743 protein-coding genes, 16 tRNA genes, 3 pseudogenes and 2 riboswitches (2 of these 764 running past the window's edge) are annotated in these 922,746 nt (G+C 58.6%); of the genes and pseudogenes, 377 read left to right on the top strand and 385 right to left on the bottom strand.

What is annotated here, in order from left to right; translation table 11 throughout:
- A protein-coding gene (locus IEX36_RS03995; protein WP_229668693.1) for a hypothetical protein crosses the window boundary here: on the bottom strand, positions 1–1,444 show its 5' portion. The gene continues 74 nt to the left of window position 1, outside the view; only the first 1,444 of its 1,518 coding nucleotides appear in the window; it begins with the start codon at positions 1,442–1,444; the stop codon falls past the left edge of the window.
- Positions 1,445–1,642: 198 nt separating this feature from the next.
- Between IEX36_RS03995 and IEX36_RS03990 the strand changes: the two genes are divergently transcribed.
- The 3 genes from IEX36_RS03990 (at position 1,643) to IEX36_RS03980 (ending at position 4,558) form a co-directional block, all read left to right on the top strand.
- Positions 1,643–3,562 carry a bifunctional homocysteine S-methyltransferase/methylenetetrahydrofolate reductase gene (locus IEX36_RS03990; protein WP_188758009.1) on the top strand — a complete coding sequence of 640 codons (1,920 nt, stop codon included), beginning with the start codon at positions 1,643–1,645 and terminating at the stop codon, positions 3,560–3,562.
- A complete protein-coding gene (gene xseB / locus IEX36_RS03985) occupies positions 3,562–3,810 on the top strand; it encodes an exodeoxyribonuclease VII small subunit (protein WP_188758008.1) in 249 nt (82 codons plus the stop codon). Before IEX36_RS03990 ends, xseB begins: the two co-directional genes overlap by 1 nt.
- A 118-nt stretch (positions 3,811–3,928) precedes the next feature.
- Complete coding sequence (locus tag IEX36_RS03980; RefSeq protein WP_188758007.1) at positions 3,929–4,558, top strand: ATPase; 630 nt, start codon at positions 3,929–3,931, stop codon at positions 4,556–4,558.
- Between the two features lie 23 nt (positions 4,559–4,581).
- Here IEX36_RS03980 and IEX36_RS03975 read toward each other — a convergent pair whose 3' ends face one another.
- From IEX36_RS03975 to IEX36_RS03960, 4 genes are all read right to left on the bottom strand, one after another.
- Entirely contained in the window at positions 4,582–5,100 is a 519-nt protein-coding gene (locus IEX36_RS03975; protein WP_188758006.1) for a L,D-transpeptidase family protein, read from the bottom strand.
- A gap of 15 nt (positions 5,101–5,115) precedes the next feature.
- Entirely contained in the window at positions 5,116–6,105 is a 990-nt protein-coding gene (locus tag IEX36_RS03970) for a polyprenyl synthetase family protein (protein ID WP_188758005.1), read from the bottom strand.
- 51 nt (positions 6,106–6,156) lie between these two features.
- Entirely contained in the window at positions 6,157–6,657 is a 501-nt protein-coding gene (locus IEX36_RS03965) for a YajQ family cyclic di-GMP-binding protein (RefSeq protein WP_188758004.1), read from the bottom strand.
- A gap of 69 nt (positions 6,658–6,726) precedes the next feature.
- A complete protein-coding gene (locus tag IEX36_RS03960; RefSeq protein WP_188758003.1) occupies positions 6,727–7,572 on the bottom strand; it encodes a TatD family hydrolase in 846 nt (281 codons plus the stop codon).
- Positions 7,573–7,620: 48 nt separating this feature from the next.
- Between IEX36_RS03960 and IEX36_RS03955 the strand changes: the two genes are divergently transcribed.
- Genes IEX36_RS03955 through IEX36_RS17615 form a run of 3 tightly spaced genes read left to right on the top strand, consistent with a single transcriptional unit; the run spans position 7,621 to position 10,740 of the window.
- Positions 7,621–8,007: a cupin domain-containing protein gene (locus IEX36_RS03955; protein ID WP_188758002.1), complete on the top strand. Its 387-nt coding sequence runs from the start codon at positions 7,621–7,623 to the stop codon at positions 8,005–8,007.
- A gap of 33 nt (positions 8,008–8,040) precedes the next feature.
- Complete coding sequence (locus IEX36_RS03950; protein WP_188758001.1) at positions 8,041–8,532, top strand: cupin domain-containing protein; 492 nt, start codon at positions 8,041–8,043, stop codon at positions 8,530–8,532.
- 51 nt (positions 8,533–8,583) lie between these two features.
- Positions 8,584–10,740: an NHL domain-containing protein gene (locus IEX36_RS17615; RefSeq protein WP_268235526.1), complete on the top strand. Its 2,157-nt coding sequence runs from the start codon at positions 8,584–8,586 to the stop codon at positions 10,738–10,740.
- Positions 10,741–10,810: 70 nt separating this feature from the next.
- Here IEX36_RS17615 and IEX36_RS03940 read toward each other — a convergent pair whose 3' ends face one another.
- A complete protein-coding gene (locus IEX36_RS03940) occupies positions 10,811–11,152 on the bottom strand; it encodes a hypothetical protein (protein WP_188758000.1) in 342 nt (113 codons plus the stop codon).
- A gap of 249 nt (positions 11,153–11,401) precedes the next feature.
- Positions 11,402–11,824 (bottom strand): hypothetical protein, encoded by a 423-nt coding sequence (locus tag IEX36_RS03935; RefSeq protein WP_188757999.1) that lies wholly within the window; start codon positions 11,822–11,824, stop codon positions 11,402–11,404.
- Between the two features lie 291 nt (positions 11,825–12,115).
- Between IEX36_RS03935 and IEX36_RS03930 the strand changes: the two genes are divergently transcribed.
- On the top strand, positions 12,116–12,799 hold the full coding sequence (locus IEX36_RS03930; protein ID WP_188757998.1) for an RNA polymerase sigma factor: 684 nt from the start codon (positions 12,116–12,118) through the stop codon (positions 12,797–12,799).
- Positions 12,800–13,192: 393 nt separating this feature from the next.
- Here the strand turns inward: IEX36_RS03930 and IEX36_RS03925 are convergent, their stop codons facing one another.
- From IEX36_RS03925 to IEX36_RS03885, 9 genes are read right to left on the bottom strand one after another with little or no spacing between them, the layout of a single operon-like run.
- Positions 13,193–13,909: a ZIP family metal transporter gene (locus IEX36_RS03925; protein WP_188757997.1), complete on the bottom strand. Its 717-nt coding sequence runs from the start codon at positions 13,907–13,909 to the stop codon at positions 13,193–13,195.
- 4 nt (positions 13,910–13,913) lie between these two features.
- A complete protein-coding gene (ychF, locus tag IEX36_RS03920) occupies positions 13,914–14,999 on the bottom strand; it encodes a redox-regulated ATPase YchF (RefSeq protein ID WP_188757996.1) in 1,086 nt (361 codons plus the stop codon).
- A complete protein-coding gene (locus tag IEX36_RS03915; RefSeq protein ID WP_188757995.1) occupies positions 14,996–15,511 on the bottom strand; it encodes a DUF4149 domain-containing protein in 516 nt (171 codons plus the stop codon). Before IEX36_RS03915 ends, ychF begins: the two co-directional genes overlap by 4 nt.
- Before the next feature lies 1 nt (position 15,512).
- Complete coding sequence (locus IEX36_RS03910) at positions 15,513–16,367, bottom strand: zinc metalloprotease HtpX (protein ID WP_188757994.1); 855 nt, start codon at positions 16,365–16,367, stop codon at positions 15,513–15,515.
- Between the two features lie 17 nt (positions 16,368–16,384).
- Complete coding sequence (locus IEX36_RS03905; protein WP_229668692.1) at positions 16,385–17,680, bottom strand: peptidase associated/transthyretin-like domain-containing protein; 1,296 nt, start codon at positions 17,678–17,680, stop codon at positions 16,385–16,387.
- 55 nt (positions 17,681–17,735) lie between these two features.
- Positions 17,736–18,029 carry a hypothetical protein gene (locus IEX36_RS03900; RefSeq protein WP_188757993.1) on the bottom strand — a complete coding sequence of 98 codons (294 nt, stop codon included), beginning with the start codon at positions 18,027–18,029 and terminating at the stop codon, positions 17,736–17,738.
- A 2-nt stretch (positions 18,030–18,031) separates the two neighbouring features.
- A complete protein-coding gene (locus tag IEX36_RS03895; RefSeq protein ID WP_229668691.1) occupies positions 18,032–18,496 on the bottom strand; it encodes a cytochrome c-type biogenesis protein in 465 nt (154 codons plus the stop codon).
- Complete coding sequence (locus tag IEX36_RS03890; protein ID WP_229668690.1) at positions 18,489–20,561, bottom strand: heme lyase CcmF/NrfE family subunit; 2,073 nt, start codon at positions 20,559–20,561, stop codon at positions 18,489–18,491. The genes IEX36_RS03895 and IEX36_RS03890 overlap by 8 nt, the downstream gene beginning before the upstream one ends.
- Positions 20,562–20,620: 59 nt before the next feature.
- Positions 20,621–20,995 carry a response regulator gene (locus IEX36_RS03885; RefSeq protein WP_188757992.1) on the bottom strand — a complete coding sequence of 125 codons (375 nt, stop codon included), beginning with the start codon at positions 20,993–20,995 and terminating at the stop codon, positions 20,621–20,623.
- Positions 20,996–21,311: 316 nt separating this feature from the next.
- Between IEX36_RS03885 and IEX36_RS03880 the strand changes: the two genes are divergently transcribed.
- Both IEX36_RS03880 and IEX36_RS03875 read left to right on the top strand, forming a co-directional pair.
- A complete protein-coding gene (locus IEX36_RS03880) occupies positions 21,312–23,114 on the top strand; it encodes a sodium:solute symporter family protein (RefSeq protein WP_188757991.1) in 1,803 nt (600 codons plus the stop codon).
- A 74-nt stretch (positions 23,115–23,188) separates the two neighbouring features.
- Complete coding sequence (locus tag IEX36_RS03875) at positions 23,189–23,443, top strand: hypothetical protein (RefSeq protein WP_188757990.1); 255 nt, start codon at positions 23,189–23,191, stop codon at positions 23,441–23,443.
- 42 nt (positions 23,444–23,485) lie between these two features.
- On the opposite strand, the gene IEX36_RS03870 is transcribed toward IEX36_RS03875, so the two are convergent.
- From IEX36_RS03870 to IEX36_RS03845, 7 genes are all read right to left on the bottom strand, one after another.
- Complete coding sequence (locus IEX36_RS03870) at positions 23,486–24,703, bottom strand: YncE family protein (protein WP_188757989.1); 1,218 nt, start codon at positions 24,701–24,703, stop codon at positions 23,486–23,488.
- Positions 24,704–24,879: 176 nt separating this feature from the next.
- Positions 24,880–25,023 (bottom strand): hypothetical protein, encoded by a 144-nt coding sequence (locus tag IEX36_RS17435; protein WP_229668689.1) that lies wholly within the window; start codon positions 25,021–25,023, stop codon positions 24,880–24,882.
- Positions 25,020–25,754 carry a cytochrome c biogenesis protein CcsA gene (gene ccsA, locus IEX36_RS03865; RefSeq protein WP_188757988.1) on the bottom strand — a complete coding sequence of 245 codons (735 nt, stop codon included), beginning with the start codon at positions 25,752–25,754 and terminating at the stop codon, positions 25,020–25,022. The genes IEX36_RS17435 and ccsA (IEX36_RS03865) overlap by 4 nt, the downstream gene beginning before the upstream one ends.
- A gap of 38 nt (positions 25,755–25,792) precedes the next feature.
- On the bottom strand, positions 25,793–26,482 hold the full coding sequence (locus tag IEX36_RS03860) for a heme exporter protein CcmB (RefSeq protein ID WP_188757987.1): 690 nt from the start codon (positions 26,480–26,482) through the stop codon (positions 25,793–25,795).
- Positions 26,479–26,967, bottom strand: coding sequence for a Cys-tRNA(Pro) deacylase (gene ybaK, locus IEX36_RS03855; RefSeq protein ID WP_188757986.1), 489 nt, complete (start codon positions 26,965–26,967; stop codon positions 26,479–26,481). The genes IEX36_RS03860 and ybaK overlap by 4 nt, the downstream gene beginning before the upstream one ends.
- Positions 26,964–27,563: an ABC transporter ATP-binding protein gene (locus tag IEX36_RS03850; protein ID WP_308422310.1), complete on the bottom strand. Its 600-nt coding sequence runs from the start codon at positions 27,561–27,563 to the stop codon at positions 26,964–26,966. Before IEX36_RS03850 ends, ybaK begins: the two co-directional genes overlap by 4 nt.
- Before the next feature lie 136 nt (positions 27,564–27,699).
- Complete coding sequence (locus IEX36_RS03845) at positions 27,700–28,164, bottom strand: cytochrome c maturation protein CcmE (RefSeq protein WP_188757985.1); 465 nt, start codon at positions 28,162–28,164, stop codon at positions 27,700–27,702.
- A 134-nt stretch (positions 28,165–28,298) separates the two neighbouring features.
- On the opposite strand from IEX36_RS03845, the gene thiC reads away from it, so the two are divergent.
- Positions 28,299–29,777: a phosphomethylpyrimidine synthase ThiC gene (thiC, locus tag IEX36_RS03840; RefSeq protein ID WP_188757984.1), complete on the top strand. Its 1,479-nt coding sequence runs from the start codon at positions 28,299–28,301 to the stop codon at positions 29,775–29,777.
- A gap of 46 nt (positions 29,778–29,823) precedes the next feature.
- Entirely contained in the window at positions 29,824–30,624 is an 801-nt protein-coding gene (locus IEX36_RS03835) for a hypothetical protein (protein WP_188757983.1), read from the top strand.
- 532 nt (positions 30,625–31,156) lie between these two features.
- On the opposite strand, the gene IEX36_RS03830 is transcribed toward IEX36_RS03835, so the two are convergent.
- The 8 genes from IEX36_RS03830 to pyrE form a co-directional block, all read right to left on the bottom strand.
- Positions 31,157–33,175, bottom strand: coding sequence for a M28 family metallopeptidase (locus IEX36_RS03830; protein WP_229668688.1), 2,019 nt, complete (start codon positions 33,173–33,175; stop codon positions 31,157–31,159).
- Positions 33,176–33,474: 299 nt separating this feature from the next.
- Positions 33,475–33,867: a large conductance mechanosensitive channel protein MscL gene (mscL, locus tag IEX36_RS03825; protein WP_188757981.1), complete on the bottom strand. Its 393-nt coding sequence runs from the start codon at positions 33,865–33,867 to the stop codon at positions 33,475–33,477.
- Positions 33,868–33,996: 129 nt separating this feature from the next.
- Entirely contained in the window at positions 33,997–34,302 is a 306-nt protein-coding gene (locus IEX36_RS03820) for a permease (RefSeq protein WP_229668687.1), read from the bottom strand.
- Positions 34,303–34,361: 59 nt separating this feature from the next.
- Complete coding sequence (locus IEX36_RS03815) at positions 34,362–36,212, bottom strand: VWA domain-containing protein (RefSeq protein ID WP_188757980.1); 1,851 nt, start codon at positions 36,210–36,212, stop codon at positions 34,362–34,364.
- 133 nt (positions 36,213–36,345) lie between these two features.
- Complete coding sequence (gene mtnA / locus IEX36_RS03810) at positions 36,346–37,419, bottom strand: S-methyl-5-thioribose-1-phosphate isomerase (protein WP_188757979.1); 1,074 nt, start codon at positions 37,417–37,419, stop codon at positions 36,346–36,348.
- 12 nt (positions 37,420–37,431) lie between these two features.
- A complete protein-coding gene (locus IEX36_RS03805) occupies positions 37,432–38,202 on the bottom strand; it encodes an MBL fold metallo-hydrolase (RefSeq protein ID WP_188757978.1) in 771 nt (256 codons plus the stop codon).
- Positions 38,203–38,223: 21 nt separating this feature from the next.
- Positions 38,224–38,445: a hypothetical protein gene (locus IEX36_RS03800; RefSeq protein ID WP_188757977.1), complete on the bottom strand. Its 222-nt coding sequence runs from the start codon at positions 38,443–38,445 to the stop codon at positions 38,224–38,226.
- A 64-nt stretch (positions 38,446–38,509) separates the two neighbouring features.
- On the bottom strand, positions 38,510–39,130 hold the full coding sequence (gene pyrE, locus IEX36_RS03795; RefSeq protein WP_188757976.1) for an orotate phosphoribosyltransferase: 621 nt from the start codon (positions 39,128–39,130) through the stop codon (positions 38,510–38,512).
- 691 nt (positions 39,131–39,821) lie between these two features.
- Here pyrE and IEX36_RS03790 point away from each other — a divergent pair.
- Both IEX36_RS03790 and IEX36_RS03785 read left to right on the top strand, forming a co-directional pair.
- Positions 39,822–40,241: an ester cyclase gene (locus tag IEX36_RS03790; RefSeq protein WP_188757975.1), complete on the top strand. Its 420-nt coding sequence runs from the start codon at positions 39,822–39,824 to the stop codon at positions 40,239–40,241.
- Positions 40,242–40,501: 260 nt separating this feature from the next.
- Positions 40,502–41,128, top strand: a complete 627-nt coding sequence (locus tag IEX36_RS03785) for a hypothetical protein (RefSeq protein WP_188757974.1) — start codon at positions 40,502–40,504, stop codon at positions 41,126–41,128.
- A gap of 113 nt (positions 41,129–41,241) precedes the next feature.
- On the opposite strand, the gene IEX36_RS03780 is transcribed toward IEX36_RS03785, so the two are convergent.
- The 4 genes from IEX36_RS03780 to IEX36_RS03765 all read right to left on the bottom strand — a co-directional run bounded on the left by IEX36_RS03780 (position 41,242) and on the right by IEX36_RS03765 (position 47,687).
- Positions 41,242–41,454 carry a hypothetical protein gene (locus IEX36_RS03780; protein ID WP_188757973.1) on the bottom strand — a complete coding sequence of 71 codons (213 nt, stop codon included), beginning with the start codon at positions 41,452–41,454 and terminating at the stop codon, positions 41,242–41,244.
- 660 nt (positions 41,455–42,114) lie between these two features.
- Positions 42,115–43,098 (bottom strand): CPBP family intramembrane glutamic endopeptidase, encoded by a 984-nt coding sequence (locus IEX36_RS03775; RefSeq protein WP_188757972.1) that lies wholly within the window; start codon positions 43,096–43,098, stop codon positions 42,115–42,117.
- Positions 43,095–46,205, bottom strand: a complete 3,111-nt coding sequence (uvrA, locus tag IEX36_RS03770) for an excinuclease ABC subunit UvrA (RefSeq protein ID WP_188757971.1) — start codon at positions 46,203–46,205, stop codon at positions 43,095–43,097. Before uvrA ends, IEX36_RS03775 begins: the two co-directional genes overlap by 4 nt.
- Positions 46,206–46,901: 696 nt before the next feature.
- Positions 46,902–47,687 carry a superantigen-like protein SSL4 gene (locus IEX36_RS03765; RefSeq protein WP_188757970.1) on the bottom strand — a complete coding sequence of 262 codons (786 nt, stop codon included), beginning with the start codon at positions 47,685–47,687 and terminating at the stop codon, positions 46,902–46,904.
- Positions 47,688–47,938: 251 nt separating this feature from the next.
- On the opposite strand from IEX36_RS03765, the gene IEX36_RS03760 reads away from it, so the two are divergent.
- The 3 genes from IEX36_RS03760 to IEX36_RS03750 all read left to right on the top strand — a co-directional run bounded on the left by IEX36_RS03760 (position 47,939) and on the right by IEX36_RS03750 (position 50,720).
- Positions 47,939–48,952 carry a hypothetical protein gene (locus IEX36_RS03760; RefSeq protein WP_229668686.1) on the top strand — a complete coding sequence of 338 codons (1,014 nt, stop codon included), beginning with the start codon at positions 47,939–47,941 and terminating at the stop codon, positions 48,950–48,952.
- A gap of 139 nt (positions 48,953–49,091) precedes the next feature.
- Positions 49,092–49,739 (top strand): nitroreductase family protein, encoded by a 648-nt coding sequence (locus tag IEX36_RS03755; RefSeq protein WP_188757968.1) that lies wholly within the window; start codon positions 49,092–49,094, stop codon positions 49,737–49,739.
- A gap of 12 nt (positions 49,740–49,751) precedes the next feature.
- Complete coding sequence (locus tag IEX36_RS03750) at positions 49,752–50,720, top strand: alpha/beta fold hydrolase (protein WP_188757967.1); 969 nt, start codon at positions 49,752–49,754, stop codon at positions 50,718–50,720.
- Here IEX36_RS03750 and IEX36_RS03745 read toward each other — a convergent pair.
- The 10 genes from IEX36_RS03745 to cdd all read right to left on the bottom strand — a co-directional run bounded on the left by IEX36_RS03745 (position 50,717) and on the right by cdd (position 58,661).
- Positions 50,717–51,328 (bottom strand): UbiX family flavin prenyltransferase, encoded by a 612-nt coding sequence (locus tag IEX36_RS03745; RefSeq protein WP_263364963.1) that lies wholly within the window; start codon positions 51,326–51,328, stop codon positions 50,717–50,719. The two genes, IEX36_RS03750 and IEX36_RS03745, sit on opposite strands and share 4 nt — an antisense overlap.
- A gap of 71 nt (positions 51,329–51,399) precedes the next feature.
- A complete protein-coding gene (locus tag IEX36_RS03740; RefSeq protein ID WP_229668685.1) occupies positions 51,400–52,026 on the bottom strand; it encodes a YkgJ family cysteine cluster protein in 627 nt (208 codons plus the stop codon).
- A 3-nt stretch (positions 52,027–52,029) separates the two neighbouring features.
- Positions 52,030–53,109 (bottom strand): carboxypeptidase-like regulatory domain-containing protein, encoded by a 1,080-nt coding sequence (locus IEX36_RS03735; protein WP_188757966.1) that lies wholly within the window; start codon positions 53,107–53,109, stop codon positions 52,030–52,032.
- Positions 53,110–53,216: 107 nt separating this feature from the next.
- Positions 53,217–54,524: an adenylosuccinate lyase gene (gene purB / locus IEX36_RS03730; protein ID WP_188757965.1), complete on the bottom strand. Its 1,308-nt coding sequence runs from the start codon at positions 54,522–54,524 to the stop codon at positions 53,217–53,219.
- A 29-nt stretch (positions 54,525–54,553) separates the two neighbouring features.
- Complete coding sequence (locus IEX36_RS03725) at positions 54,554–54,811, bottom strand: glutaredoxin family protein (RefSeq protein WP_188757964.1); 258 nt, start codon at positions 54,809–54,811, stop codon at positions 54,554–54,556.
- Positions 54,812–54,820: 9 nt separating this feature from the next.
- A complete protein-coding gene (locus tag IEX36_RS03720) occupies positions 54,821–55,477 on the bottom strand; it encodes a cysteine hydrolase family protein (protein ID WP_188757963.1) in 657 nt (218 codons plus the stop codon).
- A gap of 32 nt (positions 55,478–55,509) precedes the next feature.
- Entirely contained in the window at positions 55,510–56,283 is a 774-nt protein-coding gene (locus IEX36_RS03715; RefSeq protein ID WP_188757962.1) for an SDR family NAD(P)-dependent oxidoreductase, read from the bottom strand.
- Between the two features lie 86 nt (positions 56,284–56,369).
- Positions 56,370–56,819: a tRNA adenosine(34) deaminase TadA gene (tadA, locus tag IEX36_RS03710; RefSeq protein ID WP_188757961.1), complete on the bottom strand. Its 450-nt coding sequence runs from the start codon at positions 56,817–56,819 to the stop codon at positions 56,370–56,372.
- A 25-nt stretch (positions 56,820–56,844) separates the two neighbouring features.
- Positions 56,845–58,245 (bottom strand): thymidine phosphorylase, encoded by a 1,401-nt coding sequence (locus IEX36_RS03705; protein ID WP_188757960.1) that lies wholly within the window; start codon positions 58,243–58,245, stop codon positions 56,845–56,847.
- Positions 58,242–58,661 carry a cytidine deaminase gene (gene cdd, locus IEX36_RS03700; protein WP_188757959.1) on the bottom strand — a complete coding sequence of 140 codons (420 nt, stop codon included), beginning with the start codon at positions 58,659–58,661 and terminating at the stop codon, positions 58,242–58,244. Before cdd ends, IEX36_RS03705 begins: the two co-directional genes overlap by 4 nt.
- Before the next feature lie 84 nt (positions 58,662–58,745).
- Between cdd and IEX36_RS03695 the strand changes: the two genes are divergently transcribed.
- From IEX36_RS03695 to IEX36_RS03670, 6 genes are read left to right on the top strand one after another with little or no spacing between them, the layout of a single operon-like run.
- Positions 58,746–60,893, top strand: coding sequence for a chemotaxis protein CheA (locus IEX36_RS03695; RefSeq protein WP_188757958.1), 2,148 nt, complete (start codon positions 58,746–58,748; stop codon positions 60,891–60,893).
- Complete coding sequence (locus IEX36_RS03690) at positions 60,890–61,405, top strand: chemotaxis protein CheW (RefSeq protein ID WP_188757957.1); 516 nt, start codon at positions 60,890–60,892, stop codon at positions 61,403–61,405. Before IEX36_RS03695 ends, IEX36_RS03690 begins: the two co-directional genes overlap by 4 nt.
- Entirely contained in the window at positions 61,402–61,773 is a 372-nt protein-coding gene (locus IEX36_RS03685; RefSeq protein WP_188757956.1) for a response regulator, read from the top strand. Before IEX36_RS03690 ends, IEX36_RS03685 begins: the two co-directional genes overlap by 4 nt.
- A gap of 27 nt (positions 61,774–61,800) precedes the next feature.
- On the top strand, positions 61,801–62,991 hold the full coding sequence (gene cheB, locus IEX36_RS03680; protein ID WP_188757955.1) for a chemotaxis-specific protein-glutamate methyltransferase CheB: 1,191 nt from the start codon (positions 61,801–61,803) through the stop codon (positions 62,989–62,991).
- Entirely contained in the window at positions 62,978–63,805 is an 828-nt protein-coding gene (locus IEX36_RS03675; RefSeq protein WP_188757954.1) for a CheR family methyltransferase, read from the top strand. The genes cheB and IEX36_RS03675 overlap by 14 nt, the downstream gene beginning before the upstream one ends.
- A 46-nt stretch (positions 63,806–63,851) precedes the next feature.
- Positions 63,852–68,576 (top strand): Lhr family helicase, encoded by a 4,725-nt coding sequence (locus IEX36_RS03670; RefSeq protein WP_188757953.1) that lies wholly within the window; start codon positions 63,852–63,854, stop codon positions 68,574–68,576.
- On the opposite strand, the gene IEX36_RS03665 is transcribed toward IEX36_RS03670, so the two are convergent.
- The 3 genes from IEX36_RS03665 to IEX36_RS03655 form a co-directional block, all read right to left on the bottom strand.
- Positions 68,570–71,182, bottom strand: coding sequence for a transglycosylase domain-containing protein (locus IEX36_RS03665; RefSeq protein WP_188757952.1), 2,613 nt, complete (start codon positions 71,180–71,182; stop codon positions 68,570–68,572). The two genes, IEX36_RS03670 and IEX36_RS03665, sit on opposite strands and share 7 nt — an antisense overlap.
- Positions 71,183–71,210: 28 nt before the next feature.
- Positions 71,211–73,007: a proline--tRNA ligase gene (locus IEX36_RS03660; RefSeq protein ID WP_188757951.1), complete on the bottom strand. Its 1,797-nt coding sequence runs from the start codon at positions 73,005–73,007 to the stop codon at positions 71,211–71,213.
- Positions 73,008–73,089: 82 nt separating this feature from the next.
- Positions 73,090–73,177: transfer RNA gene (locus IEX36_RS03655), tRNA-Ser, on the bottom strand.
- A gap of 133 nt (positions 73,178–73,310) precedes the next feature.
- On the opposite strand from IEX36_RS03655, the gene IEX36_RS03650 reads away from it, so the two are divergent.
- Entirely contained in the window at positions 73,311–73,685 is a 375-nt protein-coding gene (locus IEX36_RS03650; RefSeq protein WP_188757950.1) for a hypothetical protein, read from the top strand.
- Positions 73,686–73,732: 47 nt separating this feature from the next.
- Here the strand turns inward: IEX36_RS03650 and IEX36_RS03645 are convergent, their stop codons facing one another.
- Complete coding sequence (locus tag IEX36_RS03645) at positions 73,733–75,460, bottom strand: carboxypeptidase regulatory-like domain-containing protein (RefSeq protein ID WP_188757949.1); 1,728 nt, start codon at positions 75,458–75,460, stop codon at positions 73,733–73,735.
- Positions 75,457–77,097 (bottom strand): carboxypeptidase-like regulatory domain-containing protein, encoded by a 1,641-nt coding sequence (locus IEX36_RS03640; RefSeq protein ID WP_188757948.1) that lies wholly within the window; start codon positions 77,095–77,097, stop codon positions 75,457–75,459. The genes IEX36_RS03645 and IEX36_RS03640 overlap by 4 nt, the downstream gene beginning before the upstream one ends.
- 232 nt (positions 77,098–77,329) lie before the next feature.
- On the opposite strand from IEX36_RS03640, the gene IEX36_RS03635 reads away from it, so the two are divergent.
- Positions 77,330–78,265, top strand: coding sequence for an alpha/beta hydrolase (locus IEX36_RS03635; protein WP_229668684.1), 936 nt, complete (start codon positions 77,330–77,332; stop codon positions 78,263–78,265).
- A gap of 81 nt (positions 78,266–78,346) precedes the next feature.
- On the opposite strand, the gene IEX36_RS03630 is transcribed toward IEX36_RS03635, so the two are convergent.
- Complete coding sequence (locus IEX36_RS03630; protein ID WP_188757947.1) at positions 78,347–78,814, bottom strand: RES family NAD+ phosphorylase; 468 nt, start codon at positions 78,812–78,814, stop codon at positions 78,347–78,349.
- A complete protein-coding gene (locus IEX36_RS03625) occupies positions 78,814–79,284 on the bottom strand; it encodes an Xre family toxin-antitoxin system antitoxin (protein WP_188757946.1) in 471 nt (156 codons plus the stop codon). The genes IEX36_RS03630 and IEX36_RS03625 overlap by 1 nt, the downstream gene beginning before the upstream one ends.
- 88 nt (positions 79,285–79,372) lie before the next feature.
- Here IEX36_RS03625 and IEX36_RS03620 point away from each other — a divergent pair, with 88 nt between their 5' ends.
- Positions 79,373–80,569, top strand: a complete 1,197-nt coding sequence (locus IEX36_RS03620) for a glycosyltransferase (protein ID WP_188757945.1) — start codon at positions 79,373–79,375, stop codon at positions 80,567–80,569.
- Here the strand turns inward: IEX36_RS03620 and thiS are convergent.
- From thiS to IEX36_RS03600, 4 genes are all read right to left on the bottom strand, one after another.
- A complete protein-coding gene (gene thiS, locus IEX36_RS03615; RefSeq protein ID WP_188757944.1) occupies positions 80,488–80,763 on the bottom strand; it encodes a sulfur carrier protein ThiS in 276 nt (91 codons plus the stop codon). The two genes, IEX36_RS03620 and thiS, sit on opposite strands and share 82 nt — an antisense overlap.
- Before the next feature lie 36 nt (positions 80,764–80,799).
- Entirely contained in the window at positions 80,800–81,147 is a 348-nt protein-coding gene (locus IEX36_RS03610; protein WP_188757943.1) for a hypothetical protein, read from the bottom strand.
- Positions 81,148–81,188: 41 nt separating this feature from the next.
- Positions 81,189–82,337: a 3,4-dihydroxy-2-butanone-4-phosphate synthase gene (gene ribB / locus IEX36_RS03605; protein WP_188757942.1), complete on the bottom strand. Its 1,149-nt coding sequence runs from the start codon at positions 82,335–82,337 to the stop codon at positions 81,189–81,191.
- 131 nt (positions 82,338–82,468) lie between these two features.
- Positions 82,469–82,696, bottom strand: a complete 228-nt coding sequence (locus IEX36_RS03600) for a hypothetical protein (protein ID WP_188757941.1) — start codon at positions 82,694–82,696, stop codon at positions 82,469–82,471.
- A gap of 539 nt (positions 82,697–83,235) precedes the next feature.
- Here IEX36_RS03600 and IEX36_RS03595 point away from each other — a divergent pair.
- The 7 genes from IEX36_RS03595 to pdxS all read left to right on the top strand — a co-directional run bounded on the left by IEX36_RS03595 (position 83,236) and on the right by pdxS (position 93,468).
- Positions 83,236–83,955, top strand: a complete 720-nt coding sequence (locus IEX36_RS03595; protein WP_188757940.1) for a 2Fe-2S iron-sulfur cluster-binding protein — start codon at positions 83,236–83,238, stop codon at positions 83,953–83,955.
- Entirely contained in the window at positions 83,952–84,947 is a 996-nt protein-coding gene (locus IEX36_RS03590; protein ID WP_188757939.1) for an FAD binding domain-containing protein, read from the top strand. Before IEX36_RS03595 ends, IEX36_RS03590 begins: the two co-directional genes overlap by 4 nt.
- On the top strand, positions 84,944–87,154 hold the full coding sequence (locus IEX36_RS03585; RefSeq protein WP_188757938.1) for a xanthine dehydrogenase family protein molybdopterin-binding subunit: 2,211 nt from the start codon (positions 84,944–84,946) through the stop codon (positions 87,152–87,154). The genes IEX36_RS03590 and IEX36_RS03585 overlap by 4 nt, the downstream gene beginning before the upstream one ends.
- A 133-nt stretch (positions 87,155–87,287) precedes the next feature.
- Positions 87,288–89,294 carry a glycosyltransferase family 39 protein gene (locus tag IEX36_RS03580; protein ID WP_188757937.1) on the top strand — a complete coding sequence of 669 codons (2,007 nt, stop codon included), beginning with the start codon at positions 87,288–87,290 and terminating at the stop codon, positions 89,292–89,294.
- Positions 89,295–89,346: 52 nt separating this feature from the next.
- Positions 89,347–91,764: a RecQ family ATP-dependent DNA helicase gene (locus IEX36_RS03575; RefSeq protein WP_188757936.1), complete on the top strand. Its 2,418-nt coding sequence runs from the start codon at positions 89,347–89,349 to the stop codon at positions 91,762–91,764.
- Between the two features lie 56 nt (positions 91,765–91,820).
- Positions 91,821–92,324: a PaaI family thioesterase gene (locus tag IEX36_RS03570; RefSeq protein ID WP_188759798.1), complete on the top strand. Its 504-nt coding sequence runs from the start codon at positions 91,821–91,823 to the stop codon at positions 92,322–92,324.
- A 190-nt stretch (positions 92,325–92,514) separates the two neighbouring features.
- Positions 92,515–93,468 (top strand): pyridoxal 5'-phosphate synthase lyase subunit PdxS, encoded by a 954-nt coding sequence (gene pdxS, locus IEX36_RS03565; RefSeq protein WP_188757935.1) that lies wholly within the window; start codon positions 92,515–92,517, stop codon positions 93,466–93,468.
- Between the two features lie 11 nt (positions 93,469–93,479).
- Here pdxS and IEX36_RS03560 read toward each other — a convergent pair whose 3' ends face one another.
- The 3 genes from IEX36_RS03560 to IEX36_RS03550 form a co-directional block, all read right to left on the bottom strand.
- A complete protein-coding gene (locus tag IEX36_RS03560; protein WP_188757934.1) occupies positions 93,480–93,764 on the bottom strand; it encodes a hypothetical protein in 285 nt (94 codons plus the stop codon).
- Positions 93,765–93,922: 158 nt separating this feature from the next.
- Entirely contained in the window at positions 93,923–95,644 is a 1,722-nt protein-coding gene (locus tag IEX36_RS03555; RefSeq protein WP_188757933.1) for a carboxypeptidase-like regulatory domain-containing protein, read from the bottom strand.
- A gap of 141 nt (positions 95,645–95,785) precedes the next feature.
- Positions 95,786–97,519 (bottom strand): GWxTD domain-containing protein, encoded by a 1,734-nt coding sequence (locus IEX36_RS03550; RefSeq protein ID WP_188757932.1) that lies wholly within the window; start codon positions 97,517–97,519, stop codon positions 95,786–95,788.
- 372 nt (positions 97,520–97,891) lie between these two features.
- Here IEX36_RS03550 and IEX36_RS03545 point away from each other — a divergent pair, with 372 nt between their 5' ends.
- From IEX36_RS03545 to IEX36_RS03535, 3 genes are all read left to right on the top strand, one after another.
- Positions 97,892–99,292: an efflux RND transporter periplasmic adaptor subunit gene (locus tag IEX36_RS03545; protein WP_188757931.1), complete on the top strand. Its 1,401-nt coding sequence runs from the start codon at positions 97,892–97,894 to the stop codon at positions 99,290–99,292.
- Positions 99,293–99,408: 116 nt separating this feature from the next.
- Positions 99,409–100,173: an ABC transporter ATP-binding protein gene (locus tag IEX36_RS03540; protein ID WP_188757930.1), complete on the top strand. Its 765-nt coding sequence runs from the start codon at positions 99,409–99,411 to the stop codon at positions 100,171–100,173.
- Between the two features lie 67 nt (positions 100,174–100,240).
- Positions 100,241–103,006, top strand: a complete 2,766-nt coding sequence (locus IEX36_RS03535) for a hypothetical protein (RefSeq protein WP_188757929.1) — start codon at positions 100,241–100,243, stop codon at positions 103,004–103,006.
- Between the two features lie 164 nt (positions 103,007–103,170).
- On the opposite strand, the gene IEX36_RS03530 is transcribed toward IEX36_RS03535, so the two are convergent.
- The 5 genes from IEX36_RS03530 to IEX36_RS03510 form a co-directional block, all read right to left on the bottom strand.
- Positions 103,171–104,724, bottom strand: a complete 1,554-nt coding sequence (locus IEX36_RS03530) for an amino acid permease (RefSeq protein WP_188757928.1) — start codon at positions 104,722–104,724, stop codon at positions 103,171–103,173.
- A 183-nt stretch (positions 104,725–104,907) separates the two neighbouring features.
- The gene (thiE, locus tag IEX36_RS03525) at positions 104,908–105,531 is read right to left on the bottom strand and encodes a thiamine phosphate synthase (protein WP_188757927.1); all 624 of its coding nucleotides are present in this window, start codon (positions 105,529–105,531) and stop codon (positions 104,908–104,910) included.
- 23 nt (positions 105,532–105,554) lie between these two features.
- On the bottom strand, positions 105,555–106,910 hold the full coding sequence (gene accC / locus IEX36_RS03520) for an acetyl-CoA carboxylase biotin carboxylase subunit (RefSeq protein WP_188759797.1): 1,356 nt from the start codon (positions 106,908–106,910) through the stop codon (positions 105,555–105,557).
- Positions 106,911–107,296: 386 nt separating this feature from the next.
- A complete protein-coding gene (gene accB, locus IEX36_RS03515) occupies positions 107,297–107,797 on the bottom strand; it encodes an acetyl-CoA carboxylase biotin carboxyl carrier protein (RefSeq protein ID WP_308422275.1) in 501 nt (166 codons plus the stop codon).
- A gap of 43 nt (positions 107,798–107,840) precedes the next feature.
- Positions 107,841–108,941 (bottom strand): aminopeptidase P family protein, encoded by a 1,101-nt coding sequence (locus IEX36_RS03510; protein ID WP_188757926.1) that lies wholly within the window; start codon positions 108,939–108,941, stop codon positions 107,841–107,843.
- Between the two features lie 112 nt (positions 108,942–109,053).
- Here IEX36_RS03510 and IEX36_RS03505 point away from each other — a divergent pair, with 112 nt between their 5' ends.
- Positions 109,054–109,935: a metallophosphoesterase gene (locus IEX36_RS03505; protein ID WP_188757925.1), complete on the top strand. Its 882-nt coding sequence runs from the start codon at positions 109,054–109,056 to the stop codon at positions 109,933–109,935.
- 64 nt (positions 109,936–109,999) lie between these two features.
- On the opposite strand, the gene IEX36_RS03500 is transcribed toward IEX36_RS03505, so the two are convergent.
- From IEX36_RS03500 to IEX36_RS03490, 3 genes are all read right to left on the bottom strand, one after another.
- Positions 110,000–110,176 (bottom strand): hypothetical protein, encoded by a 177-nt coding sequence (locus IEX36_RS03500; protein ID WP_188757924.1) that lies wholly within the window; start codon positions 110,174–110,176, stop codon positions 110,000–110,002.
- A 24-nt stretch (positions 110,177–110,200) separates the two neighbouring features.
- Complete coding sequence (locus tag IEX36_RS03495; protein WP_188757923.1) at positions 110,201–110,455, bottom strand: helix-turn-helix domain-containing protein; 255 nt, start codon at positions 110,453–110,455, stop codon at positions 110,201–110,203.
- 135 nt (positions 110,456–110,590) lie between these two features.
- On the bottom strand, positions 110,591–111,625 hold the full coding sequence (locus IEX36_RS03490) for a 6-phosphofructokinase (protein ID WP_188757922.1): 1,035 nt from the start codon (positions 111,623–111,625) through the stop codon (positions 110,591–110,593).
- Positions 111,626–111,855: 230 nt separating this feature from the next.
- On the opposite strand from IEX36_RS03490, the gene IEX36_RS03485 reads away from it, so the two are divergent.
- Both IEX36_RS03485 and IEX36_RS03480 read left to right on the top strand, forming a co-directional pair.
- Positions 111,856–112,041 carry a hypothetical protein gene (locus IEX36_RS03485; RefSeq protein WP_188757921.1) on the top strand — a complete coding sequence of 62 codons (186 nt, stop codon included), beginning with the start codon at positions 111,856–111,858 and terminating at the stop codon, positions 112,039–112,041.
- 167 nt (positions 112,042–112,208) lie between these two features.
- A complete protein-coding gene (locus IEX36_RS03480; protein WP_188757920.1) occupies positions 112,209–113,462 on the top strand; it encodes an MgtC/SapB family protein in 1,254 nt (417 codons plus the stop codon).
- 28 nt (positions 113,463–113,490) lie between these two features.
- Here IEX36_RS03480 and IEX36_RS03475 read toward each other — a convergent pair whose 3' ends face one another.
- The 5 genes from IEX36_RS03475 to IEX36_RS03455 all read right to left on the bottom strand — a co-directional run bounded on the left by IEX36_RS03475 (position 113,491) and on the right by IEX36_RS03455 (position 124,570).
- Complete coding sequence (locus tag IEX36_RS03475; protein ID WP_188757919.1) at positions 113,491–116,331, bottom strand: TonB-dependent receptor; 2,841 nt, start codon at positions 116,329–116,331, stop codon at positions 113,491–113,493.
- Between the two features lie 287 nt (positions 116,332–116,618).
- Positions 116,619–117,152 carry a GNAT family N-acetyltransferase gene (locus IEX36_RS17690; protein WP_188757918.1) on the bottom strand — a complete coding sequence of 178 codons (534 nt, stop codon included), beginning with the start codon at positions 117,150–117,152 and terminating at the stop codon, positions 116,619–116,621.
- A 201-nt stretch (positions 117,153–117,353) separates the two neighbouring features.
- Complete coding sequence (locus tag IEX36_RS03465; RefSeq protein WP_188757917.1) at positions 117,354–120,770, bottom strand: TonB-dependent receptor; 3,417 nt, start codon at positions 120,768–120,770, stop codon at positions 117,354–117,356.
- A 340-nt stretch (positions 120,771–121,110) separates the two neighbouring features.
- Positions 121,111–122,409, bottom strand: a complete 1,299-nt coding sequence (locus IEX36_RS03460; protein ID WP_188757916.1) for a glycoside hydrolase family 28 protein — start codon at positions 122,407–122,409, stop codon at positions 121,111–121,113.
- Positions 122,410–122,779: 370 nt separating this feature from the next.
- The gene (locus IEX36_RS03455) at positions 122,780–124,570 is read right to left on the bottom strand and encodes an AMP-dependent synthetase/ligase (RefSeq protein WP_188757915.1); all 1,791 of its coding nucleotides are present in this window, start codon (positions 124,568–124,570) and stop codon (positions 122,780–122,782) included.
- 142 nt (positions 124,571–124,712) lie between these two features.
- Here IEX36_RS03455 and IEX36_RS03450 point away from each other — a divergent pair, with 142 nt between their 5' ends.
- Entirely contained in the window at positions 124,713–126,326 is a 1,614-nt protein-coding gene (locus IEX36_RS03450) for an arylsulfatase (RefSeq protein WP_188757914.1), read from the top strand.
- Between the two features lie 45 nt (positions 126,327–126,371).
- On the opposite strand, the gene IEX36_RS03445 is transcribed toward IEX36_RS03450, so the two are convergent.
- Together IEX36_RS03445 and IEX36_RS03440 are read right to left on the bottom strand one after the other, a co-directional pair.
- Positions 126,372–127,028 carry a TetR/AcrR family transcriptional regulator gene (locus tag IEX36_RS03445; RefSeq protein WP_188757913.1) on the bottom strand — a complete coding sequence of 219 codons (657 nt, stop codon included), beginning with the start codon at positions 127,026–127,028 and terminating at the stop codon, positions 126,372–126,374.
- Between the two features lie 141 nt (positions 127,029–127,169).
- Complete coding sequence (locus IEX36_RS03440) at positions 127,170–131,654, bottom strand: glutamate synthase-related protein (protein ID WP_229668683.1); 4,485 nt, start codon at positions 131,652–131,654, stop codon at positions 127,170–127,172.
- 244 nt (positions 131,655–131,898) lie between these two features.
- Between IEX36_RS03440 and IEX36_RS03435 the strand changes: the two genes are divergently transcribed.
- The 10 genes from IEX36_RS03435 (at position 131,899) to IEX36_RS03390 (ending at position 141,838) form a co-directional block, all read left to right on the top strand.
- Positions 131,899–132,339, top strand: coding sequence for an arginine repressor (locus IEX36_RS03435; RefSeq protein ID WP_188757911.1), 441 nt, complete (start codon positions 131,899–131,901; stop codon positions 132,337–132,339).
- 16 nt (positions 132,340–132,355) lie between these two features.
- Positions 132,356–133,456: an N-acetyl-gamma-glutamyl-phosphate reductase gene (gene argC, locus IEX36_RS03430; RefSeq protein WP_188759795.1), complete on the top strand. Its 1,101-nt coding sequence runs from the start codon at positions 132,356–132,358 to the stop codon at positions 133,454–133,456.
- A complete protein-coding gene (gene argB / locus IEX36_RS03425; RefSeq protein ID WP_188757910.1) occupies positions 133,453–134,235 on the top strand; it encodes an acetylglutamate kinase in 783 nt (260 codons plus the stop codon). Before argC ends, argB begins: the two co-directional genes overlap by 4 nt.
- Entirely contained in the window at positions 134,232–135,482 is a 1,251-nt protein-coding gene (locus IEX36_RS03420) for an aspartate aminotransferase family protein (protein ID WP_188757909.1), read from the top strand. Before argB ends, IEX36_RS03420 begins: the two co-directional genes overlap by 4 nt.
- Entirely contained in the window at positions 135,475–136,578 is a 1,104-nt protein-coding gene (gene argF, locus IEX36_RS03415) for an ornithine carbamoyltransferase (RefSeq protein WP_188757908.1), read from the top strand. Before IEX36_RS03420 ends, argF begins: the two co-directional genes overlap by 8 nt.
- Before the next feature lie 51 nt (positions 136,579–136,629).
- The gene (gene argG / locus IEX36_RS03410) at positions 136,630–137,970 is read left to right on the top strand and encodes an argininosuccinate synthase (protein WP_188757907.1); all 1,341 of its coding nucleotides are present in this window, start codon (positions 136,630–136,632) and stop codon (positions 137,968–137,970) included.
- A gap of 165 nt (positions 137,971–138,135) precedes the next feature.
- On the top strand, positions 138,136–138,636 hold the full coding sequence (locus tag IEX36_RS03405) for a hypothetical protein (protein WP_188757906.1): 501 nt from the start codon (positions 138,136–138,138) through the stop codon (positions 138,634–138,636).
- Positions 138,637–138,644: 8 nt separating this feature from the next.
- Positions 138,645–140,120, top strand: a complete 1,476-nt coding sequence (gene argH / locus IEX36_RS03400) for an argininosuccinate lyase (protein WP_188757905.1) — start codon at positions 138,645–138,647, stop codon at positions 140,118–140,120.
- Between the two features lie 23 nt (positions 140,121–140,143).
- Positions 140,144–140,755, top strand: a complete 612-nt coding sequence (locus IEX36_RS03395) for a GNAT family N-acetyltransferase (protein ID WP_188757904.1) — start codon at positions 140,144–140,146, stop codon at positions 140,753–140,755.
- Between the two features lie 33 nt (positions 140,756–140,788).
- The gene (locus tag IEX36_RS03390; RefSeq protein ID WP_229668682.1) at positions 140,789–141,838 is read left to right on the top strand and encodes a glycoside hydrolase family 43 protein; all 1,050 of its coding nucleotides are present in this window, start codon (positions 140,789–140,791) and stop codon (positions 141,836–141,838) included.
- Positions 141,839–141,841: 3 nt separating this feature from the next.
- Here IEX36_RS03390 and IEX36_RS03385 read toward each other — a convergent pair whose 3' ends face one another.
- Positions 141,842–142,630, bottom strand: coding sequence for an ABC transporter ATP-binding protein (locus tag IEX36_RS03385; protein ID WP_188757903.1), 789 nt, complete (start codon positions 142,628–142,630; stop codon positions 141,842–141,844).
- 117 nt (positions 142,631–142,747) lie between these two features.
- Here IEX36_RS03385 and IEX36_RS03380 point away from each other — a divergent pair, with 117 nt between their 5' ends.
- Complete coding sequence (locus IEX36_RS03380) at positions 142,748–143,509, top strand: bestrophin-like domain (protein WP_188757902.1); 762 nt, start codon at positions 142,748–142,750, stop codon at positions 143,507–143,509.
- Here IEX36_RS03380 and IEX36_RS03375 read toward each other — a convergent pair whose 3' ends face one another.
- From IEX36_RS03375 to IEX36_RS03355, 5 genes are all read right to left on the bottom strand, one after another.
- Positions 143,510–144,265 (bottom strand): TIGR00266 family protein, encoded by a 756-nt coding sequence (locus IEX36_RS03375; protein ID WP_188757901.1) that lies wholly within the window; start codon positions 144,263–144,265, stop codon positions 143,510–143,512.
- A 102-nt stretch (positions 144,266–144,367) separates the two neighbouring features.
- Complete coding sequence (locus IEX36_RS03370; RefSeq protein WP_188757900.1) at positions 144,368–145,390, bottom strand: ribonucleotide-diphosphate reductase subunit beta; 1,023 nt, start codon at positions 145,388–145,390, stop codon at positions 144,368–144,370.
- A 10-nt stretch (positions 145,391–145,400) separates the two neighbouring features.
- A complete protein-coding gene (locus tag IEX36_RS03365) occupies positions 145,401–147,788 on the bottom strand; it encodes a ribonucleoside-diphosphate reductase subunit alpha (protein ID WP_188757899.1) in 2,388 nt (795 codons plus the stop codon).
- Positions 147,789–147,881: 93 nt separating this feature from the next.
- Positions 147,882–148,072: riboswitch (cobalamin riboswitch) on the bottom strand.
- 176 nt (positions 148,073–148,248) lie between these two features.
- On the bottom strand, positions 148,249–149,283 hold the full coding sequence (tdh, locus tag IEX36_RS03360; RefSeq protein ID WP_188757898.1) for an L-threonine 3-dehydrogenase: 1,035 nt from the start codon (positions 149,281–149,283) through the stop codon (positions 148,249–148,251).
- Positions 149,284–149,525: 242 nt separating this feature from the next.
- Complete coding sequence (locus tag IEX36_RS03355; protein WP_263364966.1) at positions 149,526–151,865, bottom strand: glycoside hydrolase family 31 protein; 2,340 nt, start codon at positions 151,863–151,865, stop codon at positions 149,526–149,528.
- A 676-nt stretch (positions 151,866–152,541) separates the two neighbouring features.
- On the opposite strand from IEX36_RS03355, the gene glmU reads away from it, so the two are divergent.
- Entirely contained in the window at positions 152,542–153,969 is a 1,428-nt protein-coding gene (gene glmU / locus IEX36_RS03350; RefSeq protein WP_188757897.1) for a bifunctional UDP-N-acetylglucosamine diphosphorylase/glucosamine-1-phosphate N-acetyltransferase GlmU, read from the top strand.
- A 106-nt stretch (positions 153,970–154,075) separates the two neighbouring features.
- On the opposite strand, the gene IEX36_RS03345 is transcribed toward glmU, so the two are convergent.
- The 6 genes from IEX36_RS03345 to IEX36_RS03320 all read right to left on the bottom strand — a co-directional run bounded on the left by IEX36_RS03345 (position 154,076) and on the right by IEX36_RS03320 (position 160,171).
- Positions 154,076–155,314, bottom strand: a complete 1,239-nt coding sequence (locus tag IEX36_RS03345; protein ID WP_188757896.1) for an ABC transporter permease — start codon at positions 155,312–155,314, stop codon at positions 154,076–154,078.
- A gap of 3 nt (positions 155,315–155,317) precedes the next feature.
- Positions 155,318–156,598 (bottom strand): ABC transporter permease, encoded by a 1,281-nt coding sequence (locus IEX36_RS03340; protein WP_308422274.1) that lies wholly within the window; start codon positions 156,596–156,598, stop codon positions 155,318–155,320.
- A gap of 101 nt (positions 156,599–156,699) precedes the next feature.
- Positions 156,700–157,269 (bottom strand): 3-hydroxyacyl-CoA dehydrogenase NAD-binding domain-containing protein, encoded by a 570-nt coding sequence (locus IEX36_RS03335; protein ID WP_188757895.1) that lies wholly within the window; start codon positions 157,267–157,269, stop codon positions 156,700–156,702.
- Positions 157,266–157,451, bottom strand: a complete 186-nt coding sequence (locus tag IEX36_RS03330; protein WP_188757894.1) for a hypothetical protein — start codon at positions 157,449–157,451, stop codon at positions 157,266–157,268. The genes IEX36_RS03335 and IEX36_RS03330 overlap by 4 nt, the downstream gene beginning before the upstream one ends.
- Before the next feature lie 32 nt (positions 157,452–157,483).
- Positions 157,484–159,070, bottom strand: a complete 1,587-nt coding sequence (gene malQ / locus IEX36_RS03325; protein WP_188757893.1) for a 4-alpha-glucanotransferase — start codon at positions 159,068–159,070, stop codon at positions 157,484–157,486.
- A gap of 78 nt (positions 159,071–159,148) precedes the next feature.
- Entirely contained in the window at positions 159,149–160,171 is a 1,023-nt protein-coding gene (locus IEX36_RS03320; protein WP_188757892.1) for a dihydrodipicolinate synthase family protein, read from the bottom strand.
- A 107-nt stretch (positions 160,172–160,278) separates the two neighbouring features.
- On the opposite strand from IEX36_RS03320, the gene IEX36_RS03315 reads away from it, so the two are divergent.
- The gene (locus IEX36_RS03315; protein ID WP_188757891.1) at positions 160,279–160,761 is read left to right on the top strand and encodes a hypothetical protein; all 483 of its coding nucleotides are present in this window, start codon (positions 160,279–160,281) and stop codon (positions 160,759–160,761) included.
- Positions 160,762–160,765: 4 nt separating this feature from the next.
- Here IEX36_RS03315 and carB read toward each other — a convergent pair whose 3' ends face one another.
- Together carB and carA are read right to left on the bottom strand one after the other, a co-directional pair.
- Entirely contained in the window at positions 160,766–164,059 is a 3,294-nt protein-coding gene (carB, locus tag IEX36_RS03310; RefSeq protein WP_188757890.1) for a carbamoyl-phosphate synthase large subunit, read from the bottom strand.
- A 74-nt stretch (positions 164,060–164,133) separates the two neighbouring features.
- On the bottom strand, positions 164,134–165,276 hold the full coding sequence (gene carA, locus IEX36_RS03305; RefSeq protein ID WP_188757889.1) for a glutamine-hydrolyzing carbamoyl-phosphate synthase small subunit: 1,143 nt from the start codon (positions 165,274–165,276) through the stop codon (positions 164,134–164,136).
- A gap of 53 nt (positions 165,277–165,329) precedes the next feature.
- Here carA and IEX36_RS03300 point away from each other — a divergent pair, with 53 nt between their 5' ends.
- Positions 165,330–165,527, top strand: coding sequence for a hypothetical protein (locus tag IEX36_RS03300; RefSeq protein ID WP_188757888.1), 198 nt, complete (start codon positions 165,330–165,332; stop codon positions 165,525–165,527).
- Between the two features lie 92 nt (positions 165,528–165,619).
- Here IEX36_RS03300 and IEX36_RS03295 read toward each other — a convergent pair whose 3' ends face one another.
- Positions 165,620–166,000, bottom strand: a complete 381-nt coding sequence (locus IEX36_RS03295; RefSeq protein ID WP_188757887.1) for a Rieske (2Fe-2S) protein — start codon at positions 165,998–166,000, stop codon at positions 165,620–165,622.
- 106 nt (positions 166,001–166,106) lie between these two features.
- Between IEX36_RS03295 and IEX36_RS03290 the strand changes: the two genes are divergently transcribed.
- Positions 166,107–166,997 carry an alpha/beta hydrolase gene (locus tag IEX36_RS03290; protein WP_188757886.1) on the top strand — a complete coding sequence of 297 codons (891 nt, stop codon included), beginning with the start codon at positions 166,107–166,109 and terminating at the stop codon, positions 166,995–166,997.
- A 102-nt stretch (positions 166,998–167,099) separates the two neighbouring features.
- Positions 167,100–167,519: a DoxX family protein gene (locus IEX36_RS03285; RefSeq protein ID WP_188757885.1), complete on the top strand. Its 420-nt coding sequence runs from the start codon at positions 167,100–167,102 to the stop codon at positions 167,517–167,519.
- A gap of 331 nt (positions 167,520–167,850) precedes the next feature.
- On the opposite strand, the gene IEX36_RS03280 is transcribed toward IEX36_RS03285, so the two are convergent.
- The 4 genes from IEX36_RS03280 to IEX36_RS03265 all read right to left on the bottom strand — a co-directional run bounded on the left by IEX36_RS03280 (position 167,851) and on the right by IEX36_RS03265 (position 176,236).
- Complete coding sequence (locus tag IEX36_RS03280; RefSeq protein ID WP_229668680.1) at positions 167,851–169,107, bottom strand: DUF1501 domain-containing protein; 1,257 nt, start codon at positions 169,105–169,107, stop codon at positions 167,851–167,853.
- A gap of 123 nt (positions 169,108–169,230) precedes the next feature.
- Complete coding sequence (locus IEX36_RS03275; protein WP_229668679.1) at positions 169,231–171,471, bottom strand: DUF1800 domain-containing protein; 2,241 nt, start codon at positions 171,469–171,471, stop codon at positions 169,231–169,233.
- 85 nt (positions 171,472–171,556) lie between these two features.
- The gene (locus IEX36_RS03270) at positions 171,557–173,734 is read right to left on the bottom strand and encodes an alpha-ketoacid dehydrogenase subunit alpha/beta (RefSeq protein ID WP_188757884.1); all 2,178 of its coding nucleotides are present in this window, start codon (positions 173,732–173,734) and stop codon (positions 171,557–171,559) included.
- A 195-nt stretch (positions 173,735–173,929) separates the two neighbouring features.
- On the bottom strand, positions 173,930–176,236 hold the full coding sequence (locus IEX36_RS03265) for a sodium-translocating pyrophosphatase (RefSeq protein ID WP_229668678.1): 2,307 nt from the start codon (positions 176,234–176,236) through the stop codon (positions 173,930–173,932).
- A 302-nt stretch (positions 176,237–176,538) separates the two neighbouring features.
- Here IEX36_RS03265 and IEX36_RS03260 point away from each other — a divergent pair, with 302 nt between their 5' ends.
- On the top strand, positions 176,539–178,044 hold the full coding sequence (locus IEX36_RS03260) for a S8 family peptidase (RefSeq protein WP_229668677.1): 1,506 nt from the start codon (positions 176,539–176,541) through the stop codon (positions 178,042–178,044).
- Positions 178,045–178,322: 278 nt separating this feature from the next.
- Here IEX36_RS03260 and IEX36_RS03255 read toward each other — a convergent pair whose 3' ends face one another.
- Positions 178,323–178,697: a hypothetical protein gene (locus tag IEX36_RS03255; RefSeq protein WP_188757883.1), complete on the bottom strand. Its 375-nt coding sequence runs from the start codon at positions 178,695–178,697 to the stop codon at positions 178,323–178,325.
- A gap of 120 nt (positions 178,698–178,817) precedes the next feature.
- Here IEX36_RS03255 and IEX36_RS03250 point away from each other — a divergent pair, with 120 nt between their 5' ends.
- Positions 178,818–179,750 carry a mechanosensitive ion channel family protein gene (locus IEX36_RS03250; protein WP_308422273.1) on the top strand — a complete coding sequence of 311 codons (933 nt, stop codon included), beginning with the start codon at positions 178,818–178,820 and terminating at the stop codon, positions 179,748–179,750.
- Between the two features lie 146 nt (positions 179,751–179,896).
- Here the strand turns inward: IEX36_RS03250 and IEX36_RS03245 are convergent, their stop codons facing one another.
- The 4 genes from IEX36_RS03245 to IEX36_RS03230 form a co-directional block, all read right to left on the bottom strand.
- Positions 179,897–182,038, bottom strand: a complete 2,142-nt coding sequence (locus IEX36_RS03245; protein WP_188759786.1) for a thioredoxin domain-containing protein — start codon at positions 182,036–182,038, stop codon at positions 179,897–179,899.
- A gap of 60 nt (positions 182,039–182,098) precedes the next feature.
- Complete coding sequence (alaC, locus tag IEX36_RS03240) at positions 182,099–183,283, bottom strand: alanine transaminase (RefSeq protein ID WP_188757882.1); 1,185 nt, start codon at positions 183,281–183,283, stop codon at positions 182,099–182,101.
- A gap of 116 nt (positions 183,284–183,399) precedes the next feature.
- Positions 183,400–183,912, bottom strand: coding sequence for a protein-disulfide reductase DsbD N-terminal domain-containing protein (locus tag IEX36_RS03235; RefSeq protein WP_188757881.1), 513 nt, complete (start codon positions 183,910–183,912; stop codon positions 183,400–183,402).
- Positions 183,912–184,574, bottom strand: coding sequence for a TlpA family protein disulfide reductase (locus IEX36_RS03230; protein ID WP_308422272.1), 663 nt, complete (start codon positions 184,572–184,574; stop codon positions 183,912–183,914). Before IEX36_RS03230 ends, IEX36_RS03235 begins: the two co-directional genes overlap by 1 nt.
- 124 nt (positions 184,575–184,698) lie before the next feature.
- Here IEX36_RS03230 and IEX36_RS03225 point away from each other — a divergent pair, with 124 nt between their 5' ends.
- Positions 184,699–185,691 (top strand): KpsF/GutQ family sugar-phosphate isomerase, encoded by a 993-nt coding sequence (locus IEX36_RS03225; protein WP_188757880.1) that lies wholly within the window; start codon positions 184,699–184,701, stop codon positions 185,689–185,691.
- 129 nt (positions 185,692–185,820) lie between these two features.
- On the opposite strand, the gene IEX36_RS03220 is transcribed toward IEX36_RS03225, so the two are convergent.
- On the bottom strand, positions 185,821–187,095 hold the full coding sequence (locus tag IEX36_RS03220) for a GGDEF domain-containing protein (RefSeq protein WP_188757879.1): 1,275 nt from the start codon (positions 187,093–187,095) through the stop codon (positions 185,821–185,823).
- A 299-nt stretch (positions 187,096–187,394) separates the two neighbouring features.
- Between IEX36_RS03220 and IEX36_RS03215 the strand changes: the two genes are divergently transcribed.
- Complete coding sequence (locus tag IEX36_RS03215) at positions 187,395–189,020, top strand: L-lactate permease (protein WP_188757878.1); 1,626 nt, start codon at positions 187,395–187,397, stop codon at positions 189,018–189,020.
- Positions 189,021–189,138: 118 nt separating this feature from the next.
- Positions 189,139–190,221, top strand: a complete 1,083-nt coding sequence (moaA, locus tag IEX36_RS03210; RefSeq protein ID WP_188757877.1) for a GTP 3',8-cyclase MoaA — start codon at positions 189,139–189,141, stop codon at positions 190,219–190,221.
- 154 nt (positions 190,222–190,375) lie between these two features.
- Here the strand turns inward: moaA and IEX36_RS03205 are convergent, their stop codons facing one another.
- Positions 190,376–193,639 (bottom strand): serine/threonine-protein kinase, encoded by a 3,264-nt coding sequence (locus IEX36_RS03205; RefSeq protein ID WP_188757876.1) that lies wholly within the window; start codon positions 193,637–193,639, stop codon positions 190,376–190,378.
- Positions 193,640–193,972: 333 nt separating this feature from the next.
- Here IEX36_RS03205 and IEX36_RS03200 point away from each other — a divergent pair, with 333 nt between their 5' ends.
- The 4 genes from IEX36_RS03200 (at position 193,973) to IEX36_RS03185 (ending at position 196,169) form a co-directional block, all read left to right on the top strand.
- On the top strand, positions 193,973–194,695 hold the full coding sequence (locus tag IEX36_RS03200) for an HAD family hydrolase (protein WP_188757875.1): 723 nt from the start codon (positions 193,973–193,975) through the stop codon (positions 194,693–194,695).
- Positions 194,696–194,749: 54 nt separating this feature from the next.
- On the top strand, positions 194,750–194,995 hold the full coding sequence (locus IEX36_RS03195) for a type II toxin-antitoxin system Phd/YefM family antitoxin (protein ID WP_188757874.1): 246 nt from the start codon (positions 194,750–194,752) through the stop codon (positions 194,993–194,995).
- Positions 194,992–195,381 (top strand): type II toxin-antitoxin system VapC family toxin, encoded by a 390-nt coding sequence (locus IEX36_RS03190; RefSeq protein ID WP_188757873.1) that lies wholly within the window; start codon positions 194,992–194,994, stop codon positions 195,379–195,381. The genes IEX36_RS03195 and IEX36_RS03190 overlap by 4 nt, the downstream gene beginning before the upstream one ends.
- Positions 195,382–195,629: 248 nt before the next feature.
- Positions 195,630–196,169 carry an RNA polymerase sigma factor gene (locus IEX36_RS03185; protein WP_188757872.1) on the top strand — a complete coding sequence of 180 codons (540 nt, stop codon included), beginning with the start codon at positions 195,630–195,632 and terminating at the stop codon, positions 196,167–196,169.
- A gap of 4 nt (positions 196,170–196,173) precedes the next feature.
- On the opposite strand, the gene IEX36_RS03180 is transcribed toward IEX36_RS03185, so the two are convergent.
- Positions 196,174–197,010 carry a TIGR03435 family protein gene (locus tag IEX36_RS03180; protein WP_229668676.1) on the bottom strand — a complete coding sequence of 279 codons (837 nt, stop codon included), beginning with the start codon at positions 197,008–197,010 and terminating at the stop codon, positions 196,174–196,176.
- Between the two features lie 147 nt (positions 197,011–197,157).
- On the opposite strand from IEX36_RS03180, the gene IEX36_RS03175 reads away from it, so the two are divergent.
- A complete protein-coding gene (locus IEX36_RS03175) occupies positions 197,158–199,578 on the top strand; it encodes an Orn/Lys/Arg family decarboxylase (protein WP_188757871.1) in 2,421 nt (806 codons plus the stop codon).
- A gap of 280 nt (positions 199,579–199,858) precedes the next feature.
- Positions 199,859–200,347 (top strand): retropepsin-like aspartic protease, encoded by a 489-nt coding sequence (locus tag IEX36_RS03170; protein WP_188757870.1) that lies wholly within the window; start codon positions 199,859–199,861, stop codon positions 200,345–200,347.
- A 125-nt stretch (positions 200,348–200,472) separates the two neighbouring features.
- On the opposite strand, the gene IEX36_RS03165 is transcribed toward IEX36_RS03170, so the two are convergent.
- Positions 200,473–200,949, bottom strand: a complete 477-nt coding sequence (locus IEX36_RS03165) for a hypothetical protein (protein WP_188757869.1) — start codon at positions 200,947–200,949, stop codon at positions 200,473–200,475.
- 143 nt (positions 200,950–201,092) lie between these two features.
- On the opposite strand from IEX36_RS03165, the gene IEX36_RS03160 reads away from it, so the two are divergent.
- Complete coding sequence (locus IEX36_RS03160; protein ID WP_188757868.1) at positions 201,093–201,857, top strand: SDR family NAD(P)-dependent oxidoreductase; 765 nt, start codon at positions 201,093–201,095, stop codon at positions 201,855–201,857.
- A 440-nt stretch (positions 201,858–202,297) separates the two neighbouring features.
- Here IEX36_RS03160 and IEX36_RS03155 read toward each other — a convergent pair whose 3' ends face one another.
- Both IEX36_RS03155 and IEX36_RS03150 read right to left on the bottom strand, forming a co-directional pair.
- The gene (locus IEX36_RS03155) at positions 202,298–203,206 is read right to left on the bottom strand and encodes an N-acetylglucosamine kinase (RefSeq protein ID WP_188757867.1); all 909 of its coding nucleotides are present in this window, start codon (positions 203,204–203,206) and stop codon (positions 202,298–202,300) included.
- Between the two features lie 135 nt (positions 203,207–203,341).
- Positions 203,342–206,743, bottom strand: coding sequence for a TonB-dependent receptor (locus IEX36_RS03150; protein ID WP_188757866.1), 3,402 nt, complete (start codon positions 206,741–206,743; stop codon positions 203,342–203,344).
- Positions 206,744–207,020: 277 nt separating this feature from the next.
- Here IEX36_RS03150 and IEX36_RS03145 point away from each other — a divergent pair, with 277 nt between their 5' ends.
- Positions 207,021–207,806: a DeoR/GlpR family DNA-binding transcription regulator gene (locus tag IEX36_RS03145; RefSeq protein ID WP_188757865.1), complete on the top strand. Its 786-nt coding sequence runs from the start codon at positions 207,021–207,023 to the stop codon at positions 207,804–207,806.
- Between the two features lie 2 nt (positions 207,807–207,808).
- On the opposite strand, the gene IEX36_RS03140 is transcribed toward IEX36_RS03145, so the two are convergent.
- Genes IEX36_RS03140 through IEX36_RS03130 form a run of 3 tightly spaced genes read right to left on the bottom strand, consistent with a single transcriptional unit; the run spans position 207,809 to position 210,770 of the window.
- The gene (locus tag IEX36_RS03140) at positions 207,809–208,660 is read right to left on the bottom strand and encodes a fumarylacetoacetate hydrolase family protein (RefSeq protein WP_188757864.1); all 852 of its coding nucleotides are present in this window, start codon (positions 208,658–208,660) and stop codon (positions 207,809–207,811) included.
- On the bottom strand, positions 208,657–210,003 hold the full coding sequence (locus IEX36_RS03135; protein WP_188757863.1) for an enolase C-terminal domain-like protein: 1,347 nt from the start codon (positions 210,001–210,003) through the stop codon (positions 208,657–208,659). The genes IEX36_RS03140 and IEX36_RS03135 overlap by 4 nt, the downstream gene beginning before the upstream one ends.
- Before the next feature lie 17 nt (positions 210,004–210,020).
- Entirely contained in the window at positions 210,021–210,770 is a 750-nt protein-coding gene (locus IEX36_RS03130; RefSeq protein ID WP_188757862.1) for an SDR family NAD(P)-dependent oxidoreductase, read from the bottom strand.
- A 192-nt stretch (positions 210,771–210,962) separates the two neighbouring features.
- Here IEX36_RS03130 and IEX36_RS03125 point away from each other — a divergent pair, with 192 nt between their 5' ends.
- A complete protein-coding gene (locus IEX36_RS03125; protein ID WP_188757861.1) occupies positions 210,963–211,301 on the top strand; it encodes an L-rhamnose mutarotase in 339 nt (112 codons plus the stop codon).
- Between the two features lie 76 nt (positions 211,302–211,377).
- Here IEX36_RS03125 and IEX36_RS03120 read toward each other — a convergent pair whose 3' ends face one another.
- Both IEX36_RS03120 and IEX36_RS03115 read right to left on the bottom strand, forming a co-directional pair.
- Positions 211,378–213,444: a hypothetical protein gene (locus IEX36_RS03120; RefSeq protein ID WP_188757860.1), complete on the bottom strand. Its 2,067-nt coding sequence runs from the start codon at positions 213,442–213,444 to the stop codon at positions 211,378–211,380.
- 622 nt (positions 213,445–214,066) lie between these two features.
- Complete coding sequence (locus IEX36_RS03115; RefSeq protein ID WP_188757859.1) at positions 214,067–214,219, bottom strand: hypothetical protein; 153 nt, start codon at positions 214,217–214,219, stop codon at positions 214,067–214,069.
- Positions 214,220–214,329: 110 nt separating this feature from the next.
- Here IEX36_RS03115 and IEX36_RS03110 point away from each other — a divergent pair, with 110 nt between their 5' ends.
- Together IEX36_RS03110 and yihA are read left to right on the top strand one after the other, a co-directional pair.
- Positions 214,330–214,797: a hypothetical protein gene (locus IEX36_RS03110; protein ID WP_188757858.1), complete on the top strand. Its 468-nt coding sequence runs from the start codon at positions 214,330–214,332 to the stop codon at positions 214,795–214,797.
- Between the two features lie 99 nt (positions 214,798–214,896).
- Positions 214,897–215,508: a ribosome biogenesis GTP-binding protein YihA/YsxC gene (yihA, locus tag IEX36_RS03105; protein ID WP_188757857.1), complete on the top strand. Its 612-nt coding sequence runs from the start codon at positions 214,897–214,899 to the stop codon at positions 215,506–215,508.
- Between the two features lie 244 nt (positions 215,509–215,752).
- Here the strand turns inward: yihA and IEX36_RS03100 are convergent, their stop codons facing one another.
- Positions 215,753–217,099: an inositol-3-phosphate synthase gene (locus tag IEX36_RS03100; protein WP_188757856.1), complete on the bottom strand. Its 1,347-nt coding sequence runs from the start codon at positions 217,097–217,099 to the stop codon at positions 215,753–215,755.
- Between the two features lie 131 nt (positions 217,100–217,230).
- Entirely contained in the window at positions 217,231–217,857 is a 627-nt protein-coding gene (locus IEX36_RS03095) for a DedA family protein (protein ID WP_188757855.1), read from the bottom strand.
- 71 nt (positions 217,858–217,928) lie between these two features.
- On the opposite strand from IEX36_RS03095, the gene IEX36_RS03090 reads away from it, so the two are divergent.
- A complete protein-coding gene (locus IEX36_RS03090; protein ID WP_188757854.1) occupies positions 217,929–218,762 on the top strand; it encodes a chlorite dismutase family protein in 834 nt (277 codons plus the stop codon).
- Between the two features lie 2 nt (positions 218,763–218,764).
- Positions 218,765–219,463 (top strand): endonuclease III, encoded by a 699-nt coding sequence (nth, locus tag IEX36_RS03085; RefSeq protein ID WP_188757853.1) that lies wholly within the window; start codon positions 218,765–218,767, stop codon positions 219,461–219,463.
- Positions 219,464–219,472: 9 nt separating this feature from the next.
- On the opposite strand, the gene IEX36_RS03080 is transcribed toward nth, so the two are convergent.
- The 4 genes from IEX36_RS03080 to ccsA (IEX36_RS03065) form a co-directional block, all read right to left on the bottom strand.
- Positions 219,473–220,237, bottom strand: a complete 765-nt coding sequence (locus IEX36_RS03080; RefSeq protein ID WP_188757852.1) for a uroporphyrinogen-III synthase — start codon at positions 220,235–220,237, stop codon at positions 219,473–219,475.
- Positions 220,238–220,268: 31 nt separating this feature from the next.
- A complete protein-coding gene (hemC, locus tag IEX36_RS03075) occupies positions 220,269–221,237 on the bottom strand; it encodes a hydroxymethylbilane synthase (RefSeq protein ID WP_188757851.1) in 969 nt (322 codons plus the stop codon).
- 63 nt (positions 221,238–221,300) lie between these two features.
- Complete coding sequence (gene hemA / locus IEX36_RS03070; protein WP_188757850.1) at positions 221,301–222,563, bottom strand: glutamyl-tRNA reductase; 1,263 nt, start codon at positions 222,561–222,563, stop codon at positions 221,301–221,303.
- Positions 222,560–223,369 carry a cytochrome c biogenesis protein CcsA gene (gene ccsA, locus IEX36_RS03065; protein WP_188757849.1) on the bottom strand — a complete coding sequence of 270 codons (810 nt, stop codon included), beginning with the start codon at positions 223,367–223,369 and terminating at the stop codon, positions 222,560–222,562. The genes hemA and ccsA (IEX36_RS03065) overlap by 4 nt, the downstream gene beginning before the upstream one ends.
- Before the next feature lie 146 nt (positions 223,370–223,515).
- Between ccsA (IEX36_RS03065) and mutS the strand changes: the two genes are divergently transcribed.
- Genes mutS through IEX36_RS03050 form a run of 3 tightly spaced genes read left to right on the top strand, consistent with a single transcriptional unit; the run spans position 223,516 to position 228,901 of the window.
- The gene (mutS, locus tag IEX36_RS03060) at positions 223,516–226,167 is read left to right on the top strand and encodes a DNA mismatch repair protein MutS (RefSeq protein ID WP_188757848.1); all 2,652 of its coding nucleotides are present in this window, start codon (positions 223,516–223,518) and stop codon (positions 226,165–226,167) included.
- Entirely contained in the window at positions 226,164–227,348 is a 1,185-nt protein-coding gene (locus tag IEX36_RS03055) for an anhydro-N-acetylmuramic acid kinase (protein ID WP_188757847.1), read from the top strand. Before mutS ends, IEX36_RS03055 begins: the two co-directional genes overlap by 4 nt.
- Positions 227,345–228,901 (top strand): ABC transporter substrate-binding protein, encoded by a 1,557-nt coding sequence (locus IEX36_RS03050; RefSeq protein ID WP_229668675.1) that lies wholly within the window; start codon positions 227,345–227,347, stop codon positions 228,899–228,901. Before IEX36_RS03055 ends, IEX36_RS03050 begins: the two co-directional genes overlap by 4 nt.
- 53 nt (positions 228,902–228,954) lie before the next feature.
- Here the strand turns inward: IEX36_RS03050 and IEX36_RS03045 are convergent.
- A tRNA-Gln gene (locus tag IEX36_RS03045) sits at positions 228,955–229,028 on the bottom strand.
- Between the two features lie 110 nt (positions 229,029–229,138).
- Here IEX36_RS03045 and IEX36_RS03040 point away from each other — a divergent pair.
- Entirely contained in the window at positions 229,139–229,633 is a 495-nt protein-coding gene (locus IEX36_RS03040; RefSeq protein ID WP_188757846.1) for a DinB family protein, read from the top strand.
- Here IEX36_RS03040 and IEX36_RS03035 read toward each other — a convergent pair.
- Positions 229,569–230,423 carry an ABC transporter substrate-binding protein gene (locus IEX36_RS03035; protein ID WP_188757845.1) on the bottom strand — a complete coding sequence of 285 codons (855 nt, stop codon included), beginning with the start codon at positions 230,421–230,423 and terminating at the stop codon, positions 229,569–229,571. The genes IEX36_RS03040 and IEX36_RS03035 overlap by 65 nt on opposite strands.
- Positions 230,424–230,681: 258 nt before the next feature.
- On the opposite strand from IEX36_RS03035, the gene IEX36_RS03030 reads away from it, so the two are divergent.
- Together IEX36_RS03030 and arr are read left to right on the top strand one after the other, a co-directional pair.
- Positions 230,682–231,911, top strand: coding sequence for a redoxin domain-containing protein (locus IEX36_RS03030; protein ID WP_308422271.1), 1,230 nt, complete (start codon positions 230,682–230,684; stop codon positions 231,909–231,911).
- 599 nt (positions 231,912–232,510) lie between these two features.
- Positions 232,511–232,924 carry an NAD(+)--rifampin ADP-ribosyltransferase gene (gene arr / locus IEX36_RS03025; RefSeq protein ID WP_188757843.1) on the top strand — a complete coding sequence of 138 codons (414 nt, stop codon included), beginning with the start codon at positions 232,511–232,513 and terminating at the stop codon, positions 232,922–232,924.
- Between the two features lie 249 nt (positions 232,925–233,173).
- Here the strand turns inward: arr and IEX36_RS03020 are convergent, their stop codons facing one another.
- The 4 genes from IEX36_RS03020 to IEX36_RS03005 all read right to left on the bottom strand — a co-directional run bounded on the left by IEX36_RS03020 (position 233,174) and on the right by IEX36_RS03005 (position 236,946).
- Complete coding sequence (locus tag IEX36_RS03020; protein WP_229668674.1) at positions 233,174–234,754, bottom strand: serine hydrolase domain-containing protein; 1,581 nt, start codon at positions 234,752–234,754, stop codon at positions 233,174–233,176.
- A gap of 110 nt (positions 234,755–234,864) precedes the next feature.
- Positions 234,865–235,134: a DUF2277 domain-containing protein gene (locus IEX36_RS03015; protein ID WP_188757842.1), complete on the bottom strand. Its 270-nt coding sequence runs from the start codon at positions 235,132–235,134 to the stop codon at positions 234,865–234,867.
- A gap of 63 nt (positions 235,135–235,197) precedes the next feature.
- Positions 235,198–235,635 (bottom strand): hypothetical protein, encoded by a 438-nt coding sequence (locus tag IEX36_RS03010; protein ID WP_188757841.1) that lies wholly within the window; start codon positions 235,633–235,635, stop codon positions 235,198–235,200.
- Between the two features lie 99 nt (positions 235,636–235,734).
- On the bottom strand, positions 235,735–236,946 hold the full coding sequence (locus IEX36_RS03005; RefSeq protein WP_188757840.1) for a VWA domain-containing protein: 1,212 nt from the start codon (positions 236,944–236,946) through the stop codon (positions 235,735–235,737).
- A 105-nt stretch (positions 236,947–237,051) separates the two neighbouring features.
- Between IEX36_RS03005 and IEX36_RS03000 the strand changes: the two genes are divergently transcribed.
- From IEX36_RS03000 to IEX36_RS02965, 8 genes are all read left to right on the top strand, one after another.
- The gene (locus IEX36_RS03000; RefSeq protein WP_229668673.1) at positions 237,052–239,130 is read left to right on the top strand and encodes a SpoIVB peptidase S55 domain-containing protein; all 2,079 of its coding nucleotides are present in this window, start codon (positions 237,052–237,054) and stop codon (positions 239,128–239,130) included.
- 108 nt (positions 239,131–239,238) lie between these two features.
- The gene (locus IEX36_RS02995) at positions 239,239–240,246 is read left to right on the top strand and encodes an NAD(P)-dependent alcohol dehydrogenase (RefSeq protein ID WP_188757839.1); all 1,008 of its coding nucleotides are present in this window, start codon (positions 239,239–239,241) and stop codon (positions 240,244–240,246) included.
- Positions 240,247–240,397: 151 nt separating this feature from the next.
- Entirely contained in the window at positions 240,398–242,596 is a 2,199-nt protein-coding gene (locus IEX36_RS02990) for a fibronectin type III domain-containing protein (protein ID WP_229668672.1), read from the top strand.
- Positions 242,596–243,258: a trimeric intracellular cation channel family protein gene (locus IEX36_RS02985; RefSeq protein ID WP_188757838.1), complete on the top strand. Its 663-nt coding sequence runs from the start codon at positions 242,596–242,598 to the stop codon at positions 243,256–243,258. The genes IEX36_RS02990 and IEX36_RS02985 overlap by 1 nt, the downstream gene beginning before the upstream one ends.
- Positions 243,259–243,392: 134 nt before the next feature.
- Positions 243,393–244,676: an FtsX-like permease family protein gene (locus tag IEX36_RS02980; RefSeq protein ID WP_188757837.1), complete on the top strand. Its 1,284-nt coding sequence runs from the start codon at positions 243,393–243,395 to the stop codon at positions 244,674–244,676.
- Positions 244,669–245,016, top strand: coding sequence for a hypothetical protein (locus IEX36_RS02975; RefSeq protein ID WP_188757836.1), 348 nt, complete (start codon positions 244,669–244,671; stop codon positions 245,014–245,016). The genes IEX36_RS02980 and IEX36_RS02975 overlap by 8 nt, the downstream gene beginning before the upstream one ends.
- A gap of 45 nt (positions 245,017–245,061) precedes the next feature.
- A complete protein-coding gene (locus tag IEX36_RS02970; protein ID WP_188757835.1) occupies positions 245,062–245,814 on the top strand; it encodes an ABC transporter ATP-binding protein in 753 nt (250 codons plus the stop codon).
- 254 nt (positions 245,815–246,068) lie between these two features.
- Complete coding sequence (locus tag IEX36_RS02965; protein WP_188757834.1) at positions 246,069–248,537, top strand: ATP-dependent Clp protease ATP-binding subunit; 2,469 nt, start codon at positions 246,069–246,071, stop codon at positions 248,535–248,537.
- Positions 248,538–248,612: 75 nt separating this feature from the next.
- On the opposite strand, the gene IEX36_RS02960 is transcribed toward IEX36_RS02965, so the two are convergent.
- Positions 248,613–248,909 carry a YtxH domain-containing protein gene (locus IEX36_RS02960; protein ID WP_188757833.1) on the bottom strand — a complete coding sequence of 99 codons (297 nt, stop codon included), beginning with the start codon at positions 248,907–248,909 and terminating at the stop codon, positions 248,613–248,615.
- A gap of 249 nt (positions 248,910–249,158) precedes the next feature.
- Positions 249,159–249,884, bottom strand: a complete 726-nt coding sequence (locus IEX36_RS02955) for a uracil-DNA glycosylase (RefSeq protein ID WP_188757832.1) — start codon at positions 249,882–249,884, stop codon at positions 249,159–249,161.
- 116 nt (positions 249,885–250,000) lie between these two features.
- Here IEX36_RS02955 and IEX36_RS02950 point away from each other — a divergent pair, with 116 nt between their 5' ends.
- From IEX36_RS02950 to clpP, 3 genes and pseudogenes are all read left to right on the top strand, one after another.
- Positions 250,001–251,296: an aldose epimerase family protein gene (locus IEX36_RS02950; RefSeq protein WP_188757831.1), complete on the top strand. Its 1,296-nt coding sequence runs from the start codon at positions 250,001–250,003 to the stop codon at positions 251,294–251,296.
- Positions 251,297–251,434: 138 nt separating this feature from the next.
- Positions 251,435–252,838 (top strand): trigger factor, encoded by a 1,404-nt coding sequence (gene tig / locus IEX36_RS02945; protein ID WP_188757830.1) that lies wholly within the window; start codon positions 251,435–251,437, stop codon positions 252,836–252,838.
- Between the two features lie 45 nt (positions 252,839–252,883).
- A pseudogene (gene clpP / locus IEX36_RS02940) lies at positions 252,884–253,486 on the top strand (ATP-dependent Clp endopeptidase proteolytic subunit ClpP); the annotation flags it as partial.
- Between the two features lie 41 nt (positions 253,487–253,527).
- Here clpP and IEX36_RS02935 read toward each other — a convergent pair.
- Entirely contained in the window at positions 253,528–254,013 is a 486-nt protein-coding gene (locus tag IEX36_RS02935) for a YcxB family protein (RefSeq protein ID WP_188757828.1), read from the bottom strand.
- A 246-nt stretch (positions 254,014–254,259) separates the two neighbouring features.
- Here IEX36_RS02935 and clpX point away from each other — a divergent pair, with 246 nt between their 5' ends.
- On the top strand, positions 254,260–255,546 hold the full coding sequence (gene clpX, locus IEX36_RS02930; RefSeq protein ID WP_188757827.1) for an ATP-dependent Clp protease ATP-binding subunit ClpX: 1,287 nt from the start codon (positions 254,260–254,262) through the stop codon (positions 255,544–255,546).
- Between the two features lie 176 nt (positions 255,547–255,722).
- Positions 255,723–258,143, top strand: a complete 2,421-nt coding sequence (gene lon / locus IEX36_RS02925) for an endopeptidase La (protein ID WP_188757826.1) — start codon at positions 255,723–255,725, stop codon at positions 258,141–258,143.
- Between the two features lie 68 nt (positions 258,144–258,211).
- Here the strand turns inward: lon and IEX36_RS02920 are convergent, their stop codons facing one another.
- The 4 genes from IEX36_RS02920 to IEX36_RS02905 all read right to left on the bottom strand — a co-directional run bounded on the left by IEX36_RS02920 (position 258,212) and on the right by IEX36_RS02905 (position 260,924).
- On the bottom strand, positions 258,212–258,895 hold the full coding sequence (locus IEX36_RS02920) for a peroxiredoxin-like family protein (protein ID WP_188757825.1): 684 nt from the start codon (positions 258,893–258,895) through the stop codon (positions 258,212–258,214).
- Between the two features lie 57 nt (positions 258,896–258,952).
- Complete coding sequence (locus IEX36_RS02915) at positions 258,953–259,489, bottom strand: heme NO-binding domain-containing protein (protein WP_188757824.1); 537 nt, start codon at positions 259,487–259,489, stop codon at positions 258,953–258,955.
- 113 nt (positions 259,490–259,602) lie between these two features.
- Positions 259,603–260,061, bottom strand: a complete 459-nt coding sequence (locus tag IEX36_RS02910) for a metallophosphoesterase family protein (RefSeq protein ID WP_188757823.1) — start codon at positions 260,059–260,061, stop codon at positions 259,603–259,605.
- A gap of 2 nt (positions 260,062–260,063) precedes the next feature.
- Positions 260,064–260,924 carry an ABC transporter permease gene (locus IEX36_RS02905; RefSeq protein ID WP_188757822.1) on the bottom strand — a complete coding sequence of 287 codons (861 nt, stop codon included), beginning with the start codon at positions 260,922–260,924 and terminating at the stop codon, positions 260,064–260,066.
- A 63-nt stretch (positions 260,925–260,987) separates the two neighbouring features.
- Here IEX36_RS02905 and IEX36_RS02900 point away from each other — a divergent pair, with 63 nt between their 5' ends.
- Positions 260,988–262,232: a glycosyltransferase WbuB gene (locus IEX36_RS02900; RefSeq protein ID WP_188757821.1), complete on the top strand. Its 1,245-nt coding sequence runs from the start codon at positions 260,988–260,990 to the stop codon at positions 262,230–262,232.
- On the opposite strand, the gene IEX36_RS02895 is transcribed toward IEX36_RS02900, so the two are convergent.
- From IEX36_RS02895 to thrC, 6 genes are all read right to left on the bottom strand, one after another.
- Complete coding sequence (locus IEX36_RS02895; protein WP_229668671.1) at positions 262,224–262,982, bottom strand: hypothetical protein; 759 nt, start codon at positions 262,980–262,982, stop codon at positions 262,224–262,226. The two genes, IEX36_RS02900 and IEX36_RS02895, sit on opposite strands and share 9 nt — an antisense overlap.
- Positions 262,983–262,998: 16 nt before the next feature.
- Entirely contained in the window at positions 262,999–263,973 is a 975-nt protein-coding gene (locus IEX36_RS02890) for an ABC transporter permease (protein ID WP_188759779.1), read from the bottom strand.
- Positions 263,974–263,987: 14 nt separating this feature from the next.
- Entirely contained in the window at positions 263,988–265,388 is a 1,401-nt protein-coding gene (locus tag IEX36_RS02885) for a hemolysin family protein (RefSeq protein ID WP_188759778.1), read from the bottom strand.
- A 152-nt stretch (positions 265,389–265,540) separates the two neighbouring features.
- Positions 265,541–265,873 (bottom strand): thioredoxin, encoded by a 333-nt coding sequence (gene trxA, locus IEX36_RS02880; protein WP_188757819.1) that lies wholly within the window; start codon positions 265,871–265,873, stop codon positions 265,541–265,543.
- Between the two features lie 302 nt (positions 265,874–266,175).
- Positions 266,176–267,084: a homoserine kinase gene (thrB, locus tag IEX36_RS02875; RefSeq protein ID WP_188757818.1), complete on the bottom strand. Its 909-nt coding sequence runs from the start codon at positions 267,082–267,084 to the stop codon at positions 266,176–266,178.
- Positions 267,081–268,478 (bottom strand): threonine synthase, encoded by a 1,398-nt coding sequence (thrC, locus tag IEX36_RS02870; RefSeq protein WP_188757817.1) that lies wholly within the window; start codon positions 268,476–268,478, stop codon positions 267,081–267,083. Before thrC ends, thrB begins: the two co-directional genes overlap by 4 nt.
- Positions 268,479–268,546: 68 nt before the next feature.
- Between thrC and modA the strand changes: the two genes are divergently transcribed.
- The 3 genes from modA to IEX36_RS02855 all read left to right on the top strand — a co-directional run bounded on the left by modA (position 268,547) and on the right by IEX36_RS02855 (position 270,958).
- Complete coding sequence (gene modA, locus IEX36_RS02865) at positions 268,547–269,311, top strand: molybdate ABC transporter substrate-binding protein (RefSeq protein WP_188757816.1); 765 nt, start codon at positions 268,547–268,549, stop codon at positions 269,309–269,311.
- A 212-nt stretch (positions 269,312–269,523) separates the two neighbouring features.
- Positions 269,524–270,210, top strand: a complete 687-nt coding sequence (modB, locus tag IEX36_RS02860) for a molybdate ABC transporter permease subunit (RefSeq protein ID WP_188757815.1) — start codon at positions 269,524–269,526, stop codon at positions 270,208–270,210.
- Positions 270,200–270,958: an ATP-binding cassette domain-containing protein gene (locus tag IEX36_RS02855; RefSeq protein WP_229668670.1), complete on the top strand. Its 759-nt coding sequence runs from the start codon at positions 270,200–270,202 to the stop codon at positions 270,956–270,958. The genes modB and IEX36_RS02855 overlap by 11 nt, the downstream gene beginning before the upstream one ends.
- Before the next feature lie 7 nt (positions 270,959–270,965).
- Here IEX36_RS02855 and IEX36_RS02850 read toward each other — a convergent pair whose 3' ends face one another.
- The gene (locus IEX36_RS02850; RefSeq protein ID WP_229668669.1) at positions 270,966–272,069 is read right to left on the bottom strand and encodes a UDP-N-acetylmuramate dehydrogenase; all 1,104 of its coding nucleotides are present in this window, start codon (positions 272,067–272,069) and stop codon (positions 270,966–270,968) included.
- 89 nt (positions 272,070–272,158) lie between these two features.
- Here IEX36_RS02850 and IEX36_RS02845 point away from each other — a divergent pair, with 89 nt between their 5' ends.
- The 6 genes from IEX36_RS02845 (at position 272,159) to IEX36_RS02820 (ending at position 277,468) form a co-directional block, all read left to right on the top strand.
- Positions 272,159–272,584 (top strand): BrxA/BrxB family bacilliredoxin, encoded by a 426-nt coding sequence (locus IEX36_RS02845; protein ID WP_188757814.1) that lies wholly within the window; start codon positions 272,159–272,161, stop codon positions 272,582–272,584.
- Between the two features lie 52 nt (positions 272,585–272,636).
- A complete protein-coding gene (locus tag IEX36_RS02840) occupies positions 272,637–273,647 on the top strand; it encodes a sigma 54-interacting transcriptional regulator (protein WP_188757813.1) in 1,011 nt (336 codons plus the stop codon).
- A gap of 48 nt (positions 273,648–273,695) precedes the next feature.
- Positions 273,696–274,550, top strand: a complete 855-nt coding sequence (gene proC, locus IEX36_RS02835; protein ID WP_188757812.1) for a pyrroline-5-carboxylate reductase — start codon at positions 273,696–273,698, stop codon at positions 274,548–274,550.
- Positions 274,551–274,646: 96 nt separating this feature from the next.
- On the top strand, positions 274,647–275,549 hold the full coding sequence (locus IEX36_RS02830) for a COX15/CtaA family protein (protein WP_229668668.1): 903 nt from the start codon (positions 274,647–274,649) through the stop codon (positions 275,547–275,549).
- A 33-nt stretch (positions 275,550–275,582) separates the two neighbouring features.
- The gene (lpxD, locus tag IEX36_RS02825; protein ID WP_188757810.1) at positions 275,583–276,578 is read left to right on the top strand and encodes a UDP-3-O-(3-hydroxymyristoyl)glucosamine N-acyltransferase; all 996 of its coding nucleotides are present in this window, start codon (positions 275,583–275,585) and stop codon (positions 276,576–276,578) included.
- Between the two features lie 50 nt (positions 276,579–276,628).
- On the top strand, positions 276,629–277,468 hold the full coding sequence (locus IEX36_RS02820) for an ATP-binding response regulator (protein WP_229668667.1): 840 nt from the start codon (positions 276,629–276,631) through the stop codon (positions 277,466–277,468).
- Here the strand turns inward: IEX36_RS02820 and IEX36_RS02815 are convergent.
- Both IEX36_RS02815 and IEX36_RS02810 read right to left on the bottom strand, forming a co-directional pair.
- On the bottom strand, positions 277,465–279,018 hold the full coding sequence (locus IEX36_RS02815) for a sulfatase family protein (protein ID WP_229668666.1): 1,554 nt from the start codon (positions 279,016–279,018) through the stop codon (positions 277,465–277,467). The two genes, IEX36_RS02820 and IEX36_RS02815, sit on opposite strands and share 4 nt — an antisense overlap.
- Positions 279,019–279,046: 28 nt before the next feature.
- Positions 279,047–280,891 carry a beta-N-acetylhexosaminidase gene (locus tag IEX36_RS02810; RefSeq protein ID WP_188757809.1) on the bottom strand — a complete coding sequence of 615 codons (1,845 nt, stop codon included), beginning with the start codon at positions 280,889–280,891 and terminating at the stop codon, positions 279,047–279,049.
- A gap of 298 nt (positions 280,892–281,189) precedes the next feature.
- On the opposite strand from IEX36_RS02810, the gene IEX36_RS02805 reads away from it, so the two are divergent.
- From IEX36_RS02805 to IEX36_RS02795, 3 genes are all read left to right on the top strand, one after another.
- Positions 281,190–281,543, top strand: a complete 354-nt coding sequence (locus IEX36_RS02805; RefSeq protein WP_188757808.1) for a hypothetical protein — start codon at positions 281,190–281,192, stop codon at positions 281,541–281,543.
- Positions 281,544–281,826: 283 nt separating this feature from the next.
- Positions 281,827–282,498 carry a dTMP kinase gene (tmk, locus tag IEX36_RS02800; RefSeq protein WP_188757807.1) on the top strand — a complete coding sequence of 224 codons (672 nt, stop codon included), beginning with the start codon at positions 281,827–281,829 and terminating at the stop codon, positions 282,496–282,498.
- Positions 282,499–282,573: 75 nt separating this feature from the next.
- A complete protein-coding gene (locus IEX36_RS02795; RefSeq protein ID WP_188757806.1) occupies positions 282,574–283,446 on the top strand; it encodes an aldo/keto reductase in 873 nt (290 codons plus the stop codon).
- Positions 283,447–283,457: 11 nt separating this feature from the next.
- Here the strand turns inward: IEX36_RS02795 and IEX36_RS02790 are convergent, their stop codons facing one another.
- Positions 283,458–283,826 (bottom strand): RNA-binding S4 domain-containing protein, encoded by a 369-nt coding sequence (locus IEX36_RS02790; RefSeq protein ID WP_229668665.1) that lies wholly within the window; start codon positions 283,824–283,826, stop codon positions 283,458–283,460.
- 154 nt (positions 283,827–283,980) lie between these two features.
- Here IEX36_RS02790 and IEX36_RS02785 point away from each other — a divergent pair, with 154 nt between their 5' ends.
- On the top strand, positions 283,981–285,123 hold the full coding sequence (locus tag IEX36_RS02785; protein ID WP_188757804.1) for a DNA polymerase III subunit: 1,143 nt from the start codon (positions 283,981–283,983) through the stop codon (positions 285,121–285,123).
- 88 nt (positions 285,124–285,211) lie between these two features.
- Here IEX36_RS02785 and IEX36_RS02780 read toward each other — a convergent pair whose 3' ends face one another.
- A complete protein-coding gene (locus IEX36_RS02780) occupies positions 285,212–286,642 on the bottom strand; it encodes a glutamine synthetase family protein (RefSeq protein ID WP_188759773.1) in 1,431 nt (476 codons plus the stop codon).
- 239 nt (positions 286,643–286,881) lie between these two features.
- Between IEX36_RS02780 and IEX36_RS02775 the strand changes: the two genes are divergently transcribed.
- A complete protein-coding gene (locus tag IEX36_RS02775) occupies positions 286,882–287,841 on the top strand; it encodes a carbon-nitrogen hydrolase (protein WP_188757803.1) in 960 nt (319 codons plus the stop codon).
- Positions 287,842–287,846: 5 nt separating this feature from the next.
- Positions 287,847–288,206 (top strand): hypothetical protein, encoded by a 360-nt coding sequence (locus IEX36_RS02770; RefSeq protein ID WP_188757802.1) that lies wholly within the window; start codon positions 287,847–287,849, stop codon positions 288,204–288,206.
- Between the two features lie 312 nt (positions 288,207–288,518).
- Here the strand turns inward: IEX36_RS02770 and IEX36_RS02765 are convergent, their stop codons facing one another.
- Positions 288,519–290,663 carry a TolC family protein gene (locus IEX36_RS02765; RefSeq protein ID WP_308422270.1) on the bottom strand — a complete coding sequence of 715 codons (2,145 nt, stop codon included), beginning with the start codon at positions 290,661–290,663 and terminating at the stop codon, positions 288,519–288,521.
- A 336-nt stretch (positions 290,664–290,999) separates the two neighbouring features.
- On the bottom strand, positions 291,000–293,696 hold the full coding sequence (locus IEX36_RS02760; protein ID WP_188757801.1) for a glycoside hydrolase family 2 protein: 2,697 nt from the start codon (positions 293,694–293,696) through the stop codon (positions 291,000–291,002).
- A 222-nt stretch (positions 293,697–293,918) separates the two neighbouring features.
- Here IEX36_RS02760 and truA point away from each other — a divergent pair, with 222 nt between their 5' ends.
- The 4 genes from truA (at position 293,919) to IEX36_RS02740 (ending at position 298,532) form a co-directional block, all read left to right on the top strand.
- On the top strand, positions 293,919–294,731 hold the full coding sequence (gene truA / locus IEX36_RS02755; RefSeq protein WP_188757800.1) for a tRNA pseudouridine(38-40) synthase TruA: 813 nt from the start codon (positions 293,919–293,921) through the stop codon (positions 294,729–294,731).
- Positions 294,728–295,984 (top strand): M20/M25/M40 family metallo-hydrolase, encoded by a 1,257-nt coding sequence (locus IEX36_RS02750; RefSeq protein ID WP_188757799.1) that lies wholly within the window; start codon positions 294,728–294,730, stop codon positions 295,982–295,984. The genes truA and IEX36_RS02750 overlap by 4 nt, the downstream gene beginning before the upstream one ends.
- 165 nt (positions 295,985–296,149) lie before the next feature.
- Positions 296,150–297,799 (top strand): trypsin-like peptidase domain-containing protein, encoded by a 1,650-nt coding sequence (locus IEX36_RS02745; RefSeq protein WP_188757798.1) that lies wholly within the window; start codon positions 296,150–296,152, stop codon positions 297,797–297,799.
- A 319-nt stretch (positions 297,800–298,118) separates the two neighbouring features.
- The gene (locus tag IEX36_RS02740; protein WP_188757797.1) at positions 298,119–298,532 is read left to right on the top strand and encodes a peptidoglycan-binding protein; all 414 of its coding nucleotides are present in this window, start codon (positions 298,119–298,121) and stop codon (positions 298,530–298,532) included.
- 119 nt (positions 298,533–298,651) lie between these two features.
- Here the strand turns inward: IEX36_RS02740 and IEX36_RS02735 are convergent, their stop codons facing one another.
- Entirely contained in the window at positions 298,652–299,512 is an 861-nt protein-coding gene (locus IEX36_RS02735) for a prolipoprotein diacylglyceryl transferase (protein ID WP_188757796.1), read from the bottom strand.
- Positions 299,513–299,578: 66 nt separating this feature from the next.
- Here IEX36_RS02735 and hpt point away from each other — a divergent pair, with 66 nt between their 5' ends.
- The 4 genes from hpt (at position 299,579) to IEX36_RS02715 (ending at position 304,893) form a co-directional block, all read left to right on the top strand.
- Positions 299,579–300,145: a hypoxanthine phosphoribosyltransferase gene (gene hpt / locus IEX36_RS02730; RefSeq protein WP_188757795.1), complete on the top strand. Its 567-nt coding sequence runs from the start codon at positions 299,579–299,581 to the stop codon at positions 300,143–300,145.
- Between the two features lie 131 nt (positions 300,146–300,276).
- Positions 300,277–301,035, top strand: a complete 759-nt coding sequence (gene deoC, locus IEX36_RS02725) for a deoxyribose-phosphate aldolase (RefSeq protein WP_188757794.1) — start codon at positions 300,277–300,279, stop codon at positions 301,033–301,035.
- 123 nt (positions 301,036–301,158) lie between these two features.
- On the top strand, positions 301,159–303,066 hold the full coding sequence (locus IEX36_RS02720; RefSeq protein WP_188757793.1) for a SpoIIE family protein phosphatase: 1,908 nt from the start codon (positions 301,159–301,161) through the stop codon (positions 303,064–303,066).
- A 138-nt stretch (positions 303,067–303,204) separates the two neighbouring features.
- Positions 303,205–304,893 (top strand): hypothetical protein, encoded by a 1,689-nt coding sequence (locus tag IEX36_RS02715; protein WP_229668664.1) that lies wholly within the window; start codon positions 303,205–303,207, stop codon positions 304,891–304,893.
- Positions 304,894–305,004: 111 nt separating this feature from the next.
- Here IEX36_RS02715 and IEX36_RS02710 read toward each other — a convergent pair whose 3' ends face one another.
- A complete protein-coding gene (locus IEX36_RS02710; protein WP_188757792.1) occupies positions 305,005–306,111 on the bottom strand; it encodes a hypothetical protein in 1,107 nt (368 codons plus the stop codon).
- Positions 306,112–306,312: 201 nt separating this feature from the next.
- Between IEX36_RS02710 and aroA the strand changes: the two genes are divergently transcribed.
- The gene (aroA, locus tag IEX36_RS02705) at positions 306,313–307,602 is read left to right on the top strand and encodes a 3-phosphoshikimate 1-carboxyvinyltransferase (RefSeq protein ID WP_188757791.1); all 1,290 of its coding nucleotides are present in this window, start codon (positions 306,313–306,315) and stop codon (positions 307,600–307,602) included.
- A gap of 9 nt (positions 307,603–307,611) precedes the next feature.
- Here the strand turns inward: aroA and IEX36_RS02700 are convergent, their stop codons facing one another.
- The 4 genes from IEX36_RS02700 to IEX36_RS17430 form a co-directional block, all read right to left on the bottom strand.
- Positions 307,612–308,676 (bottom strand): glycosyltransferase family 9 protein, encoded by a 1,065-nt coding sequence (locus IEX36_RS02700; protein WP_229668663.1) that lies wholly within the window; start codon positions 308,674–308,676, stop codon positions 307,612–307,614.
- Between the two features lie 93 nt (positions 308,677–308,769).
- On the bottom strand, positions 308,770–309,303 hold the full coding sequence (locus IEX36_RS02695; RefSeq protein WP_188757789.1) for a bifunctional nuclease family protein: 534 nt from the start codon (positions 309,301–309,303) through the stop codon (positions 308,770–308,772).
- 24 nt (positions 309,304–309,327) lie between these two features.
- The gene (miaB, locus tag IEX36_RS02690; RefSeq protein WP_188757788.1) at positions 309,328–310,695 is read right to left on the bottom strand and encodes a tRNA (N6-isopentenyl adenosine(37)-C2)-methylthiotransferase MiaB; all 1,368 of its coding nucleotides are present in this window, start codon (positions 310,693–310,695) and stop codon (positions 309,328–309,330) included.
- 40 nt (positions 310,696–310,735) lie between these two features.
- Positions 310,736–311,155, bottom strand: a complete 420-nt coding sequence (locus IEX36_RS17430; protein ID WP_229668662.1) for a zinc ribbon domain-containing protein — start codon at positions 311,153–311,155, stop codon at positions 310,736–310,738.
- Positions 311,156–311,406: 251 nt separating this feature from the next.
- Here IEX36_RS17430 and IEX36_RS02680 point away from each other — a divergent pair, with 251 nt between their 5' ends.
- Positions 311,407–311,853, top strand: coding sequence for a nuclear transport factor 2 family protein (locus IEX36_RS02680; RefSeq protein WP_229668661.1), 447 nt, complete (start codon positions 311,407–311,409; stop codon positions 311,851–311,853).
- Between the two features lie 47 nt (positions 311,854–311,900).
- On the opposite strand, the gene IEX36_RS02675 is transcribed toward IEX36_RS02680, so the two are convergent.
- From IEX36_RS02675 to IEX36_RS17605, 5 genes are all read right to left on the bottom strand, one after another.
- Positions 311,901–313,985, bottom strand: a complete 2,085-nt coding sequence (locus IEX36_RS02675) for a hypothetical protein (RefSeq protein ID WP_229668660.1) — start codon at positions 313,983–313,985, stop codon at positions 311,901–311,903.
- Positions 313,986–314,257: 272 nt separating this feature from the next.
- Positions 314,258–314,334: transfer RNA gene (locus IEX36_RS02670), tRNA-Glu, on the bottom strand.
- A 33-nt stretch (positions 314,335–314,367) separates the two neighbouring features.
- Positions 314,368–314,444 (bottom strand) — tRNA-Glu (locus tag IEX36_RS02665).
- Positions 314,445–314,531: 87 nt separating this feature from the next.
- Entirely contained in the window at positions 314,532–314,807 is a 276-nt protein-coding gene (locus tag IEX36_RS17610) for a DUF507 family protein (RefSeq protein ID WP_188757785.1), read from the bottom strand.
- Positions 314,804–315,223, bottom strand: coding sequence for a DUF507 family protein (locus tag IEX36_RS17605; protein ID WP_268235524.1), 420 nt, complete (start codon positions 315,221–315,223; stop codon positions 314,804–314,806). The genes IEX36_RS17610 and IEX36_RS17605 overlap by 4 nt, the downstream gene beginning before the upstream one ends.
- Between IEX36_RS17605 and IEX36_RS02650 the strand changes: the two genes are divergently transcribed.
- The 11 genes from IEX36_RS02650 (at position 315,200) to IEX36_RS02600 (ending at position 325,154) form a co-directional block, all read left to right on the top strand.
- The gene (locus IEX36_RS02650; RefSeq protein WP_308422269.1) at positions 315,200–315,631 is read left to right on the top strand and encodes a hypothetical protein; all 432 of its coding nucleotides are present in this window, start codon (positions 315,200–315,202) and stop codon (positions 315,629–315,631) included. The two genes, IEX36_RS17605 and IEX36_RS02650, sit on opposite strands and share 24 nt — an antisense overlap.
- 9 nt (positions 315,632–315,640) lie before the next feature.
- Positions 315,641–317,437 carry a single-stranded-DNA-specific exonuclease RecJ gene (gene recJ / locus IEX36_RS02645; RefSeq protein WP_188757783.1) on the top strand — a complete coding sequence of 599 codons (1,797 nt, stop codon included), beginning with the start codon at positions 315,641–315,643 and terminating at the stop codon, positions 317,435–317,437.
- A gap of 131 nt (positions 317,438–317,568) precedes the next feature.
- Positions 317,569–318,807 carry an efflux RND transporter periplasmic adaptor subunit gene (locus IEX36_RS02640; protein ID WP_188757782.1) on the top strand — a complete coding sequence of 413 codons (1,239 nt, stop codon included), beginning with the start codon at positions 317,569–317,571 and terminating at the stop codon, positions 318,805–318,807.
- Positions 318,808–318,809: 2 nt separating this feature from the next.
- Complete coding sequence (locus IEX36_RS02635) at positions 318,810–319,787, top strand: tetratricopeptide repeat protein (RefSeq protein WP_188757781.1); 978 nt, start codon at positions 318,810–318,812, stop codon at positions 319,785–319,787.
- Positions 319,788–319,843: 56 nt separating this feature from the next.
- On the top strand, positions 319,844–321,190 hold the full coding sequence (locus IEX36_RS02630) for a TolC family protein (protein ID WP_188757780.1): 1,347 nt from the start codon (positions 319,844–319,846) through the stop codon (positions 321,188–321,190).
- Positions 321,191–321,342: 152 nt separating this feature from the next.
- Positions 321,343–322,821 carry a hopanoid biosynthesis associated radical SAM protein HpnJ gene (gene hpnJ / locus IEX36_RS02625; RefSeq protein WP_188757779.1) on the top strand — a complete coding sequence of 493 codons (1,479 nt, stop codon included), beginning with the start codon at positions 321,343–321,345 and terminating at the stop codon, positions 322,819–322,821.
- 92 nt (positions 322,822–322,913) lie between these two features.
- On the top strand, positions 322,914–323,633 hold the full coding sequence (locus tag IEX36_RS02620) for a lysozyme inhibitor LprI family protein (RefSeq protein WP_188757778.1): 720 nt from the start codon (positions 322,914–322,916) through the stop codon (positions 323,631–323,633).
- Positions 323,634–323,675: 42 nt separating this feature from the next.
- Positions 323,676–323,933, top strand: coding sequence for an AbrB/MazE/SpoVT family DNA-binding domain-containing protein (locus tag IEX36_RS17685; RefSeq protein ID WP_188757777.1), 258 nt, complete (start codon positions 323,676–323,678; stop codon positions 323,931–323,933).
- A complete protein-coding gene (locus IEX36_RS02610) occupies positions 323,930–324,328 on the top strand; it encodes a type II toxin-antitoxin system VapC family toxin (RefSeq protein ID WP_188757776.1) in 399 nt (132 codons plus the stop codon). Before IEX36_RS17685 ends, IEX36_RS02610 begins: the two co-directional genes overlap by 4 nt.
- Entirely contained in the window at positions 324,325–324,765 is a 441-nt protein-coding gene (locus tag IEX36_RS02605; RefSeq protein ID WP_188757775.1) for an EamA family transporter, read from the top strand. The genes IEX36_RS02610 and IEX36_RS02605 overlap by 4 nt, the downstream gene beginning before the upstream one ends.
- Positions 324,765–325,154 carry a DMT family transporter gene (locus tag IEX36_RS02600; RefSeq protein ID WP_188757774.1) on the top strand — a complete coding sequence of 130 codons (390 nt, stop codon included), beginning with the start codon at positions 324,765–324,767 and terminating at the stop codon, positions 325,152–325,154. Before IEX36_RS02605 ends, IEX36_RS02600 begins: the two co-directional genes overlap by 1 nt.
- Before the next feature lie 9 nt (positions 325,155–325,163).
- Here IEX36_RS02600 and hpnE read toward each other — a convergent pair whose 3' ends face one another.
- Genes hpnE through IEX36_RS02580 form a run of 4 tightly spaced genes read right to left on the bottom strand, consistent with a single transcriptional unit; the run spans position 325,164 to position 329,486 of the window.
- Positions 325,164–326,669 (bottom strand): hydroxysqualene dehydroxylase HpnE, encoded by a 1,506-nt coding sequence (gene hpnE, locus IEX36_RS02595; RefSeq protein ID WP_229668659.1) that lies wholly within the window; start codon positions 326,667–326,669, stop codon positions 325,164–325,166.
- On the bottom strand, positions 326,567–327,472 hold the full coding sequence (locus tag IEX36_RS02590; RefSeq protein ID WP_188757773.1) for a phytoene/squalene synthase family protein: 906 nt from the start codon (positions 327,470–327,472) through the stop codon (positions 326,567–326,569). Before IEX36_RS02590 ends, hpnE begins: the two co-directional genes overlap by 103 nt.
- Positions 327,469–328,410: a squalene synthase HpnC gene (gene hpnC, locus IEX36_RS02585; protein ID WP_188757772.1), complete on the bottom strand. Its 942-nt coding sequence runs from the start codon at positions 328,408–328,410 to the stop codon at positions 327,469–327,471. The genes IEX36_RS02590 and hpnC overlap by 4 nt, the downstream gene beginning before the upstream one ends.
- The gene (locus IEX36_RS02580) at positions 328,407–329,486 is read right to left on the bottom strand and encodes a zinc-dependent alcohol dehydrogenase (RefSeq protein ID WP_188757771.1); all 1,080 of its coding nucleotides are present in this window, start codon (positions 329,484–329,486) and stop codon (positions 328,407–328,409) included. Before IEX36_RS02580 ends, hpnC begins: the two co-directional genes overlap by 4 nt.
- A gap of 118 nt (positions 329,487–329,604) precedes the next feature.
- Between IEX36_RS02580 and IEX36_RS02575 the strand changes: the two genes are divergently transcribed.
- Genes IEX36_RS02575 through IEX36_RS02560 form a run of 4 tightly spaced genes read left to right on the top strand, consistent with a single transcriptional unit; the run spans position 329,605 to position 332,312 of the window.
- On the top strand, positions 329,605–330,384 hold the full coding sequence (locus tag IEX36_RS02575) for an MlaE family ABC transporter permease (protein WP_188757770.1): 780 nt from the start codon (positions 329,605–329,607) through the stop codon (positions 330,382–330,384).
- Positions 330,385–330,391: 7 nt separating this feature from the next.
- Positions 330,392–331,231 carry an ABC transporter ATP-binding protein gene (locus IEX36_RS02570; protein ID WP_188757769.1) on the top strand — a complete coding sequence of 280 codons (840 nt, stop codon included), beginning with the start codon at positions 330,392–330,394 and terminating at the stop codon, positions 331,229–331,231.
- Positions 331,232–331,251: 20 nt separating this feature from the next.
- On the top strand, positions 331,252–331,653 hold the full coding sequence (locus IEX36_RS02565; RefSeq protein WP_188757768.1) for a DUF302 domain-containing protein: 402 nt from the start codon (positions 331,252–331,254) through the stop codon (positions 331,651–331,653).
- A 14-nt stretch (positions 331,654–331,667) separates the two neighbouring features.
- Positions 331,668–332,312, top strand: a complete 645-nt coding sequence (locus tag IEX36_RS02560) for a YdcF family protein (protein WP_188757767.1) — start codon at positions 331,668–331,670, stop codon at positions 332,310–332,312.
- Between the two features lie 119 nt (positions 332,313–332,431).
- Here IEX36_RS02560 and IEX36_RS02555 read toward each other — a convergent pair whose 3' ends face one another.
- The gene (locus IEX36_RS02555; RefSeq protein ID WP_188757766.1) at positions 332,432–333,289 is read right to left on the bottom strand and encodes an SCO family protein; all 858 of its coding nucleotides are present in this window, start codon (positions 333,287–333,289) and stop codon (positions 332,432–332,434) included.
- 513 nt (positions 333,290–333,802) lie between these two features.
- On the opposite strand from IEX36_RS02555, the gene IEX36_RS02550 reads away from it, so the two are divergent.
- The gene (locus IEX36_RS02550; RefSeq protein ID WP_188757765.1) at positions 333,803–335,695 is read left to right on the top strand and encodes an alpha-L-arabinofuranosidase family protein; all 1,893 of its coding nucleotides are present in this window, start codon (positions 333,803–333,805) and stop codon (positions 335,693–335,695) included.
- A gap of 84 nt (positions 335,696–335,779) precedes the next feature.
- On the opposite strand, the gene IEX36_RS02545 is transcribed toward IEX36_RS02550, so the two are convergent.
- Together IEX36_RS02545 and IEX36_RS02540 are read right to left on the bottom strand one after the other, a co-directional pair.
- On the bottom strand, positions 335,780–339,019 hold the full coding sequence (locus tag IEX36_RS02545) for a TonB-dependent receptor (RefSeq protein WP_188757764.1): 3,240 nt from the start codon (positions 339,017–339,019) through the stop codon (positions 335,780–335,782).
- Positions 339,020–339,722: 703 nt separating this feature from the next.
- The gene (locus IEX36_RS02540; protein WP_188757763.1) at positions 339,723–340,076 is read right to left on the bottom strand and encodes an FtsB family cell division protein; all 354 of its coding nucleotides are present in this window, start codon (positions 340,074–340,076) and stop codon (positions 339,723–339,725) included.
- A gap of 268 nt (positions 340,077–340,344) precedes the next feature.
- Here IEX36_RS02540 and IEX36_RS02535 point away from each other — a divergent pair, with 268 nt between their 5' ends.
- From IEX36_RS02535 to IEX36_RS02495, 9 genes are all read left to right on the top strand, one after another.
- On the top strand, positions 340,345–340,938 hold the full coding sequence (locus IEX36_RS02535; protein WP_188757762.1) for a biotin transporter BioY: 594 nt from the start codon (positions 340,345–340,347) through the stop codon (positions 340,936–340,938).
- Between the two features lie 43 nt (positions 340,939–340,981).
- Positions 340,982–341,836: a menaquinone biosynthesis family protein gene (locus IEX36_RS02530; protein ID WP_188757761.1), complete on the top strand. Its 855-nt coding sequence runs from the start codon at positions 340,982–340,984 to the stop codon at positions 341,834–341,836.
- A gap of 120 nt (positions 341,837–341,956) precedes the next feature.
- Positions 341,957–342,032: transfer RNA gene (locus tag IEX36_RS02525), tRNA-Lys, on the top strand.
- A gap of 117 nt (positions 342,033–342,149) precedes the next feature.
- Complete coding sequence (locus IEX36_RS02520) at positions 342,150–343,019, top strand: nitrilase-related carbon-nitrogen hydrolase (protein WP_188757760.1); 870 nt, start codon at positions 342,150–342,152, stop codon at positions 343,017–343,019.
- A 14-nt stretch (positions 343,020–343,033) separates the two neighbouring features.
- Positions 343,034–344,362 carry an FAD-dependent oxidoreductase gene (locus IEX36_RS02515; protein ID WP_188757759.1) on the top strand — a complete coding sequence of 443 codons (1,329 nt, stop codon included), beginning with the start codon at positions 343,034–343,036 and terminating at the stop codon, positions 344,360–344,362.
- Positions 344,355–345,776 carry an NAD-dependent dihydropyrimidine dehydrogenase subunit PreA gene (gene preA, locus IEX36_RS02510; protein ID WP_229668658.1) on the top strand — a complete coding sequence of 474 codons (1,422 nt, stop codon included), beginning with the start codon at positions 344,355–344,357 and terminating at the stop codon, positions 345,774–345,776. The genes IEX36_RS02515 and preA overlap by 8 nt, the downstream gene beginning before the upstream one ends.
- Complete coding sequence (gene hydA / locus IEX36_RS02505; protein WP_229668657.1) at positions 345,734–347,191, top strand: dihydropyrimidinase; 1,458 nt, start codon at positions 345,734–345,736, stop codon at positions 347,189–347,191. The genes preA and hydA overlap by 43 nt, the downstream gene beginning before the upstream one ends.
- Positions 347,182–348,675 carry an NCS1 family nucleobase:cation symporter-1 gene (locus IEX36_RS02500; protein ID WP_188757758.1) on the top strand — a complete coding sequence of 498 codons (1,494 nt, stop codon included), beginning with the start codon at positions 347,182–347,184 and terminating at the stop codon, positions 348,673–348,675. Before hydA ends, IEX36_RS02500 begins: the two co-directional genes overlap by 10 nt.
- Positions 348,672–350,144: a CoA-acylating methylmalonate-semialdehyde dehydrogenase gene (locus tag IEX36_RS02495; protein ID WP_188757757.1), complete on the top strand. Its 1,473-nt coding sequence runs from the start codon at positions 348,672–348,674 to the stop codon at positions 350,142–350,144. Before IEX36_RS02500 ends, IEX36_RS02495 begins: the two co-directional genes overlap by 4 nt.
- 89 nt (positions 350,145–350,233) lie before the next feature.
- Here IEX36_RS02495 and IEX36_RS02490 read toward each other — a convergent pair whose 3' ends face one another.
- Positions 350,234–352,210 (bottom strand): peptidylprolyl isomerase, encoded by a 1,977-nt coding sequence (locus IEX36_RS02490; protein WP_188757756.1) that lies wholly within the window; start codon positions 352,208–352,210, stop codon positions 350,234–350,236.
- Between the two features lie 279 nt (positions 352,211–352,489).
- Positions 352,490–353,665 (bottom strand): BON domain-containing protein, encoded by a 1,176-nt coding sequence (locus IEX36_RS02485; RefSeq protein WP_188757755.1) that lies wholly within the window; start codon positions 353,663–353,665, stop codon positions 352,490–352,492.
- A 179-nt stretch (positions 353,666–353,844) separates the two neighbouring features.
- Between IEX36_RS02485 and IEX36_RS02480 the strand changes: the two genes are divergently transcribed.
- Positions 353,845–353,921: transfer RNA gene (locus tag IEX36_RS02480), tRNA-Met, on the top strand.
- Positions 353,922–354,031: 110 nt separating this feature from the next.
- Here IEX36_RS02480 and IEX36_RS02475 read toward each other — a convergent pair.
- Positions 354,032–354,430: a tyrosine-type recombinase/integrase gene (locus tag IEX36_RS02475; RefSeq protein ID WP_188757754.1), complete on the bottom strand. Its 399-nt coding sequence runs from the start codon at positions 354,428–354,430 to the stop codon at positions 354,032–354,034.
- 10 nt (positions 354,431–354,440) lie between these two features.
- Positions 354,441–356,555 carry an outer membrane beta-barrel protein gene (locus IEX36_RS02470; protein WP_444542341.1) on the bottom strand — a complete coding sequence of 705 codons (2,115 nt, stop codon included), beginning with the start codon at positions 356,553–356,555 and terminating at the stop codon, positions 354,441–354,443.
- 38 nt (positions 356,556–356,593) lie between these two features.
- On the opposite strand from IEX36_RS02470, the gene IEX36_RS02465 reads away from it, so the two are divergent.
- The 4 genes from IEX36_RS02465 (at position 356,594) to IEX36_RS02450 (ending at position 360,971) form a co-directional block, all read left to right on the top strand.
- On the top strand, positions 356,594–358,033 hold the full coding sequence (locus tag IEX36_RS02465) for an FAD-dependent oxidoreductase (RefSeq protein ID WP_188757752.1): 1,440 nt from the start codon (positions 356,594–356,596) through the stop codon (positions 358,031–358,033).
- 370 nt (positions 358,034–358,403) lie between these two features.
- Positions 358,404–359,447, top strand: coding sequence for a GlxA family transcriptional regulator (locus IEX36_RS02460; protein WP_188757751.1), 1,044 nt, complete (start codon positions 358,404–358,406; stop codon positions 359,445–359,447).
- A 135-nt stretch (positions 359,448–359,582) separates the two neighbouring features.
- The gene (locus IEX36_RS02455) at positions 359,583–360,152 is read left to right on the top strand and encodes a carbonic anhydrase (protein WP_229668656.1); all 570 of its coding nucleotides are present in this window, start codon (positions 359,583–359,585) and stop codon (positions 360,150–360,152) included.
- A gap of 75 nt (positions 360,153–360,227) precedes the next feature.
- The gene (locus IEX36_RS02450) at positions 360,228–360,971 is read left to right on the top strand and encodes a DJ-1/PfpI family protein (RefSeq protein WP_188757750.1); all 744 of its coding nucleotides are present in this window, start codon (positions 360,228–360,230) and stop codon (positions 360,969–360,971) included.
- A gap of 80 nt (positions 360,972–361,051) precedes the next feature.
- Here IEX36_RS02450 and IEX36_RS02445 read toward each other — a convergent pair whose 3' ends face one another.
- Positions 361,052–361,657, bottom strand: a complete 606-nt coding sequence (locus IEX36_RS02445) for a TetR/AcrR family transcriptional regulator (protein WP_188757749.1) — start codon at positions 361,655–361,657, stop codon at positions 361,052–361,054.
- 150 nt (positions 361,658–361,807) lie between these two features.
- On the opposite strand from IEX36_RS02445, the gene IEX36_RS02440 reads away from it, so the two are divergent.
- The 19 genes from IEX36_RS02440 to IEX36_RS02350 all read left to right on the top strand — a co-directional run bounded on the left by IEX36_RS02440 (position 361,808) and on the right by IEX36_RS02350 (position 385,920).
- Entirely contained in the window at positions 361,808–362,554 is a 747-nt protein-coding gene (locus tag IEX36_RS02440; RefSeq protein WP_188757748.1) for an SDR family NAD(P)-dependent oxidoreductase, read from the top strand.
- A gap of 278 nt (positions 362,555–362,832) precedes the next feature.
- The gene (locus tag IEX36_RS02435) at positions 362,833–363,831 is read left to right on the top strand and encodes a hypothetical protein (RefSeq protein ID WP_188757747.1); all 999 of its coding nucleotides are present in this window, start codon (positions 362,833–362,835) and stop codon (positions 363,829–363,831) included.
- Positions 363,828–364,160 carry a cytochrome c gene (locus tag IEX36_RS02430; protein WP_188757746.1) on the top strand — a complete coding sequence of 111 codons (333 nt, stop codon included), beginning with the start codon at positions 363,828–363,830 and terminating at the stop codon, positions 364,158–364,160. Before IEX36_RS02435 ends, IEX36_RS02430 begins: the two co-directional genes overlap by 4 nt.
- Before the next feature lie 44 nt (positions 364,161–364,204).
- Entirely contained in the window at positions 364,205–364,570 is a 366-nt protein-coding gene (locus IEX36_RS02425) for a cupredoxin domain-containing protein (RefSeq protein ID WP_188757745.1), read from the top strand.
- Between the two features lie 4 nt (positions 364,571–364,574).
- A complete protein-coding gene (locus tag IEX36_RS02420) occupies positions 364,575–365,045 on the top strand; it encodes a c-type cytochrome (RefSeq protein ID WP_188757744.1) in 471 nt (156 codons plus the stop codon).
- A gap of 18 nt (positions 365,046–365,063) precedes the next feature.
- Positions 365,064–366,350: a nucleotidyltransferase family protein gene (locus IEX36_RS02415; protein ID WP_188757743.1), complete on the top strand. Its 1,287-nt coding sequence runs from the start codon at positions 365,064–365,066 to the stop codon at positions 366,348–366,350.
- Positions 366,351–366,520: 170 nt separating this feature from the next.
- Positions 366,521–369,949, top strand: a complete 3,429-nt coding sequence (locus IEX36_RS02410) for a TonB-dependent receptor (protein WP_229668654.1) — start codon at positions 366,521–366,523, stop codon at positions 369,947–369,949.
- 50 nt (positions 369,950–369,999) lie between these two features.
- Positions 370,000–371,043, top strand: coding sequence for an aldolase (locus IEX36_RS02405; RefSeq protein WP_188757742.1), 1,044 nt, complete (start codon positions 370,000–370,002; stop codon positions 371,041–371,043).
- Positions 371,040–372,305, top strand: a complete 1,266-nt coding sequence (locus IEX36_RS02400; protein ID WP_188757741.1) for an MFS transporter — start codon at positions 371,040–371,042, stop codon at positions 372,303–372,305. The genes IEX36_RS02405 and IEX36_RS02400 overlap by 4 nt, the downstream gene beginning before the upstream one ends.
- 152 nt (positions 372,306–372,457) lie before the next feature.
- Positions 372,458–373,141, top strand: a complete 684-nt coding sequence (locus tag IEX36_RS02395) for a response regulator transcription factor (protein ID WP_188757740.1) — start codon at positions 372,458–372,460, stop codon at positions 373,139–373,141.
- Positions 373,142–373,180: 39 nt separating this feature from the next.
- Positions 373,181–375,007, top strand: a complete 1,827-nt coding sequence (locus tag IEX36_RS02390; protein ID WP_188757739.1) for a sensor histidine kinase — start codon at positions 373,181–373,183, stop codon at positions 375,005–375,007.
- The gene (locus tag IEX36_RS02385) at positions 375,004–376,578 is read left to right on the top strand and encodes a hypothetical protein (RefSeq protein WP_188757738.1); all 1,575 of its coding nucleotides are present in this window, start codon (positions 375,004–375,006) and stop codon (positions 376,576–376,578) included. Before IEX36_RS02390 ends, IEX36_RS02385 begins: the two co-directional genes overlap by 4 nt.
- A 19-nt stretch (positions 376,579–376,597) precedes the next feature.
- Positions 376,598–377,338, top strand: coding sequence for a hypothetical protein (locus IEX36_RS02380; protein ID WP_188757737.1), 741 nt, complete (start codon positions 376,598–376,600; stop codon positions 377,336–377,338).
- 190 nt (positions 377,339–377,528) lie between these two features.
- Complete coding sequence (locus IEX36_RS02375; RefSeq protein WP_229668653.1) at positions 377,529–378,965, top strand: alpha-L-fucosidase; 1,437 nt, start codon at positions 377,529–377,531, stop codon at positions 378,963–378,965.
- Positions 378,966–379,317: 352 nt separating this feature from the next.
- On the top strand, positions 379,318–381,420 hold the full coding sequence (locus tag IEX36_RS02370) for a glycoside hydrolase family 3 C-terminal domain-containing protein (RefSeq protein WP_229668652.1): 2,103 nt from the start codon (positions 379,318–379,320) through the stop codon (positions 381,418–381,420).
- Positions 381,421–381,640: 220 nt separating this feature from the next.
- On the top strand, positions 381,641–382,306 hold the full coding sequence (locus IEX36_RS02365) for a gluconate 2-dehydrogenase subunit 3 family protein (RefSeq protein ID WP_188757735.1): 666 nt from the start codon (positions 381,641–381,643) through the stop codon (positions 382,304–382,306).
- A 65-nt stretch (positions 382,307–382,371) separates the two neighbouring features.
- Positions 382,372–383,943, top strand: a complete 1,572-nt coding sequence (locus IEX36_RS02360; RefSeq protein WP_188757734.1) for a GMC oxidoreductase — start codon at positions 382,372–382,374, stop codon at positions 383,941–383,943.
- A 9-nt stretch (positions 383,944–383,952) separates the two neighbouring features.
- Positions 383,953–384,810, top strand: a complete 858-nt coding sequence (locus tag IEX36_RS02355; RefSeq protein WP_229668651.1) for a sugar phosphate isomerase/epimerase family protein — start codon at positions 383,953–383,955, stop codon at positions 384,808–384,810.
- A 144-nt stretch (positions 384,811–384,954) separates the two neighbouring features.
- Positions 384,955–385,920: an arabinofuranosidase catalytic domain-containing protein gene (locus IEX36_RS02350; protein WP_188757733.1), complete on the top strand. Its 966-nt coding sequence runs from the start codon at positions 384,955–384,957 to the stop codon at positions 385,918–385,920.
- A 171-nt stretch (positions 385,921–386,091) separates the two neighbouring features.
- Here the strand turns inward: IEX36_RS02350 and IEX36_RS17650 are convergent, their stop codons facing one another.
- Positions 386,092–386,346: a hypothetical protein gene (locus IEX36_RS17650; RefSeq protein ID WP_188757732.1), complete on the bottom strand. Its 255-nt coding sequence runs from the start codon at positions 386,344–386,346 to the stop codon at positions 386,092–386,094.
- 111 nt (positions 386,347–386,457) lie between these two features.
- On the bottom strand, positions 386,458–386,775 hold the full coding sequence (locus IEX36_RS17645; protein ID WP_188757731.1) for a hypothetical protein: 318 nt from the start codon (positions 386,773–386,775) through the stop codon (positions 386,458–386,460).
- Between the two features lie 110 nt (positions 386,776–386,885).
- On the opposite strand from IEX36_RS17645, the gene aqpZ reads away from it, so the two are divergent.
- Positions 386,886–387,614, top strand: a complete 729-nt coding sequence (aqpZ, locus tag IEX36_RS02335; RefSeq protein ID WP_188757730.1) for an aquaporin Z — start codon at positions 386,886–386,888, stop codon at positions 387,612–387,614.
- Between the two features lie 116 nt (positions 387,615–387,730).
- Here aqpZ and IEX36_RS02330 read toward each other — a convergent pair whose 3' ends face one another.
- From IEX36_RS02330 to IEX36_RS02205, 26 genes are all read right to left on the bottom strand, one after another.
- Positions 387,731–388,657 (bottom strand): hypothetical protein, encoded by a 927-nt coding sequence (locus IEX36_RS02330; RefSeq protein ID WP_188757729.1) that lies wholly within the window; start codon positions 388,655–388,657, stop codon positions 387,731–387,733.
- Positions 388,645–388,941, bottom strand: a complete 297-nt coding sequence (gene fliN / locus IEX36_RS02325) for a flagellar motor switch protein FliN (protein WP_188757728.1) — start codon at positions 388,939–388,941, stop codon at positions 388,645–388,647. The genes IEX36_RS02330 and fliN overlap by 13 nt, the downstream gene beginning before the upstream one ends.
- 13 nt (positions 388,942–388,954) lie before the next feature.
- Entirely contained in the window at positions 388,955–389,959 is a 1,005-nt protein-coding gene (locus IEX36_RS02320) for a flagellar motor switch protein FliM (protein ID WP_188757727.1), read from the bottom strand.
- 34 nt (positions 389,960–389,993) lie between these two features.
- Complete coding sequence (locus IEX36_RS02315; RefSeq protein WP_188757726.1) at positions 389,994–390,911, bottom strand: FliA/WhiG family RNA polymerase sigma factor; 918 nt, start codon at positions 390,909–390,911, stop codon at positions 389,994–389,996.
- A gap of 57 nt (positions 390,912–390,968) precedes the next feature.
- A complete protein-coding gene (gene flhA, locus IEX36_RS02310) occupies positions 390,969–393,011 on the bottom strand; it encodes a flagellar biosynthesis protein FlhA (RefSeq protein ID WP_373283042.1) in 2,043 nt (680 codons plus the stop codon).
- 80 nt (positions 393,012–393,091) lie between these two features.
- Positions 393,092–394,231 (bottom strand): EscU/YscU/HrcU family type III secretion system export apparatus switch protein, encoded by a 1,140-nt coding sequence (locus IEX36_RS02305; RefSeq protein ID WP_188757725.1) that lies wholly within the window; start codon positions 394,229–394,231, stop codon positions 393,092–393,094.
- Complete coding sequence (locus tag IEX36_RS02300) at positions 394,228–395,007, bottom strand: flagellar biosynthetic protein FliR (RefSeq protein ID WP_188757724.1); 780 nt, start codon at positions 395,005–395,007, stop codon at positions 394,228–394,230. The genes IEX36_RS02305 and IEX36_RS02300 overlap by 4 nt, the downstream gene beginning before the upstream one ends.
- A 3-nt stretch (positions 395,008–395,010) precedes the next feature.
- Positions 395,011–395,295: a flagellar biosynthetic protein FliQ gene (locus IEX36_RS02295; RefSeq protein ID WP_229668649.1), complete on the bottom strand. Its 285-nt coding sequence runs from the start codon at positions 395,293–395,295 to the stop codon at positions 395,011–395,013.
- A 6-nt stretch (positions 395,296–395,301) separates the two neighbouring features.
- Positions 395,302–396,135 (bottom strand): flagellar type III secretion system pore protein FliP, encoded by an 834-nt coding sequence (fliP, locus tag IEX36_RS02290; RefSeq protein ID WP_229668648.1) that lies wholly within the window; start codon positions 396,133–396,135, stop codon positions 395,302–395,304.
- Positions 396,126–396,425: a flagellar biosynthetic protein FliO gene (locus IEX36_RS02285; RefSeq protein ID WP_188757722.1), complete on the bottom strand. Its 300-nt coding sequence runs from the start codon at positions 396,423–396,425 to the stop codon at positions 396,126–396,128. The genes fliP and IEX36_RS02285 overlap by 10 nt, the downstream gene beginning before the upstream one ends.
- A gap of 48 nt (positions 396,426–396,473) precedes the next feature.
- Positions 396,474–396,821, bottom strand: a complete 348-nt coding sequence (locus tag IEX36_RS02280) for a FliM/FliN family flagellar motor C-terminal domain-containing protein (protein WP_188757721.1) — start codon at positions 396,819–396,821, stop codon at positions 396,474–396,476.
- Between the two features lie 27 nt (positions 396,822–396,848).
- Entirely contained in the window at positions 396,849–397,334 is a 486-nt protein-coding gene (locus IEX36_RS02275) for a flagellar basal body-associated FliL family protein (RefSeq protein WP_188757720.1), read from the bottom strand.
- Positions 397,335–397,564: 230 nt separating this feature from the next.
- A complete protein-coding gene (locus IEX36_RS02270) occupies positions 397,565–398,794 on the bottom strand; it encodes a flagellar hook protein FlgE (protein ID WP_188757719.1) in 1,230 nt (409 codons plus the stop codon).
- An 83-nt stretch (positions 398,795–398,877) separates the two neighbouring features.
- Positions 398,878–399,237 (bottom strand): flagellar hook assembly protein FlgD, encoded by a 360-nt coding sequence (locus tag IEX36_RS02265; RefSeq protein WP_188757718.1) that lies wholly within the window; start codon positions 399,235–399,237, stop codon positions 398,878–398,880.
- Positions 399,238–399,293: 56 nt separating this feature from the next.
- Positions 399,294–401,072 carry a hypothetical protein gene (locus IEX36_RS02260; protein ID WP_188757717.1) on the bottom strand — a complete coding sequence of 593 codons (1,779 nt, stop codon included), beginning with the start codon at positions 401,070–401,072 and terminating at the stop codon, positions 399,294–399,296.
- A gap of 60 nt (positions 401,073–401,132) precedes the next feature.
- Entirely contained in the window at positions 401,133–401,615 is a 483-nt protein-coding gene (locus IEX36_RS02255) for a hypothetical protein (RefSeq protein ID WP_188757716.1), read from the bottom strand.
- A 3-nt stretch (positions 401,616–401,618) separates the two neighbouring features.
- A complete protein-coding gene (locus IEX36_RS02250) occupies positions 401,619–402,953 on the bottom strand; it encodes a FliI/YscN family ATPase (RefSeq protein WP_188759759.1) in 1,335 nt (444 codons plus the stop codon).
- Positions 402,953–403,684: a FliH/SctL family protein gene (locus IEX36_RS02245; RefSeq protein WP_188757715.1), complete on the bottom strand. Its 732-nt coding sequence runs from the start codon at positions 403,682–403,684 to the stop codon at positions 402,953–402,955. The genes IEX36_RS02250 and IEX36_RS02245 overlap by 1 nt, the downstream gene beginning before the upstream one ends.
- Positions 403,668–404,756, bottom strand: coding sequence for a flagellar motor switch protein FliG (gene fliG, locus IEX36_RS02240; protein ID WP_188757714.1), 1,089 nt, complete (start codon positions 404,754–404,756; stop codon positions 403,668–403,670). Before fliG ends, IEX36_RS02245 begins: the two co-directional genes overlap by 17 nt.
- The gene (gene fliF / locus IEX36_RS02235) at positions 404,756–406,531 is read right to left on the bottom strand and encodes a flagellar basal-body MS-ring/collar protein FliF (protein WP_188757713.1); all 1,776 of its coding nucleotides are present in this window, start codon (positions 406,529–406,531) and stop codon (positions 404,756–404,758) included. Before fliF ends, fliG begins: the two co-directional genes overlap by 1 nt.
- Before the next feature lie 29 nt (positions 406,532–406,560).
- Positions 406,561–406,890, bottom strand: a complete 330-nt coding sequence (gene fliE / locus IEX36_RS02230) for a flagellar hook-basal body complex protein FliE (protein WP_229668647.1) — start codon at positions 406,888–406,890, stop codon at positions 406,561–406,563.
- A 43-nt stretch (positions 406,891–406,933) separates the two neighbouring features.
- Positions 406,934–407,473, bottom strand: a complete 540-nt coding sequence (flgC, locus tag IEX36_RS02225) for a flagellar basal body rod protein FlgC (protein WP_188757712.1) — start codon at positions 407,471–407,473, stop codon at positions 406,934–406,936.
- Positions 407,474–407,839 carry a flagellar basal body rod protein FlgB gene (locus tag IEX36_RS02220; protein ID WP_229668646.1) on the bottom strand — a complete coding sequence of 122 codons (366 nt, stop codon included), beginning with the start codon at positions 407,837–407,839 and terminating at the stop codon, positions 407,474–407,476.
- Between the two features lie 183 nt (positions 407,840–408,022).
- On the bottom strand, positions 408,023–409,480 hold the full coding sequence (locus IEX36_RS02215; protein ID WP_229668645.1) for a sigma-54 dependent transcriptional regulator: 1,458 nt from the start codon (positions 409,478–409,480) through the stop codon (positions 408,023–408,025).
- Entirely contained in the window at positions 409,477–409,725 is a 249-nt protein-coding gene (locus IEX36_RS02210) for a hypothetical protein (RefSeq protein ID WP_188757711.1), read from the bottom strand. The genes IEX36_RS02215 and IEX36_RS02210 overlap by 4 nt, the downstream gene beginning before the upstream one ends.
- The gene (locus IEX36_RS02205; protein WP_188757710.1) at positions 409,718–410,449 is read right to left on the bottom strand and encodes a response regulator transcription factor; all 732 of its coding nucleotides are present in this window, start codon (positions 410,447–410,449) and stop codon (positions 409,718–409,720) included. Before IEX36_RS02205 ends, IEX36_RS02210 begins: the two co-directional genes overlap by 8 nt.
- A 142-nt stretch (positions 410,450–410,591) precedes the next feature.
- On the opposite strand from IEX36_RS02205, the gene IEX36_RS02200 reads away from it, so the two are divergent.
- From IEX36_RS02200 to IEX36_RS02180, 5 genes are all read left to right on the top strand, one after another.
- Positions 410,592–411,446: a hypothetical protein gene (locus IEX36_RS02200; RefSeq protein WP_188757709.1), complete on the top strand. Its 855-nt coding sequence runs from the start codon at positions 410,592–410,594 to the stop codon at positions 411,444–411,446.
- A 75-nt stretch (positions 411,447–411,521) separates the two neighbouring features.
- Entirely contained in the window at positions 411,522–411,866 is a 345-nt protein-coding gene (locus IEX36_RS02195; protein WP_188757708.1) for an STAS domain-containing protein, read from the top strand.
- 84 nt (positions 411,867–411,950) lie between these two features.
- Entirely contained in the window at positions 411,951–412,553 is a 603-nt protein-coding gene (gene lexA / locus IEX36_RS02190; RefSeq protein WP_188757707.1) for a transcriptional repressor LexA, read from the top strand.
- Between the two features lie 501 nt (positions 412,554–413,054).
- Positions 413,055–414,263, top strand: a complete 1,209-nt coding sequence (locus tag IEX36_RS02185; protein WP_188757706.1) for an efflux RND transporter periplasmic adaptor subunit — start codon at positions 413,055–413,057, stop codon at positions 414,261–414,263.
- 27 nt (positions 414,264–414,290) lie between these two features.
- Complete coding sequence (locus IEX36_RS02180) at positions 414,291–415,160, top strand: DUF4097 family beta strand repeat-containing protein (RefSeq protein WP_188757705.1); 870 nt, start codon at positions 414,291–414,293, stop codon at positions 415,158–415,160.
- Between the two features lie 80 nt (positions 415,161–415,240).
- On the opposite strand, the gene IEX36_RS02175 is transcribed toward IEX36_RS02180, so the two are convergent.
- Positions 415,241–415,915, bottom strand: coding sequence for a carbonic anhydrase (locus tag IEX36_RS02175; RefSeq protein ID WP_188757704.1), 675 nt, complete (start codon positions 415,913–415,915; stop codon positions 415,241–415,243).
- 57 nt (positions 415,916–415,972) lie between these two features.
- Here IEX36_RS02175 and IEX36_RS02170 point away from each other — a divergent pair, with 57 nt between their 5' ends.
- Both IEX36_RS02170 and IEX36_RS02165 read left to right on the top strand, forming a co-directional pair.
- On the top strand, positions 415,973–416,680 hold the full coding sequence (locus IEX36_RS02170) for an HAD family hydrolase (RefSeq protein WP_188757703.1): 708 nt from the start codon (positions 415,973–415,975) through the stop codon (positions 416,678–416,680).
- A 251-nt stretch (positions 416,681–416,931) separates the two neighbouring features.
- Complete coding sequence (locus IEX36_RS02165; RefSeq protein WP_188757702.1) at positions 416,932–418,158, top strand: FAD-dependent oxidoreductase; 1,227 nt, start codon at positions 416,932–416,934, stop codon at positions 418,156–418,158.
- Positions 418,159–418,331: 173 nt separating this feature from the next.
- On the opposite strand, the gene IEX36_RS02160 is transcribed toward IEX36_RS02165, so the two are convergent.
- Positions 418,332–418,916, bottom strand: coding sequence for a histidine phosphatase family protein (locus IEX36_RS02160; RefSeq protein WP_188757701.1), 585 nt, complete (start codon positions 418,914–418,916; stop codon positions 418,332–418,334).
- Between the two features lie 38 nt (positions 418,917–418,954).
- On the opposite strand from IEX36_RS02160, the gene uvrB reads away from it, so the two are divergent.
- The 4 genes from uvrB to IEX36_RS02140 all read left to right on the top strand — a co-directional run bounded on the left by uvrB (position 418,955) and on the right by IEX36_RS02140 (position 423,069).
- Complete coding sequence (uvrB, locus tag IEX36_RS02155) at positions 418,955–420,943, top strand: excinuclease ABC subunit UvrB (RefSeq protein WP_188757700.1); 1,989 nt, start codon at positions 418,955–418,957, stop codon at positions 420,941–420,943.
- 22 nt (positions 420,944–420,965) lie between these two features.
- Complete coding sequence (locus tag IEX36_RS02150; protein ID WP_188757699.1) at positions 420,966–422,201, top strand: FRG domain-containing protein; 1,236 nt, start codon at positions 420,966–420,968, stop codon at positions 422,199–422,201.
- Positions 422,202–422,479: 278 nt separating this feature from the next.
- The gene (locus IEX36_RS02145; RefSeq protein WP_188757698.1) at positions 422,480–422,761 is read left to right on the top strand and encodes a type II toxin-antitoxin system ParD family antitoxin; all 282 of its coding nucleotides are present in this window, start codon (positions 422,480–422,482) and stop codon (positions 422,759–422,761) included.
- A complete protein-coding gene (locus IEX36_RS02140; RefSeq protein WP_188757697.1) occupies positions 422,761–423,069 on the top strand; it encodes a type II toxin-antitoxin system RelE/ParE family toxin in 309 nt (102 codons plus the stop codon). Before IEX36_RS02145 ends, IEX36_RS02140 begins: the two co-directional genes overlap by 1 nt.
- An 8-nt stretch (positions 423,070–423,077) precedes the next feature.
- Here the strand turns inward: IEX36_RS02140 and IEX36_RS02135 are convergent, their stop codons facing one another.
- The 11 genes from IEX36_RS02135 to IEX36_RS02085 all read right to left on the bottom strand — a co-directional run bounded on the left by IEX36_RS02135 (position 423,078) and on the right by IEX36_RS02085 (position 431,489).
- Entirely contained in the window at positions 423,078–423,797 is a 720-nt protein-coding gene (locus tag IEX36_RS02135; protein ID WP_188757696.1) for an SDR family NAD(P)-dependent oxidoreductase, read from the bottom strand.
- Positions 423,798–424,120: 323 nt separating this feature from the next.
- Entirely contained in the window at positions 424,121–425,020 is a 900-nt protein-coding gene (locus IEX36_RS02130; RefSeq protein ID WP_229668644.1) for a flagellin N-terminal helical domain-containing protein, read from the bottom strand.
- Between the two features lie 45 nt (positions 425,021–425,065).
- Positions 425,066–426,469 carry a flagellar hook-associated protein FlgK gene (gene flgK / locus IEX36_RS02125; protein WP_188757695.1) on the bottom strand — a complete coding sequence of 468 codons (1,404 nt, stop codon included), beginning with the start codon at positions 426,467–426,469 and terminating at the stop codon, positions 425,066–425,068.
- On the bottom strand, positions 426,457–426,717 hold the full coding sequence (locus tag IEX36_RS02120; RefSeq protein ID WP_188757694.1) for a hypothetical protein: 261 nt from the start codon (positions 426,715–426,717) through the stop codon (positions 426,457–426,459). Before IEX36_RS02120 ends, flgK begins: the two co-directional genes overlap by 13 nt.
- Positions 426,718–426,719: 2 nt before the next feature.
- The gene (gene flgM / locus IEX36_RS02115) at positions 426,720–427,016 is read right to left on the bottom strand and encodes a flagellar biosynthesis anti-sigma factor FlgM (protein WP_188757693.1); all 297 of its coding nucleotides are present in this window, start codon (positions 427,014–427,016) and stop codon (positions 426,720–426,722) included.
- Between the two features lie 55 nt (positions 427,017–427,071).
- Positions 427,072–427,383 carry a hypothetical protein gene (locus IEX36_RS02110; protein ID WP_188757692.1) on the bottom strand — a complete coding sequence of 104 codons (312 nt, stop codon included), beginning with the start codon at positions 427,381–427,383 and terminating at the stop codon, positions 427,072–427,074.
- The gene (locus IEX36_RS02105; RefSeq protein ID WP_229668643.1) at positions 427,380–428,465 is read right to left on the bottom strand and encodes a flagellar basal body P-ring protein FlgI; all 1,086 of its coding nucleotides are present in this window, start codon (positions 428,463–428,465) and stop codon (positions 427,380–427,382) included. Before IEX36_RS02105 ends, IEX36_RS02110 begins: the two co-directional genes overlap by 4 nt.
- 75 nt (positions 428,466–428,540) lie before the next feature.
- The gene (locus tag IEX36_RS02100) at positions 428,541–429,371 is read right to left on the bottom strand and encodes a flagellar basal body L-ring protein FlgH (RefSeq protein WP_229668642.1); all 831 of its coding nucleotides are present in this window, start codon (positions 429,369–429,371) and stop codon (positions 428,541–428,543) included.
- The gene (locus IEX36_RS02095) at positions 429,368–429,907 is read right to left on the bottom strand and encodes a flagella basal body P-ring formation protein FlgA (protein WP_188757691.1); all 540 of its coding nucleotides are present in this window, start codon (positions 429,905–429,907) and stop codon (positions 429,368–429,370) included. The genes IEX36_RS02100 and IEX36_RS02095 overlap by 4 nt, the downstream gene beginning before the upstream one ends.
- 9 nt (positions 429,908–429,916) lie before the next feature.
- Complete coding sequence (gene flgG, locus IEX36_RS02090; RefSeq protein WP_188757690.1) at positions 429,917–430,705, bottom strand: flagellar basal-body rod protein FlgG; 789 nt, start codon at positions 430,703–430,705, stop codon at positions 429,917–429,919.
- Positions 430,706–430,733: 28 nt separating this feature from the next.
- The gene (locus IEX36_RS02085) at positions 430,734–431,489 is read right to left on the bottom strand and encodes a flagellar hook-basal body protein (RefSeq protein WP_188757689.1); all 756 of its coding nucleotides are present in this window, start codon (positions 431,487–431,489) and stop codon (positions 430,734–430,736) included.
- A gap of 159 nt (positions 431,490–431,648) precedes the next feature.
- Between IEX36_RS02085 and IEX36_RS02080 the strand changes: the two genes are divergently transcribed.
- Complete coding sequence (locus IEX36_RS02080; protein WP_188757688.1) at positions 431,649–432,038, top strand: response regulator; 390 nt, start codon at positions 431,649–431,651, stop codon at positions 432,036–432,038.
- 70 nt (positions 432,039–432,108) lie between these two features.
- On the opposite strand, the gene IEX36_RS02075 is transcribed toward IEX36_RS02080, so the two are convergent.
- The 7 genes from IEX36_RS02075 to IEX36_RS02045 all read right to left on the bottom strand — a co-directional run bounded on the left by IEX36_RS02075 (position 432,109) and on the right by IEX36_RS02045 (position 438,732).
- Positions 432,109–433,071, bottom strand: coding sequence for a hypothetical protein (locus tag IEX36_RS02075; RefSeq protein WP_188757687.1), 963 nt, complete (start codon positions 433,069–433,071; stop codon positions 432,109–432,111).
- Between the two features lie 78 nt (positions 433,072–433,149).
- On the bottom strand, positions 433,150–434,106 hold the full coding sequence (gene ftcD / locus IEX36_RS02070; protein WP_188757686.1) for a glutamate formimidoyltransferase: 957 nt from the start codon (positions 434,104–434,106) through the stop codon (positions 433,150–433,152).
- Positions 434,103–434,810 (bottom strand): acyloxyacyl hydrolase, encoded by a 708-nt coding sequence (locus IEX36_RS02065; RefSeq protein WP_229668641.1) that lies wholly within the window; start codon positions 434,808–434,810, stop codon positions 434,103–434,105. Before IEX36_RS02065 ends, ftcD begins: the two co-directional genes overlap by 4 nt.
- Before the next feature lie 119 nt (positions 434,811–434,929).
- Positions 434,930–435,676 (bottom strand): YebC/PmpR family DNA-binding transcriptional regulator, encoded by a 747-nt coding sequence (locus tag IEX36_RS02060; protein WP_188757685.1) that lies wholly within the window; start codon positions 435,674–435,676, stop codon positions 434,930–434,932.
- Between the two features lie 93 nt (positions 435,677–435,769).
- On the bottom strand, positions 435,770–437,056 hold the full coding sequence (gene lysA, locus IEX36_RS02055) for a diaminopimelate decarboxylase (protein ID WP_263364973.1): 1,287 nt from the start codon (positions 437,054–437,056) through the stop codon (positions 435,770–435,772).
- Positions 437,057–437,094: 38 nt separating this feature from the next.
- Positions 437,095–437,406, bottom strand: a complete 312-nt coding sequence (locus IEX36_RS17600) for a PspC domain-containing protein (protein ID WP_188757683.1) — start codon at positions 437,404–437,406, stop codon at positions 437,095–437,097.
- A 117-nt stretch (positions 437,407–437,523) separates the two neighbouring features.
- Positions 437,524–438,732, bottom strand: coding sequence for a tetratricopeptide repeat protein (locus IEX36_RS02045; RefSeq protein WP_188757682.1), 1,209 nt, complete (start codon positions 438,730–438,732; stop codon positions 437,524–437,526).
- A gap of 158 nt (positions 438,733–438,890) precedes the next feature.
- On the opposite strand from IEX36_RS02045, the gene IEX36_RS02040 reads away from it, so the two are divergent.
- A complete protein-coding gene (locus IEX36_RS02040; protein ID WP_188757681.1) occupies positions 438,891–439,349 on the top strand; it encodes a hypothetical protein in 459 nt (152 codons plus the stop codon).
- A 21-nt stretch (positions 439,350–439,370) separates the two neighbouring features.
- Here IEX36_RS02040 and IEX36_RS02035 read toward each other — a convergent pair whose 3' ends face one another.
- Both IEX36_RS02035 and IEX36_RS02030 read right to left on the bottom strand, forming a co-directional pair.
- Positions 439,371–439,898, bottom strand: a complete 528-nt coding sequence (locus tag IEX36_RS02035) for a DinB family protein (RefSeq protein WP_188757680.1) — start codon at positions 439,896–439,898, stop codon at positions 439,371–439,373.
- Between the two features lie 51 nt (positions 439,899–439,949).
- Positions 439,950–440,693, bottom strand: a complete 744-nt coding sequence (locus IEX36_RS02030) for a tetratricopeptide repeat protein (RefSeq protein WP_188757679.1) — start codon at positions 440,691–440,693, stop codon at positions 439,950–439,952.
- Positions 440,694–440,822: 129 nt separating this feature from the next.
- Here IEX36_RS02030 and IEX36_RS02025 point away from each other — a divergent pair, with 129 nt between their 5' ends.
- The 4 genes from IEX36_RS02025 (at position 440,823) to recR (ending at position 444,218) form a co-directional block, all read left to right on the top strand.
- Positions 440,823–441,287 carry an SET domain-containing protein gene (locus tag IEX36_RS02025; protein ID WP_188757678.1) on the top strand — a complete coding sequence of 155 codons (465 nt, stop codon included), beginning with the start codon at positions 440,823–440,825 and terminating at the stop codon, positions 441,285–441,287.
- Positions 441,288–441,356: 69 nt separating this feature from the next.
- The gene (gene dnaX, locus IEX36_RS02020) at positions 441,357–443,261 is read left to right on the top strand and encodes a DNA polymerase III subunit gamma/tau (RefSeq protein ID WP_188757677.1); all 1,905 of its coding nucleotides are present in this window, start codon (positions 441,357–441,359) and stop codon (positions 443,259–443,261) included.
- A 20-nt stretch (positions 443,262–443,281) separates the two neighbouring features.
- On the top strand, positions 443,282–443,614 hold the full coding sequence (locus IEX36_RS02015) for a YbaB/EbfC family nucleoid-associated protein (RefSeq protein ID WP_188757676.1): 333 nt from the start codon (positions 443,282–443,284) through the stop codon (positions 443,612–443,614).
- A 25-nt stretch (positions 443,615–443,639) separates the two neighbouring features.
- Positions 443,640–444,218: a recombination mediator RecR gene (gene recR / locus IEX36_RS02010; RefSeq protein WP_188759751.1), complete on the top strand. Its 579-nt coding sequence runs from the start codon at positions 443,640–443,642 to the stop codon at positions 444,216–444,218.
- A 14-nt stretch (positions 444,219–444,232) separates the two neighbouring features.
- On the opposite strand, the gene gpmI is transcribed toward recR, so the two are convergent.
- Positions 444,233–445,843, bottom strand: a complete 1,611-nt coding sequence (gene gpmI, locus IEX36_RS02005; protein ID WP_188757675.1) for a 2,3-bisphosphoglycerate-independent phosphoglycerate mutase — start codon at positions 445,841–445,843, stop codon at positions 444,233–444,235.
- 235 nt (positions 445,844–446,078) lie between these two features.
- Between gpmI and IEX36_RS02000 the strand changes: the two genes are divergently transcribed.
- Positions 446,079–446,240: a hypothetical protein gene (locus tag IEX36_RS02000; protein ID WP_188757674.1), complete on the top strand. Its 162-nt coding sequence runs from the start codon at positions 446,079–446,081 to the stop codon at positions 446,238–446,240.
- 108 nt (positions 446,241–446,348) lie between these two features.
- Positions 446,349–446,705: a hypothetical protein gene (locus IEX36_RS01995; protein ID WP_188757673.1), complete on the top strand. Its 357-nt coding sequence runs from the start codon at positions 446,349–446,351 to the stop codon at positions 446,703–446,705.
- A gap of 511 nt (positions 446,706–447,216) precedes the next feature.
- On the opposite strand, the gene IEX36_RS01990 is transcribed toward IEX36_RS01995, so the two are convergent.
- A complete protein-coding gene (locus IEX36_RS01990) occupies positions 447,217–447,771 on the bottom strand; it encodes a DUF2059 domain-containing protein (RefSeq protein ID WP_229668640.1) in 555 nt (184 codons plus the stop codon).
- Between the two features lie 129 nt (positions 447,772–447,900).
- Between IEX36_RS01990 and IEX36_RS01985 the strand changes: the two genes are divergently transcribed.
- Positions 447,901–448,680 carry a PP2C family protein-serine/threonine phosphatase gene (locus IEX36_RS01985; protein ID WP_188757671.1) on the top strand — a complete coding sequence of 260 codons (780 nt, stop codon included), beginning with the start codon at positions 447,901–447,903 and terminating at the stop codon, positions 448,678–448,680.
- A 50-nt stretch (positions 448,681–448,730) separates the two neighbouring features.
- Here the strand turns inward: IEX36_RS01985 and eno are convergent, their stop codons facing one another.
- On the bottom strand, positions 448,731–450,173 hold the full coding sequence (gene eno / locus IEX36_RS01980; RefSeq protein WP_505661227.1) for a phosphopyruvate hydratase: 1,443 nt from the start codon (positions 450,171–450,173) through the stop codon (positions 448,731–448,733).
- Positions 450,174–450,664: 491 nt separating this feature from the next.
- Between eno and IEX36_RS01975 the strand changes: the two genes are divergently transcribed.
- Positions 450,665–451,609 carry a hypothetical protein gene (locus tag IEX36_RS01975; protein ID WP_188757670.1) on the top strand — a complete coding sequence of 315 codons (945 nt, stop codon included), beginning with the start codon at positions 450,665–450,667 and terminating at the stop codon, positions 451,607–451,609.
- A 238-nt stretch (positions 451,610–451,847) separates the two neighbouring features.
- Here IEX36_RS01975 and IEX36_RS01970 read toward each other — a convergent pair whose 3' ends face one another.
- The 7 genes from IEX36_RS01970 to IEX36_RS01940 all read right to left on the bottom strand — a co-directional run bounded on the left by IEX36_RS01970 (position 451,848) and on the right by IEX36_RS01940 (position 466,153).
- Positions 451,848–454,364: a serine/threonine-protein kinase gene (locus tag IEX36_RS01970; protein WP_188757669.1), complete on the bottom strand. Its 2,517-nt coding sequence runs from the start codon at positions 454,362–454,364 to the stop codon at positions 451,848–451,850.
- A 480-nt stretch (positions 454,365–454,844) separates the two neighbouring features.
- Complete coding sequence (locus IEX36_RS01965) at positions 454,845–455,879, bottom strand: UDP-glucose--hexose-1-phosphate uridylyltransferase (protein WP_188757668.1); 1,035 nt, start codon at positions 455,877–455,879, stop codon at positions 454,845–454,847.
- Positions 455,876–457,048 (bottom strand): galactokinase, encoded by a 1,173-nt coding sequence (galK, locus tag IEX36_RS01960; RefSeq protein ID WP_188757667.1) that lies wholly within the window; start codon positions 457,046–457,048, stop codon positions 455,876–455,878. The genes IEX36_RS01965 and galK overlap by 4 nt, the downstream gene beginning before the upstream one ends.
- Before the next feature lie 277 nt (positions 457,049–457,325).
- Complete coding sequence (locus IEX36_RS01955; protein ID WP_229668639.1) at positions 457,326–458,522, bottom strand: glycoside hydrolase family 88/105 protein; 1,197 nt, start codon at positions 458,520–458,522, stop codon at positions 457,326–457,328.
- A gap of 88 nt (positions 458,523–458,610) precedes the next feature.
- Entirely contained in the window at positions 458,611–462,513 is a 3,903-nt protein-coding gene (locus IEX36_RS01950; protein WP_188757666.1) for a carboxypeptidase-like regulatory domain-containing protein, read from the bottom strand.
- Between the two features lie 328 nt (positions 462,514–462,841).
- Positions 462,842–465,424, bottom strand: a complete 2,583-nt coding sequence (locus tag IEX36_RS01945) for an ABC transporter permease (RefSeq protein ID WP_188757665.1) — start codon at positions 465,422–465,424, stop codon at positions 462,842–462,844.
- Between the two features lie 9 nt (positions 465,425–465,433).
- Positions 465,434–466,153 carry an ABC transporter ATP-binding protein gene (locus IEX36_RS01940; RefSeq protein WP_188759748.1) on the bottom strand — a complete coding sequence of 240 codons (720 nt, stop codon included), beginning with the start codon at positions 466,151–466,153 and terminating at the stop codon, positions 465,434–465,436.
- Positions 466,154–466,399: 246 nt separating this feature from the next.
- On the opposite strand from IEX36_RS01940, the gene IEX36_RS01935 reads away from it, so the two are divergent.
- Entirely contained in the window at positions 466,400–466,969 is a 570-nt protein-coding gene (locus IEX36_RS01935; protein ID WP_229668638.1) for an arylesterase, read from the top strand.
- Here IEX36_RS01935 and truB read toward each other — a convergent pair.
- From truB to IEX36_RS01910, 5 genes are read right to left on the bottom strand one after another with little or no spacing between them, the layout of a single operon-like run.
- On the bottom strand, positions 466,966–467,841 hold the full coding sequence (gene truB, locus IEX36_RS01930) for a tRNA pseudouridine(55) synthase TruB (protein ID WP_188757663.1): 876 nt from the start codon (positions 467,839–467,841) through the stop codon (positions 466,966–466,968). The two genes, IEX36_RS01935 and truB, sit on opposite strands and share 4 nt — an antisense overlap.
- Positions 467,842–467,886: 45 nt before the next feature.
- Positions 467,887–468,492: a GTP cyclohydrolase I FolE gene (gene folE, locus IEX36_RS01925; protein ID WP_188757662.1), complete on the bottom strand. Its 606-nt coding sequence runs from the start codon at positions 468,490–468,492 to the stop codon at positions 467,887–467,889.
- An 8-nt stretch (positions 468,493–468,500) separates the two neighbouring features.
- A complete protein-coding gene (locus IEX36_RS01920; RefSeq protein ID WP_188757661.1) occupies positions 468,501–468,929 on the bottom strand; it encodes a 6-carboxytetrahydropterin synthase in 429 nt (142 codons plus the stop codon).
- Positions 468,926–469,336, bottom strand: a complete 411-nt coding sequence (locus IEX36_RS01915) for a 6-pyruvoyl trahydropterin synthase family protein (RefSeq protein WP_188757660.1) — start codon at positions 469,334–469,336, stop codon at positions 468,926–468,928. Before IEX36_RS01915 ends, IEX36_RS01920 begins: the two co-directional genes overlap by 4 nt.
- Before the next feature lie 45 nt (positions 469,337–469,381).
- Positions 469,382–470,449: a glycosyltransferase family 2 protein gene (locus tag IEX36_RS01910; protein ID WP_229668637.1), complete on the bottom strand. Its 1,068-nt coding sequence runs from the start codon at positions 470,447–470,449 to the stop codon at positions 469,382–469,384.
- A 42-nt stretch (positions 470,450–470,491) separates the two neighbouring features.
- On the opposite strand from IEX36_RS01910, the gene IEX36_RS01905 reads away from it, so the two are divergent.
- Entirely contained in the window at positions 470,492–470,974 is a 483-nt protein-coding gene (locus IEX36_RS01905; protein WP_188757659.1) for a TlpA family protein disulfide reductase, read from the top strand.
- Positions 470,975–470,980: 6 nt separating this feature from the next.
- Here IEX36_RS01905 and IEX36_RS01900 read toward each other — a convergent pair whose 3' ends face one another.
- Positions 470,981–471,580, bottom strand: coding sequence for an HAD family hydrolase (locus tag IEX36_RS01900; RefSeq protein WP_188757658.1), 600 nt, complete (start codon positions 471,578–471,580; stop codon positions 470,981–470,983).
- A 55-nt stretch (positions 471,581–471,635) separates the two neighbouring features.
- Between IEX36_RS01900 and IEX36_RS01895 the strand changes: the two genes are divergently transcribed.
- The 4 genes from IEX36_RS01895 to IEX36_RS01880 all read left to right on the top strand — a co-directional run bounded on the left by IEX36_RS01895 (position 471,636) and on the right by IEX36_RS01880 (position 473,821).
- Positions 471,636–471,914 carry a hypothetical protein gene (locus IEX36_RS01895; RefSeq protein WP_188757657.1) on the top strand — a complete coding sequence of 93 codons (279 nt, stop codon included), beginning with the start codon at positions 471,636–471,638 and terminating at the stop codon, positions 471,912–471,914.
- A gap of 27 nt (positions 471,915–471,941) precedes the next feature.
- Positions 471,942–472,018, top strand: a tRNA-Arg gene (locus IEX36_RS01890).
- Positions 472,019–472,093: 75 nt separating this feature from the next.
- A complete protein-coding gene (locus tag IEX36_RS01885; RefSeq protein ID WP_188757656.1) occupies positions 472,094–473,683 on the top strand; it encodes a phytoene desaturase family protein in 1,590 nt (529 codons plus the stop codon).
- Between the two features lie 61 nt (positions 473,684–473,744).
- Positions 473,745–473,821 (top strand) — tRNA-Arg (locus IEX36_RS01880).
- A 39-nt stretch (positions 473,822–473,860) separates the two neighbouring features.
- Here the strand turns inward: IEX36_RS01880 and IEX36_RS01875 are convergent.
- From IEX36_RS01875 to IEX36_RS01850, 6 genes are all read right to left on the bottom strand, one after another.
- The gene (locus IEX36_RS01875; protein ID WP_188757655.1) at positions 473,861–474,529 is read right to left on the bottom strand and encodes an HD domain-containing protein; all 669 of its coding nucleotides are present in this window, start codon (positions 474,527–474,529) and stop codon (positions 473,861–473,863) included.
- Positions 474,530–474,928: 399 nt separating this feature from the next.
- Positions 474,929–476,242 (bottom strand): TolC family protein, encoded by a 1,314-nt coding sequence (locus IEX36_RS01870; protein ID WP_188757654.1) that lies wholly within the window; start codon positions 476,240–476,242, stop codon positions 474,929–474,931.
- The gene (locus tag IEX36_RS01865; protein WP_188757653.1) at positions 476,239–479,388 is read right to left on the bottom strand and encodes an efflux RND transporter permease subunit; all 3,150 of its coding nucleotides are present in this window, start codon (positions 479,386–479,388) and stop codon (positions 476,239–476,241) included. Before IEX36_RS01865 ends, IEX36_RS01870 begins: the two co-directional genes overlap by 4 nt.
- Positions 479,389–480,618: an efflux RND transporter periplasmic adaptor subunit gene (locus IEX36_RS01860; protein ID WP_229668636.1), complete on the bottom strand. Its 1,230-nt coding sequence runs from the start codon at positions 480,616–480,618 to the stop codon at positions 479,389–479,391.
- 125 nt (positions 480,619–480,743) lie between these two features.
- Positions 480,744–481,121, bottom strand: coding sequence for a hypothetical protein (locus IEX36_RS01855; protein WP_229668635.1), 378 nt, complete (start codon positions 481,119–481,121; stop codon positions 480,744–480,746).
- A complete protein-coding gene (locus IEX36_RS01850; protein ID WP_188757650.1) occupies positions 481,108–483,408 on the bottom strand; it encodes a glycosyl hydrolase family 95 catalytic domain-containing protein in 2,301 nt (766 codons plus the stop codon). The genes IEX36_RS01855 and IEX36_RS01850 overlap by 14 nt, the downstream gene beginning before the upstream one ends.
- 144 nt (positions 483,409–483,552) lie before the next feature.
- Here IEX36_RS01850 and IEX36_RS01845 point away from each other — a divergent pair, with 144 nt between their 5' ends.
- The 5 genes from IEX36_RS01845 (at position 483,553) to IEX36_RS01825 (ending at position 489,495) form a co-directional block, all read left to right on the top strand.
- Positions 483,553–484,827 carry a DUF3472 domain-containing protein gene (locus IEX36_RS01845; protein ID WP_229668634.1) on the top strand — a complete coding sequence of 425 codons (1,275 nt, stop codon included), beginning with the start codon at positions 483,553–483,555 and terminating at the stop codon, positions 484,825–484,827.
- 211 nt (positions 484,828–485,038) lie between these two features.
- Complete coding sequence (locus IEX36_RS01840; RefSeq protein WP_188757649.1) at positions 485,039–486,310, top strand: Fe-S-containing protein; 1,272 nt, start codon at positions 485,039–485,041, stop codon at positions 486,308–486,310.
- Positions 486,311–487,603 carry an ABC transporter permease gene (locus IEX36_RS01835; protein ID WP_188757648.1) on the top strand — a complete coding sequence of 431 codons (1,293 nt, stop codon included), beginning with the start codon at positions 486,311–486,313 and terminating at the stop codon, positions 487,601–487,603.
- Entirely contained in the window at positions 487,603–488,706 is a 1,104-nt protein-coding gene (locus IEX36_RS01830) for an ABC transporter permease (RefSeq protein WP_188757647.1), read from the top strand. Before IEX36_RS01835 ends, IEX36_RS01830 begins: the two co-directional genes overlap by 1 nt.
- A gap of 39 nt (positions 488,707–488,745) precedes the next feature.
- Positions 488,746–489,495, top strand: a complete 750-nt coding sequence (locus IEX36_RS01825; RefSeq protein ID WP_444542340.1) for an ABC transporter ATP-binding protein — start codon at positions 488,746–488,748, stop codon at positions 489,493–489,495.
- A gap of 262 nt (positions 489,496–489,757) precedes the next feature.
- On the opposite strand, the gene IEX36_RS01820 is transcribed toward IEX36_RS01825, so the two are convergent.
- The 3 genes from IEX36_RS01820 to IEX36_RS01810 are packed head-to-tail and all read right to left on the bottom strand — an operon-like array spanning position 489,758 to position 492,952.
- The gene (locus IEX36_RS01820) at positions 489,758–490,615 is read right to left on the bottom strand and encodes an NAD(+)/NADH kinase (protein WP_188759744.1); all 858 of its coding nucleotides are present in this window, start codon (positions 490,613–490,615) and stop codon (positions 489,758–489,760) included.
- Positions 490,616–490,661: 46 nt separating this feature from the next.
- Positions 490,662–491,804, bottom strand: a complete 1,143-nt coding sequence (locus IEX36_RS01815) for a CaiB/BaiF CoA transferase family protein (protein ID WP_188757646.1) — start codon at positions 491,802–491,804, stop codon at positions 490,662–490,664.
- The gene (locus IEX36_RS01810; RefSeq protein ID WP_188757645.1) at positions 491,801–492,952 is read right to left on the bottom strand and encodes an extracellular solute-binding protein; all 1,152 of its coding nucleotides are present in this window, start codon (positions 492,950–492,952) and stop codon (positions 491,801–491,803) included. The genes IEX36_RS01815 and IEX36_RS01810 overlap by 4 nt, the downstream gene beginning before the upstream one ends.
- Positions 492,953–493,068: 116 nt before the next feature.
- On the opposite strand from IEX36_RS01810, the gene IEX36_RS01805 reads away from it, so the two are divergent.
- Positions 493,069–493,524 (top strand): MaoC family dehydratase, encoded by a 456-nt coding sequence (locus tag IEX36_RS01805; RefSeq protein WP_188757644.1) that lies wholly within the window; start codon positions 493,069–493,071, stop codon positions 493,522–493,524.
- 153 nt (positions 493,525–493,677) lie between these two features.
- Here IEX36_RS01805 and IEX36_RS01800 read toward each other — a convergent pair whose 3' ends face one another.
- Positions 493,678–496,173 carry an alpha-L-rhamnosidase-related protein gene (locus tag IEX36_RS01800; RefSeq protein ID WP_188757643.1) on the bottom strand — a complete coding sequence of 832 codons (2,496 nt, stop codon included), beginning with the start codon at positions 496,171–496,173 and terminating at the stop codon, positions 493,678–493,680.
- A 126-nt stretch (positions 496,174–496,299) separates the two neighbouring features.
- On the opposite strand from IEX36_RS01800, the gene IEX36_RS01795 reads away from it, so the two are divergent.
- Positions 496,300–498,819 carry an alpha-L-rhamnosidase-related protein gene (locus IEX36_RS01795; protein WP_229668632.1) on the top strand — a complete coding sequence of 840 codons (2,520 nt, stop codon included), beginning with the start codon at positions 496,300–496,302 and terminating at the stop codon, positions 498,817–498,819.
- Between the two features lie 24 nt (positions 498,820–498,843).
- Positions 498,844–500,352 carry a glycosyl hydrolase family 39 gene (locus IEX36_RS01790; protein ID WP_188757642.1) on the top strand — a complete coding sequence of 503 codons (1,509 nt, stop codon included), beginning with the start codon at positions 498,844–498,846 and terminating at the stop codon, positions 500,350–500,352.
- A 64-nt stretch (positions 500,353–500,416) separates the two neighbouring features.
- Here IEX36_RS01790 and IEX36_RS01785 read toward each other — a convergent pair whose 3' ends face one another.
- From IEX36_RS01785 to IEX36_RS01775, 3 genes are all read right to left on the bottom strand, one after another.
- A complete protein-coding gene (locus IEX36_RS01785; RefSeq protein ID WP_188757641.1) occupies positions 500,417–502,396 on the bottom strand; it encodes a right-handed parallel beta-helix repeat-containing protein in 1,980 nt (659 codons plus the stop codon).
- Positions 502,397–502,525: 129 nt separating this feature from the next.
- Positions 502,526–506,287: a TonB-dependent receptor gene (locus IEX36_RS01780; RefSeq protein ID WP_188757640.1), complete on the bottom strand. Its 3,762-nt coding sequence runs from the start codon at positions 506,285–506,287 to the stop codon at positions 502,526–502,528.
- Between the two features lie 332 nt (positions 506,288–506,619).
- On the bottom strand, positions 506,620–507,660 hold the full coding sequence (locus IEX36_RS01775; RefSeq protein WP_188757639.1) for a threonine aldolase family protein: 1,041 nt from the start codon (positions 507,658–507,660) through the stop codon (positions 506,620–506,622).
- 178 nt (positions 507,661–507,838) lie between these two features.
- Here IEX36_RS01775 and IEX36_RS01770 point away from each other — a divergent pair, with 178 nt between their 5' ends.
- Positions 507,839–509,863, top strand: a complete 2,025-nt coding sequence (locus IEX36_RS01770) for an alpha-amylase family protein (RefSeq protein ID WP_188757638.1) — start codon at positions 507,839–507,841, stop codon at positions 509,861–509,863.
- Between the two features lie 47 nt (positions 509,864–509,910).
- Positions 509,911–510,993: an MBL fold metallo-hydrolase gene (locus IEX36_RS01765; protein WP_229668631.1), complete on the top strand. Its 1,083-nt coding sequence runs from the start codon at positions 509,911–509,913 to the stop codon at positions 510,991–510,993.
- A gap of 4 nt (positions 510,994–510,997) precedes the next feature.
- Here the strand turns inward: IEX36_RS01765 and IEX36_RS01760 are convergent, their stop codons facing one another.
- The 3 genes from IEX36_RS01760 to IEX36_RS01750 all read right to left on the bottom strand — a co-directional run bounded on the left by IEX36_RS01760 (position 510,998) and on the right by IEX36_RS01750 (position 516,132).
- Entirely contained in the window at positions 510,998–512,518 is a 1,521-nt protein-coding gene (locus IEX36_RS01760; protein WP_188757637.1) for a glycoside hydrolase family 32 protein, read from the bottom strand.
- 262 nt (positions 512,519–512,780) lie between these two features.
- Positions 512,781–513,824 (bottom strand): SIS domain-containing protein, encoded by a 1,044-nt coding sequence (locus tag IEX36_RS01755; protein ID WP_188757636.1) that lies wholly within the window; start codon positions 513,822–513,824, stop codon positions 512,781–512,783.
- A gap of 190 nt (positions 513,825–514,014) precedes the next feature.
- Positions 514,015–516,132 (bottom strand): beta-N-acetylhexosaminidase, encoded by a 2,118-nt coding sequence (locus IEX36_RS01750; RefSeq protein ID WP_229668630.1) that lies wholly within the window; start codon positions 516,130–516,132, stop codon positions 514,015–514,017.
- Positions 516,133–516,416: 284 nt separating this feature from the next.
- Here IEX36_RS01750 and IEX36_RS01745 point away from each other — a divergent pair, with 284 nt between their 5' ends.
- Together IEX36_RS01745 and agaR are read left to right on the top strand one after the other, a co-directional pair.
- Complete coding sequence (locus IEX36_RS01745; protein WP_188757635.1) at positions 516,417–518,225, top strand: MFS transporter; 1,809 nt, start codon at positions 516,417–516,419, stop codon at positions 518,223–518,225.
- A 15-nt stretch (positions 518,226–518,240) separates the two neighbouring features.
- A complete protein-coding gene (agaR, locus tag IEX36_RS01740) occupies positions 518,241–519,065 on the top strand; it encodes a transcriptional repressor AgaR (RefSeq protein ID WP_229668629.1) in 825 nt (274 codons plus the stop codon).
- Between the two features lie 12 nt (positions 519,066–519,077).
- Here agaR and IEX36_RS01735 read toward each other — a convergent pair whose 3' ends face one another.
- Positions 519,078–520,088: a formylglycine-generating enzyme family protein gene (locus tag IEX36_RS01735; RefSeq protein ID WP_188757634.1), complete on the bottom strand. Its 1,011-nt coding sequence runs from the start codon at positions 520,086–520,088 to the stop codon at positions 519,078–519,080.
- A gap of 106 nt (positions 520,089–520,194) precedes the next feature.
- Here IEX36_RS01735 and IEX36_RS01730 point away from each other — a divergent pair, with 106 nt between their 5' ends.
- Complete coding sequence (locus IEX36_RS01730) at positions 520,195–520,926, top strand: hypothetical protein (protein WP_188757633.1); 732 nt, start codon at positions 520,195–520,197, stop codon at positions 520,924–520,926.
- 18 nt (positions 520,927–520,944) lie between these two features.
- On the opposite strand, the gene IEX36_RS01725 is transcribed toward IEX36_RS01730, so the two are convergent.
- Entirely contained in the window at positions 520,945–521,439 is a 495-nt protein-coding gene (locus tag IEX36_RS01725; protein WP_188757632.1) for an Lrp/AsnC family transcriptional regulator, read from the bottom strand.
- Positions 521,440–521,627: 188 nt separating this feature from the next.
- On the opposite strand from IEX36_RS01725, the gene IEX36_RS01720 reads away from it, so the two are divergent.
- From IEX36_RS01720 to IEX36_RS01700, 5 genes are all read left to right on the top strand, one after another.
- The gene (locus IEX36_RS01720; RefSeq protein WP_188757631.1) at positions 521,628–522,545 is read left to right on the top strand and encodes a family 2A encapsulin nanocompartment shell protein; all 918 of its coding nucleotides are present in this window, start codon (positions 521,628–521,630) and stop codon (positions 522,543–522,545) included.
- Positions 522,532–524,454 (top strand): family 2A encapsulin nanocompartment cargo protein cysteine desulfurase, encoded by a 1,923-nt coding sequence (locus IEX36_RS01715; RefSeq protein WP_188757630.1) that lies wholly within the window; start codon positions 522,532–522,534, stop codon positions 524,452–524,454. The genes IEX36_RS01720 and IEX36_RS01715 overlap by 14 nt, the downstream gene beginning before the upstream one ends.
- Before the next feature lie 256 nt (positions 524,455–524,710).
- On the top strand, positions 524,711–526,357 hold the full coding sequence (locus tag IEX36_RS01710) for a phospholipase C (protein WP_188757629.1): 1,647 nt from the start codon (positions 524,711–524,713) through the stop codon (positions 526,355–526,357).
- A complete protein-coding gene (locus tag IEX36_RS01705; RefSeq protein ID WP_229668628.1) occupies positions 526,354–527,949 on the top strand; it encodes a multicopper oxidase family protein in 1,596 nt (531 codons plus the stop codon). Before IEX36_RS01710 ends, IEX36_RS01705 begins: the two co-directional genes overlap by 4 nt.
- Before the next feature lie 212 nt (positions 527,950–528,161).
- Entirely contained in the window at positions 528,162–529,187 is a 1,026-nt protein-coding gene (locus IEX36_RS01700) for a LacI family DNA-binding transcriptional regulator (RefSeq protein ID WP_188757628.1), read from the top strand.
- Positions 529,188–529,264: 77 nt separating this feature from the next.
- On the opposite strand, the gene IEX36_RS01695 is transcribed toward IEX36_RS01700, so the two are convergent.
- Positions 529,265–529,353: transfer RNA gene (locus IEX36_RS01695), tRNA-Leu, on the bottom strand.
- Between the two features lie 130 nt (positions 529,354–529,483).
- Between IEX36_RS01695 and IEX36_RS01690 the strand changes: the two genes are divergently transcribed.
- Both IEX36_RS01690 and IEX36_RS01685 read left to right on the top strand, forming a co-directional pair.
- Positions 529,484–530,740 carry an ABC transporter permease gene (locus IEX36_RS01690; protein WP_188757627.1) on the top strand — a complete coding sequence of 419 codons (1,257 nt, stop codon included), beginning with the start codon at positions 529,484–529,486 and terminating at the stop codon, positions 530,738–530,740.
- Between the two features lie 2 nt (positions 530,741–530,742).
- Positions 530,743–531,999, top strand: coding sequence for an ABC transporter permease (locus tag IEX36_RS01685; RefSeq protein WP_188757626.1), 1,257 nt, complete (start codon positions 530,743–530,745; stop codon positions 531,997–531,999).
- Positions 532,000–532,271: 272 nt separating this feature from the next.
- On the opposite strand, the gene IEX36_RS01680 is transcribed toward IEX36_RS01685, so the two are convergent.
- Together IEX36_RS01680 and IEX36_RS01675 are read right to left on the bottom strand one after the other, a co-directional pair.
- The gene (locus tag IEX36_RS01680; RefSeq protein WP_188757625.1) at positions 532,272–533,495 is read right to left on the bottom strand and encodes an extracellular solute-binding protein; all 1,224 of its coding nucleotides are present in this window, start codon (positions 533,493–533,495) and stop codon (positions 532,272–532,274) included.
- A 132-nt stretch (positions 533,496–533,627) separates the two neighbouring features.
- Positions 533,628–534,383 carry a TlyA family RNA methyltransferase gene (locus tag IEX36_RS01675; protein ID WP_188757624.1) on the bottom strand — a complete coding sequence of 252 codons (756 nt, stop codon included), beginning with the start codon at positions 534,381–534,383 and terminating at the stop codon, positions 533,628–533,630.
- Between the two features lie 188 nt (positions 534,384–534,571).
- On the opposite strand from IEX36_RS01675, the gene IEX36_RS01670 reads away from it, so the two are divergent.
- The gene (locus IEX36_RS01670) at positions 534,572–535,126 is read left to right on the top strand and encodes a sigma-70 family RNA polymerase sigma factor (protein ID WP_229668627.1); all 555 of its coding nucleotides are present in this window, start codon (positions 534,572–534,574) and stop codon (positions 535,124–535,126) included.
- Entirely contained in the window at positions 535,123–536,007 is an 885-nt protein-coding gene (locus IEX36_RS01665; RefSeq protein ID WP_188757622.1) for an anti-sigma factor, read from the top strand. The genes IEX36_RS01670 and IEX36_RS01665 overlap by 4 nt, the downstream gene beginning before the upstream one ends.
- Positions 536,008–536,086: 79 nt before the next feature.
- Here IEX36_RS01665 and IEX36_RS01660 read toward each other — a convergent pair whose 3' ends face one another.
- Complete coding sequence (locus IEX36_RS01660) at positions 536,087–539,635, bottom strand: TonB-dependent receptor (protein ID WP_188757621.1); 3,549 nt, start codon at positions 539,633–539,635, stop codon at positions 536,087–536,089.
- 293 nt (positions 539,636–539,928) lie between these two features.
- Positions 539,929–541,551, bottom strand: a complete 1,623-nt coding sequence (locus IEX36_RS01655) for an alpha-L-fucosidase (RefSeq protein WP_188757620.1) — start codon at positions 541,549–541,551, stop codon at positions 539,929–539,931.
- 62 nt (positions 541,552–541,613) lie between these two features.
- Here IEX36_RS01655 and IEX36_RS01650 point away from each other — a divergent pair, with 62 nt between their 5' ends.
- Entirely contained in the window at positions 541,614–544,322 is a 2,709-nt protein-coding gene (locus tag IEX36_RS01650) for a family 78 glycoside hydrolase catalytic domain (RefSeq protein ID WP_188757619.1), read from the top strand.
- 3 nt (positions 544,323–544,325) lie between these two features.
- Here IEX36_RS01650 and IEX36_RS01645 read toward each other — a convergent pair whose 3' ends face one another.
- Both IEX36_RS01645 and IEX36_RS01640 read right to left on the bottom strand, forming a co-directional pair.
- Entirely contained in the window at positions 544,326–545,462 is a 1,137-nt protein-coding gene (locus IEX36_RS01645; RefSeq protein ID WP_188757618.1) for a glycoside hydrolase family protein, read from the bottom strand.
- The gene (locus tag IEX36_RS01640; protein WP_229668626.1) at positions 545,459–547,507 is read right to left on the bottom strand and encodes a beta-galactosidase; all 2,049 of its coding nucleotides are present in this window, start codon (positions 547,505–547,507) and stop codon (positions 545,459–545,461) included. The genes IEX36_RS01645 and IEX36_RS01640 overlap by 4 nt, the downstream gene beginning before the upstream one ends.
- Before the next feature lie 303 nt (positions 547,508–547,810).
- Between IEX36_RS01640 and IEX36_RS01635 the strand changes: the two genes are divergently transcribed.
- Both IEX36_RS01635 and IEX36_RS01630 read left to right on the top strand, forming a co-directional pair.
- Positions 547,811–548,491: an aspartate/glutamate racemase family protein gene (locus IEX36_RS01635; protein ID WP_229668625.1), complete on the top strand. Its 681-nt coding sequence runs from the start codon at positions 547,811–547,813 to the stop codon at positions 548,489–548,491.
- Positions 548,488–549,741, top strand: a complete 1,254-nt coding sequence (locus tag IEX36_RS01630; RefSeq protein ID WP_188757615.1) for an MFS transporter — start codon at positions 548,488–548,490, stop codon at positions 549,739–549,741. The genes IEX36_RS01635 and IEX36_RS01630 overlap by 4 nt, the downstream gene beginning before the upstream one ends.
- Before the next feature lie 15 nt (positions 549,742–549,756).
- Here the strand turns inward: IEX36_RS01630 and IEX36_RS01625 are convergent, their stop codons facing one another.
- The 6 genes from IEX36_RS01625 to IEX36_RS01600 all read right to left on the bottom strand — a co-directional run bounded on the left by IEX36_RS01625 (position 549,757) and on the right by IEX36_RS01600 (position 558,299).
- The gene (locus IEX36_RS01625) at positions 549,757–551,049 is read right to left on the bottom strand and encodes a four-carbon acid sugar kinase family protein (protein ID WP_229668624.1); all 1,293 of its coding nucleotides are present in this window, start codon (positions 551,047–551,049) and stop codon (positions 549,757–549,759) included.
- Between the two features lie 5 nt (positions 551,050–551,054).
- Positions 551,055–552,332 carry a ribulose-bisphosphate carboxylase large subunit family protein gene (locus IEX36_RS01620; protein WP_188757613.1) on the bottom strand — a complete coding sequence of 426 codons (1,278 nt, stop codon included), beginning with the start codon at positions 552,330–552,332 and terminating at the stop codon, positions 551,055–551,057.
- Positions 552,333–552,523: 191 nt separating this feature from the next.
- Positions 552,524–554,317: a beta-L-arabinofuranosidase domain-containing protein gene (locus IEX36_RS01615; protein WP_229668623.1), complete on the bottom strand. Its 1,794-nt coding sequence runs from the start codon at positions 554,315–554,317 to the stop codon at positions 552,524–552,526.
- A gap of 78 nt (positions 554,318–554,395) precedes the next feature.
- Positions 554,396–555,625: a substrate-binding domain-containing protein gene (locus IEX36_RS01610; protein ID WP_188757611.1), complete on the bottom strand. Its 1,230-nt coding sequence runs from the start codon at positions 555,623–555,625 to the stop codon at positions 554,396–554,398.
- A gap of 102 nt (positions 555,626–555,727) precedes the next feature.
- Complete coding sequence (locus IEX36_RS01605) at positions 555,728–555,991, bottom strand: hypothetical protein (RefSeq protein ID WP_188757610.1); 264 nt, start codon at positions 555,989–555,991, stop codon at positions 555,728–555,730.
- Positions 555,992–556,253: 262 nt separating this feature from the next.
- Positions 556,254–558,299, bottom strand: a complete 2,046-nt coding sequence (locus IEX36_RS01600; RefSeq protein WP_229668622.1) for a transglycosylase SLT domain-containing protein — start codon at positions 558,297–558,299, stop codon at positions 556,254–556,256.
- A 142-nt stretch (positions 558,300–558,441) separates the two neighbouring features.
- Between IEX36_RS01600 and IEX36_RS01595 the strand changes: the two genes are divergently transcribed.
- The 8 genes from IEX36_RS01595 (at position 558,442) to IEX36_RS01560 (ending at position 566,694) form a co-directional block, all read left to right on the top strand.
- Positions 558,442–558,681 (top strand): hypothetical protein, encoded by a 240-nt coding sequence (locus IEX36_RS01595; RefSeq protein WP_188760015.1) that lies wholly within the window; start codon positions 558,442–558,444, stop codon positions 558,679–558,681.
- Between the two features lie 96 nt (positions 558,682–558,777).
- The gene (locus IEX36_RS01590; protein WP_188757609.1) at positions 558,778–559,149 is read left to right on the top strand and encodes a hypothetical protein; all 372 of its coding nucleotides are present in this window, start codon (positions 558,778–558,780) and stop codon (positions 559,147–559,149) included.
- A gap of 97 nt (positions 559,150–559,246) precedes the next feature.
- Complete coding sequence (locus IEX36_RS01585) at positions 559,247–562,138, top strand: TonB-dependent receptor (protein ID WP_308422268.1); 2,892 nt, start codon at positions 559,247–559,249, stop codon at positions 562,136–562,138.
- Between the two features lie 231 nt (positions 562,139–562,369).
- The gene (locus tag IEX36_RS01580) at positions 562,370–562,996 is read left to right on the top strand and encodes an RNA polymerase sigma factor (RefSeq protein ID WP_188757607.1); all 627 of its coding nucleotides are present in this window, start codon (positions 562,370–562,372) and stop codon (positions 562,994–562,996) included.
- Positions 562,993–563,232, top strand: coding sequence for an anti-sigma factor family protein (locus IEX36_RS01575; protein ID WP_188757606.1), 240 nt, complete (start codon positions 562,993–562,995; stop codon positions 563,230–563,232). Before IEX36_RS01580 ends, IEX36_RS01575 begins: the two co-directional genes overlap by 4 nt.
- 197 nt (positions 563,233–563,429) lie before the next feature.
- Positions 563,430–564,119, top strand: coding sequence for a response regulator transcription factor (locus tag IEX36_RS01570; protein WP_188757605.1), 690 nt, complete (start codon positions 563,430–563,432; stop codon positions 564,117–564,119).
- Positions 564,116–565,552, top strand: coding sequence for a sensor histidine kinase (locus IEX36_RS01565; RefSeq protein ID WP_188757604.1), 1,437 nt, complete (start codon positions 564,116–564,118; stop codon positions 565,550–565,552). The genes IEX36_RS01570 and IEX36_RS01565 overlap by 4 nt, the downstream gene beginning before the upstream one ends.
- Positions 565,553–565,647: 95 nt before the next feature.
- Entirely contained in the window at positions 565,648–566,694 is a 1,047-nt protein-coding gene (locus IEX36_RS01560) for a YncE family protein (protein ID WP_229668620.1), read from the top strand.
- Positions 566,695–566,753: 59 nt separating this feature from the next.
- Here IEX36_RS01560 and IEX36_RS01555 read toward each other — a convergent pair whose 3' ends face one another.
- The 4 genes from IEX36_RS01555 to IEX36_RS01540 all read right to left on the bottom strand — a co-directional run bounded on the left by IEX36_RS01555 (position 566,754) and on the right by IEX36_RS01540 (position 574,060).
- Entirely contained in the window at positions 566,754–569,876 is a 3,123-nt protein-coding gene (locus tag IEX36_RS01555) for an efflux RND transporter permease subunit (RefSeq protein ID WP_188757603.1), read from the bottom strand.
- Positions 569,873–571,216: an efflux RND transporter periplasmic adaptor subunit gene (locus tag IEX36_RS01550; protein WP_229668619.1), complete on the bottom strand. Its 1,344-nt coding sequence runs from the start codon at positions 571,214–571,216 to the stop codon at positions 569,873–569,875. Before IEX36_RS01550 ends, IEX36_RS01555 begins: the two co-directional genes overlap by 4 nt.
- The gene (locus IEX36_RS01545; RefSeq protein WP_188757602.1) at positions 571,217–572,593 is read right to left on the bottom strand and encodes a TolC family protein; all 1,377 of its coding nucleotides are present in this window, start codon (positions 572,591–572,593) and stop codon (positions 571,217–571,219) included.
- Between the two features lie 150 nt (positions 572,594–572,743).
- Positions 572,744–574,060, bottom strand: a complete 1,317-nt coding sequence (locus IEX36_RS01540; RefSeq protein WP_229668618.1) for an arsenic transporter — start codon at positions 574,058–574,060, stop codon at positions 572,744–572,746.
- Positions 574,061–574,184: 124 nt separating this feature from the next.
- On the opposite strand from IEX36_RS01540, the gene IEX36_RS01535 reads away from it, so the two are divergent.
- Both IEX36_RS01535 and IEX36_RS01530 read left to right on the top strand, forming a co-directional pair.
- Entirely contained in the window at positions 574,185–575,282 is a 1,098-nt protein-coding gene (locus tag IEX36_RS01535) for a 3-deoxy-7-phosphoheptulonate synthase (protein WP_308422267.1), read from the top strand.
- A 49-nt stretch (positions 575,283–575,331) separates the two neighbouring features.
- A complete protein-coding gene (locus IEX36_RS01530; protein ID WP_188757600.1) occupies positions 575,332–577,014 on the top strand; it encodes a patatin-like phospholipase family protein in 1,683 nt (560 codons plus the stop codon).
- A 2-nt stretch (positions 577,015–577,016) separates the two neighbouring features.
- Here the strand turns inward: IEX36_RS01530 and crcB are convergent, their stop codons facing one another.
- The gene (crcB, locus tag IEX36_RS01525) at positions 577,017–577,466 is read right to left on the bottom strand and encodes a fluoride efflux transporter CrcB (protein WP_229668617.1); all 450 of its coding nucleotides are present in this window, start codon (positions 577,464–577,466) and stop codon (positions 577,017–577,019) included.
- A 50-nt stretch (positions 577,467–577,516) separates the two neighbouring features.
- A riboswitch (Fluoride riboswitch) is annotated at positions 577,517–577,594 on the bottom strand.
- 96 nt (positions 577,595–577,690) lie between these two features.
- Between crcB and IEX36_RS01520 the strand changes: the two genes are divergently transcribed.
- The 3 genes from IEX36_RS01520 (at position 577,691) to bshA (ending at position 579,906) form a co-directional block, all read left to right on the top strand.
- Positions 577,691–577,767, top strand: a tRNA-Val gene (locus IEX36_RS01520).
- 30 nt (positions 577,768–577,797) lie between these two features.
- Complete coding sequence (locus tag IEX36_RS01515) at positions 577,798–578,718, top strand: ChbG/HpnK family deacetylase (RefSeq protein WP_188757599.1); 921 nt, start codon at positions 577,798–577,800, stop codon at positions 578,716–578,718.
- Positions 578,719–578,754: 36 nt separating this feature from the next.
- Positions 578,755–579,906, top strand: coding sequence for an N-acetyl-alpha-D-glucosaminyl L-malate synthase BshA (bshA, locus tag IEX36_RS01510; RefSeq protein ID WP_188757598.1), 1,152 nt, complete (start codon positions 578,755–578,757; stop codon positions 579,904–579,906).
- Here bshA and IEX36_RS01505 read toward each other — a convergent pair.
- From IEX36_RS01505 to IEX36_RS01455, 11 genes are all read right to left on the bottom strand, one after another.
- Positions 579,864–581,264, bottom strand: a complete 1,401-nt coding sequence (locus tag IEX36_RS01505) for a sensor histidine kinase (RefSeq protein ID WP_188757597.1) — start codon at positions 581,262–581,264, stop codon at positions 579,864–579,866. The two genes, bshA and IEX36_RS01505, sit on opposite strands and share 43 nt — an antisense overlap.
- 23 nt (positions 581,265–581,287) lie before the next feature.
- Positions 581,288–582,151, bottom strand: coding sequence for a uracil-DNA glycosylase (locus IEX36_RS01500; RefSeq protein WP_188757596.1), 864 nt, complete (start codon positions 582,149–582,151; stop codon positions 581,288–581,290).
- Between the two features lie 17 nt (positions 582,152–582,168).
- Positions 582,169–582,381 (bottom strand): DNA-directed RNA polymerase subunit omega, encoded by a 213-nt coding sequence (gene rpoZ / locus IEX36_RS01495; protein ID WP_188757595.1) that lies wholly within the window; start codon positions 582,379–582,381, stop codon positions 582,169–582,171.
- A gap of 80 nt (positions 582,382–582,461) precedes the next feature.
- Entirely contained in the window at positions 582,462–583,121 is a 660-nt protein-coding gene (gmk, locus tag IEX36_RS01490; RefSeq protein ID WP_188757594.1) for a guanylate kinase, read from the bottom strand.
- A gap of 25 nt (positions 583,122–583,146) precedes the next feature.
- Positions 583,147–584,052, bottom strand: a complete 906-nt coding sequence (locus IEX36_RS01485) for a YicC/YloC family endoribonuclease (RefSeq protein ID WP_188757593.1) — start codon at positions 584,050–584,052, stop codon at positions 583,147–583,149.
- The gene (locus tag IEX36_RS01480) at positions 584,049–585,920 is read right to left on the bottom strand and encodes an ABC transporter ATP-binding protein (protein WP_188757592.1); all 1,872 of its coding nucleotides are present in this window, start codon (positions 585,918–585,920) and stop codon (positions 584,049–584,051) included. The genes IEX36_RS01485 and IEX36_RS01480 overlap by 4 nt, the downstream gene beginning before the upstream one ends.
- Positions 585,921–585,990: 70 nt before the next feature.
- The gene (gene rapZ, locus IEX36_RS01475) at positions 585,991–586,908 is read right to left on the bottom strand and encodes an RNase adapter RapZ (protein ID WP_188757591.1); all 918 of its coding nucleotides are present in this window, start codon (positions 586,906–586,908) and stop codon (positions 585,991–585,993) included.
- A gap of 53 nt (positions 586,909–586,961) precedes the next feature.
- Positions 586,962–587,594 carry a ribosome hibernation-promoting factor, HPF/YfiA family gene (gene hpf, locus IEX36_RS01470; protein WP_188757590.1) on the bottom strand — a complete coding sequence of 211 codons (633 nt, stop codon included), beginning with the start codon at positions 587,592–587,594 and terminating at the stop codon, positions 586,962–586,964.
- 27 nt (positions 587,595–587,621) lie between these two features.
- The gene (gene rpoN / locus IEX36_RS01465; protein WP_188757589.1) at positions 587,622–589,337 is read right to left on the bottom strand and encodes an RNA polymerase factor sigma-54; all 1,716 of its coding nucleotides are present in this window, start codon (positions 589,335–589,337) and stop codon (positions 587,622–587,624) included.
- 278 nt (positions 589,338–589,615) lie between these two features.
- The gene (gene lptB, locus IEX36_RS01460; protein ID WP_188757588.1) at positions 589,616–590,344 is read right to left on the bottom strand and encodes an LPS export ABC transporter ATP-binding protein; all 729 of its coding nucleotides are present in this window, start codon (positions 590,342–590,344) and stop codon (positions 589,616–589,618) included.
- The gene (locus tag IEX36_RS01455) at positions 590,341–592,851 is read right to left on the bottom strand and encodes an LptA/OstA family protein (RefSeq protein WP_188757587.1); all 2,511 of its coding nucleotides are present in this window, start codon (positions 592,849–592,851) and stop codon (positions 590,341–590,343) included. Before IEX36_RS01455 ends, lptB begins: the two co-directional genes overlap by 4 nt.
- A gap of 83 nt (positions 592,852–592,934) precedes the next feature.
- Between IEX36_RS01455 and IEX36_RS01450 the strand changes: the two genes are divergently transcribed.
- The 4 genes from IEX36_RS01450 to IEX36_RS01435 all read left to right on the top strand — a co-directional run bounded on the left by IEX36_RS01450 (position 592,935) and on the right by IEX36_RS01435 (position 597,399).
- Positions 592,935–593,624 carry a hypothetical protein gene (locus IEX36_RS01450; RefSeq protein ID WP_188757586.1) on the top strand — a complete coding sequence of 230 codons (690 nt, stop codon included), beginning with the start codon at positions 592,935–592,937 and terminating at the stop codon, positions 593,622–593,624.
- Between the two features lie 134 nt (positions 593,625–593,758).
- The gene (locus tag IEX36_RS01445; protein ID WP_188757585.1) at positions 593,759–595,081 is read left to right on the top strand and encodes a Gfo/Idh/MocA family protein; all 1,323 of its coding nucleotides are present in this window, start codon (positions 593,759–593,761) and stop codon (positions 595,079–595,081) included.
- 486 nt (positions 595,082–595,567) lie between these two features.
- Positions 595,568–596,047, top strand: a complete 480-nt coding sequence (locus IEX36_RS01440; RefSeq protein WP_229668616.1) for an oxidoreductase dimerization domain-containing protein — start codon at positions 595,568–595,570, stop codon at positions 596,045–596,047.
- Positions 596,047–597,399 (top strand): cytochrome P460 family protein, encoded by a 1,353-nt coding sequence (locus tag IEX36_RS01435; protein WP_188757584.1) that lies wholly within the window; start codon positions 596,047–596,049, stop codon positions 597,397–597,399. The genes IEX36_RS01440 and IEX36_RS01435 overlap by 1 nt, the downstream gene beginning before the upstream one ends.
- Positions 597,400–597,684: 285 nt before the next feature.
- Here IEX36_RS01435 and IEX36_RS01430 read toward each other — a convergent pair.
- Positions 597,685–597,761: transfer RNA gene (locus IEX36_RS01430), tRNA-Asp, on the bottom strand.
- 308 nt (positions 597,762–598,069) lie between these two features.
- Positions 598,070–601,336, bottom strand: a complete 3,267-nt coding sequence (locus IEX36_RS01425) for a TonB-dependent receptor (RefSeq protein WP_188757583.1) — start codon at positions 601,334–601,336, stop codon at positions 598,070–598,072.
- Between the two features lie 445 nt (positions 601,337–601,781).
- Between IEX36_RS01425 and IEX36_RS01420 the strand changes: the two genes are divergently transcribed.
- From IEX36_RS01420 to IEX36_RS01405, 4 genes are all read left to right on the top strand, one after another.
- A complete protein-coding gene (locus IEX36_RS01420) occupies positions 601,782–602,849 on the top strand; it encodes a LacI family DNA-binding transcriptional regulator (protein WP_229668615.1) in 1,068 nt (355 codons plus the stop codon).
- Between the two features lie 219 nt (positions 602,850–603,068).
- Complete coding sequence (locus IEX36_RS01415) at positions 603,069–604,409, top strand: APC family permease (protein WP_229668614.1); 1,341 nt, start codon at positions 603,069–603,071, stop codon at positions 604,407–604,409.
- Between the two features lie 25 nt (positions 604,410–604,434).
- Positions 604,435–605,445: a carbohydrate kinase family protein gene (locus tag IEX36_RS01410; protein WP_229668613.1), complete on the top strand. Its 1,011-nt coding sequence runs from the start codon at positions 604,435–604,437 to the stop codon at positions 605,443–605,445.
- Between the two features lie 12 nt (positions 605,446–605,457).
- Entirely contained in the window at positions 605,458–607,659 is a 2,202-nt protein-coding gene (locus IEX36_RS01405) for a discoidin domain-containing protein (protein WP_229668612.1), read from the top strand.
- Positions 607,660–607,737: 78 nt separating this feature from the next.
- Here IEX36_RS01405 and IEX36_RS01400 read toward each other — a convergent pair whose 3' ends face one another.
- Both IEX36_RS01400 and IEX36_RS01395 read right to left on the bottom strand, forming a co-directional pair.
- Positions 607,738–610,014, bottom strand: a complete 2,277-nt coding sequence (locus tag IEX36_RS01400; RefSeq protein WP_229668611.1) for a TonB-dependent receptor — start codon at positions 610,012–610,014, stop codon at positions 607,738–607,740.
- 11 nt (positions 610,015–610,025) lie between these two features.
- Positions 610,026–610,943, bottom strand: coding sequence for a Gfo/Idh/MocA family oxidoreductase (locus IEX36_RS01395; RefSeq protein ID WP_188759728.1), 918 nt, complete (start codon positions 610,941–610,943; stop codon positions 610,026–610,028).
- A gap of 160 nt (positions 610,944–611,103) precedes the next feature.
- Here IEX36_RS01395 and IEX36_RS01390 point away from each other — a divergent pair, with 160 nt between their 5' ends.
- From IEX36_RS01390 to IEX36_RS01360, 8 genes and pseudogenes are all read left to right on the top strand, one after another.
- Positions 611,104–612,132, top strand: a complete 1,029-nt coding sequence (locus IEX36_RS01390; RefSeq protein ID WP_188757581.1) for an NAD-dependent epimerase/dehydratase family protein — start codon at positions 611,104–611,106, stop codon at positions 612,130–612,132.
- Positions 612,119–613,156, top strand: a complete 1,038-nt coding sequence (locus IEX36_RS01385) for a dihydrodipicolinate synthase family protein (protein WP_188757580.1) — start codon at positions 612,119–612,121, stop codon at positions 613,154–613,156. The genes IEX36_RS01390 and IEX36_RS01385 overlap by 14 nt, the downstream gene beginning before the upstream one ends.
- Before the next feature lie 32 nt (positions 613,157–613,188).
- Complete coding sequence (locus IEX36_RS01380) at positions 613,189–614,811, top strand: SLC5 family protein (RefSeq protein WP_188757579.1); 1,623 nt, start codon at positions 613,189–613,191, stop codon at positions 614,809–614,811.
- A 13-nt stretch (positions 614,812–614,824) separates the two neighbouring features.
- Positions 614,825–615,607 (top strand): IclR family transcriptional regulator, encoded by a 783-nt coding sequence (locus tag IEX36_RS01375; protein ID WP_188757578.1) that lies wholly within the window; start codon positions 614,825–614,827, stop codon positions 615,605–615,607.
- Entirely contained in the window at positions 615,597–617,021 is a 1,425-nt protein-coding gene (locus tag IEX36_RS01370) for a hypothetical protein (RefSeq protein WP_188757577.1), read from the top strand. The genes IEX36_RS01375 and IEX36_RS01370 overlap by 11 nt, the downstream gene beginning before the upstream one ends.
- Positions 617,018–618,181 carry a galactonate dehydratase gene (gene dgoD / locus IEX36_RS01365; protein ID WP_188757576.1) on the top strand — a complete coding sequence of 388 codons (1,164 nt, stop codon included), beginning with the start codon at positions 617,018–617,020 and terminating at the stop codon, positions 618,179–618,181. The genes IEX36_RS01370 and dgoD overlap by 4 nt, the downstream gene beginning before the upstream one ends.
- Before the next feature lie 58 nt (positions 618,182–618,239).
- Positions 618,240–618,446: pseudogene (locus IEX36_RS17680) on the top strand (SDR family oxidoreductase); the annotation flags it as partial.
- Between the two features lie 32 nt (positions 618,447–618,478).
- Positions 618,479–618,937 carry an SDR family NAD(P)-dependent oxidoreductase gene (locus IEX36_RS01360; RefSeq protein ID WP_188757575.1) on the top strand — a complete coding sequence of 153 codons (459 nt, stop codon included), beginning with the start codon at positions 618,479–618,481 and terminating at the stop codon, positions 618,935–618,937.
- Here IEX36_RS01360 and IEX36_RS01355 read toward each other — a convergent pair whose 3' ends face one another.
- Positions 618,938–620,722 carry a hypothetical protein gene (locus IEX36_RS01355; RefSeq protein WP_188757574.1) on the bottom strand — a complete coding sequence of 595 codons (1,785 nt, stop codon included), beginning with the start codon at positions 620,720–620,722 and terminating at the stop codon, positions 618,938–618,940.
- A 158-nt stretch (positions 620,723–620,880) separates the two neighbouring features.
- Positions 620,881–621,657, bottom strand: a complete 777-nt coding sequence (locus tag IEX36_RS01350; protein ID WP_188757573.1) for an IclR family transcriptional regulator — start codon at positions 621,655–621,657, stop codon at positions 620,881–620,883.
- 287 nt (positions 621,658–621,944) lie between these two features.
- On the opposite strand from IEX36_RS01350, the gene IEX36_RS01345 reads away from it, so the two are divergent.
- The 5 genes from IEX36_RS01345 to IEX36_RS01325 all read left to right on the top strand — a co-directional run bounded on the left by IEX36_RS01345 (position 621,945) and on the right by IEX36_RS01325 (position 630,321).
- Positions 621,945–625,196, top strand: coding sequence for a TonB-dependent receptor (locus IEX36_RS01345; protein WP_188757572.1), 3,252 nt, complete (start codon positions 621,945–621,947; stop codon positions 625,194–625,196).
- Positions 625,197–625,278: 82 nt separating this feature from the next.
- The gene (locus IEX36_RS01340) at positions 625,279–626,604 is read left to right on the top strand and encodes an aspartate aminotransferase family protein (protein ID WP_188757571.1); all 1,326 of its coding nucleotides are present in this window, start codon (positions 625,279–625,281) and stop codon (positions 626,602–626,604) included.
- Between the two features lie 150 nt (positions 626,605–626,754).
- Entirely contained in the window at positions 626,755–627,447 is a 693-nt protein-coding gene (locus IEX36_RS01335) for a c-type cytochrome (protein WP_188757570.1), read from the top strand.
- Positions 627,448–627,466: 19 nt separating this feature from the next.
- Entirely contained in the window at positions 627,467–629,005 is a 1,539-nt protein-coding gene (locus IEX36_RS01330) for an acido-empty-quinoprotein group A (protein WP_229668609.1), read from the top strand.
- A gap of 26 nt (positions 629,006–629,031) precedes the next feature.
- On the top strand, positions 629,032–630,321 hold the full coding sequence (locus IEX36_RS01325) for an MFS transporter (RefSeq protein ID WP_188757568.1): 1,290 nt from the start codon (positions 629,032–629,034) through the stop codon (positions 630,319–630,321).
- Positions 630,322–630,327: 6 nt separating this feature from the next.
- On the opposite strand, the gene IEX36_RS01320 is transcribed toward IEX36_RS01325, so the two are convergent.
- The 3 genes from IEX36_RS01320 to IEX36_RS01310 all read right to left on the bottom strand — a co-directional run bounded on the left by IEX36_RS01320 (position 630,328) and on the right by IEX36_RS01310 (position 636,258).
- Positions 630,328–632,571: a TonB-dependent receptor plug domain-containing protein gene (locus tag IEX36_RS01320; protein ID WP_229668608.1), complete on the bottom strand. Its 2,244-nt coding sequence runs from the start codon at positions 632,569–632,571 to the stop codon at positions 630,328–630,330.
- Between the two features lie 117 nt (positions 632,572–632,688).
- Positions 632,689–633,822 carry an acyltransferase family protein gene (locus tag IEX36_RS01315; RefSeq protein WP_229668607.1) on the bottom strand — a complete coding sequence of 378 codons (1,134 nt, stop codon included), beginning with the start codon at positions 633,820–633,822 and terminating at the stop codon, positions 632,689–632,691.
- A 30-nt stretch (positions 633,823–633,852) separates the two neighbouring features.
- The gene (locus tag IEX36_RS01310; protein WP_188757567.1) at positions 633,853–636,258 is read right to left on the bottom strand and encodes a hypothetical protein; all 2,406 of its coding nucleotides are present in this window, start codon (positions 636,256–636,258) and stop codon (positions 633,853–633,855) included.
- Positions 636,259–636,367: 109 nt separating this feature from the next.
- On the opposite strand from IEX36_RS01310, the gene IEX36_RS01305 reads away from it, so the two are divergent.
- The gene (locus IEX36_RS01305) at positions 636,368–637,267 is read left to right on the top strand and encodes an SMP-30/gluconolactonase/LRE family protein (RefSeq protein ID WP_188757566.1); all 900 of its coding nucleotides are present in this window, start codon (positions 636,368–636,370) and stop codon (positions 637,265–637,267) included.
- Between the two features lie 648 nt (positions 637,268–637,915).
- Here IEX36_RS01305 and IEX36_RS01300 read toward each other — a convergent pair.
- Positions 637,916–640,348: a c-type cytochrome gene (locus IEX36_RS01300; RefSeq protein ID WP_188757565.1), complete on the bottom strand. Its 2,433-nt coding sequence runs from the start codon at positions 640,346–640,348 to the stop codon at positions 637,916–637,918.
- A 191-nt stretch (positions 640,349–640,539) separates the two neighbouring features.
- Between IEX36_RS01300 and IEX36_RS01295 the strand changes: the two genes are divergently transcribed.
- From IEX36_RS01295 to IEX36_RS01270, 6 genes are all read left to right on the top strand, one after another.
- Positions 640,540–641,421 carry a ThuA domain-containing protein gene (locus tag IEX36_RS01295; protein ID WP_229668606.1) on the top strand — a complete coding sequence of 294 codons (882 nt, stop codon included), beginning with the start codon at positions 640,540–640,542 and terminating at the stop codon, positions 641,419–641,421.
- Between the two features lie 14 nt (positions 641,422–641,435).
- Positions 641,436–642,614, top strand: coding sequence for a Gfo/Idh/MocA family protein (locus tag IEX36_RS01290; protein WP_188757564.1), 1,179 nt, complete (start codon positions 641,436–641,438; stop codon positions 642,612–642,614).
- A 12-nt stretch (positions 642,615–642,626) separates the two neighbouring features.
- Entirely contained in the window at positions 642,627–643,586 is a 960-nt protein-coding gene (locus IEX36_RS01285; RefSeq protein WP_188757563.1) for a sugar phosphate isomerase/epimerase family protein, read from the top strand.
- Positions 643,587–643,655: 69 nt separating this feature from the next.
- The gene (locus tag IEX36_RS01280) at positions 643,656–645,053 is read left to right on the top strand and encodes a multicopper oxidase family protein (RefSeq protein ID WP_188757562.1); all 1,398 of its coding nucleotides are present in this window, start codon (positions 643,656–643,658) and stop codon (positions 645,051–645,053) included.
- 19 nt (positions 645,054–645,072) lie between these two features.
- Positions 645,073–646,092, top strand: a complete 1,020-nt coding sequence (locus tag IEX36_RS01275) for a c-type cytochrome (protein ID WP_188757561.1) — start codon at positions 645,073–645,075, stop codon at positions 646,090–646,092.
- A gap of 16 nt (positions 646,093–646,108) precedes the next feature.
- Positions 646,109–647,686 carry an acido-empty-quinoprotein group A gene (locus IEX36_RS01270; protein WP_188757560.1) on the top strand — a complete coding sequence of 526 codons (1,578 nt, stop codon included), beginning with the start codon at positions 646,109–646,111 and terminating at the stop codon, positions 647,684–647,686.
- A 266-nt stretch (positions 647,687–647,952) separates the two neighbouring features.
- On the opposite strand, the gene IEX36_RS01265 is transcribed toward IEX36_RS01270, so the two are convergent.
- Together IEX36_RS01265 and mak are read right to left on the bottom strand one after the other, a co-directional pair.
- Positions 647,953–648,039: transfer RNA gene (locus tag IEX36_RS01265), tRNA-Leu, on the bottom strand.
- A 64-nt stretch (positions 648,040–648,103) separates the two neighbouring features.
- Positions 648,104–649,018 carry a fructokinase gene (gene mak / locus IEX36_RS01260; RefSeq protein WP_229668605.1) on the bottom strand — a complete coding sequence of 305 codons (915 nt, stop codon included), beginning with the start codon at positions 649,016–649,018 and terminating at the stop codon, positions 648,104–648,106.
- Between the two features lie 188 nt (positions 649,019–649,206).
- Between mak and IEX36_RS01255 the strand changes: the two genes are divergently transcribed.
- Positions 649,207–649,743, top strand: coding sequence for a hypothetical protein (locus IEX36_RS01255; protein WP_188757559.1), 537 nt, complete (start codon positions 649,207–649,209; stop codon positions 649,741–649,743).
- A gap of 9 nt (positions 649,744–649,752) precedes the next feature.
- Here IEX36_RS01255 and IEX36_RS01250 read toward each other — a convergent pair whose 3' ends face one another.
- The 8 genes from IEX36_RS01250 to IEX36_RS01215 form a co-directional block, all read right to left on the bottom strand.
- Complete coding sequence (locus IEX36_RS01250; protein ID WP_188757558.1) at positions 649,753–650,817, bottom strand: Asd/ArgC dimerization domain-containing protein; 1,065 nt, start codon at positions 650,815–650,817, stop codon at positions 649,753–649,755.
- 54 nt (positions 650,818–650,871) lie between these two features.
- The gene (pssA, locus tag IEX36_RS01245) at positions 650,872–651,726 is read right to left on the bottom strand and encodes a CDP-diacylglycerol--serine O-phosphatidyltransferase (RefSeq protein WP_229668604.1); all 855 of its coding nucleotides are present in this window, start codon (positions 651,724–651,726) and stop codon (positions 650,872–650,874) included.
- Positions 651,726–652,367, bottom strand: coding sequence for a phosphatidylserine decarboxylase (locus tag IEX36_RS01240; RefSeq protein WP_188757557.1), 642 nt, complete (start codon positions 652,365–652,367; stop codon positions 651,726–651,728). The genes pssA and IEX36_RS01240 overlap by 1 nt, the downstream gene beginning before the upstream one ends.
- A 111-nt stretch (positions 652,368–652,478) precedes the next feature.
- Positions 652,479–652,709 carry an HP1242/YdcH family protein gene (locus IEX36_RS01235; protein ID WP_188757556.1) on the bottom strand — a complete coding sequence of 77 codons (231 nt, stop codon included), beginning with the start codon at positions 652,707–652,709 and terminating at the stop codon, positions 652,479–652,481.
- An 89-nt stretch (positions 652,710–652,798) separates the two neighbouring features.
- Entirely contained in the window at positions 652,799–653,272 is a 474-nt protein-coding gene (locus IEX36_RS01230) for a GNAT family N-acetyltransferase (RefSeq protein WP_188757555.1), read from the bottom strand.
- Complete coding sequence (gene tsaB, locus IEX36_RS01225) at positions 653,269–653,913, bottom strand: tRNA (adenosine(37)-N6)-threonylcarbamoyltransferase complex dimerization subunit type 1 TsaB (RefSeq protein ID WP_188757554.1); 645 nt, start codon at positions 653,911–653,913, stop codon at positions 653,269–653,271. The genes IEX36_RS01230 and tsaB overlap by 4 nt, the downstream gene beginning before the upstream one ends.
- A complete protein-coding gene (meaB, locus tag IEX36_RS01220) occupies positions 653,913–655,106 on the bottom strand; it encodes a methylmalonyl Co-A mutase-associated GTPase MeaB (protein WP_229668603.1) in 1,194 nt (397 codons plus the stop codon). Before meaB ends, tsaB begins: the two co-directional genes overlap by 1 nt.
- Before the next feature lie 20 nt (positions 655,107–655,126).
- Positions 655,127–656,122: a pectinesterase family protein gene (locus tag IEX36_RS01215; RefSeq protein ID WP_229668602.1), complete on the bottom strand. Its 996-nt coding sequence runs from the start codon at positions 656,120–656,122 to the stop codon at positions 655,127–655,129.
- A 214-nt stretch (positions 656,123–656,336) separates the two neighbouring features.
- Between IEX36_RS01215 and IEX36_RS01210 the strand changes: the two genes are divergently transcribed.
- The 4 genes from IEX36_RS01210 to metG all read left to right on the top strand — a co-directional run bounded on the left by IEX36_RS01210 (position 656,337) and on the right by metG (position 661,293).
- Positions 656,337–657,677 (top strand): MFS transporter, encoded by a 1,341-nt coding sequence (locus IEX36_RS01210; protein ID WP_188757553.1) that lies wholly within the window; start codon positions 656,337–656,339, stop codon positions 657,675–657,677.
- Between the two features lie 149 nt (positions 657,678–657,826).
- Positions 657,827–658,597: a FadR/GntR family transcriptional regulator gene (locus IEX36_RS01205; RefSeq protein WP_229668601.1), complete on the top strand. Its 771-nt coding sequence runs from the start codon at positions 657,827–657,829 to the stop codon at positions 658,595–658,597.
- A gap of 102 nt (positions 658,598–658,699) precedes the next feature.
- A complete protein-coding gene (locus IEX36_RS01200; protein ID WP_188757552.1) occupies positions 658,700–659,023 on the top strand; it encodes a hypothetical protein in 324 nt (107 codons plus the stop codon).
- Positions 659,024–659,061: 38 nt separating this feature from the next.
- Positions 659,062–661,293, top strand: a complete 2,232-nt coding sequence (gene metG / locus IEX36_RS01195; protein ID WP_188757551.1) for a methionine--tRNA ligase — start codon at positions 659,062–659,064, stop codon at positions 661,291–661,293.
- A gap of 354 nt (positions 661,294–661,647) precedes the next feature.
- Here metG and IEX36_RS01190 read toward each other — a convergent pair.
- Positions 661,648–661,735: transfer RNA gene (locus IEX36_RS01190), tRNA-Ala, on the bottom strand.
- 34 nt (positions 661,736–661,769) lie between these two features.
- Positions 661,770–662,120, bottom strand: coding sequence for a hypothetical protein (locus tag IEX36_RS01185; RefSeq protein WP_188757550.1), 351 nt, complete (start codon positions 662,118–662,120; stop codon positions 661,770–661,772).
- A 125-nt stretch (positions 662,121–662,245) separates the two neighbouring features.
- Between IEX36_RS01185 and IEX36_RS01180 the strand changes: the two genes are divergently transcribed.
- Entirely contained in the window at positions 662,246–662,464 is a 219-nt protein-coding gene (locus IEX36_RS01180) for a hypothetical protein (RefSeq protein WP_188757549.1), read from the top strand.
- 31 nt (positions 662,465–662,495) lie between these two features.
- Positions 662,496–663,455 (top strand): IS1595 family transposase, encoded by a 960-nt coding sequence (locus IEX36_RS01175; protein WP_188757548.1) that lies wholly within the window; start codon positions 662,496–662,498, stop codon positions 663,453–663,455.
- Positions 663,456–663,548: 93 nt separating this feature from the next.
- Here IEX36_RS01175 and IEX36_RS01170 read toward each other — a convergent pair whose 3' ends face one another.
- Both IEX36_RS01170 and IEX36_RS01165 read right to left on the bottom strand, forming a co-directional pair.
- Positions 663,549–664,307, bottom strand: coding sequence for a copper homeostasis protein CutC (locus IEX36_RS01170; protein WP_188757547.1), 759 nt, complete (start codon positions 664,305–664,307; stop codon positions 663,549–663,551).
- 400 nt (positions 664,308–664,707) lie between these two features.
- Entirely contained in the window at positions 664,708–667,011 is a 2,304-nt protein-coding gene (locus IEX36_RS01165; RefSeq protein WP_308422266.1) for a GH92 family glycosyl hydrolase, read from the bottom strand.
- A gap of 108 nt (positions 667,012–667,119) precedes the next feature.
- On the opposite strand from IEX36_RS01165, the gene IEX36_RS01160 reads away from it, so the two are divergent.
- Entirely contained in the window at positions 667,120–668,628 is a 1,509-nt protein-coding gene (locus tag IEX36_RS01160; protein WP_188757545.1) for a glycoside hydrolase family 125 protein, read from the top strand.
- Positions 668,629–668,759: 131 nt separating this feature from the next.
- Here the strand turns inward: IEX36_RS01160 and IEX36_RS01155 are convergent, their stop codons facing one another.
- Positions 668,760–671,138 carry an alpha-L-rhamnosidase-related protein gene (locus IEX36_RS01155; RefSeq protein ID WP_188757544.1) on the bottom strand — a complete coding sequence of 793 codons (2,379 nt, stop codon included), beginning with the start codon at positions 671,136–671,138 and terminating at the stop codon, positions 668,760–668,762.
- A 315-nt stretch (positions 671,139–671,453) separates the two neighbouring features.
- On the opposite strand from IEX36_RS01155, the gene IEX36_RS01150 reads away from it, so the two are divergent.
- The 3 genes from IEX36_RS01150 to IEX36_RS01140 all read left to right on the top strand — a co-directional run bounded on the left by IEX36_RS01150 (position 671,454) and on the right by IEX36_RS01140 (position 672,593).
- Positions 671,454–671,538, top strand: a tRNA-Leu gene (locus IEX36_RS01150).
- Between the two features lie 56 nt (positions 671,539–671,594).
- Positions 671,595–671,894, top strand: a complete 300-nt coding sequence (secG, locus tag IEX36_RS01145; RefSeq protein WP_188757543.1) for a preprotein translocase subunit SecG — start codon at positions 671,595–671,597, stop codon at positions 671,892–671,894.
- 69 nt (positions 671,895–671,963) lie between these two features.
- Positions 671,964–672,593, top strand: a complete 630-nt coding sequence (locus IEX36_RS01140; protein ID WP_188757542.1) for an MBL fold metallo-hydrolase — start codon at positions 671,964–671,966, stop codon at positions 672,591–672,593.
- 80 nt (positions 672,594–672,673) lie between these two features.
- Here IEX36_RS01140 and IEX36_RS01135 read toward each other — a convergent pair whose 3' ends face one another.
- On the bottom strand, positions 672,674–673,825 hold the full coding sequence (locus IEX36_RS01135; protein WP_188757541.1) for a pyridoxal phosphate-dependent aminotransferase: 1,152 nt from the start codon (positions 673,823–673,825) through the stop codon (positions 672,674–672,676).
- A 212-nt stretch (positions 673,826–674,037) separates the two neighbouring features.
- Here IEX36_RS01135 and IEX36_RS01130 point away from each other — a divergent pair, with 212 nt between their 5' ends.
- The 4 genes from IEX36_RS01130 (at position 674,038) to IEX36_RS01115 (ending at position 682,331) form a co-directional block, all read left to right on the top strand.
- Positions 674,038–674,418 (top strand): hypothetical protein, encoded by a 381-nt coding sequence (locus tag IEX36_RS01130; protein WP_188757540.1) that lies wholly within the window; start codon positions 674,038–674,040, stop codon positions 674,416–674,418.
- Positions 674,419–674,516: 98 nt separating this feature from the next.
- Complete coding sequence (locus IEX36_RS01125; protein WP_188757539.1) at positions 674,517–675,185, top strand: HAD-IA family hydrolase; 669 nt, start codon at positions 674,517–674,519, stop codon at positions 675,183–675,185.
- Positions 675,186–675,321: 136 nt separating this feature from the next.
- Entirely contained in the window at positions 675,322–681,159 is a 5,838-nt protein-coding gene (locus IEX36_RS01120) for a beta strand repeat-containing protein (RefSeq protein ID WP_229668600.1), read from the top strand.
- Positions 681,160–681,194: 35 nt separating this feature from the next.
- Positions 681,195–682,331 carry an alginate lyase family protein gene (locus IEX36_RS01115; RefSeq protein WP_188757537.1) on the top strand — a complete coding sequence of 379 codons (1,137 nt, stop codon included), beginning with the start codon at positions 681,195–681,197 and terminating at the stop codon, positions 682,329–682,331.
- Here IEX36_RS01115 and IEX36_RS01110 read toward each other — a convergent pair.
- The 4 genes from IEX36_RS01110 to IEX36_RS01095 all read right to left on the bottom strand — a co-directional run bounded on the left by IEX36_RS01110 (position 682,328) and on the right by IEX36_RS01095 (position 686,227).
- A complete protein-coding gene (locus IEX36_RS01110; protein ID WP_188757536.1) occupies positions 682,328–682,981 on the bottom strand; it encodes a bifunctional 4-hydroxy-2-oxoglutarate aldolase/2-dehydro-3-deoxy-phosphogluconate aldolase in 654 nt (217 codons plus the stop codon). The genes IEX36_RS01115 and IEX36_RS01110 overlap by 4 nt on opposite strands.
- A gap of 27 nt (positions 682,982–683,008) precedes the next feature.
- A complete protein-coding gene (locus IEX36_RS01105) occupies positions 683,009–684,115 on the bottom strand; it encodes a sugar kinase (RefSeq protein ID WP_229668599.1) in 1,107 nt (368 codons plus the stop codon).
- Complete coding sequence (kduI, locus tag IEX36_RS01100) at positions 684,115–684,945, bottom strand: 5-dehydro-4-deoxy-D-glucuronate isomerase (RefSeq protein WP_188757535.1); 831 nt, start codon at positions 684,943–684,945, stop codon at positions 684,115–684,117. The genes IEX36_RS01105 and kduI overlap by 1 nt, the downstream gene beginning before the upstream one ends.
- 199 nt (positions 684,946–685,144) lie before the next feature.
- On the bottom strand, positions 685,145–686,227 hold the full coding sequence (locus IEX36_RS01095) for a class I SAM-dependent methyltransferase (protein ID WP_188757534.1): 1,083 nt from the start codon (positions 686,225–686,227) through the stop codon (positions 685,145–685,147).
- A gap of 153 nt (positions 686,228–686,380) precedes the next feature.
- Between IEX36_RS01095 and IEX36_RS01090 the strand changes: the two genes are divergently transcribed.
- Positions 686,381–687,151 carry a glucose 1-dehydrogenase gene (locus IEX36_RS01090; protein ID WP_188757533.1) on the top strand — a complete coding sequence of 257 codons (771 nt, stop codon included), beginning with the start codon at positions 686,381–686,383 and terminating at the stop codon, positions 687,149–687,151.
- Positions 687,152–687,166: 15 nt separating this feature from the next.
- Here the strand turns inward: IEX36_RS01090 and IEX36_RS01085 are convergent, their stop codons facing one another.
- Positions 687,167–688,246 carry a Gfo/Idh/MocA family protein gene (locus tag IEX36_RS01085; RefSeq protein WP_229668598.1) on the bottom strand — a complete coding sequence of 360 codons (1,080 nt, stop codon included), beginning with the start codon at positions 688,244–688,246 and terminating at the stop codon, positions 687,167–687,169.
- Between the two features lie 145 nt (positions 688,247–688,391).
- Here IEX36_RS01085 and yiaK point away from each other — a divergent pair, with 145 nt between their 5' ends.
- Positions 688,392–689,402: a 3-dehydro-L-gulonate 2-dehydrogenase gene (gene yiaK, locus IEX36_RS01080; RefSeq protein ID WP_188757532.1), complete on the top strand. Its 1,011-nt coding sequence runs from the start codon at positions 688,392–688,394 to the stop codon at positions 689,400–689,402.
- 6 nt (positions 689,403–689,408) lie between these two features.
- Here yiaK and IEX36_RS01075 read toward each other — a convergent pair whose 3' ends face one another.
- Complete coding sequence (locus IEX36_RS01075) at positions 689,409–691,205, bottom strand: tetratricopeptide repeat protein (RefSeq protein ID WP_188757531.1); 1,797 nt, start codon at positions 691,203–691,205, stop codon at positions 689,409–689,411.
- 84 nt (positions 691,206–691,289) lie between these two features.
- Between IEX36_RS01075 and IEX36_RS01070 the strand changes: the two genes are divergently transcribed.
- Positions 691,290–691,715: a helix-turn-helix transcriptional regulator gene (locus tag IEX36_RS01070; RefSeq protein ID WP_229668597.1), complete on the top strand. Its 426-nt coding sequence runs from the start codon at positions 691,290–691,292 to the stop codon at positions 691,713–691,715.
- A 33-nt stretch (positions 691,716–691,748) separates the two neighbouring features.
- On the top strand, positions 691,749–692,618 hold the full coding sequence (larE, locus tag IEX36_RS01065; RefSeq protein WP_308422265.1) for an ATP-dependent sacrificial sulfur transferase LarE: 870 nt from the start codon (positions 691,749–691,751) through the stop codon (positions 692,616–692,618).
- Between the two features lie 3 nt (positions 692,619–692,621).
- Here the strand turns inward: larE and lptG are convergent, their stop codons facing one another.
- The 3 genes from lptG to IEX36_RS01050 form a co-directional block, all read right to left on the bottom strand.
- Entirely contained in the window at positions 692,622–695,015 is a 2,394-nt protein-coding gene (gene lptG / locus IEX36_RS01060; protein WP_188757530.1) for an LPS export ABC transporter permease LptG, read from the bottom strand.
- A 99-nt stretch (positions 695,016–695,114) separates the two neighbouring features.
- Positions 695,115–695,840: a response regulator transcription factor gene (locus IEX36_RS01055; RefSeq protein WP_188757529.1), complete on the bottom strand. Its 726-nt coding sequence runs from the start codon at positions 695,838–695,840 to the stop codon at positions 695,115–695,117.
- Positions 695,841–695,854: 14 nt separating this feature from the next.
- Positions 695,855–696,535, bottom strand: coding sequence for a MarC family protein (locus IEX36_RS01050; protein WP_188757528.1), 681 nt, complete (start codon positions 696,533–696,535; stop codon positions 695,855–695,857).
- 184 nt (positions 696,536–696,719) lie between these two features.
- On the opposite strand from IEX36_RS01050, the gene aceE reads away from it, so the two are divergent.
- The 3 genes from aceE (at position 696,720) to IEX36_RS01035 (ending at position 702,271) form a co-directional block, all read left to right on the top strand.
- Positions 696,720–699,383 (top strand): pyruvate dehydrogenase (acetyl-transferring), homodimeric type, encoded by a 2,664-nt coding sequence (gene aceE / locus IEX36_RS01045; RefSeq protein WP_188757527.1) that lies wholly within the window; start codon positions 696,720–696,722, stop codon positions 699,381–699,383.
- Positions 699,384–699,466: 83 nt separating this feature from the next.
- Positions 699,467–700,321: a thiamine pyrophosphate-dependent enzyme gene (locus IEX36_RS01040; RefSeq protein ID WP_188757526.1), complete on the top strand. Its 855-nt coding sequence runs from the start codon at positions 699,467–699,469 to the stop codon at positions 700,319–700,321.
- 60 nt (positions 700,322–700,381) lie between these two features.
- A complete protein-coding gene (locus IEX36_RS01035; RefSeq protein WP_373283040.1) occupies positions 700,382–702,271 on the top strand; it encodes a capsule assembly Wzi family protein in 1,890 nt (629 codons plus the stop codon).
- Positions 702,272–702,360: 89 nt separating this feature from the next.
- Here the strand turns inward: IEX36_RS01035 and IEX36_RS01030 are convergent, their stop codons facing one another.
- Both IEX36_RS01030 and IEX36_RS01025 read right to left on the bottom strand, forming a co-directional pair.
- On the bottom strand, positions 702,361–703,314 hold the full coding sequence (locus IEX36_RS01030; RefSeq protein ID WP_188757525.1) for a UDP-glucuronic acid decarboxylase family protein: 954 nt from the start codon (positions 703,312–703,314) through the stop codon (positions 702,361–702,363).
- A gap of 112 nt (positions 703,315–703,426) precedes the next feature.
- The gene (locus tag IEX36_RS01025) at positions 703,427–704,836 is read right to left on the bottom strand and encodes a UDP-glucose dehydrogenase family protein (RefSeq protein ID WP_188757524.1); all 1,410 of its coding nucleotides are present in this window, start codon (positions 704,834–704,836) and stop codon (positions 703,427–703,429) included.
- 350 nt (positions 704,837–705,186) lie between these two features.
- Here IEX36_RS01025 and IEX36_RS01020 point away from each other — a divergent pair, with 350 nt between their 5' ends.
- The 5 genes from IEX36_RS01020 (at position 705,187) to IEX36_RS01000 (ending at position 711,494) form a co-directional block, all read left to right on the top strand.
- Complete coding sequence (locus tag IEX36_RS01020; RefSeq protein WP_229668596.1) at positions 705,187–707,244, top strand: GumC family protein; 2,058 nt, start codon at positions 705,187–705,189, stop codon at positions 707,242–707,244.
- Positions 707,244–708,266 carry a polysaccharide biosynthesis/export family protein gene (locus IEX36_RS01015; RefSeq protein ID WP_229668595.1) on the top strand — a complete coding sequence of 341 codons (1,023 nt, stop codon included), beginning with the start codon at positions 707,244–707,246 and terminating at the stop codon, positions 708,264–708,266. Before IEX36_RS01020 ends, IEX36_RS01015 begins: the two co-directional genes overlap by 1 nt.
- A 113-nt stretch (positions 708,267–708,379) precedes the next feature.
- Entirely contained in the window at positions 708,380–709,639 is a 1,260-nt protein-coding gene (locus IEX36_RS01010) for a glycosyltransferase family 4 protein (RefSeq protein ID WP_188757521.1), read from the top strand.
- Positions 709,636–710,880, top strand: coding sequence for a glycosyltransferase (locus tag IEX36_RS01005; RefSeq protein WP_229668594.1), 1,245 nt, complete (start codon positions 709,636–709,638; stop codon positions 710,878–710,880). The genes IEX36_RS01010 and IEX36_RS01005 overlap by 4 nt, the downstream gene beginning before the upstream one ends.
- Before the next feature lie 11 nt (positions 710,881–710,891).
- Positions 710,892–711,494 (top strand): LbetaH domain-containing protein, encoded by a 603-nt coding sequence (locus IEX36_RS01000; RefSeq protein ID WP_188757520.1) that lies wholly within the window; start codon positions 710,892–710,894, stop codon positions 711,492–711,494.
- On the opposite strand, the gene IEX36_RS00995 is transcribed toward IEX36_RS01000, so the two are convergent.
- The gene (locus IEX36_RS00995; RefSeq protein ID WP_188757519.1) at positions 711,491–711,874 is read right to left on the bottom strand and encodes a response regulator; all 384 of its coding nucleotides are present in this window, start codon (positions 711,872–711,874) and stop codon (positions 711,491–711,493) included. The two genes, IEX36_RS01000 and IEX36_RS00995, sit on opposite strands and share 4 nt — an antisense overlap.
- A gap of 174 nt (positions 711,875–712,048) precedes the next feature.
- Between IEX36_RS00995 and IEX36_RS00990 the strand changes: the two genes are divergently transcribed.
- On the top strand, positions 712,049–713,392 hold the full coding sequence (locus IEX36_RS00990; protein ID WP_188757518.1) for an ABC transporter ATP-binding protein: 1,344 nt from the start codon (positions 712,049–712,051) through the stop codon (positions 713,390–713,392).
- Positions 713,389–715,176: an ABC transporter permease gene (locus IEX36_RS00985; protein WP_188757517.1), complete on the top strand. Its 1,788-nt coding sequence runs from the start codon at positions 713,389–713,391 to the stop codon at positions 715,174–715,176. The genes IEX36_RS00990 and IEX36_RS00985 overlap by 4 nt, the downstream gene beginning before the upstream one ends.
- Here the strand turns inward: IEX36_RS00985 and IEX36_RS00980 are convergent, their stop codons facing one another.
- Positions 715,177–715,659 carry an AI-2E family transporter gene (locus IEX36_RS00980; protein ID WP_188757516.1) on the bottom strand — a complete coding sequence of 161 codons (483 nt, stop codon included), beginning with the start codon at positions 715,657–715,659 and terminating at the stop codon, positions 715,177–715,179.
- A 105-nt stretch (positions 715,660–715,764) separates the two neighbouring features.
- Between IEX36_RS00980 and IEX36_RS00975 the strand changes: the two genes are divergently transcribed.
- The 4 genes from IEX36_RS00975 to IEX36_RS00960 all read left to right on the top strand — a co-directional run bounded on the left by IEX36_RS00975 (position 715,765) and on the right by IEX36_RS00960 (position 720,017).
- Entirely contained in the window at positions 715,765–717,090 is a 1,326-nt protein-coding gene (locus IEX36_RS00975) for an alpha-amylase domain-containing protein (protein WP_188757515.1), read from the top strand.
- 29 nt (positions 717,091–717,119) lie between these two features.
- Positions 717,120–717,818, top strand: coding sequence for a phosphoribosylformylglycinamidine synthase subunit PurQ (gene purQ, locus IEX36_RS00970; protein ID WP_188757514.1), 699 nt, complete (start codon positions 717,120–717,122; stop codon positions 717,816–717,818).
- 21 nt (positions 717,819–717,839) lie between these two features.
- Complete coding sequence (locus tag IEX36_RS00965) at positions 717,840–718,631, top strand: tyrosine-protein phosphatase (protein ID WP_188757513.1); 792 nt, start codon at positions 717,840–717,842, stop codon at positions 718,629–718,631.
- 78 nt (positions 718,632–718,709) lie between these two features.
- Positions 718,710–720,017, top strand: coding sequence for a rhamnogalacturonan acetylesterase (locus tag IEX36_RS00960; protein ID WP_229668593.1), 1,308 nt, complete (start codon positions 718,710–718,712; stop codon positions 720,015–720,017).
- A gap of 3 nt (positions 720,018–720,020) precedes the next feature.
- Here IEX36_RS00960 and IEX36_RS00955 read toward each other — a convergent pair whose 3' ends face one another.
- Positions 720,021–720,572: a TlpA family protein disulfide reductase gene (locus IEX36_RS00955; protein ID WP_229668592.1), complete on the bottom strand. Its 552-nt coding sequence runs from the start codon at positions 720,570–720,572 to the stop codon at positions 720,021–720,023.
- A gap of 52 nt (positions 720,573–720,624) precedes the next feature.
- Here IEX36_RS00955 and IEX36_RS00950 point away from each other — a divergent pair, with 52 nt between their 5' ends.
- Entirely contained in the window at positions 720,625–721,998 is a 1,374-nt protein-coding gene (locus IEX36_RS00950) for a zinc dependent phospholipase C family protein (protein ID WP_229668591.1), read from the top strand.
- Here the strand turns inward: IEX36_RS00950 and IEX36_RS00945 are convergent, their stop codons facing one another.
- Positions 721,999–723,954: an energy transducer TonB gene (locus IEX36_RS00945; RefSeq protein ID WP_188757510.1), complete on the bottom strand. Its 1,956-nt coding sequence runs from the start codon at positions 723,952–723,954 to the stop codon at positions 721,999–722,001.
- A 178-nt stretch (positions 723,955–724,132) separates the two neighbouring features.
- On the opposite strand from IEX36_RS00945, the gene IEX36_RS00940 reads away from it, so the two are divergent.
- Positions 724,133–724,687 carry an SEN1982 family lipoprotein gene (locus tag IEX36_RS00940; RefSeq protein ID WP_188757509.1) on the top strand — a complete coding sequence of 185 codons (555 nt, stop codon included), beginning with the start codon at positions 724,133–724,135 and terminating at the stop codon, positions 724,685–724,687.
- Here the strand turns inward: IEX36_RS00940 and recO are convergent.
- The 4 genes from recO to IEX36_RS00920 form a co-directional block, all read right to left on the bottom strand.
- Entirely contained in the window at positions 724,684–725,418 is a 735-nt protein-coding gene (gene recO / locus IEX36_RS00935) for a DNA repair protein RecO (protein ID WP_188757508.1), read from the bottom strand. The two genes, IEX36_RS00940 and recO, sit on opposite strands and share 4 nt — an antisense overlap.
- Before the next feature lie 4 nt (positions 725,419–725,422).
- Positions 725,423–725,872, bottom strand: coding sequence for a DUF1569 domain-containing protein (locus tag IEX36_RS00930; protein ID WP_188757507.1), 450 nt, complete (start codon positions 725,870–725,872; stop codon positions 725,423–725,425).
- Between the two features lie 67 nt (positions 725,873–725,939).
- Positions 725,940–726,200, bottom strand: coding sequence for a 4Fe-4S dicluster domain-containing protein (locus IEX36_RS00925; protein WP_188757506.1), 261 nt, complete (start codon positions 726,198–726,200; stop codon positions 725,940–725,942).
- 146 nt (positions 726,201–726,346) lie between these two features.
- Positions 726,347–727,222, bottom strand: coding sequence for an inositol monophosphatase family protein (locus IEX36_RS00920; RefSeq protein WP_188757505.1), 876 nt, complete (start codon positions 727,220–727,222; stop codon positions 726,347–726,349).
- Between the two features lie 196 nt (positions 727,223–727,418).
- Between IEX36_RS00920 and IEX36_RS00915 the strand changes: the two genes are divergently transcribed.
- Positions 727,419–727,694 carry a DUF4242 domain-containing protein gene (locus IEX36_RS00915; protein WP_188757504.1) on the top strand — a complete coding sequence of 92 codons (276 nt, stop codon included), beginning with the start codon at positions 727,419–727,421 and terminating at the stop codon, positions 727,692–727,694.
- A 23-nt stretch (positions 727,695–727,717) separates the two neighbouring features.
- Here the strand turns inward: IEX36_RS00915 and IEX36_RS00910 are convergent, their stop codons facing one another.
- From IEX36_RS00910 to queG, 3 genes are all read right to left on the bottom strand, one after another.
- Positions 727,718–728,725: a VWA domain-containing protein gene (locus IEX36_RS00910; RefSeq protein ID WP_229668590.1), complete on the bottom strand. Its 1,008-nt coding sequence runs from the start codon at positions 728,723–728,725 to the stop codon at positions 727,718–727,720.
- Complete coding sequence (locus tag IEX36_RS00905; RefSeq protein ID WP_188757503.1) at positions 728,722–729,174, bottom strand: molybdenum cofactor biosynthesis protein MoaE; 453 nt, start codon at positions 729,172–729,174, stop codon at positions 728,722–728,724. Before IEX36_RS00905 ends, IEX36_RS00910 begins: the two co-directional genes overlap by 4 nt.
- Before the next feature lie 109 nt (positions 729,175–729,283).
- Positions 729,284–730,423: a tRNA epoxyqueuosine(34) reductase QueG gene (gene queG, locus IEX36_RS00900; RefSeq protein WP_188757502.1), complete on the bottom strand. Its 1,140-nt coding sequence runs from the start codon at positions 730,421–730,423 to the stop codon at positions 729,284–729,286.
- A 205-nt stretch (positions 730,424–730,628) separates the two neighbouring features.
- On the opposite strand from queG, the gene IEX36_RS00895 reads away from it, so the two are divergent.
- From IEX36_RS00895 to IEX36_RS00875, 5 genes are all read left to right on the top strand, one after another.
- The gene (locus tag IEX36_RS00895; RefSeq protein WP_188757501.1) at positions 730,629–732,977 is read left to right on the top strand and encodes a glycoside hydrolase family protein; all 2,349 of its coding nucleotides are present in this window, start codon (positions 730,629–730,631) and stop codon (positions 732,975–732,977) included.
- A complete protein-coding gene (locus IEX36_RS00890; protein WP_188757500.1) occupies positions 732,974–734,353 on the top strand; it encodes a hypothetical protein in 1,380 nt (459 codons plus the stop codon). Before IEX36_RS00895 ends, IEX36_RS00890 begins: the two co-directional genes overlap by 4 nt.
- A gap of 202 nt (positions 734,354–734,555) precedes the next feature.
- On the top strand, positions 734,556–737,117 hold the full coding sequence (locus IEX36_RS00885) for a glycoside hydrolase family 95 protein (RefSeq protein ID WP_188757499.1): 2,562 nt from the start codon (positions 734,556–734,558) through the stop codon (positions 737,115–737,117).
- A gap of 112 nt (positions 737,118–737,229) precedes the next feature.
- A complete protein-coding gene (locus IEX36_RS00880; protein WP_188757498.1) occupies positions 737,230–738,789 on the top strand; it encodes a DUF5060 domain-containing protein in 1,560 nt (519 codons plus the stop codon).
- A 13-nt stretch (positions 738,790–738,802) separates the two neighbouring features.
- Entirely contained in the window at positions 738,803–741,703 is a 2,901-nt protein-coding gene (locus IEX36_RS00875; RefSeq protein WP_188757497.1) for a hypothetical protein, read from the top strand.
- 18 nt (positions 741,704–741,721) lie between these two features.
- Here IEX36_RS00875 and IEX36_RS00870 read toward each other — a convergent pair whose 3' ends face one another.
- A complete protein-coding gene (locus tag IEX36_RS00870) occupies positions 741,722–742,240 on the bottom strand; it encodes a hypothetical protein (RefSeq protein WP_188757496.1) in 519 nt (172 codons plus the stop codon).
- Positions 742,241–742,509: 269 nt separating this feature from the next.
- Here IEX36_RS00870 and IEX36_RS00865 point away from each other — a divergent pair, with 269 nt between their 5' ends.
- On the top strand, positions 742,510–743,049 hold the full coding sequence (locus IEX36_RS00865; RefSeq protein ID WP_188757495.1) for a MarR family winged helix-turn-helix transcriptional regulator: 540 nt from the start codon (positions 742,510–742,512) through the stop codon (positions 743,047–743,049).
- 335 nt (positions 743,050–743,384) lie between these two features.
- The gene (locus tag IEX36_RS00860) at positions 743,385–745,088 is read left to right on the top strand and encodes a hypothetical protein (RefSeq protein WP_188757494.1); all 1,704 of its coding nucleotides are present in this window, start codon (positions 743,385–743,387) and stop codon (positions 745,086–745,088) included.
- Positions 745,089–745,133: 45 nt separating this feature from the next.
- Here IEX36_RS00860 and pdxR read toward each other — a convergent pair whose 3' ends face one another.
- On the bottom strand, positions 745,134–746,588 hold the full coding sequence (pdxR, locus tag IEX36_RS00855; RefSeq protein ID WP_229668589.1) for a MocR-like pyridoxine biosynthesis transcription factor PdxR: 1,455 nt from the start codon (positions 746,586–746,588) through the stop codon (positions 745,134–745,136).
- Between the two features lie 136 nt (positions 746,589–746,724).
- Here pdxR and IEX36_RS00850 point away from each other — a divergent pair, with 136 nt between their 5' ends.
- From IEX36_RS00850 to IEX36_RS00840, 3 genes are all read left to right on the top strand, one after another.
- On the top strand, positions 746,725–747,549 hold the full coding sequence (locus IEX36_RS00850; protein WP_229668588.1) for a hypothetical protein: 825 nt from the start codon (positions 746,725–746,727) through the stop codon (positions 747,547–747,549).
- A 135-nt stretch (positions 747,550–747,684) separates the two neighbouring features.
- Entirely contained in the window at positions 747,685–748,866 is a 1,182-nt protein-coding gene (locus IEX36_RS00845; RefSeq protein WP_188757491.1) for a serine hydrolase domain-containing protein, read from the top strand.
- 244 nt (positions 748,867–749,110) lie between these two features.
- Positions 749,111–751,567: a glycoside hydrolase family 31 protein gene (locus IEX36_RS00840; protein WP_229668587.1), complete on the top strand. Its 2,457-nt coding sequence runs from the start codon at positions 749,111–749,113 to the stop codon at positions 751,565–751,567.
- 384 nt (positions 751,568–751,951) lie between these two features.
- Here the strand turns inward: IEX36_RS00840 and IEX36_RS00835 are convergent, their stop codons facing one another.
- The 3 genes from IEX36_RS00835 to IEX36_RS00825 are packed head-to-tail and all read right to left on the bottom strand — an operon-like array spanning position 751,952 to position 756,833.
- Entirely contained in the window at positions 751,952–752,878 is a 927-nt protein-coding gene (locus IEX36_RS00835) for a glycoside hydrolase family 43 protein (protein WP_188757490.1), read from the bottom strand.
- Complete coding sequence (locus tag IEX36_RS00830; RefSeq protein WP_188757489.1) at positions 752,875–755,223, bottom strand: SUMF1/EgtB/PvdO family nonheme iron enzyme; 2,349 nt, start codon at positions 755,221–755,223, stop codon at positions 752,875–752,877. Before IEX36_RS00830 ends, IEX36_RS00835 begins: the two co-directional genes overlap by 4 nt.
- On the bottom strand, positions 755,223–756,833 hold the full coding sequence (locus tag IEX36_RS00825) for an MGH1-like glycoside hydrolase domain-containing protein (protein ID WP_188757488.1): 1,611 nt from the start codon (positions 756,831–756,833) through the stop codon (positions 755,223–755,225). The genes IEX36_RS00830 and IEX36_RS00825 overlap by 1 nt, the downstream gene beginning before the upstream one ends.
- A 144-nt stretch (positions 756,834–756,977) precedes the next feature.
- Here IEX36_RS00825 and IEX36_RS00820 point away from each other — a divergent pair, with 144 nt between their 5' ends.
- Positions 756,978–758,432 (top strand): sugar porter family MFS transporter, encoded by a 1,455-nt coding sequence (locus IEX36_RS00820; RefSeq protein ID WP_308422309.1) that lies wholly within the window; start codon positions 756,978–756,980, stop codon positions 758,430–758,432.
- Here the strand turns inward: IEX36_RS00820 and IEX36_RS00815 are convergent.
- On the bottom strand, positions 758,421–759,278 hold the full coding sequence (locus IEX36_RS00815; protein WP_188757486.1) for a sugar phosphate isomerase/epimerase family protein: 858 nt from the start codon (positions 759,276–759,278) through the stop codon (positions 758,421–758,423). The two genes, IEX36_RS00820 and IEX36_RS00815, sit on opposite strands and share 12 nt — an antisense overlap.
- Positions 759,275–760,114 carry a phytanoyl-CoA dioxygenase family protein gene (locus IEX36_RS00810; protein WP_188757485.1) on the bottom strand — a complete coding sequence of 280 codons (840 nt, stop codon included), beginning with the start codon at positions 760,112–760,114 and terminating at the stop codon, positions 759,275–759,277. The genes IEX36_RS00815 and IEX36_RS00810 overlap by 4 nt, the downstream gene beginning before the upstream one ends.
- 103 nt (positions 760,115–760,217) lie before the next feature.
- Between IEX36_RS00810 and IEX36_RS00805 the strand changes: the two genes are divergently transcribed.
- Together IEX36_RS00805 and purU are read left to right on the top strand one after the other, a co-directional pair.
- Positions 760,218–761,495 carry a glycoside hydrolase family 28 protein gene (locus IEX36_RS00805; RefSeq protein ID WP_188757484.1) on the top strand — a complete coding sequence of 426 codons (1,278 nt, stop codon included), beginning with the start codon at positions 760,218–760,220 and terminating at the stop codon, positions 761,493–761,495.
- Positions 761,496–761,559: 64 nt separating this feature from the next.
- Entirely contained in the window at positions 761,560–762,429 is an 870-nt protein-coding gene (gene purU / locus IEX36_RS00800) for a formyltetrahydrofolate deformylase (RefSeq protein WP_229668586.1), read from the top strand.
- A gap of 17 nt (positions 762,430–762,446) precedes the next feature.
- Here the strand turns inward: purU and IEX36_RS00795 are convergent, their stop codons facing one another.
- Complete coding sequence (locus IEX36_RS00795) at positions 762,447–762,827, bottom strand: hypothetical protein (protein WP_188757482.1); 381 nt, start codon at positions 762,825–762,827, stop codon at positions 762,447–762,449.
- 46 nt (positions 762,828–762,873) lie between these two features.
- On the bottom strand, positions 762,874–764,511 hold the full coding sequence (locus tag IEX36_RS00790; RefSeq protein ID WP_188759710.1) for a cellulose synthase family protein: 1,638 nt from the start codon (positions 764,509–764,511) through the stop codon (positions 762,874–762,876).
- A gap of 145 nt (positions 764,512–764,656) precedes the next feature.
- Between IEX36_RS00790 and IEX36_RS00785 the strand changes: the two genes are divergently transcribed.
- Entirely contained in the window at positions 764,657–765,034 is a 378-nt protein-coding gene (locus IEX36_RS00785) for a tautomerase family protein (protein WP_188757481.1), read from the top strand.
- Between the two features lie 2 nt (positions 765,035–765,036).
- Here the strand turns inward: IEX36_RS00785 and IEX36_RS00780 are convergent, their stop codons facing one another.
- From IEX36_RS00780 to IEX36_RS00770, 3 genes are read right to left on the bottom strand one after another with little or no spacing between them, the layout of a single operon-like run.
- Positions 765,037–765,960 (bottom strand): radical SAM protein, encoded by a 924-nt coding sequence (locus IEX36_RS00780; RefSeq protein ID WP_188757480.1) that lies wholly within the window; start codon positions 765,958–765,960, stop codon positions 765,037–765,039.
- Between the two features lie 9 nt (positions 765,961–765,969).
- Positions 765,970–766,362: a 6TM ABC transporter family protein gene (locus tag IEX36_RS00775; RefSeq protein ID WP_188757479.1), complete on the bottom strand. Its 393-nt coding sequence runs from the start codon at positions 766,360–766,362 to the stop codon at positions 765,970–765,972.
- Positions 766,363–766,386: 24 nt separating this feature from the next.
- Complete coding sequence (locus IEX36_RS00770; protein ID WP_188757478.1) at positions 766,387–766,839, bottom strand: vitamin K epoxide reductase family protein; 453 nt, start codon at positions 766,837–766,839, stop codon at positions 766,387–766,389.
- Positions 766,840–767,074: 235 nt separating this feature from the next.
- Between IEX36_RS00770 and IEX36_RS00765 the strand changes: the two genes are divergently transcribed.
- The gene (locus tag IEX36_RS00765) at positions 767,075–767,587 is read left to right on the top strand and encodes a PEP-CTERM sorting domain-containing protein (protein ID WP_188757477.1); all 513 of its coding nucleotides are present in this window, start codon (positions 767,075–767,077) and stop codon (positions 767,585–767,587) included.
- Between the two features lie 460 nt (positions 767,588–768,047).
- Here IEX36_RS00765 and IEX36_RS00760 read toward each other — a convergent pair whose 3' ends face one another.
- The 3 genes from IEX36_RS00760 to IEX36_RS00750 form a co-directional block, all read right to left on the bottom strand.
- Positions 768,048–769,028 (bottom strand): outer membrane beta-barrel protein, encoded by a 981-nt coding sequence (locus IEX36_RS00760; protein WP_188757476.1) that lies wholly within the window; start codon positions 769,026–769,028, stop codon positions 768,048–768,050.
- Between the two features lie 514 nt (positions 769,029–769,542).
- On the bottom strand, positions 769,543–770,535 hold the full coding sequence (locus tag IEX36_RS00755; RefSeq protein WP_188757475.1) for an ATP-grasp domain-containing protein: 993 nt from the start codon (positions 770,533–770,535) through the stop codon (positions 769,543–769,545).
- A 174-nt stretch (positions 770,536–770,709) separates the two neighbouring features.
- Entirely contained in the window at positions 770,710–771,420 is a 711-nt protein-coding gene (locus tag IEX36_RS00750; RefSeq protein ID WP_188757474.1) for an esterase family protein, read from the bottom strand.
- A gap of 182 nt (positions 771,421–771,602) precedes the next feature.
- On the opposite strand from IEX36_RS00750, the gene rpsP reads away from it, so the two are divergent.
- From rpsP to pdxH, 8 genes are all read left to right on the top strand, one after another.
- Entirely contained in the window at positions 771,603–771,851 is a 249-nt protein-coding gene (gene rpsP / locus IEX36_RS00745; protein ID WP_188759709.1) for a 30S ribosomal protein S16, read from the top strand.
- A 334-nt stretch (positions 771,852–772,185) separates the two neighbouring features.
- On the top strand, positions 772,186–772,434 hold the full coding sequence (locus IEX36_RS00740; protein WP_188757473.1) for a KH domain-containing protein: 249 nt from the start codon (positions 772,186–772,188) through the stop codon (positions 772,432–772,434).
- A 59-nt stretch (positions 772,435–772,493) separates the two neighbouring features.
- The gene (rimM, locus tag IEX36_RS00735) at positions 772,494–773,111 is read left to right on the top strand and encodes a ribosome maturation factor RimM (RefSeq protein ID WP_188757472.1); all 618 of its coding nucleotides are present in this window, start codon (positions 772,494–772,496) and stop codon (positions 773,109–773,111) included.
- A 10-nt stretch (positions 773,112–773,121) separates the two neighbouring features.
- Entirely contained in the window at positions 773,122–773,943 is an 822-nt protein-coding gene (gene trmD, locus IEX36_RS00730; protein ID WP_188757471.1) for a tRNA (guanosine(37)-N1)-methyltransferase TrmD, read from the top strand.
- Between the two features lie 97 nt (positions 773,944–774,040).
- A complete protein-coding gene (gene rplS / locus IEX36_RS00725) occupies positions 774,041–774,397 on the top strand; it encodes a 50S ribosomal protein L19 (RefSeq protein WP_373283028.1) in 357 nt (118 codons plus the stop codon).
- Between the two features lie 96 nt (positions 774,398–774,493).
- Positions 774,494–775,270: a ribonuclease HII gene (gene rnhB, locus IEX36_RS00720; protein ID WP_188757470.1), complete on the top strand. Its 777-nt coding sequence runs from the start codon at positions 774,494–774,496 to the stop codon at positions 775,268–775,270.
- 5 nt (positions 775,271–775,275) lie between these two features.
- Complete coding sequence (locus tag IEX36_RS00715) at positions 775,276–775,989, top strand: PIG-L deacetylase family protein (protein ID WP_188759707.1); 714 nt, start codon at positions 775,276–775,278, stop codon at positions 775,987–775,989.
- Positions 775,990–776,023: 34 nt separating this feature from the next.
- Complete coding sequence (gene pdxH / locus IEX36_RS00710; protein WP_188757469.1) at positions 776,024–776,620, top strand: pyridoxamine 5'-phosphate oxidase; 597 nt, start codon at positions 776,024–776,026, stop codon at positions 776,618–776,620.
- Positions 776,621–776,628: 8 nt separating this feature from the next.
- On the opposite strand, the gene IEX36_RS00705 is transcribed toward pdxH, so the two are convergent.
- Positions 776,629–777,336 (bottom strand): protein-methionine-sulfoxide reductase heme-binding subunit MsrQ, encoded by a 708-nt coding sequence (locus tag IEX36_RS00705; protein WP_188757468.1) that lies wholly within the window; start codon positions 777,334–777,336, stop codon positions 776,629–776,631.
- Positions 777,337–777,413: 77 nt separating this feature from the next.
- Between IEX36_RS00705 and IEX36_RS00700 the strand changes: the two are divergent.
- Positions 777,414–778,145: pseudogene (locus tag IEX36_RS00700) on the top strand (YoaK family protein); the annotation flags it as partial.
- A gap of 44 nt (positions 778,146–778,189) precedes the next feature.
- Here IEX36_RS00700 and msrP read toward each other — a convergent pair.
- A complete protein-coding gene (gene msrP, locus IEX36_RS00695; RefSeq protein WP_188757466.1) occupies positions 778,190–779,164 on the bottom strand; it encodes a protein-methionine-sulfoxide reductase catalytic subunit MsrP in 975 nt (324 codons plus the stop codon).
- Between the two features lie 153 nt (positions 779,165–779,317).
- Here msrP and IEX36_RS00690 point away from each other — a divergent pair, with 153 nt between their 5' ends.
- From IEX36_RS00690 to aceB, 3 genes are read left to right on the top strand one after another with little or no spacing between them, the layout of a single operon-like run.
- A complete protein-coding gene (locus IEX36_RS00690) occupies positions 779,318–782,164 on the top strand; it encodes a PIG-L family deacetylase (RefSeq protein ID WP_229668585.1) in 2,847 nt (948 codons plus the stop codon).
- Between the two features lie 34 nt (positions 782,165–782,198).
- Entirely contained in the window at positions 782,199–782,984 is a 786-nt protein-coding gene (locus IEX36_RS00685; protein WP_308422263.1) for a 2-keto-4-pentenoate hydratase, read from the top strand.
- A gap of 26 nt (positions 782,985–783,010) precedes the next feature.
- Complete coding sequence (aceB, locus tag IEX36_RS00680; protein ID WP_188757464.1) at positions 783,011–784,609, top strand: malate synthase A; 1,599 nt, start codon at positions 783,011–783,013, stop codon at positions 784,607–784,609.
- A 104-nt stretch (positions 784,610–784,713) separates the two neighbouring features.
- On the opposite strand, the gene IEX36_RS00675 is transcribed toward aceB, so the two are convergent.
- The 3 genes from IEX36_RS00675 to IEX36_RS00665 form a co-directional block, all read right to left on the bottom strand.
- Positions 784,714–787,974, bottom strand: coding sequence for an efflux RND transporter permease subunit (locus IEX36_RS00675; protein WP_188757463.1), 3,261 nt, complete (start codon positions 787,972–787,974; stop codon positions 784,714–784,716).
- A gap of 103 nt (positions 787,975–788,077) precedes the next feature.
- A complete protein-coding gene (locus IEX36_RS00670) occupies positions 788,078–789,175 on the bottom strand; it encodes an efflux RND transporter periplasmic adaptor subunit (protein ID WP_229668584.1) in 1,098 nt (365 codons plus the stop codon).
- Between the two features lie 221 nt (positions 789,176–789,396).
- Positions 789,397–790,107, bottom strand: coding sequence for a queuosine precursor transporter (locus tag IEX36_RS00665; protein WP_188757462.1), 711 nt, complete (start codon positions 790,105–790,107; stop codon positions 789,397–789,399).
- Positions 790,108–790,217: 110 nt separating this feature from the next.
- Between IEX36_RS00665 and IEX36_RS00660 the strand changes: the two genes are divergently transcribed.
- A tRNA-Glu gene (locus tag IEX36_RS00660) sits at positions 790,218–790,295 on the top strand.
- A gap of 125 nt (positions 790,296–790,420) precedes the next feature.
- Here IEX36_RS00660 and IEX36_RS00655 read toward each other — a convergent pair.
- On the bottom strand, positions 790,421–794,107 hold the full coding sequence (locus IEX36_RS00655) for an alpha-amylase family protein (RefSeq protein ID WP_188757461.1): 3,687 nt from the start codon (positions 794,105–794,107) through the stop codon (positions 790,421–790,423).
- Positions 794,108–794,819: 712 nt separating this feature from the next.
- Between IEX36_RS00655 and IEX36_RS00650 the strand changes: the two genes are divergently transcribed.
- Positions 794,820–796,559: a glycoside hydrolase family 15 protein gene (locus IEX36_RS00650; RefSeq protein WP_188757460.1), complete on the top strand. Its 1,740-nt coding sequence runs from the start codon at positions 794,820–794,822 to the stop codon at positions 796,557–796,559.
- A 24-nt stretch (positions 796,560–796,583) separates the two neighbouring features.
- Here IEX36_RS00650 and dinB read toward each other — a convergent pair whose 3' ends face one another.
- From dinB to IEX36_RS00630, 4 genes are all read right to left on the bottom strand, one after another.
- Complete coding sequence (dinB, locus tag IEX36_RS00645) at positions 796,584–797,696, bottom strand: DNA polymerase IV (protein ID WP_188759704.1); 1,113 nt, start codon at positions 797,694–797,696, stop codon at positions 796,584–796,586.
- Positions 797,697–797,886: 190 nt separating this feature from the next.
- Positions 797,887–798,906: an ROK family protein gene (locus IEX36_RS00640; protein WP_188757459.1), complete on the bottom strand. Its 1,020-nt coding sequence runs from the start codon at positions 798,904–798,906 to the stop codon at positions 797,887–797,889.
- A 23-nt stretch (positions 798,907–798,929) separates the two neighbouring features.
- Entirely contained in the window at positions 798,930–800,306 is a 1,377-nt protein-coding gene (locus tag IEX36_RS00635) for a sugar porter family MFS transporter (RefSeq protein ID WP_188757458.1), read from the bottom strand.
- A 34-nt stretch (positions 800,307–800,340) separates the two neighbouring features.
- Positions 800,341–801,558 carry an SIS domain-containing protein gene (locus tag IEX36_RS00630; protein ID WP_229668583.1) on the bottom strand — a complete coding sequence of 406 codons (1,218 nt, stop codon included), beginning with the start codon at positions 801,556–801,558 and terminating at the stop codon, positions 800,341–800,343.
- A 300-nt stretch (positions 801,559–801,858) separates the two neighbouring features.
- Between IEX36_RS00630 and IEX36_RS00625 the strand changes: the two genes are divergently transcribed.
- Positions 801,859–802,842 (top strand): ROK family protein, encoded by a 984-nt coding sequence (locus IEX36_RS00625; protein WP_229668582.1) that lies wholly within the window; start codon positions 801,859–801,861, stop codon positions 802,840–802,842.
- 62 nt (positions 802,843–802,904) lie between these two features.
- Positions 802,905–804,047: a redoxin domain-containing protein gene (locus IEX36_RS00620; protein WP_188757456.1), complete on the top strand. Its 1,143-nt coding sequence runs from the start codon at positions 802,905–802,907 to the stop codon at positions 804,045–804,047.
- Here IEX36_RS00620 and IEX36_RS00615 read toward each other — a convergent pair.
- On the bottom strand, positions 804,044–804,883 hold the full coding sequence (locus tag IEX36_RS00615) for a ThuA domain-containing protein (RefSeq protein WP_229668581.1): 840 nt from the start codon (positions 804,881–804,883) through the stop codon (positions 804,044–804,046). The two genes, IEX36_RS00620 and IEX36_RS00615, sit on opposite strands and share 4 nt — an antisense overlap.
- Before the next feature lie 64 nt (positions 804,884–804,947).
- The gene (locus IEX36_RS00610; RefSeq protein WP_229668580.1) at positions 804,948–807,368 is read right to left on the bottom strand and encodes a GH116 family glycosyl hydrolase; all 2,421 of its coding nucleotides are present in this window, start codon (positions 807,366–807,368) and stop codon (positions 804,948–804,950) included.
- A 310-nt stretch (positions 807,369–807,678) separates the two neighbouring features.
- Here IEX36_RS00610 and IEX36_RS00605 point away from each other — a divergent pair, with 310 nt between their 5' ends.
- Entirely contained in the window at positions 807,679–811,059 is a 3,381-nt protein-coding gene (locus IEX36_RS00605; protein WP_188757455.1) for a carboxypeptidase-like regulatory domain-containing protein, read from the top strand.
- Between the two features lie 106 nt (positions 811,060–811,165).
- On the opposite strand, the gene IEX36_RS00600 is transcribed toward IEX36_RS00605, so the two are convergent.
- Positions 811,166–811,867 (bottom strand): ThuA domain-containing protein, encoded by a 702-nt coding sequence (locus IEX36_RS00600; RefSeq protein ID WP_229668579.1) that lies wholly within the window; start codon positions 811,865–811,867, stop codon positions 811,166–811,168.
- Between the two features lie 145 nt (positions 811,868–812,012).
- On the opposite strand from IEX36_RS00600, the gene IEX36_RS00595 reads away from it, so the two are divergent.
- Complete coding sequence (locus tag IEX36_RS00595) at positions 812,013–813,107, top strand: YncE family protein (protein WP_188757453.1); 1,095 nt, start codon at positions 812,013–812,015, stop codon at positions 813,105–813,107.
- Positions 813,108–813,152: 45 nt separating this feature from the next.
- On the opposite strand, the gene IEX36_RS00590 is transcribed toward IEX36_RS00595, so the two are convergent.
- The 3 genes from IEX36_RS00590 to IEX36_RS00580 form a co-directional block, all read right to left on the bottom strand.
- Positions 813,153–813,422, bottom strand: coding sequence for a hypothetical protein (locus IEX36_RS00590; RefSeq protein ID WP_188757452.1), 270 nt, complete (start codon positions 813,420–813,422; stop codon positions 813,153–813,155).
- Between the two features lie 129 nt (positions 813,423–813,551).
- Entirely contained in the window at positions 813,552–817,463 is a 3,912-nt protein-coding gene (locus IEX36_RS00585) for a TonB-dependent receptor (protein ID WP_188757451.1), read from the bottom strand.
- Between the two features lie 292 nt (positions 817,464–817,755).
- Complete coding sequence (locus IEX36_RS00580) at positions 817,756–818,943, bottom strand: substrate-binding domain-containing protein (protein WP_188757450.1); 1,188 nt, start codon at positions 818,941–818,943, stop codon at positions 817,756–817,758.
- Positions 818,944–819,238: 295 nt separating this feature from the next.
- Here IEX36_RS00580 and uxuA point away from each other — a divergent pair, with 295 nt between their 5' ends.
- Complete coding sequence (gene uxuA, locus IEX36_RS00575; protein WP_188757449.1) at positions 819,239–820,462, top strand: mannonate dehydratase; 1,224 nt, start codon at positions 819,239–819,241, stop codon at positions 820,460–820,462.
- Positions 820,447–821,199 (top strand): SDR family NAD(P)-dependent oxidoreductase, encoded by a 753-nt coding sequence (locus tag IEX36_RS00570; RefSeq protein WP_188757448.1) that lies wholly within the window; start codon positions 820,447–820,449, stop codon positions 821,197–821,199. The genes uxuA and IEX36_RS00570 overlap by 16 nt, the downstream gene beginning before the upstream one ends.
- On the opposite strand, the gene IEX36_RS00565 is transcribed toward IEX36_RS00570, so the two are convergent.
- The 7 genes from IEX36_RS00565 to IEX36_RS00535 all read right to left on the bottom strand — a co-directional run bounded on the left by IEX36_RS00565 (position 821,194) and on the right by IEX36_RS00535 (position 836,631).
- Positions 821,194–822,084 (bottom strand): SMP-30/gluconolactonase/LRE family protein, encoded by an 891-nt coding sequence (locus tag IEX36_RS00565; RefSeq protein WP_188757447.1) that lies wholly within the window; start codon positions 822,082–822,084, stop codon positions 821,194–821,196. The two genes, IEX36_RS00570 and IEX36_RS00565, sit on opposite strands and share 6 nt — an antisense overlap.
- 9 nt (positions 822,085–822,093) lie before the next feature.
- Complete coding sequence (locus IEX36_RS00560) at positions 822,094–825,297, bottom strand: NHL repeat-containing protein (protein WP_188757446.1); 3,204 nt, start codon at positions 825,295–825,297, stop codon at positions 822,094–822,096.
- A gap of 132 nt (positions 825,298–825,429) precedes the next feature.
- Entirely contained in the window at positions 825,430–825,960 is a 531-nt protein-coding gene (locus IEX36_RS00555) for a PEP-CTERM sorting domain-containing protein (RefSeq protein ID WP_188757445.1), read from the bottom strand.
- A gap of 38 nt (positions 825,961–825,998) precedes the next feature.
- A complete protein-coding gene (locus IEX36_RS00550; protein WP_188757444.1) occupies positions 825,999–830,054 on the bottom strand; it encodes an Ig-like domain repeat protein in 4,056 nt (1,351 codons plus the stop codon).
- Between the two features lie 444 nt (positions 830,055–830,498).
- Entirely contained in the window at positions 830,499–831,395 is an 897-nt protein-coding gene (locus tag IEX36_RS00545) for a hypothetical protein (RefSeq protein WP_188757443.1), read from the bottom strand.
- 21 nt (positions 831,396–831,416) lie between these two features.
- Positions 831,417–833,237 carry an ABC-F family ATP-binding cassette domain-containing protein gene (locus IEX36_RS00540; RefSeq protein ID WP_188757442.1) on the bottom strand — a complete coding sequence of 607 codons (1,821 nt, stop codon included), beginning with the start codon at positions 833,235–833,237 and terminating at the stop codon, positions 831,417–831,419.
- Between the two features lie 124 nt (positions 833,238–833,361).
- The gene (locus tag IEX36_RS00535) at positions 833,362–836,631 is read right to left on the bottom strand and encodes a DUF5107 domain-containing protein (protein ID WP_188757441.1); all 3,270 of its coding nucleotides are present in this window, start codon (positions 836,629–836,631) and stop codon (positions 833,362–833,364) included.
- A gap of 206 nt (positions 836,632–836,837) precedes the next feature.
- Here IEX36_RS00535 and IEX36_RS00530 point away from each other — a divergent pair, with 206 nt between their 5' ends.
- Positions 836,838–837,545: a carbohydrate-binding family 9-like protein gene (locus tag IEX36_RS00530; protein ID WP_188757440.1), complete on the top strand. Its 708-nt coding sequence runs from the start codon at positions 836,838–836,840 to the stop codon at positions 837,543–837,545.
- A gap of 40 nt (positions 837,546–837,585) precedes the next feature.
- On the opposite strand, the gene IEX36_RS00525 is transcribed toward IEX36_RS00530, so the two are convergent.
- Positions 837,586–840,681: a glycoside hydrolase domain-containing protein gene (locus IEX36_RS00525; RefSeq protein WP_188757439.1), complete on the bottom strand. Its 3,096-nt coding sequence runs from the start codon at positions 840,679–840,681 to the stop codon at positions 837,586–837,588.
- 306 nt (positions 840,682–840,987) lie between these two features.
- Here IEX36_RS00525 and IEX36_RS00520 point away from each other — a divergent pair, with 306 nt between their 5' ends.
- From IEX36_RS00520 to IEX36_RS00505, 4 genes are all read left to right on the top strand, one after another.
- On the top strand, positions 840,988–844,488 hold the full coding sequence (locus tag IEX36_RS00520; protein WP_188757438.1) for a TonB-dependent receptor: 3,501 nt from the start codon (positions 840,988–840,990) through the stop codon (positions 844,486–844,488).
- Between the two features lie 63 nt (positions 844,489–844,551).
- Positions 844,552–845,592, top strand: coding sequence for a tetratricopeptide repeat protein (locus tag IEX36_RS00515; RefSeq protein WP_308422262.1), 1,041 nt, complete (start codon positions 844,552–844,554; stop codon positions 845,590–845,592).
- Positions 845,593–845,884: 292 nt separating this feature from the next.
- Complete coding sequence (locus IEX36_RS00510; RefSeq protein WP_188757436.1) at positions 845,885–847,486, top strand: phospholipase C; 1,602 nt, start codon at positions 845,885–845,887, stop codon at positions 847,484–847,486.
- 102 nt (positions 847,487–847,588) lie between these two features.
- Positions 847,589–849,292 (top strand): multicopper oxidase family protein, encoded by a 1,704-nt coding sequence (locus IEX36_RS00505; protein WP_229668578.1) that lies wholly within the window; start codon positions 847,589–847,591, stop codon positions 849,290–849,292.
- Here the strand turns inward: IEX36_RS00505 and ligD are convergent.
- Complete coding sequence (gene ligD, locus IEX36_RS00500; protein WP_188757435.1) at positions 849,245–851,899, bottom strand: DNA ligase D; 2,655 nt, start codon at positions 851,897–851,899, stop codon at positions 849,245–849,247. The two genes, IEX36_RS00505 and ligD, sit on opposite strands and share 48 nt — an antisense overlap.
- An 18-nt stretch (positions 851,900–851,917) precedes the next feature.
- Positions 851,918–852,841, bottom strand: coding sequence for a non-homologous end joining protein Ku (ku, locus tag IEX36_RS00495; RefSeq protein ID WP_188757434.1), 924 nt, complete (start codon positions 852,839–852,841; stop codon positions 851,918–851,920).
- Positions 852,842–853,416: 575 nt separating this feature from the next.
- On the opposite strand from ku, the gene IEX36_RS00490 reads away from it, so the two are divergent.
- On the top strand, positions 853,417–854,319 hold the full coding sequence (locus IEX36_RS00490) for a dimethylarginine dimethylaminohydrolase family protein (protein WP_188757433.1): 903 nt from the start codon (positions 853,417–853,419) through the stop codon (positions 854,317–854,319).
- 25 nt (positions 854,320–854,344) lie between these two features.
- On the opposite strand, the gene IEX36_RS00485 is transcribed toward IEX36_RS00490, so the two are convergent.
- Positions 854,345–855,571, bottom strand: coding sequence for an MFS transporter (locus IEX36_RS00485; protein ID WP_188757432.1), 1,227 nt, complete (start codon positions 855,569–855,571; stop codon positions 854,345–854,347).
- Between the two features lie 171 nt (positions 855,572–855,742).
- Here IEX36_RS00485 and IEX36_RS00480 point away from each other — a divergent pair, with 171 nt between their 5' ends.
- Entirely contained in the window at positions 855,743–856,654 is a 912-nt protein-coding gene (locus IEX36_RS00480; protein WP_188757431.1) for a dihydrodipicolinate synthase family protein, read from the top strand.
- On the opposite strand, the gene IEX36_RS00475 is transcribed toward IEX36_RS00480, so the two are convergent.
- Positions 856,620–857,882, bottom strand: coding sequence for an MFS transporter (locus tag IEX36_RS00475; RefSeq protein ID WP_188757430.1), 1,263 nt, complete (start codon positions 857,880–857,882; stop codon positions 856,620–856,622). The genes IEX36_RS00480 and IEX36_RS00475 overlap by 35 nt on opposite strands.
- A gap of 214 nt (positions 857,883–858,096) precedes the next feature.
- Here IEX36_RS00475 and IEX36_RS00470 point away from each other — a divergent pair, with 214 nt between their 5' ends.
- Positions 858,097–859,101: a tagatose 1,6-diphosphate aldolase gene (locus tag IEX36_RS00470; protein WP_188757429.1), complete on the top strand. Its 1,005-nt coding sequence runs from the start codon at positions 858,097–858,099 to the stop codon at positions 859,099–859,101.
- Positions 859,102–859,125: 24 nt separating this feature from the next.
- Here IEX36_RS00470 and IEX36_RS00465 read toward each other — a convergent pair whose 3' ends face one another.
- Entirely contained in the window at positions 859,126–861,210 is a 2,085-nt protein-coding gene (locus IEX36_RS00465; RefSeq protein ID WP_188757428.1) for a DUF5054 domain-containing protein, read from the bottom strand.
- Between the two features lie 144 nt (positions 861,211–861,354).
- On the opposite strand from IEX36_RS00465, the gene IEX36_RS00460 reads away from it, so the two are divergent.
- The 10 genes from IEX36_RS00460 (at position 861,355) to IEX36_RS00415 (ending at position 872,793) form a co-directional block, all read left to right on the top strand.
- A complete protein-coding gene (locus IEX36_RS00460; protein ID WP_188757427.1) occupies positions 861,355–862,488 on the top strand; it encodes a M24 family metallopeptidase in 1,134 nt (377 codons plus the stop codon).
- A 98-nt stretch (positions 862,489–862,586) separates the two neighbouring features.
- Positions 862,587–863,786, top strand: a complete 1,200-nt coding sequence (locus IEX36_RS00455) for a diphosphate--fructose-6-phosphate 1-phosphotransferase (protein WP_188757426.1) — start codon at positions 862,587–862,589, stop codon at positions 863,784–863,786.
- A 4-nt stretch (positions 863,787–863,790) separates the two neighbouring features.
- Entirely contained in the window at positions 863,791–865,167 is a 1,377-nt protein-coding gene (locus tag IEX36_RS00450) for an L-arabinose isomerase family protein (RefSeq protein ID WP_188757425.1), read from the top strand.
- Between the two features lie 126 nt (positions 865,168–865,293).
- Positions 865,294–865,950, top strand: a complete 657-nt coding sequence (locus IEX36_RS00445) for a GntR family transcriptional regulator (protein ID WP_188757424.1) — start codon at positions 865,294–865,296, stop codon at positions 865,948–865,950.
- 45 nt (positions 865,951–865,995) lie between these two features.
- A complete protein-coding gene (locus tag IEX36_RS00440; RefSeq protein ID WP_188757423.1) occupies positions 865,996–867,423 on the top strand; it encodes an NAD-dependent succinate-semialdehyde dehydrogenase in 1,428 nt (475 codons plus the stop codon).
- A gap of 41 nt (positions 867,424–867,464) precedes the next feature.
- Positions 867,465–867,746, top strand: a complete 282-nt coding sequence (locus IEX36_RS00435) for a UxaA family hydrolase (protein WP_188757422.1) — start codon at positions 867,465–867,467, stop codon at positions 867,744–867,746.
- Positions 867,747–867,748: 2 nt separating this feature from the next.
- A complete protein-coding gene (locus IEX36_RS00430) occupies positions 867,749–868,912 on the top strand; it encodes a UxaA family hydrolase (RefSeq protein ID WP_308422261.1) in 1,164 nt (387 codons plus the stop codon).
- Positions 868,913–868,949: 37 nt separating this feature from the next.
- A complete protein-coding gene (locus tag IEX36_RS00425) occupies positions 868,950–870,008 on the top strand; it encodes an Ldh family oxidoreductase (protein WP_188757421.1) in 1,059 nt (352 codons plus the stop codon).
- A gap of 2 nt (positions 870,009–870,010) precedes the next feature.
- Entirely contained in the window at positions 870,011–870,964 is a 954-nt protein-coding gene (locus tag IEX36_RS00420; RefSeq protein WP_188757420.1) for a hydroxyacid dehydrogenase, read from the top strand.
- Positions 870,965–871,038: 74 nt separating this feature from the next.
- On the top strand, positions 871,039–872,793 hold the full coding sequence (locus IEX36_RS00415) for a hypothetical protein (RefSeq protein WP_188757419.1): 1,755 nt from the start codon (positions 871,039–871,041) through the stop codon (positions 872,791–872,793).
- A 1,010-nt stretch (positions 872,794–873,803) separates the two neighbouring features.
- Here the strand turns inward: IEX36_RS00415 and IEX36_RS00410 are convergent.
- The 7 genes from IEX36_RS00410 to IEX36_RS00380 all read right to left on the bottom strand — a co-directional run bounded on the left by IEX36_RS00410 (position 873,804) and on the right by IEX36_RS00380 (position 883,036).
- On the bottom strand, positions 873,804–876,287 hold the full coding sequence (locus IEX36_RS00410; protein WP_188757418.1) for a 2-oxoglutarate dehydrogenase E1 component: 2,484 nt from the start codon (positions 876,285–876,287) through the stop codon (positions 873,804–873,806).
- Between the two features lie 233 nt (positions 876,288–876,520).
- Positions 876,521–878,035, bottom strand: a complete 1,515-nt coding sequence (locus IEX36_RS00405; RefSeq protein WP_229668577.1) for a UxaA family hydrolase — start codon at positions 878,033–878,035, stop codon at positions 876,521–876,523.
- Positions 878,036–878,206: 171 nt separating this feature from the next.
- A complete protein-coding gene (locus tag IEX36_RS00400; protein WP_188757416.1) occupies positions 878,207–878,989 on the bottom strand; it encodes an HpcH/HpaI aldolase family protein in 783 nt (260 codons plus the stop codon).
- Positions 878,990–879,030: 41 nt separating this feature from the next.
- Entirely contained in the window at positions 879,031–880,602 is a 1,572-nt protein-coding gene (locus IEX36_RS00395) for a sodium:solute symporter family transporter (RefSeq protein ID WP_188757415.1), read from the bottom strand.
- Entirely contained in the window at positions 880,599–881,591 is a 993-nt protein-coding gene (gene pdxA, locus IEX36_RS00390; RefSeq protein WP_188757414.1) for a 4-hydroxythreonine-4-phosphate dehydrogenase PdxA, read from the bottom strand. The genes IEX36_RS00395 and pdxA overlap by 4 nt, the downstream gene beginning before the upstream one ends.
- Positions 881,588–882,769, bottom strand: coding sequence for a four-carbon acid sugar kinase family protein (locus IEX36_RS00385; protein WP_188757413.1), 1,182 nt, complete (start codon positions 882,767–882,769; stop codon positions 881,588–881,590). The genes pdxA and IEX36_RS00385 overlap by 4 nt, the downstream gene beginning before the upstream one ends.
- 36 nt (positions 882,770–882,805) lie before the next feature.
- Positions 882,806–883,036, bottom strand: a complete 231-nt coding sequence (locus tag IEX36_RS00380; RefSeq protein WP_188757412.1) for a hypothetical protein — start codon at positions 883,034–883,036, stop codon at positions 882,806–882,808.
- Between the two features lie 43 nt (positions 883,037–883,079).
- Here IEX36_RS00380 and IEX36_RS00375 point away from each other — a divergent pair, with 43 nt between their 5' ends.
- From IEX36_RS00375 to IEX36_RS00365, 3 genes are all read left to right on the top strand, one after another.
- The gene (locus tag IEX36_RS00375) at positions 883,080–883,904 is read left to right on the top strand and encodes an IclR family transcriptional regulator (RefSeq protein WP_188757411.1); all 825 of its coding nucleotides are present in this window, start codon (positions 883,080–883,082) and stop codon (positions 883,902–883,904) included.
- Positions 883,905–883,971: 67 nt separating this feature from the next.
- Positions 883,972–884,940 (top strand): aldo/keto reductase, encoded by a 969-nt coding sequence (locus tag IEX36_RS00370; RefSeq protein ID WP_188757410.1) that lies wholly within the window; start codon positions 883,972–883,974, stop codon positions 884,938–884,940.
- A gap of 80 nt (positions 884,941–885,020) precedes the next feature.
- Positions 885,021–885,112, top strand: a tRNA-Ser gene (locus IEX36_RS00365).
- A 65-nt stretch (positions 885,113–885,177) separates the two neighbouring features.
- Here the strand turns inward: IEX36_RS00365 and IEX36_RS00360 are convergent.
- Entirely contained in the window at positions 885,178–886,305 is a 1,128-nt protein-coding gene (locus tag IEX36_RS00360; protein WP_188757409.1) for a TIGR03435 family protein, read from the bottom strand.
- A 252-nt stretch (positions 886,306–886,557) separates the two neighbouring features.
- Between IEX36_RS00360 and IEX36_RS00355 the strand changes: the two genes are divergently transcribed.
- The 10 genes from IEX36_RS00355 (at position 886,558) to IEX36_RS00310 (ending at position 899,599) form a co-directional block, all read left to right on the top strand.
- The gene (locus tag IEX36_RS00355) at positions 886,558–887,424 is read left to right on the top strand and encodes a transketolase (RefSeq protein WP_188757408.1); all 867 of its coding nucleotides are present in this window, start codon (positions 886,558–886,560) and stop codon (positions 887,422–887,424) included.
- Positions 887,421–888,398, top strand: a complete 978-nt coding sequence (locus IEX36_RS00350) for a transketolase family protein (RefSeq protein WP_188757407.1) — start codon at positions 887,421–887,423, stop codon at positions 888,396–888,398. Before IEX36_RS00355 ends, IEX36_RS00350 begins: the two co-directional genes overlap by 4 nt.
- Before the next feature lies 1 nt (position 888,399).
- Positions 888,400–889,893: an FGGY family carbohydrate kinase gene (locus tag IEX36_RS00345; protein ID WP_188757406.1), complete on the top strand. Its 1,494-nt coding sequence runs from the start codon at positions 888,400–888,402 to the stop codon at positions 889,891–889,893.
- A complete protein-coding gene (locus IEX36_RS00340; RefSeq protein WP_188757405.1) occupies positions 889,890–891,467 on the top strand; it encodes a sugar ABC transporter ATP-binding protein in 1,578 nt (525 codons plus the stop codon). The genes IEX36_RS00345 and IEX36_RS00340 overlap by 4 nt, the downstream gene beginning before the upstream one ends.
- Complete coding sequence (locus IEX36_RS00335) at positions 891,464–892,543, top strand: ABC transporter permease (protein WP_188757404.1); 1,080 nt, start codon at positions 891,464–891,466, stop codon at positions 892,541–892,543. Before IEX36_RS00340 ends, IEX36_RS00335 begins: the two co-directional genes overlap by 4 nt.
- A gap of 89 nt (positions 892,544–892,632) precedes the next feature.
- Positions 892,633–893,490 carry a D-ribose ABC transporter substrate-binding protein gene (locus tag IEX36_RS00330; protein ID WP_229668576.1) on the top strand — a complete coding sequence of 286 codons (858 nt, stop codon included), beginning with the start codon at positions 892,633–892,635 and terminating at the stop codon, positions 893,488–893,490.
- Between the two features lie 5 nt (positions 893,491–893,495).
- Positions 893,496–894,917: an L-fucose/L-arabinose isomerase family protein gene (locus IEX36_RS00325; RefSeq protein WP_188757402.1), complete on the top strand. Its 1,422-nt coding sequence runs from the start codon at positions 893,496–893,498 to the stop codon at positions 894,915–894,917.
- A gap of 77 nt (positions 894,918–894,994) precedes the next feature.
- A complete protein-coding gene (locus IEX36_RS00320) occupies positions 894,995–896,362 on the top strand; it encodes an MGH1-like glycoside hydrolase domain-containing protein (protein WP_188757401.1) in 1,368 nt (455 codons plus the stop codon).
- A 121-nt stretch (positions 896,363–896,483) separates the two neighbouring features.
- A complete protein-coding gene (locus IEX36_RS00315) occupies positions 896,484–898,100 on the top strand; it encodes a lipase maturation factor family protein (protein WP_188757400.1) in 1,617 nt (538 codons plus the stop codon).
- 50 nt (positions 898,101–898,150) lie between these two features.
- Entirely contained in the window at positions 898,151–899,599 is a 1,449-nt protein-coding gene (locus IEX36_RS00310; RefSeq protein ID WP_188757399.1) for a phytoene desaturase family protein, read from the top strand.
- Here IEX36_RS00310 and IEX36_RS00305 read toward each other — a convergent pair whose 3' ends face one another.
- Positions 899,600–900,697 carry a radical SAM protein gene (locus IEX36_RS00305; protein WP_188757398.1) on the bottom strand — a complete coding sequence of 366 codons (1,098 nt, stop codon included), beginning with the start codon at positions 900,695–900,697 and terminating at the stop codon, positions 899,600–899,602.
- 162 nt (positions 900,698–900,859) lie between these two features.
- On the opposite strand from IEX36_RS00305, the gene IEX36_RS00300 reads away from it, so the two are divergent.
- From IEX36_RS00300 to IEX36_RS00290, 3 genes are all read left to right on the top strand, one after another.
- Positions 900,860–902,302, top strand: coding sequence for an oligogalacturonate lyase family protein (locus IEX36_RS00300; RefSeq protein ID WP_188757397.1), 1,443 nt, complete (start codon positions 900,860–900,862; stop codon positions 902,300–902,302).
- 84 nt (positions 902,303–902,386) lie between these two features.
- Positions 902,387–904,864, top strand: coding sequence for a glycoside hydrolase family 2 TIM barrel-domain containing protein (locus IEX36_RS00295; RefSeq protein WP_188757396.1), 2,478 nt, complete (start codon positions 902,387–902,389; stop codon positions 904,862–904,864).
- A gap of 39 nt (positions 904,865–904,903) precedes the next feature.
- A complete protein-coding gene (locus IEX36_RS00290) occupies positions 904,904–905,797 on the top strand; it encodes an amidohydrolase family protein (RefSeq protein ID WP_229668575.1) in 894 nt (297 codons plus the stop codon).
- A 22-nt stretch (positions 905,798–905,819) separates the two neighbouring features.
- Here the strand turns inward: IEX36_RS00290 and IEX36_RS00285 are convergent, their stop codons facing one another.
- Complete coding sequence (locus IEX36_RS00285) at positions 905,820–906,977, bottom strand: acyl-CoA dehydrogenase (RefSeq protein ID WP_188757395.1); 1,158 nt, start codon at positions 906,975–906,977, stop codon at positions 905,820–905,822.
- 131 nt (positions 906,978–907,108) lie between these two features.
- Between IEX36_RS00285 and IEX36_RS00280 the strand changes: the two genes are divergently transcribed.
- Positions 907,109–907,579 (top strand): hypothetical protein, encoded by a 471-nt coding sequence (locus tag IEX36_RS00280; RefSeq protein WP_188757394.1) that lies wholly within the window; start codon positions 907,109–907,111, stop codon positions 907,577–907,579.
- A gap of 8 nt (positions 907,580–907,587) precedes the next feature.
- Here the strand turns inward: IEX36_RS00280 and IEX36_RS00275 are convergent, their stop codons facing one another.
- Genes IEX36_RS00275 through IEX36_RS00260 form a run of 4 tightly spaced genes read right to left on the bottom strand, consistent with a single transcriptional unit; the run spans position 907,588 to position 911,814 of the window.
- Entirely contained in the window at positions 907,588–908,745 is a 1,158-nt protein-coding gene (locus tag IEX36_RS00275) for a trans-sulfuration enzyme family protein (protein ID WP_188757393.1), read from the bottom strand.
- A gap of 21 nt (positions 908,746–908,766) precedes the next feature.
- Positions 908,767–909,684 (bottom strand): PLP-dependent cysteine synthase family protein, encoded by a 918-nt coding sequence (locus tag IEX36_RS00270; RefSeq protein ID WP_188757392.1) that lies wholly within the window; start codon positions 909,682–909,684, stop codon positions 908,767–908,769.
- The gene (locus tag IEX36_RS00265) at positions 909,684–910,736 is read right to left on the bottom strand and encodes a VWA domain-containing protein (RefSeq protein ID WP_229668574.1); all 1,053 of its coding nucleotides are present in this window, start codon (positions 910,734–910,736) and stop codon (positions 909,684–909,686) included. The genes IEX36_RS00270 and IEX36_RS00265 overlap by 1 nt, the downstream gene beginning before the upstream one ends.
- Before the next feature lie 16 nt (positions 910,737–910,752).
- On the bottom strand, positions 910,753–911,814 hold the full coding sequence (locus IEX36_RS00260; RefSeq protein ID WP_229668573.1) for a VWA domain-containing protein: 1,062 nt from the start codon (positions 911,812–911,814) through the stop codon (positions 910,753–910,755).
- Positions 911,815–912,139: 325 nt separating this feature from the next.
- On the opposite strand from IEX36_RS00260, the gene IEX36_RS00255 reads away from it, so the two are divergent.
- Positions 912,140–913,522: a DUF1015 domain-containing protein gene (locus IEX36_RS00255; protein WP_188757389.1), complete on the top strand. Its 1,383-nt coding sequence runs from the start codon at positions 912,140–912,142 to the stop codon at positions 913,520–913,522.
- A 103-nt stretch (positions 913,523–913,625) separates the two neighbouring features.
- Positions 913,626–914,456, top strand: a complete 831-nt coding sequence (locus IEX36_RS00250) for a hypothetical protein (protein ID WP_188757388.1) — start codon at positions 913,626–913,628, stop codon at positions 914,454–914,456.
- Positions 914,457–914,458: 2 nt separating this feature from the next.
- Here IEX36_RS00250 and IEX36_RS00245 read toward each other — a convergent pair whose 3' ends face one another.
- Entirely contained in the window at positions 914,459–915,277 is an 819-nt protein-coding gene (locus IEX36_RS00245; protein ID WP_188757387.1) for a tetratricopeptide repeat protein, read from the bottom strand.
- Positions 915,278–915,350: 73 nt separating this feature from the next.
- On the opposite strand from IEX36_RS00245, the gene IEX36_RS00240 reads away from it, so the two are divergent.
- The 7 genes from IEX36_RS00240 (at position 915,351) to IEX36_RS00210 (ending at position 920,551) form a co-directional block, all read left to right on the top strand.
- Positions 915,351–916,052, top strand: coding sequence for an N-acetylmuramoyl-L-alanine amidase family protein (locus IEX36_RS00240; protein ID WP_188757386.1), 702 nt, complete (start codon positions 915,351–915,353; stop codon positions 916,050–916,052).
- Positions 916,049–916,681 carry a GerMN domain-containing protein gene (locus tag IEX36_RS00235; RefSeq protein ID WP_188757385.1) on the top strand — a complete coding sequence of 211 codons (633 nt, stop codon included), beginning with the start codon at positions 916,049–916,051 and terminating at the stop codon, positions 916,679–916,681. The genes IEX36_RS00240 and IEX36_RS00235 overlap by 4 nt, the downstream gene beginning before the upstream one ends.
- Before the next feature lie 4 nt (positions 916,682–916,685).
- Positions 916,686–917,528, top strand: a complete 843-nt coding sequence (gene murI, locus IEX36_RS00230; protein WP_188757384.1) for a glutamate racemase — start codon at positions 916,686–916,688, stop codon at positions 917,526–917,528.
- Positions 917,529–917,549: 21 nt separating this feature from the next.
- A complete protein-coding gene (locus IEX36_RS00225; RefSeq protein ID WP_188757383.1) occupies positions 917,550–918,479 on the top strand; it encodes a hypothetical protein in 930 nt (309 codons plus the stop codon).
- Between the two features lie 232 nt (positions 918,480–918,711).
- Positions 918,712–919,089, top strand: coding sequence for an EVE domain-containing protein (locus tag IEX36_RS00220; RefSeq protein ID WP_188757382.1), 378 nt, complete (start codon positions 918,712–918,714; stop codon positions 919,087–919,089).
- A gap of 64 nt (positions 919,090–919,153) precedes the next feature.
- Positions 919,154–919,915 (top strand): enoyl-ACP reductase FabI, encoded by a 762-nt coding sequence (locus IEX36_RS00215; RefSeq protein ID WP_188757381.1) that lies wholly within the window; start codon positions 919,154–919,156, stop codon positions 919,913–919,915.
- Between the two features lie 123 nt (positions 919,916–920,038).
- Positions 920,039–920,551, top strand: a complete 513-nt coding sequence (locus IEX36_RS00210) for a DinB family protein (RefSeq protein ID WP_188757380.1) — start codon at positions 920,039–920,041, stop codon at positions 920,549–920,551.
- A 165-nt stretch (positions 920,552–920,716) separates the two neighbouring features.
- Here the strand turns inward: IEX36_RS00210 and IEX36_RS00205 are convergent, their stop codons facing one another.
- Positions 920,717–922,207, bottom strand: a complete 1,491-nt coding sequence (locus IEX36_RS00205; protein WP_188757379.1) for a rhamnogalacturonan acetylesterase — start codon at positions 922,205–922,207, stop codon at positions 920,717–920,719.
- A 128-nt stretch (positions 922,208–922,335) separates the two neighbouring features.
- Here IEX36_RS00205 and IEX36_RS00200 point away from each other — a divergent pair, with 128 nt between their 5' ends.
- Positions 922,336–922,746: the 5' portion of a phosphoenolpyruvate carboxykinase (GTP) gene (locus IEX36_RS00200; protein ID WP_188757378.1), read on the top strand. Its footprint extends 1,413 nt past the window's final position; 411 of the gene's 1,824 nt are visible here — the first part of the coding sequence; its start codon is at positions 922,336–922,338; its stop codon lies off the right edge, out of view.

Raw genomic sequence — 922,746 nt, 5'->3', positions numbered from 1 at the left:
TGTTGATCTCCGAGCCATCGACAGTATTGAATGCATGGACCTGTCCACCGTAGGCCGTGTACACCTTGTGGAAGCCCTGCACCCAGCACAAGCCGGTCAGGTCGCCGTAGTAGTAGAGGTTCTGGTTCGTATTGGGATAGGGAACCGTCGTGGGGCCATTCGGAGTGATTGTGGGAACGATCTGCACAGTTTTGGCTCCGAGATCGAAGCGAGTAAGGCAGTTGTAGTTGGCAGCCTGAGTCGTGTTCCCCGCGACAGCCAGCTTCTGGCGCTCGCCCGTAGCGCAGAACTGCGAACCAATCCACAGCGTATTGTCATCGGCGAAGAGCAGCTTCGAGTGGTGCCCGTCCGAGATCGAATACTGTCCCGTCACCGCAGTCGAAGGACTCGTGACCGCATTGGCCAGGTTGATCGTCGTAAGCTGTCCCGCGAACAGGCCATCCGGCATCAGTTGTTGCCCGGCGACATACAGCGTCGTTCCATCAGATAACCCAACAGTCGCGCCGCCCGGCACAGGCACGTTCGAAATCACCGGCGAAGTCGGTGGCACCGGTGAAGTCGGAATGTTGTAGTAGTACAGCGGAGCCACCTGCAGGAAGCTCACGCTCGCCGTCGAGCCGCCGCACTCCGGCCCACAGTTCAGAATGTATGCCGTACTTCCATCCAGCGAGAAGTAAGCAGCAGTAGGCCGGTCGAAGTTTCCCGGCACCTGCACCGCGCAGTAAACGGGACTATTCAGCGGCTCGCAATCTACTGCGCCAGTTGCCTGAATAGCAGCAGCCGCGGTCGTGTACTGGTTATCGTTCAGTTGGAAAACGCGATAAACATTATTCGAGTTTGCCACCATCGCCAGAATCACGGTGTCGCCCGTATTCACGGCAACGCGGTAGACATTAGGAATGTCCAGGGCGTATGCCTTGCCATCGGTCGCGTCATAGATGCCCAGGATGCCAGTCGACTGCTCGGCCGAGTAAAAGTGCGCTCCCGAAGGCGGTATAGCGAGCGATGTGGATGGCGCAGCAAACGTAGCTGGCGCAGCCGAGGCCGTCTCCTTGCTGTAATCGACCACCGAGATATCGCCCTTGACGCTCGAATATACGTAGCCATGAACCTCGGCCGGGTAGTTGAGAATCAAATCTGGATAGCCGCCCACGCCGCCCGAGATCTGGAACGACGTGATGGTGTTTTCGACGTTGCTACGAATGTCACGCTTTCCGTCCAGAATCGGCAGCGAACCGATGCCCGCATTGGTCACGGCGACCATGACGCGCTGCGCCAGCTTGCTCGGCGGAATCGGACGGTCGGCAAACGTGTACTGCGGAAACTTGTAGTAATAGTAAGCCGCGCTGTGGCAGGAACTCAGCCCTACAGCCGCGATGGCGATCAGGAGCCCGGAGAAGATCTGGGCGCGGAGAGACTTGGCAAAGAGACTACGGTTCTTCAAAGGTAACGGACTCCAACCTGAGCGCATGGCGCGTGCTGTTTTTGAGAGCCTTGGCTTGCTCTGAGTATAACAAAGCAGAGGGCCTTCGCGGGCGCGCAAACCGCTAGTTTGGAGCAGCTTGGCGCAGTAGCTTAGGATGGAGAGAACCCGCTTCCCAGGCCGCATCCTTGGCATAGCGAAACGCGGGTGGAGACGATGATGACCGATGTACTGAAAGACGCGGGCGCACAGGGAGTGGCCAGATTATTCACGGGCCGCACCGTGCTCGCAGACGGCGCCATGGGCACCATGCTCTACGCGCGCGGCGTGTTCATTAACCGCAGTTACGACGAACTGAACCTCTCGCAACCCGATACCGTTCGCGCCATCCATGCCGAATACCTCCAGGCTGGCGCCGAGATCATCGAGACCAACACCTTCGGCGCAAACGTCTTCCGCCTCGAGCACCACGGCCTCCAGGACAAAGTCCGCGCCATCAACGTCGCCGGCGTCAAGCTCGCGCGCGAGGCCGTCAACCAGCTCCGCGACAAGCAGGCCGCCGAAGCCTTCGTCGCCGGGTCCATCGGCCCGCTCGGCGTCCGCGTCGAGCCCCTCGGCAAGCTCTCGCTCGACGAAGCCCGCGAAGCCTTCTCCGAACAAATCCGCGCGCTCGTCGAAGGCGGTCCCGGCGTCGGCGCCGACCTGCTCATCATCGAGACCATGACTTCGCTCGCCGAAGTCGAGCAGGCCATCCTCGCCGCGCGCAGCGAAGCCCCCGACGTGCCCGTCATCGTCATGGTCACAGTCGACGAAGACGGCAACTGCCTCGACGGCTCCTCCGCCGAAACCGCCGCCACCAAGCTCACCGACTGGGGCGTCGACGCCCTCGGCTGCAACTGCAGCGCCGGTCCCGCCACCGTCCTCAGCGTCATCGAGCGCATGCGCCCCGTCACCGACCTCCCGCTCGCCGCTATGCCGAACGCAGGCATCCCGCGAGCCGTCGAAGGCCGCACCATCTACATGAGCTCGCCCGAGTACATGGCAAGCTTCGCCCGCAAGCTAGTGAAAGCAGGCGCAAGCATCGTCGGCGGCTGCTGCGGCACCACGCCCAGCTACACCCGCGCCATGAAGAGCTCTCTCCGCGCCATGGACGCGATGGAGACCGGCGCGCGGGCCGTCGAACACGCTGTCGCCACCGGCACGCCGCAGAAGATCGAAAGCAAGATCGAGCCAGCGCCACTCGCGCAGCGCTCAAAGATCGGCGCAATGGTCGCCGCAGGCGAGTTCGTCTCCATGGTCGAGATCGTCCCGCCAAAAGGCATCGATTGCACCAAAGAGATCGACGGCGCAGCCTACCTGCACAAGCTCGGCGTCGACGCCATTAACGTCCCCGACTCGCCCCGCGCCAGCGCCCGCATGAGCGCGCAAAGCCTCTGCGTGCAGATCCAGCAGCACGTCGGCATCGAGACCATCCTCCACTACACCTGCCGCGACCGCAACGTGCTCAGCATCCAGAGCGACCTGCTCGGCGCGTCCTCCATCGGCCTCAAAAACATCCTCTGCCTCACCGGCGACCCGCCCAAGCTCGGCAACTATCCCGACGCCACGGCGGTCTTCGACGTCGACGCCATCGGCCTCGTCAACATCGTGCGCAATCTCAACCACGGCCTCGACATCGGCAAAAACTCCATCGGCGCATCCACCGGCTTCACGGTAGCCGTCGCAGCCAACCCCGGCGTGCCCGACATCGAGCAGGAGATCCGCCGCTTCGCCTACAAAGTTGAAGCGGGCGCAGAGTACGCCATCACGCAACCCGTCTTCGACCTCAAGCTGCTCGAAGAGTTCCTCAAGCGCATCGAAGGCTTCCGCATCCCGGTCATCGCCGGCATCTGGCCGCTCACCAGCCTGCGCAACGCCGAGTTCATGAAGAACGACCTGCGCGTCAGCATGCCCGAAGAGATCATGGCCCGCATGGCCGCCGTGACCTCGCCCGAAGCAGCCAAAGCCGAAGGCATCAAAATCGCGCAGGAGATGCTCGCCGAAGTCCGCCCGGTCGTGCAGGGCGTCCAGGTCAGTGCCCCCTTCGGCAAATACTCCGCAGCCGCCGACGTCCTCGGCCTGACCGTAGAGGTGGCCTAATGGCAGGATTTGAAGACAAGCTAACCGCTCTCGAACAGGTGGTCGAAAGACTGGAACGCGGCGACCTCTCACTCGACGAATCCGTGAAGCTCTTCGAAGAAGGCGTCAAACTCTCCGACGACTGCAAAAAAGAGCTCGAAGCTGCCGAAGGCAAAATCCAAATCCTTATCAACCGCGGAAACGGAGCAGTCAAAACCGCAGACTTCGATATCGACGAGTCGAATGAGACCGCTGAAGACGAGGACTAGCATCACACCTTGAAGGAGCCTGAGGACGGGAGTAAGATTTGGCCATGGCAAAGGATTTCGCAAAACTCGCTGAAAAGATTGCAGAAGCAGCCCGCCGAGGAGTCGAAATTGAGCGGCTGTGGCAGCGGAAGCTCGAAGACGAGAAGAAGGAAAAGCAAGTAGCCAAAGCCTCTTGAGTCCCCCGGTCTTCGCTGTCATTGCTGGTCCAAATGGATGCGGGAAGAGCACTCTTACCCGCTGGGCCAAAGCGTTTTTCCAGCAGTCTGCGGTCCTCGATCCCGATGCAATAGCAGTCGATCTCCAGGCCGAGTCCAATATTGAACTCAGCGATATGGAAGCTGGCAGGAAAGTTATTCGCTCAGCTGAAGCCTTCTTGGCGGGCAGGGTGAGCTTTTCAGTAGAAACGACGCTTTCAGGTGCTACCTATTTGCGTATGCTCGAGCGAGCCCACGAGTTGGGATACAGAACAAGGCTTTTCTATATCGGAACCGAAAGCGTTGAAATTAACATCGAACGAATCCGGATGAGAGTTCTGATGGGTGGCCATGATGTTCCGCTTGAAGATCAGCTTCGCAGATATCCTCGAAGTTTCAAAAACCTTAAACCTGCAACTGAGCTTGCGGATGAGTGTGTTTTTTTTGACAACTCAACCGACGCTGGACATCGGATTGTGGGAATCAAGCTAATGGGGATGAAGATGCTTCCTGTAGAGCCACTTCCGAAATGGGCCATGTTTCTGCGCGGCTAAGAGCAGTCTGGTTGGCTTCAGAGTTAGTGGCGAATCTCAATCGACGTTCCATCCGGAACCAGCCTCCATATCTCCTCAATCTCCGGATCGGTGACTGCGATGCACCCGTCTGTCCAGTCAACCTCACGTTGCAATGGACCAAGCCAGCCCAAACCATTCTTGATTCCGTGAATCATGATGTCGCCGCCAGGTCGAACGTCTGCAATTCTTGCGCGCGTTTTATCTGCGGCATTGGGATAAGAGATATGAAGAGCAAGGTGGAAGTTACTGTGAGGATTCCTGCTGTCTATGGTGTAAAAACCCTCAGGGGTTTCGTGATCACCTTCTCGCTCCTTTGCCGCGCCGCTTCCTCTGCCAAGCGCAACCCGATATGTCTTCACAGCTATCCCATTCGACATTAGGGCGAGTGTGTGCTGCGACTTGATAACGAGAATTTCGTCTATATGCGTATTTGGCGGCAACGTGGCAGGGGTGGATTTGCAACCAGTAATAGCTAAAAAGATGAATAGCAGAATTCCGCTGGTGGCGAAGCGTCTTCGCATAAGTAATTGTTAAGCTTACCGGTCCCGCGAGGTTACAAACCCCGGCACCCACAAGAGCGCCCGCTTGGCCTCGGTCTCCGGCAAATCCGCGACACTCTGGCGCGCAGCCTCCGCATACGCACAAGCGGTATCCATCGCGTACTCAATCGATCCATGCCGCTTCAGAATCTCGAGAATCTGCGGATGCGTCACCTGCTGAAAACTCCGGTCAGCCAGCACAGTGCGAATCGCCTCACGATCAGCCCCAGTCCCACGCTCCAGCGCATGAATCACAGCCAGCGTAGCCTTGCCTTCGCGCAGATCGCTGGCCACCGGCTTACCCAGCACCTCTTCCGTTGCCGTCAGGTCGAGCACGTCATCGACAATCTGAAACGCGAGCCCCAGGTTGCGCCCATACTCCCCAAGCTGCGCCTCAACCTCATCCGTCGCATGAGTGACCGCTGCGCCAAGCTGCATCGAAACCTTGAACAAACAAGCCGTCTTGCGGAAGATCAGGTCGAAGTACTCTTCCTCATTGATCAGGTGCCCAAGCTTCTCAATCTGTAGCAGCTCGCCCTCGACCATCTGCTGCGTCAGCGAGATCAGCAGGTCGAGCACATGAAAATTCCGCTCTTCCAGCGCCGCCGAGAACGCCTGCATATACAGCCAGTCGCCCGCCAGCACGCACTTCGAGTTGCCCCACGTCGTATTCGAAGAAGGCCGCCCGCGCCGCGTGTCTGCCTCGTCGATAATGTCGTCGTGAACCAGCGTCGCCGTGTGCAGCATCTCCACCACCGCGCCCAGCCGAATGCGGCTGTGGCTCGTCGAACCCAGCGCCTTCGCTGAAAGCAGCAGCAGCAGCGGACGAATCCTCTTGCCCCCGCCCGCAATCAGGTACTGCGCAATATCCGTAATGACGGCAACGTTCGATGCCGACTGCCGCGCGAACTCCTGCTCGATAGCGGCAAGATCGTCGCGGAGAAGGTCGAATACCTCACCCGCAGTCGCAATGGAGATAGCATCCATCTACTTTGAATGTATCAGGTTGACAGAAAATTTTTCGTCCGCATTCAGCCGTCAGTTCGACCGATAGTTCGTAAACTGCAAATCCACGCCGAAGTCCTTACCGCGCAGCATCGCCATAATCTCCTGCAACACATCGCGGTCCTTGCTCACAATCCGCACAGTATCGCCCTGAATGCTCGCCTGCGCCTTCTTCTTCGACTCCTTCACCAGCGCCACAATCTGCTTGGCCTTCTCGCTCGGAATCCCCTGGACCAGCTTGATCTTCTGTCGCACGCTCGAGTTCGCTGCAGGCTCAATCTTCTCGTACTCCAGGTTCTTCAAGGAAACCCCGCGCTTGACCAGCTTCTGCGAAAGAATCTCCGTCACCGCCTTCAGCGTGTACTCGCTGGCCGACGCCAACTGAATCGCATCTGTCCCCTCAAGCTCGATCTTCGACTTTGAGTCCTTCAGGTCGAACCGCGTATGCAGCTCCTTCGACGCCTGGTCAATCGCGTTCTTTACTTCCTGAAGCTCCACCTTGCTCACTACATCAAAGCTATTATCCGAAGCCATCCCATGCCCCCTTGGTAAAAAATCGTTAATCCAAATCCGCGAATCCTATTATGCCAGCCTCAGCGGCAGTTACACGCGTGCAGCAGGGAAGAGTCGCTCAAAGTTCCCTGTCGTCAACTCCTCCAGCTTCTCAACTGAGATGCCTCTAAGCTCCGCCAGGGCTGCCGCCGTATGCGCCACAAATGCCGGTTCATTCCTCTGCCCACGCAGCGGAATCGGCGCCAGAAACGGCGCGTCCGTCTCCACCAGCACACGCTCCGCCGGAGCCACCACCGCTGCCTCACGAATCCCCACGGCCTTCGGATACGTCACATTGCCAGCGAACGAAATATAAAACCCAGCCTCCACCGACCGCCGCATCTCCTCCACGCCACCCGAAAAGCAGTGCATGATCCCGCCCAGTCCGAGCGGCGTCCAGTGCTCAGCAACCAGCTCCAGCAGATCCGCCCAGGCATCCGCCGCGCCAAACCTCTCCTTCGCCTGCGGAGTCGCCAACTCGCTCGTCCGCAAATGAATCAGAATCGGCTTCCGTACTTCGGCAGCAATCCGCATCTGCGCCACAAACGCCTCTTTCTGTACCGCAGGCAGAGGATTTTCGACGTGGTAATAATCCAGCCCAATCTCCCCCACCGCGACGCACCGCTCATCTGCTGCCAGCTCCGCCAGCTTCGCCAAAGCCTCGCCCGAAGCCTTCGCCGCCTCCTGCGGATGAATCCCAACGCTGGCAAAAACCTTCGGCCGTTCCGCACCGTGGTCCGCACGCGCCATCTCCAGCGCTTGATGCATCGTCTCCGGCCCCTCACCAATCCCAATCGCCAGAATCGTGCGAACCCCGGCATCGAAGGCCCGCTGCATCACCTCATCGCGGTCGTTGTCATAAAAATCCAGATGCGCGTGCGAATCTACCAGCGGCATAATCCTCCAACCGATGCGTTTGAAACGAATCAGCTATAGGATAGCCGCATGGCCGACCCCACGCCCCGCACCGAATCGCAGCTCGATCAATCCCGCATCTTCCGTCCCGAAGACGCACCCGTCCGCAAACTCCCCAACGGCGGCCAGAGCTGGGACATCATCCACGGCAAACTCCCCACCGGCGAGTCCGTCCGAGTGCACGAATCCGTGCAGCCCGCTGGCGCACCACCGAATCCCGCACACATCATCCACCACTCCGAACTCATCGCCGTCATCGAAGGCACACTCGAATTCCACCACGACAACAAAGTCGAGCGCGTTGGCCCCGGCGGCCTCCTCTACGTCGCCTACGGAACCAATCATCAAGTCCGCAACGTAGGCGGCACCCCCGCCCGCTACGTCGTCGTAGCCATCGGCGGAGACATACAGAAGTAGCCATTCTCCCGCGCATCCGATAACATTGCCGCCATGAAAAACATCGACCGCCGCGACTTCCTCGCCGCCATCACCGCCTTCGCCGCACTCGGCGCCGTGGCCGACGCACAGGTTTACACCCCGCACGCGCCCGGAGAAAAAATTCTCTCCGAATCCGAAGCCTTCGACTACAACAGCCTCCCCGTCCACCAGTCCTCCAACGGAGGAGCCAGCCGCGCCGTCATTCAAGGTGTCCTCGCCACCGGCGAGCACGTCGAAGTGCACGAGACCACTCTGCCTCCAGGCAAGATGCCGCACCCACCCCACCGCCATCGCCACTCCGAGTTCATGATGATCCGCGAAGGCCTCGTCGAGTTCAACATGGACGGCAAAAAGCAGCGCGTCGGCCCCGGCGGAGTCCTCTTCGCAGCATCGAACCAACTGCACGGCCTCCTCAACGTAGGCGACGAAAACGCCAACTACTTCGTCATCGCCATCGGCCGCGAAACCGGAGCCATGCCCGTGAAAGCCGCTCCCGCAAAGTAATTGCTTCTTGCATTTCCACCGTGGCGCCAGGACATTTGATTCAAGGCACAGGTGGGCGACCCTGCTAAACTGCAACCACGCATGGGTCCGCAGAGCACTACGCCCACCATACCCACCCCACGCCTCCCGCTCGTTCTCCGATGGGCGCTCGCCCTCATGCTCACCACCCCACTCGCAGCCCAGGCGGCAGCCCCACTCCTGCTGCCCTCCGCCATCGCCTACGACTCCAGCGGCAACCTCTACATCGCCGAAGCCTCCCGCCACGACATCCGCAAACTCGACCCCTCCGGCAACATCACCACCATCGCCGGCACAGGCGTACAAGGATTCGCCGGAGACAGCGGCCCCGCAACCGCCGCCGAGCTCGACTCACCGCAAGGCCTCGCCATCGACGCATCCGGCAACATCTACATCGCCGACACGCACAACCACCGCATCCGCGAAGTCAAAGCCGCAAACGGCAACATCACCACCATCGCCGGCACAGGCACAGCAGGGAACTCAGGCGACAGCGGCCCCGCCACCGCAGCCGAACTCGATCTCCCCACCGCACTCGCCATCGACGCATCCGGCAACCTCTACATCGCCGACACGCACAACCACCGCATCCGCGAAATCAACGCGGCAACCGGCATCATCACCACCATCGCAGGCACAGGCACCGAAGGCTACAGCGGAGACAACGGCCCTGCCACCGCAGCCGAGCTCGACTCACCCCAAGGCCTCGCCATCGACACTACCGGCAACCTCTACATCGCCGACACGCACAACCACCGCATCCGCGAGGTCATCGCCACCACCGGCATCATCACCACCATCGCCGGCACAGGCACAGCAGGGAACTCAGGCGACAGCGGCCCCGCAACCGCAGCCACACTCCGGCTCCCGCGCGGCATCGCGACCGACGCCACCGGCAACCTCTACCTCACTGACGTCACCGCTCAGAGCGTCCGCAAAGTCAACGCCACCACCGGCCAGATCACCACCATCGCAGGCAGCGGCACGCAGGGCTTCTCCGGCGACGGCAGCGCCGCCACCAGCGCCACACTCGACAGTCCCCGCGCCGCCGCCATCTCACCCTCCGGCCTCGCCACCTTCGCCGACGCAGCCAACCAGCGCATCCGCCAGCTCAACTCCGCCAACCCACCCATCATCCAAACCATCGCAGGCCCGGGAGCCACCACCCCAACAGGCCCAACCAACACTCCCGCACCGGCAATCGTCGCACTCACGGCGTCGTCCACATCCATCACCGCAGGCCAACCCATCACCATCACGGCCAGCGTCGCCACCACCACCGGCACTCCCACCGGCACAGTCACCCTCTACGACAACGCGGTCGCCCTCGCGACAATTCCACTGCCGCCCAGCGGCCAGATCAGCTACTCGACCACAGCCCTCGCCTCCGGCGCCAACACCATCACCGCCTCCTACAGCGGAGACACAAACTTCGCCAGGTCCACCTCGTCACCCGCCACCATAGCGGTCAACACCGTATCGGGCACCACCACCGGAGGCGCCGACTTCACCCTCGCCGCCAAAGCCGCAACCACCCAAACCCTGCTCCCCGGCACCTCAGCCAGCTTCACCTTCACGCTCCAGACCGAAGGCACAGCGCTCTCCAGCCCCATCACGCTCTCAGCCAGCGGCGTGCCCAGCCTCTACGCCGCATCGTTCAACCCGTCCTACCTTCCCCCCGGAACCGCCAGCGGCACCGTCACCCTCACCATCGCCGCCAAAACCACCAACGCACTTCAAACGGACAGGCGAAGCTCATCTGCGGTGCTTGCCTTTCTGGCCTTTCCTCTCACACTGTTTGGTTTCAAACTTCGCAACCGTCAAGAGGGATATTCAAAAGGCAGCAACGCCACAGCCAACAAGCGCCAAAGGCGCGCCTCATACCAGCCTGGGGTTTCCTCCGGCGAGCTTGCTCGCTGGGGCAGGAAACCCCAGGTAGACGACACATTAGATAAACAGAGGGCTGAAGGCCCGCTTCATAGGATTGTCCGTGACGCCGGAATCTTTCTGCTCCTGCTGTTCCCGGCTCTTTTCCTGACCGGCTGCGGTGCACGCACTAACACCACCGGCGAGAACACCCCCACCGCCACGCCCTACACCATCACCGTCACCGGCACCGCCACCACCCCCACCGGAACCACCCTTGCGCACTCCACCACCGTCACCCTGCTCATCCAGCAAGCGAATTAAAACCATACGGCCGGTCCCTTCCTCACATCAAGGAGAAGGACCGGCGCACGGCAACCTGGGAGAGGAAAATCTACTGCAGTTCGACCGAAGAGACCGCCAGCGTGTCTCCATGCAGCTCGCCGCTTACATTCACGCGAAGGTGGTCTGTCTTATTGGAAGCCTTCAGTTCTGCCAGGACCTCCTTATTGCCCTTGGCATCGAACTTCAGGAAGTGGCCATCGGTGGTCAGAATGCCGTAGCCGCTCTTGGCGCATCCCAGCGCGCACGACCGCGTATGCGCATCCGCATTCGCTGCCGCCTTCCTGGAACAGCTCACGTCCAGCAGTGACGCATCCTGATAGTTGGCACTGGCGGCGAGAGCAGGCAGCGCCCCCACTCCCAGCAGAACGAGCATCGAAACAACTTTCTTCATGGTGTTTCCTCCTTAAACTTCGCTTTAGTAAAAGCTGAAAAACTCCGCCTTGCTTAAAGACACAGCTGAAAATATTTGCCTGAAAACTTCGTCGTGCTTAAAGGCACGGCAGAAGATGTTTGGCTGAAAAACTCTGTCTTGCTTAAGGGCACGGCTTCAGCCGTGCCGCAAATGCCACAAATTCAAATGGGCTTTAGCCCCTGAGGTACGGTCTTTTGTCGATGCAGCCACTTTTTAGCTCCTTCTGAATCAGGCCGCCGCAATATTCGAATCCAACGCCGCCACAACCTGACGGTCCCGCACGGCAGACAACTGCGATAACGCAAACGCCCCAATGGCAATTTCAACATCGCGCATCGCCAGATCGGTAAACATCCCGGTCGTCAGCAGGTTGGCCGCAATGCCCAGCAGCCACAGCATCACGATGAAGCCGCCAATTTTAGTCCAGCGGCTCAACACGACGATCCCAGCCACGATTTCGACGATGCCAACAACGTGCATGAACGTCGTTGCGCCGACCGGCACAACCTTCGTAGCCAGCGGACTCAAGTACATTCCCCAGTCGGCAAGTTTGTCAAAGTACTTATCGATACCTGTGATGATCGGGCCCACACCCAGCCCAATCTTCAGCGCCCACCACGCGCTGTTCAGATGCTTGTCAAAACCCTTCATCGCATGCTCCTCTTGTTCGTCTACCTGAAAGAGCAGCGAGCGCAGAATTGGTTACAAGAGGCAAACCAACAAGCGCCAAAGGCGCGTCACATACCAGCCTGGGGCGCAAGCCCCAGGTATTCGGCTGTCTAATCAACAGAGGGCTGAAGGCCCGACTCATAGATCTCGCTGTATGCGAAAATTGTCCTTCTTTTCCTCATCGGCTGAGGCTATTTCGTTTTCGCCGTGCCTATTCTTTTCTTTCTTCGTACGTAACCTTTCCCGCCGCCCTCACTCTATACAAATATCCCAATGATCGGAATTCTCGAAAAGGCAAAATGCGAAGGCTGGACCGACCTTGAGGTCATCGAGCGCGTAAAGGCGGGCGAGGTCGCGCTCTACGAGGTCATCATGCGCCGCTACAACCAGCGGCTCTACCGCGTCGCGCGCTCCATTCTCCGCAACGACGGCGAGGCGGAAGACGTCATGCAGGACGCCTACGTCCGCGCCTACCAGCACCTCAGCCAGTACTCAGGCGCCGCGCCGTTTGCCACCTGGCTCACCCGCATCGCCGTCAATGAAGCCCTGGCCCGGCTGCGCTTGCGCAACCGCAACCAGCAACTCGAAGACGATGACCGGAATGGAGATGGTCCCATGCATGTAGCCGATACCGCGCCTGACCCGGAGCGAAGCGCATCCGTCGCCGAGATGAACCATTTCCTCGAAGAGGCCGTCCTCGATCTTCCCGAGCAATATCGAACCGTGGTCATGCTCCGCGACATCGAGGAGCTGAGCACCGCCGACACCGCCGCCGCGCTCGACCTCACCGAGGAGAACGTCAAGGTCCGCCTGCACCGCGCCCGCGGCATGATGCGCGAATGGCTCTTCGACCGCGTCGGAGCCAGAGCAAAGCAAGCCTTCCCCTTCATGGGCGCTCGCTGCGACCGCGTCGTCGAACAGGTCTTCGCAAAGATCGGAGAACGAGACAGTATCTGAGCGGAGCGCTACAAATTTCCGCAACGGAAGGACACGCGTTTACGCGTGTCAATCAAACCCCACGCCGCAGGCGTTACCGCTCTGCCGAAGGCACGCCTTTAGGACGCTTTTCACATCGCCCAACCAGCAACCAAAGCTTTTCGGCCCAATTTCTCATGTCAAGCCCCCTGACTTTCACTATCGCCCGCAAATCTATACAAACAAACCCAAATAAACTACTTGAACTTTGTCATTTGAGTTTTATTCAATTCATTAAAATCAAGATATGAATTCAATAAAGAGCGGTGATCGAGACGCAAAACTGTGGAGAAACCCGGTGCTCAACAGCAGAAGTCCAGACTTAACCAACCTGAATCGAAGACTTTAGGACTTAAAGTAGGGGGAGGGGGGTACCTACAGCAGCCGCAGCAGAAAGAAAACCACCACCCCAGCAAAGAAGACCAGGGCCATCCGAATCCCCGGCTCCCGGTTCACCTCCGGCACCAGGTCCGTCGCCGCGACGTAGATCGTCACCCCCGCCGACAGCGGCAACCCCAACCGCACCCACGCCGGGTGCAGGCTGATCGCCAACACCCCCAGCACCGTCATCGCCCCCAGAAACAACGCCGAGTTCAACGCCGCCGCCTTCCCCCGCCCCCCCGCCAGCATCACCGACGCCATCGTGAACCCCTCCGGAAACTTGTGGAGGAAGACCGCGAAGAAGAGCACCCACCCCAGCCACGTCGAGAGCGCAAACCCCGACCCGATCGCCACCCCATCAAAGAAGGTGTGGGTCGCCAGCCCCAGCAGCACCGAGTAACTCGTCTTCGCCGACACGGCGTGGTGGTGCGTCTCCTCCCCGAAGTGGAAGTGAGGCACCAGCGTGTGCTCCAGCAGATGCACCCCACAGTACCCGAGCAAAATCAGCAACGCCGCCCACCGCCCGCCGACCTGCATGCCCTCCGGCACCATCTCCAGCACCGCCGCCGCCAGCATGAACCCAGCGCCCAGCGCGACGAAGTACCGCAACGCCCGCGCCGAAGGCGACCGCCGGACCAGCAGAAACCCACCCAGGTAATCCGCCGACCCAGCCACCAACCCCAGAACGAGACTCAGCCAGAGCGAAGACACGCCGCTACCCGCTATGGCGGATGTTCAGAACATCGCCATCCTTCACCAGGTAATCCTTGCCCTCCAGCCGCAGCGTCCCCTGCGCCCGTGCCGCCGCCTCGGAGCCCGCCGCCAGCAGCGTGTCCCAGTGGATCGTCTCCGCCCGAATGAAGTGTTTCTCCAGATCCGAGTGGATCGCCCCAGCCGCCTCCTGCGCCCGGCAGTTCGCCGGAATCGTCCACGCGCGGCATTCCACCTCGCCGACCGTGAAGAACGTCGCAAGCCCGAGCAACTCGAAGCTCTTCCTGATCAGCCGCCGCAGACCGCTCTCCGTCAGCCCGTACCCTTCAAGAAACTCAGCTGCGTCCGCATCCTCCATCTCGGCAAGCTCTGCCTCAACCTTGCCGCAGATCGCCGTCGCACCCGAGCTGGGCCGCGAGGCAATCTCGGTCAGTCCGTACTTCGCCACCGCATCCTCAACGTCCGCACCGAGCGTCGTACTCTCAGAGATGTTCAGCACGTAGAGAATGGGCTTCTGTGAAAGAAACATGAAGCCACGAATCATCTTCTTCTCGTCCGCAGTCAACTCCATCTCACGCAGCGGCTTCTCTGCCTCAGTCTGTGCCTTGCAGCGCAGCAGCAGAGCAAGCTCCTTCTCAGTCTCAGGAGTCTTCGCCTTCTTCATGTCCTTCTGAACACGCTCGATCCGCTTCTCAATCTGTCCGAGGTCCGAGACGATCATGTCGATCTCGACGTTGCCAATGTCGCGCAGCGGGTCGATTGGCCCGACGTGCGGGATCGTGTCGTTCTCGAAGGCGCGCAGCACGTGGATGATTGCGTCCACATTGCGCAGGTTGGTAAGAAACGAGGTTTCCTTCAGGGCTTCTTCGCCAATCGCCGCGAGGTCCGCGTACTCAACGCTGGCATAAACCGTCTTGCGCGTCTTCGCCTGGACGGCCAGCTTGTCCAGCCGGTCATCGGGAACCTTGGCAATGCCGATGTGAGCTTCACGCGGGTTCGAATACCCGCGGTCTTCGATGTTCGCCTTGGTCAGAATCTTAAAGAGGGAGGTCTTGCCCACCTGCGGCAGGCCGATGATTCCTGTTTTCATATAGTTTTGATTTTACCCGTCTCGGGCCACTGCGACTCACGCGACAGTACCAGCACGACGCCGATGCCGCATAACAGGACGAATCCCTCTAAACGCTCTGACCAGGGATGGAGCCGCTCGAAGTCAATGCGTCCGGCATTATCGAGCGGAGCCGCCTCGATAATGCCACCAGCAATCTGTTGATCGCGATCCATCTGCGGAAGGATGCTGAACTGCGAATAGGCTGTAACGATCAGCATCATGCCTACAAGAACAAACTGAATAGCAAAGCCGAGCCGCGCAGGAACTTCGGCACGGAACCACAGCCACACATTGGCAAGGCAGAATACAAGTCCGCCAATCAGGCCGATCCAATGGAGTATCCGCAGCGTTCCGCCGACGACAAGACCGGCCTCATGCGCACTGGGAAGGCGGCTAAAGGCAACAGGAGCGACCACAAACGCGAAGAAGCAGAGTCCACCAACCCACAGGACCATGATCAGCAGCCGCACGGCCCGAAGAAAGGTCTGCATCTCAGGCGAAGTCCCTTCCAATCAGACGGTGGATGCGCTCTTTGATGGGAGGATGGGTGGAAAAAAGATTGGCGAAGCCGCCGCTGCCCAGTAGAGGCGCAACAATGAACAGGTGCGCGGTCGTGGGCGATGCCTGCATGGGAATACGCTTCGAGTAGTTGTCGAGTTTCTGCAGCGCGCTCGCCAACGCGTAAGGATTGCCGGTTACGTGCGCGCCAGTCGCATCGGCTTCGTACTCCCGCGCACGCGAAACGGCGAGCTGAATCAGCGTAGCGGCAATCGGCGCAAGGATAAGCATTAACAAAGCCCCAAGTCCGCCACCACGGCGATCGCGGCTGTCGCCTCCGCCATAACCGCCAAACAGCGCAGCCCAGTAGCCCATGCGCGCAATCAGCGTGATTGCGCCGGCGAGCGTGGCGGCGATGGAACTGGTTAGGATGTCGCGGTTGCGCACATGGCCAAGCTCGTGCGCCAGCACGCCTTCGAGCTCCTCATCGTTGAGCAATTCAAGAATGCCATGCGTGACGGCGACCGAAGCGTGTTGCGGGTTGCGACCCGTGGCAAACGCGTTGGGCGATTCGGTGGGCAGCACGTAGATCTTCGGCATCGGCAGGCCCTGCTTCGCAGTCAGGCGCTCGACTGCCGCATAGGCGCGTGGCAACTGTTCGCGCGTGACCGGCTGCGCGTTGTACATCCTGAGCGCGAGCTTATCGGAGTAGAAGTACGTGCCGAAGTTGAAGACGACGGAGAGCAGAAACGCCAGCACCATCCCGTTTCGCCCGCCGATGAAGCCTCCTACGAAGATCAGGAAGAGTGTCAGCAGCACAAGCAGCAACGTCGATTTGAAGGTGTTCATGTCGTTCCCCTTGCCGCCTACACGTACGGCTCAGCAGTATTAGACGCTTCGGCGGGACGTTCGCTTCGGGAAAGAGCGCGCTTGAGGACCGTCTCCAAAGCATTCTTCTGCTCGATATACTCGGCGTCGCTTAAGCGTCCCTGCAGCCTGTCGGTTTCGAGTGAGAAGAGTTCCTCCTTCATTGCGGCCAGTAGCGTATCCTGCCCCGCGCCTGCGACTGCTCCCCCTGCAGCAATAGGTTGAGGTCCGTTTTTCAGCATGACACCCGCGCCAACTGCCATTGTCAGTCCAAGCAGGCCGAGGATCCACCACTTGTACTTCGCCCAGGGATCATCCTTACCCTGCGGGTCAATTGGATTGCCAAGGCCGCCGCCGGGCCGCGTATCGGCTGCGGCGGAGTTGTCTCCGGAAGACTGAGCGTTGCCGGCTGAAGCGGCTTGTTCGTCATCACGGGGCAACTGACCGCTACCGCCTACGGTGAAATCAAGAGTCTGAGATGGAACGACGCTCCTTGCAACGTAGGTTTGAGCCGTTGTCTCCTCGGTGACTGCGGCATAAGGTGCGGAAGCTCCAGCGGAGAACGACATGCTCTTTGGCATCATGATGGCGAGCGTATCGGTTGGCATCATGACGCGAGGAGAGAACTTGAAGCTGCCGGAGTAAGGAATTCTGTATGTGACCTGGAAACGCGTCTCCCCGGGGCGAAGAGGGAAGATGAACGCGTAATGATTTGGTTCGCCGGGAACCGGAATAGGAGAAGCTTTGACTGGCATGCTTCCTGGCGCGAGCGCGGCGGAACCTTCGACGACTGCGCCATCCGGCAGATAGAACTCGAACGACCTATCGCTGAACTGTGTGCGCGGTGGGTTTGAGTCATTCTTGACGAAGAAATTTTCGACGATGTTTAAAGACTTGCCGCTCTCGTCGGTCTGGATGCGCATCACATCTGCTTCGCTGGCGACACCCTCAACCTTAGCGGCAGCATCGTAGACATCAATCTCGACCGACTGAGTTCCTGGAGGCGCGGGACGGAAGTACGTAGCCTTATCGTGCGTGACGCGCACTAGATGAATGCCCTGCGCGTCGGGAACGTCGAGCGAGAAGCGTCCGTGTGAGTCAGTCTTGGTGCGCGTTGTCTCCTGCATACCTTGGGAGAGACGAATCAGCACCACATCGTCGCCTGCAGCTGGCTTATTCGTGGTCTTGTTCGTGACAGTTCCAGTAATGGAGTCAGCGAAGGCAAAGGTCGAAAGAGCCGCGATGAGCGCAGCAATACCAGCAGTGCGACGGAGGTTTGAAAAGGAAAGGATCACGGATTAAGTTTACGTCAAATGAGGCTAGGACTATTACGCCGCGTCTTTCAGTGGCCTATACTCTGGAGCGGCGTCCATACAAACCACGTGCTTCGAGCGAATCGAGTTCGGCAAGCACCCGTGCGGCCTCGCCTTCGAGTCCTGCACGCTGCTCTTCGTAGTCCTGCTGCGTGAACTTGCCGGCGAGATACTCGAAGTTCAGGTCGCGGAGGTTTTCGTAGATGGCGTCCTTGCGCTCGCGCAGATAGTCAGCGCGCGTCTTGTCGGCCTGGACGAACGGATTGCGCTCCGGCCAGAACATGTAGATAAACACCACAAGGGTCAGTACTGCTCCAGCAAACATGCCCATCGTCAATACTCCGTCTCACGGCGAATTCGCTCGCGCATAGCGTCGCCGCCGGCGATTTCAGCAGGGCCGCTGGCAGGTAAACGAGCGGCAGTGCGCGATCTCCATGCCCAAACGAGAACTCCGGTGCCGAGTGTTGCTAGCAGGAATACTGCGAAAGGTGTAATCCATGCCACGTTGTCAAAGCCGCCCCGCATCGGTGCTGCGAGGATTGGCGGGCCATATTTGGCCACGAACCAGTTCATTACGGCCTCATCCGATCCACCCGAGGACAACTGCTGCCTCAACTCGCCGATCATGCGGTCTGAGTCGGGACAGCCGACGTGGTTGCATTCGAGCAATATCTGCCCGCAACCACAGGCGCACATCATTTCGTGGCCGAGCTTCTGAAAGCGTGAGCCAGGGCTTGCGCCTAGCATGACGACCGCCAACAGGCAGACCATCGTGGCGCAGATGGCGCGCTTAAACATGATGTACCTCGGCCACGAGTGACTCTGCCTCGGCGCGTGCGCGGGCAGTGCCTGGGGTTAGGCTGGGAACCAGTGCCAGCAGTGTGCCGAAGACGACGATGGCCACGCCGATCCATATCCAGTTCATCAGCGGATTGATGAACACTTTGATAATCGGGCGGTCCGTGTCCGGATTGCGGCCTTCGTAGATAACGTACAGGTCACTTTCGAGCGTGGAATGAAGCGCGACTATGGTTGAGGATGTCTCGCTGGCCTTGTAGAAGCGGCGTTCAGGTGCTAGCTGAGTGATCTTCTTGTTGTTTTTGTAGACATCGAGTAAAGCGTACTCTGTGTCGTAGTTTGGGTTGCTGTCCTGGGTGAAGCTCTGGCAGACGAGTCGAAATGGCCCAATCGACATCTGGTCGCGGTAGCCCATTTCTTGTTCGTGCGATTGATTGAATGCTCCGCCAGCGATTCCGATGAAGAGGACAACGATGCCGAAGTGAACAACATAACCACCGTAGCGGCGAGTGTTGCGCCGAACGAGCAGGATGGCAGACGTCAGCAGGTTCTTGCCCGTCTGTTTATGAACGACGGCGGCGCCGCGCAGAAATTCGGAGGCGATTGCCGTGATGACGCCTGCGGCGAGCGTGAAGGTAATCAGCGAGAACCATGCCGCGCGCATGTCGTCGCCTGCGTTCCACGGATGCAGCCCCACGGCAAGCATTGTCACAAGCGCGACACCCATCGCGATGAGCGGCAAGACAAAATTACGTCGCATGGAGCGCAGCGAGGTTGAACGCCACGCGAGCAGCGGACCGATTCCGGTGAGAAAGAGTAGAAACAGCCCGATCGGAAGGTTGACGCGATTGTAGAACGGCGCGCCCATCGTGACCTTCGACCCTTGCACATACTCGGACAGGATGGGGAACAGCGTGCCCCACAACACCGTGAAGCAGGCGACGAGCAGAATCAGGTTGTTAAACAGGAAGCTCGACTCGCGCGAAACCAGCGACTCTAGCCGGTTCTCAGACTTCAGATGATCGCGCTGCTTGAAGAAGGTGAACAGGCAAACAGCGAAGACAATGATGATGAAGCCGTAGAACCAGTCGCCGATGGAGGACTGCGCGAAGGCGTGGACCGAACTGACGATGCCGGAGCGAGTCAGTAGCGTTCCCAAGATCGTCAGCATGAACGTCGAGAAGATAAGCCAGACGTTCCAGTTCTTCATCATGCCGCGCTTTTCCTGCATCATCACCGAGTGCAGAAATGCTGTGCCGGTGAGCCATGGCATCAGTGAGGCATTCTCAACAGGGTCCCATCCCCAGTAGCCGCCCCAACCCAATACGCTGTAGGCCCAATGCGCACCCATAAAGATGCCGCAGGTCAGGAAGAGCCATGTCACCATGGTCCAACGGCGAGTGATGTGTATCCATTTTTCGCCCGGATAGCGCATCATCAGCGCGCCCAACGCAAACGCGAAGGGGACCGAGAAGCCTACATAGCCGAGATAGAGTAACGGCGGATGCATTACCATCTCGGGATATTGGAGCAGCGGATTCAAGCCAAAACCATCAGCTGCGACCGGTCCGGGCTGTATAGAAAATGGAGGCGCTGCAAAGTTCAGAAGAAGCAAGAAGAAGATCTGGATTCCGGCGAGGATCGTTGACGCAAAAGCTGAAAGCCGGACATCTACCTTATGCCGCATACGCAGCACAAAACCATACATTGAAAGCAGCCACGCCCAGAGCAGCAGCGAACCTTCCTGTCCAGACCACAACGCAGCAAATTTGTACGCCGGATTCAGTGCGCGATTGGTATGGTGCAGGATGTAGGCGACGGAGTAGTCGTTGGTGAACGCAGCCCACACCAGCGCAAATGCAGCACAACTGAGCGCTATAAAGCTCGCGACGCCGGCGCGTCGCGCTGTTTCACCCAATCGGCTTGAGCCGTCATCGATGACGATGCCTGGTCGGCGTCGTGTCCGCCATAGTGAGAGCGCCCCGAAGACGAAGGTATAGACACTCAGTCCCAAGGCAAGGAGCAGCGAAAACCAGCCAAACTCCGGCATCGGATGGGATTGCATGCACCAATTCTCTCAAGCGAGAGATAAAACTAGCAATCGGCTATCCGTTTACCGAACGGCTATTTTGCTATCCCGGCCTGCATCAGGCTATGTACGCTGGCTAGTAGATGGTCAGGCAGCAGTGGTTTGAGTCGAAATGTAACCTCAAGTCCTGCATACTCCGACTCGGCCTCGTCCAGGCCACTGATGACTAGCACAGGAAGCATAGGATGCGTCTTGCGCAAGGCTTTCACGAAGTCTGCACCATTCATTCCGGGCATAAAGTGGTCGGTAATGACGAGGCTGACAGCGGACGTGGTGTCGCCGTTTCGGATATGCTCAAGGGCTCGTTCGGGATTGAGCGCGGCAATAACGAAGTACCCGGCCCGCTTCAGGATTGTCTGTCTGGTCGCTGCCTGAATAGCATTATCGTCAATCAACAAAATAGCTTTCATCTTAGTGCCGCCCCAAGGGAGAGAAAGTAAAACAGGTGGTCCAAAGTCTGATTTGCACTCTTATAACCATCTCGTATGCTCGCTAAAGCATGTGTTTATCGAGCGTATTTCTGACTGTGATGCAAAGTTGGGCAAAGTAGTGACTTACGCTGCGCAACTTTTTCATGTTATCCAAATTAAATTCAATGAGAATTATCCTGGTAGGCTGTGCCTTGAAAATGAAGAAACATGCTCCCTTCTGGACTTGCATGGGCGCAACCGTTTACAGTCTCTCAAGAAGCATTCCACTCCAGCCCACTGGAAATAAAAGGCTACCGTGAATCTGACCATCATTGACTGGCTAATCATGCTGGTCTACTTCGTCTTCGTTCTGGGCATCGGCTTTGCCCTGAAGCGCTACATGCGCACCTCCAATGACTTCTTCCTTGCAGGGCGGTCCATTCCGGCATGGGTCTGCGGGCTGGCCTTCATCTCGGCCAATCTCGGAGCACAAGAGGTCATCGGGATGGGTGCTTCGGGCGCCAAATACGGTATCGTCACCAGCCAGTTTTATTGGATTGGAGCGATCCCCGCGATGGTTTTCGTCGGCATCTTCATGATGCCGTTCTACTACGGTTCGAAGGCCCGCTCTGTGCCTGAGTTTCTGCGCCTCCGCTTCGACGAAAAGACGCGTGCTGTCAATGCCTTCTCGTTCGCTATCATGACTGTGATCAGCTCGGGCATCTCGATGTACGCGATGGCGCTTTTGATTCAGACACTTGGGCTCTTTCACGGCATTATTCCTGACCAATACATCTTCCATGTCTCGATTATTCTGTCTGCCGTCATCGTGCTTGGATATATCTTTCTGGGCGGCCTCACAAGCGCCATCTATAACGAAGTGCTGCAGTTCTTCCTGATCGTTGCTGGTTTTGCGCCGCTGGTTTGGATTGGTCTCAAGAACGTCGGAGGATGGCAGGGAATAAAACGCACTCTTCCGGCGACAATGACGCACTCTTGGCGTGGTATGGCGCACGCTTCGACCAATACACTCGGCGTCGAATGGGTCGGTTTGGCGATGGGGCTTGGCTTCGTCCTGAGTTTTGGCTACTGGTGTACGGACTTCCTCGTTATTCAACGAGCCATGGCCGCGGACTCCGAAGTTTCGGCGCGTCGAGTGCCGCTGATTGCTTCCATTCCGAAGATGTTCTTTCCGTTTCTCGTGATTCTGCCTGGTCTGATCGCCGTGAGCGTAACCTCGCACATGGGCGTGACGCATTCTGCGGTGTATGCGACGACTGCGCCAAATGGCCGCGTCCTTCCTCTCGATGAGCAGCATCCTCACGGCATCATCCCGCAAAAAATTGACCCTATCAGCGGCAAGCCAGTGGTGGACTCGAATGGCATTCCGGTCTACAACTACGATCTCGCCATTCCGATGATGCTGTTGAACTTCTTCCCGACGGGTATTCTGGGCCTTGGACTGACCGCGCTGTTGGCTAGCTTTATGTCGGGTATGGCAGGCAACGTCACAGCATTCAATACTGTCTGGACGTATGACATCTATCAGGCATACATCAACAAGAAAGCCACGGATGAGCACTACCTTTGGATGGGCCGAATGTCGACCATTGGAGGTATTCTGCTGTCCGTCGGGGCAGCCTACGCGGTTACAAACTTCAACAACATCATGGACGCGTTGCAGTTGATCTTCTCGATCGTCAATGCGCCGCTGTTTGCTACTTTTCTGCTCGGAATGTTCTGGAAGCGCACCACTGGCCACGGCGCTTTCACTGGACTAATCGCAGGCACACTCGCGGCATTGGTACATCACGGTCTCACATTGCCAGCAGCCGCGACAGCAGGCATCCACGGCGGCTGGATTCATATCATTCATCGCTATCCCAGCGATATGGCGCAAAACTTCTGGACCGCAATCTTCGCGTTCGGGGTGAACTTTGTCGTCACCATTCTGGTGAGCCTGGCGACGCGACCAAGGCCTGAACCGGAGCTCGTCGGTCTTGTCTATTCGCTAACTCCTAAACCCGTTGAAACACACTTAAGCTGGTATCAGAAGCCTTCGACGTTGGCCATTGCCGTACTGGCAATGCTCGTCCTCCTTAACCTAGTTTTTGCCTAAAAGCAGTAGAAAGTCATTGACTGCTAGTCGAACGACCGTTTCTCCTGCAGCCAACAATAACAACCGGAGCACCTATGGGACTCGACATCCGCATTCCTCTTGGCCTCATCTTCATGATTACTGGCGGGCTGATGACCGTCTGGGGCGTGTTCACACGGCATAGCGCCATCTATGTCCGCTCAATGGGCGTAAACATGAACCTGTGGTGGGGGCTCGTTATGCTTATCTTTGGGATTGTCATGTTTGTCGTTGGGCGGCGGCAGAAATGGCAGGATGATCCTGTTGGCCCTCGCCCGTGGGAGCGTGAAGGCGACCGTCCTTCACATTAGGACGGTCGCACAGCATTCATTGATGCCTGAAGATGGGGCAGCTTATTGTACGTGTTGAATGGCTTTGACGGCGATTGCGTTGGGGGATCGGCCAGAAGGAAGAATGGTAAATAGTCCCGGTCCGTTTTTGCCTTGTGTGCGGATCACAGCCACGTCACCCGAGTGAGCATCGGCAGCAAGTAGGAGATACTGGTTCTCCGAAAAGGCAAGCGAGTCGGGAGCTGAGCCTGTGTGTACCGTGTTGACGACATGGCCGTCGTCGATGCTGTAGAGACTGAGGGAATCGGAACTGAAGTTTGAGACCCAGAGATCGCTGTTGTTACCGGCGACGATCCCTCCTGTCGGCTTGTTGACAACCGAGTAGGTGCCGATCACCTGGTTGTTCCAGGTGTCTACTTCGGAGATAGAGTCGGAGCCAAAGTTTGAAACGAAGATCTCGCCACCGTCTGGTTTGAGCGCAAGATGAACTGGCGTCTTTCCGACATCGAGCAACGTTAGCAGATGGTCTGTCAACTGCGTTGGGTCCTGGCGCGCAGGCCATGATCCGGGCGCGGCCGCCAGTTGAACGGCCATGATCTTATGTCCGCCGGAACACGCCACGAAGACCTTGGACGAGTCAGGAAGGATAACAGCATCAGTAGCACCAGAGCATCCGGAGAAGGTTGCGCGGAGCTTCAATTCAGGAGTGTCCGAGGGGGAATAGGGTTGGGCAATGTCGTAAAGGCTGACTGAGTTCGAGCCACGGTTAGTGACAACTAGGGTGCGCCCGTCGGGCGAGACACGGGCTACACCGGGCTGGTCGCCGGTGCTAACGGTGGCGACTTCTCGGCGGCGGTCAAGGTCAAGTACACTGACCGAGTTCGAGCCAGCATTGGGGACGTAGGCTCGGCGACCATTGGGTGACACCGCGATGAAGTATGGTAATCGGTGCACCGAGATAGCCGCTACAACTTGGTTCGTTGCAGCGTTAATTACCGAAACTGACCCAGAAGAGCTGTCCGGCTGTGTGTTGACTGCATAAACCTCATTGCGGCGCGGGTTTGCAGCAATTCCTGAAGGATCCTGGCCAACCTGCAGGGTACGGTCCTGGCGCAGATATACCAAGTCGAGCACCGTAACGGTATTCGAACCTCCATTGGTAACGTAGGCGTACTCTTGGTATCCCTTGGGAAGGGTAGGGAATCCGTAGCGGGAGCAGCCGGTGACGGTAGCCAGTAGGGCCAGCGTGGTGGCTGCAACCAGTTGGCGAAGATGGGGCATAGCAATGAAAGTCACTGGTTTGGAGTCTAAATTGTCTTACAGTTTGGCCGAAACCTTTTTGCCTGAGATGTGTTCACCGAAGTGACGCGAAGAGTGAATACGGAAGCTCTCGTGTCATCTGCACTCTTTCTCGGACAACGAAGCTGGCATGTGTTTGCAGCTTCGTTGCTTTTTGTTCACTGGCGGATGGGCTTTGTTTTGCGCCATTGCCAGAGTACCCATGCAAAATAGCCGCCCTGCACCACCCAAATGGTGATATAGGCGAAGAGGAGATGGCTATGCTCCATTGTGCTGAGGTTAAAGAAGGAGTGCCAAGTCATTGGGAGATCTCCAGAGAGGCTTCGATAGCGACGAGTGCTGCTTCCTGCTCGGCTGCTTGACGGCGACGCTCAAGAACGTAGCGGAAGATGAGGATGAAGGTTCCCCAGAGCGCCCACCCGGCGAAGTTCCACAGGAAGGCCGGAAGCATGGTCTTATCCATACCAGAATCGGGGCCGCCGAAGAAAACCGGCGCTGGGTGTTGGGTGCGCCACCAGCGGATCGACATGAAGTTGATAGGGACGTCAATGGCCGCGAAGATCGAAAGAACCGCAGCGATGGTCTGGGTCTGGCCGGTGGCGGAGTAGCGGCGCACGGCAAGATAGGCGACATAAAGCAGCCAGAGCAGAAGCTCGGCTGTCAGGCGATAATCCCATGTCCACCAGATGCCCCAGGTAGCGCGTCCCCACAGCATGCCGGTGAGCAGGCAGACAGTGGTGTAGACGATGGCGACTTCGGCTGCGGCGAGGGCGAGTGCATCGGCGGCGAGGGCTTTGAGGGGGTCGCGACGACGCCAGTACAGGAAGGCCAGCGAGGCAAGGAAGTTGACGTAAGGGAAGACCAGGCTCAGCATGGCGCTGGGCACGTGGTAGTAGAAGATGCGTCCGATGTCGCCTTGCGCGGCGTCGGCTGGCGTAAGGAAGATAGCCTCGCGGAAGCCTATGACGAGTACGGCAAGGCTTGCTATAAGCCAGGGCCAAGCGGCGATGCGGAGAATGGATCGACGTGACACGATAGGTTCTATTCTACCGCTTCGAGCTCTGAGATCGACTACTCCGCGTTCAGTACAGTTTCGAACAGAAGAATACAGGCTGTTGTGAAGATGATGTCATAGCCGGCGATGCCTTTGATCCACGAGTTGATCTGAATTGGGTCGAGGTCCCCTGAAAGCACGCCCGTGGTTGCCTGCACCATCGCCAGCAGAGCAGGTAAGGAGATCGGCAACAGCAATAGTGGTAGTAAAAGTTCACGGCTACGCGCCCGCAGACCGAGCGCGGCAAAAAACGTGCCATTGACAATCAACGCCCAGGTACCCAGCGGGAGAATCAGTGCAAGCAGCCAGACATCTCCTAGCGGATGCAGATTGAAGAAGACAATGAAAATCGGGGCCATGACTGCCTCGACGACTAGGACGAAAACCATGTTAGCGAGAGCTTTGCCAAGAAAAAGCGCAGATGCTGGCGCTGGCGTCATACGTTGCGCCTCAAGGACCTGATTGCGAAGCTCACGTGTCCACGATTGGTTGAGCGCCGTGATGGAAGCGAAGAGTAGCGCAACCCACAAAATGGCACCGGTAACCTGTCGCGTTGTCGAAGGAAATCCGGTCGGGTCGAACGCGAGACCGAAGACAACGACCACGAGCAACGCGAAGAAGAGCATTCCATTGATGGAATCGCGCGAGCGCCACTCCAGGCGGAGGTCCTTGCGGAGATGGGTTAACAGGTGGATGAAGTAGCTCATGCTTTCGTCAGATCGGCGAGCGTGGCCGAGGTTGCGCGAAGGTAGTCTGCCGGAGCGAGCAGTAGTTGCAACCCGCGCTGGCCAGCCGAGATGGAGATGATGTCGTGCAACTCGATGGTCTCATCGGCAAAGGCGGGGAAGGGTTTGCGCGCGGCCATCACAGTGACGCCTCCTCGGATGTAGCCTGTCAGCGGCTCAACGTCTTTAAGCGAGACCAGCTCAGCCTTCTTCGCACCTGATGAATGGGCTAATTTCTTAAGGTCGAGTTCAGCATCACCGGGGATGACGGCGAAGACGTGTTCGCCTGTGTTGGTCTGAGCAAGCAGTGTCTTGAAGACCTGCTCTGGCGGCAAGCCAACTTTACGCGCAACGGTGATGGCTGTCAGATCGTTCGGGTCAACCTCATAAGCCCGCATCTCGTATGCAATACCCAGGCCATCGAGAAATCGTGCGGCATTGGTCTTGGCGGAAGATTGGTTCTTCATCTTGTTCGCGTCTCGACAATCTGCCCGGCGCGCATAACCAGCGTGGTATCGGCGAGCGGCTCAGCGAAGTGCGCCTGGTGTGTGGTCAGCAAAATGGTGCGGCTGTCTCCACCCTGCACAGGCCAGGTACGAAAGTCGGCAAGCAGCTCAACCATGTGGTTCGCCGAAGTCACATCCAGGTTTGAGAACGGCTCGTCGAGCAGCAGCAGCTCGGGATCAGTTTGCAGCACGCGGGCCAGCGACGCGCGCTGCCTCATGCCTTGCGAATACTGGCCAATTGGGCGATTGAGAGATGGATCGAGTCCAACCGCACGTAGCGCCATCTCCGGGCTACCAACACAGGCACAGCTTCCTTCGCGATGCAGCGAGGCAAAGTAGGAGAGGTTCTCCATCGCAGTCAACTCTTCATAGAGCATGGTGGCGTGGCTCATATAAGCAACGCGGCGGCGTTGTTTATGGGGCTGCTCTCCGAATACGGTAGCCTTGCCTCGCGTTGGTGTAATGAGTCCAGCCATGATGCGCAGTAGCGTTGATTTACCTGCGCCGTTTTCTCCCAGAATGACCGTGCATGTCCCCGCCGCGAAACTGGTCGAGATGTTCCGGAGTGCAGCGAAGTTGCCATAGATTTTGGAGACCGAGTCGAGCGTTGCGGCGTCAACGATCGCGGCGCGAGTTGTGGCTCTATCTGACAGGATGTCTCCTCTCCGCTCGACTCAAAAACTATAAAGCAGTTTAGCGGGAAGGCAGAGCAGCAGCGGTGTTCGTTGCTGTGGTCGTTGTCGCAGGAGTTTTAGGCGCAGCTGGAGCATACTTCGAAGCGCACTTGGCCTGAAGCAGTGTTGCGTGGAAGACTCCATCGCGTCCATAGGTTCCGACGGCCAGCGCCTGTGCATCGTCTTTGAAGGTGTCGGGCGGCGGCTCTGTACCCTTGTAGCTGACGGCGAGCTTGCGGCCCTGCTCGACGAGGTCGAAGTCAACAAAGGTACCTTGGCGGTGAATGCTTCCTCGAGCGACATTGCCGGCAACACGCAGATGTCGCACATAGGCTTTGCTGCCCATGCCCTGGAGTTCGCTGATCGTGACGTAGTAGCTCTTATTGTCCTGCGCGCCGGTGAACGCGAGCCAGCCGACAGTGGCGACGATAATGACGGCGGCGATAACGATCCTGATCTGGCTCTTCCGGGCTTCGGTGGACATGGCTTGTTCTTTTAGTGTACGAGCTTACGCCGGATTTTTCGAGAGGAGCGGTATTCGCCGGGTCATCGGATTTGCTCGCGCAAGCGGCGTATACTAACTCGATAATAGCGCCGTTTTGAGCGAGGAATAATTCAATGAGCAGCAATGGACACAGCGTGCAGGGTGGGGCCGGCAACGGCAATGGTTACAAGGTGCCAACGGGCCGCGAAGAGTGGATCGTCAAGCGCAAGGCTGAGGCTGAGCGCAGTGACGACTGGAACATGTCACAGATGCATTTCGCTCGCAAGGGGCTGATTACTGAAGAGATGGCGTTCGTCGCGCAGCGCGAGAAAATTTCGCCGGAGCTTGTGCGCAGCGAGGTGGCAAAGGGGACGATGATTATCCCCGCGAACATCAACCATGTTGAACTGGAGCCAATGGCTATCGGTGTCGAATCGCTGTGCAAGATCAATGCGAACATCGGCAACTCTGCGTTGGTATCGAACGTAGATGAAGAGTTGCGTAAGCTGCATACGGCGGTCCATTTTGGCGCTGACACGGTGATGGATCTCTCAACCGGCGGCGATATTCCGATGATCCGCGAGGCCATCCTTCGGCATTCTCCTGTACCGATTGGCACTGTTCCGCTGTACGAAGCGCTCTCACGTGTGAAGCGTGTGGAGGACCTGAACATCGACCTCTACCTCGAAGTGATTGAGGAACAGGCGCAGCAGGGCGTTGATTACTTCACCATCCACGCGGGCGTGCTGATCCAATACATTCCGATGGTGGCCAAGCGCATCACGGGCATCGTAAGCCGCGGGGGCGCAATCATGGCGCAGTGGATGACGGCACACCACAAGCAAAACTTCCTCTATGAAAACTTCGACCGCATCACGAAGATCATGGCGAAGTATGACGTGAGCTATTCACTGGGAGATGGTTTGCGTCCTGGCTGCGTGGCCGATGCCAGCGATGAGGCACAGTTTGCTGAGTTGAAGACGCTGGGCGAGTTGACGCGCGAGGCATGGAAGTCTGATGTGCAGGTGATGATCGAAGGCCCTGGTCACATCCCGATGGACAAGATCAAGGAGCAGGTGGACAAGGAAGTCGAGTTCTGTGATGGTGCTCCGTTCTACGTGCTCGGACCACTTGTCACGGACATTGCTCCTGGCTATGACCACATCACGAGCGCAATCGGCGCGGCGATGATTGGCTGGCACGGTGCGGCGATGCTCTGCTATGTAACGCCGAAGGAACACCTCGGCCTGCCCAACGAAAAAGATGTGAAGGACGGCATCATAGCCTACAAAATTGCCGCGCACGCGGCGGACATTGCGCGGCATCGCCCGGGTGCACGCGATCGCGACGACGCAATCAGCTATGCCCGCTACACCTTTGATTGGGACAAACAATTTGCGCTTTCGCTTGACCCCGATACCGCGCGTGGCATGCACGACGAGACACTGCCGGACGACTACTACAAAGAGGCGGCGTTCTGCTCGATGTGCGGGCCGAAGTTCTGCAGCATGAACTGGTCGAGCAAAGTTGACGAGTTCAACGCTCGTGAGCATGGGCTGAAGAAGACAGACCTGACGCAGATTGTTACCGAGCAGATGGCGCTGCGGGGATAGGGAGCCAAGACCACATCTGAGCGGTTTCATCGCGACTGGAGGATGAGTGGAGAGGCGTTGCCGGATTGGACAGCATGGATTTGGGATCATTCTGCTGCTCAGCCTTGCCGCCTCGCCCCATTTCATCCTCGGTCAGAAGACACCACCTACCCTTGACACAATCCTGCAGCAGCTTGAAGGCAACTTAGAACACTACGATAAGCAAGTTCCCGATTTCTTCTGTAGTGAACACGCCGTGTCGTCTTTGGCTTATGGGAAACAGCGCCAATACTCGGTCACGGATTCGATCTTTCGTGTGACGCGTACCGCATCGGGGTTGCTCACTGAGTTGCATGAGACAAAAACACCGGATGGAGCTGCGACGACTCAAGTGAACATGGGTGGCCCGGTGACTCTAAGCGGTGTCTTTTCCGGTGGCCTTGACGCGGTATCTCTTAAGCAGAAGAGTTGCATGAGCTACACACTCCAGCCCATCTCATCGGAACATCCGGGCGGACCATACATCGTGCAATTCGCAACGAAGCCCAATCTTGAAGCCCGCTCGGGGTGTGTTATTCGAGAGCAGGGGAGTGGTCGAGTATGGGTTGACCCAATCACCATGCAAGTGACTCGGATGGAGCTTACGGCACCGCATCACAAGATCACTCCAACGGAAGTAGGCGCCTGGGAACTGTCTATTGACTATGCGCCGGTTTTACTTGATGGGCAGAAATTCTGGATGCCTTCGATCATTACTTCGACCATGACGCCAGACAATGCTTACACGCCGACGGTCTATTCATTCCTCGCTCGATACTCCAACTACCATAAGTTGGAGGTTACATCTCATATCGTTCCCATTCACTGAAAACTGCTGCTGACAGGCAAGGATAAAGGCCGCATCCAGGTTCGGACTGCGGCCTTCCGGTTTAACGGCGAACTTGATATTCAGTTTGTACCGGAGCTATTGCTACAAACGACTTGCGCCGGGAACGCAGTGGGCTGCGATGGGCTTCTTTTGGTGCTTGCTCAGTGCCAGATTTCTCGAAGCGATCAAGCTGAACGGCGCTGAAGTTAAATGCCATCCCAGCAACCCGATGAAGCAGCAGTGTGGGCGTCGGTTGGCTGCAACGCACCCTGTATGGCCCTAGGGTGGCGGTAGGTCTTTTAGAAAGTATTCTTTTCCTCCCGATCTGCGCGCATGGCGAGCAGTGCTGGGGCAATTATCATAGCGAGGAAGACTAAAGCAAGAACCACGTCATGAATCATCGGGAGGGCTCCTTGCGGGCGGCTTAAGCCGTCACATGCAACATGATGGAGTCGTTTTTATGAGACGAACATCCCCCTTCAAGCTGTTGACGTAACCCGAAAGTTGCAGCCTCACGCCATGCAAGTGGCAGTCATTTTGCCGCTTGCTCAAGAATGGCTGCAGAACGGTTAAGAGCCTGCGCCAGGGCTGTTATTTGTGCTTGCGCCAAGGGGGCATCCTGGGCCTCGATGGCCTCATTCACCCCGGGAATGACAACGGCAGCATATCCGGTGTACTCACCGGGGGCGTAGATTGTGTGCTTGTACCATGGCCTCTTCGGCAGGCCCGCCGGATTGAGCAGGGCTTCCTCTGCTGCCCTCAATGCATGATTCAGTGTCGCAGTATTTGGTGGAGGCGTTTCCTGAATGTGGTGAATGTCTTCACCAGCATTGGCGAACCGCTGAGCGGCCGCATTGGCGGCGGTAAAGTCGAGAGAGAGATTCAGCGCAGTGGCGTGCCGCTGTGCCGCGTGAACGTAGCCGACGATGTCCGCGCCATAGACTTGGTAGTCATACGGCAAAATGTCCGCATCTGCCATGTGTAGTGCTTCGAGTCCAAAGACCCGTGCCTGCTGCTGCTCGTAGACGAACGTTGGATCTGCAAACTTTGTAAACCAGTTGTAGTTGTCGAAGACAGAGTGATAGACCCCGTAAGGACCGCTGGAGCCTATGTCTGTAGAGGGCACACCAAGATGTTGGAGAAAGGGTGTGTAATCAGAGCCAGAGCCGAGATTGCCAATCCTTACATCGTTCTCTCCCGGTGTCTCTGGTCGAAATTGCCTGTGGGTGCTGGCGCGCATTGCATCGGCTGCTTTTTGCGTTTGCTGCCATTGCGAATAGACAGTGCCGCCCTTGGGGCTCTGAACACGTTGAGTAATGTCACGCAGGAATGGCTTCAACGAGGGTACTGCTCCCGCCGTAAAGTTTGGGCCAGAGACACCAACGTCGGTGTTGAAATATGCAACAGCGTGAGCCAAATGATTTGCATACTGTTCGCACCACTCGGTTGATCCAATCAGTCCTTCTTCTTCGGCGTCCCAGGAAGCAAAGACAATGCGGCGTTTGGGTCGCCATCCCTGTTTGAGTAGCGCTCCAAAGCCATGCACGGCCTCCAGCATTGCCGCAGTACCGGAGTTCGGGTCAACAGCGCCATACACCCAGGCATCGCGATGGTTCCCCACAATGACCCAGTCTTCCTTCTCCGCGGGATCTGTACCATCAATCGTGCCAATTACGTCCCAGATCGTCCGCAACCGGGTGTCTTGTTCGAGATGCATATGCACGGTGACGACATTCGGGCCACCGTCTGCGCCAAGATGATAGGTGAAGGGCAAAGCGCCTTGCCATGAACGAGGCGATTCTTGACCACCAAGTGCCTTCAGAATGGGTGCAGCATCTTTGTACGAGAGCGGATTAGATGGGATCGAAGGCCAGTCTGCTTGAATTTTGTCAGCGGGAATGCGTTTCGATACAGGCAGGTCTGGAGTAGAAGCGATTCCAGGTGTCTCCGGGTCCCCCGGATAGATGGGCAGAAATTGCACAGATCCGCGTTGTACAGCAGTCGCAGGCCGCCATGGCCCCTTGGGATATACGTCACCACGGAAGTAGCCATCATCAGTTGGATCAGAGTAGATCAACACGCCAACCGCGCCGTATTTCTGAGCGATGTATACCTTCACCCCACGAAAGTTTGCGCCATAACGGACGAGGACGATCTTGCCCTTCACGCTGACACCCATCTTCTGCAGCTCTTTGAAGTCAGCTAGCTCGCCGTAATTGGCGTAGACAACGGGAGCGGTGACGTCTCCCGACGGAGATGAACCATTGAATGCGGGTAGTACGCGAGGGTCATCCTGATATGGATCGCCGCCGTACCGCTTGGGATCGACATGTTCCTGGGTTGGGCCAGACATGAGCTTGTCGCCATTGGCGTTGAATGCCTCAATCGAAATCCTAATAGGCTTGTTCAACAAAACGTTGTAGGGTACGATGCTCGTCTCAAGGCCGGCGGCCTTGAACTTATCCGCGACATACAACGCAGTCTTATAATCCTCCGGCGAACTGGCCCAGTGTGGTGCGGATGTAAGCGCCTTTAACTCTTCGCCTGCCATCTGGGCATCCGGAACTGCGAGAAAATCTGCATCCCACTGGGCTTGCTGAGCGAAATTCCGATAGCCAAAAACCTGTGCAACAGGTGTCTGAGCGAACGCCGGTGATAGAGGAAGCAGGCATACCAGCCCTTGCAATGTCAGGAATAGAAAATTTCGCAACGATGGCCTCGGAGAAATATGCAGCATGGGCGGAAAAGGTAGACTAACGCAGTTTATAGGTAGATGCGAAGTTGTTGGACTTAAAGAGCAATGCCCCGGCGTACGAACACGCCGGGGCCTGCTGACAGAATAAGGCAAGCCTACACAGTCTCTCCGCATGCCTTGCAACGGGTCGCCGCCAAGGGAATATCCGTGAGGCACTGTGGGCAGGGTTTGGTTGTAGCGGCTTCAGGGCCTTTGATTCTTTCGAGGAGCTTCTGAGTCGGCAACACGAGGAAGAAATAGATGACTGCAGCCAGGATGAGGAAGTTGATGCAGGCATTGATGAAGCTGCCATATTTGACCACTCCGCCATTAACATGAAGGACGAAGTTAGAGAAGTCCGGTTTGCCGACGATAGCGGCAATCAGTGGGCTGATCACGTCTCCCACAAGCGATTTGGTGATGTCTGAAAACGCAGCACCGATGATGACTGCAACGGCCAAATCCATAACATTGCCGCGCAGGACGAAGTCGCGGAATCCTTTAAGCATGTGTCGTATCTCCTGTGATGATGTGGTCTCGAAGAACGCGATACCCAGACTGTTCCGTTCTGCGCGAGTATATCGTACAAGTTGCAGACTTTAGCGAAACGGAGTGCTGCATGTAAAGAGAATTCTCATTCATCGTGTTGGCGCAAACCACGGCAGATATGGATACAGAAAGAAGAAGAGGATGATAAAGACCGACATCAGATCCATATAAAGCAGCAACAGAATACCTCCGGTATACAGGCTCCAACCTTTCCGCATACATAGCGCCGTATCGGCCATGCCAGTCAAAGCAATCAGCAAGGGAAACACCAGAAATCCAGTGGGGTGATTGCTAGGAAAGTGAGAGAGCCGGAATGATCCCAGCAGACTGACCAGCACCATGGTGCTGCCACGCACCAAGGAGTGCGTGTGCGGATTAAAGATCCCGGGTCTCACAATTGCTCTCTTCTTGAGGGCCTCTACAAAAAGCCCTTCGCTAAGAATAGAGGCAAATGCTAATGTCCTGCTCCCGGTGCAGGCGACGCTGCTGCGGATGGGTTGAGCGGGGGCAGATTTTTGATCGTCGCAATCGGCACCTCAATGGCACCGACGCGATTGCCTGTAAGGTCGTGGATGCCTATACGCAGGAAGTAGTTGCCCTTTGTTGGAACACTGACCTCCTGATGCCAGTGCAACCCAACTCGCAGTGAGCGCGCATAGGCCTCGGGTGGAAGATTTGCGTGAGTTCTGTTGTCAACCAAATTGATGACGTGGCCGTCCTGGTCATAGACGTAGGTGAGGAACTGTGCCGCGTCTTGGTGATACCCTCCTGTCGTTGCAGTCAACATAACGCGCGGATCAGCCGCAATGTCGATTGCATAACGGACGAAAGGGCCTTTGGTCTTGATGTTTGGGTTCAGCAGATTGCCAGGAGCTGGCTGTTCCTCAGCCGCAGCTGTCATTGGTCTTACGCGAGCTTTAAATATGATCTCTGTTGGATCCGGGCCGCCGCGCATCATCGCCGCTCGCATAGGGTCGCGGCCAAAGGGAGCATTCGCCGCGATCGTAGCTGGATCGATCTCTTTGCCTGCTTGATCGCCCGGAGGTACCGCGTAGTAGCCGCGCCGGTAGGCTAGCGTCAACCCGGGCCTGTTCACCCGAATCTCGATCTTGCGAAAGCTTCCGTCCCACTTCATATTGCTGGGCGAATAGGCAATGGTGTAGTAGTTCGAGCCGGATTCAATGGCTTTTGAGACCGCCTGGCTCAATCCGTTGGTGTTGTAGAAGGCGTGGCCGCCGGTTGATTCCGCCATCTGCGCCATTGTCATGTGTTCCTCGGCAGTCTTCTGTAGGAACTTAGCATTGGCTGCGCCGAATGCTCCTGGATTTTTTGCGAACCTGCTACCGGAGACTGAAGCATCATAGACTGGCGAAGTCATCAGGCCACGTGCATCTACCGGGTAAACGGCGACCTGGCTGAGTGTCAGCAGATTGGTGGTTTCTCGAAACTCGTCCTCCGAGCTGGCAACAGCGGCGAACGGATCCGCAAGATCACCATCCGGCATAATGTTGAGTGGAAATGCTCCTGAAAACCAGATCAAATTTTTGCGTCCTGGGATTCCAGACAGGTAACGTGCAAGCTGGTTCATGGCATCGAGGGTGTATTGCGTACGAAGCTGCTGCTTGAATGCCTGCATCGTAGCATCGAACTGCTGCATGTTAGCCATGACATCGGCTGTGCTTGGATCATTGCCAAAGCTGCTGAAGGAGTCCGCAACATTGTCTGAATCGACACCACTCACGGCATCGCCCAACAGCGGCGAGGCCTGTGGGTTTTTCTTGTCGACGAATGCTTTGAGCACCTCAGGGTCTGAGGTGAAACCTTGCAGCAGGGTTAGCCGTGTCGTTAAACCAAAGATTGCAATACGGGTGCCAGGGGTTGCGTGCTTGAGATATTGCTGAAGCTGGTAGCGAACATACGCTTGATCCTGCATGGGCGTATTAAGCGCATCCAGCAGAAGAATGTTGACCGCGCCTCCCGGTGGTGTTGGCGTGTAGTTGGTAAAGATGCCCTTCGGTAATGATGGCAGCGGTCCCAGCTTGGCTGCTTCGGCAGGCGACAGAGCAGTGTGCTCTTCAAAGTGCCGGATTTGTTGCGAGACGTTCTTCTCGAGCAGCGTGAAGTCAGACGCTGTCAGGTTATGGACAGGATTCTGGTGACTGTCCGTTACAACCACATCTACGATGACGAGGCGCGCGCCTGTGTACAGTGTTACGCCGGATTGTGTCGGCTGACTCTGACCAAATGAAAACGTCGCGCACGTAAAAAGAACAAGGGAACACCAAAGTTGAAACGAACGCAGCATAGTCTCTCCGGTAGGACCAATCTACTCGAACCCACAGACCATTGCGATGTTGCGGAAATTTCTTGGAAGCTGAACAAAATGCGCATAATTCCGCTAAGCGGAAGTTTTCACGTCAAGCCAATGCTATGAACCGCTAGATAGCGGCGAGTTCAGGCTCCGAGGCGGCTTGCTTCATCATCTCGGCGATGGATTGCTCATAAGGCGCACGTAATATGCCTCGTTCGGTGATGATTGCCGTGATGTACTTTGCCGGGGTCACATCGAATGCCGGATTCTCAATGGCTGCGCCATTGGGTGTCATCTGCCGTCCATTCGAGTGAGTGACCTCGGTGGCTGATCGCTGCTCGATCGGGATCAGATCGCCATGAGCCGTTGCTGGATCGATGGTCGAGAGTGGCGCAGCGACATAGAACGGAATGCCATGCTCCTTTGCCAGTACCGCTACCGAATAGGTACCGATCTTATTAGCCGTATCACCGTTGGCTGCGATGCGATCTGCTCCGACGATGACGGATTGGATCTTCCCTTGCCGCATCAGCGAACCGGCCATGTTGTCACACAGCACTGTCGTGGGAATATTGTCGTGTAGCAACTCCCACGCAGTAAGTCGTGCGCCCTGCAGATAAGGGCGAGTTTCGTCAGCGAAGACGTCGATCTTGTGACCGCGCTCAACTGCGGCGCGGATAACTCCAAGCGCAGTGCCATACCCGCAGGTCGCCAATGCTCCGGCGTTGCAGTGCGTCAGGACAGTACCTTGCTTGGGCAGTAGCTCGGCACCATGCGCTCCCATTGCCTTGCAGGCTGTGATGTCTTCGTCATACATCAGGCGTGATTCGGTGATGAGAGCCGCCTTGATCTCGGGAATTGTAGCGTTTGCGTCAGCGAGCGCGCTGTAGCGCTGTCGCATCCGCTCAATGGCCCAGAAGAGATTAACTGCGGTTGGTCGCGTGGCCGCAAGCGTGTCGCAGATCACAGCGACCTCGGTATTCAGCGTGGGAATATCCTTTGCGTGGCTCTGGTTGACGCCGAGTGCGACTCCCATCGCGGCTGAGACTCCAATAGCAGGCGCACCGCGGACAATCATGTCGCGGATGACAGTTGCGACCTGCTTGTAATCGGTAGCGAGAACGTAGGTCTCTTCCAATGGAAGTTTGGTCTGGTCGAGGAAATTAACGCCGTTGGGGAGCCATTCGAGAGTAGGGATCATGTCTCTCTTAGTTTATCGTGACGAGGGCGGATCGACCCAGCGAAGACGGTGTTCCAGACCGGCGGCTTGGAAAGCTTTCTGAATGACCTGCTTCGATTCGCTGAAGTGTGCCCAACCGTCGAAGTGCAGTGGCACAATGGTAGCTTCTGGCATGGCCTTGGCGACTTCGATACCGTCGGTGGCGGTCATCGTTAGGGGTGCGGGACCTGCGGCTTCGACACGGGCTGCTCCCATGTTCAGGACTGCGGTGGTAACACTGAGCCAGCGCGCGACTTCGGCTACGCCTTCGTACCAGACCGTGTCGCCGGAGACATAGATCACACCCTCGTTACCGGAGGGGCAGAGCGCGAAGCCAATAACCGGGCCGCTGCGGCCTCCGCAGCCGACCGGACCGTGGCGCGCTGGCGTTGCGGTGATAAGGAGCGGAGATCCGTCCGGCGTCGTTACTTTGATGGTTGTCCATGCCGCGAGTCCGATGGCATTGCCGCCGAGACGTTCGGCTCCAGCTTGTGTGGTAAGTACCGTCTTGGCTCTGGCGAGCGCTTCGCGACCAGAGCGGTCGAGGTTATCCGAGTGCTGATCGTGGCTGAGGAGGACGTAGTCGACAGGGGCAATGTCGTCGAAGGTCAGCGTGGGGCTGTGGAGCTTGCGGAGACCGCTCGGGTACTCCTCGCCGGCGAGGTCGAAGGTCGGGTCGGTGAGGAAGCGCAGCCCGTGAAATTCGATGAGGGCGGTTGGGCCGCCGATGTAGGTGATCTTGACCTCTTCCGTATCTCTGCTCACGTGGGCTCCCTGGATCGGCGTTTAGGGAATAGATGCGGTGCGGGACTTGGGGGCTCGGTGAATTTCTATGACGTTGAAGGAGTCGGTCTGGTGGCGGATTGCGCGCGAGACGGAGTAGAAGCGGTGACCACACTCGTTGCAGCGGCAGGCTGCGGCGAAGGGGAGCAGGACGCGCTCGAGCGCGTGGCGGCGGGTGCGGCGGATTTGCGCGGAGTCGCAGGCGGGGCAGGTTGATCGGAACACGGTGGCCTCTTGCTCAACGGTATCGGCGACACGGCGTCGGGTGGTAGTGGCGATGGTGGTTTTCTTAGGTGGAATTCCCAAAGCGGGAAATGTGGGCGGCGCGGACGTCTGTGGCGGTGAAGACCGAGAGGAATGGCGCGCCCGCCGCGGCGGCTTCGATGGCGGCGCGGCCGCCCTGCTCGCGGTCGACGAGGCAGAGGACTCCGGCGACGGTCATGCCGGACTCGCGGGTGGCTTCGATGGCGGTGATGGTGGAGCCGCCGGTGGTGCAGACGTCGTCGACGATGACGACCGGGGCGCCGGGGCGGAGGAAGCCTTCGATGCGGCGGCCGGTGCCGTGGGTCTTCTCGGCTTTGCGGACGAGGAATCCCTGGAGGAGTCTGGTGGCCGGGTCGGCGGGGTCGAGGCCTTGCTCGAGGGCGCGCCAGGCGGAGGCGCTGGCGGTGTTGGAGACGAGGGGGTCGGCTCCCATGGTGAGGCCGCCGACGGCTTCGGCGTGGGGGAAGTTCTGGAGGATGAGGTCGTGGAAGACGAGGCCGGCGAGGCGGCCGCCCTCGGCGTGGAGGGTGGTGGTGCGGCAGTCGATGTAGTAGTCGGACTTCTGGCCGCTGGCGAGGGTGAAGTCACCGAGGCGGAAGGAGAGGGTGGCGATGAGGTTGAGGAGGGTTTCTCGCTGGGATGTCATGGGTCGCTCTTGATTGTAGATGGTTCGGACCCCCCTCCCCCTACTTTTTGCGCAAAGTCTTCGATCGATGTGGGTTAAGTCTGGACTTCGGGTTTGCCTCCAGAATGGAAAAGCCCCGGCTTTTGGGCCGGGGCTTGATCTCTATTTCTATGATAGCAAGTGGGGAAAACTAAACCGCCAACTTTGGTGAAAATATATCTTGATTAGAATGAGTTGGTTGGCGTGATTTCCTCAAGTTGACTCTCTTGACAGCGATGATGGGCCTCTTGGGAGGGCTCAGGAATTTGTGGCGCGGGGGATTTGGGTCGTTTCGCCCTTCGGGCTTCACTCCGGCCTTCGGCAGAGCGGTGACGCCTTCGGCGTGGCGTCTTATTGGCACGCGTAAACGCGTGCCCTTCCACTAAAAATGGCGCTGTCCAACCCGAGATGAAAGGGCTGTGGAATAAAAATGGTTCGAGCTTTGCTCGAATAACCCACTCATGCCGCGATGAAGCTGCGTCATGAATGGGGCACCCGGCGTCTTGTTTATGGCATCCTTCGACTTCGCTCAGGACAGGCTCTGAAGCCGTGCCCTTCCACCGAAAAACCGCTGCGCGGCGGATGCGGATAGTGAAAGTAAAGGGGCTTGACACGAATTTTGCGGGAGATCGCAACATACAATTCGATGATGAGGTGCTAAAGGAGCGAGAGGATGCAGGATAACGCCACGATTGTTCGTCGCTTTACAGAGGAAGTGATTACTCAGGGAGATATGGATTTGGCTTCGCAGTTCGTGTGGGAGGATGTTGTCGAGCAGGTCCCGTTTCCCGGTCAGGGGCCGGGGCTGGAAGGCTTGAAGGATGTTCTGCGGGGAATGCGAGGTGCGTTTCCGGATCTGGTTTTTGCTATTCAGGAACAGGTCTCGGAGGGTGACAAGGTGGTGAGCCGCTTCGAGTGGACCGGGACGCATCGTGGGACGTTTCTTGGTGTGCCGGCGACGGGGCGGTCTGTTCGGGTGTGGGGGATGGTTATTGACCGGCTGGAGAAGGGCCGGATCAAGGACACACGGATCATCATGGATATTTTTGGCTTGATGATGCAGATGGGAGTGATTGCTCCGCCGGGGGAGTGATCTGGCTGTACCCGGCGGACGGACGATAAGCGCGTTTCCCGTTATTAACCCCGTCATCACTGCTCGAGCGAATGCTCAATAAGTGAATTGCCCTGATATCGACAACGGACATCCAGACGCATCTGTCAGGCTAGGCCGTTTCCCGTCCAAGTGCATTTCGCTCTTCCCAAAGAGGGTGAATTTCACTCTTTCCGTATTCCGCCGCGATACGATTGAAGCACGGAAACTATGCACCCCTAGTCGATGACGCGAGAAATACCATGAATGTCGACTTCAAAGCGGCATTGCGGGACCAGCTCACGTTTCTTTGCTCGTCGTGCGCCAGCTTCGACGCAGGCAACAAGAGAGAAGCCGTGCGAATCGCGACGATTGTGCGCATCCTTTTGCACGATTCTCGAAAAAGCTCAGTCTCGCTGCTTACCCACCTGGGCGCGAAAGAAAGCATCAGCCTTTCCAGCTCAGTCGAGGGTGAACCGCATCCTAGCGCGCCTTTCATGACGACGATGGTTCGCACTACTTTTCGAGTCGACGCCGAAGGCAAAGGCAGCACTGTTTACGGCGCTCCGCTCGATGCACGATACCTCTTACCTATGCCGGTAGATGCGTGGTGGAGCCAGGTGGTCTACATCCTCGGCCAGGTGCGATGCACTCGGAAGAGCTTAGTGCTGGACGCGGCAGACAAAGACGGCGGCGCTCACGTCGATGCGGCCCTTGCACCCGACTACGCAACAATCGCGACGACCGGCGAGCGTGGATGGTGGCATTACAAACAGCCCAACGATCCAGATGGCCCTTCGTATCCTGTTATGGATGTTCACCTGTTTTATCTTCGCCAGATAGGTTTCGAGGTTATGAACAGCCCTGAATTGCTGGCGCTCACCGTCTAAAATGACTAACGGCAGACCGAAGCCTGCCGCCGCCAGCACGAACCGCCTAGTTCAACCTCGGTGAAGGGCTGTCGTTCCGAAAAGTGTCCTTTACGGCACGGCCCGAAGACTGCTTATTGCTTCCCGTCTTCAAACAAAGCGATCAGCTCGGGCCATTTCTTCTGAACGCCGTTGCCCTTCTTTGTTTTCCCTTTGCACCATTCAATGGTTCCTCTGCCGATGCGAAGATCACCGAGATATACGTCTTTGTTGTCGTATACGCCTAGTTCGATTCCATTGTTTCCAAGGTCCATTGAAACACGGAGGTCTTTCACGCTAACTTTCATTCGTCTTCCCTCTCGGAGGAGTATACCCAAACCTGATGAGTGTCCCACAAAGGGTAAGTTTTGGGGCGAAATCGCTAAACGCTGAAATCACGGACTTCACAGTCCCGAATCTCAGTCCCAAAATGCATGCAGGGAGCGTATCAAAGGCCCTTCAGATCCGGCTTTGGTCCATGTCCCGAAATCTTGCCCCAAAAGCAAACCCAATTCTTTCCCGCATAGATTGGCCCGCGGCACCATCGAACTCACCTGGCTGGTTTGTCGCCTATGGTGATTTGTGCCTACCCAAGTCGGAATGATTCGTCGCGCATTAGGACGAGTGGTAAATCGCCAATGCACTCGCCGACACCGGATTACTACTGATATGTCGGCTTGTGTGAAGCGGTCTGGATGAAGTTTTGGCTACTTGTTCTGGCGAGATTGGCGGAGATGCGAGAGCGCAGCAGATTCCTCCCCGTTCGGCTGCGCTCAGGGCAGGCTGCTGCGCTGCGGAATGGAAATTCAAGAAGGGGCCGAATGGGAATGCAGGAGGCCAAGCGGAAATACGTCAGGGGAGATCTAGCGGCTCTTCGGGCAAAATGCGGGGGTTCTTCCCCTTCACTTCGTTCAGGGTCAGAATGACGGCGTTGAAGGGGGCTACAGCTACGAGGAAGCCGCTCTCCTCTAGCGGGTCATGCGGTCGAGGTGGCGGTAGCCGCCGGTGGCGACGAAGAGGGAGATGAAGACGGAGAGGTTGTAGCAGGCGTGGACCAGCGTCGAGCAGGCTACGGATGCGGTCTTTACGCGGATCCAGGTGAGGATGAGCGAGACGCAGAAGAGGACGAAGAGCGCGACCCAGGCGTGGGCGAGCTGCTCGGCGTGGACCAGGGCGAAGAAGATGCTGGTGAGGATTCCGGAGAAGATGAAGCCGGGCAGGGTGATGTTGACGGTCATGCGCCAGCGCTCGTGGGCGATGGGGGTCTTGGGCAGGGAGAGCCAGTCGTAGGCGATGGCGAAGGCGGGTAGCAGGAAGCCGCGGAAGCAGATCTCTTCAAACAAGGGAGCGAGCAACGTGCCGAAGATGGTGATGAGCCAGACGTCGGATGTGGTGTGGAAGAAGCGGTCCATCGGGATGGACTTGGGCACGGGGATGAGTGAGGAGATGGCCTGGACTGTCCAGCCGAGGACGAGGCCGAGCGGAATGAGGCGGTAGGCGTTGCGGCGGGCGGTAGCGTAGTCCCAGCGGATGCCTTCGAAGAAGGTGCGGTGCCAGAGGAGGGGGAAGAATGTCCAGGCCTCGGCCAGGGTGACGATGTAGGCGATGGCCATGGACGCCACGAGCAGCTTGGGGTCGAGCGTGGTGGGGATCATGTGCGCGCCGGTGTGCGGGTTGCGGGCTGCCGGTGCGAGCGCGAGAAAGACAGCTTGTGCGAGGACGAGGATGATGCCGGTGTTGATGACGAAGGCGAGGGCGTGGCCGAGGTGGGGGATGCGGCGCGGGGAGTAGTCGTCGGGCGTGGGGATGGGGCCTTGCGGGAGCAGGAGGGCGGTCTGGTCTTCGGCGCCGGTGGGGCGCGGGAAGGGATGGGTGGCTGCGCCGGGTTCGTCGGCGGCGTAGACAGGGTCGAAGGGCCGCTTTGGCTGCATGTTGGGAGTCTGGTCGTTCATGCTTTCCTGCTGCGTGGCTCGGCTTTTGATTTTTGCTTAATTTCGGACGTAGGTGTGGCTTTTTTCGCTGGGGCGGATTTGGCTGGTTTTGCGGTGGTTGTTTTGACGCTCCGCTCGGCCGGTTTGGCTGCGCTGGGTTTGGCGATGCCGGTCTTCTTTTCGGGCGGGATGAATTTGCCGCGCTCTTTCTTTTTGTCTTCAGGGACGATGACGGCGGGTTGCGGGCCGGCGTGGCTGGAGGTGCTGGAGCCGTTGGTTGAGTGGAGATGAGCTGAATAATAGCGGGCGAGGAACTGGCCGGTGTGCGAGTCGCGGACGGTGGCGACTTGCTCGGGTGTGCCGTGGGCGATGACCTGGCCGCCGCCTTCGCCGCCTTCGGGACCCATGTCGAGGATGTAGTCGGCGTTGCGGATGATGTCGAGGTTGTGCTCGATGATGATGACGGTGTTGCCGAGGTCGGTGAGGCGGTGGAGGACTTCGAGGAGGCGGCGCACGTCGTCGAAGTGGAGGCCGGTGGTGGGTTCGTCGAGCAGGTAGAGGGTGCGGCCGGTCTGGCGCTTGGAGAGCTCGCGGGCGAGCTTCATGCGCTGGGCTTCGCCGCCGGAGAGCGTGGTGGCGGACTGGCCGAGATGGATGTAGCCGAGGCCGACGTCGACGAGCGTCTGGAGGCGTTGGTTGACGGCGGGGATGTCTTTGAGGACGGGCAGGGCGTCGGCGATGGAGAGGTCGAGGATGTCGGCGATGGAGTAGCCGTTGAAGCGGACGGAGAGCGTCTCCTGGTTGTAGCGGCGGCCGTTGCAGACTTCGCACTGGACGTAGACGTCGGGGAGGAAGTTCATCTCGATGCGTCGCTGGCCTTCGCCCTGGCAGGCTTCGCAGCGTCCGCCCTGGACGTTGAAGCTGAAGCGGCCGGGTTTGTAGCCGCGCTCGCGCGACTCGGGCAGCATGGCGAAGAGATCGCGGATGGCCGAGAAGACTCCGGTGTAGGTGGCTGGATTGCTGCGCGGGGTGCGGCCGATGGGGGACTGGTCGATCTCGATGACTTTGTCGATCTGGGAGATGCCGACGACGCGGCCGTGCTGGCCGGGCTCTTCGCGTGAGCCGTAGAGTTCCTTCGCTAATGCGCGGTAGAGGATGTCGTTGACGAGAGTGCTTTTGCCGCTGCCGCTGACGCCGGTGATGACCGTCATAACGCCGAGCGGGAAGTGGACGGTGATGTCTTTGAGGTTGTGGGCGCGGGCGTTTTCGACGGTGATCCAGTTGCCGTTGAGCGGGCGCGGCTGAGTGCGGGCGAGGATTTCGATTTTGCCTGCTAGATATTGGCCGGTGATGGACGCGGGCGTGTCCATGATTTGTTGTGGCGTGCCGTCGGCGATGAGGTGGCCGCCGTTTTTGCCGGCGCCGGGGCCGAGGTCGAGGACGTAGTCGGCTTTGCGGATGGTATCTTCGTCGTGCTCGACGACGAGGACAGTGTTGCCGAGGTCGCGGAGGTTTTCGAGTGCGTTGAGGAGGCGCTGGTTGTCGCGCTGGTGCAGGCCGATGGATGGCTCGTCGAGGACGTAGAGGACGCCGCGGAGCTTGGAGCCGATCTGCGTGGCGAGGCGGATGCGCTGGCCTTCGCCGCCGGAGAGTGTTGCGGCGCTGCGGTCGAGCGAGAGGTAGCTGAGGCCGACGGCGTTCAAAAATTCGAGGCGTTCGATGATCTCGCGCTGGAGGCGGTCGGCGATGATGCGGTCGCGGCCGGTGAAGTGCATGGCGCGTGCGGCGGTGAGGGAGCGTTCGAGGGATTGGGCGGTGAAGTCGGCGATGGAGAAGGTTGTTGGTTGCTGGTTGCCGGTTGTTAGTTGGATTGCGATGGTGACGGCGAGGGATTCGGGGCGGAGGCGGCGGCCTTTGCAGACGGGGCAGGTGGAGGCCGACATGTACTGCATCATGTACTCGCGGTAGCCCTCGGATTTGGTGTCTTCGAGGTTGGAGCGGAGGTAGTTGAAGATGCCGTGGAAGCCGGTGCGGCCGGCTTCCGAGCGGGGTGGGCCGTAGAGGAAGAGGTTCTGCTGCTCGGGCGTGAGCTGTTCGAAGGGCTTGCGGATGTCGATCTTGTATTTTTCGGCGGCGAGCTTGATGAGGCGTAGCAGGTAGGCGGAGCCGGAGCCGGGGCCCATGGCGCCGTCGAGCAGGGGCTTGGACCAGTCGGTGATGGTCTTAGCGGGGTCGAAGTCGTAGATGCTGCCGAGGCCGTGGCAGTTGGGACAGGCGCCGTAGGTGGAGTTGAAGCTGAAGCTGCGCGGTTCGAGGCGTGGAACGTTGATGCCGCAGTCGGGGCAGGCCATGGAGGAGCTGTAGAGGGTCTCGTCCTGCTGGCGTGTGTCGGGGTTTTGAATGCCGATGAGGACCAGGCCGTTGGCCATCTGGAGGGCCTTCTGGACGCTGGTTTCGAGGCGGCGGGTGTCGAATTTTGTGTCGCCGGGAAGGGGTTTGAGGATGATGCGATCGACGATGGCTTCGATGGTGTGGTTCTTGCGCTTTTCGAGGCGCATGCCTTCGGCGATCTCGGTGATCTCGCCGTCGATGCGGACACGGAAGCCTTGCTGGTCGAGGGATTCGAGCTCTTCGCGGAACTCGCCCTTACGGCCGCGCACGATGGGCGCGTAGACGGTGATGCGTTCGCCGGGTGAGAGTGCGGCGATGCGTTCGACGATCTGTTCGGCGGATTGACGAGTGATGGGGCGGCCACAGTTAGGGCAGTGGGGCTGGCCGACGGAGGCGTAGAGCAGGCGAAGATAGTCGTAGATTTCGGTGATGGTGCCGACGGTGGAGCGCGGGCTGCGGCTGGTGGTTTTTTGCTCGATGGAGATGGCGGGCGAGAGGCCGTCGATGGCGTCGACGTCGGGGCGTTCCATCTGGTCGAGGAACTGGCGGGCGTAGGCGGAGAGGGTTTCGACGTAGCGGCGCTGGCCTTCGGCGTAGATGGTGTCGAAGGCGAGGGAGGACTTGCCGGAGCCGGAGAGTCCGGTGACGACCGTGAGGGTATTGCGCGGAATGCTGACGTTGACGTTGCGCAGATTGTGCTGGCGCGCGCCGCGAACGGTGATGTGTGTGATGCCCATGCAGGTGGTGCGGCTGGCCCTCTCAAACCAAGTCTTTAGGATAAGGCATCGGGGGAGAGGAAGCGAGGTTGCCTGTTTGGGGTGGCGGTGGTCTGTGGAAAGTTCACTTTATTTTCGTAACACGAAAGATGTATCTGAAGACGCAACAGCGTTTTACGTTTGGGGCATTGTCATGATGGGTGTGCATGAGGCAATAATGGCACAATAGAAACGCGGGCTGGAGTGCTGGCCTAATCTCAAGGGAGTAGCAAGTGAACTCGATTGTTTTGATCTCTGCGGTATGTGCGTCGTTGGCGTTCGGAGTGCTTGTAGCGTATGGGATCTGCATTTCGATGTTCCGGCTGTTCCGGATTCATGCCCGCCAGGTGGCGGCTGGTCGCGCGGCCCAGGGAGTCGTGGCCCCGACTGGGTTGGCAAAAGGATAACGATTCCAGAGATTGGTTGAAGCGGAATGAGATCAGGAGCTGAGGCTCCTGATTTTTTTTGCGTGTGCGGGGCATCTTTGCTGTTGGCGTAATGCAAACGAGAGGCAACTGCAAAGGCAAATGCAGATCCCCTACGGGGATGACAAACAAAAGCAGGTCTTCCCGCTGCGCGGAAGGATGACAATTGGGTGGGGAAATGAAGGATGACAACTGGGTGGGGAAATGAAGGATGACAACTGGGTGGGGGGGAATGATGCTGTGGGCTTGCACGCTACTGCTGTTGTTGATTGTTCTGCTGTTGGTTGTTCTGCGGCTGGCTGTTCTGCTGGCGGAGCTTCATGAGCTGATTGAAGATGTCTTGCGGGGTTTTGACTCCGTTGGGCGACTGCTGGTCTGATCCCTGATTTGATTCTTTGTCTGCAGGTGGAGCGGGTTGTGGCGTTGTCTCCGGCGGGTTGACTGGCGCGCTCTCGTCGAGACCGGAGTTGGGATTCGACTTCGATGGCTGCGGCTGCTCGGGCTGCTGGTTGCGGCTGGCTGTGAATGCCATGGTGCTGGGTGGGGTTGGGCCGCCGTTGCGTGGGGTAAGGACCAGCTCGGCTGGAGCGGGGCCGTTGCTGCCGACGAGGAGTATGTTGCTGGAGGTTCCGTCGAGCAGCGAGTTCAGTACCTGGGCCGCGGGCTCGGGACCATAGTTGCCGAAGACGCGCTCGTCGGCAACGCCGCCGGTGATCTTCATGCTGGTCTCGTGGGAGATGTCGCGGAGAATCTGATTCAGACTGGAGTTGTGGGCCGTGACGGTGAGGAGGCCGTTCGAGTAGGTTACGGTGGCGGGCTGCGCTGGCTGTTCTGCCGGTAAGAGTGGCGGGGCCGTGATTGGCTGCGTGGCAGGTTGCGGCGTTGCTGCGATAGTCGCTGACGGCTTGCTGGGCTGGGTGCGAGGTGTCTGAGCGCACAGCAGCGTTGAGCAGAGTGCGCAGCCTGCTACAGCGAACCGTATTGTTGTTTGACTGCGCATCTTATATTCGTAGGACGCGAATGAGCGGTGGAAGGTCATCGCTCGCTCGTGTTTATCAGAAGTTTATCGCGTCGGGTTGAAGATATGGGAATGTTCTTCTTTTGGGGATGATTCGCGATCAATACCGTGGCGAGATTCGTGGTGGCATGAAGTGCGACGGCATGAAAAGGTGAATGGGATTTTGTGTGCGATGAATTTTCTGCTGCTATAGACTGTCCCTTGACTCTTATGAGGCTTTCGCATTCATGCGTCAGTCTTTAGAGCCAGGTGAAGATTGCATGATGAGCAGGATGATGAGAGTACGGGTGGTGTTGCTGGCTTCGCTGTTGGTTGTGCCTGGGCTGGTGCAGGCAGAGGTATGCACGACGCAGTCGCAGATGGCGGCTACGGATCGTGACGCATTGGCCGCGCGTGCAAAGGAGCTGGCCGCAATGGTGCAGGATGGCAACGTCAGCGATCTGCAGGCTGCGCTTGTGCCTGAGTATGCGAAGGACTTTGGCAGCCTGCCCGATGTTGTGAACGGTGTGACTCCGAAGCTGAAGGGCGGGGCGATTGTGGTGGAGCAGGTTTATCTGCTCGATGACTCGGATGCGAAACACAACGCGAATGGCAGCCAGCCGGAGGCGCAGTTTTATTGCTCGCTGAATAAGTCGCCGGCAGAGGCGGACTTTTCGATACCGGGTCTCGATACGGGGAAGTATGCCTTCGTTATTACGGAGGTGCAGAATGCGACCTCGCCGTGGCGGCTCTCGTTTCTGCTGAAGCAGGTGCAGAGCAAGTGGGCTTTGGCTGGTTTCTATCCGACGGCGATGTGGGCCGCGGGGCACGATGGGCTGTGGTACTGGCGGCAGGCGCGCACGATGGCGGCGAACAATCAGCATTGGAATGCGTGGCTCTACTACCAGGAGGCCGGGGAGTTGCTGCGGCCTGCGCGGTTTATTCAGAGCACGCATCTGCAGAAGCTGAGGTCGGAGCAGACGGCTGCTGCTCCGCCGCAGTTGTCGGAGGGCGTGAGTGTGCAGGCGCCGCTGGTGGTGAAGAGCGCGGATGGCCAGGAGTTTCACTTTACAAGCCTGGGCGTGGATGATTCGTTGGGCAAGGAGAAGGTGGATGTGGCTGCGCGGTTGAAGGTCGATCAGATTGGCGATGTGGCTACGGCGAACAAACGCAATGCAGCGGCGATGAGCGCGCTGGTGGCGGCGTATCCGGAGTTGCGGACGGCGTTTCATGGCGTGTGGATCTTTGCTGTGGCTCCGGGGCAGAATCCGTTTGCGACGGAGCAGGCGATGAGTGAGATTCATTAGCCGAAGAATTTTCTTTGCGACGCGAGAGAATTGCGCGACAGGATGCTATCTTGGAAAACGTTTGAGTAAGGTGGATTTCGCAGATTTGTTTGAATAGGTTTATCTCCCAGTTTGGCAGCAGACAGTTAGAGAGAAGACGATGGCAAAGATCGAAAAGACGTTGAGCCAGGCGATTGCAGAACGACGGGCGACCCCTAGCTTTGATGGAGCGCCTATTCCAGAAGGAGACCTGCAACGCATTCTGGATGCAGGATTGCATGCTCCCAGTGGCTACAACATGCAGCCGTGGCGCTTTGTTGTGGTGCAGGCACCGGAGCAAAAGCGGAGGCTGCGCGCGGCGAGCTTCAATCAGGCAAAGGTGGAAGAGGCTTCGGCGGTGATTGTGGCCTGTGGCGATGCGGATGGATGGCGCAAGGATGTAGACCTGATGCTGCAGCAGGGGCGCGCAGGTGGAATGCCGGAGAGTTATGCAGCGCAGGCTCACAACAGCGTGACAAACTACATGCTGAGCTTCAATGCTGACCAGATGCATGGCTGGCTGAACAAGATGGTGATGATCGCCTTCACCCACATGATGCTGATGGCTGAGGTGATGGGCTACGATACGGCCCCGATGGAGGGCTTCGAGCAGGACAAGGTGCATGAGGTGCTGAAGCTGCCGCTGAGTTATTGGGTGGTGGCGCTGCTTGGCGTGGGACACCTGAAGGGTGAGGACAAGTACAACGGCGGGCGATTCGATATGGCCCACACGGTGTTTGGCGACGAGTATGGCAAACCGCTGAAGTAGGGAGACGGCACGATGAAGGTACTGTGGCGAGTGGTGGTGGTGTTGATGGTGCTCGTCGCGGTGGTCTGCCTTACCTTCTATTTCCAGCCGCTGTGGGTGAATGATCAGATCACGCGGCTGCATCTGCGGCGCGATGGTGTGAAGAGCGAGTACATCGAGGCGGGTGGGTACAGGATTCACTATCTTGAGGCGCCTGCTGTGGCAGGTTCGGCGAATACTCCGCTGGTGCTGGTGCATGGGTTGGGTGCGCGGTCGGAAGATTGGGCGGCGATGATTCCTTCGCTGGCTGCGCATGGATTTCATGTGTATGCGCCGGATTTGCCGGGGTATGGGCGCTCGTCGAAGCCAAAGGATGCGAGCTACTCGATTCCGATGGAAGAGGCGGCGGTGGTGAGCTTCATGCAGGCGATGCATGTGCCGCGCGCGGATGTGGGTGGGTGGTCGATGGGTGGGTGGATTGCGCTGAAGCTGGCGTATGACCATCCTGCGCTGGTGGACCGGTTGGTTGTTTATGACAGCGCGGGGACTTATTTTCCGGCGACGTTTGGGCCGGAGCTGTTTTCACCTGACGATATTGCGGGCGTGCACAGGCTGCTGGCTGCGCTTTCGCCGAAGCCGATCGATGTGCCGGACTTTGCGGCGCGTGCGATGGTGCGGAAGCTGCAAGGGAATAAGTGGGTGATTCAGCGGAGCCTGGCGGCGATGATCGATGGACGCGACCTGATGGATTTTCGACTGCACCTGATTACGGAGCCGACGCTGATTGTGTGGGGTTCGCATGACGACCTGATTCCGTTGTCAGCGGGCGAGGCGATGCACAAGGGGATTCCGAACTCGGTGCTGGATGTGATTCAGGGCTGCGGGCATCTTGCGCCGGCGGAGTGTTCGAGGCCGGTGGTCGAGGGGACGGTGGAGTTTTTGCGGGCAGAGCCTCCGATGCAGGGTGGGGAGCGGACGTTTGCGGGGGCTGCCGCGAATTAGCTGCGAGGCGAATCTGGCTGCCAGATGTAGGCTCCGGGCTGCGGCAGGCCGATGTGCGCGAGGACGCGGTGGACGAAGTTGCGCGCCATCTCGGCGGTGCTCTGCGGGTGATTGTAGAGCGTGGGGATGGTGGGGAAGATGACTGCGCCGGCGTCGGATGCGAGCTGCATGTTGCGCAGGTGGATGCGGTTGAATGGGGTCTCGCGGACGCAGAGGATGAGCGGGCGGCGCTCTTTGAGGGTGACGTCGGCGGCGCGCTGGATGAGGTTTTGCGCGAGGCCGGTGGCGATGGCGGCGAGGGTGCCCATGGAGCAGGGAAGCACGATCATGGCGTCGGTGGAGTAGCTGCCGCTGGCGATGTTAGCGCCGATGTCGGACTCGGGGTGCTGCTGGATCTTTTCGTTCGGTGCACCGAGGAGCTTTTCGACGAGGCCGTTGCGGCCGCTGAGGTGGAGCTCTTCGGCGAGGACGCGGAGGGCGTTGTCGGAGACGACGAGGTTGACTTTGACGACGCGCGGATCGGCTGCGAGAGCGCGGAGCATCTCGGCGGCGTAGATGCTGCCGCTGGCTCCGGTGACGGCTAGCGTGATGGTGCGGGCTTCGGGCACAGAGATGATTATCGCTGATGGGAGAAAAGCAGGTCCTCCCGCTGTCGTGGAAGGATGACAACCAGTAAATTTTAGCGGAGGGCGAAGGCTACGATGGTTTCGCCGTGCGTGTTGTGTGCGGCGTTGAAGGCTTGGACGCTGGCGGCTTCCTGCGCGGGCAACGTGGGGTCGAGTTCGCAGGCGGCTATCTCTTCGGTGGTGGCGTTCGTGTAGCAGAGCTCGCAGGTGGCGAGGTTGTCTTCTGCGGTGCGCATTGGTGGGCCGAAGGTGCGGCAGATGATGGGGCGGTGGGCGTAGAGGTCGCAGGTGCCGGTGGTGGGGTCGAGCGCGGGACAGGGTTCGGTGTCGCCGATGGAGTCTTCGTCGGTGAAGAGTGGGCTGCTCTCGTAGTCTTCGGCGAGGATGCCGGTCAGGGTGTCTCCGGGGAAGAGTGGGGTGATGCGGGCGAGGGAATCGGCTGTGCGCTGCTGGATGCGGTGAAATTTTGGGGAGTCGGATTGTTCGAGAGCGGCAAGCCCTTCGCGGAGGCGGTGTGCGTCTTCCTGGGAGATGGGGAAGACTCCGTGGCAACATTGAGTGCATCCGGGGCGGCAGACGAGATGTGGGCCGCTGCGCTGATAGGCGTCGGCCACGGCGGAATCGACGATCTGAATCAGATGAAGGCCGGTTTGAGGATGGAGCGGATAGGTCTCTGGCACAGGTCACGGCTTTCCGTGAGCGAATCTGGGGACTGATGGCTCCAAGTCGCGCAGCAAGAACTCACGAAAGAGATTTCCAACCATGTTACCTGCGGTCGTGACGCCGAGGGTCTCAAAGGTGAGTCCGACGCCGCGGCTGGAGGCGGGGTGATACGCATTGGCGATGCCCCCGGCAGCCAGATTTCCGAGAAGATGGGAGTAGTTGGGTTCCAACCGGCCGTTGTCGCCCCGGCAGATGAAGGCGGATGCGACGGCGTGCCACGCGCGGGAACGGATGCCGCCCGCGCCTTGATAAAAGTAGCGCGGGTCCTGATGCAGCAGACTGGGCAGAATAGCGCTGCCGATGAAGCGGCCCGTTGTGGCGTCTGCCAGCGCAGCTCCGTAGCGCTTGCCGTAGCCCTCAATGCCGGAGCCATAGCCAGGATACGTGCCGTTGTACTGTTCCGCGCCAGCAACGCCGGCGACGACAAGGAATGTCGTGGGATCGGACTGAGTACGGAGTGCCAGTTTGTACTTCTGCCCGGTAGACATCGGCGCGGCCTTCCAGATGTAACTTGTGTAGAAGTTCTGGAATACGCCGAAGACGCGCTGCTGCTGCTGCTCCTGAATCTGCGCCTGGGCGATCTGCTCAGAGCTGGCGTAGACGTTGACCGACGAACTGGTGGCGAGCTTCAGGGCTATCTTTGGGGCTTGGACGGTGGCCCCCGCTCTTACGGCGAACTCAGGCGACGTGTAGGGGGCAAGGCCGGCTGCTGTGACGATGAGGAAAAAATCTCCCTGGGGAAGACCGGTAAAGACAAAGCTGCCATCGCTGCCTGCGATTGCGGTGTGGTCCCCGAGCTTGCCCGGTGCAGTGAGGACTACCGTTGCGCCGGGGATGGGATTGCCCTGAGTGTCTTGTACGGTCCCTTGTACTTGTGCTGTGCCTTGCGCTTCGCCAGTTTCGAAGCCCTGCGCCTGACGCAGGAATCCGGGCGAGTCGGGCAGGGCAGCATTACCATGCTGCGGAAGCGCTTGACCCAGGGCTAAGCAGGGACAAACCAAAATCAGAAAAGCTGTCGCGTAGTGTTTTGAACAGACCATTGGCACCACCGCATAAGCGTGCGCCAAAGAGCAGGCGCTCTTAGTGAGATGCCGTTTGTGGCTGGTCGAACAGCAACATCGCAGGTATTGACTGACAAGCAGATGCGTCAGTGTGATTCTGTCAAAACGCGCTCGAAGATGGCATCCACATTTGCTAGCTGGCGGTTGTAGTCGAAGGCGTGGGCTAGTTTTTCCGGCGTGAGGCGTGCCGTGATGGCGGGGTCTTTGGCTACCTCTTCGCGGAAGTTGAGGCCCTCCTTCCAGCTTCGCATTGCGTGCGACTGGACGAGGCGGTAGGCGTCTTCGCGGCTCATGCCGGATTCGGCAAGGTCGAGCAGGAGTTGGCCTGAGAAGATGAGGCCGCCGGTGGATTCGAGGTTCCTGAGCATCCGTTCCGGATAGACGAGCAGCTTGGCGATGAGGTTTTCCGTTTTGGCGAGCAGGTAGTCGGCGAGGATGGTCGAGTCGGGCAGGATGACGCGCTCGGCGGAGGAGTGCGAGATGTCGCGCTCGTGCCAGAGGGCGACGTTTTCGAGCGCTACCTGCGCGTTGGCGCGCATGACGCGGGCGAGGCCGCTGATCTGCTCGCTGGTGATGGGGTTGCGTTTGTGCGGCATCGCGCTGGAGCCTTTTTGCTTTTCGCTGAAGAACTCTTCGGCTTCGCGGACCTCGGTGCGCTGGAGATGGCGGACCTCGGTGGCGATCTTGTCGAGTGTGCTGGCGAGTACGGCGAGCGCGCAGATGTAGGCGGCGTGCAGGTCGCGCTGGATGACCTGCGTGGCGATGGGGACGGGCTTCAGGTCGAGCCCGGCGCAGATGGCGGCTTCGTGCTCGGGCTTGAGGTGGCCGAAGGTGCCGACCGCGCCGGAGAGCTTGCCGATGCGGAGGTCTTCGGCTGCGGCGTCGAAGCGGGTGAGATTGCGCTGGACTTCGGCGTACCAGAGCAAGAGTTTCAGGCCGAAGGTGGAGGGTTCGGCGTGGACGCCGTGCGTGCGGCCGATGATGGGCGTGTGCTTGAACTCGAGGGCGCGCTTTTTGAGCGTGTCGGCCAGCGCGGCGATGCCTTTGTGGATGAGCGCGGAGGCTTCTTTGAGCTGGAGCGCCTGTGCGGTGTCGACCACGTCGGTGCTGGTGAGGCCGTAGTGGAGCCAGCGGGAGTGCTCGGGGTTGGCGATGTGCTCGGCGACGGTGGTGGTGAAGGCGATGACGTCGTGGCGGACCTCGGCCTCGATCTCGTCGATGCGCTGGACGGTGAAGTTGCCGCGGTCGCGGATGGCGTCGGCGGCCTCCTGCGGGACGAGGCCGAATTTAGCGAGGGCCTGTGAGGCGGCGGCTTCGACTTTGAGCCAGCAGCGGTACTTGTTTTCGTCGGACCAGATTTTGCCCATCGCGGGGCGAGTGTAGCGGGCGATCATAGAGGCTCGTTCCTGTGATTTGTTTGGTGCTAGTTGTTGCTGACGCCGAAGAGCGCGGCCATCTCTTCGTAGAGGAAGCCGCGGCCGGGGCGGTAGGGCTGAATCCATTTGCCGTCGAGGACGAACTGCGGAATGGCGCGTTTGCCTACGTTGGCGAGGACCTCGTCGGCGGCGCCGGGAGTGGTCTCGATGTCGACTTCGCTGAAGGGGATGTCGTGTTGGGTGAGAAAGCGTTTGGCCTCGCGGCAGTCGCGGCACCACGCCGCGGTGTACACGGTCAGTTCCATGGTTCTATTTTACTTGCTGGGCGGGGTGATTGCGTCGAGAAGGCCTGCGATGGTGTCGAGATTGGTGACGATGGTGTCGCCCATGTGCTCGAGCGATGCGGTGCATTGGTTGGCTGCTTCGAGGTGACCTGTGCCGCAGGCGTCGCGGACGAGGATGGGGATGATGCCGAGGTCGGCGGCGTGGCGGCAGGTGGGCTCGATGCCAACTTCGAGCGCGATGCCTGCGAGGATGAGGCTGCGAATGCCGCAGTCGCGCAGGGTGAATGCGAGCGGCGTGCCTTCAAAGGCAGACATGCTCAGCTTGTCGAAGATGACTTCGCTGGCGAGAGGCTTGAGCTCGGGGACGAGCTGGAATGCGGGAGAGTCGCGCAGGAATGGGGAGTGAACTTCGGACGGACTTTGCTTGCGTTGCCACGCCATCGCCATGCGGTACTGGAATGCACCCATCAGTTCGAGCGGAAGCGACATGTGGCGCGTGAAGATGGTGCGGATGCCTGCGCAGCGGGCTGCGTCGAGGAGTGTTTGAACCTTGCTTAGGATGGTCGGGCCGTCGGCTATCTGCGGCACAATGCCTGCCTGCATGTCGTAGATGAGAAGCGCGGTGCGCTGTGGATGCACCAGTTCCTCGAGGGAAGAGAATATCTCGATTCCTTTGTCCGTCGTCATGAGTCTTTGATGTTCCTTCGCGCAGGCCGGATTTATTGCTCGTGATAGTTTCGCATGAGGCCGCCGTCGACGACATACGTGGAGCCGGTGACGTAGGAGCCGTCGTCGGAGGCGAGGAAGAGCGCGACGCCGGCAACGTCTTGGACTGTACCCATGCGGCCGAGGGGGATGTTGACGAGCAGAGCGTTCAACTCTTCTTTGTTGGCCATCATCTGGGTGTTGATGGGGGTCTGGATGGCGCCGGGCGCGATGTTGTTGACGGTGATGCTGAGCGGGCCGAGCTCGACGGCGAGGTCGCGCATCAACATGCGCAGGCCGCCTTTTGCGGCGCAGTAGGTGGGGAAGTGCGGGAAGACCATGTCTTCGTGGACGGAGCTGATGTTGATGACGCGGCCGGGCTGTTTGGCATTGCGCAGACGGCGGACGAAGGCCTGGGTGAGGAAAAATACGCCCTTGAGATTGACGTTGAGGACGGCGTCGTAGTCGGCTTCGGTGATGTCCCAGAAGTCTGCGCCTTTTTCGATGCCGGCGTTGTTGACGAGGATGTCGCAGTGGCCGAGCTGCTGCCATGTCTGGTCGATGAGGCGCTGGGTGTCGGCGAGGATTGAGACGTCGCCTTGGAGCGTGATGGCTTTCCCGCCCGCGGCTTCGGCTTTGGCCTTGGTGTCGGCGGCCTGGTCGGGGTGGTCACGGTAATCGACGACAACGGTGGCGCCTTCGCTGGCGTAGCGGATGGCGATGGCTTGTCCGATGCCTGTGCCTGAGCCGGTGATGAGCGCGACTTTTCCTGCGAGACGGCCTGCCATGGTTTGCTCCTCGTTTCAGAAGATTTTCGATTGCTTTTTGGATAGATGCAAGAAGGGCGAGGCATAGCTGAGGGGGCGGGCTATTTTTAACGGCGGGCACGGAAGAAGTCCGTGAGCATCGCGCTGCACTCTTCGGCGAGCAGGCCGGGGATGACTTCGACCTTGTGGTTGAGCTGCGGGTGGTTCATGACGGAGAGGACTGAGCCGCAAGCCCCGGCTTTGGGGTCGGATGCGGCGTAGACGAGGCGGTCGATGCGCGCGTGGAGGATGGCTCCGGCGCACATGGCGCAGGGCTCGAGCGTGACGTAGAGGGTGCAGTTGCTGAGGCGGTAGTTGTTCTGCGCGAGACCGGCCTGGCGGAGGGCGACGATCTCGGCGTGGGCGGTTGGGTCGGCATCGCGCAGGACGCGGTTCTGGCCGCGACCGATGATCTGGCCGTCGTGGACGATGACTGCACCGACGGGGACTTCGGCGGAGGCTTCGGCTGCGCGGGCTTCGTCGATGGCGGCGCGGAGGTAGTCGAGGTCGTCGGGCATGCTGATTCGAGTGTAAGCGACGACGCTAGATGCCGGGTTTTGCGGAGATGACTTCGCGGATGAGCGGTGCGACTGCTGGTGGGGCCGCGCTGATTTTGATGGTTTCGCGGAGCATGTGCTCGGGCTCGTCGAGCAGGGCTGCGTCTTCGGAGAACAGGGTGAAGATGGACTGGCCGGGTTCGAGCCTGTCGCCGAGCTTTGCGTGCGACTCGATGCCCGCATGTGCGCTGACGGGATCGCCGGGTTTGGCGCGGCCTGCGCCTAGACGCTGCACGGCCCAGCCGACCTGTTTGCAATCCATGGAGGCGAGGTAGCCGGAGATTTCGGCTCGGATGGTGCGGGTGGCTTTTGGTTTGTGGAAGGCTGCGGGGTCTTTGAAGATTGTTGTGTCGCCGCCTTGCGCTGCGATGATCTTGAGCCACGCTTTGTAGGCTTCGCCCGATGCGAGAATTTCGTCGGCGAGCTTTGCGCCTGCTTCGGGTGTGGCGGCGCGGCCTGCGAGATGGAGCATCCAGCCGGAGAGGATGTTCGAAAGTTCGATGAGATCGCGCGACATGGCGTGGCGTTTTCCCTGCAGGATGTCTACACACTCCCAGACTTCGATCCAATTGCCGGAGAAGCGTCCGAGCGGCTCGTTCATGGAGGTGAGCACGGCGACGGTGCGGGTGCCTGCGGCTTCACCTGTCTGCACCATAAGCTCGGCGAGGAATTTGGATTTTTCGTAGGTGGGCATGAATGCGCCGCTGCCGGTCTTCACGTCGAGCACGAGCGCGTTGAGGCTTTCGGCGAGTTTTTTACTCATGATGCTGGCGGTGATGAGGAAGGGCGACTCGACTGTGCCGGTGTGGTCGCGCAGGGCGTAGAGTGTGCGGTCGGCGGGGACGATGCGCGGTGTCTGGCCGATGAGCGCGGCGCCGCATTGCCGGAGCGTTTCGCCGAGCTGTATGAGATTGAGCTGCGAGTTGAAGCCGGGGATGGTTTCGAGCTTGTCGAGCGTGCCGCCGGTGTGGCCGAGGGAGCGACCACTGATCATCGGTACGCAGATGCCTGGGATGCCTGCAGGCGTTGGCTGAGCGAGACCTGCAGCAGCGAGCACTGGTGCGATGAGGAGGGATGTTTTGTCGCCAACGCCGCCGGTGGAGTGCTTGTCTACACAGAAGACGGGGGTGAAGGCGTCTAGCGTTGCGGCGTCGAAGGTGTCGCCGGAGTAGCGCATGGCTTGCGTGAGCGCTGCGAGCTCGTGCGCGTTGAGGCCGCGCTGGAAGACGGCCATCAGGAAGCTGGCGATTTGGGCGTCGGTGACGAGTTGGCGCTCGGGTGTGCGCTCGACGATGGCGCGGATGAATGCTTGAATCTCGGCGTCGGAGAGGGTGAGGCCGTCGCGCTTGTGGAGGATGACGTCGATGGGATGGATTGGCTGTGTCATTTGTTTAGTGAAAATGCGGCAGGCAGAAGTTCGGCTATGGTTGCTTGCGCGAATGAGCCGTCTACGTTTGGGAAATAGATGATGGTCTCGGGGGCGCTGAATTCGAGGATGGTTTGGCGGCAGGCTCCGCAGGGTTGGCTTGCAGCGCTGTTCAGATTGGCGACTGCGATTGCAACGATGCTGATGCTTGGTCCATGCTGTGCGACGGCGGAGGTGATCGCGTTCTGTTCGGCGCAGGTGGTGAGGCGGTAGGAGGCGTTTTCGACGTTGCAGCCGGTGACGATCGTACTGTCCGAAAGCAGGACAGCGGCGCCGACATGGAAGCGACTGTAAGGAGCGTAGGCATTGCGCGCGGCTTCGATGGCGCGCTGCTGGAGCGACTCTGCCTGCTGCTGAGTGAGCGTGGAAGACGGCATGATGTGTGAGGCTATCCAAGCCAGGGTGATGATGGCAAGTGCGTTATCGCTAATGGTTGGTTGGCCGCGCCCGATAAGAGAGGTGTGGACGACTTGACCAAAGAGTTTCTTGCAGAGAGCCAGGAAGGGCTGGACCGGATGGAACGGTGCCTGACTGAGCTTGAGACGCGGCCTGAAGACACTGCTGCGCTGGTAGGAGAGATCTTTCGTGCGGTGCATACGATTAAAGGCACGACGGGATTTCTCGGCTTTGAGCGGCTGGAGAAGCTGGCACATGCGGGCGAGCATCTGCTGGGCTCGCTGCGCGAAGGCAAGCTGGCTGTGACGAGCGATCTTATCAGCGGCCTGCTGCGGTTGCTGGATGGTCTGCGCGCCATTCTGTCTCTGATTGAAGCGACGGGCAGCGAAGGTACTCGTGCAGGTGACGAGGACAGCGAGTTGATTGCCGAGCTTGCCGAGTTGAATGGGACAGCTTCGGCGCCCGATGAAGCTGCGATGCACGGTATGTCGCTGGTTGCTCCTGCGGCTGCGCCGGTTTCTTCGCAGGCTGCGCCAGTAGCCTCGCAGGCAGCGGCGAATAATGACAAGACTCTGCGCATTGATGTGGATGTGCTGAATCGCATGATGAATCTGGTGGGTGAGCTTGTGCTGACGCGCAACCAGATGTTGCAGAGCGGCATGGAGTCGGCAAACTTTCCTGAACTGACGAGGCGACTCGACAGCGTGACTGCGGACCTGCGCGAGACGGTGATGCAGGCGCGGATGCAGCCGGTTGGCAACCTGTTCGGCAAGTTTCCGCGCATGGTACGTGACCTGGCCCGGACGTGCGGACGTGATGTGAGGATTGAGTTCTCGGGGCAGGAGACCGGACTTGATAAGAGCCTGCTGGAGGCGATCAAAGATCCGCTGACGCATGCGGTGAGGAACGCTGTCGATCATGGTATTGAAGCGCCAGCAGACCGGGTGCTTGCGGGCAAATCTGCTGAGGGATGCCTGAAGTTGCGGGCGTTTCATCAGAGCGGCTCGGTGGTGATTGAGGTCGCAGATGACGGCGCTGGAATCAGCATTGAGAAGGTGTTGAAGAAGGCCGTCGAGCGCGGGCTGGTGGCGCAGGACCAGGCGTCGTCGATGTCGGAGCGCGAGGCGCTGCAGTTGATCTTTCTGCCGGGATTTTCGACGGCGGCTGCAGTGACGACGGTTTCGGGCCGTGGCGTTGGCATGGATGTAGTTCGCGCGAACGTCGAAAAAGTTGGCGGAAGCGTTGAACTGGAGTCGAAGGTTGGCGTTGGGACAACGCTGCGTCTGCGTGTTCCGCTAACGCTCGCGATTGTTCCTGCGCTGGTTGTGCAGAGCGGAGGGCATAGCTTTGCGCTGCCGCAGAGTGCGTTGGTTGAGCTGGTGTATGTGCCGCGCCGCGAGGCTGAAAAAGCCGTCGAGACGGTTGGCGCTGCCGAAGTTTACAGGCTGCGCGAGCGGCTGCTGCCGATTATTCGTTTGAACAGACTGCTTGGAATTGAGATGGAAGAGGCGTCGGAGTCGCACGGGATATATCTTGCAGTGCTTGAGGCAGAGGGTTGCCGCTACGGGCTTGTTGTCGATGACCTACTTGCACCGGAGGAGATTGTGGTGAAGCCGCTCTCTGCCGTGCTGCGTGAGATAGGGCTGTTCTCAGGGGCAACTGTGCTTGGTAACGGCACGCTGGCGCTGATTCTCGACATTGCTGCGACCGCGGCACGCGCCGGCGTGAAGCCTGTTGAACGAGGCTCCGATGAGACGGAGACAGATGAAGTTCAAGTGAAGAGTGAAGAGGGTATGCAGTTCCTCATCTTTGAAGACCGTGCGCGGGAGCGCACTGCTGTGCCGCTCAACGCTGTGGAGCGAATTGAAAGTGTTCCGCTGACGCAGGTGGAGTATGCGGGCGGACGGGCGCTGTTGCAGTATCGCGGCGAGTTGCTGCCGCTGACTGACGATGGCAATGTGCTGGCCGAGCTGGAGACAGAGCAGTCTGCCGAGGAGGTTCTGGCCACGATTCTGATCTGCAATCACGCGGGCCCGAGCGGCCGGTCGCGCACAGGCATGGTAGTGCGCCGAGTACTCGATGTTTCGACAGGAAATGTGCTCGACAAAGACGAGTCCATGGGGGGGATGGAACTCGCGATTGTGAAGGAGAAGCTGACGATGGTCCATCGTGATTTTGAAGGTGCAACGGCGGACTGGAAGGAGGTCGCTTGAAGATTGTTGGCAGGGAAGAGGTGGACCAGGTGTTGGAAGAGACGGACGCGGTGTCGCTGTGCTCGATGTTTGCAGGCAGCGAGAGCTTTGGAATTGACACACGCAAGATCAGGGAGGTCCTGGGAAAACGCGAGCTGCAACGTGTTCCGCTTGCTCCGGCGATGATTGCGGGAGTTGTCCCGTATCGCGGTGAAGTGCTTACGACGGTCAATTTTCGTGCACTGCTCGGGCTGGAAGAGTATTCGGAGACAGGCTGCGTACTGGTGCTCGATGACGATGATGGTGGCGAACGGTTCGGGCTTGTTGTGGATGAAGTTGGCGGAGTCGTGACGGTGAATCGCAAGATGCTGGAAGAGAATCCGACGACGCTCGATGCCAAGTGCAAGTGGCTGTTTGATGGTGCGTACAAGATGCAGACGGGGCTTCTGGTGCAGCTCGACCCGCAGAAGCTGCGGCCGTCGCGGCTGACCGAGACGGGATATTTCAAGCAAGCGAATGGGAGGGATGCATGAGAGCGCTGATTGTGGATGACTCGAGCTTCGTGCGTGAGTATCTGAGACACCTGTTGGCCAAGATGGGAATCTCGTGCGAGGAGGCCGTCGATGGCAGCCAGGCCCTGCATGTGCTTGCGGCGCAGCAGGCATTCGACCTGATGCTGCTGGATGTGAATATGCCGGTGATGAATGGCCTGGAATGTGTGAAGGCGCTGCGTGAAGCGCAGCTTGGACCGCAGATGAAGGTGATGATGGTGACGACTGAGGCGGACAACAGCTTCATCTCAACTGCGTTGAACAATGGCGCAGATGAGTTTCTGATGAAGCCCTTCACACCCGAAAGTCTGCGCGAGAAGATGCTTTTGCTTGGCTTTGAGGCCGCTTAGAACACAGATCGATAAAGGATGCCGGGCATGAGAACTATGACTGGAAGACCGCTGCGCGTGTTTGCGGCGGATGACTCCGCTGTCATGCGGGGCATCATGCACAAGCTATTTCAAGCGCACGATGCTGACGGATCGGCCGAATTGCCGCGCATGGAGTTGTGTGGCGTGGCACGGGATGGCATTGAATGTCTGGAAGAGGTGAAGCGCCTGGCGCCAGATGTTCTTGTGCTCGATCTCGAGATGCCTCGGCTGAATGGGCTGGAGGTGCTGGATCGGTTGCGGCTGCAACAGCCCAGTTTGCCGGTGATTATGTGCAGCGCACACACCGAGCATGGCGCACGATCTACTCTGGAGGCCCTTGCGCGAGGAGCAGCGGACTATGTGATGAAGCCTGGGGGGCAACGCGACGTCAACGCCGCCTTAGCTTCGCTTGCACAGCAATTGCTTCCGAAGATCGCTGCATTGGCGAAGCCGGCGGGCTGTGTCACGTCTGCACGTGCCGTCACAACCGCGCATGGGCGAGCAACACCAACGCAGAGCAATGGTCCGGTTGAACTTGTCGTGATCGGGCTTTCGACTGGCGGCCCAACAGCGCTTGAGCAGATGTTGCCGAAGCTGCCTGCTAATTTTCCTGCTCCGATTCTCATCGTTCAGCACATGCCGAAGTTGTTCACAGGTGCGCTGGCGGAACGGCTGAATCGGTCTTGCGCGTTGCGTGTGCAGGAAGGCTACGAAGGAGCAGTGGTGCGTCCTGGCGTTATTTGGATCGCCCCCGGAGACGCTCACATGGAGATTGCTCCGCAGAAGGCGATGCTGAGTGGGGAGCCGGTCGGCGCGCGGGTGCGGTTGCATCGTCAAGCTCCGCTGAACCATTGCATGCCTGCGGTGGACTATTTGTTTTTCTCTGCAGCCAGGATGTATGGCGCAGGTGCGCTTGCATTGGTCATGACTGGGATGGGATCGGATGGACTGGACGGCGCGCGGGCGGTGTATGAACGCGGCGGCACCGTGCTGACGCAGGATGAGGCGACATCGGCTGTATGGGGAATGCCAGGAAGAGTGGCAGAGGCGGGAATTGCCGCGGCCACTTTGCCGGTCGCGGCGATAGCGGATGCGTTGCAACAGAGGGTCAATGCGGGGCGGGCGGCAAGACCCGCTGCCGCGCAGCATGCGGCTGCGATGACGGCGCGGCGGGAGGTAGTGCATGGCTTGTACTGAGATGGACTATGCCTATCTGCGCGAGCTTGTGCGCGCGCAGTCGGCCAACACGATTGACCCTTCACGGAACGCATTGTTCGACACACGGTTGACTCCGATTGTTCGCATGGCGGGGGCGCGCAATCTTAAAGATTTTGTCGACAGGCTCAAGATGGATCGCCAGGCGCATCTTCATCGCGCAGTTGCAGAGGCAATGACGATCAACGAAACGAGCTTCTTTCGCGATTTGAAGCCGTTCGAGATGTTGCGCGATGTCATTCTTCCTCGCCTGATCGAACGACGGGAAGGGCAGCGGAGGCTTCGCATCTGGAGCGCTGCCAGCTCTACCGGGCAGGAGGCGTACAGCCTCGGCATGATGCTTGCGGAGCATTTTCCTATCGTGTGTGGCTGGGACGTGAAGATTATTGGAACAGACATCTCGCGTCACGTGGTTGAATATGCGCAGCGCGGAAGATACAGAAGATTGGAAGTCAATCGCGGCTTGCCTGCGCGCCTTTTGATGAAGTACATGGCTCGCGATGGCGAGGAATGGATCGTGAATGAGCGAATCCGGCAGATGTGCGAGTTTCAGCGAGCCAATCTCTGTGCTCCGCTGCCGAAGATGCCGCAGTTCGATCTGGTACTGCTGCGCAATGTGCTGCTTTATTTCACCCAGCAGGACAGAAGCATCCTCTTTCGTGAGGTGCATCGCAAGATGGCATCCGATGGCTGCCTGGTGCTGGGCAATGCGGAGCAGGCTGAGGATTCTACGAGCCTGTTCGAGGTGGAGTTCCTCAAAAACAGCTATTGTTACCGGCCTGTGATGGCTGTTTGAGAATCAAGCGACCGCTGGCGGTTATGCTTCTAAAAGCGTAGAAGCTATGCCGCGAGTTACTTCCAAATCGAACGCTTCGAGGGAAACAGCGAAGGCTGGTTCGAGTGGCGTTGCAGAGACGGATACGCTCGCCTTGTTTCATCCCATTACCGCGCGATGGTTTCGCAAGGCGCTCGGCAAACCGACGGCCCCGCAGGTCGAAGGGTGGCCTGCGATTGCGCGCGGTGAGTCCACCCTGATTCTTGCGCCTACGGGCACGGGCAAGACGCTGACGGCCTTTCTCTGGTGCATCGACAGGCTGATGATGCGGCCGGAAAACACAACTGCTTCTGGTTGCCGTGTCATTTATGTCTCGCCACTTAAGGCGCTTGCGGTAGATGTTGAACGAAATCTGCAGATGCCTCTGCATGGCATCGCGGAGATGGCGAAGCAAGAGGGCATCGAGGTGCAGATGCCTGAGATCAGCGTGCGCACTGGCGATACGTCGCAGCGAGAGCGTGCGCGATTCAAACGGCATCCGGCTGACATTCTGATTACAACTCCGGAGAGTTTGTATCTGCTGCTCACCTCGGATGCGGCGGAGTCGCTGCGATCAGTTGAGACCGTGATCATTGATGAGATCCATGCGCTGGTGCCAAGCAAACGTGGCGCGCATCTGATGCTGTCTGTGGAACGGCTGGAGTCTTTGACAGGGCGGCGTTTGCAGAGGATTGGACTGTCTGCCACACAGAGACCACTTGAAGAGGTAGCTCGTTTTTTAGGTGGGGCTGAGTCGTCGGAACCGATGGGCGAGATTGTCGCTGAGGTAGCTCCAACAAGCAATGAAGATCGTGCAGAGCAGCTGATCGAGAAGGCCGTGTTCGATGGTTCAACAGCGGATCGGGCGCTGCAGTATCGGTCCGTCACGGTGGTGAATGCAGGGGCGCGCAAAGCCCTTGAGCTGCGAGTCGAGGTCTCTGTTGAAGACATGGCGCGGCTTGGCGCAAGGACAGACGGCCCCTCTCGCGACGATCAGGAGAAAAAGCAGACTTCGATCTGGCAGTCGATCTATCCGCGCGTGCTGGAGCTTCTGCGTGAGCGGCGCTCGACGCTGATCTTCGTCAATGCACGTCGCACTGCGGAGCGGCTTGCTGGCGCGCTGAATGAGCTTGCAGGAGAGCCGCTGGCACGCGCGCACCACGGCTCGCTTGCGGCGTCGCAGCGGGCGGAGATTGAAACGCTGCTGAAGGCCGGCGAGATTCGGGCTCTGGTTGCTACATCTTCGCTTGAGCTTGGAATCGATATGGGCGCGATCGATCTTGTGGTGCAGATTGAAGCGCCGCCTTCGGTTGCTGCTGGAATGCAGCGGATTGGAAGAGCGGGGCATCGTGTGGGTGTGCCTTCGAGTGGCGTTATTTTCCCGAAGTATCGCGGCGATCTGGTTGCGTGTGCCGCTGTAACGCGCGCCATGCATGAAGGACACGTTGAGTCTACCCGCTTTCTTCGCAATCCATTGGACGTTCTGGCACAGCAGATTGTGGCAATTGTGGCCCATCCTCCGATCGTCAGTGCAAGTGCGAGGCGATATGGCGAGGATGACGGTCCTGGCATTGGCTATGAAGAGTTGTTTGCGCTGGTGCGACGCTGTGCTCCATTTTCTTCTTTGAGCAGCACTGCGTTTGACGGCGTGCTCGATATGCTTTCGGGGCGCTATCCGTCGGATGAATTTGCGGAGTTGCGGCCGCGTATTACGTGGGACCGGATTAACAACTGGCTGACGCCGCGCAGTGGAGTGAAGCGCGTTGCGATTTTGAATGCAGGCACGATTCCAGATCGCGGATTGTACGGCGTATTTCTGGCTGGAGAGCACGCGAAGCCGGTGCGCGTGGGTGAGCTGGATGAAGAGATGGTCTTCGAGAGCAAGCCGGGCGAGGTGTTCACGCTTGGTGCTTCGTCGTGGCGCATTGAAGAGATTACGCAGGACCGCGTGCTGGTTTCACCTGCTCCTGGCGAAGCGGGGAAGATGCCCTTCTGGCATGGAGACCGCGCGGGACGGCCGCTGGAGTTTGGGAGGAGGATTGGCGCGCTCGTGCGTGAGTTGCGCGAGGCTCCGCACAGCGTTGGCATGGCGCGGTTGACTACGGAACACGATCTTGCACCGGATGCGGCGGAGAATGTGCTGCGCTATCTGACCGACCAGCAGCTTGCTACGACGATCGTTCCGGATGACCGTAGCATTGTGGTCGAGCGTGTGCGTGACGAACTGGGCTTCTGGCGGGTCTGTGTGCTCACGCCGTTTGGCAGCAGAGTTCACGCACCCTGGGCTGTTGCAGCAGCGGCAAAGGTCAGCGCTAGTGGTGGTCCCGATGTAGAGACGATGTGGAGCGAAGATGGCTTCGTGCTTCGTTTTCCTGAGACGGATGAGCCGCCTTCCGTCGCCCCATTGCTTTTAGAGCCTGCTGAAGCGGCCAGTCTCGTGATTCATCAGCTGGGCGCGACGGCTTTGTTTGCGGCAAAGTTTCGAGAGAGCGCGGCACGGGCTTTGTTGTTGCCCAGGCGGCGCGCGGATGGAAGAACGCCGCTATGGCAGCAGCGTAAACGGGCGTATGACCTGTTGAGCGTGGCGAGCAGGTACTCATCATTTCCGATTTTGCTGGAGGCTTATCGTGAGTGCCTGCGCGACGTATTCGATATGCCTGCGCTTGCGGAGATTTTGCGCGGTATTGAAAGCAGCGAGTTGCTTGTTCACACGGTGGATACGACGAGGCCAAGCCCGTTCGCCTCTGCTGTGCTGTTCAGCTATGTTGCCAACTACATCTATGACGGTGATGCTCCGCTGGCTGAGCGGCGCGCGCAGGCGTTGACGATCGATCAGAACCAGTTGCGTGAGTTGATGGGCGAAGCCGATCTGCGCGAACTGCTCGACCCGAACGCGATGGATGAAACGGAGAAGCAGTTGCAGTGTCTCGCTGAGGGATATCGTGCGCGCGACATGGATGCTGTGCACGATATGCTGCTTCGGCTGGGAGACCTTTCGCGGGAAGAGCTTCGCACACGATGCGCGACCGAGGAGATTGCAAACAGTGCTGCCTGGCTGTTGCGTATCCGGCGCGCAATAGAGATCGAGGTTGCTGATGAGAAGCGGCTGATTGCAGTCGAAGACGCGGCGCGATATCGAGATGCGCTTGGACTGGAGCTTCCGAAAGGGCTTCCTGCTGTATTGCTGGCCCCTGTGACGGACGCGATGCTGGACCTGATGCGGCGATTTGCGCGGACGCATGGACCTTTCACAGCACACGAAGCGGCTCGGCGTTTTGGTGTCTCTGTCGAGCGCGTTGAACCGGTGCTGGAGCGTCTTGTCCAGTCGGGGCGCGTCGCAGAAGGTGGATTCAGACCGGAAGGTTCGCATCGTGAGTGGTGTGACGTCGAGGTTTTGCGAACGATACGGCGCAAGTCACTGGCGCGGTTGCGCAAGGAGATTGAGCCGGTTGAAGAGCGAACGCTGGCGCGGTTGATTACACGCTGGCAGGGCGTTGTGCAGCCTCGTCGTGGACTGGACGCGTTGCTCGATACGATCGAGACTCTTCAAGGCGCGGCGTTGCCCGCTTCGATACTTGAGACGGAGATTCTTCCTGCGCGCATCTCGAATTACAAACCTGCCGATCTCGACATACTGATCGCCGCAGGTGAGGTGGTGTGGTGCGGGATCGAATCGCTAGGCGAACATGATGGGCGGATTGCTCTTTATCTTGCCGAGAAGTTGCCGGCGCTGTGGGCGCCAGTAAAGAGAGAAGGCGCAGCCAGCGAACGCGAGCAGCAGATCGTTGATTATCTGCGTGAGCATGGCGCGTCGTTCTTCGCGGAACTGCATGAAGGCATCGGCGGAGGTTATCCCGGAGAGACGGTAGCTGCGCTTTGGAGCCTGGTGTGGAAGGGCCTGGTCACAAACGATGGCATGGCTGCGCTGCGCGCCTATTGTGAGCGGCCTGCGTCGAGCAAGCCTGCTCGGCGCGTGCATCAGCAGACGGGATTTCATTCGCGCCGGACGACTCCGCCTGCCGCTCAAGGGCGGTGGGCGCTGCAGCGGGCTGCGTTTGCTGATGAGCGTCCTACACCCGAACGCATGACCGAGTGGAGCCATGCGATGGCGCAGCAGTTGCTTGCGCGCTATGGCGTTGTGTTCCGCGAGACGGCGCATGCGGAGAACCTGCCCGGCGGTTTCTCTGCTGTCTACGATGTGATGAAGGCGATGGAGGAGAGCGGGAAGTTGCGCCGCGGATATTTTGTGGCGGAGCTGGGGGCCACGCAGTTCGCTGTGCCCGCTGCGGTCGATCTGCTGCGCTCTCTGCGCGCGCAGAGTGATCCGGCGCGGGTGGAGATAGTGCAACTTGCGGCGGCTGATCCGGCGAACCCATACGGCGCTTTGCTGCGCTGGCCCGAAGAGGGGATGGCGCTCACAAGAAGCGTGGGTGCGCGCGTCATCCTGTGCGATGGCGATCTTGTGGTATACATGCGTCGCGATAATCCGAATGTGCAGATGTTTCTGCCGGAGGACGAGCCGCAGCGGTCACATGTTGCCGAACGTCTTGCGAAGTTTCTGGTTGAGCAGGTGCAGGCGCAAGGTGAAGAAGACCTGCGGGCCGGGATGCTGATCGCCACCATCAATGGGGGGCCAGTAGCGGAGCACTGGATTGCCCGGTATTTACTGGAGGCGGGATTTTCCGCGGGAGCGCGAGGGTTCAACGTGCGAAAGCAGCGTGCGGCTGGAGCGACGCAGCAGCGTTCCTACTGAGGCGGTTCGGATTGATCTTGCTGATCTTTGTTTTTATCTTTGTTGCCGCCACCGAATATCTTCTGGAAGAAGTTTTTCTTCTTCTTGGGCTGTGCCTGCTGGGTTTCAGGAGCAGTCTCTGTGGGTGGGGCTGGTGGTGCGTGCGTGTTCTGAGTTGATGGCGGTTGTTGCGGCTGGGCAGGCTGTTGTTGCTGCGTTGGGGTGTTCGTGTGGCCGCCGAACCCGAATATCTTTTCGATGAAGTTCGCCGGACTCTCGTGCATCTGGCTGCAGGTGTTGGCTGGAGCGGTGCCATCGAGGAAGGCAACGGTGATGTCGTTGTCCGGGCAGGACGAGTCGGCCAGCATGTTGGTGGTCTTGTCGATCCTGTCGATGGTGATGCCGCTGGGAGGCGTGAACGGCTTCACGTCGGAGTACTGCGGAAGCTGAACGGCGCGCTTCATGAACTCGGCCCAGATCGGCGCGGCCGCATCTGCTCCCTGGAGCTTGATGTCGGTGTAGTCGTCGTTACCGACCCAGATGACGCAGAGCAGGTTCGAGGTGTAGCCGGCGAACCATGCATCGTGCTCCGTGCCGGTCTTGCCCGCTGCGGGCGCGGTGAAGCCGAGCGCGCGCACGCTGGATCCCGTGCCGTAGTTGATCACGTCTTCCATGAGCGACTGCGTGAGATAGGCTACGCGAGGATCGAGCACCTGCTTGGCAACCGGCGAGAAGTCCGAGACGATATCGCCGTTCGGGTTGCGCACGGAGGCGAGCATCCACGGATCGATGTGAACGCCGTTGTTGGCGAAGACGGTGTACGCGCCAGCCATGTCGATGGGCGTGGCCGCGTAGGTGCCGATGGCGACGGACGGAGTCGCGCGTGCGTTGGCGATCCCTGAAGAGCGGGCAAGCGCCGCGACGTTTCCGTAACCGACCTGCTGGGCCAGCGCGATGGTGGCGATGTTCAGTGAGTGCTCAAGCGCTGTGATAGCCGTGACCATGCCCGGGTACTCGCCTTTGACAAAATTCCCTGGCATATATGATTTGTCGGCGGTGCCGAAGTCCTGCTGGTCGTCGTTGATTTGTGTCAGCGCAGTGAAGGGGCCGTTACCGTCGAGGTTCGTGTTATTGAGCGAAGTGTTGTACGCCGCAGCATAGACGAACGGCTTGAAGATGGAGCCGGTGGGGCGCTGGGAGAGGGCATGGTCGAGTTGCGACGCGCCGTAGTTTCGGCCGCCAACGAGCGCCAAAACCTGGCCGGTGTGCGGGTTGATGGCGATGAGCGCAACCTGTGGGTAGGTGATGTCGCCGGCAATCTCGCCCTTGCGGTTGCGATGCTTGCTGCGGACCAGCTCATCGACGTGCTTCATGCCTTCTTCAACGGCTTCGGCAGCGATGCGTTGCAGGTCCGGGTCGAGCGAGGTGTAGATGCGCAGGTTCTGGTGCGCGAGGTCCTGGTCGCCGATGCGCTGCACAAGCTGATCGTGTACCAGGTCGACGAAGTAGGGAGCTTCGCCGGCGTCGACATTGGGCGGAGCGAGATGGAGCGGCTCGGCCTTGGCGATTGTGGATTCGCTTTCGGTAATGGCTCCGGTCTCGACCATCGAGTCGAGCACGATGTTGCGGCGCGCGGTTGTGCGTTCCGGATGGCGATACGGATTCAGGCGACTTGGACTCTGGATCATGCCGGCGAGCATCGCGCACTGCGCTGTGTCGAGCTGGCGCAGGCTTTTGCCGAAGTAGGTCTGGGATGCCTCGCCGAAGCCGTTGATGGCGTAACTGCCGCGATGGCCCAGGTTGATCTCGTTGGCGTACATCTCGAATATCTGCTGCTTGCTGAACCGTGCCTCGAGCTGAAAGGCGACGAGGATCTGGTTCATCTTGTATTTGATGTACTCGAACTTGCTGGAGCGGTTGGGTTGGACGAAGAGGTCCTTGGCAAGCTGCATCGTGAGCGTAGATCCGCCGCCGCGGAATCTGCGGTCGCCGATGGCGTCGTGCCATGCCCAGCCAATCATGCTGTGGTAATCGACGCCGCTATGCTCGAAAAAGCGGCGGTCTTCGATCGAGGTCACGGCCTGCACCAGGCGCGGCGGAATCTGGTCGTACGTGACCATCCGGCGCTTGGTGCGGTTGGCGTCTTCGGAGAGCGAAGTGATGAGCTGCGGCTCCAGCTCGTAGGCAGACAACTGCGCGCCGTTTTCTGCCGCGATACTCGTGACCACGCCGCCTGTGGTGGTGATGGTCGCGCCGTCGGTGGAGTGGTAACTCTCGGGGCCGGGCTTGATGAAGATGCTGTCGCCGTTGAGCTGGAAGGTGCCCATCTGCGGGTTGGCGTTGTAGTTGGCGCGGCGCAGGTCGGCGGCGATCTCGGAGGCGGTCAGCTTCTGGCCGTCGCGGACCTCCTTCGGCGCAGCGTAAATCTGTGAGACGCTGGCGAAGAGATGGCCGGAGGCCAGCCGGTCGTCCACGACGTGCTTGTAATGAACGTAGTAGTAGCTGAAGACGCCGACGCATAGAACGGCGCATCCCAGAAGGAAGACCAGAAATGCCTGCAGGACCCTGTAGCCGAAGGTGTCCTGCGCTCCACCGCGTGCGCTGCCGTATTTGAGTTTGACTGGCAAAATGCTCTTTCGATTTGGACGATTAGAGTTACATTCCGGCAACCGGGTTGTGCAGGGCTGATGTTACCTTGGCGGCAACCTCCCGGGCTACATTGTCGAGTGCAAGGTCACTCGTTTGGTTCTGGAGGCGATCTACAAATTCAACTTTGCCTTCCGCTACTCCACGTCCGATATTGATTCGATAGGGGATGCCAACCAGGTCGGCGTCCTTGAACTTTACGCCGGCGCGCTCGTCGCGGTCATCGAGCAGAACGTCGACTCCTGCGGATTCAAGCGCAGCGGCAACTTTTTCGCCCGCCTCGCGCAAGGCGGCGTCGCCGACGTTCGTGATGGTGACGACTACCTGGAACGGCGCTATGGCCGGATGCAGCGCGTAGGACGCGCCTGCGCTGGCCGCGGCAGAGCTTTCGATCGCGGCCGTGAGGATGCGCTCGATGCCGATGCCGTAGCTGCCCATAATCGGCGTGACTTCTTTGCCGTCACGGTTGAGCACGCTCGCGCCCATCGACTGCGTGTACTTGCGGCCGAGCTTGAAGATGTGGCCGATCTCGACGGCTTTTGCGACTTTGAGCGGCTGTCCGCTGATGGGGCACGGTTCGCCCTCGTTCACGTTGCGGATGTCGGCGATTGCGGTCCAGGTGAAGTCGCGGCCCGGTGCGACGTTGCGGAAGTGATAGTCGAGTTTGTTTGCGCCCGCGACCATGTTCTTGCGGCCTTCGAGGCCTTTGTCGAGGATGACGGTCGTGGCGCGTGGATCGCCCTTCGCTGCGGGCAGGACTTTGAGGCCGATGGGGCCGAGGTAGCCTGCGGGGCCTTCAAAGTAGAGCGCGAGCTCTTCGGCGACCATCGGGCGCAGCTCGGAGACACCAGCTACTGCGCACAGCTTCGTCTCGTTGACGAAGTGGTCGCCGCGCAGGAAGGCGATGACCGGCTGCTCGACGGTCTTGCCATCGGCGGTCTTCGTCTGGCCCATGTAGGCGACGGTCTTGATGTCGGACGCAGGGGAGATTTTGAAGAACTCGGCAACGTCGGCAATGGCAGCTTTGCCCGGTGTGTGAACAAGCTCAGGCGTGCCGTCGCCCGTCGGCTCCATCTCGGTGACTGGCGTGAGTTGCGAGGTCGCCTTTTCGAGATTGGCCGCGTAGCCAGAGACGCTTGATGCGATGAGGTCTTCGCCCGCGTCGGTGTAGACCATGAACTCCTGCGAGGCCGAGCCGCCCATTGCGCCGGAGTCCGCTTCGACCGCGACAAACTGCAGGCCGCAGCGCGAGAAGATGCGGCGGTACGCCGCGTCGTGCTTGCGGTAGCTCTCGTCGAGACCGGTCTCATCGATGTCGAACGAGTAGCTGTCCTTCATGATGAACTGCCGCACGCGCAGCAGGCCCGACTTTGGCCGCGGCTCGTCGCGGAACTTCGTCTGAATCTGATACCAGATCTGCGGAAGCTGCTTGTAGCTGCGCAGCTCCTTGCGGGCGATGTCGGTCATGATCTCTTCGTGGGTCATGGCCAGGCAAAGCTCTGCGCCTTTGCGGTCCTTCAGGCGAAACATGTTGTCGCCCATGCCGGTCCAGCGTCCGCTGGCCTCCCACACCTCTTTAGGGTTCAGAGCAGGGAGGAGGAACTCCTGGCCGATCGCGTCCATCTCTTCGCGGACGATGGCGATGATCTTGTTCACCGAGCGATTGCCGAGGAAGAGGTAGCTGTAGATGCCCGCGCCAAGCTGGCGGACGTACCCTGCGCGGAGCAGGAGCTTGTGACTGGCAACTTCGGCGTCGGCGGGTGCTTCACGAAGGGTCGGAATAAAAAGCTGGGACCAGCGATGCATTGGCAAACAAACACTTTCCTGCCGGCTGCGATGATACGCGCGGGCTTTTGGGGGATGATTGTCAATTCTATAGGAAGGGAAGTGGCGGAGAGACAGGGATTCGAACCCTGGATACCTTGCGGTATACACGCTTTCCAAGCGTGCGCCTTCAGCCACTCGGCCATCTCTCCGCAAGTATTGCGGCCTCTATGAATTTAACACAGACTTGCCGCCAAAGCCGAATCGCCGCATCCTTCAGTCGTGAGTTGATTGGAACGAATAATAGCTTGAGCCGTTCTGGATCCCTCTGAGAGAATGGCCAGCATGAAAGCGCGGCTGTTCGATACGCTTCGTAGTTCACGCTCTGCCCCCTTCATTGGGGGAACCTTCTTAGGCATCCTATTGGATAAACTTTTCGAGAATCGTGGCATCGACTGGCCACTCCAGATTGATGGAATGATCGTCGGCATCCTAACCGTCTGGGACATTCAGCGCCTATGGGTATGGCGCAAGCGCCGTGACAATGCCGGTGAGATGAAAATTGTTGCTGCAATCGTCGTTGTTGGTGTTTGTCAGATCGTTTTTTCGGTTCATCGGGGAAACCAGCCGCGGAGCATCGAGGATGGGATTGCAGCAATCAGTATGGTTGGTTTGGCTGGACTCCTTCTCTGGAAGAGGCTCAACCCTACGGCGACTTAGCCGCTTCTCATCGATTCCAACTGACTCACACTCATCAACTGTAGAGATTAAGGCCGCTGCGCCGTGATGTTCTGCGCGATGTTGCTCTTTGCTGCGAGACTTACCGCGACACCGCCGCCGAGATAGCGCGCCAGCGTTGCTTTGTCCTTCCAGTTGATGTCCCACCCGTCCTCTACGGCGATCAGGATGTACTCGCCAGGAATGATGTCCCTCATGATGAAGCTGCCGTCGGTGTTGCTTTCGTCGCGCCGAACGAACTGGATTGCGCCCGGTTCATCGAGTGTTGCTGGAACAAGCATCACCAATGTGCCTACTGAAGGTTTGTCGCCACGAGCGACGACGCCCGCCAGCTGTGCACGACCTTCGACGACATGCAGTGTGAGGGTAGATGCGCCCTCAGGAAGCGTCACCTGGCGTCCGGCGACCTGTGCGCCTTTCGCCGTGATTCCGGCCAGATAGATATCGGAGTTGTTGCGTGTTGTACGCAGCACTACGTTGTACTTTCCTGGAGGGACATTCAGCATCCTCGGTGGCCGCTTCTTGTCTGCGCCATCTGCGGGTTTTGCGACGCGGGCAGGCATTTGCCTCGACCGGTTGAATCTCGACACACGCAGACCGTCCGTTATAGCGAATGTGCGCCCGTTCGCACCGATAAGACTTGCGATGAGCGAACCCGTCTCATCTTCAGGTATGCCGTCAATCTCAATCGTCACATTGGCTTCATTCAGCGCGCCATTGAAGCTAAGCGTCTGTCCACCGGTGGCAACCTGAACGCTTGCGCGCAGGTTTGGCGCGCCCGGACCAAGGAGTTGCACCTGGTACAAACCCGGCGTCAGCCCTCCGACATCAATCTGGCCATCGGCGTTCGTCCGGACTACTGGCTGGACAAAATAGTTTCCGCCGTCAACGCGCTGCACGACAGGGAAGTAGCGCGCGCCTCGGCGATCTCCTGTCTCTGCTGGCGGGTCGATCAGCAGATGCAGCGCAGGGACCGGTTGCAGATGAAAGTCTGCCTCGCGCACATCGCCGCCCTTCAGCATGAGCGCTTCGGCCGCATCCGGGTCGGAGCTGCCGGGAAACCAAGTAACCGGGTACGCGACATCGAGCGATGGATCGAGCGGTGGACTATCACTTGAATTTTGCTGCCCACGTCCGGCGGCAACGGCATACCACGGCTGCGCGGTTACGCAGAGGCGATACTCTCCCGGTTGCAAGCCATCGAACTCATACACTCCACGGTCGTCAGTCTGCGCTATGCGACGCTGCGACTGCCCTATGCCCTCTGGCGTAGCCTGCTCTACGCGGACCAGCGATACCTGCGCGTTGCGCACGGCCTCGCCAGCCTCGTCTGTGACGATGCCCTTCACCATCGCTTGCGGAGCAAGCGCGAATGTAATCTCTGTCGCGGGGTGCTCCGCAGTCAGCACGACGCCGCTCGAAAACTGCTCATGCCCGAGATATCCGTTACGCACAAAGCCACGCCCCAGGGCCGTTAAATTCCACATACCCGCTGAAGGCAGTTGGATGTTAAATCGGCCTTGATCATCTGCATCCACTTCAATGGATGAGTGCTGCCCATTCTGTGAACTCGCGCTTACAAATGTTGCGACCAGGTGTCCATGCATCACTGGCAAGCCATCGGCACTGCTAACGAGCCTTCCGGTAATTCTGTACTGCGGGGGAGTTGCGGATGCGGCAGTTGAAGTCTGAGCAAACACGGCGATGCCGGCCATCAGAACGGCAGAGAGCAGGGAAGAGCACGTTCGCCGCATCATGGCTTGATCTCCTCATCCGTCACGGCGTCAAGATCGAGCGTTGCCTTGTCTCCTGCATGGATGGTCACGGTCCGCACGTGGCTGGCATAGGGCGCCAGTGTGTCAGGATTGCTGAAGTCAGCCTCATGCATCTGCGAAAAGGCCACAACCTGATAGCTTCCCGGCGCAAGCCTTGCTGTGTAGGATCCACTCAGGTCTGAGGACATCCCGCCTATGCTGACACGGTTGTCCGCATAGCTCATCAGGCGAACTACAGGAATCAGACTCGGGGTTGTAGGAATCAGATAGATCCAGCTTCTTCCCGCCGCGCCATTCACGCTCACTCTGCCGGAGAGCGTTCCGGTTTGATTGCTGACCATCAGTTCAATGGGCTGGCCTCCCCCTCCAGGGGCAATCTCGATATCTTGCCGCAACAGGTCGCGGTCACCATAGGTGGCCGACTCGACGTACCACGGGCTGCCAGTGTTCCGCGCCACCAGCCGGTAGGTGCCTGGAGAGGCCCTGAAGCCAAACGAACCGTCTTTTTGCGTAGGTCCAATCATCCCCGCGGTCATGTCCTCGGACTCGGACTGCAATATCAAGCCCAGAAGGTAAGGATTCGGAGGCACCGTCGCGCTTGCATTATCGGACGTAGCCGAATTGACCTGAATCTCCAGCGGCACGGTCGGTACAGGCTGAAACCGCAACACTGCACCCGACACATCATGGCCAGCCACCGTGACGTTCGTCTCGGCAAACTGCACGCCATCAGGACTGTACTTGGTTGCCGATAAGGTATAGCTTCCATCCGGCAGTTCGAGCTTGAAGAGATCGCCTCCGACGCTTTCGCTTTGCGCCCCGACCTGAAAAGCGCCTCCATTTGCCGTGTGGACCTGAATCGAAGGGATGCCCTGGGTCGAAGATTCAGCAGAGAGCCATACGGCGTGAGCGGTGCCAACAAATGGGTGCAGATCGACATGCTGTTCTTCGCCACTACCCAGCTTGATTAGATTTGAAGTGGTACTTGAGGCAGTTTGCGGAAATATAAGGGGTATAACGATATCTCCTTGTTCCGGCTGATTCATCGCGTAGAAAGTCCGCAGTTTGTATTCGCCGGCCGGCACAGGAATCCTGAACTCCCCTCGGCCATTGGTGCGTGACATCTGAGAGATGGGTTCCCAGCGATGCCCACCTGCGTCGAAGACGATTCGCATGGCGTTGATCGATACGCCGCTCAGAGGAGTGCCATCCGGGGCGGTGACCGTTCCGGTCAGCAGCGCCTCCGGGTAGAGCCGCAGGGTCAGCGGCGCACTCAAGTCGGCGCTGGACAGCATGTGGGAGCCGTCGTTCCTCGGCTCAAGCGAGAAGTAGTAGCCGGGCTTCGTCACCCGCAGCATCGCGTTCGTCTCGCTGAACTGATCGAACTCGAACTTGCCTTCGTGATCGGTCAGGATCGCCCTGCCGCCCAATTGCACCAGGACACGCGCAATCGGTGAGCCTGTGTTCGCATTCACGACAGTGCCCGTGACGTTGACCGGCGCAGCGTTCGTGCCTGTGCTCGACTGCGCATAACCGATACCGTCCATCTGGCCGCGCAATGGAGGGCCGAATGGACTCAACGCCAGCATCAGTCCGCAGCATCGCAGCCAGAACTTCATCGTGATCGGCAGCACCAGGCGTCCTCACAGCGGAACATTCATAATGACGATTACCGTTGCTGATAGTTTGACACCACGTCGCAAGAAAATGGGCCGCAGCAGGTAGCTTGCCAATGGTTTTGCTCTGAATCCACCGCGCTTAACGTTTCTCACAGGGCACAAGTTCCCACTTCGTTACTCCCACCCCCGAGTGGTGGCGTATACGCTTTGAAAGCTGCCACGGAGCCCCCCTGTGAAATCCCTGATTTTAGTCCTTAGCGTCTTCGCCTCTGCTTTCCCGCTTGCCGTCCAGGCACAGGTCTGGCAACCGTCTGCGGGACACACACAGATTCCGATCTGGCCCGGAACTCCGCCCGACGCGCGGCCCGCCGTGAAACCCGAAAGCGCCATGTTGGACACGAAAGAGCTGGTCGCCGGCAAACCGTGGACGTACATCAGCAACGTCTCCGTGCCGACCATGACGGTCTATCCGGCACAGGGCAAAAACACCGGCGCCGCCGTCATCGTCTTTCCCGGCGGAGGCTACGAGATCCTCGCCATCGACCTCGAAGGCTCGGAGGTCTGCGACTGGCTCGCTGCGAAGGGAATTACCTGCGTGCTGCTCAAGTACCGCGTGCCCGCGCCGCGCTCCGACCCGTATTGGGGAGCGTATCCTCAATCGCCCATCGCTCTGGAGGACGCCCAGCGAACGATGGGGCTCGTGCGATTGCATGCCGCGGAGTGGCACATCGATCCGCATAAGGTCGGAGTGCTCGGATTCTCTGCAGGCGGGTCTCTGGCGGCAGAGATCAGTACGCACTTTAATAAGCGCCTGTATCCTGCTGTTGATGCGGCAGATAAAGAGAGCTGTCGTCCGGACTTTGCCGCGCCCATCTATCCGGGACATCTGGCCCTGAGTAACAAAACCTTCAATCTGAACCCATACGTTCCCGTCACCAGCCAGACCCCGCCTACATTTCTGGTTCAGGCAGAAGATGACAACGTGGACGGAGTGCAGCAGGCACTGGTCTATTACATTGCATTGAAGAAGACCGGCGTCCCGGTGGAGATGCATCTGTACGCACATGGCGGTCACGCCTTCGGCCTGCGCCGCACGAAGTATCCCATTACGGCATGGCCTGATCTGCTTGAGGCGTGGTTGGGAACTATCGGGATGATTCCCAGATAGCCTGGCCGGGCTCAATCTAATGTCCGATAACACATATTATGTATAGTGACGCCGTGCGGCTGGATCCAGCCCATAATCCGTCTAGCGCACTGCCGTCAGCCGCCGGTCGAAGTCAAATGTGATTGGCTTCCCTGTACGGACCTTTCGAAAATCGGGATGACGTGGGTTGAGCAGAAAGTTTGCTTCTCCGGGCACAATGACGCTTGGAACGCGCAGGACTGACGATGACTTGCCTGCCACCCATGCGTCTCCCAAGGCCTGAACCTCGGCTGGCGGCGGATCTGCTCTCCAGTTTTTGGGTAGCATACTGCGGTCCAACTCGGCGACCAGAGACTCGTCGAACGAGACCTCGATGAGCACGTATCGCTGAAGTATCTGAGGCGAATCCAGATGGACCAGCATCTCAAGCGCAGCCAGCGCCTGGGACTGTGCCGTGTAGACAACAGCCGTACCACGCGTGTTCCATCGGCCTCCATACAGCCGGGCTCCTTCGCCCGTGAAAGCCTGGGCGACGAGTTTCTGCTTGGTGATTCGCCATGCTGAAAGCATCAGGAGAAGACGCCGTGTTCGAGCCGTCCGATCAGGTCTTCGACTTCCCTTGCGCCTATCTCCGTCTTCGCATAGGCCAGTGGGGACTGATGGTTCAGGGCCTTCTTTGGAGACGTGAGCCATGTTGCCGCCGCCTTCCGGTCGCCCTCAAGCAGCTCGACGCTCTTTTCGTACAGGTTCGCAATGCGGAGCAGGCGCTCCGACTCTTCAGGGGCGAGCCGGCCTGAGGATTTGCGCCGGGCCAGTGTGCGCTCCGGGATTCCGATGACAGACGCCAGCATATTCAAAGGAAGCCCACTGGCCGATTCAAGGGTCTCCAAAGCGGCAAAGGAAAAGCCGCCTTCGATCTTTCGAATCAGGTCGACCGTGTCGCCCGAGGACAGCCCGAGACTCGCGCCGCGCCTTCGGGACTGGGGCGAAACGTGCTCGGAGGGCCAGAGAACGTGGGCCGCTTTTGCTGCAGGTGCCATGATGCAATGCTATCGGGCTTCTGCCACATTGTCAATTATTATATGCCAAGTGGCGAAGCGCCTTTGATACCATCCCTTCAGGTTGTCGATGAGAATTGTCCAAACCGTCTTCGGCACGTTCCATCACTTTGAGCTGGCGCGAGAGCTTGAGCGGCGCGGCCTGCTTGAGATGGTCTATTCGACGTATCCGTGGCGAAGGCTCCAGCGTGAAGGTGTGGCGCGGGAAAAAGTTCGCACCTACCCCTGGTTTCATACGCCGGAGATGGTGATGCTCCGGATGGGCATCAATATTCACTGGCTGCGCGATCCGCTCAGCTACGCGAACGCTCTCGCCTTCGATGCATGGACCAGCCGCCGCCTTCGCTCGCAGCCTGCGCCAGACGTGTTGATTGCCATCTCCGGCTCCAGCCTGAAGACCGGGCGTGAGCTTCAGGTGCGAGGTACACGGATGGTGTGCGATCGCGGCTCATCGCATTTTCGCTATCAGCACGATCTTGTTGTCGATGAGTTCAAGCGCTGGGACGTAAGCTATCCCATCGCCGACTTGCGCGATATTGAACGCGAAGAAGAGATCTACCAGATGGCAGACGCGATCACTGTTCCTTCACGTTTCGCTGCGCGGTCGTTTGTCGAGATGGGACTGCCTCCTGAGAAGGTCCACGTCATCCCGTACGGTGTGCGGCTTGAAAACTTCCGCCGCACAGCCGAGCCAGCGCCTGGGCGCTTTGACGTGCTCTTTGCCGGTGCTGCCGGATTGCGCAAAGGAGTTCCCTACCTGCTTGAGGCTTTCAGCAGGCTCAGGCATACAGCCAAACGCCTCCGTTTTGCCGGCGACATTCGCCCAGACATCAAGCATGTGCTCGAACGGCTGCCGCGCGAGCACGTCGAGTTTCTCGGCCCCGTCTCGCAACCCAGGCTCGCCGAGCTGATGAGCACAAGTCATGTGATGGTGCTGCCGAGCATTGAAGAGGGTCTCGCGCTCGTGCAAGGACAGGCATTCGCCTGCGGCTGCCCCGTTATCTGTACGACGAACACAGGCGGCGAAGATCTCTTCACCGACGGCGTCGAAGGCTTCATCGTTCCTATCCGCGACTCGGATGCGCTGGCAGAGAGAATGCAGCTACTCGCTGACGACCCCATGCTGCAGCAGCGCATGAGCCACGCTGCGCTCGATCGCGTTCGCACACTTGGAGGATGGAACGATTATGGCAACCGCTGGGAGGCGCTGCTGCTGCAGCTCGTCTCTGAAGTGCCTGCTGCAAACGTGCCGCCGCCGACAAAATGAACCACCTCAACACGGTCGCCTGCGTGCAACTCCGCATCGGCCCATCCGGCACGCGGCACGATCTCGCCGTTCAACTCCACGGCAACGCGGTCGCCCTTCAAGCCGAGCTCCTGGACCAGTTCTTCAACCCGCGCGGACCCGGAGAGAGCTTCAAAGCTGCGCGGCTGACCATTCAAAACCACTGTAAGCGCCATACTCTTTCAGCTTAACAGGTGCTTCTGGCGAAGCGGCTACTCCAGCAGCCAGCTCGCGCATCCCATCACAAAATCTTCGAGTGGCCGGCGCACGCGGGCGCCCTCGGCGTACTCCAGAAAGACCGCGCTGCTCAATCGCCGAAGGATGCTGATCGCCTCGTCGTCTGCGGCGCTGGCGCGCCTCTCGGAAAATCCGCGGTTGTATGCCAGATACTCCGCCGCGTGGCCCAGCATCTGAAGCGTGCGGCCATGATGGTTTTTGGTGATGCGCCGGACGGTGAGATTGACTCGGCCGCCATCGAGCGGAAATCCCGCAGGAGGCCGCCGAACAAGCGGTACCAGCGCAGGGCCGGGATGATTCTGATGAGGTGCAGTTGTAGGCATGGAGCAAAATCCTCCGTCCTACTTCCTATCGGCGGACTTGCTTATCCCTTGACTGCTGGCTGCATCGTGACCGGCACCTGCTCGACGATTTCGATGCCAAAGCCATGCAGCGCAGGCACATGCGTTGGCGTATTGGAAAGCAGACGAATCTTGTGGATGCCCAGGTCGGAGAGAATCTGCCCGCCCAGCCCGACCTGACGCAGCGTACGATGCGCGCGCTCGTCGTGGCCCTCCCGCGCCCGCTGCTCGCGGTGAAACACCACACGCGCCGGAGTGACCGTCTTGTCCAGGCCAAAGCCCTTCGTGCCGTTGTGCAGATACACCAGCGCGCCTCGGCCCGCCTCGGCAATCATCCTCAGCGAGTTCTCCACGATGGAGCGGCAGTCGCAGAGTGTGGTCGAAAACACGTCACCGGCCAGGCAGTGCGTATGCACCCGCACGGTCACCGGTTCGTTGCCGCTCACATCGCCCAGCACCAGCGCAATATGCGACTCGTCGCCCTCGACCTCGCTCTCATACGCGATCATGCGGAACTCGCCATGTGCCGTCGGCATCACCGACTCAGCCACGCGATGGATGTACCGCTCATTCTGCAGCCGGTAGCGGATCAGCTCAGCCACCGTCACCATCTTCAGCCCATGCTGCTCGCAGAACGTCACCAGATCGGGAACGCGCGCCATCGTCCCGTCTTCATTCATGATCTCGCAGATAACGCCGGCAGGAACAAGCCCAGCCATGCGCGCCAGATCGACCGAAGCCTCCGTCTGCCCAGCGCGAACCAGTACACCGCCCTTGCGCGCACGCAGCGGAAAGACATGTCCCGGCCGCGCCAGATCGCGCGACGTGGACATGGAAGCGATCGCCACCTTGATCGTGTGCGCGCGGTCTGCGGCGGAGATGCCCGTCGACACGCCCTCGCGCGCTTCAATACTCTCGGTAAACGCGGTGCCGAAGCGCGAGGTGTTCTCGCGCGTCATCGGCCCCAGCCGCAGATAGTCGGCGCGCTCCTCGGTCAACGTCAGGCAGATCAGTCCCCTGCCAAACTTCGCCATGAAGTTGATGGCTTCGGGTGTCACAAACTCCGCGGCGAGCGTCAGGTCGCCTTCATTCTCGCGGTCTTCGTCATCGACGACGACCACCATCCGGCCGGCGCGAATCTCATCGACGGCTTCTTTCACCGAGGCAAACATGCAGGCTCTCCTCACCAATGCATCTGTTTCGATGCATCTCCATCATACGGGCGATGCAATAAAAGAACGCCGCCTCTATTGGCCCGAGGCGGCGTTTCTCTATTTCTGGTTTGCTTCTACTACAACTGCAACTACAACGTCGATTCGATCTCGAAACCCCAGGCCTCAAGCAAGGCTTCCGGAATGTACTTGGAGTTCTTATTCCGCCGTGCCCACTCGCGCAGTCGCGTTGAGCGGACATACTGGTCAGGCGTTAATTTATACTCCTTCACGACCTGTTCAAACGAAGTGACCGTCGGGACAACCGGGCCAATCGGCTCGGGCTTGCCCCAGTTTGGATTTCCACGGCGCTTTGCCATATTGAATTCAGTACCTTTTCTTCAGGATTTACTTCCATACAGCGTCCCCAACAACTCATCGGGGAGAGGATGGCTGGGAGAGATACATCTTGTTACATTCTAAGGCATTTAACCGTGAAAATCAAGGTTTTCATGCCTTTTGGGACCCTCCAGATGCGCAACTTGCGCCATATCTGCGCAGAAATGCGTACCTCCGGAAGTACCCTCTCTCCACATGCATGCTGCATACAGCTTCACGTGCCTGCTCAACTAGACTCCGCTTGATGGCTGAAAGTAATCAGGCAGTCCGCGATGTGCTCGGAGAACCTGAACCATGAATCGTCGCATGGCAGCTCACCGGTAGACACAATCCGAACTTTCTCCTACACTTCTGGTCAAACCAAAAACGCTTCATTGCCCGAATTTGCAGATCAGATCGCCACGCATCTCCAGTTCGGCAATGGCATCTTTTGGAGCGGCTCACCCGTCTATTTCGATAGGCAGCTTCGTTCACAGACATTTGTTTGAACCCCAACCAAAGCAACGCACGAGGACCTGCAATGAGTTCCCCTCTCTGCACCGAGCTTGAAGAGCCTCTTTCTCCCTCCTCCGATCAAACGACACCTCATCCAGAAGGCGAATTTTCCCGCCGGACCTTCGTCAAAGCAGCAGGCATTTTAGGAGCTGTCACGGCCACCGGCCTTCCACATTTTGCTGAGGCGGAAGACGCCCAGGCAGCCGTCTCAACTGCGCCCCACACGGTCGATCTCACCTTGAAGATCAACGGCAAATCGCATGCTTTGACTGCGCTCGACACCCGCACCTCTTTGCTCGACGCGCTCCGCGAGTACCTCGACCTGACCGGTAGCAAGAAAGGCTGCGACCACGGCCAATGCGGAGCCTGCACGGTACTCGTCGATGGCCACCGCGTCAACGCCTGCCTTACGCTCGCGGTTGTTGCCGAAGGCGCGGAGATCACCACGGTCGAAGGCCTCGCAAACGGCGACACACTCAGCCCCGTGCAGCAGGGCTTTCTCGATCACGACGCCTTCCAGTGCGGCTACTGCACGCCAGGGCAAATCTGCTCTGCCACAGCGCTGCTCGAAGAGCACAAGCGGCACGACCTCAGCACGGTCTCCTTCGCGACTGGCCAAACCAGTACACCCGAACTCACCGACAACGAGATCCGCGAGCGCATGAGCGGCAACATCTGCCGCTGCGCCGCCTATCCCAACATCGTCGCCGCTGTCCGCGCGGCGTACAACGGAGGCCGCGCATGAATCCCTTCAGCTACGAACGCGCCACCTCGTCCGACGCCGCCATCCATGGCGTATCTCTGGGAGCAAAATTCATTGGCGGAGGCACCAACCTCGTCGACCTGATGCGTTACGACGTCGAGCACCCGTCGAAGCTCATCGACGTCAACCACCTCCACCTCGACCAGGTCACGCGCCTGCCCAACGGCGGCGTCCGCATCGGCGCCAGCGTGCGCAACAGCGACCTCGCCAACCACGAGCTCATCCGCACGCATTACCCGCTGCTCTCCGAGGCGCTGCTCAACGGCGCCTCGCCCCAGTTGCGGAATATGGCCACCACGGCCGGAAATCTGATGCAGCGCACCCGCTGCTACTACTTCATGGACACGGCCTTCCCTGCCTGCAACAAGCGCAATCCCGGCTCGGGCTGCGCGGCCATCGAAGGCATGAACCGCATCCACGCCATCCTCGGCGCAAGCAGCTCGTGCATTGCGACAAACCCCTCCGACATGAGCGTGGCTCTCGCCGCCCTCGAAGCCACCATCCACGTCGAAGGCGAGAACGGCAAGCGCGAGATCGCCATCGCCGACTTCCACCTGCTGCCCGGCGACACGCCGCAGATCGAGACCACGCTCAAGCCCGGCGAACTCATCACCGCAGTCGATCTGCCCGCGCCGCGCTACTCACGCAACTACCACTACCTGAAGGTCCGCGACCGCCAGAGCTACGCCTTCGCGCTGGTCTCGGTCGCCTCCGCGCTCGAACTCGACGGCAACACGATCAAGTCCGCCCGCCTCGCGCTCGGCGGCGTCGCTGCCAAGCCCTGGCGCTCGCCCGAAGCCGAAGACTCGCTCAAGGGCGCGACCGCCGGCCGCGAAGCCTTCCGCAAAGCAGCCGAGCTCGCACTCACCGGAGCGAAGCCCCAGAAGGACAACGCCTTCAAGATTGAGCTGGCGAAGCAAAGCATCGTCTACTCCCTCACCCTCGCACAGCAGAGACAAGGAGCACAGGCATGATCGCCCAAGAGGTACAGACCAACGTTCCACCCGACACGCGCGAGCTGGGCCACCGCTACGACGGCGTCGCCAAAGTCACGGGCCGCGCGAAGTACGCAGCCGAGTTCCCCGTCAAGGGAGTCGCCTACGGCCACATCGTCACCGCAACCATCCCCGCAGGCGAAGTCGCGTCCATCGACACCTCAGCCGCCGAACGCGCATCCGGCGTCCACAACGTCCTCACGCCCTTCAACGCGCCGCGCGTCACCGTCTCGGGCAACGTCAACATCCTGCAGGACACGACTGTCTATTTCAGCGGCCAGCCCATCGCCGTCATCGTCGCGCGTTCCCTGCCCGAAGCCCGCCAGGCCGCGAAGCTGCTGCGCATCACCTACAAAGAGCAGCCCGCCAAGCTCGGCTTCCACGCCCACCTCGCCGACGCCCGCCCGCCGGGCCGCGGAAGAGAAACCCGCCGTGGCGACCCTGATGCTTCGCTCGCCAAGGCCGCCGTCGTCATCGACAACATCTACTCGACGCCCATCGAGAACCACAACCCCATGGAGCCGCACGCCACCATCGCTTCATGGGATGGCGACAAGCTCGAAGTCTACGACGCCACGCAAGGCATCTCGGGGACGCAGGGCACGCTGGCCCGCACCTTCGGCATCCCGCAAGCCAACGTCCACGTCATCAATCCCTACGTCGGCGGAGGCTTCGGCTGCAAAGGCTACACCTGGTCGCACACCGTACTGGCCTGCATGGCGGCAAAGGTCGCAGGCCGCCCCGTGAAGATCGCGCTCGACCGCGGACAGATGTTCGGCCCCGTCGGCTCGCGCCCCAACACGTACCAACACATCAAGCTCGCCGCCGCGTCCGACGGAAAGCTGCTGCTCCAGCACCACGAGTCCACCTGCTACACCTCGCTCATTCAGGACTGGGTCGAGGGCGCAGCCGGCCAGACCTCGCTCATGTACGACAGCGAATCGCTCTTCACCGAACACAAGGTCGTCCCGCTGAACCTCGGCATGGGCACCTGGATGCGCGCACCGGGCGAGTCCACTGGCAGCTTTGGTCTCGAAGTCGCGCTCGACGAACTCGCCGAAAAACTCAACATGGACCCCGTGCAACTGCGCCTCATCAACTACGCCGAAAAGAACCCCGAGAACGGCAAGCCGTGGTCGAGCAAGCATCTCCGCGAAGCCTATTCGCAAGCAGCCGACCGCTTCGGCTGGTCCAAGCGCAACGCCAAGCCCGGCCAGATGCGCGAAGGCGACCTGCTCATCGGCTACGGCATGGCCACGGCCAACTACGGCGCGGGCCGTTCGCCATCGTCCGCCATCGTCCGCATCCAACCCAACGGACGCGTCTACGTCGGCATCGGCACGCAGGACCTCGGCACCGGAACCTACACCATCCTCGCGCAGTCCGTCGCGCAGGCGCTCAACATGGACCCATCGCTCGTCGACGTGAAGCTCGGCGACACCACCCTGCCCCGCTCCGGCGGCTCCGGCGGATCAACCACCGCCGCCTCCGTCTGCCCCGCGGTCTACGAAGCGGCGGTCGCAGCCAAGGTCAAACTCGCACAAGTTGCCGTCGCTGACCCGCACTCGCCCTTCCACGGCGCAAACGCAGACGATCTCGACACACGCGATGGTCAGCTCTATCTCAAATCAACGATGGCCAAAGCAGGCGCGGACCCGGAGAGCATCACCGCTCTGATCGCCCGCAACGGCGGCGAGGCTATCGAAGCAACAGCTACCTCGCAGCTCGCGCCCGACCGCGACACCTTCACCTCGCACTCATGGGGAGCGGTCTTCGTCGAGGTCGCTGTCAACGCGCACACGCACATGCCGCTGGTGCGCCGCGCTGTCGCCACCTACGACATCGGCACGCTGCTCAACAAGAAGACCGGCACCAACCAACTCTCCGGCGGTATCGTCTGGGGCATCGGCATGGCGCTGCACGAAGAGGCGCACATCGACCATCGCTATGGCCGCACCATCAACGAGAACTTCGCCGAGTACCACGTTCCCGTCAACGCCGACGTGCATGAGATCGACGTCACCTGCCTCAACATTCCCGACTACAAGTTCAACCAGCTCGGCTGCAGAGGCATCGGCGAGATCGGCATCACCGGCGTCGCCGCCGCAATCTCAAACGCCATCTACAACGCCACCGGCAAACGAGTCCGTGATCTGCCCATCACGCTCGACAAGCTGATGGCGTGAAATTAAAACACTTTCACGCACGAAGAGCCGCCGCGAGGCGGCTTCTTTGTTGATATACCCTTGAATCCCTCTACTCAAACGTTTACCTTTGACCACGACCTTCAATCTCATTTTGAGCGGTGATGAGCAACAAATGACAGTCCCGTCGAAGACAGCCAGCAGAATCACCATTCCTCTCGCACTGCTCGTAGTACTGATTCTTCAACTCGCCCATACCAGCCGAGCAAACTCCGTCACATGGGACGAAGCGCACCACCTCTTCGACGGCTACAACATCTGGACGCATCACGACTACGGCCTCAACCCCGAAGTCCCACCCTTCGCCAAGCTCGTCGCCGCAGCGCCGCTGCTGCCCATGCACCTGTTCGTACCCACCGTGCAGGATCGCTCCGAGCAGACTGAAGCCTTCTTGGACGGCAAGGACTTCCTCTTCCGCAACGACGCCAACAAGCTACTGTTCATCGCGCGTATGACCATGGCGATCTTCACCGTCGTGCTCGCCGTGACCATTTTCGCCGCCGGCACAGAGATGTTAGGCCCCATCGCCGGCCTTGTCGCGCTTGCGTTCTTCGTCTTCGACCCCAACATCCTCGCACACGGCGCGCTCGTCACTACCGACGTCCCTATCGCCTGCTGCATCTTCCTCGCACTGTACCTCTACTATCGCTATACCAGGCGCCCCACGCTCACGCGCTTGCTGCTCGTAGGACTCGTCACCGGCCTCGCCATGGCCACGAAGTTCACCGGACTGCTCGTCCTGCCAATGCTATTTCTGGTCGCGATTGCCGAATCCGTCTACGGGCGCGACTGGCGCATTCTCATCCGCCGCGCACTCGCCATCATTGCCGTCGCGTTCATCTCGTACATCGTCCTCTGGGCGTTCTACGGCTTCCGGTACAACGCGCGTCCAGCAGGCCGTGAACTCAATCCCCCACTTGCCGACTATCTCAAACAAGTTCCCGACCCGCACGACAGCGCGCACATGGCCTTGCTTGCCCGCCACCACATCCTGCCGGAGGCCTACATCTTCGGTCTCGCCAACACCAAAATCACCGAGTTCGCCGACACCAGCTACTTCTTCGGGCGCATCTACCGCCACGGAACGCGCCTCTACTTCCCTGCCGCGTTGCTGATTAAATCCACGCTGCCATTCCTCATCCTCTTTGCCGTCGGGCTTGCGCTGCTTATTGCAGGCCGCCTCAAACGCGGTCTCAAACCATTCATCCTTCTCGCCCCGCCCGCGTTCTATTTCGTCGTAGCGATGCACTCCACCATGGACATCGGTTACCGGCACCTGCTCATCATCTTTCCATTCCTCTACATCTTCATCGCCGCCGCGGCCGTCGTGCTGATGCAGATGAACCGCCGCTGGACCTTCGCCATCGCCGCACTGCTCCTGTGGCAGGGCGTCACCTCCGCGCGCGTCTCGCCTGCCTACATGGCCTATGCGAACGAAGCCTGGGGCGGCCCATCGCATCTGCACAACTATCTCGGCGACGCCAACACCGACTGGGGTCAGCAGCTCAAAGCCGCACACCAATACCTCGCAAGCCACAACATCAAAGACTGCTGGCTCGCCTACTTTGCTGACGGCGTCGTCGACACTGCCTACTATGGCATCCCTTGCAAGCGTCTGCCCACAGTCGAGACCACCGCATGGCTCAACCTGCCGATGAACGTTCCACCTGAGATCGACGGCCCCATTCTCATCAGCGACGGCGTGCTCGCCGGCATCGACTACGGCGACGGCGCGCTCAACCCGTACGAGCAATTCCGCGAGCTCAAGCCCACCGCAGCCATCGACTACGGCCTCTTCGTCTACGACGGACACTTCAAAATCCCACTCGCCTCCGCGCTTGTCCACGCAACGAAGGCACAACATCTTCTTTGGGGCGGAAATCCTGGCGATGCCCTTGTTGAAGCGCAGCAAGCTGTAGCGCTTGCGCCAGACTCAGCCTCCGTCCAGACAGTGCTCGGCGATGTGCTCAGCAAACTCAATCGCCCTGATGAAGCGCGCCAACACTACGAACAGGCGCTCAACCTCACACAGACAATCAAGCCCGAGTTACAGACCTCGCTTGCCGCAGAGGTCAAAGGCAAGCTGGCCACACTGCCAACCGCCGAGGCACGGACACCGTAACCAATCCAATCACTACGCGCAAGGCAAACAATATGCGAAGATAGCCAAGCGCATGGACCTCGCTTCCCTACTCCACCAGACCTTCGGCTTCGACTCCTTCCGGGCCAACCAGGAAGCCGTCTGCCGCGCTGCCACCGAAGGCCGCGACGTGCTGCTGGTCATGCCCACCGGAGCGGGAAAGTCTCTCTGCTACCAGCTCCCCGCCATCGCGCGCGGAGGCACCGCGCTCGTCATCAGCCCGCTCATCGCGCTCATGGACGACCAGGCCACCAAGCTCTCCGCGCTCGGCCTGCGCGTCGGCCGCATCCACTCCGGCCTCTCACGCGACGACGCCCGCCAGACCTGTCGCGACTATCTCGACGGCACGCTGCAATTCCTCTTCATCGCGCCCGAGCGTCTCCGCGTCCCCGGCTTTCCTGAGATGCTCGCCAAACGCAAGCCCGCGCTCATTGCCATCGACGAGGCGCACTGCATCTCAGCCTGGGGCCACGACTTTCGCCCCGACTACCGCACCCTCGGCGACCATCTCCCCAATCTGCGCCCCGCGCCCGTTATCGCGCTCACCGCAACGGCAACGCCCACCGTTCAGCTGGACATCGTCGCGCAACTCCGGCTCGACAACCCCTCGCTCTTCATCCACGGCTTCCGTCGCCACAACCTCGCTGTCGAAGTCGTCGAGATGTCGAAGCCACGCCGCAATGAGTTCACCATCAAGCTGCTCGCGGATAGCGCGAACCGCCCAGCCATCGTCTACGCGCCCAGTCGCAAAGCCGCGGAAGAGCTTGCGTCACAACTCGGCGGCAGCGCAGCCGCGTATCACGCAGGACTCGACCCCGCCACGCGCGAGCGCGTTCAGCGCCACTTCCTCTCAGGCCAACTCGAAGTCGTCGTCGCTACTATCGCCTTCGGCATGGGCATCGACAAGCCCAACGTCCGCACCGTCGTCCACGCCGCGCTGCCCGGTTCAGTCGAACAGTACTACCAGGAGATCGGCCGCGCCGGACGCGACGGCCAGCCCAGCCGCACCATCCTGCTGCACTCCTTCGCCGACCGCAAGATGCACGAGTTCTTCCTCGAACGCGACTACCCGCAGCCGTCCGAGCTGACGCGCGTCGCCACCGTGCTCACGCCCGATTTCCAGATGCCTGAGATTCTTCGGCAAAAATTGACGATGGACGTCGAGACCTTCGACATCGTCGTCGGCAAGCTGGTCGCGCAGAACGCCGCCGCGCTCGACATCGCCGGCAACGTGCGCAGTGCCACCACCACCAACTGGCGCAGCGGCTACGAGTCGCAGCTCGCCTTCCGCCGCAGCCAGATCGAGCTGATGGCCGCCTTCGCCGAGACGCCGCGATGCCGCATGTCCGCGCTCGTCCAACACTTCGGCGACACCGCCGACGGCCTACGTCCCTGCGGCAAATGCGACTTCTGTTCGCCCGAACGCGCCGCCGCGCAAACCTTCCGCACGCCCACCGCGCACGAAGCCAGCCAGCTTCGCGCAATCCTTGAAGCCCTTGCAACAAGGTCGCAATCCACAGGCAAGCTGCACACGACGCTCGCGCTCGGTGTAGACCGCAAACAATTCGACGCGTACCTCGACGCCCTCACCCGCGCCGGCCTCGTCATCATCACACCCGACACCTTCACCAACGCCGAAGGCGCGACCATCACCTACAAACGCGCCGCCCTGACGCACGAAGGACAGATGCTCGGCCCATCCGATCCGCTCGCCGTCATGCTGAAAGATGTTCAAGACGGAGCGAATGAGAAGAAAGCCAGATCGCGCAGCGGCAAAAACTCCGCGAAGAAAGCAGCCAGCTCCGTCGACTCCGCGCAACTGACACCAGAGCAGCGCGAGCTGGAAACCACCCTCCGCGCATGGCGCAAATCCGAAGCGGCAAAGACCGGCAAGCCCGCCTTCATCGTGCTGTCCGATGCGGTCCTGCTGAATATCGCCGCGGCCCAACCCCGTACCATCCCCGAGCTGCTCCGCATCTCCGGCATCGGCCCGGAGAAAGCCGACCGCTATGGCGCTGAAATCTGCGCACTTTCGAACGGCCAGCAAGTTTCCACAAATTTCGTTGATACCTCCGCGAACGAAGCGCGTCCAATGGGCATGAAGACGAAGACCACCCCGAAGCCCCTTGTTCGCGCCCGGGAAGATCACGCTCACGAGGAGCACCCTGGCGTTGCCGCTGAGACCTTCCATCGGCCGCGCCACGACGCGCCCGACCCGTCGGAGTCTCTCACCCCCGAACAGCAAACGCTCTACCAGCGCCTCCGCGACTGGCGCAAATCTGAGTCGGAAAAGCTCGGCCTGCCGCTGTTTTTCGTGCTGGCCTCGACCACACTGCGCAGCATCGTGCTCGCACGCCCGCAGACGATGGCCCAGCTCAGAACCATCCAAGGGCTCGCCCACGACAAGCTGGAAAAGTTCGGCCCCGGCATCCTCAAGGTCTGCACCACCTAGCCATCTGAATCACTATTCATTCGCGACGCTCATGTGCTACCGTGCATCTGGTAGCCATGAGCCAGCCTGACAACACGCGCCACGTCCCCGATTCCCTCCGCACCAACCCCACCATCGACGAGCGCGCCAACCACTGCTTCGGCTGCGGCCCGGCAAACCCGCAGGGCCTGCACCTGGTCTTCACCACCGACACCTCAGACCCCGCAAACATCACCGCAACCTGCCACTTCAGCCTCACCCGCATGCACGAAGGCCCTCCCGGCTACATTCACGGGGGCATCGTCGCTGCCCTGCTCGACGAAGCCATGAGCAAGCTCAATCGTCCACTCAACGTGCTTGCCATGACGCGCCACATGGAGGTCGATTACCTGCGCCCCGCGCCGCTCCACCAGCCGCTCGTGCTCGTCAGCCGCCACCTCTCACGCGACGGCCGCAAGCTCTACCACCAGGCCGAGATCCAGCGGCCGACCGGCGAAGTGCTTGCCCGCGGCAAAGGCCTCTTCATCGTGCTGGACGAAAAGCTCCTCGCCGCCGCCGGTCTCACGCAGCCCGAAAACTAAAAAATCAACCGGACAAGACTGAGACCGGTTTTCCACCTGTCCTGACCGGTGATATCGGTGCAAATCGGTGTTAAGCCTCCGGACCGCCAAGCCGACGTCGCCGACTGATTCGCAAAAACTGCTAAACTTAAATCTCTCGCGGACAACTGGAAACCGACACGTCCAACCGCGGCGCAAGGAGAAACTCGCCATGACAAATACCAACGGCACCGGCAACTTCGACACCCCGTCTCTGCGGCTCAAAACCGGCCTGGCCGAGATGCTCAAGGGCGGCGTCATCATGGACGTCATGAACGTCGAGCAGGCCCGCATCGCCGAAGAGGCAGGCGCGGTCTCCGTCATGGCGCTCGAGCGCGTGCCCGCCATGATTCGCGCCGAGGGCGGCGTCGCCCGCATGGCGAACCCCAGGCTCATCAAGCAAATCATGGCCACCGTCACCATCCCCGTCATGGCCAAGGCCCGCATCGGCCACTTCGCCGAGGCGCAGGTCCTGCAGGAGATCGGCGTCGACTTCATCGACGAATCCGAGGTCCTCACCCCCGCCGACGAGACCTACCACATCGACAAGCACGCCTTCACGACGCCCTTCGTCTGCGGCGCGCGCAACCTCGGTGAAGCCCTCCGCCGCATCGCTGAAGGCGCAGCCATGATCCGCACCAAGGGCGAACCCGGCACCGGCGACGTCGTCCACGCCGTGCAGCACATGCGTCAGATTGTCCGCGAGATCAAAGCCCTCACCACGCTCGGCGACGAAGAGCTCTACAACGCTGCGAAGGTCCACGGCGCGCCGTACGAGCTCGTCCGCATGGTGGCCAAAAACGGCAAGCTGCCCGTGCCGAACTTCTCTGCCGGCGGCATCGCCACACCCGCCGACGCAGCTCTGATGATGCAGCTCGGCGCCGAAACAGTCTTCGTCGGCTCAGGCATCTTCATGAAGGAGCGCGCCACTCCGCTCGACGTCGAGAACAACCCGATCGAGCGCGAAGAGGCTGTCTCCCGCGCCCGCGCCATCGTCATCGCAACCACGCACTTCAACGATCCGAAGATCGTCGCCGAAGCCAGCGAGCAGGTCACAGGAACAATGAAGGGCCTTGCAGCCGCAGCCATCGAAGAAGCGCAGCTCATGCAGACGCGAGGCTGGTAAAAGATTTCTTTTTAGAAGCGAGCAGTTGTCAGCCAGGGCACGACAACCACCGTCTTGCCTTGGCTATACCCAAGCACACCACGCTCAATCATTCTCGGATCGGTCTCGACCTCAACCGAAGCACGGTGCTGCGCAAAAAACTCTAACGCACCGGCCTCAGTTGCAAACACGATGAAGTCGTTGGGATGCCGCGCCACATCGCGGCGCAGGCTCGCACGCATCAACTGCGTATCGCTGATTGGACTCGATTCGATGACCCTTCGCGGTGTCGGTGCGAGCGGATTCGCAAGAGGCATCACCGATGCACAGGCAGGTAAACCCAGGAGCAACGGAACAGCACACAGCGAAACTCGGACCCACGTAACTCGCACAACTATGGTTTAGCCCAGAAGCACCAAAAGAGACATTCCCCGAAGGATGTACACCAATCCTCTATTCTTTGCTGCAGATGGCTTTAGAAGTTGAACGCCAGCCCACCCTGAACGGTGCGTGGGGCCTGTGCCAAGAACAACATATGGCCATCTGAAGTCATGACCGGACGATATCCCTGCGCCAACAGGTTGGTAATATCTACCGTTGCCTCCATGCCCGCCGGAAGCAGATTTCCCAGTCGAATGGCCTGCCGCAGATAGCAGCTAAAGTAAGCCTGGTCGCCGAATGCCCCATAAGGATTGACCGCAGTGACAATCTGCGCCGGCTGCCACCGATACGATGCCCTTACCTGCGTACCGGAGTGGATGATTCTTCCCTTCACCGCCAGTGTCAGTGCCTGAGACATCCGCGGAGTCATGTCGGTTGCAACGGCGGGCAGCGTCAGCGAGCTCTCGTCCCGAGCCTCCATACCCGCACCCGTGCTATAAGCCAATGCCAGCCACATCGCCGGAGTAATCGGCTCCGAGAAAGTCATGTCAATGCCGCGCGTCTTGTAGCCCGCGCTCAGCACCCGGAACTCACCTGTAGTCGCATCGGCCACAATGCCACCCTGGTTCGTCTGGCTGAAGCCCTGGATGTCGGCAGCCGTCAGCGCACCGCCTCCGGCGATCATGACGTTCTTCTGTGAGTCCAGATAATACGCAACCTGAACCAGGCCCTTGCCCACCTTGTGGCCAGCCGAAAACTCCTGGTGCGTACCCTGGGCAGTCTGGAGACGGCCACGCGACATAACCGCCACTGGCACCGGCTGTTCTACCGCATCCAGGCTGCTGTACGACTGCACGTCCTGTGAAGTGGCCACTCGATACCCAGCCGTCCACGATCCAGGATGCGCCGTTATCTTCAGGAACGGCCGTACAGCGGTGGCGTAGCCATTGGTCTGGACGACATACAGCGTGCTTCCGGCCTCAACATCGGCCATATCGCCCATCTTCATCCGCTCAGCGGAGACCATCTGAAGTGCCCGCATCCCGTCCACATTGCCCGAGCCCACCATCTCCGGATGCGACTGATAACTGGCCATCATGCGCGACGCGCCTGCAAAACCCATCGCACGCTCATATCCCCCTGCGAACGACGTTGAAGGTCCACCCGTATAAGGGCGCCCCATGGTGCCGTAGTCGGCACGCATCACCACATTGGCGCCGTCGTCCAGCGTCCGTTCCATCAGCAGAACATTGTGCAGCCCATTCGCGCCAAAGCCGCCATCGCCCGCTACCAGCGAAGCGCGAGCCACAGGGGTCCGCTTTTGCGGCTCCGTCAGGCTCGACGAAACGACCACCATCTTGCCATCGTCATTCAGTCGAAGAATCGGGCGGTTCGCCGCCGAACGCAGGGTCCACTTCCAGTCGTCGTCGGGCTCGTCCGCCTTGCGACGCTCCGCAGGCAGCCAGGCCGACGGTTCGAAGAGTGTGTTCAGGGTAAGGTTGACGACAGCCTCGGCTCCAGACCGCAGGTGCAGATTGTTCCTGCTCGCCGGCATGAAGAGCGCAGCGCTGGCCTTAACGTCGTAATGTCCGGGAACAAGATTGGCGATGATATAGCGGCCATGCAGGTCGGTGAACGCCGCACCCATAATCGACGAATCAGCCCGCAGCACCTGGACCAGCGCCCCCATCTGCGCGACGCCCTGTGCGTCTCGTACAACGCCCGAAACCATCGCTCCCTGAGCGACGGCTTCGCTGACAGATGCCATAGCCAGCATCAGCGTCAGAAGTGCGATCTTCACCTGGGTCCGTTGCACAGTCATCTTCCTGCGCGCCGAGGCTGCTCCGAGTAATACTGCCACCCCAAAAGCCGGGGTGAGAGATTCAGATCTGCGCTCGCTGCCGGTTGTCGCTTCCCTGGGAATCCGCGCAACCGTGCCGCATCTTTCACGCAGCCTCTAGTCAACAATGAACGGCGCAGATTCTGCGATCTGCTGCTTCGTTATCCCGTCATCGACCTTGATTGAGACCTGGTACTTGCCTGGCTGCAAGCTCGCCAGCGGAAGGCTCTTCTCAATCGTAATCTGGTCTGCATTCGGATTCATCTTTGCTGTCAAATCTTCCGACTGCAGGACGGGTTTATTTGTGTTCAGGTCCTCGATCTCGTAATGGATCGTGGCTCCGTTATGCTTGCTTTTTTCGTCGATGCCAAGGTTATACACCTGCATCCAGAAATTCAAGTTCTGGGCACGATGAAAAGTAACCGGCTGAGATACCTCAGTCGGCACCCTTGGGCGAATCCTCGTGTTTCCAATAACAAAGTTGCCCGCGCCGATGTCCTTCGACGGTACCCGCTCCATCTGGTCGGCCAGAATCAGCGAGGACGAAGCCAGATGGTCGTCATCGTAACGCGGCACGTTGATACTGCGTATCCAGCGGCCCACATGATCGGGATTATTCACGTCTTTGATAACAATGACGACCTTATATAGCCCCGGTCGCAGTGGCAGGGCCTTCCAATAGACCGAGTGATTATTCTCGGTTTGGCCCAATAGTTCGCTCGGAACCGCTACATCCACTGTGTTTTCAAAGGTTTGAATCGGGCGGTGCGTCATATTGAAGACGCGGCCAAGAATATTCACCTTCGCTGTGGCTACCCCATCCTTATTTTGAAACGTCATGTCGCCATTACGGATCTGAACCGTCAGCGGCACCAGAATCGTGTCGTTCGTGACCTTCACATAATCCGTGCGCACGTCGAAAAGGAACGGCGGCCCGGTCAGGATCTTGGACGAGGTCATGTACTCGTCCATGTCCTTGAACTTGATCTCCGGCGGAGCCATCAGCTTGGCATAGCGGTCCAGTCGGTCAAACTCCTTGCTCTGCTGCTCGGAGCTCATCGGCCCCTTGCCGAGCTGTTCGATGCCGCCCCCGTTGAAGCGGTCCGCCTTCGACGCCTGCCCCATCTGCTCATACATCGTCAGACCGGCGCCGGGAACGTGCTTCAGCGCGTCCTTCTCCGAGCGGTCGATCGTCATGTGGTAGTCGCCGCACATGCACGTATCGACAAATTCAATGTCGATGTTGTCGCCAATGCCCTCAATATACCGGTAGTGCCAGACCTCGAACGGGAAGGTCGAAGTCTCGCCGCCGCCTTCATCCATCGGGCGCTCGTAGCTGCCGCCGCTCGGGTGCGAATCAATCGAGTCCGGTTTGCCGTAGGCAATATAGATGTGTCCGCGGTCGGTCATCCAGCCCGGCTTGCCCGCGGCGAAGTGCTCGTTCGCATACGCAATGCGGGCGTAGTGCTCTTCCTTATATTCGTTCTCGGGAGAATCGGGATCAGGGTTCCGGCGACGCCAGAAGTTCTCGATGAACTGGTCGCGTTCCTCGTCGTTACTTAGGCTCTTGAAGGCCGACAGCTCCTGGTCGGTGATGATCCAGCGGACGTCTTCGTCCACCCACTTCTTGTAGACGCCATGTAACTCGCCCTTGAGCGCCTTCTGCTGCGCCCGGCGCTCCTTGTCGGTCAAGGGACGCTTGAGTGGGTCGGGCTGTTCTACCGTCGGTGCAGTCTGGGTGACGCCATCAGCAGACGGGCTACCCGCATCCTGCGCCGGCAAGGCATGCACCCCCAGAAGAGCAAGGGAGAACAAAGCTGTGCCTGCTGCCAAACGCCGTACGTTGTTCATAATGGGGGTGGCACTCCTGTCGCCAGTGTTCATTGTAGAGCGGTCATGCCCCCGGGACAAGAGCCGGATTCGTGCTTTCCCTGCTATCATCTTCGGTGCGCAGTGAAACGCGTTAGATGCATCTCCCAGCGAGGTATTCCTCCAGGTTCTATTCCGGAAAATGGCGCTCCATAAGCAGTTGGACGACGCCAGGAAAGAAACCGATAGGCGGAGGTAAAAGAAAAAGATGTCCGTGACCGGCATAGGACATCCAAAGAAATTTAGAGACCCGTCACGGAACACATACAACCGCACCTCCGTACCGTCTCTTGAGTACATGAACTTTATTGAGCCTGCGTGTCCTTCCGAGAGGAGCGCGCGAAGAAAGCAGCAATGAGCGCAAAGAAAATCATCCTGATCGCAGCAGTGGTGCTCGTTCTTGTGGGGATTATCACCGGCACCGTCATTCACAACAACGCCAACGTCACCAAGGTCGCCACGGGCAAAGCCGTTAATCAAGACCTGGTTTCCATCGTCAACGGCACCGGCCAGATCAAGCCCAGGACCTACGTCAACGTCGGTGCGACCGCCTTTGGCCGCATCACGCACCTCTACGTCAAAGAGGGTGATCACGTGAAGAAGGGCGAGGTCCTCGCCACGGTCGAGAACGTCCAGCCTGAAGCCGTCGTCGCGGCCCAGCAGGCCAACATCACGTCGTCGAAGACCAACGTCACCAGCGACGTGGCCGCAGAAAAGACGGCCGAGGCCAACATCGCCGAGGCCAAGGCCGACCTCGAACAGAAAAACTTCGACTACATCCGTGCTCAGGCGCTCTATAAAAACCAGTTGATTGCCAAGCAGGACTACGACTCCAAAAAGGCCGCCTACGACATGTCCGTAGCGACGCTTGCTCAGCGCCAGGCTGCGCTCGCGCAATCCGTCGCGCAGACCCAGTCGCAGCGCGCCCTCGTCAATCAGGCCGAAGCCAGCCAGCGCTCCAACTACGACGCGCTCGACAAGACCATCAGCCGCGCACCCTTTGACGGCCTCGTCACCAACGTGCCCGTCCGTGAAGGCGAAACCGTCGTCGTCGGCATCCAGAACGCCGAAGGCTCCACGCTGATGACGCTCGCTGACATGTCCGTCATCACCGCCGAGGTTAAGGTCGACGAAACCGACATCGTCAACGTCTCCATGAACCAGCCCGTCAACGTCACCGTCGATGCCCTGCCCGGCAAGGTCTTCAAGGGCCACGTCACCGAGGTCGGCGACCAGGCGCTGCTCCGCACCACCGGCATCGCCACCAGCCAGAGCACCACAGGAACAGAAGAAGCGAAGGACTTCAAAGTCGTCGTTACGCTCGACAACCCCTCCGATGACCTGCGCCCAGGCCTCTCCGCGACGGCCAAAATCACCACGGCCAACATCCCCAATGCTCTGACGATCCCCATCCAGGCGCTCGTCCAGCGCGACCCCGCGCAGGAAAAGCTCCTCGCTGACAACAATGGCAAGATGCCCACGCATCTCGTCAACGCATCGACCAGCGACCAGAACAAACCAATCTTTGTGCAGGGCGTTTATGTACTGCGCGCCGAGCACAAGAAGCTCCGCGTCGTCTTCGTGCCCGTCACCACCGGCGTCTCCGGCGCAACCGACATCCAGGTGCTCGGCGGACTTAAAGCCGGCGACGAGATCGTCACCGGGAGATACACCGTACTCCGTACCCTTAAGAGCGGCACAGCCGTCAAACGAGACAACACGCCTGAGGTTGCGACCGCGACAGATAATAGCTGAGGCCCGGCCACGAAGCTCCCTCAGGACCGTATCAAGAGGGATTCAACACGAGCAGGTTGGAACAACCAATCGGCATCAACGTACTATCCTGAAACGAGCAAAAACCGGAGGCCCGGATGGCCATTGAAACCGCAGTCCTCTCTGCCGAACCCAACACCTCAAACGCGGGCGGCCCGCACGATGGAGAAGTCATCGTCACCGACAATCTCTGGAAGACCTACGAGATGGGCGACCAGCAGGTCCACGCCCTCCGCGGCGTCAACCTCCGCATCCGTCACAACGAATACGTCGCCATCATGGGTCCGTCCGGCTCAGGAAAGTCCACGCTGATGAACCTCATCGGCTGTCTCGACTCGCCCTCGCAGGGCAAATACTGGCTCAACGGCCACGACGTCTCCGAGCTGGACGACGACGAGCTGGCCCGCATCCGCAATAAAGAGATCGGCTTCGTCTTCCAGACCTTCAATCTGCTCGCCCGCGCCACTGCGCTGCACAACGTCGAGCTGCCGCTCATCTACAACGGCACCCCCGCCAGTGAGCGCATCGACCGAGCCAAAGCTGCGCTCGAATCGGTCGGCCTCGAATCCCGCATGATGCACAAACCGAACGAACTCTCCGGCGGCCAGCGCCAGCGTGTCGCCATCGCCCGCGCCCTCGTCAACAGGCCATCCATCATCCTCGCCGACGAGCCCACCGGCAACCTCGACTCCAAGACCGGCGACGAGATCATGGCCCTCTTCGACGAGCTGCACTCTAAAGGCAACACCATCATCCTCGTCACCCATGAGCCTGATATCGCAGAGTTTGCCCACCGCGTCGTCACCATCCGCGACGGTGTCATCGCGGGCGACAACGCCTCCACCCGCGCCCGCGGCCAGTAGTGACAAACGCCGCACCCCAACCCGGAGACCATCCCCAAGTCCCTCTTCAGCCGTCTAAAATGGAATGATGGCACTGTCTCTGCGCCTTCGCGCCGCTACAATTTTTCTTTGCCTTACTTTCGCCACCACCTGGGGCCTTGCCGACTCCAACCGTTTTGACCTGGCCGGCCCAAAGCTCGACGTCCACGTCACCCGTGCAGGACGAACCCTCCCCATAGCGGAGGTCCCGAACCTGCAAGCCGGAGACAAGCTCTGGCTCCATCCCGATCTGCCGCCCTCCCAGTCCGTCCGCTACCTGCTCGTAGCTGTATTCCTGCGCGGTACCACCAATCCTCCGCCCGATAAATGGTTCTATCCCATCGAGACGTGGGATAGAAAAGTTCAGGAAGAAGGCGTCACCATCACGGTGCCCAACGACGCCCAGCAGGCGATCCTCTTTCTCGCGCCCGAAACCGGAGGCGGCTTCAGCACCCTCCGCTCCGCCGTCCGCGCCCGCCCGGGAACCTTCGTGCGCGCCTCGCAGGACCTCATCCAGGCAGGCTACGAACAGGGCCGCATTGAGAAGTATCTTGCCTCCATGCGCTACGTTCCGCCCGGCGACCCCAAGGCCCTGCTGACGCACTCCAACCTCCTCGCCAACACGCTCAATCTCAAGCCGAACGAGGAGTGCTTCAAGCAGCCCGTCGAGCTCCAGTACACCTGCCTCACCCAAACCGGCAGCCAGACGCTGCTCGCCGACGGCAGTGGCCAGAACATGATGTCCACCCTGACGAACGGAGATAACGCCGCGCTCATCAGCTCAGCCAGCTACACAGCTCTTGCGGGCGGCGGAATGTACAGCGCCTATGTCGGCACCGTCGTAGACCTCGTCCACATCATGGGCGGGCTCCACACCGCACACTACCTCTACATTCCCGCCATCGCCTTCCCCGACGGCGACAGCCTCAACCTGCGCCTCAACACGCCGCCTTCTTTCAGCAATCCGAAGTCAGTCATCGTCATCGGCCTGCCGCCCATCCAGAAGGCCGTTCCACCGCCTCTGCGCGCCGCCGACGACAATCACGTCAACTGCCTCCTGAAGCCCTCGGTCGTCCTTCCGCTTGAAGGCGCCCCACTCGTCTTCTCCACCGGCTTCGCCCACGATCTCGTGCTCCACATCAACCAGCCCGGCACACCCACCGACATCGACGTGACCCCCAACGCCTACCAGGGCGGCCTCATCCTCGCACCAGTGCCGCTTCGCCGAGCCCTGCCTGTCCCGACAGACGACTCGGCCACAGTTGCAAAGCCCACCGCAATGCCCGCGACGGAACAAAAGCCCGACGCCTCCGGCGACGAAGTCACCGGCACCATCGAAGGCTACTGGGGTTTCGACAAGTTCACCGGCCCCACACTCAAGCTGCAGGACGTGCCCGGCAAAGGCTGGAAGCTCGCCTCGGGCGACGTGCTCATAGCAGGCAAAGAGAACCACCTCACCCTGACGTCTACCGGAACAGCCTGCATCAGCTCCATCGCTCTACAGACCGCAGCTGGCACTTATGCCGACGCGCAGTGGAAGCCCACCCCCGCCAAACCCGACTCCGTCGATGTCACCGTCTCGCTCAAGTCGCTTGACCCCGGCTCAATGCACCTGGCCATCCACCAGTACGGCCTCGCAAGCTCCAGCACCGTCACCGCGCAGACATTCTCCGAGCCCGCCAAACTCGACTCGCTCGAACTGCACGCCGGAGACACCTCCGCCACGCTCACTGGCACAAGCCTCGACCAGGTCAAGCAGCTCGCCTTCGGCAGCCTCGTCTTCATGCCCGCTTCGCAGACCACGCCAGTCGCAAAATCTTCCACTGAGACGCTCCGTTTCGCTTTACCGCAGGACAGCCCCACGCCGCGTTTCCGCGCCGGTGAAAACCTCGCCGCGCGCTTCACGCTGAACGACGGCCGCACCCTCACGCTGCCCGTCACCGTCGCCCCGGCCCGGCCATCGGTCGTGCTCATCAGCAAAAAAATCGTCTCCCCCAGCGACTCGCCCATTCACCTCGCCGATCCCGACGACCTGCCGCTCAAGTCCGATCTCACCTTCTCCCTCAAGTCTGCGGAGCCGTTTCCGCGCACCGGCCAGATCGAGATCGCCAACACCGACAACACGCTCCACACCATGCTCTCGGTCTCCACCGGCACGCTTGTCCTGCAAAATCCGCACACGCTGCTGGCAACGCTCGACCCCTTGCGCAGCTTCGGCAACTCAGCCTTCGGTCCGCTCCGCCTGCGCGCCGTCGCACCTGACGGAACCACCGGCGACTGGATTCCCCTCGCAACTCTCGTCCGCCTGCCCGATCTCGAAGACGTTCACTGCCCCGCAGACGCAACCGCAGCCTGCACGCTCGACGGAGACAATCTCTACCTCATCGACTCCATCGCCACCGACCCCAGCTTCACTGCTGCAACCACCGTGCCCGACGGCTACATCGGCGCCACACTCTCACTCGCGCGCCCGGCGAAGACCGGCTTCTATCTCCGTCTGCGCGACGACCCAGCCGCCGCCAACCTGGTCACCGTTCCTGTAACCATCCCGCGCCCAGTCGTCGCGAAATCCGAATCAAGATCCAGACACGCCGCCCAGCAAGCTCCCTCAGAGAATGAGCTCACCGAAGACCAGAACGCCATAAAATCCAGTACAGAATCTAATACAGGGAATACAGGTACAAGCGGAACGGCAACGACAGGCGCAGCAAAAGCCACCCCAACCCCAGCCAAAACGCCCGCAGCTCCCGCACCCGCCGCCGCAGCAGCAACAACCCAGCCCGCTACCGCTACCGCCCCACCAACCAAGCAGTAGCGCTCACACTAGGGTGTTTGCTAAAAGGTTTTTTGCATCTCCATTCTGTAGCGCAGCAGCCTGCCCTGAGCGCAGCCGAACGGGAAGGAATCTGCTTTCCTCCGCTGCGACCGAGGATGGCGCACTTGGCAGCAGCAGTGAATAAATACGCGATCACGCCGGTATTAGTCCCCAGCCACTTCCTCGCCCAGCTCGATCTGCACCTTGCTGTGCCGCCTGCTGTAGAACACATAAATAAACATTCCAGCGATCAGCCAGATAATCAGCCGGGCCCACGTCTCCCAGGGCAGGAACAGCATCATCGCCAGCGACACCACGATCCCCAGGATCGGAGTCACCGGCATCCACGGTGCGCGGAACGGCCGCGGCAGCTCCGGACGCCGCTTCCTCAGCACCCAAACGCCAGCCGAGACGATGATGAACGCCAGCAGCGTCCCAATGCTCGTCATCTCGCCCAGCTTCGCCAGCGGAATCAGCGAAGCGAACGTCGCCACCACCACGCCCACCGTCAGCGACGAGATCCACGGCGTCTGAAACTTCGGATGCACCGTTGAGAAGAACTTCGGCAAGAGGCCGTCCTTCGACATCGAGAAGAACACTCTGCTCTGCCCCAGCAACATCACCACCATCGTGCTCGAAAGCCCGCCCAGCGCGCCAATCTTCACCAGAAAGCTGCCCCAGCGCACGCCCGTCACATCAATGCCGACCGCCAGCGAGTCCGGCACATTCAGGTCGTGATAATTCACAAGGCCAGTCAGCACCAGAGCCACAAGAATGTACAGCACCGTGCAGATAATCAGCGAACCCAGAATCCCCAGCGGCATATCGCGCTTCGGATTCTTCGCCTCCTGCGCCGCCGTCGACACCGCATCGAACCCGATGTACGCGAAGAAGATCACGCCCGCAGCGCGCATCACGCCCGACATGCCGAACTGCCCAAACGTCCCCGTATTCGGAGGAACGAACGGGTGCCAGTTCATCTTCAGCAGCTCCTGGTGATGCATCAGCGTCTCGCCACCGAGCCACAGGAAGATCAGCAGCACAATCACCTTAATCGCAACGATGACCGAGTTGAAGTTCGCCGACTCCTTGATGCCGATGACCAGAATCATCGTCACTGCCATGATCCCGATAAACGCAATCAGGTTGAACACGCCATACCTGTGCGGCAGCGTGTTCGGATCAACCCCCGTCTGCGCCAGCTTCATTGTGATGCGGCTCAGCAGCTCCCAGTGCCCCTGCCAGTACACAAACGGCGTCCCCGGCGTTCCGGCAATCTCTGGCGGCAGCCGTATATGAAAGTCCTGCAACAGGCTCAGCACATAGCCGCTCCACCCCGAGCACACGGTCGCCGCGCCAAACGCATACTCCAGCACCAGGTCCCAGCCAATGATCCACGCGAAGATCTCACCCAGCGTCGCGTATCCATAGGTGTACGCGGACCCGGCCACCGGGATCATCGCAGCGAACTCCGCATAGCAAAGCCCGGCAAAGACGCACGCAACCGCCGCAACGATAAACGCATACACCACGCCCGGCCCGGCATAGAGCGCAGCCGTCGGCCCGGTCAGTACAAAGATTCCCGTCCCAATAATTGCGCCGATGCCCAGCGCAACCAGGTTGGTCGGCCCGAGCGTACGCTTCAGCGTCGTGTTGCCCGTCTCGGCGGCCTCGCCCAGAATTGTTTCGATTGGCTTAGTCGCCAGCAGCTTCGACATCCCGCAAACCCTCACACATCTCAAATCACGGCCATACAGGAAACGCGGCAAAAGTGGCTTGCATTTCCATCTAAAAGCCACTCTCTTGCATTTCCATTCCGTAGCGCAGCGGAGGAATCTGCTTTTTCATCCGGCAACCCGAACGCCAAAGCCAACCAGCCGCAAAATTGCGCCTCGTCAGTTCTACCCGAAAATTCGGAGAAAGTCTTCAGCCACCTTCTGAACCGTCTCACCCTCGACAAACAACCCGCTGATCACCGCCACAGAATCCGCGCCCGCAGCAATCACGCCCGCAGCATTCGCCCGAGTAATCCCACCAATCGCCACAATCGGTTTCGCAGTCAGCGCCCGCGCCCGCCGAACCCCATCGAGCCCAATCACCGGCTCCGCATCCAGCTTCGTCCCCGTAGCAAACACCGGCCCCACAGCCACGTAATCCGCGCAGCCGGCATCAGCCACACGCACCTGCTCATCCGAATGCGTCGAAGTCCCCACCCAGCGCGAAGCCCCAACCACGCGCCGCGCATCCGCAGGCGAAAGATCATCCTGCCCCACATGCACGCCGTCCCACCCGGCAAGCACAGTCAAATCCGCTCGATCATTCAAAATCAACCGGCAATCCGCCCCGGCAAACGCCTCACGAATCACCGCCGCCGCGCGCAACACATCCTGCGGAGAACCATCCTTATCGCGATACTGAACCAGCGTCACGCCAGCCGCCCGCAGCTCTCGCGCAAAATCAGCGACACCAACCCTACGCCGAGCCAGCACACCCGCATCCACAATCGGATAAAACCTGGAAATCATCTGCTAACTCGCTGGCTTGCTGACTAGCTGCTCTTCTGCCGCTCCAGAAACCGCTCCATGAACTTCGTATCGAACTGCCCCGCGCGAAACTCCTCATCGGCAAAGATCCGCTGATGCAGCGGAATCGTCGTATGAATCCCCTGCACCACAAACTGCCCGAGCGCCCGCTGCATCTTGTCCATGGCTTCCGTGCGGTCCGTGCCGTGGCAGATCAGCTTCGCAATCATCGAGTCGTAGTACGGAGGCACCACACCCTCTGAATACTGCGCCGTATCGACGCGCACGCCGTTGCCTCCCGGCACATTGAACGCCGTAATCTTGCCCGCGCTCGGCGTGAACTTTTCGGGATGCTCGGCATTGATCCTGCACTCAATCGCATGCCCGCGAATCTCCACCGGCTTCGTGATGATCGACGACAGCTTCTCGCCCGCGGCAATCCGCAACTGCGCCTTCACCAGATCAATCCCCGTCACCATCTCGGTCACGCAGTGCTCCACCTGAATGCGCGTATTCATCTCGATGAAGTAGATCTTCCCATCCTCATCCATCAGGAACTCAATCGTCCCCGCGTTCCAGTATCCAATCGCCTCCAGCGCCTTCTTGATCGTCTTGCCCAGCTCCTCGCGCAGCTTCGGGCTCACCATCAGGCTTGGAGCCTCTTCAATCAGCTTCTGGTGCCGCCGCTGAATCGAGCACTCGCGCTCGCCCAGGCTCATCACATTGCCGTGCTCATCTGCCAGCACCTGGAACTCGATATGCCGCGGCCGCTCGATGAACTTCTCCATGTACATGTCGCCGTTGCCGAACGCATTCGCCGCCTCGGTCGAAGCCTGCTGAAACATCGCAGGCAGTTCCTCAGCCGAGCGCACAATCCTCATGCCACGCCCGCCGCCGCCCGCGACAGCCTTCAAAATCACCGGGTAGCCAACGCTCTTCGCCCACTCCAGCGCCTCTTTTTCGTCGGCAATCACGCCGTCCGACCCAGGTAGAATCGGCACCTTCGCCTTCTTCATCGTCTGCCGCGCCGTGGACTTCTCGCCCATCATGCGCGTCACCTCCGGCGGCGGCCCGATGAACTTGATATTCGACGCCCGGCACACCTCGGCAAAGTTCGCATTCTCGCTCAGCAGCCCATAGCCCGGATGAATCGCATCCACATCCGCAATCTCCGCCGCCGAGATCACTGCCGGCACATTCAGATAGCTGTCCGCCGAGCGCGGCGGCCCAATGCAGATCGCCTCATCGGCAAACCGCACATGCAGCGAGTTCCTGTCCGCCTCGCTATACACCGCAACCGTGCGGATGCCCATCTCCTTGCACGCCGAAATCACGCGCAAAGCAATCTCTCCACGATTTGCAATCAAAACCTTACGAAACATTTCCACCGAAGCCTTCCCATAGAGACTTAACGTCTCCATGTCACCTTCTCTTTTTCAAATTCTTGTACATCACTCGAAGACCGCTGCCAGCAATACAAGTCACGATGACAAGACCGAGCCACGCGCGCCTTTTGACAGCCATAGAGATCACAGCTAACGCGCACAAAGATATGGCAAGTCCAATTACAAATGCTCCTGCTCGTTGAATCCTAGCGTTGCTCGAAGAGCCGTTCCAAAGGACATCATTCACGTCCCGATCATGAGCAATGATGTCTGGCGGAAGGACATTTCGTTGTCGTTGTTTAATTTCTTCAATGAATGGAGGTTCCCGGTTTTCTTTGCTCATAGAGGTTCCTATAACGAACTCCGAGAACATATTGCTCGCACTACCTCGGCCTAATCGCAAACAGAGGCTGCCCATACTCCACCGGCTGTCCGCTTGCAGCAATCCGCTTCACCACCTCACCGGCGACATCGGCCTCAATCTCATTCATCAGCTTCATGGCCTCAACGATGCAGAGCACCTGCCCGGCCTCCACCTGGTCGCCAATCTTCACAAACGGCGGCGCGCCCGGCGACGGCGACTCATAGAACGTCCCCACGATCGGCGACTTCACCTCATGCAGCCCCTCATCCGCAGCCGCAACAGGCGCGGCTCCCACATGAGCAGCCCCCGCAGCCCCAGGTGCCGGAGCAGCCGAAGCCATCAGCCTGCTCAACTGTGCCGCGTCAATTCCCTGGGCAACCGAACCCGCAGCCACGATCCCACCCGCAAACTTGATCCTCACCTTCAGATCAGCCTGCTCCATGTCGAACTCGGCAATCTCATTTGCCTTCAGGAATTCGACCAGCCCGCGAAGTTCGTCCAACGTCTTTCCGTCCATCATCTCTCCCGTGCCTGTCGCGGCACTTTTCAGTTACAGTCCCGGCCTACAGTTCAAGACAGGCCTTCACGCTCGGCGTCAAAACCTCGCCGCCTTGAGAACTTCCGCCTTTAGACGTTACCAAAACCATGTCTTCAATGCGCAAGCCAAACTTTCCCGGCATGTATACCCCGGGCTCAATCGTAATCACCATTCCCGCTTCCAGCTTTTGCTCCTGCTTGGCTGCAAGCCGGGGTCCTTCATGAATCTCCAGTCCAACACCATGCCCGGTCGAGTGGCTGAAGTACTTGTCCAGCTTCGCGCGCCGCAGCACGCTGCGTGCAGCCTCGTCCACATCGCCTGCCGCCACGCCGGGAGCCACCTTCCGCACAGCAGCCTCCTGCGCTTCCAGCACCGCATCATACACTTCCCGCTCCGCCCCTCGCGCCTTGCCAATGTGAACGGTACGCGTCATGTCGCTCATATACCCATCCAGCACCACGCCGAAGTCCAGCGTGCAAAACCCCTGCTTTGGCAACTTCGCCGCCGAAGCCCGGCCATGCGGCAGCGCACTCCGCTCCCCGCTGGCCACAATCGTCTCAAACGACATCCCCTCCGCACCCGCCAGCCGTGCCCGATGCTCCAGCTCCGCAGCCACAGCCATCTCCGTCAGCCCCGGCTCCAGAAATTCCAGCATCCCGTCAAACAGCTTGCATCCCAGTGCCGCCGCCTTGCGAATCTTCGCAATCTCGTCCGCATCCTTCACCCAGCGCAGCTTCGCCACCAGCGGCCCCACCGGCTCAAACAGCCCCCGCCGAACCTTCGCCGGAACCGCCGCCCGCATCTGCTTCAGCGCGGCAACCGTCGTATTGCCATCATCAAAACCGCATCGCCAGACCTTCGCCTCCGCCAGCCACTCCGAAGCCGCCACGGCAGCAGCCTTAGGAGCGATTACCACTCGCATCCCCTTGGCCTCAGCCTTCGCCTGGGCCGTGTACCGGCCATCGGTAAACAGCACCGCCCGCCCACCAGCCAGCGCCAGAGCCGCATTCGACCCGGTAAACCCGCTCAGATACCGCACATCCGGCAGGTGCGTCACCAGCAACCCATCCACCCCGGCCGCCTTCGCCGCTGTCGCCGCTTTCTTCCTACGCGCAAGAAAATTCATCACTTCCGATTTTACCCAACCCAAGCTCCATCGCCCATAACTGAACCGTTACCGGGCCAGCATCACACCTTCTCACTAAAGCATCGCGCCCGCCAAACCGTTATCATGAAATATGCCTGTTACCCTCCCCGTCCAGCAGCAGCGACTGACCCGGAGGCACTTCCTCGTCGGTAGCGGAGCCGTCGCCGCTGGCCTCGCCATTTATTCAGGCGAAATTGCCCGCCACGAGATCGACATCGTCCGCCGCACCATCTACATCGACAACCTCCCCACCGCCTTCCACGGCTTCACCATCGCCCAGCTCAGCGACATCCACCTCGTCGAGTACACCGAGCCCATCTTCCTCGAGCGCGTCATCGAGCACACCAACGCCCTCAAACCCGACCTCGTCCTGCTCACCGGCGACTTCGTCACCCACGGTGCCTTTTCTTTTTTCGACTCACCCTCCTCTGCCCATCGCTGCGCCGAGATGCTCACCGCTCTCACCGCCCCTCTGCGCTACTCCATCCTTGGCAACCACGACAACATGTTCGGGGCCCAGTATGTGATCGAAGCGCTCACCACCCACGACACGCCGGTGCTCATTAACCAGAACCTTCCCATCGACATTAAAGGCGACCGTATCTGGCTCGCCGGTACAGCCGACGCGACCACCAGCACCCCCAATCTCGACCTCACCCTCCCCACCGACCCAAAGGCTCCAGTCATCCTCATGGTGCACGAGCCTGACTACGCCGATACCGTCATCCAGCATCCACGCGGCCCACTCGTCGACCTCATGCTCTCCGGCCACTCGCACGGCGGTCAGGTACGCCTGCCACTCCTTGGCGCGCTCGTCACCCCTCCTATGGGCGAAAAATACATCGAAGGCCACTTCCGCCTAAAGCGCATGCAGCTCTACGTCAACCGCGGCATCGGTACTGTAGGCGTCCCATTCCGCCTCAACTGCCCGCCAGAGATCACCCTCTTCACCCTCCAGCCTTCACGGACATAGCAATCAAGCCGGGTGCTCCATCTTCGCGACAGCGAAAATCCAATCTCCGTCACTAACGCGCCGCTCACCCAAACGCCGCATAAAACACCATCAGCACCCCAAACGCCAGCAGCACCAGTGTCCCCAGCACCCGAGCGACAACCGCGTACCAGGGCAATCCTCTCCAGCGCGAACAAAGACGAACCACGCCCCAGAAGGCCGCCAACGCCAACGCACCATAGACAAACGTATAGAGATGCACGGATTTCACCAGCGAAGCGGCCAATTACCTGGCCCGCGCCACAGGCTTTTTCTGCCTCGGCATCACGGCCACCGGCGTCGCTGGCTTCACGCCCGACTTCTCATCCATCCAGGCATCCAGCAGCGATTTCTTGAACCGCCACCGGTTCCCCAGCTTGAACGCGGGAATGAACCCCTCTGACGCATACCGGTAAAGCGTGTCCCCGCTGATGCCCAGATACTCCGACGCCTGCCGGATATCCATCACCTCGCGAACCGCCATCTGCACTGCGACACCCATCTGTGCGCCTCTTCCGGAAAACTCGCCTGCCCAAACCTTAAACCAAAAACGGTGCCGAAGGAAACTCCCCCGGCACCATCTTTGTACCCCCATTTTGAGGGCAGCACAAGCAAAATCTCCTTTGTTAACTAGAACCTAACGAGGAGGCTGCAAGCTCTTCATCACATTCAGCAGGTCATCGCCCACCGTGCGCGTCTTGGCAATCGCGTCAGCCAGCGGAATGTCCGAGATCTGCGTGCCTTTCAGCACCACCAGCCGATTGAACTTCCCGGCATGGACCAGATCAATCGCCGCCACGCCATACCGCGTCGCCAGCATCCGGTCATACGCCGTAGGAGTCCCGCCACGCTGCGTATGGCCAAGATTCACGCTACGAGTCTCATAACCCGTGCGCTTCTCAATCTCCTTGGCCACCGCATCGCCAATCCCGGCCAGCCGGGCATGGCCAAACGAGTCCACGCTCGTGTCATGGGTCGCCTGCTCGCTCTCCGGAAACTGCGCGCCCTCAGCCACCACCACAATCGAGAACTTCTTCCCATGCTCCCAGCGATACTTCACCAGCCGGCACACTTCCTCGATATCGATCGGCTTCTCCGGCACCAGAATCGCATCCGCGCCGCCTGCAATGCCCGAAGTAATGGCAATCCAGCCCGCATCGCGCCCCATCACCTCGCACACCAGAATGCGGTTGTGCGACTCCGCGGTCGAGTGCAGCCGGTCAACAGCCTCAGTCGCAATCATCACCGCCGTATCGAACCCAAAGCACGCATCCGTGCCGCTCAGGTCGTTGTCAATCGTCTTCGGCACGCCCACGCACTTCACGCCATGCTCGCCCAGAGCCAGCGTAATCGACTGCGTATCGTCGCCGCCCAGCGCAATCAGCGCATCCAGCTTGTTGGCCTTGATCGACTCCAGGCACTTCTCGAACCCACCCGGAACCTTCTTCACGTTGGTGCGCGAAGACCGCAGAATGGTCCCGCCCTTTTGCAGAATCCCCGAGGTCGTCTCCATATTCAGGGGCATGGTCATGTTCTCAATGACGCCGCGCCACCCTTCCATAAATCCAACGAACTCGTCGCCGTAGTGCAGGATTCCCTTCCTCACCGCCGCCCGAATCACAGCGTTCAGTCCGGGACAATCCCCGCCTCCAGTCAACATACCAACGCGCATTGCTTTCTCCTTCTATCGAACTTCAGACAATCGATTTCTTCCAGATTAAGACACCGAAAAAATTCTACCGCAACCATCCCGCTGTCAGGTGGAAGCATGGGGCTTTAGCCCCATGAACATCGCACCATAAAAAGGGGCTTTAGCCCCGGCTACCCCAATTCACACGCAAGATGTATGATGTCCAAGCTCAAACAGAGCGCAAGCACACCCGTTCCACACGGAGGGACATCATGGGAATTCTCGAAGAAGCAGCAGGCGCATTCGCCGCCGTTGAAGCCACCAAGAAGCTCGACCCCAACGCAGGCATGCTCACCGAAGCCGTCGCCGCCGTAGGCGGAGCCGAGGGCCTCAAAGCCATCGCCGAGCATTTTGAAGAGAAGAAGGAAGACGACGGCTCCGACCAGAACCAGGGCTAAACCAGCACCAACACTTTCGTTCGCCACCAGGCGCATCTCCGTGTGCAGCGAAGCAACACGATCCAGCAGAGAACCCCACGTCAGCCAACGCGGGGTTCTTTGTTTATGAACCGAAAGCCCCACCGTGTATGCTGTCATGGCACATCACGCATCACCCTTGAGGCGCCATGCAGCTTTTGAAGGAGCTTCCCCCAGAAGCCATCAAAGTCGTCCTTGTACTCTTTCTCTCGTTCCTCATCGGCCTCGAGCGCGAGGAGCACAAAGCCGGCGGCGGCTACACCTTCGGCGGAATCCGCACCTTTCCCCTCATCGGCCTCATCGGCTACTCGCTCGCCCTGCTCTCCGGCACGCAACTCCTTCCACTCACCGTAGGCTTCCTCGTCGTCGCTGCGTTCCTGCTCCTCTCCTACTGGCACAAGCTCGCCCAGTCCGAGCTGGCCGGAGCCACCACCGAGATCTCCGGCCTCACCACCTTCCTCGTCGGCGCGCTCGTCAGCTACAACCACCTCTGGATCGCCACCACACTTGCCGTAGCCAGCCTGCTCCTGCTCGACCTCAAGTCCGCGCTTGAAAAGCTCGCAGCCCGCACCCCGCCCGCCGAGATCCTCACCTTCGCCAAGTTCCTCCTGCTCTCCGCCGTCATCCTGCCCATCCTTCCCAACCACGAGTACGGCCCATTCCACATCAATCCCTTCAAGACCTGGATGGTCGTCGTCGCCATCAGCGCCATCTCCTACGGCAGCTACGTCCTGCAAAAAATCGCAAAAGGCCAGGGAGGCATCGTGCTCGCCTCTCTGCTAGGCGGCGCATACTCCTCCACCGTCACTACCGTCGTTCTGGCCAAACAGAGCAAGAAAGAAAACCAGCCCAACCTCTTCGCCGGAGGCATCCTCATGGCCTCCGGCGTCATGTATCTTCGCCTCACCGCCCTGCTCGCGCTCTTCAATCGCCAGCTACGCGACGCGCTATGGATGCCTCTCATCACACTCGCCGTAGTCGCCTGCATCTTCGGCTGGCTCTGGACGCGCCGCACCAAAAGCGTCACAGTCCAGCAAAATCAGGAGCCCAAAAACCCGCTTGAGCTGACCACCGCCTTCCTCTTCGCGCTGCTCTTTCTCGCGATGCTCATCATCACCCAGCTCGCCGTCCGCTATCTCGGCAAAGCAGGCGTCGATGTGCTCGCCGCCGTCATGGGCGTCTCCGACGTGGACCCCTTCATCATGGGCCTCACCCAGGCCGCAGGCACCATCACCGCCGTCAAGGTCGCCGCCGGGGCCATCCTCATAGCCGCCTCCAGCAACAACATCATCAAAGGCATCTACGCCTACAGCCTCGCCGACCGCCCCACCGGTCGCCGCGCCCTCATCTTCCTAGCCGCCCTCGCCCTCGCCGGACTACTCCCACTCATCTGGCTAGCCTGATAAAAACCTGATCCGGCGCGGGAGCCTTCTACTTCTCGCCGCGCCTCGGTGTCCATCGAAAGCCCGCCGAAAACGTCGGACGGTAGTACTCCCGCTGAATCATGTACTGCGAGCTGCCCTGATAGAACCCGAACACCTCATTGTTCAGGTTCAGGCCGGAGACCACCAGGCTCAGGTCGCGTTTCAATCTCACAAAACCCTGCGCATCCACCTGGATATGCGAGTAAAAGTAAATATCGCTCAGCGGTCCGTTCACACCACCCGGCGTGCCGTTCTGGTACTGGTATCCGTAGATGCTCGCCTGATTGTAGGAAATGCCCATACGAATCGAGTAGCGCCCGCGATCATAAGTAGGGCTGATATTGAACATGTTGGGTGAATTGCGAAGCAGACGCGGATGATCGGAGCGCCCCGGAATGCCATCCGTACGTGAGCCGATGTAGCTGTAGTTCGCCGAGAGCCCGAGCCCGCCGAAGAGGCCAGGCAGCGCACTGTAATGCTGCAGGTACGAGGCCTCAAAGCCACTCAACCACGCGCTGCCGCCATTGACCGGCTGCGTCGCAAGATAGTTTCCGCGGTCCACCTCCGGCGCGCCCGGTGGCAGATAGTCCGTCAGCTGATAAGTCTCCGACACAATCGGGTTCTTGAGCGACTTGTAGAAGTAGCCCGCCGAAATAATCCCGAACGGCTTCAGGTAATGCTCGTACAGGACGTCTACATCGTCGCCCGTCTCAGCCTTCAGATTGGCATTGCCGAAGTTGACCGAGTAACGATTCGCGCCGTTTCCCGAAACCGTCCAGCTAAGCGGCTGGGCAATGTCTTGCGGGTCAGGACGCGACAGCCCGCGCGCGTAGATAAGGCGCACGTAGCTGTCCGGCCCGGCATTGAAACGGAGTGAAGCGCTCGGCAACAACGTGTAGTAAGAACCCGAATACGAGTTTGGCGTGACGCCCGTGTCACCGAACGAGAGGTTGTGAACATTGTCGCTGGTGTTCTCCGCACGCAGCCCGGCGATGAATCGGATGCCGTGCGCGAAGTCGATCGTGTTCATCAGGTACCCTGCGCCGACCTTCTCCACGATCGAGAAGTCAGACGCGTCCTGTCCCTGCGTACTGCTCTGGCTAAACGCGCCCGCATTGGAGTTGGCGTAAGAGAGCACATCTTCCAAAGAGACGTTGTAGCCCAGCGGATAGGCGCCGCCGTTGTAATAGTTGTGGTTGATCATGCTGTTGGGAAACTGCGACATCCCCACCGTTCCGTTCGGCGTCAGCGTCAGCACGTAGGTGTTGGCATATTTGTGCTCGTTGCGGAACTTGCCGCCTACTTCGAGGACCGCCGAGTGCCCGCCGATGTGATACTGCTTGGCTCCCGATCCACCGAGCCCCAGGTTCAACTGAGCCGCCGTTCCGAGATCGCGAGTAATGTTCGAAAGCGTGTAGTTCGAGGGATTCTGAATCTCCGAGAAACAGGCCTGGTTCCACTGCGGAAGGTATTTGTTCGTGGTTCCCGACGAATTGAATTCGCAATTACTCGCTGGAAGCGTCGAGCTGAAGTACGCGTCCGAATACGGCGACTTGCCATAAGAAGAACGTCCGACATTGGCTTCCCACGTAAACCAGCTGGAGTTGAGGACGTGAGTGCCGCCAAGAATCAGGCTGCCCACCTGAATATCCGGGTTCCGCAGCTCGCCATCAAACGAAGGAACGCCGCCCTGGTTCCCTGGAGCAAGCAACGAAACATTCGGCGTGTTGTCCTGCAACTGATAGGCCCAGCGGTCGCCATAGTTCTTGAAATCGCTATAGAGAAAGCGCGCGTAGACGTTCGAGCCATCGCGAATGCGGTAGTCAGTGCTTCCGGCAAAGCCATACCGCGAGCGGAAGTACTGATACTCACGAAGGCTCATGCCATCGAACCAAGTCTCGCCACTATTCTGGTCGGGCACCGGCTCAATGTCGTCGATGCCGCGGCCCTCCCAGTCAAAAGAACCACCGGCGATGAAGCCGAACTTCTTGCTTGCGCCGAACCGGCGGCCGTATGTGGCAGTCTCAGTCGTGTTGCCGCGGCCATTGATGATGGGCGTATAACCGCCAAGGCCCGTGACCTCGAAGGTCGGCGTATCGGAAGCAGTTCTGGTCACCAGATTGACCGAGCCGCCGATGCCGTCACCATCCATATTGGCCTGCAATGTCTTGCTGATCTGTACCGAATCAACAAGGCCGGACGGAATAGCGTCGAACTTGATCTGACGCACACCGGGCTCTTCGGAGGGCAGATTAACACCGTCCACCGTTGTATTCGTCAGGCGCGGCTCCGTGCTGCGGACCTGCACATACTTGCCCTCACCCTCGTCGCGCTCCAGCGTGACGCTGGGCAGGCGCCCCAACGCATCCGCCAGATTTGCATTCGGCAGACTCGTGATGACTTCGTGTGGCATCACCTGCAGCAGATTGTCGGCAGCACGCTCTTCGTTGATCGCCTCAGCTTCAGCCGAAGCGCGGCGAGCCGATACGACAACCGTCTCTTCGCGGCCAGCGATCTGCAACTGAGCAGCAACGCTTGCGGTCTGCCCCGCGTTAACCGTCACTGAAGTGGTGAACGAGGCCAGACCAACGTAGGAAACCGTAAGGTTGTACGTTCCAGGCGCGAGGTTATTAATGTAGAACCGCCCCTGCTCATTCGTCGAAACCATAAGCGCCGGCGACTGCACAGAGACCTGCGCACCTTTCAGGGCCGCTCCAGTCTGATCGGTGACGGTCCCACCGATGGCCCCGCGTGTCTGTGCGCCTGCGCTCGCAACAAGACCGCAGAACAACAACGTGAATACAAGAAGCGACGCTCGGCGAAAGGAACGGAAGGCTTGAGATGACAATGTTTTCCCCTTGCACTCATCAAGTGCATGTGTTTCGACTTATAAAATCGCGCACTGCGCGCGATACGATTGGGAGATCAACTGAGCGGTATCGTAAGGCAGCTAAGTTAACGCCTCGTCAATAGCTGGTTACAAAATTTCCTGAATGGGGAGAGATGAAGGAAGCCTTGCGCACGCGAGCGAACAGCGAGGCAACCAGTAAACAATCGCCTATGCGCTCCCTCGATATAGATCAGGACTGCGACGTCAACTTCTCGTCCGTGATCGATTGCTGACGAGAAGGGCGTTTATCGCGGCCGATTTTCCACGCGCCATTCTCCCGCATGGATGGCCCACATGCATACCTCTATCTCCTTGGGCCCCCAGAGAATATCGTGTGTGTACTTGAATCCCACTCGCTCAAGCAGCTTCCGAGAGTTTTCATGTTCCCTCCCGTGCCCCGCGACAATCCTTGGGAGATTCAGCGTATCGAACCCATACGCGAGCACTGCACGCAAAGCCTCTTCGCCTAGCCGCAGTCCCCATACAGATCGCATAAGATTGACGCCTACCTCAACTGTGTTGGAATCCATCGACCACGGCCTTAGACCCGCGCACCCTGCAAATTCGCCAGTCTCGCGTACGAAAATTGGCCAGTACTGGATGCCGAGACGGGTCTCGCGATCACATTCGATATGCAGCCGATCATGCGTCTGTTCACGGGTCATCGCGCCGCCGAAGTAGTAAGTCACTTCCGGATCGCACCATAAGGCCTCGGCAAGCGCGGTGTCCTGGTCAGTCCAACTTCGAAATGTCAAACGTGCAGAGGGTTGTGGAGGCACGCAGAAGACTCCGGCATTTTAATATCTACTTTATCGAAGTGGTAATGAAGCGTCAGCTTTTCGTCCGTGATCAATTGCTGATGAGAAGCACGCTCACCCTACCTTCTCGATAAAGCTCGCGCAGCGTGCAAGTAGCACCGTCAGTGATATAGAAAGCATAAGAAAGCCCGGACACTGTCCGGGCTTTTTCCATCGGGCAGATCAGAAGTTGAGCCGTCCCGAGAGGCGCAATTCGCGGTTGTTATTCTGCGTGCTCGATATGATGCCAAAGCCGCTAGCCGACGATACATTCGACGCCGGATTAGCAAACGACGGAGTGTTGGTCAGGTTGAACGCCTCCGCACGGAAGACAAGACCGAATCTCTCCGTCAGCCTGAACGTCCGCGCCAGGCTCGTGCTCAGGTTGAAGAACCCGGGCCCGCGAACGGAGTTCCTTCCCGCAGTTCCGAAGCGGTACACGATGTTCGATTTGACGCCACCTGCCGCCGCCAGTTCAGCCACAGACGGATCGGCGAAGTCAGCCGTATTGAAGTAGGGATGCGTGCTGTCGTGCCCGCCCAGTATTTGCACCTTGGGAACAATCTGGTCGGCGAACTGCGTGCTGCCCTGCGCACTCAGAGAGCCTGCGCTGCCCGTCACCGTGAAGGGCGTTCCGCTCTCACGGCTCAGCACGCCACTGATTCCCCACCCTCCGAGAAGAAATCCAGCCGCGCCATTTTGCAATAAGCTTTTGCCCCGACCGAAGGGCAGCATGTAATTGCCAAATATCTGAAGGTTATGTGTCCGGTCAAAACCCGCAACCGCACGGTTCAACCGCCAGTCGGGCAGATACGCGACCAGCAGCGACGACGAACCATCCGACGCGTCCCCATAGTCATTGATCGAACGTGAGTAGGTATAGTTCACTCCCACCGTGCTATCGGCAGAGAACCTCCGCTTCGCCTGCATCTGGAGACCGTTGTAGTGCCCAGTCCCCATCGGAATCTCCGAGGTCACGCCTGCCGAAATACCAAACGCTTGATTGAGCGGCTCTCCAGCCACATTGGTACCTGGAGCAGACGCATTGATATTGATTCCCGGGACTTCGCGGATGATCAGATCACCAACATAGGTAGCCTGCACCGCTACCGAGCCCGGAAGCTCCCGCTCGATGGCCGCATTGTAGGACTCGTAGTATCCGCGGCGATAGTTCAGCGGCAGCGTCGTCGCCCCCAGCGTTCCTGCAGGTGTGCCGAGCGTGCCCAGCGCAACAGAGTTCGTCGTCGAGCCAAGCGTAGGCGGAGTAATCGCAGGTATCCCGGTCACAAGAGTTGCAGCCGCGCCATTGACGATCGGCGACACGTACGAGCTTGCCCCTTGAATCGTCTGCGACACCACCGACGGATACGATGTGAGCACATTGCGATAGCTGTCGGGGTTGGTCGATATTCCAAATCCCGCGCGGACAACGGTCTTCTGGTCAAGCCGATATGCCAGACCGATGCGCGGCACAATCATGCCCTTCCCTACATGCACCTCAGCGCTTGAAGGAACACCCTCTGCTCCCAGGATGTAGATTTTGCCATCGTTTGGATTGAAGATGTCGAGTCCCGAATGATCGCGCGTAGCAATCGGATAGTACTCGTAGCGGACCCCATAGGTGAAGGTCAACTTGTCGGTAATCTGCCACTGGTCCTGCGCATAAAACGCCCAGACACTCTCGCGAATAGTCGCTGGATTCAGGTATTGCGTGTCTTTCTGAACAAGGTTCGGAAGTCCGAGCAGGAAATCCGCCCAGGCGTTGTAGCCATTCGCTGCTGCACCACCCGGAAGCGAAGTCAGGCCGCCGGAAAAGTTAAATCCTCCGCGTGGGCCGTAGGTGTTTTGCGGTTGGAAGTGGTTGATCGCGTAGTGCTGAAATTCCATACCGTAGCGCGTGGAGTGCTTGCCTCGCGTCCAGCTCAGGTTTGCCGCAGAGACGTAAGTGTTGTCTCGAAACTGAAACGGGTTCGAGTTATTTGAATTGCCGAGCGCCGAAATGTCCGTAAAAGAAAAACGAGGAATGCCTCCATCGAGCGGACTGGGCCCATTGGTACCCGGAATATTGAAGTACGTCAGCCCCCAATTGGTGCCGATGTCGGTGTTCTTCGCAGCCAGTCCCTGCCTCAGATATCCGAAGTTGGCATCAGCAACAAGGTTGGGCCGGAAAGTATAAGTCCCACCCATACCCACCGACTGAATGATGCTCGGCGCATTTCCCGGCTGTCCGCCATCGAGCGTCGCGCCACCGGCTTTGCCGAGCGCCTGCGGATCAAACAGGCTCGTCTTCTGAATCCCATAGCGCCCGAAGATCGTGCTGGAGCTGTTCGGCGTGTAGTCGACGCGCGAGTCGATATTGTCCCTCGTATACTCCGCATCGGCGGCAGCAAAGAAGTTGTTGCTCAGCCCAGCCCCTGCAACGTTCGGTGCATCCGCAGTCATCAGCTTCGCCATCTGCTGCGCGGCATAGGAAATCTCTCCGGACGGAATCATGTTATTGGAGAACTGTGTGCGTCCAGCGCCGGTCGTCTGGTTGCCCGTGGATGGATCGTAGATCGCAGTAGATACCCCCGAGAAGTCGCCATTGATCATGGCTGTCGTCGGAACCGTTTGAAAGCCGCTCACAGCCTGCGAGCGCCGCGTGCGCTCCCAGTTGGCAAAGAAGAACGCCTTGTTCTTTCGAATGGGGCCACCATAGTTCGCACCGAACTGGTTCATGATGTACTTCGGAATCGGCTTGTTGGCCGGAACGTAATACCCTTTCGCCTCCAGAGCGCTGATCATGTTGTATTCCCACGCAGTGCCATGAAAGTCGTTGGTGCCAGACTTCGTCGCGACGTTAATCACTGCGCCCGATGCAAATCCCTGCTCGGCATTGGGGCTGTTCGTCACCACGTTGACCGAGGCAATCGCCTCCGTCGAGGGCGAATACGCTGCAATCTCCGGCAGCCACGCATAGATATCACTCACGCCGTCGATGCGTGTGTTGTTATTGCTTCCCGAAACTCCATTCACGCTGGCAAACAACGTGTCGCCCGGATTCCCTGCCTCAGAGTGATCCGCAGTCGGGGGAGTGAATCCGGGAATCAGCATATAGAGGCTTTGAAAGTTCCTCATATTTGCTCCCGGAGTCGCCACCAGCGTCTGCACCTGTGTGGTCTCCAATGCGAATCCCACCGTCGCGGTATCGGTCTGCAGTTCAGGCGGAGCGCCGGTAACAGTCACCGTTTGCCCTACCGATGCCGGCAGCAGCTTCGCATCAAATCGCTTCTCCGTATTGGTCTGAACCAGGATCGATGTTCCAACGGTGCTGGCAAACGACTTCGCCGCAATGGAGATCTTGTAGGTGCCCGCGTCCACATTCGTCAGCCGATAAGCGCCAGAGCTGTCCGTCACCGTCGTCTTTGAGATGCCGGTCGCCATATTTGTAGCCACAACCGTTGCCGACGGAACAGGCAAACCGGCAGAGTCGGTCACATTGCCAACCAGCGTGCCATAAAGCACCTGAGCATGCCCGCTCATCGACGACAGAGAGATCAACACGATGAGCGGCAATGCATATAGTTTGCGTAGAGAAGTAAATAGTCGGAACCTTTTCACTGAAAAACCTCCTAAATAAGCTGCAAGGGCAAAAGTGAATCAGCGCACGAAGTGCGCTCTTTGCAATAAACAGGTCTGGCATGCTGCGTAACCATGCAAGCGATTTCTGCCGATTGCTGTCAAAACAGCACAATCAGATGGAATCCCGAGATAGAAAGGCTCAAGAATGCAGGTAACCATCTGGGCAGCAATAATGCAGTCCCGATGTATAGTATGTCAATCAAAATAATTATTTCCGCCAGCGGATTCCCTGCCGGCAAGCCTCTGGCGCCAAATGAAAGCCGGACCGCACAACGCAGCCCGGCTCCGCTCATCTCTACTTTTATGTGTCTGGATAAACCTAAACGGTGTAGGGCTTTCCGTTGACGATGACATCTTCCAGCTTGAGATCGGTGACACCGGAGGTATTCAGCGTGTCGTTCTTCGTGATGGTGACGTCAAAATCCTTCAACAGGACATCGCTGATCTCGGTCTGGCCAGGATTCGGCTTGATGATTCCGAACGAGGTGAACGTGCCCTTGATGCCGACGATCTTCAGGTTCTTCACGACTGATTTGGGCGGCGCCATACCCTGTAGATCAAAATACTGCGACCACGGCGCCATGTTAATGATGCCGCTCGATTGACCTTCCGAGGTGATGTTGCGGAAGGTAATGTCCTCGTAGTGCTGCGGAGTGTCGGGACGCAGCTTCAGGGTTGCGATGCGGACGCGGCCCGTGATCGTGCAGTCCTCGGCAATCACGTCTCGAACAATCGTGGCCTCGCTCCCGCAGGTCAGAACGCCGCCGCCGCGCTTGAAGGTGCAGTTGCGCACGCGGATATGCTCGACCGCCGGGCTGTCCTTGTCCTCCATCGCGCGCGGCCCCTTCGAACCCTTGCACGCAATGCAGTCGTCCGTGACCGAGAACACGCAACCATCGACAGTAACATTGCGTGAGCTGTCGATATCGATGCCGTCCGTGCTCGGGGCCTGTCTGTAATCATCGGGCACATGGAAGTGGACATTGCGCACGAGCACGCCGTCGTTGTTGTAGAGGTGGCAGTTCCAGAACTGCGAATCCTTAAACGTAATCCCTTCGACCCGCACGTTCTTCGAGCCTTCGATCAGCGCCAGCCGCGCGCGCGGCAGGGCGGTGTTCGCAAAGTTTTTGTTCTCCGCTCTTCCCTTCCAGAACGCCTCCCAGATAGGCATGCCCGCGCCGTCCAGAGTGCCCTCGCCGGTCAGCTCGAATCCGTCGCAGTTCGTCGCATTGATGAACGCCGGCGTGAAGTGTTCCAGGAAGTGGCCTTCGATGCGCGTGCGTTGCGCCGGGAAGTTCGACATGTCGGTCGAGCATTTGAGAACAGCGCCCTCCGTCAGGCGAAGATTGACCTTCGGCTTGAAGAAGAGAGCACCAGAGACGAAGACGCCCTTAGGCACAACAACCGTACCTCCGCCCTTCGCGGCAAGTTCATCGATCGCATTCTGGATGGCCTTGGTGTTGACGGTCGAATCGTCGGCAACCGCGCCGGACTTCGTAATCAGCAGCTCGCGTGTGGACGCGGCGAAAGCCTTCGCAGCAAGCGGCCAGAGCGGAGCCGAGGCGATGAGTGCGTTGAAGCGGCGGCGGGAGTAGCGCTCGATAGGCTCGATAGACATCAGCAGGATTCCTCAGTACAGAGAGTCAGGAACCAGTTGATCTCAGGTTCCGCTTCTGATCATCCCCTGCCGGAAGGGTTCCTGTCCAATACGTAAACAAATTCATAAATTTCCGGGCAAGGATATCCGTAACGCCAACGTCATGCTGTCAACCCCTCCAACCTGTGCAAAACCCCGCAACCAACACATGCGAAACCAGATATTTCTCCACGAAAGTTGGCGGTTTAGTTTCACTCCACCCGTTAAACTAGAGAAAGCATAAAGAAAAGCCCGGACCCCCTCCGGGCTTTTTCCATTTCGGCTCCAAAGGAAGTCCAGACCTATGCGACCTGTTTTGAAGACTTTGACAACAAAAGTAGGGGGAGGGGGGTCACTCCCGCGCAGCCGTCGCCTCATCGGCGTAGAACTCCCCGATCTCCTTCGCATACCGCTGCTCCACCACCCGCCGCTTCAGCTTCATGCTCGGCGTCAGCGCCCCATCCTCAACCGACCACTCCTCCGGAACCACCCGCAGCCGCTTGATCGTCTCGAAGTGTGCCAACCCCGCATTCACCCCATCCACGATCTCCTGGTAAGCCTTCACCACCCGCGCATCCTGCACCAGCGCCGCCCGGTCCCCATCCACCACCCCATGCCCCTTCGCCCACCCCTCCAGCGCCGCGAAGTTCGGTGAGATCAGCACGCACAGGAACTTGTGCTTGTCCCCTACCAGCGCCGCCTGCCCCACCAGCACATTCGCCTTCAGTCGGTTCTCGATCGGCTGCGGCGCGATCATCTTCCCCCCACTCGTCTTCAGCAACTCCTTCTTCCGGTCCGTGATCGAGATGAACCCATCCGCATCCACGTGCCCGATGTCCCCGGTCCTGAACCACCCATCCGCCGTGAAGACCTCCGCCGTCGCCTCCGGCTTCTTCCAGTATCCCGAGAAGACCGACGGCCCCCGCACCTCCAGCTCACCATCCGCCGCGAACCGGCACTCCACATTCGGCATCGCCCGCCCAACCGTCCCGATCCGGTGAGCCTCCGGGTAATTCAGCGCGATCACCGGCGAGGTCTCCGTCAATCCGTACCCCTCGAAGATCCGAATCCCCGCATCCGCAAACCACCCCGCCGTATCCATCCCCAGCGGCGCGCCGCCCGAGATGAAGACCTTCACCCGTCCGCCGAACGCCTCCCGAATCTTCGAGTAAACCAGCTTGTCCGCCAGCTTCGACCCCAACCCCGAGGGAGTCTTCCCCACCAGCGTCTCCGCTCGGTGCGCATGCCCAGTCCGGATCGCCCAGGCCAGGATCCGCGACTTCACCGGCGAAGCCGCCGACTTCCCCTCCACCGCCTGGCGAATCTTCTCATACACCCGCGGCACGGCAACAAAAATCGTCGGTCGAACCTCTTTCATCGCAGCAGGTAGCAGGTCAAACTTTGAGCAGTACGCGAGCTTCGCGCCATAGTGCATCAGCGCATAATCCAGATGCCTCGCCGTGACATGCGAGAGCGGCAGAAACGAGATGCAACTGTCGGTCCCATCAAAACCCAGCGGACACGTCGTCACGTTCAGGTTACTGGCCAGGTTGCCATGCGTCAGCATCACGCCCTTCGGCTCGCCCGTCGTGCCCGAGGTGTAGATGATCGTCGCCAGGTCGTCTGGCCGCGCCATCCGCACCATCACATCGAACTCCTCGCTCCGCTGCTGCTTATCTTTGGCCATTGTCATCAGAGAGGCAAAGCTCTCCGTTCCAGGAAACTCACCCTCGTCCATCACGACAACATGCTCGAGCTCAGGCAGTTCGCCAGCGGCTGTGATCTTCTCGTAAAGCTCCTTCGACGAGACCACCACGACCTTCGCGCCCGAATCGCGCAGCATGTAACCAATCTGCTCCGGCGTCATCGTCGGATAAAGCGGGACATCCACGCCGCCAATCGCCAATACGGCGAAATCAACCACTGGCCACTCCCAGCGGTTCTCAGCGATGAGCGCCACGCGATCGCCTTTCTTGACGCCCCACGACTGCAGCATGTCCGCCAACGCGCGGATGCGTCCGTATAGCTCCGCCGAACTAATCGGCTTCCACTGGGCCGCAGCGTCCTGATAGAGCATCGCAGTGCGGTCCCCGCGTCCAGTCACCTCAGCCAGAACATCATTCACTGTCGCCAGATCAACCATGCTTTGTCACCTCAGATGCTCACGTCTCACCACACCATAAATCACTGCGTCTCCACACAGAAATCACAATGGCGCCAATATTTCGATTTCTTGCGATTTATGTTGTATTCTTTTGGACATCATACCGACAGGATACCGCCAGATGAACCGAAGACACTTCGTTGGATTGAGCGGCGCAGCATTGTTCGGCACTGGTCTTGACGCAGTCAGCCAACCTCAGGCCACTCCCCGATACACGCCCAGCACCGTCAAGCGCGACCGCCCCAACATTCTCCTCCTCATGGCCGACCAGTGGCGCGGCGACTGCATGGGAGCGTATGGCAACAAGGCCATCAGCACGCCAAACCTCGACCACCTGGCGAAAGAAGGCATCCGCTTCACCTCGGCCTACTCCTGTACGCCAACCTGCACTCCAGCCCGCAGCGCGCTGCTAACAGGCATGGGCCCGTGGCGCAATGGATTGCTCGGGTACGGCCACATGGCCAGCAATCTGTATCCAGTCGAGAAAGCCAGGGCGATGTCCGCGGCAGGCTACTACACAACGTCCATCGGCAAGAACCACTACTACCCCATCCGCAACGCGCACGGATACCACCATCTGGTCTGCGATGAACATTGCAGCTACTGGTTCCACACCGAGCAGTCACAAGCAGAGGGATCATGGGAAGAGCGCTGCGACTACGAAGCATGGTTCTGGTCGCAGGTGCCGGACAAAGACCCGCACGCTACCGGGCTCGGATGGAACGACCATCGCGGCATCCCATTTGTCTATCCAGAAGAATTACACGCAACGCACTGGACCGGCGAGACCGCGGTGCGGTTTCTCTCCGGCTACGAGCGCCCCGAGCCATTCTTCCTGAAGGTCTCCTTCATCCGTCCGCACAGCCCTTACGATGCGCCGGAGCGCTTCTTCAAAATGTACGAAGACCGCGAACTGCCCGCGCCGGAGGCTGGCGATTGGGCAAAGAAGTACGAGCCGCGCAGCAGCGACCGCGACGACCTCTGGCACGGCAAACTCTCTGCCGATGAGATGCGCCGTTCGCGCCAGGGCTACTATGGCTCCATCAGCTTTGTGGACGAGCAGATTGGTCGCATCCTCGAAGTCCTCGACAAGCGCAAACTGCTCGACGAGACGCTGGTCCTCTTCATCTCCGACCACGGCGACATGCTCGGCGACCAGAACCTCTGGCGCAAGGGCTACGGTTACGAGCAGTCCGCACACGTTCCCATGCTGATGCGTCCAGCCGCAGGCATGGGTCTCGGGCCTGCGGGACAGGTCATCACAAATCCCGTCGAGCTGCGAGACATTCTTCCCACTTGTCTCGATGCCGCCGGAGCAAGCATCCCCGAGAGCATCGAAGGCAAGAGCCTGCTGCAGCTGGTGCGAACGAAGGGCGAGGGCTGGCGCGAATATATCGACCTCGAACACAACATCTGCTACAGCCCGGAGATTCATTGGAACGGCCTGACCGATGGGCGATGGAAATATCTCTACCACGCCATGCACGGCGAAGAGCAGCTCTTCCATCTTGAGAACGACCCGCACGAATTGAAGGATCTGTCAGGCAACGTCGAATTCGCGCCCCAGTTGCAGCTCTGGCGGCAACGACTTGTCGCGCACCTGGAAGAGCGCGGCGAGGATTGGGTCAAAGATGGCAAACTCGTCCCGAGGCCGAAGGGAATGCTGCTTTCTCCCAACTTCCCAGGCTACGCACCAGCAGACGACATGTTGAAGAAGGTCGCATGGGGAGCGTGAAGATCGCTCCAGCGTAAAGGCAATCGATCTTCTAATTTTCTGCGTCTATCCTCTGCTCTGAATCCCATGCATCAGGATGTCCATCACCTGCGCCGCCGTCGCCTTGGGGTCGTAGACGCGGCCAGTAAAGACAGCGGAGCTGAGCAACTCATCAATCGCGCCGAACATGCAGTGCGCAACAACTCCGTCGGAGACATCCTGCCTGAAGATGCCCTCCTGCTGCCCACGCCGGATAACCTCGCGCACAACCTGAATGTACTTCACCAGATGATGGTGCGAGAACTCCGCGATAAACTTCGCGCTCTGCCGCATCTCCGTCTGCATCAGCACAGCCATACTGCGGTTGGCCGAGTGGCTTGAAAGGTGAACTTCAGCAATAAACTCTAACTGCTCGCGCGGGCTCGTGAGCGTCTTGAATCGCTCTTCCACGATGGAATAGAAGCGCTGGAAGGTCGAGTCGATGGCCGTGCGCAGCACATCGTCCTTGCTTTTGAAGTACAGGTAGATCGTGCCGTCCGCGACGCCTGCTCGCTTGGCAATTGCGCTGACCGGAGAGTTGAAGTAGCCGTGCTCGGCAATCACTTCAACAGCCGCGTCCAGAATGCGCTGGTATTTCTCGCTTCCCTGCCCGGTCGCCGGTGTGGCGGTTCCGTTCTCCTGCTTTCCGTCTTCTACTCTGCGTTTCGATTCAGGCCTTGCCATTGGAGTTTCCACTTTCACCACTCAAATGAAGCATAGTTATCTGCCAGAAATGAATTATCGTTCATTCGGGCAGAATATTGCAGAAAATATGGGGAGAAGCGTCCGTCCCATAACCAGAAGCAGCCAAGGGACGGACTGTTACTAGACCTGCGGAACCGGGGTCATCCGGACGAAGCCCTGGGCGCTCGCCGGCCAGTTCGCCAGCATAGCCTTGGCCAGACCGCTGTCCGAAGCCGCAACGTGCATCTCGATGAGTGCCTTCAGACTTGCCTGCGACTCCGCATCGAGTGCGCTAAACGGCTCAGCCGTGAGGAACTCAGGGTGATATCTGCCCTCTGCGATCAACGTGCCGTCGGCGTCGTTGACCCAGGCCAGACCGCCCGTCATGCCGGCGCCGAAGTTGATGCCCGTCTTACCGAGAATCACCACCGTGCCACCAGTCATGTACTCGCAGCCATGGTCGCCGACACCTTCCACGACGGCCACCGCGCCCGAGTTGCGAACCGCAAACCGCTCACCCGCACGACCCGCGGCAAACAGCTTGCCTGAAGTCGCGCCGTAGAGCGCAACGTTGCCCAGAATTACGTGCTGACCACTGTCCTTCGCCGCCAGACCGCGTGCCTTGACGACCAGTTCGCCGCCCGAGAGCCCCTTGCCGACGAAGTCGTTCGCCTGGCCCGAGAGCACAAGTTTCATTCCATCGGCAGCAAACGCGCCGAACGACTGCCCAGCCGTTCCTTCGAGGTTGAACGTGATGTCAGAAGGCGTCTCGTTCTGTGCACGCAACACAGCCAATTCACCTGCCAACCGTGCGCCGACCGAACGGTCCGCGTTCGTGATCTTCGAGTTGACGACGTACGGCTCGCCAGCTTCCACCGCTCGCAGCGCGGGCTCAACCCACGCCTCGTCCAGCGGAGGACGCGCGACCGGCTGATCATTCCGGATGCCCATCCAGCGGCTTGGACCGTCGGCGACCTGCGCAAGCATCGGCTGCAAGTCGAGATTGCCGTCGAAGCGTACCTGCTCCAGCAGATCGGTGCGGCCAATCGCCGCTTCAAGCGAAGGCAGGCCATAGCGCGCAAGCAGCTTCTGAACATCGGCAGCCAACTCCTGGAAGAAGCGGACGACGTGCTCAGGCTTGCCGCGGAACTTTGCCCGCAACTCTGGCTTCTGTGTAGCGATGCCAGTGGGACAGGTGTTCAGGTGGCACTGCCGCGCCATATCGCAACCGAGTACAACAAGCACAGCCGTGCCGAAGGCGTACTCATCCGCGCCGAGCATAGCCGCAATCAAAATGTCGCGAGCCGTGGCGAGACCGCCGTCAGTCCGCAGACGCACACGGCTTCGCATACCGTTCTGCATCAGCACCTGTTGCGCCTCGGCAAGACCAAGCTCCCACGGATTACCCGCGTACTTGATGCTCGACAGCGCCGCAGCACCCGTTCCGCCTACATTGCCAGCTATAACAATGAAGTCCGCATACGCCTTCGCAACACCAGCAGCCACCGTACCAACACCGCAGCCGGAGACCAGCTTCACGCCAATCGTGGCCTTGTTGTTGACGCGCTTCAGGTCGTAGATAAGCTGCGCGAGGTCCTCAATCGAGTAAATATCGTGGTGCGGTGGAGGCGAGATCAACTGCACGCCGGGTTGCGCGTGACGCAGTCTCGCAATCAACCCGCTCACCTTGTGGGCCGGAAGCTGTCCACCCTCGCCAGGCTTCGCACCCTGCGCGACCTTGATCTCGATCTCCTCAGCATGCGCCAGATACTCCGCCGTAACGCCAAAGCGCCCGGAGGCAATCTGCTTAATCTTGTTATTCAGCGAAACGTGAATCGCAGGTGCCTCAACAACAGGCTCCGCAACTGCTGCCGCGCTTCCGCCAGCGCGAGCCGCCAGAGCAGCCTCTTCGGCTGCTTCAGCCTTGGCCACGCCCTCGGCATCCAGCCGATAGACGGCCGCATCCTCGCCGCCCTCACCCGTGTTCGATCGCGCGCCGAGCATGTTCATGGCCGCCGTAATCGTGTGATGGGCCTCCGGGCTCAGCGAACCGAGCGACATCGCGCTCGAGATGAACCGCTTCCAGATATTCTCCGGCGCTTCAACCTCGCTCAGCTGCAACTCCTGTCCAGCAGGACGAATCTCGAGCAGATCGCGCAAAACCGAAGGATCGCGCCGAATCACATCATTGGTAAAGATTTGAAACGCGCTGGTCGGATCTTCGGGCAAAGGAACATTACGTGCCGTTCCAACGACCGACTGCAACGCCTTCACGTTCGGTGGCTGCCACGCGTGGTACTCCGAAGTATCGCTCTTGCGGAAGCGCACCCAGCCAAAGTCCGAAAGCCCATCCGTCTCAGAGCCACTCGCCTGCCACGTCTGACGAAGCTGCCTCTCGACCTCGTCAAACCCAACACCCGACAGCGGTGCAGGAGTATTCGGGAAGCAGCGATCCACAACACTCGAATGCAGTCCAAGAATGTCGAACAGATGTGCGCCGCGATAGCTGTCGACGACAGAGATTCCCATCTTCGACATCACCTTCGCCAGGCCCGCATCGAGCGACTTGAGCATCTTGTACTCGGCCACCAGCGGGTCGGTGCCCGCAGGCGCCTGGCTGATGCCGGTCTCCAGCGCCAGCCACGGACAAACAACGCCAGCGCCATAACCAATCAGCACCGCAGCATGGTGAATATCACGGCAGTCTCCAGCTTCAACAGCCATACCAGCAAGCGTGCGCAGCCCCGCTGCGACCAGCGCCTGATGAATCGCGCCAGTCGCCATCGCCATCGGCACCGGCAGACGCTCAGCCGTCGCCGAGCGGTCCGAGAGCAGAAGAATGCGTGCGCCATTGCGGACAAGCTTGATCGCCTGCATGCACAGCTCGTCTAGCGCCTCTTCCAGCGTGCCCGAAGCATCGAAGACACATTGCAGCTCGGCAAGATTCAGCTCCGCCTTGTGCGGGTAATCACCGCGGCGCAGCGCCTCCACCTGTCCCAGCGACAAGAACGGCGACTTCAGCGAAAGCCCCGGCAACGGAGCATTCTTATCGAGCAGGTGCGGCCAGGGGCCCAGTCGCGTATGCAGCGAGACAACGCACGCCTCACGCAGCGGATCGATCGCCGGATTCGTCACCTGCGCAAAGCGCTGGCGGAAGTAGCCATAGACCGGACGCGTAGCGCGCGCAAGGAACGCGAGCGGCGTATCGTCGCCCATCGACCACACCGGATCCTTACCGTCCACAGCCATCGGCTGCAAAATCATCTTCACGTCTTCACGCGTGTAGCCAAAACCCTTCTGCGTCGAAGCCAGCTTCGCCGGCTCAGAAGGCTCCACGGCAACTGCGGTCAGAGGCGAATCCTCCACCAGCGTCGCGTAGGTTGCGCCCGCATCGAAGAGTTCCGTGAGCGACTCGTCCTCGTAAATCTTGTGCTTCTCAAGATCGACAACAAACATCTGCCCCGGCCCGAGGCGTCCGCTATGCGTAACTTCTTCAGGGTCCAGATCGACCAAACCAGCCTCAGAGCCAGTCACCACAAGGCCGGACTTCGTGATGGCGAACCGGCACGGACGCAGACCGTTGCGGTCGAGTGCCGCACCGACATATCTGCCGTCACTAAAGGCAATCGCCGCAGGGCCGTCCCACGGCTCCGAGCAGTCCATGTGATATTGCAGGAAGAGCGATGAGTGCTTGTCAGAGGTCGCAGGCGGAAGCAGCATCCGGACAGCCTCCGGCAGCGTGCGCCCATTCTGCGCGAGCAGCTCAATCGCCTCATCCAGGCTGGTCGAGTCCGTCCCATCCTCGGTCAGGACCGGCTTGCACTCGACAGGAAGCGTTGAACCGCGAGCGGCCATCCGTGCGCGATTGCCCCACACCGTATTGATCTCGCCGTTATGCCCCAGCGTGCGCAGCGGCTGCGCGCGGTGCCACGTAGGCAGCGTGTTGGTCGCATAACGCTGATGGAAGATAGCAAAGGGAGTCACATACAACTCGGATGCAAGGTCCGGATAGAAGCTGGCGAGAAAGCCTCCCGAGCACATCGCCTTGTAGATAATGGTCTGGGTCGAGAGCGAGCAAATATTGCCCGTAACATCGCCACGCTCATGTGCGCGCTCAAACTGCTTGCGCGCAAGATACAGCCGCCGCTCCATCGTTCCCGGCTCGCTGCCCGTCATATCGGCAACCAGCACCTGGCGAATCTTCGGCATCGTGCTCAGCGCCATCTCGCCGAGATACTCCGTACAAACCGGCACGTCGCGCCAACAAAGAACAGTAAGATCGTGCGAGCGCAAACACCGCTCCAGCAGCGCCTCGGCGCGCGTCTCATCCGTCGGCAGCAGCAACATGCCCACGCCAAGCAACTGGTCGTCGGCAATCGAAACGTTCGCTGCGCGTACCAGCAACTCACGTGGAACAGCCGTCATCACACCAACGCCGTCGCTGCTCTTGCCGTCAGCCGCAGTCGCTCCGCGGTGCTCCAGACGGCTCAGCGCAGTCAGTGCTTTTTGCAGAATGTCGTGGGTAGAGGTTGCATTGACCGAGGCTACAAATCCAACACCGCAGGAGTCGCTATCGAAGCGGGAATCCACCAGTGAAACGGGGCGTCTTGAAGGCTTCAGGGACACTTCAAGCTCAGACTTCGTGGTATTTGCCGGAGACCAGTCCATGCTTCACTATACTCGAATCGAGGCGCCAGGGCCTCAACCGATTTACCTTCCTTCAGGGATTGGAGAGTGCAGCCGTAGCACCATCTTGTATAAATATACACGAACAATGTATATTTATACATATTGAAATTTGACCTCGTTCTCAGCAATGCTCATAACCGCTGACATAAGAATAGAAAAACAGGTCAAATTAACCGAATCCATGAAACAACAACGCCAAACCGTAATCCGTGAGCTGCTCGTCAAAGCCACGGTGGCCAGCCAGGACGAACTGCGCCGCAAGCTTGCAGGCCGCGGGTTTCACGTCACCCAGGCAACGCTCTCACGCGATATTCACGAACTGCGTTTATCAAAAGGCCCAGGAGGGTATTCCCTTCCCAGCGAAGCTGATGAGGCCGAAGACGCACTTCCTGACATCGGCGAGGTATTGGGAAGCTTTGGGCTTAAAGTTAATCAAGCGCAGAATCTTCTGGTTCTGGTGACGACCACAGGCGGCGCGCAACCCATCGCCGCCGGCATCGATTATGAAGACTGGCCCGAGGTGGTTGGCACCCTCGCGGGCGATGACACAGTGCTGATTATCTGCCCCGATCAGGAGCAGGCGAACCAGCTGAAGACACGGATCGAGGGCTATCTTGGCTAATTCAGGAGCAGCAGGCATCGAGGAAGAAGACACCGTCGCAACCACAGGCAGCAACGCGGCCCCGCGCGTAGCCGTAGCTGGAGTCAGCGGCTATGCGGGCGGCGAACTCGCCCGGCTCCTGTTGCGTCATCCCCGGTTAGCTGGCGTGCGTCCTGCATTCCTTGGCCGTGCCGCCGAATCCGAAACAAAGTCAACGGCGTGGCTCGAAGACCTGCATCCACAACTCGGCGTGCCCGGAACCGCGCAGTCCAACCCCGTCCATCCCTTCAGCTGGGAGTGGCTCGTCGACTCCGGAATTGAATTTTTATTCCTCGCCACGCCGCATGAGCAATCACGCGAATGGGCGCCCGAAGCGCTGAAGCGAGGCATCAAAGTCATCGACCTGAGCGGTGCGTGGCGACTCAAAGACGCGAAGAACCGCGAGGTCTACCATCTCCACGATGCCGACCCCACGCAAGCGGCAAAGCTGCAAGACGAAGCCGTCTACGGTTGCCCCGAACTGCACCGCAAAGAGATTCGCACGGCGCGTCTGGTGGCGAATCCCGGCTGCTATCCCACATCCGTCATCCTTGCGCTTGCGCCTCTCGTGCAGGCCGGGCTCGTCGATCTCTCGCACGAGATCATCTGCGACTCGAAGTCCGGTGTGAGCGGCGCGGGCAAGGCCCCATCCGCCAAGACCCACTTCATGTACGCGGCGGACAACCTCTCGGCCTACGCGGTCTTCGGCCATCGCCACACGGGCGAGCTCTTCGAGCAGCTTCATCTCAACCCGGACCAGATTCAATTCACCCCGCATCTGCTGCCAATCCCGCGCGGCATTCTTTCGACAATCTATCTCCGCCTGAAGACCGCAACGACGCCGGAAGCAGTGCATCAGATACTCACCAACTTCTACAGCGGCAGCCCGATGGTGCGCGTTCATCCCGCGCAGCAGTTGCCGCAGATTCAACACATCGTCCGCACAAACTTCTGTGACGTTGGCTTTGCGCTGGCGAAGGACGGCAAGCGCCTCATCATGGTGTCGTGTCTCGACAACCTGTTGAAGGGCGCAGCCGGCCAGGCCGTGCAGAACCTCAACGTCATGTGCGGCTGGGCCGAAGAGGAGGGCTTGCTTTGAGATTCGTAGTCAAACTGGGCGGTGCGGCCCTTGAGAACAAAGACCTGCTCCACGCCTGCGGCAAGGCCATCGCAGACCTCGTCGCCGACGGCAATCAGGTCGCCGTCGTCCACGGCGGAGGCGTGCAGCTCACGCGAACCCTGGCCCAGATGGGCAAGAAGAGCGAGTTCATCTCCGGCCTGCGCATCACCGATGCCGAGACGCGCGATGCCGCGCTGATGGTTTTAGCCGGCCGCGTCAACAAGGCGCTCGTCGCAGCCGTGGGCTCGCATGGACAAGCCGCCGTCGGTCTCTCCGGCGGCGACGGCCACGTCTTCCGCGCGCGCAAGAAGAAGACCAACCCCGACCTCGGCTTCGTCGGCGAGATCGCCGCGTCCGACCCACGGTGGCTCGAAGCCATCTGGACCATGAATGCCGTGCCGGTCATCTCCTCCATCGCCCTCGGCTTCGACGGCGAGTACTACAACATCAATGCCGACGAGATGGCCGCTGCCTGCGCCGTCTCCACACACGCCGACACGCTCGTCTTCCTCACCGATGTTCCCGGCGTCAAAGGCGCGGACGGCGCCGTCATGCGCTGGCTCACCCTGTCGCAGATTCCCGCGCTCGAAAAGCAGCAGGTCATCTCCGGCGGCATGTTGCCCAAATTGAACGCCTGCCGCGAGGCTCTGACCCACGGCGTCAAACGTGTACGCATTCTTCCTGCGGAGGCCGCCTGGCTCTTGCCCGACCTCTGCTCCACGCGGGTCAACGACGGAACGGAGGTGATGGTCGCATGAAGCTCGAATCCATTCAGGCCGCAGAGAACAAGCTGCTCGTTCAAACCTACGAGCGCAACCCTGTCCTGTTCGTCAGCGGGCAAGGCGTCTATCTGCGCGACGAAAACGGCAACGATTACCTCGACCTGCTCAGCGGCATCGGCGTCTCGGCACTCGGCTACGCGCACCCCGCCGTCGAAGAGACCATCGCGCGCCAGAGCAAACGTCTCCTGCACGTCTCGAACCTCTTCTACCATGAGCACACCGCTGACCTGGCATTGCGTCTGACGGAGATCAGCGGCCTCGACCGCGTCTTCTTCTCGAACAGCGGTACCGAAGCATGGGAAGCCGCGCTGAAGCTCGCCCGCGCCAACTCCACCCGCCTGCGCGCCCAGGGCCGCACGATCGGCACAAAGTTCCTCGCGCTCGACCACAGCTTCCACGGCCGCACGATGGGCTCGGTCGCCACCACGGCCAAGGCAAAGTATCGCGAACCATTCGGCCCCGTCATGCCCGACGTCGAGTTCGTGCAATTTAACGACGTTGCAGATCTGCGCGCCAAGTTCTCCAGCGAAGTCTGCGGCATCTGCATCGAGCCCGTACAAGGCGAAGGCGGCATCCACCTCATCTCGTCCGAGTTCTTCGCCGCCGCGCGAGAGCTATGCAACTCCACCGGCGCACTATTGCTGGCAGACGAGATCCAGTGCGGTCTCGGGCGCACCGGCAAATGGTTTGCATACCAGCACTATGGAATCCAGCCCGATGTCACCGTCGTGGCCAAGCCCATCGCCAACGGCATCCCAATGGGAGCAATGCTTTGCACCAACGAAGCCGCGCTCGCCATCACGCCCGGAATGCACGGCACGACCTTCGGCGGTGGCCCACTCGCCTGCGCCGTAGCCATCGCCGTCATCGACACGATGAAGCGCGAAAACACCCTCGCGCATGTCGAAGAGGTAGGCGCATTTTTCAAGTCGAAACTTCAAGACCTTGCGAAGCACCACGACTGCATCACCGACGTGCGCGGCCTCGGCCTGATGCTTGGCCTCGAACTCAACTCGGCTGACCTCGCAAAGAAAGTCGCGCAGCAAATGATGGAGCGCCGCATCATCATCAACCGCACCAGCGAGACCGTACTGCGCTTCCTGCCGCCTTACATCCTCGAGCGCGAGCACGTCGAGACTGCAATCAGCGCGCTCGACGCCATCCTCAAAGCAAATACTGCACTGGCCGGTGTTGCTCCGGCAGGAGAGAAGTCCCATGGGTAGCAAGACCTTAATCATGAAACCGGCAGAAACCGCACCCGACGAAACACCCGCGCCAAAGCCCAAAGCGACGCTCGGCATTCAGTCCGACACCGCCTTCACCGAAGCCGCAAAGCGCCTCTGCGGGCGCGACCTCTGCTCCATCGCCGACCTCACCGTGCAGGAGATGGCCGCCATCATGGATCTGGCCCACTCCGTCAAATCGCACCCCGAAGACTTCCGCCACGCGCTCGACGCGAAGCAAATGGTGATGTTCTTCGAGAAGGCCTCGCTGCGCACGCGCCTCACCTTCGAGGCCGCCATTAACACGCTCGGCGGCAACGCCATCTTCGTCGACCAGACGCAGTCGCCGCTCGGCGAGCGCGAATCGCTCTCCGACATGGCCCGCAATCTCGAACGCTGGATGAACGTCATCGTCCTCCGCACCTACGCGCACGAGACCATCACCGAGATGGCTGCCGGCTCGAAGGTCCCGGTCATCAACGCACTCTCCAACCTCGAGCACCCTTGCCAGGCCATCGCCGACTTCTTCACCCTCGAAGAGCGCTTCGGTTCCGCCGCCGGTCTGCGCTTCACCTACGTGGGCGACGGCAACAATGTCTGCCACTCGCTGATGCTCACCGCTGCGCAGCTCGGCGCACACTGCACCGTAGCGTCGCCCAAAGGCTTCGCACCCAAGCTCGAAATCATCCACAAGGCCATCGAGATCGCCGAAACAACCGGCGGCAGCATCACCCTGCTGCACGACCCCGTCAAAGCCGTCACTGGCGCGGACGCGATCTACACCGACGTCTGCACCAGCATGGGCTTCGAGCACGAAGCCACCAAACGCGCCCCCATCTTCAAGCCCTACCAGGTTAACGAAGCCCTGATGGCCCACGCGCAACCCGACGCCGTCTTTATGCACTGCCTCCCCGCGCACCGCAACGCCGAAGTCACCGACGCCGTCCTCGACGGCCCACAGTCCGTCGTCTTCGACCAGGCTGAAAACCGGATGCACGCGCAGAAGGCCCTGCTCCTCATGCTCCTCGGCGGCGCAAAGCGCATCTCCAACAACCGCGGCCGCGGCATCCAGGCACGCAAGCGCAACAACGGTTAGTCATTCCGCGCATCTGCTCAACCATTGAGAACCATTGAGGTCTGCATCACTATGTCCGTAATTCTCGAATCTCTACCCGTAGGCCAAAAGGTCGGCATCGCCTTCTCAGGCGGCCTCGACACCAGCGCCGCGCTTCACTGGATGAAGCAGAAGGGCGCGATCCCCTACGCCTACACCGCCAACCTCGGCCAGCCCGACGAAGCCGACTACGACGCCATCCCGCGCAAGGCCCTCGAGTACGGCGCCGAGAAGGCGCGCCTCATCGACTGCCGCGGCCCGCTCGTCCGCGAAGGCATCGCCGCGCTCCAGTCGGGCGCATTCCACATCACCACCGCAGGCGTGACGTACTTCAACACCACACCTATCGGCCGCGCAGTCACCGGCACCATGCTCGTCACGGCCATGAAGGAGGACGACGTCAACATCTGGGGCGACGGCTCCACCTTCAAGGGCAACGACATCGAGCGCTTCTACCGCTACGGCCTGCTCGTCAACCCGGACCTCAAGGTCTACAAGCCTTGGCTCGACGCCGCCTTCATCGACGAGCTCGGCGGCCGCGCCGAGATGTCCGCCTTCATGCAGCGCTCCGGCTTTGCCTACAAGATGTCCGCCGAGAAAGCGTACTCCACCGACTCCAACCTCCTCGGCGCAACGCACGAAGCCAAAGACCTCGAGCACCTTTCCACGTCGATGAAGATCGTCGCCCCCATCATGGGCACGGCCTTCTGGCGCGAAGACGCAGCCATCAAGCCCGAAGAGATCACCATCCGCTTCGAAGAAGGCTTCCCCGTCGCGCTCAACGGCAAGGACTTCCCTGACCCGGTTGAGCTTCTTCTCGAAGCCAACCGCATCGGCGGTCGCCACGGCCTCGGCATGAGCGACCAGATCGAAAACCGCATCATCGAAGCCAAGTCGCGCGGCATCTACGAAGCCCCCGGCCTCGCGCTGCTCTTCATCGCCTACGAGCGCCTCATCACCGGCATCCACAACGAGGACACCATCGAGCAGTACCGCGAAAACGGTCGCAAGCTAGGCCGCCTGCTCTATCAAGGCCGCTGGTTCGACCCGCAGGCCATCATGCTCCGCGAAGCCGCACAGCGCTGGGTCGCCAAGCCCGTCACCGGCACGGTCACGCTGGAGCTGCGCCGCGGCAACGACTACTCGATCCTCTCGACCGATAGCCCGAACCTCACCTTCGCTCCCGAGCGCCTCTCGATGGAGAAGACCGAATCCACCTTCTCCCCCCGCGACCGCATCGGCCAGCTCACCATGCGCAACCTCGACATCACCGACACCCGCGCCAAGCTGCTCACCTACGCCCAAACCGGCCTCATCACCCTAAGCAAAGGCTCCGAGATGCCACACCTCAATAGCAGCAACGACAAGGAGTAGCCACATTCGCTAAGGGCACGTCTTCAGCCGTGTCGTAACAATCGCAAATAGAGTCCCGATCTCTTTACTTCACAAACAAACTTCCTCATGTCAACCGAAGCACAGCGAACAGGAGAAACTCCGCATTTCCAGCATCACCACAATATTAGAAAGGAGAAGCAAGGAATGATCGCAAAGCTGGCGAAAACGTACATATTGCTTCTCCTGATAATCGGTATTCTTGGCCTTACGCTGACCATCTTTCTTCATATTCGGGCACTCTTAGGGGTTGGCTTCCCAATAAACCACTTATTCGTTGTCGACTTTGCGATTGCCGTCCCGTTACTCGGACTTGCAAAGGAGCGAAACGTCTGGGCAAACGAGATCAAAGCTCTACCGACATGGGTGAAGCCTCTGACGATCGGACTGCTCTACTACTCGATTGCGATTACTCTCGCGATCATTTGGACACCGAGTACGATTTCTCCTGCTGAAAGCCCGGTGGTAATTTCGGCATTTTTCTGTGCATTCCTCTCCACAGGCATTTGTATCCCAATCGCCGCCCTCACACCCGGATATATTGATTCCGTTAACCTGAAGAAACGAGTTGCAAGATCTATTATCGGCCTGACAGTTGTCGCGCTCTTCGTCACTGTTCAACTCGCAAAAACTCTTCACATTCATTGAAAGAACAAATGTCAAACCCACCCAATCCGAGCAAAATGTGGTCCGGCCGTTTCCGCGAGCCACTCGACCGCACCTTCGAGCAGTGGCAACGCAGCTTCCCCTTCGACTGGCGCCTGCTCCCGCAGGAAGTCGCCGCAAGCAAAGCCCACGCGCGCGCCATCGCCGCCGCAGGCATCCTCACGCCCGAAGAACTCGAGCAAACCCTCACCGCCCTCGACGCCGTAGCGCAGCGCCCCACCAACTGGGCGCATCGCATCTCCGTCACCTCCGGCCAGGTGGACTACGAAACCTCGAACGCCCAAATCGCCGCAGCCATCGTGGCGAGCGCCCCGCAAGCCGAGGACATCCACCACTACGTCGAACTCGAACTGACCAAAGAGATCGGCGCGCTCGCCCTCAAGCTCCACACTGGCCGCAGCCGCAACGAGCAGATCGCCACCGACATGCGCCTCTTCGTGCGCGATGCTATAGACCACTGCCTCCGCGGCCTTGAGAGCTGGGCCGAAGCTCTCCTCACCCAAGCCGAAGCCAACGCCGAAGCCGTCATGCCCGGTTACACGCACCTCCAGCGCGCCGAGCCTGTCCTCATCGCGCACTGGCTCCTGGCATACGTCAGCATGATCGAGCGCGACCTCTCGCGCCTCGCCGACGCCCGCGCCCGCATGAACTTCTGCCCGCTAGGCTCAGGGGCCATCGCCGGAGCAACGCTCGCGCTCGACCGCACCATCGCCACAAAGGCCCTCGACTTCACCGCGCCCACGCCGAACTCCATCGACGCAACCAGCGACCGCGACTTCATGCTCGACTTCGCGCAGGCCGCCAGCACGCTCGGCCTGCACATCTCACGCTTCGCCGAAGAGATCACCCTCTACGCCACCGCCGAATTCAACTTCGTCGAGCTTCCCGAAGCCTTCTCCACCGGCAGCTCCGCGATGCCGCAGAAGAAAAACCCCGACCTCACCGAGCTCGCCCGCGGCAAATCCGCCCGACTACTTGGATCAGCAACGGCACTCTCGACCCTGATAAAAGGCCTCCCGCTCGCCTACAACAAAGACCTCCAGGAGGGCCAGGAGCAAATCTTCGACATCGCCGACACGCTCGCCGGCCTACTCAGCGTGCTGCCCAACTTCACCCGCGCGCTCAAGTTCCGCGACGCCAGCATGAAGGCCGCAGCAACTACCGGCTACCTGAACGCAATGGCCGCCGCCACCTACCTCACGCATAAGGGCGTTCCCTTCCGCAAAGCCCACGAAAAGGTAGGCAACGCCGTCCGCTTCGGCCTCGAAAGCAACCGCGAACTCAACGAGCTAACGCTCGCCGAACTTAACCAGTTCGGTCCCGAGTTTGGCGAAGACTTCTACGAATCAATTACCCTAGAAGCAACGCTGGATTGCCACGACGTCACAGGTGGCACGGCGCGGCACCAGGTAAAGCAGGCACTCGCCGAAGCACGCAAGCGCCTCACCGCCCTGGCGGAGAAGTAGCGGAAAGGAAAGCAGAGCAAACAATGTCGGTCTTTAGTCCATTGCAGCCGGTGAGTGACTCCACTTCTTCATCGCGGCCTCGCGTAGGCGGAGCCACGGTACGGAAGGCAAAACTGCCCGACGCGGTGAACATCTTCGATCTGGTCAACTCGCTCTCCAGCGACGGCACCCTGCTACGCCGCAACTATGCCGAGATCTGCGAGAACGTCCGTGACTTCGTCGTAGCCGAATCCGAGAGCGGCGTCTTCCTCGGCTGCGGCGCGCTGCACCTCTACGGTCCGCACCTCGCCGAAGTCCGCTCCATCGTCGTCAAGCCCGAGGCCAAAGGCCAGGGCGCGGGCGGCAAGCTGCTCCGCGCACTGCTCGCCGAAGCCGAAGAGCAAAACGTCACCGCCGTCAGCCTCTTCACCCGCATCCCCGACTTCTTCTTCCACTTCGGCTTCCGCGTCGTCGACCGCACAGCGCTGCCTGACAAGATCTACAAAGACTGCCAGAATTGCCCGCGCCTCTACGCCTGCGACGAAGTCGCCATGGTGCGCGGCCCGCTGCCCAAGATCGCCGTCCTCGGCCCCAGCAAGTTCGAGGAGCCTGAGCTGGTCAAGCTACAGACCGGAACCATCAAGCTGGAGCGATAGCTTATCCACAGAACAGCGAATCAGGAGGTGCTGGTGCAGAGTTCCATCACCCGATTTTTAGCGCTTGTCCTCGCAGCAGCGGGTCTCTGCATTCCGGCATCGCCGCAGGCACAAGCAACCATGGAGTTGCCTCAGATGCCGCTCCACGACCCATTCATCCTTGCCTACCAGCCCACCAAGACCTACTACCTCTACACCTCAAATGTCCCGGCCCTGACTCACGTCAAAAAAACAGGAACGATGGCGTATAGGAGCAAGGACCTGAAGCATTGGAGCGCACCCGAGGTCGTCTTCACCGTACCGGAAAACTTCTGGGCCGAGAGCGGAGGATGGGCGCCGGAGGTCCACGCATATCACGGACGCTTCTACCTCTTCACCACGCTACATAACGAGAGCAAGACGATTCCACAGCCGCTACCCGTAGGCCACGCCACTTACATGCGGGGGACAATCATCGCGGTCAGCGACTCGCCGGACGGCCCATTTGTTCCAGTCAAAAGCGACGGGCCAATTCCTCCATCCAATTTCATGACGCTCGACGGAACCCTCTACATTGACCCCGCAGGCAAGCCCTGGATGGTCTATGCGCACGAGTGGCTGCAAAAAAACGATGGAACCATGGAAGCGGTTCCGCTGAAGAACGACTTGACCAGCGCTGATGGTCCGCCGATCTTCCTATTCAAGGCCTCCGACGCTCCATGGATCGACGAACAGGCCGTTCCCAGCGATAGCGCTTCACGCTACGTGACGGACGGGCCGGAGCTTTACCGCTCAAAAGACGGCCACCTGCTGATGCTCTGGTCGAGTTACGAGCACACAGACGAGCCCGGCAAAAGCAGCTACGTTCAAACGATTGCACGATCGGCAACAGGCAGCCTAAAAGGGCCGTGGATTCAACTTCCTCCACTCGTACATCAAGACAGCGGCCACGGAATGCTGTTCCACACCTTTGACGGCCAGTTGATGCTCGTGCTGCACAGACCGTTCAAGCATGCTAGGGGCAAGCTATACGAAGTACGCGACGATAGCGACCACCTGACAATCGTGCGCGAACGAACCGACCTGGACGGAGACACTCCATAACCACTACCACGCGTGGTAAAAACCACTCCGCTGCGTGATCTCCACTTCCGTCTTAAACAACTCACTCAACCGTGCCGCCGTCAGCAGCTCCGACTTCGGCCCATCGGCAATAATCCGCCCATCCTTCATCATCAGAATGCGGTCGATCTCAGGTGGAATATCAGCAATATGATGCGTGATCAGCAGAATGCCCGTCCCCTGCTGAGCAAGCTTGCGCAGCAGCCCGCGCAGATCGGCCTGAGCCGCGAGATCCAACGCATTCGATGGCTCATCGAGCAGCAGCATCTGTGAAGAAGCAACCAGCGCACGCCCAATCATGATGCGCCGCTGCTGCCCAGCCGACATCTCGCCCACCACCTTATCGGCAAGCGGCACCGCATCAATCTGCTGCAGCACCTCTTCAGCCCGCGCACGCATCTCGTCCGTCACCGTCAGGTTCGGCCAGAGCGTCGAGCTCGAAAAGAATCCAGTCAGCACCGCATCTCGTCCCGTAGTCGTTAGCGTATGCCGTCCCGGCAGCTCAGCCGAAACGACACCAAGCCGCTTCTTCAACTCGGTCAAATCCCACCGCTCACGTCCGAAGATGCTCACCTTCGTCTGCGGTTCGCCCTCCTCAGAGACCAGCGGATAGCACTCACACGTAATCGTCTTGATCAGCGTCGATTTGCCGCACCCATTCGGCCCGAGAATAGCAATATGCTCGCCGGTATTCACCGACAGATTGATGTCATGCAGAACGACATTTTCGCCGCGCGCCACGTGGACGTGAGATAGCTCAAGAAATGTAGGCATGTGTCTTTACAGAATAGATGGTGGCCTCGGCAAAATCGATGCAATTCAACCATCGGTCACGCCTCGTGTTACATTGCTGTCGATACTTCGACACCTCCAATTGAGGACGCGAAAAAGATGCTAAGCACCTTTGAAGACGTCGTACTGGTCATTGTCATTGTCGCCTGTTCTCTGCTTCTCATGTTTGCCTTGAACCTCTTCTGGCCGAGCAAACGCCGCAAGTTGCACAACGATCTCATCGGCTGGCATCTCGGCGTGCTTGGAACAACCTATGCAGTCATCATCGGCTTCATGCTCTACACGGTATGGACCAACTACGGCGTAGCGACCGTAAACGTCGAGCAGGAAGCCAACGCGCTCGTCAACCTTCATCGCCTCGCGCGCGGCATTCCGGAGCCGCAGCGAAGCCAGCTTCGCGCCGAAGCGCAAAGCTATGCCACCGCCGTCGTACAACAGGAGTGGCCTGCCATGGACCGCGCCGAGATCAGCCCAGCCAGCGCGCACATCAGCCGCGAGATGTGGCGCACCCTCATGTCCATCGAATCGCCGGACTGGACCGAGATCACCAACGAAGACCACGCGCTCTACGAGATGAGCACGCTCACCGAGCACAGGCAGATCCGTCAGCTACAGATCACCGAAAAGCTTCCCGGCATCCTCTGGTGGGTCCTCGACCTCGGCGCTGCGCTCACCATCTTCTCCGCCTGCCTGTTCGGCCAGGAGAACACGCTGCTGCACAGCATCCAGGTCTTCGCGCTGTCGCTGCTCATCGCCACAGCCCTCGTTGCCATCGCCGACATCGACCGCCCATTTCAAGGCGGCGTGCACGTTGACGACACCGCTTTCCAGCGCGCTCTGATCAACATGCAGAGCGAATAGCTACATGCCCTTCAGCACCGAGCCCACAATGCCGCCAAGCACGCCGGCCTCCGCCGTCTGCGCCCCGCGCTCCTTCGGCAGATACTCCTGAATCTGGTGCGCAAGCTTCGAGATGGGAAGCGTCTGCAACCACACCCGTCCCGGCCCAGTCAGCGCCGCAAGAAAAATCCCATCGCCGCCGAAGATCATATTGCGAATCCCCGGCATGCGCTGAATCTGAAACCCAACGCTGCCCTGAAACGCGCCTACATGGCCAGGGTGCACGAAGAGCGTCTGATTCGGCGCAAGGTCCTTGATAATCAGCTCGCCCGAAAGCTCCAGCCACGCAATCCCCTGCCCTGAAATCTTCTGCAGCACAAACCCGTCGCCACCAAAGACGCCCGCTCCCAGCGATTGCTGGAAACCCACCCCCAGCTCAATCGCAGAAGTAGCACACAAAAACCCATGCCGATGCACCATATACTGCATCCCCTGCGATACCTCAACCGGAACAATATGCCCCGGCACGCGCGTAGCAAAAGCAACCTCACCCGTGCCACCAACAGCGCGATACTCCGTCATGAACAGCGACCCGCCACCAGCCACACGCTTGATTGCGCCGAAGATACCACCGCCGCCACCATGCTGCGTATGCGTCGTCATCTGCACATTCGCAGACATCCAGGAGAGCTCGCCCGCCTCAGAGATAATCGCGTCGTTTGGATCCAGAGCGAATTCCAGCACAGGCATCGTCGTGCCAACAATACGGTTCTGCATAACATTTCTCCTGAATGAGCAAGTAGGGAGCCCGCAGCAGTATACCGCGGCCACATCACACCTGAAGTGCAGAACCAACCGCGGCATCGTCCATCCAGCAGATTAGAAGTCCTCGTGAAACGCCACCTCGCCCGAGACCGCAGTCTGATAAGCCGAAACCCTCCGCTCGAAGAAGTTTGTCAACTCCTGAACATCCTGCAAATCCATAAACGAGAAAGGGTTCTTCACGTTGAACACCGGCGCGATCCCGAGCCGCTGCAACCGGCAATCCGCAACATAGCCCAGATACTGCCGCATATCCCGCACCGAAAGCCCCGCAACGCCGCCGCTCAAAAGGTCTTCCGCAAACTGCGTCTCCGCATCGACAGCCTCATGCAGCATCTGCACGATGTCGCGTTCAAGCTGTTCATCCCACAGGTCAGGCTCCTGACTGCGCACAACATTCACCACCTCAAACGCAAACTCCAGATGGCAGCTCTCATCGCGAAACACCCAATTCGTCCCCGCGGCAAGCCCATGCAGCAGCCCCTTCGAGCGCAGGAAGTAGACATACGCAAATGCGGCAAAGAAAAATAAGCCCTCAATGCAAGCGGCAAAACAAATCAAATTGAGCAGAAACTGCCTGCGATGCTCGAGCGTGCTGAGCTGATCAAGCGCCTGAATCGAATCCATCCACTTCATGCAGAAGTCAGCCTTCTTCGCAATCGAAGGGATGTTCTCCACCGCCGCAAACGCAGCCGCGCGCTCCGCCGGATCGGGCACGTAGTTGTCCAGCAGCGTCAGGTAGAACTGCACATGCACAGCCTCCTCGTAGAGCTGCCGCGAAAGATAAAGCCGCGCCTCCGGCGAGTTGATGTGCTTGTACAAATTAAGAACAAGATTGTTCGAGACAATCGAATCCCCCGTCGCAAAAAACGCAACCAGCCGCTGAATCAGATGCACCTCAGCAGGATTCAGCCGCTGCTTCAGATCGACAAGATCGGTCTGAAAATCGACCTCCTCCACAGTCCACGTATTCTTAATGCCATCGCGGAACATATCGTAGAAGACCGGATAGCGCATAGGCCGCAGCGTCAGACAGAGACCGGGATCGAGAATAGCTTCAGGCGCTTGAACAGATGACATGAAATCTCCTTTACTGGCACGCTTCGCACGAGCCTGGGTTCTCCAGCGAGCAGGCCACGGCAGCAATTGCATTCACGGTTGTAGAGTTAGCCGCAACAGTCGTCTTGGCAATCTTCGTCGCCGGGCGCGACCGCAGATAGTACGTCGTCTTCAGCCCGCTCTTCCACGCATACATGTACATCGAGCTAAGCCTGCCAATCTGCGGCGACTCCGAAAACAAATTCAGCGACTGGCTCTGATCGATATAAGCATTGCGGTCACGAGCCATATCGATCAGCGCGCGCATCGGAATCTCCCACACCGTCCGGTACATGCGCTTCAGATCATCCGGCAGCTCCGTAATCTGCTGAATCGAGCCTTCGGCCAGCTTCAGCTTCATCCGCATCTCCTCACTCCAAAGACCGCGCTCCTTCAGCTCCGAAACCAAATAACGATTGACCTGAATGAACTCTCCCGAAAGAGTCTCACGCTTGAAGAGGTTCGAAATCTGCGGCTCAATGCACTCATAGCATCCGGCAATCGAAGCAATCGTCGCCGTCGGCGCAATCGCAATCAGCAGCGAGTTGCGCACGCCGTGCGTGCGAATGCGCTCGCGCAGCACATCCCACAGCTTCTCGTCCGAAGGCTTCACTCCCCAGAGATCAAACTGAAGCTTACCCTCCGCAAGACGCGTCTCAGCAAACGCAGGATGAGGACCAGACTTCTCAGCTAACTCACACGAAGCGGCCAGCGCATGAAAGTAAATCTCCTCCTGAATGCGCGTCGAGAGCGCCAGCGCTTCAGGCGAATCAAACGCCAGCCGCAGCTGGAAAAAAACATCCTGCAATCCCATCACACCAAGCCCAACCGGACGCCACCGCGCATTGGCACTGGCCGCCTGCGGAATCGGATAGTAATTAATGTCGATCACACGATCGAGCATCGGCACAGCAGCCCGCACCGTCTGGGCCAGCTTATCGAAATCAAATGCACCATCCGTCACATGCCGCGCCAGATTGATCGACCCAAGATTGCACACAGCAGTCTCATCGCGCGAAGTCACCTCGGTGATCTCCGTGCACAGGTTCGACAGATGCACCACATTGCCGGGCTTGCCCGTCTGGTTGCACTTCAGGTTCGTCGCATCCTTGAAGGTCATCCAGCCATTGCCCGTCTCGGCAAGGCAACGCATCATCCGCGCATAAAGATCGCGTGCCTTCATCTGTCGCGCATAAAGCTTCTCCGCCTCGGCCTTTTCATACGCAACAGTAAATTCGTCACCAAACAAATCCGGCAGATGCGGCACGTCCTTCGGATCGAACAACGACCACATCTCATCGGCCTCAACACGCCGCATGAAGAGGTCAGGAATCCAGTTGGCAAGATTCAGGTTGTAAGTACGCCGCGCCAGATCGCCCGTATTCTCGCGCAGTTCCAGAAACGACTCAACATCCGCATGCCACGGCTCCAGATACACACAGCACGCGCCCTTGCGCTTGCCTCCCTGGTTCACCGCCGCAACCGAGCTGTCCAGCGTCCGCAGCCACGGCACAATCCCATTCGAAAGCCCATTCGTCGCGCGAATCAAAGACCCTTCCGAGCGCACCCGATGAAACGCCAACCCAATCCCTCCCGAGAACTTCGAGAGCAGCGCCACATCCTTGTACGAGTCGTAGATCGACTCCAGTGAATCCAGCGGCGAGTCATGCAGGTAGCACGAAGACATCTGCGCGTGCTTCGTACCGGAGTTGAACAACGTCGGAGAGCTCGGCAGATAATCGAGCGACCCAATCAGCCGATAGAAATCAATCGCTTCACTTGGCGTCCCCGCAAGTCCACAAGCCACACGCAGGAAAAAATACTGCGGCGTCTCAATCACCTTGCGCGACAGCGGATCGCGCAGCAGATACCGGTCATACACCGTGCGCAGGCCAAAGTACTCAAACCTGTCCGAGAGCTGCTCATCAATCGCATGGTTGAGCTTCCTCGCATGAACGCGCACAAACTCCGCCGTAGCCGGATTGATCACACCCTCGCGCTGCCCATGCTCAATCGACTGCGAGAACGAGTGCAGGTTCTGCCCCGCAACTTCTTTGATCACCGTCCCCAGCAGCAACCGCGCGGCGAGCTTCGAGTACTGCGGCTCCTCCGCAATCAGCGACGCCGCCGTATCGATCGAGATCGCATCCAGCTCGCGCGTCGTCGCGCCATCGTACAAGCCGCCAATCGTCTTGCTGGCCACGCGCATCGCATCCACATGCGACAACCCCGACGAGCATCGCTGCACCGCGCGAACAATTTTATTGACATCGACCGGCTCAAGCGCGCCATTGCGCTTGCGCACATGCATCGTCGGCATCTCTTCGTGAACTGGAAAGCCAGGCAGCACGCCCGACAGGCTGGACTGAGTAGTGGCCATCGAACCCTCCCTGCCGGCGAAGGGGGAAGAAGCAAACAGCAGCGCTCCTCAGCGGAGCGATAGCCACTGCCACTTCACCTCCCCTCGGAGGCGTAAGCGAATGTCTTCGTGGCAGGTCTTCGGACTCGCAGGCACCCTACTTGCTCCAGCTTCCCGGCCGTCAAGCCAGTGCTTCGAACAGAGCTTTCGTTCCTGCTCACCGCTGCGGGGCAGTTCCGGCTTCTCACCGGATTCCCTTTTCAGCCCAATCTCTCAATCAGGCCACCGCGAAGTAAAACCACTCTATCATGAGATTCAGAAACCGCAAGCCCCCATATCTTGCGGTATCTGTGCAAATCTCAACCCCAGCCAGATGAATCCAGTGGAAAGCTATTTGCGTCGACGAAATGCCAGCAATTTCATAGCACGACGCTCCGATCGCTGCGTCGTGCCGGGGATTTTGCTCGTCCGATGAGCACCGTCACGCCACATCGCGCCAATCAAGAATCACCTTGCCCGAGTTCCCCGACCGCATCGCATCAAACCCAGCCTCGTAGTCGCGCCAGTTCAGCCTGTGCGTAATCACAGCCGAAATATCAAGCCCGCTCTGCAGCATGACAGTCATCTTGTACCAGGTCTCATACATCTCGCGCCCATAAATCCCGCGCAGCGTCAGTTGATTGAAGATCACCTGGTTCCAGTTGATCGAAATATCCTGCGACGGAATCCCCAGCATGGCAATCTTCGCGCCATGGCTCATATTCGCCAGCATGTCGCGAAACGCCGCCGGATTGCCCGACATCTCCAACCCCACATCGAAGCCCTCATGCATCCCCAACTGTTCCTGCACCTGCTTCAGCGTAGTCGAGCGCGGATCGACTGCCCGCGTCACTCCCACCTTCTCCGCAAGCGCACGCCGATACTCATTCGGGTCCGAGATCACCGTATACCGCGCACCCGCGTGCTGCGCCACAGCCGCAGCCATAATCCCAATCGGCCCCGCTCCCGTCACCAGCACATCTTCGCCCAGCACCGGAAACGCCAACGCCGTATGCACAGCATTCCCCAGCGGATCAAAGATCGCCGCAATCTCATGCGAGATCCCCGGCGCATGCTGCCAGATATTCGACATCGGCACCACAACATACTCTGCAAAAGCCCCATTGCGATTCACGCCCACCCCAAGCGTGTGCGCGCAAAGGTGGCGCCGCCCGGCGAGACAATTCCGGCACCGCCCGCAGACAACGTGCCCCTCACCACTCACAAGCTGACCAATCGCAATATCGGTCACATTCGAGCCAACAGCCACAACCTCGCCGACAAACTCATGACCAATCGTCAGCCCCTGTTTGATCGTCGAGCGTGCCCAGGCATCCCAGTCGTAGATGTGCAGATCGGTGCCGCAGATGCCAGTAGCCAGCACACGAATCTTCACATCATTGATGCCCATCTCCGGCTCGGGCACATCCTCCAGCCACAAACCGCGCTCATCGCGGCTCTTCACCAACGCTTTCATTTGAGCCTTTCCCGCTGCACGTTTTCACAGACAGCATTCAAGGCTATTCCGTAACAAAACGAAAGTCAACGATACCAATGCCCTGATGAGCGCACTCTATAACCGTTCATGCAACGAAAGAGAGTCACCTTTCCCAGTTGTCATCCTTCCGCGCTCCGGGGTCCCCGGCGAGCTTGCTCGCTGGGGTGGGCAGCGGGAGGCCTGCTTTTCACCCCTCTGCGCAAGATTCACACCTGATGGAGTCACTTCCCAATGACCTCAACCATCTCCGAATCCGGCTTACTCCACGCCTTGTATCCAGTCGCAGTCAACTCCCCTTCCGTATCATTCCAATGCATCCGCGTCAGCTCGAACTTCCCCTGCTCATAGTCGTAAGTCGAACCATCATCCTGATACAACACCGCATCGCCATCCGCGCCGCTGTAGACCCGCACCTTCGCAATCGCCTGCTTCTCATTCGTGCTCTCCACCGGAGCACCCAGCGCCAGAATCGAGCCCGCCCGCACAAACACCGGAATCGTATCAATCGGTGCCGCCACCGTAACGCGCTGCCCTCCATGCACACGCTCGTTGGTCCAGAAGTTATACCAGTCCGTCCCCGCAGGCAGATAAACCGAGCGCGTCGTCGCGCCCTGCTCCGTCACCGGAGCCACCAACAACGCCGGCCCAAACATATACTCATCGCCGATGTTGGCCACCTTCGGGTCCTTCGGAAAATCCATAAACAACCCACGCATAAACGGCGCGCCCGTCTCATGCGCGTCATATCCAAGCGTGTAGATATACGGCATCAGCTCATACCTTAGCCGCAGATACTTCTCCAGAATCGGCTCCGCCTGCTTCCCATACGACCACACCTCGTTATGGTTGCGGCTGCCATGCGAGCGAAAGTTCGGCTGAAACGCGCCATACTCAAACCACCGCACATACAGCTCCGGATAGTCGTCGTAGTGCCCCACATTCTCCCGCGCATCGCTCGGATCAATCAACGGCGGATGCTCCGGCTTGTGATACGCAGGCAGATACTGCCACCCACCAATATCCGTGCTCCAGTAAGGCATCCCCGAGGCAACAAAATTAATCCCCGTAGGCACCTGCCGCCGCAGCGTGTCCCAGTTGGGAGAGATATCCGACGACCAGAAGATCGCCCCATTATGCTGCGCGCCCGTATAAGCATCCCTCGCCAGAATCAACGCCCGCGTCTTCAGGTCGCGGCGAAACCCGTCATAGATCGCCGCCGTATGAAACAGCGGATACACATTGAAGTACTCCGTTCCCGGCCCGATATGAAAGTAGCTCCCATTCGGAGGCAGGTCCGGCTCCGTCTCATCCGCCCAGATCGAATCGAACCCTTTACTCAGAATGTTGTCGCGAATCGTATCCCAATACCACTTCGCCGCATCCGGATTCGTCGTATCAATATCCGACCCCGCGCGATCATACGGCAGCCCATTCGTTGGCGTGCCATCGGCCAGGTGCATGAACCAGCCATTGTGCAGCAGCGTGTCGTAATAGCGCGACCCCGGCACAAACCGCGGCCACACGCTGATCATCGTGTGAAATCCCATCGCGTGCAGTTGCTTATTCATCGCCACCGGGTCAGGCCACTTCACCGGGTCCATATCCATCTGGCCCATCTTCGTGTAGTAGAACCAGTCCACAACAAGAACGTCCGCAGGCAGATGCCGCTCACGATAGCCCTTAGCCACATCCAGCACCTCTTCCTGCGAGCTATACCGCTGCTTGCACTGAATGTACCCGTAAGCCGACTTCGGCAGCATCGGCACACTGCCCGTCAGCAGCCGATAGCCCTCATAGATCTCGTCATACGTCTTGCCCGCAATCACAAAGAACGAAACCCGCTGCCCCACCTGCGAGGTCCACCGCGTCTGGTCATTGAATCCAAACGCCACGGTCGTCTTCGAAGGGTTATCCCAAAGCAATCCATACCCATAATTTGTAACCACAAACGGCACACATACACTCTGCCCCGACGGAGCATCATAATCATGCGCACACCGAATCACATGATTGCGGCGATCAAGAAACCCCTCCTGGTTCTGCCCCAGCCCGTAGTAGTGCTCATCCTTCGACGAAAAAAAGGACGCCCCCACCTCAAAGAAATCATCATCCGTCGGTCGCCGGTCATACAGCACATCGGCATTCCCATCCTTATGGTTCGGCACCGACATCTGCCACCCCTGCATCGAAAGCAGGTCCTTCCCATCAGGAGTCTTGAAAGAAATCCCCACACCAGGAGTAGACCCACTGAAGAACTTCGCAATATCAGCAGCCGTCCCGGTCGGAGTCCACTTATGGCTCGCCCCAACCGTCACCACCATCTGCGACGAGCGATACACATCCCCCTGCTCATTCGCCTCGTGCGTCCATCCAGCCGCCGAAGGATGCGCCGTAATTCCATACCCCGGCCCCGAAACCGCATCCTTCTTCCGCAGGCTCAACGTCACGCGCAGAATATTCGGAGCATAAGGCTCCAGCATCACCGTCGCATCCTGCCGCGTCAGCACAACCGACTCCTGCGCCACCGCGCCCGGAGCAGTCAACACTAGCGCCACCAGCATGCAAACCAACCAGCCGCCCATCCTCATCAACCCACACTGATAACGATTGCAAAACACCCCATCTGACCCGAGACGCATTCCGGCCCTGCCTTTCATCGCAGCTGAATTGTGAAGAAATGAATCGTTTTAGTTTAACCACACCCACTGTTGCCTGTCATTCTGAGCGCAGCGAAGAACCTCGGTATTTTGCTTGTGGTCAGCACGAATCTTCGCCTTCGAAAGGGCTGCACCAACTCGAAAACTGGCATGGCCTTTCTTGCATTCCCATTCCCCATCTTTCTCGCATTTCCATTCCGTAGCGCAGCTGAGGAATCTGCTGTTGCCTTTCTTGTTTGTCATTTCCGAAGGGAATCTGTGGCTCGCTCTTCCCGGCAAAAAGCCTGTCAATACCCCCAACTTCAAGAAATTCCCCCAACCCCAACAAACCAAACCGAATATAAATCTCCCAAACCTGGCGGTTTAGTTTCACCCAACCCGCTACACTGGAAATGAACACCCAACGCCCGGCGCAGACCGGGCGTTTTTCATTGCCGAACCCATGTCGCATTCCATATATCTAAGCCATTTCGTTTGAAGACTTTGGTACTTCAGTACGGGAGGGGGTAAGTACCAATCCGGGCCATTTCTCCACCCCGGACGTCATGAGAAGATAGCGATAGAAAACTGAAGGAAATCCATGCCCCATCCAGAATTCGCCATCGCCATCATGGCCGCCGGCAAAGGCACGCGGCTCAAGAGCAAGCGCCCCAAAGTCCTCCACGAGATCGGCGGCCGCGCCCTGTTGCTCCATGTCATCGCCGCCGCCAAAACCATCGTCCCGGCTGAAAACATCTACTGCATCGTCGGCCACGAGGCCGAGATGGTGAAGTCCGCCGTAGCCCACACCGGCGTAGCCTTCGTCCTCCAGGCCGAGCAGCGCGGCACTGGCCACGCCCTCCAGATGCTCAAGGCCGACTTCGAGCTCTCTGGCCAAACGCCTCCCGAAAACCTACTCGTCCTCTCCGGCGACGTGCCGCTCATCCGCCCCGAGACCATCGCAGCCGTCCGCGACGCCCACCTCCGCGAGCAGGCCGCGATGACCATCCTGACCGCCGTACCCGACAACCCGCACGGCTACGGCCGCATCCTCCGCGTCAAAGAAGACGCACCAGAAGTCCTCGCCATCGTCGAGCAAAAATCGCTCAAACCCGAACAACTCGGCGCCCGCGAGATCAACTCCGGCATCTACTGCTTCAACACCCGCGCACTCTTCAGCAAGCTAGACGCCCTCACCACCAACAACGCCCACGGCGAGTTCTACCTCACCGACATCGCCGCCATGCTCGTCGCCGAAGGCAAGCGCGTCATCGCCGTCAAAGCCGAGAGCGTCAACGAAGTCCTAGGAGCCAACACCATCGCCGAGATGATGCACCTCGACGCCGCCATGCGCCTCCAGAGCGCCCAGCGCCTCATGGCCAGCGGAGTCACCATCTTCCGCCCCGAAACCTGCGTCATCGACGCCGAAGTCACCGTCGGCCCCGACACCACCATCGAGCCCTACGTCCAACTGCTCGGCGCAACCCAGATCGGCTCCAACTGCCGCATCCGCTCCTACTCGGTCATTCAAAGCTCGCGCGTGGGCGACGAAGTCACCATCCGCAACGGGAGCATCCTCGACTCCGCCACAGTCGCCGACAAAGCCATCCTCGGCCCCTACTGCCACCTCCGCCCCGAGAGCAACATCGGCGAAGGCGCACACGTCGGCAACTTCGTCGAAACCAAAAAAGTAACAATCGGCAAAGGCTCGAAAGCCAACCACCTGAACTACCTCGGCGACGCAGTCATCGGCGCAGGCGTCAACGTCGGCGCAGGAGCCATCACCTGCAACTACGACGGCGTGAACAAGCACCGCACCACCATCGGCGACGGAGCCTTCATCGGCTCCGACTCCACCCTCGTCGCCCCCGTCACCATTGAAGACGGAGCCTACATCGCCGCCGGAAGCTGCATCACCGAAGACGTTCCGGCAGGCGCACTGGCCCTCGGCCGCGCCCGCCAAACCACTAAGCCCGGATGGGCCAAGGCAAAAAAAGAAATGCGGGAAAAAGCAAAGGCCAGCTGCTAGTCACTACACAATCCATATGCAGCTCTTTAGCTTGTCATTCTGAGCGAAGCGAAGAACCTCAGTATTTTTCGAAGTCATCGAAGATGCCGGGTGGGACCGTCAAGCGCTACTCGTAACGCAGTGCCTCAATCGGATCCAGATTCGCAGCCTGAATCGCGGGAATCATCCCGCTCACCAACCCGACGACGACAAGAATCCCCGTCGCAATCAGCACGCTATGCGGAGAGATCAGCAGATGAATATCTGCCTTCTCCGCATTGGCCGCAAGCGCACTGTAAAACTTGATCGTCCCAATCGACTTCGCCACCGCATAAGCGAGCCCAATTCCGCCCGCTCCGCCAAGTCCCGTAATCACCATCGACTCTGCGAGAAACTGCATCAGAATATGCCGTTTCCGCGCACCAAGGGCCTTCTCAACACCAATCTCACGCGTCCGCTGCTGCACACTTACCAGCATGATATTCATCAGCCCAATACCGGCAATTCCCAGTGTCAGCGCTCCGATAAATGCCAGCAGCACCTGAAGCGCCAGCGAAATAATACGGAACTGCGCCAACTGCCGCATGATGTCAGCTACAAAGATCGCATTGTGGTCCGAAGGTCTGAAGCCATGCGAGGCGGCAATCGAGTTGCGCAGCGCCTGCTCCACAACTGTGTGATCGCCGCGATAGCTCATCCAGATGCCATCCAGATACTTCGTATCCTTCATCTCGCTCATCGTGCTGTATGGAATGTAGGTAATGCGGTTGACGTTATCTCCGCTCTCCTGCATCTTGGGCTTCAGCACGCCTACAACCTCAAATGCAATGCCATTCAGCCGGACCATCTCGCCCAGCGGATACGCACCCGAGAACAGCTTCGTCTTCGCCTCCGAGCCAATCACCACAACGTGATTGCGCTGTTGTACATCGTCTGCGGTGAGAAACCTTCCCTCATCGATGTCCATTCGCTGAATATCCGCAAGCTCAGGCGAGACCCCATCCACTTCCCACGTGTACGTATGCAACTCGTTCTGGATAGGCTCATTCTTCCAGTACATCGGCGAGACGTGGATGATTCCCGGAACTGTCTCTTCAATATGCTCCATGTCATCCATCTGCAGCCGAACCTTCACACCAGCCTTGGTTCCACCCGCCTGCTCGCTGGTCGTCCCTGGAAACACGCCCATCATGTTCGTGCCCCACTGCGCGAAGATGGCCTCAAACGCGCGTCCAAAGCCAGCGCCGTAAGCCAGCAGCAGCACCACCGTAGCAATTCCCCAGGCCATGCCGAGAACGGTAATAACCGTGCGTCGGCCATTGTGCCGCATCGCCTCGATAGCCTGTCCGAAGATATCGCGCAACATGGCCTATTCCTTCCTCAACGCTTCCACCGGCTCCATCAGCGCCGCCTGCCGCGCAGGATACAGCCCCGCAACCATGCCACAAAGCGTCAGCGTCCCCAACGCCAACGCCGCCGACCACGGAACCAGCCGCGGAGGATCGAAACCCATCTGGTTGTTCCCCATCGCATGCTGCAACACGATCATCAGTGCAGCAGAACCCAGAATTCCAATGACTCCGCTCAATCCCGTCAGCAGCATTCCTTCCAGAAAGAACTGCATCATGATGCTGCCGTTCGTCGCGCCAAGCGCCTTCCGCAACCCGATCTCCTTGGTCCGCTCCGTCACCGTCACCAGCATGATGTTGATAATGCCCACCGCTCCCAGCGCGAGCGTAACGATGCCCACTCCACCCAGAAACACATCCATCGCAGTAAAGATCACGCCCACCATGCGCATGGTCTTGATCGTGTCCCACTCTTCAAACGCATCCTTGTTGCCTGCATCAAATCCATGCCGCGCGGCAATGATACGGTGAACGTCCGCCTTCGCCGTCTCGTTCAGGTCCTCCGTCAACGGCTGATATTGAATGGACGAGACCGCGTCCAGCGGCACATTGTCGCCCAGAATCGGGAACAGCTCCATCATCGTCGAGAGCGGAATATAGATCTGCTGGTTCTCGCCATCGTTGTTCCCTCTGCCAATCTTGTCGGCCACGCCGATGACCTGAAACCTGTACCCATTCAGCAGGATGGATTCGCCGACCGATGGCCTCCCGGGAAACAGAAGCACGTTGTTCTTCTGCCCGAGCACCACGACGCGCCGATGCTGCGTCTCATCGTCCGCATTCAGAAACCTTCCCTTGGCAATCGGCAGGCGCCGCACCTGAGGATAGTTCACCTCAACGCCATACACGCCCCCACCCGCGCTCGAAAACTCGCTGACCTGCTTGATGTCTCCGCGATTGATGAACGCCGTCGCGTTCCGCACATGGCTCGCCTGCGCCCGGATCGCATCCGCGTCACTCAGTGTCAGATAATAAGGACGCATCCCGGTGTGCTGATTCGGTGACGCGGGAATGTTCCCACCCCAGGCCATGATGACGTCTTCGCCCAGCTGCGACAGTCCGCGGCGCTGCCCCGAGCGAAACCCTTCGCCCAATCCAATCAGCAGCAGCAGCGAAGCTACACCCCACGCGATGCCGAACATCGTCAAAAACGAGCGCAGCTTATTGGCCGCGATCGAGCGGAAAACCTGAGCGAAGATGTCCACCAGGGCGCGCATGACGGCGATCAGACTTCGTCTCACCCTTTCTGGTACGCAAAATCCCGGACCCAGTTCCCTATTCTGAACCAGTCGAGCCGCTACCGCCATCACCCTGACAGGTCAGATATCAGGTTAGACACCGCTCAGGTCTGATTCCGCACAAGGTTCTTCATCAGGGCCGGAGCATCCGGGTCAGGCTCCGTCTGCGCTCCAACCCCAAGCGCACCCAGAAACCCCTCCACCGCCCGAAGCGTCCCCGCAGTCGCCGCCGGCGGATAGAGCACCTTCACCGCGCCCCCAGGCGCAAGGCTACCGCGTACAGCAACACATCTCTCCGGCCTGTAAACGCAAGAGGCAAGGTCCGTAATGCTCAGCGCCTCGCTCGGCGTGCAGAGGATCGTCTTCGGCGGAGCCATCCTGTCGAGCAGACTGAAGATCTCCAGCTTCGACTCCAGTTCATCCGGCACAAAATCCACCGCCAGGTCGGCCTCCCGCACGGCGTCTTCAACCGTAAGGGCCATCTCCAGCCGCCCTGCAGGCGCACCAAGCCCGGCAAACTCCGCCTCCGCCTTGCGCAGGTTCGCTGGCATGACATCTTCAAGCACTACATGAAATCCCGCCGCGGCGCAGGCCAGGGCAAATCCTCGTCCCGCAGTCCCCGCCCCAATCACTGCAACCGCGCGGACACAGGGCTGGGCCTCCGCACCACTCACTTCTTGCCCGAGACCGCAGCCAGCACTGTGTCGATACTCGGTTCCGCATGACGAATGTGGTCGGCCACGCGCTGGCGCTCATCCTCGGTCAGCGACGGCAACACCGCCAGAATCCTCCGCAGTGTCACAGAGATATCGTCTACATAGTTCATCGTGCGTATAGCTTCACCGGAAAGAGGCATCGTCGCTCCTGAATTCTGATTCTCGAACCAGTCTAAATGTTCACGCCCGACTCTGCTTGCGCCGCTCCCTCGGCCGACCTGGCCTCGCCCTCTTTCGTGGGTTCGTAGCCATCACGATCGGTCATCTCCATCAGCGAGGCCAGCTTGGTTGCGAAATCCGGGTGCAGCGCATCCATTCCATACCGCCACGTCCAGTTCCCCTCGCCTGCCGCAGGCCTGTTCATCCGTGCCTCGCTGCCCAGGTGCAGGACGTCCTGCATGGGAAAGATGCACAGGTTAGCCACCGACCGCGCCGCCGCGCGCATCATCGCCCAAACGATCTCGCCATCATGCTCGATTGTTTCCAGATACGTCTGCGCATTGATGCGTTCCTGTTCGCTCGCATCCCGTTGCCACCAGCCCAGCGTCGTGTTGTTGTCGTGCGTGCCCGTGTACACCACCGTGTTCGGCACGAATTTGTGCGGCAGATACAGATGGCTTCCGCGGTCCGAAAATCCAAATTGCAAAATGCGCATCCCCGGCATTCCAAAGTGCTCACGCAGCTCATCGACCTCAGGCGTAATCAGCCCCAGGTCCTCAGCGACGAACGGCAGGTTGCCAAACACATCCTTCAACCGCTGAAACAACTCGTGCCCCGGAGCCTTCACCCACTGCCCATGCACCGCCGTCTCTTCTTCGGCTGGAATCGACCAGTACGCCTCAAACCCGCGAAAGTGATCGAGGCGAATCATGTCATAGAGCGCAAGCGCCCGCCGAATCCGCGCCACCCACCAGTCAAATCCCCGCTCCCGCAACAATCCCCAGCGGTACAGCGGGTTTCCCCATCGCTGCCCCGTCACCGAAAAATAATCCGGAGGCACACCCGACACGCGCAGCGGCCGCCGCTCCTCGTCCAGCTCAAACACCTCCGGATGCGTCCACACATCCGCGCTGTCGTAGCTCACGAAGATCGCAACGTCACCCATCACGCTGATCTTCCGCTCCGCGCAGTAGCTCCGCAGCTCGCTCCACTGCTCATTGAAGAAGAACTGCACCACCTGTTCCACGGCAAGCTCGCGTCCATGCGAATTCAGCACCGCAGTCAACGCATCGTGATTCCGCAATGCATACTCCTGCGGCCACTCGTTCCAGCATGCATATCCATGCATGCGCCGCAGCACGTTGAACATCGCATAATCCGGCAGCCACGAGATATTCTCTTGGCAGAACTGTTGAAACCGCGCGCGCCTGTCATCCGGAGCGTTATACAGAAAGCTCGCCGCCGCTTCTTCAATCAGCGGCAGCTTGCGCTGCATCGCCACATCAAAGTCAGCCGGCCCTTCATGCCCGGGCAGCCCGGCAATTCTGTCCCATGCAATCCACCCATCGTGCGCCAGCCTCTCCAGGCTAATCAGCAGCGGATTTCCCGCAAACGCCGACAGCGCCGAATACGGCGAGTTCCCATACCCCGTCGGGCTCAGCGGCAAAACCTGCCACAGCCGCTGCTTCGCCGCCGCCAGAAAATCAACAAAGCCATACGCTGCTGGCCCGAAGTCGCCCACGCCACCATACGAAGGCAGCGAGGTCACATGCAACAACACACCCGATATTCGCTCCTGAATAGCCCCGTCCCCACTCATCGCTCCCCCTTGCACCCGTAGGATGCCTGAATCATACGCGAGGAATATAAACCCATCGCTGGCGCGGCGTCTCTCGGGCTAGTTGCGAATCCCATGCATCAACGCTTCGACCTCAGCCCGCTCCGAGCCGCTCAAGGGCATGATCGGAGACCGCGCCGGGCCACCATAAAACCCATTCAGGTCGCACCCATACTTGATGCCCGCAACGCCAAGATCGCCTTCAATCCTCCGCGCAATATCCAGCAGCCGATGCTGCTTCTCTGCCGCAAGCGCCTCGTCGCCATCCTTCCACGCAGCCAGCACCTCATAGCAGGCCTGGGGAGCGCACGCCGCAAACGGAACCGCAGCGCCCACCACGCCGCCACGCAGGCCATCGAGCATCGAGCCCGTACCACCAGCCAGTCGTTGAAAGCCCACTACCTTCGTCCGCGTGCGAATGGCCGGAGCAACAGCCGTAACAGGTCCGCCGGTCAGCGCCGCGGCAGAGACCATCCCCTCGCCCTGTAACTGCATCCTGCCCGTCACCGCAGCAAATACATGCGTAACAGCCACCTCGCGCTTCACCGCCCCAGTCTTTGCAGCAATCACCTCCGCACGCTCATCACCCGCATCAGCATCCACGATGCCGAGAATGCGTGAATGCCCCGCCAACTCCGCAACCATCTCCACCGGCAGCGGCGCGTCCGCATCGCTCCCAAGCACAACCGGCAACGCCGAGCGGTCCGCGACCATCAGAAAATATCCAAGCGCCTCACGATCCAAGCGCGCATCACGCAACACACCCGGCCGCTTCACCAGAACAGCATCAAACCCAGCCTTACCCGCATGCTCCGCCATATCCAGCGTTCCTCGAACGCTGTCGCGCGAGACCCCTGCCACCAGTACCTTCTCTCGCGCAGCCGCACCAGCAGCGCTCGTCAGAACAAGCCGCGCCTCCTCATCCGAAAGCATCGATGGCTCACCCGTCCTGGCCAGCGCAATCAGGCCCGCAGCGGGCGTCTTCGAGTAGCGCTCAATATTCTGTTCCAGCTTGTTCAGATTCAGGCGGCCGTCGGCAAAAAACGGCGTAGTCAGCGGCAAAAGAAGCCCTTCAAGCAACATGCTTTTATTCTAACCAGTCGAGGACGACTCAAGTCAGTGACCCCTGCTCGCCGCGAAACTACGTCAGCCACAACGCGCCGTCCGGTTAAAGTAACTAGTAGAGTGCCATGATTGCCGCGCCCGACAGACCGCGTGACCGCACCATCGGCAGCCTCGTCCGCGAGGCGCTTTGGTTTCTCTTCCACACCGCAGTGGCCATCGGGCTAGTCATTGCCATCATCACCGTCATGACGCTGAACCACCCTGATCCCGACTCAGCAGGCCCCAAAGTCACCCTGACAGTGCTCGCCTTTCTCATGCCGATGTTTGCTGGCCTGATCGCATCACGCATGCAGCACAACTCAAACGCGCGCCATATCTGGATCTCTGGCCTCGTGCTCTTCACCATCGCCTGCGTTTGGGTGCTGGACCTGCCCACAGGCAAAGGACTCTGCGAAAATTGCGGCTCGGTCGAGAAGGTCTGGCGCACCATCTTCTCCTTCTCTCACGGCAGCGGCCTGATGAGCGGAGACGGCCCGCTCATCGGCGCATGGATGCCGCTTTCGATGATCAGCTACGCCTTCGGCGCAAGGTTCGGCCTCGAACCATAGCCCGTTAGACCGTCACCGCCGCCCGCTCCGCATGAAGCGTCTGCAACGCGGCCACGCTCAGCGTCCCGCGCTGCAAGGCATTGATGCCCTCCGCCGCTGCGCGCGCCGCTGCCAGCGTCGTAATCGTCGGAACTCGCGCCAGCACAGCCGCCCGCCGAATCGCCATCTCGTCGAAGAACGTATCCTGCCCATGCGGCGTGTTGATGATGAGCTGAATCCTCTCGCCCTTGATCAGATCGACGACGTTCGGACGGCCTTCCTTCACCTTGTAAACGCGCTCCGGCTGCAACCCAGCCATCTCCAGCACAACTGCCGTGCCGTGCGTCGCCACCAGGTGGAAGCCCATCTCGACAAACTGCCGCGCCAGCGAAACCAGTCCCTCCTTGTCGCGGTCATTCACGCTCAGGAAGATCGTTCCCTTCAGCGGCAGCTTCAATCCAGCAGCAAGCTGCGCCTTGGCAAACGCCTCGCCGAAGTTGTCCGCTACACCCATCACCTCGCCGGTCGACTTCATCTCCGGCCCGAGCACCGTGTCCACGCCCTGGAACTTGTTCCACGGAAACACCGGCGACTTCACAAAGTAATGTGCGCCCGTGTCGAGATCGCGGCCATTGGCCACCTGCTCCGGCAGCAATTCCTTCAGCTTCTTGCCCACCATGATGCGCGAAGCAATCTTCGCCAGCGGGATCCCCGTCGCCTTCGACACATACGGAACCGTGCGCGAAGCCCGCGGATTCACCTCGATCACAAAAACCCTGCCGCGCTGAATCGCAAACTGAATGTTCACCAATCCACGAACGTCCAGCGCCTTCGCCAGCTTCCTTGTGTATTCACGAATCGTCTGAAGCACGTCCTCCGACAGGTCCACCGCAGGCAGCACGCACGACGAGTCGCCCGAGTGAATACCAGCCTCTTCGATATGCTGCATGATGCCGGCAATCACCACATCATCGCCATCGCACAGCGCATCGACATCGCACTCCACCGCATCTTCGAGGAAGTGGTCGATCAGCACCGGCCGTTCCTGTGAAAACTCAATCGCCGTGCCCATGTAGCGGATGACCGCCTCATCGTCATACGCAATCACCATTGCGCGCCCGCCCAGCACATACGAAGGCCGCACCAGCACGGGATATCCCACGCGCCTTGCACCAGCCACAGCCTCTTCTACGCTGGTAGCCATCGCCCCTTCAGGCTGCGGAATCTTCAGCTCTTCAATCAGCTTGCCAAATCGCTTGCGGTCTTCAGCAAGATCAATCGACTCCGGCGAAGTTCCAATAATCGGCACACCTTCCTTCTTGAGCGGCAGCGAAAGATTCAACGGTGTCTGCCCGCCAAACTGTACGATCATCCCGATATCAGCGCCCGCCGAAGCCTCATGCTCATACACAGCGAGCACGTCTTCCAGCGTCAACGGCTCAAAGTACAACCGGTCGCTCGTGTCGTAGTCAGTTGAGACCGTCTCCGGATTGCAGTTCACCATGATGGTCTCGTAGCCATCCTCGCGCAGCGCAAACGCCGCGTGGCAGCAGCAGTAGTCGAACTCAATTCCCTGCCCAATCCGGTTCGGCCCGCTGCCCAGAATGATGACCTTCTTCCGCGTCGTCGGCGCGGCCTCATCTTCCTCGTCGTAGCAGCTATACAGATACGGCGTGTAGCTCTCAAACTCTGCCGCGCACGTATCCACCAGCTTGTACACAGGCCGCACATTCAGCTTCTTGCGCAGCGCGCGAACAGCAGCCGTGCCCTCAGCGCCAGTCAAGCCCCACGTCGCCGCCAGCCGCTCATCAGAGATGCCCATCCGTTTGGCATCACGCAACTGCTCCGCCGTCACCTTATCGATCGGTGTCGAACCGATGGCCTTAATCTCTTCGGTAATCTGCTGCATCTGGTGCAGAAACCACGGGTCCATCCCGGTCAGCCGCGAGACCTCGCGCACCTTCATGCCCTGCTCAAACGCGTAGCGAACATAAGCAAGCCGGTCCGGATGCGGCGTCACCAACCGCTGCGTCAACCTGCGCGGCTCAATGTTGTCCGCCGTCGCCTTCTTGCCGGTTTCAAGCGAGCGCACAGCCTTCATCAGAGCTTCCTTGAAGGTGCGACCAATCGCCATCACCTCGCCGACAGACTTCATCTGCGGCCCCAACCCCTCATCGGCGCCTGGAAACTTCTCAAACTGCCACTTCGGAATCTTCACGACCACATAGTCAATGGTCGGCTCAAAGCAGGCAGGCGTCGCCTTCGTAATATCGTTCTGAATCTCATCCAGGGTGTAGCCCACAGCCAGCCGCGCGGCAATCTTCGCAATCGGAAATCCCGTCGCCTTCGACGCCAGTGCCGAAGACCGCGACACACGCGGATTCATCTCAATCACCGTCATGCGTCCATTCACCGGATTGACCGCGAACTGCACATTGCTTCCGCCGGTCTCAACGCCGATCTCGCGCATCACGCCAATGGCAGCATCGCGCATCACCTGATACTCGCGATCGGTCAATGTCTGCGCCGGAGCGACCGTGATCGAGTCGCCCGTATGCACACCCATCGGATCGAAGTTCTCAATCGAGCAGATGATGATGACGTTGTCCTTCAGGTCACGCACCACCTCAAGCTCGTACTCCTTCCACCCAAGCACGCTCTCTTCCAGCAGGCACTCATGCACCGGCGAAAGGTCCAGGCCACGCGCAAGAATCTCCATCAGCTCTTCGCGGTTGTACGCAATACCACCGCCCGAACCGCCCAGCGTAAACGAAGGGCGAATCACGACCGGGAAACCAAGCTTGCCCGCAAACTCCAACCCGTCGCGAATGTTATTGACCAGCGCCGAACGCGGCATGTCGAGGCCGATCTTGTTCATCGCGTCCTTGAACAGCAACCGGTCTTCAGCCTTTTTAATCGCCTCCAGCTTCGCGCCAATCAGCTCGATGCCCAGCTTGTCCAGCACACCTGAATCAGCCAGTTCAACCGCAAGGTTCAGCGCCGTCTGTCCACCAACAGTCGGCAGCAGAGCAAACTTGCCGTGGCTGTCCAGCCCCTCCGGGTCCATCAAGTCGCGCTCAGCACGAAGAATCTCCTCCAGATACGCCGCACTCAACGGCTCAATATACGTGCGGTCCGCAACCTCAGGGTCCGTCATAATCGACGCCGGGTTCGAATTCACCAGCACGACCTCGTAGCCCTCAGCCTTCAGCGCCTTGCACGCCTGCGTGCCGGAGTAATCAAACTCCGCCGACTGACCAATCACAATCGGCCCCGAGCCGATCACCAGAATTTTCGCGATGTCATTCCTGCGTGGCATGTCTCTTGTCTTCTTCTCTCAAACAAATTTCTGTTGTTCCGAAAAAATGCGCGACCCTCGCCGCGCCATTTTTCCTATTTTTTGAAATCTTCCATCATCTTCCGAAAGTCCCGGAAGAGATAATGCGAGTCGTGCGGCCCTGGGCTGGCCTCCGGGTGGTACTGCACGCTGAACATCGGGTCTTTCTTATGCCGCAAACCAGCCAGCGTGTGGTCATTCAGGTTCGTGTGCGTCTTTTCGACCGTCGCCTCATCAAGCGACGCGGGATCGACCGCGAAATTATGGTTTTGCGCAGTAATCTCCACCTGGCCCGTGCGGTGGTTCATGATCGGATGATTGCCGCCATGATGGCCAAACTTCAGCTTGTACGTCTTGCCGCCCAGAGCAATTCCAAAGAGCTGATGCCCCAGGCAGATACCGAACATCGGCGCCTTGCCCTGCAACTGGCGAATATTCTCCTGCGCATACTCCAGCGGCTCCGGATCACCCGGGCCATTCGAGAAAAACACGCCATCTGGATTCAGCGCCAGCACATCCTTCGCTGGAGTCATCGCCGGAACCACCGTTACGCGGCAGTTCTCGCGCGTCAGCATCCGCAGAATGTTCTCCTTGATGCCGAAGTCATACGCGACGACATGCATCTTCTTCGCATCTGCATTTGCCGTGGCCTTCAGCAGCGCATCGCCAGACTGATTCTTCGGCTCCGCATCGTCCCACTCGTAGATCTCTTTCGTCGTTACAACGCTGGCAAGATCAGTGCCTTCCATCTTGCGAATCGCCCGCGCCTTCGCGACAAGCGCCTCTGCGTCAAGATTCTCGCCCGAAGCAATCACACCACGCATCACGCCATTCGACCGCAGATGCCGCACAACCGCGCGCGTATCCACGTCCGAAATCACCGGCACACCATAGCGCTCCAGATACTCATCCGCAACCTGCGTCGAGCGCCAGTTCGAGCTGAGCGTCGAAAACTCGCGCGTCACCAGGCCTTCAATGAATGGCCGGCGCGACTCGGCATCACTGGGAGTCGTCCCGTAGTTGCCGATGTGTGGATTTGTCAGAACGACGATCTGTCCCGCATAAGAGGGATCGGTAAAGATCTCCTGATAGCCGGTCAGCGATGTATTGAAGACCACCTCGCCAGAGCACTGCGCCCGTGCGCCAAAACTCTTGCCGCGAAAAGTGCGCCCATCCTCAAGCGCCAGAATTGCCTGCATTGCCTCTCCTGCCTGGAGTGGATTTAATAGATTCTATCAGCATTGGCGGCACTATGCTGACGAGGCAGGCAAATCGTTTTGCACAACAGCAAAAGCCCGGCGCGCTCCGGGCTTTCTTCTGCATTCTTTCAGATAGCTTAGTGCTTCTGGTGATGACCGTGGTGGTGCCTGTGATGATGGCGGTGCAGCCCCATAGCATTGCCCGGAACAGCCAGACTGCTGAGCAGCAGCATGGCGAAAGCGGTAAGTAACACAGTCCTGATCTTCATCGTAATTCCCTTCTTTGCTGCTCTCTGGCAGCACAACCTGGGTGAAGCTTATCGTGTAAAACACACAGCCTGCGTTAAAAGTTTTCCTCATCCACTGAAGGTTCCGTCTGTGGTTCACGCTCCGGCAGAGCGATCAAAACGCTCTCCCCTTCAACCCGTAGCGGAAACACCGCAACCTGCCCCTTGTCGGGATAAGCCGCCACGCCCGTCTTCACATCAAACACCCAGCAGTGCCACGGACACACCACCGCACCGCCCTCAATCCATCCCTGCCCCAACGGCCCCAGCCTGTGCGGGCAGATATTGTCCAGCGCCGCCAGCTCTCCGCCCACATTCGCCAGACAAACCGCCTGCCCACCCGTCTCAACCTCCATCACCGCACCAGGCGCAGGCGCCTCAGCCACGCTGCAGAGCCTCTGCCACACCGCGTCTTCTTTCACCGAATCGAACGGCATCAACCCTCCATCCGTTAAGTCTACGCAAAACCACTCCGAGCGAACCAGACGCCCAAGCCACAGGCAAAGCAACGCATTTTCTCCAGATGCTAAAGTGGCTAAAGCAATGGCAAGCCGCCCCCAGAAGCAGAAGAAGCCCCGTCCGCAACAACCCCAGCCTCAACAACAGCACGAAGTCGTCGACCCGATCTGGCTGCTCAAGGCAATCGGCCTCACCATCATCGCCGCAGCCATCTGTGCATGGATCACCTTCTGCCTGCTCTTCTATCAAGGGCAGTGGCAACTCGTTCTGCATCCAAAGCGCACCACCTCCGCACCGCAGTCGATCGGCGGAGCGCCCTACGACCTCGTGCACTTCGGAACCGACTCGTCCGCCGAGCCACAGCTCACAGGCTGGTGGATTCCCGCACCGGCAAACGCCCGCTATTCACGCAGCACAATCCTCTTCCTGCCCACAGGCGACGGCTCGCTGGCCGACTCCATCCCCACACTCGCCACGCTGCACAGCCTGGGCATCAACATCTTCGCCTTCGACTATCGCGGCTATGGCCAAAGCGCACCCACCCATCCCAACCAGCAGAACATGTCCCACGACGCCGAGACAGCATGGCTCTACCTAACGACCTCGCGCCACATTCTCGCGTCCGACATCATCCCCTACGGCACCGGCATCGGTGCATCGCTGGCCGTGCAACTGGCGGCAGCTCACGGCGCAATCCCAGGCATTGTCCTCGATACACCCAGCGGCGACCTGCTCGATGTGGCGCTCCGTGACCCGCGCACCCATCTGGTCCCAGCCCACATGCTCTTTCACGAGCGGTTCCCTCTGGCCGCGCCTTTGAGCACCCTGAAAACCCCAAAGCTCCTCCTCTGGCAGACAGGCAATGAGCCGGCAGCCATCCGCTCAGCCTCCGACCCCAAAATCACAGTCGAGCTTGGCCAGCAACACGAAGAACAGTACACGCAAGCCCTCACCCGCTTCCTCGACAATATGTAGTGCAGGCAAATACGTGTCACCCTTGGAACCTCTCGCAGGAAATCCACACGAAAGCCCCTCGTCCTTCAAGTACCATCACGCGAGAGGAACCCGAGAGCATCCATGTCCAAGACACTCGACAACCTGCAACCCTGGGGCGCTCTCGCGCTCCGCATCGTGCTCGGCGTTGCCATGATCTACCACGGATACGGCAAAGTCGTTCCCGGCAACCTGCACGGCAACGTATCCGCGCCCATCGAGCACTTCAGCGGCTTTGTCGCCTCTCTTGGAATGCCCCGCTGGCTCGGCTACGTCTCGGCCCTGACGGAGTTCGTGGGCGGCATCCTGATTCTGCTAGGCCTTCTGACCCGCTTTGCCGCGTTCCTCATCACCATCAACATGGCCTTCGCCATTGCCCTGGTTGCACGGCATCACGGCTACGCTGGCTCCGAATACCCACTGGCTCTGCTGGCGATTGCCCTCATGCTGCTCTTCTACGGCGCGGGCACACTCGCACTCGACCGGAAGATCGGCTTCTCCTGAGCTGAAATCACGGGAAGATCATTCAAAAATTGTCTGCTTTTGTCATATCTGGCTACCTGTCAAAAGTTACGACACCAGAAAGGCGTGAAGGCCTCCGATACTCCGGAGGCCTTACTTCAATGGAAGGAATGTTGTTGCGGATAGTTGAAGCCGGGACCGTGGGAACTTCTGCCCTGGCACTTACTTGCTACACTCGATAAGACGCGAACCCCGGAGAAAAGTTGTCCTGAATTTTACGTTTTTTTGTAAATCGATAAGCCCTAATATTCCAAAAATAGAATTTCCGTAAAACCATTTAGATTCTGCGGCATCCTTCATCATCATGTAATCATTAGATGAAGTTAACAAACTCCTGGGGCCTGATTTCGTACCCCGGAAAGACCACTTCAAGGTTTCGTGACCCAAGCGTTCTGAACGCTGCTTCAGCAAGCACCTTGCGGAAATCGGTCGTAACCGTCAGATCGCGCCCTTCGTTCAACTGGTGGTCCGCAAGCCCCGGCCACTTGCCATAGACCTTGCCGCCCTTCACCGGCCCTCCCAGGACGAACATGGCATTCGCATGGCCGTGGTCCGTGCCACCAGTCCCGTTCTGCCGCGCCGTGCGGCCAAACTCAGACATCGTCACCAGCGTGACGTTCTGCGCCTCATCGCCCATGTCCTGCCAGAAAGCGGCGATGGAGTCAGAAAAATCCTTGAGCCGGTTAGCGAGCTGACCATTAGCATTGCCCTGATTCTGATGCGTGTCCCATCCACCGATATCAGAAAACGCCGCCTCGACGCCCAGGTTGGCCTTCATCAGCTGCGCCACCTGCTTCAGGCTGTTGCCAAACTCCGAGCCGGGATAAACCACGCCGGCTGCAGGCTTGTACTGCGCAGGGTTGGCAGCCTTCAACATCTTGATCGCATCGAAGGTCTCCTCACCCGTCCCATGTAGGATCGAGTCTGTGCTCTCGTCATACATCGCCTGAAACGCATTGCTGATAGGCGCAGCCTGGGCTCCGCGTCCACCCACTGAAAAGTCCGCCAGATTATTCAGCGCAATCGCCTTGACGCGCCCCTCCAGCGTGCGCGGAATCTCTGCACCCATCGCCACAGCGCGAAACGCCGTAGGCTTCGTGCGCAGAATCTCGGCCTGCAAAGCCCGGTTCAGCCATCCATCGGTGGTCGACTTCACGCCCGGCGTACCGCTCTCCATATAGTCCTGCGCGTCGAAGTGTGAGCGCGTCGTGTCGGGCGAACCGGCAGCGTGAATGATCGCAAGATGTCCCTGGTCGTACAGCGGCTTAATCGCGCTCATCGCAGGGTGCAACCCAAAGAAGCCATCGAGGTCCAGCACCTCCTGCTTCTGAATAGCGATGGTAGGGCGCATCTTGTAGTAATTGCTCTCCTGATAAGGAACAACCATGTTCAACCCATCCACCGCGCCGCGCTGAAAGATCACAACCAGTTTCTTATGCGTGGCAGCAGCGGTAGTCATCTCCGCCATCACGCTGCGGGTCAGAAAAGCCGGAATCGTCGAGGTGCCCACCAGCGCCAGGGCGCCGCCCTTCATAAATCCGCGCCGCGTAATCCCCTGCCGGTCCGCCATAGCCGTTCCCCCTTCAGAGCCCGATAAATCCGTCGCTGCACAGGCAGCATGATTTAACAAACTCGCCCCGGAAACGGAAGTTGCGTCTCCGGGGCGAATTGAAGGAATTATTTCCGGCTGAAATTACCGGCGTTGGAACTCCGGCGAGCCGATCAGCAACCCCGCCATTCCCGCCGCCTGGCGGTCCAGCGGAGGCCGTACCTGCGGGCGCGGCGCACCCGCATTCAGCACTCCAGCCATCACATCCGGCCGCCCCGGACGAATCGCGAACGCCTGCACGGCCTGCCGCTGTGCGTCCTCATTCTCGTACTGTGCCAGCACCGTAGCGCGCGTCTTATCGCTGGCTGGCTGGCCCAGCAGCATCGCCTCCAGCTTCTTCTCTTTGGCCGCAATCAGAGCGTCAGGATTATCCTCAGCAAGCGCTGCGGGCTCGACACCGGCATTCGCTTCACCCAGCAAATGCGTCCAGTTTGTCGTTACACCCGGCAAACGATCACTGGTCAGCACCAGCGCGAAGTTCATCCTGTCCACCAGATCGCCGGTGTTCACCCACGGATCGGCCTTCCAGTCATAACCGTTCGGCGTCTGCATCCCATAGAACGGCATCCCCAGCCGGTTGAGCGTCTGGGCCAGTGGCAACGGGTTCGTCACATCCGCTCCACTCGCCCGCACAGCCGAGATGACAAATTCTTCAGGAGTCTTCACCTTCGCCCGGTAAACCTCCGGAGACCAGAACTCAGGCGCATTGAACATCGCGCGCAACACATCGCTGATGTCGCCGCCGCTCTTCATATAAGCCTCAGTCATGCGGTTAATCAGCGCAGGCGGAGGTGTATCGCTCACGAACCGAATAGCAAGCTTGGTCGAGATGAACTTCGCGGTCGCGGGGCTATTGGCAAGCATGTGCAGCAGCTCGAACCCTTCGCCCTGCCCGTTCTCCTTGATCTTCACGCCCATCACCGTCTTCGTGCCCGGCTCATGCTGGCGATCGTTGAAGCGGAACTCCGCTCCCATAAACGGCCGGTCAACGCCCCAGCCGGTCAGCACCTTTGCCACTTCAATCACGTCCTGCTGCGTGTACCCCTTGCCGCACGCCTTGTCTAGATCTTTCACCGGGCGGTCTTTGCTCACCTCGCACTGCACACCAAGCGTGTGCAGCTCCATCAGCTCGCGCCCATAGTTCTCATTCAACCCACGATCTTTAAGCGCCTGCTTCACCTGCGGATTCTTCGCGCGGGCGGCGGCCTTTCCAGCATTCTCAGCCGCAAGCGAGTGCGGCCCAATGCTCTGCCAGTTATCCAGATAGATCATCATCGCCGGACTCTGCGCAACGGCAACCAGCAAGTCCTCAAACTTGCCCAGCGCATGCGGCCGAATCGTATCCCGCTCATACGCCGGCAGCAGATACGGCTCATTCTGGTTCTTGTGAAGGTAGACATTGAAGTGATTCAGCCAGAAGTCCGTCATCACAGCCTGCAACTGACGCTCGCTATAGATATCGCGGAGCATTCGCGTCGAAAGGACCTCTTCGTTCACCATGCGCTCGGAGCCTTCAAGCGACTCCAGAATCTCCTTCTGCTGCGGACCCAGCCCTTGATCTGCCGCATTCAGTTCATTCCGATTCAGATTCTGACGAAACGAGATCAGATCCTCCGGTGTCATGGCCATAATGCGCTGGAATCGCTGGTCCGGTGGCAGGTTCACAATGCGCACAGCATCCAGGCCAGCGTAGAGCTCATCCTCATGAGCCTGCATCGAAGGCGTCGACGGATCAGCCTTGTCTCCCGGCAAAGCGCTCTTCATGTTGACCATGTTTCCCGCCGCAGGGTCCGCAGCCATGTTCGCAGCAGCGGGATCAGCGGCCGTGTTAGCAGCGGCCTGCTTCTTCTCCGCCTGCTTCTCCTGGCGAAGCTTCATAAAAGCAATCTGGTCCGCATAGATCGTGTGCTCGGTTGGATTCTCAGGAAGCGGCAGATCGCGCCGGATAATCTGGCGCAGCATCTCCGGCGTCGGGTAGCGCTGCATCAGCTCCTGCTGCGGCATATTCATCGCGGGATACAACGCAAGACGGGCATTGAGCGACGAGTCGTCGATACTGTCAGGATTCAGTTGCTGCTCAAACCACTGCCTGACACCCATCCGCTCGACGGCAGCAACATCTCCAGGACGCGGCCCAAACGTAAAGCGGTTCAACACATGCAGCACGCGCTCCTGGCCCTGAATCTGGCCATGTTTCACCTGCACCTTACGCATGGCAGGGGGAGCGGCAAACACCGGCGGCACCGCCATCAGGACGCAGAGCAACCCAACCACTGCGGCCCGCACTGGTTCCAAAACTCTGGCAGAGATGCAGGCAAATTTCATAATCACTCCCGAGTCAGGCACACGCCCTGTATCGACAGACCCCGAACCGCGCCAGCAGTTGCGCAGAAAATTCCAGCGCCCGTGCCTAAAACACCGCCATCTCGGCCATCGCTTTATAGAGATCGTCCGCCTGGGGCAGAATCGCATCTTCCAGCACTGGCTGGTACGCCACGAAGGTATCCATCGCAGCCACACGCCGAACCGGAGCGTCCAGATCGTGGAACAGCTCATCGCCAATCCGCGCGGCAATCTCCGCACCATAGCCCCAGCTCAACATGTCTTCATGCGCAATGATGACGCGGTTCGTCTTCTTCACGCTTGCGGCAATCGTCTCCCAGTCATAAGGCGACAAGCTCCTCAAATCGATCAACTCAACCTCGATACCAGACTCGCGGAATATCTTCTGCGCCGCCTGCATCGCGCGTGGCACCACCGCGCCATACGTCAGCACAGTCATGTCCTTGCCCTTCTGCACAATCCTCGCCTTGCCAAACGGAATCGTGTAATCAGGCCCCGGATACGCCGCACGGCCAAACGTCTCGCGGTACAGCCGCTTGTGCTCAAGAAACAGCACCGGGTCATCGCAGCGAATCGCCGTCCGCAGCAGCCCCAGCGCATCCAGCGCATTCGACGGCATCACCACCCGCACGCCCGGCGTATGGGTAAAGATGCTCTCGCCCGACTGCGAGTGATAGATCGACCCTCCCGTCAGGTAGCCGCCAATCGGCACACGAATCACCACCGGGCAGCTATAGGTTCCGTTCGACCGCCAGCGCATCAGCGCCAGTTCATTGCGCATCTGGTGCATCGCCGGCCAGATGTAGTCGAAGAACTGAATCTCCACTACTGGCTTCAATCCGCGCACAGCCATGCCGATGGCGCGTCCCATAATGTTCGCCTCGGCGAGCGGCGAGTTGAAGCAGCGGTCGTTTCCAAACTCCGTCTGCAATCCCGACGTCAGCTTGAAGACGCCGCCCTTGCCCTTCAGCTTGCCCGCGCGCAACGCCTCATCGCGCGTCGCATCGGCCACGTCTTCGCCAAAGACGACGATCCGCTCGTCACGCCGCATCTCGTCCTTCAGGCACGCGTTGATCAGGTCGGCCATCGTGCGTTCAGAGGTATCCGCCGTCGTCTCCGGTTCAACATTGAAGCGCGCATCCGTGGGCTTCAGGTCCTCCGAGTAGACATGCCGCGTGATCGACTCGACCGCTGGCAGCGCCGCATGAACCGCGTGGTCCGCAGCACGCTGCACCTCGTCGTCTACACTCCGCTCCAGCCGGTTGATCGCATCGGCATCGAGAATCCCTTCGCGCAACAACCACATCTGCATCCGCGCAATCGGGTCGCGCAGCGCATCGGCTTCAAGCTCCGCCGCAGAGCGATAGTTCCGCTCATCATCGCTCAACGAATGCGAATAAGGCCGAATCACATGCCCATGCACCAGCGCAGGTCCACGCCCCGAGCGGCAATACGCCACCGCCTCCACCATCGCCTCATAGCTCGCAATCGGATCCGTGCCATCAATCTCCGCAAAGTGGAAGTTCGGGAAGTTCGCCACCAGATGAGAGATATTTCCCCCCGGTGTATTCGCCTCCACCGGCGTCGAGATAGCGTAGCCGTTGTCTTCCACCACAAACAGCACCGGCAGCTTCTCATTCGAAGCCGTGTTCAGCGACTCCCAGAACTCGCCCTGGCTGGTCGATCCTTCACCGATGGAAACATACACAACTTCATCGCCGTGAAACTTCACATCCTTGAACTGGCGATAGTCGCCGTCATGCTTCGCCGCAGCCTCAGGATGACGCGAGAAATATCGCCCCGCCTCCGCGCACCCGATAGCATGCAGGCACTGCGTCGCCGTCGACGAAGACGTCGAAACAATATTCAGCTTTGTGCTCGACCAGTGCGAAGGCATCTGGCGTCCGCCGCTGGCCGTGTCCTCCGCTGCGCCAACAGCCTGCAGCAGCTGCTCTTCAACCGTGTTGCCCACCGTCAGGCAGATCGCGCGATCGCGATAGTACGGAAAGAACCAGTCGTACCCCGGACGCAACGCCATCCCGGCAGCCACCAGCAGCGCCTCGTGCCCAGCGCAGGAGACCTGGAAGAATATCTTCTGCTGCCGCTTGAGGACGATCTCGCGGTCGTCCGTGCGGCGCGACAGATACATCAGCCGGTAAAACTCAATCAACTGTTCACGGCTCAACGTGGCCGTGGCAACGGCCGCCTTCTTGCTGTTCTCCATCAAACCGGATTGTCTTGCCATGCCCTTTACCCTCGGCAGATTCAACCGATACTCCACTGATTGTAACGGTTGCGCCCTACAAATTACTCCCGTCAGGCCACCGTTTTCCACTACCTTCGAACCTATAGACGCTCCTCAGTCAACTCCGTTGCAATGCGCATCCATTCGCGTAAAAATGAGCGGCCCGCAGGCCGCCCATTCAGTGAAACGCAACCGTCACACAAACAGCGGAGCCAGCACAAGCGTAATCGTCGCCAGCAGTTTGATCAGTACGTGCAGACTTGGCCCGGCCGTGTCCTTGAACGGATCGCCAACCGTATCGCCTACAACCGAAGCCTTATGCGCCTCAGACTTCTTGCCGCCGTGCTGGCCCGACTCGACGTATTTCTTCGCATTGTCCCACGCGCCGCCGCCATTGTTCATCAGCATCGCCATCAGCACCCCGGCAATCGTGCCGACCATCAGCAGACCAGCCACCGACTCAGCGCCGGCAAGGTTCACCGGAACACCGGCAATCGCAGGCACCGGCAGAATCGTGCCCGCAGCATACGTCGTCGAAGCCGTCTGATAGGTAGAGCTGAAGTTGCGGAAGATGAGTCCAACCGCGACCGGCAAACAAACCACCAACGCACCCGGCAGCACCATCTCCTTGAGCGCCGCGCCCGTCACAATATGCACGCAGCGGCCATAGTCGGGCTTCGATGTACCCGCCATAATGCCCGGGTTCTCGCGGAACTGGTCACGCACATCCTGCACCACCTTCTGTGCCGAGCGCCCAACCGCCTTGATCGCCATCGAGCTGAAGAGAAACACCAGCATCGCGCCCAGCATCGCACCAACAAACACCGGCACCTGCGCCAGGTTGACGTTCGTGAAGTTCCAGCCCGGAGGCATATACCCGCCCGCCAGATTCACCTTGTGCGCAACGATCGCCCGAACCTCTTCGAGATAAGCCGAGAACAGCAGGAACGCCGCCAGCGACGCCGAACCCACTGCATAGCCCTTCGTCAGAGCCTTGGTCGTATTGCCTGCCGAATCCAGTTTGTCCGTCCGCGCACGGATCGCGTCCGCCTGGTTCGACATCTCGATGATGCCGCCCGCATTGTCCGTAATCGGCCCGAACGTATCCATCGCCAGAATGTACGCCGCACAACTGAGCATTCCGATGGTGGCGAGTGCCGTCCCGTAGATGCCCTTCGCGTAGTCGGAGATGCCCACAACATCATGCAGTCCCTGCACGCCAAAGTAGTAGCTCAGCAGCAGCGCCGCAGAGATAGCAATCACCGGCATCGCCGGCGTCTCCATGCCCACAGCAAGGCCGCTGATGATGTTCGTCGCTGGCCCCGTCAGCGAAGCATGCGCAATCGAGCGCACCGGCTCATAACGCGACTCCGTGTAGTACTCGGTGATCCACACAAACAGAAACGAAGTCACCAGACCAACAATGCCGCAGCCAAACAGCCAGCCCGGATGCACCAGCGGCCCATTCAACATGCCATACACCGCAGCGGCAAAGCCAATCAGCGCAAGCCCCGACGTGACATAAAACCCGCGATTCATCGCATGCATCGGGTCTTCGGTCTCCGTAGTCCTCACCACAAAGACCCCCACCAGGCTGGCAATCAGGTTCACCGCCAGCATCACCAGCGGAAACAGAATCCCCTTCACCCCGAAGACCGGATAAAGCGCCGCCCCAAGAATCATCGCGCCGACATTCTCCGCCGCAGTCGACTCAAAGATGTCCGCGCCACGACCCGCGCAGTCGCCCACATTGTCGCCCACCAGATCGGCAATCACAGCCGGGTTGCGAGGATCGTCCTCAGGGATGCCGGCCTCAACCTTGCCCACCAGGTCCGCGCCCACATCAGCCGCCTTCGTGTAGATGCCGCCGCCAAGCTGAGCAAACAGCGCCACCAGCGACGCACCAAATCCGAAACCCACAAGCTGATACGGCACCGTCTGCGGATGCTGAAGCCCGCCAAAGAAAAGGAACAGTGTGCCGACACCAATCAGCGAAAGCGCCACCACCACCAGACCCGTCACCGCACCGCCGCGCAACGCCATCTGCAGCGCGCCGTTCAAACTGCTCCGCGCCGCCGAAGCCGTCCGAATATTCGCCCGAATCGAGCAGTACATCCCGGTGTATCCAGCAATGCCGGAGCAGATCGCCCCAACCAGAAAGCTGATGACCACCTTCAACGCAATCGGAGCCGTGCGCGCCGAGACCGAATACCCCACAAACAACGCCACTGCAAGCAGCAACGCAATAATCCCAATCGTCTTGTACTGCCGCCGCAGAAACGCCTCGGCGCCCTCGCGGATAGCGTCCGAGATCACCCGCATCTCCGGTGTCCCGGTATCTGCCTTATTCACCGCACGGATCAGCATAAAAGCCGCGACCAGGGCCAGCACTCCTACAATCAGCGCCATCCAAAGCCAAATCCCGCCATCATCCCCACCTGCATATCCTGTCACTGGAACCTGCGCCCCAATCAGTACAGCCAGACGTCCTGCAAAACCCATGCAATGCTCTCCTTACTGCCAAAACCACAATTTGTTTCACTAAAGGGGGCATTAGAGCATGGCCAAACACAGGGGGTCAAACCCCTCATCCACGTGTCCGGATATCGGTTTCATACTGGCACTCCGCCTCAACAAAACGTCAGTCCACCCACCACGTCGCTAATCCTTTCCCGCCCGCCGCCGATTCACTCACTAACCGCTCTCGAAGCTGGCAAGAATGAGGGAAAGCCGTGCCCACTGAACTCCGTCTCGCACTCCGCAAGATCATCCCCAACCCATCGCGTCTTAGGATGTGGCTTTGCGTGAGTACAATTTTGGTCCTACCTCTCACCTCTTCTTTCGTCTACTCCCAAATCCGCGACGAAATCACTCCAGCACCAATCATGCCGCACCGCTATCTCGTCATTTATCGCAACCAAACCATTCCCAGCGACGCCGAATCCCATATCCGTTCGGCAGGCGCAAAGCTCATCAGCCGCAGCGGCCACCTCGGCATCGTAGCCGTCCAAACCAGCCCCGCCGAAGACGACGCCACCGCGCTCAGCAAGCTCCGCTCACAACCCAACGTCGCCTACGTCATCCACGACCAGGTCATCTCCGCCGAACGGCTTCATCTCAAAGTTGCCCCAGCCACCTTTAGCGTCGTTATCGGCAAACCCAACCCAGCCCCCTACGACACCTACTACAACTCGCCACAGGGCTGGGCCGTCCAGCAGGTCGGCGGCTACGGAGACAACGTCCCCGGCGGCCCCGCGCACGGCCCATGGGACATCACCCAGGGCAAAGGCATACGTATCGCTGTGATCGATAGTGGTGTCGACGAAAACCACCCCGACATCGCCCCCAATCTCGCGCTCAATCTCTCCGAAGTCGACCAGACCGTCTACCCCAGCCCCTGCGACGACGGCTCCCCGCAAGATCAGTCAGGCCACGGCACCTGGACGGCCTCACTCGCCGCAGGAGCCCTCGGACCTGGCACCGGCCTGGTCGTCGGCGTTGCCCCGCAGGCAACCATCCTCAACATCAAAGTCCTCGAACGGATGCCCGCGCTCATGAACGGCGCCAGCATCGCCGATGAGTGCGAAGCTGGTCAGGCCAGTGGCCTGCTCAGTTGGGTGCTCCAGGGCATCAACGACGCCATCGCCAACCGCGCCGACATCATCTCGCTCTCCGTCGGCGCCGTCGCCGACCTCACCACCGGAGACGGCGCCGGTCTCAAAGCCGCCTTCGACAGCGTGACCTACGCCGCGGCCCAGGCGAACGCCGTGCTCGTCGCCGCAGCCGGAAACGACGGCTTCGATCTTTCCAATCCGCGGTACGTCGTTCTGCCCGCGCAATCGCGCGGAGTCCTCGCCATCGAAGCCTCAACGAACCCAAACTGCGCCCAGTCAGCCGGTCAGAACGACGCCTGCACCCCCGGCCCCGTCACCCTCGCCTACTACAGCAACTACAACATCCCCGGCGCACTCGCCGCTCCTGGCGGCAGCTATCCCGAAGGCGCAGACACCGCCGCAACAGGCTGGGTGCGCGGAGCATGCAGCTCCGGCCTCGCTGGAACCATCGACGGCCCACCCTCCGACTCAGCCCACAGCATGGGCTGCTTCAGCTTTGGCCATACAGCCTATGTGCAAGCCATGGGAACGAGCGCCTCCGCTCCATTAGCCGCAGGCGTAGCCGCACTCATCCGCGCCGCGCACCCGGACTGGGACGCCGCAACCGTCGTCTCCGCCATGCAGTCCTCCGCAGTAGCAGTGCCCGGACTTCCCATCCCCGAAGTCAACGCAGCCACCGCACTCGGCCTGCAATAACAGGTCCTTTGTAACTATTTCTCTGAGCCGTAGTTTCCTTTGTTCTCTGAGGACGGCTTCCTTTGTTTGTCATTCCCGAAGGGAATCTGCGTCTGCATTTGGCATTTCCATGCAACAGCCTTTGCATTTCCATTCCGCAGCGCAGCGGAGGAATCTGCTGTTCTCTCAACCAGCCACCAAAGCCCGGGTGCCCCATCCATGCACAGCTTCACCGTGCATGGGTGGGATTGAACACTTTCCACCGAAGAGAACCTGCGTTTGCTCGAATCGTCAGGCCATCAACCCTTCATCCGGTCCTTCACGCTCTTCGCCAGCCGCTCAATCTCTTCAGCCTTTCGGGCCACGTCATCGGGAGAAACATTCTTCCCAGACTTATCCATCTCCTGCTTCAACTGCGTCGCCAGATCCAGCAGCTTATCGGCATCATTCACCATCTGCTTCTGTCGGTCGTTATTCCTCATCTTTGCCTGAAGTTCCAGTAACGATGGAGGCATACCTTCACCGCCATTAGGGTTGCGGCCATCAATCGACGGCGCCGCAGGATTCCGCGGCATTGTCGACTGCTGCGACGCATCCATCTGCGCTATAGCGGAAACCCCCGCCGCGCCCACAAGCAACACTCCGCCGATTGCAGCCGTTAGCATCGCCTTCATATCCACCTCGCATCTCCGCCCACCTGCGGGGTCTCGCGTCGCCTGTCCATTGCATCCTACAAACAAACTGTCGCATTCTGTTCGTAACACCCACCGAAAGCGAGACCCGATTTGAGATTCATGATGCTCCTTCAGGCAGTGCCCCTGCAAGACCAGCACATCCTCCAGGCAGTCGAGCACGACTGGCACGGCGACCTCATCGACTTCCTCCGCGGCCAGGTGCCAAAACTCATCGCTGTCTTCCTCATACTGTTCATTCTTCAACGCATCGTCATGTTTCTGGTTCACCGTCTTCAAAAACGGGCTGACATCTACGTCGCAAACTTCCATCGAGCCGCGCAGCTTCGCACCATCGCTTCTATCGTTCGTGCCACATCCTATGCTGTGCTCGCGTTCATTGCGCTGATGCAAATTCTTAACATCTTCAACATTGATTACAAGCCCATCCTGGCCTCTGCCGGAATCATCGGCGTCGGCATCGGCCTAGGCGCGCAATCCATGTTCAAAGACATGATCAACGGCATCCTCATCCTCATCGAGGACCAGTACAACGTCGGAGAAGTCGTCACCATCGCCGGACTCAAAGGCACCGTCGAAGAGCTCTCGCTACGCAGCACCCGCGTGCGCGACGGCGACGGCACCCTCTACATCGTCCCAAACAGCCAAATCGCAACGGTCTCCAACTTCTCCCGCGATTACTCCATCGCATCGTTGCCCGTCAGTGTGGACGCCAGCGCCAACCCCGACCGCGTCATGGACATTCTTCGCAAGCTTGCCGACCAGGTGCGCAACGACCCCGCCTTCAAAGACATCGCCATCTCCGATCCCGACATCCTCGGCGTCAACGAAATCCGCGGCCGCGAAGTCATCTACCCGGTCAACATCCGCGTCCGTGCAAACCAGCGCGACCCCGTCCTTCGCGCGCTCCGCCGCCGCATCATCCTCGTCTTCGAAAAAGAAGGCATCCCACTCGGCATCTCGTCAAACATGCTGCTCATGCAGCAGAAGCCCGACCCAACAGCCCCTCCCGCTCAGCAGCCACTGATCGGCTAAACAAGCCGGAATTGAACCCTTGCATTTCCATTCCGCAGCGTAGCAGCCTGCTCTAAGCGAAGCCGAACGGGGAGGAATCTGCTTCTCCCTGCTGCGGATGCGCGTGCCCCAGCATCTCGCTTTTGAGACGTGGGGTCACTCATCCCCTACAAAGCCTGATTCATCGCCTCAATCAGCTCATCCGCGGTCGAAACCGGAGGCAGACATCCTTTGCCATTGCAGATCGCGGCAAAGCTCCCCTCACCCTTCAGCCCCGGCAGATGCGGCAGCGTCTCCGCCAGCGCCGGAGGCAGCGCACCAAGCTGGTCCCGCCGCAGCCGAATCACACTCTTATTCACCGCATACCGAGCCAGCGCCACAGCCTCCAGCTTGCGCGCATTCGCATCATCGCCAATCACGCACACCTGCACCGCACGCTGCACCATACGCTGCAAAGCCAACCCGTACGTCGCGGCAAAAAGCCCGAAGTGCTCAACAACGCCAGCGAAGTGCTCCATCGTATCCAGAGCTTTCACTTCGTAGTCCTCGCGCCCGTTCAACGCCTCCAGCCGCATCAGCAGCGCAGCCGCCACAGGATTAGGAGCAGGAGTAGGCGAGTCCTGCAGAGGCTTGCGCCGCGCGCTCAACGCACCCAGCCGCACCTCACCATCAGCCGCATTCTCCATATCGAAGAAGCCGCCACCAACCTTGTCATAGAACCGCGCGATCACGCTCTCAGCAATCGCCTCAGCGGCCCGGTAGTAGCGCATCTCGCCCGTCACCTCCCACGCATCCAGCGCCGCGTGGGCAACGAACACATAGTCATCCAGCACACCAGCCACACGCGCCGCCTTGCCACCCTCTTCGCCATAAGCGACCACATGCGCCATGCCACTCTCCGGGCTCCACGCCTCAGCCAGCACACGGTCCAGCGACTTCAGCGCGAACGCCCGCACCTCCGGCAGGTCCAGCACACGCCCCGCCTCCAGATACGCCGAGATCATCATCCCGTTCCACCCAACGTAGATCGTCTTGTCCACATACGGCGTAGGCCGCTTCAACCGCGCCGCATACAGCTTCGTCTTAGCCGAAGCCAGCCGCTCACGCGCAGCCTCCAACGGAACGTTGTTCGCCTTCGCCACATTCTCCAGCGTCCGCCGTACATGCAACACATTCTTCGCCGGATTGTGGTGCATGTCGCCAATCTCGCCAATGTCATAGAACGCGCTCGCGATAGCGAACTCCTCCGGAGTCAGCACAGCCGCGGCCTCATCACTCGTCCACGTGAAGTAGTCTCCATCGTCATCGAGAGAATAGTCCGCATCCTGCGAAGCATAAAACCCGCCGCGCTCGCGGTCGCTCAGCCACACATCGATCCACCCGATCATCTCCCTGGCCACCCGCGCGCACTCCGGCTCCACAAACGTCTGGTAGCCGTGAACGTAGTTCTTCAACAGCTCGCTGTTGTCGTACGCCATCTTCTCGAAGTGCGGCACCACCCACTGCTCATCGACCGAGTAGCGATGAAACCCGCCCGCCAGATGGTCATAGATCCCGCCCTTCGACATCTTCTCCAGCGTCACCAGCGCGGCCTGCTTCGCCTGCTCCCCCAGCTTCGCGCCATCGCCCACCGACACCCTTGAAGCCGCATCCAGCAGCAGATCAATCGCGCCCGAGTGCGGAAACTTCGGCTGCGCGCCAAACCCGCCCGAGCGCGCATCGAACTGCTTCAGCACCGCGGCCACCATCCTGCCCACCAGCTCCGGCCCCGGATTCCCCGCCTTCCCATTGAACGACTCGTTATGCTCAATCGCCGCCATCACGCTGCCGGCCGACTCATCCACATCGCTGCGCTGCTTCTGAAACGCCTCGGCCATCGTCGCCAGCACTCGCCGAAACCCAGGCCGACCATGCTGGTCCAGCGGCGGAAAATACGTCCCGCCAAAGAACGGCTTGCCATCAGGCGTCAAAAACGCCGTCAGCGGCCACCCTCCCTGCCCGCTCACCGCGGCTACCGCCGCCTGATAACGCGAATCCACATCCGGCCGCTCATCGCGGTCCACCTTCACCGGAATAAAAAGTTCATTGATAACGCGCGCCGTGTCCTCGTTCTCATACGACTCGCGGTCCATCACATGACACCAGTGACACCACACCGCGCCAATGTCCAGCAGGATGGGCTTGTCCTCAGCCTGCGCCTTCTGAAACGCCTCTTCGCCCCACTCGTTCCATTCCACAGGTTGATGCATCGCCGAACGCAGATACGCCGAAGCCGCGTTGGCCAGAGAGTTCTTATGCTCTTTACTCATAGACATTTAAGTCTATTCCACCCGAGCCCATCCGCGCAGAAAAGGTGTCTGAAGTGCGCTTCAGACACCATTCTTAAACATCTGCTTGATCCCACGCAGGGCCTGCCGTGTCCGCTCCTCGTTCTCAATCAGCGAAAACCGCACATGCCCATCGCCATGGTCGCCGAACCCAATCCCCGGACTCACCGCCGTCTTCGCCTCCAGCAGAAGCTTCTTCGAGAACTCCACTGACCCAAGCCCCCGGTACTGCTCCGGAATCCGCGCCCACACAAACATCGTCGCCTTCGGCAGCTCAACCGGCCATCCCAGCTTATTCAGCCCCGACACCAGCACATCCCGCCGCGAGCGGTACGTGTCACGAATCTTCGCCACGCAATCCTGCGGCCCCTCCAGCGCAGCAATCGAAGCCACCTGAATCGGCGTAAACGTCCCATAGTCGAAGTAGCTCTTGATGCGCCCCAGCGCCGCCACCAGCTTCTTGTTCCCGACCATAAAGCCCACACGCCATCCCGGCATGTTGTAGCTCTTCGACAACGTGAAGAACTCAACCGCAATATCCTTCGCGCCCGGAACCTCCAGCACGCTCGGTGCACGATAGCCATCAAACACGATATCCGCATAAGCCAGATCGTGAACGATATAGATCCCCAGCTCCTTGCACAGCGCCACCACGCGCTCGAAGAACGCAAGGTCAACACACTGCGTCGTCGGGTTCGCCGGAAAGTTCAGAATCAGCAGCTTCGGCCGCGGCTGCATCCGCGGAAGCTCATACTCCAGCTTGGCCAGCAGAGCGTCCGCGCCACCGTCTTCCATCGCGATGCTCTGCACCTTCGATCCAGCAATCACCGGTCCGAAGATGTGAATCGGATAACTCGGGTTCGGCACCGCAACCGTATCGGTATCGTCCAGCACAGCCAGACACAGATGGGCAATCCCTTCCTTCGAGCCAATCGTCACAATCGCCTCCGTCTCCGGGTCGAGATCGACGTCGTAGCGCGACTTGTACCAGTTCGTGATCGCCTTCCGCAGCCGCGGAATCCCACGCGAGAGCGAGTAGCGGTGCGTCACCGTCTTCTGCGCCGCCTCAATCAGCTTGTCCACAATAAACTTCGGAGTCGCGCCATCGGGATTGCCCATCCCGAAGTCGATAATGTCCTCGCCGCGCTTCCGCGCCGAAGCCTTCAACTCCCCTGTGATGTTGAACACGTATGCCGGCAGCCGCGTCAGCCTTCTAAACTCATCCATCTGTCTCGGGTCGCTCCAGAAAATTGTCCTGTATCCATGATGCCATCCCGCGCAGCCGCACACCTGTGCTCCTGGCGCGAAAGCTGTTCAAAAGCTGTGCGAACGAACCAGCCCGATTACCTCGCGGTAAAGATCACCTCAACCGGCAGGTTCCTCGGCGGATAGCACGCCGCATGGTCGCACGCCTGATAATGCAGCGTCGCGCTGATCGTCCGCGCTCCCGCCTGCGCCACCACCGGCAGCTTCACAATAAAGTCGCCGGTATAAACGCTCAGCTTGTTCGAAGGATCAAAGCTGAAGCTGTAGCTCTTGCCCGACGGATACACTGCCGTCTCCGTCTCGACTCCGCTCGCAGGCTTCAGCATCAGATCGGTGGGAATCAGCAGCGCCGAGTTCGGCGTATGCGAGTTCACGTGATACCCGCTCATCACGCGAAAATGAATCTCCAGCACAGTGCGCTTGCCCGCGCGCACATCGTGGTCCTCAGCCAGATACAGCACATACGACTTCGCCGCCGGAGCGGGTAAAGGAAGCGTTCCCGCCTGTCCCCAGGCCAACGCAGAAGAAGCACTCAAAGACACACAAAGCCCCGCCAGCAAACATCCAGCAACCGCCACACGCAATCGCATCACAGTCCTCCTGGATTAGCTCCTGGATTGGCCTGGGCTGCACCCGAAGCAAGAGCTGCTTTGATGTGCGCCTCGATCTCCTCCTTCGGCCCCAGGCCAGCAGTCTCCTCCACAACAACACCGTTACGCCCAACATAGAACGACATCGGCAACACATCCACTCCGCCGTATGCCTTCTCCACCTGATCGTCTGCTACAAGAATCGGGTAAGTCACGCCAGTCTTCTCCGTCACCTTCGTGACCGCGTCCTTCCCTGCATCCGCATCCGCAACGAGCCCCAGAATCACCAGTCCCTGTCCCGCATACTTCTTTTGAAACTCCTCAAACCACGGCATCTCCACCTGGCACGGCCCGCACCATGTAGCCCAGAAATTTACCAGAACCGCCTTACCCTTGTAATCGCTCAGCGAAACCTTCTTCCCATCCATCGTCGCCAGCGTAAACACAGGAGCAGACTTACCCTGCAAGCTAGGCTCTTCGCCCTCATCATCATCCGACGCTGCAACCTGTCCCGGCTGCCCAGCCTTACCGGGAATCAGCTCCACGTGGTTCTCCTGCGCCTTTTGCATCGCCATCCGGCGCGCGCGCAGGTTATGCCATCCAGCCCACAGCATCAACGCGATGCCCACGATCATCACACCAAGAACCAGCGTCTTACGCATCACGTCGAAACACCCTTCCACCAGACATCAAAATTGTCCTGGCTGTAGTTCTATTCCAGTTTAGACGCAAAGCCCCCGGGAATGCCGCACATCCGCTCTGCTAGCATCATCTTGAATCGAAACCATGTCCGAGCAAGCCGCCGAACCCGTCCGCCCCTCCGACTACGTCCGCATCGAGTCAGCCGCGCTCAATCGCCTCGCCGAGCGGCTCGACACCACCATGCTCGCGCCCTTCAACCAGGCCTGCGACCTGCTCGTCCACTCGGCAAGCTCCAAAAACCGCATCATCGTCACCGGCATCGGCAAAAGCGGCCTGATCGCCACTAAGATCGCCTCCACCCTGCGCTCCACCGGCACGCAGGCCCACTTCCTCCACGCCGCCGAAGCCCTGCACGGCGACATGGGCATGATCGCCTCCGGAGACACCGTCCTCGCCCTCTCAGCCAGCGGCGAAACCGCCGAGCTCCTCGCCCTCATCCCCGCCATCAAGCGCCTCTCGGCCAAACTCATCGCCCTCACCGGCAACGCCGCATCCACCCTCGCCCAGGCCAGCGATATCTTCCTCGACACCAGCGTCCCCGCCGAAGCCTGCCCGCTCAACCTCGCTCCCACCGCCTCCACCACCGTCATGCTCGCCCTCGGCGACGCTCTCGCTCTCGAAGTCAGCCGCCGCCGCGGATGGCGCGCCGAAGACTTCGCCGACCTGCATCCCGCCGGCCGCCTCGGCAAGCGCCTCGCCCGCGTCCGCGACCTCATGCACTCCGGCGACGCCATGCCGCAGGTCGCGCCCGCCACGCCCATGCCCGAAGTCATCTACGAGATGTCGCGCAAGAAGCTAGGCATGACCACGGTCCTCAACAACGGCAAACTCGCCGGCATGGTCTCCGACGGCGACCTCCGCCGCCTCCTCGAACGCGACGGCTCCCACGCCCTCGAACGCACCGCAGCCGAGATCATGAACCCTCACCCACTCACCATCGACGCCAGCGCCTTCGCCTCAGCCGCGCTCGCCCTGATGGAAGCGCGCAAGATCACCTCGCTCATCGTGGTCAGCGCAGACGGCATCGCCGAAGGCGTAGTCCACCTCCACGATCTCTGGACCCTGCAACTCATCTGACCCGTTCTAAGGAAGCTCTGATTAAGTCGCAGCCTTGAAGGGGCGTGGCTTCAGCCACGCCATAACGTCCTTCGATTTAATGAGGCTTTAGCCTCTGAGGGAATTGTTCAGAACTTAATCAGAGTCTCCCTACGCTTCGCGCTGCGGAGTAAGCGCCGCAGCCACCTGCAACCGCCCCACCGGAACCTTCCGTTTGCTGCCGTACATCCGTTCGTCAGCAATCTTCAGCAGCTTCGAAGCGTCCTGCGCGTCCTCTGGAAAGACCGCACTGCCCAGGCAAGCCGTAACCATCATGGGTTGCCCATCAATCAGAATCGCCGTCTCAACCGCCCTCCTGATGATCTCCTCAAAGAAGGCAACTGAGTGTCCCTTCGTCAAATCCGATGCGAGCAGCACAAACTCATCGCCGCCAAGTCTGGCAAGGCTGTCAAAAAGGTTGCAGCTCTCCCGCAGATGAAGAGCGACCTCGCGCAACACCTGATCGCCCGCTGGATGTCCCAGCGTATCGTTGATATTTTTAAATCCGTTCAAATCCAGCAGAAACAGCGCCAATCTGCTATCGCGCTGCCGCGCACTCTCAATCGCAACTGGAAGCCGGTCGCTAAACAGCCTCCGGTTCGGCAACCCCGTCAGCTCATCGTGCAGGGCAAGCCACTTGTTGCTCGCCACCTGCTCCTCCAGCATCACCAGAATCATCCCAATCGAGATCAGCGATTTCTGCAGGTTCCAAAGGTGCGAAGCAAGTTCTGCATAACCGTGAGACATCACCACCCACGGATGGATCAGCAGACAGATCGACCACGTGCCGAATCCGGTCAGAATAGCCAGTCTGCCGGTACTGTTACGCGGCAGCCGCTGATAAAAATTCACCGTCGCAATCAGGTAGACGACGCAGATGCTCCAGTACACGACAAAGCGATAAAGCCCATCGCGCACCAGCACATCCGCAAACAGCCAGCCCGCAGCGAACAGCCCCGCATACACCACATTGCGCCGCAGAAAGATCGACGTCGCAACTCCCGTCACCAGCCCCAGCACAATTGTCGGAAAGTAGATCTGCGCGACCCGGATATTCAACCCATACGTCGTGCACAACGCCAGCAGTGGCACTGCGTTCATCACCATGAACAGCAGTCGGTCGCCACGCGTCCGCCCCGGCACATCCACTGCCCAGTTGAATATCAGCCCGGCCAGCAGGTAGCAGTCCAGCACAACCACGTGCAGCAAAGGCGCAGGAATCACATGCGGCGCATAAAAGGTATGCGCCGTGGCCTCGACCAGTGTAAAAAACAGGCCGAGCAGCCAGATGTCCGTTTGCTTATGCGGGTGTCTTCTGTGCAGCAGAAAGAGAACGACAACCAGAATCGTCAAGGCGGACAGATCGGGTAGAAAAGAGTAGTTCATCGAAATCCATGCTTCGCGCTCTGGGAAAGCTCTGCGATAGATCCGGCTCGATAGCACGCCTCAAAAGGGCCAGCGATACTGCATTATCCTGCATCTTCGCAGAATGTTGAATAAAAAATCGACGTCTCTCATAAAAATTTGAAAAAAACATCCGCCGCACTGCTCTAAAGCTCACAAAATGGCTTAAGTTCACGCCCATTCCTCTCGCTATCCCAGAACCTCGCTATACTGAGAGGCCTCATGGCGTTCCGTCATGAATCTCCCGCAAAACGCCGGTCGCACCGCACGAGGTTTGACGGATGACATCACCCTGGCCCCAACCCTACTACCTCTTCGGACGCGGCCTCGCCTTCTCTGCCTTTCTTGCCATTCTTCCCACCCTTCTTCTGCTCTTCCTGCTCGCCGTCAAACGCAAAGCCTCATGGATCGCCGCTTTAGCCGGACTCGCCGCAACCATCGTGCTCGCCATCGGCGCCTACGGCATGTCCTGGCAACACACATTCAGCGCCGCTGCCTATGGCGCCGCCTTCGGACTCTTCCCCATCACCTGGGTCATCTATTGGGCCCTCGTGCTTTACCAGATCACCGTGCGCACCGCGAAGTTCGAGGTCATCAAAGACTCCATCGGCGCCATCACCTCCGACGCGCGCCTGCAAGCCCTCCTCATCGCCTTTGCCTTCGGAGCATTCCTCGAAGGCTGCGCCGGCTTCGGCACCCCCGTAGCCGTCGCCGCCGCCATGATGGTCGGCCTCGGCTTCGCTCCGCTCTACGCCTCATCGCTCTGCCTTCTCGCCAACACCGCGCCCGTAGCCTTCGGCTCCATCGGCATCCCTATCCTGACGCTCGCCGCCGTCACCGGCCTCTCTATGAACCACCTCAGCGCAGACATCGGCATGATCTGCGCGCCCATCTCGTTCTTCCTCCCCGCCTATCTCATCCTCGTCACCAGCGGACGCGCCGCCGTTCGCGCCGTATGGCCCGCCGTCCTCGTCTGCGGAGCGTCCTTCGCCCTCGTGCAGTTCTCCGTCTCGCGCAGCATCGGCCCGCAGCTCACCGACGTCCTCAGCTCGCTCGCAGCCATGGCCGCACTCATCCTTCTGCTCCGCCGCTGGCAGCCCACGCAGATCGAATCCATCCACCCCGCAACCTCGACCACGCCGCGCACCCACACCGCCCGCGAGATCTGGTCCGCATGGATGCCCTACGCCCTGCTCGTCGTCTTTGTCCTCGCCTGGGGCATCGGCCCCGTGCAATCGCTCCTGAGCAAAGCCACCACCGCATTCGCCTGGCCCGGCCTGCATAACGAGATCCTCCGCCAGCCCCCGGTCGCGCGCACACCAGCCTTGTACGCGGCTATCTTCAACGGCAACTGGCTCTCCGCCGCAGGCACCGCGTGCATGTTCGCCTCGCTCTTCTCCGCGCTCGCGGCACGCATGAAGCTCCGCGCCTTCCTCGAAGAGTGCGGCACCGTCGTGCGCATCCTCATCTACCCCACCATCACCGTCACCGCGATGCTCGCCATGGCATTCGTCATGAACTACTCCGGAGCAACCGGCACGCTCGGCCTCGCATTCGCCGCAACCGGCTCCGCAGTTCCCTTCTTCAGCTCCATCACCGGCTGGCTCGGCGTCTTCCTCACCGGCTCCGACACCGCATCCAACGCCCTCTTCGGCAACCTGCAAGTCGTCAGCGCAACCCGGCTCCAGCTCGACCCCACGCTGATGGCCGCCGCCAACTCCGCCGGCGGCGTCATGGGCAAGATGATCAGCCTGCAATCCATCGCCGTAGCCGCCGCCGCCACAGGCATGTCGGTCCCCGAGCAGGCAAAGCTCTTCCGCTTCACCCTCCGCCACAGCATCCTGCTCGCCTCCATCGTCGGCCTCGAAGTACTCCTCTACGCCCACATCCTCCACCACGTTCGATAAATCCCTCTCGCCCCGAAACGCCCCGAGGGTGGAAGCACCGGCCTTCAGGCCAGTGAACCCACGCCGCAATCAAAAGGGCTTCAGCCCCGGTAAACTATAAAGAGCCCGTAGGCACGCCATGAGCTTCAAGATCATCTCCACGTCAGATGAAACAAACAGCAGCCCAACGCTGCCCATCCCGCCGCTCGCGCCCGGCCCCGTCCAGGACACGCGCCACCGCGGCCTACACGACCTGCGCATCTCCGTCACCGACCGCTGCAACTTCCGCTGCCCCTACTGCATGCCCCGCAGCGTCTTCGACGAGAGCTACCGCTTCCTCCCGCACGAAGAACTGCTCACCTTCGAAGAGATCGTGCGCGTAGCAAAGCTATTCCACACCCACGGCACGGAAAAGATCCGCCTCACCGGCGGCGAACCGCTCCTGCGCCACGGCATCGAGACGCTGGTCGAGATGCTCGCCACCGCGCTCCCCAAAGCCGATCTCACCCTGACCACCAACGGCTCGCTGCTCAAAGCAAAAGCCCGCGCCCTCAAAGCCGCCGGCCTCAACCGCGTCACCGTCAGCCTCGATTCGCTCGACGACGCCACCTTCCGCGCCATGAACGACGCCAACTTCCCCGCCGCCCGCGTGCTCGAAGCCATCGACGAAGCCGCCGCCGCTGGCCTCGCTCCGGTCAAGATCAACATGGTCGTCAAACGCGGCATCAACGACGCTCACGTCATCGACATGGCCCGCCACTTCAAAGGCTCCGGCCACATCGTCCGCTTCATCGAATACATGGACGTCGGCGCGACCAACGGCTGGCGCATGGACGACGTCGTCCCCAGCGCCGAGATCGTCCGCCGCATCCGCGAAGTCTTCCCCGCCGAGCCCGCCAACCCCAACTACACCGGAGAAGTCGCCAAACGCTGGCGCTACCTCGACGGCACAGGTGAGTTCGGCGTCATCTCCAGCGTCACCGAAGCCTTCTGTTCCAGCTGCACCCGCGCGCGCCTCTCCACCGACGGCACACTCTACACCTGCCTCTTCGCGCAGAAGGGCTACGCACTCAAGCCGCTGCTCCGCGAAGGAAAAAGCGATGAAGAGATCAGCAACGCCATCGCCTCCATCTGGCAGCACCGCGCCGACAACTACTCCGAGCAGCGCACAGCCGATACCGCCCGGCAGCGCAAAGTTGAGATGAGCTACATCGGCGGCTAGAGCGTTTTCCTCGCGGCTGTAGCTTCCCTCTCGACGTCGTCATTCTGACCCTGAGCAACGCGAAGGGGAAGAACCCCCGCATTTTGCTTGTATCAGCAAGAATCTTTGCCTTGGGTGAGAACTACACTCCTACGAAAATCGACATCATCCTCAGCTATTTCCCGGCTGTCTTCGTGCGCACAAGCGCCTCTTTCACCAGCGGGTCCTTCGGATCGGCATGAGGCCACAGCGAAAGAAACTTGATATACGCAGCCGCACTGCCAGCCTTATCGTGATTCGTCCAGGCCGACCGCGCCACGCCAATCTCAGCCATCGGGTACAAATCGCTTGAAAGCAGATAGTCAGATCCGCGATGGTTCAGCACCGCCTGATAATCCACCACGGCAACCGGTGCCTGCCCCACAGCCTCGTGCGCCATGCCGCGCAGATACGGCGCAAGCGAAACCTGGTCATAGCCTCCAAGCCCCATCAGCAGCTGCAACGCCGAAACAGGATCATTGATGCCAATGTCCGCCGCCGCCGCAAGCTCCGGCGCATAGTATTGCCCCACCGCAACGTTCTGCGGAAAGCTCTGCTGCAAGCTGGCGATGGCCTTGTCTGCATACGTCTTGTTCCCGCAAAGCCCCGCAGCCATAGCCGCCGTAAAGCTCGCAGCCGGGCCACGCTCCATGCCACTCACCTCATTCGCCAGCGCCAGCGCGCGGCCACAATTCTCCGTCAGCGCACGATCCAACGCAGCCTGCGCCAGCAGCGAAGCCGGAGCAGACCGCAGCGAAGCAACGCTCGCCGCCGCCGCTCGCCACGCAGTCTCGCCGGCAGTGAACTGCCCCGTGTTGTCCAGATAAAGCGCATAAGCCATCATCGGCGAAGCCAGCAACTGCGCAGAAGCGCCACCCGCCTGCATGATCTTCGCCTGTTGCTCCACCCAATCCTGCTTGCCACCGAGATATGCCACGGTCAGAGCGTTCGCGTAAGAAGAAGCAACTCCAGCATGGCTCGACTTCTCCTCCAACTGGAACGCCTCATCGTAGCGATCCAGCCCTACCAGCGCATGCTCGGCTTCGTCATAAGCCTCTGCCTTGAAGGGATTCTCGCCATAGCTCTGTTGCGCCGCCAGCAGCGCCTCTGGCAAAAAGCCCTCCAGACGCGACACCAGCGCCAGCGAAGCCAGCCCACCCGCATCATGCGGATTGTGCAACACGTACTGACGAATCACCTGCCGCGCCTGGCGATAGTCCGAGTTGACATTGATCAGATAGCAGAACTGCGCCAGCAGCTTCACCCGGCTGCTCGCATGTCCCGCCGCACCCTGCGCGAGCCTCGCCGCATTCGCCGCTTCCACCTCCGCGCCCTGCGAACGATAAATCCACGCCAGCTTCATCTGCGCTTCAATGAAGTGCGGGTCGAGCGCAACAGCTTTTTGATACGAAGCCAACGCATCGCCAACCTGGCCCGCCTGCATAGCTGCGCCTGCAAGCGCATACTCATGCAGTGCATCCACATTGCCGGTCGCCTCTTGCGTCAACTCGACCGTCTGTCGTGCCCGCGCAAGCCCTCCCTCTGCGACCTCGGCGCGCACCTCGCGCGCCAGCCTGCCAATCGCGGCTGGAATCTGATCTCTGCCATCCGCCGTCTCATCCAGGCTGACGATCTTGTCATTCGTCGCCGTATCCAGCACCTCAACGCTGATCGTGTACGACTTGCCGAAGCGCGTAATCTCCCCGTAGAGATAGTCCTTTGCCCCAACAGCCTGCGCAACCCGATCAACCGGAACATGCGATGTGCCATCCGTCGCTGCCCCAATCTGCCGAAGTCCTGCGTGATACGCTTCGCCCCCGTAGACCTTCAACGTGTCGGCCTGTCGCAACTCCATCTCAAGTCCCTGCATGATCGTGCCATCGTCGAGCGCCTTATCGCTGGTCCCGTTCTGGATGGTGGTCAAAAGCAGAGCATCGCGCGGCCCCAGCACGATGGGACGGAAATGTCCTCCACGCGCCAACAGATAGATACCTGCAAGAAGCACAACAAAGGCCACACCAAATTCAATCGCCCGCTTCACTCGCCGCTCACGCAGACGCAACTGCAGCTCGGTCGGCAATGTGCTTACACTGGCCACCAGCGGCAGCGTCCACGATGCATACTTGGAGCGGGTATCCTCGCGTGGCGCAACTTCAGAGTCGCTGCCCGGCTCAATTCCCGCACGCTCCTGCTCGGCGCGATCCGCCATGGCACGCGCCGCCCAGAACTTCCCTGTCGATGAATCGCTGATCGCCACCGCGCTCGATTGTGCAGACCACTCAGGCTCTCTCGCTGCTCCGTTGCGATCCTGCGCCGGAGCCCTGCCTTCAGGCCGCGGAGGCCGCGCATCAGCCACTGGCGAGCGAGGCATCTGCGGCGAACCATTCGGCAACGATTCCGAACTCTGCGAAAGATCGCCACTTACATGCGCGCGCTCGAAGCTCGTCACTCCCGGCAAAGATGCAGCGGACATCCCCTGCGCCGCCCGATTCCGATCAGGCCACGGAGATTGCGGCAGCTTGTCGCGCCACGCACCCAGGCTCCTGCGCACCGTGATTGTTCCCAGCGCCTCGTGCAGTTCTTTCGCCGACTGGTACCGGTCGCGCCGCTCCTTCGCCAGCAGCTTCTGAATCACCTTCTCCAGATGCCGAGGCACCGCACTGTTCCACACCCGCACCGGGTCCGGCGTGCGGTTGAAGAGCTGCTGAAACATCTGCGCGCTCGTCGTCCCTTTGAACGGCAACTGCCCCGACGCCATCTCGTACATCACAATCCCGAGCGAGAACAGGTCCGAGCGAATATCAAGCGGCTCACCTCGCCCCTGCTCCGGCGACATATACGACAGCGTCCCAACTGTGCCGCCGCGCAACGACAAATCAAGCGTGCGCGATCCCCACCCGCCGCCCTCCGAAAGCCCAATCTTTGCCAGCCCGAAATCCAAGACCTTCGCCTGGAACCGCCCACTCGGCATCTTCACCAGAAAGATATTCGCCGGCTTGATATCGCGATGGACCACACCGCGCGCATCCGCCGCCTCAAGCGCATCTGCAATCTCCATCGAGTAGCGAATCATCTCCGCCACCGGCAACGGCCCACGCGCAATCCTGCTCTTCAGCGTCTCGCCGTTCAACAACTCCATCACCAGGTACGGATTCCCGTCCTGATCTCCAATATCAAAGATGGTGCAGATGTTCGGATGGTTCAGTGCCGAAGCCGCGCGTGCCTCCAGCAGAAAGCGCTCACGCATCGCAGGCATCTTGTAGTCATCATGCAGAAGTTTGACCGCGACCTCACGGTGCAGACGTGCGTCCCACGCGCGGAAGACATGACCCATGCCTCCGCCGCCCAGTCTGCCCAGGATTTCGTACGGCCCGAACCTCTGGCCAACCTCCGGAACCATCTCTTAATTGCCTTCCCTCAACGCCTGGGAGAAAGACTCAGCGGACTCGAAGCGCCTCTGTCACAAAATCATAGGTACCCTGCGCCGTCTGCTGCGGCCGGTCGAGGAGTGCGTTCCTAAGTTGACAACCTGTTCTCTACGACGCGCTCTTCCATATCTGAAGATGTCCGCGTCATGGCACAAGTCTGCCACGCACGTCTCGAGCCAAACGCACGGCTCCAATCTTCAATTTTTCACAGACATACACGTCGACATATCCCCCAACCGTGTCATGCGAACAGTCCTTGTTACTGCGGCTGGACAACCGGGCGGCCCTCCATATAACTTTCCCCCGTGAGCCCGCATCGCCATTCCGCCCGATACCCCGCCCATCAGACCCTGCTGATCGACGCCGACGACACCCTCTGGGAGAACAATATTTACTTCGAGCGCGCCATTGCCTCGTTCATCTCCTACCTGAACCACCGCGTCTACACCGCCGACCAGGTCCGCGAGCACCTCAACCACTGCGAACGCGCCACCATCTCCAAACGCGGCTACGGCCTCACCAGCTTCCGCCAGTCGCTCGTCGACTGCTTCGAACAGCTCACCGGCCAGCCCGTCCCGCCCGATAAACACAAGCGCATCATCAGTTTTGCCCAATCCATCGCCGACCAGGAGATCGAGCTGCTCCCCAACGTCGAGCCCACCCTCGCCGAGCTCGCCAGCCGTCACAAGCTCATCCTCGTCACCAAGGGCGACCACGCCGAGCAGACCGACAAGCTCCGCCGCTCCGGCCTCGGCCCACACTTCTCTGCCGTCGAAATCCTTCCCGAAAAGCACCACGCCGCCTACCGCAGCCTCGCCAAACACCACGCCTGCGAAGCCGAAACCACCTGGATGATCGGCAACAGCCCCAAGTCCGACATCAACCCAGCCTTCGCCGCCGGCCTCAACGCCATCTTCATCCCCCACGACTTCACCTGGGCGCTCGAACGCGAAAACATCGACCACCCGCCCGCCGACCGCAAGCTCCTCGAACTAGCCCACTTCGCCGACCTCACACGCTACTTTTAATCTGCCGCATGTTAGACTAGACTAACTGAACTTAGTCCACTGAGACCCTTCGGCATGAACATCGTCAACATCCACGAAGCCAAGACCCATCTATCCAGCCTGGTCGAGCAGGCGGCAAACGGCGAAACCTTCATCATCGCCAAGGCCGGCAAGCCGCTGGTAAAGGTCACGGCGCTTGACGCTCCCACCGGCAAACAAAAACGCCGCACTGGTTTTCTGTCTGGACAGATCACCGTACCCGACGACTTTGACCGTATGCACAGCAAGAAGATCGAAAAACTCTTCGGCAGCGGGCAATGAAGCTCCTGCTCGACACCCATCTGCTGCTCTGGGCGGCGGAGCGGTCCCGCCGGTTGTCGCGGACCGCCCTCAAGCTGATCGAAGACCCTGCCAACGAGCTGTTTTTCAGCGCGGCAAGCCTCTGGGAGATAGCCATCAAGCAAGGGCTGGGCAACCGGAAAGACTTTCATGTCGATGCGCGTCTGCTCCGGCGCGGGCTGCTCGACAACGGCTACAGCGAACTCCCCATCCTCAGCGAACACGCCGTCGCAATCGACGCCCTGCCACCCCTCCATAAAGACCCTTTCGACCGCATCCTTGTGGCTCAGGCTACAGTTGCGGGCATCACCCTGCTTACGACCGATTCATCGGTTGCGAAGTATCCGGGTCCCGTACGGAAGGTGTAAGTCACTCTCCCGTATGAACTCCGCGCTAAAACTGTAAGGTTTTTCCTCACCATCCGTCAGCTAAAGTGTCCGACAACAACCCGGACAAAGGAGAAACCCAATGACCACGAAACATTCCTGCTGCCCCGACTGTCCCTGCTGCCCCGGCAGCCCAGACTGCCCATGCGGTGACGTTCACCCCGGCATCTCATCCAACTAACAAATAGCCGGTGCGGGAAAAACCCGCATCGGCAACGACGAGCCGCCAAATGTCATCCGTAGCAATCTCCAACCTTGTCCTCCAGCGCAGCGAATTCCTGCGCTTCGTCCAGCGCCGCGTCGGCTCACGCGACACCGCCGAAGACATCCTTCAGGCCGCCTACGTCCGTGCCGTCGAACAGGCCACACACATCCGCAACGACGAGTCCGCCTCCGCCTGGTTCTACCGCATCCTGCGCAATGCCGTCATCGATCACTACCGCCATCGCACCGCCGAAGACCACGCACTCGCGCGCTGGGCGCAGGACCTCGAATCCAGCACCGCGCCAGATCCCAAAACGAGCGAGATCGTCTGCGGCTGCATCGCCAAAATCATCCCCACGCTCAAGCCCTCCTACCGCGAAATCCTCCACGAGGTAGAGCTCGCCGGAGCGACCCTCGACACCTTCGCCAAATCCGCCGGAATAACCCCAGCCAACGCCGCCGTCCGCGTCCACCGCGCCCGCCAGGCCCTCAAAAAACAACTGATGCTTGTCTGCGGCTGCTGCTCCACTCACGGCTGCATCAATTGCACCTGCGCGAGCGCCTGATCGCTCAGTTGGCCGTCGGCCGCTCCACCTTATCGACGACAATCGCCTCCACCGGCCCCTTCGTCGCAATCAGCTTCAATCCAAGCTGGTCCTGCACCGCGCGAAATAGCGGCGGAGCCTGCGCATCCGACGGCGCAACCGGCACCTCCCCGCCGAACTGCGTCTCATCAGGAGCCCACGTCAGATCGAAATCAAATCTCCCTGCCAGTCCTGTCTTATCCACCACCGGCCGATCGAGCACCGCCCGCTGCAGCAACGAAACGAAGTCACCCATCGTCGCATTCCGCGCCGGCAGCGTAATGTGCTGCGGATACACCACGCTGATCAACCCTGGTGGCGAGTCCGGAGCCTCCGCGCTCTTCTTCAGCTTCGGTCCATCTTTCGCCACCGTCAGCTCATAAATAGAGAAGACCCTCGGCTCGCGATGAAACGCCAGTCCAAATCTGTCCGTCAGCAGCGAGCGCAGCATCTCCATCTGCTCATCATGACTAGGCCGTACCTCGCCCGGTGTTTTGGCCAGAATGTCATAGTGGTCCGAATCCATCCACTCCGGCCCACCCGAGATCGCCTTGGGATTCAGATCATAAGCAGCAGCAATCAGCAGCTTCACCGTATAGTCCTTTTCGACAAAACGGTTGACGCCCTGCATCACAATAAACCGCGGCGCTTTCAGCCCAGGATCCACCGGCTTAATCGTCGCCACCTCAAACTGCTTGAACGCAGGCCGCGGCTGCGCCAATTGCGATTGCTGCGCCAGTTGTGATTGCGGAGCAGGCTGCTGGGCAAGTGCGCACGAAGCATAAACACTAGCCAAAGCCAGAAACACCATCTTCTGAAACATCGCTCACCTCCCGCACCAACACACGCGCGATTATAGGACGCGCACCCTCCGCCAGGCATCGCCCAGCCCGCTCAAAACTCACCGTCTCGTAACAAAATATCCACCGCCAAATCCCTGTAACATAATTCCAGAAGTGAGTGAGGTGGGATGAGCGAAGGGCGTTGGGTTTTACTGATTGCAAGTGAAGTAGGTGGTACAGACTCGGTCTCCGACCGCGCCATGCAGCGCTTAGTCGATGCCATCAAGGACGAAGGCTACGAAGTCGTCCGCACCTCCACACCCGAAGACGGCCTCTCGCTCGTCACGTCCGACCCCTCCTACTCAGCAATCCTCCTCGACTGGGACCTAGAAGGCGAGGGCCAGTTCGAAGAGCACGCCGCGCTCAAAGTCCTCCGCGCCGTCCGCCATCGCAACAAGAAAATCCCCATCTTCCTCATCGCCGACCGCACTCTCGTCAGCGAGCTTCCCCTCGAAGTCGTCAAGCAGGTCCACGAGTACATCCACCTCTTCGGCGACACCCCCGCCTTCATCGCCAACCGCGTCGACTTCGCCGTCGAGCGCTACCACGAGCAGCTCCTCCCGCCCTACTTCCGCGAGCTCAAAAAATACACCGACCAGGGCGCATACTCCTGGGACGCCCCCGGCCACATGGGCGGCGTCGCCTACCTCAAGCATCCCGTCGGCATGGAGTTCCAGCAATTCTTCGGCGAAAACCTCCTCCGCTCCGACCTCGGCATCTCAACCTCGCAGCTCGGCTCCTGGCTCGACCACCTCGGGCCTCCAGGAGAATCCGAGCGCAACGCCGCCCGCATCTTCGGCGCCGACTGGACCTTCTTCGTCCTCGGCGGCTCCTCCACCTCGAACCAGATCATTGGCCACGGCGTCATCGCCCAGGATGACATCGTCCTCGCCGACGCCAACTGCCACAAGTCCATCTGCCACTCCCTCACCGTCACCGGCGCGCGGCCCGTCTACATGAAGCCAACGCGCAACGGCTACGGCATGATCGGCCTCGTGCCCATCAAGCGCTTCGCCCCCGACTTCATCCGCGGCCTCATCGACCGCAGCCCGCTCACCAAGGGCATCGCCAATCAAAACCCAACCTACGCCGTCGTCACCAACTCCACCTACGACGGCCTCTGCTACGACGTGAACCGCGTCGTCGAAGAGCTCTCCAAGTCCGTCCCGCGCGTGCACTTCGACGAAGCCTGGTACGCTTACGCGAAGTTCCACAAAATCTATCGCGGCCGCTTCGCCATGGACGTCCCCGACGACATGCCCGAGCGCCCCACCATCTTCTCCGTGCAGTCCACGCACAAGATGCTCGCGGCCTTCTCGATGGGTTCGATGGTCCACATCAAGCTCAGCCCGCGCGCGCCGCTCGAGTTCGACCAGTTCAACGAGTCGTTCATGATGCACGGCACCACCTCGCCGTTCTATCCGCTCATCGCCTCGCTCGACGTCGCAGCCGCCATGATGGACGAGCCCGCCGGCCCCGCTCTCATGGACGAGACCATCCAGGATGCGATCAGCTTCCGCAAGGCAATGTCCTCCGTCGCGCACCGCCTCCGTGAATCCGGCGACGGCGAAGGCTGGTTCTTCCGCCTCTTCCAGCCCGAGCAAGTCAACGATCCCAACGACGGCTCAACCCATCTCTTCGAAGAGGCCGACGACGAGCTGCTCGCCAACACCTCAAGCTGCTGGGCGCTCAAGCCCGGCGAGGACTGGCACGGCTTCCAGGACGAAGACATCGCCGACGACTACTGCATGTTGGACCCCACCAAGGTCACCATCCTCATGCCTGGCGTCAACGCGCAGGGCAAGGTCGCCGACTGGGGCATCCCCGCCGCCATCCTCACCGAGTTTCTCGACTCACGCCGTGTAGAAATCGCCCGCACCGGCGACTACACCGTGCTCGTCCTCTTCTCCGTCGGCACCTCCAAAGGCAAGTGGGGCAGCCTGCTCGAAAACCTCTTCGAGTTCAAGCGCCTCTACGACAGCGAAGCTCCGCTCGAAGAAGCGCTCCCCGAGCTCGTCGCAAAATATCCCGCGCGCTACCGCAACGTCTCGCTCAAAGAGCTCTCCGACCAGATGCACGCCGCCATGGTCGAACTCAATCTCCCCACGCTCGTCGGTGAAGCCTGCGACGAGGACTTCGACCCCGTCCTCACACCCGCGCAGACGTACCAAAAGCTCCTCCGCAACGAGACCGAAAAGATCCGCTTCACCGAGATGCCCGGCCGCATCGGCGCCGTCATGCTCGTTCCCTACCCTCCCGGCATTCCCATGTGCATGCCCGGCGAGCGGCTCGGCGCAGCCGACAGCCCCGTCATCCGCCTCATCCTCGCCACCGAAGAATTCGGCAAGCGCTTCCCCGGCTTCGAGCGCGAGGTCCACGGCATCGAGGTCGACGCCGAAGGCAACTACTGGATGCGCGCCGTAGTCGAAACCCACGACCGCAAGAAGAACGGCAATGGCAAACAGCGCCCACCCAGCGCCGCCCCACCCGTAAAACGCAAAAAGCGCACCGCAGACCACCCAGGCGAATCCAACCCCGGCCTCGATTAAAGCCACCACGCCTTTGTCGTTGCTTCTGAGATAGGCCCAGACTTCTTTGCTGTTGCCTTTGCTGTTGCTGTTGCCCTTGTCGTTGCTTCTGAGATAGGCCCGGACTTCAGTCCGGGCAATACGGACCAGAACACCATTGCTTAGCTTATGCTTAGGGCACTGGGAAATGATGCATCGACGTGTCTTTGAGAATATCCGCGCGATTGCATCGATAAGTATCTGCTAGCCCGCCGTGTTGACGATTTTCTAATCTGCTTCGAACCTCAGGAAGGATTCGACTGTGCGCTATTTATTGTTGGCATTAATATTCATCGCAACCATTCGGACTGTATCCGGCGAAGAAGCCCATCCAGCACCTTCACAATCCACCAACGGCGAGATAGGACTTGCCCTGATCTCAGACTTCAAAACCGGTTCCATTTTGGTTGAAGGAAAACTGGAAGGACATCCCGCCGTCATGGTTCTTGATACCGGGGCTGCACAAACAATGTTCGATGCTAAAGAATTTGGCCTTAGCCCCGTTGATCTTGAAGCCGCGCGCCTGAACCAGCGGGGTGTTGGGCTTGACGCCAATGTCGTTTGGAGAAGAGTCAATTTCAGCATCGGCGACGCAAGCTGGACTCAAAAAGAAGTTGCGATAGCGAATCTGGAAGACCTTTCCAAAATTTATGCAAGGAAAGTTGACGGGATTGTAGGAGAAGATGTTTTGCGAGAATTTAGATCCGTAACGATCAACTACAAATGGCACTGTGTCATGCTGACGCGGTAGAACGCTCTACTGAGTTGGGAGCTTGGCGGACCCAACATTAAGTCCCGAATCCTTCTTGGACTGGGCAGATGCTTAAAGTCGCTGAGTGGCGAATTGGTGGACTGAACAGGATGCAGCCTTCGTTGTCATTGACGGACTTTGATCTCAATCCGAAGCTCCGGTGGATCAGAAGCATGTTCCATTTCATCCTTAGGCGGCGAGACGACTTCAATTGAATGCATGGGTTCTGGCTTCATCCAATGAATTTCCCACACGCCTTTGTGTGTGGCTGACTCAACGGCAGGAATGTCTTTTGCGGGTTGGCCGGGGCGTAGATAGCGGATATGAGCAGAGTCTCCACCTGTATCCCAATCGATAGCCAACGAGGGCCATCGATGGTGGTGCATCGGAATTACGCCGCTCCTGGGCAAGTCAACCTGGAGGACGCGGACAAATTCGTTCTCAAATAGCAGCTTGTGGGAGTTGGGAGCAGCCTGTAATGCATCGAAGCCGGGAGGAAAATCGCTCGGATTCTCCGAATGGAGAGAGATGGCAGCGCCCGCAAAGCCCGCGATCAATAATGTGAGGGCGATATAGAAGACAAAACGTCTGGGGCGATTCATTTCAGGGATGCTACCACAGGGGCTATCAATAAACGCAGCAGCGAAACACCAGCTATGAAACCGGTCTATTCCTCGTAGACTCATCGCGCAATTTCCCACTTGCCCAACGCCCCCACCTCTGAAATCGTTGAACGAGACCAACAATGACCCAATTCGCTACCTACCCCAGCCTCAAAGACCGCGTCGTCGTCATCTCCGGAGGCGCAAACGGAATCGGCGAATCCATCGTCGAAGCATTTCACCAGCAACAGGCAAAGGTCTGGTTCCTCGACATCGACCGCTCCGCCGCCGAATCCCTCATCGCCCGCCTCAGCGACAAACCCAACACGCCAAAGTTTGTAGAGTGTGACCTCACCAACATCGCCGCACTCCAGCAGGCAGCCGCCGAGATCACGTCGCATCACAAATCAATCGATATCCTCATCAATAACGCCGGCAACGACACCCGCCACTCCGTCGAAGAAGTCACCCCAGACCTCTGGAACAAATACCTCGCCCTCAACCTGCACCACCAATTCTTCCTCACGCAAGCCTTGCTGCCAGCCATCCGCCAATCCGGCCACGGCTCCATCATCAACATGAGCTCCATCAGTTGGATCATCCCCGGAACCAATCTGGCCGCATACAACACCGCAAAGGCCGGAATCGTCGGCCTCACCCGCACCCTCGCTCACGAACTAGGCCCCGACGGAATCCGCGTCAACTGCGTCCTCCCCGGAGCAATCATGACGGAGCGGCAACGCCGCCTCTGGTTCACCGAAACCTACCAAACCGAAATCCTAAGCCGCCAGGCCCTCAAACGCATGATTCAACCCGAAGAAGTCTCTCGCCTTCTCCTCTTTCTGGCTGCAGACGACAGCTCCGCCATCACCAACCAGAGCTACATCATCGACGCCGGCTGGATCTGAAGCACCCACAACCACTGTCATTTCGACTGGAGCAATGGACGGCTTTATCGTCCATTGCGCGGCAGCCTGCCCTGAGCGAAGTCGAAGGCCCGGAGTGAAGCCTACAGGGCGAAACGACCCAAATCCCCCGCGCCACAAATTCCTGTCAAGAGGATCAACTTGAAAAAACCGAGCCAACCCACTCATTCAACTAAAGATATTTTCCCAGCAAAACTGGCGGTTTAGTTTTCTCAGCTTGCTACACTTAAATCAGATAGAAAAAACAAAGCCCCGAAAGGAGACCAACTCCATCCGGGGTTTTCATTTTGGAATGAAGACTCTACCAATGCTAAACCTGCAAAAACCCAATAAAACCGGGACTTTCGCGCAAATAAGAACCCCAAAGTCCAACCCTAACCCAAATCAAAGGAAGACTTTGCACAAAAACAAGGGGGAGGGGGTCAACCGACCCTCGCCCTCCACAGCGCTCCCAGCGCCGGATCCACCACCCCCGGCAGCGTCTTCACCGAAGGCAACTCCCTCTCCAGCCGCTCCACAATCCCCCGCCGCACCGGACCGACCCGCTCCAGGATGCTCCCCGTGAACGCCACCTCCGGAACCCACTCCGGCGGAGCCTCCCGCCGCAGCCGCCCGATCACCAGAAGCGCCAGGTGGGCCAACTCACCCGCCTCTCGACTCAGCACTCCCCGCGCCACCCCGTCACCCCGCTCCGCACACGACGCCACCAGCGGCGCGAGCGCACTAAAGTCCGGAGCCGGAATCTTGTTCGCGTACGCAACCAACTCCGTCGCATCCGCCAGTCCCCACAACCCGAGGATCTCCGGCAGCAGCTCGGTCGACCGCTCCTCATCCAGCGCAAGGAACGTATCCCGCAGCGCCTGAACCCCAATCCGGTGACCCGACCCCTGGTCCGCAAGCACCGGCCCCCATCCACCCGCCGTCGTCACCCGACCCGAGACCGAGCGGCCCGCAACGTTCGACCCCGTCCCCGCAAGCACCAGCACCCCCGACCCACCGAAGAACGCCGCATCGAGCGCAATCTCCACATCACCGACGAGGACCAGCGAACCACCAACCCTCTCACCGAATGCCTCCCGCATCCAATCCGTCACCAGCGGCACCGTGATCCCCGCCGCTCCGATGCACGTCCGCGTCACCGACCGCAAGGAAACTCCGGTCAGCGCAGCAAGCTCGGAGAGCGCCTTATCCAGATTACGGGTAGTGGTCGCCGCGTCAGCGCGCATCCGCTTGATGGTCCCCCCCTGGACCCGCCCAAGCACCTGCTGCTCGTCGCCCAGTACGTATTGAGTCTTCGTACCTCCCGCATCCACACCTAAATAAAACGCCAACGCTCGCTCTCCTCACTCTTCACTACTGTTCAAAAGAGTATCAGCGTGGCCCTCCGAAAGGGCCACGGAAAAAGAAGCGCCACGGAAGATCCGTGGCGCAGGAGGCCATCAATCCCAATGGCCATGCAAGGTTAGTTAGAACCGGTAATGTGCGGAGAATTGTAGATGCCGCTCCGTTGACCGTATCGAATTCTGCTGAGCTATTTGACCAAAACTGGTATCGTTGATGCCCGTGTCTGGGTTTCCATAGCTGACAATATTGAACGCATTGAACGCATCGAACCGGAAGCCGATCACTTGTTCTCTATAGGTATGGAAGTCCTTCATCGCCGAAATTCCAGCGTCGAGGAAGCCTGGGCCACGAACAGCGCCATTCCTGGAACTACCGAACGTGTTCGTCGCTGGAGCGCCAAAGGCACAGACACCATTGTCCACTCCCGGGGTCGTACAGGGCGTTGCCGATGGATCAGTACCAAACCAGTTGTCGATGGAACGATTGACGATCTTCAGTTTCCTGTACTGATTCGGCCGCACGCTGCCATAGCTGTTGGAGTTGTTGTTGGCGCTGGTGGTCAGCGTCTCAGGGAAGCCAGAGTATGCTACCCAGCCCGCGCCCAACCTCCATCCGCCTATAACTTCGTCAACAATGCGGTTGACACCGTTCAGGTACAACTGACCGCGGCCAACCGGCACCGCATAGGTTAGATTGCCGGACACGTTGTGTCTCACGTCATAGCCTGCTGGACCATAGTCTGCCGCGCTGTCATAGTAGTTCTGAAACGCGCCACTAAAGCCGTTAACCTCCAACCCATAGTTACCGAGGCTGTTCGTCATAGCTTTGCTATACGTGTAGTTCAGTGTGTATTCGAGCCCGTGGCTCAGTCGCTGCCGCAGAACGGCCTGGAGGGCGTTGTAGTTCATCATCGCCCGCGACTCCGTAACGAGTAGTGAGTTCGATCCAATGCCCAGGGCCGAATTCACGCCAATGTATTTGTTGTTGTAATACGGCGCCGAAGTCGGATCTCCGTTGACCCGATACTGGTTCAGGTTGCCGTAGTCTTCGATATGCTGGCCTTGCTCTCCGAGATACCCAACTTGTAGCGACAGAGAACTGCTCAACGCATACTCCGTCGTCAGGTTCCACTCCTGCACATAGGCTGGCTGGATGTTCTTCGGATAGACGTTGAACGTACCTCCATTGCTGCTGGGATTTTGGAAGGCTGTCTCTGCAGTCAGAGGCGTTGGTACATCGGTCAATGTCGGCTGGGTTAAGTTGACGTTGATGGCCTGAATGAAGGGAGTGATCGACGTCAAACGCTGATTGGAGGAGTTCCCTTCAAAGAAGCTGCTCGCGCCGTAGCCTCCGCGAACCACTAACCGAGGAGTCGCCTGATATGCGAACCCAAGACGCGGCATGAACTGGTGGAAGCTATAGTCGTAGCAGCCGCGATTGCTGCACAGCCCCGACCCTGCCGGCGCTCCCGCGGGAACAACATGCGCATATAGCACTTGGCCAGTGGCCTCGTCGATATTTCCAGTCTTGTTGTTCGACTCAACCCACGGCTCGTCGATCTCATAGCGGCCCCCAATGTTCACAGTAAGGTTGGGAAGCAACTTATAGTCATCGTTGATGTATCCAGCAATGCGCCACTGGCGTTGTCCGACATTCACGCTGGCCAGCGTCGCGGCGACTGAGCTGACACGATCCAGCAAAAAGTCCGCTCCGCCATAACCGGAGTTGCTATCGTTGGGGCTTGAGGTAAAGTTGCCGTTGTACGAGAGCGATCCAAGATAGCCATTGTTATTGGCCGTCGGATAGTTGTTCTGATAGCGCAGTGCCTGGACGCCAACGCTCAGCAAATGGCGGCCGTGCTGCCATGTCAGGTCGTCCATATAGCTGTATGTGTTGTCGATCAGGCCACCACCGTAGACTGGATTACCACCCGCAAAAATGCCGCCGCCAATACTCTGGCCCGAATATCCGGCGTACGCCTGGTTCGGAAAGCCAATGCCTACTTTGGAATTGCCTGAATCTCCAAACTGGCCGGTCGAGTCGATCGAGAAATTCTGTGCCCAGACCGTGCGCGTGAATCCAATGCGTGCAGAGTTAATCAGCGCCGATGAGAACGTGTGCACCCAGTTCACGCCAAACAGCTTGGTTGGGTACAAATTCACTCCATTAAAGCTGATGGCCAACACAGGGGTATTTCCATCGTATGCCGTAGACATGGAATAGAAGCCAGTAAACCGGTCCTCTGTGGTGGCATCATATTCGAGCTTGATGTCGCCCTGATTGTTAGCGTTGAAGCTACGTTGCGGAGCTTGATAATTGCTGCGTACAATTCCGTCGGTCGGTGTCGCATTCGGTAGGGGATACAACTTGGGATTCGCAAACAAGAACTTCGCTACAGGATTAGCGATTGCAATTCCCTGATCGTTCGCATATGGCATAAAGCCATTCAGCGGATCGTACAGCTGCTTTGAATTTCCATTCTGCAACAGAACAGAAAAATCGCCGTTGCGCATTGCCTGCGTAAATACGCTCTCAGAGCCGATGCCACCAACGTGGTGACGAGAGCCAAGGTAGTCGACAAAGAAGAACAACTTGCCGCGCTTGATTGGGCCACCGAGCGTTGCGCCGAACTGGTCCTGGGAGAACGGATTGATCGCGATGACGGGGGTTTGATTCTTGTTCTGCCATGAGTTGGCGTTCAGTCTATAGTCCTGGACATAGCCGTAGAGTGAGCCATGAAAGCTATTGGTACCAGTCTTGAGAACGCTCGCGACTCCGGCTCCATTCACATTGCCATAATCCACCGGAGTGTCTGCAGCCAGCACCTTGATCTCTTGGAGCGCATCCGGCGCGGGACTATAGGAAATCAAGTTGTTGAACGTCTCGTTCATGTCGATGCCGTCCAGTGTGTAATTATTCGCCTGGGCGCGGTTACCGTTGAGATTGATCGTGTCCGTGAAGTAGGTGCTGCGCTCGATGCTGGTCGTTCCGCTTGTACCGGCCGTGCTCACAGAGCCGGGAACGTAAAGCGTAATCGCGGAAAAGTCGAGGCCGTTCAATGGAAAGTTTTGGATTGAATTAGCGGTAAAGGTGCTGCTCAGTGTGTCGTCATTGGTATTGAGGATCGGCACCGTCTCTGCCGATACCTGCACCGTCGTCGCCACGCTTCCGGCATTCAACTGCACATTGAACTTCGCTGTCTGAGCGATCTCCAAAGAAAACTGCGGAAGAGTCTGGGGCGCAAATCCACTTGCCTTCACAGTGACCTGGTATTGACCGATTGGAAGAAAGCGGATCGTATACGCACCGGCGGCATTCGTTGAGGTCTCGGTTTTTACACCCGTGCCTGCATTTTCTGCGACGACCTGGGCATTAGGGATAACGGCGCCGGTAGAGTCGGTGACCTCACCTGTAATGTTTCCGGTCACAGTCTGCGACCAGGCAGCAGGCATCGCCACAATTGCCGCCACCGTGACTATGGCTAATAGCCAACTGAAATATCTGCGATACCGTGCTGTCTTCATGCTGCCTCCAAAATGACGTAAACCATGGAAAATCTCCGAAATAGACCTGCGCGGCAACCGGGACATCAGCATTCGCACTGATCCCACCAATTGCTCTGGTCTGGGTTCTGTAGCGGAGAATAAAAACTCAAATGCTCATTTGTCAATCAAAATATCACAAATAGTGAAGAAATTGATTGATTTTGTTCAATAGAAAGCTAGGATGGCAGATGAATCTTCACTTTCGTCGCCTCTTTGACATACTGTTGACATAGCTTTCCCAACAAAAGGACCCGTGATGGCAGCTAAGACGCAAGCGCGTGAAACCCAGATACTGCACCTTTTACTTCAGGCCGGAAAGAGCAATGTGGACGACCTTGCATCAGCCGTGTCCGCATCGCCGGCTAGTGTACGAAGAGACCTGATCAAGCTGGAGCAGCGCGGTCTCGTACACCGCACCCATGGCAGCGTCGAACTGGCCGGCAAGATGACTTACGAGCCGTTTCGCTTTGATGCTGCGTTTCCCCTACGCGAAGAGAGGTTTGCTGATGAGAAGCGTCGTATCGCCATTGCTGCGGCTGAAATGGTCGACCAGGGCGACACAATCGCCATTTCGCCTGGCACAACGACAACACAGGTAGCGCGGAGTCTGCGCCATCGCGAAGGCATTCACATCGTCACCAATGCAGTGAACATCGGTATGGAGTATTCAAGCCTGCCCCATGCGCGCGTGACCCTGACAGGTGGTTCAATCCGTTGGCCAGGATCGTTCTCCATGGTCGGAGCAACTGCATATGACTCGCTGCAGCGTCTGTTCTTCGACAAGTTCTTCGTAGGTGCGACGGGGATTCATCCGCAGCATGGCCTGACTGTGATTGAATCTGATGAAGCTCTGATTCTCGGTCAGATGGTCAAGCACGCCAAACAGATCATCGCTGTTGCTGACGCGAGTAAGCTCGGGATGGTTTCGTCAAATAGCGTCTGCTCAACCCGACAGATCCACACGATCATCACCGATGATGGCGTAGACCCTGAACTGGTCGAAGCATTCCGGCAACAGCAGGTACGAGTCGTCGTCGTTTAGCTCTACTCGGCTTGCGTGCGGTTACGGAGCGAACCGAGCTTCTCAATCGTGACCACGACTTCCTCCCCAGGCTTAAGCCAGCGCTGCGGTTTGCGGCCGAGACCAACTCCTTCAGGAGTTCCGGTGCTGATGATGTCTCCTGCCTCGAGCGGTGTAAGGCTCGAAAGGTGCTCGATCAAAGCGGGAATCTTGAAGATGAGGTCATTGGTGTTGGAGCTTTGCAGCGTCTCGCCATTGATGGTAAGTGAGATGGCTAGATTGTGCGGATCCGCAACTTCGTCCGCAGTTGTAATCGCGGGCCCAAGCGGCGTAAACGTCGGGAACGACTTCCCCATCGTCCACTGCGAGGTCGCTAGCTGAATGTCGCGCGCGCTGACATCGTTGACGATGGTATAGCCGAAGACATGCTCCATCGCGCGATTCGCTGGGATTTGATAGCCAGGTTTGCCAATGACAACAGCGAACTCGGCCTCGTAGTCGGGTTGAGTGGAGATTCTGGGGAGGATAATTGGGTGCTCCGGACCAACAACGGAGCTTGAGAGCTTCAAGAAAACGGTGGGAACCTTCTGCACCTGCATGTTCGACTCGGCAGCGTGCTTCTGATAATTCAGGCCAATGGCGAAGATGCGCGGCGGACGTGGGATAGGAGCTACAAGCTTAACCCCGGCGAGCGGAAGACGCGAGAGCTTCGCCATGTTGGCGCGTGCATCGACAAATGCCTGCTCACCTGCCTCGATAAATGCAAGGACGGATGCATGGCCGAACGCAGTCAGATCTACCACTTCATTTTCGTTGACGAGTGCGCCTGGCGTTGGATGTGGATTGGTACTTGTCGTGAATGTGACCAGCTTCATGCTCTGCCGTTGCTCCTTGCTTCCTCAAAAGCTTCCTGCCAGATTTCGCCGTCTGGATAAGCAAACTGCGTCAGCGAATCTTGCTTGATTTGAATACTGTAACCCGGTTCCATAGGCAGAAGATAGTGACCTTGCCGGATATGGACAGGTGTGAGGAAGTGCTCATGGAGGTGATCGACAAACTCGATGACCCGATCTTCGAGCGATGTGGAGACAGAGAGGTAATCGAACGCGGAAAGATGCTGGACATACTCACACAGCCCGACACCGCCAGCGTGAGGGCAGACAGGAACGTTAAACTTTGCAGCCATTAATAGGATGGCCAGGTTCTCGTTGACGCCAGCCACACGGCAGGAGTCGAGTTGGAGTACGTCGATGGCTCCGGCCTGAAGCATCTGCTTGAACATGATGCGGTTGTGGACATGCTCGCCGGTAGCAATCCGCACCTGCGGAACTTCGTGGCGAATGCGCGCGTGACCAAGAATATCGTCGGGGCTGGTAGGCTCTTCCATCCACCACGGCTTAAGCTCAGCCAACTGGCGCGTGCGCTCAATCGCTTCAAGCACTCCCCACTTCTGGTTGGCGTCCACCATCATCTTGTTCGTCCAACCGATCTCTTCGCGAATGATATGGCCACGGCGTAAATCGTCCGCCGGTTCGCCTCCCACTTTTAATTTGAAGTGCGTCCACCCTTCGGCCAATGCCTCGCGCGCAAGACGGCGAATCTTTTCTTCGCTATATCCGAACCAGCCAACTGAAGTGGTGTAAGCCGGATATCCCTGACGCTCAAGTAGCGCAAGCCGCGTCTTCTGGCAATCTCGCCGCTCCGTGAGCAGGTCAAGCGCCTCCTGCTCGTTAAGCGCGTCATCTATATAGCGAAAGTCAATCGCTTTAACCAGCTCCCGAGGCTCCATCTCCGCCAGCAACTTCCAGAGAGGTTTGCCTTCGACACGCGCATAGAGGTCCCAAACCGCGTTAAGGATCGCTCCAGTAGCAAGATGAATGACGCCCTTCTCCGGGCCAAGCCAGCGAAATTGTGTGTCATCGGTAAGCTGGCGTGCGAAGCCGCGAAGATCACTCGTGATCGAATCGAGAGAACGGTTGACTACATAGCGAGAGAGGTATCGCACAGCCTGAACAACGAGATCGTTGCCACGGCCTAACGTAAAGGTGAGTCCATGCCCTTCGAGCCCCGTATTCGTCTCAAGAATGCAGTACGCCGCCGAATAGTCTGGGTCTTTATTAACCGCATCGGAACCGATGTGGCTACGCGACGTGGGGAACCGTAGGTCGATGACACGGACAGCGGTAATGTGGGTCTCGTTCAACTGCTTCCCTTTCATACAAAACTTTTGCAGACTTAGGCTGCGCTCCAGCCACCATCGATCGCAATCACAGCGCCATTGATAAATTCGGCTTCACGGGAACAGAGATATCGAACCAGTGAAGCAATATCTTCAGGAGTACCAAGGCGCCCGATGGGCTGACGTGCGACAAGTTCCGCACGAACCTTCTCCTTCTCATGTTTGTGATACTTCTCCAGATAGCCTTCAACAAATGGGGTCTGAACAGTGCCCGGAGCGATGCAGTTAATGCGCAGCTCTTTGGGGTAATCAACTGCGATCTGGCGAGTCATGGCTTGCACCGCACCCTTGCTCGTGCAATAGGCAAGGCGCTGTTTGACTCCAACTGAACCGGCAACCGATCCAATGTTCACAATGCAGCCGTGTGCAGCAAGCAGTTTAGGAAACGCCGCCTGCGTAACGAGAAAGACGCTGCTGACGTTTACCTTCATGACCCGCTCGAAGTCTTCTTCACTGGTGCGGGTAATGTCGCCAACCAGGCCGATACCGGCATTGTTGACCAGAATGTCTAACTGCCCAATAGCATTGAGGGCTGATGCAATCGATGCTGAGCTGGTCACATCCATAGCGACAGGCTGTGCGTTGATCAGTTCGTCAGCTAATGCTTGTGCGGCGGCCAGATTAATGTCGGCAATATACACATGCGCGCCAGCCTGAACCAGTTCGCGGCAGGTTGCTGCTCCGATGCCGCTGGCTCCTCCAGTGACAAGTGCTAATTTATTTTCCAGGCGAAAACTATCTGTCATAGGCTGAAACAATCCTGTACTCGAATAAGCATACCGGTTTTTGGCTAAAGTGCGAAAAGATTATTTATCCAAGCCGGAAATTGCGGTTTGTGAAACGGTAAGAGAGCGCCTTAGCACCTTTAGCCTACAGTGATACTCTTCATTTGGCTTTCTGTTTGAAAAGCACTTTCGAAATAAGATGCGGAGGAACTCATGCCACGCCACTGTTTGGCTCTCGATCTGAAGGATGATGCAACGGCAATCGCTGAATACAAGCGCTATCACGTCAAGATATGGCCCGAAGTCAAACAGAGCCTGTTTGATGCGGGGATCGAAGATATGGAGATATATCTGCTTGGCACACGAATGTTCATGATTATGGACGTAAGCGACTCGTTTTCGCTCGAAGCCAAAGCGGCCGCGGACGCAGTCAACCAAAAAGTGCAGGAGTGGGAGACGATCATGCACCGCTTCCAGAAGCAACTCCCCCAATCCAAAGCAGACCAGTGGTGGGTCCCAATGGAGCGCGTCTTCACTCTCGCCGAGCAATAAATCAGCAGACCTGATATCTAAAAAAGTAAGGCCCCGGAAGTTAATCCGGGGCCTTTCATTATTGGTTGAGAACAGGTTACGGAATGGTCTGGAAACGACCATTGCTAAGGCCCTGGGAGAACGGTTGATAAACCGGAACACCGGCTCCAACGACCTCCGTAATAGAATTTGCACCATCACCAACAATCCACACGTTACCAACCTGGTCAACTGCCGACGCGCGGCCGGATAAGAAGTACGAGCTGCTCTTTTGGAAGCCACCTGCGGGCGAAAGAGCAGTACCGTTGGCACTCACCTCACTAACGCTGCCTATAGCTCCGGAGACGTTGGTGTTATTCGGAACCCAGATATTGCCTCTTCCATCAAGGCTGATACCGGTGGGAGTGTTGATTCCCCCAAAGCCTGAAGCGCTGGTCCATAATTCGTTGTAGCTGTTCGCCTTGCTGAGATAGATGAGGTAGTTGTCGCTTCCCTGCGATGAAACCACCACATCGCCTCCTGATGTAACGGCGAGGCCATAAGCATCATGTCCAATGGGGTATGTTGTTGTTGAGAAACCATTCAGCGGATTGGGCCCTGACGTACCTGGCGAAACTTCAGCTACGTAACCAGCACCCGAAGAGACCCAGATATTGCTTTGCGTGGCATTGCCCTGATAGTCGGGCATGATGCGGATCGGGTTGGGGCCGACCACACTCGATATCTGCACTGGGGTGACGGCCGTCGCCGCTGTTGCGGCCCCGGGTATCTCATAGAGCGACGAGGTAGAAGAGGATGTAAAGTACACATTGCCCAGACCATCCGCTGTGACTGCCAACGGAGCCACAGACGTGGGGAAGTCTGTGACAGTGCCATTTGGATTGTAACGATAGATATGGTTCGACGCGGTCGCAAGCCACACATTCCCCGCAGTGTCAATGGTTGAACCATTAGAGCCGCCATTGCCCAGCGAGACGCACGCGCCCGCTGCTCCGGCCTTAGTCAACTCGGACAAATTTCCTGAAGCCTGAGAGTTTGCTATCCAGACGTTATCTGACCCATCGATGTTGATGTCATATGGGCTGCTGATAAAACCGCCCGAATTCGTGCCGCAGTTGCTGAGGCTGGAATAATTGATAGCAATTGTCCAGTCGCTCGGAGCTGTTACCAGAGTAGGTTGATACGGTGCACCAACCCCCGTGGCCAGTGTATAGATATTCTGCAGATTGGTGGTGTTGCCGTTCGTTGGGTTGCTCAGGATATAGTATGTCGCCTGCACGACATCCGTTGCTGGCGGAAAGTTGGCGCCACTGACCGGATTGGTGACAGATGTGGAAGGTGGCAAGGCGCTTGCAAACAGCGTATTGCAGGCATTTGCAGAAGACGAAGCGTTGTTTACGCAGGCTGAAATCGCGTCAGCAATCGTATTGATCTTGCTTGCCTCAGGAGTGGCAGTGACGGAGACCGTGGACACACCGTTGCCTGAAGCCGCCGGAATTACCGTCGAGTTTACTCCGGTCCCGGTGCTGAAATTTACCATCAGAGCAATGGTGTTCGGAATGTTGGCTACGGCGTGGTACTCCTGGCCGATGCCGTCAAAAGAAATAGAGTCATTGCTTGGATCGAAGAATTGCTGAACTGCGGCTACTGTAGCCACAGTCGACAACTCGGTCATGTCCACAAAAGAGCCGTTCGTCAGGGTGTCGCAAAGACCGTAGACCGCAATAAACGCCGCAGCGCTGTTATTGACGCTGCTATCTCCGTTGTTCAGCGTGTTACCACCCTTGGCTACAACATAGACAAGCGGCGACCCCACGTTTGTGGGGCAGGAAAACGTATTGGTCGACCCATCGTCAGGCGAACTTGCATTTGCAGTAAAACTAAATGAGCCCGTACCATCATTGGATGTCGTTGTTGAAGCGGCCAGAGTCGCGACTGAGTTATCCGCTTGACCCGAAAAATACAGATTCACTGTAGCTCCGGAGACTGGCTGATTACCGCCGTGCACCTTCCCGCTAAGCGTAGCATTCGAATGCAGCGAGTCAACATTCGACGGCACGGTCGCCATGTTGGCGCAACCGGCTGTCAGCATGGCGGCTGACGCCAGCAGCGCGACCAAACTTCGTTGAGTGCCCGATAGTCGGGCAAAGATGTTGCGATTCATCGGTGTTCCCTCCGGAAAAATGATTGCTACGGTTTGCTTGACTGGACAGGTGGCTCGGCTTATCGGAGAGCGACCAGGGGAGAGCGTTTGGAGCGGACTCGGGAACGATTGGTGTTCAACTACGTTCATTTCATGGTCTCAAAAACTCTACCGCAGAGATCAAAATAACTATGGCATTCAGACTGCCTATAAACGGGCCATCCCCGCATCGGCAGTCAGGTACGGCTGTTTCACTCTGGAGCATACTCGACCTTTGCGCGAATGGAGCATAAATCCTTATGGCACTTTAGAAAATGGACGTGACACTTTTGGGTCATTAAATTCCCGAAGAGGAACAACATCACCCTTCAGACAGCCTTCCCATCTCATGCCATTTCTTCATGTTGCTCTTCATATTCATTCCCGCTTACCGCCTACGATTAGAAAGATTGTTTTCATCCCATACATTAACTGACTTGGTTCTCTTCTTTCACTCCAGCTTTCTGTCCTAAATATCTGATTGGCGGTAACCAAGCAACTCTCTCGCTCAAAAGATAATCTATTCGGACATCCTGTTATATTTGCGTTTACATTCAGCGATGTAGTTATGGAGACGACATGATGCGCATGAAATCTATGACCCTTACGGCAGCACTGACACTTTCTGTTGTTGCCTCACTAGGCGGATGCAAGAGCAGCTCGCCAACTGCTGCTGCTCCCTCAACTGCTGCGACACCTGCTCAGGCAGGGCAACCAGCAGCAGCTTCGACTCCAGCTTCTGGGTCTGCAGCGACACCAGCCTCTGCTCCAGCTACCGCCGCGTCCGCCCCCGTGCCAGCGGCCCAGCCTGTGCCTGCCGCTCCGGCCCCTGTAAGATTGACCGCCCCTTCAGGAACGCGAGTACAAGTGAGCATTACTCAGACACTCAGTGCCAGCCGGAACAATGTAGGAGATGGCTTCACAGGCTCCCTGTCCGAGCCCATCAAGAGTGCCGATGGATCCGTCATCTTCAAGCGCGGCGCTCGTGTAAATGGAACCGTTGTCGCAGCCAAAGGCCGTGGCCGCTTCAAAGGAGCGGGTGATCTTGGCATTCAGGTCGCTTCCATTGATGGCGTCGCCGTGAGCACCTCGGAATACGAAAAGGCAGCAGCCGGCAAGGGTAAGCGCTCTGCCGCAATGATCGGTGGCGGCGGCGGCGCAGGCGCACTGATTGGCGGACTTGCCGGAGGTGGCAAAGGTGCATTGATTGGCGGACTCATTGGAGCGGGCGCAGGAACCGCTGGCGCAGCCTATACGGGGAACAAGGATGTCGTGATCCCCTCCGAGTCTGTCATCACCTTCCGTCTGACTGCCCCAGTCACCGTCACTCGCTAACCACTCAAACTTTACCCACAGAGCGTCTACCTCCCGCGAGGCAGGCGCTCTTTTGTTTTAGGGCAAGGTATCCATTGCTTCGAGCGATAGACTGACTCTATGCGACTAAACCCTGTCTTCATGCTCTCAGCGACCGATGTCGCTCACTTCCCTTCCGAATCGAAGACCGCCAACGCGCCCGAGGTAGCCTTTCTTGGCCGCTCGAACGTGGGTAAGTCGTCGCTCATCAATTCCCTGCTCGGCGCAAAGCTGGCACATACCTCGTCGACACCTGGCCGCACACGCTCAATCAACTTCTTTGCGTTGTACGAGGGCACAGGCAGCAAGCAGAAGGCGCAGCCCTCGCTCATCTTCGCCGATCTGCCCGGCTACGGCTATGCAAAGATCTCGAAGTCCATCTCCTCTGAGTGGCCACAATTCATCGAACCGTACCTCACCGAGCGCGAGACACTCGCGCTCGCCATCTGCCTGGTCGATACAAACATTCCGCCGCAGGCCAGCGACACCCAGCTCATCACCTTCTTCAAGCAGATGCAGCGTCCATTCCTCGTCGTGGGTACGAAGGCTGACCGTCTCTCGAACAACGTGCTCTCCAAGTCGCTCGCCGCGCTCAGGCAGGCACACGAGGTTGACGAAATCCTTCCCATCTCCGCCAAAACCGATGCCGGGACCAAAGTCCTTTGGCAGCACCTGATGGAGGTAATGGATTAAGGCGAGGAAGGAATCATCAGCTGATTTCCACAACCACTCTTGACACTGCTGATAGCCTTAACTTAAGAGCAAAAGAGAAGCCCGGCGACCCGCCGGGCTTTCTGCTTTCATAGAGAATGGCATCAAACGTGCACAAATCGCTTATACCTATCCCATTTACTTCGAATACTTTAGTACCTAAGTACGGGGAGGGGGTACCCGCCCCGTACGGCGCAAAAACTCTGCGCCGGACAGAGTCCCGAAGCTACTCGGCATGGGTGTAGTAGTCCAGCCCAAGATGCGTAATAAGATCTTCGCCCATGATGTGGCGAAGCGTGTTCTTGAACTTCATCGACTGGATGAAGAGATCATGTTCCGGATAGACACCCGGAGCCGAATCCGGCGCCTTGAAGTAGAAGCTGAGCCACTCCTGGATGCCCAGTCCGCGCAGCGAAGGCGTCCGCGCAGCCAGGTCCATGAAGAGACATAGATCGAGTGCGAGCGGTGCTGCAAGAATGGAATCGCGGCAGAGGAAATCCACCTTGAGCTGCATCGGATAGCCGAGCCAGCCGAAGATATCGATGTTGTCCCAGCCCTCCTTATTGTCACCGCGCGGAGGATAGTAGTTAATCCGGACCTTGTGGTACAGGTCCTTGTAGAGATCGGGATACAACTCTGGCTGGAGGATGACATCGAGCACGCCGAGTTTCGACTCTTCCTTCGTCTTGAACGAATCAGGATCATCGAGCACTTCGCCGTCTCGATTGCCGAGGATGTTGGTCGAATACCATCCGCTGACCCCCAGCATTCGAGTCTTGAATGCTGGCGCGAGCACGGTCTTGATGAACGTTTGACCGGTCTTGAAGTCTTTGCCACAAATAGGCGCGTTCATCTTGCGCGAAAGCTCATTGAGCGCAGGAATGTCCACTGTCAGGTTTGGCGCCCCGTTCGCAAACGGAATGCCTTCCTTAAGCGCGGCCCACGCATACAGCATCGAAGGCGAGATGCCTGGATCGTCTTCGACGAGTCCCTTTTCGAACGCCGCCAGCGACTGGTGCACTGCCGACTGCTCGAGGAAGACTTCCGTCGAACCAGCCCAAATCATCACCTGTCGGTCCGTCTTGGTTTTGAACTCGGCAATATCGTTGCGAATCTGGTTGGCTAGGTCGCACTTATTCTTACCAGTCTTAATCTTCTTGGGAGTGAGCCGCTTCACATAGTTCTGGTTGAACGCCGCAGGCATCGGCTCGATGGATTCGAGAAATGGGCGAATTTGGTCGAGCTGGTCACGTTCAAGCACCTCAGCGGTGCGCGCGGCATCGTAGAGGTTGCCGCCGAAGATATCCCAGCCGGTGAAGACAACATCGTCGAGCGAGGCGAGCGGGACAAAATCTTTAATCAGCGGGCTGCGACCCTCGTTGCGCTTGCCCAGCCGGATCGTTCCCATCTGCGAGAGCGAACCGATGGGCTTGGCAAGTCCACGGCGAACCGCTTCGACGCCGGCGATGAGCGTGGTCGCGACCGCGCCCATGCCGGGAATCATAATACCGAGTTTTCCTTTTGCTGGCTTGATGCTGGCCGCTGCTTCATTGGCGGCTCCGGGTGTAGACATGAGGATGCGTGCCCTTCCGTGATGCGATTTTCCGTGGAACGGAAGGTTTAGTATCACTCACGGAAAAGCACGCATGCAAACAAAACCCACTGTTTTCGCGCCTTTAGCGATAACTTGCATTCGCGCCACGACTACGCTTTTTCGACGCAAATGCGGTTCTTCCAGTGCGAGACGGCGAACCACACTGCCCCCAGAATGATGGCAAGTTCCACTACAAGATGGAAGCGATGGAAGATGGCCTGGAACTGTGGGTTTGTGTTCCACTGCGCGCCGAGCTTCATCCCCACGTACGCGAGCACGTAACACCAAGGCCACGAACCGATGAAGGTGTAGATGTGGAAGCGAAGCTGGTTCATCTTCGCCACGCCCGCGGGGAACGCGATGAACGTGCGGACGATGGGCAACATTCTTCCGATGAGCACAGCAAGTGAGCCGTAGCGGGCAAAAAAGCGATCGACGAGATCAAGGTCGCGACGGCTCAGAAGCAAGTAGCTGCCGTAGCGCTCGACCATCGGGCGTCCGCCCCATGCGCCCACCCAGTACGCAGGGATAGATCCGAGGTTGGATGCCAGTGATGCGACAGTGGCGAGTAGGATGAGATCCCACTGCGTGTGCGCCAGAGCGTATCCAGCCAGAGGCATGATGACCTCCGACGGAATAGGGATACAAGCCGACTGAATAGCCATCAGCAGTACCACACTGGCGTAGCCTCCGCTGGCGATCAGGCCGACGAGGATTGCGATGAGTTTTCCGGACATGCAGTTTGAGTATACGGGCGCGCAGACGATCATCGGCGATGCGCTAGCATGGAAGTGCAAGGAGATTTGCCATGACGAACACATATGTCGCGCCAGAAGCTGCTGTTGAAGGAACCGAAACCGCGCACGGAAAACCGGATGCTGCTCCAGCGACGAAGACGGGAAGGCCTGCTACGAGCCACGCGCCCGCTTCGCACGACCCCTCGAAGCCCGCGGTTAAGCGCCAGATTGTCTGCTTCAGCTTCTACAAAGTGCTGCCCGAGTGGAAACGTCTGCCCGCTACCGAAAAAACCGCACATAAAGCCGAGTTTGCCGAGGTGCTGGAAAAGTGGAACAAGCCTGGCGAGTTTCTTTCAGTGACTTACTCGACCGTAGGTACACGCGGCGACGTGGACATGTGCGTGTGGACGATCGGCTATGCAGTTGATGAGTTGAACCTGATGCGCAGCGAACTGCTTGGCACCTCGCTGGGTGGATACCTCACGGTACCCCACAATTTCCTCGCAATGACGAAACGTTCGCAGTACCAGATTGGCCGTCCCGATGAAAGCGAAGGTGAAGGACGCGGCGCGATTCGCCCCGGCGGGCAGAAGTACATCTTCATTTATCCCTTCTGGAAGACGCGACCGTGGTATCTGCTGCCGATGGATGAACGGAAGCGGCTGATGGATGAGCATATCCGCGTGGGGCTTTCGTATCCGCGCGTGAAGCTGAATACAACCTACTCGTTTGGACTGGACGATCAGGAGTTCGTCGTCGCGTTTGAGACAAACTTTCCGGACGACTTCCTTGACCTTGTACAGCAGTTACGCGAGACCGAGGCCAGCATGTATACCCTGAAAGACACACCTGTGTTTAGCTGCGTCCGGATGTCTGCCACAGAGATGCTGGACCGACTGGGATAACGATGGCCCCGGCGAAGACAGTAAAGACGGCGAAGTCATCGAAGCGGGAGAACCCTCTTGCGCCTGAACGCGTGAAGGCGATTCTAGATGTGCTGGCGAAGACCTATCCCGGCGTGGTCTGCGCGCTGCATCATCGCAACGCATGGGAATTGACCGTCGCCACGATCCTCTCGGCACAATGCACAGACGTGCGTGTGAACATGGTGACACCCGCGCTGTTCAAGGCATTCCCAACACCGAAAGCAATGGCCGCTGCTTCCCTGCCCGAGATCGAATCGCTCATCCGTACGACGGGATTCTTCCGCAACAAAGCCAAATCAATCCAGGGTGCGGCGCGTGTCGTGACTGAAGAGTTCGGCGGAAAAGTTCCGCAGACGATGGAAGAGATTCTGCGGCTGCCAGGCGTGGCTCGTAAGACTGGCAACGTCGTGCTCGGCTCCTGGTATGGAATCGCGGCAGGAATTGTTGTCGATACGCACGTTATGCGGTTGTCGAAGCGCCTGGAGTTGACGAAGCAAACTACGCCTGAAAAAGTCGAGCAAGACCTGATGAAGATTATCCCGCAAGACCGCTGGATCGCTTTTTCACATGAGCTAATCCATCATGGCCGCCAGGTGTGCGTCGCCCGTAAACCAAAGTGTGCGGACTGCACACTGGAAAAGCTATGCAATGCTCCGGACAAGACGTGGAGTTCGCACTGAGCTTGTTGCTTAGGCGGCAAAGTGCACTACAAGAGACTGCACGAGCGCAGGAATCGTATGGCTTGCAGCCTCGACGTGCGGTGGATGTCCCAATTCGTGCAGCGTCTGACTCGTAATTGGACCGATAGACGCACGAATGATCTTTTCTGGCAGTTTTATCCCTCCTGCTTCAAGCAAGGTGAATAAATTACGCGCGGTAGAAGAACTGGTGAACGTTATCGCATCGGGGAATGAACTGGCGTCAGCAAAGAGCGACTGGAGCGCCACAACCGATCCGGCAGGAATCTGGTTGCGATAGGCTTCCGCGATGGTGACCTCGGCACCAGCGGCGCGGAGGGTCTCAGGGAGAACGTCGCGGGCCTCTGCGGCACGCACGAGCAGCATTCGCGACTTCGCGGCGTAGGGTGCAAGCTCGGAGGCCAGCGATTCGGCGACGTAGCGCTCGGGGATCAGGTCGGCTCTAAGTCCAAGTGACTCGACCGCGTGCGCCGTGGCCGGTCCAATGACGGCGATGCGAGGTGGAATGGATACCCTGTCCCACCTACGATGAAATACCTCCACTGCGTTTGCACTGGTGAAGAGCAGCCAGTTGTAGCGATCAAGTTTGCTCAAGGCTGTGTCGAGCGCGGAATAGGATTCTGGCGGAACGATCTCTATCGTCGGAATGAGAATGGCAGACGCGCCCAGTGATTCGAGACGTGCGGCAAGCTCCGAGGCTTGCTGCCGCGTGCGTGTGACCAGGATGCGTCTTTGGCTGAGGGGAGGCACGTCCATACCGGAGGCTCGGTACTCAATTGTGCTCGACTCAGGCTGTGGAGGCAAGCAAGTCGAGCGCACCTCGGGATTTCAACTCGTCGGCTACCTGGTCTCCCAGCGCACAAGGATCCGTGGCATGCGCGGCTTCGGCCTCGACCGTCACTACGGCTTCACCGTCCGGAGCGACCACTTGGGCGATCATGCGCCATTTGCCGTTGTCTTCGCATGGAGGAATACAATGCACACCGATTGGGAGCGAGCAGCCCCCGCCCAGAGCGTCGAGGACCACGCGTTCCGCTTCCACGGCAAAGCGTGTCGGAGCGTGGTCGAGAAACGCGACTGAATCGCGGATGAAGAGGTTACGCGCGCTAGAGGCACTGAGCGTCTCGATCGCAAGAGCACCCTGACCTGGCGCGGGACAAAGCTCATCCGGACGGAAGCGATAATGGACGTTCTCCGTGCGTCCGAGACGATCAAGGCCGGCGGCAGCCAACACGAGCGCGTCGCACTGGCCCTCTTCGAGTTTACGGAGGCGGGTGTCGATGTTTCCACGCACTTCGACAAACTGCACGTCTGGACGCAGCGCGAGCAGTTGTGCGCGGCGACGTGGACTGGTGGTGCCTATACGCCCCCCCTCAGGCAGTGTGTGGAGTCCCCAATACTGCTCGCACACCCACACGTCGCGCGCGTCAGCACGCCTGGGAATCGCAGCGAGCGTGAACTGTGGAGCAAGCTCAGTAGGCAGGTCCTTCAAGCTGTGGACGGCCAAGTCGATCCTTCCCTGTTCGAGCGCCTCTTCGATTTCTTTGATGAAGATACCCTTGCCATCGAGGTTTGCGGGCGGGACGAACCCTGGCTGCTGCATGCGGTCACCGGTCGTGCGGATGATCTCAATCTCGGCACGATACCCGGCGGCGCGAAGCGCCTCCATGACGTGATTGGCCTGCCATAGTGCGAGTTGAGAGCCCCTGCTGCCGATACGGATTATGTCTTCGGAACTGTGCTGCACGTTGCTCATGGAACCTCAAAATTGAGAAATACGAATGAATCCAGAATACGAAACCCCTTGCTGAATGGTTCCCTACTCCGCGTCCTTCGAGCGTGCCGCTTCGCGCAGCGCGACCAACTGCGGATGCAGCAGCTTCGCCGTCAGCGACCGTGTCAGCGCCTCGACCGCCTCGCGCTGCTGCGGCGTCAAACCAGCCATCTTCGATTGCAGTCGCTCTAACTCGGCCACACGGATCGCCTCCGCGTTCTGTTGCAGCGCAACAATAGCAGGCACCGCGTCACGCGATTGCAGCCGCTGCTGATACTTGTCGACCTCTTTACTGACGATATTCTCAGCTACCTCCGCCTCACGCGCGCGGTCAGCAAGATTAGCCTGCGCAACCTGCTGCAGATCGTCAATATCGTAGACGAAGCATCCTTCGACTTCGTTCAGGCCGGGATCTACGTCGCGCGGGACGGCAATGTCGATAAAGAACATCGGGCGGTTCCGACGCTGCTGCAGGAAGTGCTGCCCGTGTGACGCATGGAATATCTTTTCAGAGGAGCCGGTGCTCGATATCACGATATCGGCGCGCGCCGCCTGGGCGTGGAGATCACTAAATGCAATAGCTTCTGTATGAATTTTCGGGCCAGCAAGCTCTTCGGCAATCTTCTCGGCACGCACCTGTGTACGGTTAGCGACTAGGATAGTCGATGCTCCCTGTTGAATCAGGTGCCGTGCCGCAAGCTCCGACATTTTGCCCGCGCCCACTAACAGAATGGTCTTGCCCTCCAAGGAACCAAATATCTTCAATGCAAGATCTACAGCGACAGAAGCGATTGAAACAGAACTAGAGCCAATCTGCGTCTCATTACGAATTCTCTTTGCCACGGTAAACGCCCGCTGCAAAAGTCCCTCAAGGTTGCCCGCAACTGCCCCGACCTCTCGTGCGACAGTGTAGGATTCCTTGACCTGTCCCAAAATCTGCGGCTCTCCCACGACCATGCTGTCCAGCGAACTGGCGACACGGAAGAGGTGCCTGACCGCTTCTCGCTCTCGGAATTCATAAAGATGTGGTTGAATCTCTCCTGGCGGTACGCTGAAATACTCGTGCAGGAAGCGCAAAAGATCCGCCTTGCCATCGGATTCGGACGAATCCTCCTGGAGCGTGACCAACTCGACACGATTGCAGGTAGATAGAATCAGCCCTTCGCGGATACCGGGCTGATGCACCAACGTGCGCGTCGCATCGGCGAGGCTGCCCGATGGAATCGCCAACCGCTCCCGCACCTCGATGGGGGCGGTGTTGTGATTGACTCCGAGCAGCACAAGGCTGATTTGTCTGGCCTGACTCATGGCGCGGTAAACCTGTGGACGGCACTGAACTGATTTGCAGCCCAGACGGTGAGGATGATGAGGAAGACGAAGCTCGAGAGATAGACCGCCCGGCGTCCGCGCAGTCCGGAGTGGCGGCGGATGAAGATCATCACTACATAGGCTAGCCACATCCCGAAGGCGAGCAAAATCTTCGGGTCACGGAAATAGCTTGCCCCAATCGTCGCCTGCGCGACCAAGGAACCGATCAGCAGGCCTGCAGTCATGCAGGGAAAGCCGAACAGCAACGTTTTGAGGGCTATCTGATCGGTAGTTTCGAGCGGCGGCAGCCACTGAATTCCTGGTTTCTTCTGCTTCAATAGCCTCTCTTGAACGAGATAGAGCAGCGATGCAAGCAAACTCAGAAAGAGTGCGGCATACGCCGCCAGAATTAACGCGATGTGGAGAAAGATCCAGATGCTGCTATTCAAAACAAGACCTGCCTGCTGCTGATCGGGAGCAAACGCCGGGATCAATCCCAAGAGAAAGACGATGGGCAGGACAAAAACGCCGAGCGAGACTGTGCCGTATCGCCAGTAGACCGTCAGGAAAGCTGCTGCAAGGAGCAATGCCACGAGCACCTGCAACTCATGCGCGTCGACAGGAAGGCGATGATGCGCGGCATTCAGCATCTCCGCCAACGAGACGAAGTGAAAGAAGAATGCAGCCGTTGCCGTCGGGATGGCCACATGACGCCACCTGGGCCGTTCATAGAGCGCTGCGGGAAGAACGGCGAGCGCGGCCAGACCGTACAGAAAAACCGCGACTCTGAGCCAGAAAAGGGACATACAGTGTGCTGAACCAGTGCGCTTTCACCGTTGAATTCGTGAGCTTTAAGTATATCGCCTCGAGCCGCCTGCCTACCGATGGGCTGGTCGATTAGCGAGACGGATAAACCCAGCCCGTAGTGCGATATCCTGACGGTTCCGTAACTATGAGCAAGGAAACGGCCAACGAAACTACACTAACCCCCGCGATGCGTCAGTACCGCGCCGCAAAGGATGCCCATCCCGATGCGCTCGTCTTCTTTCGCATGGGCGACTTCTACGAGCTGTTCTACGAAGATGCCGTACTGGCTTCGAAAGAGCTGCAACTGGCTCTGACAGCACGCGATAAGGCAAAGTCCGTGCCGATGTGCGGTGTCCCCTATCATGCAGCGGAAACGTATCTGCAACGCCTGCTGCGCAAAGGCTATCGCGTCGCTATCTGCGAACAGATGGAGGATCCCAAGCTCGCCAAAACGCTCGTGCACCGCGGGGTGACCCGCGTCCTCACCCCCGGCACCGCACTCGATCCTTCACTTAGCGCCGAGCAGAGCAACTATCTCGCTAGCATCTGCGTAACGGGCAGCGCCACACATCAACATTGCGGGCTAGCGCTGCTTGATCTCTCCACCGGCGAGTTTCGCGCCACCGAATTCAGTGGCGAACATGCGTGGACAATGCTTCTGGACGAAATTGGACGTGTGCGACCCGTGGAACTGCTCTATGGCAAAGGCTTGCTGGGCGGAGTAGACCTTGTCGGCGAAGAATCCGATGAATCCACCATGTTGAACAGCATCCGCACGAAGACTTCAGTCGATGAGTGGGTCTTCACCACCAACTACGCCGTGCCGCTCGTACAACATCACTTCCGCGTCCACTCGCTCGATGGAATGGGTCTGGGTGGACATGAGCTCGCAGCTACAGCAGCAGGCGCTCTTCTGCACTACATGCGCGAGACCAAGCAGGGCGGCCTCGAACACGTCGACGGCCTGCGCTTCTACGAGCGCTCCAGTTGCCTCGAACTCGACGCCGTCAGCGTGCGCAACCTTGAACTAGTCGAACCACTCTTCTCGGGCGAGTCGGTACAGACAACGCTCTTCTATACACTCGACGCCTGTTCGACTCCAATGGGCAAGCGACTCCTGCGCGCCTCTCTGCTTCGTCCAGCCAGTGAGTTGGCTGAGATTGAAGCCAGGCTCGAAGCCGTGGCTGAAGCAGCAACTAACCTGCGGCACCGCGAAGAGCTTCGCCGTGCAATGGACGGCATTCTCGACATGGAACGCCTGCTTAGCCGCGTGGCGCTCGATTCAGCGGGCCCGCGCGAGGTCATGGCGCTGGCCGGAACACTAAAGTGCTTGCCTGACCTGGCCCAAGCGACAAAACAATTGCAGGTCACCCGTTGGCGCGATTTGGCAGCAAGCCTCGATCCCCTCCAAGACATCCACGAGATGATCGTGGGCGCCATCGCCGAAGAGCCTCCGGCCTCACTTTCTGATGGAGGAGCAATCCGTCCTGGTGTTGATGCGGAGTTGGACGAACTCCGCGAACTCAGCCGCAGCGGCAGGCAGGCTCTTGCGGCCATCGAAGAACGCGAACGCCAACGGACAGGCATCACCTCGCTCAAAGTCCGCTTCAACAATGTCTTCGGCTACTACATCGAAGTCACGAAGTCCAATGCAAAGGCCGTCCCCGCCGACTACGAACGCAAGCAAACACTGGTGAACGCCGAACGATTCACCACGCCTGAACTCAAGGAGTACGAGACCAAAATCCTGACCGCGCAGGAGCGGAGCGGCGAGATCGAGCGCAGGATCTTTGCCGAATTACGCCGTCAACTCCTCGCCTCCGCAGCCCGCGTGCGCGAAACAGCGCGCCGTGTAGCCGAGATCGACCTGCTCAGCTGCTTCGCTCACCTGGCCGCGCTGCGCGGATGGACACGCCCCGCAGTCGAAGTAAGCGGCGTGCTCGAGTTCGTCAACGCTCGGCACCCTGTCGTCGAGCGGCGCATGGAAGAGTCCGGGAGCGGAAGGTTCATACCGAACTCAGTGCATCTCGACGCGGACAGCGGCCCATCCGTTCTGCTGATCACCGGCCCCAACATGGGCGGCAAATCTACTTACCTGCGACAGACCGCGCTGCTTGTCATCATGGCGCAGATGGGCTGCTTCGTTCCCGCCGAGCAGATGCGGCTTGGCCTCGTAGACCGCATCTATACGCGCATCGGCGCAAGTGATAACGTGGCGCGGGGTCGCTCCACATTTATGGTGGAGATGACCGAAACCGCCGCCATCCTGAACACAGCCACAGCGCGCTCGCTCGTGCTACTCGACGAGATGGGCCGCGGCACTGCAACCTACGATGGCCTGTCGCTCGCGTGGGCCACCGTCGAATATCTGCATAATCACGTTGGCGCACGAACCCTCTTCGCCACCCACTACCATGAATTGACGCTTCTATCCGAAAAGCTCGACCACCTCAAAAACCTGCGAGTCACGGTGAAGGAAACTGCAGGCGGAATAGTCTTCCTCCACACTGTCGAATCTGGCCCGGCAAGCAAGAGCTACGGCATCGAAGTAGCCCGGCTCGCTGGATTGCCTTCGGGGGTAATTTCGCGAGCGCGCGAAGTGCTAAAACTTCACGAACGGGCGGAATCGCAGCAGGTGCGCGAAGCTGCTTCCGCACCGCAGTTGCAAATGACGATGTTCACTCCGCTCTCACAGACGATTGTCGACAGGCTGAGCGAGCTCGATGTGGACGGACTCACTCCCCGCGACGCGCTCAACCTATTGGCAGATCTTCAGAAGGAGATCAAAGGCGCATGAAGAGCATGGTTGTGGCAGGCATCATGAGCGGCACATCCGCCGACGGAGTGGATGTGGCTCTATGCAAAATCTCCCCAGCTTCATCTAGGAGCGGCACACCTCGCATAAAACTCCTCCATCACGCAGGCTTTTCTTATCCGAAAAATGTGCGCGAAGCCGTGCTTGCCGCGATGAACGCAAAGTCTATTTCGGTTGCCGATCTCTCGCGCCTGAACTGGCGACTCGGTGAGATATACGCCGAAGCCGTGTCCAAGACGCAAGCAAAGTCAGGCACCAAGGTCGAGTTAGTTGGTTGCCACGGCCAAACGCTCTATCACCAGGGCGTCGCTACGAGATATCTTGGCGTACCTGTGCGCTGCACCTGGCAATCAGGCGAATCCAGCGTCATAGCAGAGCGCCTCCGTATCCCGGTTGTGAGCGACTTTCGTCCCGCCGACATGGCAGCGGGAGGACAAGGCGCACCACTTGTGCCAATGCTTGACTACGTCATGTTCAGCTCACCAAAGACAAACCGTGTGCTGCAAAATCTCGGCGGAATCGGTAACTTGACAGCCATTCCTGCTGGTGCCTCCGCGGAGTCACTTCTTGCCTTCGACACAGGCCCCGCAAACATGGTGATAGACGGTTGCATGATGCGTTTATTCAACAAACCATTCGATCGAGCAGGAGCTACAGCTCTGCGAGGTCGTGTAGTCGACGCTGTTGTGCAGCACACCTTACGCGAACCCTACTTCTCTTTTCCGCCTCCAAAGTCCTGCGGACGTGAAGAGTTTGGAGAGGCGTTCGTCTCGCGGTTCATCAAGCAATGTCACAAAGCCAGGGCAACCGATGCAGACATCGTCGCCACGGCAACGGCGTTGACCGCAAAGTCTATTGCCGATGCGTATCGAGGCTTCGCCGCGCCACACCTCTTGCGCCATGCCCTGAAAGCAACGACAGAGTTCGTCGTCGCCGGAGGTGGCGCGAAAAACGTCGCATTGATGGCAATACTACGAAAAGAATTAGCGCCGCAAGGCGTGAAGGTGCGATTGATGGAAGAATTGGGAATCCCTTCTCAGGCCAAAGAAGCTGTTGCCTTTGCACTGCTTGCGTGGCTGACATGGTTTGCTTTCCCAGGCAATATTCCTTCTGCCACTGGAGCTTCGCGCAACGTCGTATTAGGTAGGATTACGCACGGATGAGAACCTTCTGGCGCATCTGTGGACTGTTTCTTGCTGCACTTTGTCTCTTCGCAATCGGCTGCAAAAAAGCGGCAAAATCCCCTTCCACCGTTGTGATGATCATCGAAAGCAGTCCGGATAATCTCGACCTTCGCCAGGGAACGGATGCACAGTCCGAGCGGATAGGTGGGTTAATCTTCGACGCTCTCGTAAGAAAAGACGATCATTACAACCTGCGTCCGTGGCTTGCAACCAGTTGGGAACAGACTGATCCACTGACATGGATATTCCATCTGCGCGATGGCGTACATTTCCATGACGGACGCTCGCTCGAGGCAGCGGATGTTGCATGGACGATCCGCAGTATGATCGATGGAACACTCATCACAGCAAAGGGCGGAGCGTTCGCATCGGTCAGCAGCATCGACACTCCTGATCGCCTGACCGTTGTTGTGCACCTGAAGCGCCCTGACCCGGGTCTGCTCTTCAACCTGAGCGATGGACTATTCGGTGTAGTACCACGTGGCTCTGGCCGCGACTTCGGGCTACATCCAATCGGATCGGGACCGTACAAGTTTGTCAGCGCAGTGCAGGACAAAGACGTAATCCTTGAGCGGAACGACAGCTACTGGGCAGGCGTTCCCACTCCCCCGACAGGCGGACACAGAATCGAACGCGTCGTCTTTCAGGTAACTCCCGACACCATCACTAGCGCGCTCGAGCTCCAAAAGGGTTCCGCCGATCTCGCCAGCAATGTCATCACACCGGACATGCTGCACGAGCTATCTCATGTGCCAAACCTCGTAATCGAGTCAGGCCCGAACTCAGCAGTGATGTATATGACCTTCAACGTCACCGATCCACTGCTACAGGACAAGCGAGTACGACAGGCAATCGCCTATGCGCTCGACCGTAAAGCTATCGTCGATGCAATCTGGCGCGGACAGGCCGTGCTCGCCGATACTCTTCTTCCCATCGGACATTGGGCCGCTGCACATCCCCGAAATCTGGAGCAGTATCCACACAGCATCGCACGAGCAGAGCAACTACTTGACGAGGCAGGTTTTCATCCAAGCAGGAGCGGAGTGCGCCTGACGCTCACCATCAAGACTTCAACCGATGAAACAACTCGGCTGCTCGCCGATGTACTGCAGCAGCAGTTGCGCGCTGCTGGCATTCGTCTAGAGATACGATCTGCCGAGTTTGGAACTTTCTACTCGGATGTGACACATGGAGCATTTCAGCTTTATGTGTTGCGCTGGATTGGCAGCAACGAAGATCCGGATATCTTCCGCTATGCATATTCGTCGAGGAGCTTCCCACCGAGCGGCGCAAACCGCGGGCATTATGTGAATCCGCGTGTTGATTCTCTGCTCATCGCTGCGGCTGCTGAACCGAACCAGGTGGCGCGCCGAACCAATTATGTCGAGGTACAGAAGATTCTGTCAGACGAGTTGCCTTCAATTCCGCTCTGGTACCCAAACAATGAGGTGGTTCACACACGCAGAATTGAGGGTGTGAGGACGAATACCTCGGGGACTTTTGATTTTCTGCGGGAAGCTTGGGTGAGGTAGTGATTGCCCTGACAGTATCGCGTCTTCAGCCTATTCGCTAAGCTAGGCAGATGTGGTTGCCCCCCAGGGATTCGAACCCCGATTGATCGGTTCAGAGCCGACTGTCCTACCATTGAACGAGGGGGCAATGCAGGGATGGTGCCGCTGCGAGCTGCAATCTCAGTCGATCGCCAGCTGCCTTTTAGAGTGTACGAGGTACGCGCGCTTCTGGTCAAACTCCGCGCGTAGAATGCGTTAATGGATAACGCAATTGCTCAAACTTATCTCGAAGTCTCGGGCCGCAGGCTCGATGTAATGGCCGACTATGTGAAGACCTGCGTTGGGAAGTTAACCGATGCTCAGGTGTGGGAGCGGCATGGAGCGCACGAGAATTCCGTTGGCAACCTACTGCTGCACCTGAGTGGGAATGCTCGGCAGTGGGTTATCAGCGGGGTGGGCGGTGTGGTGGACACGCGGACTCGGGAGAAGGAGTTCAGTGCGGATGGCGGGTTGAGCCGGGATGAGCTTCTGAGAATCTTCACCGAAACGATGGGCGAGGTGCGTGGAGTGATTACGGCGGTACCGGCGGAGCGGTTGACGGAGGTCATCCACCCGCAGGGGCGGACTGTCACGGTGCTGGAGGCGATCTTTGTGGTAGTGACGCATGTGCATCAGCACACCGGGCAGATCATCCTACTGACGAAACAGATGACTGGACAAGATCTTGATCTGACGATTCCGCGGCCCCGGTGAGCTGGATCAGGCGGGGATGGGATGGAAATATCTCCGGGTGAATGGCGGCGGCAATGGAGTGCAGGCCTTCGAGCAGGGTGTGGGCTGGCGTGTTGAGGTACTCGTCGGGGATGCAGTAGACGCGGGCGTGGCGGACGGCGGGGAGATCGAACCAGTTGCGCTGTGCCACGACCCGGTCGAGCGGGACGCGGTCTCCAGCGCCGCACCAGGCGAAGAGGAGGACGTCGGGATTGGCTTCGGCGACGGCCTCCGGGGTGGTATGGGCGCCGGGTTCTCCGAGGAAGCGACCTCCGGCGGCTTCGACAAGCTCGGCCACCCAGTGCTGGGAGTGGATGAGCGGCTTGCCCCACTCCTCGCAATAGACCAGTGGGGTCCTTCTGCGGGGGGCGCTTCGCTGACGGGTGAGGTCGATGGCCTCGCGCATGCGGGCGACGAGGACTCTTCCCTCATCTTCTGCTTCGACGATCCCCGCGAGGAGGTTGATGTCTTTGTAGATGTCGGCGAGGGTGTGCGGGGTGAGTGCGAGGACAGGGATACCGGTTTTGAGGATGGCGGCCAGGGACTCCAGGCGATAGGGGACGCTGGCGACGACCAGATCGGGGTGGGCGGCGAGGATCTCGGCGGTGTCGGCCGACCAGGAGTCGTGGAGGATGGGTAGGTTGCGGGCGGCGAGTTCGGGGAGGGCTTCGAGGCAGTAGCGGGTGCAGGCGACGAGGCGGTCGAGGCGGCCGAGGGCCTGGAGGGTGAGGGTGATGGAGGGCTGGAGTGAGGCGATGCGGGTTGCGGCCATGGCGGGTACCCCCTCCCCCTACTTAAAGTACTAAAGTCTTCGAAACAGATGGTTTAGGCTTGGACTTTTACGGCGGTCAAAGAACCGGCCCAGGCTGTCCGGGGTCGTTTTGTCTCCCTATTTCTATGATAGCGAACCGGGGCGGGAAAACCGCCAACCTGCGAGGGGAAAGATGTCATTTAGTTTGAGTTGGATGGCTGGTTTTCCACAGCGGATGGGGGTTGACAGAAATCTGTGGCGAAGGGAAATTTGTGTAGCATGCTACATAGCATGAACATTCGTCTGACTTTGCGCGGTTGTCTGGTCGTTGTTGTTGCCTTACTGCTCGGGTCTCTGCTCGGACCGGCGACGTTATGGGCACTTCCTGCGAAGGGTGCTCGTGCTCCTTCTTTGGATTCGGTGAAGCTGTTGCAGGCCCCTTCCGGGGCAAGAGCAGAATGGGCGAGTCTGAGGGGGAAGGTCGTGGTGCTGGAGTTCTGGGCTACGTGGTGTTCGCCTTGCGTGGCGAGTCTTCCGCATCTGAACCAGATGGTGGCGTCGCTCGATCCGGCGAAGTTCCAGTTCATCTCGATTGATGACGAGGACCCGAAGGCCGTCGAGAGATTTCTGACCAGAAAGAAGACCTCCGGCTGGGTCGGTACCGATACGTCGGGCCGCGTGTTCGCGCGGTATGGAATCACGTCGCGGCCTACGACCGTGATTGTCGATGGGAGCGGGAAGGTTGTTGCGGTAACGGAGATCGATGCGGTGAGCACTGCCGATCTCGAAGCAGTCGCACGAGGAAAGCATGTGGCATTCAAAGCGGTGTCTGCGATCACGGAGGTGAGGGTTCCAGCCAGCGCGATTGCCAGGGGCCCTTTGTTTGCCGTGTCGGTCAGCAAGGCTTCGCCCCATGCAACGATGTCTGTGGTGAATCATCCGCCGACCGGGACGGATGTTCTTGGAGAGACTGCCGATGGACTGATGACGGATGTGTTCAATGCTTTTGGGAAGCGGTATGTCTTGAAGGACACGCTGCCGGAAGGACGCTACGATCTCCGCGTGAGTGCTGCCGGCGTGCCCCAGGGTGTGGTCGATGCGGTCGTCCAGCAGGCTGTTCTGGCCGCTTTGCATTTGCAGATAGAGCCAAAGACAGTCACCAAGCGCGTGTATATTCTTCGGGCTACGGATGCGAGTAAGAGGTTGTTGAGTCCTTCGGCCTCGACCCACGCGGTGAAGCGAGGTTACTGGCATGGCATATATATCCTGATGAACGGGACGATGGACGATCTGGCGTATGTGTTGGCGACCGGGTTGGAGAACCCGGTGGTGAATCAGACAGGGATCGATGGCACGTATGATGCGCGATTCAAAGTCTCCGGTGACGACGTTGACAGCTTGAATGCCGTACTCGGAAAGACTCTCGGGTTGGAGCTTGTTCCCGGCGGCGAGGAGATGCCCATCACTGTGCTTGAAGTGGAGCGCGCGCCGACGAAGACAACACCTTGAAGGAGGACGGTTCGCGCGTTGCGCGAATGCCCAGGCGAAGGATAGGGCACCCGAGTTTTGTGGTGCGATGAGAGTGTAAGGTGGCCGAGAAGAAGGCATGTCCCAGGGGCTGAAGCCCCTTGTTTTTATGGCTGGTGTTGCCCGGACTGAAGTCCGGGCCTATCTCAGAGGCAACGACAAGGGCAGATGCAACGGCAAAACGCAAGAGGCAACTGCACCGGCGTCTGAGGTATTTTGAATCCGAGGCTTTCTTCAAAATTTATGAGTCGGGCCTTCAGCCCTCTGTGGTTCCGCTTGTTCGCAAACCTGGGGTTTCACCCCAGGCTGGTATGAGTCGGGCCTTTGGCCCTCTGCGACGGTGGCGTTGAAAGCGGTTCGCGCTTTGCGCGAATTACCCAGGTCTCAGATGTGAGATGCGCCCGGCGAATACGTCTGGAAGTCGGATAAGGAAGAACCTATCCGGCATGAAATTTTTTGTTCCGCCTGTCTTCAGTGTACCCGGTGCGTAGGGGCTTGCGGCAACACACGGGTCTTGCCTCATGATTGTCATTCGGAGTGAGCGAATCTCCATCTTCCATTTCATGAGGAGCAATCCATTTATGTCGGCAACGGATAGCAGGTTTCGTCAGCAGTTCTTTCATGGAACTCGTGCGGACCTTCAGCACGGCGATCTGATAAGAGCTGGATACGCATCGAACTACGGTGAAGGAAAGATTTTGTCGTGGGTATATTGCACCGGGACTCTGGACGCTGCCATTTGGGGCGCTGAACTTGCCGTTGGAGATGGGCCGGAGAGAATATACGTCGTCGAACCCACGGGATCGATCGTCGATGACCCGAACCTGACGGACAAGAAATTCCCAGGTAACCCTACCCTGTCGTATCGGTCCCGCGATCCGCTTCGCGTGGTTGGAGAGGTCACGAAGTGGCAAGGGCATACGGACGAGCAGCTTCGACAAATGAGGGGAGGTCTTGAACGTCTCAAGACGGAACGTGCCGAGATCATTGACTAACTGCAGATGATTCGCTTCTCGCCGCCCATGGATGTGACGGATTCTCTGGAGTGCATGCCCGGCACCCGAGTTTTTTGTGGCGCGATGTAGGGAAGAAGGCATATCCCAGGGGCTGAAGCCCCTTGTTTTTGTGGCTGGTGTTGCCCGGACTGAAGTCCGGGCCTATTTCAGGAGCAACGACAAAGTCTCAGGAGCAACGGCAAGCGCACCTGAGCCGTGCCCGGGAGCTACCTGGCTCATTGGTCTTCATCACGGACTCATCTTCGAGACGAGCTTATCCAGGGATGCTGTGTTTGCTCCTGAAAACCGCTCGTATTGAACCGCCATCCAAAGATATTTCCGGCCTTCTTGCTGTCCTTTTTTCAAGAGGGCCGTTCCCAGCTGAATGCACGCTTCTTGGGTCGATGACTGTTCGCCATAGCCAGGCCGGTCGGCAATCCGGTGAAGCCGCGCGAGATATTTCTCTTCGGCGCCGGTTCTTTTGTAAAAGCTGGCGATCGCGAGTTCGACTTCCGGATGAAAGTCTCCCGATGCGTCGTAGGCACGCACGAGTTTCTCCGTCTCTGGATCGAAGGATGGATCGGAGATCTCAGACAAGAGATAGATCAGGCTTCGATCACTCTTCTCAAACCGTTCCGGGGCTTCGGTCCTGAGCTGGTTGAGCAGATGGCGTGATTGGTCTGGATTGGCGCCTGCAACGGTCGCGCTGTAGTGCTGGAGAAAAGCCTGTGCGTAGATCTCATCTGTTTCATGCAGGACGCCCGGGAGCGCCTCGCGCAGAAAGTTGACGGCGAAGGGAGAGGTCAGGAGGTTGCCATAGCCAAGAAAGAACGGGGCCGACGCAGCGTCGCAGTTGGTGAGCAGGATGAAGGATGTCTTCCTGTTGGGGACGCGGACGAGAAGCGCGGAATAAGAATCTCCGTATCCGTAGGCGGAGTGTATGGGTTGTCCGCCGATGCTCTGCGTGCTCCAACCGAGTCCATAGGGGCTCTTCCGTCCGTCATTCAGCGCAAACGGCTGTGTCATGACCGAGTAGCTCTCACGCGTGATGAGCGTGTTTTCATCGAGCGCGATCATGTATTTCGCAAGGTCATCGACGGATGTAAGCAGGCCTGTCGCAGGGTAGTGCGTGGTGCCGGAGGGGGCGGATGTATCGAGCGTGGGCTTCGGGTGTTCCTTATTGAGAAAGTACGTTTTGACGATCCGCGGAATGCGTGGGTCGGTGTGATCGACGGGATAACCCGACAGGGTTGACGTGAGGGTGAGAGGACCAGCGATCCGTTTGCTGAACTCCTGAGCGACGGCGTCGTAGTGATGCGTGTTGCCGCTCATCTTCTCGAAGACGCCGTAGACGAAGTTGTATCTGTTTCCGTTGTAGATAAAGTTTTCGCCGGGGATTCCCTCTGAGGTGTGGCTGAGGGGATGCTTCAATCGAACGTTGGGATCGAACAGGCGATCGGGTGAGAGGCCAACGGTGAGGAATGGGTAGTTGAGGAGATAGTCATCCAGGGAGATCTTCTTCTCCTGGACGTACTGCATCATCATGACGGCGGTGAAGGTTTTTGTGAGGGATGCCACATAGAAGATGTGGTCGCGTTGCATCGGCGTTCGCTGTTCGAGGTCAGCGTAGCCCTCGGCCTGCACCGTGTCGAGTTTGCCATCCCTGACAACGCCGGCGACAAATCCGGGCAAGCCAAGGGCCTGGGCCGTCTTGCTCGTCTGAGACTGCAAGGGGGTGGTCTCGTTCGTGCTGAAGGCAATCGACGGGGAGGCAGCCAGCATGGATAGCGCGGCAGAATCTTTGAGGAACTCTCTGCGAGTCGAAGGCACGGAACGCTCCGAGGTGGAGATTCATTTTCCTGATAGTAGCTACGGAGGCGGCTCGCTTAGAGTTCCGTATGCCTGTGCGTTTTTCCTGTCTGGTTATTGGAGATGAGGGGTCACACGGGGAATCTTTCGGCGTTTCGTGCTTTGGCTTTGGCTGCCTCTTCTTCCCGGTTCCTTGGGGGCGCGTTGGTTTCGAGCGAGAGGAGAAGCTCGGTCGAGATGCCGGCGATGGCGCTGATCGCAGCCGTGAACGCCGCTTCGTTCGCCCTGGATGGCTTGTTAAAGCCGGTGATCTTTCGGACGAACTGGAGCGAGGCCGCTTGCACTTCGTCTGGGGTGACGGGCGGATCGAAGTTGAAGAGCATTTTGATGTTTCTGCACATGCTGAAAACCTCCGTTCAAAAACTTACGGCTGAAGCTTGAGTTTGCAGGAAGTGGCAGGACGACTAATACCAAAGATGGCCAAGGCGCTTCAGCTTCAAGAGCGCAACCCACACACCCAACAGCGGAAGTACCGTCAAGCCGAAAAACTCAAGGCAATCCCTTACCCGCTCCGCCTGCTGCACGGAAGTATCACGGCAGGCATCGACGAGGCACCATCCAAAGAACACAGTGAGCAGGCTGCTTAGGATGAGCAGCACCTGCCATCCTGAGGCCTTTCTTTTGCGCTCCAAGCGATCTTCTTCTTCTTCCTCGCTCATGGGTGTTCGCACTGGAACAAGCAGTGAGAGGCACGCCAGCGCTACCGGCACGATGAGGAGAAACAGCGGCTGATGGAAGAGTTGTTGCCATCGATCGCCCAATAGAGGGTGTGGCATCAGGCAGGCAAATAGTGAAACAGCCCACACCATGACCATCCTCATCCTGGCATCCATAGGCTTCATAGCTGCCATCCTCTCAAGATGGCAGCGGGCAACGCAATAGAAAATGCCCAGCTTACTAACCCGGACGCAAGGATGACTGGATTCAAACTGAGACGCTACCTACTCGACGGGGAGTTTGGCGTAGTAGCCATCGCGGGTGATGATGGAGTACTTCTGCGGCTTGCCTTTTTCGTCCTGCATACGGAGGGGGTGGCCTTCGTTGTCGACTAAGAGGACTTTGACGTGGCGGTAGGCCCCGTTGTCGGCTGTGTTGGTGGGCCGGTAGGTGAGGACGTACTGGTTGCGGATGGAGGCGTTGATCTGGTTGAAGATGTCGGGTAGCTCGCCCTGGAAGACGGGGCTGAAGCTGAGGCCGCCGGTCATGGCGGCGAAGGTTTTGAGCTGGTTCTGGGCCTGGAGGTAGTTGAGGTCGCGCATGCTGCTCATCATGCCGCCCTGGCCGCCGTACATCTCGTTGAGCCAGGCGCCGGTGCCGATGGTGAAGATGGTGACGTTGGGTGTGGCTTTGATCTTGGCGAGCATCTTGTCGAGCGTGAGCTTGGAGAAGGTGTCGCGGCCGGTGCCGATGAGGATGACGTATTTGCGGCCGGGGACGCGGCTGAGACGGTCGAGGGTCTCGTAGAGGGCGTCGAACATGTCGGTGTCGGAGAAGGTGGGGATGACGAGGGACTGGAGCGCCTGGGCGATGATGTCCTTGTTGTTGGTGAAGTCGGTGAGGATGTGGGTCTTGAGGTCGTAGGTCATGACGGCGACGTAGTCGTCGGGCTTGAGGGTCTGGAAGAAGGTGTAGGCCGCGTTCTGCATGTCGTAGATGTAGTAGTAGCTGTTGGCGGCGAACTCGAGCAGCATGACGGCGGTGATGGGGGCCTGGGTGGTGCGGACGCTGGTGATGGTCTGGGGGACGCCGTCTTCGAGGATGAGGAAGTTGCCGGGCTTGAGGCCGGGGACGAACTGGTGGGTCTTGTCGAGGATGACGTTGACGTCGAGACGGACGACGGGGACGTCGACGCGGAGTGAATAGGTGGCGTTGTCGGGGTTTTTGACCTTGGGCTCGGCGGGCGCGGGCGGGGGTGGCGGCGTGTTGTCGGTGGACTTTTTGCGGACGATGATACCGCCATTGTCGGTCGTCGGGCCTGGTTCGGCCTGGTCCTGTGGCTGCTGCTGGGTTCCGTTTTGCGTGCCGTTTTGTTGGGTGGACGCGCCGCTCGATTGCTGCGCGTCGGTCTGGGCCGGAACAGCGGGAAGCGCGAATAAAAGGGCGCTGAGAAGGAGGAGCAGCTTCGAGGGCGTGCGGTTGGAGTGGGTCATCATCAGGAAAACTTTACTCCATTTGTGTTGGACGAGATGCGGGCATGTTGGTGAGTGGGGCTAACCTGCGCGAGTCTTGCTAGTCTTGAAGACTGAGACGGGATGCGTATGGGAAAGATTCAGGGTTGGGTGCGGGATGAGTCGGGCTTTCAGCCCTCTTTTATTTCTTCGAAAACCGTACCTGGGGCTACGCCCCAGGCTGGTATGACGGCGCGCCTTTGGCGATTGGAGTTGTGGCTCGCCCCCGCTCATGTGATGGACACCTGGCGTACTTCTGCTTCGGGCGAGCGCATGGGCGCTCCAGAGAAAATGCGGGGGTTCTTCGCTGCGCTCAGAATGACGCGCGTGAAGGCGTGCGGTGTTTTTGCGGCCTTGGCTTTGGGCGCGACAGGTGCGGTTTGCGTGGCGCAGGTTTCTGCGGCTGGTGCGGGTTCGCCTGCTGCTTTGCCGCCGGCTCCGCCTAAGGTGACGGAGGTCTTTCCGCTGAAGGATGTGAAGGCTGGAGAGATGGGTGTGGCTTATACGGTGTTTCAGGGTGTGACGCCGGAGCCGATGGCGGTGGAGATTCTGGGCGTGCTTCACAACTCGCTGGGGCCGGGGCGGGATTTGATTCTGGCGAAGCTGCGCGGGAGCAAGCCGGAGTATACGGGCGTGGTTGCGGGCATGAGTGGGAGTCCGGTGTATATCGATGGCAAGCTCGTGGGAGCGTTGAGCTACAGGATTGGCGAGTTCAGCAAAGAGCCGATTGCCGGGATTACGCCGATTGAGTCGATGCTGCAGGTGCGGGATGGGGAGATTGCCGCGGAGGCGCGAGACCGGGGTTTTTCTAATGCTGCGGCAAATGCAACGACGGGTTCCTCTCTTTTCGACAAGCCCAGTGTGCGGAGTACACAGGCGGCAGTAAACAGTTCGCCGGAGATGCGGCCGATTGAGACTCCGCTGGTGATGAGCGGGTTCAGTCAGGATGCGGTAGCGCGGTTTGCGGACCGTTTTAAGGCGATGGGGTTGACTCCGGTAGCTGGGCTGGGTGGCGCTGATCCGAATGCGGTGCAGCCGGAGCCGCTGGTGCCGGGTAGCTCGGTGAGCATGGTGCTGATTGAGGGCGACCTGTCGATGTCGGGGACGTGCACGGTGACGTATGTGGACCCGAAGCGCCTGCTGGCTTGCGGGCACCCGATTACGCAGTATGGGCCGGTGAATATGCCGATGACGAAGGCGACGGTGGTGACGACACTGGCTTCGCCACTGAATGCATTCAAGATTATTAATACGACGCAGACGGTAGGAGCTTTTACGGAAGACCGCGCGGCGGCGATTATGGGCCAATTTGGCGTGAAGGCGCGGATGATTCCGGTGGAGGTCGAGGTGGTGGCGCCGGAGGAGTCGAGAACGTATCACTTCTCAGTGCTGGATAATCGCGCTCTGACGCCTTCGGCGGTGCTGGTGTCGGTGTACCAGACGCTGTCGGCGACGAACGAGTCGGCGTCGGAGATGAGTTATCGCGTGACGGGCGAGTTGGGGATTAAAGGGCTGCCGGATGTGAAGCTTGATGGAGTGATGACGTCGAACGGGATGAATCCTGCGGCGATTAATACAGCGTTGTTTGTGAATCAGGCGTTCAGCAAGGTGTATGACAATGAGCGGCAGCAGCCGGTGGTGACGGGGTTGAAGCTGAAGGTCGAGGCCGTTCCGGAGCGAGAGACTGCGGCGATTGATTCGGCGCGGTTGAGTACGACGGAGGCGCGTGCGGGCGACACGATTGAGGTCGAGACGATGCTGCATCCGTACCAGGCTGCGGCGAGGATGGTGAAGCTGAAGGTGAAGCTGCCGGATGTGCTGACGCCTGGGCCGATGCGTGTGGTGGTGAGCGATGGCGCGACCGTGGACAAGATGACAGCGATGACTGGCGCGAAGCACGCGATTGGATTGGCCGATACTGTTGCTGAATTAAACCGCGCGCACGCGAACGATCGTGTTTATGTGACGCTGCTGGACCATGCGCCGCAGGCGGTAATGGATGGCGAAGCGCTGCCTTCGGTGCCGATCTCGATGGCGAATGTTCTGGAGCCGCTGAAGGCTGCTGATAAGGTGCAACTATCGGGCGAGAGTGCGCTGGTGGCGGGTTCTGCCGCGACCGATTACGCGGTGAGCGGGTCGGAGGTGTTGCATCTGGATATACGCCAGTAGAGGCGTTGGCCAGACCTCTGGCCGATTGATGTTTTTACTCAGGGTGGTGTTGTAGCATCTAGACTGCGCTTCAGCGATTCACGCTCGGGGCGAAAGGAAAAGTTTCTGATGAGCGAGATTCATGGATTGGCAGTGCACGCTGCGGGTGCGCATTTGTTGCCCTACAAGTACGATCCGGGTGAGCTTGGGCGGCACGAGGTGGAGATCAAGATTTCGCACTGCGGGGTCTGCCATAGTGATGTTCATCTGATCGACAACGATTGGGGCTTCACGAAGTATCCGTTTATTCCGGGACACGAGATTGTGGGCACGGTGGTGGGCGTTGGCGCTGACGTGACTGGCCTGAAGATGGGCGAGCGCGTGGGCGTGGGCTGGCAGGCGGATAGCTGCGGCGTCTGCGAGTGGTGCAGGCAGGGCGATGAGCATCTGTGCGCAAAGGCGCAGCCGACCTGCGTGGGACGCAATGGAGGCTACGCGGACAAGATTCGGGTGAATGCGCGGTTTGCTATTCCTGTGCCTGCGGCGCTGGAGAGTGAGAACGCGGCTCCGCTGATGTGCGCGGGGATTACGGTGTACTCGCCGCTGCGGAACCACGGTGTGCGGCCTTCGTCGCGTGTGGGTGTGATTGGGATTGGTGGGTTGGGACACCTGGGGTTGCAGTTTGCGCGGGCGTTCGGCGCGGAGGTGACGGCGTTTTCGACCGCGAAGGACAAAGAGGCCGAGGCGAAGTCGCTGGGCGCGCACAACTTTGTGAATACGCGCGATACGGGTGCGCTCAAGAAGGTGGCCGGGGCGTTTGACCTGATTCTTTCGACGGTGAGCGCGGACCTGGATTGGCAGGCTTATGTGGCTGCTCTGCGGCCAAAGGGCGTGCTGTGCATTCTGGGCGTGGGTGAGGCGCCGATGCAGTTGCAGGGGTTCTCGCTGATTGGTGGACAGAAGGCAGTTGCGGGCAGTCCGACGGGAAGTCCGCATGACCTGCACGAGATGCTTGACGTTGCGGCGCGGCACAACGTCAAGGCCCTCACGGAAAAATTTGCGATGGCCAAGGCGAACGATGCTGTGGCCAAGGTGAAGAAGAACCAGGTGCGGTATCGCGCGGTGCTGGCGAACTGACCGGCTTCGAAAACGGCTTAAGAGCGACCATGGATTTCACGGATGAGCACGGATAAAGACAAAAAATCCGTGTCTATCCGCGCAATCCGTGGTCGTTGTTTTGTGACGAGCTTTCTTCTATACGGGCCGCTTGTTTTAGACTCGATTCACGATGATGCGACGGGTTTTTGCTGCTGGGTTTGTGTTGGGTGTCACGTTGCTGCCGGTTCTGGCTCATGCTCAGGGAACGAAGCTGTGGAGTGTGAACAGCTACGACGAGATGGAGAAGGGCTCGACTGACGGCGTTGCAATCAGAAGCGATGGAAGGCTGGAGGCTGGACCGGCGACTTCCCTGCTCTATGCGACGGGCAAGAATTACGTCTGGGCGATGGGGACGGATTCGGCGGGCAACGCCTATGTGGGGATGGGTGGAACGGCTGCGGGCTCGGCGGCGGTGATGCGCGTCTCGCCGGATGGGAAGGCGACGCAGATATTCGAGAGTAAAGAACTGGCTGTGCAGGCGCTGACTGTGCTGCCGGATGGAAGCGTGCTGGCGGCGACTTCTCCGGATGGGAAGGTGTACAAGGTTCCCGCTGGTGGTGGCGCGGCTACGGTGTTGTTTGATCCTTCTACGACGGAGGAGAAGCCGAAGTATCTTTGGGGCCTGGCTGCGGGCAAGGACGGCGCGGCGTATGTGGCTGCGGGCGCGCCTGCCGTGGTGTATCGGGTGCCTGCCGGTGGCGGCAAGGCGGAGGTGCTGTTCAAGACGGCGGACCAGCATATTCGCTGCCTGCTGATGGCGCCGGATGGGACGCTGTGGGCGGGCAGCGATGGGTCGGGTGTGATCTACAAGATCTCGACGACGGCGCGCGATGCGAAGCCGTTTGCGGTGTATGCGGCGACGCGGCGCGAGATTACTTCGCTGGCGATGGATGCGGCGGGCAATGTGTATGCGGCGGGCGTGGGGACGGGGCGTGCTCCGCTGCCGCCTCTGCCGGTGACGGGGACGGTGGGGATAACGATTACGTTCTCGCAGCCGGGATCGGCTTCGGCTGCCGGGACGAACACGCTGGTGCCGGATGGGAGCGAGATTTATAAGATTGCGCCGGACGGCACTCCGATGAAGTTGCTGACGCTCAAGGATGACGTGGTGTATGCGCTGGCTGTTCACAACGGCGAGTTGCTGGCGGCTACGGGCAATCGCGGGCGCGTGTATCGCGTGAATACGGACGGCGACGGTCAGTTCACCGATGTGGCGCACCTGGAGGCTTCGCAGGGCATGGCGTTCGCAGCGGAGAAGGATGGGCTGCTGGTGGCGACGAGCAATAGCGGGAAGGTATTCGTGCTGGGCGATGTGGCGGCGCCGAATGCAACGTATACGAGCCAGGTGTTTGATGCGAAGGAGTTCTCCGAGTGGGGACGCGCGGAGGTGCGTGGGAGTACGGCGGGCTTTGATCTGTTTGTGCGCAGCGGCAATGTTGAGAATCCCGTGATGGGATGGAGCGACTGGACGCGGGTTGCGGCAGATGGCGCGGTCGCGGCTCCTTCGGGACGGTATGTGCAGTGGAAGGCGGAGCTGCATCAGGGTGGGTCGCTGGATGCGATCGGGTTGAATTACCTGACAAAGAATGTCGCTCCGGTGGTGGATGAGGTGATGGTGCAGGCTGGAGCGCGGATGGCTCCGCCGGCTGCGCAGATGAATGGGACGGTGCAGGTGGCGTTCCCTTCTGCGGCGGCGCAGGTGGTGAACCTTACGCCTGAGGCGAGCGCGACTCCGCTGCTGGCGCAGAAGGACAAGACGGCCATCACGGTGCGATGGGCGGCGCATGATGAGAATGGCGACGATCTGGAATATGCGGTGTGGTATCGCGGAGTGGGTGAGTCGAACTGGCGGCTGCTGAAGGACAGGATCGCGGAGAGCTACTACAGCTTCGATGCAGCGCTGCTGCCGGATGGGAGTTATGAGCTGAAGGTCGTTGCGAGCGATGCGCCTTCGCACACGGCGAGCGAGGCTCTGACCGGTGAGCGGGTGAGCGAGGTGTTTGTGGTCGATACGACTCCGCCGGTGCCTGGGGTTTTGACCGCGACGATGGAAGGCGGCGGGGCCGGTGGATTGAAGATTCATGCGAAGCTTGAGGCGCGGGATGCGACCTCGCCCATTGCTCATGCGGAGTACTCGGTGGATGCGGGACCGTGGCAGTTTTTGGAGCCGGTTGGGAAGATCTCGGACTCACAGATTGAGCGGTATGACTTTGTTGCCGACGTGCCGGCCGCGACGACGCCGGTGGCGAATCCGAAGGAGCACATCATTGCCGTGCGTGTGTATGACCGCTATGACAATATGGCGGCGGTGAAGGCGGTCGTGCGCTGATGTGGATCCGGCTGCGGGCGTGGCTGACCGGGCTGTTTCCGCAATACAGGCAGGATGTGCTGCTGCTGGTGATCGACCTGATCGGCACGTTTGTGTTTGCGGTTGAGGGTGCGCTGGCTGGAATCAACGCGGGGCTGGATGTCTTTGGCCTGATGGTGCTGGCGTTTGTGACGGCGCTGGGCGGCGGCACGATCCGCGATCTGCTGATCGGGGCGGTTCCGCCGAACAGTATCCGTGACTGGCGGTATGGCGCGACGGCGTTTGCAGGCGGCGGCGCGGTGTTTTGCTTTCATGGGCTGATTCAGGACGTGCCTGCGCATCTGTTGATTACGCTGGATGCGGCCGGGTTGGCGTTGTTTGCCGTGGCTGGGGCGGACAAAGCGCTGGAGTTCGGGATTACTCCTCTGCTTGCGGTGATGATGGGTGTGGTGACGGGAGCGGGCGGGGGCACGGTGCGGGACGTTCTGCTGGCGAAGGTCCCTGCGGTGCTGAACTCGGATGTGTATGCGGCGGCGGCGCTGGTGGGGGCTGTGGTGATGCTGGGTGCCTTGCGAGTGAAGATGCCGCGCGGGCTGGCGATGAGCCTGGGTGCGGCGGCTTGCTTTGTGGTGAGGATGCTGGCGGTGTGGCAGCATTGGAATCTGCCGAAGGTGATGCGGTAGGAGTTTTTTTGATCGGGTGTGTGCATGCAACCAGAAAACCAAAAGCAGATTCCTCCGCTACGCTGCGGAATGGAAATGCAAGCGACAGTGCCGCTGCGTTACGTCGATGCCAAGGGTAGTAAGCTGGGAATTCGATGCGATTTGAGCTTTTCATTGCGGCGCGGTATCTGCGGGCGAAGCGGCGGCAGGCTGTGGTCGGCGTCATTACGCTGATCAGCGTGATTGGTGTGGCTGCGGGCGTGGCTTCGCTGATTATTGCGCTGGCGATTACGAATGGGATGGAGCGCGATTTGCAATCGCGGCTGATTGGGTCGACCGCGCATGTGAGCCTGATGCGCGTGGCGGGAGATGGCATTCGGGACTGGCGGCCTTTGCTCGAGAAGCTGCGGCATGTGCCGCATGTGACGGCTGCGGCTCCGGGGCTGTATGGGCAGGTGCTGGTGTCGCGTGGGGTGCGCAGTGGCGGGGCTCTGATTAAGGGTGTTATCCCGAAGGATGAGGAGACGGTGAGTGATTTGTTGCAGTCGGTGAAGGTGGGGTCGGCTGCGGAGTTGGAGCCGGAGAACAGCGAGTCAGCAGGTCAGCAAGTCAGCGAGTCAGCGAGTCAGGTCAGCGGGTCTCGGGCGATTCCTCCGATTGTGATTGGTAGTGACCTGGCGGAGACGCTTGGGGCGCAGGTGGGGGATTCGGTGCTGGTGACGAGTCCGCAAGGCGAGTTGACGCCGCTGGGGCTGGTGCCGAAGTACAGGACGTTTCAGGTCGTGGGGATATTCAAGTCGGGGTTCTATCAGTACGACTCGAGCTATGCGTTTGCGCGGCTGACGGATGCGCAGAGTCTGTTCTCGGAGCCGGATTTGATCTCGGTCATCAGCTTCAAGGTGGATGATCTGTACAACGCGGACAGGATTAGCCGCGTGATTGAGGCGATGGCCGGGCCGGGGTTTCAGACGACGAACTGGATGCAGGACAATCGCGAGCTGTTTCGCGCGCTGAAGCTGGAGCAGGTGGTGACGTTCATCGTGCTGGCGCTGATTGTGGCGGTCGCCGCGCTGAATATTCTGATTGCCCTGACCATGATGGTGATGGAGAAGACCAAGGACATTGCCGTGATGATGAGCTTCGGCGTGCGCGCGGAGCAGGTGCGGCGGATTTTCCTGATGCAGGGCTTGCTCATCAGCGTGATCGGTACTGTGATTGGGCTGATCGCGGGCTACGCACTGAGCTGGATGGGCGGGCACTATCGGTTTATTCATCTGGACGCGCAGGTGTACTCGATCGACTATCTGCCGTTTGCGCCGAAGCTGTGGCATGCGGTGCTGGTGGGGGCGGTGTCGCTTGGGGTGAGTCTGCTGGCTACGATTTATCCGAGCAGGAGCGCGGCGAAGGTGCTGCCCGCGGAGGCTTTGCGGTATGAGTGATGCTTTTCCAGCACAGAGCGTGGTCAAACATAGATTGGTCAAGTGGGGAGCTTTTCTATGTGAGATTTGCATGTTGCCGATGCTCTACAGTGCGACGCTGCTTGCACCAATCCCTTTCGGATTCGTAAGAAGCAGCGGCATAGTATTCGCTGCTGCTGCTTCCTTTGCGTTCGCATACTTAGCAAGTTCCCGTTTCGGACGCTCTGCAGAAGCTAATCGCCTTTCATTCAAACAAATCATTCTTAAGCCGCCATTTGTTATCTGGATCCTTGCTGTCGCCGTTATCACGTTGCAGTTGATGAGCGCCTTGCTCATGGTTTACTTGTCGAGCAGAAAATAAGGATTTACAGGCTGCGAACATGCGTAAAGAAAAAGACGAGATTCTATGAGTGATCAGGTGAAGTACGAAGGTTCGCTCGAGCCGCTGTCGGCTGCCGGCGAGACGGTGGTGTTGCGCGCTGTCGGGTTGACGAAGGCTTATGCGGCTGTCTCCGACAAGGCTGGTGGCGCGGCGCTGGAGCTGTTTCGTGGGCTTGATCTGGAGATTCATGCCGGGGAGATGGTTGCGATCGTCGGTGAGAGTGGCGCGGGCAAGAGTTCCCTGCTGCATCTGCTGGCTGCACTCGACAAACCTACGGCGGGCGAGGTTTGGTGCCGGGACCTATGTGTCAGCAGGCTGACGCTGAAGCAGGCGGCTGATTTTCGTAATCGTGATGTGGGGTATGTGTGGCAGTTTCACTATCTGCTGCCGGAGTTTACGGCGGCGGAGAATGTGGCTATGCCTTTGCTGGCTCGGGGGATGGGTCGGACTTCGGCGCTGGAACGGGCTCGGACGTGGCTGGATGAGGTGGGGCTGGCTGGGCGGGCGGAGCATCGGTCGGGTGAGCTGAGCGGAGGCGAGCAGCAGCGGGTGTCGCTGGCGCGGGCGCTGGTGACGGAGCCGGGGATTCTGCTGGCGGACGAGCCGACGGGCGACCTGGATGCAAAGACGGCGGAGGCGGTGTTTTCGCTGATTCAGCGGCTGCATGAGGCGCACGGGCTGACCAGCGTGATTGTGACCCATAGCCTTGAATTTGCAGGGCGATGCGGCCGGATGCTGCGGCTCCGCGGTGGGCGGCTGACCGAGGCGCGGGAGTAGTTACCGAAGAGCTGCATCAGGTTTGGTGCTTTTTTTGCACAGGCTTCATCTAAAAAGATGCTAGGGTATGCATAACTTTCGAGGGATTTTCTCGGGGATTGTGTTGAAGACTAGACTAGAGGGAGAAGTACAGGTTGCTTCGGCATTTGGAGCAGCCTGATGGGTCTTCGAGAGCACGCGGCACGGAGACGGTAAGGTACGACGGCGCCAGGCGGCCTTCGGGCTGCGAGGTGGCTGGGGCTTGAAGGGGGAACATGTTCGAACGCTATACGGAGAAGGCGCGGCGGGTGATCTTCTTCGCCCGATATGAAGCGAGCCAGTTTGGTTCGCCGTATATCGAGACGGAGCACCTGTTGCTGGGGCTACTGCGGGAGGACAAGGCGCTGACGAACCGCTTTTTGCGTTCGCATGCGTCGGTGGAATCGATTCGAAAGCAGATTGAAGGACATACCACGATTCGGGAGAAGGTTTCGACTTCGGTCGATCTGCCGCTCTCGAATGAGTGCAAGCGCGTGCTGGCGTATGCCGCGGAAGAAGCTGAGCGGCTTTCGCATAAACATATTGGAACGGAGCATCTGCTGCTGGGGCTGCTGCGCGAGGAGAAGTGCTTCGCGGCGGAGATTCTGCAGGAGCGCGGGTTGAGGCTGCCTGCAATCCGCGAGGAGCTGCAGCGGACAACGCAGGAGAAGGCCCCGACGTCACAGAGTAGCAAGGCTCAGCGCGGTGAGCAGAGTATGCTGTCGGAGTTCTCACGGGACCTTACGCAGTCTGCCATGGACCAGCAGCTTGATCCGCTGGTGGGACGGGATGCAGAAGTGGACCGCGTGATTCAGATTCTGTGCCGCAGGACGAAGAACAATCCTGTGCTGATTGGCGAGCCGGGCGTTGGCAAAACGGCCATCGTCGAAGGGCTGGCGCAGAAGATCGCCGACGGCGAGGTGCCGAGCTTTCTCGCGGACAAGCGGGTGCTGGCGCTGGACCTGTCGCTGATCGTTGCGGGAACGAAGTATCGCGGACAGTTTGAAGAGCGGCTGAAGACCATCATGAAAGAGCTGATGGAGAACCAGAACGCTATCGTGTTCATCGATGAGCTGCACACGCTGGTGGGTGCTGGTTCGGCGGAAGGCTCGCTTGATGCCGCGAATATTCTGAAGCCTGCGTTGAGCCGCGGCGAGATTCAGTGCATCGGCGCGACGACTCCGGCGGAGTATCGCAAGTCGATCGAGAAGGACCGATCGCTGGAGCGGCGTTTCCAGGCTGTGAAGGTGCCGCCGCCTTCGGAAGAAGACGCGGTCAAGATCATTATGGGGATCAAGGAGAAGTATGAGAAGTTCCACGCCGTCAGCTATACGGACGACGCGATTGGCTTCTCGGTGGCGCACTCGAGCCGCTACATTCCTGATCGTTTTCTTCCGGACAAGGCCATCGACCTGATCGACGAGGCGGGGGCGCGCGTGAAGCTGCGCCAGACCTCGATGCCGGAAGAGATCACCGAGGTGCAGAAGCGCATCAAGTTCATCGTGCACCGCATGGAGAACGCGATTGCGAACCACGAGTTCGAGAAGGCGCGGTTCTACTCGGACGAGGAGCGCAAGGAGCGCGAGAACCTGCGCGCGCTGCGGGACAAGTATCATCTCGATGATTCTTCGGCGGGCATTGTGACGCGCGAGGACATCGAGGACGTGGTAAGCCGCTGGACCGGCGTGCCGATTACGTCTCTGAAGGAAGAAGAGACGCAGCGGCTGCTGCGCGTCGAGGAAGAGCTGCACAAGCGCGTGATCTCGCAGGACAAGGCGATCTCGGCGCTGGCGCGCGCGATTCGGCGTTCGCGTGCAGGGTTGAAGAGCCCGGCGCGGCCGATTGGCAGCTTCCTGTTCCTGGGGCCGACGGGCGTGGGCAAGACGGAGATGGCGCGCACGCTGGCGCAGTTCCTGTTCGGCTCGGAGAAGTCGCTGATCCGGTTCGATATGTCGGAGTTCATGGAGAAGCATTCGGTGTCGAAGCTGATTGGCTCGCCTCCGGGATATGTGGGCTACGAAGAGGGCGGTCAGCTTACGGAGCGCGTGAAGCGCAATCCGTACTGCGTGGTGCTGCTGGACGAGATCGAGAAGGCGCATCCGGATGTCTTCAACCTGCTGCTGCAGGTGTTTGAAGACGGACAGTTGACCGATGGGCTCGGCAACACGGTCGATTACAAGAACACGATCATCATCATGACCTCGAACATCGGGGCCAAGCACCTGCAGAAGCGGCAGGGACTGGGCTTCCAGAGCGAGAAGGAAGACATGGTGCTCGACAAGATGGAGGAGCTGGTGCGGGGCGAGGTGAAGCGCACCTTCAACCCGGAGTTCCTGAACCGTCTGGACGAGATCATCATCTTCACGTCGCTTTCGGACCAGGACCTGATGCAGATTCTCGAGCTGCTGGTGCAGCAGTTGAACACGAACCTGGTGCACAAGTCGATCACGATCTCGGTGACCGACGATGCGAAGCGGTGGATCATCGAGAAGACGGCATCGGACAGGACGTATGGCGCGCGGCCTCTGCGGAGGGCGTTGCAGAAGTACGTCGAAGATCCGCTGTCGGAGGCGCTGATCGCCGGCGGCATCACGCAGCGGCCTGCGTTCCTGGAGGTGTATCTCGACAACAACGCCTTGTTCTATCGGCCGATCTCGTCCGATGGCGAGGAGAAGGTGTCGGGGTTTGCGTTGACCGCGGTGTAAAACAGAAAAGCAATTGGAAAGACGAACATCCCGGCGCTATGGCCGGGATGTTCGCTTTCTGAGAGAACTTTTGGCTCAGATGATCATTCGTGCAGACTTCACCGTATCGGCGACGAGATCGCCGGTCTTGTCGACCACAGAGTCCACCTGTTTCTTTGTATGTTTGATGGCTTTCTGGGCTTCTTCGGCGAAATGTTCTGCCTGGGATTTCAGGTAATCTCCAGCGTCCAGGAGATAGTCGCCGGCGTTGTTGACGCTCTTGCGCAAACGTCTGCGCGTCCTGACACCGGACTGCGGAGCATAGAGAAGCGCGAGCGCTGCTCCGGTGCTCACTCCGATGCCAAATGCAAGCCAGTAGTTTTTTGCGCTCATGCTTGTGTTATCTCCTTCTGTTGTGTTGGATTCGCCTGCGGGATAGGTGGTTGGCTCCGAATGTGAACCACCGTGAGTAATGTCGAAGGCTGTTCTGGTGCAAGGAATGCCATCCAAAGGGTTGGCGTCACGCTAGAGTGGGCGTTGAGGTTCCCGCGTGACAGACATTCTGGTGATGGTTGGATTTGGTGCGATGATCTTTGGCCCGGCTGTGGTTGCCTCGTGGGCTGTGTCGGAAAAGAGCGATGCTCAGGCGTCGAGACCAGCCAGTTCCCTTGCCCGCATGAAGATGCTCAGAAACATGGTGCGGTCCAAACGGCCGGTGTTGGTGTTGCGCAGGGACGGATGATACGAGGCGAGGAGCTGGACGCCGTTGGGCAGCGCGTATTCGGCGGCGTGGGCAAATTTGTACTCCGACTTGCGGGAGATGACGCCGGCACGATGCAGGTACGAGAGATAGCTGTCGAAGGCAATCTTTCCAAGACAAAGAACGACGCGGACGGTGGGCAGCGCGTCGATTTCGCGTGCCAGATACGGGGCACAGTTGCGTATCTCTGCAGGCGTGGGCTTGTCCGCCGGTGGCGCGCAACGGACGATGGAGAGAATACGCGTGTGATGCAGTTTAAGGCCGTCGTCACGGCTGACGGCTGTAGGCTGATTGGCCAATCCTGCGTCATAGAGAACGGGATACATGAAGTATCCGGAGCCGTCGCCGGTGAACATGCGGCCGGTGCGGTTGGCGCCGTGCGCTCCGGGTGCGAGGCCGAGGACGAGGATTCGGGGATGAAGGTCGCCAAAACCAGGAACGGGGCGCCCCCAGTAGGTTTGATCCTGGTAGGCGCGGCGTTTGGTTTGGGCGATGCGCTGGCAGTATTCGCGCAGACGCGGGCAGAGTTCGCAGTTGACGATGGCTTCGTCAAGCTGCTTCAGAACGCTGGCTGTCTTTTGTACTTTGGAGGGTGCCACTGATCCCATGATAGTGGCATCTTAGAAGATTCGGTTGCAGGGACAAGGCTTTTGCTGACTGCGTAGAATGAATCGATTGCAAAGATTGATCGGGTGAGGCGTTGGAAGATCCAAGATTAAGCAGAATGTATACGAACCTGTTGCGGAAGGGCCTGGCGAGCTGGCGCGACCGCGTGTGGCAGGGCGCGGTGCGTTCGGGAATTCTGACGATTGTTGTGGTGATTCTGGTGGTGGTTGGCCTGGCTGTGGGCTGGCACGAACACAGGAAGGGACACTTCGCACGGCTGAAGGCAGAGATACGGGGCGTTCCGTCCGCACCAGAACCGCAGGCCATACGGCCTGGCGGACAGGATGTCGTGGTGTTGCAGCGCTCGCCACTGCCGGGAGATGCGGGGCCGGAGTTCACGTCGGCCACGCTGCTGCCGGGCCGCGGGATGAGTGTTCTTCAGATCAAAGCCTATCTTCCAGACCGTGGAGAAGTTGACCTGCTGGCTTCGCCTCCGCTGGACGAGGCGGCAAAGCTGCTGGACGATCCGGACAAGCCCGGAGCCGGAATGACGCTGGGCGCGGCAATCGAAGCCCCGTGGGACGGACAGATTTCAGGCGCAGCTTCAGAGAACGGGGCGAGTGTGACGACGTCGTGGCACGGTCACAGGCTTGTGCTGCCGAATGATGACAATCAACCGGGACACTCTGCCGCTTCTTTCGGAGGGTTGTTGCTACCGGTGGCATCAAGCGAAGTGCACGCAACAGTTATGCCGGACGGCGGCGCTTCGACGGCGCGGTTCCACGCCGATTCGTTCGATGGGCAATGGCTGTCGAAGACCGACGTGACCACGATGGTGCAGCTGGGCGGACGGTCGATTGAGATCAACATCACGGCGCGCAATGTTGGCAACGAAGCGGAGCCGATCGGGCTTGGTTGGCATCCGAAGTTTCAAATCGTGAGCGGCAACCGCGAGAAGGCTATGCTGAAGCTGCCGAACAGTATGCGTGTGGAAGAAAATGCGCGGACCAGATTGCCAAGCGGAAAGCTTCTGTCGGCGGACGGCACTGCGTATGATTTCACCAAGCCGGAAGGCGCGCCGCTGGGAACACTCTCTCTGGATGACACGTTCGTGCATCTCAAGCCGGGCCTGCTCGACAACGGGCCGACCATTGAGCTGCGCGACACGGTGAGCGGGTTTGGGCTGCGGATTACGGCAGTGACCTCGTCCATCAAAGCAGTGCATGTCTACTCGCCGGCGAAAGCTACCTACGTTGTAATTGACCCCGCTATGAACTATGACGACCCCTTCGGCGGGGAGTGGGGCAAGGATGAGGACACGGGGATGGCTGTGCTGGAACCAGGCCAGTCGGTGCAATGGAAGATACGGCTTGAGATCTTTCCGCTGGTAGCGGCGGGAAGCGGACAGTTTTAGCTCTGCGTCTGGTTTGACCCTCCACAACGAAGACCCGTAGAGTAATAGAGAGGCGTAGACCGTCCGCTGCACTCGATTGGAGCAGCGGTTTGGCATAGACAAACGCTATTGGAAGGCAAGGTTTTGACCCCAACTGAGATGACAGACACAAACGAGACTGCCGAGCAGCAGCCTGAAGCGGCACACACGCACGAGCACACCCACGACCATGACCACGAGCATGAGCATCACCATGCTCCTGCCCTGAACCCCGAACTGGCCCGCGAGATTGAAGTGGAAGCCGGCGCCGATGAGGTTTCCAAGGCGTTCCAACGCGTCGTGAAGCGCTATCAGAAGCTGGCCCGCATTCCCGGCTTCCGCGCGGGCAAGGTGCCGGAGTCGCTGGTCCGCTCGAAGTTCGCCAAGGACATTCGGCAGGAGGTGCTGGAGGGCCTGGTGTCGGAGCGCTTCCGCAATGCGATCGATGAGCGGAAGCTGCGCCCGATCTCGGAGCCGCAGTTGCTCGATCTGCAGCTTGCCGATGGGCAGCCGCTCAAGTTCAAAGCTGCGTTTGAGGTTGCGCCGGAGTTCGATATCGCAGGCTATGAGAGCGTCACGGTGACGAAGCCTGAGGTTGCGTTGACCGACGATGAGTTTGCCTCCGAGCTGGATCGCGTGCTCGATGGCCATGCGACGGTTGAGCCGGTCGAGGAAGACCGCGCGCTGGTCGATGGCGACTGGGCGGAGATCCAGTTCACCGGCGAGGTGCGCGACCTGGCCCAGACCGTGACGGAAGATGGCGTCGAGAATGCTTCGAAGACCGAGCCCATCACCGGCGAAGATGTGCTGGTTGAGATTGGCGGCAAGAATACGCTGCCTGCCTTCAACGAGAGCCTGCGCGGAGCAAAGCCGGGGCAGGAGCTGAAGTTTGAAGTGGACTATCCGGCGGAGTTCGGCGATCGGCGCCTGGCGGGTCAGACTGTCAGCTACGACGTGACCATCAAGGGCATCAAGCGCAAGACCTACCCGGAGCGCGACGATGAGTTTGCCAAGCAGCTTGGCAACTATGAGAACTGGGGCGACTTCGAGACGAAGCTGCGCGAGTATGCGCAGGACCGCAAGAAGCGCTCGCTTGAGACCGGCGCGAAGGACAAGATGCTCGATGGGCTGATTGCGCGCTACCAGTTCCCTGTTCCTGAGGCGTTTGTGCAGCAGCAGATCGAGGCGCGGCTGGACCGCGGACTGCGCGCGCTGGCGCAGCAGGGCATGACCGCAGAGGAGATGCGCAAGCTCGACTTCGGACGTCTGCGCGCTGCTCAGCGAGATCAGGCGATCAACGAAGTGAAGGCTTCGATGATTTTGGATCGCATCGCGGAGGCCGAGAACGTGACTGTCTCGGACGATGAGATGGAGCGCGAGCTGCTGATGTACTCGATCCAGTCGCGTGAGCCGCTCGATGCGCTGCGTGAACGGATGCAGAAGGAAGGCACACTGGAGCGGATGCGTGAGCAGATTCGCCGCGAGAAGACGGGCAACGTGCTTTACGAGAAGCTGGCCTCATAGCAGCGGGGCTTTCAATCATCAGACTGCACCAACACAAAGAGAGAGAGTGCTATGGGACTGGTACCGATGGTTATCGAGCAGACGAGCCGGGGCGAACGCGCCTACGACATCTACAGCCGTCTGCTGCGCGACAACATCATCTTCCTGGGAACGCCGATTGACGACAACATTGCCAATGTCATCATTGCGCAGATGCTGTTTCTGAGCGGCGAGGACCCGGAGAAGGACATTCAGCTCTATATCAACTCGCCCGGCGGCTCGATCACGGCGGGCATGGCAATCTACGACACGATGCAGTACATCAAGAACGATGTGGTAACGTTCTGCATCGGCCAGGCTGCCAGCATGGGAGCGTTTCTGCTGATGGCGGGCAAACAGGGCAAACGGTTTGCCCTGCCCAACTCGCGCATCCTGATCCACCAGCCGCTCGTGATGGGCGGCGGCATCAGCGGCCAGGCGACGGAGATCGACATCCAGGCGCGCGAGATTCTTCGCCTGCGCGAGGTGATGAACCGCATCCAGGCCAAACACACCGGCCAGACGCTGGAACGCATCGAGCGCGACACGGACCGCGACTTCATCATGACTGCGGCGCAGGCCAAGGAGTACGGCATCATCGACGACATCATCGACCGGCCACGCACGTAAGCTAAGACGGGGCTTGTAACGCATCCACTAGCCCCGTCACTTCAGCTAATATTGCTCGTCAATAGGGATCGAATGGCATCGCGGTTCCCGTCATCAATTGGGACAACCGTTGCGCCATCATTTCCGGTCAACAAAAACACACTCGTTCCCTCGGTCCATTTGCTATAGGTTGACCACGGAAGGAATGTTGATGTTCCACTGGCAAGTTGAGTTCTGACTCCGTCCGCATCCAGGGAGAGCGTTCCCGAACGGGCACTTGCGTTTTGAGCAGCTTTCGCCAAAGCAGCGTTCCATCGATACCATGAGAAACCAATGAAGCCGCCACCTATGGCAAGAAGCATTCCCATAACATCCCACTTCACCTGCTCGTGATGAATAAGTGCGTTGATACCTGCTCCAAGTGCAATAACACATAGCGCAGTTGCGTACCAATTTGCCGCAAAGAACCGCAGCCAAAAACGTCGCGGGCGTGAAAGTCGCGCAGCTTCCTGCATCTCACTCGCTGATACTGTTGCTCGAACTTGCATGAGCCTCCCTGTCAAATGTAATAATTGCCAACAACTTTCTACCAAAAACCTGCGCTATCGGCCATACAGATATTTAGTCATCACTTATCGCTTCCCTTGCGCCAACAAGCTGCGCCACTGTCTCGTGGCAATTTTATGACCATTTCGATGTATAGCGTTGGTCACCCATGGCGCCACGCCGCTGAGTAAAACAGGTGTAAACTTTGTTGAGGAAGGCCCGCTGTTCGGACAGGAGTTGCTGCACGTATGAAAACACCACGGGGCACAGACGAATCACTTCGCTGTTCTTTCTGCCACAAATCCCAGGATGCCGTTGCGAAGCTGATCTCTTCGCCTTCGGACTATCCGCGTGCCTACATCTGCGATGAGTGCGTCGCGGTGTGCAACTCGATCCTCGAAGATGACCGCACGGAGACGCAGCCTGGCGCGGCGCCCGCTCACCTGCCTAAGCCGCAGGAAGTGAAGGCGTTTCTCGACGAGTACGTGATCGGGCAGGAACAGACGAAGAAGAAACTGGCCGTCGCGGTCTACAACCACTACAAGCGCATCCAGATGAATAAGACACGCGCGAACGATGTGGAGCTTTCGAAATCGAACATCCTGCTGGTGGGGCCGACGGGGTCGGGCAAGACGCTGCTGGCGCAGACCATGGCGAAGATGCTCGATGTACCGTTCGCCATCGTGGATGCAACTACGCTGACCGAAGCTGGCTATGTTGGCGAGGATGTCGAGAACATTATTTTGAAGCTGCTGCAGGCCGCTGATGGCGATGTGCAGCGCGCGCAGAGCGGCATCATCTATATCGACGAGATCGACAAGATCGGCCGCAAGGACGAGAACCCGTCCATCACGCGCGACGTTTCGGGCGAAGGCGTGCAGCAGGCGCTTTTGAAGCTGCTTGAGGGTACGGTGGCAAACGTTCCTCCGCAGGGCGGACGCAAACATCCTCACCAAGAGTTCACCGCTGTTGATACGACGAACATCCTCTTTATCTGTGGCGGCGCATTTGTCGGCCTCGAAAAGGTGATCGCGCGGCGTGTGGGTAAGAAGGCGCTGGGTTTCAAGGCGATTGCCGAGCAGGAAGCCAAGGATGGCGAAGTCACTCCGATTCGCGCTCAACGCGACGCCGAGTTGCTGCGCCAGGCTGAGCCGCAAGACCTGCTGAAGTACGGACTGATTCCTGAGTTTGTCGGACGTCTACCGGTTCTGGGCATTCTCGATGAGCTGGACGAGGCGGCGCTGATCGAAATTCTGACCAAGCCGCGGAATGCGATTCTGAAGCAGTACACACGCCTGTTCGACTACGAAGGCGTGAAGGTGATCTTCACCGAAGAGGCCGCGCGAGAGATCGCACGCGAGGCGCTTGAGCGCAAGGTTGGCGCGCGCGGGCTACGCATGATTCTCGAAGAGCTGATGCTGGACCTGATGTACTACGTTCCCGGCAACAAGAAGGTCAAGGAGCTGACGATCACTGCGGAGATGGTGAAGAAGCACAGCCTGACGCTGCCGCTGCTTCTGGAAAAAGCGGGCTAAACCGCTCTCTTCCCCTTGGTGATGGCACGCAAGTTGCTGACAGCGTAGGGCGATCCCAGCACATGCACGAAGGTGCACTTTCGTGGGACATCCGCAGGCGCGCGAAGCATTACAATCACCTGAAGCCGGCAGCTGTGCATCGTTCACCGCGTAGTTACGTCTAATTCTGGAGAGTGATGGCAAACCAAAGCAAAAACCCGTTGGACGGTGAAGTCCGCAAGCTCCCCATGATGCCCATCCGCGACATGGTCATCTTTCCCCACATGATGACGCCGTTCGTCGTGGGCCGCGAGTCCAGTGTGCGCGCGCTGGAAGAGGCGCTCTCGGGCGACCGCAAGATCTTTCTCGCCACGCAGCACGACGCCTCGGTCGATGAACCAACGGCGGAAGATATCTATGAGACCGGCACGATCGGCAACATCGTCCAGAGCGTGAAGATGCCGGACGGCAATATCAAAGTGCTGGTTGAAGGTATTGAACGGGCGCGTTCGACTGAGGTGAACGACACCGACGGCTTCTTCGTCGCAACCGTACGTACCGGTAAGACGCAGCTCGATCCGACGCCGCAGGTGGAGCAGTTGACGCAGCGCGTCCATTCGCTCTTCGAGCAGTATGTGAAGCTGCAGCAGTCGCTCAACTACGAGACCATGGCCGCAGGCGTGCGCGCGGACGAGCCCTCGAAGCTGGCTGACACCATCGCCGCCAATCTTCAGCTTTCCATCGAAGAGAAGCAGCAGTTGCTCGAGGTCTTCGACCCTGAGGCGCGGCTGGCGAAGGTGGCCGACGTACTCGACGTGGCTATCGAAAAGTTGAACATGGACCGTACCATCCAGTCGCGCGTGAAGCGGCAGATGGAGAAGGCGCAGAAAGAGTATTACCTCAACGAAAAGATCAAGGCCATCCAGAAGGAGCTGGGCCGCGGCGAGAAGTCCGAGTTCGATGAGCTGAAGAAGAAGATTGAAGCGGCGGGCATGCCGAAGGACGTGCAGGACAAGGCCACGCAGGAGCTGAAGAAGCTTGAAGCGATGCCGCCGATGTCGGCTGAATCGACCGTCTCGCGCAACTATCTGGACTGGCTGCTGGCGGTGCCGTGGAAGAAGCGTTCGAAGGAGATCCGCTCGATCGATCATGCCGAGCAGATTTTGAACGAAGACCACTATGGACTGGAAAAGATTAAGGAGCGCATCCTTGAGTTTCTTGCCGTACGGCAGTTGGTGAAGAACCCCAAGGGTTCGATTCTCTGCTTCGTTGGACCTCCGGGCGTGGGCAAGACCTCGCTGGGCATGTCGATCGCGAAGGCCACAGGGCGCAAGTTCGTTCGCATGTCGCTGGGCGGTGTGCGCGATGAGGCTGAGATTCGCGGGCATCGGCGCACGTACATCGGCGCGCTGCCGGGGCAGATTATCCAGTCGATGAAGAAGGCGGGCACGAAGAACCCGGTCTTCATGCTGGATGAAGTCGACAAGATGGCTTCGGACTTCCGCGGCGACCCGGCGAGCGCGCTGCTCGAAGTGCTGGACCCGGAGCAGAACTCTTCGTTCCAGGACCACTATCTTGACGTTGAGTATGACCTCTCGCAGGTGCTGTTTGTCGCGACGGCGAACGTGCTCCATACGATTCCGGGCCCGTTGCAGGACCGCATGGAGATTCTGCGGCTGCATGGCTACACGGAGCTCGAAAAGCTTGAGATCGCCAAGCAGTATCTGATCAAGAAGCAGCGCGATGCAACGGGCCTGACCGAAGACCAGCTTGTCTTCGAGGACGAGGCGCTGAAGCAGATTATTCGCGCGTACACGCGCGAGGCTGGCGTCAGAAATCTTGAACGCGAGATCGGCAATGTGTGCCGCAAGGTTGCGCGGCGCGTGGTGAAGAATGGTCTCGATCACAAAGAGGTTGTCACCGCGGAGAATCTCTCCGACCTGCTGGGTGTGGCCAAGTTCCGCGACTCGCAGGTGCATGAGAAGAGCGAAGTTGGCCTCGTGACCGGCCTTGCGTGGACCGAGATGGGCGGCACCATCCTCCAGACCGAGGTGCAGGTGCTCGACGGCAAGGGCAAGCTGACCACAACCGGCCAGCTCGGTGAGGTCATGCAGGAGTCAGCGCAGGCGGCGCTCAGCTATGTGCGCTCGCGCGCGGCGCAACTTGGCCTGGCGAAGGACTTCTACCGCAACGTGGATATCCACGTCCATGTGCCCGAGGGCGCGATCCCGAAGGACGGCCCATCGGCTGGCATCACGCTGGCGACGGCGCTGGCCAGTGCGTTGACGAAGATCAAGGTGCGGCGCGATATTGCCATGACGGGCGAGATTACGCTGCGCGGCAAGGTGCTCCCCATCGGCGGCCTGAAGGAGAAGCTGCTGGCGGCGCATCGTGCAGGCATCTTCGAGGCGATCCTGCCTGAAGACAACCGCAAGGACCTCGCCGAGCTGCCGGAGCTGCTGAAGACCGCGATGAAGCTGCACTTTGTCGAGGAGATGGACCAGGTGCTTGAGATCGCCTTCGAGGGCAAGCTGCCCGCGCTTGAAGACACGTCTGCCATCGATCCGGTCATCCCGGCGGCTGGAATGGACATTCCTCAGCCGAGCGCTCCACAGTAGACGCTAGAGCCACAAACATCATCGGGGCCGGGCCATACGCCCGGCTTCTTTGCGTCCGATTCCCCGCCCTATCGCTTGTCCAGAACCGCCAGCACGTCGGCTGGCTCGGGGCGGACGCGGAAGTCGGCGTGGGCTTCGCTGAAGAGAATCTTTCCGTCCTGCGCGATGACGAATACGCCGGGCAGTGGCAGGCGCCAGCTCTCCTCAGTGGCGTTGCGGTAGTTCAGGCCGGCATTGTTAAACGGGATGTTGACGAGGATCGACTGGAAGTAGCGGCGCTGCTCCTCGGGGACGGTATACGCGAGCCCAAATGCTTCGGCAACCTTCGCGCCGGGGTCAGCCACCAGAGGAAATGGCAGCCCGTGCTGTTCGATGGCGAAGTTATTCTGCCGTGTGGTCTGGGGCGAGATAGCCACCAGCAGCGCGCCCCGCTTGCGAACCTCTGGGTAAAGATCGCGCCAGGTCTCCAGCTCCGTCACGCAGTACGGGCACCAGCGGCCGCGAAAGAAGTTGACGATGAGCGGGCCTACGGAGAGCAGATCGGCGGAGCTAATGGGCCTGCCGGTGCGCGCGTCTTCGAGCGTAAACGCAGGGACCTGGGCACCGGTCCTGAGGATGCGGTCTTCGATGCCGGTGTGGAACAGGTCAGCGGCGGCCTGCTCGGTGATGGCGAGGCGCTCAGGCTGGACGAGTCTGCGCGTGTTCTGCGTAATCTGGTCGAGACGCTCCTGAAGTGTGGGAAGGGATTGCACCTCTTCATTATCGCAGCGCGATGTGCTCGTCTCCAATTGCGATGACTTCGCTTCTGTTCAGGTGCGGAAGTGGATGGTGCAGTGCGGCGCGCCGCGGTGCATGCACTGCGTCTCTGTGATGAAGAGATTCTCCTTGAAGTGTTTGCCCACGCCTTTGGCGATTCCCTTCGCGACGGCGCATAGTTTGCGCGGAGAGTCGTACTTCAGCACCGCCTCGCTCGGGCTGGTGCGTGCGATCTTCAGCTGAGGCGGCGCGGCACCCTGATTTTTGACACGCACCACCGTGTGTACGGTGTTCTCAACATGCTCGAGCACGTCGAGCGTCTTCCACTTTGGATCGAGCAGGTGTCCATACATCGACAGGAGCGACGGCGCGATAAATTCGCCGAAGTCCTCGAGGATTGTGTTGGCGGGAAGGCCAGTGACCTCGGACGCTGCTGTAACCAGCGCCACGACCTCTGCGTCAGGGTAGGCTCCAAACGGCGTGTAGAGCTTCATGCCGAGACCGGCCCTGGCCGTGAGCGCGTCCCAGCCTTTGTTTCCTGTCTTTGCTTCGACGTACTTGCGTAGTTCCGAAAAGATGATTCCGTGCACGTGTCCCTTTCGCTTACCCGTAATTTGCTTCCCCATGTTAGGAAGCGGCAGATAGCGGGTCAACGAAAGATGCGTTGTGCGTATGGAATGCTTTCCCGTTTCGGAACATGCGCTCAGACAATGGCCAGAGGCACGATGCGCGCTTCTATCTCTTCCGCGATCTCGACGAGCGCAACCGTCACCGGCAGGTTGAACCGCCGAGGGCCTGCGCTGCCGGGGTTCACGTAGAGGACGCCGTTGCGCTCTTCGATCGACGGACGGTGTGAGTGGCCGCTGACTACGGCCGCTACTTCAGCGACGGCGGGATTGATGTCGAGATCGTGGACCGAGTGGACGAGATAGAAGATCTTTCCGGCCAGTTCGACGAAATCCGTTGCGGGCAGCTCCGCGCATGGGCCGTGGATATCGACGTTGCCACGAATCGCAGTCACCGGCGCGATGCGGCGAAGCTGATCGAGAATCTCGATGTCGCCCACGTCTCCGGCGTGGAGAATATGCTCGACGCCTGCGAGCGCCGCGAGTGCCTGCGGGCGCAACAGGCCGTGTGTGTCGGAGATAACGCCGATCTTCATGGTCAGAGCCCCGCAGTCAGGCGCGTGCGCGGGTCCATCAGGTCGCGCAGCGCGTCGCCGATGAAGTTGAAGCTGAGCACCGTCAGCATGACCGCCACGGCAGGAAAGAAGACCAGGTGCGGTGCGTCGAAGAGATGCGCGCGCGCGTCGTTGAGCATCGAGCCCCAGCTTGCGGCGGGCGGTGGCACGCCCAGGCCGAGGAAGCTGAGCGTTGCCTCGGCCAGCACGGCACCAGCCATGCCGATGGCTCCCTGCACGATGAGCGGCTGAAGGATGTTCGGCAGCACGTGCCGACACATGATGCGCAGGTCGCTCGCACCGAGCGCGCGTGCGGCCTCGACGAACTCGCGCTCCTTCACCGCCATCACCTGCGCGCGCACCAGACGCGCGTAGCCTACCCAGCCCGAGATCGCGAGCGCGAGGATGACGTTGCCCAACCCCGGCCCCATGAAGGCGACGAAGGCAATCGCGAGCAGGATTCCCGGCAGCGACATAAATGCATTCGTGACATAGATGTTCATCACCGTGTCGATCCAGCCACCGTAGAAGCCTGCGATGCCTCCTGCGACGAGCCCGATGGCGAGCGACAGGCCGACGACGCTGACCGAGACGATCAGTGAGATGCGTGCGCCGTAGATGGTGCGTGAGAGGATGTCGCGGCCAAGCGCGTCGGTGCCGAACCAGTGCGCGGGTGAGGGCGACATCAGGCGGCTGGTCAGGTTGAGCTGTGCCGGGTCGTACGGCGCCAGCCACGGCGCAAAGAGTGCGCAGGTGATGAAGATCACCAGCAGCACGAGCCCAAACGCGGCCAGCGGCTGCTGCCGCACGCGCTGGGCGATTCCAACCTGAAGGGTGTCGCTCATCCGTACCCAGAATGCAGTGCGGAGCGGCGGGAGCGCAAGCCCGGCTCCATTACACTCAGGTAAGTGCGAATCCTCATCTACGGCTTGAACTATGCGCCCGAGCTGACGGGCATCGGAAAATATACAGGCGAGATGGCCGCGTGGCTGGCTGCGCGCGGACACGAGGTGCGCGTGGTCGCCGCGCCGCCGTACTATCCAGCGTGGAGCGTGCGTGAGGACTACCGCGCGCGGCCTTATCGTGTGGAGCGCGAGCCGGGCGCGCCAACGGTATTTCGCGCGCCGCTGTATGTTCCCGCGAAGCCAACCGGGGTGAAGCGCGTGGCGCACCTGGCGTCGTTTCTTTTGGCCAGCCTGCCTGCGATGCTGCGACAGCTCTTCTGGAAGCCGGAGGTGGTCTTCACGGTCGAGCCCACGTTCTTCTGCGCACCGCTGGCGCTTGCGGCGGCGACGGCGACGGGTGCGGCCTCATGGCTCCATGTGCAGGACTTTGAGGTCGATGCAGCCTTCGACCTGGGACTGCTTCCGGCCAAAGGCTTCACGCATGACCTGGCTCTCGGGCTGGAGCGGGCGTTTACGCTGGGCTTCTCGCGTGTGTCGAGCATCTCGGCGAAGATGATCGAGCGCGCCGCCAGCAAAGGCGTCCCCGGCGACCGTATACGGCTGTTTCCAAACTGGGTGGATGTGGATGCTGTCTTCCCACAGGACCCGAGTATAGGCAATGTTTTTCTCCGTGAACTGGGGTTGGAGGGAAAAATAGTTCTCCTCTACTCGGGCAATATGGGGGCCAAACAGGGGCTGGAGCTGCTGGCGCCGCTGGCGCGGTCGCTTGAGCCGGACCCGCGCGTCCACTTCGTCTTCTGCGGCGATGGGGCGTTTCGCCCGCAGCTGGAGGGGCTCGTCGCCGGCCGCCCGAACGTGACCCTGCTGCCGCTTCAGCCCTTCGAGCGGCTGAACGATCTCTTGAATGCGGCGGACATCCACTTGCTGCCACAGCGCGCCGGGGCGGCGGACCTGGTGATGCCGTCGAAGCTGACCGGAATGCTTTCGAGCGGCCGGCCTGTTATCGCCACGGCTGATGCGGGAACGCAGGTCGCGCATGTTGTCGAAGGCAGCGGCCCGGATGAGGCCTGCGGGCTCGTGGTTCCTGCTGAAGACAGCGCTGCGCTTCACGCCGCGGTGGCCCTGCTCGTCGAAAACGCTGCGCTCAGGCAGAGACTCGGCGCCAATGCGCGCGCGTATGCTGTCGAGCACCTTGGCCGCGACCAGGTGCTCGAAGCATTCGAGCGTGAGCTTCAGGAGTTAGCGTGAGGCGCGGTCTGCGTCGAAGCGCACCGAATCCAGAATCGCCTTCATGCGGTTGCGGACCGAGTTCAGCTCGTCGGGCGTGATGTCGCGCACGCCGCTCACATCGCCGCCGCAGTAGGTGTTGATCACCATATCGAAGCGGTAGCAGGCGTTGCCGCGCATGGCCGTGAAGATCTCATCGCGCGCTTCGGTGCAGATGACACCGTGCTGATCGTAGCCATGCTCGAAGGTCACACCGTCAATCGTGGCCGTGCCGTTCCTGCGTGGAGACAGCTTTGTCGCCTGCGTGCTGCACTGCGCCGCGGAGATGTCCGGCGTCACGCTGAAGTAAAACAGAGCGCCGCTGAAGGTGGATGTGGGATGCGGGTTGAAATCGATCGTCGCCACGGCGCGCATCCTGGTGCTGCGCAGCGCGCTGCGTGCGTCGAGGTTGAAGGTGCTGACGCTGGAGTCTTTGCGGGTCAGCTCCCACGCTACCGGAACTGTGAACGAGACGCCGTAGTGCTCGTCGTGAAACTCGCGCGAGGGCGGCGTTGTGGGGTCGGGCACGGTTGCCTGCGCGCGCATCTCGAGGGTCGACAGAGCGCCGGTAAAGGGGTTGTTCTGCACGGGACTGCTGGTCGTAGTCGTGGCAGGTGTCTCAGACCGGTGCGGTCCGGTCTGGGTTTCGACCGTTGCGGCAAGCGCAACACAGGGCAGAGAGCACATCAAGACAGCAGGTACAAAAGCTCGGACAAGTCGTAGGGATCTCATAGTGTCCTTCGATTGCCTATTGGCTGGAAATCCGCGGATTAGCTATCGTGTAAGCCACGTCGGTCAGCAGGTTGATCAGAACGTACGTCAGACCAACCGCGAGGATGCAGCCTTGTACTAAAGCATAATCGCGGTTTGAGATGGCGGACAAGGTCAATCTCCCGATTCCCGGCCAACTAAAGATAGTTTCCGTCACAATAGCTCCTGCAAGCAGGCTGCCAAACTGAAGACCGATGATGGTCAAAATAGGAATCAGCGCATTTCGCAGTGCGTGGCGGTAAACAACCTGTCTTTCGGGCAGCCCTTTGGCACGTGCCGTGCGAATGTAATCCTGGCTCAGCTCCTCCAGCATGGCAGTGCGAACCATGCGTGTCAGGATTGCCGAGAGCCCCAGCCCAAGTGTGATGGCCGGTAAGATTAGATGCGCGAGAAAGCTTGTGGCGGTGCCATCGCCCGCTCCCGAAACCGGCGTCCAGCCAAACTGAATTGAGAAGATCAAAATCAGAATCGGCCCCAGTGCAAAATTAGGAAACGACAGCCCTACCAGCGAGAGCACGCCCGCGGTGCGGTCCTGCCAGCGGTTCAGGTGCACGGCGGACCAGACGCCCGCAGGCACGGAGAAGCCAATGCCAAGCAGGAGCGCAGTTAGCGTCAGGGCCAACGTGTAGGGATAGCGTTGCAGGACAAGGTGCGTTACCGAATCATGCAGGCGCAGCGACTGGCCCATGTCGCCATGGATCAGCCCACTCCAGTAGCGTATGTACTGCGTGTGCAGCGGCGCATCGAAGCCATACGCATGGCGCAGTGCGGCAACGTTCGATGCCGTTGCGCCCTCGCCGAGCATCTGTACGATGGGGTCGCCGGGCACGATGTGAATCAGCAGAAAGACAATCGTCACCACAATCCACACCACGGGCAGCGTTAGCAAAACGCGGCGCAGAGGCGACCAGAGATGGAACCACTTGCGCCGTCTCAGTGGATACACTGGCATGGTTTGCAGTGTGCTCATGCGCTCGCTTCCCTGCTTCCGGCTGGCGTAGGCACGGATGGTGAAGCAGAAGGCAGTGTCTCCACGTTGACGCGTGCAATGCGGCGGCCCGCCATCTCGGCCACGGTGAAGCGGCGGCTTCCATATTCGACAACCTCGCCCACTTCCGGGATATGTCCAAGCTGCGCCAGCAGAAATCCTGCCAGCGTCTCGGCTCCACTCTCCCGTGGAAATCCCCAGTGGAGCTGCGTGTCGAGATCGCGCAGGGTCGTCGTGCCGTCGAGCGACATGACGCCCGCTGTCTGCGGCTGCAACGACTTGGACGCGATGTCGAACTCGTCCTCTAACTCGCCAACCAGTTGCTCGATGGCGTCCTCCGCCGTCACGAGGCCTACGGTGGTACCGAACTCATCGACGACGATGGCGATGTGGCGGCGCGTCTCCTGAAACTCCTGCAGAAGCTCCATCGCGGGCTTCGTCTCCGGCACGACAACCAGCGCACGCATCACCTGGCGCAGTGTCAAGCCGGACTCGCCTTTGCCTCCCAGCGCCAACGCTACGCTGCGAAAGTGCATCAGCCGCGAGATGTCCTTCGAATAGACGATGCCGATGATGCGCTCCGGCCCGCCCGCCGGATCGTAGACGGGCACGCGCGAGTGCTGCTCCTCGACAATCCGCGCGCTGGCCTGCTCGATGGAGAGATTGGCAGGCAGCGAGAATATCTTGCCACGCGGCGTCATGATCTCGCGCACTGTGACGTGGTTCAGCTCGATAGCGCGGTGGATGATTTCTTCCTGAAAGACCGGCAGCAACCCCATGCGGCGCGTGGCTGTCGCGATCAGCTTCAGCTCCTGCGGCGAGTGCACGGCGCCTTCTCCACGCAGCGGCGCGCGAAACAGCCTGAGCACCTGCGTGGCCGAGGCGTTCATCAACGCGATCACAGGCCGCGTGATGCGGATGAAGACGTCCATCGGCCCGGCAACGGCAAGCGCGATGCGCTCCGTGCGCTCGAGCGCCAACGCCTTTGGCACAAGCTCGCCCAGCAGCACCTCGAAGTACGTGATGAGCGCAAAGGCGAGGATGACCGCAATCGTATGCGCGTAGACAACTGCGTGCGCAGGCAGCGCCTGGAGAAGGCCCTGCCCGGCGTGAAGGATGACTTCGGCCAGCGCAGGCTCGCCAATCCAGCCCAGTGCAAGCGCAGCCAGCGTGACGCCAAGCTGGACCGCGGGCAGAAAGTCGTCGATGTTGTGCTTGAGCTGCAGAACGGTGCGCGCGCCGGGCCGCCCCAGCGAGATCCACTGCTGCACGCGCGTCTCGCGCACGCTGACAATGGCGAACTCCGCGGCGACAAAGAAGCTGTTGGCCAGAATGAAGAAGGCCACCATCATCACGCGGAAGAACACCCACTCGAGCATTACTGACAAGTGTAACGGCTATTCACCCGCGCCAGCCGAAGACGCAGCAGACACAAAGAAGACCGCGGATTTGCGCGGATGACACGGATTTTTTATTGGATTGATCCGTGTTCTCCGCGTGAATCCGCGGTCGCATCTTTTGCTTCAGAATCCTAAGCCAGGACCTTGATCACCGATTTGTCGATGGTGTCCTTGGGGACGTACCCGACGATCTGCTCGGCGACCTTGCCACCCTTGAACAGCAACAATGCAGGAATACCGCGAATGCCATAGCGCATGGGCGTGGCCGTATTGGCGTCAACGTCCATCTTCATGACCTTCAGCTTGCCGTGGTACTGGGAAGCGACCTCATCCACCACGGGCGCCAGTGCACGGCACGGACCGCACCAGGCAGCCCAGAAGTCCACCAGTACGGGCTCTGCCGACTGGAGAACATCTTTTTCAAAGTTTGCATCGTTTACATCGGTGACATACTGTCCTGCCATTTTTCCTCCAAAGTTGCGTGTGACCCCGAGGCACCCGTTCGGGGCTGGGCAATCTTCACAATAATAGATGCAGAAAGGCTTTGGTAGTTTCAGGCGGGAAAAAGTTCGCAGGCTTAAAGAGCAAACGCCCGGACCTCTAATGAAAGAGGTCAACGGGCGGCGTAGCAGCCCTCCCCAGAACTGCCCACACGCATAAGGTACGGATGTTTTTTCATCTCGTAAAGCAATCTTAGGTAACAGATAAAACGTGTTACTTTGTTTGTATCTTCACAATCGATGGCTTATTGCTGATAAACCAAGATTTAGCCTTGAATTGATGCCTGAGCGATGAAAGTGTGGAGTATTTCAAGACTGGGATCATTTGCAGCTTCACGAATCACTTCAGGCAACTTTCCAGCCGCGTTTGCATCCTCGGCGATGACAAGCACCGAAGGTCCCGCCCCGCTGAGGGCAATGCCCAGCACTCCGGGATGCCCATTAAGTGGCAGAAGCAGCTTCAGCAGCGGACACGCCTCCATGCGATAGGGCTGGTGAATACGGTCCTGCATCGCTGTGCGTAGAAGCTCAGGACGGTTCTGCGCGAAGGCCGCGACCAGCAAGGCCGTGTTCTGGATGTTGGCGACCGCGTCGGCGCGGGTGTAAGCAGGCGGCAGGAGCGCCCTGGCCTTTTCCGTGGCCAGGCTGGCAGATGGCAACGCTAACAGCAAGTGCCAGTTAAGATTTTCTCCACATGTAGCTGTAACTACATGGTTTTTATGCATAGCAGAAGCCGTCATGCCGCCCAGCAGGCAAGCAGCTACGTTGTCAGGATGTCCTTCACGGTGGCAGGCCTCTTCGAGGATCTGCTGCTTCGTCCAGCCCAGATGTCCAAAGTGGTTGGCGAGCATCACTCCGGCCAGCAGCGCTGCCGCGCTGGAGCCGCAACCCATCCCCAGGGGAATCTCGTTGTGGATGTCGAGGCTCAGGTACGGAATCGACTCGCGCCCCGCCGCCGTCAGCACCTCGTCGTAGGTGCGCAGGATGAGGTTGTTCTTGAGATGAGCGCACTGGTCAGCATTCCGGCCCGTCGCCTTGATGTGAAAGTCTTCGGCAACCTTCGCGTCGATGGTCAGGTAAAGCCCCATCGCGAGGCCAAGCGCGTCGAACCCCGGCCCCAGATTGGCCGAGGTCGCGGGCAGACGAAGATGGAGCGGACTGGCTGCTGCCGTCATGCGGGCTGCGTCACCTTCATGTGAGACTCAAGCGTTTGCATCACCACGTCGGGGTTCGGCTCCAGCACAATCGGCGGCTTGCGCAGGCCCGCGTGCAGGGCCTTGTCCGCTGCGCTGATCTGCGCCTCCTCGGCTTCGGTGAGCAGCTCGCCGCGGTGGTAGTCGATGGTGTAGTTCGAGTCCTTGAGCGTGTGGCCGGTCAGGATGAGCACGACGCGCTCCTCGGGCGAGACCTTGCCCAGCGCGACCAGCTTCTTGAGGCCGGCATACGTTACGGCAGAGGCCGGTTCGCATCCGACGCCCTCGGCGCCGATCTGTGCCTTGGCCAGCGCGATCTCCTGCTCGGAGACCTGCTCGCACCAGCCGCCGAGCTTGTCGATCACGTTGGCCGCCTTGCGCCACGAGGCCGGATTGCCGATGCGGATCGCCGTCGCGCGCGTGTCCGCCGTCACCGGGCGCATGATGCGGTTGGTGTCGTTGAACCAGCGGTAGAGCGGGTTCGCGCCTTCGGCCTGAATGACGCTGATCTTCGGCGCGCGCGAGATGAGGCCCAGATGGCGCATCTCCATGAAGCCTTTGCCGAGAGCCGACGAGTTCGCCAGATTGCCGCCGGGCACGATGATGTGGTCCGGCACCTGCCAGTCAAGCTGCTCCAGCATCTCGAACGCCGGCGTCTTCTGCCCTTCGAGACGATACGGATTCACCGAGTTCAATAGATAGATCGGAAAGCGCGAGACCAGCTCCGTCAAGATGCGCACGCAGCCATCGAAGTCCGTCTTCAACTGCACAGTCAGGGCGCCGTAGTCCATCGACTGCGACAGCTTGCCCCAGGCGATTTTGCCCTCGGGGATGAACACAATCGAGCGCAGCCCGGCGCGCGCGGCGTAGGCGGCCATCGCGGCAGAGGTATTGCCGGTCGAAGCGCATGCAACCCACTCGTAGCCACGGTCGGCCGCAACCGAAAGCGCAGCCGTCATGCCCGTGTCTTTGAACGAGCCGGTAGGATTCATGCCCTGATGCTTGGCGCGGAGCCATTCGATGCCGACAGCTTTCGCACAGCGCGGCATCTCGTAGAGCGGCGTGTTGCCCTCGCGCAACGTGACGACATTCTCCGGCTTCGAGACAATCGGCAGCAGGTCGCGGAAGCGCCACACACCCGACTGATCGATGGGCAGGGTCGAGTTGCGCCGCTCCTGCCACAGCCAGCGGAGCGCGCTCGCGTTGGGAAGATTGTGCTCCGGGCCGGACGCGGGCCGCGTCACGTTCTCCGACCACGGGTAGACGACGTCGTAGAGGCCGTTGCACTTCGGGCAGCGGAATATGCTGTTGACTTCGTCGCCGGTAATCACCGTGCCGCACTCGGTGCATCTCAGGTTATGGGTCGCAGATTTCATCGTGTCCCTCTAGGGTAACGTAAAGAAGGAGCAAGACAAAGACGTCTCGCGGGGAGGTTGTTCAAACCATGACGGTGCTGATCGTTGGCCTGCTGATGCTGAGTACGTTGTTCGGCGCGCGCCCCGCCGCAGCGCAGAATGTGCTGCGGGTTGCGGCGGCGGCGGACCTTCAGACTGTGCTCCCGGCGCTCAGCGCAGACTATGAGAAGGCGTCCGGAACAAAACTCGAAATCAGCTACGCCTCCTCGGCCACGTTGGCCACGCAGATTATGAACGGGGCGCCGTTCGATATCTTCCTCGCCGCCGATTATTCTTTTCCCGAGAAGGTCGTCGCCGCCAACCTGGCCGACACGCGCGACCCCACTGCTTATGCTCGTGGAACGCTCGTCCTGTGGGCGCGCAAGGACTCGCCTTTGCAGCCGCTCAGCATGGAGCGGCTGACCGATCCGCGTGCCCAGCGCATCGCCATCGCCAATGAGTTCCATGCGCCCTACGGCCGCGCCGCCGTGGCCGCTCTGCACTGGCTGAAGCTCTACGACAAAGTTGAGCCGCATCTGGTCGTCGCAGAAAACATCGCGCAGACCGCGCAGTTCGTCGAAACCGGCAATGCGCAGCTTGGCCTGATCTCGCTGACCGTAGCCGCCACGCCGCACTTCCGCGAAGTCGGCACGTACGTCCTCGTGCCGACTTATGCTTATCCCGAGATTCGCCAATGCGCGGTCGTCATGACCAAGTCGCCACACAAAGATGAAGCGCACGCCTTTCTCCACTGGCTGCTCACACCAGCCGTTCAAGACCGCCTGAAGGACCTCGGCCTCGCCCCAGTGCAGTAAGGCGTAACACCGATTTGCACCGACGACACCGATTTAAAAGCGACCACGGATTTCAGGGATGATCGCGGACAAAACAATCCGCGCTTATCTGCGTTTATCCGTGGTTTGCTTTAAAGGTTTGTTTTTAAATCGGTGTCGTCGGTGCAGATCGGCGTTAAGCCTTCCGCCATCACCACGCTCATCATGCTGCACTTTGCAATAGACTGGCCAGTATGGATTTCGACGCGCTCTGGCTGACCATGCGGCTGGCGGTGGCGACAACGGCCATCCTGCTGGTGGCATCGCTTCCGCTGGCCTGGTGGATTACGCGCAGCCACAGCGCCGGCCGCGCACTCGTCCAGGCCATCGTCGCGCTGCCGCTGGTGCTGCCGCCAACCGTGCTCGGCTACTACCTGCTCATCGCCATGGGCCCGCTCACCGCACCGGGACGCCTGCTGATCCGCATCTTCGGACATCCACTCAGCTTCACCTTCACCGGCCTGCTCATCGGCTCCGTGCTCTACAGCCTGCCGTTCGCGGTGCAGCCGCTGGTAGCGGGATTTTCTTCCGTGGATGCGGGCTACATCGAAGCCTCCGCCGGCCTTGGCGCATCGCCGTGGAAGACCTTCTGGAACGTCGTCATGCCGCTCACACGCGCATCGCTGTGGACGAGCGCGGTACTCGCCTTCACCCACACCGTCGGCGAGTTCGGCGTCGTGCTGATGATCGGCGGCAACATCCCCGGAGCCACTCGCACGCTCTCCATCGCGCTCTACGACCAGGTGCAGGACTTCAATTACGCAGCAGCCAACCGCACCGCGCTGCTGCTGCTCGTCATCGCGCTCGTCGCGCTGCTGGTGATCTATCTGCTGCCCAGCCTGCGCAGGATGGACGGAAGGCAGGCCGACATTGTCCGCTAATATTCCGCCCGCTAGCGCACCCGCCATTCTCGAAGCGAAGCTGCAACACAGCATCGGCGGACTTCTGCTCGATGTAAATTTCACGCTGACGAAGCCGTGGAGCGTCCTCTTCGGTCCATCCGGCAGCGGAAAGACAACTCTGCTGCGCGCCATCGCGGGATTCGTCGAGCCCGACAGCGGCCACATCGCGCGCGGCGACACGGTGCTCTTCGATTCATCATCGAACCACGCACTCCCGCCGTATCTCCGCTCCATCCGCAGCGCGGCTCAGACAGCGCGTCTCTTCCCCCACAAAGACGTGCGCTGGAACATCCTCTACGGCAATGGCTGGCTGACAAGACCTCTGGACGCCTCACAAATCGCCGAGCAGACGATGGCGCTGTTCCGCATCGACAAGCTCGCAGGCAGAATGCCCGCCGATCTCAGCGGAGGTGAAAAGCAACGCGCATCCGTAGCCCGCGCCGTCGTCTCGGCAATTACGTTCTCCGGCACCGGCACTCCCCTGCTGCTGCTCGACGAGCCATTCTCCGGCCTCGACGCCGCACTGCGCGACGATCTACTGGCTGAGTTGCGCGAGTGGCTTGATCGCTGGAAGGTGCCCGTGCTCTCCGTCACGCACGATATCGGCGAAGCATTTCAACTCGACGCCGAAGTCCTCAAGCTCGCTGAAGGCCGCATCGTCGAACAAGGCCCAGCCGAGGCCGTCCTCGCCACCGAACGCATTCGTCTGCTCTCGCGCCTCGGCTGATTGCAGCTCAGCTTACATTCACCGGCTCCTGCTCCAGCTCCACGCCAAACCGCCGCCGCACCTCCGCGCGAATCGCATCGCGCAGCGCCTCCACATCCGCCGCCGTCGCATGGCCGCGATTGATCAGCGCCAGCGTGTGACGCGAAGAGATTCCCGCCTCGCCCATCGAGAAGCCTTTGACGAATCCCGCATGTTCCAGCAGCCACGCCGCAGCCAGCTTCACCTTGCCCACGCCCGCGGGCCAGTGCGGAACCTTCTCGATCGGCACGCCAACGCTGGAAGCAATCCCGGCCAGTACACTCTCCGGCACCACCGGGTTCTTGAAGAACGACCCCGCACTCCGGCAGTCGGCCTCGCCGTCCACGATCAACATCCCTTTGCCGTGCCGAATCTCGCGCACTGCGTGGTAGACCTCGAGCGGCGTGGGCGTCGCACTTGCACCGAAGTGGCGCTGAAGATCGGCGTAGCTCAGGTTGGGCCGCGCACTGCGATCGAAGAGAAAACTCACTGCCGTCACGATGTAGCGGCCGCGATGCGTGCTGTTGAAGATGCTGTGTCGATAGCTGAACCCGCACTGCTCGCGCGAGAGCCACACGAACTCGCGCGTCTCCAGATCCAGCACGCGAACGCGAGTGATCGTGCTCGCGACCTCCTGCCCGTAAGCCCCGACGTTCTGCACGGGCGTGCCGCCCACGCTGCCGGGAATCCCAGCCAGGCACTCGATGCCGCTGATTCCCTGCTCGCAAATCTGATGAACAAAGCTATTCCAGTCCAACCCGGCCGCAACGGTGTATTCCACAAAACTGGCGTCATCCTTCACCTCAGTGGGCGCGTTCAGCGCAATGTGAATCACCAGCCCGTCAAACCCGCTGTCGCTGACCAGCAGGTTGCTGCCCCCGCCCAGCACGAAGGTCCCAATCCCCTCCCGGGAGGCAAACTCCACCGCGCCAAGCAGCTCGTCCTCCGACCTGACCTCGGCAAAGCAGCGGGCAGACCCTCCAACCCGAAAGGTGGTATACCCTGCGAGGGGAACGGACTCCTGTATCTGCAGCTCGGTGTGCGCCACACCCTGACTGTACACGACTGCCTCTGCACTTTCGCGTACTTTCATGATTCGAAAAGCGATTGTGCCAGAACTGGCCTCTAGAACTCGAAACCCGTAGAATCGAAGCAGGCAAACATTGCCGCAAAGAGGACCGAATGTATCCAGAGATTATGGTGATTCCGATGCGCGAGGAGCTGACCCGCGCAGGCATTTCCGAGGCCCGCACGGCAGCCGAAGTCGACACAGCCATCTCCCAGCCCGGAACCACAATGGTCGTGGTGAACTCCATCTGCGGCTGCGCTGCCGGCAAGATGCGTCCCGGCGTCCGCCTGGCTCTCCAGCACGCCACCAAACCCGACCACTCGGTCACGGTCTTCGCCGGACAGGACCGCGACGCCACCGAGCGCGCCCGCAGCTACTTCGGCGGACACCCGCCCACCTCGCCCGCCATCGCCATCCTGCGCGACGGCCAGCTCGTCTACCTGATGCAGCGCTCGGCCATTGAGACCTCGACCGCGCCCGCCATTGCACAGGAGCTCTCCCGCGCCTTCGATACTTATTGCGCGAAGACCTCCGCATAAAAATTAACAAAAACTCAACTGGCCGCCGGTTCTGCCGATGTAACAAGTACTTATGTCCACATCGGCTCATCCAGCGGCCTTTCCTGTCCCCGCTCTACGCGAAGTTCCCTGCGGTCTCGGAGAATTTGCTGCCATCGGCAGCGCCAACCCGCTTCCGATGGTCGGCAGCGGCGCCGCAATGCAGCGGCTGCGCCTGCAGGTCCGGCGCATCGGCCCATACTTCCGCACCGTGCTGATTGGCGGCGAGCCGGGATGCGGCAAGGAACTCGCGGCACGCGCCCTGCACTGCGCCAGTCCAGGCGCGGCCGGTCCGTTCGTCGTCTGCCACTCCGCCACGCTCGGCGACCAGGCGATTGAAGGCGCCGAAGCAGGCTACCGCATCGCTGAGTTGATGAAGATGGCTGCACGCGGCACGCTCTTCTTCGATGGCATCGACGAGATGCCGCTCGAAGCGCAGGGCCGTCTGCTGCGCGTGCTGCGCCGGCATGAGTGGGCGCAGGATGGTCTCGCCGCTCCGGCGAAGCTTGATCTGCGCATGGCCGCCTCCGCCAGCCAGGACCTGCGCGTGCTCGTCTCCGCCGGCCGCTTTCGGCAGGAGCTCTACCATCGCATGGCGACCTTGACCATCGCGCTGCCGCCGCTGCGCGAGCGCGCTGAAGACATTCCCGAGCTCGCCTCGCACTTCCTCGCGCGGTTTGCGCGGATGTACTCGAAGGGCGTCGAGCGCATCTCGACTGAAGCGATGAAGATGCTCGAGAGTCATTTCTGGCCCGGCAACGTGCGAGAGATGGAGAGCGTCATGCGCAACGCCGTCCTGTTGAGCGAAGGCCCTGTGCTCGAAGCGCAGGCGCTGCCGGAGTTCGCTGAAGCCAGCATTGAATCGCTGACCGCAGCGCGCCTCGGAGGAAGCGAGCGGCTCGACGATGTGGTCGAACAGCATGTCCTGCACGTGCTCAAAAGCTGTGCCGGAAACAAGTTGCGCGCCGCCGAGGTCCTTGGCATCAGCCGCTCGACGCTCTACCGCATGCTCGAAGGCCATGCCGAACCGGCGGAGATTTCCTAGCCAGCGCCATCGCTCGTTCCGGCGCGGCGGTCTGATAGCCTTGTCTACATGAGCGACGAAACGTATGCAGTGGAAACGCCTGCTCCGGCGATGCCGGGCGTGCGGGTAGCAATTCTGGGCACGGGCAAGATGGGCGGCATCCTGCTCCAGGCCTTCTTGAAGAACAACCTGGTCGCCGCAGACCATGTCTTCGCCACGGTCCACCACCCCGACCGCGCGCAGGCCCTGTCCGCGCAGTTCGGTGTCGAGGTCACGACCGACAACCTCGCCGCGGCGCAGCAGGCCGACATCATCCTGCTCGGCGTCAAGCCCATTCAGGTTCCCGGCGTCATCGAGCAGATCAAGCCTGCGCTCAACGCCGGTAAGCTCGTCGTCTCCTTCGCCGCGTCGGTAAAGACGCGCTCGATCGAAGACGCGGCAGGATGCGATCTCGGCGTCATCCGCGCCATGCCGAACACACCCGCGATGCTCGCCGCCGGCGTCACCGCTGTGTGCGCCGGACGCTTCGTCACCCCTGAGCAGATGGCCGCTGCGCAGCGCATCTTCAACACCGTCGGCCGCACCGTCGTCGTCGATGAGAAGCACATGGATGCCGTAACCGGCCTCTCCGGTTCCGGGCCCGCATTTCTCTACATCGTCATCGAAGCGCTTGCTGAAGCTGGCGTCAACGTCGGCCTGCCGCGCGATGTTGCCACGCTGCTCGCGGCGCAGACGACGCTTGGCTCCGCGAGGATGGTGCTTGAGACCGGCTATCATCCGGCGCTACTCAAAGATGCCGTCACCACGCCCGCGGGCTGCACCGTGGACGGCATTCTCGAGCTCGAAGAAGGCGGACTGCGCGTCACGCTGATCAAAGCCGTCAAGCGCGCAACGCAGCGCGCGAAAGAGCTGGCCAACGGCTGAACGATAACCGGGCGGCGGCCTATTCATGCGGCTGCCGCCGCATCGCCCGCGTAAAATAAAAGCATGGCAACAGCTTCAGCGGTCCGTGTAAGACGCGTGCCCAAAGCGCTCGTGCGCTATGCGTGGGTCGTCGTGGCCTACAACATCCTCGTCATCCTCTGGGGAGCGGTTGTGCGCGCGTCCGGCTCCGGCGCGGGCTGCGGCGACGACTGGCCGCTGTGCAACGGAGACTTCGTCCCGCATCATCCGCGACTGGCGACGATGATCGAGTTCGCCCATCGCCAAAGCACCACCGTTGCAACAATACTCATCATCGGCCTGGTCGTCTGGACGTTTTATTCCGCCAGGCGCGGAGATCGTGTACGCCGCGCTGCGATTGCTTCTACCGTCTTTCTCGTGACCGAGGCGCTGCTCGGTGCAGTGCTCGTGCTGCGCGGCTACGTGCTGAACAACATCTCGACTGCGCGCGTCGTCATGCAGTCGATCCACTTCACCAACACGCTGCTGCTGCTGGCTTCGCTTACGCTAACGGCGTGGTGGCTCAACGACAGCTTCCGTGCGAGCACGTCTCCGCGCGAGCAGAAGCTCTCCGGCCCCGCATGGCTGGCCGTGATTGCGACCATCGTCATGGGCGCAACCGGCTCGATTGCCGCGCTCGCCGACACGCTCTTCCCTTCTCCGACGCTGCGCGCTGCCTTCGCCTCTGACTTTGCCGCCAGTTCGCCCCTGCTCATCCGAATGCGCTGGATGCATCCGGCGGCAGCTGTCATCGGCGCGTGCTGCGTCCTGTGGCTCGTGGTCAAATCCCGGTCGCGCCTCGGCTCAATCGTCGCGGCACTACTGGCATTGCAATTCGTGCTGGGCGTCGGCGATGTTTTGCTACTCGCACCCACGTGGATGCAGGTGCTGCACCTGCTTGGAGCGGACCTCTACTGGGTTGCGCTGGTCTGTCTCGCAGCAGAAGCGCTCTGGAGGCACAGCGCTGTCTCTGCCGAATAGCAACCACCGCACGCAGCTTCTATAATCCCCACCATGAAGCTAGCTAACCTGGCCGAGCATCTTGGGGCCGCGCTGCACGGAGACCCCGAAGCCCAGATCAACCGCGTCGCCGGTCTCGAAACCGCAGGCGCAGGCGATCTGACCTTTGTCGCCAACCCCAAATACGCGGCGCTGGCCCGCACCACCAAGGCCACAGCGGTCCTCGTCGAGCCAGCGTTTCCGGAGATCTCCGCCGCCACGCTGCGCATCGAAAATCCCTATCTCGCCTTCGCGCGGGCGATTGAGTTGTTCTATCAGTCGCCAGCATATCCGCCGGGAATCCACTCCACCGCCGTCATCGCACCGACAGCAAAGATCGGCGCCAACGCGCACATCGGCGCCTACACCGTCATCGGCGAGCACGTCGTCATCGGCGATAACGCGACAATCTTGCCGCATGTGGTCATCTATCCGCACGTGCGCGCGGGCAACAACCTCTTCGTTCACGCCCATGCCGTCATTCGCGAACACTGCCAGCTAGGCGACGGCGTCGTTCTGCAGAATGGCGCAATCGTCGGGGCTGATGGCTTCGGTTTCGCCAAGCAGGGTGACCAGAGCTGGTACAAGATTCAACAGTCCGGCCCGGCTGTGCTCGAAGACTCCGTCGAAATTCAGGCCAATGCGACCATCGACCGTGCCTCCATCGGAGAGACGCGCGTTCGCGCCGGGGCAAAGATCGACAACCTCGTCCAGGTCGGGCACGGCTCCACGGTGGGCGAAAATACGCTGCTTTGCGCGCAGGTCGGCCTGGCCGGATCGACCCATGTGGGCAAAAACGTCATCCTGGCCGGACAGGTGGGCGTGGCGGGGCACTGCACGGTCGGCGACGGCGCGATTGCCACTGCCCAGAGCGGTATTCCCAACGATGTCGAGCCCGGAAAGGTCGTCAGCGGCTACCCGGCGGTCGATAACAGGCAGTGGCTCCGGTCGGTCGCGCTGGTCAACCGGCTGCCGGAACTCCTTCGCGATCTAAAATCTACGAGAAAATAATCATCTTTTGGCTTACTATTTCTATCGACGCAGCATCGAAGCAGAAGAGGATGATGATAGAGCCGCCGGACCTCCCCCCCAGCGCGTCGCTCGACGCTGTGCCCGCGGGCACGTCCCGTGTTCGTGTGCTTTTGCTCGACGACGAGCCAGCCAACCTGCACCTGCGCGCCGCCATCCTGCGCCAACATGGTTATGAGTGCGTGCCTGCCTCCACGATCGAAGAGGCCACCGAGCGCTTCAACGACATCGACATCGCCGTGCTCGATTACCACCTCGGCGCTGGACAGTTCGGCACGGAGGTTGCGAATTTGCTGCGCCGCCGACGTCCGTACGTGCCCATCATCATTCTCTCGGCAACGCTCGACCGATACTTCGGCGGCGTCGAGGACATGCACCTGCTCAAAGGCCACAGCTCGGTCGAAGACCTGCTCGCCGCGCTCAGCTCGCTCGAAGCCAAACGCCGCGGCGCGCCCGTGGTGGTCGACGCGCGTGACTTCTACTACTCGCGTATCTCGCTGGCCATCGGCTCCGACGTGCTGGTACAGATCTTCGACGACCGCGGCATCTGGCAGTACTGCAACGACGCCGTCGCCGAGTACCTCGACAAGCCACGCGACTGGTTCCCCGGCCGCTCGGTCTTCGACGAGATGCCGACGCTCATGCGAGACTGGCGCGACGTGCTTCAGTCGGTAACGCTGACGCGCGAGACGTACATCGACCGCACGCGCCGAGGGCTGCTCAACCAGCCTCGCGATGGCGAACTGAACGTGACCTGGAGCGTGCTCGCCTTCCCCATCACCTTGCACGACGGTCGCAGCGGAGTCGTGCTGACGGCACGCATCATCGCAAATCTGCCTGCGCGCATCTCACCGCTGCTTCCGTTCAACTAATCATACGAACCCAGCGGCCACATCTTCACGGGCAAACCCGACGTGTCCTTGTAGCTCTCGCGCAGTTGCTTCAGTTGAGCGACAAGGTCCTGCGTGACCTGCTCGTATGCAGGATGCACCTTGTAGCCGCTCCACTTGAACAGGCTCTCCATCTCGTCGGGGTCCTTCTCCAGATCGAACAGCTCCCACTCGTTGATCGTGTAGTAGCTGATGAGCTTGTACCTGTCGGTGCGGATGCCGTAGTGCGGCATCACCCAGTGCGGCGAAGCGAGCTCGTAGTAGTGGTAGTAGAAAGACTTTCGCCAGTCCGCGGGCGTCTCGCCTTTGAACAGCGGGACGAGACTCCTGCCCTGCATCGACGCGGGCACTTCGTGGCCCACCAGGTCGAGCACCGTTGGCGCATTGTCGATGTTGACCACCCAGTCGCTGCGCACGCTGCCCGGCTTCACCATGCCGGGATAGCGAACCATCCACGGCACGCGAATCGCCTGCTCGTACATGAAGCGCTTGTCGAACCAGCCGTGGTCGCCGAGGAAGAATCCATGGTCACAGGTGTAGACGACGATGGTGTTCTCAGCAAGCCCGGACTTCTCCAGAAACTCCAGCAGCTTGCCGACGCTGTCGTCCTGCGCGCGCAGTGTGCCGAGGAAGTGCTCCATGAACTTCTGATAGTTCCATTGCTTCCGCTGCCGTCCCGTCAGGTCGCTCGGCGGATGAAAGTCAGGCATGTTCTCGATGCGCATCCTCGCCTCGCGCGCAGGAGCGGCGCGGTGCGAGTAGTCGTCCCAGAAGGTCGCAGGCTCGGGAATGCGCACGTCGTCGTAGATGTGCTCGTACTTATGCGGCGGATCAAACGGACGATGGTCGTTGAAGAACTGCACCATCATCATGAACGGCGAGCCGGTATCACGAATCTCCTCGATGCCCTTGATGACCAGGTCGGTGACGTTGTCGGTGATGTATCCCGGATACGTCGCCTTCACGATCTCCTTGCTGCCCAGGCTGGGGTTTTTGAAGTAACCGCTCTCCTCGTAGTAGGGTCCGCCCGCTCCGTTCTTGTAGACGAAGTAGTCGAAGCCACACTCGCCGGGATTGGCCGGCAGATGCCACTTGCCGACTGTGCCGGTCTTGTAGCCCATCTGCTGCAGCAGCTTCGGGAACGTCAACTGCGATGCGTCGAAGTGCGCGGGCGTCTCCTGGTCGATGGTGTCCTGCGGGTTCGTCGTCATGCCGTTCACGTGCGTATACGTGCCGGTCAGCAGCGTGGCGCGGCTGGGAGCGCAGAGCGCGTTCGTCGTGAAGCTGTTCTCAAAGCGCATCCCTTCGTTGGCGATGCGGTCGATGTTTGGCGTCTTGATGAGCGTGCTGCCGTAGCAGCTCAGTGCCGCAGTCGGCACGCCCTCGCCTGTAATCCACAGAATGTTCGGCTTCGACGACCGCGCTGCAGGAGCCTTCGCAGACGCAGCGGCTGCCGCTGGTGCGCCCGGTTCAGCCGATGCCACGGAAGAAAATAAGGCGGAGCCAAGTGCGGCCCCGCCTAACTGTTTCATCGCTTCTCTTCTGGAGATTGCGTTCTTCTCAATGCCCATTCCCGTCCCCATGCCCGCTCCAATTGAATTCCGCCGTCAGTTGCCGCATGTAGCGAGCCTCCGCCGGTGCGCTCACGCGTCCATCCTTCAAGATAGTGACGACACGCAAGCGTACTTCCTGGCCCGGGTTCAAGGCAATCGAAAACGGCCCGGCGTATTGCTTCGACGACGTTGTTGGATAGCTGCCATCGAGCGTGTAGTACATCGTTGAGTCAGCAAGCGGACTCGTCAACGTAACCGGCACTTCGGCATCGTTCGTAATCGTGTCCTTCAGCTCAAGCGGGCCGGGAATGAAGAAGGAGATGTTTCGCGCCTCAAGCCTGGGATACTGATTGCGCGTGCGCTGCTCGAAGCCTTTCCAATCCTTCTGCTCGGGCGCAGTCCACGCGATCTCCGACAGGGCGAGCGTGCGCGGGAACAGCCGCCACCAGGCAAGCTCGGGCGTCGGAACCTTCTCCGCCCACAGGCAAGCCTCCGTGCCCAACACGCTTCCCTTCTGATCGGGAACCAGTTGCTCGATGCCGGGATCGTAGTCATAGGCCTTCTGGAGCGGAATGAGCCCGCCATACGAATTTGGCTCATACGGGTCCTGCGCCTGATTCATATTGAAGTAGGTATAGCCTTCGGGAGCCATAATCACGTTATTGCCATGCACGACGGCAGCAACGCCGCCGAAGGTCCCGCGCCACGACATGATGATAGCGTTCTGCGAAACACCACCGGCAAGCGCCTCGTCCCATGCAATCATCGTGCGGCCATGCTGCTTCAGGTAGTCCTCGATGCGCCGGTCAATCCATCCCTGCAGCGCATGCGCATCGGCGAGATTGTTCTTGTGCATCACATCCTGTGCGACCTGCGACGCATTCCACGCACGCGGTGAAACCTCATCGCCGCCAGTGTGAATGTACTGACTCGGGAAGAGCTTGATCACCTCATCGAGCACGTTTTCGAGGAACGTGAAGGTCTGCTCGGTCGGGCAGTAGACGCCGCCGGAGATAGGCTTGCAGGCCAGCTCCGGATACGCCACCAGCGCCGCAGAAGAGTGGCCGGGAATTTCGATCTCCGGAACGATCTGCACGTAGCGCTTCTTCGCATACTCGACGACATCACGGATCTCTTTCTGCGTGTAGAACTGGCACGACCCTGTACCGAGCGGATGCTCCTCATCTCCGCACGAGCCCACCTCGGTCAGCTTCGGATACTTCTTGATCTGAATGCGCCATCCCTGGCCGTCCACCAGGTGCCAGTGAAACGTATTCAGCTTGTACGCAGCCTCCACGTCGATGAGCTGCTTGATGAACGACACCGGAAAGTAGTGCCGCGAAGTATCGAGCATCAGCGCGCGATAGCCATACTGCGGCTTATCGGTAATCTGCGCCTGCTGGATGGCGTTCGCACTGCCGGTCGCAGCCGGAAACATCTGCTCCAGCGTCTGAACTCCATAGAAGAGTCCCGCGCCTGCATTGGCCGTAATCGTAATGCCCGAGCCAGTCACGGTGAGGTGATACCCCTCAGGCCCGATCGACGTGTCGTTCGCTCCGGTCGAGAGCTGAATCGCCGCATCGTCCGCCTTCCTGACGATGTGCGTCGCAACTCCGCGCTGCTTGAGAAAATCTTCAAGAAAATCAGCGGCGTTCCGCGAGTCTTCTCCTGAAACAGCAATCTTCACATTCGTTGGCAGCGTGTAGGTCGCGCCCGATGCGTTGACCGAAAGCGGTTCGGGAACGATGCCGAGTTGCTGCGGAGAAATCCCTGAGGTGGGTGCGGCCTGTCCAAAGACAGATGGAACCAATGCAGCGGAAAGAACCGCCGTCCAGACAAAATAACGCTTCACGCTTGTCTCCTCTTCCAGGTGTGGGCCTCTGGTTTTTCCGAGTGAATCCGGTGAACCGGATGCCAGGAAAAACTTAGGCACAGCTTGCGATGAACCAGAGCAGTTATAGAATTTCACCGAGAATATTAGCAACGAAAAGTAACATTACGCAATGGTTCGTAAGCCGCACCCACAACGCACCGAACATACTTATTGCAGACGTTGCGCAGCAGCAAAGTTCTCCCAAAGCTTCGCCCTCATTCTTCCCTGATGGGCGCAACGGCTTGAGCAGAGCGGTAACTGATAGTCTTAACTTCGTATGGGCCCTCTACGCGTCGCAGTTCTTATCGCTCTGCTTCTGCCGCTCGCCGGCTGCAAATCGCCTTATGTTGCCGCCACCATCAGCAACCACACCAGCCAGCCCATTGACCTGCTCGAGATGGACTACCCCAGCGCCAGCTTCGGCACACAGAGCCTTGCACCTGGAGCAGACTTCCACTATCGCTTCAAGATCATCGGCTCCGGCAACGTCAGCATCACCTACACGACGGCGAATTTTCACGACAAAAAATCTACAGGCCCATTTCTAAAAGAAGGCGACGAGGGGCCGCTCGAGGCGATCATTCAGCCTGACGGCGTCCGTTGGGTTCCAATCCCGGCGAAACAGCCCTGATCGTCTGCTCCGCTCAATCGATGTCCGAGGCCCTGTCTTTCCTTGGCCCCTCCCCCACAAACGGGTGCGGGTTCTGGCGCTTGCGTCTCCGATTGTCTCCCGACACAAGCATGAAGGTAGGAATAGCAATGGCACATGCAAGCATGCAGATGAAGATCATGATCTACCTTCCTTTCGTTCCATCGCAAAAGACCCCGTTCGACACCGCTGCGACAAAACCAGCGGCACTCGAACGATACTCCTGCTTAAGATGCCGTTCATCACGCTGAGGTAAGCTGTCTTTATGGCGCGCGGATTTTTCATTACCTTTGAAGGCCTTGACGGCTCCGGCAAGACAACTCAGCTACGCCGTCTGGCCGCATCTCTTGAAGCCGAAGGCAATACCGTCGTCACGCTCCGCCAGCCGGGCAGCACACCGCTCGGCGACCGTATCCGGTCGATCCTGCTCGACTCCCGCTCCGAGTCGACGCTCGGCCCGATCGCTCCGCTCACCGAGATGGCGCTCATGTTCGCCGACCGCGCGCAGGCCATCCACGAGGTCATCCTGCCCGCGCTCGCCGCCGGCAGCATTGTGCTCTGCGACCGCTTCACCGACTCGTCAGAGGCATACCAGGGCGCAGGGCGCGGACTCGGCAGCCAGCGCATTCTGGAGATGCATGCCGCAGCCTGTGACAATCTTCAGCCTGACCTGACCATCCTGCTGCTACCCTCGCTCGAAGCCTCGCTCAAACGCGCACGACGACGCAATCAGCGACACAGCACCAAAGGCTCCGACGAAAACCGCTTCGAGAGCGAGTCCGACGACTTCTACCGCCGCATCCATGCCAAGTACGAAGAGATCGCCGCGCGCGAACCTCACCGCGTCTTCCCTATCCGCGACGATGCATCGATTGAGCAGATTCAGACGCTTATCCGTGAAGTCGTCGCCACCCGCCTCGCACTGCCCGTCGGTTGAAATATTCAATCGGCTGCTCAGGTTGGCCTTTGCAATGAATCAGGCGTATCCTCTCTTCAATAATCGAGGTGCGCCATGCTCAGGAGAGACTTCCTTCGCAAGACCGCTACCGGCATCAGCGCGGCGTGGCTAGGACGCAAAACATCGCTTGCCGCCGTACTCGCCTTCGACGCGCCTACGCGCAAATACACCGCACACGATACCGTTACGCTGGGCAAAACCGGCATTCGCACCAGCCGGCTTGCGATGGGTACCGGCACCATCGGCGGCGGTGGCCACTCCAACCAGACACGCCTTGGCATGGACCCGTTCACACGCCTGCTGCTCGATGGCTACCACGATAACGGACTGCGCTTCTTCGACACCGCCGACTCCTACGGCAGCCATCCCTATGTCGCTGCCGCGGTCAAACGGCTACCGCGCGACAAAGTCACCATCCTCACCAAATCCGACCACCGCGACCCGGCCGCCATGCGCGCCGACCTCGATCGCTTCCGCCGTGAGCTCGGTGTCGACTACATCGACATCCTGCTCATCCACTGCGTCACCGAAGACGACTGGACCACGCGCTACCGCGGCATCATGGACGTGCTCTCCGAGGCGAAAGAGAAAGGCATCATCCGCGCACATGGCTGCTCCTGCCACTCCATCGAAGCGCTGCGCGCAGCCGCCGCGTCGCCGTGGGTCGAAGTCGATCTCGTCCGCCTGAACCCCATCGGCTCGCACATGGACGCAGACCCCGCGACCGTCATCGGCGTCATCAAGCAGATGCGCGCTTCCGGCAAAGGCATCATCGGGATGAAGATTCTCGGCCAGGGCGACCTGCGCCGTCGCCAGTCCGAAGCAATTCAATACGCGCTCAACAGCGGCGTCCTCGACGCTTTCACTATTGGAGCCGAATCACGCGAAGAGCAGGACGACCTCACCCACCGCATCGCCGCTGCATAGATCAACAACGCCTACCCACGTCCGCGGACACGATTCAACGTTCTCCGGTCGCGCTTCGTCGGGCGTCCGCCCTCCCACGTCGATTCGTATATCGGCATCGACTTTCGAGCCTCGGCAAGCGTTCTTCGTTGCTCCCTGCTCGCATCCGTCTCCCGATACATCGTCTGCGCCACCGCCGCAGGCCCACGCACTTCGCTCACCCCAAGCACCTCGACGACAAACTCGCCGCTCTCGTTTTTCACGCGCAGCATGTCGCCCACCTTCACATCGCGCGAAGCCTTGGCCACCACCGTGCCCGCCTGCACGCGCCCCAGCTCGCAAGCCTTCGCAGCCAATGCCCGCGTCTTGAAGAACCGAGCCGCCCACAGCCACTTGTCCATCCGCACCGTTTCCATCGCCCTATTTTATCGACCCGCGCGCAGCGTCTCCGCACTCCTTTTTAGATCGGTTCCAGCTCGGTGAAATCTGCGCAAATTGGTGTTAAGCCTTTCGCCCAAGGAATCCACTGCGGCAAATCATTTATCCTTCAACCAGATGGCAGAAGCCGCAACATTCCCCGCCACCTTCAACGACTTCCTCGGCAACACCGTCGCGGTCGAGCACCTCCGCACGGCCATCGCCGCCGGACGTCTGCCGCACTCCATCATTCTCGCGGGCGCGCCGGGCGCGGGCAAATACACGCTCGCCCTGATGCTCACCCTGGCCATCGAGTGCGAGCGTCAGCCGCGCGATCTCTGGTCGAACGGCGTCTCGCTGGCCAGCTTCTGTGGCGTCTGCCACAACTGCACCCGCATCCTCACGGCAGCGAACCTCGACGAAGAGGTAGACAAAGCCGTCGCCGCGCGCGAAGAGCTGCGTGAGACCGACAAAAAAGACACACGCGTCCTCATCCAGCCGCACCCGGACGTGCTCATCATCCCGCCCGACCCGCCGCAGCTTCTCATCAAGCTCGGCCAGGTGCGCTCGCTCATCCACAGCGCCAACTACCTGCCCAGCGAAGCACCGAAAAAAGTCTTCATCATCACGGCAGCCAGTTTCATGAAAGAAGCGGCGAACTCGCTGCTCAAGGTGCTCGAAGAGCCGCCCGCAACGGTCCACATCTTCATCCTCGCGGAAAACCCCGGCGAGCTTCTGCCCACCATCCGGTCACGCTGCGCGATGGTCCGGCTCGGCGCGCTGCCGGTCGAAGAGATCGAGATGCTGCTCGCCGACCGCCGACCGGAGATCACACCGAAGCAGCGCACACTCATCGCGCGCCTCGCGCAAGGCGCAGCAGGCAAAGCGCTCAGCTTCAACCTCGACGAGTACATGGCCTCGCGCAACGATGCCCTGCTGCTCCTCCGCAACGCTGCCGCCGAACCCGACCACACCGCGCTCTTCAAGATGACCGAGACCTACCGCGCCGGAGCCGAAGGCCAGCAGAAGACCTCGGCCCTGCTGCGCGCGCTCTCGCTCCTGCTCGAAGACCTGTTGCTGTTGCAGGCAGGCACGCCGGAGCTGGTGCGCAACATCGACCTGCGCACCGAACTCGAGCAGCTCAGCCAGACACTCAGCTTCCAATGGATCGAGCAGGCCTCACGCGGCCTCGACCAGGTCCAGAGCGGAATGCGCCGCAACCTGCTGCGCTCGCTCTCACTCGACGCCTACGCCAGCCAACTCACCAACACCGCGCGCTAACCCGCTATTCGACTGCTCAGACTTTCTCACCACAAAGCAAAAGGCCCTCCCGCCAAAGCGAGAGGGCCAAGCCTTTTGTGCAGTCGCGTTAGAACAGGTTCCAGAGCAACTGGTTGTAAACATCGTGATGGAACTGGATCTCCGGGGTCTTGACGACCGTACCGAGCAACCGCGGGCAGCGATCTGCCGAAGCCTGCTTCAGGTCCGCATAGCGTCCCTTCACGTCAGCGCCCAGCAGCTTTGTCGTCCAGGCAGACTCACGGAAGTTCTCAAGAGCCGTGTAGACGTTGTCCGGCAGATAGCGCTCCGCCTGGCGCAGGTTCTTGATCTTCGCCGTCTCGCCGTCGAGGCCGCTCTTGAAGATCGAGTACAGCACCATGTACGGGTTCGCATCCGGACCAACCGAACGGACCTCAACACGCGACGACTTCTCGTTGCCGATAGGAATGCGGATCATCGAGCCGCGATCGACAGCCGAAGCCTTGATCTGGTTCGGCGCCTCGAAGTGCGGGTCCAGACGGCGGTACGCATTCACGCTGGCATTCAGCAGCAGGCAGATATCGTTGCCATGCGTCAGAATGCGGTCCACGAACGACCACGCCATCTTCGAGATCTTCTCCTCGCCCTTCGGGTCCCAGAAGAGGTTCTTGCCGCCCTTGGTGATTGAGACATTCGTGTGCATGCCGCTGCCGTTGACGCCAACCACGGGCTTCGGCAGGAAGCTCGCCGTCATGCCCATCTGGTTCGCCACCTGACGGCAGATCAGCTTGTAGAGCTGGATCTGGTCAGCCGCGGCAACAACCTCACCGTAGCTGTAGTTGATCTCGAACTGCGAAGGCGCAACCTCGGGGTGGTCCTTTTCGTTCTCGAAGCCCATCGCACGCTGCACTTCAGCGGTCATGTCGATGAACTCACGCAGCGGGTCGCCCGGCAGCGAGTGATAGTAGCCGCCCTTGTTCACGTACTCGAACTTGCCCGTCTCGTGGAACAGGCGCTCCGCATCGGTTCCCTCGAACAGGAAGCCTTCGATCTCGTTGGCCGCGTTCAGCGTGTAGCCCTGCTTCTCGTGAAGCTCCTGCGAGAACTTCTTCAGCACGCCGCGGATGTCCGCCGAATACGTGCCGCCCTGCTTGTCGATGACTTCACCGAACACCAGCACCTTGCCGGGGCCGAACACATCGGCGGGCGCCCAGTAGAACGCGCTCCAGTCGATGCCGAGCCGCAGGTCGCTCTCGCGCTGCGCCGTAAAGCCGCGGATGGACGAGCCGTCGAAGGTCAGGTTGTCATAGCTCTTGACCAGAAACTTCTTGTCATAGTCGAGCATGTGCAGGCGGCCTTCGAGGTCGCTGAACAGAACCGTCACGGCCTTGATCCGCTTCTCGTCGGTCAGGTACTTCAGCCGCTGCTCCTGAATGACATGTGCAGGAACGCGCTTCCTGCGCTGTTCCTTGGCCTCAAGGTTCAGGTCCTCAAGCTCGCTGTAGGAAAGTTCCAGAAACTCACGAAGTTCGCTCAAAATTACACTCCTTCCGCATCAAACGGCGGCCGCGCTCAGGCGGTGACTGAGATAAATGTTGGGGGGATCGCAGACCCGAGAAGCATCATGGATTCTCTGGCTGATTCCAACGTATCAGATATTTCCACTGGAAAAAAGCAGGAACCCCCTGCAACCTTGCAAAAAACGCCATACCTACAGCGCTTACCCAGGCCGCTAACAAAACCGCCATCACGCAGCCTATAGAATGAATAGCGATTCCTATGCCCAAAAACAGCCCCACCCGCGTCGCCCTTATCCAGATGTCCTGTGCGCCGGACATCCACTTGAACCTCGACAAAGCCGCCGAGCGCGTCTACGAGGCCGCAGCCCAGGGCGCCACCCTCGTCTGCCTGCCCGAACTCTTCCGCGCCCAGTACTTCTGCCAGCGCGAGGACCACGCCCTCTTCGACATCGCCGAGCCCATCCCCGGCCCCTCGACCGACACCCTCACCCGCGTCGCGCGCGAAGCCGGCATCACCCTCGTCGCCAGCCTCTTCGAGCGCCGCGCCCCCGGCCTCTACCACAACACCGCCGTCACCATCGACCGCGACGGCTCCATCGCCGATGTCTATCGCAAGATGCACATCCCCGACGACCCGCTCTACTACGAGAAGTTCTACTTCACGCCCGGAGACCTCGGCTTCAAAGCCACGCAGACCTCGGCCGGAAAAATCGGCACGCTCGTCTGCTGGGACCAGTGGTACCCCGAAGGCGCCCGCCTCACCGCCCTCCGCGGGGCCGAAATCCTCTTCTTCCCCACCGCCATCGGCTGGCACCCGTCCGAGAAAGACGAGTTTGGCACGGCCCAGTACGAAGCCTGGCAGACCGCGCAGCGCGCCCACGCCATCGCCAACGGAGTCTTCGTCTGCTCGGTCAACCGCGTCGGCCACGAGCACGGCGACGTCACCTTCCGCACCACAGCCGCCGACGGCAACCCCGCGACGGTCGAACTCCACGGCCCCGGCGACCACACACCCGAGTCCGGCATCGAGTTCTGGGGCGGCAGCTTCATCGCCGACCCCTTCGGCCGCATCCTCGCCCAGGGCAGCCACGATAAAGAAGAGATCCTCATCGCCGACCTCGATCCCAAACTCATCGAGATCACCCGCCAGCACTGGCCCTTCCTGCGCGACCGCCGCATCGACGCCTACGAAGGCATCGCCAAGAGATTCCTGGACTAACCCCAATGACAAAATTGGAATTGCTTCAGATCTATGCAAATCTTGATTCCTGGGCAAAGGCCCGATTCCTTGCGGTTCTATCGCATCAACTCACGATTCGCATGCGCGAAAGCTATGATGAATCCATTGCTAGCGATCAACGTATCAAGCTGTTGATGGGAGCAAACGAATTGCAGCATCACTTGAGTTCCGAACTTCGTCACCATCTTGAGGAAGACACAAATAGATATCCGGATGAGGTTCTTATGAACATCCTTCTTGAGAAAGCTCAGTACTATCAGCTTTCAAATGAACTTCAAGGGTCTCTCATCCATACTGCAAATAAGTTTGGAGATAGCGCACGTACATCGACAGTCCTAAGCTAATCGCAATATTCCCCTTCCAGATAATCTGGCCTTTAGTCTTGGCTATCTCAACACCGAATTCTTATAGTGCCCCGCCGCACTTTTCCACAGAAAAGCTTGACGCGACCGATAAAATAAAAGTAGGAGCAAGACCAGAAAGCCCGGTGCAAACCGGGCTTTTCTCATGCTCAAAAGCATCATCTAACTCATCTCTTTTGAAGACTTTGGTACTTGAGTACGGGGAGGGGATACCCCATTGAAAGTCACGGAATCGCAGGGCAAACAAAAATGCCCGGACCGAAGTCCGGGCATTTCATCTGATCCATCTCCCAACTACTCAGCGGGAGGAGGATTTGGTGTCGCGCTGATCGGCTGTGGCGTCTCAGGCGCCTTCGGAGCCGTCAGGCCGGGAACTACCGGCGGAGTATTGATCACACCCGTCGCCGCCGACTGGAGGCTGATGCCGTACTTGTCCAGCGTCGTCGAGAGCAGCTCCGACAGCGCCACGCGAGCATTCGCATAAGCCGCCGTGGCCGAGATCATGTTGTCATCCGCAGCCGCTAGATTACGCTCCTGCTGTAACACGTTCGCCGTCGTCGAAGCGCCCAGCTTGTACTTCTTCTGCTCGGCGTCCAGGCTCTGCGCCGCATACTCCTGGGCCGCCTCCGCCGCAGTCACCTGCGCGCGGTCGTTGGTCAGGGCGTACTGCGCGTTCACCACCTGAATGCGGATCTGCGTGTAGAGCTGCTGCAACCGCATCTCCGACTGCCTGTACTCCATCTGCGAGCGGGCCTGGTCAGCCTGCGCCACGCGGTTACGCAGAGGAATCGTGATGTTCACACCCACGCCTTTGTCCGGAGCGTTGTTGTTGAACGTGTTCTGCAATGCCGTACTGTAACCAATCGAAGGATAAGTTCCTGGAGGATATGGCTTGCCTGTGCTGAAGTCTGTGGCATCCGGGTTCTGCGCACCGCCCAGTCCGCTGCCGCCATAGAACGCATATGCATCGACGGTGGGAAGCAGACCGTTCTTGAATGCCTTGATGGTCAGCTCATTGTTCTTCATGCTCAGGACGGCCTGTTCGATCTGGGGATTGTTGGCATACGCCTCTTTCACCAGGTCCTCAATCGGCATGTCCTCTTCCGGCAAACGGTCGAGACTTACGCGGTCCGTCGGAATCACAGGAGCGCTCGAGAGCTGCGGATCGTTCAAGTTGCGGGCAATCGCCTGTTTCATCAGCATCTGCTGATATTCAAGGTTGGTCTTCGACGCAACCAGCGCCTGCTTGTCGCTTGCAACCGCGCTATCGGAGTTCACCACATCGAGCGGAGCCAGCGTACCGATCTGCAACTGCTTCCGGTTGTCCGCGTCGAGCTGCGTCGACTGCGCGAGTGCACGCTCCTTGGACTGCTCATCTTCATAAGCGCTCACAAGGCCCCAGTAGATGTTCTCCACCTGGGTCACGGTGTAGAGCACCTGCTGACGGAACGACGAGTCGGTAATCCTGCGGTCGTTCTTCGCCTGCACAATAAACCGGCGGTTCAGCCCCCAGCCGAAGCCCTGCAGCAGGTGCTGCGTGGCCGTAGCGCGGAAGCTGGTCGTGAGCGATGGGCTGTAGTTGCTGAAGCCGTTGTTCGTCGTCACGCGCGAGTTGTCGAACCCGACCGTCAACTGCGTGCCAGTAGCAAATCCCTGGTTGTAGTTGAAGTTGTAGGTTCCTGTGTTCGTGGTCAGCACAGACTTGCCACCGCTGAACAGCGTATTCAACTGTGGAGCCGTAGTCGATTCATACTCGATCTGGCTGGACAGTGTCGGGTCGAGCGTCTCTGGCGTCGGTCCGCCGCCGTTGGTGCTCAGCACCAGTCCCTGAGCGCCTGTGCCGCTGCCGCCAGTAGCGCTGGTCGTGCCGCCTGGTCCGTAACCGCCCGTCACGGTTGTGCCCGAGCCTCCAAGCGTGTTCGTCACCAGGCCTGTCGAGACGCCGCGCAGGAACGAGCCAGCCTTCGCACGCAAAATGTCCGTATCGGCGATGTCCAGATTGATGCGCGCAATGGCGATGTCGTAGTTGTTTTGAAGGGCCAGAAGGATCGCATCCGACAGGCTCAGATAAATCTTCCCGTCGCGCAGCAGCGAATCCAGCTTCGGCGTGTTGTTGAAGTCCGGCTGCGGCACGTTGATCGCCGTATAGGGCGCAATCGGGTCCGGGAAGTGGCTCTTCGGGTTCAGATAATTCACCTGCGTGTCACGCAGATATAGAGGCTGCGTCAGCTTCGATGTCGGAGCCTGAGGCAGTCCGGTCTGTCCGGTCGTGTCGTTCTGAATAGCCTGCGGAGAGGCTGGCTGTGTTGGATGTGTCTGCGTCTGAGGCTGGGCCTGCGACGGTGGGGGTGGGGTCTGTTGCGCCAGCCCGAACGGTACATTCACACTCATCAGCATCAGGCCGACACTGGCTGCCGCCTGCAAATTTCGTAGTTTCACGATGCGCTCTCCAACGTTCCCTTTACCGAATATTGCCCGGACATGGCGCCAAACCTGCGCCCCGGATTCCAAGCATTTCCCTCAAGTCCTGCACACGTTCGGCAGGACACAGTCCGACTCAAACTGAACCAATTCTTCTAAGACGCGCAGACCCCGCCCTGGGACTCTTAAAATGAGCCTCCAGCCCCGCGCCTGTCCAGCGCACAGCAGCGCGGTTGAGCACAGATACGTGCCTCTGCGTCCTTTCGTTCCGGCAACCCAGGCAATATTTCATCGTTTCAGCAGCCCAAGTATACCAACCCGGGCTGCCTCAACCGCTTCAGTCAACCCCCACGTCTATCGCAAGCCAACAGTCTGGAACGGAAGCCCGGTCACCGGCCAGTGCGCCACCTGAGCATCCACGTTCAGGCCAATCGATACACCCGCAGCAGTCGCCGGAGTCACGTCCACGTTCCAGCCATCGACCACCACCTGAGCGTCTTCGCCGTTCAGGTCCTTCGTCGCGGCCTCAATCGTCACCGTCCGCGATTCGCCCGGCACGAGCGAGAGGTAGTTGTCGCTGTAATATACCGGCAACACGCGCTCGCCCGACTTCCGCCGCAGTTGCAGATGCGCCATCACCGCTACATGCGAGGTGGAGTTCTTCACCGTCACGGTCACGACCGTCTTGCCGTCGGCGTCCGCACGTGAAACCTGCGCATCCAGCTTTACCACGGGCATTTGATCCATCGCGGCCAAGTCATCCTGATGCGCCGCCTGCGCCTTCCAGTAGAAGTTGTCCGAGAGCAGCTTGCCTGCAGCATCGTGCAGTTCGAGCTTCACGAAATAAACCGGCGTAGTCGCAGCCGAAGCATCCAGCTCGCCTAGTCCCGTCGCCAGATCCGGTGCAGCCGACACTGGATACGTCTTCGTCGCTGCGATCGAGCCATCGAGGTTGTAGACCGTCACCTTCGCCGTTGCGCCATTTACTGCTGTCGGCTGGTTGTTGATTACCTGCAGCTCGCTCGTCTCTTCATCCATTTGGATGTGGACCATCTCACCGGCCTTCTTCACTGCGAACAGAGACGAGTTCGGCTCAAGGTCATAGTGATAAAGCTGCCACACGAAGCTGGGCTGCGCAGGATTGCTCATCCATGTAATCACGCCGGTCGCCGGACGGAACATAGCCGCCTCGCGCCCTTCGTACATCGCGCGAAACGCCTCATAGTTCATCAACTGCGCCTTGCGCACGAAATCGGCAAGATTGGCGACCTTTCCGTACCGCGCCGCCAACTCCGCAGGATACTTGTCCGACCCCGATGCCCCGCGCGCAAAGTCGTGCTCGGCCCAGTCGTCCGTAATCATCTCCCAGTCTTTCTGGGGCATCATGCCGTGAATCGACTCGAGCGTCGGCACCGAGACGCTTCCCGTCTCCGTCTTGAACGCGGCGTCAATCTCGTAAAACTTCCGGGGCTCGCGCCAGTAATACGGTCCACCGGAGTGAACCCCGCGCCCCGCGGTCGAGCTCGGTTGATACAACCGCGTTGGCTCCAGTTCAGCCATCAGCTTCCGCAACTGCTGGTCGATGTTCTCCGGCGGATACCCTTCGTTCCGCGCACACCACACCGCAATCGAAGGATGGTTTCGATAGCGCAGAATCTTGTCCCGCACATTTGCAATGTAGGTCGGAATGTCCGTTGGATTCGGCCCGTCGCTCGGATTCGGCTGGAAGAACTCGTCCCACAACAGGATTCCGTATTTATCGCAAAGCTCGTAGAAGTCTTCGTCGGTGCTCTGGCCCACCCAGTTGCGAATCAGGTTCATGTTCGCCAGCGCGTGCATGCGAATCTCCGCTTCGAGCCGCGCACGCGGAATGCGCTTCATGGCCTCATCCAGGCCCCAGTCGCCGCCACGGATGAAGATCGGCACGCCGTTCACTGCGATCGCCAGATTGTCCGAACCCGGCACCGAGTAGGTGATCTTCCGCACACCGAACGTCACATCCTTCGCATCCGAGATATGGTCCTTCTTCTCGACAAAGCTCAAGTGCAGTTTGTAGAGGTTCTGCGGCCCATATCCGTTCGGCCACCACAGTCGCGGATTCACCATATGCAGCCCCGTCGCATCCCGGTAGTCAAACTTGACGACCTGCGATGCTCCCGGAGCCAGTTCCACCTCGCGCTCGAAGGTCACGTTCTCAATCGTTCCCTTCAGCACGCCTTTCGTGGCAATGCCGGAGAGATTCTGCACCGTCGCCTGCACGGTCACGTCCGCCGAGCTCGTCTCCGGCAGAGGAAGGTCCGTCGTCACCAGCGGGTCCTTCACCGCCACATCGCCCGTCGCCGACAGATATACCTTCTGCCAGATTCCCGTGTCCCGGTCGCGGATCGCAGGAATCCAGTCCCAGCCAATCGTCGAAAGGAACGTGGGTCCATCAATTGCCGTGATGCCACCATTCAGCCCCATGCCGGCGCGCAGAGTATGTTCGTGCGGAACGCCGGGATCGGGCTGCGGCGATACCAGCACGGCGACGACCGCCTTCTTGCCTGGCTTCACGTAGTCGGTAATGTCGAAGCGGCCACGAATGAACGCGCCCTTGATCGAGCCAATCCTCGTCCCGTTCACCCACACGTCCGCCGAGTAGTTGATACCGTCGAAGTTCAGCCAGGTCACGCGGTCCTTGTAGCTCTTCGGCACCGTCACCACAGTCCTGTACCAGTACGCGGTCTTGTTCAGGCTCTCGGGAATGTTCTCGGGGCGGTTGTTCTCGCCATAAAGCGGCTCTGGATAGACATGGTTATTCACGAGCGTCGTCAGCACTGTGCCCGGCACAGTCGCTCCATACCATCCTGCTGGCTTATAGGCATCGGTTGAAACCTGCGCACCAGGCTCGGGCACCTTCGCTACGTCCTGCATCTGCCAGCCCGAGCCGACAACCACCTGCAGAGGAAGCGTCTTACTCGCTGCACTCGCCATCGGGGTCATCATCATTGCAACCGCTGCTACTCCCAGACTCCACCGCAAACCAGAGAACCACGCTGGAACAAGACGCATTCGCACTCTACTCCTTCGCCCGCATGTTATCGTCAACACATCTATACAAAGATTGCAACTGAAACGGTATTGCACCACTATACCCACACAATTGCTGCACAGGGAAGATTTCCAAGCGGCACCAGCGAGCACCTCTCACAACGAAGTTGAATCGCTCGATTGCCCCTTCTCTCACCGGCACCGAAGTCTAAACCTCCACCTTGTGCTACCGTCCGAACAGCCATGCATCACTGGAAGCTAACACTCGCCTACGATGGAACCAGCTTCAACGGCTGGCAGGTTCAACCAAACCTGCCGACCATCCAAGGCACACTAGCGGCGGCGCTTCACCGCATCACCGGAGAAACCCTCCTCCCACAAGGTTCCGGGCGCACGGACGCAGGTGTCCATGCACTCGCTCAAGTCGCCAGCATCTCGCTTGCAACACCCATCCCTGCTACAAACTTGCACTATGCTCTCAACCGCGTCCTGCCGCAGAGCATCCGCGTCCTCACCATCGAATCTGTCTCCGAAGACTTCCACGCCCGCCACAGCGCCCGCCGCAAGACATATGAATACCGCATCTTTCCCCGCGCGCTCTACCCGCGCGCCATCCCACCAACGCTCGACCGCATCTGCTCTCCCATGCTTGCCCCCTATGTCTGGGACTGCCCCTACCCGCTCGACTTCGCCGCTCTTGAGAACGCCGCCGACTACGTTCGCGGCACGCACGACTTCACCTCATTCACTGCGGTCAATCCAGACCAGACCTCGCGCGACGAGTCCACGTCATCCGAGACGCCTGAGGCCAGCTTCGTCCGCACCATCTATCACTCCTCATGGCATCGCAGCGACGGCCTCTATCTCTACCGTGTGACTGGCTCCGGCTTTCTGCATCACATGGTGCGCAACCTGGTCGGCACCTTCGTCGAAGCGGCAGCGCGACGCATCTCTGCCGACGATATCCCTGGCATCCTCGCCGCCCGCAATCGCTCCGCCGCCGGCCCCACCGCGCCCGCGCGCGGACTCTTCCTCGTCGAGGTCGAATACGCATGACCATCGCCGCTGCACAAAACCGCATCACGCACCTGGCCTCGCAGACTGCGGTGCATCGCACCTTTCACTGGCTGCATCTTCATCAGCCGCAACTACGCCAATGGCTGCTCGATGTCGTCCGCATTCCCGCACCGCCGTTCGCCGAGCAAGCCCGCGCCGCGTGGATGCTCGATCGCTTCCACCAACTCGATCTCTCGAACGCACACATCGACGAAGCGGGCAACGCGCTGGCCGAAATCAGCTCCGAATCCCCGGCTGATTCTCCAGTCATCCTCATCTCCGCGCACCTCGACACCGTCTTCCCTGCCGGAACCAGTTGTGAGCCTATTGCTCCGCCCGACACGTCACGCATCTACGCGCCCGGCATCTGCGACAACGCCGCCGGTCTCACCGGTCTCCTCGCCATCGTTGCCGCGCTCAAGCATGCAAACATCTCGCCACCGGTCTCAATCCTCTTCGCAGCCAACGTAGGGGAGGAAGGAGAAGGCGATCTCCGCGGAATGCGCCATCTCTTCGAACGCAGCCCCTACGCCAACCGTATCGCCGCCGCACTCATCCTCGACGGCAGCGGCTCGTCTGCCGCCGTCACACGCGCACTCGGCAGCCTGCGCTTCCGCATCACCGTCACCGGCCCCGGCGGACACTCCTGGTCCGATGCCGGCGCACCCAACCCGATTCTCATCCTCAGCCAGACTCTCCTCCAGCTCGCGGCCATCCCGCTTCCCAGCGATCCGCTCACGACACTCAACGTCGGCAGCATCTCCGGCGGCACGTCGATCAACTCCATTCCCGAGAGCGCTACCGCGCTGCTGGATCTTCGCTCCGAAGACCCCGTGCAGCTCACCAGGACCGCCGCACAAATCCGAGAGATTGCTGACAGCGTTCTGCCATCCGCTTCGCCACGCTTCACGCATCATTCACCGAAGATCAGCATCGAAACCATCGGCAACCGTCCCGCTGGTGCGCTTGATCCACATTCGCCCATTCTTCACGCACTCCGCGCCGTAGACCGTCACTTGAACATTCGCACCGAACTGCGCCTCGGCTCGACCGACGCTAACATCCCCATAGCCAAAGGCATTCCGGCACTTGCGCTGGGTACCGGAGGTATAGGCGGCGGCATCCATACCCTCCAGGAGTGGTACGATCCGACGGGCCGCGAAACCGCTCTCCGCCGCATCCTTCTCACGTTGCTGGACATCGTTCAAACCACTTCTGAAGCCGCGACACTTTTGCCTACGCATCGCGTCTAAGCATCCAAGTGGCAACGCATCCAGGTGCAGCGTCTCTCAAATCGGCCACAACGCTCCACGATCTGCCCGAAGCCAGAGCATTCAAAACAAAGCTATACTTGACTATTCGCCTTGCTTGAAATGAGACCGGCGCGCAACGCATTTGAAATGAGGTCAGATACACCCATGGAAAGCCCTGCAAACACTCCTCCCTCGCTGCTCGACCGCATTCGCAGCCGCCGCCTCACCACGACCTTCACCATCCTTGCGACGCTCTCTGCCGGCATCCTCATCGGCTCCATCATGACGAGCAACGTCAGCGGCCACCAGGTCGATTCGTCCGACGCCAAGCCTCTCGTCATCCCCTCCCCTGTCGAGCTCTCGAATGGCTTCTCCAAAATTGTTAAAGAGGTCAGCCCCGCCGTCGTCAACATCAACACCGAGGAGCTGCCCAAGCAGGGTGTGAACCGCCGCGGCCGTCACGCCCAGCAGAATCCTGACGACGACGACAACAGCGACGACAGCCAGCAGCAGCCCGACAACAACATGCAGGACTTCTTCAACCACTTCTTCGGTGGCCAGGGCGGTGACGACGGCGCCGACAACAGCGAACGGCGCGCCCTTGGCTCCGGCTTCATCGTCGACCCGCGCGGCTACATCATCACCAACAACCACGTCATCGACAAGGCCGACAAGATCTACGTCAAGCTCTCGACCGATCCTGACAACGATCCCGGCGACAACGGCCGTCCGGCCACCGTCGTCGGCGTTGACCGCGACACCGACATCGCCGTCATCAAGATCGACACCAAGCAGCCTCTGCCCACCATCAAGCTCGGCAACTCCGAAGGCGCGCAGGTCGGCGACTGGGTCCTCGCCATCGGCAGTCCCTTTGCGCTCTCGAAGACCGTCACCGCCGGCATCATCTCCGCCAAGAACCGTACCATCGATGAGCCTGGCCCTGACGGCGTCTCGCAGAGCCAGTTTCAGCACTTCATCCAGACCGACGCCGCCATCAACCCCGGCAACTCCGGTGGCCCGCTCGTCGACATGGCTGGCCAGGTCGTCGGCATGAACACCGCCATCTACACGCAGTCGATGGGCTCGCAGGGCGTAGGTTTCGCGATGCCGTCCAATACCATCGCACAGGTCTACAACATGCTCATCAGTCCTGAGCATAAGGTCGTCCGCGGCTCCATCGGCATTACCTTCCAACAGGGCCTGAACTCCGCGGTCAACCGCGTGTACGACTTCGCAAGCGGAGTCATCGTCTCAACTGTCACACCGAACGGCGGCGCGGCAAAGGCGGGCATCCAGCCCGGCGACGTAATCGTCTCGATCGACGGCCGCAATATCAAAGACGGCGACGATCTCGTCAATGACATCTCCAACCGCAAGGTCGGATCGACCGTCAAACTCGGCTATCTGCGCAACGGCAAGCAAGGAACAGCCGCTGTCGTCATCCAGGACCGCAACAAGACCTACGCGGAGCTGACCGGCGACCAGGACGACAACACGCCAGAGACGCCTCAACCACCTGACGCGGGCAAGAGCCTGCTCGGCATCACCGTCGCATCCATCCCGTCCGGGGTTACTGCCAAAACCGGCCAGAAGAACGGCGTCATCATCACCAGCGTTCGTCCCGGTTCCTTCGCCGACGAGATCGGTCTGCCCAAGGGCTTTATCATCACCGAGATCAACAAAAAGGCCGTCACCGATCAGGCCAGCTACCGCGCCATCGTCTCTTCTCTCAAATCCAAGGACGACGTCGTCTTCGTCGTGCAGTCCCCGCTTGAGAAGAACACCAACTCGTACATCGGCGGCACTCTTCCATAGAACCGTCGAACACTCAGAAGCGCGAAAAATCCCGCACCGGCAAAGGCGTGGGATTTTTCGCTTTCATGGCACGACAAAATGCTGGATAAAGAGCCTGAGGTCGCCTCTTTAGGTAACTCGATATCCATTAGGAGTTAGTCGTCGGCAAACTTTTCTTTCAGACAGACGTCTCTATAAGAGTGGTAGGACTTCCCCCAAAAGTCGTATCTCGCACACCAACTTCCGGTTGTAATAAACGTTACTTTCGAGATACCCTGACTGGGTGCTTCCTCGGAAGTTTATTCACTGAAGCGTCACTTTACTCTGAGGTGCTGTTCACATGCGGTCTGGTCGGCTTTTCCTGGGCTCTGCTCTCATCCTTTCCCTGTCTCTCCCTGCTGTAGCGGCCACCCACCACCGCCACCACTCCCTGCGCAACATTCATCTCAGAAGGCACTCCGGTCCGACCGGTCAGCGCTCAATTGACGATCAGCGCGCCACTCAGATTCAGGCCGCGCTCGTGAAGACCGGCTACCTCACCGGTACGCAGGCATCCGGACACTGGGATACCACCACGCAGGCGGCCATGCAGAAATTCCAGTCCGACAATGGCTGGCAGACCAAGCTCGTCCCCGACTCCCGCGCCATCATCAAGCTCGGCCTTGGCCCCTCGCAGGACTCCACTGCCACCAATGCTCCATCCTCTTCCGTGGCGTCCACAGCGAGCGTTGGCGCGAGCTTCCTTCCGCAGTAGCTTTTACTGATCCCACTTCCAACCGCAGCACTCACTTTAGTTGTCTTCCTTCCGCGCGCGGGAGAATCTGCTTTTAATCAAGATTCGAGAATTTCGAAGAGAGCTTAGCAGTTGAGCCGTCAGTGCACTGCCTTCTGCGTCGAGCCAGCCTCAATCTTGGCAGCCGAATCATCCTTCCGCATCCCGGCCACCAGCATCACCACAACACCGACGACCGCCGAAGCCAGCGCGGCCACCTGCGCATTGCTCATGCCGAAGTAAAGCTTCGGATTAATCCTGACAAACTCCACCAGAAACCGCCCGATCCCACTCAGCACCAGATACAACCCAGTCAACCAGCCAACCGGCCGGTACTTGCGACCAAGCTGCCACAGAATCCACGCCAGCACCAGCGCAAACAGAAACTCATACACCGGCGTCGGCTGCACCAGGTCCTTCGTCGGCACCAGCGCATCTGGCCGCATGTGGACACCCCACGGCAGCGTTGTCTTGATGCCATAGTCCCCGTCGCCCGAGGTCAGGCAGCCGATGCGCCCAACGCCGTAGCCAATCGCCGCTGCCGGCGCGGCCAGATCCAGCATCCGCACACCAGCCAGCCAGCCACGCAGCCCCTCCGGCTTTGCCTGCACGCCCGACCACATCAGCACAATGATCCCGGCCAGCAACCCGCCAAACCACGCAAACCCGGCTTGAAACCAATGCAGAAAGCCCGCCACCACATCCAGAGGATGCGACCACCCCGGAGCGGCAATCTCGCGCATCGCCACCTTCAGGTCGGGGATACTCTGCAACTCATGCCATGTCTTCGCGCCAATCACACCTGCAATCACGACAAACGCCACAACCGTCAGCGCATCCGCGTCCACGCCCTTGCGGACGAAGTTTTTGTGCAGCACGACAGTCGCAATCACAGCGGCCAGCCACAACAGCAGCCCAAACGTGCCCAGGTGCAGTGGGCCTAAATTGATATAGGGAAACATAGTCCTCGCTTCTATCAAGTATAGCGGCCTTTCCCTCACAGCCCCGTTCGCGCTACGCTGTCCACTATGGCCACCACGACCGCCCCCACGTTTCCCCCCGCCGCAGGCATGGATATCCTCTTCACCAAAGCTCAGATCGCCGACCGCGTCCACGCGCTAGGCCAGCAGATCTCCGCGGATTATGCAGGCAAGGACATCGTGCTGATCGGCGTGCTCAAGGGCGCGGCCATCTTTCTCTCCGACCTCGCCCGCGCCATCACGGTCGATGCGACCTTCGACTTCGTTGCCGTCTCCAGCTACGGCCGCGCGCGCGTCAGCTCCGGCGCCGTCAAGCTCATCAAAGACATCGACAATCCCATCGAGAACAAGAACGTCATCCTCGTCGAAGACATCCTCGACACCGGCCTCACGCTCAGCTACCTGCGCGGCCTGATGCTCCAGCACAAACCGGCCTCGCTCAAGATCGCCACCTGTCTCGACAAGCCCTCGCGCCGCCTCGTTCCCATCGAAGCCGACTACGTTGGCTTCAGCATCCCCAACCAGTTCGTCATCGGCTACGGCATGGATTTCGCTGAGCGCTACCGCAACGTCGACGACATCCGTCTCTTCCCCGAAGACACTCCCGGGCACTAGGGCGCACGCACTGCACAACCCACATTAATCGAATAAGATACCGCCGCCTCCAAGAGCGTACCGATTTGCCTGCGCGGCAGTATCATAGATGAGGTATCGGCGATCTCTCCCCACCGCCGAAGGAGCATTTGTTGAGCACTCTTACCATCTCAGAACCGCAGGCCAACGGCCCCGAGCACTTCGACTCCCAGGCCTTCGCTACCCACAGTCTTTCTTCGGCGCAGAATCTCGCGGCCATTCTTGACCACTCGCTGCTCAAACCTGACGCGACCCGCTCACAGGTATTGCAGCTCTGCCACGAAGCCGCGCACCACCGCTTCGCTTCGGCCACGGTCAACCCTGCCTGGGTGCCGCTCGCAGCGGCTGCCCTGCAAGGCACTGGCATCCCCGTTGGTGTCGTCATCGGCTTCCCGCTCGGTGCATCGCTGCCCGGCACCAAGCTCGCCGAAGCTGCCGAGGTGGTCAAGCTCGGTGCGCGCGACATCGACTTCGTTCCGCTGATCGGGATGCTCAAGTCCGGCCAGTCCGCCGACTATGAAGCCGTGCGTCAGGACATTCGCGCCGTCGTCGAGCGCGCGCACGCAAACGGAGCCACCGTCAAAGTCATCCTCGAAACCTGCCTGCTGACCTTTGAAGAGAAGCTGCGCGCGGCCGAGATCGCCCTGAGCGCTGGAGCAGACTTCCTGCAAACAAGCACCGGCTTCTCCACCGGCGGAGCTACAGCCGATGACATTGCGCTGCTTCGCGGCACGGCAGGAAACCGCGCCGGAGTGAAAGCTGCCGGCGGGATTCGTTCACTCGACGACGCCACCGCGATGCTCCGCGCCGGGGCCTCTCGCATCGGTGCCAGCGCCAGCGTGAAGATCATCTCTGAACTGACGACTGCCTGAAGAGCGGGAGCGGAGCAACCGGGAAGAAAAATCACGTTGTGTGCCGCGCGGAATACTCCACGAGGCTATCCGGACACTCCCCAAACCAGCAGCGCAACCGGTAATATCATTCGCGAGCGCAGAATGCCATCTCCCATCAAATCTCCGAGTTCCAAACCAGACGGCAAAGACACGCCCACGTCGGCGTCCACGCCCTCGGATGCTCGGCAGTCAGGAGAACACTTTGAGGGCGACTATCGCCCCACCGCATCCAAATCGCTCTTTCACCCGCACGCCTCCGACCCGAAGATCCGCGTCGAGCCGCTCCAGGTCGACTTTCTCCGCACCCTCGCCGACGCGCTCAACGCCACACTCGATCTCAACACCCTGATGCACCGCGTCGCAGACCTCGTCCGCGCCGTCATCGACTACCGCATCTTCGCTATCCTGCTCATCAACGAGCGCGCGCAGGACCTGCGTATGAGGTTCCAGGTCGGCCACACGCCCGAGGTCGAGCGCATGCGCGTCAAGATGGGCCGCGGCATCGTCGGCCAGGCCGCGCTCCTGCGCCAGTCCATTCTGGTCGAAGATGTGACCGAGGTCGAGCATTACATCAATGCGAACCCTAACGTCCGCTCCGAGCTTGCCGTCCCTCTCGTCGTCAAAAACAAGGTCATCGGCGTGCTCGACATCGAGTCCGAAACCGCCGGCTATTTCACACTCGAACATCAACATCTGATCGAGCTGGTCGCCTCGCGCATGGCCATCGCCATTGAAAACGCACGCCTCTACACACGCGTCTCGCGCCAGGCACAAACCCTCGCTGTGCTCAACGAGATCTCGCGCGAGATCACCAGCATCCTCGATCTCGACGACCTGCTCGAACGCATCGGCCTCCTGCTCAAGCGCGTCATCGACTTCCAGATGTTCTCCATCCTGCTCCTGAACGAGCGCACCGGAGAACTCGAACACCGCTTCAGCTCTCGTTACGGCGAGCGCATCACTCTCGACCGCATCGTCCCCCTCGGCCAGGGCATCATCGGACTCGCGGCACAGCAGCGCGAGCCGCTGGTCTCTTCAGACACGCGCAAAGACCCGCGCTACATCGCGGCAAACCCGGAGACACGCTCCGAGCTCGCCGCGCCGCTTCTCTACAAGGGCAAGGTTATCGGCGTGCTCGACCTCGAGCACACGCGTGTCAACTACTACAACGAAGACCACCAGCGCACGCTCTCCACGCTGGCCGCACAGATCGCCATCTCCATCGCCAACGCGCGACTCTACCAGCGCATCTCCGACGAAGAACAGCGCATGGAAAGCGACCTGGAGATGGCGCGCAAGGTCCAGCTTCGCCTGATGCCCACCCGTTCGCCGAAGCTTGCCAACGCAGAGATCGCCGCAAAGTTCCTGGCCGCGCGCTCCATCGGCGGCGACCTCTACGACTTCCTCGACTACGGCCAGGGCCGCATCGCGCTCGCCATCGGCGACGTCAGCGGCAAAGCTGCGCCGGCCGCGCTCTACGCGGCGCTGGTCAGCGGCATCCTGCGTTCGCTCGCACCGCAGCACCTCTCGCCCGCGGCAATGCTCACCGCGCTGAACGATCAGCTCCAGGAACGCAAGCTCGACGCGCAATACGTCACCATGCTCTTCGCCGTGTGGGACGATAACAATCGCACGCTCCAGATCGCCAACGCAGGCTCCGTGCAGCCGCTCTTTGTCCCCGGAACCATCTCCGTTGCCAACGGGCCGCGCGTCCGCACCATCAATGCCGAAGGCTTCCCCCTCGGCCTCTTCCCGCAGGCCGTGTACGAGGAGTTCACCTTCTCGACGCAGCCCGGCGACCAGATCGTCTTCTTCTCCGACGGCATCGTCGATGCTGAAAACGCCAACCACGATATGTTCGGCAATGACCGCCTGGAAAAGACGCTTGCGTCCCTTCCTAACCCGACCGCATCCTCTACGGTCAAGTCGGTACTCGATGCCGTTGAAGCCTTCCAGGCCGGCATGGACCACTTCGACGACGAGACCCTCGTCGTTCTCCACGTGAACTAGCAGTTCGATTTCTATCCATCGGGCATGTTGATCCCTGCCCAGCAGGTTTTCCGCTGTAAATTCACATGGTTATAACGAACATCTCCTAACCTCCTTGCAGAAACCGGCCACAAAAGATCACCTCTGCCAGGAGAATTCATGACACTTTTCCGTTCGACCCACTCTCGTCTGCAATCTCTCACAACTTGTCTTGCCGTCTTCACCCTTGGAGCCGCCGTTGCGGCAACGCCCTGTATCGCGCAGCAGGATCGCGACCATGGTCACGGAAATGACCACGACCACAGCATGCACTTCCATCCCGGAAATCTCGTCGTTAGCCGCAGCGTCTACGACAACAATGCAGCCAACGTAACCGTCGGCGAGCCTCTTCCCTCCAACTGCGCTCAAACCGTCGGCCCCTGCGCTCCGGCCGTCAACAACGGCCTCTACCCTCAGGTCTTCAATAACGACACCGTCGATGGGTCCTTCGGCATCACCTCCAAAATCTTTCTCGACCAAATCACCCCGAACGGTTTCCTCATCGACAGCCTCGAAGTTCCCAACAGCTCTCAGAAGCATGTACAGGAAAACAGTGACCAGCTCGTCACCAGCTTTAGCTCCAAATCAGAGCTCGCGCTGAATCTCTCGACCGACCACCGCTTCCTCACCTTCATGGGATATGTAGCTCCGATCAACACCCTCGACGTCTCCAACTCCAACACGCCCGGCGTCATCGATCCCACTAATCCAGTCGGGATCAACATCTACCGCGCCGTAGCCACGGTTGACCGCAATGGCAGATTCACCTTCACCGAGACCAATGCCTATAACGGAAACAACGGACGGGCCGCCATCTACAACGACACCAATGGCGCCAACGTCTTCTACACCGCCGGCAACGCAGGCAATGGCTCGAACCCACAACCCGCCGGAGTCGTTCTCGGCGCAGGCACGCAGTTCATCGAACCGGCCAACGCTCCAGAGAGCTTCCAGACACCCGCGACCCCAACACCGCTCGCCAGCTTCTCCATTACGCTGCTCGGCGACAAGGCTGACAAGATCGGCAAGGACGACAACTTCCGCGGCCTCACCGTCTTCAACAACGTCGTTTATCTCACCAAAGGCAGCGGCTCCAACGGCGTCAACACGGTCTACTTCGTCGACACCACCGGCACTGCCTGCCCGAAGGGCGTCGGCGTCCCGGCCCCCGGAGCCACACTTCCCATCGCTCCTCTTACCTACGATCCCTCAACTCTCGCCAAATCCGGCCTGCCCAGCAACATGTGCATCCTCGCAGGATTTCCAACGACGCCAGCCAAAACAGCCAATCCTGCCGCCTACCCCTTTGGTCTCTGGTTTGCGAACGCCAACACCCTCTACGTTGCGGATGAAGGCGACGGCTATGCAGGCGGCACCGATCTCTACACGCACGCTGCCGCCGAAACCACTGCAGGCATCCAGAAGTGGGTATTCAACTCTTCCACGCAGACCTGGAACTACGTCTACACGCTGCAGGCTAACCTGAAGCTCGGCGTTCCCTACACCATCGACAACTACCCAACCGGAATCAACTCGGCCACGAACCTTCCCTGGGCTCCTGCGGCAGATGGCATCCGCAACATCACCGGCACAGTCGACTGCGACGGCAGAGTAACGCTCTACGGCATCACCTCCACCGTCAGCGGCAGCGGAGACCAGGGAGCCGATCCCAACCGCCTCGTCGCCGTCACCGACAACCTCTCCAACACCGATGCAACCGTGGCTGCGAAAGAAGAGTTCCACAGCATCCGCAAAGCCGGGTTTGGAGAAGTTCTCCGCGGCGTCTCCTTTGCTCCAGATGCCAAGTAACGCAGCAACGTTCAGCGGAGAAGAACCCATCTCCGCTGCTCTCCAAAACCAAAGCGCAAAGCAAAAGTCCCGGCCACAAACCGGGACTTTTTTTCTGCACAGTCGATCGCTCTAATTCACCCCACGCACCGGGACCTGCTTGAAACCATCCGGAACCGCAAATGCCGAATCGCTCACCGTGCGCGAAAAGTTCCCCAACTGAGTATTGGACTCGAGCAGTACCGTGTACGGAGGAGGCTGCGTTGCATCTGCTCCTGCATTCGCATCCGGCTGCTGGCTGGCCTGTTGTTTCTTGTGTCCGAACCCGCCCAGGCCACCGAAGCCCCCCAGCTTGCTGGCAATAGCCGAAGTGGCCGACTCCTTCGCCACATCGCCCGCACCTGGCATCGCAGGCCCGTTGCTCGCGGGCAGCGGGGCCTCCGAAGCAGCAGGAATCGTCTGGCCATTCGTCGTCATTCCCATCCGCATCACCTGCTCAATCGGGGTACCCTTCAGCTTCGACATCTCCTCGGCCATCTGCTTCAGTCCGTCGCCCGCGCCGCGATACTGCGCCAGCATCGCGGGATTCAAGACACTGTTGCCAAACACCGAACCCATCTTCTCCGCAAACCTGCGGTAGAAGTCCACCACCTCGCTGTACCCGGGGACCTCAGGCGCCATCCACATATCGTTGGTAAACGCCATCGACGCCGTCTGGCCCGACTGCGTATCGGTCGCATCGGCATTCATCGTCATGATGGACTCCGTCGTCTGTAAACCCGAGACATCCTTCGACTGGTCCGTGTTGCGCACATGCACCGTAAACTTCACCTGCGTCGTCGAAGTCTGTTGTTGCTGTGCCGCCGGAGCCTTCTGCTGCTCCTGCTGCGCCCTCGCCTCTGCGGCCTCGATCTGCTGCTTCATCTGCTCGAACGTCTCCACCGTGTACTCGCGCTTGACCGGGTCGATCATCGTGATGGTCTCTGCGTCCAGATCGATAATCTCCATCTGAGTAGGGTTCACCCGCGACATGCGATTGCCCTTCACCGAAACCGTAGACACCACCGGCTGGCCTGCATTGCTCGCCTGTCTGCTGAAATGTCCGGCCATCTTCATCAGCCCCAGCATCGAGCCGCCAGTAATCTGGGTCGTCTCTGTGTAAGAGAAATCTGCAAACAGCGGCGACGCCGACAGTGCCGCCACAACTGCACCCAATACAGCGCTTCGGAATAGTCTCATGACATCCTCCCGTCCCATCGAGATCGGAACTTCCATTGAATTGTTTTGAGGGGCCCAGCGAACGGCAGACGATTCACCCACGAGCCTTCGTCTTCAGCCGCGAACGAAGTCTATCAGAACCATGATTTGCCGGTCAGTATCCGCTCTCTGTCGCAAAACTGCGCCCATAATCTTCCCTCAATTGGCTACACTAGAAAGCGAATGTCTACACAAACGATACGTCCCGCACGATCCTTTCAGGGCTCCGTCACCTTGCCCGGCGACAAGTCCATCTCGCACCGCTATGCTCTGCTCGCCGGTCTGGCCGAAGGCACCACGCGCCTCTCCAACTTCTCTACCGGCGCGGACCCGCACTCCTCGCTCGGCTGCATGGAAGCGCTCGGCGCAAAGATCGTCATCAACGACACGAAGACAATCGACGTCACCGGCACGGCTGGCTCATTCACACAGCCCTCCAAACCGCTCGACTGCGGCAACTCCGGCTCGACCATGCGGATGCTCTCCGGCCTCATCGCTTCGCACCCGCACATCTTCACGCTCATCGGCGACCACTCCCTCACCCTGCGCCCCATGGAGCGCATCCGCAAGCCGCTGATGCAGATGGGAGCAAAACTCGACCTCGTCGATGGCCACGCGCCCATCACCATCTACGGCGGCCCGCTCAACGCCATCGACTTCGAAACCCCCATCCCCAGCGCGCAAGTCAAAACCGCCGTTCTCTTCGCCGGACTCCAGGCCCAGGGCACAACCAGCCTCAGCGAATCCATCCGCACCCGCGACCACTCCGAGCACGCCCTCCGCGCCTTCGGAGCCACACTTACGCGCGAAGGCGACCGGCTCTCGATCGCAGGCGGCCAAAAACTTAGAGCTATCGACGCCACCGTTCCCGGCGATCTCTCATCAGCCGCATTCTTCCTCTGCGCCGCGCTGCTTTTCCCTGATTCAAACCTCGTCCTCGACGCGGTCGGCATGAACCCCACGCGCGCATCACTGCTCGACGTCGTCACTGCGCTCGGTGGCGCGATCAAGGTCCTCCACGTCGAAGAGAAGCACGGCGAGATGGTCGGCACCATCCAGGTCAATGTCGCTCCCAGCGGCCTCAAGGGCATGGAGATCTCCGGTGCACTCTCGGCGCAGATCATCGACGAGTTGCCCGTGCTCGCCGCCATCGGCCCATACACCCGCGACGGCATCACCATCCGCGACGCCAAAGAACTGCGCGTCAAGGAATCCGACCGCATCTCGCTCGTCGTCAGGAATCTCCGTGCAATGGGCGCCGAAGTGACCGAGTTCGAAGACGGTCTTGCTGTCCCCGGCAACCAGAAGCTGCACGGCGCATCCATCGACTCAGGCACCGATCACCGCATCGCCATGGCGTTCTCCGTAGCGGCACTGCGGGCCGAAGGCGATACCGAGATCCACGGCGCAGAAGCCGCCGCCATCTCGTTCCCCGAATTCTTCACGATGCTCGACACTCTCGCGCAGCGCTAAACATATCGCTCAGGTCCTCGCCGTACTCTCAGTCTGTCGAGGATGAACCTGCAACAGATCAGTCAATGCCCCGGTTACATCGTCCACAGAGACCTCATCGATGATGTAGTCCGGAGTCGCCGCAGGCATGTCCGCATTCTTGAGGATACGAAAGCGCGAATCGCCCACCGGCAGCCACTCCACCGGAGGAGACCATGCTGGAGCAATCACCACAGTTGGCAACCCGACTGCGCGCGCGATGTGCAGCGGCCCTGTATCCAGAGACACGCCCACCTTAGCAAGACTCATCAAAGCAGCTAACCCTGGCAGATTCGTCTTTCCCGCCACGTTGACGGAATGAATCCGCAACCCGCCGCGAAGCTTTTCAATTGCATCAGACTCTGCCGCCGTGCCTACAAACACCGGCATCATGCCGTATTGCTCAAAAAGAAAACTCGCAATCTGCTGAAACCTCTCCGCGCGCCAACTCTTCCTCTGCGTCACGCTGGTCTGCGTAATGAAGACAGCAAAAGGCCGATCCAGGCACGCTCCCGAATCGACGAGAAGCCTTCGCGCACCCGCCGCATCCTCAGCGGTGAAGAACACCTGCGGCTCAAAGTGCTCCACGGCATGTCCAAGCGCCTCGACAATACGCAGGTTATTGGCAATCTGGCTGCGCGAGAAATCAAAGCTCATCGGTACACGATAGAGCTCAGGAACAACCGTGAAACCTATCCGCGTCGCCGCGCCTGACAAAACCGCCTGTAGCGCGACCTTCGTGCGTTCATTGCCCGTAGGAGTAAGCGTAACGTAGGGCGCCTCGCGAAACGGGTTCTGTGCGCGAAGCGCACGCACGGCCCCCGCCAAATCACGCAAAGGGCTAGGTGTCTCAAAAAGAGAATCGATCCCAGGATTGTTCCTCAACACTTCCAGACCAAACCCACTCGCGGCCACGGCGATGCGGCATCCCGGCACAGTCTCGTGAAGCGCAGGGATCAGCGGTGTCGCATGAATGACCGTTCCCAGCGCAGTCGCATGTTGCAGCACAAGAAAGTTCGTAGCGCTTTCGATCCGCGCAACGCGCGACGGCGACACAACGCGTTCGATAGAAGCGGTGCTCCGAAAAAGAGCTGATTTTGCGGTCTCGGAGAAGCTCAAGCGCGGTCCTTGATCGTGTAATCTCGAAAGCTACATCTTGTAGCGGCCCATCTCGTCGTCGTTCAGATTTTCGAGCCAGCGCTTCATATCATCTTCGTTGATTGTCTGCGACGCAGCCGACTGCTTCGAGCTCTCCAGCACCGTGCGGCTCACATAGATCGGGCAGTCCCACCTGAGCGCCAGCGCAATCGCATCCGATGGTCGCGAATCCAACGCCACCATCTCGCCAGCCTGATCCATCCAGATCACCGCGTAAAACGTATCCTCGCGCAGCTCCGAAACCACCACCTTGCGTACCGTCGCATTCAATCCGCGGGCCATGTTCAATAGCAGATCATGCGTCATCGGACGTGGTGGCGCGGACTTCTCCAACTCCACCGCAATCGCATTCGCTTCAAAGATTCCCACCCAGATCGGCAGCACCACATCGCTGGCCACATCCTTCAGCACAACGATCGGCATGTTCGTGACCGGGTCCATCATGAGGCCGCGAATCTGCATCTCGACCTCATCAGGGGCCTGAGTCGCGGCTTCGGGTTGAGTAGTTGCGGCGCTCTTTTCCATCGCTCGTTGCCGGTTGCCTGATTGTTAGTTTAGTACGACAAAGTCCGCAGCGCGCCTCACCGGAACAAACGGCACCGCGTTCATCAAGGCCTCGCCCACCAGCGAGTTGGGCAACGTCTGCGTAATCCTCACATCCACATAGCTTCCCTGCGGCGGCCTCTCGCCGGATGCCGTGAAGTTGATCGTCTTATTCTGTGTGCTGCGGCCTACAACCTGGCCGCGGGCCTCGTTGTACCCCTCCACCATCGCCTCGACAACCTGCCCCAGGTGCCGACCATAGTGCTCGCGCTGAATCTCCCTCTGCCGGTCCATCAGAATCCGCAGCCGCTCCGACTTCACCGCATCCGGAATGCTATCGGCCATGTGAACAGCCGGCGTATTCGGCCTCGGCGAAAACTTGAACGCAAACACTGCGTCGTACTTCACCGCATCGATCAGCGTGATCGTCTGCTCGAAGTCCGCATCCGTCTCGCCCGGAAAACCCACAATCATGTCGCTCGTAATCGAGATGTCGCGCTTCGCCCCATGAATCCAGCTCATGCGCTCCAGGTACCACTCGCGCGTATACTCCCTCGCCATCGCATGCAGCACAGCCGTCGAGCCAGACTGCACCGGCAGATGAATGTGGTCGCACAGCGTCGGCGTCGCGTCGATCGCCTCCACAATATCGCGCGTAAAGTCACGCGGATGCGAAGTCGTAAACCGCACCCTCCGAATCCCCGCAATCGACCCGACCGCTGTCAGCAATTCGGCAAACGACATCCTGCCCGAAGGATCGCGCCACGAATTCACATTCTGGCCCAGCAGTTGAATATCCGTGTAGCCCATGTCGGCCATGCGCCGCGCTTCCACCATCACGCTCGCCGAAGTCCTGCTGCGCTCCTTGCCGCGCGTATACGGCACCACGCAGTAAGCGCAGAATTTATCGCAGCCCTCAATGATCGTGATGTACCCGCGGTTAGGATTCGTCCGCGCTATAAACTCCGTCTCAAACGCCTGATCCGTCTGGCGGTCGTCGAGCCCCGTGATGCGCGTCTCACCTGCCTCCAGCCGCCGCAGCATCTCCGGCAAATTACGGTACGAGGCCGACCCGGCGACCAGCGAGACATACGGCGCCTTCTCAAAGATGCGCTCGCCCTCCTGCTGGGCCACACATCCGAGCACTCCAAACTTCTTCCCTTCTCCCTGCAGACGCTTGTACTCATTCAGCCGGTGAAAGACCTTCTGCTCCGCCTTATCGCGAATCGAGCAGGTATTGTAGAGAACCAGCCCTGCATCGGCCTCGTCCTCCACCTGCACATAGCCTTCATGCTCCAGCGTGCCCACGACCTTTTCCGAGTCGTGCGCATTCATCTGACAGCCAAAGGTCTCAATGTAAAACGTCTTGCTCACGTACCCAGTATATCGCCGCAGATACGCTAAGGCAGATACGCTAAGCCGGATATCCAGCCCTCGCGCCCGACCAGTACCACATGCGCGCGTTGTAGTTCTCCGCTGCCATCGCTCCCCAGATCACACACGCAGGCCACGCAATCAGCAGCCCGATCCCGGTAAACATCGAGAAGAACGTCACGACACACATAATCAGCGCGCCTTCGGTCGTGCTGTAGAACATACCCAGTGGGCCAAAGAAGATCGTCAGCACAATCGCAGCCGCCACGCTCTTTCGCGGGTAATACACATACGGAGGCATCACCGTTCCATACACAGGCGCGCTGTAGGCATAAGGTGGCGGAGGAACCCGAGTCGAAGCCGCAGCAATGAAAGCTCCAGGCTCAACACTCCGGCCGCAGTGATTGCAGAAGCGTGCCCCTTCGGGAAACGGATTGCCGCAAGCCGAACACGTCGTCATACTCCCTCCAAAACTTCCACCGCACGAATAATACGCCGCCGTCTCCGCGGAAGTTCCGCCCTGAATCCAGCCAGGTTCTACCCGCATCCAGACAGGCTTAAAAGTCACCTCACGCTGATTCTGCGTTAACCATTCCAGCCAGCATCCGTTAAGCAGCTTGAAGGCAGCCGCTTTACACCCGGAGGCACCCACCTATGACCCCGAAAGAATGGCTTAAGATTTTCACATTCATCCTGCTGATAACCATAGGCTTGCCAACTCATGCCCAATCCGGCGCAGTGCCATCCGACGCGCAGCCCGACTCACTCTTCAAGACGGTGCAAGCCCTGGACACCAAGCTCTTCGACGCCTACAACCAATGCGACCTAAAGACGTTTGGCTCGATGATCGCCGACGACCTGGAATTCTATCACGACAAGACCGGGCTATCCGTCGGCAAGGCTCCCTTTATCGCTGCGATCAAGCAAAACATCTGCGGCAAAGTCCACCGCACGCTGGTGCCCGGGTCCATGGAGGTCTATCCCCTCAAAGGCTACGGTGCCGTCGAGATAGGGGTACACCGGTTCACCCATCCCGGACGTCCGCAGGACGGTGAAGGCGAGGCCAAATTCATCACGCTGTGGCAGTACAAAGACGGAACCTGGAAGGTATCGCGCGCCATCAGCTACGACCACGAGTCTGCAGCCAAGGATAAGTAAAGCCAGGTCCTCCGCCTGCGGCGAAGTAAATGGTGAGTGCGGACGGGCTAGTGGATGAGTTCTGCGTTCGTAGCGGTGAGGGTGACGGTGTTGTCTCCGGGCTGAAAGTTCGCAGGCACGTCCCACATCAGCAGGCCGCCGGGTCCGCGCACCTGAGCAAAGAGGTAGTACGTGCCTGTGGCGGCTGTCTGTGTGGAGATCGTCGCTTTGCCCCCGGCGTCGAGTCTGGTTGCGGCGACGACGCGCGTCTTCAACTGCGCCAGCGCCGAGCTACAGTCTCTGCCCTTACACGCCATTGCGAAGGCTATCCAGGCCTGTGACGGCGTAGCGTTGGCGGGGATCGGCGCGCCGAGCGAGCGCAGCACCGCGTCCATGCGTTCACGCATCACCCAGACCACCTGGCCTGCCATCGGGTTCGCGCCGCCGTCAAACGCCGAGGTGATGAACACGCGCATCGCCGCACCTGTTCCCGCAGCTCCAGTCGCCGAGGCGGTCGCTGGATATGCGCGGTTCGCAGCAGCAGATGTCGCTGCTGAAGGCGCGGGTACCGCAGAAATGGGCGCCTCGGGCCCCGTATACGACGCCGGGGCGACGCTCGTCGAATCGGCCGGAGGAGCAGCCGCGCTCCCTTCCGCGACCTTCATCGTCTCCCCCGAGCCTGTGTCCGGCCGGAGCGTGCCCACCTCGCACGTCTCCGAGTGCGGCCGGTATGTGACATTCTCGCCCTCCATTCCGGAGATCAACCGGCCATTCACCGTCGTCTGCCCTGACCCGCGCAGTGAGTTGTCCGGCTCAACCGCCAGCGTGAACGGCCCGCCGCTCGAGTTCGCAACGTGCACGAGGAAGCGGTCGGGCGTGTTTTCGACCGTGTACTCCAGCCGCACATGCGCCTCGCCGCAGTCGAGGATCGCTGCTGCCGGACTGAACTGCAGCCGCATGCGGCCGTCCGAGTACAGGCCGTTCATCCGCAGTCCCCGGGGAGCATCTGCGTTATCCATCGCCTCGGCCCCGCCGTTCGTGTACGCGACTAACCCGCCGATCATTCCCACCGGGCTGTTGTTCAGTGCGTCTGCCTTCGGGTTCGGCGGCGGAAGCGGAGGCGGCGCGTTATATGTCCCGATGGTGCAGCGCTCCGTCTTCACTTTATAGATCGGCGACTGAGTCGTATTCCGGCACGACCCGCCGCACTCGGCCGCGTATCCCGCTCCAACGGAAACACCGTTGTGGTAGACCTGTGTGGTTTGTGTGGTCCATCCGACAATGACCTTGCCTGTCACGTCCACCATGCCGGGACCGGTGAGGCCGCCATTGGGACCGAGCGCCAGCGTGAACGGCGCGGGTGAATTGTTGACAACGATGCGCGCCGAGCCGGGCCGCTTCTCAATCGCGTAGGTGGGGGCCGTTTGCGAAGCATCCAGGTCTCCGCAGCCGGCGATCGAAACCTTGCCGATACTGAACTCGAGCGACGTCTTCTCTCCCGGCCTCGCATACGTTCCGTGCAGCACAACGCGGGCCGGCCCCGGCCCCGTAATCTGCGAGGTGATGCTTTCCATACCGCCGAGACCGACCAGGCTGAACATGCCCGTATTTATGCCCTTGCCCAGGCAGGAGATCGAGCTGCCACCCAGCTCCAGACATCGCCGTATGGCTACCCCCGTCGGATCATTCGGGTCATTCGATCCGCCGGAGGCCTGCCGGTTCTTCGCCGCCTGCTGCTGCGCTACGGCCTGCTTGTACTGATCCATCTCCTGCTGGTAATGCTTCTGCTGCCCCGCGCTCAGATCGGTCATCGCAGCGTTGTACGTCGCCGACGCCTGACTGCCCAGCAGTCGCGCCCTCCAATCGTGCTCGAACGCACCATCCATCTCGTAGCGGTTATGCAGTCCGTTGAATGCCTGCGTCTCGGCTGCGGTGTGTGTCTTCGCGAACTGCTGCGAGATCTGGTACGCCGCCAGCCGGTAGGCGTCGAATAACTTCTGCTCGTCCGGCGTAAACGGCCCGCGCACGGAGCGGCTTGTCTTGATGCGATTGACGTATTGGACCAGTACGTTGAAGACCGCGACCTGCCGGGCAAGCGTGTCGACAGGATCAGAGCCTTTGATCTCGGCCTGGACGCGCTCGACTGAAGGCATGTCCGCGAGACCCTGCGCCAACGCGCACACCGGCACCAGCAGCAGGCACAGCAGAAAGCCAACACACAGTTCCAGGCACGCTCGGCGAGAGCGGCGAGAGCGGCGAAAAGAGAGGGAAAGACAGGACAGGGGGGCCGGGGAATCCGAGGCGTTCATGGATCACACTCCCAATGAGAAGGCATCAATTTTGATGGGGAGGATTCGGGCCCAGGGGCAAGGTAGTTCTTTGCCTGACTGCGCGTCAAGCGCGAAACGAGATGCGATCGGGGGTTTGGTAGCGCCAACGGGGATCGAACCCGTACTCTCAGCCTTGAAAGGGCCGCGTGTTAACCAGTTACACCATGGCGCCGTAAAGAAAAGGAATAGCGGAAGCAGGAGGATTTGGTAGCGTTACCGGGGCTCGAACCCGGACTCTTCGCCTTGAGAGGGCGACGTGTTAACCAGTTACACCATAACGCCACAACTAGAGTGAGGTGTCCCGCTGATAGCTTGAGTATACCAGAGATTGACTGTGGATAGCTCCATCCGGCAGCATCCATCGAAGCCCTACAACCCCAGCTTCTTGACCTCATCGTTGTAGTACTTGCGATAGAGGATGTCCCACTCCTGCGACCCTTCGATGATGATCTTCCGCTGCGAAGCGATCTTCTGCCGCGCCGCCGCGTCGATCCTGGTCTCTTCCGTCAGCAGCTTTTCGAGCGCCTTGCGCGCCTCCTGACGGATCGTGTTGCGATCTTCCAGAAAATCGCACGCGTCGATCTCGGCCAGCGTATCGGCCACCGTATGGGCCAGCTTGTTCAGTTTGTCGCGCGAGATTCTCATAGCACCGCCTTATACTTGCGGGCCAGCTCGTTCTTGACCTTTTTGAACATCTCCGGATAGCTCGCGCCAGTCTTGCGCATATCGTCCTGGAACGCTTCGAGGATCACACGAACCTCGTCATTGATGCGGTCCTCCAACGACAGTTCATCGACCATGGCGGCGGCCACGCGCTCATTCAGGGCTTCCGGTTTGTCCGTGCGAATCACCTTGGCGGCTACCAGCTCCTTGACTGTCTGGCGCGCCAGATATCCAACGTAATCTTTCGAGAAAATCATTGACTTACCACTGAATATATCATGCTGAATTTCAATCGCCTTTGTGCGGCCCACCGGTCTTTCTGAGACAATAAAGAGCCAATGCATCCCGACAATCTGATCTCGCTCAAAGACGACATGATCGCGTTTATCGCGGGCCATGGAATGCGCCGGCTCCCCGGCTTCATCAGCGAGGACCTGCCCGCCGTCACCTTTGAGGACGACGGCCCCGACGCATGGAAGGACTTCGTCGAGCACGCCAAAGCTGCCAATGCGCCCTTCGTCATCATGAACGAAGTGGTTCTCCAGAAGCAGGACCTCGCCTTGCTCCTCGAGCATCTCAACGACGAATCTTTCCCGCCCGCTATCGTCGAAGAGATTGAAGACGCCCAGTACCTCGTCAACCACGTCGGCAAGATCGGCTATCTCCAACTCGGCTTCGCGCACCAGGGAGTCATGTTCGTCTTCGAAACCGCCACCGAGTGGTACGACACATTCCAGGACCTCATGGACATCGTCACCGGCATGAGCGGCATGATGGTCGACGACAACTACACCGAGGACGAGTAGGCAGCAGCGATGCCCTCCGCCACAACCGCAACCGAACTATGGTCACTTAAAACGGAAGACCCTGCACAGGTAGAACAGCTAGCCACCGTACTAGCCTGCCCACTCACCATCGCACATCTGCTCATCCAGCGCGGCCTTGCCGACCCCGCAGCCGCGCACACCTACCTCAACCCATCCATCGATGACCTGCACGACCCGATGCTGATGCTTGGCATGTCAGCCGCCGTCGAGCGCATCCAGCGTGCCGTCGCCGCCAGCGAGCCCATCCTCATCTACGGCGACTACGACGTCGACGGCACCACCGCCACAGTCCTGCTCAAGACCGCCATCGAACGCATCGCGCCAAAGGACAAGCCCACCCAGGTGCGCTACCACGTGCCACACCGCCTCCGCGAAGGCTACGGCATGCAAACCACCGTGCTCGGCGACGCAGCCGAGTCAGGCATCCGCCTCGTCATCAGCGTGGACACTGGCATCCGCGCCTTCGCCGCTGCCCGCGAGGCTCGCTCCCTCGGCCTCGACCTCATCGTCACCGACCACCATCTGCCCGACGAAGCCGTAGGCATCCCCGACGCCCTCGCCGTCATCAACCCCATGCAGGCCAACTGCCCCTACCCCTTCAAGCATCTCTGCGGAGCCGCCGTCGCCTTCAAGCTGAGCCACGCAATCCTCGCCGCCGCAGCCCAGACCGACGAACAGCGAAGCAAGCTGAAGCAAGCTCTCATCCCATCCTTTCTGAAGCTCGTCGCCATCGCCACCATCGCCGACTCCGTCCCACTCGAAGGCGAAAACCGAGTCATCGCCGCGCTCGGACTCCGCGAATTGCGCAACCCAGTCCAACCCGGCCTCCGCGCGCTCATGCAAGTAGCGCAAGTCCCCACTGACCGCTCTCCATCCGCCACCGAAGTCGCCTTCCGCATCGCTCCACGCATCAACGCCGCCGGACGTATGGACGTCGCCAGCGACGTCGTCGAACTCTTCCTCACCCGAGACCCCGCACACGCCGCCGCGCTCGCAGAAAAACTCCACCGCCTCAACGACGATCGCCGCGCCATTGAACAGCAGGCCCTCGACGCCATCGACGTCCGGCTCGAAGCCCTGCGCAGCCTGGGCGAACTCACCCCCGCCTGCCTCGTACTCGACAGCACCGACTGGCACCGCGGCGTCCTCGGCATCCTCGCTTCGCGCGTCGTCGAACGCACCAGCCGTCCCGCGCTCGTCCTCACGCACGAAGACGGCCAGGCCCACGGCTCAGGCCGATCCATCCCCGGCTTCCATCTGCTCGACGCCATCACCGCAGCCGACAACACAGGCCCACTCTTCACCCGCTTCGGCGGACACGCCCACGCCGTCGGCTTCTCCCTGCCCTCCGACCGAGTCGAGCTCCTCCGCACACGCCTCGAAAGCTACGGCCTGCCGCTCAGCAGCGAAGTGACTTCAGCCACAGCCATCGAGTGCGACGCCGAACTCACCCTCACCGAACTCACCTACGAACTCACCAACTGGCTTGAACGCTGCGGCCCCTACGGCATTGGCAACCGCGAACCCATCTTCATCACCCGCAACGCCACCCTCGCCGCCCCCGCCCGCATCATCAAAGACAAGCACATCTGCCTCGATCTCGCGCAGCCAAACGGAGGCCCGCGCCTCAGCGCACTCGGCTGGAGCCGCTCCACCGACTGGCTCGCACGCTGCGCCGAACTCACCAAAGACTCACGCATCGACCTCGCCTACCGCCTCCGCGCAAAAAACAATCCACAATACCCCGGCCTCGAACTGGAGCTCATCGATCTGCGGCTCGCCTGAAAGCCCGCGGTGTTGCCCTCAAAGTGGACAGCCCGCTCCCCTCGTAACTATCTGGCTCCCGAAACTTTCTGCTTCGTTTTCGGTGCACGAGCGTCCTATATATACTGAACAAATAACGCCTATCATTCTGAATGCCGACCACAGAGACAAGACGCCTGAATCCTTACCTGCTGTGGGGCATCTTTCTCGCAGTTATCCTGCTTGTTTTCATCCTCGTTCACGCGTTCACCCGCGAGGACGTTGAAGTACGTGTCGCCCCGGTCACCCGCCAGAACGTGATTGCCACCACCCCAACCAATGGCAAAGTTGAGCCTGTCAACGAGTTCCAGGCCCATGCGCCAGCACCTGGTGTCGTAGGCAAGCTTTATGTGAAGGTCGGTCAGCAGGTCAAAGCAGGAGATCTGCTCGTCACCATGAACAACTCCGACGCTGCAGCCAGGCTCGCCGCAGCCAATACTCAGTTGAGCACCGCCCAGGCCGCCATGCACAACATGGAGCAGGGTGGCTCACAGGCTGAACGCCTCGACCTTTCAAGCCAGCTCGACCGCGCTCGGATGCAGCAGGCACAAGCGTCCAAAAGTCTCACCGCACTCGAGCAGCTTCAAGCCAAAGGCGCCGCCTCAGCGAGCGAAGTTGCCGCTGCGCACGAGCGTCTTCAATCCGCCAGCAGCACGGTAGAAAATCTTCAGCTTCGCGGCACCGAAAGCTACAGCCCGGCCGACCAGGCCCGCGTCCGCGCGCAGCTCGCCGACGCCAGGGCTGCCGTCGCAGCCGCTCAAACCGGCTACGCCGACGCAAACATCCGCGCACCATTCCCCGGCACGGTCTACTCCGTCCCCGTCTCGCAATACGACTTCGTCTCGGCGGGCGAAGACCTGCTCGACCTCGCCGACCTGAACAAGATCCAGATCCGCGCCTACTTCGACGAGCCCGAAATCGGCAAGCTCGCCGTCGGCCAGCCCGTCAGCATCGAGTGGGATGCAAAGCCTCTGCAGCGGTGGCATGGTCACATCAGCATTGCGCCAACGACAGTGATCACCTACGGCACTCGCAACGTCGGCGAATGCCTCATCACGGTCGATGATGCGCACGGCGACCTCCTGCCCAACACCAACGTCACCGTCACCGTCACGACCTCGCAGCGCTTCAACGTGCTCAGCGTGCCTCGCGAAGCCCTCCACGCCAACAACGGCGACTTCGTCTTCCGCATCGTCAACGGCAAGCTCGTTCGCACGCCTGTAGTCGTCGGCGTCGTCAATCTCACGCGCGTTGAAATCGTCAGCGGTCTTAGCGAAAACGACACGGTTGCTCTCAGTTCAATCAGCAACCGCGAGCTGACCAACGGCCTCGCCGTCAAGGCGGTCGAATAGTCATGCGCTTCTCGCTTCAGCAGACCGTTCTGCGACCGCTCGTTTTCTTCGTCATCGCATCCTCTCTCCCTGCATTCGCAGCGGGCGACACCGCACAGGCCAATCTTCTGCTGCAACAGGGCAAGGTAGATCAGGCAAGCACACTACTCCATCAGGCCATCTCCGAGCAGCCCGGCGATGCAGGGGCTCATGCTCTGCTTTGCCGTGTCTACTACGCGCAGGACATGGCAGACTCCGCCGTCTCCGAGTGCGAAAAGGCCGCAAACAACGCACCGAACGACAGCGACACACAGATGTGGCTCGGCCGCGCATACGGCCTCAAAGCCTCGCACGCCAATCCCGTCGTAGCCTTCTCCTATGCGCGCAAAGTCGCCTCTTCATTTCAGCGCGCCATCCAGATCGACCCCGACAATGTCCACGCCATGAACGACCTCGGCGAATACTACGTCGACGCGCCCGGCATCGTCGGCGGAGGCATCGACAAAGCGCAAAACCTCGCCTCCCAGATGCGCACACGCTTCCCTGCCCAGTCTCATCGTCTGCTCGCGCTCATCGCCGAAAAGAAGGGCGACCTCACCACGGCAGAATCTGAGTTCAAAGCAGCAGCCGACGCAGCTAAGACCCCCGAAGCCTACGTCGATCTCGGCCACTTCTACCAGCGCCATCACGAGCCAGACAAAGCCGTCGCTCCACTCCAGGCCGCCATCGACGCCGACCGCCACCGCGACGCCGCGCTGGTCGACGCCGCCAGCATCCTAACCGCCGCCCATCGCTCACCGGACCTCGCCGAGAGCGTTCTCCGCGAGTATCTCGCATCCTCCGCCAAATCCGACGCCGCACCAGCCTTCAAGGTCCACATGCAACTCGGCAACCTGCTCGCCAGCCGCGGCGACACAGAAGGCGCCCACCGCGAATACGCTGCCGCGCTCGCACTCGCATCCCACTACGCACCCGCGCGCAAAGCCCTCCAGGGGTCGTAATGAGAAAAGGCGTTAGCATTAAGAGCAGTCAGCTCCCGGGAGACACTCCACACCGTATGACCGCTCTGCTTCGCCCGCTGCTTCGACAGATGCTCGCCTGTGCTGTGCTTGTTCTGGCAGCCTCGCCCGCCGTGGCGCAGATCTCCTTCATCTCAGCCATCGACCTCGCACAAAAAAACAGTCCGAAGGTGCAGGCCGCCGAAGCTGCGGTAGCCAAGGCGCAAGCGGCGCTTCAAGGTGCTCGCGATGTCTACATCCCAACCGTCTCAGGCGGCTCAGGGCTGGGCCCGCCCTCCTACGGATTTCCCCTCGGGCAGCCCTCCATCTTCAACTTCACCACGCAATCGCTGGTCTACAGCTTCTCTCAGCCCGATTACATTCGCGCTGCCCGCGCAGCGCTCGAGGCTGCGAACCTTTCCCTTAAAGACGCGCGTGATGCCGTCGCCGAAGACGTCGCGCTGACCTATGTCGCGCTCGACCGGGACACGCAGCGCCAAACCGCGCTCGCGCAGCAATCCGGATACGCCAACCGCCTCGTCGATATCGTCCAGGAGCGTCTCGACGCCGGACAGGACAGCCAGATCGGCCTCACCACCGCCCGGCTCACCGCAGCACAGATTCACCTCGCCGCCCTCCGCGCCGACGACGACACCATCGCCGACGAGGCCCACCTGGCACACCTCATCGGGCTGCCCGCCAAAGACCTCACCATCGACTCCGCAAGCATCCCGGTCATTGCCGCGCCCACCGACCAGCCCGCGACAACGCTCCCCGCCACCAGCCCAGCCGTCGCCGCAGCCTACGCCAATGCCCGCGCCAAAAGCGAGATCGCCTGGGGAGACGCGCGCTATCTCTGGCGTCCCCAGATCACATTCGCTGCCCAATACAGCCGTTTTGCCTCCTTCAATAACATTCAGGACTACTACCTGAAGTTTCAGCACAACAACGCTTCGGCCGGCATCGAGATCACCCTTCCCATCTTCGACGCCGTACACAGGGCCAAGGCCCGCGAGTCCGCCGCTGACGCAGTTCTTGCCAAGCACGACGCCGACGCCGCCCGCGACCAGTTTCTCGAAGGCCGCCAGAAGCTCCAGCACGCAACCTCTGAGATCGCCGCCCAGGCCGAGGTCGCCATGCTCGACCAGCAGCTTGCCCAGCAGCAGCTCGACGCCATGCTCATCCAACTCAACTCCGGCACAGGAGACCCCGACAAGCCGCAGGTGAGCCCTAAAGACGCAGAACTCGCCCGCATCGCCGAGCGCACCAAGTACCTAGCCGTGCTCGACGCGAAGTTTGAGATGCGCCAGGCCGAGATCAACCTCATGCGCCAGACCGGGCAACTCGAAACATGGCTCAAGTCCGCCGCCGCAGCGCCGCCGTCAGTCTCGACCACAACTCCCTAATCCTTCCCTACCCGCACCTGCTTCCTCAATCCCGGAGAAAGCACTAAAAACAGGGCACTTTTCGCCGCATCCTGCGCACTCGAACCACAAACGGAAACACTAAGAAAATCCGCCGGATAGGGCACCTTGAATGGTAAAATCAGACCTATACCATGCCCCTGAAAACACTGTTTCTGAACCCGCCTTCGTTTGAGAACTTTGACGGTGGCGCCAGCTCCCGCTGGCCTGCTACGCGCGAGATCGAATCCTACTGGTACCCGGTCTGGCTGGCCTATCCCGCCGGCATGCTCGAAGGCTCACGCCTCCTCGACGCTCCGCCGCACCACATCTCCGCCGACGAGACCATCGAAATCGCCAAAGGCTACGAATTCCTCGTCCTCTTCACCTCGACCGTAGGCTGGAGCGGCGACCACGGCCTCGCCCGCGCCATCAAGAAGGCGAACCCGTCCATCAAGATCGCCTTCGTCGGCCCCCCAGTCACAACCGACCCCGACCGCGCCCTGAACGAGTGCGAAGTCATCGACTTCGTCTGCCGCCGCGAGTTCGACTTCTCCATCGTCGAGTACGCCAACGGCAAGCCGCTCAACGAAATCCTCGGCATCTCCTACAAAGACGCCAACGGCGTCATCCAGCACAACCCTGACCGCCCGCAGGTCGAAGACCTTGACGCGATGCCCTGGGCCACCAAGATCTACAAGCGCGACATGGACGTCACCAAGTACAACGTGCCGTTCCTGCTGCATCCATACATCGCGCTCTACTCGACGCGCGGCTGCCCGGCGCAGTGCACCTTCTGCCTCTGGCCCCAGACGCTCTCCGGCCACGCCTGGCGCAAGCGCTCCACCGACGACGTCGCCGCCGAGCTCAAGTGGGCGAAGGAAAACTTCCCGCACGTCAAAGAGTTCTTCTTCGACGACGACACCTTCAACATCCAGAAGGACCGCACCATCGAGCTCTGCGCCAAACTCAAGCCGCTCGGCATCACCTGGTCCTGCACCTCGCGCACGACGACCCACCGCGACACCCTCAAGGCCATGAAGGACGCCGGCTGCCGCCTGCTCATCGTCGGCTTCGAGTCCGGCGACCCGCAGATCCTCAAGAACATCAAGAAGGGTGCCACTGTCGAGCGCGCGCGCGAGTTCGTCAAGGACTGCCACGACCTCGGCCTCGTCATTCACGCCGACTTCATCCTCGGCCTGCCCGGCGAGACGAAGGAGTCGATCCGCAACACCATCAACTTCGCCAAGACGCTCGATTGCGAGACCATCCAGGTCTCCGTCGCGCACGCCTACCCTGGCACGGAGTTCTACGACTTCGCGAAGAAGGGCGGCTTCATCACCAACGAGAAGATGGAAGACGGCGGCGGCCACCAGATGGCGCACATCGAATACCCCGGCCTGCCCACCGAGTACGTCATGGAGCAGGTCCATCGCTTCTACGACGAGTACTACTTCCGCCCGAAGGCCGCCTTCCGCGTCGTCTGGAAGGCCATCGTCAACCGCGACGTTCCGCGTCTCTATGTAGAAGCCAAGTCCTTCATGAAACTCCGCTCGCAGCGCAACAAGGCCGCCAAGGCCAAGGCCGAAGAGAAGGCACTCAAGCAGCAGGAATCCGTCAGCATGAACGCATAGGATTCACAAACCCTCTAGGTCAACGCGGCTGGCGAATTGCCAGCCGCGTTCCTTTGCGTATAACTTTTCTGCCAGACGTTATGCGACCTCTCATGGCAGCCATCTTCCTGTTCCTTGGACTGAGCGCCACATCGTTTTCACAGAAATGTGACTACGGTAGCGAAAAGGCATTTCAGGCCACGAGACAGTTACTCTTGAACGCCACCTCCTGCCGCGCCGCATCCAGAATCCTGGACGAGTGCGCATGGGGATCAAGTGCTGATCAGGAATTCTCTATCATTGCAGTCAAAAAATGCGAGGCTGATTTCCTCCCAAAGCTCACACCAGTGATGAAAAAGCGTTATGTGGAAAAGATGATGCTCTGCGATCAGAGATACGCCGACGGGAGCGGAACAATATCCATCTCAGAGGCAGCAATTTGCAGAATGGGCGTTGCCTATAACTTTTCGCGCAACCCCCAAAAGGCCGCAACCCCTCCACCGCGTGCAAGCTTTCCATGCGCAAAAGCTGCCACTCCCCTGGAGTATGCAATCTGCTCAGACTCTGAACTTGGACATTTCGATGTGTTTCTATCCGAAAACTACAAGGCAGTCCTCAAATCCTCCTCTGCGAAACAGCAAAGCATACTTATTGCCGACGAGAAGAAGTGGCTCAAGGAACTTCCCGAGAAGTGCGGTGCGCTTACAGGCCACGGCCAATCATCGGAAACTCTTAACTGTTTAAGGGAAGAGTTCAAACGCCGCGTCGATCTTCTCGACTCATGCTCGATGGGTGGTCCGGATGAGTGTGAAGCAGAAATATCCCGCCCCTAAAAACCTTGCCATAGGTAATACTTTGCGGATAAAGTAATACTTATGGAATCCGCGCTCACTATCAAAGGCCAGATCACCATTCCCAAAGCAATGCGGGAAAAGCTCCACCTTGCGCCAGGTGATAAGGTGAAGTTCTTTCTTCACCCTGACGGCAGCCTCGCCATCCTTCCGAAGCTCCCTGCCTCTTCTTTGAGAGGAATGCTCCGTTACTCAGGCCCCCCGGTCTCTCTCGCAGAGATGGAGGCTGGCATTGCTCATGGCGCTACGGCCAGATACCGGCGTTATCAGCGGCAGAAATGATCGGCCTCGACACCAATCTCCTCGTCCGCTTCATCATGCAGGACGATCCGATTCAATCCAGACAGGTTCGGAACATCATCGAGCGCAGATTGACGGAACGTAACCCCGGCTTCGTCAGCCTTGCGACGATCCTTGAGACCGCTTGGGTGCTCGAAAGCTCCTATCGACAATCAGGAAAACAGATTGCCGAAGCGGTCCATCGTATCCTCCAGGTCGAGACCTTCGTCATCCAGAACGAACAGGAGGTCTATACCGCAATGATTGCCCTCGAAACTGGTCTAGGTTCGTTTGACGATGCCCTGATCGCCGCTCTCGGCTCCTGGGCTGGCTGCACGTCCACACTCACCTTCGACCGCAAGGCCTCGCGTATGCACGGCTTCGAACTCCTCGCATGAAGCACGCACTCAAGCCCTCCCAATACGCCATCCTCGTCGCCGTCATGCTCACCGCATCGGTCGGCGACACGCTGCTCTCGCACGGCATGAGCCAGATCGGCCCCGTCGATCTCCACCACCTCGGCCTGCTCTTTCGCGCGCTCGCCAATCCCTACATCATCTCCGGCATCGTGCTGCTCATCGGCTTCTTCGCCAGCTACATGACCGCGCTCAGTTGGGCCGACCTCACCTTCGTGATGCCCGCCACAGCCTTCGGCTACGTCGTCGTCGCGCTGCTCAGCCGCTTCTGGCTGCACGAGCATCTCTCGCTCTATCGCTGGGCCGGCATTCTGCTCATCGTCTGCGCCGTAGGCTTCGTCGCAGGCGGTCCATCCCGCACCGACCACGAGCCCACGCACCACGAACTCGACGTCATGGACTCAGGAGCAGGCCGCTGATGCACTCCGACCATCTCCTCCGCACATGGAGCTGCATCCTGGGCGTCGCCACGCTCGCCATCCTCGGCGAAGTCCTCATCGCCGCAGCCATGCGCAAGCTCGGCGACCTCGATATCATCCGCGCCCGCAGCGGCCTCGCGGGAGCCATCCGCGCCGTACTCTCCAGCCCACTCTTCCTCGCCGGCGCGCTCTGCATGGCGCTCAACTTCTTCGCGCTGCTCTTCACCCTGAGCGTGGTCGATCTCTCACTCGCCGCCCCCGCAACAGCCTCGCTCACCTACGTCGGCAACGCCATCGCAGCCAAACTCTTCCTCAAAGAAAACGTAGACCGCCGCCGCTGGCTCGCAGTCCTGTTCGTCTGCGTCGGCGTAGTGCTGCTGGCGAAGTAACGCAGGCCGTTATCCGCGACTGAACCACCGCATCAATCCGCTCGCCGGAATCTCCGGCGCCATAAACCGCATCCGCTCGCCGACAACCTCACCCGCCGCCAGCCTGCCGCTGCGCACCCCACCCTCCATCGTCGAAGGCCACTCCGTCTCGGTCCAATCCCCCGCAAGAAACAGCCCCGGCCACGCCGTCCTCTGCGCCGGCCGAAACGCATCGAGCCCCGGCATCACCGAAAACGTCGCGCGCGCCTCCTTCAGCACGCCGCTCTTCACCACCTTCGCCGTCTTCACTTCAGGAAAGAACATCGCCAGCTCCCGCAGCGCCGACGAAAGTATCTCCTCCCGCGTCATCTGCAACTGCGCCTTCGAGCCCGCAATCACCAACTCAACGTAGCTTCCCTTCTCCGGCGCATACCCACGAATCCGCGACTTGTGAAAGAACCACTCAATCGTCGTATCGAGCAGCCACGCGTGATCGAGGTCCGTAATCTCGCGATCAAACCAGAGCAGCACCGAAGTCAGCGGCGAATGCACCTGCCGCGCCATCTTCTCCTCAAGCACCGCACGCTCCGCCTCACCGCTCACTAACTGGACCGCAGGCAACAACCGCTGCGCCTGCTCAAACGGAATCGCCAGGATCACCGCCCCAGCCACATAATCCGCATCCGCAACACCCACGCGCCAGCCGCCACCCGGCAACTGCTCCATCCCCTCAACACTCGCCCGCAGCCGAACAGTCCCACCCCGCGCCTCAATCAGCCGCGCCACGTCCCCATAAAACTCACTCAGCGGAACCGTCGGAATCCCCAGCAGCCCACCCGCCGAAGACTTGATAAACAGCTCATGAAAGATCTTCCCCGCATAGCGCGTCGAGCAGTTCTGAATCCCATCATTCAGAGTCGCCATCAGAATCGGCTTCCAGAAATGCCGAATCGAGCGCGCCGTCTGCCCCGTCCTCTTAAGCCACGCCTCCACACTCTCCGAGTCATCCAGCGGATAGCCACGAAAGAACTCCATCAGCCCCCGAGCCATCCCCAGCTTGTCCTTCCACCCGAGCATCGACATCGCCGCAAAGCTCGGCGCAAAGTGCAGCGGCGCCGGCAATCCGCTCACCGCAATCCTGCTCGCGACTCCGCCCGGCTCCAGAAACGTCTGCTCGTCGTACCAGCGAACCTTCCCCGCGCTTCCCGCCTCATTCGTCAACTCAATCAGGTTCGTGCAGCAACCCACCAGCACATGCTGCGAATCCACCACCTCGCCCAGCGCCGGATGCTCATACGAATACGCACGCCCACCCACATAAGGCTTGCGCTCCAGCAAAGTCACGCTCCTGCCCGCACCAGCCAACGCCGCCGCAGCCGCAAGCCCCGCAGGCCCCGCGCCCACGACGATTACGTCGCACTGCTGCGTATTCTTCAACGGCTCCGCCTGTTCCGCATCGCCATCAACGCCCCACGCGCCAGCAGCACCAGCTTGCCTGTCGTCGGCACCCGCACCCGCGCCGAGAATACATCGCACTTCTTCACGCGAATCTTCATCAGCAGGTCGTAGTAAATCATCGCCAACACCCACAACGCCGCGCGGCTGTCCGCATCAATCAGCGGCATCAGCTCATTCGCCGAGCCATAATATATCTCCGCCCGCGCCGCCATCTCCTCCAACACCGCGCGATCGTTGTCTTTCATCGCAGCGCCAGCAGCCAACTCCTTCACCCGCTCCACCGTCACGCCGTGCGCAGCCATCCTGTCCAGAGGAAGATACACGCGCCCGCGCTCCACATCTTCCTTCACATCGCGCAGAATATTCGTCAACTGAAACGCGATGCCCGTCTCCTCCGCCAGCTTCTCCGCGCGCTTGTCTGTGTAGCCAAAGATCCGAATGCACACCAGCCCCACCACCGAAGCCACCAGGTAGCAGTACCGATACAGCTCAGCAAAGTCCGCACACGTCTGCACCTCGCCTGCGCCCTCAGCACGAGGCTCCAAATCCATCGTCGTGCCCTCGACCAACTCCTCCAGCAGCGCATCCGGAATCGCAAACCGCCGCTGCGTATCATTCAGCGCAAAGAACACCGGATCATCCGTAACGCCACTCTGCCGCGCCGCGCGCCACTGCTCCACCCACTCACGCATCACCACTCTGCGCTCGTCAATCGGCATCGACTCATCATCAGAGATGTCGTCGGCCCTACGCATAAACGCATACACCGCGCACATCGCGTCGCTCTTATGCTGCGGCAACACACGAAAGGCGTAGTAAAAATTCTTCGCCTCCCGCTTTGCGATCGCACGGCAAACAGAATAGGCCTGGCTTGTGGTCAACGGGCTTTCCTCACGCGCATCTTGCCCGCCAACGCGCCCGCCAGCAGCCAGAGCTTCTTCGTCTTCGACACCACCGGCCTGCCGCGCAGTACATCAAAATGCTCCGCCGCAATGCCATCCAGAATCGCCTCGCCGCCTTTGCCGAACAGGTCCAGCGTCACCGCCAGTTCGTGATCAACTTCAGCACTTACCGGACGGCCTTCACGCAGCATCGCGCGCGTGCGCACAACCAGGTCCTCCATCATCGCGCAAAACCCCGGTGTAAACACGCGCCCTGCAAGCTGCCCATCCTCCACGCCAAATCGCTCCATCGACTCCGCCGGAATATACCGTCGCCCGCGCTCCGCATCTTCCACCACATCCTGCCAGAAGTTCGCCAACTGCAGCGCCGTGCACACCTTGTCCGAGAGCAATGCTCGTGGCTCATCCTTGTATCCGCAGATCCAGAGCACCAGCCGCCCCACCGGGTTCGCCGAGTAGCGCGAGTACTCGAGCAACTCATCCCACGTGTTGTACACCGTCTTCACCTGGTCCATGCGAAACGCATGCAGCAGGTCATGAAACAACTGGCGCGGAAGCCCGCACGCCTTCACCGTCTCATGCAGTGCAACAAACACCGGATGCATCGACCGCTGCGGCGTGTCGTAGCACTCATCCAGCATCGACCCCCACTCATCCAGCAGCCGCAGCGCAATCGTCGGACTCTCCACCTCATCGCCCAGGTCGTCCGCCACCCGGCAGTACGCATACAGGCTCTCGAAGTGCTGCCTCACCGCGCGCGGCAGAAACCACGTCACCACATGGAAGTTCTCATAGTGCGACGTAGTCAGCCTCTTGCACCACGCCTGCGCCTCCTGAAGCGTCGGCCGCTCCAGCGGAGTCAGATACTCGGTCGGCGCGCCCAGCAGCGCATGCTGCGCCACACTTGTGTCGCTCATCGCGTCACCTCAGCCGGCACGCCATGCGGAAACACCGCCGTCTTAATCTCGCGCGAGCTTCCATTCCTCGTCATCATGCGCGCGAACACCGCCGGGACCGCATCCAGCCCAACCCGCCCCGTAATGTACTCCGCACACTTCAGCTTCCCGCTCGTCACCAGCTCGAACGCAGTCCGGCAGGTCGCGGGCGTATGGTGAAAACTCGCCTTCAGCGTAATGTCTCCATAGTGCAGCCGATTCGTATCCAGACCCACCTTGGTCCCACTCGGCGGCCCGCCAAAGAAATTCACCACACCACCCTTGCGCACCATCTCGACCGCCCACTCCCACGTCATCGGAGTAGCCACAGCCTCAATCACCACATCCGCCCCACGCCCCGCAGGAGTCAGCGCGCGCGTCGCAGCAATCACATCCTCCACCTCATCCAGGCGAACAACCTCCGCCGCGCCAAACAGCCGCGCCGTCTCCACCTGGTCCGCGCGCTTCACCACGGCAATCACGCGCACGCCCGCACTCCGCGCCACATCCATAAACATCAGCCCAATCGGCCCCGCGCCAATCACCACCATCGTGTCGCCAGCCTTCGCGCCGCTCTCTTCCAACCCGCGAACCACGCATGCCAGCGGCTCCGTCAACGCGGCATGTTCAAACAAAACGCCATCTGGAATCCGCAGCGTGTTCTTCTCCACAATCCGCGCCGGAATCCGTATGAACTCGGCATACGTCCCATTGTTGAAGAGCAGGTCCTCGCACAGATTCTGCTGCCCATGCGTGCAGAAAAAGCACGCATCGCAAGGCGCCGAATTCAGCGCAACAACCCGATCGCCCACGCGAAACGCCGCCACACCCGCTCCAACCTCTTCCACCACGCCGGCCAGCTCATGCCCAAACGGAATCGGCGGCTTCAGCATCATCGCGTGATACCCACGCCGATACACCTTCAAATCCGTCCCGCAAGTCAGCGCCGCCTCCACCCTCACCAGCAGCTCGCCCGCCGCCGGACGCGGCACGTCCACCTGCTCCAGCCGCAGGTCTTCCTTGCCATACAGCACTGCTGCCGTCATCTCTCTGCTCATCCCATCTATTTTCTCATTCCAACTGCACGTCTGCACCTCCTCTAAGCCGCACACTCTGCAAAACTTCCTGAAATCCTCACCCTGCCCGCCGCATCTGATAAAGTGAGCCTGATAGCCCATGCCCTTCGTCTCGCCAGAGGTCTACGCCAAGGAAAAGATCGCGACCGTTCAGGACTACGCCATCATGTCCTGGCACGCCATCATTAATATCTTTTCCGGGCCACGCTACTGGGCCGACATCTTCACCCAAATGGACTCGATCGGCGTCGGCTCCATGCCCATCGTCGTCCTCACCGGCTTCTTCACCGGCTGCGTCCTCTCGCTGCAATCGGCAACCACACTCCTGCGGTTCGGCTCCATCAACCTCACCGGCAATCTGGTCGCGCTCTCCATGGTCAAAGAGCTCGGCCCCGTGCTCACCGGCCTCATGGTCTCCGGGCGCAACTCCTCCGGCATGGCCTCCGAGCTCGGCTCCATGAAAGTCACCGAGCAGATCGACGCCATGCGCGCCCTCGGCACCGACCCACTGCGCAAGCTCGTCACACCGCGCCTCTACGCGACCGTCTTCATGCTCTTCTTCCTCACCATCATCGCCGACGCTGTCGGCATCGGCGGCGGCGCACTGGTCAGCATCGGCCTGCTTGGCCTCAACGCCTCCGCCTACTTCCACAACTCCTACCAGGCGCTGTACTACGCGGACGTCGTCCAGGGCCTCACCAAACCGCTCTTCTCCGGATTCATCATCGCCACCGTCGGCTGCTTCTTCGGCCTCAGGACCAAAGGCGGCACGCAGGGCGTCGGTAAAGCCACCACGCAGGCCGTCGTCGTCGCCTCCGTCTTCATCATCATCGTCGACTTCATCGTCAGCCGCGCGATGATCGGCATCTTCGGCAGGTGACCAGGCCATGCCCGCCGAAACCCTCACCACCGCGCAACCATCCACGGCAACCGCCGAGCCTCAATCCGTCGTCGTCTTCGACCACGTCTCCATCCGCTTCGACCTCAAGTGCGTCCTCGAAGACATCTCCTTCACCGTTCAGCACGGCGAGACCCGCATCATCCTCGGCCCCGCCGGCGGTGGCAAATCCGTTCTGATGAAGCTCGCCAACGGCCTCATCCAGCCCGACTCCGGCACCATCCACGTCTTCGGCGAAGAGGTCAGCTCCATGCCTGAAAGCGAACTCTTCAAGCTCCGCGGACGCATCGGCATGGTCTTTCAGGAGTCCGCCCTCTTCGACTCACTCTCCGTCGAAGACAACGTCGCCTACCGCCTCCACGAAGAGCACGTCCCCGAAGCCGAAATCCACGCTCGCGTCGTCGAGGCCCTCCGCTTCGTCGAGCTCGAGCACGCCATCGACAAGTTTCCGCCCGAGCTCTCCGGAGGCATGCGCCGCCGCGTCTCCATCGCGCGCGCCATCGTCACCAATCCCGACCTCATCCTCTACGACTCGCCCACCGGCGGCCTCGATCCCATCACCTCGACCACCATCATCGACCTCGTCATCAAGCAGCGCGACGTCACCCAGACCACGTCCCTGCTCATCACCCACCGCCTCCAGGACGCATTCCTCCTCGCCCGCAACCGCTTCAACCCGAAGACCGGCGCCATCGAACCCATCCCCAACAACGGCATCGACCCCCGCACCAAATTCCTCGTTCTCAACGAAGGCCGCATCGTCTTCGACGGCACCACCGAAGAGCTCGTCCACACCACCGACCCCTGGCTCAAAGACTATCTCTCCTGAAACCGCAGCATTGGAGCCTCATGACCGCCCAGAACACCATCCAGAACGGCATCATCTCGCACCTCAGCCCCTACACCGTCCCCGAAACCATCGACCGCCTCGCATCCATCCTCCAGGCCAAAGGCATGGCCATCTTTGCCCGCGTTGATCACAGCGGCGAAGCCGCAAAGGTCGGCCTCACCATGCCTCCCACCCAGCTCCTCATCTTCGGCAACCCACGCGGAGGCACGCCCATCATGCTCGCCGCCCCACTCTCCGCCATCGACCTCCCACTCAAAGCCCTCGCCTGGCAGGACGCCGCCGGAAAAGTCTGGCTCAGCATCAACGACCCACGCTACCTCCAAACCCGCTTCGCCCTCACCGACGAGGTCCTCAAACCCATCGCCGGTCTCGAATCTCTTATCCTGCAGGCGCTCGCCTGATACCATTGCTTCCCGTGAAGCTCTTCAAGCGAATCCTGCTCTTCGCCTCGGTCATCCTCTTCACCTGCGTGCTCGTCCTCTACGGCACCTACATCACGCTGCCCACGCACAACACCACAGCGACGCACTTCGACACGCTCATCGTCCTCGGCTGCCCCGCCAAGCTCGACGGCACCCCATCACCCGAGCAGCGCGAGCGCGTCCTCGAAGCCGTCCGCCAGTACAAAGCCGGCGTCGCACCCAACATCATCATGACCGGAGCCGCCGCCCACAATCAGTTCGTCGAAGCCCACGTCATGGACGAGTTCGCCCAATCGCAAGGCGTCCCCGCCTCCGCCATCACCGAAGAGCCCCAGGCCCAGGACACCGTCCAAAACATCTACTACTCCGCGCAGATCATGCACGCCCAGGGCTGGGGCTCAGCCGAAATCATCAGCAGCCCAAGCCATCTTCCCCGCGCCGCACTCATCGCCAACACGCTCAACATCGACCAGCCCACACTCTCCATCAACTGGAGCACCCACCCCGCGCACTGGCCGCCCGAATACACTCTCTGGCATCGCCTCAAGCTCTACACCGGAGAAGCCCGCAGCTGCTTCTCCCTCCGCTTCCACGGCTTCCCCAACTCCAAGTTCCTGCCCAACCCCTACATGAACTAAGCCGCCGACACAAATCAGCACAGCACCCGAAGCAACCCGCAGGCCTTTTGCATTTCCATTCCGCAGCGCAGCGGAGGAATCTGCTTCTCGTCTCCGTCGGCAAGGCATTCGAAGACCAGCTAAGCCGCCGCCCCCGTCGTTCGGCGCTTCCGCGTCAGGAAGTAGAACATCAGCCCAATCCCCACCAGCGTCAGCATCGCCGCAAACCCCAGCAGCCGCAGCACCGCCACGGTGTACTTCCCCGCCGACGGCACATAGTTGCAGCAATACAGGATCACCAGGTCCTTGAACGTAGCAATCTTGTTGTGCGAAGCATTCACCAGCGCCAGCCGCACATCGCGCACTGGATAATCAATCCCCGCCAGGTACTCCGACATCTTCCCCTCGGGCGTAGCAAACATCACCACACTCGAATGAGCAAACTGGTCCATCTTCCCATCCGGCCCCGGCACGCGCACAAAGTGAAACCCCGTCGCCTCGCTTAGCGCTGTAATCGCCGGCTGCTCCCCCGTCAGAAAATGCACGCCCGCCTCAGCCGTCGGCCCCGTCTGCCCCAGCGTGTCCAGAAACTCCTTCTTCGCCGCAATCGCATCCTCCGGCTTATCCATCGGATCGATGCTCGCCACCACCACGTCGTAGTCTTTGCCCACAGTGAAGTCGGCGCCCTTCAGCCCCACCGCCATCCCATGCAGCACCTGCGGGCAAAGCATCCCGCAGTGAAAATAAACCAGCGCCAGCGCCACCGGCTTCTGATGAAAATAATCCCCCAGCGCAACCGTCTTGCCCGACTCATCCACAAACTGCGCCGAAAGCGGCAACGGCTGATTCAACCGCTCCACAATCCCCGCACCCTTCAGATACGAAGGCTTCTCCTGCGCTGTAGCCCCCAGCGGCTTCGAAAACACCTGTCCATAGACCGCGCCACCCAAAACCATCCCACCCAAAGCCAGCCCCAACATCACTCGTCCAAACCGCAACAAAACACCCTCCCGCCACTACCCCACCATGTTACGCCTCGCACGACCTGTCGTTCTCTCGATGACCCTTTGCAATTTCCACTCCCTCTTGCATTTCCATTGCCTTCTTGCAGCTCTATCCTCTTTTTGCATTTCCATTCCGTAGCGCAGCGGAGGAATCTGCTTTTGCATTTGCTGTCGCGAGAGTGCCTGTCATCCTGAGCGAAGCCCCTGAGCGAGCCGTTGGCGAGTCGAACGGGGCGCAGTCGAAGGACCCCGAGACCGTATCGACAGCCCATACCGCCGCTCCCTTTCAGCCACAATCCACTCTTGCCGGGTGCCCCATTCATGACGCAGCCTTATCGCGTCATGGGTGGGGTCTACCGCAGCCCAGCCACACAAAGCAGCCAAATCGTTTAACCAAAAGAAAAAATCTCACACTCCCCAAACCACACCCGCATCAGCTACTATGGATGGCGCACAACCAAAACACAAAGAAGTAAACGTTATCCCAAGCTACCCCAAGGACGATCAATGCGCCTTCACCGCTACGCAGCCTTGCTCCTCGCAGCCATTCCCGCCTCCCTCATCGGCCAGACCGCAACCCTCACCATCGACACCGCCACCCCCAAAGCCAAAGTCAGCCCCACCCTCTACGGCCTCATGACCGAAGAGATCAACTACTCCTACGACGGCGGACTCTACGGCGAGCTCCTCAGCAACCGCACCTTCCATCCCTCATGGAGCGGCGTCGACAACTGGACCCTCATCCAGAACGGCGACGCCCACGCCACCATCGCAGGCGACAAGACCACCGGCCCCAGCTCCGCCCTGCCTCACAGCCTCAAGCTCACCGTCACCTCAGCCGACGCCCACGCCTCCGCAGGCTTCCTCAATGGCGGCTACTGGGGCATCCCGCTCCACCCCGACACCACCTACCACGGCTCCTTCTACGCCAAAGCCGACACCGACCTCGGCCCCATCACCATCCGCCTCGTCAGCAACAACACTGGCACCGTCGAAGCCAGCACAACCGTCGCCGCGCTCACCTCCGACTGGAAGCAATACACCTACACGTTGAAGACCGCCGCACTCACCCCATCCTCCACCAACCACATCGAGTTCACCGTCCAAAAGCCCGGCACCGCGTGGTTCTCGCTCGTCTCGCTCTTCCCGCCGACCTACAAAAACACGCCCAACGGCAACCGCATCGACCTCATGCAGAAGCTCGCCGCCATGCACCCCGCCTTCCTGCGCCTGCCCGGCGGCAACTACCTCGAAGGCGACACCATCGACCAGCGCTTCCAGTGGAAGAACACCATCGGCCCGCTCGTCGACCGCCCCACCCACATGAGCCCCTGGAACTACCGCTCCACCGACGGCATGGGCCTGCTCGAATTTCTCGAATGGTGCCAGGACCTGCACATGCAGCCCGTCCTCGCCGTCTACGCCGGATACTCACTCAAACAGCAGCACGTCAACCCAGGCCCCGACCTCGAACCCTACGTGCAGGACGCGCTCGACGAGATCCAGTACGTCACCGGCAGCACCTCCACCAAGTGGGGAGCAGAGCGCGCCAAAGACGGCCATCCCGCGCCCTTCCCCCTCACCTACGTCGAGATCGGCAACGAGGACGAGTTCGACCACTCCCACACCTACGACGGCCGCTACACCCAGTTCTACAAGGCCATCAAGCAGCAGTACCCGCAGCTCCAGCTCATCGCCACCGCGCCCGTCACCAGCGTCCGTCCCGACGTCATCGACGACCACTTCTACCGCTCCGCGCAACAATTCTTTGAAGACGTCCACCACTACGACACCACCGACCGCAGCGGCCCCAAGACCTTCGTCGGCGAGTGGGCCACACGCGAAGGCGGCCCCACCACCAACCTCGGCGCAGCGCTCGGCGACGCCGCATGGATGACCGGCATGGAACGCAACAGCGACCAGGTCATCATGGCCAGCTACGCGCCGCTCTTCGTCAACGTCAACCCCGGCGGCATGCAGTGGTCAGGCGACCTCATCGGCTACGACGCGCTCTCGAGCTACGGCTCGCCCAGCTACTACGCGCAGGAGATGTTCTCCACCAACCTCGGCGACGAGATCCTCAACGCCAAACTCGACACCACCAACCCGCGCATCTTCGAGTCCGCAACGCTCGACTCACACAACCACCACCTCTACCTCAAGCTGGTCAACGCCTCCACTACACCGCAAACAGTCAAGATCACCCTCGACGGCGCAGCGCACGTCCACGCCACAGCAAAGGTCACAACACTCACCGGCAAGACCACCGAAGAAACAAACTCCATCACCGACCCAACCCGCATCGTCCCCCAAACCTCCAACATCACCAACGCAGCCAAAACCTTCACCCACACCGTCCCCCGCTACGCCATCCAAATCCTCGACCTGACCGTGGAATAACAGTCTTTTCTGCAACGCCACAAACGCTCGGGTGCCCAATCACGCTGCAAAACTGCTTGATCGGGCACCCAGAGCATGGGTTTATTAGAACGTCAGTCGTCCAGACAATTGAACTACGCGAGGCGCACCTGCCGTCTGAATCTTGCCGAAACTTCCGCTGGTGAACGTTGTTCCAGGACCGCCGAAGTTCGTGTGATTAGGTGCATTGAACGCTTCGGCCCGGAATGTGAAGTTGAACCGCTCGGTGATTGGGAAATTCTTGAGCAGGCCAACGTCCGAAGACCAACTGCCTGGGCCCGTTATGCTGTTCCTGCCGGAGTCGCCGAAGGTGCCTAGGGCATTCTCAGTGAATGCAGCGGTGTTGAAATACTCGGCCAGTTTGCTTACGCCCGCCGGGCGCGCCGTCGAGACACCCGGAACGCGGTCCGCAAGATCATTCGTTCCGGAGTTGGTTGTAGGTCCGCTCAGTGAATTATCTACTCCGCTGGAGACGCTGAATGGGAGCCCTGATTGCAGGGATGTGATTGTCGTCAGTTGCCAGTGGTTGAGGGCCTTATCGGCAAAACCATGGAACCGGGTGATGACAGGGATGTCGTACACCAGTGAAATATTCGCAATGTGTTCGGGGTTGAAATCGCACCGCGCGTAGTCGGCATTTACATTGAATTTGTTAATCACGCTCACGCTACCCGTGGTATTCGAGTCATTGTCCAGGCACTTCGACCATGTGTAATTGCTAATGAGCGTCAGGCCTTTCTCGGTATGCCTGTTCAGGCTTACCTGAAAACCGTTGTAATTGCTTAGCTGAAAGTCCCGCACGGACTGAACCGAAGCGAGACCTGCATAGGGTCTACGCGAATTGACGTTTGCCTCCGTGGACTTTCCGGGAATGTAGATGGCTGGATTTGCTTCGGTGGAGTCCATGCCTTTGATCATCCGATTCCCAATGTAGCTCAATGAAAATCCCATGTTGTACTGAAGTTGCCGCTCAAAGGTCAGGTTCCACTCCTGCACATAGCTCGTTCCTTCGTGCGGAATAAGCGCCGAGGTCGTCACTGGAAGATTGAAGACATAGGTCTTCAAGCCAGCGGGAGTTACAGGTGTCCAGGGAAAAGGCGATCCGCCCGGGACCGTGGCGTAGGGATCCTCAAAGCTCTCTGGCGCGGACACGCTGGTTGCCAGGCTGCGGAATGCCGCGGTGTTGCCTGAAAATCGCTGCATGTTCAGGGGCATGGGGCGGAAGAAGATGCCATAGGCGCCACGCACTACAGTTTTTCCCTGGCCAGCGATGTCCCAGGCAAACCCAACACGCGGCGCGACGTTCGCCATGTGCCGGCTGAAGATTGCATGGGGCAGGCCATTGTCTCCGGAGAACACAAGTCCCAGAGGAGCATTCGGTGCTGCAGTCGACTGAACTCCGGGCTCAAAACCAACCTGCGGCGCCACCCGATCGACGGACGGGAGCCATGGAGCGTACCTTACACCAAGGTTGAGTGTCAGATGCGGCAGGGCCTTCCAGTCGTCCTGAATCCACGGCTGGATCTGGGTCTGATACATGTTCTGCGCCTCGGTTCCATGCTGTGCGAACTGAAATGGCAGGCCCAGAAGCACGTCTGCGATGGCGTTGCCTGAATTCTTATATGCCGCCGAACTGGTGCGGCTGCCATTGAAGGTCCACTGTCCCTCCTGAAAAGAGCGGTCCCAGGCGTACTCATCGTAGCGGACCGCATCGAGGCCAAAACGCATCAAGTGGGCGCCGTGCTCCCACACAACGTGCGTTCTGTACTCAAAGGTCTTGGGCGTCAACGTAATCGGTGTGCCGCTTACGAAGCTGGAATACCCGCTAATGCTGACCGACAACTGATGAGCCGCCAACGCATCGAGCGTCGCGACTGGCACATTCACCCCGGGAAGACCCTGCGGCAGAAAGGGCAGCCCGGCTGCGGACCGCTGGCGTCCAACGTCCGTATAACCGAAACTTCCCGTTAGAATGAGGTTCGGGCTGAAGGTGTGGGTATCGCTGATCATCGCATTACGGTTTTTGAAAGCGTCATTGCCGTATGGATTCTGCAGCGCGGTCGTCTGCTCTTGAAAGGTGTAGGAATCGTAAAAGAAGCGCGCCACCAGGTGGTCCTTCGATGTCAGTTGATGGTCGATCCTGCCGAGTATCTGGTTGTCATTCAGGTTGCTTCTGGGCAGCGAGTTGTAGGTGCCATTGCTCTGGTTGGCCGCGGGGAAGAATCCGAGTACCGTCACCATGTTCTGGTCAAAGCGCGAGGATGGGATCTTGTTGCCAGGGAATGGAGCTCCAGTGTTCGGGTCGATAATCAGCGTACTCAGAGATGAAAAATCACCGGTCAGATAACTCGCCGGCGGAACGATGGCTACCGAAGGGTTCGCGCCACCAACTGTGCGCGTCGCCTGATACGACAGAAAATAGAAAGTCTTGTCCTTGAAGATCGGCCCGCCCAGCGAGCCTCCGAACTGGTTTCGCTTGAAAGGCGTCGCCGAGGTCGAAAAGTAGTTCTTCGAATCGAAGACATTGTTGCGCACGTACTCAAAGAGCGAACCGTGAATCTGGTTCGTACCGGATCGAGTCGTGAATTGAACATTCGCGCCAGAACCGACCTCCGACGCATCGAAGTTGGAGGTTTTCTCTGTAAATTCCTGCAGCGCGTCGGGACTAGGCAGGACTGGGGCTGTCCCGTAGTGCGGGTCAATGTAATTGACTCCATCCAGCAGATAGCCGTTGTCTGTCCCCCTGTTCCCATTCACGGCCACTCCCTGGTTGGCAGATTGCCAGTTCACTCCTCCGGTCGCAACCGCGCCCGGAGCAAGCAGCACCAGCTGTAAGGCATTGCGGCCATTCAGCGGCAGGTTTTGCATACTCTGCTTTTCAACCGAGGTCTGAATCTCGGACGAGGTCGGCTGAATCTCCTGGCTCGTCTCTGTCACTTCGACCGACTGTGTCATTTGACCGATCTGCAGGGCCACCGGTATATCCACGCTGTGCCCGGTCGCCAACACGATGCCTTGTCGGTTAGCCGCGGAAAATCCAGCGTGAGAGATTGTCAGGTCATAGACGCCGATTGGCAGGTCGGGAAATCGGAAGATTCCTTCGTTGTTCGTAAGTGCAGTATGTTTGAGGCCTGTTCCCTGGTTGGTGCACACAACGGCGGCCGCAGGCACAATCGCTCCTGACGCGTCAGTAACGGTTCCAGTGAGGTTCGCCGTCGATTGGCTGGACGCGCTTCCTGGCACGAGAAGCAGTGCGGCAATGAGGGCCACGATTCCATGCCTCGATAAAACTTCCGTGATTTTCATATCCATCCTCCTTGAAGTATCATCCGTTACAGATTGTTTTATTTTCTTTTGTTATCTATTCTCTGAACAAAAATCTGAAACGCCCCTCGTAGTTTCACGGAAAGTCCGCTACTTCTAATTCAAAGCTCTGCGCTGACGTGAAATTATACGAAGGATATTGATACAGCCTATTGATTTTTGTCAAGTATTGAAGATATAAAAAGACATAATTAGAAATCAGTAGACACTCAGGGTCATTTTTCGCGAAAGCGAAAATCCCTCTCCAATAGCCGGTTATCGGTGGAAGGGCACGGCTTCAGCCGTGCCCTAAACAAGACGCGCGAAGCGCCTTCCACTCTCCCCTGAGCGAAGTCGAAGGGCCGGAGTGAAGCCCAAAGGGCGAAACGACCCAATCCCCCGCGTCACAAATTCCTGTCAAGAGGAACAACTTGAGAAAATCGAGTCAACCCACTCATTCCAATCAGGATATTTTCTCCGCAAAGTTGGCGGTTTAGTTTCACTCCATCCGTTAAAATAAAAACAGAACAAACAAGAGAAAGCCCCGGCCAAAACCGGGGCTTTACTCATTTGAAATGAAGACTTTGCGAGGAGAGAAAATTGGAGACCAATCAAACCAGCAACTTACACACTCCATCCCAACCAAAGTCCAACCCTAACCCAAATCAATCGAAGACTTTGCCCCAAAAGTATGGGGGAGGGGGTCCTACTTGGCCGCAGGAGCAGGAGCCGCCGGCATGGTGTAGATCACCTCGCCCGGCCGCGTGTAGTGGAGCTCCTCCCGCGCCTGGTGCTCGATCGCGTTCGGGTCACTCTGGAGCCGCCCCACGTGCGCCTTCATCTGGTCGTTCTCCTGCTGGAGCTGCCGCATCTCCCCTTGCAGCCGGTGGTACTCCACCCGCTTCTGCTGGTAAGCCGTCAGCCCGTTCTGCCCGAAGATCACGTGGTATCCCATCATCAGCGCAAGCAACGCCGCTGCGCCGGTCGCAACCTTGCGCCAGCCGCCATCCAACGCCTGCCCGTACCACCGCTCAAGCCGAACTCGCGAAACCAGACTCATCCACTCTCAGTGGAAATTCCAAGAGCACCGCGGTCAAGTGGAAATCCAACGAACGCCGAGCGCGAACCAACTTCATACCGTCCACATCCGGAAAATCCCTCCACTGCACAAACCGCCGCACCTTGATATCCTGAGTAAGCCTCATGCACATCCTCTTCATCATCTCCATCGTCGCCTTCTGCGCCCTGGTCTTCGCCGCCGCAGCCATTGCCCGGCACATTCACGCAGACGCGAGCGCTCCCACTGAACGGGAAAGGAACCTCCCAGCATGAACTCCACGCTCTCCCACTCCGGCATCGCCCAGCGCACCGAGTCGTTCACCCAGACCCTTCCCGGAAAGGCCACGCTCGCCGTCGCCGCCACGGCACTGGTCGCCGTCTGCGCCCACATCTCCTTCCCACTCCCCTTCACCCCCGTCCCTCTGACGCTCCAGACCTTCGCCGTCATCCTCGTCGGCCTCGCACTCGGCCCCGTCGTCGGCTTCTCCGCCCTCGCGCTCTATCTCCTCGAAGGCGCCGCCGGACTCCCGGTCTTCAGCCCGCAGGGAGCAGGCGGCATCGCCCAGCTCGTCGGTCCCACTGGCGGTTACCTCTTCGCCTACCCGCTGGCTGCCGCCGCCGCAGGCTGGCTCGTCCGCACCCTGCCCGGAATCAACTCCCGCTTCACTCGCGCGACCATCGCCAGCGTCGGAGCCACCGCCGTCATCTTCGCCTTCGGCGCGGGCTGGCTGGCCTACTTCGACCACCTCTCCACCATCGCCGTCTGGACACTCGCCATCGTACCGTTCCTGCCCGGCGAAGTCCTCAAGATCGCAGCCGCCTCCGGCATCTACAGCACGCTCCAGCGCACAAAGCGCTCCTAAGCTCACTCAACCAGAAATCCATACTCTGCCAAGGAATCCCGTTATGACCGTCGCCAGCGCCGCAGTTCGAGAGATCACCATCGCCCACAGCCCAGACTCCGATGACGCCTTCATGTTCTATGGGCTGGCGACGAACAAGGTCCGCGTCGCGGGCTACAAGTTCACCCACACCCTCACCGACATCGAGACCCTCAACCGCCGCGCCATCGACGAAGCCTTCTACGACGTCACCGCCATCTCCTTCCACGCCTACCCGTACCTTCAGGACAAGTACACCCTGATGGCCTGCGGCGGCAGTGTCGGCGAGGGCTACGGCCCCATGATTGTCGCCCCTCGCAAGCTCACGCTCGATGCGATGAAGAAGACGCGCATCGCCGTCCCCGGCACGCTGACCACTGCCTACCTCACTCTGAAGCTCTTTGCGCCCGAAGTCGAAACCGCCGTCGTACCTTTCGACAAGATCATCCCTGCCGTCGTCGCGGGCGAGTTTGACGCCGGCCTCATCATCCACGAAGGCCAGCTCACCTATGCCAATAACGGCCTGGTGAAGCTGCTCGACCTCGGCCAGTGGTGGCGCGACGAAACCAACCTGCCGCTCCCGCTGGGCGGCAACGCCATCCGTCGGTCTCTCGGCAAAGAGACGATGTTGACCACAACCAATGCGCTGCGGGACAGCATCCAGCACGCACTCGATAATCGCGAGGCGGCACTCGACTACGCGATGCAGTTTGCTCGCGACCTCGACCCCACGCTGGCCAACCGTTTCGTCGGTATGTACGTCAACGAGCGCACGCTAAACTATGGCGAAGACGGCCGTGAAGCCATCCGCAAGCTGCTTGAGATGGGACACGAACGAGGCATCATCCCCATCCGCGCAGATGTGGATTTCGTCGGCTAAAAATCAGCTTCGAGAGCCACACTCCCCTCTCGAAGCTGTGCTATTCTTAACAAGTCAGCAAGTTGCGAACAGGCCAGCAGCAAGGCGTGTCACCGCTCCAGGCGACCCACAAACCAAACCGGACGCGTAGCTCAGCTGGTAGAGCATTCGACTCTTAATCGACTGGTCGTAGGTTCGATCCCTACCGCGTCCACCACTTCCCTCCCTCCGCACAAGATTCGTTCTTCAGCTTAAAATCAGATAGTTGTAAACCTACGACTCAAAGCGTAACCTACTGGCTTTCCTCGTCTCCTACGGAAGGAGTTCTGCAAGCATGTCCCGCATCGTCCGATGTTCTCTGGTTCAGGCCACAAGCATTCCGCACGAGGGCAAATCACTGGCCGCGGTCAAGCAAACCATGATCGACAAACACGTCGAGTACATCCGGCAAGCCGCAGCAGCAGGTTCGCAGATCGTCTGCCTGCAGGAGATCTTCTACGGCCCCTACTTCTGCGCCGAGCAGACCATCCGCTGGTACGACTCAACCGAGCCCATCCCTAATGGCCCGACGACAAAGCTCATGCAGTCGCTCGCCAAGGAGCTGCGCATCGCCATCATCATGCCCATCTATGAGATCGAGGCCGAAGGTGTCTACTACAACACCGCAGCCGTCATCGACGGTAACGGCAACTACCTCGGCAAATATCGCAAGACACACATCCCGCACGTCGCGCCCGGTTTCTGGGAGAAGTTCTACTTCCGCCCCGGCAATCTCGGTTTCCCGGTCTTCGACCTGGGCTTCTGCAAGATCGGCATCTACATCTGTTATGACCGCCACTTCCCCGAAGGCGCGCGTGCCCTCGGCTTGAACGGTGCCGAGATCGTCTTCAACCCATCTGCCACTGTCGCCGGCCTGAGCGAATACCTCTGGAAGCTCGAACAACCCGCGCACGCCGCCGCGAACGGATACTTCGTCGGAGCCATCAACCGCGTCGGCACCGAAGCACCGTGGAACATCGGCGAGTTCTATGGCCAAAGCTACTTCTGCGACCCGCGCGGCCAGATCGTTGCCCAAGCCTCACGCGACAAGGACGAGGTGCTCACTGCCGACCTCGATCTCGACAAGATCGCAGAGGTACGCAAGACCTGGCAGTTCTACCGCGACCGCAGACCTGATATGTACGGAGAACTCGTCAAACCCTAAGCGAGCGTGACTAAATGCACGACCTGCCACAACAAAACGCCGAGATAGCACGACGGTTCCCGGACCTGCATCCACCGTTCGCGTCACAGGCAGCCGTTATCGAAGCCAACCGCTGCCTCAACTGCTTCGACGCGCCCTGCACCGCGGCCTGCCCGACGCACATCGACGTGCCGCGCTTTATCAAGAAGATTGCCAGCGGCAACCTCCGCGGCTCGGCGCTCAGCATCCTCGACGCAAACGTACTAGCTGCAAGTTGTTCGCGCGTCTGCCCCGTACAGGTGCTCTGCGAAGGCGCCTGCGTCATGCATCGCTACAACAAACAACCCATCGCCATCGGCAGACTGCAGCGCTATAGCATGGATGCCTTTCACTCCAGTCATGGCACACTACCAAGAAAATCGCTCGAAGAGCATCCGCAGAGAATCGCTTGTCTCGGAGCAGGTCCAGCCTCGCTCGCTGCTGCAGCCGAGCTGAGACAACGCGGCTATCAGGTCACAGTCTTCGACAAAAGACCACAGCCAGGCGGCCTCAATACCTACGGTGTAGCCGAGTACAAACTTCCGCTTCCCGACAGCTTGCGCGAGATCAAACTCATCGAAGACTTAGGAGTCAAATTTCGCTTCGGGGTCGAGATCGGAAGAGATATCGCACTCGAAGATATCGGGCAGCAATTCGATTACATCTTCCTCGGCGTAGGCCTCGGTGAAATGCACAAGCTCGACATCCCTGGCGGTGACCACCCCGCTGTCATCGACGCTCTCGAATTTATCGCGAACTACAAGACCGGCCGCACAACCGGCGTTCAAGGAGATGTCGTCGTCATCGGCGCAGGCAACACGGCCATCGATGCTGCGAATGCCTCTACACGGCTCGGCGCAAAGAGGGTCACGATCCTCTACCGCCGCACACAAGCGCACATCTCAGCATTCGATTTCGAATACGAGCACGCGAAGGATGAGGGTGTCGCGTTCCACTGGCTCACACAACCCGTCGCAGTCAACTCATCGAATGGAAAGCTTACCTCCATTGAATGCACTCGCATGGATATAGCCAACGACGGCACTCTGCATCCAGTGGCAAACTCCAACTTCCGCGTCGACTGCGATATCGTTATCCCGGCAATCGGCCAGTCGCCACTGGTGGAGTTTCTCTCAAAGCTCAGCAACGTGCGCATCGAAAAGGGTCGTGTATTAGTTGATCGAGCAACCGGGCAAACGAGCAATCCTAAATATTTCGCGGGCGGCGATTGCATCAACGGGGGCCGCGAAGTCGTCGATGCCGTGGCCGACGGCAAGCGCGCAGGCATTGCCATCGCCAAAGCACTGGAGGCCGCACATGCCTGACATGTCCAGGACCACGCAACCCGATCTCTCCATCAACTTCGCAGGAATCAAGTCCCCGAACCCCTTTTGGCTCGCCTCTGCACCACCAACCAACTCAGGCGAGCAAATCATGCGCGCCTTCGATGCAGGCTGGGGTGGCGCAGTCTGGAAGACCATCGGCGAACCGATCACCAACGTCTCCTCCCGCTACTCCTCCATCGACTGGAACGGCCAGCGCATGATGGGCTTCAACAACATCGAGCTCATCAGCGACCGCCCGCTCGAAGACAACCTCCGCGAGATCACCGAAGTCAAGAAGCGCTACCCGAGCAACGCTGTTGTCGTATCGCTCATGGTCGAATCGCGCCGCGAGGCATGGCACACCATCGTTCAGCAGGCTGAAGACGCAGGCGCTGACGGACTCGAACTTAACTTCGGTTGCCCTCATGGCATGAGCGAACGTGGCATGGGCTCGGCTGTAGGCCAAGTGCCCGAGTACGCCGAAATGATTACCGCTTGGGTAAAGGAGAAGGCGAAGACTCCAGTCATCATCAAGCTCACACCCAACATCACCGACATCCGCAGCGTTGCTCGCGCAGCGAAAGGCGGCGGCGCAGATGCACTCTCCGCAATCAACACCATCAACTCCATCACCGGCATCGATCTCAATACATTCATTCCCGCACCAAACGTCGGTGGCAAATCCTCGCATGGCGGCTATTGCGGCCCTGCAGTCAAACCGATCGCACTCAACATGGTCCATCAGGTCATGAGCGATCCCGAAGCCGCGCTGCCAATCTCTGGCATCGGCGGTATCGGCACATGGCGCGACGCAGTTGAATTCATTCTGCTCGGTGCGGGGACGGTTCAGGTATGCACTGCTGCGATGCACTACGGCTATCGCATCGTCGAGGACATGATCGACGGCCTCCAAACCTGGATGACAGAAAAGCACTTTGCAGGCATCGAAGCCTTCCGCGGCTTGAGCATACCCAAAGTCACCAGTTGGAAGCATCTCGACCTGAACTACAAGATTGTGGCGCACATCAACGAACAGAAGTGCATCGGCTGCGACCTTTGCTACACAGCATGTTGGGATGGCGCGCACCAGTGCATCCACCTCGATCGCGTCAGCGGCCCGGTAAACGGTCACGTTGAACTGCATAAGAAGCCTGCTGACATCCAGAACGAGACTCGAAGCAGCATCGCTGTTACACCAATCCCAAAGCTCGATCCACCGAAGTCCGCCCAAGAGCCTTATCCCACGCCGCTCGCACGTATCCCGCGTGTAGACGAAACCGAATGTGTCGGCTGCAACCTCTGCTCGCTCGTATGTCCCGTTGAAGACTGCATCACCATGGTCGAAGTAAAGACTGGCCTTCACCCCGAGTCATGGGACGAGCGCACTACAACTACTCTTACCGGAAAGAACTGACCAAAACTGATATGGGCACACTCATCCAGAAGGGTACCGTAGTCACAGCCCAGGCGACCATCGCTGCTGATGTGCTGATTGAAGACGGCATCATCAAGGAAGTTCGTTCAGGAATTCCATCTGACGGACACACCATCGTCGACGCAACCCATATGCTGGTGCTGCCCGGTGGCATCGACGCTCACACTCACCTCGATATGCCTTTTGGAGGCACCACTTCCGCCGACGACTTCGAGACCGGAACCCGCGCGGCTGCCATTGGGGGAACCACCACCATTGTTGACTTCGCCATTCAGTCGCGCGGCACCAGAATGCGACACGCGCTCGACGCATGGTGGAAGAAGGCCGAGGGCAAGTCGTGTATCGACTATGGCCTGCACATGATTGTCACTGACCTCGGCAGTGACCAGGGCAAGACAGGCCTCGATGACATGGATGACATGGTCCGCGAGGGCGTCGCCAGCTTCAAGCTCTTCATGGCTTACCCAAACGTCCTGATGGCCGATGATGCCACCATCTTCAAAGCGCTGAAGCAAACCGCATCAAACGGCGCATTGATCTGCATGCACGCCGAGAATGGCAGCGTCATCGACGTCATCGTGCAGCAAGCTCTTGCTGAAGGAAAGACAGCACCGATCTATCACGCGCTCACGCGGCCTACCATCGCCGAAGCGGAAGCCGTGCAGCGTGCAATCGCGATGGCTGAAATAGCAGGAGCGCCGGTCTATATCGTGCATCTCTCCAGCGAAGATGCACTCAATCAGGTGCGCGAGGCGCGCGACCGCGGCGTTCCAGCATTCGCTGAGACCTGCCCGCAATATCTTCTGCTCTCAATTGAAGACAACATGAAGAACCAGTCTTTCGAAGACGCAAAGTTCGTTTTCACTCCGCCACTACGCGAGAAGAAGAATCAAGCCAAGCTATGGGATGGCCTCAAGAGTGACAACCTGCAGGTAGTTTCCACAGACCACTGCCCATTTTGCTTCGCCGACCAGAAGACACTCGGGGTGAATGACTTCACCAAAATACCCAATGGCGGCCCTGGAATCGAAAATCGTCTTCAACTCATTCATCACTACGGCGTAAACTCCGGAAAACTCACGCTGAACCGCTTTGTCGAGATAACATCAACCGCACCTGCGCGCATCTTCGGCATGTATCCACGCAAAGGCACCATCGCACCAGGCTCCGACGCCGACATCGTTATCTGGGACCCGCACGCCGACCATACCATCAGCGCGGCCACACATAACATGCGTGTGGACTACTCCATGTTCGAAGGTTTCAAGGTAAAGGGCAATGCGCGACAGGTCTTCTCGCGCGGCGAACTCATCGTCGAACACGGCAATTTCCTAGGCAAAATTGGGCGCGGTCAATATCTAAGACGCGCAGCGCGTGGCGGAGCATGGCAGTAAGCTCTAAGGAGATCGAGACATTGCCCCTGCACTACACACAGCGCGACTCAACACTTATCAATCAGGACCTCGCGCCTACTACCCCTGCGCAGCGTACTTGGAGTACCTACAACTACATCGCGCTGTGGTTCGCAATGTCGATGGAAGTCTCCACCTACATGCTTGCCTCATCACTCATCGCTGGCGGCATGAACTGGAAGCAAGCACTTGGAACCATCCTGCTCGGCAACCTCATCGTACTCATCCCAATGTTGCTGAACGCGCATGCAGGCGCAAAGTATGGAATTCCCTTTCCTGTCTTTGTTCGCGCATCGTTTGGCCTTCGCGGAGCCAACCTCCCTGCGCTGCTCCGCGCCTTCGTCGCCTGCGGATGGTTCGGCATACAGTCATGGATCGGCGGCCAAGCCATTGCCGCCATGGTCCACATTCTCTGGCCCGCAACAAGCCACATGCCGTCGGTGCTCTGGGCCTGCTTCCTTGGCTTCTGGCTACTCAACATGGTCGTCGTATGGCTCGGAGTTGAGTCTATCCGCTTTCTGCAGAGTTACTCCGCACCCTTCATGCTCGTTATGTCGTTCGCACTTCTTATCTGGATGCTCCGCAAAGCTGGCGGCTTTGGACCGATGCTCTCGGCACCTAGCCACTTCCACTCAACGGCCAGCTTCCTGCACTTCTTCTTCCCATCGCTTACCGCGATGGTTGGTTACTGGGCCACACTCTCGCTGAACATTCCCGACTTCACCCGTTACGCGAAATCGCAGGACTCACAAATCGTCGGGCAGGCATTCGGTCTGCCAGTCGCCATGACGCTCTACTGCTTCATTGGAATCGCCGTCACGTCGGCCTCTACCGTGATCTTTGGCGCGCCCATCTGGAACCCGATTGATCTACTCGGTCGCTTCCATCAACCATTCGTCGCATTCCTCGCGATGATTGCGCTGCTTGTCGCCACGCTCAACGTCAACATTGGAGCCAATGTCGTCTCGCCGTCAAACGACTTCTCAAACGTAGCGCCGCATCTCATCAGTTACCGCACTGGAGGCCTCATCACAGGCTTCCTCGGCCTTGCGATGATGCCTTGGAAGCTGATGGCCACTTTCGGCAACTATATCTTCGGGTGGCTCGTCGGCTATTCGGGGTTGCTCGGCCCTGTCGCTGGCATCATGGTGGCCGACTACTTCTTCATTCGCCGCACACGTCTCGATCTACACTCGCTCTACCATCACGGCGGCCCATATGACTACATGCACGGCATCAATCCACGCGCAATTGCTGCATTAGTCGGCGGAGTTCTCATCGCACTCATCGGCCTTATTGTCCCATCGTTGCGCTGGCTCTATGACTACGCATGGTTCGTCGGCTTCGCCACTGCTGCCGTGGTCTACATTGCGCTGATGTATAAAGTCATTCCCGAAGCTGAGCCCGCGCAACCTGCCCTCAAAGGCGCAGAATCAATCAAAGGCATGGAAGGAGAAGAAATATGACCCCCACGGCCGCAGCTACTGAAACCACCGAAATTAAGTCTTTCATCGAAGGCGCATGGTCCACTCCCAAAGGCGAATCTCACTCCGTCATCAATCCTGCCAACGGCGAGACCATTGCCACACTCAACTACTCGACCGCCGCTGACGTTGACCTTGCGGCTCGCGCCGCGCACAAGGCATTTCTGTCATGGCGCGAAGTCCCAGTCGTCGATCGCGTCCAACCTCTCTACAAATTTAAAACACTCCTTGAAAAACATACGGACGAGATTGCACGGCTTCTTACCATGGAGAACGGGAAAGTACTTCCCGACGCGATGGCCGAGGTTAAGCGCGCCATCCAGATGGTCGAAGTGGCGTGCGGTATGCCGTCGTTGATGATGGGCGATTCGCTCAACGATATTGCCAAGGGCATCGACTGTCACACTATTCGCCAGCCCATCGGAGCCTGTGCCGGCATCACGCCCTTCAACTTCCCTGCCATGGTGCCCCTGTGGATGTACCCCTTCGCTATCGCCACTGGTAACACATTCTTGTTAAAACCCTCGGAGAAAGTTCCGCTCTCGCCCACACGCATGGCAGAACTCTTCATCGAAGCAGGCATCCCAGAAGGTGTCTTCCAGCTTATTCATGGAGGCAAAGATGTAGTCGAGGCGTTGATCGCTCATCCTCTGATCAAGGCAATCTCTTTCGTCGGCTCTACTCCTATCGCCCGACACATCTACAAAGAAGGGGCTGCCCACGGCAAACGCGTGCAGGCACTTGGAGGAGCAAAGAATCACCTCGTTGTCATGCCTGACGCTGACCTTCCCAAAGCCATTGACGCCATTCTCAGTTCATCATTCGGAGCAGCAGGTGAACGTTGCCTTGCAGGCAGCGTGCTCGTCCCCGTAGGTGAAGTGGCTGAGCCGCTGCTCAAACTTCTCGTCGAGAAAACAAAAGCCCTGCGTTTCGGCGACGGCCTTGAAGCCGGAATGAACGTTGGTCCGGTCATCAGCCACGATCACCGTAAGAAGATTATTGGCTACATCGAAAAAGGCATCGCAGAAGGTGCAACACCACTGTGCGATGGACGCGACACAATCCCCGGAGTCAACTCTTCTGGCTCGTTTCTCGGCCCTACAATCTTCGATCATGTGAAACCGGCGATGACTATCGCGCGTGAAGAGATATTCGGCCCAGTACTCTCTGTCATCCGCGCCAAAGATCTCGATGAAGCTATCCATCTCGTCAACTCGTCCGACTTCGGCAATACCACCACCATCTATACCGCTAGCGGTAAGTCTGCGCGCGAGTATCAGACACGTATCGAGGTGGGCATGGTTGGCGTCAACATGGCTGTCGCAGCACCCATGGCCTTCTTCCCTTTCGCCGGCTGGAAGAATTCCTTCTTCGGCGATCTCCATGCACACGGCAAGGACGCTGTTTACTTCTACACCGAGCAGAAGGTCCTGATGACACGCTGGTTTTAGTGCTTCTCTCTCGACGACCAAATGCACTCAAACAAAGAACACCCCGGGAAATCCCGGGGTGCTCTTTATCAATCGATGAAAGCCAGATTCTAACTTCCCGACGACGGCAAGCTCGGCTGTGTCTGCGATCCCTTCGCATAACGGATCGCACCGCTCTTCTGGTACTTCTCCATCAAGCCACCGAGATATACACGGAAGACTTCATCATCCTGCGCCTGCAGCAGATCTTGCTTAGTCTTTTCGAAGTTCTTCGCTACGTCATCCGGAGTCGGTTCCTGCTTATCCAATACAGTCAGCACAACACCTACACGGCCCGCGTTGATCGGCCCCGAGATTGCACCTTTTGCCAACGTAAACGCCACCTCACCCGGACCGTTCATCGCACCCAGATCTGGTACCTGAGCAGTGCGATCCACCAGATCACTGGTCTTCACCGCAATATTCATCTCGGCCGCCGCCTTGTGGAGATCACCCAATGCCTTAGCGCGATCAGCCAGCTTATTCAACTGGGTACTTAACAGCGCTGGAACCTGCTGCTGGCGATAATCATCGAGGATATGCTGCTTGTAATCGGCAAAGTCCGGCGCGTGAGCCGCCTTCACATCCACAACCTGAAACACGGCGAAACCATCACCAGTTGCAACGGCCGCCGGTGCTGCCCCCTCGGCCGCTGTAAATGCTTGCGTCAGCAATGCTGTTCCGTCGGCAAGCCCAGGAATCACACCATCTCTCGCAACATAATCTGTTGTCACGACATGCAGCCCCTTGGCAGCAGCTGCTTTGTCCATACCCTCTGACTTCGCCGCCGCCGCCAGCGCCGTGGCAAATCCCTGCTCCGCCGCGCCCGCTTTCTGCTGTTCCAGAACCGGCACAATCTCTGCCTTCACATCTTCCAAGGGCTTAGTGTGGGCCGCCTGTTTCTGTTCAGTCTGAATGATGTGATAACCAAACTGCGACCGCACCAAATCTGATGTCTGCCCTGGATTCAACGCCATCGCGGCCTTCGCATACGCGGGGTCGAGGCCAGCAGTTGGCATCATCGGCAATTCTCCGCCCTGCTCCTTGCTACCCGGGTCATCGGAGTACTTCTTCGCCAACTCGGCGAAGTTGCCACCAGCCTTCACCTGCTTCAGCACATCTGCCGCCTTGGCCTTCGCTGCTGCATCGGTCTTCGCGTCCGCACCAGCCGGGACCGCAATCAGAATGTGCCGCGTCTTGACCTGGTCCTTCACCTGGTACTGATCGATATGCTGGTTGTAATAAGCCTGAATCTCCGCGTCCGTCACCTGAGGTTTTCCACCGGGCAGGCTAGAGGCATCGAATGCCACGTACTCGATCTTGCGCGTCTCAGGAATCGCAGTCGCGTAACGTGCTTTGCTCTGCTCAAAGAATTGCTGTAGTTGTGCATCAGAAGGATTGATCGTCTTGCCCAAGTCCTCCGAGGAGATTACCGCATAATCAAATTTGACCTTAGTGCCATTGGCCATGTAAGCCTCACGCACGGCCTCGTCCGAAACGGTGGTCCCGCCAGTGATCAGTGCCTGCAGACGGCTGATCTCCATGTCACTCTTCACCTGTGCTTCGAAGTCGCTGCGGCTCAGCTCAAACGCGCTTTGCACAAAGTTCATGTAGCCTTCGTCGCCGATGAACTTTCCGTTTGGGAACAGGTACTGCGCAAACGGTCCGGTCTCCAATTCGTGGCGCAGATCATCATCGCTCACCTGCAAGTGCAACCGGTCAGCCTCATTCTTCAGGATGGAGCGCTGCACCAGCATCATCCCGGCGCGCTGCGTCATATAGGGCAGCAAAAAATCCGGCAAATGCTGCTGCTGAAGCAGACGTGACGCCATCTGGTTCACCTCAGTCATTTTCACCGGCGTGCCACTGCCGAAGCGGCCAAGGAATCCCGGCTGATGCACGGTCGCATAGACGCTCGCGTCATTGGCCTCGGCATTGTCGAAGATACCGGGAACGAGCGTGATCACCATGGTCACCGTCGCCAGGCTGATGATGACGATGAAGACAATCTTCATGAAGCGGCTGTCTTGCTGCAGAGTACGAATCATCCTGTGTCGAAACCTTCACTTCGTGGTCGCTGCTTCCTCTGGAGGAGGCAAGCGAATGCCCGGGATTTTGCTCGCGCCTGAACGCCAGGAATCCAGAACGGACTAGCGTCACGCATTTTGCAGGGCAAGTTATAAGTATAAATCAGTCAATGCGGAGATGGCTCGTTTTCAGCATAGCGTCACCCGAGACGCAACTCATGGCAGAAGATCCCTTCAAGCGCTGAAAAGGCCCGCCAAGATATCACCTGGCGGGCCTTCTAAGTTTCCATAAATACTAGGCTAGTACCGGTACGGATACGGCCCATAGTAAGGAGGGGGAGGAGGACGCCGCTGCAAAGTCTGCGGTGCTCCAGCCGGAACCCCTGCGCCGAGCCGGTTAAGTTCTGCCTGCGATACTGTCGTCAGATCCGCTGGCTGCGTCAGACTGAACGCCAGTATTCCCTCCGAAGGAATCATCGCCTCGCCGCGCTTCGATGCAGAAGCCGCGCCCAAGCCGGCTACTCCACCAATACCCGCGCCAACAGCTGCCCCCGCACCGCCACCAGCAACCGCGCCAATCAGTGCTCCCACTGCGCCCAGGCCAACCGCACTGTTCACCGTCTGCCCCGTCTTGTCCAAACCATGCTGCATCCACTGATTTGAGACGAGAGAATACGTTCGCCCTCCAAGAGTCAACTGAGTCAACTGCAATACCAGCGCACCTTGTCCTTTGAAATCACCCGCTTTGTGGACGTCTACGACCTTACCCTGCACCGCAGCTCCTCGTGGAATCGCAATCGCGCCCCCGGCAACCACATCGTTCAAGACCACCCCATCGAAAACTGTGCCGACAGCAGTATGTTGGCTGTCCATCTCTTCATTAACTCGTACGCGAAGCCGTGTTCCGTTGGGAACGGTGACCGCATCGCCACCGTGCTGCTCCACATAGGGCCTCTGAGCGTACTCGGGGCGCGCAGGAGGTGGCGGTTCCTGGACCACTGGCGCCGGAGGTGCCGACGGAACTGCGTCAGCCTGTGCCGGAGCATCGGGCTGCTCAGGAGCAGCGGGTTCAGGCGTGGATGAACTTGCAATCGTCCCATCCGACTGAAGATTAGGGTTAGTTCCTTGCGCCGCATCCGCATCGGCCGCAGGAGCGGGCTCTGCCGACGCTGCAGCGACCGCATCCACTGTCATTTCGTCGACAACTTTCTTCACATCAGCCGTGTGCGATATGACGTTCTCTGCCAGATCACGCGAAGCTTCATCCTTCACCGAACCGGTCATCGTCACGGTTCCGTAAACAGTAGTCGTTTTAATCGGTTGATTAGCAAGCTCAGGCGAAGCAGCCAAAGACTTCAAAACGTTCGCTTCAATCTGCGCGTCGGAGACAGTCTGCTGCGCCGTCTGGCAAAACCCTACTCCAGGAGCCGCAATCGCCCCCGACAGTAAAGTCACCAGTACGAGATTTCCCTTCATATAAATTCCTCCATGAGGAGTGATCAACGCCACCAGACGGATTCACAACTCACCTGTTACTTGCAGACGTAATTTCCCATAAAAAGTTACGGTTATGTCACCAAACAATGTCCGACCAAGAAACCATCTTGTGCAAGTGATAAATTGACCGAACTATATCAGCAGCGTTATATTGGTTTTGCGGGGTGGAGCAGCCCGGTAGCTCGTTGGGCTCATAACCCAAAGGTCGTAGGTTCAAATCCTACCCCCGCAACCACTTACAAGATTCTTATCCACATAACACCACGTTACTGTGGGGTTCGCTCTTTGGGTCGCCTAAACAGCTACCGACATCCCCTCCTCTGCAGGCAGTACCATCTGAGCTACCTACGAGTTAGCGTCACGCTTGGAGCGCATCTGTGCATTGCCGTATATGTCCATCGTAGTGCTGACTTGGGCGTGACGCATTAGCTTCTGTTGCACTCCTACTGGTGTCCCACCATCACCCAGAAATGAACGGTAGGTATGACGGAACGTGTGCCAACCGATATCGCGTCCAAGCTGTGCATTCCTTCCAGCCAGACGAAGATAGTCCTGTTGAATTGGTTCCGCGTGATACACCTTCAGGGTGTTGGGGTTTGGAAAGGCCCAATCCCCTTCACTCTTCGAGCACCGCTTCTTCCAATCGTGCATCACGTTTGCAAAATCAGAGTCCAGCGGTAAATCATCTTTGCTGTACTCGGTTTTCACATCGCTGGTACGACCGCGTACGGCTGCCCTGGTCAATTGGAAGTTCTCAAAACGTCAGCCTCGCAGAGAGCTGGATCTGCCGCGGGGTGTTGTGGGATACGTTGAGATATTGAATACCGTTGCTGTTAGGCGCATTGTTGCCCTGAACGTTGAAGACGTTGAACGCGTCCACGTTGATGCGGAAGTTAATTTGGTCGTGGATAGGAAAGACTTTGAAGAGCGAGGCGTCTGCGCTCCAGAACCAGGGGGTTGGCAGGAAGGTGCGGCTGAATGGATTCGTGGATGGCCCCGGAGAATAGCCGACCTCGGATACTTGGCCGTTGGCTAATGTCACCGGAACATTGTTGTTAAGATACTGCGCATTGCCCGCCTTGAAGGTTCCGTTCGTGCATGTGTAAGCACCAGGGTCCATATTGATGGGGGTTTGATAGGCCTGATAACTTGCGGGCACGCCCGAAATAGTATGAGCTCCGGTGCAAGGATTGTTGAGCAGTACAGGTGAGATGAATCCGTTGTACCAGAGGTAGCCTTTCAGGCAGTTACCGCTGCTGCAATCCGTCACTGGGTACTTGTGTTTGTAGACCTGAATCTTGCCCATCGAGCCTCCACCGTATGGATTGTCACCACCCCAGTTGCTGGAGGAGACGCTCATCCAGTTCTGCCAGACGCTGCCGTTCCACGCGACCTGATAGCCACCGATGAGTTCATCCAAGAGACGGCTTGAATGCGTCAGGAACTTTTTGCCGCGGCCTATCGGGATGTCGACGATACCGTTGAACGTGATCGACTGAGGCCCGAACTCGCTGTTGATTGCGTAGTTCTGCGCTCGGTTCAGCGCGTGCAGACTTCCGTCACCTGGAACAAAACCCGGTGCATAGTCCCCGGCAGGATAGAGGTTGGTGTCTCTGGTCCAATTGCCACCAACACGGAATCCCTTCCGCTTCACATAGGAGAGCTGATACGAGAGGCCGCGCTTGTACAGCCGCTGGTAGTTGGCCGTAAAGGCATTATAGGTAGACCAGCCCGAGGGATTGATCTCATTCACTGTGCCATACGCATGGCTGTCGAATGGACGCAGCGCCACACCGGAGTACGTTCCTCCTGGGGCGGTCGTCCCGGTCTTTGCCTCCCAAGCGTAAGAGGACATCGCGTTGTTGAGCTCGTATTCCTGGTCGAGATTATCCGAGTAGTCGTAGACGTAACTAAGCCGCAGGACCGAATCGGGCTTCAGAGGTTGCTCAATCGTCGCATTGGTCTCCCACATCATGTTGGGCGGCATGTTGGGATTTACAAACGCCTCGCTGAAGGCCCCGGGAATGATCGCGGTCGTCCCCGCAGTGTTGACCACATTCGAGCTGTTCGAGCCTGCAACAACCGTGACGGGCGACCGCAACTGATAGTTATTTAGGCCGTCAGGAGACTGCGATCCGGCCGTGTAGCTCTGCGTATAGCCGAGAGCATAGGGGGCATCTCCCGCAGTGCTCGCGTAAATGGAGCGGATCGGTATGGGAAAGGTGTAACGCCCGACGCCTCCACGCAGAACTGTGCCTCGGCCGCTGCCGAAGACGGAGTACGCGGCGCCGACACGCGGCTCGAAGATGTGGTAGTCGCCGTTCATTATGTGGGACGGATAGTTCGCCTGCGAAGTCGATTCGAACGTCACACCAAGATTCTGGAGGTTGGTGATGATGCCCTGCGTCGTTCTCCCCTCGGAAAGAAGTTGCGAGACGGGTTTGCCCGTCACCACAGCCTTGTTCGCGAGGTCGAAACCATTGACCAGGTTGTTCATTTCAATCGGAGCGGGTAAGGCCTCCCAACGCAGGCCAGCGTTGATCGTCAACTTGTTATTGAGGTGGATATCGTCCTGCAAGTACAGTGCGTACTGCTCCGCACGCCAGCGCTCCGTACCCGGTTGCAGGTGTACGCTGTACCCGCTCGCAGCTCCCAAAAAGAGATCAGCGTCCGCCAGGCCTGTGTCCGTTTTGACACCATAGTTCGTCGTCGTAGTCGGATCGTACAGACCGGTGGCATAGTTGTTGAACGATTCGGTATCCGCGCTGCGATCCGGAAGAACAGCTACCTGCTCATAACCGACCCGTCCGCCCAACATGATCTGATGCCTTCCCATCGTCTTAGTCAGATCTTCGTTGACGCTAAGGATAACTTCGCCGCTGCCCCACTGCCTTTGCGTAGCAGAGAGTGAGTTACCGGCGCGTCCGCGAATACTACGCAGTCCGAGGCATCAACGTTGATAAATTCGGCAATGATGGCGCCGTAGCCGAACCTCACGTTGCGGAGGCTATCATTGAACAACTGGTTACTGAACAGTCGAAGTCTCTGACGGTCTTCCGCGAAAGCCGGTTGGCTTATGTGCATAAAGATAAGCGCCGTATTCGCACAATAGTGCTCGACAAGGCACCGGTAGATCATCGCGGTGCACCGTCGCCGAACCCGATTGAAAAATCCTACGTCAGCGTTTCAGCCGCTATCTTCATCGATGCTTCGTACGAAGGAGATTTGCTGGCTGCAGGCGATATCCCATATCGCGGTGATCGCGAAAGTCGCGACGAGTATGGCGAATCCTATGCGGGGATCATCCCGTATCAGGGAAGTGGCCACGACAACGCTATTGTCGCGGTCGATCCCTACAGAAAGCCCGGCCATGCTTCCAGTGGCCTAATACCCCTAGTATCGAAAGCCACACTCGGTATCGCTGGATCGAGTTCACCAATGATCCAGGCCTATAACTTTCGCATCTGCCTAGTGAAGCAGAACCCTATTCCGACCCAGCCGGGCAGTGACTATCACCCGGCCACCTACGAGATCGTGGCGCGCATGATCGCCGCGCAAGCAGCGGCCGGAAAACCTTTCCGTGCAGAACAGATGCATAGTGGTCGTTCACGTCGCTTGCTCAAGTTCTGCGTGCTTCCCAATGGAAAGACAGATATCAATAACGCAGCCGATGTCTCTATGGATTTTGTAACCGGGGGCTCGGAACGGTATGCGAAGGCGAGTTGGGCAGAGCGAGCCCATCTCTGGCACGCACACGAAGACTATCAACGGGGCTTGCTCTATTTTCTCCAGACTGACCCACGCGTCCCTGAAGATATCCGAACTGATCTCGCGCAATGGGGGCTACCTCGCGATGAGTTCCAGGACACTCGGGGGTGGCCAACGCAACTTTACATCCGCGAGGCACGCCGCATGGTTGGAGCCTATGTCATGCGACAGAGTAATTGCCAGAACCCACCCACAAGTTTGCCCGACTCTGTCGGGCTAGGGACCTACTCTCTCGACTCACATGCCTGCCAACGCCTCGTCAATGCGGGAAAGGTCGCTCAAGAGGGCGAGTTCTATGACAGCATTGGACACGCGTATCCCGTCAGCTATCGAACGCTGACGCCACGCGCAGAAGACTGCGAAAACCTTCTGGCAACATTCTGCGTGTCATCGACGCACGTATGCTTCGCTTCCGTTCGCATGGAACCGCCTTATATGGTCCTTAGTGAAAGCGCCGCGATCGCCGCTCACAGCGCATTGGTCGAAGGCACCAGTGTACAGAACATAAATCTTCAACACTTTTCCATGCAACTCCGAGATGCAGGCCTGATCACGATATCAAGCGAAATCCCAGGCTGAGTTGTCGCCATTTGTTCCTATTTAAGAATGCTGGCCAGCTAACCTTCGCCAATGCGTGACCCCCATTTTGCGGTCTCAACGTCTGGTCAGGTTGTCTGTCTAGATAATCTATGTGTCGTAGTTGCCACTTCCATGGATATCCAGATTCGTCCAGACCGAAGGGACGCATCCAAACGAGATCGTTGAGGAGGCGCTGGTGGAGTGCGTTGGCACGAGATAAGAAATAGCAGCGTCATCATCGACAATTATCAGTTGTTGAGAATGCCGGCCCCAACATGCTCTTTATCTCCTGGATACAATAAATGCAGCGTCATACTTCATCTCCCCATGCACCACAGCTAGCGAAACCGAAGTCCAGACAATTCGGATAATGAATAGACCGAATCCCAAGCGTCGTACCACACAGAGAATCGATGGCCCCGCCCGCTCGCCGGGGCAAAGCACCCGTCGTGTCCTGATCGTGGCTGTACCACCTGTGCGGACGCTTGATGTGTTTGGGCCACTGGAGGTTTTTAGCGATGCCAACCGCTCTCGAAGCGAAGAGCCAATTTATGAAGTTGCTGTCGTCTCGGCTGGAACCGATCGTGACGTTCTGAGCCATCTGGGTCTTCCGATTCACACAGATCAAACATACGGCGAGTATTGTGGTCCGATCGATACTCTTCTTGTCGCCGGGTACGACGGGGTTTCGAAAGTGCGATACGAACCGAGCTTTCTAAAATGGCTCAGTGAGAGCTGTGCGAGCAGCCGTCGCTTTGGTTCAGTCTGTACTGGAGCGTTAGTCCTGGCTGAGGCTGGCCTTCTTGATGGACGGCGTGCAACCACCCACTGGAACTGGTGCGAGGAGCTTGCGCGCGACTATCCGCGAGTGACTGTAGATCCCACGCCTATCTTTGTTAGAGACGGAAACTGCTATACCTCAGCAGGTGTAACTGCTGGAATTGATCTCGCGCTCGCACTTGTGGAAGAAGATCTAGGCAGACAGACAGCTCTCAAGGTTGCTCAGATGATGGTGGTGTTTTTGCACCGGCCAGGCGGTCAATCGCAGTTCAGCGCCACTCTGATGGCGCAGTCTTCTGAGAAGCGGCCTCTTGGTGATGTGCTCGCTTGGCTTCCCGACAACATCCAACGCAACCTCTCCATCGAAGGTCTTGCCAGGCGCGCCGCCATGAGTCCGCGGAACTTCGTTCGCGTGTTTCACCTGGAAGTGGGCAAAACTCCAGCGAGATACATCGAAGATCTTCGCATCGAGGCAGCTCGGCGCCAGATCGAATCGACAGCGATGACTCTCCAGGAAATTGCGCTTTCCTGCGGGTTTACCTCTGCGGAGACTCTTCGTCGTGCATTCGCACGCTGCCTCGGCGTTACACCTCGCCAATATCGGGCCTCGTTTGGACGCGCTCGAGTGCAGTGACCCTCTTCCTGCGATTTGGCAGAAATGGTTGGGTTTTTGTCTCTAATCGCTCGAATTTATCGAGTCGATGCTTGCATCGAATGGATGCGTACATCATTATGCTGGCCTACCCGTCAATCATATTTCAGGAGAATCATGATGAATACCCTCGACCTTATGTTGGAACACAACAAAGAGCTCGCTACCCCAATGCCATCGCTTCCACAATCTTTGCAAACGTTAAAAGCGGTAATCATCGGTTGTGCAGATATGCGCGTTGATCCTGTTCAGGTGCTTGGCATCAAGCCCGGTGAGGCCGTCGTCATGAGAAACATCGGCGGTCGAGTCACGCCGGGGCTGTTGGAGGAGTTTGGGCTGCTCGGACGAATTGGAGAAGTTGCCGGAACGATTCCGGGAAACGGTGGGGAATTTCACCTGATTGTGCTTCATCACACGGATTGTGGCAGTACACGTCTTGTGGGAGACCCTGCCATGCTGGCGCACTACTTTCAGATACCGGAAAAGGAAGTTACGGCCAAGTCAGTCTCCGATCCGCGCAAGTCGGTCGTCGTCGATGTTGCTGCTCTCAGAGCGATTCCGGCATTGCCGGGCGAATGGCTCATTTCAGGCCTCGTTTATGACATATCTACTGGGCTTGTCGAAGTTGTAGTACCTGCGGCCCCAATTCGTACCGGTCAAAATAACCTGGCGGTTGAGGTCGCATGAAGGTGCCGATGTTCCGGCACCGGAGCTCCGTGTGGGTACATGTTTTCAACTGGTTCCGTGGAGAGGTGAGTCACGATGAGTGTTCCACTATTTGTTAGCGAGAGGTCTAAGCCAAAGCTTTCTGGGCAACCGCTTTCTGTGGGCTGCTTGATCTTCGATCAAATGGATCAGATCGACTTCACGGGACCATTTGAAGTTCTTTCACGCATGCCGGATACAACCATCCAGATCATCGGAAAAGAAGTTAAACAGGTACGCGACGTGCAAGGGCTTCGCCTTTCGCCGGATGTGAGCATCGCAGAAACAGGAATATTCGATGTACTGCTTGTTCCCGGCGGCTATGGGCAACAGGCACTGATGCACGACGAGGAAGTACTAGGACTCATCCGCAAACACGTACAGAGGGAAAAGCTCTTGTTTTCAGTCTGCACAGGAGCCCTGCTCTGTGGTGCAGCGAGTGTGCTGCTGGGAAGACAGGTAACCACTCATTGGAGCACACGGCATTTGATGCAGTATTACGGAGCGATTCTTGTCGATGCAAGGGTCGTGGTTGACGGCAACCTCATCAGCGCCGCAGGCGTAACGGCCGGACTAGATGGAGCGCTGGCGTTGGTCTCTCTCTTGCGCGGAGATGCGGCTGCGCAAGAGATTCAGCTTGCCATTGAGTATTCGCCGAACCCCATTTTTCACAGTGGAACTCCGGAGAGCGCACCCGCTGAAGTACTCGAAACATTTCAGAAGAGATACGAGCTCATCGGGACTGCAAGAGAGACGGAGGCAATGCGTTACGCGGTAACCAATAGGCACGAGCAGCACTGATAAGTCGCCGCTCCGTCACTGATTCGAGTGCAGACCTCTTATGACAGTCAGTGTTTCTGGGACGCCACAGCTCTAATAGCTTATCTTTCAAGACCCAAGTGTCTGATCGCGACCTCCGCCGTGCGCTTCAATTCAGCTCTAGTTGAACCGTTCGCGGCCTGAATAGCCAGACCGCTTAGCAGTGAAGAGAGATACCTCGTATAGTCGTCGACATTCTCTTCTGGTGGAAACTCTCCAGCTTTTCGAGCCTTGAGGAGGCGGGCTTTGATGGCCGCCTCGTTTTGCAGGCGCATCTTTTGCATCAAGGCTTTTGCAGGTTCCGTATCCGTACCGCAGGAGATAGCACCAGTGAGCGTGAAGCAACTGGAAGGATGCTCTTTTGAACCAAGGAACTCAACCGTGTTGTCGAATGCAGCGAGAATGAAGTCTCGCAGCGTAGGCTGCTCGAGTGCTTTCACCATATATTGCGCTGGCACGTCAGCGTACCGTTTGGCGGCAAGCGCAAAGAGCTCCTGTTTGTTACCGAAGGCGGCGTAGATGCTCGATGGGTGGATGCCCATAGCCAGAGAGAGGTCCGCCATCGATGTCCCCTCATAACCCCGTTCCCAAAAGAGCCGCATAGCGATATCCAAAGCGATCTTTTTGTTGAACGCAGCCGGTCTTCCGAGTTTCGCTGAGGTCTTCATAGAGTTTTTTCATTTTAGATTGGGAATTTGTGAATCCGATGCATTCCGCCCACATCTGTAATGATTGTTCGATAATGCGTAGTGATCATTGCATAATATCGCGCGGCGGGAAGGCAGCCGTGATGCACGGTTTACAAAAAGGAGAACTTGATGGGTGTACTCGAAGGTAAGGTAGCAGTCGTCACGGGCGGCAACAGTGGAATTGGTTTGGCCACAGCGAAGCGGTTTGTCGACGAAGGAGCATACGTTTTCATCACGGCACGCCGGCAAGCAGAACTGGATAGGGCTGTGTCTGCGATCGGCAGGAACGTCGCGGCCATAGCAGGAGATCTTTCACAACTTGCAGATATCGATCGCATCGCTGCGGCGGTGAAGACAGGAAAGGGCGTCGTGGACATCATCGTGTCCAATGCGGGCTTTACGGAGCAGGCGCCGCTAGCAAGTATCACGCCCGAACATTTCGATAGGACATTCAATCTTATGGCACGTGCTCCGGTCTTCCTGGTGCAGAAGCTATTGCCGTTGATGAGTCGCGGCGGCTCGATCATCTTGGTCGGCTCTGCAATGCATGTCATGGGCATTCCGAACCATACAGCCTACGCTGCGACTAAGGCGGCGATGCGCTCCTATGCTCGCACATGGGCTGCTGAGTTCAAGGACAGCGGTATACGTGTCAATGTTCTGAGTCCCGGCGTTACCGATACCCCTATCCTGGATTCACAGTCGGAAGAGCACGGACGAGACGAAGTTGTAAAGATGTACCTGAACATGATCCCGATCAACCGCCTTGCGCAGGCCGTGGAAATCGCCAATGCAGCTGTCTTTCTGGGTTCCGAGCAGAGCTCATATGTGACCGGAGCGGATCTGATGGTAGACGGTGGCGTCGGTCAGGTTTAAGGTTAGACGGATTGTGGACTAGTTCCTCTTGTTAGCGCCAGGCGAAGCGATGATTCATCTCCCCTTGACGTAATCAGTTTTTGAGTCGGCCCCTTGTGAGTTGTCCAGCCGTAGTACCTATTCAGCCCAGTTACAAACCCATGACATGATCCAGACAGACCACTGACATTTCATCACTCACTCGTTGCTAGCGTAAGGGTGTGGATGAACTGACTATACAATCACTCGCTGCAAGCAGAACGCGGTACCGCTGGCGATGGATAAAACAGCTCTGGCTCATGGGAGCATTGTTTCTGCTCCACGCGCTCGCCATTGCTCAGTACACACCAATCATCTCGGGCGGCATCGGCTTTCTCGACAGCACAAACACAGGCGCTCACTTCGTCCAACCGGTTGTAGCTCCGCTGGTCGCCGCACCAATCGGCACACACCTGCTGGCGGAGTCTCGATTCGACTTCCGCGAGTTTGTCGGGCGCAAGAACGGAACCAGTGGTCCCTATGAAGGCACCTTCTTCAAATCAACGCAGTATCTGCAGCTAGACTATCTAGCCACTCCGAACTTGACGCTGGTAGTTGGCAGATTCCTCACACCCTTCGGCACCTACAACGAGCGGCTCACGCCAATTTGGATGCAGAACTTTCAGGACGCGCCGCTCATCACCCCCATCGGCACGCGAACGACCGGTTCAAGCGATGGGGCAATGTTGCGCGGCGTGCTCTATGCGGGCAATGCCGTACACGTCGACTATGTCGGCTACTCTTCCGCGCTCAGCGGTGTACCGCAGTTTCAATCTGCACGCTCTGCTGGGGACCGGATTGACTTCTACTTCCCCTCAACGCGGATCGAACTTGGGACCTCCTACGCCCGCTTCCTCCAGAACACGCACTACAATTCCATCGGCGCACATTTTTGGTGGCAGCCCTGGAGAGTGCCCTTACAGGTGCGCTCCGAATACGCACACGATCCACATGCGCAAGGCTACTGGCTGGAGAGTGGATACCGGCTCTCGCAGTGGAGAGGCCGTGAAAGCCTGATAGGCCGTCTGGAGCCACTCTTTCGCATCCAGCAAGTCTTCCGCAACAGTCCCGGCCCGGGCGATGGCCTCCCGTCAGCCGACACGAAACAGGCAGACTTTGGATTCATATATCACCTGCCCAACGAAGTCCGTTTCACAACAAGTTATTCGCGAAAGTTCTCATCGACAGGCAATGCAAATATCTGGGACGTAGCCCTGACATACCGTTTTCTATTTCCCATGTGGCGAGGCAAACGATGAAGATGATTCAGCGCATAATGCACGCATGGCTAGCAAGGCTCGCGCTCTCTGTTGGCATCGCAGCAGTGTCTGTATCTGGAAGTGTGTTTGCTCAGACGCATTCGAACAACTCCTCGTCATCGAAACCCAAAAGCTTGCACCAAGCGAGCGCAGCTAAAGCCGTGCCCGATCCGGGGGAGGAAAAATTCCGTGCAAATTGCGGCCGTTGCCACACGACGCCGGAGCAGCTATCTCCGCGAATCACGGGAACAATCGTGATGCACATGCGCGTGCGCGCCTCGCTGAGTGAACAAGACGCACAAGACATCCTGCGCTATTTGTCCCCATAAAGGCCAAATACAGAGCACATTTAGACATATTCGGGAGAACCTGCATGAGACCCAAATTCGCCTTACTCGCCGTAATTGCAGTGGCGCTAATATTTTCGTCGATCCTTCCATTGTCCGCGTGCGCACAAGATCAGCCTCAGCGGGTTGAGGTTGTAGCAAAGCGCTTTCAGTTCATTCCCGCGGACATCACCCTGAAAAAGGGAGTGCCCGTCGTATTGGTTTTGACCAGCCAGGATGTAGGTCATGGGCTGAAGTTTAAAGAGCTGAGCATCGACATTAAGGCAAAGAAGGGAAAGTCAGCCGAAGTCACGTTCACGCCACAGCAAACAGGAACGTTCATCGGCCAGTGCTCTGTATTTTGTGGATCGGGACATGGGTCGATGAAGCTGACGCTGCATGTAACGGAGTGAGTCGATGCGTGCTCGCTGCCATCTGATCATTCTCGTCGCAGCCATGCTGCTCACAGGTTGCAAAGTAAGCCCGCCGAATCGAGTCGAACGCTATGTGGTGCATGAAGTGAAACACCATATCACCGTGGGCAACAAGTCGGCACAGAATCCGATCCCGCTTACAACTGAGAATCTTGCCGATGGCAAAGAGGCGTTCGGGCACTACTGTACCGTATGCCACGGACTCGACGGTCAAGGTACGGGCGTGCCGTTTGCCGACCAGATGTCTCCACCGCTGCCATCGCTGGCTTCTCCCGAGGTGCAAAGTTACACCGACGGTCAGTTGAAATGGATCGTCGAAAACGGCATCGCCCCTTCAGGCATGCCCGCATCAAAAGGCACTCTTAATGATGATGAGATGTGGTCGATCGTGCTCTTTCTCAGGCACCTTCCTCCTGCCGGCAGCTTAGGGGAGCCAGAGGTATACAGCCACTAAATGCACTAGGAGAACGTCATGGGTTGGAGCATCTCGGTTGATGAAAGAATTGCGGACGCCGTCATTGCAAGCTTCACCGATTCAGTGGAACGCTCCAGAGCCCGGCTCTCCGCGTTCAGCCGCAAGGATTGGGAACGAGCATATCTTTGGCTCATCGCTAGCGGCATGACACTGTACTTTCTCGATCGACTGCAGACGCTGGGCATCGAAGATTCCTTGCCGCCAATAACCATCGCGAAGTTCCAGCAAAACCTAGCCGACAACCGAAGACGTAACAGCGCTCTCATGGAAGAGTTCATTGCCATCAACTGCGCATTCGTTCAAGCTGGCATACGATACGCCAACGCAAAGGGGTTCACCCTTGCACCGGACTACTGCCCCGATTCTGCTCTGCGCAATCAGCTCGATTTCGACTTTTTAGTCGATGAGAAATATCTGGGGTGCTGCCGGAGCATTCTAACCGCCGCTGGATACGTGCAGTCCGTGGAATCAGCATCCGCGTGGGAGTTCAAAGCAGGCGCTTCGAAACCAGCGCGCACAGAAGACCACTACAAACCGCGACCAGAGCGCCGGGTGGAACTGCACTTTGCACGTGTAGGATCACCGCGCTGGCTGCTGTGCGATGCGCAGCTTGCCAGGATCGTCCAGCGCACATGGCATGGACGTAGCTTTCCTGTCTTTGCTCCAGAAGATCAGTTCATCATCCAAGCGCTGCACATCCTTTCGCATCTGCGCAGTCCCTGCACTCGTCTTTCGTGGCTGCTCGAATATATGCGTTTCGTGTCTACACACGAACATAACTCAACACTTTGGGAGAGCGTGCGCGAGCGCTCTCAGGCAACGCGGGACGCTGCGATAGCAATAGGTTTGGCGACCCTGCTGTCGCGCCGCTTCTTTGGTGGCCGTGCTCCCGATCAGCTCAATAAATGGACACTTGACTGCCTGCCTGCGGGCGTAAAGTTATGGGCCGACTGCTACGGGCATGGTGCCTGCCTCTCAAAATTCCCAGGGACCAAACTGTATCTGCTGCTCGAAGGGGAATTGGGGCGCGGAGACATACAATGGCTTGTGAAGAGACGCCATAGACTCATCCCGCCGCGCAAAGTGCCGCAGATTACTCTGGCTGAGCAGAACGAAAGTTTGTGGAAGCGGATGCGCCGTGCGCTCTACCAGGCTCGATTCACGCTCTTCCGTCTCCGCTTTCACCTGGTCGAAGACTTGCGTTACATGATCGAGTTGTCGCGTTGGAAACGACTGCTGGCCGCTCAGTCAATTCACAATCTTCTTCCTTCTGCTGAAAAGTAGGCCCAACTGAAGCGCTCGCTTCGACGGTGTACCCATCTGTGCGCTTTCCGCTTCGCGAACAATCAGCGCATCAAAACATGACTAAATTTGGACAATTTGCTGACAACCACGAGCGCCATATCTTCCTACACTTGCTTCGTTAGCAGGCATATCTGCTCAAGGTGAGTCCAGTGAAGATACTCAGACAGGAGATTCGGATACTTCTTGTCGCTGCTGCTCTATGCGCAACAGCGACAGCCCACGCGCAGGATGCAGCAACAGGTGCAATTGCAGGCACACTCTACGACTCATCCGGCGCAGTCATCACAAAGGCAAGCATTGACGTTCTGAACGAACAGACGCATCTTTCCCGATCGGTTTCAGTCGACGCGCGTGGAGACTTTCGCCTCCCGTATCTCTCCCCTGGAACATATTCCGTGCTGGTTCAAGCCGACGGATTCGATCATGGCGCGAAGCGCGGCATTCCGGTCATCGTCGGTGAAGTGACCAGCGTCTCCTTCCACCTGCCCCCCGGCAAAGTCGACATCGTCGTAGACGTGGATGTCACCCAACCGCAAACGACATCGCTGGGTCGAGTCGTCGACGAGTCCACAATCAAAGCTCTGCCGCTCGCCAACCGAAACTACACTCAGATTCTCGCGCTCTCTCCCGGAGTCGTAGTGGAGATTCCCAATGCCGCCAGCCTTGGCCGCAATAACCAGAACGTCAGTGCAAACGGCGGAGGCACAACAGTCAATAACTTCCAGTTCAATGGCATCGACGCCAACAATCTTTCGCAGAACTCCGCTTCGGGCTATCAATCTGAGGTAGGTTTGGCCATCCCAGCACCCGATGTCATTCAGGAATTCAACGTACAGACAGGCGGCTACGATGCGGCGTACGGTCGCGGCTCCGGAGCCAACGTAGACGTCATTAGCAAATCGGGAACAAACCAGATTCACGGCTCCCTGTGGGAGTTCTTCCGCAACGACATGCTGAACGCCAATGACTTCTTTGCAAAGATGAATGCCCAACCCCGCCCCGTGCTCAAACAAAACCAGTTTGGCGGCACACTTGGCGGACCCATTCGCCACAACAAAACATTTTTCTTCTTCGGCTATCAGGGCACGACCCAGCGCGACGGGGACGCGTCTGGTTCGTTGCAGACCGCTATTCTGCCGCAGCTAACGTCGGATCGCTCCGCCGCAACACTCGGCGCACAGTTCTGCCCTGCCAATTATCCCGGCAACCCCGGCTACCTCACCTCTGCGGGTGGCACGCAAATCGCATGCGATGGGTCCAATATCAACCCAGTCGCGCTTGCACTGCTCAACTACAAAACGAGCGGTGGCAAGTATGCAATCCCGAGCCCGCAAACATTGTTGCCTTCCACAGACTCGCAGATTCCTATTGGAGAATCCACTTTCTCTATTCCCGCGCAATATCGCGAGGACCAATTCACCGTCAACCTTGATCAGGCAATGTCTCCAGTCAATCAGTTGTCGGGTCGTTTCTTCTATTCCCGCGCGCCAACAACCGTAGCATTCGCTGGCTCCGGACCAAACATTCCAGGCTGGGGAACATCCGAGTTAGACCAGAACACGATGTTTGTTCTGTCGGACACTCATGCGTTCCACGCCAGCCTGATCAACATCGCGCGTCTCGGCTACATGCGTTTCGACGGGTTCAACAAAGTCCAACAGCCAATCGCCGCCGCGTCCATTGGGATTGCAACACCCGGACCGCTTCCCGAAATCCCAGGCATTGCCGTCAATGGCCTGTTCACCATCGGCACGCCCGGCCAGCCGATCTATTGGCAGAACACCAACACCTATGTCTGGCAAGACACCATCTCCTTCACGCATGGCCGCCACTCCCTGCGTGCCGGTATCGAATTCAAGCGTCATCAGGTCGATGTCAACGTTCCATTTGTTGAAGACGGCTTTCTTTCCATCAACACCTTTGCAGACCTGCTCCTTGGAGAGAGTGCCGCTCAGAATGGCGGCGCATTCAGCAATGTCTTTTCCGCGACAGCATCCTCCGGCATCTTCCCCAAATACGAACGCTACACCGACTACGCAGGGTTTGCGGAGGATGACATCAAGATAAGCCAGCGTCTTACAGTGAACGCTGGCATACGCTACGAAATCTTCGGCGCCCCCTCAGAGATTCAAGGACGCCTACCAACCTTCGACCCCACTATTGCAACCGCGGCCGTTCCAGATGACGGGTCTCTCAGCGGCTTCGTTATGCCGGCGAACTACAAGGGCCCGCTTCCCGGCGGAGCCATCCGTTCCGGAACACGAGGGCTCTGGTCCACGCCGTACACCGACATATCTCCTCGTCTTGGATTTTCGCTGCGACTCTCTGAGCAGCACCATCTTCTTCTGCGTTCCGGCTACGGTATCTACTACAACCGGACATCAGGAGATGTCGCCGAGACCACGGTCGCACAGCCGCCCTATGCGTTTGATCAATTTCAAGCAGGTGCCGCAAACGCCGCGGCAACATTGCAGCAACCCTACGTTCCCGCGCTGCCGCCAGCCGCCAGTTTCCCACTCTTCCTGCCGCGAGTTCCCGGCGGCGGACTCTTTCTCGCCGAGGTATGGCCTCGCCTGCGCGACTCTTACGTGCAGCAATACAACCTGAATCTTCAATATGGCCTCGGCCATTCCACGCTCTTCGAGGTGGGCTACGTCGGCTCCGCGTCGACGCACCTGACCGGGCAGACCGAGTTCAACCAAGCGCTGCTTGCAAGCCCTTCGAATCCGGTCAACGGTGCCACCACCAACACCGTGGAAAACGTCGTTCAGCGTCTGCCGTTTGAAGGCATCGCGCCCGGCTCATACATCGTTAAAACCGCATTCAGCGCAGCCTACAATTCATTGCAGACCAGCGTCACACAAAGACTGAGTCATGGTCTTGAATTCCTCGGCAGCTACACATGGTCGAAGGAGTTGAACGTAACCAGCGACTCCGGAGCGCTCTCGAACTTCGAACTAGGCTTCGTCACCAACGACCAGACCAATCCTCGACAGGCACGCGGTCTTGGTAACTTCGACCGCGCTAACCGTGGAGTATTGAGTCTCACCTACGCACTGCCCAGGCCCGCTCTACAGATGGCGCTGGCACGACAACTCTTATCCGGATGGGGGTTCTCCATTGTTGCCGTCGCCGAATCTGGAACTCCGCTCGTAATTACAGACATGCGCGCGGGCTCCATCTACGGAAACATCGCAGGCTTCTCGCGCGCTGAATGCACCGGAGCGCCACTCAAGGCATCGGGATCAACCTTCTCGCTACTTCAGGGCTACTTCGACTCTGCCGCATTTACCACCGCGCCCATCGTAGGCGGCGATCCCAACTCAACACTCTTCGGCAACTGTGGGGTCGGCAACATACGCGGGCCTGCACAGCGCAATATCGACTTCGCTGCGACCCGCACGTTCCCGGTCAAAGAATTAGGCAATCTCCAGTTTCGCGCGGAGTTCTTCAACATGACCAACACTGCAAACTTCGGCAATCCATCCACCGAGCTCTCTTCCAGTTCTTTTGGCTTCATCACGAACACAACAACTAACCCACGCATCGTCCAGTTCGCCCTGAAATATTCCTACTGAGTCGTTAACTGGCATCACGGACCACAAATCGATTTGAATCGGAGGTTTTGATGATTGAACTGGAGCAAGAGCGCAGTATCGTTGCAGCCGAGCTAGCAGAGCAGGACGTCGATATGCCCAATGATGATCCGCTGCAATGCAAAGTTCCTTTGAACCTCAAAGCCACGTTCTACCCCCTCGGCTTCTCCGTAGAGATTGCGACCAACTCACAAGAAGTGCTCGATGCCGCAGCTGAAAGCTGGGGAGGTATGCGCCATCGCTACATGCGTCCTACGCTGCGGCTCTACGTTGGCGTGCGGGACAGCGGCCTCGTGGCCTGCCCACCCGCGCCTGTCGTTCGCGCCCAACGCCATCTACTTTCCATCATTGCAGACTCCCACAATCACGCGCTATGCGATCTCAGGGAAGGCTTTGCCTATATGTGGGTAAATCGTGGATCAATCCGTCATCGCAATTACCTGCGTTATCACTTTCTCGAGGCACCGACCCTCGTCCTGATCTCGACGTTATATGTCGTTCCTATTCATGCTGCCTGTGTCAGCCGCTACGGCTGCGGCATGTTGCTCTGTGGTCCTTCGGGCATGGGCAAATCGACGCTAGCTTACGCGTGCGCACGCGCCGGCTGGACCTATACCACCGATGACGGAAGCCAGCTTCTGCTCGACGCCGGACGCGCGTATTTTGTCGGCAATTCGCGCCAATTTCGATTTCGCCCATCGGCGAAGACTCTCTTCCCAGAGCTGCATGGGCGCAGTCTGACTCCTCGTGCTCAAGGCAAACCCTCCATCGAAGTCCCAGTCTCTGAACTGCCGAGCATCGTAGCGGCAGACGAGGCCGCCGCGCACTGCGCCATCTTTCTCAACCGGCAGCCCACTTCCACCGCCGAACTGAGGCCATTCAGCAAAGACATCGCTATGGACTACTTCCGCGAGAGCGTCGATGTCTTTCCCCCCGAAGCCATCAGCCAGCTCCAGCGCGACGCGCTTGAATATCTCTCGACCATTCAGTGCTACGAGCTTCGCTACTCAGATCTTCCGCAAGCGCTGGATCAGCTTGATCTTCTAGCGCGAAACTGCGCTCAGTCACTCACATGACGCAGCTTGCCTGCACGCCTAACGAACAAGGCTTCTCGCTGAAGAAGCGAATCCGGCTGTGGCTTGCAAACGCTCCTCGCGGCCAGTTCTGGCTCTTCTTCGTTGGCGCAGGTTTATTCAACTTCGGCTTCTCCGTCTTTTTTTTCCTCTTCAATCTCTATCTTCTCGACCTTGGCATGACAGAGCGCACGCTTGGCGTAATCGGCAGCCTCATTGCCGTCGGCAGCATCGCAGGCACCATCCCATTCGGAGTCATTGCGCAGCGCTTCGGACTTCGCCACACGCTCACAGTCGGGGTACTGCTGACTGTCACCCTCTCCATTCTGCGCACCTGTATCGTCGCGGAGATCGCGCAGTTTGCCCTAGCAATATGCATCGGCCTCACGCTGTGCTTCTGGGCTGTCTGCCTCTCACCTTCCATCGCCGCGCTGACAACAGAACAGGAGCGCCCCATCGCCTTTAGCCTGATCTTCGCATCCGGCATCGGAGTGACCGGGCTTGGTTCGTTTACTGCGGGTCGCCTGCCCGGATTGATCCAGAAGCTTCACTTCACCTCGCTCACTCCCATACAAGCCAAGCAAGCCACTTTGCTGTTCGCATGTGTTGGCGCGTTAGTTGCATTGATTCCGATATCCGGTCTCACTTTGCGCCCGGCAGCCTCTGAAGTGAGCCTGCCGCGCTTCTCCAATCCTTTCCTGAGAAAATTCCTTCCTGCAATCGCACTCTGGAGCCTGGTCACAGGTTCCTTTGCTCCATTCGCAAATGTCTATTTCGTGCATCACATGGGCTTCTCGCTTGAAAGAGCAGGAGCAGTTATGTCATCCGGAAGCCTCGCGCAGTTCATCGCAGTCCTTGCCGTCCCGCTGCTCTTCCGCAAAGCCGGACTGATCACCGGAGTGATGCTGACACAGTTTTCAACAGCATTTGCGCTGGGCATGCTTGCTTTCGCTCATGGGACCGCATCGGCAGCGGCGATCTACTGGATATACGTCGCCGCCCAGAACATGAATGAGCCTGGCATCTATAGTCTTTTGATGGACCGTATTCCTGTCACTGAACACAATGGCGCATCCGCGGCGACGTTCTTTGTCAGCGGAATTGCCCAGGCTGTCGCCTCGCTTACGATGGGAACTGCTATCGTGCGCTTTGGCTACTCTCCCGCAATGCTTATAATTGCAGTTCTCGCCGTCGCAGCGGGAATCGTCTTCAGAAAACTGCCGGAGAACACGCCCTCCACCGAAAATCCCATGTTTGAGCTATAGTTTGTCTCAACACGGGCCCCGGGAGCGCGGGAATTTTGTCTCTTTTTTGTCAATTCTCCCGGCTGCAAGTGAACCATCACCCGCCTGGATGGGAAACTGAATACGGAAGGTACAGCGCGTCTTCCATATCTCGATCAGACCGAGGTGGCACCATGAGCCTGATACTCGTTATCGAAGACGATCCCCGCATCCAGCGCGCATTGCAGCGCCTGTTTGTTGCCGAGAGCTATGAGGTTCATATCGAAGGAGACGGCCCGTCGGGTCTTGCTGCCTGCAAGCGTCTACGTCCCGAAGCGGTTGTTCTGGACCTCATGCTACCCGGCCTCTCCGGCCGCAACGTCTGCAAAGAAATTAAGTCGTGGTCGGTCGACACTCCCGTCATCGTATTGAGCGCAGTGACTGAGGTAGCCGACAAGGTGCTTTTGCTGGAAACCGGCGCGGACGACTACATGACCAAGCCCTTCAGTCCACGCGAGCTTCTCGCACGAGTGCAGGCAGCCGTCAGGCGTACACGAAGAAAAGTCGAGGGCATGCCCATTGGGTTCGGCGATGTCTCCGTCGATTTCTCGAAGATGGAGATATACAAAAGCGGCACACTAGTCCCACTCACCGCGCATGAGTTCAAGTTGCTGCGCTTCTTTTTCGAAAACGCCGGCCGCGCCATCGCCCGCGAGGAATTGCTCAGCGATGTCTGGGGCCTCAGCTTCCACCTCACCACCCGCACCGTGGATAACCAAATCCTCAAGCTGCGCCAGAAGCTTGAAACCGACCCCGCAAATCCGGTCTACTTTCGCACAGTTCACGGAGTCGGATATAAATTCGTACCGCAGACCTGAATCACTCAGAGGGAACGTTGACCCATGAAGCATTGGCGCATGCGCACAACCTTGATGGTCTCGCTTCTGGCTGCATCACTTGGGCTAACGGCCACGTGTCTGCTCATCATCCGAATCAGCGTGCAGCAGCAGATTCACAATGGCCTGAACGCAGACCTCGACCACTCGCTCGGCACCTTCCGCAACATCTCTCATCAACGCGACACCATGCTCTCCCGCGAAGCCGCTCTGCTCGCCGACCTCCCCAGCCTCAAGGCGCTTATGGTCACGCAGGATGCACAAACTATTCAGGACGGCAGCCAGGAGTTCTGGAACATCAGCGGCAGCGATCTCTTCGTCCTAACAAGTCAAACCGGAAAGCTCTTCACCTACTCCAACCGTGGCCCTCGCCTCGACAACGCGCTTGTAACGCGAGGGCTCCAGGCCTGTATGGCAGCAGTGGACGACCCTTGTATGGTCTCATTCGGCCCACATCTATATGTTGTATCCATCCAACCCTTATACTTTGGCCCACCAGCAAACGATTCGCAGCTAGGCTATGTCATCATCGGCTACGCCATCGACAGCCAGCTAGCCAGCCAGGTAAGCGAAGCCGCAGCAGCCGAAGTCACTTTCATCGTTGACGGAACCATCTCCGCAACAACATTGCCTGCTACGACATCTGCCGATCTTAGTTCGCAGCGTCAGGCTATAGATGCACTGGGAACATCTCCCAGAACAATTCAACTAAATCACGAAATCTACATAGCCGCTGTCTCCACCCTTCCGGCAGTGGGTCAGAGCAAAGTACAAATCGTCGTGCTCAAGTCCTATGACCGCGCCAGCGAATACCTGCGTCGCGTCAACCGCTGGATTGTCGCCCTGGGCTTGGCCTCATTGCTGATTGGGCTAGTCCTCGCCGCAGCAATCGCACGCACCATCACGCGCCCACTCGAGACACTTGCTGCCGGAGCCCGCGCGCTTGGCCGAGGTGACTTCGACTATTACTTAAGCACCGACGGTGCGCTCGAGGTGCGCGAGCTGTCGCAAACCTTCGACAGCATGCGAGAGGAACTGAGGCGCACGCATCGAGAGCTCATCGAATCCGAGCGTCTTGCCACCATCGGTAGGATGGCCAGCTCCGTCTCACACGATCTCCGCCATCACCTCTCCGCCATTTACGCAAACGCAGAGTTCATGAGCCTCGCGCAAACACGCAACGAGGAGAGAGCGGAGCTATTGATCGAAGTGCGAGACGCAGTGCAGGGCATGACCGATCTGATTGAATCACTGCTTCTCTTCAGCCAGACAAGTCAGTCGCTGCATCTCGCCTGCGAGCCGCTGAACCAATTGATCGAGCGCACCATCCGAATCGTACTGCAGCATCCCGAGAGCCGCGCGATCGAAATCCAGACCCCTAATCTTCCCCATATCGAAGCATGGGTAGACGGCAAGAAACTTGGTCGCGCCATTTATAACCTGCTACTAAACGCATGTCAGGCCGCGCGCGCCGGATCCGACCCTCCTTTAGTTTTGGTCGGCATCTCAGAAGACGACAAGACTATTCGCATCAGCATCACAGACTCGGGTCCAGGCGTAGACAATGCAATTCGTCAAACTCTCTTCCAACCATTCATCAGCGCAGGAAAAGAGAACGGCGTCGGCCTCGGACTCACTCTCGCACAGCACATCGCCCAGGAACACGGCGGAGAAGTGAAGCTGGAAGAGTCACAACCCGGCAGAACAATCTTCAGTATCGTCCTCTTCAAACAAGCCCTCGATGCACTCGGCCGCTTGACGCCGAAGCTTGCGACGATCAACAACCTCAACGAGCAGACAGGCACTGCTGGCAGCACCGAAACCAAGCCTGAATTTGAGCAGCCATGAATCATCCGATACATCTCGCGCGGATTCGTTCCCTTCGTCCTGTCGTCATTCGAATCATCGCATCTAATCTTTTGTTCGCTGTTAGCGGTACGTGTCTCTTTGCGCAACTGCAGCAGACTCAGGCAACAGCGTCTCCTGACGCGCAACGTCTCGCCGAAGTCGAACAGCGTCTCAACGAAGTGACCATCACGCTCACCCAGACCCAGCAGGTGCTTGAGAAATCATTGGCAGAGGTCCAGCAGCTTCGCGCGCAACTGCAATCTCTGCATGCGCAAATCCCTGCCAATTCAGTGGAGCCCCCAGCCGAGACCGCAACTGTCAGCGCCACTCCGCAAAAGAGCGATCTCGAGTCCATCCGCGAAGAGCAACAAGCGATGCAGGCTGAGATCAAGCAGCACGACCAGACAAAAGTCGAGACCGTCTCGAAGTATCCCGTGCGCATAACCGGATTGGCGCTGTTCAACGCGTTTTCGAACGCGGGAGTCGTCGATAACGTCGAGCTTCCCACACTGGCGTTGCCCCGCTTTCCAGGCGGGTCGCACGGCAGCGCAGGCGCCACACTTCGTCAGACTCTCCTTACTTTGCAAGCAGCCGGTCCCGAACTAGCAGGCGCGCGCAGCACAGCAGCGATTAGCGCAGACTTCTTCGGCGGGTCCGCATCCAACATCTACGGCTACAACTCCACCGCCGGCGTCATGCGTATGCGCCAGGCGCGGGCCGCTCTCGATTGGCAGAACACCACCGTTGAAGCCAGCTTCTCCGGGCCGTTCATCTCGCCGCTGTCGCCAACCTCCTACGCCACTGTCGCGCAACCCGCGCTGTCGGGCTCCGGAAACCTCTGGACCTGGTCTCCACAGCTTCGTGTCGAACAGCGCGTCCCATTTTCAAGCCATGCTATAGCCTTCGAAGGTGGCTTCATCGATCCGCAATCTCCCGGCTACACGGCCATCCAACTTGACAGCCCAGTCGAAGCCTCACGCCGCCCGGGATACGAGGGCCGCATCTCCTATCGCGCGAACAACGATCCAAATCTTGGCACGTCGCAGTCGCTATCCTTTGGTGTCGGCGCATACTCCAGCAGCCAGTTTTATTCCAGCAGCACACAAATTCATTCCTGGGCAGTCACAGGCGACTGGCGAATTCCAATCAAAAGAGTTGAGGTCTCCGGCGAAATCTACCGCGGCCGCGCACTCGGAGGGCTCGGTGGCGGAGCATACAAAGACACGCTTATCGGCCAGAACCCAGTCACTGGCCTCACTGTCACCAAAGGTGTCGACGCTGCCGGCGGTTGGAGCCAATTAAAGCTGAGGTTCAGCTCCACCATCGAGGCCAACGCCATGTTCGGCCTCGACGACGCCTTCAGTAGCAACTTTGACGGCATCGTCCTGCCGCCTTCAACCAATCCGCTCCAGCTGTACGCGCGCAACAGCACCATAGGCAGTAACCTGATCTTTCGACCAAAGACTTACCTCATCTTCTCGCCGGAGTATCGGCATATCGAAAGCTGGCGCTACACTGGTCCACCAAACATTGCAAACATCTATACCTTGACAGCGGGATACCAGTTCTAATCGCCCGCAGAGAGCCTCAGTGAACACTGCAACGACGAACCAGACAAAGCGACGCCACGGACTGATCACGATTGCAGTGGTGCTCTTACTGCTTGCCGCGCCAGGATGCTCGCAGACAGTCGATGTCTATGCGCACATCCAACTCGATCGCCGTGCCGAGCACTCACACCCCCGCAAATCCTCTGCCGATGTCGTCATCTGGCTGGTGCCGACAAGAAAAAATCCTCCCATCGCCGCGCCGCGCGCGAAGCAAACCTACACCCTCATTCAAAAAGACAAAAAATTCACTCCGCACCTGCTCGTTGTGCCCACCGGTAGCAGCGTGGACTTCCCCAACCTCGACCCGTTCTTCCACAACGTCTTCTCACTCTTCAACGGCAAACGTTTCGACCTCGGCCTCTACGAAGCGCACACGCATCGCACCGTCGTCTTCGACCGCCAAGGCGTCTCCTATATCTTCTGCAACATCCATCCCGAGATGGGCGCCGTCATCATTACGCTCAACACGCCCTACTATGGAATATCCACGCCCGACGGCTCACTCGTCATTCACAACGTCCCGCCAGGCAGCTATCGCATGGACCTGTGGGCCGAAGACGTGGACAAAGATCGGCTCAACGCGCTCAGCCATATCGTCGAAATTACCTCGCAGGACAATCAACTAGGTACATTTCACCTCGACACCACAGGCGATGTGATGGATCATCACAAAAACAAGTTTGGCGAGACCTATCCTCCAGCCAACAGCAATGCCTACTAATGCGAAGAAGTTCAGCTATCGACGGAATATGATTACGGCGCGCAGGACCATCAGGATGGACATCTGAGGCGCACGCTCACTCACCTCGGTATAATCATCGACCTCGCATATATAGTCATAACGGGATGATTCAAGCCACTCTCAATCCATCATGGCTCCAACTTAGCAAAGTCTTAAAGAAGGGATGGCAATGCAGCGGAGAGAATTCTGTAAGTTAGTAGGGATATCGGCGGTTGTGAAGGCGGTCGGGGCAGTTGGAGCGGCTGAGAGCAGTAACCCATATGTGCCCGAGGCTGATTCACTTGTTCTACGCAAACTTGATGAGTGGCAGGACTGGAAGTTTGGTTTCATGATGCACTGGGGACCATATAGTCAGTGGGGTGTAGTGGAATCGTGGTCGATCTGTTCTGAGGACTGGATCAGGCGTCCTGCGGGCATCAGCTACGTCGATTACAAGAAAAAATACGAGGCATTGCCAACGACGTTCAACCCGATCGGGTTCGATCCCGACGTCTGGGCAGGCGTCGCTAAAAATGCCGGCACGAAATACGTTGTATTCACGACCAAGCACCACGATGGCTTTTCAATGTTCGACACCAGGCAGACTGACTACCGCATCACCGCGCCTGACGTTCCATTTCACACAAATCCCCGCGCAAACATCGCCAATGAAGTCTTTGCCGCTTTCCGCAAGCAATCTTTCGGTATCGGAGCATATTTCTCAAAGCCTGACTGGCACAACCCGGACTATTGGGCACCCGAATGGGCCACTCCCGATCGGAATGTCAACTACGACACGCGTAAATATGTTGAACGCTGGCAACACTTCGCCGCATTCGTACACCGACAGATCGGAGAGTTGACTTCCGAATATGGCTCGCTTGATATTCTCTGGCTTGACGGCGGCTGGGTAAATTCAAAGACCCATCCGGATGCGATCGTCGGAAGTGGCGAAGTACCATGGCCGCAAGATATCGACATGCCAGGTTTGGCTGCGCTTGCACGCAGGAATCAACCCGGCCTGATCATCGTCGACCGCGCCGTTGGTGGTCCTTACGAAAATTACCGGACGCCAGAGCAGCAGATACCCAAGACGCCGCTGGCCTATCCCTGGGAAACCTGCATGACTCTCGGCAATTCATGGTCGTACAAGCCCAATGATCACTATAAGTCTGCGCGCCAGATTGTTCACATACTTGTAGACATCGTTGCTAAAGGCGGCAACTATCTGCTCAATGTCGGCCCTGATGCAAATGGCGAACTGCCGACCGCGGCTGTTGCACGACTCGCTGAAATCGGAGCTTGGATAAAGATCAACGGTGAGGCGATCTATGCGACGCGCCCTGTCGCGCCATACCGCGATGGCAAACTGTGCTTTACCCGTGGCAAGGATGGGACTTTTTATGCGATCTATCTGCTCGACGAAGGCGAGATAGCTCCTGGAACGCTTAGGTTGAAAGGTATTGTTCCAGCGCGAGCTGCGACGATACATCTGCTCGGGAGTGAGACCCAGCTCAAGTGGAAGAGTGACGGTGCGGGCACGAGCATCGCTCTTCCAGAAACGCTGTGCAGGCAAACTGTCGATGATTACGCTGTCAGCCTGCGTATTTCTGCGATACGACACTAAAGACGCTCGTTCAGCCTCATAAAGATGCAACTGTCATCGAAATCGTAGAAAGCAAGTGTGTGGACTGTGCACTGAAGCCCTATGAGGCCACGGCGATCAGTCAAATATGGAACACTCGACCATAATTGGAAACTAATCCTGCAATGACAAGGCTGGTAGTCGTATAAAGGTGTGCACAAGTTCGCGGATAGAATAAGTACGCAGTTTGAACATGAAAGCTACGAGCGCTCAGCACATGTACATTCGTTCGATCTGATCTGAATTTTATAAAGATGAATTATGCCTCACATTCATTCAATATTCCGCTTTTGTGGTTCGCTTCTAATCAAATTTCAATCCCGCTGGAGACAAGATGAACTTAACAAATAGGCTCGGTTCTGTGCTGCGCGGCGTTATGCTGCACGGCATCACTGTGATTTTTATTGCCCTTGGCTTGGATACAGCACTTCCGGCCCAGCAAGCGGCTCTCACGCATACGCAAGCCGTGGCCAGAGCCCGCTCGCTCGTCGCCAAGATGACGCTGGATGAGAAGATCGCCCAGCTCCACGGTATTCGGGATCCCCAAAACTTCCGCGTAATTCCAGGTCTTCCACGTCTCGGCATTCCCGCATTCCACATGACCAACGGCCCTGCAGGCGTAGGCCCAGGTGGCGCAGGCCCACAGAAGCCGGCTACAGCAATGCCGGCTCCGATCGCGCTCGCGGCCACGTGGGACCCCTCGCTTGCCTTCGCCTATGGCAAGCTCGAAGGCGAAGAGACCCGCTCGACCGGCAGCCAGCTCTTTGAAGCGCCTGATGTCAATATTGCGCGAGTTCCGCAGGGCGGTCGTGTCTTCGAGAGCTTCGGAGAAGACCCCTATCTCGACTCGCGCATCGCGGTAGCCGACATTGAAGGCATTCAGGACCGCGTGCATGGCGCGCATATGATTGCCAACGTCAAACACTTCATCGCAAATAACCAGGAGTCGGCGCGGATGAGTGTCGACGAGATCATCGGCGAGCGAGCGCTGCGTGAGATCTACATGCCGCAGTTTGAAGCCGCCATCAAGGAAGCTCATTCGGCTTCGCTGATGTGTGCGTATCCCAAGGTGAATGGCGCGTTCAACTGCGAGAATGAACCGCTCCTGACTGGTGTGCTGAAGAAAGAATGGGGCTTCGATGGATTTGTCGTCTCCGACTGGGGCGCGACACACAGCACAGTACCCAGTGCGCTGAACGGGCTCGACGTGGAGATGCCCACCGGCCGTTACTTCAGCGACGACCTCAAGAAAGCCGTCGAATCAGGCCAGGTGCCGCAGTCGCGGATTGACGACATGCTCGTGAGGCGCTTCGCCAAGATGATGGAGTTCGGACTCTTTGGCTCGCAGCCGAAACCTGCGCCAATCCCGGCATTCGAGCACGGAGCCGAGGCTCGCAAAATTGCCGCGCAAGGCATGGTGCTCTTGAAGAACGCGGACAACATCCTGCCGCTTGACCCGGCTGTGCGGAACATCGCGCTCATCGGCCCGTGGGCTGTGCGGCCTAGCACGGGCGGGGGCGGCAGCTCGCACGTGGTTCCTCTCTACACCATCACGCCTGATGATGGCCTGCGTGCAGCAATGGCTTCACGCATATCGGTGCTCGATGGTTCGGATTTAAACGCGGCCACGGCAGCCGCTAAGCGCGCGCAGATTGCCATCGTTATGGTTGGGGATGAAGATAGCGAAGGCCGTGATCAGTCGCTCACACTCTCCCAGGCGCAGGATGACCTGATTACGGCAGTCGCAAAAGCAAATCCCAAGACGATTGTCGTTCTGAAAAGTGGCTCAGCGATTTTGATGCCGTGGCTCGATAGCGTAGCCGCGGTGCTGGAAGCATGGTATCCGGGCGAAGAAGACGGTCACGCCGTAGCTGATGTGCTGACCGGCGCCGTTGACCCTTCGGGTAAATTGCCGCTCACTTTCCCCAGGAGCGTAGACCAGACACTAGCAGCACATCCCGAGCAATATCCTGGTGAAAATGGCACGGTGCATTACAGCGAAGGCATTGAGGTAGGATATCGCGCCTATGCGGCCAACAATGTCACACCTTTGTTTCCGTTTGGCTTTGGGCTTTCCTACACGACGTTCCGCTTTTCCGACTTGAAGACGAGCACGCTATCGGGTGCAGCTAATGCAATCGTCAGCTTCAAAGTAACGAATACAGGCAAGCGCTCCGGCGCGGAAGTGGCGCAGTTGTATCTTGGATTCCCACCCATCGCCGAAGGCAACGAGCCGCCGATCCAGTTGAAGGGATTTCGCAAGGTCATGCTGAATCCTGGCGAATCCAAGACGGTTGAACTGAAGCTCGATGCCCGCTCTTTCTCCTATTGGTCAGAGAAGACTCACGGGTGGCAGATACCACAGGGCGAGTTTCAGGTGATGGTCGGTGATTCTTCGGCTGAGACGCCGCTTAAAGGAACGATAAAACTGCAGTAAGAACCACCGCACCTTATCTGAAAGAGCTTCATAGCTCTTTGAGCTAATTGACCTGCTCAGCATCGAGCATGAAGACGCACTGGCGTCATCTATGAAGGGCTTTCAGTAGCAATCGCGATGTTATCGCGATTGCTACTGAAAGATCCTACAGATGCACGGTGGGCAGAGTAGACGCAGAAACCGATGCGGTGTAACGTTTTTCTGTTGATGAAGGAGGCTTATGGAGCGTCGTGAATTGTTGCGCGCAATGGCCGTGCTTGCCATTACCCCAAAGTGGTTGTTGGCACAACAGAACACCAATGCAGCGCCAGCTCTTCCTGCACCTGTGCCGTGGACGCTCGGCCTCAATCCACGAACACCACTTCCCCATACTACAGTGGCCGATGTAATCGCCGACACTGTGCCTTCGTTCTTTTCCGCTACACAAATGGCTACGCTGAGCAAGCTGTCTGATGTGATGTTGCCGCGTACGGAGAATCACCCCGGTGCTCTTGATGCAGAGACGCCGCAGTTTCTGGATTTTCTGATTGGGCACTCCCAGGCGGCGCGAGAGAAGCTCTATATCGATGGCTTGAACTGGCTGAACGCGCAGTCCCAGCTCAAGCACAAGGAGCCCTTTGCTCAGTTGGACACGTCGCAGATCGATGCAATCGTAAAGCCATGGCTGCGACCGTGGATGACGGACCACCCTCCAACTCAGTCGTATGCGGATTTCGTGAACATTGTGCATGCTGACATTCGCACAGCAACGATGAATTCCCACGTATGGTTTGAAACGCTCTCCCCAAAGACGCAGGAGAGTTCGATGCAGCTTTATTGGTCGCCGATTGATCCCGATATGCATGCCGAACGGCAGGATAGCATTCACACGCGGCCGACAACCTAATGCGAGCCTGCGTTTCGCAGCAGAATTTGCAACAGGAAAACCTCTTAATCACAGCAGGAAGTGGAATGACGACACACACTACAGATGTGCTGATTATCGGTTCAGGGCACTCCGGAGGAATGGCGGCCAAGATTTTGACGGAGAAAGGCATCTCTTGCCTGATGCTGAACGCAGGGCCCGTTGCGGATGTGACACATCAGGCGAAGCGCGAGTCGGCCTATGAACTCCCGTTCCGCGGCTTTAAACCACCGGGGAAAGTACCACATGTCTTCCAGGCCAATGAGTTCAATGCTAACGTCTGGGTCGACGAAACCGTGGTTCCATACACCATCGCCCCCGGTGACCCCTACAACTGGGTGCGTGTGCGGTTATTTGGCGGTCGATCGTTATTTTGGTCGAGGCAGTCGTTCCGACTGAGCGACTACGAACTGAAAGGCAAGTCGCACGATGGGTTCGGAGAAGACTGGCCCCTCGACCTCGCGGAACTTTCGCCTTATTACTCGCGCGTAGAAGGGATCTTTCGCGTATCCGGCGCGAATGACGGTCCGCCGCAGTTACCCGATGGAAACTTCATTCTGGATGAAAGACCATGGAGCAAATCGATGTTGCGCTTCATGGATGCGGCAAAACCGAAGGGTATCTCCGTGTGCAAGCAACGCCAGGCATTGGGCAGAGACGGCCTGGCCAGTTCTGTAAATCTGCTGATGCCGGATGCCGAGAAAACCGGCAAACTCACATCCATTCAGGACGCCGTCGTACGCGAAATCACGGTCGATAAAAACACGGGACAGCCGAACGGATGCAGATTTATTGATCGCCGCTCACATCGCGAATTAGCAGTGAAGGCGCGTGTCGTGGTTGTGGCCGCGGGAACACTGGAAAGCACGCGGCTGCTGCTGAATTCGGGACTTGCTAATTCCAGCGGCGTAATGGGGCACTATCTCCACGACCAGACCTATGGTGTCGGGCTGGTATGCAGCGTACCGGAAGCCCGTGATGGCAAGGCTACGGACAATTTGATGGGCGGCAGCGCGATCATTCCGCGTTTTCGCAACATAAACAGCAGATCAGATAAGTTCCTCAGGGGATACGCCTTGAATGTGACCAGTGCTACCGGACCAATGGGGGCAAGCAATTTTGCAGAATACGGAGAAGCACTGGACCAAAAGATGGAGCAGTATGCGGGAAGCGGCTTCCACATGACAATCATGGGCGAAGTACTTGCGCGATATGAAAATCATGTCCGCATCAACAAGCAGAAGACCGATGCGTGGGGCATTCCAGTGCTGCACATTGAGACGAAGTACTCCGACAATGAGTACAACATGGCCGCGGATGCGGTGGATACGATGTCCGAGGTAGCACACAACGCCGGATTTGAAGTGCTTGTCTCAAACAAGGTCCCCAACCCGCCGGGCTATTCGATTCACGAGGTAGGCACCTGTCGCATGGGCAATGACCCAAAGACAAGCGTGCTCAACCGCTGGTCGCAGAGTCATGACCACAAAAACCTTTGGGTCGTAGACGGTGCGGGATTTGTCAGTTCGGGATGGCAGAACCCGACCATGACCATTCTGGCCCTCTCCATGCGTGCCTCGGAACGACTTGCAGACGAAATGAAAAAAGGAAACATTTAGGAGCCTCTAGTGAAACTGAATCGCCGTGAATTTGTTGCCGGGGCGACCGCTTTTGCCTTTGCCACCCGCTCTGCTTTTTCGAACCCTCTCGGACTGCCCCTGGCGATCCAGCTTTATTCCGTGCGACAGCAGATGGCACAGGACCTGGACATGGCATTATCAGGCGTGGCTGCTGCGGGATTCACCGAAGTCGAGTCCGCTGCCCTTCCCGCGAAGAGTGCCAAGGAGATTCGCGCATCGCTCGATAAAGCAGGGCTGCATTGTGTGAGCTCGCATCACGGATACAACGATCTTGCGAATCATTTCGATGAGGTGGTGGATTTCGACACCGAGCTGGGTTCGAAGTACATCATCTGCTCAAGCCCGGGACGACGCACACCCGATAAAGGCCACCAGGAGCTCACCCTGGATGACTGGCGCTTCAACGCCGAAAAGTTCAATGACTTCGCAGAAGAGACGGCGAAACACGGAATCCAGTTTGGATATCACAACCACATCCACGAGTTCAAAGTAACCGATGGCGTGGTTCCCTACGAAGAGTTGCTGAAGCTTACGGATCCGAAGAAAGTGACCTTCGAACTGGACTGTGGCTGGGCGCGTGTCGCCGGACACAATCCTGTCGACCTGATGCACCAGCATCCGTACAGATTTTCTATGTTGCATGTGAAGGATTTCCATCTGGCATCCGCTCCTGAACAACCCAAAGTCACAGAGCTGGGACGCGGAGACATCGATTACAAACCTGTAATGGCCCAGGCCAGGAAGAACCAGCACATTCGGCACGCATTTGTAGAGCAGGAAGAATTTGATATGCCATGGCAGCAGTCTTTGAAGATCGATGCGGCATATATGAGATCGCTTCGTTAGGCATAAAGGACGATGGTGTCGACTAATTGTTAGCAGAAAAGTGAACCCAATCAACCATAAGGAACTCACGGGCATCTCATGCAACCAAAATCTTCATTGTTCGGAAAATTTCTGCCATCTACGCTTCTTCTTTTCGCCGTTGCAATGCTTCCGATCTGTGTTGCTTCAGCGCAATCGGTCAAACCTCGTCCGTGCGACCTCTTCGGTTCCAAGACACCGTGCGTTGCAGCTATTAGCACTACCCGCGCCCTGTATAAGGCATACACCGGCCCGCTTTACCAGGTCACGCGCCAGTCAGATAAAACCTCTATCGACATTGGCCTTCTCCACGGCGGCTATGCCGATGCCGCCAAGCAGGACGCTTTCTGCGCCGACACATCCTGCACCATCACTAAGCTGTACGACCAGTCGCCCAATCATAACGACCTCACGCTCGCACCTCCCGGGGGCGCGGCGCACGGCCCTGGCCCTGGCGGCTACGACATTCCTGCCGTGGCTAATGCTCTCCCGGTAACTGTGGGCGGACACAAAGTCTACGGCATCTCCATCTCCCCAGGCATGGGCTATCGCAACGATACCCCCAAAGGTACAGCGGTTAATGGCCAGCCCGAGGGCGTCTACATGGTGACCTCGGCTCTCCATCTCAACGAGAAGTGCTGCTTTGATTTCGGTAACGCAGAAACGAACAACCTCGACAACGACGCCGGCCACATGAACGCGATCAACATCATGTGCCACCACAGCCCTTGCAAACCGGATGCGGGTCTCGATATGGAGAATGGCATCTATGGCCATCTCGCCGTACCCAGCGGCACACAGTTCGTTACCGACATGGGCGCCAGCGACGGTCAGCACAGCTATGCCATATACCAAGGCAACGCCCAGTCTGGAACACTGACCAGTACCGGCATCATCCCTCTTCCGAACGGCTATCAGCCGATGAAACAAGAAGGCGCCATCATCCTCGGCATCGGCGGTGATAACAGCAATTGGGCCACGGGCTATTTCTTTGAAGGTGTAATGACCAGCAGGATGCCCAGTCGTAAGACCATGGAAAAAATTCAGAAGAACATCGTGGCCGCTGGATACACTGGCGATCTTCAGCCTTAACGCTATGCACTCATTGAATGATTCAACAGAGTGCACAACCCAGCAACTAGGACAGGCTCGCTCTCTCACGTAAACTAGCTCTACGGAGACATCCCCCTGTCCACGCTACTCCCAGAAAACACCGCGCCCTTCACTCTCCAGTCTGCTGCACCAACGCATGCGCACCTTGATCTAACCGCCATCTTCCAGGAGCAGTACCGCGAACTTCGCCCACGCGCACCCTTTCCACTCTTCGACATCCGCTTCCGGCGCTTCACCTCGCTCAACACCACCATCCGTCTGCGCGAAGGCCGCCTTCACGTCCGCCTCTCTGACATCCTCGAACATGCGCCAGAATCCGTTCACCGCGCCATCGCCCACATCCTTCTGGCCAAGCTCTACAAGAAACCCATCGCTCCCATTCATGCTGACCGCTACCGCCGCCATGTCAGCTCGGAGGCCGTCTCCAAACAAGCCGAGCACGTTCGCCAAACCCGAGGACGCAAACGCATCCTCACCTCGCGCGGCGGCCGCTTCGATCTCGAAGAGGTCTTCGACTCACTCAACACCCGCTTCTTCCACGGACTGCTCGGCCGCCCTACACTCACCTGGAGCAGCCATCACGCCCGCCGCATGCTCGGCCACTACGACGCTGCGCATAACACCATCGTCGTCAGTCGCGTCTTCGACAGGCCCGACACGCCACGCTGCGCCATCGAATATCTGCTCTATCACGAGATGCTCCACCTCAAGCATCCGGTTCGCGTCAAAGCCGGCCGCCGTTGTGTGCACTCCCGCGAATTTCAAGCTGAAGAACGTCTCTTCCCTCAACTCGAAGAAGCCAAAGCCTACCTCAAGCGTCTCTAACCTCGACAAAATTTATCCCTCGGATAGCTGGCCATGCTACACTTCCGCCGGTCGCGGGAGTACCTGCACGCCGCTCTCGAAGCCAACTACCTAACCTTTGCAATGAAGGGAGATGCATCATGGTTCCACTGTCGAAACGTGTAGCCGCTGAGTTTTTCGGCACATTCTGGCTCGTCTTCGGAGGCTGCGGTGCGGCTGTTGTTGCCGCTGCCTATCCGCAACTCGGCATCGGCTTCGTCGGCGTTGCTTTTGCCTTCGGCCTCACGCTCTTGACCATGGCCTTCGCCATCGGCCACATCTCCGGTTGCCACATCAATCCAGCCGTCACCATTGGCCTCTACGCTGGCAAGCGATTCCCTGCCTCCGAGATCGTTCCGTATATCGTCGCCCAGGTCATCGGAGGCATCTGCGCCTCTGGTGTGCTGTACATCATCGCCAAGGGCAAGGAAGGTTTCACCCTGGCCAACGGCTTCGCATCCAATGGCTATGCTGCGCACTCGCCGGATCACTACTCGCTGGCCTCCTGCTTCATTGCAGAGGTCGTGCTGACTGCCTTTTTCCTCTTCGTCATCCATGGTTCAACCGACGATCGCGCTCCAAAGGGCTTCGCACCCATTGCCATCGGCCTGTGCCTTACGCTGATTCATTTGATCAGCATTCCCATCACCAACACCTCGGTCAATCCTGCCCGCAGCACAGGCCCGGCGCTCTTCGTCGGAGGATGGGCCACGCACCAACTCTGGCTCTTCTGGGTCGCCCCCATCGTGGGAGCAATCATCGGAGGACTCGTCGCGCGAGCGCTCTTCGGCACACCGCAACCGACTCTTCGTGAAGAGATGTCCAAATAACGAATTCGACACGTACAACTTTTAACCATATTTGTCTGGTAAACAGAGCACGCCCGGCGATTCCTCCGCCGGGCGTGCTCATTCTGTTCAGACACCTGTTCAAAACCGCATAGATCTCACGCTCTTGCACCAATCGAAAAAACATAGTCCATCAGATCTTCGCCGGAGGCAGGCAGATTTCCACTTCTCCCCAGGGCAGATGCCTCCAACCACATTCGCAGCCAGAAGTACCCACGCACCCGAAGCAGTCGTGACGCAACAGGCTGCTTCTGTTCCAACGCCGCAGTAATCCGCGCGGACAACGAATCCAGATCCTCCACATTTCCGCTCTTCACAGGAACGCCTTCGCAGCCAAGCAGTTTCTCTCTTACCGACGCAAACTGTGTCTCGCCAAGCAAGCCGCTCTCAACGCGCAACTCCGTCATTTGTTCCAGTGCAAGCGCAACCGACGAATCCCTGCGGTCCTGAAATCCCAGATACAGAATGCGCGAACCAGCCACACGCAACGGCAGCAGGCCAAACTCCTCCACAAAGATGCGAGGCATTACCAGGGCCATCGCCTCCGGAGAGAAGCCTTCAGTCGTCAGCACCGGACAATTCCACTGCACGCTCAGCCCACGCGTCACCCGCTCCGCGCCCACTCCACACTCGGCCACCAGCCAATCTCCAATTCTGCCCGTCCCATGCGCCCGCTGAGCATCGAGCGCCGTGCGCAACTGACTCTGCGTGATCCACCCCTGTGCAAGCATCACCAGTCCAAGCGGGACCCTGTGCCGGTGAGGAACATCGTCGGCAGTGCCATCCACAGACTCGCGTTGCACCGCGGCGCGCACCATCGCCAGAACGCACCGCCCGCAGCAACCCCACTGTCCCTCAAAAATGGGCCTGCGCCGGCTGCGCCACGGAGCCGTCCACCCGCCTGCACACTCAGAATTGCCGCAGACACGCCGCGCCCCGTCCTCACTCCAAAGCGTCTCGCGCTCACTCCCTATGACATGCTGCGGCGGCACAACACCGGTTTTCCCAAATCTCAAAAGAGGCATCGAATACTCTCCAGCCGCAGTTGCGGCGTCGCTACTTCTGTCACACGCAGCGCGAAGTTTCCGTTCATCACGACGACCTCTCCGCGCGCAACAATCCTATCTCCAACCACCAGGTCCACTGGCTCCGAAACGTGCCGGTCGAGTTCAACAACATCTCCCGGTCCCAGTTCCAGCACCTCGCGCAAAAACATCTCGCGCTCTCCGAACTGCAACGTCGCATCAAGTTCGATGTCGCGGAGCAGATCAATTCCAGCTTCGCCTCCCACCGTTTCCACTACATCCATGCTTCAATCCTCTCTAATTCACGCTTGCTGTCTGCTCGGAGGCAGGTTCTGTATTCGCCGCTGCTACAACATCGATACACTCCTCCAGTTGCGCTCCGCGGTGTTCCCCACTCCGCACCGGATATGCCCGCCCAAACTGCAAGCCACCTATTCGCAGTTCTGATGCCGCATGCTTCGCAAGAGGCAAGCGCAAGACCGTTCCAGGAGCAAGCGCAGTCAGATCGCTCGCGCGCAGCCGCATCGCGGGAAACTGAAGCGCAGCGCTTAGCTTCACATCACCCATCAAATTGCGCACACGCGCCTGCGCTTCCTTAGACCGCCGCTTCGGCCTATCGCCCTCTGAAATCAACCTGCGCAGAATTGCATTCAGCACCACCGCCGGCAAACACAGATTGATCGTTCCCTGCGCCTCGGGCATGCGTGCTTCGAAACTTACGCAGAGTGTCTTTTCGCTCAAGGTCAGCATGCGCGCAACGGCAGCCTCCGTCTCGCGCTTCTCAAACACAAACTCCAACCCCACAGACTGCCAGGCCAGGTTCAACTCATCGACTGCCATCTCCACTACCGAGGTCAGAATGGCTTCCTCAATCTCAGTCAGCTCACGCGCTGCCCATGCGCGCCCAACTCCTCCGAGCAACACATCCACAATCGGAGCGGCAATCGCCATATCGAATTCAAACAACCCCACAGCCCCCAAAGGCTCCAGCCTGACCGAACATATATAGGTCGGAGGAGTAATGCGTTCCAGAAATTCATTGAATGGTAGCTGCTCACCCGCAACCAGTTTCACTTTGAACTGTGCGCGAAGCCATGCACCAAGCGTATGCATCAGATTTCTGGCGAAAAGATCATTCACTGAACTAATAGCCCGCATTTGATCGTTGCTGATTTGTCCCGCACGGCTAAAGTTGTACAACTCAATCGGCGTCTCCTCTGGCACGCCGTCCTGTGAAGCCGCCTTGGTCGCTGCTGCCGCAAACAGCGCATCAATATCGCCCTGTCCTAATTGCTTGCCCATCCATCACCCTCGTCTCTCTTCATCTCAGTAATCTTCAACGCACCACAGTCTTACGTTTCAAACTCTTGACCTCTGCCGGAATGCCATTGTGCAGCCCTGCCAACGCAACACGCAGACGAACCACCGCCGAAGAATGAATCTGCGAGACGCGCGACTCCACCACGCCGAGCGTCAACCCAATCTCCTTCATCGTGAGTTCCTCATAGTAATAGAGCGTCAACACCATGCGCTCCTTCTCCGGCAAGTCATCGATTGCATCCGCGAGTCGCTGCTTCATCTCACCTTTCAGACAGCGAAAGAGCGGGTCCTCTTCAGGCGAGCCTGGAACATATGCAAGCTCCTCATCGCCGGAGTCTTCTGACCGCTCAATGTGCAGGCTTCCAATCTCAAGCCCTTTCAACTCACCCAGAAGCTGCTGATAATCCCCAAGGCCCAGCCCCATCTCTGTCGCAATCTCCTGCTCAAGCGGTGCACGGCCAACACGTTGGGTAACTGCGCGGATCGCCTCTTCCACTGCCCTGCCCTTGCGACGAAGCTCACGTGGACTCCAGTCAAGCGTCCGCAGCGAATCAAGGATTGCGCCGCGAATTCGAAACTGCGCATAACTCTTGAACTGAACTTTTTTACTGCGATCAAACTTCGAAAGCGCATCGATCAAGCCGACAACACCAGCCGACACCAGATCATCGAGATCAACATGCTGCGGCAGCCGCTCGTGAATCCTACGAGCTACATATCGCACAGTCGGCAGATGCTCCATCAACAAAACGTCGCGCTCCGGTGCCGCGTAGTTCTCGGGCAACACTGCAACACTATCCACAAAGGACATGGATGCCTTTGCATCTTTCGCTTCTCCCCCCGCATAGTCATCGAAAGCTGCTGCATCGTTGAAGCCTCTCTTCTTCGACAACTGCTCAAACACCCGCGCCGGAACTGCGCCACCTGCACTCATCTCACTTCCCCGCTTTCTTCTCCGCATTGACTAGACCGTCTCTGATTACCGTCTCGCTCAACCAATCGTTCCGATCGTCCTTACTCTTATCTCCGCCGGAATTTCGGCTGGCGCCAGCACTGTCACCTTCGGCAGAAACGGCTCCAGCCACCGTCGCACGTGATAGCGAGCCGGACTCGGACATAACAGCACGGGGCTTGCCGATCCAGAGGACCCTCCGGTTAGGCGTTTCACAGATTCCACAAGCCTCCGCAGATAATCGCCCTGCGCTGCCCCCGAGCGAGCGCCATCGCCCAGCATTAGAGGCGCATTTTGCGGATCGAAGGTATGGACTAGCTCTGTCTCCAACCCTTGTTCCAGCATCAGTACTCGCAACCCTCCGTCGCCATCCAGCAGCGGATGCACCAGCCCACGCCCCAGCGACTGCCGCACACACTCCACCAGGTGCACCACGTTCTTCGATTGCTGCGCCGCATCGACCAGCACCTCGAGAATCGTCCCAAGGTCGCGAATCGAAACCTGCTCACGCAAAAGCTGCTGCAGAACCTTCTGCACTTCTCCCAGGCTCATCAGCTTCGGCACCAGTTCCTCAACCAGCTTGGGATACGCCTCATTCATGCTGTCGAGCAGGCGCTTCACCTCCTGCCGCCCCAGAAGCTCATGCGCATGACGTCGCACAAGTTCAGCCATATGAGTACCTATCACCGTTGTCTGGTCCACCACGGAGTACCCCGCAGCCAGAGCCTGTTCTTCCAGTCCAGGCTGGATCCATCGCGCCATCACGCCGAACGCAGGCTCGCGCGTCTCTACTCCGGGCAGTTGTCGCGCCTTCGGATCGGCGTTAACCGCCAGCAAACAGTTCTGCTCCGTCTGCCAACGCGCAATCTCAGTGCCGCGCAAACTCACCACATACTCACGTGGCTTCAACCGCAGGTTGTCTGTAATGTGAATCGGCGGAACGATAAACCCAAGCTCGGTTGCCAGATGACGCCGCAATGCCCGCACACGGTTCAACATCTGCCCGCCCTGTTTTTCGTCAACCAGCGGAATCAACTGGAATCCAATCTCCAGCGTCAGGTCGTCCATCTTCAGCAACGATGCCAGATTCTCTCCCTTAGCTGAATCCGCAGCGCCAGACTTGGCAGTCTTCGACGCACCTACAGAAGTCTCGTCCGCCTCGGCAAGCAAAAGCGCCTCATCCTTCTCTGGAAGCTTGCGTGCAAGAAGACCAACGCCCACCGCCATCAATACAAACGACAACTTAGGCAGACCAGGTACTAAGGCCAGCGCAAGCAAAACTCCGCAGGCAATCCATAGCGTGTTCTTTTTGCGGAAGAGCTGCGTCCCGAGGTCCTCATCCAGCGATCCGGTTGACGAAGCCCGCGTCAGCACAATACCGCCGGCAATAGAGACGAGCAGACTGGGAATCATCGTGACCAGTCCGTCGCCAACCGTCAGCGTGGTATACGTCTTCACCGCGGTCGTAAGGTCAACACCCTGCTGCAGTACACCAATCAAAAGTCCCGCAACAATGTTGATTGCGGTAATCAGCATCGTCGCCAGCGAATCTCTCTGGTTGAACTTCGCGGCGCCATCCATCGCGCCGTAAAATTCGGCCTCACGCGCAATCGCATGCCGCCGCTTTCTCGCGCCCTGTTCGTCAATCAGGCCAGCATTCATATCGGCATCGATCGCCATCTGTTTGCCTGGCAGTGCATCGAGCGTAAACCGCGCAGTCACCTCCGCCGTCCGCACAGCACCATGGCTCACAACAAGAAACTGAATCGCGATCAACGCGAGAAACAGCACAAAGCCAACAACATAATTTCCACCAATGACAAACTGCCCAAACGCCTCAATCACCGATCCGGCAGCATGGGTGCCTTCATGCCCATGGAGCAGGATCATGCGGCTCGATGCAATATTGAGCGAAAGCCGGAACAGTGTGAGCAAAAGCAATAGTGTAGGAAACACCGAAAAATCAACCGCGCGCCTCAGCTGCACTGCTGTCAGAAACACAATCACCGATGCAGTAATCGACAACGCCAGCAACACATCCAACACAAAGCTGGGAATCGGAATCAGCATGACGAAGACCATGCTGACCGCGGTCACAGGCAACAATACTTTTCGCAGACTTGCGGCTGACAATACGCCGCTCCGCTTCAACGTTTCTCCGCTCACATCCCACCTCCAAAGCCGCGCATGCCCGCAAACGCCACTGGAGGCACCGCCTTAGCACGCTGCTGCGCTTCTCGTTCACGCCTCACACGCTCGGCAACTTTTTGCCGATACAGATACGCCAAAATTCCAGCCACTGCGGCATACAACTCAAACGGAATCGACTGACCGGGCTCGACCATCTTGTACAGGCTGCGCGCCAGCGGAGGGTTCTCAATCAACGGAACTCCCGCCCACCGCGCTTCTTCGCGTATCTCTGCTGCATGAAGATCGCGCCCCTTAGCCAGCACCGTAGGAGCTGCCATCGTTTCGAAGTCGAATTCAAGAGCCACTGCGTAGTGCGTCGGGTTCGTGATGACCACGCTTGCGCGCGACATATCAGCCTTCACCTTTCGCCGACGCATAGCACGCTGCACCTGGCGTATCTTCGCCTTAATCTGCGGATTGCCCATCGTGTCACGAGCCTCGTCTCGCAACTCCTGCTTCGTCATCTTCAGCCGCTCATTCCAGCTCCGCCATTCAACCGCATAATCCAGCGCCGACCACGCAAGCGTGATCCATGCGGCATCGAATGCCAGTTGGTACGCAGTTGAAAATGTGGATGGCAACCTCACCAGACTCATCACAGGCATCGGCGCCATCAGAGCCCTAAGCGCATTCCACCCCAGAAACCCCATCGCAGCTGCCGGCACCAATGACTTGAGCATCCGCGTAGCCGATCGCAGCGAAAACAAGTTCTGCAGATTCGTGACTGGGCTAAGCTTCGAAAACTTTGGCTCCAATGCATTGGCATAGATCTGGAAGCCTCCACTCTGTGCAAGACCCGAGATCAACGCACCAGCAAAGCTGGCAGCCAATACCAATCCCACAGGCAGTGCAACCGGGCCGAGCATTGCTCGTGCAGCCCGACTCCAGATCATGCCCGCATCCGCCCCATCGCTCGCCGCTGCAATCCGAACGCACTCCTCGAACGCATCTCTCCAACCAGCCACGAAGTTGTGCGCGACAATCCCCAGCATCAGTACGCCACTCAGCATTGCCACGGCAGAGAGCAACTCACGACTATGCACAGAGTCGCCCTTCTCACGCGCCTTCTTCTTCTTTTGCGGAGTCGCCTGCTCTGTACCTTTTTCGCTCATATGGACGCCATCAACCTTCCTGCAGCATCGAGCAGCGCCGTAAAGTGCCGCTCAATCCATCCAGGCCACACTGCAAGGCTGGCAATCAGCACTGCATACGAGACCAACGTCTTCAGTGGAATACTCACCACCATCGCAGGCAACTGCGGTGCCAGGCGCGATACCAGCGCAACTACTACCTCAACCGTCAGAGAAGCCGCAAGCACCGGAGCTGCTAATTGCAAACCGGCAAGAAAAATGCCACCAGCCATCATTACGATGGCGGCTCCAGTCTTTGCATGCATGACTGCTTCACCAACGGGAACTACGCTGAAGCTGCGCACCACCGACGCAATAAGAGTCCTGTCCAAACCCGCCGCAATGATGACCAACAAACCAAGCCAATTAAGTACCTGGCCAAGCACGTCAATCTCAATGCGCGAGTTTGGGTCCATCAAGTTAACGAGCGAAAAGCTGAACTGCAAGCTGAGCAGTGCTCCAGCAAATATCAGTGCCTCCATCAACAACGAAAGCGAGATGCCGAACACCAGCCCAACCGCAAGCTCGCCGAGCACCGACTTCATATCCAGCGTCGGGTGCGCTCCAGGAAGAACCATAACGGCAGGCGCGAGGAGTGCTGTCATCGCAATGACAAATCCCGCCTTGATACGTGGAGCGATAGCAGCCGAAGAAAACACCGGCGCAAACACCATCAACCCACTCAATCGCACAAGCACCAGCACGCCTGCCGTGAGATAGCTCTGCCAGTCGACGATCAATGCAGCATCCTGACTCATGCGCTACCCCAGATACTGGTGAAGATCGGAGAGCATCCGCACCGTGAAACCCACAACGCGATGCACCATCCACGGCAGCGCAACCATCGTCGCCACAAAGACAGCTACTAGCCTCGGAACCGTCGAAAGCGTCTGCTCCTGCACACTCGTCAGCGTCTGCACCAGACTCACAGCGAGGCTGACCACGCAGGTCACCAGCAGCAGAGGCGTGCTCAGCACCATCGCCTCGATCAATGTTTTTCGAATCAGCTCCACTACCTGGTCCGGTCCCACAAATGCACTCCTCATCGCACACTAAAAGCTCTTGATGAGCTCGGCAGCCAGCAGATGCCAGCCATCGACCATCACAAACAGCAGAATCTTCAACGGCGTCGAGATCACCACCGGCGGCAACTGCATCATTCCCACTGAGGTCGTCACGCTCGCTACCACGAGATCAACCAGCAAAAACGGCAGGAAAAGGATCGCTCCGATTTCGAACCCGGCCTTCAATTCACTTAGAATGTATGCGGGCACAACGACCTGCATCGGTAGATCATCTTTTGTCCGAGGCTGCGAAGCCATACCAGCCGATGCAAACACCGCAAGGTCCTTCTCGCGCGCATAGCGGAGCATGTACTGCTTGACAGGCGCCATGCCGCGCTCAATTGCCTCTGTACCGCTAATTGTTCCTGCACTGTAAGGTGCGACTGCCGTCTGCTCTACTTGAACCATCACCGGCTGCATCAAAAACCAGGTCATCATCAGCGCAAGTCCCATCAAGACCTGGTTGGACGGCGCAGTCTGCGTACCCAGGGCCTGTCGCAAAAAATGAAAGACCACCAGCAGACGTACCATCGGTGTCATCGACAGCAACAATGCGGGCAGCAACGTTAGAAGCGTAAGCCCCAGCACAATCGACCATGGGACGCTTCGGTTGGCCTTCAGGGCATCGGCAATCGAAATATCGGCCTTTGAAGCCGCCGCTCCGAACTCTGAACCTGTATCCGAAGAATCCCCAGCGCTTTTGAAGGTTTGTGTGCGACTCGTCGATTGACCGCGGGGAGCCTGCTGCGCACGAGCAGCGGCCGTTGGCACGGCAAGCGCCAGCACAATAACAACCCATTGTGACCACTTCGCTAACTGCATTGAGTGTCCGTGCCCTTTGCTGCTTCCGTAGATCCGTGGCTCCTGACAGGAACGATCACCTCAACACTCTCCATACTTCCGCCCACCAGAAATTTCTCTCCCGCGCAGCTAATCAGCAGCAATTGCCTCTTGCCGCCGAGCGAAAGTGTCTCTTCGAGACGCATCTGCCGCTCCGAACCTTCTCGCAAACTGCCGCGATTTTTCATCAGATTGATTGCCCATCCGGCAAGACCCTGCACCTCAGGCTGGCTCGTCTTTCTTGTTGCTTTTGCTCCACGTATCAATTCCATACCGTTGCATCGTCCTATCTGTTTGTCTTCGATGTGAATTGGCGCTTGCTAATCCAGGCGCGTTAAGCGCAGCGCAATCCTCTGTTCGACCACTTCAAATTCACCCCACCCCAATTGCACATTTCCAAACCGGATGGGCACGTCTTCTGTATCTGGGGACACGGTTTCGAACACTTGCCCCTTGGCGAGTGAAAGCAGATCTCGAACACGGAAGCGATCCAGCGGCAGCTCCGCTCGCATCGTCATCCTGATCTGTGAGAGCATCGGCCATGCAGAGTGTTGTTCAATCTGAGCCATCCGGTCTTCTGGCGCAACAGCTCTCTCTTCATGCTTTCCGGTAACGGAAGACGAAGTGATGAGCCCTGCTGGCTGCGTAATCATCATTGCCGTAGCCATATTTCCGTCCTTTTCTTTGCCCTTGCTCTACTGCTGCACTAGAAAATCCGTAAAAAAAATATCCACGACCTTCAGGTCTGGATCATGCGCTGCTAACGCCGCCTTGAGCTGCGACTTGAGGTGCTCCTTGCCTCCAGGAGCCAGCAGCTCCGTCGAGGTCTGCTGCCCCAGCACCGTCAACGCCGTATCTCGCACCTCCGCGACCGAACCACTGGCATTCGCATCGCCAGATTTCTCGTTCGACTCGCTTGCGCCTTTCTTGCCAGTGACATCTTCCACACGAAGAGCCATCGTCACACGGAGATAGGCGTTCCCTCCCGCGTCAGCTAGGTTGACCACCAAAGGGTCGAGCGCAACCACATGGGTCGGAGTCGGTGCTACCTGCTCCTGCCGCACGGATGCCTTGCCTTGCATCGGCAGGCGCCCCGAGCGTAGCAGCCAGTACGCGACACTGCCGAGAGCGAGCGTGGCAATCACGATTCCGGAAATTACTGCGATGAGCAGCGGTCCCATCGGAAATCCGGCTGGGGCGGGCGCAAGTGCGGCCGCCGGAGTTGAAGTCGAAGTTGGCTCTGCAGCCAAGACAGTCGGAGGAGTCGCCATAGTGCAACAACTAAGTGCAGCTTTCCTGCCAACTTCCACCCTCCAACATTAGCTGCTTCTCACCATGTAGAAAGGCAGCAGGACCGCGAGCCATCAATCAGCCTCGCCGCCTGCTGCCTTCTTTCTCACCTCTTCAATGCCTATCGAATCAGCGCCAGTGTGTCCTGAGTCACGGTATCGAAAGTAGTCACGGTCTTCGAGTTGGCCTCAAAGGCACGCTGCGCGACGATCAGATTAGAAAACTCTGTGGAAATATCGACATTTGACTGCTCCAGAGAGTCGTCCGTGAGCGTGCCACGTCCTCCCGTACCCGCAACCCCCACAGTCGCCAGGCCGGACGCAGCGGTTGTCGTGAAGTTGTTATTACCAGTCACGGTCAAACCAGCCGTATTAGCCACCGTTGCTACAGCGACCTGACCGATAGTCGAGGTCCGCCCATTGCTGAACTGGGCCGTGATGACGCCGCTGGGATCAACGGTAAAGCTCTGATAAACACCGCTGGCGAAACCATCCTGCTGCGTACCATTGTTGCTCGAAGCCGAAGCCAGCTGTGTCACCGTAGGATTGCCGCTGCTGTCATTCAGATCCCAATTGAAGCTCAGGTTACTTGCACCGTCCGTCAAACCAGGAAATGTAATGTTGGCGACGCTCCCTGCCGGCGAAGTCAACTGGCCAGCAGAGTTGAATGTCAAAGTTCCCGTGTTGTTAGAAGGAGCACCCGTAGCGTCTCCCGCAGGCAAGGCCACCGAGTAGTCCCAGGTGTTCGTCCCTGTCTTGGTATATGTAATCGTCACCTGATGGCTCGAACCCAGTGAATCAAACACCTGCACAGGCGAGCTGAACGTCGTTCCCACCGTTGCGCTCGCATCCAGGTTCGCCGTAACTTGGATGTTCCCCGTTGCCTGCGCCGCCTCGTTCGCGCCGACTGGAATCGTCAGCGGCTGCAACCCTGCACTCTGGTTCACAACTCCATTCGTGGCCCCGTAGCCCATCACCTGTTCACCATCAACCGTGGTCAGATTGCCATTTGAATCGAGCTGAAAGTTACCTGCCCTGGTCAGCGATTGCACACCATTCTGTTGCACGACGAAAAAGCCATTCCCCGCCAGAGCCATATCCGCAGAGTCCGTCGTAGGCAGTAGCGTGCCCTGCAAAAAGTTCGTATCCGTCCCAGACACCTTGACGCCGGCGCCCGATTGAATAGCATCGCCCGACCCCGACTCACCGATCTGCTGATAAAACAGGTCTTCGAACGAAGTGCTCTGCCCCTTATAAGCAGTTGTATTTAAATTGGCCAGATTATTGCCAATTGTGTTTAGCGCAACCGTATTGGCTTGCAGCCCCGACAGCGCAATTGAAAAATTTCCCATTCGTTCTTCTCCTCAACTCTTCCGTTTGAACTGCACTTGTGAATAGAGCTCCAGCATGAATCAAGCCATGAGCCAAAACGCGCTTAACTGGCTGATGTTGATGTGGTCGTCGACGCAGGCGCAATCGACCCGACTTCCTGGTTAATCTGAATCAACTGCTGCAAGCTGTTCACGCCGACGAGCTGTTGAATATAAGAATTCGGGTCCGTAGGCTGTGTCGGGTCCTGGTTCTGCAACTCACTCACCAGCAACGTCAGAAAATCACTCGATGTAATCTGCGACGGATCCGAGCTCGTGCTCGATGAGCTATTCGTTCCGCTTGTTCCAGAGGTGTCCTTTGCGCTTGCAACCGCTGATTTGCTCTTCGCGCTCAACGCAGAAGCTACCGTTGAAGACGCAGACTGGCTGACGCCCGCAGCCGCATTGCTATCGAAAACACTCATCTTTCACTCTCCCTGTCCCAACATGTTCTGTTGATGAATCATTCCCTCGAACCTCATCACGCCCTCACACTCAACCAGCTACCGCCACTCGGATACTGCATCGCCGTCAATACTTCGTCCGCCTGCATATTCAGATCCGGATGGACCCCACCCTCTGTGAAAGCAGCGCCAGTAGACCCAGCCCTGCCCTGATTCTGCTGTTGCGTCTGACCGCCCGCAAAGCCTCCAGCCCCGCCAGACAGATCACGAAACCCGCCCGTCATCGGCGATTGCACCACCAGCGAGCTCACTGCAACTTTTTCCTGCTGCAAAAACGCTGTCAATGCTGGCAACTCACGATGCAACATCTCCTGCCCACCAGGCGAAGCCGCCGCAAGAGATGCATTGATGCCTCCATTCGCAAGCTCAGCGCGCACCTTCAGCCATCCCTGCGTCCCGTTTGGGATCCCCACTTCGAGCACCGTAGGCGTTGCCACCAGCGTTTTGTGCACTTCCCCCATCGCGGGTGCTTGTGATCCACCTGCATTAGAGAGTTCGCCATTTCCATGCGAGGCGTTTAAAGAAGCCGAGACATCGCCAGCCACGCTTTTTTGCGCACCAATAACCGGGGGTTGCGGAGCCGTCGAGGCGCCTGTTACAGTCGCCGGCGGTCCTGCAGAATGCACCGTTGGCGCTATCGCGTCTGCTCCCTGTAATTTTGCGACTGACTTCACAACTTGTTCGGTAGACTGCGACACAGGCTTCACATCGGCTTGAGTATTTTTCTGCGCCCCGTGTACATCCGCACCCGAATCGCTGGCAGTTCCAGCTTCGCCGTTCACGGGTTTCTCACCATGCGCGCTGTTTTGCTGAACGCTCCCTGCCGCTTGCTTTACGCTCTGACCACCTATCGACGAAACAGCAGGAGCTACTGATTTTGAAACGGTCAGCGTAGTACTCGCATCATTGCGATTTGTCGTGCCGCATGCCACAGTTGGGCGGGAAATTGCCACTTCGCACGCAGCAGGAACAGCCGCACCAATAGTCGTGCTCGCAACATCTGCCGTGGCACCAGTTGTCTTACTCGAAACATCTGCTTTAGCTGAATCGTGCTTCTTTCCAGAAGCCTTCGTAGAGACAATATCTTCCACACCGCCGACAGCGGCGTGCTTCTGAGCACCAGCCGAAGCAGACACCTGCTGCTGGACGATCACAGCTATTGTGTTCTCGTTGAATGACGATGGGACATCCTTGCTTATGTTGGTCGATTGGAACGCACCACTCTGCAATTGCGATCTCCCCGATTGAAGCTGTTCGTCGCTCCTGCACTTCGCTTCTCCCACAAATGCACTCGAAGCTTCCGCCGATACTTCACCGTCAACCATGCCGGCTGCATTCGTGACTACCGAATCTGCCTGTTCATCGGACACCTTAGCCTGCTCCACATTGGGAATAGCAACAGATGGAGGAGCATCTGCCCCCTTTAAATCTTTGGCATCGGTAACTGTGGTCCCTGGCTGATAATTCGTCACCAATGCGGCAGCTGATCCGCTTGTCTTTGCAGTTGTCGCAATTTGTGCCACAATGCCCGCTCCATTGGAGCCGCCTGTCACCACAGCGGGAGCTATAACGCCTCGTTTCACAGCTTTATTCATCAGCATCTGCGACTCGTCCTGCGTCTGAGCTGTGCCCATTTCCATAGCAGCCTTCGGCAATTCGACGTCTGCGTCCACAGCGATGTACGCATCGAGGCTATCGGTAAAGGATCTATCGCATCCTGTCACCCTCCCCTCCATAGTCGTCATCGTGGGAGCTACATCAGTCCCAATCATCGTCGATACTGAAGACGCTGCCATGTTCATACCTTTTCCTGAAACATCACATGCAACTCTACTGCCAAGCGCCAATCGAGGACATTAAGAAGCCTTCATCCGCTTCGTACTAGCTTGTTCGCCTGCAGCGCCCGACCATCGCCGTCGCGCAAGAAACCTGTCATCCGTGGCCGACTGCATCTTCTTCGCCTCGTCGACAGCGATCTGCTCAGCCGCCCGTGTTGTCAACCGTTGCATCTGTTCGCTCTTGCGCCGGCTCGCAACATACTGCTCACGCGCCGTCTCACTCGATCGCTTCCTCTCAACCCGGACACTCTCCAGCCTGTTTCGCTTAGCGCCAGCAGCCTTCCGTTGCAAATCTGCCGCAGCCCATTGCATCCGGTCTCCAGACGCAAGTGCCTCCCTGCCTTGGTGTGCGGCACGACGTGTGATCTTCGCCTCTGCATCCACAGCGCTCTGAACCTCATGCAGCGCTGCGGTTGTTCGCTTCAACTCAACTGAATGCGCCTTTTCGACTGCTTCATAAAGCTTCGTAAGCCGCTTTAATGTCTCGATTCGTGCTTGCATCGTCTATAACTCCATCCCTGCGAGACGCGAGACCGTCTCGACCATCGTTACCCGCTCATCGCTCGTCTGTTCCATAAAAGCGCGTAGCTGAGGCATCATTTCGATGGCTCGATCCAGCTCCGCATCCGTGCCAGGTTTATATGCTCCAATCCGAATCAAGTCTTCCGAGCGTGCATGTGCAGCCAGCAGACGCCGTGCAGCCATCGCATTCGCGCGGTGTTCCCGCGCCGTCACCGCAGGCATCAACCGACTTAGCGAATCAAGTACATTAACCGGCGGATACCATCCCGCAGCCGCCATCGACCGCGACAACACCACGTGTCCATCCAACAGCGACCGCACCGAATCCACAATCGGATCCTGTTGATCGTCGCCCTCCATCAGCACCGTATAAAACGCGGTGATACTTCCCTTCTCGAAATTTCCCGCCCGCTCTACCAGCTTCGCCAGCCGCGTAAAAACAGACGGTGTATAACCCTTCGTCGCTGGAGGCTCACCCGCAGCCAGACCAATTTCCCGCGCAGCCATCGCATAGCGAGTCAGCGAATCCAGCACGAGCAGTACATGCTTCCCTTGCGCCGCATAGAACTCTGCAACGGCCGTCGCCGCCATCGCTGCACGCATCCGCAGCAGCGGGCTCTGGTCCGATGTCGAGACCAACACCACCGAGCGTTTCCGTCCTTTTTCACCAAGTGAGTCCTCTACAAACTCACGCACTTCACGTCCACGTTCACCAACCAGACCCACCACCGTAATGTCTGCCGATGTATTGCGCGTCATCATGCCGATCAATGTGCTCTTGCCCACACCAGATCCACCAAAGATTCCTACCCTCTGACCGCGTCCTACCGTCAGCATTCCATCCAGCACACGTAGGCCCGTCTGCAGAGCATCTTTGATCGGCTCCCGCTCCATTGGATGCGGCACCGCCCCATCAAGCGGCCACATCGTCGATGCACGCGCAGCGTCGAATCCATCCAAAGGCTCGCCCAGCGCATTCAGAATGCGCCCTGCAAGCTCCGCTCCTGTACCAATCGAAGGAGCCGTTCCCAGCGCAAGCACATCATCTCCATATCGAATTCCCTGTGTGGCCTCCAGAGGCATCGTCAGCACATGATTGCCACGAAAGCCAATCACCTCCGCGCGATGCCGCCGGCCCGCGCTCGTCACAATCTCACAGCACTCTCCCACAGAACAAAGTGGCCCCTCGGACTCTACCGTTTGCCCATTCGCCTCAACTACGCGACCGCTCCATCTCCATGCAGGACGCCGCGCTAGCTGCGAAAAATAAGGTTCCAACGTGCGTGTTGCCGAGCCTTCCCGCCCAAAGGTAATCATCACGCAGGCCTCTGCTGAAGCAAGTCAAAGAATCCACGCTCAATCTCAATCAATTGAGCACTCACACCCAGGTCAACATTGCCGACCTTCGTCTCCACCACACACTCTCCCGCCTGCATCGCTTGATCGCCAATCAGCTCGACGCCAGCAGTCTCCCCAAGCGCTTCGTTCCACGCCGTCGCATCTTCCGCAGGTACACGTAGAACCACCTCACTCTGCTCTGCAACTTTTTCGAGCGACACTCGCACAGCTGCCGTGAGGAGCAAAGGATCGAGCTTCGTCTCACGATGCAGCACGCGCGCCGCAACCGCAAGAGACAGCTTCACGACTTCAGCTTCGACGCCAGCAAAATACTTCGTTCGCTCTTCGCGAAACCTCTCAAGCGCTTGTGCAATCTTTGCGCGCTCCTGCTCGATTCGCGCTTCCATGCCACGCCGCCACTCGTCCTCAGCGCTCTCAACCGCATCTCTCTTCGCGCCTTCTACTTCAACCGAAGCAGCCTCCGCCTGTGCAGCGAGCTTCGACTGAAGCGCAGTAATCTCCTCGCGTAGTCGCAACTCACTTTCAGTCGCTACCTCGCCTATCTTCTCTTCGCCAGGCCCTTCACTCTGCCCCAGCGTATGGAATTGCAACCGGAGTACCTCACGCTTGCGTGGCACTCCTCCCAGCAAGGCATCCGAAGCCACGGCAGATTCGCCGTCCCCTGATCGCACATCAGACAGCGAGTTCATCGTCCATCTCCATCTTGAGAATGATTCGCCCATCGGCCTCAAGTTGCCGCGCCATCGCAAGCAATTCTTGCTGAGCATGGCTGACCTCTCTCATGCGCACCGGCCCCATCACTTCCATGTCTTCCTTCAGCATCTCCACGGCACGCGAACTCATCGCCTTGAACAGGTGCGCCTTCAGGTTGTCCCGGCATCCCTTCAACGCCAGCGCCAGCGTCTTCTTGTCCGCCGCACCCACAAACTCGCGAATACTTCCCTGCGGCACCGTCAGGAAGTCTTCAAAAGTAAACATCAAATTGCGAATTCCGATTGCTGTCTGTGGCTCCGTCACTTCTATCTCTTCCAGAATCCCTTTGCTCTCCACCTGGTCCAGCCGGTTCAGCAACTCCGCCACAGCCTTGAAGCCGGAGTAGGACTTCCTCCCGCTCGAGCCCATCTTCTCCATCCGTTTGTGCAATGTCATCGCCACTGTCTTCGCCATCTCAGGCGAAAACTGGCGCATCTCTGCCAGCCGCCGCACCACATCCACACGCATCGCGCCCTTCAAATTCATCAACACCGTCGAGCCGCGCTTCGCATCCATATGCGCCAGAACCAGTGCAATCGTCTGCGCATGTTCGTTCTCGAGAAACTTGCTCAGGTGAACTGCATCCATTCGCTGCACCATCGCCATGTCACCAGTGGCACGCTCACGAATCTTCTTCACCTGGGCCAGCATCTCTTCGGCCTTGCTCGTGCCAAACGCCTCAGTCAGCAACTTCAGCGCATAGTCCGGACCGCCGCGCACCATGTACTGCTGCGTCTCGAGCAGCCCATAAAACTCCGTCAGCACCTGCGTCAACTGTGCCGCCGGAACTTCGCCGAGCCGCGTAATCTCTTCGGTCACGCGTCGCACATCGTTCTCTGACAAGCTCTGAAATAGTGTCTTCGCCAGCTCATCACCCAACGCGACCATCAGGATCGCGGCCTTGCGCAATCCAGGCATCTCTGCCGCCTCAAATCCAGCCTCTGCAGGCAACATCAGCGGATTATATTTGCCCGCCTCCGGCATTCTCATCTGCGCCGCCGTCCCCATTACTCACCCTCCTCGTGCGTGCCAATCCACGCTTCCAGCAGCCGTGTGCTCTGTGCGGGCTCACGGCGTATGTGTTCTGAAACCTGCTCAAAGATTCCCTGGTGCTGCATCTGCGCCGACGCAATTGACCGAACCGGCAGCGCCATCTCCTCTGCACTCGCAACCACAGGTGCAAGCATCCGCTCGTCTACAAGCGTTCCTGTTGTCGGCTGCAACAGCATCGGATCACCCAGAGTCGCCGTAACCTGCCGCGCCACCGGGCGCAGCACCAGCAGGACCAACAGCACTCCACAAATTCCCATCGCAAGCGTCCGCATCAGGCCCGGCTGCGAACTCAGCAGCGTCCGCGACTCATTCGTCAGCCGGTCCATCAACGGAGGCGCAATCGCAGGCGTATTCGCACTGAAGCCGACGTTTTCCACCACCACCTGATCACCGCGCTTCGGATCGAATCCAACCGCAGCCTGGGCCAGTTCATTCAACCGCTGCATCTCATCCGCGCTGCGTGGCTGCCACACCACATGCGCGGCCTTGCCCGTACCGACCACAACGCTACGATCATTCACCACCACTGCAGCCGAGACACGCCTCACCCGCCCCGGTCCTTCCTCCGTGTGAACCAGATGCTTCGTCACACCATAGGTACCGTTCTCTTCGTGAATGCTCTGCTCCGCTCCGCCATTCTGCTGCGGATAAACCGGCAGCGCTTCCTTCTGCAGCAGCGGAGGCGTACCCGGCGCAGCCGCCGCAGCCGACCCCGCCGCCCCGCCCACCGCGGCCGCACCCGGTGAATTACTCGCAGTTCCCGGAATCCCCTCAGGCTTCACCGGAGTCGCCGCCGTCTGTTCACTCTTCTGCATCGTCAGCGTCGCCTCCTGGCTTGGGTCGTAGATCTCATCGGTATGCTCTTCGGTCCCCTCGTCGTAGCTGATATTCACCGTGGCCCGCACATTATCCTTGCCGGCCAGCGGCTCCAGCATCGCCACCAGCTTGGCCTCCATCTCCTGCTCCTGCTCTTCTGTCACCGAATCGTTCGAGCGCGGCTTCAAATTCACGCGCCCATCCGCATCCACCAGCGTCACCTGGTCCGGGCTCAGGCTCTCGACCGATCCAGCAACCAGACTGCGAATTGCATCCGCCTGGTCCGGAGCGAGCGAGTCACGCCGCAATTTCAGCACGACCGAAGCCTTCGCCGGTTTCTGCTCCGACGTAAACAGCGACTGTTGCGGCAACACCAGATGCACCCTCGCCGACTCCACCGCGCTGATCGTCTCAATCGTGTGCTCCAGTTCGCCCTCCATCGCACGCTGATAGTTCACACGCTCATCAAACTCACTGCCCACCCAGTTCGGCTTATCGAACAGCTCAAATCCCATGCGTCCCGATTGCGGCATCCCCTTCGACGCAACCTCCATCCGCGCTTTGTCAATCGAGTCCGCAGGCACTTGAATGCCCGAACCATCCGGCGTCAACTCGAACGGAATTCCCGCCGCCGACAACTCCTGCGAAACCTGCTGCACGTCCTTGCCATCCAGTCCGCTAAACAACACACGCCAGTCCGGTCGCCCCGCGTACCACATCATCGCGGCACACGCCGCAGCCAGGAAAACTGCAGACGCAATCAACCGATTGCGCTTCCCCGGCGGCAACACCATTACGCGATGCTGCAGCGCGGCGACCATTGCCTGCGCTTTGTCCAGCGGACTTGCTGGCCCTGCATCTGCCTGTGGCGCCCTTTGAAGCCCCGCCCCACCCGTCTGTTCTGTCTCTGCCATCTCGCCTCAGCGCCTAAGAAACACCACCACTAAAACTGCATGCCCATCATCTGCTGGTACGCGCCCACAGCCTTGTTCCGCACCTCAAGCGCTAATTGAAAAGCCATATCCGCTTTCTGCGTTGCAATCATCGCGTCGTGAATATCCACGCCCTGCCCATCCAGCACACCAGTCACAGCTTTCGACGCTTGATCGTCCAGCGCACCTGTCTCCGCCACCATCGATTTCAATACCCCGGAAAAAGCCGTCGACGATGCGGCATTTGCCGCTCCACCACTCGTCATGCCCGCAAACGCATCGTCAAGCTTCCCCACTCCAATGCTGTTCATCATCGCCGCGCTGCTCAATGCTCCACTCACACTCTCTCCTTAGCTCGTTCAAATCGTCAGGGTCTTCCGCTGCTTACGACTTCAAAATGTCCAGTGAAGAACTCACCATGTTCTTCTCCGCCTGAACCGCCGACGCATTCATCCCATACGATCGCGTCGCGCCCATCAGGTCCACCATCTCGGTCAGCGGATTGATATCCGGATACGCCACATACCCATCCTTCCCCGCATCCGGATTACCCGGATCGTAACGCCTCAGAGGAGCGCTGTTGTCGCTGATCACTCCCGCCACTGCAACACCGCCCGGCGCACCATTCGCCGCAACAGCGCTCGAATTCAAACCACCGATCAAGCCCGAGCCCAACGGCTGAATTCCGCTACTGAAGCCATTGTTCAACCCGCCAAGCCCATCGCCCATCTGGCTCGCCAGCGTCTGCTGAAAACTGCCATTGCCGCCGACCTCTTCAAACACCACATGGTGCCGCTGATACGGTGTTCCATCCGCCGTGCGCGTCGTCTCAGCGTTTGCCATGTTCGACGCAACCACTTCCGCGCGTACCCGCTCTGCTCTCAACGCCGAAGCGCTCACATCCATCACGCCAAACAGATTCACTTACTTGTCCTCCGCATGGATCGCGCTCATCACATTCGAGTACTGGTCCTTGAGCACTTCGACGCCAAAGCGAAACTGCAACTGCTCCTTCGCCATCTGCATACCCTCGCGGTCCATCGACACATTGTTGCCATCCGGACGCGAAACCAGCCCGTCAACATTCGCAACCGGAGCCTGCGCGCCAAGCGAGCCCGTTGCATCATTCAACGCCCCAAGAAACGCCTGCTCGAAATTGAATCCCTTCGTCCTGTAACCAGGCGTGTCGACGTTCGCCATATTGCCGGCCGTCAACTTCATCTGCTCGCTGGTCAGGTCCAGATATTTTCCCAGCGCATCGCTCAGGGGAGTCGTTACTTGCATCGCCATGCCTCCACGCGAAGAACAGATGCACCCAAGCGGCCAAACAAAAGCGCCCTCGAATGAGAGCGCTCTTATCAAGCCGTTTATAGATTCAATAGCGCCGCAAAACAACGCTGTCATTCTGAGCGAAGCAAAGAACCCCGGTATTTCGTTTTTGCGTTTGTTGCTTCATTGAGATTTAGCCGACAATCATCTCCTGTCGGCCCGCCGAAGCCGTATCTCAGCCGCATCAATCTCCATCTTGTCTCCTGCAAGAATCGCTCCGCGCTCCAACACATGCATCAACTCACGAACATTCCCCGGCCAGTGGTGTTCATGCAGCTTCGCCTCAGCTTCAATCGTCAGCCGTTTGCGCGGCATCTCGCGCCCCATCTGTTCCAGGAAATGCTCGGCCAAAAGATTCATATCCTCCATCCGCTCACGCAGCGGAGGCACATCCAACGGAAACACCGCAAGCCGGTGATAAAGGTCCAGCCGGAACGTCCGCTCCGCGCCTGTGCTCGTCGCCAGCTTCTCGAGCGGCTGATGCGTCGCTGCAATCACCCGCACATCTACGCGCAGCAGTTCGTTATCGCCCACGCGCTGCAACTCGCCACACTCCAGGAAGCGCAGCATCTTCGCCTGCAACGCCAGCGGCATCTCGCCAATCTCATCCAGGAAAAGCGTGCCGCCATGCGCCGCTTCAATCCTGCCCGTCCGCGACTGCACCGCTCCCGTAAAGGCCCCGCGCGTATGACCAAACAACTCAGCTTCAAGCAATGCCTCAGGAATCGCCGCACAATTCAACACAACAAAAGGCTTCGATGAGCGCGCACTTAGCCGATGAATCGCCTTCGCAATCACTTCCTTGCCCGTGCCCGTCTCGCCTTCAATCAACACCGTCGACGAGCGAGGAGCCACCAGCCGAATCAGTCGCGTCAGCTCGCGCATCGGTACGCTCTCACCCACAAGCTCCGGCAACGGCTGAAATCCCTGCGGCACTCCGGCAGGACTCTTCTCCCGCCTCGGAGCCTCACCATGACCCAGCAACATCGACAACGCCTGCCGCGCAGCATCCTGCCGTCCATCCATCAACGAGTCGTGCCGCGACTCTGCGCGCGATTCCACGCGATCATTCTCATGACGCTCACCAGCGCGCGCATCCGGCAACACAAACGACCGTACCGCGTTCGACTCCGTAGAAGTCCGCGGACCTACCTTCGGCACCGAAGCCGGCGCAGCAGCCCACGCCGCCGTATCGGTCACTGGAGCCTCCTGCGCCTCGCGCAGCGCATGCAGCAGCTCATTCCGCCGCGGGCTCCGCGCCCCGCCATCCGTGCCTCCATCCACGCGCAGCATCTCCATGCTCGGATACATCATCCGCACCACGCTGGCAAACTCGCTTACCTCCAGGTCCGGCAGCCAGCTATCCACCAGCAGAGCCTCCGGACGCATGTCCTCCAGTTGCGCCATCGCTTCTGCGCCGCCAGTCGCCTCGCGCACCTGCCAACGCAGCCCGGTCAGCGACTTCCTCAGCTTCTGCCGCAACCCCGCATCCGCACTCGCCACCACGACCGTCCGCACCGCCACCATGTCCACCACGGCAGCGCTGGCAACAGCATCCCTCACCCCATTCCTGCCCGCCTCAACACCGTTCATCATGCTCACTCGCTTTCCGCCGTCCTCACGGCCTGCTGCAACATCTCCCGCATCGTTCCCACTGCTGCATTCATCCGGCCGCACTCGCGCAACGCCTCACGAATCGCCTCCTGCATCGCATTCCGCTCGCCGGTCAGTTCGCTCAGTGCAAGCCTGCACTGCAACACCGTCAGCGGCTGACACAGCCGATGCAGAGCAACATCCATCCGCTCCACCAGCTCTACTGAAGCATTCATCTCTGTCATCTCAAGCACCGGCCAGCGCCGCCTCCGCCGAATACTCCGTCATCGCCGCAGGAATCTTTGCAACCGGGCCCATCCGATAGCCTTCGCCCCGCACCGTTTCGATCACCGCATAGCCGTCGCCATCACTGCCCAGCTTCCTGCGCAGATAGTTCACGTACACATCCACCACATTCGTCCCTGCATCGGGAGACATCTGCCAGACCTCGCGCAGCAGCTCGCTTCTGCTGCAGCAGCGCCCGCGTCTCTGCAGCAAAAATTCAAGCAGGCTGAATTCCTTCACGGTCAGGTCCACCGCGCGCCCGCCACGCGACACCCTCCTGTCCATGCGGTTCAGTTCGACATCGCCATGCCGCAGCACGGGGTCGGCAAACTGCTCCCTCCGCCGCAGCAACGCTCTGCATCGCGCCGTCAGCTCATGAAAGCTGAACGGCTTCAGCAGGCAATCGTCCGCGCCCAGGTTCAGGCACTTCACGCGCTCCTCAACCTGGCTGCGGCCCGTCAACACCAGCACAGACGCCACGCCGGAGCGCCCGCGCATCTCGGCCAGAACCTCAGTGCCATCCTTACGCGGCAGACTCAGATCCAGCACAATCAGGTCCGGCTGATACTCCTCGGCCCGCACCAGCGCCGATTCGCCATCGCCCACCCACTCAACCTCATGCCCTTCCAGTTTCAAACCTTTTTGCAGAAATAACGCCAGTGAAGCATCATCTTCAACAATCAACACACGCATCGAATTCTCCGAATTTCGTGCTCTGTTATGCCTTCGGCCGCAGCCGGTAACTTACCGATTCCGGCTGCGTTTTATTACCTTGTGTCATTTCATGAGAGCGCACAAGCACAAAATGCAAACTTCTGCATAAACTAATTTCAAAATGGGAATCTCCTCCCCACCGAACCATGCCCACCGAGGCCTCTGGACCGGCTCCCTCCACAAAGCCTCCTGGACGGTCCGGCAGATACCTCTGCGCGTTATTCTTGCCATCCTGCTTTTGCTATCTCTCGTCGCCGCGCCTCATCCCATCGCAGCACAAACCTCACCCGAGCCCGCACAAACACAGCGCTTTAGCCCTTTCTCGCACGCAGCCATAGCCTTCAAGATCGGCATCGCCGGTCCAGGCATCGATATTGCCACCCCACTCGCTCAACGTCTCAACCTCCGCGCCGGAGCTAACCTCCTTCCCATATCCACCAGCCTTCAGGAGCAAGACCTCAACGTCGGCGTCAATCTCCATCTGCTGTCCGCGCACGCTGCCCTCGACTATTTCCCATTCAACGGTCGATTCCGCATCAGCCCTCTGCTCGTCTTCGCCAATAACAACCGCCTCCGCGCCACCGCCTACGTCCCTCCCGGCGACACGATCCGGATCAGCGGAAATCTCTTCGGCAGCAGTGCTACCGACCCACTCCACGTCACCGGACGCGTCGATTTTCGCAAAATCTCACCCGGCCTCAGCCTCGGCTTCGGCAACATCCTTCCGCGAAAACACGGCCGCTTCACCATGCCGGTAGAATTCGGTTTCTATTACGCCGGAAAACCCAGCCTTCAGGTCGGCTTTACCGGCAGCTCCTGCGATCCCGAAGCCGATACCGTCGTCTGCCAGCCCGCCGCACAAGACTCCAGGCTTCAGCAGAGCACCGCTGCCGCCATCGCCCGCAGAGATCACTATCTCAACGACGCCCGCATCTTCCCCATCTTCTCCATAGGCATCGCCTACCGTCTCTGGTAGTCAAAACATCGGGTCGAATCCACAATTTACCGTCTCGTAACAATCGCCAGCCGCATCGCGCCTATACTCGCACGCATGGCCGACAAGGAACTCACATTCTCCTGCACGCAAGGAGCCAGGGAAGACGTCGTCATTCTGCGGCTTTCGGGTCCATTCACGCTCAACAATATGTTCCCGCTCCAGGCAGAGATGCGAACACTGAAACCTCCCTGCCTGATTATGGATCTGACCGATGTTCCCTATATGGACTCAGCCGGCATGGGCGTCATCATGAACTACCACGTCGCGGCCCAGGACGCGGGTCACAAATTCTTCCTCGTCGGTATCAATGAGCGCCTCCGCGCATTGATCGAAATGACCCGGGTCGACCGCGTTCTGAATATCCGCGATTCGGTCGAAACCGCAGAAGCTTCCGCCTGAACACGAGCGCCGTCTGTACCCAATTAAATAACCTGCGGCGAAAAATCCTCTTGCAATTCGCTTTTTATTCGCTACAATTCCCGCATGGCTATCACGCGGCGGCAAAAAGAGGTTCTCGACTTTCTCTCCGGCTTCACACAGAAGAACGGTTACTCCCCGTCATATGAAGAGATTGCCAGTGGCCTCGGCCTCAGTTCGCTCGCCACCGTTCACAAGCACGTCACCAATCTCCAGAACAAAGGCCTGCTCCAGCGCGCACACAACCGCAGCCGTTCCATCGATGTCCTCCCGCCGCGCAGCAAAAAGGCCGGCGACCGCCTGCCCCTTATAGGCCGCATCGCCGCCGGCAAGCCCGTCGAGGCCATCGAAACCGCCGAGAGCATCTCGCTCGGCGACATCATCGGCAATCGCGAGGTCTTCGCCCTCGAGGTTCGCGGCGACTCCATGCGCGACGAACACATCGTCTCCGGCGACTTCGTCCTGGTCGAGCGCACCCGCACCGCACGCGAAGGCGAGATCGTCGTCGCCCTCGTCGACGGCTCCGATGCCACTCTCAAGCGCTTCTACCGCGAAGGCGCCATGATCCGCCTGCAACCCTCCAACACTGAGATGTCCCCCATCTACGCCCCTGCTGCCAGCGTCAGCATCCAGGGCAAAGTCCTCGGCGTCCTCCGCAAATACGCCTGAAAAGACGACACGTCGCTCCTGTGAATACACGTCATCTCGACCGGAGCAGCGCAGCATTATCTCGATGCGGAGTGGAGAGACCCCTGTATTTCGTTTTTGACCACTCCCAAAACAGTCGTCATCCTGAGCGAAGCGACCGCAGGAAGCGGAGTCGAAGGACCCCGACACCGTCAAATCCTACCAATACCCTCCAACCCTTTCAGCCACAACGCCGGGTGCCCCAGAGCCTGCCCTGAACTTGTCGAAGAGTCTCGATTCTGAGACCTCGGTTCAGGCCCCAAGCCAATTAACCCCTCCCCCTCCAATCCTCCCTTTGCGTCATGGCCACAAACCCCTCTTCTGACTAGAATTGCGTCAGACAAACGACTGTCCGGCATCGCCGGCAACCTCTTTTGGTTCTATGCCGCGTAAAACATTTTCCCGCGGCACGGAACCCCAACACGATTTCCTCCGTACCCACACTCCGAGACACAAGCTCAAACCGATTTTTGGGAGTCACCCGTGGCAAGCAATCGTAAAAGCAAGCGCAAACTCTGGCTCTGGATCGTCGCCGCCGTCATCGTCATCGGCGGAGCGCTTACCATCGCCGTCAAAGCCAGCGGGAACGCCACCAAGTTCGAGCCCTCGCAGTTGGCCAAGGCCGAGCGCGGCGACATCGCCCGCTCCGTCGTCGCCACCGGCAAGATCACTCCCATCACGCAGGTCATCGTCAAATCGAAGGCCTCCGGCATCGTCACCAAGCTCTACGTCGACATCAACGCCAAGGTCAAACAGGGCCAGGTCCTCGCACAGCTTGACCAGGTCGAGATTCTCGCTCAGGTCAACGCGCAGCGCGCCCAGCTCTCCGCCGCCGAGGCCAACGCCCGCGCCGCCCTGGCAGCCATCAAGTACGACAAGGTCAACGCTGAAGCTCCCGACCTGCCCATGTTCAAGAACACCTACGAGCGCAATCTTCAAATGTCCAAGGACGGTGTAGTCTCCAAGCAGGCCCTCGACGACGCCGAGCAGAAATATCTCGCCGAGGTCAACACCCGCGACAAAGCCGTCGCCCAGATCTCCGTCGACACCTCGCGCCTCCATCAGGCCGAAGCCCAGGTCGCGCAAGCCAAAGCCTCGCTCTCCCAGCTTGAAGAGCAGCTCAGCTACACCACCATCACCTCGCCGATGGACGGCACCGTTCTCTCACGCGACGTCGAGCTCGGCGACGCCGTCAGCTCCATCCTCGTCATGGGCTCCACCGCCACGCAGATCATGACCGTCGGCGACACCGGCCAGGTCTACGTCGACGGCAAGGTCGACGAGTCCGACATCGCCAAGGTCTACCTCGGCCAGACCGCCCGCATCAAAGTCGAGTCCTTCAAAGACAAAAACTTCTACGGCAAAGTCACCAAGATCTCCCCGCTCGGCGTCGAAAAAGACAACGTCACCACCTTCGACGTCCGCGTCTCCATCGACAACCCCGGCGGCGAGCTCAAAGCCCAGATGACCGCCAACGCCGAGATCATCCTCGAAGACCACAAGAACTCCATCACCGTCCCCGAACAGGCCGTCATCTACGACAAGGACCGCAACGCCACCGTCCAGGTACCCGACGCCAACCAGAAGAAGGGCTACCGCGTCGTCGCCATCAAGGCAGGCATCTCCAACGGCACCAAGACCGAAATCCTCTCCGGCCTCAACCCCGGCGACACCGTCATCCTCCAGCAATAGCGGTCTAATTCCAACGAAGGAGCACGCATGAAACTTCAACTCATCGCCCTAGCCGCTGCATTCTCGCTCGCCGTAGCCAGCTCCCCGGCCATCACCATCGCCAACGCCAACGCCACCTTCGACCGCACGCTCTCCACCGGCAGCACACCCAACGTCACCGTCAACTCCGGCTCCGGCAACATCCACATCCACGCAGGCAGCGACAGCCAGGTCCACATCATCGGCCACGTCCATGCCAACGGCGGCTTGTTCTCCGGCAACGACGCCGAATCCCGCGTCCAGCAGATCGTCGCCAACCCACCCATCGCGCAGAATGGCAACGACATCATCATCGGCGAGCAGCACAACCCCGACCTCTACCGCAACATCTCCATCGACTACGACGTCACCGTGCCCCGCGCCTCCGCGCTCAACAGCAACACCGGCTCCGGAGACATCACCATCGAAAGCGCGGGTGCAAGTCTCAAAGCCCACAGCGGCTCCGGCAACGTCCATGCCAGCGGCGTCCAGGGCGCTGCGACACTCGGCACCGGCTCCGGCAACATCGCCTTCGACCAGTCCGCACCCGGCGACGTGAAAGCTGAGACCGGTTCCGGCGACATCCAGCTAGGCAATATCTCCGGAGCTCTCCTCTCGCGCACCGGCTCAGGCAGCATCACCGTCCAGGGCCAGCCAACCTCTGACTGGCGTCTCTCCACAGGGAGCGGAGACATTCGCGCGGCATTAGGCAGCGCCCACTTTACAGTCGATGCCAGCACAGGCTCCGGCGGTATCCACGTCGCGCAGGCCATCATGATGCAAGGCAGCCTCAACCATCATCACGTCTCCGGCACAGTCAACGGTGGAGGCCCCACCATCCACGCCAGCACTGGCTCCGGCGACATCCAATTCAAATAAGTACGCAGGCTTCTTTTTGCATTTCCATTCCGTAGCGTAGCGGAGGAATCTGTTTTCCTCCGCTCGCACAATTCCCCGCACTAAACCAGTGTCACCCGCCCGCTCGCAAGATCGTAGTATCCCGCCACAATCTTCACCACTCCATCCTTCACCGCCTTCGCAATCACCGTCGAGCTCTCGCCCAGCAGCCTTGCCTGAAACGCTGCATTCGCTTTCACCGCAGCCGGCACATCATGCTCCTTCTCAATCGCAGGCATCATATGCTGATACAGCACACTGATCTGCCCCGGCACGTCCTGGCCTTTCATCGCCGCGCTCACCGCTCCGCACTTCGCATGACCCAGCACCAGAATCGCCTTCACGCCCAGCACCGCCACGCCATACTCCAGGCTGCCGATAATCTCCGGCGTCACCATATTCCCCGCAACCCGCGTCACGAACAGATGCCCAATGCTCTGATCAAACACCAGTTCCACCGGCACACGCGAGTCCGCGCACGACAGCACCGCCGCAAACGGCTCCTGCTTCTCTACCGTCCCCGCCTTCAATATCGCGAGATCGTGGTCGAACGATGACAACTTGCCCGCAACAAATCTCTCATTGCCCGCCATCAACTCCCGCACAGCCTCATCCGGCCCCAGCGGCGTCTGCGCACCTGCGCTGCCCGCCACGATTGTGCTTCCCGACAAACCTGCCGCGGCCAGAGCCGTTACGAACTGACGCCGCGTCCACTCCATACCAGTCAAAGCGCTCATACGACCTCCTCGAAAGCTGACAAAGAGCTTACACCCGTCGTCCGTTATCCTTAATAAATGTCTTCTGCTCTACCCCCGGGCCTTCTCGTCTTCGACCTCGACGGCACCCTCATCGACTCGCGCCAGGACCTCTGCAACTCCGTCAACGCCACCCTCCAACACTTCCACAAGCCCAAGCTCCCAGACGCAGTCATCGCCAGCTACATCGGCGACGGCGTCTCGATGCTCGTCCGCCGCGCCCTCGGCGACCCCGAGGGCGACCAGCACGACGAAGAATATGTAACCGAAGTCATCACATACTTCCTCGACTACTACCGCGCCCACAAACTTGACTTCACCTACGTCTATCCCGGCGTCATCGACTCGCTCGAAGCCATCCGCGCCACGCACCCCACACTTCCAATGGCCGTCCTCACCAACAAGCCCGTCAACCCCTCACGCGACATCTGCAACCACCTCGGCCTTGCTCGCTTCTTCTTCCAGAACTACGGCGGCAACAGCTTCCACACCAAAAAGCCCGACCCGCACGGCATCCTCACACTCATCGCCGAAGCATCGGCACTCACTGGCCGCGCCATTACACCAGCCGAAACCATCATGATCGGTGACTCACACGTCGACGTCCTCACCGCCCGCAACGCAGGCGCGCACTCCATCGGCTGCGCCTTCGGCCTCGCCCCGCAATCACTCATCACCGTCCCACCAGACCACCTCGCCCAATCCCCCACCGACTGGCCAGCGCTCCTCGACTCATTCCGCACGTAGTCATTTATCCGGATGACATCGAATGCATGTCATCTCAACCAGAGCCGCACCCACCCACCACACGTCATCTCGACCGGAGCCGCACCCACCCGCCACACGTCATCTCGACCGGAGCCGCACCCACCCGCCACACGTCATCTCGACCGGAGCCGCGTAGCGGCGGAGTGGAGAGACCCCTGTATTTCCTCGACCCACGCACATATCTTCAGCTTTGACCGGCGATACCTCCCCTGTTACCCTTGCCGCACCTTATGGCTGTGCCGCTCACCACTCCTCAAACCACCACCTGCATCATCGGCGGAGGCCCAGCAGGCATGATGCTCGGCTACCTGCTCGCCCGCAGCGGCATCCACGTCACCGTCCTCGAAAAGCACAACGACTTCTTCCGCGACTTCCGCGGCGACACCATCCACCCCTCCACACTCGAACTCATGTACGAGCTCGACCTGTTCGACAAGCTCCTCGCCATCCGCCACTCCGAGATCGACCACGCCACCGTCACCATCGGCGACCGCACCGTCACCCTCGCCAACCTCACCCACCTCCCCACGCACGCCAAATTCGTCGCGCTCATGCCGCAGTGGGATTTCCTCAACTTCCTCGCCGCCGAAGCCGCGCAGTTCCCCACCTTCACCCTCCGTATGGGCTGGGAGGCCACCGGCCTCATCCAGCAAAACGGCGTCACCACAGGAGTCCTCGCCAACACGCCGGAAGGCCCCGTCGAAATCCCCGCCACGCTCACCGTAGGCTGCGATGGCCGCCACGCCACCTCACGCGACGCGGCGCATCTCCACGTCATCGACGAAGGCGTACCCATCGACGTCCTCTGGCTCCGCCTCTCGCGCAAACCATCCGACACCGAAAGCGGTCTCGGCTACGTCAACTACGGACGACTCATCGTCCTCATCAACCGCATCGACTACTTCCAGGTCGCCTACATCATCGCCAAAGGCAGCTTCACGCAGATCCAGCAGCAAGGTCTCGAAGCCTTCCAGCAAAGCATCGTCCGCATCGTTCCCTTCCTCGCCGACCGCGTCCACGAGATCGACTCCTGGGACAAGGTCAAGCTCCTCACCGTGCAGGTCAATCATCTGGAGCGGTGGTCGTCACCCGGCCTGCTCTGCATCGGCGACGCCGCGCACGCCATGTCTCCCGTCGGCGGCATCGGCATCAACATCGCCCTGCAGGACGCCGTCGCCACGGCCAACATCCTCACCGAAGCGCTCCAATCAAACGCGCTCACCCCGCACCATCTGCAACAGGTCCAGCACTACCGCGAAAAGGCCGTCCACCGCACGCAAGCCTTCCAGGTCTTTGCCCACAGCATCCTCAACCGCGTCCTCGGCAACCCCGGCCCCATCACCATGCCGCTCACGCTGCGCATCCTCACCCACATCCCCGGCTTCCAACACCTCACCGCCCGCTTCATCGGCCTCGGCCTGCAACCCCAACACATCAAAACAAAACCAGCGTCTTAAGCGCGTGTCTTGAGAAGAACAGTGTTCCGCTTAAAGCACGTCATCTCGACCGGACCCTGAGCGAGCAGAGCGAGTCGAAGGGGGAGTGGAGAGACCCCTGTATTTTCTCCGTCAGCCACAACACATACCAGCCAAGCTGTCTCGTTCGCCACAAAAAACATCAGCACCGTAACCTACTCAAACCCACGGTTCCAGCTAACAATCGCCCGCGTCTCACGCTCCCACCCCAACACGCTCAAACTGCCAGTCCCCAGCACAAACAACCGCCCATCCGCCGCAGACAACCCAACCCACCGCGACGCCAGAATCCTCAGCAGATGCGCATGAGCAAACAGCGCCACCTTCCCACCCGCAGGCGCAGCCGCCAAAGCCCGAGCAATCACCGCATCCGCGCGCTCACCAACCTGCTCCACCGTCTCGCCGTCAACAATCGCGTTCTTCCACACTGACCACTCCGGCAGCTCCTTACGAATCTCCGCCGTAGTTCGCCCCTCGTACACACCGTAGTCCCACTCCTTCAACCCATCATCTACAACCGCATCGCCAAACCCCGCAATCCGAGCCGTCTCCCGCGCCCGCTGCATCGGGCTCACCAACACCGCATCAAACTTCACCCCCGCCAGAAACGCCCGCAGCTCCTCCGCCCGCCGCCGCCCATGCTCCGTCAGAGCAATGTCCGTCCGCGAAGTATGCGCCCCACCCGCGCTCCACTCCGTCTCTCCATGTCTCACCAGCCACAACTCAGTCCCAGCACTCATTCCGAATCCTCCACACAATTTCTTCTATCTTATGTGTAATGGACTTCCAGCTCTCCACCCACTACAAGCCGCAGGGCGACCAGCCGCGCGCCATCGCCGAACTCATCTCCGGCATCAACGCCGGCGAAAAAGACCAGGTCCTGCTCGGCGTCACCGGCTCCGGCAAGACCTTCACGATGGCCAAGATCATCGAAGAGCTGCAGCGCCCCGCGCTCATCCTCGCGCACAACAAGACCCTCGCCGCGCAGCTCTACCACGAGTTCAAAGGCTTCTTCCCCTCCAACGCCGTCGAGTACTTCGTCTCCTACTACGACTACTACCAGCCCGAAGCCTACATCCCCGCCGGCGACCTCTACATCGAAAAAGAGGCCACCATCAACGAAGAGCTAGACAAGCTCCGCCTCTCCGCCACGCGCTCGCTCTTCGAACGCCGCGATGCCATCATCGTCAGCTCAGTCAGTTGCATCTACGGCCTCGGCAGCCCCGAAGCCTACTACGGCATGTTGCTCCTGCTCGAAAAAGGCCAGCGCATCAAGCGCGAAGACATCACCCGCCGCCTCGTAGAAATCCTCTACGAGCGCAACGACGTCGACTTCCGCCGCGGCACCTTCCGCGTCCGTGGCGACATCATCGAAATCTACCCCACCTACGACGAGAACGCCTACCGCATCGAGCTCTTCGGCGACGAGATCGACTCGCTCTCCCAGATCGACCCACTCTTCGGCACTGTCCGCCAAAAGTACTCGCGCCTGCCCATCTACCCGAAGTCGCACTACGTAGTCCAGCCCGAGCGCAAGACCACCGCCATCGCCTCCATCCTCGAAGAACTCGGCGAGTGGGAGACGCAGCTCGAGCGCGAAGGCCGCCTCGTCGAATCCCAACGCATCCACCAGCGCACCCGCTTCGACCTCGAGATGATCAAGTCCGTCGGCTACTGCCACGGCATCGAGAACTACTCCCGCCACATGTCCGGCCGACTCCCCGGCGAGCCCCCACCCACGCTCCTCGACTACTTCCCCAAGGACTACCTCATCTTCATCGACGAGTCGCACGTCACCGTCCCACAACTCCACGGCATGTGGCACGGCGACCGCAGCCGCAAACAAAACCTCGTCGACTATGGATTCAGATTACCCAGCGCCATGGACAACCGCCCCCTGCGCTTCGAAGAGTTCGAGACCCGCACCGGCCAGGTCATCTACGTCTCCGCCACGCCAGGCCCGTATGAACTCACCAAATCCGCAGGCGTAGTCGTCGAACAAATCATCCGCCCCACCGGCCTCATCGACCCCACCGTTGAAATCCGCCCCGTCAAAGGCCAGATCGACGACCTGCTCGCCGAGATCCGCGACCGCGCGCAAAAAAACCAGCGCGTCCTCGTCACCACCCTCACCAAGCGCATGGCCGAAGACCTCGCCAGCTACTACACCGAAGTAGGCGTCCGCTGCCGCTACATGCACTCCGAGATCGAGACCCTCGAACGCATCAAGCTCCTCCGCGACCTCCGCAAAGGCGAGTACGACGTCCTCATCGGCATTAACCTGTTGCGCGAGGGCCTCGACCTTCCCGAAGTCTCCCTCGTAGCCATCCTCGACGCCGACAAAGAGGGCTTCCTCCGCAGCCAGGGCTCCCTCATCCAAACCATCGGCCGAGCCGCCCGCCACCTCGAAGGCCGCGCCATCCTCTACGCCGACAAGATGACCGACTCCATGCAGCGCGCCATTGACGAAACCAACCGCCGCCGCGAAATCCAGGAAGCCTACAACGAAGAAAACGGTATCACGCCGCAATCCGTCATCCGCGCCACCGAAATGTCGCTGGCCGGCATCCTAAAAGCCGACTACGCCGACCTCACCGAAGAGACCGAAGGCGTCCCCGACTTCGCCACGCAACAAGAACTAGACACCTACATCGCCAAACTGGAAACCGAAATGCGCGAAGCCGCCAAAAAATTCGAATTCGAACGCGCCGCCAAACTCCGCGACACGGTCAAAGAACTCCGCACCAAAGAATTCCTGTTTAGTTAACATCTCCTGAAGGGGATCGAACGTGAGCACAAAAAAGGACCACCTTAATTGGGTCGCAGAAAATCTTGAAGAATTCCTGTCTGTAACCTCTGAAATTCGCGCTGAATGGCGGTTCGACAGTGAAGATGTCAGTGGGCCATGGTATCGCGGACAACAAAGAAAACAGTGGAAACTCTGGCCAAACATTTTGAGGATCGGATGCTGTGATGCCGATACTGAGGATGAAATCAGAGAAGAGTTTGCCATCCGAGCGCCAGCATTGAGTCGTTTTGAATCAATGCCTACTGTAGATTGGGATCTCTACTTTCTGATGCAACATTACGGCGCCCCAACAAGATTGTTAGATTGGACAGAAAGCCCTGTCATCGCCCTATACTTCGCGGTTCGTGATAATCCGGGTTATTACGACTCCTCTGTATGGGTACTCAATCCGTATGAATTGAACAGGCGCGTTATCAAGAGAGGAGAGGTCATTTCACCGAGTGCCGTCGGGGCAAACCCGAAGGACTGCAAACCGGTCGCCCGTTGGCTACCACCCCGTTGGGCAGGAAGGATGATCCCACAATCCCCGGTCGCAATCTTTCCCACTCATATTGCGCGACGAATCAGTAGTCAAAAATCGTGCTTCACTGTTCATGGTCGTGAAGCAGATGGGTTTGATCGTTTCATGAAGGGCGCGAGGCCCTGCTTAAAGAAGATCATCATACCGGGCCATGCCGTGAAGGGGATTCGGCTAAATCTAAAAGATTACGGAATCGATGACACGACTATATTTCCCGATCTCGAGGGTCTTGGACGTGCATTAGCAACTGCCTACAAAGATGCAAAAACGGATTCACCGCATCGTGGGGTTTATGTTCGCATCAAGCCTTCGAGCCTCCACAAGGAAGGTGTGGGTGTATTCGCAATTAGAGATATCCCTAAAGGCACTCGCATATTCGCTGAGGAGAATGAAGAGGTCTTCTGGCTAAGCAAGGAACTTCTCCCTAAAAACCCGGAGTTGCGGCGACTCTACGACGATTTCGCCATCATCAAGGGAGATCGCTATGGGTGCCCGACATCCTTTAATCGGCTTACACCAGCATGGTTCATGAATGACTCCAAGAAACCAAATACCAGATGTGACGAGAGCTATGACTTCTATGCAGAACGCCGGATCCCAGCAGGACAAGAACTAACGATCGATTACAGCAGTTTTAGCGACGAACCAGAACCTTCAGAGAAGCGCAATCGAAGGCGAGCGAAGAAGACGAAGTAAAGTCTGCGGTGGCGCTTGTGCACTTTGCCGACGGGTGGGGAAGTAAAATCTCGACCCCGCCACGAACCAAAAAATCTGCATTCAGGCCCCCTGAACCAATCGTGCCCACCAACCTGAAACACAATACATTGCCCCCGGATCGCGAAGCGCGAGGGCCAAAGGCCCGATTCATACCAGCCTGGGGCGAAGCCCCAGGTACGAACCCAACAAACCCCAGAGCGCTGAAGGCGCGACTCATAACTATTGCCTCGCCACCCGCTTTTCCGTACCCTAAACCCATGGAAGTCCACCTCACCTCCGACCAGCAAGCCCTCGCCCGCCGAGCCGTCGAAAGCGGACGCCTGCACCGCGAGGAAGATGCAATCGAGGAAGCACTAAGCCTTTGGGAGACTCGCGAGCGTGAGCGCATCGCGTTCCTGGCAACCATCGACGAAGCTCGCTCTTCCCTCGCCCAGGGCAAAGGTCGCCCCATCACTCAGGAATCCATGCAGGAACTCGCAGATGCAGTAAAAGAGCGCGGGCGCGCCCGCCTCGCCGCTGAACTGGGCACCTCCCGCTGATGGCCCATCGTGTCTCCGTCCGCGCCGAAATCGACCTCGACGACATTTGGTATTTCATCGCCAAAGAAAGCTCCAGCATCGAGATCGCCGACCACCTTGTAGACTCCCTCACCAGCAGATTTATCCTGCTGGCCCAGCATCCCTACCTGGGCCGCAGCCGCGACCATGAATTCGGAACAGGCACGCGCAGTTTCCCGGTCGGAGAGTACGTCATCATCTACGCCGTCGAAGAACAGGATGTCCTGATTCTTCGTGTCGTTCATGGACGGCGCGACCTCGAAGCCCTCTTCGGCCCTGAACACATTTAACCGGCTCACTACTGCCCACCATAAACCGGCACAGCCGCCCCATCGACAACCCTTCCCTCACGACTGCAAAGAAACAAAATGACGCTGGCAATCTCCTCCGGCTTCGGCCACTTTGCAAAATCAGCCTGAGGCATGGCCTTGCGGTTCACCTCAGTATCGATAATGCTCGGCAACACCGAATTCACCCGCACCCCCGTCCCCTTCAAATCCGCCGCCAGCGAATCCATCATCGCAACCGCCGCCGCCTTCGACGCAGCATAAGCAAACGCTCCCGCCGCATGATCGACCGCCGCCCGCGCAGCAACATTCACAATCGCCCCACTCTTTTGCCCAAGCATCACCGGAACAACCGCCCGCGCCAGCAAATGCCCCACACGCAAATTGAGCGTCAGCATCTTCTCCAACACCTCCGGCTCCGTCTCCCACAAAGGCGAGCCCGCCGCATACCCGCCAACCGTGTTGACCAGCGCATCAACACCCCCATGGCCCGCAACGATCTTCTCAACCATAGCCTGCACCGCCGCCTCGTCCGTCACATCCACCCGATACCCCTGAAGCAAACCAGCCGAAGCCCCGGCATCCTTCTTCAAAGCGGCAAACTCCGCATCCGACCGATACGTGACAAACACCCTGGCCCCTTCACCAAGAAACGCCAGACTCACCGCCCGGCCCAATCCACCCGTCCCACCCGCAACCAGCACCCTCTGATCCTTAAAGTTCCAGGACATCCTCGCTCCTCCACTCAATTTATTTCTCCAACCACACAAGCTTACGTCCGAACAGTCATCAACCGATGGCGCATGATCTCCCCAAAAACCCTGTCAAGCCCCCTCCATGAAATATTTCTTCCAACCACCACAAAACAAACGACATTTTCCATCTCGAATTTGGCGGTTTTCCTATCTCCACCAACTACAATAGAAATAGGAGCAAAAGAAAGCCCCCATAAACGGGGGCTTTTCTCATTGCAACTCCAATAAAATGAATACTTTACAACAAAATCCCGCAGAATCAAGACTTTACCCACAAAAGTATGGGAGGGGGGTACCCCTTACTGTAGAAGGTCGAACAAGTCCGTCTTGTTGAGCGCACTCATCACACTTAGCAGCGCCTGGTGCTGGGTCTCCGACGACGAGAGCGCCGTCGCCACCTGCGCCGGGTCCGCCGCCACCAGACTCCCCTGCTGCGCCGTCAACTGCGCCACCTGCGTCTGGGTGTAGGTACTCGTCTGCTGCACCATACTCAGTGACCCATCCAGCACACTCCGCTGACTCGTCACCTGCGTCAGCGCATTCCTCAGCGCCGTCGTGTCATTCGAGAGGGTCGTCGCCCCCGCCCCACCGGCCATGTCCGCAATCAACTGGTTCAGCACCGTCAGCGCCCCGGTCGCCCCGCCGAAGACACTCGACCCCGGCAGATTCACCTGGATCTTCTGACCACCCGGAGCCTCCACATACTGGAGCGCCGTGTCGCCGTTGTACGTCACCGTCGCCGGCGTGGTCGAAGAGTCCACCGTAAACGGCTCAACCGCCTTACTCCCACTGAAGAGGTACTGCCCCATGTAGCTCGTATTCGCCAGCGAAACCACCTCATCCCGGATGCCCGAGAGTTGCTCGGCAACCGAACTCTGGTTAGCCGCATTCATCGTCCCATTGTTCCCCTCAATCGCCAGAGACACCGCCGAGGTCAATTGCGTTACAACATCGCCCAGCGTCGTATCCGTCACCTGCATCCTGGCCGTCTCGTTGGTAGCCGACTGCACGTAGGTATCGTCCTTCGAGATCGCACTGCTCAGCAACTCACTCTGCGCCGCCGCAACCGGATCATCCTCCAGCGACGACACCCGCAGCCCGCTCGACAGCTCGTTCGTCAGTGTCGCCTCCACGCTGCTCGACTGGTCCACCGCAGCCGCCAAATTGTTCACGTAAAAGGGATCGACTCTCAATGCCATACTCCTACTCTCAAACTTCGCAAACGTATCCGCTACTGCACATCACTAGCTCACCGTCGTCTGCTCACCCAGATTCAGCGCATCTGCCATAACCTGGTCCACAATCGTGAATACCTTCGCTGCCGCCTCGTACGATCGCTGATACGTTGTCAGGTTTGCGGCCTCCTCATCGAGAGACACTCCAGAGAGCGAATCCCGTTGCGTGGTGAGCTGAGTCAAAGTCGCCTGCTGTGCAGAGTTGTCCGTCGTCGCCGCCGAAGCATCGTTACCGATCTGCCCCAGCAGTCCGGAGTAAAAACCATCCGCAGTCGAGCCGCCTACGAGCGTAGCGCTCGCAAGATCAGCCAACGCCTGCGCATTACTATTGCCGGCTGCGCCCTCGGTCGAAGCTGCCGCAGCAATCTTCGAGGGATCGGTCGTCGAAACGGCAATCGCCGAGGCTGCTCCCGTTGCGGTCGCTGACAGCGTAAACAAAGCCGCGCCGGCAACGCCATTCTCATCTAGGCCGAGCACATTCTGGCTGTTCACCTGCGTTCCGATTGCATAGGCAAGATTGTCGAGAGAAGACTGGTAAGCCGGAATCTGCTGGTCACGCGCCTCCAACACACCGCCAAGTTGCCCGCCAGTCAGCCCCGCGGTGATGTCGGCACCTGTCGCGCTTGATACTACATCGGTTGCACCTGCAGCATCGGTAGTTCCGAGTGCAAATGATTTTCCTCCATCTACCAACACCGCGCCGTTACTGGTCGTCAGGGTAATGCCGTTGCTTTCAGTTGAGATTTGATCCAGTCCTACCAACTGCGAGAGCTGATTGATCGCCTGTTGCCTTTGGTCTTCGAGTGAGCCAGCATCGCTATTCGGGCTGACACTGCCAATCTGCTGGTTGAGCGAGGCAATCGCCGCAGTCAACGAATTGACCTGACCGACGATTCCACTAACCTGTTGGCTCAACCCGGTCGCAATCTGTGATATCTGGTTGGAAGCTGAATTAAAGTTCGATGCCAGTGTGTTTGCTGCGTCCAACACGCTCTGCCGGGTCGCCGTATCCGTCGGGTTGGCAGCAAGCGATGAGAACGAGTTGAAAAAGGAATCTATCGCCGTTCCCAGAGCGGTTGTACCTGCCGAGGTTGACGATGAGCTGAGCCCAAATATGTTCTCCACCTGCTGCAACGCACCATCGAGCGCCTGACTCTGCGCCTGCACCTGCGTCTGTTGTTGCACACGCTGATCCAACACACGGTCGCGCTGCGAGACTGCGGACGACGTAATGCCCTCATAAAACGTCTGGCCATTCAGCGTCACCGCATCATCTGGCTGCCAGGAAACCACTTCGCGCGTGTAGCCCGGAGTATTTTGGTTAGCCACATTGTTTGAGGTAATATTCAGCGCGTTCTGGTCCGCAATCAGAGATTGCTGGGCGATATCCATTAAAGAGGTTAGTGAGCCCATTGTTCCCTCGTATTCTTAACATGGAGGCGGTGAAGCGTATCCAGGTTCGACTTGCAATTTTCGAGAAGCATCCTCAGCAACCGCTGCTTTTCAGCAACCTTCCTGCGGTCCGAAAACTGACGCAACGTTCCCGCGGTCGCCATTGAGTCAACACGCACTTCTAGCTCTTTCAATCTGTTCAGGTCAAGAACTGCCAGCGCGCGAATCGCTTCGTCGAGAATCTCCGTAACATTCTGTTCCATCTGCATCACTACTCCATCATGGAATCAACAAGCTTGTCCGCAACATCGGAAGATGACACCTGATAGCTACCTGAAGCAATCGCCTGCTGCAACGCCTGCACCTTGCCCATCCGAACGTCAGAGCCACCCAAAGCTTTCGAGATCAAACTTCCTGCGGTACTCAACTCAGCATGATCGGTCTGTTCAGACCGAGTCTCGGCAGTGCCCTTTGCCTTCACCGCACTGCCAGAGACATGCGCCGCAGCCTCAGTTGCGGATGTACCAGTAGTTTGCTGCAGATTGCCAATCCCGTTTGTCACACTCATCCGAGTCCTCCACTACTTCAGAGTATCGGCACGAGATTGGCAAACTTTAGTACTCTCAAGGTTTCTTTTCATCGATGCGCTGATTTTCCTGCGTAACCTGTTGAATTACCTGTCTTGCGATGCCAAGGCCACCATTCTTGGCAATGGCCTTTGCCATCGCTTCAGTGCCAAAGCTGCTCATCGTGTCCGCACCAGCATCGCTGTCCTGCGCGTCGATACCCCAACTGTCCTGACTATTGCTGAAGGGCTTCAACAGTTCCTGCATCATCGTCGCCTCGAACTGCTGCGCAGCATCAACCAACTTCGCCTGTTTCGCTCGGTCTGCGCTGGTTACAGATGGATTCGTCATCACTGGAGAAATCGTCATAGCACCTCAATCTCCGCTTCCAGAGCGCCTGCTGCCTTCATCGCCTGAAGGATTGAAATGACATCACGTGCAGTTGCTCCAATCGTTTGCAGGCTTCGCACCAGATCGTCCACGGTAGCGCCTTGCTTCAATTCGATGCGATTCACTGGCTTGTCCCTGGCATTGATGCGTGTCTGCTGCACTACCTGGGTCGTACCAGTAGAAGAGAACGGGGATGGTTGCGAGACTTCAAAGTCGCTCACCACGTTAACCTCCAATCCACCATGCAAAATCGACACAGGTTGCAAGACAACAGTTCCTCCAATCACCACCGTTCCCGTACGCTCATTCACTACCACCTTCGCGCGAGGAAACACCGGGACCTCAATCGACTCCACTTCAGCCAAAAGTTCTGGAATATCTTCTCCAGGCTTCACTGCAAGGTCTACGCGCCTGCTATCGAGCGCGTGCGCAGCATCGCGCCCCAGTTGATGATTGATCGCCTGCGCCATCGCCTCCGCACTACGGAAATCCGCATCATTGAGGAGAAACGAAAAGTGCGTCTGCCCTTCAATATTAAGCGGAACGCCGCGCTCCACCATTCCGCCGAAAGGCACGCGCGCCGTGTTCGGCTGGTTTACCTGCTTCACGTTCCCATTCATGCTGACGGAATACCCTCCAACAACGAGCGGGCCTTGCGCCTGAGCATATATTTTGCCGTCCGCACCATAAAGAGGAGTCATCAAGAGCAGACCGCCTTCAAGACTTCGCGCGTCGCCAGCCGAAGAGACCGTTATATCAATCTTCGTTCCTGGTTGTGCAAACGGAGGAAGCGTTGCCTCGACGAATACCGCCGCCAGATTCTGAACTCTGATAGAAGTCGCCGGCACACTCACTCCCATGCGCAGTAGCGTCGCAGCAAGTGTCTGCGCAGGAAATGTCGTTTGCTGGCTGTCGCCAGTTCCGTTGAGGCCTACGACAATTCCATAACCGACCAACTGGTTATCGCGAATCCCCTCAATCGACGCAACATCTTTAATGCGCGCCATTCTATGCATCGGAATCGCCGTGTCCACTGCAAACGCTGGTAATGCAATCGCCATCGCCAACATTCCCATCAAACAAAGCAACCCAACATCTGACCTGCGTGCATATATTTTTCTCTGCATGCTCACCTGCTAAAAAATCAACAACTGTTGCAGCAATCTGACCAGCACATTTGGTCTATGCGTGTAATCCGAGATGATCCCCTTACCTCGCACCTCTAGCTCCAGGCTTGAAATCGCCGTCGAGAGTATCTGATTTTGCTGCGAGATATCTTCAGGGCGGACCAAACCGCGCAGCACAATTGTCTGCGTCTGCTGGCTGAACGTAACTTGCCGCGCCGCCTCTATCACCAGCATTCCATTCGGCAATACATCCACAACTTGCCCACCAAAGACAGTGCTGAGACTCGAATTGGTTTGAGTGGTCCCCTGGGCGTTGAGAGCATCCGAGGAAGATTGATTGACTAGATTCTGCAGTGCATTACCCGCGTGGAGATTGCCAAGCAACGACGCAACCTGCGAGTTGGCACTGGAAGAACGCGAATTCTTCACCGTCCCATCGGTCGAAGCGGCCAGGTTCTCCATTACCACGACAGAGATCAGATCATGCGGCCGCATCGCACGCACATCGGTGCTCATACGCGTCAGTCGACCCGAGTCCGTCCAGATGGACCCTGGCGTTGTCTGCACATTTGAATTCTCTGCGCGCACTCGCGCTACATACGCATCGAGCGATTCCGATGCGACATTCGGTTTGACTGTAACGTCCTTTTTACCTTTTCCAAATACCTGCGCATGAAGTGACGCCGCGGCCACCAACAGCATCAGGACAAACACAATGCATAACGCAAACTGCCAGACACCCGCGCACTCAACCCGAGCATATGCAATCGGACGGACAAAATTTCGTTGCTCATTACCATCGAGCATGTCTTCCGGATCGAAATTCGTTGCTCTCGTCATGGCTGCATCTCCACATCACGCGGCCCAAGCACTACACCGCGAAACTCTTTTTCGTTCTGCGCTCCAAGTGTCTGCCTTTGCATCAAACGGACGCGCACGACTTCACCGAGCTTTCCGTTTTGCTCCGAGATGGCTGCGACTTCAAGCCTTAAATTTCCCTGCTCGTTCCACAGCTCTACAGCATCACCTGCGCGGATAATTGATGGGCCCGTCTGCAATAGCAGCAACGCTAACTCACGCGGGTCCGAGCGCTGTTTCTGGATCGTCTGAAGAGGCATTTCGATCGCGGGCCAATCAGGATGGTCACAACTGACAATCATGACCCATCGCTTGTGTAGAGCGTGGTCCTGATTTATTGATGCAACACGATATCCGTTCTTCGCTCGTGTAGGAAAAGATGCAAGGTCCACGGAAGCTGCGGCCGCCGCTGGTGTTGGCAGGCACTGCGCTTGTGCTACGGTTGCGATGAGTACAGCAAGTACCCAAGCCGCAAACCAGAAGAGCATTGTCCACCATGGCCAGGTCATCTTACGCATCACAAGCTCCTACTGCACCAGGTTGTTAATCTGCGAATACATGTCGTCGGCCACATGCACGACTTTGGAGTTGCTCTCGTAGGCGCGCTGCGCGAGGATCATCTGCACGAACTCGCCTACGACATCGACATTCGAGTTCTCGACGTAGCCCTGCTGAAGCGTACCCATGCCGCTATTTCCACCGGGCGTATCCGTGATCGGATTGCCCGACGCGGCAGACTGCTGAAAGAGATTGCTGCCAACCGACTCGAGCCCTTCGGGATTCGGAAATGTCGCCAGTTGAATCGTTCCCAACTGAGCAGGATTCGTCTGCCCTGGGATCGTGGCCGTCACCACACCGTACTGTGAGATCGTTACGCTCGTTGCATTCTGCGGGACTGTGATCGCAGGCAGTACAGTATCGCCGTCTTCGGTGACGATCGTGCCTTGGTTGTTGCGCGTGAAGTTGCCGGCACGCGTGTACTCGATCGTGCCGTCAGGTTTCGAGACCTGAAAAAAACCTCCGCCCTGGATCGCCAGATCATACTGGTTGCCAGTCTGATTCAGCGTTCCCTGCGTCATAATCATCTCGCTGGAAGTTGATTTAGTGCCAAGACCTATCTGCAATCCGGCAGACATCGTTTGCTGGCTATCGGCCGCTCCAGGAGTCACCAAATTCTGGTAGATCATGTCCTCAAACTGCATCTGACGTGCGCGAAAGCCCGCCGTGCCCGAGTTGGCGAGATTGTTCGCCACCGTGTCCAGATTGGCCTGCTGCGCGCTCATGCCGCTGGCCGCCGTATATAACGCACGAATCATCGTTGCTCCTCCCTTGCCTCACAAACCTTCAAACGCGCGGCAGATCCTCTGTCGCCGTCTTGTCAAAATCGTTGTTGAATACACTCAATGCGCGTCGCATCATCTCGAACTGACGCTGCACCAGCACCATCTGCATCGTTCCGTGAATGGTGTCTTCGTTTGAGTTCTCAAGCGCCCCCTGTTGCACCGTCGCGGCTCCCGCGATGGGCTTCACCCCATTCGCATTGAAAGTGTTCGTGCCTTCAGCAGTCAGCACATTCTCATCGGAGAAATCGAAAATACCCACTTGTCCCGCGATTGCGCTGCCACCTGAAGTTGAAACAGAGATGGTCCCATCCGCGCTCACATGAATCGATCCAGTCGGAACCGTAATAGGCTGCATATTCGCATCAAGCACAGGCTCGCCAATGCTCGTCTCCAAAACGCCCATCGACGAGCGTGTAAATGAGCCATCGCGCGTGTAGCGCACTCCATTCGTTGTCTGAATTGCGAAGAACCCACTACCCTGCAATGCCATGTCGAGTGGATTGCCTGTCGTTTCTAGCTGCCCTTGTCCGAAGTCAAGCCGATCGCCACCGAGTACACCAAAACCGTTCACAGCTTGCCCTACCTGCGAAGCAGTCATAGGCGACTCGTCAATGCCGCCAGCTAGCACGCCTCGAAAATAATCTCGCTGTGCGCGAAACCCGCTCGTACCGGCATTGGAGAGATTGTTGGCCGCCGTGTCCAACGCCTGCGTGCGCGCCAACAAACCCGTATATGCCGCATACATTCCGCTGTCCATGCACCAGACTTGTGCATTTCTCGTGCCGAACCCGCAACAGAATGCGTTAGAAGTTGCTAAGGGAGTTTGTGCAGGAACAAGTGCAATCAGCGCTCATGCTGCACTCTTTCCTGCCGATACAAACCACAGACTAGATGCACCTACCGGGAGGGCTGGGTTTTGCGAGCTTTGATTATTGATGATTCGGCAGTCATGAGAAAGGTGATCGAGCGGGCGTTGCATCAAGCCGGACTCGAAGTTTCCGAGGTCCTTCAGGCTTCCAATGGGGAAGAAGCCCTTGAGGCTCTTCGCAACGAAAGCGGGACCACCACCCCCCTCTCCCTAATACTGAGCGATATCAATATGCCCGTCATGGACGGGCTTCAGTTTCTCGAACAGAAGAAGAGGGAAAACCTCGCCCAGGGCGTGCCTGTCGTCATGATTACGACCGAGGGCAGCGAGCCTTTCGTCTTGCGCGCCATAGCGGCGGGCGCACAGGGCTACATCTGCAAGCCCTTCACGGCGGAACAGGTCAAGGCACGAGTCCTGCCGCTCATCCGCGCGGCCTGATATGCAAGAAATTCAGCCCTTCTTCGCGAACCGAAGAAGGGCTGTTCTTGTGCTGTATGACTTTGACTAACTATCGGACAACAGACTGAAACAACGGCGAGGACAGTAGACTTGCAAACTGGCTGTCTGACGAGGAGTAATCCACCGTCAAAGTTCCACCAGTAGAGTCGATCGTCGTCTGGTCAAGCGCAGTCTTCTCCAACGGCGAACCCGACGTCTTGCGCACTAGTACAAGCCCCTTCATCAGCGTCGCAGCCGTTGCAGCAGTTAACGCATCTGACGTCACCACCGCCATATCGAACTTTACACCGTTTGAAAAGTCCATCGTGTACTGTGAGCTCTTCATACGGTTTCGCACTGTGTCGTAGTCAGCAAGTTGCGCCGCGTCACCCAAAACACTGCGCATCATCGTCTGCGTCCCCTTCTGGTCCAGCAGGCTCCAGACTGCCTTTTGTTGCACGCCGATCATCTCGTTCACCATGTCACTGTTATCGAGAAAGTTTGGCACCATCCCATCGCGCGCGTCCAACGCGGCTTTAATAGCTGAATGATCGCCAAAGACCATCGTCGTCTGGTTCAGGAAGACGACGCTCATTCCATTTGATCCCATCGGATAAATGCTGTTGTTGCGCAGCATCGTCGGCTTAATTTTGTTTTTGGCGAAGTGCGCCAGAATGGCTCCCGTCTGGAACTGTCCCTGCGCTATACCAACAATCCGTGTCCCGTGCGCCTCTGGATCATTGAACGCAGCGAACGCAAGCACGTCTGCATCCTGATCTACTTTCAGACCGGAAGTCTTTAGCGCGGTCTCCAGTCGCTTCAACTCCGGCGGCAGTACCTTGTCCTTCAGGTCCATTGCTGCAGTCGAGTTCTGCATGGCGCGGTAATCCACTACGATTAACTGCTGCACGTCGCGCGGGATCGCGGCCTTGGCATCGCTCGAAAGCTCCGCGGCGCGCGCTCGTGCTGGAGCTGCGCTGAGGCCAAGCATCACAAGGGCCATCGCTAAAAATATCGTTTTTCTTCCGGTCATAGTTCGGTACCTTCTATTCCTGATGCGCAGCGAGCGCACACTACTATTGTTTCGTGAAGTTTGACTCGCTAGCAAGCATCAACGGGGTGGCCATGTTGAGTCCAGACCTGCCACTTCTGTGTTAGGCCAGGCAATCGGGGAGTTCAGCCTTCGCTCCAGCACTTTGCTCTCCGGGTCGAAGTCAGTTATTTGACGCACCCACTCCGAATCCGGCTCATAGGCCTCCTGCGGAATCAGGCCGATTAACTCTGCATCTTCAGTCAAAACCCCATACCGTTGGGCCAGATGGCTCACGGTGGCATGGACTTGGCGCATCGGTGTCACGCGAAAATCCGTGATATTCATGCTCACCTGTGCCCGGCCGTTTGCCAACACTCCAATCGCTTTAACCCCGTGCAATCCCCCATTTGACGCCCGTATATCGCGTGCAATCGCTCGGGCGGCCGAGATGTCAGGTTGCTGCAAATGTACGTTGTACGCAATCAAAAAGCTGCGTGCACCCACCGCGCTCGCTCCTGCCGTATCATGCAGTTCCGGGCCACCGATATCAGGCCGCCGCGCCGAGTCTTTGCGGACCGACTCGCGCAGTCCCTCAAACTGGCCTCGTCTGACATCTTCAAGCTGTACGCGATCCGGCCGTGCTGCCGCAGCACCGTAAAAGTACACCGGCACGCCAAAGCGCCTCCAGATTTGCAGCCCTGCCTGCCGGGCTAGCACCGCACAATCTGCCAGCGAAGCTCCACTAACTGGGATGAAGGGCACCACGTCGGCTGCTCCAATCCTTGGGTGCACACCGCTCTGACCGGTAAGGTCAATCAACTCGGCAGCCTTCCCTGCTCCGCGCACAGCCGACTCGACTACCGCTGCCGCAGGGCCGGCAATCGTTACAACCGAGCGATTGTGCGCTGCGTCCAACGACCAGTCCAACAGGCGCACCTCGTCTGCCTGCATCGCGGCCACAATCTGACGCACCTTAGCTACATCTTGCCCTTCGGAAAAATTTGGAACACACTCGATGATCGCGTCGTTCTTCATTTCCACCACGTATATCCAATCGTGAACTGTACGCTCGCATTCACACCCGGATTCTTATCGCCGATTGAAGCGCTCGATATGTGCACCGCGTTGGCTCCAAAATCAATGGACCTGCGCGGGCTCAAAAAGTAATGCGCCCCCACGCCGAACTGCGGAGTAAAGTTCCACACGCTCGTGTCCGAGTTCACTCCGTCATTGGTGGGGTTGTACGGCGGGCCACCGAACGCGGGATATTTATGATTCGTCCAGATCATCCCACCTCCGCCCTGCAACCAGGGAGATAGCTTCTCTGTGCTGACAAAATTCCAGCGCAGCAAAATCGGAGTAATCGAGATACCCGTGAATGTCCCACCGACCGTGTAAGGTGCGCTGCATGACAGGTATGCGGTTACGGCACAAGTTTCCCGTTGAAACTTCGGCGTATACGACTGCCAGAATGGAAAGACCTGCACAGCATATTCAAAGTTGCCGCGCAAAGCTCCAGGACCGTAATTCCCAGTAAGCACCTTACCTGCCTGCACACCGGTCATCAAGAATTTGAAGCTGTTGCGGTCTTCCGTGACTCCGAAGCCGCTTTGCACCAGCGCGCCCACCTCAAGAGGAAGGTGTCCGCCAACAGTATGAAACGGTGTCTGTGTTTCACCTGCGGCAGGCGACTGAGACATCACAAACTGGCCGGAAACCAGCAAAACCGTAACTCCCACGACCCTGGTAATCCCTCTCGCTTTTTTCGTCACTCAGCAACTCTCCGGTTTAAGGTTTGTGGTCCGCAGAAGAAAGGCCGCCGTTCAACGGCGGCCTCCGGTACACCGTTGGAATCCAATCAACCAGCGTTAGCGACCGCCGCTTCGTCGAAGTCGAAGTTGGAGTAGACATTTTGCGTGTCATCCAAATCTTCGAGCGTCTCCAGCAGCCGTATCATCGCGTTCGCCTGCGCGCCTTCGAGCTTCGTATAAGTCGAAGCAATCTTCGTCACCTCAGCGGTCTCAGGCTCGACCTTCGCCTTCTTCAGCGCCTCAGTCACGGCTTCAAAGTCCTTGGGATCGGTCACGACCTCCCAGCTTTCGCCTTGGTCGCTCAGGTCTTCGGCGCCGGCGTCCAGCACAATCTCCGTCAGCTTGTCTTCGCTGGCCGCAGACTTGGCGACAGAAATAACACCCTTCTTGGTGAACATCCAGGCTACCGCGCCTTCGGCGCCTAGATTGCCACCGTTCTTGCTAAACGCATGACGTATCTCGCTCACCGCGCGGTTCTTGTTGTCGGTCAGCACTTCGACGATGATCGCTACCCCGCCCGGTCCATAACCCTCGTAGGTAATCTCTTCGTACGAGACACCTTCCAGTTCGCCGGTGCCGCGCTGGATCGCGCGCTTGATGTTGTCGGCGGGCATGTTCTCCGCCTTTGCCGCCGCAATTGCCGTGCGCAGGCGGGGATTGCCATCCGCATCGCCGCCGCCGGCCTTTGCCGCAACGGTAATTTCCTTAATCAGGCGGGTAAAGATCTTGCCACGTTTGGCGTCAAGCGCACCCTTCTTGTGCTTGATTGTGGCCCATTTTGAATGGCCGGACATGCGCTACCTCTGTCTTGGTTTCGAGCGGGTCCATCAGGCTCCAAAAGCCGCCCGCCTTCGGAAGTTTAGCATGTTCGCGGCCCCGAATGCGCGTCAGGCCTGCTCTCCAGCCAGCATCTCGCGCAGGCTCTCCCTGCGCCGAATGAGCCGCGACTCAGCACCCTCCACCATTACTTCGGCGGGCCTTGGCCGTGTGTTGTAGTTCGATGCAAGGCTCATCCCGTACGCGCCGGCATCGAGCAAAGCCACTAAGTCTCCCGGTTTCACGCGCACCAATTCTCTATCGCGAGCAAAGAAGTCGCCTGACTCACACACAGGCCCTACAACGTCGACTTTTACTGAAACACCGCGTGCCTGCTTCAGCGGAACGATCTCATGGTGCGCATGATAGAGCGAAGGTCGAATCAGGTCATTCATCGCTGCGTCCGTAATCACAAACGTCTTCGCCCCGTTCTTCTTTACATAGAGCACGCGCGTCACCAACGCGCCGGCCTGCGCCACAATGAACCGTCCCGGCTCCAGCAGCAGATGTGCCGTCTCACCGCCCAATCCCTTCTCCAGGGCAGTAGCATATTTCTCTACTTGATGCGCCGGATCAAACTCCCCCGCACCGTAATCAATGCCGAGACCGCCGCCCGCATCCACATAGCGAATGTCATGCCCGTCACGTCGAAGCTCCGCAATCAGCGCCGTCACCCTCTCCAGCGCGGCCGCAAACGGATCCACCTTGCGAATCTGCGAACCAATATGGACACTCACACCGGCAGCATCCAGCCACTTCAGCCGCGCCGCACGTTTATAGATCGCCCGCGCCTGTTTGATGTCGATGCCAAACTTGTGCTCGCTCAACCCAGTCGAGATATACGGATGCGTCTCGGCAAACACATCCGGGTTCACCCGCAAGGCAAACCGGGCCCTCTTCCCAAGCGCCTTTGCACGCTCAGCCAAAAGCTCAAGCTCCGACACCGACTCCACATTGAACAGCAGAATCTCCGCATCGAGCGCGGCGTCGATCTCCCACACCTGCTTGCCTACGCCGGAGAAAACCACCCGCTTCAAGGCAGCCCTGCTGGCCTTGCGGACGCGCTCCAGCTCGCCGCCTGAGACAATGTCGAACCCTGCGCCCAGCTTCGCCAGCCGCCGCATAATCGCAAGCGACGAATTCGCCTTCACGGCATAGCAGACAGTATGCGGCCGGTCGTGGAACGCTGCTTGAAACAGGCCAAATCGCTCATCAATCTGCTCGCCCGAATAAACATACAGTGGCGTACCGTGCGCTTCAGCAAGCGAGGCCATTGGAACGCCGCCGCAGTATAGATCGCCCTTCCGGTAGTGAAAGGGTCGTGCGTCAAACTCTTGAGAAGCTGGCTTTTGAGGCAATGTCTTGTGCGAGACTTTCTTCAGATTTTTCAGAGCACTCAGGCGCTCTTCACCGGTACACCGTATGGAGCCTCAGGGATAATGACCCAAGCGGCGATGTATGCAAGTGCGCCCACTCCGGTCAAAATGATAATCACCGCCGTAATAATGCGAACCAGGTTCAGGTCCCAGCCATAGTGCATGGCAAATGCGGCACATACACCAGCAATCATGCGGTTCTCACGTGGCCTTACCATCTGTGATTGAGGCTGCGCCCCGGGTACTGCCCCGGCAACGTTCACCGTCGATCCGCATGCGGAACAGAATCGGGAACTTGGATCCAATTGCTTTCCACAACGGCTACAGTACATATCTCTTGCTCCGACAATCTATTCTGCCATACCAGGCAGCCATTCCACTGCTATATTACGGGCAGCTCTTGCGTTCGGTTCCCTACCAAGAAGCGTCACATCATCCAACCCGCCCCCTCACTTGCCTGTATACGGCGTCTTCAGATAGCGCCGTGCTGCATCGGCCTGCGACTGGTCTTCTCCACCTGCCGAAGCCAGCTCATACTGCCGCACTGCCGCCGCCCTATCATGCAGCAGGTCTAGAACCTCACCTGCGTTCAACTGCGCCCGCCTGCGAATCCATTCCGTACAACCAGGCTGCGCCGCCGCATTCAGGTAGTCCTGAGCCGCCTCCTGAAGCTGGTTTTGACCGCGTTCCGTGTCCGCGAGGCCAAAGTACGCCATATGTAACCGCGGCTCAACAAAATACCCCGACCTATGCCCATTCGCAATGACTACCTTGTAGAGCGCAATCGCTGCCGGACCATTGCCAATGTCCTTGGTCAGATTCGCCAACTCGAGGTGAAACAGGTAGTTGTGGGGATACTCAGCAACGAGCTCCCGCTCCACCTGGATCGCCTCCGAATACTTGGAGTCATGCCGCAAAAACAAGGCTAGCGCCGTCTTTGCCTCCACAGGCGTCACCACCCCATCCGCGGCCGCCTCTCGCAGCAGTTCTAGCCCGCGCTGCTTGTTGCCGCCAATCCCTGCAATCCCCACCATAAACCGCAGAAATCGAGGCAGACTCGCCACGGCAAACTCCTGAATGCCAATCGCCATCTTCGCATCGGCATAGTTTGGATCAATCTTAAGCGCCTGTTCGCTGTCATTGCGCGAAGCCAGACCTTGCCGCGCCGCAGCAACAAAACTATGATCCGCCAACGTGATGAGAACGGCATGCATGCCACGCGCATACCCTCGCGCAAAATATGCGTTCTTGTCCGTTGGGTTCGCTTTAATCTCACTATCGCAAAGAGCAATCGCCTGATCGGTCAGCGCCTCGATGCGGTCCCTGGTCGCCTGCGGAATGTCCACCCTGCGCTTCGAAGTCAGAAAGCTATCGTGCGCGTAATACGTAGTATCCATCAGGTCCTGACGGTACAACTCGCGGATAATTAGCGTCTTCTGCACATAATCGATGGCCATCGGATCGTTCGGATGCGCTTTCATGATGGCCTCAAACTGGCGCAGCGCGCCATCGTAGTCCATGTCATAGAAGCGCCCCTCAGCCGCACGCACCTCTGGCGTCAGGTTGATCGGGTCCGTATGGGCAGCAACGTCGTAATCAGCAGCGTGCGCCTTCAGCCCAGAAGACAAGGCCAGCGCCAGCACAACCGCAAGCAGCATTCCAGCATCTTTCCAGCCGTAAGCAGACCGTTTCCGAGTTTCCATCCCGTAGCTTAACCTTGAATCGCTCGTTGCCTTGGCTCCCCGTCCTTCAACGTAGACTATACTGGCTCGACCGGCGAGTCATGCACTCCCCGGATCATCCAAGCGGAACGAAGATGACACGGCTTGAACTGCTTCAGCTTCTCATAGGACAGGCCCGCACGAACGGGTTTGAATTCCGCAAATGGTACACGGGCAAGCTGGGCTTGGCCTGGCCCGGTGCCGTGCAAGCAGCCGCGCTTCTCGCAGGAGAAAGACGTTATTACTCGCTTGTCTTTTCGCACGAGTTTGCGCAGGCCTTTTGGAAGCCCGGCGAAGATATGGTGTTCCAAGTCCCGACGCAATCTTTCCAGCGCAGAATGCGTGACGGCTCCATAGGCACCGTTGTGCGCAAAGGCTATACTCGCCGCCGCACGCGCGAAGATGTCTGGCTCTATCACCTCAAAGAGATGGCTTCTGCCGAAGAACCACTCCGCTACCTGCGTCGCTTCCTTCGGGTCGCAGAAGACCTGATTGACGAGCCTGCAGCAACTCCCATTGACGTCGACTCAATTGAAGTCATCGACGACCTATAACTTCTCTACACATTCGGATTGCTACATTCCATGCTCTTTACGAATGGCAAGTATCTGACGTGCATGGTGTTCACCATGAATCAGATGGAAGCGCCGCCACTGAGCAGCACTCAGAGGACCAAGCACATGATGGCTTGCACATTGCTTCTCGCCAAAGGCTTTTTCCGCGTCGTTGCAGAGCTCATGCAGATGCAATAGTTGCTCCCGAACACGGTGTGATAGTTCTTCGCCTGAAAGCGGCGCAGCAACCTCTGCTGGAGGCATAACCAGCGTTGGGGCTTTGCGTCCGCGAGGGAAATATCCCAATCGAATCACAGTGTACTGGCTGATGTGTTGCATCAGACCAGGCTTCTTCCGGGTCGGTCGTCCCTTCGCTAACCGTGTTGCAATCATCTCCTCCGTAGACGAGTAGGTCAGCAGCAGGTGCTCTACAATCTGCTGAATGCTCCAGCGATTCTTACGCTTCAAGGGACGAAACTGGGTCTGCGCCGCATCGAGTCCGCGCAGCGAAAAGGCAATCGCGTGGTTCAGTTCTCCAAGCTCGTTCATAGCAACATGACAACGTTACACTGCCTGCGCACTGACCTAAACAAATTTTGCCTATTTTTTACTGTGGTCGAGATCGGCCAGCGCCGTCTTCACCATCTTCGCACGATCCCCATTCGGGTCCATCTTGAGGTATGCCTGGTACTCAGCGATAGCCTCATCCTTCTTCTTCATCTTCGTGAGCACCTGAGCAAGCACAAAGTGCGTCTCCGAATAGTCCGGCTCAGTCTTCACTGCATCCTTCGCCCTTAAATACGCTCCCGCAAGATTGTCATTGTCCATGTAGAACTTCGAGACCCGGAGATCTTCATCAACACGTTGATCCGGAGTCTGCATTTTCGGAGCTGGTTGCGGCTTCTTCAATGTTGAGGGAAGTGGAGCACTGGGATCGTAATTATCATCATCGCTGCTGGAACTGCTCGAACCACCAGAGTCTGGGATTGAACTACTCGAACCCGAGTCCGCTGCAGGAGGTTCACCAGGAAACGGATGCTCCGACGCAGCCGAAGGATGAGAGGCATTCGGCGCAGGAGCATTCGCAGCAGGTGCCTTAGGCTGGCTGTCTTCTCCGGGAAACGGGAACTGATCCGCAACAGACTTTGGCGCCGTGCTGGTTGATGCACCGCAAGGCTTCGTCTGGGTATTGCCCTGGCTGCTTTGATTACTGTCCTGACCAGATGCAGGCTTTGTTGCGGAACAAGGCGCGTCCGAGGGCTTTGCCGCTGGAGCACTCTGCGCCCAGCACGCTGCCGAAAGCGTCCCCACAGCCAGCAGAAGACGGGTTGTCCCTCGCCACATCATCGTCTTTCTATTATCCAACTGAGGTGTTGGACGGCGGAAGTCCTCACTTTGTTATAGATTGTCGTTGAGGGAGCTTCTCGCTCGAAGCTACTTTACTCACTCCGCACATCTGGATGGACTGTTTCCGTGCCCGAAGGTCTCATTATTCGCTCCTCTTCGATCCATGCCGCCGGCTGCTACACCACACGCCCGTTCAAAAAGGGAGAACGTGTCATCGAGTACGGTGGCCCGCGCTTCACCAAGGCCGAGGCCGATGCTCGCTATAAAGACCGCGACATCACCTACCTGTTCAGTTGCGGAGATGATGGCATCATCATCGACGGCTTCGGCACAGCGATGTTCATCAACCACTCCTGTGATCCGAACTGCGAAACCACTGACATTCGCGGTCATATCTACATCGTGGCCCTGCGCGACATCGCCGCCGGAGAAGAGCTGACCTACGAGTACAACCTGCACGACAGCGACGACTCCGACGCCGATTGCTACTGCGGCGCTTTCGCCTGCCGGGGCACCATGTTCAGCGAAGAAGAGGTCGTGCGGCGCAGGCGCCGTGAGACACGGCGCGCCCGCGCGGTAGGGAAAAACTGACCCTCGCGCGAACGATACAATAGAGTCTCGGTCGATATTCTTCGTAGTGTCTTGGTCGACTTCTTTTTTATGGCATATCAGGTTCTCGCACGTAAATACCGGCCTCAACGCTTCGCGGACGTTGCGGGGCAGGACCACGTCACGGTCACGTTGATGAATGCCCTGCGCCAGAACAGGATCGCGCACGGATACATCTTCAGCGGCCATCGTGGTATCGGCAAGACGACCATCGCGCGCATCCTCGCGATGGCTCTCAACTGCCGCAACGCCATCGGCTCTGAGCTGCGACCAACGCCTGAGCCGTGCGAGGTCTGCGAGAGCTGCACCGAGATTCGTGCTGGTAACGCAGTCGACGTCATTGAGATCGACGCGGCGACCAATCGCGGCATCGACGAGATACGCGAACTGCGTGATGCGGCTCGTTACAGACCAGCTCGCGATAAGTACAAGATCTATATCCTCGACGAGGCGCACCAGATCACCGATGCGGCCTTCAATGCGCTGCTCAAGACGCTCGAAGAACCGCCCGAGCACATCGTCTTTATGATGGCGACGACGCAGCCGGAAGACATTCCGCAGACGGTGCGCTCGCGCTGCCAGCACTTCAGCTTTCATGCCGTCAAACTCGCCGACATTCTGAGCGAGCTGCGCGGCATCGCCGAGAAGGAAGGCGTGATCGCCGATGATGCGGCGCTGAGCCTGCTCGCCGAAGCGGGCGATGGCTCGATGCGCGATGCGCTGTCCATCATGGACCAGGCGATTGCGAGCGCACCGCTGGAGGACGGCAAACCGCGGCTCGATGCTTCGCAGATACGCGAGCTGATGGGAACGGTGCCGAATGCTGTCTTCGAGCGAATCCTCGAAGCTGTTGATGGCAACCGCAGCGCTGAAGTCATTACCGTGGCGAACGGACTGCTCGATGCTGGAAACTCGCCAGCACAACTGGCTCGCCAGTGCGTGCGCTATCTGCGCAACTGCCTCATCGCTAAGATCGCTGGTGATGGTGCGGCGGCTGAGCTGCTTCAGATATCGGCGGACGAGCAGCGGCGTGCGTTGCGTTCGGCTGCGCTGTTCACCGAGGAAGAGCTGACGCGCTTTCTCCAGGTGATGCTTAGGACGTTCGACGAACTTGGTTACAGACAGGAGCAGCGATTCCACTTCGAGCTTGGACTGCTCAAGCTCGTGCATTTGCGTCGTCTGCTTCCAGTCGAGGAAATACTGAGTCAGTTCCCTGTTGGCGGAAGTCCTGCGGCTCGACCGAGTTCAGTTTCGCAGGCTGCTCCTGCGAAGAGTGTGACTACGACTCGCGCGGTGGAAGCGAGCGTTGCTACTGCTCCTGTAGTTTCGGCGAAGCCTGCGTTCTCGCCGTTCGAGCAGAGCAGGAAGCGGTTCGACGAAACTCCTGCTGCAGCTGCTCCTGCGCCGATTGCGGCTTCTGTTCCTCAGGTTCCGAAGCCTGTTGAGGTTCCTGCTTCTGCTTCTGTCGCAGCACCTGCGATTTCTGCTTCTGCTGTTACTGAACCTGTTGTGGCTGCAAGCGAGAGCGCATCTTCGGCTCCTGCGACATCCGCTTCCGAAGCGGCTTCGGCTGATGCTTTGCAGAAGGCTGCGGTTGAGGCACTCTCGAAGGCGAAGAGTCAGGACACTGCGGCTGATGCGCTCAACGATGCGGAGTGGGCCGTTGAGAACGGCGAGATCCGCGTGCAGACTGAGGTCTCGAAGGCGATGCTCTCGATGGTCGTCAATGCGGAGGCGGAGAAGATTGTGCGTGCAGCGCTGCGCGATGCTGGAGCTGGCGCGTTGAAGCTGGTTCTGCTTCCGGGAACGGCGAGCGCTTCGGCTCCGAAGAAGCAGCGTGCAGCGAAGACGGGAAGCGTTCAGGCGAAGGCGCTCGAACATCCGGTGGTGCAGCAGGCGCAATCGTTGTTTCAGGCTGAGATTCGTACCGTGATCGATCTGCGCGATGATGATTAATTTTTTAGCGTGAGGGACGAATGAATTTTTCCGATCTTGCAAAGATGAAAGATGTGCTCGGGCAGGCAAAGCAGATGCAGGAGCAGATGGAGCGCAAGCTTGCCGAGACGGTCGTCGAGGCTTCGACTGGCGGAGGCGTTGTGACCGTGCGGATGAACGGTAAAAAAGAGGTGCTGCGTCTGCGCATCGAGCCGAGTGCGATTGGCAGCGCGGGCAGCGACCTTGAACTGCTCGAGGATTTAATTGCAGCCGCAGTGAATGAGGCCGGGCGGCGTGTCGATGAGACGGTTAAGTCCAGCTTGTCCGGGATGATGGGCGGACTCGGATTGCCGGACCTGCCGGGGTTGACCTAACGTGGCGGACCGTTTTGCGGGACCGATGACGCGGCTGATCGACGAGCTGCGCAAGCTGCCTGGTGTAGGCACCAGGAGCGCGCAGCGGCTGGCGTTTCACATCCTGCGCTCACCTGCGGAAGACGCCGAGGCTCTTGCTACAGCGATCCGTGAGCTGAAGCTGCATCTGCGGCTTTGCTCGGTCTGCAACAACATCACCGATGTTGATCCATGCACGTTCTGCACCAGCGCGGTGCGCGATCAGCGCGTAGTTTGCGTGGTCGAGGAACCGACGAACATCGCTACCATCGAAAAGACGCGCGGCTACAACGGCGTCTACCATGTGCTGCACGGAACGCTCTCGCCTATCGGCGGAGTTGGGCCGGAGCAGTTGCGGATGGCCAATCTGTTCACGCGGCTGGCTGCGGTCGATGAGGTGATTCTGGCGACTTCGCCGACGACTGAGGGCGAAGCTACTGCGGGCTATCTTGCTCTTGAACTGCGTAAGACAAAGCCTGCGCTGAAGGTCACGCGCATTGCGACTGGTGTTCCCGCCGGCAGCGACATAGAGTATGCCGATGAGGTGACGATGACGCGGGCGATGGAAGGGCGTCGCGAGTTTTAGCATCGAGCAAACCCTTAGCGGGTCTGCTCGATGCGGAGGTTGCCTCCGGTCATGTCCTTCGGTTGGCCGAGGTTGAGCAGGTCGAGGACTGTGGGCGAAATGTCGCGCAGGCTTCCGCCTTCGCGCAGGCTTACTTTTTTGCCGTCTTCGGTGATCAGGATGAACGGGACCGGGTTTGTCGTGTGCGCGGTGTGCGGGCCGCCGGTTGCCGGATCGATGAGCATCTCGGCGTTGCCGTGGTCGGCGGTGACGAGTAGTGAGCCTCCGCGCTGCTTGATCGCCTGGTAGATGCGCGCGAGCTGCGTGTCGATGGTTTCGACTCCCTTGATCGTTGGCTCCAGTTTGCCGGAGTGGCCGACCATGTCGGCGTTGGCGAAGTTGACGATGATCACGTCGAACGCCGTGTCTCCAATGGCCTTGACGACTGCGTCGCCGATGCCTGCGGCGGACATCTCCGGCGCGAGGTCGTAGGTTGCGACCTTCTGCGAGGGGACGAGGACGCGGTCTTCGCCGGCGAAGGGTTTTTCGATTCCGCCGTTGAAGAAGTAGGTGACGTGCGCGTACTTTTCCGTCTCGGCTACGCGGAGGTTGCGGAGGTTGGCCTGCGCCATGAGGTTGGCGAGCAGGTTGTCCATGCTCTCGGGTGGGATGACGACCGGGACAGTGAATGTCTTGTCGTACTGCGTCATCGCTACGTAGTGCAGGTCGCGCGGGACGAGATTGCGCGGGATCATTTCGTCCAGCTCAGCGGCTTTGGGCAGATGCTGTCCTGCGTCGGGCGCGAAGCCGGAGTTGCGTCCGAGGACGCGGGTGATCTGGCGGGCTCGGTCGGCGCGATAGTTGAAATTAATCACGACGTCGCGGTCGCGGATGAGGCCGACTGGTTTGCCATCGGTTGGGTTGATGCAGGTGAAGGGCGGGACGAACTCGTCGGTGATGCCGTTGTTGTAGAGCTCGCGGAGACGCTCGACGGGGCTGCCGTAGAGTCCGCCTTCGGGATGGCCTGTGACCATGGCGTCAAATGCCTGACGCTCTTTTTCCCAGCGCAGGTCGCGGTCCATGGCGTAGTAGCGGCCGCTGACGCTGGCGATGACGCCGACGCCGTACTCGTGGAACTTGCGGTGCAGCTCCTGGAGGTAGCCGACGCCGCTAGTGGGCATGGTGTCGCGTCCGTCCATGAAGGCGTGGACGTAGACGTGGGTGAGCTTGCGCTGGGCGGCCATGCGCAGCAGCGCGTAGAGATGGCGCTGGTGCGAGTGGACTCCGCCGTCGGAGACGAGGCCGATGAGGTGCAGGGCGCGGCCTTCGTGCGCGGCTAGCTCGTAAGCGCGGACCAGCGTGGGGTCGTCGAAGAGGCTGCCGTCTTCAATCGCGGAGTCGATGCGGGTCATGTCCATGCGGACGATGCGGCCTGCGCCGAGGTTGAGGTGACCGACCTCGGAGTTGCCCATCTGGCCGTCGGGCAGGCCGACGAAGTGCTCGCTGGCGCGGAGCAGGGTGTTCGGGTACTCGGTCAACAGCTTGTCGTAGGTGGGTTTGCGGGCCAGGGCGATGGCGTTGCCGTTGGTTTCGGCGCGATAACCCCATCCGTCGAGGATGGTGAGGACGATTGGTTTTTTCGACATGATTATGGTCAGGATAACAAGAGTGCGTGGGGGTGTGCGTTGGCGCTAAATCGTGCTGGGTGGGCTTTGTGCTTTCCCACCCATCGCGATGTGGCCGCGATGGATGGGGCACCCGAGCGGTTGTGGCGCTATCAGCAAAATACCGGGGTTCTTCGCTGCGCTCAGAATGACAGCTTTCCGAGGCAGATGGTTCTTCGCTGCGCTCAGAATGACAGATGGAAGGAATAGGTTTTGAATGACAGCTTTCCGAAGCAGAGTGAGTTGCCTTGATGGAGGCGAGGATGGCTGGCTGCGGTGTGGGTTTGCGGTTGATGAGTTTGGCGGTGTGCTGTTCGTAGAGCTTTGCGATCTCTTCCTGCGACATGGCGGCGACGCCGGTTGGCTTTGCTGGCTCTGACGCTTTTAGTGTTTGATCACATTCATTTAGGTCTTCTTCTTCAAGTACTGGCTCAATTTCTCCTTCGGCTGTGACTACGGCTCGGCGGGCTACGGTACCCAGCTTCGGATGGTGGATGACCTCTTCGACCGGGGCGGCGTCGCGTGCGGGATCTTCGGTCTTCGCGAGGGCAAGCACGGCGGTCTGGAGGCCGTAGAGGATGAGGCCGGCGCGACGGTTGTCGATGGCGCAGGCGGCGAGGCGCTGGAGGACCTCTTCGATGGCGACGAGGACGGAGCGGCGGTCTTCGAGGCGGGGGACGTCGAAGGTGACGAAGCGGTCGCGGCCCTCCTGCGCCTGCTCGAAGGCTCGGCGGGAGGTGTGGTGGTAGTAGCAGAACTCCTCGTTGCGGAGGCTGGGGCTGCCGCAGCGGTGACCGTCGGTGAAGATGTGGCGGCACTGGTAGCGGGTTGGTTTCTCGGCTGACTGGATGGCGGCTTCTGGCATGGGTTACCCCTCCCCGTACTTGGGTACGAAAGTCTTCAAAAGAAAGGGCCTGCGCCGGGTGTACCGGGCAGGCCTTCTGGGTTAAATGCGAAGACCCGGCGCGGGCCGGGTCTTTTGGATGTCTATAGGTTCATTATAGCGGGGCTGTCAAGAGGGTGCAGGTTCAAGATTATTTATATCTATGCGTTAGATGCGGTTTATCAATGTATTGATTTAATTTACTGGCTTAATGTCGAGAACTATAAGTCGGGCCTTCAGCCCTCTGATTCTTCGGGTGTCTCGAACCTGGGGCTTTGCCCCAGGCTGGTATGAGACGGGCCTTTGGCCCTGTTTTGAGGAAATAACGTGGCCGAAGGGGTTCGAGGATATGAGCAACCGAAGCGTTCGCGGGGTCCTTCGACTCCGCTCCCTATGGTCGCTTCGCTCAGGATGACACTTCATCTGTAAGCTAATGATTTGCGCCATGCGTCTAGCGTGGACCCCCTAAGGCTCACTGTTTTTGCGTAGGTGGGGTTGGAGCCGGGGTGGTGTCTGGTGTGGCTTCGGGGTGCTGGCTCTCCTCGTACTTGTTGCGGGCGGCTTCGATCTCGTCTTTGTGGCGGAGGTAGACCTCCTGGCCGATCTTCTGGCCGATCTCGCGCAGCTCCTGCTGGGCGTAGGAGCTGATGAGCGGCTGGGCTTCGAGCATGTGCTGGCCGGCCGGGGATTTGTAGAAGCCGAGCACGGCGTTCATGTCTTCTTCGGAGAAGTATTTTTGATAGGCAGGGATGAAGGCGCCTTCGAGATCGACGGCGTTGATCGATTGGCGGAGGTCGTCCCAGAAATTCTGGGGAAGGTAGGAGGGGGCGGTGGACTGCATGGCTGTGACCATCTGGTCCATGACTTTGTGGGCTGTCTCGATGGAGTGGGTGATGGCGTAGTACTGGTGGATCTGCTCGACGGTGGCGGGATGGGCAGGGGTGGTGGGCGCTGGCTGGGTTTGCTGGGTTTGCGCGTGGAGCGTTGCGCAGAGGAGGGTGCAGGCGAGCAGAAGTTTGGTCGTCATGTGGGTGGCCTCAGAGGTGAGGGTACGCTGAGTGGGGCGTATGGGGAAGTCTGTCTTGAAGATGAATCGGGACATGGGGCACCCGCACGTTACAATCCTCCACAGCGTGTGGGACGATTGGAGGGCCGCGTGGGCCATTCGCGAAAAGAAGTGGCAACCGTCCAGCGAACTCCGCGCCACACCGAGATTGGTGAGCTGCCGGGCATCGAGCTCCATGCAGCGTATCAGTCTGCTCGTACGGGCGGAGACTTTTTTGACGCGCTGGTGGTCGGCGAGCGGCTGATCTTTCTCATCATGGACATTGCAGGGCGACGTCCCGAGACCGATACGGTTGCGGCGCGCGTTCAGGACACGTTTCGCAAGGGTGCGCAGGAGATATTTGGAGCGATGGACGTCAACCTGATGGACTCGATCGCGCAACTGGCGCATGAGATCAACCATAGCGTGATCGATGCGAAAGGCTCGGTTTGTTTCGCCCCGGCGTTTGTCGGGTGCTTCGACCTGACGCTGGATGTGATGGCGTACATCAATGCCGGTGGCCAGCCGGCGGTGTTTCGCGATGGAGATGGAACGCGGCTGCTGCCGAATGTTTCGGTGCCGATGGGGTTGTTTACGCACCTGGTGTATGAGCCGTCGATCCAGGCGTTTGTACCGGGAGCGCGATTGCTGATCGTCACCAAAGGTGTTGTGGAAAGCCAGCGAGGGCGGGAGCAGTTTGGAGTGGAGCGCGTGGTTCGCGTGGTGGAAGAGGCTGCTTCGGATTCGGCAGGGGAGCTTTGTCGAAGTGTGCTTGATGCGGCTGCGGAGTTTCAGAGGCCTTCGCGGTTCAGGGCTTTCAGATTGCGTGGCAGACGCGAACGGCGTGAGGACATGACTGCGTTGGCGGTGACGCGGCCTATCGAGACTTAACGCGACGATGCCGCTCATATGAGCGGCATCGTCGCGTAGGGTGATGATTCTTACTGGCCGAAGTTGACGCTCTCGATGCCGAGGAACTGGGCTGCCTGGCCTAGTTCTTCTTCGATGCGGAGGAGCTGGTTGTACTTGGCGATGCGGTCGGTGCGGCTGGCGCTGCCGGTCTTGATCTGGCCGGCGCCGGTGCCTACCGCGAGGTCCGCGATGAAGGTGTCTTCGGTCTCGCCGGAGCGGTGGGAGATGATCGAGGTGTAGCCGTAGCGGCGGGCCAGCTCGATGGCGTCGAGCGTCTCGGAGATGGTGCCGATCTGGTTGACCTTAATCAGGATCGAGTTGGCGATTTTCTGCTCGATGCCCTGCTGGAGGCGCGTGGTGTTGGTGACGAAGAGGTCGTCGCCGACGAGCTGCACGATGTCGCCGATCTGCTCGGTCATCAGCTTCCAGCCGTCCCAGTCGTCTTCGGCGAGGCCGTCTTCGAGCGAGACGATGGGGTACTGGCGCACCCAGTTCTCCCAGAAGGCGGCCATCTCGGCGGAGGTCTTCTCGGATTTGTCGGACTTCTTGAAGATGTACTTGCCCTTGTCTTTGTCGTAGAACTCGCTGGAGGCAGGGTCGAGCGCGATGGCGATGTCTTCGCCGGGCTTGTAGCCGGCAAGCTGGATGGCTTCGAGGATCAGCTCGATGGCTTCGGCGTTGGACTTGAGGTTGGGAGCGAAGCCGCCTTCGTCGCCGACCGCTGTGTTGTAGCCCTTCTTCTTGAGCACGCCCTTGAGGGTGTGGAAGACTTCGGTGCCCCAGCGGAGCGCGTCAGAAAAACTTTCCGCGCCGACGGGCATGACCATGAACTCCTGGAAGTCGACGTTCGAGTCGGCGTGCGAGCCGCCGTTGAGGATGTTCATCATGGGCGTGGGCAGCAGGCAGGCGTTGACGCCTCCCAGATAACGATAGAGCGGCAGGTTGAGCGCGTTGGCCGAGGCGCGGGCGCAGGCCATGGAGACGGCGAGGATGGCGTTGGCTCCGAGCTTGCCCTTGTTGTCGGTGCCGTCGAGCTGGATCATGGTGGCGTCGATGAGGCGCTGGTTGGCGGCGTCCATGCCGGTGAGCTCAGGCGCGAGGATGGACTCGACGTTCTCGACGGCGTTGAGGACGCCCTTGCCGAGGTAGTGCTGCTTGTCGCCGTCGCGCAGCTCGACGGCCTCGTGTTCGCCGGTGGAGGCCCCGCTGGGAACGGCGGCGCGGCCCTTGGCTCCGCCGTCGAGGACGACGTCGGCTTCAACAGTGGGGTTTCCGCGGGAGTCCAGAATCTCGCGCGCGTGGATTGAGACGATCTCAGTCATGTTGCTCCTCTGTGTGGGTGTGGCTCGAAGGTTTTGTTCGACGACGCGGTGCGTAAGCCGGTCGTTCAGCTTGGGTCGGCGGTCAACAGCGACCGTGCGGCCGCCTGCAAGCGCAATGGATTGCACCAGATCTGCTTTGGATGGACTCACCAAAGGTGATTCTAACAAAGGATTTTGGCGGGTTGGGGGTGGGGCGGGTGCTTGTGTCTGGTTAAAAAACGTTTTGGGCGCTTTCAGTAGATCAGGAGATAGGCGTGATGTGGCCGAAAGGGTTCGGGGATATGGGCAACCGAAGCGGTCGCGGGGTCCTTCGACTCCGCTCCCTACGGTCGCTTCGCTCAGGATGACGGCGGAAGAATTTGCTGGCAAATACGCCACCCATGCGCGGTGGGACTGCGCATGAATGAGGCACCCGGTTTTGTGGCAGCACGCGCAAAATGCGGGGTTCTTCCCCTTCGCGTTGCTCGGGGTCAGAATGACAGCGGTATGGATGACTCATTCGGGAGTGCGGATTGTTGTTGGCAGGGTCGATTCCCCGCCCCTGAATTTGCTGCACGCGCGGGGCTGAAGAATCTACCCTTTTATGGAGGGCGGCGTCCTATTGATATAGGCGCTCCCGCTCTCGCAATGAGGATTCAGCCATGAAGATACAAGTCGCCGCAGCCGCGTTTGTTGTCGCTACGCTTCCCGCTCTGGGCTATGCCCAGATGACTGGGGTTTCGCATCCCGATGAAACCGACATCTCAGCAAGCCAGGACGCGGCACCAGCGCCGGTGTTGACGCCGCGCACGCAGGCTAAGCCTTCGGCGGCTACTCCTGCGGCGAACTCTGCACCGGTTGTGTATGGACCGTATGTTCCCTACACCGGACCGAAGGCTGCGGGGACGACTGCTGCTGCGACGACGTCGGATTATCAGAACGCCGATGAGGCTTTGCCGGACGGCAGCGCGGATGGAAAGATTGTGACCAGCGCGCCGGATGTTCCTGGGGAACTGTCTGAGGGAACGCTGCTGCAGACGCGGATGCTTGCAGGACTTTCGACCGCAACGACGCAGCCGGGACAGAGGTTCACCGCCGAGGTGATGGCTCCGGTGGAGAAGGATGGTCGCGTGATTGTTCCTATCGGCGCGATTCTTGAGGGCCAGGTGACGGATGTGCATACGGGCCACAGAATTACCGGCCCGGCTTCGATGCATCTGGAGACGCGCGATATTCTGCTGCCGGATGGAACGAAGTATGTGGTTCACGCGCAGTTGACCGACACGAGCCGAAGCGACTTCAACGTGGATGGCGAGGGCACTCTGAAGCGGCGCGATAACCGGAACCAGGAGCTTGGGATTCTGGGGTTGACGACGGGCGGCGGCGCTGCTGCGGGAGCGATGGTTGGCGGTGGCGTGGGCGCGCTGGTCGGTGCTGGGCTTGGCGCTGGAGTAAGCGCGATTATGTGGACGAAGGCGGACCGGCAGGCTGAGTTGCCGAAGGATGTACGGCTGACGTTCAGCTTGACGGCCCCGATGATGATTACTCCGCTGGCGAATACGAATAGCGCTTCGGCGAGTGCGACTGCAGTGGCTCCGGCGCAATAACTGGAGATTGTTTGTTGATGCGAAACGCCCTGGGTTTCCGGGGCGTTTTTCTTTTGGCCTGGGGCGGTGTGCTATCCCACCCGGCGCAAAGACGCGATGGATGGGGCTCCCGGCACGACGTGGCCGAAAGGGTTCGAGGATATGGGCAACCGAAGCGGCCGCGGGGTCCTTCGACTCCGCTCCCTACGGTCGCTTCGCTCAGGATGACGAGGTGGAGGAATTTGAAGATAAAGATACTCTAATCGCGGACCTGGGCGAGGAGACGCTTCCAGTTTTTCTGGTTGCGGCGGTAGCTTTTTTTGAGGTCTTCGAGGATGCGCTCGAAGTCGGTGTGGCCCTGCAGCTTGCGCCAGGCTGGGTTTTTCGAGAACCACGGGTAGTTCTCGTTGCCGAGATAGATGGCGCGGCGGAGCCAGTGGAGCGCTTCGGATTCGTCGCCGTCGAGCGCGAAGTAGGTGGCGAGGCGATAGGCCATCTCGCTGTCGGCTTCGGCGGCGGCAAGCGTGTCTTCGATGATGAAGGTCGCGGCTTTTTCTCGCTCGCCTAACTGCACATAGCAGAGCGCGAGCGTTGGGTAGACGATGCGGATGGTCTTCTCGTCGCGGACAACACCTTCGAGCGTTTCGATGGCGCGTGTGAGATCGCCGGTGCGCATCTGCTGGTAGCCGAGCGAGATGCGCAGCATGGGCTGGCGCGGTTCGAGCGTGAGGCCCTTTTCGAGCTCGTCTGCGGCGAGCTCAAGCTGGTTTTGATATTGATAGACGCGGGCGCGGTGGTTGTAGATGATGGCCGCGTTCGATGGGTTCATGCGCAGAGAGGCGCTGAACTGCTCCATCGCTTCGTCGTACATGCCGTCGGTGCGCAGGGTGAGGCCGGCGACGAGGCGGACGTTCCAGTCGTTGCCCGCGGTCTGGAGCAGGTTTTCGATGCCGTGGCGCGCCGACTCTTTTTCGCCACGCGAGAGCAGCATGTAGACGCGGTAGAGATTGGCTTCGACGGAGCCGGGGTCAAGGGCGAGAGCTTTGTCGAAGGCGCGGCGCGCTTCGACGAGATGCATCTGGCCGCCGAGTGCGTTGCGGGTGTATTGCAGGTGCGCGATGCCGAGGCCCGACCATGCGGGGGCGTACTTTGCGTCCTGCTTGACGACGGAGCTGAAGAGCTGGGAGGCGCGGTCGAGCTCGTCGCGGCTGCCGGTGCGCGTCATAAACGACGAGAGTAGGGCGCGGGCGCGGAGATACTCTTCGGAGACATCTTCCGAGAGCGAGTCGGCGCGGTGCTGGTTCTCCTGCTTGGGCGCTTGCAGGTTGCCGAAGCCCTGAATGGTGCTGAAGACTTCGTTGCAGATCTCGGATTGCACGCTGACGAGGTCGAAGGAGGCGACGTTGATGGAGCCTCCGGCGCGGACGCTCTGGCCGTTCACATCGAGTAGTTGCCAGTTGAGGTCGAAGCCTTTTTCGGAACGCAGGAAGTTTCCGGCGAGAACGAAGTTCACCATCAGCTTTTTGCCGATGCTGAGCGGGTCGAGCTGCTGCGTGGGCAGGTTCATGAGCGAGCTGGACGGGCGCACGACGAGCGAGGACATGCGGGCTAGGCGTGTGGCGATGGCGTCGGCCAGAGCGTAGCCGTAGAGCGGGGCGACGTCGGAGGGGCCGAAGTTGACGAAGGGCAGCACGACGATGGTCTGCTGCTTGTCCGCCGCAGTGATGGCGGATTCGCGGAAGCGTTCGGCGAGCATGGAGAGGATGCCGGTGGAGCGCTTCTCTTCTTCCGGCGTTTCGAGCTGCAGGCGTCCCTGCTGCGAGGTGAGCGAGACGGGCGGCTCGCCGGGGATGAGCACCGAGTCGAGCTGCATGGCCATCATGATGGTCTTGAGGGCCTCGCGCACGTCGGCGGCGGTGGCGAAGCGCGCGGAGGGCTGCTTTTCGAGGCAGTGCAGGATGACGCTTTCGAGCTCCACGGGCAGGTGCGGCGCGATCTCGCGGATGTGTGGCGGGTCGGCGAACTGCGTGGCGCGGATGGTCTGAAACTCGGGCGCGTCGGGGCGATGGAAGGGATGGCGGCCGGTGGCGAGCTCGTAGAGGATGAGGCCGAGGGCGAAGATGTCGGACTGCACGCTGGACTGACCGGTGACGAACTGCTCGGGCGCCATGTAAGCGATGGTGCCTCCGCGTGCGGTGTAGGTGGCGCCGGCGGCTGGCTGGCTGGGTTTTGACGCGGGGCCGGAGGGGTCGAAGTCGAGCTTTTCGGGGGCGAGGCGGCGGGCGAGACCGAAGTCGAGGATCTTGATGAGACCGCCGTCGGTGAGCATGACGTTGGCGGGCTTGAGGTCGCGGTGGAAGATGCCGAGCGAGTGCGCGGCGGAGAGACCGTCGGCGATCTGGATGCCGGCGGAGAGGACCAGTTGCAGCGAGGCGGGGCCTTCGGCGATGAGCCGATCGAGGCTCTTGCCGGGGATGTACTGCATGACGATGTAGGCTTCCTGCTCTTCGCCGCGGGCGCCCCCCTGGCCGTTTTCCGCGGGCGCGGTGCCGACGTCGTAGATGGCGCAGACGTTGGGGTGGTCGATGGCGGAAGCCATGCGCGCTTCGCGGAGCTGCGTGGCGCGCATCTGCTCGGTGGAGAGGTTGCCGCGCTTGAGGAGTTTGAGCACGACCGGGCGCTGGAGGAGGGTGTCGTTGGCGAGAAAGACGACTCCGCTGCCGCCGGAGCCGATGCGGCGGACAAATTCGTATTGCTTGATCTCGCGGCGCTTCATACTTCATTATCGCAAGCGTCGCTGTGAGAAAGATTAATCGCGATGAGGGGATGTTGCTCGCTTGTTCTTCGTGTTCCCGAAACGAACGGTACTGTCGAAGCAAGGAAATCAGATTCCTCCCGCCACGCTTCTGACATTTCTTTGAATTAGGTTGCACTACTAGAGGATCGGTGAGAATATTGCGCGCATGATGAGACTCCCCTCAAAGGACTCGTATTTTTGGCGTGGAGCACTTATAGGCCTGGTCATGCCTCTTGTAATTTTTTTATTCGATCAATTGCTGCCTACCACATGGTGGCTAATTCTCTGGCCAACTTCCTTAATCGGCCACATAGCTCGTCACTCCAGGCACAGCATATCGAGCAGAATACCCCTTCTAATTTTTATCTACGGCGGTAACGTAGTTCTCTACGGACTATTAGCGTGCTCTTTAAAATCTCTTTCACATCGCTGGCGTGCACACCTTTCGGCTAGTAGCGATTAGCGGGCGGCGGCCTGGCGGAGGGTTTCGGCGGCGGACTCGGGTGTGATGTCTCGTTGCGGGCCGCCGAGGAGTTCGAAGCCGACCATGAATTTGCGGACTGTGGCCGAGCGCAGCAGCGGTGGGTAGAAGTGCGCGTGGAAGTGCCACTCGGGGTGGTCTTCGTCGTTGAATGGCTGCGGGTGCAGGCCCATTGAATAGGGGAACGGCGTGTCGAAGACTTTGTCGTAGGTGCTGGTGACGCTTTTGAGGATAGCGGCGAAGTCTTCGCGCTCGGCGTCGGTCATCTCTTCGAGGCCGGCGACGTGGCGCGTGGGCAGCACCATCACTTCAAACGGCCAGACGGCCCAGAATGGGACGAGCGCTATGAAGCTGGCGTTGGAGGCGATGATGCGCTCGGCGAGGCGCGTCTCCATCTCGCGGTAGGCACAGAGCAGGCAGGTGTGGTGCTCGGCGAGATACTGGCGCTGGCCGGCGAGCTCGGCGACGACTTCGTTGGGGATGGAGCGGCTGGCCCAGATCTGTCCGTGCGGGTGCGGGTTGCTGGCGCCCATCATGGCGCCGCGGTTCTCGAAGACCTGCACGTAGGCGATGTCTTCGCGCGAGCCCAGCTCTTTGTACTGCTCGGCCCAGACGTCGACGACGGCGCGGATCTCGGGGACGGACATCTTTGCGAGCGTCAGGTCGTGGCGCGGCGAGAAACAGATAACGCGGCAGATGCCGCTCTCGCCTTCGGCTACGAGCAGGCCCTGGTTGCCCTGGTCGTCGGCGAACTGCGGGGCGTCGGGCTTGAGTGCTGCGAAGTCGTTTTCGAAGACGTAGGTGCTGGTGTACTTGTCGGTGCGTACGCCGCCTGCGCGGGTGTTGCCGGGGCAGAGGTAGCAGTTGGGATCGTAGGTGAGGGCCGCGGGCTGGACGGGCTTTTCGACCTGGCCCTGCCAGGGGCGCTGCGTGCGGTGCGGCGAGACGAGGACCCATTCGCGCTTGAGCGGATTGTAGCGGCGGTGCGGATTATTCTCGGCGAGAGGGTTCATGCGAGGCCTTTCTTCAGCAGCGCGAGTGCGCCGTCGGAGGCTTCGCAGACGAAGCAGTCGGCAGTGATCGCGGTCTCGGCGTGGTACGCGCGGCGTACGGCTTCGACGAAGCTTTCGGCGTCGGCGGATTTTACAAGGTTGACGGTGCAGCCTCCGAAGCCTCCGCCGGTGATGCGCGCGCCGAGGCAGCCGGGCTGACGTGCGGCGATTGCGACCAGCTTGTCCACCTCTTCGCAGCTCGCTTCGAAGTCGTCGCGCATGCTGGCGTGGGCTTCGAACATGAGTTTGCCGAAGCGCACGAGGTCGTCAGCGAGCAGCGCCTTGCGGGCTTCAAGCACGCGGGCGTTTTCGGTGATGATGTGGCGGCAGCGCTTGAAGCTGGCTTCGCTCATCTTGTCGCGGCAGGATTCGAGATCGATGAGTGTAGCGTCGCGGAGCAGGTCGATTCCCCGCTCGCGGCGGATGACGTCCTGGCCGGCGGCGACCTCGTCGCTGCGGTCGCCGTAGCCGCCTGAGGCGTGGGAGTGCTTGACCATGGAGTTGCAGATGACGATGCGCTCGTCTTCAGGGAGCGGCAGGAGTTCGAATTCGAGGGAGCGACAGTCGAGCATCATGGCGCGGTGGGCCACGCCGCCGGCGACGATGAACTGGTCCATGATGCCGCTCTTGGCGCCGACGTACTCGTTTTCGGTGCGGCGGCAGAGAATTGCAACCGTTTTCAACGGAAGCGATTTTTTTTGAAGCGCCAACAGCGCCATCGTCGCCGCAACTTCGATCGAAGCTGAGGAGCTCAGCCCGGCTCCGGGGGGCACATTGCCCGAGAGGCCCATGTTGAAGCCACCGACCGCAATTCCCTCCTGGCGGAGGCTCCAGACGACACCAGCCGGATAGTCGCTCCAATGGCCTGCGGGTGTGTTGCTGCTGAGCGAGGCGATGTCGATGGAACGCTCTTCGTTGAAGTTCGCCGAATAGAAGACCGCGCGCCCATCGCTGCGCGGGCTGATGGTGGCGATGGTGTGAAAGTCTATCGCCATCGGCATCACGAGGCCGCCGGTGTAGTCGGTGTGCTCCCCGATCAGGTTCACGCGCGCCGGCGCTGTAAACGCTTGCGCAGTTTGGCCGAACCTCGCCTCGTGTTTGCGGAGCGCTTCTTCAGTATCCGTTTTCATCGTGCTTTGCATTTGCTCTAACAATCTTCCCTGCCCACTTTATCCTAATCCAAATGACGAAGACACACTGAGATGTCTGGCTGTGATTTATGTCCTAAATTCCAGAGACGTGCATCCAGGCCGAAAGACCCATGCCTGCGTCTTTTTTACGCAGAAAGCCCCAGAAAAGTTCATGGCCAAGAGGCAGCGTCAACGCTGAAGCTAGCCCCATGGCCCGAAAAACCTGAAATTTTCCGCTGTCCGTGAAAGCGTTTGCGGTGAATGTGGCTTTACCGGTTTAGCGATGCCGTTCCATCGTGCGTATCTCGCTTCCGGCCAGGAGAAATGCGCCGACCCCGTAGGTGTAGCTGGAGCTTGCTTTGAATGGGGCAGGCTCGGCCCCGGTCTGCTGGATGCAGCCGAGGCGTCCGTCTGCGTAAACGTGGTCGAGCATGCCCGACCAGGCCCGTGCGATGACCGGGCGGTAGACTTTGCGGTCGAGCAGGCCGTGGTTGACGCCCCAGGCGAGGCTGTAGGTAATGAGAGCGGAGCCGGACATCTCGGGCAGGTCGTAGTTGGCCTGATCGAGCAGGCCGGAGCGCCAGAGGCCGTCTTTGCCTTGCAACTGGGCCATGCGCGCGGCCATCTCTTTGAGCTGCGTCTCATACATGGCGCGGGAGGGGTCGTCTTTGGGGAGATATTCGAGCGTGCGGGCGAGGCCGCCCATGACCCAGCCGTTGCCGCGCGCCCAGAACATCTTTTTGCCGTTGGCCTCGGTGCGGGTGAGGTAGGTGGCATCGCGGGCGTAGAGGTGCTCCTGCTTGTCCCAGAGCAGGTTGGAGGTCTTCAACCATTCCTCGTCGAGGTAGGTGATGTAGTTGTGATCGCCGGTGGCAGCGTACATCCGCGCCCAGACGGGCGGGGCCATGAAGAGCGAGTCGCACCACCACCAGACGAGCTTTTTGCCGGGGCGGCGCGAGATGTGCGGCGCGGCGATGAGCGCGTCCAGCTCGGCCTGGGTCGGCTTCATCATGCCTGGATCTTTTTTGAGCAGGTACATCTCGAGATACATCTGGCCCATGCTTTGGTCGTCGGCGTCGGGGAGGTGCGAGCGGAGCTGCCAGTCGAACTTTTTGCCGACCTGCTGCATGGCGTCGCGGTAGGGCGTGTAGTGGAGCGAGTCGGCAGCGGCCATGTAACCGGCGTAGAGCGCGCTCCAGGTCCAGATGCGGTCGAAGTAAGGCTCGGCGCGGGCCATCTGCCAGTCGCCCACTTTGCGCATAGCTTTGGCGACGGCTGCGGGCTTGAGCGAGTGCGAGAGATCTTTGGCGAGAGGGCCGGGGTTGTCGGGGTCGTCGCCGAAGTGGCGCGAATTGTCCTTGGCAATGCCTGCCAACTGCTGCGGCGTGGCGTTTGCCATCGTGACCTGCTGCGCTGTTGCCGCCATGCTTGTGCCCAAGGCGAGACAAAGACAGATGCTGATTCCCCGATACATGAAAGATCCTCCGCGTTTTGCTTTCTAAAAATAAACCCGGCCTGGACATGAGAGAAGTCCAGACCGGGGATGGTTCAGAGTTGTGCCGTTAGAAGTTCAGCCTTCCGGAGAACTGGAAGTCGCGGCTGCCGCCGTTGTTGGTGGCGGAGCTTACGGTTCCGAAGCTGGCACTGTTGGCGCTTACGTTAATGCCGCCAAATGTAACTTTATTGGTTACATTCTGGCAGTCCACGGCGAAGATAAACTTCACACGCTCCGGAGTAACATTGAAGCTGCGCCGCAGGCTGGCGTTGAGGTTGTAGACGCCAGGACCACGGAGGTTGTAGACACCCATACGCGGTGCGTCGCCGATCATGAACTGGCCGGGGTTGCAGAACGCTGTTACAGACGTGCCGCATGGAGTGGCGTTGCCGTTCGCATCGCCGCCGTCGCCAAGCGTCGAGTTGCCGATGTAGCCGTTGGCATACACGATCTTGCCGAGCGTTGTCGCGGTGGTTCCCTTGCCCCAGCTTCCGTTCTGGCGGATGCTCTTGCCGGCAAAGGCAGGGTTGATGTCAGGCATGCAGGTACCCGCAGTCGGCTGATACGTGCCGGTGCAGGAGCTTGCGGTGACGGCCAGCGGCGCGGACGCGACGTAGGTGAAGACGCCGGAGAACGTCCAACCGCCAGCCAGCGTGCGGACGAGCAGGCTATTGGATCCGATCTGGCCCTTGCCGAATGGCAGGCTGTAGACACCGTAGATGGAGAGGTTCTGCGGAACGTTGTTGGCGCTCAGAGAACGGTCGATACGATTCTGCTTGTACGCCTTGCCGGTGGCGATGACGCTGGCCGGAATGGCCCAGCCGCTGCGCTGCGTGCCTGCGTCGTCGATGTCCTTCGAGTAGGTGTAGTTGAGGTTAAAGGTGAGTCCATTCGAGACGCGTTTGGCCAGCGAGACCTGCAGCGAGTGGTAGCTGGAGTTCGCCGACTGGCTGCCCCAGGTGTCGGTGGTGCCGGAGTACTGCGGCATCCACTTCAAGCTCTGAGCGATGGTTGCCTGGCCCTGTCCTTTGCTGGTTGCCGCCGCGGCCTGGAAACCGGCGTACGGCCCGGCCACTGGCAACTGCGGAATACCGGCCTTCGCCGCAATGACGTTGGCAGCGGCTACGTTGGCAGGAGTTGCAGGGGCCGAGAGCAGCGTGCCCAGTGCCCAGTAGATCGGATTGATCTGGCCGGACTGAAGACCGCGCATGTTGCTTGCACCGGCGAGGAAGTGGCTCTCCGTTCCGGCGTAGTTCACGGTGATGGTGATGTCGTTGGTAAGCTGACGTTGCACGCCGAAGTTCCAGAAATTGAACTCCGGAGCGCGGCCCGAGAGATATGGATCGGCGTATCCCGGGGCGCCGCTGGCCTGGATGAATGCTCCGGTGCTGCTGACCGTATTGCCGACGTTCAGGGTCTGGCTGATCGCTCCCGGAGGCGTGATCGCCGGGACCGAGTAGTTGGGCCCGCCGAAGTTTGCGTTGCTCTGCCCGATGCCCGCAAAGTAGGAGCTCGTGTTGAGGTAGAAGGCAGGGCCAGCAGCAGGACCGGCAGCGCCGTCAGGGAACGAGGGTGAGCTGGTGAATCCGAGCTGCGATGGGCCGGTGCCCGCGCCGCCTGCGCCGCCCGTGCCGCCGCCGTGCGAGTAGACCGTGGCAAAGGCACCGCGGAAGACTGTCTTGTCGTTCATCGCATAGGCAAAGCCGACGCGTGGACCCCAGTTCTTCATGTAATTGTGCGCGGGCGACGAGCAGCCACAACTGACGCCCGCGCCGCCGACGTTACCCGCGAATTGGAGTGTGCCAGGGTTGCCGGTAACGGGGTTCGTCAGAGTTGCATTCAGGAAGGAGAAGCGGTTTTGCGCTTCCTGATAGGAGGGGAGGTAATCCCAGCGCAGGCCGAGGTTCAGCGTGAGCTTGGGCGTGATCTTCCAGTCGTCCTGGAAGTACGGAGCGAAGGGACGGTAGCGTCCGCCCAGAACAGAGAACGGCTGCAGCGTGATGCCCGTGCTGCCGACGGCTCCCAGCAGGAAGCTCGCGTAGGAATAGCCCGTGCTGCTCACATAAGCGCTGCCGTTTTCCTGCGCGGTTTCGTTGGTGCCCCAGTTCAGAGTAAGCGAAGAGGTCGGGCCGTCGTAGGACGAGGACTGGTCCTCGAGTCTCTGCACCTGGATGCCGAACGTCATGGCGTGTTTGCCTTTGATCCAGAGCAGATTGTCGACCAGCGTAAAGGTGTTGTTCACCGTCGTGGAGGTGACGCCTGAGCCACCTTCTCCCCACTCGCTCTGCGCGTTGCTTCCACCGAAGATACTGGTGGGAAATTCTGTAACGGCCTGGCCGTTCGATGGTACGCCGGAGAAATTAATGCCCATCAATGAGGCCGCATATTGCGTTCCCTCGGTGATGTTTTTGACCGGCGGTCCTCCGAAGTTGCTGAAACCGAACTTGAACTGGTTGACGAGGTTCTGCGTGAAGCTGTAGGAGTCGGACAGATCGGCCCAGTGGCCAGCGACGGTGGAGAAGGTGGTGCCAAGATAAGGCAGCGGCAGAACGTCCGATGTGCCAGTGTAGGGCACAGCATGACGATTGCCTCCAGTGATGGTGAATGCGATCGACTGTTTCGGCGAGACGGTGTAGTCGACGCGTCCAGAGTAGAGCCAGTTGTCATAGCCGCTCGGGATGCCGCCGAGATAGTTGTTCTGAATTCCCGAGGTGGTCGGCGTTGGCATATAGGACTGCATCTTCTGCGCAATAGGTGAAATCTCGCCGGCGGGAATGATGTTCGGAGTAGGCAGGCCATTCTTCATTCCGGTGAGCGGCTGACGTGTGCAGGCGCTTCCTACGCAGGAATTCGTCGTCGGATCGTAGATCAGGTAGCCGGGACCGCTCTGCGGGCCTGCTCCAGTACCGGCGGACTGCTTGGCGTTGAGCAACTCGGTAAAGTCGCCCTGCTGCATGAGCGTGGTGGGAATCGTCGCGGTGGAATAGTTCGGGGCCGAGCGGGTGTGGGTTCGGTCATAGGCAGCGAAGAAAAACATCTTGTTGTGTCCGTCGAAGACGTGCGGGATGACGACTGGGCCGCCGACAGCAGCGGTGAATTCGTTCTGATGATCCACGGGCTTGCCAACGGGAACCGTGACAATGGCGCCATTGACCAGCTTCTTCTGCGTGGCGTAAGCCGCCGTGAAGCCCCACGTGTCGAAGATCGTGTTACGAACAAAGTCGGCGATCGTGCCGTGATACTCGTTGCCGCCGGACTTCATCGAATAGTTCACCGAACCTGCGCCCTGGTATTCAACCGACTGGCCGCTGGTCAGTGCGCCAATTTCGCCGATGCCTTCGAGGGGAACGACGTTAAAGATGGGGCGATTGTCGCCGATCTGGCTGATCGTGGTCAGAGGAATGCCGTCGAGGTAGACCTCCTGAACGCGATTGGCGGTGCCGGAGAAGAGCGAGGAGCGGCTGCCCGCCTGCGCGCCCGGCAGCAGGTTCGAGAACGATGTAACGTCGCGCTGCTGATTGCCCGCCACCATCAGGGGCAGGTCCATAAACTCCTTGCTGGAGATGTTGGCGCCCAGCGTGGCGTTCGCCGTGTCGAGCGCGGGTGGGGCCTCTGTCACCGTGACAGTCGTGCTCTGGTTGCCAACTTTGAGCGCGGCGTTCAGGCCGAAGACCTGATTCTGGTCGATCTCGATCTTGTCCTGCTGGAAGGTCTGAAAGCCAGGAGCTGTGACCGTCACCGAGTAGCTGCCTACGATAAGCGGGCTGATCTGGTAGACCCCAGCCGAAGATGTCTTGCGTGAGGTCTCGACACCGGTCGCGTTATTGTGTGCCGTGACGGTCGCGCTCGGAATCACAGCGCCGGTCGTGTCGGTCACAGTGCCGGTAATTGCGCCTTCACCTGCGGTCTGGGCGAATGATGTTGCGGCGCAGAGGCCGAAGCAGATGGCCAGGGCCAGCCACAATTTCATTCTGTAAACCGTTTCTAATTCGTGCTTGAACGACGATCTTGTGTTCCGCATCTGTTGGCCTCTCCAGAAAAGTCTTTCGGGAATTTGTTCCAGACGCGGCTGCGGTGGTTTGACCATCCCGGCTATTCGTCTGGCTAGAGGGCAATCTACGTGACCGCAGAAATGAATGTCAATAGAAAAATAATTTCGCGCAATTCGGAACATTCTGCGCCGAGGGCAACCACGGCAAGGCGGCAGCTAAGAGCACGGCTCACGCTTGCGCCATGTCTGGCTAAAACGAATCAGTTTAGGATGCTTTCGCTTCTTCTCCCGGAATGACCGCCTGAAGTTATTCTTCCCGGAGGACTTCGAGCGGGCGCTGGCCGAGGATGCGGTGGCTCGCAAGCCAACCGGTCAAGACCATGAGGATTGCAGTTGAAGCGAGCGCGAGGAGTGACCAGTCCCAGCGAATGTGGTAGGACACCTTCATCCTGCCAAGCATGACATGTGCAACCAGATTGGCGAAGATGACACCAACCAAACCCGCTACCAGTCCCAACGCCGCGAACTCGATGGTGAAGATGGTTGCGATGCGGGCGCGGGTGGCGCCGAGGGTCTTGAGCACGACCACTTCGCGGATGCGACGGTAGCGCGTGCCTGCGATGCAGCTTGCCAGGATGATCGCCCCAGCGAAGATGCTGAACGCGGCGAGGAACTGGATGACATACGTGATCTGAATGACCACGGCGCGGATTGCTTCGAGCGCCTCTGCCACGTTGATGACGGTGACGGTGGGGTAGGCATTGAAGAGCGCTCGCTGCAGTTCGCCTACGCGTCCCGGCGTGGCATGGATGCCTCCATACCAGACCACGGGCAGGCCGGCGAGCGGATGCTGCGTCATGATGAACTCGGCGCGGGAATATGCGTGCTGGCCGTCGGCTTTGGTGAGTGCTGCGACGGTAGCGACTATCGTGGAGTCTTCGGCGGCGAAGGTGATGTGGGAGCCGACCTTGACGCCGAGCCGCTCGGCCTGGCGCTGGTCGATTGCCACGAGCGGGTGCTTCTCGTGGGGCGACCACCACTTCCCTTCTACGGCTTTGGTGCCCGGCGGGGGCGCGTCTGACCAAGTGAGCGAGATCGAGCGGAGCATTCGCTGCGGTAAGTTCCTGAGTTTGAGCTGCTCGACAGGAACTCCGTCTATCGCGATGATGCGTGAGGACACAACGGGCATCATTTCAGGCGGAGCGGTGACGCTTGGCTGCGATTTGAGCAGGTGGCGTACGCCGTCGATCTCGTTGCTGGTGATGTCGAGCAGGAAGACATTCGGCAGGTTGGGCGCAGCGGAGATGTGCAGCTCATGGACGACGGCCTGCTGGACAAGGTAGACCGTCATCATCTGCATGACGCCGAGGCCGAGCGCAGCTAGCATGGCCGCCGAAGGGTTTCCAGGGCGATAGAGGTTCGCAAGCCCGTGGCGCACGGCTGAAGGCAGGCTTAGGCGCGTCTTCGCAAGAAAGACTCGAAGTCCCCAGAGTACTAATGCGGAAGCGGCAAGCAATACCAGCAGCACGCTAACCAGTCCTAGAGAAAATATCTTGCCGATCATTGCGGAATCGGAGAGTGTCGCCGCAATGGCTATGAGCCCGCCGATAATCAGTATGGCTGCGCAGATCTGCGCGAGGCTCTTACGCGCTTTCTGCCAGAGCGCCGAGATAAACGGATCGTCGTTTTGCTCCACTGCGCGGCGCAGGATGAGGATGGGACGCACGCCGCGAATGTCGAGCAATTGAGGAAGCGTGAACAAAAGCGTCGTCAATACGCCGACGGCGAGGCCAGTGCTGATTGCTGCCGGATGCACGCGTATGGTGGCGTGGATGTTCACCAGATGCGCGAGCAGGTATGGAAACGCGCGCTCGACGGCTGCACCAAGAGCCACTCCGATGATGCCTCCTATCAGGCCCAGCAGCAGCGTCTGGAGCAGGTAGATCTTCATGATCTGACTCGAGCGGGCGCCGAGCGACTTCATAATGGCGATGGTGTCCAGCCTCTGTTCGAGGTGCGCGCGCATCGCCATGGCAACGCCGATTGCACCGAGCACGAGCGCGACCAGACTCATCAGCGAGAGCAGGCCGGTGGCACGGTCTAGGCCCTGGGTGAGCGCGGGATTGGTCTCGCGGTAGTCTGTTACCTGTGATTCAGGCAGGAGTTGTTCCAGGCGCGTCTTCAGGTCGGCGACGGCTTTGTCGGAGATTGGCTCGCCGTTCGGGGGCTTCGGCACTTTGAAGAGATAGCGCTGTCCGGCGTGGCTGCCGGGTGCGAGCAGCCCACTTGAATCCAGACCATCGCGCGAGATGAGCACGCGTGGGCCTGCGGCGAAGCTTCCAGAGAGGCGGTCCGGCTCGCTCACGACTACTGAGGCGATGCGGAATATCTTTGTGCCGATCTTGAGCTGGTCGCCGACGCTGAGATGGAGGCGCACGAGCAGGTCGTCGGCTACTACTACGGTGTCTGGCGTGAGTACATCTTTGAGCGACGCGGCAGGAGCGAGCTGCGCGGTGCCGTAGAACGGGTACTTCAGCGGGTCGACAGCTTTGAGCGAGACGAGCAGCGGATCGAGCGTCTTCGCGGAGGAGACCATGGAAAGCATCTCAGTGACGGGCGTCATCTGGACGCCTATGGCAGCAATCTTGTCGAGGCCCTTCTGCTGGTCATGCGTGGGTTGCTGAAACATGCGTGCGGAGACATCCGCCGCCATGATGCTGCGTGCCTGTTCAAGCAGAGCGCTGCGGAACGAGTAAGAGAAGCCGCGCACGCCGCTCAACGCGGCAACGCCGATCGCTACCGACAGCACGACGAAGAAGAATTTGCCGCGCGAGGAGTGCATCTCGCGGATAGCGATTTTGCTTGCCGACTTCCAGGAGAGGCTCGCCACAGTAGGCTCCTATCGGGCTACGGCAGCGGACTGCTGCTGCTCGTTGTCGGACTCTGCGAGGTCGTCGGAGATAATCTGACCGTCGCTCAGCACGATGCGGCGTCCGGCGTGGGCGGCGAGCGCCGGGTCATGCGTCACGAGCACAAGCGTTGTGCCTTCGATGCGGTTCAGGTCGAGCAGGAGGTTGAGTACGTGCGAACCGTTTGTTGTGTCCAGATTGCCCGTGGGCTCGTCGGCCAGCACAATGGGCGGGCGCAGCATAAAGGCGCGGGCCAGCGCAACGCGCTGTTGCTCGCCGCCAGAGAGCTGCACGGGGTAGTGGCTCATTCTGTCGCCGAGGCCAACGTTGGCGAGCAGCTCGCGCGCGCGGGTCAGGCCGCTCTCCTTTGTGTCGGCATTCAGTTCGTGTGGAAGCAGGACGTTTTCGAGCGCCGTCAGGGTGGGCACAAGTTGATACGACTGGAAGACAAAGCCGATGGTTTTTCCGCGCACCTGTGCCAACTGGTCTTCAGGCAGATAGCTAATCACTGTGCCATTGAGCCACACGTTGCCTGCGCTTGGCGTGTCGAGCCCGGCGAGCAGACCAAGCAATGTCGATTTGCCACTGCCACTGGCTCCCATGATGGCGATAAACTGCCCTTGTGGCACCGTGAAGCTGATGCCCTTAAGAATGTCTACGGTACGGCTGCCGTTACGGATGGATTTGCGCAGCCCCTCAACAGCAATCATTGGCGCCTTCGTTGTGACCGATTCACTCACTGTCCGCATCTCACTTTTCAGCATCTCACTTTTAGGCAGATGAAAGAAATGCAGCGAACCCGGTCTTTTCTTATAGTAGCGATCATCGCGCTGACGCTTAGTGGTTGCCGTACGCCTGCCTCCTCTGAAGCCCACTCCTTCACAGATGCAGATACGCATCAAAATGGAGCAAAGATCATCGATTCAGAAGAAAAAAATGCGTCAGATCAACAAGTTTTGACGCCAGCGCAGGATAACGGTCCCCTGCTGGTCTGTTTTGGCGACAGCCTGACCGCTGGTCACGGCACGGATATTGGGCAGAGCTATCCCGATTATCTGCAAGCCGACCTGGACGCGCGCGGCTATCACTATCGTGTTGTAAATGAAGGCATCAGCGGAAATACGACCAAGGATGGCGTCGGACGGCTTGCCCACATTCTCTCGCTGAAGCCTGCCGTTGTTGTGGTGGAGTTCGGTGGCAATGATGGACTGCGCGGGTTGCCCATTGCCGATACGCGCGCTAATCTCGACAAAATTGTTGGGACGCTCAAGAAGAATGGCATTAGGGTCGCATTGGCTGGCATCACACTTCCACCGAACTATGGCCCGGACTACATCAAGCAGTTCGATAAGACATACACACTGCTTGCCGCGAAGTATCATGTGCCACTGCTGCCGTTTTTGCTGAAGGGCGTCTTCGGTGTTCCAGGCATGATGCAGGAGGACCAAACCCATGCGACTGCGGCTGGGAACAAGATTGTGGCGAAGAATGTTCTACCGCTGGTGACGCCGCTGATGAAGCGCTAGCCCAATACAACAATCGGCTGCATGAGTGTCCCGGCGACGCGGCGTGTGATGGCGAGCATGTCCGTGGGTGTGGTGAACACCTTTACGAGCGGGGCTGAGGAGAACTCCGGCAGGTTGACCTGCATGCCGTTGCGCAGGCGGCCTGCAAGTTGCTCGTCCACGGTGACAGACGGCATCTCAGGCAGCAGCGTGCGCGGGTGCGGCAGCATCGCTTCGATCTCTTTGGGGGACGAGGCCTGCTTCAAGCGGTCTACCGTGACCGCCTGGGCCAGTGTGAATGCTCCCGCCTGTGTGCGGCGCAGCGTCGCGAGATGCGCGCCACAGCCTGCCATCTGGCCCAACTCGTGCGCGACCGAACGCACGTAGCCTCCAGCGGAGACGCACATGGTGAAGGTTGCCGTGTCACCTTCGAGTGCGGTCAGCTCGAAGCTATGGATGGTGATGCGCGCCGGCTTCACGGGAACTTCAGCGCCGGCGCGCGCGAGTTTGTGCGCGGGTACGCCGTTGATCTTTTTCGCTGAGAAGACGGGCGGCACCTGGTCTATCTCGCCGCGAAATGACACTGATAATGCGCGCAGGTCTGCGAGCGATCTGGTCAGCGATTGCGGCTCGCTGACTGGCGTGCCTTCGGCATCAAAGGTGTCAGTTGCGAAGCCGAAACGGATGTGTCCCTCGTAGTGTTTTTCGGCCTGGCCGAAGAACTGCGCGAGGCGCGTGTATTTGCCGAGCAGCAGCGGCAAAACGCCAGTGGCCATCGGGTCCAGCGTGCCGAGGTGTCCGATGGATTTTTCGCCGGTGGCGCGGCGAACGATGGCGACGACATCGTGCGAGGTGAGGCCGGAGGGTTTGTCGAGTACGAGCAGGCCATTCATGGGGAGGTCTTGTCAGTCTAACCCAGACGGCGTTGCGCTCAGCGTTTAGAGGACGCCGTTCTGCCGCACCAGCGAGAGGAACTCGTTGCGCGTCTGGAGCTGCGTTTTGAAGACGCCGAGCATTGCGGAGGTGACGGTGCTGGAGTGCTGTTTTTCGACGCCACGCATCATCATGCAGAGGTGTGCCGCCTCCATGATAACGGCCACGCCCTGCGGGTTGATGGCCTCGGTGATGGCTTCGCCGATTTGACGCGTGAGCCTCTCCTGCACCTGGAGGCGGCGCGAGAAGACGTCGACCAGGCGCGGGATTTTGCTGAGGCCGATCACCTTGCCGTTGGGCACGTATGCGATGTGCGCCTTGCCGAAGAACGGCAGCATGTGGTGCTCGCACATCGAGTAGAACTCGATGTCTTTGACGATCACCATCTCGTCGTAGTCAACATCGAAGAGAGCGCCGTGCAGCACCTCGTTCACATTCATCTTGTAGCCGCGGGTGAGAAAGGCCATGGCCTTCTCCATGCGCTCTGGCGTGCGCTGGAGGCCGTCGCGGTTGGGGTCTTCGCCGATGCGGACGAGCAGTTCGCGGTAGAGGTCTTGTGTGGAGACGGCCTCGAGTGCCGTAGACTCAATGGTCGATACGTTGCGTGACATAAAAACTCCTATCGCGTTCCCGGAGCAGGTGAAGCACCGCCGACGTAGTCGAAGGAGTTGTTGCTGGTCTCCTCGACGTGAATGCGCTCCAGATGGGCGGCGGTAAAGTTCTGGAAGATGCTGTAGATCTCTGCTGTAAGGTTCTCGGTCGTTGAAACCGTGTTTTGAAAACAGTCGAGCGTGTTCAGGTTTGCGTGGTCGAACTTCGCCAGCAGGTTTTTCTGTGCGAACAAATCGAGGTCGGCGAGATTGCAGACCATGCCCGTTGCAGGATCGACCTGGCCGCTCAGCGTCACCTGGACGGTGTAGTTGTGGCCGTGTCCGTGCGGGTTGTTGCACTTGCCGTAGATCTCGCGGTTGCGAGCAGCGTCGTAGGCATCCGTGTTGAGGCGGTGCGAGGCGCTGAAGTGATAGCGGCGTGAGAGATAGGCCTTCATGGCTCACCATAGTAGTCGGCGAAGAGGTCGGGCATCTCGTAGATGCGCACGCGGTGCAGCTTTGCGTTAGGAATCTTGCCGTCAAGCCTGCGCCAGATCGCGATGGCGATGTTCTCTGTCGTTGGGATGGAATCTTTGAACTCGGGGACTTCGAGATTCAGATGGCGATGGTCGTAGACGCTGACAACTTCGTGCTCGAGGATGTCCTTCAACTGCTTAAGATCGACGACGAAGCCGGTGACGGGATCGATCTCGCCCCCGATGGTGACCTCGAGCGTGTAGTTGTGGCCGTGGCCGTTGCGGTTGGCGCACTTGCCGAAGACACGCTCGTTCTCTTCGCGGGACCACGCGTCGTTCCAGTAATAATGTGCCGAGGAGAACTCGGCTTTGCGCGTAAGAAAGATCATGCCTGTCCTTTACTTAAGATGCGACACGGGGCATCCGGTTACAAATCACCGTACCGGGTTGTAACTACGCCCCTTCCAGACTACCGACTTTTTCACTCTGCGGTAGTAGACGCTGCGCAGCAACAGATAGACAAACATGGGTATGCCGAGGACTGAAATGGCTATATCCGCGGCGGGAAAATGCGAACGGGCGACGCGCGCGTAGAAGCGCCACAGCGTGCGTGCCCAGATCAGCAGAATGACCCAGCGCTGCCACGGCACCAGCCACCAGATGCCGAACGCCGCCAGGGGCAATCCGAAGAAGAGTATGACGTCGAGCACACGCCACAGCGCCAGCGCTACGGGCTTTGGAAAGAGCAGCGCGAGGTTTTTTGTCCAGCCTTCGACCATCTCGGTTGTGGTGCGGTACATGCGCGTGTGGAGGGCTTCGGGGGCGTAGCGGAAGCGGATGGCAGCGGGCTTGCGCTTGATGTTGTACGCCAGCTCCACGTCTTCCAGCACGGCATCGCTTACAGCTCGATGGCCGCCTACTGCGAAGTAGGCTGCGCGCTCGACCATCAGGAACTGGCCGTTGGCCGCGGCGATGCTTTGGTCCGGGTCGTTGATCTTCTTCATCGCGTACACCGACGCCAGCTCTGAAAACACCAGCGGCATCACGGCGTGCTGCCAGAAGCCGCTTACGATCTGCCGTGGCGAGTAGGAGAGCAGCGCCGCGTTATGCCGCTCGGCCTCGCGCAAGGCACGCGATAGGTCACCCGGCTCGTGGACTGTGTCTGCATCGGTGAAGAGTAGATGGCCGCCTTGCGCGACCTGTGCTGCGGTCCAGCAGGCGTTGGTTTTTCCAGTGAATCCGCCGCGCTCGCTTAGGTCGAGTGGTGGCGCGGTCAGGATGGTCACACCTGCCTGGCTAGCCGCGATGGCTTCAGCGATCTTTCGCGTGCCGTCGGTCGAGTCGTCGTCGACGACGATCAGCTCCCACTGCTTGCCTAGCTCAAAACCCGGCTCCGACTGCTGGACCAGGGATGCGAGGCACTCGCCCAGCGAGCGCTCCTCGTTGCGCGCAGGCACGATCACCGAAAGTTCCATGATGGCCGTCACTCCGGCCGATTGCACGCGTTCGCTCACAAGTTCGTATTATAGGAAGTGGAGAAGATCGTGCCTAAAATCCTTGCGGCCCTTACGCTGGCCCTGATTCTTGTCACCGGCTGCGACCGCGGCAGCCACCCACGCAACATCGGCAAGTCTGCGCCGCTGTTCTCTATTTCGGACGGCACCCATTCGGTGGATTTGAGCAAGCTGCGCGGCCATGTTGTTGTGCTGAATCTGTGGGCGACGTGGTGTCCGCCATGTGTGGAAGAGCTGCCCAGCCTGCTGGCGCTGCACGAGAAGATGCCGAATCTTGAGATCGTCGCCATCAGCATGGATCAGGACCCCGATGTTTACCACCAGTTCCTCGTTCAGCATCACGTCGATCTGGTCACGATCCGCGATGCAGACCAGCGCATCAATGCGCTCTATGGGACGGTGCAGATTCCCGAGACGTACATCATCGACCGCCAGGGCGTGCTGCGCAGGAAGTTCATCGGCGCGCAGGACTGGACCGATCCGAACATTATGGGCTATCTGGCGAAGATGTAGCGCTGCTTACCGCACCGGCGTGAAGTGTTCGCGGATGTCGATTGTCCTCATGCCTGCTGTGCGCGCGGCCTTCAGGCCTTCGTCCGAGTCTTCAAACGCGATGCACTCTTCGGGTGCGACCTTCATGCGGCGCGCTGCCTCGAGGTACACATCGGGCGCGGGCTTACCGTATTTGACGTCCTCTGCGCCGACTATCAGGTTGAAGAGCGGGAGCAACCCCGCGACGCTCAATGTTGCTGCGACGTTTTCACGGTGTCCATTGGAAGCAACCGCCATCGGAACGCGGCCATGCCACGCGCGCGCGACTTCCGCGATCACGGCAACTTCGCGCACCAGCGGCAGGCATCGCTTGAATGCGGCGTCGTAACGCGCGAGAATCTCTCCGCGCGGCAGGCTCTTGCGGTTTACGTGGTCCTCGAACGCATCCAGCAGCGCGTCTGGTCCCAATCCCACCCGCGGGTAGTACCAGTCGGCAGTCATCGTCAGGCCCAGCGGCTCCATCGCCTTCTGCAGGGCTCCAAGGTGTGCGGGAGCTGAATCCACCAGGGTTCCGTCACAGTCGAAGACCAGCGCGCGAAAGGTGCCTGCGGTGAGCGAGATCGCCATGCTTCGATTGTACGGGCCGTCGCCTTCATGAGGTCTTGGCTGATATCATCAACACATGACACAGCTTGACGTTTTGTACCGCTTCGGCGCGGCGCCAACCGAGGCATCTGCGCTGGCCCTGGCCAAAGTTCGCGAGGTTTATGGCGTTCGCCGCGTCACCGTCAATGAGGCCGAGAAGACCATTCGCGTTGAGTACGACGCAACGCGCCTGAACGAACCGGTTATCCATCAGCTTTTGCGCCGCGCTGGCATCGACCTGGTGGAGAACATTGCCATGTTCACGCTGCCTGTGCCTGAGCTGGCCGCTGAAGCACAACCTGTTGCCAAGGCCTGAATTCTCGGCTATGTTGAGTCATCGCGTGCGCCCGTAGCTCAGCTGGATAGAGCATTTGGCTTCGAACCAAAGGGTCGGGAGTTCGAATCTCTCCGGGCGCACCACCTCCCTCGCTGCTACCAACCCTCGTCGCTACCAATTCGCTTCCCTCGCCTGCTTGCGATATAGATACTGTCACGATGAGCTCGCCTACAGCCGCAGTGCTCGGTGAAATTGGTCTGCCTGCGCCCATTCATGAACTGGCGTCGCGCCGCTGGGATGTGATCATCGTTGGCGCGGGGCACAATGGCCTTGCCTGTGCCACGTATCTGGCGCGGGCCGGCAGGCGAGTGCTTGTGTTGGAGAGCCGCAGCCGCGTAGGCGGCGCCTGCACCATTGAGGAGCCCTTCCCCGGCGTTCACATGTCGCCTTGCGCGTATCTTGCGGGACTGCTCCATCCGCTTGTTGTCTCTGAGCTGAATCTGCCTGCGCGTGGCTTCGAATGGACGCCCGCAGTCAATGGTCTCTTCGTTCCTTTCCTTGATGGCTCCAGCGTGCAGCTATGGGACGACGACCAGCTTTGCGAAACGGAGATTCGCACCTTTGCTCCGCGCGATGTGGAAGGCTGGCGCGCGATGAACGACGTCATCCGCAGGCTACGCGATGTTCTGCGGCCAGAAGTCGGTGAAGATTTGTGGATTGGTGAGCCTCCTGCGCGCGGCGAGATCGAAGAGCGGCTCGGCTCCGATGAAGAGGCAAAGCATGTGCTCTTCGATTGGTCGATGGCGGAGTTCGTCGAACACTATCTCTCCGATGAGCGCCTGCAGACGGCCTATCTCGGCCAGGGGGTTATCGGCACGAACGCCAGCCCGTTTGATCGAGGCACGGCTTCGATTCGCTTCCATCATGCCTCAGGGAGGCTTGGTGGAATGCCTGGCATGTGGGGCTATGTGAAAGGCGGCATGGGCATGGTCTCGTTCTACTTCTGCGATGCTGCGCGTGAGGCCGGCGCCGTTGTCGCTGCCGGAGTTCCTGTCGCACGGATCGTCCCTGCCGAAGGGGTCGAACTCGAAGGCGGCGAGCGCATCTTCGCGCCGGTCGTCATCTCAAATGCAGACCCGCGCCAGACGCAAAGGCTGCTCGGTGATGCGGCTGATTCTGCCTGGAGCGAGCGCGTCGAGAGTATTCCTATCGAGGGATGCACCGTTAAGCTCAACGTGCTGCTGCGCGAGCTGCCTGACTTCACGGCTCGTCCCGGCGTGGATCGTCCGCACCACTACGGCCAGATTAATGCTCCGCTTACGAAAGCCGAGTGGAGGTCCGGGTTTGCTGCTGCGAGGCGCGGCGAATTGCCCGAACACCTCTGGTGCGAGCTCTACTTTCAAAGTGTCCACGATGCATCGGTCGCGCCTGCCGGACAGCACACGATGAGCGTCTTCGCGCAGTATGTTCCCTACAAATTTTCGCTCGGTTCGTGGGATGAGCGGCGCGATGAGGTTCGCCGGCTTGCGCTCCGCTCACTCGCGCGCTTCTGCTCCAATATCGATGGCGCGGTGATCGATGCACAGGTGCTTGGGCCGCCTGACATTGAGCGCAAGGTTGGGCTCACCGGAGGACATATCTTTCAGGGCGAATGCCTGCCTGAGTACATGTGGTCGAACCGGCTTGCAACGCGCACGCCTATGCCCGGCGTGTATTTGTGCGGGGCCTCGACGCATCCCGGCGGCAGCGTCATTGGCATCAACGGACGCAATGCAGCGATGGCCGTGCTGAAGGACATGACGCGGTGAAGCGCGTTTGCGTTGGGCAGGAAATTCCAGTATTCTTACATAGTTGCCTCTAACGCAATGTGCGCCCGTAGCTCAGCTGGATAGAGCAACTGGCTACGAACCAGTAGGTCGGGCGTTCGAATCGCTCCGGGCGCACCACTTCTCTCCCGCCAATATCCTAAATAAGTTTCGCTGAGATTACTGCTCCGGCGTGAGCGGCATTTCGATGATGTTCGAGACTGGCGTGAAGCACTTCGAGCAGACAACCGCTCCGCCTTCAGGGGTCCGTTTCATAAACGCGCCGTCCAGTGGCCCGTGGCACTCTGCACAGCATTGCTCAGGGAAAGTTCGCCGCGGCAACGCCATGCTGTCCTCAATCGCCTGCTCACGCTCAGCCATGGTGTGTTCGTGACCGTAGGCCTCGATCTTCATGTCGCCACCCAGGAAGAGGTATGCGGGGCCATACATCGCGCGCAGACGCTCTGCTTCCACGTCAGGTATGAGGTCCAGCCGCTCGTCGAGCATGTTGTCGGCCAGGTCAGCCAACTTTACCTTCACGGCCAACTTGTCCGTGCTTAAGCGACGGATGTAATCCATGTAGGCTTCGTTCTCATTGCGCGTGAGCCGCAGTACCGTTTTGACGGTTGCATCGCCAAAGTGCAGCCGGATCTTCCGCACCAGATCGACTTGGCTCTCCAGCGTCAACGCGGACGACACCGCGTCATGGAGCAGGGCAACCACACGCTCTTCATCGGTCTTCATTGCCATCGCCACGCGCATTACGTGGAAGAGATAGGGCGCACCTGTCTTGTCGCGCTGGTTGCCGTGAATCTCAAAGGCGAGTTTGAAGGCTTCAACGAGTTGCATGGCAGCACCTGAGGGCCGGTGTTCGATTGTTTCTACATATCCCTACGGATGGATTCGTATTATTTTATCTACTTCAAGCCGCCAGACACATGCAGTCCCATTCTGGCCTTTGCTCAATCACAGCGTCTCTACGGACACTCGTTCCTCCACATTACACATGAGGCTGCCATAAGTTCTAGCATTCTGATTTCCAAACCCCGAGCTAAAAGGCCAGGATGAAGAGCGCTGGCGCTACTCTCGCATCGCACTCAAAATAAAGCTATTACCATCCCAAATGAGGCCGGCTTTTGCCGCCGGGCATCCAGTCATTTTCCCTGTCAGTGAAAACTTGTGTATACAGCGGGTTTCCAACTGCATACAAATCTACGAACCAGATGGCCCGCGGCGCATTCAAGCGAGCTACTGGCCGGTCTGGAATCGCAGAGCAGCCAGCGACCCCTGATAGGCATAGCGAGCGTTGACGTAAGCAATCTGCGCCTGCGTCTGTACCAACTGTGCCTGAGTCAGTTCGACGATCGAAGAGAGGCCGATCTTGTAGCGGGTCTGCGCAAGGTCAAACGCAGAGTTCGCTTCATTCACCAGCTGCTGCGTCACAGCAATGCGGTGGAAGTTGGACTGCGCTTCCAGCACCGTCGTCCTTACATCGCGTGCAATGGTCTGGCGCAGCGACTGTACCTGCTGGTCGGCAGCGCTGGCGCGCAGGTCTGCTTCTTTTGCTCTCGCCGAGTAGAGAAAGCCGTTGAAGACAGGAATGTTCACGTTGACACCGACCGCTCCATACCACGGTGTCGTGATCTGATCGGCACGCACAGGAGCATCGCCCGAGACACCGAGCGCTGAAACCGTCGGCATCCACAGGTCGTGCTCGGCCTTGCTGTACTTCTGCGCCGCAGCATACTGCTCGTTGAGCGAGAGCAGGTCGGGCCTCTGCTTGAACGCGAGCGTAACCAGCGGCTCTGCGTCATCGGGAGCAGGCCTGGGAGCGTTCGGCGTCTCGTCCACCAGCGAATACGTGACGGCACGTTCGTTGCCCAGCAGCGCATTCAATACAACCATCGCATCTTCGTTATCATTCTGCGCGTCTACCAGCAGCAGCTTCGCCTGCGCCAGATCGACGTTGGCAAAGCTCTGATCGAGCGTTGACTTCAGCTTTGCCCCCGTCAATGCCGAGACCTGGTCTGCTGTTGTCTGCCGCGCATCTACGGTCTCCTGCGCCACCCTCAGCACAGCCTGTGTGCTCAGTGCGTGAAAGAACGCCTCGTCCACAGCAAAGGTAATGTCCTGAGACGTTGCCATTTGCGCACTCTGCGCGGCCTGGGTTTGCAGTTGCGAGCTGGCTACGAGGTTGCGTGTCCTGCCGAAGTCTGTAATGAGTTGCTGAAGCGTAGCTCCTGCAGCAGCGCGCTGATAGACGGTCGGGTTGTTCAACCCACCCGCCGTAATGCGGCTGCCATTGTGTGAATCCACGGCAGTCAGATCGACGCCCACCGTGGGCAACTCGGCAGACTGCACCTCGCGCTTTACCTGACCCTGCGCCAGTGCGAGCAGGCGCGAGACGGCCATGCGTGGGTTGTTCCTGATTGCGATCTGTTCCGCCTGCGAGATCGTCAGCGTCTGTGGTGGCGCACTGGGCGCAGGTGGATTGCCCATCTGCGCACCGAGTGGAATCGCCATCATCAGTGAAAGTGCAACAGCGAATTGAAATCCTCTCATGACTCTCTCTCCCCCGCCATCACTTCCACGCTGCGTTCTTCTTTCCGGTGGACCCACAGATACGCCGCCGGAACGATGTAGACGGTTAGAATCACCGACACGATCAGGCCGCCGATGATGGCGCGCGCCAGCGGAGCGTACTGCTCACTGCCCGCCTCCAGTGCGAGGGCCATCGGAATCATGCCCAGCACCGTCGCCAGCGACGTCATCAGAATCGGCCGCAGGCGCATTCTGCACGCCGTGGCGACCGCTTCATCGATTGGCATACCTTCTCCACGAAGGATGCGCGCAACGTCGACGATCAGGATCGAGTTCGATACCACGATGCCGGTCATCATCACCACGCCCATCAGCGACATGACGTTCAGCGTCGTGTGCGTTATCAGCAGCGTAACGATCACGCCTGTAATTCCTGGCGGAACGGCAAGCAGAATAATGAGCGGATCGACGAACGATGCAAACTGCGCCATCAGGATCAGGTAGACCAGCACGACGGCAAGAATCAGTCCAACGCCGAAGCTCTTAAAGGACTGCCTCATGCCTTCGACCGACCCGCGCACCGTGACGTTCAGATTCTCCGGGACCTTGGTGTGCGCGATGATATCGTCCACGCGATTGGCGACGCCGCCGAGGTCCTGCCCCGACGGCGACACATACACATCGATCACGCGCCGAAGCTGGTAGTGGTCCACCTCCGTCGGCGTATCGATCTGCTTGATGCTCGCGACCGCGCCCAGATTGGTCGTCTGGGTGCCGTCGTGCGACATCAGCGGGATGTCCTCGAAGTCGGTCATCGACTTGATGTCCGTCTCGGGAAACTGCACCGTGAGCAGATAGTTGTTGCCGTTCTTCGGATCGACGTAGTAGCTCGGCGCAATCATGCCGTTCGACGTGAGCGCCGTGATGACGTTATCGACGATCTCGCTCGACGTGAGGCCGAGCCGGCCGGCCATCTCGCGGTTCACGTTTAATTGCAGACCCGGATAGTCGATGTCCTGCGGGATCAGCACATCGCTGACGCCTTTGAGCCGCCGAATCTTCGTGGCCAGCTCGTTCGCGGTTGCGTAGGCCTCCTTCATGTCGTTGCCGCCGACCTGAATGTCGATTGGCGCGGGCAGGCCGAGGTTGACAACGGCGTCTACAAGACCGCCCGTCTGGAAGTACGTTGAAAGCTCCGGCAGGTCATTGCGCAGCTTCGCGCGCACCAGGTTCATGTACTCGAAGCTGCTGCGCTTATGCTCCGTCTTGAGGCTCACCTGAACAAACGCCGTGCTCTGCCCCGAGTTGCTGGTGTAGATCGCCGAAAAGTCCGGAGTGATGCCGATGTTCGAGACGATCATCCCCAGATCGCTCGGTGGAACAACGGAACGGATGTCGTCTTCCACGCGCGCGATGTATTTGTCGGTCAGCTCAATGCGCGTGCCCGTCGGCGCCTTCACGTTGATGACGAATTGGCCAGGATCAGTCCGCGGGAAGAACGAAAGCCCGAGGAACGGAAACAGCCCAAGGCTGAGCAGGAACACGCCCATGATGCCGATCACTGTCGCCGCGGGTCGCAGCAGACTCTTGCGCACGGAGCGGTCGTACTGCATCAGTGTGCGGTCATAACGCCGATTGAACCAGCGCACAAACCGCTGCCACGGGTTGCCACCACTGTGGTGTCCCGCTTCGTGGTGCGCGTTGCGAATGTACTTCGCGCAGAACAGCGGCACGACCGTCATCGCCACCGCATACGACGCGAACATCGACAGCACCACTGCCAGCGCCAGCGCCGTGAACAGGAAGCGGCTGACGCCATAGAGGAACACTACCGGGAAGAAGACGATCGACGTGGTGAACGTCGCCGCCAACACCGGCAGCGCCATCTCGCGGCCGCCTTTTTCCGCAGCTTCTTCCGGAGGCTCGCCCATCTCCAAATGTCGGAAGATGTTTTCCAGCACGACCACCGAGTTGTCGATCAGTCGAGAGAAGGCCAGCGCCAGTCCGCCCAGCACCATCGAGTTGATCGTGCCGCCCATCATGTTCAGGGCGAGAAACGCAGCCAATGCCGAGAGCGGAATCGACAACATGACGGCAACCGTCGCGCGCATATTGCCGAGGAAGATCAGGATCATCAGCCCGGTCAGCACCAGACCAATGCCGCCTTCGTTGCCCAGGTTGCGGATCGCGGTCTTCACAAACACCGACTGGTCGAAGACGACGTCGGACTTGAGCGTCTTCGGAATATCTACGAGGTGCTTGAGCTTGTCGCGGATGCCGTTCACCACGGCAATCGTGTTGCTTCCGCCGCCCTGTTTCAGAATAGGCAGATACACCGACTTCTGCCCATCGACGCGCACGATATTGGTTTGAATTGCCGAGTCGTCCTTCGCATAGCCAATGTCGGAGATGAGCAGCTGGCCGTTGCCCACCGTTCTCAACGGCATATCGTCGATGTCCTGGGCGTTCGGGAACTGCGAGTTGGTGTAGATGTTGAAGTCCTTCGGGCCGATCTTCACGTCACCGGCAGGAAGAATCTGGTTCGCCTTGTTCACCGCGCGCACAACGTCCATCGCGCTCAACTGATGCGCTTCCAGCTTTACCGGATCGACGTACACCTGAATCTGGCGATACTTGCCGCCGAAGGGCTGCGGCACCGATGCGCCCGGCACGCCTGCAAGCTGATTGCGCACGTTGAACTGCCCCAGGTCGTGCAGTTGCGTCTCGTTCAGCCCTTGCCCTTTCAGCGTAATCAGGCACACTGGCAGGCTCGACGCGTCGAACTTCAGCACCACCGGCGGCAGCGTGCCCGGCGGCAGACGGCGCAACTGCGCCATCGCAAGGTTCGAGATGGTCGTCACTGCCGCGTCGGCATTTGTGCCCGGCTGGAAGTACACCTTGATGAGGCTCACGCCCGTCAGCGAGCGCGATTCGATGTGATCGATACCGCTGCCCAGCGTGAAGAACCGCTCGAACGGATTGGTGATGTTGGACTCGATCTCCTCCGGCGGCATGCCGTTATAGAACGTCGCCACAACCACTACAGGGATGTTGATGTCCGGGAAAAGGTCTACGGGCATGCGCGCCACCGTCGTCGAGCCGACAACGGCAATAATCAGGCACAGCATGATGATGAAGAATGGATAACGAAGAGCAAAACTGGACATCTATTTGCCCTCCACGCGGGAGCCCGCGCCGATCATCGAGCTGACCTTCGGCTCGATTGTCTCGCCCGTCTGATAGCCCGACAGATTGGTCGCGATTACGCGATCGCCTGCATTAAGGCCACTCAGAATCTCCGTGCGGTTCGCGGTCGCAACGCCCACTTCCACCGGATGCTTCTCCACGCGGTTGTCGCGGTCGACCAGCATCACGTATGGAGATCCGCCTGACATGTCCACAGCCTGCACAGGTAGCACCATCGAGTCGCCTGTGCGATTGATGTTCAGCTTCACATCGGCATACATGCCCGGCTGGAGCCTGCCGTCTTTGTTCGGGACATCGATCTCCACCTGCAGCGTGCGCGTCGCAAGATCCAAAGCATCGGTCGTTCTTGTCACCTTGCCCGGGAACGTCAAGCCCAGCGACTGCACGTGCACCGTAGCGGTATCGCCGATCTTCACGCTCGAAGCCAGCGACGCCGGCACGGGCAGGCGCAGACGCAGCACGTCCACTTCGGCCAGCTTCACGACAGGCATCGAATTCTCGTTCGATGTGCCTGCCTGAATCAGCGCGCCGGTATCGGCATAACGCCATGTCACCACTCCGGTGAACGGCGCGGTGATGTGCGAGTAGTCCTCCAGCGCCGAGTAGCGCTGCTGGTCTGCCTGCGAGACGCCGAGCTGCTGCTCCACCGCTGCAAGCGTCGACTTTGCGGCATCAAGCTCCGCCTCCGCTGCACGGTCCTTCGCATTCGCGTCGTCCAGCTCCTGCTGCGCAATCAGGCCCGGACGCGCTGCCGAGGCCTGCTGCAAACGCCTCGCCGCGGCGTGGAGCGCATCGTGGTTCGCCTGTGCGCTCAGAATGTCGCTCTTCGCGCGTGCAATCTGGTCTCGCGTCTGGGCAACGCCGGCGTTCGCGCCAGCCACCTGCGCAGAAAGCTCCGGCACATCGAGCGTCGCCAGCACCTGACCGGCCTTCACCCGATCGCCAATGTCGACACTAATATGCCGGATGTATCCGGCCACTTTCGCGTGGAGCTCCACTTCCTGGTATGGAATGAACTCGCCCGCGACCTCCAGCGTGTTGTTCAAAGGGGCGCGCGTTACCGTAACAACCGGAGCAATGGGCAAAGTTGCGGCCGCATCCTTCGCGCTTGCATCCGAGTGGTTGCATCCCAAACCGGCAACAAGAAACAACGGCAGCGCCAAAAGACCCTTCGAGACCTTTGTCTGCAAAGAAGAAACTTTCATCATGAATACCCGCTTACGTGGAAGAAAATCCGTGCCTGCCGAAGCACGCACTACCCCCGCGTCCAGATCAGAAGACGCGGCAAAAAGCGAACGGTATTAAATTGAAATCATTAAACAGCCGGAGGAGGCCTGACGGAAAGCTCCGGAGAGAATCCGAGAACCATGGTGGGGGCGTTCCGCTCCACAGGCAGCACCCACACCGTCGCGAAAGCCATCGCCAACAGCAGAGCGCCAACGCTCACCTGCGGCAGAACAGTCACCGCCGGAGCAATTTGAACATCCGCAGAGACCACATTGATGTCATGGTCCTGCCACGCCTTCGTCGAAGCAACAGACTTCGCTCCAGGCTGGTGGATATGATAGAGCGCCAGCTTTGCCCCGACCGCATACACTACCAGCAGCCAGCACAGCATCGCTCCCACCGCATAGCGTAACGCGCTACGGCGGTTCAATTGAGGAAGAACGTCCACTGCATCAGTGTAGCGCATCGGGCCCGGGCGGGGCTGCCTCCTGGCGTCGTCCTGTGCTGCCGGAGAGTGTCTGGCCTTTCGTCATGTGAACCGTCAAAATTTCTCCCGAGAGCTGCACAGGCCTGTTCCATTGGACGTTTCCCGACCCCGCAAAGGGATCACGCAGCCGCAGAATTCCGTCGACGCTCGCCGTGATGCTGACACTCGTCGTGTGTCCGTCGCGTCGCTCGGCTGAAACAACATAACCACCTTCGGCGCGAAGCCCTTCAAACGATGCGCTCTGCCACTGCGAAGGCGCTGCAGGAAAGATGCGCACTTCCCCGCCCCAGCTCTGCAGCAACATCTCCTGCACCGCCTGCATTGCCAGAAAATTTCCTTCCAGCGTGAACGGGTGATAGTGCGATTCAGAGAGCCCAAGGCGGCTCTGGTCTCCATTCACATGGAAGCCATTTTCAAAGATGAAGCCCCGCAGATAATCATCGAGATACCTGAGCGCTCCGTCACCGTTGCCTGTTCGCGCCATCATGCACGCGAGCCATCCGTACGTGTAGCCCAACCATGCGCTGTGGCCTTTGGAGGCAAAATCGTCGATGGAGTTCATGGCCAGCGCGTGCCCCTGCTCCGAATCCACATCCACAAGGCCGAGCGGATAAATCGACATCAGGTTCGAAAGATGGCGGTGCGAGAAAGGCAGCGGAATCCCCGGCGCAATTGTTAACGCTCCGTTCATCACATCAAGCTGTCCCAGCCGGTCCAGCACTCCACGCCAGTGCGCAGCAGAAGCAGTGTCGCCCTGCGCATCGGCCATCTCCGCAAGCGCGCCATAGAGCCAACGCTCCAGCGCCAGATCGAAATTAGACGTGTGCGGAAGCCATGCCTTCAGTGAGTTGTCAAACATCTCCGGCGAGCTCGACAGCGGCAGTGCGAGCTTTCCATCAGGCCCGGGCTTCATCAGCGCAAGCAAAGCTGTGCCAATCTCTGACGCAAAGGGATACGCTCGCGTTCGCAGGAACACCGGGTCCATCGTGTATCGCCAATGCAGATAAAAACTCTGCGCCACCCACGCCCCCATTGTTGGCGATAAGGAATATTGAGCCCAGCCACCGAGCGGCTTTCCGTTGATGGCTTCAACACCCGGCACAATCGCACCCGGCACGCCATAGAACGATCGCGCAAAGTTTCGATAGACCGGCAGGAGCCGCCAATTGAAGTTCAGAAAACTCTCGCCCTCGGGATACAGGCCGGCCTCAGGAGCGGCGATGTACATCATCTGCGTGTTCAGGTCGTTGTGATAGTCGCCCTTCCACGGAGGAAGCCCGCCATCGTCCGCCGTCCACACTCCCTGCAGAGGCATCGGAGGCGCATCCGCACGCGACGCCGAGCCATAAAAATACTTGTCGAGGACATACTGCTGCTGCACGTCCTCTTGTGGAACCCGGACCTGCGAAGTGGACCAGAAATTCTTCCACCAGGCCATGTGCTCCGCGAGCACCGCGTCATATCCGCGACTGAGCGCCTTCGCCACGCGGCGTTTGCCTAGCGCTACCGGATCGCGTCCCTCTCGATTCGACACAATAGCGACTGCAATCTCCGTCGTGCCATGCTCAGTTCTGCTCGCAACCACAACTGCATAATCGAGGCCCAGAGCAGCATGTTGCACGAGCCACCGCGTATGGATGCCGCGCTCCGAAGACTGGCCATGCGCAGCCGGAGCATAGCCGAGCTTTTCCACCACTCCCGAGGGATCCATCAGCGAGATCTCAGGAGCCGGACCGGAGATCCGCAACAACGCCACCGGCTGCGTCGCTGCAAAGATGGCCGAAACCTTCCCCTCACTCAACACCACGCCACCCTCGGCGCGATGCGCGTCCAGCGTGAACCGCGATGCCTTCTCCCCTTGCGGAAACGTAAGCACAAGCCGTCCTGCATTCAGCTTGGTCGGATAGGCCAGCTCGTCGTAAGGATTGTCGAACATCGCATGGATCTGTTTTTCATCACCAGCGCGCACCAGCCGCTCCAGCGTGGCATAGGTCCAGTCGGGCCGCTGGTAGACGGCAGGCACGCGCAGGTCCCACAGATCGCCGCGATCCAGCGAGAGATTCACGGTTCCGCCATCTCCCCACAGCAGGCCACCGGTTATTCCATTGCCGAGCGGAATGCCCTTCTCCCACGTTGAGACAGGAGCCGGAAGATTGAGGGTCAGGCCTGAAGGCTGCTCCTGCGCAGGAAGAAATGCAGGCGCAGTCAGCAACTGGAATGCTGTACAAACGCAGATTACGAATCGCCACGACGCAGGCTTGCTCATCAAGTTCCTCAAATACGCGGATTTACGACGAAAGAACCGTCGCCCAGGAATTTCGAGTATTATATCCTTGCGTTTTATTTCGATATAAATAACAACCGAAATATATAGCAATAAAACCCGCACTGGCTGACTGGAGTGTGCTGCATGAACTTATATCCTCGGCGCTGGAGCAGCATGCTCGCGCTCTGCCTTCTCGTCACTATCGTCTCATTTGCAGCGGGTCAAACTCCCTCGCTTGATGTTCCAGGGTTCACCGCCTACTCCGAGCCGAACCCTGAAGCGCTGCATATCTCCGAAAACAGCCCGCTTACCGGCTGGAGCGACCCTGCCACCACAGTCGCGTGGTATGGCCAGATTCGCAGCACTGGCAAGCTGAGCATCTCCATTCGTTTACAGGTGCCTGAAGGCAGCAAGTCCAAAATCCACCTGACGGTTGGCGGTCATAACGTGGCCACCAAATCCGTCAAAGGAACCTCCAGCCCAGCCATCGTATCCTTCGGCTCCATCCACATCGATAAAACCGGCCCATACAAATTCGCTCTCACGGGCATCAAAAAATCCGGCACTGTATTTGCCGATATCCAGGCGCTTGACCTCGCAGGCCCTGCCGCGGAAGACGCTCTCTTCAACCTCACCCCGCAGCGCGGAGCGCCGTCAGTGCACCTGCACTATCCGGCTCCCGCAGGAGCGCAGGTGGAGTGGTTCTACAACGAGGTGACGGTCAAGACCGACCCCATCTGGTCCTACTACGAGGCGTGCGGCTTCGCCCGCGGATACTTTGGCATTCAGGTCAACAGTCCAACCGAGCGCCGCATCATCTTCTCCGTCTGGGACGCCGGCAACGAGCACACCGACCGCGGCAAGGTTGCAACGGACAATCGTGTCCAGCTTCTCGCAAAAGGCCCGGATGTCGTTGCCGGCAGCTTTGGCAACGAAGGCACCGGCGGCCACAGCCATCTCGTCTATCCATGGAAGACGGGCGAGACCTATCGCTTTCTCCTCCACGCCAAACCGGACGGCGCCACCACAATCTACACGGCCTACTTCTACTTCCCTGAGAAACACGGCTGGGGCATGATCGCCCGCTTCCGCGCTCCGAAAGACGGAAACTACCTTAGCCACCTTTACTCGTTCAACGAAGACTTCGAAGGGGCCAACGGCCAGCTACAGCGTCTGGCAGAGTTCGGCAATCAGTGGATCAGGACAACCGACGGACACTGGATCGAGCTGACCAAAGCGCGATTCACCCACACCGCCGTCGGAGCTTATAAAGACCGCATCGACCGGGGCGCGGGAGTTACAGGCGACCGCTTCTACCTGACCAACGGAGGATTCAAACCCGAAACCTTCCAGTACAACGACGAGCTGACTCGCCCCTCCAGCGGGAAGATGCCCGATATCACGCTGCCGCAGGACTGATTCACACGCAGTGAGACCGGGGTGCGGAAGTTTGCCACGCAGGCAGACGCATCCCGGCCACTCTTCCCTAATCGCCGACCAATCCAGTCCTCAAAATTGACGACCAATTTAGTCCGCATTAGACTGGATATTGGAATAAAGATTCATCAAGGGCCATGGAGACGGTCCGGAACTCTGCTTCCGGCCTGCTCCAGGGGAAGAGAAAGACCTTATGTTGCAGGCATTTATCATCACTCTTCGCGAGGGCGTGGAAGCCGCGCTGATCGTGGGCATCATCTTTGCCTACCTCACGAAGATCGGCCGGAACGAGCTGAAGAAGACGGTCTTCTGGGCGCTCGGCGCAGCAGTCGCGGCCTCCGTCGCCGGGGCTATCATCATGTCCCGCGCCAACTTCAACACCGACATCTTCGAAGGCTGGGTGATGCTGGCCGCCGCCGTCTTCGTCGTCAGCATGATCTGGTTCATGCACCGCGCCGCCCGCACCATGAAGGGCGACATCGAGGCCAAGGTCGCCAAGCTCACCGGCGAAAACGTCTCGCAGATTGGCCTGTTCTTCTTCGTCTTCCTCCTGGTGCTGCGCGAAGGCGCCGAGACGGTTCTGATCCTCGCCGCCGTCACGCTCAACTCGACCGAGCTGCTGAGTTTTACCGGCACGCTGCTCGGCATCGCAGTCGCTGTCGTCTTCGGCGTGCTGTTCGTGCGCGGCAGCGTGAAGATCAATCTGAAGCGCTTCTTCCGCGTCACGACCGTCATTCTCTACTTCGTCGCGTTTCAACTCGTCGTCAGCGGCCTGCACGAGCTGAGCGAGAACGGCGTCCTGCCCTCCAGCACCACCGAGATGCGCCTGATCGGCCCCATCGTCCGCAACGATCTCTTCTTCTTCGTCACCATGCTCGCGCTCGCTGGCCTGATGGTGCTGCTCGAATACAAGCGCCGCACACCCATCGAGCTTCCCGCCAACGCCTCGCCCGCCGACCGTCGCCGCGCCGAGTGGACGCAACGCCGCGAGAAGCTCTGGATGAACGCCGTTGTCGCCACCAGCTTCCTCTTCATCTTCCTCTCCACGGCGGAGTTCATCTACGCCAAAAGCTCCACCGCGCTCAGTCCGACCACCGCAGTCACGCTCGTCGGCACTCAGGTCACCGTTCCAACCTCGGCCATCAACGACGACCAGCTCCATCGCTACGGCGTCCACGTCGAAGACGACAAAGGCAAGAGCGTCGAAGTCCGATTCCTGCTCTATAAGAAGCCCGACGGCAACATCGTCTCCGTAGCCGACGCCTGCCAGATCTGCGGCCCCGTCGGCTTCTACATCGGCGAGCAGGGCATCACCTGCAAGATGTGCGCCTCGCCGCTCAATCCGGCCTCGATGGGCCAGCGCGGCGGCTGCAATCCTATCCCACTGAACTCCGTCATCAGCGGAGGCCAGGTCATCATCCAGGCAACGGACCTCCGCGCCCTCGCCCCAACCTTTGAGAGATAAATGTTCTTCCGCCTGCTCATGGAGAGTTTTCGCCGCCAGCGCCGCCGCAAGCTGCTGGCCGGGATCGCCATCCTTCTGGGCACGACGGCGGTCACGGCGATGCTCGCGCTCGCAACGTCGATCGGCGACCGCATCCACAAAGAGCTTGCCGTCTACGGCGCAAACATCGTCGTCTACCCGAAGACTGATCTGCTTGATGTGAAGATCGGCGGCGCAGACATCAAGCCCGCAACCGGCGGCTCGTACCTGCACGAGAGCGACCTGAAAAAGCTGCACACAATCTTCTGGGCCAACAACATTACTGGTGTCAGTCCAAGCCTTCCGCTCCAGATCAACATCACGACACCGACAGGCGAGACCGTCAACGCAAACGCAATGGGACTCTGGTTCCATCATGCACTGACAAAAGATCCAGGCTCGCTCGTCACGGGCGCGCCAAAACTCCATCCTTGGTGGAAACTCGCCGGTACATGGCCTCGCGAAGCTAATAGCAATGCCAACGGAACGGATGTTGTCCTCGGCAGCGCGCTCGCCTCCAGCCTGCACGCAAAGATCGGCGACACACTCCGCGCTGGCAACCGCACGCTGCGCATCACAGGCATCGTCTCCACCGGAGACAACACCGACAAGCAGATGCTCCTGCCTCTCGACGTTGCGCAGAATATCGCGGGCCTGCCAGACGCAGTCTCGCGCGTCGAAGTCAGCGCGCGCACCAAACCCGAAGACGCCTTCGCACGCAAGAATCCCGACACGCTCTCGCCGCAGGAGCACGAGATCTGGTACTGCCGCCCGTATGCGAACTCCATTGCGTATCAAATCATGGAAGCGATTCCCGGCGCGCAGGCCGAGCAGGTGCGCCGCGTCGAGCAGAGCGAAGGCACCGTGCTCGAACGCATCAGCGGACTCATGTGGCTCATCAGCGCCGCTGCGCTCTTCGCCGCAGGATTCGCCGTCAGCGCGGCGATGGCGACCGCAGTGCTCGAACGCCGCGGCGAGATCGGTCTGATGCGCTCGCTCGGCGCCAGCAAAGGCGCAATCGCGCTGCTCTTCTACGCGGAAACCGGGATACTCGCTGTGCTTGCAGGAGCGCTCGGCTACCTCCTCGGCTCTGCGCTCGCCGCATGGCTCGGCGCGCACATCTTCTCAGGTGACGGCCACACAGCCGTGCTCAATCCAGTGCTTCTCCCAGTTGTCGTCGCGCTCGCACTGGTTGTGGCAATCGCCGGAAGCACTCCGTCGATCCGCTCCGCTCTGCGCGTCAATCCATCCACGATTCTGCGGGAGGACGTCTGATGGCGCAGTTGAGCTTCACAGGAATGTTGCGCCGATCGCTCGTGCATCGCCGCGCACGCAGTCTTTCCGCACTGGTTGCCATGACAGTCTCAGCGGCAATCGCCACCGCACTGCTCACGTTGTATGCCGACCTGAACGCAAAACTCCACAAAGAGTTCCGCAGCTTCGGCGCAAACGTCGTCATCACAGCGCCAGCGTCGAAGCCATTGCCTATCGACGCACTCGCGCTCGTGCAACAGGCCGCAAGCAAAGACGCTCTTGCTGCTGAGTTCGGCTATGCCGTCGCAACCACCGACAAAGGAACGTCGGTCGTCGTCGCAGGCACGGACTTCGCTGCTGTACGAAAGCTCGACTCGTGGTGGCAGGTTGATGCATGGCCCTCCGCAAATGACACGAACGCCGCACTCATCGGCCAGCGCGCCGCCAACTTCATCTCCGATCTGCACGCCGTCAAACTTACCTTCAACGGGCACACCATCACGCTCAACGACGCAGGCACCCTGCGCACCGGCGGCGACGAAGACAGTCGCATCTACATGCCTGTCTCCACGTTCACGCAGTGGACAGGCGTGACTCCAAGCGTTATCGAAGTCCAAATCCCCGGTGGAGCCAAGACAGTTGAAGCAGCAATCGCTCGCCTCCGTGCTGCACTGCCAGACGTGCAGGTGCAGCCGGTCCGCGAGCTGGTCGAAGGCGAGTCGCGCATCGTCGACCGCACGCACGCGCTCATGTACGGCGCAGTACTCCTGATCGCCCTCACGGTTGCAGTCTCCGTACTGGCGACACTCTCGGCCAGCGTGCTCGAACGCCGCCGTGACTTCGCGCTGATGAAAGCACTCGGCGGCTCGCAGACGCACCTGATGGCGCTGTTCCTTCTGGAAGCGCTCGCCCTGGCAATAGCTGGAGTCGTGCTCGGATACATCATCGGCTCGGCAGCCGCATGGGTCATCAGCGAGACCAACTTCCACACCGCCACTCTGCCGCACGCCTCCGTACTGCCGTGGGTCGTGCTGTTGAATATCGTCATTGCGGCCATCGCCGCGTTGTTTCCTGTGCGCGTCTTGCGAAGCCTGCAACCCGCTGCGCTGCTGAAAGGCGAATGAGAGAATAGAACTGTGAGCGACGTTCATTTAGTCCATTCGATCGACGCCGGCCCCAACGTGGAGCTACCCGACCAGACGCGCCCCGGCTGCGCAGTTATCGCGCTCCAGCAGGTCACGCGCGAGTACTCCGGCCGCGCCGGCGTGGTGCGCGCGCTCGACTCGGCCAGCTTCTCCATCGTCGCTGGCGAGTGGGTCGCCATCACCGGACCTTCCGGCTCCGGCAAGAGCACGCTGGTCAACCTCATCGGCTGCCTCGACCGCCCCACCTCAGGCGAGTTGAAGATCGACAACGTGGACGTAGCGCAGATGTCCGCCACCGAGCTCGACCGCTTCCGCGCCGACAAGATCGGCTTCATCTTCCAGCAGTTTCATCTGATTCCCTACCTCTCGGCCGTCGAAAACGTCATGCTCGCGCAGTACTTCCACTCGATGACCGACGAAACCGAGGCTCGCCGCGCGCTCGAAAAGGTCGGCCTCGCCCACCGCGCCGACCACTTGCCCAGCGAACTCTCCGGCGGCGAGCAGCAACGCGTCTGCATCGCCCGCGCGCTGATTAACGACCCGCCCATCCTGCTTGCAGACGAGCCCACCGGCAACCTTGACGCAGCAAATCAGGAGATCGTCGCTGAGCTACTAGAAAACCTGCACCAGAACGGCCACACCATCGTCATGGTGACGCATGATCCCGAGATGGCAGCCCTCGCCCAGCGCAAGATCGCACTCAGCCACGGCAAGGTCTTCTGCCATCCTGTCGGCAGCCAGGTCGTCACGCTGCGCGGCAAGCCGTAGTTTCAAAACCGAGTTATCGCTTCCCTAAGCAGCACATAAAGCACATAAGCGGCAAACCCGGCAACGACTAGGCCGACTAGTTGAGCACCCATCTGATTCCAATCTCGCAGCATTTCGCCGCCTTTACGTACTGCTGAGCGCCTAATAAATCGATCCGGATTTATTACGTAAGCTATTCCGAGACAGAAGAAACATACGAGCGCAATGACAGCTAATATGAGCTTCCAGCCACTATTGCTCACGATCGCTAGCATTCGCGTTCCTATCGCTCGCCCCACTTCAGCTTCGAGCGCAGCACACTGAACAGTCCATTCGGACGCGGACGAAGCAGCCGCACGCTGGCCTTCGAGCGCTGGCAGTGAATGTGATCGCCGAGTTGCAACTCGACCGACTGCTGACCATCCACGGTGAGATAAATCTGATTCGGTACGCCGACGACGTGAATGCTGACCGTCGATTCTCCGGGCACAACAATCGGCCGGATCGTCAGCAGGTGCGGGCAGATCGGGTTCACCACCATCGCATCGACCGAAGGCATAATGATCGGCCCGTTGGCCGCCAGGTTGTACGCGGTCGAGCCAGTCGGCGTCGCAACGATCACGCCATCGGCCCGGAACGTCGCAACAAACTGGCGGTCAATCTCGATGGTGAAGTCACCCATGCGCGCAATCGTGCCTTTGGTCACGACAACGTCGTTCAGCGCATCCCACCGCTGAATCGTCTGGCCGTCACGCACCAGCTCAGCATGAACCATACTGCGCACTTCAATCTCCGCGCGGTTCGCGCACCAGGACTCAAGCGTCGCATAGATGTCAGCAAGCGCGACCTCTGTAAGAAATCCGAGTGAGCCGAGGTTCACGCTGAGGATAGGCGTCGTCGTATGGGCAAACGCGCGCGCGGCAGCCAGTAGCGTGCCATCGCCGCCGAGAACAATCACGATATTCGGGCGCAGCTTCGCCAGTTCCTCGCGCTCAATCGCATTGGACGCATCCAGATAAGCGGCGCTGTCCGGGTCCAGCAGATATTCATAGCCGTGGTCTTTAAGCCACGCGATAAGGTCGCCGAGGATGCCGGCGAGTTCCGGCTTCTGCGGTTTCGAGATGATGGCGGCCTGGAGCATTTGTGTAGTGTAAAGCAGCTGCAGCACTCAGGTGCGAATAGCCTGTTTATAGACCGAATTCGCGGTCGATCTCTGCGTTATGCTCGCCCACACGCGGCGCGCCCGTCGCACTCGTGAGCACTTCGCCATCGATGCGCACAGGGCAGCGCGTAGTACGCAGCGTCGCTTCGGGTCTGTTGCCCACCGTCTGCACCATGTCGAGCGCCTTGAAGGCATCATGCGCAAAGAGCCTGTCCCAAGTGAGTACATCCGCACACCAGACATCGGCGGGCTCCAGAACATCGAGCCAATGCTGCGTAGTCTGGTGTTTCAAGTGGTGGACAAGAACAGCCTTGATCTCATCTCGCTGATCGAAGAGCGACTTCGGATCAATGTAGGCACAGAGCGCCGGACAGCCAAGCAACTCACCGAGTCGCACAACTGAGCCCATCGCCAGCGCAAGGTATCCATCGGAAGTAGCGTAGATACCGTACGGTGCACCGAGATACGCATGCGCATTATTCACGGCGCTGCGTTCAGGTGCGCGTCCACCGTCATTCAGGTACGTCGTGAGCACTTCGAACTGAAGGTCGAGCGTAGACTCCAGCAGCGATACCTCGACCTTGCCGCCAAGCTGCGTCACTCCACGCCGCACCAGCGCCGCAAGAATTCCCTGCACCAGATGCGCTCCCGCCATCATGTCGGCTACTGCCAGGCCAAATGGAACTGGCGGCTGTGCGGCATCGCCGTTCAGATACGGCAACCCTGAGAGCGACTGCACCAGCAGGTCTTGTCCTGGCTTGTTGCGCCACGGGCCTGTTGTTCCGTAGCCCGTGACCTCCGCATAAACGATGCGCGGATTCAACGCACGCACGGCATCATAGCCGAGGCCGACTTTCTCAATCACGCCAGGGCGAAAGTTCTGAATCATCACATCGGCACGAGCCAGCAGCTTGCGCACACGTGCAAGGTCATCAGGATTCTTAAGGTCCGCAGCATAACTCTGCTTGTTGCGATTGATGGAGTGGAAGAGCGTCGAGTCTCCGTCAAGACAGAGGTTCGAAATATAGAGCTGACGGCAAAGATCTCCCTGCCCTGGCCGCTCTATCTTGATGACGCGAGCGCCAAGATCAGCCATACGCAACGCCGCGCTAGGTCCGGAGAGAAACTGCGAGAAATCGACAATCAAAACGCCTTCAAGTGGCTTCATGCTCTATCTTTCTTTGCGCGCCGAAGCGCATGGTTCATCTCTTCAAGGACCTTCGCCTCGTAGCCACCCTTAACCAAATACTCGTGAATGATCTTCGAGGCCTCGTCCTGAAACGCAATGAAGCCCGCAAAGCGCGGACGCACCCACGCAGCATCGAGCGTTTCAAGCGTATCTGCAAAGAAGTTGTTCGTAGCAGCGTTAAGCGCAGAGTCCTGCCACGCGGCGCGATGGCCAGGCTGGCCTCCCGCGTTTGCGTAGATCGTCGATTGAATCGCTGGGCTGGCAACAAACTGCGCATAAGCCAGCGCGGCTTCAGGATGTTTGGTGGATTTCGAAATCGCCAGTCCTGCACCGCCAAGCGTAGAGCGCAGCGGCGGCGACTTTGGATCGAGCCGAACAAGCCCGCTCGTCGTGAGCACGCTCGCCGCATAGCCTTGGCGTGAGTAGTTCGAGTAACCATAAGCAAACGGACAGTACGCAACCTTATCGCTATCGCAAAGAAGCTGCCACGTAGCGATGGGATTGCGTTCAAGCGCCCCACGCGCGCTGAGCTGCACCAGCTCACGCAGCATCTTGAGCGCCTGCTTCCCTGCTGCTTCGCCGACAACTTCATCAGTCCTCGTGAAAGGCTCATCGCCCAACGCATTGGCCAGCATGAAGACGTTCATCAGCGAGTCGATAGGGATCGCCGGAACTGTGACCAGCCCGCGATGGGCAAGCGCCAGTAGCTCAGACCATGTGCGCGGAGGTTCTGTCTTCGCACGCGCAAACAGGTCGGCACGAAAGCCAGCGATGGGAGTAGCCGCATCAATTGCAAGCGCGTACTGGTGCCCTTCGTAGTCGTAGCTCGCGTGCGACTTCCCAACGGAATTGTGCGCCTGGCCCTCAAGAAACTCCGCAGGTAGGTGCTGGTCAAGCGGCAACAGTAACTCATGCTCCGCCGCCTCGCCAATCGAAGGATGGTCAATCACAAGCAGATCAAAGCGCGCAGCGAGATCCGCCAGCGGAGCATCGGCAAACGCCTGCAGCGACCGCTTCTGCCAGTGAATCTGAACGCCGGGATTCAGTTCAGAAAAGCGCTGCGCCGTCGCGACCATGGGGATATAGCCGCGCGTGTGGTTCCAGGTAATGCCGTTGAGTTCTATCATTTGGGCGGAAGCGTCGCCCAAGCAAACTTTGGGCTTCGAGGCGCTGGTTTATCGTGCTAAGTTTGCGGGGTGGATGTCAACGCGGATTGTTCCGCTATTTGGAACTGCGAGGCTCAATGACGGACGAGATGTTTTTCGAAGACTATGCGGTGGGCACGGCCCGCGAGACGACCGGTCGGACCATTACCGAGGCGGATGTGGTGCTGCACGCTGGCCAGACGGGCGATTTTTATCCTCACCACATGGATGCGGAATGGTGCAAAACACAACCTTTTGGGGCTAGAATGGCGCACGGAACGCTGGTGTTCAGCGTTGGAGTCGGGATGACGGCTGGGGCGATCAATCCGCACGCGATGAGCTACGGCTATGACCGGCTGCGGTTTGTGCGGCCCGTTTTTTTGAACGACACCATTCGTGCCCGTGTTCGCGTCAAAGATGTGCGGGACGACGCAAAGCGTCCGAAGCACGGAATCGTTGTGGAAGCGCTGGAGGTGGTGAACCAGCGCAATGAGACCGTGCTGGTAGCCGAACACCTGCTGCTGGTCGAACGCAGGGAGGCGAGAACAGGATGAAAAAGTTCATGCGAGTCGTACTGACCATCCTGATGTACGCGGGCGTGCTTGTCTTCATCTACCCGTATCTCACGGGCAGAATCATGACGGGCATCGCCTTTATGATCATCGGTGCGGGGATGACCGTGGTCTGTGGCCTCTTGCGCTGCTATCTCACTGAGGGCGATTGCGGGCCGTTACATCGTATTGGCCGGGACTGGTAAGGACGAGGTAGCCGTCCGCCAGCGCAGTCTCATGCCCATTGACGAGCACGCTCCCTGTCGCACCTTCCACTCGAACGCGCGCCTTCTCTACGCCGGTAGGCAGATCAACATGAATCCCCTTTTCTTTTTCAATGCTGACTTTGATCGGCCCATGCGGCGTCGCAACCGATCCTCGCGCCCACTCAAGCCCAAGCAGCTCAGGCTGAATATCCACCGTGCGATAACCCGGCGACGTTGGGACGATGCCCAGCACATTTTCCGCGAGCCAGGCCGCAGGCGCAGACGACCATCCGTGCGATAGCGAGACGAAGTAGCCCGAAGTCCCATCAGCCTGCAACGACAGATGAAACTCCGCCTTCGGCCAGCGCAGGTCGTAGTTCTCCCAGAACGACGTCGCTCCCTCGGCCAGCATTCCACCCCAGTATTTCCGCATCCAGTCGAGCGCCTCTTGCGGATGCCCGGTGGCTGACATCGCATCCAGCACCCACGCGTTTGAGTAGGGTGTAATTGGCTGATCCGAGGGCGAATCCTGCTTCACATGCGATAGGCTTTCGTTCCAGATTGCGGAACTGTCCGGGGCAGCCTTCGCTAGCACAGCAAGCGAGTTGAGCTGCCACGATTTCCCATAAGCCCCCACCGGATCGCGGAACTGCGCCTCAGCAGCAGCCGTGGCCTTGCGCGCAATCGCAGAGTATTTTTCCGCATTGGCTGTATCGCCAATCTCGGTCAGTAGCTCGGCTGCATCACCGTAGGCGCGGATATATTCAAGCTCCGTGCCAACGCGCGTCTCCTGCGTTCCGCCATAGTAGCCAGGAGCCCAATCGACAAATCCCCAGCCCCGCTTCGTGTTCTCCAGCATCCCGTCCGCATCGACTCCCGCATCCATCACGCCCAGTACGTGCAGCAGGTTCGCGTGCTGTGACTCAAGAAACTTCTTGTCGCCGCTATGAAGATTCAGACTGTAAAGCGAAGTGACCCAAAGCGCAGAGTATCCCGGAATCCCGTTGACAGGCGCTTTCGACGTCGGCACCACAAGCCGATTCAGCGTGTCTTCGATAGCTGCGGGCGCGCCAAAGACCGTCGAAATCGTGCGGCCTGTCACATCGAGATCCCCAACCCAGCGGCCACGGTCGCGCTTCGGTGCATCCCACACACCATCCTGCATGCAGAGGTGCGCAGTATAAGCCGCCGTCTCCCAGATGCGATTGAGAACAGGGTCGGAAGACTCAAATGTGCCTTCATATCTCACCGGATAGTAGATACCCTCCACCCGCATTGCCTTGAACGCGGTCACCGGCGCGCCGCGCAAAAATGAGATCCGCACGTAGCGAAACGCAGACTTCGGTCCGCGCGCCACGCCGTTCGGAGGCACTGCGACAAGATTCGTGCCGAGGTAGTTCCCTCCGCGCTGCCCGGTCGTCAGGCCAGTGCTCATCGCCTCAATCTCCGACTCACCATACGCAATCGACAAGGTCGCAGTGCAATTGCAACCCGACTCGACTAGCAAACGCCCGCTCACCTCGCGCCCGAAATCGAGCAGCAGCGTAGGAGCCTCCGCATCGGGTGGTGTATTCGCAAGTGTGACGGTGAACGGTGCAGGAGCACTCGCGGTCGTCAACGAATCCACGTTCGTCAGTTGCGACTCCGCAGTGTAGACATGCGTGACCGCTGCAGGCAGCAGACTATACGTGCGCAGATCAGCCGACATCCCCCTGTAACCCGGCCAGCCGTACATGCCCGCGTCGGCGCTCCATTGGAAAAAGTCGACGTTGCTCTCGACAGGCCCAAGCGATTCCACCGCTGGCCACGCGTTGTCATCAAAACCAGGACTCTCCCATCCTTCACTCCGCACCGCGCTCGACCGCCACTCCTTATTCGTAATCACGAGCGCAGGCGCTTCGACACCGAATGCAGCAGGAACAATCTTCGCCACCAGAACTTCGCCATAGGCCAGTTGCGCCAGCGGCAGCGACGGCATCCCCGTCACCACCCCCCTGCCCCGCACCGCCTCAATCGCAATCGTGTTCTTCCCAGGCTTGAGCGCACGCGCCGCACCCGCGTGAAAAACGCGAAAGTTAATCGGCGCGTCCGTGTCCTTGTTGAAGCTCATCACAAGCTGCCCATTGATCCACACACGCGCCTGCCGTGGGCCACCGATGTAGAGCGTCGCAGCCGCAGGAACAGCCGCCAGGTCGAAGCTCGTCCGGAAATAATGAGGCTCCGCACGCAGATCGGCACGGCTCCACGAAAACTTGCTGCGATCAGGCCGCTGCGTAGTCACGTCGCCCGCAGTCCATACATACTCCTCAGGCAGCGGCGTGTGCGGCTGTGTTGCAGCGGCAAGGCTGCGCGTAGGGTCAAGCTGGCCATTGGGAATAGCGCTCTGCGCAGGCAAGCTAATTGCGGAAACGAGTGCGAATGAGCAGATCAGGAGGCGACGAATCATAGGTGACATGGCTTATAACGGCATTGCCAACTCTAAACGAGATTGGTTATAAGGGGAAACCATTTCAATCAGAAAAATCGAGGTGTCCGCGTGAAGCTACTCGCATTGGGGTTCAGAAGCATTGTCTTGCTCAGCACACTTGTCGGAGTCGCGGCCTTCGCGCAAGATCCCCCGCTCGAACAAGCTCCTCCCTCCGCAAGCAGCCTCCCCCAGCTCGACCCCACACGCGCCGTCGCTGCGCCCCTGATGGAGTCGAGCATCCACAAGCCGCTGCCCGAGGAGTACATCTGGACGCGCGACAACTCCACCGACACGAGCGCCAAAGTCGAATACAAATTCCCCGGCCTGATGGAACAGACCGAGCCGCACTACTTCCGCCACAGCTTTACCGTAACCAGCGTGCCCGCCGAAGCAACGCTTTACATCGCCGGCCCGCGCAGCGTGAAGGTATGGCTCAACGGCAAGCTCGCCGAATCCGTTGAGAGCGACACCTCTTCCCCGCTTGGCATGCACGTCTTTATCACGTCCGTCACAAAATTCCTTGAAGCGGGCGATAACACGATCGCCATCGAAGCTGTGCGCGGGCGCGGCGTCACCGGCTTTGCCAACAGCGCGCTCGTGCGCCAGCAGACCTTCGGCCAGGTGATGGTCGCGAAGATCATCCCGCAAGCGCCCGGCGTCGACGGCCCCGCACTCATGATGAGCGATAAGACCTGGAAGAGCTCTCTCACCGCACCGAACGAATGGAATAGCGCCACCTTCAACGATGCGTCGTGGAGCAAGGTCGTCAGCATCGGAGGCATCGAAAGCTCCGTCGATCTCTTCCAGTGGAACGCCGACGCCGGCCTCTACAACTGGCCCGGCTACGACGGCATCTCGCCCTATCTCGCGCACATGCAAATTCCGGCCAGCGGAATCCTCGCCAAGTACACAGGCCCCGGACGCTTTGTCCACATCAAAGTACTGACGCCCGCCGAGAACCACTCTGCCACCGACAGATTCGAAGTAAAGATGCCCGCATCCACCTGGACCTACGCCGAAGCCCCCAGCGTCTTCCTCGATTTCGGTCGCGAGCTCACCGGTCGCGTTGAGCTCGTCTCCGACAGCGACTCACCCGCGACAGTCACGATCCAGATGGGCGAGTCCGAGTCCGCAGCGTTGAAGTCGCCCTACCTCGGCATCAATCAGTTGACGATCCCGCCACACGGCACCGGCCACGGGCCGAAGTCGGCATTCCGCTACGTGAAGATAACATTCGTCGGCGGCGCCCCGGAGCTGCTCTTCAAGTCCATCCATGTCGATGACATCTACTACCCAGTGAAGTACGAAGGCTCTTTCGAATCGTCTGACCCTCTGCTCAACCGCATCTGGGAGACCGGCGCATACACCGCGCACCTCTGCATGCAGGACGGGATCTGGGACGCCCCCAAGCGCGATCGTGGTCGCTGGATGGGAGACACCGACGTCAGCGGACGCACCATCGAAGACGTCTTCAGCGATCGCTTCCTGATGGAAGACACACTCGACCGCCTCATGGGCCCCGCGCCCGTCGATCAGCACGTCAACGGCATCCCCGGCTACAGCTCCTTCTGGTTCACCGAGGTTGCCGACTACTACCGCCACAGCGGTTCGAAGAAATTCCTCGAACGCGAACACGCACGCATGTTGCAGTTGCTCAGCTACGTCGATAAGGAGTTCGACTCGCGCGGCATCTACGCGAACAAAACCAACGTTTGGCTCTACGTCGACTGGTCGCCTGAATTGAACGGAGACACACCCGAAACGCGCCGCGCCACGACACTCGAGTTCTACCACGCCTATCGCGAAGCATCCTGGCTGTTGCGTCAGCTCGGAGATACGGCCAACGCCGAAAAATATGAGGCACGCGCAGCGACTATCAAAGCTGCATCACAGAAATACCTGCTCGACCCATCAACCGACACCTTCGGCCCACGCTGGCAGACAAACGCCGCTGCCGTCATCAGTGGCGCCGCGAACCCGAGTCAGTACAGCGCCATCTGGAACCACGTGCTCTCGCAAGTCGGGCATGTCAAATACAACGCTTTCATCATCTCGCCCTACTACAACTACTACGTCATCCGCGCGATGGCCGAGATGGGCCACCGCAAAGCCGCACTCGACTGGATTCGCCAGTACTGGGGCGGCATGCTCGACGAAGGCGCAACCAGCTTCTGGGAGGCGTACGACCCAAGCTGGTACAAGGAGGACTTCCATTCGTCACTTCAATCGGACAACCGCTCTGGCTACTTCGTCTCGCTCGCGCACGGATGGTCGAGCGGCCCGACACCATGGCTGATGGAGCAAGTCCTCGGCATCAACCCCACCGGCCCCGGTTTCAGCACGGTCGACATTCGCCCCGACCTCGTCGATCTCGAATGGGCTCGCGGTGATGAGCCCACACCGCACGGCCTACTGAAGGTCGACGCCAGGCACCAAGGTCTCGCCACTGCAATCGCAGTAGACATCCCCGAGGGAGTCGTCGCGCGCGTCTCCGTTCCCGTCACCTCAGCCGCCCAGCACATCATTGTCAACGGCAAGCAGCAAAGCGCGACTTCATCCGAAAACGGCAAGCGTATGATCGTCACGCTGCGCAGTGCAGGACACTACACGCTCGGGACTGAGTAGAGATCGCACAAAACTGGAGAAGCCATGCTTCGTTTGATCGCCCGCTGGAGTTGCGCAGTCTGCATCTTTGCTGGAACCTTGCATCTCTCTGCGCAAGGTAACGAGCCAATCAAGCTCTCCGTTGATTGGCCGGCACATGCGCAGATCATGCGGACCACTCCCACGTTGCAGGTCGTCGTCAATCCCATGCTCCGTCGTGGCACTCCAGTCCACGACGGAGCATTCACCGCCCTCAAAAGCCTCGGCGCCGACTACGTCCGCTACGTCCCCTGGCTTCCCTATCCCAAACTTGCTGTCGCCGAACTCGAGCCTCCAACGAAGGACAAGACTTCATGGGACTTCTCGCTCATCGATCCCATGACACTCGATTTCCTCAACGCAACCGAAGGCCACTCGCGCATCCTGAACTTCAGCACCATCCCCGCATGGCTCTACGTCACACCAAAGCGGATCACATATCCTGGCGATCCCAATCAAGTCGACTGGAACTACACGCAAGGCACAGTCCTCCGCGACCCCTCCTGCAAAGAGCTCGCCGACTACTACGCCCGCCTCGTCTCCTGGTACACACAAGGAGGCTTCACCGACGAGCTCGGCGTCCGCCATACCTCCGGCTACCACTACAAAATCCCTTACTGGGAAGTCTTCAACGAGATCGATATCGAACACCACCCCACGCCTGAGCAGTACACCAGAAGCTACGACGCCATCGTCGGCCGCCTGCACGCGATCAACCCGCAGATGAAGTTCGTCGCGTTAGCGCTCGCATTCCCCGAGCGCAATCCAGAGATGTTCGAGTACTTCCTCAACCATGCCAACCACAAGCCGGGCATCCCGCTCGACATGATCAGCTACCACTTCTATGCAACCCCAACGCCCACCCAGACGGTCAACGACTGGCAATACACCTTCTTCGATCAGGCCCAGCGCCTGCTCGCCGCCACGCGCTACATCGAATCGATCCGCAAACGCCTTTCGCCCGAGACGCGCACGACTATGGACGAGATCGGCTCCATCCTGCCCACTGACTGGCATCCCGACAAACCAAACGAGTCGGGCCCGGCAATTCCACCAATCTACTGGCACACCTCTGGCGCGCTCTACGCCTATGTCTTCATCGAATCCGCAAAGATGGGCATCGACGTCGTCGGCGAATCGCAGCTCGTCGGCTACCCATCACAGTTCCCCAGCGTGACGATGATCGATTGGACAACCGGCAAGCCCAACGCCCGCTTCGAGATACTGCGCCTTATCCTCGACAACGTACACAGCGGAGATCAAATGGCAACCATGCGCTTCTCCGGCGAACAAATCGACGCGCTTGCCCTTCGCGACGCATCCTCCAGCCGCCTCCTGCTGGTCAACAAGCGCAATCGTGAAATCACAATCTCTCTGCCGCAAAAATTTTCCGAGGGCCGTATCTCCACGGTAGACATGGCCACGGACAATGCACCCAATTCAGCAAAACAGTGGCACGGGAGCACCCTGACGCTTGAACCCTTTGCAGTTGTCGTTGTTGAAGCTGCGCGCTAGCCTGATTCTCGGCAAGTGGCAACCCTGATCGATCCCTATCCGTTAGTCCGGTTAGCTGAAAGAGCTATCGCGACGGAGCACAACGATCCGCTGCTTCCGTCGCAAGAGCATCCGCGCCCGCATTCGCAATGACGCTCTTCGCCTCTTCAGGCAGGCTCTTCAGCTCCAAAGAGTTCGGCCCGAAGACCTTTGTCGACCCGGGATTATGCGGCTTCGTGTGCGTGTCATCGCTCCAGTTGTGCGTCATCACCAGGTTTCCGCTCCACGAAGCCCACGCCGAAAGCCAGCGATTTTGATCGTCGTTCTTTTCACCCTTGCTCAGGCTCAGCTTGCTCGTGTTCCAGACAACATTGTCATGCACCGTATAGCCGCGGCTGCGCTCATCGAGATAGATCCCGTTAGCATGACTCGTCCCGCTGAAATCGATATAGTTCGCGCAGACAACCGACCCCGGCGACTGCGACTGCGTGTAAATCGCACCACCATCATGCAGCGCGAGCATGAAATTACTCAGCCTGTTATGAGTAATTCTGATGTTCCGCTGCGTGTCTCCATTACCCTCGTAGTTCCATCCCCATCCAACTGAAATTCCCGTATAGGGCAGGTTCTCTACCGTATTGTGATCGATCGTCAGCCCATCATTGAACCCACCCATGATGCCTACATTGTCGCGATACTCCTGCGCGACGCTATCGATCACATTCCGCTTCACGACATTGCCGGAAGACTTGCCGCGCGGGTCAACTGGAGACGCCGTCGTGTCTCCCACAAACACCGCACCGCCTGAAAGATCGGAAAACGTGCAGCCATTCACCATGCTGTTCCGCGTTCCACCGGCAAGCGCAATGCCCGCCGTCCCCAGCGCTTGAAACACATCGCGGTCAAAAGCAATCTGCGAACCTGCAAGCACCGTCACCGCCGTGGGCATCCTCATCATCCCTTCGCCGTTGTCGGGCAATTTGTCACGCTTCCCCGTCACCAGATAACCAGCCTGTAAACTGACATACCCATCCGGGGTATCAGGGCCACTCCACGTTGTATGCATAAAGACGATTCCATCGAAGCGAACATCATGCACCGGCAGGTCCAATGTTCCCGACATATCCAGCAAAGACTTCGCCACGGGCAACTCAACATCCGCAGACTTCATATCCTCGTCCGCACGCGGCACATAGTAGAGCCGCGACGTTTGTCCATCGAGATAAAACTGTCCCGGCGTGCCCAGCAGTTCATACGCATTCTCGAACCACTCCACGCCCTGGAACGATTTGCCCTTGGGACTCGCATAACTCCAACCGTTCTTCGAGTCGACCACTGTGTTATGCCAGCACGGCTCAGCCATCGTCACCGTCGTGCCCGCAATCGAAGCCACCGGGCAATGAAAGTCCCGCCATCGCGCAGAGATCACAGCAACAAGCTCCTGCGGCCTGCGAAACGACGCAAGCCGAGCGTCCACGCCAGTCAACCCCTCCGGCGTATATCTGCACTGGCTCGGGCTCTTGCAACCATACCCGCGCGCGCGAACAGCACGCTTGCCATCGACAAACATCTGCAGCGACTGCGTGCCTGCGGGCACAGCCGCGCTCCACAAATTCATCTTGCGATTCACCAGCTTCCAGCGGCGTACACGAAGCGCACCATCCAGCACTGCCCCGTGCTCCGTAGCTGCGCGCCAGACAATCACATGCCCATTGCGCCCTGAGTCACGCGCATCCAGAACAAGCGGTGCGCTCATGCGATAAGTCCCATCCAGAAGTGTGATCGCAATATCGCCCTTCATCGCAGGAGCCAGCGAGCGCACGCGCTCCTGCGCAGTCTGCAACGTACAAGGACGACGATGCGTACATGCCTCGCCCTTTCCATTCGGCGTAACAAACAACTGCGCCTGCATGCTCGCATCATCGCTGCTTCCTGCGGCATCAATTCGTGCAAACGCAGCAGCGCACGAGCACAACAACACCACCGTCAAAAACCAAGCAGTCAGACGAGCGCCACACTCCACTAAAACTCCGCATCGCTTCAAGGTGAACACTCCTGTCGCCAAAATCTACCTCCGTTTGCTCAACCTGAAATCAGGCGGCCATGCCTCTCAAAAAAATCTTCTACCGAAGCTGCCATTTCTTGGCAGCCCCGGTAGAAGAGGAAGAGAAATCGAACGCGGCGCGGCCAGCAATTAGAACTGGAATCTGGCCGTCAGCTGCATCTGTCTTGGCGCGTTGTGAGAGAGGGTTGAATCAACAATTCCTATCGTGGTATCGGGATTGTTGAGCCCAGGTTCGTTGAGCACATTGAAGAAATCTGCATTCAACTGAAGCGCTGTCCTCTCCGTAATCTTGAACGACTTGAAGACCGAAGCATCCATCGTCCAGTTGAACGGACCAAGCTGATACCGGTGAAGCAACGGATTGATACCCGGGGCATAGCTGATCGTTACCGACTTTCCATTATTCAAAGGACCGTAGACAATCGGTGCACCCGGCGGTGGCGTGCCACCGAAGAAGACGTCGTTCGTCTCGCGGTATACGTGATAAGGATCGCAACCCTGCGGAGTGTTTGGTCCCGTGCACGCGACGCTTCCACCCGCCGGCGTGGGGAAGAACGGCGTGTTGTAGGGCGTATAGCCTGCCGGAACTCCTTCCACACCATTTGACTGATTGACCAGGTCTGCCCGGATGTAGCCGTTGTACCAGAGGTAGCCGGGCTTGCATGTGCCACTGCGGCAATCGCTGATCTTGTGCTTCTTATAGAGATGCATCGTCGTCGGCTGGTAAAGACTCGTTGTTGGCTGCCAGAACTGGCTGGCCAGCGAGCCTGTGCTGCTGAGTTGCCATCCGCCAACCAGTTCATCGACAAACCGGTTTGAGCTTCCGAGGAACTTCTTTCCTCTGCCGAAGGGCAGCTCCATCAGCCAGTTCCAGCGGATCTGATGCTGCGGCGCAGCAACCGTGTCACGGAAGTAGTTCTGGTAGCGGTTCGACGCGTTCACATCCGACGGCACAGCACCGGGAGCAAACACAGACTGGTTTTCGTAGTAGCTGTCTCTCCATCCATTGCCTCCCTCGCGGAATGCATTGGAGAGCACATAAAACACCTGGAATCCATAGCCGTTCTTATGCAGCCTTTGCAGTTCCAGCTGAATGGAGTTGTCGTTGGAATACCCTGTCTTACGCTGCTGCTCGATAAAGCCGTAGGGCAGGTTGGGATACTGGTTCATGGCAACCGGCGCTTGCGGGCCAGTGGGCGTTGGAGAATTCGTACGCACATACCAGACGTAAGTGCCGGGTGCGGTATCGAAGTCCCAGTACTGTTCGAGGTTGGTACCATGCACACCGATATAGCTGGCCCGGAAGACGATGCTCTGCGGAAGTCCCTGCTCGATCGTAAAGTTCCACTGATTGACGAAGGTGGAAGGATAATGCGGATCGAGCGAAGAGACGCCGGTCGAACCCAGCGGAAACGCCTTGGGGCTGCTGGTATTGATGATGTTCGAGCTGTTCTGCCCTGCAACTACGGTCGGCACCGTACGGAGAAGATAGTTGACCGAACCATCCTGCGTCGTATCCGTATAGCTGAGCGGATAGGTCGCGGTGAACGGCGGGTTGGCGCGCGTCTCTGCGTAGAAGTTGCGGACAGGCGGAGCATAAACATACGTGCCGTATCCTCCACGCAGTACCGTCGGACGGTTGCCGGAGATCATCTGATACGCAGCTCCAAAACGCGGGGCAATGTCATGATAGTTGCCATACACGAGGCTTGGAGGCAGGCCTGCCTGTTGAGCCGTCTCAAACGAGACGCCTGTAGCCTCCAGAGCATTGATGATTCCAGGATTCGTGCGCCCGAGCTTGTAGAGAGCATCGAGCGACTGTCCTGTAACAATGGCGCCGGTCTTGAAGTCATAGCCACCGAAGAGGCCATCATGCTCATGAAATGCGGGATGGATCTCCCAGCGAATGCCCAGGTTGAGGGTCAGCTTTGGAGTGACTTTGAAGTCATCCTGAAAGTAGCCCGCGATCTCCTGGCCGCGGAAGTGGTACCACTGCGGATTCTGCACCACGGAGTAGCTTGACGCGTAGCCAAGAAAGAAGTCCGCAGCAGAGTGGCCGGACGTCGAATACTTGGAGAGCGAACTCCCGGAGGCAGGATTGTACATGCCGGTTGCCAGCGCGCTCGAAAAGCTCACGTTGGTCGCGGGCGGGTTTGCATCGGGCAAAATCCAGATCCTGTCATGCCGATAGCGTCCGCCAAACTGAAGCGTATGGCGTCCGCGAATGAGGGTGAGGTTCTCATCCAGGTTGGTAATCTCCTGCGAGTTCTTGCGAACGCCGCCGGGACCAAAGCCGTAAGGCAAAAAGCCGGGGTAGGCTACAACTGGAAATCCGGGCATCCCCAGAGGATTCGGCAGGCCGAACTGATCGGAATAGTCGACATTGGAGTGCAACCCGCCTTCAACCAGGTCCGACTCGTAGTCTTGAGAAAGAACCGTCTCACTGAAGAACGTCGGCGAAAAAATGTGATTGAACGAAAACGCGCCGCTGTCTGTGTAGGTGGGTGTGTATTGCAGGTTCGCGGACCCATCCGTGGCCGGTGGCCCGTAGTTATTCGAGAGCCACGCATAGGGCTGCGAGTATCCGTGAGTAAACCGGAAATACCCGTTATTCGTCTCGTTGAAGTGCTGATCGAGCCGAACCGTCAGGGTCCGCTCACTGTCGTTATTGGGAGCGGGGCCATACCAGTTGGCGGCAACCGAAGGATTGACGTTCGGCAATGTAGCATGCGGCATGATCGCGAAGATCTTCTGGGCCAAAGGAGAAAGCCGGCTCGTTGGAATCTTATTGTTGGGGAAAGCCTGGCGGCAGTATAGATTGGTGTCGATGACGCCCGTGGGCTCAGCGCAGGCGGTGCTGGACGCCGTGGTCAAAGGATCATAGAGCGTCAGTGCCTGGCTGGAGCTGTTTGTCAGCGCACTAAAGTCGCCTCCGCGCATCGCATCCGTCGGCACCGAATACGTCTTGGTCGTCTGGTTCCTCAGCTCAAGCCCCTCGTATGCCACAAAGAAGAAGGACTTATCTCGACCGTTATAGAGATGGGGAATCCAGATCGGTCCACCCAGGCTGGCTCCGAACTCATTGCGAATCAGCTTAGGTGCCTTCACGCCGACAGGGTCCTGCCGCTGTCTCGCAATGCCAAAGCTGTTATTGCGGTTCGTCTCAAACACCGATCCGTGAAACGCATTCGTACCTGCCTTCGTGGTCAGAATCGCGCTCGCCGGCCGATTGAATTTGGCAGACGAATTGGATGTTTCTACTTTGACCTCCTGGATGGAATCCGGGTCCGGCATCTTGTAGTTGGCGCCGCCAAAATCTTCGTTCGCCAATACCGCGCCGTCCTGAATGTATTCAAAGGCGGCCGTGTTCATGCCATTTACATATCCGCCATTCACGCCGGGCGTCGTGATGCCCACCAGATTGGTAACGCTGCGTCCGTTCTCAGGAAGGTCCGCAATGCGTTGACGGTCCAGCGTATTGCCCACGGTCTGATTGGTCGTATTGACCAACGGTGTCACATCTCCTGCCACCGTCACCTGCTCGTTGACGCCTGCAATGGTCAACGTCACGTCCACCACCGAGGTCTGGCCGGCGCGCAGCAGAAGAGTTCCTTCCCACGGATTGAATCCCTTGAAGTCCACCGCGACCTTGTAATTGCCAAACGACAATGCCGGCGTCGTATAAATGCCCGCGCTGTTCGTGACGAGGCTCGTCACCGTGCCCTTCCCTGTATCGGTAATCGTCACTTTGGCGCCCGGAACGATAGCGCCGCTACTGTCATGCACCGTTCCCTGAATACGGCTCGACCCCGACTGTGCCCATGCCGAGACGCCGCAGGCCATAAAAGCCGCGCTTAATACTAAAAGCAGAAAACTTCGAATTCTTTTCATCGATTGCCTCCTATGGTGAATCGCATTCCGACCCCTGGTTTTGAAAACGTAGAATTCCCGGGGCCTGGAACTCCTATCCAGACCGAAACAACAACACATGAACAAAGCTACGTTCACATATTGTTCATAGCTAGTATTTATGGAATGTGTTATCACCCGCCAACAAAAGATGTCAACAATAAAAATCAAACGAAATAAAATGCAACGGATTACACGCAATGCATCTCATGTTATCGCCTGAGGCATCAATACATAGATGCCATAAAGAAAAAGAAGCCTGGGGTCATTTAAACCACCTATATCGCGCTTACCTGTTCCATTTTGTTGCTGCTTCAGCAGCAAAGCCGCAAAACGTCGTCGGCCAGAGCATCCACCCGCTCCACCGTCGAGTCCCACGAGAACATGAACCTCGCGCCGCCGCCAATGAAGGTATAAAACCTCCATCCCGCGGCGCGCAGCAGCTCCAGCTTCTCTGCCGGGGCCTTCAAAAACACTGCATTCGCCTCCACAGGAAACAGCAGCTCAATTCCCTGCACGCCCTCCAGACGCGTCGCCAGGTGCCGCGCACACCTATTCGCATGACGCGCATTGCGCAGCCACGCTCCGCTCTCCAGCATCCCCACCCACGGCGCCGCAAGAAAGCGCATCTTCGACGCAAGCTGTCCTGCCTGCTTGCATCGATAATCAAAATCCGCAGCCAGCTCTTTATTGAAGAAGATCACCGCCTCACCCACCGCCATTCCGTTCTTCGTCCCGCCAAAACACAAAACATTCACGCCGGCCTTCCACGTCAGCTCCGCAGGCGAGCGCTCAAGCGACGCGCACGCATTGGCAAACCGCGCGCCGTCCATGTGCAGCAGCAACCCAAGCTCACGCGATGTCTCAGCCAGCGCCTCTAACTCGGCCACGGTATAGACCCGCCCCGTCTCCGTGCTCTGCGAAATCGTCGCCACCCTCATCCGCGGAAAGTGAATATCGCTTCGCCGCAGCGCCAGTTCCCTCAGGGCCTCCGGAGCAATCTTGCCATCCGCGCTCGGCAGCGTCAGCAGCTTTGATCCATTCGAGAAAAACTCCGGCGCGCCGCACTCATCCGTCTCCACATGAGAGCTGGCCGCGCAGATCACACCGTGGTACGACTGGCACAGCGCACTCAGCGCCAGCGAGTTCGCGGCCGTCCCATTGAATGCGAAGAACACCTCACAATCCGTCTCAAAGAGATCGCGAAAGAGCTCCGAAGCCCGCGCCGTCCAGGCGTCGTCTCCGTAAGGCAGCGCATGGCCCGTGTTCGCCTCGCGCATCGCCTCCCACGCCTCCGGGCAAATCCCGGAGTAATTGTCACTCGCGCACTGCTGCTCCATATCATTCGCAACCATATCGTCCGCCCCTCAGCTTATTGTCATTATTTGTTTCTTTATATTACGAATCAATGATACGATTCCACTCACACGGAATTCTGCGAAGAGAGGCAGCATTGGTTCTGCCGTTCCATCGAAGCCACTTCAGCCCTTCGACAATCCCCGCGGAAAAGAAACAATACGAAAGGAATACTACGTGAGATCCCAGCCAACCGGCATCGCCATCCAATGGAGCCGCCCGCTCGCCCTCGCGCTGTTCATCGCCTTCACCGGCATCGCTTCGCACGCACAGGAACAGGAGCCCGGCAAAACCGTCGCTACGGTACACGGAGACCACTACTCACTCGCCAACCGCGCCCTCAGCGCCGAATGGGCCATATCGAGCGGCCACATCGAAGGCCTCACATTCACCGACAAGCTCCACGCCCGCACCGTCAAGCTTCCCGCTCCCTTCGCCATTCTGCTCAAAGATGGCTCCGTCTACACCGCAACCGACTTCCACACCGACGGCAAGCCCGAGCGCAAAGACCTCACCGCCGACACCTCCGCCTCGCGCTACTCCGACCGCGTCCCCGGCGTCGAGTTCGACGTCCCGCTCACCAACGCCGACGGCTCCCTCCACGCCACCTGGACCGCCGTCCTGCGCGACGGCTCGAACTACTTCCGCCAGGTCCTCACCCTCACGGCAGGCTCCAGCGACGTAGCCATCACCCGCGTACAACTCGTCGACGTCACCCTCCCCGGCGCCGAAGTCGACGGCTCCGTCAAAGGCTCACCCATCGTCGCCGGCGACCTCTTCCTCGGCTTCGAGCATCCGATCTCGGAGAGCAAGGTCACCTTCAACCGCGCCACCGCCTATATTGACCGCGATCTCCCGCTTAAAGCCACGCAGTCCGCGACGTACTCGTCCGTCATCGGCGTCACGCGCACCGGCCAGCTCCGCCGCGACTTCCTCCGCTACATCGAGCGCGAGCGCGCGCACCCGTACCGCACCTTCCTGCACTACAACTCCTGGTACGATCTCGGCTACTTCAATCCCTACGACGAAGCCGACGCACTCGACCGCATCAACTTCTTCGGCCGCGAGCTGCACGACAAGCGCGGCGTCACCCTCGACAGCTTCCTCTTCGACGACGGCTGGGACAATCACAACTCGCTCTGGGACTTCAACAAAGGTTTCCCCGACGGCTTCACCAACGTCCGCAAGGCCGCCGAAAAATACGGCGCCGACCCCGGCGTCTGGATGTCGCCCTGGGGCGGCTACTCCAAGCCCAAGCAGGAGCGCATCGCCTACGGCAAATCGCAGGGCTATGAGATCGTCGACAACGGCTACGCCCTCTCCGGGCCGAAGTACTACGACCGCTTCCAGCAAGTCTGCCTCGACATGATTAAGAAGTACGGCATCAACCAGTTCAAGTTCGACGGCACGGGCAACGCCGACTCCGTCTTCAAGGGCAGCGCCTTCGACAGCGACTTCGCCGCCGCCATCCATCTCATCGGCGTCCTGCGTCAGGCCAAGCCCGACATCTACATCAACCTCACCACCGGCACTTATCCGTCGCCCTTCTGGCTCATGACCGCCGACTCCATCTGGCGCGGCGGCTACGACGACAACGTCGCCGGCGTCGGCCCCTACCGCGAGCGCTGGATCACCTATCGCGACGCCGACACCTACGACGAAATCGTCAAAGGCGGCCCACTCTATCCGCTCAACTCGCTCATGCTCCACGGCATCATCTACGCGCAGCGCCACAAGCACCTCAACGCCGACCCCTCCAACGACTTCCGCAACGAGGTCCGCGACTACTTCGGCACCGGCACGCAGCTGCAGGAGATGTACATCACCCCATCACTCCTCACCCAGCAAAACTGGGACGACCTCGCCGAAGCCGCCAAGTGGTCGCGCTCCAACGCCGACGTCCTCAAGGACACGCACTGGGTAGGCGGCGACCCCGCATGGCTCGAAGTCTACGGCTGGGCCTCATGGTCGCCGAAGAAAGCCATCCTCACCCTGCGCAACCCAAGCGACAAGCCGCAAACCATCTCAATCGACCCCGAAAAAGTCTTCGAGCTGCCTGAAGGCGCAGCCCGCACCTTCTCCGCCCACAGCCCATGGAAGAGCGACGCATCCGAGCCCGCAATCACGCTCCACGCAGGCACACCGCACACCTTCCACCTCGCGCCGTTCGAAGTCCTGACCCTCGACGCAACGCCACGTTAAACCAGCCTTATCATCGGATGCCCCACTCATGCCGCAGCCTTATCGGCATGAGTGGGGCATTCGAGCGAAGCTCGAACCGTTTTCCTGCTGAATCCACCCCACCCCGCTATCATCAAATCATCATGCTGCTCGAACCGGCCCGGCGCAAAGGCCGCCAATACCTCAATCCTGTGCCCACCAACGTCGGTGGACCTTCCGTGATCTTCAAAGTGGGGCCGCGTTTTCTCTTCGGAACAAACGGCCGCCAGCCCAGCAAGCCGCTCGGCCCATTCCACACCGACGCAGCCATCTACGCCACCCAGCCGCGCTCCGGCCTGCGCATCACCTGGATGGGCCACTCCACCTCGCTCATCGAGATCGACGGCGCCCGCATCCTCATCGACCCCGTATGGGACGAGCGCGCCGCTCCCACCAACTGGGCCGGCCCCAAACGCTTCTTCGCGCCGCCGCTCGCACTGAGCGATCTCCCGCCACTCGATGCCGTCATCGTCTCGCACGACCACTACGATCATCTCGGCGAACGCACTATCCGCGCGCTCTCGCAGCATCCTGCAACCGAAAACGCACAATGGATCACCTCACTCGGAGTAGGCGCACTGCTCCAGCAGTTCGGCGTCCCCGCCGCTCGCTGCCTCGAACTCAACTGGATGGATCGAACACAAATCGGGGCCGTCGAAATAACGGCCCTCCCCTCGCGCCACTTCTCCGGCCGCAGCCTCTTCAACCGCTTCGAAACGCTCTGGTCATCCTTCGCACTCATCGGCCCCAATCACCGCATCTACTACGGAGCCGACTCCGGCGAGTGGCCGGGCTTCCACGAGATCGGCCAACGCTTCGGCCCCTTCGACCTCACCATGCTCGAAATCGGCGCGTCCGATCCCTTGTGGGCAGACATCCACATGGGTCCCGAAGGCGCCGCGCGCAGCTTTCGCGCTCTCGGCGGCCACGGCCTCCTCATGCCCATCCACTGGGGACTCTTCAATCTCGCGCTGCACCCATGGACGCAGCCCATCGAAACAATCTCATCCGCCGCAGACCTGAAGCTCTGGTCGCCAACCCCAGGCACTCCCTCCGACGTCATCGCGAACGAAGAGCTGCGCTCCGCGTGGTGGCGCCCCATCACCTCATAGGCACTCAGCTCGTCAGCCGGTCCGCCGAGATCGGCGACATCTGCCACACCGACAACCCCGCCAACCCCGCACCCTTCCATCGCAGCCGCAGATCGCGTCCTTTGCCCGCATAGTAAAACCGCTTCGTCCACGCCACCTGGCGATTCACCATCGTCTCTATCACCGACCCATCAATATAAAGATGAAACTCCAGGTTCTCCCGCGCCTCCAGATGCAAAGGAACCGGACGCCCATCCACCAACACCTGGTCCTGATGGGCCGGATCAAACCCCAGAGTCAGCCACGGCGACGCATCATCCCCCATCAAAGTCAGTTCAAACGCAGCAGCTCTCTCCGCCGTACAAAGAATCTCGCCACAGCAAGCCTCCACACGAAGCGCATCAACCTGCCGCCTGTTCGCCTCTGCATCTCCCGAAATCTTTAAAGCCTGCTCACGGCCGCGAAGCTGATGCACCGCCGGAGCGACGCTCAAACGCAGCCGCCCATCCTCACTCAGCGAGAGCACACGCGGCAGCGACATCATCCCCGCCCATCCCGCAGCCTTGTACTCCTCAAGCGGCCGCGCCTCCTGAATCCATCCCCACAGAATCCGATTCCCTGCCTTGTCCAGCTGCGTCTTCGGCGCATAGTACGAACCATAATCCAGAATGCCCGACTGCTCCGGAGCAAACGTCATCTTCTCCGCATCCAGCCTGCCGCTCTGCCAGTACGACCTCCCTCCCGTCGAAAACATCAGCACATGCCTGTCGCCCAGCGGAAAAAACTCCGGACACTCCCACACGTCCCACGGATCAAACGGGCCGAACTGCGCCAACCCGCTCCGGTCGCGCCGCGCAAGCACATGCATGTACTCCCACGCGCGCAGGTCCTTCGACCGATACAGCAAAACCGCGCCGCCCTCATTCGCCACACCCGAGCCCAGCACCGTATACCACCACTCACCCTGCCGCCACGGCGAAGGATCGCGAAACCCATTCACCTGCATCCCGCTCGGAGGCGCAGCAATCACCGGCGCAGACACCTTCGTCCAGCTCGTCAACGCAGCATCGTTCGCAATCGCCAGGCACTGCGACTCCTGAAGCGGAGGATTCGCATCCTTGATCGTCGCCAACTCACGCGAAGCAGCACGCACGCCGGTATACATCAGCATCACGCGCCCATCCTGAACGACAGCCGTACCGGTAAAGCAGCCCTCCGCATCCGGCCCGCCCGGCGTCGGAGACAAAGCCACTGGAAGCTGACGCCAGTGAACCATGTCCGCACTCACTGCATGTCCCCAGTGCATGTCGCCCCAGTAAGCGCCCTCGGGGTTGTACTGATAGAACATGTGGTAGCTGCCGTTCCAATAAATCGGCCCATTCGGATCGTTCATCCAATTGGCACGCGGCAGCAGATGATACTGCGGACGAAGCGGGTCGGCAGCGATCGTCGCAGAAGACACCACAGCAGCGTCAGCAGAAAAAGCCAGCGCCGGCGTAGCGCCGGCCGCAGTCAGCAAAGCAAGAAATTCACGACGACTCGTCACTCAGCGCGCTCCACCATCGAAAAAAGATTCGAGCCATTCTCCCACGTCAGAATCAGCTTGAGCCTTGCGGCATACAAAAACCTGTCAAGCCCCCAAACCGCTTAACTGATTCCACCCAAACAACTTCCGCGTGGCGGTTTAGTTTCTCAAAACTGCTAGACTTTAAATAGGAGCAAACAAAAGCCCCGGGGCAAAGTACCCCAGGGCTTACTCATTTTAAATGAAGACTTTAGTACTTAAGTACGGCTAGGGGGTACTTCGGCTAGAACGTCACCACCCGCGTCAGGTTCAGCGGCTCATCCGGATTCAGCCCCTTGGCCAACCCAACGTAGCTCCCCAGCAACTGCCCCCAGACCACGTACGCAACCAGCAGCGACAGCGCAGGCTGACGCGAGTCCAGCTCGATCAGCAGATCCGCTGCAGCATGCGCCTCGGGAGTAGCCCGGTTCACCACCGCAATCGTCGAAGCGCCCAGCTCCTTCATCTCGCTCAGCACCTTCGTCTCCTGCGCCGCACTCGAATCCGCAATCAGTCCGATGACCAGCGCCCGGTCATCGATGATCGACTTCGGCCCATGCCGGAACTCGAGCGTATGGAAGAACTGCGCATAGCTCGACGAAGACTCCATCACCTTCAGCGCAACCTCTGAAGCAATGGGATACAGCGCGCCCTGTCCCAACACCGCCACATCCGCAAACGGCCGCTTTGCAAACAACTCAAGCTGCGGCCCGTACTTTTTCAGCAGAGGTTCCACGGCCGCCGGAATCCGGTCCAGCGCAGCCAGAAAATCCGTCTTGCCTGCCAGCTTCGCCGCCATAAACTGCATCGCCATCAGCATGGATGTGAAGGAGCTGGTCATTACCGTACTCTCTTCCTTCACCGGAAGCTGCAACACGCGACCTGTGCTCTCGGCCAGCTCATTGCCATCGCAGGTCAGCGCCAGGAATTCAACACCCTTCTTGGTCAACACCTCAGCCGCAGCAAGGATCTCCGACGTGTACCCAGACCGCGAGATCAGCACAGGAAAGACCCCGCTCGTCACGGGCAACGACAATTCGAGATGCAGCAGCAGCTCGGAAGCGGGCAGCGCACGCGCTTCCCTTCCCGTCAGCAGCGTAAAGCTCGCCGCCGCAGCCTGGGCAAGATAGTAGCTCGTTCCGCAGCCGATGAAGATCCACTCCGTGTGCTCCGGTTCACGCCCCTTTGCCAGCGCACCGATGTCACACGTGTGAAGCAGTTGAAGACACTCCGTCCAAACTGCCGGCTGCGCGTAGATCTCCTGCAAAGTCTTTCCGCTCGCGTTCAAGATAAGGCTCCTTGGAGGGATAGGACGTAAGCCAGCCAACCCTCAGTCAGACAAATAATAGCACACTAAAAGAAATATAAAGAAAGTATTTGTTGTTCCCATAAATTCATCTCTTCAAAACAAAAAAGACGAGACGGAACGCCTCGTCTTTTTCATCCAGACACAGTCACCGATGAATCAAACCGACGAATCAATGCGTCGCAGCAGCAGCGTTCACCAACTTTTGCAATGGATCAAGCACCACGAAGTCCGTCAATCCAACGTGCTTCTTGTCATTCTCCAGCGTCTGCGTGCTGCTTGCAGCCCATCCGGAAGGCGCAGCGCGCTGACTGGAGAGATACAACAACGCATCGAGACCGATGTGACCGAGTTCCGGCAACTGCTCGATGCGCGGTCGAGTATCGCTCAGCAGCGGCGAACGCGAGGCCATCTCATCCAGACCAGGCTGTGCTGCAACCCAGCTTTGGAAGAGCGCAGTTAGCTGGCTGCGGTTCTTCTCATAGTGCGGAGCATCGGCAAGCAACTCGTCCACCATCAGCTCCAGTTCGTGCCGCAGCGGAGGATCGGGACGCAGCGAGTCGATCAGATGGTCCATCGGAGTCAATTGCGTCGTATGCTGCTCACGATACCGCACGCCGAAGCCAACCGGTTCCAGCGTTGCCGCCAGCGTTCCCAGCGCGCCAACATTCTCGCTACCGGCAAGCTGCCGCAAACCTGCCTCCGGCCCGGAGATATGCGTCAACCCAGCCGCTTCAAGCCGCAACGACATCACCGCGAGTCTGCGGTACATGTCGTTCACATCGGTCACGCTCGCCGGCGACCAGAACCGCTCCGCAATCGCTGCCGCACGCGGCCAGATACGCGAGTCGATCGTGCGCGGAACGATATGCTCGCCCCACATGCAGGCCTCGCCGCCCAGAACGAGATTCACCTGCTCCGGCGTAAGCTGCTCCTTTGCCGAGATCGGATCGGCCAGGTACATCTGCGCTGCGGGCTGGTCCAACTGGTCCAGGTAGTAAGGAGCGGACAAAATTCCCTGGTTTCCCTGCCGCGCCGCATCGGCAAGATAGTGCGTGCCGCGCCATGACTGCACAACGACATCCTTCGGCAGATTGGGCTGAAGCACCTCGTCCCAACCCACCATGTGCTTGTGGTGCTTTTCAAGAATCTTCTCGACTCGCTGACTGAAGTAGGTCTGCAGCGCCTGCGTCGTCGCAATATGGTGTTCCTTCATGAACTCCTGGATTCGAGGATTGGCCTTCCATTGCTTGCCATTGCTCTCGTCGCCGCCGACGTGCATGTAAGCATCTGGAAACAGTGCAGCCATCTCGCCAACAAACTCATCAATGAACTTGTACGTCGACTCGCGCGTCGGATCGAACGCGGCATCGTGCACACCAAACGTTCTCTGGATCTCATAAGGTCCCGGAGCGCTTCCCAGCTCCGGATAACCGACAAGCCAACTCGTCGTATGTCCTGGCATGTCGAACTCAGGCACCACGCGAATGCCACGGTCAGCCGCATATTGGATGACCTCTTTTACCTGCGCCTGCGTGTAGTACTCACCGTTCGATCCCATCTCCTGCAGTTTGGGAAACACGCGGCTCTCAATGCGAAAGCCCTGGTCCTCCGTCAGATGCCAGTGGAAGACATTCATCTTCACCGCAGCCATTCCATCAAGCGTGCGCTCGATCACGGAAACAGGCTCGAAGTGACGTCCGCTGTCGATCATCAATCCGCGCCAACGAAAGCGTGGCTTGTCGTGGATATCGACGCCAGGAACGACGAAGCCTGTTGCACCGTTTGCCTGCACCAGCTGCAGAAAGGTCTGCATTCCGCGCATTGCGCCTACAACCGTGTTCGCTTCGAGCGTCGCATGGTCGTTCGTCACGGTCAGTGTGTACGACTCATCCTCGTCGAGCGACGGCACAGCATCGCCTTCCGCCTTCACTCGAATCACAAGGCTCGCCGAGCTGCCATCTTTGAGAATTGGCAGATGGCGCGGCACTCCGGCGATCTGCGAGAGCCGCTCCAGCATTCGGTCTGTCGCGGCGTCGAGCCGCGTATCGCGATAGCCAACGCTCGCAACAGAGAATGCGCTGTCGACATTCATGCAACCAGGAGCAGTTGCAAGCTGCGCTGGTTGGGGCATCAGAGTATTCACAAAGGGCACATTAGAGCAGGACTGAGCCAGCACCGCATTTGTCATCAGAAAGGCCGCCGAAAGAGCGATAGCCCACGTTACGAACCGTCCAGCCGCACGTGCAGACTGTGCGACGCCATTTCTGCTGCCCAATAAAAAACTCACTCGCATTTCCTCCGTTACCGTCTTGCTCGCCTTTCGGCGATGATTCAACCTGCGGATGGTTAGCATAGTAAACGTAAGTCGAGGAAAATTGAAAACGATACCCCTGTATTGGCAATTTTCCAACGATTGAATACTTATAATTTTCACCTAACCGGTTTATCAGGATCAGAATTTATAAGCCGAAAACATAAGTGTAGACAAAAAACATAACTTCTCTCTCGCCCAACCTGCACCAAATGTGAAATTATCGTCGTGATCTCAGTTCGGAGAAGTTTGGAGAATTAATGCCTGGCTACATTCCTGCCTCTAGTGCTGCCCCCCGTTCTACGGGCATCAACACCGGATACACCCGTTTCCTGCTTCTGGTCGCTGGACTCGGTGGACTGCTCTATGGCGTGGATGTAGGCATCATTGGCGGCGCGCTTCCCTATCTTGAAGCGACTTCGGGACTGAGCGCAGGTCAACTTTCGATCATCGTAGCGGCGGTGTTGCTGGGTAGCGTCTTCTCTACGCTCTTCGCTGGAATGCTCGCCGACTGGATGGGCCGCCGCCCGCTGATGATCGTCAGCGGCGTAGCCTTCGTGCTGAGTATTCCTATCATCGCTCTCTCACATGGCTATGAGCCGCTGTTCTGGGGAAGATTGCTGCAAGGGGCAAGCGGCGGATTCATCGGCATCGTCGTTCCGCTCTATCTTGCCGAGTGTCTTCCTGCCTCGGACCGCGGTAAGGGCACTGCGGCATTTCAGTGGATGCTTACGCTTGGCATCGTTGCTGCCGCGTTGATCGGCATCTACTACAGCTATCGAGTGGAGGCAGTAGCGCGTGCATCGAGCGCAGCCGCTCTCTTCGCCTTCAAAGATCAGGCATGGCGACGCATCTTCTGGGTCTCGCTACCCCCGGGACTTCTCTTTGTGCTGGGCAGCTTCTTCGTCACCGAATCGCCACGCTGGCTCTTTCAGAGAAATCGCACCGATGCAGCAAAAGCCGCGCTGCTACGTTCACGCACAGAAGACCAGGCAGCCCTTGAACTCGAGGAGATGCATGCCGTCGCCGCGGAGAAGACGCGAACCACCACTGGCGGCAAGACATCGGACCGTCTGCTGCAACGGAAGTATGTCGTCCCATTCATCCTCGCGTGCGTGATCCTTTTCTGTAATACAGCCACAGGCATCAACTCCATCATCGGCTACAACACGAGCATTCTGTTGCAGAGTGGACTCTCCGACCTGGCCGCGCACTGGGGCTACGTCATCTTCACCATCGTCAATTTCCTCTCGGTCATGGTGGGTATGATGCTGGTCGATCGTGTGGGCCGTAAAATCCTGCTCACCATCGGAACATCGGGCATCATCGTCGTTCTCGTGGCTGTGGGCCTGCTCTTCCGCACAACTGAGAAGCTGAACGTGGACCGCGCCAGTGAGATACAAACACTCGTCACTCCAGACCAGACGCTGAACTATCGATTCACGCAGACCGAGGCACAGCGGCTGACCGGACAGCAGAGCACCAAGCCTGCATCGCTGGTCATTGTTTATTCCTGTGGCGACTTCACCTCTGCGACGAACTTCGTCCGGTCGGACAGTGAGGCGGCGCCGCTCACTATCTCGCGCTCCGACTGTCTCCCAACCAGCCGCTTCGACGCCTTCCTCAAAAACCCCTTGGGCAACTACGACGCCGCCCGCACCGCGCCGCTCAAAATCGACCATGCACAGATCGGCTTCCTGCCTTCGGTGCAATACGGCTGGACTATCGCTATCGGTCTTTATCTCTTCGTCGCATTCTTCGCCTTTGGCCCCAGTGTTTGCGTATGGATTGCACTCTCTGAACTGATGCCCACCCGTATCCGCTCCAATGGTATGAGCATCGCGCTGGTCATCAACCAGCTTGTCTCGACCATCCTCGCAGCCATCTTCCTGCCATTTGTGAGCAAGTACGGATACTCCAGCATGTTTTTCGTCTTTGCCGCATTCACCGTCATCTATTTCTGTACTGCCGTGTTTTTCCTTCCCGAAACTAAAGGGAAGACCCTCGAAGAGATCGAGCAACTCTTCGAACACGGTAAAAAAGCAGCACATTTGCATCCATCCCTCTGATAATGTGGTCGTACCATGAGAAAGCGCAGACAAGCACGTAGCATTCAGGCCGAATCCGCCACTGACAACAACAGCAAGATGCTGATTGGCGAGCGTCGCCAGCACATCCTGTCACTCGTCCAACGCGACGGACGAGTACTCGTCACAGAGCTGTCCGAGTCGCTCGGCATCTCGCCGATTACCATCCGCAAGGATCTTGACTATCTGGAAGCGCGCGGCCAGGTGCAGCGCACGCATGGCGGCGCACTTTCGCCGCAGGGCAGTACACTGCTCGATCCCACGCTCAAGGAAAAGGAGCACCACCAGATCCGCGAGAAGCAGCGTATCGCCGCAGCTGCGGCAAAGCTGGTGCAGAACGGCCAGTGCATCCTGCTCGACTCCGGAACCACTGTGACGGCAGTGGCCCGTGCGCTGCGGCAGTTTTCTCACCTCACCATCGTCACCAATGCGGTGAACATCGCGGCTGAGCTGAGCGATACGGACTTTGAGATTGTGCTGACTGGCGGAACACTGCGTAAGAACTCCTTCTCGCTCGTCGGCCCCATGGCAGAAGACATGCTCTCGCAGATTCGTGCCGACATCCTCTTTCTGGCTGTCGATGGCTTCGACCCAAAGATCGGCATCACGACACCGAACGTTCTTGAGTCGCGCGTCAACCGTGCCATGGTCAACGCATCGCGCAAAGTTGTGGCCGTCTGCGACTCAACTAAATTCAGCCGATCGAGCATGGCACTCATTGTCCCGCCAGCTTCAATCCATGCTGTCATTACGGACGATCAGATTCCAGACACGGCCGCAGAGGCTCTGCGTAATGCTGGCGTCGAAGTCATCATCGCGTAGCTGCCTCGTGCGCTAGTTGTTCCTCACGCAGCGGAACCCTAGGTTGGACGTTGAGCTGTCTGGCGTGTTCGACGTCCTTGCCGCCACGCGGTAGCGGTTGCAGTACGAAGCATGGCACAGGAACGAGCCGCCCTTCATTACCCTGGTCTGCCCCGTAGCTGGCCCCTTGGGGTCACACAAAACACGATCCGCTCTGAACGCAGTCCGGAACCAGTCCGCGCACCATTCCCATACGTTACCCGTGATGCAGTAAAGGCCGTAGCCGTTCGGCGGAAAAGTGTCCACCGGACATGTGCCGGCGTAGCCGTCCTCTGCGGTGTCCTCCGAGGGAAATGTGCCCTGCCATACGTTGCAGCGATGCTCGCCGCCAGGGGTGAGCTCATCGCCCCAGGGATACAGCTTCTGTTCGAGCCCGCCGCGCGCCGCATACTCCCATTGCGCCTCGGTCGGCAACGACTTGCCCGCCCATCGCGCATAAGCAGCCGCATCGTTCCATGAAACATGCACCACCGGATGCCCGGCGCGATTGGCAAGATCAGAGTGAAGCCCTTCTGGTTGTCTCCAATTCGCACCGCTCACCTTGCACCACCATGGCGCAGACGCGACTGTGTCCTCGACCAGTTTTGCGCGCAGTTCAACAGGAATGTGCGCCCAGAAAACGAATGACCAGCCGAACCGCTCCGCGTCGGTGCGATAGCCCGTAGTCTCAGCAAACGCAGCAAACTCCTCGTTCGTCACCGCGCACGTATCAATCTGAAACGGCGACAGAGTTACTTTGCGAACTGGCCCCTCGCCATCCGCCGGAAAGCCTTTGTCGTAGTCAGTCCCCATCAGAAACGAACCGCCGGGCAGAGAGATCATCGCGCTCTTCAACGATGCGATGCCGCTCCCTGCATCCGGGTGAGAAGGCAAAGAAGCCTCAACATCTCCCTCGCGCTGCGCCGAAGGCGTGCAGCAGCAGCCATCCGGCTTCACACTGTTCCGCTTCAAATCCCCACACGACTTAGCAGTCGAATCTTCCATTTCATTTCCTTTTAGCTGCTATGAAAAGAATAGTCCGTGCCGCGGCAAAATTCTTCCTGACGGTGAACACACGGGGCCGATATCAGCGGATAAAATGGGTCTGACCATGCACGCTACTCTGTATATTGCGCTCGTCACCGCAGCAGTTCTCGGCTTCCGCCACGGTTTCGACTACGATCACATCGCAGCCATTGCCGACATCGTCAGCGTGCAGAGTTCCCGCCGAATCGGCTTTCGACTCGGGATGATCTATGCACTTGGTCATGCACTCACTGTAGCTGCGCTGGGATCCATTGTTGTCGTGCTTGGTGTGCATCTGCCTACGGGCATCGACCGCTGGGCTGAGCGCTTCGTCGGCCTGACACTCCTGGTGCTCGGCATCTATGTTCTCGGCACGCTCATCTTCCGACCCGCTGGAACGCTTCCGAAGAGCCGCTACATGTTGCTGCATCACGCCTGGCATCACACAAAACTTGCTTTCAGCCATGCTGAGCATGGAAAAACTTACACTGCACCCAACTCCTTCGATAGCAGGTCCGTCTTTGTCATTGGCATCGTCCACGGTCTCGGCGCCGAAACGCCTAGCCAGCTGATGATCTTCCTGCTCGCAGCCAACCTCGGCGGAGCGGCACTCGGCATGTTAGGACTCGGCATGTTCCTTGCCGGACTCCTCACCATGAATGCGCTAATGACCGCATCTGCCGCCGGCGCCTTCGGCATCTCACGCCAGCGACCCCACTTGTTGCGCGCGGTATCTGCGCTAACTGGAGCGTATAGCCTGGCAATGGGTATCGTCTTCCTTGCCGGACGCAGTGCCATACTGCCTGCAATCAACTAGGCGTGCGGCTTCCTTTAATCAAGTACGCGGCTTCCTTTTCGGCTTTGCGGAGCCATAGCGCACCGCCGGCAGCACGCTGTTCCACGGCACCGGCGAGGTGAGGATCATCGAAGTATTCGTCGCCACATAAGGCATCATCGAGTCGATCAGCTCTTCCATGTGCCGCACGTCGCGCACTGCGATCTGCACCATAAACGACTCCGCGCCTGTCACGCGATGGCATTCGAGCACCTCCGGCAGTTCGCGCACCAGCGAGGCGAACTTCTGCAGCTTGTCGCCCGCAACCGTCACCTTTACGAAGGCACGCACGGGCAGGCCCACCTTTGCAGGATCGACAACCGCGCGATAGCCCGTGATGACGTGGCCGTCTTCGAGCCTGCGCACGCGCTCGATCACCGCAGGCGTAGAAAGTCCCACACGGCGGCCAAGCTCCGCAAACGCAATCCGCGCATTCTTCTGCAACTCAGCGAGAATCTCGCAATCAATGTCGTCGATCGACCAGCCTGCCTGCATCTGAACAAAACCTCCACAGCGGTGAAATTCATCTCGCACATTAGATCATGAAGCATTTTATTGTATCTTCCATTCATCATGAGGCAGGATGCCCGATCAACCGTATCTTCCTCATTCAACTTCGCGCCCCGTACGCCTATCATCATCCACAGTCGCGAGCACCGAGATTCGAGACAGAGGAGACTCACGTGTCCACACAGGAAAATCGACGTTCCCTGGGCGATGTAGCAGCCCGCCAGTTAGCCAACACTACCAAGACCGCTCCGCAGATGGCGGCCATCACTCCGCGCTGGCTGGTACAGCTTCTCTCCTGGATTCCGCTCGAGTCCGGCACCTACCGCGTCAACCAGGTGCGCCACGATGAAGAGATCGAGGTAGCCTGCGGCTCCCGCGACGAGCGCAAGCTCCCCGAAACCTTCGTCGACTACGTCGACAAGCCGCGCGAATACACGCTCAGCGCCATCTCCACCACAGTCGATATCCACACACGTGTCTCGGACCTCTACAGTCATCCCCACGACCAGATCCGCGAGCAGCTTCGCCTGACCGTCGAAAAAGTAAAAGAGCGGCAGGAGAGCGAGCTCATCAACAACGCCGACTACGGCCTGCTCCACAACGCCGCGAAAGCCTCCCGCATCAAGACCCGCAAAGGCGCGCCCACACCCGACGACATGGACGAACTGCTCTCCGTCATCTGGAAAGAGCCCGCCTTCTTCCTCGCACACCCGCGCGCCATCGCCGCATTCGGCCGCGAATGCACACGCCGCGGCGTGCCTCCGCCAACAGCAACCATCTTCGGCTCACCATTCCTCACCTGGCGCGGCGTTCCGCTCGTCCCCACCGACAAGCTCACCATCAACGCCGAAGGCAAGAGCAACATCCTGCTGATGCGCACCGGTGAAAAGAAGCAAGGCGTCGTCGGACTCTTTCAGCCTGGCCTTCCCGGCGAGCAGACGCCCGGCCTCTCGGTCCGCTTCATGGGTGTCGATCGCAACTCCATCGCCTCGTACCTGATCTCGCTTTACTGCTCCGCAGCCGTACTCACCGAAGATGCGCTTGGCGTCCTCGAAAACGTTGAGGTCGGACACTACCATGAGTACAAGTGATCGCGAAAAATTCGCAGGCGAATCCACACGCCGCATGGAAGACACCTTCGCCGCCCAGAACGTGCCGACGTCATTCATGAACGTCGCCGCACTGACCGAGATGGCGAACGAGTTCTTCCGTGCGATGCCGGGGCAAGCTCCTGCTCAACCATCGACGGAGCCTATGCCCGCATTGCGCCCGGAGACACTGTCCGCTACCGGGGCAGAGGTTCCCTCCGCGCCATCTCAGCCGGTACCTGCCTACGAAACACGGCTGCCACAGTACGGCGCGTCGATGTCCGCAGTGCCCGCCATCCCATCGTCACAAGCCATCCCCAACGAAGTCGGCACAGGCATCGCATCCACCGAACGCCGCACGAACATCGGCACGCTCTCACTCTCACCCGAGCAGCTCGCCGCGCCCAGCACAGCCACGCCACAATATTGCGCGCAGAGCATGACGTCCGCATCGCCATTCTCCATCCCAATGCCACCGTTCGAGGCCGCATTCCCATCATTCGAGATGACGCTGCCGGACCTCGTGCAGATGCCGCTGCCCACCGAAGACGAAGTGAACGCAGCACTGGCGTCCGTCTCCTCCTTCTACTTCCTTGAAGACGCCGGCGCACTCTCAAAACCTGTGGCCTCGGCGGGCAAGCCCCGCGTACCGGAGCAGCCATCCACGCTGCCTGACCTGAAGCTCCCGCGCAACCAGTTCGACATCGCCAGCGTCCGCCGCGACTTCCCCATCCTCAACGAGCGCGTCAACGGACACCCGCTCATCTGGCTCGACAACGCCGCCACCACGCAAAAGCCGCAGGCCGTCATCGACCGCCTCAAGTATTTCTACGAGCACGAAAACTCCAACATTCATCGCGCCGCGCACGAGCTCGCCGCCCGCGCCACCGACGCCTACGAAGACGCCCGCACCAAGGTCGCGCACTTCCTCAACGCCGGCTCCAGCAAAGAGATCGTCTTCGTCCGCGGCGCAACCGAGGCCATCAACCTCATCGCGCAGGCATGGGGCCGCCGCCACATCCAGCAGGGCGACGAGATCATCATCAGTTGGATCGAGCACCATGCCAACATCGTTCCCTGGCAGATGCTCGCCGCCGAGAAAGGCGCAAAGCTCCGCGTCATTCCCGTCGATGACGACGGACAAATTCTCCTCGACGAGTACGAGAAGCTGCTCAACCCACGCACACGCATCGTCTCCTTCACGCAGGTCTCAAACGCGCTCGGCACCGTCACACCCGCACACCAGATGGTCCAGATGGCTCATCGCTACGGCGCGCGCGTGCTGGTCGATGGAGCGCAGGCCGTCTCGCACATGCCCATCGACGTCCAATCGCTCGACTGCGACTTCTACGTCTTCTCCGGCCACAAGGTCTTCGCTCCCACCGGTATCGGCGTCGTCTACGGCAAGCCGGACGCGCTCGAAGAGATGCCGCCGTGGCAGGGCGGAGGCAACATGATCGCCGACGTCACCTTCGAGAAGACCGTCTACCAGGCGCCACCCTCGCGCTTCGAGGCAGGCACCGGCAACATCGCCGACGCCGTCGGACTCGGCGCCGCCATCGACTACCTCGACCACATCGGCATGGCCAACATCGCCCGCTACGAACACGAGCTGCTCGTCTACGCCACGCGCGGCCTGCTCACCATCCCCGGCCTGCGCCTCATCGGCACGGCAAAGGAAAAAGCAGGCGTGCTCTCGTTCGTCCTCGAAGGCTTCAAAACCGAAGAGGTCGGAGCAGCGCTCAACCGCGAAGGCATCGCCGTCCGCTCAGGCCACCACTGCGCCCAGCCTTCGCTGCGCCGCATGGGCGTCGAAACCTCCGTCCGGCCTTCGCTCGCGCTCTACAACAGCTTCGAAGACATCGACGCACTCATCGCCGCCTTGCACCGGCTGAAAAACCTCGGAGCCTGAATCGACGCTGGATTTCCACAGAAAAGATTGACACAGTTGTTAAAATTGAATCAGGAGAAGAAGCAGAAGCCCGGTGCGAACCGGGCTTTTCATTTGCGTTTGCGGAGGGTACTTCGTTGCATGTATCTCCTGTCGTTCGAAGACTTTGGTACTTGGGTACGGGGAGGGGGTACTTCACAGAACTTTGCCAAATCTTGATAGCGGTGAGCCCGTAAAATGGTCGAAACCGCTAAGCTGCCACTGGCAAGGAAGTGTAATGACAAAAAATATTTGTGTAGCTCTGGCCCTCTGCGGCGCCCTGCTCTCACCTGCAGCCCGAGGAGCAAGCGCCGACGATGCCGCCACCGCAACACCGATTAAGCACATCGTCGTCATCTTCGACGAGAACATCTCCTTCGACCACTACTTCGGCACCTACCCGAACGCGCTGAACTCTCCCGGCGAACCTGCCTTCCACGCGCAGCCCAGAACTCCCAGCGTGAATGGCCTGTCGAACACCCTGCTCGAACACAATCCCAACTTCCTGAACAAGACAGTGAACGGGAACCACGCAGTCAATCCCTTTCGCCTCTCGCGCTCGCAGGCAGCAACTGCCGACGAGAACCATGACTACCGCGCCGAGCAGCTCGCCTTCCACGCCGGTCTGCTGGACTCCTTCCCCCGCTACACCGGAATCTCCGGCTCGCCGAAGGTGAAGATGCGCCTCAACACGGAATCCGCCACCGGCTCACCCGAGTATGCGAACCAAGCCAAGGGACTGGTCATGGGCTACTTCGACGGCAACACCGTCACGGCGCTGTGGAACTACGCGCAACACTACGCTATGAACGACAACTCCTACGGCAGCACGTTCGGGCCGTCAACGTTGGGCGCAATCGAGCTGGTCTCCGGCCAGACCAACGGAGTCACGGACCAGATCAACACTGGCAACACCGTCATCGAAGGCGGTGACGGCACCTTCACCATGATCGGGGACCCTGACCCCATTGGCGATGTCTGCTCCGTAACGACAGGCGCGATGGCGCAGCTCACTGGCAACAACATCGGCCTCATGCTCTCGAAGAAAGATATCACCTGGGGATGGTTCGAGGGCGGCTTCGATCTGACTCACACTAATTCGAACGGAACCACCAACTGCCTGCGTAGCACTCACTCCGACGTCGTTCACCTCACCTTGCGCGACTACGTTCCACATCACGAGCCCTTTCAGTACTACAAAGCAACAGCAAATTTCAAACACGTGCGGCCCACCTCGGCAGCGACGATCGGCCACAACGGCGATGCGGGCCTTCATCAATACGATCTCGAAGACTTCTTCGATGCCGTCAAAGCGGGCAACTATCCATCCGTCAGCTTCCTGAAGGCTGCGTCCTATCAGGACGCACACGCCGGCAACTCTGACCCGCTCGACGAGCAGGCCTTCGTTGTCCGCGTGATTAACTTCCTGGAGCAACAGCCAGACTGGAAGAGCACAGCCGTCATCATCGCCTACGACGACTCCGACGGCTGGTATGACCATCAGATGGGTCCCATCGTCAACCAGTCCTCGACCAGAGCCGACGCGCTCAGCGGTCCGGGCCAATGCGGAGACGGCTCGGCCGCGCTGCCCGGTCCGAAGACCGCACACGCGCAAGGCCGCTGCGGCTACGGTCCGCGCCTGCCGCTGCTCGTCGTCTCGCCCTATGCAAAGCAAAACTTCGTAGACCACACGCTCACCGACCAGACCTCGGTGCTGCGCTTCATCGAAGACAACTGGCTGAACGGCGAGCGCGTTGGTGGAGGCTCGTTCGACTCCATCGCAGGCTCAATCAGCAACATGTTTGACTTCACCCATCCCCGCAGCATCCGGCTCATCCTGAATGGCGAAACAGGCGAAGTTGAATCAGATGGGAAGGCCGATTGATCAGCCGCAGACATTTCCTCGAGCAGGCCGGAGCTCTCGCAACAGGCCTGCTTCTAGGCGAAGACGCATTCGCGCTTCCCGCTACAAATCTCAGCACACCAGCACTCGTCGATCCCAATACGCTCGCTCCCTACGTTGATCCTCTCCCGCTTCCCGAACGCGCCGTAAGTCAGGCAATGCGACCCGATCCAGACGCACCCTCGCGCTCAGTTCCCTATTACCGCATCGCGATGGAGGAGATTCACGTCAAGGTCCACCGCGATCTTCCACCTACGCGACTCTGGGGATTCAACGGCGTCTCTCCGGGTCCGCTCATCGAAACGCGCAGCAACCAAGGCCTTCTGGTTGAGTGGAACAACCATCTTCCCCTGAAGCACTTCCTCCCCATCGACTACACGCTGCACGGCTCCGGCAGAGACGTTCCCGAAGTCCGCAGCGTGATCCACCTGCACGGTGGGCGAACACCACCTACCAGCGATGGCTATCCCGAAGAGTGGTACATCACGGGTAAGTCCGCAACCTGCCACTATCCATGCCGACAGGATGCGACGATGCTCTTCTACCACGATCACTCCATGGGCACCAACCGGCTCAACGTCTATGCGGGACTGCAAGGGCTCTTCCTTATTCGCGACGCCGCCGAAGATGCGCTGCATCTACCCAGCGGCAAATATGAGCTGCCTCTCATCATTTACGATCGCTATCTTCGCCAGGACGGCCAACTGCACTATCCGGTCTCGCCAGTTCCTGGCAAGCCATGGGTACCCGAGGTCTTCGGCAATCTTGTCATGGTCAATGGCAAGGTGATGCCGTACCACGAAGTCGAGCCTCGCAAATATCGGCTGCGCATTCTCAATGGCTCGAACGGTCGATTCTACCGGCTCACCTTCGGCGAGAACATGCAGTTCCACGTGATTGGCTCAGACCAGGGATTGCTTCGAGCGCCTGTGCCGCTTGCACGGATAGAACTTAGCCCCGGTGAGCGCGCCGATCTCATCCTCGACTTCAGCCAGTGCGCAGGCCAGAACATCGAGCTCACCAGCGATTCACTCCGCATCATGCAATTTCGCGTATCGAAGGCCTCAGCGAGCGACGCCAATGAGATACCGAAACTCCTACGTAGGATCGACCGCATCCCTGCGTCCGCTACCGTCCGCACGCGCAGGCTCACGCTCGACGAGCATCTTAACCTAGCGGACCAGTCGATGGACATGATGCTCAACAACACTCCCTGGCACGCGCCAATCACAGAGAAGCCCATCCTCAATACCACCGAGATATGGGAGATCATCAACCTCACCGAGGACACACACCCAATCCATCTGCATCTCGTCCGCTTCCAGCTTCTCGACCGCCGTCGCATCGACTCCGCCGCCTATCTCGACGATAAGAGCCTCGTCTTCATGGGCGACACCGTCCTGCCCGCGACGCACGAATCCGGCTGGAAGGACACCATCCAAGTCCCACCCGGTACCATGACGCGCATTGTCGTTCCGTTTCACGGTTACGCAGGCCGCTATGTCTGGCATTGCCACGTGCTCGAACACGAGGACAACGAGATGATGCGCCCCTATGAAATAGTCCCCTCTTAGGGGCTCACAATGTTTAGAGCGTACGGGCGCTTGCGAAAAACTCGATTGCGCAGAAGCTCAAGAGTCGAAATATTGTGATTGCGATACCACAGAAAGAATACTCTAGGCATCTGCAATATTGCTTGTCAAGAATGAGTTTCAAGTATATTTTAGGGTTTGCTTGGTGTGTATTTTCTGTTATCCCTATCACTCAGAACACCAGTGAGGTGAATGTGCGCAAATCGCCCACGAACAAGAGAGCCACGCTCGAGGACGTCGCGCGGCTGGCCGGCGTCGGCGCGATGACCGTCTCCCGCACCATCAATGATCATCCTTATGTTTCCGAAGAGACCGCACGAAGAGTCCGCTCCGCTATTCGCCAACTGGACTATAGACCCAACCACGCGGCACGTATGCTTACCGGTCAGCTCTCAAGATCGATCGGCCTGATTGTTCCAGACCTGGCAGATACGTTTTTCTCCGTAGTAAGTCATGCAGTCCAGGAGACCGCACGGGAGAGCGGATATCTGGTCTGGCTAGCAGCTTCGAATTACGATCCGTCAATCGAAGCTGCACAGGTAGAGCAGATGATTCATCATCCAGTAGATGGAATTCTTCTGGTTCCTGTCGATAGCAAAGACAAATATCTGAAGACGGTGACTGCAGGAACTACACCGATCGTGACTATAGACCGTCCGATTGAGATTGCCGCGACGGATTCAGTAGGTGTCGAAAACCGCGCAGGTGCACGAGTGGCCGTCGAACACTTGATTGGACATGGGCACAAAAAGATTGCCTGCGTAGCTACCAACACGCATCTGGTCACAATTAAAGAGCGGATTCTCGGATATGAAGAATGCCTGCGCCATGCGAAGCTTCCCATATCGAAAACACTGCGACTTGCCGGCCGCGACGATGTCATGCCTGCCATGACCGAGTTATTTTCCTCGCGCAACCGCCCCGACGCTATCTTTGCAGCAAATAACGCAGCTGCGATCTGGGTGATCGAGGCTCTCCGTGAGATGAAGCTTGAGATGGGTAAGCATATTGCTCTGGCTGCGTTCGATGATGTGGATTTCTTCGCCTTGATTACCCCCCCGGTAACGGCTGTGCGTCAGCCTGCTCCTGAACTTGGGCGGATGTCGGCGCGCCTGCTGCTGCAACGAATTAAAGGTGAGTTTGTCTCTTCGAGTGTTCGTACAGTTCTACCTGTCTCCCTGGTTGTCCGCGAATCATGTGGCTGCAAGAAGAAAGAATAATCCGAGATTGAGACTAAGCTTACCGACACTCAACGCTGGGCATAATCCAGTAACCAGATAGATATCAGTGCTTTCTCTGGTGCCCGGAGGGGGACTTGAACCCCCACGACCGGTTAAGGTCTGCGGATTTTAAGTCCGCTGTGTCTGCCGATTTCACCATCCGGGCACTGGGTGGCTGGAAACCTCCGCCTGCTTCATCGTAAACGATTCGCTCTGGCTTTTCTTTCATGGAACTATCCTGTTTGTGCTCGCGTATCTATCGCTGGTTGCTAGTATTTTTGTGGACTGTCTGACCTATGCCCCTACTCGACATCTTCAAGCAGACGCTGTCGGCATTATGGTCCACGAAGCTGCGTAGCTTTCTTACGATGTTCGGCATCGTCTGGGGCATCACTTCAGTGATCCTGCTGGTTGGACTGGGTATTGGCTTCAATATCGATCAGCAGAATCATATGCGCACGATCGGGACCGATATTGCCATCCTGTTCGGAGGGAAGACAGGGATGCAGGCTGGCGGATATGCGGCGGGGCGCGACATCCGGCTGAATATTGGCGATGCGATTGCTATTCAACAGCGAGCTACGCTGGTCAAGACCGTGAGTCCCGAGATCCGGCGCAGCGCCAGTGAAGTAAGTCCGTGGAACGCTGCGGACAGGCCGGTGCGGGGCGTTTGGCCCGATTACCAGAAGTTCCGTTCGCTCACCGTCGATCAGGGACGGCTGATGAATCAGGTGGACGAGGACACCGGAGCGCGCGTCATTCTGCTTGGGTCCGATGCAAATCGTCAGCTTTTTCCCGGCAAACCTGTGATTGGGCAGACGCTGATGGTTGAGGGTTATCCGTACACGGTCATTGGTGTGTTGGCGAAGAAGCAGCAGAATGGCAGCTACGGCAGCGGTCCGGACAATACGCAACTGTTCGCGCCTTATTCGGCGATGGCGCGCGACTTCCCTCCTCCGGAACGGCCTGGCGTGGAACCTGGCTTTGTGAACAATATCGTCATTCAGCCGATCTCGCCTGATCTGCATGAGAAGGCGCTCGATCAAGTCGAGGCGATCATCGCTGAGCGGCATCACTACGACCCAGGCGACAAGGAGGCGCTTTGGGTTTGGGACACACTGGAAGGCGCAAAATTTACTGCCAGAATCTTCCATGTAATGACTCTCTTCTTTGGCGCCGTGGCGCTGCTGACGCTAGCGCTCGGCGGCATCGGTGTGATGAATATCATGCTGGTTGCCGTGACGGAACGGACACGAGAGATCGGCGTGCGCAAGGCGTTAGGCGCGACGGCCGTCGATATTAAGCGGCAGTTCCTGGTCGAGTCGGCGATCATTACTCTGGTCAGCGGAGTAGTTGGTCTGGTGCTCGGTGTGGGCGCTTGCCTGCTGCTGCGGCTGGTTCCGCTGCCGGATTTTGTGCCTCATCCGGTAATTTCTCCGGTGGCGATTATCTCGTCGCTAATTACGCTCACGGTGATTACTCTGTTCGCAGGCACTTATCCTGCACTGCGTGCTGCCAACCTGAGTCCCATTGAGTGTCTGAGGACGGAATAGCCATGAACCTGATCGAGGTCGTCCGGCAAAGCATTCAGTCGCTACTTCGCAATAAGCTGCGGTCGAGTTTGACGATGCTAGGCATCGCCTGGGGACTGGTGACGGTGGTTCTGCTGCTTAGTTATGGCAAGAGCCTCGGGACTGAGGTGATGAACGGGTTCATGGGACTGGGCGACAACGTCATCATGGTCTGGGGCGGACAGACCAGCATGCAGGCTGGCGGCGAGCGTTCGGGAAGACCTGTGAAGCTGCTTGATGGCGACGTCGATGCAATTCGGGATGATGTTCCCTTTCTGAAGGCTGTGAGCGCTGAAACAGATGACGGCTTCAGCTTCAAGTATGGGTCGAAGGTCGTTAATATCTCGACTAAGGCGGTAGATCTGCCCTATGGCGGGATGCGGCGACTCTACATCGACCAGGGACGGTACTTTCAACCCTCCGACTTTACCGACCACAAACAGGTGGTAATCTTTGGCGCTCATGCGGCACAGAAGATATTCAACGGCTTTCCGCCGGTGGGCCAGTCCGTTGAGATCGAAGGGCATCTGTTCGATGTCATCGGCGTCTTGAAGGACAAGATTCAGGACTCCTCGAATAATGGGCCTGACAACGAGAATGCCTTCATTCCGTTCGATATGATTCGGGTGCTCGAAAACGAGCGGGATCCGAACAGCATTGTGTTTCAGCCGCTTTCGGGCGATATGCACATCAAGGCTCTGGCTGCGGTTCGAGCGGTGCTGGCTGGGCGGCACCACTTCAATCCGAAGGATGACAAAGCGGTTCCGGCGTGGGACACGGTTGAGGACTCGAAGCAGATCATGCAGTTTTCTGTGGCGCTGGAGGTCATCCTCGGGATTATCGGGGCGATGACGCTTGGCGTAGGTGGCGTGGGTGTGATGAACATCATGCTGGTTTCGGTGACGGAGCGGACGCGGGAGATCGGGTTGCTGAAGTCGATCGGGGCGCGGCCTCGGGATATCCTGTTCCAGTTTCTGCTGGAGAGCCTGACGCTGACCTTCCTCGCCGGCGCCATTGGGATGGTGATGGCGGTTGCGATCTCGTACATGGTGCCGCCGATGCCTCTGTACTCGGACATCTACAAGACGGCCAACCACCAGGGTGACATCTTTCTGCGGGCTTCGCCGGGGATTATGCTGGCGTCGTTCGTGATTCTGGCGACGGTGGGGATCGTCTCGGGTTTCCTGCCGGCGCTGCGGGCGGCGCGGATGGACCCGGTGGAGGCACTGCGGCATGAGTAGGTACCCCCTCCCCGTACTTAAGTACTAAAGTATTGATTTTAAATGGGTAATGGAGGGGGTACTTTGCCCTGGGGCTTTTCTGCCTCTTTATTTAAGTGTAGCAACTTTGAAAAACTAAACCGCCAAGTGGATGTAGTTGATTTGGCTTTGGTTAGAGGGTTTGAGGGCTTGACAGGTTTTATGGTGGAGAAAAGCCTCGCCCGCTGTGCGGAAAGATGATAACTGCAAGTATAACTTGCTGTTATCCTAATAAAATACAGATTATAAAGTATTTAATTGAATGATAGGCCAGCAGAGGCAAGGATGGCTGGGATTGGTTCAGAGGTGGTGGCGGCCTGGGTGACGAGGTGGTCGATGATGGAGGCGACGCGGGGCCAGTCGGAGCGTTGGGGGATCTCGTGGGCGTTGGCATGAAGTTGCTCGATGCGGTGATAGAAGGGGATGGCGCGGTTGACCTCGGGGTCGCGCCAGGTGGATTTGCGGCAGCCGATGGCTCCGAGGGTGGTGGTGAGTTTGTCCATCGCCGGGGTGAGGTTGTGGCGGAGGAACTGCCATGCGATCTGCTGGTGCGGTGAGCCGGTGGCGATGGAGAGTATCCAGTAGACATTGAGCGAGACGGTGCTTCCCTGCTCTGCGGATGGGATGGGGGCGATGTCGACGAGGCCGCGCACGGCTGAGTCGGATGAGGTGTGAGCCATGGTGGCGAAGCCGAACCAGTTGATCATCATGGCGACGTTGCCTGCGCTGAAGGCGAGACCAGCTTTTACTGAGTCGAGGTTCCGGCATGCGGGATGGACGGCGTGGTGGTCTGCGATGATCTCTCGATAAAAGGTGAGAGCGGCTTCGGCTGCCGGTGTGTGGAATTGGATGTTTCCGTTGGCGTCGATGAGTTCGCCGCCGCGTGTCCAGAGCTGCAGGAGGAAGTCGTAGACGGTGTTGTGGCCGTCGGGATATGCGGCGAAGACGGTGCCGTAGAGGTCCTTTTCCGGCGCGTGAAGGAAGCGGGCGATGCGGTGGAATTCGGCCCACGTCTTTGGCGGTGCGAGTGGTTCGCCGAACTGTTTGAGATAGCGGGATTGTGTGGCTGTGTCTTCGAAGATGTCTTTGCGGTAGATGAGGCACTCGGGGCCATCGTGGAAGGGGACGCCAAGAATGGCAGGGCCGATGCGTTGCAGGCGAAGGAGAGAGTCGGCCCAGCCTTCGGGGTAGTCTGCGGGCGGGTTTGCTTTGAGGAGCGGGGCGAGATCGACGGCACATTGCTGCTCATGCATCGAGGCGATCCAGTCGGTGGCGATGAAGGCTACGTCCCATGCACCTGTGGCCATGCCTTTTGAAGTGAAGAGGGCGTCTTCTAGTGGGTGGAGATCGAGTGGGACGAGGTCGAGGGTGAGTCCGGTGTGGGCTTCGGATTCGAAGTGTTGCCATTGCTGGCGGATGGTTTCTTCGAAGGGAGGATATTTGCGGACGGCGATGCGGAAGGTCTGGCTACGGGACATGGTTGTTTCTTAGTGGATGGGCTGGGTGGATGTACAGATGGAAAATGGTTCGCGCGAATGGTCCAGGTCTCAGAGTCGAGACCTGGGGCACTCGGCTACGCTGCGGAATGGAAATGCAAAAAGTGCGTACCTTCAGTTGCGGAAGAGGGTGTGGAGGAGGTATTCGTGGTTGCCTTCCATGCCGAGGATGGGCGAGTCGATGACTTCGATCCCGGTGCCGCCTTGTTCGGTGACGCAGGTGGTGACGCGCTCGATGGCCTGTTTGCGGGCCTCGGGGTCGCGGACGATGCCGCCTTTGCCGACGTTGCCGCGGCCGGCTTCGAACTGTGGCTTGATGAGGATGACGGCTTTGCCTTGCCAGCGGGCTTGGGGCGTGCTGAGCGCGGCAATGACGGGCGGCAGCACGAGTGTGACGGAGATGAAGGAGACGTCCATTGCGAAGAAGGCGGGCGTCGATGTGGAGACGAGCTCTTCGGGCGCGAGCAGGCGTGCGTTGGTGCGTTCGCGCAGGGTGACGCGCGGGTCGGTGCGGAGCTTTTCGGCGATCTGGCCGTAGCCGGTGTCGATGGCGAGGACTGTGGCTGCGCCGGACTGGAGCATGCAGTCGGTGAAGCCTCCGGTGGATGCGCCGATGTCGAGGCAGTTGAGGCCGGTGAGTGCGATGCTCCAGTGTTCGAGGGCGCGTTCGAGCTTGAGGCCGCCGCGGCTGACGTATTTGAGATCGGAGCCGAGGAGGCGGATGGTGGCGTCGGCGGGGATGGGTGCGCCGGGCTTGTCGACGCGCTGCTCGTTGACGAGGACACGGCCTGCAAGGATGAGCGCCTGGGCGCGTTCGCGTGAGGCGGCGTGGCCGTGGTCAACGAGGAGTTTGTCGAGGCGGGTCTTCATGGCGCGTTGCGTTCATCTTTAGGGTACATGGGCGATGGCGAGTGAATTCGCACAAAATCGTTGCGGTGTTTTCAGGTAAAGTGACTAGGGTAATGATTTGAACGGACTCGCGTTGTCACGGGCAGACGCTTGAAACTTTCACGCTGAGCAATCTATTGAAGGCCCAGGTACGTTTTATGGATAGAGCAATGGGACTTGTCGCCCCTTCAACACCGTCGTCGGAGACTGACGCTGCCCTGCTGGGGCGGGTGCAGAAGGGAGACGAGCAGGCAATGGCGGTGTTGTATGACCGCTATTCGAAGGTGGTCTATTCGGTCGCGCTGCGCGTGCTGAGAGATCCTGCTGCTGCGGAAGACGTTTTGCAGGAAGTGTTCATGCAGGTCTGGCGCAATCCGACGGGGTTTGAGGCGGCGAGAGGCAGCATGGGCGGCTGGCTTGCTGTTGTTGCGAGGAACCGGTCGATCGACGCGTTGAGACGCAAGCGGCCGATGGACCAGGTGGAAGCGATTGCGCTGGCTTCGAACTACAACCTGGCCGATGAGGCTGAACGAAACAGCATGGTGGAGAGGGCACGCAGCGTGATGGTTCGTCTGCCACTGGAGCAGCGGAAGACTTTGGAGATGGCGTTCTTTGACGGGCTGACCCACACGGAGATCGCGGAGATGACTGGCGATCCGCTGGGCACGGTGAAGACCAGGATACGCAGCGGGCTCGCGTCGCTGAGAAAGGCGATGACGGCATGAACGCGACGAGACACTACGATACGGACGATCTGGCGTTGTTTGCGATGCAGTTGCTGCCGGCAAGCGATGCGGCTGAGATTCAAGCGCATGTGGAGCAATGCGCGGAGTGCAGGCAGGAGTTGGCCGCAGTGCAGGGCGATCTTGCGGCGGCGGCGCATACGGTGGATTTGCATTCGCCTTCGGCTGAGGCTCGCGAGCGGCTGTTGAAACAGGTGGCGCGGGAGAAGAAGGTGGTTTCGATGGAGACTGCGGCTGCGCCTGTTCATGCGGAGGCTCGGCCGGTTGAGGCTCCGCCGCTTTCGTCGTATGGGCGCGGGCTGGGCAGTGGCGCGTATCTGGCAGAGGACGAGGCTCCGCAGCGGCATGGCGGGCGGGCGCTGGCGTGGTTGGGCTGGGCGGCGGCGGCGGCGCTGGCGTTTACGGCTGGGAATCTGTATCAGCAGCGGGATGCGTTGCAGAGGATTGTGGCGACGCAGTCGAGCACGATGAACCAGGTGCTGCCGGAGGTCGCCTCGGCGAGGCAATTGATGGCTACGCTGACGGACCCTGGGGCGAAGCGCGTGGTGCTGAATACGGCTCCGCAGGCGAAGCCGCAGCCGCAGGGACGGGCAACGTATGTTGCGAGCAAGGGCGCGCTGGTGTTTGTGGCAAACAACCTGCGACCGCTGACGTCGGAGTGGACCTACGAACTTTGGCTGATTCCTGCGAATGGGCAGGCACCGATTCCGGCGGGGATGTTTCATCCGGACGCGGAAGGCAATGCCAGTGTGATTCTGCCGCCGCTGCCGAAGGGCGTGGACGCGAAGGCGTTTGGCGTGACGGTGGAGGTTGCGGGTGGTGCGACGAAGCCTACGCTGCCGATCATCATGGTCGGCGATTAGCTCCGGTTCTCAATCACCGTGTTAAATAAGAACGGCGGCGAGGATTTCTCCTCGCCGCCGTTTTGTTGTGTGCTGCTTTTTAGAAGGTTACGCGTGCGGAGAATTCCAGCTGGCGCATGTCTCCGACCGCGGTTGCGTAGCCGAAGGAGCTGGCGTTGGTGGTTGGGCTGAAGCTGAAGCTCGTGTTGATGGAGTTGATGTTGGGGTGGTTGAAGAGGTTGAAGGCTTCGGCGCGGAGTTGGAGTCCGGCCCTTTCGGTGATGGGGAATGTTTTGTTGAGCGCGGTGGCGTAGACGACTTCCTTCGGTCCGCGCAGGACGCCGGGTTGCGAGTTGCCGAAGGCTCCCCAACCGGGAACGGCAAATGATGTGTAGCTGTAGAGCGGCTGCTGGCCGATGGCTTTCTTGCCGCTGCCTGAGTTGTGGTGGAGCACGGCGATCTGGTTCGGCCGTGAGGCGAGGCCAGCGTAGGGTGAGCTGAGGCTGACGGTGTTGGCGAAGCCGCTCTGCGCTGTGACGAGGCCGCTGGTTCCCCAGTGCGAGAGCAGCTCGTGGGCGAAGAAGTTGCTGGAGTTGCGGAAGAACGGAAGCTCATAGACGTAGGCCGCGGTGAAGACGTGCGGACGATCGTAGCTGGGGCGTCCGTAGTCGAGCGCGGGGTCGCGCGGGTTCTGGAAGCCGATGTTCGAGTCAAAGGCGTAGGCGGTGCTGCCGGTGTTGGTCTGGTCCTGGTTGCCGAGCGCCTTGGACCAGGTGTAGGCAAGGTTGAGTTGCAGGTCGGCGAGACGGTAGATAAAGCCGGTTTGCAGGGCGTGGTAGTTGGACGTGCCGATGGAGACGCCGGTGTTGATGGCGCCGTAGCCCTGATAGGGGCGGTAGTAGTTGGCGTTGATTTGGGTGGCTCCGGCGACTTTGGCGTTGGCGCCGTTGAGACATGGGTCGTAGGAGTAGCTGCCTGCTGGAATTGGATTGATGTTGTTGGAGGACGCGGCGCAGTCGGTGGTGTGAGCGCTGGTGCCGTTGAGAGCGAAGTTGCGATCGACGCTGTTGGAGAAGATGTGGTCGGTCTTGTCTCCGGCGTAGGCGATGGCAAGGACGCCGTGCGGGATGATCTCATTTTCGAGCGTCAGCGACCAGGACTGGAGCGTCGCGGGACGGTAGGTGCTGTCGAGGCCTGCCGGCGACTGAAGTCCGGGAGCACCAGCGACGCCTCCGGCCGGATTGCTGAACTGGGTGTTGGAGTAGGACTGCGTGGAGACGTAGGGCTGGTTGCTGATGAGGCCGGAGGTCTGGAACATGCCGACCTGCGTGTAGCCGATGCCGTAGCCACCATGCAGTGAGAGTGTGCCCTTCTCGTTGAGGCGATAGGCGAATCCTACGCGCGGAGAGAGGAGGTTCTTCTTCGGCGTAGTGAATCCGCAGGATGTGCCGTTCTGGCAGGCGACGACCATGCCGTTGGTGAGGTAGTTGGCGATGCCGCCATTGGGTGTGAGCGGCTGGTTGCTGCTGTTGTAGACGAAGCCTCCGTTTTGCGTGACTGCCGGGGCAACGGCTGTATTGAACGTGGATGCGTTGAAGTTTGAGATCTGGTTGCCTTCCATGGTGGAGGGCGAGAAGAAGCTGTAACGCAGGCCGTAGTTGAGGGTGAGACGCGGCGTCATCTGGAAGTCGTCTTGCCCATAGAGCTCGAACCAGTGCTGGTGGAAGGTGCCGTAGCGCTGGACGTTGGACTGTGAGTAGGAGCTGAGGAAGCCGAGGAGGAAGTCGGCTGCGATGTCTCCGGTGTGCGAGCCGCTGAAGCCGAAGAGACCTTGCGAGAAGGCGCTGGAGTTGAGGCGGAGAATGTTCCACATGTAGAGACCGCCGGCCTGGAAGATGTGGCGTCCGTGGACGTAGCTGAAGTCGTCGGAGAAGATACCGTCGCCGGTCTTGGAGTAGTTGGGCTGCGCGCCTACGCCGAGCCATGACCAGTAGCTGCCGATGGTGACGCCGGGAAGGCGGTTGTCACCGTTGTTGAACGCCTGCTGGAAGGTGCCTGCGGGGATGTTGTAGTTGCCGGTGGGGAGTAACTGCACCTTCTGATACGTGTAGGCGATGCCTGCGGCGTTGATGATGCTGGGGGTGATGGTGTAGTTCCAGCGGACGAGCGCGTTGAGCGCGGGCGTGTAGGCGATGGCTCCGGGGGTTGGCGAGGGATTGTTGAAGTTACGCGCCGGGCGAATGTCGTTGACCTCTTCGTGCATGTAGCGGACGGTGATGAGGTTTTTGTCGTTAATGTTGTGATCGACGCGATAGATGGTGTCGTTCTGGCTGTCCAGCTCCGGGTTGATGTTGATGTAGTTGGCGAAGGCGGTGTTGTTGTTTTGCGGAAGGTTGGGCAGCGGGAAGAATTGGTTTGCGGGGTTGATGAAGTAGGTTGAGGCGGAGTCGAAGCAGTTGGTGTGGATCTGGTTCTGCACACCGCTGGCATCGTTAAAGAAGCATTGGCTGGGACTGAGGCTGCGGGCGCTCAGCAGATTCTGGCAGAAGCTGTCGCAGGAGAGGACACGGTCAGAGTTGGAACCGGAGACGGGGATGCCGGTGAAGCTCTGGCTGAGATTTCCGCCGCGGATGTCTGAGGTGAACTCGGGGCGCGAGAGGAGCGATGCGTAGTGGTTGGTCTTGAACTCAGCCCCGGCAAAAAAGAAGGTGCGCTTGCGTGAGTTGTTGTAGATGTGCGGAATGACGATGGGACCACCGAGCGTGAAGCCGTAGATGTTCAGGTGAAGGCTGGCGGAGGTGGCGGGGATGCCGCTGACGGAGTAAGGGCGCGCGACGCCGAATGCGTTGTTGCGGATGTACTCGTAGCCGGTGCCGTGGAAGGCGCTGGTGCCGGATTTGGTTTCGATGAGTATCTGGCCCGAGCCCGCGTAACCGTACTTGGCGCTGTAGGCGTTTTTGAGCACGCGCATCTCGCTGATGGCGTCGATGGAGGGAGTGATGTTGACGTTGATGAGTGAGGTGGGCGTCATGTCGTAGACGCCATCGACGGTGTAGGTGGTCTCTTCCGACGATGCGCCGCCGACGATCAGCGAGGTCTGGCCGAGGTAGCCGGCGTTGACCTGCTGGTTGGCTCCGTTGGTGCTGCTGACGCCGGGAACAAGCGTGGCGAGCTGCTGGAAGTTGCGCCCATTGAGCATAAGGTTCGCGACTTCTTTGGAGGTGATGGTTGCGCCGGATTCTGCGGACTCGGTTTGGACGGCGACGGTGTCGGCATCAACCTGGACGGTGGCGGAGACGTTGCCGATGGCGAGCTTGATGTCGAGGCCGCGGCGCTGGCCGGGATCGAGATGGAGATTGGCGATGGTGCTCTGCTGGAAGCCTTTGAGACTGGTGGAGACGGTGTAGTCGCCGCTGGGGAGGTTCTCGACGGTGTAGAAGCCTTTGCTGGTGGAGATGGCGGTGCGGGTGTCGCGCGTGCCCTGATTGGTGACGGTGACGGTGGCGTTGGGCAGGAGTGCGCCGGTCGCGTCGGTGATGGTGCCGGTGATGGCGCCTGCGTTGGTGTTTTGCGCGTGAGCAAAGACGCAGAAGATGGTAAGGAAGAAGATTGCAGTGGCCTGGCTTAAACAGCGAAGTGTGCAGCGCATGGTAGGGTCTCCTTGAAAAGGACTCTTTCTATTGGCACATCGTTTCACGATGGAATCTGAGCGATGCGGGTGACGGTAGGCGCGGGCAGAATTGCTGTCAACGGGGAATGCGGCAGGATTTTTAGACCGAATTGCGGAACAGATAATGGCGAGAAAGGCTTGGATTAACGTGGAGTTTCGATTTTTGCGCTGTTTACTCAATTATGTGGAGGGATGCATGGTGCTTCCGCAACGTGGAACGATGAATTGACCTTCGCTTCTACTCCCGATAAACGTTTTTGTCTTGTGCTCAATCATCGAGTGGAGCAGGTTTGGATGCGGAGAACGTAGGCGTCAGGGTTGGGTGGCGTTGCGGGGAGGGTGACGGAGAGGCCGTAGGGGAGTTGCTCGAATGTAAGCGTGCCGGGTGCGCCGAGGAGTTCGACGCTACAGACTGGCTTGGGGAGATAGGGGTTTCCTTTGTAAAGGATGTGCAGGAGGAGATGATGATCTTCCGGCCAGTCGAGCGCGGTGGCGTAGAGAATGTGGCTGCTCGGATCTTTCGGGACGGTGTAACGGATGTCCTCGGCGGTGTAGGTCTGGATGTCGTGATTCTTCTCGGCTGAATTCGTGCCGGCCTTGGTGGGGCCTTCGCCGAAGACGATGAAGGGGCGCGTGCTGTAGATGGCTTCGCCGTTGGTGCGGAGCCAGGCACCGATTTCGAGCAATACGGTGCGGGCTTCTTCGGGGATGGTGCCGTCTGATTTTGGGCCTACGTTGAGGAGGAGATTGCCGTTTTTGCTGACCGTGTCGACGAGTTGCTGGATGAGGGATTTTGCGGTGCGGTACTGGTCGTGCTCGACGTAGCCCCAGGAGTGGATGCTGATGGAGGTGTCGGTTTGCCAGGGGAGCAGGCGGAGGGTGTCGAGCTTGCCGCGCTCGATGTCGAGCGTGGCGGTGTTGGCGGGCATGGCTTCTTCTTTGTAGGTGAGGACGGGGTGCTGGCCGCGGTGCGCGGACTGGTTGTAATAGTAGGCAGCGAATTGCTGGAGGTAGGGTTTGAAGGCGGGCTGACCGATCCACCAGTCGAAGTAGAAGAAGTCGGGGTGGTACTTGTCGACGAGCTCGGTGCTGCGGGCGAGCCAGTCGTCGAGGAAGGCGCGGTTGGGTGGGAGCCAGCGCTCGAGGTGTGAGGGGTCGGGCTCTTTGGCTGCGGGCTTGCCGTCGGGCGTGGGGAGCGACATAGGTTCGGCGGGGCCGTAGAGGCCGGCGTTGGCTGGGTCCTCGACATCGGACGGGAAGGTGCGGCCGGTGCCGTACCACCACCAGTGTTCGGCGCGGTGTGAGGAGACGCCAAAGTAGAGGCCGTGGGCGCGGGTTGCTGCTTCCAACTCGGCGATGATGTCGCGGTGTGGGCCCATGCGGGCCGCGTCCCAGGTGGTCATCGAGGAGTTGTACATGGGGAAGCCGTCGCAGTGTTCGGCTACCGGGACGATGTACTTTGCGCCGGCCTGCGTGAAGAGATCGAGCCAGGCGTTGGGGTCGAAGTGCTGCGCGCGGAACATGGGGATGAAGTCTTTGTAGCCGAACTTTGTCTGCGAGCCGTAGGTGGCGACCTGGTGCTGGAAGGCGGCATTGCCGGGGACGTACATGTTGCGCGAGTACCACTCGTTTCCGAATGCCGGAACGGAGTAGACGCCCCAATGGATGAAGATGCCGAACTTCGCGTCGCGGAACCAGTCCGGCGTGCGGTACTGGGCGAGAGAGTTCCAGTCCGGCCTGTAGAGATTGCGATGTGTGGAATCGCTGTTGGCCGCGCGGACTTTGGCTACCTGATGGGCTACGTTTGCCGAGAGGTCGGAGTGCTGGAAGGTTTGTGCTTGCGAGACGAGCGTGGCGACGGCGGCGAACGTGATGATGAGAAACTTTTGATTCACGGCGACACGATAGCAGAGCGCGGGGTAGTTTTGTAATGCGGAATATTCCAGAGGAGTTGGCGATGCGCTTGATGCGGGCCTGGGTTGCGGTGTGTGTGTTGGCAGGGTGTGGTGTTGCGCAGGCGCAGAGTCATCTGATGGTGGCGACGGGACTGGAGTGCGATGCGCAGGCGCGGCCGATGTCGGTGGAGGATGTGCCTCAACTTGAGTGGAAGCTGGCTGCTCGCGGCTCGTTGCACGGTGCGGGACAGAGCGCCTATCGGGTGCTGGTGGCTTCGTCAGCGGGTGACATTGGGAAGGACCACGGCGATGTGTGGGACAGTGGGCGTGTGAAGTCGGATGCGACGTTTGGTGTCGCGTATCACGGCAAGGAGTTGGTTCCTGAGGCTACTTATTTTTGGAAGGTGATGGTTTGGGATGAGCGCGGTATTGCTGCCGGGTGGAGCGAGGCTGCGAGTTGGACTATGGCTCCCACGGTTTGGACCGCGAAGTGGATTGGTGAAGCGGGCACGACGAACGAGACGGCGGAGATGCCGGTGTTTCGGCATGAGTTTGTGGTGAAGAAGCGTCTGGTGCGGGCGGTGCTGGATGTGTCGGCGCTGGGACAGGGCGAGGTGCACCTGAACGGCGTGAAGGTGGGCGATGCGGAGGTTGCTCCGGCGTGGACGGATTATCGCAAGACGGTTCGATATGACGCTTATGACGTGACGCGGATGCTGCGTGTGGGGCGGAACGCTGTGGGCGTGATGGTGGGCAACGGGATGTTCAATGTGGTGAAGACTCCGGGGCGATATACGAAGCTGGTGAACAGCTTCGGGCGGCCGATGGTGCTGGTGCAGATGCGTCTCGAATATGCGGATGGGACTTCGGAGGTTGTAGCGACGGATGGCTCTTGGATGGCTGCGCCGGGGCCGATTACGTTTTCTTCGACGTATGGCGGCGAGGACTACGATGCGACGAAGGCGATTGCTGGTTGGGATCGCGTTGGTGGTCGCAGTGATGCGTGGTCTGCAGTTGAAGTGGTTGATGGGCCTGGCGGCAAACTACGTGCTGAGGTTGCGCCTCCGCTGCGCGTGATGCGTGTGTATGAGCCGGTGAAGAAGACGGTGGTGAGTTCCGGTGTGACGGTGTATGACCTGGGACAGAACTTTGCTGGGTGGCCTGAGGTGCGCGTGAAGGGGGCGAAGGGGGCGGTGTTGAAGCTGACTCCGGGTGAGCTGTTGAATGCGGATGGCACGGTGTCACAGCGAAGCTCAGGCGCAGGGCGGCGCGGATCGCAGTGGTTTAGCTATACGGTGGGCGCGACGGGTGATGTGGAGGCGTGGCATCCGCGGTTCAGCTACTACGGGTTTCGTTATGTGCAGGTGGAGTGGACTTCCGGCAAGGGTGAGGTGGGTTCACTGCGCGGGGATGCGGTGCATTCTTCTTCGGCGGTGACGGGCGAGTTTGCCAGCTCGAACGCGATGCTGGATTCGATACACAAGCTGATTGTGGAGGCGATGCACAACAACGAGGTGAGCTTGTTTACGGATTGTCCGCATCGGGAAAAGCTTGGATGGCTGGAGGAGACTCATCTGGTTGCGCCAGGGTTGCTCTTCAACAACGATCTGCGTGGGTTGTATCGGGCGACGGAGGAAAACATTGCTGATGAGCAGAAGAGTGATGGCATGGTTCCGACGATTGCTCCTGAGTACACGGTGTTTGCGAAGCAGGGATATGGAGTGTTTGATGATTCGCCGGAGTGGGGTTCAGCGGAGGTGTTGGGTGGATGGACTGCATATCGCGCGTATGGTGATGTTGGGGAGTTGGCGCGGGAGTATCCGGTGATGCAGCGGTATGTCGATTATTTGAAGAGCAAGGCGCAGGATGGCATCGTCGCGTATGGGCTGGGCGACTGGTATGACATTGGGCCGGGCGAGCCGGGGATGGAAAAGAACACGACGATGGGTGTGACCGGGACGCTGATGCTATATCAGGATGCGAAGGTGATGGAGAAGGCCGCTGGCGTCTTGGGCAAGGCTGACGATGTGCGCAGGTATGCGGCGTTGGCTGCTCAGACTGCGGATGCTTTCAACACGCGGTTCTTTCATGCGGATACGGCGCAGTATGACCGGGGGAGCCAGACGGCGAATGCGATGCCTTTGGATCTGGGTATCGTTCCTGACGACAAGCGGGCGGAGGTGCTGGCGCATATCGTCGCGGACATTCACACGCATGACGATCATGTGACGACGGGTGAGGTCGGGTATCCGTATATGCTGCGCGCGCTGATGGATGCTGGCGAGAATGATCTTCTGCTGGCGATGATGATGCGCAAAGATCCGCCGAGCTATGGGTCGCAACTGGCCGCGGGTGCGACGGCGTTGACGGAGGCGTGGGATGCGAATCCGCATAGCTCGCAGGACCACTTTATGCTGGGCGGCGCGGAGGAGTGGTTCGATCGCGGACTGGGTGGGATTGATTTCGATATGTCACGCGCGAGGGATGAGAGGATTACGATTCGTCCGCGTGTGGTGGATGGAATGGACTGGGTACGGACGAGCTATGACTCACGTCTGGGGATGGTGAAGAGTGCCTGGCGACGCGCGGGTGGCGCGCTAACGATTGATGTCAGCGTGCCGGTAAATGCTTCGGCTACGGTGTGGGTTCCGGTACGGGCCGGTGAGACTGCCGTCTCGCAGAGTGGTGCAATGAAGCTGCGCGATGAACGTGGAGCTACGGTATATCGTGTCGATTCGGGGGCTTGGCATTTTGTGGTGAAACATCACTGAGGCTCACCACGGTTTTGAGCGGGCGACGGCGATGCCGCGGACTTCGTTGGGCCATTTGCCGCTGACGGCGCAGTAGAAGTGGTAGAGCGCGCCTTCGTGTGTGATGACAGAGGGTTTGTGCGCGAAGGTTTCGTCGATGCTGCCGGGGGCGCCGGTATCGATGAGGACCTCGGGGACTTTGACGAAGGTGACGGGATCGGCGCCGAGGGCGAGCAGTTCGCAGGCGCGGCCGGGACGCTGATAGCCGAAGCCGAAGTAGAACATCGCGTAGTCACAGCCATTCTGCACGACGAATGGATTGGAGGCGAAGCGGCTGTCGCGCGCGTCGGGTGTTGGCGGATTGAGTGAGTACAGTGGGTTGGACTTCGGGTAGGTTGCACTGCCGCGCTGGCCGTTGCGGAGGATGGGATTGCCCCGGTAGCGCGCCCAGGTTTTGAGATCGGTAGATGTAGCTGCACCTGTCTGCTCGTGCCAACCACCGCCTGCGGATTTCGGGAGCGGGTCGGTTTTGGCGTTGTAGTAGAGGTAGTAGGTGCCGCGGTCGAGCATGAGGTCGGGACGGTAAAGTCCGCCGTGCTCCCAGGGCGCGCCATCTTGTGGGTAGAGGACGGGATCGGTGAGCTGCCAGTGGAGGAGATCGTCTGACCAGGCGAGGCCGATGACGGCTGCGCCTTCTTCGTAGCCTGCGCTGGGGTAGGCGTTCCACGCGCCGAGATAGCGGCCGTTGATCCTGATGGCTTCGCCGTTGCTGCGGAGTTGTTTGTTGCGGAGGATGGAGCTGAGGGCGAGGTTGTACTTCGTGTATTTGGATGCGGGGTTGCGCGGACCGACGAGCGCGGTGCGCTTCCAGTGGAGGAGATCGGTGGAGGTGGCGAGGCCGGTCTGGTAGCCAGTGCCGTCGAAGCCGATGTAGAGCATGTGGAATGCGCCTTCGGCATGGAAGACGATGGGGTCGTCGACGCTGATGGAGTCGAAGTCGGCTTTGCGGCCTGTGCCTTTGAGAAGCAGCTCGGGATATTTGTAAGGCGTGCGGAATGGGGCGATTTCGTCTTGTGCTGCTAGTGCGAAACGTGGCGCGATGGCTGCGGTTGCGGAAGCGAGTGTCGTATTACGGAGGAACTGGCGGCGCGTGTTTTTCATTTTGCCTTGGTGGTGAGGACGGCTACGCCTTGCGGCGCGAGGGTGATGGTGGCTGCGTCTTTATTGGTGAAGACTTCGTGCATGGTGCTGGGCAGGCTGATTTGCTGCGTGGCTTTGCCGTGGTTGATGAGGATGTAGACGGTGTGATCGGGCGCGACGCGGCGGCAGACTTCTACTCCTGTTGGGATTGGGCCAAAGGCTGGCTGGATGTTTGCGCTGGCTGTTGCGGATTGCATGATGGATTGCATCAGCGCGGGATCGGGGATGGTGCCGAGGTAGGTGATGCTTCCCTTCCCTACGCTGCGCGTAATCATGGCGGGTTGGTTGTCGAGCCAGCCATTGGATTTGCCATAGCGGAGATCAACTTTTGTGGCAGGGTTGGTGACGGTGAGTTGCTCGGCCCAGATGCTCGCTGTGCCGTTGCCCACAGGGATGGGCGATTCGAGCGCGTAGAACTGTTCGACGCGGCCTCCGAGTGCGGCGGCGAGTGGGCCGGGTTGGCGCTGGGTGTTGAGCGCGTTGTATTGGTCCTTCATGCCGGAGCGCGGGCCGAGGATGAGGCGGCCGCCAGCGCGGACGTAAGTGAGGAGATTGTCGGCGAGTGATTGCGGGATGACGTTGAGGCTGGGTGCGACGACCAGTTTGTACTGGGCGAGATTTGTGGTGGCTTCGACGATATCAACCGACTGCGCGATGGATTCGAGCGGACGGTAGAAGTCGAGCAGGATTTGCTGCTGCTCGTAGAGCTTGGTGTGGGGTTGGAAGTCGATGGCCCATCGGCTGTCGTAGGTGGTGATGAGCGCGACGTCGGATTTGGGTGTTGTGCCAGCGAGCGCTGGGCTGGCTGCAACGAAGTCTGCGCCGAGTTGCTGGATTTCGGTGTAGATGGGGAGTGGTGTGCCGTCGGGGCCGACGATGGCTCCGTGATATTGTTCCTGCCCGTTGAGCGCGCTGCGCCATTGCCAGTAGAGGACGGCGTCGGCGCCGTGGTCTACGGCTTGCCAGGCGAGCGCGCGGGTTTCGCCGCGGTCGAGAGTGTTGTTGATGGGCGCCCAGTTGACGGAGCCAGGCTCGGTCTCCATGAGCCAGAAGTTCTGGCGTTTCCAGCCGCGCACGAAGTCGTTCATCATGGCTTCTTTTGCGACTTGCAGGTGGCCTTCGCCGACGTACTCGTCCCAGGCGGCTAGGTTGAGGGGTTGTGTGATGCGGTAGTGGTCCCAATTGTCGCTCCAGCCGAGGCCGCCGATGTTGGTGGTGATGAACTGCGTGGGCGCGACGTAGGGGCGGAGTGCGTCGATCTGGCTCTGCTGGAAGCTGCGCCAGGTGGCGGTGACGAAGTGCTTGTGATCGAGCAGGAGGCCAGGGTTGCCGCCGGTGTTCTCCATCGGGATCTGGTCCCATGCGGTGTAGGTTTGTGACCAATACGCTGTCGTCCAGTGGCGGTTGAGGTTGTCGAGGGTTTTGTACTTGGCTTTGAGGAATTGTTGGAACTGGCGGCGTGTGGCGGGGTCGAAGGACTCGTCGGTGTACTCGTTGTCGATCTGCCAGCCGATGACGTTGGGATTGTGGCCGAAGCGTTTGGCGAGTTCGGTGACGATTTGCCGGCAGAATTCACGGTAGTGCGGGCTGGAGTAGGAGAACTGGCGGCGGGTGCCGTGTTGGCGAAGGCGGCCGTCGGCGTTGGTGCCGAGCGTGTCGGGATACTTCGAGGTGAGCCATGCGGGTGGCGCATCGGTGGGAGTGCCGATGACGACGGCGATGTGGTGTTTGGCGGCGAGTGCGATGGCGCGTGAGAGCCAGTCGAAGTTGTAGTGACCCTCAGATGGCTCTTCGGTGGACCAGGCGAACTCACCAACGCGGACGACGTTCAGGTGTGCATCCTGCATGAGCTGGAGATCGGCGTCCCAGCGGGACTCGGGCCATTGCTCGGGATACCAGGCGGCGCCGAGCAGTGGGGCATGCGGCGTGATGTATGGAGTTGGCGCGGGCTGAGCGATCAATGCAGAACAAATCAGAATGGCAGCGATGAAAGCGGCGAAGCGCAATGCTCCTGAATGTGACGGCAAACATGAACCTCGCTTTTGACGATAGGTGAGCAGCATAACGGGATCGTGCCGATTTTTCTATGCTGTTGCGACCTGTCATCAATTGGACAGGATTGTGGCGCATTTGCACTGTTGGATTCGTGGGACGTTCCGCTATGCGGATATTGGAGAAGCAGGAAAGATTGTTGCTCTGCTATCTACCGGAGCGCTCGCCTGCTGTGCTTTACTATGCGGCGACGGTCGGGTAGAAGAACAACACTGACGGTCGAGAGCAAGCGCGGAGTATATAGCACGGGGGACCAAGTGGGACAGACGCTAGGATTGATTCATACCAGCCCGGTATTGACACAGATGTTCGGCACGTTGTGCGCCAGGCAGATGCCAGGGGTGGAGGTGTTCCACATGGTGGACGAAAGCCTGATTCGGGATACGATTCGAGCGGGCGAGGTGCGGAAGCTGACGATACGACGGCTGCTCAGCATGGTCGAGTCGGCGGGCGAGGCTGGAGCGGATGCGGTGATGGTGACGTGTTCGTCGCTTGGTGAAGCTGTGACGCTGGCGCAGCAGGTGTTTGACTTCCCCGTGATTCGCGTGGACGAAGCGATGGCTGAGGCGGCTGTGCGCACCGGCGAGAAGTTGGGCGTGATGGCGACGATTCGCACTACACTGGAACCGACGACTGCGCTGCTGCGCGAGAAGGCGGCGGCGATGGGACGGAAGGTGGAGCTGGTGGAGTGTCTTTGCGATGGAGCGTTTGAGGCAGTGCTGACGGGCGACACGAAGACGCACGACCGGATTGTGAGCGCGGCGTTGCTGGACGAGATGCGCGGTGTAGACGCGGTGGTACTGGCGCAGGCTTCGATGGCGAGGGTGGTGGAAGCGATGCCGGAAGGGTCGTTGAAGATGCCGGTGTTGTCTAGCCCTGAGCTTTCGGTGCAGAGAGCGCGTGAAGTCCTGCAGGAGCTTGCAGGAGCTTCTGCTTGAAGAAGCGGCATGGCGTGCTGGGGCTGCTGTGCTGCGTCTCGGTGATTACGTTTGTGGACCGTCTGGCGATTCCGGTTGCAGCAACGGGGATTCGCGCGGATTTGCATCTGTCTCCTCAGCAGTGGGGCTGGGTACTGAGCGCATACGTGCTGGCTAATGCGGTGTTTGAGATTCCTTCAGGTGCGTTTGGAGACAGGCGCGGACAACGGCTTGAGCTGACGCGGATCTCGGTCTGGTGGTCGGCGTTTACTGCGTTGACTGGATGGTGTCGGAGCTTCTGGCAGATTGTGAGCTCGCGGTTTCTGTTTGGAATGGGCGCGGCGGGAGCTTATCCGAACGCGGCGGGAGTGATTTCGCGATGGTTTCCGAAACGCGAACATGCGCAGGCACAAGGATTTGTGTGGGCGGCAAGCAGGTTGGGCGGAGCGCTGGCTCCGCTGCTGTTGGTACCGTTTGCCGCACGGTTTGGATGGCGAGCGATCTTCTGGATGCTCGGCGCGGTGGGGATTGTGTGGGCTTTGGTGTGGCGATCGTGGTTTCGCGATGCACCGGAGGAGATGGAAGGGATTTCGGTTGATGAGTTGATGGAGATTGGCAGCTTTGAACGCGAGGAGCGCAGCGTGCCGTGGGCGCGGCTGGTGCGGCTGCCACATCTTTGGCTGATTGTGGCGGCGTATTTCTGCTATGCGTTTGGGAGCTGGTTTTACTTTGGGTGGTTTACGACCTGGCTGGTGCGGGGGGCTGGATTCTCTGTCGCACAGATGGGCGTATTTGCGTCGTTCCCGTTTGTGATGGGCGTGGTGGGGAATCTTGTCGGCGGCGTGCTTGGTGAGCGGATGGTGGAGCGGTTTGGACGGAAGACTTCGTATCGCTGGATTGCTTCGGTGGCTCTTGTTGTGACCGCTGGGATTTTGCTGGCGATGTCGCTGGTGCGGAGCCATGCGGCGATTGTGGCGCTGGCTACGGTGGGGTTCGGCGTGATGGACCTGATGCTGCCTGCGGCGTGGGCGATGTGCATGAGCCTTGGTGGGCAGTTTGGCGGAACCGCGACCGGCATGATGAATACCGCTGGAAATTTGGGCGGGTGGGTTTGCACGGTGGCGTTTGGATACCTCGTCGGGATAAGTGGCGATTACAACCTGCCGGTGCGCGTGATTGCAGCGATGGTGCTGGTAGCCGCGCTGCTGTTTGCACTGGTGGATTGTACGCGCGGGTTGCAGGATGATCTGCGAGTCTCGCGTGTGGCCTGACGCGCGAGTGAATATTCAGGCTCTTAACGCGACATCGAAGAAGTTGGATGTTCCGACCTGGCCGCCTTTGAGGATGAGTTCGAGGTTGTCGAGCGTGGGATCGTCGGAGTGGGCGCGGCAAAGTGGTGCGCCGGGTTGCGTGTTGCGGAGCCAGGTGAGTGCGTAGAGGCCAAGTTGCTGGATGGCGTGTGAGGAGGTGTCGCCTCCGCAGAGTACGACGCGGCGGAGACTGGTTCTGCCGAGAAGCTCGCGGAGAAGTTGGCCGAGGGTTTGGCCGAGACCATCTCCCTGCGCTGCGGCGTCGGGTGTGCCTAGCGCGGTGTAGAGGATGGTGTTCTGATCTGCGTCGAGGCTGGCTGATGCTGCTTTGAGGATGTTGGTTTGCTCTGTTGCGGCGGTGGATTCTGCGAGGATTTTTTTAATGTCGACTGCGATGCCGTGAAAGCCATTAGCAAGTGCATGTTGAATCTGGCCTGCGGTGACGGGTGAGCATGAACCACTTATGACGAGCAGCGGACTGCTGCTTCGTGTCGAGGTTGGTTGTTGCGGATTTTCATGGATGAGATTTGCTGCGCGCCATGCTGGGATGAGCGCTGCGGTGAGCCCTGAACTTCCTGCGACGAAGAGTGGTTGCTTTTGCGCGTGACGCCAGATGAGTTCGCCGGTGATGGTGAGCGATGACTCGTCTTCACCGTCGAAGAGGATGGTTTGGTTGCCGGATTTTAATTGGCGGTTGAGTTCGACTTCGAGTTCCGATGAGGTGAGCGTTGCGAGATCGATGTGGCCAATGGGGAGATTCGTTTGTGCGGCGAGATGTTTGCGCAGGTCTGGTTCGCGCATCGGTGTGATGGGGTGGTTCGCCATCGGGTGCTGGTCGATGCGTTTGATTTTGCCGTCGGGCGCTTTGGCGAAGAGCTGGCCGTTGCGAACGTATCGACCCAGGTGGGGCGCGGCTACGGCGATGGGGACGAAGTTTGAGTGGGAGACTTCACGGCCTATTTCGATGGCGCGGCCTATGCTGCCGTGCGCCGGGCTGGAGTCGCAGGTGGAGCAGACTTTGTAGTGGTTGATTGGGGCGTCGAATTTTTTGAGCGTGTGAAAGATGCGTGGGAGATTCGCGGACATCCATTCGGGCGAGCGGGAGCGGCTGTCTCCGGCGATGCCGATGGCTTGCGCTTCGGGAAAGCGGGCGAGGTGTTGTGCGGTTGGTTCGGCGAGAAACAGGGCTGCGGGGACGCCGTTCGATGCTAGCTGTTCGAGCACGTCGGTGGAGCCGGTGAAGTCGTCGCCGTAGAAGGTGTAGAGCATTGGCTTCACGCTCCGAAGAGATCGAGAGCGGCTTTGAGTTCGCGGTGGGTTTCGGCGTAGACGCTGAGCGGGATGTTTTGTGCTGCTGCCTCCCAGGCTTGATGCAGGCTCATGACGCCTGCGGCTACTCCTTGCGGATGTCCCATGATGCCTCCGCCGCAGGCGTAGATGAGGTCCGTTGTGCCAAGGGCCTTGTAGGTGTCGGGGGCCTGGCGTGCGGACTGGCCCGAGGAGAAGACGGGCATGACTTCGCAGCCTTTGTTGGGCGCAGGGAACATGGGCGTGAGGCAAGCGCGCGCAGATGCGATGACGGAGCCGTCGGGCTCGCAGAACTTATTGCGCAGGCCGTTGACGTGAGTGTGGTCGATGCCGGCCAGACGCCAGAGCTTTTGAAACGCGACGAACGACATGCCTGCGGCTGGGCTGCGGCCGATCATGCCCCAACCGTTGCGGTGGCCGTGGATGGCGACGTGCGAGTGTTGGCGGATGATCTTCATGACGGGCAGGCCGATGGAGTTCATGCTGACCATGGCGCAGGTGCCGTGATTGGCTTCGATGTGAGCGAGGCGGGAGAGCATCTGGTCGAGGTCGCCGGTGATGTTGGCCGCGTACATGACGCGCTTGCCGGTGCGGGCGGCGTGGTTGTTGAGAACTTCAATCACGGCGGTGACGCGAGTGTTGAAGGGGCAGTGCGGGCCGTCGGACTGGAGCTCGTCGTCTTTGATGAAGTCGATGCCTGCTTCGGCGAGTGTTTTTACCTGCTGCGCGGTTGCTTCGGGCGTCTGGCCGATGCTTGGCTTGATGATAGTGCCAATGATTGGGCGGTTGAACACCCCGGTGAGTTTGCGCGTGCCAGCGACTCCGAACTGCGGACCTTGATACTGCGTGAGGAACGCGGGCGGTAGTGTGATGTCGAGCAGCTTCAGGCCCGAGAATGGCTTCAGCTCGGAGAGGTTGCCTGCGACGGTGGCGAGCAGATTCGGCAGGCTGGGCCCGATGTTGTGCAGCGGCCAACTGAGCGTGACTTCGGCTGTGTGACGTTTCCCGTCCCAGTTTTTGGGTGTGCCAGAGCCGGGCAGACTTGCGGTTTGCGCGGGCTCTTTTTCAGCGATGGATTCCACTCGCGCGGCGAAGCGCTCGCGGAGTTCGTCGGTTTCGCCGGGGACACGGAGAAAGGTGCCGGTGGATTGTTCGCCGGCCATCGTGGTTGCGGCTTCGGCGAGTGGGTATGCGGTCTCGATGAAGTAGGTGGCGTAGATGCGGGTTGGATCGTGGATGGGCATGTGTGTAACAGGAACAAGCGAAAAGCAATTCCTCCCGCTTCGCGGAAGGATGACAACTCAAAATGATTGTGGCAACAAAGTCGAAACCAACTGCAACAGCAAAGACAACTACAACGACGATTGCGAAGACAAATGCTGGGGTTCTTCGCTTCGCTCAGAATGACAGGTGGAGCGGAGGTAAATTTTCCGCGTCAGGCACGGGTGAAGTATGCGGTGTAGGTCTCGTTCTGGATGCGGTAGATCGGGACGAAGATGAGTTTGCGACCACTGTAGTTTTCAGTGAAGACTTCGGGGGCGGCTTGTTTGAGACTGCTGGGTAGTGGCAGGCGGTCCTGCGGGAGATCGCCTGGAGGATTGAGTGCTACGTACTGCACGGGGCCGCGCATGAGGGCTACGGTTTCAGGGTGCTGCTCGTCGATGGCTTCGGTGCGGAAGTCCTGCGGGATGGCGAGGGTGATGCGGTCTCCGGAGCGCCAGTGCGCGCGGAGTGTGGCGGAGGCGCCTGCCGCTACTTTGACGGGCGGCTCGTTGTTGATGGTGATAGTGGCTGCGGATGGCGCCCAGCCGGGGATGCGCAAGGTGAGCGTGAAGGTTGTTGGCGCTTCGGGATGAAGCATGATCGCGATGGTGTCTTCTGCTGGGTAGTTGGTGGTTTGAGTGAGCGTGACGGGTGTGCTTCCCTGCTTCCACTTCAGTTGCGACGAAGCGTAGGTGTTGATGTGGATGCCTGTGGGCGATTGAAAGTAGAGGTTGAGCGGGTAGTCGGCGACGGTCTGGGCGAGTGTGCCGGAGCAACAGGGCCACTTCTTCGGGTAGTAGACCTTGGTCGCGTTGGGCGAGTAGGTGGAGTAGTAGAAATAGTCGCCGTTGGAGTCGGGATATTTGGCGGCGAGGATCGTGTTCCAGAGGGCGCGCTCGAGGTTGTCGCCGTAGCGTGGGAGTTGGCGTGCATCGGGCGTGGTGCGGATGAGATAGCGGGCGAGCTTGGTGGCGGCGTAGGAGCCGCATGGGGTCTCGAAGTGGTCGGCGGTGGTTTGGAGCGAGGCGTAGAGCTCGCCCTTGTGTGGCGTGATGAAGGTTTCGTTTGGCCCCCAGCCTCCGGAGGCGAACTGCTGTTGTGTGGTCAGGAGGGTGAAGGCGTTTTCGATTGCGGTGCGGTATTTTGCGTCGCCGAGTGTAAGGTATGCCTTCGCTGCGGAGCTGAGCGCGATGGCATGGGAGTAGGCATGCTGGCCGGGGAATGGATCGTTGCCGCGGGCGAGCGGATCGAAGAGCTCGCGGTCGAGCAAGTAGCGGGTGGCCAGATTACGAAATTCTGGATTGCCGGTGAGCTGGTGCGCGGTGAAGAGGTTCTCCGGCATGACATAGGTTTCGTCATAGGGAGGCTTCTTTTTGCCGATGCGGTCGCGGCCCTGGGAGGGTAGAAGTGGCTTTGCTCCGCTGAGTACACGGCTGAGCAAGGGGATGGATTCGGAGACGTTGCTGAGCGTGGCGGCGTCAATGAGGCCGATGAAGTGCTTGTCGAGGATGTAGCAGGGCCAGAGATTGGTTTCGGGGCGGAGGATGGATTGGTTGTCCGGCCCGAGTGTGGCTGCGAAGCCTGTGACCAGTGCGTGGACCTTTTCGTGGCAGGCCTGGTCTCCCGTGCTGGCACCGAAGCGGGCGATGCCGGAGATGTATTGGCCGAGGGAGTGGCCGGGGACGAAGCCGTTCAAGTCGTACCAGCCGCCCATGTCTTCTCCTGGAGCTGGGAGTCCGGCTCGCTGGCGGTAGACTTTGAGGAGGCGGTCATTCGAGAGCGACAAGTAGTGCGCATGCATTGCGTCGTAGTGACGCTTAAGTGGGCCGCCAGCGAGTTGGATGGCGGAGTATGGAAGCTCCTGTAGAGGCTCTCGCGTGGCATTTGCCACCTCGGCGCCGGCGAGAGCGGGCATGGCTGCTACCGCAGTGGCGGTCTTGATGAAGGTGCGGCGGGTGAGCTTCACAGGTTCGAGTCTACTGCCGTGTGTGTTGGGGTAATAAAGCGATAAATCGCCCACTAAAAATTCCGCTATTCGGAATAGCTAACGGACTGCGGCGAGACGGCCATTCTGTCTGGGTAGATGCGCAGCATGGAGATCTCGGCGTTCGTCGAGCGGATAAATCAGGTCGACGTTGCGCGCGGTGATGAGCTGGTGTTTGACGAAGACCGTCGATGGCACGGGTTTCTTATTGAGGATTTGCAGGGCGAGCGGGATGATCTCGTCACCGTAGCGTTCCGGGAAGTAGGCCACTGTGCCGACGAGGCGAGTGTTGAGACGACGCAGCTCATTACGGGCGTCGAGGATGGCATTCTGGCCGACGACTGCGACGCGCTCACTTGCTCCAGCTTCTTCGAAGGCGCGGAGCGCAGCGAGGGCGCAGACGTCGTTGACCGTGCCGACGAGCGTGCGCTTTGCCGGGGCGCGGCGCAGATATTGGCGCATGACTTCGAGAACATCTTCGAAGTCGCCGCGTCCGTTCAGGTGGACGACGGGCACGCCTGCGATCTGCGGCAGCTCGGAGCGGAGACCGTCGACGAGGCCGGTGATGCGGAGGTCTAGCAGTGAGCCGGCGATGGGGAGTTCGAGCAGCAAGAGGCGGTCGACTTTGCCGTCCCAATGCTCACGTGCCCAGCGGCCGAGCGCCTTGCCGCCGATGAGGCCGGCTTTGTAGTTGTTGGCGCCAAAGTAAGTTGCACCTGGGTGCGGAATCTCGATGGCGATGACGGGCGTGTTGGCTTCGAGGAACTTCGAGGCGATGACTGGCGCTACGCGTTCGTAGGTCTGGTATTCGAGGATGAGGTCGACGCGCTCCTTGATGAGCAGATCGGCGTTGCGCAGCGCCTCGCGCGCGGAGTAGCGATTGTTTACGGTGATGAGATTGACGTGCTCGCGCAGCGCGGCTGTTTCGAGGCTCTGCATCACGGCGCGGCAGAAGTCTGAATCGCCCTGCGCAGCAAAGCCGATGCGGAACGGGCGCGCGGCAACGGGACCGAAGAGGTTGCGGTAGATGCCAGAGCTTGAGCGCTCGAGCAGGCCACCGTGAATGAGCGTGCGGAGCAGGCGAAAGGCCGTGGTTTTGGGCAGGCCTGTACGTGCGACGACCTCGCCGAGTGGAAGCTCTTCTCCCAGATTGCGGAACGCCTTGAGCACCTCGCAGGCGCGCAGAACGGTGAGAGATTCATTGCGGTCGCCGCGGCGGGCAGACTCAACAGATATTGGCTCGGAGAGTATCTCCTCGACGACCGCGGATTTCTTTCTGGCTGCTGACATTTACGCGCTCCGGTGATTCTGGACGGCTATCGTAAATTCCGAGCAGCGGAATGGCAAGTGCAACATGCGGACAAGCGGAGCCTTACCCGATGGAAAGGCCGACTAATTCGCTGGCCGGTGGCGAATTGTCTCCCCATCGAGGAAGTATTCGGCTGAGCACTGCTCGGAGCCACAGATCATGGCTTCGAGGCCAGCGCACTGCTGCCGAGTAATTAGACCAAGACATCCACAGGACGGGCAGGCGAGGACGGCCCAGAAAGGATTTTCCGCTTTGCCCAACTCCTCCGATCGATCGAGCATGAACATCGTTCCTGGTTGCATCTGCTCTGGAATCCAGACTTCGAGAAAGTTCAACTCCGCTACCATGAGTGCCTCGTTTGTTGCGCGGTTGTCCCGCGTTCACGGCTTGCGTTGGCGTTGGCCAATGCCCGGTTCGACCTGCGGATCAGCCCTCCTCTGGTTCGATCTGGCGGCTTCGGCTGCACCAGTTATGGTGCAACAATAATCCTTTTTTTGGAGGTGTCAATGGTTGGCTGTTGAAAACGAGTCTGGACAGACGCTGGGTTGATTCCTCTCCTTTCTCAGATTGGAATTTCTATTGATTTGGTCAGCTTTATCTGAAGTAGGGTTACTTTTCCGGATAGAGTGCTCGATACATCTCGCGGTTGCGCAGGATGGCCTGAACGTATTCTCGGGTTTCGGAGTAAGGGATGGATTCGACGAACTCGTGGATGTCTCTGTAGTCGCCGGTGGACATCCAGCGGCGCACGGGAGTGTCTCCGGCGTTGTAGGCGGCGAGGGCGTATTCGATCTGGCCGCTATAGCGATCAAGGACGGAACGCAGATTGACGGTTCCTAGTTCAAGATTGACGGAGGGATCGAGCAGGCGGGTGGTGCTGTAGCCGCGCATTTTTTCTCTGTGGGCTATGGACTTACCAACTGAGGGTAGAAGTTGCATGAGGCCGTAGGCGCTGGCACGACTGATGGCTCCGGGGTTGAACTCAGTCTCCTGTCGGATGAGTGAGGCGACCAGATAGGGATCGAGGCCGTTCTTCTTTGCGTTGGCTTCGAGCTCCGACCAATAGGGCTGTGGGAAGAGAAGTTTCCAATAGATCGTGGGGACCTGGTCGATAGGCATCTTGTAGAACGAGATATCACTGTGCTTCATGGATTGAAGCGCGCGGGTGACTTCGCCGTAGGAGGTGTATATCTCGGCCTGAGCGAGCGCTCCCCATTGGGAGGAAGTCGAGCTGGCCTGTATCTCGGGGGCGATGTACTCGTTGAGCGCGGCGTTGGCGAGCAAGCGCGCCTTGATGAGATGCGGCTCATTTTCGGGGAGATCGCCGGTGAGGTCCGGGTCGTTGTACTTCGGCACGGAGCTGAGCGTGGCTGCTGGAGCAATCGTTGGAACATGACCGGTGAGCGCTTTGAGACGTTCGCGGGCGAGGATTGCATAGTAGTAATTGGCGTAGTTTGCGGTGAGGGCGTGGTAGTAGTTCGCGGCCTGGCCGTAGTCGTGCTCTACGTCTTCGTAGATGCGTCCGCGCCAGTAGAGCGCGGTGGATGCCTCGATGCTGGTGGGATAGAGGCGAATCTGCTCATCCATGAGGCGGGCTGCTTCGGGATAGTTGCGCGTGCGGTAGTCGAGCCAGGCCGTGCGCCAGTGAGCCGAGGGCGCGTAGGTGCTGGATGGGAACATCTTGTAGAGACGCGAGTAGTTGTCGATGGCATGGTTGGCGTCTTGCTTAAGCAGGTACATATTGCCGCTGGAGTAGAGGGCTTCTTCGAGCCAGCGGCTGTGGGGAAACTCTGCGACCATGTTGGCGACGATGGCGTCGTGCTTAGACTCATCGTTGTCGTTGCGGGCGAGTTCGGCAAGGATGTACTGCTTGAGCGCAGCGCCGTCGCCAGTGACTTCGGGAAGATGCTCGGCCTGGTGGCTGCTGAGGCGCTTGAGCCGAAGATCGCAGACGGCAGCGTAGAGCTGGAGGGTGTCGCGGTCTCCGGCGCTGAGACTGGAGTCATGCTCGATAGAGTGGTATTCGTCGGCAGCCTCGGAGTAGCGTTTGGCATTGAAGAGTTGGTCAGCGTGAGCCTTCAACTCGGCTGCAGTCAGCGTCACGCCGATCGCGCGAAGCTGAGTACGAGCCTGTGAAGCCTCGAAGCTGAGCGGTTGTGTGGTGTAGAGGCTGCGAAAGATGAGTGCGGCGTGCGCGTTGTCGCCGGTGGTCTGGTAGGCGCGGCCGAGCGCGTAGCGAAAGTCGTTATGTGTGGCGATGTCGTTGCCGGAGAGTGAGAGGAGAAGTTTGAGCGCAGCCTGAGGGTTGTTCTGTTGGATATAGGAGCTGGCAAGCAGGACTGGGGCTTGCGCGTTGAAGATGCTGTCTGGATGACGATCATTGAAGTGATCGAGCAGAGCGTAGGCCTCAGTGCCTCTGCCTGCCTGGAGCAATGCTTGTGCGCCAAGGTAGTCGGCGTAGTCGTCGAGTGCGGTGCCAGCGGTGGCCGCTTTGTGGAAGCTGTCGGCAGCCTCGGAGTAGCGATGGTCTAGCATGTAGGCGTGACCAAGGGCAAGATAAGCCGCGGCAGAGGCTTCTCCGGTGTGCTGGCGAGCGTAGGCTGCGACTCCAGCATAGGCCGCGGCAGAGCGCGTTGCAGTTAACTGCTGCGCCATGGGACGGAGTTGCTCGGTCGCGTGAAAGGCAGAGGTGAGATGGATCGTGCGTGCTGTGGGACGATGATATTCCGTACGTGCGTGGCGTCGAGAGCTCGAACGCCTGCTTCTGGCGTGCTCAGCAGGATGCGTGACTTTGCGAGTGCGGCTGGCAGGCTTGCTTTTCTCGGCCGAGCTGGACTTGGTTGTGTGGCTTGTTGCCGTGGCAGATTTTTTCTTGTGTTTGGATGTGGTGGTCGCTCCTGAAGCGAATGAAACCATCCCCGCGAGCAGGGAGACTGCCGCTACGAAACCCTTCAACTTACCCCAACTGCTCAACCGCACCTCACCCGAGAAAAACTTCTACTTCCACTTTAAGCCGCATGCAGGACCGATGGAGTAAGCAATCACATACGAACCATGACAGATACGCCGCCGCTGGTGATTGGACAGCGAGGAGCGGGAAAAGTCGCAGATTTCACTGTGCGGAACTTTTGCGTTGAAACATCAACAAGCGAATTGCGATGAGATGTTGCAGACGACTAATCTTGAAGTAGTGTCGAAGCGCGTTTTCCAAATCGTCGCCACGGTAGTGCTGCTAGCAGCAGCACTGACGCCGCTGATGGAGTGCTTTGATCACTGGGACAAGGCTGGACCTCCAGTAAACGATACGGAGATTCACCTGACGGCCTGGTTTGTTGGCGTGGGTGTTGTGCTGACGCTGGCAAAGGTGATGCAGCGCGCAGTCAAAATAGTTGCGACCAGAGTGCAGCATCCTGAGGCGTTTGTAGTTTGGCCTATGTTGCACGCGTTCGACTCTGCACATGTTGAGCCGACGGGAAGTCCACCGCCGATTCCGCTTAGAATCTGATTCCTTTCTCTGTGAACACGCTGGAAGCGAAGGCGCCGGCGCGCTTGATTGCGCCTGTCTTCATAGCTGATTTCCACATGCACAGAAAAGGGGTCTCATGTTTCGCCGGTTTGTTTTTGCATCGTTGCGGGCCGCAGCTGCGCTGGGCTTTGCTTGTGTCTTTTTTGCGAGTTGTTTGATGGCCCAGGGTGGGCGAGTGTTTGGAAGTGTCTCGGGCACGGTAACGGATTCGACTGGAGCGGCTATTGCCAGAGCGAAAGTTGGGATCTCCGGAGTGGACAACAACGTTGTTCGCACTGCTGTCTCGGGCGCAGATGGTGGATTTACTGTCGGCAATCTGCCAAGCGGGGATTATGCGGTTGAGATTACGACTGCGGGTTTTAGCGCCTATAGGAATGCTTCGGTGGCGGTTGCAGTCGGGCGCGATGTGCGCGTAGATGCTGTGCTTGCTCCCGCGAATGCGAAGCAGCAGGTGACGGTGCAGGCGCAAACCGAGGCGCTGGATACGGAACAGACGTCGCCGGTGGCGAACATCGACAAGGACAGGATTGAAGAGCTACCGATTCCAAGTAGGAACTATCTGAGTTTTACGCTGCTAGCTCCGTCGCTTGCGTCGGCGAATCCTGCGATTGGAAAGCAATCTCTCGCCGCTAACGAAGGCGGCTTCAGTTCGGGCGGGCTGCGGCCTTCGAGCAATGCGCTCTACATCGATGGCGTGGATGACAACGACGAGTACACAGGACTGAGCAGGACAGAGCTCTCGCCGGAGGCCATCAGCGATTTTCAGGTGGTGAATCATGGATATGCTGCGCAGGCTGGTGGGTCGGCTGGCGGGTCGGTCGATGTGGTGACACGGTCGGGCGCGAATCTGCAGCATGGCGATGCGTTTATTTTTGTGCAGAACGGAGCGCTGAACGGCACTCCTGCGCTGGAGCTGGCGCCGCGCAAACCGGACGAGAACAGATTGCGAGTGGGACTTTCAACGGGAGGCGCGATCCAGAAGGACAAGCTCTTTTACTATGTCGCTGCGGAGCAGGAGATGGCGCACGGTGAAGATGCGGGTGATTTTGATTCGCAGATGGCTTCGGCGATTGATCGAGCGCTGGCACAGACGGGACCTCTTGGCGGATTTCAGGTTCAGCAGGGGTTCTTTCCGACGACAAATCAGGAGACGGAGTTGTCCGGGCGACTGGACCGCTCGCTTGGCACAAGCAGCCTGATGTTGCGCTATGCGATGACGAATAATCGCTCGGTGAACGATGCGTTTAACACGGACGACCTGACGGACCTGAGTGCGCGCGGGTCGGCTTTTTATGACGACAACAGCGTGAATGGTCTGTGGAACGATACGATTTCGCCGATGCTGGTGAACCAGGTGAATTTTCAGGTTGCGCAGCGCAGGGTGAATTTGAAAACAGGTTCGACGAATGGACCTGGCGTTGTAGTTGCTGGGATTGCTCAGTTGGGAACGCCGTTCGCCGGGAATAATCGCCGATATGAGACGCATGTTGATCTGGGTGACGATGTGATCCTGCAACATGGAAAGCATTTGTTTCAGGCTGGAGCTGCGATGAGCCATGTCGCTTTACGAGCAGCAGACATGGAGGGTTTTGGCGGTTTGTATGTCTTTCCCAGTGTGGCTGATTTGACCGCGGGGCAACCGGACTTTTACATGCAGAGCTTTGGGAATCCGAACACAAACTTTGATGAGGTGCGTGGCGCGGCGTATATGCAGGACCACTGGACGCCGGTTCGCGGATTGGCTCTGGACTATGGTTTGCGATATGAGGTGAACCACCTGCCGGGGCCGCTGCCGATGGATGCGGATGCTCTAAGCCCGCGATTTGGCTTTGCCTGGTCGCCGAACAAGGACTGGGTGGTACGGGGCGGGTTTGGCATGTTCTACGACCGCTATCTGCTTTCGACGATCAACCATATCCGCGAGTTCGATGGCGTTCACGCGGAGCAACAAATTGCGGAGGAAACGGAGGCTGCTGCGCTGTATCAGATGGGACAGCGGTTCACCGCGCCACATGTGGGAATTGCGCCGAGCATCTGGCAGGCGCAGGCGGGGCTGGCTAATCCCTATAGCGAGACGGCCTCGTTTGGTGTGGAGCATTCGCTGGGAGCGCAATGGACGGCTAGCGCCGAGTACCGTTTCGCGCGCGGAGTAAAGATGGGGAGGACGATCAACAGCAATTTGCTGCCACCTGTCGTGTTGACGCAAGCGAATGCGCCGTCGCTCGGCATCTCTGCGCCAACCCCGCAGCAGATTGGGCAGTTGGTGTTTTCGGACCAGCGGTTGAATGCGGCTTACGACACCATCAACCAGTTTCAGACGGAGGCAGGGTCAGACTACAACGGACTGACCGCGACGGTGAACCGGCAGTTCACCGAGGAGTTTGAGTTGATGGCGGGGTACACGTTGTCGAAGACAACCGATAATGCCTCTTACGATACCGAGCAGCCGCAGAATCCGTATGCGCTCGGCGAGGAGCGTGCGCCTTCTCTGGGCGACCAGCGGCAACGGTTTGTGGCGAGCGGGCTTTGGGTGCTTGGGCCAGACCTTGACGATCCACAGGATATGCAAACCGCGGCTACGCCGAACCTGTTGCAGAAGATCATTTACGGATTTGAGTTTGCGCCGATTCTGGCTGTTGATAGTGGTTTCCGTGATAACCCGCTCACAGGTACAGACAGCAATCGCGAACATATTTATCCCTTTGCGGCGCGGCCATCTGACTACACACGCAACAGCCTTAAGACGCCTGCGAATGTGAACTTCGACCTGCGCATTCTTAGGATGGTGCCGATCTGGCGTGGACATCTGGACATTGTGGCGGAGTCGTTCAACCTATTGAACAAGCAGAATATCGATCTGATCAATCCGGTCTATGGGTTGGACAGCGCTCCACAGAATGGGTTTGAGAAGCCGATACAGATGGCCGACCCGAGGCGGGTCCAGTTCTCATTGGACTACGAGTATTGAACTTGCTCCCCTCCCTTCCTGTCTGCGGCGGTTTGAGAACCTGAAGTGTTCCGGCTGTGCCAACAAAATGCTGGGGTTCTTCGCTGCGCTCAGAATGACACTATCGATAGAGTCACGAATGTTTGCTGAGAGTGATGCCGCTTTGCTTCCAAAGCAAGGCGGCATTTACTATGAGTGTGGAAGCTGAAGCCGGAGCCAGATTCCAGCGAGGATTTACGCACCCTTTTGCCCATGCCAGCCATCCAATCCCCAGGAACGGAAGAGATACACCCCGACGTGGAGCTTGTAGCCCGCGCAAAAGATGGGGACGTTGCTGCCTTTGAGCAGCTTGTACGGCAGTACGAACGCCAGATCTTTCGGGTAGCGCAGCATATTACGCAGAACCGTGAAGACGCTGAAGACATTACGCAGGACGTATTCCTCAAGGCCTACGAGAAGCTGGAGCAGTTCCAGGGCAACTCGAAGTTCTCGACCTGGCTGGTCCGCATCGCTGTCAACGAGAGCCTTATGCGGCTGCGCAAGCGCAAGACGAGCAAGACCGTCAGCATGGACGAGGATGTCCAGACCGAAGACGGAGCTATTCCGCGCGACTTCGCCGAGTGGCGACCGAATCCTGAGCAGCTTTACAACCAGTCCGAGTTGGGTGATATTCTCCGCAGAACAATCCAAGGGCTGCCGCCGGGATTTCGCACGGTCTTCACGTTACGCGATATTGAGAACCTTTCGACCGAAGAGACAGCGGAGGCACTTGGTTTGAGCGTACCCGCGGTAAAGTCGAGATTGTTGAGAGCCAGACTCCAGTTACGGGAGCGTCTGAGCAGATACTTCGGGCAGAAGAAGGAGGGCCAGACAACATGAACTGCACCGACCTGCTAGGCCAGCTTACGGATTATTTCGATGACAAACTGAGCGCGGACCTCCGTGAAGAGATTCGTGTCCATACTGCCGGATGCCAGCATTGCCGTGTCGTGTTGAATACAACACGCCAGACGATTGAGGTGTACAAAGGTACGGAGATATATGAGGTTTCGTCCGAACTGCGTGAGCGTCTGCATAGCGCAATCATGGCAAGGTGCCTCGACAGCAAGAAGTAGTTTGGCATTTGTCTCCCATCACTTCAATTCCTCTTACCCTTTCCGATCATTTCCCCGCTAATTTTCCTTTCTTTCTCCAGCGCAGAGCGCACGTCTGCCATTGCTGCGTCGCTTAATGCTCAATTAAGGGTGTTCAGGCATTCTGTGAAGTGGCGTATTCTGCAAATGGAAACGACGGTGCTGGGCAGACAAGCTCTATGCGGGTTCTGATCATTGAGGACGAGAAGCGGCTTGCAGAAAATATTGCGGCCGCATTGCGTGAGAACGGAATGGCGGCCGACGTCGCTAACGATGGCGAAACGGGCAAGCATTTGGCGGGATTCGGGCACTACGATCTGGTGCTGCTCGATTTGATGCTTCCCGGGGCCGATGGTGCGAGCGTGCTGAAGTGGTTGAGAGCAAAGCGCGACCATACGCCTGTGTTTGTGGTGACGGCGAAGGATGAGAGCCAGTCGGTGATTGATCTATTGAATTTAGGCGCAGATGACTATCTGAGCAAGCCGTTCGATCTGGGTGAGTTGCTGGCACGCGTGAAGGCACTGATTCGTCGCGGCAAAGGCGTTGCCACCCCTACAGTGGCGTTACGTGACCTCGAAGTCGATACGATGATGAGAACCGTAAGCCGGGATGGCGCGGTGCTCGACGTATCGCCGACTGAGTACAGGATACTTGAGTATCTGATGCACAAGCCGCATGCGATCGTCTCCAAACGTGAACTGCTGGAGCATCTTTACGACTTCAATTGGGAACGACATTCGAATGTGATTGAAGCCCACATCTCGAATCTTCGGAAAAAACTCGAAGCCAACACAAATACGAGTTACATCCAAACGTACCGCGGCCGAGGCTACCGGCTGTCGTCCGAAGAGATGGCGATGGAGCCATGAAGACAAACTCAATCGAGCGACGCATTGTGGTTACGGTGGTCGCCGTACAGCTTGCGTTTGCTATCTGCATCACTGTCTTCGGCTTTCTTTATGAACGGCACGCGCAGTTCCGCTCCTTCGATATTGCTTTGCACGGAAAGGCTGATTCGGTATTTGGCGCTGTGCAGGAGGCCGACGATACCAGTGACAATGTCGTATTGAGCACGGAAGACTTGAGACTTCCTCACAATGATGTCTTCGTTGTCCGCGATTCCAATGGCAAAGTTTTAGGAATTTCAGGAAATCTGAAAGATCCTTCAGTCTTATCTGGTTCCGGTCCTGATGGGCACTTTATGACTTCCATTGACGAGCACCGCTATCGCGGGCTTCGACTGCATGTAGTACGTACGATCGATCCTGGATCGGCTAATGTTCGTCACACGCTCTCGATCGTCTATGCTGCGCGAACTGGTGGTGTGCATGAAGCAATTAATGATGCATTACAGTTTTTCGCTTTCACAAACCTGGCGCTTCTGCTCGTGACTGCGTTGCTGGTGTCCTATCTAGTGCGGCGTAGCATGAAGCCTTTGGATGAACTGGCGCGCGAGGCGGGCCGCGTGTCTGCGCCGGAGTGGAGGTTCACGCCGCCTGAATCTGTCGTTGCGATTAAGGAGCTTTCACCTGTTGCGCATGCGATTGAAGGCGCTGTGCAGAGGCTTGAATTATCTTTGGCGCAACAGCGGCAGTTTCTTGGGGATGCGGCGCATGAATTGAAGACTGCGGTTGCCGTAATCAAATCATCGCTGCAATTGCTCATCATGCGCACACGCAGTAGCGAAGAATATCGCGAGGGCGTCGCTCGGGCCGAGTCAGACTGCACACGTATGGAAGATCTAGTAGGACGCATGCTCGCATTGGCACGCATAGAGGCTGCAACGCCAGAGAATGCGCGAGAGCACGCACCCCAAAATACGGCTTTGCTGGGAGGAGCGCAGTCAGCGATCGAACAGCTTCGGCCCATCGCTGAGATGTTGCAGGTGCGCATGGAGGCCTCGGGAAGAGCGGAACTCTCGGCCATGATTGCTCCGGATATGTGGCAGACGCTCTGTACGAACCTGCTGTTGAATGCCGTGCAATACAGTGCGCCTGGGTCGACTGTCGAGGCTACAGTGAGTTCGGGTGGCCGTGGCGTTGTGCAATGTGTCTTCGCCGATCATGGGCAAGGTATTCCGGCCGAGAGCCTGCGGCATGTATTCGACCGCTTCTATCGCGGCGACCCATCGCGTTCGCGCGCAAGTGGAGGAGCCGGGCTGGGACTCGCCATTTGTAAGGCAATCGCTGAACAAGCTGGCGGGAGCATCGCTATTGAGAGTTCTCCCGGAGCAGGCACGACGGTTACGGTACTGTTGCCGCTTGCGGTCAGCCACACGACTGCCGAAGCGATCTCTGTTTGATTAAGCTTTCTTGGCCTTCAGCTTTTCTTCAGCCAGGAAAGTTGAGACTGATACCGGACGATAGCTCCATTTTCCGTACTAACCGAGGAGAGACTATGACTCAGAGCAATGTTTTGAAACGTATTTGCATGGCAGCCTGCTGGATGCTGCCGTTTGCTACGGTCTTCAGTGTGACCGCAGTCGCGCAGAGCGGCCCCTACAAAGTTGAGACACACTGGAAGATCGGCGGAGAGGGTGGATGGGATTACATCACGGCCGATCCTCATGCGCACTTGCTCTATATTGACCACGGACCGCGTGTGGATATTGTGAACACCAAGACTGGCAAGGTCGTTGACGCAATTACCCGCCTGAAGGGTACGCATGGTGTAGCTCTTGATGATGAGGGGAAGTACGGCTACATCAGCGATGGCAGAGACAATGCAGTCGTCGTCTTTGATCGTCAAACGTTCAAGACCGTTGCGACGATTCCAGCAGGCGAAAACCCGGATGGGATCGTGTTTGAGCCTGTAACGAAGACCGTGTGGGCTTTCAACGGGCGCAGCAACAATGTGACTGTAATCGACACCAGGACGTTAAAGGTGGTTTCGACTATTGCTCTGCCAGGCAAGCCTGAATTTCCAGTTGCTGACGGCAAGGGCGTGGTATTCGACAATATTGAGTCCAAGAACTCGATTGCCCGTCTCGACGCAAAGACGCTGCAACTGACGGCGACGTGGCCACTGAACGATTGTGAATCGCCTTCCGGACTTGCCATTGACCGCGCGCACAGGCATCTCTTCTCTGTTTGCCACAACCAGAAGATGGCTGTAACTGATGCAGACTCGGGCAAGACGCTGGCGAATCCCACCATCGGCGATGGGCCGGACGCCGCGGGATACGATCCTGTTCACCATCTCGCATTTAGCTCGAACGGCGACGGCACACTCACTGTCGTCAACGCAGCTTCAGGCAAGTTCGATGTTGTACAGAACCTGGCGACGCAGCGTGGAGCGCGGACAATGTCTGTGGATACCGCAACGGGCCGTATTTATCTGGTCACGGCTGAGTTTGGGCCTCGCCCTGCGGTAACGGCGGAGAACCCTCGTCCGCGTCCGGCGATTCTTCCGAACAGTTTTACCGTGGTTGTAGTTGGGCGCTAAGAGCGACCGTTGGGAATCGGGCCGGCAGGGCACTTAGCCCTTCCGGCCTTTTTGTTTCTTTACGCGGCTTCACGGCCACGGGTCAGAAGGTAGTAGACAACTGGCGTAACGATGAGACTGAGCAGCATCGACAGGCACAGGCCACCGATGACTGCGATTGCCAGTGGCTGCAGCATCTGCGAGCCTGCCCCCAGCGCGAACGCCAAGGGCAACATTCCACAAACAGCCGCGATTGCCGTCATCATGATGGGGCGTAGGCGACGTTGAGCCGCATGGAGCATGGCATCGCGAGGGCTTACCCCTGCTGCGCGGAATCGCTCGTCGGCATCAAGCAGCAGGATGCCATTCTTCGCGACGATGCCGATAACCATGATGAGTCCCATAAACGATGCAACGTTGAAGGTGGTTTGCGTAATCAGCAGAGCGAAGACGACACCGGCAATCGACAGGATAGAGGATGAGAGGATTGCGATTGGAGCGGAGAAGTTGCGAAATTCAGCCAACAAAACTCCGAAGACCAGCGCCAGTGCCAGGAGCAGAACGCGGATGAGGTCGTGGAAGGACTTCTGCTGCTCCGCGTAGGTGCCGCCGTATTCAATGTGCAGCCCCGCGGGCAGGTGCATGTCATCGACTGTCTGACGGACGTTCGTCATCGCTGTTCCGAGATCGGAGCCTTCGAGCCTGCCTGTGACGACGGCCATCTGCTGGAGATTTTCGCGGAGGATCTCGTTCTGGGGTGGTAGTTGTTCGATGGTCGCTAACGAGCCAAGCGTCGCAGTATGCCCGCTGCTGCTGTTGAAGACTGTGTTGCGGATGGCATCGAGCGAGGTGCGCGTGTCGGGACTGAGCCGTATGCGGATCGTATAGGGCCGGCCATCGACGATCATCGGATCGGTGGGCGTGAGGCCGTCGAGAATCGCGGTCGCATCTTCGGCCACTTCAGACGGAGTGAAGCCCATGCGAGCTGCCACGACGGGGTCCACCTGGAAGTCGGTCGCGGGTCCGCTGATGGTGTTGTCGATTCCGTTTTCGACATCGACGACACCTTTGATCTTTGAGATGGCGTCGGCGATGCGTGGACATTCTTCGTTGAGAAGATTTTGATCGTTGGAAAAGACCTTGATCTGAATCGGCTCCGGTGCGTTGGACAGATCGTTGATCATGTCCTGCAGGACCTGGGTGAACTCGACGTCGAGTTCAGGTTCGGTTGATTTGATCTGCTGGCGCACATCGTTCATGACCTCGTCTATACCGCGCGAGCGTTTGTCTTTGAGCTTCACGGTGAAGTCGCCGGTGTTGGCTTCGGTCACGGGCGCAAGCCCCATCTGCAGGCCGGTGCGGCGAGAGGTGATTTCGACTTCGGGTGTGTTGTGGAGGATGCGCTCGACGTGTTCGAGGACGCGGTTGGTCTCGGTGAGCGAGCTGCCGGCCGGCATGATGTAGTCGAGGATGAAGCCGCCTTCATCCATCTCGGGCAGGAGATCGGAACCAAGGCTGCGATAAGCGAAGAACGTTCCAAGGACGAGAATGCCACACGCGGCGGCGAGCAGCAAGGGTTTGGCAAGCGCCAGATTGAGTACGCGCGCGTGAGCACGCAGAATGGGCTTGAGCACGCGGCCACCGCTTCCCTCTTCCGCCTCTGGGGTCTCGACCGTGTGGCGCTTGCGGAGGAGGAACAGGCTGAGCGCCGGTGTCCACGTGAGTGCGAGGAGTAGCGAAGTCAGAAGCGCCGCTGTCATCGTTACAGCGAGGGCACGGAAGAACGTACCCGTAACACCTATCACGGAGATCAGTGGGAGGAATACCACCACTGGTGTGATGGTAGAACCGATCAGCGGAACGGTAATTTCCTTGAGCGCTTTGCGAACGCTTTCGATGCGTGACTCGCCCGAGTCGCGGTGCAGCACGACGTTTTCAACGACGACGATGGCGTCGTCGATGACCAAGCCGATGGCTGCGGCGAGGCCGCCGAGTGTCATCAGGTTGAAGCTCTCGCCGATCATCCATAGGAAGAGGATCGTCACAGCAACGGTTACGGGAATGACAAGGCCAGCGATGAGTGCCGAGGTCCAGTCCTGCAGGAAGAGGAAGAGGATAATGCAGGCGAGGATCAGGCCGATCAGGATTGCATCGCGCACACTGTTGATGCTCTCGCGTACCAGTTCCGACTGATCGTAGAAGGGCGTGAGTATGACACCGGGTGGGAGCGTGTGGCGTAGCTGGGCAACTTCTGCTGCGACCGCGTTGGCGACACTGACGGTATTGCTGGAGGGCTGCCGTGTGATGTTAATCAGCACCGATGGCTTGCCGTTCGCGGTCACGGTTGTGTAGACCGGCATGGTGCCGGGTTCGACGGTGGCGACATCGGCAACGTGAATAGGAGCGCCTGAAGGCGTGGTCTTGATGACGAGGTGAGCAAGTTCGTCAGCGCTATGCGCCTGTGCGCCAACGAGGCCCAGAATCAATTGATGGTTTGCCTCGTACAGGCCGGGCGAATCGATGATGTTCGAGGCCTGAATTGCATTGTTCAGGTCGAGCAGTGTTATGCCCGCCGCTTGCAATCGCGCGAGATTGGGGACGACGTGAAACTCCGGAACTGCCCCGCCTTGCACAAGCACGGTGCTGACGCCATCGACACGGTTCAGAGGAGGCTTGAGATTGTAGGTGGCAAGTTCCCAAAGGTCTGTTTGCGAGAGCGTGTCGGAGCTGAGGCTGTACGCGACGATGGGGAAGGTTGCAAAGGTGAGACGGTTGGTCGTTACCTTTGCAGTCGCAGGCAACGATTGCATGACTTTGGCCAGTGCGGCATCGGTAAGCTGCAACGTCCTGTACATGTCAACGTTCCAGTCGAAGAAGAGACTGACTTCAGCTGAGCCTCGGCTTGTGGTCGAGCGCACGGTCATGAGGCCGGGGACGCTGTTGACTGCGTCCTCGATGGGCTTGGTGATCGTCACCTCCATCTGCTCGACGGGCATGACGCCGTTGTCTACACCAATGACGACGCGTGGGAAGTTGGTCTCTGGAAAGACAGAGATGGGTACTTGAAATGCGACGTATACGCCGGCGAGCGTAAGGATGACGATGAAGAAGAAGATGGGCCGTGCCAGCCGAAGCAGCCAGAAGCTGTGCTCAGCGGCTGGCGCGGGCTTGCCTGGCTCGACGCTATCTCTCGTGGAAATCATTTGTCGTCTCCACTCGACCCGGCCTCCGGTTTATCTGCTTCACCGGGGCTTTCTACTTTGACCTTTGTGCCCTCGTCCAGACCATAGTTTCCGTTGGAGATAACAAGGTCCTTTTGGGTGATGCCACTCAAAATCTGTGTATCGGCGTTGTCGATAAGACCAACGGTCACGGCACGTTTATGAGCAACGCCGTCGTCGCCTACGACCATGACGGATTTGCCGCCGTCCTGCGCTGTCAAGAGCGCGCTGGATGGAACGATCAGGGTATCTTTGGCTGTACGTCCTTCAATGGATGCGTGGACAGGTGTCCCAACTTTGTATGCGCCTTTTTTGTTCTCAACACGTAACCAGACTTCTACGGTAGTGCTACCAGGGTCGAGCGCAGGGCTGATGAGTGACACGGTTGCGGGAACAGGTCCGTCTACGCCGGGCACCTGAAGGGTTGCTGGTGCACCGAGGCTCAATCGCTGTGCGCTTGCCAGGGCGATATGCACCTTTGCCAATAGGGCAGAGGTATCCATGATGGTGAGAAGTGGAGTGCCTGCAGCTGCTGTTTCTCCTGCAAACAGAGAACGATCCGTTACGACGCCGTTGATGGGGCTACGGATCTCCGAGTAACTAACCTGAGCTTCGGCCCCGAGATACTTACCTTCGGCTGAAGCCAATTGGCCTTTCGCTGCTTTGAGCGCGGCAGCGTTGCCTACGCTCTTGATGCCTTCGAACCGCTTATTCGCGGTGTCATACGCTGCCTGTGCCTGCACTAATGTCGCCATTGCTGTGTCGAGATCGCGGCCCGGGATAGCCCCTTCGCTGAAGAGCTGCTTGCGGCTGTTGACTATGCTCTGATCGAGATCCAGCGTGGCCTTTGCCTGTGCGAGGTCGAGTTGCGCCTTCTGATAGTCTTCGGGCACCTGAGCCTTTGTGGCCGTCTGATAGGCGGCCTGCGCGGCTGTGTATGTCCCCTTGTTGTCGAGCGCGGCGGCTTCGAGATCGCGGTTTTCCAGCACGGCCAGCAACTGACCGGCTTTTACCTTCGCTCCACGCTGCACGTAGAACTTCTTCACCGGCGCACTGATCTTGGGTGAGAGCGCGGCTTGCGCAAGCGGGGAAAGTGTTGCATCGGCCTGGATGTGCTCGGCAATGGAGCTGACTTCGGGATGCGCGGCTACGACTGTGACTTCGACGGTGGCGTCTGCCTCTTTATGATTACAACCTGCAAGAAGCATAGCCATACATGTGGACGCTGCCAGCGCCACGACTGCTCGAAACCTCATCCTGCTTCGGCGGTGTGGCAGATGGTTCGCGGATGTTTCGATGATTGCTGGAGTTGTAGCGCTCATCTATAGCTCTCCTGTGAGTGTCTTCAGGTTGGCAATTGCAGTCTGATTGCGAACCATGCCGTCGGCACGTGCATCTTCTACCTGCATGAGTGAGGTTTCGGCGTCCACTACTTCAAGAGCGGTTGCCTCGCCATTGGCATAGCGCAGCTTGGTCAAACGCAGACTTTCTTCTGCGGTTTGCACGCTGTCATCCAGAGATTTCAATTGATCCTGCGCCGCCTTCGCTTCGCTGTAAGTCTCCTGCAGGTGCGCGATGAACTGACGTTGCGTTGCAGTCAGAGCAACGCGAACGGCATCGCGGCGAATCTCGCTTTGGCGGACGCGATGGTCGGTAGCCAGCCAGTCCCATACGGGGATGTCGAGTGTGACGCTGGCAGAGTATCCGAGATTATGGACACCATCTGGCCCCTTTGCCGCAAATTGAGGAGCGTCGATACCGTAGGTGAAGTTGAGTCCAAGATCAGGCAGGTAAGCCGCACGTGCGGCCAGTACATCAGCATTGCTCGCCTGCAAAGCGGCAAGAGCGCTTTTGAGCTCTGGATTGCTGCGGGCTGCTGCCGTTTCGACATCGGCAAGAGAAGCAAGTGGAGCAACGCTTTCAGGTGCCTGCAAGGTATATGGCGTGAGCGGGTTGGGAAAGAGGAGTGTAGCTAATTCCAGGTGCATCTTTTCAGCAGCCACGGAGGCGTCGGAGAGATCGCGCTGACGCTGCTGCTGCTGAAGCTGGGCCTTGACTACATCGGCATGAGCCACTTCCCTTGCCTGTTCCCGCTTCTGGGTGAGATCTGTAAAGCTGGCGGCTTCATTTGCAGAACGCTGGGCCACGGTAAGCTTCGCATCGGAAGCAAACGTTCCATAGTAGAGACTCACGACTGCTGTGACTAATCCTCTGCGGGCGACCTCCAACTCCGCTGCATTCTGCGCTGCGGTTGCATCGGCCTGACGAACTGCAGCGAGAGACTTGAGGCCGATAGTCTCATTGACAACTCCTTGGCTTGCATACTCACGGACAGCGTTATTCGCGATGAACCGAGGTGAGGGCTGCGCTCCAGCTCCCTGGCCAGCCTGGTTCAAGAGACCGTTCGGCTGGGTATAGAGCACCTGGTTGTGATAGATGACACTCGGTAACAGAGCTGATTTTGCTATGGAACGATCGAGCGCGGAAGACTTGCTCTGCGCAACGGCCGCAGCAAACACTGGCTCATTAGCCTGTGCGCGATGTATCGCTTCCTGCAGCGTGATGATAGCAGGCCCTTGCACCGCAGGCGTAGCCGTTTGAGAGGAAGCCAGATTCACGCAGACTGCAGCAAATATGAGCGACAGGCTTGTTGCATAAACCCTGGCCGATTGGCGAATACGGATTCGAATTGGCCTCATTCTGGTCATCCTTTCAGAACTTTGTTCCCTTGGTCTTGCTGAGGCGGGAAGCTACCTGTATGCCTCGCAAAATCCGGCTATAAACAGGCTAAGAAAATCGGCTTAAGAAAGCCTGAAACTTCAGCGTCATCATCAACCTGCGCGCCAAGACTACCATCCCAGGTAAATGGCTGCGAGCGTCGCGACTACAAGCGCAGATGGCATCACAATCAAACCTGCTTTGAGGAATGTCCATCCGCTGACGTGGATGTCTTCCTTGCGAATCTCCATCAACCACAGAATCGTCGCCAGCGAGCCGGTGACGGAGAGATTTGGCCCGAGATCGATTCCAATTAAAACAGCATTTCGCAATGCGCCAGTGATGTGTGCATGGACTACTCCAGCTCCGGCGATGAGTCCTAGCGGGAGATTGTTGATGAGATTGGCCCCGATGCCGATGGCGAACGATGTTGTCACCGCACCCGTAAGCGGCTTCCAATGCTGAAGCGCGAGCAGAGCGGCTTGGCATTGGCCGAGTGCGCCTGCTGCACCCAGAGCTTCAACCAGTACGAAGAGTCCAGCGACCAGTGGAATGATGCCCCATGAGATATTGCCAAGCAACGCAAGGGGATTACGACGCTCCATCGCCGAGATGGCGATGGCAATCACAACGGCAGTCATGCAGGTTGGAAGACCAAGATCCTTGCCTTGCGCCGAGGCTGTGAGCAGCACGCCCGCGACAACAGCCAGTCCTCCGAGCGTGAGCCAACCTGCTCTTGATATCTGTACATGATTGGTTTCGTGCTGCATCTCACCTTGCAGCGGTTTGTTGCAGTACCAACGCAGGGCAAAGAACGTCACGACAATTGAAGCCACCGACGCGGCAAGAAACATGCTAAACCAGCTTGCCAGCGGAGGAACGTTCGAATGAAATACCACCAAGTTCGCAGGGTTTGAGATGGGCAATACGAAGCTTGCCGCGTTTGCGACAAACGCGCAGATGAGCAGATAGGGCAGAGGATCTGCCTTTGTTTTTCTGGTTGCAGCAAGAACTGCGGGAGTCAGGACAACTGCGGTTGCATCATTCGACAGGAAGATCGTCACCAGCGTTCCAAAGGCGTAGACGAGGGCAAACATGCGCATGCGCGAGCCACGCGAGTGCTCCACGGCGAAGGCGGCAAGCCAGTCGAAGACACCCTGCGATTGGGCGAGTTGAGCCAGGAGCATCATGCCAGCCAGGAACAGGTACACGTCTGTTCCTTTGGCGATTGCATGTGCCGCCTCCCACGGCGTGATGAGCCGCAGTGCCACCATCAACATGGCCCCGCCTGAGACCCACCAGACTTCAGGAATATTGCGGGGACGAAGCAGCATCAGCGCGATGCTTGCGGCAAAGACGGCCCATATGGCTAGATGGCTGGCTGGCATCCTCTCGCTTTCGACTGGAGCGGCCTGGTCGACTGTCCACTCGTTCGACCATGGCCGCACACTACTGTAGCTGCGGCCTATCTGATGGTACAGGCTCGGCTTTCATCCCCAAAAGCTGTAGGATTAGAAGGAGAAAGGTCTTGCTTGTTTTGCCCCTCATCGGAGGCTGGCATCTCCTAAAGTAATGAATCCCATGCTATATCCCACAGACGATCTGCGTATTAAATGGACCAAAGTTGTTCTCCCGCCCGTTTTTCTGGAGGAGGAACTGCCCATCACGGAGCGCGCTTCGGCGACCGTGTTTAAGGCACGCAGCGAGATTTGCGATATTCTGGCCCGCAAAGATAACCGCTTGATCGTGGTTGTAGGCCCGTGCTCGATCCACGACACGGAGGCCGCGCGAGAATACGCTGAGCGGCTGAAGGGGGTGACGGAGGAGCTTTCGCGCGATCTCTGCATCATCATGCGCGTTTACTTCGAAAAGCCACGTACGACGCTCGGATGGAAGGGGCTGATCAACGACCCGTATCTGGATGAGTCGTTCCGGATTAATGATGGGTTGCGGAAGGCGCGGCACCTGCTGTTGGATCTCGCAGAGATGGGTGTGCCTGCCGGGACGGAGTTCCTCGACATGATTTCGCCGCAGTACGTTGCCAACCTGGTGAGCTGGGGGGCGATTGGCGCGCGCACGACGGAGAGTCAGGTGCACCGCGAACTGGTGTCTGGGCTGTCGTGTCCCGTGGGATTCAAAAATGGGACTTCCGGCAATGTGCAGATTGCGATTGAGGCGATCATGTCGGCCGGACACAGCCACAATTTTCTAGGCCACACGAAGCATGGCCAGTCGGCAATCTTTGTGACCAGCGGCAATCCTGATTGCCACATCATCCTGCGTGGCGGGCGGCAGACCGTGAACTACGACGCCGCGTCGGTTGAAGAGACCTGTCGGCAGTTGGCCAAAGCGGGGCTTTCGGAAAACGTAATGATTGATTGCAGCCACGCCAACAGCAATAAAGATCACACACGGCAGCCTATTGTTTGCAGGAATGTTGCGGAGCAGATTGCTGGAGGCGATCGACGCATTGTTGGCGTGATGATCGAGAGCAACCTTGTTGCAGGCGCGCAGAAGCTGGTTCCAGGCAAGCCGCTCATCTACGGGCAAAGCATTACGGACGCTTGCATCGGCTGGGACGAAACTGTGGACGCACTCCGAAAATTAGCCGCAGCGGTGAAGGCGCGGAGCGAGGACGTTACCGCGGCTGTACCTGCCCAACATGGGTGATGGCCTCACGCGCGGCAAAGTGTTTTAATTCTCCCGGGACCGATGGGAGATGCCGAAACGTCTAGCAATTACGATTGCAGGGGCCGTATCGCTGGGGAGCTACGAGGCAGGCGTTCTGTATGAAGTGCTGGACGCTATCCATCAACATAATGTCTCGCCGGAGACGACTGAGGATGAACGCATTGAAGTCGATGTGCTGACGGGAGCATCCTCTGGCGGCATGACCGCTGCCATTGTCGCGAACAAGATGCTGTATGCGGCCAATGAGTTTCGCGGCCCCTACGATAATCCTCTGTACAACGTGTGGGTCAAGCAAATTGACCTGGTCGGTCTGCTCAATGCGGAAGACGACGGTTCACCGGAAGGCGAATCGGCGCTCCGCTCGATCTTCTCATCGAACATGGTGGAGCGAATCGCTGCCGAGACGCTGACCGATCGCTATAAGACAGGAGAGTGGCCGGCGCCTGTGACCCACATGGCCGCAGCACGATCCATTTCGCTGGGCCTGACACTGACTAACCTGAACGGCGTGGACTACGGCTACGATATGCAGCCGAGCGGAAAGTTTATCTTTACGCGGCACGAAGACCAGATGACCCGCGTGCTGAGCGTGGAGGAGACGGACAACAAGGAAGTGTGGGAGGAGATCCGTGATGCCGCTGTCGCCAGCGGATCCTATCCGCTGGCATTTCGTGCCAAGGAATTGGACCGCTTTCGCCGGGATTACATCCGAAGCAACCTGGAACCCTGGACCGATGATCCCTCTCGCTTCACCTATACCGATGGCGGCGTGTTACAAAACGAGCCGCTTGGAATGGCAAAAAAACTGGTCGATACTATCGATAAGCACTGGCACAACAGTAGCCGTTTTTATTTGTTTGTCTCGCCGCATGGCAGGAATTCGAGTGCTGACTCGAGCTTTCGTGAAGAATATGCGGACTATTTTCACATGATGAGACGCCTGGCGAAGGTGCTGCTAGGGCAATCTGAATTTCAGGATTGGATCGCTGCCGTCGAGATGAACGAGCAGATCGCGTTGCTGGACGCGCGCGCCACTGAGATTGCAGAGAAGCTGCAAACCGGCGAGCTGAAGAGCGCCAGTTTGAAGCGAACGGCAGACGGCCTGCTGAAGGTGCTCTTCAAGCAGCCTAAGAACGGCGTAGGACGACGCGTGGCGAGGATTAGCGCAGAAAGCCTGGCGGATGCCAGGACGCGCATTGAACATCAGTACCGCGAAGAGATTGACTTACTGGGCCTTGGGACGTTTGCCGCGGAGGCGTTTCGAGATACAGTACTGGCGTTTGAAACAGCGGCCAACCTGGGCGAACGCGACTATATGCGCATCTACGGCATGGCAGTCTCAGAAGAGTTGCTAGCCGGCGCAGAGTTGTCCGCGTTCCTCGGATTCTTTGAGGAACGGTATCGTGTGCACGACTACGATCGCGGACGCATGGTGGCGCGCAACGTTCTGACAAGCTCGTCTATAAGCGAAACGGGTGAGCTTGGGCCGATACGTTACACGCCGACTCACATCAACCCAATCGATAGCACATTGAACGGCTTGCAGCTGAGCCAGCTCTCCAGTGAGGAACAACTGGTTTTTCGCGAAGGGATCAAGAAACGCGTGAATGAACTGGTGCGCGACCTCATCGGCTTCTGGTCCTATCCTGCGGATGTGGTGGTCATCGACCCAGTGATGAACGCCATCCTGAACCATCTCTTTCGCGAGTGACCTTAGGCGAAGACTCGCGCAAACATTACACCGCACCATACAGCGAGTAACCCCAGCAGCACGCTCGACACAACATAGAGTGACGCGATGCTGAAAGACCCAGCTTGCAGCTTTGTAAAGGTCTCCCACTCGAAGGTTGAAAACGTGCTGTAGGCACCGACAAAGCCGACGGGGATCAGGAACCGCCAGGCTGCGCTCAAGTCCGTGCGCCGTCCGAGAAAGGCCAGGGAGAAGCCGATGATGAAACAGGCGGTGATGTTAATAATGAACGTCCCATAAGGGAATCGCGCTCCGACGCGGTCTGTCACCAATACGCCGAGCCCATACCGGGCCAACGAGCCAAGAGCACCACCTACTGCAATGTAGAAGTATTTTTGCAAAACACCATCTCCCTCAAGCTGCCTGAACATTTCAATCCCGCCGGCGCACCACGCCGTGAACTGCAATGCCACACTCAGATTTTGTCAGGGATTTTGCCGTGGAATAGACCCCGCGACAGGCTTCCCTGTCAGGAGTCATCATCTGCGCCAGGCGAACCTGGGAGCAGCGGTTAAGGGTGAACTCCTTCACCACGCCAACTCTCTTTACTACACAACCATACGCGGTGGCGTGTCAAGCAATTTGAACAAGCCAGCTATCTCCCTTACACTAAAGACTGGTTCTACTGGCACGAGACGGGCGGTTAGCTCAGTTGGTTAGAGCGCCTGCCTTACAAGCAGGATGTCGGGGGTTCGAGTCCCTCACTGCCCACCAAGTCCGCCCCGCCGGTTGCCCCAGCACTGCATGCCCCCCCGACTCATCATCAACGCAGACGACTTCGGCCTTACCCGAGGCGTCAATCGCGCTGTTCAGGAACTTCACCAGGCCGGTGTGCTCACCTCTGCTACCCTGATGGCAACCGGAAATGTTTTCGATGATGCCGTAGTTATTGCGCGAGCCAATCCTGCGCTCGGCGTTGGGTGTCATGTTGTCCTGACCGATGGGCATCCGGTTTCCCCTCCGCATACCATTCCTTCGCTGCTTGGGCGTGACGGAAAGTCGTTTCGACCCTCTCTACTGGACTTTGTGCAGGCGCTTGTCCGCGGGGGCGTTCGCGAAGACGAGATCGAACGGGAAGCACTGGCACAGATTGAGAAGCTTCAGCGGGCAGGCATCCGCGTTACACATCTCGATTCACACAAGCACACACACCTCTTCCCTGCCGTAACGCGGCCTCTGCTCCGCGCTGCCGAGCGCACAGGCATCTTCGCCATTCGCAACCCGTTCGAGCAGTCATGGAGTGTCTCGCTCGGCCGTGGACATCGGCTCCGCCAGGTGCAGGTGCGGCTGCTTCGCACGCTTCATTCGCGATTCGATCACCAGCCGCCGATACATAGCGGAAAGGTGCGGACGACTAGTGGCACCATTGGCATCTCCGCGACCGGAGACCTTGACACCAGCACCCTCTGCGCAATTCTTCGGGCCTTGCCCAAAGATTCCACCGAGGCCTTCGAACTTTGCTGTCATCCCGGCTATAACGACTCCGATCTCGATCGCGTAACGACCCGACTTCGCAGTCATCGCGACATCGAGCGGAAAGCTCTGCTGACAGAGATTCCCGCTCGATTGCTGCACCCAAACGCGCCGCGGCTCATCCATTATGGAGAGCTCGCAGAGGCGCAGGGCGCATGCACCACCGATTCCCGCTGCGAGAACGTCGTATAAACGACAGAGAAGAAATCTACGGAACACAGGGAACCTATGAAGATCGGCATCACCTGTTACCCCACGTACGGCGGCAGCGGAGTCGTCGCTACAGAGCTTGGCATTGAGCTGGCCGCGCGCGGACACGATATCCACTTCATCACCTATTCGCCTCCCTTTCGCCTAACTGGACGCGAAGCCAACATCCATTTTCACGAAGTCGCTGTTTCTAATTACCCACTCTTTGAGCATCCCCCCTATGATCTAGCGCTCGCGACGCGCATGGCTGAAGTTGCCGAGTTTTATTCGCTCGACCTATTGCACGTTCACTATGCGATTCCCCATTCCGTTAGCGCCTTACTGGCACGGCAGATGCTTGCCAGCCGCGGACATCTTCTCCCCTTCATCACAACCCTGCACGGGACCGACATCACCCTGGTTGGCATCGACCGCTCTTATCTGCCGATTACGAAGTTCGGCATCGAGCAGTCCGATGGAGTTACCGCCATCTCCAGCTATCTTCGCGAGCGCACACGCGAGGCTTTCGGCGTTCAGTCTGAAATTGAGGTTATCCGCAATTTTGTGAATTGCGACGTGTATGTCCGCAAGCCGGACCTGGTCAGTGCGATGCGTCCGCGCTTTGCCAACCCAGATGAACGCCTGCTCGTTCATCTCTCCAACTTCAGACCCGTCAAGCGCATTCAGGATGTGGTTGAAGTCTTCGCACGCGTCAATCGGTCTGTACCTGCGCGACTCATGCTCATTGGCGACGGTCCTGAACGCAGCGATGCCGAGTATCTCGCGCGTGAGCACAACATTCAGGACCGCATCCATTTCGTTGGCAAGCAGGATAATGTCAACGAGTTGCTGCCACTCGCCGACCTGATGCTCATGCCCAGCGAGATGGAGTCCTTTGGCCTCGCGGCTCTCGAAGCGATGGCTTGCAGCGTGCCAACCATCGGCACGCGCGTCGGCGGAGTTCCGGAGTTGATTGAAGACGGCCATAATGGGCTCCTCTTCGAGGTGGGCGATATCGATGCGATGTCTGCAGCGTCCATCGCTTTATTGAGCGATGAAGAGTGGCTTCGGGCCATGGCGAGAGCCGCGCGCAAGACTGCCCAGGACCACTTCTGCTCTTCACGCGTCATTCCTATTTACGAGGACTACTACGACCGCGTCATCGCCCGCACTGCGTCTTCGACAAAGTGACTGATGGCTTCACCGGCGCCACCGATTGGCCCCCAGGCTTCTGCATGGGCATCCAGGATCGGCATCAGCAGGCTTACTTTTGTTCCGCGCCCAGGCCTGCTGTTAATCTCGACACGCGCCTTGTCGCCATACATAACCTCCATTCGCTCGCGTACGTTCTTTACGCCAATACCTGTTCCCGGCGGCACGATCCCGCTAATGGGCGAGGCGTCGTTGTGCTCAGGAGCCATCCCTACGCCGTCGTCTTCTACCTCAACCAGCAACATGCCGTCATCAGTAACCTTGCTGCGTAGCGTTACTGTGCCTCCGCTGATACGCGGCTCAAGCCCGTGCTTGATGCTATTTTCAATCAGTGGCTGCAATAACATGCCAGGAACCACAATATCTAGGGTGTCGTCGGCTATTTCCTTCACCACCTTAAGCTTTTCGCCGAAGCGTACCACCTCAATGTGCAAATAATCGTCGGTGAATGCAAGCTCGTCGCGGAAGGGGACAAACGCCTCACGCTCTTTGAGCAACACTCGCAGAATATTGGCAAGTTTGACGATCATCTCGCGAGCCAGCTCTGGCTCCGAGCGCACCAGCGAGGTAATTGAATTCAATGTATTGAACAGGAAGTGCGGATTAATCTGCCGTTGCAGAGCATCAAGTCTCGCCTCCAGCAACAACCTTCCCTGCTCTTCAAGCTTCCGTTCCACGCGCACGGCGTTCCAAATCTTCAACGGGATCCCGACTACTACAGGGGCGCAAGCACAGATGAGCAGTTCGACCCACCACACGTTCGAGTGCAGTTCAAAAAAATGCTTTGGGTGAAACCGTGCCAGCATGCTGGTTGAGAACTGCATTCCAGCGATCAGAACCAGCAGCAGAATCTGCCGATCGAGCTGAGGCCTGCGAAGATTGCGCGTCACCCATCGATAGATGCTCAAGTCAATCATCGGCGAAAACGACCACACATCTTCGGAATCGGTAAAGCGGCCAAACATTCCGGCGATTGCTGCAACAGCCAGATTTACAGGCAGCGCAAGAAACTCATGATGCAGCAAAGCCGGCAGCGACAAAACCGCACCACCAACCATCGCAGGAATAGGCCCTACAAGGATTCCCAACAGAATTGTGGTCTCAAACGAAAGATCGGCGGCCAGAAAGTTCGGCACGATCGTACGTATCCACACACCAAGTGTCAGGGGAACACAGATGATGGCCACGAGCGAGGCCGTTTGACGCCTGCTTCGGTGTGACATCAACAGCAGATCTTTGAATGTCTTCGACCGTGACAGAGACGTAGACACGGCTGCCGCTACGCCCAGCTCTACCAGCAGCGTAATCAGGATCAGCTTTGGGTCTGTCTGCGTCACACCCTTACTTTACCGCGAAACTCTTAGTGCTTCGCAGGAGCCTTCAGGCCCATCTCGCCCATGACCATCTGCAGGTCCTTCCACGCCTCAGCCTTCTGACGTGGATCGCGCAAAAGAAACGCCGGGTGGTACGTAACAGCCACCTTTGCTCCCCTGCACGTGTGCCAGTGACCACGCAATGCACTCAGCGAACGCTTTACACCCAGCAGGTACAACGCTGCGGTTGCACCGAGCGCGACAACAACCTCCGGACGGACGATGTCCATCTGACGTAGTAAGAACCGCGTACAGACATTCGCCTCGGCCGGCTCAGGTACCCGGTTGTTCGGCGGACGGCATTTCACAATGTTGGCGATGTAGATCTCTTCACGTTTCAGGCCCATCGCTGCAATCATATTGTTCAGCAATTGCCCTGCTTTCCCCACAAATGGGAGTCCCTGCGCGTCTTCGTCTGCACCTGGGCCTTCGCCAACAAACATCAATCGCGCATTTGGGTCGCCATCGCCGAAGACAATTTTATGCCTTCCCAGATAGGCTAACGGGCAACGTGTACAGTCACCGATCTCTTCCCTAACAGCAAGCAGGGCTGCAGCTTTTCCCGCAGAAGGAACAGGCTCACCAGGCAAGGGGGCAAGGTCGTTGAAACTTACAAGTTTGACTATCGGAGGCTCCTGAAATTCGGGTTTAGCCACGGCCATCGGGCGCTCATCACGATCTTTAGGATGAGCAGGCTCAGCGTAGCTCTCTGGATTAGACTGCGTCAAAACGGCAGGCTCAGTGCGAGCTGGAGCAAGGACAGGCTCTCCGCGGCGATAGAAATTGTGCACGCCTAAGTCGCGAAAGTATTCGACGTAAGCCCGCAAGTGCTGCTCTGCTTCGGTTGCCATGGCTTTATGGTACTGGACTATTCAGCAGGAAGGTCCTGGATAGCTTCTGCCTCCCGCTCTGTTAGAACAAATTTTACGTGTCCCTGCGTGATCTCATCCTGCGCCACGCGGCAAGCTTTTGTAGATTTCGCGTTAATCATGGGCGTCGCGCCAGATTGCAATTGGCGAGCGCGGCGTGCTGCGCCCTTCACCAGGCTGTATTTGTTGATGAAAGCATCTTCCGTGGTCATGCGTCACACCCCCCGTTGCACCAATTTATATCTCACGCGGAGGAAAATGTCGCCCTCAATCCGTGGTGGATAACGCGTCCTTATCTCCCGAACGTCTCCAGCGCCGCTTTCAACTTTGGCGAGGCGGCAACTGCTTTGCACGCTTCGGCCACGACCTGCACCCCATCGCGCGAGCCGCGTTCGAACAGAACGATAGCGCGCAACTCCGACACTGCCTGCTCGAGAACATCATTCACCAGTGCATACTGATAGTCCCCAATATGCTTCAGTTCATTGTGTGCTTGCGAGAGGCGGCGCTGGATGACGACCTCCGAGGTTACGTGTTCGGCCTCGCTACGGTGGCGCAGACGCATCTCCAACACCTGCGGACTTGGCGGCATAATGAAGATCGAAACCGCTGCCGGCTGCTTCTTCATGACCTGCAAAGCGCCCTGCACGTCGATGTCTAGTAGCAAGTCCTTGCCCGCAGCCTTTGCATGGTCGAGTGCTGAAACGGCAGTCCCGTAGTAGTTGCCAAAAACTTCGGCCCACTCCAGGAACTCACCCGCGGAAATCATCCTCTCGAACTCCTCACGGGTCGTGAAGTGGTATTCGCGTCCATCTTCCTCGGAGCCGCGCGGAGCCCGTGTTGTGTAGGAGACCGAAAACTCCAGGCCTTCAACCAGCGTTCTCAACTGGCCTACCAGCGTCGATTTGCCCGAGCCCGAGGGCGCCGAAATAATAAAAAGTATGCCTGCCATTCGCCCTTGAGTGTCCTGTATTGGGTTACTCGATGTTCTGCACTTGCTCGCGAACCTTCTCGATCTCCGCTTTCATCTCTAACCCAATCTCTGTGATGCGCAGGCTATTTGTTCCTGTCGCAGCACTGGTTTTCGAGAGCATCGTATTCGCTTCGCGATTTAGCTCCTGCAGAAGAAAATCAAGACGCTTGCCCAGCTCTCCGCCCGCATCCAGCATAGAGAGAAAGCGATCTATATGCGTTCGGAGACGAACAATCTCTTCCTCAATATCGCTCTTTTCTGCCAGCACCGCTGCTTCAGCCAGCACCCGTTCTTCGTTGACCGCAATCCCCTGCGTCAGCTCTGCCAACCGCACGCGCAGGCGCTCAAACTGCACCTCTCGAACACCATTGCGCAGACCAGCCATCTCATCAGCAAATGCGCGCAACCGCAGCATCGATGAGCGCATCTCTGCCGTCAAAGCCGCACCTTCGTGAGCGCGAACCTCGTTCAGCTTTTCAACTAGTGGCATCACCTGTGCCAACACCGCCGTTTCCAGCGCAGATATGTCCTCCGCACTCAGCCCCCCCTCCGCGCTCATCACCCCTGGAATACGCAACATTGCACTTAGATCAGGTTGGCTCGACAACCCATACAGGCCGGCAGCTTCGCGAAACGCCTGCATATACGCACCCAGTAACCCGCTGTTCAAACGAACCTCTGCACTCGCTTGCCGCTCCATCTGCAGTGTGACATCCACATGGCCGCGGCGGAGGTTCTCTTTCAAGATGCGCCGTAGCTGAATCTCCAAGCCATCGCAGTACGAGGGCATCCGCATCTGCAGGTCGAGAAACCTGTGGTTGACGCTCTTCATAGTCAGCGTAAAGCCGAGGTCTTCCCGTACCGAGCCCCGCACGCTTGCATATCCCGTCATCGAATACAAGGCACTCAAGCCGTTCCCTCCACGTTCGCCGTCACGGGCGTCTCTATATTTGTCGTTGCGCCTGCATCATCGCTGAACTGTATGTCATAGAGCCGCCGGTACGTTCCAGACTGCGCCAGCAACTCCTCGTGGGTACCCATCTCCGTAATGCGCCCGCTCTCGATCACCGCAATCCGCGTCGCGCGGCGAACAGTAGAGAGGCGATGGGCAATCACAAACACCGTCCTACCTTGCATTAGATTCGCAAGCGCTGCTTGAACATACTGCTCGCTCTCAGTATCGAGCGCCGAGGTCGCCTCATCCAAAATCAGCACTGGCGCGTTCTTCAAAATGGCACGCGCAATCGCAATCCGCTGGCGTTCACCGCCACTCAAGCGCATGCCTTTCTCGCCGATCCGCGTGTCATATCCCTCGGGCATGTTCATGATAAAGTCATGTGCCAAGGCCATCTTCGCGGCCTCCTCCACCTTGCTAAGAGGCACATCCGGCTGACCGTAGGCGATGTTGTTTCGCACTGTGTCGTTGAAGAGCACGGTCTCTTGCGTCACCTTGCCGATCTGGTGGCGCAAAGAAGCAATTGTCACGTCGCGTACATCGTGGTCGTCAAAGATGATCCGTCCTTCGTTGACATCGAAGAAACGCGGAATCAGGTTCACCAGCGAAGACTTGCCAGCTCCGCTCGGGCCGACGAATGCGATGACTTCGCCCGGCTTTACAGAGAGATTGATGTCATGCAGCACCTGCTTCTGCACGCCATCCTCCGCCGCATATGCAAAGCCTACGTGTTCGAACTCAATGCCATGGTTGAAGCCCTTCAGTACAAAAGCCCGGCGCTTCTCTTGTACATCGTCCTGCGCATCCATGAACTTAAATATCTCTTCGCTCGCGCCGAGCGCCTGCTGGAAGCTGTTGTAGAAGAGAGCAAACTTCCGCACAGGATCGTACATCGTAAACACCGCGGCCAGAAATGTGATGAACGAGGCGGCCGTCATCTCGTGGTGCACAATCTCTTGCCTACCCACCCACAACAGCAAAGCAATCGCAACCGAAGCCAGACCGTCCATCAACGGAGAACTTATCGCCTGCACGCTGATCGACTTCAGATTGGCGTGGAAGAGCTTTGCCGCCGCCTTACGGAAGCGATCCATCTCCCACAATTCCATGCCGAACGCCTTCACGATACGGTTGCCGGTGATGGTCTCGTGCAGAATATTCTGGATATCGGCGAGCTTATCCTGTTCCTTGCGTGTAGTCCGCCTGACGCCGCGCCCAATGCGCCGCGCCGACGAGATGATGACAGGTACAAACAGCAGCAGTATCCACGCAAGCTTCCCGCCCGTGACGATAACTACGCCGATCGTGAAGATGAGCGTGAACAATTGCTGCAGAAAATCGCTCAGCACTGAAGACATGGCAAACTGCACACGTTCGATGTCATTAATCAGCGTCGAGAGCAGCGTGCCCGTCGTGTGCCTTTGAAAGAACGCGACCGAACGGCGCAACACAGCGTCGTAGAGGTCATTGCGCAGGTCCGTAATCATGCCGAAGCCTGCATAGTTTGCCAGGTATGTGCCCGTGTAATCGCAGATGGACTTCAGCACCGCCGAGCCGATAAGCGCGTATGCGACAACGTCCCAGGCGTTGTGCAGAAAGTGCGGCACAAGGAAATTCAGATCGAGCGTCCAGCCCAGTTGGGGCACTGGGAAGACAAGGACATTCTTCGAGGTCTCCGGACTAAGTACGTTGGCGAAGATAGGCTTGATGAGCAGCAGGCGAAACGCCGCCATCGCCCCTACCACGGCCATCAATAAAACCGACAGCAGCGAATACAGCACGTAAGGCCGCACGTAGAGCAGCAATCGCCAGAAGCGTCTCAAGCCCGCCCGTCCCTCTGTTGTGCAGGATTCATCCCATTCATTTTACTTGGCCAGACCTCTCCGCGTCCGGTCAACGCGGCATATCGCGGTGCGAGGTCTTCACCCTGTACCCGGCAGCAGTCAGGCGCTTTCGCATCTCCTCCGCGATAAACACCGAGCGGTGCTGTCCTCCTGTGCAGCCGAATGCCACGGTTAGATAGCTCTTTCCCTCTTTGATGTAATGTGGGAGCAGAAACTTGAGCATGTCGGTCGTCTTGTCGAGAAACTGCGTCGTCTGCGGAAAGTCGCGGACATACTTCGCGACACTGGGATGCCTGCCTGTCAGCTTACGAAACTCCGGGACGAAGTGGGGGTTGGGCAGAAAACGCACATCGAAGACGAGATCGGCCTCAGCAGGCACGCCGTTTTTGAAGCCAAAGCTGTTCGACGAAATCGTCAGGTTCGTTTCATTATCGTTACGTTCGAACTGCGCGTTGATGTGCGCACGCAGATCATGCACCGTGAACTTGGTTGTGTCGAGCACAATGTCGGCAACGTTGCGGATGGGGTCAAGTCGCTTACGTTCCGCTTTAATCGACTTCACCACAGTGTCGTTGCGACCCAATGGATGCGGACGCCTTGTCTCAGAGAACCGACGCAACAGCGCTTCGTCACTAGCTTCAAGAAAGAGCACGCGCGTCGGCAGCACACGCCGCACGCGCTTAAGCAGATGCGGAAACTCGTCGAGCCGAATCCCTTCGCGTACATCCACCACCAGTGCAGCTCGCTCAATCTCGTTGGATTGCCGCACAAGATCCGCAAAACGCGGCACTAATTCCAGTGGCAGATTGTCTACTGAGTAATAGCCCAGGTCTTCAAACGTTTTCAGTGCCGATAGCTTTCCCGATCCCGAAAGACCAGTCAGAATCACCAGCTCTCGGTGAGGAAGTAACTTCGTACGCTTCCGTGTTCTCTTAGTGCTTAGTTTTTTCGCTCGCTTGCGTGGCATCGTAGCAATCCTAGCATCCACCGATGGTCTAACCTGTATTGAAACGGCTGATGCTATGGGACTTCAATCAGCTCCATCTTTCCATCACGTCTGCGATGCAGCACCATCAACTGCTCTGAGTAGTCACGGAAGATGAACACATCGCGGTCGCGAAACGCCGCTTCTTTCACTGCCTCTTCAACAGACATAGGGCGCAAAGCTACTCCTTCAGTCGTGCGAGCAATGTGAGGCTCCGGGAGCGGCGATTGAAATGGGAACGAGTGCACGACCATTGGCACAGTCTTGATCCTATCCGGATTCTTAGCGGAGCTCTTCCCTGTGCTTTTTGACACCGTAGGCGTCACAGCTTCGATGACCGCCTTGCCGTGCCCCACCTTTACCTCACCCTTCGGATGCCGCTTTATTGTTCCAGTCTTCTTTTTATGCCTCACCGCCTGTCGCTCGATCTTTTCGAGTGCTTCCTTGAGTGCAGCCTCCATATTGGAAGCCTCACAGGCAGCAACCAGTTTCTGGCTTCTTGTCTGAATGCGGATGTCGGCAATCTGCCGATGTTTCTGGGCTGTCAACGTCACCTGAACGCCGACAGCCGCGCCGACGATCTTCTCAATACGCGTAAGCCCTGCCTCTACCTGTTGCTTGATTTTTTTTGTGACAGCCGTCTGTCGCCCCGTGTATTCGACGCCCATGCGCTCACCTCACAGATGTTCGAAGATTTAGCGTACACGACGCTGGTGGGTGCTGGGAATCTGCATGTCTTCGCGGTATTTGGCCACTGTACGGCGTGTTACCTGAATTCCCTGCCGCTGCAACTCAGCTGCCAACTGGTCATCGGTCATCGGTTTGCGCGGGTCCTCTTCTTCGATCAACTTCTTTACCTTGCGCTTGAGCAGAACCAGCGGAAGATCGCCACCCTCAGGACCGTTCACGGCCTCGGAGAAGAAGAACCGAAGTTCATACACACCCTGCGGCGTATGGACATACTTGTTCGCAACCGCGCGGCTGACCGTCGAAGGATGGACACCAATCTCTTCGGCGACCTCCTTGATCATCATCGGCTTCAGCTCATTGACACCTTGTTCAAGAAAATCATGCTGCCGACGCACAATCGCGTCGCACGTACGCACGATAGTGTTCTTGCGCTGCTCGATGTTCCGGAGCAACTGGATCGCCGATTTGTATCGCTCCTTGACGTACTCCTTGACGTCCTTGTCAGTCTGCTTTTGTTGCAGCATCCTGCGGTAGTTCTGGTTCAGGCGCAGCGTTGGCATGTCCTCTTCATTCATCACGACAACGTACTCACCGTCGCGCTTGACGAAGGCCACGTCAGGCTCAATTAGACGCGTTTCGGAGTGGTTGTAGCGTTGACCGGGCCGTGGATCCAACGTCCGAATGAAATCCACCGCAGCCTGAACTTCTTCCGCTTTGCGGCCACAGTTCCTTGTCAGTTCGCGCATGTCCTTCTTTTGCAGCAAGGCCAGGCAGTTTGAGACGATATGCGTCGCGATATCGAAGATGTCGCCCTTGCCATTAGAAGCGGAAGTGAGGCAATCTTCACGGCGAAGACGGTCTTCGGGTGCCCCACTTGCAGCAGCAATCATCTGTCTTTTGCGAAGTACAATACCCGCCTCGCCACGCTGTGCACATATCTGGATCAGCAGACACTCCTGCAAATTGCGTGCGCCAACGCCCACAGGGTCGAGAAAATTCACCACGCCACGCGCTTCCACCACTGTGGTCAACAGTTGCTGATCTTCGTGCGCGTCTGCCGCTGCCGCAAGATTCGACAAACCTCCGTTAGGCTCGATATGCGCATTTAAGGATGCTGCCATCCACGATTGCACAAGCTTGCCCTTTACCCCGCGCTCAAATGGAATCGGCTCGGGGGTTACCTGGCTATTGAACTCGCGCAACAAACCAATCAGTTCCTCATCTGTGGCTATCAAATAACCGTCTTCGTTGAGGTTTCCTACCACCAGCTCCGTTGCTGCTCGCACACCAGGCACTAGCGACATCGAGCCCAGTTGCCACAGGAGATGATCGCTCAATGAGCTCGGCTGCGAAAGGAAGTTCTCAAACGATGGCTTGTCGATCTCTTCAAAATTCATTGCGGTCTTGAAACCAGGATCGAGATAATCCTGAAAATAGCTGCCAAAGTCGATCTCATCGAAGGGGTCCTTCTCGACACGTTCACTCTCAGCTGCTACTTCTTCAGCAGAGCGCTCGCGGTCGCCCTCCTGCCCAGCCCGCTCGTCCAGAGAGACCGCTGTCTCTTCCAACTCTTCTAACACCGGATTTTCCACCATCTCGGTGTTGATCATCTCTTTCAACTCAAGCTTATTCAGCGCCAGCACGCTGACCATCTGGACCAGGCCAGGGGTCAGCACCTGTCTCTGGGAGACCTTCATGTTCAGCTTGGGTTGCAGCAGCACGTCCGGGACCTCTCTCCTACACCTGATACCTGAAAGATAGTGGAGTCAGGTGCGACGTTTGGCGTTTGTCGTGCATGCCATCCGCAAAAGACTGCATACCTGACACAGTCTACGCGCCTCGAACTCTTTTCGCTGTAAGTCTAACCCCGCCAATGGCTGTGTAAACTCCACCGTTGGCAACTCAAACGTGCCACGGAAGTTGTACTGTTTTGCCGCTTGGCTTTTATCTTGCAAAGGAGTGTTTAAAGCTCTACTTCCGCTCCCCACCCATTCACCCACTAATCCATCGAGAAGTTTTCTCCCAGATAGATACGCCTTACATCCGGATCGCGCCCCAGTTCGCCCGGTGTTCCGGTCCGGAAAATCTTTCCTTCATTGATGATATAGGCACGGTCCGTTACCGAAAGCGTCTCGCGTACATTGTGGTCTGTAATAAGCACGCCGATCCCGTTCCGCTTCAGGCCAAAGATGATCTCCTGCAAGTCCAACACGGCAATCGGATCTATCCCTGAGAACGGCTCGTCGAGCAGAATAAACGCCGGCTCAATTGCTAGGCAACGCGCGATTTCCACACGCCGTCGCTCGCCTCCACTCAATGCATACCCCTTGGTTTTCCTGATATGACCAAGATTCAACTGTTCAATCAGCCGTTCCGTACGGATTCTCCGGCTCTCCCAGCTCAAATCCTGCGCCTCCAGAACTGCCAGGATGTTGTCTTGCACCGTCAGTTTGCGGAAGACCGAAGGCTCCTGCGGTAGATAGCTGATGCCGTAGTTACGTGCTCGCAGATACATTGGCAGCCGTGTGATGTCGTGGCCGTCAGCCATCACGCGCCCCGCGTCCGGTCTAACCAAGCCCACGATCATATAAAAGCTCGTTGTCTTGCCCGCGCCATTCGGCCCGAGTAGGCCTACCACCTCACCCTGCTCGATCTGAAGGCTTACGCCGCGCACCACCTCGCGGCCGCCGTACGACTTTCCTATCTCCTCGGTCGACAATGTCCTCATTTAAGCTTCTTCACCTGCGTCTGGGTGCGGACACGCCCCGCACTGCCGTTTCCTCCATTAGAAACCACGACACTCTCATCTCCCGCATGGAATTCGAGTAATGTACCCGTCACGGTTCCGCGCTGGTCATCGATGACCTCCGGTGGAGCGCTCGGTGTTCCGGTCAGCCTGAACATACCGTCGCTTGCCGTGTAGACCACCTGCTGGCCAGTGGCGCGCCTGCCTGGCTGGTCGACGACGATGCCTCCAGTAGCTACCATCCGCTCTACGCTGCCGCCGATAAACCCGCTCTGTACGTTGCCCTTAGCACCAGGCGCAGTCTTGCCGGCCTGCTTCAGATAGACCACTGCCTGCTGCCCGCGCATTCTTCCGTCCGCACTCGTCACTTCAGTTCCGCCGGCAAAGTCTGCCTCGTGCTTCTCATCCGAATAAACCAGTTCGCGGCTCCTGATCTCGAAGACATTGGCCTTCACTGGCCTGCCAGCCTTCGCTTTGTCCGATGGCTTGGCTGATGAGGTCAGTACGGCTCGAACAGCCATAGGTGCTCCCTGCCCGGCTCCGTGCGCCTCCATGCGCTTCTGCTTGCGATCAAATTGGATTACCGCTGCCTCAACTTGTGAAGCTCCCTGCCAGAGCCGCGCTCGCTGCCCCGCCGCTCCATAGAACATCGCCACATCAGAGTCGTGTTTGAGGTCCGCATGCGAAGCGAGAACATGCACAGGATCCTCGCTTGAGGCTGAGCCCTTAGCGTTCTTTGGCGCCAGATAACTCACCTTCACTGAACCGTCCGCCGTCGCGTCGCCAGTCTCCTGGTCAGCCACCACACGGTCAGCCCACAGCGTGCTCTCTGCATCGTCCACTTGCACATTGCCGGTCAGTGTTGTGCGCTCCAGACCGCCGTCATACGAAACCTGTTCTGCCGTTGCGCGTTCTTCCTCTGGAGCATTCGCCGTTCCTGCTTTCGTCAGGGTTTGGGTCAGCACCACATGCCCCTGCTCCACAGCTGAAGCAATCTCGTCTGTGCCAAACCCTCCCTTCGCAGAAGGCTTCTCCGCTGCCGCCACGGGCTTGAAGATGGCAACCAGCGAGTCCGCCGAACTCGTATTGACCGTGCCTGCGGCGTTCACCCTGCGTAGCGAGGTGTGTCCATCGCCTCGAACCTCAGCCAGGTGCTGCACTCCGTTTACTTCAGTGAATCGAGCTGTCAGCGCATCTCCGGCAAGCGCACTGCTCACCGTGGCGTTTGCGCCGGTGCTCTTCTTGCCAGCATGAACGACCTTGACTGCCGGATTCGTCATGGCCAAAGCCGCACTACCCGTGGCGCTGGCATCCTGTACAAGCGTCTTGCCCGCTGGACTTGTCTTAAGCGCAAATTTCACTTCGCCTGCATTCAACTGGCGCTCACTCCATGCTATTTGCGCCTCCGAAGATCGCAGTTGCTCATGCAGACTCACGGCCCCAGTCATCAACATCTGTTCGGGGCGACCGTTCCTGTCGAACACCAGCCTTGCCTCAGACGCACGGCCCTGCGCCTTCCGCAAAGGCCCGTCAGCTCCAAGCGTTACCCCTCCGGTCATCACAGCTAACTGCGGATCATTGTCTGCATTCAGTGTCACTTTCCCTCGTGGAGCAACAACCATTCCATCCACACTCTTTAGTGTCACCGCTCCGTTAGCGTCCACATTCTGCGCGGTACCGTCGCTACGTAGATGCACGATGGCATGTTCCGCCTGGGCAGATTGCGCCACGCCTGTCTTGTCCGTCGTAACATACCTGGCGCCAGCAAGCGTTACCTGCTGGTTTTCGCGATCCAGCTCTGCATGCGCAGCCGTCAATACTGCCGGACGGCCACGTTCGATTCCAGCGACACTGACAGCCGAATGCAGAATCAGAACACCGGAGTCCGAAGTGTAATCTGCGCCGACCGCGTGGCCCTTCATCCCACCCGCCTCGAACTCAATTGGCTGGTCTGTTGCGGCGACACCAAGCTTCTGCATGTACACCAAGCCGCTCGTCGTGACATGAATCAGGTGTGCGCTGTCGATCTCATCGTTCGCTGCCAGGTCCTTCCCCGCAGCATAGTCCATCTTCGCTTTCGCATCCTTCGCTGCAGGAGCCTGCAAGTCCAGATGCACTTCGCCCATCGCCCGCACCACGCCGTTTTTCTGGTCGTAGTCGAACTCGCTGCCATAGATTCTGTCCGCCCGGTCGCCTTTGCGCCCGTAGAGCACGATCCCCACATCATGCAACGTGTAGTGTCCGTCCTTGTGCTGGATCGCCTTCGAGGCGTGGAGGGTATAGATCGTCCTGCCGCCTTCGGACTGCGAGTAGGTAAAACCGTTCGTCTCCTGTCGTATGTCAGCTCCAAGTTTCTCCGGCAGCGCGGTAAGAAAACGGTGGGCGCGATAGTGCGCATAACCCAGAAAAGCAGCAATCACCGCCACCAGCAGGACTGCGCCCGCCAGCAACCATCTCCGCAGCCTCTCCACCGATACCGAAACAGCCATTCGACTTCTATCTTCTCATCCAGCAGCCGCGCTGCAGAGGCGAATCCCTGTTCCCTGGCGTCGGCAAAGGCTAAACTACACGAATGGCCGATCAACTCTACCTCAGCCTCTGGTTTCCGAACTTCCGCTTCGAGGCCCTGCCTGCCGCGCTTGTCGGCGTTATGCAGCAGTTTGCGGTCATCAGCGGAGACAAGCGTGTCACCGCTGCCACCACTTATCCCATCAGTTTCAACGAATCCCCCGCCTGGCAGCGCATCTACGTCAATGATGAGCGCGCCCAAACTTCCGATGACTCTCTCATCGAAAACGCAGTAGCCGAGGCCACCGAGCAGCTCCACGACGACATGACCTACGAGTTCGAGATGCGCTGGAATCTCTGGGCGCCACTCTCCGACGATGACTTCCACAACCGCCTCGACAGCGGACCAGATCCCGAATCTGCTCGCGCATTTGGCCTCGACACAATATGGAAGCCGCAGCCCCGCACGGTGCGCATTCTCGGCTTCGGCCCCAGTTTCGATGACGCCAGCTACGAGCAGAACGGCCACATCCGTATCGACTTCGGCCTCGATACGCCCTGGATCGTCGAAGACCTCGACCCAGAGGACTTCGACCAGGACGCAGCGAAGCACATCCAGCAGAACGTCGAGATGCTGCTCGCCTTCACCCTTCTGGTCGAAAAGCACTGCGGCATCTCAAGCCGTCTGCTATGGACCGAATCCGGCGAACCTCTTGCCCAGAAGCTCATCGACCGCCTCCAGCGCCTGAATTAAGCTCGTTCTCATAGAAGCTGTTATGGCCTCCGAATCATCTTCGTTTGAACTTCCAACTTAAACCCGTGTATAAGGGATACCGTATTTTGGCGGACCAACCGCACGTATCGTTTACCAGCAAGCCAGGAGAACCCATGATTACTCGTCGAACCTTTCTGGATGGCCTCGCCGCTACCGCAGCCACCGCAGCCGTCGCCTCCACCGCCAAAAGCTACGCCCAGATTGTTGGGGCCAATGATCGCGTCAACTTCGCCGTCGCCGGCCTGAACAGCCGCGCCTACGCGCATCTGGCGGGCATCAAGGCCAACATGAAGAACGCCCGCATCACGCATGTCTGTGATGTGGATAAAGTCATCCTCAATCGCTTCGCTGAACGCGCGAAGACCGCTATGGGCGAAACTCCCAAGACCGATCAGGACTTCCGCAATGCCTTGGCCTCACGCGACGTAGACGCCATCTCCATCGCCACGCCAGACCACTGGCACACCCCCATGGCCATCTATGCGCTTAAGGCGGGCAAACACGTTTATGTCGAAAAGCCCTGCAGCCACAACCCCGCCGAGGGTGCGCTGCTCGTGGAGGCGCAGAAAAAATACGGCAAGCACGTTCAGATGGGCACGCAGCGTCGCTCTTCCCCCGTCTATATCGACGTCGTCAAAAAAATTCAGGACGGCAGCATCGTTGGCCGCGCCTATCACGGCAAGGCATGGTACTCGAACAACCGCAAGTCCATGGGCATCGGCAAAGTCATCCCCGTCCCAGCCACGCTCAATTGGGATCTCTGGCAGGGTCCCGTGCCGCGCAGCGACTACAAGGATAATATCCATCCATATAACTGGCATTGGCTCCGGCGCTACGGCACTGGCGAGGCGCTCAACAACGGCACTCACGAAGTCGACGTCTGTCGCTGGATTCTCGGCGTCACCTATCCCAACCGCGTCACCGCAGCAGGCGGTCGCTACAACTACAAGGACGACTGGCAGTTCTACGACACCTTCAACACCAGCTTCGACTACGGCGACAAGATGATCTCGTGGGATAGCAATAGCTGCAGTGGTATCCGGCAATATAACCGCGACCGAGGCGTTGTCATCGAAGGCACCGAGGGCAGCGTCCTCATCGACGAGGGTGGCTATATCGTCTTCGACCGGCATGGGAAGCAGACAGCTGACGTGCGGGAGGGCAAGGCATCTGACTCAGCCGACCTCACCGGCGCTGACAGCATGACCAACCTGCACTTCGCCAATTTCATCGCCGCGGTGCAGCATGGCGAACAACTCCACCAGCCGATTGCCTCAGGCAACATCAGCGTCACCATCTTGCAGTTGTCGAACATCGCATGGTTCGTCAACCGTGAGCTTCATCTCGACGCATCTAACGGCCATATCAACAATGATGCCGAAGCCATGAAGTACTGGGGCCGCACTTACGAAAAGGGCTGGGAACCTAAAATTTAGGGTTCCCGACAAGTTCACAAAGACTGCAACCTGTCATTAAGACAGGTTGTAGTCTCTTTAAATCTGCAATTAGCCAGCGCCTAAGCAGTCGCAGTGTCTTGCCCCTTGCATGGCAATATAGCCGTCTTACCGCTCTTGATCTTTAATTTTGAAGGTACAGTTCTTACTCAAGCTTTTCCGCAGTGTCGCGGCGACCAGGATTCTTTGTTCGGACAATGATGTGCTGGAATCTACAACTCTCACCCAGAGCCTTGAGAATAGGGGCTATCCCGTGGTTATACCACTACCCTCTGAAAGTGCTGCAGCGCGACATCTCTGAGTTCGGCCTCGCAATTGTTGAGTTTGATATGCCAGAGATGAAGGGCAGAACTGTTGATCCGCATAAGAGCATTGGGAGCAACATACCCGATGTCCTGCTAACGTGGTTACATCAAAGTGAATGGGCGCCTTGAAACAACGGCGGAAGGAGTATGGGCCAATGGAGAGGTGGCTGGTAGTCCGCAGTTCACGCACGTAGCGTTCGGCGACTTTCGTATTCTGCGAGACAACTTCAATGGCGGCAATCGAACTACGGAAGGCCGTTTGATTCCTTTCTCTCTATTTACCGATCCTGAGCTGGCGCTCGTAGGCCTGAGTGAGACAGAAGCTAAGGCAAAAGAAACACCATATCTCCTGTTCAAGATTCCTATGTCATCTGTTTTACGAACTCGAACCCTTTCAGAGATGCGGGGCTTTATGAAGGCACTGGTAGGAACGGACGATCGCATCCTTGGCTTCACTGTGTTTGGAACCAATGGCGGGGAGATTATGTCAGGGATTCAGATTGCCATGATCGGCGGTTTACGTTACACGGCATTGCGTGATGCGATTCTGGCTCACCCCACATTGATGGAGGGGTTGATTGCTCTGTTTTCGTCGGTACCTACGAGTGTTGACTTACATAAATCAATGCCAGAGGCGCGGTGATGAGAGCTTTAGTAAAAATCGTGATTACGGGTGCCTCTGTCATTGTCCTACTACAGTTGGCCCGACCATCGATTCAATCAGGTCCCAATACAGCAGAGATAGAAGCTCCGCAGCAAGTGCGGCAAATACTTAACCGAGATTGCTACAGCTGTCACTCCAATAAAACACGGCTCTCCTGGTTTGATCAGATCGTTCCCGGCTACTGGCTGGTTCGGCACGATATAGTGACAGCACGGGAACACCTCAATTTCTCAACCCTCGGCTCACAACCAGCAGCCGTTCAGATGGGAAAGCTTTATGAGTCCGTCAATATGATGCAACTCGGCGCCATGCCGCCGCGAAAGTTTCTAGCCCTCCATCCTGACGTAAGTGTGACGCCTCAAGATCTCGCTGTTATAAAGAACTATCTTGCGCCATGGAGTTCGGACAGCAGGATAAAAGCTGTTTCAAGCCCGCCCATCGAGCAAGTTCCATTTCAAGCGAATTTGGCACTGGTAGCGAAGGAGATGAACGGCTTGGCTTTTGATCCAGACGTTGAGGATTGGAAGCCAATAAGCTTTACCGATCGAGGCGACAACAACTCGATGCGCATGATCCTTGGCAATGAGATTGCGGTGAAGGCGGCACAATCTGGCAATGTCTCACCTTGGCCCGATGGGGCTCGACTCGCCAAAATAGCCTGGCAACGCGTTGCTGCAGACGACGGCCTGATTCATCCCGGAAAGTTTGTGCAAGTGGAACTCATGGTGAAGAACGCGCATCTCTACAAGGGAACCGATGGATGGGGATGGGGGCGCTGGCGCGGAACCGCGCTGACGCATTATGGATCCAATTCTCATTTTGTTAGAGAGTGCACTAGCTGCCATTTGCCCATGCGTGGGAATGATTCTATCTATACGCTTCCGATTACATCGGCGAAGTCGAGACGCAACGAAGTACTAAATTATAAAGCCGCAGCATTACCGCGAGCGATGCCCTACCAACCACTCGACTGGAGAGCGATCACGATGTATATCGATCCGGTCCACCATACAATGGCAACTCTTTATGGCAATGATGTTGCCGCGAAGGCCGTGCGAAATCATGCCGTCAATTCAATTGCGAAGGCATATCCACCTGGAGCTGTTCTCGTACTTATCACCTGGGTTCAACGCGAGGATCCACATTGGTTTGGAGGACGCATACCGGATGTCCCTGAATCTGTCGAATTTGTGCAGTCCAACGCACCTGGAAGCCCCTCTGAATACAAGCTCTATAAAAATTTCGAAAAAGGTGAGCATAAGGTCCCAGCTGAAGTTGCCATGAAGCGAACAGAATTTATCACTAGCCTGGCTCCAGCGTGGTTGCCTTAAGGCGCTTCAAAATCCAATCTAACCTGCGAAGGAATGAAAGATGAAGGCATATGTCGCGAAGTGAACGCGGTAAAAGCCTGTACCTGGTCCCGGCCAAGCACTTGTGAAGATATGTGCGAACAGGCCCTGATCTCCTACAATTGCGCTCACAGAAAAAGTCGTTCGGATGATTCCGCTTCCGTAGGCACAAAAATGAGGAACCACAGACCGGGAGGATACGTGATGGTTTATTGTGCCTGGATTTGCCTATTACTTGAAGTCCCATACGAAACTAAGTTCTTTGTATGGCGGGGACGACGGGGCTCGAACCCGCGACCTCTGCCGTGACAGGGCAGCGCTCTAACCAACTGAGCTACGTCCCCAGGTTGCCAGGGGCAACTTGGTAAAGCGTCACATAGAACAAGCAAACATCCGTGGAGAGAGGATCTACGCTCGAGTCTACCTTATGTTCCTTTGCCGCCACACGCACGACACTTTGGCATCGTTCCTGCTGCAACGCTTTCAGTCTATCAGATAATATGCCACTTTGGCAGAGCACAAATCCGCCAAAACGCAGGCGGACTGTGGATTATTCACACGGATAAGCAGTCGTCACAATGCAAGGCAAACTCGATAAAACGGCGAAGAGCCTCTCTCCGCCGTTTATCGAGTTTACAAATGGATCCAAGATTCAGAAGACGAGTTTCAAAGCCAGCTGAATGTTACGTGGTTCGTTGACGGTGCTGGTAATCTGGCCAAAGTTATTACCTGGGCTGATGTTGTTGGCGGGTGGAGCGAGGCTCACCAAGTTGAATGCATTCAGGAAGTCGCTGCGGAATTCAAAGTATCTTCCTTCCGTTATGGCGAAGTCCTTCGACAGAGACAGGTCAACCTGTTTATAGCCAGGAGCACGTTCCGAACCTACAGCAGCTGTGCCAAATGCGGTCGAACTCTGTTCGCTATAGGCACAGATGCTGTTATCTGTACCACTGGAGCAGCCCACCGCCGAAGGATCAGTCCCGAACCAGTTGGTCTCCGTGCGGCCAACAATCTTTAAGGAGCGAAGATGGTTGCCGCGGGCAGCGCGCGCGTTGACTGCTGCCGAGTAGAACGAGTTAGATGCAACCGTGATGGGGAAGCCGGTGTGGAAGCTCATGATCGTACCGAATTTCCACCCGCCAATAGCTTCATCTGTAAAGCGATTGATGTTACTTGCGAACTGGCGACCACGTCCAAACGGCAGCTCGTAAACGCCTGAGATCGAGACGTTGTGGCGCGCGTCAAAGAACTCCGGACCATAGTCCCCCCTACCGTTGTAAGCATCCTGCCAGTAGGCGCTCTGCGAGTCTCCTGCGCCGCCGCCTGCACCATAGTAGCCAAGGTTATTGCTAAGACCCTTGCTATACGTCCAGTTGGCCAGTAGCTCCAACCCCTTGTATGCACGACGGCGAGCCGTCACTTGCAGTGAGTTGTAATTCATCCCGGCTTCTGACTCGGAATAGCTGATGTTGGCAATCTGGCTCAGATCCGGATTGAGTTTGGAGAGATTCGTAATCGGCAGAGCACAGGTCAGGCAAGGCCGCTGATTGCCCTCACGCGGATCGACTAAATGGTCTCCAATCTGACCAAGGTAGGCAACAGTCAACGAGGTATAGTTGTCCACTTGGTACTCCGTCGTCAGGTTGAACTGTTGAACGAGCGAAGGCTTGATGTTTGGCTGCCACGCGCGTACATTGCCTGCGTATACATTCGGATCGGACGGACGGTAGAAGCCTGAGGTAACGGCAAGAAATGGCGCGCCGTTGGCACAAGGCAGACCAATACCGCAAGAAGCATCCACGAAGAAGGGCGGATTCAGTGTAAGACGCAGGTTCGCACCCATGCCCTCGAAAGCATTGCTGATACCGTAGCCTCCGCGTACAACCAGCTTATTGTTGAAGTACTCCGGCGAATACGCAAAGCCCAGACGCGGCATGAAACCTGCGTAGAACGCGTTGTACAGTGCGCGAGGTGCTCCGTTGACTCCGGCATAAGTAATCACGCCAGTTGTCAAGTTAATATTGGCCTGCTTGTTGTTGACTTCGGTATAGGGTTGGTCATACTCCCAGCGCATACCAAGGTTCACCGTCAGATTTTGGGTGAGTTTGTAGTCGTCCTGGACGAAAACCGCATCGCGCCACTGCCGCTGACCCCAGCGCCCCGTCAAAGCACCCTGACCTTCGGTCGTGACCTGGTCCTGTAGGAAGTTGCTGACTAATCCATTGAAGTTGAACCAGCCGAGCGTGCCGTCATTGCCCGAATAGTAGCGGTTTTCTTGGTAACGCAGAAACTGCGCGCCGAACTTCAGCGTTTGCTTGCCACGCTGCCAAGTCAGATTATCGCCATAGGTGAAGGCATTCACGATGCTGTCGCTATCAATACCACCATAAGAGCCGTTACCGTCCTGTCCCTGGGGAGCACCTATATCGTCGACAGTGCCCGAATTGGCGCCGTTGCCGATGACCAGCGTGCTGAAACCTGGAACAAGCTGTGTGCCTGGGATGCCGAGCGTCTGGTTGCCTGTCAGTCCCCACTTCCCAGAGACGTCGGTCGGCGTCTGAATGTAACGTGTACGGCCAACGCCTGCGCGCGCCTCGTTGACGATACTGTTATTGATCATCCGTGTCCAGTTGAGGATGAAGCCGGTGTAAGGATCATTGTTATTAGTCGGAATATCGGTAGGAACGGCAACCTTGCTGTAGCCATCATGCTCACGGCCGATAGAGAAGCGGCCAGAGATCGTATCCACTCTCGTCGCGTTCCAATCAATCTTCACGTCCCCTTGGTTGTTCACCGTGGACTGCGAATCAGAACCCACATAATTGACAGTGGTGTTTGCAACAAGAGGGGTCGCGCTGCCCACCGGGTACAGTTCCGGATGAGCATGAAGATAAACCGCCGCCGGGTTTGTAATCGGAGCGCTGGCCCAATCAGCCGCAGTCATCAGCGTGCGGTTTTCAACCTGCGAGAAGTGCTGCCGTGCGCCTTGGTAATCTCCAAAGAAGAACAGTCTATCGCGCAGAATTGGACCTCCGATCGTCCCACCAAACATCGCGCGATTGAACGGCGGTCGCGCCGCTCCCGTCAGCTTATTTCCCCAGGAGTTCGCATTCAGGTTCTGGTTCTCGCCAAAGAAGAACGCATCGCCGTGGAACTGGTTCGTACCAGCCTTGGTCACCATCACCACCTGGCCGCCATTCGCGTTGCCATACTCCGCGGTGGAGTTGCCGGTGATGATCTTCATTTCGCCGATCGCGTCTACGTTAGGGCTATAGCCAATATAGTTGTCGATCGCCTCGTTGATGTCAGCGCCATCGAGCGTGTAGTTGTTACTCTGCTCGCGGTTGCCGTTCACAAAAAAACCACCGTTGTACTGGCCACGTCCCACGTTATCCAAGGCCATTGGGTTAGGTGTAATTGCTCCGGCAACCAGCGTCGTCAGTGTCGAAAAGTTACGGCTCTGCAGAGGAAGCTCCGTTGCAGCGCGTGCCGTAATAGTGCCGCCGGTCGTCGCATCTTCCGTATTCAGAATCGGTGCTGTATCGGTAACAACGACTGAACTGCTGGTCCCGCCCAGTTGAAGTGCAACATCGACCTTCGCGATCTGGTCCACTTCAAGAGTGAAGGTGCTGGTGGTCTGAGGAGCAAAGCCAGCCGCCTGAATTTTAACTTTGTACTGCCCGATCGGAAGAAACCGCAGCGAATAAATACCGCTTGAGTTCGTGACCGTCGGAGTCACAACATTCGTCAGAACATTAGTCGCCGTCACCTTCGCACCGGCGACAACGGCTCCGGTCGGGTCCGTCACCGTACCAGTAATGGTGCCGGTAATAGTCTGGGCAAGCGCTGGAACACCTATCAGTGCGGCCAGCGTGAATACCAGCATGCCGTGCATTGCCGACTTCAGCTTACTGTGCATCGCATTCCTCCAAAGAAGTGGTTTTACTGTTATCTATCGTTGATTTGCAGCCAGGCGACGTATGTCGTGAATTGGAGCGGATCATTGCGCATGAGCAGCCTGCGCATCTGCACGCTTTCAATCGCACCACAGATCCAGAGCACGGTTTCTCTCTGGGGCCTGCATAACGTCGTAAAGAACGCGTTTAAAATCGCTCAACGCATTCCCTATATTCCAACGTTTGAATATAACTAGTTCCGTAGAACCTTACTTGTCAAGAAAAATCATCTGCCAGACAATACTTTTTTGAAAATCTCCTCATCGCAAGAACTCATCGTTCCCGGCTCAAGTGATATACAGCCTTCTACTAAGAGATAGATATGCTGTTCAAACTCACTTCTCTTCTTGTTGGATCTATCAATTTCTCCGCTATAATTTCGGAAATCTACCCACTCTGGACGGCAGCTTGACACGCAAATCGATCAAATCGGGCAGAACCACCCTGGCCGATGTCGCGCATGAGTGCGGATACTCTACATCAACCGTCTCCATCGTGCTAAACGAGAAGCCGCTTGCGCGCTATCTAGCTGAGCAAACCAAGGTCCTCATCCGCGACACCGCGAAGCGGCTCGGCTACAGACCAGATGCGGCCGCGCGCTCTCTCCGCAGCCGCCGCTCACTCACCGTCGGCATCATGGTCTTCGATATTTCTGACCCCTTTTGCACTCTCATTCTCAAAGGCATCCAGAAGACACTCCAGCCAACCAACTACCTTCCCCTCATCATGGACGCGCACAACGAGCCCAAGCAGTTCGAGCGCTATCTACAGATGATGCTCGAGCGTCGTCTCGAAGGTCTCATCATCATCGCGAACTGGCTCTTTGTCGACATCAACATGCTTGCTGAACTAGAGCGTGAACAAATGCCGCTGGCTCTGATCGGCCGTGAGAGCGGCTCCATGACCAGCTTCGTCGTTGACAACGAAGCTGGCGGCCACGCAGCGCTCAAGCACCTCTACGAGCTGGGACACCGCGACATCGCGATCATCCGCGGCCCTGTGCAGCTGGGCGACAGCAGCAAACGCTGGGCTGGAATGGATCGCTTCGCAAAAACTGCGGGACTCACGCTCCATCCGCGTCTCATCGTCGATCTACCCGAAACCTCAGATCCCAACTCCGGGTTTATTGAGGGCTACGCGCTTACCAAAAGGCTCCTCGACGGGCGCAAGCGCTTCACCGCCGTCGCTGCATTCGACGACCTCACCGCATTCGGCGTCATCCGCGCACTTCACGATGAAGGCTTGCGCGTGCCCGAAGATTGCTCCGTTATCGGCTTTGACGACATCCCTTATGCCGCACTATCGAGTCCAAGTCTCACCACGGTGCACCAGCCGATGGAAGAAATGGGACGCCGCGCGGCCGAGCGCGTTCTCAGCGGCATCGACGACGCCGCGCATGCTACGCCTAGCAAGCAATACCTTCTTCCTCCCGCGGTCGCTATCCGTGAATCCACCGGACGCCTCCCGCGCAGATAATCCCCTTTCTAGCGCCAAACACTCCTCTCCGGCACTATTTTCTTGACAATGCCTCGACCAGATATTTATCAAGGTATTCAAACGTTGTAATATGACAAACTAGAACAGACTTACGCATGGGCAAAATCAAAGACAGCGGACACGTAGTTCACGTAATCTCAGTGTCGGAACAGCGAAACGTGCTCCGTTCTGGGGGCTTTGCCAAGGGGTGATACCACTGTGTCAGGGAATTTGAAAGAGATCGGCAGCCCCGTCACGCTCAAGCGCGCTCTGCGCTTCCGCGACCTGGTCCTGTTCGGCATCATCTTGGTACAGCCTACCGCGCCCATGCCGGTCTTCGGCGTCGTCTATAACGTCTCCCATACCCACGCAGTCACAGCGATTCTCTTCGCACTCTTTGCCATGCTGCTCACCGCCTTCAGCTATGGGCGTATGGCGCGCACCTATCCCAAGGGAGGATCGGCATTCACCTACGTCGGCCAAGAGCTGCATCCAGGCCTCGGCTACATCACCGGTTGGTGCATGGCGATGGACTACATCCTCAACCCGCTTATCTGCACCATCTGGAGCAGCAAGGCCGCCCTCAACTTCGCCCCGCAGATTCCCTACATAGTCTGGGTTCTATTCTTCGCGCTGCTCTTCACCGGCCTGAACTTGCGCGGTGTCGAGACTTCGGCACGGATCAACGCAGCGGTCGCCGCCGGTCTAGGAGTCGTCATCCTTTTCTTCTTCGCCGCGGCGCTCCGCTATATCCTGCACCTGCACGAAGCCGATGCAATCTTCTATCTGAACCCCTTCTACAACCGCAGCACCTTCTCGGCGCCCGCGGTCTTTCACGGAACATCCATCGCGGTCCTGACCTACATCGGCTTCGACGGCATCTCCACCCTCACCGACGAAGCGCACGACCCCGAGCGCTCCGTGCCACACGCCATCGTCGCGACCTGCCTTATCACTGGCGTGCTCGCACTCATCGAGGTCTACCTCGGCCAGCTCGTCTGGCCGCGCGGTCTTGCGTTCCCTGACCTCGACACAGCATTCGTCGCCGTCGCTCGTCGAGCAGGCGGCCCGATGCTCTTCGTCCTCGTCAACGGAGCACTCCTGATCGCAACCATCGGCTCCGGCATGGCGTCACAGATGGGCGCAGCACGGCTGCTCTTTTCGATGGGCGAAGACGGCGCCTTGCCGCGCGGCTTCTTCGGCAGGCTCGAACCAAAACGCCGCATCCCGCAGAACAACGTCCTGCTGATCGGGGCCATCGTTCTCGTCGGCGCGCTCACTCTCAGCTACGAACTCGGCACCGAACTGTTGAACTACGGCGCGCTGATTGCCTTCATGGGCGTCAATATCGCATCTGCCGTACTCGGCTGGCGCGCCGGACGCGCGAAGCAGTGGCTACCCATCGTTCTCTCAGCTCTCGGCTTCTTCGTCTGCCTTTTCCTTTGGATCCATCTTGGCCATTTGGCCCGTATCGCGGGGACTGTCTGGGCTACAGTAGGCATCGCGCTGTGGATCATGCGGCGGCGTCAGATAAAACTCGCAACCGAACACATCGCCTGACAACCATCAGGAACAGGAGGAGCGTTTGTCCCGGTTTGACGTCACACTGGCAGGTGAAATCACGATGGACCTCGTGCTGTACGGCCTGCCCGAACATCTTCCTCTCGAGCAGGAACTGCTCGCCACCAGCATGGCACTCACGCTCGGCGGCTCCTCGGCCATTACAGCGCATAATCTCGCCGCACTTGGCAGCAAGGTCGGCTTCATCCCGCAACTCGCCAGCGACCCGTTCACCGAACTCTGCGTCTGCACACTCAAACACGCAGGAGTTGATCTCTCCTGTGCAGTTCAGCCGAAGCCAGGTATCGGCACTGGCGTCACCGTGCTCCTCCAGCACGAAACCTCGCGTCGCGCGCTCACGAGTTCTGGAACCATCTCTGCGCTGCGTTTCGAGGACCTCGACCTCGACTACCTCACCTCAGGGCGACACTTTCATCTCTCGTCCTTCTTCCTCCAAAGCAGTCTGCAGCAGGAGGTGCCACGTCTGCTCCGCACCATGCACGAGGCAGGCCTAACCACCTCGCTCGATACCAACGACGATCCCACCGACCGGTGGCAGGGCCCCGTACTCGATACACTCCGCGCCGTGGACATCTTCATGCCCAACGAGCGCGAACTGCGCAGCATCAGCGGTGAGCAAGACTTCGAGCATGCAGTCCAGAAGCTCGCGCAGATCGTTCCCATGCTTGTCATCAAGTGTGGCTCTCAAGGGGCGCTCGTCGTCCACAAGGGTCAGCACTACACTGCACCAGCCGTGCCGGTTGAGGTCGTCGACGCCGTCGGTGCGGGTGACAGCTTCAACTCAGGCTTCCTCCACGCCTATGTCCACGGCGCGGACATCCCCGAGTGTCTCTCCTTCGGCAACCTCACCGGAGCCTGCTCCACAACAGCTAACGGAGGCACCCAGGCCTTCAGCAATAAACAGCACATGCTGGACTTCTTCTCGAAACACAAGAAAACTCCGTTTCGAAGCACGTCTCCGTCATCTGCCACCCAAAGCGATAATCTAACCAGCCCTGAAACGATCCCGATGTAAGGAGTAAGAAACTTGCCGATTCGTCCGAACATCACTGCCCTGCTCAGCTTTTTTACCCTGCTTACCGCCACTCCGCTCGTCAGCCAAACCGTCACGGTGGACATCGCGCGCTCCAGCGTTCGTAACCACTTCGTTCCGAATCAGACGCTCGGTTCAAGCCTTGACCGCATCTCCGTCGAAGCCATCGACAAGGCTCTTACCAAGCCTGTGCTCGACGCCGTTAAACCCTCCGGCTGGGAACCCATAACCTACCGGCAGAACACCGAGCTTGAAGTCGAGGCATGGCACTGGAACCCCGAAGGTACTTGGAGTGACCCCTCTGACCGCGGCTATTTCACCGGCTCTGCGAAGCCCACCCAGATGCTCCGTTACACCTATGGCTACTCTCTGCCCCGTCGCGGCTTTACCCGTAACGACGGCACCGGCGACACCGGCTATTCACGTCTCACCGACGGCGACACCTCCACCTTCTGGAAGAGCGATCCCTACCTTACCCAGCACTTCACCGGCGACGACGACAGCCTACATCCTCAGTGGGTCGTCCTCGATCTGAAAAGCAGACAATTCGCCGACAGTATCCGCATCGCGTGGGCAGCGCCCTTCGCCTCCCACTACGAGATCCAGTACTGGACAGGCCTCGTCGACCCCATTGCGCATTCCACTGAAGGCATCTGGCAAACACTGCCCAAAGGCGTCATCAACGACGGTAAAGGGGGCATCGAGACCGTACGCTTCAGCAACCATCCTGTCCTCGTCCAATACATCCGCATTCTCATGACGAAGTCGTCGAACACCTGTGATGCCGACGGCGCCTCAGACATCCGCAACTGCGTCGGTTACGCTATCCGCGAACTTTACTTCGGCACCACCACACCCGACGGCGCCTTCCACGACAGCGTCCGCCACACCGCCGACCAAGATCAGACCACCACTTATTGCTCCTCAGTCGACTCCTGGCACACGCCTGCCGATCTCATCAACAAACGCCAAGCCCAGGTCGGCTTCGACCTCTTCTACACGAGCGGCATCACCCACAATCTTCCGGCGATGATCCCAATCGCGATCATCTACAACCAACCAGAAGACGCCGTCAACGAACTTCGCTACATCGAAGCCCGCCACTACCCCATCTCCTATGTCGAGATGGGCGAAGAGTCTGACGGCCAGTACATCTCTCCCGAAGACTACGGAGCGCTCTACATCCAGTTCGCCACTGCGATCCACCGCTTCGACCCTTCGCTCAAACTCGGCGGCCCATCCTTCCAGGGCGTCAACGAAGACATCCGCGTCTGGCCCGACGCCTCCGGCAACACCTCCTGGCTCAATCGCTTCCTCAACTACCTTAAGGCACATAACGGCCTTCAGGACCTCGCCTTCTTCTCCTTTGAGCACTATCCGCTTTTGCCCTGCCGCTTCTCCTGGTCCGCGCTCTATGACGAGCCGAAGCTCGTCTCGCACATCATGGAGGTGTGGAAGGAAGACGGCCTGCCGCAGAACATCCCCATGTTCATCACCGAATCAAACCTCTCCGCCGGAGCCAGTGAAGCCTACATGGACAACTTCGCCGGCCTCTGGCTAGCCGACTACATCGGCTCGTTCCTCACCTCTGGCGGCAACGGTGTCTACTACTTCCACTATCTTCCGCTCAAACTCGACCGCGGCTGCGGCAACTCCCCCGGCACCTTCGGCATGTTTCTTGTCGATGGCAACTACAACATTGTGCAGCCACTCGCGCAGTTCTATGCCAGCAAGCTCATCAACACTGAGTGGGTGCAGCCCGGCTCTTCCACGAACACGATCTATCCCGCGACCAGCACCTATCCCGACGGCGCAGGCAATGAAATGGTCACGGCCTATGCCAACCATCGTCCTGATGGCCAATGGTCCATCATGCTCGTTAACCGCGACCAGGACACAGCGCATTCAGTACACATCTCTTTTATGAAAGATGTCACCGAGAAGCCGCTTTCATTCCAAGGTCAAGTCGTGACCATCGCCTACGGTGAAGCTCAATACCAATGGCATCCGTTGCTGATTTCCTCAATGGCGCATCCAGAGCATACTAACGAGCCCGTCATCGAGAGTGGCACGGGTCGAGCAGAACCCGACAATCCACCAAAGCGCAGCCTGGTTGAAGCATCTTCTAATACAGAGTTTGAAATTCCAGCCGCATCGATCCTCATCGTTCGCGGCAATATCAAATTCGCTCAGTAACCATTGAACTTGATGGCAGAAGGAGAACGAACTCAATGAGACTACCCTCGACGAATTTGAGTCTTGCGGCTCCTCTATTCAGTGAATTCGCAGGCCAAGCATGACGATTCGAGAGGGCCCCAGCGTCAGGATGGGTGTTCGTCCCGCCTGCACCGGCTGGTTCAGCAAATTCTGTGTCGAAGCATACACCTGCCACTTCTCTCCGAATGAGTGCTCCGCGTATAGATCGACCTGGGCATATCCGTCCAGCCTGAACTGGTTCGCAGAGTCATCGAACTGACGGCCACTGGTGCGTAGGTCGACGGCCAGAGTGCCGATGCGGTGTCTTGAGAATTGCATCTGCAACGTAGCGCTGTTACGAGGCACCTCTGGGGTCCACTTGCCGACGAGCGACGGGTCAGGTTGAAACTTTGTGACCGTGGAAACTGCAAACTGGTATCCACCAACTAAGGATAAAAAGGACGCAGGCCGAAGCTCCCACTCGGCGGTAAATCCCTTACTGGTCAACTGGCCAAGGTTCTCCCGCTCCAGTAGTGTGCTGGTGGGAGTAGAACTAAGCGTAATCGCCGCAATGGGACGGTTCACTTGAGTCAGGAAATAGCTGGAACGAATGGAGCCGAGATGGCCAGCATCTACCAGACCGCCCAGCTCAAACCCTGTCGCGCGCTCTGACTTGAGCTGCGCATTCGGCAACGTTATTTGCTGCCCGACCTGACTCTGGCGATAAAGCTCGTTCATCGTAGGCCCGCGGAATGCGCGAAATACGGAGCCGGTCAGCGAGAGGGTGCGGGTAAGCTTTCTGACCACGCCCAGGCGGGGATCGAAGACATTTTCATAGATATCTGGTAGTACTGGGGGAACGCCGCCCGACTGACGAGCATCGAAGCTGCCGAAGTGATCGAAGCGCGATGAGAGTGCCACCGACCAGTTTGCAGGTTGCCACAGTATCTCGCCATAGACTCCCTCGCTGCGTTGCCGCGCACTCAGACTGATATGCGAAAGCTGCTCGGAGTCGTTGCCCCGATTGTCCATGGCATCGGCCCCAGCCACCAGCGTCAATGTCCCAACGCTGCGTGCCCATTGCCCAGCACCGCCAACCACCTCCGATGGATAACGATGACGGGCTGTCAACTTCTCCGAAGTTCGTGTTGCATTCACCGTCGAAAAACCCTGTCGATATCTTTGGTTCGTTCCATAGAGACGTACCAAGAGCCGACTCTCGTGGTCTATGTCCCAATCGCCACCGCCAATATATCGCCAGATCCTGGTTGCGTTTGTCTGGAGAGGGGTTCCATTGCTCCTTGCTTCATTCAATAGATTGCCGAGCAGGAAGATATTGCTATTCGTTCCAATGTTTTCGCGTAATTCGACCCGACCGCTCTGCGAGTGGACGTTCGATGCAATATCGATGGGACCGCGTAGCTGTGGAGCAATCAGGATGTAACCATCGGTGCGAAACAGGCTGGCTGCGGTAAGTGCGCTCCATCGCCCAGTGCTGCCCATCAGCAACCCATTCAGGTTGGTTGTATGCTCGCTCGCCCCTGAAAGGTCCACGGTATAGCCAGCGTGGTCCGGTACAACGGGAACGACATCGATGACACCACCGATGGCGCTTGAGCCATAGAGGTCCGAGGCTCCACCACGCATCAGTTCGACTTCGTGAATGGCAAGCATCGGAATCTCATTCCAATGGACCCATCCTCCATAAGGATCGTTGAGCGGAACCTGATCGTTGAGCACGAGGGTTCGACTGGCAGCAGTCGAACCTAAGCCACGTAGTGATGTTCCTTCTGTCGTCGGGTTCGCAACCCAGGAACTTGTCCGGCGAAAGAGCTGAAATCCTGCAACCTGGCGCAGGTCGTCGTCCAGTGTGAACCCTGACGCCTGCTCAAGTCGGGTACTGGACAGGATGCGGACACTGCTTGCGCTCGCATCGAGGGCCAGTGGCGTACGCGCTGCTGTTACATCGACTTCCTCGGTAACTCCGGCATGCAGTGTGACAGTAAGCCGCGCGGTGTCGCCGATGGATTCAGCCGCGTTGGTGAATCCGGTACGACTAATCTTGATCGCTTTTCCGGGCATCACATCGAAGGTTGCACAACCATCTGATCCAGTCTCAAACCGCTGCGCACTGCTCGCAACCGAGATGCTGGCTCCCGCGATTGCGGCGCCGCTCTGGTCTCGTACACAGACTTGCACAGCACGGCTTGCAGCGTGGATCCGCGGGCATGCGAGGAGTGCACCTGTGATGGTGAAGACAACCCTCGCGATGAACTTTCCTTTCATCCGAGCCACGTTGGCACCATGCCTGTGTTCCTTCGAAGCGGCCATATTGTCAACTTGATCGACTTGCATACATCAGCCATTCAGCGATTGACCAAAACGGGAACGCCGCCACGCTCACGACTCTTCTGTGCGGCATCCATGAACCGGAAGATTTCAAGCGTCTCTCCATTGGGAACGGGTGGGATGTCCGTCCGCATGAACTGCACGATTTTTTCTAGCAGCGGAGAGTAGCTCACCGCGATCTCGTTCTCGACAACGGAGTGGCCGTTCGCATAGTAGACCACGGCTCCATATGAACTGTCCGGCCTTAAGACACGCAACGTGCCGACTCGCCCATCGGTCCAGACTCCTGTAACAACATCAACGCTGGGGGAGTATGTACGAGTAACGTCTTTTACCCCCGGGCCCATGATCGTAAATAACATCTCCACCGTATGTATACCGTACCAGGAGAGATCAAGCTGGTGATGCTCTTCGAATGGCCCGGGACCCCACACAAATGCTCCTGTCACGGCTGGCGCGCTCATAGCTTGAACCGCACCAAACCGCAATGACGAACTGCTGAACCACGGAATTCTAGCTGCGGCAGCGATCTTGCCGATCTCCAGCGCGTCGGCGAGCGTGGAGGCCAGTGGCTTGTCAATAAAGACCGGCTTGCCACACCTTGCTGCCTCGCGAAATTGTCTGAGATGCGCACGCCCGTCCACGCTTTCAAGAAGAATTCCATCAACTAGTGGGCAGAGATCACTGATCTCTTTAACGAAGGGGATATGCCACGCCTTGCCCAGCTCCGTGCTGAACCCGACAATCCGGTCGCGGCTGGCTGCAATATCCGGACTGCCACCGCGATATGCTGCTACGACGCGTGCACCAGCAACGTGACCAGGCGCAGCGGCGTCATTCAATAATTTTGTAAATTCAATTGCGTGTGAGGTATCGGTTCCGATGATACCCAGCCGCAAGTCGGCCGCAGAACCCGATTGCACCAAACAAAACATCACGAACACAATACTTGCGAGCAGCCGCCCGCGGAGCCTTCCTGTTCCGGCTGACATCATTTTTTGGCCTCTCCACATTCTGGCATTGACAAACGCTCCCCGGGCTCGTAAGGTCGTATTCACAATTTAGTAGAACATATTCTACTCAGCGGAATTATACATGTCCACCACAATTCTCAGCAATGAAGACAAGTTGGAAGAGCTGCTTACTCAGCCTTCAGAAGTCGACGTAGAAGCAGCCGCGGAACTCAGAGGGGATGTAGTCGTGCTGGGCGCGGGCGGAAAGATGGGACCGAGCCTCGTTGGGCGGATGCGCCGCGCCATTCAGCAGGCTGGGCTTCGCCATAGGGTGGTTGCGGTGACACGCAGGGATCATAACGGTTTTCTTGCTCGCTATTCGAGAGGCAATGATGTCGTCGAAGCGGACCTGCTTAACCCTGATACCTACAGCCTACTTCCTGATGCGCCGAATGTTGTTTTTATGGCTGGACGAAAGTTTGGCTCCGTCGCTGACCAGCCGCTCACGTGGGCTACCAATGTCTGGATGGCCGGCCTGACTGCACAGCGTTTTCATGCCTCACGGATAGTAGCTTTCTCGACCGGTAACGTCTATCCCTTTACCCCAATCAACAGCAAAGGGGCCACTGAAGATACGCCAGTCGCCCCTATTGGCGAATATGCGCAATCAGCACTCGCGCGTGAGCGCATCTTTGAATACTTCGCCAACACGCATCAGATCCCTACGCTCATCTATCGCCTGAATTATGCGGTCGATCTTCGTTACGGAGTTCTTGTCGATATCGCCGAAAAGGTCCTGCGCGAGCAACCTGTTGATCTAACTACAGGCTACGCAAACGTAATCTGGCAGGGCGATGCCAACTCATACTGTCTTCGCTCTTTCGCGCTTTGCGACGTGCCCGCGCGTGCGCTCAATGTCACCGGACTCAAAGTGCTCTCGGTCCGCGAGGTTGCGGAGAACTTCGGTCGGCGCTTTGGCAAAAAGCCTCGGTTCACGGGCACCGAATCAGAGACAGCCCTGCTGAGCGACGCTTCGCGCTGCGCAAGCTTGCTCGGTCCGTCCACTGTGACGGAAGAGCAATTGATCGAGATGACCGCAAACTGGCTCGGCGCCGGCGGCATGACCCTTGGCAAACCCACCAAATTTGAGAGACGTGATGGCACTTTCTAATTTCAATTGGCGAGCAGCCTTTCATGCTGGGACTGTCATTCCGGCCCATCCACTTGCACTCACTGGTGAGCGGAAACTTGATGAGCGGCGCCAACGTGCCCTGACACGTTACTACATGGCTGCTGGAGCAGACGGCGTCGCGGTCGGCGTTCATACGACGCAATTCGAGATTCGCGACCCTCGCATCGGGCTGTATGAGCCCGTGCTTGCGCTCGCTGCTGAAGAGCTTCGGTCGAAAGATGCGATTCGTGTAGCTGGCGTCTGCGGGAAGACGCAGCAGGCCGTCCGTGAGACGCAAACGGCTCACGACCTCGGCTATCACGCAGCGCTGCTCAGTCTGGCAGCACTCGCGGGCGCCCCAATGGATGAACTCATCGACCATGTGCGTGCAATCGGAGAGATCATTCCTATTATTGGTTTCTATCTGCAGCCCGCGGTTGGAGGACAGCATCTTCCTCTTAAGTTCTGGAGGGCCTTCGCCTCTGTTGAAAGCGTCGTTGGCATCAAGATCGCTCCATTCAACCGTTATGCAACACAGGATGTGCTTCGCGGCGTGGCGGAGTCGGGCCGCGCTGAAGAGATCGCACTCTACACTGGCAACGACGACCACATCGTTATAGACTTGCTATCCCGCTTCCGCTTCAACAACAAAAGTCTTCAAATCAGAGGTGGCCTGCTAGGCCATTGGGCAGTCTGGACTGCGCGTGCGGTGGAGCTGTATCGCGAACTGCGCAAGGTAGCCGAATCCTCAGGCTCGATCGATCCCAAGTGGCTTCTTCTTAATGCAGAAGTGACTGACATGAACGCAGTACTCTTCGACGCGGCAAATAACTTCCATGGCTGCATTCCTGGCATTAATGAAGTTTTGCACAGGCAGGGTTTGCTCGCGGGAAGATGGTGTCTAAACCCCGAGGAAGACCTCTCGCCCGGACAGGCAAAGGAGTTGGATCGTGTGATCCAAACCTATCCTCACCTCATTGATGATGCATTTGTGCAAGAGAACATCGACGCGTGGCTATCGTAGCCCACAGGATGACCTGGGAGTAAGAAACACTTATGTTCGGCACACTCCTAAATAAACTGCTTTTTTCCGCGTATCTACTCGTCAATGTGCTGATCGGCCTATTGGCTGCGCGCCGCGCCACCAATGGCTCACGCGGGTATTTCCTCGCTGGAGAAAGCCTTCCCTGGTACGCTATCGGCGGCTCCATCATCGCCGCCAATATCAGTACGGAGCACTTTATCGGCATGGTTGGAGCAGCCTATGCCGCAGGATTCGTCGTGGCGCAGTGGGAGTGGGGCAACTGGTTCACACTCTCCGTGCTGCTATGGATCTTCCTGCCGTATTATCTTCGGGGTGGCATCTACACCATGCCGGAGTTTCTTGAGCGACGCTATAACAAAACCTGCCGCTACATCTTTGCAATCGCCTCGCTGGTGCTCTGGATCGTGGCCCAGATGTCTGTCGTCATGCTTGCAGGAGCGAAGGCCCTTGAAGGAATGTTTGGTATCGATCCGCTTTATAGCATTCTTGGCCTCGCGCTGCTTGCGGGAAGTTACACGATCTATGGCGGCCTCGCATCCGTAGCGTGGACCGACTTTCTCCAGTTTCTTGTCTTAATGACGGGGGGCGCAATCGTTGCAATCACTGGCCTGGTGCGGACCGGCGGCGTTCTTGCACTCATGCACGCTGAACCGTATAAATTCAAAATCATCTATCCATTGAACGATCCGACCTATCCGTGGTTTGGCGTCTTCACACTCTTCCTCTCCATCGGCATCTGGTACAACTGCACCAACCAATTCATTGTGCAGCGCTGCCTAGGTGCACGGACGGAATGGGATGCGCGCATGGGTGTGATCTTTGCTGGCTTTATGAAGATCCTTCTCCCATTTCTCGTCGTTGTTCCCGGTATTGTGGCGTTTAAGCTCTTTCCCAGCCTTCCTGATCCCGATCTGGCGTATCCCACTCTGGTCAAAACGCTGGTTCCTGCTGGTCTCGCGGGGATTGTGATGGCGGGCATTGCAAGTGCCCTCCTCTCACATCTTTCTTCGGTTGTGAACTCGTCCAGCACTATCTTCACGATCGATCTTTATCATCCTCTACTACGGCCTAGAGCCACGGACCTCCACTTGGTCAAAGTAGGACGCTGGAGTTCTTTCGTCATCCTAATCCTCGCAGTGCTGCTTTCTCTTTGGCTGGCGCGAGGAAAGTACGGGGTCTTTCTTTTAATTCAGAATGTAGGTGCGTGGGTGGCCGCTCCCATATCGGTTGTCTTTCTGCTCGGGGCTTTATGGAGACGAGCCTCAGCTGCCGCTGCTACTTTTATCCTCCTCTTCGGTTTTCCGTACACAGCCTTCGTCCAATACGTGCTTTTCCGATACGTGTCGATCCTCCGCCCATACGATAACTTTCTTAATCGCACGTTCCTCGTCTGGATCACGTGCTTGATTCTCATGGTATTCGTCTCTCTCGTCACTACAGCACCGTCTGCAGAAGTCGTCGACAAGATTGTCTGGTCGAAGTCGTTCCTGCGCCTTCCGCAAGCGGAACGCGCACGCAGCATCGGGTTCAGTAGCCCACTTCTCTGGTGGAGTGCATTGGTCTGTCTTGCCCTTGCGCTCTACGCCTATATGATCTGGTTTCAATTCTGGGGACCATTGGTTAAACATGGTTAGAGAGGAGACGCCAATGCAGACTACGAAGAGCATTCCCGCTATAGAACGCGCCTTTGCAATGCTCGAAGCACTGGATAGCTCTGGGCACAGCATGAACATCGCAGATTTGGCCCGAAGACTTGCTATTCCGAGAAGCACTGCGCACGCGATCGCCCTGACACTCGAGAGGTGTGGTTACATTACCCGGGACGCTTCACGGCGCAACTGCATGCTCTCCGTGAAGGCTCATAGGCTTGGCCGTGAGGCTGCTCCCTCCGGGCAACTAGCGGACATCGCGCTTCGTCCAATGAAGTCGCTTTCGGCCGTAACCCAGCTTACTGCACACCTTGCTGTGCTGGACCTTGATCAGGCAGTTTATATCCAGAAGGTCCAGGGACTCGGCCTGCTTCGCTTTGATACTCATTTAGGAAAGCGTACCAATCTTCACTGCACCGGCGTCGGCAAGATACTCCTCAGCTATGCGCCTTTGGCCTACCAGCAACGTTTTCTGAAGCAGGGGACCTTCGCCCGTTACACGCGCAACACCATTACCAGTGGGAATGCGCTTCGACGCGAGCTTGCCAAGATAGCGAAACAGTCCTTCGCGCTTGATGATCAGGAAGAAGAATTAGATGTTCGCTGCTTGGCCACTCCAGTCTTCAGTCGGCGCGGAGAAGTAATTGCGGCGCTAAGCGTCTCCGGTAGCGTGGCACAGTTGAACGATGAATGGATTCCTGCGGGCGTCGAACTGCTACGCCGTGCCGCACATCAAATTGGAACTCACTCCGAATTGGACCTAACACGCAATGCCAGCTAACTCTTACGTCTCGACCTCTCCCCTGCTCGCTGGAACAGGACGCTCGGACATCACGCCCGCACCTGGAACTCCGCAAGGAGGTTGGGGTGCGCAGTTGCATGAACGTGGAACCGGCGCAGACATGCCGCTTTATGTCACAGCGCTCGCGCTCGAACAGAACGGCAAACGGATATTGATTCTCGACGCAGACGCCATCGGCTTTGACGCCTACTGGACTCAAAAGATCCTCGACACGACAGCATCGCTAACGCGTGTTCCTGTGAGTTGCATTCGCTTTTCGACGAGTCATACTCACTCGGGTCCGAACACGTTCCGCCTCAAGAACATTACCGTTGGGCTCGACATGGCAATGGAATATCTTGAGGGACTGCCAAATCGCATCGCCGGAACCGCCTGGCAAGCACTACGAACCCTCAAGCCCGTTCGCATCGGAGCCGCCAGTGGCGAGTGCTTCATCAACCGAAACCGGCGAGTAACGACACCTCAAGGAGAGTGCGTTGTAGGAGTCAACGAAGAAGCTCCATCCGATCCTAGGCTCATCACACTTCGGCTGGACGATGAAGATGGCAATACACTCGCGACGATCATTAACTATGCCTGCCACCCCACAACCGTAGGTTGGCAAAGCGATCGCTTTACTCCCGATTTTCCCGGCCCCGCTCGTCAGGTTGTCGAACAGCAGATTGGAGGCCGCTGCCTCTTTCTTCAAGGTGCCTCAGGCGATCTGGGGCCGCGGCGCGGATTTACCGGAGCTCTCTCTGTTTATCGCCGGCTAGGTCATGAGCTCGGCCTTGCGGCAGCAAGTCTCGCAGTAGGCATCGACACCCAACCGCTGACCGCGCACTTCACCTCCGTCATGCCATCAGGGGCGAACATCGCTCAGTATGAGTACGAACCTGTGGTGGTCGCACCACCTGTCTGCGAGATGCTTACCCGCACGGTCTATCTCCCGCTTAGAACTTTTCCTGCCAAAGATATACCCGCAGCCGAGTTTGAAGCATTAAGTAAGGAAGTTCTACGCCTCAAAGAAGCCGGAGAACAGCACACAGCGCAGCTCATCCAAGCAAAGGCGACGCAGATGGGATGGCGTTTGGAAAATGCTGTTCGCTATGGGGGACAACGCGAAACAGCCTGGCCTATGCAGGTCATTCGCATAGGTTTCATTGCGCTCGTCTCGATCGCGGGCGAACCGTTCTCTTCTATCGGTAAACGCATTCGCGAGGCCTCGCCTTTCCCGTTAACACTCGTCTCCGGCTACTCCAATGGGGGCTTCGGCTATATTCCCGACCGTCAGGCGTTCGGCGAAGGCGGTTACGAAGTAGAAGCAACACCCTTTTCGTCTGACGCCGCGGATGTGGTCGTCGACGAGGCGCTCAAAGCACTCACTGAACTCTTTCAAAAGGAACCTGCATGAAAATCACAAAAATCTCCACCCTCGTCGTCAACGCGCGCATGAGGAACTGGATCTTCGTCAAAGTAGAAACCGACCAGCCAGGCCTTTATGGTTGGGGCGAATCCACGCTCGAATGGAAGACCAAGGGCGTCGTCGGTGCTATCGAAGATCTCTCCGTTCTTCTGATTGGTCAGGATCCCTGCCGTATTGAGCACATCTGGCAGATCATGCATCGGCAGTATTTCTGGCGCGGCGGGATCACGAACTACTCGGCCATGAGCGGCATCGATCAGGCTCTATGGGACATCAAGGGCAAGGACCTAGGTCAGCCTGTGTGCAACCTACTCGGTGGCCCAGTGCGAGACACACTCCGTTTTTACGATCACCTGGGTGGTGGCACGCTCGAGAACATGTATAAGTCTGTCGAACCTTCGGAGTTTGCAGAGCGCATGAAGGAGAGCATGGAGAAGGGATTCACTGCGGTTAAGGCGATGCCTATCCCGGTTGCCGAATACATTGAAAGTCCCTCGACTCTGAAACGCGCCATGCGCTGTGTCGAAGCCATGCGCAACGCAGCCGGCGATGACATCGACATTATGCTTGACCTGCATGCCCGCACCACGCCGGCTGCAGCGATTCAGTTTGGCCGCCTGCTCACAGACTTTAACCTCTTTTGGTACGAAGAACCATGCTGGCCTGAGCACATCGATGCACTAGTCGAAGTTGCACGTGCGCTTCCCTACCCCATCGCTACTGGCGAGCGACTAACAGGGCGCTGGGAGTTCCGCGAACTCTTCGAGAAGCGCGCATGCTCTGTCGTTCAACCGGACGTCTCACACTGCGGTGGCATCAGTGAGGCCCGACGCATCGCTGCAATGGCCGAGACATACATGATCTCCGTGGCCTGCCACAATCCACAGGGTCCCGTCAGTACTGCTGCCTCCACTCACATTGGCTTCGCGACGCCGAACTATCTTATTCAGGAAATGGTTCGCGCCGATGTTCCATGGCGAAGCGACATCGTCTCAGAGTTCATTCCGCTAGAAGCAGGACAGTGCAGCGCCCCCACCAGACCAGGACTGGGAATCGAGATCAATGAGGCCGAAGCAGCAAAATATCCGTGGCAGCCTGAAGTTCTGATGGCGTACAACCATCGCGATGGCTCAGTTGCAGACTGGTAGAAACCACCTATGAGTTCCAATTTCGCAGGCAAAGTGGTGCTTGTTACCGGAGCCGCACGTGGCATCGACCGCACTTGAGCTTGCACGCAGCGGCGCCGATGTGGTCATCAACGATCTGCGCAGTGACGAAGCAGAAGAGGTCTCTGCCGCAATTCAGAAGATGGGACGGCGCTCCTTTGTATGTATTGCTGACATCAGCGATCGCAGGCAGGTAGAGCGCATGTTTGCCGAAGTTGCCAGCAGCTTCAATCAGCTTGATGTCCTTGTTAATAACGAGCCTACAGCGTTCGCAAACCATTGCTTGATCTTACGGTCGAAGACGTCGAGCGAACCTGGGCGGTCTCGCAATGGGGCGTGTTTCATTGCAGCCAGCTTGCTGCGCGCGCCATGGCAGCGCAAGACGGAGGAGCCATCATCATCATCCGCTTGGTTCACGGCTCGCGTCCGTACCCGAATGCCTCTGCGTATAACGGAGCTAAAGCGGCTATCACCCATATGGCCGCTTCCTGGGCACTGAAACTCGCGCCGCAACACCTGCGCGTCAACATCATCGAACCAGGCTGGATCGACACGCCCGGTGAGCGGAACTTCAACCCGGAAGACGCCATTGTTATCGCAGGCGCGCGCCTTCCACTCGGCAGACTTGGCCAGGCGGACGAAGTGGCCAAAGCCGTCGCCTTTCTCGCCTCCGATGATGCGAGTTACATTACCGGAGCAACGCTGCGCGTCGACGGAGGCTTCTTCCTTCGGTATTGATCATGCGCCACGCGTGCCTGGCACCCTCACAGTCACCTGAATTTGCTGTTCGTCGGGGCGTACATAATGCGCTGGATCCACATGCAGACGTAGCGGCGCGTGCAGCAAACCTACCGCGTACTCGAGTTTTGTCTCCAGCTCGTTGCGATAAGGGTTGTAAGGAAATACCGGCCAGCTCAACGTGGCATCTGCATCGATCTTGAGCGTCCAGGCTCCGTGCGTTATGGAGCCGCCTAGCATGTCCGGTGTTAGCTCGATTCTCTTTCCCGATAGCTTTATCTTTTTGCCAGCGCCAGTCTCAAGTACCGTGCCCGCTTTAAGGCATAGTTGCAGCGCCAGCGCAGCTTCCTCCGGTACAGGCCCCCGTCCAGTGATGCGGAACTTCACCTGAGCTTCATCTGCCGTAGCTGACGGCGCAAGGACCTCGCAGGTGAAGGTGTGATGCGCTATAGCAAGACAATCTCCATCTGCTCGCTGCGTTAACCTGCTGCCCAGGGGTTTTGTCTCGATTGTGTCCTGCAACTTTTCAGAGAGTGTCGCCAGTTCCGGCTGATGTTTGGAATTCGCACCTGCAATGATCAATCCCGTTTTTTCATGAAAGAGTGCGACATTCGCCTGCCGGTCCAGAAACCACTGACTCAGCGGAAGCTCCGTGTCGATGATCCCGCAAAGCCCCATTACCCACGCTCCTTGTTTGCGGATTCCGGCCGCCCCCTGCAAGCGATGAGAATACTGCTCCAGTTCTGGCGCGCACTTCTCTACCGCCCCCTCGTGGAAGTAAAGAGCATTCTGTGCCAGCAGTCCGAGAGTGTCCAGGTCGATCTCATCGTCTGGAGTATTTCTCACCAGCAGCGCCGCGTAGCTGCGCCCATCAGCAAAGTTCGAGAATGCGAACTGCCCCCACGGGCTGACCTCCCAATACCGGTTCCGGTCGTTCATCAATTCCACTGCGTTTCCGTCTGGATAGGTGAAGTGCGAGTGAAAATCCGTCGCCCTTCTCAGCGCCTGCAGCGCACGAGGGTCACCGACATGCTCCCAGTACAACCCAACAGCGAGGGTCGTCAGATAGTTGTAACCAATCGTCGGTCCGTCCGGGTTATGCTCTCCCCAGTATCCATCGGGGTTCTGCTCAGTCGTCGCAAAACGGCGCAGCACAGCCGAGCCAATCTTCACCCAATCCGGACGGTCCAAGTATCTCCCACCTACCAAAAGCGTCGCAGACCACCACGCGTAGTGATTTGGTGACGTTCCAAGAAAGTTCTCCGTGTACGCTGGGCAATCCTTCCACGCTATGGCGTCATTCTCGAGAAGTCCGATATTCCTCTCAATCGCAACCTTCCACTTCCTCCTCCGATCATCCCCAAGCTTGCCTTTCAGCAGCTCATATGCCTCCACCCACATGTAGGTGTCGCGATAGCTATCCAGCCGAGGCGTGAACGTGCCCTGCATGTCTTCGCGCATCAGCAGGTCGCCAATCGCAAGTGCCAGCGTCAGCATCTCCTCATTCTTGTACCAGCGATTCGATGGATGCTTTTTGGCATACAGCACCGCGGCCGGAAGGATGGTGTACGGGAAATGGTTCCAGCCATGCTGAGCTTCCAAATCCTTGAGGCTCTGACCGGGCCGCGTCTTCAACCCGCCGTTCACCACAGCGCACCACTTTGCGAGACGACGATAGTACTCCCCCACCAGAGTTCCGCCTGTCACTCCCGTAGTAGATCCCGCCTCAGATCCGATTGCGCTTAAGCTGTGACGGTCGAGACCGAAAAACGCACCTGATAGCATCAGACTTCCTTGCACGAATCGGCGGCGATCTGGCATCGCTACACTCCCCTTGACCAGTAGAAATCATGCCTCCACGCAGAATTGGTTCTTACTATCAGAATCTATTATGCACGGAAGAACTACATTGATACTCTGGTTCCCCGTCATTCGTCAACCCTCTAACGTACAAAACCAATATCGGAAAGGTCGGCGGATATCTGGTTGCCGGCATCAATCACCGCTGCAATCAAACGCTTCTTTTTTGTAGCGGAGCAACGGACTGTAGGCGTATTCACACTCAGGGCGCCACAGACGCTCTTCTTCGAATCGAAGATCGGCGCCCCGATTACTACCGCACCGGACACGGTCTCTTCGTCGTTCACCGAGTAGCCCAGCTTGTGCACTCGTCCTAGATCGGCTTTCAGGTCGCGCACCCGGGTGTTGGTGTTCTGCGTGTACTGGGGCAACTCGGATTTGTCGAGCAATGCGGTGACCTCTCTCGTAGACAGAAAAGCAGCGACTGCCTTGCCCATCGCAGTCGCATGAATTGGGCAGTGATCGCCGATGTGGAATGTGAGCCGCAGGGGATGTGAAGTCTCCAGAACATCGATGAGCACGATGGAGCGATCGCGTCGCTCGGCCAGCGCTACAGACTCATCCAGTTCATCACGCAGTCGGGTCAGGTGCGGACGAGCCACCGTGACAAAGCCCATCCGCTCACTGTTTCTCCGCGTCAGGCCCGCCGTCTTCAGCGTCAGGCGATATACGCCGTTTGCTTCCGGCTGTTCCACATAGCCAGCCTGTTTCAAGGTGAAAAGAATACGGAAGACGGAGCTCTTCACCAGGCCTACCTCTGCTGCTACTTCCTTGAGAGCCTTCCCGTGCTCACTCTGCGCAAGCGACTCGAGCACGTTCAATGTCTTCACCACAAGATCGATATGATTTTTTGCCGGCATTCTGCGATTCCTGTCCTCTTTTGACGGGGATAAAAGGGCCTGCGTGTGCCTTTTACTGCACCATCATCTCTGCATTTTCTGCTACAGGCTCTGCTAGACGAAAGTGGATTGTATTCTTACAGTTAGAATATACACTGAGCCACTGCCATCTGTCTTGATGTTGGAGAGTGTTCGATTTTGTCCTGTATTCAGGATTAACCGTCCAATCACATTGACGCTCCACTTTGACGCGGCTCAATATTCGCACATCGCATTCAGATTCTCCCGGTTCTTTGGAGACCATTATGATGTATCGCCGACTAAGCCTATTGCTTCTTCTCTTCGCGCCCATGGCGGCGCTCTGCCAGAGCGTGACCGGTACCCTCCTGGGCACAGTCTCTGATCGCTCGGGCAGCGTCGTCCCTCAGGTGAGAGTGACTGTGACCAACCAGGGGACCAGCGCCTCCTATTCGATGCTCACCGACCGGGCCGGAGATTACGAGTTCGACAATCTGTCCGCAGGCCTCTACAGCATTCGTGCTGAGCTTCAGGGCTATCGCTCTGTCGACGTGAAGGACATCCAGATACAACTCAATCAGACCACACGAAACAACCTCTCCCTGGTTCCTGGAGAGGTCACGCAATCCGTCGTAGTCACTGCTTCGGCTCCTGTGGTCCAGTCCGAAAGCTCGTCGATTGCAACCATCATCGACACCAATGCGCTGCAAAAGCTGCCCACCAATGGCCGTACGATGGACACCTTCATTGCGACTGTACCCGGAAATACCGGCGAGGCGTCGGGCTCAAACCCTAAGATCGCAGGCTCCGAACATTGGGGCGGAACTACTTTCACAGTGGACGGCGTAGGTTTCAACGATCTGGGCAACGGCGGCGGCGCTTACTCTTACCAGACCTCGCTGACGACGCAGCCTTCTCTCGATACGATCGAGGAGGTCAAAGTTGAGTCGAATAACGCTAAGGCGGAGTTCTCATCTTCTGTGGCGGTCTCCATGATTACTAAAGGCGGCACCAACCGCTTCCATGGCTCGCTCTTTGCCTTCAATCGCAATACGGTCTTCGCCGCCAACGACTACTTCGCCAACGCAGCCCATATCGCGCGGACGCCTTATAACCGCAATGAATTTGGCGGCTCGGTGGGTGGCCCCATCTACAGAAACCATACCTTCTTCTTCTTCTCCTATGAAGGCTGGCGTCAGCGCACCTCGAGCACCGGAACTTTTTCAGTTCCTACCGCCGCTCAGCGCGCTGGATGCTTCAGCACTACGATTAAAGATCCGCAAAATGGAGGCACTCCGTTTCCCAGCAGTCCAACCTGCCCTAATGGATACCAGATTCCAACCAACCGGCTTGATCCACGGACGCTCGCGGTTCTCCAGTTTGTACCTCTTCCCACCAAGTCTGGCAACACCTCCAACCTGGTCCAAACTCTTCCCACGCGAATCAATGTCAACCGCTACACCGGTCGGCTCGACCACAATCTCAACATCAATAATCGTTTCACTTTCATCGTCAACTACTCGATGGGCGGCAACCCGTATTCAGTGAACCTCTATTCGCCAGTGGAATATAACAATTACTCCAACGCGGGCTACACTACGAAGTCTGGCTCCCTGACCTATACCAGGATCATCACTCCTGCTATGAGCAACGAGATCCGCGCTTCCTACTTTGCACAGGTTTCGACCCGGCAGGGACAGAACCAGAACTTCGATCCTTCTACCATCTTCCCAGGCCTGTATCCACACGCGATTGGCGGTTTGCCGACGTTCTCCATCTCTGGCCTTACCTCCATTGCCGACCGTGGCGGCTCAAAACCCAACCCTGAGATCACCGATCAGATTGGCGATACGTTCTCGTGGCAGAAGGGCGCGCATATCTTCAAAGCAGGCGCCGATCTCGCTTATAACCGCGTTTCTACTAACCCCTCTGTGTCCCCATCTACGCTTGGATTCTTCTACTTCGGAGCCTACCGCTATACGGGAAGTCCACTAGCTAATGCGCTGCTTGGCTACCCGAACGATGCAGTCCGTGCTACGGAGACTCCGTCGAATGATATTGGGATCAATCGCTATGGTTTCTACGTGCAAGACGACTGGCGCATCTTCCCACGCCTCACGCTCAATATCGGCATCCGCTATGAACTTCAAACTGAGCCGACAGAGCGGTATGGCGGTTGGACGAACTTCGACTTTGCCAAGGGATTGAACGTCGTACGCAGTGTTCACGGTCAGCTTCCCGTTAGTACCAACCAAACGCTATTGAATCTCTATCCTTACGAGACATCAGAGGATGCAGGCTGGGGATCCAACGTGCTCCTGCCTGACCATCGCGACATCGCACCCAGATTCGGCTTTGCCTTCCGTCCGTTCAGTGATGACCGGATGGTCCTTCGCGGCGGCTATGGCATCTTCTACAACATGCCCCCTGTCTATCAGGGCATCTATCAACTTGGCATCAGTAACCCGCCGTTCCGCCTCGTGCAGGAGTATGACAGCGCTCCAGCGACGCCAACTGTCACACTGGCAAATCCTTTCAGCGTGACGCCATTCGTCACAGCAAATCCGAGCCTCTATGCGGTCGATCGCCAGATTCGCAACACAGCCTCACAGCAGTGGAACTTCACCGTCGAGCAACGCCTGCCTGGTGATATCGGATTCCGCATGACCTACCTCGGCAACAAGGTTGACCATGCCATCTTCGTCAACTACAACATGAACCTGCCGCGAGTACAGCAGTCCGGCACAGCGCTTCAGTCTCTCAGGCCGTATCAGCCCTATGGCGACATCCTCATGATGAAGTTCAGCGGCGCCTCATTTACCAATCAACTCCAGGTTGAAGGCACCAAGCGCTATAGCAATGGGGTCTTCTTCGAGAGCAGTCTTAACTGGACTAAGGGTATCGATAACGTCGGAGAAGTCGGATCACCACAGAACCCCTATAACCCTGCCGGAGATCGCGGGAATGCAGATGGCGTGCGCAGAATTACCTTCTTTGCCAGCGGTGGGTATGATCTTCCCTTCGGCCCTGGCCGCAGGTTCGCGCAGTACGGCGGTGTGCGCGGCAAACTCCTGGAAGGCTGGAACGTCGCGGCCATCACGCAATTGATGTCAGGTGCTCCGTTCAGCGTCACGTTCGATAACGCAGGCGACGCCTGGTATGCAACTCGTGCAGATGTGGTGCCCGGAGTCCAGCCTTACGCGAGCAACAAGACCATCGCTCACTGGTTGAACACCAATCCCACCACTGGAGCCCCATTGGGATTCGTCAAACCTCAGCCGAATACGTTTGGCGACAGCGAGCGAAACGGACTCTATGGCCCTAGCGTCAAGACGATTGATATGAACCTCAACAAAAACACCACAATTGCAGAGGGCGTTCATCTCAATCTTCGTGTTGATGCGTTCAATCTCACCAACACAGCCAACTTCAATAATCCATCTTCGGACATCACTGTTCCATCTACCTACGGAACGATCACGTCCAGCAATCCAGTTGTGATCGCGCGGAAGCTCCAGTTCGGCGCAAAGGTAACGTTCTAACACGTCGGCCCACTGGCCCGAGCGGTCATCCACGTGGCCGCTCAGGCGACATTCGCTGTTGTAAAGAGACATCCGGTATCCCATGCTGACCTACTCCACAGAAGACACCCTTGAAAAGAGCCGGAGATTTCTCCCCGGCGGAGTCGCATCCGTAAACCGTATCGCAGAACCAGACCTCATCTTTGTCCGCGGCAGCGGCGCACATATGTGGGACAGCGAAGGCAAGCGGTATATCGACTACCACGCTGCTTTTGGCCCACACATCCTTGGGCACAATGATCCCCACGTTAATAGCTCCGTCGCTCGTGCCCTCGAGCAGCACCAGAGCCTCTACGGTAGTGGCACCACATCGCTTGAAGCGCGTCTCGCAGAGATGATCTGTGGATGTGCTCCGTTCATTGAATCCGTTGCACTGCTCAACACTGGCAGCGAAGCCACCTACCAAGCGCTTCGTCTCGCCCGCGCCGCCACCGGCCGCGACCACATTATCGTCATGCAGGGGGGCTATAACGGATGGCACAACGACGTTGCCTGCAACCTGGCAACTCCTCTAGCTGAACTTGGGCCGCGCATTACTGGAGAGTATAGGTTCCATCCCATCAGCGCAGGCATACCCGCTGCACACAGCCAGCTCGTACACCCCGTCAACTTCAATGACCTTGAGTCGGTTCGTCTCATTGCACAACAATATCCGATTGCAGCAATCATCCTGGAACCTATTCTGCAGAACATAGGAGTTGTGAAGCCCGCACCGGGGTATCTGCAAGGTCTTCGCAAGCTTGCAACCGAAGCCGGTTTCCTGCTGATCTTCGACGAAGTAAAGACTGGCTTCCGTCATTCCCTCGGCGGCTACGCCTCACTTGCCGGAGTCGCCCCTGATCTTGCTGTATACGGCAAAGCCATTGCGAACGGCTACCCTATCGCCGCGGTCGGGGGAGCAAAACGCTTCCTCGATCTGTTTGTTCACCCCGATCCAGCACGTCGTGTCCTACTCGCTGGAACGTACAACGGACACCCCATCCCGACCGCTGCCGCTATCGCAACGATTGAGCGCCTGCGGGAGAATGATGGCGAAGTCTACACCAGGCTCGAGCAGATGGGTGAGTGGTTGCAAACTGAAATTGAAGCCATCGCGCAACATCATGGTCTTCCCCTGCTGGTCGAGCGGCAAGGCTCTGCGTTCTGTCTTTACCTGATGGACCACGCTCCACGCGATTGGCACGATCTCGCTGCGCACCACGATTTCACCAGGGACAAATTGCTTCGCATGCGTCTTATTCAAGAAGGCATCTATACTTTTCCTGTCCCCGCAAAACAGTGGTCCATCTCTGCGGCTCATACACAGCAGGACCTCGAACAAACTGTTCGCGTTCTGCACAACGTGCTACCCTCTTCCATCAAACCCTGAGAGTATCCCTTGTTCGTAATATCTGCATCAGAACAGCTCCTGAAGCCTGCCGATAGTCGGGAGAGCCAGCACTGTATCTTCAGGAAGGCATCTTTCTGCATTTCGCTTTTCCTTGTCCTTCTTCCTGGTGTTCGAGCGCAATCGAACCCCATGGACAAGGAGGACGCGAAGCGCGGAAATGATAAATATCAGCAGTCCTGCGCCATTTGTCACGGCACGGACGCGAGAGGCGGCTCTGGCTCCAGCCTTATCGACTCCTCTCTTGTACGTCACGATGTCGATGGAAACCTCATCGGCCCAGTCATCATGGAAGGCCGCACCAGCAAGGGTATGCCAGCATACCCGACCTTCACGCAGGGTCAGATATCGGACATTGCAGCATTTCTCCACGCACGGATTGAAGTGACCAACAGCGTCGAGTCTTCTGGCCCCGTCGGCGGTTATCAGCTTAAAAAGCTGCTTACGGGAAACGTCGAGGCCGGCAAACGTTACTTCAACGGCGAAGGAGGATGCGCAAGATGCCACTCCCCACAGAAAGACCTCGCAGGTATCGCGAGCAAATACTCCCCCGTCGAACTTGAGTCGCGCTTTCTCTATCCTCCGGTTGATCTCCGGACAGCTACCATCACGCTGCCGTCAAATAAAACAATCACCGGCAGGCTGGTTCATCTCGACGCATTTTATGTGGCGATCATCGCTGGCACAGGATGGTATCGCTCCTGGCCGCTCAACACCGTCAAGGTAGAAGTTAAAGATCCGCTCGACGGCCATATGGAGCTCCTCCACAAGTACACGAACAAGGATATTCATGATGTTTTTTCGTATTTGGAAACACTCAAGTAGCGCGGCTGCAGTCTGCCTCGTGCTCTACGCTTCCCTGGCGCTCTCAGCCCAGACCCCTGAACCGGATATCTCGCTATCTCCCGTAGCCAATTCGTGGCCCACTTACAACGGCGATTACTCCGGTCGCCGCTATAGCTCGCTTGCGCAGATCAATCAAAGCAACGTCCACTCTCTGCAACTTGCTTGGGCCTTTCAAACACACGCTGCAACGCTCAAATCCACTCCGCTTCAGATTGGTAGCATCCTCTACTTCACCGTACCTGACATCGTCTGGGCTGTGGACGCAAAGACCGGCCAAAAAATTTGGGATTTCCGCCGCCCCTCAGAGGGAGACCATCTTGGCCAGAGAGGCGTCGCCTACTACAACGGCCGCATTTACTTCGGTACACCGGATGCCCACCTGATCTGTCTCGATGCGCGCAATGGCAACAAACTCTGGGACGTTGAAATAGCCGACGTGAAATTTGGCTACTACCTCAGCATCGCACCGCTCATCGTCAAAGGCCGCATCATCCTCGGAACCTCCGGCGATGAAGCAGACGTTCCTCACTTCATCGAAGCGCGTGATTGGGAGACAGGCAAGCTTGTCTGGAAGACCTTCGCACTTCCCCAACCCGGCGATCCCGCTGCCAAAACCTGGCCCAATGAAAAGTCGATGTCTCGTGGCGGCGGAGCGATGTGGATTACCGGAACCTATGATCCCGATCTCAACCTGCTTTACTGGGGCTCCGGCAACCCACATCCGGTTCTGGCTGGCGTTGGCCGTGCGGGAGCCAATCTTTACACCAGTTGCATTCTCGCCCTCAATCCTGACACGGGTGCAATCGTCTGGTCGTTCCAGGCCTCACCGCATGACACGCACGATTGGGACGCCGTCGAAACGCCGGTCCTCTTCGATGCTGACTTTCACGGCAAACCGCGCAAGCTCATCGCGCAGGCAAGCAGAAACGGATACTTCTTCGTTCTCGACCGTAAGACCGGCGAGAATCTTCTCTCGCAGCCCTACGTCAAAATCAACTTTTCGAAAGGCGTCGACGCCAAAGGTAGCCCCATTCCCGATCCTGCAACGGAGCCCCAGCCGGACGGAGCACTTGTCGAAGGCGCTGCGGACGGAGCCACCAACTGGATGTCGCCCAGCTACGATCCTCAGACGAAACTCTTCTACGTCAACGCACAAGAAGGCTACGGCTATTGGTATCTTGCGCTCGGCCCCAATGGTCTTCCCGAAGACCACCAGGGTGGCGGTTCGCAGTCTCTCATCTCGACATCGGTTCTACTCGCACTGGACTATCAAACAGGAAAGGTCCGCTGGCAGCGCGAGAGTGGTATCGGCCTTGGCACACCAGGCATCCTCACCACGGCAGGCCATCTGCTCTTCACCGGAGACATCTCGGGCAATCTTCTTGCACTTGATCCAGAGAACGGTACGGTGCTCTGGCACACACGCGGCGGTGGCTCACTCAGTAATGCTCCGATGACCTACCAACTCAACGGCAGACAATATGTTCTGACAGGAGTTGATGGCGTCTTGTATGCCTGGAGCCTGCCGTCAAACTAGTCCTGAGCTGAGATACTGAGATTCAGATGCAACTGACGCGGCAATCTAGCCGAAGTGATCACCCCTCAACCGTCATCTTTTACGGCTGGTGGATTGTTGTAGTCGCATTCATCAACCTCTTCTTCGCTGTGGGGATGATCTACTATGGTTTCCCCGTCTTCTACCCTTCCCTTTCCACCTCACTAGGATTCACCCGCGCCCAGGTAACGCAGGGCTTTCTGATTGGATTCATCGCCGCGGGCATTCCTTTCAGCCTCGTCACAGGAGCAATCATCGACCGCATCGGCACCCGGCGCGTCATACTCTCGGGTGTCGGGCTCATTGGTGTTCCGCTTATTCTCATGGGCTGCATGACCCGCCTTTGGCAGTACGAGATTCTCTGTGTGCTCGAAGTAATGGGTTACACACTCACCGGGCCCATTGCCAACCAGGTTCTCATTACTCAATGGTTCCGGGTTCACCGTGGCCGTGCCATGGGCTACGCTTACCTGGGCCTTGGGCTCGGCGGCGTTATCGCTCCTATCTCAGCCAATATTCTGATCCACAACTTTGGCTGGCGTCACGCCATTGAGATTGCAGGAGTCATTTCGCTCTTTGTCCTCACTCCCATCAACTTATTTGTCACGCGCTCTGCACCAGCCGACCTTGGCCTCTTCCCCGACGGCAACAATTACATCGAAGAGGCGAAATCAACAGATAAGTCGACTGGAGCCCTTGCATCGATTCGCACTCGCAACTTCTGGCTCATTCTCATCGGGGCCACGCTCGTCATCGGAGCCATCAACGCCATTATTCAGCATTTCATCTTCTTCCTCACAGACCAGGGCTACTCGAAAGCCGAAGCTTCACAACTACTCTCAGCACTGCTCGCCTCGAGCCTGGGAGGCCGCGTCCTTATCGGCTATATCGTCGATCGCTTCCAGAAGAAGAACACCATGGCTCTCTTCTATCTCGTCATCGGCGGCGCAATCCCTATTCTCTTCTTAGCCCACCAGCCCGCAGCCGCCTGGAGTTTCGCCATTATCTTCGGCTTCGCCGTAGGGGCTGACTATATGCTTATTCCTCTGGTGACGGCTGAATGCTTCGGCATCTCCTCGCTCGGTAAGCTACTGGCCATCCTCATCATGGGCTATTCTGCCGGACAGTGGATTGCACCATGGCTTGCAGGCCGCCTCTTCGACAAACTCCACAACTACAACTATGCCTGGACCATCATGGCTGAGGCTGGTATCGTCGGGGCCGCCGCAATCTACGCTGTCACCGTTCCTGACTCCAAACTCGCTCGTTCTACTGGGAAAGAGCCCCTTGCACGGTAGCTCTGCTTAGAAGCTCGCATTCAATCGAAAATATGCGCTCCGCCCGGGCCCGATCGCATTCCCTGAAAACAGCCCACCAAAATCAATTACGTTCAGACGATTGTTCAAATTCTCTCCATCTGCCTGAAATCTGATATCTGCGCGCTCGCTGTGATAGACGACCAGCATGAGCGATGCATTCACGGCGAGCGAAGGCTTGACGCGTCCACGCTCAAAATTTAGCCTATCGACCACTTCTGGGCCATACTGTGCCAATGCCTCCGCTTCTGTGCCACCGTATTCGAACGGGAGCCCAGATCCTGACGACAACCCGCTTGCCACACTCAAGTGGGAGCTCACTTTGTACTCGAATCTCGTCCGTATCGTGTTCCGCTGATCTTGCGAATCAGGGAAATGCCCCACACCGCTGAGTACCTGATCAACGTCGTCTCCAAGAAACAGTCCTCCTGTAACCGGGAACCATACATTTCCCACGATGTACGAGTAACTCGCAAAGCCCGACAGCTTTCCTACATGAACTAGCTCCAGCTTTCCTTCCAGACCATATAAGACAGCTTTGTCGAAGGAGATCGGATAACTCACTCCCGTATTCAATAACTGGTCATCATCTGCATAGTTACGGAAGTCCCTACGAAAAACGTTCGCATCGAACCGCAGCCTATCGCCGAAGGCCTTTTCCATGCCGCCTTCATAGTAGTTCCCTCTCGAAGGCTTCACCGGAAGATGTAACACATTGGCACTTAACTGGCTAATTGCAGAAGAGCTGGAGATGAGAATATTTTCATTCGAAGGCGTCTGAAATATCCGATCGTATGAGAAATGCAACACTACCTTCGGAGCGAGCAGATAATATGCAACCGACCATCGGGGACTGAACGCATGTTCGTTCAGCAGCAACTGGTAGTGGTCCCAACGCAGCCCAGCGCTTACGGTCCAGTTGCCCAGCCTGATCAGGTCTTCCACAAACGCGGCCTGCTCCAGATCAGGTCTGCTCTGCACAAAGTCAAGTTTGCCCGGCGTGTCTTCATCAAACTGCGACGGATCAGTGATGTCGTAATGAAAGTTCTCATGTAGAAAGGTATTGTCAGTTTCGAAGCCTGCTTTCCACTCCTGCCTCTCGCGATGAACTGAAATCGCCCCCTTCACGTAGCCTTCGCGAAAGTGGTTGTCCTGAAATGCCAGAATAGGCGTAGAGAGCGGATTTGAGCTAAGACCGTTTTCCTTGCTCCGAACCATCCCATCGAGATTCCCCAGCACGTTTACAGAGAGAAGATGCTGGTAATCGACTGCCACCATGGTTTCAGAGTTGTCCCCGCGCTGGAGCTGCCCTGCCTGCTGTTGCACCAGCTCATTTGGGATCTCAAATTGTGACAACTCATGCCGTACGCTCAAAGCAAAATGATCGCTCTGTGCCACCTCCCTTGCATAGCGGAGTGAAAAATCTCCAGTCGCTCCGTGGTTCGTGTAGTTCTCTGGAACAACGGGGTTGAGGTAATGATTCGTCATGCTGCCAGACGCAGTCACAGTTAGCGCATTCTTTCCCCATACATCCTGCACCTGCCCAAACGACTCTGCTGTCTGGTAGCTCCCTCCTGACAGAATCAGTTGTCCGTGAAGGCCAGCCAGCGCGTTCCGCTGTGTATTCAGCTCGACTACACCGCCCATTTTGCGTCCGTACTCTGCCGGGATACCCGCCGTATAAATATTGATGGACTCCAGATCATTCGCATCAATCTCCGGCCCGAAGCTCGGTGAACGGTTATCTGTCAGCGGTATTCCATCCACTACAAATTGCGTTTGATACTCCGAACCACGGGGATGCAATACCGCATTGCCTTCATACAACCATCCTGGCTGCGTGTTCACTAGGTCCTGCACCGAACGGCCCGGCAGGGACGCTACCCGGTCTCGAATCTGCTCCCGGCCAATCTGCATGACCGACGAAGGACGATACGGATCTAGCAATGTATTCTCAATATCCACCGTCACTGACGCAGACACCGGGGCAATCTTCAGCTCGATCCGATACCTTACCGGAATTTCTGACCGAATATTCAGCGTTGCCGAAGCCGAGGAAAAGCCCGTCCCTTTCGCCAATATTTGGTAAACACCGAAGTGAAGATCGTGAATGAAAAGATTGCCACCGGCATCCGTAGCAAACTCTTGCTTGTACTGATTTGCTTCGCTAACGACTTCAACTGTGGACTTCAAACCAAGCCCGGCCGAATCCGTAATGCTTAGAACTAACACGCCTGTACTTGCTTGCCCCCACGCAGGGCCAGCAAACATTAAAGACGCGGCAATGATTGCAATGAGGAAAACTTTCCACATCGCTCCGGCACCTCTCATTTCACCCACAGTCTTCCATTAAATCTTTACGTACCACTGCTTCTTATCCATAAACCATGCCAGAAAATACATCAGCATCATATACGCTATGGCGTACATCAAGGATGAGGTTGCAGGCCGCGCCAGCCCCTCAAAGGTCGCGTGAAAGATTCGCTCGTGCAGTGAAACGCCCCCCGCGGGGACGCTGTACAGCACAGCAGAAAGCAACTCGGAAACCATATAGATAGCGAGTGCATTCTTTCCAAACGCCAGCAACGGTGCGATCCTCCATTTCACCTTCACCCCATCCAAACACCACAGGAACATCGCGAAGATTACGAAATCCATCCCCGCCATAAATAGGCAGAAGGAGTCTGTCCAAAGCTTCTTGTTGATCGGCATCCATAGTTCAAGAAACACGCCAGCGGCAAGCAACGCATTGCCTAGAAAAAACAGCCACACAACGCGCTCGGTGACCGTCTTCTTCAAGGCCAGCATGCGTCCAGCGATCATGCCGAAGATTGTTGTGCCGATTGCAGGCAGAGTACTGACAATTCCCTCCGGATCCCACGTCCCCGTCCCCGCATAGTTATGCCGTCCCAGCACAATACGATCAACGTAGTGCGCCAGATTCCCCTCAACGCTGAAGTTCCCCGCTCCAAACCCGGGCACGGGAATCAGCTTCATCGCCAGCCAGTACGCCAGCAGGATTCCACAGAGCCACAGAATCTGCGTTCGAAGGCGCGCTGTAAGATAAAGTGCCGTCCCCGCCAGATAGCAGATCGCAATGCGCTGCAACACCCCGAGCCACCGGAGCGTCGCAAAACTGAAGCTCGGAATCGCATAGATCAACAACCCAAGCAGATACAGAATTAGTGCCCGCCGACAGGCTTGCGCAAAGATCGTCCGCTTCGCAACTCCCCGCTCCAGACGCTTGCCAAGAGACAATGTAATCGCTACGCCAACAATCCATAGAAACGAAGGAAACACCACATCCGTGATGGTCCATCCATGCCATGGCGAGTGGTCAAGCGGTCTATAGATCGCCAAGCTCCCCGGATTGCTCACCAACACCATGAACGCCATAGTCAGGCCGCGGAACGCATCCAGCGAGGTCAACCGCTGAGACTTTCCCAGGTCGAGACATGCCTGCTCTTTCACCATAGTTCCCATGCTTGCTCCGTGAGGTTGGTCATCGTTCCATCAATTCTTCTGCCCGTCCCAGCCTGTCAGCGCTTCATAACGCCTCAGATACTCTTGCTTGTACTGCTTCACAGCGTCCGTATAACTGGCTGGATAGTCTTTGGGCAGCGGAAGCCTCTGCCACCTCAGATTCACCTGCTCGACTCCTACTGGAATCACGATGGCACCAGCCGTCACAGGCAGCGTCCTTCCGTTCGCTGTTGCATGCGCGGTCTCGCGGTTCACAAACCACGGCAGATGCATCACGACCTTCCCCGGAGCATGCTGCCCACTGCGATCGATCGAGAGCCGCAACACTGCTGTCGTGTCCGTCGTCGACTCCAACCGAAATCCCACTGTACCGAAGTATGTGGCCGCTCGTTCCACCGAAATCGTCTTCCCAGCGCCCACCCATTCAGGCGACACAGCAGACAGCAAATGAAGCGTATCGCCATCTTCGCGCACCATCATGTTGCGCAGCATGTTTCTGTACTCCACCGCCATCCATCCATGCGGAGCAAGATTGCCGCTGAAGTCCCGGTCGCCCCACGGCCTTATCGAGTACTCAAAGCCTGCGTTCGTCGAGCTGGTATGCAGCAGCACCGCGTACATCTCGCGGATAGCCTGGTCCTGCTCCCCACGAATCAGCTCCGTCAACGTGTTCTTGATCGTCAAATAGTGGTGCAGATACACACCCTGGTCTGGCTGATGATATGTGATCAACCCCTCCTGATAGTGCGCCTGTGTCGCCCGCAACGTCGCCGTCACCTTCGGATCGAATGGAGACAACTGTTGCTCTGGAGTCAGGGCCAGCAGGTTTCCCCAGTCTGTTCCCTCTGTGCCACCATTCAGTGTAGGAGGAATATACCCTCCCGTCGTTGCGGTCACCTCGTCCAGCCGCTTCATAAATGAAGCATGCAGTTCACTCTCAAGCCTGCGGAATCGCGCTTCGTCCTGCGGGTGATTCAAGTCATGTGCGAGCAACACAGCCGCCTGTAGACCGTCCAGCGCCAGAAAGTTATATCCCGTCAAATGGCCGGGCACAAACTCGTTGTCACGCACATCTGTCGCAGGAACCAGATGCATCGGGTCCAATGCAATGGCTCCCTGAAGCCAATCCACGGCACGCACTACGCGCGGATACACCTCCTCCGCAAAAGCCTTGTCGTGCGTCATCCGATAGTGTTCACCGTAGGTCCACAGCGCCTGGCCCCATCCGTCGTATTGCCCTGGTTGCGAAAGAAAGTTTCCGTCTACCTGCTGCTTGGTGGCGAAGAAGTCCACCACGTGACCCGCTATCTTCGTGTAGCCAGACGTATCGTACATACGCACGAAATCAGTGGAGTCTCGCAGGTAAAATCCGTGGTAATGCAGCTGATTAATCGTCTGCACATAGTCATCCCCAACTTTATTCAGAGACATGAGATCGTTGACCAGGCTCGTCTTGAAGGTCTGGTTCACCTTGTCTTCCGGTGTCTCGATGTCAATACCCTGGGCAATGATCCCGTTCCAAAACTCGCGCACCTTCGCGCGGCGATCGTCGAAGCTCGCCCGCTCCACTGCGTCGAACTCGGAACCAGCCTTCGCCACTGGCTCCAAAGGCATTTTGAAGTCCAGGACTTTCTCAGCTCCGGCGGGAACTGCAACTTCATATTCCGCAGTAGCCACCGGAGTCGTCGGTGTCGCCGTCATCTTCGTGTTGAGCTGCGCGATGTGATTGTAGTAATCGTTCAGCGCAGGCCGAAACTGCGGCTTCGGCTGCTGCGGAAAGAAATAGATAGCCCTGTCATCCTGGAGCATCGCATCCCCTTCCGTCGTGTACACCGCATTCGGGCGGAATGCATCACCGGGCTGTTGATAGGCGCCTGGGTGATCTCCCTTCACTGGCCTTCGAAAGCGGTTGTCACCGGATGAAAACGGCGTCGTCTGCTCTCCTTGATACCGCCACGCCGTCGTGAGGAAACCATGCCTCTCGTTCGTTCCCGGATTATGGATGGTGACACGGATAAAGTTCACCACCTGCCCGCCCATTTGTTCCGTCCCGAGCGAAGCAGCAAACACCGTAAAGCGATACTCGAGCCCATCATGCGCCACCGTATAGTGCACAATCGGCAGATGACCATCTTCGAGCGTCCGCACGCGGGCCGAGATCGGCGTCCTGTCGATGCCGACGTAGAACATCAGCTCCCCGTAGCCTGTATAGAGAAATCCCTCCGGAGTTATCTCAGTGCCGGCCGTCGCATGCATGACGCCGATCTGGTCCGTTGGTCGGCTTGCATAAGAAAATGGCTCACCCGGCTTGTCGATAGACGGCGAAACCATCCGCGGGATATCGGCCCCCGGAGGCAGCAATGGGATCGTATCCTGTGCCCACGCATATTTCACTCCCGCCAGCAGCAACGCACCTGTCAACATCGCAGTCTTCATTCGAACCTCCGGACCTTTGCCCTTCAGAAACCCCAGTCTAAACACGTCTCTTCCTCGTGTTCTTATGTGTAGAACATGTTCTACTATTCCTATATATGGACTGTCAATCATGAATGAGCCCAATACTCGTCTAATTTCGGGCTTGAACGTTGCCGCTAATCCCCATTGCCACATCGGGGAGAATCCGCTCTGGAATCCTATCGACCGCAAGCTCTACTGGTGCGATGTTCCTCGCGCTCGCCTCTACCGCTTCGACCCCGAAACCAGGTTCACCGAACTCATCCGCGATGCAGATAATTCACTCGGAGGAGCATTCCTGGGTGGCTTCACCATCCAACAGAACGGATCGCTCCTTCTCTTCCTGGCCAACGGCCGCATCGACCGCTGGACCTCCACTTCGAGTGAAATCCTCATCGCGCCCCATCCCACGCACGATGGCATGCGCTTCAACGACGTCATTGCAGACCCCATCGGTCGCGTCTTTTGCGGAACCTTATCGCTAGACGGCAGTCACTCGGGTAATCTCTTTCGCCTCGAACTTGACGGGACACTTACCCCGGTCCTTAGTGGTGTGCTTTGCTCGAATGGCCTTGCCTTCAGCCGCGATGGTCTCCACCTCTATCACACTGACTCACTGCGTCGTTCCATCACGCGCTTCGACTACGACATCTCCTCTGGCGCTCTTTCCCGCCCAATCCCTTGGATTACAACTAACGAACAGGACGGCATGCCCGACGGCATCACAGTCGACGCCGACGATCATCTCTGGTCCGCCCAATGGGGAGCAGGTTGTGTGATTCGCTTCGACCCCAGTGGCCAAGAGCAGCTCCGCATTACACTGCCTGTCAGCCACGTCTCGAGCATTACCTTTGGCGGCGAGCAAATGCGCACTCTATTCATTACCACCGCTACCACGGAGCATCCGCATCAGCACCCGCTGGATGGCGCTCTCTTCATGGCGCATTCAGCTGCTCAAGGTGTCCCTGAGCTTCCCTCTCGAATCGCTTGATGAGCTCGGTTCACATGTATCTGCTCGTCTGTTTTAGGATTCATTCTTCGGCTGCGACGGTTCTCACTGGACGAGACTGGTTGCAGAATCGAGTTGCGATTATGTTCTACGGCTGTAGCAAAGCCGATGCCTTCTTTGAAGCATGGCAACGCACTGGCTCTCAAACCCGTCGGACACAGCGTCTTTCATCAGAATTGCCTTCGCTATCATCAGCTGAAACGCGTGAAGGAGAGGATCGTAAGGCGATCCTCACTACCCTCCCGACCTAGTGCATTGTGTCCGCGTCGCGTAGCGCGTAACGGCGAACCATCTTCTAAGTCGTTGTTCTTGCCCCTTAACACGCGCCGCAGTGAGCGCACTTTGCCAGCCGTGTCGGGAAGCAAGGGTTTGGCGGCTCTTCGGTCTCCATCCAGTTCCACGAATGCTCGAGCTTAACGCCCTTGCGCGCGCGACATTCGAGGGTATCCCCAATCTGCATACTTCCCCCGGAAAAGCATTAGGCGGCATCGTTGGCTGACCATACACGCGCCTTAACTCTCTTCTGGCGATTACGCTAAGAGCATGTTGTACATCCTCTAGCCACAATTCTGCCCCTGAACCACAGCATGCAACTGTCCCCGTTCGCCTCGACAAGGTGCTCAAACCTGATCATGGCAATGAAAATGCTATATAGAAACCGTCATTGGTATGTTTGAATTTGCTTCCACCTGAGGCAATCACAACATATTGCTTCCCATCAATCATGTAGGTGGTTGGAGTTGCTGCGGCGGCAAAGGGGAGAGTCCAATCCCAAAGTAAGCGCCCGGTCCGACTATCAAAGGCACGTATTCTATTGTCAAAGACGGTTGCGCCTATAATGACGAGCCCACTCGCAGTGACAATTGGCCCTCCGTAATTTTCTGTTCCAGTGTTTCCCATCCCGTTTGCAGCGAGTTCAGGATAGAAGCCGAGAGGGACTGTCCACAGATACTTTCCTGTATTAAGGTCAATCGCGTTCAGAGTACCCCATGGCGGAGAGACTGCGGGATATCCATCCTGGTCCTGAAATTTATGGTAGCCAGTGAAGCGATATCTATTCATCTCATCGAGGGCAGGAACTTGCGCATCATTGGAAACTTCAATGGTATTGATGGTTGAAGCATTCAAGAACCGCAGGAGGCTGCTCATATCTGTCTGCGGGATGCGGGATGCATTGAACGCTGGCATTCGGCCTCGCCCTGTGTGCACGATCGCGGTGATTTGCTGCGCGGTCATACGGCCTCCGACTCCTTCCAGTGAAGGAAAAGACGGAGGAATGCCTTCGAGATGGTCTCCGTGGCAGATGGCACACTGCTTTGCATAAACCTCTTTGCCGCGTGCATCTACCGCAGGGTTTCCTGCTCTGGATGTATGGTCCGGAATTGCGTCGTGGCGCAATTCCTTGCCGTCTGCGACGAAGTCCGCAGCGTCGTTCGCAGTATTCAAATAATTGAACAATGCTGTCAGGGCAGACCCTTCGATATTGGGAAAAGAAGGCATTCGCCCCTTCCCGGTGTGGATGGTCTGAATGATGAGACTCGCTGGCAGCTTGTCTCTGATACCGACGAGCGATGGATATTCTGGCGGCGATCCTGCACGATTGTCGCGGTGACACAGCGCGCATTGAGTGCGATAGATCCGCAGGCCGAGCTCGGCAGTACGATCATTGATTGCCAGACCGCCGGTGTCGACGACATTGTTCGCATTGATGTAGATGACTCCACTGCGGCGATCAACACCAGGCCCTCCCCATTCTCCTCCTCCGTCAAAGCCTGGAGCGACGATGGTCTCTCGTCCCACCGAGAGAGGGTAGAACTGTCCCGTGCTTCGAATGAATTGGTTGAATTGGGAGAGTGCGTATGCATGCGCGGCGGGTGTCCTATTCGTTAGATCGCTCGATGTGAGAGTTTGGCGAGCATAGGGTGCGGGCGAAAGCGGGAAGGGTTGTGTCTTCGCGCTAACTTCTCCAGGCACATTTGTGGCGGGGACGGGGCGCTCCTCGATAGGAAACAGCGGCTTGCCTGTTTCACGATCAAAAAGGAAGACAAAGCCCTGTTTGGTCGTCTGTGCCACTGCGTCGATCCACTTTCCATCGCGCTTTACCCGAAGCAGGACGGGAGGCGCAGGAAAATCACGGTCCCATAGGTCGTGATGAACACCCTGGAAGCTCCAGATCAGCTTGCCCGTGGCCGCATTCAGCGCCAGAAGGCAGTCAGCAAATCGGTCATCACCAACACGTGCTCCGCCATAAAAGTCCGGCACGGCAGATCCGGTTGGCACATAGACGATTCCCCGTCTCTCATCGAGAGTCATACCAGCCCAGTTATTAGCGGCCCCGGCAGAACGCCAGGCGCCAGTTGGCCATGTCTCATAACCTGGTTCGCCTGGCCTTGGAATCGTATGGAAGTCCCAGGCGAGTTGTCCTGTGTGAATATCGAATGCGCGGATATCTCCGGGTGGCGCTGGAGGCGTTTCTGGATTGCGTCCTCCAACAATAATCAAATCCTTGTAAACGATACCCGGACTGGTCAGCACGATCGACTGCTTCCTGTAATCGCCGCCAAGCCCCTTGCGAAGATCAATGCGCCCCGCTTCGCCGAAACGCGCGACGGGCTTTCCTGTTGCAGCATTTAGCTCGTAGAGATAGTTCATAATTCCGCAAAGGAGAAGTTGTTGACTGCCATCTGACCAATAGGCGACTCCACGTGCGGGCTGGTTAGCAAGTACTCCTGAGTCAAACTTCCAGATCAGCTTTCCATTCGTCGCATTTACCGCAATTACTTTTTGAGAAGCGGTGTATGCGTACATGACATGCCCGACAACTAACGGGTTGGTCTCTATTCCCTCGCCGCCTTCACCGGTATCGAATTTCCAGGCAATCGAGAGTTTGCTCACATTGTCACGGTCGATCTGCGTTAGGGACGAATAGTGATCTTGCGACCATTGTCCTCCCGCAATTGGCCGTTGCCCCGCGTGGTTTTTGGCAGCGCTCGCCGGTGCCGCATGGATGCTTCCGCAAAAGAACAACGCCAGTACGCAGAGAAAGGAGGTCTTCAGAGCCATTTCAGTTCCAGTGCCAAGGAGTGGCTGGTGATTGCCAACATAATACTCATACGGAGTTGCGGAACTTTGGGCGCAGTCTTTTTCAAATGGATTTGCGCTAAGCGTTTTCAAGAACTATTATGGCAAGTCGATCGGATACAAACTCTCGCGGACGTAGTCCAATAAAGCGATTCAATTGAACCGGAGGTCTCTTGTCACGTTTTAGAAAGCTGGTCTACTCGCTTGGTGGATTCCTAGTACTGAGTACCTTCTGTTTGACAACCTTCGCGCAGCAATCAAATAACACTTCAGGCGTGCCCATTCCGCATCTAAAGCAAGTTCATCTCAAGCACGTGCTGGTGATCGGCGAGACCAAGGGATATGAGCACGATTCCGTCTCCGCAGCGATGAACGCCATTTACAACATGGGCAAGCAAAGTGGGCTTTGGGACACCGAGATGCGCACCGATACTGAACTGCTGACAAAGAAGGACCTCGGTCGCAACGCAAAAAACCTGAACTACTTCGACGTCCTCATCTTCGCCAGCACAACCGGCGAACTGGACATGGATGCCGACCAGAAGCGCGACATGATGTCCTTTATCAAGGAGGACGGCAAAGGTTTCGTCGGCATTCATGCGGCGCTCGATACCAACTACACCTGGCCTGAATACGGAGAGATGATTGGCGGCTGGTTCGATCAGCATCCCTGGATGACCTTCAATGCCCCGATCATTAACGAACAGCCAGATTTTCCGGCGGTGCGACACTTCCCCAAAGAATTCGTTAAATACGATGAGATCTATCAGCCCAAAGACTGGTCGCGCGATAAAGTGAATGTTCTGCTGAGCCTCGACCCCAGCAAGCTGGACTACGCGAACAATCCTCGCATCCACCGCCAGGACCACGATTTCGCGGTCGCATGGTGCAAAATGTATGGAAAAGGCCGGGTTTTCTACTCGACCCTTGGACACACGGAAGAAGCCTGGCAAGATCCCGACATTCAAAAGATGTACTTCGAAGCCATCAAGTGGGCCCTTGGCCTGACTGACGGAAGCACCGCGTCTCATCAGCGACCAGGCACGACTCACTGAACGGTGGAGGTTGAATGAAGAGGGTAGGAATGGGCCTGATTGGCCCCGGGTTTGTCGCCGAACATCATCTGGATGCGGTGCGGCGGCTGGGCGATGTGGACATCGTAGCGATTGCCGGGTCATCGCAGGACTCAGCCGACAGAAAGGCACGCGCCTACAAAGTAGACCGTGCTTATAGCGACTATCATGCCCTCATCGCCGATCCGGCTGTGCATGTGATTCACAACACCACACCTAATCATCTACATCTTCCGGTTACGTTGGCTACGCTCGCTGCAGGCAAGCACGTTATCTCCGACAAACCGCTGGCACTGAACGCGCAAGAAGGCCGCAAGCTGCGCGATGCCGCAATCGCCGCGAAGGTAGCTCATGTCGTGACCTTCAACTACCGTGGAAACCCGCTCGTACAGCAGGCGCGAGGCATGGTAGTGCGAGGCGAAACCGGACCGCTCAGCTTCATCCACGGCTTCTATCTGCAGGACTGGATGGCGGACGCGAATGTCTACTCCTGGCGCTCCGACCCGGCAAAAGGAGGCGTCACCTCAGCATTGGGCGATATCGGCTCACACTGGTGCGACGTCGCAGAGCACATCTCAGGCTTGAAAATCACGTCAGTACTGGCGGACCTTACAACCGTCATCCCTGTTCGATACTCTTCCGGCGCTTCGGCAGAGGCGTTCTCCTCGACCAGCACCGGCGAGCGCCATGCCGTACAAGTCCGCTCCGAAGACCTCGCAAGCGTGCTGCTCCGCTTCGAAAATGGTGCGAAGGGATGTTTCTCAGTCGGCCAAGTGCTTCCAGGTCACAAGAATGACCTGCAAATCGAGTTCAACGGTCGCACATGCTCTCTCAAATGGAAACAGGAGGAGCAAAACAATCTCTGGATCGGCCATCATGACCGCGCAAATTGCACCCTGGCAAAGGACCCTTCGCTCGTCTCGAAAGACGTCCTCCCCTATGTGCATCTCCCCGGCGGACACCAGGAAGCATGGTCCGACGCTTTCCGCAATCTAATTGCAGACGCATATCAGTGGATTCGAGAAGGCGGAAATCCCGCCGCTAAACCCGCAGCATTACCAACGTTTGAAGATGGTTATCGTTCCACGTGTCTCATCGAAGCGATGCTGAAGAGCCACGCGGCTGGCAGCGCATGGACTAATATTCAACATCTTCCGGCAAACACACAGGATTGAGGAGCACACCGAATGCGATTAGGAGTATTCACACCTCTGCTCTCGCAGATGCCGCTCGAAGACGCACTGGCGAAGCTGAAGACATTCGGCATCAGCACCGTCGAACTTGGTACAGGAAACTATCCCGGGGATGCTCATTGCAAACTCTCCATGCTGGACAATCCTGAGGATCTGAAAAAATTTCGGGCGAAACTGGACGATCACGGATTCTCGATCAGCGCGCTGAGCTGCCACGGGAATCCGCTTCATCCAGATGCAGCCATAGCGCAGAAGTCTCAGGAGACAAATCGCAAAAGTATTCTGCTCGCCGAAAAACTCGGCGTTCCCGTAGTCGTCGACTTCTCCGGATGCCCAGGTGATTCGCCCCAAGCAAAAGCCCCGAACTGGGTTACGTGTCCATGGCCACCGGAGTATCTCGAAGTTTTGAAATGGCAGTGGGACGAAGTGGTCACTCCCTACTGGATCGAGCGAGGCAAATTCGCGGCGGACCATGGCGTGAAAATTGCCATCGAAATGCACCCCGGTTTTGTCGTCTATAGTCCAGAAACAATGCTGCGGCTACGAGAGATCGCTGGCCCGGCTGTAGGCTGCAACTATGATCCAAGTCACATGTTCTGGCAAGGGATCGACCCAATCGCCGCCATTCGCATTCTTGACAACGCAATCTTCCACGTCCACGCAAAGGACACTCAACTCTACCCAACAAACCTCTCAAGCACAGGGGTCCTTGATACCAAGCCCTATACCCAGGAACGCAGCCGCGGATGGATATTTCGCACCTGTGGATATGGGCACGGAGCGGAATGGTGGAAAGAGTTCGTCTCGACGCTTCGCATGTTCGGCTACGACGATGTGCTCTCCATCGAGCATGAGGACAGCCTGCTCTCCGCTGAAGAAGGTCTCTCGAAAGCGGCGCAGTTCTTGAATGAGATCGTCCTTAAAGAAAAACCTGGAGCAGCATGGTGGGTCTAGCGATCTAACCTCAAGCGATAGCGAACTACTCCTAAAAATGAAACGCCTAACGGAACGGGAAAGAGAATTATGAATCGAAGGAAATTCCTTTCATCAACAGGGCTATTACTCGCTGCCAAGTCGCTGCCAGCGCTGCCGCTTCCTCCTTTCACTCCAAAGCCAGCATCGGCCAAAGCCGATCACGCTCTGCGCATCGGGCCATGCACACTGGACATTGGACGAGGAGTCTCCATCAAGACAGTTGCGTATAACGGCCAGGTACCCGGCCCACTGCTTCGTATGCGAGAAGGAGTTCCCGTCACCATCGATGTGACGAACTCCTCCGACAATGCAGACATCGTCCACTGGCACGGCCTCGCGATTGACTCCTACAACGACGGAGCCATGGAAGAAGGTTCGCCGATGATCCCCGCGGGCCACACGCAACGCTACGCATTCACGCCGCGCCCCTCCGGCACCCGCTGGTATCACACGCACGCCATGGCTGGTGACGACCTTACGCGAAGCACGTATACCGGGCAGTTTGGCTTCTTGCTCATCGAAGGCCATGATCACCCAGCCCGCTACGATCAGGAGATCAATCTTGCAATCCACCACTGGGGGCCTTCCTTCGTTCCCATGGTAGAAACCATGCGCGCCGATTCCTCAAATATGCCACTGACGACCGGCTCTGATGTCGGATATAAATACGCCACGATCAACTCCCACATGCTCGGCTCCGGTGAGCCTGTCCGCGTCAAGGAAGGTCAGCGCGTGCTATTCCGCCTGCTCAATGCAAGCGCTACGGAAAACGTCGTCCTCGCACTGCCAGGGCATACGTTCGAAATCATCGCCATGGATGGCAACCCCGTCCCCAACCCGAAATCGGTTGAGGTACTCTCACTCGCTGTAGCGGAACGTGTCGATGCAATCGTCCACATGAATGCCCCCGGCGTGTGGATACTCGGTTCGACGCTCGAAAAAGCACGAGAGATGGGGCTCGGGACCGTCATCGAATACGCAGGCAAAAAAGGAGCACCAGCCTGGAAAGACCCCGCACCCTCAACGTGGGACTATACCCAGTTTGCCGGCAGCCATGTCGCACCCAACCCCGACGATAGCTTTACCTTGACCTTCCGTGACATCGGCCCTCTTCACGGATCGAAGTTCGACACTTGGACCATCAACAATAAATCCTGGCCCAAAATCGAACCGTTGACCGTGCAAAAAGGCAAACGATATCGCCTCGTGTTTCGAAACGGCAGCGGCGATCAACACCCTCTCCATCTGCACCGTCACACGTTTGAAGTGACGCGGATTGGAGACAAGCAGATCAGCGGCCTCCGAAAAGATGTCATCAATGTCATGCCGCTCGATACAGTCGAAGTCGATTTCGTCGCCAACAATCCCGGCGACACCCTCTGGCATTGCCACCAACAACTCCACATGGACTACGGTTTCATGCAACTCATCAAGTATGCGGATTAGCGACAAGGACGTTTCCGGAATGAGAAGAAGATTTCACGCTCCAACCCTGCTGGCGGGTATAGCTCTCACCTTGCTGGTTCCTGTCGCACGTGCAGAAGCAAATCAGACCGATGGAGCGCAGTCTTATGCCAAACATTGCGCCATCTGCCACGGTGAGCACCGCGAGGGCATCCTGCCCGGCTTTCCCCCATTGGAGGAGGTCAAGCGGCAGCTCAACGACAGTCAGATGACGGACATTATCCGTGTCGGTAAAGGCCGCATGCCCGGCTTCCCAAAGATGCCGCAACCGGAACTCTCGTCGCTCGTCAGGTTTTTGAACACAGACGATCTCGTCGCCGCTGGCGCGTCTGGCCTTTCTAAAGACGAAGTGGATAGCGGCCATCGCCTCTTCCAACGGAACTGCGCATTCTGCCACGGAAGAGACGCAGCCGGAGGAGAAACCGGCCCTGACCTCACTCGCTCGAAGCTGGTTCTAGCCGATGTCAAGGGCGACAAGATCAGCGAGGTCGTCCGGGACGGCCGCCCCGAAAAGAAGATGCCCGCCTTCAACTTCTCGAAGGATGAGCTTCAGAGCCTCGCGGCATTTATCCACTTCCAGCAAGCAAGAGCCGCCGCCCATCCCGGCGGCCGCCGTGGCGTCGATGTCGCGGATCTGCAAACAGGAAACGCCGCCGAAGGAAAGCAGTACTTCTACGGCGCCGGTGGCTGCGCGAAATGCCACTCGCCAACAGGAGACCTCGCAGGGCTCGCATCTCGCCTCGAGGGCCTTCAGTTGGAAAAGCAAATGCTTTATCCCGAAGACGCAAAGAGCCACGTCACCGTGGTCCTTCCCACGGGAGAAAAGCTAACTGGCGTGCTCGCCTACCGCGATGAGTTCACCATCGGTCTGCGCGACAGTCGAGGCACTTACCATTCATGGTCTACCAGCCGCGTTCACTACACCGTAGCTTCTCCTGCGGAAGCTCACGTGCAACTGTTCAGCAAATACACCGATGCCGACATCCATAATCTGATGGCATACCTGCAAACCCTTCGCTAACGAGGTCCGCGATTTCATGAGCTTCCTGCAAAGAACAAGCATTGCGATAACGGCAGTAGCGTTCTTCCTGCCGCTAAGACATTCTCTGCCCGCGCAAAACCTCGCCTCTTCAGCGATATTACACCCCGCCCCCGATAGTTGGCCCACCTATCACGGCGACTACTCCGGTAAGCGTCACAGCCACCTCACGCAAATCACGCCCCAGAACGTCGAGAACCTAACCTTGGCCTGGGCATTTCAAACTGGGCAGAACGCCGCAATCAAATCTTCACCTCTGCTGGTTGACGGCATCCTCTACTTCACAGTGCCAGACAATATCTGGGCTGTGGATGCCCGTTCAGGCCACATGCTTTGGCATTACAACAAGCCCACCGATGATGGTGATCACATCGGACAGCGCGGCGTTGCCATGTATGAAGGCTGGCTCTATTTCCTTTCACCGGACGGTCATCTGACCTCGCTCGACGCGAAAGACGGAAAGGCCCGATGGACCGTCCAAGTTGCTGACGTGACCAAGGGATACTGGACAACCATGGCTCCCCTCGTCATCCGAGATCATGTAATCGTTGGAGTTTCGGGCGATTTCGACAATTTGACCGGTTATCTCAGGTCGATCGACCCAGTCACTGGCGCCACGCAATGGCAATGGAATAGCACGCCACCTGAAGGCACGCCAAACAGCACCACGGGAGGCATGACGTGGATGACCGGTACCTACGATCCCGACCTGAACCTTCTCTACTGGGGCACCGGAAATCCCACGCCTGTCCTCAGCGGCAAAACTCGCCCAGGGGTGAATCCCTATACATGCAGCATCGTTGCACTCGATCCTGATACAGGGAAACTTGCATGGGGATTTTCCGTGTCTCCCCATGACACACACGACTGGGATGCCGTCGAGACTCCCGTACTGGTAGACGGCGACTTCCAGGGAAGGCCCCGCAAGATGCTCATGCAGGCTTCTCGCAATGGATACTTTTTCGTCATCGACAGAACCAACGGAAAGAGCCTGCTCACCACTACCTTCGGCCCAGTGAACTGGTCTCTCGGGGTCGACAAAGATGGCCACCCCATTCCCAATCCAGAAAAAGAACCCGCACCCGATGGCCGTCTGATCGCGCCCGATGAAGGCGGCCTGACAAACTTCCGCGCCCCTAGCTTCGATCCCAAAACCGGACTCTTCATCGTCGACGCCCGCCCAAGCTACAGCATCTACTTCGCCAAGCCGGCCGATGGCGAATACGGCTGGGCAGGCGCCGACTATGGTGTCTGGGGAAACAGCGTCATTGAAGCTATCGATTATCACACCGGAAAAATCCGCTGGTCCCACGATGTAGGACCCGGCGGTTCGGGTGCCGGCGTGCTCACCACTGACTCCGGCCTCACCATCACCGGCGACGCGCACGGCAATGTCCTCGCCCTCAATACCAGCGACGGCAAAACTCTCTGGCACGCCGGCTCAGGAGCAGCGATGCAAAGTTCACCAACCACCTACGAACTCGATAACCGCCAGTACATCATGACCAGCAGTGGCGGAGTGCTCTTTGCATGGGCGCTTCCTGAAACTGCTATTGCAAAATCTGAGTCTCGATAGAAAGAGCTGCCGTAGCACACAACGCGATTCTGGCCTTTGCGTTGCAATAATTTGATGTCACTGCACGCTTGAGTCAAGCCTACGCTTGCGTCTCTTGGCACCACCATGCTTCATGCGAAAAGTGAAATTGCCATCGCAACTACGACCTCAAGCTGATCACAAAAGTGCTTGGTGCAGTCGCCGAAGGGGATGAGGGATAGCAGACACCACATACGGGAAAGAGCTGTTCCGCGCTCTTTTAGTTCACTGCAAAAGTTTTGATTTGCTGGTGCCGGGAGGGGGGGTCGAACCCCCACGAGGTTGCCCTCGGCGGATTTTGAGTCCGCTGCGTCTGCCAGTTCCGCCATCCCGGCTTGCTAGGTATGCCTGCGTGCTTCCAAGCATCGATTTCTACTTCAGTATCGCATATTGCGCCCATCAGATACTGGGCCAAAGCCACGCCGCTCCGCGTACTCCGCTCGAATCGCCATACTTCGCCTGCAACACAGGTGTCGCTACTTCACGTCCAAAAACATACTTTGGCAGCAACTCCGGAAGCGCCTGATACAAATGACTCGTCTTCGACAATCCTCCACCAACCACGAAGACATCGGGGTCGAGCATATTAATCACGTTTGCCAGCCCGCGCGCCAATCGATCTTCTAGCCGCTCTACAGCGGCAACGGCGTCTCCTTCACCCGTTTCAAAGTCGGCCATAATTTCTCGAGCTGTCTTCTGCTTGCCCGTTACATTCTTATAGTCCAATGCTACTCCTGTGCCGGAGATCCACATCTCCATGCACCCTTGCTTTCCGCAGTAGCACCGTGGACCAGGGTTCTCAGTTTCTTTCGGCCATGGCAGCGGGTTGTGTCCCCACTCACCACCCACACCGTTCGGCCCAGCATGAACATGGCCATCAATGGCAACTCCTCCGCCACATCCCGTTCCGAGAATCACGCCAAACACGACACGCTTGCCCGCCGCCGCACCATCCGTCGCCTCAGAAACGGCAAGGCAGTTGGCATCGTTTGCCACGCGTACTTCGCGTCCCAGAGCAGCCGTCAAATCGCGGTGCAGAGGGCGTCCGTTCAGCCACGTAGAGTTGGCATTCTTCACCAACCCGCTCACCGATGAGATGCTGCCTGGAATGCCAGCGCCGACCGTCCCGACGCGGCCAGTCTCTTTCTCGATCAGGTGAACTAATCCCACCATCGCCGCGATCGTAGCGTCATAATCATCTCGCGGCGTGTGGATACGGTGCCGCACCAGCTCCGCACCCTTGCTGTCAATGGCGAGCGCTTCGATTTTGGTGCCACCAAGATCGATACCGATGCGCATCTCCGGATTCTTCATCTAACCTCTGCCAGGCAAATAAGGATTTCTCCCTATATACAAGCACCAGGAGAACACTTACCGCAACGGTGGTGAAATTAACCTATCTCTTAGATAATACCGGAACTTCCAAGCACTAAAGTCGCACGGGCGGACATTGCAATCCCCTCCCTCATTGGCTACGATTGGCTTCGATTGAAAGGAGTGCCATGTTTCGTCTCTTTCTCACAGCAACAATTGTCATCACACTCTCTCTTCCAGCAGTCCAGGCTGTATCTCAAGCCAATTCCACACCCTCTGCCGCTGCTTCCATGACTATTCTCAACGCGTCCGAAACGGGCAAAATTATTCCAGCCACTGTCTTCTTCCAAGGGCAAAGTGCAAGCGTGCAGGACCGCAACTCTGCGGGAATCCGCTTCGGGAAAGAGAGTTTGCTGCTTGTCGCTCTAGTTGATACATCGGGATACTCCAGTAGCGTGCAGCAGAAGTATCAAGCGTATCTCATCACGCAGGAGCCAATTGAGATCGGCGGCCATCGCCTCGTGCCTGGAGCTTATGGCTGCGGTTTCATCGCTAACAACAAGTTCATCGTCATGGATATTGGTGCACACGAACTATTCACAGTCCAATCGGCGCACGACACTGAACTTCATCGCCCCACACCTCTGCAGATTTTACCTTCGGGCAATCATTACCGCCTCTATGAAGGCCGCAATTACGTGGAGCTAATCGCCCCGGCGCACTAGATGCAATCTTTACTGCACTTTGCCCAAAGGCCTCAACTTCCGCAATTCCAATGCGCAGGCAATCGCATTCAGTGCAATCAGCTTCAGATTGTCGGCAGCCATCCACAGCCAGAACCGGTTTTCTAGTCCCATGCCGCCCGTGCCAGAGGTGACTCGCAACATCACATTTTCCTGCCCAGTCGCGCTCAAATTGCTCGGAGGGTCGGACTCCGTGCCGACGATGTCGATGTGTTCACCAGCAAGCGCCGTCTCGACCTGCTCTAGTGTCACCGGCTGCGCCAGCTCAATCAACATCGAGACTACATAGCCGTGAAACACCGGCGCCTGCGCCATGTTCAAGGCCAATGATGGCAGGCTGCTGCCCACCAACGCGGCATACTCCTCACGGATTTTCTGCCCCACCTCTGCAAACTTCACCGCAGCAGCTTCGCCAAGCTTTGGCAATAGATTGAATGCGGTCTGCGCGTCATACTGTTCGCGAGGCAAGCCCTGGAACGAGAGCAGGTTCACCGTTTGTTGATGAAGCTCGTCCATCGCAGCACGTCCATGCTGCGAAGCTGGCTCCATCACCGTTGCCGCAACCGCCACTAGTGGCAGTTGCGCGCGTAGTCTCGCTGCAGCCAGAGCAATCATCATCGCAGCAGGATGCGCTACGACAACCGCATGGGTGTTCAAATCAGGCTCTTTGCCCTTGTGCGGCTTGCCTGCTTCTAGCGCTTCAAGCACTTCGGCCACCCAAGGCGAACGGACCAAAACACCTTTTTTGCCTTCCAACGCATACGTCAGGTCAAGGATAGTTGCGCCTGCCTGCCGCGCCTTTTCCCAATGCCTCTTAGTCACGCTGGAGTCAGATGCAAAGAAGACAAAATCCAAACGCTCAAACGATGACGGCCCCAACCGCTGGATGAACGCGACCTCATCACCCGATGCTGTCATCTGGCCTTCAGATTCTTCATCATCGAGCAGCACGACGTCTGATGTTGCAAGCAGCGACTCGCCCAAGGCGTCGCTCAATTCTTTACCTACCAGCGATGCTGCTCCTACAATTCCAATCCGATACGTCTCATTCGCCATGTCTCACCGACTCTCTTCGCCGCGCCAACCACGCGGTACAACGCCATCCAACCGCTATGCGTGCCTGCGACGCCTGCCCCACGAATATGCCAGCCGTGCCAGAACACCGGAGACCAGATACACCATCGCCAGAATGATGAGCATGTAGCGGTGATACAGAACAATCAGCGCACCGAATACCGCAATCACAGCAACTAATTGGAACGGTCTGCGCTTGCCCGATGTCATCTCTTTCGCGCTCCAGAAACGCCAATTGCTCACCATCAGGAAACTAGTGAAACCGATCAGAGCCACCCAAACCAGTGCAATCCATGGATTGTCGATCGGTGAACCTTTTTGAAAGTGAATAACAGAGGCGATCACGCCAGCACCAGCTGGAATCGGCATCCCAACAAAATACTTCTTGCCCGGACGGCCAGGGTTCCTCGGCTGCGGGTTGATGCTGATGTTGAATCGTGCGAGCCGACTTGCTCCGCAGATCAAAAAGATGAAACAGATGAACACGCCAAGATGCACGATCTGGCCGCGCAAGTCCGGATTCGATAACGCCGGGATCATCCGAAAACCCCAGATATATGCAAGCAGGCTGGGCGCAACACCAAATGTAATGACATCGGCCAACGAATCCAGTTCGCGGCCGAACGCGCTGGTCGTATTCGTCGCGCGCGCAACAATACCATCTACACCATCGAACAGCACCGCAATTCCAATTGCCAGCGCGGCACGGTCAAAGTACGAGGTGTCGAACAGGGACCCCTGCACGCTCTGCGTGATGGCATAAAATCCAGCAGCCATGTTGCCCGCCGTAAACAGAGATGGCAGCAGAAACATGCCACGGCTTGGCTGTCTCCGCCGAGTGTCTGGGTCGGCGCCCATCTCGTCCAACTCTTCCAGCGCGTGTTCGTCCATCAGGCCACTCCGGTCAGATTGCTCTGCTCAGGAACCACAGCCAGTACCGAGGCGCCTCCGCGCACGCGAGAGCCCGTCTTCACCTTCAGCTCGGCCTCTGCTGGAAGCAACACATCGACGCGCGAGCCAAACTTGATAAGCCCCACGCGCTGCCCGCGTTCCACCCGATCACCGACCTTCAGGTTACAGACGATCCGCCGCGCCAGCAGTCCGGCGATTTGCTTGAAGCTGACCTCATAGCCGCCGGCGTCGATGGTAATCAGCGTCTGCTCGTTATTCAGCACCGACTGCGGCTTCATCGCATTCATGAACTCACCCTTGCGAAACTCGCACACCTTCACCACGCCACCTGCAGGAGCACGGTTGACATGAACATCGAAGACATTCAGAAAGATGCTGATCCGAAGCCTGCTGCCGCCTGTCGTTTCGATCCACTCAGCCTCTGTCACCAACCCGTCTCCGGGGGAGACAATCTGCCCGGGGCCCTGCGGAATTACCCGCTCCGGGTCGCGGAAGAACCAGAGAAAAAACGCTGCCAGCAGAATGGGCAACGCCACCAGAAACACAGGCATGTGCAGATACCACAGCACCGCCGCAACCGCCCCAAGTCCTAAGGCGTAAAAGAATCCATCTTTCACCATAAGTACACGATTATAAAGCCTCAAACCCCTGTCAGACTGCAGCTCGCCGAAGAGGGCACACCCTCACCTCAGGCGATGCGCCGCCCGTGCCACAATCAAGCACCGCCGGAATCAGTTTTCGGGCGACGGCGCACCGAGACGCCTCAGCCGTTCCATCTCATCTTTCAGATGCAGCTTCATCTTTTTAAGCCTAACCTCTTCCATCTTCTCCGCTTCGGTCAGGTAAACCTTGGCGCGCAGTGTCTCCAGCCTGCGGTCGTACAGGCTGTGTTCCTGCATGAGTTGATGGATCGAGGGAAGCGACGAGGCCTGTGGAAGCTCCGTAAACCTGGCGGTCTGCATCAAGCGCACCTCCATTGTTGAACGGCGTTCTTAACGATGGCAAAACGCTACTACAGCCCGGCGAGAGCTGGCAAGGTGGAAAACCGGGGTTAAATCAGCTTCAATCTCATCAAAACTGCATCGTCGTCCGGATCGCGGTAATACGCGCGGCGAGTCCCGACGGATTCAAAGCCAAGCCGCTCATACAACCGAAGCGCGTCTATGCTGCAAGAGCGTACCTCCAACTCCAACTCCGCCGCACCTTGCGCCAGGCACCATGCTGCCACAGCTTCGCACAATGCAGATCCCACGCCTTTCCTCCGCATGTCGCTGCGAACGGCCACGCTCTCAAGCTCAGCCAAAGCTTCCGAACCAGCCACGACAACTTTGCCCACCGCAAATCCGGCAAGTTCGCCGCCAACGTCTGCTAAAAGCAGACAACGACGCACACCACTTCCGCACAAAATCGCACCATAGTCAGCTTCGTTCCAGTGCGGTGCTTCAGCAATGCCACGCTCCAGCTCGACTACGGCTGCGATGTCGCCTACGGCCGCTGCCCGAACACGCAACTCGGGCAACTTCACTGCGCGGTCCTCAGCCTGGCCTGTATCTCTAGATCGGTTCGACGTAGATAGTTCGCATCTTTCAATGCAACATCGTCGAAAGTCCCCGTTCGAGCTCGCTCGAGCGCAAACGGCAGCGCCGCTTCAGCCGAAGGCTCGCACACCATCTGCGGATTCAAATCCCTAAAAGCCTCAGCAACCTTCGGCTCGCATACCACTACCGTTCCATTCCCCACAACTGCGCGCACTTCATCCCCATGCAGCAAGGCCTCGCGCACCATTCGCCGACCGGCGTACTCACCGCAGTAAAACTCCCCACGCCCAGCGTCGAGCACAGCATGAACCACGACGTCATCGATCGCGGCTGCCACCAAAGCCAACCGTGAAACAGCAATCATTGGCACTCCGCCAGCTTCACACAATCCCTTGGCCGCGCTCAAACCCACGCGTACTCCCGTAAAGGAGCCCGGCCCATTGACCACTACGACCGCCGTCAGGTCGGGCAGTCTCCATCCAGCAGACTCCATCAACCGCCGCACAGCAGGCAGCAGCCGCTCCGACGCACTTCGTCCTGGCAACGGCGCAGACGCAAGCACACCTGAGTCTGACGCAAGCGCCACGCTGCCCTCCGCGCCCGAAGTATGGATCAGCAAAAACCGCATTAAGCCTTATCCTCGCCAACAATCTCCAGCAGAACACCGCCCGTGCTCGAAGGATGCACGAAAAAGTAGCGATGCCCGCCCGCACCCACACGAACCGCATTACTGGCCAGCCGCACGCCCTGAGCCTTCATGCGCTCAAACGCCGCATCCACTCCCGGCACATACACAGCAATGTGATGCAACCCCTCACCACGCTTCTCAATGAAACGCCCAATCACAGAATCCGCCTCGGTCGCCTCCAGCAGCTCAATCCGCGTGTCTCCCAGTGGGAGCATCGCTGTTTTTACCTTCTCATGCTCTACCGTCTCCTCATGCGTGACGGAAAGCCCCAGCGCTTCATAAAATCCGCGCGCTGCAGCAATACTTCGCACGGCCACGCCCATGTGATCGAGCCTTAGCTGGTCGAGCTTCACACTCGCTCGAATCCTTTCACGCCGCGCACTCTTCTGTGCCGCACAATGACGCGCTGCCGAGAGCAACGCTGAAACGCCATCGCCTGTAGTAGCTACCGTTCGCACAACTGGTGGCACCCACGCACCATGCTCACTGGCCAGCGCCTGCATTGATGTAATCTCCGCCTCGACAGCCTCCGCACCACCACGATCAGCCTTGTTCACAGCAAAGACATCCGCCACTTCCATCAACCCGGCCTTCAAGCTCTGCACATCGTCGCCCATCCCAGGAGCCAGCACGACAACAGCCACATCCGCGAGCCCAACAACATCCACCTCATCCTGTCCAACCCCGACAGTCTCAATCAGAACCGTCTCGCGCCCCGCAGCCTCCATCACCGTGCAAACATCGGCAGCCGCGCGGGCAATCCCGCCCATCGCACCACGCGAAGCCATGCTGCGAATAAACACGCCATCATCGTCCGCGAACCCCTGCATCCGAATGCGGTCGCCCAGCAGAGCGCCACCAGTAAAAGGGCTCGACGGATCAACCGCCAGCACCGCAACCGTCTTCCCCTCCGCACGTAGAAGTCGAGCCAACTGGTCTACCAGCGTGCTCTTCCCTGCTCCCGGAGGCCCAGTTACGCCAATCCTCAGTGCTCGCACCGCAGATTGGCGGCACGCAGCAAGCAGCTCCGCCGCCTCAGGCAGCCGGTCCTCGACCACCGACACCGCACGCGCCAGCACACGCACATCGCCTGCGCGCAACCGCTCCATCATTGGCTGTATCGAGTCGCTCACTTGTGCGATGATACCGCGCTCTACTTCACTGCCTCGGGATTCCAGCCATCGTTACCCGCCATGTACGCCTTCGTTTCGTACTTCGCCGCTTCGGCAGCGGTGAGCTGCTTCGCATAAGGCTCCCGATCCTTCGCATCCGCTCCTGGCCCGGTTGAGTTGAACTCTGCATAAGTAGTCATCGGCAGACGTGGCGCAGGCGCGCTCTTCCAATCCGACCAGCCTGCCGGCATAATCTGTTTGCCCATCCACGTATTCAGGTAGACCACCGTCGCATAGTCACGCCACGGACGGCCCAGGTACACATTCCCCGCGCCCTCGTCCGCCGTCAGTTTGCAATGGTTGAAGACATACCCGGAATCCTGCCCCGGTCGCGTGTTGCTCTGCGCCGTCAGATAACCTCCGGCAATGTGTGGGATGCTGTGAATCTCGCAGTGGTCGAAGACCGCCTTCGCATCGCCGAAGATGAAATCCACGTGCCCTTCGATATAGCAGTCCGCATAGTACTGCCGCGAGATCGTGCAGTTCACCGCTCCGTTCATGCAGTGACCGCTCGCCGCGTAGAGAGTGTCCTGTGCGCCCAGCAGTCGCACATGACGAAACACGGCACGGTCGCCTCGCACCGAAAGCGCCACGGCCTGCGAAGGTACATCGCTCGTCTTGCTGTAGTCGTTGGCAATCGTCATGTCAGTCGCAATAAAGTCTGTCCCTGTAACAAAGAGCGTCGCAGAGCATGAGGTTCCACAAGTTGAAGCCGCGCTGTTGCCATAAACCAGCTCGACCTTCGACGGATCATCCGTCTGCCCGCGGAACTGGATGTGTGATTGGTCCACATGCACCACCTCGCGATACACCCCAGGCTCAATTCGTATCACCGCGCCAGTTGCCGGAGCAGCGTCAACTGCAGCCTGGATCGTCGTGAAGTCCGCGCCCTTCGCTCCCACCGTGATCGTCTTCATCTGTGCACCAGCAACACCGCACACAACCAGAAACGCTAGCCCGGCAACCTCTAACCTCATCTCTTCCCCCTTGAAACGATTTCGTAGGACCACTTTTGCCCAAGATACCTCATCCGGCACGCCGCAACAGAACTGCCCGTCTGTCGCATTCGCTTGACACATCTATGTTGAAAGCAGCTATCCTCATCCACAGCACGTTTCCTCAAACTTTCAGCCCTAAAAAGCCAGCACTGAATATGGTCAGACCAACCTTTGTCGTCGGAGTTACAACTTAATGCCTTCCAACACCGCCAGTCTGTCTGACCAGGGCTTTACCGCCACGGCCCCCGACAAGTCCAATATTCGATGGTTCGTCTGTTTTCTTCTCTTCCTCGCGACAACCATCAACTACATGGACCGTTCGGTCCTCTCGCTGATCGAACCGCTGCTGCATCTGCCCTTCATGGGCTGGATTCCGGGCCTCGACTCCGCCCACCAGCACGCGTACGACCTCAACTACGGCCGCATCGTGATCTGCTTCCAGATCGCCTACGGAGTCGGCTTCCTCTTCGCCGGGCGCGTTATCGACAAGCTCGGCACCAAAACCGGCTACGTGCTCGCCATCCTTATCTGGGGATGCGCCTCTATCAGCCACTCTCTGGTCTCCAGCGTCATCGGCTTCTGCATCGCACGCATCTTCCTCGGTCTCGGCGAGTCCGGCAACTTCCCCGCCGCCATCAAGGCTGTCACCGAGTGGTTCCCCTCCGACGAGCGCGCTCTTGCCAACGGCCTCTTCAACTCCGGAACCAATGCCTCGTTCTTCATCGCGCCTATCCTGATCGCTGCCGTCACCACGGCCTTTGGATGGCACGCCGCCTTTATCTGCACCGGCTCCATGGGCCTGATCTGGTGCATCATCTGGCTCATCTTCCCGTACAACAAGCTGCGCCGCGGCTTGACGATGACGCAGGCAGCGCTTGCACCCGTCACGAAAGACAAGCCACTCTACGGCACGCTCGCGCGCCATCGCGGCTTCTGGGCTTTTTGTATCGCCAAGGCCTTCACCGACCCCATCTGGTGGTTCTATCTCTTCTATCTTCCCAAGTTTCTCCACGACAAATACGGCCTGGATCTCAATCATGCCAAGTATCCGCTCATCATCATCTACACCGCCGCCACCATCGGCTCCGTCGCCGGCGGATGGCTCTCCGGCTTCCGTATGAAGCACGGCGCATCGGTCAACGCGGGCCGCAAGTTCGCGCTACTCGTCACCTCCCTCTGCGTGCTGCCCATCATGCTCGTCCCGCATATGCACGAGATCTTCCACAGCAACCCGTGGCCTGCGATCGGACTCTTCTGTCTTGCCACTGCGGCGCATCAGGGCTGGTCGGCGAACATCTTCGCCACGCCGACGGACATGTTCCCATCCACCAGCGTCAGCACGGTTGTCGGCCTGGGCGGAGCAGCAGGCGCGGCGGGCGGAGCCTTCTTCACCTGGCTTGTCTCGGAGCTGTTCTCGCTGCATCCGCTCGTCATCTTCACGCTTGCGGGATTTGCCTACGTCGTCTCGCTCGTCATCTTCCAATGGCTCGTCCCACGACTCGGCCTGCCGCGAACGGAAGAACAGACGGCCTAATCGGTTTAGCGGCTGTAAGGAAGCTCGTGCCTGCAGCCGCGTTGCTTGTCTTGCGCCTCTCAAATCCGCGAGGCGCTTGCTGCCGCTTATCGATTGCCGTTTCTCCGTGTTACCCTTCTTCCACACCGGCGCAAGGAGTTTTGTTCCACGTGAAGAAAGACGCCAAAGAGCCCCTTAAAGAGATTCACGACGACTCGGCAGCTCACAGCCAGCTCACCATGCAGGTCGTCGAACATGTCCGCGGCCTCATCGCAAGCGGCGAGGTAAAGCCAGGCGACCGTCTGCCGCCAGAGCGCGACCTCGCCCGCCAGCTCAAAATCAGCCGCTCCAGCCTGCGCGCGGGCATCGGCTTTCTCTCTGCGATGGGCGTGCTCAAAAGCCGCCACGGCGCCGGGACATTCGTTTCGAGTGGACCGCCTGCGCTCGACTCCAGCTCGCTCTCCGTCCTCGGCGTGCTTCATGGCTTCATGCCCTGGCAGATGTTTGAAGCGCGTCTTGTTATCGAGTCCAACGTCGCTGCTCTAGCAGCCGAGCGCGCGAGCGGCGAGCACATCGCCGAGCTGGCCGAAGAGGTCGCCGAGATGTACGCCACGCTCGACAACCCGCACCAGTACCTCATCCACGATGTGCGCTTCCACCGCACCGTCGCCCGCGCCTCCGGCAATCCCATCCTCGGCGCGCTCATGGAGACCATCACCGCCAACCTCTACGAGTACCGCTCGAAGACGGTGATGAATGCGCAGGACCTGAAAGAGTCGGCCGAGATGCACCGCGAGGTCTACCGTGCCATCCGCTCGCACAATCCCACGCAGGCCCGCACGGCGATGGAGAAGCACCTGAACCTCGCCCGCATCGCCCAGGCAGCAGAGGTCGACCTGACACCAGCGCCTGCGCATGTCGACGATACCCACGCCGACTGAATTTCACCCGTCGACAAACGACATGCGTGTCGAGCCGCGACTGACGGGCGACTGGCCGATTTTTATTGCGCGCTCGCGCACCCCTTGAGAGCATGAGAGGAGATGAAAATCTTTCTCTTTGTACTTGCCGCGACCATATTTGAGGCAGTAGGAGATGCTGTAGTCCGGGTGGCTCTGCATCACTCATCCACGCCGGTTCGCGTCGGTCTTTTCCTCGTTGGAGGGATCCTGCTCACCCTCTACGGCACCTGGCTCAACCTCGCTCCTGTTGAGTTCGCCACCGTTACTGGACTGTATGTTGCGACGCTGTTTGTTGTCTTCCAGATCGTCAACTTCCTCTTCTTCCGCGTAGTTCCGAGTATCAGCGTACTGGTTGGCGGAGCATTGATCGTGGCTGGCGGTCTTGTCGTCTATCACTGGCGATAGCGCGCGGCTACCCTGCTAAACTTGCTCTAAGCCACTCCATGTCCGAGCCAAAGCAAAAGTTTTACCTCACTACTCCGATCTACTACGTGAACGCGCGCCCGCACATCGGCCACGCCTACACGACCATCGCCGCCGACGTCATCGCGCGTCGTCACCGCCTGCTCGGAGACGACACCTTCTTCCTGACCGGCACCGACGAGCACGGCCAGAAGATCCAGCGCTCCGCCGAAGCCGCCGGCATTGCGCCACAGCAGTTTGCCGACGAGGTGTCCGACAGCTTCCGCAACCTGTGGAAGCGCATGGGCATCACCAACGACGACTACATCCGCACCACCGAGCCGCGCCACAAAGCAGGCGTCCAGAAGCTCTTCCGTACGCTCCAGGAGAATGGCTATATCGAACTGCGCAGCTACACCGGCCAGTACTGCATCTCGGATGAGACGTTTGTCGATGTACCGGTCGGCGCGCCCTGCCCCGAGTGCGGACGCATCACCGAGACCGTCACCGAAGAGAACTACTTTTTCAAGCTGTCCGCGTTCCAGCGGCAACTTATCGACCTGATCGAATCTGGCGAACTTGCGATTCAGCCTGAGACACGCCGCAATGAAGTGCTCAGCTTCCTACGCGGCAATGTGAATGACGGAGCGACGGAAAACTCTGCCGCGGGCCATCCCTATGTTCCGGGTGCGCTCAAAGACCTTTCAATCTCGCGCACCAGTTTCAAGTGGGGTATCCCCGTCCCTGGTGACGAGAAGCACGTGATCTACGTCTGGCTCGATGCGCTGGCCAACTACATGACAGCGATTGGCTATGGCTCAGACGATCCAGCCGAGCAGGCGAAGTTTGAAAAATACTGGCCTGCTGATCTGCACCTCGTCGGCAAGGAGATCATCCGCTTCCACTGCGTCTACTGGCCCGCGTTCCTGCTGGCGGCAAAGCTTCCACTGCCCAAAGCCATTACCGCGCATGGCTGGCTGCTCTTTGAGAACGACAAGATGTCGAAGTCCAAGGGCAACATCGTCCGCACGGAAACCATCCTCGACGCCTTCGGCACGCTGCAACCCGAAGCCTCGAAGCACGAGCAAGACCTCTTCGCCGCCGACGTGCTGCGCTACTTCCTCCTGCGCGAGATTCCATTCGGTAACGATGGAAGTTTCAGCTTTGACGCCGTTGTTCAGCGTTACAACAGCGACCTCGCTAACGGCTACGGCAACCTCGTCAGCCGCACGCTGAAGATGATCGCGGATTTCCGCTCCAATTCAATCTCAGAGCGGTCTAGCCCTGACAGCCTCGTCCGCCTGTTTGAGAGTGTCACTGCGAACGATTCTCTTCCATCTCTCTTCGAACAGCGCGACTTCTCACGATATCTCGATATCGTCTGGGGCCTAATAGCAGCTACCGACAACCAGATTTCATCAAAAACTCCGTGGAAGCTTGCAAAAAATCACGACGATGAGAGTCAAAAGCAACTGGACGAGGTCCTTTACGCCGCCGCCGAATCCATCCGCATTATCACTGCTCTCCTTTACCCCATCCTGCCCTACGCCACGTCTAAAGTCTGGGCGCAGCTTGGGCTTGGTGATATTGAGCAGGCTGCGCGCAACGGCAAGCTGAACAATCTACAATGGGGCGACCTCAAGCCTGGGACCAAACTCGGTGCGCTTGGTCCCATCTTCCCAAGAGCACCTAAGGAACTGATTCAAGTTATGAATGACATCGAAACTGCAAACGCTACGAAGTCCAATGGTTCAAATGGTTCAAAGTCTGTGATCGCGCTGCCGCAGGTTAATTCCGACCTCGACGCCTCTGCCCGTCACCGCACTGAGTTTGCCGAGATGCCGATCGCTTCGGCTTCGGCCACGGCTGCGCTGAATAAGGTGGCCGAGAGTGTCCATCCCATCTCCGCGCACCACCCGGCGGAGGCGGCGCGGCCTGAGACGCCGCAGATCGGGATCGACGACTTCGTGAAGGTCGATCTGCGCGTGGCCCAGATCGTCGTCGCGGAGCGGATTCCGAAGGCCGATAAGCTGCTGCGGCTGGAGGTGGACCTCGGCTACGAGCGGCGGCAGATTCTTTCGGGGATTGCCCAGTGGTACACGCCAGAGGAGCTGATCGGGCGACGGATCGTGGTGATCGCGAACCTCGCTCCACGGAAGATGCGGGGGCTGGAGTCGCACGGGATGTTGCTGGCCGCGAGCGAGGGTGAGGACGGCAAGCCGGTGCTGGCGACCTTCGGCGAGGAGATCGCGCTCGGGTCTCGGCTGAAGTAGGTACCCCCCACCCCGTACTTAGTACCCAAAGTCTTGATTTCAAAGGGAAATGCCCCGGGAAGTACCCCGGGGCTTCTGCCATTTGGCTCCTGATTTAAGTGTAGCAGCTGAGAGAAACTAAACCGGGAGTGGGTATCTGTTGCAAAGGGCAGCAGAACGGAGGTCGCGTGAGTTCAGCGACTTCTAATCGCGCCCTACTTGGTGGCAGGTTTCTTCTTCAGGAGTGCGTCAATAGCCGCCTGCGGATCAGCAATGACGAGGCGTTCTTCCTTGGGTCCGCGCTTACCTTTGGGGGATTTTTTCGTCTTGGCCATAGGGTATTATCATCTACTTGGTACTTGGTTGGGGAGAAGTTGGTCCCCCAGCCGGGGATCGGACCCGGACGCCCGGAATGGGCACTCGGTTGCAAACCGAGCCTGTCTGCCATTTCCAGCACTGGGGGACAAAAGGGCATCCTTGCGGGTGCCCTTAGCCTTTCAAAATGGGATGTCGTCGTCTGTGATCCCCTCGTCGGACTTGGGATCGTAGTTCGGCCCTCTCCAAGTTACATTTCCATTCCCATCGACAATCTTCTCGATTTTTTTCTTCTCGGCCAGCCGCGAAAGGACCGAGTGCGCCGAGGCGGCGGCATTCTTTTGGCCGGGAAGGTCGAACCCGATACTTTCCAGACCACGCAGGACAGCTTGGGTAGACACAGTGCCCTTTTCCGCTGTCATCACCTCCAAGCAAGCCTCTGTAATTCCCAATTCATCGCTAAATGGCTTTTCACTGCAAAGCGCAGCAAGCGCGGTAATTGTCTTGCGGAGACGGGCGATCTGGTCCGTCAACGTGTACTGCTCAAGGGCGATTGCACTAAGCCGCACCGTTGCCCGGTCAAACGCAGCCCTCGCGTCTTTGAGGGCCAACTTGTAAGTCTGGAGTTCAGATTCTTGCATGGAATGGAGATTATGCGATGTCTACAGTAAAGTCAACGCCTCCCGATAGCCCTTCTGATAATAATGTAAATCAATGGGATAAGGCCATAATGGATGCCAAAGCGGAGTTGCGCGACGCCGAAGTGAAGGTGATCCGCCTCAGAGCCGCTATCCGTACATTTACTGAGAACAAGAAATTAGGGGTAAGATGGCCTAAAATCAATGATAAACAAGAAATGTCTAATGATTTATCTTGATATTTGTTGAAACGTTTGCTACTCTTTTGACATGCGAAAGAGTAAGTCAGCGGTCCTCGAAGCGTTACGACAGGCGTCAGTCAGCGAACCTCTGGCGGTCGCATTCCTCGAAAAAGAGCGGTGGGGAGATACGCCCTGCTGCCCACGGTGCGGAGAGACGAACGTGTACCAGATGATGACTGGAGAGGCGCGCAATAAGGACTACCGCTGGCGTTGCCGTGGCTGCAAAGCCATGTACACCGTCCGCACGGGGACACCACTCGAAGAGACACGCTTGCCGCTCCGCGTGTGGGTGTTTGCGATCTGGAAAGCAGCAAGCGGAAAGAAGGGCTACAGCGCGTTGCAGCTATCCCGCGAGATGGAGATTACGCACAAGTCCGCGCTGTTCGTGTTGCGTCGCATTCGTCATGGGCTCGGAGAAGTGAATCCCCCAAAGCTCACCGGAACGGTCGAAGTTGATGAGGTCTACATCGGTGGTCGTCCGCGCTATCGGCATCCTTCAAACCGTGGCAAAACCTTAGACAAGATGGCCGTACTCGGCATGGTGCAACGCGGCGGTGACGTTCGCTTCCGTGCAATGAATCGCGTCACAGCCGGAAACGTGAATCGCGTGATCCAAGAGAATGCAGACGGATCGTGCCGGATCATCACAGATGAATTGAATGTCTACCGTCGCATCGGTCGCGGTTTCGCTGGCGGACATGATTACGTCAAACACGGTGCGCGAGAGTATGTGAAGCCGGGAACGGACATTCACTCGAACACAATCGAAGGCGTGTTCTCACTCATCCAGCGCGGACTGATGGGAACCTTCCATTCCGTTACGCGCAAGCATCTGCCGAACTACCTGAACGAGTTTCAGTTCCGCTGGAACACCCGCTATGTGAACGATGATGAGCGGGTGCAGGCGGCGATCAAACAGATGGACGGAAAGCGGCTCACCTACCGGGAGTCGGTAGACGCTCCACCGTATGAGGCGGCGATATGGTAACGGATTGCAACAAATACCTAGTCCCGAACTAAACCGCCACGTGGAAGTTATTTTGATTCAACAAGTTGATGGCTTTGGGGGCTTGACAGACTTTCAGGAGTTGCCGTTGCGGGAGAGGCTTTCGATCATGGAGCGGACGTCGCTGGGATCGACGATGAAACGGGTGGCTGTGGGGCCGTCCCGCTCGAACTCTTCCAGCTCCCAGGTACGCTCCTGCTCGCCTGCTCCGGTCTGAGCGCGGCGGACGGAGCCGTGAAAGTGGCGCGCGCCAGTGGATTGGGCCAGCGAGGCGGCGTTTTTGCGGCGAAGGCCTCCACCGACGGCTATCTCGATGCGTCCTGCTGCGTGACGGACCAGATGAGCCAGCGTGTCGGCTCCGGTAACGACATCAGGTTCGCCCCCTGAGGTGAGGACGCGGGAGCAGCCGGCGGCGATGACGTCTTCGAGAGCATGATCGAGCGAGGCGGTGTAGTCGAAGGCGCGGTGAAAGGTGATCTCGAGCGGCGCGGCGAGAGCGACCATCTCGCGTGTGCGCTCAATGTCCACGCGACCGTCGGCATGCAGGATGCCGAGCACGAAGCCGCGAGCGCCAAGGCGGCGGGCGTGGAGGAGATCTTCGCACATGAGCTGAAACTCGTCGGCGGAGTAGACGAAGTCGCCGCCGCGCGGGCGAAGAAGTACATGAACGGGCAGGCCGCTGCGGCCGACTGCTTCTTTGATGAGCGCGTGGCTAGGGGTGAGGCCGCCTTCACTCAACGCAGAGCAGAGCTCGATGCGGTGCGCGCCACCTTCGCGCGCGGCCAGGCAGGCCTGGATGCTCTCTGCACATAGCTCAAAGATGATGCTGGCCATGACTCCCCATCTGACGGAAGGCCGCTGAACGGTCGTCTCCGCAAATTCATTGCGCTTGATTGCTCGTATAAGCGCTAACGCTCCTACTGGTATACACGAAAAACAGGATTATTTGAAGAAATAATCTTCAAATAATCATTTATTTGAAATTTATCATAAATTTAAATAGAGATTTGGTGGTTTGTGCAGGCCCAGAGAGATATACGAGCGGCGCGGGAAGTTGTTCCGTTCGAGGTGTTATGAATCTGAAGCTGAAGTGAGCCGGGGAGAGAAACGCAAGGGCAACTGCAAAAGCAGTCCTCCCGCCTGCGCGGAAGGATGACGACTGGCATGGCTGGCTTCCCACCCATGCACGATGAAACTGCGCATGGATGGGGCACCCGGTATGTTCGCGATTCGATTAAAGGTCGAGCGATGGTGGGAATGAGGATGGGTTGGCGCCAAGCGTGGTGTTGGGCTCCGGGCCCATCTCGAAGACCAGGCTTCCGCCTTCGGCGATCTCGGTGTGATCGAACCAGACGCGGTCCTGGCGCTTGCCGTTCAGCGTGAAGGACTGGATGAACTGATGCGCGGGATCGGTGCGGTGGACTTCAATCTTCAATTCCCTGCCCCCGCCGAGATTCACCACGGCACGGTCGAAGAGCGGCGAGCCGAGGCAGTAGTGTCCGCTGGTTGCACCGACAGGATAGAAGCCGAGTGAGCTAAGGATGTACCAGGCGGACATCTGTCCTACGTCTTCGTTGCCCTGCATGCCGTCGGGCGTGGGCGCGTACATCGTCTCAAGCAGGCTGCGCACGCGGGACTGCGTCTTGTGCGGCGCGCCGGCGTAGACGTACATGTAGGCGATGTGGTGTGAAGGCTCGTTGCCGTGCGCGTACTGGCCGACGAGGCCGGCGATGTCGGGCGGCGCGTCGGGCGGCAGGTCCGATGGCGCGCTGAAGAGGCCGTCGAGCTTGGTGATGAACGGCTCAGTGCCGCCGAAGAGCGCGATGAGTCCGGCGACGTCGTGCTGCACGGCGAAGGTGGTCTGCCAGGGGTTCGACTCGGTGTAGTCGCGCCAATCCTTTTTGTGGCCCATTTCGATGGGAGTGAAGGGGGTGGTCCAGGTGCCGTCGGCGAGCTTCGGGCGCATGAAGCCGATGGATGGGTCGAAGTAGTTGCGGTAGCTGGTAGAGCGCTTGAGGAGCAGGGCCGCGTCATCGTGCTTGCCGAGCCGCTTCGAGACGTGCGCGATGGCCCAGTCGTCGTAGCAGTACTCAAATGCCTTCGAGACGGACTCTTCTTCCTTGTCGGCGGGGATGTAGCCGAGCTTGCGATACCAGCCGAGGCCGCGCCAATCGTCGTCCATGGCGCGCTTCATCATGGGCTTGTAGGCGCGCTCCCAGTCGATGCCGGGGAAGTTTTTGACGCACGCCTCGGAGATGACGGCGGCGGAGTGGTAGCCGGTCATGGTGCCGGTCTCGCGGCCGTGCAGCGGCCAGATGGGCATTCCGTCGGGGCTCTGCTCGGCCATGCGGATGAGTGTGTTGACGAACTGCGGGACGCGCTCCTGCTCGATGAAGGTATAGGCGGGGTGCGCGGCGCGGTAGGTGTCCCACAGCGAGAAGGTGGTGTAGTTCTGCTCGCCGGGGTTGAGGGTGTGGATCTCGTTGTCCATGCCGCGGTAGCGGCCGTCGACGTCGTCGAAGCGCGTGGGACCGAGCGACATGTGGTAGAGCGCGGAGTAGAAGGTCTTCTTGTGCGTCTCGTTGGCGGTCTCGATCTGGATCTTCGAGAGCTGGCGGCGCCATGCGAGCTTCGCGGCGCGCTGAGCTTTGTCGAAGTCCCATGCGGGGATCTCGGCGGTGAGGTTCTTCTGTGCGTTCTCCGCGCTGACGCCGGAGATGCCGGTCTTGACGTGGATGACTTCGTTCGCCGTCGTTTTGAAGTAGAGGACTGCCTTGATATTTTTGCCGGTGAGGTCGGTGCCTGCTGCTGGTGCTGCCGTCTCTTCATCGTCTTTGTAGAAGACGATGCGCTCGGGCTTCTTCGAGACCTGCATGGCGAAGTAGGCGTGGCGATTTTTTCCCCAGGCGTCGGTGATGTGGCCTCCGGCGAGAGTGTCGGGCGCAGTCTGGCGCAGCTCGGCTGACGTGACGGGGCCTTCGCCGCCGCCGTAGCCGTGCTGGAGATCGAGGATGAGGTAGGCCTGGTCGCTCGCGGGGAATGTGTAGCGATGGATGCCGGCGCGGTCGGTGACGGTCATCTCGGCGCGGACCTTGTAGTCCTTAAGGATGACGGAGTAGTAGCCGGGCTCCATGTGCTCGTCGGCGTGGTCGAAGCGGGAACGGTAGCCTTCGTCAGGGTTCTCGCGCGAGCCGGGCTTGGTGTGCGCCTTGCCGGTGCCGGCCATGACGAGGAAGTCGAGCAGGTCGCCGCAGCCGGTGCCGCTGAGGTGCGTGTGGCTAAAGCCCATGATGGAGGTGTCGGAGATGTGGTAGCCGGAGCACCAGTCCCAGCCGTCGTTGAAGGTGTCGGGGCTGAGCTGGCACGCGCCGAAGGGCATTGACGCGCCGGGGAAACAGTGGCCGTGGCCGCCGATGGCGGTGTGGAGCTCGACCCACTGGAGCGGATCTTCCTGCGTTGCCCTGCCCTTGCGTGTGATGCTGGCGCTTGCTGAGGTTGAGAGTCTGCCTGCTACACAAGCCGCAGAGGCACTTTGCAAAAATTTCCTGCGCGAGATCACGAATCGGGCTCCAGATTTATGGGTATGATAGCGGTATCAGAACCGCCATTCAGGCATTGTGACAGAAAGCAAAGAGAACCGGCAAATATGAGTTCGGATTGCGTTTTAGAAGAGGCGCGGAAGTTGAATGTTGGGCGACGCGGGTTTTTGCGGACAGCGGGATTGGCTGCGCTGGGCGCGGGAGTGGTGGGCCTTGCTCGCGAGGCTTCCGGGCAAGATGTGACGGCGCCTGTAGTTCCGACTGAGGCTGGGATTCCGTGGGACATCAGCAAGGGACGGCCGCCAGCTGCTGAGCGGAAGTTTTCGAGCCACATCGTAGAGCAATACATTGTCGCGATACAGAAGCGCATTGGCGATCCGGCGCTGGCTGCGCTCTTTGCCAATTGCTATCCGAACACGCTGGATACGACGGTTGAGCCGGGAACGTTCGATGGCAAGCCGGACACAGCGGTGGTGACCGGTGACATTGCGGCGATGTGGCTGCGCGATTCCTCGGCGCAGGTGTGGCCGTATTTGCCACTGGCGGCGAAGGCCCCAGCGCTACGGCAACTGCTGGAAGGCATTATTCGACGGCAGACGCGGTGCATTCTGATTGATCCTTATGCGAATGCGTTTATGGCGAACCTGAGCGCACCTCCGCTGCCGTGGAGCCGCGAGGACAAGACCGAGATGAAGCAGGGTGTAGGTGAGCGCAAGTGGGAGCTCGATTCGCTGTGCTATCCCATTCGGCTGGCGCATGGGTACTGGAAGCAGACTGGAGATACGGCTCCGTTCGATGCACAGTGGCACGACGCGATGAAGCTTGTGGTCGAGACGATGCGCGTGCAACAGCGTAAGCATGGTGAAGGGCCTTATCACTTCCAGCGGACGTCGGATATTCCGACCGAGACGCTGCCGAATAAGGGCTATGGAAGTCCAGTGCGGCCTGTGGGGTTGATTGCTTCGGGCTTTCGCAACTCGGACGATGCGTGCACCTTTCCGTTTCATGTGGCTTCGAATCTGTTTGCGGTCGCTTCGCTGCGACAGCTTGCGGCGATGTCTCACGCTGTTCTCGATGACGACACGCTTGCCAATGGTGCCAACTCGCTGGCAGATGAGGTTGCGCGGGCGGCGCGGCAGTATGGTGTTGCGGCGACTTCGCAAGGCAGCATCTGGGCGTATGAAGTGGATGGCTATGGCAGCCAGCTTTTGATGGATGATGCGGGTGTCCCGAGCCTGCTTGGTCTTCCCTATCTTGAAAGCTCGCCCGATGCGGCGCTGTATGCGCGGACGCGCGCTTTCTGCTGGAGCGAACGGAACCCGTGGTTTTTCAAAGGGACAGCAGGCGAAGGCATCGGCGGCCCACATGAGGGGAAGGATATGATCTGGCCGATGTCGCAGATCATCTACGCGATGACAAGCACGCAGCCAGTAGAGATTCGCCATGCGCTGACAATGCTGAAGGCGTCTGCGGCAGGATTTGGATTCATACACGAGAGCTACTACAAGGACGATCCGAAGAAGTTCACGCGGCCGTGGTTTGCATGGGCCAATACATTATTCGGCGAGCTGGTTGGGAAGCTCGCAGCGGCGCGACCGGAGTTACTTAAAGTCTGACGTTCGTCTTACTAAACGCTCGCTCCTGATGCGAAAGTTAAGCAGCATCGTTCGCTTCGAAATCAAAGAGAACGAAGAGAAGCGAGCTACTGTGGAAAAGATGTTCCACGTGGAGCATCTTGAGCTTGCAGTTATTGATTGAGCGTGAGTGTTTGAGCTCCTGGGTTCAGAGGCTTCTGTTGTCCGTGCCAGTTCAGTGTGCCGGAGATGTCCGGCGGCAACGTAATCTGTGCGGTCCAGTGGTCTCCTTCTTTGCGGTAGCTGGTCTCTACCAATCCGTGCGCGGTGGGCATGGTGGTGGCGACGTTCTGCAGCGGGCCGAGATGCGGAGTGATGGCTACGGTTTGGAAGCCAGGTGAGCCGGGCTCGATGCCTGCGACGATGGTCATCAGGTCGAGCGTGGGATGAGCGCTCCATGCGTGCGAGTCGGAGCGTGTCGGCTCGGGTGTCTCGGCCCAGGTGGAGAGACCCATCGCGAGCATGTCGCGCCAGGGTTGAAGCTCCTGCACGTATAGATCGCCAAGGCCGGCGTGGACCATTGCGCGAGCGACATAGAAGCGGAAGTAGTAGCTTGCAGGAGAAAGCTGCGTGGTACTGGGACTGGCCGCTCCGTTTGCGTCGACGCCGAGAACTTTTTCCATGACGGCTTTCTGCTGATCGTGTGGGATGACATCGAGCCACACGGCGAGTGAGTTTGCCTGCTGGCTAAAATGCTGCTTTTCTGGCGTGTCGGCGAGCAGGCCCACTTCTGGACTCCAGTTAAGAAGCATCAGTGCTTTAGCTGCGCGGTTGGCATGATCGCGATAGTCCTGTGCGCGGAACTTTTCTCCGAGCGCGTCTTCCATCGCGGCTGCATCATGAAGGGCTTCGATGTATTGCAATGTCAGTGCGGACGAGCCTCCATCAGCCTCTTGCGGAGGCACGCCGCCGTTGTAGTCTGGCGGACTCCAATCAACGAACGGCCACCATGGAATGCGTTCGAGCAGGCCGTCGGGCCGCTGATGCCGGGTAAACCAATCGAGCACGCCACGCGTTCCAGGCAGCAGCGACTGGACGAAGGCCGGGTCGTCGCGGTACTGCCAGAAGTCGTGGACCATGCCGACCCACATGAGCGAAAACGGCGGGATCATCTGCGTGAGGTTGGATGGATAGCGGCTTTGCGTGAGGCCTTCGGGGATGAGCGAGTCGCGAAAGGCTTCGAGCGCCTCGCGGGGCAGGCGGTCGTCGCCGGTAACACCGTAGGAGATGAGCGCCTGGATGCGTGTGTCGCCGATGTACTGAAGCTGCTCCCAGTAGGGCGTGTCCATGTAGGTTTCATGCGAGCAGAGCTGCGCGGTGCGCCAGCCAGTCTGCCAGATCTTTTCGAGTTCGGGGTCGTTGCTGGTGAAGTGCGCAACATCTTTGAATGGATAGGCTGTATAAAAACCCTGAAGACGCTGGATAGTCAGGGGTGCGTCGCCGGTTTTGACCTCGACCTGAAGGTAGCGCCAGGTGCGCCACCAGAGCGTGCGGTAGGTGCGGGCATGGCCGTCGGGGAAGATGACATCACGCAGCCCGGCGATATGCCGGCCTTCTATCTCATTGCGATTGCCCTTCTGGCCGTGCGCGTCGTAGAGCGCTTCGGCGTAAGTCATCGAGACTGTCGCGCCTGCTCCGCCGTCAAGTTCAAGCGAAGGAAAGGCTGTGGTGAGGACACTGTGGTCGAGCAGAATGGTCGCGTCTGCGTGCGCTGGAATTGTGAGTGATTCGTCGAGGGATTTTGCCGCGCCTTGCTCCATGCCGGTCACGCGTACGATGTGGCCTGCGGACTCCGGCGTGTACTGCATTGGCGGCAGTTCGTCTTTGACAAGCATCCATGGCGTGGGGCTGTCCTGCGAGTCGCGTGGAGCGGCATGGCCGATGGGCATAGCAGGCTTCCAGTCGCCAGGAGCGTTTGCTGTGTCCCAGTCCCAGTGCATCTTTGTGCCGTCCATCACTTCGGCAGGGCCTGCGGCGTAGTACCCGAGTGCGCGTAGAGAGCCTAGTCCACGGCCTGCGTCGTGGCTGGTCTGCCAGGTGCTGCCGGTGTCGATGGCGGCGTTGGCGGGGTCTTCTGCGGAGAGAAGAAATGCTGTCCGCGCGCTCATCTGGGCGACGGCTGCACGAGTGCCGTAATTCCAGACGATGGCCGCGATGGTGTTTTCGCCTGAGTGGAGAAACGGCGCGAGATCGTAGACTTCATAGCGCCAGTGATGCACGTCGGCGAGCGCTGGACCTGCGCCGACGCGCTGGCCGTTGACGTGAAGCTCGAAGCGCGTGTCTGCGCTGACATCGACGACGAACTGGCTGGGTGCGGTGTCGAGCATGAGCGTCTTGTGGAAGTACGCCACGTCGAAGTCGCGCGCGGGGCCGTCGGGAGTGGCGACCCACTCGGCCTTCCACTGCGCTGGCGGCGCGAACGACTGCGATGGCAGCGGGACGGCAAGGAACATCAACAGAAGCGGCAGAAGGGCGCGGCGCGGGAAGTTCACTGTGGAGGATGCTCCTTCCAAATTGGGCGATTGTTTGAAAGATGCTGCGAAAGATATCCCTTGCGGGAACCGCACCCATCTTACCTGTCTGCCTGCAAATTGTTTCCCGGTGGTGGCGTGGAATGAGAGACCTGACACTGATTTGCACCGATGGCACCGATTTTTAATGTGACCGCGGATGGCGCGGATCGGCGCGGATCTGTTTTATCCGTGACGCTCCGCGCCATCCGTGGTCGTCTTTTGATGGAGTCCAATGGGATGCTATACTTAGCTTCGGATGGTCAACCCGCCTGGCTCATGCTGCGCCAGCTCAATGCGGAGGTGGCGAAATTGGCAGACGCACTAGCTTGAGGTGCTAGCGCCGCAAGGCATAGGGGTTCAAGTCCCCTCCTCCGCACCACTCCACACATTTTCCCGGAAGCCGACGTTCCGGACCCAGAGGTTTACGGCCACACCATGTTCTACTTCGTCCTCGCAATTCACATCATCGTCTCGCTTATGCTGGTGGGCATCATTCTGCTGCAACAGGGCAGTTCCGCCGATCTCGCCGGCGCCTTTGGCGGCCAGGGTTCACAGACCGCGTTCGGCCCGCGCAAGGCTGCCAGTATGCTGACCAGGCTCACGGCATGGGGTGCAGCTATCTTCATGATTACGTCACTGACCCTCACGGTCATGCTCTCGCGCTCGAGCGGCGAGCACTCGGTACTCTCCGGTACTGCCGGCCATCCGGTTACGCAGAGCCAGCCGAAGAAGTAAGGCTCCCGGTAAGGTTTCAACCATGCGCAGGCCTTGCGGCTTGCGCATTTTTCATTGGAGAGCATCGCGATGATTCATGAAGTCCTAGCCGTTGGCCCGCTGCAGTGCAACTGCTCCATCCTGGGGGATGAGGCATCGCACGAGGCGATTGTGGTGGACCCGGGCGGGGATATCTCGCGCATCATGGCGGTTCTCGACCGGCACGGCCTAACGGTCAAACAGATTCTGATTACGCACGCGCACATCGATCACATCGCCGGGGCAGCGAGACTGAAGCGACTGACTGGGGCCCCTGTTCTCTATAACCAGAACGACGTGCCGCTGGTGAAGATGATGGATGAGCAGGCCGGGTGGATTGGCATTCCCACTCCCGAAGTTCCCGCGCCGGACGACACGCTTGAGGATGGGAAGGTTATCGCGGTGACAGGGATCTCGGGCTCAATTCTGCACACGCCGGGACACACCGAGGGAAGCGTATGCCTGTACCTGCCACAGGAGTCGCTACTGCTGGCTGGCGATACTTTGTTTGCCGGATCGATTGGAAGAACCGACCTGCCCGGAGGGGATTTCCACAAGATTATCCGGTCGATTCGGGAGCGGCTGATGGCTCTTCCGGACAAAGTCAGGGTGCTTCCCGGGCATGGTCCGCGGACGAATATCGGAACAGAGCGCGAAGATAATCCATTTTTACAAAACTAATTAAATCAATATTATGCTCCGCACAATTTCATGTTTAACTTTATTAGCATCACATGAAGTGTTGTTAGGTTTGGTTCACCTTACCCTGCAGCAATTTTGCGGATTCCCTCTGCAAACTCCAGCTCTGGACCGAGCAGGCTAATGACGATTCGTCCTACTTCGGCGATGCCGTAGAACGAGCCCGGGTGCACCACTACATCTGCTCGGTGGAGGAGTTCGGCGGCAGCGTCCCGGCTTCCCATCTGAGGCAGACGCAGGATGGCGCACCATCCTGCCTCGGTTCGAAGTACCTCAATGCCACCGTTCCGGACTAGGGCGAGATTGTGCCTTACGCGATTGAGTATCTGGTTCTGTATCTCGCCTCGGTGCTCCATCCAGACCGGCAGGGCGAGTTGGACGGGGGCGTTCATCGAGAGGAAGGTGTCGGCGACGACCTCCAGCCGGGCGAGCGCTTGCTGCTTTGCCACTTCGGGGCCGAGCGTGGCGATCCAGGCGGCCTTCATCTGGGGCAGGCCTGCGATCTTGCTCATGCCACTGAGGACGAAGGTCAGGACCGGGTGCGGATCGCGGGCGAAGCTTTGGATCTCAGCGTCCTCTTCAAGCGGGTAATCGAGGAAGACCTCGTCGACGATAAGGGCGAGGCCGTGGCGCTGGCAGATGGCTTCGAGGCGGGCGCGCTCCTGGGGCTTGGTCGTGTGGCCGGTGGGGTTATTGGGATGCACGACGACGATGGCGCGGGTGCGCGGGGTGATGCGGCGCTCGAGTTCGGCGAAGTCGATCCACCAGCCGTGGTCGTAGAAGAGTGGGTAGGGGCGAAGCTTGACGTCTTCGAGGTCGGCGAGGAAATCGAAGAGCGGGTAGCTGGGCTGCGCGACCAGCACCTCGTCGCCGGCGTCACAGAGCAGACGGAAGAGGAAACTGTAGCCTTCGCTGGTGCTGGTGGTCAGAATGAGATCGCTGGGAGCGACTTCGGCTTTGTGAAAGGCATAGTAGCCGGCTACGGCTTCGCGCGCCGAGAGCATGCCCCGCGGGTCGGGGTCGTAGGTCAGGGATTGCGGGTTGTGCAGTGGTTGAAGCAGGTGTTCCGCGTTGTAGTGAAACCCACAGGCCGTCGGGTTCGAGATGGTCAGATCGATCAGCTTGCGTCCGGTGGCACGCGCCTCGCGGATGGCGGCGGCGAATGCGCTTTCGGTGACGTCCCAGCCTGTGCGCGATGAAAGTCGGTGGCTCACATGTCCATGTTAACTGCAATGCCGTGCAGGCCAGCGCCGAACAGTGATGCTCCTAAAAATACGTTAGGGGCGGAGAAGCATAGTATGATTCCCCTCACAGAAAGCGGTGCCTTATGCAAAAGCTACTTTTGCTGTTCGGGGCCCTTGTACTCTCCTGTACCTCAGTTTCTCTCTCACAATCCACTCCATCGTCCTGGTTGGAGCTGAGCGGCTTGAAGGCTGGACAGACGATACAGGTCATCGACACTGCTTCGAAGAAATACTCCGGGACGTTCGTCAGCGTCTCCGACACGGCGATGACGATTCAGCAGACTTCAAACCAGCAGAGCATCCTCAAGCAGGATGTGCGCAGCGTGAAGATCGTAAAGTCAAGCCAACGCGCGAAGCATGCGATGATCGGAGCCGCAGCGGGCGCGGGCGCTGGAGCTGTGACAGGCGCTGCTCTCGGAGGGTGCTCAGGGTCCTGCTTCCTCGGATCGGAAAGAGGTGCACTGGCGGGAATCGGAGCTGGTATCGGCGCTATTGTGGGGGCAGGTGTCGGAGCGGTCTTGCCTTCGCACGGCACAACGATCTACGAGGCGAGCGCGCACTAGCTGGGCGCGGAGGGGGCACGGGCCTTTCAAGCGGCGTACGGCGGGATACTCGCGGCTAAGCGGACGGAGCGGGCACGTCCCGTACAATTGCACTCAATATGGTTCGAGTCGAAGCAGTTCTTTTTGATTATGGAATGGTGCTTTCGGGGCCTCCCGATCCGGCGGCGTGGGCGCGGATTCGCGCGATTACAGGGTTGGAGGAAGCGCCGCTGCAGCGCGAGTACTGGGCGCATCGGCATGATTACGATCGCGGCACACTGACGGGCGTTGACTTCTGGCACAAGGCGGCGGCGGGTGCGGGAATTGTTCTTTCGCCCGCGCAGGTCGAGGAATTGATTGCGGCTGACACTGACCTTTGGAGCCAGATCAATCAGCCGATGCTGGACTGGGCCCAGAGATTGCAGCGCGCGGGTGTGCGGACGGGGATTCTTTCGAACATTGGCGACTCGATGACCGAGGGGCTCGTGAAGCGATACGAGTGGCTCGCTCGCTTCGACCATCGGACGTGGTCGTATGCGCTGAAACTGGCCAAGCCGGAGTTGGAGATTTATCGTGCGGCGGCGGAGGGACTGCACACTCCGGTTGCCAACGTTCTCTTTATTGATGACAGGGCGGAGAACGTCGCTGCCGCGCAGGCGGCCGGGATGCAGGCGATTCAATATCGTGATCACGCAGAGTTTGAGCGGGAGATGCGCGGGCGTGGACTGGAGGAGTTGCTGGAGGCTGGCAACGAGGCTGCGGCTTCGCGCACGGCTCCGGACCAGTAACGTTACCCGTTCCCAAATCTGTACAGCGGGCTGCCTTGTTTTGGGGCATCCTTACAAATAGGCACCACCTAAACCGGCACCACCATGGATATTGAGGACAGGCTGCAAGCGGCGCTGTAACCGCAGCCAGATGACCATGATGAAACTACGCGCACTTTGCCTTGCCCTTGCCGGAACCTTCGGCCTGCTTGTCTCTTCACTTTCGGCGCAGAATACGGGGCCTCAGCAACTGCTCTTTGCAGGGCTGCGCTCGGTGGCCAATCAGGGCCAGTTCAACGCGGTCCAGGCGGATGCGGGCGGCGATCTGTATCTGCTGCTCGACCAGAAGGACGGCGTGCGCATCATCAAGACCGACCCAACCGCCACGACTGTGCTGGCGCAGGCACAATTTGGCGCGAAGGGCGATATTGGCCTGGCGATGGCGCTGGACCCCGCGGGCAATGTCTACGTGACCGGCACCGCGTGGTCGGGCGTGATGGCGAGCACGCCGGGCGCGGCATTCCCTACCCTCAGCAGCGGCATCAACAGCTTCATCGGCAAGTTTGATGCAAACTTGAATCCTGTTTTCGTAACTTTTTGCGGCAGCGGGCAGATGGCTGCTACGGGCATTGCCGCGACGGCGGATGCAGTGTTTGTTACGGGGAGCATCTTTAACAGCGGCCTGCCGGTGACGCCTTCGGCCGTGGTTCAGACCCCGGCCAGCGGCAGTTCGCAGAATGGTTTTGTCGAGAAGTTCAATGCGAGCGGGACCACTCTGCTCTACGCGACGTATCTGAGCGGCGAGAACGGGACGACGGCCCCTGCGGCCATTGCTGCGGACGCTTCGGACAATGCCTACATCGCGGGGTATACGACTTCTACGGGCTATCCGACGCTGGCCGCGGTGGTGCCGCGCATTCTGGGGACTTCGTCGGGATTTCTGACGAAGCTGACGCCTGCGGGCGACGGCATTACATTTTCGACGTTCATCCCAGGCTCTGGCGTGACGTCGCTTGTACTGGATTCTGCTGCAGGAAATCTGTTGCTCTCAGGGTCGATTGCGCTGGGGCAGTTCCCTGTTTCAAATGCGCCGATGCCGCTAGTGAATACGGCATATCAGTCAGTGGTGCGGATGACGCTGGATGGCAGCACGGTGGTCTCGTCCACGGTGGTCGCACCGGGGACGCAATCGGTGGCGGCGACTGCGTCGGGCGGAGCGGCGTGGGTTGTGGGTTCGCTGCCTGCGTCGATGACAGGGCCGCTGCTTCCGCTTGAGCCTCTCGCAGAGATGGGCAACAGCTTTGCAGTTCATGTGACGGCTCAGAATACCGTGGACCAGACAGCGCGGTTTGGCGGGCTGGCAAATGTGAACCCGAACTATGCGAGTGCGCCGGTGAGCCTGACTTCGCTGGCTGTCGATGGAGGCGGTGAGCCGGTCTTTGCAGGAAGCCTGGCGGCGACTGCAAGCTCCAGCCTGCTTGCGACAGAGACGTGGGACCTGCCGCTGACGAACGCGACTTCGGTGCTGCCTTCGAGTGTGCGCAATGCAGCGCTTGCCTCGGGCACTTGCAACGGAAGCGAGTGCGCAGGCGATGCGGCGTATCTGGCGAAGCTTGGGACGCAGGCGGGGGCGAGCCTCGCGCTTTCGGTCGATGACTCGCCCAACATTACGCTGCGGAATCTCGGCACAAGCACGGCGACTGGATTGCAGATCTCGACTACTGGTTTCACTGAGAATAATGACTGCTTGTTTACGCTTGCGCCTGGAGCGGATTGCAGCATCATGCTGACAGGCAGCGGGCCGGGTAGCATCACAGTGCAATCGAGCAATGCGGTGACCGAAACGGCTACGCTGCCAGCGACGACAAATGTGGCGAACCCGATTGCTGTTTCTGCGCGGGAGATGGACTTTGGCGTGGTGACGGGTAGCGACCCGGCGGCGACGCGCATCCTCACGGTCACGAATCTCGGCTCGCAGGCGCAGACGTTTACTTCGTCACCGAGTACGACGGGGCTGCTTACGAGACAGACGACTGACTGCGCCTTCGCTACCGTGACTACGAGCACGCTGGCGCCGGGGGCGTCGTGTCACATCACGCTCGCGCTCAGCGACTCTGCAAATACTCCAGATGGATTTGTGCAGACGTACTGGCCGATTGGCTCACGGTCCGTTCTGCTGACCGGATACACGCAGGCAGCGGCGCTCGATCTCTCGGCCAGCGAGATTGATTTTGGCGCGCAGTTTCCTGGAGGGCTGCGCCTGCCGCGGTATCTGTATATCTCGAACGACTCTGCCTCGCCGATTGCTCACGCGCCGGTTGCGCTGACGGCGAGTTCGCCTTTCACCGTGACGGACAACTGCCCGACGACGCTTGAGCCGCACACGGTCTGTCAGCTTGCACTGACGTACAACTCGCAGGCCGCGCCTTCGGCAGACTCGGTGACGCTTGCACTCGATGAAGGTTTGAGCGTGCTCGTTACTGGGCAGACACTGTCGCAATCGACGGCGAACGGAGAAGCCGTCAATCCGAGCCTGTCGGTTTCGCCGGCTACGGTTAGCTTCAGCAATGCGGTCACCGTTACATCGACTTCCAGCAACACGCAGACCGTGACGATTGGCAATACGGGCACAGCGGCGTTTCCGCTGACGCTTGCACTCTCGGGCGACTTTACCGACACGACCGACTGCGGCGTGACGCTAGCGGCTTCGAGCACGTGCAGCGTCGTCATCACGTTTGCGCCGTCGGAGCCGGGCACACGGCAAGGGCTGCTCTCGGCGACGGCGGGCGCGGGAACCAGCCCTGCTTATGTCACACTCTCGGGCACGGGCGCCGGAATTCTTGCGGCCAACAACGGCACGCTCGACTTCGGCGACGTGATTATCGGGCAGCCGGAGGTGCAGTGGTACAAGATTACGCAGCCCTTTTCGTCGCTCACTGCAACGACTTCAACCGGTGACTTCAAAGCCATCCTGGTAGAAGACCTCGGCTACGGACATGGCCAACCACCTGCTTCGGCGTTCACTTCAACAGCCAGCGGCACGTGCCTGAACTGCTGGCTGGGCGTGCAATTTACACCAAGCAACACCGGCGCGGAGACGGCATCGCTCACGCTGGCCTCGGGCGGCAGCGGCAGTCCGGAGCCGCTCACGCTGACCGGGACGGGGCTTCCGCTGACGGGGTTGATTCTGACGCCGATCAGCCAGGACTTCGGCCCGGTGTCTGTGGGCAGCACGAGCCCCGCGATGCTGTTTACCCTGACGAACCTGACCGATGCGGCGGTGAGTGTGACGTCCGCCAACACGAGCGGCGACTTCGCAGTCAGCTCTGCGTCGACTGGAGGCCAGCTGTGCACGGGCTCGGTTGCGCCGAATACCTCGTGCTTCGTGGAGGTTAATTTTGCTCCGACCACGACAGGGCCGCGCACTGGCTTACTTACGCTTGCGACCTCGGCCAGCACACTGACATCGACGCTCACGGGGTTCGGCTCGCCCTCGACTGGACTGGCGTTGAATCCTACGGCGCTGACGTTCACCAATGTGCCCGGCACAGCAGCGACCCAGCAGACCATTACGCTGACCAACACGGGCGCGGCAACACTTCAGATTGGAACACCGACCAATGGCAATGCTGCGTTCGCAGCCGTAAGTACATGCGCCGCACTTGCTCCGGCGGCGACCTGCACCGTCGCCGTGACATTCACGCCAGGCACTGCATTTCAGGCCGACACGCTTGAGATACCCGTAACCAGCACCAGTACAGGAACCACCAACTACGCCGTTGCGCTTGTAGGCAACTACACGACAGAAGATGCGGGACTCCAAATCATTCCCACCCAGGCGAACTATGGGCCTGAGGCTACGGGGACGCTGGGCCTGACGCGGCAGTTCACGATCAATAACCTCACGGCGAAATCACTCACACTGGCAGTTGCGCTGCCGCGGCAATTTGTTCTGAGCGGGGCTCCTTGCTCGGGTCTTGCGCCGAATGCTTCGTGCAACTTCTCCGTCACCTTCCTGCCGCTTACGAATGGCGACATCACGGGCACGATTTTTGCTCAGGGTACGCCGACGGACGGCTCGGCCACGTTGAATGGGCTCGGCTATCTTGAAGGCTATGGCAACGGCTCGGGGACGCTTGCCATCGCGGGCAATCTGATTCCCAATGGCGCTACAGGAAGCACGCTCAACTTCGGACAGGTTGCTTCCGGCCAGACGGGCGCGCAGACGCTGACGCTCAAAAACACATCCACTACGCCGCTGACCATTCGCCGCGTCACGAGCGAGTGGCCATTTTTTGCCACGACAACATGCGGCACGACGCTTGCCCAAAACCAGACGTGCACTGTCACCGTGACGTACTCTCCGATCAACCAGCAGGCTGCGGGCGGGACAGCGGTGCCGCCGAGCAATGATACGGGCACGCTCGTGATTGAGAGCGATGCTGCGAGCAGTCCTGACCTGGTCGATCTTGCGGGCAGCGCTGCGCCGGTTTATGTTGCTTCGCCTTCGAACGCCGCGCCGCTGGCTTCCTATACTGCGTCGCAAAGCTCGCTGACATTTGCGACGACGCAAACGGGTAACTCCTCCGCCGCACAAGCCGTTACGCTTTCGAATACAGGCACGACAACGTTGCACATTACAAACCTGCAGACGACTGCTGACTTCACATTGCAAAGCAACTGCGGCACGGTCGTGGCTGGAGCGAGCTGCGTTATCAACGCGTACTTCACGCCGCAGAGCGCGGGGACGAAGATCAGCGCAATTGAGATCACCTCCGATGCCGCGAACGCGCTGGACTTCATCAGCCTGCTTGGCGCATCTACGCCAGCGACGCTGACTTTTTCGCCGACATCGCTCAACTTCGACAACGTGCTTGTGGGCAGCAGCTACACGCTCCCCATCCAGATTACGAACGTCAGCACGACGGCGGCGACATTCAACGGCATCTCGACTACTGGCGACTATACGGTTGCTGGCACGTGTCCCACGCCGGGCAACGTTCTTGCTCCTTCTACAAGCTGCACACTTCAGGTCACATTTACGCCGACGCAAACCGGCACGCGCAACGGCACAGTCAGCATTGCATCGACTGCCAGCACGCTTTCGCTGACAGCACCTTTGACCGGCACCGGCATCGAGTCTCACTTGCAAATTTCGCCGAGCGCGTTGAGCTTTGGCGGCGTCGCCGTGGGGGCTTCGGCTAACCTGAGCCTGACGCTCGCCAATACCGGCACGGCCACAGTGAATAATGTGGCGCTCAGCATCACCGGCGACTATGCCATCACAGTCCCTTGCACGCTGACTGCGCTTGCTCCGGGACAAAGCTGCTCCGTCACCGTCACATTTACCCCGACGGCGCTTGGCTCACGCGCAGGCACACTGACGGTCGCGAGCAGTGACGCGAGTTCTCCTGTCAGCATTCCTCTGACCGGTACTGGAAGCCCGAATGGAACATTTTCCTTAACGGTGAACGGATCGAACTCTGCCAGTACGACCGTCGCGCAGGGCATAGCGGGCTCTTACGCTCTTGCCGTTACGCCACTGAACGGCTTCAGCGGCGGAGTGGTGCTGAACTGTACGCCACTCACTGCGGGCCTTTATGCGACGTGCTCACTGCTGCCGTCGAGCGTCATTCTTAATAGCGGAAGCCAGACTTCTACGGCGACGATCACGACCGTTACGCGGGTCGCTGCCACTCAATCGGCACGGAACAGAACAAACAACCGTGCTGTGCTTTGCCTGCTGCCTGCAGCGCTGCTGTTCTTCTGGAGATCGCGACGGTCGCGGATTGCGCTTCGGCGTACGGCGTTTCTCTGGATCGTCATCTTCAGTGCGGCCACGCTGACACTGATGGGTTGCGGCAGCGGCAACCAGACTGATCCAGGGCTTCGCTACACGCCGCCGGGGACGTACCAGTATCAGATCACGGCAAGCTCGACCAGCGGTGCCCAGATCACGCAATCCGTCACGGTGAACCTGACCGTCACTCAATAGACTCGTGATACTCTTCCGGCGAAGATATAAATCGTATGCAGACGAGCCGTCGCACATTCCTGACACAAGCCACTGCGCTGATGCTGGCGCCGCGTGCGTTGCACTCTCAATCAACCGCACGGCCTGACGTAGCGACGATTGATCACGATCGCATCATCAAAGCGGCTGGCCGCTATCTCACGGAGAAGCCCGCGCCGCTTACAACGATTCCCTGCCCGCGCAGCCCGGGCACCGTTCACGACTACTACTCTGAACCAGATGACCATGCAGGCGCGTTCGTGGCGCACCGCGATGCTCTGCTGCGCTTCTCGATGTGTGTTCCGGCGCTGACGGCGGCGTTTGTGCTGACCAAAGATCAGCATTTTGCGCAGCAGGCTGTAGCTCATCTTGATGCGTGGTTCGTCGATCCGGCTACGAGCATGACTCCGGCGATGAATTTTGCGCGTACGGTTCCTCCAGCAAAGACCGGAGCGGCCGAGGGGCTGGTTGAGGCGGTGCATCTGGCCGAGGTGGCGCAGTCTGTTCCCTTTCTGGCGAACTCAGATGCGATGACGGCGGAGAAGCTGAGCGCGGTGAAGAAGTGGTTTGCGGCTTATCTCGACTGGCTGAATTCATCGCTGCTTGCCGGGCTGGCGCGCGATCACAAAGACCATCATGGGACATCATGGCTGCTGCAGGCTGCGGCTTGCGCGCATCTGAATACCGCCGATGACACCGCACTACTCGCGCTGCGGCATCTCTACAAATCGAAGACGATTCGGGCGCAGATCATGGCGGATGGCACTTTTCTTCACGAGGTTTCGACGCCGAACCCTTATCGTAACTCGCTCTTCAACCTCGATATGTTTGCGGCGATCTGCATGTTACTGTCGGGCGAGTTTGAGAGCGTGTGGGAGTATGAGTTGCAGGATGGCCCTGGAATGCGTGTTGCCATCGCGCGGCACTATCCATTCATCAAGGACCGGGGAACGTGGCCGTATGAGTCGGACGCCGCGTACTTCACGAGCCTGCCGCTACGCCAGCCAAGCCTGCTCTTCTGCGCACGCGCGTACCGCCGGCCAGAGTACGCCGACTTGTGGAAGACGCTGCCGCCGGACACAGACATTCCAGAGCTTCAGCGCACGTTCCCTATTCGCCAACCGTTGCTGTGGGTGACTCGCCCGCGGGCTTAGATTTTCTTTGCGCGAAATTCTTTCACGATGGCAAGGTACTTCTTCGCGCTGTCGGTGACGACCTCAGGTTTGCCTTCGGCCATCGCTTTGGCGTTCACCAGGTCGGAGCCTACGCCGAGGGCGAACGCTCCCGCCGCGAGAAACTCCGCGGCGGTTGCGAGTGAAACACCTCCGGTGGGAATCATCTCCACCTGCGGCAGCGGGCCTTTGAGCGCGGTCAGATATTTTGCGCCGCCCATTGCGCTTGCGGGAAAGACCTTGACGACATCAGCGCCAGCTTGCCATGCGGTAACAATTTCGGTTGGCGTGAGCGCGCCGGGCAGCACTGCAATGGAGTAACGATGGCACATCTCGATGGTGCCGAGATTGAGCGCGGGGCTGACGACAAACTGCGCGCCTTCGAGGATGCACATGCGAGCGGTCTCGGCATCGAGCACGGTGCCTGCGCCGATGAGAATGTCTGGCCGCTTCTGCGCAAGCGTGCGCATGACCTGGATCGCGCCAGGAACGGTCATCGTAACTTCGAGCACGTTCACGCCACCGGCGGCGATAGCCTCTGCTAGCGCCAGCGCTTTGTCTACCGACTCCGCCCGCAGGACCGGAACCAGGCCGGTCTCCCGCAGAGACTTCAGTACTGCAATCTTCTCCATCGTTCTCTCCCTGTAAGTCTTCTCTGTCTAGCGCTGCACGCGGGCGCCGCCGCCCTTCATGATGCGCTGCACTTCGTCGAAGGTGGCCATGGTAGTATCGCCGGGCGTCGTCATTGCCAGCGCACCGTGAGCGCAGCCGCAGTTGACGGCCCAATCCGCGCCCTTGTCATTGAGGAATCCATAGATGAGCCCAGATGCGAACGAATCGCCGCCGCCGACGCGATCGAATATTTCCAGATTTGGCATCGGCCGCGCCTCGTGGAACTTGCCCTCGTAGTAGCAGACCGCGCCCCAATCGTTCACGCTTGCCGTCTTCGCATGGCGCAACGTTGTGGCTACGGCTTTGAAATTCGGATAGGTAGCGACTGCCTTCTCAATCATCTTGCGGAAGTTGGCCGAGTCGAGTTCGCCGAGGTCGTCTCCGACGCCTTCGATCTCAAAGCCGAGCGCGGCGGTGAAGTCCTCTTCATTACCGATCATCACGTCGACATACTTCGCCAGCTCGCGGTTCACCTCGGTGGCGCGCGCCTTGCCGCCGATGGCCTTCCACAGCGAGTCGCGGTAGTTGAGGTCGTAGCTGATGATGACGCCGTGCTTGCGGGCAGCCACCATCGCCTCCTTCGCCACCTCGGGCGTGGACTCGCTCAGTGCGCAGAAGATGCCGCCGGTGTGTAGCCAACGCGAGCCTTCTTTGCCGAAGATCTCGTCCCAGTCGATCTGGCCGGGTTTCAACTGGCTGACCGCGGTGTGGCCACGGTCCGAGCATCCCAGCGCCGCGCGCACTCCGAAGCCGCGCTCCGTGAAGTTCAGCCCATTGCGCACGGTGCGGCCTACGCCGTCGTACTTTGTCCACATGAGGTGCGAGAGATCGACGCCGCCCTGCAGCATCAGATCTTCAAGCAAACGACCTACGGGATTGTCAGCGAGCGCGGTCACGATTGCCGTCTTCATGCCGAAGCAGCGACGCAAGCCACGGGCAACGTTATATTCGCCGCCACCTTCCCACGCGGTGAACTGTCGCGCCGTGGCAACGCGCACATCACCGGGATCGAGGCGCAACATGACTTCGCCCAGGCTGACCAAGTCCCACTTGCACTCTTCTTTCTTGCGCAATACCAGCTTGTTCTCGCTCACTATCGCAACTCCGCGATGGCCACGCCATCCATATCGTCGTACGCTTGGTTTTCTCCGCCCATGCCCCAGCAGAAGCCGTAGTTCTTCGTGCCTACGCCGGCGTGGATCGACCAGCCGGGCGAGACAACGACTTCCTTATCAGCAACGACGAGATGGCTGGTTGCGTCGGGAGGCCCCATCAGGTGGAACACGCGGTGCGTGGGGTCCACGTCGAAGTAGAAGTAGACCTCGCTGCGACGCATGTGCGTGTGCGCGGGCATCGTGTTCCAGTTGCAACCTGTGGCCAGCAGCGTGAAGCCCATCACAAGCTGGCAGCTCTTGATGCCTTCCTTGTAGATGGCCTTGTAGATCGTGCGCTTGTTGCAGGTCTCGACGCTACCAAGTTCGAGACCCTTCATGTCGGCGAACTTCACCATCGCGGTGGGGTATTCCTTGTGCGCCGGATAGCTCAGCAGATAGAAGTTCGCAGGTGCCTTGCTGTTCTTGCTCGAAAACGTGACCGACCTGCTGCCGCGCCCCACGTAGAGACAATCGAGCTTGTCGAGCGAATACTCCGTGCCGTCCACCACAACGGAGCCCGCGCCACCGACGTTGAGCACACCAAGTTCGCGACGTTCGAGGAAGTACTCTGCGCGCAGCTCCGGCTCTGTTTCGAGCGTGAGTGCTTCACCGACAGGCACTGCTGAACCGATGACTGTGCGGTCGAGATCCACATAGGCAAACTCGATTTTTCCGGGCTGGAAGAAGCCTTCGAGCAGGAATGTTTCGCGCAGATCATCGGTATTCATCAACTCGTAGCGGACCGGGTCTGCCATCTGGTAAAGCCGCATTTGCTTAACTCCTCACTTCAAATTAAATCGCTGATGCAAGGGACACGCACGCCTGCGCCGTCCACCGCGCTCAAGAAAAATGCCCTTATAGTCAACATACGAGAGCCAAACTAAACCAGTCAATCAAACCAGCCGGATTCGGTAAAAAGAAGCCGCTGCCGATCGCTTGGACGGCAGCGGCCAGAATTTCATCCTCCAGCTAAGCCTGCGCTTCAAACACCAGATTGAACGGCGTCTGCGTAGCACGATGGAAGTTTTTGAACCCGCCCGAAGTCACGACTTCGCCGATGCGCTTTTCTCCAGCCTGCGCGCCAAGTGCAGCGCCTACCTCCTGCGAGATCGACGCCGGCACACAGAGCATCGTGGATGCCGAGTAGAAGACGCGGCCAATCGGGTTATGGTTTGCCTCCGTTGCGTCCTCGGCAAACGGCTCGACGATCATCCATGTCCCATCTGGTTTCATGGTGGAGTGAACATAGGCTGCCGCGCCTTTCGGGTCGCCCATATCGTGCAAACAATCGAAGAAGGCGACGAAGTCGTAGTCCTTGCCCGGGAAGCTCTTCGCCGAGGCCACTTCGAAATGCACGCGGTCATCGATGCCTTCGCGTTTTGCGGCTTCGCGGGCCATCGCGATTGAACCGTCGTGATAGTCGAAGCCATAAAACTCCGACTTTGGATACGCCTTCGCCATCAGGATGGTGGAAGCGCCGAGACCACAGCCGATATCGGCGACCTTCGCTCCGCTACTCAGTTTCTGCTCCACTCCGCTCAGCGAAGGAATCCAGCTTGAAGTGAGGTTTGCGATGTAGTTGGGGCGGAAAAACCGCTCCGTACCACGGAAGAGATCGTGATGGTGTTCATGCCAGCCGATGCCCTTGCCCGTCCTGAACGCATCTTCAATCTTGCCTTGGTCGCTGAAGCAGGCGGATATAACTTGAAATGCTCCGGGAAGAAAGGCGGGGCCGTCTTCCTTGGTAAGCGTCAGGGACTGCTCGGGCGGCAGGGTATACATTTTCGTTGCTGGATCGTACGTCACATAGCCACTGGCTGCGTTTGCATTCAGCCACTCGCGAACATAACGCTCGCTGGTTCCGGTGCGCGACGCAAGCTCGGCCGAGGTGGTTGGCTTGCTGTCGCCCATCGCTTTGTAGAGTCCCAGCCTGTCACCGAGAACTACGAGAACCGCGTGCATGGCGGCGCCCATATCGCCGACAGCCTTCATCATGAATTCGTGGAGTTTTGCTTCGTTTATTTGTGGTGTAGGAATCGTTGCGGAGCCCATGGTCGTCGTCTCCTTTTCGGACAAAGATAGATGTGCCTGAATATACCTGCGGTCAGAGATCATAGTCCGGCAGCATTCGGCAGGCAACACACAATGACGCGCCAGCCATGCTGTTTGCCCTGCTCTCTCGCTCCGGGTAAAGTTGCATCAGTCATGCAAAACAATTCATTGAATGTTCTCGATCTCTTCCGTCTCGACAATCAAGTTGCTCTCGTCACCGGCTCCGCCAGCGGTCTAGGAGCGGCTATTGCAGCCGCGCTTGCACAGGCAGGGGCTGCCGTCGCATGTCATGGCAACCGCCGCCCGGCCACGGAGACTGCTGCGGCAATCGGCTCAAAAGCTGCGGCATTTCGCGCTGATCTTTCCTCCACAAATGGGGCCGAAGATCTCTTCACGCAAGTGACGAAAAAGTTTGGACGCATCGACATTCTGGTCAATAATGCCGGGACGATCATTCGTCATGCCGCTGAGGAGTTTCCGCTTGAAGACTGGCAGCAGGTGCTGCAGGTGAATCTCACCAGTGTCTTTCAGCTTTCGCAGCTTGCGGCGCGCGACATGATTCCGCGCGGGCACGGCAAGATCGTCAATATAGCTTCACTGCTCAGCTTTCAGGGTGGAATTCGCGTTCCGGCCTATGCCGCGAGCAAGGGCGGTGTGGCGCAACTAACGAAGGCGCTTGCGAATGAGTGGGCAGCCAAGGGTATTCAGGTGAATGCCATAGCGCCTGGCTACTTCGCCACCACCAACACCGAGGCGCTGCAGGCAGATGAGACGCGCAATCGCCAGATCCTCGAGCGCATTCCAGCGGCGCGCTGGGGACAGCCGCAAGATCTCGCGGGAGCTGCTCTGTTTCTCAGCTCATCGGCGAGCGATTACGTCACCGGCACAGTGCTGACCGTCGATGGAGGCTGGATGGGCCGCTAGCCGGTTCAGCCAGCATCAGTCGATCGGCGGCATGGCTACTCCGCCACGCTCGCTTGAGATATACGCTGCTTCAACTACGCGCATGGTGTCGATGGCATCTTCTACGCTGGTAGGCAGCGTTGTCGTCTCGCCCTGCACGTAGCATTGCAGCGATCCCATCGAGCCCATGAAGGCGTCGGGAAACCAGTTGCCACTGACGGGCGCGTCTTTCCAGCCGCTGTCTCCGCTCACGATGTATTCGAGGTTGTCGGGAAGGCCAATGGGGTAGTTAAGGTTGACGCCCATCCGAGCGCGCATGGCGCCAGTCATGCCCTCCCACTGAACAAAGCTACGCTGCATCTTAGGATCGAAGGCATGGCTATGGTTCGCTGCGATGAAGACGCGCTTGTCATCGCCATAGTCGAACGTCATCACGCTTTTGGTCGCGGCAAGATCGGGCGTTCGCGGGCTTCTCATCGTCTTTGCGTAAACGCCGCGTGGGTTGCCGAACCATGCACGCACGAGGTCGACGTAGTGGATCGAATGGTAGAGAATCTCCAGGCGTGGTGCGGTCTTCAGGAAGCTCCAAAGCTCCCACGGCATGTGGCAGCTCACTGAAACTTCCATGTCGTGCAACTCGCCGAGCGCGCCCGTTCCAGCCAGGGCCCGGGCTGCGAGCATGTTGGGAGCCCAGCGCAGTTGAAAGTTCACCGCCGCCACGAGTCCCTTGTTGCGGCAGATGTTCAGTATCGCTGTTGCCTCTGCCAGCGTTTCGCCCATCGGCTTTTGCAGCAACACTGCCGCACCCTCCGGCAATTGAGGCAACACGCTCGTCAGCGCAGGAGCGGGTACGGCACAATCGAAGACCGCGTCCTTGGGGGCGTAGGCAACTGCTTCAGCAATCGTCGTTGCAACAAACGGAATACCAAATTTTTCCGCCAGCGCTTCGGACTTCGCACGGTCACGATCTACTATGGCAACCACCTCGAAACCTGCCTTTTTGTAGGCAGGAAGATGAGCATCGTGCGCGATGCCGCCTGCACCTACTAATACGATAGGCCTTGCTATTCTAGGCTTCGGGGCCACCGCGCCACGCATTGCTTTCACCACATCCATTCAGACGCTCCTCAAACCGGTTGCACTTTCAAAGTTACCAATAGCAATCAGGTTTAACAAATGGCTTTTACAAATGAAAACTAAAGATGCACGAACTTTCTCCGGCCACTCTTCCCTGCTCTCTGTCGCGTTTTAGCATGGAACCATGATGCGAGTTTCCTTCGACGATCTTTATGCCGCACTCCGCAAAGCCATGTTGCACCTGGGACTCTCGGAAGAGCGTGCTGCGCTCAGTGCGCGTCTCTTTGCAGAGACTACACGCGATGGGGTCTACACACACGGCCTCAATCGTTTCCCGCGCTTTGCCGCGATGGTGCGGAACGGCAGCATTAATGTCCACGCAGAGCCTACTCTAACCACAACATTTGGAGCCATCGAGCGATGGGATGGGCATCGTGGTATAGGCAATCTGAATGCTTACGCCGCAATGCAGCGCACGATCACATTGGCCAAAGAGCACGGCGTCGCTGCGCTTGCGTTAGCCAACACCAATCACTGGATGCGTGGCGGAACATACGGCTGGCTCGCGGCGGAGACTGGACTCTTCGCGCTCTGCTGGTCGAACACGCTGCCCAATCTTCCCGCATGGGGAACCGCCGTACCTACGGTTGGCAACAACCCACTCGTCATCGCCGTTCCGCGCCCCGAAGGCCATATCGTGCTTGACATGGCGATGTCGCAGTTTTCCTATGGAACGCTCGCGGCCTACAGCAAGCGCAATGCGCCGCTGCCCGTCCCCGGCGGCTTCGACGAGAAAGGCAATCTCACCACGGATGCCGCAGCGATTGAAGCTACGCAACGTGCGCTGCCCATCGGCTATTGGAAAGGATCGGGGCTGTCACTTGTGCTCGACATGGTAGGCGCAATGCTCTCCGGTGGGTTGGCGACGTATCAACTTGGCTTGGACCCGCTTCGCGAGGCTGGACAGTCGCAGGTCTTTCTTGCGATTGACCCGGCCAACCTTGCTCCTGCTGGCGAACTGACGGGCATTGCGGACGGCATCATCGATCATCTGCATGGCACAACGCCGCTCAACGCCGACAAGCCTCTTCGCTATCCGGGTGAGCAAACGCTGCAGTTGAGAGAAGAGAACATGCGGCTGGGTGTGCCCGTTGATGCTGATATCTGGAACGAGTTCAACAGCAAATACCAGTAAGGCTATTTAGTTTTTCGGTGCTGCGCTTGTGCTAGCCAGGACCTTCTCACCGGCCAGGTATTCGCGTGCGTGCGCGAGCTCCGGCAGCCTCTGGTCGGCATTTTTCCAGACCGTGAGAAACTCCGCATATTCTTTGCGCGCCTGTGCCATGTTGCCTGCGGCTTCGCTGCTCTGTGCTTCGCCGTACAAGCCGAAGCCTGATTTCGGCCGCTCTGCGAGCGCCGCTACGTAAGCGGCATGCGCTCCGGTGTAGTCTCCCGCACGCATCAGGGCTGCGCCCTCGGTTTCGCCCACTGGACGGATATAGACGGGAGGCTCGCGGTAGCCCAGCTCCTTCTCTTCACGCGCGGCTTCAGAGAAAACCTTCTTCGACTCCGGCAACTTTTTTTGTGCCGCCAGGATCGAAGCTCGCAACTCCAACGACATCACTGCCAGATTCGACAGCAGCGGGCCGGGCAGCGCGTCCGGCATCACAGCCACCTGTACCGGCGCGGATGGCGACGGCTTCTTTGGCTTCGGCGCGTCCTTCATCTGCTCCCACATGCGCCAGAGCGCAGCGTCCAATCGCAGCGAAGAGGTCTGCGCTCCAGCTACATCGCCGCTTTCAACGGCCAGCATTCCTGCTGCAAAGTCTTTTAACTGTCCAGCCAACAGGTTCAGGTTTTCAAAACGCGCCTCAGGCTTGCTCTCCGCCGCCATCTTCTCGACTCCGGCCCAGTCGCCCAGTCGCATCGCAACCGGTAATTGCTCATCCAGACGCGCTATTCCATCGCGCGGCGAGCCTATGTACAACGTCGCAGCATCCTCGCCACGACCACCTGGAAGCTTGCGCGAAAGCAGGACGGCATCATGCAGCTTGCCCTCCTCCATCAGGTTTGCAACGCCATACATCAGGTTGTGGATGTAGTTCCAGTCATCGTCAACGCTCACGTGCTGTTCGCGCATGTAGCTCTCGTCAACCGCAGTTGAAGCAGCGAACCAATGCTCTGCCTGCGCATAGTCGCCTACGCGATAGAAGATGTGTCCAGGCATGTGGACCATGTGCCCAGAGGCCGGGGCCAGACCCGCCAGCACAGTCGCGCTGTGCAACGCCTGCTCAGGGTGCGCGCCCGGCTCGATCGCATGAATCCAATAGTGGTTCGCGGCCGAGTCGTCCGGCTTTTGCTTCAAGACCTCTTCAAGGATCGAGATCGCCTCCTGTTGCCCTTTCCTGGGATTGCCGTTCTCGTCGTAGCCATCGCGGACGCTCTCGGCCAGAAATATCTTCGCCTGCAGGTCCTTCGGGTACTTCTTCACGGCTTCGCGCCAGATGGCGATCTCCTTTACGTTCTTTCCCGGGCCAACTTCGACACCGTTGTCCGCAACAGCTGCGTCAAGATAAGGCTGGCTCTGCTTTCCCGCCTTCTTTCTCAAACGGACTGCGCTCGCCAGCGCCGCATCGGTATAAGCAGTCGTCTTCCCAGTGCGCATCATCAGCGCCTGATAAAGCCCCCAGTAGCACATCGCGCAGTTTGGGTTCACGCGAATCCCCTGCTCAAAGGCCTTCGCCGACTCGTAATCCCAGAAATCGTGCAACAGATTCAAGCCTTGCTCGAACCACGCCTGCGCCTCGGGTGTCGCCTTAATCGCCAGATAGCTGTTGCCGATGCCGGTCATCTTCACCGGCGCGGGCAGCTTGTCCGGAGCAGGAACGTCCTTCATCTGCATACCCATGTCGTGACCGGACATATTCATCTGCGCGCCCAGGCCGGCAACTGCGAACACGGCAAGGGCTGCTCCTGCGACGATTCCTCGACACCGCATACGCACCTCGTCTCTGAACAGGCAGTATATGCGCCGGGATTTACAGGTGCATAGCGCAGGCAAAAGTGCTACAACATCTATGCCATGCCCACCACCGCGCACATGCTGACTCCACGTGAAGCCTCCCGCCTTCTTGGCATCAGCTATCCCACCATCAAACAATGGATTCTTGGTGGAAAGCTCAAGACTGTGCAGACGCCAGGCGGTCACCATCGCATCCCAGAGTCATCGCTTAAGCCATTTCTCGCCAAAGACAAGTCCAAGCCCGCCACAGAATCGCGCGAGCGCTTCCGCCAGGTGAGCGGGCGCAACCAGCTTGCCGGGAAGGTCGTCAGCATCCAAATTGAAGGCCTGCTTGCAGAGGTAGTGCTCGCTGTTGGTGACGCCTATATCACCTCCATCATCACCGCCGGCGCTGTGCGCGAGCTTCATCTGAAGAAGGGCGACACCGCCGCTGCTCTCATCAAGTCGACCGACGTGATGATTGAGCGCCTCGACCATCTCCGCTAGCCCATCTCCGCTAGCCGAAACAGCGCGAGGTGCATGCGTAGCCTCAAAAGCCTTACCATGAAGGCAGGCATGGACCTCGCACAAAAATCCGCGGCACTGCGCTCCGCTCTTGAGGAACTGGACAGTGTGCTCGTTGCTTACTCGGGCGGAACGGACTCGGCTTATCTTGCGTGGGCGGCGCACAATGTGCTCGGGGACAGGATGCTTGCGGTCATCGCCGATTCGCCTTCACTGCCGCGCGCTGAGCTTGCCGCGGCGAGCGTCTTTGCAGCCGAGCACAATATTCCGCTCGAAGTGCTCAAGACCGCTGAACTGGATGATCCCGATTATCAGCGTAACGATGCGCAGCGCTGCTTCCATTGCAAAGACGAACTCTTCACCCGCATGGAGCAGACGCGCGCGGAACGCGGCTTTCGGCACATCGCCTATGGGATGAATCTCGACGACCGTGGCGACTTCCGCCCGGGCCAGCGGGCTGCGGCCCAGCACCACGCTGTGGCTCCGCTGGTAACCGCGCAGCTCACCAAACCTGAGATTCGCCAGCTGGCGCGTGAGGCCGGACTTTCGCTTGCCGATAAACCAGCATCAGCGTGTCTTGCTTCGCGCATTGAATATGGCAGGCCGGTCACGCGCGAAAATCTATCGCAGGTTGAACAGGCCGAAGACGCGCTCCACAAGCTCGGTTTTCGGCAGGTACGCGTCCGCCATCATGGCGAGCTGGCACGCATCGAGATCGCTCGCGATGCGCTTGCAGGTGCGCTGACGATCGAGATGCTGGACCGGATCACCGCTGCCCTGAAGCCGCTTGGCTTTCGCTACGTCACGCTCGACACCCAGGGCTATCGCTCCGGCAGCATGAACGAGGTCCTGCCCGCCACGGCGATCACTCCTGCCAGCAAATAAATCTCAGGTGGATGTCCGCAGCAATAAATAGACTCCGGCGATGCCGAAGAGCAGATCAGGCGTCCAGGCGGCAAGCAGCGGAGGCAGCGCGTTGACGTTGCCCATCGACTCAAACAAGAGCGCAACAACCCAGTAGGTAATTGCCAGGCCAATCGCCGTGGCGATGCCTGCAAGCGAGCCTTTGCGACCCATGGAGAGCGAGAATGGTATGGCAAGGATTGCCATCACCAGCGTGATGAGCGGATACGCCAGCTTCTTGTTGAGCTGCACGCTGAGCTGCCGCGTGTTGAAGCCAGACTGGCGCAGGTCGTCAATGTAGTGCGAGAGCTCCGCGTAGGACATCTCCTGCGAAGGCAGGAACTCCTTTTTGAAGTACGAGGGCTGCTCTTTGACCTCAGGGAACGTGGTGACGGTGAACGGCTGGTAGTTGGAGACGGTCTCACCAGAGAAGGTGCGTTCCCACCCATTCACAAAGACCCAGCTATTCACCCGCGGGTCCCAGTTGGCCGAAGTAGCGAAGATGCGCTTCACCAGCGCGAAGGTGTTGGGGTCGAACTCGAAGACGGTGATGTTGGCGAAACTGTCTTTGTCCGCGTTGAAGAACTGGTAGTAGAAGATGCGCGAGGGGTCGCCGTTATGTGTCGTCTCGCCGGATATCCAGTTGATGTCGGGGCGCAGAAATGTCTGTGCCGGCTTGTCCTTGATGATCGAGCGCAACGCTTCCTGGCGGCGATTGGCAGCAGGAAGGTAAAGCTCGTCGAAGGCGAAGAGCGTTGCGGAGATCAGCAGCGTCGTCACAAGCACTGGCGTGATGATGCGGTAGAGACTGATGCCCGAGGACTTCATCGCCGTCATCTCCGACGTGCGGCTGAGCGCGCCAAACGTGATGAGCACGGCAACGAGAGCGCAAAGCGGAGTGACGTTGTAGAGGATGAACGGAATGAGATTGATGAGGTATTCGCCAACCGTGACCAGTGGCGTGCGATTGCGGAAGATGTCGCCGATCAGCTCGAAGAAAGTGAAGATGACGAATAGCGTGGAGAAAGAAAAGAGCACGAGGCCGAAGTTCGTGGCGTACTCGCGCATGACGTAGTCGTCGAGCAGCAGTGGAAACTGTACGCGGAAGGTGCTGCGGAAGCGGCGAAGCAACGTAGCGACATCGGGTGTCAGGCGGCTGGCGAGACTGTCTGGGCCTGCGCCGCTGGTCAGCCGGGTAGCGAGGTTGCTGAGCCATGCGCCGATGCTGGCGAAGACGCCAAGCGCAACGCCGCCGCGCGACATCTGATACAGAAAGAACGCGCCCGCAGCAGCGAAGATGAGGTTCGCACCCCATATGCCCAGAAACGGCGACAGCCTTCCTGATTTAGCAAACGCCTCTCCGACCGACGAGAGAAAGTAGTAGATAAAGACGAGAACGATCGTGAGGACAAAGCCGGTGGATTTGCCTCCACGCTTCGAGGCGAGGCCGAGAGGCACGCCGATCAGCATCAGAACGAGACAGGCAAACGGGTACGAAAACCGCTTGTTGAACTGGATGCGGTAGATAGACGGTGGATGGTCCGGGTTGCTCGCATCATACGCACGGCCGCGGCGCCAAAGCTCGGGCAGAGAGAGCGCGACGATGGGCGTGTCGAGACGACCCAGATGCGTGTCGCCCGGCGCCTCTGTCTGGATGGGAATGTCCATCGAGCTGAAGGTGGAGATGTCGTATTGTGCCGGGTTCGTTGGCGATATCTCGTGCTGCCCTCCATTCAGCAGATGCAGCCGGATAGTCTGCGCATCGGGAGAATTAGGCGCACCGGCAACCACGATGGCGCTGTCAGCGGTCGTGATGTGAGGCGTCGCCGGCTGGGTGAGGTCGGCGAGAAAAACGTGCCGCCACTTGGCCGCACCAGCGCCTGGCGTTACATCCTGCATGTAGAGAACGTAGTTTTTGAAGTCTTCATAGAAGACGCGCGGCTGGACCTCGAACGACGCCTGCGAGTTTTTGAGCGTTTCTCCCATCGAGATGAGCCCGGACGCCGCACGCGGCGCAAGGTAGAGCGAGTTGAAAAGGCTCAGGGCAAGCCCGACGGCAGAGACGATTGAGACGATGCCGACAAAGTCGAGCGCGCCCATGCCACTGGCGCGCATCGCGGTGATTTCGCTGTCGGCAGCGAGCCGCGAGAGACCGAGCAGGATGCCGACCAGCACAGCCATCGGGATCGTGACGGTCAACGCAGGGGGTAGCGTATAGGCGATGATGCGCAGCACGTCGCCGAACGAAGCGGAGTCGCGCACCACAAGGTCGAGCACCTTGCCGAGGTCGCGCATCAGGATGACAAAGGTGAACAGCGCTCCTCCGAGCAGAGCGTGCGAGGTGACTTCGCGGAGGATGTAGCGGGTAAAGATGCGCATGAACGTGCAGATTTAGTTTATAGCGGAGCGAGGCTGTTCGCGGCCGGGAGAAGCGAGCAGAAGCCTCACCGGCAACATCCATTGGATTCCTGCGCGCTTTTATGGATTCGGCAAAAACCGATACCCGATGCCACGCACGGTGACAAGGTGCTTCGGCTGGGCGGGGTCGTCTTCGATATAGCGGCGCAGGCGGACGATGAAGTTGTCGATGGCCCGCGTATCGGTGTCTTCATGAACGCGCCACACCTGTTCGAGAATGTCCTTGCGCGAGACAATCTCACCCTGGTGGCTTGTGAAGTGGCGGAGCAGGTCGGCCTCCATCACCGTCAGGTGCGTCATGCGGTTGGGCGCGATGAGCTCAAGCGTGTCGAAACGAATAGTCCGATGGTTGAAGGCGTACTCGTCTGGCGGCGCCTGCTGTTCCACAATGGCTGCGCTGTGCCATGCGGTACGGCGCAGAAGCGACTTGAGCCGAACGAGCAGGATATTCAGATCGAACGGCTTGGGAAGGTAGTCGTCGGCACCCGCCTCGATGCCTTCGAGAATATCCTCGGGCCGGCTTCGCGCAGTCAGCATCAGTATTGGAGTGTAACGCTGTGCCCTCCGCAGCGCGCGGGCGATTTCAAAGCCATCGGTTCCCGGCAGCATGCAATCCAGAATCACAGCCGCAATCTCTTCGTCCGGATTCATCAGCCAGGCAAGCGCCGCATCGCCGTCGGCCTCGTGACGTGTGCGGTAGCCATCGGCCTGCAAGTTAAAGAGCAGCCCCTGTGCGAGGTGTTCCTCGTCTTCAACAACGGCGATCAGCGGCGCGGAGGTATCCATAACTCAATCCAATCTTACTTGTGCAAAACGCTTCTCAGCAGCGGCTCCAGCCCGTTCCAGGCAATCTGCACTCCGATGCAAAGCAGGATAAAGGAGATGACGCGCAGAATGCCGTGTGCCGTCGAAGGTGAGATGGCCCGGGTGAGGCGTGGTGCGTAGGCGTAGCAAAAATAGACAGTCGCACTAAGAAGCACGACGGCGAGCATCAGGCCTGCATGCGCAAAGACTGAGTCGGTAAGCGGGTGCTGGGGAAGGTGCGCGCTTAGGGTTAGCATCACGACGATGCATCCCGGGCCAACTGTAATGGGAAACGTAAATGGATAAAAACTCTTTTGCAACAGCTTCCCTTCCACGTCGCTGGCCTGGATCTGCACCGCGGCCTGCACCTTCTCCGTGTCTGGAGAAGGATCGCTCTGGTTCAGCATCGTCCACGCGATGGCCGCGATCACGATGCCGCCGGAGAACTCCACAATCGGCAGCGAGATCCCGAAGAAGTCGAGAATCGTCGAGCCCACCAGGTCGACAATGGCGAAGAAGATGACCGTGTTGATGGCGATGCGGCGAGCCAGAGCGCGAAAGACAGGCGGCGGCGCGTCACCCACAAGCCCCAGAAAGATCAACGCGGAGCCAAGCGGGTTCACCAGCGGCAGCAGAGCGCTGAAGGCGATGGCAAAGTGTTTCCAGAGCAGCAGCATGGAACTTCCCTATCTCGCCCCTAAAGTTCGGATGCAGGCTTTGGAAATTTTACTTCGAGTGTCAAAAGCCAGGCCCGTTACACGCCCGTAACCAGTCTGTGCGGTTATTGGCAGGGAGATGACGTTCCTCGTATGAAGATTTATCTTAAATACAGACCGCGATATGGGGGCATAAGGATCAGTTATGACAACGAAGTTGGAGACTCCGGCTGCACAGGATTTTACCGAGGAGATGTCCGAGTGGATTGAGGCGTTTGACGACGTCGTCGCGGACAACTGGGAGCATGGTGCGGCCCTTTTGAGCACGCTCCGCCAACGAGCGCGCGAGGCCGGCGTGCCCACCCCCAGCGAGACGGTAACGCCCTATCGCAACACGATCCCCAGGCACGACGAAGTCCCCTACCCCGGCGACCGCAAGCTCGAAAAGCGCATCGAGGCGCTCATTCGCTGGAACGCCATGGCGATGGTCCATGGGCAGAACAAAAAGGACGCAGGCATCGGCGGGCACATCTCGACCTACTCCTCGCTGGCCACGCTGCTCGAGGTAGGCTTCAACCACTTCTTCCACGCCAAATACGGCGACGAGCCGGGCGACTTCGTCTACTTTCAGGGCCACGCCTCGCCCGGAGTCTATGGCCGCGCCTATCTTGAGGGCCGCTTCGACGACAATCGCCTGAAGAACTTCCGCCACGAGCTGCGCGAGACGCCAGGCCTGTCATCGTATCCGCACCCATGGCTGATGCCGGACTTCTGGAACTTCCCCACCGTCTCGATGGGTATCGGACCGCTGAACGCCATCTATCAGGCACGCTTCATGCGTTATCTCGAAAACCGTGGCCTGCTGAAGCACACCGACCGCAAGGTCTGGGCCTTCCTCGGCGACGGCGAGACGGATGAAGTTGATACGCTCGGCGCAATCTCGCTCGGCGCACGCGAGAAGCTCGACAACCTGATCTTCGTGGTCAACTGCAACCTGCAGCGGCTCGATGGCCCGGTGCGCGGCAACAAGCGCATCATCGACGAACTTGAAGGCGTCTTCCGTGGTGCTGGCTGGAACGTCATCAAGGTCATCTGGGGCGCGGACTGGGATGCACTATTCGAAAAAGATCATACCGGCCTGCTGCTGCGGCGCATGGAAGAGTGCGTCGATGGCGACTTCCAGACCTTCAAGGCCAAGGACGGCGCGTTCCTGCGCTCGCACTTCTTCGGCAAGTACCCTGAACTACTCGAACTAGTGAAGGATTACACCGATGAGGAATTGATTCGCCTGCATCGCGGCGGACATGACGCAACCAAGATTTATAACGCCTACAAGCGCGCCGTTGAACACAAGGGCGGGCCAACCGTCATCCTCGCCAAGACCGTCAAGGGCTACGGCATGGGTACGGCTCAGTCACGCAACGCAACGCATAACGAGAAGAAGCTGACTGACGACGGCCTCGCGGCGTTCGTAAAGCAGTTTGATATTCCCATTCCACAGGAAGCGGCCGTGCATGGAACGCCGTACCGCCCAACTCCTGATTCCCCCGAGATGCAGTACTTGCAGGAACACCGCACTGCACTTGGCGGCTATCTTCCGTCGAGGAAGGTGCCGGAGCTCAACTTCAAGGCGCCTGAACTGGACGCATATAAGGAGTGGTTGGGCGGTTCAAAGGGTCGAGCACTCTCGACCACGATGGCATTCGTCAGCATCCTCCGCCACCTGATGAAGGACCCGAAGATCGGCAAGCTGATTGTCCCCATCGTGCCGGACGAAGGCCGCACCTTCGGACTCGAATCGGCCATCAAGCAGGTCGGCATCTACGCTCCCGAAGGGCAGAAGTACGAGCCGCACGACAAAGACATGCTCCTGAGCTACCGCGAGGAGAAGGACGGGCAGATTCTCGAAGAGGGCATCACCGAAGCTGGTTCGATGGCCTCGTTCACCGCCGCCGGCACCGCGTATGTGAACTACCGCGTGCCGTCAATTCCCTTCTACATGTACTACTCGATGTTCGGCTTCCAGCGCATCGGCGACATGGTGTGGGCTTTCGCCGACGCACGCGGCAAGGGCTTCCTGATGGGCGGCACAGCAGGCCGCACAACTCTGCTCGGCGAAGGCCTGCAGCACCAGGACGGACACAGCTTCGTGCTCTCCAGCACCGTGCCGACCTGCGTCAGCTACGACCCTGCCTATGCGTATGAGATGGCCGTCGTCATTCAGGACGGCATCCGCCGCATGTACGAGAAGGGCGAGAACGTCTTCTACTACATCACCATGTACAACGAAGACTACGCAATGCCCGAGATGCCCGAGGGCGTGACCGAAGGTATTCTGCGCGGTCTTTACAAGCTGAAGCCTGCCACGGGCGAGGCTGCGGTCGCACTGTTCGGCAGCGGCACCATCCTGAACGAGGTGCTCCGCGCGCAAGATATCCTGGCTACGAAGTTCAACATCCAGGCCGATGTCTGGAGCGTGACCAGCTACACCGAGCTTCGCCGCGACGCGCTGGCCGTCGAGCGCTGGAACCGGCTGCATCCCACCGAGAAGGAACGCACGCCGTATCTGCTGGAGGCGCTGGGCGGCTTCAAGGGACCGATCGTCGCCGCCAGCGACTACATGAAGACACTGCCCGACGCACTGTCGCCGTGGCTGCCTTCGCGGCTTGTCTCGCTCGGGACCGATGGCTTTGGGCGCAGCGACAACCGCGAGCACCTGCGCAGGCACTTCGAGATCAACGCCGAGTCGATTGCAGGCGCGGCGCTTTCGAAGCTCGCACGCGAGGGCAAGCTCAAAGCAAAGGACGCACAGAAGGCCCTTGCCGAGCTCGGGATCGACGTTGAAGCGAGCGACCCGGCCAGAGCTTAGCCATTTGGCATGGATTAACAGCAGAGGGTTCCCTTGGGAACCCTCTCTTTGTATACGTTGTGTGTAGGGATGGAGGAGTCTGCTTGAGCAATTCGAAGCCGCATGAGAACCCGCTGGTGCCGAACAAAAGACTGCGCGAAATATATACGCTGATGTCCGAGGCCAGAGCGTTGGACGACTTTGCAGTGCAGGCCGCAACTCGCGCAAAGGTCGCATTCAAATCCACGCGCGGCGAAGAGGCCTGCCGCGTGAGCACCGCAATCGGTCTGGGCAGCGGCGATCTCATCAGCGACTCGCACGAAAGCGTCGTCATGCACATGATCACCGGAGGGAGTGTCCATTCTCTGCTGCGGCGCCTCGACACCATCCTCGCCAGGAAGTTGCCGAGCCAAACGAGACCGCAGAAGATAGCGCCCCTTCCCTGGACAAAGAATGCGCTTACTCGGCTGACAATGGCCACGGGGGCCGCAGCCTCCATCAAGGCCACGCGGCGGCCAAACCTGGTGATGGCATACGCGCAAAGTCGTGATCTCTCTGACGCGGAGTGGAGCAGCTTATTGAAGATTGCGGCTGAGATGGAGCTGCCAATCATCTTTGTCGTGCTCCCTGGGCATGGGAACAGGAACCTTTGTGCACTCGCTCACAAACTCGGTTTGCCTGGCTTTCCAGTGGACGCCGACGACGCCGTTGCGCTCTACCGCGTGGCCCAGGAGTCAATCGGCCGGGCTCGCGGCGATGGCAGCGCGGTGCTGATTGAGTGCCATACACTGCGTCCATCGCACGGCCACGAAGCACAGAATGGTCCAATCCCGCTGATGCAGAAGTTCCTGCTCGACCGCAAGGTCTCGGGCAAAACATGGCTGAATGGCGTAGGTCGCGCCTATCAAAAGCACCTTGAAGCGGAACGCAGGGCACAGCGCCAGCGTATCCAAAGATAGGCCTCCAAACTTAACCTGGGATTTACACTGTAGGGAGTGAACGTCACTCCGCCGTCTGAGGTGCGCTTGCGAACCAGAACTCTTCTTTGTCTTGCGGCTTTGGCCGTGTCCGCCACGACTGCTTTTTCCCAGACGCAATCGCCTTCCACGGCGCCTGAGTCAATACCTGCCCCAACGCAGGAACCGGCGAGCTCCATCCCTGCAAGACCCGCGCCTACAGCTCAACAACAGCAACCCGCTGCAACGACTGCCCCTCAGCAGACACCGGCGACTCCGGCCTCTCCAACTGGCACGGCTCAGGCGCGGCCTGCCTATGGTCCAGCAGGAGAGACCACCAGTTCCGACGACCTCGGATCGGTCTTCATTCCGGTCGATAGCTGGGTCTATCCCGCAATGACGCGGCTCTACTCCATGGGCTATCTGGACACGATGTTCCTTGGCATGCGTCCATGGACGCGCCAGAGCGCGCTGCACATGCTGCTCCAGTCAAAGGACAAGATCGTCAACAGCAATGACGAGCAAGCGCAGGAATTGCTTGCGAAACTGTTGGACGAGTTAAGCACAGAAGTCCCGCCTTCGGGAGCACAACGGGGCGCTGTATACGGTTTGCAGTCTGCCTACACACGTGTGATGGGCATCGGCGGCTCGACACTTCAGGATAGTTTTCATCTTGGGCAGACGCTCAACAACGATTATGGACGCCCCTATGAGCCGGGCTTCAACAACATCACTGGGTTCTCAACAGCAAATGAGTGGGGACGCTTCTCGTTGTACCTGCGCGGCGAATATCAGCATGCACCGTCAGCGACAGGATATCCATTAGCATTGGCGCAGCAGTTGTCGCTGGGAGATGAAATCCTCTATACGCCGCCAAATGCGCCACAGGCAACGATCCCTGAAGGTCCCATCTCATCTCAGAATCCATTTCGTATCGTGGAAGGGTCGCTCTCATTTCATCTGCTCGGGCATGAGATCTCAGGCGGCAAATCCGATGCATGGCTCGGACCCGCGCAGGGTGGGGCTATGGCTTGGTCGAATAATGCGGAAAATATCTATTCGTTTCGAGTAGATCGTGTAGAGCCGCTCCACATTCCATTAATTTCAGACGTTCTGGGTCCGGTGCGCTATGACTTCTTTTATGGCAGCTTAAAAGGTCATACATCGCCGAACCACCCCTATGTCCATTCGGAGATGTTCTCATTTCGCCCGATGAGAGACTTCGAGTTCGGTTTCCAGCGCACAATCATCTTTGGTGGAGCGGGGCATGAGCCGGTGACGCTGCATACGTTTCTGCATGGTTTCTTCAACACCAGCGATACGACAGCGGCGGTCAAATACTCGCGGACTGATCCGGGGGCCCGTTTCAGCGACTTCAACTTCTCCTACCGCCTGCCCTTCGTCCGCCGTTATGCGACGCTTTATGTGGACTCGATCTCACATGATGACGTAACCCCGATCAGCGCGCCGCGACGAGCAGCTTACCGGACAGGTCTCTACATCTCCCAGTTCCCTGGCATGCCGCGGCTTTCTTTTCGAGCCGAAGCTGTAACGACTGACCCTGGTGTCTCTCGCAGCAATCAAGGAATGTTCAATTATTGGGAAGTCGTCCAGAATCAGGGTTACACGAACAAGGGTTTTATTATGGGCGACTGGATCGGCCGCGAGGCCAAAGGCGGTCAGGCATGGCTGACCTATCAGCTTTCGGGCAACGAGTGGGTGCAGTTGGAATACCTGAACAAGAAGACGCCCAAAGACTTCATCGCCGATGGCACCACACAGAACCAGTTCAAGATCAGTGTGCTCAAACGAATTACGCCTGACTTTGAACTCAATAGCTGGTATCAGTATGAGGGCTGGAAGGCTCCTATCTACAAGCCAGGCTTACAAAAGAACTCAATCGTAGCGGTCCAGTTGACATGGTTCCCGAAGCTGCAAACCTATTTGAAATAAAACCTTCACCCGACAATCATTGAATTGCGGAGTACCCAGAATATTCAACCGAAGGCGTTTCGCACTCATGCCAATGCCTTGGGTTGCACTTAGTGTTTCGAGGAACCATTCGTGCACGCTTTGAAATAAGCGAGTGATTTTTCGAGTCCTTGGCGCAGATTAATGGAAGGCTCCCAACTAAGCACGGCCCTCGCACGTGTGATGTCAGGGCGCCGGCGGGTCGGGTCATCCTGGGGCAGAGGCTTGAAGATGAGCTCACTCTTCGACCCGGTTGCGACCAGGACCTCGTGCGCACACTCCAGAATGGTGAACTCGTTCGGATTGCCAATGTTGACAGGCAGGTGCTCGTCAGAGCGAGAGAGCCTGAGAATGCCTTCGATCAGATCAGAGACATAGCAGAAGCTGCGAGTCTGCGAGCCATCACCATAGATCGTGAGCGGTTCGCCACGCAGCGCCTGAATCATGAAGTTGGAGATGACGCGGCCGTCGTTCGGCTGAAGACGCGGACCATATGTGTTGAAGATACGCACAAGATGCGTATTGACCCCGTAATAACGGTGATACGCCATCGCCGCAGCCTCTGAGAAGCGTTTGGCCTCGTCATACACCGATCGCGGCCCGATGGGATTCACATTGCCCCAGTAAGTCTCTACCTGAGGATGCACTTCGGGGTCGCCATAGCACTCTGACGTGGAAGCATGCAGAAAACCCGCGTTGTACTTCCTGGCCAGGTCAAGCATGTTGACCGTGCCTGCCGAACCGACCATCAGCGTCTCAACACCTAGGCGGCTATAGTCGATGGGGCTGGCTGGCGAGGCAAGATTGAAGACATAGTCCACCTTGCCCGGGTCGAAAGGCCTGGTAATGTCGTGCTCGACCAGCTTGAAGCGCGATTGGCTCGCAAGATGGGCTACGTTGTCCCGGTTTCCCGTCGAAAAATTATCCACGCCGATCACAGAGTTTCCTTCGGCGAAGAGGGCGTCACAGAGATGAGAGCCGAGAAAGCCTGCTGCTCCCGTGACAAGAATCGTTTGAGACGCCATCAGTTATTACCCTTCACAATCTGCGGTTTGCACGCTTGAATTTCATGCGATGTTAATGTTTATCACGCGAGGGCCCGGCGCAGCTATAGGGTCCGGTGCAGCTATCGCGAACCTAATTGGCGGCGGCTAAAGCAGCACGGACTGGATGCCCTACAGCGCGACCTACGCTCAGATACGTAAATCCATGGTCTACCATCTTCTGTGGCTCATACAGATTGCGTCCGTCGATCACGATCGGATAACGAAGCGACTTACTCAGGCGTACAAGATCGAGCGCAGCAAACTCCTGCCAGTCGGTAAGAATCACCAGCGCGTCCGCACCACTGGCGGCGGTGTAAGCGTCGGTTGCATAGCGCAGGTTGGAGCCTTCGGGTAGAGCTTCCTTTGTACGAGGCATAGCTGCCGGATCATACACGGTCAGATTGCAGCCCTCCGCCAGTAGCATTCTGACCAGGTCGAGAGCTGGCGATTCCCGAATGTCGTCCGTCTCCCCCTTAAATGCGAGCCCAAGCACGCCGAGCCGCTTGCCGCGCAGCGTCCAAAGGGCAGAGCGGATCTTGGCAAGGAAACGCTTCTTCTGCTGTGCGTTAATCTTCTCCACCTCAGTCAGAAGACCGAAGTCAATGCCCAGTTGTTCCGCCACTGAACGGAAAGCAGCAACATCCTTCGGGAAGCACGAGCCGCCATAGCCAATGCCAGGACGCAAAAACCGAGGACCGATGCGCCTATCGAGTCCCATCCCTCGCGCAACCTGCTCTACGTCAGCGTCCGCCGCCTCGCAGAGGTTTGAAACTGCGTTGATGAACGATATCTTGAGCGCCAGAAATGCGTTAGAGGCGTGCTTGATAATCTCCGCGCTCTTGGTCGAGGTCAGCAGCAGTTGCGGCGGATCGGAGGCGCCGCATTCGCCAGCAATGGCGTCCGCAACCTCATAGTATTTCCCCGTGGTCAGAGGCGAATAGATGTCCTGCAGCAGCGATGCTGCACGGTTTCCATCAGCGCCCACCACGATGCGGTCGGGGTGAAGAAAGTCGACCACGGCAGTGCCTTCACGCAGAAACTCGGGGTTTGAGACAACATCGAAGAGCTGGCGCGGAACGCCATTGCGCTCCAGTGCGCGGCAGATCCACTCGTTTGTGTAAACAGGGACGGTGCTTTTTTCGACGATTACCTTGTAGCTGGAGATAGAACGAGCGATCTCGCAGGCAACAGCTTCCACATAAGACAGGTCGGCGTCGCCCGTCTCGCTCTGTGGCGTGCCGACAGCGATAAAGATCGCCTCGGATGCGCGCGTTGCCTCTGCCAGGTCTGTCGTAAAGCGAACACGGGAATTGCGGTAACGCTCCAGCAGCTCCGGAAGATGCTTTTCGTGGATCGGGGTGTCGCCCCCCTGAAGAGCCGCCACTTTGCGCTCATCGTTGTCCACGCAAATGACCTCGTGGCCCATCTCCGCGAAGCAGACGGCAGCGACAAGGCCAACATAACCGGAACCTACAACGGCAATATGGATGCTTTTGGACATAAGGGGAGTGAATATACCTCGAAAAGATGATATCTGAAGTTTCTGCGGGTTTCGCCGTCGCAGAACAGGCAGCAATCAGGAAATCAACTAGATACCGCCCCCTGTCCTATCAGATTACTTCCTTAGCGAACAGTCAGTCGAGTAGACTAGCCGTAATGGCTTTTCAAAACACGCAGACGCCACCTGGCATGAACATGCCGGAGACGAACCAGGGTGTGTTCAGCTCGACGATAACGGACACAAGCCTGTCCGAAGCGCTCATTACGCTCCGAAAGCGAAAGTGGGTGCTCATTTGGGCCATACTGGCGAGCTTGGTTTACGGAATATTCCGCGCCGAAACGCAGCCAAGAATGTTTGCCTCTTTTGGCCGGATTCAGGTGCGGTCCGGAGCGTCAAATGAATATCGTCTAAGCGCAGTGCAGGGTTTCAACACCGACACTACAACGAAGATGATGACGGAAATTGAGATACTCAAGAGCGACTCGCTGATGCTGACCGTCGCTCGCGATATGGATCTCGCAAACAATCCTGCATTTCTCGAAAAGAAAGGTCCTGTACCGCATGTATCGCTGGATGATCCCGCCGTCAGGCAGGCGACCATCCATCGGCTGCAGAGCTTCCTTCAGGTCACCCTGGTGCCCAAGACGGACATCATCAGCATCGGCTACTCGAGCCTGGACCCAAAGCTATCAGCCGACATCGCCAATAAGGTGATCTCCACGTATATCCAGCGCAGCTATGAGACGCGGTTCGCTTCGACCCAGCGAGTTTCAGAGTGGATGGAAGGCCAGCTGGACGACCTGAAACAGAAGGTAGAAAACTCCCAGGAACGCATGATGGACCTCCAGAAGCAGTTGGGGATTCTGGGGTTCGATCCGAACCACAATCAGATCAGCACATCGCTCGAAGATCTCTCAAGGGCCGCAGGACAGGCGGAGTTGGCAAGAATTATCGCTGAAGCACGCTACCGCGTACTCAGCGGAATGGACCCGAATTCAATCGAAGGATCCATTGAAACAACGCCGGGCACAGCAGCGACTGAACTGACCCAACTGCGCGCACAAGCCGCCACAGACAAGGCCAACTATGCACAGCTCGAAGCAAACCTTGGCCCCAACCATCCACAGGCAAAAGCAGTCAAAGCGCAGATCGACGAACTAGACAAAGAGATTAAGGACGAGGAAAGCCGCCTCCTGCTGCAGGCAAAATCAAGCTATATCGTTGCGCAGGCCAACGAAAAACAGACCACAGCCGCACTTGATCAGCAAAAAGCCGACGCCTACAAACTTCGTGATGATCTGGTTGAGTACACGCTCCGGCAGCGAGAGTACGAGTCGGAGCGCAACTTGTACGACGGGCTGCTGCAACGCCTGCGCACCGCCAGCGTACAGGCAGGCTTGGAATCACTGGAAATCGACGTAGTCGACCAGGCCCTCCCCCCGGCCAATCCGGTATTGAAGCCGCAATCGACCATCATCCTCACAGCGCTGGCCTTTGGCCTTCTCGGTGGTATCGCCATTGCGTTCCTGATGGAGAGTCTGGACACCGGGCTGCGGAGTATCGCCGAAATCGAAAGCGTTACGGAACTGCCTTCTCTTGCGATCATTCCCCGTGGAAGGCGTTCGTCCGCAGAGCAGGCAGGCCATCTCACGACTGCGCAGCGCAACATCAGCGTATTGACACAACCAAAGTCTCAGTTTGCTGAAGCCTTCCGCTCACTCAGAACCTCCTTGTTGCTTTCAACCGCCGGCCATCCGCCCAAATTCATCCTGTTGACCAGCGCAACCCCGTCGGAAGGCAAAACAACGACGGCAAGCAACCTGGCCACAATCCTGGCGCAGCGCGATACCCGTGTGCTTCTGATCGATGGCGACCTCAGGCGGCCAAACATTCACCACCGCTTCGGGTTGAACGGAAAGACAGGTCTCACCACCGTGCTGACAGGCGCCACCACGCTCGAAGGCACTGTCCAGAACGTGCCTGAGATCCCAAATCTCGACATCCTGCCCAGCGGCCCCGTACCTCCATTCCCCACTGAAATGCTCGGCTCGGAGACGATGGAGGAGCTGCTCAAGCGTTGCGGCGATATCTACACCCACGTGGTGCTTGATTCTCCTCCAATTCTCTCTGTCACAGACGGTGTCATCCTTGCTCGCATGATGGATGCCGTCGTATTGGTCGTGCGTCACGGCAAATCCAGCAAGCACGTCGTACGACGCGCGCGCGACCTGCTGCTGCGCTCAGGAGCACCCATCACCGGCATTGTGCTGAATGCGGTCGACCTGAATTCGCCTGAATACTACGGCTACTACGGTTACTCCGGGTACTCGTACTCCAGTGTCGATTCCGAAGGATGGGAATCGCAGGCCACTGCTGGAACTGGAGACCGCAAAGGTGGGAGAGGATGATGAGACTGCGAACCAAACATGGATCTTCCTCTGGCACTCTTCGCCCCTTTTATGGCGCAACAGGATTGATCACTCTGACGATTTTGGTGTGTTTTGCAACGGGCAGCAAAGGGTGGGCTCAGTTCAGCGGGCCAGCCCTCAGCAGCAACGCGACCGTGAATGAGCCGATGACGCCCACGACCGATCCGGCCATCCTTTATCCCGAAGGGCGCGACGTTCATCTGATGCATGGCGACCTGATCACCGTGCATTTATTCGCGACGCCCGATTACGCTCCCGTAGTCCGTGTTGGGCTTGATGGATCGGTTCAATTACCTCTGGTTGGCGATGTGCATGTGGAAGGCTTGACGTTGGCAGAGGCTGAGTCCCTCATTGCCCGGCGCATGGAAAGCGCTGGCATGTACCGCAATCCACAGGTAACGATCAGCATCACAGAATCGCCAAACCAGACCGTCACGCTGAGCGGTGAGATGCATGGCGTTCTTCCTGTCGCCGGCTCAAGGCGTCTGTACGATGTACTCTCTGCTGGCGGTGGTTTACCCGTGACAGCGAGCCACATGATTACAATCAACCGCCCGGGTGTGCCGCAGCCGATCATCGTCGATCTGGGAAACAACCCTGCAACCAGCGCGAAGGCAAATGTTCCTGTCTTCCCGGGAGACACCATCGTAATTTCAAATGATGGCGTCGTCTATCTACTCGGGGCCTTTAAAACCCCGGCTGCGATTCCATTGCGACAGAACACTCCGCTCACCCTGCTACAAGCGGCGGCAATTGGCGGCGGCCCTGGTTACGAGGGGCGTCTGGGTGATTTGCGCATTATTCGCACCGAAGGAAGCGTGCGTAAGGTCGTTCGCGTAGACGTCAAGAAGGTTATGGAGGGTAAAGCGCCTGACCCGGTGCTCGAATCCGACGACATCATATTCCTGCCGACCAGCGAGATGAAGGCTGCAATCAAGTCAGGTGGCATCAGCACACTGATCGGTCTGGCCTCCATCTTGGTCTTTGCGGCAAAGCAGTAATGACGAAACTCGAGTTCGGAATACTTGCGGATGCAAGTATTCCGAACCCTCGATGTAAATTTGAATCGCCCTTGGGCCAGCTTTCCGATAAGGATCAGTGGATTCTGTAGTTTATGCCCTCTCTTCCCGAAGAAGCCTCGAACGCGCCGAAGAATCAAGTACGCCTTGCTTATTTAGTGAGTCATCCCATTCAGTACCAGGCGCCGTTGCTCAGAAGAATTGCGCGTGAGCCGGATATTGACCTCACTGTGCTGTTCGGCTCGGACTTCTCCGTGCGCGGCTATCAGGACCAGGGATTTGGCGTGGACGTGAAGTGGGATGTTCCGCTGCTGGATGGATACCAGCATGAGTTTCTCCCAAAACTCCGCGACGGATCGGACGTAAGGATATTCAGCCCTTTGAGCTATGGCATAACCAGCCGCTTACGACGAGGCCCCGCGAATGGCAATGGCGGATTCGACGCGCTGTGGGTGCACGGTTATGCAACTGCAAATGCGATGCATGGAATTCTCGCCGCAAATGCGCTGGGAATTCCCGTGCTGCTCCGGGCAGAATCGTGGCTCGGCGACCGAGAACGCACCGGCCTGACACTCGCAGTAAAGAGCTGTTTTTTTTCGCTCCTCAGGCGTCTTGTCAACGGCGTGCTGCCGATTGGAACGCTGAACGCGAATTATTGGAAGCGTTATCTGGGAGAAGACCTCCCTCAATCGCTCATGCCCTACGCCGTCGACAACGCATACTTCGCCCAGCGCAGCCGCGAGGCCGCAAGCGGACGCAGCGAGTTGCAGGCAGAGCTGAACCTGGACCCCGCGCGTCCTGTCATCCTCTTCGCCTCGAAGCTCCAGACGCGCAAACGCTGCGCCGACCTGCTGGAGGCCTACCTGCGCCTCGCACCCGGACCCGGCGCTGAGCCCGTCCCGTATCTGGTCATTGTCGGGGACGGCGAAGAACGTGCCGCACTCGAGGCCCGGGCAGCCGAAAGCCGCCTTGGCAGCATCCGATTTTGTGGCTTCAGAAATCAGTCGGAGCTGCCACGGTTCTTTGACCTCGCTACGGTGTTTGTTCTGCCGTCGCAGCACGAACCCTGGGGTCTGATCGTGAACGAAGTGATGAACGCTGGCCGTGCTGTTATCGTCTCAGACGACGTTGGCTCCGCCTACGACCTCATCACCGACGGCGTTGAAGGCTGCATCTATCCGGTTGGCAACATCGACGCGCTGACCGCAGCGCTGCGTCGGGTACTCTGCACTCCAGAGACTGCAGCAAGCATGGGCGAACGAGGCCTGAAGCGAATTCAATCCTGGAGCTTTGAAGAAGACGTGCGCGGCCTCCGGCAGGCACTGGCACAGGTCACAGGGAAAATAGACGCATGATGACCGCAACGGCACAACTGGCAAAAACGAAACGAACTGCTGCTATGCTCGAAGTCGACGAAGACCAGCCGATGCGCATACTGCATATTATCGGAACGCTAAACCCGGCAGCAGGCGGGCCAACCGAGTCCGTTCGCGTGCTCTTGAGCTACGGGCCAATCGGCTACACGGGCGAAGTCGTGACACTCGACGACCCAAAGGCCCCATTTCTCAAAGACATTCCCTTTCCAGTCCATGCGCTCGGCCCATTTCGCACCACCTACGGCTTCAACACCAAACTGCTGCCCTGGCTGATTGCCAACCGTGAACGATTCGACGGTGTGGTGGTCAATGGCCTCTGGCAATACTGTGGATTCGCCGCATGGCGCGCTCTGGCCGGCAACACGCCCTATGTCGTCTTTACGCACGGCATGTTGGACCCGTACTTCAAGCGCGCCTTCCCGCTCAAGCACGTAAAAAAATGGTTCTATTGGATGCCGTTTGAACATCGCGTCCTGCGCGATGCCTACCGCGTGCTTTTTACCTCGCGTGCGGAAAAGCGGCTGGCCGAGCAAAGCTTCCGTTTGCACAAGTGGGAGCCTTACGTCGTGCCCTATGGAGCCAGCGGACCGACAGGAGATCCTGAGGTTCAAAAGGAAGCCTTCTTCGAAAAATGCCCCCAGGTGCGCAATAAGCGGTATCTGCTGTTCCTCGGCAGGATTCACCGCAAAAAAGGCTGCGACCTGCTGATCGATGCTTTCGCCAAGGTCGCCCACACTGACCCTGAACTCGACCTCGTCTTCGCAGGACCAGACTCGCAGCACTGGTCTGCGAAGCTGCAACATACCGCAACCAAAGCAGGCATCGCACATCGCATTCACTGGCCAGGCATGATCACTGGCGATGCAAAGTGGGGCGCATTCTTCGCTTGCGAGGCGTTCATCCTGCCATCACATCAGGAAAACTTCGGCATCGCGGTCGCAGAAGCTCTCGGCTGCGGCAAGCCTGTGCTGCTGGCCGACAAGGTCAACATCGCCGAAGATATCGCCGACTTCGGCGCAGGCTTGATGGAGTTGGATACAGCTGAAGGCACCCTGAGCCTGCTCCAACGCTGGATAGCCATGAGCGACCAGCAAAAACAGGCAATGGCTGTACGCGCCTTCGAGTGTTTCCACACAAACTACGACATGCGCGAGAATGCAAAGGCCATCATCAAGCTGTTTGAAAACGCGACCGTGCCTGCACCGCGACTGCGAAAGTGACTCCCTGAGCCATGCCGAAGCAAGCCCACTACAACGCGGCAGATCACATCCCGGCAGAGACAGCGGAAGATCCCTATCTGCGGCCCGCATTCTCCGCGGGCAATCGAATGCGACGACTCATCTGGGGATTCTGTTGGGCGCTGCTCTATCGCACATCCCCTCGACCATTTCACGCATGGAGAGCATCTCTGCTGCGTATGTTTGGCGCGAAGATGGGACCCGGCTGCCATTTTTACCCGAAGTCAAAAGTATGGGCGCCGTGGAACCTCGTGTGTGACAGTCAGGTCACAGCCGCTGACGGTGTCGAGATATATAACCCCGCGCCGGTTACATTTGGTTCACACGCCATCCTCTCGCAGGACGCATATATCTGCGGCGCCACACATGACTACAACGACCTCACCTTTCCCCTGCTTGCCTACACGATGAACTTCGGCGCGTATGCATGGGTGTGCGCCCGCGCTTCCGTAGCCCCAGGAGTGAATCTCGGCGAAGGCGCAGTGCTCGGCATGGGATCAGTCGCGACGCGCGACCTGGAGCCATGGAGCATCTACGCCGGAGTACCGGCGATCAAGGTGAAAGAACGAATGCGGGCCGCCGCACCTCGTAGCTAACCGCGCAGCTTGGCCAGCAGATCGGTCGGATGCACAGGCTTGGCCAGAATCTCAAATTCGTGGCCCTGCGCCCGCGCTTTTTCCAGCAGGTCAGCGGTCGAAGCCTGACCCGAAAAGAGCAGGATCTTGCACTTCGGCAGCTTCGTGCGCGCGATGATGGCTGCTTCAATGCCCGTCATGCCCGTCATGATGACGTCACTGATCAGCATGTCGGGCTGAAAGCTGTCGATGGCCTCAACGGCCTTCTCGCCGCTGTAAACAGCGCGCGCATCGAAACCAGCCTGGTTGAGAATGATGGCTAGCGTATTGGCAATAACCTGTTCGTCGTCGGCCACGAGTACTCTGGGTTTTGCGTTCGTGGAGGATGCTGGATCTGCCATGCTGAGTGTCCCCAAAAAGTATAAAAATTCACGTTCAGGCCAAATGGAACTACACAGCGCTCACTTTTACCATTTTAGCTACACAGTAATGATACGCTGACCACATGGTTGTTTGACGCATCAGACGGCAGAATAATCGCGCGCAGCCATCCACTTTTATTTTGAAGAAATCGTATGCAGCCAGCCATCATCCGCGCCGAGCGTGTCGAAAAATATTACGCGCAGCCAAGCGAAAACCGCATCCAGGTCATCGCTCCGACTGATCTGTCGATCACGGCGGGCGAGATTGTCGCGCTGCTCGGGCCATCCGGTTCGGGTAAATCAACGCTGCTGCGCATGCTCACCGGCCTGTCGTCGCCCTCAGCGGGCCAGGTCTACTGGCACGAGCGCCCGATTGCAACCGCGGACGTCAACGTCTCGATCGTCTTCCAGAGCTTCGCGCTCTTCCCCTGGCTCACCGTGCTTGAAAACGTCGAAGCCCCGCTGAAGGCGCGCGGCATGGAGCCCGCCGAGCGACGCAAGCGCAGCCTGAAGATACTCGACACGGTAGGCCTCGACGGCTTTCAGGCCGCGTATCCGAAGGAGCTCTCCGGCGGCATGCGCCAGCGCGTCGGCTTCGCGCGCGCACTCGTCGTCGAGCCCGAAGTGCTCTTCATGGACGAGCCATTCTCCGCACTCGACGTGCTCACCGCGGAGAACCTGCGCAGCGAGCTGCTCGAGCTGTGGCAGAAGAAGACCATCCCTACGCAGTCCATCTTCATCGTCACGCACAATATCGAAGAAGCCGTGCTGCTCGCCGACCGCATCATCGTCCTCGGTCGCAACCCCGGCCATGTACGCACCGATTTCAAAGTTGCCCTCCCGCAGCCGCGCGACAAAAAGAATGCCGCCTTCACACAGCTGGTCGACTACATCTACAAAGTACTCACGCAGCCCGACACGCAGCCGCCTGAGCTGCCCGACACATCAGGCAAGCCCGGCCGCGCGCAACGGCAACACTACCAGATGCTCCCGCACGCGCGCCCCGGCGGAATCGCCGGACTCCTCGAACTGCTCGTCGACCACAATGGCAAAGACGACATCTATCGCCTCGCCGACGACCTCGCCTTCGAGATCGACGACCTGCTGCCCATCGTCGACGCCGCGCGCCTTCTCGGCTTCCTGACCGTCACCGAAGGCGACGCCGTCATCACTCCGACCGGCGCGGAATACGCCAACTCCGAGATCCTTCGCCAGAAAGAGCTCTTCCGCACAGCCGCAGTCGAAAACGTGCTTCTGCTCCGCCAGATCGTGCGAGCCATCGACGCCAAGAGCGACCGCAGCGTGCCGGAAGAGTTCTTCCACGACATGCTCGACGAGCAGTTCAGCGAAGACGAGACATTGCGCCAGCTCGAAACGGCCATCAACTGGGGCCGCTACGCCGAGCTGTTCGACTTCGACGCATCGCGCCGCCGCTTCATCCAACCCGAGAAGCTGTCTCCTGAAGTTGAGCGCACCACCACGGAGATCGACGCATGATGAAGCTGCCCGAGAGCTTCGGCAGCTTCCGCAGCGGAGCTACGTTCGGCCGCTCGCAGGCCCTGCAGCGAAGCTGGCCCGTCGTGCTGGACCTCTGCGTAGCCAGCATCGCGCTCGCATGTTTCTACGGCGTCGTCGTCATCGCGCGATACTGGTTTGGTCATGCCGAACCGGAGATCGTCATCTCGCAGAGCCCGCGCGCGCTGCCGCTCTATGCCTTCTATTCCATCATCCGCATCTTTCTCGCCTATCTGCTCAGCCTGATCTTCGCCGTCGGCTACGGCTACATCGCCGCGTACAACAAGCGGGTCGAAGCGCTGATGATCGCCGCGCTCGACATCCTGCAATCGATCCCGGTGCTCAGCTTTCTTCCCGGAGTCATGCTCGCAATGGTCGCGCTCTTCCCCACGCGGCAGATCGGTGTCGAGATGGGCGCAATTGTGCTCATCTTCACCGGCCAGGTCTGGAACATGGCCTTCAGCTTCTACTCGTCGATCAAGAGCATTCCGCGCGAGCTGTCCGAAGCCGCAAGCATCTATAATTTTTCGCGTTGGCAGCGCCTCGTGCAACTGGAGCTTCCTTACTCCGCAATCGGTCTCGTCTGGAACTCCATGGTCTCCGTCGCCGGCGGATGGTTCTTCCTGATGGCCTGCGAGATGTTCGTGCTCGGCACGCGCGACTTCCGCCTGCCCGGACTCGGCTCGTATCTGCAAACAGCCGCAGGCACGGGAAACAAAGCAGCCATCACCTGGGGCCTCGTCACGATGGTCGCCATCATCGTCGCCACTGATCAGCTCATCTGGCGTCCCATCATCGCGTGGAGCGACAAATTCAAATTCGAGCAGGTCGAAAGCACGCAGCGCGTCCGCTCTCCGCTGCTGCACCTGCTGCAACATTCGCGCGGACTGCGCACGCTGAAGCACCACACCATCCGCCCGCTCAGCGAAGGCCTCTACCAGCGCCTGGCCGATGAGCGTAAGGCCCGCACGGAGCGTGCTACAGCCGCGGCCGGCTCACCCCACGTGAACGCAAATCGCCTCAAAACCGTCTTGCGCGCAATCATCGTCATCGTAGCCACCACCGCTGTTCTGTATGCAGCATGGCGAGCTCTCGGACTGCTGCGCCAGGTCAACGCATCGCAGTTCGGCGAGATCATGAAGGGCGCGCTCGCGACATTTCTCCGCGTCAACGTCTCCCTGCTCCTCTCCTCGCTGTGGACAATCCCGGTCGGTGTCGCCATCGGCTTTCACCCGCGCCTCGCGCGCATCGCACAGCCGCTCGCGCAGATTGCAGCCTCAGTCCCAGCCACCGCACTCTTCCCCGTCATCCTCATCGCGCTCGTGCGCATGGGCGGCGGCCTCGGCATCGGCTCTATCGCGCTGATGCTTCTCGGAACGCAGTGGTACATTCTGTTCAACGTCATCGCCGGCGCCATGGCCATTCCGTCCGACATGCGCGAGGTCGCCAAACTCTTCCGCTTCACCACCGTGCAGCGCTGGAAGACGGTCATCCTGCCAGGAATCTTCCCCTACCTGATCACCGGACTCGTCACAGCCTCCGGCGGCGCATGGAACGCAAGCATCATCGCCGAGTACTTCCGCCTGCAGAACCACACCATGCAGACGGTCGGCCTCGGCGCAGTCATCAGCGCTGCCACTGACAGCGGCCAGTTTCAGATTCTGCTGCTCGCCACCATCGTCATGGCCATGATGGTGGTGACGATCAACCGCCTCGTCTGGCGGCCGCTCTATCGCCTCGCCGAATCGAGATACAAGCTCGCCTAACTAAGACTTGCGTGGCCGCTCAGGTTTCACCAGTGCAAAGATAACCGCAAGCAGCGGCGGCGCCAGCAGCACTCCCCAAAACGGAATCACGATACCCAGCAGGATCGGCCCCAGAAACGCCGCCCACCACGGAACCCGCGTCGTGCGATGCAATATGTAGGGCCCGATGACCAGGCCTTCCAGAATCATGATGACGCCATAAAGTCCAAGCACTAGCCCTAGCCGCCACTCATCATGTCCTGTCACCGCAACTGAAAACACCGGCCCCAGCAGCGCAATCATGCCACCGTACGTCGGAATGATCTGCAGGATGCCGCCGAGCACAGCCCACATCGGCGCCAGCGGAACATGAATCAACTCCAGCCCGATAAACCACAGACAGCCCACAATCAACGCATCGAGCGTTGCGGCACGCCACCAATTCAGCAGCGCCGTGCCTGCCGTCTTCAGCGTGACAACCGTCTTGTCCCTTCCTGCTCCCATACCAACCTGAACCTGCCCGTACGCATCAGACCTGCTGGGGAGACTATAGCGCAAGCTTCAACGAGCGCATGACTCCCGAATCTCTGCAATCGATGAGACACCGCCATGGCCGTAATGATGCAGGCGTTCTATTGGGATGCACCAATTCAAGAAAATAAGGAAGGCCAATGGTGGAACTTTCTCGCCGGGAAAGCTCCGGAGCTTGCCGCATCCGGCTTCAACGCGCTCTGGCTCCCGCCCATCTGCAAAGCAGCCCTGGCCCGCTCTCCAGGCTACGACCCATACGATTATTTTGACTTGGGCGACTTCGACCAAAAAGGCAGCATCAAGACGCTCTACGGCAACCGCGCCGAGCTTGAGAACCTGATTCGCACCCTGCACGCAAACAATATCGGCGCATATGCGGATATGGTCATCAACCACAACTCAGGCGCGGACGAGGAGGAAGTCAATCCTCTGGACAATCAAAAGCGGTGGACCAAATTCTCTCCAAAATCAGGAAAATTCCCCCGCGACTGGAACTGCTTCCATCCTTCTCGCTACGAGCGGGTGATCATCGAGGGCGAAAACTACGCCGGCTACCCGCATCTTTGCCATCGCAATCCGCGCGTCTACGAGGCCATGTTCGAATACGCCCGCATGATCATCGAGGAAATCGGCTTCGACGGCTTCCGCTTCGACTTCGCCAAAGGCTTCGGCGCATGGATGATTGGCCTGCTCGCAAAATATCGTTACGAGCGCGACGGCAAGGAAGTTGTCCCCTTCGTTGTCGGCGAATACTGGTCTGGCCCAAACGACATCGAAGGCTGGCTGGACCGCGTTCGCGCCGTCACAGACAACCAGATTGCCGCCTTCGATTTCCCTCTTCGCTACAAGCTCAAAGACATGTGCGACACGCTCCAGTATGACCTTCGCAATCTCACAGCGGACGGCTCTGTCGTTGCCAAACGTCCCTTCAACGCCGTGACCTTCGTCGAAAATCACGACATGCGCGACAAAGAAATCATCAACGACAAGACTCTCGCCTACTCCTTCATCCTGATGAACGAAGGCTACCCATGCGTCTTCTGGCACGACTATTACAACCTTGGCCTTGCCCGCCCAAATTCTCCCAACGGCCTCGACGCGTTGATCGACGCACATCATCGCTACGCAGGCGGCGACGCTTTAATCCTGCACGCTGACCCCGACCTCTATATCCTCGAACGCGGCGGCTTCGAAGGCCAGCGCGGCTGCATCTACGTGCTGAACAATCTCGGCGACAAATGGTCCGGCACATCCGTCAAGACCCGATGGCAGAATCAGAAATTCAAACCTGTCGCATGGGACGGCCACGACATTGCACATCCAGACGAGCGCACCACCGACGGCGACGGCAACGCCGAATTCCCCGCCCCGCCACGCGGATACGCCGTCTACGCGCCAGCCTGACCGGATTGCCCGAATGCTATTCTTAAGCTATGAAGTTTGGCGTTCTCGTCTTTCCCGGATCGAACTGCGACCATGACACCTATCATGTGATCGACGCGATTGCGCATCAGCCGGTCACATTCCTCTGGCACGCCTCCGAAGACCTCCAGGGCTGTGACGCCATCCTCGTGCCCGGCGGCTTTGCCTACGGCGACTACCTCCGCACCGGAGCCATCGCAAAGTTCGCCCCGGTCATGCAGTCCGTAGCGAAGTTCGCCAAAAGCGGGGGGCTCGTCATGGGCATCTGCAACGGCTTCCAGATCCTCTGCGAAGCTGGCCTTCTGCCCGGCGCGCTCATGCGCAACGCGAACCAGAACTACATCTGCAAACAGACCCACCTGCGCACCGAGACCACCAACTCGCCCTTCACTCACAGCCTGAAGCAGGGCCAGATCCTCCAGATGCCTATCGGCCACGCCGAAGGCAACTACTTCTGCGACGCCGACACACTCGCTACGCTCAAGCGCGAAGACCGCATCGCCTTTCGTTACTCCACACCCGAAGGTGAAATCACCTCCGGAGCCAATCCGAACGGCTCACTCGAAAACATCGCAGGCGTGCTCAGCGAAGGTCGCAATGTGCTCGGCATGATGCCGCACCCCGATCGTTCGAGCGAAGCGCTGCTCGGTTCAGCCGATGGCCTGCTCCTCTTTCGGGCCCTTGCTCAGTCGCTGGCAAATGCCCGCTAACCCGTCTGATACGCTATCGCAATGATTGACATTCACCACCATCTGCTCTGGGGGCTGGACGATGGTGCCTCGAACGTCGAAACCACACTGGCCATGGCCCGCATTGCAGCCGAAGACGGCATCACCCACGTCGTCTGCTCCCCGCACGCCAACAGCCGCTATGCCTACGAGCCCGAGGTCATCTCCGCAAAGATCGCTGAATTGGAGCGTCTGCTTGCCAACGAACACATTGCACTGAAGCTTGGCCGCGGCTGTGATTTCCATCTCTCCTACGACAACATCGAACAGGCCAAATCCAATCCCGCCCGCTACAGCATCAACGGCCTCGGCTACCTGCTCGTCGAAATCCCGGACTACGGCGTGCCGCCCAATCTCACCGAAGTCTTCTACGAATTACAGCTTGCCAGTCTGACACCCATCCTCACCCACCCCGAACGCAATCCCACACTCCAAGCCGACCGGCCTCGCATGATCGAATGGCTGCAAGGAGGTGTGCTCATACAGGTCACCGCCGGGTCAATTCTGGGCCAAATGGGCAAGCAGGCCGAGCGCATGGCGCACGAGCTTCTCGAAAAGCGCTGGGTCAACTTCCTCGCCACTGACGCGCACAACACGACCTCGCGCCCGCCGAAGATGCAAGCCGCGTATGATCTCGTCGCGAAAAAATACGGCCCCGACTACGCCCACCTGCTCTGCGTCTCCAACCCCTTAGCCGCGTTTAACGGAAAGCCTCTGCAGCCGCAGCCCGAACCGCAGGGACTGTACGAGAATCTCGAACCAAAGAGCTGGTGGCAGCGCCTCTTCAACCGCTGACGCCGTGCTACCTCGACCGGCCTTATCGCAAAATGTTATTATTTCCTCCTTGAAATAGTTTCCAAATCAAGGACCCTCATGAACCGCCTCGGACTCCTCGCGTTCGCTCTCGCCACTCCCGTGCTCGCCCAATCCCCCGCGCTGATGAAGTACGCCTGCGGCCCCGCGAATCGAATGTTCGCCACACTGAGCGCCAGTTCCATCTACTCCGACACACACGCGGGCTTCGACCTCAACACTCTCCCCAGCTTCACCGGCAAATCCTGCACCAGCGACAAGCCCTTCTTCTTCTCCGTCCCCGTCGTCGAAGGCAGCGACCGTGTCACCGTCGTGCTCGGCGGAGACCAGTCCGCCACCACCACCATCTGGTCCGAAGCCCGCCGCCTCTCCGTCGAAAAAGTCCAAACCGAAGCCGGCAAATCCAAGACCGAGACCTTCGACGTCAACGTCCGCACCCCTGAAATCGGCGGCGATGCAGCGCATCACGTCCACCTCAAGCCGCGCGAGATCGGCAACCTAGACTGGGACCACAAACTCACCCTCGAGTTCAACGGCGAACACCCCAGCATCCGCAGCATCTCCGTCGAACCAATCACCCCACACGAGCCCACCATCTATCTAGCCGGCGACTCCACCGTTGTCGATCAGGACGTCGAGCCCTGGGCAGCATGGGGCCAGATGCTTCCGCGCTTCTTCCGCCCCGGCGTCGTCATCGCCAACCACGCCGAGTCCGGCGAGACCATCAAAAGCTTCGTCGGCGAGCAGCGCTTCGCAAAAATCTTCTCCCTCATCCAGCCCGGCGACTATCTCTTCATGCAGTTCAACCACAACGACCAGAAGATCAGCCCGCGCACCCACCAGCCCGTCGTTCCGCTCGACGAGTACCGCGCGCTGCTCATCGAATACATCGGCAAAGCCCGCGCTGCCGGGGCCACGCCCGTGCTCGTCACCAGCATGAACCGCCGCACCTTCGACGCCTCCGGCCACATCACCAACTCACTCGGCGACTACCCGGCCACCATGCGCTCCGTCGCCGCCGAGCAGCACGTCGCGCTCATCGACCTCAACGCCATGTCGAAGACGCTCTTTGAAACCATGGGCCCCGAAGGCACGCTCAAGGCTTTCATGCACTACCCGGCCAACTCATTCCCAAACCAGACCGAAGCCATCAGCGACGACACACACTTCAATAAATACGGCGCCTACGAGCTGGCTCGGTGCATCGTCCACGGCATCCGCGCCGCAAACCTTCCCATCAAAAAATACCTCGTCAAAGGCACCACCGACTTCAACCCAGCCCACCCTGACGACGTCAACACCTTCCATCTGCCCGCCACCCCTATTCCACCCAAGACCGAAGACGTCACCAAAGTCCCCCAGACCTAGCCATCACTGTTCCCTCAACAACGCCTCCACATCCGTCCGAAAGTCTCGTTCTCTCACCGCGCCAACATAACTCTTCGCCACGCGTCCCTCGCGGTCCACCAGAATCGTCGTGGGCACACCTTCCAGTCCCGCATCCACCTGCGACAGCGGCGAAGGAAACACCACCGGATACGGCACTTTCATCTCATCAACAAACTCCCCCACTCTCTCCCGCTTGCCTCTGTCGATCGACACCCCCACCACCGCCAATCCCTGCGGTCCAAGCTCTCGCGCCAGTCGAGCCAATCCTGGCATCTCATCACGGCAGGGGCCGCACCACGTCGCCCAATAGTTCACCAGTACGACCTGTCCACGATGATCGACCATCTTCCACTCACCACCGCCCAGCTGATCCAGTACAAGTTCAGGCATCGACTTGCGCTCAGCGACGGGAGCGATCTTACCTGCCATGCTCCCCGCGCGATACCACCCCATTGCGCCCAACAGGACCACGGCCGCCACGAAGCCCCACATCACCCATCGTTCGCGCCTCGCGTTGGCTTCCACTTCCGTCATCGGAATTTCCTATCCCATACAACCCTTTTCATCCTGCCCGCCACTCTGTAAAGTGAGACGCACAGAGAGCACGCAGATTTGTATCCGAGGTCTACCTATTCTCTCCTTTAGCCGAGGCACACTGCTCAAGACCATCGTTGCGCTGGCACTCATCTTTTCCGGCGCGCCCGCCCTGCCCTACTCGTTTCAGACGCACGAGCAGCTCATCGATCTTACCTGGAAGGCATCTATTCGTCCGCTGCTACTTGCGCGCTTTCCCAATCTCACCCCAGCGCAGCTCCACGAAGCCCATGCCTACGCCTACGGAGGCTGCGCCATTCAGGACATCGGCTATTATCCCTTCGGCGACGGCTTCTACAGCGACCTCATGCACTACGTCCGCGCCGGCGACTTTGTCCGCAGTCTCCTGCGCAACGCCCGTACCCCGGACGAGCTCGCTTTTGCCATCGGCGCTCTCACTCACTATGTTGCCGACAACATCGGCCACTCCGAGGCCGTCAATCTCTCCGTCCCGGTCGAGTTCCCCAAGCTCAAAAAGAGGTACGGCCCCAACGTCAATTATGGTGAAGACCCGCACGCCCACGTTCGCACCGAGTTCGCCTTTGACATCAACGAGCTCACCAAGCGCCGCATGGCACCCTCCGCCTACCTGCACCACGTCGGCCTTTACGTTGCAACCGATCTCCTGCGTCGCTCATTCTACGAAACCTACGGCATCGACATCAGGCGCCTCTTCATCCCAGGACATCCTATCGTTCGTGGTTACGCCTTCTCCGTCCGCAGCTTTCTTCCGCGCATCGCATATGCAGAGGCAGTTCTGCACCGCAACAGCTTCCCGCCCGACACCCCCAGCGAGCCACTCGACAAACTCAAGGCATCTCTCGCGCAGGCCGACTACGAAAATGGATGGGACCAGTACCGAAAAAAGGCTGGCTTCCTGACCTACACGATGGCCGGTTTCATCTACATCCTGCCGAAGATTGGACCACTCTCCAATCTCTCTATCCGGGGCCCCAACCAGCAGACACAAGAACTCTACGTCGAAAGCCTCAATCAGACCATCGACTCACTACGCCAGATGCTCGCCCACTTCGACCAGATTGGCAGCTATCTTCCCAACCGCGATCTCGACACTGGCGCTGAAGTCAGACCCGGCGGCTACCGTCTCACTGATGAGACCTACGCCCACCTCCTCGCCAACCTCACACGCCACCCCGAGCGCTCCGTTCCCCTTCATCTGCAGCACGACATCATCGCCTACTACGCCGATCCCAACGCCCCAATCTCAACGAAAAAGCATCACGATCAATGGGCGCAGGTCCAAGCCAATCTCAAGGTTCTGGCGACCATGCGCACCACCACCGACCCAGACCCCGACGACGGAGACACCACCACCCCCGCAGCGCCATCAAACACGCAGCAGTAACTACCGCTCAGTGCCGTATCTAAACCGGACGTAAGTCCGCGCTTCCACCGGCTGACCATTCACCCTGTAAGGCCTGAACTGCCACTCCCGCACGGCATCGAGCGATGGCTTCAGCAAACCAGCAGGTCCGCTCACAATCTCCGCACTCTCCACATCGCCACTGCGCGAGATGTTCGCCTGCACCACCACATCTCCCTCAATGTCATGCGCAAGCGCATCATGCGGATACGCTGGCCGAGGATCAGAAATTACGGACAGCTGCGCCATATCCACAAACACCGGCACCGAGCTATGCATACCCCGCGGCAACTTCGTGTCGGCCGTCGCTTCCGGAGCCATGCCCGACCCGGCAAGCACCGTCACCACCGGCCGCACCGCGCTCCTCACTGGTGTGTCCTGTCTGCGATCCGTCGAAGCGCCCGCATTCGAAGCCACCGGCGCAAAAGTAGAAGCATGCGCCGAACTCTGCGGCTGAGCCAAGGCCTGCGGCCGGGTCGAAGTCTGTGGCTGATGAGCCGCTGCCAGCTGGTTCTGCGCCGCTGCTGGCTGGTTCTCCGCTCCCTGAGCACCAGCCGCAGAGGTCGGTGCCATCGCAGGCAGATCCCGCTCTGAAACACCCTGTGTCGTTGCCGGAGTCGTCGAAGCTGCCTGCTGTTGCAGAGCCTCCGGCGCTGGTTGAGCCGCTCCCTTAGCCACATCCTGGCTCGTAGAACTCGAAGAGCTCTGCGCTTCATGCGAGCTCACCCACTCCATCACGCCAGCCTTCGAATTCGACATGGCCGCGCCAATCGTCTCGACCGCGTCGTTATAGCCATGCCATCCATGACGGCGATAGAAGAATCCACCCGCCACCACCACGGCAATCACGATAACCGCAAGGCCACTGGCCAGCCTGCGTCCCCACTTCGGCTCATCTTCCGCATACAAATACTCATTGAATGGCACGCGGATCGGAAGGTCTGCCTCATACTCCGGTTCCATCTCCGCGACCCGCAACGGCGCGGCGCCTTCCGCCAGCGACCGCGTGCGAGCCGCAACCTTCTCCTGCTCACGCTCCTGTATACGTGGCTCGCGCCAGACCGGCTCAGCCTGCTTCACAGGCCAGTTCGCCCGCGGCGGAGGACCCTTCACCCCAGCCGTTGGCCCCCACATCAGGTCCTGCTCTTTTTCTGCTGGCCACGGCTTCATCGACGGAGCCGAAGCAGTCCACTCCGGCCTCGGTGCTTCATCGTCCGGCTTGGGCCAGGGCTTCATGTCGGGCACAGGAACCGTCAACGACTCATCCACCTCAGATGCCTCAGGCCGGGTCTTCAAATCGTCCAGATGCGGTTCAATCCTCTCTATCCTGCTGTCGATGCTGTCCAGATGCATCTTCATTGCGAGCGTATTCATCTCCAGACGGCCCAGCGCTTCCTTCACCTGCGTTGGCCCGCCAAAGAGAGTCGTCGTCAAACTTCCTATATCAACCTCTGGCCCAGCCTTCAACCGCTGCACAAAGTCTGCCGCCGGGTCATCAGCCATCTTGCCAGTCGAAGTTTCATCTCCCCCACTACCGTTCACCTCAGCCCCGTTTGAAGAACTCTTTGCAGCTTCTTGAGCAGAAGCAGGTTTCGTCTCGTTCCATCCTCCAAGCCCAGCCAGAAACACCACCATCAGGCTGGCAGGAACCGCGCCCGCGTCCCCCGCATTCGCAATGTCCTTGCCACCCATTGCCACCGCAACAATGGTCAGCATGTTGGTCAGGGTCAGTTTCCCATCTTCTCTTCTTTGTACGGACTTGGTCAGCGAGGTGAAGTCTTCGCGGAAGCTCTCATCCCGCGCCAATCTCGGCGGAAGGCCGAAGAACTCCTCCGGAGATCCGAAGCCTACATCGTTTGCCCTGCATAGCTCCTGAAACTCCGTGATGTACTTCGCGTATCGTTCCGCAGTGTTCTGAGCATCGGCTAGAAGCTGCATATGGAGCAAATCATACGCCGTTGACTGCCGCTTTCGCTGTCTCGTCAACCCTGTTCACCAGCGCAAAATACATCGCTCAAAGCCAGCAAACACCACGTATCGTTGAAGCATCTAAATGCGCGTCGGAGCAACTGCAATAACTCAAGCAGAATCAATCGACCTCAATAAAGGAGCCGCAATGAAACCCTTCATCCGGCGTTCAGGAGTTTTCTTCGCCTCAATCAGCGCTCTCGCTCTGACCATCGCCACCGGCTGCGCTCCCTCGAAGTCTGCGCCCACGCCTGAGAACTTCAGCAAGGCCATCAACGCATACTTCCTCGACCACCACGAGTGCCTGTTATCCAACATACGCTTCCCCTACGAAACCACCGACAAGACCGAGACCAGACAACTCGACTCGCTCGTCAAATCGCTCCTGCTCAATAAAAACGAAGAACCAGCTATTCACAGCAGCCGTTACACCGTCGCCCCGGCAGGCCAGCGATACGCACCACGCTTCTGCTACGGCAACCGCGAAGTCACCAGCATCGACAGTTCCACGCCACTCTCCGTCGTCAACGGATTCAAGCAAAGCACCGTCACCTACCACTACACAATCACGGAAGTTCCAGTCTGGGCGAAGACGCCCGAAGTCCTCGCCGCCTTCCCGCAAATGGCGCAGGCCATCAACGACTCCAATACCGCCAAAATCACCCTCGACCAGACCACCACAAGCTGGCAGGTCCCCGATTAAATCCTGCCCAGAGCCCTCGCACTCACCAGCCGCCGCTCAAGATGCCGCTCCAACATTTCGACGGCGAATCTCCGCAGGTCAGCCCCACGCGACCGCGGCCACTCCTCCGCACCCAACTCCTTCACCGTAGCGTGAAACATCCTCGCAGCAAGCATCACCGAAGCAGCCGAAAGCGCCACACTCCCCGCTCGCCGATCATCCGCACATGTCACCCCATCAGCCGCCGCCGAATACCACACCGCGCCACCACGCAGATCGCGCCCACACACCCCGCATTGCGCCAACTCCGGCATCCACCCCATCAACCGGTTCATCCACAGCGCAAAATACGTGACCGGCATCCACATCCGCCCCACCTGCATCTCGTCCATCACGGCCAGCGCCAGGCGAAACACCGCGTCATCCACTACGCCTTCCGGCAGCTCTTCCAAAACCTCGGCAACCATCTGTAGCGCCGCCGTCCGCGCATAATCCACAGAACGCGACAGCGGCGAGCTCAAAATCTCAAACGCATCCAACCGCACCAGCTCCTGCTTCGGACGCTCCGCATACGTCGCCCGCACATGCGTCATTGGCTCCAGCGCCCCGCCAAACCGGCGCCGCGACTTCAGCGCATGACGCGCAACGCCCTTCACACGCCCCTGCTCGCGCGTAAACAGGCTCACCAGCAGATCGGCCTCTTGAAAAGGCCACGCCCGCAACACGATCGCCTCACCTCGCCGCTCGATCATCCGCCTACCGGCCAAACTGGCGCAGATGGTGATCGGCGTGAAGATAACCCCACCGCATCCAATCAGCCGCCGTCATCGTCCCAAAGAAAGGATGGCTCCCCGCATAGCTGCCCGTAGTCGTCAGCGACTCGATCTTGACCGCCGCCGACTTCACCAGCGCGTCAAACTCACCATCCGTGCGCTCCGCTATCAGCCGCTCCAGCTCAGGCGCCGTCCTGATGTTCTTCGCCCATCGAACTCCCGACCGCAGCGCCAGCCATTTCATCACCGGCGGAGGAATCCCCTTCACAGGCTTCGCCGCCCGCGCGCCCAGAGCAACATCGCAGGCGCAGTCAAGATGCCGCACCATCTGCGTAGCCGACATCTTTCCCCAGCGCGCCCTGTCGTCCGGACGCACAGCAAGAAGCCTGTTCTTCGTCTCCGCCAGCACATCGGTGGAAGCCAGACTCTTCATCGCATCCTCCATCCAAATGAAAACGCGCAGCCCTGGGCCGCGCGCTCATCAAGTTCATCGAACGACGTTACCGTCCGAAGTGCGACGCATTCTTTGTCTGGAAGTCCGCCCACTTCTCCGGCAGGTCATCACCCGCGTAGATCGCAGACACCGGGCAAACCGGCACGCACGCGCCGCAATCAATGCACTCCACGGGATCGATGAACAACTGCTCCGAATCCCCGTGGCCTGCCTCATCCTTCTTCGGGTGAATACAATCAACCGGGCACGCGTCCACGCAAGCTGTGTCCTTCGTCCCAATGCACGGTTCCGCAATCACATACGCCATCTCTTATCTCCCTTTGCCTCGTGAAAAGACAACCCTGAATAATCTTTGCTTCGATTCTAGCAGCATAATCGCTTCACACTGCAAGCCTAAATCCTCGCCCGCTCCCGAGCCTATGACTCCATTCATAGGCCTGAAACAGCGCTCCACTAGCTCCGGGCCGCCTCCCGCAACTCCCGAAACTCCTGCGGAGTCGGTATCGGCGTCAGCTCCCTGCCCGCAAACATCTCCGTAAACAGGTGCGAAATCTCGCCCAGAATCAGCCCGTTCGTCGCCAGCACCTCGCGGCTGTCCATCGTAAACTTGCCGCCGTCAAAGTGCGTCACCGTCCCGCCAGCCTCTTCCACCAGCAGCACGCCCGCCGAGGTGTCCCACGGATTCAAATTGAACTCCCAGAATCCATCCAGCCGCCCACAAGCAACATAAGCCAGGTCCAACCCGGCGCTGCCCGCACGCCGCACACCATGCGACCGCAGCGTAATCTCCTGGTAGAAATGCACATTCGGGCTGCCATGCCGTTTCCTGCTCGGAAATCCCGTCGCCGTCAGCGACTCAGCCAGCGTCTTCGTCGTCGACACATGCACACGCTTCCCATTCAGCCACGCGCCCTTGCCGCGCTCCGCTACAAACGACTCGTGCCGCAGCGGATCGAACACCACACCAGCCACCATCTCGCCGTCCGCATCCGCGGCCAACCCAGCCGGTCGCCGCTCCAGCCCGAGAATCACACAAAACGACGGAAAACCATGCGCAAAGTTCGTCGTCCCATCCAGCGGATCGACATACCATCGATACTCGCTCTCCAATTGCTCCCGCGTTCCCTCTTCGCCATAAATCCCATGCGTCGGGAACGCCGCCTTCAACTTCTCACGGATGAGCTTCTCACTGGCCCGATCAGCCTCCGTCACCAGATCGACATCGCCTTTGTACTCAGTGGTCACACCCTTGTCATAAAAACGATGCAGCAGCGAGCCAGCCTCGCGCGCAATCCCTTCAGCCACCGTCACAAATTCAAATTTACTCACCCGCGGCTCCTCTTCTTCGAACTACCTCCAGTGTAAGCCTCTACTTATGCTGATTCCTGCATTTCCATTCGGCACCCTGAGCGAAGCCACCGCCTCAAACGACGCTATATCTCTTTTGACTCCTCACATCTTCTTCAGGCATACTCCCCCACATTCATCGGGCCATGCATTCATCTCCTCATGGAGGAATACCACCATGCCCAAATACCTCATCGAACGCAACATCCCCGGCGCTGCCAAACTCACGCCCGAGCAACTCACCGCTATCTCACAAAAATCTTGCAGCGTCCTCAGAAGTCTTGGACCTGAGATCCAGTGGGTCCAGTCCTTCGTCGCCGGCGACAAGATCTACTGCATCTACATCGCCCCCAGCGAAGACCTCATCCGCAAACACGCCGCCGAAGGAGGCTTCCCCGCCAACGTCATCGCACCCATCGCCACCATCATCGACCCCACCACAGCCGAGACATGAGATTCACGCGAAGCGTCTGGCCCCTACAACGCATCCCCGTAGTATCCGGTTCTATACCGCAACCGATACTTCGCAGCCAGCGCCGGGTCCTTAAGCTTCACCGTGATCCGGCGAAACGGGCTGTCTCCCTTATGCTGCTGCGGCGCGTAATACCCCAGCAGATACTGCGTCCGCAGATCATCCGACACATGCGCGAACGCCGGCTCCAGGTCCCTCGGGTCCTCGACGTAGTAGAACTTCCCGCCCGTGTCCCGAGCCATCTGGATCAGCGCATGCTCCCCACCCGTATTGCGTCCCGCATCCGCATCCACCGGCACCACAATAATCGAATACACCATCGTCGCCGCCCGCTGCGCCTGCTCCACCGCGTGCGTGTAGTTCGTCTTCTGCGCCGTATCCACGCCATCTGTAATCAGCACCATCACGCGCCGCTGCCCACTGTCCTGGCGCGTTCCCGCCAGCGCCTCCGACCCCAGATAAATCGCGTCATACATCGCGGTCTCATCGCCATGCTCAATCTCGCCCAGCCCGCGCTCAATCCTCTTCTTGTCATTGGTGAACGGAACAATCTCCCTCACCTGATCGGCAAACGACATCAGGTCAAGCTGATCCTGCGGCCTCAGCAGCGCATTCACAAAGTGCTTCGCCGCATCATGCTCCAGCCGCTCATCGCCAAACACGCTCATGCTCGCATCAATCGCCAGCACAATCTCCAGCGGTGTCGACGAGTCCTTCTCGAACACGGCAATCTTCTGCGGCTTTCCGTCCTCCAGCACCTCGAAGTCATCGCGCCCCAACCCGCCCACCGGAGCGCCCGTCTCGTCCACCACATTCACCGCCACATTCACCAGCCGCGACTGCACCCGAATCGTGCCTTCCTTCGCCACCGGAGCCTGCGTCCCAGGCGCATCATGGTCGTCGCTCGACGGAGCTTGTGGCCCATCCATCTGCGGAGGCCGCCGCACCACCGGTGCCTGCGCCACCAGCGCCGTCCCCAGCAACCCCGCCGCCAACGCAGCCACAACCCTCACAGCCGCTCCTTCGCCGTCAGCCCAATCTCCTCAGGGAATGGCTCACCATCCGCCCAAACCACCCCATCCACAAACTGCTCTTTCTTCCAGATAGGCACGGTCTTCTTGAGCGTATCGATCAGCCATCTGCACGCATCAAACGCCGCGCCCCGATGCGCCGAAGCCACCACCACCAGCACACTCGTCTCGCCCACCACCAGCCGTCCCAGCCGATGCACCACCGCCACGTCCCTTACGCCGAACCGCCCCACGGCCTCCGTCGCCAGCTCACGCATCTTCCCCAGCGCCATCTCGCGATAAGCCTCGTAATCCAGGTGCAGCGTCTTCCGTCCACGCGAATTGTCCCGCACAATCCCGTCGAAGACGCACACCGCCCCATCGGCGCCCGCCTTCATCGACGCCACAATCTCCCCCGCCGGAATCACCTCATCCACAATCTCAACTCTCATCACCAAACCCCGCAAAATATACCGGCTTATCCAAACTCAGCGCTCTCTTATCATGCCGAGCCGTCTCCCTACATTCAACAGACTCCCCGGAGGCCTCGATGTAACAAATCTACTCTCCACAATCTCCGCGAATCTGCCCCATTGCCCACCGCGCGCTCTCCGCCAACACCTCATCCTCACCCGCAGCCCAGGCCTCCAACTGCGGCAGATACCGCGCATCGCCACTATTGCCCATCGCAATCGCCACATTCCGGTGCACACGCTTCTTCCGTGTACGTTCCAGCGGCGATCCTTTAAACCACCGCTTGAACGCCGCCGAGTCCATCTCCGCCAGCCACTCCAGCGCCGGATTCACCAACTCCGCCCGCATCTCCATCCCAGCATGCACAGCCACCGGCGCCCTCCGGTTCCACGGACAAACCTCCTGGCAGATATCGCACCCAAACACCTGCCGCCCCATCAGCCCGCGCAACTCCTCCTCAATCACACCCTTCTTCTCAATCGTCAGATACGCAATGCATCGCGAAGCATCCATCTGGCGCGGCGCAATCAAAGCATCCGTCGGGCAAGCCTCAATGCACCGTGTACAACTCCCGCACCTGTCCGCCGCCACATCCAGCGCAGCACCAGCCGCAACCGGCACCGACGTCACCACCACCGCCAGCAGCAGCCACGACCCCAGCTCCTGATTCAACACGCAGGCATTCTTCCCAATCCACCCAATCCCCGCCTTCGCCGCAACCGCCCGCTCAACAATCGGCCCCGTATCGACATAACATCGCGTCTCGCACTCAAATCGCCCGCGCAAAGCCTCTTCCACACGCCGCAGCCGCCCAAGCAGTTCATCGTGATAGTCGCTCGGCCCCAGCGTCCCATCCTCACCCCTGCGCCCACTCCACGCATACCGCGCAATCCATCCCGCGCCCACAGGAGCAGCATCCACCGACCGCGGTCCGCCGCCGTTGTAGTTCATCGCGCAGACAATCACCGACCGCGCCCACGGCATCGCCACCCGCACACCGCTCCGCAGCAGCGTCCCCTGCTCATCCCGCCGCTTCAGATACTCCATCTCCCCCGCGCGTCCCGCATCCACCCACTCCGAGAACCGCTCCGCATCCACCTGCCCTTCATCGCTCTCCGTTGCCGACACCGCCGCCACCCCGGCAGCATCAAACCCAGCCTCCAGCGCCCGCTCCCGCATCCACCGCACCAACTCCGGGGTCCACTCACCCACTGCCGCTCTCCTCATCTCTCTTTCCAGAGTAGCCTCGTCTCCAGACCACAACATCTGTCATTTCGACCGGAGGCGGCATCTTTGCCACCGTAGTGGAGAAACCCGCTTCGCTACCGCAGCCGTCGTCACAAAAATGAAAGCTCCTATACTTAAGTGAAATTTACGCGCTAAACTTCATCTGCGAAAAGATCCTTTCATCCACCGCACGAGAGATCCCATCTTGACCCGACGCCTCCTCCGCACCACCTTGCCGCTCGCACTGGCAACAGCCCTCGCCGCCAGCCCCGCGCAGACCGTCGTCCACATCGACCACCGCTACACCAACACCGACGCCCAGAGCCTCATCGGCCTTCCCCTCGGCTCGCACAAAACCGTCATCGACAAACAAGGCAACCTGCACTGGTCGCAGTGGACGCTCAAGCGCCGCCCACTCGACAGCCCCATCGGCTTCTCCGACCAGATGGACGGCGAGCTCGCCATCCAGGCGTTCACCGGCGAAGGCGAAGCCTCGCCACTCGCCATGCAGTCGCAGAGACTCTACAAAGACCGCTACCCCTTCATCATCACCAGGCTCGCAGCCAACAACACCTCACTCGAAGAACTCGCCTTCGCCGTCGATCCCGAACAAGACCCCGCAAAACTCCCCACAGCCACCTCCGGCGCGAGAGCATTCGACGTAGTACGCCTCACCTTCACCAACAACGGCACCGAGCCCACGCACGTCCTGCTCAAACTCAGCGGCCGCAACCGCAACCTTCCCGGCCACGCCTACATCGCCAGCTACTCCGGCATCGCAACTGAATCCGGCGAAGACATCGTCCTGATCGACCACAATAACTTCACCGAGAAATCCGAAGACAACGCCCTCACCCTAGCACTCACCGCCTATCTCAAGCCGCACGAATCCGAGACTGTCTGGCTCCGCTTGCCTTACGAATTCCCGCGGTCCCGCAACGCGGAACTATCCACCCTCTCCGGCGAAGCACTCCTCGCCCGCGCCACCACGCAATGGGACGCCATCTGGTCCCGCGGCGCGCGCATCCACTACCCCAGCCAGCAGCTCAACGACTTCTTCGACTCCAGCCTCGCCTACGTCCTCATCCTCACCGAGTACGACGCCCGCGGCGACCTCTGGGTCCTCGATGGCCCCGCCGTCTATCGCCAGTACTGGGGCCGCGGCGAGCTCTTCCAGGCCCGCGCCATGGAGGTCGCCGGCCATCTCGACCCCGCGCGCCAGTCCATCAAGCACGCCTTCCACATCCAGAACGACGACGGTGAGTGGGACGGTCCACCCGTCAGCGGTTGGCCCGCGTGGGACAACATGGGCGGCAACGCCGGCGCCGCGTGGGACTACTACCTCTACACCCACGACGCCGCGTGGCTCGCCAAAGCCTACCCGCACATGCTCGCCGCGTCCGAGTGGATCAAAGCCCACCGCGAAGAAACCACACTCGAAGACGTAGCCACCACACCCATCGGCGCACGCCCCATCCGGCGCATGTTGACCGGCGCACGCTGCCGCACCGAACCAACCCCACCGCTCGCGCTCGGCGAAAAGACCTACTGGTACGGCCTGCTCCCGTGGAGCTACGGCGACTCCGGCCTGCCCGAAGGCCACAGCTACTCGCACAACTATCTCGCCGACTACGCCGTCCGCGTCACCGCCGAAGCCGCCCGCGCGCTCAACCATCCGCACGAGGCCCAGTGGCTCGACAAAGAGTACGCCGACTACACCGCCGCCATCCGCGCTTCGATCAACCGCTCCATCACACTCGAAAAACTCACGCCAAAATATCTCCCCGCGATGCCAACCTATCCCGAAGGCGCATATTCGCAGAGCTTCCTCGCCGTCACCCCCACGCAGATCTACTCACCCACCGACCCGCTCATCACCGGCCTCCTCACCCGCATGGAGAGCGAAGAATCGCAAGGCCTCCCCACCAACGTCGCATGGGCAGGCCCCGCAGGCGTCTGGCCCGGCGAAGCCATGAACATGGCCGAGACCTACCTCCTCCGCAACGACGCGCAACACACAGCCGACATGCTCCTTAGCGCGCTCAACCACTCCTACACCACCAACGTCTTCAAAGAAGAGATACTCACCGACGTCACCAAGCCGCGCGCGTGCAACACCCCACACTCCAAACGCGAAAACATGCAAGGCACCGGCGACATGCCCGAAGCCTGGGGCAACGCCAACGCCGTCAACCTGCTCCGCGACATGCTCGTGCAGGAACGAAATCCCGCTCCAGACGAACACGGCACAGCAGCACTCCATCTCTTCAGCGGCCTACCGCCAAGCTGGATCACTCCCGGCGAAACCTTCAGCATCACCAACACCCCCACCACCTTCGGCACCAGTGTCTCCGCAAGCCTCCACGTCATCAGCGTGAGCAAAATGCAGATCACCATCAACCCCGGAAACAAACCCACCACCATCGCCGTCCACATACCAACAGACAAAACCATCCTCACCATCCACGTCGACGGCAAATCCGTCACGCCGTCCACCATCGTCACCATCCCATCCCTCTCCAAACCCACCACCATCGACGTGGAGACAGAATGAACCGCCGCGAATTTCTCACCACCCTAGCCGCCACCGCAGCCGCAACCACGCTGCCAACTCTCGCGCAATCGCCAGCGCAATCCCAAGGGAACGCCCAGCTCGCAATCGAAAGCACCACAGGCCCCACCATCCCGCTCGACTTCACCGGCCTCTCCTACGAGACCGCGCAGCTAGCCAACCCGGCCTTCTTCTCCGCGCAAAACAAAGTCCTCATCGACCTCTTCCGCGGCCTCAGCCCGCAAGGCGTCCTGCGCATCGGCGGCAACACCAGCGAGTTCACCACCTGGAGCCCCACCGACATCACCACGCCGCCGCCCTTCGACGCCACCGGCCCCGCCACGCACGCGCACGCCGAAATCCCCACCACCAACACCCCACGCGCCATCAAAAATCTCCGCGCCTTCCTCGACGCCACCAACTGGACGCTCATCTACGGCCTCAACGCCGCGCGCGGCACCATCGAAAACGCCGTCGCCGAAGCCATCGCCGTGCACGAGATCATCGGCCCGCGCCTCATCTGCTTCCAGCTCGGCAACGAACCCGCATCCTGGCGCCGCCGCTACCGCCCCGCCACCTTCACCTACGCCGACTATGCCAAAGAGTGGGCCAAACTCCACGACGCCGTCGTCGCCAAAATCCCCAACGCCAGATTCGGTGGCGCCGACGACAACGGCACCGCCTACCTCACCGGCCTCGCAGCCGACGCAAGCCACTACCACGACATCGTCCTGCTCACCAGCCACTACTACACGATGGGCCCCGCGAGCAGCCCAAAATCCACGCTAGAGCGTCTCCTCAACCCCGACCCCAAGCTCGCGTCCAACCTCGCAACCATCATGGCCGCAGCGCGCGCCACGCATCTTCCCTACCGCATGACCGAGGGCAACTCCTGCTGGGACGGCGGCAAGCCCGGCGTCTCCGACACGCTCGCCTCCGCACTCTGGTGCGCCGATATGATGCTCCAATTCGCACAGGCAGGAGCAGCCGGCGTCAACCTGCACGGCGGCGGCGAAGGCTTCTACACGCCCATCGCCGGCTCACCCTCCACCGCGCTCACCACGCGCCCCGAGTACTACGGCATCCAGTTCGCGCAACAGCTCACCGGCCACACCTTCCTCAAAACCACACTCACCGGCGCAAGCCCACGCGTCAATGCCTACGCATTAGAGCAACACCACCACCGCGCACTCGTCGTCATCAACAAAGACGACGCACCGCTCACCCTCACCATCCCCACACGCACACAAACCAAAGCCGTCCGCCTCACCGGCCCCGCATTCGACTCCAAATCCAAACCCGACTACAACCCCATCACTGTGCCGCGCACAACACATCTCGAAATCCCCGCGCGCAGTGCAACGTTGTACAACCTCTGATCTACATAAATTGTCATCCTTCCGCGCAGCGGGATGACCTGCTTTTGGCACTTCGCATTTCCGAAGGGGAAGGAATCTGCTCTTCTTTCAACCAGCCACAACCGTTCGGGTGCCCCATCCATCGCGGCCATCATCGCGATGGGTGGGAATGTAAAAACTTTCCCAGCCACAGACCAGCCTCTCAAGTTTCACGGAGCACTTGATGACCACACGCACCACACGTCGCCGCTTCCTTACCAGCACAGCCGCCCTGGCCACCGCGCTCACCCAACGCCGCGCCCTCGCCGCCATCCCCGAGCAACCCCGCAAAGACGACCCCACGCCCTACAAACTCTTCTTCAACCAACCGGCAACGCAGTGGCCCGACTCACTCCCAGTCGGCAACGGACGCCTCGGCGCCTGCGTCTTCGGCAACCCATCCCTCGACCGCATCCAGCTCAACGAAGAGTCCATCTGGGACGGCGACATCCGCGACCGCAACAACCCTCGCGCCGGCGAAGCCGTACCCAAAATCCGCGAACTGCTCTTCTCCGGCAAAATCGCCGAGGCCGAAGCCCTTGCCGTCTCCGACATGCTCTCCATCCCACGCCGCATGCCCTGCTACCAGACCCTCGGCGACCTGCACCTCGACTTCACCCTAAGCGGCATCACACCAGACGTCGAAGATTACCGTCTCGAACTCAACCTCGACACCGCCATCGCCTCAATGACCTTCACCCACGCAGGCACAAGCTATACACGCGAGGTCTTCAGCTCCGCACCCGACCAGGTCATTATCATCCGCCTCACCGCATCGCAACCGGGCAAACTCAGCTTTACCGCGCGCCTCGACCGCCCCGCAAACTTCACCGCATCCTCCATCGCGCCGAACCGCCTCACGCTCACAGGCGAAGCATTCCCTGTCAACGACAACCCCGGCCTCTCCGACAAAGAACATCACGCAGGCATCAAGTACTACGCGGAACTCCAGGCCGTCACCGAAGGCGGCAACGCATCCACCAGCAACGACACCCTCACCATCACCAGCGCCAACGCCGTCACACTCTTCATCGACTGCGCCACCAGCTATCGCTATCCCGCGAACACCACCAGCACAGACCGCTTCAACACCGGCGACACCACCGCCATGCAGTCCGCAGTCCGCCGCAACATCACAAACGCGCAGAACCGCACCTACGCCGACCTGCGCAGCCGCCACATCGCCGACCACCAGCGCATCTTCCGCCGCGCTGAGATCTCCTTCGGCCCCGACCCCAACGCCTCCATCCCCACCGACCAGCGCATCCGCCACATCAAGCAAGGCGGCGAAGACATCCACATCATCCCCCTCTACGTCCAGTACGGACGCTACATGCTCATCTCGAGCTCGCGCCCCGGCACCCTCGCCGCCAACCTGCAAGGCATCTGGAACGAGTCCGTCGATCCGCCCTGGGGCTCCAAGTACACCATCAACATCAACACCGAGATGAACTACTGGCTCGCCGAGCGCGCCAACCTCAGCGACCTGCACACACCACTCTTCGACCTCATCGACTCGACACGCGGCCCCGGCTCTACCACCGCGCGCGACTACTACAAAGCCCGCGGCTACGTCGTCCACCACAACACCGACATCTGGGGCGACTCCGCACCCATCGACGGCCTCGGCGGAGGCATCTGGGCCATGGGCGGCGCGTGGCTCTCCACGCATCTCTGGGAGCACTTCGACTACACCGGCGACACTGACTTCCTCCGCGACCGCGCCTGGCCGCGTCTCCGCGAAAACTCACTCTTCCTCCTCGACTACCTCACCCCCGCGCCGGCAGGTACACCCTACGCCGGCTATCTCGTCACCGGCCCATCCTGCTCGCCCGAAAACAAATACCAGCTGCCCAACGGCAAGAGCTACAACCTCTGCATGGGCCCGACGATGGACATCGAGATCACCCGCGCCGTCCTCACCCTCACCCTCCGCGTCGCCGAACAGCTCGGCATCGAAGCCACAGACTCAGGCGCCAACTCAGTCAATGCCGACCTCCTCACCCGCGCCCGCGCCGCACTCACAAAACTCCCACCCTTCAAGATCACCCACGACGGCCGCCTGCAGGAGTGGCCCGAAGATTACACCGACCACGAGCCCGGCCACCGCCACATCTCGCACCTCTGGGCGCTCTTCCCCGGTGACCAGATAACTCCACATCGCACACCTGAATTAGCAAAGGCCTGCCGCGCCACACTCGACGCCCGCCTCGCGCACGGCGGAGGCAGCACCGGCTGGTCCCGCTCCTGGATCATCTCCTGCATGGCCCGTCTCGAAGACGGCGACGCCGCCTACCAGAACATCCTCCAGCTCTTCCGCCAATCCACGCGCCCCAATCTCTTCGACGTCTGCGGCCTCAAGGAAAACTCGCCCTTCCAGATCGACGGCAACCTCGGCGGCCCCACCGGCATCATCGAGATGCTGCTCCAGTCCCACCCCAGCGGCCCGAAGCCTGACGTCAACATCATCCGCTTCCTGCCCGCGCTTCCCTCCGCATGGCCCGAAGGCCACTTCCACGGCCTCCGCGCCCGAGGCGGCCTCGACATCGACCTCGCCTGGCAAAACGGCAAAGCCACCACAGCCACCATCCGCGCGACACTCAAAGCCACACACCACTTCAGCGCGCCGAAAGGTCAGAAGTTCGAATCCGCCACCCTCAACTTCCGCCGCGTCGACATCAAACGCTCCAGCGAACTCACCCTCCCACTCAACCCGAAGGAACTCCTCACCCTCACCTTCGTCTAAGATACTTTCAATAATCACAGACAATTTTCAAAATCACATTGACATCCCCAACCCCTCATTGATAGGAAGGTACAGAAAACCAAACCACCCAGAAACCACCCAGGACGAATTCATGCACCGCAGAGACCTGCTCAAACTAGGCGCAGCCACCCTCGCCACCGGCCTCACTCCCGCCCTCGCCACCACAGCACCCGAGCCCTCTTCAGCCAATGTCGAGCAATGGGGCCTCTTCGAAATCGCCCTCCCCGGCCCATCCACCGGCAACCCGTACCAAGAAGTCTCCCTCACCGCCAGCTTCACCCTCGAACACCGCACCGTCCAGGTCACAGGCTTCTACGACGGCGAAGGCACCTATCGCATCCGCTTCATGCCCGACGCCCTCGGCCACTGGACCTACACCACCGCATCCTCCGCACCGCAGCTCGCCAACAAAACCGGAGCATTCACCTGCACCGCGCCCACCACGCCCGGCAACCACGGCCCCGTCATCGTGCGGCACGAGTTCCACTTCCAGCACGCCGACGGCACGCCATACTTCCCCTTCGGCACCACCACCTACGCCTACTTCTTCACGAGTGACGACAACGCCCGCGCCTCCATCGAAGGCCTGAAGCCGCACTTCAACAAGACCCGCGCCTGCGTCCTGCCCAAACCACTCGGCGGCGACAAGGAAAAACAAATCCTCCCGTTCCCCCGCGCCAACGGCACCAACGACCTCACCCGCTTCAACCCCGCCTACTTCCAGCTTCTCGAAAAGCGCTTGCTCGAACTCCAACGCGCCAATATCCAGGCCGACGTCATCCTCTTCCATCCCTACGACGCATGGGGCTACAAGTCCATGCCCGCCGAGGCCGACGACTTCTACCTCCGCTACGCCATCGCGCGCCTTTCCGCATTCCGGAATGTATGGTGGTCAATCGCCAACGAGTACGACCTCGTGAAATCGAAGACCATGTCCGACTGGGACCGCTTCTTCCGCATCACTGCAGCCGAAGACCCCTACTCGCACCTGCGCTCCATCCACCACTCCGGCCCCATCTACGACAACACCAAGCCCTGGGTCACGCACGCCAGCCTCCAGCGCTACGACTTCGAGAACACCGCCGAGCGCCGCCTCGCGTGGCGCAAGCCGATCATCTACGACGAGATGCAGTACGAAGGCGACATCGACCGCCGCTGGGGCAACCTCTCCGGCGAAGAGATGCTCCGCCGCTTCTGGCTCGCCATCGTCAACGGAGCCTACGGCAGCCACGGCGAAGTCTTCTTCTCCGCAACTGGCGAAGCCTCATCCGCCGACGCCGGCCAGCTCCGCGGAGACTCGCCCTCGCGCATCGCCTTCCTGCACGCCCTCGTCGAAAAGCTCACCACCACCGGCCTCAACGCGCCCGAGTCCCCGTACTACCTCAACGCCGGCACACCCGGCCAGCTCTACCTCTACTACTTCGACTACCACCGTCCCTCACGCTACGACTTCCCTTTACCCACAACAGCCAACTTCCGCGCCACGCTCATCGACCCCTGGAACATGACCACCACGCCCGTCCCCGGCACGCACTCCGGCAAATCGCGCATCACGCTTCCCAACAAACCCTATCAAGCCATCGTCTTCGAAAAAATCTCCGACAACCACAACCCACACACCGAAGCCGCGAAGCCCGAAGTCCTCGATTGACCGGCCATACGACATGCGAATCAAGTCAGCCATCACCCGCTACGCGCCTGCCAATCCCTTCGTACAACAATGCGCCGTCATCCTGAGCGAAGGCGCTCACAGTCTCATCGTGAGCGCCGAAGTCGAAGGACCCCGATGCAGCAAAACCAGCCTCAGCCGTTCGACCTTTTCAAACCACACTCTTCGCGCCAGACGTCCCCTCATGAACAAGCTGATTCTCGCGCTCAGTGCAGCGCTCCTCACCCTCCCCGCCATCGCCACACCACGCATCGTCACCTCCTCGCACGCAACGCCGCGCGAACAATACGCCGCCACCCGCCTGCGCGAAGCCGTAGCCAACCTCCCCACCAACGAAACCATCCTCCTCGCCCAGCGTCACGACGCACTCATCGCCCCATACGACAAACAAATCCCCGACTTCTGGCCCAACGCCGAAGAGTCATTCATCCTCCGCCGCCTCGGCAACACCATCATCGTCACCGGCTACGACGCCTCCGGCACACTCTACGGCGCACTCGAACTAACAAATCGAATAGCACAAGCCCACGCCATCCCCAGTCAGCTCGACTACGAAGACCACCCCCAGCTCAAGCTCCGCGGCACCGCCATCGGCATGCAAAAGCCCGAGATCACCTACGAGGGCGCCGAGTACGACTACCCGTACACCCCCAAAGATTTCCCGTTCTTCTACGACAAAGCCTGGTGGACCCACTACCTCGACTACCTCGTCGATAACCGCTACAACGCACTCTTCCTCTGGAACGGCCACCCCTTCACCTCGCTGCTCAAGCTACCCAAATATCCCGAAGCGCAAGAGCTACCCACCGCACAGCTTGACCAGAACATCGCCATGTTCCGCTGGCTCACCGCCGAGGCCGACAAGCGCGGCATCTGGATTCTGCAAGGCTTCTACAACATCCACCTCTCGCACGCCTTCGCCCGCGCGCACCACCTTCCCTACCACCTCTCCGCGCCCACGCCGCTCTCCAGCGACTACACCCGCTACTGCATCGCGCAGTTCATCCAGCAGTATCCCCACGTCGGCATCTTCATGACGCTCGGTGAAGCGATGGGCCCGCACTACGGCCCCCAATGGCTCGCCCAGACCATCATCCCCGGCGTCAAAGACGGTTTAGCCGCGCTCTCGCAGCGCGAAGGCCAAGCCATCCCCGAGCCGCCCATCATCGTCCGCGCCCACGCAACAGACATTCAAGACGCGCTCGCCGCAGCCCATCCGCTCTACTCCAACATCGACACCATGTGGAAGTGGAACGGCGAATCCCTCACCTGGACCAACATCCGCGGCCCCGTCCGCTCGCGCTTCGCCGACCTCGTCGCCGGTTCCAACGTCACCATCGCCAACATCCACCTGCTCTCGAACCTGGAGCCGTTTCGTTGGGGCGATCCCGACTTCATCCGCGAGACCGAGCACAACTTCATCCGCATCGGCATCGGCGGCCTGCACCTCTACCCTCTCCGCTACTGGGACTGGCCGTATTCCGCCGACAACACCACGCCACTGCTTCAGCAAACCGACCGCGACTGGATCTGGTACGAAGCCTGGGCCCGCTACGCCTGGAACCCCGAACGCAACCCACAAACCGAACGCACCTACTGGATCACACGCTTCGCCGATCGCTTCACCTCAACCAACAACCAGCAACCAACAACCAACAACCAGCAGGCCGCCGAGCATCTCCTCAACGCCTACGAACTCTCCGGCATCTGCGCCCCCAAACTCCTCCCGCGCATCGGCATCACCGAAGGCAACCGCGAAGTCTTCTCCCTCGGCATGACCATGCCCCAACTCATCGACGCCGCGCGCTTCAACCCAGCCGAAACCCTCTGGACCGGCGACGCCCCCGCCGGCGAGCGCCTCACCGACTACGTCGCCAACGAAGTCGCGCACAAACCCCACCACGGCGAAACCCCGATAGGCGTCGCCGCCGAGGTCGCCGCAAGCTCAGCCAAAGCAGTAGAAGAAGCAGAAGCCGCAGCCCCCGGCATCACCCGCAATCAAGCCGAGTACAACCGCATCGTCAACGACACGAAATCCATCGCCGCACTCATGGCCTTCTACAACGCCAAAGTGCAGGCCGCCGCGCTCGTCATGCAATACAGCTACGACCACAACCTCACCGACCTCGAACACGCCGAGCCGCTGCTAGCCGAATCCGTCTCCCACTTCAAAGAACTCGTAGCCCTCACCGACACCACCTACCGCGACGCCGCCGCCATGCACACCAGCCAGCGCCAGATCCCCGTCCGCGGGGGCCCCGACACCGAACACTTCCGCGACGTCCTCCCCGTCTACGAAAAAGAACTAGCCACCTTCCAAACCCGCCTCAAGGCCCTCGAAACAGCCACGAATCCGGGTGCCCCGGGTCTCGCTTCTGAGACCCGGGAAGGCAGCGCCACGAATCCATCCGCCCCGCCAGCAAAACCACTCCCCGAAGTCCCCTTCACCCTCGCCCCCGGAGCAGGCGAAGCCTTCACCATCGCCCCCGGCCAACCGCTCTACACCGACGACGCACGCGCCACCATCGCCACCGTAGTCCCCGAGCTCAACGGCCTCAAAGGCATCCGCGTCTCCACGCGACAAGAGATCCCACTGCACTTCACCCTCGCCGCCCCGGCACAAATCCTCGTAGGCTTCTTCAAATCCAGCTCCCACAAAGCCCTCGACGTCAGCCCCGCCACCGAACAATGGAACCTCGTCATGCCCGACGCAGTCATACCCTCCGGGGGTAAAGCGTTACCCATCTCCGTCTGGGCCAAACCCCTCCCCGCCGGCCGCAACGACCTCGACCTCGGCAAAGGGGCCTACATCGTCCTCGGCTTCGTCCCCGCCGACACCCACATCCCCTTCACCGCCACCAACTCCAACAACCTCGACTGGCTCTTCGAAAACTAGGCCCGAGCGCACAGGCTCCTATCGAGACACTGCCTGCCGCATCAGTGCGCCATCTTTGTACCCGTTGAGAACACCGTTCATCATGGCCGCATACTCGCGATCCAGAAAGGTCACACGGAAGAGCCACCGCCCAAAAGCGCCAAGATCACCAGGAAACACGTCCCCCTTGAGCATGAACGAATAGGTCCAGCGAATTTGCGTGTGCCCAGGGTCCAACTGAGTAGTCCTGAATTCTCCCACACCATATTCGATCGGCTTTGCCTTAGCGGTCGTATAGTTCCAGACGATGTATCGGAAATGAGAAGACGTCAACGAGTCCTCCCGTTCCAGCGATTCTTCCTCGGCGCTCGTGCCGTCCGTCAGACAGACAATATGCCGCGATCCAGGCAAGCCAAATCTCCCAGGCGTCAGCATATAGTCGCCAGACACTCCTGGCAGTGACTCCGATTTGTTGATCGTCTGCTCCAGCGGCTTCTTCATCGCAGCCGACACAACAGAGAACGGCTCGGCAATGACGATCACCTCTGTGTGCGACACCAATTGGTCAGGGGTCGCAATAACGGGGTGAGGACGGTCATGAAAACCACTTGGCGGAGCACACGAGGAAGCTCTCACAGCCTGTGTACTCAGAAGGGCGAAGGGAGCCAAAAGGAAAAATGAAGCCAGGCGACGCGTCATATCCATCCTCGTTTAAAACAAAAAGTCTTGCAAAGTATTACGATTTTCGTAATATACCATGATCGTAATAGTTTGGCGCAAAATGAACCGGCAGATTAAGATAGAGATCAACCTCAACCGCCAATACCATGAAGAAAACAGCCACCGTACGAACATCAACAGAAGACGACAAGCACGCGCTCAAGTTGCACAGATGCATCTCCGCACTCATGCGAGAGTTTCGCCTGGAGCCTGGGCTCCTGGCCGGCAGCCCATACATCGGCCTACATGCGAACGATATTGGCCTCTTCGAAGTGCTGGCCGAACCCGGCCCGTGGAATGTGCGCGGCATCGCAGATACCGTTAGGTCCCCCATCTCGACCGTGTCTTCAGCGCTCGATCGGCTCGAAAAGTCAGGGCTCGTGCGCCGAACGCGCACCGCTAAAGACCGGCGCGTAGTCGGCATAGAGTTAACGGCGCGAGGAAAGAAACTGGAGCGTCGATTGCGTGATGCTCACATACTGAATTGCCGGGCCATGCTGCTCCGCCTCGCACCTGAGGAGCGAAACGAATTTCTCCGCCTTGCAGATAAGGTCGCCCTCCCCGCCATACTTACAGCAGATTCGGTGTTTCCAAACAATCTCCGCCGTATCTTGGCCGGCAAGCGCGTATCCATGCCAACCCAATAATTTGTTACCTCCCGTGACTTAAACCAATTTGCGGAACTTAATTGAAACATTCAATGAAAATACTGATCGCGGTCTTTCTATTCTTCGGGGTATCGACACACCTGTGCGCACAGGGCAGCGGATATGCCTTGAATGAATCCCAGTCAGGCGCTGCCAACGGCATTCTTCAGCTAATCGAAAACGCCAAAGTGTCTCGGACCGGAACAGATCTTTTGTTAACGCAAAAGGACATTCACACGCCTATTCAAATCGTATTTACCCGTTGCCAGGGACTGGGCGTTCAATACGATCAGAACCAGTGGTGGGCTCTCCCTATAAGCGCGACGAGCGCTCAGGTGCATGCGAATCGAGCGCTGTGGATACTCCCGCTCGATGCAACATCAACGAATCACTCCTGGCATCTCGTACTGCATGGTGGCGATCTCGATGCCAAGCAAACCGAAGCGGGCCTGACCATTACTCTGCACGCGGAGAGCGCGACTCTCTCTGAGTCCGAAGCTCGCCCACACAGCGATCCATTCGGCCATCGCTTCTCACTTGATATCCCCGGCGGCGCAAAGCTTGAAGAAGCGTTAGCCGCCTTCTACTGGGGAACCATGTTGCCATCTGTGGTCGAGAAAACCATGGCGGCAAACTTCTCCTACAGCAGCGGATATGTTCTCAGCACATTGAACGTGAACTCTTACGCGGGTTCTTATCCTTCAGTCGATCACGAATTTCAAATCAAGGGCCGGATAGCCCTTGGCTCAGAACTCGATCTCGATATTGTGAAACGGATGATTGGGCTCCAGTTCAAGTTGATGAACGACGACCCGGAGAAGCTTTATCGCATGCCCACATCGGTGCAGCCTGATGGAAGGCGCGAGTACCACGTCCGCAGAAACAGCGAGGACAATCATCAGAATGCAGCTATGTTCCCAGTGACTGGGAATATCGAAGTGATTGAAGAATCCTGGCGCTATTACGAAGCACGAAAAAATCTGGCGTGGCTCCGGTCGGACATAGTTAACCTGGAACACTCTGCTCAATGGGTTCTAACAAACACAGATCAGTATGGCCGTGTTTGGTCCGATGTTTACTACGAAGACCAGGTCATCAAGGATGGCCGCGTGACACAGGCGCAGGCATTCGCCGCGCACGCTTTCTCATTGCTGGCCGACATGGAAACCCTCTTAGGACGGCGTGACGAAGCCTCACTCTATTCCGCAACGTCGAAAAAGATGGCCACCGCGTTGATCGCACCTCTTCCGATGGGATATTGGAACCCTGCAAGCCAAAGATTTATCGATTGGGTCGATCGCAACGGGGAGGCCCACGATCACCTTCATCTCCTCGCCAATGAGCTGCCCGTCACCTTCGGATATGCGACGCCTGATCAAACCGCCGCAGTGCGACACCTGATCAAGGACAACGCCGACCAGTTTGAGCGATTCCCCAGCTTCGTCGCGGCGGACATCGCTGGATACGACAAGTCCGAGATTGGCGATGGCGGACCGTATGATCTCTGCGCCGCCGGAAGGTACTGGTATTGGGACGCAGCCTTTCGCACATCGCAAAGCCAAAGTGGCATCCTGCTTGACCAACTGAACAAGGTGGCAGCAGAAGCCGCGAAGAACAGCTATTTCATGAGCGAACGATACGACATGGACCACGTCTACTATGTCGATGGCAAGGACGCGCACGGCGCCGAAAAATACTACGAATATCCCAACGTCTTTGCCGCTGTTTTGATCGACAAGTTCTTGGGCCTCACCGTTCCCGCAGATGCCGACTTAGCAGTCGCCCCACATCTCACAAGCTACGGTAGCGTGGACTTTGAAATCCCCGAGTATGCCATCCGATACAGCTACAGCAAAAACGGCTTCGCGATCAAAAACCTCTCCGATAAGCCGCGACGATACAAAGTAGATTTATCGGCGCTCGCCTTTCACGCTGCGCACTACCAACTGACCAGCAGTTCTGGAAGCAAGCTCGTAACTGCGCATTCCACGCTGACCCTGCCCCCGCAACAAGAGGCGCACTGGACTCCAGTGCAATAACGGCCGTCGCTCAAGGAGAGCCTCGTCTCATGCTCCGAGATTCGGTTAGCTCAACGCCTTTGCAAGTCGAATGAGTCCTTGCCGTATCGCAGGCCCGTCGAATCCACCAAAACCGAGAAGCAATGCATTCGGATCAGAACGTCTCAGCGTGCATCGGTCGACGCCTAGAACCTCAACACCCTGCGCTGTCGCCAGCTTTTCAGCCTGTCGCGAAGTCATCCCATTCTTGAGATACCCAATCGTATAAAGACCTGCCCGGACGTTCGAAATCTCAAGCAACCCATCCAGATATTGCTCGGCTCCCTCCATCAGTGTCGTCAGACGCTCCGCATACAGACTCCGCATTCTCCTCAAATGACGCGCCAAATGCCCGTCCGCGATGAAGTCACAAAGCACTGCCTGGTCAAACGACGAATTCCGGAAATCAGTTCGATAGCGCAAACCCAGGAAGAAATCTACCAACGGCTCAGGCAACACCACGTAGCCCACGCGTAATGCCGGAAACATCGTCTTACTAAACGATCCGATAAAGATTACGCTCGAGTGATTGTCGAGACTCTGCAGTGCAGGCACAGGCGGCCCTTCAAACCTGTATTCGCTGTCATAGTCGTCTTCAATCACAAAAGCGCCAGCGCGCGAAGCCCAGCGGAGCAGCGCCATCCGCCGCTCCAGCGACATCGTTACCCCCAACGGAAATTGGTGCGCCGGTGTTACATAAGCGCCCCTCGCATCCGGACACATCTTCATTCCCGCGGAAACAGACAGCCCATCCTCATTCACCGGCACCGCAACCATTCTGGCTCCGACATTCTCAAACGCGATTCTTGCCCCGAAATATCCAGGGTCCTCCATCCATATCGGATCGCCTTTTTTCAAGAGCAGCCGCGCCAACAGGTCAAGCCCCTGTTGTATTCCTGACGTGATGACGACTTGTTCCTCAGTGCATCTCACCCCACGCGACGTGCGCAAATACTCGGCAATCGCCTCGCGCAATGGCCGATACCCACGCCGATCAGCCTCTTTCTTTAACCACGACCGGAAATTACGTCCCCGGTCAGCAGCAATACGTCCCCAAACTTCAGACGGAAATTCGCTGATCGCTGGAACCCCAATCCGAAAGGGTCGTATACCTCCAACAAAAGCCCGGTCAATCCAGGACTGCGGTGGTTTGTAAGTCGAAACAACGCGACGAACATAGGCAGGTGTCGTAGTTGTTTGGCGGGAAGGTCGAGGCGCCTCCACACGATTGACCCATGTACCGAATCCAACACGCGAAGTGACATAACCTTCGACCTGCAAACGCTCCAGAACACTGACGACGGTGCCACGCGAGAGCTCATATTGACTGGCGAAATCTCTGGACGATGGCAGTCTGGTGCCCGGCGCAAGCCTGCCATCAAGAATCGCAGAGCGCAATTCGCCATACAGCCAGCTGGTCAGCGTCTGATGGCGCGACCTGCTTTTGAGAGTGAGCTCGAACGAGCTAATGGCTTTCGACATCTCAAATGGTCCAATAACTTTGCCCAAAATGGCTCTATTCAATGTACCACTCCCCCCCATAGCATCAATTCTGAAATCGAGAGATGCATCGTCATCTACCTCTACCTCTGCCGAGCGACTCATGGGAGATCATCAGATGAAAGTTGGAGTTTGGTTCTATGGCCTGGGCACCGTTCTCGCCGGCATTCTGGATATTGCCTGGCGCGAATTCGATCCCTCGCATCAGCCCATCAAGGTCCTGGGCAACATTCCCGGTCAGCACATCCTCGCCTGCGTCGTGGGCGTCTGGATGGTCGCAGCGGGTCTTGCAATCCTGTGGCAGCGCACCGCAAAAATTGGCGCCGCAGCATCCGCCGCCGTCTACGCGATCTTCACCGCACTCTGGCTGCTTCGGTACTTTGCCGCGATTCATGTGCTCGGCTGGCGGATCGACGTCGTCGCAGGCATCACCTTCGGCCTCGGCCAACAGATATTGCTGATCGCTCCGGCAGCAATCCTCTACGCCACATCCTCACCGGATCTCCTGTTTCAAAAGAGAGCAGCCATCGCAGCACGCTGGATGTTGGGATTGCCTCCTATCGTCTTCGGCCTGTTCCACCTCATCGGCCTCCGTGTCTTCGCGACCATCGTCCCGCACTGGATGTCATTCGGATATTTCTGGGCAGGATTTACCGGAATCGCCTTCTTCCTCGCCGGGTGTGCCATTTGCTCAGGAATCATGGATGTCCCAGCCGCCAGGCTTCTCGCATTGATGCTGTTGCTCTTTGAATTTCTTGTAGAAATTCCTCCCATCTTCGTCCGATCGCACAATCTGGCAACATGGGGCGCCGCCGTATACAACGTCGCTGCGATTGGAGCATGCTTGATATTCGCTGGATTCATCACAAGCCGCGCAGAAAGCGCGCGAATCAACCCCGAGGAAAATATCGCCACATCACACCCCGATCCGATCATTGCGTGATTGAGTATCTCGAATCAAAATCCAACCGGTAAATTTCTGCCCGTCAAACAAACAGTGGATATACTGGCGTAGCCGCGGATAAAGGTCTGTACGATCGAAAAACCTGCGAGATTAACCCGTTGGGAATGCCCTCAGATGAAGCTCAAACACTCTCTTTTTTTGTTGTGCCTCTTCAGCCTGGTTGGTTCTCTTGCCGCGCAGACGATCCCAAGCGGACCCGCGATTGATGCTGAGGTCAGCAGCGTCATGGCAAAAACGGGCGCCAAGGGCATGGCACTTGCGGTCATCGATCATGGCAAGGTTAGCTATGTCCATGCGTACGGAATTCGCGATGCCAAAGGCGATCCGCTGACAACAGACACCATCATGTATGGTGCGTCGCTTACGAAAGCTGTTTTTGCGTATACCGTGATGCAGTTGGCCGATGAAGGCAAACTGAACCTCGATACGCCAATCGGAAATTATCTTGAAAAGCCGCTTACCAGCTATGGCTTCGATGGCGCTTTCAAGAGCAAATATGCGCCGTACAAAGACCTTGCCGATGATCCGCGCTGGATGAAAATTACTCCGCGAATGTGTCTCGATCACTCAACGGGCTTCAACAATTTCTGGTTCATGGAGCCGGACTACAAGCTGCGGATTCACTTTGAGCCGGGCACTCGGTTCAGCTATTCGGGTGAGGGATTCGACCTGCTGCAGTTTGTGATTGAGCACGGTCGCACAGACAAGGGGCTGGGACTCGATGTAGGCGACCTGACCAAGGCGAACTTCGACCGACTTGGGATGACGCGCACGACGCTGACGTGGACCGGCGGGAAAGACGCGAATGTGGCCGATGGATGGAACGATCAAGGGCAAGCGCATCCGCGCTCGGGACACGGCAGGGTACGGGCGGCAGGCTCGATGAACACTACGATCTCCGACATGGCGAAGTTTACGGCGGCGTTGGCGCGTGGGGACGGATTGTCGGCTGCGTCTCGCGCAGAGATGACCAAGCCGACGCTGCACATTACGACGGTGGCGCAGTTTCCTACCCTTGCGCCAGAGTTGCCTGTCGCAAAACAGAGAAAAGATTTGTATGCCGGATTGGGCGTCATCGTATTTAACGGCCCGCAAGGGCGTGGGTTCTACAAGGGCGGACACGACGAGCAGACGGCAAATACGATGGTATGCCTGAACACCAGGCAACGCTGCGTGCTGATGCTTTCGAATGATGTGCGTTCCGAGAAGGGCTTTTCAGAACTGGTACGGTTTGTGCTGGGAGATACCGGCGTGCCCTACGAGTGGGAGTATGGGGACTATGCGGGGAAATCGTGAACCCGCAAGCAGCACAGTTTGCCTGATCATCAAAAAGCCTCTGATGATGCCGGGATGATTTCCGCTTCAAAATGGATGCTGCATGATTTCGGCTGTTGAATCTATACTAGGAAACGTTTTCTTTATAGCTTTCAAATCAAGGTGCAGTCGCATAGCTTTGAGGCTTTCTGGGTTGCCAGCAATCCTGACGAGAGTTGCCACCCTCACGGTGCAGGAACCAGAAGTGAAGATAGGCGGAGGAAAAATGGAATTCAAATATAAGGCGAACATGCCGAGGCCTGTTGGTCAGCGGCCTATCCGAAAATCACTGGGGCGGACTCTGTGTGCAGTGCTTCTGACCGGGTTGTTTGCAGCGGCAGCAGTCGCGCAGCAAGGTCCGCTGGTGTTGCAACGCGATGGACATGTGATTTCACTCGCACCCTACGCTCCCAACATTGTTCGCATAACGATGAGCACCGATCGCGCTGCCGCGGCCAGCGCGCCGGGATATGGAATCACGGCGCAGCCCTCGACAACAGGATGGACGCATGAGCGCGATGCGCAGGGCTATGAAGTCTACCGCTCGGCCCGGATAGTGGTCCGCATATCGCCGGAGAATATGCCCGCTCCAAAGCCTATGCCGCTCGACGCGCTGAATCTTGCGTTGCGTAAAAGATTTTTCCCGCCGACAAATAACCCGGATGCCCCGCACAACGACGCTATTTCCGTGATGACGACAAATGGAACTGTGCTGCTGCGTATGCGGAACTGGACCATGACCCCGGAAAGTACGCAGGTCGCAGCATCAGACCCCATAGATAGCGGCTTTTCCCGCGTGGCAGCCACCTTTGACTCACCCGCCAATGAACACTACTACGGACTCGGGCAGCAGCAGAAAGGCTGGATGGACCTGCGGGATCACGAGATCCGCTGCTGGCACGACTACGGCGCAATTGGCGGAGAGGATGTGTGTGTGCCGTTCATGGTCTCTAGCCGCGGCTACGGACTCGTCTGGGATAACCCCTCCAAAACAACAATCGATCTCGGATTGAACGGCCAGAACATCTGGTCTTCCGAAGTTGGCAATCGCGTGTCGTATTTCGTGATTGCCGGGAAGACAAGCGACGAGGTTTACGAAGGGTATCGGCTTCTAACCGGCGTGACGCACATGCTGCCAAGAGCGGTCTACGGCTATATCCAAAGCAAAGCGATCTATCCCACGCAGCAGCAAGTCCTCGACGTGGCCAAAGAATATCGCGGGAATAACCTGCCGCTGGATGTGATGGTCGTTGATTTCCTGAACATGACGAAGCAGGGACAACTCGATTTAGATCCGAAGCGCTGGCCAGATCCGGCAGCCATGAATCGCGAACTACACGCCATCGACGTGAGGACGCTCTTGAGCGTGTGGCCACACTTTGCTCCGGACACACAGTTCTACGACATGCTTAAGAGCAAGGGATGGCTCATCCACGCGCCGAATGGCGATCCGGACATGGGATGGAATCCTCAGACGATCGGGCCCAATATCGACACCACGAACCCCGAGGCCTCGAAATGGTGGTGGGATGAGATTCGCGATCGATACGTGAAACCGTATGACTTCGATTACATCTGGCTCGACGAGACGGAGCCCGATATCGATCCGGCAAAAGACGTTTTCTACATCGGCTCGGGAACCCGTTTCTATAATGTTTATCCGCTGTTCCACACCGCTTCCGTGTACGAGGGCTTTCGGCGAGACTTCGGAGACAGCCGGCGATGCATGATCCTGGCGAGAGCCGCATATCTTGGAGCGCAACGCAACTGCACCGTCTTTTGGTCCAGCGATATCAGGTCAACGTGGGACATGCTGAAGCGCTCAATTCCCGCGGGACTGAATTTCACCGCCAGCGGATTGCCCTACTGGGATACAGACATCGCCGGCTTTTTCTCGCCTGCAATTCCGGCGGATTATCATGCAGCGCATAAGCCTCTCATCGACGGGTCGGATGCGCGTGAAGTCATTGGCAATTATGAGGACTATCCCGAGTTGTTCGCGCGTTGGTTCGAGTGGGGAACTTTTCAGCCCATCATGCGTGCACATGGCGAAAGAATGCACAACGAGGTATGGTCCTACGGCAAGCAGGCCGAAGCGGTCCTGGCGAAGTACCTGAGACTGCGCTATCAGCTTCTGCCCTACACCTATTCGGTCGCCTATCGTAGCTATCGGACAGGCGCGCCGTATATGCGCGCTCTCTTCATGGATTTTCCTGATGATCCCAAGGCAGCCAATATCCCGGATGAGTATATGTATGGGCCGGCTTTCCTGGTCGCTCCTGTCACAGAACAAGGCGCAACCCACCGGACTGTGTATTTGCCCGCAGGCTGCGACTGGTACAACTACTGGACCAACGAGCGGCTTCATGGCGGCCAAACCATTGTCGTCAACGCCCCAATCGATACGCTGCCCTTATTCGTAAGAGCGGGCAGCATCGTGCCGCTCGGATCCGAGGTGCAGAGCACACAACAGCCGCAGAAGATTGCATCGATACGGGTATATCCGGGCGCGAATGGGAGCTTTACGCTTTTTCGGGATGACGGCGATTCGTATGCCTACGAGAACGGGAAAAGCTCGATTACGCAATTGACCTGGGACGATTCCGCACATCAGCTCAGGCACCAGGGCGCAGAAGCATGGAGCGAGCCAGACCAGTCCATCGTCACGGTCATAAAAAAGTAAATCCGAGCATCACGGCCGCCTGGTGACGAAGCATCAGCCTTGATTGCTGATTGGCACTCGTCGATCGACGAGCCGCGCTCTCGTGCTCAGGCCACTTCAAAACTGCCTCAAAAGGGTTCACCACAAATTTCTGTCAAGTCCCCTGGCCTGAGGAAAACCCCACAACCCACACATCTCAAATGAGAAATTTTCGGGCGCAGGTTGGCGGTTTAGTTTTACCCCACTCAGTAAAATAGAAACAGCATAAGAGAAGCCCCGGACAATCCGGGGCTTTTTCCATTGGGGCCCAAATTGACCAAAAGCAAAATCAGGACCTTCGCGCGAAGTCCAGACTCAAACCAAATAAATGGAAGACTTTGCGCAAAAAGCAGGGGGGAGGGGGTCCTACTTCGCCGCCCCGTCATGCCGCGAGAGCAACCGCTCCGCCTCCGCCTCACTCACTCGAAAGAAGCTCCCGTGCTTCGCCCCCTGAGGAAAGTCCATCCGGTCGTCCACCGACTCCCAGTGCACCCAGTCCTTCGTCTCCACCCCCTCGTACCGAGCCCGAGGAGCCCGGTAGTGGTCGTAGTACACCACGAACTCATCCCCCACCCGCACCACCGAAGGCCCTTCCGACCAACTCTCCGTGATCGGCCCCGAGAGCGGCACCCACGGCCCCTCTACCGTCGGCCCCGCCGCCCACCGCACCTGGTACCGCAGCGGCTCCTCGGTCTGGTCCTTCACCACCAGCGCCCACTGCTCCCGCCCAGCCACCAGCCCGTGGAACATCGTCGCATCGATCACCACGAACCCCGGATCGAAGAAGACCTCCGGCTTCGAGAATGTCCGGAAGTCCCGAGTCCGCGAAGCCCAGATCCTATTCCCCGCGTCCGAGCCGTTGAAGGAAGAAGACCAGATCAACAACCACTCCTTCGCCTTCGCATCCCAGTACGTCTCCGGAGCCCACACGTTCCGCACCGCCGGGAAGTCTCCCATGATCGGCACCTCCCGCTGCGCCGACCACGTCATCAGGTCCTTCGACTCCGCATACCCGAGCGAGTCCCCCTTCCAGCCCCAGGTCCACACCATCCGGAAGCCGTCGCCCGAAGGGTCACGCGTGATGAAGACGTCCCGCATGATCTCCCCCGGCCGCTCCGGCTTGATCCACGGCTGCCCATCGTTCAACGGCACGAACTTGTACCCATCCCGGCTCAGCGCCAGGTATATCCCACTCGTCCCCGGCTCCTTGAAGTAAGCAAACACGTAAGCATCCGCCGCGAAGCAAGCCGCAGAGCACCCGAGCAGGCACACCAGCACGAGCAACCGCCTCATCGTGCTGCCTCCGCAATATCACTCGAAACCAGCGTCTTCCCTCGCCAGCGCGACGTAGCAACTCTCTTGCCTTCGGTATCGAAGTTCACCCAAGTCCACTCGCAATCAGCCCCATATGTCTTCGTCCAGACCCGAGTCCCGTCCGCACGGAAGTAGTCCTCCTCTCCAACCTTCTTCCCTGCCCGAAACGTCATCGACCACATCACACGCCCACTCCGATAGAAAAACTTTTCAGGCCCATCCAACAGGATCCGCCCATCCGCCCCCCGTCCGGCACTCCACTCCGCCCGCAGCTCCCCTCCCGGATACCGCTCGGTAAACTTCTTCACCTCTGCCGTCGGCCCTGAGACTTCACTGGCATCAGCTCCAGCACTCTTGTCCAGGATCCACGCCTCATTCAACTCAATCTCATAGTTCGGCTTATTCTTCGAAGTGGCTATATGAATCACGCCATCAGCGCTCTGTGTCGATGTCACATAACCAACGGTCAGGATGTTCGCAGGCAGCCTCTTCATCGTCCACGTCGTGCCATCGTCATCACTCAGAGCAACGTAAGCTCCGTCCTTGTGGAGATGTCTCTGATGCGTTGGGTTATAGTCAGCCACGAAGAAGAGTCTCCCGCTCTTCAACCGAATCACGCTAGGCCGCTCACCGCTCATCAACTCATCGAATGGAGTCTTGCTCTTGCTCCAGGTCTTGCCGCCATCGTGGCTGGTAGCAAGTGGCATCTTGCCATCGATCTCAGAATTCTTTCCTCCGAAGCCGAGCAACGTCTTGCCATCTTTCGCCACCACAAGTGTCGTATGTCGTCCTGCAGTTCGTCCGCCTGTGTCATACCAAGTCTTGCCACCGTCGTGTGTTCCCCACACTGCGCTGATGCTGCCATTGCCGTCTCCGTCGCGACCGGTTGAGTCTGTCGGCATCAAGACGGTTCCATCTTTTGTCCGAACAATGCTGTTGATTGGTTGCGAGACATAACGGCCAATTTTCGATGTGAAGCGTGGGAACGAGACCTGTGACCATGCCGCACCATTGTCAGACGAAGTCATGTATGCGAACGGAGGAGCACCAATCAACCGCGGAAACCCCCAGAAGAACCAGACCTTCGCTTGCTGCGATTTGTACCCTGGATCGCTCCAGATCACTGGAGCAGCGTTTGCAGCATCGGCGAAGTATGGCCATGGTTCCGGCATATCCCAGTCTTCACTGCCTGCTCGGCGGCGCATTACCAGCACCGTCTGGTCAGGATCATCTTCCTCGTTGGGAGAGTTGTAGTACGCGGCGAGCATGTCGCCGTTGGGCAGTTGCTGGATAGCGCTGTTGTGATAATTAATTCCAAGCCCACGAGCAAGTCCCAGCTTCCAGCCATTCTGAGGCATCGATTTTCCATCAAGCTCAGGAAATAGTTCGTGCACGTGATACCACGGTTTTGCGGGATCGGGCCCTTCGGTGATGCGGTCCACTGTCTGCTTCACAGCAGTCTCGAAGAAGAGTCGATGCTCAGGAGTTGGCTTTGTAGTAGGCATCGGCGCTTGCACCACACGAAAACCGACATTTCCATCCACTGCTGCATAGGTAGGAGCCATGCTGGCACGATTGGCTGCACGCAAAAAGTATGGGGACTCAGCTGGAACGATTTCGCCCGGTTTTGCATGGCGGAAGTCCAACCCACCGCCACGCACAACTTTCGTGTATCCATTGGTCGGTCCGATGGGATCAACTTGCGCTCCGGCCTCATACGGCCCGTACCAATCGAGCACCCATTCCGGTCTGCCGACGCCCATGTTTTCGACGCCAAACGCGTTAGGCTTATCAATGGCAAGCGGGGGCATATAACCACTATGGCCTGCTCGCGCCACATACTCCCACTCCGCTTCTGTTGGAAGACGATACGGCTTGCCCGTCTTCTTCGTAAGCCACGCGCAATAGGCCATTGCCTGGTCCCAACTGATGCCAGCCGCATAACTATTAAACACAGCAACCACCGGATTGCCGCCAGACCTGCCCTTTGGCTCCATGCCAGGCTTACGTGACGCTGCGCTCAGGCCAGTACGATATGACGGGTCAAATTCACGAAACTCCGCCTCAGTCACCTCACTCACGCCAACAGAAAAATCGTGTGAGATCGTCACCTTGTGACGTGGAACTTCGTCAAAATCACCATGGGCAGGACGTTGCGACATCACGCCCATTCCATCAGTCACAGAGTTCGGCAACGTTTCGGTGTCCGCACCCATCACAAAGCTCCCCGCCTTCACACGGATGACAGGAGGAATATCCTGCGCCACAGCAGTACTCGCTATCAGCGTTGCAGAGATACATACAAGAGCAAATTGCAATTTCATTACTTCAATACTCCGTCGAGTTCACCCAGGGTTTTCCGACGAGCCACCTGCTTGCCGTCCACCAGAAGCTGCATTCCAGCTCCACGACTGTAACGTTTTCCATCTGCGTCCCACAGTATCGTCAGCAAGTGCCCGTGATATGGAAGCCCATCGATAGCGAAGTATCTCCACTGCCCTGGAGGCAGAAGCGGCCGTACTACAACGCGTCCATCTGAACGAGGCTCAAGTCCAATCAAGCCGGTGATCAGTGGGTCAGTAAAGCCTGAGTGGTTGTAATAGTTGCCGCGGCCAACCTGCTTCTGCTTGGCAATCAGCATGTCCTTGGCAATCCACTCATCGGTGTCCGCGTCGAGATCCTCATCAATCCAATCGATGACATTTCCATTGGCGGCGAGCTTCAAGTGCTGCGACAGAACATAGCGCGAGAACAGCCGATAGTAATCGGCCTTCGTCATCACGCTCTGCGGCGCTCCATGCTCAAATGCAGCAAGGGCAAGTAGTGTTTGAGTAGTTGCATACGGCCAACTGGGCCCGTTCCATGTGCATTGATCGGAGCTGGCAAAACGGAAGCGAGGGCTTCTTCGCTCGGCCGTCGTCGGGCCATACCTGCCATCAAAACCATGTGGATCGAACAACTGCTTCCAGGCCACATCGTGCGATGCATCAGGAATCCCGAACATCCAAGGGATATACCCAATTAGTTCACGGACGCCAGAAAGTTGCATCACAGTTCCTGGATCGATGAATTTTTTCTCGTGCCGAATGCTCGAGTCCTTCGCAGGGGACATCACTTCGTAGAACTCATCCTTCGGATTCCAAAGCTGCGACTCGATGAGACTGTGCAGAGTTTGAGCTTTGCGTTCATACTCAGTTCGCACGACAGTGTCTCCTGCCGCGCCTGCCAAGTCTGCTATCGCGCGTGCATCTGCGTACATATAGCTGTTCAACGTTGGCCGGTAGCCGTCGCCACTGATAGATTTTTCCATCGCATCGCGTGTGTCAATCGACCAGAACAAGCCGTTTGCGTCTTGGTGAGTCGCCTCCCATGCGCGATCATTCGCCTCGAGGGCAGGTAGAAGCTGCGCACCCAAGGCTGTGTCGCCGTTGGCTTTGACTAGATCAAGCACTGTCCACGCGAACCAAGTGCTGTATAGTCTCGGTATCGCATTGGGTGACATCCAGTAGCGTGCATCATCCTCGGCAATCGATTTGTCGCGAAGCCAGCGAGATTCCGCGATTTGGAACATGGCTGCATCGGGTAGCGCGCCGAAGTCCTTCACTGCCGGCTTCGGCAACCACTCGGTAATCACATAGCCGTGGTCAGTTTTCACGAGATGCTTCTGCCACGCATACCAGCGGAAGTAGTACATCTCTTCAAATGACTTATCTGAAGAATCAAACCAAGGAATTTCATGCTCCATCCAAGTCCACGAATCCACGCCTTCTTTACCAGTTGCCTCTTTCTCCTGTTCGCGGAACGTTTCAACGTAGTGTCGATAGTCCCTTGGGCGCAGAACCGTCGCGCCGCTTGTCACTTGCCCTGCCTGCCCAAAGGCTGCAACTGCCAGTGTTATAACTGCGGCTCCGCACGCGAGAGTGCCTCGCCACATCGAAATTCTTCGCCTCATTGAGCCCTCAGCTGATGCAAGTCACTATATCTTCTCGTCACCGCTCCATCAACATAATTATGAAAAATAATTACTGATTTTGAAAAACAATGTGTATTTTTGTTCCACAGAGCTAAATGACACGCCATTGCCAGGTCCGACTGCTTATCTATAAGAAAATTCGGAACGAATCGCATCCAACCCATATTAAGGCGACTCATGTCAGGTGAAGTAAATCCCCGCTACGTCTGGTTTATTGCGAGTATCGCCGCCCTGGGCGGTCTCCTCTTCGGCTACGACTGGGTCGTCATTGGAGGGGCCAAACCCTTCTACGAAGCGTTCTTCCATCTGACCACCGCCGCGCAGGAAGGCTGGGCCATGAGCTGCGCTCTCGTCGGCTGCCTCATCGGAGCCATCATCTCCGGCGTTCTCAGCGAAGCGCTCGGACGAAAACGCTCACTGCAAATTGCGGCGGCTGCGTTCGTTGTCTCATCATGCGGAACGGCCTTCGCCAGCAGCTTCACTTCTTTCGTTCTCTGGCGCATCTCTGGAGGCCTTGCCATTGGTCTCGCCTCCAGCCTCTCTCCGATGTATATCTCCGAGATCGCTCCCGCCGCCATACGAGGCAAACTGGTCTGTCTCAACGAACTCACCATCGTCTTAGGTCTGCTGTCCGCACAGATCATGAACTGGCTTATCGCTAAACCAGTCGCAGCCAACGCGACGCCATCCGAGATCCTCGCTTCATGGAATGGTCTGTACGCATGGCGCTGGATGTTCGGTGTCACTGCCGTCCCTGCGGTACTCTTCCTGATTGGCACGTTTGTCGTTCCCGAGAGTCCGCGCTGGCTTGCGCTTCGTGGCCGCACCTCGGAAGCCTCCAGCATCCTCACACGCATCGGAGGCCCGTCTAACGCCGCCTTCATCCTTGACGAAATCGCAGCGACCCCGCGTAGCCAGGGCTTCGTCCACGAGCTTCACACGCTGCTTGAGCCCAAGCTGCGTCGCGTACTCTTCCTCGGCATTGCTCTCGCCGTTCTTCAGCAATGGTGCGGCATCAACGTCATCTTTAACTACGCGCAGGAGATTTTCACAGCGGCTGGCTACACGCTCTCATCCATGCTCTTCAACATCGTCGTCACCGGCATCACAATGGTCATCTTCACTTTCATCGCAATCGCGACAGTCGAAGATAAAGGGCGCCGCGTGCTCATGCTGACGGGCTGTGCTGGACTTCTCATCATCTATACCGTGCTCGGCTATCTCTACAACATTCATAGCCATGGACTTCCAATGCTCGTGCTCGTCATTGCCTCCATCGCCTGCTATGCGATGACGCTTGCACCTATCACTTGGGTTATCCTCGCGGAGATTTTCCCCGGCCATATCCGAGGCACAGCCATGGCTATCGCAACCATGTCGCTCTGGGCAGCATGTTTTGTGCTCACGTACACCTTCCCTGCACTCAACCGCAGCGTCGGCACAGCACATACATTCTGGATATACGCTGTCGTTTGTGCTCTCGGGTTCCTGCTCATCCGCCGCTGGCTACCCGAGACCAAAGGCAAGACGCTCGAGCAGATCGAAGCCTCATGGCGCTAGCTTCACTGCAGCATCAAAACATTCGCGAGCGATACGCGCGAGCACTAGCGACTGCTCCCATCTGTCCGATTCCTCACGGCCATCGAACATTCGCGCGTAAAAAATATCCGAAGCCAACAACTCCGGGACAAAGCAGATAAACTCTGCTGCCTTCGCATCCGCCAGGTAATCCACAAAACAAGCCATCCAGAGCATACGAAAGTGCTCTATGTAGGGCCGTCCTGCCACATAACCATTGCCAACATCTACTTGCATGCATCCCGGATTTCCAATTCGTCCATGGATAAAACGCACCCGTTCCAGTACTGGCCGAATGAACTCCATTTTTTTCTCGAAGCCGCCGTACACCATCTCCTGTCCTGTGTACCAATGCGAAAAATCCCCGTTGAGCCGTAGCTCAGGAAACCTCCGCACAAAGCCAACGGCTCTCCACATGTCCTGAAAGATCGTTGCTCGGTGCGTCTCCACATACAGTGGAATGCTGTATTTCTCCGAAGCCTCTAACACAGCAGTGATTAACCGCTCTGCGGCATCATCGTCTTCAATCCCCCACCCTACATGGAGGGTCAGGCACTCCAAACCTGCATCTGCAGCCTCACGCGCCAGTCGACCTGAATCACCCGGCTCGTTCACTCTCCCACTGCCGCACACACCAAGCCTCAACGCTCGTGCGCCATCCACGAGTTTTCTTGAAAGTGGCTCGATGAACTGCACACCGTCATATCCAGCTTCACAGATTTCGCGTAATGGATCTTCTTGCCTGCCTCCAGAACAGCCCACCGCCGTTCCATCAAGAGCCAACCAGTTCATATAAATGCGTAGTTGCCGCTCAACCTTGCCTCTCATTTCTGCAAAACTTCGGCGCTGTGATCGGTCTTTGTATCTAGCCAACTCACATCTTCTACAGCATCGGAGAAGCGAAGCTTACCAGCTCGCATGATCTCCTCATCCGGAACTTTCACGAGCGGAGTGTAGCGCGGATGGTGCGATTCCTTATATGGATCATTCTTCGCCGAGTTATAGCAGCAGATCATCGACCACCGCGGCTTATCCGAGCGGTTCTGGTCCGAACGATGCAGAAGGTTCGCATGAAAATACAATGCATCCCCGGGTTCCATTTCCACATACACCAATTCCCGTCGCTTCAACACCTCGTTCACACGAGCTTGGTCTGCGCCTGCCTGGTCACCCGTCAACACATGCTCAATGCGTCCCAGATGGTGTGAACCCTTGATCACCTGCAGACAACCGTTATCGCGCGTTGCTTTATCCACCGCGATGAACGCACTAGTCAGCCATGGGAATAGCACGCCATTCTGATACCAGTACCCATAGTCCTGATGCCAGGCCCATGCGCCGCCCACCTTTGCATCCTTCATGATCATCTTCGAATGGTAGTGATACACTTCGCCATCCAGCAGCCTTTCCGCCACTCCCACCACGGACTCGCTCCGCGCCACCATTCCATAGATCGTATCGCCCGGGTGGTTCCACAATGACAGCCTTACCGTCCCACCCTCACCATCTGCCTTACCAAACGAATGCTGGTCCAGTACGCGGTCTTCATGCGCCGTGCGTCCCAGCAGTTCTATCTCTGCAGGACTCAGCATTCCCCGAACAAGCAAATAACCATCTTCGTTGTACTGCCGTACCTGCTCATCGCTGATCTGTGTTCTCGCCATACCAGTAGTCCTCATATCGTTTATGCTTGCAAAGTATAAGCATCTCATTTCAATTTGTCGACGTAATTTTCAAATCAATCGCGAATCAAAGGACTGAAGCTTCATGATCGTAAAATTGCACGGACTTAGTAGGTACGCTCTGTTTGCCAGTGGATTCCTCTTTCTTATAGGAGCAACAATCGCCTGCGTCGCTCAGGGCTGCAACCCGCGCGCGTTTGGCGCAAAAGCGGATGGCGTAGCAAAGGACACATCCGCAATCCAGGCCGCGATCAATGCATGTGCTGCGAGACCTGATGCCCCCGTCCACTTCACAGCCGGGACTTATCTCTCCGCTCCACTGACACTTCCTTCAAACGCCTATCTCATCCTCGACAAGGGTGCGAAGTTGCTCGGCTCTGCCGATATGGCCGACTATCCCATTCGTAAAGATGCCCCCTGGCGACGTGTCTCGCTACTGCACGCTGACCACGCCGCGAACATCCGCATCACCGGTCCAGGCACCATCGACGGCAATGGCCAGATCTGGTGGAACGCGCAACTGCATCGGCAGAAGGATGCACCGGAAAATCCTCGTCCACTGCTAATCGACATCACCAACTCGCATGACATTTTGATCGAGGGCGTGACGATCCAGAACTCGCCACAGTACAACATCACAACATTTCTTTCGAGCGGCTTAACAGTTCGCAATGTGACGATTCGCAATCCGGGACGAGGCGCGCCGAACACTGACGGGATTGATCCATTCTCAACGAGTCATGTTCTGATTGAGCACACCACAATCGACACCGGCGACGACAACGTAGCCATTAAGTCCGGCTTGGTTGAACGTGGTGACCCGGATGTGCCCTCGACCGATATCACCATCCGCGACTGCACGTTTCTGAACGGCCACGGCCTTTCCATTGGTAGCGAAACCGCCGGCGGCGTTCGCAATGTGACGGTAGAGCGCCTCAGTTTCCGCGCGACACGACAAGGCATCCGCATCAAATCGGCACGCGGACGCGGCAACGACCTCGGCAACTTTATCTACCGTGACATCACGATGGATGGTGTCGAAACCCCGATTCAAATAACGGCTTACTACACAGGCCACTCGAACGACGATACGGCACAGCCCATCACCGAACACACACCGCGCTTTCACGATATCGACATTGAAAATTTGACCGCCACTGGAGCTAAGCAAGCCGCGCTCATTATGGGTTTGCCTGAAAGCCCCATTGAGAACCTGACACTCAAGAACGTACACATCACGGCAGCAAAGGGTATGCTCATCCAGCAAGCGCATGTCACCGAGTCAAACGTCACGGTTGCTGCAGCATCAGGCCCGGCGACGCAGTATGGGCCTGGGGTACTGATCAATGGGAAGAAGCCGTAATCAGATCAAGTTCTGAACCTTTCGAGGAAACATCGCGGCTCTACGTCGGAGCCGTCGATACCCTATGCTTGGCTATATGCCCAAGACTGCCGTTCTCCTTATCGACTGCCCGGACCGCAGAGGAATCGTCGCCGCTATAGCCAACTTTCTCGTGCGAGAGTACGACGCCAACATCCTGAATGCAGACCAGCATCAAGATGTCGAGCTGGGTCTGTTTTTTATGCGCGTCGAGTTTTCGACTGAGAATACGGCCTGCAGTGAAGATCAGTTCCGCCAAGTCTTCGCATCACTTGCTGGAGAATTTCGCATGAATTGGCGGCTGATCTTCGCCACTCCACCAGCGAATGTCGCCGTCTTTGTTTCGCATTACCTGCATTGCCTTGCCGATCTACTGGATCGATACCAGATCGGCGAGTTGAACTGCAATCTTTCGCTCATCGTCAGCAATCACGAGGGCGCACGCGCGCTGGCTGGCTTTCATGGTGTGCCATTCCACTACATTCCAGCCACTGCAGGAAACAAAGCAGCTACGGAAAAGCAGCAACTCAACCTGCTCGCGGAACACCAGATCGACCTTGTTGTGCTTGCACGCTATATGCAGGTGCTATCGCCGAGCTTTGTCAGCGTCTATCCGCAGCAGATCATCAACGTACACCACTCGTTTTTGCCTGCGTTCACTGGCGCGAAGCCCTACCATGCTGCTTTTGCACGCGGCGTGAAACTTATCGGAGCAACCAGCCACTACGTCACAGAAGTGCTGGACGAAGGCCCCATCATCGAGCAGGACGTGACACGCATCTCACAGAATGACCAACTACCTGACCTGATTCAAAAGGGGCGCGATCTGGAGCGACTTGTGCTTTCACGGGCGGTGCGCTGGCATCTAGGCCACCGCATTCTTTCTTATGCAAACAAGACCGTCATCTTCGCGTAATGGAAGATGAGCTTGCGCTACCGCAGCCGCAGAGCAAACCCTGCAGCTACGCCGATGATGGTCACAATAGTCATAACAATTTGATGACCTAAGCCACGCTGGGCCACTTCCCATGTGTTGCTCCAGAGAACGGCTACTAGAACCCCAGCCAAAGCTGCGCCAACCAGCAGAGGATGGACGGCGGGCCCCGTCACCCATGCCGACACATACCCTCCAACAAGCGAGCACACGAGCCACATGAACTCTTGCAGAATTCGATATCCAGGATTCAGCAGATGCTCTTGGGCTACAAACGCCGGCGCAGCCTTCGTAATACTGAAGGTCGCCAACATCGACAATCCGACTACAACGCTGTACCCAAGAATTAATGCAATCAGAACAAACGTGCCAGTAATCATCGTTCGCCTCCGCGACGAGAGACAGAACCAAGTCTACATCCCAACATCAGATTCCCATCGGGTAAGGTTTCTCGTGCATCGCTTGGCTGGTTGCACCACCGCGCTCGAACCGCCCCTGCAATAAACTGAGCAGACCCGTGTACCAATACCCGTAGACAAAGAGGACAAGGAATGGCACGGTGAAGTAGTTTTCAGTCGAAACCGCATACCAGACAGTCCATGCAAAGAAGCACCCTATCGCCATCTCGATCCATGGCACAATCCCGAGCCGTTTGCGGTAGACCTTGGCCTTCGACTTCTCTCCTTTTCCCTGCACACGATACTTCGGCGTGCGGGCAAACGCAGTCTGAACGCCGAACAGGGCCTCCATCACCGCCTTGGTATTGGTAATGGTAAGGCCAATGCCGAGCGCCATCAGGCAGGGCACATACAAGAATGTCTTGTACCATGTCTTCGGAAATAGCTCTTTCTGGCTGACCAGATAAAACGTTGAGATCGACATCGTACTTGCCATAAACAAAGGAAAGTCAATCAGCAGCATCTGGACGTAACCCTGCCAGCTTCGGATGATCATCGCCGGCATCAACAGCACGCTCAGCACAATCATCAGCGGATAGCTGATATTCGCCGTCAGGTGATACCAGGCCTCAAGTTTGGTGTGCCAGTGCTCATTGCTACGAAAGACGCGCGGCAGAATCTTTTTCCCAGTCTGGATAAGCCCTTTGGCCCAGCGCGCCTGCTGCGTCTTGAAAGCAGTCATCTCAATAGGCAGTTCCGCCGGGCACTCCACGTCCTGAAGATATTTAAACTTCCAGCCGACCATCTGTGCGCGATAACTCAGGTCAGTATCTTCGGTTAACGTATCGTGCTGCCAGCCACCAGCTTCGCCGATCGTGCATCTCCGCCACATGCCTGCCGTGCCGTTGAAGTTGAAGAAAACGCCAGCACGGCTGCGACCGCCGTGCTCCAGCACAAAATGACCATCGAGAAGGATCGCCTCAACCTGCGTAAGGAAGCTGTAGTCGCGGTTCAGGTGCGTCCAGCGTGTCTGCACCATGCCGATCTCCGGCTCGGCAAAGTGATGGATCACCTGCATGACCCACTGCGATGGTGGCACAAAGTCCGCGTCGAAGATGGCCACAAACTCGCCGCGCGCAACCTTCAGACCTTCGTCCAACGCTCCCGCCTTGTAGCCGTGACGATTGGTGCGGTGGAGATAGAAGATCGGCTGCGGATCCATTCCAGCAAACCCACGCGCATAGCGCTCAACAATCTCTTGAGCTACTTTGGTTGTCTCGTCGGTCGAGTCGTCAAGCACCTGAATCTCGAAGCGGTCACGCGGATAATCGAGCCTGCACACAGCATCAATCAGCCGGTCGATAACGAACTGCTCATTGAAGATGGGCAACTGGATCGTAACGAACGGAAGCTGGCCTTCGACGAACTTCGCAGGAGGCTGGTCCCACTTCGCTGCCTTCTTCTTGTTGCGGTAGTAGAGCCACACCAACTGATAACGGTGAATCCCATAAAAGGCCAGGATCACCATCACAACAAAGTATGGAATCAGCATGCACGTATCGAACGTGTTCCAGCGATAGAGGTGCTCGAACGTTTTGTTCGCGTAGTGCGTCTTCCAATAGTGAGCAAAGCCCTTCGAGACCAGTAACAGGCCGAGGTCCGATATCAGAGAGTTGATGGAAGAGAACAGGTGGCTCGCTCCGAAAATAAATTCAGCGTAATTAAACAAATTCTACGCGAGCCTTAGGAGTGAATTAAAGGTATCTACGTGGCAACTCGTACATCGAATCAGGCATACAGGAGAGTAATCCATGCCACTTGTACGCATCTCGACCAAGCCCCGAACAGCCGAAGAGCGACGCGCCATTGGCGACGCGGTTTACGTTGCCATGCGCGAGACACTCAATGTGCCGGAAAACGACCGTTTTCAAATCATCACGGAGCACTCGGGCGAAGATCTGATCTACGACCCAAGCTATCTTGGCATCGCGCGCACCGCTGGCATTGTGTTCATTCAGGTCTTTCTGCGCCGCGGTCGCAGTGTCGAGATGAAGCAAGCTTTCTACCGTCGCACAGCAGAATTGCTTCATGCAAACGTGGGAATACGGTCTGAAGATGTGCTGATTACGCTCTCCGAGAACGATGCGCCGGACTGGTCGTTCGGCAATGGCATTGCTCAATACGTTTAGCTCTAATTCAGAAACACTGTACGGTAGGCAAGATCACGTTCAACTGGTCTGAATCCTGCGTCGCGGACAACCTGTCGCAACTGCTCAGCGGTTGCGGCAGATCCGCCGATGGGTAGGCTGCCGGCGTCGTTGCCTCCGAAACGCAAACACGTCTCGAAGACCTTCAAACCTTGCGCGCCGAAATCGATCTCGATGTTGGCGATGTTGTCCAGCACCATGCGAGAGATGGCAAGCATCTTTAGGTACTCGACAGCCGTGGGCTCTTCAATAACGCGAGGCCCTGCGGCTCGCGGCACAAACGCGCGCAGAGAAAATGCTGTGAATCCTCCCGTCTGCACCTGCAGGCCGCGAAGAGCTTCCAGATAACTCACTCGCTGCTCAAGGGTCTCCCCTTGTCCGAAGACCATACATGCTGTCGTCGGCAGGCCCAGTCTGTGTGCAGTGCGATGGACATCGAACCAGCCGTTTGATCCCGTCTCTCCCAACACTCCTGCCGTGGCGTCGTCGAGAGATACAACGTCGCCGGGAATGGAGTCGAGACCGGCATCACGCAGTCGCGCAATGGTGTCATACAAGGTCAGTCCGGAACGCTGCGCGAGCGACTGGATCTCGCCAGCGCTGAAGCAGTGCAACCAGAGGCTGGGGAAATGGCTTTTGATCGCGCGGAGCAGGAGTTCCATCTGTTCTATGGTCTCTGTACGCTCGCTACAGAGTGTTATGCTGCTTGCGCCCATCGAGGCGGCTTTTCCGATCTCAGCGAGGATGGCAGATTCTCCGCTGGTCCGCGGGTCAATCCGTCCGCAGACGGTGTAGCTCACTACGCCTTCAGGATGCAGTCTGCGGCGCACAGCGTCGGCTTCCATGCCCAGTCCGATCAGATCATCGCTCTTGAAGCAGTCCAGTGTCTCTTCACAACTGATTCCCATAGTTTGATTTTACTTGCCGGGCAGGATGAGCCAGATCATCAAGCCGACGAGGATGACGAGCAGAGCGAAGGCGGCTTTCAGCCAGCGTCCGAGGATGACTACCTGGTGTTCGAGGGTCTGGGTCTTCGCGGCTTGAGCTTCAGTAGCTTCGCGGGTCTGTTTCACCTCTTCGGCAACAGCGGAGATCTGTGCGCTTTGGTCCTGGAGCTGGCGGTAGAGTCCGGCGTGGGCCTTCGCTACCTGACCGAGATCGCCGCGGACGCCTTCAGCCATAGCGGCGAAGGCGGCTTCGTTGGCCCGTTCCGCAGCGGCCTTCTGGTTGAGGAACTTGTCGGCCATCGGAACCAGACGGGCGATGTGCGGGAGCAGTTCAAAGAGTTGCGCGAGTACCTTGGGCCACATGGCTGCGTCTCCGGTGGGCTCTGGTTAGTTCAGGACGCGGCGGTTTCGCTGCCAGCGGAGGACGAGTGCCACGATGCTGAGGAGGAGGATCGCGGTCATGATGCACTGCGACCAGAGGCAGTAGATGCACCACTTCTCCATGACGTAAGCCTCAAGGTAGCTGAGGAAGGCGGCGCAGAGGAAGCCGATCTGGGAAAGTTCAAAGACCAGCCACCAGCGTCCGGCGAGGGCAAGGAGGGCGATCAGTGCGTAGCCGATGATGCCTATCGTCGCGACCGGGATGTGGTGCTTGCCGGGAGCCTCATCGAAGGTCTTCGCCGGGAAGACGGAGAAGCGGCTGTGGTTGACGGCTCCGCAGTCGAATTTCTCGGTTACGGCGCAGGGCGGCTGCTGGGAGGGGTCCATGTAATGGATGCGGAGGGCAGTGATGGAGACGTAAAGGCCTGCGAGCGCGAGAAGAGCGACCAGATACTTCATGGTTCGATTCTACGTTGCCGCGAAGGTGCTGGTGTGGAAGGTTTTGGTTCGGCACGTGCTCTTATATCCGAGCAGATATCGAGAATGCGCTTTTCGCCTTCAATTGCACATTCCAACAGAGTCTATATGCAGAGTTTTGCATATTTGCAGAAAGAAGCTTCTCTCGCCATCCATTGTTGCTGGTGGAGATAGAAGATGCTTTCAAAACCGCTGTCACCTACTTAAGGAGAGAAGTATGAAATTTTTGCAATATTCAGCAGTGCTCGCCGCATTGGTTCTCGTCCCCCTGGCCGCCAAGGCTGATGATGTCTTTACCGGCACTGGCGGTGGGAATACCTTCACGTTCACTCTGCCGGCTTCGCCGACCAATGGTGTCACCGATCCAAACTATGGATACAACGCGTTCTACATCAACAATGTTGCGGTTGATTTCAACGGAACAACGAGGGATTTGACGGTTGAGTTCTTCGAGCCTGGAAACGACGGTGGACTGAATCTCGACAACAATGACTCGACAAACCTGTTCGACAGTATTGAGCTGTATGGCCCGCAGTTGTTCACGGGATCTGCCTCCGATCCGACGTTCAAGCTGGGCACGTTCAGCCTGTACGATCCTTATACCGGGTATGATTCTTACTCGCTGACGATCGCTCCTTCGGCGGTTCCTGAGCCTTCGAGCCTGGTGCTGCTGGGCTCTGGGCTGCTGGGTGTCTGCGGCCTGGTGAAGCGCAAGATCGTGAAGGCGTAAGCTGCCTGAACGCTGGGAAGCCCTCCTTTTGGGAGGGCTTCTTCTTTTTCGGGTACCCCCTACCCGTACTTAAGTACTAAAGTATTCGATTCATGGGTTTTATGGAGGGGGTACTTCTACGAAGTACCCCCTGGCTGGATTGTTTGGAATTCTCACCCTTATTTAAGTTTAGCAGGTTGGGGAAACTATCCCGCCAATGCTATGTGTTTGCTATCGAATGGCTTATGGGTTCTTTGGGCTTGACAGGCGATTTTGCTGGGGAATTTGGGGTGTGTGGCTGAAAAGTTTGGAGGGTATGGGTGGATTTGGCTGTGTCGGGGTCCTTCGACTGCGCTCCCTGCGGTCGCTTCGCTCAGGATGACGGCTGTTTGGGGAGTGGTGTGGAGCGCTGGTAAACAGAGCGGCCCATGTTTCGTTGCCGAGACATGGGCCGTTTGTTTGAGGCGGATGCGTTTGTGGTTTAGAAACGGATGCCGAAGGTGACCGGGATGTAGGTGGTGCGGGCGCTGGCCTGTGGGAAGGCGTTGAAGTAGTTCGTCGTTCCGCTGACGTCGTAGGGCTTGGGCTGGTTGTCGGTCCAGACATAGCGCGCTTCAGCGTAGAGACGCTGGTTGGCCCAGCGGGAGATCTTGTAGGTGAAGCCGAAGCCGGCGTTCACACCGAAGGCGTTGCTGGTGTACCAGTCGACGGGCTGGTTGGCTTGGTATTGATAGCAACCGTAGTAAGGATCGCAATACTCGCCGATTGCCGGAGTCGTGAACTGGGTGTACTTGTGATAGAAGCCGATGCCGCCGATGACGTAGGCTCCCAGCGTGTCGGAGGTGTAGTAGTTGACGATGGGGTCGAGCGAGAAGGACCAGTCGTGGACACTGCCGTTGAGCTGGTCTATGCACTGAGAGCCGCACAGGCTGTTATACAACGCGAGTTGGTTGTTGAGCGTGTTCTGCTGCATACCGAACTTGTCGTAGTCGAACTGGAGCATGACGCCGAGGGTCTGGTTGAAGTTGCGGCCTGCGCCGACCTGGAGCTTCCAGCCAGGAGTGGCGTAGTTGTGCGTGCCACCAGTAGGGAGGGTGAATCCGCCGCCCACTGCGAAGGTGTACTTGGCCGAGCCGTCGGGGTTGGTGTGGCTGTCGGAGTAGTTGGGACGGCCATAGCGGCGGCGTGGCGGCGGCTGCATGGCCCCTTCACCGAAGCTGAAGCCTTCGGCCTTTGCGGTCTCAACGGCACCGGTGGAACTGGTGTAGTTCACGTCGTCGGTACTGGAGGAAGAGAGATCGAGTGGAGCAATCAAGGTGGTTTTGAGGCTGATGGGCGCCAGAGGCTGCGCCGTGCTGGCCGGCTGCTGGGCTTGAACTGCGGCAGGCGCGGCAAAGAAGGCGATGGCTGCCGTGCCGGCGAGAATGCTGGCCAGGCGATTCAGTGGGGTCGAGATGTGCATCTTGAGATAGCTCCCTTTTATAGTTACTGGTTGCTGAGTCCGTTGTGGGTCTTAACCCAGCTTGTATGTTCTTGTTGTGTAGGACGCTTAAAAAGTGGTTTTGGATGACTTAAACCATGATAGATGTCTTTGGCCTGTGGGGGGTTATGGGTCCTTGCGGCTGGGCTAAAGCCCCCTTCTATTTTGTGGGCTCTGTTCACCGGACTACTCCGCTCCGTCCGAAATGACGTGCTGGAGTGGGTGAGATGTCGGAGGTTGTGGCTGAAAGGGTTGGAGGGTATGGGTGGGATTGGCGGCGTCGGGGCCCTTCGACTCCGCTCCCTGCGGTCGCTTCGCTCAGGATGACGGGTGGTTTGGGTAAATGCAAAAAAGCAGGTCCTCCCGCTACGCGGAAGGATGACAACTGAACGTTGGCTGGGCGAGCGCGTACTTTCCCACCCGTCGCATGAAACCGCGATGGATGGGGCACCCGAGCGTTGGTGGCGGAAGGATGACAACTGCGAAGGGTATGAGTCTATCTCGCCGGCTTCGGGGTTCGGGGGAGTTTGCTTTCGGTGGGTTTGCGGGCTTTGGGGAGTGGGCCGTTGAGCAGGGCTGACCAGCGGAGGCGTGGCAGTGGGGTGCGCGCCTGCGCTTTGCGGATGCATAAGCGGGCGACGGCATCGACGACCCAGTCGAAGTTGGCCTGGCCGATGGTGTGGAGGTCGGCGTCGGGGGCTGGGTTGAAGTAATCGATGGCGTAGGGCACGCCTTTTTCGACGGCGAACTCGACGGTGTTGAAGTCGTATCCGAGCGCGCGGCAGAGAGCGAGGGCGTGTTTGCGGATTTTGCGGATGAGGATTTTGTCGCGCAGCGGTTTGTCGAAGATGTAGCGCTGCTCGTGTGGGCGGCGCGGGTCGTAGGACATGATGAGGACTTCGGACTGACCGACGACGAAGCAACGGAAGTACTGGTCGTAGGGGACCTCGGCCTGGAGCACCATGGAGAGATCGCGCGTCTGGTCGTAGGCGGTGAAGAACTCTTCGCGGTTGCGGACGTGATGAACGTCGCGCCAGCCGCCGCCGTTGTGGGGCTTGAGGAAGGCCGGGAAACGGACGTAGTCGAAGATGCTGTCCCAGTCGAGGGGGTATTCGAGGTTGCGGAGGGAGCGCGGGGTGATGTGCTGGGGAAGCTGCTTGTGCGGCAGCAGCACGGTGCGCGGGACGGGTACGCCGAGACGCGCGGCGAGGGCGTAGTTGAGGAACTTGTCGTCGGCCGACCACCAGAAGGGATTGTTGATGATGTGTGTGCCGGTGAGGAGCGCGTTTTTGAGATAGGAGCGGTAGAAGGGCAGGTCGTGCGAGACGCGATCGACGATGACGGCGTAGCCGGAGGGTGCGGCCATCGGGACTCCGCCGACGTGGACGAACTCGGCGCGGATGTTGTCGAGGTCGAGCGAGTTGATGCGGTCGACCAGGGCGCTGGGGAAGGTGTTCTCCGGGCCGAAGAGCACGCCGATCTTCTTCAATGTCTTCTCTCCTCTGCTTGTATTGTCGTGCATTCGGCGGGTGATGCTGAGTGGTGCGCCGGAATTTCATGTTGCCAACTGTAGAATCTCGGCGACACGGGCAAAATACAGGGGTTCTTCGCTGCGCTCAGAATGACAAACATTACCGAGCGTTACAAATTGCGTTAAACAACCTTACAGATAGGTTGCGGCCATCTGGCGCCACCAGGGCCAGTCGTGACCGGCTCCGTCTCCCCAGACGTCGAGGCGGACGGGGATGCCTTTTTCCTGGAGGATGCGGGCGAGCTTTTCGTTCTGGTTCCAGCACATGTCGTGCTCGCCGGTGGCGAGGATGTAGTCGTTGCGGCGAAGGTGGTCGAGGAACCATGGGTCGTTGAGGTTGGGAAGGTAGTGCATGGGGATGTTCAGGTAGGTGTCGCGGTCGTGGTAGCCGTTGAGGAAGTGCGAGGGGTCGAATGCGCCGCCGATGGAGACGGCTTTGGTGAAGAGCGCGGGGTGGCGCAGGGCGAGGTTGACGGCGTGGTAGCCGCCGAAGCTGCATCCGGCGGCTGCGAGGGTGGGGGCGGGGTTCTGGCTGCGGATGAAGGACACGAGCTCTTCGAGCAGGTAGGCTTCGTACTGGAGGTGGCGGACGATACGCCAGCGCGGGGCGACACGGCGGTTGTACCAGCTCTCGGAGTCGATGGAATCGACGCAGAAGAGCTGGAGCTGGCCTGAGTCGATTTTGTGGGCGACGGCGGCGACTCCGCCGTGGTCTTCGAACTCGTAGAAGCGTCCGCAGGAGGTGGGGAAGACGAGCGCGGGGGGGCCGGCGTGGCCGAAGACGAGCAGCTCCATCGGGCGGGAGAGGGTGGGGGAATGCCACTTGTGGTATTGGCGGTTCATACGCGTGGCTGGTCTCCGGACCGGGATTTACGGGGCTGCCGCCCGGGCAATTTTTACCATAAAGGATTGCGAAAAGCTGTGATTTCCGCGATACTTAGGTGTTGGGTTGTGTTTCCCTGTCCGCCGGTTCCGCGCGTGATGGCACCCAAACTATAAGCTTCTGAAAGGCATTTCCTGTGTTGATGATTCGTTTGGCGCGCGTTGGAGCGCGTAAGCAGCCTCACTATCGCGTTGTGGTGATCGAAAAGGACCGCGCCCGTAACGGCCGCTCGGTCGAAGTGGTCGGCACCTATAATCCCCGTACCAACCCGGCGTCCGTTGAGCTAAAGCGCGACCGCATCGAGTTCTGGACCAAGAACGGTGCGCGTCTGTCGGAGCGGGTTGAAAAGCTTTTGGCGAGCGCTCCCGCCGCAGAGACTGCCGCTGCCTAGTTACCTAAGCGAATCTTTGGGAACCAACCTCGTGGTTCCCAAAGATTGCTGGCATTTCTGGTTCCTTCTGTCGCACACGACATGCCTCTCACGTACACTCCTAGCTGATGCACCCGCTTGACATGCGGGTGTAAAGTGGTTGCGCCCTGCGGAGTTAGTAAGACCGCCCCGTAGATTTGCTTGTCTGCCTGCTTTTTGCACAGCCTGTACGGTGTCCGCACCAGACGGGACCGACAGGATGAGCGTTGGTTGCCACACTGTGATTTTGCCAGGGAGGTACGTGTTGATAACCCAAGCCAGTTCGACAAGCGCAGGCAGTGAATCTGCAGACGATATGACGGCGCTTTTAACCGAGATTGCCCGAGCATTGGTGGACAAGCCGGAGAGCGTCATCGTAGAAAGCACACATGATGGTGAGGGAACGCTGCTACGTCTGCACGTTTCCCCCGAGGACGTAGGCAAGGTCATCGGCAAGCAGGGCCGCACGGCGCGGTCGCTGCGTACGATCCTGAGCGCGGCAAGCATGAAGCTGAAGCATCGGTATTCCTTGGATATCGTTGAAGAAGGCAAGACCGACGCATAGTCTGGCCAGCCACAGGCTCGCCAAGGCACGGTTGCCTATAGGGCGACGACTGCGGTTTGATGAGTGATGTTCTTCCATCCTGGGTTGTAGTGGCACATCTGCTGCGTCCGCAAGGACGCAAAGGTGAGTTGCTGGCTGAACTGTTGACGGATTTTCCGGAGCGGTTTTCGGAGCAGAGACGCGTGTTTCTGGCGCCGATGGGATTTGCTGGTGCGCCGTCGGCTGCGCGTGAGGCGGAGGTTCGAGGCCATTGGCTTCCCATAGGGAAGAATGAGGGCCGGATCGTGCTGGAGTTTGCCGGGATTGATTCGATCACCGCGGCGGAGGCGGTTGCCGGGCTGGACGTGATTGTTCCGCGCGAGAACCGCATGAAGCTTGCGGACGATTCGGTCTACATCAGCGAGCTGGCTGGGTGTACGGTTTATGACCGCTCTCATGCTGTGGGTGTCGTGAAGGACGTGCAGTTTGCTACGACTGCTGATGGGGCCCGGCGGCTTGAAGATGCTGCACCGCTGCTGGTGGTCGAGGCGCAGGATGGCGCTGAGGTGCTGGTGCCGTTTGCGAAGGCATTCATCATGGGAATCAGCATAGAAGCCAAACGCATTGATATGGAGCTGCCGGAGGGCCTGGTCGATGTGAATCGCGAAGACCCCGCAAAGACCACGCGGAAGCGATAGTCTGGAAGCGATGCGGTTCGACATTATCACAATCTTTCCTGGATTTTTTGCCGGAGCGCTGGACTACGGGATTCCGAGGCGCGCGCGTGCAGCGGGGCTTGTCGAGTTCGAGGCGCATGACCTGCGCGGCTTTACGCATGATCGCCATAAGACAGTAGATGACCGGCCATTTGGCGGCGGCGAGGGGATGGTGCTGAAGGTCGAGCCGATCTATGACGCGTTCACGTCGCTTGGCGTGGCTGAAAAGAGCATGCGTGACACGGCGAAGGAGACGGTGATTCTGCTCTCGGCGCAGGGACGGCCCTTTACCCAGACGGTGGCGCAGGAGCTGGCTGCGATGGAGCGAGTGGTGATGATCTGCGGGCGCTATGAGGGCGTCGATGAGCGTGTCAGCGAGATGCTTTGCGACCGCGAGATCTCGATTGGGGACTATGTGCTCTCGGGCGGCGAGCTGGCCGCGGCAGTGATTGTGGATGCGGTGGTGCGGTTGCTGCCGGGAGCGCTGGGGAATCCTGATTCTTCGCGCTTCGAGAGCTTCGGGGCGGAAGATGGTGGAGCGGCGGGACCGGAGGATGGCCCTCCGCGATCGACTTATGGTTCGGGTGGATTGCTGGACTATCCGCACTACACGCGGCCTGCAGAGTTTCGCGGTGTTTCGATACCGGAGCCGCTGCTGGGAGGAAACCATGAGGCCATCCGGCAGTGGCGGCGGCGCATGTCTCTCAAGAAAACGCTCGCGAACAGGCCGGATCTGCTGAACAAAATAGCTATCAGCGAGGAAGACCGCGAGATTCTGGATGAGCTGCGCTTTGAGCCGGATACGGAGGCGTAAGTATCTTCAGCAGCGCGGATTTACTGCATCGATGGCTCCTAAAATGCACGATTTCGTGTACACTGGAAGTCAGTCCAAACCAAGAAAGTTTCCTGTCATGTCCATTCATCCAATTATGCAAAAGCTGTCCGCCAAGGTCGCGCGGACTGATATCCCTGAGTTTGCTCCTGGCGACACGGTTCGCGTGCAGGTGAAGATCCGCGAAGGCGAGAAGGAGCGTTTGCAGGCGTTTGAAGGCATCGTGATTGCTTGCCGCCGCGGCGCACAGGGCACCTTCACCGTTCGCAAGATGAGCTTCGGCCAGGGCGTCGAGCGCATCTTCCCGTTCAACTCGAAGGTGGTCGATAAGGTCGAAAAGATCCGCTCGTACGAGGTACGACGCGCGAAGCTGTTCTACCTGCGTGGACTGCGCGGCAAGGCCGCCCGTCTGCGCGAGGTCGAACGCGCCAGCTAGTCCCTGCGTTTCTGTTTTGCAACAAAGCCACGGTTTCGGCCGTGGCTTTGTCTTTTTTGCACCGGCTCGACAGTTATAAACTCAGTCGTGAAGAGTATGGCTTCGATTCCTTCGACACAGACGTCCAAACCGGTATCTCCAACTACGGCGAAACAGCGGATGCTGAAGCAGTTGGTTTGCAGCGATGCTCCGGAGCAGGCGCTGAGGCATCGGGGTTTTCTGAGGATCGCCGGCGTCGATGAGGTTGGGCGTGGGGCGCTGTTTGGACCGGTCGTTGCTGCCGCAGTTATCCTGCCCGAGCGCGTGGATGTGCTGGCTGATGCAGGCCTCAAAGATTCAAAGCAACTGGCACGTGAAGAGCGCGAGTCGCTGGATGCGATGGTGCGCGCGATGGCGATTGCGGTTGCGGTCGCGGAGATCGATGCGGCGACGATTGACCGCGTCAATATCTACCAGGCGACGCGCATGGCGATGCTGATGGCTGTCGAAGGACTGGCGATTGCGCCCGATCATCTGCTGATTGATGCGATGCGTGTGGACCATCCGTGTTCGCAGACCAAGCTGATCTATGGGGATGCGCTGAGCCTTTCGATTGCGGCGGCTTCGGTTGTGGCGAAGGTGCATCGTGATGCGTTGATGCGGGAGATGGATCTCGTGCATCCGATGTATGGTCTGGCTTCGCACAAGGGCTATGGCACGTCGAAGCACAGGCGTGCGCTGTGGGAGTTTGGCCCTGCGCCGCAACACAGGAGATCGTTCGCACCGGTTCGCGTGGCAGAAGAAGGGCGGTCGACTGGCTTGTTGTTTGATGGTTTGAACGACGTGGATTTGAACGATGTGGATGAGAACGGCGAGGAGGCTGAGTGGGATTGAAGTTGATGTGTTGCGTGGCGCATCCGGATGATGAGTGCTTTGCGTTTGGCGGCGCGCTGGCGCTGGCGGCGGAACGTGGCGTTGAGACCTATGTGGTGTGCCTGACGGATGGGCAGGCAGGGAGCTATCGAGGGTCGGCGGGCTCGGGTGAAGAGCTGGGCAGGATGCGTCGTGCGGAGTTTGCTGCTTCGTGCGAGGTGCTGGGCGTGACCAAGCACGAGACGCTGGATTATCACGATGCGCGGCTCGAGTTTGTGAACTTCTCGGAGGCAGCGGCGAAGCTGGTCGAACGGATGCGCAGCTTCAGGCCCGATGTTGTGATTACGTTTGGCGGTGATGGCGGGCTGAACACGCATCCGGACCACATGCTGGTGTCGGCGCTGGCGAGTTCGGCGTTTCATTGGAGCGGGCAGACGAAGCGCTACAAGGAGCTGGGGCCGGTGCACCAGGCGAAGCGGCTGTTTCACATCAGCACGAACTTCTTCCTTGCAGGCAGGCCCGCGCCGATGCCGATTCCGTGGACGGTGACGCTTGATATTCGCTCCGTGCAGAAGAAGAAGGCAGAGGCGTTTCGGCAGCATACGTCGCAGATTCCGCTTGTCGAGAAGACGAAGGCTGAGTTTGAGAAGTTTGGCGTGGAAGAGTTCTATACACTCGTCGCTACTGCAGAGGCTGAGCCTGCGCGGCAGATGACTGACTTGTTCGAAGGGCTTGCGTAGCGGGCGCTTCCCTGCTCTTGCATCCGGTGGAGTGATGGAAAACTTTGAAGTAGAGAGAGCCGAAGACCCGATTGCTTTGTTTGCCGCATGGTTGACGGACGCGGAGGCTTCGGAGCCGAACGATGCAAATGCGGCAGCGCTCGGGACCGCGACTGTTGACGGCGCGCCTAGCGTGCGCATGGTGTTGGTGAAGCGGGTTGATGCGCGCGGATTTGCCTTCTTTACGAACGCGGAGAGCCGCAAAGGGGTGGAGTTGGCGGCGAATCCGCGCGCGGCGATGTGTTTTCACTGGAAGAGTCTGAGGCGGCAGGTGCGTGTGGAGGGTGTTGTCTCGGAGCTTCCTGGCGCCGATTCGGATGCCTATTTTCGGACGCGCTCGCGGATGAGCCAGTTGAGCGCTGTGGCTTCGCAGCAGAGCCGCGTGCTTGGAAGCCGCGAAGAGTTGGAGGCGCGGGTGCATGAGATTGGCGTGCAGTATCCGAATGAAGTGCCCAGGCCGAGCTATTGGAAGGGCTACGTGCTGCGGCCTGAGCGGATGGAGTTCTGGCTGCAAGGAATCGGTCGCATGCATGATCGGTTTCTGTTTGTCCGAGCGGGCGACGATTGGACCAGGCAGAGACTCTTTCCGTAAGGCGTGGGCTAGCGGGCAACAGCGGCTGGCACTGGGCGCGGCTTGCGGTACTTTTTCCAGGCTGCGTATCCGATGCGGGCAGCAAGCAGGATGGCGAGGACTGCGGTGTCCTTCCATGGGGTGAGCACGCCTGGCTTCACCAGCCACCAGAAGTGGATGACTCCGGCGATGGCCGCGACATAGATCAGCGAGTGCAGCCAGCGCCAGTTTCTTCCTCCCATGGCGCGCATGATGAATGCCGGTGACGTGATGGCAAGCAGGAAGAGAATGAACCATGCAAGGAGGCCGACCTGGATGAAGCGGCGCTTGGCGAGGTCGTCGAGGATGCCGGGCCAGATTTGCTGCCACTCGGTGATGAGCCCGCCGGGATGTCCTGCGCGCAGGCTGGTGATGGCGGCGGTGATGTCGTAGCCGGAGAAGAGGAAGACATACGTGGCGAGATGCAGCGTCGCGTAGAAGAACGCATAGAGGCCGATGAGACGGCGGAAGCGGACGAGCCACGCAATCTTCGGCGAGATGCGGCGGATGGGCGTGATGGCGAGGCAGGCGAGCAGGATGTAGAGCGTCCAGTTGCCGGTGAAGTGCGTGATGTAGTTGACCGGGTCGGGATTGAGCGCGAGCGCGCCCGAGGTGTAGAAGTGCAGCAGCCACGCGAAAGGCGCGAGGCAGAGGATGTGGACGAGAATTTTCAGGACGATGATGGCGCGTTTGGACATGACTTGGATTGCAGTTAGAGCGATGGCCCTTCAGTGTTGTGTATCAAGGCGGATGCTTGCGAAGATAGAGGACAGGCATGCCAGTTCCCTATCTTCGCAGATTGACGGGAAAGGATCGGAGCCAGACGGGCAACCGGCAACTGGCGCGTGTTCTCGCTTTTATTGCCGGGGCTACTGACGCGGGCGGATACGTTGCGACAAGGAGTTACAGCTCGCACATGTCCGGCATCACCTCGGCGATGGCAGGCCACCTTGCCATAGGCGATCTGCAACTGGCGGCAGCGGGGCTGAGCTCGATACTGGCATTCGTCGCCGGAGCGGCTTGTACCGCGGTATTGGTGAACTGGTGCCGGCGAAGGGAGATGCAAAGCGAATATGCATTTCCACTGATCGTCGAGGCCGTGTTGCTGGCCTGCTTTGGGTTGATGGGCAGACGGTTTGAAGAGCACCATTGGTTGCTTGTCTCGGCCACCGTAGGACTGCTCTGCTTCACGATGGGATTGCAGAACGCCATCATCACGAAGATATCTCAAAAAGAGATTCGCACGACGCACGTCACGGGCATGGTGACGGACATTGGGATTGAGCTGGGCAGGCTGGTCTACTGGAACCGCGGAGTACACCCCGGGAGCCAGGAAGTGCGGGCCGACCGAGACAATCTCTGGCTGCTGACTTCGCTGGTCAGCCTGTTCGTCATCGGTGGAGTAAGTGGTGCAATTGGCTTTGCGCATGTTGGTTTTGTGATCGCGCTGCCACTGGCTGCGATTCTTCTGGTGCTGGCGGTGGTTCCTGTAGTCGATGACATGCGAAATATCTGGTGAAGCCGGCTGCGTTGCCAATGGAGAGCGGAGCATCAGTAATTCCTTTTGAGATTCATGCCGGCGTACATGCTGGCGACCTGGTCGGAGTAGCCATTGAACATCTGCGTGGGAATGGTGTGGGGCAGGAAACTTGAGTCGATGCGGCGTTCGTGCGCCTGCGACCAGCGTGGGTGATCGACCTGTGGATTGACGTTCGAGTAGAAGCCATACTCATCAGGAGCCATGTCATTCCAGAGTGTGTGCGGCTGCTTATCGGTGAAGTGGAATTTGACGATTGATTTGGCACCCTTGAAGCCGTACTTCCACGGAATGACAACGCGAATAGGCGCGCCGTTCTGGTTGGGCAGCGCCTGGCCGTAGCAGCCGAAGGTGAGCAGCGTGAGCGGATTCATGGCTTCGTCCATGCGGAGACCCTCGGAGTAGGGCCAGTTATAGCCGAAGGGCAGACGCATCTGCTTTTTGTTCTCGTCGGAGAGGAACTGGACGAACTTTGCGCTGGGCAGGGGCTGGCAGAAGTTGATGAACTCAGAGAGTGAGTAGCCGTCCCACGGGATGACCATCGACCAGGCCTCGACGCAGCGCATACGGTAGATGCGGTTTTCAAGGGGGCGGTATTTGAGCACGTCGTCGACGCCGAGCGTGAGCGGCTTTTTGACCATGCCGGTAACTTGGATGGTCCAGGGCCGCGTCTGGAGCTTGCCGGCGTAGTGCGCGGGGTCGGATTTGTCGGTGCCGAACTCGTAAAAGTTGTTGTAGTTGGTGGCCTTGAAGAACGGCGTCTGGTTCTCGGTGGTGGTGTATTTGCTGGAAACGACCTGGAGCTGATCCGCAGCGCGAGCGCTGATTCTGGGATCGAGGATTGGCGGCAGCTTTTCCGCGGCAACGGCGACGACGCCCACTGCGGCCGCTCCGGTGAGGAAGCTGCGGCGATTGAAGCGCTCGAAGACGCTCCTGGACGTGATTTGGGAGGAAGGAACGTCTGCGCTGGAGGACTTGCGAAGGAGCATTGGAGTGGCCTGATCCTTTCAACGAGGCAAAGTGCTGTCATTTGGTATGACTCGCGAATTCGCCTCTGGTTACAGTACGTTTCTCTGTCCCGTCTGGACGCCCTACCAACTTTGAAAAGCCCTGATGTGAGAGATTAAGGATAGATGGCCAGAATGCGGACTTTGACCGGGTTGGGTGTTGCGGGGCTTGTGCTTGCGGCGGCAGGCGTAACGGCGATTGGACAGCAGAATACTCCTAAGCTGCACGATCCAGCCAATCTAAGCGGCGAACGGGTACGTGCGACTGTGGCTGTTCGCCGGGTCGCGGCCAATGAAGGCGCGATCGCGCTGTGGCAGAGCCTGCTGAAGCTGCGGACACGCGCCAGCCTGATGATGATTGTCGCGCATCCAGATGACGAAGACGGCGGGATGCTGACTTACGAGGCTCGCGGGCAGGGAGCGCATGTCGCAATGCTGACGCTGACGCGCGGTGAAGGCGGGCAGAATTTGATGTCTGGCGACTTCGATGGTGCACTTGGCCTGGTGCGCACGCAGGAGTTGCTTGCCGCGGACCGTTATATGGGCGTGGACCAGATGTGGGGCTCGGTGGTGGACTTCGGCTTTTCGAAGACGAAGGAAGAGAGCCTGGCGAACTGGGGGCATGAGCGCGTTCTGTACGATGCGGTGCGGGCGGTGCGGCTGTATCGGCCGCTGGTGGTGACGAGCGTCTTTGAGGGCGGCGTGACGGATGGGCATGGGCAGCACCAGGTTTCAGGGGAGATGGCGCAGGAGGTCTTCAATGCGGCGGGCGATCCGAAGGTTTTTCCTGACCAGATTGCGGCTGGCCTGATGCCGTGGAGTCCGGCGAAGGTTTATGCGCGGGCGCCGTTCTTCCGCGTGTCGTCGAAGGGGATGTTTGATTATGCGACCGGGAAATGGGCTCCTGCGCGTTTCTACAACTATGTGACGAGGCAGTGGTCGACGGAGTCGCCGAAGCCGAATGTCGTCATCCACGAGGGCGAGTACAGCCCGGTGCTGGGCATGAGCTATTTGCAGTTCGCGCGCTTGGGCCTGGGCTTGCAGAAGACGCAGAACGGCGGCATGGGCGTGCCTGCGGCGGGCAGCTTTGACGTGGCTTATCACCGCTATGGTTCGCGCGTTGAGAGTGGAAATGAGGAGCAGAGCTTCTTTGATGGGATTGATACATCGCTGACTGGAATCGCGACGCTCGCTCCGGATGAGAAGAGTTTTTTGCGGCAGGATTTGGAGAAGATCGACGCGCTGGTCGAGCAGGCTACGGAGGCTTACACGATTGCCGCTCCGGAGAAGACTGCCCCGTTTCTGTGCGATGGGTTGAAGGCCACCGATGCGCTGATTACGAAGGTGGACGCGGGCAATCTTGCTGCGAGCGAGAAGTACAACGTGCTGCATGAGCTTCGCGTGAAGCGTGCGCAGTTCAATGATGCTCTGGGCGAGGCGCTTGGGTTGCGACTGCGGGCACAGGTGGCTTCTGGAGCGAGCGACGGCAGCCCGTTTGCACGGTTTGGCGATGGCGGCGATACGTTTCTCACTGCGATTCCGGGGCAGGCTTTTGGCGTTGAGGTGCGCGTGGTTAATGGAAGCAATGCCAAGCTGACGCTTGAGTCGGTTGCGCTTGATTCCACCGTCGGCGCGCAGGTGCAGGAATCCGGTGGAGGCAACGGATCGAGCGTGGAACTTCGCGAGAATGATGCCCATGATGCGCGTTTCACGGTGAAGCTGCCCGAAGATGCGCCTGCGACGCGGCCTCCGTTTACACGGGCCAACGATGAACAGAACTACTATGACATCGCTGACCCGGCGATGCGAAACGCTTCCCTGCCCCTGCCTCCGCTGACGGCGTGGGCGACGGTGAACTACAACGGCGTCGCGATCAAGCTGGGCGAGGTGGTGCAGACGCTGCACCGTGTGACGGGACAGGGCACGGTGTACGAGCCGCTGGTGGTTGCACCGGCCATTTCAGTTTCGGTTTCGCCTGCGGCTGGCGTGGTGCCTTTGACTGAGAAGTCCCTGACGGTAACTGCCCGCGTGCGTAGCAATGTGAAGGGGACGGCTGCGGGAACGGTCAAACTTGAGCTTCCGGCAGGATGGACGGCAAGCCCGGCCACGGCGGAGTTTTCGCTGGCGAAGGATGGTGACGCGGTGGATGTTCCCTTCGTCGTGACTCCGGCGAAGATGAGCGAGACCGCTTATACGATGACGGCGGTCGCGACCTATGCGGGCAAGGAATATAGCGAGGGTTATGAGACGGTTGGGTATACAGGGCTGATGCCGACCAATCTTTATCGCGCTGCGACGTATAGCGCACGTGGTGTTGACGTGAAGGTTGCAACTGGACCCGGTGGGCGTGCGCTTCGTGTGGGTTATCTTCCAGGCACGGGCGATGAGGTTGAGGAGTCGCTCTGGAATGTCGGCGTTCATGCAACTACTTTGACGATGAGCGATGTGACGGCGGGCAGGCTTGGTGACTTTGATGTGGTTGTGCTGGGCGTGCGCGCTTATGCAGCGCATCCTGACCTGGCGGCTGCCAATGCGCAGTTGCTTGCCTACGCAAAGGCTGGCGGCGTGGTGATTGTGCAATACAACTCCAGCCAGTTCGATCATGACTTTGGGCCTTATCCTCTGACTCTGGGAGGAAACGGCGAGCGTGTGGTGGATGAGAAGGCTCCGGTGAAGCTTCTGATGCCGGACGATTCTGTTCTGCGCTGGCCCAACCGCATCACTGAGCGGGATTTTGATGGCTGGGTCGAGGAGCGCGGCCACGGGTTTCCAGAGAGCTGGGACCCGAAGTACGAGGCGCTTTTGGAGACGCATGATCCGGGCCAGGACCCGCAGAAGGGCGGACTGCTGGTGGCTAAGACGGGCAAGGGAGCTTATGTTTACCTGGCCTATGCGCTCTATCGGCAGATGCCTGACGGGGTGCCTGGAGCCTATCGGCTGTTTGCGAATTTGTTGAGCATGGGACAGCAGGCAGCGAAGTAAAATTTCGCTGCGCGTTGCGGGATCACGCCGGTTGGTGCAAACTGTTCGGATGATGAACGGCGCACAACAACGACAACTTATAAGCGCAGCAGACATTTTGCTGGATGCTCGCAGAACCGGAAACGCAATCGCAGATCTGCCCAAGGATGTGAGGCCGACCACGCTGGAAGAGGCCTACTTCATTCAGGACAGGATGGCCCTGGCGTACGACGATATTGGAGGATGGAAGGTGGGTGCTCCTTCGGCAGACGCGACTCCGATGTTCGCGCCGATGCCGCTGAATTGGATGGGGCCTAGCGGGTGCGAGCTGCGGGGCATCACGCATCGTATGCGCGGGCTTGAAGCGGAGATTGCGTTTCTGATAGGCGAAGACCTACCTCCGCGTGAGGAGCCTTATACACGCGAGGAAGTGATTGCTGCGATTGAGAGCTGTCATCCGGCGATTGAAGTCATTGAGAGCGGGTTGATCGATCCTCTCAGCACGGACCGGTTCACGTGGCTCGCCGATATGCAGATTCATGGAGGGTTCGTCTTTGGCGATGGCGTGCCGAACTGGCAGAGTATCGACTTCACACAAGAGAATGTCGCGCTTGCTGTCGATGGCTCGGTGCGCGTGGAGCGGACGGGGTCGAACACATCTGGCGACCTGCTGCGCCTGCTGCCCTGGCTGGCGAATGAAGGAGCGGCACGCACGGGTGGGCTGAAGAAAGGCGACTGGATTACGACCGGGAGCTGGACTGGTTTGACGCAAGCATCGGCGGGATCGAGTGTCGATGTGACTTTCTCGACTGCAGGCCGCGTTCGCTTGCGATTTGCCTGATCGATGATGGACAAAGGATTTTGCTGATGGCGCAACTTGCTGATGGTGTCGAAGTTCATGCGCCCGGGATCGCCCGGAGCGCGGAGGTCCTTACTCCGGAGGCTGTCGCGTTTGTCGCCGGGCTACAACGGGCCTTCAATGCTCGGAGAAAAGAGCTGCTTGCGGCACGCGTGGCCAGGCAGGTGCGTTTGGATGCAGGCGAGCGGCCGGACTTTTTGCCTGAGACGAAGGCTATCCGCGAGGGCGAATGGCGGGTCGCTCCCCTGCCCGCCGATCTGCTCGATCGACGGGTCGAGATCACCGGCCCGGTAGATCGGAAGATGATTATCAACGCGCTCAACAGTGGCGCGAAGGTTTATATGGCTGACTTCGAGGACTCGACCACGCCAACGTGGGAGAACGTCATCGATGGCCAGGCGAATCTGCGTGATGCGGTGCGGCGGACCATTACGTTTCAGGACCCTTCGACGGGAAAGCAGTATGCGCTCAAGGAGAATCCTGCAGTGTTGTTTGTTCGCGCGCGCGGCTGGCACCTTGATGAGCGCCACGTGAGTGTGGACGGAGAGCCGATGTCGGGCTCGCTCTTCGACTTCGGCCTTTATCTCTTCCATAATGCGAAGGAGCTGCTGGCGCGTGGTTCGGGGCCGTATTTCTACCTGCCCAAGATGGAGAGCCATCTGGAGGCGCGGCTTTGGAACGATGTCTTTGTGAGGGCCGAGAGCGATCTCGGGTTGAAGCCGGGAACGATCAAAGCTACGGTGCTGATCGAGACGATTCTCGCCACGTTTGAGATGGATGAGATTTTGTGGGAGCTGCGTGAGCACTCGGCGGGGCTGAACTGCGGACGCTGGGACTACATCTTCAGCTTCATCAAAAAATTCGCGGGCGACAAAACTATGCTGTTGCCCGATCGTGCGCAAATAACGATGACGACGCACTTCATGCGCAGCTACTCGAAGCTCGCGATCAAGACCTGCCACCGTCGCGGAGTCAGCGCGATGGGCGGAATGAGTGCGTATATCCCGATCAAGAGCGACCCGATTGCGAATGAGACGGCACTTGCGCAGGTGCGCGCGGACAAGGAACGCGAGGCCACTGACGGTCACGATGGCACGTGGGTTGCGCATCCGGGCCTGGTGCCGGTGGCGCTTGAGGTCTTCGATCGCGTGATGTCGCAGCCTAACCAGATCGACAAGCAGCTCACCGATTTCAACGTTTCTGCGGCGGACCTGCTGAAGGCGCCTGATGGCTCTATCACGGAGGCGGGCCTGCGGCAGAATGTTGCGGTAGGGTTGGGGTATCTTGAGGCTTGGCTGCGTGGGATTGGATGCGTACCGCTGTTCAACCTGATGGAGGATGCAGCGACGGCGGAGATCAGTCGCGCCCAGTTATGGCAGTGGGTGCATCATCATGCGCACCTGACCGATGGCCGGCGCATTACGGCGGAGCTTGTTGAGAGCGAGATCGATCGCGAAGTGGCGCTAGCTGAGATTCGCGTGGATAAGGATCGTTTCGAGGCCTATAAACATGCAGCATTTCTGATGCGCGAGTTGGTTAAGGCTCCGCACTTTCAGGATTTTCTTACGCTTCCGGCATATGCGCGCGTACTCGCTGACGGATTGTAAATCTTGATAAAAGCGACGTCCCACTTACCGAGAGATTTTGGCAACCTCATTGGAGAGTGGGACGTTTTCCTGGCTTTGACCGCCCGATTTAAGAGCGACTGCTCTTATGCTGTTTGTGCTGCGGGCTTTGGCTTGCGTGACAAGCGGGCCAGTAAACCTTTGAGCACGACATAGAGAACCGGGATAAAGATCAGGTTCAGGAATGTGGAGAGTGTCATGCCGCCGATGATCGCTGTGCCAACCGAGTGGCGTCCGTAGGCGCCTGCTCCTGTGGCGAAGTAGAGCGGTGTGACGCCGAGGATGAAGGCGATCGACGTCATCAGAATGGGGCGCAGACGTAGCTCTGCGGCTTCGATTGCGGCTTCTACGACGGTCTTGCCCTGCGCCAGCAATTGTTCAGCAAACTCGACGATCAGAATTGAGTTTTTAGCTGAGAGGCCGATGAGCATGACTAGACCTATTTGCACGTAGACGTCGTCGCTGTAGCCTCGCGCTGCGACCAGCAACAACGCGCCGAGCACGGCCATGGGGACGGCCAGCAGGATGATGAACGGCAGGCTGAAGCTCTCGTACTGCGCGGCGAGCGTGAGGTAGACGACGAGGATACCAAGACCGAAGATGACGACGGTCTTGCCGGCAGATTCAATCTCTTCAAGAGCGAGGCCTGTCCATGAATAGGTCATACCCTGCAGCTTGTTCTGGTTGAAGAGATTGACCATGGCGTCGAGGCCCTGACCTGAACTGAGTCCAGGTGCAGGCGAACCGTCGATCTCTGCCGAACGGAACATGTTGTAGTGGTTGATGACCTGAGGGCCGGACGACTCCGTTATGCTGACCAGATTGTCGATGGGAATCATCTGCCCCGAGTCGGAGCGAACATAATACTGGCGCAGGTCCTGGCTTGTGCGGCGGAACGGCTCATCCGCCTGCACGTAGACGCGGTAGGAGCGGTTATTGTAGTCGAAGTCGTTGACATAGCTTGACCCCATGAATGTGCCAAGAGCAGCAGTGATCTGGCTGAAAGGCACTCCCATTGCTTTCGCCTTTTCGCGATCGACGCTGACGATAATCTGCGGATCGTTCGAAGTGAAGGTCGTATTCAGTCCAGTAACACCGGAGCCGGGCATACGCGCTTTGGCAACGATGGTGTGGGCTACACGGTCGATATCCCCGAAGGTATTGCGGCCTCCGTCCTGAAGGATGAACTGGAAGCCTCCTACCGTGCCAACGCCGCTGACAGCAGGCGGTTCAGCCGCGAATGCGATGCCGCCAGGGATACCGAAGAGCTTGGGGCCGACATCGGCAACGATTGCGTGTGCGGTAAACTTCGGGCCCATCTTTGTGCGATCGTTGATGGGCTTGAGCGGAGCAAAGATGATGCCGGAGTTTGGCGAGCTGCCACCAGCGAGCGAGAAGCCCATGACTGAGAAGGTTCCAAGAACGCCGTCATTTTTACGGACAAAAGCTGCGACTTGATCGGCGTACGTGGTGGTGTAGCTCAGCGAAGCTCCAGGAGGCGTCTGGATGAGGACCATGAAGTAGGATTGATCCTCCTGCGGGATGAATGCAGTCGGGACGTGGTTGTACATATACCCTGTAAACGCAAGGGCAGCGAAGAAGATCAACAACACTACATAGCGGATGCGCATCACGACGAAGGTGACGAGCTTTGCATAGGTGCGGGTAATCCATTGAATGACCGCCTCGACCGGATCGAGCAGGAGCTTCATCAGGCCGGTGCGCTTCTCTTCAGCACGGAGAAGAATGGCTGCAAGCGCCGGGGAGAGCGTCAGTGAGTTGAAGGCCGAGATGGCAATGGAGAATGCAATCGTCAGCGAGAACTGTTTGTAGAGGATACCGGTGGTTCCCGGGAACAAGCTGACGGGAACAAAGACCGAAATGAGCACCAAGGATGTTGCGATGACGGCGCTGGTGACTTCGGCCATGGCGATGCTGGTCGCCTTGTGAGGATCGGAGGTGGTGACCTCCATCTCACGTCCGGTGGCATGGGAGGAGTCGATCACATCGGGTGCATAGGGGTCCTCTGCATTGGCCGCATGTGCCTCACCTTGTTTCGGTTGTGTCGCGTGTCCGGAAAGGTGGCGCTGCACATTCTCGATGACGACGATGGCGTCGTCGACAACGAGACCTGTAGCTAACACGATGCCGAACAACGTTAGAGTGTTGATGGAAAAATCGAAGAGCTTGATGAACGCAAAGGTGCCGATCAACGACACCGGAATGGTGATGGATGGAATGATCGTTGCTCGCCAGTCCTGCAGGAAGAGGAAGATGACGGCGACGACGATGAGGATCGCCTCGATGATGGTGATGAGAACCTCATGGACCGACTCTCCGATGACCGTCGTTGTATCGAAGGCGACGACGCCCTTCATGCCGGGCGGGAAGGACTTTTGAAGCTCTGTAAGGACGGCTTTGCACTTCAGGTCCACATCGAGTGCGTTGGCATTGGAGAGCTGCTGCACGCCGACGCCGACGGCGTCGTTGCCGGAAAACTTCAGGCTGGTGCTGTAGCTTTCGGCGCCGATCTCTGCACGGCCTACGTCTTTGAGCAGGACGATGCCGTTGGTGGTGGGGCTGTCTTTGATGATGATGTTTTCAAACTGATGCGGATCGCTGAGACGGCCAGCCACGCGAACGGTCATCTGGAACTGCTGGTGCGGGTCTGATGGCTCCTGGCCAAGCTGCCCGGCTGCAACTTCGACGTTTTGCTCGGCCAGCGCGTTGGTTACGTCAAGCGCGGTGAGACCACGCGCAGCGAGCTTGTTCGGGTCGAGCCAAATGCGCATCGCATATTTGCGCTCTCCGAAGATTTGCACGTCACCGACGCCGGGCACGCGCTTAAGTGCGTCTTTTACATAGACGTCGAGGTAATTGGAGATGAAGGTCGGCGAGAGCGAGTGGTCGGGAGAGTAGAAGCCGGCGGCAAAGACGAAGTTGGAGTTCGCTTTGGTAATGGTGATTCCGGTGTTGTTCACCACTGCCGGCAGACGACCCTGCACAGAAGCGACGCGGTTTTGCACGTCTACCGCGGCGATGTTGAGGTCGTAACCGGTCTGAAAGGTAATCGTGATGGCCGAGGTACCATCGTTCGAACTGGTTGAGGACATGTAGCGCATGCCCTCGACGCCATTGATTGACTGTTCGAGGATGGTGGTAACGGCTGCTTCAACGTCACGTGAGTTGGCGCCGATGTAGTTGCTGGTGACGACGACCTGTGGCGGTGCGAGCTGCGGATAGAGAGAGATAGGCAGCGTAGGAATGCTGACAGCGCCAGCCAGCACAATCAGCAGCGCGCAAACTGTAGCGAAGATGGGACGACGAATAAAGAAATCGACAAACACGATGAACCTCTCGTCCGGGGCCGCAGGCCCTGGATGGGCTTTGAGCGTGATTCAAATTAAGCGCGGAGCAGATTGAAGCGCCGCGGCGCTGCTCCCTGGGCCGTTAGCCCAAGGGTTTGACTGGAACGCCTTCCTGTAAAAACTGAAGGCCCGAAACAATGACCTTGTCACCTGGCTTGAGTCCACTGAGCACCGGGTAGGTATTTCCTACGGTTTCGCCGACAGTGACAGCGATCTGATGGGCCACATAGCCATCGCCCTTAGGCTCGGCGACAAAGACAAACGTCTGTCCGCCAACGAGCGTAACCGCGAGCACAGGAACAGTGGGTGCGGGCGCAGTGCTCCAGGTAACACGGGCTTTCACAAGCTGCTGGTTGCGGAGCATTTCAGAGCTGCGCGGAATCTCGGCTTTGGCCAAGATGCTTTGCAGACCGTTGTCCACCTGCGGAGAGAGGAAGCTGATGTTGGATTTGGCGAGGAGATTGCCGTTGGTATCGAGGATATCAACGGGCAAACCCTTGCGAACTTGCGCAGCGCGTTCGGTGGGAATGTAAATGTAGGCTTCGAGATCTTTATTCTCATCCACGGTGGTCAAGATTGTGGTTGCCGATACATAGTCGCCGAGGTGGACGGGGATGTCGCCAACGACACCGGCGAAGGGAGCGCGGATCTGATAGTACGCAAGCTGCTCCCTTTGCGTGTTAGTCAGTGCGGAGCTCGACTCGTAGTCTCCCTTGGAGTTTTGGTAAGCCTGTACGGCCTGATCGTAAGCCTGCTTCGAAATGATGCCAGCTTGGTAGAGCTGCTTTTGGCGAGCAAGATCAGTCTCGCTGTACTGGTAGACCGCGCGCTTCTGCGCTTGCGTTCCCTGCTGCGACTGTACGGTTGCTAACTGCTTCAGCGGGTCAATCTGCATCAAGAGCTGGCCGGCCTTCACGAAGTCGCCTGACTTCACGTAGATGTGGGTCAGATTCCCATCGACCTGCGGCTGCATCGTAGCGGAACGGCGGCTCTTGATGGTCGCCACGTAGGTGTCAGACGTCGCGACTGGAGCTAAAGTGACGGGGGCGACCTGCACGGGCATTGCCTGGAACGACGCGGCAGCAGCGGCCGGAGGCGTCGACTTGCAACCGGAGGCCAGGCAGATGGTTACACTGGCGGCCATGGCCAGGACGCGGCGAAAATTCGGAGTCAGAGGCACAGAGCTTCTCCTTCGGAAGACTACACAATCTTGTTTGGTCATCCTCGACAGACCAGGATGACCAGCTAAAACGTTTGACCATACATCAGCCGGGCAAACAATTCACGAAAACACGCAGGTTTCCATTTTAGATGTGACCGAGTCCCAGTAGTCGCATTTTCTGAATAGAAAAATCAGCGCGGGCCCCACTTTGAGAAATCCTGCCGGAAAACTCCATCCATTTAGGAATCAGTTGGTTCGGCGCCAACTTGACTGGCAAAGGAAAACGGGTTGAAATTTTCGTCGCGGTCGAAGGTATCCACTCCCTCGGACGATTTGAGCCAGTTGATTACAAGGTAGGTGAGTGGTGTCGCCATTACTTCGTAACCGACTTTGAGCATATATGAGGTGCCGATCAGATTCAGAATCGTATGGAGCGGAGCCTTTCCTGCAAAGGTCAGTGTGACGACCAAAACGGTATCGACCGCCTGCCCCACTACTGTCGAACCAATAGTGCGCGTCCACAGTTTGCGGCCATTGGTTAATAGCTTTAATCGCGCCATAGTGTACGAATTGGCAAACTCACCAAACCAGTAGGAGACCAGGCTTGCAGCCAATATTCGTGGGATGAACCCAAAGACAACTTTGAACGCCTGCTGATTTGCCCAGCCAGGAGCTGCCGGCAACTCAATGACGGCAGCTGCAATGACATAAAGCAACGCAGTGCCGAAAAATCCCAGCCAGATGGCTCTGCGCGATGCAGAGAATCCATACACTTCAGTAAAGATATCGCCAAAGATATAAGTGATGGGAAACAGAAGAATGGCGCCGCTGATAGCAAATGGGCCAACCAGACAGATCTTCTGTGCGACCAGGTTGGAGACCAGCAGAATGACGACGAAGGCCGTCGTGAGGGCATCGAGGTACTTGTAATGACGCCTGATGGTGGGCATGGTTTGAAGAATTATCTTATGACACCGAATATCGGCATCGCCGCGAAGTAGCAGCTATGTTAGCGTTGAAGATGGAGAAACGTTCGACGGATGCCACATGCATCTCCGACGTCCCCGTCGTCTAGCCCGGCCCAGGACACCGCCCTTTCACGGCGATAACACGGGTTCGAATCCCGTCGGGGACGCCAAAGATTCTAAAGGCTTTATCGTCCTTCAACATGCATGGATCGTGCGGATTGCGCCCTGAATCTCCGCTATCCTGTGCTTCATGCGCCGGTCGCGACTTATGTTATTGCTGCACGCTTCATAAAACCTAGCGTTCAGGGCTCTTGACGCCCTGCATAGCATCGCTCTGGTAAGACATAGAGACTCCCAAGCTCTGTTCGGAAACCTCAGAAGTTGGTGATTCACTATCCTCGTTGAGCACCAGCTGCAGGAAGTCTAAGAACCTGAACCGCGCGCGTCTTGCAAGATTCAATATTTTCTCTACAGATGTTACAGCGAAGCCTGCGATTGAGTTGGCCGTCGAATTAGACGTCGTTTTAAGCAATACAGGCACGGTCATCCAAAGTAGTGTCTCTTCCAATCGCTCCTGATTTACATACTCGATCCCGTTCGCGCTGTTGACACCGATCAGCCAATGAACTTCTGGGTCCTGCCAAAACTCTGCCAGATGGAAGACATCAGTTGGAGTCTGCTCGAAAAATCTCGCAAGTACACGTACTTGTGCGGCGGCCTTCCATGGGGTCTCCCCTTCCATGCCCACAGAGGAGAATGTCTCAGCTAGCGCCCAACGGAAGTTGAACCGCTCAAACACTTCGAATGGATGGACGACAGAGGATAGATTCTGAAATGTCAGCCACGCCAAGACTGGCGCCCACATCGGCGTACCCGATGCTTTCGAGCCCAAGGATGGGAGAATAACCGAGGCCGAACGTTCAAGATACTCAGGAAGCCGAGAAAGGATCGACGGCAATTCAAAAGAGGCAGTAATTACCTCTGCCAGGTCATTGTTCCGAGAGGAAGCATCGGCTCCATCAGGTGGCAAGCCACCGTTCTTTACCAATAATTCTCGAATTTGATCTCGAAATTGTTGCACATAGCGTTCGAACTCAGGGGCGGGTGCAATATGTGAGCTCTGCTCCAATTTCATTGCTTGCTGTGATCCATCAGAGGGCGACAGTTTGGATATTGGTGGGTGAGGCAGCTTTCTAGAAGCTGCGGTAAAGTAGTCGATTACTTCAGCCGATATTGCTTGCCGAAGCGTTTCGAGGAGGGGACGAAGCTTTAGTTGCGATAGAGCTTCGTCGAGGCTGTAAACACCTGCACCATGGAGAGCATCGCATAGCAGGTTCCATGGCTGCGCTGGGCTTGGCCGTAGGTCCCGCCAATCGAGTAACGCGACATGCTGATATCCACGAAGCGAAATAGAGAGACCATGCTGATGCAGATCCCGTGCATATCTCAAGTATTCCAATCCAAGAACGTTGTCTCGGTATGCAATCAGATCCGAGTCACCTTGCGGCAGGTTGAGTCCGTATGCGAGGCTCCTCTGTTGAATTGAATCACTCCCCTTGTCGAGAAAGCCGACAGAAAAGTGGATGGTACCGTGTGTTCCTTGATAGCGATTGTTATAAACAATCAAAGCTCGTTCGTTAGCGTGTCGGTTAGAGTAAGCAAAGACGTTCTCATCTACAGAGCCGAAATCGTTCCAGAAATCATAGAGCAGAAAATTCTCACTGCCTGCAAAGAGATGTCGAGCTTTCAAGAGAGGCGCAATCAAATGCTGGTGCCTGGCAATCAAATCATCGTTCGGGTATTCCCTAAGTAAGGCCTGTTTGAAATCCATGCCATAGCGCTCGGTATAGCCTTCGATCTGACCATGACCAAACATGGGGAGACCCGGCAGTGTTGCAAGCAGCACTGAAACGCCGAAATACTTGTCGCCTGATCCAAATTGATCTATTGCCGTGCGCTCGTCAGGGTTGCTCATAAAGTTGACATAGCGTTTGAGGATGTCCGGATCGAATTCAACTGTCTTTTTCAGATAGGAACGGTACTTCGCATTTTCTTCATCGCGCAACATGTTCATGAACGCGCTGTTGTAGACCCGATGCATACCAAGCGTGCGAACAAAATAACCTTCAAGCAGCCAGAATGCCTCGGCCAAAAGAAGAGTGCCCGGGACTTCAACGGCAACCCGGTCAACCACCTCTCTCCAAAATTCATGAGGCATCAATCGGTCGAAGTCTTCTTGCGACAACGCATATTCAGCTCGAGACGGTATGGATCCTCCTGCGCCGGGCAAAGGAAACCACAACCGTTGTACGTGACGCTTTGCCAGAACCATAGCCGCATCGAACCGGATAATTGGAAACCGCTTAGCGACTTCAAGGATTACCTGGATTACATGCTCTCTCACATCACGTCGTAAATAGTCGAGCTGAGCCGTATCATTCCATGCAAAGGAGGTCCCGTCATTACCGTGGTAGACAAAGCGTGTAACCCCATCAGCGTGATGTCGCAGGCGAAAGACGACTGCGGCGTCAGAATGATCGTAATAATGGTCTTCTATTTTGATCTCTACTCGGGAATCACTTGAAAGATCCGGCCCCTCAAAACTGTATGCAGGAAATGGGCTGTCAGGACGTGAAAGAAACCAGTCCGGATGGTCGATAACCCAATCAGAGTCAATCCCCATGTGATTAGGCACCATATCGCTGGCCAACCTCAGTCCGACCGTCGCTGCTTGCTGCTTCAGGTGGCGGAATGCCGATTCCCCACCAAGATCCTGCGCGATCGTGTAGTTTTTGAGTGAATACGCAGATGCAACGGCATCGTTATTGCCCCGAAGCCGTTTGATGGTCTTCGATGCAGTGCTGCGCTCCCACAGCCCGATCAACCAAAGGCCAGTGATCCCTCGATCTACTAGCAAGCGAAGTTCCTCATCCGGAATCTGATCAAGGCGATAGATATGACGACCATATTTCTGGGATAGCTGCTCCAGCCAGACATAGGTGTTTTTTGCGATCAAAACGACCGTGGGCATCCATGCTTGGTCAGCACTGAAGGCCTCATACTCGTTCAAGGGTGCCTGGTAATCCTTTGCATAGAGGCGGCGTGACAATCCCTGATTTCTCACCTCAGAATCGAAGCCTACATATTCGTCTCCAGCAAAGCCTTCTGCCATCCCACCATGCTCGCCATGCCTGTGTGTCACTGGCCCTGGAGGATGAAAGCGCATCCAGATCGCAATCTCTTCCTCTCGCAACACATCTATTGCCAGAAAAATTCGCTTTAAATCGTCGCCAACAAGAGGAGACCAGTATTCACGAATGTAATCCAATTGACCTGTAAGGGAGTCAGGCGATGCCAACATCGGTGCTCGCAACGCCTCTAATAAATCCCCTAGCCCGGATTCGACAGGCGGCCGCGTTTTGAAATACCCAGGGAGGGCGGAGGTTGCGATCTTATATCTGGTCGATTCCTTGAGTCCTTCATCGTCGAAGAGCACTTTAAAGGCTGAAAACGCCGGGTTCGCATTGGCCAGCCAGAGTAAGAGCAGTTCCTCGAGTGCTGCCTCCTGATTCGAAATGCTGTCCGTCTGTCCGTTGAGCCAGGTTTGCGCAGTTGTTTCATTTCGGAAGATAGCGACATTCGGAAATTGATCTGTAAAGGCAAGGAGAAGTTCGTCCCGATCTTTCTTACCGAGGTTTGCAGAGAGAAACTCTAGTCCTTTTGCAAGCACGGCCGGGTCAGTCTTCTTACGATAACTTGCAACCAGCGCGTGACTGAGCTCGTCAATCAAGCCCATCGCAAACAATGCCGCACCATTTATGGTTTGATGACTATCTCTTTTTCCAGCACTGAGTGCCTGCATCTTTTCGGCCAAATTGCGACTAGCCGCCAGGTTCGCGAAGATCACATTGCCCGAAAAGCTGAAGAGCAAATCGCTGAGATCAATTTGTTCGCGCACGCGGCGAGAAATATGGAATTCCATGGATGCTCCTCGTCTGTGAATCTTTAGTAAAGCTCAGGGACGGCTTGGGACTGAAGGATTGGGCTGTGAAGTGGTGTATCACCCGAGATTTGTATGGTTAGTCGTGATACTCGAAACGCTGATGCAACAATATCCCCGTTACCAGTGATGATCTCGGTGCGCATGAAGTCCATATCCACAAATAGTAGTGGAACGGGCATGGTCGGACTGGCGAAGTGGAAATGATCCGGATCCACACCGCCGGTACGCCCTCTCATTCGCAATAGATCGGCTACCCGAATAAATTTAATATCCAAAAGTAGTGGAGTACGTTCTTCATACCACCGCTCCAGAATGGAGTGAACTTCTTGTTGAGTACATCTCATCTCAAGGCGTCCAGTCAGTCTCGCGCAGAACGTTCGTCACGAGATCGGATAGCAATTTTAGGCTCTGACGGGCAAAATCACAAAGCTCAAATGTGAGCGAGGAATCGACGCGCGGCCATCGATCTGAACTAGCCAGTGCCACCAAATCAATTCGACGATTATGCCCTAATCTCTTGCTCTGACACGTTCCATCTGTACTTAGAGCCACCAGATGGGCAAGCCTCAAGTTAAGAAGCATAACCGAGAAAAACTGCCACCATAGACATAGAACATTTAGATGCAAGCGGCATAAAGCAAAACCGCATCTAATGATTTCTGTAGCGTTTTGGACGAGCGAGGTCGCGTGCGTGGCTCTTAAGATTGAAGATTATGCATTGATTGGAGATTGTGAAACTGCCGCACTCGTGGGAATCGACGGATCGATCGATTGGCTATGTTGGCCAGACTTCTCGTCTCCAGCCTGCTTCGCGGCTCTCATTGGAACAAAACGAAATGGCCGGTGGTATGTCGCCCCGAAGCAGTCATGCAAAAGCGTCACCCGTCAATACCGGGATCACACTCTTATCCTCGAAACCCGGTTTGAAACAGCTTCAGGTGTTCTCTTATTGATTGATTTCATGCCAGTACGCGAAACTCACTCCGATATTGTGCGGATAGTGAAATGCCTTGAAGGCACCGTGACCGTTCAGATAGAACTCTGCGTCCGCTTTGACTATGGACGGACTACCCCATGGACAGGCACGAGAGAGAGAAATGGCTGGGCAGCCGCGGCTGGCACTGGCGTTGTCTACTTGCGCACGCAACAACCGATGCAGACAAAGAACGATATTGCTTCCGCCGAATTCGTCCTCACCAAGGAGCAACAGAGAGTATTTGTCCTCACATACACAGACGCGCAAGAAACTCCTCCACGGCGCATCAATGCGAATTTAGCCCTTCGGGAGACCGAGCAGTTCTGGCTAAAATGGTGCGCTTCAAGTAACTATGATGGGATATCGCGCGGTGTAGTAGAGCGATCGCTGATCACCTTGAAAGCGCTAACCTACCGTCCGAGCGGCGGCATTGTCGCAGCCCCCACTACATCGTTGCCAGAGCGTATGGGTGCCGATCGAAACTGGGACTATCGTTATTGCTGGCTGAGGGACGCGGCATTCACACTCGAAAGCCTCCTCTCAACCGGTTATCGTGACGAGGCGCGCGCCTGGCAGGAGTGGCTTCTTCAAGCCGTGGGTAGCGATGTACGTAGCATGCAGATCATGTATGGGATGCACGGAGAAAGACACCTTCCAGAATGCGAACTTCCATGGCTTCATGGATATCGCAAGTCGCAACCCGTTCGCTTCGGGAACGCTGCTTCGGAGCAACTGCAATTGGACGTGTATGGTGAAGTCGCAGATGCCATCGTAAAAATGAAATGCGCTGGCATCCATTCTGATCAACGCGTCTCTCATTTGCTCTGTAGCCTCACGGATTATGTAGCATCTATCTGCCATCTTCCCGCATCTGGCCTATGGGAACAGCGAAATCGAGTGAAGCACTATACCTATTCCAAAGCAATGGCTTGGCTTGCCCTAAATCACGGGATAGAACATGTACAAGCAGGAAATACAGCAAGATGGAAAGCTATACGCGACCGATTGTATAGGCAAATATGCCGAAGGGGGTTCAACCGAAAGCTGGGTAGCTTCGTACAGTCATTCGATTCAGACGTGCTGGATGCTTCGGTATTGCTTCTTCCGTTCGCTGGCTTTCTTCCATTCAGCGACGAGCGAGTGCGGAGCACAATTGACACGGTCCTGAGAAAGCTTACAAAAAATGGATTTGTTTATCGCTTTGCACCACGCGATCAGAAACAATCTGAATCATCTTTTGTGGCATGCTCATTTTGGATGGTTCAGAGTCTCGCCGGAATTGGCCGCCGTAGCGCCGCCGAAAGGCTATTTCAAAAACTAATCTCGCGATGTAATGACGTCGGCCTAATCGCTGAAGAGTACGACCCTGATAATAGGCGATTCATGGGCAACTTCCCCCAGGCCCTTTCGCATATTGCCCTCATCAACGCCGCACGTGCCCTCTCATCCCAATAGAGGTCGGGTCTCATCAGCAAGCGCCTAAGAGAGAAGTGATGGAGCTTCCACCTCCCACCGGTCAGCCTCCTCATGTTCTTGCCGAAAGTTGCTGAGACCAACACCGACTAAGCGATAGAGTTGGTCAGACGGCAATTTGACCCTCTCACAAAGCACCGATACAGTCTCTATCAGGATCTCGCAACTCGAGACTGGTTCCCGTAATGTAAGACTACGTGTCAGCGATTGGAACTCCCTGGTCTTCAGCTTAAGTACTACCGTTTTAGCCTCGCGGAGGTTTTCCTTCGAAGCCTTCCAAACCCTTTCTGCCAGCCGGCGAATGTGTATTTCGCAGTCACCTAGCGGAATATCCTCAGGGAAGGTATCTTCTGCAGAGATCTGTTTCGTCACCCGGTTTGGGACGACTGGGTTGTGGTCGATCCCTCGTGCCAGCTCATAGAGTCGCTGCGCGTAGCTACCGAACTCCCGCTCCAGCATACCTAGCTCCATCGCATAGATATCGCCTACGAGCTTAATCCCTGCCTTGGCCATGCGAGACTCGGTTACTTTACCCACACCCGGAATACGCCCAACTGGGAGCGTGAGCAAGAAGCTCTGTGCTTCATGAGGTTGAATTACAAATTGGCCATTTGGCTTGCGCCAATCAGATGCAATCTTTGCGAGGAACTTATTCGGAGCCACTCCAGCCGAGGCAGTAAGACGCAATTCCTCCCAGATTTGTTGGCGTATTCTCCTCGCCACTAGTGTCGCCGTAGGCAATCCTGTCTTGTTGTGCGTTACGTCGAGGTAGGCCTCATCGAGCGAAAGTGGCTCGATAAGATCAGTATGTCTCTGGAATATCTCACGGACGGCCTGCGATACAGCTTTGTAACGGATGAAGTCAGGAGGGATGAAGATGGCATCTGGACATAAACGCTCTGCGCTCACGGCAGGCATTGCGGAACGTATGCCGAATTTGCGGGCCTCGTACGATGCTGCACAGACGACCGAGCGTCTTCCTTTCCAAGCTACGACGACAGGGCGCCCACGAAGATTCGGGTCGTCTCGCTGCTCGACAGAAGCGTAGAACGCATCCATATCAACGTGCACGATCTTTCGAGTCCCGAGGGCGGCGACATCGGTAAACGACTCGGGCATTGCGTTGCTCGCACGATCCATCGTGTTCCCGCGAAGGCCTCCCATTCTGGGATTAAACAACTGCTCGGGCACTGAGTCCACGACGCGCCGTTGCATCGGTCGAATGCATTCGAGGGTATTTTACATATTCCCTTTATCTTCGCCCAGAGCACGCTGTGCGGCATCGGGTGGTTGGATATCCTGCACAGTGCTAGCGCGGAGTGTGGACTCCTGCGACTTCCAGAGCTAAGCGGAGTGCGCCCATGATCTGGGCATCGGCGCCGAGAATACTACGCAGCAACTTCGGCCGGCTTCTTAGATTGAGCGCGGCCAATTCCGCTTCCGTTGACTCGTGCAAGGATGCATGCATGCCGATGCTGCCGCCAAGGACAAACAAAGGCACATTGAGCACAAGAGACATGTTGTAGATTGTACGGGCGAGGAGCGTCGAAGTCTGGTGGAGCAGAGCGGCGGCCGCTGGATCCCCCCATTTTGCGTGGTCAAAGATTTCGGTTGGCGTAAGAGTAGCGGGCAGAGGAGTGCGCCCCTCATAAGTCTGCCATTGTTTGCAGATGCCTGTGCCACCGATTACGGACTCGAGCGCTCCGGGCTCGTGTGGCCTGGCAGTTTGTGGCGTTATGCCGGGAACTAGCATATAACCGATTTCGCCGGCGGTCCAACCGCGTCCACGAAAGAGGCCACCGTTGAGAAAGAGCCCCGCGCCGAGGCCGGTGCCAATGGCAAGAAAGGCAAAGTCTGCAGCCTCTCTTGCTATGCCGCACCAGCTTTCACCGAGCGCGGCGAGATTTACGTCATTGTCTATTGCAGCCGGAACCTGCAGCGTATCTTCGAGCATTCGCTGCAAAGGGACATCGCGCCAGCCCATGAGATACGACGTCGCAATCACAACACCGTCATCGGGATCCGTGACACCCGGCGCGCCCGCAGCAACACCCTTCAGCATTTCCGGGTCGGCAGATGTTTCATCGAGGAGATTCCTGAGGCCATCATGGATTTTGGCAACGATTGCTCCGGCGCCGCTAATCCCCACTGTAGAAGTGCTCCATCTTGCTTGTATCGCGCCTCTTGTATCGGCAAGTGCAAGCCGAAGATTGGTTCCTCCAATATCTATACCGAGAACGTAGGACCGTCTGGCTGCTGTGGAAGCATGGCCACCGACAGTTTGTGAACTAACGACGGGCGCTCCGGCAAGGATGAATTCGTTCGTCATCGTATGGATTTTTCCTGGTTTTCTCACAGTGATACTGCACTCCTTTGAGAGCTGATGCTTTCCAGTGCACGCCCTTTCGTTTCCGGCACGATGAAGCGCACAAAGAGGAGCGTGACAATACAAAACGCTGCGTAGAGGAGGAAGGTCAGAGAGCTTCCGGCAGTTGTGATGAGTGTGAGAAACGTAATGGAGACGAGAAAGTTCGACGCTCCGGAACCGAGGGTTGCGGCTGCCATGCCGCGACCGCGGATCTGTAGCGGGAAGACCTCAGAGGCGAGAATCCAGGCGATTGGCCCCATGCTGAAGGCAAAACAGATGATGTAGAGCATGAGGCAAAGAAGCGCAATCGCGCCCGGGCGCGCGCCGAATGCCGTCGGTGCATGGAAGGAGTATGCCAGCAAAAACAGCGAGAGCGTCATCCCTCCGACTCCCCAATAGAGAAGCGGCTTGCGCCCGACGCGGTCGACGAGCACCAGTGCGATGACGGTAGCCACGACGTTGGTACTGGCTACGAGCAGAGTGGCGAAGATAGCGTTCTCGTTCGAGGTGATGCCGGCCATGGTGAAGATGCGCGGGCCATAATAAATGATCGTGTTGATGCCTGTGACCTGCTGCAGGATGGTAAAGCCGACGGCGATGAGCAGCGACAAGCGGACAGGTCTGCTCCAGAGTGCACTCCAACGCTTCTCGATTTTGGCTTCGAGTGCGATGCGGATGTCCTCGATGAGCAATTCCGTGCCTGCTTCATCTGTGAAGGACGCAAATACAGCGCGAGCCTCAGCAGTTCTGCCCTGTGAAAACAGCCAGCGTGGACTCTCCGGCAAGGTAAGAAGGAGCGTCAGGAAGACGAGCGCCGGTACGGCTCCCAGGCCAAACATTGACCGCCATGCATGGTGAGAGGCCAGAAGGTATCCGGTAAGATCAGCAACCGCGATGCCGACGGTGAGTGCGAACTGGTAGAGGCCAATAAGCATGCCGCGTGTCTCGGGAGGTGCAAGTTCCGAGACGTAGACGGGAGCGGTTACCGACGTAAATCCGATCGCAAGGCCCAGCAGCACACGCGAGCCGATGAGAATCCATACATTCGGCGCAGCAAATGCCAACAGTGAACCGAGCACAAAGATAAGACCGCCCAGCAAGAGTGTGAAACGCCTTCCTGCATGGTCAGCGATATAGCCTCCTGCCAGAGCACCGGCCATCGCACCGACCAGCACCGAACTGACGACCCACTCCTCCATCCGAGTAGAAAGTGCAAAGCTCTCACGCACGTAGATGAGCGCCGCCGCAATGATTCCCATATCGAACCCGTAAAGAAATCCTCCTAATCCGGCGATGAAGGAGACCTTGTAAAGGAAAGCTCGCTTGATGGTTGCTTGGTGGCTGTGACTCGAAGTAGGCATGCGTCCTCGATATAGAGATAGAGAGAGTTTGATTTCACTGCTCCATCACGCCGTACTGAAAGCGAGGAGGAAGACGGCAGCCGTGCTTTTCAACAATTCCGAGTGTCAGCGCCTGGGCTACGAGAATCGAGGTCAGTGCTTCCCATAGCTCCGGCACTGGGTCCAGTCTTACTGGAAGCAATTTGCTGGTCGCAGTATGCTCGTCGGCTGAAACAAGAATTACCTTGCCGCCACGACGATTGCACTCCTCGGCCAGTTTCAAGCCGAGTCCGGCGGTACGGCCGAGAGCGAGGATCACGCCGACATGGGACGAATCAACGTCCAGGTTGGGCCCGTGCCGAAAACCCGCGCCGGTATGGGGGGCGGCTCGCTGGCCACTCATCTCGCGAATGCAGAGAGCGCTCATGATAGCTGCACCATAGCCAGCGCCACGACCTATGATTTCGATGTTGGCAGCTCCGCTGCAAAACTGCTCGAGTTCTTCCCTGCGCGAAAAGACCGGATCCAAATTGGTCGCAAAAACATCGGCCACGCGGAGAGCTTCCTCTTGCCAGGCATGACCTGCGATTTCGGAGGCGAGAATAATGGCGGCTGCGGTCGCATTGGAATATGTCTTTGTCGCGTTGCCATACTCCGGACCTGCCAGAATCGGCAGCCGGTTGGTTGCGAGATCCCAACAGGTGCTTGCTAAATTGTTGCAGATAAGCGCCATCCGTCGATTTTTCCCATCACGAAAGAGCTCTACCAGCTCGGCGCTTTCGCCCGAGGTTGTTAATAGGATAGAGAGCGCCGCTTCATCCCATACCCTTCTACCGTAGTGGAGCCACTCTCCCGCATCGATACTGAAAGAAAGACGTTCGAACGTTTGCAGAAGCGCCGAGCCTGGTATGGAAGAGCAGAGGGACGCGCCCATACCCAAAAACAGAACCGGACCAGGCCGATGGGCGAGTCGGACGATCTCTCTGAGCTCTGCCTGGAGGTTCGAGTCCTTACGGTAACTATTCACCAGTGCGAGCAGACGGGCTGGCTGCTCGCGGCATTCGATCTCAAGTATCTGCGTCCCGTTTGCCGTCAGAAGCTCTTTATGCGGCTCAACGCCGCCGATCCATCGGGAACGTAATTGATTTGATTCGGTCATCTTCAACTTCCTGCCACCAGCAAAGCTACGATACTCTCGTATTACTTTGTAATCTTTATTTAGTATCAGGCCAGAAGGAGAAATAGCAAGAACTTCTTTCACGTTGTGGCGCACATGTTCTCTTCTGTGATGACATTGTGCGCGTGGAGCCATATAGTAACCCGAGAGCAATACACTGGACCCGACGTGAAGAGAAAAGCTATCTCAATTGGTCGACCCTCCGTGCTGCGCCACACCAACGCATACGGACTGCTCAAGCTTCTTCGCGAGTGCGGTTCCTGCTCGCGGGCTGACCTTGTGCGAGCGTCAAAACTTAGCGCCCCGACGGTGACAAACGTTGTGAAGGATTTGCTTGCCGCGGACCTGGTAGAACCGCTAGGCGAAGGAGAATCAAGTGGCGGTCGGCCCCCGGACATGATTCGCTTTAAGGCGGAACGCGGCTGCCTGCTGGCAATCGATATCTCTGCAGACCGTATTTCCTACCTGCTGACAGATTTGAATGGAAGCGAGCTCGAAACCCGGTCGTTTTCGTTGGCCCGGCGTAGGGCGACGCCTGATGCTATCTGTGGTTACATCGCCGAAGAGCTCAAGACGATGCTCCGCAAGCACCGCAAGACACGCGAACAGCTACTGGCCATTGTTGTCGGAGTGCCGGCGATTACGAATGTCGACGAGGGGACGGTTCTTTCAATCAGTACCCTGGAGGGGTGGCGCTCCATACCACTGCGCTCCATGCTGAGCAAGATCATCGACTGTCTGATCATCGTTGAAAACGATATCAACCTGGCGGCAGAAGGCGAGCATTACTGCGGAGCGGCTCAAGCGGAGAACGATTTTGTCCTGATCCATATCGGGATGAATGTCGGAGCGGGCATTTTTCTCGGTGGCCGTATTCATCACGGCTCGCAATGGTCAGCTGGAGAAATCGCATATCTTCGTCTGCCTTCCGTCTCGCGCAGGCAACCGATGATCCATGAGTTTGGCGAGTTGGAGAGCGTTCTTACCAGTACCGGCATTCTGCGGAGCTGGAATGAAGGCAAGGGCAAGGCTTCGCTGGACAAAAGGCGCACGTTGCGGGAGCTGGACGCAGTGGGCATTCTGAATCTTGCTCAGGTGGGAGATGCGCGTGCCGAGGAAATTGTGCGGCGGCGCGCGGAGATTGTCGCCGATATCATTACAAATCTTTCTCTCATTCTTAATCCTGGGCTCATCCTGATGGGCGGCGAGATCGGAAGCCATCCGGTTCTGATTGATTCGGTGCGAAAGCATCTGCATGGAAGCGAGTTCGGCCTTACCAAGGTGATGCCGAGTGTGCCGGGAAACAAGGCCGTGCTGTGGGGAGGGATTGCACTGGCCTTAGGAGAGGTTCCGGGAGTGCTTCTACCTCAGCCCAATTGAAGGTGACAACTTAATAAAAGACAGTTATAAAGGTTCCTGGAATTTCTCCAAGGAGCCCTTAGATGCGAAAGCTTATGTATGCCGCAATATTTGTTGCGATATCACTTCCGGGGCGCGCACAGACGATGCACCCCATTCTCCCGATCGGTGCGGCGCCTCCTGATTTTGCACTGCCAGGAGTAGATGGAAAGATTCATAAGCTCAGCGATTATGCCCAAAGCCCAGTCTTAGCCATCATCTTCACCTGTGATCATTGTCCGATTGCGCAGATGTATGAACAGCGGATCGAAAAACTTTATGAGAACTACGGGAAACGAGGCGTGGCAGTGGTCGCGATCCAAGGAAACGATCCGAATGCCACGACGATCGACGAGCTCGATTCTTCCGATTCCGGGGACACACTCGAAGAGATGAAGGTTCGTGTGCAATACAAGAAACTTCATTACCCTTACCTTTATGATGGTGCAAGCCAGTCGGTGACCAGCGCGTATGGGCCACAGGCGACGCCTCACGTGTTTATCTTCGACAAGACGCGGCATCTGCGCTACGAAGGCCGTTTCGATAACAGCTACAGGATCGAAAAGGTAGTAACGCATGATGCGCAGAATGCTATCGATGCATTGCTTGCCGGGAAACCGGTAGCTGTTACTCATACAAGCGTCTTTGGCTGCTCAACGAAGTGGAAGGAAAAGGAGGCACTGCGGGCTGCGTATGAGCAGAAGCTCGACTCTACTCCTGTTTCTGTCAGCATAGTTGACGCCATTGGTTTAAAGAAGCTTCGCGCGAATGCAGGAGACAGCTATACGCTGGTGAGTTTCTGGGCGACCTGGTGCGGATCCTGCGTGGCTGAGTTCGCGGATTTACAGGATACCTTCCGTATGTATAGCGATCGCGGCTTCAATCTAGTGACAGTCTCCGTGAATGCTCCGGATGAAAAAGCCAGCGTGCTGAAGTTTCTTGAGAGGAAGCATGCAACAAGCAGGAACCTACTCTTTGCCTCGGACGATACGGCAAGTCTGCAAGCCGCCTTCGATCCGAAGTGGCAGTCGGCAGTACCTTATACCGTACTTCTGGGACCTAATGGAACAGTACTTTATAAGACTATCGGGTCCGTCGATATGCTGGAACTACGACGGAAGCTTCTCGCCGCGATGCCGGCAGACTATATCGGCTTCAATCGCTACTGGAGCACTCCGTCTCATTAAGGTTGAACCGAGCCCGCAGCTACTGTGTGTCGCGGCTCTTTTTCATGCGCAGCCCAGAAAATGGAGTTAATAAAAATCTTTGTAAAAGCTCGATTTTGAAACAGTTCCGGATGGTGCCCCATAAAGATATAGATGTTGCGTGCCTTGTAGTGCGGGTTGGTCCAGATGACGGGATGGTCTCCCATCTTAATTTTGGAATCTGGCTTGTACGTACTTTCGTCAACGCTGGCCAGCACATGCACATTTGGACGGGGCGACTTGTCCCATGTGTACCACTCCTCTTTGTCGATGACGAATGGGCTGGAGACTCCTGCCATGGTGGGATGTGACCGATCTTCGATGGTAACTGTGCCATCGGCGAAAGTCGGGATGTATGCGGTGAAGCGGATTCCTCCCATGAACTTTGAGAACCAAGGCCACATCTGAAATCCATCGAACTCACCCAGCAGAGTGGCGTGATGGAACCCGATCCAACCGCCTTTGCCTTGCTCAATGTATCGGATGAATGAGGCCTGCGCAGTGGGCGTCCAGCCATACGGCGGATAGTTCAACTGGATGAAGACTTTGTATTTGGCGAGAAACGCATCGTCGATGGGAGTGGTGTCCTGGATGTAGTCGACGGCGAAATTATCTTTCGCTGCGAGATCATTTAGCCACACTTTGGCAGCCTCGACAAATGGAAGGTGAATTCCGCCTTTCTCCGCGATGGCGACGACGCGAAACCGTGGAACCGAGGGATGTGAACCGGATGCCCACGCTGGCGCACTCGTGAACAGCGCGAGAAACATGGCCAGACCTAGAAGACGGGGAAGAACGTGGTTGGATTTCGAATGCATCTTGAGTGAGACCTCATTTTGGCTTGTGGTATGCGGATCGTTGGACGGGTTCCGTTTCATGGCTTCACTTGACCTCCGGGGTCATCTGCAGCGCCCAAACGCCCATTGGCCGCATATACATGCCGGCGCGAAAATTGCCGCTGGCATCCCACGCCTCAGGTGTTCGGAACCAATAGCCCTTGCTCTCATAGATCACATGGTAGAGCCCCCAGGTAGTCTTCCATGCCTGGTCCTGCATGCCTTCGCTCATCAGCAGGCCTGCATAGCCGAGGGTCGTGCCTACCCACACTTCGCGCGCTTCGTCATTGGGAACGACGGTTCCATCGGCGCGCATGCCGTTCACGGCGCCGAGGCGGCCGTCGCTGAATTTCATGACGTTGTGGTCGAAGATTGTTTGCGCGGCCTTAATCTGCATGGAACGGGGAACTATCTCGCCCAGACCAGTGAGATTGGCATACCACTGGCCTGCAAGCTGATCGGTTTGTATATCGTTACGCGACTCCTCGCTGGTGTCGTAGCGGAAAAATTCACCATTCCAAAGCTGCGTGATGTAGGCCTTCTGCCCTTTTTTGAAGAGTGCATGATATTCAGCCGCAGCTTTTGCATCTCCGAGAATGTGCGCTGTTTCCTCGCCGGCACGCAGGGCCGCCAACCATAGCCCTCCGCAGTAGGCGCTGACGCCGTGTGTCACCCAGTCATCGTAGGTCTGGTCAGGGTAGCCTGAGTTCTCTGGAATTCCCGCGCCATGATCGAACTGGCGCAGATACTCAATTGCGGACTTCATTGCCGGCCAAGTCTCGCGGAGAAATTGCTTGTCGGTGCGTCCAGTGAGAACGTAATCGCGGTAGACCATCAGCACAAACTTGGAGTTGAGGTCTTTCCAGTCATTCGTGTTCTGCCATCCAGGCTCGTTTACGGCATAAAACGGATCGCCCTCCGGGACACCCAGATCATGCGGGACAGCACCGATCTTTTTACGTTTGTACGTAACTGGGTGCCCGCTCAACTGCGTCTTCCATACCCAGAGGCCTTCGTCCGGCCACTCTTTGGGCACGGTATCTGCAAACTCGCGAAGGACCTGCTTGTCGATCTGGGGCCAAAACTTGATGAGCGGAAGCGAGGCATAGAAGCGGACATCGAGCGTCCCGTAATAGGCGTAATCAAAGCATTCGAGAAGAGCAAATTTTGCGGGTGTTTTGGTGCTGCTGCCTGCTTCACGTCCCCAGAATGTGCCACCATCCGTGAGCGGGTAGAGTTCATTGAATAGCATGCCGCGAAACCACAGTGGCTCGCTCTTGTCCGCCAGATAAGGCGCTTGCCACTGGTCGATTGCGTCGCTCCACTCGGCGGCATGGAGCAATCCATCGTGGGCAATCTTCCAGGCGTTCAAACCTGTCGTTCCATAGAAGTCCGTATATTTGCGATACCACTGGCGGCCCTGGCCGAACTGAACGACTGGAAAATCCCAGGCCACGACCATGGGGATGATCTTCTTTTCGCCCGGGCGCAGAGTGAAGCGGACAGCGATGGCGCCAGCGAGCTTTTCCTTTTCGCTGATCCAGGTCTTGTTGTTATTGGCGAGCCTACCATCGCGCGAGAAAGGAGCCCACACTTCTTTGCCATCGCCGCTTGCGTCATAGGTTGTCTGGTAGGTCACTTCCACCCCGGGCGAGCCAATGGAGGCAATTGCCATCTGCCCATCCCATTCATTCGGGCGCGAACCGGCTCGCTTGCGGCTGAAGAGAACGCCTTGCATCGTCCCAATGCCCGGAATCTCTTCGCTCATGTGTTCGTTGTGATTGCCCTGATTCGGCGTGCCTGCGAAGTCGTGAGTGAAGGTTCGAAACCAACCCGTCATATTGGTCCATGAGAGCAGCACCGAGACTGTCACGGTTTTGTTTGTGGTGTTTTCGGCGTGCCAGCGGTAGATCGCTACAGGATAGCTCGACTCACGGTAGTTGTTCGGCAGAATAGGAGAATACTGCTCGAGCGTCAGCCGAGCGGGAAGATTCGGGCTCTGATAGACGAACCACGACTTCGGGTAAAGCGCGTAGTAGGTTCCTGCGCCTACAGGGTAGTCCCATCGCCAACTCGAGAGTTCGCCATTGGCCGGGTGTCCGTTGAGCAGAGCTTGAGCGTAGCTGGCGTTATCGCCTTCTGTTTTTTCATACACAGCAAACTGATTCGCGTAGATGGTCTCATATTTGTGCACGCCGGCCTTGATGTGCCAACGGGAGAAATCACCGCGGTAACTCCGCGAAAATGTGCCGGCGCCGATGCCGCCGACAGGCGCGCCCTGCCAGTAACCATCGTCGATGATGCCGGGCTTCATGGCCACGCCGGGATTTTCGAGAGGCTGGCCAAGCGGCCGGGACCAGGCAGCCTTTGGAATATCGTCCGCAGCCCAGGCTGCAGGGAGCGTTGCAAGGACGAGCAGGAGTGCGAAGGTGCGGAACAGCAGTGGTGCGGTCAATAGACGCTTCAATCTTCCCCCTGGGCACTCGTCCCTGTTGGTGACAATCCCGTTACTTTGCGCTCCGAGGTCAGTAGACCATCGTTTGTCTCAAGGCGCACACCGCAAACGAAAAAGCCTCGAAGATGACACATTTTCGAAAAAGAGCTTGCCAAAAGTCCCGAATAAGAATACATACTAACTAATCTTTACGAAGTATGTCAGGGAAATTTTACATCTGAAGAACATTCAGACTTGGAGGAGGAAAGTGATGGGCCTTACCGGGTTCGAAGCACTTCGCATACGTACTCTTTGGCGTCGCTGGTTTCCGGCGCTTTGTCTCATGTTGGGTTCTGTCGTGTGGGCCCATGCGCAGAGCTCAGCCACAGGAGAGATTCGCGGCACGATCACCGACGCCACCGGGGCAGTCATCCCGAAGGCTACAGTTTCCGTAGCTAACGTAAATACTGGCGTGAGTAAGGTGTTTACAACGAACAACAGCGGGTTGTTCGATACGGTTTCGACTCCGAATGGACAATACACGGTGACGGTCAGCGCGCCGGGATTTCAGACCCTGGTCTTAGGACCCATTACGTTGGATGTCGGCGTCATCACCTTAAATGGTCACCTGAAGGTAGGTAGCCAGACGCAGCAGGTTGAAGTTCGCGCCGATGATGTCGAGCTTCTCCAGACCGAAAGCGGAGAACAGTCCACCACCCTTGACGAGAAAACGATGCAGCAACTTCCTCAGGTAGGTCAGGATTGGGCCAACTTTACCATCCTCCTTGCCGGCAGTGCGGGTGCAGCTTCCGCAAACGGAGTGACGAATCCGGGCGCTGCGGTTTCGCTCAATGGCAGCATGCCTTTCAGCGGCAACTTCCTCTCCGACGGTGGATCCGTCACGAATCCACACAGCGCCGATGTGGAGACGGACACATTCGATACCGTAGCAGAAGTCGATATCCAGGATTCGAATTTCTCGGCGCAGTATGGCATTGGAGGAGTGGTCTTTAACCAGATAACGAAAGGTGGGACGAACAAGTTTCATGGCTCAGGCTACGAACATTTTCAAAACGATGCGCTGAATGCGCGCTCCTACTTCAATGCTCCTGGCCAGCCCCTTCCGCCGCTGCGTTTTCATCAATTCGGCGGATCGATCGGCGGACCTATCTGGCGCAACAAGCTCTTCTTCTTCTTCAACTATGACAAAACGATCGATAACAGCTCGTACAGCGGCTTTGTGAGCATGCCCACCGATCAGATGAAGGGAATCAATACTTCGAACGGGCAGTTCGACCTGACCCAGTTGATGCCGCTCGAAGCGAATGGCAATCCGATCCCGCTAACGGACAGCAACGGGAACACGATCACGAATCCCTGTACTGGCAACACGGTGTATCAGGGCGAAATCTTTGACCCTACAACGCAGACCTCGGTCAATGGGCAGATGTGCCGCTTTCCCTATGCAACCGATAATGTCATTCCAGCGAATAAAATCGATCCCGTTGCTTCGAAGATGATGAAGTACTTTCCGCGTCCTAACCAAGACACCAGCCTCGGTATTAATGGCGACTATTACTACGTCGTGCGGACACCATATCCGTCGACCCGCATTTATGGCCGCATCGATTATGACTTCAACTCGAAGAACCGCCTGACGTCCTCTATTGCCGTGCGTGATGCGAATTCTCCGGTCTATTCGGAATGGACCTGCCCTATAGCCTGCTATAGCGACGACACTTCGGACTATTCGAGCCAGACGTCCGATGTATGGTCGATCAGTTCAACTTTCGTGAACGAATTCCGGTTTAGCTTCAACCGTCAAGGAAGCTTTCTTACACCTTATTCACTTGGCCTGGGCATACCGGCGTCGCTCGCGTTGCAGTATGCCAAAGCAGATGTCTTCCCGAATATCAGCATAACCGGCAACATCTGCTGCGATTCGCCTTATGCCGGGACAAACACAATCTACGCGCAAAATGTCTTTCAGCCTTCCGATGTGGTCACCCTCATACGCGGCAAGCACGTACTGCACTTCGGGGGCGAGTTGATCATGTTGCAGGACAATTCAACAGCCTGGGGCAATGTTGATGCCGGAGATTTCGGTTTTTCAGGGCAATATACGCAGGCAAGCCTTGATGCTACCGGCAGCGGCGCAGGATGGGCTGATTTTCTGCTGGGGGACGTGCAAAGCTGGGGTGCGGCGAATTCGCCCCTGTTTGGTGGCCGGCAGAAGAGCCCGCAGGTCTTTGTCCAGGACGATATCAAACTGCGTCCGAACCTTACAGTGAATGTGGGGCTGCGTTACCAGATTCAGGAGGGATGGAAAGAAGTTCACAATCGTATGGGTGACTTCGATCCGACTATTTACAACACGCTGTCCGGTAATAACGGCGCCATGTGGTTCTCACCAGCCAACCACCGCACACAGGCGCAGGCCAACGTATACACCGGATTGCTACCGCGCCTTGGATTTGCATATACGTTACCGCACGATACGGTTCTGCGCGGCGGCTGGGGCATGTATACCTCCCCATGGAGTGTGGACCAGTATGGAAATGCGAAGGGTGTGGGTTACAGCGAATCCGGAAATGCCCAAGACCAAACCAATGGTGTGAGTCCGGTGACAACCCTCTCGGGCCCCGGGGTTCTGTATGGCACATCAACACCCCTCCCATATGTTCAGGCGTCGACTTCCCCGACAGCTTATAACGGGCAAAACACGCCAAACTACGATCCCTATCACACACCGCTTACATATCTCTACTCATGGTCTCTCGGCGTTGAACACGATTTTGGATCCGGCACAGTTGCGCAGGTAGCGTATGTAGGCAAACACGGCGCCAACATGCAATTCAAAGGAGACATCAACCAGGTACCAGTGCAGAACCTCTCGCCTAATGACAACCCTGCCGGGAGACCATATCCGCAGTATCAGTCCATTGGAGGCAGCACCTTTAACGCGATCTCGAATTACAATTCGCTCCAAGCGCAGATTAATCGCCGTCTGAGCAAAGGCATCGCATTCAGCGCGGCTTATACCTGGTCGAAGTTTCTCGATGATATGGACGTCTCACCGTTCAATGGGCAGGGAGGTACGGTTAACTATCAGAACTTCCACGATCCAAGAAGTAACTATGCGCCTTCGAATTTCGATATTCGCAACTCCCTGAAGAGCAGCTTGATTTACCAACTGCCTTTCGGCGTTGGCCGCAGGTGGGTCAACAAGAATGGCTTTCTCGACAGGGCTGTTGGCGGATGGCAGATTTCGGCGATTGTGATCAATCAGGGCGGTAATCCTTTTACCGTGACCTACAACGGTCCGAACAACTCGTATTCGCAGGCGGGCTCGTGGTATCCGAATGTATTGCGGCCATCGCAGAAGATTCACAAAAACGTCAGCGAGTGGTATGACCCAACCGCATACGTGGTAGCTGCTAACGGCACATTTGGCAACTCGGGCCGTAATTCGCTGCGAGCGCCGGGTGTGGATACGACGAACCTTTCTCTCGGCAAGACCTTCCAGTTTACCGAGCAGATCGGATTGCAGTTCCGTGCCGATGCCTCGAACGTCTTCAACCATCCAGCATTTGGCGCTCCCGATGGCAACTTCAACGACCCCGTGAACCTGTCCACGCCGGGAAGGCCTCAGGGTGCTGGAACCATCAGCAGTACAACGGTAGGTGGCCGCAATATGCAGCTCAGCGCGCGCATATCGTTCTGAATAGCTCGCCTTACCTGAGAGCAGAACGACCAGCCTCTGCTCTCAGGCAGGCCGCATTGGTTTTCAGGCGATACGCATTGCTGGCGAGGCCGGATCACCACAGTTGCTATCGGGATTTTTTGCCGAGCCACAGCAAAGCGCGCGCGAAGAAGGCGTTCTGTTGTGGGTTATCGAAGATCTTGCTGCCATGCCCCATATTCGTGTAGATCATGCGGTACCGAATATTTGTCCATGCGACGGGAATATCTCCGCCGGTAAGCGTGTCCTTAAAGCCAAGAGGATAATTCCCGGGATCTAGCGTTATCAGTACGCGGATATTGGGATTTTTGCGGGGGCTTGGGTTCCAGCTGTACCACTCATTCGCAGGAGAAACGAACTGTCGCGCCAGATCTTTCGTGATGGGTGATGAGGGGTCGTCTACGTCCAGAGTTGCGGGCAGCGGAGGCCAACTGTTTCCGTAGAAAACTGTTCCAAGAAAGTCTGCGAACCAGGGCCAGTCTTCGCGCCGGTCGAGAAAGCCAGCGATGTGAAAGCCCAGCCAGCCACCACCATGATCCATATAATTTTGAAAAGCCACTTTTTGAGCTGCAGTGGACGGGATGTCGTCGAGCCAGATAATCACCTGGTAGTTCTTCAGCGTTTCAGGATTCAGCTTGTTCCAGTCCGTAGTGGTCTCGAAGGAGAAGTGTTTCCGTTGTGACAGCGCCTGAAAGAAGGGAATAGCTTGTTTAGCGAAGTCGACGTGGTCTTGCTCTACGTTCGTGGAATAAAAAGCAAGAACGTGAAAGGCACTCGATTGCGCGCGCATAGGAGTCACAGCACAGGTAACTGTCACGAGTATTCCGACGATGCACATAAGCTTTTTCATGAAATAACTAAGCCTCTGACATGATTCTGGGATCACTATCTTTATAATGTTTGCTAATATAGTCGATGTCTCAAGCTACCTCAATATGAAGGCTGTCAAATTACATCGCAGCACAACGGCTCTCTCTTGCATTCTGATGTTTTGCGCCGTCTTCATATGTCTGCTGGGTAGTAACGCAGCCGCAGCGGATGTTTCGGGACGATTGATCACTAGCGCAGCCATTGCGATAAACCCGGCGACACATAAGGTCTATGCGGTCGATGAAGAGCATAACGCTGTGATTGTTACCGACGAATACACAGGTCTAACCAACAAAGTCGCAGTAGACAAAAGCCCAATTGCGCTTGCTGTTCTACCTGCTCTTAATCGGGTATACGTCGTAAATACGGATAGCAATTCGATCAGCGTGATCGACGGAAGGCGGGACGTTGTCATTGCCACGATCCGGGGCGGTTCTCATCCATACACGATTGCCGCCAACCGGAAAACGAATCAGGTATATGTGACCTATACCTATGACCACATTCTAACTGTGATCGATGGGATAACGGATGCTGCAAGCACTATGAAAACAGGCAGCGCCGACGGCATCGTGATTGATGAGAAGACCAATACGCTATTTCTGACAACCTATGAGGATCCAAATATCAGAATCGTTAATGCCTCAACTGGAAAAGTGCAAAAAGTTCTAGTCGGAGGGCATATTTGGGGCATGGTTTTCGATACGACTGCATCTCGCCTGTATCTTGCCCACACGTCAACCGCCGATGTGCTCAGCCTTGACGAGAAAACGTTGCGGATAGCCAAAATTCCAGTGGGACATATACCGTGCGCACTGGCCTTCAACCCAATCACCCGTAGGCTCTATGCAGTAAATTATGGAGATCATACTTTGAGCGTGATCGACACAGATGCAGCCAGGGCTGTGAAAGAGCTTGGGGTAGGCGATCATCCGCAGGCGGTTATTACGGATGATCGCAGAAACCGCATCTATGTTGCCAACGTGCATGGTAACAGCGTGACAGTTGTCGATGGTTCAAAGAATGTTGTCATCGAAACGTATCAGGCAGGTAACCACCCGTATGCGCTTGCAGTTGATGAAAATACATCACAAGTGTATGCAGCGATCTACGGGGACTCCGCTTCGATTCGAGTAGATACGACGCCTGTTTCTCGATAGGCTCAACCGCTACATGGCCGATTTAGTTCGCCCACTTTGAGTGTCTCAGTCAACAACCGCGGCCTTTCGACCAGAACCGACATTGATAATGCCGAACCACAACCGCGAAGAAGTGGCTGCGGTAGGTGGGGACGAACTCGTAGTCGGCGCCGTCGAAGCTGTGCCAGGGAAGCGCTTGTCGGCGTGAGGCAGGACGACGGAGGTGAAGGCGCGGTCATCGAAGTCTGGGCTGGTGTCACCAGGAGTAGTGGAAGGATAGAAGAGCCAGTTCCGATTGATAGGAATGCGTCGAAGTAGAGCGATCCAACCGCGCATTTGTGTTGTTTCCTGACGTGTCTGTTCAATCCGGCGTGTTTTCTTACAGTACGCTCTGACCGCCGACTCTATCATACGAAGAGCCGGCGGTCAGAGCGGGAATGAATGTTCGAGCCCCTCGATAACAACTTAGAAGGTGAACTCGCCACCGACGAGGATGACACGGGACATACCGGCGGTCTGTCCCTGGTTGAACTCGCCGAAGCTTCCTGCAGCAACGTTTGTCAGAGAACCATTTGCGGTCGATGCCGTGGTCGAGCTCAGCAGGTTGTGGTTCACACCGTAGTAGACGGGGTGGTTGAAGACGTTCATGAACGTGCTGTTGATGTTGAGGTTGTAACGCTCACCGAGCTTGAAGCCCTTGGTAAAGCGCATGTCGAATAGCGCCTCGCGCGGCGAACGTGCTCCGGAGAGGGTGCGGGGAGCGTTGCCAAGTGCGGGGGCTCCCGGAGCACCGGGCGCCGGGCAACTCGTCGCGATACCTTGGGAGTTGACCGTGCAGCCAAAGGCGGCGGGATTGAGGAAGGGAGTAAATCCAGAGTTGAGCGCGTTCTTCTTCCAGTTCTTGTTGAGCAGAGGAACGCCCGGAACGATGTTGGGACGCAGCGTATAACCGGTCGGCAAAGCGTTTGCTACGCAGAACTGGTTGGTTCCGCTTGGATTGCAGCCGTTGGTTCCTTTGGGTGTAACGGATACGAAGTTGCCCACAGTGCCGAGAATGATTGCGTTGGGAAGGCCATCGGCATAGGTGGCGATGCCTGCTGTGGAGATGTTCCCCAGGAGGTTATTGAGGAGGTGGCTGTGGAAGTTGAGACCGTCTTGCGAACCGATGGGGAGATCGTAGGTGTAGCCGATCTTGAGACGGCTGGCCTGATCGAAGCTGGCCACCGCCCATTCGCCGTTGGGATTGGACGGATTCTGCGGAAGAACATAACCGAAGCCGCCGCCGTTCGCGCCGGTGTTGGTGTCAGGGCCGTTGTCGAGCGTCTTCGACCAGGAGTAGTTGGCAAGCACTGAGAGTCCACGGCCAAAGCGCTGGTTCACACTCAGGTACATACCGTTGTATTCCATGGTTCCGCCGCGCGGATACATCTCATTGAGCGATTGGTTGAAGAAATTCTGATAGGGGTTGAGCAGTTGCAGGTTGGTCTCAGAGAGGAGTGCCCCGTTCTGGGTTATGCCCCATGGATTGGGAGCAGAAGCGCCCAGGTTCTGATGCGTCTGGATGGCGTTTGAGATGGTGCCGAGCGAGGGGACGTTGAGCGCGCTGGCAAAACCTCCACCGCCAAACGCCCCGACCAAATTGGTTCCCTTGGCGCCGTTATAGGTGGCCTGCAGAATGGTGCGCGCAGCGGGCTGATATTGGAGTGTAAGGTTCCAGGACTGCGTGTAAGGAACCTTGTTGGTCTGGTTCACATAGACCGGAGCGAGACCGGTGGAGTAGAGGATGGGTCCGCGGTTGCCATTGAGCGCGGTGTAGGCCGAGGTCAGCGGGCCGATGGGGTTGGTGATGTAGTTGACGGTGGAGTTAGGGGTGACGCCGCCATTCTGGTTACCGACCGCCTGCGAGGCGACGTTGAAGTCGGGGTCAGGGATGTTCTCGTAGCCGGTGAGCGGAAGACGCTGGAGCGTGTATGCCGCGCGCACGGTGGTCTTCGACGTGGGTGCATAGGAGAAACCGATGCGAGGCTCGAAGCCTTTGTAGTTGATGGGCCATAGAGTCTTCGGATTGCCGCAGGCTCCAGAGAAGCAGAAGGCGGTGGAGGTAACGAGGCCGTTGAGGTTGCCGGGAACGCCCTGTCTAACATATGCCTGATTGTTGAACTTCTCCATGCGCGGGGTTTCAAGCTCGTAGCGCATGCCAGCGTTGATGGTGAGGTTAGGCAGAATCTTCCAGTCATCCTGGAAGTAGCCGGCGTAGAAGCGCCAGCGATAGTAGCCGGGCACCTCAACAGGAGTATTGGTGAATGCAGAGATCGTACCGAGGATGAACGTGGCGAGCGGAGCTCCGCCGGCAGAGCCGTTATTGGTCTGCCCTGCGGAAAAGCTGTAGCGGCCGCCGGTGGCCCCACCAAGATCGTACTGGTTGGACTGAAGCCAGCGAGTCTCGCCACCGAACTGGAAAAGGTGTTGGCCGTGGGTCCAGGTGATGTCGTCACCGGCGATGAAGTTCTGGTCAACCTGGATGGCCGCGTTAGAGAGGCCCATCTGCATGGTGTACCCCACCCCATTAGCGTTCAGGTTACCGAGGCTTGGGAAGCCGTAGCCGAAGGAGGCTGGTGTGAGGCCGTATGCCGCAGCGTAATCCTTGGAGCGTGTGCTGGGTGGGGCGAGGCGCTGCTGGTTGACGCGCATGAATGAGTAGTGGAAGCCGTTGACGATGTTGCTGGAGAAGACGTGCGTGTAGCCGAGTGCTACGTCATGTGTGTTAGCCGAGTCGGTGGGGACAATGGTCAGCGGATTGGAGGCTGCGACAGCGAAGAATCGCGCCGCACTGACCGGGACGACGGTGTAGCGAACAAACATCTGATTGTTATTGTTGAACTGCTGATCGATACGGATGGAGTAACGGTTGTCGGTGTTGAGAACGCCGCGCTTGTAGGTTGCATTGGTGCCGTCGTTCTGGGGCGTAGCCTGAGCATTATCGAACTTGATGTACGGGCCAGGATTCGTCGGCGTCGGGAACTGCGATAGCACGAACTGCGCGAATTTATTTTGCGCGAGCTGCGCAGAGACATCGTCATTGGCGATGGCACGGATCTGCGATGGACTGGACGGACCGTCAGGGAAACCGTTGGCGTCGACCGGGGACTGGTAATAAATGGAACCGGCGCAAGGGCCTGTGGCAGGGCAGCTGACTCGTGGAGCTGCGAGCGCCGCCGCATAGCCGGAGCTCTTCAGAATGCTCTGGTTGAGAATCGTGAGAGAGTCGTGGAGATGGCCGGCAAGTTCATCGGGCGTTGGAAAGATACCACGGAAGCCGAAGGTGTTCTGCAGGCGGGCCGGCTCTACACCGACGTAGAAGAAGGTTTTGTCTTTGTGGGGATAAATCTTGGGGATCCAGATTGGGCCGCCAACATAGAAACCGTAGTAGTTTTCATGGAGCGCGCTGCGGATCGTGCCACCGTCGGGAAAGGCGTTGAAGTAGGGGTCGGTGTGGCTGTAGGTGATCGCGCCGTGAAAATTGCTCGTTCCTGCCATGCTGCTTTGAACGATAACGCCACCGCCGGTGCGGCCGTATTTGGCCGAGAGGCCGGTGGTGATGACGGTGGTCTCCTGCACCAGGCGTCCGGAGAGATTGACGCCGGTGCGTGCGAGGCTGGGCTGGGTGACGTCGGAGCCATCAACAACGATGGAGCTTGTGCCCGGAGGCGCGCCGCCGACCACGATGCCCGCTCCAGGGGTGACATAGCTGGTATAGGCGCCGGGATTTTCAGTCGAGATGCCACCGGGTTGTAGCGGGTCTCCGACGACGCCGGGCACGAGCAGTGAAGCCTCGAGCGAGCTGCGCTCAGGGTAGGGGAGGCTCTCGACGATGGCATGATCGACCGTGGTAGTGACGTTGGACTCAATCTTTGTGAGCAGGTCCGCATCGGCGTTGACAGTAACGGTCGCGGTGACGGCGCCGGGGGACAGCACGATGTCCAGCGGGGTAGAGCCTACGCCGGAGACGGTGACCGATTTCGTTGTCGTGCGCTCGAAGCCGTTTTTCTGAACAACAACCGTGTAGGCCCCAGGATTGAGCGACTGCACCTGGAAGAGGCCGCTATGGTTGGTGACCGTGGTTTGACGGACGCCGGTGGCCTGGCTGACGATATCCACTTCGGCACCAACGATAACGGCTCCCGAACTGTCGCGCACCGAACCGTTGATGGCCCCCTGGCCTGTCTGCGCGGAGAGGCTGACGGCGAAGACAAGGGCGGCTATGGCAACGCCGAAGAGTGGCCAGGAAATGGAGAACGCCAGGTGTGCGACGGAGCGGAGACGAAAGTCCCGCAGGAGATTTCGCGCTGCTCTCTTGTTTTGTTGATGGACTTGCATAAAACCTCCCGGAAAGCTCAAAGACAACTGCGCCATGAGTAGCTTTGGCTGATCGAATGAGCAGTTTCTATTCGTTGGCGGAAGCATGTGTCAATGACCTGAGCAAGCTAATACGAAGACGGGAGCATATCTCACGATGCAATACAGGTCGCTCAGAGAGCATTTGAGGAAAACAGGTAGAAATTCAAGAAAAATAAGAGAATTTTTACATTTTCTAAGATGCGGCTCTAGTTTCTGAAAGTAGCCGTCGATTTGCACATAACGTCCCACAATACGAGACGCAATTTAAGTATTATTGAAGCTTTCGCTGCGGCTCGATCGTCTCAGGGGCGGATTTCATCCATGCATCATTGGGGTAAATCTTGTCGACGTTCTGCGGCGTGAGCACCTCGTGCTGCACAAAGACTGCAGGCGCTACGGGTCTGTGCTTGAGTATGTCGAGAGCCAGACGGATGATTCGTTCGCCATAGGTCTCTGGGAAGTAGGCAACAGAACAAATGAGGCGACTGGAGGTCCTTCGCATCTCTTCGCGGGCGGCGAGGCTGCCGTCCTGCCCCGCGATAGCGCAGGAACGTTCGATTCCGGCTTCGCGAAAGGCCTGCAACGCGGCGAGCGCGGCGGAGTCGTTTACAGCTCCGATAAGAGCGCGCTCGGGCTTCCTACGGCGAATGTGGCGCCGGACGATATCGAGCGTGGCTTCGAACTGGCCGCCTTTCGTATCATAATGATGCGTGGGGATCCGATGACTAAACGCGCTGACCTCGTTGATACCATCGAGAACTCCGGTGAGCCGGGCATTGAGCAAAGGGCCGGCCGCGTCGACCCCAAGGAGGATGATCTGCTCTGGGCCGTTCTTCCAGGCCTTTGCAGCCCATCGTGCAAGGTGACGTCCTGCCATGCGACCCGCCTTGTAGTTATCTGCGCCGAAGTAAGTGGCGCCTGGATGTGGGATATCGAGCGCAATGAAAGGAATCCGTGCCTCGGAGAACTTGACGGCTATCTGCGCTGCAACGCCAATATTTATCTGCGAGTCGATGACGAGATCGACCTTTTCCGAGACGAAGGTGTCGGCGTTCTGTAGCGCAAAGCGCGGACTGAGGCCGTTGTTGAGGACCAGCAGGTCAATGTTGGCGGCGTTGGCTGCGACGACAAGGCCATCGCTAACGGTGGCTGTGAATGGCAGCAGGCTGGTCTGTGAGCCATAGCCGATGCGGTAACGCTTGGCGCGTGCGGGCTGGACGCAACAGCGATAGCCATGCTTCCCTGCCCTCTCGAGCAGGTGCGTCTCCACCAGGGTTTCAAGCAGGCGGAAGGTCGTCGCCTTGTGAAGTCCGGCACGCGAGGCGACAACGCGCAAGTCGAGGACCTCGGAGGTGGACTGGAATGCGTTAAGGATGGTGACCGCGCGTACAACAGACTGAACCATGTATCCGCGCTTCGCGGCTGTGTTGTTGCGTGGGGACTTCAAGGGTGACTTCATGCGGCTATTCCTCCATGCGCAGCTCCGGAGAGAAGCATACTGTAGTGGCTGCCGGACTTCTGTCGCTCGTGCGAGAGGACTGCCCACAATATGTTTCACGATGCAAAACAGTAGTCCACTGCTGGAACTGCTCTTTCCTGCAATGCTTTTGCCGAATTAGGATCGTGAGGCTTGCAGAACGATCTTCTTCGGAGTCTCGAAGGCCGCATAAGTACGTTATTGCATAGCATGCAAAAAGCGCAAAGAGATGGCCCCCTACAGTGCAGGATGATGGGCGGCTCTGGGAAGGGTGAGGATGTTACTGGAGCAGACCTGGCGTTGGTTCGGGCCCGAGGACCGTGTCACATTGCGAGATGCCCGCGAGACTGGGGCAACGGGCATCGTAGCCGCGCTGCATGAGATCCCGGCGGGTGAAGTATGGCCGGTTGAGACGATTCGAGCGCGTCAGGATGTCGTTCGCGCAGCAAAGCTGGAGTGGAGTGTCGTCGAGAGCCTTGATGTGACGGAGCGCATCAAGATGCGCGCACCGGGATGGCAGCGGGACGTGGATAACTTTGCGCAGTCGGTTCGCAATCTCGCACAGTGCGGCATACGAACAGTGGCATACAACTGGATGCCGCTGTTCAGCTGGATGAGGACGCATCTGCATGAGCCTGCGCCGAAGGGCGGCTTTACGACGCGCTTCAGTGCGACGGCATTTGCCGCGTTTGATCTGTTCATGCTGAAGCGCAAGAGCGCGGAGGAGGAATGGGGCGAGGATGCGATCGCCTCGGCCCATGCGTACTTCAAACGCCTCTCACCGGCCGAGAGGGAGACACTGTGCGAGACGATCCTCGCCGGACTGCCGGGAGGGCATCATCGGCTGACGCTCAAGCAGACCGAGGAGATGCTGCGCGGCTATGCAGGGATTTCGCGAGAGGATGTGCGCGGGACGCTGGCGGAGTTTCTTGAGCGTGTCTGCCCGGTCGCGGAGGAGTGCGGCGTAAGGCTGTGCATTCATCCGGATGATCCGCCACGTGCGCTGCTAGGGCTGCCGAGGATCGTGAGCACGGCGGATGATCTGCGATGGATTCTGGAGCAGCATGACGGCGATGCGAACTCACTGACCTTCTGCACGGGAGCGCTTGGGGTTCGCGCAGACAACGATTTGCGAGCGATGGTTGCGGAGTTTGCGCCGCGGATTGGTTTTTTGCACTTGCGTTCGACGGAGCGGGATCCGGAGATAATTGCAGGCATAGAATCATTCTTCGAGGTCGCACACCTGGAGGGCCAGGCGGATTTGATTGGCATCGCGATCGAAATCATGCGAGAGGTGCGCCGGCGCGAGTTGGGCGGCGACGAGCGCACTCTGCCATTTCGTGCGGATCATGGACAGGAGCTTTTGAACGACCGTGAACGCGGTGCGGCGCCAGGGTATCCGGCGGTGGGACGTTTGCGTGGCCTGGCGGAGTTGCGCGGGGCCTTTACTATGGCTGAACGATGGATGACGAAAGTTGAGCAGGAATGCAGAATTCCCTGAACAAGAATGCCTTGGTCTTCGGTGGAGGTTCGGGTATTGGATGGGCAACAGCCCGGACGATGATGGACCGCGGGGCAACGGTGACGATTGCCGACGTGCGCAGGCCCGCAGAGCACAATCATGCGGCACGCTACATCGACTGCGATGTGCGCGAGGCGGAGCAGGTGTGCGCAGCGGTACGTTATGCGACAGAGCTTGCTCCGCTGGACTGGCTAATCTACAGCACAGGCATTCAACACTATGGGTCTGTAGTGGAGACGCCAGTAGAGGAGTACGACCTGGTGCAGTCGATCAATGCGCGCGGTGCGTTTCTGGCTTGCCGCTCGGCGATTCCTCAGATGCGCAAAGGCGGTGCGATTGTTTTAGTGTCGTCCGTGCAGGCGCTGGCCTGCCAGGAGGGCGTGGCGGCGTATGCGGCGAGCAAAGGAACGCTGGAGGCGTTGACGCGCGCGATGGCGGTGGATCACGCGAAAGATAATATCCGCGTGAATGCAGTGCTGCCGGGAACAGTGGATACGCCGATGGTGCGCTCGTCCGCGGAGAAATTTGGGGGAGCGGACGGGCTTGAACAGAAGCTGCAGCAGTGGGGAGAGAACCATCCGCTGGGGCGCGTGGCGCATGCAGACGAGATTGCTAACCTTATTGCGTTTCTGCTGAGCGACAAGGCCTCCTTTATCACGGGGGCTTCCTATCGTGCCGATGGCGGGCTGCTGGCACAGCTTGCGGTGCGTTTATAGCCGAAGCGGTGTACTGAATGTGCCGCGCACGCTGGTTTCGAAAGAGAAGAGAGAGCCTTCGAGTTCGTTGGGCTGGGCGGCATCGGCAGCAGAGGTGAAGAGAAGAGTCGAGGCATCGCTTGCAGCAAAGGCGCAGGTGGTAGGGTTGCGCACTGGCGTCTCGATGATCCCGGCGATGGAGCCGTCGGGCGCAATGCGAACGATGCATGCACCGCCGAAACGACAGTTCCAGAGATAGCCTTCAGCGTCGATCGAGGAACCATCGGGAAGTCCGCGCGGGAAATCAGCGAAGAAGACCTCTCGATTCGCAAGGAGGCTGCGGACGGGATCGAAGCTGCCGCGATAGAGGCAGTTTGCGAGGGTGTCGCCAAAGTACATGGTCTCGCAGTTGGGCGACCAGGCGAGTGTGTTGACTATTCCGAAGCCGCTTTGCCATTGCTTTGCTTCACTGCCGGAGGCGAGCGAGTAGAGCGCGCCCTCCCATGCGGTGACCTGTGCGGTTGAGCCGTCGGGCTGCACATTGTTCTGCATGGTGCCGAACCAGAGGACGCCAGCGGGGTCGACGCGAGCGTCGTTGCAGCGGAGGGCAGGCCAGCCGGGCAGGCGGAAGAGGATATCTGTCTCCTGGTGGGTGCGGGAGTCCCAGAGGACGATGCGTCCGCCAAGGATAAGCGCGAGCAGATTTTGGTCCGTCGTGAGCGCCACTGCGGTAACAGGCTGGTCGAAGGCCCAGCTTTCGATGCTGCCGCTCGCGAGCAGGCAACGATGGAGCAGGCGGCGGTTGATATCTGTCCAGTAGACGGCGTTCTGCTGCGGATGCCAGACGCAGCCTTCACCGCAGATGTCTTGCGTTGCGGCGAGGCGGCGAATGTGAGGCTGAATCATCCGCGACACTCAGAAGTGGAACAGGCCCCACTGGCCGGGGTTGAGGTTGGCTTCGCTGGGAACGTCGGCGGTCATGGCATCGGCCTTATTATGCCAATAAACACGGGCCTGTGCACGCGTTCCATCGCTGAGCACGAAGCCGACATCGCCGCGGTATTGCCTGCCGGGCGATGGATCGAGACCGAGCAGGGACAGCGGGACCGTCAACTGGTAGAAGCTGCCGTCGGCTGAGAGCGTGACGCGGTCGCTGACATCCTGGACATCATCGAAGACCACCTCGCCGACGGGAGAGGAGAAAGTGACGCGGTTGCCGGGCATGGCGGCCTTCTGGTGATAGAGCACAGCGAGCAGCTTACCATTGCGGCGCGTGACAAAGAGGCGCTCATCGCCGATGGTGGCATGGCGGTCGTCGCTGGGGCCGGTGGAGCGCAGCATCAGGTCGAGGCCGCCGCCCTGCGTGAACGCGAAAGGAAACTCTGCCGCGGAGTTGCGCAGCAGGTCGGGATGGCTGGTGCGATAGGCGACAATAAGATTTTTCCCGTCGGTGCCAAGCTGGAAAGAGGAGCTCTTATCGATCGCCGCCCAGTCATTTTCCGACCAGGCTTCGGAGGCGGCCGGGATTGCAGTGAACCGATGGACCTTGACCTCGTCCTTTCGTTTTTCGAGCGAGAGCGATTGCGCGCGAAGCGGCGCCGCCTGCGCGAGCTGCGACCTACTGACAGTGATGTTGCCGAGATCGACGCGCTGGATGGAGTCGAGGCCATCGAGCCGCACGATGGAGGTGTGCCACTTGCCGACGGAGAGGTAGACGTTGCCGTCGTCTTCGCTGAACATGAAGGGCCAGAACTGCTCGGCGTCGAAGCTGAGGTTGGTGATCTCCATGCCGAGCGTTTGCTTTGGATAGGGCCAGAAAGGCGCGAGGCGCGTGTCGCCGCCGAGCGTGGTGACCAGCAGGCCATCGACGGTGTAGACGTAGATCTGACCCATGTAGGAGTAGCGAGCGACAAGATAACCCGCCGCTCCGCGCGCCGGGCGCACAGGATAGCCGAGCATACGCTTCGGATCCTGAATGTCGCCCGGGCCGGCAGGTGGAACGGAGGAGGAGTGCGTGGCCATTGTCCAGCGCAGGTGACCATCCTTGTATCCACTCATGCCTGCGAGGAACCATCCGTCAGGGCTGAGTGCGACATCTCCTGTGGCAGGTGTATGCGAGACAAGAGTGAGCTTTTTCAGGTCGTAGGAAGGAACGCCCGCGGTATCGACCGAGGCCGTTGGCAGATGATATGGTCCGCCACTGATCACGGAGAGATCAGGCTGAAAGACAACTCCTGCAGAGCCAGGAACGGCAGGGCGGACAAACTCGACTTCATCAGGTTGCACCGCGTGATCGTGATTGCGATCAGTCCAGATGAAGAATGTCTGATCGGGATTGCCGGCAGGGATGCGTCGCTGGATCTCCGGCCGATCAAGCGCAGCCCAGTGATATGCACTTCCCTTCGCACCAACCCAGCCCGCGCTGGCGATGGGACGGCAGACGCCATCTTCGAGTATCCAGAGCGTGGTGACGGTGGTCTGGTTATACCAATAGGTGTTGTAGGAATCAGTGAAGTACTGATGACCGTTGCTATAGAAGGTTTGCGCGGGCGTGATACCACCGTGCGAGCCCGCGGGAATCATGTCGTTAGGAAAGAAGATGGGCTTAGTCGAATAGCCGCCGTAACTGATGAGGTCGTTGAGCGGATCGGGGAAGCGATAGCGCACAGCAGTGAGGCGCGAATTGCCAGTCGCAGGATCAACGCGAAACTCGAGCAACCCCATGCTGCCGGGGTTCCCAATCGAGGGATAGTACGCGCGATAGAGATCGTGCGGGTCGGCGAAACCTCCGCCGCCGTACTGCGTGGGACCATACCATGCGTTGAGGAAGCGGCCGGTCCTGGCATCCCAGCGGCTGATGCGTTTGGGAAGATAGTCCTCTTCTGCAACCCATAGAACTCCGTTCGAATCGATGGTCATGCCGAGTGGATGCGCCATGCGCTGCTCATCGTAGGCTCCGATCTGCGGACCGCCCGGATGCCCTATAACGCGTAACTCCTTACCGGTAGTCGCCGAGAAGACCTTGACCTGGTGGCAGGAACCCCAGTCAGTGACATAGATCTCGCTGTCGGATTCGATGATCTGTTTGGGGGCCTGAAGGGCCGAAGCAGGAATGACCACTTCAGGATTGGCGAGCGAGAGTGTGTGCCAGTTATTGACGACGGTGAACCGCGTGATGGCGCGTCCGGTTGCGACCAGCAGATGACCGTCCGGCTCGAAGGCGAGTGCTCCAACATGAGGGAGCTTAATCTTCGCGAAAGGATCCTGTGCGCCGCCGCGAACATCAAATGCGACGATTTCGTTGCCGGCAGGGCTCGAAAGCAGAAGCAGTCCGTTGTAGGCAGAAAGGCCGACGAGCTCGCGGAAAGCATCGTGCGTCTGAATACCGCTGACAACTTTCGCCATCGGTGTGAGACCAGTCTTCGTGATCGCGAAGACCTGAAGCGCACCGGGGTCGGTCTTGCCGAAGTCGCGGCTCGGATTGACGACATAGACGGTGTAGGCGATATGGTCAGGGTTGCCGTGATGACCAATGTCACGCGCAAGCGCAATGCCGCCATTCCAGCCGCGAATCTTAATTCCATCGAGCTTGCGGCCGTTTAGGTCGGTCCACATCAGAGCATGACCGGCCTCGGCGGCTTGAGCCCCAAGCAGAATCTGCGGCGCGGTCGAGTGCGTGGGCCATGGGCTGCCTTCAGGTAGGAAAAGTACGGAAGCTGGCGGGGTATGATCGGCGAGCCATGCGCCAGTGCCGTCGGCGGTGGGCCATGGAGGTGCGCCAGGAGAGTAGATGGAGTATTGGAGGCGCGGAACAATGCGCTGATGGAAAAGGCCGCGAACATGATAGCGACCAGGAGCGGCGACGCCCTTGAGGGAGCTTCCGTCCCAGGGGATGGTGTTATGTCCCTTGTGGACGGGATAATCGGCAACCAGATTCCTGATCCGGTTTCCATGCTGATCTTCAATCACCAGCGTGACCAGACCATCTCGCGTTGCTTCATATGGTATCGAGATGGCCTTGGCCGGGGAAGATGGCGGCGAGTCGATGCTGCAAGCCCGAAGAGCGGACGGAAAAGACAGAATACCAATGGTCACAAGGGTTGCCAGGATACGCCGCATACATCTCCAACGAATTTCTTCAGCCGACGTGACATTCTACGGTGCGCGCGGCACTTTCTTGGTGCGCAGGAATGACATTGGCATTCCTGCAGAGTTGTGTTGTCTTTGTTGTATCGCAACCGTCCCGAGGATTCAGATATCTTCGGACAGAGTTCCGGCGTCGCTCAGTCGCATCCGGCGGTACAAGGCGAACGCTCCGATCAAACCAGTCCCGAAGAGGAACAGACTTGCCGGTTCCGGGGACACCGCAGTGATAAAGTTGGCGCTACTCAGCACCGGGTCATCGCTGTCGGTAGAACCGCCCAGGATCTGAAACGATCCATCGTAGAGGCCGATGGATGAATCCGCAGGAACCATGACCGCGAACAAGTTACCCGTATAGCTTTGCCCTGGAGCCAGGTCCAGAGGAAAGTTTAATAGAAACGGCGAGTCATCGAGCATCAAAGCTCCAGCCAGCGAGTAGCTATCGCCATTCAAATAAACCAGTGCGGAATTTGTGCTGGGCGCCGTAACGGTGGCATCGTAGTAGAGCGTCCCTCCGGCCGTTCCTACCGATTGCGAAGGGTCATTGATGGTGAGGTTGATGGTGTCGGCATAAGCTGCTGGCATCGACAACGCTGCCGTGACCAGAGCGAGAGCAATTGCGAGGATGGACTTCTTCATGTGTTCTCCGTAAATTCTTGCGGTTAGTAAGTTCGAAGTCAGGGCAGCGTCGTGCGGCTGCTCCCACCGAAGGTTCCGCCTGTGTAAGTGCCAGTGACCTTCGCGATGGCAGCACTGCCGGGAGCGCCTGCACTGGCTGGAACGCTTACGACACTGGTGACGTGCGCGCCGGGAGCGATGTTGCCTAGTGACTGGGGCACCGGCGTGCCACTCGCACTGCCCACGGACACGCCCGTGAGCGCGACGTCCTGTGCGGCGATGCCTCCAGTGTTGCTTACCGTCACCGTCGCCTGATAGCTGCCGTCGTTTTGTAAGGTGAGCGCCGTGGTCGTCACGAGTTGAACATTCCCCGCTTCGTTCACCGTCAACGTTGCAGAAGCCGAGGCTGGTGCGTAATTGGTATCTCCCGCATACGTGACCGTGATGGTGCTCGTGCCAGCCGCGAGACTGGCCGTTGGGTAGTCGGCCGTGCACGTCTCCGTGTTACCGCTCACGGTACAAACACCCGCCATCTGGCTGCCACTGCCCACCTGGAGGATCAACGATCCGCTCGGAGGAGTGCTGCCGCTAAAGGCGGCGGTTGCCGTCAGCGTCGTGGTCGCGTTGCCGTAGGTTGTCGTCGCCGACTGAGGAGTGATCGTCAGAGACTGTTTCTCCGGTGTCGTGATAGACACATTATCGAATGTGCCTGTGGCCAACTCGGAGGCGGCCCGGCTGCTGACCACCAATCCGATGTAGGCATTACTCGCCATCGATATCGTGACTGTGCCTTGCTGGGTCCAGTTCACGCCATCCGGGGAGTAGTAACTGATGAAGGTGTTGCCGCTGCGCACGACGCGGACCCAATAGGGAGCCACAAATCCGGGGCTTCTGCTTCCGCCTGCGCCGGTGGTTGAGCGATAGACCCAGGTGACGCCGTTCGCAGGTGTGAGGTTGATGTCCGCCATCGTCGAACCTGCAGCGAGCGTCTCGCGGATCATCACGCCTGCCTGCGCGCCGCTGTTGGTATCGGTCAAGCTGACTACCCGGGCCGTGATCGTGTAGTCCGTGCTCGCGACCGCCTGATACGCGTAGTTGAACTGATCGGCTGTGCCGCCGATGCTGGTTCCGGCGCCGTTCACCGTGAACGTGCCGTTGCTGTAACTGGCGCTGCCGGCAAGGATCACGCCCCCAACATCCAGATCCGTCCAGCCCGTCGGCAGGCCGCCTGCATTTGCATTGACTACCAGAGTGGCAGTCGCCGAGTGCGACAGGCTGCCATCGGTGCCCAGAATCGTCAGCGTGTAGGCGCCTGTTGGCGTCCTCGTCGCTGTCGAAACCGTTAGCGTCGAGCTTCCGGAGGTGGAGACCGACGCAGGGGTGAAGCTTGCCGTCGCGCCGGTAGGCAAGCCGGTCACACTAAGGTTCACCGTGCCGGTGAAGCCGTTCAGTGCACCGATGGTTGTGGTGAAGGTCGCGCTGTTGCCTGGAGCCGCTGTCTGCGAACTCGGCGCAGCCGAGATGCTGAAGTCAGGCGTTGCCACAACCAGCGTAACGGTGGCGGAGTGCGACAACGTGCCGTCGGTGCCTGTGATCGTCAGCGTGTAGGTGCCTGTTGGCGTGGTCGATGCTGTCGAGACCGCCAGTGTTGAGTTTCCGGAAGCGGTGATCGACGCGGGGGTGAAACTTGCCGTCGCGCCGGCGGGCAACCCGCTCACGCTGAAGGCCACCGTGCCGGTGAAGCCGCTCAGAGGACTGATCGACGCAGTGTAGGTGGTGCTGTTGCCCTGCGTTACCGTCTGCGAACTCGGACTTGCCGAGGTGTTGAAGTCAGGCGGTCCAGGAACGACCAGCGTCACCGTCGCCGTGCGTGACAGAGTGCTGGTGGTGCCCGTGACCGTCAACGGATACGTGCCTGGAGGAGTGGTCGTCGCTGTCGAGACCGTCAGCGTCGAGCTTCCGGAGGTAGTGATGGACGCGGGGCTGAAGGCTGCTGTCGCGCCGGTAGGCAAGCCGGTCACACTGAGGTTCACGGTGTCGGTGAACCCGTTCAGCGCACCGATGGTTGTTGTGTAAGCTGCGCTATTGCCTGGCGCCGCCGTCTGCGAACTCGGAGAAGCCGAGACCTTGAAGTCAGGCGTCGGCACGACAGTCATCCTGTGAATGACGATCGAGTTCTCGTTGTAATTGTCCTTGCTGATCAGATAGTCGCCGTTGCTCGTCTGATACGCCCGAATGCCGTACATCGAGTCCACGTCATTGCCCACGGCAACGTTCGGATCGGCGCTGGTCATCGTGAGATCATCGGCGCCGGTCGTTAAGTTGTAGGCGTCGATATCGGGCACGGTGTGGACATACGAGATGAACAGATAATTGCCTGCAGCCGTCCGCCCCTTGGGGTTCTGCGCGGTCTTCAGGTTGATGACCAGGTCGGGATTGGTGGTGTGGCCCGCCTTCCAGCCGTGGTACACCTCGACCCGGCCGCCCAGTGAAGTCCAATCGGTGCCGTTCGCGTTCATCAGGACCATCGTGTCGGTGGATGGAATGTACTCGATGCCGCCCAGGGGGGCGATGGTCGAGGGCGTCGGAGTGGTCGTCGGCGGTCCCCAGATCGGCATGCCGTTGGCGTCGAATCCGGTCAGCGGGTAATGGGTGATCGCGTTGGTCTTGTCGAGCCCCACCCAGATGTCCCCGTTCGTGTCGAGGCAAAATCCGTTCCTGATACGGGCTGTCGTATTGAAGTAGTTGGCGTAGGTATAACCTGCCGGAGAAGTGGCCTGGCCCGGCAGAGAGCCAAAAGGAACCGATACGTACTGGTTGGTGGGAAAGTAGGAGAAGAGAAATGCATCGGAGTTCTGGCCCGCGGCCGCGAGGATGCGATGACCGTTGACGTCTGCCATCAGGCCGAAGTCGAACCCGCGGCTCTGGCTGGTTATATCCAGGCGTGGGTCTGTCGGATTGTCGAGCGCATCAACGCTGTTGCCGACGTATCCTGCCCCACCGGTACCGGTGTAGTTGTAAACGTCCTGACCGCTGTAGAGGTAAGCTCCATCCGTGCCGGGATCGAAGGCAGCATCGCCTTCGAAGTTCAGCGCCTGCAGCGTGTACTGCAGCACGCCGGAGCTGTTGTAGGCGTGAAGGTCGGTCTTGCCGTTACGTCCCAGATCCCATGTTCCTCCCCAAGGATTGTTGAGGACGTACAGGTTTCCGGAGGCGTCCTTCCCGATGCCGACGATACGCGTGAAGCGCTGGCTTCCTGTCTGTCCCTTACTACCCGTAGTCGAGTCCAGATATCCACCCTGCACGCCGAAGGTGCCCACCACGGACGGAGTGGTCGACAGATTTCCGTATATTTGAATGTTCATGTTCGGCCCCTGATCGCCGACCATCAACTGGTTATTGACGCTGTCGTAGTACATCGCGGAAGGCCGCGCGCTGGAACCCATACTGATGGTGCTCAGCATGGTTCCCGTCGGTGCGAACTCCTGGATCGTGCCCTCGCTCATCTGCGCGACCCAGATGTTCCCCGATCCGTCGACCGCGATCGCGCCGGGATCCGTGAGGCTCCAGTCCGATTGCCACACGCCAGCGGTCGTGTAGCAACGCACCAGGTTGTCCGGATGGTCGCTGACATAAACGAGCGTGCCAGTATCGGCAATCCCTGTGATGACGTCTGCGCGCCGCTCAGTCTTGTCCGAACTCGCCGACCATGTCAGGTCCCGTACACCGGTGCTCCGGTTGTATCGGGCGATGAAGCCGCTGCCGCCAAGAGTGGTATTGAATTGCAGCGCGGAGAAGAGATCGGTCGCATCGCCGCTGATCGCTCCGCCCTGTTCCTCGCCATGCGCGCCGATGGTGTTTATCTTATGGCCATTCTGGTAGACGTTAATGCTTCCCTGGCTCTCGTCCCACATGGACGCGGTGTAGATAACGCCCTCCGGCGCCACCCACATAGAGCGCATGGCGTTCCCCACGTAGGTGGGGATAGTCGAATACGTGTTGCCTACCCACGTCGTCGTGTAACTCACTTGAGCATGGCTGATCGTCGCGCTTATCAGCAGAATGAAAATCCAGGCGATCGTGAAGGATGCTAGCCGACTTCGTTTTGCAAGCACAGGGCTCTCCTAAGCGTTCAGCGTTCTGCTTTATCAATGGCCAGAAGGCTTAGCACGGTGGTTTTATAAATTCCACGACCCTTTTAATGTGCAGTACAAAGGCGCGTCAATATAGCTGACGCGCCTAATTTCTCCCATAAGATGCGTTTCATTTTTTACATTGTTCTTTGGGAGTGCCCGCTAAATTTAAATTGGAACAATTCTCAGCAAAAACAGGATTTTATTGAGCCGCGCTACTCTTAGACGTGCGCCGGTTACTCCTGAACAAGCACTCTAGGTGCGCACTAGAGGGCGCAAGCTTGTTTCGTAAGGTAAAACTCTCAGGAGCGAATTGGCACCTTCCAAATCGGTTCATACTTGGATCTCTACCCCAGCCACTGTGCCGAGTACCTGGGATATTGAATTCCGGGAAGACTGAAACCGTCGGTCCAGCTTCCTAACTTTTCAGGGACGCCAGGGGTGGACATTTAGATTGCGTGACAACATCAACTTAAGTGTCCACTTATCTGAAGCCCCAGTCACGCCATGTCCGACACCGGCTTCAACCGATAGACCTAGAAACTTGCTACCGGAGTAGTCCATGGTTGCCCAGACTTCATGAAATTGCTTTGAAACTGGCAAGAATCCATGCAGTGGGCCAAATCCGTCATACTCTTCCGCGGCAACGGCCCATCTATCGTTGAAATTGTAAGCCACCCGACCCGAGGGGTTGTACTGCAGGTTTCCAAGCCCTCCCGTATAGTCCGTGTCCACAATCGGGTTATAGATGAAATCCCACGGGTGCAGGTGCAGCCCAACGATCGGCCGGATCTCGGAGGTAATAGTTCTCGACTCCCAGTAGCTGTGATTGACGCTGAACTCGAAATTGGCAGCGTAGAAGAAGATGTGATCATGAGCTTCTGGCCGCGTGAATAGTTCGCGAATCTTGAAGCCGTTGATCGTCGAGCCATAGTTCGAAGAATAGGGAGATGTTACGGGCATATAAAGTCCCTGCTCGAACCATGGCGTAACACCATACGCCCATTCGGCAGTGACTTGATAGGAATGGTTAGCGATGATCGCTCCGGGATAGTCGGGAACTGTCCGCCCTTTGGGCGTGAAGTTGTTGTGAATCATGAGATTGAATATCCCCGGCGGGGCGATCTCTCCGTCGTAGACCTGGATCTCATCGGTTTGCGCAAACATCAGCACCGGCATAGCAGTGAGACAAATAATGATCAATGCAAGTGCACGTTTATTCATCCTTATCAGGACTCTCGCCAGAAAGATTGTAATATCCGAAGTCCCATCATCGACGAAATCCTTCCAAGTTGCAGCCTTGAACTCTCCGTACAGAACCACATATTTCTCTCATTAAGTAGACTAGCCGGCCTGCGCGGTAAGTTCTGCCCAGCGCTCTACGAGGCTGTCGACGGTCGCCTTTGCTTGTTCCAGTTCGGCAAGGGCCTTGGTGAGCGCAGCAGCGTCACTTGCGATTGCCGGATCCTCGACTCTAGAACGCGCGGCCGCAAGTTGCAGTTCAGCCTCTTCGATCCGATCTTCGATGGTCGCGAACTCGCGGGCCTCCAGATAGGAGAGCTTCTTCTTTGCTGGTTGCGAAGCTTCTGCCTGAGACTTCGTCTCGGATTGCGGCTTGGCTTCGGACTGCGCAGTAGCTCGGTTCGCGGTCTCCTGCTCCTCCATCCTGCGCTCCCACTGCGTGTAATCTGCGAAGCGCTCAGTGTGACCGCGGCCATCAAGCCCCAACACTACGGTTGAGACGCGATCCAGCATAAATCGGTCATGGGTGACCAGCACCAGTGCACCCGGGTACTCGAGCAGACTGTCTTCAAGTATCTCGAGTGTTGCGATATCGAGATCATTCGTAGGCTCATCGAGCAGCAGCAGGTCGGCCGGCTCAAGCATCAGACGCGCGATCAGCACGCGAGCGCGCTCGCCGCCGCTGAGCCGGTCCACTGGCTGGTTCAGTTGCTCGCTCGTGAAGAGGAACTTGCTTGCGTAGCTGGCGACATGGACAACACCTCCCTGGTAAATAACCGAATCGGAGTCAGGTGCGAGTGCTCGACGAAGCGTTACGCCTTCGGGGAGTTCCCGCATCTGCGAAAAGTAAACGATGCGAAGGGCTGCAGCCTGCGAGATCGAGCCTGAGGTTGGAGCAAGCTCTCCTGTGAGCAATCGCAGGATGGTGGTCTTCCCACTGCCGTTCGGACCGACGAGTCCGACGCGCGTACCGTTCGTGACCAGAAACGTGAGGTCCTCTACGATCGTTTTTTCACTGAAGCTGAGCGAGACATTCTCAAGCTCGACCAGGCGCTTCGTCTTTCGATCTGTGGCAGCGAACTCGATGCCTGCCGTGGACGTCTGAGATCGTGATTCGACATTCTGCAACTGCGCAATCAGTTCGTGAGCGTTGTCGATGCGCGCCTTCGCTTTGGTGGCTCGTGCTTTCGGCCCGCGGCGCAGCCACTCCAACTCCACTCGGACGCGGTTTCGAAGCGATTCCTGCAGCCGCGACTGCGCGTCCAGGTACGCAGCTCGGCCCTCAAGAAACTTCGAATAGCTTCCCTTCACTCGCAGCAGGCCTTCGGCGTAGACGCGGTTGAGCTCGACGATTTCGGTGGCGACATTCTCCAGAAAATATCGATCGTGGCTGACCATCACGCATGCAAAATCCGACTGGTTCAGAAGCTCCTCTAACCATTGAATACCTGCCAGATCCAGGTGGTTGGTCGGTTCATCGAGCAGCAGGACGTCAGGGTGGCTCACGATGGCTTCAGCGATCGCGAGTCGTTTGCGCCAGCCGCCGGAGAGGGTTGCCGCTTCAGTGGCAAGGTCGGGAAAGCCGGTCCGGCCGGCGGTCTCCCGCAGTTGGCCTTCGCGATCCCTCTCGGCGACTCCGGCCCGAGCGAGAGCGCTCTCCAGAACGTCGCGTACCCTCAGCCCGGACGCGAAGGTCGACTCCTGCTTCACGTAAGCTATGCTGGCTCGCTTGCGGACCGCGACCTCGCCAGAGTCAGACTCCTGCTCGCCGGCAAGAATCGCTAAGAGGGTTGATTTGCCTGCGCCGTTCGGGCCAATGAGGCCGATGCGATCACCGTCAGAGACTGTGAAGTTGATGTCCTGAAATAGGGGCACAGCGCCGAAACGCTTTGAAGCGCCCTGTGCGTTAAGAATCGGGGGCATACAGGGATTGTAATTTGACATCAGTCAGCAATTCTCGCCGAGCGCAGCACAGACAGGTCATGCTCAAAGGCGACCCTGCCATGCCACTACGATATAAAACACGGAAGGATCTGCAACCGCAACACTAGAGGCTGTAAAGCGCGACTCGTGCCTGCCAAAAGAGTGGATCGATCTGAAGAACATGGGTGAAGTAATTGCGGGCAAGGGATATATTGTCGCTGTAATATTCAGCGATTCCTGCAAGATAGTAGGCGTTAGCAGACACGTCTGGTTTCGTCGCGGCCTGTATGCAGCGCGAAAGAACCTGCTGCGCCTGTGAGGCATGACCGAGCTTTTTCTCAGCGAGTGCCGCGAAGACCACCGATACATCTATTTTTCCAGTTCCCTGCGCCGCAGCTTTTTGCCAAACTGACATAGTTTCTTCAATCTTCCCTTGCTTTTGCAAAGCGATCCCGAGCCAATAGAGTTGCTCTGCGGTCTCTGGCTCTGCAGGCTCCCCTGTACCGAAACTCTCTGGATATTGCATGGCTGCACGGAAGGACCGCTCCGCCTCTGCAAATTGGCCATTTGCCAACTCCTGCTTGCCTCTATCTACATTCGCGGCCACAAATATGTTGTGGATGATGACGCCGCCCTCCCACGGCTTGAAGATGTGATTGGAAAGCTGCGCGAGTGCTTCATCCGGTCTTGAAGTTTCAAGGTAGAGGAGTGCGTGGCGAGCGCGCACAGTATCCTGCGCAAGAACCTGTGTCGGGGTATTGCGAAATAGCCCCGTCCTGGCCGCATTGTTTCCCTGCTCTTCGTAAATTTCGTCGAGATCTGTGTAGAGTCTGTAGTCGTTCGGGCTTAGATGGATGGCGCGCACGTAGTACGCAGCAGCATCGGCAAGGTTCTGCTTTACACGCCACTGATACACACCAAGATTGCAAAGTAGGACGGGGTCGTTGAATCCCTCATTCAGCGCATCGGCCCAAAGTGTTGCCGCTTCATCATAACGAGCATGAGCAAACAAGAAGTTGCCCAGCGCGTACCTGGCATGTGCATCACCAGGGTATTGCCTGATGACATCTGCGAGGACAGCAACATCGGTAAGGCGATTGGGAAAGGTCTGCGCAATCGGCAGAGACGCTGCCTTCAGGGAATATGCTTTTGCCTGCGATAGATTGCCAAGCCTCTTGGCGTTGGCAGCAAGGTAATAGTATGCCATCGCCTCGATGTTCAGAGCAGAGTTACCTGCTAGCCCAGCATGTAGAACAGCCTCCGATGACTTCCACACACCCATCCGGTGATACCAGGAGGCAATTGCAATGTAATTCTGTGGATCGTTGTCGATGGTACTGTTCCACCTTTTGACCACAGACGAACTAGAGGTACCTGCTTTGTTTTGTGCCTGCATATCCTGCCAATGTTCGGCCAGCGCATACGGCAACAGAGGCATTATTTGAAGAGCTCGCTCTGAGATCGTAGCAGCTGTTTTAGGATCGCCATTCAAACGCTGCGCTACGGCAAGGTCCGCCAATGCGAATGCATCGTCCGGGTTGTAATCAATGGCCTTCTTGAAGAACTCCAAAGCCCGCGCATTATTTCCTTGCAGCGTTTCGATTTCGCCGAGTTCGACAAAAGCAGCGGCCGAAAAATTGCCCGGCGCCAGAGCCGTACCGTAATGGATGGATGTCCAGAATGCGTCTTCTGCGAGCGATATCTGTCTGCTCGCCCGATAAATGAGACCAGAAGCATAGGCCGCTAACGGATTCTCCTCGTCCTGCTGGCGCGCTCGCGCAATCATCTGCCGGGCTGTTTTGAAGTCAGCCGCGCGGTAATAGTAAAGAGCCTCATGCACGAGCGCAGGTACAAAGTTCGGATCCCTGCTCAGAGCTTGCTCGTAGAGCTTAAGCGCAGCATCCATCTCTCCCGATTTCTCAAGGAACAGGCCGTTCATGTAAAGCTCTTCCACTGATGTCGTTGCCGTCGTGACCGGTTTGCTGCGAAGCGCGTTTCCTACTGACGGCACAAGGTCGGGATTGCCGTCGATGGGCGCGCTTGCGCTCCAATGCATGAGAGGCTTGCCCTGCTGGGAGTCAATCTCAACTTCCAGATCCTTTCGAACATCGTCGAGGTTTTCAACCGGAACGGTGTAGGAAATGGGCTGCAAAGGAAGAAGTGTGTCAGGATGGAATGTCCTGAGAACCTTCGCTCCCTGCTTGAAGAGCACCGTAGCGCCTGAGACCTCAGCCACTGGACTGATAGTAAGCTTTACCTGAGGCTTGCCCTGCTCGGCGAGATATGACACATTCACAGCCATTTGGCTGGTCGCTTCCACAAAGCCGCCGTCGAGACCGCGAACGGGATACCAGTACTCGGTCCACCGCTCCACACTACGCGGATTCATAAATTCCCTATAGCCCTGCGTGTAGAAGCGCCCGCTCTGAATCTCATTGTAGGAGCCGTCGTTGTCACTGAGGATGTGGTCCCAGATTTTTCCACTAGGAGCGGTTCCCCAGCTCCACAGCTTCTTTCCAGGATCCTGGCGGAAGTCCGCTACGTGCACCACTCCGTAGTCAGATTTCTTGTAGTAGACACCGAAGAAATTCCGCTGAACGTCTCGCGCAAAGATCGCAATTGCGCTGGGGTTGTTCTTATACCAGCTTTGGTCTACCCCATTCCATACCGGCCAGTTCTGCACAATGGCAAAAGGATCGTCGGAGATGGTTTCACGCATCGGATAGACGTATTGCATGTCATCTGTGGCCTTGACCGCGGTGTTCGTCCAGAACAAATACAAATGGTTTAGAGGAGTCGCGTTGAAGAGTGTTACACCTTGCTCTAGTCGTGACGTATTGGGCCGCAGAGTTATAGCTATCTGCCAATACATATTGGAAACCCAATCCACCGCACCGACGAATGCAGTGGCACTCCCATCAGGATTGCGTTGCAACGCCGACTCAACGGCGGAAACCGTGTCTGTAGTGTGTGCGAATGGAAAGCTGAATTCCATGCCTCCCGAGATCCATGCGCCTCGTGGCCCAACAAGTCCATACTTGATCACATGGTTGCGATAGAGAACCTCACGATGGTCCACCTTGTCGTATACCGAGTACACGTGTCCACCCAACTGCGGAAGAATGGTGATCTTGAGGTATTTGTTTTCAAGGTATAGCGCGCGGTATGTCTTGGCCTCGCGCTGGTCTGTAAGATCATCCAGCATGGTATAGGGATACACTGGGTGCGAATTGACCAAGGGGAACGGGGGATTCGGGTCCGCAGGCCCGAGCTTGTAGGTCGGGATCACAATTGTGCTCTCCCACGCGCGAACCGATTGCCCTTGCGCTGGGGTCGCTGACTGCATGAGAAAGACGGTCAGACCTGCAATCAGCACACAATGGGCAACTTTCATTACGCAACTCTCCCAGGGCGGCTCCAATGCTTTTCCGGTTCGTTTAGCTGCAACAAGCTTATTACGAATTATTATCTATATCAATTTTTTATTTCTAAACCTAAAACAGCCCTTAGCATGATTGCGAAGCTCTATTTCCAGCAACGCACCAGGGCAGAGGCACTTCAAACTATTGTTAGAACGCAAACAACTGATCGGGAGCACAGATGCCGAAAGTATCCGCAATCCTCTTTTTAGGGCTCACACTTTGGAGCCAGACAAACCGAGCGAGCGCAGCAACCTTCAAAAGCATTCGAGCGCCAAAAGATGTCCCGTTGGAAACAAGCCCGCAATCGGCATTCTGGCGCGGAGCAGAACCAGTCTATTTTGAAGCTGATAATTTCGGCCATCCAGTGCCTTCTCTATGGACAGAGGTCCGATCGCGATGGACGAATGACAATCTGTATTTGCTCTTCAGGTGCTCCTACAGCCAGCTCTATCTGAAGCCATTCCCTCATACAGCTACGGAAACTAACCTGCTCTGGAACTGGGACGTGGCCGAAACATTCATCGGATATGACTTTAGACATATTCACCACTACAAAGAATTTGAAGTGTCACCGCAGGGTGAGCGGGTTGATCTCGATATCAACTCGCAAGACCCGCAAAAGCCAGGTGTGTGGACATGGAATTCGGGCTTTCAGGTTGCAGCCCGCATCGACTCTAAAAACAAAGTATGGTATGGAGCCATGCGTATTCCATTCGGGGCAATTGATCCTGAGCCACCGCATATTGGAACCATGCTCCGCATCAATCTCTTCCGGTGTCAAGGACCGCCACCTGATCGAAAGCTTCTTGCATGGCAAACTCCCATGAGCAAAACGTTCCATGTTCCGGAGAAATTCGGACTACTCATGCTTGTTGACCAGCCTTAGCTCCATTCGCACATGGCTGGCAGCTTTACAGGGCCAAGATTTATGCAGTGCTCTCTGAAATGATCAAAAGCAGACCTCGTCCGAACGGTATTGGAATTTCATCACCAGCGTGGAAGGTGGCCGCATCCTGAAAGTTCTCAATTGCGGGCGCTGTAATGATAGCCTTTGCCGGATTAATGCCAAACAGATGGTAGTCAATTTGTAAGCGAATGTTTTCCGTGGCGGGCGCCCAACTTCCAATCGCAATCATCGCAGCGCCTTGCTTTACATAGCTTGTCGCCAACACATCCTCGCGGCCTGTTGTTACCGGCGAACGCGGATCCCAATATCCAATCATTCGACTGCCTTCGATGCCGAAACCATCCCAGGCTTTCCATAGAGAACGCGGGTCACCAGAATGACCCAGCCTCGCTGTCATGCCATATACCATGCCGCGCCAGGGATTGCCGCCTCCTTGTAGCATCTCGCCCATCAACCCGAATGGAATACCGGAAATTTCAATCAGATAATAATCAGGCGGAGAGTCGTAGTTGAAATATTCGCCGAACCACAGCCGGTCAATATACGGCAGTTCGCCCATGTACAGGTTTGCGCTGCTTGCGAATCCATCACGCAAATCATATTGATTGGCCGAATGCAGATCGATCAGCGCATCCGGGCGGTTCTTGCTAAGTACCCTGCGGACGCGCTGCATAATAACTCGATCGAATGCAAGGTCATCAAGATAGATGCCATCGATACCAACATTCTGTGCCAACCAATTGATCCCCTCTACGTAATAGTTGTGCCACCGCGAGGCGCCGCTATTGATGACCGTGGCATCATGTTTGTCGGGGACACACCAGCCTGCAATGTAGTCATCGCCGAGATGTTCCTGCAGCCAGTTGTATCCCCCACCAGGGCCTCCTACAAAGATCTCATCACCAAAGCTGCGTAACGCGAATATCTCAGGAGCATGAATGGAAAGCTCGCGGACGGTGTAGTAGATTTTCACCTTCATGTCGAGCGCATGCGCCTTCTCGATGTATTCCTTCATCTGTGCAGCACGCAAAAACGGATAGTTCAGATATGGGTTGATGTCGGTTGCATGATGAATGTTGATGACATTCGCGCCCGTCGCCTTGACCTTAGCAGGCGGAGGAGCACCATTGTGATAGTAGCGATTGTTCCAGTGCTCGCATGTATTCACCGGCTTAAACGGAGTCAGCAGCAACCGGAAGTTGTAATGCAGCGCTTCGCCAGCACGTAGTGTGCGCGGACCGCTGTAGCAGCGAAGCATGGTTGTTGACTTGTTGTGATCAACAAGATCGCATCCACCTTGTCCATTATTCGACCACGACGCTGGCATTACGAGAGGCTTGAGTCGGTAAAAATTAGTATTGAGTGGCCGTGAATAATGGTCGTCATAGAGTTGCACCTGCATGCCGGCGTTCACATCACCGATCCATATGGAGTCTTGGTTATTTTCGATATTCCATTGCCAACGGAAGGAGGATGGACGATAGCCACCTTTTTGCCCCATGCCCATCATGTAGACGGCGGCCTCGCGCAGATACGGTACTTCAAGGTGTATGTCTTGAACCGCAATCTCTTGTGCGCTGGAAACCTCAACTGTGAACTCCACGACCCCATCAAATTCCATACGCGCATGCGTAAGCATTGTCAGAGGGCCCGATACATTTTTCACCTTCCAGCTCACTCTTCCCGGCAGATGGTTTTCAAACTGCAGATCGTGAGATTCCCACCGCACAGGCGCATCCGCAACTATAACGGTCAACGAGATCGGGGCCGCCAGAATCTCTCGAGCCTTCTCTGCAATGTCGGTATTGTCAGGAGTGTAATAACTGCAGATTTGCTCAGGGAAGCCGTTAGGGCCAACCGTGAGACTTCGACCCAGGATGTTGATGATATTCCCGTCTCGATTGATAGGAATAAAGGGTGGAACAATCGAGTCATCCTCGGCCAACCTCGAATCCAACCATCGCAGGCGCGAGAGATTGTAGGGATCATTGTCGCCGTGGTTGGGGATAGACTCGCCACTGACGGTAAGCCTGACATCGACCGATGACGATGCGCCATCGGCATCTGTGACCTTAATCGTCCCGAGATAGCTCTCGGTTTCGGAGTTTTCCGGGATCGGAAGTCCGATCCAAAGCGGCTGGATGTCTCCCTTTACAACGGAAACTTTCTTCGTCAACGGCTCGCCATTCCATTGCATCCCAGCAGTATTGAAGCAGGTCCACGCAAATCTCGGAATGCTCGCTCCAGATCTGGAGCGTAGATCAGAGAAACTAACGCTGAGATCTTTTATGCTCTTGCGAGCTGCGTACACACCTAACTGCATCACGTAGAATTCGCCACGATGAGCATTGCCGACAAACCTAGTGTTTGCTCCGCGCTCTATCCAGCGATACGGCAAATCGTGTGGCATTCTGATCGATTGATTCCCCTTCTCCGGGAATAAAAGAAATACTGCGGATGGATTCTGCGCGAGGAGCCTGTCCCTTTCCTGCTCTGTGGCAATAACTTCCATTGGGTAAGAGAAGTTAAAGGCATCCACAGCCTGAAACTCGACCACTCTTGCACGTGGAAGCCTGCGCCACACCGCCTGCCTCGCGGAACTCGGATCGCCTAAATGGTTCCGCTCCACCCACTCCAGATCTGCCGTATCGACTGGAGGAGGATAAATGACTGTGGGATAGTTCAATGAGCGTCCTGGTCCATCAAAGGGCATGTAGTAAATGAAGTAAACGCCAGGTCCGTTTTGGGGCTGAAAAACGAGGTCCCCGAACTCGCGATTAATATTTATGCGGATAAGGTTCTTAATCTGTGTTTTCCCGTCTGCTCCGGTTAACAGGACATTTTTCTTTTCGGGGTCTGAATCGCGCCTCCTCCAAGGGATGCGCACCATAACCGCATCTGAGTTTTTTCCTACCCGAACTACTGCGCGATGACTTCCACGGGGATCGAAGGCCAGGTTGGACCAATTACCGATCCCATAAGGAACCACGTCAACAGCGTCTCCTTGTGTCTTCACAGCCGATTGAGCGGGTAATAGAGTGTCAATTCCGGCGAGCGCACCAAACGAAACTGCTCCCTTTAGAATGTCGCGCCGTGGAAATGTGATGTGAGACATAAGACTCCCTTCCGAGCACACTGTGTGTTTACAGCAAACCCGACAACACAAAAAGAATCAAAAAGACTATCTTTTTTTATTTTATATTGACATATTTATTAAATTTGGCGTACCTTTTCCCAATCAATCATATTGAGAGGGCCTCGCTTTTATTGGACCTCGACGCAGACTAGCGCAATTCCAGCATTAACCATCATTTTGGGGGCAAGCATGCTAAAGCATCTTTTTACCATTGTTTTAGTTCTAATGATATCGGTTACATATGTTTCGGCTCAGCAGGGATCTTCCGGAGCACTGAACGGCACTGTGGCTGACACAACTGGTGCGGTGGTTCCGGGAGCCCAGGTCGTCGCTACCGACGTGGCCACCGGCGTGAAGTCCAACACCGTGACCACAGGAGCAGGTGTTTACACCTTCCCCTCGCTACCGCCCGGAACTTATAACGTCACGGCTACAGCAAAGGGCTTTACCCCTGCGACAATCACCGGCGTCCCGCTCCATGTGGCACAGTTGCTCACTGTCAACTTGAAGCTCCCAGTCGGCGGAGGAACCGAAACGGTGACTGTTTCAAGCGATGCGCAACTATTGGAGACCAGCACGGCGCAGATCAGCCACTATATCAGTGCAAAAGAGATGACAACCTGGCCGATCCTGGTTGACCACGATGGCGAGCGCCAGTTGCAGGCATTTATCTTTAATAGCCTTCCAGGTACAACCGGCAATACCTTCACCGGTTCGATTGAGGGCGGGCAGTACTTCTCGAACGAGATCTACCTGGATGGAGTTTCGATGGGAACGTTTGATACGGCAGAGACGCCTACAAGTGTCGATGCCGTAACTGATTTCAACATGCAGATTGGCGCCATGGGCGCGCAGTACAACGGCGGCGGAACTGCCGTGTCGAACTATGGCATCAAGTCCGGGACCAACCACCTGCACGGCTCGATCTACGAGTTCTTCCAGAACGAAGCACTGGACGCAAACACCTTTGCAGCCAAACAGACCGGTACGCCGCGCGCTAAACAACGTCTAAATAACTTTGGAGGAACAGTCGGCGGGCCAATTTTTATTCCAAAGATTTATGACGGCAGAAACAAGTCGTTCTTCTTCGTCTCGGACGAGAAAACCAAGATTACCAATTACACGATCTCATCAACACCAACGACGATGCCAACCCAAGCGATGCTTGGAGGCGACTTCTCCGGATTTCTCAACCCGGCATTGACGCTGAACAGCCAATCCGGCCAGCAGGCAACGGTCGATGCCCTGGGACGGCCAGTCATCTATGGTCAGATCTATGATCCCACCTCGACGCGTCTGCTAACAGCTGGACAGGTGGATCCTGTGACCGGACAGGTGGCACTGAGCACTGGTCTGGTACGTGACCCGTTCCCTGGAAACAAGATACCCACCAACCGCTTCGATCCGGTTGCTGCTAACTATCTCAAGTTGAAATTTCCCACGAATTACCTTAACAGCAACGTGGTCGGCAATATTCCAGCGTTTGCTGCCGGTCAGCCGACATTCTCTCAGAACATCCTCACCATTAAGCTCGACCAGACGCTAACGCAAGCGCAACGAGTCGAATTCATGTATAGCACGGTCGGCAGAAACAGGAGCAACTCCGGCAGCGGTACATGGGCCATCCCCGGAACCAGTCCGCTGGACACGTGGCACTTCCAGGACAACCCAGGCAAAGTCATACGCGCGAACGACTATTGGGAGATCACCTCCCACATCATGAACCACTTTGGCATCGGGTATAACCGCTTCACCAATATCTACACCACCCCTTTTTCGAGCCAGAACTGGGGAACGACGCTCGGCCTTAAGAACATCGCTCCAGTTGCGTTCCCGACAATCACGTTTGGCGGCGGCCAGAAGGCACTTGGCGATAACAATGACACGTTTGGTGACGGCTCCAACGGTAGCGGAAACATTACGTCGAGCATTATTGGCATCGATCAGGTCTTCATCAGCCATGGCGCGCATCAGTTACAGGCTGGAGTTGAGTATCGTCTGTATCGCGAAAACGACCTTAACATCTCTACACCCGCTAGCTTTGCATTCTCCAATGTCGAGACCGACGATGGACAGAGCACATCGAAGTACGCCGGCAACGCAGTTGCCAGCTTCATGCTGGGTCAAGTGGACAGCACGGGCAGCACCGTCAATCATGGAAACTATGAGTTCAACAGGCATGAGATCGGGACTTATATCCAGGACGACTGGAAGGTCTCGCCTAAACTGTCTCTGAATCTCGGCCTTCGCTGGGAGATCATGGGAGGCATCACAGAAGCTCATGGTCAGATGACGACTATGAACCCCTTGCTGCCGAACTCTGCCGCGGGAAATCTTCCCGGTGCGCTTCAGTTCGCCAGCCAGCTTAACAAGAAAGGATTTGAGCGGACCGATTGGGGCTTGATTCTGCCTCGCTTCGGCATCACCTATGCTGCGACTCCACAGCTTGTCCTTCGGGCAGGATTCGGCGTCAACACGCAATCTCCTGAAGCAGGACCGGCGTTCCAATTCAACGGCCCTCCGTCCTCACTCGGATATACAGGCAGAATCGTAGTCAACCATACAACTAACCCCACGCCATATCGCGACATGGCAATTGCCACCCTCAGTAATCCGTATCCTTCGTTCTCGGGAGCGCTGCCCAATTACGACCCCACGCAAGCAAATACACAATCGCCTCCAGCCTATATCCGCCCAGATGGATCGAGGGTTACTTATGTGGAGAACTACAACCTCGGGCTCCAGTACGCCGTTGGCAACAAGACCATCGCCGAACTTAACTATGTCGGAAACAGAGGCAGGCGCATCTACGCGTATGGACTCGACCAATTGAACCAGCTGCCAGTCGCTAATCTTGCCAAGTATGGTGATGCGCTGCTGGATCCACTCTCACAGCATCCTGAGGTTCCCATGCCGTATGTGGGCTTCGACCCAAGCAACACTGTTCAGCAGGCTCTGGCGCCATTCCCACAGTATCAGGGTGGTGGCATAACCCAGTACGACTACAACATTGGCTGGTCGCGCTATGACTCGCTGCAAGCCACGATTACTCGCAAGGTCTCGAAGGGCTTCAATGTTCTAGTCGCTTACACATGGTCGAAGACTTTGACTGACACCAATAGCAACTGCAACAGCGGTCAGTGCTCACTGGTGCAGGATGTACACAATTTGAAAGCAGAGAAAGCAATCGCTGAGGGCATAGATGTTCCGCAGCAGTTAAAGTTCACTGCCTTCTATGATCTTCCTTTTGGCAAAGGGCGGCAGTTTAATCTGCATGGGCCGCTGAACTGGATCGCCGGTGGATGGACACTCAGCGGGAACGCAATCTACCAATCAGGGAGCACTCTCGCAATAGTTGATAGCTTCCCGAGCAACGGTATCTTCGCCACCACCAGGCCGAACTTCACAGGTGCAAAGGTGGAATTGAACCACTCGGGGCCGATCAATATTTCCCAACCTTCAGGTCCTGCCTATTTGAATTCTGCTGCATTTGCACATGTTCCCACATCAGCAAACAACGTCGTGGCGCTCACCACCGGCAATGTGCCTTCGGTGCTCAACAACGTGGTTGGGCCAGGCCAGGCATCGGAGAATGCCAGCCTGCAGAAGAGCTTCGACTTCGGCGAGGAGCGAAGCTTCCAACTCCGTGCCGACGGCATCAACCTGTTCAACCGCGCAGGCCGCGCAAACCCGGTGACGGACATCAACGACCCGAACTTCGGGTTGGTTCTTGGCTCCGCATATGCACCTCGCATCGTGCAGCTGAACGCGCGCTTCAGCTTCTAGCCCCGGTATACTCAAGGCGGCCCGTATCTCTTCGGGCCGCCTGTTTCCTTTAACCCATGCGCTATGCGCCCGTCACGCGCAGAAAGATCTCAGAGCATCCCGTTCATGCAGACGCACTCTAGCCCGCTATGGATGAGAACGTTGATCGGCGCTCTGCTCGTCACAGCGATACCTTCTTTCTCCCAATCGCTGCCTCAGGCACCTTTACCAGGGCAACAAATTGCAGCTCCATCTTCCTCTGATCCGGCAACGTACCTCTGCACAACCCAGCTCCAGCGAGCCCAAAACGCCATCCACAAACAGGACTTCCCTGCCGGAATCGACGCAGCAAAAACTGGACTCGCCGCTTGCCCGGAACAGCGGGACCTCCTGCTGGCGCTTGCAGACGGACAGATGTTGTCTCACCAGTTCGATGCTGCGAGTGAAACTCTTCATACGCTACTTACAAAGACACCCGATGATGTTTCCGCGCTGCTGCTGCTAGGCCAGACGCAGTATCTGAATGCACACGATACGGATGCAGCACTCTCATTTCAGCGAGCCATCGCTGCAGCACCGAATAACCCCGAGCCTCACTACTGGCTGGGACGGCTTGACTATCAGGACGGCAACGTTCCGAAGGCGATGGCAGAGTTCCAGAAGGCTATCCAACTGGACGCAACCTTCTATCGCGCCTACGACAATCTCGGTCTGTGCTACGAGGCCTTGGGTGAGAACGGTCATGCGATGGAGAATTACGTCCACGCGCTCAAGTTGGTTTACAAAAACCATCCAGATTATGACGATGTATATCTCAACATGTCCGGCCTGATGCTGAAGCTCGGCAACAGCCAGAAGGCTTTCGACTTGGCAGCAGAAGCCTCATCGCGAAACCCAGGAAATCCCAGAAGCTTCTTCCTTGCTGGAAAAGCGCTGGAGCAAGCCGGCCAGTCCGATGCAAGCCTGAAATGGCTCAAACATGCGGTCGAGATGGACCCTACTTATCCAGACCCACATTACTTATTAGCGCGCGTCTACAGAAGACAGGGCAAATCTCAAGAATCCAAAGAAGAGGCCGCAAAGTTCAAACAGCTCTCCGACAAAGCACCGAAAATCATGCGGTGATCGCGGCCAGTGGATTTCATTGCCATTATCCCGGCGGGTTGTTGCGTTTTGCACCCGATGAGCCTGTTTGGAAGGATTGATCGAATTCGACCTATATCGTCACTCTTCGTACGAAGCAGCGCGCGACCGAGACCTTCCCTTTCCACGTAACAGCAACTGGTTTTTCCTTTCCTTGCGGTTACTCAAGAGAAATTTGTTCGGTCGTACATGGTTTCGTCACAAGTTGTTCATAGTAGATGACTACACCTTTGTTGACGGCCCGGATGGGCCTTCTCAAACAAAAGGAGACGTCATGCAGAAACTGGTTGCACGTTCTTTGGCAACACTGCTGATTGCCGGGCAGGTTGCGGCTCCGGCCATTGTTAGTGCGCAAGCTGAGTCCAAAACCACCGCTACGCCGATTAAACATCTAGTTGTGATCTTTCAGGAGAACGTTTCGTTTGACCACTACTTTGGCACTTATCCAGTTGCGCTGAATCCTCCAGGCGAGCCGCGCTTCAGAGCTGCGGAAGACACACCATCCGTAAATGGTTTTACGGATGCTCTGCTTTATAACAATCCGAATTTTCTGAATAAGACATTGAATGGCAATGCAGCAGTTAATCCGTTCCGTCTAGATCGGTCTGAGGCAGCAACCGCAGACCAGGACCACGATTATGGCCCGGAGCAGCAGGCATTTCATGGTGGGTTGATGGATGGGTTCCCGAAGTACACCGGAACACCCGGGCCGCCGCCGAACGGCCAGACGACCAACGGGCTCGTGATGGGCTACTACGATGGCAATACCGTCACGGCTTTGTGGAACTATGCGCAGCGCTTCGCGATGAATGACAACTCGTACGGCACTACGTTCGGCCCTTCGACACCGGGCGCTATCAACCTCGTCTCAGGTCAGACAAATGGGGTGGACGATGCAGTGAGCGTGGGCGATGCAGTGGTTTCGGATGGTAACGGCGGCCAGACTTTGGTAAGTGATGCGGATCCTATAGGGGATGTCTGCTCCAGCCCCAGCGCCGTGCATTTTAGTGGGCAAAACATCGGCGATCTCCTAAACAGTCGCGGCGTGACCTGGGGCTTCTTTGAAGGTGGGTTCGACCTCGCGACAGTCAACTCGAATGGTTCGACAGGTTGCAACCGAAGCACGACTTCTGCAATCACGATGACCAAGAAAGCAGACTACATTCCCCATCACCAACCGTTCCAGTACTACACGTCGACGGCAAACCCGAAGCACACGCGGCCTTCGTCAGTGAAGTCGATCGGCTATGACGGCGATGCGGGAAACCACGAGTATGATTTGAACGACTTCTACGCCGCAGTTTCAGCCGGCAACTTCCCTTCTGTCAGCTTCCTGAAGGCTTCGGGATATCAGGATGGCCATGCTGGCTACTCCGATCCGCTGGACGAGCAGGCCTTCATCGTACACGTGATCAACTTCCTTCAGCAGCAAAAGGAGTGGAAGAACACTGCCGTCGTGATCGCCTATGACGACTCCGACGGTTGGTACGATCATCAGATGGCTCCCATTGTGAATCAGTCCTCGACCGCGCAGGATGCCTTGCTGGGTCCAGGTTCCTGTGGCGACGGCACAACAGCGCTGCCGGGTGTCAACGCAGCCCACGCCCAAGGGCGCTGCGGCTACGGGCCCCGTCTCCCGTTGATGGTTATCTCACCATACGCTAAGCGGAACTTCGTGGACCACACGTTGACTGATCAGTCGTCTATCCTGCGGTTCATTGAAGACAACTGGCTGGGTAGTGAGCGCATTGCCGGCTCATTTGATAGCCGGGCCGGCGTTTTGAACAATATGTTCGATTTCAAGAACGCCCGCATCGAGCCCATCGTACTCAATGAGTCTACGGGCGAAGTGATCCAAGGCGGCTGGGATCGCTAAGACTGTCGTTCTGATACAAACGCTGTAACAAACGCAGGGTGCTGGAGCTTTGCTCCGGCGCCCTCGTTGCTTGTCCGGCACAAGAAGAATGAAGGAGCGGGATTGATTTCACGAAGACGATTTTTACGGCGTGCAGGAGTTTTAACGGCAGGATTGTCACTAGAGAAAGCTGCCGCCGCGGCTGGGATGGTGCAGTCTTCGACTGCGCTCGACCCGAATAAGCTGACGCCGTATGTAGACGCGTTGCCTATCCCCCCAATAGTGAAAAACAGCGAGATGAGGCCAGACCCTGACGACGCGCATAAGATGCTGTCGCTTTACCGCGTAACTATCGAGGAGATTCAGCAGAAGGTGCATCGCGATCTGCCTCCAACACGCATGTGGGGATTTGATGGCAGTTCACCTGGACCGACATTCGAGACACGAAGCGGACAAGGACTGATCGTGGAATGGGTCAACAAGCTGCCACTGAAGCATTTCTTACCCGTCGACCACACCTTGCATGGAGCCGAACCGGACAAACCTGAAGTGCGATGCGTCATCCATCTGCACGGCGGACGCACGCCGCCGGGCAGTGACGGTTATCCCGAAGATTGGGTAGTTCCAGGAAAGTCGCTGACTTACCACTATCCTAACCGTCAGGATGCCGCGATGCTTTTTTACCACGACCACACGATGGGAATTAATCGACTGAATGTCTACGCTGGATTGCAGGGGATGTTCCTTGTGCGCGATGAGATGGAAGACAAGCTGAACCTGCCGAAGGGCAAGTATGAGGTACCACTCTTGCTCTGCGACCGGTTTCTCCGCTCGGACGGACAGCTCGAGTATCCGGTGTCAGGCAATCCTCGATCACCCTGGGTGCCGGAAGTCTACAGCAATGTCATGCTGGCCAATGGAAAACTCTCACCCTATCTGGATGTGGAACCTCGCAAGTATCGATTCCGCGTAATGAATGGATCGAACGCACGCTTCTTCCGTCTCTCGTTTGGGAACCTGCTCGAGATGGACGTGATAGGCAGCGATCAAGGACTGCTTGCTTCTCCGGTGAAGGCCAACCGCGTTCTGCTTGCTCCTGCGGAGCGCACAGACATCGTGTTCGACTTCAGAGCATATGCGGGCGAGAAGATTCTGCTTCGAAGTGATAGCTTCGACATTATGCAGTTTCGTGTCGCATCCAAGAGTGTGGCTGACAACAGCACCGTACCTGCTCCGTTGCGATCAATCGAACGGATTCCGCAGAGCCACGCCATACGCACTCGCCGACTGACACTTGATGAAAGCATGAATAAGGTACAGCAATCCATGGGGATGCTGCTCAACAACACTCCATGGCATATGCCGGTGACAGAAAAACCGCGTCTTAACACAGCCGAGATATGGGAGCTGGTAAATCTTACCGAAGATACGCATCCAATCCACTTGCATCTGGTGAAGTTCCAGTTGCTCGGCCGGCGTAGCTTCAACGTATTTCATTTTCAAGATAAGGGAGAACTCATCTATACCGGGACTGCGATAGCTCCCACCCCAGAAGAAGCGGGATGGAAAGATACCGTGCGCTGCGAGACTGGTCAGGTGACACGTATCATTGTTCCATTCGAGGGTTATCCCGGCAGATACGTGTGGCATTGCCACATTCTGGAACATGAAGACAATGAGATGATGCGCCCGTACGAAGTGTTACCTGGTGATAAAGAAGGCGCAATATTGGCCGTTTCTCATTGGCCACTACAGACTGAGCTGCAGCGTTCGTTGATGTTAGTTGACAATCAGCCTGCTAGGAATTTGTTGGTTGATCTTGTCTAGTTGCTTCCAAGGGTCATCTACTAATCGGCTTTGCCATTGAATGAATTCTGTAACCCGAAATATTGGCATTGCTCCAAACTCCAGCTCTTTCCAATGCAATGGCATTGAAACCGGGACGCCTGGGCGGGCTCGCGGCGAATATGTGGCTACAGCAGTGGCCTCTCGCTCATTGCGCAGGTAGTCGATGTATATCTTTCCTTTACGTGCTGCCTTGGTCATCTTCGTTAGATAAAGCTTCGGATTTGCCTTTTCCATATCCAGCGCAAAGCGGCGAGTGAAGTCTTTGACTGCGGGCCACTCGAACTTCGGGAGAATTGGCACGACGATATGCAGGCCCTTACCACCGGATGTTTTCAAGAAGCTTTCCAGTCCTATCTTCTTGAGCCGCATACGGACATCAATTGCGGCACTGGCAAGGATTGGCCACGCCAATGTCTCGTCTGGATCGAGGTCGAAGATCATCCGATTGGGCCGCTCCAGGTCGTCATTTTGTGAATTCCATGGATGCACTTCCACCACTCCCAACTGAGCCAATCCCGCCAGCCCCTCTGCCGAAGCCACGGTCATGTAGGCTTCAGGAGCGCCTGTCTTGTGCGAGATCTCCACAGTATTCACCCCACGTGGAAGCGAGCCGATGACATGCTTCTGAAAGAAGCATGGGCGTGCCGATCCGTCGGGGCAACGCAACAAACTTAACGGACGGCCAGCAATATAAGGCAGCATCCTCTCTGCTATCGTCCAGTAATAATCTGCCAACACTTGCTTCGTCATTCCGGATGAAGTGTCGAGCACTTTGGCCGGATGCGTCAGGCGGACCGGCGCGTGCTTCAAGCCGGGTCCGGCTGCCGCTGCCGGAGTTTGTGGAGGTGCAGGTTCTTCCTCACGCATGACATCCTTCGCCGCCTTGTCCTCGCGTAGCCCAAGAAACACCGCTTGTCGCACGAGATTGTCGGCTGTCCATGCGGTAAAGCGAACCTGTGCGACTAATTCAGGCTTCACCCAGATTGCTCCGCGCCGGGCTTCAGCGTCCACACTTGCAAATGAAGTGGAACTTCGCTTCAGCGCTTCGAGCTTCTCGCGTAGAAGCTTGCGCATCTTCTCGTTGAAGCCAGTCCCGGTGCGTCCCGCATAGCTCAACTTGCCGCCACTGTAATAGCCAAGCAACAGCGCACCCACGCCAGGAGTTCCATTCGACAGCAATACGTAGCCACCAATAACGAATTCCTGTTCGAGAAGACACTTCACCTTCAACCACTCCCCGTTCTGTCCCGGCAAATAGTGCGCGTTGGCTCTCTTCGAAACGATCCCTTCCGCATGCAGTTCGCATGCCTTGTGAAACACTTTGAGCCCATCGGCTTCAACATGGCCACTTACCTGCAGCAGATCGCTGTCGGCCGTTTCCATCAGATCTGATAGCAGCTCCTTTCGTTCAGTCAATGGCGTGTCTCGGACATTGCGTCCATCGACATGTAGAACATCAAAGCAAAAATATGTTTGCTGATGCTTTGATCCTGGCTGGAACGAGGCCTGTAGATCACCAAAACTGGTGCTCCCATCGGGAGCTAACACAACGACCTCGCCGTCGAGCGTAATCTTCCCAACACCCAGCGCTGCCACTTCATTTGCAATCGCGCTGAAACGGTCTGTCCAGTCCAGTCCGGTCCGTGTAAACATCTGCACTCGACTGCCATCTTTGCGGGCTTGAATCCTGTAGCCATCGAGTTTCAGTTCATGCAGCCAGCCGCTTCCAGATGGAGGTTTTGCTGCCGGTGCGGCTAACTGTGGCTTCACGAATCTGGGCTGCTTCTCCGCTGGCATCTTCTTAAGTCTTGCTGTCCAGCTCTTCAGAGCATTTGTGCCTGATGGCTCATCGCTGGCATTCTTCCGAAACCACGCTTTTTCTTGGCCTGTGTCGCGCGAGTTCCAAACATGGTCTTCGCTTCGCGCAATCTGTTCAATGGAACGGCCTGTTACAACACTGTCTGGCTCGGTTTCAGTTATTGGCGAATCATCTTTACCGCGCTCAAATGCATCATGCTCTTTGATCAGCAGCCAGTTCGGTTTCTTTTCCTGAGCCGCCTTACCTTTCATGCGGATCAGCGCCCATTTGCCTTGTAACTTTGTTCCATGCAGAACAAACTTCAGGCTGCCATCCCGCAGCCCGGCGTCAACATCAGTATGTCCAGGCTGCGGCTCCCAGGTTCCCTGGTCCCAGATCATGACCGTGCCGCCACCATACTGACCGGCTGGAATGATTCCTTCAAACCCTCCGTACTCCATGGGATGATCTTCTACCTGGACGGCCAGCCGCTTATCTCCGGGGAAATAGCTGGGACCTTTGGCACACGCCCAGCTTTTGAGCACTCCGTTCCAACCAAGGCGAAAGTCGTAGTGAAGATGCGAAGCAGCGTGCTTTTGAACACAGAACGGAAGCCCTTGCCCAGATGACTTCGAAGGTGCTCTACCTTTTGGCTCGGCTGTGATCTGAAAATCGCGCATCGCGCGGTAGCGCGCCAACTGCTCGTCTACTGCATCGGCCGCAACAGCATGCGACGAAGCCCTCTTCGGAGCAGAAGTCTTCCCTGCAGATCGCCCGGTCACAGCCATCTTCAACTCCCAAAGAGTTTATGCGGACTTTCTCTTGCCAGTCCCCTTGGCGGGCTTCACAAGTGAGAGGCTCTTCCTCGCTTCCCCTTTCACGCTGGCCACCGGCTTCTTCTTTCCTGCCACTGCTTCATCGCTGGACAGGCTCTTTCGTAGCGCGTCCATCAGATTGACCACGTTGGCGCGCCGCGGCGAAGCGACTTCCTCCTGCGGGACTGGAGCATGCTTGATCTTTGCCTCCACCAGCTCGCGCACTGCCGCTTCGTAGCCATCCGTAAACTTGCCGGGATCGAACTTGGCCGCTTTCTTCTTGATGAGGTCCATAGCCAATGCGAGCGAGTCAGCGTTGACAGCTACTTTCTTAATGTCCTTGAAGTATTCGGCCGGGCTGCGTAGCTCCTCCTGATAGCGCATCGTGTACGCCATCATCCCTCCCAGTTTGTCGTCATCATCGGCGGTGATGGCAATCACGTGCTCTCTTCCGCCAAATGCAATCTTCCCTATCGCAGCCTTTTTTGCCTTTTGAAGGGCTTTGCGTACGACGGCGAATGCTTCAGCCTGAACGTCATCTTCCGGGACGACGAAGTAGGGCTTTTCCATATACTCGGGAGACAACTCATCCAGGCCGACAAACTGTGTCACTGAAATCGCATGCTTGGACGGGACACGCAGCGCCGCCAATTCGCTTGGTTCGACGATAACGTATTGGCCTTTGCTGTATTCGTACCCTTTGACGATCTCGTCCTTTTCGACTGGAGCGGCTGCCTCGTCTGGAGCGTCTTCAAGTGCGCTGGCAAGCACTTTTTGGTGACGCACACGCTCGCCTGTCGAACGGCTTATCTGATGAAAACGGATTTCACTCTTTGCCTCGGTGGCGACAAACAGCTTTACGCCAAAGGAGACAAGCGATATCTGGATCTGCCCAGACCAATAGGGACGTGCCACGGAAAACCTCGCGAGACGGACAACTCCGTACAAGCATAAGATTCTACGTCGGCGAGATGGAGATGCTCACGAAATTTCTACAACTTTTTTCCATTTACAGACTGGATATTAATTGCTCAATCAACGGGACTTGTCCGCTCGAATTGTTCTGCTAGCTACATAGATCACTGCATCATCTATTGATAACGAGGGAGGTATCATCCTGCATGTTCACGCGAAGCTGGCTCGAAGCTGCGCCGCTACTGATGCTGGCTTTCTCCTGACGCACCTGCCGTATAGTGCATTTGAAGTTGACGAAGGAGGCGTCATATGTGCGACGGTCAACTCATACTCAAGCCACTGGAGTTCATTCGCAGCTTCGGCAATTTAAAGGCCCTGTTTGAGGCCATCGGACGTGAGCAGGCGCGCTATGTGGAAACCTTTGATTCACAAAATATTTGTCGACAATGCTGATACCAAGCGAGCGCAATCCGATGCCCTGCATTTGCTGCATCAATATACACTAAACCACTCATAATCATTCATATAGACGCGATTGCATTGGCTCTGCCAGACTCGTCTAAGGAGCAGCTTAGATGAGTACGCACTCAGTCCATCCCGCCACTACGCATCCTGCAATAGCCGGCTTCGGGGCAGAAGCCAATCCGGTCCGGCCAACTTACCTGATGTGTGCGCCACAGCTCTACGATGTGAGCTATGTCATCAATCCCTGGATGGCAGGCAATGTTCACGCTTCTTCACGCACTCGCGCGATGGAGCAATGGGCTCGTCTCTACGAAGCCCTCAGCAGCATCGCCGATGTTGTGTTGATTGACCCTGAGCCGGGCTCTCCCGATATGGTCTTTACCGCGAATGCAGGGCTGGAGCGCAATGGCATTGTTGCGCTCAGCAGTTTCTTTCACCCGGAGCGCCAGGGTGAAGAGCCACACTTCCGGCGGTGGCTTACATCTGCCGGATATACCGTCGTCGATATCCCACGCTCTACTCCATTCGAGGGCGAAGGCGATGCGCTTTTCGCTAACGATGCAAGCTGCCTGTGGGCAGGGTATGGCCCTCGCACGGCTGTCTCTAGCCACCGCATTCTACGAAGCATCTGGAACCTTGAAGTCATCTCGCTACATCTGGTAGACCCGCGCTTCTATCATCTCGATACCTGTTTTGCCCCGCTCGAAGGCGGCTATGCGATGTACTATCCGAAGGCATTCGACCAAGCTTCACTTGAAAAGATCGAGAGATTCTATGCTAAAGATAAGCGGATCATAGTCAGCGAACAGAATGCTGTACGCTTTGCCTGCAATGCAATCAATGTTGGTAGAACTGTCATCATGAATGAGATCAGCGCAGAATTGGAAAGCTGTCTTAGATCGCGAGGCTTTGATGTTGTGCAGGTCCAACTCAGCGAATTTCTGAAAGCGGGCGGCGCAGCTAAATGCCTTGTCATGCGTTTGAGCAAGCTGGCCCGAACGCTCCACAACTAACTAGCATGGCCAGGCAAGATGCGGCTCAATACTTCCCTGTTTCATTGTTGTTAGCGCTCATCTTTGACTCTCTTTCAAGCCGACGGGCGGTGTACAGCATCAGTAAACCGGTCATCAGATAAACAACTGCGGTCGTGCTGATTGAAGCGCTCATGCCATAGTGAGCCGCGCCGAGCGCAATGATGACAGGAGCAAAACCTCCTCCAAGCCATCCCAACGAGTTCAGGATGCCGGCGGAGGCGCCGCGGCGCTCGATAGGAACAACGTCATAAAGACTGGCAAAGATATTGGCATCGTATAAACCTTTGAAGTAGCCGAAGCCTATCATGGCTGTAATCAGCAACACTAGCGATCTACTCCATCCAGTAAGAAAGAGAAATGGCACACCACAAAACAGGCCTAACGACTGAGCAAGCATGCGTCCGCCTCGGAATCTTCGCTGCCACGAGTCTGCAAGTGCTCCGCCGGTCAGGACTCCGAGCACCGAGGCTATTTGAATATAGACTGTGCTGTTGAGCCCTGATAGTGAGAGGCTCATGTGAAATTTCTGATGGAGGAACGTGGGCATCCATGTGAGAAATACCGCCGCGACGAAGTTTGCTCCGATGAATGCGAGAACCAGAAACATTGCCGTCCGGTTGGAGAATATCTCGCGAATGTCTTCAATAGGTCTCCATGGCTCTCTGACGGCGGTTTCCATCGAACGGATATCGGCAGCACCTCGAGCAGGCTCTTCCAGAAAAACCAGCAGTAGCAAACCGAGTACCATGCCGGCAGCGCCAAAAAAGAGAAAGCTCGACCTCCAGCCATAGTATTGGCCGAGAAATCCGGAGATTGCTCCTCCAGCGATACTACCTGCATAGACGCTGGATTGATGTACCGACATAGCGCGAGAACGTGTGGCTGGCCCATGATAATCGCTCATCATGGACATAGCGGCGGGAAAATAGAACGCTTCGCCGAGTCCACCCAAAGCCCGTATCAACGTTAGCGATGCAAACGTATGGGCTAGCGCCGTTGCCGCGGTCATAAGCGACCAAAAGACGAGAGCACCCAGGATAAGTGACCTGCGCGAAAAGTGGTCAGAGAGCCATCCAGCCATCGGCCCACATACGGCATACATCCACATGAATGAGCCGCCAATAACGCCCAGCTGGACGCTAGTGAGGTGCAGCTTTGTTCCGAGTAGCGGAAAGATAGAGAAGATTGCTTGACGATCCGCATAGTTCAAAAAACAGACGAACCAAAGCATGGCTACAACTAGCCATGAGTACGCGCGGCCTGATTTTGCAGTCAAAATGTGCGCACCGGTGAGTATGAGTATGCGAGAGCCGCGGATGACGCTGTGAACATGACAACGAAATCCTATAGCGACCAGGCAGGTGTCTGTCTATATCCTATGGAACGAGGATCAAACACACTGATGCAAAGCAAGCAGTTCTCAGGCGTCCATGCGGCACTTCTCACTCCGCGGTCACGTGATGAGGTAGTGGATGCCAATGCCTTGACGGCGCTAGTCCGCTTTTTGTTGTCCAAGGGCATTACATCCTTCGGCGTGAATGGGGCTACAGGGGAGTTCTGTCTGACGACCGTGACGGAGCTTCGAGTTGTTCTTCAAACGGTTAAAGCTGCCGGCGCGCCACGGATGCTTTGTGGGGTAGGGTCATCAAGCACCAAAGGAGCAATGGAGCTTTGCGCGGTTGCATCGGATGAAGGAGCCGATGGCCTGCTCTTACCGATGCCTTATTTTTTCCGTTATGCCCAGGAAGATCTGGATATCTATTGCCGAACCGTTGCTAGCTGTACCCGGCTTCCAGTGCTTCTATACAACCTGCCCCAGTTCAGCTCCGGTCTGGAAAAGCCGACCGTTCGCCAATTAATCGCCGAAACCGAAAATATCGTGGGAATTAAGGACTCGAGTGGATCGCTAGAGATTTTGCGCGACTTGAAGGACCACGGGATTGATGCCTGCAGAATTGTTGGCAACGACTCGGTACTCGCCAAAGCGCTCTCTGAAGGCGTTTGTGATGGTGTCGTCTCCGGTGTCGCCTGCGCTCTGCCGGAATTGATTTTAGATATATTTCAACAAACGGTCGCATCGAAGGAGTTTCATCGGAGCACACATTTGCTGGCTGAACTGATCAAGCAACTTGATCAGTTCCCCGTTCCGTGGGCACTAAAGTGGGCTGTGGAAACACGCGGAATCGCGCCAGCCACATTCGCGCAGCCCATTACGAATGAGCGTGCTAGCCAAGCGAACGAATTTTCTTCGTGGCTCAAGAATTGGCTTCCCTTCGCCATCAAGCAGGCAATGCCGAGTGTGAGGACTCGTTGAAGCGGCGCTTGCGCGCCAATATGAAGAGAATGACTGTACCGAGAAGAGGCATCATCGCTGCAAGTGCAAAGACAGGCTTGTACGAGATGCGGTCCACGAGAAAGCCCGTCAAGAGAGGAAACAGAAGGCCACTCAACCCGCTTGCTACGCCTGTCAATCCGGTAGCGCGGCCAACCGCGCTTTCCGGGAAGAGGTCTGTGATACAGCCATACATGTTCGCAGAAAGAAAATTGTGCGCAAAGATCACCAGACTAATCGCGGCGAAGGCGACCAGCGTGCCAACAAATGGCACCGCGAGACTGGCCAGGCAAAGCGCCGCACTCGAATACATCGTCACTGTTCGAACACGGTAGTTGCTTGCCCCCGATTTATGAAGTGACGCAGCAGCCCATCCGCCTGCAACTCCGCCGATGCCACCGAGAAAGTACGGTATCCACGAGAGCGCGCCTATCTGCAACATCGACATATGGCGAGCGCTGTAGAGATAGCTCGGCAGCCAGTACCAGTAAAACTGTACGACCGGGCCAACAAAGAAGCGGCAAAGCATGATCGCCCATGCGTGCGCCTGGCTCAGCAGAGTGCTCAGCGGCACCTCAGAGGAGCTCTGCTCAATTGCGGGAGCAGGTAACGTGCGATAGGTAAACCACCAGGCGATCGCCCACACAACGCCAAGCGACGCCGGAAAGAGAAATGCCGCACGGAAACCATACCGGTGAGCCAGAAATACCACTAGAGGCGGAGCGAGTACGGCCCCTACAATGCTGCCGCTATTGAAAATACCTACAGCCAGCGTGCGCTCTTTAACCGGAAAGAACTGAGAGACTACCTTCATCCCTCCCGAGTAGTTTCCGCACTCGCTTGTGCCCATCCAGAAGCGGCTAAGACCGAGCTGGGTTCCCGAACGGACAAATGCCTGCGCTCCAGTCGCCGCTGACCACCAGCAGACAGCAAGCGTGAGTCCCAATCGGCATCCCCACCTGTCCATTACCCAGCCCATTGGGAGTTCGCCGCTCATCATTCCAAATTGAAAGGCGGCGACTACATTGCCATAAGCTTCATTTGAAAGATGGAAGAACTGTCTAATAATAGGTGCGAGCACCGAGACAGTCTGGCGATCGATGAAATTAATCACCGTGATGGCCAGTAAGAAGCTAAGGATCAGCCATCTCCGCGAAGACCACGCAGGGGATGGCTGAGCTGCTGAATTTTCGCCAGGGGCATGGTTCACGGTAGAGGATTTCCCATTCACAACATCATGATGCTTGACGATGCTTCGCAAAACTATAAGTTTGCGAGAGAGAACCTGTCAATCTTTTGCAATCAATCAAAATGACCTCAGGGTTCAATCGCCCCAATTTCGAAGCAATCGATTGAAATAGATTGACAATTCACTGAGGGCCGTATATCCCTTGAACAGGGAAACAAGGAGGCATGCAACCAAGATGACGCTCACATCGGGGAAACTGGCTGGACTCAAGGCCATCTCTAATTCGCAGGGAGTAGTCGCAGCGTTGGCGCTGGACCAGCGCGGAATCGTCAGCAAGGCCATCGCTCGGGAAAAGGCAGTGGAAGACGTACCCGCATCGGTCGTTATCGAGTTCAAGGAGATCGTAACCGAGGTTTTAGCGAAACATGCCTCGGCCATACTTCTTGATCCCGAGTACGGCCTTCCAGCGGCGAAACTACGCGGCACCGCCGGGTTGATGATTGCTTATGAGCGTTCTGCCTACTACGCTGCGCCGCCCCGCCTTCCGGATCTATATGATGTCTGGTCGGTGCGCCGGTTGAAAGAGGCAGGAGCCGACTGCATTAAAATCCTGCTGCATTACGTTCCCGATGAAGCACCCGCCATCCATGAACATAAGTGTGCCTGGATAGAGCGCATCGGCGACGAATGCCGCGCAAACGACATCCCGTTCGTTCTCGAGCTGCTCGGTTACGATGTTGCCGGCGGAGACGGCAAGGATCTCCGTTACGCAAAGGGCAAGCCTCAAATCGTCATCGAGTCGATGCGCGAGTTCGGGAAGGATCGCTACGGCGTCGACCTGCTTAAAGTAGAGCTTCCTGTCCTGATGAAGTATGTGCCCGAAACAAGCGCTTGCAAAGGCGAGCACGCCTACACTCTTGCTGAAGCGCAACAGTATCTTCGCGACGCGTCTGCCGCAACGAGCAAGCCTTTCGTGTATCTCTCAGCAGGCGTCAGCAATGCGGAGTTCATCGAGACGCTCAGGTTTATAACCGACAGCCGGGCAACCTACAACGGCGTACTATGCGGACGGGCCACATGGCAGGATGGCATGGCCATCTATGCCAGGCAGGGCGCGAAGGCTCTCGAACAATGGCTCTCAACCGAAGGCGTAGAAAACATTGCTCGCGTCAATGTGGCCCTCAAGACAGCAGAGCCCTTGCATGAAAGAGTTGCGATGGCTACACCGATCGGTAGCTAGGGTATCGCAATCGCATCGTAAGAGCTACGCGCGGAGGACATAGCGGAAACGCATGTCCTCGCCATACCACATGATGTAGTTTGTCCCCCAGGCGTTGTTAAAGAGGTTCGAGTGGACGCCGTCGGACAAGTCCGGCTGCGATCTTGAAAAATTCAGTGGTGACTTCTCCCCAAGCGCAACGAGAGGTGCGTCGAGCGTCTCGACCGTAAAGCTATCCTTATGCTGGAAACCTTTCGTCACCGCATGCATGTGGCGATTGCCAGTTGCAACGACATCGAATGGCGACACCGCCTCGCCCGACTTGTCGAACATCCAGCCGTGCTGATCCGCGACGATGGGGTTGAAGGTGAGCCAGAGCGACTCTGGCATGCGCGTCGCGGGCTTATGCAAGCAATAGAAGTTGAGGTGAAGGGCAGGCTCGGCCTTCGGAAATATTAGCTCCAGGTACATTTCCTGCGGAAAAGCAGCGGCCCCGGATTGGATGGCGGCGGCATCATGAATCTCCAGCCGCGCGAGAAGACGATGCGCCTGCTCGTCCTCTGAAGTTTGAGTCTCTGCAAGTTCAGGGAGCCAGATGCGACTCTGCGCTCCGAAGCGCTCGATGTTTGGCTTGCCAAAGTCCTTCTTCGCCCAATCCGCTGTGCTGGTTACATAGTTCGAGAAGAACTTTGTGTAGTCCTGCTGCGAAAGAGTCTGATAGGAGAAGAGCGCAAGCGGATGCTCCCGGGAAGCCCACTCTCGTTTGGCCTGTTTGTTGTACAGGCGATGAATGGCGCCGGTTTTAGAGTCGAGCGCTACGATGAAGTGTTCTGTTTCGATGCTCTTCCCTGCCCTCACCGAAGTTGCATTTGCCAACTGCGGTTCCTTCACGTCGAGACCGTGAACTGCCGCGTACGCTTCATCACGCAGTGCAGCAGGCAACGTATCTAACCCATCGAAGAGGTCTTTGCGCTTTTCCTCCCAACTGAACTCCACTACCTTGTAGTTTTTCGTGTCGAGCATCGGGGCAAGATCGCCGGGAGTGTAATGATCGAAGTCAAGCCACGTCTTGGTGTCGGTGCCCCACGTGTGCTCAGCTTCCAGCAGCACGCTGCGCAGCAGTGCCAAGTCTGTTGCATCACCGGAGCGAAGCTTCCCCTGCGCAATCCATGCCTGTCGCAATCGTGCCACTTCACGATAACGCGCTACCTTCAGGGGATCGCTGGAGCAACCATAGATCCACGTGTCGCCAATCTCCTGCGTGACGACGGGAAGGTTCTTCCGATACGGACTCACGGCATTTGCTATCTCCGTAAGACTGGTTGGAACCACCTGCGCGTCAGGAAACCGAGCGTTCAATTCAGAGTAGGTCTTTGCAATCTCTGATGGAGTATGCGGACCGCTGTTGTCGCCGCGCACGACAATCGCAATAGCAAGGTCCGAGCCTGGCACCACGGCAACTCCACCATATCCGTGGTGATACATCACGGTAAGCAAAGAACCGCCAGAGTCCTTCCAGTTGAAGAGAGCCGGAACCTCAGCTGGAGTGCTTGCATCGTTGACGCCAATATCAAGAAACTTCACGCCGTGCGCGGCCATCGGAGCAACCAGTCCGCGAGTGTGCCCGGGAACGTCCGTCATCTTGGCACCGGTGGTCGTGCGCCCGAAGCGGCTGTCGAGGGCATGCGAGAGCGCGAAGCTGCCCTCGATCATCGAGCGGTCAAGCATCTCCGTCTGCCAATTGAAGGGCAGCGCATGCCATGCGATGTCTCCGCGAGCAATCGCCTGCTCCATACGGCGACGGTCTTCGGCAGAGGCCTGCTCGAGGTATTCGTAGAGCAGCCATGATCCAGTGGTCCAGACATACCGCTCCGTGCCCGAGTTGCGAAGCTGCTCGGCAACCTGAATGGCGTGAGGGAAATATTCGGTGAAGTACTTGTTTACGACTGCTGCCTGTGTATTGATAAAGCCCGCATCAAAGTGGCACTTGAACATGACAAGAACCCGTTTGATCTTTGGATCGACTTGTGGCTGGTCTTCGGAAGCAGACAATGCAAAAGATGGAACCTGGTGGCAGGCAAAAGCTCCGCCAACAACAAGAGCCGATCTCATAAACTCACGCCGACGCATAACACTCCTCAGGTTGGGTCATTGAGAACAGATCCTCGCTTGTTCCCGAACGTTAAAGATACACATCAGCAAACCGGCTATACAATCGGTGATAATCTATTGAGCGTTCCCTCCGATATTTCCAGAAGTGCCCAGGAGCTTTGAGTGATCGATAGAGTGGACTGGAAACCTCAGCCGAGCGTCCTGCAAGCGGAAGCAGCAGCCAAGCGCGCGCAGATTCTTGCTCTGCTTCAGGAACGAGGCTTCGATGCGGTCCTCATCTCCAGGCACGAGAACATTGCCTGGGCAACAGCGGGCATGGTTGATGTGCGAGTCCCCATGCTCCGAGAGACTGGCGTCGGCAGTCTGCTGATAACGAAACACGGCGAAGCGTTCTACCTTACGACCAATAACGAAGCTCCCCGCCTCGCCGACGAGGAATTCTGTCAACTCGATTACAAGCCACTCGTCGAGCCGTGGTATGCAAACGACATTGAGGGAGCGGTACACAGGACCGTCGGCAATGGAAGGATTGCTTCAGATACGCCGACATCGTTTGCCACGGTCGTGTCTCTGCAACCGCTGCGGCTCGAACTCTTGGAGAGCGAAGTACAGCGTTATCGCTGGCTTGGACACCACGTAGCTAATTCTGCCTCCACGCTCTTGCAGGAGCTGAAACCGGGTATGGGCGAGATGATGATAGAAGGGATGCTCGCCGAGCGGCTATTCTCGCGACATATCATACCCAGCGTCTATCTTACCGCCGTAGATAATCGAGTGCGCAGCTATCGCCATGCCGTACCAAGAAACGGCGTATTAGATAGGTTTGGCATGCTGAACTTCTGCGCCCGCCGCTGGGGCCTCTCGGTCTCCATCACACGCCTTGTGCACTTCGGAGCTATGCCTGCCGAACTTGATGAGAAGTTCCACGCCGTAGCGAGCGTAAATGCCAAGCTACTTGCCGCCACACGTGCGGGAGCAAGTAGTGATGCTCTGTTTCAAGTAGCAGCCGATGCATATGCTGCCGCCGGGTTCACGGGCGAGGAGCGGATGCACCATCAGGGAGGGGCCACAGGCTATCTGGAGCGCGAATGGGTCGCGCGGCCTGGAGGTGCAGAGCATGTAAGCAAATCGCAGGCATTCGCGTGGAATCCCAGTCTGCAGGGAGCGAAGATTGAGGATACCGTTCTTTTGCTAGATGGGTCTATTGAACGACTGACTGGCACTCCTGATTTGCCTGAAGTTACAACAACGATCAGCGGAATCCCGTATCAATCTGCCGGAGTACTGATACGGTAAAAATTTTTACCGCTGATTCACCTTGACAATCTTTTACAATCGATTGTATGTTTTGTGAGTCGCGCTAGTGTTTGTGTTGCACCCACTATAAGAAGAAAATGCGAACCAAAAGCCTCATGATCGTGCAGGGCGGCGGGCCAACGGCTGTTCTCAATGCCAGTTTGGCCGGCGCAATCAGTGAAAGTCTCGCGCACGGTAACAATCGTATTTTCGGCGCGCACTTCGGAATGGATGGTCTCGCTAAGGACAATATCATTGACCTGAGTGGGATGACTGTTCGCGAGCTGGAGCTTCTGCGCAACACACCGGGAGCTGCCCTCGGTTCATCACGTTTTAAGCCCACAGAGAATGATCTTCATCGTGTCGTGGAGCATCTGCGTCGTCATGATATACAGCAGATGATTTTTATGGGCGGTAACGGAACGATGCATGGCGCCGATCGAGTGAGCACTTTCTGCCGTGAAGCGGGCTTTGAAATACAAATCGTCGGTATCCCCAAAACCGTCGACAACGATATCGCTTCCACAGACCGCTGCCCTGGCTATGCAAGTGCCGCACGGTTTATTGCGCAGTCCACCCGCGACCTTGGCTTGGACCTCCGCTCGCTGCCACAACCAGTGACGATCCTGGAGACGATGGGCAGAAGCGTGGGATGGCTCGCCGCGGCATCAACCCTGGCCGCCGTCGATGCCGACGACGCGCCGCACCTAGTCTACATTCCGGAGATTGCGTTTCATCAAGAGCGTTTTCTCGCAGACCTCGATAAAGTCGTGGCACGTCATGGCTGGGCGGTTGTAGTTGTATCTGAAGGCATACGTGATGCGGATGGAGATCCTGTCTACCAGGTGCGCGACGCATCTCAGCTTGACCCACTCAAGCGGCCGATGACTGGTGGTGTTGGGCAATTCCTCGCAGGTGTTGTCTCGGAAAATCTCAAAATCCGGTGCCGCTCCGAGAAGCCTGGCCTGCTTGGCCGCGCTTCCAGGGCGCTGGTCTCCGCGCAGGACCAGAAGGATGCCGAGCTCGTCGGCCGCGCGGCAATTGCCGCTCTCGCAGCCGGCGAAACTGAAAAGATGGTAGCTCTGCGCCCCATCCAGGATCCTGGCTCCAATGGCTACAAACTTGTGCCACTCAAAACTGCTGCGGGGATAGAGCGCACGATTCCGCCAGAATGGTTAACCGCAGGGCCGCTGGCAGTGACTGCGGAATTTCGGAAATACTTACAGCCGCTGGTTGGAGAACTTTTCTCATATTCATCATCCTTGCCAATGGGCCTTCAAACAACGGGAGCTTCTTAAAGAGATGTCAACGGCAATCACAAACGATGCGACCAGGAACATCGGAGTCCTCATCTTCGGGCGCAAGCGTCCTGGGTTCGACCAGGAGTGGAACAAGACCATTCGCGAGCGCGTGCTCGCCACGCTGAAGGAGCTCGGCTTCTCCTGCCACGGTGCAGCCGCGCCTGTACTGGATGACGAGTCGATCCACACAGCGATGGACGAGATCGAAAACACCAAATGCCAGGCGCTGATCGTCATTCAACCGTCACTGACCGATGGCCAATTTGCGCTTACTATCAGCCAGCGTTGGTCGGGCCCAGTCATCCTGTGGGCTACGCCAGAGCGCCCAGGCGACGGCAAGGTGAGCTCTTGCTCACTCGTGGGACAGCATCTTTGGGCATCACTCTACCGCCAGGCTCACCAGCCATTTGAGTTTGTCTACGGCGATCCTGATACCGTACACAGCGACCTGCTGCGAGCAATCGCTCTTGTCAGTACCGTTAAGCGGCTGCAACGAGCTAAACTCGGCGTCGTGGGCACGCATGTTCCTGGATTTATCGACCTCGCGGCCGACACCTTTCTCATCCGCCAGGCTTTCGGCATGCAGATGCAGTCGCTGAGCCTCCCGCAGTTCATCGAGCGCGTCAACAATGTGCCGGCAGAAGCCATCGAACGCGATCTCGCCGAAGTTCACAAGATGCATCTGGTGGATACTACCTCGAAGAAGCCTGCCGCCGATTCCCTGCTCGGCGTCAACTCACGCTTCTATGTCTCGATGAAGGAGCTGATGAACGAGACAGGGCTCGACGCGCTCTCGCTCCAGTGCTGGCCCGAGCTGCCCAACATGGTTGGACAGTGGCCATACTTCGCGGTCTCGCGCCTGGGTGCGGAAGGCGCTGCCGTCTCGATCGAAGGTGACGTCGATGGGGCCATCTCGAGTCTCATCGGAAAGTTCCTCGGCATCGGCCCAGGCTTTCTCACCGACTGGCTCGAGCACGATGCTTCCACCATCTTCTTCTGGCATCCCGGCATGGCGCCGCTCGATATGTGCAATGCCATCGGAAGTGAAGATGGCCCCACGCTGGGCGAACACTTCAACATCGCCAAACCCATGGTGGTGGATGGCAGCCTGCAAAAGGACCAGCCTGTGACCATCTCGCGGCTTTGGCGTTGCGACAACCGCTACCACATGACTGCGTTCGAAGGCCGCGCAATTCCGTCAAAGCGCAGCGTTTCAGGCAACACCCTATTGGTCGAAGTCGACGGCGGGCATGTGCCCCAGCGGTTTGATCGGCTGATTCACGCCGGCCTGCCGCATCATGTTCTTCTGCACTATGGACGGCATGCAGAGACCCTGCGCCGGTTAGCCCGGTTACTCAGTCTGGATTGGCATTTGTAAGTTGCTGTTATTGTTTGAATTGGTCGAGTCGTGCGTCTTGCCTGATAGGTTGCAATCTTTTATCTTTAGCGAGTAGAGCAGGTTCCAATGAAGTTAGTGCTCAACATTTCAATCCAAGAGGCACATATGGTGAAGACTCGCGTAGCACGACATGATGTACGGGAAGAGATTCAACGAAGGATTCTCTCCGGCGAAAGTAAACCCGGAGAACGCCTGAGTCAACAGAGCCTGGCTCGCGAGCTTGGCGTAGCGCAAGGTACAGTCCGTGAATCGTTGCTCGAATTGCAATGGCTGGGTCTCGTCGAATCCATCGACCATCTTGGCGTGTTTGTTGACAACCTGGACGCACCGCGCATCTGCGAAGCCTACCTCGTTCGCGAGGTCATGGAAGGACTTGCCGCACGTCTTGCCTGTCGCCACGCAGGCCGATCCGACATCGCGGAGCTGCGCACGATGGCTGACAAAATCTACAAGCTTTCCCAGGAAAAGAAGGACACCGAAACAGCATCGCTTGACCGCAATTTCCATCTGCACATCACGGAGCTTTCGCAAAACGGCACGCTGATTCGCCTCTCACAGACATACCGTGTTCTTGGCATGGCCGTACGCGCCTACCGCGACCCCTCCGTCATTCATGCGGAGCACCTGCGCATCATCGAGGCCATCGAACACAACTTTGCGGACGAGGCTGAACGGCAGGCGCGCCACCATGTCATCGGAGCAAGAGAGATGATCGAAAACCAGGCGGCGCATGGCAAGTTCGTTCCCAAGTGGGTTGGATAGTTTACGCAAAGAGTTTGCACAGAGGACAACGTGGAAGATCGCCCAGTGAAATCGTACGGCTCTTACCTTGACGGCAAATGGGTAAGTACGGAAGACACCTTCGAAGTTGTCAACCCAGCAACCGCCGAGGCCTTTGCGCGTGTCTCCAGAATCAACAATGGCCAGTTGAAGGGCGCCTTGAACGCCGCCGAAGCCGCGCTGCCGGCCTGGCGTGCAATGACAGCCAAAGACCGCGGAGCTCTTCTGCACCGTGTTGCCGATGAGTTGCTCCGCCGTAAGAGCGAGATCGCCCGCACAATCACCCTCGAAAACGGCAAGCCACTGGCCCAAAGCGAAGGCGAAGTGGCGATGTCGATTGATCATCTTCAATGGTTCGCCGAAGAAGCCCGCCGCGTCTATGGCCGAACCATCCCACATCAGGTGAACGGCAAGCGCCATCTCGTGGTGAAGACCCCCATCGGCACCGTCGGAGCAATTGCTCCGTGGAACTTCCCTCTTGTCCTATCTGTTCGCAAGGTTGCTCCTGCTCTGGCGGCAGGCTGCACTGTCATTCTCAAACCGGCGACGCAGACACCCTTGTGTGCTGTGGCGTTGGCAGAGTGCATGGAGGCTGCTGGAGTTCCCGCCGGAGTCTTTCAGCTTGCCATCGGCAATGCAGCAATGATCTCGCGGGAGTTTCTTACCAATCCCATCTGCAGGAAGATCAGCTTCACCGGTTCCACCCAGGTTGGCCAGGAGCTGATACGCGGAGCAGCCGCAGCCATCAAGCCTCTCTCGCTCGAACTCGGCGGGCTCGCTCCTGTCCTCGTCTTCGACGACTGCGATCTCGACCGCGCAATCGAGCAGACCATCATCGCCAAGTTCCGCAACACCGGCCAGTCCTGCATCGCGGCAAATCGCATCTACGTCCAGAAGACCATCCACAAAGAATTTGTCGACCGGTTCGTCGCAGCTACTAACCGCTTGAAGACCGGACCAGGATTGGAGCCCGGCATGGACGTCGGCCCGGTCGTCAACCAGTCCGCGCTCGACATGGCCCTGGGCCAGATCGAAGATGCAGTACAGAAAGGTGCGCGTGTGGTTACGGGCGGGCATCGCCTCAAAGATTCTTCAGGGTTCTTTCTTGCGCCCACTGTGCTCAACGGCGTTACCGACGACGCAGAGTGCATGTCGGAAGAAACCTTCGCTCCCATCGCTCCTATCGCCAGTTTTGACACGGAAGAAGAGGCCATCCGTCGCGCAAACGATAGCTGCTACGGCCTGAGTGCTTATGCGATGACGCGCGACATTGGCCGCATCTTCCGCCTCAGCGAACAGATCGAAGCCGGAACACTCGGCATCAATGACGGCGCTCCTTCCACCAGTCAGAGCCCCTTCGGTGGCGTGAAGCAAAGCGGCTGGGGGCGCGAGCTCGGGTCCGAGGGCCTCGAAGCATTTTTGGAAACGAAACATGTATCCATCGGCGGTGTCTGATGTTTGCCGTCAGCGCCGCACACAACAAGGAGAACACACAGATGATTCACTTTCTAACCCATGACTCGGCGGACAACGTCGGCGTGGCCGTCGTGGACATTACCGCAGGCGCAGACTGCACCGGCAGAAACCTGGCCAACAACGAGCCTCTGAAGGCACACGTGGCGGAAAACATTCCGCTGGGCCACAAGCTTGCGCTCAAGGATTTCGCCATCGGCGACACCGTGACCAAATACGGCTGTGACATCGGCAAGGTCGTCCAGCCAATCAAAGCCGGGCAGCACGTTCACACACACAATCTCAAGACGAAGAGGTGGGCATAGACATGGCGAAGCGAAAAGTTCTTGGCTACAGACGCGAAAACGGGCGAGTCGGCGTGCGCAATCACGTCGTCATCCTTCCTGTCGACGATATCTCCAACGCGGCCTGCGAGGCGGTTGCCAACAACATCAAGGGAACGCTTGCACTGCCTCACTCTTACGGCAGACTGCAGTTCGGCGAAGACCTGGATCTGCACTTCCGCACGATGATCGGCACCGGAAGCAACCCGAACGTCGCCGCGGTTGTCGTCATCGGCATCGAGCACGGTTGGACGCAGCGTATCGTTGACGGCATTGCCAAGACGGGAAAGCCCGTCACGGGGTTCTCGATCGAAGGAAAAGGCGACATCCGCACCATCGCCGAAGCCTCGTATAAGGCAAAGGAGTACGTTCAATGGGCGAGCGAACTGCAACGCGCCGAGTGCGACTTGAATGAGCTATATATCAGTGTGAAGTGTGGCGAATCCGACACCACCACTGGCCTTGCAAGCTGCCCAACCGTCGGAAACGTCATCGACAAGCACTGCGCTGACGGCGGGACAGCTTCATTCGGCGAAACCAGCGAGCTGACAGGCGCAGAACACATCGTCGCCAGTAAAGCCGCCGATGAGCAGGTCCGCAAAGATTTCTTCGCAGCCTTCAACGACTACACCAAACTCGTCTTTGACCAGAAGACAAACGACCTCTCCGAATCGCAGCCGACCAAAGGCAACATCGCCGGTGGCCTGACGACCATCGAGGAGAAGGCGCTCGGCAATGTCGAGAAGCTTGGCAAGCACACCAAGTTTGTTGGCTGCCTGCTCCCCGCCGTTGCTCCCACCAAACCCGGCCTTTGGTTTATGGACACGTCCAGCGCCGCGGCCGAGGCAGTCACACTCTGGGCTGCATCTGGAGCGGTCGTTCATCTCTTCCCCACTGGTCAGGGTAACGTCATCGGCAACCCCATCGAGCCGGTCATCAAGCTCTCCGGCAACCCCAAGACGGTCGCAACGATGAAGGAGCACATCGATCTCGATGTCTCTCCTATCCTGCAAGGCGAGATGACCCTCGACCAGGCAGGTGATGCGCTGCTCGACATGATCGTGCGCACTGCCAACGGCCGCCTTACCGCAGCAGAGGCGCTTGGACATCGCGAGTTCGTGATGACCAAGCTTTACAGAAGCGCCTGAAAACGGCGTAAACACAACCTTCGAGGCAATCAGTCCCATGAAGAAGTTTCAGCCACAACAGATGCGAAGCCTGGCCGCAAGACTCGCCACGGCAGTCGGCGTACCTTCAGGCGACGCGGAGATATTGGCCGACGCGCTTGTCGATGCCGATCTGCAAGGCACCTCAACCCACGGCATATCGCGGCTGAATATCTACCTTCAAAGAATGACGAAGGGGCTGATTGCACCGAAGGCAACGCTAAGCATCGAGCGCGACAGCGGTAGCGTCCTCGCGCTCGACGCAGGCAACGGCCTGGGGCAGGTGCAGGCCGTCAAAGCGCTTGGCCTGCTGCTGCCGCTTGCGCGCGCAAATGGAGTCGCCGCCGCAACCATCCGCAACTCGCAACACTTCGGCGCACTCTCGTACTACTGCAACCGAGCTGCAAATGAAGGCATGGTCCTGCTTGCAATGACCAATTGCGAGCCGGCCATGTCTCCCGAGGGTGGCTATCAGGCCTTCTTCGGCACAAATCCAATCGCAGCCTCCTTCCCCACAGGCAAAGGCTTCCACATCAAAATCGACCTTGCAACGTCCATCATTGCGCGCGGAAACATCATCGCGGCGCAGAAAAAAAAGCAGGCCATTCCCGAAGGCTGGGCGCTCGACCGTCACGGCAATCCCACGACCGACGCGCAGGAAGCGTTGCTCGGCACTGTGCTCACCATGGCAGGCCACAAGGGCTACGCACTCGCCTTGATGGTTGAAATCTTCAGCAGCGTTCTCTCAGGCGCAGCCATTGGGGCCGACATTGGCTCGATGTACAAAAACATGGACCGTAAGCAGGACGTCGGACACTTCTTCTGCCTGCTGAATATCGCTGCGTTTCTCGACCCTGATGAGTTCTGCAGCCGCATCGACGACATGATCGACCGCATCAAAGCAAGCGCAAAGCGCCCCGGCGTTGACGAGATACTTGTTCCCGGCGAACGCTCCGCGCGAAATGCGCTCGTGAACGAGATCCAGGGGATTAGCGTCTCTCAAGAAACGCTCGCTGAGCTTCAACAATGGTGCTCACGTTTGAATGTTCCACTCGATTGCATTGAGGTGAACGCCTAACCATGCCAGACATCCTGATTACCGAAAACATACGTGGCGCCGCCGTGGATGCGCTGTGTTCACGTTTCGACACAACAATCCTGCCCGACGTATGGAAGGACTCTGAAGGCTTGTACAAGCTCGTCCCGGACTTCCGCGCACTCATCGTCCGCAACCAGACTCAGGTGACGGCTGATCTTCTCGCCGCAGCTAAAAAGCTTGTTGTTGTTGGTCGTGCCGGAGCCGGTCTCGACAACGTGGACATAGCCGCCGCGACAAAGGCTGGCATCCTGATTGCGTCCACCCCCGATCAGAATGCCATCAGCGTTGCGGAGATCGCCCTTGGCCTCATGCTCTCGCTCGCGCGCATGATTCCTGCCGCGAATCAGGATACAAAGGCCGGCAACTGGAATCGCCACCGCTACCTTGGCTACGAACTCTACGGCAAAACCATCGGCATCATCGGGGCGGGAAAGATTGGCTACCTGACGGCACGGCGGGCTCAGGCATTCGGCATGAAGGTTCTTGCGCACGATCCATTCATCAGCCGGGACAACATTCTGCTCAGCGAGTTAAACGCTGAATTAGTTCCGCTCGACGACCTGCTCGCGCGCGCCGATATAGTCTCCTGCCATCTTCCAGCCACTCCCCAGACATTTGGCCTGCTCAACGCACAGTGCTTCGCCAAAATGAAGCCAACCGCTACCTTCATCAACACCTCTCGCGGTGAAGTGGTCGCTGAAGACGATCTTCTCTGTGCACTCAAATCCGGAAAAATCGCAGGAGCAGCACTAGACGTGCGAACAAAAGAGCCGCCAAAGCTCAGCGAGTTGGAACAGCTTCCTAATCTGATCCTGACGCCGCACATCGCTGCGTTTACGCATGAGGCACAGGACAGGGTGACGAAGGCGATCTGCGAGGATGTCGCACGTGTGCTTGACGGGAAGCCCGCGCAGAACGCTGTCAACAAGGTCTAGTTCGCACGGGATTCCAAGCTGGAATTCTGTAGCTGAAGTGTTGCCGCTCACTATTTCGGCCGAAGGACACGTCCATGACAATTCGCGTTAGCGCAGCTTTAGCCGTTCTTTCCATCTGCTCAGTTGTGACTGCAGCTGCGGCACAGTCGCCGAAAGCCGACAAACCACGCGCCAAACACGCGAACAGCCAGGCGGAGATTTCGGCAATCGAGACACAGGTGCGCGAGATGCGTAACGACCTGCAAAGTCAGATCGACGACCTGAAGGCGCAGCTCGCGGCAAAGGACGCCGAGATCGCCGCCCTGCAAAGGGCGAGCCACGAAACTGAGGACAAGACTACAGCGACGATGCAGCGTGTGAATGGCGACGTGCATCAGAACGATTCCATGGTGAAGGCGCTCGTGGCGTCAGTCACTGACCTGCAAGCCAGCAACGCGGTCGTAGCCACCAGCATCCGCCAGACTCAGAAGGCGCAGGAGAAGCTCGAACGCAGCGTCGAGAATCCCGTCGCGCTCCGCTACAAGGGCGTCACGATTGTGCCCGGCGGCTTCCTTGCGGGCGAGAGCGTCTGGCGGCAGCGCGCGATGAATGCGGACATCTACACCAACTTCAATGCGACTCCGTACATGGGATCGGGCGAGGCGCACATCAGTGAGTGGGTCCCGACGGCGCGGCAGTCGCGCTTCTCGACGTATTTCAGCGGGAAGGTCCCGTTCGGTTCGGTGAATGCGATGCTCGAAGGGGACTTCCTCTCGGCGGGTACGACCTCGAACAACCTCCAGAGCAACAGCTACACGCTGCGCATCCGGCAGGCCTGGGGGCAGGCGGCGTTCGGGCGGGTGAAGGTGACGGCGGGGCAGATGTGGACGCTGCTCACGGAGAACAGGCACTCGACCGATCCGGGGACGGAGGTGGCCCCGCTCTTCTTCGACGCGAACCTGCACGTGGGAGATAGCTACATCCGGCAGACTGGGTTTCGGGTGCAGGATGCTGTGACGCCGCGGCTCACGCTGGCGGCGGCGCTTGAGAACTCCCAGTACCAGTTCAGCGCGTCGAACGCTCCGTCGAACTTCTTCTTTGGGAGTGCGGGCGCCGGTGGCGGGTTGAACAACCCGACGGCGAACTACACCGACCAGGCCTCGCCGGACGTGCTGGTGAAGGCGGCGTTCGATCCGGGGTACGGACACTACGAGCTGGGCGGCGTCGTGCGGTTCTTCCGCGACCGGTACTACCCGGGAGGCGGGGCGGCGGCGGCGAACGATACGCGGGTTGGAGGAGGGTTCGTGGCGAATGCCCGGTTCCCGGTCGCCAGCCGGTTGAGCGTGGGGCTCCACCTGGTGGGCGGGGATGGGACGGGGCGATACGGGGCGTCGCTGCTGCCGGACGTTACCGTGCGGCCGGACGGGACGCTCGCTCCGCTGCGGAATGCCCAGGGGTTGCTCTCGGTGGAGTTCAACGCGACGAAGAAGCTGGAGTTCTTTGGGTATGGGGGGACGGAGTACGTGCAGCGGACGGTCTACCGGAATGGGGCTGGGGTGCTGGTGGGGTACGCTCCGCCGACGGGGAATAATACCGGGTGCGAGGTTGAGCCGCCGCCGACTTCGGGGTCGGGTTACGCTCCGGGGAGCGGGACCTGCCTGGGGGCGACGCGGGACATCGCTCAGGGGTCGGTGGGTTGGGTGTATCGGGCGTACAGCGGGCCGGCGGGACGGCTTCAGTACGGGCTGGCTTACAGCTACCTGACGCGGACCGGGTGGACTGGGCTCGGGGGCGCTCCGACGGCGACGAATAATATGGTGTACACCAGCTTCCGGTACTACATTCCGTGACCCCCTCCCCCTGACTTTTTTGCGCAAAGTCTTCCATCCATTTAGCTTAGGTCTGGACTTCGATTTTGCGAGCATTCATTGGATTGACCTCATGGGAAAAGCCCTGGCTTGTGCCAGGGCTTTTCTGATGCTGTTTTTATTTTAAGCTGCGGGGCAAAACTAAACCGCCAAGTTGGCGAAGGAAATATTGCGTTTCGTTTGTGAGGGTTGTGGGGTTTTCCTCAGAGGTAGGGGGTTGACAGCAATTGAGGGAAGCATATCCCAGGGGCTAAAGCCCGCAGAACGATAGCGGGCAGAGGACCCAGGGCTGAAGCCCTGGGCTATCTGATGGGGCCCTTGGTCAATTCAGGAGTTTGTGACGCGGGGGAATTGGGTCGTTTCGCCCTGCGGGCTTCACTCCGGCCCTTCGACTTTGCTCAGGGCAGAGTGGAATGCGCTTCGCGCGGTTTCTTTATGGCACGGCTGAAGCCGTGCCCTTCCACCTTCGCGACGGATAAAACCGCCGGGATGATGGGCACCCGGCTTCCTCGATGATGGCTATAAATCGGGCTTTCAGCGCAAACCTGGGGCTCACGCCCCAGGCTGGTATGAGTCGGGCCTTTGGCCCTCTGAGTTTGGTGTGCGTCCGGTATTTTGCCGCGATGGAACCCGGCGCCACGATGTGCAGCGAACGGCAGATGTAGATTCCTGCTGGATGCTCCATCGGCATCCTGCAAACTCCACCTTAGCGACGATGAAGCCGTCGCGAGGATGGGGCCCGGCTTCCTCGATGGTCGGTGAAGCCATTCAGGAAGCGACACGTGCGTGGAAAGACAAAATACAGGGTCTCTCCACTCCGCCGCACGATGAAGCCGCGCGGCTCCGGTCGAGATGACGTGGATTTATGGCGCGTTGCTGCAAGGGTTATTCAGGTGCGCCGAAAGCCAGTCGATTAGGGTTTTTCTTCGATTTCGTGGGCTTTGGCGGAACTGGTCGAGATGACGTGGATTTATGGCGCGCTGCTGCGAGGGTTATTCGGGGGCGCCGAAGGCTAGGTCGATGAGGGTTTTTTCTTCGATCTCGTGGGCTTTGGCGGAGCCGGTGGCTGGGGTGGCGTTGGCGCTGCGTTTGACGCTGAGGACGGCGCGGTCGCCTGCTACGCGGCGGAGCAGTGGCATGACGTAGGTGTGGGCGCCCATGTTGGCTGGCTCTTCCTGCACCCAGACGATCTCTTCGGCGGTTGGGTGCTGGTCGAGCGCGGCTTCGAGCTCTGCTTCCGGCCATGGATAGAGTTGCTCGACGAAGATGATCGCTACGTCGTTCGCCTTGCGCTTCGCGCGTTCGACGCGGAGGTTGTGGCCGATCTTGCCGGTGCAGACCAGAATGCGGCGTGCGTTCTCAACTGAGGTATCGGCCAGAACGTTCTGAAATTGCGGCAGCGCGAAGTCTGCTACGGACGAGGATGCGTCGGGGTGGCGCAACATGCTCTTCGGCGTGAAGACGATGAGCGGCTTGCGCCAGCGGCGGAGCGCCTGACGGCGGAGCAGATGGAAGTACTGCGCTGCTGTGGAGGGCTGGCAGATCTGCATGTTGTCGCTGGCGGCGAGCTGCAGATAGCGTTCGATGCGCGCGCTTGAGTGCTCAGGGCCTTGCCCCTCGAAGCCGTGCGGCAGCAGCATGACGAGGCCGGAGAGCAGGTTCCACTTGGCTTCGCTGGCGGCGATGAACTGGTCGATGATGATCTGCGCACCGTTGGCGAAGTCGCCGAACTGCGCCTCCCACAGGACGAGCGCTTCGGGATAGTCGCGCGAGAAGCCGTACTCGAAGCCGAGGACGCCGGCTTCGGAGAGGAGTGAGTTGTAGACCCTGTAGCGCCCTTGCGTGGCCGAGAGGTTTTGCAGCGGGATGAACTTCTCTTCGGTCTCGGTGTCGATCATGACGGAGTGGCGCTGGTTGAAGGTGCCGCGCTGCGAGTCCTGTCCGGTGAGGCGGATGGGGATGCCTGCCTCGAGCAGTGATGCGAAGGCGATTTGTTCTGCCGTGCCGTAGTCGAAGGGGCGCTTGCCTGTGCCCATTTCGAGCCGCTGCTCGAGGAGTTTTTTCACCTTCGGGTGAATGTGGAAGGTCTCAGGATAGCTGGTGATGCCGACGGCGAGTTCGTGGATGTCTCCGGCGGAAAGACCTGTCGTGATGTTCTCGTCGGCGGGCTTGAGTTCGCCGCCGTAGTAGTTGTCCCAGTAGGAGGGGAGTTGCGCGAGGCGTGTCTTTTTGCCGGCCTTTGTCGCGGCCTTCTGGTCGCTGAAGAGTTCCTGCTGGACCTGCTCGACTTCGGCTGCGGGATCGACGCCGATGCGCTTTGCATAGATCTGATAGAGCGGCGGGTGGTCTTTGATGACGGCGTAGCGGCGGGGCTGCGTGACGGTGGGGTCGTCGACTTCGCTGTGGCCGTGGCGGCGATAGCCGATGAGATCGACGACGATGTCGGACTGGAAGCGCTGGCGATACTCGGCGGCGATGGCGGCGACGCGCACGACGGCGTCGGGGTCTTCGGCGTTGACGTGGAAGATGGGGATGGGCAGGCGCTTCGCGATGTCGGTGGAGAAGCGCGTGGAGTTGGACTCTTCGGGCAGCGCGGTGAAGCCGAGCAGGTTGTTGGTGATGACGTGCACGGTTCCGCCGACGTTGTAGCCGTGGAGTGTGGCCATGTTGAGTGTTTCGGCTACGATGCCCTGCCCTGCGAATGCCGCGTCGCCGTGGATGATGAGCGGAAGGATGGCGCGTTTGCCTTCGGCACCGATGCGAATCTGGCGGGCACGGGTGCGGCCGAGGATGACGGGGTCGATGGCTTCGAGGTGGCTTGGGTTGGAGGCGAGGTGGAGCGAGAGGAGCTTGCCCGAGGGCGAGTGGTACTCGCCGGTTGCGCCGACGTGGTATTTGACGTCGCCGCCGCCCATGGTGCTGCGCGGGTCGACGTCTTCGAAGCGCGTGAAGATCTCGGACGGCTTGCGGCCGATGGTATTGACCATGACGTTGAGGCGTCCGCGATGGGCCATGGCGATCATGGCGCGCTCGACGCCGAGGTCGCCCGCGACGGCGAAGACGCGGTCAAGGAATGGAATGAGGACGGTGAGGCCTTCGAGCGAGAAGCGCTTGGTGCCGAGGTAGCGCGACTGGATGACCTGTTCGAAGAGGTCGGCGTGGATGAGCTGGGTGAGGATGCGGGCCTGGTCCTGGGCGGGCGGGCGTTGCTCCATTTGTTGCTGGATCCACTCGCGCTGCTCGCGGTTGAGCAGGTGCATGAACTCGACGGCGATGGTGCCGCAGTAGTAGCTGCGGGCTTCGCGGGAGTCGTCGTTGTCGGGGACCTCGAGCGGGAATGCGACGGGCGGAAGATACTGGCCGAGCGGGTCGAGCGATGCCTGGAGAAAGCCCCAGCGGCGGAAGGTGTTGAAGGTCATCTCGCGCGGTGATTGGGTGAGCACGTTGGTCGTTGGTTCCGCAGCCGTGGTGGCCATCAGGGTCCTCGCTTCGGGTCGATTCGCGCTTGGTTTTGCGCGCACGTATTTATGCTAGACCTTTTGACGGGATGGGCGCACGTAGTGGGCGATTAGCGTTGCGTGGCTATAATGCGGCGGCATGAAGGGGTGACGTGAATTGGCAATCGGGATTTTCGCTTCCGCGAAAATGAAACCCACCTTAGCGACGATGAAGCCATCGCGAAGATGGGGCACCCGGTTTGTGGGTTGGGCTACAGCGTTGCGCTTTGCAGCCAGGGTTGGAACTCTTCTTCGCCGAAGCCGTGGACTTCGCTGCGCGTTGGTTTTCCGGAGGCGACGGCGAGCATTTCGGTGAAGATGCGCTCGCCTGTCTGCTCGACGGTTTCGTCGCCGTCGATGATGGCGCCGCAGTTGATGTCCATGTCGTCCATCATGCGATTGAAGAGGAGGGTGTTCGAGGCGAGTTTGATGGAGGGCGTTGGCTTGCAGCCGAAGACGGAGCCTCGTCCGGTGGTGAAGCAGAGAAGGTTTGCGCCGCTGGCGACCTGGCCGGTTGCAGAGACGGGATCGAAGCCGGGCGAGTCCATGAAGATGAGGCCCTTCGCGGTGATGGGCTCGGCGTAGAGAACGACGCCGTTGAGGTTAGTCGTGCCGCCCTTCGAGATTGCGCCGAGTGATTTTTCGTAGATGGTCGTCAGGCCGCCGGTCTTGTTGCCGGGCTGCGGGTTGTTGTCGATTGCGCCTTTGTGGCGGGCGGTGTACTCCTCCCACCAGCGGATGCGTTCGATGAGGCGCTCGGCGACTTCGGGGCGCGCGGCGCGGCGGGTGAGGAGATGCTCGGCACCGTAGATTTCGGGGGTCTCGGAGAGGATGGCTGTGCCGCCGTTGCGGATGAGGATGTCGACGGCGGTGCCGAGCGCGGGGTTGGCGCTGATGCCGGAGTAGGCGTCGGAGCCTCCGCACTGGAGGCCGACGATGAGGTTTGATGCGGAGACGGGCGTGCGCGTGATGCGGTTGGCCTGGTCGAGCATCTCGGCGACGGTGAGGATGCCTTTGCGGATGGCGGCTGCGGTGCCACCGTCTTCCTGAATGGTGGCGGCGCGGAGGGTATTGGATGGACCGGTGAGGGCGACGAGCTGGTCGATCTGGTTGGTCTCGCAGCCGAGGCCGAGCAGGAGGACAGCGCCGAAGTTGGGATGCGTCGCGTAGCCGGCGAAGACGCGGCGGAGGATGTCGGCGGGCTCGCCGTGCTCGGCCATGCCGCAGCCGGTGCCGTGGGTGATGGCGACGACGCCGTCGACGTTGGGGAAGTCCTGGAGGACGTCGGGGGTAAAGTGCGCGGCGATGCGGCGGGCGACGGTCGCGGAGCAGTTGACCGTGGTGAGGATGCCGACGTAGTTGCGCGTGCCAATGCGTCCGTTGGGACGGATGATGCCTTCGAAGGTGGCTGATCTTTCCGGCGCGATGGGTTCGGTGGGGCGGGTTTCGGAGCCGATGGCGTAGTCGCGGTCGAAGTTGTGGGCGGCGAGGTTGTGAGTGTGGACGTGGTCTCCGGGCGCGATGGGCTGGGAGGCAAAGCCGATGATCTGGTTGAATTTGCGGACGGGCGCGTCGAGGGCGACGGCGCGCACGGCGACCTTGTGGCCGGCGGGGATTTCGTCGCGCACGGTGAGGCCGAGGCCGGGTTGCGTGTAGCCGGGAGGGACGGTCTGGAGCGCGATGGCTACGTCGTCGGAGGCGCCGAGTTTGAGGATCTTTGGAATCAACTGGGAAATCAACTGTTTTTGCTGTTCCCGGCGGGTTTGGGGCTGGGACAGATTAGTGGTACAACCACTGTACTCTATAGCTGTATCGCCTGGCTTGCAAGTGAGAGGCATAACTTTTTGGGGTCCAGCGGGTAGTCCAGTGGGTGAAGTCGGGTGAGCTGATCGGGCAGGTCAGATCGTTATTTTTTCCATTGCGGCGATGGCCTGTTTCATGACGGCTTGTGCGCCGATTTTGAGAGCGGCGATGTCGTTGGTGCAGAAGAGCAGGTCGACTCCCTGCGAGACGTAGAACTCGAAGTCCTGTGGGGCAGAGCCGACGGCTACGAGCTTGTCGTGCTCTTTGGCGATGCCGATGGCTTTGCTGGCGGCTTCGTAGACTTTGCTGTGGCCGGTCTGGCCGGGGACGTCGAGGCTGGCGGATAGGTCGGCGGGGCCGATGAAGATGTCGACGCCGGGGACGGCGCAGATCTCGCGGGCGTTGTCGAGGGCTTCGACGGTTTCGATCTGGGCCATGAGGCAGAGGTCGTCGTTGAGTTGCTGCTGCGCTTCGGAGACGTTGACGTCGATGCCGTAGTCGAGGGCGCGGGAGACCGAGAAGAAGCCGCGCTCGCCAAGCGGACGGAAGCGCGCGTAACGGATGAGCTCTTCGAGGTCGCGGGCGGAGTTGGCCATGGGGATGTCGATGATGTCGGGGCCGCACTCGGCGGCTTTGAGGACGTTCTCTCGGCGTGCGTCGGGAATGCGGATCATCGTAACCATGCCGAGGCCGGAGGCGATGCGGCAGAGATCGGCTGCCTCGGCGAAGGTGATGAAGCCGTGCTCCATCTCGATCCATGCGGCGCGGTAGCCGACTTTGGCGGCAACCTCGATGAAGATGGGGTCGTAGAAGTAGGCCGCGGCCCCGAGGATGGGACCTTGTGTTTGAGCTTTCACTGCCTTCAATAAGCGATTCATAACATCCTTCCAGTCAAAACTTCAGTTGCAAAATCTGCGCGTCACGTCTGTGAGACAAAGGTGTTTCCGGCGGCGATGGCTGTCGTCCGCCGATGTGCGAGCCAGCCCCAGAGGGTGAGTTCGCGTGGGCCGGGTGTGCCATCGGAGAAGATGAGGCTTGCGATGTAGCCTGCGGCAAAGAGAACGATGTGGCCGATGACGCCGATCATGTAGTTGTCGAGCGGGTAGTTCCAGCGGCCGAGGTTGATGACGCTACCGTGGTCGAGCGTGAGTGTTGCCCATGCAGTGACAATGAGGCTGAGCACGATGCCGACTGTGACTCCCCTGGTGTTTGCGCGCGGGCAGAGGAATGCCAGCAGGAAGAGACCTGCGAGGCCTCCGGCGACGATGCTGGTGATGGTGAAGTAGAGCGAGAGCGCGGTGCCTTTGGAACCTGCAAGCTCTGCCGCGAAGATCATGGTGAGGACGCCGAAGACTGCGACCATGATTTTTGCGGCGCGGAGTGCTTTTCGGTCGGTTGCTCGCGGGCGTATGCGGCGGTAGAAGTCTTCGACGCCGACTACGGCGATGCAGTTCAGGTCGGAAGCCATGGAGGACATCGCTGCGCCGAATAATGCGGCCAGAAACAACCCTGTAAATACCGGCGAGATGTGTGTGCTCAGAAAGTAGGGGAATATCTCGTCGGCTTTCTTGATGCCGGCGGGGAGGGTTTCGCCGGACAGTTTATAGAAGCTCCACAGCAAGGTGCCTATCAGCATGAACAGTGCCCAGACCGGCACACAGAGCAGTGCGCCGAGGCCTACTCCACGGATGGCTTCTCTGTCGGTTCGCGCGATGAGATAGCGCTGCACTAAGGTCTGGTCTGCGGTGTACTTCTGGAGGTAGAAGAAGAAGCCGTAGAGGCACAGCACCAGCAGCGTGGGCTTCGACAACGAGAGTGAGGAGCTGCCCAGGCTGAATTTGTGGTTGGCCGCGGCAAGCGCGATGGCCGCGTGCGCGCCGCCGGGCGTGAGAACCCAGAGATAGCCGAGCACGATGAAGATGCCGAGCCAGAGGATGATTCCCTGCACCACGTCTGTCCAGACGACGGCCTGCATTCCTCCGATGAGCGTGTAGAGCACGGTTGCCGCGCCTACTGCGTAGACGATGACGTAGACGTTCCACGCGGTCATGCTGCTGACGGTGAGGGCGAGCAGGTAGAGCACGACTCCCATCTTCGAGAAGTGCCCGGCGGCGAAGGCGAGCGAGGAGTAGACGCGGACTCCTGTGCCGAAGCGTTTGCCGAAGTACTCGTACGCGCTCATGCCGACGGCGTGACGGAAGAATGGAATGATGACGACACCGACGAGGGCAAGGACGCCGAGGACCATGAATCCCGGCACGAGCAGCGACCAGTTGCCTGCATACGACGCGCCAGGATATGCGATGACCGTGACCGCCGTGATGATGGTGGCGAACATCGACATGCCCATGGCCCAGCCGGGCACGGAGCGGCGCGCGACGAAGTAGGCGTCCGTCGTGGTCTGGCGACGCGCGAACGACGCACCGATGCCGACCAGCACGGCAACGTATGCCGCGACGATGGCCAGCTCGATGGCGAGCGCGTGATTCATTCGCTTGCTCCCTGCCGCGATGCGATGCGGCCTTCGGCCATGGAGATCGCTTTGGTGAGCGCTGATTCCATGTTGCGCGCGTCGGCTTTGTTCTGGCCGGCGATGTCGAATGCGGTGCCGTGATCGACTGAGGTGCGGATGATGGGGATGCCGAGCGAGATGTTGACGGTGCGCTCGAAGTCGATGAGCTTCATGGGAATGTGGCCCTGGTCGTGATACATGGCGACGATGAGGTCGTATTTGCCGCGGACGCCTTCGAGGAAGGTTGTGTCGGGCGGCGTGGGGCCGGTGCAGGTGATGCCTTTTGCGCGCGCGGCTTCGATGGCCGGGCGAATTGTGTCTTCGTCTTCGGCGCCGAAGAGGCCGTGCTCGCCGGCGTGCGGATTGAGGCCGCAGACAGCGATGCGTGGCTGGCGATGCCCCATCCACTGCATGGCCTGGTTGCCGAGCTCGATGGTGCGGAGGATGCGTTCGGCGTTGAGATAGGTGGCGCGGCGCAGCGAGATGTGCGTGCTGACGTGCACGACGGAGAGCTTCTCGTTCGAGAGCAACATGCAGGAGTCGGGCGCGCCGCAGAGCTCGGCGATGTATTCGGTGTGGCCGCTGAAGTGGCGTCCGGTGAGGCTGACGGCTTCTTTGTTGAGCGGGGCTGTGACCATGGCGTCGGCCTCGCCCTGCAGACACATCTGTGTTGCGATGCGGACGTACTCGACTGCGGCGGCGCCGCACTCTTTCGAGAGACGGCCGGGTATGACGGCGACTCCGTTGATCGGGCTGGAATTGGGGCCGGGGTCTACGACTTCCACGCGCGCGAGCACGGATTCGAGTCCGCAACGCTTTGCTTCGTCGCCGAGCAACGCGGCGTCGCCGATGATCTTCCATTGGGCGCGCGCAAAGAGCGCTGGGTCGCGGAGGCCTTTGAGGCTGATCTCAGGGCCGACGCCGGCGGGGTCTCCGATGGTGATTGCGATCGTGGGCTTTGTGCTCACTGCCTGGTTCCTTCCTCCACTACTCTGCCTGAAGGCGAGAGAAATTCGATGCACTGAAGCAAGGTATCCGATGGGCCGAATGCGCCGGACTTGGTGATGACGGGCGTGCCGTCGGCGAGGCCTCCGCGCATGATGGAGACGGGGATGCCGGGCATCGCTTCGGCTCGCACGTGGAGCGTGTGTGCGCCGATTGCCTTCAGGAAGGTAGACGCGGTATCTCCGCCGGTGAGGACAATGCCCCCGAAGCTGGAGATGGGAGCGGCCTCGGCGAAGGCATGAATCTTCGCCGCGTCAATTCCGCATGGCGGAAGATGCAGCAGCACGTTGCGGCCGGCGCCGATTGCCTTTCGGACCTCGATGGGGCGAACGGCTTCGAGCTCGCATTCGAGGGGGTGTGCGACCGTGCGCAGCTTCGATAGTTGCGCGAGAGTCGCGTTGTGATCGGAGCCGACGCCGAACAGAACCGGGCCTTCGATTGTGGGAGCTTCTTCCGGCTCCGCTGTTGCTGAAGGCGCGATGGATCGGGCGAGCGCTGCTGCGAGTCCGGCGGAGCCGACCCAGAGAATGCGCTGGCCGGAGGTGTGCCCGAGATCGACGATGCGGTCGAGGTCCTGGTCGCTGCTTGCGTCGAAGCAGATGAGCTTCGTGCCGCGCGCCTGCGCTTGCTGGATGGAGCTGAATGCCTTGTGCGGATGCGTGAGTTCGCCGGTTGAGATTGCCGCGAAGGACAGCGGAACCAGCGCCGCTGCGATGTCGATCGCTTCGCCCGAAGGCAGGCGCACGCGGCCTTCGGTGACTCTGCGGCCCAGCGCGGGCAAGGCTGGTGCAATGAAGACGAGGTCCGCGTGCGAGGCTTCGGCGGCAGCGGCGATCTCGGCGGAGATGTGTCCGCGTAGGGAGGAGTCGATCTTTTTGAAGAGCGCGGCTTGCTGGCCGCGGGCCATCTGGATTGCGGCTTTGACGCGGTTGGCTGCGACGTCCTTGCCGATGCGGCGCGAGTCGGTGTTCACTGCAACTGCATGCGCTGACGGCAACGGGGCATCTGTTCCGAGGATTGGCACGGCCACCGTCATTCCATTGCGCGCAAAATGCACCGCGGCGTCGCAGCTTCCTGTGAGATCGTCGGCGATGATGAGGCAGCGAAGAGCGTGGATTTCGGGTGCGGACGGCTGCGGCATATTCAGTGGCGATGCTCTTCTAATTATTGAAAATTGTCAAATACAATTTTCTATATTTTGAGGAAATTTAACCTGGATAAAGCAAGCCGCTTCTGCCAAATGTACTACTGATTCTGAAGAAGATGCGTGGGCAGAGCCATTTTCCGCAAGTTGGCAATCATTACGATTATTGAAAACTACTTCCATCGCAGATAGAATGGCTTCGCTGGGCGTAGCTGCATCAGGATTGCCGGATGGCAGGGTTGTGGCAACCGCAAGCGTTTTCAATCTCAGGCACGGTCTGAGATGAAGTGCCGGAGAAACGAAAATTATGCCACCCACCACTGCACGCCGCCGCCGTCCTAAAGCCAAGAATGCCGAATCGTCGCAATCGTCTTCGGACCAGTATCTGTCGCGCGCGGTTGGTCGTGCGCTGAATGTGCTGGAGTGCTTCCCCGACGCCTTCTCCTCGTACTCGCTCAAGGAGATCTCGCAGCGGACCGATATGCCGGAGTCGTCGCTGTTCCGGCTGCTGGTGACGCTGGAGTCGCGCGGCTATCTGCAGCAGAATACGGACGGGTCGTACAGGCTTGCGCCCAAGGTGCTGCATGGGCAACTGCGACAGCGGGCCAACATCGTCCGCGATCTTGTGCATCCGCACCTGGTGGAGCTGGCGCGGCAGTTCAACGAGACGACCAGCCTCTCGTTTCTGTTTGAGGACCACATTGCCGTGCTCGATAGCATTGAGAGCTTTCACGATATACGGGCGATCAACAAGGTTGGACGCATTCTTCCGCCGTACGCCAGCTCGATGGGCAAGGCGATTACGGCGTTTCAGGAACGCACGGTGATCGACCGGCTGGTGGAGGTCTATGGGTTGTTTCGCCGCACGGAAAAGACCATTACGGACCACGGATCGATCTTCACGGAGTTCGACCAGGTACGGCAGACCGGGTATGCGTTCGACCGCGGCGAGGCCACCGAGGGCGGCATCTGCGTTGGCGCACCGATCTTCTCGCGCGGGTCGCGCGTCGAAGCCGCGGTGAGTATCTCGGTGCCGCTGATTCGCATGGATGAGACGCGACAGAGGAAGATCATCGCTGAGTTGCTGGGTGCGACCAAAAAGATGTCCGGCGCATTACAGGAAAACGCTTAGGCGTCCACGCTGGGCCACCTGTATCTTTTGCGCTTGAACAACGCCCCTTCTACCACTTCAGGGATTTATGGAATATCGCACGCTTCAAGGCACCGACCTCAACGTTTCGCGGCTTTGTTTTGGCACGATGACCTTCGGCGCACAGGCTGATGCTAGCGCTGCGCGCGACATGGTGGCGCGATCGATTGAGGCAGGCATCAACTTCTTCGACACTGCGAATATCTACCAGGCGGGCGCGGCAGAGACGATGCTGGGCGATGCGCTGAAGAGGCGTCGGCAGAGCGTTGTTGTGGCAACGAAGGTTTGGGGCAAGATGGGTGATGCTCCAGAGCAGAGCGGTCTTTCTAAAAAGGCCATCGTTCGCGCGATTGAAGAGAGTTTGCGGCGACTGCAGACGGACTACGTCGACCTCTACTACTTTCACCAGCCTGACTATGATGTGCCTGTAGAAGAGAGCCTGGAGGCGATGGACGCGCTGGTTGAACAGGGCAAAGTGCGCTTTCCGGCAACGTCGAACTACTCAAGCTGGCAGGTGGCACAGATGCTCTCTCTTGCCGAGAAGCACCGCTATCGTCCGGTCAGCGTAGCGCAGCATATGTACAACCTGCTGGCGCGCGGCATCGAGCAGGAGTTTCTTCCGATGGCGAAGGAGATGGGTGTCTCGGTGATTGCGTATAACCCGCTCGCTGCAGGCCTGCTGACAGGCAAGCACACGCGTGATGCGGTTGCAGCGGGAACGCGCTTTGACGGGAACAAGATGTATCAGGACCGCTACTGGCACGCGGAGGACTTCGACGCAGTCGATCAACTGAAGCAGGTGGGGCAGAGCGAGCGGCGTTCGCTCCTGAGCGTTGCGCTTGGTTGGATGCTGCATCACACACCGATCGACAGTATCATCCTGGGCGCTTCGCGGCTGGAACAGCTTGATCAGAACATTGCCACGGCCGGGGATGGTCCGCTCTCAAGCGATGCGGTCGAACGCTGCAATGAGGCCTGGCGCACGCTTCGCGGGCCGACGCCGCAATACAATCGCTGAGGCTCGCGCCGCGGACTTTAAGTCCCGCCTGAGATACAGTACAATGATGAGAGCGCCACAAGCGTGTCCACGCCTCTAGCGGAGAGGTGGCAGAGCCCGGTTGAATGCACCTGACTCGAAATCAGACATAGTCGCAAGGCTATCGGGGGTTCGAATCCCTCCCTCTCCGCCATTACACCTTCCAAAGACATCCTGGCGAGTCTCACTCAAAGCAAAGATCACTACGAGCGCTGTCGGCTAATTCGCCGAAGGCTGGTTCACGCTCTCAATCACCATCACCTTCGCTGGTGCCTTTACCGCATCCAGCTTCAGTCCAATCTGCTCCTGGATCGCTGTAAATAACGGGGGCGGCGCGTCCGCATTCGCTGCGTTATCTCCGCTGTTCTGCGGCGGAACCCTTCCTCCATACTGCGAGTCGTCCGGCGTCCATCGCATGGTGAGGTCGTACCGGTCCTTCAGCTCCGTCTGGTCTAACACCGGACGGTCGAGTATCCCCTGCATCACCTGCGCAAACTCAGCCATGGTCCCATTGCGCATCATCATTCTGCCCGGCGGCCCGCCCATCCCTGGAGGGCTATTCGGATCGGATGCGCTCTTCGTCAGCTTCGGTCCTGACTTCGCCACCGACAGCACATACACCGGGAGCACTTTGGTGTCGTCATGAAACTTCAGCGCAAACCGGTCTGCAAGGAGCTTTCGGACGATCCCCCTTGCCTGCTCGAGACTCGGCAAGCCTTCATGGTCCGGCAACACGTCCATGTCGAAGTGATCTTTCTTAATCCAATCCGGCCCCCCCATCACCTGTGTCGAGTGGAGGTTATACGCGAGCGTAATCAGACCTTCCACGGTGAAGTTTCTCGCCACGAGATGCCGCCCCTGCAGCGTGAATCCTCTTCCCTGCTCGTCGGGCCTGCTTGGCTTGATGGTTGCCACCTCGTACCCCGGCGTAAGCTTCGGATCCATCAGGCTCAGGGCCGGCGTTGCCTTTGGAATCTCCCACGCGGCATCGGCGCTCACATGCTCCAGCACCAGCGGAGTTTCACGCCCTCCCTGCTTCCACGTGCCGGTTGCCGATTTTCCGTCCGGACTCAGCTTGCCCTCATAGCTCATGTCCATGCCGGTAATTGCGAACTTCAGCACGCCGCCGTCTATCGACATCGTGGTCGTGGTCATTCCGCCCGGTCCCTGGTCAATGCTGAATATCTTTCCCTTCAGCGCCCCATCCACCTTCGTGACCTGTAGCACAAGGCGAAGGTCTCGTCCCGCATGCAATGTCCCTTGCCACGTCTCCGGCGCAGTTTGCGCCTGCGCTCCCATGCCTAGCAGCGCTGCCAACATACCGATCAAGATCAGGAGTTTCTTCACAACCACCACCCTCTCAGAACGTCGTCCAATTCTAATCCGCCTCAGGTCGTGGGCATCTCCGTGAGCGCGCTTTTTTTGTCATGAAAAGCGCCTTGATGCAGATGCAGAGTGTCACCCTCGGTGGCTGCATTGGGTTCGAAATGCGGAATATTCTCACGGTCACCGTCATTTCTTAAGGCGCATCCGGGCGATAGTGTTATAGTCGAGTTGCAATATAGCGCAGCTATGCATATATATGCATTGGAGAATTCCATGCAGGAAACAACCTTCAAGGAACGCCTGAATCAGAGGCCGGATACAGCTTTGCTTCAGCGCGAAGCGAATCGAATCCGGCTGAGCGCGATGACGATGACGCATCACTCCGGCGTCGGACATACAGGCGGCGACCTGTCTTCGGCGGACATCCTCGCCACGCTTTATCTCGGCGGAGTTCTGAATGTAGATACTGCCCGGCCCGCATGGCCTCAGCGGGACCGCTTCATGATGTCAAAGGGCCACTGTGCGGGAGCATTTTATTCGACGCTGGCGGCGCGCGGATTTTTTCCACGCGCGTGGCTTGGCCGATTCATGGACCCTCTTTCGCCTCTGAATGGACACCCTGATCGCAACAAACTTCCGGGGATTGAAGCGAACACGGGCCCTCTGGGGCACGGGCTGCCGATTGCAACAGGCGCCGCGCTGGCAGCGCGGATGCGCGGCGAAACCTGGCGCGTCTTCGTGCTGACGGGTGATGGTGAATTGCAGGAGGGTTCCAACTGGGAGGCCGCAATGACGGCCCATCACTACGAATTGGACAACCTGACGGTGATCGTCGACCGCAATCGCATTCAGCAAGGCGACTTTACGGAGAAGACGATTCGTATGGACCCGCTCGCCGCCAAATGGCTCGCGTTTGGGTTTTCCGTCCTTGAAATCGATGGGCACAACCATGAAGCTTTGCTCGATGCCTTTTCGCGGCTGCCTTTCGAGAAAGGTAAGCCGAGTTGCATCATTGCCAACACTATTAAAGGGAAGGGCGTGTCCTTCGCCGAGAACCAGCCAGCGTGGCACCATGGTGTGCCGACGGTCGCACAGTTGGAAGCGGCCGCAGCCGAATTGAATGTGGAGTTACCCCTGTGAGCACTGTACATACTTCGCCAGCCCATACCGGAAAGGCCCAGCGTTTCGATTGCCGCATCGCGTGGTCGGAGACGCTGGAGCAACTCGCAGCGGCGGACTCCCGCGTCTGCGCAGTTGTTAACGACTCTGTTTCTTCCACACGACTGAGCGGCTTTCGATCGAAGTTTCCAAACCGCTTTGTGAATGTCGGGATCGCTGAACAGAACATGATCGGCGTAGGGTGCGGGCTGGCCAATGGCGGGATGGTTCCCTACGTCAGCGGCGCTTCGTGCTTTCTGACTGCGCGCGCGATGGAACAGGTGAAAGTGGACATGGCTTATTCCAACTCCAACGTGAAGCTCTGTGGGATGTCGTCGGGCATGGCGTATGGCGAGCTGGGGCCGACGCACCACTCCATTGAAGACCTGGCCTGGACGCGGATTCTGCCGAACCTGTCGGTGGTTGTTCCCGCTGATCCACGTGAGACGGCCGCTGTGGTGCGCGCTTCGCTTCAGCATGTTGGACCACAGTTTCTTCGCATCAGCAGAGTTCCCGTGCCTCAGGTGAACACTGAAGACTATGAATTCACTCTTGGCAAAGCGGTACGGCTGCGTGACGGCGATGATGTAACGATTGTCGCCAATGGCCTGATGGTCAGCCGCGCTTTGGATGCTGCACAATCACTGGAGGCGCGTGGAGTGAGCGCGCGTGTGCTGAATATGAGCAGCATGAAACCTTTTGATAGCGACGCTATTATCGATGCGGCACGCACGACTCGCGGCATCGTTACGGCGGAGGAGGCACTGGCCGCCGGCGGGCTTGGTGGCGCGGTTGCTGAAGTGCTGTGCGTGCACCATCCGGCGAGGATGCGCATCCTCGGGGTTCCTGGGGTGTTTGCGCCGACAGGTTCTGCGGAGTTTCTGCTGGAACACTTCGGCCTGACGGCTACGGGAATTGAACAAGCCGCGCTCGATCTGCTGGGAGTGAGGGGCTGAGATGGCGGGACTCCTCCTTGCGCTCGATCAAGGGACAACGAACACGAAGGCCCTGCTTGTCGGACGCAATGGTGAGCCTGTGTTTCGTAAGAGCACGAGCGTGGAGTTACTGCAGCCACGCCCCGGATTGCTTGAGCAAGACCCTTTGGCGCTGTGGGAGTCTGTCCGCGAAGTAGCAACAGCTTGTGCAGAGTGGGCGCGCGCGCAACATGCAACGATTGATGGAATCGCACTCTCTAACCAGCGCGAGACTGCGTTGGCGTGGTGGCGCGACGGCAAGCCTGCGGTGAATGCTGTTTCATGGCAATGCCAACGCTCCATCTCCGTTTGCGAACGCGTTGCTCCTTATGCCGAAACGATTCGCGAGCGCTCGGGATTGCCGCTCGGGACGCTGTTGACTGCGGGCAAGTGGGCGTGGATGCTGGAACATCAGCCGCGCATGCGTGAGGCCGCCGAATCCGGCGATATCTGCCTGGGCACAGTCGATAGCTGGCTGATGTGGAATCTCACCGGCGGCAAAGAACATGTGACCGACGCATCGAATGCTTCGCGCACAGGGCTCGTCCATCTCGCAACAGTTACATGGGATGACGAGCTTCTGCGCATCTTCGACATTCCGAAGCGGGCACTGCCCCGCATCTGCGAGTCGAGCGGGTGTGCAGGAACGTGTACGACTATTCCTGAATTGGCTGGCGTGCCGATTGTCTCCCTTATTGGAGATTCACACGCCGCACTGGCCGGTCATGGACGCTTCGATGCCGGCAGTATCAAGGCAACGTACGGCACGGGATCATCTTTAATGATGCTCACCGAGGGGCGCGTCGGCACCGATGTTTTGGCGCGCACGATTGCATGGTCCGCAAACGGCGAGGTGCAGTATGCGCTTGAAGGCAACATCCCGATGACCGGATCAGCTGTGCAGTGGGTGGGCGAATTTCTCGGGCTTGCCGATCCTGCGCGCGATGTGGCTGCGTTGGCCGAGACCGTCGATGACAGCGCAGGTATCGTGCTGGTTCCTGCGATGGTAGGACTGGGAGCGCCGTGGTGGGACAGCGAGGCGCGCGGCCTGATTGCCAATCTAGGGCGTTTTCACAAAGCTGCGCATCTGGCGCGGGCAGCAATCAACTCGATTGCATTTCAAGTGGCAGACGTCTTCGCGGCGATGGAGGCCGCGTGCAAAATCAATTTGCCCGGGCTTGCCACCGACGGCGGCGCTACACGCAACAAGATGCTGATGCAGTTGCAGAGCGATCTGCTGCAACGCCCGGTGCATCGCTCCGCCTGCGAGGATTTGTCTGCGCTGGGGACGGCTTTTCTGGGCGGGCTGGCGTTGGGATGGTGGGAGTCATTCTCCGATCTTGCTGCACTACCACGCGAATCGCAGACGTTTTCTCCAACCATGCCTGCAACTCGACGGGATGAGATGTACAGCGCGTGGATCGATGCGGTTTCACGCGCGCGCTTGCGCACGGATGCAAAGAGGAGACAGATATGACCTCTGCGTCGTCCGATCTGCTGCTGGAAGCTCGCGGCATCGTCAAGCGTTATGGCGGCAATGTTGCGCTCGATCAGGTGACCTACCGCATTCGGCGCAATCAGGTGAATGTGCTGATCGGCGAGAACGGAGCGGGCAAGAGCACGCTGATGCGCATTCTGGCCGGTGCTGAGATCGCCGATAAAGGAGAGCTTCTACTCGATGGAGAACCGATCTCGATTCGCTCTCCGCGCGAGGCCGCAGCACACGGCATCTCCATCGTGCATCAGGAACTCGCCGTGCTTCCAAACCTTGATGTCAGTGAGAACATCTTTGCGGGCCGGGAGCTGACGCGTGCTTCATCCATCATTGATCGCGCCACGCAGGATCGCCGTTCGGCAGCAGCGATGGAGAAGCTTCGCAAGCCGGTTCCTGTTCGCTCTGAAGCCGCGCATCTTTCGCTTGGTTGCAGACAGTTGCTCGAGATTGCACGCTCACTGGTCTTCGGCGCGAAGTTGCTCATTCTCGATGAACCAACATCAGCTCTCTCCACCAGCGAGACGGAGTCGCTCTTTGAAGTGCTCGCGGAGCTGCGGCAATCGGGTGTGACCATCATCTACATCTCGCATCGGCTCCATGAGCTGCTCTATCTGGGAGACTGGTTTACCGTGCTGCGCTCGGGCCGTGTCGTAGGTGAGGCTCCGCGCAACGAAGTCTCGCGCGAATGGATCGTCGAGCGTATGTCCGGACGCCCTGCGGCGCCCGAAACCGAGCACTCGCGAGCAGAGCGCACGAATGCCGCTCCGCTTCTTAGAGCCGAAGGGCTTACCCTCGAAAGCAGTGGTGGCGACCAGGAAGCACAGGCCCCACTTCACTCGGTGAGCTTCGCGCTTGCGCCGGGCGAGGTGTTGGGCATCTATGGTCTGCTTGGCGCCGGGCGTACTGAGCTTGTCGAAGCGCTCGCTGGTCATCGCCGCATGGCCGCTGGCCGAGTTTATCTTCGCGACACCATAGTCGAATTGCGCAACGTCACCGATACGGTGGCGGCTGGCATCGTGCTTGTTCCTGAAGATCGGCAACGAGACGGGCTTTTCTCTGAACTCTCCGTGCGCGAAAACATCGCGATCGCGGCAACCAAAGGCATCTTTCTCTCTCGCACGCAGGAGACCGCGCGGGTGCAAGAGATTGCTCGCGAATTGAACATTGTTCCGACAGACTGCGAGTTGCCCGTCTCGCTGCTCTCGGGCGGCAATCAGCAGAAGGTGCTACTGGCTCGATGCCTGATGCGGTCGCCGTCTGTGCTGCTGCTCGACGAACCTACGCGCGGCGTGGACGTGGGCGCGCGCCAGGAGATCTATCGCACGCTGCGCCGGTTGGCCGCGAACGGACTCAGCATTCTGTTTACCTCGTCGGAGATTGAAGAGACACGTTTGCTGGCTGACCGTGTACTGGTCCTCTGCCAGGGACGCATCTCTGCACGATTTCTTCGCAATGAAATTACCGACGAAGCACTCTTCGCAGCAGCCAGCCCATCCGTCTCGCGCCCAGAGCGCGGCAATGCGCTGGCGCATACACCTTCATGGAGTCAGGGATGAATTCAGCCGCCACCGCCGTTTCCCGGCCGCAACGAACTTTGGCCGTCTCAGCACGCATAGCGCTTCTGCTGCTGAAGGCGCGGGCCATTCTCGTCCTGTTGCTGCTGCTTATTCTCTTCTCTGCTTTGGCGCCAGCGTTTCTCACGCTCAATAACTTCTCCATCCTGACCAAGCACGTCTCCATCTCTGCACTACTGGCGGTGGGAATGACATTCTCCATTCTCACTGGAGGCATTGATCTGTCCGTTGGCTCGCTCGCAGGATTAAGCGGCATGGTTGCGGGCTATGTGCTCACACAGGGATTTCACCTTGGCGGTAGCCAGTATTTCCCTCCGGCCATTGTTGCGATTCTCTGCGCCATTGCAGCTTGCCTGCTCGTAGGACTGCTGAACGGATGGCTGGTCGCGAAGGCCAACGTTGCGCCATTTATTGCCACACTTGGAACGCTCTACATCGCGCGTGGCGCGGCGCTGTTGATCTCGAACGGCAAGACCTTCCCCGATCTGGCAGGAATACCCGCGCGCCACAACACAGGATTTCCAGCCATTGGCGAAAGCGCCTTTCTTGGCCTTCCGACTCCGGTTTGGATTATGCTGGCGGTCTTTGCAGTGACATGGCTCATTGCGGTCAAGACTCCGCTTGGCCGCCATATCTATGCGATCGGCGGGAATGAGCGCGCGTCGGTTCTTGCGGGCATTCGTGTCAATCGCGTGAAGGTGTTCACGTATGTCTTCTCAGCGTTCACGGCCGCGCTGGTGGGTTTGATTATTGCCGGACAACTGGAGGCCGCGCATCCTGCGACTGGTGAGAGCTTTGAGCTGACCGCGATTGCAGCCGTAGTGTTGGGCGGAACTTCGCTGATGGGGGGACGCGGCACCATCACCGGATCGCTCATCGGCGCCTTCGTCATCGGCGTGCTCGAAGACGGACTGATCATGCTGGGCGTCTCGCAGTTCTGGCAGATGGTGATTACGGGCCTGGTGATTGTGATGGCCGTTGCGATTGATCAGCTTCAAAGCCGCATTCAAGCTCGTCTGCTGCCTTATATGCTTACCTCGACGGAAGGATCGCGGTGATACGACGCCGTCTTTGCACATCGATCACTTTGCTGGCGATCTCGGCACTTTGCCTTACAGGGTGCCATCGAGCAGACCTGCACAAAAAATTGATCGCTATCATCGTCCCGTCCGAGGACAACCCTTTCTTCAAGACAGAGGCCGATGCTGCAGCAGCGCACGCCGTAGCGCTGGGATATCGTGTACGTGTGAACTCGCACGATGATGATGCCTATCAGCAGGACAACCTGATCGATGCGGCGATTGCATCGAATGCAGCAGCGATCATCCTCGACAACGCAGGCACGGATGCCTCCATCTCGGCAGTGCGGCGCGCGACCAAAGCCGGTATTCCCGTATTCCTTATCGACCGCGAGATTGCTGTGAGTGGTTTGGCTAAAGCGCAGATTGTCTCCGATAACGATCAGGGTGCGCGGCTTGTCGCCGGTGAGTTCGCGCGCATTCTCGGCGGCAAAGGCAACTACGCAGAGCTGCTTGGGCGCGAGTCCGATACAAACGCGCAAATTCGCACCAAGGGATTTCACGCAGTTCTCGACGCACACCCCGGCCTTCATCTCGTCGAATCACAGTCTGCAAACTGGTCTGCGGAAGAAGCATTTCAAAAGACCGAAACGATCTTGCAAGCCCATGCTGATCTTGATGGAATCATCGCGGGCAACGATACGATGGCGGTGGGCGCGGCGGCCGCCGTCAGATCTGCCGGACGTACAAAGATTAAGATCGTTGGATTCGACGGCAGCCCCGACGCTCTAAGCGCAATCAAAGAAGGCCGCATCGAAGCCACCGTGTTGCAGCCGGCCGTCTATATCTCCAACCTCGCGGTCGATGAAGCGGACCGCTATCTGCATACTGGCAGCACCGGTCAGCCTGAGCGGCAGAGCATCCCATGCGTGCTGGTCACGCGCACCAACGTTGACGACTTTCATAACTTTGAGAAGATCAGGTAACTCCCATGGCTAACTTCACACTTGGCGTCATTCTCGGCAATCGCGATTTCTTTCCAGACGTGCTGATTCAAGAGGCACGCCGCGACCTGGAGAAGTTATTCTCCGAACTTTCGATTACTCCCATCTGGCTAACGCCTGTGGAGACGCGCTTTGGGTCTGTAGAAACCTGGGCCGACGCGACGCGCTGCGGTGAACTCTTCGCGCAGCATCGCTCCTCCATCGACGGCATCCTCGTCTCTCTGCCTAACTTCGGTGATGAGAAGGGCGTGGCGGATTCGATTCGCCTTTCTGAACTGCGAGTTCCGATTCTGGTGCAGGCGAGCCCCGACGATCTCGATCAGTTCGGCCTCGAACGCCGCCGCGATGCCTTCTGCGGAAAAATCTCCGTCTGCAATAACCTCCGCCAGTATGGCTTCCATTACTCGCTCACGCGCGACCATACCGTTGCCATCAGCGATCCGCGTTTCCGCGAGGACCTGACTCAGTTCATGTCCGTTTGCCGGGTTGCGCGGGGGCTGCGCCGCGTCCGCGTGGGCGCCATCGGTGCGCGGCCCAATGCCTTCAACACAACACGCTTCAGTGAAAAACTCTTTGAGGCCTCGGGGATCTCCGTTAATACGATGGACCTCTCTGAGGTCTTCGGCGCTGCCGCCAAGATCAATGACTCCGATCTGCGCGTCAAAGAGCACATCGAACAGATTCGCGCCTATGCGGATTCTTCCGCAGCGCCGGCAGAATCCATGCTGCGGATTGCCAAACTCGCTATCGTCATTGATGACTGGATGCGCTCGCTTGGCCTTGCTGCTACGGCTATTCAGTGCTGGAGCTCGCTGCAAAAAAACTACGGGGTGAACGTCTGCACCGTCATGTCGATGATGAGCGAGCAGATGCTGCCATCGGCTTGCGAAGTCGATATCGCGGGCGTCGTCAGCATGTATGCGCTGCAACTCGCGAGCACACGGCCCAGCGCTCTCGTGGATTGGAACAACAACTATGGCAAAGATCCGGACAAGTGTGTCTTCTTTCACTGCGGCAACTGGGCACGCGACTTTCTACCCGACATCCGCATCGGAACTGCGCCGATCCTGGGCACCGTCCTCGGCGAGGAGAACACAGTCGGCGCGCTCTCGGGCCGCACGCCGGCCGGCCCCGTAACCTTTGGCCGCATCAGCACGGACGACCTTACTGGACGCATCCGCGCCTACGTCGGAGAAGGCATGTTTACCGATGATCCACTGGACACTTTCGGCACAAAGGCTGTTGTCCATGTCGAACGCCTGCCAAAGCTGATGCAATATATCTGCCGTAACGGATTTGAGCATCATGCGGCAATGAACGGAAGTCACTGTGCAGCCGCCGTAGCGGAGGCACTAGGAAATTATCTTGGGTGGGAGATATATCACCATGCCTCCGAGACGGAGTCCTGATACCCGCCGAGCAAAATGAGAAAGACGCGATAAACTTGCTGTTCTATGCATAAACCCCACCTCGTCTGGATGCCTCGATGACCACACCATCCAGACGATCTGTCCTTCAGGCAATTGCAGCCTCCGCAGTTGCGAGCCTCGCGCCCGCGTCAAGTCAGGCACAGGCGGATGCCGCGTTGGCAAGCACCAAATTCCGGCTCGGCGTGGACGAGCGCGCCAAAGCTGTTCAACGTCTCACACAATATTTCCACGAAAACGCAACGAAGCTCTTGCGGCCTGCACAGGGCCATCTGCGATATCCGAGCATCTCGCCCTCCCTGCCCCACAGCCAATACTCTACCGAGTTGTGGGACTGGGACACGCTGTGGACGACGCTTGGACTTCTCCAAACGTCCTCGAAAGCCGGGGATCAAGTGCTGCGCAGGCAGGTCATCGAACATGCGCGAGGAAGCCTGCTGAACTTCTTCGATCATCAGGACCACGATGGCCGCATTCCGATGCTTATCTCCGTTTCCAATCCTGACCCGTTGCATTGTCTTGGCGGAGCGGCCCCGCACAAGGAGAATCAAGCCAAGCCTGTGCTTGCACAACTTGCGCTGCTCGTCTCACACGAGATTGGGTACAACTGGCTGGTGCCTCACTTCGACAATCTTTTGCTTTTCTTCAGAAGTTGGGAAACGAACAACCGTTCGCATACCGGTCTACTCGTCTGGGGCGACGATGTCGCAATCGGCAATGACAATGATCCCACGACCTTCGGCCGTCCGTTCTTTTCGTCCGCGAATCTTCTGCTGAATACACTCTGGCATCAAGACCTGCAGGCAGCAGCGGAGCTGGCTGCACAACTAGGTCTGCACTCCCATGAGACAGAACTGCGAGAAAAGGCACACTCTGTTGCCGAAGCGACGCAACGCTGCTGCTGGGACCCGCGCGACCAGTTCTTTTATACGGCCGACGTGCAGTGTGTGGACCGGCGATCCGAACTCATTCCCGATGTTCCGCGGGGTATGGCGATGTCGTGGAGTTCCCTGCCGCTACGCATCCAGACCTTTACAGGATTTCTTCCCATGTGGTGCGGGATCGCGACCAGTGAGCAGGCACATGCACTCGCGATGCATCAGCGCAATACGAAGACATTTTGCGCGAACACTGGAGTCCGTTCGCTTTCGGCGCAGGAGAGCATGTACTCGCTGGCGAGCAGCACTAATCCAAGCAACTGGCTGGGACCGATTTGGATCATCGTCAATTATTTTGTGTGGAGCGGACTCAAGCGTTATGGAATGAATGATGACGCCGAGGTACTGGCCGACAAGACGATTCATCTGCTCGACCGCGACCTCGCCGCAACAGGCTCACTCAACGAGTATTACCATCCGGACACCGGCGAAGCGCTGAGTCATCGCGGCTTTATGGACTGGAATCTGTTGGTACTGGCGATGTCGTGAAGCGCCTGGTGCAGCTATCGATGTTCAGGCTGATTCGCTCACCTTTCCCGCTTATCATTTAGCAGACGCTGCACATCTGAAGTACTCAACACCGCTGGTGGAACTATAATCTCGAACGCAGATGAACACATCCATCGCACTGACGGTTCACCGTTGGTTCGCGCCCGAGAAGGGCGCGCCCGACTGTCAGATCGCGCGATGGATTTTCTTGCGAGCACTCGGCCTTATCTATTTCTCCGCGTTCTACTCACTCATCTTTCAGATTCGCGGACTGATTGGCCCGCAGGGCATCCTACCTGCAAGCGAATACCTCGAGTCGGCAGCAGAGCATCTTGGGCAACTGCGCTTCTGGTTCGCCCCTACTTTGCTGTGGTTTTCGACGAGCTCGCACATGCTGATGGCGCTCTGCTGGGTCGGCATCATCGCTTCGCTGCTTTCCATCGTGAACGTCTGGCCGCGTGCGATGTTGCTGATCTGCTTCGTCTGCTGTCTCTCCTTCGTCAGCGCGGCGGGCGATTTTTCCAGCTATCAGTCCGACGGCATGCTGCTCGAAGCCGGCTTCATCGCTCTGTTCTTTGCACCACGTGGTTTTTGGCCTGGCTGGGGAAAGACCTCGCTCGCCCCGCGCGCCAGTCTGTTCCTGTTGCAGTGGGAGTGGTTCCGCATTTACTTCGAGTCCGGCGTGGTCAAGCTCGCCAGCGGAGATCCGGAGTGGCGGCACCTCACAGCAATGGACCAGTACTACCAGAATGGCCCGCTGCCTACATGGATCGGCTGGTACGTCCAGCACATGCCGCATTGGTTTCACGCAGGAACGGTGCTGGCTACGTTTGCGCTCGAACTCATCATCGTGTGGATGCTGTTTCTGCCGCGACGCTGGCGCATCGCCTGTTTCCTCATCGCAACACCGTGGCAGATTGCGGTGATCCTCACAGCGAATTATGCGTTCCTGAACTACATCGTCCTCGCGCTGGGCTTTTTGCTACTCGACGATCGATTCCTGATGCACTTCGTCCCGCTGAGGTGGAGAGCGAATCTTGCCGTCGCAACCGAGTCTGCTCCTGAGATCATCCCTTCTGAAGATGTCCCAGTGGCACTTCCCACACGCATCAAACATCACTTGCGTTCGCTCCGTCTTGCCTTCATCACGGTCATGCTCACGTGGATCTTCTACGCAACAACGCTTCCCATGTTGCAGATGTTCTGGCGTGAGATTCCTTTGCCCGAACTGCCTGTCTCTGCGCTGGAGCCGTTCCGTATCGCCAACCAATACGGCCTCTTCGCCGTGATGACGCCTAACCGCTACGAGATCGAATTTCAAGGATCGAACGACGGCACAACCTGGCTTGCCTATCCTTACCGTTATAAGCCGCAGGATGTCCGCGTCCCTCCCAGCATCTATGCTCCGTATCAGCCGCGCTTCGACTGGAATCTCTGGTTCGCATCGCTCGGCACGTGGACCGAATACCCTATCGTTCCGCGCACAGAAGAACGTCTGCTGACCAACGACTCCGACGTGCTGGCACTCTTTGCCGGGAATCCATTTCCGAACAAGCCGCCGCAACTCATCCGCGCTGTCTTATGGCAGTACTGGTTCAGCACCATGCAAGAGAAGCGCACGCAAGGTATCTGGTGGCATCGCAAGTTATTAGGCGCTTATGCACCAACACTGGCAATGAATCCCGATGGCAAAGTTGGCATTGTGATCGAACGTCCACTGACTACGCCACAACCTTAGCGGCGCAAGAAGCATCCGGTAGATAGAGAGCAATCTGCGAGAGTTACGACATGAACCAGCTGCCTCAGAACCGCACGCATGAATCGCAGCAGGGAAAAGCCTGCGTTATCGGTGCTGGACCGAACGGCCTGGCGGCAGCCATTGCACTGGCGCAGTCCGGCTTTGAAGTCAGGGTCTTTGAAGCCGAGCCTCAGCCCGGCGGAGCGGCACGCACGCTCGACCTCACGCTTCCCGGTTTCCATCACGACTTCGGCTCCGCGGTTCATCCCATGGCGGCAGGCTCGCCATTCTTCCAGACATTGCCGCTAGCCGATCATGGCCTCGAATGGATTCACTCGCCCGCGCCGCTCGCTCATCCCCTGGATGACGGCACAGCCGTCATGCTGGAGCGCAGCTTTGATGACGCGCAAGCCGCACTTGGAGAAGACGGCGCAGCGTGGCGCAGCATGATGGAGCCGCTGGCATCTCACTGGAACAATTTCACGGAAGACATCCTTCGTCCCCCACTTTCCATACCGCGCCATCCCATGCTGCTCGCAAAGTTCGCGCAGGATGCGCTCGCCTCTGCGCGCTTTGTGGCCCGCCGTCATTTTCGCAACGAGCGGGCGCGAGCGCTCTTTGCAGGACTTGCGGCTCACTCTTTCCTCAGTCTCGATGCAGCGGCCAGTGCATCATTCGGACTGGTGTTAGGCGCCGCCGCTCATGCCGTCGGATGGCCCATTCCACGAGGTGGTTCGCAGTCGATTACAAACGCGCTGTGTCGCTATCTTGAAACGCTAGGCGGTGTCGTTCACACATCATCGCCCATCGAAACCTTCGAGCAATTGCCTCCATGCGAGCTGACGCTTTGCGATCTCACACCACGGCAGCTCATCAGCATCGCAGGCGAAAAACTCTCACCCGGCTATCGCAACCGTCTCCAACGCTATCGCTACGGCCCTGGCGTATTCAAGGTTGATTACGCGCTATCGAATCCCATCCCGTGGACGGCCCCCGAGTGTCTACGCGCTGCAACCGTGCATGTTGGAGGAAGCATGGACGAGATTGCTGCATCCGAGGCTGCTGTCGTGCATGGCAAAGTCGCGGACCGTCCATTCCTCATCGTCGTACAGCCAACACTGTTTGATCCAACACGCGCGCCGGAAGGCAAGCACATCGCCTGGGCCTACTGCCACGTCCCCAATGGCTGGAACGAAGACTGTCTGAACGCCATCGAAGATCAGATCGAGCGCTTCGCTCCTGGATTCCGCGACTCGGTCCTCGCGCGCCGCGTCTTCACACCGGCGGGCCTCGAAGGCATGGACGCAAACCTCGTTGGCGGTGACATCAGCGGAGGCGCGATGGACCTGCGCCAGCTTGTCTTTCGCCCCACAGGCCTGCTCTACCAAACCTCGGCCAGCGATCTTTATCTCTGCTCGTCCTCGACGCCCCCCGGCGGAGGCGTGCACGGCATGTGCGGATACAACGCCGCGCAAGTTGCGCTGCGGCGCATGAAGTAGCTAGGTGCGCGCGGCGTCGACAGCTCCCAGCGCAACATGCCGATACGTCGGCTCAAACCCAAGCTCTCGCGCGTAGCTGAGTATCCGCTCGAAGTCGAGGCTGATCGTTGCGCCTGCCTTCTGCGTCACCTCATCTTCAATCGGCAGATCGAAGTCATCCGCACCATAGTTCAATCCTTCGAGCGCCTTCTCATTCTGCGTCAGCACCGACGTGCGGATGCGTGGAATGTTGTCCAGATAAATCCGCGACAACGCAAGATGCCTCAGATACTCCTGTGTGCTGATTTCGATGCCGCCCAGTTGCGTGAAGTACGGTTTGAACGTCCAGCAGAGAAAGCTCGCCAATCCGCCCGTCTCGTCCTGAAACTGACGCGTGCGTTCCAGATGCTCCAGCCGTTCGTCGAGTGTCTCGTCGAAGCCAATCACCATCGTCGCTGTCGTCTTCAAACCTGCATCCAGGATGGCCCGTTGCGCTTCGAAGTACTCCCGAACGGTGTACTTGAACTTCGAGTGCCGCGCGCGAAACTCCTCCGTCAAAATCTCTGAGCCGCCGCCTGTAATCCACCGCACACCTGCGGCCTTCAGCCGCGCTGCAGCGTCGGCATAGCTCAGCTTCGCGTGATCGGCCAGATACATAAACTCCGCAATCGTCAGCGCGTAGAACTCCAGCCGCTCGCCATAGCGCGCGCGAATCCCCGCAAACAGGTCGCAGTAGTAGCTGAGCGGAAGATGCGGATTGAAGCCGCCGTTGAACGCAGCTAAATCTCCGCCAAGAACGAGCAACTCGTCGAGCTTGCGGAAGACCTCATCCTGGCTCAGCACGTAGCCGCCCTCCTGCCCCGGCAGCCGATAGAACGCGCAGTAGTCGCACTGGGCCACACACACATTGGTGTAGTTGATAATCCGCATCACCATGTACGTGCACGAGCCCGGCTGATGAAACCGCCCACGCACCACAGCGGCCAGCGAGCGCAACTCCTCGTCCGACGCATTCTGCCACAGCCAGCGCGCCTCTTCGCGTTCCACGCGCCTGCCGTCCGCGACCTTCGTCGCAATCTCTTGAAATGAACTGACCGAAGAAGTTGCCGTCCTGCTCATATCTTCAGTGTAGTTCGGCCCTTGCTATAACTCACCTTCGCACACGCCCATCAACGACACCTGCAAGAGCTTTGAAAAATTAAAGTTCCCATTTGGAAACTATTTCCCTACTGCATCGTCAACGGTGTATAAATCTCTCGCCAGCAAAAGGAGCTTTGTATCATGCCTAAACTCATGCGCTTTGCTGTGTCAGCGCTTGCGCTCGCTATTGCCCTGCCGCTTGCCGCACAAACGCCGCCCACCACCTGGGTCGATCAGGACACAGGCCACCGTGTCTGGCGCCTCTCCAACGAACCCAACTCCGGCGCCTTCTACTTCAACGTCAATGCCTACACGCCCGACGAGAAGCAGATGGTCTACACCGCGCCCGACGGCATCCACGTGCTCGATCTCGCAACCAGAAAGACGCGCCTGCTCGTGCCCAATCCGCCCAGACCAGCGAATGAAACCAACCATCGCGGCTTCTGGCTCGGCAACGTCCATGCGCTCGTCGTCGGCCACAAAACCAACAGCATCTTCTTCACCAAGACCGACCCCACCACCCGCGTCACTTCGGTCTACAAGGCCAACACGAACACCGGAGAAGTACGCAAACTCATCGACCTGCCTGCTCACATGAACATCGTCAGCGTCAACGCCGACGAGACACTTGCTGCTGGAACCTACATCGAGGGCGACCACCAGAACCAGGAATACGGCTCCAATCTTCCCAATGCGCGCAAGACCGACAACCGCGTAGCCAGCGCGAGCCAGGGTCCGCACTACCAGCCCCAGAGCAAAGGCGAGATGATGGAGCGCCGACTCGCTGCGCATCTTCCGCTCGTGCTCTTCACCATCCGGCTTGAGCCCGGTCCCAACGGCGAAAAACCCGGCGATGTGAAGATACTGCTTCACTCCACCGACTGGGTCAATCATCTGCTCTTCTCACCCACCGACCCCGACCTGCTGATGTATTGCCACGAAGGCCCCTGGCAGAAGGTCGATCGCATCTGGATGATCCACACCGATGGCACGCACAACACGCTCATCCACAAGCGCACCATGTACATGGAGATTGCAGGCCACGAGTTCTGGGGCCTCGACGGCAAGACCATCTGGTACGACTGGCAGTATCCCAAGGGCGAAGACTTCTTCCTCGCCGGCTATAACCTCGAAACAGGCCGCCGCACCGCGTACCACATGCAGCGCAACGAGTGGTCGATTCACTTCAACCTCACACGCGACCTCGACCTCTTCTGCGGCGATGGCGGCGATCCCGGCCAGGTCGCGAAGGCTCCGGACGGTGAGTGGCTCGAGCTCTTCCATCCACGCATGATTACAGGCCAGGGCGCGATCAACGATCCAGCCTTCTGGCAACCAGGCGTCTTCCAGGCCGAGCACCTCGTCAACATGTCGCATCACAACTACCGCGAAGAGCCCAACGTCCGCTTTACGCCCGACAAGAGCATGGTCATCTTTACCAGCAACATGTTCGGCCCCAGCTACGTCTTCGGCGTCGAGGTGAAAAAAGCAGTCAACCCACCGGCAGCCGACGTGCAGTCCACGCCGGAGCTTGCGACGAAATACAACCCAACCATGCCCACACCAACCGGAACTCCCAGGTAGCAAATCATGCGGGAGCCCAGGTCTCGCTTTTGAGACATGGGCTTCCGCAGCTCCACAAATCTCGTCGAGGGCAACAGGAGTCACATGCACCGCCGAATTCTTCTTCTCGCCACGGTTCTTCTCGCGACATCCGCCCTCGTTGCACAACACTCAACGCATCCACGCAACATCCAGTCATTTGACTCTGGCTGGCGCTTTCTCCAATCCGACGCATCGAACGCACAGCAGCCCACCTTCGACGACTCTTCGTGGCAGACCGTCACGCTCCCGCACGACTGGGCCATCGCCGGGCCCGTCGATCCCAGCAACACCACCGGCCAGGGCGGAGGCTTCTTTCCCGCGGGCATCGGCTGGTATCGCAAAACGTTCGAGTTCAACCCCGCGCCCGACCATCACACCTACATCGTCTTCGACGGCGTCATGGCCAACAGCGATGTCTACATCAACGGCGCACTGCTCGGCCACCATCCCTACGGCTACACCAGCTTCTACTACGACCTGACGCCACATCTCCACGCCGGCTCAAACACCATCGCCGTCCGCGTCGACGACTCCGAGCAGCCCGCCTCACGCTGGTATCCCGGAGCAGGCATCAACCGCCAGGTCCGCCTCATCACCGTCTCCAACACACACATCGCACAGTGGGGGACCTTCGTCACCACACCTGCGGTCTCAGCCGCACGCGCAACCATCCACGTCCGCGACACCATCATCAATCAGTCAGATCGCTCCGCAAAAATCTCGCTCTCCATCACGCTTGTTGCGCCCAATGGCCACGCGGTCAAAACCTTCACCTCACCTGCGCAGACGCTCGCACCCAACCAGACAGCCGACCTCACCGCCGAGACCAGCATTACCAACCCCAACCGCTGGGACCTCGGCCACGGCGCGCTCTACACCGCAAAGGCAACGCTCGTGCGCGACGGCAAAGCCATCGACAACGAAGACGTCCCCTTCGGCATTCGCGAGTTTCACTTCGACGCCGACAAAGGTTTCTTCCTGAACGGTGTCCATCACAAAATCTACGGCGCAGCTCTGCACACTGACGCAGGCGCACTCGGCACCGCGGTCCCGCTCGCCGCGTGGCAACGTCGCCTCACCGCTCTGCGCGCACTCGGGGTCAACGCCATCCGCACCGCGCACAACCCTCCCGCGCCGGAGTTCCTCGATCTCGCAGATCGCATGGGCTTTCTCGTCATGGACGAGTTCTTCGACTGCTGGACCGTCGGCAAAAACCGCTACGACTACCACCTCTACTTCCGCGACTGGTCCGAGCGCGACGAAGCGTCTGCCATCCAGCGCGACCGCAACCATCCCAGCATCATCCTCTGGTCCGTCGGCAACGAGATTCACGACACGCCGCATCCCGATATCGCCATCCCCATTCTCAAGCGCCTCGTCGCCACCGCGCACGCCAACGACCTCACGCGTCCCGTCACGCAAGCGCTCTTCCGGCCCAACGCCTCGCACGACTACACCGACGGCCTCGCCGACCTGCTCGACGTCATCGGCCAGAACTACCGCGAGCAGGAGATTCTCGCCGCACACGCGCAGAAGCCTACACGCAAGATCATCGGCACCGAGAACACGCACGACCGCAACCAGTGGGTTGCAATGCGTGATCATCCTGAGTACTCCGGACAGTTCCTCTGGACCGGCATCGACTATCTCGGCGAGGCCGGTCGCTGGCCGCGCATCGGTGCAGGCAGCGGACTGTTGCTCACCACCTCGTTCCCCCGCGCACGCGCATTCGAGCGCCAGTCCTGGTGGAGCACCGCCCCGATGGTCCGCATCGCCCGCCGCATCGTGCCCGCGCGCCGCTCGCCCACCGACCCCGGCTACGCTTCACCCACTTCCAACAGCCAGCAAGTCACGCCAAAGACACCACTCGACCCCACCACTCGCTTCGGCCCGTCGCTCCTGCTTGATTGGACACCGAAGGATCAGTCACCACACATCGAACACGTCGAGGTCTACACCAACGCCGATGAGGTCGAACTCTTCCTCAACGGCAAATCGCTCGGCGCGCAAAAACTGCACCCCGACGCCAGCCCCATCACGTACGATGTGCCCTACGCCTCCGGCACGCTCAAAGCCATCGCGCGCACCAACGGAAAGATCGTCGCCGAAGACGAACTCCGCACCGCAGGAGCACCCGCACGCCTCGCACTCTCAACCGGCCTCGCCGCCGCGCATCTCACCAACAAGCCAACGCGCGAAACCGCACCAACACTCACGCCAGACTGGAACGACGTTGCCTACCTCACCGCAACCCTCGAAGACGCAAACGGCACCGTCATCCCCGACAGCGAGACGCGCGTCCACTTCACCATCTCCGGCCCGGCAAAGATCATCGCCGTCGGCAACGGCAACCTCTACGACCACGATCCCTTCCACGCCACCGATCGCAAGCTCTACGATGGCAACGCCATCGCCATCGTCCGCGCCACCGCGCCTTCAGGAAAGATCGTTGTAACCGCCGCGGCTCCGGGCCTGCCACCGTCCACTATCACGCTGCAGGCCACGCCAGCTAAACTTACCAGCGTGCAGCGCAGTTTCTAGCCGCATCTTTGGCCACTGTTTGCAGGAGAAGACCGCATCGTGGACCGCCGCCGCTTTCTCGCCAGCTCACTCGCGCTGTCCATGCCAACGCAACAAGTGCGCGCGGAATCTCAACAGCTACTCATCGACTCACACGTGCACGTCTGGAAGCGCGACCCAGCCTTCCCTTTCGCACCTGGAGCGCATCCGCAGCCCGACAACGCAACCGTGGAGACACTCCTCGGCCTGATGCACAGCAATCACGTCGCGCGCACCGTGCTCATCCAGGTCATCCATTACAAGTGGGATAACAGCTATCTTGCCAGCGTGCTCAAACGCTATCCACGCACGTTCAAAGGTGTCTGCCGCGTCAACCCCGAAGACCCCGCGGCCCCCGATCAACTCAGCCGCCTCACCGAAGTGCAAGGCTTCCACGGTGTCCGCCTCAGTCCATCCGCTACGCCAGAAGGCGACTGGATTCGAGGCCCGCTGATGCCGCCGCTCTGGCGCCGCTGCGCCCAACTCAAAGTCCCCATGACGATCCTCGCGCCAGTCACGCGCATGACCGACCTCATCCCACTCATCGAGCAGAACCCCGACCTCACCGTCGTCATCGACCACATGGCCGACTGCCCGCTCGGTCAGCCGGAACAACTCGATCTGTTACTCGCCCTGGCACGCTATCCGAAGGTCTTCGTCAAAATCTCGCACATGTGGTCGCTCTCGAAGCAGCCCTATCCTTACGCAGATTCCGCCGAGCAGGTCAAACATCTCTACCGCACCTTCGGCGCCAATCGCCTGATGTGGGGAACCGACTGGCCTATCTGCCTGAAGGACCTCTCCTACGCACAGGCCGTCTCGCTCTTCCGCGATCATCTCGGCTTTCTGCCGCCTGAAGATCACGAACAGATTCTCTATAAAACAGTCCAGCGCGTCTGGCCCTTTAATCTCTAAGCAACTCAGACCTCTGAGCAACTCAGCCGCGCGAAGGCATCTTCCCCAGAATCTCGCGCGCAATCACCATGCGCTGAATCTCACTCGTGCCTTCGCCGATCGGGCACAGCCTCACGTCGCGGTAAAACTTCTCCGCCGGATAGTCCTTGATGAACCCATACCCTCCGTGAATCTGCACGCCAGCGTCGCAGATTCTGCACGCGGCCTCGCTCGCATACAGCTTCGCCATCGCCGACTCGCGCGTCACGCGCATCCCCGCATCCTTCATCTGAGCCGCGCGCATCGTCAGCAGCCAGGCCGCATCCAACTCTGTCGCCATATCGGCAAACTTGAACTGAATTGCCTGAAACTCGCTGATCGGTTTGCCAAACTGCTTCCGCTGCTGCGCATATTCCACCGCAGCATCGAGCGCACCGCGCGCCATCCCCAGGCTCAACGCCGCAATCGAAATTCTCCCGCCATCCAGCACGCGCATTGCGTCCTTGAAGCCATCGCCCTCTTTGCCGACAAGGTTCTCTGTGGGAATCTCGCAGTCCTCGAAGATCAACTCAGCGGTATCGCTCGCACGCAGCCCGAGTTTGTTCTCCTTCTTGCCCGAGCGAAACCCCTTCGTCCCTCGCTCCACCACAAACGCCGAAATGCCTCCATGCGTTCCCTTCTCTTTGTCAGTTGCGGCCAGCACCAGCACGCAGTTCGCATAGCTCCCATTCGTGATGAACGTCTTCGACCCATTCAGCACCCAGCCATCGCCGCGCTTCGTAGCCGTCGTGCGAAGCCCACCTGCATCCGAGCCCGACCCCGGCTCAGTCAGTCCCCACGCGCCCAGCCACTCGCCGCTCGCCAGCTTCGTCACCCAACGCTTACGTTGTTCATCGTTGCCCGCCAGCATAATGTGGTTCGTACAAAGCGAGTTGTGCGAAGCCACAATAATCCCGATGCTGCCATCTACGCGCGAGAGCTCTTCCACGGCCAGCACGTACTCCACATAGCCCATCCCCGCGCCGCCCAGCGACTCGGGAAAGATCACACCCATCAGCCCCATCGCGCCCAGCTTCTTCACCACCTCATGCGGAAACTGGCTCTTCTCGTCCCACTCCGCGACGTGCGGCTTCACCTCGCGCTCGGCAAATTCGCGGACCTCTCTGCGCAACTGCTCCTGTTCCTGAGTCAACCCGAACATGCAAGCTCCTGCAAGTGCATAATAGAAACTAATATATCTATCACAATTTTGTATAGTCGAAACAGTGAAATTGATTGAAGCGTTTTTGGTACGAAGTATGATGATGGCATCTCAAATTCGGAGCTTCGTCCATGAAGCTGTCTGCTGTCTCTTTTGCAACCGTCTCTGCCTCCGTCCTTGCCGCTGCCACGCTCATCGCCCAACAATTTCCATCGCCCACACCAACTGAGATTCACGTGGATTCACGCTGCCGCATCGTGACGCAGCCCTCGCCAACGGCTACCATCCCTAACCCAAAGCTGCATTACCGCTACGATCATGTCGTATGTCATCTCGAAAGCCAACTTGCATCCAGCCATATCGAGCCGAACACGACAACCAAAGGCCCTAAAAACATCCGCGTCTATATCAGCGAACGCGAGTACGTGCTTCAGAACACAACTTCGAGCGCCGTCACCTTCGTGATCAGCCAACCCCTCCGCAAAGGCTGGAGCATCGACTCCGACCCACAGCCCACAGACACGACCGGCAACATCGCCACCTTCCGCGTCATTGCACAGCCTCATCAGATCGTCCGGCTTCACGTCGGAGAGCGCTCCTGACGCCGACGCTACACCTGATCCAGCGCCTGCTCCAGGTCAGCGACAATGTCCTCAACGTCCTCGATCCCCACAGAGATGCGCATCAGCCCATCGGTAATCCCCAACCGCGCGCGACCTTCGGGGCCAATGGCCGCGTGGGTCATCGTCGCCGGATGACACACCAGCGTCTCCACGCCGCCCAACGATTCTGCGAGAAAGCCCAGCCGCAGCGACTTCGCAAAGCGGTTCGCGTTTTCGAGCGACCCCAGCTCAATCGAGAGCATCGACCCAAACCCGCGCTGTTGCCGCACCGCCAGCCCATGCTGCGGATGCGACTCAAGCCCCGGATAGAACACCGCCTTCACCTTCGGATGCCCTTCCAGAAACCGCGCCACCACGCGCCCGTTCGCATCGTGCTGCTTCATCCGCACGGCCAGCGTCTTCACGCCGCGCAGCAGCAGATAGCTCTCAAACGGCGACAGAATCCCGCCTGTGCACTTCTGCACAAAACGAAACCGCTCCGCCTGCTCCGGCTTCGTGCAAATCAGCACGCCACCAAGCCCATCCGAATGGCCGTTCAGGAACTTCGTCGTCGAGTGCATCACGATGTCCGCGCCCATGGCGATAGGCTGCTGCAAATAGGGTGATAAGAAAGTGTTATCGACACTCAGCTCCACACCGCGCTCGTGGCAAATCCTCGCCACGGCAGCAATATCGGTGATCGCCATCATCGGATTGGTCGGCGTCTCGATGTGGACCAGCCGCGTCTCCGGACGAATCGCCGCGGCGACATTTTCTGTCACACTCGAATCGACATAGGTAAACGTCAACCCATAGTTGGCCAGCACCTTGTCGAAGACGCGCGCCGTGCCGCCGTACACATTGTCCGAGCAGACCACGTGATCGCCCGACTTCATCATCGTGCACAGCGCGGTAATCGCAGCCATGCCGGAGCCGAACACATGCGCGCTCGTCCCGCCTTCAAGCGAGCACAGGCTTTCTTCCAGCGCGTCGCGCGTAGGGTTCGTCAGCCGCGCATACTCATGACCTTTATTCTTTCCAATCTCTTCCTGCTGATACGTCGAAGTCAAAAAGATCGGAACGTTTACGGCGCCGGTCAGCTTCTCCGGCTCCTGCCCATCGTGAATCGCCCGCGTCGCAAACCCGCGCTTCATTGCCTCCGCCATCGCCTGCCTCTTCCTGAAGTTCTACTCCAGCAGCCCCTTCGACAGATACCGCTCCGCCGAGTCCGGAATCACCGTCACGACACGCTTGCCCGCGCCCAGCTCCCGCGCCACGTCGATCGCTGCGCACACCATCGCACCGGCACTCGATCCGCCAAAGACGCCCGCCTCGGTAGCCAGGCGCTTCACCATCGCGAACGCCGGATCGTCCTTCACCATCATCACGCGGTCACACACGCTGCGGTCGAACGTCGCCGGAATAAACGAGACGCCAATCCCTTCCACGCGATGCTTTCCCGGCTCGCCTCCATTCAACACGCTACCCTGCGGCTCGACTGCAATCGTCAAAATATCCGCGCGCTTTTTCTTCAAGAATCGTGCGACTCCAGTAAACGTCCCCGCCGAACCCACTCCCGAGATCCATGCATCCACGCGCCCCTGCATCTGCTCCCAGATCTCGACGGCTGTCGTCTGCTCATGAAAATCCGGATTCGCAGGATTCTCAAACTGCAAAGCCGCAAACGCTCCTGGCGTCCCGCTCTCGAACTGCAACGCGCGCCTGATAGCGCCGGCCATGCCTTCAGCTTCCGGCGTGCGCACAACGGTCGCGCCCAGCCCGCGCATCAGCTTGCACTTCTCTTCCGCGAAGTTCTCCGGCACATACAGCATCACGTTATAGCCGCGATTGACACCGATCAGAGCAAGCCCCACGCCCGTATTGCCTGCCGTGGCTTCGACAATCGTCGAGCCAGGCCGCAGCACTCCGCGCCGCTCCGCATCCAGCACAATCCCCAGCGCCGCGCGGTCTTTGATGCTCCCACCCGGATTCAGATATTCAAGCTTCGCCCATATCTCCGCGCCGCCCTCCGGCTCCAGCCGCTTCAGCCGCACCATCGGCGTCTCGCCCACCAGATCAATGATCGACTCCGCCACCCGCGTCATCAGGAGCCCGACCCTCCGGCAGCAGCGCCAGCCTGCACCCTTGGGTAATACCCCGTGCGCGTCCGCACCGAAAGCTTTCCATAGCCCTTCTCATGAGCCTCGACATGCACCTCACGATACCCACCCAGCGTCGGCGACTTCGTCGAGTGGTACGCAATCGTGTACTGCGTACGAATGTCGTTGGCCACCTCCGCCGCAATCGCGTCCACATCGTCCACCGACTTCGGGAAGTACGCCACGCCGCCCGTCTGCTCAGACAGTGCCTCCAGCACACTGCGCGCATGACGCGCCTCGCGCTTGTCGATATCCTGCCCAAACAGCAATCCCACGCAATAGATCGTCGGCCCATCGAGGTCCTGAATCCTGCGAATCGTCTGCTCCAGCGTCGCGCTCGAAGCATTGTCTTCGCCGTCGGTGACCACCAGCAGCACCTGCTTGGGATGCTTCGCATTCTTCGCCAGGTAATCCGCAGAAGCCACCAGCGCGTCGTACAGCGCTGTGCCGCCGCTCGACTTCACATACGACAGCCCGTCCTTCAGCTTATTAATGTCGTTTGTAAAATCCTGATCGATGTAAGGCTGCCACGAGAAGTCCACGAGAAACTCCTCATCCTGCGGATTCGACACCTTCACAAAATCCAGCGATGCCTTGTCCACCGCCGGACGCTTGTCATACATCGAGCCCGAGCTGTCGATCAGCAACCCAATCGACACCGGCAGGTCCTCGTGCCGGAACGAGAGGATCGTCTGCGGCACGCCGTCTTCATAGACATGAAATGCGTCCTTATCGAGCGTCTGGATCGACTTGCCGCTACCATCGAGCACCGTAGCATTCAGCCGCACCTCGTAGGCGTCTTCGTGCAACGTATACTGCCCGTGCTCTTTCTCTATCTCGCCTGCCGATGTAGCTGGAGCGGCGGCGCCAGCGGCGCTCGGCGCGGGCACATCCTGGTCCGGCGAGGCCACCGGATCGCGGTCCACGGTTAACGACGGCTGCTGCGCCCATCCGCTCGCAGTCCCCACCAGCAAAAAAGCTATCCCGGCCGCGAACACCCGCAGCCAAACTCGTCTACTCCGTCGGTGCATAGTACCCCTGGCGATTGTGTACCGTCAGCGGAGGAAGTCCCGGCGGCGGCACGAGTCGTATCTTCAATTTACGCCAGTTCCCGTCCTTCTTCATGTCCGACGGCGTGTACCCGAGCACGTACTCATTGCGCAGCTCCGCGCTGATGCGCGTAGCAATATCGGCCAGGTCGCCGATATCCATCACGCGAAACATGCGCCCGCCCGTCATGTCGCAAATATCGGAAAGCAGCACCGGCCCCATCTGCTCCTCAGGCGTCGGCGCATACTGGTCGAAGATGCCAATCGAATAAATCTGCACGTCACTCTCGCGTACCGCCCGGCGCAGTTCGCCCTCGGTATAGCGGCTGCGGTTGTCGCCACCGTCGGAGATAATCAGCAGCGCCTTGCGGTCATACTTCGCCTGCCTCAGCTTGTCTACGCCCAGGTACACCGCATCAATCAGAGCAGTGCGGTTCTCCGGCTTCAACATCACCATGCGCGCATCAATGTCGTCCACGTCCGATGTGTAGTCGACAATCACCGCCGGACGATCATTAAATCCCACCACAAAAAACTCGTCCTGCGGATTCGACGTGCGCAAAAACGCATCCAGCGCCTTGCGCGCCCGCGCGAACTTCGACGTCATGCTGCCGCTCAGATCGAAGACAATCCCAATCGACACCGGCGCATCCTGCGTCGAGAAGTTCTTTATCACCTGCCCAACATTGTTGTCGAATATCTGAAAGTTGTCCTTATCCAGCCCTGTCACCAGCCGGTTCAGCGGGTCCGTCACAGTCGCCGGAACCAGCACCAGGTTCACATCCACCCGAATCCTCGCATCTCTCCGCGAGGTAGCGAAACGCGCAGCATTGTCTGCGCCTTCAACCACTGGCCTCGTATCCACAGCCGACTTCGGCGGAGGCGGAGGCGCCGGCGTATGCACCTCGTCCAGCGGATTCTCCTGTGCCCGGCAAATTCCACCAGCAAATGCAGCAAACACCATCGCCACAGCCAGCAGCCATCCCAGCCGCTGTCTCAAACTCTGCCGACGTTCCGAGAACCCCATGTACCGCATCATGGCCTCTGCGACCCATCTTTCGTTCTCCCGGCTCTGCCGTCAAGCCCGGGAGACGATTCTCGCACAAGTCCGTTCCGCCAACCACCTCCATCCCAGGCGAGGGACGTTACTTGTCGGTTCCCCCATATAGACGCGAGGCGAACCCGCTTCGTCATCCCAATCTTGCGCTTCTTCTCTACCCGCGATTCTTCGCTCCGTAAGATGCCAAATTCCGGCCTGATTTTGCCTATCCTCACGGCTGCGGCAAGCTCCTCACCCACCAACCCCGATACAATCAAGCCATATCGACATTTTTGGGAGAGATCACAAAGCAATGGCACGCATCTACCCCTTCCGCGCCTTTCGTTACGACCCCGCCCGCGTCAACATGGAAGACGTCGTCACCCAGCCCTACGACAAGATCACCCCAGCCATGCAGCAGCGCTACTACGAGGAGAGCCCCTACAACCTCATCCGCGTCATCCTCGGCAAGCACGAACCTGGCGACAACGAGCAGTCCAACTGCTACACCCGCGCGGCCGAAACCCTCACCTCCTGGCGCAAAGAAGGCATCCTCAAAGAAGAGTCCGAGCCTGCCCTCTACGGTTACTCGCAGACCTACACCGTTCCTCACTCCAGCGAAGTGCGCGAGCGCCGCGGCTTCATCGCTCTCGGCCACCTTTACGACTACGCCGACAAGGTCATCTACCGCCACGAGCAGACCTTCCCCAAGCACAAGTCCGACCGCATGAGCCTCTTCAAGGCCACCCGCACCTACTGCGAGCAGATTTACATGCTCTACTCGGACCCGGCCTTCACCGCCGAAAAGCTCATCTTTGGCTCTGACGGCAAAAGCGCCGACTCCGGCTCACCTGCCGACCTCGCCATCACCGACGAGTACAACGTCGTCCATCGCGTCTGGAAACTCACCGACCCGCGGTTGATTAACCTCATCATCACCGCCATGGCCGACAAGAAGCTCATCATCGCCGACGGCCACCACCGCTACGAGACCTCCGTCGCCTACGCCAAGGAGCGCAGCGCACAGCTCAAGCTCTCGCTCAACCAGCCCTGGGAGCCCATCAAGGAAGACGGCGAGATCAGCCCAAGCCACCTGCCCGTCCCAGCCTTCCCCGAAGCGGCCATGATGATGACCTTCGTCAACATGGAAGCCCCCGGCATCACCATCCTGCCCACGCACCGCGTCGTCCACGGCCTCGAAAACTTCTCGGTCGCCGACTTCACCCAGCGCGCCGGCGAGTTCTTCGATATCAAAAAAATCGATACCCCCGACGTCTCCATCCTTAGCGGCATCAACGGCACGGCCTTCATCGCCGTCACGCGCGACAGCCAGACGAAGGAAGTCGCTAATTACCTCTTCACCGCAAAACCAGAAGCCGTTGCCAAAGCGCTCAGCGGAATCCCCGCGCGCCAGGCGCAGCTCGACGTCGTGCAGCTCCACTCGCTCGTGCTCGACCACATCCTCGGCCTCAGCCCGGAGACGATCACCAAACTCGGCAACGTCCGCTACCTGCGCGAAGCCTCCGAGTCCATCGGCGAAGTCCGCAGCGGAGAAGCCGACGTGGCCTTCCTCATCAAACCCATCACGCTCGACCAGCTCAGGGACGTCTCATTCGCCAACGAAGTCATGCCGCAGAAGTCCACCGACTTCTACCCGAAGCTCCTCAGCGGCCTGGCCATCTACGCCCTCGACTAATGCAATCATCCGTAATCATCAGAGCAGTTCAGACAACAGGAAATTCGGCCGTAGGCAGCATCTTTGGGAGCAAGTGGCGTATCAAGTAGGAGGTGCGTTCGCTATGCCAAGGATGTCGTATACGGCCATTTCGTTGATTGCTCTTCTCGGCTTTTCGCCCGCACTCTGCGCACAATCAACAAAAGCTCCCTCTCTGGACGCGATCCTCGAACGTCTCGAAAGGAACCTGAACCACTACGACACTGCCGTACCGAGCTTCTACTGCGACGAACATGCCATCTCCTCGCGCACGCAACCCAAAGTGCCCGATGCAACCACCATCACCGACTCCATCTTCCGCCTCAAACGCATCATCAAAGACGGCCAAACAGCAGCCCTGGTGGAGTCGCGCGAGATCAAGAGCATCAATGGCAAGCCCCCAAACCCGAAGGATGACGACCCTCCCTCCGAGTTGAGTGGATTGTTTGAAGGTGGCCTCGACGTGGCCTCACTCGACCAGACAGCGTGCATCAACTACAAACTGAAGCAGCTCAATAAAAATCATCGGGCTGAGTCCTACATCATCCGCTTCGCCACCGTCCTCACTCCGCAAAACACCGCAGCCTGCTTTTTCAAAGAAGACAGCAAGGGCCAGGTCTTCGTCGATCCCGCAACGATGCAGGTCACACACGTAGAGATCACGACCCCGCATCACGTCATCGACGCGGCCCGCTACATGCCGCGCATCGTCGGCAAACGAAAGCTCACCGTCGACTATGCGCCTGTCCAGTTCGACGGCCAGACCTTCTGGATGCCATCCGAAGTCAACATGCTGGTCACCAGCGGCTCCAGCTTCGACACAGTCGCATGGTCATTTCATGCCACCTATCGCAACTACCACAAGCTGGAAGTCACGTCGCACATCGTTCCCAACAGCACCGTCTACACGCATTGACTTTACTTCGCAGCCCCGCCCGCTGGCTGGGCCGCAGCAGTCTTCGCCAACTCCGCCTGCTTCTCCCACCGATTCGCCAGCTCCATATCCTGCGCTCGCGCAGCCGCATCATCGCAATCAAAGTCCGCACGCCGCCGATAAACCAGATTCAGATACCCCATCGCATCCGAGTACTTCGAGTTCATCTCAATCGCGCGCGTCAGTTGCGTAATGGCATCCTCCACCAGCGGCGAGTTGTGCTCCTTGATCTTCGCGCACGCAATCGCACTCATCTGCGCATTGCCCGCGCCGTCGTCGCGCATGCCCTCCGCCTCTAGCGCCGCGCGCGCAAACTCCGTCGCCTCGCGCCAGTCGAGCACCCCAATCGCATAATGCGTCTCGGCATCTTCAGCAATCTTCAGCGCCGCAAGCTCCGCCGTGCGCGCATCGTCCAGCCGCCCCGTATCGCGATACACCAGCGCCAGCAGCTTCTGCGCATTGTGATAGCTGCCATCATCCTCTGGAATCCGCTTGAGCGCGGCAATAGCATTCTCCGCATTCGCCTGGTTCTCCGGAGTCTTCGCATCCGGAATCACCTGCATCGCATAGCTAGCGCCCAGGTAAAGCTCCGCAATCGTGTAATCAGGGTCAATCGCCAGCGCCTTCTTCAGGCTGTCGATCGCAGCGCCATACTGCCCCGCCTTGAACGCGGCCTTCCCCTGCTCCATCGCCTTCACTTCAGGATCATCATTCTGCGAAAACGCCGACGTACTCCAGCATCCTGCAAACGCGACGATGCCCAGAGCCACACACACACCAACTCGCCACCCGCCCAGACGCATGAAAGCATTCTAAGCACAGATTCGCAGCGCCGTCCCATTCGATTCCGCCACCACCCATTACAATCAACCTAGCTTGCTCCCCCGTCGCCGACACATCGCCGCGCTTCTTCTGCTCGTCGCCACCGCGACCTTCGCCCAGCAGCCCCGCTCCACCATTCTGCTCGACCCCGCCCACGGCGGCCCCGACTCCGGCGCGCACCTCGCCAACAACGTCCTCGAAAAAGATGTGACCCTCGCCTTCGCCGCACGCCTCAGGGCCTCACTCACCGCAGCAGGCCTCGCAGTCGCCACCACGCGCGACATCGACCCCGGCACGGTCATGGCGGCCGATCTGCGCGCCGGCATCGCCAACCACGCCCGTCCCGCGGCCTGCATCCTCATCCACGCCACCGACTCCGGCAACGGCGTCCACATCATCACCTCCGCGCTCCCCGCCACCAACACCCAGCCGCGCATCATCCCGTGGAACACAGCGCAGGCAGCCTTCATCCCGCAAAGCCTCGCGCTGGCCAACCAGGCCGGAGCGGCCCTGACCCGCGCCAATCTCCCCGTACTCGTCGAGCAAGCCTCCGTCCGCCCCATCGACAACCTCACCTGCCCCGCCATCGCCATCGAGATCGCCCCGCTCGGCAACCCCTCCAACCCCGACGAGCTCACCCCCGTCACCGACGCCGCCTACCAGCAGCGCATCGCCGACGCCGTCGCCAAAGCCGTCGCTGCCTGGCGCTCGCAGCCCGCCGCGCCCGTCATCGAAGACACCGGAGCCGCCCAATGATCCCCCGCTACCAGCGCATCCTCTTCTGGAGCCTCGTCGCCGCCATCCTCCTCGTCGCCGCCTTCCTCTACCGCGGCCACCGCCAGGCACAGCAGCGCCTAGCCGCCGGCATCGACAACGAGCCCATCGCCGCGCCCGTCACCACCAGCACGCGAGACATCACCCTCTACCTCGCCAACGACGCCGACGCCACCGTCACCGCCAAAGTCGTCTCCATCGCTCTGCCCGACGACCCCACCTCCCGCGCACGCGTCCTGCTCAACCACCTTCTCAACACCTACGCGCAACCCGGCTCCGCGCATCCACTCCCCGGCGGCCAGGACGTCGACGACGTCTTCCTCGTCCCCAACACCCCCTCCACCGACGTCCACACCACCGACAAATCCGAGATGGCCATCGTCAACCTCACCAGCACCTTCTGCGACAAACATCCCAGCGGCATCCAGGTCGAAGACCTCACCATCCGCTCCATCGTTCAAACCCTCCACGCCGCATTCCCGCGCGTCACCGAAGTCCGTTTCCTCGTCGACGGCCAACCCCGCGAAACCCTCGCCGGCCACGCCGACCTCACCCGCACCTACTCCACCTCCGACACATCCACCAGCAACCAACAACCAGCCAACAACTGAGAACATGCCCGCAGACAAGCTGACAGACAAGCTCACAGACACACTCACCATCGGCGTCTTCGACTCCGGCTTCGGCGGACTCACCGTCCTGCGCGAGCTGCTCCCGCTCATCCCCGGCGCACGCTACATCTACCTCGGCGACACCGCGCGCCTGCCCTACGGCTCCAAGTCGCACGAGACCATCGCCCGCTACGCCGTCTCCAGCGCCCGCTACCTGCACGAGCAAGGCGCGGACCTGCTTGTCATCGCATGCAACACCGCCACCGCGCTCGCCTTCGACGACATCCGCCACGCAATGCCCATTCCGGTCATCGGCGTCATCCAACCCGGAGCCGAAGCCGCCCTCGCCGCCTCTCAGGGCCAAGTCCTCGTCCTCGCCACCCAGGCCACCATCCAGTCCCACGCCTACGCGCACGCCCTCCACTCACTCGGTCTCAAAGCCACCGAAAAAGCCTGCCCCCTGCTCGTGCCGCTGGTTGAAGAAGGCTGGACGAACCACCCCGTCACTGACGAAGTCATCAAAATCTACCTCACCGAAGCCCTCACCGAAGCGCCCGAAGCCAGAACGCTCCTGCTCGGCTGTACCCACTACCCACTGATCGAACCAGCCATCGCCCGCGTCCTCAGCTCGCTCGGCCACCCGCTCACCATCATCGACTCAGCCCAGGCCACCGCCCGCACCACAGCACAAGCCATAGCCACCCACTTCCCCAACCGGAAGCCGCAAGAGACCAGCCCCACCTGCACCTTCTACGCCACCGACTCCATCGAAAAATTCCAGCGCCTCGGCTCCAACTTCCTCGGCCAGCCGCTCTCCAAAGTCCATCTCCTCGACCTCGGCGGCTAATCGCTCCCTATAATTCTGGTCATGAAAAAATATCTCAGCCGCTCGGGTGTCCCATCCATCGCAGCTCTATGCGACAGGTGGAGATGCACCACTCCCAGGCGAGCGCTCGTCTTCTCCCTTCTTCTCTTCCTCACCGCTACCCTCGCTGCGCAGTCCCCTCAAAACCCTTCGCCCATGGTTGAACACACGCGCGAGCATCCGCGACTGACGAAGACCACGCCTGCAGGCCAGCGGCTTCCTCTGGAGCTCGGCACTCTCTTCGTTCCGCAAAGGGTCACGCAGAAACACGGCGTCCGGCTGCTCTTCTTCTTCCATGGCGGCGATTGGCTGCCTCAACTCGCTATCTCCCGCCAGCACAATATGGCTGTCGTCACCGTTCAGGCTGGTGCGGGCTCCGGAAGTTATACCAAGCTCTTTACCGACCCAGGCCGATTTTCCACGCTCATTACCGAAGCAGAAGCCAAAAGCGGCATCACCTTCAGCGAGATCGATCTCGGCGGCTGGAGCGCCGGTTGCGGCGCGCTGCGGCAGATTCTCAACGACCCGGCCTCCTACGACCGCATACACCGTGTGCTCTGCATCGACGGCGTGCACACCGGATACGTCAACGGCAAACCCGGTCCGCTCGAATCCCAGATCGAAACCGGCAACCTCGACGTCTGGCTGCGCTTCGGGCGCGATGCCATGGCCAATAAAAAGCGTTTCATCATCACGCACTCAGAGATATTTCCCGGCACCTTCGCCAGCACCACCGAGACCGCCGATTATCTTCTGCACGAGTGGAGCCTCAAGCCTCACCCTGTCGTTCGCTGGGGCCCCATGAAGACCCAGATGCTCAGCGAAGTCAAGAGCGGCGGCCTGCTCGTCGTCGGCTTTGCCGGAAACTCCGCGCCCGACCATGTCGACCAGCTTCACTCGCTGCCCGGCTATCTGACCTGGCTGATGAAATGAGTCCGCCTCCGGCCCGACGAAAACGCCTGTCAAGCCCCATGCTCCCCTAAATAGCACATATAAAAGCACATCTTCGTGGCGGTTTAGTTTTCTCGGCATCCTATAATAGAAGTAGGCCCTCCTATGGCGGCATCGCCGGCGGCAGGGCAAAGTCTCTCCTCCTAAACCACCTGTTTTGAATACTTTGGTACTTGGGTACGGGTAGGGGGTACTTCAAACCACAGGAGCCGCGATGCCCTTTCTCCTCAAGACCGAACCGAACAAGTACTCCTACGACGACCTCGTGCGCGACGGCGAGACCACCTGGGACGGCATCTCCAACAACCAGGCCCTGCTCTACCTCCGCAACATGAAGCCCGGCGAAAAGCTCGTCATCTACCACTCGAACATCGGCAAGGCCGCCATCGGCACCGCCAAGGTCGTCTCGGTCGATGCGACCGACCCGAAGAACCCGAACGTCCGCATCAAGCCGGTCAAGCGCCTCAAGCACGAGAAGCCGCTCGACGAGATCCGCAAGGCAGCCGTCTTCAAAGACTCGCTCCTCTTCCGCCAGTTCCGCCTCTCCGTAGTCCCGCTCACCGAAGCCCAGTACGACTGGCTGACCAGCTAACCTGCTGACTCGCTAACTTGCTATCCTTACCAACGGAAACCCGAACAGGAGCACACACCAGACCATGATCGACCTCAAAGGCAAAGTCGCCGTCGTCTTCGGACTCGCCAACAAACGCAGCATCGCCTGGGGCATCGCCCAGAAGCTCTCCGAAGCCGGCGCCACGCTCGCCATCTGCTACCAGAACGAGCGTCTCCAGCGCGACGCCGACGAGCTCGCCGCCGAGCTGCCCGGAGCCCGCACCTTCCGCTGCGATGTCTCCTCCGACGCCGACATCGACCAGGTCTTCGGTGAGCTGAAGTCCGCCTATGGCAAACTCGACATCCTCGTCCACTCCATCGGCTTCGCCCCCAACATCAAGAACTCCGTCCTCAACACCACCCGCGATGACTTCCGCATCGCCCACGACATCAGCGCCTACTCGCTGATCGCCCTCGCGCGCGCAGCGGCCCCGCTGATGACCGACGGAGGCAGCATCCTCACCCTGACCTACTACGGCTCGCTCAAGGTCTTCCCCAACTACAACATCATGGGCGTCGCCAAGGCCGCGCTCGAAGCCGCCGTCCGCTACCTCGCCGCCGACCTCGGCGCGCAGAAGATCCGCGTCAACGCCATCTCCGCCGGCCCCATCAAGACGCTCGCCGCACGCGGCATCAGCGACTTCACCACCATCCTCACCGCCGTCGAACAGCGCGCCCCACTTCACCGCAATGTGGACCAGCTCGAAGTCGGCAACACCGCGCTCTTCCTCTCAAGCGACCTCGCCAGCGGTATCACCGGCGAAACCACCTACGTGGACTGCGGCTACAACATCACCGGGCTGTAACTTTCAATTCAACCAGACAAGCCATGCTGACAGTACGGTGTCAGCATGGCTTGTTTATTCTTCATCGCGAACCGCAAAAGCAGCATCAGAGACGAAGAACCCTGACAACTGAAAGGAATCGCTATGACAATCGCCGAACTTCTTCTGCAGGACTACGACATCGAAATTGACCACACGCGCCGCACCCTCGAGCGCGTCCCCGAAGGCAAGAACGACTGGAAGTGTCACGAGAAATCCATGGAGCTGGGCAAACTCGCCATGCACTGCGCCACGCTGCCACAGTTCGGCTACTACATCATCGAAGACGAAGGCATGGACCTCGCCGCTCCCAAGCGCCCTCACATGTCGCTCGACTTCACCACACGCGGCGCAGCACTCAAGGCGCTGGACGAATCATCCGCCCGCTGCCGCGCCGCACTCGCTGGAGCCAGTGACGAACATCTCGAGAAGTCGTGGCCGTTCACCTGGGGCGAGCAGGTCATCTCCAAGGGCCCACGCCTGTTCGCCTTCCGGCAGATGTTCTTCAACCACCTCGTCCACCACACCTCGCAGCTAGGCGTCTACCTCCGCCTCAACAACATCCCCGTCCCCGCGCTCTACGGCCCATCAGCGGACGAGCAGTGGTCCCCGAAATAAAACCGCACGAGAGACATAACACCGATTGCATCGATAGAACGACTTGACCACGGATTCCACGGAATTGCGCGGATGAGGAAAGAATCCGTGTCTGTCCACGCACATCCGCGGTCACCCTGTGTTTTAAGATCGGTGTAAATCAGTGTTAGGCCTCTCGCAGTCTCATCACTTCGCACTCGCGGCAGCCGGAACACCTTCGATGTCCGGCCCAAGCTCCACCTGCTCGCGCGCAAGAGTATCGGCAACCATGCGGCCAAAGACCTCCTGCCCGTGGGCATTCAAATGTGTGCGGTCGATCTTCATATGCCCGCTATTTTCTGCGCGCGCATCCGGATGGCCCGACGCATCGAACTGGTCGGCCTGCTCCTGCGTCATACCCTCCAGCAGCTTCACCGACATCGCGTTCAAATCGATGACGGCAACATTCTCTTCTTCGCCAACGTGCTTCGTCGCATCGGCATAAGCAGTCAGATCGAGCACCAGCTTGCCGTCTTTGTAGTTCCGCCGCGAAAGCGACGTGACCAGCACCGGAACTCCGCCAATCGCCTGCACATCCGCAATGTAGCGCCGCAGGTTCGCATCATACGTCGTGCCCGGATCGGTATGACGCTTCGCATCCGGCTTCTGGTCGTTGTGGCCAAACTGAATCAGGTAATAATCGCCCTTGTCCGCAAGCGCCTTTGCCCACGCGCCTTCGTCGATGAAGCTCTTCGAACTGCGTCCGTTCAGCGCCTCGTTGATGCACGTCACATTCGGAGTCACATCCGCGCAGAAGCCTTTGCCCCAACCGCCTTCTGCGTTCACCGTCGAGTCGCCCACCAACACGATCTTCACCGGACCACCGTTGATAATCGCCATCGCCTTCTCACCCGCAGGAGGAAGTTTCGCCGCCTCGGGCTGCACATATTTCTCAAGCGCAGGAACAGCCTTGCCCAGATCGACCGCCACAATCCGCCCGAAGACATACGACCCCTTCCAGTTCAGGTGCGTCTTGTCGAAGATGGTCTTGCCTTCGCTGTCCTTCTTGGTAATCGCAAGCGTGTCCGCCTCCTTCGACCCGATCCTGTCGAGATACGCGATGCTATCCGCCTGAAGATCGACGAGTGGAACATGCATCTCAGCCGCAACACGCCGCATGGTCTCCGAATGCGCCGCGAGGTCGGAGTGAATCCTGCCATCCGCGCCGAAGTAGCGCCGCGTAAGTGGAGTGACCAATACCGGCTTGATGCCCGCCGCGCGCGCCTCATCGACAAAGCGCCGCAGGTTCGCCTCGTACTCCGTCATCGTCGTCTGTCGAGGCAGCGGAGGGTTCGACGGCTCATCGTTGTGGCCGAACTGGATCAGCATGTAATCAGGCTTCGTCTCAAGCGCGCGCTGCCACAGGCCATCGGCACGATAAGTCTTCGTGCTCGCGCCGCCTTTGGCCATGTTCACGCAGTCCACCGCAGCAGTCAGGTTCGCGCAGAACCCTCGACCGTATCCAGCATTATCGGTCTGGGTCGAGTCGCCAATCAGGTCGATCCGGACAACCGTCCCCGGCTTGCGCACCGAAGCCGTTGCCGCATCGAACGCGCGCGGAGGATCGCCCTGCGCCATCGCCATCGTGCCCACCAGCACACACACCGCAACCGTCAACCTGGTCCAACCAATCGCCATGAATTTTCCCCCCGAACGAAGTCTAAATGAGGAACAGAAATGCCGAGCCAGCACTCGAACGGTAAACGCACAGACGATTGACACCTCTATCGCGGCTGGCGAACTATGGCATCCAACAAAAAGTGCCTATGAAGAACGCGACCCACACCATCGCCCCGCCCACGACGAACAAACACCTCATCCGCTGGGTCGAAAAGATGGCCGAGCTGACCCAGCCCAAACACATCCACTGGGTCGATGGTTCGCAGGCCGAGTACGACTTCCTCTGCGACCAGCTCGTCAAGGCAGGCACATTCACAAAGCTCAATCAAAAGCTCTGGCCCGGCTGCTTCCTCGCGCGCTCCAGCCCCAACGACGTAGCGCGCGTCGAAGACCGCACGTTCATCTGCTCGCTCTCGAAGGACAACGCCGGACCAACGAACAACTGGGAAGACCCTTACGTGATGCGTCGCCGGTTGAAGCAGCTCTTCCGCGGCTCCATGCGCGGCCGCACGATGTATGTGCTGCCGTACTCGATGGGTCCGACCGGCTCGCCCATG

Source organism: Edaphobacter acidisoli (assembly GCF_014642855.1).
Taxonomy (GTDB): Bacteria; Acidobacteriota; Terriglobia; order Terriglobales; family Acidobacteriaceae; genus Edaphobacter; species Edaphobacter acidisoli.
The sequence above is the reverse complement of the archived record's forward strand: the minus strand, read 5'-3'. Positions and strand labels throughout refer to the sequence as shown.

Excerpts from the sequence above, each read along its gene's own strand:
- IEX36_RS03990 (WP_188758009.1), top strand. The coding sequence starts at position 1,643 with ATGACCGATGTACTGAAAGACGCGGGCGCACAGGGAGTGGCCAGATTA.
- xseB (WP_188758008.1), top strand. The coding sequence starts at position 3,562 with ATGGCAGGATTTGAAGACAAGCTAACCGCTCTCGAACAGGTGGTCGAA.
- IEX36_RS03975 (WP_188758006.1), bottom strand. The coding sequence starts at position 5,100 with ATGCGAAGACGCTTCGCCACCAGCGGAATTCTGCTATTCATCTTTTTA.
- IEX36_RS03970 (WP_188758005.1), bottom strand. The coding sequence starts at position 6,105 with ATGGATGCTATCTCCATTGCGACTGCGGGTGAGGTATTCGACCTTCTC.
- IEX36_RS03965 (WP_188758004.1), bottom strand. The coding sequence starts at position 6,657 with ATGGCTTCGGATAATAGCTTTGATGTAGTGAGCAAGGTGGAGCTTCAG.
- IEX36_RS03960 (WP_188758003.1), bottom strand. The coding sequence starts at position 7,572 with ATGCCGCTGGTAGATTCGCACGCGCATCTGGATTTTTATGACAACGAC.
- IEX36_RS03955 (WP_188758002.1), top strand. The coding sequence starts at position 7,621 with ATGGCCGACCCCACGCCCCGCACCGAATCGCAGCTCGATCAATCCCGC.
- IEX36_RS03950 (WP_188758001.1), top strand. The coding sequence starts at position 8,041 with ATGAAAAACATCGACCGCCGCGACTTCCTCGCCGCCATCACCGCCTTC.
- IEX36_RS03940 (WP_188758000.1), bottom strand. The coding sequence starts at position 11,152 with ATGAAGAAAGTTGTTTCGATGCTCGTTCTGCTGGGAGTGGGGGCGCTG.
- IEX36_RS03935 (WP_188757999.1), bottom strand. The coding sequence starts at position 11,824 with ATGAAGGGTTTTGACAAGCATCTGAACAGCGCGTGGTGGGCGCTGAAG.
- IEX36_RS03930 (WP_188757998.1), top strand. The coding sequence starts at position 12,116 with ATGATCGGAATTCTCGAAAAGGCAAAATGCGAAGGCTGGACCGACCTT.
- ychF (WP_188757996.1), bottom strand. The coding sequence starts at position 14,999 with ATGAAAACAGGAATCATCGGCCTGCCGCAGGTGGGCAAGACCTCCCTC.
- IEX36_RS03915 (WP_188757995.1), bottom strand. The coding sequence starts at position 15,511 with ATGCAGACCTTTCTTCGGGCCGTGCGGCTGCTGATCATGGTCCTGTGG.
- IEX36_RS03910 (WP_188757994.1), bottom strand. The coding sequence starts at position 16,367 with ATGAACACCTTCAAATCGACGTTGCTGCTTGTGCTGCTGACACTCTTC.
- IEX36_RS03900 (WP_188757993.1), bottom strand. The coding sequence starts at position 18,029 with ATGGGCATGTTTGCTGGAGCAGTACTGACCCTTGTGGTGTTTATCTAC.
- IEX36_RS03895 (WP_229668691.1), bottom strand. The coding sequence starts at position 18,496 with ATGTTTAAGCGCGCCATCTGCGCCACGATGGTCTGCCTGTTGGCGGTC.
- IEX36_RS03890 (WP_229668690.1), bottom strand. The coding sequence starts at position 20,561 with ATGCAATCCCATCCGATGCCGGAGTTTGGCTGGTTTTCGCTGCTCCTT.
- IEX36_RS03885 (WP_188757992.1), bottom strand. The coding sequence starts at position 20,995 with ATGAAAGCTATTTTGTTGATTGACGATAATGCTATTCAGGCAGCGACC.
- IEX36_RS03875 (WP_188757990.1), top strand. The coding sequence starts at position 23,189 with ATGGGACTCGACATCCGCATTCCTCTTGGCCTCATCTTCATGATTACT.
- IEX36_RS03870 (WP_188757989.1), bottom strand. The coding sequence starts at position 24,703 with ATGCCCCATCTTCGCCAACTGGTTGCAGCCACCACGCTGGCCCTACTG.
- IEX36_RS17435 (WP_229668689.1), bottom strand. The coding sequence starts at position 25,023 with ATGACTTGGCACTCCTTCTTTAACCTCAGCACAATGGAGCATAGCCAT.
- IEX36_RS03860 (WP_188757987.1), bottom strand. The coding sequence starts at position 26,482 with ATGAGCTACTTCATCCACCTGTTAACCCATCTCCGCAAGGACCTCCGC.
- ybaK (WP_188757986.1), bottom strand. The coding sequence starts at position 26,967 with ATGAAGAACCAATCTTCCGCCAAGACCAATGCCGCACGATTTCTCGAT.
- IEX36_RS03845 (WP_188757985.1), bottom strand. The coding sequence starts at position 28,164 with ATGTCCACCGAAGCCCGGAAGAGCCAGATCAGGATCGTTATCGCCGCC.
- thiC (WP_188757984.1), top strand. The coding sequence starts at position 28,299 with ATGAGCAGCAATGGACACAGCGTGCAGGGTGGGGCCGGCAACGGCAAT.
- IEX36_RS03830 (WP_229668688.1), bottom strand. The coding sequence starts at position 33,175 with ATGGCAGGCGAAGAGTTAAAGGCGCTTACATCCGCACCACACTGGGCC.
- mscL (WP_188757981.1), bottom strand. The coding sequence starts at position 33,867 with ATGCTTAAAGGATTCCGCGACTTCGTCCTGCGCGGCAATGTTATGGAT.
- IEX36_RS03815 (WP_188757980.1), bottom strand. The coding sequence starts at position 36,212 with ATGCTGCGTTCGTTTCAACTTTGGTGTTCCCTTGTTCTTTTTACGTGC.
- mtnA (WP_188757979.1), bottom strand. The coding sequence starts at position 37,419 with ATGATCCCTACTCTCGAATGGCTCCCCAACGGCGTTAATTTCCTCGAC.
- pyrE (WP_188757976.1), bottom strand. The coding sequence starts at position 39,130 with ATGACATCCCAGCGAGAAACCCTCCTCAACCTCATCGCCACCCTCTCC.
- IEX36_RS03790 (WP_188757975.1), top strand. The coding sequence starts at position 39,822 with ATGCAGGATAACGCCACGATTGTTCGTCGCTTTACAGAGGAAGTGATT.
- IEX36_RS03785 (WP_188757974.1), top strand. The coding sequence starts at position 40,502 with ATGAATGTCGACTTCAAAGCGGCATTGCGGGACCAGCTCACGTTTCTT.
- IEX36_RS03780 (WP_188757973.1), bottom strand. The coding sequence starts at position 41,454 with ATGAAAGTTAGCGTGAAAGACCTCCGTGTTTCAATGGACCTTGGAAAC.
- IEX36_RS03775 (WP_188757972.1), bottom strand. The coding sequence starts at position 43,098 with ATGAACGACCAGACTCCCAACATGCAGCCAAAGCGGCCCTTCGACCCT.
- uvrA (WP_188757971.1), bottom strand. The coding sequence starts at position 46,205 with ATGGGCATCACACACATCACCGTTCGCGGCGCGCGCCAGCACAATCTG.
- IEX36_RS03765 (WP_188757970.1), bottom strand. The coding sequence starts at position 47,687 with ATGACCTTCCACCGCTCATTCGCGTCCTACGAATATAAGATGCGCAGT.
- IEX36_RS03760 (WP_229668686.1), top strand. The coding sequence starts at position 47,939 with ATGATGAGAGTACGGGTGGTGTTGCTGGCTTCGCTGTTGGTTGTGCCT.
- IEX36_RS03755 (WP_188757968.1), top strand. The coding sequence starts at position 49,092 with ATGGCAAAGATCGAAAAGACGTTGAGCCAGGCGATTGCAGAACGACGG.
- IEX36_RS03750 (WP_188757967.1), top strand. The coding sequence starts at position 49,752 with ATGAAGGTACTGTGGCGAGTGGTGGTGGTGTTGATGGTGCTCGTCGCG.
- IEX36_RS03735 (WP_188757966.1), bottom strand. The coding sequence starts at position 53,109 with ATGGTCTGTTCAAAACACTACGCGACAGCTTTTCTGATTTTGGTTTGT.
- purB (WP_188757965.1), bottom strand. The coding sequence starts at position 54,524 with ATGATCGCCCGCTACACTCGCCCCGCGATGGGCAAAATCTGGTCCGAC.
- IEX36_RS03725 (WP_188757964.1), bottom strand. The coding sequence starts at position 54,811 with ATGGAACTGACCGTGTACACCGCGGCGTGGTGCCGCGACTGCCGCGAG.
- IEX36_RS03720 (WP_188757963.1), bottom strand. The coding sequence starts at position 55,477 with ATGACGACGGACAAAGGAATCGAGATATTCTCTTCCCTCGAGGAACTG.
- IEX36_RS03715 (WP_188757962.1), bottom strand. The coding sequence starts at position 56,283 with ATGGCAGGCCGTCTCGCAGGAAAAGTCGCGCTCATCACCGGCTCAGGC.
- tadA (WP_188757961.1), bottom strand. The coding sequence starts at position 56,819 with ATGCCCGACGACCTCGACTACCTCCGCGCCGCCATCGACGAAGCCCGC.
- IEX36_RS03705 (WP_188757960.1), bottom strand. The coding sequence starts at position 58,245 with ATGACACAGCCAATCCATCCCATCGACGTCATCCTCCACAAGCGCGAC.
- cdd (WP_188757959.1), bottom strand. The coding sequence starts at position 58,661 with ATGCCGTCTTCCACGCTCACTCAGCAGCAGGCAGAGTCGCTCCAGCAG.
- IEX36_RS03685 (WP_188757956.1), top strand. The coding sequence starts at position 61,402 with ATGAGAGCGCTGATTGTGGATGACTCGAGCTTCGTGCGTGAGTATCTG.
- cheB (WP_188757955.1), top strand. The coding sequence starts at position 61,801 with ATGAGAACTATGACTGGAAGACCGCTGCGCGTGTTTGCGGCGGATGAC.
- IEX36_RS03675 (WP_188757954.1), top strand. The coding sequence starts at position 62,978 with ATGGCTTGTACTGAGATGGACTATGCCTATCTGCGCGAGCTTGTGCGC.
- IEX36_RS03670 (WP_188757953.1), top strand. The coding sequence starts at position 63,852 with ATGCCGCGAGTTACTTCCAAATCGAACGCTTCGAGGGAAACAGCGAAG.
- IEX36_RS03660 (WP_188757951.1), bottom strand. The coding sequence starts at position 73,007 with ATGCATCGCTGGTCCCAGCTTTTTATTCCGACCCTTCGTGAAGCACCC.
- IEX36_RS03650 (WP_188757950.1), top strand. The coding sequence starts at position 73,311 with ATGAAAGCGCGGCTGTTCGATACGCTTCGTAGTTCACGCTCTGCCCCC.
- IEX36_RS03645 (WP_188757949.1), bottom strand. The coding sequence starts at position 75,460 with ATGATGCGGCGAACGTGCTCTTCCCTGCTCTCTGCCGTTCTGATGGCC.
- IEX36_RS03640 (WP_188757948.1), bottom strand. The coding sequence starts at position 77,097 with ATGAAGTTCTGGCTGCGATGCTGCGGACTGATGCTGGCGTTGAGTCCA.
- IEX36_RS03630 (WP_188757947.1), bottom strand. The coding sequence starts at position 78,814 with ATGCTTTCAGCATGGCGAATCACCAAGCAGAAACTCGTCGCCCAGGCT.
- IEX36_RS03625 (WP_188757946.1), bottom strand. The coding sequence starts at position 79,284 with ATGGCACCTGCAGCAAAAGCGGCCCACGTTCTCTGGCCCTCCGAGCAC.
- IEX36_RS03620 (WP_188757945.1), top strand. The coding sequence starts at position 79,373 with ATGAGAATTGTCCAAACCGTCTTCGGCACGTTCCATCACTTTGAGCTG.
- thiS (WP_188757944.1), bottom strand. The coding sequence starts at position 80,763 with ATGGCGCTTACAGTGGTTTTGAATGGTCAGCCGCGCAGCTTTGAAGCT.
- IEX36_RS03610 (WP_188757943.1), bottom strand. The coding sequence starts at position 81,147 with ATGCCTACAACTGCACCTCATCAGAATCATCCCGGCCCTGCGCTGGTA.
- ribB (WP_188757942.1), bottom strand. The coding sequence starts at position 82,337 with ATGTTTGCCTCGGTGAAAGAAGCCGTCGATGAGATTCGCGCCGGCCGG.
- IEX36_RS03600 (WP_188757941.1), bottom strand. The coding sequence starts at position 82,696 with ATGGCAAAGCGCCGTGGAAATCCAAACTGGGGCAAGCCCGAGCCGATT.
- IEX36_RS03595 (WP_188757940.1), top strand. The coding sequence starts at position 83,236 with ATGAGTTCCCCTCTCTGCACCGAGCTTGAAGAGCCTCTTTCTCCCTCC.
- IEX36_RS03590 (WP_188757939.1), top strand. The coding sequence starts at position 83,952 with ATGAATCCCTTCAGCTACGAACGCGCCACCTCGTCCGACGCCGCCATC.
- IEX36_RS03585 (WP_188757938.1), top strand. The coding sequence starts at position 84,944 with ATGATCGCCCAAGAGGTACAGACCAACGTTCCACCCGACACGCGCGAG.
- IEX36_RS03580 (WP_188757937.1), top strand. The coding sequence starts at position 87,288 with ATGACAGTCCCGTCGAAGACAGCCAGCAGAATCACCATTCCTCTCGCA.
- IEX36_RS03575 (WP_188757936.1), top strand. The coding sequence starts at position 89,347 with ATGGACCTCGCTTCCCTACTCCACCAGACCTTCGGCTTCGACTCCTTC.
- IEX36_RS03570 (WP_188759798.1), top strand. The coding sequence starts at position 91,821 with ATGAGCCAGCCTGACAACACGCGCCACGTCCCCGATTCCCTCCGCACC.
- pdxS (WP_188757935.1), top strand. The coding sequence starts at position 92,515 with ATGACAAATACCAACGGCACCGGCAACTTCGACACCCCGTCTCTGCGG.
- IEX36_RS03560 (WP_188757934.1), bottom strand. The coding sequence starts at position 93,764 with ATGCCTCTTGCGAATCCGCTCGCACCGACACCGCGAAGGGTCATCGAA.
- IEX36_RS03550 (WP_188757932.1), bottom strand. The coding sequence starts at position 97,519 with ATGAACAACGTACGGCGTTTGGCAGCAGGCACAGCTTTGTTCTCCCTT.
- IEX36_RS03545 (WP_188757931.1), top strand. The coding sequence starts at position 97,892 with ATGAGCGCAAAGAAAATCATCCTGATCGCAGCAGTGGTGCTCGTTCTT.
- IEX36_RS03540 (WP_188757930.1), top strand. The coding sequence starts at position 99,409 with ATGGCCATTGAAACCGCAGTCCTCTCTGCCGAACCCAACACCTCAAAC.
- IEX36_RS03535 (WP_188757929.1), top strand. The coding sequence starts at position 100,241 with ATGGCACTGTCTCTGCGCCTTCGCGCCGCTACAATTTTTCTTTGCCTT.
- IEX36_RS03530 (WP_188757928.1), bottom strand. The coding sequence starts at position 104,724 with ATGTCGAAGCTGCTGGCGACTAAGCCAATCGAAACAATTCTGGGCGAG.
- thiE (WP_188757927.1), bottom strand. The coding sequence starts at position 105,531 with ATGATTTCCAGGTTTTATCCGATTGTGGATGCGGGTGTGCTGGCTCGG.
- accC (WP_188759797.1), bottom strand. The coding sequence starts at position 106,910 with ATGTTTCGTAAGGTTTTGATTGCAAATCGTGGAGAGATTGCTTTGCGC.
- accB (WP_308422275.1), bottom strand. The coding sequence starts at position 107,797 with ATGATGGACGGAAAGACGTTGGACGAACTTCGCGGGCTGGTCGAATTC.
- IEX36_RS03510 (WP_188757926.1), bottom strand. The coding sequence starts at position 108,941 with ATGAATTTTCTTGCGCGTAGGAAGAAAGCGGCGACAGCGGCGAAGGCG.
- IEX36_RS03505 (WP_188757925.1), top strand. The coding sequence starts at position 109,054 with ATGCCTGTTACCCTCCCCGTCCAGCAGCAGCGACTGACCCGGAGGCAC.
- IEX36_RS03495 (WP_188757923.1), bottom strand. The coding sequence starts at position 110,455 with ATGGGTGTCGCAGTGCAGATGGCGGTTCGCGAGGTGATGGATATCCGG.
- IEX36_RS03490 (WP_188757922.1), bottom strand. The coding sequence starts at position 111,625 with ATGCGCGTTGGTATGTTGACTGGAGGCGGGGATTGTCCCGGACTGAAC.
- IEX36_RS03485 (WP_188757921.1), top strand. The coding sequence starts at position 111,856 with ATGGGAATTCTCGAAGAAGCAGCAGGCGCATTCGCCGCCGTTGAAGCC.
- IEX36_RS03480 (WP_188757920.1), top strand. The coding sequence starts at position 112,209 with ATGCAGCTTTTGAAGGAGCTTCCCCCAGAAGCCATCAAAGTCGTCCTT.
- IEX36_RS03460 (WP_188757916.1), bottom strand. The coding sequence starts at position 122,409 with ATGTCTATCGAGCCTATCGAGCGCTACTCCCGCCGCCGCTTCAACGCA.
- IEX36_RS03455 (WP_188757915.1), bottom strand. The coding sequence starts at position 124,570 with ATGGTTGATCTGGCGACAGTGAATGATGTTCTGGCTGAGGTGACTGGA.
- IEX36_RS03450 (WP_188757914.1), top strand. The coding sequence starts at position 124,713 with ATGAACCGAAGACACTTCGTTGGATTGAGCGGCGCAGCATTGTTCGGC.
- IEX36_RS03445 (WP_188757913.1), bottom strand. The coding sequence starts at position 127,028 with ATGGCAAGGCCTGAATCGAAACGCAGAGTAGAAGACGGAAAGCAGGAG.
- IEX36_RS03435 (WP_188757911.1), top strand. The coding sequence starts at position 131,899 with ATGAAACAACAACGCCAAACCGTAATCCGTGAGCTGCTCGTCAAAGCC.
- IEX36_RS03420 (WP_188757909.1), top strand. The coding sequence starts at position 134,232 with ATGAAGCTCGAATCCATTCAGGCCGCAGAGAACAAGCTGCTCGTTCAA.
- argF (WP_188757908.1), top strand. The coding sequence starts at position 135,475 with ATGGGTAGCAAGACCTTAATCATGAAACCGGCAGAAACCGCACCCGAC.
- argG (WP_188757907.1), top strand. The coding sequence starts at position 136,630 with ATGTCCGTAATTCTCGAATCTCTACCCGTAGGCCAAAAGGTCGGCATC.
- IEX36_RS03405 (WP_188757906.1), top strand. The coding sequence starts at position 138,136 with ATGATCGCAAAGCTGGCGAAAACGTACATATTGCTTCTCCTGATAATC.
- argH (WP_188757905.1), top strand. The coding sequence starts at position 138,645 with ATGTCAAACCCACCCAATCCGAGCAAAATGTGGTCCGGCCGTTTCCGC.
- IEX36_RS03395 (WP_188757904.1), top strand. The coding sequence starts at position 140,144 with ATGTCGGTCTTTAGTCCATTGCAGCCGGTGAGTGACTCCACTTCTTCA.
- IEX36_RS03385 (WP_188757903.1), bottom strand. The coding sequence starts at position 142,630 with ATGCCTACATTTCTTGAGCTATCTCACGTCCACGTGGCGCGCGGCGAA.
- IEX36_RS03380 (WP_188757902.1), top strand. The coding sequence starts at position 142,748 with ATGCTAAGCACCTTTGAAGACGTCGTACTGGTCATTGTCATTGTCGCC.
- IEX36_RS03375 (WP_188757901.1), bottom strand. The coding sequence starts at position 144,265 with ATGCAGAACCGTATTGTTGGCACGACGATGCCTGTGCTGGAATTCGCT.
- IEX36_RS03370 (WP_188757900.1), bottom strand. The coding sequence starts at position 145,390 with ATGTCATCTGTTCAAGCGCCTGAAGCTATTCTCGATCCCGGTCTCTGT.
- IEX36_RS03365 (WP_188757899.1), bottom strand. The coding sequence starts at position 147,788 with ATGGCCACTACTCAGTCCAGCCTGTCGGGCGTGCTGCCTGGCTTTCCA.
- tdh (WP_188757898.1), bottom strand. The coding sequence starts at position 149,283 with ATGAAAGCGTTGGTGAAGAGCCGCGATGAGCGCGGTTTGTGGCTGGAG.
- IEX36_RS03355 (WP_263364966.1), bottom strand. The coding sequence starts at position 151,865 with ATGCTGGTGGCGCTAGTGTTGACTGCTCCGGGCGCGGTGGCGCAGGAG.
- glmU (WP_188757897.1), top strand. The coding sequence starts at position 152,542 with ATGCCCCATCCAGAATTCGCCATCGCCATCATGGCCGCCGGCAAAGGC.
- IEX36_RS03345 (WP_188757896.1), bottom strand. The coding sequence starts at position 155,314 with ATGTTGCGCGATATCTTCGGACAGGCTATCGAGGCGATGCGGCACAAT.
- IEX36_RS03330 (WP_188757894.1), bottom strand. The coding sequence starts at position 157,451 with ATGCCTCTTTCCGGTGAAGCTATACGCACGATGAACTATGTAGACGAT.
- malQ (WP_188757893.1), bottom strand. The coding sequence starts at position 159,070 with ATGAGTGGGGACGGGGCTATTCAGGAGCGAATATCGGGTGTGTTGTTG.
- IEX36_RS03320 (WP_188757892.1), bottom strand. The coding sequence starts at position 160,171 with ATGTTGCTTGAAGGGCTTCTTTTGCCGCTGACTACGCCGTTTTTTGCC.
- IEX36_RS03315 (WP_188757891.1), top strand. The coding sequence starts at position 160,279 with ATGATTGCCGCGCCCGACAGACCGCGTGACCGCACCATCGGCAGCCTC.
- carB (WP_188757890.1), bottom strand. The coding sequence starts at position 164,059 with ATGCCACGCAGGAATGACATCGCGAAAATTCTGGTGATCGGCTCGGGG.
- carA (WP_188757889.1), bottom strand. The coding sequence starts at position 165,276 with ATGCAGGCAATTCTGGCGCTTGAGGATGGGCGCACTTTTCGCGGCAAG.
- IEX36_RS03300 (WP_188757888.1), top strand. The coding sequence starts at position 165,330 with ATGCTGACGAGGCAGGCAAATCGTTTTGCACAACAGCAAAAGCCCGGC.
- IEX36_RS03295 (WP_188757887.1), bottom strand. The coding sequence starts at position 166,000 with ATGCCGTTCGATTCGGTGAAAGAAGACGCGGTGTGGCAGAGGCTCTGC.
- IEX36_RS03290 (WP_188757886.1), top strand. The coding sequence starts at position 166,107 with ATGGCAAGCCGCCCCCAGAAGCAGAAGAAGCCCCGTCCGCAACAACCC.
- IEX36_RS03285 (WP_188757885.1), top strand. The coding sequence starts at position 167,100 with ATGTCCAAGACACTCGACAACCTGCAACCCTGGGGCGCTCTCGCGCTC.
- IEX36_RS03280 (WP_229668680.1), bottom strand. The coding sequence starts at position 169,107 with ATGGCGGACCGGCAGGGGATTACGCGGCGCGGATTTATGAAGGGCGGC.
- IEX36_RS03275 (WP_229668679.1), bottom strand. The coding sequence starts at position 171,471 with ATGAAATTTGCCTGCATCTCTGCCAGAGTTTTGGAACCAGTGCGGGCC.
- IEX36_RS03270 (WP_188757884.1), bottom strand. The coding sequence starts at position 173,734 with ATGGCAAGACAATCCGGTTTGATGGAGAACAGCAAGAAGGCGGCCGTT.
- IEX36_RS03265 (WP_229668678.1), bottom strand. The coding sequence starts at position 176,236 with ATGGGTTTTGCAGGACGTCTGGCTGTACTGATTGGGGCGCAGGTTCCA.
- IEX36_RS03255 (WP_188757883.1), bottom strand. The coding sequence starts at position 178,697 with ATGAAGGCGATGCTAACGGCTGCAATCGGCGGAGTGTTGCTTGTGGGC.
- IEX36_RS03250 (WP_308422273.1), top strand. The coding sequence starts at position 178,818 with ATGATGCTCCTTCAGGCAGTGCCCCTGCAAGACCAGCACATCCTCCAG.
- IEX36_RS03245 (WP_188759786.1), bottom strand. The coding sequence starts at position 182,038 with ATGAGTAAAGAGCATAAGAACTCTCTGGCCAACGCGGCTTCGGCGTAT.
- alaC (WP_188757882.1), bottom strand. The coding sequence starts at position 183,283 with ATGGATGAGTTTAGAAGGCTGACGCGGCTGCCGGCATACGTGTTCAAC.
- IEX36_RS03235 (WP_188757881.1), bottom strand. The coding sequence starts at position 183,912 with ATGCGATTGCGTGTGGCGGTTGCTGGATGTTTGCTGGCGGGGCTTTGT.
- IEX36_RS03230 (WP_308422272.1), bottom strand. The coding sequence starts at position 184,574 with ATGCGTAAGACGCTGGTTCTTGGTGTGATGATCGTGGGCATCGCGTTG.
- IEX36_RS03225 (WP_188757880.1), top strand. The coding sequence starts at position 184,699 with ATGTCCGAGCAAGCCGCCGAACCCGTCCGCCCCTCCGACTACGTCCGC.
- IEX36_RS03220 (WP_188757879.1), bottom strand. The coding sequence starts at position 187,095 with ATGAACTACTCTTTTCTACCCGATCTGTCCGCCTTGACGATTCTGGTT.
- IEX36_RS03215 (WP_188757878.1), top strand. The coding sequence starts at position 187,395 with ATGACATCACCCTGGCCCCAACCCTACTACCTCTTCGGACGCGGCCTC.
- moaA (WP_188757877.1), top strand. The coding sequence starts at position 189,139 with ATGAGCTTCAAGATCATCTCCACGTCAGATGAAACAAACAGCAGCCCA.
- IEX36_RS03205 (WP_188757876.1), bottom strand. The coding sequence starts at position 193,639 with ATGGTTCCGGAGGTTGGCCAGAGGTTCGGGCCGTACGAAATCCTGGGC.
- IEX36_RS03195 (WP_188757874.1), top strand. The coding sequence starts at position 194,750 with ATGAACATCGTCAACATCCACGAAGCCAAGACCCATCTATCCAGCCTG.
- IEX36_RS03190 (WP_188757873.1), top strand. The coding sequence starts at position 194,992 with ATGAAGCTCCTGCTCGACACCCATCTGCTGCTCTGGGCGGCGGAGCGG.
- IEX36_RS03185 (WP_188757872.1), top strand. The coding sequence starts at position 195,630 with ATGTCATCCGTAGCAATCTCCAACCTTGTCCTCCAGCGCAGCGAATTC.
- IEX36_RS03180 (WP_229668676.1), bottom strand. The coding sequence starts at position 197,010 with ATGTTTCAGAAGATGGTGTTTCTGGCTTTGGCTAGTGTTTATGCTTCG.
- IEX36_RS03175 (WP_188757871.1), top strand. The coding sequence starts at position 197,158 with ATGAGCGAAGGGCGTTGGGTTTTACTGATTGCAAGTGAAGTAGGTGGT.
- IEX36_RS03165 (WP_188757869.1), bottom strand. The coding sequence starts at position 200,949 with ATGAATCGCCCCAGACGTTTTGTCTTCTATATCGCCCTCACATTATTG.
- IEX36_RS03160 (WP_188757868.1), top strand. The coding sequence starts at position 201,093 with ATGACCCAATTCGCTACCTACCCCAGCCTCAAAGACCGCGTCGTCGTC.
- IEX36_RS03150 (WP_188757866.1), bottom strand. The coding sequence starts at position 206,743 with ATGAAGACAGCACGGTATCGCAGATATTTCAGTTGGCTATTAGCCATA.
- IEX36_RS03145 (WP_188757865.1), top strand. The coding sequence starts at position 207,021 with ATGGCAGCTAAGACGCAAGCGCGTGAAACCCAGATACTGCACCTTTTA.
- IEX36_RS03140 (WP_188757864.1), bottom strand. The coding sequence starts at position 208,660 with ATGAAGCTGGTCACATTCACGACAAGTACCAATCCACATCCAACGCCA.
- IEX36_RS03135 (WP_188757863.1), bottom strand. The coding sequence starts at position 210,003 with ATGAAAGGGAAGCAGTTGAACGAGACCCACATTACCGCTGTCCGTGTC.
- IEX36_RS03130 (WP_188757862.1), bottom strand. The coding sequence starts at position 210,770 with ATGACAGATAGTTTTCGCCTGGAAAATAAATTAGCACTTGTCACTGGA.
- IEX36_RS03125 (WP_188757861.1), top strand. The coding sequence starts at position 210,963 with ATGCCACGCCACTGTTTGGCTCTCGATCTGAAGGATGATGCAACGGCA.
- IEX36_RS03120 (WP_188757860.1), bottom strand. The coding sequence starts at position 213,444 with ATGAATCGCAACATCTTTGCCCGACTATCGGGCACTCAACGAAGTTTG.
- yihA (WP_188757857.1), top strand. The coding sequence starts at position 214,897 with ATGCGACTAAACCCTGTCTTCATGCTCTCAGCGACCGATGTCGCTCAC.
- IEX36_RS03100 (WP_188757856.1), bottom strand. The coding sequence starts at position 217,099 with ATGTCTACACCCGGAGCCGCCAATGAAGCAGCGGCCAGCATCAAGCCA.
- IEX36_RS03095 (WP_188757855.1), bottom strand. The coding sequence starts at position 217,857 with ATGTCCGGAAAACTCATCGCAATCCTCGTCGGCCTGATCGCCAGCGGA.
- IEX36_RS03090 (WP_188757854.1), top strand. The coding sequence starts at position 217,929 with ATGACGAACACATATGTCGCGCCAGAAGCTGCTGTTGAAGGAACCGAA.
- nth (WP_188757853.1), top strand. The coding sequence starts at position 218,765 with ATGGCCCCGGCGAAGACAGTAAAGACGGCGAAGTCATCGAAGCGGGAG.
- IEX36_RS03080 (WP_188757852.1), bottom strand. The coding sequence starts at position 220,237 with ATGGACGTGCCTCCCCTCAGCCAAAGACGCATCCTGGTCACACGCACG.
- hemC (WP_188757851.1), bottom strand. The coding sequence starts at position 221,237 with ATGAGCAACGTGCAGCACAGTTCCGAAGACATAATCCGTATCGGCAGC.
- hemA (WP_188757850.1), bottom strand. The coding sequence starts at position 222,563 with ATGAGTCAGGCCAGACAAATCAGCCTTGTGCTGCTCGGAGTCAATCAC.
- ccsA (WP_188757849.1), bottom strand. The coding sequence starts at position 223,369 with ATGTCCCTTTTCTGGCTCAGAGTCGCGGTTTTTCTGTACGGTCTGGCC.
- mutS (WP_188757848.1), top strand. The coding sequence starts at position 223,516 with ATGAGCAAGGAAACGGCCAACGAAACTACACTAACCCCCGCGATGCGT.
- IEX36_RS03055 (WP_188757847.1), top strand. The coding sequence starts at position 226,164 with ATGAAGAGCATGGTTGTGGCAGGCATCATGAGCGGCACATCCGCCGAC.
- IEX36_RS03050 (WP_229668675.1), top strand. The coding sequence starts at position 227,345 with ATGAGAACCTTCTGGCGCATCTGTGGACTGTTTCTTGCTGCACTTTGT.
- IEX36_RS03040 (WP_188757846.1), top strand. The coding sequence starts at position 229,139 with ATGGATAACGCAATTGCTCAAACTTATCTCGAAGTCTCGGGCCGCAGG.
- IEX36_RS03035 (WP_188757845.1), bottom strand. The coding sequence starts at position 230,423 with ATGGCCGCAACCCGCATCGCCTCACTCCAGCCCTCCATCACCCTCACC.
- IEX36_RS03030 (WP_308422271.1), top strand. The coding sequence starts at position 230,682 with ATGCTACATAGCATGAACATTCGTCTGACTTTGCGCGGTTGTCTGGTC.
- arr (WP_188757843.1), top strand. The coding sequence starts at position 232,511 with ATGTCGGCAACGGATAGCAGGTTTCGTCAGCAGTTCTTTCATGGAACT.
- IEX36_RS03015 (WP_188757842.1), bottom strand. The coding sequence starts at position 235,134 with ATGTGCAGAAACATCAAAATGCTCTTCAACTTCGATCCGCCCGTCACC.
- IEX36_RS03010 (WP_188757841.1), bottom strand. The coding sequence starts at position 235,635 with ATGAAGCCTATGGATGCCAGGATGAGGATGGTCATGGTGTGGGCTGTT.
- IEX36_RS03005 (WP_188757840.1), bottom strand. The coding sequence starts at position 236,946 with ATGATGACCCACTCCAACCGCACGCCCTCGAAGCTGCTCCTCCTTCTC.
- IEX36_RS03000 (WP_229668673.1), top strand. The coding sequence starts at position 237,052 with ATGGGAAAGATTCAGGGTTGGGTGCGGGATGAGTCGGGCTTTCAGCCC.
- IEX36_RS02995 (WP_188757839.1), top strand. The coding sequence starts at position 239,239 with ATGAGCGAGATTCATGGATTGGCAGTGCACGCTGCGGGTGCGCATTTG.
- IEX36_RS02990 (WP_229668672.1), top strand. The coding sequence starts at position 240,398 with ATGATGCGACGGGTTTTTGCTGCTGGGTTTGTGTTGGGTGTCACGTTG.
- IEX36_RS02985 (WP_188757838.1), top strand. The coding sequence starts at position 242,596 with ATGTGGATCCGGCTGCGGGCGTGGCTGACCGGGCTGTTTCCGCAATAC.
- IEX36_RS02980 (WP_188757837.1), top strand. The coding sequence starts at position 243,393 with ATGCGATTTGAGCTTTTCATTGCGGCGCGGTATCTGCGGGCGAAGCGG.
- IEX36_RS02975 (WP_188757836.1), top strand. The coding sequence starts at position 244,669 with ATGAGTGATGCTTTTCCAGCACAGAGCGTGGTCAAACATAGATTGGTC.
- IEX36_RS02970 (WP_188757835.1), top strand. The coding sequence starts at position 245,062 with ATGAGTGATCAGGTGAAGTACGAAGGTTCGCTCGAGCCGCTGTCGGCT.
- IEX36_RS02965 (WP_188757834.1), top strand. The coding sequence starts at position 246,069 with ATGTTCGAACGCTATACGGAGAAGGCGCGGCGGGTGATCTTCTTCGCC.
- IEX36_RS02960 (WP_188757833.1), bottom strand. The coding sequence starts at position 248,909 with ATGAGCGCAAAAAACTACTGGCTTGCATTTGGCATCGGAGTGAGCACC.
- IEX36_RS02955 (WP_188757832.1), bottom strand. The coding sequence starts at position 249,884 with ATGGGATCAGTGGCACCCTCCAAAGTACAAAAGACAGCCAGCGTTCTG.
- IEX36_RS02950 (WP_188757831.1), top strand. The coding sequence starts at position 250,001 with ATGTATACGAACCTGTTGCGGAAGGGCCTGGCGAGCTGGCGCGACCGC.
- tig (WP_188757830.1), top strand. The coding sequence starts at position 251,435 with ATGACAGACACAAACGAGACTGCCGAGCAGCAGCCTGAAGCGGCACAC.
- IEX36_RS02935 (WP_188757828.1), bottom strand. The coding sequence starts at position 254,013 with ATGCAAGTTCGAGCAACAGTATCAGCGAGTGAGATGCAGGAAGCTGCG.
- clpX (WP_188757827.1), top strand. The coding sequence starts at position 254,260 with ATGAAAACACCACGGGGCACAGACGAATCACTTCGCTGTTCTTTCTGC.
- lon (WP_188757826.1), top strand. The coding sequence starts at position 255,723 with ATGGCAAACCAAAGCAAAAACCCGTTGGACGGTGAAGTCCGCAAGCTC.
- IEX36_RS02910 (WP_188757823.1), bottom strand. The coding sequence starts at position 260,061 with ATGAAGATCGGCGTTATCTCCGACACACACGGCCTGTTGCGCCCGCAG.
- IEX36_RS02905 (WP_188757822.1), bottom strand. The coding sequence starts at position 260,924 with ATGAGCGACACCCTTCAGGTTGGAATCGCCCAGCGCGTGCGGCAGCAG.
- IEX36_RS02895 (WP_229668671.1), bottom strand. The coding sequence starts at position 262,982 with ATGAGATCCCTACGACTTGTCCGAGCTTTTGTACCTGCTGTCTTGATG.
- IEX36_RS02890 (WP_188759779.1), bottom strand. The coding sequence starts at position 263,973 with ATGCCAGTGTATCCACTGAGACGGCGCAAGTGGTTCCATCTCTGGTCG.
- IEX36_RS02885 (WP_188759778.1), bottom strand. The coding sequence starts at position 265,388 with ATGCTCGAGTGGGTGTTCTTCCGCGTGATGATGGTGGCCTTCTTCATT.
- trxA (WP_188757819.1), bottom strand. The coding sequence starts at position 265,873 with ATGGCAGGACAGTATGTCACCGATGTAAACGATGCAAACTTTGAAAAA.
- thrB (WP_188757818.1), bottom strand. The coding sequence starts at position 267,084 with ATGACGGCAGCAGCCAGTCCGCTCCATCTTCGTCTGCCCGCGACCTCG.
- thrC (WP_188757817.1), bottom strand. The coding sequence starts at position 268,478 with ATGAAATCTGCGACCCATAACCTGAGATGCACCGAGTGCGGCACGGTG.
- modA (WP_188757816.1), top strand. The coding sequence starts at position 268,547 with ATGACGGTGCTGATCGTTGGCCTGCTGATGCTGAGTACGTTGTTCGGC.
- modB (WP_188757815.1), top strand. The coding sequence starts at position 269,524 with ATGGATTTCGACGCGCTCTGGCTGACCATGCGGCTGGCGGTGGCGACA.
- IEX36_RS02850 (WP_229668669.1), bottom strand. The coding sequence starts at position 272,069 with ATGAAAGTACGCGAAAGTGCAGAGGCAGTCGTGTACAGTCAGGGTGTG.
- IEX36_RS02845 (WP_188757814.1), top strand. The coding sequence starts at position 272,159 with ATGTATCCAGAGATTATGGTGATTCCGATGCGCGAGGAGCTGACCCGC.
- IEX36_RS02840 (WP_188757813.1), top strand. The coding sequence starts at position 272,637 with ATGTCCACATCGGCTCATCCAGCGGCCTTTCCTGTCCCCGCTCTACGC.
- proC (WP_188757812.1), top strand. The coding sequence starts at position 273,696 with ATGAGCGACGAAACGTATGCAGTGGAAACGCCTGCTCCGGCGATGCCG.
- lpxD (WP_188757810.1), top strand. The coding sequence starts at position 275,583 with ATGAAGCTAGCTAACCTGGCCGAGCATCTTGGGGCCGCGCTGCACGGA.
- IEX36_RS02820 (WP_229668667.1), top strand. The coding sequence starts at position 276,629 with ATGATGATAGAGCCGCCGGACCTCCCCCCCAGCGCGTCGCTCGACGCT.
- IEX36_RS02815 (WP_229668666.1), bottom strand. The coding sequence starts at position 279,018 with ATGAAACAGTTAGGCGGGGCCGCACTTGGCTCCGCCTTATTTTCTTCC.
- IEX36_RS02805 (WP_188757808.1), top strand. The coding sequence starts at position 281,190 with ATGGGCCCTCTACGCGTCGCAGTTCTTATCGCTCTGCTTCTGCCGCTC.
- tmk (WP_188757807.1), top strand. The coding sequence starts at position 281,827 with ATGGCGCGCGGATTTTTCATTACCTTTGAAGGCCTTGACGGCTCCGGC.
- IEX36_RS02795 (WP_188757806.1), top strand. The coding sequence starts at position 282,574 with ATGCTCAGGAGAGACTTCCTTCGCAAGACCGCTACCGGCATCAGCGCG.
- IEX36_RS02790 (WP_229668665.1), bottom strand. The coding sequence starts at position 283,826 with ATGGACAAGTGGCTGTGGGCGGCTCGGTTCTTCAAGACGCGGGCATTG.
- IEX36_RS02785 (WP_188757804.1), top strand. The coding sequence starts at position 283,981 with ATGGCAGAAGCCGCAACATTCCCCGCCACCTTCAACGACTTCCTCGGC.
- IEX36_RS02775 (WP_188757803.1), top strand. The coding sequence starts at position 286,882 with ATGCCCAAAAACAGCCCCACCCGCGTCGCCCTTATCCAGATGTCCTGT.
- IEX36_RS02770 (WP_188757802.1), top strand. The coding sequence starts at position 287,847 with ATGACAAAATTGGAATTGCTTCAGATCTATGCAAATCTTGATTCCTGG.
- IEX36_RS02760 (WP_188757801.1), bottom strand. The coding sequence starts at position 293,696 with ATGCGTCTTGTTCCAGCGTGGTTCTCTGGTTTGCGGTGGAGTCTGGGA.
- truA (WP_188757800.1), top strand. The coding sequence starts at position 293,919 with ATGCATCACTGGAAGCTAACACTCGCCTACGATGGAACCAGCTTCAAC.
- IEX36_RS02750 (WP_188757799.1), top strand. The coding sequence starts at position 294,728 with ATGACCATCGCCGCTGCACAAAACCGCATCACGCACCTGGCCTCGCAG.
- IEX36_RS02745 (WP_188757798.1), top strand. The coding sequence starts at position 296,150 with ATGGAAAGCCCTGCAAACACTCCTCCCTCGCTGCTCGACCGCATTCGC.
- IEX36_RS02740 (WP_188757797.1), top strand. The coding sequence starts at position 298,119 with ATGCGGTCTGGTCGGCTTTTCCTGGGCTCTGCTCTCATCCTTTCCCTG.
- IEX36_RS02735 (WP_188757796.1), bottom strand. The coding sequence starts at position 299,512 with ATGTTTCCCTATATCAATTTAGGCCCACTGCACCTGGGCACGTTTGGG.
- hpt (WP_188757795.1), top strand. The coding sequence starts at position 299,579 with ATGGCCACCACGACCGCCCCCACGTTTCCCCCCGCCGCAGGCATGGAT.
- IEX36_RS02720 (WP_188757793.1), top strand. The coding sequence starts at position 301,159 with ATGCCATCTCCCATCAAATCTCCGAGTTCCAAACCAGACGGCAAAGAC.
- IEX36_RS02715 (WP_229668664.1), top strand. The coding sequence starts at position 303,205 with ATGACACTTTTCCGTTCGACCCACTCTCGTCTGCAATCTCTCACAACT.
- IEX36_RS02710 (WP_188757792.1), bottom strand. The coding sequence starts at position 306,111 with ATGAGACTATTCCGAAGCGCTGTATTGGGTGCAGTTGTGGCGGCACTG.
- aroA (WP_188757791.1), top strand. The coding sequence starts at position 306,313 with ATGTCTACACAAACGATACGTCCCGCACGATCCTTTCAGGGCTCCGTC.
- IEX36_RS02695 (WP_188757789.1), bottom strand. The coding sequence starts at position 309,303 with ATGGAAAAGAGCGCCGCAACTACTCAACCCGAAGCCGCGACTCAGGCC.
- IEX36_RS17430 (WP_229668662.1), bottom strand. The coding sequence starts at position 311,155 with ATGACGACGTGTTCGGCTTGCGGCAATCCGTTTCCCGAAGGGGCACGC.
- IEX36_RS02675 (WP_229668660.1), bottom strand. The coding sequence starts at position 313,985 with ATGCCTTCAGTCGAGCGCGTCCAGGCCGAGATCAAAGGCTCTGATCCT.
- IEX36_RS17610 (WP_188757785.1), bottom strand. The coding sequence starts at position 314,807 with ATGAGAATCTCGCGCGACAAACTGAACAAGCTGGCCCATACGGTGGCC.
- IEX36_RS02650 (WP_308422269.1), top strand. The coding sequence starts at position 315,200 with ATGATCGCGTTTATCGCGGGCCATGGAATGCGCCGGCTCCCCGGCTTC.
- IEX36_RS17605 (WP_268235524.1), bottom strand. The coding sequence starts at position 315,223 with ATGGCCCGCGATAAACGCGATCATGTCGTCTTTGAGCGAGATCAGATT.
- recJ (WP_188757783.1), top strand. The coding sequence starts at position 315,641 with ATGCCCTCCGCCACAACCGCAACCGAACTATGGTCACTTAAAACGGAA.
- IEX36_RS02640 (WP_188757782.1), top strand. The coding sequence starts at position 317,569 with ATGCCGACCACAGAGACAAGACGCCTGAATCCTTACCTGCTGTGGGGC.
- IEX36_RS02635 (WP_188757781.1), top strand. The coding sequence starts at position 318,810 with ATGCGCTTCTCGCTTCAGCAGACCGTTCTGCGACCGCTCGTTTTCTTC.
- IEX36_RS02630 (WP_188757780.1), top strand. The coding sequence starts at position 319,844 with ATGACCGCTCTGCTTCGCCCGCTGCTTCGACAGATGCTCGCCTGTGCT.
- hpnJ (WP_188757779.1), top strand. The coding sequence starts at position 321,343 with ATGCCCCTGAAAACACTGTTTCTGAACCCGCCTTCGTTTGAGAACTTT.
- IEX36_RS02620 (WP_188757778.1), top strand. The coding sequence starts at position 322,914 with ATGGCAGCCATCTTCCTGTTCCTTGGACTGAGCGCCACATCGTTTTCA.
- IEX36_RS17685 (WP_188757777.1), top strand. The coding sequence starts at position 323,676 with ATGGAATCCGCGCTCACTATCAAAGGCCAGATCACCATTCCCAAAGCA.
- IEX36_RS02610 (WP_188757776.1), top strand. The coding sequence starts at position 323,930 with ATGATCGGCCTCGACACCAATCTCCTCGTCCGCTTCATCATGCAGGAC.
- IEX36_RS02605 (WP_188757775.1), top strand. The coding sequence starts at position 324,325 with ATGAAGCACGCACTCAAGCCCTCCCAATACGCCATCCTCGTCGCCGTC.
- IEX36_RS02600 (WP_188757774.1), top strand. The coding sequence starts at position 324,765 with ATGCACTCCGACCATCTCCTCCGCACATGGAGCTGCATCCTGGGCGTC.
- hpnC (WP_188757772.1), bottom strand. The coding sequence starts at position 328,410 with ATGAGCGACACAAGTGTGGCGCAGCATGCGCTGCTGGGCGCGCCGACC.
- IEX36_RS02580 (WP_188757771.1), bottom strand. The coding sequence starts at position 329,486 with ATGAGCAGAGAGATGACGGCAGCAGTGCTGTATGGCAAGGAAGACCTG.
- IEX36_RS02575 (WP_188757770.1), top strand. The coding sequence starts at position 329,605 with ATGCCCTTCGTCTCGCCAGAGGTCTACGCCAAGGAAAAGATCGCGACC.
- IEX36_RS02570 (WP_188757769.1), top strand. The coding sequence starts at position 330,392 with ATGCCCGCCGAAACCCTCACCACCGCGCAACCATCCACGGCAACCGCC.
- IEX36_RS02565 (WP_188757768.1), top strand. The coding sequence starts at position 331,252 with ATGACCGCCCAGAACACCATCCAGAACGGCATCATCTCGCACCTCAGC.
- IEX36_RS02550 (WP_188757765.1), top strand. The coding sequence starts at position 333,803 with ATGCGCCTTCACCGCTACGCAGCCTTGCTCCTCGCAGCCATTCCCGCC.
- IEX36_RS02545 (WP_188757764.1), bottom strand. The coding sequence starts at position 339,019 with ATGAAAATCACGGAAGTTTTATCGAGGCATGGAATCGTGGCCCTCATT.
- IEX36_RS02540 (WP_188757763.1), bottom strand. The coding sequence starts at position 340,076 with ATGAGTCTGGTTTCGCGAGTTCGGCTTGAGCGGTGGTACGGGCAGGCG.
- IEX36_RS02535 (WP_188757762.1), top strand. The coding sequence starts at position 340,345 with ATGAACTCCACGCTCTCCCACTCCGGCATCGCCCAGCGCACCGAGTCG.
- IEX36_RS02530 (WP_188757761.1), top strand. The coding sequence starts at position 340,982 with ATGACCGTCGCCAGCGCCGCAGTTCGAGAGATCACCATCGCCCACAGC.
- IEX36_RS02520 (WP_188757760.1), top strand. The coding sequence starts at position 342,150 with ATGTCCCGCATCGTCCGATGTTCTCTGGTTCAGGCCACAAGCATTCCG.
- IEX36_RS02515 (WP_188757759.1), top strand. The coding sequence starts at position 343,034 with ATGCACGACCTGCCACAACAAAACGCCGAGATAGCACGACGGTTCCCG.
- preA (WP_229668658.1), top strand. The coding sequence starts at position 344,355 with ATGCCTGACATGTCCAGGACCACGCAACCCGATCTCTCCATCAACTTC.
- hydA (WP_229668657.1), top strand. The coding sequence starts at position 345,734 with ATGGGACGAGCGCACTACAACTACTCTTACCGGAAAGAACTGACCAAA.
- IEX36_RS02500 (WP_188757758.1), top strand. The coding sequence starts at position 347,182 with ATGGCAGTAAGCTCTAAGGAGATCGAGACATTGCCCCTGCACTACACA.
- IEX36_RS02495 (WP_188757757.1), top strand. The coding sequence starts at position 348,672 with ATGACCCCCACGGCCGCAGCTACTGAAACCACCGAAATTAAGTCTTTC.
- IEX36_RS02490 (WP_188757756.1), bottom strand. The coding sequence starts at position 352,210 with ATGATTCGTACTCTGCAGCAAGACAGCCGCTTCATGAAGATTGTCTTC.
- IEX36_RS02485 (WP_188757755.1), bottom strand. The coding sequence starts at position 353,665 with ATGAAGGGAAATCTCGTACTGGTGACTTTACTGTCGGGGGCGATTGCG.
- IEX36_RS02460 (WP_188757751.1), top strand. The coding sequence starts at position 358,404 with ATGAATAGACCGAATCCCAAGCGTCGTACCACACAGAGAATCGATGGC.
- IEX36_RS02455 (WP_229668656.1), top strand. The coding sequence starts at position 359,583 with ATGATGAATACCCTCGACCTTATGTTGGAACACAACAAAGAGCTCGCT.
- IEX36_RS02450 (WP_188757750.1), top strand. The coding sequence starts at position 360,228 with ATGAGTGTTCCACTATTTGTTAGCGAGAGGTCTAAGCCAAAGCTTTCT.
- IEX36_RS02445 (WP_188757749.1), bottom strand. The coding sequence starts at position 361,657 with ATGAAGACCTCAGCGAAACTCGGAAGACCGGCTGCGTTCAACAAAAAG.
- IEX36_RS02440 (WP_188757748.1), top strand. The coding sequence starts at position 361,808 with ATGGGTGTACTCGAAGGTAAGGTAGCAGTCGTCACGGGCGGCAACAGT.
- IEX36_RS02435 (WP_188757747.1), top strand. The coding sequence starts at position 362,833 with ATGGGAGCATTGTTTCTGCTCCACGCGCTCGCCATTGCTCAGTACACA.
- IEX36_RS02430 (WP_188757746.1), top strand. The coding sequence starts at position 363,828 with ATGAAGATGATTCAGCGCATAATGCACGCATGGCTAGCAAGGCTCGCG.
- IEX36_RS02425 (WP_188757745.1), top strand. The coding sequence starts at position 364,205 with ATGAGACCCAAATTCGCCTTACTCGCCGTAATTGCAGTGGCGCTAATA.
- IEX36_RS02420 (WP_188757744.1), top strand. The coding sequence starts at position 364,575 with ATGCGTGCTCGCTGCCATCTGATCATTCTCGTCGCAGCCATGCTGCTC.
- IEX36_RS02415 (WP_188757743.1), top strand. The coding sequence starts at position 365,064 with ATGGGTTGGAGCATCTCGGTTGATGAAAGAATTGCGGACGCCGTCATT.
- IEX36_RS02405 (WP_188757742.1), top strand. The coding sequence starts at position 370,000 with ATGATTGAACTGGAGCAAGAGCGCAGTATCGTTGCAGCCGAGCTAGCA.
- IEX36_RS02400 (WP_188757741.1), top strand. The coding sequence starts at position 371,040 with ATGACGCAGCTTGCCTGCACGCCTAACGAACAAGGCTTCTCGCTGAAG.
- IEX36_RS02395 (WP_188757740.1), top strand. The coding sequence starts at position 372,458 with ATGAGCCTGATACTCGTTATCGAAGACGATCCCCGCATCCAGCGCGCA.
- IEX36_RS02390 (WP_188757739.1), top strand. The coding sequence starts at position 373,181 with ATGCGCACAACCTTGATGGTCTCGCTTCTGGCTGCATCACTTGGGCTA.
- IEX36_RS02385 (WP_188757738.1), top strand. The coding sequence starts at position 375,004 with ATGAATCATCCGATACATCTCGCGCGGATTCGTTCCCTTCGTCCTGTC.
- IEX36_RS02375 (WP_229668653.1), top strand. The coding sequence starts at position 377,529 with ATGCAGCGGAGAGAATTCTGTAAGTTAGTAGGGATATCGGCGGTTGTG.
- IEX36_RS02370 (WP_229668652.1), top strand. The coding sequence starts at position 379,318 with ATGAACTTAACAAATAGGCTCGGTTCTGTGCTGCGCGGCGTTATGCTG.
- IEX36_RS02365 (WP_188757735.1), top strand. The coding sequence starts at position 381,641 with ATGGAGCGTCGTGAATTGTTGCGCGCAATGGCCGTGCTTGCCATTACC.
- IEX36_RS02360 (WP_188757734.1), top strand. The coding sequence starts at position 382,372 with ATGACGACACACACTACAGATGTGCTGATTATCGGTTCAGGGCACTCC.
- IEX36_RS02350 (WP_188757733.1), top strand. The coding sequence starts at position 384,955 with ATGCTTCCGATCTGTGTTGCTTCAGCGCAATCGGTCAAACCTCGTCCG.
- IEX36_RS17650 (WP_188757732.1), bottom strand. The coding sequence starts at position 386,346 with ATGGCGGCGGTAGCGGTCAGCATGAATGGGAGCGATGGGTTTCTTGTA.
- aqpZ (WP_188757730.1), top strand. The coding sequence starts at position 386,886 with ATGGTTCCACTGTCGAAACGTGTAGCCGCTGAGTTTTTCGGCACATTC.
- IEX36_RS02330 (WP_188757729.1), bottom strand. The coding sequence starts at position 388,657 with ATGCCTCTTTTGAGATTTGGGAAAACCGGTGTTGTGCCGCCGCAGCAT.
- fliN (WP_188757728.1), bottom strand. The coding sequence starts at position 388,941 with ATGGATGTAGTGGAAACGGTGGGAGGCGAAGCTGGAATTGATCTGCTC.
- IEX36_RS02320 (WP_188757727.1), bottom strand. The coding sequence starts at position 389,959 with ATGGGCAAGCAATTAGGACAGGGCGATATTGATGCGCTGTTTGCGGCA.
- IEX36_RS02315 (WP_188757726.1), bottom strand. The coding sequence starts at position 390,911 with ATGAGTGCAGGTGGCGCAGTTCCGGCGCGGGTGTTTGAGCAGTTGTCG.
- flhA (WP_373283042.1), bottom strand. The coding sequence starts at position 393,011 with ATGGTCTTCGTCATGCTGATTCCGATTCCCAGCTTTGTGTTGGATGTG.
- IEX36_RS02305 (WP_188757725.1), bottom strand. The coding sequence starts at position 394,231 with ATGAGCGAAAAAGGTACAGAGCAGGCGACTCCGCAAAAGAAGAAGAAG.
- IEX36_RS02300 (WP_188757724.1), bottom strand. The coding sequence starts at position 395,007 with ATGAGTCAGGATGCTGCATTGATCGTCGACTGGCAGAGCTATCTCACG.
- IEX36_RS02295 (WP_229668649.1), bottom strand. The coding sequence starts at position 395,295 with ATGAGGAGTGCATTTGTGGGACCGGACCAGGTAGTGGAGCTGATTCGA.
- fliP (WP_229668648.1), bottom strand. The coding sequence starts at position 396,135 with ATGCAGTTAGCGAAGTGGTCACAATGGGTTGTTATTGTGCTGGCGCTT.
- IEX36_RS02285 (WP_188757722.1), bottom strand. The coding sequence starts at position 396,425 with ATGGAATTGATACGTGGAGCAAAAGCAACAAGAAAGACGAGCCAGCCT.
- IEX36_RS02280 (WP_188757721.1), bottom strand. The coding sequence starts at position 396,821 with ATGGCTACGGCAATGATGATTACGCAGCCAGCAGGGCTCATCACTTCG.
- IEX36_RS02275 (WP_188757720.1), bottom strand. The coding sequence starts at position 397,334 with ATGGGACCGCTGCTCATCGCAGTAATTTCCGGAATCGTGATTGCCACG.
- IEX36_RS02270 (WP_188757719.1), bottom strand. The coding sequence starts at position 398,794 with ATGGGAAATTTTTCAATTGCGCTGTCGGGGCTGCAAGCCAATACGGTT.
- IEX36_RS02265 (WP_188757718.1), bottom strand. The coding sequence starts at position 399,237 with ATGAGTGTTTTCGATAGCAATGCGGCTGCGGGCGTCAGCCAGTCTGCG.
- IEX36_RS02260 (WP_188757717.1), bottom strand. The coding sequence starts at position 401,072 with ATGGCAGCGTCTTCAGTATCGACGATGATTGGGACTGATGTAGCTCCC.
- IEX36_RS02255 (WP_188757716.1), bottom strand. The coding sequence starts at position 401,615 with ATGCAAGCACGAATCGAGACATTAAAGCGGCTTACGAAGCTTTATGAA.
- IEX36_RS02250 (WP_188759759.1), bottom strand. The coding sequence starts at position 402,953 with ATGATTACCTTTGGGCGGGAAGGCTCGGCAACACGCACGTTGGAACCT.
- IEX36_RS02245 (WP_188757715.1), bottom strand. The coding sequence starts at position 403,684 with ATGAACTCGCTGTCTGATGTGCGATCAGGGGACGGCGAATCTGCCGTG.
- fliG (WP_188757714.1), bottom strand. The coding sequence starts at position 404,756 with ATGGGGACGGCGGCGCAGATGAGAATGCCGGAGGCGGGCAAATATAAT.
- fliF (WP_188757713.1), bottom strand. The coding sequence starts at position 406,531 with ATGGCAGAGACAGAACAGACGGGTGGGGCGGGGCTTCAAAGGGCGCCA.
- IEX36_RS02220 (WP_229668646.1), bottom strand. The coding sequence starts at position 407,839 with ATGGCGATGCAAGTAACGACTCCCCTGAGCGATGCGCTGGGAAAATAT.
- IEX36_RS02205 (WP_188757710.1), bottom strand. The coding sequence starts at position 410,449 with ATGCGTGTGTTGATTGTTGAAGATGATGCTTCACTGGCGTTATTTCTG.
- IEX36_RS02200 (WP_188757709.1), top strand. The coding sequence starts at position 410,592 with ATGGGAATCTCCTCCCCACCGAACCATGCCCACCGAGGCCTCTGGACC.
- IEX36_RS02195 (WP_188757708.1), top strand. The coding sequence starts at position 411,522 with ATGGCCGACAAGGAACTCACATTCTCCTGCACGCAAGGAGCCAGGGAA.
- lexA (WP_188757707.1), top strand. The coding sequence starts at position 411,951 with ATGGCTATCACGCGGCGGCAAAAAGAGGTTCTCGACTTTCTCTCCGGC.
- IEX36_RS02180 (WP_188757705.1), top strand. The coding sequence starts at position 414,291 with ATGAAACTTCAACTCATCGCCCTAGCCGCTGCATTCTCGCTCGCCGTA.
- IEX36_RS02175 (WP_188757704.1), bottom strand. The coding sequence starts at position 415,915 with ATGAGCGCTTTGACTGGTATGGAGTGGACGCGGCGTCAGTTCGTAACG.
- IEX36_RS02170 (WP_188757703.1), top strand. The coding sequence starts at position 415,973 with ATGTCTTCTGCTCTACCCCCGGGCCTTCTCGTCTTCGACCTCGACGGC.
- IEX36_RS02165 (WP_188757702.1), top strand. The coding sequence starts at position 416,932 with ATGGCTGTGCCGCTCACCACTCCTCAAACCACCACCTGCATCATCGGC.
- IEX36_RS02160 (WP_188757701.1), bottom strand. The coding sequence starts at position 418,916 with ATGAGTGCTGGGACTGAGTTGTGGCTGGTGAGACATGGAGAGACGGAG.
- uvrB (WP_188757700.1), top strand. The coding sequence starts at position 418,955 with ATGGACTTCCAGCTCTCCACCCACTACAAGCCGCAGGGCGACCAGCCG.
- IEX36_RS02145 (WP_188757698.1), top strand. The coding sequence starts at position 422,480 with ATGGAAGTCCACCTCACCTCCGACCAGCAAGCCCTCGCCCGCCGAGCC.
- IEX36_RS02140 (WP_188757697.1), top strand. The coding sequence starts at position 422,761 with ATGGCCCATCGTGTCTCCGTCCGCGCCGAAATCGACCTCGACGACATT.
- IEX36_RS02135 (WP_188757696.1), bottom strand. The coding sequence starts at position 423,797 with ATGTCCTGGAACTTTAAGGATCAGAGGGTGCTGGTTGCGGGTGGGACG.
- IEX36_RS02130 (WP_229668644.1), bottom strand. The coding sequence starts at position 425,020 with ATGGCATTGAGAGTCGATCCCTTTTACGTGAACAATTTGGCGGCTGCG.
- flgK (WP_188757695.1), bottom strand. The coding sequence starts at position 426,469 with ATGGGCTCACTAACCTCTTTAATGGATATCGCCCAGCAATCTCTGATT.
- IEX36_RS02120 (WP_188757694.1), bottom strand. The coding sequence starts at position 426,717 with ATGCAGATGGAACAGAATGTTACGGAGATTCTCGACGAAGCGATTCGC.
- flgM (WP_188757693.1), bottom strand. The coding sequence starts at position 427,016 with ATGAGTGTGACAAACGGGATTGGCAATCTGCAGCAAACTACTGGTACA.
- IEX36_RS02110 (WP_188757692.1), bottom strand. The coding sequence starts at position 427,383 with ATGACGATTTCTCCAGTGATGACGAATCCATCTGTAACCAGCGCAGAC.
- IEX36_RS02105 (WP_229668643.1), bottom strand. The coding sequence starts at position 428,465 with ATGGCGATTGCATTACCAGCGTTTGCAGTGGACACGGCGATTCCGATG.
- IEX36_RS02100 (WP_229668642.1), bottom strand. The coding sequence starts at position 429,371 with ATGACGAGAGCAACGAATTTCGATCCGGAAGACATGCTCGATGGTAAT.
- IEX36_RS02095 (WP_188757691.1), bottom strand. The coding sequence starts at position 429,907 with ATGCGTAAGATGACCTGGCCATGGTGGACAATGCTCTTCTGGTTTGCG.
- flgG (WP_188757690.1), bottom strand. The coding sequence starts at position 430,705 with ATGATTCGTGCGTTATATACGGCGGCCAGCGGCATGAGCGCGCAGCAG.
- IEX36_RS02085 (WP_188757689.1), bottom strand. The coding sequence starts at position 431,489 with ATGGACAGCGGAATGTATGCGGCATATACGGGTTTGTTGGCGCGCACG.
- IEX36_RS02075 (WP_188757687.1), bottom strand. The coding sequence starts at position 433,071 with ATGACCGGAAGAAAAACGATATTTTTAGCGATGGCCCTTGTGATGCTT.
- ftcD (WP_188757686.1), bottom strand. The coding sequence starts at position 434,106 with ATGAAGAACGACGCGATCATCGAGTGTGTTCCAAATTTTTCCGAAGGG.
- IEX36_RS02060 (WP_188757685.1), bottom strand. The coding sequence starts at position 435,676 with ATGTCCGGCCATTCAAAATGGGCCACAATCAAGCACAAGAAGGGTGCG.
- IEX36_RS17600 (WP_188757683.1), bottom strand. The coding sequence starts at position 437,406 with ATGTACTGTAGCCGTTGTGGAAAGCAATTGGATCCAAGTTCCCGATTC.
- IEX36_RS02045 (WP_188757682.1), bottom strand. The coding sequence starts at position 438,732 with ATGCTGCTTGCGGTTGTGCTGGCGCTGGCCTTGTCTTCTGGGCTGAAG.
- IEX36_RS02040 (WP_188757681.1), top strand. The coding sequence starts at position 438,891 with ATGACACGGCTTGAACTGCTTCAGCTTCTCATAGGACAGGCCCGCACG.
- IEX36_RS02035 (WP_188757680.1), bottom strand. The coding sequence starts at position 439,898 with ATGAACGAGCTTGGAGAACTGAACCACGCGATTGCCTTTTCGCTGCGC.
- IEX36_RS02030 (WP_188757679.1), bottom strand. The coding sequence starts at position 440,693 with ATGTGGCGAGGGACAACCCGTCTTCTGCTGGCTGTGGGGACGCTTTCG.
- dnaX (WP_188757677.1), top strand. The coding sequence starts at position 441,357 with ATGGCATATCAGGTTCTCGCACGTAAATACCGGCCTCAACGCTTCGCG.
- IEX36_RS02015 (WP_188757676.1), top strand. The coding sequence starts at position 443,282 with ATGAATTTTTCCGATCTTGCAAAGATGAAAGATGTGCTCGGGCAGGCA.
- recR (WP_188759751.1), top strand. The coding sequence starts at position 443,640 with ATGACGCGGCTGATCGACGAGCTGCGCAAGCTGCCTGGTGTAGGCACC.
- gpmI (WP_188757675.1), bottom strand. The coding sequence starts at position 445,843 with ATGTCGAAAAAACCAATCGTCCTCACCATCCTCGACGGATGGGGTTAT.
- IEX36_RS02000 (WP_188757674.1), top strand. The coding sequence starts at position 446,079 with ATGACAGCTTTCCGAAGCAGAGTGAGTTGCCTTGATGGAGGCGAGGAT.
- IEX36_RS01995 (WP_188757673.1), top strand. The coding sequence starts at position 446,349 with ATGGTGGATGACCTCTTCGACCGGGGCGGCGTCGCGTGCGGGATCTTC.
- IEX36_RS01990 (WP_229668640.1), bottom strand. The coding sequence starts at position 447,771 with ATGACGACCAAACTTCTGCTCGCCTGCACCCTCCTCTGCGCAACGCTC.
- IEX36_RS01975 (WP_188757670.1), top strand. The coding sequence starts at position 450,665 with ATGAAGATACAAGTCGCCGCAGCCGCGTTTGTTGTCGCTACGCTTCCC.
- IEX36_RS01970 (WP_188757669.1), bottom strand. The coding sequence starts at position 454,364 with ATGAAGCGCCGCGAGATCAAGCAATACGAATTTGTCCGCCGCATCGGC.
- IEX36_RS01965 (WP_188757668.1), bottom strand. The coding sequence starts at position 455,879 with ATGAACCCTCTCGCCGAGAATAATCCGCACCGCCGCTACAATCCGCTC.
- galK (WP_188757667.1), bottom strand. The coding sequence starts at position 457,048 with ATGAAAACGGATACTGAAGAAGCGCTCCGCAAACACGAGGCGAGGTTC.
- IEX36_RS01955 (WP_229668639.1), bottom strand. The coding sequence starts at position 458,522 with ATGTATCGGGGAATCAGCATCTGTCTTTGTCTCGCCTTGGGCACAAGC.
- IEX36_RS01950 (WP_188757666.1), bottom strand. The coding sequence starts at position 462,513 with ATGAAATTGTGGCTGGCCCTGGCCATCTGCTTCGGCCTCTGCGCCGCA.
- IEX36_RS01940 (WP_188759748.1), bottom strand. The coding sequence starts at position 466,153 with ATGATTGCTGTTGAGGGGCTGCGCAAATCCATCCGTAACGGCAGCCGT.
- truB (WP_188757663.1), bottom strand. The coding sequence starts at position 467,841 with ATGAATGGCCTGCTCGTACTCGACAAACCCTCCGGCCTCACCTCGCAC.
- folE (WP_188757662.1), bottom strand. The coding sequence starts at position 468,492 with ATGTCACGCAACGTATCGACCATTGAGTCTACGGCACTCGAGGCCGTC.
- IEX36_RS01920 (WP_188757661.1), bottom strand. The coding sequence starts at position 468,929 with ATGAAGGCCTATCTCTCACGCCGCTATCACTTCAGCGCCTCGCACCGC.
- IEX36_RS01915 (WP_188757660.1), bottom strand. The coding sequence starts at position 469,336 with ATGATCTTTCTTACGCGCAAAGCCGAGTTCTCCTCGGCACATTATTAC.
- IEX36_RS01900 (WP_188757658.1), bottom strand. The coding sequence starts at position 471,580 with ATGGCGATCTCGCTCACCGCAGGCACCTTTCGCGCGCTGGTCTTCGAC.
- IEX36_RS01895 (WP_188757657.1), top strand. The coding sequence starts at position 471,636 with ATGACACAGCTTGACGTTTTGTACCGCTTCGGCGCGGCGCCAACCGAG.
- IEX36_RS01885 (WP_188757656.1), top strand. The coding sequence starts at position 472,094 with ATGAGCTCGCCTACAGCCGCAGTGCTCGGTGAAATTGGTCTGCCTGCG.
- IEX36_RS01875 (WP_188757655.1), bottom strand. The coding sequence starts at position 474,529 with ATGCAACTCGTTGAAGCCTTCAAACTCGCCTTTGAGATTCACGGCAAC.
- IEX36_RS01870 (WP_188757654.1), bottom strand. The coding sequence starts at position 476,242 with ATGAGAGGATTTCAATTCGCTGTTGCACTTTCACTGATGATGGCGATT.
- IEX36_RS01865 (WP_188757653.1), bottom strand. The coding sequence starts at position 479,388 with ATGTCCAGTTTTGCTCTTCGTTATCCATTCTTCATCATCATGCTGTGC.
- IEX36_RS01855 (WP_229668635.1), bottom strand. The coding sequence starts at position 481,121 with ATGCGCTACACTGATGCAGTGGACGTTCTTCCTCAATTGAACCGCCGT.
- IEX36_RS01850 (WP_188757650.1), bottom strand. The coding sequence starts at position 483,408 with ATGAGCAAGCCTGCGTCGTGGCGATTCGTAATCTGCGTTTGTACAGCA.
- IEX36_RS01845 (WP_229668634.1), top strand. The coding sequence starts at position 483,553 with ATGAACTTATATCCTCGGCGCTGGAGCAGCATGCTCGCGCTCTGCCTT.
- IEX36_RS01840 (WP_188757649.1), top strand. The coding sequence starts at position 485,039 with ATGTTGCAGGCATTTATCATCACTCTTCGCGAGGGCGTGGAAGCCGCG.
- IEX36_RS01835 (WP_188757648.1), top strand. The coding sequence starts at position 486,311 with ATGTTCTTCCGCCTGCTCATGGAGAGTTTTCGCCGCCAGCGCCGCCGC.
- IEX36_RS01830 (WP_188757647.1), top strand. The coding sequence starts at position 487,603 with ATGGCGCAGTTGAGCTTCACAGGAATGTTGCGCCGATCGCTCGTGCAT.
- IEX36_RS01820 (WP_188759744.1), bottom strand. The coding sequence starts at position 490,615 with ATGCTCCAGGCCGCCATCATCTCGAAACCGCAGAAGCCGGAACTCGCC.
- IEX36_RS01815 (WP_188757646.1), bottom strand. The coding sequence starts at position 491,804 with ATGAAGCCACTTGAAGGCGTTTTGATTGTCGATTTCTCGCAGTTTCTC.
- IEX36_RS01810 (WP_188757645.1), bottom strand. The coding sequence starts at position 492,952 with ATGATAGAACTCAACGGCATTACCTGGAACCACACGCGCGGCTATATC.
- IEX36_RS01805 (WP_188757644.1), top strand. The coding sequence starts at position 493,069 with ATGACGGACGAGATGTTTTTCGAAGACTATGCGGTGGGCACGGCCCGC.
- IEX36_RS01800 (WP_188757643.1), bottom strand. The coding sequence starts at position 496,173 with ATGATTCGTCGCCTCCTGATCTGCTCATTCGCACTCGTTTCCGCAATT.
- IEX36_RS01790 (WP_188757642.1), top strand. The coding sequence starts at position 498,844 with ATGCTTCGTTTGATCGCCCGCTGGAGTTGCGCAGTCTGCATCTTTGCT.
- IEX36_RS01780 (WP_188757640.1), bottom strand. The coding sequence starts at position 506,287 with ATGAAAAGAATTCGAAGTTTTCTGCTTTTAGTATTAAGCGCGGCTTTT.
- IEX36_RS01775 (WP_188757639.1), bottom strand. The coding sequence starts at position 507,660 with ATGGTTGCGAATGATATGGAGCAGCAGTGCGCGAGTGACAATTACTCC.
- IEX36_RS01765 (WP_229668631.1), top strand. The coding sequence starts at position 509,911 with ATGAGTGGGGCATTCGAGCGAAGCTCGAACCGTTTTCCTGCTGAATCC.
- IEX36_RS01745 (WP_188757635.1), top strand. The coding sequence starts at position 516,417 with ATGCCTGGCTACATTCCTGCCTCTAGTGCTGCCCCCCGTTCTACGGGC.
- agaR (WP_229668629.1), top strand. The coding sequence starts at position 518,241 with ATGAGAAAGCGCAGACAAGCACGTAGCATTCAGGCCGAATCCGCCACT.
- IEX36_RS01735 (WP_188757634.1), bottom strand. The coding sequence starts at position 520,088 with ATGGAAGATTCGACTGCTAAGTCGTGTGGGGATTTGAAGCGGAACAGT.
- IEX36_RS01730 (WP_188757633.1), top strand. The coding sequence starts at position 520,195 with ATGCACGCTACTCTGTATATTGCGCTCGTCACCGCAGCAGTTCTCGGC.
- IEX36_RS01725 (WP_188757632.1), bottom strand. The coding sequence starts at position 521,439 with ATGCAGGCAGGCTGGTCGATCGACGACATTGATTGCGAGATTCTCGCT.
- IEX36_RS01715 (WP_188757630.1), top strand. The coding sequence starts at position 522,532 with ATGAGTACAAGTGATCGCGAAAAATTCGCAGGCGAATCCACACGCCGC.
- IEX36_RS01710 (WP_188757629.1), top strand. The coding sequence starts at position 524,711 with ATGACAAAAAATATTTGTGTAGCTCTGGCCCTCTGCGGCGCCCTGCTC.
- IEX36_RS01690 (WP_188757627.1), top strand. The coding sequence starts at position 529,484 with ATGCCCCTACTCGACATCTTCAAGCAGACGCTGTCGGCATTATGGTCC.
- IEX36_RS01685 (WP_188757626.1), top strand. The coding sequence starts at position 530,743 with ATGAACCTGATCGAGGTCGTCCGGCAAAGCATTCAGTCGCTACTTCGC.
- IEX36_RS01680 (WP_188757625.1), bottom strand. The coding sequence starts at position 533,495 with ATGTCCCGTAGCCAGACCTTCCGCATCGCCGTCCGCAAATATCCTCCC.
- IEX36_RS01675 (WP_188757624.1), bottom strand. The coding sequence starts at position 534,383 with ATGAAGACCCGCCTCGACAAACTCCTCGTTGACCACGGCCACGCCGCC.
- IEX36_RS01670 (WP_229668627.1), top strand. The coding sequence starts at position 534,572 with ATGGGACTTGTCGCCCCTTCAACACCGTCGTCGGAGACTGACGCTGCC.
- IEX36_RS01665 (WP_188757622.1), top strand. The coding sequence starts at position 535,123 with ATGAACGCGACGAGACACTACGATACGGACGATCTGGCGTTGTTTGCG.
- IEX36_RS01660 (WP_188757621.1), bottom strand. The coding sequence starts at position 539,635 with ATGCGCTGCACACTTCGCTGTTTAAGCCAGGCCACTGCAATCTTCTTC.
- IEX36_RS01650 (WP_188757619.1), top strand. The coding sequence starts at position 541,614 with ATGCGCTTGATGCGGGCCTGGGTTGCGGTGTGTGTGTTGGCAGGGTGT.
- IEX36_RS01645 (WP_188757618.1), bottom strand. The coding sequence starts at position 545,462 with ATGAAAAACACGCGCCGCCAGTTCCTCCGTAATACGACACTCGCTTCC.
- IEX36_RS01625 (WP_229668624.1), bottom strand. The coding sequence starts at position 551,049 with ATGCTCTACACCTTCTACGGCGACGACTTCACCGGCTCCACCGACGTG.
- IEX36_RS01620 (WP_188757613.1), bottom strand. The coding sequence starts at position 552,332 with ATGCCCATCCACGATCCAACCCGCATCTACGCCACCTACTTCATCGAG.
- IEX36_RS01610 (WP_188757611.1), bottom strand. The coding sequence starts at position 555,625 with ATGTCAGCAGCCAGAAAGAAATCCGCGGTCGTCGAGGAGATACTCTCC.
- IEX36_RS01605 (WP_188757610.1), bottom strand. The coding sequence starts at position 555,991 with ATGGTAGCGGAGTTGAACTTTCTCGAAGTCTGGATTCCAGAGCAGATG.
- IEX36_RS01600 (WP_229668622.1), bottom strand. The coding sequence starts at position 558,299 with ATGGCGCAGCAGTTAACTGCAACGCGCTCTGCCGCGGCCTATGCTGGA.
- IEX36_RS01585 (WP_308422268.1), top strand. The coding sequence starts at position 559,247 with ATGTTTCGCCGGTTTGTTTTTGCATCGTTGCGGGCCGCAGCTGCGCTG.
- IEX36_RS01580 (WP_188757607.1), top strand. The coding sequence starts at position 562,370 with ATGCCAGCCATCCAATCCCCAGGAACGGAAGAGATACACCCCGACGTG.
- IEX36_RS01575 (WP_188757606.1), top strand. The coding sequence starts at position 562,993 with ATGAACTGCACCGACCTGCTAGGCCAGCTTACGGATTATTTCGATGAC.
- IEX36_RS01570 (WP_188757605.1), top strand. The coding sequence starts at position 563,430 with ATGCGGGTTCTGATCATTGAGGACGAGAAGCGGCTTGCAGAAAATATT.
- IEX36_RS01565 (WP_188757604.1), top strand. The coding sequence starts at position 564,116 with ATGAAGACAAACTCAATCGAGCGACGCATTGTGGTTACGGTGGTCGCC.
- IEX36_RS01560 (WP_229668620.1), top strand. The coding sequence starts at position 565,648 with ATGACTCAGAGCAATGTTTTGAAACGTATTTGCATGGCAGCCTGCTGG.
- IEX36_RS01555 (WP_188757603.1), bottom strand. The coding sequence starts at position 569,876 with ATGATTTCCACGAGAGATAGCGTCGAGCCAGGCAAGCCCGCGCCAGCC.
- IEX36_RS01550 (WP_229668619.1), bottom strand. The coding sequence starts at position 571,216 with ATGAGCGCTACAACTCCAGCAATCATCGAAACATCCGCGAACCATCTG.
- IEX36_RS01545 (WP_188757602.1), bottom strand. The coding sequence starts at position 572,593 with ATGAGGCCAATTCGAATCCGTATTCGCCAATCGGCCAGGGTTTATGCA.
- IEX36_RS01535 (WP_308422267.1), top strand. The coding sequence starts at position 574,185 with ATGAATCCCATGCTATATCCCACAGACGATCTGCGTATTAAATGGACC.
- IEX36_RS01530 (WP_188757600.1), top strand. The coding sequence starts at position 575,332 with ATGCCGAAACGTCTAGCAATTACGATTGCAGGGGCCGTATCGCTGGGG.
- IEX36_RS01515 (WP_188757599.1), top strand. The coding sequence starts at position 577,798 with ATGCCCCCCCGACTCATCATCAACGCAGACGACTTCGGCCTTACCCGA.
- bshA (WP_188757598.1), top strand. The coding sequence starts at position 578,755 with ATGAAGATCGGCATCACCTGTTACCCCACGTACGGCGGCAGCGGAGTC.
- IEX36_RS01500 (WP_188757596.1), bottom strand. The coding sequence starts at position 582,151 with ATGGCAACCGAAGCAGAGCAGCACTTGCGGGCTTACGTCGAATACTTT.
- rpoZ (WP_188757595.1), bottom strand. The coding sequence starts at position 582,381 with ATGACCACGGAAGATGCTTTCATCAACAAATACAGCCTGGTGAAGGGC.
- gmk (WP_188757594.1), bottom strand. The coding sequence starts at position 583,121 with ATGGCAGGCATACTTTTTATTATTTCGGCGCCCTCGGGCTCGGGCAAA.
- rapZ (WP_188757591.1), bottom strand. The coding sequence starts at position 586,908 with ATGCCACGCAAGCGAGCGAAAAAACTAAGCACTAAGAGAACACGGAAG.
- hpf (WP_188757590.1), bottom strand. The coding sequence starts at position 587,594 with ATGGGCGTCGAATACACGGGGCGACAGACGGCTGTCACAAAAAAAATC.
- lptB (WP_188757588.1), bottom strand. The coding sequence starts at position 590,344 with ATGAGGACATTGTCGACCGAGGAGATAGGAAAGTCGTACGGCGGCCGC.
- IEX36_RS01455 (WP_188757587.1), bottom strand. The coding sequence starts at position 592,851 with ATGGCTGTTTCGGTATCGGTGGAGAGGCTGCGGAGATGGTTGCTGGCG.
- IEX36_RS01450 (WP_188757586.1), top strand. The coding sequence starts at position 592,935 with ATGGCCGATCAACTCTACCTCAGCCTCTGGTTTCCGAACTTCCGCTTC.
- IEX36_RS01445 (WP_188757585.1), top strand. The coding sequence starts at position 593,759 with ATGATTACTCGTCGAACCTTTCTGGATGGCCTCGCCGCTACCGCAGCC.
- IEX36_RS01435 (WP_188757584.1), top strand. The coding sequence starts at position 596,047 with ATGAGAGCTTTAGTAAAAATCGTGATTACGGGTGCCTCTGTCATTGTC.
- IEX36_RS01425 (WP_188757583.1), bottom strand. The coding sequence starts at position 601,336 with ATGCACAGTAAGCTGAAGTCGGCAATGCACGGCATGCTGGTATTCACG.
- IEX36_RS01400 (WP_229668611.1), bottom strand. The coding sequence starts at position 610,014 with ATGCAAGTCGATCAAGTTGACAATATGGCCGCTTCGAAGGAACACAGG.
- IEX36_RS01395 (WP_188759728.1), bottom strand. The coding sequence starts at position 610,943 with ATGTTTTGTTTGGTGCAATCGGGTTCTGCGGCCGACTTGCGGCTGGGT.
- IEX36_RS01390 (WP_188757581.1), top strand. The coding sequence starts at position 611,104 with ATGTCCACCACAATTCTCAGCAATGAAGACAAGTTGGAAGAGCTGCTT.
- IEX36_RS01385 (WP_188757580.1), top strand. The coding sequence starts at position 612,119 with ATGGCACTTTCTAATTTCAATTGGCGAGCAGCCTTTCATGCTGGGACT.
- IEX36_RS01380 (WP_188757579.1), top strand. The coding sequence starts at position 613,189 with ATGTTCGGCACACTCCTAAATAAACTGCTTTTTTCCGCGTATCTACTC.
- IEX36_RS01375 (WP_188757578.1), top strand. The coding sequence starts at position 614,825 with ATGCAGACTACGAAGAGCATTCCCGCTATAGAACGCGCCTTTGCAATG.
- IEX36_RS01370 (WP_188757577.1), top strand. The coding sequence starts at position 615,597 with ATGCCAGCTAACTCTTACGTCTCGACCTCTCCCCTGCTCGCTGGAACA.
- dgoD (WP_188757576.1), top strand. The coding sequence starts at position 617,018 with ATGAAAATCACAAAAATCTCCACCCTCGTCGTCAACGCGCGCATGAGG.
- IEX36_RS01355 (WP_188757574.1), bottom strand. The coding sequence starts at position 620,722 with ATGCTATCAGGTGCGTTTTTCGGTCTCGACCGTCACAGCTTAAGCGCA.
- IEX36_RS01350 (WP_188757573.1), bottom strand. The coding sequence starts at position 621,657 with ATGCCGGCAAAAAATCATATCGATCTTGTGGTGAAGACATTGAACGTG.
- IEX36_RS01345 (WP_188757572.1), top strand. The coding sequence starts at position 621,945 with ATGTATCGCCGACTAAGCCTATTGCTTCTTCTCTTCGCGCCCATGGCG.
- IEX36_RS01340 (WP_188757571.1), top strand. The coding sequence starts at position 625,279 with ATGCTGACCTACTCCACAGAAGACACCCTTGAAAAGAGCCGGAGATTT.
- IEX36_RS01335 (WP_188757570.1), top strand. The coding sequence starts at position 626,755 with ATGGACAAGGAGGACGCGAAGCGCGGAAATGATAAATATCAGCAGTCC.
- IEX36_RS01325 (WP_188757568.1), top strand. The coding sequence starts at position 629,032 with ATGCAACTGACGCGGCAATCTAGCCGAAGTGATCACCCCTCAACCGTC.
- IEX36_RS01315 (WP_229668607.1), bottom strand. The coding sequence starts at position 633,822 with ATGGGAACTATGGTGAAAGAGCAGGCATGTCTCGACCTGGGAAAGTCT.
- IEX36_RS01310 (WP_188757567.1), bottom strand. The coding sequence starts at position 636,258 with ATGAAGACTGCGATGTTGACAGGTGCGTTGCTGCTGGCGGGAGTGAAA.
- IEX36_RS01305 (WP_188757566.1), top strand. The coding sequence starts at position 636,368 with ATGAATGAGCCCAATACTCGTCTAATTTCGGGCTTGAACGTTGCCGCT.
- IEX36_RS01300 (WP_188757565.1), bottom strand. The coding sequence starts at position 640,348 with ATGGCTCTGAAGACCTCCTTTCTCTGCGTACTGGCGTTGTTCTTTTGC.
- IEX36_RS01290 (WP_188757564.1), top strand. The coding sequence starts at position 641,436 with ATGAAGAGGGTAGGAATGGGCCTGATTGGCCCCGGGTTTGTCGCCGAA.
- IEX36_RS01285 (WP_188757563.1), top strand. The coding sequence starts at position 642,627 with ATGCGATTAGGAGTATTCACACCTCTGCTCTCGCAGATGCCGCTCGAA.
- IEX36_RS01280 (WP_188757562.1), top strand. The coding sequence starts at position 643,656 with ATGAATCGAAGGAAATTCCTTTCATCAACAGGGCTATTACTCGCTGCC.
- IEX36_RS01275 (WP_188757561.1), top strand. The coding sequence starts at position 645,073 with ATGAGAAGAAGATTTCACGCTCCAACCCTGCTGGCGGGTATAGCTCTC.
- IEX36_RS01270 (WP_188757560.1), top strand. The coding sequence starts at position 646,109 with ATGAGCTTCCTGCAAAGAACAAGCATTGCGATAACGGCAGTAGCGTTC.
- mak (WP_229668605.1), bottom strand. The coding sequence starts at position 649,018 with ATGAAGAATCCGGAGATGCGCATCGGTATCGATCTTGGTGGCACCAAA.
- IEX36_RS01255 (WP_188757559.1), top strand. The coding sequence starts at position 649,207 with ATGTTTCGTCTCTTTCTCACAGCAACAATTGTCATCACACTCTCTCTT.
- IEX36_RS01250 (WP_188757558.1), bottom strand. The coding sequence starts at position 650,817 with ATGGCGAATGAGACGTATCGGATTGGAATTGTAGGAGCAGCATCGCTG.
- pssA (WP_229668604.1), bottom strand. The coding sequence starts at position 651,726 with ATGGACGAACACGCGCTGGAAGAGTTGGACGAGATGGGCGCCGACCCA.
- IEX36_RS01240 (WP_188757557.1), bottom strand. The coding sequence starts at position 652,367 with ATGGTGAAAGATGGATTCTTTTACGCCTTAGGACTTGGGGCGGTTGCG.
- IEX36_RS01235 (WP_188757556.1), bottom strand. The coding sequence starts at position 652,709 with ATGCAGACCGCCAGGTTTACGGAGCTTCCACAGGCCTCGTCGCTTCCC.
- tsaB (WP_188757554.1), bottom strand. The coding sequence starts at position 653,913 with ATGCGGTTTTTGCTGATCCATACTTCGGGCGCGGAGGGCAGCGTGGCG.
- IEX36_RS01215 (WP_229668602.1), bottom strand. The coding sequence starts at position 656,122 with ATGAGGTTAGAGGTTGCCGGGCTAGCGTTTCTGGTTGTGTGCGGTGTT.
- IEX36_RS01210 (WP_188757553.1), top strand. The coding sequence starts at position 656,337 with ATGCCTTCCAACACCGCCAGTCTGTCTGACCAGGGCTTTACCGCCACG.
- IEX36_RS01200 (WP_188757552.1), top strand. The coding sequence starts at position 658,700 with ATGAAAATCTTTCTCTTTGTACTTGCCGCGACCATATTTGAGGCAGTA.
- metG (WP_188757551.1), top strand. The coding sequence starts at position 659,062 with ATGTCCGAGCCAAAGCAAAAGTTTTACCTCACTACTCCGATCTACTAC.
- IEX36_RS01180 (WP_188757549.1), top strand. The coding sequence starts at position 662,246 with ATGTCTACAGTAAAGTCAACGCCTCCCGATAGCCCTTCTGATAATAAT.
- IEX36_RS01175 (WP_188757548.1), top strand. The coding sequence starts at position 662,496 with ATGCGAAAGAGTAAGTCAGCGGTCCTCGAAGCGTTACGACAGGCGTCA.
- IEX36_RS01170 (WP_188757547.1), bottom strand. The coding sequence starts at position 664,307 with ATGGCCAGCATCATCTTTGAGCTATGTGCAGAGAGCATCCAGGCCTGC.
- IEX36_RS01160 (WP_188757545.1), top strand. The coding sequence starts at position 667,120 with ATGAGTTCGGATTGCGTTTTAGAAGAGGCGCGGAAGTTGAATGTTGGG.
- secG (WP_188757543.1), top strand. The coding sequence starts at position 671,595 with ATGTTCTACTTCGTCCTCGCAATTCACATCATCGTCTCGCTTATGCTG.
- IEX36_RS01140 (WP_188757542.1), top strand. The coding sequence starts at position 671,964 with ATGATTCATGAAGTCCTAGCCGTTGGCCCGCTGCAGTGCAACTGCTCC.
- IEX36_RS01125 (WP_188757539.1), top strand. The coding sequence starts at position 674,517 with ATGGTTCGAGTCGAAGCAGTTCTTTTTGATTATGGAATGGTGCTTTCG.
- IEX36_RS01120 (WP_229668600.1), top strand. The coding sequence starts at position 675,322 with ATGATGAAACTACGCGCACTTTGCCTTGCCCTTGCCGGAACCTTCGGC.
- IEX36_RS01115 (WP_188757537.1), top strand. The coding sequence starts at position 681,195 with ATGCAGACGAGCCGTCGCACATTCCTGACACAAGCCACTGCGCTGATG.
- IEX36_RS01110 (WP_188757536.1), bottom strand. The coding sequence starts at position 682,981 with ATGGAGAAGATTGCAGTACTGAAGTCTCTGCGGGAGACCGGCCTGGTT.
- kduI (WP_188757535.1), bottom strand. The coding sequence starts at position 684,945 with ATGCGGCTTTACCAGATGGCAGACCCGGTCCGCTACGAGTTGATGAAT.
- IEX36_RS01095 (WP_188757534.1), bottom strand. The coding sequence starts at position 686,227 with ATGGGCTCCGCAACGATTCCTACACCACAAATAAACGAAGCAAAACTC.
- IEX36_RS01090 (WP_188757533.1), top strand. The coding sequence starts at position 686,381 with ATGCAAAACAATTCATTGAATGTTCTCGATCTCTTCCGTCTCGACAAT.
- IEX36_RS01085 (WP_229668598.1), bottom strand. The coding sequence starts at position 688,246 with ATGGATGTGGTGAAAGCAATGCGTGGCGCGGTGGCCCCGAAGCCTAGA.
- yiaK (WP_188757532.1), top strand. The coding sequence starts at position 688,392 with ATGATGCGAGTTTCCTTCGACGATCTTTATGCCGCACTCCGCAAAGCC.
- IEX36_RS01075 (WP_188757531.1), bottom strand. The coding sequence starts at position 691,205 with ATGCGGTGTCGAGGAATCGTCGCAGGAGCAGCCCTTGCCGTGTTCGCA.
- IEX36_RS01070 (WP_229668597.1), top strand. The coding sequence starts at position 691,290 with ATGCCCACCACCGCGCACATGCTGACTCCACGTGAAGCCTCCCGCCTT.
- larE (WP_308422265.1), top strand. The coding sequence starts at position 691,749 with ATGCGTAGCCTCAAAAGCCTTACCATGAAGGCAGGCATGGACCTCGCA.
- lptG (WP_188757530.1), bottom strand. The coding sequence starts at position 695,015 with ATGCGCATCTTTACCCGCTACATCCTCCGCGAAGTCACCTCGCACGCT.
- IEX36_RS01055 (WP_188757529.1), bottom strand. The coding sequence starts at position 695,840 with ATGGATACCTCCGCGCCGCTGATCGCCGTTGTTGAAGACGAGGAACAC.
- IEX36_RS01050 (WP_188757528.1), bottom strand. The coding sequence starts at position 696,535 with ATGCTGCTGCTCTGGAAACACTTTGCCATCGCCTTCAGCGCTCTGCTG.
- aceE (WP_188757527.1), top strand. The coding sequence starts at position 696,720 with ATGACAACGAAGTTGGAGACTCCGGCTGCACAGGATTTTACCGAGGAG.
- IEX36_RS01030 (WP_188757525.1), bottom strand. The coding sequence starts at position 703,314 with ATGGCGTCTCAAACGATTCTTGTCACGGGAGCAGCAGGCTTTCTCGGC.
- IEX36_RS01025 (WP_188757524.1), bottom strand. The coding sequence starts at position 704,836 with ATGTCCAAAAGCATCCATATTGCCGTTGTAGGTTCCGGTTATGTTGGC.
- IEX36_RS01020 (WP_229668596.1), top strand. The coding sequence starts at position 705,187 with ATGTTTGCCTCTTTTGGCCGGATTCAGGTGCGGTCCGGAGCGTCAAAT.
- IEX36_RS01015 (WP_229668595.1), top strand. The coding sequence starts at position 707,244 with ATGAGACTGCGAACCAAACATGGATCTTCCTCTGGCACTCTTCGCCCC.
- IEX36_RS01010 (WP_188757521.1), top strand. The coding sequence starts at position 708,380 with ATGCCCTCTCTTCCCGAAGAAGCCTCGAACGCGCCGAAGAATCAAGTA.
- IEX36_RS01005 (WP_229668594.1), top strand. The coding sequence starts at position 709,636 with ATGATGACCGCAACGGCACAACTGGCAAAAACGAAACGAACTGCTGCT.
- IEX36_RS01000 (WP_188757520.1), top strand. The coding sequence starts at position 710,892 with ATGCCGAAGCAAGCCCACTACAACGCGGCAGATCACATCCCGGCAGAG.
- IEX36_RS00995 (WP_188757519.1), bottom strand. The coding sequence starts at position 711,874 with ATGGCAGATCCAGCATCCTCCACGAACGCAAAACCCAGAGTACTCGTG.
- IEX36_RS00990 (WP_188757518.1), top strand. The coding sequence starts at position 712,049 with ATGCAGCCAGCCATCATCCGCGCCGAGCGTGTCGAAAAATATTACGCG.
- IEX36_RS00985 (WP_188757517.1), top strand. The coding sequence starts at position 713,389 with ATGATGAAGCTGCCCGAGAGCTTCGGCAGCTTCCGCAGCGGAGCTACG.
- IEX36_RS00980 (WP_188757516.1), bottom strand. The coding sequence starts at position 715,659 with ATGGGAGCAGGAAGGGACAAGACGGTTGTCACGCTGAAGACGGCAGGC.
- IEX36_RS00975 (WP_188757515.1), top strand. The coding sequence starts at position 715,765 with ATGGCCGTAATGATGCAGGCGTTCTATTGGGATGCACCAATTCAAGAA.
- purQ (WP_188757514.1), top strand. The coding sequence starts at position 717,120 with ATGAAGTTTGGCGTTCTCGTCTTTCCCGGATCGAACTGCGACCATGAC.
- IEX36_RS00965 (WP_188757513.1), top strand. The coding sequence starts at position 717,840 with ATGATTGACATTCACCACCATCTGCTCTGGGGGCTGGACGATGGTGCC.
- IEX36_RS00960 (WP_229668593.1), top strand. The coding sequence starts at position 718,710 with ATGAACCGCCTCGGACTCCTCGCGTTCGCTCTCGCCACTCCCGTGCTC.
- IEX36_RS00955 (WP_229668592.1), bottom strand. The coding sequence starts at position 720,572 with ATGACGGAAGTGGAAGCCAACGCGAGGCGCGAACGATGGGTGATGTGG.
- IEX36_RS00945 (WP_188757510.1), bottom strand. The coding sequence starts at position 723,954 with ATGCAGCTTCTAGCCGATGCTCAGAACACTGCGGAACGATACGCGAAG.
- IEX36_RS00940 (WP_188757509.1), top strand. The coding sequence starts at position 724,133 with ATGAAACCCTTCATCCGGCGTTCAGGAGTTTTCTTCGCCTCAATCAGC.
- recO (WP_188757508.1), bottom strand. The coding sequence starts at position 725,418 with ATGATCGAGCGGCGAGGTGAGGCGATCGTGTTGCGGGCGTGGCCTTTT.
- IEX36_RS00930 (WP_188757507.1), bottom strand. The coding sequence starts at position 725,872 with ATGAAGAGTCTGGCTTCCACCGATGTGCTGGCGGAGACGAAGAACAGG.
- IEX36_RS00925 (WP_188757506.1), bottom strand. The coding sequence starts at position 726,200 with ATGGCGTATGTGATTGCGGAACCGTGCATTGGGACGAAGGACACAGCT.
- IEX36_RS00915 (WP_188757504.1), top strand. The coding sequence starts at position 727,419 with ATGCCCAAATACCTCATCGAACGCAACATCCCCGGCGCTGCCAAACTC.
- IEX36_RS00905 (WP_188757503.1), bottom strand. The coding sequence starts at position 729,174 with ATGAGAGTTGAGATTGTGGATGAGGTGATTCCGGCGGGGGAGATTGTG.
- queG (WP_188757502.1), bottom strand. The coding sequence starts at position 730,423 with ATGAGGAGAGCGGCAGTGGGTGAGTGGACCCCGGAGTTGGTGCGGTGG.
- IEX36_RS00890 (WP_188757500.1), top strand. The coding sequence starts at position 732,974 with ATGAACCGCCGCGAATTTCTCACCACCCTAGCCGCCACCGCAGCCGCA.
- IEX36_RS00885 (WP_188757499.1), top strand. The coding sequence starts at position 734,556 with ATGACCACACGCACCACACGTCGCCGCTTCCTTACCAGCACAGCCGCC.
- IEX36_RS00880 (WP_188757498.1), top strand. The coding sequence starts at position 737,230 with ATGCACCGCAGAGACCTGCTCAAACTAGGCGCAGCCACCCTCGCCACC.
- IEX36_RS00875 (WP_188757497.1), top strand. The coding sequence starts at position 738,803 with ATGCGAATCAAGTCAGCCATCACCCGCTACGCGCCTGCCAATCCCTTC.
- IEX36_RS00865 (WP_188757495.1), top strand. The coding sequence starts at position 742,510 with ATGAAGAAAACAGCCACCGTACGAACATCAACAGAAGACGACAAGCAC.
- pdxR (WP_229668589.1), bottom strand. The coding sequence starts at position 746,588 with ATGTCGAAAGCCATTAGCTCGTTCGAGCTCACTCTCAAAAGCAGGTCG.
- IEX36_RS00850 (WP_229668588.1), top strand. The coding sequence starts at position 746,725 with ATGAAAGTTGGAGTTTGGTTCTATGGCCTGGGCACCGTTCTCGCCGGC.
- IEX36_RS00845 (WP_188757491.1), top strand. The coding sequence starts at position 747,685 with ATGAAGCTCAAACACTCTCTTTTTTTGTTGTGCCTCTTCAGCCTGGTT.
- IEX36_RS00840 (WP_229668587.1), top strand. The coding sequence starts at position 749,111 with ATGGAATTCAAATATAAGGCGAACATGCCGAGGCCTGTTGGTCAGCGG.
- IEX36_RS00835 (WP_188757490.1), bottom strand. The coding sequence starts at position 752,878 with ATGAGGCGGTTGCTCGTGCTGGTGTGCCTGCTCGGGTGCTCTGCGGCT.
- IEX36_RS00830 (WP_188757489.1), bottom strand. The coding sequence starts at position 755,223 with ATGAAATTGCAATTTGCTCTTGTATGTATCTCTGCAACGCTGATAGCG.
- IEX36_RS00825 (WP_188757488.1), bottom strand. The coding sequence starts at position 756,833 with ATGTGGCGAGGCACTCTCGCGTGCGGAGCCGCAGTTATAACACTGGCA.
- IEX36_RS00815 (WP_188757486.1), bottom strand. The coding sequence starts at position 759,278 with ATGAGAGGCAAGGTTGAGCGGCAACTACGCATTTATATGAACTGGTTG.
- IEX36_RS00810 (WP_188757485.1), bottom strand. The coding sequence starts at position 760,114 with ATGGCGAGAACACAGATCAGCGATGAGCAGGTACGGCAGTACAACGAA.
- IEX36_RS00805 (WP_188757484.1), top strand. The coding sequence starts at position 760,218 with ATGATCGTAAAATTGCACGGACTTAGTAGGTACGCTCTGTTTGCCAGT.
- purU (WP_229668586.1), top strand. The coding sequence starts at position 761,560 with ATGCTTGGCTATATGCCCAAGACTGCCGTTCTCCTTATCGACTGCCCG.
- IEX36_RS00795 (WP_188757482.1), bottom strand. The coding sequence starts at position 762,827 with ATGATTACTGGCACGTTTGTTCTGATTGCATTAATTCTTGGGTACAGC.
- IEX36_RS00785 (WP_188757481.1), top strand. The coding sequence starts at position 764,657 with ATGCCACTTGTACGCATCTCGACCAAGCCCCGAACAGCCGAAGAGCGA.
- IEX36_RS00780 (WP_188757480.1), bottom strand. The coding sequence starts at position 765,960 with ATGGGAATCAGTTGTGAAGAGACACTGGACTGCTTCAAGAGCGATGAT.
- IEX36_RS00775 (WP_188757479.1), bottom strand. The coding sequence starts at position 766,362 with ATGTGGCCCAAGGTACTCGCGCAACTCTTTGAACTGCTCCCGCACATC.
- IEX36_RS00770 (WP_188757478.1), bottom strand. The coding sequence starts at position 766,839 with ATGAAGTATCTGGTCGCTCTTCTCGCGCTCGCAGGCCTTTACGTCTCC.
- IEX36_RS00765 (WP_188757477.1), top strand. The coding sequence starts at position 767,075 with ATGAAATTTTTGCAATATTCAGCAGTGCTCGCCGCATTGGTTCTCGTC.
- IEX36_RS00760 (WP_188757476.1), bottom strand. The coding sequence starts at position 769,028 with ATGCACATCTCGACCCCACTGAATCGCCTGGCCAGCATTCTCGCCGGC.
- IEX36_RS00750 (WP_188757474.1), bottom strand. The coding sequence starts at position 771,420 with ATGAACCGCCAATACCACAAGTGGCATTCCCCCACCCTCTCCCGCCCG.
- rpsP (WP_188759709.1), top strand. The coding sequence starts at position 771,603 with ATGATTCGTTTGGCGCGCGTTGGAGCGCGTAAGCAGCCTCACTATCGC.
- IEX36_RS00740 (WP_188757473.1), top strand. The coding sequence starts at position 772,186 with ATGACGGCGCTTTTAACCGAGATTGCCCGAGCATTGGTGGACAAGCCG.
- rimM (WP_188757472.1), top strand. The coding sequence starts at position 772,494 with ATGAGTGATGTTCTTCCATCCTGGGTTGTAGTGGCACATCTGCTGCGT.
- trmD (WP_188757471.1), top strand. The coding sequence starts at position 773,122 with ATGCGGTTCGACATTATCACAATCTTTCCTGGATTTTTTGCCGGAGCG.
- rplS (WP_373283028.1), top strand. The coding sequence starts at position 774,041 with ATGTCCATTCATCCAATTATGCAAAAGCTGTCCGCCAAGGTCGCGCGG.
- rnhB (WP_188757470.1), top strand. The coding sequence starts at position 774,494 with ATGGCTTCGATTCCTTCGACACAGACGTCCAAACCGGTATCTCCAACT.
- IEX36_RS00715 (WP_188759707.1), top strand. The coding sequence starts at position 775,276 with ATGTGTTGCGTGGCGCATCCGGATGATGAGTGCTTTGCGTTTGGCGGC.
- pdxH (WP_188757469.1), top strand. The coding sequence starts at position 776,024 with ATGGAAAACTTTGAAGTAGAGAGAGCCGAAGACCCGATTGCTTTGTTT.
- IEX36_RS00705 (WP_188757468.1), bottom strand. The coding sequence starts at position 777,336 with ATGTCCAAACGCGCCATCATCGTCCTGAAAATTCTCGTCCACATCCTC.
- msrP (WP_188757466.1), bottom strand. The coding sequence starts at position 779,164 with ATGCTCCTTCGCAAGTCCTCCAGCGCAGACGTTCCTTCCTCCCAAATC.
- IEX36_RS00690 (WP_229668585.1), top strand. The coding sequence starts at position 779,318 with ATGCGGACTTTGACCGGGTTGGGTGTTGCGGGGCTTGTGCTTGCGGCG.
- aceB (WP_188757464.1), top strand. The coding sequence starts at position 783,011 with ATGGCGCAACTTGCTGATGGTGTCGAAGTTCATGCGCCCGGGATCGCC.
- IEX36_RS00665 (WP_188757462.1), bottom strand. The coding sequence starts at position 790,107 with ATGCCCACCATCAGGCGTCATTACAAGTACCTCGATGCCCTCACGACG.
- IEX36_RS00655 (WP_188757461.1), bottom strand. The coding sequence starts at position 794,107 with ATGGAATTCCATATTTCTCGCCGCGTGCGCGAACAAATTGATCTCAGC.
- dinB (WP_188759704.1), bottom strand. The coding sequence starts at position 797,696 with ATGCCCGAGTCGTTTACCGATGTCGCCGCCCTCGGGACTCGAAAGATC.
- IEX36_RS00640 (WP_188757459.1), bottom strand. The coding sequence starts at position 798,906 with ATGACGAACGAATTCATCCTTGCCGGAGCGCCCGTCGTTAGTTCACAA.
- IEX36_RS00635 (WP_188757458.1), bottom strand. The coding sequence starts at position 800,306 with ATGCCTACTTCGAGTCACAGCCACCAAGCAACCATCAAGCGAGCTTTC.
- IEX36_RS00625 (WP_229668582.1), top strand. The coding sequence starts at position 801,859 with ATGATTCGCTTTAAGGCGGAACGCGGCTGCCTGCTGGCAATCGATATC.
- IEX36_RS00620 (WP_188757456.1), top strand. The coding sequence starts at position 802,905 with ATGCGAAAGCTTATGTATGCCGCAATATTTGTTGCGATATCACTTCCG.
- IEX36_RS00615 (WP_229668581.1), bottom strand. The coding sequence starts at position 804,883 with ATGCATTCGAAATCCAACCACGTTCTTCCCCGTCTTCTAGGTCTGGCC.
- IEX36_RS00605 (WP_188757455.1), top strand. The coding sequence starts at position 807,679 with ATGTTGGGTTCTGTCGTGTGGGCCCATGCGCAGAGCTCAGCCACAGGA.
- IEX36_RS00600 (WP_229668579.1), bottom strand. The coding sequence starts at position 811,867 with ATGCGCGCGCAATCGAGTGCCTTTCACGTTCTTGCTTTTTATTCCACG.
- IEX36_RS00595 (WP_188757453.1), top strand. The coding sequence starts at position 812,013 with ATGAAGGCTGTCAAATTACATCGCAGCACAACGGCTCTCTCTTGCATT.
- IEX36_RS00590 (WP_188757452.1), bottom strand. The coding sequence starts at position 813,422 with ATGCGCGGTTGGATCGCTCTACTTCGACGCATTCCTATCAATCGGAAC.
- IEX36_RS00585 (WP_188757451.1), bottom strand. The coding sequence starts at position 817,463 with ATGCAAGTCCATCAACAAAACAAGAGAGCAGCGCGAAATCTCCTGCGG.
- IEX36_RS00580 (WP_188757450.1), bottom strand. The coding sequence starts at position 818,943 with ATGAAGTCACCCTTGAAGTCCCCACGCAACAACACAGCCGCGAAGCGC.
- uxuA (WP_188757449.1), top strand. The coding sequence starts at position 819,239 with ATGTTACTGGAGCAGACCTGGCGTTGGTTCGGGCCCGAGGACCGTGTC.
- IEX36_RS00570 (WP_188757448.1), top strand. The coding sequence starts at position 820,447 with ATGCAGAATTCCCTGAACAAGAATGCCTTGGTCTTCGGTGGAGGTTCG.
- IEX36_RS00565 (WP_188757447.1), bottom strand. The coding sequence starts at position 822,084 with ATGATTCAGCCTCACATTCGCCGCCTCGCCGCAACGCAAGACATCTGC.
- IEX36_RS00560 (WP_188757446.1), bottom strand. The coding sequence starts at position 825,297 with ATGCGGCGTATCCTGGCAACCCTTGTGACCATTGGTATTCTGTCTTTT.
- IEX36_RS00555 (WP_188757445.1), bottom strand. The coding sequence starts at position 825,960 with ATGAAGAAGTCCATCCTCGCAATTGCTCTCGCTCTGGTCACGGCAGCG.
- IEX36_RS00540 (WP_188757442.1), bottom strand. The coding sequence starts at position 833,237 with ATGCCCCCGATTCTTAACGCACAGGGCGCTTCAAAGCGTTTCGGCGCT.
- IEX36_RS00535 (WP_188757441.1), bottom strand. The coding sequence starts at position 836,631 with ATGAAAGTTGCCCATTGTGTGCTGATTGCAGGTCTGACCGTCTTTCTC.
- IEX36_RS00530 (WP_188757440.1), top strand. The coding sequence starts at position 836,838 with ATGCCGAAAGTATCCGCAATCCTCTTTTTAGGGCTCACACTTTGGAGC.
- IEX36_RS00525 (WP_188757439.1), bottom strand. The coding sequence starts at position 840,681 with ATGTCTCACATCACATTTCCACGGCGCGACATTCTAAAGGGAGCAGTT.
- IEX36_RS00515 (WP_308422262.1), top strand. The coding sequence starts at position 844,552 with ATGCGCCCGTCACGCGCAGAAAGATCTCAGAGCATCCCGTTCATGCAG.
- IEX36_RS00510 (WP_188757436.1), top strand. The coding sequence starts at position 845,885 with ATGCAGAAACTGGTTGCACGTTCTTTGGCAACACTGCTGATTGCCGGG.
- ligD (WP_188757435.1), bottom strand. The coding sequence starts at position 851,899 with ATGGCTGTGACCGGGCGATCTGCAGGGAAGACTTCTGCTCCGAAGAGG.
- IEX36_RS00490 (WP_188757433.1), top strand. The coding sequence starts at position 853,417 with ATGAGTACGCACTCAGTCCATCCCGCCACTACGCATCCTGCAATAGCC.
- IEX36_RS00485 (WP_188757432.1), bottom strand. The coding sequence starts at position 855,571 with ATGCTTTGGTTCGTCTGTTTTTTGAACTATGCGGATCGTCAAGCAATC.
- IEX36_RS00480 (WP_188757431.1), top strand. The coding sequence starts at position 855,743 with ATGCAAAGCAAGCAGTTCTCAGGCGTCCATGCGGCACTTCTCACTCCG.
- IEX36_RS00470 (WP_188757429.1), top strand. The coding sequence starts at position 858,097 with ATGACGCTCACATCGGGGAAACTGGCTGGACTCAAGGCCATCTCTAAT.
- IEX36_RS00465 (WP_188757428.1), bottom strand. The coding sequence starts at position 861,210 with ATGCGTCGGCGTGAGTTTATGAGATCGGCTCTTGTTGTTGGCGGAGCT.
- IEX36_RS00455 (WP_188757426.1), top strand. The coding sequence starts at position 862,587 with ATGCGAACCAAAAGCCTCATGATCGTGCAGGGCGGCGGGCCAACGGCT.
- IEX36_RS00450 (WP_188757425.1), top strand. The coding sequence starts at position 863,791 with ATGTCAACGGCAATCACAAACGATGCGACCAGGAACATCGGAGTCCTC.
- IEX36_RS00445 (WP_188757424.1), top strand. The coding sequence starts at position 865,294 with ATGGTGAAGACTCGCGTAGCACGACATGATGTACGGGAAGAGATTCAA.
- IEX36_RS00435 (WP_188757422.1), top strand. The coding sequence starts at position 867,465 with ATGATTCACTTTCTAACCCATGACTCGGCGGACAACGTCGGCGTGGCC.
- IEX36_RS00430 (WP_308422261.1), top strand. The coding sequence starts at position 867,749 with ATGGCGAAGCGAAAAGTTCTTGGCTACAGACGCGAAAACGGGCGAGTC.
- IEX36_RS00425 (WP_188757421.1), top strand. The coding sequence starts at position 868,950 with ATGAAGAAGTTTCAGCCACAACAGATGCGAAGCCTGGCCGCAAGACTC.
- IEX36_RS00420 (WP_188757420.1), top strand. The coding sequence starts at position 870,011 with ATGCCAGACATCCTGATTACCGAAAACATACGTGGCGCCGCCGTGGAT.
- IEX36_RS00415 (WP_188757419.1), top strand. The coding sequence starts at position 871,039 with ATGACAATTCGCGTTAGCGCAGCTTTAGCCGTTCTTTCCATCTGCTCA.
- IEX36_RS00410 (WP_188757418.1), bottom strand. The coding sequence starts at position 876,287 with ATGGCCACCACGGCTGCGGAACCAACGACCAACGTGCTCACCCAATCA.
- IEX36_RS00400 (WP_188757416.1), bottom strand. The coding sequence starts at position 878,989 with ATGAATCGCTTATTGAAGGCAGTGAAAGCTCAAACACAAGGTCCCATC.
- IEX36_RS00395 (WP_188757415.1), bottom strand. The coding sequence starts at position 880,602 with ATGAATCACGCGCTCGCCATCGAGCTGGCCATCGTCGCGGCATACGTT.
- IEX36_RS00385 (WP_188757413.1), bottom strand. The coding sequence starts at position 882,769 with ATGCCGCAGCCGTCCGCACCCGAAATCCACGCTCTTCGCTGCCTCATC.
- IEX36_RS00375 (WP_188757411.1), top strand. The coding sequence starts at position 883,080 with ATGCCACCCACCACTGCACGCCGCCGCCGTCCTAAAGCCAAGAATGCC.
- IEX36_RS00370 (WP_188757410.1), top strand. The coding sequence starts at position 883,972 with ATGGAATATCGCACGCTTCAAGGCACCGACCTCAACGTTTCGCGGCTT.
- IEX36_RS00355 (WP_188757408.1), top strand. The coding sequence starts at position 886,558 with ATGCAGGAAACAACCTTCAAGGAACGCCTGAATCAGAGGCCGGATACA.
- IEX36_RS00345 (WP_188757406.1), top strand. The coding sequence starts at position 888,400 with ATGGCGGGACTCCTCCTTGCGCTCGATCAAGGGACAACGAACACGAAG.
- IEX36_RS00340 (WP_188757405.1), top strand. The coding sequence starts at position 889,890 with ATGACCTCTGCGTCGTCCGATCTGCTGCTGGAAGCTCGCGGCATCGTC.
- IEX36_RS00335 (WP_188757404.1), top strand. The coding sequence starts at position 891,464 with ATGAATTCAGCCGCCACCGCCGTTTCCCGGCCGCAACGAACTTTGGCC.
- IEX36_RS00325 (WP_188757402.1), top strand. The coding sequence starts at position 893,496 with ATGGCTAACTTCACACTTGGCGTCATTCTCGGCAATCGCGATTTCTTT.
- IEX36_RS00320 (WP_188757401.1), top strand. The coding sequence starts at position 894,995 with ATGACCACACCATCCAGACGATCTGTCCTTCAGGCAATTGCAGCCTCC.
- IEX36_RS00315 (WP_188757400.1), top strand. The coding sequence starts at position 896,484 with ATGAACACATCCATCGCACTGACGGTTCACCGTTGGTTCGCGCCCGAG.
- IEX36_RS00310 (WP_188757399.1), top strand. The coding sequence starts at position 898,151 with ATGAACCAGCTGCCTCAGAACCGCACGCATGAATCGCAGCAGGGAAAA.
- IEX36_RS00305 (WP_188757398.1), bottom strand. The coding sequence starts at position 900,697 with ATGAGCAGGACGGCAACTTCTTCGGTCAGTTCATTTCAAGAGATTGCG.
- IEX36_RS00300 (WP_188757397.1), top strand. The coding sequence starts at position 900,860 with ATGCCTAAACTCATGCGCTTTGCTGTGTCAGCGCTTGCGCTCGCTATT.
- IEX36_RS00295 (WP_188757396.1), top strand. The coding sequence starts at position 902,387 with ATGCACCGCCGAATTCTTCTTCTCGCCACGGTTCTTCTCGCGACATCC.
- IEX36_RS00285 (WP_188757395.1), bottom strand. The coding sequence starts at position 906,977 with ATGTTCGGGTTGACTCAGGAACAGGAGCAGTTGCGCAGAGAGGTCCGC.
- IEX36_RS00280 (WP_188757394.1), top strand. The coding sequence starts at position 907,109 with ATGAAGCTGTCTGCTGTCTCTTTTGCAACCGTCTCTGCCTCCGTCCTT.
- IEX36_RS00275 (WP_188757393.1), bottom strand. The coding sequence starts at position 908,745 with ATGGCGGAGGCAATGAAGCGCGGGTTTGCGACGCGGGCGATTCACGAT.
- IEX36_RS00270 (WP_188757392.1), bottom strand. The coding sequence starts at position 909,684 with ATGACGCGGGTGGCGGAGTCGATCATTGATCTGGTGGGCGAGACGCCG.
- IEX36_RS00260 (WP_229668573.1), bottom strand. The coding sequence starts at position 911,814 with ATGGGGTTCTCGGAACGTCGGCAGAGTTTGAGACAGCGGCTGGGATGG.
- IEX36_RS00255 (WP_188757389.1), top strand. The coding sequence starts at position 912,140 with ATGGCACGCATCTACCCCTTCCGCGCCTTTCGTTACGACCCCGCCCGC.
- IEX36_RS00250 (WP_188757388.1), top strand. The coding sequence starts at position 913,626 with ATGCCAAGGATGTCGTATACGGCCATTTCGTTGATTGCTCTTCTCGGC.
- IEX36_RS00245 (WP_188757387.1), bottom strand. The coding sequence starts at position 915,277 with ATGCGTCTGGGCGGGTGGCGAGTTGGTGTGTGTGTGGCTCTGGGCATC.
- IEX36_RS00235 (WP_188757385.1), top strand. The coding sequence starts at position 916,049 with ATGATCCCCCGCTACCAGCGCATCCTCTTCTGGAGCCTCGTCGCCGCC.
- murI (WP_188757384.1), top strand. The coding sequence starts at position 916,686 with ATGCCCGCAGACAAGCTGACAGACAAGCTCACAGACACACTCACCATC.
- IEX36_RS00225 (WP_188757383.1), top strand. The coding sequence starts at position 917,550 with ATGAAAAAATATCTCAGCCGCTCGGGTGTCCCATCCATCGCAGCTCTA.
- IEX36_RS00220 (WP_188757382.1), top strand. The coding sequence starts at position 918,712 with ATGCCCTTTCTCCTCAAGACCGAACCGAACAAGTACTCCTACGACGAC.
- IEX36_RS00215 (WP_188757381.1), top strand. The coding sequence starts at position 919,154 with ATGATCGACCTCAAAGGCAAAGTCGCCGTCGTCTTCGGACTCGCCAAC.
- IEX36_RS00210 (WP_188757380.1), top strand. The coding sequence starts at position 920,039 with ATGACAATCGCCGAACTTCTTCTGCAGGACTACGACATCGAAATTGAC.
- IEX36_RS00205 (WP_188757379.1), bottom strand. The coding sequence starts at position 922,207 with ATGGCGATTGGTTGGACCAGGTTGACGGTTGCGGTGTGTGTGCTGGTG.